We start from the raw sequence: 922,746 nt of genomic DNA, 5'->3' as shown, positions 1-922,746 counted from the left end.
CGGCGCTTTCGCTAAGAAACAAATCATCATTATTATCTTTTGCTTCAATAACCACTTCTACAGCTTCTTCACCCACTTTTTGAGCAATTTTATTGATTCCTTTTTCGAATAAAGAAGCTACATAACTTTTTTCAGAATCAGCGTTTTCTCTGCGAGTTTTGATTGTGTTTTCTAATTGAGAAATGAAGCCATAATTCGCTTCATTTGGTTCCTGCCAGCAGGTATCGGCACCAGTATGACAAGTTGGTCCAACAGGTTTTGCCTGAATCAAAAGCGTATCGCCATCGCAGTCATTTTTAATGCTTACCAAATTTAAAAAGTTACCACTCTCCTCACCTTTTGTCCAAAGTCTTTGTTTGGAACGACTGAAAAAAGTTACTTTCTGTGTCTCTATTGTTTTTTGAAGCGATTCTTCGTTCATATAGCCCAGCATCAAAACATTTTTTGTTTCTGAATCTTGGATTATAGCCGGAATTAATCCGTGTGCGCTTTTGATATCGATATCCATTTTTTATTTTAGATTTTAGAGTTCAGATTTTAGATTCTCTGAATTCTTGTTATTTTAGATTAAATCTACTCTTTCTTCTTTCTTCTTGTTTCTTGTCTTTCTTCTCGTTTCTTGCTTTTCTTTAAAGTCTAACTTCCACTCCATTATTCTTCAGTTCTTCTTTCAAAGCTTTGATTTCGATTTCTTTAAAGTGAAAAACGCTTGCTGCCAAAGCCGCATCTGCTTTTCCATCTTTAAACGAATCTACAAAATGCTGTATATTTCCTGCTCCGCCTGAAGCAATGATTGGAATATTAACTAATTCGGAAAGTTTCGCCAAAGCTTCATTTGCAAACCCATTTTTAGTTCCGTCATTGTCCATTGAAGTAAATAAAATTTCGCCGGCACCGCGTTCTGCCACTTCAACAGCCCAATCGAATAGATTTAGTTCTGTTGGTACTTTTCCTCCTACTAAATGTACAATCCATTGTCCATCAATTTGTTTGGCGTCGATTGCGACAACAACGCATTGACTTCCAAATTTCTGAGCCAAATCATTAATTAATTGCGGATTTTTGACTGCTGATGAATTTATGGAAACTTTATCTGCGCCATTATTCAGCAGAATGTCAACATCTTCAACAGATGAAATTCCGCCGCCAACTGTAAACGGAATATTGATTTTCTCTGCAACACTTCGCACCATATTTACAAGTGTTTTGCGTCTTTCTTCCGTTGCCGAAATATCCAGAAAAACTAATTCATCTGCGCCTTCTTTTGAATAAATTTCAGCCAATTCAACGGGATCTCCCGCATCGCGCAAATCAACGAAATTAACACCTTTTACGGTTCTTCCGTTTTTTATATCTAAGCAGGGTATTATTCTTTTTGCTAACATTTCTTTAATGTGTTAATTAGATAATTAGTCAATTAGATAATTATTTTCGTCACGCATAAATTATCTAATTATCAAATTTTCTCATTTTCTAATTATAAAATCCTCTAACTGTTTTAAAGTGATTCTCCCTTCGTAAATCGCTTTTCCTATAATCGTTCCTTCGCAGCCTAATTCGGCTAATTTTGGTAATTCGTCGAAGGTTGAAATACCGCCGGAAGCAATTAATTTTACTCCTTTCGCTTCCGCTAAAATTTTGCTGTACAAATCAAAACTTGGGCCTTGAAGCATTCCGTCTTTTGCAATATCAGTACAGATAACATACTGAATTCCTTTTGTTTGATAATCCTGAATAAACGGAACTAAATCTTCATTTGATTCTTCCAGCCAGCCTGAAACTGCTATTTTTTCGTCTTTTGCATCTGCACCAAGAATGATTTTTTCTGATCCGTACTCCGAAATCCATTTTTCGAAAATAGCTCTGTTTTTTACGGCTATACTTCCACCTGTAATCTGATTTGCACCGCTTTCAAAAGCAATTCTCAAATCGTCATCCGATTTTAATCCGCCTCCAAAATCGATCTTTAAACTTGTTTGCGTCGCAATTTGTTCTAATATCTTGTAATTAACAATTTTACTCGATTTTGCACCATCAAGATCCACTAAATGCAGATATTCAATTCCGTGTGCTTCAAATGATTTCGCCACTTCAAGCGGATTCTCATTGTAAATTATTTTCGTATCATAATCGCCTTTGGACAAACGAACACATTTTCCGTCAATGATATCTATGGCTGGTATTATTCTCATTTTTCTATTTTAGATTATTGATTTTAGATTTTAGATTATTCAAAAAGTATTATTGAATTAGTAATTTCTAAAATTGATGTTTTGATTGAAATTGATTTTGATATTGGAATTTGGAATTTAATCTTTGGGATTTAGTTTCAAAAAATTTCCAAGAATCTTCTCTCCAATATCGCCACTTTTTTCTGGGTGGAATTGAGTTCCGTAAAAATTATCTCTTTGCAAAGCCGATGCATATTCAACGTCATAATTCGTTGTAGCAATGGCATCATCGCAATTTGGCGCGTAAAAACTATGCACTAAATACATGAATTCATTTTCAGAAATTCCCTTAAACAAATCCGATTTTAAGTCATAAATCTGATTCCATCCCATTTGCGGGACTTTAACGCTGTTTGAGAATTTTACAACATCAATATCAAAAATACCTAAACCTTTTGTATTTCCCTCTTCAGACGAATTACACATTAACTGCATTCCCAAACAAATACCTAAAACGGGTTGTTTCAATTGCGGAATCAAACTATCTAAACCGCTTTCGCGAAGTTTAGCCATCGCCGAACTTGCCTCGCCCACACCAGGAAAAATCACTTTATCTGCCGATTTAATTTCATCCGGATTATTACTCAAAACAGCATTAAATCCCAATCTTTCAATAGCAAACATAATGCTCTGAATATTTCCTGCTCCGTAATTAATAATTACTATTTTCATTAAAAAAGCTTTAAGCTTTAAGCCATAAGCTTTAGGCCTAATGCCTACAGCCTATTGCTTATAGCGTTTTACAACATTCCTTTCGTCGAAGGTAAAATCATTTTCTCAGTATCTCTTTTTACGGCAACTTTTATCGCTTTCGCGAAAGCTTTAAAAATTGCTTCGATTTTATGATGTTCGTTGATTCCTTCTGCTTTGATATTTAAGTTGGCTTTTGCACCGTCTGTAAACGATTTGAAGAAATGATAGAACATTTCGGTTGGCATTTTACCGACCATTTCACGTTTGAATTCGGTTTCCCAAATCAACCAGTTTCTACCGCCGAAATCAATTGCTGCTTGTGCTAAACAATCATCCATTGGAAGACAAAATCCGTAACGCTCAATTCCTAATTTGTTTCCTAGCGCTTTCGCGAAAACTTCACCTAAAGCGATTGCCGTATCTTCGATTGTATGATGCTCATCAACCTCTAAATCACCTTTTACAAGGATTTCTAAGTCCATTTGACCGTGACGTGAAATCTGGTCTAACATGTGATCAAAAAAAGCAATTCCAGTATCAATTTTACTTTTTCCGGTTCCATCCAAGTTTAAATTGATATAAATATCCGTTTCATTTGTTTTACGAGTTATTGACGCAGAACGTGCTTCTAACTTTAAAAACTCATAGATTTTTTTCCAATCCATGGTTTGCAAAACGATTGTTTCATCTAATTCTTCGCGTTTTAATGAAATTTCGTTACTGCCAATTCCATCGATATCATTCATGTAGATCGCTTTTGCTCCCAGATTTTTAGCCAATTCAACATCGGTTAAACGATCTCCTAAAACAAAAGAATTTTCTAAATCATATTCTGGATTATTCAAGTATTTCGTAAGCATTCCTGTTCTAGGCTTGCGTGTTGGCGCATTTTCTTCTGGAAAAGATCTGTCCACAAAAATCTCATTAAAAACAACTCCTTCGTTTTCAAAAGCTTTTAGAATGAAATTTTGTGTTGGCCAAAAGGTATCCTCAGGAAAACTATCCGTTCCTAATCCGTCCTGATTGGTTACCATTGCTAATTCGTAGTCTAATTCGCTGGCAATTTTTGCTAGATATTGAAAAGCTTTTGGATAAAATTCCAGTTTGTCTAAGCTGTCTAATTGGTAATTTTCAGGTTCTAAAACGATCGTTCCATCACGATCGATAAAAAGTACTTTTTTCATGTTTTATTTTTTGAGAATATAGAAGATAGAGTAAAGAGAATAGATTTTTCATTCTATTTTTAAAGTTCTTACTTTTTTCTTTACTCTATATTCTTTACTCTATATTCTTTACTCTATATTCTTTGATTCTATTTTTCTATTTCAACAACTTTAATTCTTTAATTAAAACTGCATTTTCCTCTTCTGTTCCAATTGTAAAACGAAGGCAGTTTTCGCATAATGGCTGTGTGGTTCTGTTACGAATTACAATTCCTTTTTCGATTAATTGATCATATCTTTTGTTAGCATCATCTACTTTTACCAAAACAAAATTAGCTTCTGTAGGATAAATTTTTTCTACAAAATTTATTTCAAGTAAAACTTTAAGTAATTCTTCTCTTTGATTTATAATAGAAGCTATTTCTTGTTTTATCTTTTCAGAATCTTTTAAACGTTCAATAGTTCTTTGCTGCGTCAATTCGTTTACATTATAAGGCGGTTTTATTTTATTCAAAACTGAAATAACAGCTTCTGATGCATAACAAATTCCTAAACGAATTCCAGCTAAACCATAGGCTTTTGAAAGCGTCTGAGTAATTACCAAATTTGGATATTCATCAATTTCTACAAGCCAGCTTTCTTTTTCTGAAAAGTCAATATAAGCTTCATCAATTACAACTAAACCTTTAAAGTTTTGAAGTAATTTCACAATGCTTTCGTCTGAAAAAGAATTTCCAGTCGGGTTATTGGGTGAGCATAAAAAGATGATTTTTGTATTTTCATCGACAGCTTCTAAAATTTTTTCTACTTGAGGCTGAAAATCATTTGTAAGCAGAATTTCTCTGTTTTCTACTGCGTTGATATTCGCTAAAACGCTGTATATTCCGTACGTAGGCGGCAACGTAATAATATTATCTGTTTTTGGTTCGCAGAAAGCTCTGAAAATCAAATCTAAAACTTCATCACTTCCATTTCCTAACAAAATCTGACTCTGTTTAGTATTATTATTTTTGGCTAAAATGGCTTTAACCGAATTCTGTTGTGGATCTGGATAACGATTTACTCCATTTTGAAACGGATTTTCATTTGCATCCAAAAAAATCATATCGGCAGTATCGAAATCTTCAAACTCATCTCTCGCCGAAGAATATGGCTTTAAAGATTTTACGTTTTCACGTGTAATTGTATTTATATCGAATTTCATTATCTTAATTTTTAGAATATAGAGAATAGAATAAAGAGAATAGACTTCCAACATTATCTATTATTTTCTATTCTATGTTCTTTCTTCTATTTTCTATATTCTGTGTTCTATATTCTTTATTCTAAACTCTTCAATCTTAAGGTAACAGCATTCTTATGCGCTTGCAAACCTTCCGCTTCAGCCATAAGCTCAATTGCTTTTCCAATATTTTGAATACCTTTTTCTGAAATTTTTTGGAATGTCATCGATTTCATGAAACTATCTAAATTTACACCGCTGTAATTTTTAGCATATCCATTTGTCGGCAAGGTGTGATTGGTTCCTGAGGCATAATCTCCAGCACTTTCGGGAGTATAATTCCCAATAAAAACAGAACCTGCATTTACGATTCCGTTGCAGTAAAAATCATCGTATTGAGAACAGATGATAAAGTGCTCTGGTCCGTATTCGTTGATTAAATCTAAAGCAATCTTATCATTTTCAACATAAATCAATTTCGAATTTTCAATTGCTTTTTCTGCAATTGCTTTTCTGGGAAGAACTTCTATTTGAGATTGGATTTCCTTTTCTACTTCATCAATTAATTTCTTTGAAGTCGAAACCAAAATTACCTGACTATCAGTTCCATGTTCTGCCTGAGACAATAAATCTGATGCTACAAATGCAGGAACCGCAGTATCATCAGCAATAATTAATAATTCTGAAGGACCAGCCGGCATGTCAATTGCAACACCAAATTGAGTTGCTAATTGCTTAGCTACGGTTACAAACTGATTTCCAGGGCCGAAAATTTTATACACTTTTGGAATAGATTGTGTTCCAAATGTCATTCCGGCGATCGCCTGAATTCCGCCTACTTTTAAAATCTTAGTTACACCGCATAAATTTGCTGCGTATAAAATTGCTGGATTAATTTTCCCTGATTTATCTGGCGGCGAACACAAAACAATTTCTTTGCAGCCCGCAATTTCAGCAGGAACAGCAAGCATTAAAACTGTTGAAAACAAAGGGGCTGTACCTCCTGGAATATACAAACCAATTTTCTGAATCGGTCTTTTTTCCTGCCAGCAATTTACGCCTTCGATAGTCTCTAGTTCAATTCTATCTGTTTTTTGAGCTTTGTGAAATTTATAAATATTGTCTTTTGCTAATTTGATTCCCTCTTTTAATTCGTTCGGAATCAGATTAATTGCTTCACTAATTTCTTCTTTAGAAACTTCATAATTATCTAAGGAAATTCCATCAAAGATTGAAGTGTATTTTGCAACTGCTTCATCTCCTTTTTTCTGAACTTCTTTGAAGATTTCTTTTACCGTAACCTCAATATCATCAATGGTTTGAGTTGGTCTCTTTAATATTTCAGACCAGGTTTCTGGTTTTGGATTGTTTATCTTATTCATTATTTTTATGCTTTATGCTATAAGCTGTAGGCTTTAAGCTTTTTAAACTATCTTTAATTTCTTTGGCAAAAGCTTAAAGCCTATTGCCTAAAGCTTAAAGCTTTAAAGAACCATTTTCTCAATTGGGCAAACCAAAATTCCTTCTGCTCCAACTTCTTTTAACTGGTCGATTACATCCCAAAAAGTATCTTTATCGATTACAGAGTGAACGCTGCTCCATCCTTCCTGCGCCAATGGCAAAACGGTTAAACTTCTTAAAACCGGAAGAATTTTTCCAACAGCATCAATCTTGTCATTTGGAACGTTCATTAAAATGTATTTTGAATTTCTAGCTCTTAAAACTGCCTGAATTCTGAATTTTAAAGTATCAATGTGTTTTTGAATTTCTGGAGAAACTTTTGGAGAAACGGCTAAAACTGCTTCACTTTTCAAGATAACTTCAACTTCTTTTAAATTGTTCTTGAATAAAGTGCTTCCGCTTGAAACGATATCTACAATTGCATCTGCAAGACCAATGTTTGGAGCGATTTCTACAGAACCAGAAATTTGATGAATGTCTACACTTAAACCAAATTTATTAAAATATTCGTTAACTGTATTGGGATAAGAAGTTGCAATACGCAATCCAGCTAAATCTTGTATTGAATTATATTCCAAAGTTTTAGGAACAGCAACAGAAACTTTACATTTTGAGAATCCTAATTTTTGAACCACTTCGATTCCTTTTCCTTTTTCTACCAAAAGATTGTCGCCAACAATGGCTAGATCTACTACTCCATCAATTAAATATTGTGGAATATCTGAATTTCTAAGATACAAAACTTCAAGAGGAAAATTAGAAGCTTCGGCCTTTAGCTGGTCGATTCCGTTGTTGATCGAAATACCGCAGTCTTTTAAGATTTGGATGCTGTCTTCGTTTAAACGACCTGATTTTTGAATTGCAATTTTTAAAGTACTCATTTTTTTAGTTGTTTGTTGGGTTTATAGTTTGAGTACAAAGAGTTAGAATAAAAAAACCCGTTTGATGTACTCAAACGGGTTTTAAAATATGATGATTTACACGCATACCATTAACACATCGCTTGAGAGCAATTATGTAGATGATGATGATGTAATTGAATTGAAATCATGATTGGTTTTGTTTTTTACTTCTTTGATTCGGTTGCAAATATAATAGATAAATTAATTAAAAAGCAATTTTTATTTTAACTTAACTACAGTTTATTGTTAAAAAACATTCTGAAGAGCTTTATAGTTAATAATTTTAAAATTACTTTAACGGATCTTCATATTCCTCAAAAGTCAATAAAACCTGAGTTCCTTTGCCGATTTCACTTTCAATTTTAAATTTAATTTGAAGCAGATCTGTCATTCTTTTTACGATAAACAAACCTAAACCTGTTCCTTTAATTTCAGAATGATTTAAGGAATCTGATCTAAAAAACGGATTCAAAATGGATTCTAAATCTTCTTTCGCAATTCCAATTCCTTGATCTGAAATATTACAGATAATCTTGTGATTTTCTCTGGATAACGAAATTCTAATTTGACTATCATTATTAGAATATTTTACTGCATTCGAAATAATATTTCGGAGAATGGTTACTACTAAATAATTATCAGAATAGGTATAAAATTCTTCAGGAGCATCTAATATAACACTGATATTTCGAGATTTAATTTTCTCTGCATTCAAAGTGAGAACATCTAAAATGACCGCATTTAAATACACATTTTCCCTATTTATATTTTGCTTTTGATTTTCAAAACGCGCCATTAAAAGTAACTGATCCACAAGAGAATTTAAGTGATCTACTTCATTAATACAATAATTAATTTTTTCTTCATATTCTTTGCTGTCACGAGGTTTACGTACTAATACTTCAAGTGTTCCTTTAATAACTGTTAAAGGTGTTCTTAACTCGTGCGAAGCGTCTGATGTAAATTGTTTTTCGCGTTCGATTGCATCTTCTATTCGGTCTAATAAATTATTTATGGTTTTAGAAAGTGTGAATAGTTCGTCTCTAGTTTTTGGAAGAGGAATTCTTGTTTTTAGATTGTCTTTTGTAATAACTCTAGAAGTGTAAATAATGTCATTTATGGGTTTTATACTTCGTCCTGCAAAAAATCGGGCAAGAAAGAATAACAATAAAAGAATTATCGGAAAAGCAATCAATAAGGTATCTAACAAATTTTCAAGCACTTTTGAAGAATCAGAAAGTGACATTGCAATAATTAAATAGCCTATTTTCTTAGTTTTTATGTGAAGTGGAACTTGAATTTGACGAATTTTATTCCCTAATAATTTGGTGTCAAAAAGCTGAAAATGTTCTTTGTTTTCATGAAAGACTAATTTTTCATTCTTTAAATTAGGAGACTTTTCGATTATTTTTTTATTCAAATCCAAAAACTGAACAAAAACAGGATTTACATCAACAGAATTATGTTCTCTTTCCTCCCATTCTTCAGCATCCATCAAAACCACTTTTTTGTTTTCAATCTTGATTTCTTTTAAATGATCCTGAATTTCAATGTTCAAATTTTCATCAATATGATTGTAAACAGTGAGTTTTACAATAAAATAAATAGCTGAGAACGCAACCAGGACCAGCAGTCCTGTTGTTAAAATATAATTTAACGCAATTCTATTTTTAAAGGATAATGATGTCATTTTTCAATCATTGGCTATATAACCAACGCCACGGATAGTTTTTATATAATCTTCTTCAATTTTAAGTTTCAGTTTTTTCCGAATGGCATTCATAAAAACATCAATTACACCAGTGTCATATTCAAAATTTATATCCCATACATCCCTTAAAATCTGATTTCTTGTACAGACTTTTCCTTTATGCTGAATTAAATATGTTAATAATTCGAATTCTCTCTGCGTTAACGAAATCTCTTCTTGATCTTTTAAAACAATATGCTTAGACAAATCCATGCGGATAGTTCCGAGAGTTAATATTTCGGTTTGTTTTTTATTTCTAAAATGAACTTTAATACGCTCTACCAATTCCTCAAAACTAAACGGCTTTTTGATATAGTCATTTGCTCCAGCTTTTAAACCTTCTATTGTTTCCTGAACAGTATCTTTTGCGGTTAAAAAAATAATTGGCGTCGTTTGATCTTTAACCCTAATCGCTTTGCAGAGATCAAGTCCGTTAATTTTTGGAAGCATCCAATCTAAAAGAATCAAATCAAACTTTTGCTCATGGGCCAATTCGAAGCCCTTAGAACCATCATTTGCGGTCGTTACCTGATAACCTTCTTCTTGTAGGCCTTGTTTTAAAAACTGAACAATCCCTAATTCGTCTTCAACTATTAAAATATGCATCTATCGTGTTTAATTTAAGATCCGAATTTAATTTTTCTACATCAAAGATAGGATATTTCCAAATCAGAAATAAGCCAAAATGTCAAAGTATTAAGAAAACCAATATCTTAAGCGAACTTTAAGATAACGTTAAGTAAGGTAAAAGTCTAACTTAATCTGGCGTTAATCAATCGAAAGTAATTTTGTAAAAAATAATTAGATGACTTTTTCCAAAAAACTTTCGCCTTTTTACAATCTTGCCGTATTGTACTTTATTGTAAGTTTGATACTCAGAATTGTCCTTTTTTTTCACCCAATTACACAAAGCTCTTTTACATTCGCTGAAAGCCTCAAAATCTTTACCTTAGGCTTAATTTCAGATTTTTTTGTATTTGTAATAGCTTCAATTTTCCTTTGGCTGTATCTTATTTTTATCTCCAATTCAAAATACAATAAACCTTACGGATATTTTATTCTCGCGGGTTTCGCTTCTTTTTTAATTTATATAGCTTCTGGAAAAAGTATTTTTGATGAATACGGCGGTGCTTTACCAAAAATTGTTTTAATTTTTGTGGCAATTAAAACGACTTTATTTGCCCTGTTTTTATTTTTACCAAAATATCGCACCAAAATTAGATTCTGGCTTTTTGCATTTGTAATTTTTTTATACGTTTTATTGATCCTTCAAAATGCAATAAGTGAGTTTTTCTTTTGGAATGAATTTGGAGTTAAGTACAATTTTATTGCTGTTAATTACCTCATTTACACCAATGAAGTTATAGGTAACATTATGCAGTCTTATCCTGTAATTCCTATATTTTCGGGATTATTTATTATTACTGGAATTATTACATTTTTTATTGTAAAGAATTCCCGAAATTATATTGATGAAATTCCAAGCTTCAACGAAAAACTTAAAATTACAGCTATTTACGGAGCACTATTTGCAGCTTCTTTATTTGCAATTCCAAGCCTAGCTAAAACGGAAAATTCAAAAAATGTATTTGTTAACGAGTTACAATCTAACGGGATTTATAAGTTTTACTTGGCTTTTCAGAATAACAAACTTGATTATTTTAAATTTTATAAAACAATTTCGAACGAAAAAGCTTTTGCACTTTTAAAAGAACAATTTCCGACAATTACTGGAGAAAATACTTTACGTGAAATCAATAATGATTCTATCGAAAAACATAAAAATGTAGTTTTAATTACGGTTGAAAGCTTAAGTGCTGATTTCATGAAAATGTACGGAAACGAACAGAATATCACGCCATTTCTAGATAGCTTAGCACAGGAAAGTTTATTATTTACCAATGTATATGCTGCAGGAAACAGAACGGTACGAGGTCTTGAAGCTGTAACTTTATGCTTGCCTCCTACTGCTGGAGAGAGTGTTGTGAAAAGAGAAGACAATAAAAACAAATTTTCTACTGGTTCTGTTTTTCTTAAAAAAGGTTACAACGTAAAATTCATGTACGGCGGAGATGCTTTTTTCGATAATATGCAGGACTTCTATTCTGGAAACGGTTATCAGATTATTGATAAATCTAACTTTTCTGAAAATGAAATTACTTTTTCGAATGTTTGGGGAGTCTGCGATGAAGACATGTACAACAAAGCTGTAAAAGTTATGAACGCTGAAGCACAGCAGAATAAACCTTTTTTCAATCATATTATGACGGTAAGTAATCACAGGCCGTTTACATATCCTAACAATAAAATTGATATTCCAGGAAATATAAAATCTCGCGACGGCGGCGTAAAATATACCGATTATGCGCTTCGCCAGTTTTTCAACAAAGCTAAAGAACAGCCTTGGTTCAACAATACTGTTTTTGTTATTGTTGCCGATCATTGTGCTTCGAGTGCCGGAAAAACACAACTTCCGTTAGACAAATACAGAATTCCAGCTTTAATTTATTCTCCATATATTAAACCTGAGAAATACACCAAATTAATGTCTCAAATTGATATTATGCCAACATTATTTGGGCTGCTAAATTTTGATTATAAAAGTAAATTTTTCGGGCAGGATGTTTTAAAACCAGATTATCAGCCTAGGGCTTTTATTGCCACTTATCAAGATTTAGGTTTTATAAAAGACAATGTTTTGACAATTTTATCTCCAAAACAACAAATAAAACAATTTCAATTAAAACTTAACCCAAAAGCCGGCATTGCACCTGATTTTCAGATTCATTATGATGAAATCCCGCTAAAATCTGAAAATACGGAGTTGACCAACGAAACAATTTCTTACTATCAATCTGCTTCTTACGTTTTAAAGAAAAAAGAGTACCAGCTTAAAGATTTAGGTTTAACTTTTAAGAACGCTAAATTATACGCAAAGGTTCGATAAAATGCATAAAAAAAGCCTCAAGTTCGACAACTTGAGGCTTTTTTTTATGTTTTGGTTCAACTTGAAACTTGAAACCTTAATTAATCATTTTGGTTTTTCAATCCGAATAAATCTCCTTTTTGATAAAGTTCCCAATCTTCTTTTAAAGCTTTACTGTTTCTTTTTGTAACTTCTGGCGAATCTAAATCACTCAAATCTGGTTTTCCAGCATCTACCCATGCAGTATACCAAAAACTTGCTGTTGCTGTAATCGCCTTTTTCATTTGACTTTCTACCATTCCGTTTAGCTGATCGTGTAGTTTTTTAGCATATTCATCAGCAAAAACAGCTGTATTATATTTGCTTTTCAATACTTTTCCATCAGCATCCATTTTAAAAACTTGGTTTTCTGGTGTAGCTGTTCTTAACTTTTTATCGATATCTAATAAAGGCTGTGCTAAACTGTGTGTATCATTTATCATATCCCAAATTGCTTTGTGAACATCATCATAATGATGAGCATAAGGAACATTTAATTTATAATTCTTAGCAAATAACTCTGGAAGCCTGCTCTCCCAAAGAGAATGAATTCCTTTTTGATCGCTCAATTGCCCGTCATGATTTGCAGAAGTATGCAATGGCATGTGCGCATCGCCAATGTAATGCCCCAAATCTGCCGCCAAAAATAAGATCTCAGCTCTATTTTTATCTTTAAAAGCTTTAGTCAATTTTGCCATCATATCTTCAATATACCAAGGTAAAATTCCGTTATCGCTTAAAAATTTAGCGTCATATTTTTTCTTTGCTTCTTCTAAAGTTTGTGGATAGCTATCAGCTGGACCAAAGTTTTCCATATCAAAATAATGTCTTGGACCTTCGTCTTTATAACTTAAAGCATATTTACGAATATCTGGAACTGAAGCTTCTTGTGTAATAAAATCAATGTGATTGTAAAAGAAAACCTGAAGTGGATGCGGCAATGCCATTACAGCTGCTTTGTTGATTCTTTCGTGACCTACAATTCCCCAGGATAAAGTAAAAAACCCAATGATTAAAGCACAGAACGCAATTAATCTTGGTTTAGATTTGAAGTTTTTCATTTTTGTTTTTGTATTTAGAGGTGCAAATTTACCTTATTTATGGATAATTCAAAGTATAACCGTCTAAGATTATGTAAATTTAATTTTTTGAAATTTTTACACCATATAACTAATATAAGTTCATGTATAAAGATTTTCTTTCGTAAGTTTGTTAATGGACTAAACCTTAAAACCATGCGCTTTACTTTTCTAAATATAATTTTCTTTTTATCGACTGTTTGCTTTGCTCAGGAGAACGAAATCAAACCAAAAAATGTTAGTGATAGTATCTTAAATTCAAAAAGAACAGTTAGATTTTCTGATCCTTTTAATGCGGAAAGAATAATGCAAAAATTGTTTCCTGGTAAATTATATCATCTTAAAGAGAAAAATACATTTGTAAGCTGGACCTGCAAAACTTGTAAACCTGCTCCTTTTGTAGATGTAAATGATGTAGAAGGCGATCAAATGTTCCCTTATTCAAATGGCGTAGCTACAAGACTTCTTGCTAATATTGACTATGCAGATTCTAAAGGAAATCAATTTAAAATATTGGCTTTTAATCATTCTGTTCATGATGAAGATGGCTTACAAACTGGACGTTTTTCCGGCGGTTTGTTAGGTTTAGCAAAATTCGCTAAAAATGGTAACGTCTGGGAAATGAAATCTTTTCAGCCTGGTGTTGCTGCTTTTGGAGCTTTTGCACAATGTCCTACTCCAAAACTTTTACAAATTGGAGAAGATCAATTTGCTTTTACTATTTCGCATATTAATGGCGGTGCCGGTGGCCCGTATGAAGGCTATCTGTATCTTGTGGCTGGCTTTGATGGTAAATATAAACCTATAATGGAAGTTAATGAGTATCAATTAACCAATGTTGCAAGCATAAAATGGACTGGTTCTTATAAAGTTGTTGACGATGCTGCTAAAAAACATTTTAGAGATATTATAGTAAAAACCAACGGTTCTTATAATAAAGACGCAAAAGTCGAAGATGAATTTGAAGCAACACTTCCTGTAGAAATAGCTGAAATGGCCAAAACTAAAAAACAGTTTGATTTTGAAATTGAAAGACGTTTTTCTTTTAAAGGAAAATTTTATAAGATGATAGACAAACCAACTGTCAAATTTTCAAATGTAAAATAGCTTTTAACTCAAGTAAATAATTGAGACTAAAGATAAAACAGCTATAAAGATCCAAAGAAAAACTCCCTGTAATAAAGGCTTTACTCCTACTGCTTTTAAAGTAGAGAAATTTAGAGTTGCACCAATTAAGAATAAAGTAATTGTTAAACCAATTTTAGCTACGCCAACTATATGTGTGGTGAAAGTATTTGTAGAAGGCAAATATGTGTTTACAAGCATAGCCACAATAAATAACCCAATAAAATAAGGGATTTTTATTTTTGTCCCAAAGCTTCTGGATTGCTTATTAAAAACAAAAGCTGTTAAAAGTGATATTGGAATAATCCACAAAGCCCTTGCTAATTTTACTGTTGTTGCCACCTGTAAAGCTTCTGATCCGTATTTATTAGAAGCCCCAACGACCGAACTGGTATCGTGAATTGCAATTGCACACCAAAGTCCGAAATCTTTTTGGGATAAATCTAATTGATGCCCAATAAATGGAAAAACAAATAAGGCAATTGAATTCAGTATAAAAATTACTCCCAAAGCAATTGAAGTCTGATTTTCGTTTGATTTAATTACTGGCGCAATAGCCGCGATTGCACTTCCTCCGCAAATTGCAGTTCCGCAAGAAATTAAATGGGATGTTTTCTTGTCTGTTTGCAGCCATTTACCAATTAAAAAACCAAAAATTAAAGTACTGAAAATTGAAAAAACAGTTAGAATAAAACCTTCTTTTCCTGCTGAAACTGCGCTATGGGCGTTCATTCCGAAACCTAAACCCACAACTGAAAACTGCAGTAAAAATGTGATTGCTTTGTGATTGAATTGAACAAATGGATTTCCGAAAACATTCACAATTATGACTCCTAATAAAAGTGCAATTGGCGGAGAAATGATTGAGAATAAGCACAACAAAATTACTAAAGCAAAAAGCGCCTGCTGTAATGAATGATTAATTTCGAATAATTGTGTTGCTGTATGTTGTTTTGTTTTCAAAATAAAGTAATTGATATTTATATTGCAAAGTTCTGTCGTTTAAGCCATAAATACCAATCGTAAATTGCAATTGACTATAACTTTAAGTTATAGTGAGATGCAATATTTTGAATAAACAATTCTGATAACGAATCTGATTTTCCAACTAAAGTAATGATATAAAAGAATCTTTCTATTGCTAATTTTTGGACATCTAGAACTATTAATTCTTTGTTTAGCAATTCTTTATTTACGGCATGAATCGACATAAATGCAAAGCAATCAGAGTTTAACAAATACGACTTTATACTTTCTGTACTTCCTAACTGCATTTCAATTTGTAAATCTGAAAATTTCAAACCTGCTTTTTTCAATGCAAATTCTATAACTTCAAGTGTTCCAGATCCACGTTCGCGAGTTATAAATTTCATTGATTTTAAATCGTTTACTGAAATTTCATTTTGCTTCACTAACGGATTTTTACTATTGCAGACCAAAACCAATTCGTCTTTTAAAAACGGAATGTATTTTATGGATTGATTTTTAGACTGCCCTTCAACAATTCCAATTTCAATTTCTTTATTGATTAGGGCGTTTTCGATTTGTTCAGTATTTCCATTCAGTAGATTGACTTTTATGTCTTTTTGCTTTTGATGAAAACTAGCTAAAATTGGAGAAATTATGTATTGCGAAATTGTCGTACTTGCTCCCAGCCTCAATAAACCTTGACGTTCTTTGTTGAATGAACTCATTTCAAAATCTATTTCTCGGTAAATATCAAAAATACTTTTAGTGTATTTTAATAGAGTTTTCCCAGCTGGTGTTAAGGCTATTTTAGAACCATTTCGTTCAAAAAGTTTGGTTTTGTAGGTTTCTTCGAGTTCCTGAATATGTTTGGAAACTGCCGGCTGTGTAATATACAATTCTGTTGCCGCTTTAGTAAAATTAAGGCGGAGCGCAACGGTGTAGAAAACTTTTAGCCTGAAGTCCATGTTTATAGTTTATTTTGTTTCATGTTTAAAGTTTCAAGTTATACGTATTATAAGCTTTGAAACTTTGGCACTATGAACGTCTCACCTTAATTAAAGCAAACCATTATACTTCCTTACAAACCATTCTGTAGTCAATAAAACGGCAATCAATATCAATAACCAAACCCAGTCAATGATAGGAGTTTTAGTAGAAATGTTTTTTTCGATTGATTTGTATTCGTTATTCTCTAAAAGTGTGTTAATCAAATTATCAGCTTGATTTTCAAAAAAGGCTTTTCCTCCAGTTTGCTGTGCTAGTTGCTGTAACTTTTGAACATCTGGATTTACAAATTGTTTTTCGATATCAAAATCTAAAATCTCAAAATGACTTGCGTATGAAGTATTTGAATTTAATTCTTTTACCGTAAAATTATATTTTCCTGCTGGAAGTCCTTCTAAAGTAGCCGAAAAAGAATTGCTTCCTTTCAATAAATCGTAGTTTTTTGTTTGTTTAGTCACAGCATTTACAACACTTATGGTAAGTCTGGCTTTTTCGTCAAACTCATAATTTTTATTGAAATATTGCGCATTGATGATAATCTCTTCTCCAGAATTGTAAAAACTTTCGTGCGTTACAGCCAAAGATTTCTTGGAAGTTGTTGAAGCTAAATATTGAATTATTTTATCAATAAAAATATCATATTTTTCAAATGACTGATTGTCAACATGACTTTGCAAACGCCATTTCCAGCTGTTTTCTCCTAAAAGAAAAGCGGTTCTTTTTCCCTGATTTTCGGCGAAAGCCAATAATGGAGCATTTGTAGAAACGTTTCTAATTTTTGATGAAAGTAAAACAGATACATTTCCGTTTGTACTAACATTTCCGAACAAATTCTGTAAAGGCGGGAAATTTTCAAAACCAATATTATCGATTGCAAATAAGTTGAAATCTGGTTTGAATTCGCAGAGAAAATCTTCTCTTTGATTACTCATTTTAAAGATTAAATTATTCTGCTGTTGGTTTAAGAAATTAAAATCTGTGTTATTTCCTGTTATAATAAACGTGTTTGTTGATGCTAATTTATTATTATCAAAAATTGACTTAAAAGCCGTTGTTGGCTGATATAAAACCAAAACCGAAATGTCTTGTAACTCATTAATTTGATTTGGTTTAACTAATATTACCTTACGTTGCGCATTAACCTCGATCGAACGTTTTAATGATGCAATATCTGGATGATTTATAGCCGAAACAATTGCAATAGTTGACTTTTGATCTATTATTTCGACTGCAAAATTTTTGATATTGTTGTAGCTATTTTTTTCTTTTGAAGAAGATTGAATGCTGGCTTTATAAATCTGCAATCCTACTTTATCTGCTGGCAAAAGCAAGTTTAAAGAAGCTGTTTTTTTTGAAGGAGAAAATGAAAGTTTCTCTTTTGCTACAATTGTATTTCCCTGTGAAATAGTAAATTCTGCATTCGCAGCTTTGTTGCCTGCATATTGTAGAAAAACTTCGACAGGAAATTTATTTTTATGAAAAGCGTATTTGTTTACGTTAAGCTGATTGATTTTTAAATCAAAAAATGTAGTTGTATCTCCCACAACTAAAGGATAAACTTTATTAACAGGATCAAAACGATATACATAATCATTTCCTGTAGTTTGATTTCCGTCGGTAATTATAACCGTTGGGAAAATCAGATTTTTATTGATACTTTTTAAGTTCTTTGCTGCTTCGTCTAAATTGGTTTGATTTCCTTTAAAATCAAATTTATCTGAAGTTTTAAAATCGTTATCAAATTGATAGGATTGAATTTCAAACTTTTCTTTTAATGCAGGGTTTGAAATTAATTTTTGATAAAGTTCAACCGCCTTTTTATCTGACTTTAAAGCTGCAATAGAACTCGAATTATCTACGACAATTGCTAAAGGCGTTTTTGTTATTTCCAGCGAACTCTTAGAAATTATTGGATTTATGAGTAAAACCAATAGCCCAAAAATCGCCAGGAAACGTAAAAAAGCCAAAAGTATAACCACATTGGATTTACTTTTGGCTTTATAAAAATATTGAAAGTACGATAAACCACCAGCAATTACTAAAGAAAGCAATAATAAAAGAATCGTGTTTGTCGTCATATTTATTTAGTATTCAGTAACAGTTTACGGTCATCAGATTTAAAAAGTCAATTATTTGACTAAAGTGTTCAGCTTTATCCTAGAATCAGAATAGACTGAATACTAAAACCTTTGAACCTTTGCAACTTAGTAACTCAGTACCTTAGGTTAACATTCCTCCGCAAACATTAAGAACTTGACCAGTAATATAACCGCTCATGTCTGAAGCTAAGAAAAGACAAGCATTTGCTACATCTTCTGGACTTCCTCCACGTTTCAACGGAATACCTTCTCTCCATCCTTTTACTACATCTTCAGATAATTTTGCAGTCATTTCAGTTTCAATAAATCCTGGCGCGATTGCATTGCAGCGAATGTTACGAGAACCTAATTCTAGAGCTACAGATTTAGTAAAACCAATTGCACCAGCTTTAGAAGCGGCATAATTTGTTTGTCCAGCGTTTCCAGAAACTCCAACTACAGAACTAATGTTGATGATTGAACCTGCTCTTTGTTTCAAGAAAGTTTTTTGAATCGCTTTTGTCATATTAAAAACCGATTTCAAGTTTACATCAATTACTTGGTCGAAATCTGCCTCGGACATACGCATTAACAAATTGTCTTTTGTGATTCCGGCATTGTTGATTAAGATATCTACAGTTCCAAAATCTGCTAAAACAGCATCAACAAAAGTTTGAGCCTCATTAAAATCTGCTGCATTAGATTGATAACCTTTTGCTTTAACGCCTAAACTATTTAGTTCTGCTTCTAATGCTTCTGCAGAAGCTGCAGATGAGCTGTATGTAAAAGCAACGTTTGCTCCATGTTTAGCAAAAACTTCAGCAATTCCTTTTCCGATTCCACGGCTTGCACCAGTAATTATTGCAACTTTTCCTTCTAGTAATTTCATATTAAGGTATTCGTTTTTATTTTTTGAAATACAAATATAGAGTATTTGGGCGTTTAATAAAATTTGTAATACAAAAATTGGCTTAGATTTTTCTTTATTCATAAAACAAAAAAACAGCTCAATAAATGAGCTGTTCTCCCAAAATAAAAAAATAAAACTAAAATTCTTATATATGATTTTGCTTTGTTATGGCGAACATAATTATAAGAACTACAGCCATAATCATCATTCTGTTTACTGATTCTGAAAGCTTTTTAATTCTTTCAGCTTTATCATTTTTTCTTTGTTTACTAACATCCAATATAATGTATAGTGTAACCATTGCAATCGATAAATAAAGGTAAGATCTCACATAATCTCTAAAAAATCCTGAAATAGTGAGAAGTAAAATACCCCATAATAAAAAGATTAGATTAAGAGGTGAAATGTATTTTTTCATTATAAATCCAATATTTAAACTCATTAAACAAATAGTTTTTCGTTTCTCCTCTTTATGTTTTATTTAAAAAAGCAGTCCAGTAAACTGGAACTGCTTTTTTTAACTACAATAAAATTTTATAATTGATAAGTTGTCATTCTAAAGTTACTAGCTGCACTTGTAAAAGTATAAATGGTATTAGAAAATGTAATTCTAAAAGTTTCTTTTTTAACATAAAGACCTTTTGAATTGGTTAATTCATTATCTATATCTTTTAAGAAAGCATAATTTGCTGCTGTTGTATTCCAGCCATCATCATTTAAAATTATAGTTTTATTAACTGCATCTTCTGTTGTAGTTAACCAATGAACAATTTGAGCTTTTCCTCCATTAAACTGATACTGAATATATGTCCCGTTGGGTACATTATTAAACACAATTTGAACTCTGGCAATAGATTGATTTGCAGGCAATGTAGCATTTACTTTATCTACAAGTGTTTTAAAATAAGATGAATTTGTTGGAGCTGTATACAAGTTTGCTGCAATGTATCCGAACACCATCTGTGGTTTTCCAACAACTAAGTTTTTATAGTCATCAGTAAGAACTAATGGTTTTGCACTATATTTAATAGAAGCGCTTACACCATTTGTTCCAGTTGCTGTAAAACTTCCGTCAGTACTATTGTATACAAAATCTGTTAATTTCTGACCACCTACTTCTACAGCTGGGCTTACTACAATTCCTGTTGGAGTATATGCAATTCCCATATTGTTTGTAGCTGTAGATCCAGCTTCAATAGAATTTGCAGTTGCAAATCTTGATCTCGTAGCAAAAGCAAAATCATATTGATGTGTAGTTGTTCCGTCATTTGTTTCAAATAATCTAAACAATGGTCTTGTATTTGCACCCACAACGTTAGCAATCATATCAATGTTTTTAGGAAGATCTGTCCAATCCTGAGCAGTTGCTTTTACAAAACGAATTTCTTTAGATGTACCATCACCTGCAGTTCTGTTTGCTTTAAATATAAGCTGTCCATTTTCTTGTCCGTAATATAAAAACTGAAAATCTCCTAAATATCCTTTACCAAGCAAAGCTGGTGTTGGATTAGATTGTGGGCTTGAATCTGATAATAAATGAATTCTGTTTTTAGTTGTAAAAACTAAACTTACAGTACTTCCTAATTGAATATCGTATTCACTTGTGAATTTTGAAGTTGTAGTAGCATCAAAGTCAGATGCCATTTCAACTTTTCCATCAGGAGTAAATTTGAATAAATGAGTAAAGCCTCCAAGTTGTTTATCGTCTGTAAAATAAACCGCTTTCCAGCCATCTGGAGAAGTGAGCAAAACTTCTTGTAATTCGCTTTTTTGAGTATTTAAACGCTCTGTTGGAGTTTTGTCAAACTTTTGTTCAACTTCTGTACTTGTACAAGCTGTCAGCTGCACTATAAGCAATGCAACAACTACATACTTGAATATATTTTTTATTTTCATAATACCTTTTTTTAAGTTTTATAATTGTTGAAACAAATTAATTATTAATTACATAAGTGGTATTCTTTTCTGCTTCATCTCTTAATGCATAAAAGTCCATATTAAAAGCGTCTTTAAAATATTGAACTACAATTGCTTCTTTTCTTTGAATATCTGCTCTTGCTTTTGCACTTGTTATACCTGCTAATATTGCAGCGTATTCTGCTTTTGTACTAATTAAAATAATAGACGCAGTTTCTGCAAAATCTTCAACGACATTTGATCTAGCATAGCTTGTAATAAAACCTAACTCTCTAGATGCTGCAGTTGTCTCAAGATGCCACGTTGCAGTATATCCTGAAGGTGTAATTTTTCCCCAAGCCTGCTCATCAAAAGGTTTAGTCTGATTTAAAATATGAACGTATTCGTGTTGAATGGTATGAATAAATTCGGCAACAATTGCACGGTTTTTCTTGTTGATATTATCAACTTCAAAAAGCGTTATTCTTTGCCCGCCTTCAGCAATACCAAGTGTTCTGGTGCCGTTTGAGTTTGAATTTACTCCACCTACCAAAACAATTTCTCGTGGTGCAATTTTTTTAACAAAATCTGCTCCTCCAATTGTTGCATAACTCTGCAGCCAAATTTGTTTAACAATTTCTAATGCCGGCTGTACTTTATCTATTGTTGGAGGAAATAGATATCTTGTATTATCAACCGTATTTTGATTCCATTTATACTGCGCATTAATATTATATGGAACAAGATAATTGGCATCAATCCATTTATCTAAATCTGTTTTAGCTGGCTGGTTGTAATCTAACTGGCTTTCTGTTGGCTGATCTTCATGAGCACAAGCCGTTAAAGCTAAAAACCCCAACAAATACTGCTATCTTTTTATATTTATTTACAAATTTCATAATACTTTAAGTTTAGTTTTATCTAGGATTTTTCTCTACTCCATTACTTGATGCACTTAGAGGAATTTGTATTGCTCTACGTTTATCATCTTTCTCTAATACATTTGTTGGCTTATTGAAAGTTTCATGTCTTACAACAATGTTGAAACGTTTTACGTCAAAATATCTAATTCCTTCGTGGATAAAATCTCTTCTTCTAGTTTCAGCAATTGCTTTCACGTAAGAAGTCTGAACTGGTGTCATCTCATAAAAAGGAGTATATTCATCTGCAATAACTGGATATTTGGCTACAACTTTTGCTTCTGTAAGTTTATCTGTTGCGGCATTATAGCCTGTAGTTCTTGTGCCTAAGAAATATTCTAATTCTGTATTTGCTTCTGCAATTCTATTTTTCATTACAAGAGCTTCAATTCTATTTAAATAAAATTCATCGTAAGATAAAAGTACAGTTCCTAAATATGGCTCTCCAATGTTAGCCGTTAAGTTTGTATATTTAAAATACTCTTTAAACTTTGGCGAGAAAACTGTCATACTACTATTGTATGAATATGTTTTATAAAGCCAGAGTTTTCCATATATATTAGTTGCCTGTCCAAAAATGTCTGGACTTTTGTTCCCTGCTAAATAGAATCTATTTCTGCTTGATGCTCTCGCATAAATTGAATAAGCAGATACTACTAATAAGTTTGCTGGTTCTCCTGCTTTTGCATATTCAATAAATTGCACATTTGGATCTAAAGCTGTAAATGCTAAATAGTTTCTTAATTTTCCAACAGGCTTAGAACCTAATCCTTCAGAAACTTCAAGAACCTTGTCCCAATCTCCTTTTATCAAATAGAAACGGCTTGCAAAGGCATTTGCAGCTTCTTTAGTAAAGTGAAATTTTGGCTCAGAATAATTGTTTCCAACTAATTTAATTCCTTCTTCAAGGTCTTTTTGTATAAAATCGAAAACTTCTTTAACTGTATTTCTAGTATACTTTTTAATTAATACTTCTTCTGGTTCAGTAACATAAGGAATTCCAAGATCTTTATCTGCCGTAGCTGGATTGTATCTTTGAGACCAAAATGAAACTAACATAAAATGCGCATAAGCTCTAGCCAACAAAGCTTCTCCTTTTTGAGGATTTAAACTTGAAGGACTTCCTTGCTCGTTTACAGCCTGAAGCGCTTTGTTTGCATGTGCGATTGCTCGGTAACAAGCATCCCAATAGTTTGCCTGAGTATCAACATTTGTCTCATTCTGCATTTCCCAATTGTAATTTTGCTCATTTTTAGGCAAAGTTTCAGCCAATTGCCCATCACCAACGTTATCAGTCATTGTTTCAGCAAAGTCCATATAGGTTCCTCCATTTGGATATGCGTTAACCAAAAGTTCCGATATTTTATCTGCAGTATCTATTTGCGTTCTATTATCTGGAGTTTCTGAAAGGAACTCATCACAGCTGCTAAGAGAAACTACTAATAATAATGAAAGTGCTATTTTTATATTTTTCATAATTAACTTAATTATAATGAAACATTTAAAGTGAATGTATACTGAGAAGTGATTGGAAATGCAACTCCTCCTGTATTACGGAATTCAGGATCTTGGCCGTTTAATTTTTTATCAGAATAAATCAACCAAGGATTAACTGCTGAACCTTTTAATGTAAAAGTGCTTACTCCTAACTTACTCTTGAATTCTTTTGGAAATTCCCAGCTTAATGAGATATTTTTCAATCTTACGAAATCACCATCAGCAATTCTAACATCAGAATAATTATAAGTGTTATAGGCTCTTTGTAACATATTTTGTCCACCATAATCTGTAATTAACCTTTTATCTGCAATAACTGGTACATTTGTATAATTTTCGTCACCTGGATTAATCCAACGATTCGTGAAATCTTTTGTAAATACAGTTAAATCATCATACTGGCTGTCATAAATTGGATTTAAACGAACTTTATTTCCTCCTGATCCAACGATGAAAACGTATAATGACCAGTTTTTATAAGTAAATGTATTTGCTAAACCAACTGATTTGTTTGGCTCTATAGATCCTTCGTATTTCAAGTAATTGGTAACATTATCATTATCTTGGAAATTAGCTCCTGTAATGTTATCTGTTTCACCCGGTGCCATAACAAATGTTGGAAGACCTTGGTTATTTAAACCTGTAAATTGATACGAATAAATAGAGTTTCTTGGGTGGCCAATTGCATTCCCTCCGTTACCATCAACTAAATCAAAAGCTGTTGGTTTGTTTTCTAATTTGGTAATTTCTTGATTGAAAACTGAGAAATTAAGTGTCGTTGACCATTTAAAATCACGAGAAACAATGTTTTGAGTAGTTATGCCAACTTCAAGACCTTTAGTCTCCATGTTTGCATTATTACCTTGTTTAATTCTTTGACCTCCAATACCTGAAGTAATTACGTAATCAACTAAATCAAATGCTTTACGACGGTAAACATCTGTTACAAACTGAACTCTATTATTAAACATACCTAAGTCAAGTCCAATGTTAGTTTCAAATTGTTTTTCCCAAGTTAAATCTGAATTTTGTAATTGATCGATTTCGATACCAGTTTCTCTGTCATCAAGATTTAAACGGTTAGAAATAAAGCTTTTATAAATAGCCAAAGAGTTTGTTGCTGGACCAGCAGTAGCAGTTAATCCATAAGAACCTCTTAAAGCTAAATTGTTAATCGCTTTTACATTTTTCATGAATTTTTCTTCAGAAACATTCCATTTTCCACTAAAAGTGTAAGTTGGTAACCAGCGAGAAGAATTACTATTTCCTTGTCTGTTAGAACCATCATAACGTCCTGTTACAGAAGCAGTATAACGACGATCGAATGTATAACCCACTTTTCCAAAGAAACCTACAGTACGCTCTCTTTCTTCATTAAATCCGTAATAAGAATTTCCTTCATTAATAATTTTTTCAATTAATCTAGGATCAGTAAATGCTGTAAGACCTCTGTCATATTGAAGTCCAGCTGCTGTAAAATTATCGCTGTTTCTATCTACAGAACGTAATTCTGTACCAAAGAAACCTTCCAATTCATGCTTTTCAGCAAAAGTATTTCTATAAGTAACACTATTTCTAATGTTATAAGAAGTCATATCATTTGTAAACTTTCTCAAGAAACCTCCGTTAGGTAAAACAGAAACCGCTGGAGCAGTTAAATCATTAGGATCTTTATATAAAAAGATATTTGCATCTCTTACAATTGTTGTTTCCATTGCATTGTAAGCACCAACAACGTTAGATCCTTCTAAAATTTTATGCTCTCTGCTTGTGTTTGCATAACGAGCAGATCCTGTTAAGTTATAAGTTAAATGCGGTGTAATTTTATAATCTAAATCTAATTGGAAACGAATATCTTTTACTTGAATATCTAAATAGTTAGTTTTCAATTCATTGATAATATTCATTGGAGCCCAGTTATTTCTATAGTACTCTAAATTTCCATTTTCATCATAAGGTCTTAAAGTTCTGCTTGTATTTAAAACATAGCTAAAAGGGTTGATATCGAAATCTCTAGTAACCTTACCAAATACTTGATCTTTTTGACTTTCATAAGTTCCAGGAGCTCCCTGATCTCTAATAGAAGCCAAAGTAGATAATGTCAGGTTTAATCTGTCATTGATATAGAAAGTTCCTTTAATATTAGATGATAATTGTTTTACATCATCAGCAATAGTCCATCCTGGATCTGTATAGTATCCTAAAGAGGCATAAAATGTATTATTTTTTCCACCTCCAGAAAAACTCAAAGAGTGATTTTGTGTAATAGATGGTCTAAATAAAACCTTAAACCAATCAGTATTGGCTAATTCATATTTTCTTAAGAAATTATTACGGCTTACAGGATCGTTATTTACTAAATATCCTCCAGTTTCTGGAACGTAAGTATTAATTGCTCTTCCAAGAATATTGTAAACCCCGCCGTATCTTCCTTGAACAGTCGAAGGTAAATCTAAGAAACCTTTAGATTCCATTTCTTTAAAAATACTCATTGACTCTTGAGAATTCAAAATATCATATTGCGTATAACTTGGCACACTTCTTACTGTCTGCTCTAAGCTATAAGCTACTTTTAATGGAGAATCTCTACGACCTTGTTTTGTAGTAACAACTACAACTCCGTTTAGTGACCTTGAACCATAGATTGAAGTAGCGGATGCATCTTTAAGAATTTCAATACTTTGAATATCGTTTGCATTTAATCCTGCAACAGAAGAGCTTAATAAAGTTTCTGAATTTCCAGAAGCCAAATCAGCAAAAGTAATATTGATAATATCTTCTTGAACAACACCATCAATTACCCATAAAGGTTTTGTATCTCCAAAAATTGAAGAAGATCCACGAACTGTAATTTTCGGAGCAGTACCAAAAGTACCTGTAACGTTTTGTACTGTAACCCCAGCAGCTTTTCCTTCAATCATTCTACTCACATCTACTACTCCATCAACTTTTAATTCAGCTCCAGAAATTTTACTGATCGCTCCAGTAAAAGTTCTTTTTGAAGTTTTTTCATATCCAGTTGTAATTACAACTTCTTGAAGATTTTGTCCTGCTTCTGTTAAAACAATAGTTGGTGTAGTATTTTCTATACCAATTTCTTTAGTTTCCATTCCAACGTAAGAAATAACAATACGGTTTACATTTGCCGGCATTTCGATAATGAAATTTCCATCAAAATCAGTTAAAACTGCAGTCTTTGTTCCTTTAGCCATAACTGTAGCTCCAGGAAGCGGACTTCCAGTTTGGTCTGTAACTTTTCCTTTAATAATTGGTCCAAAAGTCAAAAGTTCAAATAAAGAATCATGATTATTTGCAGTTGAGAAAGAGCCAACTGAATTTTTCTGAAGCACAATTTGATTGCTCACTTCAGAAAAAGTAATATTAAATGGTACTAGTATTCTGCTTAGCACACTAGATAAAGTTTCTTGATTTGCCTCTACACTCACTTTTTGAGAAAGTTGAGGAAGTCTAGAATTATAAGAAAATTTTACATGAGCAGACTTTTCAATTTTAGATAAGGCATTGTCTAAAGTTAGATTTTCGACTGTAATTGTAACTTTAGTATCTAATTTTTTCTGCCCATTTACATTATTTGCCATCGTAACACTTGAAAATATAAGTGCTAACACAAACTGAAACAGCGTTATTTTCATGATTTGGTGAAGTAATCGTTGCTTGACAACAGGTTTTTTCATAATTTTGGTTTGTTTTGATTAATACTATTCGAGTGTATTTTAAGAAACATCATAAATTACTCTTTACAGAGAGTGATTTACTTAATTTAAAGTGTCGACAATGTTACAGCATTTCGGCACTTTTTTTATGTATTTATTTTTTACATAGGCAGTTAAAGATTTTTTTTTAGTTTCGACAATCAGTTTATTTTGGTTTTTTCATCTATATTATTAATTGGATTTCAACCTTCTAGTTACAGCCAGAAGTAGTAATCACAATTTGGTTTCCATTCATTTCGTAATTAGTATCATTGCCAATACTTTTACAAATAATTTTTAACTTTTCAGCTAACGGCTGATCACTTAACGAGGTTGTTAAACGGCAGTCTTTTAATTTATCTTGAGGAAAATCAATATCTACTAAATACGCCTGTTCAATTGTTTCTAAAATTTGAGCTACTGGAATATCAGTAAACTCAAAACTCAACTGTTCAATATTTGTAGCACTATTAACTAAAACTGGATCGGCAGTAATATTTGTAATCTTATTGAAAACAAAGTCTTTACGAGCAAAACGAACGGCTTGATTAGGAAGTAAAACAATTTCTTGATTTTCAGGAGCATGAACTAAATCATTTGATTTTACCCTTACTTTACCGGTGCGAACTAGAACTTCAACGTTTTGCTGATCTGGATAAGCCTTGATTCTAAAACTTGTACCGACAACTCGAGTCACAAGTTCGTTAGCATAAACAAAAAAAGGCTTTTTAGGATTTTTACTAATTTCAAAGAAACCTTCGCCGGATAAATACACCTTTCTTTCGTTTCCGGTAAAGATTTTAGGGTAACTTAATTTACTATTTGGCTGTAGCAATACCGAACTTCCATCTGATAGAGTAATGGTTTGAGATTTTTCGGTATTATTAGTTTGTTCTACTAGACCTTCGCTATTCTCTTCTACTAATTCTTTATAAGTGATTTCATTATCATTTGACAAAACATCACCTTTAAAGAACCAAACAGAAAATATACCTGCTAAAATTGCTGCTGCGACACCGCTAAACCAGTATCGCTGAATTTTAAGTTTTCTAGTTTTTAGAGTATTTCGAGAAAGTTCTTCTCTTTGTTCAATTTTAAACCAAGTTTTCTGTAAAGATTCATGGACCTGATGTGAAGATAATTTAGAATCTGGAACTTTCATTGCCAGCAGCAAAAGCCTTGCATCTTCAACAAGTTTGGCTCTTTGGAGATTTTCTAAAGTCCATTCTTCCCAGCCTTGTTCATCAACTTTAGATAAAATCCATAATTGAAAAGATTCATCACCTAAGAAGTCTTCTATTTCGGTATAATTGTTACGTTTTTGCATCTTACTATTAAGGTTACAAAAACATAGAGGACACTTTTTTTATTATATACTCACCTATTTAAGATTTTTTTTTGATTTTCTGTTAAAAAATTAAAAAAGCACTGAGGATATAAGGACTAGAAGCGGAATACTTCCTTTCCATTCTTTACGAAGACTTAATAACCCGCGATGCAGTAAGTTATTTGCAGATTGATAATTAACATCCAGTAGATCTGCGATTTGATCGACACTCAATCCTTGATGATAACGGAGGTATAAGGCTTCTTTTTGGCGGCCGGGTAAATCGTTAAGCAATTTATTTAAATGCAAAACACGTTCGGCAGTAACTTCATCTTCTACTAAATCATTTTCTATAGAAAAATCAAAAAGGAATTCTAAGACATCTGTAGTAGTTGTTTTTCTAAAAACATGATCTCTTTCGTGCAAACGCGCAATTCTCTTTCTAACACTAGAAAGCAGATAAGCTTTTACTATTACATTATCTTGCAATGAATTACGATAAAGCCAGATATCAGCAAAAACATCTTGAATACAATCTTGTACTTTTTCTTCAAATGGACAAAGAGAATTTCCATAACCAATTAAATCTCTATAATATTTTTCAAAAAGTAAAGAGAATGATCTTTCATCACCATTTTTTAAATTATTCCAAAGAATAAAATCATCTAATGCTTTGTTTTTTAAAATGTGGCTCATATTGCATAAAACTTTTGAGGCGTAAAAATCAAAATCATTTAAGAAGAGCAATTTTTTCTTAAAATAAAACGAATTAATTACAAGGATTAAAGTTTTTAAAATTTCAATTCTTTAAATAAAGATTTCCTAGAACAAACGCCCTTAGTTAACATAAATTAAACAAGAGTTTTACATTGAAATCATAATTTAATTCATACAAAAAGAATCAAATTTTAACATTATTTTTTGTTTTTGTGTGATAAATATAGAAAAGCAAATAATTAAAACCCAATAATTATCTAAAAAAAGAAGCTTTTTCTAAATTTATCAGTATTTGCGGTATTTTTTTTACTTAATCTTAAATTTACAGTAATTTAAATTTTAATTAACCAAAACACACGCTGGAGTTTTTGGCTGAGTACCTGTTTGAAGCAATTTAAATTACTCTTACAAAAATGAGCTATTAAAATTGAAAATTAGCCAAAAATTTAAAACTCACTTTTTGTTTGATTCCATAAAAAAAGCCTTACTACTTTTAGTAAGGCTTTTGAGCAATTTATTCTATTCTAAAAATCTTAGAATGCTACATTCCATCTTGGTAATTTAGCATTTTCGTCTAAGAAATTTTGCAAAACTTGACCTTCAACAGCAGTTGGAATTGCTTTTGCATCAGCATTAAAAGTTTCAAACCAAACAACTTCAAGAGCTTCAATGCTTTCTAATTTCATTTGAGCAGGCCAAGAATATTTTCTTCCTGTTTTTGCAAATTGATGACCGTTTACGATTTTATCGTATAGTCCACCATTTTTACTTTTTAAAGTTCCATCATTCTGAACAGTTCCTGTTGAACCAACCATAATTAGTTCTTTTGCATCTCCTTCAACAGCATACACAACAAAAACTCCAGCACTTCCTTCAGGAGCGTTACAAACTTGTTCTAAGCTATCTTCAATTGTAAAAGTAAAACTATCAGTTACTTTAAATTTTTCTAATTCTTTATACATATTTCTTTTTTAAGCTTCTAAGATACTGAGGTTCTAAGATGCTAAGTTATTTCTATTTATACCTCAGTATTTTAAAATGTAAAAAAGTCTCAACAAAATATTGAGACTTTTTGGAATTTATTATTTTATCCCGTCCCGAAGTTTCAGGATCGAGATTGGATATTATCCAAGTACTTCTTTTACTTTTTTACCAATTTCAGCTGGTGAATCAACAACGTGAATTCCGTTGTCTCTCATGATTTGTTTTTTAGCAGCAGCAGTATCATCAGAACCACCAACAATAGCACCTGCGTGCCCCATTGTTCTACCAGCAGGAGCAGTTTCTCCAGCGATAAATCCAATAACTGGTTTACGGTTACCATCAGCTTTTACCCATCTAGCAGCATCAGCTTCTAATTGACCTCCAATTTCACCAATCATAATAATTGCTTCAGTTTCTGGATCGTTCATTAATAATTCTACAGCTTCTTTAGTAGTAGTTCCAATAATTGGATCTCCACCAATACCAATTGCTGTAGTGATTCCTAAACCTTGTTTTACAACTTGGTCAGCAGCTTCATAAGTTAAAGTTCCAGATTTAGAAACAATACCAACAGTTCCTTTTTTGAAAACGAAACCTGGCATAATACCAACTTTAGCTTCACCTGGAGTAATTACACCTGGGCAGTTTGGACCAATTAATCTTGAATTTCTTTCTTTAACATAATTATTTGCTTTAATCATATCTGCTACAGGAATTCCTTCTGTAATAGCAATAATTACTTTAATTCCAGCATCAGCAGCTTCCATAATTGCATCAGCAGCAAAAGCTGGCGGAACAAAAATGATAGAAGTATCAGCACCAGCTTGATCAACAGCGTCTTTTACTGTATTAAAAACTGGACGGTCTAAATGGCTGGTACCACCTTTTCCTGGAGTAACACCTCCAACAACATTAGTACCATACTCAATCATTTGAGAAGCGTGGAAAGTTCCTTCGCTTCCTGTAAATCCCTGAACAATTATTTTGGAATCTTTATTAACTAAAACACTCATGATATATATTTTATGTAGTTTTTAAATTTGTGTTGCAAAAATAAGGTTTTGTAATGTATTTTGCCTCTTTTATTGTCAAAAAAATATTAAGAAAATTGACTCATTTGATAACCTCTATAAAGTTTGTCATCTTTAATCTGCCAAATTGTAGAAAAATGTGCTAAAAGCATTTCTTCTCTCGGATTCTCTATAGTTTTCACAAAATGAGAATAACGTACTGATACTAAATCATCTTCACTAATGATATGACTAATTCTAACTTTAGATCGCACATAGGCACGACTAAGCTCATTGGCCATTTCTAGTATCGAATTATAATCCATCTCAATGAAACCTTTACTGCTGTTCCATTCAAGAATAACATCAGGATGCAGATATGTTTTTAAAATTTCGCTATCAATTAAGGCATCTGACTTATAAAATTTCTGAACAAATTCTTTAATAGACATATTACTTCAATTTACTTAAAATTTCAGGAATCTTCTTGATATTGGCTAATTGTTTCAATTTTTCTCTAGATTCTTCAATTGGAGTACCAAAGTATGATTTTCCGCCTTCAACTGATTTAGTTACACCAGTCTGACCCATTACTACAGCTTTTGTACCAATTGTAATACCGCTAGTGGTTCCTACTTGCCCCCACATTGTTACTTCATCTTCAATAATAACACAACCTGCAATACCGGTTTGTGAGGCAATTAAACATTTTTTTCCGATAACAGTATCATGTCCAACATGCACTTGATTATCTAGTTTTGTTCCAGCTCCAATTGTTGTATCCCCTGTAACGCCTTTATCAATTGTACAAAGCGCACCAATACCAACATTATCTTCAATAACTACTCTTCCGCCAGAAACTAATTGATCAAAACCTTCTGGACGTTTTTTGTAATAAAAAGCATCAGCACCTAAAATAGTTCCTGCGTGAATAATCACGTTGTCACCAATAATGGTGTGATCGTAAATAGAAACATTAGAATGAATTAGGCAGTTTTTTCCAATTTTAACATGGTTTCCAACAAAGCTATTTGGTTGAATTATTGTCCCCTCTCCTATTTCTGCAGATGGTGCAATTGCCACATTTGCAAATTGAAAAGGCTTAAAATGTTTCGTTAAAATATTAAAATCTCTAAACGGATCATCAGAAATTAAAAGTGCTTTACCTTCTGGGCATTCTACTTCTTTGTTTATCAAAACAATTGTAGCTGCTGACTGCAAAGCTTTATCGTAATATTTTGGATGGTCAACAAAAACTATATCACCAGGTTCTACAACATGTATTTCGTTCATGCCTAAAACTTGAAAGTCTTTGTCACCAATAAATTTGCAGTTAAGCAAATTTGCAATTTCTTGTAAAGAATGACTCTTTGGAAATTTCATATATTATAATTAGAAAATTTGTCAATTAGAAAATGAGTCAATTAGAATATGAATATACAAAAATTATGTCGATTCATAAATTATCTAATTGACTCATTGTCAAATTTATCTTAATTAAAAAACTACTCTTTTACACGCTCCATGTATGAACCTGAAGCTGTATCGATTTTAATTTTGTCACCTTCATTGATAAATAAAGGAACGTTGATGTTTGCACCTGTTTCTACAGTTGCAGATTTAGTTGCGTTTGTAGCCGTATTACCTTTTACACCTGGCTCAGCATAAGTAACTTCAAGAATTACAGATGTTGGCATATCAACAGACAAAGGTAAATCAGTTTCAGTATTAATCTGAACCATTACATTTGTTCCTTCTTTTAATAATCCAGGAGCATCTAAAATATTTTTGTTTAATGAAATCTGCTCAAAAGTTTCAGCATTCATAAAGTGAAATTCATCTCCTTCAGCATATAAAAATTGAAATGTATGTGTTTCTACACGAACATCTTCGATTTTATGACCTGCAGAAAATGTATTATCTAATACTTTTCCTGTTGTTAAACTTTTAAGTTTTGTTCTTACGAAAGCTGGACCTTTTCCAGGTTTTACGTGAAGAAATTCAATAATTTTATAGATATCGTGATTAAATTTAATACACAATCCGTTTCTAATATCTGATGTAGATGCCATTTGTTTTTATTTTATTTATTTTTTGTTGAATCGTTAAACCGTTTAACTGTTTTTTCGATTAAACGATTAAACGATTAAACAAATAAACAATTAAACTTTTTATTTTAATAGTTACCTGAATAACCCTTCATAATTCCTCGAGACGAATTTCTGATAAAATCAAGAATTTCATCTCTTTCAGGAGTCGCTTCCATTTCAGCTTCAATAATACTCAAAGCTTGCGTTGTATTGTAATTCTTTTGATATAAAATTCTATAGATTTCCTGAATTTCTCTAATTTTTTCAGTAGTAAAACCTCTTCTTCTTAAACCAACCGAGTTAATTCCAACATATGACAAAGGCTCTTTTGCTGCTTTTGTAAAAGGCGGAACGTCTTTTCTAACCAATGATCCTCCAGAAATCATTGCGTGATCTCCAATATGAATAAATTGATGAATCGCTGCAAGACCTCCAATAACAGCATGATTACCAACAACTACGTGACCAGCCAAAGCAACACCATTAACAATAATAGCATTGTTTCCAATTTCGCAGTCGTGAGCAATATGCGCATAAGCCATTACTAAACAATTGTTTCCAAGTACTGTTTGACCAGATGCAATTGTTCCTCTATTTATAGTTACACATTCTCTAATAGTACAATTATCTCCGATAATTGCAAGAGAATCTTCTCCTCCAAATTTTAAATCTTGTGGCACTGCAGAAATTACAGCTCCTGGAAAAATATTGCAATTTTTACCAATTCGAGCGCCTTCCATAATGGTCACATTTGAACCAATCCAAGTACCATCACCAATAACAACATTATTGTGAATTGTTGTAAATGGCTCTATTACAACGTTTTTAGCGATTTTCGCGCCAGGATGAACATATGCTAATGGTTGATTCATCTTTATGTTTTATATTTTTAATTAAAATATTCTAATTTCAGGCAACAAACCTAAACAATAAATTTGATAATTTATTATTGTTTTCTTGCTATTTGTGCCATTAATTCTGCCTCAGTTACTAATTTACCATTTGCATAAGCGTTTGCCTGCATATGACAAATCCCTCTTCTGATTGGAGAAATCAATTCACATTTAAAAATTAAGGTATCTCCCGGCAAAACTTTGTGCTTAAATTTAACGTTATCAATTTTCATGAAATAAGTTAAATAATTCTCAGGATCCGGAACGGTGCTTAATACCAAAATACCACCTGTTTGTGCCATTGCTTCAACAATTAAAACTCCTGGCATTACTGGAGCTTCTGGAAAATGCCCTACGAAGAAATTTTCGTTCATAGTAACATTTTTCAATCCAACCACATGACGATCAGACATTTCTATAATTCTGTCAATTAATAAAAATGGAGGTCTGTGAGGAAGCATTGACATGATTTTATGAATATCCATCAATGGTTCTTGATGTAAATCATAAGTTGGAACATGATTTCTCTGTTCTATTTTGATAATTTTAGCCAGCTTTTTAGCAAACTGAGTGTTTACAAAGTGACCTGGTTTATTAGCAATAATTTTTCCTTGAATACGCACGCCAATAAGAGATAAATCTCCAATAACATCAAGCAGTTTGTGTCTTGCTGCCTCATTTGGGTAATGTAAAGTAAGGTTATCTAAAACTCCATTTGGTTTTACTGAAATTTCATCTTTACCAAATGCTTTCTTTAAATTCTCCATCGTAGACTCAGAAATTTCTTTATCTACATAAACAATTGCGTTATTTAAATCACCACCTTTAATTAAACCGTTTTCTAACAATGATTCTAATTCATGTAAAAAACTAAAAGTTCTAGAACTTGCAATTTCTTGTTTAAAATCTGATAAACTTTTAAGTGTAGCATTTTGAGTTCCTAAAACTTTTGTACCAAAATCTACCATTGTAGTTACTTGATACTCATCGCTAGGCATAACAAGAATTTCGCTTCCTGTTGCTTCATCTGTAAATGAGATAACTTCTTTTACAACATAAACATTACGACTTGCATCTTGTTCTTCAATTCCTGCTTTTTCTATTGCTTCAACAAAATATTTTGATGAACCATCCATAATTGGAAGTTCAGAGGCATTCAATTCAATAATAATATTATCCAAATCGCATCCAACAACTGCCGCTAAAACGTGCTCTGGTGTTTGAATTTTTACTCCAAGTTTTTCAAGATTTGTACCTCTTTGAGTATTAACAACATAATTAGCATCAGCCTCAATAACTGGTTGACCTTGCAAATCTACTCTTACAAAAGTGAAACCATTATTAACGGGAGCAGGTTTAAAAGTCATTGTAACTTCTTTTCCAGTATGTAATCCAACTCCTGTTAGCGAAATTTCATTCTTGATGGTCTTCTGTTTAACCATTATTTCCATTTTTTGGGTTTATTATTTGTTTCTTTAATTCTTCAACTTCGGACACAATTTTAGGCAGATTCTTAAAATGAACATACGATTTATTAAAATCTGTGTATCCAAGAGATGGTGTTCCTTGCAGAGTTTCATCATCTTTAATGTTCCTTGCAACTCCAGACTGCGCCTGAAGTCTCACATTATTACCTATAATTAAGTGGCCAGCAATACCAACTTGCCCGCCAATCATACAGCCTTCTCCAATCTTTGTAGAACCTGCAACACCACTTTGAGCAGCAATTACAGTATTTTTACCTATTTCAACATTATGGGCGATCTGGATCTGATTGTCTAGTTTAACTCCTTGTCTAATTATTGTAGAACCAAGAGTTGCTCTATCTATTGTAGTGTTGGCACCAATATCAACATTATCTTCGATAATAACGTTTCCTATCTGAGGTACTTTACTATAAATACCTTCTTCATTTGGTACAAAACCAAAACCATCTGCACCAATAATAGTTCCAGAATGAATGGTACAATTATTACCAATTACTGTTTCTGAGTAAATTTTTGCTCCAGCGAAAATGAATACATTGTCACCAATAACAACGTTATCACCAATAAAACTGTTCGGATAAATTTTTACATTATTACCTAAAACCACATTCTGTCCTACATAGCTAAAGCTTCCTAAATATAAGTTTTCACCATATTTAGTTCCTTCAGACATAAAGGACTGAGGTTCGATACCTGTTTTATTTAATTTTACTTGATTATAGAAATGCAAAAGCTTAGAAAACGCCGCATAAGCATCTTCTACCTTTATTAGTGTAGTCGTAATTTCCTGCTCCGGAACAAAAGTGTCGTTAACAATTGTAACTGTCGCTTTTGTTGTATATATATAGTTGATATACTTTGGATTAGCCAAAAAAGTAAGCGATCCTTCTTCGCCTTCTTCGATTTTAGAAAGTTTAGAAACTTCTGCATTGGGATTCCCAACAACTTCTCCTTCTAAAATTCCTGCTATTTGTTCTGCTGTAAATTTCATCGCGACAAAAATATAAAAAATAGATTTTAAATGTTAATTTTAGATAAGTTGTTTTGGGAAACAGATATAATATTTTGTTACCAATTTAGATAACGATTTCAAATTCAGCTGATCAGAAGCTTCAACAACATCTTCAATTGTTTTATCTTTTTTCAAAATTCTAATAGGTTCGGCTTCTTTACTGTAGGCTTGGTTTTTAATTTTTCCTCTAAAAATAAAATATCCAGCTTCTAATTGTGTAATATGGTGCAAGTTGGCAAATTGTTCTTTCAAAGATTGGGATTCTTCCATTGAAATTTTTTCTGCACTTAACTTTATTTTCAATAAATCTCTATTAATGATCATCTTGCTTAATGTACTTAACACAAAATCATCTTGTCTCTGCCAAGCTTTCAACGCACTAATGATATCAAAATCATCAAGCTGCGAAAACAAATCTAACTTTTCTGCATCAAAATCATCCAAAGTAACCTTATTATGCATGAAATACGAAAGCGGTTCACTGCAAGGTAGGTTAATTCCTTTCAATGTCAACTCTTTAGCTCTCTTTAATGTTTTCATTAAAATTAATTCGGCAACCAAACTGGTTTTATGCAGATAAGCCTGCCAATACATTAATCTTCTAGAAAGCAAGAATTTTTCTACCGAATAAATTCCTTTTTCTTCAATAACCAAAACATCATTTTCAACATTCATCATCTGAATCAATCGTTCAGAATTTACATTTCCTTCTGCAACTCCAGTATAAAAACTGTCACGTTTTAGATAATCCATTCGATCCATATCCAGCTGACTTGAAATCAATTGCAGCATGAATTTTCTATGATATTCTCCTTTAAAAACCTGAATTGCCAAACTCAATCTCCCACCAAACTCTTCATTCAACTGATTCATAAACAATAATGAAATCGCTTCATGATGAACATCTTCAACAATACTTCTTTCCATTGCATGAGAAAATGGCCCATGTCCGATATCATGAAGTAAAATAGCAATTAATAAGGCATTTTCTTCTTCTGCAGATATCACAACATCTTTAAAACGAAGTGTATCAATTGCCTTCTGCATTAAATGCATGCATCCTAACGCATGATGAAAACGCGTATGATTTGCTCCCGGATACACCAAATATGACAATCCCATTTGAGAGATACGACGAAGACGCTGAAAATAGGGACGTTGGATTAAATCATAAATCAGCTCGATTGGAATCGTAATAAAGCCATAGATAGGATCGTTGAATATTTTTAATTTGTTGATCTGAGTCACAATCGGGTTATTTTTTTGGTCAACAAATATAAGTAAATAAGAATAAAGAGTTTGGAGTTTTTTATTTAAAAATCAATATTAAAATTATAATGATTGTCAGACAACTATATTTAAAAATGTAAAAAATCAACATACAATCGTTGTTTATCTTTGATAATTTTATACTATTTTTAATACTTTTTAAGTTCTATAACTTTAAATTGCAGTAAAAATAAATTTGTTTTATGGATAAGATCAAAATACTTTGGGTCGATGATGAAATCGATCTTTTAAAGCCCCATATATTATTTCTAGAAAAAAAGAATTACGAAGTTACAACTTGTAATAACGGACTTGATGCTATTGCATTGTTTGAAGAAGATAATTTCGATATTGTTTTTTTGGATGAAAATATGCCTGGAATGAGCGGTTTAGAAACGCTTTCTGAAATGAAAGAAAAAAAATCAGCCATACCAATGATTATGATTACAAAGAGCGAAGAAGAGTACATTATGGAAGAAGCCATAGGTTCTAAAATCGCCGACTACTTGATAAAACCTGTAAATCCGAATCAGATTTTATTGAGTTTGAAAAAGAATTTGGATCATTCAAGACTGATATCTGAAAAGACAACTTTGGATTATCAAAAGGAATTCAGAAAAATTGCAATGGAATTGGCAATGGTGAATTCGTATGAAGACTGGGTTGAATTGTATAAAAAATTACTTTTCTGGGAATTAGAGCTTGAAAACATTAATGATCAGGCGATGATCGAAATTTTAGAATCTCAAAAAGTTGAAGCCAATTCACAATTCGGAAAATATATTGAACGAAATTACGAAGATTGGTTTGCTCCAAAAGCAGACAAACCTATTCAATCTCATACTTTATTTAAAGAATTAGTTGTTCCAGAATTAAAAAAGAAAGACAAACCTGTTTTATTTGTTGTAATCGACAACCTTCGTTACGACCAATGGAAATCTTTTGAAACTGTAATTGCAAATTATTACAAATTAGAAAAAGAGGTTCCTTATTTTTCTATTCTTCCAACAGCAACTCAATATGCTAGAAATGCTATTTTCTCTGGTTTAATGCCTTTGGATATGGAAAAACAATTTCCTGAATATTGGAAAAACGACGTTGAAGATGGAGGGAAAAATCTTTACGAAGCTGAATTTTTATCGGCTCAATTGAAAAGATTAGGCTTAAATATTAAGGAAGATTATTTCAAAATTACCAATTATGCCGGCGGTAAAAAGCTTGCAGAGAACTTTAAAGCTTTAAAAGGCAATGACTTAGTTACTGTTGTTTACAATTTCGTAGATATGCTTTCGCACGCTAAGACAGAAATGGAAGTAGTAAAAGAATTAGCTTCAGATGATAAGGCATACCGCTCATTAACACTAAGTTGGTTTAAAAACTCTCCTTTATTAGAAATCATCCAGCAGGCACAGGTTTTAGGATTCAAATTAATCTTAACCACAGATCACGGAACAATTAATGTAAAAAATCCGTCGAAAGTTGTGGGAGATAAAAATACAAGCCTAAATTTGCGTTACAAAACTGGTCGTAGTTTAACCTACGAACAAAAAGACGTGTATGTAGTAAAAGAACCTAAAACAATTGGTTTACCAGCTATAAACATGAGCAGTTCGTTTATTTTTGCCAAAAATGATTTCTTTCTGGCTTATGTAAACAACTACAATCATTATGTGAGTTATTACAAAAATACATATCAGCATGGCGGAATTTCGTTAGAAGAAATGATTATTCCGTTTTTGGTATTTAACCCGAAATAAAAAAGTTTTCAGTCGCAGTCTCAGTTTTCAGTTTCTAATTGAGACTTAAAACTGCGACTGAGACTAAATAAATAGACATAACAATGAATATCGTTTTTTCATTAGATCAAATTCAAGAAGTTGCAGAGCAGATTTTAGCATCAAATCCTAAAAAAATTATTCTTTTTAATGGAGAAATGGGGGTTGGAAAAACCACTCTAATAAAGCAATTATGCAAAAGTTTAGGTGTTCAGGACGCTACCAGCAGCCCAACATTTTCTTTGGTTAACGAATATAATGCAGCAAATAATCAAATTGTTTATCATTTTGATTTTTACAGATTAAATAAAGAAACTGAAGCGCTGGATATGGGCGTCGATGATTATTTGTACTCTGGAAACTGGTGTTTTATTGAATGGTCTGAAAAAATTGAAAATCTTCTTCCAGAGGAAACTTCAACTATTAATATTGAATTACTTGCAGACGGAAAAAGAGAACTAAAATTAGTATAAAAACTTTACAAATCTTCACGACAAAGAGTAAAAAACTTAAGAGAAAATTTCTTAACATTCACACCTTATAGTATTAGCAGAATTTTTGCACTAATTTTAAATCTTTTTACGTAATTTGTACTCTTAATTTTTTGCACCACCCATGTCAATCACGTTAACTCCATTTACAAAACAACAATTAATACCACAAGAAGAAAAACTTGAGGTTGGTCGTTTTAAAAGAGAACTTTTTATAGGAATCCCCAAAGAAACAAGCTATCAGGAACGTCGTATATGCCTTACTCCCGATGCTGTAAATTCCTTAACTTATGCGGGTCACCGTGTCATGATTGAATCTGGAGCTGGGGAAAGTTCGAGTTATACCGATAAAGAATATGCCGATGCAGGTGCAGAAATAACAAAAGATACCAAAAGAGTTTTTGGCTGTCCGTTTTTACTAAAAGTAGAACCGCCAACTTTGGCCGAAATACAAATGATAAATCCAGAAACGGTAATCATTTCAGCTATTCAGCTCAAAACCAAAAAGAAAGAATACTTCGAAGCTTTAGCTCAAAAGAAAATCACAGCCTTAGCTTTTGAATATATTAAAGATGAGGACGGCTCGTATCCTGCAGTAAAATCTTTAAGCGAAATTGCAGGAACAGCCTCAATTCTTATTGCTGCAGAATTAATGATTACGGATGAATTTGGAAAAGGCCTTTTATTTGGAAATATTACAGGCGTCCCTCCTACTGAAGTTGTTATTTTGGGTGCTGGAACTGTTGGTGAATTTGCTGCAAAAACAGCAATTGGATTAGGAGCAAATGTAAAAGTTTTCGATAATTCCATTACCAAATTACGCCGCTTGCAAAATAATTTGAATCAGCGAATTTTTACTTCAACTATTCAACAAAAAGGTTTACTAAAAGCTTTAAGACGTTGTGATGTCGCTATTGGCGCCATGCGCGGAAAAGAACGCTGTCCAATTGTAGTTACAGAAACTATGGTAGAACACATGAAAAAAGGTGCTGTAATTGTTGATGTAAGCATTGACACTGGAGGCTGCTTCGAAACATCAGAAGTTACTACCCACGAAAAACCAACCTTTATTAAGAGCAATGTTTTACACTATTGTGTACCAAATATACCTTCTAGATATTCCAAAACCGCCTCATTATCAATTAGTAACATTTTAACACCTTATCTACATCAGATAGCCGAAGATGGTGGAATAGAAAGTGCTATTAGATGCAACAAAGGTCTTAAAAATGGTATTTATCTTTATCACGGAATCCTAACAAACAAAGCTATTGGCGACTGGTTTGATTTGCCAGATAACGATATCAATTTACTTGTATTTTAAGGGAACTTTAATGTACCTTTGCAAAAATTTTATTTCATGAAGTTCGTACACCGTTTTGCATATTATCTAATCGGCCTAATTATGGGCTGTTTTTTTGTAGCTCTTGTTTTTAGTGGAAAAGATACTCGCTGCAACTATTTTCCAAATGCCCGAGTTCTTAATAATCTTCGAACAAAACCTTTTCAATATTCAGATAAAGCAATTCAGACTTTAAATGAAAAATGGGTTGACACTGCAGACATTAAAAATACATTGACTTACGGAGATGTTGATTTTGACCAAAGTAATGTTCCTTTCAATAAAGGAAAACTTTATATCATTGAAGGAAAGACAGTTAAAAATCAGGAAATTATTCTAAAAGTTACCAACTACGAAAACAAAGCTGTTTTAGAAGAAATTATCAAAAAATAATATTAAGAACTGATTTGTCATTTCGACTGAAAGGAGAAATCACACAAGAAACTCTACAAAGATTAAAGATATTCCTATGTAGAATTAATAATGTGATTTCTCCTTTCAGTCGAAATGACAATATTTTAAATTAGTGATAATTAGTGGAATCAGTGTTTAACTACCACTCGATTTCTTTCAATCCTTTCGATTTCAAGAAATCATTTGTCTGGCTAAAATGTTTATTTCCAAACCAAAATCCTCTATTTGCACTTAAAGGTGAAGGATGTCCTGATTTTAAGATATGATGTTTGGAAGCGTCAATTAACGCAGCTTTCTTTTGAGCAAAACCGCCCCAAAGCAGGAATACTACATTTTCTTTTTCCTTAGAAATCTGTTTGATTACAGCATCCGTAAATTTTTCCCATCCTTTTCCCTGATGACTTCCTGCTTCAGATCGTCTCACTGTTAACGTGGCATTTAAAAGAAAAACACCTTGATCTGCCCAGCGCTCCAAATTCCCAGTTTTTGGTAAAGGTTTATTTAAATCACTTTCGATTTCTCTAAAAATATTATATAAAGATGGTGGAAACGGAATTCCATCGTTTACAGAAAAACACAAACCATTTGCCTGGTTTGGACCATGATAAGGATCCTGACCAATTATAACAACTTTTACTTCATCAAAATGACAATGGTCAAAAGCTGAAAAAATCTGACTCCCTTTTGGATAACAAACTTTCGTAGTATATTCTGATTTTACGAATTCAATTAATTCTTTGAAATATGGTTTTTCGAATTCTTCATTCAAAACTGGTTTCCAAGAAGAATGCATTTTTACGTCCATAATTTTTTTTTATGCGAATTTCAGAAATAATTACTTAAAATCATATTTACTAAAAAGAAAAATGTAAAAAATCGAAAACCAAAAGTTAGAAACGACAGCAAATAAAAAAACTCATAATTCATAATTCATTATTGTTTTCGTACTTTTGCTTTTACTTTCATAAAGAGATTAAATGATCAGTATTACCGAAAAAACATTACAAGACTTACAATTTCCAACAGTACTCGAAACCATTTCAGATGGATGCAACACCGATATTGGAAAGGAAAAGGCTTTACAAATAAAACCATTTAGAGATAAAGAAGAATTGATGCAGTCCTTGATGCAGACATCAGAATATGTATCTTCTTTTCAAAATAATAACGCGATTCCTAATCACGGATTCGATGCTATAACTCATGAAATTAAGTTTTTAGCAATTGAAGATAGTTTCTTGGAAGTTGGCAGTTTTAGAAAAATTGCCAATCTTTCTGCAACTACAAATGTCTTATTGAGTTTCCTTAAGAAATTTGATGACTATTATCCAAATCTTAACGCAAGAGCTTCTCGGGTAGAATTGACAAAAGACATTATTACGGCAATTGATGCAATTGTCGATAAATATGGAGAAATTAAAGATAATGCTTCGCCGGCTTTATTGAGCATTCGCCAAAATATGAATTTGGTACGCGGAAAAGTAAACCAAAGTTTTGGTGTGGCACTTACACAATATAACGGTTTAGGATATTTGGATGATATTAAGGAAAGCTTTGTACAAAACCGCAGGGTTTTGGCAGTGTTAGCAATGTATCGTCGTAAAGTAAAAGGTTCTATTTTAGGAAGTTCCAAAACGGGAAGCATTGCTTATATCGAACCAGAAGCTACTCTAAAATATTCAAGAGAGCTAGCAAATTTAGAATATGAGGAGAAGGAAGAAATTACGAGAATTTTAAAAAATCTATCAAACGTAATTCGTCCTTACTTACCTTTATTAATTGAATATCAGGACTTTTTAAGTGATATTGATGTTGTTGCTGGAAAAGCAAAATACGCCAATCGCATCAACGGAATCTTGCCCGCAATTACAGAAGAAAGAAGATTATTTTTTAGAGAAGCCTATCATCCGATTTTGTATTTGAATAACAAACAAAAAAAAGAAGTTACGCATCCGCAGACCATTGAGCTAAAACAAGAAAATAGAATTATTGTAATTTCTGGACCAAATGCTGGAGGGAAAACTATTTCCTTGAAAACTGTTGGTTTATTACAATTGATGCTGCAATCTGGCATTTTAATTCCAGTTCACGAAAGAAGCGAAACTTTCTTATTTGATAGAATTTTAACCGACATTGGAGATAATCAATCTATTGAAAATCATTTAAGTACTTATAGCTACAGATTAAAAAACATGAATTATTTCTTGAAGAAATGCAACAAGAAAACCATGTTTTTAATTGACGAATTTGGTACAGGTTCTGATCCTGAATTGGGAGGTGCTTTGGCTGAAATTTTCTTGGAAGAATTTTATCATCGAGAAGCATTTGGAATTATAACAACGCACTATTCCAATTTAAAAATTTTGGCAAACGAATTACCATATGCCACAAATGCCAATATGATGTTCGATGAAAAGTCTCTTGAACCAATGTACAAATTAGCTTTGGGTCAAGCAGGAAGTTCGTTTACATTTGAAGTTGCCCAAAAAAATGGAATTCCGTTTGGATTGATTAATCGTGCGAAAAAGAAAATCGAAGTTGGAAAAGTTCGTTTTGATAAAACCATTGCGACTCTTCAAAAAGAAAGGTCAAAGCTTGAAAAAACTTCTTTGAATTTAAAAGAAGAAGAAACTCGTGCACGTGAAGAAAGTAAAAAGATGGAAAACATCAATACTAGAATCCAGCAAAAATTGGAAAGCTATCAAGAATTATATGACAGCAACCAAAAGATCATTTACATTGGACAAAAAATTGATGACATTGCTGAAAAATATTTCAACAACAAAAATAAAAAAGAACTAATAGGTGAATTTTTAAAAATAGTTGAAATTGAAAATTCAAAACGAAAAAAAGCAACTCCAAAAGAAACCAAAGCAAAAGTTGAAAAACAAAAAGAAATTATTGCTGAAGTTCAGGTAAAAGTTGAGGAAATTCGAAAAGAGAAAAAAGAGAAAAAATTAAAACCTGTTATAGAAAAACCAAGACCAATTTTAAAAGTGGGTGACCGAGTAAGAATGATGGACGGAAGATCTGTTGGAAGTATTGATTCAATAGAAAAAAATAAAGCAACAGTAAATTATGGAATTTTTACATCGAAAGTAAGCTTAGACGAATTGGAGTTAGTTGAGGCTGTTAAAAAATAATTTTCAGTCTCAGTGGCGGTTTTCAGTTTTTAAAATATGCTAAAAATTAGGTAAAATTAAAATAAAGCTATTTAACAAACGATCTTCCAAAATACAATAAAAGAGGTCGCTTTATTATTTAAATTAATTTAAAAGCAAATATTAAAGCCATTTAAAATAAGGAAAATTTATTAAAACTTAAAAGGCAATAATTAAAATATATAAATAGTACAAATATTACAAATATTCATTAGGTTTATCATTGCGAGGAACGAAGCAACCACACTTAAAAAGAGGTAGTCAATTTTTTTTCCGCTATAAATTAAATTAAGTAAAAAATGAAGCCTGGATTTGTATATATAATTACTAATAAATATCAAACTGTTGTTTACACTGGTGTTACCTCTAATCTTCCAAAAAGAATTCTGCAGCATAAAAATAAAAAATATCCAAAATCATTCTCAGCTCGTTATGATGTAAGTATTTTAGTTTATTATGAACAGTTTCAATGGATCGAAGATGCAATAACAAGAGAAAAACAAATAAAAGCTGGATCTCGAGAAGCAAAAAATAATTTGATTCGCTCATTGAATCCAACTTGGAAAGATTTATTCGAAGAAATTGAAAATATAATGATTGTGTAAAAGCGTATGAAAAAGTACAATGAGATTGCTTCGTTCCTCGCAAAGACTGCAAAGAATAAAAAAATAATCCTTTTTGACGGAGTTTGTAATCTCTGCAATTCTGCTGTACAATTTATTATAAAAAAAGACAAAAAAGATATTTTTAGATTTGTCGCATTGCAGTCAGAATTAGGTATTTCGATTTGCAAACATCTGGGAATTAGTTTTTCAAAAATGGACAGCATTATTTTATACGATCCAGGAACAGCTTATTTTTATAAATCTTCGGCAGCAATTGAAATAGGAAAAAACTTTGGTGGTTTTTGGAAATTAATTCCGATTTTTAGAATTGTTCCGATTTTTATAAGCGATTTCATTTACGACTACATTGCCAAAAACCGATACAATTGGTATGGCAAAAAAGAAAGCTGCATGATTCCTACACCGGAATTGAAATCGAAATTTCTTTAAGAAGAAATTCCAATAGAAAGTTCCAAATTCCAATTTTATACATAACGAGAATCCAATCTTTGTTGAGTTTCTCGCGAAGATTTCTCTCCCGAAGCCTCGGGATCGAAAATGACAAACTAGACACAGTGCAAAAAAATAAAAATCCCAAATTCACTATAATTGGAATTTGGGATTTTCTATTTGGAATTTATTAGAAAAATTATCTAATTAATTTTCTGTATTTCAAACGTTTTGGAGTTAAGTCACCGCCAAGACGTTTCTTTTTGTTTTCTTCATAATCAGAGAAACTTCCTTCGAAAAAGTAAACTTCAGAGTCTCCTTCGAAAGCTAAAATGTGTGTACAAATTCTATCTAAGAACCATCTGTCGTGAGAAATAATTACGGCACAACCTGCAAAATTCTCCAAACCTTCTTCAAGTGCACGAAGTGTATTCACATCAAGATCATTCGTAGGCTCATCCAGTAAAAGTACGTTTCCTTCTTCTTTCAATGTCATTGCCAAATGCAAACGGTTACGTTCTCCACCAGAAAGCATTGACACTTTTTTGTTTTGCTCGCCGCCACCAAAGTTGAAACGAGATAAGTAAGCTCTAGAATTAACTTGCTTTCCTCCCATCATAATCAATTCCTGACCATCTGCGAAATTCTCCCAGATCGATTTGTTCGGATCGATATTAGAGTGAGACTGATCTACATAAGCAATTTTTACAGTTTCACCAACTGAAAATTCTCCGCTGTCTGTAGCTTGCTCTCCCATAATCATTTTGAAAATGGTAGATTTACCAGCACCGTTTGGTCCGATAATTCCAACAATACCTGCTTGTGGCAACGTAAAGTTTAAATTATCATACAATAATTTATCACCAAAAGCTTTAGCAACATTTTTCGCTTCAATAACATTTGTCCCTAAACGCGGACCGTTCGGGATATAGATTTCTAGATTTTCATCTAGTTGTTTTTGATCTTCGTTTAATAATTTGTCGTAGTTCTGTAAACGAGCTTTTTGTTTGGTCTGACGACCTTTTGCTCCTTGGCGAACCCACTCCAACTCACGCTCTAAAGTTTTTCTACGTTTAGAAGCCACTTTTTCTTCCTGAGCCATACGGTTTGATTTTTGATCTAACCAAGAAGAATAATTTCCTTTCCATGGAATACCTTCTCCTCTATCCAACTCTAAAATCCATCCAGCAACGTTATCTAAGAAATAACGGTCGTGCGTTACAGCAATTACAGTTCCTGAATATTGTGCTAAATGCTGCTCTAACCAAAGAACTGACTCAGCATCAAGGTGGTTGGTAGGCTCATCTAATAGCAGTACATCCGGCTGCTGCAATAACAAACGGCATAAAGCTACACGACGACGCTCACCTCCTGAAAGGTTTTTAATAGGCGTATCTCCTTCTGGAGTACGCAATGCATCCATTGCAATTTCTAATTTCGTATCAATTTCCCAAGCACCAAGAGCATCAATTTTATCTTGTAATGCTGCTTGACGGTCCATCAATTTATCCATTTTATCTGGATCTGAATAATTCTCTTCAAGACCGAATAAATCGTTTATCTGATTGTACTCTTCTAAAACCGCCATCGTTTCTGCTGCTCCTTCACGAACAATTTCAATAACTGTTTTAGAATCATCAAGAATTGGTTCTTGCTCTAAATACCCAACAGTATAACCTGGCTGAAAAACCACATCTCCTTGATAGTTCTTATCTACTCCAGCAATAATCTTTAAAAGTGAAGATTTTCCAGAACCGTTAAGTCCTAAAATACCAATTTTTGCTCCGTAAAAGAAACTCAAGTAAATATTTTTAAGAACAGGTTTATCTGCTCCCTGATAGGTTTTACTCAATTTCTGCATTGAGAAAATTACTTTCTTATCGTCTGACATATTTATGTTAATTATTTTTAGTTTATTGTTTTTTGTTGAATTACTTAAATTTAAGTCCTTTGAACTCACAGTTCCTTAAATAATTCATCATCGCTCCTATTTTATTTTTTTCTATTTCAGTCATTTCATTTAATTTCAGATGTTGCTCTTCTGAAATCAATTTTTTGTCAAAAGCTCTGTAAGATTGCGATTTTACTTCTCCAGCTGAACCTTTTGCAATACTCAAGAATTGTATAAATTCTCTATTTCCATTTCTTTCAAAACCTTCTGCAATATTATCCATTATAGACCCTGAACTTCTATCGATTTGATCTTTGAGTGAATAATTTGTTTTTAAAGTTGTTGTCTGGATTAATAACTCAACATATTGACATAATTCTCTAGCTTTTTGCCAAATTTCTAAATCTTCAAATTTATTTATTTTTGCCATAACAACAAACTATAAGCAACAAACTACAAACTTAAACTCTACCTTTTAAAGCATTGAATACCCATGCATTAGCCAAAAATCCAACCCCAACAGCAGCAAATCCCCAGCCTGATACTTCACTGTATCTAAAAACACCAAGACCTATAAGTAACAATCCCATAAGTACCATTATAAAAGTAGCCCATCCTAAAACGGTATTTTTATTCATTCCCATAATTGTGTAATTATTTTTTAAGTAGCAAAATTTTTAGAAACGCAAATATCGTGAATTTTACTGGCTTAATTAAATATTTTATACAGCATTTCTTTCAGCAAATCGGATTGTGGTAAAGCGTTGGCTCCCACACCTTTACTTTTAATATCAATATCTCGTAAAGCGCCAACTATCTGGCTAACTTTTCGCATTGGATAATTTTTTACAGCCAAATCATATTCTTTCAAGAAATATGGATTTACTCCAATTGCGGCAGCCACATTTTTTGGATTTTTATCTTTTAGTCCGTGATATTTTAGAAGCTGTATAAAAAAGCCGAATACCAATCCTGTCGTCATAACCAAAGGATATTCTTTAGGGTTATGAGCAAAATTTTCTGCTATCTTATATGCTCTTAGCTGATTGCGTTCACCAATTGCTTTTCGAAGTTCGAAAACATTGTAGTCTTTACTAAAACCAATATTTTCTTCAATATGCTCAGGCATAATCATAGTTCCCTGCGGCAAAATGATCTGAAGTTTTTCAAGTTCATTATTAATTTTACTTAAATCTGTTCCTAAAAACTCTACAAGCATAGCATTAGCTTTCGGATCAATAGTATATTTTTTACCCGCCAAAACACGCTTTATCCAGTCGCCAACTTGATTTTCGTATAACTTTTTGCTTTCGTAAACGACACCTTTTTGTGCTAAAAGTTTAGTGACCTTTTTACGTTTATCGAGTGTTTTATATTTATAACAGAAAACCAACACTGTAGTTTCCATCGGATTCTCTACATAAGATTCTATTTTATCTATTGTACGAGACAAATCCTGAGCCTCTTTCACAATAACAACCTGACGATCAGCCATCATAGGATAGCGTTTAGCTGTTGAAACAATATCATCAATAGAAACATCTCTTCCGTACAAAACTGTCTGATTAAAGCCTTTCTCTTCTTCAGCCAAAACATTCTGCTCAATATATTCAGACAATTTATCTATATAATAAGGCTCTTCACCCATTAAAAAATAAATTGGTTTAATATTTCCGGCTTTTATATCGTTAACGATTTTTACTACTTCGTCCATTAAATTAAGTTTTCAGTGTTCAGGCTCAGTTTTCAGTTTCAAAAATAAATAATTAACTAATTTTCAAATTGACTAATTTTCAAATTATATTTGCTTTATGTTAAAACTTAATTTCCCTGCTTACACTTTCCGATTCAAAAATAGCGAAAATAAAGTGTCTATTTTTGATGAAATCAGGAAAAAATTTATAATTCTCACGCCAGAAGAATGGGTTCGCCAGCACGTTGTGCATTTTTTAATGTACGAAAAAAAGTATCCCAAATCACTTATAAATGTAGAGAAAGTTTTAACCGTCAACGGATTACGAAAGCGCTATGATGTTGTGGTTTTCAATTCAGATGGTACTATACATATATTAGTAGAATGTAAAGCACCAGAAGTTAAAATCTCTCAGGCAACTTTTGACCAAATTGCCCGTTATAATATGACGATGCAGGCACGGTTTTTGAATGTCACAAACGGACTAAGCCATTTTTATTGTCAAATGGATTTTGAAAACGAAAAATATGAGTTTTTGAGAAACCTGCCTGATTATAAAGAAAACCATTAAAAATAAATAATTAAGTACTTTTGGATAAAATAGCAGTTGTAATTTTAAATTGGAACGGAGTAAAATTGCTGGAGCAGTTTTTACCATCTGTTATTCAATTTTCAGAAGGCGCGGCAATCTATGTTGCTGATAACGATTCTACAGATAATTCTATCGAGTTCGTTAAAGAAAACTTCCCTACCGTAAAGATTGTCAAAAACTCAGGAAATCACGGCTTTGCAAAAGGTTATAATGATGCATTAAAACATATTGATGCAGAAATTTATGCATTGGTCAATTCTGATATCGAAGTTACAGAAAACTGGCTTAAGCCAATTCTCGAAACTTTTGATACTGAAAAACAAACCGCTATTATTCAGCCTAAAATTCTCGATTTTAAAAACAAAGAATATTTTGAATATGCTGGTGCTGCGGGTGGTTTTATTGACAAATATGGATTTCCATTTTGTAGAGGAAGAATTTTTGATACCGTAGAAAAAGATAACGGACAATATGATGAAAATATTGAATTATTCTGGGCTTCAGGCGCTTGCTTTTTCATTAGAAAGAATGTATTTTATGAATTAGGAGGTTTTGATGAAAGTTTTTTTGCTCATCAAGAAGAAATTGATTTATGCTGGAGAGCTGCAAACGACGGACATATTATTAAGTATAATTATCAATCTCTCGTTTATCATGTTGGTGGTGCAACATTACAACAGGGAAATCCTAAAAAGACCTATTTGAATTTTAGAAATTCATTATTAATGCTTGTCAAAAATCTGCCCAAAAGAGGATTATTTTTTGTGATTTTTTTCCGCATGATTTTAGACGGCATTGCAGGTATCCGTTTTCTTACACAAGGGAAATTCGGACACACTTTTGCTATTTTAAAGGCACATTTTTCATTTTATTGCTTATCTTTAAAATATCTCGGAAAACGAAAAGATTTTCAGATACAGCAATACTATATGGTTAAAAGCATCGTTTTCCTTTATTATATCAGGAAAATGACCTTATTTAAAGAAATCTTTAACAGTATTCAAAATATTAAAAACTAAATTTGTAATCAAGTCTAATTAAAATTAAATTTATGAGAAAAATAGTTATCGCACTATCAGTATTAATGGCTTTAACATCATGTGTTTCTAAAAAGAAATATGCTGAGTTGGAAGCTAAGAACAAAGAGACTCAAGATTTGTTAAACTCATGTACTGTAAAATTAAATTCGTGCTTAGAAGAAAAAGCTGGATTAGCTGCAACAGCTGAAAGCTACAAACAACATAATCAAGATTTAATCAACAGCTCTAAAGATTTAACTATCTTAACTACTAAAGGTGCTGAGAATCTTGAAAAATCTCTTGAAAGCTTAAAAGAAAAAGATTTAAAAATTTCTAGACTTCAAGACGCTTTAACTAAAAAAGACAGTGTTACTTTAGCATTAGTTACTAGTTTAAAAGGTGCAGTTGGAATCAACGATCCAGATATCGAAATCAATGTTGAAAAAGGAGTTGTATTTATCTCTATCGCTGATAAATTATTATTCAAAAGCGGAAGCTACGAAGTAACTGATGCAGCAAAAGGTGTATTAGCAAAAGTTGCAAAAGTAGTTAACGACAAACCAGATTTCGAATGTATGGTTGAAGGACACACAGATAATGTTCCTTACAAAAGCAACGGAATTATCTTAGACAACTGGGATTTAAGTGTGAAACGTTCTACTTCTATCGTTCGTGTTTTAACAAACGATCTTGGTGTTAACCCAGCTAAATTAATTGCTGCAGGTAGAAGTTCTTATGTACCATTAGTTGCTAATGATACTGCTGAAAACAAAGCTCGTAACAGAAGAACTCGTATTGTAGTTATGCCAAAAATCGATCAATTCTATGATATGATTGAAAAAGAAATGAAAAAACAAGCTAAATAATTCTTGTTTTAAATTTTATAAAAACAGAAAAAGCAGGTCGATTGACCTGCTTTTTTGTATTCTTAATTTTGGCTAATCAAGAATAGCATTATTTTTAAATAACTAACTAAATTTTAACTGTACTAAAGTTAGGTATTATTTTTAAACTTTTATACAATTAAAGTATTTATTTACAAAATATCAATTTCACCTTTTCCTTCTCTTACAATAACTGGTTCATGTTCAGATAAATCTATAATTGTTGAACCAACATTATCTCCATATCCTCCATCAATTACTAGGTCGACAAGGTTTTGCCATTTCTCAAAAATCAATTCAGGATCTGTTGTATATTCAATCACATCATCTTCATCACGAATAGAAGTTGAGACTACTGGATTTCCTAACTGACGTACAATTTCTAAAATAATATTATTGTCAGGAACACGAATACCAACTGTAGTTTTCTTTTTAAATTCTTTTGGAAGATTATTATTTCCAGGTAAAATAAAAGTATAAGGTCCTGGCAAAGCTCTTTTTAATATTTTAAAAGTCGAAGTATCAATCTGACGCACATAATCTGATAAATTACTAAGGTCATGACAAATAAATGAAAAATTGGCTTTTTCCAATTTAACTCCTTTTATCTTAGCAATTTTTTCTAATGCTCTCGAATTGGTAATATCACAACCTAAACCGTAAACAGTATCTGTTGGATAAATCACCAATCCACCATTTTGAAGCACTTTTACAACTTTTGCAATTGCAGCTTCACTAGGTTTATCTGGATATATTTTTATAAATTCGGCCATAATTTTTTTAGTTTTTTTGTTTCAGGTTTTAGGCTGCAAGTTGTTTTTCATAACTTGAAACATGAAACTTGAAACATTTTTTTTATCCTACCACATCTAATTTAGCAAATCTCAGCAAGAGTTTCTTAATTCCTCCTACTTCAAATTTGATTTCTGCTTTTTTATCAGCGCCAACACCTTCTAGGTTAATCACTTCTCCTTTACCAAAACGTTCGTGCATTACAACATTTCCAACAGTCAATTTACTGTCAAATAAATTTGGTGCACTTGCATTCGGATTAGTCCCTACTGGCTTTAACTTTCTGATATTCAGATCCGGTTTCGGATTATTATCTGTAATATGTTTTGGAGGTGTTCCTCCCACCGGTTTTGCTAATCTTAGTTTAGACTTATCAACATCACCGAAAATATCACCATCAATTGGTGATTTATAGCGATAATTCGTTTCTGCAGGAGTTAGATATTCTAAATATTGACCATCAATTTCTTCAATAAATCTTGAAGGTTCACTATCTGTCAGTTTTCCCCAGCGATAACGAGATTGCGCATAAGTCAAATACGCCTGATGTTCTGCACGAGTTAAAGCTACGTAAAATAAACGACGTTCTTCTTCCAATTCACTTCTAGTACTCATACTCATCGCGCTCGGGAACAAATCTTCTTCCATACCCACCACAAAAACGTGCGGGAATTCAAGTCCCTTCGCTAAGTGAATCGTCATTAAAGCTACACGATCTTCATCATTGGTATCTTTGTCTAAATCTGTTGCCAAAGCCACATCTTCCATAAATTCAGAAAGCGCGCCTCTTGCTCCATCAATTTCTCTCTGCCCTTCGGTAAAATCTTTAATACCGTTTAAAAGCTCTTCTATATTCTGAATCTTCGCCATTCCTTCCGGAGTAGCATCTTTCTTTAATTCCTGAACCAAACCCGTTTTCTTTGCAACGTGGTCTGTAATATAAAAAGCATCCTGATTCTGATCTATAACCTGAAAACTCTGAATCATCGTCACAAAATCTTTCAGTTTGTTTTTTGTTCCAGTATTCAGTTTTAAATCTATTTTATCAATGTTAACCATTACTTCCCAAATCGATCGTTTGTAATGATTGGCTGCAATTGTCAATTTCTCTACCGTTGTATCTCCAATTCCACGTGCAGGATAATTAATCACACGAATCAAAGCCTCTTCATCTTTTGGATTCAGAACCAAGCGTAAATAACATAAAACGTCTTTAATCTCCTTACGTTGGTAGAACGACAATCCGCCGTAAATTCTATACGGAATATCACGTTTTCTCAAAGCATCCTCCATCGCACGTGACTGAGCATTAGTACGATACAAAATTGCAAAAGCACCATTATGAAGCTGATTCTGCATTTTCTGCTCAAAAATCGTACTGGCTACAAAACGCCCTTCTTCAGCATCTGTCAAACTTCTGTGAACTTTAATTTTAGGACCAAATTCGTTTGCAGTCCAAACTACTTTGTCTAGTTTGGTTTTATTATGCTCCATTACAGTATTTGCCGCTTCAACAATATTTCTTGTCGAACGGTAATTCTGCTCTAGACGAAACATTACTACACCTTCATAATCCTTCTGGAAATTCAAAATGTTATTAATATTGGCACCACGGAAAGCATAAATACTCTGCGCATCATCTCCAACGACACAAATATTTTGAAACCTATCAGATAAAGCCCTAACAATCAAATACTGAGAGTGATTTGTATCTTGGTACTCATCAACCAAAATATAACGAAAACGATCCTGATATTTAGCCAGAACTTCTGGAAAACGAGTTAGCAATTCATTGGTTTTCAACAGTAAATCATCAAAATCCATTGCGCCTGCTTTAAAACAGCGCTCCACATATTGCTGATATATTTCTCCCAATCTTGGTCTTTTCGCCATTGCATCGGCTTCAACCAATTCTGGATTATTAAAATAGGCTTTTACCGTAATCAAGCTGTTTTTGTAACTAGATATACGTCCTAAAATTTGTTTTGGTTTGTAAATATCACGATCCAGCTGCATTTCCTTAATAATCGAAGAAATTAATCTAGCCGAATCCTGAGAATCATATATGGTAAAATTGGAAGGATAACCCAAGTGATCAGATTCTGCACGCAGGATACGCGCAAAAATAGAGTGAAACGTTCCCATCCAAAGGTTCTTTGCCTCGCTCGCCCCCACAATATCCGAAATCCTGTGTTTCATCTCGCGGGCCGCTTTATTGGTAAAAGTCAGCGATAAAATATTGAAAGCATCAACACCTTGCGCCATCAAATAAGCAATTCTAATTGTTAAAACTCGGGTCTTTCCCGAACCTGCACCAGCAATAATAATCATTGGCCCATCTTTTTTAAGAACGGGCTGTCTTTGCGCTTCGTTGAGCTGGTCAATATATTTCTGCATGTAATTTTCTCCTTTTAGGCAAAATTAAGAATTTAAAAAGAAAGTTCCTAAGAAGCTTTTGAAAGGTTCTAAGTTGCTAAGCTTCTAAGATGCTAAGTTTTTTTTTGAAGCCAAACAAAAGGCATATTTTTCGGCATGGTTTCCCGCTTTCGGCTTTATCTCTTCATTTCATTACGAGGATACCGCCTCAATCGGGGCTAGATTCAAACAATCTTTTTTAAAGGTTCTGAGATGCTAAGATTCTAAGGCGCTAGGTTTCTTTTTCTTTAATTACTTAAGAACTTCGATATTCAAAGTCTCAGCTCCTTAGAATTCCAGAACCTTAGAACCTAGAAAAAACTTACTTAAAAAAAACATCATAACCAAAGCGAATCAAAGTTCCAACAACCACAATTAAAAAGAAAATCCGAATAAAACCGTTTCCTTTATTGATAGCCAGTTTTGCACCCAGCCAGCCTCCAAGTCCGTTGCTTACTGCCATCGGAATTGCAATTGTCCAGATAATTTTTCCTTTAATCGTAAATAAGCAAATCGAACCAAAGTTCGTCGCCAAGTTTACCATTTTAGCATTCGCGGAAGCGTGAAGAAAATCAAAACCCAAAAGCGCTATAAATGCTACTACAAAGAAACTTCCTGTCCCAGGTCCGATAAATCCGTCATAGAAACCAACGATTATACTAATGACAACCGCATAAATTATTTGTGTTGCAGCAGAATGATCTTTCGAAGCATGTTGTCCGAAATTTTTCTTAGCGTAGGTATAAATAAAAAGTAAAGATAAAACTACCAGTAAAAGCGGTTTCATAAAATCGTTGCTCACCATCGTCAAAATCGTAGAACCCAAAAATGCCGAAGGAACCGCCAAACACATCATAATGAGCAGTAATTTCCATTGAATAACAACCTTTTTTAAATACTGAAAAGCTGCAAAAGCTGTTCCGCTGAAAGCTGGAATTTTTAATGTTCCCACAACTGTAGAAACTGGCAAATTAGGTAATAAAATTAATCCCATTGGAGTTTGTATCAATCCGCCGCCGCCAACAATGGCATCAATAAATCCAGCAGCAAAAGCTGCTAAACAAAGAAAAAATATTATATACGAATCCATTAAAAACTGTATTTCAGACAAATTAAAAAACAAGTTGCAAAAGTACAGCTTCCTTTTTGTTTATTACCACAAATTTAAAGTGGATTTTTCCTCAAAAAGTATATTTTTGCTGAAAAATTATTCAAATGGATTTTAATAAAATTATAGAACTTGCGAGTTATACTCTGCCGGCATTAGTTACAGGAGTTGTAGCTTATCGTTTCTTTGAACTGCACATTAAAAACAATGATCGAAAACGCGCTTTTTTATTAAATAAAGAATATCAAAAACAATCTCTGCCAATACGTTTGCAGGCTTATGAGCGTATGACTTTATTTATTAGAGCGCATTAATTTGACTAAATTATTAATCAGGATTTCTCCAATTTCTCAAGATAAACACGATTATGAAAATTTTGTAATCGAACAAATCGAACAAGAATTTGAACATAATTTGACACAGCAGATTTACATGTCAGACGAATGCTGGACAATTATTACAACTGCAAAAAATGCAACCATTCAAATGATTCGTAAAGCCGCAATGAGCGATAAAGTAGATAATGCAGACAAATTACGCGAAGTAATTTTGAACGATTTACTAGAAAAACAATCTCCTAGTAATGCTGCTTTGGGTTATATTAAAAATGAAGTAGCTGATCTTTGGTAAAAATATTTTAGAATTCAGATTTTAGATTTTAGATTGAGTTTTCATAATCTAAAATCTAAAATCAACAATCTAAAATTATTTATTGTCACTCATAACCTCAGACTTATTCTGAGCATATTCATAACCTTGTTCCCACCAACCTTTCATTACATCTTTATTAAAAATCAAAGCATTGTCAGTCAATTTAATTGGCGTGTAATATAAGTTAAGCTTTACATCTTTATTGTTTGCCATAAGTTTTCCTATAGCAATATCATGTTTTTCAACTTGATCTAAAGCAATTCGGAACAAGTCAATCATCAAAGAAAAAGGATTTTTACCAATAACTGTTTTGGTTGTGTTGACCTCGGTTTCTAAAACAATTACATCTATTTCTGTTGCACCTCTATTAATTGCTTCGCGTATTGGAACCAAACTTGAAAATCCACCATCGCCATATTCACAATTGTTTTTCTCAACCAAGCTCATAAACGGAACATAATTACTAGAAATCCAAGACCATTCGCAAAACTCTTCATACGTACAATCCTTTACAGATTTATATTCTGATTCGTTTGTTGTAAAATTGGTAACCGTAACTATGACATCAGTCTTTAATTTTTTAAGATTATTGAAGTCGGACAATGAAAAGTTATTCTGAATATATTTTTTCAAACCTTTACTTTCTCCAAAAGTTCGTTTTCCTTTAAAAAACTGACGTATGACATTAAAGTGATTAATAGTCACAATATCAACACCATCTTTGTTTTTAACAACAAATGGACAAATATTGAAGATACTTGCCATTGTAACATTAGTGTAAACCGAATGAATTTTTTTAATGTGGCCGAGAGCTAAATGCGGAATTAACAAACTTCCTGTTGAAGTTCCTAAAAACAAATCGTATTCGTGTCTTTTTTCTTCTATTAAATACTGGGCAACACCGCCGGCAAATGCGCCTTTACTGCCTCCACCAGAAATAACCAATGCTCTCATGTGCGTTTTAAAGTTATGTTATGAGTTATGGAATTTAAAAGTTTCTCAACCTTACATCTCATTCCTCTTTATTGTATATTCTAATAAATCAATGATTTACAACTTAAATTTTGGTTTTCAAAACGCACAACCTATAACATAAAACCTTTAACTTTTTTCAATCAATAAACGATTCAATTGAAACTGTTCATCGGGGGTCAAATTAGGTAAAATTCTATTAAATGAAGCACGCATTTCTGGATTTTTTAAAAGAATACGAATATTATCTCTTCCGAACTTAGAAAATTGCCACATATGATGTGTTGTTGCACCAACTAAATTACTCAAAACCTGATCGTTAATAATTTTAAAAGCAATTAGTTTTTCTAAAGCATTTTGTCGTGTAGTGGCTTCATATTTTGTAGATGAAAATGCAATGAGTTCATTAATCAGAGATTCTTGATCATTGCTGTAATTTGGCGTAGACAATACTAGCGAAAGCCATAAAGTACGCAGATTATAGTCATTAAATCCAATCCAGTTTTTAGATTTATTTAAATATTCTGTTCTATGCTCTGGAAAATTCCTCCAAAGCCAATACAGTGCTATTTCTTGAGTTTGATAAGATTTATCATCAAGCAGCGTTTCGTAATGCAGTCTAAAATCTTGAGGAATTTTGGTCAGCGTTTGTGCAACATTTTGGCGAACTTCCATATTATTCGTCTCCAATGCCAAAAGCAAAAGCGGTTTTTTAGACTCATACTTTTCATTTTCTAACTGATCAACCACTGCTTCTTTTACTGACTGATACACATCAGATTCTAAAGTGGTCTTTAAAATGTCTATTTTTTCTGCTAAAGGTGTTTTCTTTAACTTATCAATTTCCAATCGTTTCTGAATCGTTTTATTTTTACTCAACAAGGCATTTGCAGTCGGCGTATCAAAAGCAGTCGATTCTAACCAAGTTTTCTGGAATTTTTCCAAATCGAAATTTGAAACTTTCTTAATCTCGTCGAAGAAGTTTTGCGTGTTTACAGTTTGATAAGCATATTTATTCAGATAACTTTTTATAGCTTTTTTGAAGGCTTTATCACCAATCGATTCGTGCAACACAAATAATGTCCAGGCTCCTTTTTCGTAAAATGTGAGCGAACTGGCTTTGGCATTTAAAACCGGAATTGTATCGGTTCTTGAAGCAAATTTTATCTGCTGTGCGGTATCGTATAATTTTGAATAAAAATAATCCTCTCCATAAATATCTTTTTCTGCAAGAAGGGCAAAATACGTTGCAAATCCTTCTTGAAGCCAATGATGTGTACTACTTTCGGCTGTAATTAAATCTCCAAACCAGTGATGTGCCAATTCGTGAGCGTCAACATTGGTATAGTTTCGGTCGCAAAAACCAATTGAATCTACAACATAACGAGTTGCAAATAAAGTCGTTGTTGTGTTTTCCATTCCCGCATACAAGAAATCTCGAACTGGAATTTGTCTGTTAATCTGCCAAGGGTATTTTACACCGATTTCTTTCTCCAGAAAATCAAAAATTCGTTTCGAATAGCGGTAAGTCGACTCAAAACGATCGGCATCTTTCGGCTCATAATAATATTCTAACGGAATTTTGCTTTTAGATTTAAATTCTTTTTTATCGAATTTTCCAATTGCCAGCATTAATAAATAAGAGCTCATTGGTTTTTCCATTTGATACTGCCAATGAACTAAGTTAACGTTTGGCGTTTTTTGTTTTAAAACTCCATTCGAAACAACCTGATAAGCTGCGTCATAAGAAATTCCTAAATTGAAAATTAGTTTCTCATTCACATCGTCAAAACTCGGAAACCAATTACTGGTATATCTGCCCTGCCCCTGCGTCCAGATCTGCACTTCATCGTTTTCTATATCAACAAAATACAAGGCTTGTTTTGGTTTTACCGTATAATTAAAAGTTAAGTGATTCTGACTTTTTGTAAAAGGAAAAACAATTTTTAATTGCTTAGTAGTATTTATAAAAATGACTTCTTTATCATTAATTTTCACATTCGAAAATTCCATGTTTTTAGCGTCAAGCGAAATGGTATCACAATCTTTCAAGACCTCAAACTGGAAATCTACGGCACCTGAAACTGTTTTTTCTTTTGAATTTAACAACAATTGCCCTGAAACTGACTTAAAATCAACGTTTTGGGTTTGCTGCGAGAATATAAATCCGGTAAATAATAAAAAGATGTATTTCATTGAAATGAATTTGAAGGCAAAATCCCAAAGTTACAAACCTTTCACAAACAAATAGAATGAAATTTGTAAGTTTACAGCATAAAATACCAAATCGTGTCTGTACCTCAAAAAGCCTTATTTAATTGGAGCAGCGGAAAAGATTCTGCTCTTGCATTATATAAAATTCTTCAAAATCCTGATTTTAAAATTGAATGTTTATTAACAAGCGTAAACAAACAATATCAGCGCATTTCTATGCATGGTGTTCGTGTTGCTTTATTAGAAGCTCAGGCGGAAAGCATTGGTATTCCTCTGAAAATTATGGAAATTCCAGAAATGCCGACTATGGAAGTTTATGAAAATGTAATGACTGAGACTTTAACAGAATTAAAAAATAAAGGCATTACTCATTCTATTTTTGGAGATATTTTTCTAGAAGATTTACGTCAATATCGCGAAAATCAATTAGCTAGAATTGGTTTTAACGGAATTTTTCCAATTTGGAAGATTCCAACTCAAAAATTGATTCAAGAATTTATATCGCTTGGGTTTAAAACAATTGTGGTTTGTGTGAATGAAAAATACTTAGACAAAAGTTTTGTCGGCAGAATTATCGATCAGGATTTCATAAATGATTTACCTGAGAATGTTGATGTATGCGGCGAAAATGGTGAATTTCATACCTTTACTTTTGACGGACCAATATTTTCTCAACCAATTGATTTTGAAATTGGTGAAATTGTTTACCGAAAATATGAAAAACAAGCAAATCAAAACTCCTCAAATGATGCTTGTGATACAAATGATGAAACAGCTTTTGATTTTGGATTTTGGTATTGTGATTTAATTCCTAAATAATATTTCAAAAAAACTATTCGCCATACATTTCAAGCAAATTAGTAACTGTATTCCAGTTTCTAATAGTTGCCGTTACATTCAATTTTTTCTCAATATATTTTTGATCAAAACGAGTTTTTCCTGCTCCAACAGCATATTTTATAAAAATTCTATTTTCATCAATACTTGCTTCATCAGGTTTAAACTGACTGATTTTTAAATCATTTATATTTTCTTTTTTTAAAGCTGTCGAAACAAATGCAACATAAAGTTTTTTGATATCAGCATCTTTCTCTTTTAAAAATGGATTATTAGCAAAACAAGATTTTAGATCTTCTTTTGTAATTACAACAACTGGAACTTCATGGCCGAAAACTTTAAAGATTTCCTGCTTGATCATAAAACCTACTTTTGAGGCCTCTTCTTCACTATCAATAAAAACATTTCCAGATTGTAAATAGGTTCGAACATTTTGGAAACCGATATTTTCAAGCATTGTTTTCAAAGCTTCCATTTTCATCATGTTATGGCCTGAAACGTTTATTCCGCGCAAAAGTGCTAAGTGTGTCGTCATTTTCTAAATATTAAAAAAGAAAAAGTATTCAATTTAAGATTGAATACTTTTAATATCTTGAACAAACTTACGGTTTTTATTTTTCTTTTTCGTAGGTAGATGCTGCATCACACATTCTGGCGCTATTTTCTAAATAACCATTGTAGATATATAGAAGCTCACTTGTTCCTCCAACTCCAGAGGTACAATTGTAAATTAAATTTGTAGCTGCAGAATAAGTTAATTTAAAATTTGGTCTATTATCAGCAGTGAAAACTTCAAAAGTCCCTGTTGCAGTAGTAGTTCCATCTATAGTTGTTCTGGATTTTACAAATGTGTTGTTGGCGTTGAAAACGTAGTATTCAGTCCATACATAAGGACTGTTTATATCCTTAACTTCGTGAATGTTTATCCATTTTCCATGATAATCTGTTACGGTAAGTTTAGCATTATCGTTTGAATCATCATTTGAACAAGAAATAAGCGACACAAACATTACAATTAAAAGTCCAATTTTTTTCATTTTATTTAAGGTTTTACGGTTAACTATTAATAAGATATTCCTTTCTTAAAATGGTTGCGTCTTTTTTAAAAACTTTATTATAAATTAATATCCAAAACTTGAAAACAACAATACATTTTCAAATTTCCTAATTAAGATTTATCTTCGCCTTTTCAAGATAAACGAAAATGGAATAAGAATACAGACCTAATCTATTGTATTTATTCTTAACTCTATTTCTAAAATCTAAATCTAAAATAATTTAATGTCTAATAATCTCCTAGAAACTCCAATAGAATACTTAAAAGGCGTTGGCCCGAGTCGCGGCCAGCTGCTTCGTAAGGAATTGGGAATTCATAAATATGGAGATTTAGTCAATTTTTTTCCAAATCGATATATTGACAGAACACGTTATTATAAGATTAACGAACTACAGAATACGGGTTCTGAAGTTCAGATTATTGGAAAAATAATTCACCTCAAAACGGTTGAATTTGCTAAAAACAAAAAGCGACTTGTAGCAACTTTTGTTGACGATACAGGGCAAATTGATCTCAACTGGTTTCAAGGTCATAAATGGATTCGTGAAACTTTAAAGCTAAATGAACCAATTGTTATTTTCGGAAAATGTTCTTTATACGGAAGCCAATTCAGTATGGCGCATCCCGAAATTGAATTGCTGAGTGAACACGAAAGAAGTCTGCGATCGGCAATGCAGCCGGTTTATCCTTCAACAGAATCTTTAACTAATAAAGGAATTTCAAACCGTACCATTAATAAATTGATGGAGCAGCTTTTTTTGGAAACCCAGGCTTTGTTTACTGAAACTTTTCCGCCTTTTTTGATTGAAGAATTAAAATTAATTCCGAAGAGAGCTGCGCTATTTAATATTCATTTTCCAAAAAGTGCTGATATTTTAGCAAAAGCACAATTCAGATTAAAATTTGAGGAATTATTCTTTATTCAGCTTCAATTAATTACTAAAAATCTTATTCGGAAGCATAAAATAAAAGGACATCCTTTTACAAAAGTTGGTGAACTTTTTAATGATTTCTACCAAAATCATCTGCCTTTTGATTTGACCAATGCTCAAAAAAGAGTAATAAAAGAAATTCGAACAGACATGGGAAGCAACGCTCAAATGAATCGTCTGCTTCAAGGTGATGTTGGTTCTGGAAAAACAATTGTTGCTTTCATGAGTATGCTTCTTGCTATCGATAATGGCTTTCAGGCTTGTTTAATGGCTCCGACTGAGATTTTGGCCAATCAGCATTTTCTTGGTTTATCAGAATTTGCGAATACTTTAAACATCAATATCAGAATATTAACGGGTTCGACCAAAACTTCTGAAAGAAGAATTATTCATGAAGAACTTGAAAACGGAAGTCTTAAAATTTTAATTGGAACACATGCTTTGTTAGAAGATAAAGTGAAATTCCAAAATTTAGGTTTGGCTGTGATTGATGAACAGCATCGTTTTGGTGTGGAGCAGCGTTCTAAATTGTGGAAGAAAAATGATATTCCGCCGCATGTTCTGGTAATGACTGCAACGCCAATTCCGAGAACATTGGCAATGAGTTTATACGGCGATCTAGATATTTCTGTTATTGATGAATTACCGCCAGGAAGAAAACCAATTCAAACGGTGCATCGTTTTGATACTAATCGTTTGAAAGTATGGAAATTTCTTCGGGATGAAATTGCCAAAGGAAGACAAATTTATATTGTTTATCCGTTGATTCAGGAATCTGAAAAAATGGACTATAAGGATTTAATGGATGGTTACGAAAGTATTTCCCGTGATTTTCCGCTTCCGCAATATTCCATTTCCATTCTGCACGGAAAAATGAAACCTGCCGATAAAGATGCCGAAATGAAACGCTTCTCAGAAGGAAAAACCAATATTATGGTTGCTACAACGGTAATCGAAGTTGGCGTTAATGTTCCTAATGCAAGTGTTATGATTATCGAAAGCGCTGAGAGATTTGGACTTTCGCAGCTGCACCAGCTCCGCGGACGTGTTGGTCGTGGTGCCGAACAAAGTTATTGTATCTTAATGACAGGGCATAAACTAAGTTCTGACAGTAAAACCAGAATGGAAACCATGGTGCAGACCAATGATGGTTTCGAAATCGCCGAAGTTGACCTTAAACTTCGCGGTCCCGGCGATTTAATGGGAACGCAGCAAAGTGGTGTTTTAAACCTTCAAATTGCAGATATCGTGAAAGATAGAGATATTTTATCTCTGGCTCGAAATTACGCCATGAAAATCTTAAAAGAAGATTCTGCTTTACAAAAACCAGAACATGCTGTCTTAAGAGCTATCTTTATTGAGTTAACTAAAAAGAAAAATATTTGGAATTATATATCTTAGATACTGAGGCACTAAGTCACTAAGATGCTGATATTCTGAGGTTTTAGAAATAAACTTATTATTAATATCCATTCTGAACGAAGTCGAAGAAATCTTAGAACCTTAGCATCTCAGCAACTTAGAACCTAAAAAAAAATACACTTCACTGTATCGAACTTAAATCTATAAGTTTTAATATTCAGTTGATTTAGATTTGTTGGGGGCAAATTTTATCGAATATATAAATGATACAATGAAGCATATATAAACTTTATTCCTTATTTTTTTGGAGGACTTTTATCAAACAATCCACTGAATAAACCCTTGCTTATTTTGTTTTTATCATCTTTTCCCGTAGCAATCAAATGGTCGATATATTCCATATATGTTTTTTTTCTTTCCTCAAGAAAACCAACTAGATAATCTTCAGAAGCCTGTACACCACTCGTTTCTTCAATATGTAAAAGTTTTTTATACAAAGGTTCAATAAACTTAATGATAATTTCATTAGGGACCGATTTTCGAGTTCCAAAGAAACCTACAATTTCGCCATCAGTATCTGCAATAATTTTAAAATCAGTTACAACCCAGTAATAACGACCGGTTTTGGCCATGTTTTTTATAATCACATGTATGTTCTCACTTGATTTAATACTGTCCCATAAGAATTTAAAAATGACTTTTGGCATATCTGGATGTCTGACAATATTGTGAGGCTGGCCAATAAGCTCAAATTCATCATAACCAGAAACATCTATAAAGTCTTCATTGGCATATAAAATGGTTCCCTTTTTGTCAGTTTTACTAAGCAGCACTTTATTCTTGTTCCAATCTACTTCTCGATCTGAAGGTGTTGGACGTGTAAATCTGGTATCCATAGATTTTACATTTAAATTAATTTACAATTCAATAAGTATTAAATGAATCTTTTTTATCTTTTTTAATTTAATTCGATTTCTAAAACAAGCAGAATATTTCTGATTTTATGAAAAACCAATTCTAATTCGTTTTCAAGCCATTCTGGAATTTCATTGTTTACCGCTAGATTAAGGTTATGAATATCACTAATAATCTGAACTAATTTTTTATATTGAAAGTCCAGATTATAAACTTGGGCATTATTCGTAAAACCACTTAAAATTGCAGCAACTTCAATTGCAAATTCAGATTGAGCGCCAATTTTATCAATAGAATTTAATGTTATACTATCACTCAAAAAATGATCAATAGTTTTTTTTAAATTATGCAGCGTGGGAACTGCAGCTGGCAAATCATACTTAAACATACAACAGATATAAAAATTAATATTTTGATTTGGAAGTTGGTCCCGATTCCTATCGGTTTTAAACTTTAAATTCTGCTGTTTGTAGATTTTACATGAATGTCATTAACTAAATCATCAATTTTCTTGGCGCTTTCTCTCATCATTTCAAGATAAGTCAGCAATTTATCGTTATCTGTATGTCCTTTTGAAACATCTATAAGTTTTAAAACAGAATTTACCGGCAGTTTTAAATCTAATGTTGTTCTGTGAATAAAATCATTATAATCTTTTGTTGCCGACATCGAGCTGTATTTAGCAGAAGCCAGTTTCATATTTTCCAATTCGTATTCATCTGAAATTTTTGAAATATGATTTTCACTGTGCTCTTTAAAATAATAAGCCCAATAACCATTCATAAAAAATACAACAGCAGCCAAAACGGTATGAATAATAAGTGTTTCCATATCAAAATTAACTTGAGAAAAATAAACCTGAAGTCCATTTGCATCATTATAAACAAAATTTTGCAGATATGCCAAACCAGCGTGATGAAGCACTACTAATAGTGTTAATGGTATTTGTAATTTCCAGTTTTGATAAATAATTAAAATCGTACTGGCGATAAATACTGTAAAGTGCATTTCGAACAAACCATGCATTTGATAAATGTATTGCGCCATAAAAACAGCAAGAACAATAGATAAAACATACTGATAAAACTTAGAATTCTTTATAAAAAATTTAGCCGAATAATACGCTAAAAGATTGATTGTCCCTACTCCAACACCAATTTCAAAAGTGTCATATTTAAAAGATAATGCTATTCCGAGAAGAAAATAAATAGCAAGCACATAATTAATAATTGTATCTGATTTTTGTGTCATTGTAGACATGAAGCTGTGCAGATAATCTTGTTCGTTTAAACTAGCTTTTGTTTTCATAGGTTTAATTTTTTGATTTAGGATTTAGATTTATTTAGTACATTTTGGTAACGAACATCCGTAGGCTCTCAGAGCGAAAGCATTAAAAGAAGGATTATGATTCTTGCTCAACAAAGAATCAATTGCCATTTGTGCATAGTTACTTTTTGCATCGGTGCAATATCTTGTTTTATTATAATTACCGCGATAATATAATTTATGTGAAGGATCTAATAAAACAGCCTGCGGAGTAGAAAAAACACCACAATTTTCTGCAATTGCTTCATCAAAGTAAACAGGAATTTGAGCATCAAACTTTTTCTGAATTTCATCAATAGTAAAATTCCTTTTTTTGTTTAACACTACAATTTTAAAATTGATCTTGTCTCCATATTTCTTAATTAAATCACTCACATGTGGCACATTAAAGCGTGAACAGGGACAATCTGGATTAAAGAAATGTATAAATATGGGTTTATTATCGAATGCACAGCATGGTCCTAATTCAATTTTAGATCCCATTGCAATGGCATGATAATTTTGTGGGACTGGCGTTGGAAGACTGTACTTAAACTCATTTTGCCAAAACAAATAACCAACCAAAAAAATTAAAAGTGTGAACCATAGACTTAGAAGTAATTTTTTCTTCATAAATTATTTTTTTATTAGTTTAATCAGTCAAAAAATAAACACTTGTTAATAAAATTATTAACTATAATCTGTAAAAAACTTAAAAAACAACTTCTAATATCACATTTTAATAGTAATACTATTATAATACACTAGTAAAACTATACCTTAACTTCATTTTGTTTAACATACCAATGTTACAAATAAAATCGATAAAGTGCAAAAAAAATCAGACAAAATGCATAAAATTAATATAAAACTAGAAAAAATCTGACTTTACAGAATATTAGCACATTTTTTTTCTTGAAAACTGTTTTTCTTTTAAAACTTTGATTTATTCAAAAAAAAAATAATCTTTTTATTAAACCTTTTGACTGGTTTTAAGTCTAATGTAAACCTTTGTACATACAAATGTTAAATAAAAGCTAACGTCTTTCGATTTCATATCAAAAAGTTAAATTTGTAAGCTTACTAAAACACATACCTAAAACCTAATTATCCACTTCAATTTTATGAAAGTAAAACACCTCATTTACACCCTTTTAATCGTTCTTATAGGAGGATTTATTACCTATAGAATATTATCGAATAAAGGTAAAAACGAAGATTCAAAAAAATTCAACGATAAAGATTCTCCAACAACTGTTAACGGAATCGTAATAAAAACGGCTACGTTTGATAATAATTTGTCCCTTTCAGGATCTATTGAAGCAAATGAGCAAGTCGAAATTCATAGTGAGGTTTCTGGAATTGTAGAAGGAATATTTTTTAACGAAGGAAGTTTTGTAACTAAAGGTCAAGTACTTTTTAAAGTAAATGATATTGAATTAAAAGCGCAGTTAAGACAAGCTGTAACCAAAGAAGGTTTGGCAGCAGAAAACGAAAGAAGAGCAAAATTATTACTTCAAAAAGAAGCTATCAGCCAAGAAGAAGCAGATGTTGCACGAGCAGATCACGCATCAGCACAAGCACAAAGTCAATTAATAAGAGCTCAAATATCTAAAACTTCTGTAAGAGCTCCTTTTTCAGGAAAAATTGGTTTACGTAATATTTCGCCAGGAACTTATATTACACCAACTGTTTTAGTTGCAAAATTGGTAAACACTGGAAAATTAAAAATCACATTTTCGATTCCAGAGAAATATGCGTCACAAGTAAAATCGGGTTCTGTAATAGATTTTACAGTTTCTGGATCAGATAAAACATATAATGCAAAAATCTATGCGATTGAACCAGAAGTTGCTGTTGCCACGCGTACACTTCAAATTCGTGCAATTGCTGATAATACTGACGGAAAACTTTTTCCAGGAACTTTTGCCGATATCAAATTACCTTTAAATATTATTAAAGACGCGATTGTTGTGCCTTCGCAGGCAATTATACCAATTCAAGATGGCAAAAAAGTTTTTATTGCTAATAACGGACAAGCAAAGGAAGTTATGGTTGATGCTACAACAAGAACAGACTCTTCTATTTTGATTTTATCAGGATTGAAAGCTGGAGATACTTTAATTACAAGTGGTGTTATGTCATTAAAAAATGAAGCACCAATTAAAGTTAAAGTACAAAAATAACATTTAAGTTATGAGTTTTGGGTTATAAGTTATGAGTTTTAAAATACTCATCAAATCTAAAATCTATCCCGTCCCGAGGTTTCGGGATCGGGACTAAAATCTAAAATTACAAATGAGTTTATCAACTACAAGTATAAAAAGACCTGTTTTAACCATTGTACTGAATTTATTAATCATATTATTCGGTTTTATTGGTTACACATTTCTGGGTGTCAGAGAATTTCCTTCTATTGACCCTGCTCAGGTTTCTATTCGTACCAATTACACAGGTGCCAATTCCGATATTATAGAATCACAAATTACTGAACCTCTTGAAAAAGCTGTAAATGCAATTGACGGAATTCGAAATATTACTTCTTCAAGTAATCAAGGAAGCAGTAATATTACAATAGAGTTCAATCTTGACAAAGATTTAGAAGAAGCTGCAAACGACGTTCGTGATAAAGTTTCGCAAGCTATTAGAAGTTTACCACAAGATATTGATGCTCCACCAGTTGTATCAAAAGCCGATGCAGATAGTGAAGCCATTATTTCTATGACAGTTCAAAGTGATACACGAAGTTCATTAGAATTAAGTGATTATGCCGAGAATGTTATTTCGCAGCGATTAGAAACAATTCCAGGTGTGAGTGCCGTTCAAATTTGGGGACAAAAACGTTATGCCATGCGTTTGTGGATTGATCCTGCTAAACTTTCTGCTTATGGCTGTACTGTAGCCGATGTTCGTACCGCGTTAAATGCACAAAATGTTGAATTACCATCGGGAAAATTAACTGGAAATAATACTGAATTAACAGTAAAAACTGTTGGAAACCTTTCTAAAGCAGAAGAATTCAACAATATCATTATTCGTACAGATGGTGATAAAATTGTTCGTTTAAGCGATATTGGAGGTGCCGAATTAGGACCAGAAAATTTAGAAACCAAAATGAGCCAGTCTGGCCTTCCTTTGATTGGTTTAGCAATTGTGCCAATGCCTGGAGCCAATTACTTAGATATTTCTAAAGAATTTTACAAAAAATACGAAGCTCTAAAGAAAGACCTTCCAAAAGATATCAAACTAAATATTGCGCTTGACAATACTATCTTCGTTAAGAAATCGGTTCTTGAGGTTGCAGAAACTTTAGGAATTTCAATCATATTAGTTATCATTATTATTTATCTATTTTTTAGAGACTGGGCAATCGCATTCAGGCCTTTAATAGATATTCCTGTTTCTTTGATTGCTACTTTTTTCATTATGTGGCTTTTTGGTTTTTCTATTAACGTATTGACCTTATTAGCTATTGTTTTAGCAACAGGTTTAGTTGTGGATGATGGAATTGTAGTTACCGAAAATATCTTTAAAAAAGTTGAAGAAGGCATGACTCCTATTGAAGCTGCAATTAAGGGTTCAAATGAGATTTTCTATGCTGTAATTTCGATTTCAGTAACATTGGCAGCGGTATTCTTACCCGTAATTTTCTTAGAAGGTTTCGTAGGCCGACTTTTTAGGGAATTTGGAGTTGTAATTGGTGCTGCTGTATTGATTTCTGCCTTTGTATCATTGACTTTAACGCCAATGCTTAATGCCTATTTAATGAAAGGCGGTGAACAGAAAAAATCAAAATTTTATATTAAAACCGAACCGTTTTTTGAAAAAATGAACAGCAGTTATGCCGAAGCACTAACAAAATTCATGGATCGAAAATGGATTAGTTTTCCAATCTTAATTGTTTGTTTTGGATTAATCTATTTGTTCTTTACCATTCTTCCAAAAGAAACCGCTCCTTATGATGATCGAAGCTCTGTAACAATGCGTATGACAACACCAGAAGGTTCTTCGTACGAATATACAGACCGTTTCATGCAGGAAATTTCAAAATTAATTGATGATTCTATTCCAGAGAAAAAAGTAAGTTTGGTAATTACTTCTCCAGGATTTAGCTCAAACTCTGTAAACAGCGGATTGGTAAGGTTAACACTTAAAGACGTTGATGAAAGAGAAAAATCTCAAAAGGAAATTGCGGATAAACTGACTAAATGGACAAAACAATATCCTAATGCAAAAACTTCTGTAACACAACAGCCTACAATCGCTGTAAACAGACGTGGAGGTTTGCCAATTCAATACATTATTCAAGCTCCTACTTTTGAAAAATTAAGAGAAAAAATTCCTCTTTTTATGAATGAAGTTGGAAAAAGTGATGTCTTTTCTACTACAGATGTTAACTTAAAATTTAATAAACCCGAAATCAATGTAACGATTGACCGTGCAAAAGCAGAAAGCTTAGGAATATCGATTCTTGATATTGCGCAGACTTTACAGCTTTCGTTGAGCGGACAGCGTTTTGGATATTTCATCAAAAACGGAAAACAGTATCAGGTAATTGGACAATTTGATCAAAAAGACAGATCGAAACCTTTAGATTTGACTTCAATGTTTGTAAAAAACAAAAACGGTGAATTGATTCAGATGGATAACGTTGTTAATGTATACGAACAAAGTAATCCGCCGCAGTTGTATCATAACAATCGTTACATGTCTGCAACTGTTGCTGCTGGATTAGCGCCAGGAAAAAGTATGGGTGACGGAATTAAGGAAATGGATAGAATTAAAGCTAAAGTTTTAGACGAAAGTTTTACAACGGATTTAGCTGGAGAATCCCGAGATTTTGTAGAAAGCAGCTCGAATACTTCTTTCGCATTTGGACTGGCTTTACTATTAATATTCTTAATTCTTGCTGCACAGTTTGAAAGTTTTATTGATCCGTTTATCATCATTTTGACCGTTCCAATGGCAGTTGCCGGTGCTTTATTCTCCCTTTGGCTATTCAACCAAACTTGGAACATTTTCAGCCAGATTGGTACTGTAATGTTAATTGGTCTGGTAACCAAAAATGGTATTTTGATTGTCGAATTTGCCAATCAGTTGCGCGAACAAGGAAAACCAAAATTAGAAGCTATTTTAGAAGCTTCAGAAGCACGTTTACGTCCAATTTTAATGACCAGTTTAGCCATTGCTTTAGGAGCGCTTCCAATTGCAATGTCACTTGGAGCTGCATCAACCAGTAGAATTGGTATGGGAGTTGTAATTGTTGGAGGAACAATTTTTTCATTGGCTTTAACGCTTTTTGTAATTCCTGCAATTTATTTAATGTGGTCTAAAGCTAGAAAACACTATCCAGAGTTTGATCATATTGATGAATACGAAAGAGAAAGTATAAAATAGAAACCAAAAGATCACGAATTTTATGCATCAAGATTCGTGATTGGGTGGCAAAAGTAAATAAACATGAATATCAAAAATATATACGGCACTTTAATAATTCTTTTCGTTTGTATTATTCAGGCGAATGCGCAGGAAGTTCTGACTATTGAGCAGGCTATGAGTATAGCTTTGGAAAATAATTTTGAAATTAAAATTGCCAAAAACAATTCCTTAATAAACGAAACCAACACAACAATTGGAAATGCTGGAATGTTGCCAACTGCAACTGCTTCTGTTGTTGACAATAACAATCTTACCAATTCAACCCAAGTCCGTCAAGACGGAACATCAACTTCGTTAAAGAATGCTAAAAACAATAGTTTAACTTATGGTGTAAGTTTAGGCTGGACAGTTTTTGACGGAATGAAAATGTTTGCCAGATATGATCAATTAAAAGAGCTTCAAAAACTGGGGGATGCGGAACTTAAAAGAACAATTTTAGTTAAAATTGGTCAGGTAAATTCAGCATATTATGATTTAGTGCAGCAGCAGCATCAATTAGCTGCTTTAGATACTACAATCGTAATTTCGAAACAAAGATTGACTTTAGCTCAAAACAGATTCAGTATCGGAAAAGCTTCAAAATTAGAAGTTTTAAATGCACAGGTTGATTTAAATTCTGATCAAGTAGCATTGTTGAGACAAAAAGAATCTTATGCTAATGCTAAAATTTTATTGAATCAATACTTAGCACGCGATCCAAAAATTGACTTCAAAGTAACAGATGAGGTGAACGTTGACAATAAATTAGTTTTGGCTGATTTAATGGAATTAGCACAAAAACAAAACCCTGCTTTAGAATCGCAAATTATCAATAAGCGTATTGCCGAATTACAATTAAAACAAGTAAAAGCAGATCGTTATCCTATTTTGCGCTTAACCACAGGTTATAACTTCTCTGAAAGCCAATCGAGTTTAGGTTTTACTAGTGAAAACTCTTCAAGAGGTTTAAACTACGGATTTAATGCTTCGATGAATATTTTTGATGGTCTCAATCAGCATCGCAATGAAAAAGTTGCCAAAATGCAGATTGAAAATTCACAAATTGCCATCGAGCAGCAAAATATGATCTTGAACACACAATTAAGCACCGCTTTTCAGACTTATTTAACCAACTTAGAGTTAATCGATCTGGAAGAAGACAACGAGGCAATTGCGAAACAAAATCTAGATATTACACTTGATAAATTTAGAATTGGAACAATTACAACTCTAGATTTTAGAACAGCCCAGCTTAATTATGTAAATGCAAAAGTGCGTTACAGCAACGCCCAGTATGAAGCAAAATTATCTGAAATTGCTTTAAAAGAATTAGCAGGAAATATTACTTTTTAACTTACTGTAATTTAAAAGCTTAAAACTTAAAAAAGGCGTTTCTCTTATTTAAATCATATTGCTAAGTGTATATTAAATAAGGGAAACGCCTTTCTGTTACTTCGATGTTGCAGAATATTTTTTTTAAATTTATATCAAAATAGGTTAATTTTTAATTTAAATTTGTTTCAAAACAAACTTAAATGATCACTTACAATACTAAAGACTGGTTTACTTTTATTTTTCATTTTCATAAATCTGATACAGTTCGAAAATTGTTTCCGATTATGATTGCAATTGGAATTTATGCTGCAATAGTAGGCTATCTCGAGGTCGAATATTTTAAAGTATCTAAAAACGATTACATCCATAACATTCCTATTATGCACGGAATGCTGGGTTTTGTTATTTCGCTTTTGCTTGTTTTTAGAACCAATACAGCTTATGACCGCTGGTGGGAAGGACGTAAACTTTGGGGCGGACTTGTAAATAACAGCCGAAATTTTGCCATAAAACTTTCTGCCATTTTAAAAGATGAAAACGATAGAAATTTTTTCAGAAAATACATTCCGATGTATGCAGATATTTTGCACAAACATTTAAAAGATGAAGACACAAGCAAACAACTTTTTGAAGATGTCGATTTAGAAATTGACCATCATAAACACAAGCCAAATCAATTAAAAAGAATAATGTATCATAAAATCAATGATCTGTATGATGCAAAAAAGATTTCCGGCGATCAGCTGATTACTTTAAATGACGAATTGGTTGCTTTTACAGATATTTGCGGGGCGTGTGAAAGAATCAAAAACACACCTATTCCCTACTCTTACAGTGCGTTCATAAAAAAATTCATCTTCTTTTATACAATGACACTTCCGTTTGGATATTCTGTTAGTTTAGGTTATTTGGTTGCTCCAGTTGTTGTGTTTATATTTTATGTTTTAGCCAGTTTGGAATTAATTGCCGAGGAAATCGAAGATCCGTTTGGAGATGATGAAAATGATCTTCCAACCAAAAAAATATCAGAAAACATCAAAAAACACGTTGAAGAGCTGATTTAATAAAACGTTAAATCTGCTTTTCATATCCTTATTTTACTTAAATTTAAAGTCTTCACCAAAAATTTAAGTTTAATGAACAACCAACGATTTTTAGTCAGCCCGCTTCAATTATCACAAGAAAAATCGTTAAAGACTCTTGTTGAAAATAGAACTATTTACAATTTGAGTCATTGTGAATTAAATTTATTTGAGACCTACGAATCGACTAAAATGGTTCCGTTAAAATTTAATGACTTGGTTGTAACGAGTATGCTACGAGGCAAAAAAGTCATGCATCTTTTTGATGATCCAGAATTCGAATATCTTCCTGGCGAAACGGTAATTGTTCCTTCGAATGTAGAAATGAAAATTGATTTTCCTGAAGCTTCCAAAAACAATCCCACACAATGTTTGGCTTTGGCTATTGATCAGGGAAAAATCAATGAAATTTTAAACTTCTTAAACGAGCAGTATCCTAAAGAAGGAAATAATATGTTCTGGCAGTTGAACTATCAGAATTATTTCTTTTACAATAATGTCGAAATGGCGGCAACAATCAATAAATTGATTAAAGAATGCATGAGCACATCTATAACCAAAGATATTTTGGCCGATTTAACTTTAAAAGAATTATTGATTCGAATTATTCAAACGCAAACGGTAAAATCTCTAGACGATGGAAAGTTTATAGAAAGCAATAATCCCATTAAAGAGGTTACAGAATATATCAAGCAAAATCTAAAGGAGAATATAAGCTTAAAAACGTTGAGCGAAAAAGCCTGTATGAGTACCACTTCTTTCTATCGTTTCTTTAAACGTGAACTTGGCATGAGTCCAATTGAATATATTTTGAATGAAAAAATAAAATGTGCCAAAAATCTATTGAAGAATCCATCACTTCAAATTAATGAAGTCTGTTATTTAGCAGGTTTTGAAGACGCTAATTACTTCATCAGATTATTCAAAAAATACGAAGGAATTACTCCAAAACAGTATCAGTTACTTTATATTAATTAAAGGTGCTAAGGTGTTAAGGTTCTGAGATACTGAGATACTGAGATACTGAGATACTGACATACTGAGATACTGAGATTCTAAATTTTCAAACTTGAAAGCTGAAAACTGAGACTGAGACTGAGACTGAAAACTCTACTCAATCCTAGTCACTGGTTCCAAATCCTTTTCTTCTTCTGGAGTAAAAATTCGGTATTCAATTTGGAAAGTTTTCTTTAACGGTGTTTCCAGCGAAAAACCTCCAACACCAAAGGCATCGATTACGGTTAAAGTAAAATGAGCATGTTTCCAATATTCAAATAAATCTTTGTCTACCCAAAACTCTGTATCTTCAATAACACCAATACAAACGTCTCCCATTCTCTGGTAGTAACCTCCTTTTTCAAAACATTGCGGCTGGGTGCCTTCACAGCATCCGCCAGCTTGGTAAAACATTAGATCTCCATGTTTTTCCTTTAGAATTTTTATCAATTCTACTGCTTTTTCTGTGGCATCAATTCGTTTAATCATTGTTTTGTTTTTAAATTTAAAAAAAGCAGCAAATTCAATTAAGAAATTTACTGCTTTGACATAACCAACTATTTAAGCTTTCCCTTTGCAATCAAACAGTAATTCTATTGTATTTATAAATCAAAATTGCCTGGAGAAAGCTCGTTTAATGCCATTAAGATCTTATCTTAACGCCCCATACATTTCACTAACTCTATTCCTAAGAATTCTCCAGGGTTTTGATGTGTTATTCTTAGAAGAAACCTAATTTCTTTTTGTCATAAGAAATCAGCATATTTTTGGTCTGACGGTATTGACTCAACATCATTTTGTGGTTTTCACGACCAATTCCAGATTGCTTGTAACCTCCAAATGGCGCACCAGCAGGATAAGAATGGTACTGATTAATCCAAACACGGCCGGACTGAATTGCTCTTGGAACCTGATAAATTTCGTGAGCATCTCTAGTCCAAACCCCTGCCCCTAGACCATACATTGTATCATTGGCAATTTCGATTGCTTCTTCAGTAGTTTTAAAGGTAGTAACAGCTAAAACAGGTCCGAAAATTTCTTCTTGAAAAATTCTCATTTTGTTATGACCTTTAAACAAAGTTGGTTTAATGTAATAACCGCCTTCTAATTCACCTCCTAGTTTATTTTCATCACCTCCAGTTAGAACCTCTGCCCCTTCTTCTTTTCCTAATTTAATGTAAGACATGATTTTTTCTTTCTGAACAATTGAAGTCTGCGCACCAATCATAGTCGATTTATCCAATGGATTTCCAGCCACAATAGCTTCTGTTCTTTCAATTACTTTTTTGATGAACTTGTCGTAAATGTCTTCGTGAATTAATAATCTCGAAGGACACGTACAAATTTCACCTTGATTTAAAGCAAATAATACTGCACCTTCAACCGCTTTATCAAAGAAATCATCATCATGATCTGCTACAGATGGGAAGAAAATATTTGGTGATTTTCCGCCCAATTCTAAAGTAACAGGAATAATGTTTTCACTCGCATACTGCATTACCAAACGTCCTGTAGTAGTTGAACCTGTAAATGCCGCTTTAGCCACTTTTTTATTGGTTACTAACGGACGACCTAATTCTGCTCCAAAACCATTAACAATATTTAAAACTCCCGGCGGAAGAATATCTCCAATTAATTCCATCAAAACCATAATCGAAATTGGCGTGCTTTCGGCTGGTTTTAAAACAATTGTATTTCCTGCCGCAAGTGCTGGAGCGATTTTCCAGACAGCCATTAAAATCGGGAAATTCCACGGAATAATTTGCGCAACCACACCAAGAGGCTCGCTTAAAGCAATAGAAACTGTCTGCGAATCTAATTCTGCAATCGAGCTTTCTTCGGCACGAATTACACCTGCAAAATATCGAAAATGATCTATAGCAAGCGGAATATCAGCTGCAAGTGTTTCGCGAATTGGTTTTCCGTTATCAATCGTTTCAACCGTTGCTATATATTCTAAATTGTCTTCAATCTTTTGTGCAATCTTATTTAGTAAAATACTTCTTTCAGTAACAGAAGTTTTTCCCCAAGTTTTAAATGCTTCATAAGCTGTATCTACTGCTAATTCTAAATCTTCTTTGCTAGAATGTGCTGCTTTTGTAAATACTTTTCCATCAATTGGAGAAAGCACATCAAAGTATTCTCCTTTAATTGGGGCAGTAAACTTCCCTCCAATATAATTATCGTATTTTGCCTTAAATTCAGGTCTTTTTGCTGTGGTGCTCATAATATTCTATTTTTGATTTATACCAAATTTAGGTGCATAAAAAGAAACAGAATAGCACTTTTCATTCATGTTGTAGCACAAAAATTACACATTTGATTTTTTTAGTTTATTATAATATTTAATTAGTAAAATTTTAGTAATAATTTTATCAAAAAAGCAGTAACAAGTATTTTTTTATAGATAAAAAACAGCAAGAAAAAACCAAATAATTTTTTCTTACTCCACGGCGCAATCCTTATATTTGTAACCTTATTCAAGAATAAAAAAGTTACAATGAAAATATCTTACAACTGGTTAAAACAATTTATTAAAACAGATTGGACATCTGAGCAGACTTCAGAATTACTTACAGATCTTGGTTTGGAAGTTGAAGTTGTCGAAAAATACCAATCAATTAAAGGAGGATTAGAAGGAGTTGTTGTTGGGCACGTTCTGACTTGCGAAAAACATCCTGATGCAGATAGATTGAAAGTTACTACAGTCAATGTAGGTTTAGAAGCTCCCATACAAATTGTATGCGGTGCTGCAAACGTGGCTGCAGGACAAAAAGTACCAGTTGCTACAATCGGAACTATTTTATACGATAAAGACGGTGCAGAATTCACCATTAAAAAAGGAAAAATCCGCGGGCAGGAAAGCCACGGAATGATCTGTGCTGAAGATGAATTAGGATTGGGAAACAGCCATGATGGAATTATGGTTTTGGCTGATGACCTTGTTCCTGGAACTCCTGCTTCTCAAGTTTTTCAAGTTACAAATGATGAAGTTTTTGAAATTGGATTGACACCAAACCGTGCCGATGCAATGAGTCATTATGGAACGGCTCGTGATTTAAGAGCGGGGATGCTGCAACGCGGCGTAAACGTAGAATTGATTACACCTTCTGTAAGCAATTTTAGAGTTGACATGCGCACGCTTAAAATTGATGTGAATGTTGAAGACAATCATTTAGCACCAAGATATTGCGGTGTAACTATTTCTGGAATTTCTGTTCACGAATCTCCAAGCTGGTTACAAGATCGTTTAAAAGCTATTGGATTAACTCCAAAAAATAATATTGTTGACGTTACGAATTATGTTCTTCATGAACTAGGACAGCCTTTACATGCTTTTGACGCTGCGAAAATCAACGGAAAAATCATTGTGAAAACTGTTGAAGAAGGAACTAAATTTGTTACTCTTGATGATGTTGAAAGAACATTACACAAAGAAGATTTAATGATTTGTGACGAAAAAGGCCCTCTTTGTATTGCTGGTGTTTTTGGCGGAAAAAAATCTGGAGTTACAGAAGGAACAACGACTATTTTCTTAGAAAGTGCTTATTTTGATCCTGTTAGCATTCGTAAAACAGCAAAAAGACATCAATTAAGTACAGATGCTTCATTTAGATTTGAAAGAGGAATTGACCCAACAATTACAGAATATGCTTTAAAACGTGCTGCCCTTTTGATTCAGGAAGTTGCAGGTGGAAAAATTACTTCTGATGTTGTAGAAGTATATCCTAAAAAAGTAGAAGATTTTTCTGTTTTATTGAATTTCAGCCATGTATCTAAAATTATTGGACAGGAAATCTCAAAAGATACTATCAAAAAGATTTTAGTTTCTTTAGATATTAAAGTAAACAGCGTTTCAGATTCTGGTTTAGGTTTAACGATTCCTGCATACCGTGTTGATGTTCAGCGTGAAATTGATGTAATTGAAGAAATTCTAAGAGTTTATGGATACAATAACATTAATTTCTCTAAGAAATTTAATGCGACAGTAGCGAATTCACCAAGAACTGAAGATTATAAAGTACAAAACGTAATTGCTTCTCAGTTGAACTCGCAAGGTTTCCACGAAATGATGGCAAACTCATTGACAACAGCTGCTTATGCAAAATTATCGACTTCTTTAAAAGAAGAACATAACGTTTCAATGCTTAATCCGTTGAGCAGTGATTTGGCAACACTTCGCCAGTCTTTACTGTTTTCTGGATTAGAAGCTGTTTCTTATAATATCAACAGAAAAAATTCGGATTTAAAATTATTTGAATTCGGAAAAACATATCATAAATATTTAAACGGATATGAAGAGCATAAACATCTTTCTTTATTAATTTCTGGAAACAGAAACAAAGAAAGCTGGACAAGTCCACAAAAAACAACAGATTTCTTCTTGTTGAAAGGATATGTAAAAGCGATTTTATCACGTTTAGGAATTGAAAAGATTTCAAATACACCGGTTCAATCTGATATTTATTCTGAAGGAACTGCGATTACTTATAATAATGATATTTTGGTTGAAATGGGTGTTGTTAAAAAACCTATTTTGAAACATTTCGGAATCAAACAAGATGTTTATTATGCTGATTTTAACTGGGATTTGGTTTTAAAAATCATTACTGGAAAAATTAAGTATACTGAAATTCCTAAATACCCAGAAGTTCGTAGAGATTTGGCTTTATTAATTGATCAAAACACTTCTTACGAAAGCATTTTTAACTTGGCTAAACAAACTGAAAAAGCGCTTTTAAAAGATATTAATTTATTTGATGTTTATCAAGGTGATAAATTACCAGAAGGTAAAAAATCGTACGCTTTGAGTTTTACAATTCAAGATAACAGCAAAACGCTAACCGATGCTCAGATTGACAAAATCATGTCTAAATTACAACAGACTTTTGAAACGGAGCTTGGAGCAAGTTTGAGATAATTTTTCTCTTCATATAAATAAAAAACCCGACGGATTTAAAAGATCTTGTCGGGTTTTGTTTTTTTTGTTTCAGGTTTCAAGTTTCAGGTTCCAGGTTCCAGGTTTCAGGTTTACTTCGAACATAAATTATACCGCAAAGACCGCTAAGGGTTTTTCGCAAAGGTTCGCAAAGGCTTATTTAGCGCTAAATTTTTAATTTTTAATTTTTAATTTTTAATTGTAATTCTAAATTTTTAATTCTCATAAGTATTTTTGATAAGCTCTCATCAACTTCTCATCGTATTTATTGGTTTTATAAGCTGGTCCATTATATTTTAGGGCAAAGGATGCCCAGTTTTTATTTCGTAAAAGTGATAATAGATTATTTTTTTCAAGGAATAATCCGAAAGCTTTTAAATGTTCGCCTTCGTTTTGATTCATTTTTTCTACAAACTCATCGATGCTTTGGTAACCAATTGAAAGGGCATTAAAACCCATTATTTGAAATAATCCCCACGAAGCCGAACTGTTGGCCGCATCTTTGATTTTTTTATCCTGACCTAGATTTCTAGCTTTTTCTAATCGCGTGTATTCTGCCGTCCCTCCAACATAATATTTTCTAGTATAGTTTTCAAATAGAATATCTTGATTATTGGAATTCATATAAGATCTCGGATTAATTCCTCTTTTCTCTAGTTCACGCCAAAAAATATGTCCTTCAAACAGAATCTTCGGACGACCATCAATTAAAAACCCTTTTCCGTTACTTTCCACTTCATTTACCGCTTTTACAACTGCCAATTCAAGATTAAACTGATTCGAAAAATCGATTAGATTTTGTTCTGAAAGTAATTTGGTATTTGGAGATAAACTATTCGTGTTCTTCGCAATAATTGCCGACCATGTTTTGAGCCCGACAACGCCGTCAACAACCAGATTATTTTTCAATTGAAAATCCCTGATTGCTTTATCTGTTGCTGTTCCGAAATAATCGGAAACAACTACATCATATTTTAATTTGGCTAAAAGTTCATTTAAGTAATAAACTTCTGGAGACTTTACTCCTGCTTTTATAGTTCTCATTATTTTTTATTTATGGTAATTATTGATGCTTTTGAGAAATCAAAAACTTCATTTTTTGTGGCCGTTAGATTGTCATTTTTGTCAAAATAATTGACTTTGTATGAAATCAATGTATTATTGTTCGTTGTATTTTTAATAATAAAATTGAACAATATTGGTGTCGAAAACTCCGATTTTAAACGTTCTATAGAAAATTTACTTCCCGTTTCCTGAACCGTTAAATCAATTGTAATTCTGCTTGTTGCAGCTGTCTGACTTTTGATTTGAACTTGGATGTATCTATTATACGCTGTTGACTGCGAAACAATTTGACTAAACTCGGAACTAATATTTTCTATGTTTTCAAAATCAAAATAAACATTCTTTAATTCGCTGGAAGCACTCGGATCAATTGCCGAAAAATCTAAAAGTTTGGTATCATTACTAATAAGCTGCGGATAATTTTTAAAGAACACACTATTCAAATACGTTGCGTTCTGATTGTAAACCAATAAAATAGAATTGAGTTTACAATTTGAAATCGATTGGTTGTTAATTTGTATTTTCTTTGCAGCATTATCAATTAAGGTTTCTAAGATTTCGCCAATAGTCTGCTCAATATTTAATTCGATGATGCTGGAATCTTTAATTTCTTTGTATTTGAAATTAATATTGGCATATTGCGTAATCGTATTATTCAAGGCATTGATCATAATGCTTGCTTCAGATAAATTTTCGGTTGAAAGATTGAATAAAAAGTGCTTTCCATCTGTTGTAATATCGGATTGCTGCAGAAAATAATTACCGCTTACTTCGTAATCTGCCGAGATATCATTTGGATAGAGAAATTGCACTTTATCAAAGTAATCAGCTGCATCGCCATCAATAAAATTATTCTGCAGCAAAGCAATTTTCAATTTTGCCAAATCAAAATCGGAAAGGTTTGGACCAATGGCAAACTGAAAACTGATTTTTGAGATCTCTTCCGCCGTGCCCGCGCCTTCTTCATAAGCATGAAAAATAGTCGAAATACAAGGCTTCATTGTATTTAAATCTTTCGATAAACTATAAATCTTAGAGATCAACAAAAATGTATTCGGCTGAACCATAGATTTGTAAATTGATAGTTTACTAAAATTAAAGCCTGTTACAAAAATTTGTTTGAACTGAGAAAAGTCCTCGTTTAGATTAAAAGGAATATTTACAAATCCGCCGCCAATAGTTTTGTACAAACTTGACGCAAGATCTGCACCAATTGGATAACTTACTGTTTTATTGATTTTGAGCAGAAAAGTACTTTTTACATATTCTTCCTGAACATCGGCTTTTATACTGTTTTCTCGTTGTATTTCAGATATAGCGACTTTAGGAGCGACTTTTATTCCTAAATCTGATCGTACCATTAACGGACTGCTTATAAGTGTCGCTTTAGGCTGTAAAACGGTTTTAGGCGAAGTAAAATCTTTTTTGATAACATCCTGACTTCTTAGGATTGAAATATCTCTCGCAAATAGAAAGTTTCTCTTTATTTTGGAATATCCTTTAAAATCAAAAAAAAGATCAATATTACATTTTAAGTCATTTAGGTTTGAAACTAAATTCAAGAAAGCAATTTTAACGGCTTCATCAATCAAATCAAATTGAATTTCTTGCGTTGCAGTGTTTACTATTCCATTTATTTTTATAAAATCACGATTTACTTTTAGGTTTAAAACTGCTTCTCTGAGGTTTAAAGTAATACTTTTTTGATTGGCCTGTAAAGTCTTGTTTTTGATGCTGTATTTCAAAGTTACTTTTCCCAAAAGTCCACCTTTATTTCCTGATTTGTCTGGAACATTTTCATAATAAAAAACGGTTCCGTTATTAGGTTCTATTTCAATTTGAGGAAAAAATAAAGTGATTTCATTTTTAAAATAATCCTTAAAGGAATCGTTCTCTGTAATGGCATTATCTCCTTCAATAAGAGGAAAATAACTCTCAATAATTGGAAAAACCAAAATAGGTTTTATGTCTATAGAATGAATGATAGGATGTTCGATTACCCTAAATTCATTTTCTTTTTTAAGCGTCGCAGCAGTAAAAGCTGTACTCGGTTTGGAAGGTTCGAGATTGAATCGGTTTAAGGGCACCAATTTGGTTCCTTCGAGTTTAAATGTATTTAAATCTGGCATGACTATTTGGTTTAATGATTAGTGACTTATGAAACAAAAGGGACGTAATGTCCCTTTTGTAAAATGTCTCAAAAAAATTATTCCATAAATGGAGCTCTGATTTTCTCGATATCAGCATTTTGAGCGTCAGTTCCCGTTGGAATTTCAAACAAAACATCTCCTTCTTGATAATCAATTTTGATGTAATCTGTTGAAATAGAAACTTTTTTAGATTTTTTTCCGATTTTGCCGCTACAAGTGTATTTCACTTTATATTCCGTTGGTTTAATAGTATAATCTAATTCATACCACGCTCTATACGGAATTGCATCTTCGAAATTATCAACAGTAAACTTGAATTTTTTAGACGACATTTTGTCAACTTTAAACGTTACTTCCATAGTATCACAATCATACAATTCCTCTGTTGACAAAGTGTAATTGATCATATTTTGGATTGGAAGCGGTACGAAGACTTTTGTTCCTTCAAATTCAAACTCTCTTGTTGTGTCTTTCAACTTGATTCTCTTGTCTTTTTCGTACATTACTTCCTGACGAACTTTAATCTTAGAAGAACCGTTGTTTTTTACAAAATCAAACACAAAAGCATTCTTTTCTTTTGATTTATCATTCCAAGTTGCTGGGAAAATTGCATCGATTTCTTTACCAGATCTGCTCGTATTTTTTACGTACGGAGTTCCTTCTGGGGCGATCATTCTGCCAGAACTTTTCCAGATTAATTTTCCTTTAGAATCAGGATATCCAACTTCGATAGAAACTTGACTTACAGGACTGTCATTGACAATGTCGCTGTCTTTGTCCAATTTAATTAAACCTCCGTTCAAAGAAGCAATAACTTGAACTTTAGAAAAATCTTCATCTAACTGAATTTCTGTAATATAATTTTTCAAATCTGCTTTTGCTTCTGCACCCGATTTTAAAGTAAGAGGCGTTAGATTACCGCTGATTTTAGAATCTAAAACCTGAATGGCAGAGAATTTAATTTCATCTGTAAATTTAATTGCACGAATCTGGCTTCCAGACTTAAGATTCATTCCCACACTGCCAAGTCCCATAAATAAACGGAAGAAACCATTTGGTTTTTCGGGAGATGAAACTGGTGTAAATTGTTTTTCAGGAGCGTCAAATATTTGTTTTTTCACTATTTCAAAAGCAAATTCTCGCTGTTTTTGCAGTAAAGAATCTTCAACCTTTTTCTTTTCTTCGGTCGAAAATTGCTCATCTGTTATTACTTCACTTGTAATACCTCCTTCTGTAAGGATTTTTTCGTACTCATGTTCCCAGTTTAAATCAACAAATGACCAGCTTACGCTTGTTTTAGCAGAAAAATAAGTATGTACTTTTTTAACGTCAACCGTTGTTTTAATAACTGTAGTCGGCATGTAAGCTTTGTACTTGATATTATTTTCTATAACAAGATTGTTGCTTCCGATTTCTAAGGCATTTTTTACCAATGAAGCGCTATTTCTTCCCATTAAAATAGAAAGCGCATTATCTCCTAATCCAAAAGTAGTTCCTGCTCCTTCTCCTTGAATGTTAAAAGTCCAGGGATTGGCGCCACCAAAAGGATTATTTGGTGATTTTTCGCCCACAACGTGCATCGCAATGTTGTTTTGTGTCAATTGAATTGGACGTACATTGGTCGAATTAAAATCTTTATCAACTCCAATTAAGAAAGAAAACAAGCCAAAAAGTGTTGAATTTCTGTGGTTTTTATAATCACTATTAAGTCTTGCTTTTAATTTATCGATTGCTTTTTTCAATAAAGCTTCAGGTAAATCAATTGTACTGGTCAAAGTCGTATAAGCGCCTGCTTCTTCTTCCAATCCTTCTGCACCAATTACTGTCGAAGAATCTCCTTCTGATTTAAATACCTGCATGGCAAACTTAAATCTCCCATCTGGATGTTTAGATAGTCTTGGGTACTTTGGGTAATAGTAAAACTGCATTGGCAATCCAGCATCTCTTAATAACATATTATTTGGATCTGGCGAAAAAAGAACTGCGAAATCTGCTCCATCTTCTTTTTCTAAAAGAATTTCTACTGTTCCGGCTCCTGCATGAGGATAACCTAGGGGTGTTGGTTGTGACATAATTTAAAAATTTAGTTAATTACTTAATAAGGTTTACATTTTTGAGTGCCTGTTTTTTACACGAAAACTGACGATGTAAAATTCTATTTTTATAAAATGTTACGTAACAGCACTTTAACCCATTTTTTTGAATAAATTTACCTAACGAAAAAAGGGTATATTTCCCCTTGTTCCAATTTTAGGTTTCAAATAATTTTGTCCCCAACAGAACTTCAAAATCCTGTTAACTAAATCCATAACCAATAAATTAATAAAAATCATGAAAAATCCTCCCGCAAAACCAAGTCAGTTAATTACTAAAGAATTTGCTAGACAATTAAATGTGAATTACAACAACAAAAGAGCTTCGCTTACAGCAAAAAAAACGCAGAAAGAAGATGCAAATGCTATTTGGTATTCTTTGGAAGAATTAGAAAACTACATTCACTACATCAAAACAAACGGAGCAAACGATGGATATAATGTAGACGGAATCCGTTTTTATTTTGGAGTTTATCCAGATGATGAAAAGCATGGCGAAAAAGCTGGATTAACAACTTTATTTTTGGTTCCAACTGGAAAAAAGATAGAAAACAATACAGCAAAAATTCAAAGTTTTGCTTTAGTACAAGAAGCCTACTCTTCTGACATTCAAAGCCTTGAACCAATGAATTACGGAAACATCGGAAGACCACCAAGTTTATTATATTAAAACTATGTTTGAATTTTTAAGATCTTATATCATTTATCTGGCTTTATTATCAGGAATAGTTGGCTTGTTTTCAATGCCAAAACTTCCTGGTAATAAAGCTAAATTTTTAGTACTTTTAATATGGTTTTCAATCATAACCGAAATTGTAGGCTACTATTTTACCCAATGGACGGGCTTGCTGAACTTTTATGTTTACAATTTCTACATGTTCGCCAGTTTTTCTGCCTATATCTTACTTTTAAGAGCCTTATTAACTAAAATTAACAACAGAACCTTAGCTGTTATTTTTCTAATCCTGTTTATTGTTTCTTTTTTCTTAAACATATTATATTTTAAAGAAGACATAAACCGTTCATTTACATACAGCTTTGCAATTGGTGTTTTATTGGTATTGATTTTATGCTGTTTATATTTGATTGAGATTTTTAATTCAGAAAAGATATTAAATTTTAAAAAGTCGGTTTTTTTCTGGTACATTTTAGGAATACTTGTTTTTCATGTTCCTTTTACTCCTTTTATGCTGGCTATCAATTGGTTTTTAATCAAACAAGACGAATCTATATTTAGCTTAGTATTATTCATTTTAAATTTTCTAGCACATAGCTGCTTTATAATCGGATTTATATGGAGCGAAAAGAAATACAATTATTAGTCATTTCCCTTGGTATTGTTTTCTTTACCTTGATTATCGTTATAGTTGTTATTTTCTTCTATTTTTTTAAGAAGAAAAACAACTTTGTGGTAGAGAGAATGGAAGCTGAATTGTATTTCCAATCTGAACTTGTTAAAACCAGAATAGAGATAAAGGATCAGACTTTATCTGAAATTAGTAAAGAACTGCATGATAATATTGGCCAGATTATTTCGGTCGCCATTATGCAGCTTAATATTTCGATAAGCAATAAAAACGTTCAGATTAGTGAACTTAAAGACATGAAAGTCGTTTTGGCTAAAGCTTTAGACGAATTGAGAATTCTTTCCCGCATTATAAACAAAGATAATTTACTTCAAAACAATTTTTTAGAAGCCATTCATCAGGATTTAGAAAGAATTAAGAAACTTAAAAAAATCAAATACAATTTTAATCAAATTGGAACAGTTCCAGCAATAAATGAAGAACATGAATTAATCATTTACAGAATTTTTCAAGAAGCGCTTCATAATAGTTTAAAACATTCTCGAAGCGATTTATTTGATGTGAATATTGAAACTGCCGATTCCGTTTTTAAGTTACAATTGAAGGATTTCGGAATTGGATATGATCTCAAAAAATCAAATTCAGGATTAGGATTGAATAATATGAAATTGAGAGCCAAACTAATTGGTGCTGACTTAATTATGAATTCTGATAAAAATGGAACTAGTGTAACTATCGAATATCCTTTAACGCAAGACCATGAAAACTAACCCAAAAAATAAAATCATAATTGTAGACGATCACCTGCTTTTTTCGCAGTCTCTCGAACTGCTAATTAAAAGCTTTGGCGATTATGATGTAATCCAGCGTTTTGAAAACGGAAAAGTGTTTATTGATTATCTTGAAGAAAACTCTTCAGCAGAAATTGATCTTATCTTACTCGATGTCAATATGCCCGTTCTCGATGGACTGAGCACTATGAAATGGTTAAAAGACAATAGACCCGATCTCAAAGTAATTGCTTTATCTGTGAATGACGACGAAGAAATTATTATAAAAATGATTACGAATGGCGCCAAAGGTTATTTACTAAAAGATACTTCGCCCGAAATATTTAGGGAAGCAATAGAATGTGTAGTCGAAAAGGGCTTTTATTTCACAGAATTAGTTTCTGGAATGCTTATTAATAAGGTCAATAGCGACAATAGAAAAATCAATTTAAAAGAAAAAGAGATTGTTTTTATCAAACATGCCTGTACCGAAATGACCTATAAGGAAATTGCATCACAGATGTGTTTGAGTCCAAAAACTATTGACGGTTACCGAGAAATACTCTTTGATAAACTTGAAATAAAAACCCGAATCGGACTTGTACTTTATGCTATTAAGCATAAAATTGTTTTTGTATAGCTTAATAAGTTAATGCTGCAAAGAACGGATATTCTTTAATTTTTTCTCTTCCGTTAAGAAAAGTCAGTTCCATTAGAAAATTGCATTGCACAATTTCGCCTCCCAGTTTTTCGACCAATTCACAAACCGCCTTTGCAGTTCCGCCTGTAGCTAAAACATCATCGTGAATTAATACACGGTCGCCTTTTTGAATAGCATCTGTATGCATTTCTAAACTATCAGAACCATATTCTAACTCGTAAGAAGCAGAAATTGTTTCATAAGGAAGTTTTTTAGGTTTTCTAACAGGGACAAATCCAGCATTTAATTCTTGAGCCAGCAACATTCCGAAGAAAAAACCACGAGATTCTGCTCCTACAACCTTATCAATTTTTTGTCCGTTTAAAGAATCAACCAAGATTCGCAGGCAATTTGTTCGTGCTTCGGGGTTAATTAGTAACGGAGTGATGTCTTTGAATAAAATTCCTTCTTTAGGAAACCCCTGAATATCACGCACATAATTTTCAATCTTCATTTTTTTTTATTTTTCTGTTATTTTTTGCTTGTTTATCTCACATTTATGCCTATCTTTGCACCCGCAATAAGCAATCAACAAAGCTACAAAAAATTAGCTAATTGATAACAAAAAGGCCTCGTGGCGCAACTGAATAGCGCATCTGATTACGGCTCAGAAGGTTACTGGTTTGAATCCAGTCGAGGTCACTCTACGGGACAAAAGATAAAAATCATCTTTTGCCCCGTTTTTTTTACTCTCTAACTCTTTGTTAATCAAATAAATACTCTCTACTATTTTGTTAACTCTAGCGGTTTGTACTTTATTTTCTTTTATAGTGAAATTTTCGGGATAAACCAAACCAATCAGGCTTCGTGCTTCTGATAAAGCCATATCTAAGTAAGCTTGATTTATTTTAATTAAATTATCAATACCTTTAACTAACAGGCCTTCAATGCTATGTTTGTCTTTTGCTATCGATGATAATTCTCTCTCAAGGTTTGTAATTCGTACAGCGTAGTCTTCTTTCATTAATTTATAATCATCGGAATCTATTTTTGATGTTAATAGAAGATCTCTTGCATTGCTTAACCTATGCTCATAATCTTTAATCTGTTCCAAGAGTCTTCTTTTCTGCTCACCAGCATTGTTTGCCATTTCTCGGTGAGTTTCATATAAAACTGAACTGTATAATTTTTTGATCTCTGGTATGGGTTGATATTTTTTTAAATTTTCAACAAATAATTCATTGGCTACCTCAGAATTGATTCTAAACTTACACTTTGTTTCACAATGGTAATAATAGTAGTGTTTATGTCTGCCTTTACACTTGCTACCCTGAAGCTTCTTTTGGCACTTTGGACAATTAAAGAACCCTCTCAGAGGAAATTCTACAACTGTTTTAATTTTAGGCCTGTAAATACGAGATTTACCGTCTAAAATATCCTGAACATTATAAAAAAGACCTTCCGAGATTAAAGGCTCGTGCTGTCCTGTAACTAACATGCTTTCTTCATCTTTATATTTGGGAACAAAAATTTTACCATAGTAAATTGGGTTCCTAATTAATCCCCACATATTGCTTTTTGTCCTTTTAAAACCTCTTTTGCATGCAAGATGATAAACCTGCTCAGTATTAAATACTCCTCTTGCAATCTCCTCAAATATCCACCTCATTACTGACGCTGCTGGTTCTACAAGAGCTATATACTTCGTTCCGTCTTCTTTTGATTTATTAGCATAACCAAATGGTGCTGTTCCCATATATCTACCTTCTTTTTTAGCTCTTCTCATTCCATGAAAAGTATTTAAAGCTCTTCTGTCATTTTCTACTTCAGGAGCAGCAAGGTAAAAAGCAAGCATCATTTTGTTCTCTGGAACGGATAAATCAAGTGGTTGTTCAATTGCCTGTGGCTCCACTCCAAGTTTTCGCAGAACACTTATCATTTGGTATGCATCTCCAGCATTTCTGCTGAACCTGTCCCATTTTGTAAATAAAACAAAATCACACTTATTTTTCTCTTTTTTAAAGTTAAGAAGCAGTTTATTCCACTGAGGTCTATTGAAGGTTTTGGCTGAATGGTCTTCATAGATAACATTTCTCACCTCGATATAATTTATGGAACAGTACTTACGTAGCACTTCTTCCTGATTTCTTTGTGAATAGCCTTTTTCAGCCTGTTCATCTGTACTTACACGGATGTATAAATCTGCAATAATACTCATGATTCTAAAAATTTTGATACGACCGCATGGGCCAATTTTCGTAAAAATAGTAAAATTTCGGTTGCTTCTTCAATTGTAACATTCATACCCTCAGAGTTTAACATTTTCAAAGCTTTCTCTGGAGTTATTTTTCCCCTCATTTCTTCTTCTTCATTTTCCATCATCATTTAATAAAAATAATAAAAGCCCATCAAGGGCTTTTATGGTGATTAATCTAAGTTCAGTCGTAAAAGTAAATCTTACTTCCCTGCGTTTTTTTAAACGAAGGTTCGTACTTAAGATATCCATAAGTACTTAGTTCATTTATACATCTATAATAGGTAAAAGCCGAAGAAATTTTAGCCAAAGGGGTTATTTCATGTCTATAGACTTGTATTGGATTAGTAAAACCCTTATCAACCCTATATTGAAGCAAGGCGGCATACAGCGCAATATGTGTCGTACTTATACGGAAATCTTTTTCTATAGCTAAAAAGAAATCTGATAAAGGTTTTAGCGTTTCCATTTAACTATAAAGTTTTAGCCTTGCTTTTTTTTGGAGATCTTTTTTTTTCACCTTCCTCCGATTGTGGCTCCTCTTTATGACCTGCATCCTTTTTCATTGATTTGCCTTCACTTTCCCCTTGCTTCTGATCTTTGCTTTCTCTATGATTTATTCTTTCCATATTTCCATCATAAACATTAACAGTCTTAAACTGAGGATTTGCCTCCACATACATTTTACTTTCAGTACCGCCGACAACAAAAGTCGCCGACTGAAGGTTTCCTTTCTTTAGCGAATTCAAAAGGTCTTCTTTATACTTCGGAGTATTCAGTTCCTTGATTGAATGTTTTGCCAGACTTGCTTCCAGATCATACCCGTAGTTCTGATGGTATTGATTGAGTTTAAAATTTCCCTGAGAGTCTGATTCTTTGAAGTTCATTTTTAACCAGCAATTGTAACTCTCCCCTTCTTTATTTTTAAGATCTTTATTGACAGATCTGCCTTCCATCAAATTATAAGCCTCTTTCATTGTAATACTGGCGCTGTCTTTGTTGATGTAAAAGGTGTGTTCCAGGCCAGGTTTGTTCTCTTCTTTCTGCAGATTGACGTGATATGAATTAAAAAAGTACATATCGGTCTGTTCAGACTTTTTGAAATTTAATTCTACAGTTAAGGTATCCTTATTTGGAACACCATTGTTCATAATACCGTTGTGCATGATTTTAAAATCCTGATCACCTTTCATCATTTTCTCTCTCAGTTCAGCATCAAACGTCTCTCCAAAGCCATTGTATTTCAGCTGGTCTTTCAGGAATTCAAAATTTTTCTGATTCATAATATTTGTATTTAAATTGTTATCTAATATTTCTTTGCTCTCCCTAAACAGCTTGGCAAATCCAGTAAGTTCAAAAGCTTCATTATCGAACGTTTTAATTCCGCTCTCTAAAACTGCTCGTAAGTCGTCAATAACTGATTCAACCGGCGGGCTCTGAAAATAATTCGCATCATTGGTCATAACCAGACAGTACTTCTTCGCATCCAATGGATTTCAAAAAACTCAATTGTGTTAGTATCAGTCACCTCATCTGTATTAAAGGCAGCAAATCGATGGCCGTTATAAGCCATTTCCTCAGCAAACGACAGTATTATTTCAGTATCAGCTAAATTGATTATCATAATTTATTTTAAACCTTAAAAAGTGTCAATATTGAATTCTGTAATCGGAAATACCTTATCAGTCAGACTATTACTTATATCTACTTCCAAATGTCTTCCGCCTTTTTTTTCAATCATCTGAATCGTCAGATACTTATTCTCAGGGATGGTAAATTTCTGCAGGGCATAGACTTTTATTATTTCAGATTTATAAGGAATTACAGAAGATGATGAAGTAGCATACAGAGGCTCTACTTCAATTTCCTGTGAGGCAGTCCGTTTTGATTTTCTCTTATCCTTGATAAAAAAACGAAACTGATCAATATCGTAGTTAATCTTTGATTTGTTTTCAAAAACAACACGCAGATACAAAACATCCTGCTGGATAAAGATGCCGTTCACCTCCAGTCTGATTTGATACTTTGATTTTTTTAGACCACTGATTTTTTTCTTTTTGGAATATGCAGCCGAAGCACACTGTTCGATCCTTTTCTGATTTTCGTTTTCTAAAGAAAACAGCACATCCCTGCTTGTCGCCGCTGTATTTTCAGCATTAATATTTAGATCCGGACACTCATCATTATAGTTTAGCACAAACACATACAATCGACCGTCAGAAGTGACGGCTGTCAGATTGGTCTGGATAAAAAACTGCTTTGCCGCTTTTACAAGCACTATATTTTCTACACCTTTTGCTTTCTGAACCAGCACATCTGCGCTCCCTTTGTCAATGCTCTTGATTGGATAAGGGAAAACGATGCTTGTGGTTTTAGAAAAACCTACTTGTAGATTTTTATACTGGTCTTCGTAAAAGACAGTTCCCCTTGCGTTTGACTGTGGATTAACTGAAACACAAACCAGCAGAAAGCTGATTAAAAACAAATAATTCGCTCTTTTCATATTTTCTCTCTTTTAAGGTTTTAAATTCTTTTGTTTTTCATCATATAGCAGCACCTGATACCCTGCCTTTACAACCACTTTTATGAGTTTTACCTTTTTGCTCATCAGACTTTTAGCAGCCTCGATACCCATACCTGCGGCCTGTGCACCCCAAGAATCCGGAATCCCAGTAAGACCGAGTGTCTGAATGGATCTGTCAGCTGATGCCTTAGCCACATCCCTGTTAATCGCTCCGGGAATATAGATGCCGTCAATCCCGTCCATATCATAGACTGTCAGCTCGACGGGAAATATCGAATTATTGTACTGGATGTTTTTGATTTTTACCTCCAGCCTCTCTCCTTTTATAGCCGCCATACCATACAAAAAAGTATTTCTGGGTATCATTGTTCCTTGGAGAAAAATATCATTCGTAAGTCTTAATTTAACCACCGAGCCATTAACAATAGTCTGCGTCTGATGCACAACTGCTTCAATAGAATTTTGTATTTCTTCAGCAGGCTGTGCTTCGTCCAGAGAATAAAATTTATTAGTTTTCAAAGAGGTCTGCAAATCTACATTCCGCTGAAGTGAGCTTATGTTATTCTCTACTTCTTTTTTATGTACTGAATATATTTTGCCTTTTTTGCTCTCAGATGTTTGTTTAAGCCTTTCCTGCACACGCTGCGGATGCTGTATATCCAAAATATTTTCCAGCATACCGCCTAACTGCTGAAGTTCGGGATCAGGTTCCTGCGGAGTGCTCATGGCTGACATTAGCCCTTCGAGTTTTTTAATCTCTTCCGATTCACCTCCAGAAGTGCCGTAATTTTCAAATTCCCTCATGTCCTGACCGTAACTTGGGACTGCAGGCTGGCTGATTACTTTTTCAAGTGCTCTGAGCTTCTCATAAACTTTCTGTTCATTGCGGTCCTGAAAAGACTGAGAATTAAAAGCCGATCTGTTTTTTGGAAGCATGCGGGATTCAAAATCATTTGCGGAAAAAGAATCTGCTTTATCTTCCGAGACTTTACTATCAATATAGTTCGGATCTTTTTTTATCTGCTCTAGAAATTTTATCGAATCAACTGCCGCCTGATCGTAATAGCTCATCTTATCCAGTGCTGAATCTTCTTTAAATTTAGGCAGTGGCAGATTAAAATTGAATCCCTTCTTTTCATCGCTCCCTGGCATCTTGGATTTCATTCTTCCGCCGCCTAATGAATAAAATAAGAATGTGAGAAATGGAAATGTTATAAGGGGCAGCATTAAAAGCATCTTTCTCTTTTTAGATTCCATTGGAGATACTATTTTCTCTTGCATAATTTTAGTTTTTTTAATTGATCGTCTTAATTTTTGAAGCTGCTGCAACCTCAGCTTCTTTATAAAATGTCCTATACAGGTTATAAATTAAGTAACCCGATGTCAAAACAGTAAAGAACAGAAGACCCCAGATCAGTTTTGTTTTAGAGAGCCCGTCTGTGACTCTCTTCATTTTTTCTGCCCATCTTTTCTGCAATAGCAGATAATACTTGTGATACACAAAAGGCTCAGTCTGTCTTGTAAAAAAGGATTTCATAAATCTCTATTTTCTGGTTTCTGCGGAAAGATCTTTGTTTTCAATCGTATTAAACCGCTCGATAAGAAAACCATGCGGATTATTATCACTTCTTGAGACATTGCGAAGCGCACCTTCTGTAAACAGGCTTCTTTTCAAAATACTGGTAGTACGGATAATGTTCTGTCTGGCATAACATCTAAAACGGTAGGGATATTCACCGATATCAATACTCACACTGTCAATCTGGATGGTCTGGCTGATATTTCCTGATATAATACCCGAATAAAAATTGTTTTCCTTCAGGTCATCATAAATCCGTTTTGCACTGTCGTCTGCCAGATATAGCGCTTTTGTGATATTGGTTTTAATGACCTTATCATCAGGATCAAGGGTAAAGAAAAACTTGTGAAAGGTTTTTACATGGTCCCTTGCTTCAACAGCAATATTATCTTTTCTTTCCGAAGCGTAAGCTTCCAGCGCTTTGCCGTTTGCCAGAATATATACTTTATCCTGCATAAGGCTAACTGTCTGGAAACTTTTATAGACAGCATAGCAGCTTATTATGATGCAGCCTGCAATTACAAGCATCGTGAAACCTCGAACATATCTAAACGCCGTATCAATGTTTTTCATTTTGGTAAACATATGCTCCTGTTATTAAGTCTGTTTAGAATTTCCTTTAAGCCTGTCATTCATATAGTTTCCTTTATCAGTAAAATAAGGACTGCTTCCTGCTGTCGCAGCCATGCTGCCGGTCATTCTCCGATCTGCATCTCCCATCGCATCAGCAGCCATTCCAACCGCATTTGAGGAAGTTCTTACAACAGTATTGGCTGAACTGCCAAACATGCTTGTCACTTTATGGCCCAGGCCTCCCCCTCCGCCAGCGTGAACAATATAATTGGCAACAGAAGGCACCGTAAAATAGCCTATGATTCCAATAATCATAAAGATTAAATAGGCCATATCGGTCCTGCTGAAAAAAGTGTCACCTGTTGCCTGCACCTGCGAGAGGTCCAGCTTAAGCATCAGCTCCTGAATCTTTCCGATTATGCTTCCGAATATATTGGCCACGGGAAGCCACAGGTAAATATTGATATATCGGGCAAGCCATACTGTGAGCGTGTGCTGGAAACCGTCAAATACAGCTATTCCAAATACCAGCGGCCCTAAAATGGAAAGCACCACCAGTTGAAATGTCCGAAGGGTGTCAATGCATAAGGCGGCGGCTTCAAACAAAACCCTCAGCACCTCGCTCAGCCATTCCTTAACCGAATTTCGAAAACTGTAAGAAGCTTTTTCCATGGCAAATTTGACATCATTGCCAATGCCTGCGAGCATGCTCTCATCGGATGGATCAGCACCGTCATTCGTATATTTATACCATCTGTCGCGATCACCCGTCCCGGCTGCCCCTACATACATCTTCCATGGATCGGTTTCTTTAATTGCTTTTTCTTTCTCTTTAAGCAGAACAGCAACTGCATTGTTAGAGCCCGTTACCATAGCAGCAGTAGCTGTAACAGTTGGTTTCATAACTCCGTTAATAAGTGCCAGAACCGACGGAAAAATCATAATGGAGAATCCTATAACAAAGGGACGGAAGAGCGGATAAAAATCAATGGGCTCGGCACTAGCTATATGCCTCCACACGCGTGAGGCGATGTACCATATAGTTCCAAAACCTGCTATTCCCTGCCCTACAGCAATTAGGTTAGAACACAACGGCATCATTTCATCATAAAGCCGGTCTAAGACCCCATGAAGACTACTCATATTATCACCTAGTCCCTGTGCTATTATTCTGCAGGGATGCAGTAATAAGATAAGCATTACACAAACTGCTTTTTTGTTTAATAGGCATTTCATACTCTAGTCTTTAAATTCCTGAAAACTCTTTGAGACATAAACATCTTTTTTCTCTTTTGATCTCTGAAGAGCCAGCACATTAGATGAGGCATTAAAGTTTCTTAGGAAAAGCAGTTTATCCTGCATCTGCTCATAGATATCGTCAACTGCCTTTAGTCTTTCGTCGTCCGACATTCTGAGCTTATCAGCTGTTATGACCATCGTAAGTTCATCAAGATTTCGCAGGCTCTGATTAAGCAGGTTTCCGTAAACTTTCTCAAAGTAATTTATTTCCTGTCCGCTGAAATTTCCGTTTTTTATAAATCGGTTCATTCCGTTGCGGCTTTCCTTGACTATTGAAATCTGATATTCCACTATCTCTCCTACCCTTTTGTAATTCCTCACCGCTGGACTTACCTGCATAAGTGCATCTAGAAAAGTTTTATGAAGGCTGAAGTTCCCTTCGGTCATATCTTTCACCGTTTTGTATCCACCAGAAAGCAGCTCGTACCCCTTTTTCATGTCACTTAGAATTTTCTTGAACTGGGAAAGCTTTTCAATATTCAAAATCAGCTGCTGAATTTCTGCTGACTGCGCTTTTAATTTATCCGGAGTCAGAAATAGGCAGATAACCGCCATAAACAATAATATCTTTTTCATGATCGCAAGTTTATAATTCGTACAATTCACTTAATCCTTTGGAATCCTCTTTGTCGGCAGTTTTTGATACCGACATCAGTCTGGCATCCCTGCTGAAAGAAAGACAGAAATTATAATCCTCCAGCATAGTTTTGTGAAGGAGATCAATGCGTTCAAGCCTCTGGTCATCTTTTAGTTCCAGTTCTGCATCGGTAGTAATAACAAGGAGCTGGTCGAGAGTCCGGCTGCAGTTCTGAAGCAGCCTCCCAAAAGACCTCTCGATGTAGTCCAGTTCATTACCATGAAACAAATCTGCAGTTTGAAGATCTGCCAAAGTCTTGCCGCAGAGTTTCATTATTTTAAACTGCATGGAGATGATCTGGGCAGTTTTATAATAATTCCTCACCTTTGGATTGATTTTTAAAAGTGAGGTAAAATAATCACCGTGCAGGTTGACTTCTCCTTTTCTCGCATCCCCTATAAAATTAAGTCCCTTTGATACTGCCGAATAGCCTTTCTTTGCATAGTCAATATAAACCTGAAGCGCCGCTATCTGAAGGATCAGTTCCTTCCTCTGCTTTGCCTGCCCGCTCATACCTTGATTAAAAACACAGAGCGTTATTAGTAGTACACCTATCTTTTTCATGTTTTTTATTGAATTATGGAATTCCGTAAAATTGTTTCACCCGGTTTACATCTGCTTCTGTTTTGGCCCTCTGAAGACTCAGCAGTATGTTCTGCTGGTTAAACATAGTAAGGTCATCGTAGTTTCCATCAATCTGATCAGCAGCCTTGTTGATGATTTCAAGACGTTTGAGATCGCTCATCTGGGTGGCAAAAGAATCCAGAATCAAAAAAATCTGGTCGATATTCTTCACACTTTCCTCGAGTATTCCTGTATAAACACGCTCCATATACTGGATTTCGCTGTCTTTAAAATGGGTATCCTGCTTAAAAAGATTCCAGGCTCTTTCATATTCCTGAACAAGCTGTGTCTGCTTTCTGGTAATTTCTTTTATCCTCTGGTAGTAGGTAATAATTGACTTTACTTTTGCCAGCTCTTCGTAGTAGCCTTTGTAAAGATCTTTCTGCTTTTGGGTCCATTCCGATATTTCATCCAGTTTTAGTTTAGATAGTACATTTTCCACCTGCTTCTGTGCATTCTGAAGCCAGATGGTCTTATTCTGCAGTCTTTGGATTCGAAGATCGATTGCTTTAATGACTTTCTTGGTTACTGCTTTTACAATCTCGAGTATCGGCAGTACCGTTACTTTTTCAGCAGGTCTCGCCGAAGTGCCGGCCAGCAGCAGGCAGACCAAACAGACAATTAATTTCTTTTTCATTTTTCCTTTTCATTTAATTCCATTTCTCATATCCTGAGCCATTGCGGCTATTCCTTTCTTTATGTCCCCGCCAAACTTCTGTGCATAGGCATTCATTTTCACTTTCTCGCTTTCCTCCGTGGTATAGGCCAAATATTCCTCCAGAGAAACTTCCGTGCGATATACCTTGGAAAGCATCCCTCCCAAAGAGATAAAAACTTCTTTGTATTTCCTGGCTGGATCATTGGCTTTATTTACAGAAAGTACAAGTGCCTTTTCTTTGTCTGTAAGTCCCAGCAGCTCCTGAATCTGGTCAAACTTATTCTGATATTTGCTCTGGTCAAGAAGGATCTTGCAGTCGCTGTTGTTGATAATTGCCTGCTTGACCACTGGTGAAGAAATAATATCTTCCACCTCCTGAGTTACCACTATTGCTTCCCCGAAGAATTTACGCACAGTCTTAAAAAGATATTTTATATAATCTGCAAAACCCTCCTTCATTAATGCTTTCCATGCTTCCTCAATGAGTATCATTTTTCTGATCCCTTTAAGCTTACGCATCTTATTTATAAAAACTTCCATTATTATGATGGTCACGACAGAAAAAAGTATCGGGTGGTCTTTGATGTTGTCAAGCTCGAAGACAATAAACCTTTCTTTTAGAAGATCCAGATTTTCTGTCGCGTTCAACAGATAATCAAACTCGCCTCCTTTGTAATAAGGCCTGAGCACATATAGAAAGTTATTCACGTCAAAGTCCTTCTCCTTTACTTTATCGCCTTCCAAAATGGAAATAAAATCCTCTTTCAGGAAATCATAAAAGCTGTTGAAACAGGGAAATATCTCTGCATTACTATCCAATTTCTCGTAATACAGCTGCAGGGCATTGGAGAGTGCTACGTACTCGCTCCTATTAAAGGTTTCGTCGTCTTTTTTCCAGAGTGCCAGCAGAAGCGTTTTAATGCTCTCTTTTTTCTCCGTATCCAAACTGTCTCCTTCTGAAATATAAAATGGGTTAAAACGGATAGGATTCTTTTCATCGTAAGTGAAATAATACCCGTTTACCATATCGCAGAGCCCTTTATAGCTGTGCCCAACATCCACCAGCACAATATGCGTTCCCTGCTCGTAATAGCTTCTCACCATATGATTGGTAAAAAAGGACTTGCCGCTGCCTGAAGGGCCCAATATAAATTTGTTTCTGTTGGTACAGATCCCCATCTTAATAGGCTCATCGCTGATATCCACATGAACCGGTTTTCCTGTCAGTCTGTCTCCGAGCCTAATGCCGCAGGGACTCAGCGAAGATTTATATCCCGTTTCCATATTCAGAAAGCAGACCGCCTGTTCAGTGAAGGTATCAAAGGTGTCATTCATGGGAAAGTCGGCTGCATTTCCCGGAATTCCTGCCCAGTAGATCTGCGGAGCTCCCACAGTTTCCTGTTTGGCCGCCGCATCCATCTGGGCAAGAGCTGATGACACTTTATTCTTAATTTCTTTCAGTTCTTCCTTATCCGTGCTCCAGGCCAGGACATTAAAATGCGTTTTAACCGGAAGCCTCTGCTGTGATACTGCTTCGTTCAGGAAATCATTCGTCGCATCCCTGGCAATCATATTCTCCCGACTGTAGGCAGAGAGTGACTGCAGTCTGAGTCGCTTGCTTTCCAGCTTTTGGATGGTTTTCTGTGCATCCTCAATGAAGATATACTGATTGTAAATATGACTGCAGGATAAAAGCTGCCCAAGGGTTGAAGCAAAACCAATGCTGAATTTGGTCTTATCGGTCGAATAGCGGTCAAAATTGATTCTAGAGCCGCATAATCCAGGCAGATCAGCCGCATCACCAAGTGTAAAGAGCTGGCAGTGTTTATCTCCTACTGCTAATCCTTCATCAAACCTGATATCCTTAAAAACAAATGAATCTTCACGCTCTGATAAAAAACAATACTTTTCCACCAGCCCGATTCTTCCGCTCTCGCTTCTAAGCGATTCATTTTTCAGACGCATCAGCTTTATAAATCCGCTGTCTTCCATAATCCTTTTAAACTGGCCGCAGGCATCTGCAAAATCCTGCAGCAGCTGCGGCTTTAAAGTTTCCTCCGGCACTATGGAACTTCGCAGCAGATTAGAAAACAATGAGGTTGAATTTCTTCTCCCTGCCGGCTTCTTGGTCAGCATGATATAGCAACTGTGATCCAGAAAAGGCCTTTCGTTGAAGAAACGCTCGCTGCTTCTGGTCAGAAAACTGCTGTCTTCACTTAAAAAATCAGCTTTATAAGCACTTTCTAAGAACCAGTCCTGCTTATGAAAAACACAGAACTTTGGCAGTACCTTTATGGCCTTTATCCACGATTGGTGGAACGCTTCGTATTCCTGATCCGACATTGTAAAGATCTCAGGCAGTTCCACCTTAAAAACGATAGTTACATCTCCTTGTTTTGATAATATGCAGTTATGTTCTACTGCCATAACCGGCAGCAGATCTTCCATCCTCTTCTCCATCCTTTATCCACTTTTATCATTAACGCCCTATAGCTATATCTTTATAAAAACCGCTCTGCTGTAAACTTTAATCCACTTGGGTACCTGTTTTTTAGCCAGAGCCTTCATCATGCCGTATTCGCCGTAAGTATTGCTCATTCTGTATATTTTAAAAATAAGAAAACCTCCTGCCGTTCCAATAAAACCAATGCATATCAGGGAAGGAACTCCAATTATGTACAGGACAGCAAACAGAATCATAAGACCTACAACACCTCCGCCCAAATACCAGATATACTGCGCTTTAAGCCCCTTAAATTCTATACTCTGATTGATTCCTTTATTGATCGAATAAACGCTGTTACTCATCTTCTCTATCGTTCAAACCCCGAAAAAGGATTTAATGACCGTAGCGACTACCACTAGAAACACACAGCTTCCAAACCAGGCAGCTGCGACTTTTCCTGTATCAGGATCTCCGGCATTCCACTTCTGGTATACTTTTACTGCCCCTATCAGCCCGAGGATCGCTCCTACCGCATACATCAGTTCAGTGCCGGCATCAAAGTAACTTCTCACTTTCTGGTTGGCTTCATTTATTCCCGCCACACCATCCTGGCTGTAAATAACATTACTAACCAGAATCATCAGGAGCGACGATCCCATAGCTCTAAATCTTCTAAAAAGACTTTTTAATTTCCACCTGCATTTTTTCATCACATATCATTTTTAAAGTTATTCTTTAGTAAAAAGAAGAGGAATAACGCCGTTGCAGCTCTATTTTTCCTGTCACACAAAGCCATACCGCACCAGAGAGAACGGGGAATATTCCTCTTCTGAATTTTTTAAAATACCGGTCCGTCCCAGAGACTGTCAGCTTCGCTCAGACTTAAAAGAAGATTGGGATATAGTTGGGACTCAGAAACAATAATCTGGTTAATGTTTTCTCTGAGGGAAGAAATTTTGACATATGGATATTCATCCAGAAGCATTCTTAGGTAGTTTTCAAACTGCTGTTTTGATAAATTCTTTTCAGAACATTCTTTAGCAGCATCTTTAATCCGCTGGGAAAGTTTTTCTGCATCTTGCAGCGTATCAAAAGATTTGGGAAATAAATCTGATATTGATTTTATTTCCTGTGAATTTTTAGAAGTTTTTTTTAGAAATGGCATCTGCAGATTCTTTTCACCTGATAAGATTTTTTTTAAATCACGACTGTGAAATTTCAGTAAGATTATCAGATACCAGAAAATTACAGCGATACCGGCCGCGGTCAGATAACTGCCCCATGAAATATTTGTAAACATAGCTCCTCATTTTATCGTTCAACATTTTATCCTTCTCTATGAAAACCACCGTCAGTTAAAGCTGGCGGGATTTATTCTACAGGCCAAAGGAACGACAAGGATAAATTTTCTACAAGTACAACTTTTCTGTACCCTTTTTGTATCCTTTCAAAATGCTTGAATTTAAAGGGTTATCAAATTATACTGGGCAATAAATTCTAATATGTTTTTATCTTGCGGATTATTTTCTCAAGACTTTCAATAGCAATTTCCTTATCGCGCTCTTCCGCATTATATGAGTTGCTTCTGACTGACTGGTAAGAAAGATTTCTCTTTACTGGAGTAGAGAGATAAGGTACAATGCTTTTAAATATGTAGTTCATAGACTTGGCCTTAATAATTCTAGCTTCATCTGTCGCCCTTAAAATAAGTCCAATCTGATCTCCCGAAAGCATACATTCCAGCTTTGAGTCAGCTTTCTCCACAAATTCACTTCCGGCATAATTGTCCGTCTGCTGCTGCATTTCGATTGCAGTCTTCTTTTCAACATATCTTAATTCGCTGGAAAACCAGTATTCCAAAAATAAAATCAGATTCTGCTGTGATGGATTAAAGGTTAATTTAATATCTGCGTTTATTTTAGACAGTTTCTTGCAGAAGTATAGTAGCCTTTCAAGTCTTTCAGATAAATTCTCGAAACCTTCTAAATACCTGCCTACTCTAGTAACCAGTCTCTCGGTATACTCTCTGGAATTAAAATTCATTCTTATAAGCATAAGATCAAGATTTGAAAAACCTTCAGATTCCGTAACTGGATAATTTAATTTTTCAAGTTCAATGATTATCTCTCTATAATACAAAATCTGGCGATAGGTATACTTACTTTTTCTGCTGTATTGAAGTGGCGCAGCAAGAAGATTAACAACAAATTCCAATTCTGGATCGTTCTCCTCAGTATTTTCTTTTTTTTTAATCACATTTTTTAAAACCTCAAGCGTATCTTTTTTCCAAATTGAAAAATAGCTGCAAGACACCCTTTGGTCAAGACTCATAAAGGACGAATATCTTGTTTCTACAAATGACAGCAAATCGTCCAGGGAACTAACAATCAGGTCAAATATTCTAAAAAATTCAGGAGAATTGAATTTTTCGATCATTCTTATTTCTACTACCTTATCTAGTAAAAAAACTAATGAAGAATGATATTTTCTTATAAGAAGTCTAATCTGCCTCTTACTTTTCAGCTCGAAAAAAGAATTTTTAATATGAATTTTAATCTTTTTTGATTCAGATACTATCGTTTTACTCAAATTCTCCAATTCATATTCCGATACTTTTACAGTAGAATTATCAATATCAAGTGAATTTATAATCAACGAATCAAACCATTCCAAAGGATACATTTTATTCATCGTCTTATCGTTTTAATTAAACAATCTCTGGCAGAATAAGAAGCGGTTTTGGCAGCTTACTTTTTATTGGAACGAAATTCTGTTGGGAGCATGCCGGTATGTCTTTTAAAAAATACGCCAAAGTTTTCAGGACTGCTGAATTGTAGTTCATCGGCAATATTGGCCACAGTATAGCTGGAATCAGTAAGAAGATTTTTCGAAACATTTACAAGAGCTTCAATTATAAAGGATTTCGCAGTTTTTCCTGTGCTCTCTTTAACCATCTTATTCAGATGCCCCGGAGTAATGAATAAAGCACCCGCATAAAACTGTACGTGATGCTGTGTTCTGAAGTGTATTGAAAGTAAAGTCAGGAATTGGATTACAATACTTTCTCTTCTTGAAAAGTCAAGATCGAGCTCTGGTTTATATTTGGAATGTATAAACTTAAGTTCATATATAAACAGATTAAAGCATATTCGGCGCAGCTTAATAATAATATCTGGTCTTTCATTTCCGTACTGCAGCGCACTCATCAATTTATAAATTACCGACAAGACTTTAAAATCATTCTCCTGCAGGCTGATCTTTTGATCAGATTTCAGCATTAAAAAACTAAAAGCATCCAAAAGCTCTTTCTCATAACAGTTGTTATGTGCAAAATCAAAATTTGTTCTTATAAGATAAAGCTGGATGTTAGGAGTTACCTCAAGTTTGGTGCAGACTGAATTATAGGGAATTAAAAATAAATCTCTGCGTTTCAATATATTGGTTTCGTCATGAAATCTAATATTCATTTTACCGTTTTTGATTAAAAGCACTGAAAAATTCGAAATGGAAAACGGAACTTCCAGTACATTTTTTACTTTGTACTCTGAAAGCAGCAGTACATCGATACCGTCATTTTCAATGCTTTTAATTTCTGTATTTAAGATTTCTCTAATCATTTTTTGTCTTTTGTGCAGATCTGCTTTTAGATTTTATCTTTAAAGAAATATTCCATCCATATTAGAAACTGGAAATACAAATTAGACAGACAGCACACGTATAAAACATACGCTGTTAATCTCGGGCTCTCAGTAATATTGTCTTCGTTTAAAACGTAACGGACAAGCTGATCGGCCACAAAAAGCTTCATTATAAAATAAAGGCTCAAGAGATTGAAAAAGAATAATAAAATATAAAACAAAGCTCGCTTTTTCATATTCAGACAGATTAGAAAATTATTAAATCACTTATATTTAATTTGTTCATAGTTTAATTGAACCAGCACTATTAAAACTTCAATAGCCGTTACGCTTACTGGTTGTAGAGGTTTCCCAGTCCCTATCCTTTCTGTCCTTCTCACTAAATAAAACTGCTTCCGAAATTGATGAAATAGATAAAATGGATTCCTTTTCATTTGTTAGAAGTGTCGAATCCTGTCTTTTTGAAATCTCGTATTGAATTATAAAATCATCCACGATGTGGTACTGCTGGCCGCGGAGATTTCCGAGATTAACTATATACCCCTTCACATCAAGTTTCAATGATGATCTCAGTGTACTTTCATCAACAATTATGTATAATGTTGAGACAGGATCCTCCGTGGATGAAATTGTATCTATAGCAGAACTGCTTTTCTCAAAAGTCTTTAGTTCATTTCGCCCAGGTTGGGCTTTTAATACTGAAATGATCTTTTCTTTTAAATGGGCAGGAACTAGAAGAACGTAATCTCCCGCCGCAACTTCCTTAAAGCTTTCCTCTAAGTCAGACCCATTTGTAAAATCTGTAGTTTTCTCTTTGCTGATTGCTTGGCTGGAAACCAAGCTTAAATCAGAATTGTCAAAATCGTCATTTGAACATGAACCTAAAAAAATAATTAAACCAGTTAATAATAAATTTTTCATAATGCAAAATGGTTTTGTTAATTGAGAACTTATCTCAGTCCATTTTGCCCGGGCCAGCAGAACTTTTCATCAGTGCTTTACTGAATCTTTTGCTGTTGAATTCAAGGCAAATCTAAATTGCAAAAAATCATAAATCAAGAACATGTTTGTGGGTTTTCGGAAAATCCACTATCGATTTCCATGAAATCGACAATGTATTTTTCTTACATTAAATATTCCAATTCAAATATTTAAAGTATTTTTGAAAGTTGCTCTCTAACTACCTCTACATTGATTTTATTAACCTGATTTATGCTTTTATCAATGCATAAACTCAAAATTTCTATGTATTATGAAATGTAATTTACCGTTATTGCTGCTTCTATTTATTATTAAATCTTTAACTGCCCAGAATAATCCCAACAGAATTCGCGATTCCCTTACTTTTAAAAGTTATGAATATTTGGATGATAGAATTTATGAATACAAAAATGACAGTCTGAAAGCCTCCCCATATTTATACGCCTATTTAAATAAGGCAAAAAAGGAGAAGAATCATGAAGAAACGGTTAACGCATATCAAAACATACTTCATGAGTCCCCTATGAATCTTCGATTAAAATATGCTGACAGCATGGTGATGGCAGCTGCAAAATCCAAAAGCAATGAACTGATTGGATCGGCTTTTTTATCTAAAGGAATAGTGTATTACAGCCAAAAGAACTATGTGAAAGCATATGATTATTACATTAGGGCAAACGAAAGCATTTCCAAAACTGAAAATGAGTACCTGATCTACAAAACCAAATATCATATTGCGCAGATTAAATATTATCTCGGTTTTTATGATGAAGCTATCTCACTTTTTAATGAATGTCTTTCATATTTTAAAAAAAATCAGGAACGACCGTACTTAAACTCACTGCACTCATTAAGTGTATGCTATAATAAGGTTGGCGATTACAGCAGATGTTCACAGACTAATACATTAGGTCTTGCTGAATGTGAGAGGCTGAAAATTCCGGAAATGGAATTATTTTTCAAACACTCGGAAGGAATCAACCAGTTCTTCTTAAATAACTATCATACTTCCATACAAATGCTTCAGGAGGTCCTGCCCCATCTGAACAGCATGACAGAATTTGCCAACCTATCAATTGCAAATTTTTATATAGGAAAAAACTATTGGAAACTTCAACTTCCTGCAAAAGCAGTTCCCTACTTTAAAAAAGTGGAAAAAGCATTTATTGAGCAAGGATACATTCGTCCAGATTTAAGGGAGGTTTTTGAATTAATGATTAAATATTACAGGAAGGAAAATAATCTGAAATCCCAGCTTTATTATATGGACCAGCTTTTAAAAGCGGATTCTATATTAACAGATAATAATAGGTATCTAATGGGAAAAATCCATAAGCAGTATGATACTAAGGAAATTCTGCTGGAAAAAGAAAAAATACAGCAGCAGCTTGTAAAAGAGAAATATTATGACGTTATTCTAATCAGCGTAGTTGTGGTTCTGTTCTCTGCTGTCATTTACGGCACCTATAACCACTTTGAAACCAAAAAGCGCAATAAGGTCAAATTTGATATGCTTCTGGAAAAAAATGAAAATAGCAGCATACAGAAACAGTCACCCGATAAATTCGAAATAACCGATATTTCGCAGGAAACTGTACAGCAGATAATTAGACACCTTGAAAAATTTGAAAGGGATAAAAAATTCCTGCACAAAGAGTCAACGCTGGCCGCTTTAACTGTACGGTTTAATACAAACAGCAAGTACCTCTCAAAAGTGATATACCATCGCAGCGGCAAGCGTTTTGCCGATTATATCAATGACCTGAAAATCGATTATCTGGTGGAACTGTTGCGAAACTCAAGCGCGCATAGAAATTACTCCATAAGTTCGCTGGCTGAGGAAGCCGGTTTTACCTCCACTCCCCGATTCACAAATGCATTCCACTCAAAAACAGGAATTTCGTTCAGTTATTTCCTTAAAAAGCTGAGGAAAGAGAATTCATGAAAATATTTCTTTAGCAATACCGTTTTCATTTAAGGCAAAATTTTACATTTGCCCACTTAATTAAAAAAAATTGTATTATGAAAGACCTTGTTGCAAAAATCAACGCTGAAATCGAAACATTCAAAACAGAAGCTGAATCATTATCAGAAAAAGGAGTTAAAGCTGCCGGAGCTAGAGCGCGTAAATCATCTTTGGAAATTGAAAAACTTTTAAAAGAGTTTAGAAAAGTTTCTATCGAGGAATCTAAAAAATAAATTCATTCTTACTTTTACTAAATTAGCCTTTCAGAACCTGAAGGGCTTTTTTGTAAAAGTTTATGAATGCATAAATACTTAATCTTTCATAAATCAATATAAAATTGAAAATGTCCATTAAGTCTCTGTAGTCTAAAGCTAATACTTTTTAATTTCCATTTTCTTCCAATCCATTTTTCTTCCTGGAATTCATCAAAATTAATCTCTCCAATATTTTCTATGTCCTTTCCAAGTAATTCACTTATTTTATTAACTAAACGTTTTATTTCCATAGAATAAATTTTATAATGCTTTGAATTAATTTGCCCAAGTACGATTATAGGATCTTCGCTTTTGTTATTTGATGTGACTACGGTCATTTTATTAAAAAAATCAAATAAAAAATATGGGAAATAATATGTTTTCCATTTATCATTTTCTGTTTTTTCTTCGTAATATTCACCATCTATCAAAAGTCTCAAAGGGTATGATAAATTAAAACCAATATCATTAATATTTAGGTATTTATTGTAGAAGTTTAAAAATTCAGCAGGCTTAAAAACAAATGTATTTATTCCTAATTTCTCATATATTCGTTTTGTTTTATTGTAAGATTTGTTGTCATTTACGACATAAAAATTGCATGTCGAAGCAAAAGCGGCATGAAAAGCATCTTCCGTTGTATTTTTAAAAGTTTCTTTTCTACCTTTTTTTACATTAACGTTGTCTTCTTGATAACCATGAATATCTAATAATAAATATTCATTTGAGATTTCATTAAACCAATCAGGGGCATTCTTAGAATTATTAACATATTTATTTTTATCAATATTTAATTTGGAATATTTACCCTCAATCAGTTTTGCCGGATTTTCAGTATTAAAAATACTATCTCTATTAATTCCCACTCCAGATTGAACTATTTGCCGTAATTCTTTATAATTTTCACCTTCATTTAATCCTATATTCACATCACTGAAGCTTTTGAAAAAACCTTCCATTGTTGGATTATTAGTTAATCCCGGGTAAATTTTTTTTAATTGTTCTGCGCTTTCTGGATTTTTTAAAGTTTCATTAAATGAACTGTCTAAGGGCATTGCTTTAATTAGTTCTGAAAAGATGGAGCTAATTCCTTTATTTGCATCATCTTCTGCAAATAATTTTTCAAGTCCATCAATGCTCAAATCCTTAAATAATTTTTTATCCTCAGCTCTTTCTTTAAATAATTCATGCGGTTGATAGAGATCTAAAACTATATCTGCTCCTGTATTTATTAGACAATTGTTTTTAGTTAATTTGCCAATAAATTCTAAATCGGAATTGATATAATCGTTTAGTGTCTCATTTTCTTTTAAACCTGATAAAAGATCTCCAATATGTGAAGTAGAATAAGGAAGAAAAAATTTATCATTTTCTAAAAACACTTCTCTCAGCTCATTATATTGATTATTCTTCATCTGAGCCATAACATTCCAATCTAAATATACCTTTATCATTTATAAAATTGTTTTAGATTCTTAATTTTGTGGTAAGCTTGCTCATAAATTTAGAGTTACAATTACAGGTTTGGGACTAAACTAACTTGCAACTTCGGAATTACCAAATCATCACAATCAGTAAACCAGTTTTCTACTTAGCCACTGACGACCAATTTCGTTGTAGTAGGTGTTAACAACAGTAATTATGGATTTCTACTTAATTTATCGCCAAAAACTTCAACTGTTGGTCTATATTCAGCTTGTGGATCAACGAGCGACAGTTTCATCATATCTTCAAAACTTAAAGTATCTTTATATTCTGTTTCATATTCAAATTGTTTTCTACCTTCAAAAGAATTTATGTCTAAACTGTATTGAAATCTTTTATATTGTCTTTTTAGCGTTTCTGACCAACTTATAATAGGTAAATTTTCGGGTTTTTCTGCCTCAAATTTTTCCAAGCAAACTAAAAAAGCACTGTTAAAATCTAATAAATCAATATTAGAAATCCAACTTTGCGAGCATAAATATACTGGTAGAGAATAAACATTATATTCTGATTTATTGTCATATGACCAGATTTCATTTAGAGAAAACTCAATGGTAGCGTTATTCTCCTTTTTCGTTAAAATTCCATTATTATTAATAGTCCATCTTCCAATGAGAATTTTCTGTTCCATACTGTTTATGGTAATGTTGTTAATAACGTTTTGGTACTGGATCAAGTTTACTACTAAGTAAACTCCTTATTTCTAATTCGACAAAGACAATAATTACAAAACCATCATCCACTAAAATCTATTGCCCAAATCTGTTATAGTGGATGATTGCCATCGTATTTTATCTTTCATTTTTATTTAGCGTTTGCATAAAAGAAAAAAACTCATTAAACTCAATTTCGCCATTCAATATTCCATTAAGATATCGTTTTGATTCTTTATCGAATTTTGCTGAATTGTATGGTGATCCTTTTGCTGCAATGATAAAATTATAGTCTGAAATATATTTTACACGAAGTTCAGCATCATCAGCATTAACCACTTTTCCCCTGATTATAGTTGCTCCATCATCATAGTGTTCTCTACTTATAGGCTTTCTCCAAAACCAGAAATACTTAATTAATCCATATTCTTCTCTACTATATCCAAAATATTCGATTTGTTTTTTTATTTCATCTAGAGTCATTTTGTATATACCTGTTTGCTCTTCGCCAGTAGTTTCCACATAAACAAAGTCTCTATAGTAGGAATTTCCATGATATGAAGCGATTCGTTTTATTTTTAGTTGGTCAATATTCATTAAGACTTTATTGTTTCTTAATTTTTCAAATTTCTGAATATTGGAAGAAGAACCGCCTCTAAACCACCAAATTGGGTCTGATTCGCATTCAAATGAACCGTTTTTAAATCTTAATGGTTTTCTTAAAAGAAGTAATAATCTTTTTTTGGCTTCACAAGGCTCATTGAACCACACAAGGTCTCTCACACCAGGAAATGCCTTTGCCATTCTGTAAGAGAATAATACTGTGGAATTTTCTGTTGCATTTGGAATTTTCTCTTTTTGGTTAACTATTTTCGGTTTTCTAATTTTGTCTATAAGTTCTTTGGAAAATGATACAATTGGCTTTAATGTAAAAATTAGAAACGCTGCACTAAACAACAATAATATCCAAAGTGGTAAAGTGATTTCTTTTTTTATTATACCGTAAATTGATTCAGGTATGTCAAGAAAAGAAAATTTTGAAACTATAATTTGAATAATAGCATAAATTGTTCCCAGAATGAAAATAATTCCAGCTGCAATTACTTTGCTCCAGACAGGATCTTTCCAATATTCTTTTATTTTGCCAATCCATTTGTTCATAGTTATTATATTGAGTTTTGTGCTGATTTTGTTATTATTACCGCTAACGTTCCTGCGCTTCTCGACGTTTAAAAGTTATGAAAGCATGCATTTTCAGCAGAAAGAAAGTACGATAAAAAAAGATAACTCCACTAATTTGCACAAACCAAGAAATGTGCATTAAATGTAGCCTTATTATTTTTCAAATAAATATTTTTCCAATTCTAGCTCTGTTATTCTTGTTTTTAATCTTTTTTCTTTAGTCCAGAACAAATCATTTTGGCCTACGTAAACTAAGTTAAACAAATCGATCCAATCATTATCGGTCATTTTTTTGTTTGTCTTTGAAACTTCTCTTAAAAATGAATCAAAAGTACTTAGAAGTAATTGAAATTCTTTTTTATGAATGATTTTCAATTCTTGAAATACTTTATTTTCGTCAATTCTACAATCATTAATATACTTGAGTAGTAAACTTTCAGTAAGTGGAATCGTATCTGTTTTTTTGAATTTAACTGAATTTGCAGAAATAATTTTTTTATAACTTTTTGACGTTTCATTTATAAACTCAGTTAAAGTTGAAATAGAAGGTCTAATTGGAGGAACATTTTTTACATCTTCATATTTAAGTTGTACCATAGCTTCGAATTCTTTAAAATAAAACTCTGCATTTCCATAATATTTAATATTTGGGTTATCATATTTTAGGATATATTCAAATGGGAAAATGTCAATTATTTCAATTTCCTCTTTGTAGCTTAAAATTGATTCTATAGCTGAAATTAACATATCGAAATTCTCCTGACTTTTTTGTGCATTTGGGGAAGAATATATTTCAGATAAAACAATTAATGGAACGCATAAAATAATATTAGAATCTTCGGGAAATATAATGGTTTTTTGACCAATTCCATACCAAATATTTGTATCAGTTATAACTCTTGTCGGTTTCATATATTTATCTTAGTACGTATTTTAAAGTTACAGTTACCGTTCTGGTACTTAGCGGATATGGAATATTACAAATAATATCAATACAATCCAACTTCCCTTCTAGTCCAATTCTCAAATCCGTTATAGTATCTGTTCGCTGACGGTGCGTTTTTTTTATTAAAAGAAGATTCCAACGAGTTTTTATTTACTACTTTTTTGGAGGAATTAATTGTTTTGGCTTCTGATGAGTAATCCCTTTTGCACTTCGTTTCTATTTATATTAGCTTGCTCTTCTTTTTCTGGTTCACATATTGTTAACAATATTGCAACTAGTGAAATTAAAAAGGAAACGATAGAGATAATGAAACTCCAACTAGATCTTGAACGCTCGATTCTGATTCTAAGATATTTTTTATCTTCATATGCAAAAACTCCTTTGTTAGTAATTGCATATCCTGAGTAACCATCTTCATCAATAGAGTTATTGAATTTAATTTCTTCATTAGCTAACAATGAAGCTAAGATAAGTTTTGCAACATCATAACTCAGTTTTTCTTTTTTTACTACCTCGTCAATTGTTAAATAAAACTCTCTAGTAAGGTGATATTCTTCAATGTAATCCAGCTTTACTTTTACAAATAATTTTAATACTTTATGCTTGGCGTTATTATAATTCATATTTAGTTCTTAAATTTTTGGACACAACTCGTTTATTCTACCATAGAATGGCTTTATGCCACTTATAATCTTTTAATATCAAACTTAAAGATCCACTATCATTTTCATATACGGTTTTCCATAATTCTAAAATTATTTTGCAAAATACCTTTTTATTAAAGATTCAAACCACGTATAACTACCTGTTTTAACAATTCAATGAGACAAAAAAAAGATGCTTGCAAGCATCTTATTTATGAACATCAATTTTATTTAAATCGAATTCGAAATCAAGTAGTTCTTTAGGATGTATCCCTAGTCCAGTGGCTATACTAACTATTGTTTCTAGGGTTGGGTTTCCGGTACCCACTTCGTACTTATGATAATTACTGGAATCAAATTTAGTTTTACTATCTACTCCGCTAAGTGTTTTTATTTTTTCTGTCCTAATCTTTCTTAAATTTTCGCCAAAGGCTTTTTTGTAAGCTTTCAATATTTCTTCCTTAGCCATATCATTATTGTTTTATTTAACAATATTTGACTTTTCTCGAAAATATTTATGGTGATATATCACCATAAATATTTTTTTCCATATATTTGTAACAATTCATATGAAAATGAATTTATATATTTGCGATTCTTCAAAACAATATTGAAGCATTCGCTTTGAATCTCGTTTCAGAAAATTGGCGTTTTTAAAACCACGAGATGATAAGTAAGATGCTCACGGCCTTATGGGCGTGGGCTCGCTTATTTGTGGTTGGGTATGCCAATGCCTCTGAAACGATAAGTTGAGTTCCGCGTCCTTTTTTTACGTTACTCGCTTAATTCTTAGCTGTATCACTTCTATTCTTGTTCAAGTTTCGAAATTTTTGTCGAACTTTTATCACTATTGCTCGTGAATTAAACACAATCCGAATTTGCATATTATTAAACACTTAATTTAATGCATAAAAATGGCCCTCTATTTCGTCGCCAAACAACCATAGAGGACCGATAGCTAATCAAATCATATTTAACTAACCAATCCCAATATTATGAATTATTTTTCATTTTACAAGGATGGAAGAGCTCTTTGTTGCCTGATTTTTATGGGCATTACCTTAGCTTTTTCGTCAATTCATGCCGCCAGCTCAAAACGGCATTTCAAATTTACACCTCAACAATTTCAGGTCAACGGAACAGTAACTGACGGATCGAGTCCTCTGCCGGGTGTAACGATAGCAATTAAGAATAAAGTGAATTCCACAGCAATTTCTGATTATAGTGGATTGTATTCAATTACGGCATCACCATCCGATACTTTAATTGTATCTTTTATAGGGTTTAAAACTTCTTATATTCCTGTCAATGGACGAAAAATTGTTGACGTTAAACTTCTCTACGATACAACCACGCTGCAGGAGGTTCGGGTGAATGCTGGTTATTATTCCGTAAAAGAAAGTGATCGAACAGGGAGCATTGCCCGAATTACCTCAAAAGATATTGAAACCCAGCCCGTGACTAATGTGCTGGCCACAATGCAGGGCCGGATGGCAGGAGTAAGTATCACACAGACTACAGGAGTGCCTGGCGGAGGTTTTGATATAAAAATACGGGGACAGAACAGTCTTAGATCTGACGCCAATTCACCGCTTTACATCATTGACGGTGTGCCTATCTCTTCAGAGCCGATCGGCTCCTCTTATACGGGGACAACATTTCCAACTCTAGTCAGCCCTATCAATAGCATTAATCCGGATGCAATCGAAAGCATTGAAGTGCTCAAGGATGCTGATGCAACATCTATATACGGTTCAAGGGGAGCAAATGGTGTGATACTGATTACCACAAGGAAGGGAAAAGCAGGAAAAACAAAATTTACTGTATCTGCTTCCACAGGAACCGGCAGGGTAACTAAATTTCTTAACCTTATGAATACCGAACAACACTTGGCTGTCCGCAGGCAGGCCTTTATAAATGATGGCAGAAGTTCATACGGTGCTGCAGATTACGACATTAACGGCATTTGGGACCAGAACCGTTATACTGACTGGCAGAAAGAACTTATAGGGGGCACTTCATTGATAAGTGACCTGCAGGCATCAGTGTCAGGCGGTTCAAACAATACCCAATTTCTAGTAAATGGCTCTTATCATACAGAAACAACCGCTTTTCCCGGTCAGTTTCGATATAAAAAGGGCGGAAGTAATTTCAGTTTGAACCACAAATCCGAAGATGAAAAGTTTTCACTTAACTTCTCTGCGGGATTCAATTCACAGGATAACAACCTGCCTTCTTACGATTTTACAAGCGATGCCAGAAATCTTCCTCCAAATGCACCCGCCCTTTATACTCCGGACGGAAATCTTAACTGGGAAAACAATACTTGGCAGAACCCGCTTAGAAATCTAAACACAAAAGCAGAATCGGCTGTTAATGATCTTACAGGAAATGCCGTTCTTTCTTATGCTCTAACAGGAGAGCTTTCAGTCAAAGGAAACTTCGGATTCACTTATCTTGACAATACCGAAACTAGAATTGTTCCATCCACTATATATAATCCCGCATTTAATGTTGGACCTTCACAATCTTCTATTTTCACGAATGATGTAAATAGATCTTCATGGATAGCAGAGCCGCAGATAAACTGGATCAAGCAGCTGAAGAATGCTAAAATTGATGTACTTGTTGGTTCTACTTTTCAAAGCCAGCGCGGTACAAAAATATCCAATTTTGGATCAGGCTTCACTTCCAACAGCCTTATATATAACTTGGCAGCAGCGAAAACGGTAAGGGTACTGCTGGATGAGGAAACACTTTATAAATATCAGGCTTTCTTTGGACGAATTAACTTTAATTATCAACAGAAATATATCGCAAACCTTACCGCTAGACGCGACGGTTCAAGCAGATTTGGACCAGGCAACCAGTTTGCGAATTTCGGGGCATTGGGATTTGTGTGGCTGTTTTCTAACGAAAAATTTCTCCAGAATTCGAGGTACCTTAGTTTTGGAAAAATACGAGGCAGTTACGGTACCACCGGGAATGATCAGATTGGCGATTATCAGTTTTTCGACACTTATTCTGTCAATGGTGTATTATATAACGGAATTTCCGGCCTATCGCCGACAAGGCTCTTTAACTCCGATTTTGGATGGGAGACAAATAAAAAACTGGAAACCGCGCTTGAATTAGGTTTCTTCAAAGACCGCATTTTCACAACCGTGGAATGGTATCAGAACAAATCTTCCAATCAGCTGGTCGGTATTCCGCTTCCCGGAACAACCGGTTTTTCATCCGTGCAGGCCAATCTGGATGCGGTCGTACAAAACAGGGGATTTGAATTTACGGTGCGAACCGTCAATTTTAACAGCGGAAATTTTAACTGGACCACCAGCTTTAATTTAACTGTTGCTAAAAATAAACTCCTTTCTTTTCCTAATCTTGCTAGTTCAACCTACAGCCAGCAGTACAGGGTCGGTCAGCCGCTTAATATACAGCTGTTATACAAATTTAACGGAGTCAACCCGCAGACGGGAATCTATCAGTTTGAAGACCTCAATAAGGATGGGCTTTTGACAGCTGTTGAGGATAGGCAGATAATTGCAGATTTGAATCCTAAATTTTACGGTGGCCTTCAAAACAGGCTGGCTTATAAGGGTGTGTCGCTGGATTTCCTCTTCCAGTTTGTAAGCAAGGACAGCAAAGCCTATTCCATGTCGTCAGCTGGAACAATGTCCAACAAACATGTCAGGCTTTTGGATAGCTGGTCTTCGCAGGGGGATACTGGTCCATATCAGATCTATACAGCAGGATTTAACAGTTCGGCAGTAACCGCAAACAGCCTGTTCAACCAGAGCACTGCCTCTATTACCGACGCTTCCTTTATAAGACTTAAAAACATTGCCCTTTCTTATAAACTCCCTTTGAGCCTTAATGATACGCAATGCACGATAATGCTTCAGGGGCAAAATCTGCTGACTTTTACCAGATATGATGACGGCGATCCTGAATTTACAACCTATGGCTACCTTCCTCCGCTAAAAGTAATTACGGCAGGAATTCAATTAACTTTTTAATATCCGGTTATGAAAACAAAATTTTTATTTGCATCCCGATCTTTAATATTTATGATTCTGCTAGTCGCTGTTTCCTGCGATTCTTTTGTGGAAGTAGATCTGCCAAAATCACAATTAACCACAGAATCTGTTTTTGAAAATTATAACACTGCCGAAGCGGCTCTTACCGATATTTATTCAAAAATAAGAGACAGGGGAATGCTAACAGGTGATGGCATTGGAATATCAAATCATCTTGCCTGCTATTCCGATGAGATGATAAGCAATGAGAGTGTGTCAAATCCAAGTTTCAGCTTTTACGCTAATGCACTCCTTCCTACCAATACTATAGTTGCGGACTATTGGAATTCTGCTTATAACCAGATTTATGCCGCCAATTCAATTATCAGCGGTTGCGAACACAGTTTGTCGCTGACGCAGGCCCAAAGAAACCAGCTGACCGGCGAAGCACTTTTTATTCGTTCTCTGGAGCATTTTTATTTATTGAACATTTTTGGAAGCGTACCGTATGTTTCGGGTACGGATTACAAAACAAATAGTAAAATTTCAAAAATGGCTCCTGAACAGATGTATGCAGAAATTATCTCTGATCTGGAAACTGCCGTAGATCTGCTTCCTGAATCCTATATAGCCGCACCTCGCATTCGTCCAAATAAGTATGCTGCAAAGGCGCTTCTGTCCAGAATCTATCTCTTTAGCGGGAAATTTCCTGAAGCCTCAAATGCAGCATCAGCGGTTATAAATAACCAGAGCCTTTACGCCGCTGAAAATATAAACTCTGCATTTCTCTTAAACTCTAAAGAAACATTATGGCAGCTTCATTCCGGCACAGCCGGCAAAAACACCGCTGACGGCGCCTATTTTATATTTACCGCTGGCCCACCGCAGCTTGTCTGGATGAGCAGCAGCCTGTACAATTCATTTACGGACGACGACCTTCGTCGCACATATTGGATAAAAGAAGTTAAGGACGCTTCTGGAATCTGGCACCATCCTTATAAATATAAAGAAAATTTTGACACATCAGTTTCAAAGGAATATACAGTGGTGCTTCGGCTTTCCGAACAGTTTTTAGTACGATCTGAAGCAAGGGCTATGCAGGGAGATCTTATCGGAGCCAAAGAGGACCTGAACAAAATCAGAAAAAGAGCAGGCCTGCCAGATACCCAGGCACAGACACAGAGCGAAATACTCGATGCTGTTCTTGAAGAAAGAAGACATGAACTTTTCACAGAGTATGGTCACCGTTTTTTTGACCTCAAAAGAAATCGAAAGCTTAGCACCTCGCTTGGAAATATAAAGGCCGGATGGAATGCCACCGACCAGTTTTTTCCAATTCCCGAGGCAGAAATTAATGCAAATCCTAATCTAAAACCGCAGAATCCGGGATACTAATTACAAGACTTATGCTTACAAGATATTTTTATCGAAGATTATATGCCTTCAGGGCATTGTTTTTACCTTTTTTAGTTTTATTATTTATTTTGCCGTTAGTAGCCTGTCCCTTATGGGGACAGGTGGTGCAAAAAAAGAATCTGACTCCTGATTCCTATGCGCAATGGGGTGATGTCGTACCGGATAAAATATCGCCTGACCAGAAATGGGCAAGCTTTAGAATGAGATACAAAAATGGCACAGATACGCTGTTTGTACGAAATATATCCAGCCTTAAAACCTTCTATTTTCCTGCTGCCAAAAACGGCGGTTTCTCTTCTGGCCGGATGTTTTTCTGCCAGACTGGAAAAAATCTGATCATACTAGACCTTTCAAATGGCAGAAAAGAAATAATTAAAGAAATAAGTAATTTTGACTATTGTGAAAAAAACGAAAAGCTGGTTATTTTATCAGTCAGAGAAAATAAAAACCGTACACTTACAATCCGATCATTAAAAAATGGAAGGGTCAGTGAAATCACCAATATTGACCAGTTCTCACTTAATAAAGAAAAGGGTATGCTGGCATACAGCACATTTTCAGAAGGTAAAAGTGCCCTTTCAATTGCCGGCCTGCAGAAAGATGAGACTTTTGAAGTTGCTGTAGGGACTCTTCCTTTCTCCAACTTCAGCTGGCAGAAAAATGGACTCTCACTAGCTTTTACGGAAGGAAATGATCCGCAGCATCCGCAAGCTATTTATCATTTTATTGCATCTGAAAAAAAACTGCATAACTTTAAATTCATGCCTGAAAGCAATTCTCTTATTAATGCAGATACAGCATTTGACTCAGAAAGTCCAATTATAATATCGGACGATCTGCAGCGGGTGTTTTTCTCTACTGTTTCTTTTAATCCTCAATTAGACAAAAACGAATCAAAAAATGTTGAGATATGGGGTTCAGCTGATAAAAGAACGTACATTCAACAGCAGAATGCAGGCAGATTAAAAAAAGGAAGAGTTGCAGTCTGGGCTCCGGTTATAAATAAAGCTGTATATATCACATCATCTGATCTTCCTGATCTAATTTTAAGCGGTGATATGCGATATGCTGTTTTATCAAATCCAGCAGATCATGAACCTCAGTTCGAGTACACAGCTCCAAGAGATTTTTACGTAATGGATCTGAAGAACTTTGAGAAAAAATTATTCCTTAAGAACATCACGCCTGAGCCTCATTGTTTTAATGCATCACCTGCAGGTAAATACTTTGTTTATTTTAAAGATCGAGACTGGTGGACTTATAATTTTAGTACTGGGATTCATAAAAATATCACCGCTAAAATCGGTATTAAGTTCACAGCCAAAGAGCAGTCTCTGGTTCCTGAATCCGTCTGCGGCAATCCAGGATGGACCCAAAATGATACGGAAATACTGCTGTATGACCAGTTTGATGTCTGGGCAGTAAGTCCTGAAGAAAATTCTTTTAAGAGACTTACCAGAGGAAGGGAATCTGGCATTACAGTTAGAATTGCAAAATCGCATGATGAACCTCGATTTAATCATTTATTTGAAGGACAGATACAGGATAATTTTAACCTAGATAAGGATTTAATTCTGAGCGCAAGAGGAAACGATGAAAAAACAGGATTCTACATCTGGAATAAAAAAGTTGGAGAAAGTTCTATTATTTACAAAGATGCTTTGTGCGACCAGATAATTTACAGCGAAGGGAAGAAATATATATTCTTTCGCGAACAGAAATTTGACATGTCTCCAAGATTGGCAGTTGCAAGTACTTCATCACCTTCAAAATACTATTTTAAAAGTAATCCCCAGCAGGATAAATTTTTCTGGGGCAGATCACAGCTCATCGAATATAAAAACTCAAAAGGAATAAAACTAAAGGGAGTCCTGTATTATCCCGCAGTCTACAATCCTTTGAAAGAATATCCAATGATTGTCAATATCTATGAGCGGAAGTCATATGAACTTCATAAATATCAAAATCCAACTTGCTACGAGTCCGTCGGATTTAATCCATCTGTGTTTACAACTGAAGGCTATTTTGTATTGCAGCCTGATATCAGACTAGAACTTCAAAATCCTGGAATTGCTGCAGCTGACTGCGTTATCAGTGCAGTAAAAAAGGTTGTGAAGTCCGGCATAGTAGATGAAAAAAGAATCGGACTCATGGGCCATTCTTTCGGCGGTTACGAATCTTCATTCATAATAACACAGACCAATTTATTTGCTGCGGCTATTGCAAGCGGTGCCATTACAGATCTGGTCTCCTTCTATTACACTATAAATAAAGGCAATGGCAGACCAGATATGTGGCGGTTCCATAATGAAGAATGGAATATGGGCGGCACGCCTTATGAAACACCTAAAACTTATTATGATAATTCGCCTATAAATTTTGTACAGAATGTGCAGACCCCAGTGCTTCTCTGGAGCGGTAAAAATGACTATCAGGTGGATACTCACCAAAGCATGGAATTTTATCTTGCCCTGCGTCGTGCCGGTAAAAAAAGCATGATGTTATTGTATCCAGAGGAGGGGCATAATCTTATTGATGCTGAAAAGCAGAAAGACCTATCAATAAGGACGCTCCAATGGTTTGACCATTTTTTAAAAGAAGATAAAAAAAGTGAGTGGATAATTAAGGATGATAGCAATAAAAAAAAACAATGCAGTTCCATCTAGGAACTGCATTGCCATTTAAAAATGCAGAATCTGAACCCATATTATGGATTTTGTTTGTACAGCGGCTGCACGCAGTTTGTGTCCAAATCGTATGCGATAGGACTGTTGTCGTCCACACGGCAAAGGTTTGGAGTCGGCGTGTCATCACATGCGATTCTTACATTACTACAGCCAGCGGTTGCACTAGGATAATATCCCCATTTGAAGGCCTCTTCTTTAGGAGCGCTCTGCATGGATGTAGTAGCAAACGCACCTCCTACTGCCAAAGCAATAACTGCTGCTGGCATCATGTTTTTCAAAAATAACTTTTTCATGATTTCTAATTTTAAATTTATATAGGATCTACTTTTTTCTACAGGTGTTCGATCTTCCTTCCTGATACTGATCAGTATATTTTTAATTCTTTGACTTATATTTTTTAATCTGCTTGCTCTTTAACTCGTAAACCACTAAATCAGTTCCAATTACGGCATATAAATACTTCCCATTTACCATTATTGAACGAAGCTGTTTTGAAGCAGTATGAAAAACTGGAAAACTCAGCACATAAGCATTGCGTTCGATATCATAAACGTCAATAATGAAGCAGGTTTCCCAAAGTTTGTCACTTTCGTATCTGCCCTTTACTTTTGAATTTACAAACAATAGATTTGCTGACAGTGCAGCATTTTCATTTACCACATAAGATGGTGTGGACATGACATATCTTTTCCCCTCCTTTAATTTGGACACCTTCATTTTTACTTTAGATATGGTGTCTATAGTATGAACGCGGCGAATAAGACTTCCCTTTTTATCAGCAATAATAAATTCGTTGCGGTACCGATGTACGTAGACAATTTTCTCACTTATTTCAGAATAAAGCAGTACACCGTCAGTATCAAATATACCGTCTACCTGTTTTTGAAGTAACGTTCTGTTAAACTTAGCTTTTGGAACAGTATATTGGTCAAAAATCCCGAGCATATTCTGCATATTTTTTGAGCTGTTGGATCTGACTGCGACGCTAGTGGAATCTACTGGCTGCGCAATTGTAAAGTATGGGCTCCCCTTTAATTCTCTGTCTACTTTCCAGTTTTTTAAATTTCCTCTTAAAATGATAGGAACGCTGCCGTCTGTCAGATAAAAATAAGGGCTTTGAATTTTTGTCGATATCATCTTAAATGGAATTTTCTTTGGGTCCATTACTATTTTTTCTTCTCTTTTGTCATTAAGCAATGCATTATAAGACTGTATGTACGAAGGGTACTCGTAATTTGCCAGATATATTCTGCCGTCTGATTCACCAGCTATATAAAATGAATTATACCCCAGATCAATTTTCTTTTTAAATTCAGCAGGGTGCTGCGGGTAGCGTCTAATAAATGGGTTATCATAGTACATAACTTTTTCTGAGGAAAGAAACAAAATCACTACCATAAGAATACATCCCACAATAGTTCCAAAAATTGTTTTAATGGTAGTGCGATTTCTTTTTCCGGCAGAATTGCTATCTGCCGGTTTAGCGTTTAATAGAATAGCCAATGCAGCAAGCGAAACAAAGGCTATATTAAATATAAGATGTGTGTTCCAGCTCATTTTCTCCAGCACGCCGCCACAGGAACAAGGCACAAAAGAACTGTAATGGAGCAGTATAAAAATATATGCCGTAAACATGGTCATTAATCCCAGAGAAAAGAATAGCGCTGCCATTTTTGTTCGTTGGTTCAAAAGCATCAGAGCGATAAGAAGTTCTATGACGATCACTGCAGGAGAAATCCAGTCTGCATATATGCTAAGCATGGGAGACTGCCCAATCTGCACTTTAAAACTTTCAAAATCAAGCAGCTTGCTTATTGCCGCATAAACAAACAATAAGATATACAGATAGGATATGATTAAAACAATTTTCTTCTTTATGGGACCGTTTGAATTCATATCTCAAATATTTTGTAGTAAGCTTTACTTTTAAAGCTCAAATTCTTTTTATTATGCATTACAAATTTAAATGAGATAATTCTTATGGATACTTTAAAAATCAAGCCAAAAACTTTGAAAATCAGGCAGTTTTATATTTTAGCTGGCGTAAAAAAAAATGCCTGCACTTTGTAAGAATCGCGCAGGCATTAAATCATTGTAATTGTTTTTGGAATCAGTCTTTTATCGAGGCGCTGATTCCGGCAAGCTTTTCATGCAGTTCTATAAGCCCTGCTTTCTGAAGGCATTCTTGCGAGAGACTCTCCAGTTCTGTTTTTCCCTGCTCGCTTATGCTCTTAAGAAGAACCGAAGATCCTTCCATTAACTTAAGTCCGTCCTGTATCAGATGGCTTAAAAGCAGCACATTTTTTCGTGAAATTTTAAGATCCATCTTCACCATCTCATTCATGCCAGGGATACTCAGAACTGTATCAAAAACCTTAGCTGCATCATTTGCTGTAATCATAATTTATCATTTAAAAATTAATACTTCGCTCACCGTAAAATTATAAAGTATCATCCCTATTTACCCTACTCAAAATTTGGGGAGGATTGCAGGGCATGACTGCCTTTTCTAATTTAGCTCTCAATTATTTCGTTAGTGCTTGTTCATTATCTTTTTTTTGGAATTTCACAACGGGTTTTGAAATGGACTTTGTTTAAATTTTAATAGGTATGAAAGGTATTGATCAACTGATTAGAAAAAGCTGAAAATGCCTTTTCGAAGCTTTCTGACTGCGGTTTTCTGCAGTCAGCAAGATGTCTGGTTGTATCACAACCAAAAATCTTGCTGCCCCTCTGCTCGGAACTCGCTGGCAGTGAAACTTTAAGATTGAATGAAATTGAAACAATGACAAAGAAAAGATTATGGATGACAAAAACAGCAGCAGAAACAGATGGCTGCACATCCGGCTGACCAAAGAAGAATTTGATTTTATTGATAAGAATTTCAAAGCATCAGCCTGCCGCAAACGTAGTGATTTCGTGCGCAGAAATCTGCTGCGAAAACCTATTGTTCTAAAGTACAGAAATGAGTCGCTGGATAAGCTGCTGCAGGAGCTTATCCAGCTCAGAACACAGCTGAATTTCATGGGAAATAATTTCAATCAGAGCGTTAAAAAGCTCCACACCCTTTTTGAAATTTCCGATTTAAGAGTCTGGATTCTATCTTTTGATTCCGACAGGAATAAATATTTTTCGCTGGTTGAAGAAATAAAAAAAAGCATTGAAAATCTCGCCCAAAAATGGTTGCAGTCATAAACACAGGACACTCGATAAGAGGCATCCTCATCTATAATGAGAATAAAGTTTCCCAGGGAAGTGCCGTGTGCATCGGAGAGGGAAATTATCCCATCGATATTGAAAAAATGTCAGAATCTTTTAAGCTCGGCGTATTTTTAAAACAGCTCCAGCTCAATGAAAATGTCAAGCGCAGCGCAGTGCACATCTCGCTGAATTTTGACCGTTCGGACAAGGATTTATCAAAAGAGAAACTCATGGAGATTGCCTCTTCTTATATGGAGAAAATTGGATTCGGCACACAGCCTTATCTGGTCTACCAGCACCACGATGCGGGACATCCGCACCTTCATATCGCATCCATAAATGTGCGGGCAGACGGATCCAGAATTAACATGCACAATATTGGAAGAAACCAGTCCGAAACGGCTCGTAAAGAACTGGAGATTTCTTTTAATCTGGTTCGGGCGGACTCGAGAAAAAAACAGAGTCCCGCGCTTATTAATGCCATTGATGCGGAAAAAATAAAATATGGGGCAATAGATTCCAAGAGAGCAATCGGCAGCGTACTCAATGCGGTCATTCCTCACTACAAATACACAACGCTGGGTGAGCTGAACGCAGTATTGAACCTCTATAACGTGAAGGCGGAAAGGGGAAAGGAAAATTCAATAATGTTTCAGAATAAAGGGCTCATCTACCAGATTCTGGATGATAAGAAAAAGACTGTCGGGGTTCCTATAAAAGCCAGCCGTTTTTATTCCAAGCCTACCCTTTCCCGGCTTGAAATTAATTTTGCCGCCTCCAAAACTTCTCGCATGATAAACATGAAAAGAACCCGAAACGCGGTGGATCTGTTGCTTTTGAAATACCCATCAATTACACTCTCACAGCTTGAAACGCGGCTGGCGAACCAGGGCATTACGGCAGTTGTCAGAAAAAATGAACAGGGGTTTATATACGGCATGACGTACATAGATCATAACACCAGATGCGTTTTCAACGGAAGCAGTCTCGGACCTGAATATGCAGCCAAAGGGCTCCTGCAGCGTCTGGGCCATTCGTCCAATTCGGCGAAGCAGCATACAGTTCCTGATGGTACCGCTCAGAAGCACGGCTCTTTTATTTCTGCAGGGGAAGTGCAGCGGATAATTGATGATGTGCTTTACCCTGGAACGCCGTCAGATTACGTTCCAAAACAGCTTAAAAACAAGCGAAAAAAAAGAAAGAGAAAAGGACAGTCAGATAATAATTAACACATAAAAATCATGAGCATGCAGACGGGAGAAAATGAACAGGCGCTTAGAAAAATTTTAGATATGACAAGACTGATGAACATCGCAGTGCTGCTCATCCATTTTTATTATTACTGCTTCGATTCCTTCAGGCATTGGAATCTTGCGCCGGATTTTGCCTGCAGGATACTGGAGAATATTCATCGTACGGGGCTTCTGGACAGCTTCCATAAATCAAAGCTTTTTGCACTCGGACTCTTGGTTATTTCCCTCATGGGTGCCAAAGGAAGAAAAGATGAAAAACTCCATTTTAGAACTGCTTTTTATTATATCTCAATGGGTCTTCTCCTTTACTTTGGATCCTATCTGGCTTTTGTAATATTTGCGGATACTGAGGTCTGCTCCGTACTATATATCTCACTGTGTTCTTTGGGCTATCTGATGACACTTTCCGGGGGCACCCTGCTCTCCCGTATTATCCGCAGAAAGCTTAGTTCAGCAGATATTTTTAATAAGGAAAACGAAACTTTCCCTCAGGAGGAAAGGCTGATTAAAAACGAATATTCCGTTAACCTTCCCGCACGCTATCACCTCAAAGACAAAGTGCGCAGCAGCTGGATTAACATTATAAATCCATTCCGAGGCATTCTGGTTCCAGGCACGCCGGGTTCGGGAAAATCATACTTTGTAATCCGCCATATAATCACCCAGCATATTACCAAAGGATTTTCGATGTTCATCTATGATTTTAAGTTCGACGACCTCACCGTTATCGCCTATAATGCCTGGCTAAAATTTCGTCATCTTTATGCCGTGGAACCCAAATTTTACATCATAAATTTTGACGACCTCTCCAGAACCCACCGTTGCAATCCACTTGATCCTGCGGCAATGACAGACATCACCGATGCCGCTGAATCTGCTCGCACAATCCTTATGGGACTCAACCGGGAGTGGATTAAAAAACAGGGCGATTTCTTTGTGGAATCCCCTATAAATTTCCTGACAGCCGTCATCTGGTACCTTCGAAAATACAACGATGGCGAGTTCTGCACCCTGCCACATGTAATTGAAATGATCCAGACCGATTACGAGAGCCTTTTCACGCTTTTGAGAACCGAAAAAGAGATCGAAGTGCTCATCAATCCATTTGTCAGTGCGTTTCTTCAAGAGGCAGTCGACCAGCTGGAGGGCCAGATAGCTTCGGCTAAAATCTCACTGGCAAAACTCTCCTCCCCACAGCTTTACTATGTGCTGTCGGGCAGTGATTTTACCCTTGATATTAATAATCCATCCGATCCGAAAATTGTTTCAATGGGGAACAATCCGCAGAAAATACAGACTTACGGGGCAGTGCTTTCACTTTTTGTCAGCCGCCTTATCAAACAGGTAAACCAGAAGGGAAAACTTAAAAGCAGTCTTATTTTTGACGAGTTCCCCACTATCTATCTCAACAATATAGACAGTCTGATTGCAACGGCAAGAAGCAACAAAGTGAGCACCTGTCTGGGGATTCAGGACTTCAGCCAGCTCCGTAAGGACTACGGCCGCGAGCAGGCTGATGTGATCATTAATATAGTCGGAAATATTGTCTGCGGACAGGTCAACGGGGATACGGCCAAACAGCTCTCAGAACGTTTCGGAAAGATAATGCAGGACCGCGAAAGCCTCTCTATAAACAGCAGTGATAGCTCAATCAGCCGTTCAAGACAGCTGGAATCCGCAGTGCCTCCTTCGAAGATTTCTTCGCTGAGTTCGGGGGAATTTGTAGGCATGATAGCCGATAACCCGGACTGCAGAATTGAGCTTAAAACCTTTCACTGCGAGATCATCAACGACCACGAAAAAATAAAAAAAGAAACAGATAAGTACAAAGAAATTCCGATCATACGGACAACTGATAATGTTATCGTCCAGAAAAATTATCTGCAGATCAAAATTGAGATTCAGGAAATAATCCACAGCGAGATGGAAAGGATAATCAAAAATCCGGCGCTTTCCTCGCTGGTTCTCAAAAAGTAGAAGTAATCTCGGAAGTAATAAAAGATAATAGCCCGTGAACTATGGTAAACATCGAAAAAAATAAAGCATTAATACTGCGATTCTTTAATTTCGAACTATTAATCGTATTGGAATAATTAAACGCCTAAAATTAATCTGTTGAGAATGTTAAAACAAGTATTTATACGTACGATTTTGTGAAAGGTAATCGATAAGTTTGAGATTGTTTTTACTTGAATTACGGTTTTCCATAATAGATCTTAAACCAAAAGGTAAACATTTGTATAGTTATACATTAATCCCTATAAATAAAGCAATGAAAAAATACTCTGACTGGTTTAAAGTTGACTTACATATTCATACCGATTTTAGCAAAAAGACTAAAACAAATGACTATCAGGGAAATTTCGAAATACAGGTCCTAAAGCAAAAATTAATTGAGAACGATGTAAAATTGTTTTCATTAACTGATCACAATATTATAAATGTTGATGCATACAAAGATTATTACGACAGCTATACCGAGGGCGATCCAAAGCTGCTTATCGGATGCGAGTTTGATATCGAGGTCCCTGAGTCCGGCAAACCCATCACCTATCACAGTGTCATTATTTTTGAAAATGACGATTTTGAAAGCGTTAAGTCCATCTCACAAAAAATAGAAGAACTTTACGCGAAAAAAAATACTGCCATGTTCGACAGGACTATTGTTATTGACGATTTATATGACCTATTCAATGATTTAAATTTCTTTTTCATACCCCATGCCGGGAATACAAAAAGCATACTTGACCCTTATAAAAGTTATGACATGAAGCTCTGCCAGCAGATGGTGCTTCTTATGCCGAGCGCCTTCGAAAAAGTAAAAGAAAGCGCCAGGCAAATATACAATGAGGGATTCGACAGAATAAAAACCTTGGACTTTAAGGAAAAAGACGATATCCCCTACCTTAATTTTTCTGACAATCATAACTGCAATAATTAGCCCTGCACCAATAAAGATGGAGATGACCATCAGTTTTACTGCATAAAAGGAAAACCATCATTTGAATCCATCCGATTTGCATTCATTGATCCACAGTCAAGGATCAAGAAGTTCTCTGAAGTGGAGGTTTTACAGAGGTTTGACAACTTCCTGCACAGCATAGAATTTACAGACAGTCCCATTATCAAAAATACAACCTTAACCTTCAGCCCAAATTTTAATGCGATTATCGGAGGCCGCTCGAGCGGCAAAAGCCTGCTGTTTAATATCTTGGGAAAAAAGATCAATAACAGAAAGAGCCAGATTGAGAAATACGGGATAAACATCAGCAATGCGAATGTCAAAAGTTTTCTGGATAAAGATTACAAGACTATGATCAGTTATAATACGCATGACATTATCTATATCAATCAGGGGGATATTGTCAACTATTTTGAAAATAAATCATTAAGGGACCTCATCAATGAATCTGGGGAAATTGAAAACCACAGGGTGGCTTTAGAGTTTTTCAAATCTAAAAAACAGGAATTAAGTAATATTATTGATATTCTTACCTCGCTGTATGGCAAATTATATGATGCTTTAAATTCCAATTTCACGTTTCACGATAAAGACATTGTCTCCATTCTTGATTCAAGCTATATTTTCAAAACTATTCTAAACATTGAAAACAGGAATGACTCTTTTAGAAGCTCAGATGATGTCATCAATATGCTACTTGATAACACGGCAAAATTCGAAGTTAATGAGAATTGGACCTTTACCCCAGATGAACAAAAAATAATCACGGCCTTTAGAGAACTGGTAGAAAGCAAGAAAGGCTCATTTGCGAATTTAAAAAGTGAATACAGCAAAAAAGAAAATTTCATTGAAGAAGTTAAGAATGTCATCATAAGCAAAAATGCCAACCTAGATCTAAAGGGGAGGGAAAAAGAAGCATCCAATCAAAGGCTGGCAGTCCTTAAAGATAACATCAAAGATGCATTTGATATTGCACTCCAGATCCGTGACCACTGTAGGCATTTCGAAAATTATGCCTATGGAGGAGTTCAGGAAATTTCCATTAATGAAGAAGTGACCGTGGTACTGGAAGTGGAAAGCACCGAAAGCTTAAAAGGAAAAGTTTTTGACGGAATCAGCGGCGTAAACAGCGGAATGAATTTATATGAAGCCCTTACAAAGCTTGCGCTGGGGGAAGTGAAAATAAAAAACTTAAACGAGAATTCAGCTGAAAACCTAGCAAAGAAAACCTTTACCAACATTAAAGGCATATTGGAATCATTTGATAAGCCGAACGAATATCTCAAATATTCAGAGGAAAGCACCTCAAAAAACAATTCGCCCGGCTACAATTCCGAAAAATATCTGGAAACAATTCTGAAAAGCGGTCAGTCAAAAATCATTTTTATCGACCAGCCTGAAGACAATCTCGGCAACAAATTCATTACCGACAAGCTTATCAATTTGATCAGGAACTTAAAATTTAAAAAACAGATCTTCCTGGTTACCCACAATCCATCCATTGTGGTATACGGAGACGCAGAAAACGTCATCATGTGCACCAACAATGAGAATATCATTGAATACGAGCAATTCGTACTGGAGGAAAAAGACCACCAAAAGGAAATTTGCAATGTACTGGATGGAGGCCAATATATTTTTGAACAGAGAGCCAGAAAATATAATATTAAAAAAATAATACAATAATTAAGCTATGAACATAATAGTATCCAATATAATAGAACAGAATAAAATCACGATTAATTTCGATCCGCAGGATGGAACGCTTTCCTTTCCGTCGGTTGATTTAACAACAACAGGAGATATTGACCTAAATCCACTAATCTTAAAACTGACTGACTTGCTAGAGCTGGATAACAAGCTGGAAATCCAGTATGATGATGAACACTCCTTAGCTGATACTGATTCTAAAATAAAACTAGTCAAAGAAACGCTCGATGACATCTATAAATCCTTTAATCAAAACATCCTGAGTGAGAATGAAATCATAAATGATGATGACGATTTTTAAACGCTGGAAGCGAAAGAAGAATAGCGAGACTAATTATCGCTCCCAGCAGTTATCTGACAAATCCTGATAAAATAAATATTTTTGGGTATTAACAAAAACTAATATGAATATGAAGCAATTATACTTTACTGCCTTGATCATCTCATCATTTGCTGCTGTACCTGAACAAACCTACAGCAACGTTACAAAATCGGAAGCTTCAACGATTACCAAAAGCAGTCCCCAGAGAAAACGATTAGATACTGTTAAGATTGAATTGAGCAATTCGCCAAAACCCATTAATCCAGCTGCACAAATTGTTATCGTGAAAGAAAAAGAATCAGCCAGCAATTTCGGCAGGATGCTGCCCATAATCTCCACATTAACCGGTTTGGTTGTGGGTTTCTTTCTAAACAGATTTTACGAATGGTACATCAACATTAAGAAAATCAAAAAAAGCGGAAAGAGATGGAACATTGAACTAAAAACATTAGAGGAGCCGATAAGGCATCAGATTAAATCTATCGAGGAGTTTAAGCTGAGCGTTGCAAAAAGAGAATGGAGGTACGATCCTCTGGATTTAATGACCACGATCAACAGCGAGCGATTCTCCTCGCTGGACAAAAATGATCTCATGGATTATTTGGAGCATAAGACCAAATTTCCCTGGTATAAGCAGCTTTTCAGCAGTGATGCCCAAGTTCAGGAGCAGTACAATAAAGCTGCAAAGATTTCAAATCACATACACGGCTTTATTGATGTGCTGAGCCATAACTTTCAGCACCTGAATAATAAATGGGACGAATTTCAGGACGGCATTTCTTCAACTACAAAGAAATTAAATCAGGATTTGGATATATTAAATAATCAGATCAACAGTCTAAAATATCTGATTGCGAACGATACTCAAAAATTATATCGCAGTGAACAGTACAAAACTTTTTTCGATTTATACTTCCAATTTATTTCACACCTAAATCAAAATCCAAATTATAATATGCACAGAATGCGGGTGGATTTTTTAGATCCGGCAATGATGGAATTGGCAAAGCTTACAAAAGATAATCGCATACTACAGACTGCATCATCCATTTCTATTTTGTACACTGATCTGCGCGCTGTGAATTCGGAAAAAGATTATTTGCTGGACAACATGACAGAATTGATTTCCCGATACAATAAGTCACTTGCCGCACTTGCTAAAATTATTGAAAAACTTGACGAAAAAATTATCAGTTAGCAGTGCTGGCTGAATATTTTTTTTTTATAAAAAATACCTAAAATTTTACCGTTCGTCCTCTAGTTCAGTGCATTTTTGCAGGCTTTTTTATTTTAGCTAATAACCGTTGACTTATTTATAATACAACCATCCGTTCTTTTAAAAAACATTCACTTGGAAAATTTACAACACTAACTTTCAAAATTAACAAGTAATTAGGAGCAAGTAAAAATACCTGATTTCATTTATATTAACCCTCGAAATTCAAAATCAATAGTTTTACTACTCATTCAAAAATTTAATGAGATAAATTCTTTCGAGTAAAAATATGATAGTTAAAACCTTATTAGTGAGATTTTATTAAAAACGTATTGGTATATAAAGAATTTGAAAAAGTTAGCTGATTAATAAAAAAAACGCTAATTGAATTCTATTAAGTATAAAAAAAAACAGTCTAATCTTAATGTATAGAATATTAAGAAGTGATTTTTTGTATTTTTAAACCAACTAATCTTTTAATTATGCAGAATAAATACATAAAACAATTAATGAGTGGCTGTACTTTAAATTATTTGCAATGTTAAAGCTGGATTGTTTTCGTGCCGGAAAAGGAGATAGTTTTTTGCTCACTTGGAATGGAGAAGGTCGACATCGACTTCTGATTGATGCGGGAAACCAAAATACCTATCGATTTCTTAAATCCATAGTTCAAGATTTTGGTAAGGACGACACTATACTTGTAACTCATGTAGATTATGATCATGTTGGAGGATTTTTTAAATGGTTGAGCGATAAGGAAACCACACTTAATCCTGCATTAAGAGTTTTTATGAATACTCCACAGCTTGTTTTTGCGCCTTCTGATTCCGATTTAGTTGGAGTTGACCATGGCGTAAAGCTGGAGGAACTTTTATTTTCTCGTGGCATACAGTGCACACCTCTCTATTTAGACCAGTATAACGATAATTCAATTACCATGCATGGACTAAAACTTCAGATTCTCTCTCCAAAGAAAGAAGTTATTGATAGACTCATATCTAAATGGAATGCCAATGAAATTTATCAACAATATGAACAAGCAAGAAACCAAGTTAACAACATGGTAGCTGTACGTGACGAATTATTAATTGAAAGAAATCACATTCTATCTAATCAACCTGTACCACACGATTGGGAAATAGATTTACTCAATGCCAGCTCAATCGCCTTTATACTAGAATATCAAGATTTTAGACTCTTATTTCTAGGTGATTCTAACCCACAACTCATATGTGATGAATTAGAACGCAAAGGGCATACAAAAGAGTATAAGCTAGAAATTGACTTATTTAAGATAAGCCACCACGGCTCCAAACATAATACTACAAAGGATTTATTAGAGAGAATAAAATGTTCAAAATATTTGATCTCGACGGACGGAAGCGGGCCTTATTACCATCCTTCAAGAGAAACTTTAATATTGATAAGCACCTATGGCCGAATTTCAGATGACTATCCGATTACAATTTATTCGAATTACGCTCTGCCATTGGACAAACTTTTAACGCGCGAAGAACAAGAAACTCTTAATTTAGATTTTCAAGTAATCCAATTTTTAAATTTTCCCGAGGAATGAGTAATTTAAATACCACAACGGGACTAATTCATAAAGATGGCAAATTTATTGGAAGTTCAGTAATTTTCCCATGGAATGAAGATCTCCTATGTTTAACAGCAAGTCATAATTTATTTGGAAAAAAATTTGAGCACTCACCTGCCCTAGAAAATTGGAAAGTCGTAGATCATACTGGTCTTGCACATCCAGTTATAGAATTGGTGGGAAATCATGAACAAGCAAAAGAGCATGATATTATAATTCTCAAATTAGATTGCAAATCGGCTCTAGCAAATTTCACATGCCCTAAATTCTGCTCAATTCCAAAAAACCCAGCACATTCGCTAATGTTTCGTGGAAAGTATGAAAGCTCTAAAACTTCGGTGACTCATAGAAAATTAACTTTCAACTCAGATTGTGATAAAATTGCCTATCATTTCCTATGCGATGTCGATAAGGCTCTTTTAACTAACAATACATATAGCTCTGGCAGTGACTGGTTAGGCGGATGGTCAGGTTCCGGCTTATTTATTGAAAATCATAAGGAGCTAATTTGCGCAGGAGTCATGACAGAAATTCCAAATAAAGGAGATGACGGCCAAATTCAATTTGTAAGTGTAACGGCTTTATCTGCTCTTAATATTTTAGGCATAGAACTTCCAATAATGGATTCTGAGGAACTAAATTTTGACGCAGCCCTGAACGCAAGTTCCTTAGAAGCTATTTTTGATGCTATTGATGAGGATGCAATTACTGAATGGGAGAATAATGATATTAATAAACCGCAGCTCGATTATATCAATGATAAACTTCCTAATGTATATCCTGAAGATCAATTAGAAAAAAACAAAAGGCATATCATAAAAAAACTGCTTCTTGGTAAAGCATACATTACTGTTGAGTTACGTAATAATGAACAATTGTTTGCTCTCTATAAAGATGCCTACCGAGTTTATGATCTAGAAGATAGAAATATCTATGCCAATGATAAAATGGAGGCGCGTCTTGGAGTTACAAAGATTAAAAATGAATATGAAAGTTACTTACGTGATTGTTTAGGTTCTGTCTTTTCTGTCTCGGATGTAAAACTTTTGGCATTTTATGGAATTAGTGAATGGATTGCAGATTGTAGTTTAAGCATCTTAGGTAATGAATGAAAAAATAACAATAAAAGGAAATAAGATCAAGATTCTTGAAGGATATCAAGACAACGATCAGATTAATATATTGATGATCTTGCTGATTATAAAGTATTCGGTTAATGGAAAAACGCTTTCAGTACCTTTAAAAAAGATCGCGTTTATATTGGATGCCGTAAAGAAAAATGTCTCCGTAAAAAAGCTATCAACCTTACTTTCTTCCCCCTGGGAAATCTCTGGTTCATTGCGCAAAAATATAGTTTTATCGCATGAGAAAAAATATTTAGTAATAAAGGAAAGTAACGGAGTTATAAGTTTTGGCTTAACCAATACAGGATTATCCATAGTCACAGAAATGGAAGAAAACAATATAATGCCAGAAATTCGTAAAGAAATTATGAAATGGTGCAAATCTGTTAGCATGAACGAACTAAAAAAACAACAATTAATCTGGTAGAAAATGATCAAGATTCACACAATTAAGGCCTTGGTTACAGAAACTGAGGGTGGAAAATTTGGTTTCGAGTACACTTTTAGTCCTGGACTAAATATTCTTTCTGGGGACAATTCTAGCGGTAAATCCACAGTATTATCCTGCATCTATTATTGTCTGGGAATGGAGCAATTGGCCAGCTATGGTAATTCTGACGGTCTAAAAGAATGTTTAAAGACTAGTTTCAAATACAATAACCAGAACTTTAATGTTTTTGAATCGTCAGCACAACTAGAAATCAGCAACCAAGATGGTCAAAAAGCTGTAATTACTAGGATTATAAAATCTCAATATGAGGAAGACCCTAATTTGATTAGCGTACAGATCAATGAAGGATCACCTGAGGAAAAGTTTATACACGCCGCAGGTGATACTGACCATATTGACGGCTTTTATAAATGGCTTTCTGATTTTTCAAAGATACCAATACCGCTTTTTGTCGATGATGACGGAACTACACTAAAAATACTGTACTTGCAGCAGATATTTGCGAGCTCATTCGTGGAGCAGACAAAAGGCTGGTCAGATTTCTTTGCACAGATTCCTGTTTTTAACACAAAAAAAGCAAAACAAAAAATTGTAGAATATACATTAGGTCTTAGCGGACTAATAGAAGAGTTTGAACTCGATAAACTAAAGCAGCGCGAAAAGGAATATAAAAATGTTTGGACAAATACAGTCGAAACTTTTCAAACTATTACGTCATATTACAATCTGTTAACCGCGAACCTTACAGAAACATTTACAGCTGAACTTTCTCCGGCAAAAATCTCAAAACTTGATTTACAGACCAGAGATACCAAAGGCACTTATAGCACATTGGAGCAAATAATATTAGATCTTACCGAAAAAAATCGGATTTTAACTATAAAAAACAGCTTGGATATTTCCAAGGTAACCAGTGGTGAAATTTTATCAAAGCAAGAAGAAGCAAGCAAAAAATTAGCCTTTTTAAATAAGGAATTACAGAAAGTCAGGGAACAGCAAGTAAATGAAGGAATCAAAATAAAAAATTATTTATTCACAGTTGATCAATTAAGCAGGGAGATCGAAGCTTTGGAAGGGATAAATAAACTTAACCAGCTACAATCTTTCCATATTGGAGCTGTAGAAAATTGTCCTGTCTGTAACTCATCTTTATTAACTAATCCAAACATCGAACTTAAAAACATTGATCGAGTTGACGGTTCAAAATCGATATCATTTTATAAGTCTGAACGAAGCTTATATGAATCTTACCTTAAAAGTTCACAAAATCTTAATGAACGCTTTGATAAAATTGTCAATTATTACCAAGAGAAGATTGGTGAATTAAAAAACACTCTGTCTATTCTAGATAAAGAACTTCTGGACGATTCACGAATTCCCTCACGTATAAGCATTGACGAAGAAATGCGTATAAAGTTTGAACTTGAAAAAATGACTAAGATTAGGCATCAATTTAACAGATTTAAAACAGACTTAATGCAAATCTCTGAAAAACTTGCGCAGATTCGAGCAAGAAAAGAAGTACTTAAACGTCATTTTGAGCTTGATCAGAAAAAAATTTATGATTTCAAAAATCAGTTTATTCACTATTTGGAAAAATTTGGTTATTCTAAAGAAATACTTTCACGTATTTACATTTCTCAGGAGGAATCAAATAAACTATTCCCTGTTGTAAGCGTCGGAACTATCACGCCGCAACCTATTAGATTACTATCTTCAGCAAGTGATTTCATTCGCGCACAATGGGCATTCTACATGACATTATTGGTAAAAGCCGAACTACATCTTGGAATCTTAATTCTTGACGAGCCAGGACAGCACGCTATAGCATCTGCAGATTTAAAAGTATTGTTAAAGGAGGCCAGCAAAAATAAGAATCGCCAAATATTGGTTGCAATTTCGAAAGAAGATAAAGTAACAACTTCTGATGATGGTCAACTGAAAAAAGTTCAGGTGGATCTTTTAAATATTCTTGAGGAAACTAAATTAGTTAAAGATCAAGACTATACAATTAACATTATCGATTCACATGACCGAAAAGACAAATGCATTCAACCTATGCAACATTAATAGCTACCGTTTTAATGAAAAAAAGTATAAAACTTGCCAGTCATACTGGTGAACAGCCTATCCGTGTCTTAAAACACAATATAAGTCATCGATTTGAAAACTTGCATGGTGATTTTGCCAAGGAAATCCAAGAAATGATAAATTCAGGTAAACTTTTTCCCGGTATAATTTATCACATTACACCTAGAGCACTCACACAGAAGCAGATGCCTTTTGTTGATGAAACAGGTAAAGTTAATATTCATGAGACCTATATGTCATATGTCTGGATAAATTGCTTTAGCTTATTTGTTATGTATGAGGAGGGAGTTGCTAAACCAATGCAAAAAAAACAAGGGCAAGCAAACATCGAGGAAGTGGACGTAGCTTTATTAAATATAGCTGAAGAACTTTTTCAGTATGGCAAATCTTTAGTAGTTTCTTATTCTCCTTGGGACAAAAAATATTTTCCAAATCCTGAAGAATTTTCAGAGGAAGAAGAATTTCATCTCCTTCGAACTAATGGTTTATATGTGTATGCTATGACTTTTATATTGGCACATGAGTACGCGCATCTAGAATTAGATCACTTCACTAAAAAGAATCAAACAAGTATTGACCAAGAGATTGAAGCGGATAAACGAGCAATCGAGTTACTGTTGAATTGTCGTGATTATGAAAACAAAAAAACTGTTGAATACGGCCTTCTCATGGGTTTTGTTAGTATGCTATTTTTAAAGGATAATGTTTATGGACAAAAAACTCATCCTGATATCGATGAGAGAATAAAAACTTATCTCTCAATCTTAGATGCACCTCCTGAAGAACCTATCTGGGGAGTAGCAACCTTAGCAATAAAACTTTGGGATAATCAATTTCAACTTGGTTTTTCTTATCCAACTTTTGTAGATGATTTTAAAATTTTTTTTTATCAAATGTGTTCGCAGATCAAAAAGCAGGATCTCTAACCACCTTTCCTTAAGTAATACAAAACACTTCCTACTAAACCTTCAATATGTGAAATATTAACTCGGAAAATTACCATGTGGTCATTTCCACTTATATAATAGAGAACAAATTTATAAAACCTTAAGAAACATTACTACATCAAAAAAGCTATAAAAATCATAATTCTGAGTTTTGTGGCAGAATCGTGGAACTCTCAATTGTAGAAAACTACAAATTCAGCAAAATCAAGGCTTTCCGAGTTTAGGTTCGAAACTTTATAAGAATAAAAAACTAACTAACTAACTAACTAACTAACTAACTAACTAACTAACTAACTAACTAACTAACTAACTAACTAACTAACTAACTAACTAACTAACTAACTAACTAACTAACTAACTAACTAACTAACTAACTAACAATCTTTCAGGTAAATAAAGAAACCTTCCTAACCAACTTTCATGATCACCGGCCAAAATACAAAGCAAAAAAAATCTAAATCTACTGACAAACAGATTTAATACAAAAACATCATAAAATAAAAAAACAGCCCAAAGGCTGTTTTGATTTTTACGCGATATGAATATAAATATCTGATTTTCTCTAAATATTTGATGCAATAATTAACCACCAACACATCTGATACATTACCATTTTTATGCGATATTACTATAATATGTGAATTTCTGCAAATGTTAGATGCAATAGTTAAACAGCAACACATCTGATACATTATCACAGATCTAAACCTTTGCTAAATTCTTTCATGCTTATAACATCCAAGTTTTTACTTTGACTAAAATGTTCTACGCGCTGTGCCTTGATTCTGTCTTTCACAAACACTCGGGATTGAAGAACGTCAAACGTAAATTGTGACAATTCAACTCTCAATTTCTCTATTTCTAATTTATGAACTTCTATATCTCCATTCAAATAGTGATCTAAAATAAATAGTTTTTGACAGCAGTAATAGACTTCTTCTTTAGACAGAACACATTCTCTTTTAAAATAAAGCTCAAACCATGCTCGAATTTTAATTGATAAAGGGACTGGAATGACATAATAAACATCCTTGATTCTATTTCTGTCTAAATCAAACCTGTTTATAATATATTTCAAAACTCTTCCAGGTGCAATCTGCATTTCGTAATAATGTTTTAAATCATTTAAAGGAGTCCACCTACTTCTGTCTAACGACAGATCAATCTGTTGCAGATATGCATATAAAAAAACAGCAAAGGGATAATCTAATCTAATTTGATTCATAATTAAAATTTAAAATGGCCACCAATTTTTTACAAAGATAGGATTCGTTCCGCTAAGAGAGAAAGGTGTAGAAGCATCTCCTCCCGTTAATACTCGCCCTACATTTCCAGTACCTCCCATGTATGTAGGAGGAGTAGTAAGTTGACTTCTAGGTACAGAAAATTCAATATAACCTCCGCCGCCTTTTATTCCTCCACCCCATTGTCCTAAATTTACTTGTGAAGGTTTTAAAAATGGGGCAACTTCCACGTCAACTCCAAAAGGTTCGTATCGAGCAGGTCTTATAAATCCACTGTTTTTTATACCATTAAGCCCTTTAATATCTGTATGATGACGAACTTGTACCATGCTATCCATTATATCATCTGCCTGTGAGGAAATTTTATTAAATTCTGGTCTGTTAGATAAATCAACATATCCATTATCAATATCAATATTTCCTGAAGCATTATTTGAAGAAGTCGGAGCTGTTGTTGATTTAGTTGAATTCGAGATTTTATAATCTCCTGTTTTTATAGTCTTATTACCATCTATTTTTTCAAGTCCAGCTGGTTTAGGCAATGTTATTGGCTGAGCTGATACTCTTGGAGGAGTTCCGGTCCAGAAGCTATTACCATTTAATAGAGCACCTACTCCATTTATCATGCCACCTGTTAATGCACCTTGCATAACTGCAAAACCTAAGTCTTCGCCTGACATTAGTGGATCTCCTAATACTGCATTATTTGCAGCATTAGTTAATCCCACGCTATAAAATGCACCTACGCCTCCTCCCACAGCTCCAGCAGCAAAACCACCAAGACCACCTGCAGCACCTCCCATTCCTACGAATGCAGCTCCACCTGTCATTGCTCCTAAAGCACCTGCTCCTGCGCCAATTCCAAATGCTTTAAGACCGTCCATGTCTAATCTAAATCCGTGGACTCCCCAATTTACCAGCCCTCCGATAACAGCCCCTGCTACTATGTGAATCCATTCACCGCTGGCATCGGTATATTTTAAAGGATTGTTCCAGCAGTAACCATAACGGTTATAATTCTGTGTATTATACGGATCCTGAACAAAATTATCTGGCTGCATAAACCTGTGCAGCTTTGGATCATATAAACGGCCGTTCATATGTATAATTCCAATACTTTGTAGATGCTCGTGGCCTGTATATCCTCTGTCTAATACTGTTAGTCCAGCTAGAATATTTCCTGCGTTATCCTGAACAGATGCTATATTTCCCCAAGCATCAAAAAGTCTTTTTTCTATAATTGTACCTGATTGGTCTGCAACGGCAATAATTGAACTTTGGTGATCACGAAGTAAATAAAAATAATTTTGGGATGTTCCATCACTCTTCAATATTAATGGAGCAGAATATGCATCTCCACCAATGTAAGTTACAATATCAACGCCTCCGTTTGATAAATTATGTTTAATTTCCATTAATCCGTCTGAAGAATAATACTTTCCAAACGATCTTTGGAGCTTATCAGCTTGAAGTCCGCCATAGAACATAGCACTTCGTGAGTTATTGTCATTATAGATGAAGCTGATTCTGTCGATTCCAGCTTCATGGATTTCGAACGGACTCTTAAATGTGTTGTAAGTAACATCTAAAGCTTGCCTACCAGTATAATATGTTAAAGCATCGGCTGTTAAATCTACAGAAGTATTTTGATAGAGTTTGTTATTATTTGTGTAATTGTATAATCCGACACTATTCTGTAGAATTCTTCCTCTGTCATCATATGTTTGGTTTTCCTGATTACCTGAAACATTTGTAAATTCTGTCAGACGGTCCAATGCATCATATTTGAAAGTTTCAGATCTATTAAACAGGCTATTTGTTCTGCTGTCCAAATTAGCTTTCTGAGCATCAAAAGATGTTGTTAGTTTTAAAATATTGATTGAAGGTGAAGCAGCATAATTATAATTGAACTCTGAAACGTAACCGTAATTATCATAAGAATTTGCTAACGCCACTGGTCCGCATACTGCTGTTAATAATTTTCCTCTGGCATCTACTGTCTGAGTCGCCCATAAAACTGCAGATGTGGCGTCATCCAAAATCTGCCAGTGTGCTCCATTTTTATAAGTATTTCTAAGTACTCTAGAACTACTTTTTCCACCGGCCTGAGCTGTTAATGTATTTGTATCAACCCTCCCAAATGCATCATATGTAAACTCTTTTGCAAATACAGCATATTGAGTAGACTCTGCGGCTGTACTCACTCTCTTGAAAGGATCATAAGTATAATCATTAATTATGCTTCCTCCATTAATAAAATCCTCAAACTCAATTTTTACAAGCAGTTTAGAAGATGTGTCATAGGTATAACTAGTTTTACTATTGGTAGTGATTCCTCCAACAATAGTTTTTTCTTTTACTTTACCATAATCATCGAAAATATATGTGGTAGTTCCATTAGGAGTTGTTTCTTTTGTAATTTCCCCTAAATCGTTGTATTCATAAGTATAAGTACCAGCAGAAGAATCTACAAGCTTCGTCTTTCTTCCCCAACCATCCAGTGTAATTGTAGTTTTTGAACCTGCAAAATCAGACTCTTTTAAACTGCCGTTAGCATAATAGGTATAAGTAATAGTTCCTCCTGGAGAATCTGTAATTGAAGCAGTATTACCCGTCACATTTTTAATGATTGTCTTTGTTTTTGAATTCTCAGTAATTTCAGATCTAGTCGTAAGCGGAAAATAATTACATTGCACTGTATTACCAGTAAATGAAATACTCTTTTTAAATCTACCGTATTCATCATATTGGGTTTCATTAAACTGAGAGGAATTACTGCCAAAATAAGGCTCACTTGTTTTATAATTTCTATTATAAATATCATAAAAGTAATCTATAGCAGAGAAATTACCTGCTATATCTTTTACCTTAACTTTTACTTTTCTCCCCAAATCATCGTAAGTCTCTTCAACGACACTTTCATCATCGCCTGTATTTGTAATAATACTCTTTTCAGAACTTTTTGAGTAAGTATACGCATTGCTTTTTCCCAGATAATCTGTCGTCTTTATTTTCTTAAACCATGAATCATATAAATATGTTGTTGTTAGACCATTTTGATTAGTTTCAGAATTTAATACTCCCGAATTTAAATTATAATCAAATGTTTTAAATAGAAGATCAATATCTGTACTTTTAATTAAAAACCTTCCTGATTGGTCATATTCATAACTTGTAATTCTAGGTACCAGACCACTTGCAGAAATTGTCTTCTTTACTACATTTCCAAAACTGTCATAGTCATTTTTCTCGGTCACATAATTTGTGGAAGCATCACCTTTTTTCCTAATTTGTTCCAATAGCCCAAAATTGCCTGAAGTATAATCATAACGTTCTTCAGAAGACATAGTACTTCCATTAACAACTGAAGTAATTGTTTTTACATCTGGAACTCCCCTGTAAAATGGTGAAAGATTTTCTGTCTTATAACTAATATCAGTCGTACTTGTATGAATGATATTTGATCCTTCTTTAAGCTGAACAAGTACTGAGGTAAGATTATTAAACTGATCTAAAGTATTTGTGGTTATACTGCTTGTATCGTCTAAGCCATTAAATTTGGTAATTCCAGTATTTTTGAGTTTAAATACTTTATTAGTCTGTAATGCATCAGCAGCGGTATTGTAATCTAAAACAGATCTTGAAATAAAAGAAGATGGAGCTGGAGCTTCAGGTGAAGATAACCCCAGTACATCAAAATTTTCAATATTTGCTCCTCTTAGCCCTATACTATTTTTAGATACCGTCGATATTATTGGCAAGCCATCGCTGTACCAATTTGTTTTCATTGTTGCTCTAAAACCAAGAAAGCCAAGCCCTTCGGCATTTGAAACCCCGCCGGCATAACTAAAAACCTGCTTTTTATACTGTCCTGAGCTCTGCTCCTCCAGCATTCTAACTACCTTAAAATTCGGCGCAGCATTAACGTCAATATTTGGAAATGTTTCCGTAAAAACTGATGGAGTGTAGATAGATTCATACTGATCATGCTCCAAGCCACTGTAAGTAATTTTTTTGCTTACTAAATTTCCATCTTTCACTTCTTTTAAAAGTGCTTGCTTACTAAAATCAGCAAGTGAGGCAAAATGATAAAGCAGATTATCACTTATAATTCCTAATGCTAAATTTTTGTTATTCTTATTTGGCGTTAAAAAAATAGGAACAGCGTAAGATTTTATAGCACTAGACATTCCGGTTGCAAGAGAAGGCTGTCCTGCAGAAAATGTGGAGTCTACATTATTGTAAATGGCAATAGCTATATTACCAGAACTGCTGTTCTTTTCGTAATAGGATGTGATATTCACAATATCTGTCTTACCATCCCCATTTATATCCACGGGCACATTAATCTTACTATTAACTGTAGTAGCTGTTTCCAAGGTACCATAGTTATTAAAGAAATAGGTTTGAGGAAATTTTTCAAATGCATTCCCATTCGATAAAAACTTGACCCATTGTGTGGTTTGGAGCCCCGTACCTTTTGATATAAGAAAGTCCATTTTACCGTCGCCATTATAATCGCCAGGTAATATGCTTGAATTGATTGGGTTTATATCGTTATCAACAGTTGTCCATAATACCTCCATCTGATTACTGCTGTTTAAAGAATAAACATAAACTCTACCAGTCACAAAATGAAGAAAATCAGTTTTGCCGTCCCCATTTACATCGATAGTCTCAATTTTATTGCCGGTATAATAACTTTGTAACGTACCCGCATCATTTACAAAATTTATAGTTTTTCTGCGATCCAGATCAATAAAATATAGTTTCCCTGTACTGTCTGTCGCAGAATACTGTTCAATTTCACCAGTTCGGGGATCAATATCGCATACAAATGCGTTAAGCTCTTTATCTAAAGCTATAACATCAGTCAAGCCGTCTCCATTAAAATCACCACTGAAATAATCTTTTTCTTGGGCACGATTTATATAGTCCCAGCAGCTTTGTACATTCCTTATTGGAAAAACTGCCTTTTTAGTATTTTCCAGACCCACTCCATAAATTGAATTATAGTAGGTATTAAAATTAATCGTGTTAGGATTACTATCTAGCTGTGCAACAGTAATTCCCTGATAATAAAACATTTTTCCATCCGGCATCAGGCCTGTTGATGGAAAAATACCCTCAAAAGCACCACAGGACACTTTTAAAGGAAGGTTAAAGGAACTGCTTCCTAAATCTTTAAAAAGCCAAAAATGTTTTTTTTGGTCTGGTCCTGTTGTAGGATATAATGCAAAATCCATTTTAGCATCACCATCGAAGTCGCCCGAAATTATCGCTGAATTTTTTATATTAACTGATCCTATACCTATATTAGCACTTATCGGTTTTTCAACTTGGGAAATAACATCTGCAGCTACGTCATACGTAAAAACTGTGGGATTAAGGCTTTTTGAATTATCTCCATTTTTTTCTGTTATTTTACTAAGCAGCTCATAGCCAAGATTAGTCGTATTATATTCCAGAAGATAATTTCTGTATCCTACATTGTTTCCTTTGACATTAATACTTGTAAGCTTCTGAGATTTTATAAATGACTGCCCGCCTACATATCCCTGCTCGGATCTGGCGCGCGAACCATAATTAAACAATATCTCATTTATTGGGGACACCGCATTAACGGTGCCATATTTTATAGAACTAATATCTAAAACATTATTTGTCTGAAGGTAATTATAACTTATTCGAACCCCTTGAGCATTTTCCCAGTACGAAATAGCCCAGTCTGTCAGGGATTGGCAATTCGGAGTGTTTCCGTAGTATGCTTTGGATCCATCGGGGTATTCAATTAAAAAATAGGAGGGACCGTAGGAAGCACCATAAGAGCTCACACCATATGAAGTAATCTTAAGATTTGAGTAATTTTCGGTTTCGTAAACAGCACCATTTCCTCCATATCCTGCCGGACTCCCCGCCTTTAAAATAAGACGCTGTCCATTCAGAGCAAATCTGTCCAGATTATCAAAATCTACTGCATCTATAACATCATCGTGAAATTTAGTTGAAGCTATTCTAGTGATCGTGGATAAACCATCGATGTTCCAGCCATAACCAGCATTTCCATTCCCTGACTGACTACTGTAAAATAAATTAACCTTAGGTACAATACCATTAATTCCAGGAGGAACTGCGATAGGCACTGTATAGTTAGCAGCACCAGTCAAAGAAACAGACAATTCACCGGGAGTTACCCCCACTTCGGTAGATTGCGCAGAAAGTATATTTAAATTAATTAATAATATTAAAGTAATGTAAAATTGTTTCATAAATACAATTTATTGTTTAATAATTTTTATTGTTTTCTGCTCGCCTTTCTTGTAATTGAGTACAATCAGATACACTCCTGTCGGGTATTGTTGAAATGGAATATTATGGAAGGTACTATTCTGAAGCTCCGTGTAAGATTTTAAAACCTGTCCCGATACTCCGTAAACATTTATTGAACTTATTTTGTTTTCAGTAGTTTCCCATCTTAAGAAAAGCTCCTCTTTTACAGGATTAGGATAGTATGAGAAGTTATCCTCAGGCAAAAATTTTTGCAGATCTTCTTCCACCAAAGCCTCAATTTCCTTGCTTTCCTTAACTTGTTTACTTGCACATCCGCTCAGGCACAAAGTACGGCTAACTTGATTTCCTGCCAAATCGTAAGAAAAAACAACTTTCTGTTGGGAATAGGATAAAGTACTGCAGGCTAATAAAATTAGTAATAGTAATTTTTGTTTCATCGATTTTTTAAAATTAAATATTCTTACAAAAAAAAAGCAAATAAAAATAAAATTTATTCTTACAACAAAAAGCTTATGTTAAATTTTAAAGAAAATTACATACTACTATAGATCTAATTTTATCGATAAAATAATAATTATTTGAAAATTTTATTTATTGATTCCGCAAAAGAAATAAGGACTATGAGTTTTAAAAATAGTGCCGTTTTTTTATATCTAAAAATTAGATAAATCAATTACTTTATCTTCATGCGCTCTTGGGGGAAATGAATTATATTAGCTCCAAAAATTCATCTTGATATAAACATATTTTTAATCAGGACAGACTACTAATTTCCGCACAAAAAACCAGAAAGAAATGAATATTTATTCCACAATAAGAATCGGAGATTACCACCAAAATAATTGTGAAGATCATTTATACATAAATGAATATGGAAAAAATATGATTTTATTTGCTGTCATGGATGGTTGTACAACAGCAATGGAGAGTCATTTTGCATCTACCTTAGTTGGGAAGATATTAAAAAAAATATGCATAGAAAAAGGTTATATAGACTTTATTAATCCTGATAATTTAGAAGATATTGACGAAAGTTTAAAGTGTATTTTAAAAAATTTATTAATCGAACTAAAAAACATAAAAAATGCATTAATGTTGGATACTAAAGAATTATTAACAACAATGCTGATAATGCTGATTAATAAAAAAAGTGATGAAGGACTTATTGTTGCTATCGGGGATGGATTTGCAATTGTTAATGGGAATAAACATGAGTTTGACCAGGACAATAAACCAGACTATTTGGGCTTTCATCTTTCAGAAGATTTTGAAAAATTATATGATTCTCTACAACAAAAAATAAAATTCAACAAAATAAGTGATATATCTATTGCAACAGACGGCATATTTACCTTTGAAAAAATAAAGCCTGCCATATCAACTGAAAATATTGATACTATAGATTTTTTAACAATTGAAAATACCAATCAAGATCAAGATGAAATGCTTACTTTAAAACTAAAAAAATTAGAACATAAATATGGCTTAGTTCCTACCGATGATTTCTCTATGATTCGTATAATAAAAAAGTAATTTATATCTAATCCTAAAATCGGGATCGGCGAGGAAATTTAAAGTAAAATATTTGGTTCGAAAACTGTCCCGTTAGGGCTACAGATAAAAGACCTATCTTCATAAAACATAGGTCTTTTTTATGATCTTTTTCAACAGTAACAAAGTTTTACCTTACAAAAATAGAATGATTCGTAAAATCCGTTTATGTTGACCTAATAGGCTTCGAGCCATTTTTAGTCAAATGTCAAATTGATAAATAAACTAAATTAAACTTCTCATTCCCTTCTAATAATCAGTAAGAAATAAATTATATTAGCAACTCATTAACAACAATAGAATTCATTTTCCTATAATATATCTTTTAATCAAAATAGATTTTATTCATTTCAACATGAAAAAACATAAATAAATGAACATATATTGTAAGAATGTGAGCCCCAGGAAATATACAGTCATTATGGTTTAGAGAATTATCTTGTCAATCCTTCAGCCTGAAGGGATACCAATATTTGAATCCGCAGTGAGAAAATTATAGCTCAATCGTAACAGCCGGCGTTTAAATAAATAATATGATACTCCCATTATTAATAAATAATTTATGAAAATTTTATGTCTAATCTTTATTGCAATACTTTTTCTTAGTTGCAATAAAATTATTATAAGTGACAATCTGAATTTCGTACCTGAAAAAACTTTCAAAATCAAAAACTTAAATCTTTCAAAGAAGAAAAGCATTTCTATAGGAAGTTACGTCACAGATAAGGATTCTGTTATTTCACAATACAAAATCCATTCAAAGTACTCTCTTATAGTTATTAAACTGTCGAATATCTCTTCTAACTTAGTTTTTAATAGCTACAAGAAAAGCAACTGCCCTACTCCTGGTTACTTTTCCACAATTAATGAAGATTTATTTGAGATGAATATAAGTCCGAAAATTTTTAATGAAAAAGAGAAAATTAAAACTATAGATTTTATTGCTGAACAAAGACCAACATTTAACATTAATAATGATAGCGTTAAAAATTTTACTGTCAATTTTAATAAATTAGTGATTAAAATCAATGATGACGCTAACAAAGTTATATATGGAAAAATTGAATACTATGGATTAAAAAATCTTGATGCGGAAATTTTGTTCTACAAAGTTGAGAATGAGGGATACTTATTTATTTTGACTCCTTCTAAAGAAAAGGTAATTTTGGAAAAAAATATCCTATATCAATATCTGTTTGAATGATTAATATAACACTGAATTCCAGACACAAAAAAACTCCCTTTAAAAAAGGGAGTCTTCGGCGGCCGGCGGTTGCCTGAAATGGTATGCGGTAACTAACTAAATCATTTGGGACAGAACCTCCAGACGAACCCCGCCGGTCTCCTGTATCTTTCTGACTGATTTAAACAGCAGCATTACCAGTATAGAAACAAATTTACGATAATATAAAGAGCCGTCACTTACAGGATCTTTCAATAATCTTATAATATTCCAAACTTGACGGCACACGTCCAGACAAGATATAAAGTCAATAAAAACAGTACCGGACATTAAATGAGGAACTTCTTTAGGTTTGCTTAGTGGAGGGTTTTTATTTAATTTTACGGCATGAATTACGAAGACATAAAACGCCATTTTGAAAACACTCCTCCTCCTAAAGAAGTGGATTGGACACCATGGGCAAAGATTACCGATACGCAGGTTTTCTTAAAGAGCTGCTACACCACTATCAGAAACTTTAACGGACCGATTGACCGCTGTCCTGCATGGTGGCATCTCAGGGATTTTTATATCCTGATGAAAAAGACAGCACAGCCCTCGGGGGAATCCCTGCAAGAGATCCAGGATGAAGAAAATACCCCGCAGGGGGCTTCTGAGACCCTGCAGGCGGTCTAGGGATCTCCAAATTTTAAGACGCATATCAAGCAGAAACTGTCCTTTTAAAGGGCAGTTTTTGTTAAAGTGCATTCATTGTTCTCGAAGCCAGAAGAAAGTTTTTTTTATTTCTCTGCGTCGCATCCCAGTCTATGTCCAGTATTTTCGCAAGCATTTCTTTAAGGTGCTGAAATGAGCCGGGCTTCACCGCATAAAAGTCCGCACCCAGTTTATAGGATATTTCAATATGTATCGTGCTGCTGCTGGTGGAAAACATAATTATTTTCATACCGCGGAAGCTGCCGCCGGCCTTAATCTCCCTCAGGCATTCAAAGCCATTTTTCAAGGGCATATTGATATCGAGAAATAAAATTTCCGGATGCTCACTCTAGGATTTATGAAGATCCTCTAAAAGCTGCTGTCCGTCCCGGGATACCTTTACGGTTATTTCAGAATTGAGTTCCCTGACCGCTTCCATAAACAGTAGGCTGTCATCCTCATCATCTTCTGCCAGAAAAATAGTTATACGGGAATGGTGCTCTTGTAACATAGCGTAAAAAATTATGCAGTTACATAAATAAATTAAAAATCCGCAAAAATTTATACCGGGGGGTAATATAAGCTTTTGTTAAACTGGGGTACTGGAGAATCATCCATATGCAGCCACCATTATAAATGTAAGAAAATTTTCTTTTTATTAAAAGCAAATAATCAAAAATATTTGATTTTAAAGCAGTTAACAGCTTCATCCTGCTTTATTGGTTCTCCTATCCGGTCGGACCGGCCGCAAAGTCACAGACAGCTCTAAACTTTTAAAGAACTTTTGCGTAATTTCTGAATAAAGCTCAATGCGGTCCAAAAAACCTTATTTCAAATCCCCTTTAAAATAAGGATTTTATAATTTTGTTGCTATTTGTAACATATGTAACTATAAAAATTGTTATTATCTATACTAATTTTGATGGGTATAAAATGAAATAGAGGATGAGCAGAGCAATTGTACACATCGATATGAACACGTTTTTCGTTTCCTGCGAAAGACTGTCCAATTCCGAGCTTAACGGTATCCCGCTGATTATCGGCGGAGGGGAGCGCGGTGTTGTGGCCTCCTGCTCCTATGAGGCGCGCCGTTTCGGGGTACGCTCGGCCATGCCTATCCAGATGGCGCTGCGCCTGTGCCCCCAGGCAAAAGTAATGAAAGGTGATATGGAACTCTATTCAAGGCTTTCACATGACGTGACTGAAATCATACAGGAAAAGGCACCTGTGGTGGAAAAGGCCTCTATTGATGAGTTTTATCTTGACATTACCGGAATGGATAAATTCTACGGCAGCTATAAGTGGACCGATGAACTGGCAAGGCGCATTACAAAGGAAACAGGCCTGCCCCTTACCTTTGCCCTTTCGGTCAATAAAACCGTGTCGAAAATCGGCACGGGAGAAGGCAAACAGAAGCAGAACCTGGAGATACCCGAGCATCTGGTGCAGTCTTTTTTAAATCCCCTTTCGGTGCGTAAAATACCAATGGTGGGCGATAAGACTTTCCAGCTGCTCTCCCGCATTGGGATCCGGACCATTAAGACCCTTTCTGAAATGCCCGTAGAATCGCTGGAGCGGATGATCGGCCGCAACGGCATTGAACTCTGGAAAAAAGCCAATGGCATTGACAGCAGCCCGGTGGAGCCCTACACCGAAAGAAAGTCGATTTCCACCGAACATACCTTTTCTCAAGATACTATAGACATGGACAAACTGGGAAGGGTTATCCTAGGCATGGTGGAAAAACTTTCCTATCAGCTGCGCTCCGAACAGTGGCTTACCTCAACTGTGACTATCAAGATCAGGTATGCCAATTTTGATACGGAAACCAAACAGTGCAGGGTTCAGTATACCTCTGCTGACCATATACTGACAAAAACCGCAATGGATCTTTTTCAAAAGCTCTACCAGCGCCGAATGAGACTGCGTCTTATCGGTGTGCGTTTCAGCGGACTGGTGCGGGGCACCTACCAGATAGACCTTTTCAATGACACCGAAGAAATGCTGGCACTTTATCAGGCTATGGATAAAATGAAAAACCGCTACGGTTTTGACGCGGTCATGCGGTGCGCAGGGGCTTCTTTTAAGCCTAACAATAAAAATGAAATTTTAAAACGTAAATCCCAATAAATGTACCTCAACTGTCATTCCTTCCACTCTCTTCGTTACGGAACTATACCGTTGGAAGAACTGATTGCCAAAGCTGTCAGCTGCGGGCTCAAGGCTTTGGCCCTTACTGACATCAATACGGTAACGGGAATCTATGATTTTATAAAAGGATGCCGGACCGCCGGTATTAAACCATTGGTTGGAATGGAATTCCGTTCCGCTCATCAGCTGCGTTTTATCGGACTGGCTAAAAATGCCTCAGGGCTCGCGGAAATGAACCGCTTTTTGACCCGGCATAATTTTGAGAAAACAGCATTGCCAGCCTATGCACCGGAATTTGAAAATGTCTTTGTTATTTATCCACTGGAGAATGTGCCTGCTGTTTTAAAAGAACATGAGTTTATCGGGATACGGCCCGAGAAGCTTTCTTCCCTGGTATGGTCTAACTGGAAAACCAAAACAGGGAAAATGGTCATCCTGCAGCCCGTAACCTTCCGTACTAAAACAGAATACCAGCTGCATAAAATACTGCGTGCTATTGACCTTAATGTAATTTTGTCCCGTCTTACTGCAGAGGACCACTGCTCGGGAACTGAAATTATGGTGTCTTTGGACAGGCTGCTCTCCTGTTATCAAGAGTATCCGCAGATCATTTCCAATACCGAAAAAATCATTGCCGAATGCCATTTTGAATTTGATTTCAATACACCAAAAAATAAAAAATTTTATACCAGCAGCAGAAAAGACGATATCACCCTGCTCACCACTCTGGCACAACAGGGCTTAGAGTGGCGTTATGGTAAAAACAATGCAGAGGCTAAATCCAGAATGTTCCAGGAACTCAAGGTAATTGACCAGCTGGAATTCAGCGGGTATTTCCTGATTACCTGGGATATTATTCGGTTCAGCAATTCTCAGGGATTTCTTCATATCGGGCGTGGAAGCGGTGCCAACAGCATAATTGCCTACTGCCTTGGCATTACAGATATCTGTCCATTGGAACTGGATTTATATTTTGAAAGATTCCTGAACCTGAACCGAAAAAGCCCTCCTGATTTTGACATTGACTGGAGCTGGAAAGAACGCGATACCATTTTAGATTACATTTTTTCACGCTATGGATATGACCACGTTGCTTTCTGCGGGACAAACGTTGAATTCAAATACCGCTCTATCTTTCGTGAAGTGGGTAAAGTTTTTGGACTTCCAAAGGAAGAGCTCGATGCACTTGCCAAAAACCCAATGCAGCTTCACCCTGCAAATAAAGTAGTTAAACAGGTGCAGCAGTATGGAATGCTGCTTGAGAAATATCCAAACCAGCGAAGTATGCATTCCTGCGGCATCCTGATCTCCGAGCAGCCAATTACCAATTACACGCCGCTGGAGATGCCTCCCAAAGGTTACCCTATTGCGCTTTTCGACATGCATACTGCAGAGGATATAGGCCTTGAGAAGTTCGATATTTTAAGCCAAAGAGGTATCGGCCACATCGATGACAGTGTAAAACTCATTGAGAAAAACCGGGGTATCCGCCTGAATATCCGTGACACTTCCATTTCAAAAAATGAAGCCCGCTGCAATGAGTTTTTGGGTATGGGAAGAACAATCGGATGCTTTTATATAGAAAGCCCGGCTATGCGCGGACTGCTTCGCCGGTTGAAATGTGACAATTACAAAACTCTTGTTGCAGCTTCTTCAATCATACGTCCGGGCGTCGCACAGTCCGGAATGATGAAGGAATATATTTTCCGCCATAATCATCCTGATAAATTCGAGTACTTCCATCCTGTATTTGAGCAGCAGCTTGGGGAAACCTACGGTATTATGGTATATCAGGAAGATGTAATCAAAATCGCCCTGCATTATGGAGGACTGCCTGCAGCTGACGGCGATATCCTGCGCCGTGCCATGTCAGGCAAAGGACGTTCCAAGCAGGCCCTGCAGAAGGTAAAGGATAATTTCTTTGCATCCTGTCAGGCACAAGGGCATCCGCTGAAACTCAGCGAGGAAATATACCGCCAGATCGAATCCTTTGCAGGTTATTCGTTTTGTAAAGCGCATTCTGCTTCTTATGCCGTGGAAAGCTATCAGAGCCTGTATCTGAAAGTGCACTATCCTATTGAGTTTATGGCGGCCGTTATCAACAACCAGGGCGGCTTCTACCGCACTGAAGTGTATGTCCATGAAGCCAGGATGTCAGGGGCTTCAGTGCATAATCCCTGTGTGAATAAAAGTGAATTTGAAACCACTCTGTATGGTTCTGATCTCTACCTGGGTTTCATGCACCTGCAGGGCCTGGAATCCCAAACAGCTGTTATGATCCAAACTGAGCGTGAAAACAATGGAGGATACAAATCACTTGAGGATTTTATCAACCGCATACCAATTGGAATCGAAGCCATACAGATTCTGATTTTCATCGGTGCATTCCGGTTCACCGGGAAAACAAAAAACCAGCTGCTGGTCATTGCCCGCCTTATTCTGGTAAACTTTAAACCGGAGAACCGCACCCCGATGCTGCTTCAGGAGCCTGTTAAGGAATTCGTACTGCCGCAGCTGGAGCGCTCGGCTTTTGAAGATGCCTTTGATGAGATTGAACTGCTGGGTTTTCCTGTCTCCTGTTCCCCTTTTGATCTGCTTCAGACCCCCTTCAGGGGCAGTGTAATGGCAGAAGATCTTCTGGGGCATCATAAAAAACAGGTGCGCATGCTGGCCTATCTGATCTCGCGTAAGCATGTGCCCACAAAGATGGGCGCCATGTATTTCGGCACTTGGATCGATGCCCAGGGGGATATGTTTGACACGGCACATTTCACCGACAGCCTGGCAGCGTACCCTTTTCAGGGAGGAGGCTGCTACCTTTTGCTGGGAAATGTTGAAGTGGATTACCATTTCCCGACCATAACGGTCACAAAGATGGCCAAAATGCCTTTTATACCTGATCCGCGCTATGAACATGAGAACGATTGGAAGTACAGGGCGCAGCAGAAAATACGCGAAGATGTGAGCATGACCCATCGCGCACCTTATCCGCAGGAACATGAAATCAATATTCCAAGGCTTAAAATGAGTAATGAACAGGCTCCCGCCGGAAAGCCGGCAGTCTGAGTATGAACTTGAAAACTAAAGAAAATGATGCTTTTTGATGATACCGAAATTTTTTCATCAGGTAATGGCGGCAGAAGAATATTCGATGTCCCCGATGCCGACCTGCTGCTGATAGATAACTTTTTCAATAAACAGGAATCCGACCATTATTACAATGTTTTGTACCACGGCACACAGTGGAGGGAATATGAAATGCCGATGTACGACAAAGTGGTTACCGCTCCGCGCATGATTTCTTGGTACGGCGATACCAACAGGCCTGAGCGAAAATCAAATCCCCACTGGCCCTTGGAGCTGCTCCAGATCAGGGAACGTGTAGAGGATGAGACCCGCATAAATTTTAATGCCGTGCTGTTGAATCTCTACAGGGACGGCACTGATGGTGTGGGATGGCACAGCGATAAAACTTCTTCCAGTAATAAAAACATGAACATTGCTTCGGTGACTTTCGGTGAGACTCGTCTCTTCCGTCTGCGCCATAAAGCACTCAAGCATATTGCCCCGATAGAGATTCCCCTGCACCACGGGACATTCCTGCTGATGGCAGGAAGCACTAATACCTATTGGGAGCATCAGGTGCCTAAAACAGCCCGCCCCGTTCTCCCCAGGATCAACCTCACCTTCCGCCAGGTAAAGCAGGGATGAAATACCGGTTTATTCAAAACAAATGATAGCCGAGGGTGGCGCCTCGGTGGTCTGCTTGTAATACAACACGATTATTTTACGGGGTAACTTGTATAAATACTAAAATTTAAAAATCATGGAAAATAGAAAAAGCATACCTGGAGTGCTGTTGTTTTTATAGTCCCCCCTTGTATCATAGCAGTGCAAAAGCCCACGTTTTTTTGAACAGTGGGCTTTTTTAGGTTTAGGCTTATATCGGCACTGCATGGCTGTTATCCACGCACTCTTTATTGGCATGTATAGGAAAATATAACGCCAAAAAAGTCAGTTTTAGTGTGCCCGGATTGAATTTTACTCCTTTGGGTTCTCCATCCCGCTGATGATTTTTGACACTTCAGCCTCAGTGGATTTAAGTTTTGCCTGGCAGAACTCGATAAGTTCGGACGCTCTTTTTACTTTGGTCGCCAGCTCGTCCACAGATATGGTTTCCTCTTCCATTTCTTTTGCAATCAAAGCCAGCTCTTTGGCTGCGGCCTCATAAGTCAGTGTGTTTTCCATCATATTGTATTTTTTCATTGACCGTGCTTTTCAGCAGGGCATCTTTTAATAGTATTTCAATCTCTTCTCCTTGCTTTATGCTGCCGGCCCCATTTACAATTTGACCCTGTATCCGTACAACAGCATACCCCCTATTAAGTACATTTTGCGGCGAGAGCAGCTGTATGGTTTTCCGGTAATCCTCCAGCTGCAGACTGCGGCTGCGCAGGTACTGGCCCGTAAAAATCTTCAGGTTTGCTTTTAAATGCTGCAGATCACTGTTTTTCTGCTGGATAAGGCTCTTCGGACGCTGAAGGGTCTTTTGTGCGGCAAGCAGCAGGTTTTGCTTTTCTGCTGCCAGTATGTTTCGGCTGGTCTGCAAAATATGCTGCCGGCTCAGGATCAGTTCTTCTTTCCGAACCGCAGCGAGTACCCTCGCATTATGGGTAACCAGGCTTTTAAGTTCGCTGAGCTCTTTGTAATACCCCAGAAAAAGCTGCTGGGATTTAATGGCAATAGTCCTTTGCAGCGAGAGTATGTGCTGCTCAAAACTGCGGTTGTGCGCTATGATAAACTCTGCGGCTTTGGTCGGCGTTTTGGTAGGGGTATGTGCCATCAGGTCGGTGATGCTCACGTTTTTCTGGTGCCCTATGCCGGTAATCACAGGGATAGGGAATTTAGCCACGGCCCTTCCGATATTGTAATTGTCAAAAATCAAAAAATCAGACTGCGACCCGCCTCCCCTTGTAATGACAATGACATCATAAGGGATTCCGGTATTATAGACCTCAATGAGCTTGTTTAGAAAAAGCTTGGCATTGTTATCTCCCTGGACAACGGTATGATAGCCGTCAACCTGAAAGGTATACCCAAAATCATTGTGCTGCAGGGTATGGCGGAAATCCTCATTTCCGGCAGAACTGCTTGAAGATATTACTGCAACCTTTTGGATAACCGCAGGAAGCATCAGACCGCTGTTCAGCGTTGAGTACCCCCCGCCCTCTCTGCGTATGAAATCATTTTCTTTCACCAGCCGCTCAAGGGTCGCATTACGCTGCCGCTCTAAAATCCCAAGCATAAAATTGCTGTCGATATCCAGCAGGTTTACCGAAAGGCCGTAGAGCGGATGGAAGTCCACACTCACTTGGACCAGCACATGCAGGTTGTTGGTAAAACGCTGGCCGGTTGTGATTTCAAAATCTAGGATTCTCAGCGCTCCGTTCCCCCAGCTCTTGCCCATTATTTTAGCGGTGATAACCCCGCTGGTCTCTGATTTTTCAACCAGTTCAAAATAATGGATCTTTTTGTCTGCCTTAAAGGAATGATTGGTGATATCGGCCATCACCCAGTAAGTCTGCCCCTTAAAACGCGAATTGATCGTGTCCTGGATCTGGCCGTTGAGCTCTGAGAGTCTGATATACTGGTGTGGTCCCATAGTTTTTTCTGAGGGCTGCTGTTTGTTTTTCTTCCTAACCGCTAAGGTAGCTATTCTGGATCGAAATCTCAAACGGGTAAAAATAGAATGCTGAATTTTCAATTCAAAACGGGTTAAAAGGGCAGCCAAAGTAGTGCCCGCCCGCACCTGCATGCGCATAACGGCTAACGCCGCCCTTCGGGACTTATAGCACTCCGGCCCGGTATCGGACACTGGTCTTCTGCTTTCTTTTTTCCCGTTTTTTCTTTTGAAAAATTTTGATTAGCGCAATACGGGGGAAGAAAACTCTAATCAAGTATCCACTAAAAATTAAACATCATGGAAATCACAGGACGAATTGTAAAAGATGCCTCAGTAGTTAACGTAAAAGAAAACCGTGAGGTGGTAAACTTCTCCATAGCAGTCAATGACAGCTACAAACCCAAAGGAAGCACCGAAACCAAAAAGATTGTAACCTACATCGACTGCTCCTACTGGCTCAGTGCAGGTGTGGCGCAGTGGCTCAAAAAAGGCACACTCGTGCAGCTCTTCGGGCGCATCGGTCTGAATGTCTATATCGGCAGTGATGCTCAGGCGCACGGCTCTTTGACCTTTCATACCTCGGATATCAAGATACTGGTATTCCCTCAGGTGAAAAATAGTAAGCCTGCCCCCGCCCTCAAACAGCAGAACGCATCGGATGAACCCGACGACCTGCCTTTCTAGTACTTCACTTCTTTAATTTTTATACACGCCTAAATACAATAGTTATGAAAGCCTTACAAAAATCCAATTACAGCGGGTACCGTGTCAGCGGTGCTTTTAACCAAATAATCCTGCGCAGTATTACCTCTTACAACGGCAAACGCAGAGCGCAGTTAAAAGCCTTTTTTCTTGACCTGCAGACAGGCGGGTGCGTGAGCGGGATGGTTTCAGAATTTATCTACCACACGGACTGCAAAGAATTTTATATCGACCATATCGATGACCTTGAAAATATGAGAACCCAGCTTGAAGAAGCTATTGGCGAACCTATCGAAAACAGGTTCAGCGCACCGCATTACACTTTTGTATGCTGGCTCTGCTTCGAAGAATACTGCTATGACCTTTATTCCAGGCTCTTTGAGTAACAATTTTCAATCTTAAATATACTCTTATGAAAGCTTCTGAAAATTTTAAAAATGCAATCGAAAACTATCTAAATGATAAGGCGCAAAGCGATATGGGCTTTGCGCCCCATTTTGAAAAAACTGCTAAAAATCTGGAAAGCTGCCTGAACTATATTTTCGGGGAAGTCAAAAAAACGGGTCTTTGCGCCTTTGATAATCAGGAAATCTTTGACATGGCGGTAAAATACTACACCGATGATGCAATCGGCACGCCTGCCCCGATTGCCTGCAGGGCTGTCGTGCAGTCCCCTGCCCCCGCCGATCTTTTCTCTCAGCCTGAAATCCCCGCTGTGCCAGCTAAAACAGAACCACTATCCCCAGTAAAGAAAGATGTAAAACCTGCGGCGCAGACCGCACTGACACTCTTTGACCTATGATACCCAAAACCCGCACCGAAAAACAGCTCACTTCCTTAAGCGCTTCATTATCTCCTATAAAACCCGAAGTATTCACTTGGGCAGAACAGCATATTTTCTTAAAATGGGGCGTGCTCTCACGCTCCAAATTCTACTGCCTGCAGTGCACGCACGTTTGGAAACCCTCCTGCGAAAAGACCTGCGCCAAGTTTACAACATGTCCTGCCTGCGCAGGAAAGCTTAAAATGATGCCCTGCAATCAGGTGCACTTCAAAGAAACCCAATACCTTGCCGTGATTGACAGCTGTGCAGGGTTTCAGGTCGTGCGCATGATAATCAGCCAAAAACTCATGAAAAAGAATTTCATACCTACCTATTTTCATAAGGAAGTCATGCAGCATTGGATTAATCCCAAAGGCGAAGTGCGCACACTCGCACTGAGTACCAATGTGTTTTCACAGACCTGCGATGCGTGGCAGTTTAATCCCCCCCTTGAAATAAAGCCAAAGGATTTCAGCCGTAATGCCAAATACTTTATCAATCCTTACAAAGTCTATCCGCAGATTAAAGTGCTTCCTATTTTAAAAAGGAATGGCTTTAAAAGTTCGGTCTACGATATTGCACCGCACCTGCTCTTCTCATCGCTACTCTCCGACCCCATCGCCGAAACCCTGCTCAAAGCCCGTCAGCTGAACCTCTTGCAGTATTATCTCGGCGCTTCTAGGCAGCACATCCGCCGAAACTGGCAGGCAGTCAAAACCGTCATCAGAAACGGCTATAAAATATCCGATGTGTCCATTTGGGAGGATTATCTTGAACTTCTTCGGTATTTCAATAAAGACCCTTTCTGTGGTAAGTATGTATGTCCTGAAAACTTGGGAGAAGCACACGACCATCTCGTAAAGAAAAAAAGGGATTTGCTAAGAAAGAAAAAGCTCCAAGACCTGCGCCTTGAAATCGAAAAGGCGCAGAAAAAATACGCAAGCGATAAAAAGCGTTTTTTCGGACTGCTTTTTAAGGAAAAAGAACTTACTATTTCCGTAATCGAAAACGTAAAGGATTTTATGATGGAGGGCGATAATTTAGGGCATTGTGTTTTTACCAATGAGTACTATGACAGAAAAGATTCCCTTATCCTATCGGCAAAAATTGCAGAACAGTCTGTCGGAACAATCGAAATATCACTCAGCCGTATGGAAATACTGCAATGCAGGGGCATGAAAAACAAGCGCTCTAAACATCATGAAAAAATTGTAAATCTGCTGAGTCAAAACCTATATCTGATTAAGGAAAGGATGAAAAAAAGGATGAAAACAGCACCTCTACAATAAACCGGCATTACTGCCGGTTTTTTTTTCGCCCAGACACTGCAAGATATAATTCTTTTTGACACTAAGAGGTTTACCTTAGCACAACACCTGATTTAAAATCTGATAATCAGGTAATTATACTCATCATTATAAGAATCAATTTAGATAAATTTACTCCATTGTTTATTCGGCTGTAATCCTAAACCTAATAATCTAATTTTCAAACAATACAAGCTGCGTATCTAATCAAAACATTAAAAAAGTGGAAATTTTAAATTAATGCCAAAATACAGGAACACTCTATGACTTATCATCAGGCATCCGCCCATATTCAGGAAACTTACCTAAAACCTTTAGAAGCTTTTGAAATCAAAAACCTCAATGATATCAGCCGATTTCATGATACATTAATCGAGGTCAGAGGAAATATCAGGTTTAAAATGGGAATGGACGTAATGCCCCATTACAGGGGGGAGCAAAATTATGGCTGGGATATTCTTCCTGGTATATTCAGGCCTCCTTTTTCGGGAATAATGGATTTGAAAAAAGCTAGGGAAATTGAGAAAAAAGGCGCAGATCTATTTAAAGAAAAAGTAATTGAAAATTACGGTGAAAACCAACTCTTTAAACACAGCATAAAACCTTATGGCGAAATTTGGGATCTCTTGTTTCAGGCGCAGCATGCCGCTGTGAAAACAAACCTGATAGACCTATCGACATCAAGTGTTTCTTCCTCTTTTTTTATGTCCGAACCTGATCCCCACTTTGATGCTGTGGATGGACAGCTCTGGGGTATTATGGTGCCTTCCGAATTCATCTATAACGGATCTTCCGATTATGACAAACAGGTTTATCCCCAGTTCGATCCTTTTGCACTGAAAAAAGGTTTTGTCTGCAACATCCCGACCTATATTACCGACATTGACCAGCACACCTACCAATTCCGTCTCTTTCGCCAGCACGGAAGGCTCTTCGCCTCATCTGATGCAGACCTGCATATACCTATGAACCAAAAGGAATTCTGGAAAGATATGATGGTAAGAGTCAGGGTTCCGGCCATGGTCAAAAAAACAATTTTCAGGGAATTAATTGAAAGGGGAATCGATCGCAAAAGCATGATGCACATAGAAACCCCGCAGGCTGATAAAATGATAAATGATATTAATCAAGTACTTACCAGCATCTAAAGATAACATAAGAGCAATTCATAAGCAATCAATAATTCTAACTAACACCCAACAACAATGGATCAGAAAATTATCGACAACAAGCATGGATTTGCCATTTTTCCATCCGTGAAAATCATGAATTTTGTCACAGACGATGATGGCACCAAAAAACTAAAATGGGTCAAACACCTGATTTTCGGGGATTGGATCGGACTTAATCTGGGAGCGGACGGACAGCCGGTTTACGAAGTCCACAATAATATCCAGTACGTCAATGTCAGGGGCAGAAACTGCAGCGGACTGATAGAACCGCATGAAATACAGCCAAACAGGATACTTGAACTTAATTTTGTGGATGTAGGCCAAGGAGACGGCTGCCATGTAGTGACTCCCGAAAACAAACATTACATCATTGATGCAGGCGTATCCGACAATATGTTCCGTTATTTAAGATGGAGGTTTAATCTCAATAAAGCAGGCAATTTCCCGCCTCCGATGGACGTTGTAATTTCGCATTCTGACGAAGACCATTATGCCGGTTTCACAAAAATATTTGAACATACAAAAGAAGGCCGTAAAACTTTTAATATTAAAAAAGTGTACCACAATGGTATGGTTGAAAAAAGCGGCACCCATCCTTCCACCCTCGGCACACTGATTACCAGCCATAACAAATCTTATATCACCGATTTATGCCAGTCAGAGGCCGATTATCAGGCCAGGATAACCTCCCAGCCCCTCAAACATGGGCAGTATATCAAAATGCTGCAGAAAACCACAGCGGAAAAAATCGGTATCTGGGCAGGTCTTCCCGATCTGGATACCGACAGCACCAAAATGGAAATTTTAGGACCGGTAACACAAGACATATTCGGTAAAGCTGCACTGCCGGTATTTGACAGCAATAAGGGAAAAACTAAAAACGGGCATTCCGTTATATTAAAACTTACCGTAGGAAAAGTGAAAATGCTGCTTGGAGGGGATCTCAACGAACCCGCAGAAGATCATCTTATGAAACACTACACCGGAGCCGATCTGCCAGTACTTCGAAAAGGATTAAAATTACCTGATCCTGCGCAGAGACAAAATGCTGAAAATGCTATCCGTGCTGCAGTACTGCAGGCAAGGACAGTCTTTCAAACCGATATTGCCAAATCCTGCCACCACGGCTCTTCTGATTTTACCAGTGAATTTATGGACGCCTTGAATCCTATTGCCACCGTTATTTCAAGCGGAGATGAGGAACCGCATTGCCATCCCCGCCCGGATACTCTTGGAACCATTGGAAAATACAGCAGAGGGCTTCGATCACTCATTTTCTCGACCGAACTGGCCCGATCTACACCCGAGTTCTTAAAAAAGACACAAAACACTAACACAGCTGCTCCCATTACCAAAGAACGTCTGGTAACGGTTTATGGAATGATCAACATGCGAACCGACGGCGAGAAGATAATAATTGCCCAAAAACTGGAAGCCGCCGCAGACAGAGGTGCATGGGATATCCATGAAATTACTTGGAACAGTGTTCTTAATGAATTTGAATACCATTTTTTTTAAATACCTTAAAGGCACATTATTATTTATCACATTTAATTTAAGAAAAATAACCTCAGAAGCCCGTATGCTCAACTGCAGGCGGGCTTGTCTGTAGATACGTTTGGAAATTAAATTTACTTAATGGTGATAGTATCAAAAAGGTTTTCCTAGCTTACTTTTTAGAAGAAAAACAGCTAAATCGCATAAGCAGGTTATCACTTCTTGCCTACGCCTGCGAAGGTGGAGCTGCCTCTGTTTTTTGCCAAAAAAAGCTAAGGAGAATTTAAGCACAAAATCTTGCTTAACACTTTTTTTAGAAAATTAAAAAGTTAATAAAATCAAATCTGCCTGGTGTAGGCTCCAGTATATTAGAAAACATTTTTGGGTGGTAAAATATTAAAATAACATTTGAATTTAGGTGCAGAATCGGTGCGTCTAGTTTCAAGAAACACACTACAACACTGTTAAACAAATACTTAAAAACGTAAGTTCGAATGATTACTATCAGCATTAGTTTTTCAAATATTCGAATGTTTGTTTTGTAAAATTTAAATTGCCAGATTGTTGGTAAGAGAATTCTTTTAACATATTTAATTTTAAATATGAATTGTTTTTATCTTTTTAAGCTTACGGATAATTTTGCGATCGGTATATTTTATACTGTTTAGCGCTAAAATATGTAAGTAAAAATATTGAAATTCTTATCCAATATGCAAACCAGCCAGATAAAATTTCGTTTTTGCTTATGTAATTCATATACCAGAAGTCTACGTCATATGGAACGGGCTTTTTATTAATTGCTGGAAATTAATTTTTAAATTGCTTATATTTCCTTTGTTATCAAAAAAAAGCCTGGGCAGAATAAAAAATAAGCTTTCTCATGCATCTGCCGCTTTTTAGCCGGCAAAAATAAATATTCCAAGTCCTATAAACATCTAACCATGTTCAGCAGCAGTTTGTAAGTGATCTATATCACTTTTATTTAGTGGCCTGCATCATTCGCGTTTCAGCAGTAATTCTAGAATTTTGTATTTTATAACTCACTTATTATGACTAAAGAAAAAATAAGCATCGGAATTATTGGAACAGGAATGATATCCAACATAACTGCGCAGGCAATTATAAATACTCATGGTAAATCTAATGGTTCTTTGAATAAAAGAAGAATATATTTTTTAGCTTTATAAGCTGAAACTTCAATATGCGAAAATAAAGATCATTAATTATGAAATTTGAAAAAATAATCCGGACAGACGAATCCAAAACTACACTGCTGATCCGTCTGATGGTCGGTACGGTATTTCTTTCAGAAGGCATTCAAAAATTTTTATTTCCTGCGCTTCTTGGCGCAGGACGTTTTGAAAAAATAGGTTTGCCTGCACCTGAATTTTTGGGAAACCTTGTGGGAGGCTTTGAAATACTCTGCGGAATCCTTATTCTGATCGGACTCGCTACAAGATTAGCAAGCATTCCTCTTATAACTATAATGCTTATAGCAATCGCCGCTACCAAATACAAAATACTTATTAATAAAGGCTTTTGGGAAATGATGCACGAAAGCCGAACCGATTGGGCAATGCTTCTTGGAAATGGTTTTCTGCTTATTAAAGGCGCCGGGAGATGGTCTGCCGACAAAATCTTAACGGAAAAATGGAGCAGAAAGCAAATCTAAAAGAAATTTTTCAAGTGTTCATAAAGCTGGGCACTATTGGCTTTGGAGGTCCTGCAGCACATATTGCGATGATGCATCAGGAAGTGGTCATAAAACACAGATGGATGACCGAGCAGCATTTTCTGGATCTGATTGGAGCAACCAGCCTTATTCCCGGTCCCAATAGCACAGAGATGGCAATCCATATTGGTTATATTAAGGGAGGCTGGAGAGGACTGCTTATTGCAGGCTTCTGTTTTATCATGCCTGCAGTTTTTATTACTGGATTTTTTGCTTGGTTATACCGTAGTTATGGACAGCTCCCGCAAGTGCAGCCTTTCATTTACGGAATCAAACCGGCGATCATAGCCATAATTATTGGGGCGGTTTATCCCTTAGCCTTAAAATCTTTAAAATCTTTATTTTTAGATTTCATCGCGATAACTGTCCTGACTGCATCAATATTAGGAATTAATGAGATTTATCTGCTGTTTGGATCAGGTCTGCTTGCATTCGCTGTTTTTTATATTCAAAAAATGAGAGTAGGAGATCTGACAAGCTTTGCTCCTTTTGCTTTAATGGCTGTTCCTGAAACTTTTTTTTGGTCGGCAGTAAATTCCAAACTCTTTTTAACTTTTCTAAAAATAGGAGCTATTCTTTACGGGAGCGGATATGTTCTGTTTGCCTTCTTAGATACAGAACTCGTTGCAGAAGGCTTACTCACAAGACAGCAGCTTATAGATGCCATTGCAGTTGGCCAGTTTACGCCGGGTCCAGTATTTTCATCGGTAACTTTTATCGGCTATCAGATTAATGGCCTTTCAGGAGCAGTAATTTCAACAGTTGCAATTTTTCTGCCGTCATTTATTTTTGTAGTCCTGCTTAATCAAATGATGAAAAAATTGCGCACTTCAAAAGGACTTGCCGCATTTATGGATGCTGCTAATGTAGCTTCTATAGCACTTATTGCATCCGTATGCCTATCCATGGCCAGAGAGGCGATTACTGATTGGCGTACTATTGTAATTGCGGCGATCAGCTGCATTGCCATTTTTAAGCTTAAAAAATTAAACAGTGCTATGGTGGTTATCCTCGCCGCTCTTTTAGGCTATATTTTATCTTATCTGTAGCTGCAGATAATCAGAGGCAAAAAACTAGCTCGTGCGAAGCAGCATCTTAGTTAAACTGCTTATTTTTCTAATATTTAACCCTACACTGCTAAAAAATTTCTTTTTAAATTAAGCCGCTAACTTACAAATACAGTTAAAAGCAAGCCTTGATGTAAAGCAGCAAATCAAACAAAATACCAGGCTCCAAACTTTAATTCAACCCATAATTTTAGTCTGCTCCATTCCTTATTGTGCAGGCCTTTTATAGGTCTCTGCTGGGAATTGCAACTTCGGAGATGAAGGCCCAAACTATCTTCTTGCAATCCATCTGCCTTCTATAAGTAATGGTTGCTTCTAATTCTTTTTCTGCTGTCCTGGAGCATAGGCTTTAGCGCTTTTATCGCCCGTCATTTTTTTTGCCTGCCCTGGAGGTACCTTGCCTGATGTATGGATATGCGCACTGCAGCTGCTAATCATTAAAACAGCAATTGCAAACAGGACGCTCCCAAATATTTTATTTATTCGGCTTTGCATAAAAATACTTTTAAGAAGGTTATCAAACAAATATAGCCTTTTTTATAATAAGATATCAAAAGACAAAACTAAAGCTCTAAAAAACTTCAATTCCCATATACAACGTAACCGCCGCCGCTGCTTCTTTCCAAGCTAGAGGGGTAAATTTCAAATGTACCATGATCTGCTGGCAAAAGGACTCATAAGCTTTAATCCTGACGCTGGATTTCTAATCGTAAGTTAACTAACCGAAAAAAGTAAAAAAGTAAAAACCAAAAAAAATTTCTTTTTAACAATTTTATTCGATTTCAAAGCAATAGAAATCTACAATCTTATATAATTAACTTCCAAACATCAGCGAGCTGCCTCCTTTGCAATTCTAATTGCAGTGCCCAGCTGTTAAATATACTTTGACATTCAAATCCTTCTGCAAATAATCCTTTTTTCTTAAGATTCCATTAAGGCATGATAAAAAGGCATAATTAATATACTAAATAAATTCTGCGCTGCGTTATTACTTAACTAATTAATAAATAAAATAGTTATGAAAACAGCAAACCTCAAATTTAGAATTTTTCTTTTAGCTTCATTATCTGCGCTATTGCTGGCAAGCTGCAGCAACAGCGATGGCAGTGATAGTTCACAAACTTCAAAAGTAAGCGTGCGAATGACAGATGCACCGGGCGATTACGATCAGGTAAACGTTGAAGTATTGGACGTTAAAATTAAAAGCAATTCTGAAGCTGGCGAAGATGGCTGGGTTAGTATAGGAAATATTAAACCAGGAGTATATAATTTATTGGACTTAACCGGCGGTGTAAATGTGCTTTTGGCGGATAATGAAGTTCCATCTGGATATCTGGGCCAGATACGCTTAATTCTTGGAGATAAAAATACTGTTGTTAAAGACGGTGTAACTTATCCTTTAGTGACGCCAAGCGCGCAGCAATCAGGCTTAAAATTAAAAGTAAATCAAACTTTGACAGCTGGCGCAACGTATGATTTTTTACTGGATTTTGATGTAGAGCACTCCGTTGTGGTAGAAGCAGGTGGTTCTGGCAGTTTCAATCTGCATCCTGTAATCAGAATATCTACAACTGCTACATCTGGAATTATCAAGGGCATGGTAACACCTTTCAATTTACAGTCTTTAGTATCGGTTCAGGTTGGGGACACAACTGTTTCAGCTTATGCAGATGAATCAGGAGCGTTTCAGCTAAATGGTATCCCAGCAGGAACTTATTCTGTAACCATTACGCCAGATGCTAGCTCGCAATTGTCAGCTTTGGTTGTTCCAAATGTAGTGGTTGTCAATGGCCAGATTACTAATATGAATACCTTAACCCTAAAATAATAAAAGAGAAAAACAGCTAATACTTCTTGTTAGCTTAAGACAAAATGCGTCAATTGAAATCAATTGGCGCATTTTTTTCATTTATCTCATCAAATTTGACCCCTTCTCTGCCACAAAAGCTAATGCAAATTTTATAGCTGTTTTCGACTGTTTAAATTTAGGGTGCAAATACAGCCTATTTACCAGTTTATACCTCTTTTAAAAAAAGTCTAAGAGTGTCTTTTACAAATAATAAAATGTCCAAGAACATTTTGTAAGGTTCTGTCGCATCTGTCAAAATCAAATATAAGGATTTAAGTAATTTAAAATTTAGGCCGCCAATTTACAGAATGATTTAAACATAGTTATCCCTGGTCTAACCATCTGATTCTTCCTCAGCATATGCACAACTTCAATTCCGCTCAATGTTCGTCTGGCCGATTCAAAACTTTTAAAACCTAATCCGTTTTGTATGCGCCACTTGATAAAACGATGATCTTGTTCTACAATATTGTTGAGATATTTACATTGTCGGGTGTTAATCTTTGAGAACAAACGCTTGTTATAGACTTTGATAGCGGCAATATTAGAACCGCTTTTATCAATGTTTATTACTCTTGGCCTGTAGTTATTACTTATTGCTTTAATTAGAAATGACTGCGCGCTCATTATCTTCCTTTTCCTAGTCAAAAGAAAGTCTACCGTATTGCCTAATTTATCTACTGCTCGATATAAATAACACCAAATACCTTTTACTTTGATATAAGTCTCATCCAATCTCCAGCTTGTCCCCACTCTAACCTTTCTCTTCTTCATCTCCGACTCAAGCAAAGGTGTAAACTTATAAACCCAGCGCTGAATGGTAGCATGATCAACATGAACTCCTCGCATTTTCATGATCTCTTCAACATCCCGGTAACTAAGGGTAAATCTCAATTTAAAATACACTGCCTGAAGAATAATAATTTTTGGATAACTATGACCTTTTGTATTCACTTTTTTTTAGTTTTAAAATTCCAAAGATAAAACCTATTCACAAATGCGACAGAACCCAAAAATGCATCCTTAACTTTGTCTCCACTTTCTGTTAGCAGATCCACTTATTTTCTTTTTTAGTGGACACTAGTGTAATAATGTATATATTTATAGAATTGAAAACCCAAAAAATCTATCGATAACTAAAATACTTATGAGATTAAAACTGGTTGGTAAAAAAGAACTCACCTACATACTATTCCTTTGTATTACTGTGAATTATGCCCAAAATGGAACATTAAAAAAAAACAAAACCACACCGAGCACTAAATCCAAACTAGAGATATTAGCATCAATTGAAAAAGTCTGTCAAACCATAATAGACGATTATTACGTTAATCCAAATAGTATTACTTTAACTGAAAGCAATATTAGCAGCACTTCCACAGATAAAAATTTGCTTGAAGTATTCAATGATATTTCAGTTGAACTTCAAAAAAACAAAAATAGTACTACCGAAAATCTGGGATCGGAAACTAAAGTAAATAGTGAACCGTCATTTAACGAAGTGTATCCAAAGGAAAAATATGAAGCTTTGATAGCTCATGGCTCTGCTTTTGTCAAAAAATCTGAATTGCTTTCTCAATCGTTGCAAAAGAAAGCAACCGAATTTGACACTGCTGCTAAAGCAAATAATATTGAAGAAGTTAAAAAGGCTTACACTAAAATGGGATTGGCATTTCATGTTATGGGTACTAAGCTTGATAGCGCAATATTGGAATTGAGAAGAACACAACCGTCTATAGTTGAAACCTATACAAAAATAACGGCTGTTGGCAACGAAACAGATACTTTAAAAAAATTAGAAACTACCGTTGATGCCACAAGCAGTATGGTTGGAATCCTATATTATTTATCGGCTATTAAAAATTGCAATACTGTAGTCTCTAATATTCAAGAATATTTGGCACAATTATCTAAGGCTTCAGCTACCCAAAAAGGTTGATTTGTATGGCGGTCCATATAAATGTCTAATATTATTTTAAAGTCCAAATACATCAATAAGTTAACTAGCCAGATCGAATATAAATATTACTTAAAATGCATAAAATAAAAACCCTGCTACTATTTCTTTCCCTCTCGCTAAACTGCTTTTCACAGCTTAAAACCAATAATCAAAATGGAATTAATAAAGATCTGTATCGTTTAAATTTAAATGATTCGGTCAAATCAGTCGCTTATGGCCGTACCTTTTACAAAGAAGATCTCACAGCATATGAAATAGATGATATCACAGATATAGTAATATTACGCCAAAACTCATACGAATCATATGAATTTAATAAATATGGTTTGATATCAAAACATTTTCACGATTCATTAGTATATGACCAAAAAAACTTCCAAAATAATTTCAAATATGAATTGGATAAAAAGGAGTATCGAGTACCCGATTGGACGGGAATGGTTAATTTAAATATGCAAAATGTGAATAAAATTACATTTAAGAGGTTTAACTGTTTTAAATATTCAGACTCGGATTTTGCGTATAAATATAATTTCGACAAAAACGGTAAAATAACTGCTGAAAAAGAATATTTTGTAGACAAAGATGATTCTAATAAGATAATTGAAACTAAGCTATACCAAACCAAAAAATACATTTATGATCTAAAAGGCAATTTGGTACAGCAGCGTTTATTTTATGAAGGACCATACAAGGAAAATAATTATACTACGGAGAAAGATGGGGCGCATGAAAAATGGATGTATGAATATGATGTTAAAAATCGCTTAATTAAAGTAACTGAAATGTATGCTGCAGAATCTCAGGAAGTTCAAGAGCCACGTATAGAACTGAAATACAAATATCATCCTACCGAAAATTACGTTACTGAGGTTGAAATATTTTACGAGGCTGGTTTTGGTAATAAATATAAAAAAGCTAAATTTTATTATAACAAAAATGCGGATATCATAGCGTGTGAATATATAAATGATAATTTACAAAAACAAGAAAAAGTCTTTTATGAATATGAGTATGATAGTCATAACAACTGGATAAAATGTAAACTTAGATACAATTCCATGCAGGACGAGGTGATTAAAAGTATAAAAAGAAAAATTTCATATTATGGGAATTAAATTGGATGTTAAAAAAGTTTTTGCTGTTTTTGCATTGATATACTGTAGCCTTTGCACTGCTCAGGAAAACAAATTAAAAGTAAACAGATCATTAAATTTAAACGGTCCTGTTAAGACCGTAAATACATTTTATTCCTTTTACAAACAAAACATTACACCACTAGTAAAATACCGTGTTTTATTTGAAAATGATATTGCTAATGATGATTCTTACGAATTTAATAAAGAGGGACTTCCTATACAAAAAGCAATTACTCTTAGAACCAAAGGTTATGAAGATCGTCCGGTGGGAAAATTATATAAATATGAATATGATGAGAAAGACTATATTTTAAAGAAAGATTTGCTGCCTTACCTAAGCATTTCAAAACCATTATCCATTGATTTGGATTTACAAATCCAGATAAATTTTGCTATTGAAAATAGATTTAAAATTGACCAAGATTATAAAATAGCCAAACTAGACAGCGCAAATATAGTATTAAATCAATATCAAGATCGATATAGAGATCTAAGGCAGTTTCAATATCAATATAAAACTGAAGGAAATAAAATTATTGAAGAAAAGATTTATTATAAAGCTGAACCTGAACAAAAAGTATTTAAATCACCTTCTGAAAACGAACTACTGTTAGTAAAGACATTTAAATACGATTCGAAAGGAAACCTAACAGAATGTAATTTTGATTCAAAAAACACAAGCCCGTATCGCGACACTAATTCAGACAATAAATTTCATTATGCTTGTGACACTAAATTTAAATGTCACTACGACGACAAAAGCAAAATCGCCAAGATAACTTGGAGTAACTATTTAGGAACATCCCTTACTGCAATTTATACTTATGACTCTAGCAATACTTATGTTCAAAAAATACATATTACAGGTCAACAAACTTATCCCTACCCAAGTGATGATCTGGTTTTCAACTATAATGAAAATAACGATTTAGTGGAAGTCAATTTTATTAATGAAGATGAAATAAATCAGCCAGCAAACAGATATTATGAATATGAATACGATAATCATAAAAACTGGATTAAGTGTAAGATGTATTTAGAAGGGAATAAAAATGAAGTAACAGCTACAATGGAGCGAAAGATTCAATATTTTAAGTAGCAGATTGTTGAAAATCTGAAACTGGAGTTGATACCTTTTTTGCGACTAAAAGCTTAGGCAGTATCTATCGGATGTAGTAAAAAATGAAGATATATAGCCTAAAAATTTCTGACTGGCGGCTAACTTTATTCCCGCTAAATTAAACGGCATGAAAAATACTAGGAGAACCTTTACTTTAGGCTTAAATTAAACAGCCCGCATCTGAGCTGCGGGGGCTGTCTTGTGTAAGGATCCCAGCCTTTTCAGGTAAGAATGAAACCTTTCTTATCTCTTGTAAATGCGCTCCAGTCGATCATAAAAACAGCCCTAAGCAGCTTTTTAAGCTCCTGAAACGTGGCGGGCTTCACGGCATAGAGATCAGCCCCCAGCGCGTAAGAAAGCTCAATGTTTTCAGGATTCCTGCTTGTGGAGAGCATAATTACCTTAAGCCCGCCAAAAGGCCCCTCTGCGCCTTTTATCTCCCTTAGGCATTCAAACCCGTTTTTTCCAGGCATGTTGATATCTAAAAACAGCAGCTCAGGCATCTGCGCCCCGCTCCCCGAAAGGCACTGCAGAAGCTGCCCTCCGTCGGCGGCCTGCCCAACTCTAATGTGCAGATCAAGCTCATCCACTGCATCGAGAAAGAGCAGCCTGTCATCCTCGTCGTCATCGGCATGGAAAATAAACTTATGGAAATTCTGGAGCTGAGACATCGTTTTCAAATTTAGGGCAGTTCAAGGCAGGGCAAATGAATCTGCAAAAGTTATATTAAAAAAATAATACAATCCTCTGTAATAGATAAACGATAGAAATATGTCCGCGTGCGGCTGGTGAAATGCAAATATAGGGCTAATTTTTCAGAAAATTGCTGCAAATGATGCAAATCTGCAGAGCCTGCCACAATCCAGCGTGCGGCGTCTTCGAAGGCACAGTCTAACCTGCAGGCCTGGTGCGGCGAAAATTATATTTCCCTGCCATAGTCTGCTTCTATGCCGCAAAACTTTCTTCCAATATTTTAGCCCCGATAAAAGCGAAAATCCTTCGGCGCCGGTCCTGAGGCTTCGGGAGGAGCAGAAGATTGCTTCGCCAGTTCGTTTTCGCTCGGGTGCAGCGGATAGCGGGAAGAAGCTCCAAAAAAAACATAGACGAAAGCCTGTAAAAAGATCTCAATCCCTACACTTCTCCTGTCAGCCCGCTACTAAGCCAGCTGTATCGTCCAGCCGCAGTAAAAAAAAATAGATAGTTCTATCTATTTTTATCTTACTTTTGAAAAAAAATGAAGATGAAAAAAAACAGTGTACAACAGCGAATCTTAGACACGGCTTCGGTCTTGTTTTACAATCAGGGTTTCAATAACACAGGAATCAACCAGATTATTGCCGATGCCAATATTGCAATAGGCTCCTTATACAAACATTATAAATCTAAAAACGATTTATTGTACTGTTACCTGGAGATGCAGGAGAGAGTCTTCTTCTCCAATCTTGATCTGTATTTAAAAGACATGAAAGATCCAAAAGAAAAAATATTAAAAGTAATTGATTACCGTATCGCTCTGCAGGAAGATTCCAATTTTTCAGGCTGTCATTTTATAAAAATAAACGCAGAGCTGGGAAGAAAAAATGGGCGTGTAAATGAACTGGCCGCCCTTCATAAGGAAAAACAGAGAGCCTATCTATTTACGATTATAGAGCAGACCGGTAAAGGACCTTATCAAACTGCTGCCTTAGCAAGTACCATTTTTCTACTTCTGGAAGGTGCTGTTGTATCAGCGGCCATACAGGGCAACACCAAAGACCTGCAGGCCCTGAAAGAGATTATACCGCAACTAATTTAATTTTTTTAATTAAAAATAGATAGACCTTTCTATATATTATGACATTATATACAAAAAAATGGACAGCACTGGCTGTCCTTTTATCGGCACATTTACTTACAATTGTTGACATTTTCATTATCAATGTCGCGATCCCATCCATACAGCGCGGCATTCGTGCTGCAGACAGTGAAATACAGCTGATTGTTTCCATATACATGATAGGACTTGCATCCTTCCTGATTATTGCAGGAAAAGCCGGGGATCATTACGGAAGAAAAAAAGTATTCTTACTGGGGATATTTCTTTTTATGCTTAGTTCCATTGGCTGCTGTTTTGCAGCAAAACCAGGAATTTTAATGCTGATGCGGTTTTTACAAGGAATAAGTGCCGCTTTAATGTCACCGCAGGTATTGTCCTTTATCCAGGTTCTTTTTACACATCATACCGATAGGACTTACGCCATAGGCCTCTATGGAATTACTATCGGATTGGGAACTACGCTTGGACAGTTTCTCGGGGGATACCTGGTCGGGCTCGAACCAGTCGTTGTGCAGCAGTCCTGGCAGTATATTTTTATGGTGAATGTTCCCATCTGCATAGCAGCAATAGTAATGGGCAGCGCGTACCTGCCAGAGTCAAAGGACACCTCTTCTCGGGGGATGGATTATACCGGTGCGGGCCTTCTCTGCTCGGGCCTTGTATGCCTGATCTTTTCGGTAACCATTGGGCGAGACCTGGGCGCGGCCTATTGTCTGGTTTCACTACTGTTTTCATTGATCATACTTACAGCATTTGTCATAAATCAAAGGCATAAAAACAGGAAAAGCAAAACAGCTTTACTAAATACTGCGCTCTTCAAATATAAAAATTTTAATATGGCACTGGCCGCCGTGGCCCTTTTTATGCTGATGCTTGACTCCTATTTTTTCATACTTACTTTATTCTTACAAAAAGCATTACTGCTGCCGCCCCTGCAGGCCGGATATTTTGTAGCAGCTCAGGGACTGGGTTTTCTCTCAGCCTCACTGTTTACCGCTAAATTGCTTCTGCGATATGGCAGGGCGGTTTTAATTATTGGTGTCATAATGATTATTGGGGCTTTAATATTACAATTATTCACTTTTAACCATAGCGGATTATCATTTATACGATTAACGATAATGGTACTGCATGGCTGCGGTGTTGCGCTGGTTTTACCCTCCCTTGCCGGTATCGCCATCAGCGGGTTAACTGGAAACCTGGCCGGCAGCGCATCAGGGCTTTATACTACAGTACAACAGCTTTTTGGAGCTTTTGGAATTGCCCTCACAGGTGCTGTATTCTATCATATTGTTAAAGGCGGTGATAATTTCGGATCTTATTACAGTGCATTTTTATACGGGATAGCTATTAATATCATCTGCCTGATCGGGGTTCTTTTAATACTTGTCTTACTGCCCAAATCATCACTTCCTAATGGATTTCTAAAGAATAAAAATTTAAAAAAATAGACCGTCAGCCCAAAAAGAACTGCTTAAAATAATGTATACAATTTATAAACGCAAAGCGAGAACTTTGGATTTATTGTTTTTAATCCCTCTTTCGTTTACTATCCAGCTTTGCATAACATAAAAAATTACATGTCATCACTCCTAATCAGGCGCCTACCATGGCTCATAGGCGCCGAACGCTTTCGGATACAGCGTAACCAGACCATCTTGGCCGGCAGATCAGAAACCTTTCGCGCTGTTATATGCTCATAATCCTGTAAAATCAAGCTGGTTATTCTGTAATAAAGCAGCATGCTTAATTTATAATTTTATGACAATTTAAAAAACAATAATCATGGATCTAAAACAGACTGCACAACTCCCAATTCGGGCGAGAAGAGCAGATAACAAATCAGCAGCCCGTACGATTCAGAAAGCTGGACAATAAATCAGACAGCGGATCAAAAGACATATCCGCAGCACATTGAAAAGGACCTGAAAAATAATGCCCCCGTCTGAAGGCTTGAAGACAGATATTGACAGTCGGGAGAGCATTTAATTCTAAACCATTTAACCGGACCAGAAAATGGCCGGCAATGAGTTTGAGGCTGGGCAGCAAAGCTGCGAGCAGATTAAAAACAATGAACTGGGCGGTGATGCAAAAAGGACAGGTCCGCAGCGGCTAATCGGCCGGGGTATATTTAATACATCCAGATTTTGATCTAAAATAAAAAATAGTCAATGACAACGCTTTTTTCAATAACAGCAGCTGTTAACCCATCGGCTAACTGCATCAGTATAAAAGAAATAGCTTTAACTTTAAATTCCAGCCCATGGCTCTTAAAACATGCCGGATTGAAAATACCGATATTACCTGGATTGACCTTGCCGACCCGAGCCAGGAGGAAGTGCACAGTGTCAGCAGCGAATATAATCTGAATTCCTATACCCTTTTGGATTCACTGGACCCAGACCACCTGCCCAAATATGAGGAGCATAACGACACACACTTTCTGATCATAAGGCTGCTGCACGATGAGAAACAGAAAATGCCGTCCATACAGTCCCTCAGCAGTAAAATCGCCGTCTTTTTCACTGATACTTTTATCATTACCCTGCACCGGTCTTCCCTGCCTTTAATTGAGGAAGTACGCGGGAATTATGTGGACAGCGGTAAAATAAAAACTGCCGCTGGTGTTGCCATCCAGATCGTTACCGATGCACTGCGTACTTTTGAGGGGCCTGCGATTGATCTTTCAAATGCAATAGATTATTACGAATCAAAACTTTTTCTGAGCAAAAATATTGCCCCAGACATGATTGAAGGGATTTATTATCTCAAAAATAAGGCCGGCCTGTATAAAAAACTGCTGCTGCTGAGCAATGAAGTGGTGAGTTCCATACATGCCCTGGGAGAAGAGCGTCCAGCGCTCCGTGATGCAAGGGATCTTCACACCAAGCTGGTGCTGCTTTATGACCAGGTGCTGGATGATGCCCATAACCTTCTTAATATCTACCTTTCGCTTTCTGCCCAGAAAACAAATGATGTTATGAAACTGCTGACGATCTTCTCGGTATTTTTCATGCCCCTTACTTTTATTGTCGGAGTATACGGAATGAACTTCAAATACATGCCCGAACTCCGCTCGCCTCTCGGCTATCCCCTGACCCTTTTGATCATGCTGGTGATCTGCTTTGTTATCTTTTTCTGGTTCAAAAGAAAAAAATGGCTTTGAGAGATCAAATTTTGATCTTCGGCCCTGGCAGTAAACCAGTAGGCAGAGCACATCTTAGATCTAAAAATAAAAACGCTGTTACCCCAAAATAATGGCTAAGGAAAAACGTTAAGCAGCGGTGCTTGTCTAAAGTAAAAGAAATTTTTTATTTTCCTTAACAGCGCCGGCAAGATCCGCAGCAAGAATTTCCTCAAGTACTGATTTTAGTTTCTCAAAAGAACTGGGCTTGACCGCGTAAAATGAAGCCCCTTCCGCCATTGCACGCGCGATATTTTCAGGATGGCTGCTCGTTGAATGGATCACCACTGTAAGACCCTTTAGCTTTTCATGCTTTCTTATTTCTTCCAGGCATTCAAAACCAGACTTTCGCGGCATGTTTATATCAAGAAAAACAAAATCAGGAAGAGCTGCCATGTCAAGCGCAAGCAGGTCCTCCATTAAATACATCCCGTCGGGGAAACCCTTGAGAATTACACCCGGATCAGCTTCTGCCATGGCATCGGCAAAGAAATCCCTGTCATCACTATCATCATCGGCTAAATAAACATATCTCTGTATATTATAGTTATCAGCAGCCATAATCAAAAAAATTTAATTAAACGGAAAAGAATCTGCAACAGCAAATGGTATTTCTAATTTACCGCTCCGATAAATTAAGACTGCGCAATAAATTCCACAGCCGGATCAAGGAAGGCAAAGATAAATCATAATTAGGAAAAAACATATTAAAAAATAATCTTTCTGCATTTTTAACAATGTGCTACTGGTGTCAATTTTTCAATATGTAAGCCCGGGCCCGATCAAAAAAATGTTCACAGAATTTTGCTATAATTGGAACAAAAATACATTTGAAACATGCCAAAATATCTAATAATTCTGCCGCATAGAAAATGAGAAGATTATGCCGCGGCCTATTGTCTATATAGTAGGAACACGTTTTTTCTCGTCCTGCGCAAGCTGGACAGTCCAGAGGCTTAACATGACCAGGCGTCTTTTTATTTGACTCTTTTGGCTTCCAGTGGCAGTTCTGCAAAACAATACAGACTCTCATCTAGCCCCAGCCCCGACTGCTTCGCCAGTTTGCTGCGCTCGTGTGAAGTTGAAATCCTATGCGAAAGGGGTTTCCAGCGCATACATTGAAACGTATAGCGGGAAATAGCTCTTAAAATCCAAGGAATCCACCCACCGCCCAGATGAAAATTAAATAACCCGCGGCCGTTTTTCTGTAAGCTTAAATCCTGATAACCTGCTAATTTTAGGCATACTAATTATTAAAAACAAAAACCATGGAAAACACACATAACTTCAACCACAAGGTACTCCAGAAGTGCCCGTACCACCAGATGCTTAGCGCGCAGTATATTGAGAAGACCAAGCACGAAAACACCGGCGACTGGGGCGAGATCGATGAGACAGACGAGGCCGGCACTGACCCAGACCGCAATGAAAAAAACGGCAGTGATAACCCGTCAAATGCCGGTTCAGGCAGAAAAACCAACACTTGACCCGATAAAAAAAATTAGGAATTCAAAATCAATTATCATGAGCGACGATCTAAAAAACAAAGGGGCTCAGGACCGCTCCCGCATCAATATGAACGAAGACCACGAGGTTGCCTACTGGACAGAGAAATTCAATGTGAGCAGAGAAGAGCTCCAAAGAGCGGTGGACCAGGCCGGCAGTTCAGCGGATGCCGTGGCGCAGGTGCTGCGCTCAAAATAGCGGCAGGTAAATAAAAGAACCCAATCCCCGGCATCCCTTGTATGCATCGGGGATTTTTTCCATGCTCTAAACCAGCCGGAATATTTAACAGAACCGCAGCAGCGCTTTAAGCAGGGGCACTGCTGCATTTAAAAACAGCAGCAATGGCAAAGAAAAAAGATAATGAGAACCAGCACATCGATGCGCTCCTAAAAGCAGGTACGCCAGGCAGAATCCCCGAACGGATCAAACCCATGCTGGCGGTGCTGGTTGATGCGCCCTTTGACGACCCGCAGTGGGGCTTTGAGGTAAAATGGGACGGCTACCGCTCCCTGGCCTATATCCATAAAGGGAATGTATCTCTTGCCTCAAGGAACAACAAATCTTTCACAGAAAAATACTATCCTATTACAGAAGCCCTGCAGGGGTGGAAGAATGATGCGGTGCTCGACGGGGAGGTACTGGTTTTGAAAGATGACGGAAAGGCGGATTTCAGCGCCCTTCAGAACTGGCGCAGCGAATCGGACGGCCATCTGGTGTACTATGTATTTGACATCCTGTGGTACAGCGGTGTAAACCTAATGGAACTGCCCCTGGAAGACCGTCAGATGATCCTGAAGAGGATACTGCCAAAAAACGATGACCCCATACGCCTGAGCCAGAGCTTTGAAGGGGGAATAGACTTTTTTGAAACGGCTTCCAGAATGGGCCTTGAAGGGATCATGGCCAAAAGAAAGGATTCCCTTTACATCCCTGACAGCAGAAACAGACAGTGGCTGAAGATAAAAACCAAGAAGCGTCAGGAAGTGGTTATTGCAGGCTATACCCGAAACGACGACTCCTCCAAGCTGTTCAGCTCACTGCTTCTGGGTTTTTACCAGGACCGAGAGCTCCAGTACGCAGGCAAGGTAGGCACGGGCTTTACCGATAAGATGCAGCGTGAGATGATGGAGCAGTTCGCGCCCCTTGTCACCAAGACCATCCCATTTGCATCAGAGCCCGATATCAACAAACCCTCACGCTTCCGCCCCAATCCCCCGCATGCCCAGGCGGTCTGGCTCAGACCCGAGCTTGTCTGTGAGGTCAGCTATGCCGAGATCACCCAGGACGGGGTTTTCCGCCACCCTTCCTTTGAAGGGATGCGAAGCGATAAGAAAGCCTCAGACGTCACCCTGGAGAAAGAGGCAGCATCCAGCGCAGTTTTAAAGGACAATGATGCCGAAACGAAGGCATCCAGTACCTCACCCCTTACCGCCCCAAAAGCAGGCGGTCCTAAGACACTGTTAAACCCGACTGAAGAGACCCAGACCAAAAAAATCAAGGGGCAGAACCTGACCTTTTCGCACCTGAGCAAAGTATACTGGCCGGAAAGCGGGTATACCAAACGCGACATGTTCAATTATTACTACAAGGCGGCGGAATTCATCCTGCCGTACCTGAAAGACCGCCCCTTATCGCTGAACCGTTTTCCAGGGGGCATCAACGGCAAGAGTTTCTACCAGAAAGACGTAAGGGGAAAAGCGCCTGAGTGGGCGCAGACTTTCCCCTACACGACTAGTGATGGGGAACACAAAGAATTCCTTGTAGGTGGAGATGAGAAAACCCTTCTGTATATGGCATCCCTTGGCTGCATTGAGATGAACCCATGGTTCAGCCGCGTCCAGCATCCCGATAACCCGGATTACTGCGTGATTGACCTTGACCCGGACCAGAACACTTTTGAGCAGGTTATCAAGGCGGCCTGCGAGGTAAAAAACATCCTTGACGCGCTGGATATCACAGGATACGTGAAGACCTCCGGCTCCACCGGCATCCATATCTACATTCCCCTTGGCGCTAAATACAGCTATAACCAGTCCCAGATGTTCGGAAAGCTCATCGTATCGATCATACACGAGCAGCTGTCTGATTTCACAAGCCTTGAGCGCCAGATCAAAAACCGCGGCGGGAAGATGTACTTGGACTTCCTTCAGAACCGTCCCGGGGCCACAATCGCCTGCCCTTATTCGCTGCGTCCCAAACCCGGTGCCACGGTCTCCACGCCCCTGCATTGGGAGGAGGTCAGGAAAAGGGCTGGCCATGAAAGATTTCACCATTGAGAACTCCATAGCGCGAATGCGCTCGGAAGGGGATATTTTTAAAGGGTCCCTGCAAAAGGGCATTGACATGAAAAAAGCGGTGGCAAAAGCCCAGATCCTCTTTTTTTAAAGAGCTGTTCCTTACAGCTATCAGTTAGAACATTTATAAACCAAAACAGCAGTTATGACCACAAGCTATTTCCTTACCGGCTCTTTTGATGGCCTGGACAATGATTTTGAAATCATCATCACCATTCCCGATAAATCTGCAAAAGGCTCATCGGCACTCTACGGCATGATCTTTACAGATCTTGCTGACAGCAAAGCCCCGCCCTGGCAGACCTCGCAGGGGGATTTACAGCTGTGCCTGCAGGCACTGGACGGGTTTCTTTCTGAAAACCGCATCACCCTCTACAGCAAGATACTCTCCAGCCCGGAGCGCAGCGCTGAAGTGGATAAGGAGCTGGAAGGGTTTATACTTGGCGGACTGGAATAAACGCCTTATTACTGAGAAATGCCGCAAGGCAAGGCACAAATACACTTAAATTAAAACCGCTTTAACCCAGAGCCCCTGCGGGGGCCGTTAAACTTTACTATTATGTTAGATTCAATTCAAAAATTCGAAGACGAACTAGGCGCATTTCTGGAATTCGCCTATAACAGCTCAAAGGCGCCCGACAGCGCGCAGCGCTTCAACGATACGGAAAAGGCGGCTTTTGATTTTATGGACAGGTATCTGCTGAACTCCGAAGATCTGATTGCCGGTGACCTGGAAGGCCCTGCTCAGAGAATCCTGGAAAGCTTCCTGCAGTCAAAAATTAGGTGACGGTTCTATTTGGAGTTTTTTACTATTGCAAGCTGCATAAATATGTAAAACGCCTCTGCTCAATCAGACCGGCATTCGCATGCGCTTTCTCTTAATCTGATGCGGCCATCAGCAGCGGCAAATGTACAGTTCCTTACAGCACCCACACTTAAAAACTGAAAGTCTCTGCAGCCGGACGATTATTTTCATAGAATTTTCTACTTATATACCTTGAAAATACGATTTATTATCCAGGGCCCGCCTCCTATCTGCGCCTTTTATCAAAAAGGCTTCAAGTGCAGTCTTAGCCCCGATAGCGGCGGAAATCCTATGCGCCGGGTGTTCCGGCGCATAGATTGGAGCGGATAGCGGGAAAAGCTCCTAAAAACACAACGTAAAACAATATAGGTAAAGCACAGATGAAAAAGCTCCTAAAAATGCATCGTAAAGCAATACCGCAAAGCCAGATGAAAAGCTCCCAAAAACAAAAATACATAATCAAAACCCAAAGCCCGGCCTAGTCCCCTTTAAGGGAGACCGCATCTTCAATATGCTCCGCATTTATAAACGCGGCGATATACTGCTGCACCTCACTGCTCTTCTCGGAGCTGGTGGCAAAGGAATTGATATGGAACTCCTGGTCCTGGTCCGAGATATGGATAATCTCGGTATAGCCTCTGGAGATCAGGCTTCCTTTTAGTTTAATTACAGTGAGCTGCTGGCGCGGATCCAGATCTTTTCTCACCTTTAGCTGTATCGCTTTTTCCATGGCAGAATCTGTGAATTAATTAAACAGTTTGAGGTCCAAATTTATAATATAATTTACAGGTGTGGGCATAGCGGGCTGTTAAAATTTAAAATGAAATCAAGGCATGCAGAGGTTATTTTAATTGAGGCTGAGCGGGATCGGCGCTAAAAAAAAAATTCAGCAGTAAATATTGCAGCGCTCAACTTTATTTTAAAATGCAGAAAACATTCACCCCGGCCCTGGAAAAATGCAGAAAGCGCCCGCTAAGGCGCTTTATTTCAAAAATAAGTGCTTTACCTTGCAGCCAATAGGATACCTGATAATGCCATGTGTAATTTGATTAGTTTTTTTCACTGCTCCAGAGAATATAACGTGCAATTCTTTATATTGTTATATTCTGCGGCTGTCTTTAAGTAATTTGGGTTTACCCCGATGCGGAAGTATAAAATATATTACCCAGAAGTTATTTTACTACAGGTTCCAATAGATTATCAAAATGAATCGGAAGATTATTTACACGTTTTCCTGTTGCATGGAACACTGCATTTGCTATTGCAGCAGGAATTGCAGTCATTGCTATTTCACCCAGACCTTTAACTCCCAGTCCGTTAATTAACGTATCTTTTTCATCTGCAAAAATTACTTTCATTTCTGGAATATCTGCATGCACGGGAATATGATATTCGCCAAGATTGGTGTTCATATATTTCCCAAGTTCTGCATCAAGCAGTGTTTCCTCATGCAGTGCCTTGCTTATACCCCATATAATTGATCCTAACACTTGACTTCTCGCCGTTTTCGGATTGATTATTTTTCCTGCGGCTACGGCCGTAACGACTCTGGTAACAGTTATTGTTCCTAAATCTTTATCAACTTCTACTTCGACAAATGAAGCGCTATGGGCCGCCTTGCTGAATTTTCTGAGTTTCAATAAATCCGGTCCTGCCAGTTTTACTGCCTTAAATCCTCTGCCTTCATTAGCATGGATAAGTTCCTGGAATCCTATGAAAATATCCGGCTGGTTTGTTACGCTTAAACCGCCGTTTCTAAAAACAATCTGATGCTCTGGAATTTTTGTGAAAGCAGAATCAGGTAACGCTTTTATTTTCTTGATAATTTTCTTCTTTAATTCCCTGATCGCAGCTATAACTGCCGTACCGGTAGAAGCGGTAATTGCAGAGCCTCCCTGAAACATAGAAAAAGGCATCTTACTGTCGCCATAAAAAAATGATACCTCATCGGCAGAAATCCCGAACTCATCGGCAGCTATCTGAGTCATCACTGTGAGCGTTCCTGTTCCAATATCGGTTGTGGCATTATACACTTCAAGCCGGCCTTCTTTAGTTAATTCGGCTGCTGCCCTTGCGGGGAATTGATAGGCGTCCCAGATACCGGTTGCCATACCCCAGCCCACTAATCGATTTCCCTTTTTTGTACCTGCGGGTTTTGGGTTTCGCAGATGCCAGCCAAATTCTTCGGCACCTTTCTCGTAACATTGTTTTAATTCTTTGCTGGTAAAAGGCTGTTGTGTGGAAGGGTCAACCTCTGAATAATTTTTAAGACGGAAATCCAGCGGATCCATTTCCAGTTTATAAGCCAGCTCGTCCATAATGCATTCAATGGCATGCATGCCTGTGACTCCTCCCGGCGCCCTCATGTCAATTGGTGTGGCAAGATCAAGGGGAACAAGTTTATACTCAAATAAAGTATTAGAGGCTGGATATAATTTATGGCCCCAGGGAACCAGAATTTCATTATAGTCTTCATAGCTGGAGGTTTCGCCAACCGCACTGTGATTCATGGCTGTCAGCTTTCCGGTGCCATCGGCTCCGAAATGTAATGACTGAACTGTCTGAGGTCTGTGCCCAAAAGAGAACATCTGCTTTCTTTCGAGTGTGACCCGCACATTTCTTTTCAGTTCGAGCGAGGCCAGAACACATAAAAACAATTGATACTGCGGACGAAGACCGGATCCAAAAGCACCGCCGACATACGGCGCCAGGACCCGGACATTTTTATATTTCAAGCCAAAAACATTCGCAACATAAAGCTGATTGTTTATTGTCCCCTGCGTTTTGTCATAAATGGTCAGTTTTCCCTCGCCTTCATAAATCGCAGTTGTTGCAAAAAGTTCGAGCGGATTATGATGTTCGGTTCCATGACGGTATTCCCCTTGAACTTTAAATTCAGCATCTGCGTAGGCTTTGTCAAAGTTTCCCGTTGGCTTTGGCGGGGGCGGTTTCAGGGGTGTCGACATTCCTTTTTTAGGTTCTCTTGCCTTATCAAGATTTTGAGATAATACCGTATCAAAGGGTTCTTCTTCATAAACAAACTTAATTAAGGTCGAGGCGCAGCGTGCTGTTTCAAAATCTTCTGCCACAATCAAAGCAATCGGCTGGCCGTTATATCTAATGATATTATCGCTCAGAGGTTTAAAAACTGTTCCCGGAGGCGCATCCATATCTGCATACTGCAGATCAAACCAGGCGAGGCTCGGACGGTTTTCGTGCGTAAATATCTTAACCACACCTTCTAGTGCCAATACTGCTGAGACATCAATGCTTAAGATTTTTCCTTTCGTGATAGTGCTGTTCACTACATAACCGTAAAGCAGGCCCGAAACATTGTGCTCTGCCGCATACAGGGCACTTCCGGTTACTTTTTCAAAACCTTCCAGCCTGCTGACCGGCTGTCCGACTAAAGGTATATTTTCCATTCTTTTTATTTTTTAATTAAATTGATGGACCGGCGCCCGGAATCTGTGTTTCAGGATTTAAGGCCATTTCACATGCCCTGATGATCGCCCTTTTGGCAAGAGGTATTTTAAAATCGTTATCTCCCCTCCCAGCTGCTCCCGCCAGGATACGATCAGCCGCTAAAGCAAAATTTTCTGACGCTGCCTTTTTTCCTTTCAGCAGGTCTTCAGCTTCAGCTACCCGCCATGGTTTATGGGCAACACCGCCTAAAGCGATCCTGGCTTTAGAGATGGTATTGCCGTGCATTTCAAAAGCTGCTGCAACAGAGACCAGTGCAAAAGCATAGGAATGACGATCCCGCAGTTTTAAATATGCATAGTGTTTGGAATAGTGATTTGGCGGAAGGTCTATAGAGGTTATGATTTCACCCTGCTGCAGGTTATTATCAAGGTGCGGCGTATCGCCGGGAAGTCTGTGGAAATCAGCGAACGCAATACTTCGCTTTCCATCAGGCCCCGTCACATTTACCACTGCTTCAAGTGCTGCCAGGGCCACGCACATATCAGAGGGAAAAACCGCAATACATTGCTCACTTGCTCCTAAAACTGCGTGAATACGGTTACAGCCTTCAATAGCAGGACAGCCAGATCCCGGTATACGTTTGTTGCAGGGGACATCCGGGTCGTAAAAATAATAGCAGCGGGTGCGCTGCAAAAGGTTGCCGCCGTCAGTTGCCATATTCCGTATCTGGGCCGAAGCACCTGCAAGAATCGCCTTGGACAATAAAGGATACCATTTTTCTATCAGCGGATCATAGGCTGTAGCCGCATTTTTCACCAAAGCGCCTAATCGGACACCGTTATTCTCAAGCACCTCAATAGTGTTAAGTGCTGCTATATCATTTATATCAATGAGTTTTTCAGGATGGGTCAGATTGTATTTCCAAAGGTCAATGATATTTGTCCCGCCGGCTAAAAACATTGCTTTTTCATCATCTGCAGCTTTAAGGGCCGCATCGACAGTAAATTCTTTTGTATAGGTAAAACTATTCATAACCGCTCCCTTCTTTGACCTGCATAATAGCATCTATAATTCCATCATTAGCGCCGCAGCGGCAAAGGTTGCCGCTCATAAGCTCTTTTACTTCCCCCCTTGTCCGCGCCTTTCCTTCCTGAAGCATCCCGATTGCACTGCATATCTGTCCCGGAGTACAATACCCGCATTGAAATGCATCGTGCTCAATAAAGGCTTTTTGGAGCGGGTGAAGTTCAAATCCCTCTGCTACGCCTTCAATTGTTATAATAGAACTGCCGTTTTTGGTTACAGCCAGCGTCAGGCAGCTTAATATTCTGCGGCCGTCACACAAAACTGTACATGCGCCGCACTGCCCGTGGTCACATCCTTTTTTTGTGCCCGTCAAACCAACCCGCTCCCGAAGCGCGTCCAGCAGCGAAACCCAGGGCCGCAGCTCCAGTCTATAATCTTTATTATTGATTGTGAGTGAAACGGAAATCGAAGAATTATTTTCCATAATTAGAAAATTTATATTCATATTTATTTTACAAGAGCAGAAATCATACAATAAATATAGTCGTTAAATAAAAGCATTTGTCATTACGCTTTAATATTAAATATTCTTATCGAAATTACTTCGCTTATAATTGCGAGCTAAAAAAAAAAGGCAGCGCTTTGGCTCTGCTATTTTATTATTCCAGTACATTAATCCCTGAATAATCTATGAAAAAAACTGTTTTGCGCTTTAGTAGCCAAAGCTAAAAACAAAATAAGGCCGCCAAATAGTAAATGCGGCAGAAATACATTTGCTGCAAAGCCCAGTATCCAAGGTGAAAGTGCAAGAAATAAACCTGATAGAATCTCAATATAAATATGGGTTTCCACTGGAAGCAGCCTATATATACCAGCTTCATAATCAGTATGCAGGCTTAAAAAGATGGTAAAGATTCCCGATATATAAAAAATGAGATTTTGCACTGTATTGGCTTCCAGACCAAATAAGGATGGAACAAAAAGCAGCGACAGACCTATTGAATAGTCCAGATAACCGTGGATTTTTGTATCTAAAAATTTCATAACTGCAAATAATTTATATAGTAAAATTATAACGCGGACTCTTAGTAAATTTACATTTTTAAGCCACGAGGTTACATAATTACAGGTTCCTTTCTTCACAATGTCATTTAGATGCAAGCATTGCAGTTTTAAGTGCTTCAAACGCATCTTCCAGTGTTATCTTAAGTATATGATCCTGATCTTCAATTTTTAAAATCATATCACCGAGAATCTGCTGTACGCAGCTGCCGTACACCTCCCCTTTAGTAAGTGGGACTTCAAATGTTCCCGTTACAATTTGGTCAACCTCGTACAAAATACCTGATACCAGAGTGGATTCTCTGCCGGTCATTCCAGCAGATTCTGATGCGCCCCAGCCTTCGGGTCTTGATACATCATTGATTTTTTCAAAATTTTCAGACTTGGTTTCAAACCATTTGGGTAAACTGGCAAGCTTTTCCCTGGTCTTCGTATTTACAAGCGCTTTAATGTGTCCTTTCATCGGCATCCATCCCTCTATTGTGACCCTGGCAAGATCAAAAACCAGTTTGATTGTCGTCTGCTCAAAAAAGCCAGGCCCGGAGAACGCATGATAATAACTTGCTATCAGTCCCTCGCTGTATAGAACCATTGCCGAAACGCGGTCACGCTGCAAATCATTTCTTTTATGGGAAACACCATATACTTCAGTATATTTTTGTCCACCGATTGCATTAATGATATCAAAAAAATGTACACCATGCTCTACCATAATTCCCCCAGACATACTTTCATCCCAGAACCAGTGTGTTTCAGGCAAAGATTCATCTTGTGCATAGTTGTTGACCACAGCATGACGGAGCCTGCCCAGCGACCCATTTTGTGTCAAATCCACAACTGCATTTATTATGGGATTGTAGCGGATCATATGATTAACTGTAATCACTCTCTCTGTCTTTCTCTGGACTCTGAAAATGTCTTCCGCCTGCTGTTCTGTTACTGACAGCGGCTTTTCAAGCAGTACATGCTTTCCAGCTTCCATTGCCGCACAAGCCATTTCACTATGAAGATGGGGAGGTGTTACAATACTTACAATGTCAATTTCCGGGTCATTCAAAAGCTCCTTCCAATCGTAATACACCCTGCAGTTCTCTGCTTCCTTTATATGGGAACCGTGGTCTGCAACTGCTGTGACCTGCACATTTTCAAGTTTTGACCACCAGTGGTGCAGAAATTTTCCAAATCCTCCGTATCCAATAATTCCAACTTTGTATTTTTTCATAATCTACATTTTATTTCATACTAATTAATCCGGCAGCTCTTCTATATTTTTTGGTTCCGTTAAAGGCTGAGCATTCATATGATGCCTATACCGGGTTGAAGTTTCATAGGCCAGTTTTCTTATTCGCATTATATTTCCCAAAGGGCGATGTTCCACCAGACAGTGAAATGGGTTAAAACTCAGCACATCGTCTGCATAGACCCGGCGCTCAGGGCTAAAAGTTTCCTGAGGCAGAAAAGTAAGTTTTGCGACAGGCTGGTACGGGCTTTTATCTTCCGGCCACTGCACCGATCCGTCTTCAACAGGCATAATGCTGAGATCTGTACAAAGCTGCGCGCTCATTTCATATTCTGCAATATTTGACTGGAAAAAATCAGCTGTGATTTTAGTTAAAAAGGCATTTTCATCAGCTTCAATTATTTCCTTATCAATTTTCTTTCCCGATAATTTCCTGACATTTTCTGATAACGGTTTTACATTTATTTTGGCAATATAATCCCCATACCTCAGCGCCGCCATACTGAAATAAGTATCACCCAGAAGATGCGGTCCGGGAGCACTTAACTCGTTGGTATCATCTGCAAGACCTGCTGCCGCCAGTACATTATGGACTCCTGCCGCGGCTTTTTGTGCAATTTGCTGGAATAACTCCCCGCTGTCTGCCTGCTTTTCCAGATTCTCCTGAAGCTTTAGATATTCATTTATGGTTCCGGTTGGAATAACAGGATAATTGACCAGCAAAAAATCTTGCGTCACGGCATCTGAAAGTTCCGACAATAGTTTCTCGCCTTCCACCCCTATAATCTTTATAGCCATACCCCGAAATGCAGACATCTTATCGGACATTATTGCGCCTTGTGCCGTAGAAAAACGGACAATAACCGGATAGGTTTTAGGCGCCGCAAATAATCCCTGCGCCAGATGCTCAGGCAGATTCTCGTAAACCTGCAATTGTCCTTTTAAGACGGCATGGCTTTTTGCATGTGCATCCCTGATAGCATGACGGTATTTCTCATACATCAATCGGTTTACTCTTGCCATAGAGTCTACAATTTTCCGGCAGATTTGCTGTTCGTCCGGCTGTTGTATTTCTATCGAGTCACTGTAACGTATATAAGGCGTGGATTGTGTCATAAATGTAATTTTAGTGGACTGATTTATTTTTTCACCGGATTAAACACGGCCTGCTGAAGTGAGAATTTTTTCGACGGTACATTATTTCCCTCTGCAAGTTCGCTGAAATTGGCATTCATGATCCAGGTATCCGGACCAGCCATCGCAGCAGTGGAGGGAAATGCAAATCGATCTTCCACGGAAGTGGATTCCGTCACTTGGGCCGAAGTCCAGTTATCAGAAGTTTTGATCTTAAAAACTTTGTTTACACCTCCATTTTGAACAAGCGTCAGGGTACTTCTGTCATTTAGAAGCATTCCGTCTGCTCCCGGAAAAAACTGGTCAATCTTGACCTTTATTGCGTTATTTGGACTGGCAATAGGTAATTTTATCAGTGCTCCTGTTCCATTATTGACGACAAGGAGAAACCCATCAGGGTGGAAGACAATACCATTGGGCCCCACTCCTGCTGTCTGCAGCAGTTCGCTTTTGCTGAAAACGGCAGCGTTTCCTTTTACATCCACCTTATAAACTGCATCTGCAAAACTATCGGTAATATAAGCATTGCCCTCATTATCAAAAGTAAGGTCATTAGGAAAATGCTCACCGGGAACTAATTGCGATAAATCAATATCATTTATTTTTTTACCACTTTTCAGGTCAATTATAATGAGTCTTGCCATTTTCTTTTTGGTATCAGGGGTACTGAATTTGCTGTAATTGGCATCACCGGCGCATACAAAAAGCCTTATTCCATCTGGATGCACTTTAAGACCATAGGTAGATTTTAATGTTTTATCAGCATATAATTCAGAATATTTTCCTTCTCTGGTAACTTTTCCCACGGTTCCCAATCTTGCCGAGGAAACATAAAATATATTGGCGGCCTTATCAAAAGCGACTCCTTCAGGATAGGATTCCGGCGCTTCAAATTCAATACGTTTGGTTGGTTCCTGTCCCCAGGTCAGTTGGGCTAACAACAGGAATATAATATACTTTTTCATTTTATTTTTGTTTAAGGGCATAAATAATTCCATTTGCATCGTCAGATATATATACTACATCGGTACCAATCGCCAGTCCTGCGGGTCTTCCAAAACGTTGGTTTCCAATCAGGAACCCCGTTAGAAAATCTTCAGAACCAGCAGGATTTCCTTTGCTGTCGAATTTGATACGCTCCACTTTATAACCGCTTGGGTTCTGCCTGTTCCATGAGCCATGCCAGCAGACAAGCGCATCTCCCTTATTTTTTCCACTATCAAAAAAGGCAAACGCTATAGGTGCGCTGTGGGCCGGGAATTCCAATACTGAAGGCTGTGTTTTTGAAGCCCAGCCTTCTTTCGTATTACCTACCGGATCTTCCCTGCTCTGGTCAACTTCACGCTTGGCATAAGCAAACGGAAAACCATAATTGCCTCCCATAACAATATGGTTTAATTCTTCGGGCGGCCATTCATCTCCTTTTGCATCACCGCCATTATCCACGCCCCACATTTCCTTAGTCTGCGGCTGCCAGTCAAAACCAATAGTATTGCGAAGACCTGAGGCATATAGAGTTCTTTTCCATGTAATAGGATCTACCTGCAGCATTGTGGCGGTTTCTTTGTCACTTTCCTTGCAGTCATTTCAAACACTGCCCACTGAAATATATAATTTCCCGTCAGGGCCAAAATCCATAGTCCGGTTAGAGTGCTGCCCGCCACTTGGCAGGTCTTTTATAAGCGTGTCGGCGACTTTCCCCAAAGTCCCGTCTTCATTCATCGCATATCGCAGTACTTTGTTATTGTTGCATAAGTACATGTAATTATCTTTGGAAGTGATGCCGTGCACTCCGGGAAAATCCGCCACACGGGTCATCTCATCAAATTTTCCATCCTTATTGATATCGGTGAGCATCAGCACATCACCTGCATCCCGTCTGGTCACATAAAGCTGGCCTCTTTTGCCGATGTAAAGCATACGCGGCTTTCCGAGTCCTGCTGCAGCAGGAGTTACCTGCCAGTCCTTAGCTGTTTTAAGACTGGATGCCAGCGATGAGTTATATTCCAAATGGGTGGGATAGTTAGTTATGGTTACTTTTTTGGTGTCTTCCTTCGGCGGAATTCCTTTTTGTCCATACGACAGCATGCCAAGAAAACACAAAAGCGGTAAAAGTGTGGATTTAGTTTTCATAGATAATGAATTTATCGTGTAAATAATTAACTCAATTGCTTTTAAATGAACACATTGCCATTATTAAAGTGATCTCAAATATATTAACATCATCTTTTAATATTTTATATGATAAGCCGTAAAAATTATAGGATTAACATTGGACTGTTTTTACATTTTAGATTACTTACTTAAATATTACGACATACCGCTACCACATTCTCAAATATTCATGAAGTGTAATTATATTTTTTTGAATGTGCAAAAATTTATATTTTCTAATGATGGATGATAAAGCATTGCTCCTCTTTATAAACCAATCTTAATTTAATCCTATAACACGAGAGCACCGTCTTTAATTCTTAAAATTATGTAATCAAACATTATTATAATATAAAAAGAATACTTCCTATTTTATCTAAATTAATATTTAAATTTTCTGCAATGGAAGCTAGTGAACAATTTATGGATGAACTCCAGCGTCTTAATGCCTTAAAACGCTATAATATCTTAGAAACACTGCCGGACCATTCGTTCGACGATGCGACAGCTCTTGTATCCTATATTTGCGAAGTACCTATTGCCTATATTTCGTTTGTCGATGAGACAAGGCAGCTTTTCAGATCCGAAATAGGGCTGAACCCAGATATACCTAGAGCTATCACGTTCTCCCGCTATACAATTATGGATTCCAAACTGGTTGAGATTCCCGACACACTGCTCAATGAGCGCTTCAGAAATGATCCTGATGTCACGGGCGGACTTAAAATCAGGTTCTATGCGGGAGTCCCGCTGCGTACCCCTGACGGCTATAACATTGGAGTCCTTTGCGCTGCGGACCATATACCGCGGAATCTCAACGACAGCCAGCGTCTCGCCCTTTTGATTGTTGCCCGCCATGTGATCAATACTCTTGAGCTTAGTACAAAAAACAGCGAACTGGCCAGCCAGAAAAAAATTGCCGAACGCGCCGTAGCGGCCAAAGACAGCTTTTTAGCCAATATGAGCCATGAGATAAGAACCCCTCTAAATGCCATAATAGGTTTTACTGAGCTGCTGGCAGGAACTAGGCTCGACAAGCGGCAGCGCGGCTTTGTTAAGGATGTACAGACTGCCGGGGACAATCTTCTTCTCATTGTAAACGACATATTGGATCTCTCCAAGATAGAATCCGGAGGCCTTGAACTAGAACTGCACCCTTTCGACTTAAAAAAAGCGCTTCGTCATGTCTATGATCTTCTAAAAGTAAAAGTCCAGCAGGCTGTGGAATTCAATCTTTATCTGGATGCTGAACTGCCTGCGATGGTATCCGGTGACCAGGTAAGGCTCAATCAGATCCTGATGAACCTGGCCGGCAATGCGCTTAAATTTACCAGTGAAGGTGAAGTGACAATTGCAGTAAAAAAAATTGAAGAGACCAATGATTCTTATGATATCCGATTCTCGGTTAAAGATACCGGTATCGGCATTTCAGCAGATAATCTTGACACCATTTTTGAACGCTTTACCCAGGCAGAACAAGATACCACGCGAAAATTTGGTGGTACAGGGCTTGGGCTCAGCATTGTGAAGCAGCTTGTCAGACTTCATAGCTCAGATATACGGGTAAAAAGCACCGAAGGCAGGGGATCGGAATTCTTCTTTACCATCACCTTCCAGAAAACATTTCAGCCGAGACAAAACAGGGAACAGCAGCTGGTGAACGATATTGGCAGGCTCAGCATACTGGTATGCGAAGACAATCATTTAAACCAGAAGCTGGCACAAAACGTTATTGAGGGATTTGGATTTGAAATTGACATCGCAGAAAATGGCGACCGGGGCATTGAACTGCTCTCGCAGCATCATTATGATCTAATATTGATGGATCTTCAGATGCCCCTGCGCGACGGCTACCAGACCACTACATACATCCGACAGGAGCTGCAAAGTTCCATTCCAATTATAGCCATGACGGCACATTCCCTGGTCGGGGAACAGGACCGCTGCTATGATGCCGGCATGGACGGCTATGTTCCCAAACCCTTTAAGCAGTATGAACTGCTTGAAGCTATCAAGAGCGTCCTAAAAAAAGGCCCTCGGTCAGCGAAACACCAAAAAGCAGATCTTTCCCGCATAGAAGAGACAGACCAGTTAAAGCCGGGATGGAAAAAAGAAGTGATCAGCCAGTTTCTAGAAAAAGCACCCCACGAGCTGGAAGAATTCAAAAACGCCGTTAAACGCGGGGATTTCCAAACGGTTCTTCAGAGGTCAGAACAGCTGCAGATCTGGATGCATCTTTTTGTTCTTGACGGCCTAAGCAGGCACTTGTCGAATATCGAGCGTGAAGCGCATCAAAAAAAATTCACGACCGAAACTGCAGACAGCATGGATATACTATGCTGCAGTATGGAAGAAGTCTTAAAAAATCTTCAGCAGCAGCAAAACACTGAAATTTAAATGGAATAAAAAAAACTGGAAATAAAAAAAATTGACTGCCAAAATCTCACTACACGATATTTTGGACCTGATACCATTTCTGCCACGAAGAGCTAAGCCAAATTTTGTCGATTTTTTTACACAATCTAAGTTGTGTGGCAGAATCGTTGCATATTGTATTTTTGAAATCCAAAAATCAGAAGAACGAAGGTCTGGCGGAGTTTAGGTTCGAAATTTTTAGACTCTACAAATCTGTTCATGTATTTTTGTTTATCTGCCTTTATTGAGTGTATCTAGTGACCGAAGCATATGACTTCATATCTAGTAAAGATATTAATCCATTCTACTTTACAGCATTGAAAAAGAAATGGACCAATTGACCAAAAATATTGGACAGATCTTAGCGTTCAGGGTTAACAAGGTTCTTGCTCCTCCTGTTGTACCCCATGCAAAATGACAGAAATGATCAAAGACTGGGAACTGGCTGGGATTTATTGGTATATCCAAATTAGTCCTTTGACTTTTTAGAGAAAACGTAGCAAATGTTTTTTAATAATTATAAAACATTCCCTACTAGGTCTGAAAGATTTATTTCGAATGTTTTGAACCTTATTTCTTTGCTTTTAACGTCATTCTTTTTTTGCGTTATTTCAGGTGAAAATGTTTCCAAAGTACTGAATCCAATTCCAAATCCTAGATAAGGCTGTATGGCAATCTACTTCATACTTCAACAGTTTCTATTTGCTGCTTTCTCCTATGATTAAAACTTTAAATAATAATGAATAAATACAATAGGAAAGATACCACCCAGTTTAAATTTATTTTTGATGTTCTTATCTGGAATTTCCGCGCACTTAATGTCTATAAGTATCAATCCCAACTTCTTTTATGACCGGGACTAAACTTAATCTTAATACATCATTGTAAAACATATGAATTTTATAAAAGTTTAATAAAATTATATAAAAAAAAACTTTCTCTTTTTCCAATATTGCGTTATCATAATTTAAAGCAGTTCTAATCATGAAAATTTATGCAAAAACAATTCTTACTGCAATGTTAATCTCCGTTTTAAATTACAGCTGCGATGCACTATGCGGCGATGAGGAGGATAGAAGTTATTCTAAAAAAACAGCGAGAGCTGATACGCTTTCTCTCAAAGACAGCAAAATGTCACAATAATTTATATTGAAGAATCCTGCCACAGTTAAAACTTTTCTGTACAGGCGAATTATGTATTCTGCAACAAATAGTAAAACAAATCCGATGACCGTATAAAACAGCTCTTATCTCGGTAAGCACAGCAGGTGCAGCAAATAGTGACTACTTTTTTATTTATTTTCTAGGATGGAGTTGATACATTTTTTGCGACTGAACGCTAAGGCAGTCTTATACTGAAGCAGTAAGATATATAGCCTAAAAAATTCTGACTGGCAAGCTAATTTTATTCCTGCTAATTTTAAACAGCATGGAAAATACGAGAAGAACCTTTACTTTACTTTAAGATCATGGCCGCTTCCATGAGCATCCACTGCGGAAGAGTCTGCGACGTGATAAGAGAACTCAACATCAGTACAAGTAACCATCAGCACTGTTACTACCTTCATCTCATTGCTTAGAGGTAGCGCTTTAAATATAGCATGTTTACTCGATTCAGCTAAAGATGGTCAATCTAAATTTAAAGATCTGATAGACAACAAAATTATAGCTCAAAAGAAAATGGAGTTGATACCATTTTTGCAACTAAAAGTTTAGGCAGTATTTATCTGAAGTGCTAAAAATAAGGATGGAAACCCTAAATTGGAGTTGATACCTTTTGTGCAGAACAGGAACTTATAATACTGTATTAAAAATAATTTGAAGGCTCAAGTTCGAAACATTACTAATATCAATTCTGTAAAATTTTGAAGTTCAACTCTATGTAGAAGACAGATTTCCATACAAATCTAAAGATCCTGCTTTGATTACTATTTAGTATTGTTTTAACAAAGCACATTCCCTCTGTTCAACAGAAGCTAAAAATTGATTTATCTTTTATTTTTACAAAAATTTATGCGGCGAGAGAAAAACTTCTTATTTGAATCTGGATCAACATTTCAGTTGAGGCAATCCCCAATAAGTAAATCAATTAATCCACTACTGTAAGCCCGCTGAGTAGTATTCCGAGTTTCTCTGGCGCAAGAATCTCTAGTAATAAATTGCAGTTTGACACTGTTTTATAATAGTTAAATTCACATATCCTTTGAGATCTGCAAATCATGCTACTCTCTGCCGGGAAATACCTACCCGTTTAATATTCTACAATTTTATTCTGTTGTCTGCTATAAACTTATTTTCAATATACTCCTTTTAACAATTTTAAGAAGCTTTTTTTAAAATTTATTATTGTAAGAAAAGATTTAGTTAAACATTAAACAATGCAGCTACGCGTAAGAATTATTTTAGTAAGTTTGGTTATAATGCGTTATACGCAATACAGGACATATAAAGAATAATGGTCTCAAAGAGATGTACATTTTCAATTTATATCCTGTTTTTTTTTGATTTAGCCCCCCAATCAATTATGAAACTTAGAAACTACAAAATTTACTCCGTCCTATTTTTTTCGCTATGTTCTAACGGCTTTTCCCAAAACGGCGGCCCACCTCCTCCAGGTCTTCCCGATGAAGAACCTGTATTACCAATCAATCAGGGAGCCAATATTTTGTTGTTTGCCGGTGTTGTGCTAGGCGCATATGTAATAAGCAGCAGAAATAAATTATAATTCAAAATCACTAAGATCTACAGACTTTTGGAGTTCCAAAGATCATATCACGTTATTGCATTATTAATAAAATTATGAAAAAAACTTTATTACTGTTATTAGTTTTTACAACAGCAAAATCAATTGGTCAGATTTACTTTAGTTCCAATACTGGTATGTATGTGAAAAATGAAATCCTATATGTAGGACAGGATATAAATCTGTCGGCGAATTCAAATTTGTACTTGCGGAATCAAGCACAGCTTCTTCAAGGTTCAAGTGGGAGCTTCGCCAATTCTGGTCTCGGGACTTTGTCTGTTTTTCAGGAAGGGACAGGTGACAATTTTGACTACAACTACTGGTGCTCTCCAGTCGGAAATCGCTCGGGAGCCGCTGGCAATTCAAATTTTGGCATAACTATGCTCAGCCGCCCTACTGGTCCAACGCTCTCTATCGCTGCCGTTATACTGCCGGCAGGAAATTATAATGGTACTTCTAATCCTTTGTCAATTGCTTCGTCATGGATCTACAAACTGGTCAATGCTAACAATTATTCACAATGGGTATTTGTGGGAGGTGCCTCCGATCTTCTACCAGGTCAAGGTTTTACTATGAAAGGAACCAGCGGCACAGATCCTGTAGATCCTGCACAAATGGGAACAGCAAACAATCCAGGAAGTGCGCAACGCTATGATTTTAGAGGAAGACCAAATAATGGAAATATTACAGTTACACTGGGAGCTGGCGCTGCAACTTTAACGGGAAATCCTTATCCGTCAGCACTTCATCTAAATGCTTTTTTATTAGATGGTACCAATGCCACAATTACTGGAGGTATTGCCTATTTCTGGGAACAGGATAAATCCGTAAATTCTCATTATCTAAGTGATTATCGCGGCGGTTATGGAGCATATGCACCAGTAAACCTCACTTCAAACGGCATCTATACACCTCCTGCTTTTAATTCCTACAACCAAGATGGGTCTTTAAATACTGGTGCACCCGCGTCAGGAACAGGAACTCCAATTATTCGAAGGTATGCGCCTGTCGGACAAGGATTTTTACTTAATGGTACTGCAAATGGAACCGCCACTTTTAAAAATTCTCATCGTATTTTCATGAAAGAAGCCGCTGGTGGATCACAATTTGAAAAACACGCTGCGCAACTGGAAGAAACTCAGGAAGAACTTCCTTCTGCAATTTCTCACTTTAAACTAAATGCCATAATTAATGATCAATTTACACGTCAGCTTGCACTTGCTTTTACGCAGGAAGCAACTGACCAGGTCGATATTGGAATCGATGCCATAAATATGACCGCAAATCTTCCGAATGATGTAGCCTTCTGGCTTCAGGACGCCGGCTACATAATCCAAGGTATCAATTTTGATACGTCAAAAAGAATTTCGTTAATTGTTAAGGCAGCTGTCAATTCTACCTTTAAATTTTACATTCCCGAAATTGTCAATTTTGACGCTGCACAACCTGTTTACCTTTATGATGCGGCAGATGATTCTTATCATGATCTTAAAACTGCACCATATCTCGCCTCGGTAACAGCTGGAACTTACACAGAGCGTTTTAAAATCACTTTTACTGCTCAGACTCTAGGCGTTGATCCAGCGGAAGACATGAAAAACTTTTTTATTTTTCAGGATAATGCAAAAGGTATTTTAAGAGCGTCAAATCCAAATCATTTACCACTGCAGTCTTATACCCTTTATGATATAGCAGGCAAAACAGTGAGCTTTCAAAAAAATTTGACAACTCAACAAGACTACCATTTTTCAACCAGCGGCTTGAGTGATGGTGTTTACATCGTGGTGTTTTTAACTAAAGATGGTCAAAAAATAACCCAAAAAATCGTTATCTCCACCTCTAGAAAATAATTTTTTAACTACAAACTATAAACCTTTCCTACTTAACTTAATATACCACATTATGGCAAGAAAATCTACACTTCAATCTTATAAAAATATGTTGCTGCTTTGCTGCATTCTAATTGCATCTGTGGCAACAGCACAAATAGGGATTGGAACTACTTCACCCGATCCCAGTTCGATATTGGACATTACATCTACCACTCAGGGACTTCTAGCTCCGAGAATGACTACCACGCAGCGAAATGCAATTGCGGCGCCTACTGATGGTTTATTGGTATACGACACAACTTTAAAACTTTTTTATTATTATTCAACCGGCACTGCCACATGGAATCCGCTTAACAGTACTTCAAGCGGCAGATTGAATTTTAAACGCATAAAATCCACAGATGTTCTGGCAACAGTTTTGGCCTCTGAAAAGGCTGCTGGAGGCGGTTCGAAATACCTAATGAATACCAATACTTTATATGAAATAAACGGGCAAGTAAATTTTGATCTTCCAATTGACATTAATAACGCTTACATTACGGGTCAAGATGCCAATGAGGATATTATTTCCTCAACAGCACCAGTTATTTTTCAAGGGGCTACTGGCGGCAGCATACGCTTTCTTACCTTAAAAGGAATAAAAGCATTCGAAATAAACGGACCTGGAATAGCCACTTCATCCTCATTCTTAATTCAAAATGTAATTGTAGACGGAATGACAGGAAGTGTCGGAAATATAGGCGGACTGGGCTTGGTTTTTGGTAACATTGTACAGTTTATAAATAATGCCAACGGTATTAGATATTACAATATCGGCAACTTACTGCTTAACAGCCAGGCATGGCTAAGTTCCAATAATGGTGTTTTTGAAACTTTTACTGACAGCTTCGGGCTCATCCAAAAAAACAGCGGTTTCAGCACCACTTCTACAGGAGATACAGCACTAGACGTCAGCAGTTCAACTCTCGCAGTTGGAACGGGTATTTTACTGGGTACCGTTTTTTCCGGTACAGCTGGTACATATGTACTGGGTTATGCACCAGCGGCAACTTATCCGGGTTATAATTTCAGCACTGCATGGACTGTAGATTCACCAGGAATTCCAAGAGAAGGTGACAGTGATGCTACTGGAGATATCAATCTTGTCGCCGCCATAGGGACAGGAGCCACTACAACATTTACCACCAACGGAGCAAAAGTAAAAATCGCCGGTACTACGACTTCTAATAATCTGTTTCGTTTTACAAAGGATGGGAATAACAGAATCGTTTACAAAGGCAATAAACCCAGATACTTCCAAGTCGCTGCATCTGTTTCCTACCAAGGAACTGCTTCAGATATGACCTTGGTCCTTTATCTGGCTAAAAATGGTACAGTGCTAACTGACACTAAGGTTTACGGGAGGCCTGCATCTGGATTTTTCACCTCGGCTTCGGGTATTCTTGCCCTGCCAATCATGGGCACCATTCAGTTGAAAAAAGACGATTATATTGAAATTTTTGGAGAGCGTTATGACGGAACCGGTAATATTTCGGTTGTCTCTTTAAACTTAACAGCCAGATAAAAATTGCAGGCAAATCCATAGATTACAATTTCTAGAAGTGATACCTTTCTTGCCACAAAAAGTTAAGGCAGTTTTTAAAGATATCTCAGAAGTCCAAGTTTTTGTGGCAGAATCATGACACATGGAGTTTTGAAAAGTAGAATTTCAATATTTTTCACGGAAACAACAATTAATAAAAGGGCGGACAAATGTCCGCCCTTTTTTAAGCATTATAAACATGTAGTTTCGGCCAAATATCTCAAATTACAGCGGGATAACTGCTACTCAAAAAGCTGATTTCGTTTTCTTACAATTTTAGCGGCTATCTGCATTGTAGTTTTGTCTCATCAAATCATTTAAAAAAAGACTATGAGACATTTAATTATGCATATGAAAAACAAAATCTGGAAAAAAGTATTGAAAGCCGTTCTGTCCGCTGCAGCTGTATTAGCAGTCTGTGTAGTGATTCTTGAATATAAGAGTGATTATAAAGCTTCGGCAGAAATTAGAAATGACGCCCCTGTCAAAACAAAAAAAACAATTGTAATTAATGCTGCAATTGAAAAAGTATGGAGGATTTTTTGCGATGTGGATAAGTGGAGTTCATGGCAGAATGAGATTTCAAGCAGTAAAATTAATGGTTCGTTTAAAGAAGGTGTGTCCTTTGACTGGCAATCGAACGGTTTAACTATTCATTCAACATTAAACACCGTTAATTCACACAAAAAAATAGTTTGGTCGGGACCAGCATTTGGATCTTTTGCCATTCATTCCTGGAAATTCAAAAATCAAAATGGAAGAACACTTGTGGAAGTTAATGAAAGTATGGAAGGCTGGTTAGTTGCTTTATTTGAAAGCAAATTTCAATCGGGACTTGATACTTCAATAACACACTGGCTAAATGATTTAAAAACTGAATCAGAAAACATCAAAATTAGGTAAGAATCAGCTGTCTACAAATAATTATAATATCTTAAATATATCTGCTCTGATTTTGTCACAAAGCTAAAGTTTTATAAACTAAATGACATGCTGCTAGTTTTGTGGCAGAATCTTGGCACATTACTTTTTGAGAAAGTGAAAAACTAAGTAAAATCTAGCTTTCCCGAGTTTAGGTTCGATTATATATTAATCCTTTCCCTAAAGTATTAAGATAATCTCCCCATTCCAATCAACAACTTATATTTTATAAAATTGCTCCAGCTTTAAGTTTAAGGTGTAAAGTGAAGCAAAACAGAAGGATTGCTGAAACTAATAATTTCTCACTAATCTGTAAAAAATTCCACACCATTTTTTCCAACATATACAGTCTGCTCTAATTTATTAGTCACTTCAAAGATCTGGAAATCATTAACTGATTCATATTCATATGGCTTGATTGATGAATAACTTTTCCCACTGATTAAATTGTAAGTCTCCATATTGAATACCTGAGATCTATTCTCCTTCTCAACCACAAGATAAGAGTAATACATTTTATTAATTTTGTCGAATTCAAAAGGAAGAAGTACGTTGAGATCTATGCTGCTGTCATTCTTCTTTCCAATAATTCCCCATCGATTGTTTTTCTTAACTACAAAAATACGCTGATAAGCTGCCCAGTGCCTTGAGTCTTTACTCAGATCAAAATTGATCTCATCAAAGTCAACTGGCAGAAGAACAATATTTTTACTGCCGGCTATCCCCCACTTTCTGCCAATCCTTACACCAAAAACATCGTTGCCCGGAGCATAGTTATTGTCATATTTTTCAGTAATGATGTCATCATAAATTGCAGGAACTAATGTATCAAAGGCGACCTGCATCCGCGAAGTATTTTTCAGAATAACCCCCATTTTACCTTTGCTTTTAATAATTTTTGGGCTTTCCATTTCTCCCATGATAACCCCTGAATACTGAATTTTCTCAATGTTATTAACTTCTTGTTCTGTAAGCTTTTTTCCATTTGCACTAAAATATACCGTGCTGCCATTGTAATCGCAGTGAAATGTTTTATTTGAAGGATCAAATTGAATCCTGGAATAGGTCAGGGGAATTAATACCTTAGGTTTTCCATCCATAAGACGCATCACACCGATTTTTTTGTTTTTGGTGACAATAAATCTATTATTAGGAATGTCCTGGAAATCAAAATCTTTATTTAAATGTATATCAGGATTGTTTTTAATCCCTACTGAGTGCTGGCCATGATAAACTTCATAAATTCGGGTGCATTGGTCATATTGAAATGGAATTACTGTCACTCCTTCCCTGTTAATATATCCTATCTTTTCTGTTTTTTTTGCTTTTGCAAGGTTATCATCAGAGTAAAAGTCCACAGCATCATATATACATGGTATGATTATTTTACCATCAATATCTGCAAATCCCCATTTACCTTTCTCACAGTACGGAATATATTGACTAAAAACAGGCTGACATAGTATAATAAAGATAAGAAGTGATACTAAATGAATCTTTGATTTCTGCATACATTTCTAAATTTTGTATTAATTAATATTTTACCTAATTCACCAAATATTGTTCTACAGCTATTAAAATTATATTTGGGATAAATCTCCTAATATGGTCCCAGCTAAGTGATGTTAAAATCTTTCTTGGATGGTTGTTGTTAATTCGAACTTTACACAGAGAAACCGGAAACTTTTCTGAATAATTATACCACAAAGCCTGCATTAACAGAAATCAGCGAAACCTTACACAGCGGACTATTTCGTAAAAATAAATAAAATAAAATAAATAAATAAAATAAATAAATAAATAAATAAATAAATAAATAATAACTGCAATATTCTCACTGTCTATAATACTGTTTCCAAAATGACAAAAAAGATAAGCCTGTTTGGATATTATAATTCAACATTTAAGGGCACATTTGATTTGGAGCCGATACTTTTTTTACTGCAAAAAGCTAAGCGGATTTTTCTAAAGAACGTGGAAAAGCTACAGATAAAAAACATGTATGAGAGCGCTCTAACACGTCAGTGAAAAGAAAAAAAAACAGCCGCAACAGTAAAACTGTAATGTGCTAAATCAACCCTATTGAAGTCATACCGGGTAAAATCCTGTTCCAAAAAACCCGGCAGCAGAAAACTGATTTCATGCTATCTTTTTTCATAAATAACCCGCAATTTAGGGAAAAAAAAAAGAGCCGATGACTTATGATAAGTACAATCGGCTCTTCATGAAACAGATATTAAAGATACAAAATAAAAAAACATCTTTTGCACGTGATCCCGAAAATATTCCCATAACAGCCAGAATTCATCAATTTAAATTAAAAACCTAGATTAAAACTTTTCTATTATATCAGAATCCTACTGCTGGAAACTGGAATTCCTATTTGGACAGCTTTAAAACACAGCCTGCCTATAATCTATTTATGAAAAAATGCAGAAAATAAAAATTCATTTTATAATGGTGTACATTTCAATTTTTTACTCATTAACTCCTTCACAAAAATTACTTTCTTTCCCACTTCCCCTCACCAGCGAAGGAATCTTTAAAACATTTTGTCAAAAAATAGTATGTTCACTTAAAACTAAGTGGCTATTCAGCCGCTGGTAAGTGTAAATCTAACAGCAGAAGCCCATACAATCTTACAGTCTATTGGTATCCTACACAGCTAAACAAACAAAAAATATCATAAGTAATTGTATTTCAATTATTTATATTAAATTTACAATCTTTAATCCGCCTTTTTGTATTGAACAAACCATTAATCTGAGTTTGTATCATATTTATATTGAGAGTTTATCTATTCAATCATAATCGATTTACTGTTTAGTTCTATTATTTTTAGAAGTTAAGGCAGACCTTTTTCTTCTGTGGCCGTGTACCTCTAACGGTCTTATGACTGGCTCATAATTTCCGCAGCTGCGTTAATTATTTCTAAAAGTTGTTCAATAAGATTAATAACCAATACAAATTTTACTATGAAAGCAATTAAAAGTACTCTTTACAAAAATGTTATGTTTCTCTTTGTGCCTGTTTTTCTCCTAATTTCTAATAAGACAGCCGCACAGGCCGATCCAAGAGAAGTTAGAAAAGAGAATTTTAAAGGAGTTATAAAACTCGATGTCCGAGATTCAAAAGCAGACTGGACTCCATATGTTCTAAAAAAAGCACCTGAGGGAGCTCCAAACATCCTTTTTATTTTATTTGACGATACTGGGATAGCAACATGGTCTCCTTTTGGAGGAGCCGTAAATATGCCTACACTCCAGAAATTAGCTGACAATGGTCTTATGTATTCACAATGGCACACAACAGCACTTTGTTCCCCCACACGAGCTACGCTTCTAACAGGCCGCAACCATCATCTTACTGGAAATGCCGCAATTACAGAAGGTGCCAACGGATTTCCAGGAGCCAACAGCCGTATACCTGCGCAGTGTGCTACGATAGGGCAGATTTTACAGGAAAATGGATGGAGTACTTTTTGGATCGGAAAAAACCACAATGTTCCTGAGCAGGATGTTTCTTCAGGGGCCAGCCGTGTGCAATGGCCGCTGCAAATGGGCTTTGACCGTTATTATGGATTTTTGGGAGGAGAAACCAATCAATGGTATCCTGATTTAACCGAAGACAACCATTTTATTGATGCCCCGTATTCTCCTGAAGAAGGCTATCATCTTTCGAAAGATTTAGCAGACAAGTCCATTGAATTCATTCGCGATCAGAAAGCATCTAATCCGTCTAAACCTTGGTTTCTGTGGTACTGTCCAGGCGCTAACCATGCCCCTCATCAAGCTCCTAAAGAATACATTGCAAAATACAAAGGAAAATTTGATGACGGATACGATGCTTACCGTAAGTGGGTACTGCCTAGAATGGTATCAAAAGGCATCATCCCGGAAAATACAAAATTAACTGATTTTAATCCCCTTCCCCCTAATATAGCCAACCCTGCTGATTATGTTCGTCCTTGGAATGAGCTCAAACCTCAAGAAAAACAGCTTTTTTCAAAACTGGCAGAAGTTTATGCTGGTTTCTCTGAATATACAGATGCGCAGGTCGGCCGTGTGGTAGATTATTTGGAAAAAAGTGGACAATTGGAAAATACCGTAATTATATATGCAGCTGACAATGGAGCATCAGGAGAGGGCTCTCCAAATGGATCCGTAAATGAAAACAAATTTTTTAACGGCTATCCTGATAATTTGGAAGAAAACCTCAAGTATATTGACAAGCTTGGAAGCCCCGATACCTATGAGCACTTCCCTACAGGCTGGGCAGCTGCTTTTTCAACACCCTATAAAATGTTTAAAAGATACAGCGAATATGCTGGAGGAACCTGTGATCCACTGGTTATTTCTTGGCCTAAAGGCATTAAAACCAAAGGGCAGGTTCGCAGCCAATACCATCATTCTACAGATATAGTACCGACAATCTTGGACATCTGCGGTGTTGAAATGCCAAAAACTTTCCGCGGCGTTGGACAGTATCCTCTTTCAGGAGTTTCAATGCGTTATTCATTTGAAGCAAAACCTGATGATCCTACCCGGAAACACATCCAATACTATTCTATGCTGGCTACACGCGCTATTTGGAAAGATGGATGGAAAGCTGTAGCACTGCATGCGCCGTTAACTGATAAGGGACACTTTGATAAGGATGTCTGGGAGTTGTACAATACAGATAAAGACCGTTCTGAATCAGAAAATTTAGCTGATAAAAATCCTGATAAGCTAAAAGAACTAATAGCCGATTGGTTTGAGCAGGCGGATAAAAATCTTGTTCTGCCCCTAGACGACCGTACCGCAGTACAGCAGCTTGGTATAGAGCGGCCTTCTGAAGAAGCACCTAGAGAAAGATATTTATATTATCCCGGCACTTCTGCAGTTCCTGAAGGCGTAGCGGTGAATATTCGCGGAAGGTCTTATAAAATAATATCGGATATTGAGATCAAAGATCCAAATGCAGCAGGAGTAATTTTTGCACACGGTTCAAGGTTTGGAGGACACAGCCTTTTTATCAAAAACAAAAAATTATACTATGTCTACAACTTCCTTGGCATAACGGAACAACAGTTAGTTTCTTCAGAAGAGCTGAAACCTGGTAAATATACAGTGGGAATGGAATTTACAAGAGAAAAAACCGGAGAATACGGGGCGCAAATGGGATCTGCAAAATTATATATAAACGATAAAGTAACAGCGCAGAGTGCCATGAAGACACAGCCTGGTAAATTTACGCTCTCCGGAGACGGTTTGTGTGTAGGATATGACAGCGGAGATGCGGTAAGTCATCTTTACAAAACTCCTGGAACATTCAAAGGAGGTACAATCCTAGGTGTTGGGGTATCAGTTGAAAAAATTCAATATACCGATCTTGAAAAAGAAGCACAGCGCGCCTTTAGAAAAGACTAATTCCAACCTTAAAAACAAGCCTGATTATGAACCATAAAAGCAAAAAGCGCTATAGCGCTTTTTGCTTTTATTTATTAAAAATCCACCTTAAAAAAAAAGCATAGCAATATAGAATAAAATATCAAGGTTTCATCTTCCGCATGGAATGTTACATTCTCTTTTTAATTTAGAAAAGAAAGTTCTTAAATGATATATCTATATACCAATTTAAACTATGGCATTAAAATACAGAAAGTTTGATTGGAGGTGTTACCTTTTTTACCACAAATCCCATCTTTGCGGTATAAGTCTATAATGCAATTCCATATATTGCTTCCAAACCTGCCCAGTTTATTGGAGTACCTATGGTTATAATATAGTGTATATTTTTGACAATCAGTAATATTTTTTTTATAAATTTGTATTAGCAAAAACATAATCACCTGACCAACAACAACTTAATCTTTGCAGTAGTTAACTTATAAATATTATACTTTGGTTTTCATTTAAAACAGAAAATATTTAATTCACTATATAACATTTCATAATCCATTTTTTCCAGCTGTTAAACTAATTATCTGCCTTTATCCAAGGATTTTATTAATTTAAAAATGCTAAAAATGAAAGCAAAACTTCTCACTACAGTTTTTTTATCTGCTGTTTTATATTCCGCCAGTTCCCAAAACAGCATCGCAGCCGCAGAGGCTGCTACTTTAACCACTCTAGATAATGCAGCAATCAAACGAGACCTTACAAAAGCGGAATTGTCTGCTCTCACCGCAGAAAGTCCAGGCATTGAAACTCTAAACGCTTCCAGCCTAATCCAGAATGCAGTTGATGACGATCTTATAATACATAAGGCAGTTTCCCCTAACGGTGATAATAAAAATGATTACTTTAAAATTGACGGCATCACTAATTTCCCAAACAATAGTGTAACGATTTATAACCGTTGGGGCATAAAAGTTTTCGAGACTAAAAGTTATGACTCTAACGGTAATAATTTTAGCGGATACTCGCAGGGGCGGGTAACTACAGCCGGCAGTAATAAGCTTCCAGACGGAACATACTTTTACATAATCGAATATGAATCTGGTGGAAATCAAAATAAAACCGCAGGATACTTATATTTAAGCGGCAGTTAATTAAGATGCTATAAATAGTGCAGCTGATACCGTTTTTATCACAAAAATGCTGTTATCAGGCAAGCTTTTAAAAAAGTGGTAATTATAATTCTCTAACCGAAATAATTCATGAATTGAACTACGATTGGTTAATTTTTTTTTTTAAGAAAACCAGCTTATGATTTTGTAAAAAAAAGTAATTAAAATGTGTGTAGTTTTTAGGTACAAACCTAATATGATTTCAAGTGGATCTGTCTTCTAATTTGCCACACTTGGAATTTTTTTCAAACAAAGAGTTAATGCGAATTTTACAAACATTTTCCACGTTTCTTAACTTAGTGGAAAAATCTGTGCACAAGATAGTTTCGAAAACAAGAATTCCAGTAAAATGAAGGTCTGTCAAATTAGATGCGAAACTGTATTAGACTAATCTTAAAATGAAATATCGATCTTTTCTGCTGTTTTAAAACAGTATTTGAAAATTTTATTTTTACAAGCTAAGGGAGTGAAATTTTCGAATATTTTATTAACTTATTTAGTAGAATTCACTTTCCCAGAAAACAACAAAAGCATTTTCTGTAGATATACTACATTTTCAATTTACTTTTTATACTTAATATTTAAATTCTATCTGTCTATTTCTAGTGTTCACAATTAGACAAAACCTCTTAAAAAAATAACCGTATAGACATTTTTATTTAAACAAATTCAAAATTCGCCTTTAATAATGTGTTTTTTTTAGATAAATACAAATATAATAAACTAACTTTCAGTGATTTAAAAAAAGTAATTCGAGAATTAATGGATGAAAAGAGAAAAAAATTTGACAGAGATTTTAAAATAAATGCGGTTAAAACCAGTTACCATAAAAGAACTCTTAAAGAATATGCTGATGAACTTGGTATACTTCCGTACCTATTGACCATGTGGCGTCAGGTATACGAGAAATATGGTGAGGGAAGTTTCTTAGGGTCAGGCTATGAGCGAGTCCATCCGCAGAAGAGAACATCCTTTGAGCTTGAAAAAAAATGCAAAGAATCTGAAATAAGATATGAAATTCTAAAAAAAGGATCTCCTTATCTCCATCAAGGTAAATTGGTTATTTACGGTTTTCTTCTTGAGAACGAGCAAACCTATTCAATCACTAAAATGTGCAGCGTTTTAGAAATCGGAATAGGCCGTTACATTCACTGGAAAAAGAGAGGGATTTCGGACCATGAAAAAAAAATATTCTGGTTAAAAAAAGAAATTACTTTCATGTTCTTCCATTTTAAAAAACGCTGCGGCAGTGGAAAAATTACTGCACAACTCAATGCAAATGGCTACAAAATAACGGCGCGTCATGTCTCACTCTACATGAAAAAATTAGGACTACGAAAAATTAAAAAGAGAAAATTTAAAGTTACAACAGATTCGAAACATAATCATTATACTTCCCCAAATATTCTTAACCGAAATTTTCATGTTACTGCACCATCTAAAGTTTGGGCTTCAGACATAACATACATACAAACCCTTAGAGGCTTTATATACCTTACCATTATAATGGACTTATATGACCGTAAAATAATCGGCTGGAATTTAAGCAACACTCTTTTTACCAATACAACTACTTTACCAGCCCTAAAAATGGCTGCAGCTAAGAGAGGAATCTATAAAGGATTAATATTTCATTCTGACAGAGGAGTTCAATATGCTAACAAAGCATTTACAGACCAACTTGATTCCTATGGATGTATCAAAAGCATGAACCGCAGGGGAGATCACTTTGACAATGCTGTTTGCGAAAGTTTTTTCAGCTCATTTAAAAAAGAGTTGATTTATCGCAAAAAGACGCTGCTTTATCAAAAACAGATGGAAGAGGAAATAGTGGACTACATAGAAAACTGGTACAATAAGTCTAGAATTCACTCAACATTAAATTACCAGAGTATTGAGCAGTTTAATTCAGGGAGCCCTATTAACAAAATATGAAAACTATGAAAAGAACCCTTAAAGTTTATGACCGTGTTTTTAAAGAAAACATCGTATTGTTGAGTTATCAAAGATGCAGTTTAGCAGCAATGGAACGAGAACTCGGGTTATATGATGGCGCACTGTGCAGATGGAGAAATGCATATGCGCTGTACGGAAAAGAAAGTTTTCGAAAGAACGTGTCCTCGAAAATTATGCACGATGATCGTAAAGCTTTACTACATGAAAATAAGCTAAAACAAACTGAATTACAAACTGAAATTTTAAGGGCTGCAGGTACAGCAATTAGTCAGGGAAAAGCTGGTATTTTTCGATTTATGGCAGCAAATGAGGGTAAATATTCCATAAGACTTATGAGCAGAGTACTCGATATTAACAGATGTACCTACAGAAAGTCAAAAAGCAGTTATATTTCCGAGCAGCAAAAAATAAAAACTGCAATGCAGAAAAAGATAACCATAATTTTTTATGCTTCACAAGAACGTTACGGTAAACATAGAATTGCAGCAGCACTTCTTCATGCAGGAAATCAGATATCAGTCTCCACAGTCGGGCGATACATGAGAGAACTTGGCTTGTATAGTGAATTTAAAAAGAAAAGACTGCATAGGGTTTCACTATGAGCAGCATAACCATACACTTATAATATCCTTTCATTTTAAATTTAGAGCAGAACCCGAAAACCGGTTTGTAACACAGAGCGTTTGATTAAATTATTTGAACAAGAAAGCTATCGCAAAAACATAATCTTATGGAAAAAAAACGCAGATATTTTGATCCAGATTTTAAAAAAAAGGCCGTTTTATTAAGTTATAAGCAGACCAATCTATCCCAGCTTGCAAGATTACTTAATATTACAGCCTGTTTATTATATAGATGGCGAATCGAATTTGAAAGACTAAATGAAATACCTTTTGAAGAGGACGGCAAAATAAAATATGCACTGGCAACTCCTAAAATGCCTACTAAGAAAATAAGACCGGAGGTATTAAAACGCAGATTCTATGAAGCAGTTTACAAAGAAAAAATAGTTGTTTTAAGTTATCAAAGAAGTAATGTTTCTGAAGTAGAAAGAGAATATGATTTAGCACCTGGACTTTTAGCCCAATGGCGGGTTATTTACGATAAATATGGCCCTGGATGTTTCTGCGGAAGCGGAATACCTAGAAAAAACGCGGATGAAGCAAAAATATTTCAGCTAGAAAATAAATGTTTTGAGGCAGAACTGAATCTAGAAATCTTAAAAAACAGCCTGCCTTATCTTGTAAAAGGGAAAAATGCTGTTTTCGAATTTGTAAAAAATAATGAACAAAAATATACCATCATCAAATTATGCAGGGTGTTAGGAATAAGTGAATCCAGCTACCGTCTCTGGAAAAAAAAGCCGCTTTCAGAGACCAAGCTGCGCATAATTTTATTAAAACAAAAAATATCTGCCGCTTTTCTCGATTCTGGCAGACGTTACGGCTGTGTCAGGATTGCCATAGAACTTACAAAAAGCGGCACAAAAATATCTCGTACCCAAGTTGGACTATACATGACACAGATGGGTCTGCGTCCAAAAGCAAAGCGAAAATTTAAAATAACTACAGATTCAAAGCACAATTTTTATACCTCACATAATGTTCTAAATCAAAGATTTAAAGTAAACGCACCTTCCATGGTTTGGGTTTCAGACATTACGTACATACAAACTGCAAAAGGGTTTCTATATCTTACTATTATTATGGATTTATATGATAGAAAAATAATTGGCTGGAGTCTCAATAGTACCATGACTGCCCACAGAACTACACTTGCAGCCTGGGAAATGGCAGTAGCAACAAGAGATATTAAAGCGGGTCTGCTGTTTCATTCTGACAGGGGCGTACAGTATGCGTGCAGAGCATTTACCGAAAAATTGGACTCTTATAAATGCATCATCAGGAGTATGAGCCGTAAAGAAAATTTTGTTGACAATGCTCCTGCAGAAAGTTTTTTCAATACCTTGAAAAGAGAACTGGTTTATCAAAATAAACTCCTGTCAAGAAAACGTACAAAAGAGGCTGTAATAGATTATATTGAAAACTGGTACAACAAAAAAAGAATTCATTCTTCACTTCAGTACAAAACAATCGAAGACTTTAATGCAGAGAGTTAATCTCAGTTAAGTTCTTAAAATTTAAATTCAATAGTTGGTATAAATGAAGAAAAAAGTTAAAATATATGACCGAGATTTTAAAGTAAAAGCCGTGCTTTTAAGTTTTCAACGAAATTCTATTGAGCCGGTTGAGAGAGAACTTGGAATAACAAAAACACTGTTGAACCGCTGGCGCCAGGATTATGAAAAGTACGGTGATGGAAGTTTTCCAGGGTTCGGAAATCTCCGGATCAGCCCTGGACAAAAAAAAATATATTTACTTGAAAAGAGAATTGCAAAAGCAGAACTTCATTCACTGATCATAAAAAATGCAGCTCCTTATCTGTGCCAAGGAAGACCCGGTATTTATATTTACATCGAAAGCTGTGAAAAAATATGCTCTGCTAAACAAATCTGCATGATTCTGAGCGTTGATCAGAGATGTTACAGCAGATGGAAAAATAAATATGTTTCCGATACGAAAAAAAAAAGCTTGCCTTGATGAAGGAAATCAAAACTGTTTTTTTCGCAATGAAAAAGCGCTACGGTTATATGAGAATAGGTACAGAATTACGCAGGCGCGGTATAAATATTTCAAACAGCACAACAGCGCGTTATATGAAAGAACTGGGCCTATTCGTTTCCATTAAAAAGCCATAAATTCTCCATCATTTTATTGAAGCAATTTTGAAATCCGGCTTTTTAGATGAAAAAAATAAAGCCAGCCGTATAAATACAAACTAAGAGGTTATAAATTTATTATTCATTAATAGTTTTGTGGCAAAATTATGGCGTACTATAGTTATAAAAAGCAGCACCTCAGCAAAATAAAAAGTTCTTGAATACACGTTCGAATGGCAGATCATCCGCGGATGGGTAAAAGGAAAGTATTCAAAGTCTACAAAAAAGCGAAAATTTACGAAAGCCCTACATTTTAAAAATTTATAATATATTTGTAAAACAAGAAGAATGATATTACTGTCTGTTAATTAGTTAGTATTTAATTTTTTGTGAATGATTTAATATTGAAATAGTAAAATTGAATTTGGGTGCAGTATCGGTGCACAGAGGTTCAAGACATAAATAAAATTGGCATATACAGCGGTTTCAGGCTTAAAGTTCGAATCCTGCTCTACGCTTACCTTTAGTCGTAAATAAAAAATCTAAAATCATCATCAAATTTTGATTTGAATAGATTAATGATAATTATTTAATTTTACTAAGTCAAAGCAGAATATTATAAATAAGTTTTCACTTAGATAGTTTCGACTGAAACTTAACAAATCAAAAAAAATAAGTTTAACGATTTTTAACATTAAACCCCTACGATACATACAAACCGCTTCAAAACAAAAAATCAAAATAATTATCTTACAAATCAATCGAAAAATAAGCCAATTTCTTCAAATCGTTCATAAAATGATTTGTAAATTGTAAACTAGACGTCACTACTCGGGACAAAAGATAAACATCATCTTTTGTCCCGTTTTTTTATTTTCCAAATCCTTATTAATCAAACAGATAGGCTCCACAATTGAGTTGACTCTAGCGGTTTGTATTTTATTTTCTTGGATTGTAAAATTTTCGGGATAAACTAAATCAATTAGACTGAGCCTCTGACAAATCCATATCTACCTATGCTTGGTTCATTTTAATTAAATTATCAATCCCTATATTTAGAAGCTTTTCTATACTGTGTTTATCTTTAGTTACTAAAAAATCCGTGACATTAAAACAGTTCCTCAAAAATAAGAGGTTCATGCAGTTTCTTAACATACCTGCTTTCTTGATCTTTATATTTCGTAACAAATATTTTACCACAGTAAATAAGATTTCGTATCAAGTCCCATATATTAGCTTTAGTTATTTTAATCCCCCCTTCTAGCCATATGGTGTATTTGTTCAGTATTGAAGATTTCTAGCAAGAGAGCTGTTAAACAAATCCAAATCGCTGTTGAGGAAAAATTATAATTCAAATTAATCTTCTTACTATAATGGTTAATTACGAACAAATGATCCAAAAAATAGTTATGACGATTATACTAGTTTAAAGTCCAATTGTTCTACAGATATAGTTCACATGATCAGACAGTAAAGTGATCACATATATTCACTAAGAGTAAAAATATTCGACAAGATATATCGCTTTTGACAATTTTTATTGAATTATTATATATCGTTATGCAAAAACAAACACTACTTTAGCCCAAAATTCTTGTAGCAGAAAAAACTTAGCAATAATCTTAAAACCAACCAGAAATTAACCTTAATATGGAAAATCAAGAAATTTTAATTTTGAAGAGGAAAGTTAAATTCCTTACTATTAATTTGTATGTAATAACACTTTTAATCATTTGCTTTTTTCTGTATTCGTTTGTTTCCAATAAAAATGAAACATTTAATGAAATCACAGCAAAAAAATTAACAATTGTAGAACCAAATGGACAAACAAGACTAGTATTAGCGAACTCTCAAAATTCACCTGCTAACCTAATGCATGGAAAAACTTACGGTTTAAAAGAAGGAGGAAGACCAGGGCTGATATTCTTTAATGATGAATTAACTGAATGTGGCGGGCTTGTTTTTACAGGAAAAAAAGATATTAAAACTGGAGAATATTTTGCATCTGGACATTTTTCTTTTGACCAATATGACCAAAACCAAGTGCTTTACCTGCAATATTTAGATGATAATGGCTCAAAAAAAACAGGACTTTATGTAGACGACTGGCACAAAGATCCAAATTTTGCAGAATGGAGAAAAGAATATAAAGAAGCAGAAAAAATCCCAAACGATATTGAAAGAAAAAAGAGACTAGAAGAGATTAGGTTTCCTAAAAATTCTGAACCAGCATTTGCAAATAGAGTTTTTATAGGAAAGGATATAAACAAAGATGCTGTACTAAACTTATCAGATACCAAAGGAAATGTTAGGCTGCAAATGAAAGTTGACTCTCTTGGAAATGCACAAATTCTGTTTTTGGACGATAAGGGCAGAATAACTTCCAAATTTCCTCAATAATAAAAATCATATCAACAGTTTAAACATGATAATGCAGGTTGGGGAGATTTTGTTCGAATCTCTCTTGCTTCGATTATCTCCATTTGGAGTTAAATGGTTTGAAAAAATCACTTCCCAATACAAAATAACCACTGAATTGCAGATATAAAAAAAACTCCCTTAGAAAAGGGAGTCCTTTGGCGGCCGGCGGCTGCCTGAAAACATATTGGTAATTAACTAAATCATTTGGGACAGAACCTCCAGACGAACACCGCCGGTCCCCTGTTTTTTCTGACTGATTATATAATGCCATTACCAGTATAAGTACAAATTTAAGGCAGTATTCCCAGCTAAAGCTTACAGCTTCTTACGATAATATTACAATATTTTAAGCTCTGTTCTTCAAAGCTGCGGCTATCTGCATTTAAAAATAAAAAAGAATTTACAAGAGGTGATTTAAAAGTTAGTCCGCCAATTTACAGAATGATCTAAATATAGATATTCCTCGTTTGACCATCTGATTCTTTATAATCATATGCACAACTTCAATTCCACTTAATGCTCGCCTAGCCAGTTCAAAACTTTTAAAACCTAGTCTATTTGTATTCGCCATTTATAAAATGATGGTCCTGTTCGACAATATTGTTGAGATTTACATTTACCGGATTTAATCTTTGAGAATCAACATTTGTTATATCCTTTTATCGAAGGTGTATTAGAACCTCTTTTATCAATGTTTATTACTACTGGACGGCAATTATTACTAATTGCTTTAATTAGAAATGACGCTCATTCTCTGCCTTCTCTTGGTTAATAAGAAATCAACTGTATTGACAGATCTATCAACTTCCCTCTAATATAAAACCGTTTTCCTTTCATCTTAATGTAAGTCTCGTCCATTCAGGGACGCTGAGAATAATTGAATTGAATTGAATTGTTTTCTTACCTGCCAAAAGAGGGATGTGATAATCATTTAGCAGAAGACCAAAAAGATTTTCAAAAAGGAAAATGACAAAACAGGAAACGATAATCTATCTTACAAACAGCTTTTAGTCAAGTCAGAGTAACACTCGGCACAGATCCGCAAACCTGCTGCCCTTCTAATTAGTCATAATCCTGTAAAATTCCGCCCGTTATTCTGTAATGAAACAGCACAGCTATTTTTTAATTTTATTACACTTAAAAATAGTCGTCATGGGTGCTAAATCAAAAACAGCAAAAGGAGATGATTCGTGCATTAATGCTGAGAAATCCTCTACCCAGCGCTGCTTCGGGACGGGGTAAAAGAAAATAGCCCTTGCAGGAGATAAGCAGTAACAAGTATAATAGGCAGAGAAAACAAATATAAACTTTAAAAATAGTATATTATGAAAGAAGAAAACAATGAATCTTACGATCAGGAGGAGCGTAAAATTTCCAATTCAGACCCGAAAAGTACAGATCTAAACAGCAATCCTTACGATTCAGAGAATCTCGACAATGAATCGGACAGTGAATCAAAAGATATAACCGAACAAGACATTGAAGAGGATCTTAGAGAAAATGATCCATCTGAAGGTTTTGAAACTGAAATTGACACCCAGAAGAGTGATGAAGCTGAAAGTTCATCCTTTAAAACCATAGAATCAGATCAGGATAATCCCGTTAACAAGGAATTCGAAATAGGGGAAATTGGCAACGAGGAACTTAAAGAAGATGAACTTACCAGAAATGAGACAGGTAGTAGCACACTCCACAATTATAAACCTTCTCAGCGAAAATTTTAATGTACTCAGATTTAACACTTATAAAAAACCGTTATCATTAACGGTTTTTTTTTATTCCTTCTTTAATTTAGTGATAATATCCTATCTAACTGCTTCTTAAAACCCTCCCTGATGCAAATTAACTGCTTAGTAAAAAAAATAAAGTCGATGAATTTCAGATTTGTAAAACATTACAAGTATAAAGCAATTTGCTTTTAGTAAAGTAACAAATCTGTTTTAGTACTAATTAGTATCGGTTTCTATTCTGCTCCTTCAAAAAATAATCTTTGGTTTATTCTTTCGTTCTCTTTAAACAAAAAAATCTTAAGTATTAATTTGCACCTTAAACTTTTAGTCAAATACTATTTATTTCTGTATTGCTCCTCCCATAAACGTATAGTACTAATGCGTTCTAGCGAAGCAGTAATTAAAGTCCTGGACTGATAAGGTTCCTGCACATCTTTTACGCTCACTTCACCACTTATCAGCATTGGAATATAAACTCTTGCCTCTGACCATAAGAAATTTTCTTTCATTGCAATGGACTGCAGAATTACCATCTTATCTTTGAGAACCTGTAATTCTTTGGAGAGATTTTCTTTTCCATATGTGGAATCGAACTGAACAATAAGCTTATTAACATAAGCCTCAGCCGCTTGAACAGCTTCAAAATTTTTATTCAGATAGCTATTGATTTGGTTTAGCTTAGGATAATCCTTTTCAATACTATTGTTTATTGAAATTGCAATGAATTCATTTCTTTTTTGAGCTGCGGTAAATACAGAATCTAGTCTGCTGTTCCAGGAGCGTATCTCATTATGCTCCACTTTCCTGTCATAAAGAATGGTTCTTTCGGTGCGTTCTTTAAGGTAATCACCTGGCTGCCTATAAAGTTCCCGAGTAGTCCAGTTATTAAACTTATCGTAAGTATACTTTAGCGTATATTCATTTGGCGTTTGATTTTTATAAAATACACGCACTACATCTCCTTGTTGATTTCTGACTAGTTTTTGTACGTTATGGAATCCATATAGCGGCAGACGCATTGCAAAATTCGTACTGAATATCTCGGGGCTTACTACTGATGATTTACTATGTATCTGCAAGATTTTCCCCTTCAAATATTCAAGTCGATATTGCATATCATAACTTGCCCCTAGGAAATAAGACTTTACAAGCAGAAGTTTGTTATCCTCAAACTCAAAGTCCCAAGTATGATCCCCCGTTTTTTCAGTAATATGCTTAATATTTCCTTTCAAATTCATGGTCTGTGTATCAAACCTGACTTCCTTTTCCTGTTGAGAATTACAAGACATACATACCGCCAATAAGACAATTGAAAATATTTTTTTTACAATAGGTGTATTAAAACTCATAAGTTAGTTAGTGAAAGTTAATAAACTATTCAATAGTTATTTGACTAAAATAATGCTTTTTAACAAATAGCTTTTTTTTTATTTTAAAAATTTTGTTTTAATAAATAAAAGTAGTTCAGAATTGACATTTGAATCTGTATCTAGTAGATTTTTTTTCTAAACTTCCCTAATTCTCATCACGGCATTAATAAATTTACGATATATCGTAACAAATAATTATCCCGCAGATCTACAAAACCCTTATAAACAACTATATAAATTTAAAGGCATGTTATTTGGCTAATGTCATGCAGCGCTTACCTGTTTGAAGATGCATCACATTCAAACAAACAAAATCAGGCGCTGGATAAAAGAGCTAAGAATTAATCTGGATTAAGAAGTACTGGTAGAGTACTTCTTCTTAATCTAGGTTAACAGATCAACTTTCTTGTCCGTAATAGATTTGCAGTACCAACAAAGCAATACAACATAATTATAAATAAAATATTCAAACAATTTAATAATCTAAAAATCAAAACCATGAGTACAATTACAGCACAAGACGGAACACAAATTTTCTACAAAGATTGGGGAACAGGACAACCAATCGTTTTTCACCACGGATGGCCATTATCAAGCGATGACTGGGATGCACAAATGATGTTTTTTCTTAAACAAGGTTACAGAGTTATAGCTCATGATCGTCGTGGGCACGGTCGCTCGGGACAAAGCGGAGAAAACAATAATATGGAAACATACGCAGCGGATGTAGCAGCTTTAACGGAAGCTTTAGATTTAAAAGACGCTATTCACGTTGGTCACTCAACAGGAGGCGGAGAAGTAATTCGTTACGCTGCTAAATACGGAAAAGGACGCGTGGCAAAAGCTGTAATTATAAGCGCTGTAACACCAATTATGATTCAAAACGAATCAAATCCAGAAGGAGTTCCATTATCAGTTTTTGACGAAATCAGAGAAGGAACAGGTTTTAACAGAGCACAATACTTTTACGATTTCCCAATTCCATTTTACGGATGGAACCGCGAAGGACAAACTGTTCAGGAAGGCATCAAACACAATTGGTGGCGTCAGGGCATGATGGGTTCTGTTTTTGCTCATTATGAAGGAATTAAAGCATTTTCAGAATCTGATTTTACTGAAGATTTAAAAAGTTTAGATATTCCGGTTTTAGTTTTACACGGAGAAGACGACCAGATCGTTCCTTACGCTCAAGCACCAAGAGCCGCAGCGCTTTTGAAAAACGGAAAATTAATTTCATATCCGGGATTTCCTCACGGTATGCCAACCACAGAAGCAAAAACTATCAATAAAGATATTTTAGAATTTATTAAAGCCTGATCTGTCGGCCTTTAATTAACTAAACTGCCTGCTACCAGTCCGCTATTGCAGGCGGTTTAAAAATCATCCCCAATTATGAGTACGTTGCAACAACCATCTTTTGACACCGTTACAGAAGCTTTAAAATGGCTGAACATACAGGGTTTTACAGAAAATTTTAATCTCGACGAAAACTGTATTCGCTATAACAATAACAAACAATCCATGTCACCAGAAGAATTTAAAATCGAATACTTATTCCGTTTTGAAGGAGATACCGATCCTGGAGACGAAGATATTGTATATGGAATCATTTCTGAAATCTACAATGTAAAAGGTGTTTTAACTAGTGCCTTTGGCATTTACGCAGATTCAATTTCCAGCGAAATGATCAAGAAACTTTCCACCCATTAATAGTAAAACCGATAATTTTAAAAATAAATAATATGAAACCATCCGCAAACTTATTATCCCCAGACAATCACGCCTTAGTACTAATTGACTTTGAAGGTCAAATGGCATTTGCAACACACAATATTCCGTTAAGCGAACTGCGTACCAACGTTGCAATTGTGGCCGGTGCATCAAAAATTTTCAATGTTGATACTGTTGTAACAACAGTTGCCGAAGAAAGCTTTTCAGGACCTGTTTTCCCAGAGCTTGAAGAATTTTATCCTATTGCAACTTCGGGATATATTGACCGTACTTCAATGAATACGTGGGAAGACGAAGCAGCTTACAAAGCGATTACAGGAAAAAATAAAAAGAAATTAGTGCTTGCAGGATTATGGACAGGTGTTTGCATCGTTGGGCCAGCTTTGTCTGCAATTGAAGAAGGTTATGAAGTCTATGTAATTACAGATGCATGCGGTGACGTAAGCGCAGAAGCTCATGAACGCTCGGTACAAAGAATGATTCAAGCAGGTGCAATGCCAATTACATCCATCCAATATTTATTGGAACTACAAAGAGACTGGGCTCGCGAAGGAACTTATGTTCCAGTAACCAATTTGATGAAAAAGTACGGTGGTTCTTACGGTTTAGGAATTCACTATGCGCACAATATGTTAAAGCACTAATTCAAAATTTCAAAATTTAACATGAATGTCAAATTTCAGCTTAAAACTTGAAAATTCGGAAGAAACAAAAACTAAAGAAACCTCTAACCTTCATTATCTTGGAATCAGCAAAATCCAAATTCAAAATCGTCAAGTTATTACTCGTTTTTCTCCTCATAGGAAATTCGGTATCGGCTCAAAATTTTAAGCTTTTGCGCTACGACGAAAATTACGAATCGTTAAAAGATTCTACGCGAAATTTTTACGAGAAGTTGAAATTTATTCCTTTAAATGAAGAGCAGGATTTTTACCTTTCTTTGGGAGGTGAAGCCCGATATGAATATGTTGATTTTGATAATGAAGATTGGGGAAGGTTAAATATTGGTCATAACAATTTTCTTTTACAGCGCTACGATCTGCATGCCGATATTCATTTAGGAAAAACCTTCAGGGTGTTTGCACAATTAAGAAGTGCATTACAAGAAGGAAGAATCAACGGACCAAGAGGAATTGACGAAGATCAGCTCAACGTTCAGAATCTTTTTTTAGATGTGAATGTTTATCAAAAAGAAGATAAAAAAATAACTTTCCGCGCCGGAAGACAAGAATTGGATTACGGTTCCGGAAGGTTGATTTCGGTACGAGAAGGGCCCAATGCAAGATTGTATTTTACAGGAGGAAAAGTAATGTACTCCTCTGCCCGACTTTTTATTGACGCTTTTGCGATGATGGAAGACGAAATTTTCACAGGCGTTTTTGATAATAAAATGAAAAAAGAGCTGAATCTCTGGGGCGCGTATTCTAAAATAATTATTCCGAAAGCAGGAAACCTTGACCTTTATTACCTCGGAATTCGTAGAGATGAAGCCGTTTTTGAAGAAGGAATTGCTCCAGAACGAAGACATACTTTGGGTACACGATTCTGGAAATACGGCGGCGGTTTTATTTACAATCTGGAAGCGGCTTATCAATTTGGAAAATTTGGTTCTGGAAATATAAATGCCTGGACAGGATCTGTTGATATTGGATATATGTTTGAAAATATCAAATTTAAACCGACCATAAATCTTCGAAATGATTACATATCGGGAGATAATAATCAAGGCGACGGAAATCTTCAGACGTTTAATCCGCTTTTCCCAAAAGGAGGCTATTTCGGATTTAGTCCGCAAGTGGGTCCAGTAAACCTTATCGATATTCATCCCTATGCCACGATGGATTTACTTCCTTCATTAAAGATGCAGGTCGATGTGGTTTTCAATTGGAGATATTCACTCCAAGATGGTGTTTACAGACCAAGCGGAGTGCTCAATCGTCCGGGAAGCATGTCAGACGAGCGCTATATCGGGACGGCTTATTTAGCCAATTTCACTTATAATGTCAACAAATATATATCAGTCGTAAGCGGCATTCAATATTTTAAAACAGGCGCTTTTATCAACGACATCATTCCAAATTCTAAAGACGGAGTTTTTTTTAATGCCCGCCTTGGATTTAAATTTTAAACAAACTAATAATTTATTAACCACAAAAATTTATTTAAACACATAGATACATAGCTTTTTTAGTCCTGTACAAAAAGGCGTTTCACTTACATTAATGCACATAACTATATGTGAGAAACTAGTTTTTTCTGCATCCTTTTATCTGGCAAAAATAAAATATATGTCTACATGTGTTAAAAAATATTCCACAACTAAATATTTAAACAATGAAAAATACAATCTTAACATACAAGCTTAGAAACATAATGTTTCTATTTATTTTAACAGCAGGCTTGTTTATTAATCAAGCTTTTGCACAAACCGCCGCACTCGGTTCCACTACAACTTGGGGTAAAGTAGACGGAGTTTCGGTAAACGGATTGGTTCAGGGACCATCGTCTGCAGAAGCAGATTTACAGGTTGCCTGCGTTTTTGAATATACAGAAGGTGACATATTTAACCCTCCTGCCCTTCCGGCAAACCTAAACGGAATGGTGCATTTAGATGACGCTTTTAAAGGCTTAATTACAGAATTACGCAAAAGCGGCAAATTTACAGGACATTCACTTGAAACCTTATTAATTACACCGCCAAAAGGAACTTTAGCATCAAAAAAACTTTTGCTTATTGGTTTAGGCGACCGCACAAAATTTACGCCTGATTTGATGATCAGTGTGGGAAGTGTGGCAATGCGCGAGGCTTTGCGTTTAGGTGTAAGTGATTTTTCTTTTGCTTCTGATATTAAAGATGCTGGAATAGATTCTCCAACAGCTTTAGTAGCCGCAAATGTGGTTTTAGGTTCTTTTGAAGCCTATAGAACGCAGACGTATTTAAAACAGAAAAAATTATCAGATCATAAACCTTTAACTAAAATTATCCTGCTTGCAGGCCCAGCTTTTTATAATGTTGCAGGCGAAGGCATTCAAGAAGCAATTGCAAAACTGAACTCTAAATAATTGAAGTTATGAAAGCAGATTTAATTTTATTCAACGGAAAAATACACAGTTTCAATGCAGAAACCCCAAACGTAACGGCTGTAGCCATTAAAGACGGGAAATTTATTGCCGTAGGAAACGACAGCGATATAATGGAATTTGCATCTTCAGCAACCAAAATAATCGATCTTCAAAATAAAAGAGTGGTTCCCGGAATCAATGATTCGCATATTCACTTAATCCGTGGCGGCTTAAATTATAATCTGGAATTACGCTGGGATGGTGTTCCTTCTTTGGCAGATGCACTTCGAATGTTGAAAGAGCAGGTGGACCGCACGCCAAATCCGCAATGGGTTCGTGTTGTGGGTGGATGGTCGGAGTTTCAGTTTGCTGAACGCAGAATGCCGACTTTAGAAGAAATCAATGCGATTGCTCCCGAAACTCCAGTTTTTATCCTGCATTTATATGACAGGGCGATTATGAACAGAGCGGCTTTAAAAGCAGTTGGTTACAATAAAAATACACCAGCACCTCCAGGAGGTTATATAGAAAGAGATGCTAAAGGCGAACCAACAGGATTGATTATTGCAACGCCAAACGCCATGATTTTGTATTCGACTCTGGCAAAAGGGCCGACACTTTCATATGAGCATCAGATTAATTCGACGCGTCATTTTATGAAAGAATTAAACCGTTTCGGAATTACAAGTGTAATTGATGCCGGTGGCGGATTTCAGAATTTTCCTGATGATTATAAAGTGGTAAACGAATTGAATGAAAAGAAACAACTAACGGTAAGAATCGCTTACAATCTTTTCACACAAAAACCAAAACACGAATTTGAAGATTTTTCAGATTGGATTGATAACGTAAAATTGTATCAGGGCGATGATATGTACCGTCATAACGGTGCGGGCGAAATGCTGGTTTTTTCTGCTGCCGACTTCGAAGATTTCTTACAGCCAAGACCTGATTTACCAGAAAATATGGAAGCAGAACTGGAAAAAGTAGTCCGCCTTTTGGTAGAAAACCGCTGGCCTTTTAGACTTCATGCGACTTACAACGAAAGCATAACCAGATTTTTAAATGTCTTCGAAAAAATAAATCAGGACGTGCCTTTCAATGGATTACCGTGGATCTTTGATCACGCCGAAACGATTGACGAAAGAAACATCGAACGGGTAAAAGCGCTTGGCGGCGGAATCGCAGTACAAAGCAGAATGGCTTATCAGGGAGAATATTTTACAGATCGCTACGGCGCAAAGGCAGCCGAAAACACACCTCCAATCAAAAAAATGATTGAGATGGAAGTTCCAGTTGGCAGCGGTTCTGATGCTACTCGTGTGAGCAGCTACAATCCGTGGGTTTCTATGTACTGGATGACGGTTGGAAAAACAGTCGGCGGTCTTCAATTGTACAACGAAACTAGATTAGACCGACAAACCGCTTTGGAATTGTATACCAGAGGGAGCGCTTGGTTTTCTCAGGAGCAAACCAAAAAAGGCGATATCAGAACTGGAATGTTTGCAGATTTGGCAGTTCTGGACCGTGATTATTTTACAATTGAAGACGAAGAAATCAAAAAAATAGAAGCCGATTTAACCATTGTCGATGGAAAAATTGTGTATGCAAATGGCGATTTTTCTTCGTTCTCACCTCCGCATATTCCGATTCTGCCGGACTGGTCGCCAACAAACATTTATAACGGATATCCTTCGAAAAGCAGCTTCCAGAGTACAATCGAGAATAATGCAAAAGCCGATTCAAAACCAGGATTAACGTCTCAGATACACAGCTGCTCCGGAAGTTGTGATGTGCATGCACACAGCCACGATATCGCTAGAATGAGCAATGTTCCCGTTAATAATTATAACGCATTCTGGGGCGCATTGGGCTGTTCCTGCTTTGCATTTTAAATACAAAACAAATGACAGACATTATAAAACAAATCCTTAATTCAGATTTAGGAACTTCATTCAATAACATCGCGTTTTTAATATTCAGAGTCTTATTAGCAATAGAATTATTCAGGGTTCATGGAATGAAGAAATTCAGAGTCGAAAATGGACAAAAAGAGCACGTTCCGAATCCGCTGCATCTGCCGGAAAAACTAAACGGATTGGTTGCAACTTTCTCTGATACTGTTGTACCCTTTTTTATTATGCTCGGCCTAGGAACACGCCTTGCAATTTTACCTACAATTGGCGTAACGGCTGTTGGTTATTTTGTGGTACACCAGAAAGATTCACTAGAAGTGCGTGACATTCCGTACATGTACACTTTATCCTTATTATTAATTCTTGCACTTGGAGCAGGAAAATATTCACTTGATTATTATTTATTAAACCTAATTTAAAATGAAAGCAAACATCGGAATTAAACAAGAAAGCATTAACAATGTCGTAGAAGTATTAATTAAAATCCTTGCAGACGAATTTATACTTTACACTAAAACAAAACGAGCACACTGGAATGTTGAAGGACCAGATTTTTACAATAAACATCTTTTTTTCGAACAACAATACGATGCGATCGACCAAATTGTAGATACGGTTGCGGAAAGAATCAGATCTTTGGGTCATTATACGCCTGCAACTCTAAAAGATTTCTTAGCGCTTACGCATCTTTCAGAAGAGTTACAAGAGAATAATGACAGCAATGGCTTTATTAAAGAATTGCTTATTGATCACGAAAGCATTATTGTTTATCTGCGTGAAAACATTAATTTAATTGCTAACGAATTACAAGACGCGGGAACCAGCGATTTTATTACAGGTCTTGTAGAAAATCACGAAAAAATGGCTTGGATGCTTCGTGCTCATTTAAAATAATAAATTATGGAAATGCAAAAAAATATCTGCTACGTAACCCTGCTTCTCACTATGATAGCAGGGTATTGCGACACTGTAACTTTCGTCGCAGCCGATTCGATTTTCTCGGCACACGTTACGGGCAACTTTATTGTCTTCGCATATCAAATCATTAAAGGTTCTGATGCCCACGCGTGGATCAAATTGCTGACCTTTCCAGTCTTTATCTTTGCCGTAATCGTTGGCGGAAGAATCGCTTTAAAAAGTGTAAACCATTATACTATCTTATTCTGGGAAGGGATCGTACTGGTTTTGTGCGGTATCGCGTCTTATGTTTTTGGTTATTTGCAAATATTTTCAGAATGGGCAATTTATATCGTAGCCATGACAACCGTTTTTGCAATGGGATTACAAAATGCTTTTGGAAAATTATTTGCTAAGGAAACGCACGGCCCTACAACGATGATGACCGGAAATGTAACACAAGCTTCGCTGGATTTAGGAAACCTTATAAAAAACGGTACAAACGATGCAGATTCGCTGTTAAGTTTTAAAAAGCAACTCGTTACTATTTTAGGATTTCTTACAGGCTGTTTTCTAGGAGCTATTGCCGGAAAGTTTTTCGGACTGGGAACTTTATTGATACCAGGTCTGGCCATGATTATTTGTTACTGGTACCACCGCAATAAGTAGACAAAATTAGATAAGGATTTGCAGATTTCTAATAATAGATTACCTTTAAAAAATGAATAATACCACCATTTTTTCCTTTAAAAACTATGTACGTTTTTTATGTACTCTATCATTATTTTTATCTGCAAATCCTAACTCCATTGCGCAGTCCAAAGAAGATCCAGTTGTGTTAAGAAAGAAAATTACTTTGGCCGGCAATGACAGCAAAAAAGTCGAATTGCTCTTGGCTTTAAGCAATTATTATCTTACCAAAACAGGCGAATTTAAGGAAGATCTCGACAGCGCATCTGTTATCAATCTAAAAGCAAAAAACCTTAGTAACTCTTTAGGTTACAAACTCGGAAAAGGAAAAACGATACTTTTAGCTGCACAAATCGCTAGAGAAAGCGGCAATTCCAGAAATGCACTCAAAAACACCCAGAATGCTATAGCTTATTTTGAAAAAAATAACATGCCAGAACAGCTTGGAGAAAGTTATAACGAACTGGCGATGCAATCTGAAGGCGACGAAAAAGCAAAATATAAAGAAAAAGCTATTGCATTATTCAAAAAATCAGGAGCCCGAAAAAAACAAGCTACGGTATTACAAGAACTTGGCGAATACTACAGCACCAGCGAAAATCCTGATAAAGCAGAAGCTATTTCATTAGAATCTCTTGCGCTTTATAAATCCATACATTATAAAGATATACAGGGAATTTGTAATATTCTTGCCGAAATTTATACACAAAAAGGCAATTTCCCAGAAGCCTTAAAATATGGACTTTTAGCAGAAAAAACTGCTATAGCATTAAACGATAAAACCTTACAGCTAAGTTCTATTTACAATCATGTAGCTTTGGTGTATTATTACCTCCGCCAGAATGATAAAACTGAGGAATACTGGCAAAAAGCTCTTAAAATTGCAACACAATATAAGGATACAGAATATGTACGAACAATTGCCGACAATTTGAGTTCATTATATATTCGCCAGAAAAAAGAAAACGAAGCCCTGAAACTCATCAAAGAAATGCAGGATCATTATCCAACCTCAAATATTGAGCGTATAATGACCGAGAATTATCTTTTATTTAATATTTACCGAATTCAAAAAAATGCCAAAGCAGCAATTTATTACAAAAAAATGGCCGATTACTATGGTGACAATGCCGATAGAAACGGTAATACTTTTGCTGTTTTAAGAAGTTTTGCAGCATATCACTATCAGGTTAAAAACTATCCTTCTTTTTATCGAAACATTAAAAAATTAGATTCAATTGCTGCGGCAATGGGAAATAATAATATTCGTTCTGAAAGTCATAATATTTGGTTTAAAGCCGATTCTTCACGAGGAGATTACATCAGTGCGATTAAGCATTACCAATTATACAAAAGCCTTTCTGATTCGGTTTTTAAGGGAGAAAAAAGCAAGCAGATCAGCAGTTTGCAGGTTGAATTTGAAAGCGAACAAAAAGATAAAAATATCGATCTGCTTAAACAGCAGGCAAAAGTACAGGAAATTCAAATTCAAAAAGATACCGTAATTCGTTATGTTTTTATAGGCAGTGTGGTTGTTTTGATTCTTTTTCTGGCCGTTTTGTACAAAAGCTTCCGCCTGAAAAAAAAGAAAAACGAACAACTCGAAATCAAGCGTCAGCAGATTGAAGCACAAAACGAACTGAACAAAAAAATGCTTTTGGAGAAAGAATGGCTTTTAAAAGAAATTCATCATAGAGTAAAAAACAACCTTCAGATTGTCATTAGTTTATTAAATACACAATCGGCTTATCTGGATAACGAAGATGCTTTACTGGCAATCCAAAACAGTCAGCACCGAATGCACGCCATGTCGCTTATTCATCAAAAATTATATCAATCTGATAATCTCGCAAATATAGATATGTCATGGTATATTTTTGAATTGATCACTTATATGAGGGAATGTTTTGATACTGATACCAAGATCAATTTTGCTTTAGAAACTGAAAAAGTATATCTTGATGTGGCACAAGCAGTTCCGCTTGGATTAATAATCAACGAAGCGATTAATAATGCGATTAAATATGCTTTTCCAAAAGACAGAAAAGGAAAAGTAACGATTGAACTTAAAAATACAGGCGAAAACAACTATAAACTAGTAATTGCCGACAACGGCGTTGGACTTCCTGAAAACTTTGAAGATACGGAAAGAAATTCGCTGGGAATGAACTTAATGATGGGATTGACCGACCAAATTGATGGAGAGTTTGAAATGAAAAACGACAGCGGACTGACAATCAAAATTACATTTACAAAAAATACAGAATTTGAAGGCACCGCTGATGATTCTGAAATAATATAACTTAGATAATGAAGGAGAAAATTCTAATTGTTGAAGACGAATTTATTGTAGCAAATGATTTAAAAATCATGCTGAAAAAAGCGGGTTACGAAATAACCGGGATTGCTTCTTCTGTGGTTCAGGCGAGAAAATTGATCGCCGAAAAAAGACCCGACTGGGTTTTATTGGATATAATGCTGAAAGGCGACCTTACTGGAATTGACCTGGCTTGGGAACTACGCGAAATGCAGCTGCCATTTTTGTACATTTCTGCCAATACCAATCAGTCGACTTTGGAGGCCGTAAAAGAAACACATCCGTATGGATTTATGGTGAAGCCTTTTCGCGAACGCGATCTTGTGGTAATGCTTGACATTGCCAAGTACCGCTTTGATGAGGAAAAAGGCAGTTATGCAGATGTTCCCGTCCCTGTTACAGAAGAAGAAATCGAAGGCATTATTGGCAGCAGCGACTTGATTAAAGAAGTAATTGAAAAGATTAAAATTGTAGCCCCAACAGAAACTTCAGTTTTGATTTTAGGTGAGAGCGGTACTGGAAAAGAACGTGTTGCACATGCAGTACATGATCTTTCTCATCATAAATCGAATTCACTTGTAGTGGTAAACTGCGCTGCTTTACCACAGTCCCTTGTAGAATCTGAACTTTTCGGACATGAAAAAGGCGCTTTTACGGGAGCCAGTACCTTAAGAGTCGGAAAGTTTGAACAGGCCGATAATGGCACCATTTTTCTAGATGAAATTGGCGAACTACCTCTCGATTCTCAAGTAAAACTGCTTCGTGTTTTACAGGAAAAAGAAATCCAGCGTCTGGGTGGAAATTCAACCAAAAAAATCAATGTCCGAGTTATAGCCGCTACCAACAGATCGCTGGAAAAAGAAGTGGCAGAAGGTCGTTTCCGTCTGGATTTATATTATCGCTTAAATGTTTTTCCAATTGAATTGCCGCCCCTAAAAGAACGCAAAGGCGATATCGCAGCACTGGCTGATTTTTTCCTTAAAAAATATGCAGCAAGTGCCAGGAAAAATGCTACAGGAATGAGCCCTCTAGCTTTGCAGCAATTACTAGATTATGACTGGCCGGGAAATATCCGCGAACTGGAACATTTAGTAGAAAGAAATGTACTGCTGGCCAAAACAAACGAAATCGAAAAATTTGATCTTCCCTCAAGCACGGATGCTAATCCTCTGCAAGCCAGCAGCGGCAAAATGAAATCGATGGAAGAAATGGAAAAAGAACATATTATGAATGCATTGCAGGCCTGTAATGGAAAGATTTCAGGGATTGGAGGCGCAGCTGCGTTATTGCAGATGCAGCCGCAAAGTTTATATTCTAAAATGAAAAAATTAGGTATTAAGCAGGGGTATAAATAATACTTTGAGCGGGATCTAAACACAAAGACCGCAAGATATTACATAAAGTTCGCAAAAATTTAATCTTAGTTTTTCGTTTCGATCGAAGGGAGACTCCGATCAGTAGCAAAAAGACGAAGCAAATCTTCACATATAAAAAAAATCAATTTGTAAAATTCTAGCTATGGAAAAAGAAACCGTAAGAATCGAAGGATTCAGTGATGCTGTTTTTGCTATTGCAATTACCCTTTTAGTACTGGAGCTGCGTGCACCTGAAGTTAATATCGTAAAAAATAGTACTCAATTACTGGATTTCCTACAAGGCGAGTGGACCACTTATCTGGCTTTTACTCTTTCTTTTTTTAGCATTTTTATTATGTGGGTCAATCACCACAAGATATTCAAACAGATTTACAGTCGTAATACAGGGATTATGTTTTCTAACGGATTGATTTTGTTTCTAGTTTCGGCTGTTTCTTATCCAACGGCTTTGCTCGCTCGCTTTTTTAACAGTGAAGCTTCGAATATTGCGGTGGCCATATATACCGGAATTTTTGTACTGATCAATATTTCATATAATCTTTTATGGTACAATGCAAGTTCAGACAAAAAACTACTCCGTCCGGGAATAACCGATTCTGCCATCAAAAAAATCAGGAATAATTACCTGTACGGCTTCCCAACATATTTAATTGCTTTTGGCGTTTCATTCCAATTTCCTTCTGTTGCGTTGGCAATTAATATGCTTTTATTGATTTTCTGGGCATTTTCTTCGGGGAAAATAAAAGTTATTCAGGAATAAATCAGCTCAGGAAATGTTCTTTTTTAATACCTAATTTCTGCATTCGCGAAGCTAAAGTTGTCGAAGGCAGGCCTAGTAAAACTGCAGCACCCTGAGGTCCCGAAATTCTTCCGTTGCATTTTTTAATTACTTTTAAAATATGCTCTTTTTCTACTTCCTGCAGGGTTTTGGTAGAAAAATCAACTGGAGCGATTGAAGATTCCAGCGTAAAAATCTTCGGAAAAGTCATTTCTTTTATTAACTCTTCTTTGGCAAACAAAATACTGCGCTCGACCATATTTTCGAGTTCACGCACATTTCCAGGCCAGGCATTGGCATTCATTTTATTCAGCACTTTTTTAGAAAAGCCTTTTACATTTTTTCCAATTTTCTGCGAATGTGTTTCTAAGAAAAAATTCCCTAAAACCTCAATATCTTCGGGACGTTCGCGCAATGCAGGAAGTGCAATTGGAAAAACATTTAACCGATAATATAAATCACTTCTAAAACGGCCCTCGGCAACTTCCTTTTCTAGTGATCGGTTTGTTGCTGCAATCACACGCACGTTAATTTTAAAAGGTTTTCTGCCTCCAATTCGTTCTACTTCTTTTTCCTGTAAAAAGCGAAGCAGTTTTCCTTGTAATGCCAAAGGCAGTTCTCCTATTTCGTCCAGAAAAATGGTACTGTTTTCGGCTTGCTCAAATTTCCCAATTCTAACATCTGTGGCTCCGGTAAACGCGCCTTTTTCATGACCGAATAATTCGCTTTCAATTAAATTTTCGGGTATTGAGGCACAATTTACTTTTACCATTCTTTCCTTCGAGAACTCAGACAATTTATGAATGGCATTAGCAATTAGTTCTTTTCCTGTTCCTGTTTCACCAAAAATTAAAACGGTAGATTGCGAAGGCGCGACTTGAGAAATTAATTCATAAACTTTTTGCATGGCTTCACTCTTTCCGACAATTCCCTGAAAACCTTCCGTATTCGAAACGACAGCTTCTGGTTTTCTTTGGCTTAAATTCTTTTGCAAAAGTTTTAGCTGTGATACATTGCTTTCGTAATCCAAAGCCATTTTTATATTTCTAACAGTAATAGACAAATGTGTACCGATGCCACGTATAATTCGATTGGATTCTCGGCTAAATGCGGCAGCACTTTTAAAGAAAAGAAAAAGGACATTTTGACTTCCTTTTAAATACGGAAGGCAAATTCCAATTCCGTTTTTAAAATTTTTATTGTTATTAGATTGGAGATAATTTGGAAGTTTATTGTCTGTTATTGATTTTAAATCAAAAATAACTGTATCGGCAGAATTCATACAAAGATCAAAAAAACCGTCGTTTAAAGGGTACTTTTCATCTGAATCAGTTTTATATTCTGAAAATTGATAGAAAATTTGATAATCATTTTCGTCGTCATTAGAAGAAGCCAAAATGAAATCCTCAAAAGCAAGATACTCTTTTAAAACATCATTTACAAGAGTATGAAATTCGCTTTTCGATAGCGCCTCCGCAAGTGTTTTGCAGATTGACAATACAAGAAATTGTTCTCTTTCTCTCTCCTGCAATCTGTTTAGCAGTATTGCATTCTTATCGGCCTGCTTTTCCATAAGGTTTTGGTGTGATATTTATTGGTAACAGCGTAAATTTAAGAAATAGCCTTTATGAAATAACTATGAATTCTTTAAATAAAATATTTTTGATCCATAAAATTACGATATATCGTATAATTCAAAAATATCATAACCTATATAATTATAACTCGATTTACATACCAAAAAACAAAAGGAAGCTGATTATGGAGTTTACCTTAATTAAATTTCTAGGAGAATTATTGCATTCTGGATAATGTGAAATATTACCCAGTAGGACATACCATTTCCTATTACATAATTTGGGTTTAAATAATCAATAAAACTGGATCTTTCTGAAAGTACAGTCCGCAATTATTGCTCTTCAGGTAAATTAGAAGGAGCTTCATAACTGAAATAGTCAAAACCGGTAACTACTTTTCATAATAAAGCCATCAAAAAAATAATGATTTGATGGTTTTTTGAATTCAATATGAAGTAAATTAATCTTTTTGCAATATAAACCAGCCAAAGGCTCGTAATCTTACTTTATAAAATGAATCAGGAACTATAATGTCTATTTTTTTCCATGCCGCTTCAATAAGATCTTCAGCCTCTTTTGCACATGCATCAATAGCACCACAACTTTGCAGGACATTAATTACAGATCGTATTACTTTTTCATCTGTGGGCATTGTTTGAATTGTTTTCCAAACATATTCACGTTCATCAAAATTTAGTAAACCCATTGCCTTTGCAACAGGCATGGTAATTTTTCCTGCTGTAATGTCTTCCCCTTTATCTTTAAGATTATTCTCAAATCCTTTTAAATTTAGCACATCGTCCATTATTTGATAAGCCATACCTGCAGCTTCGAAGTAATTACTTATTTCATCTATTTCTTCAGGTGTTCCATTTCCTATTATTCCTCCAATTCGTGCTAATGTACAAGCTGGTGCTGCTGTTTTTAACCTGTGGATGGTATAAAGTCTTTTTTCGAGTGCTGTACAATCTCCGGTTCTTACTGCCTCGGGCATAAAGGCGTGAAGACCACTAATATCAAGTGCCTGTCCTGCATGTGCGGCACGCATCATTTCAAAAAAAAGTTGATAAATTTTCAAGCGGATTTGTTCTGAAATTTGAGAATCACCAACAACAATATCTCCTATAAAATAACATGCATTTCCAGCATTTATTGCTAAAGGTTCGCCATAAATATGATGAAGTGTTTTACCTCCTCTGCGTTTCTCAGATTTATCCTGAACATCATCTACTATTAGTGAACCTGTATGTATTAACTCAGGCATTGCCAACAGATTTATAAACGGCTGCGAGTCACCTCCCACACTATCTATACAGGCAAGCAATACATATGAACGCCAGGATTTTTTATTCCTGTCAACAATTTCCCGAACAGGTTTAACAACAGAAGCAACATATTGTTCTTTATCTGCCTGACTAAAAAAATTAACCCCTAGCGGGCTATTAACTAACTTGTAAAACTCATCATCTGTTGGGGCTAAAGGCAGCAGATTTTCTACTGTTTTCTGTGTAGTTTTACCAACTGCTTTTAAAAAACTTTCAATAGTTTCATTAGCATTAAACCCAGCTATTTCTACATATCCTAGGCCTTTAACCTGTGTATGCATAAAATTTCCAGAAGCATGGACACATCCTTCCCAAATTGCCGGCAATGAGAGTGCAGTTATAAATTCCTGTTCAGGAAAATCAGCAGTTATAGTAAGAGATACATTATAGTCAGGCATTTCTAAGTTCCAGGATATTGGATAGGATACAAAAGTTTTAGTGCTTGTCCAATAATCTTTGGGAGAAAATGAGTAATTCTCAATACTAATTCTCTTACCATCTTTATCAATTATAACCGCAGTACCACCATCATATTCACCATTCTTCGTATTATCAAAGAGATCATATACAGATAGTTGAAATTCATTATCCAGTTGCAGTGATACCCAATTCCATGCCATATCTTGTTTGAATTCTAGAGCTTTAATTTCATCACCTGGTTTACTAAATTCATGATCATACCAACCACTGCCTTCTACCTCATAAATCTCGTTCCCTATCCTAATCTCACCAGTAACTTCACATTTTGGAATAAAATAATAAAACATATCTTCACTTTTACTAATACCTGCAATACATCCATCTTCACCATGCTTTATTGGTTTTATTAATGGAATAAACTGAAGTTTGCATTCTACTTCTTTCAAAGAATTGTTAAGTCTTAAATGATATGTATCGTCTTTGTCTTTTTTAAAAGAATTTTCATCATATTCAAGTGAAAACTCCTCTACACCAATCGTCGCAGGCTTCTTAAGCAGCCTTTCGGGCAGTGGCACATTCCCTTTTTCATACAGTTCTTTTAATGCACGGTAAAAAGGTTTATGAATTAAATCCTCTTTTTTATTAATAACTTTTATTGATTCTGCGGGCATGGATTGATCAACGAGTGAATCACTATAATATTTACGGGCATCTTTATCAGATAAAGACCAAATTACAGAATGTGCGTATGTCAAATCTCCTGTACGTTCATCTTTTAAAGACGTTCTAAAAAAGGAAGCAAATACAGAAAACTTCCTGCCATCTTTAGAAGATAAATGGCAGTTTTGATACCACCATTCTATTATGGATTTATTGTGTGGAAAATCATGAATCTTTAAATCAATTGGTCCATCTGCAGGCCATGTAGAAGGGTAAGGATTTAAAATAACTTTGGAATTTTGGGGCTGTAAACTCATTTCATTTTTCATATTGCTCTATATTAATTATTTATAAAAAATATTTACTTCGGCTGGAAAGTATCTCGATAGCAGAGACTGTATAAGAAATTGAATGTTATGCACAGACTGAAAAAATTTAAAATCGCCTATCTTTTATAAAACACTTTAAATAATTTCAAATGAAATTTTTGTAAGAATAAAGTTAATATAATTAAATTAGATGAACAATAGTATAATTAACATAATTTACTGTAAAACAATTATTTAACACTTAAATTACAACTTTAAAAATGAAATGTGTTTTTTTAAAGTATCCAATTTAAAAGCTAAAATTTATTAAAAATGCAAGAACTTAATTATTTTGACTGAATAAAACATTATATAAAACCACTACGCAAAGAAAAACAAAGAAAATAAATGACTATTTTACAATGTTATTTGTATTTAATCTAAATAAACATATATTTGCGGTCAAAATAAATAACCGCCATGAAGTTTATATTCTCCCTAATGCTGTTAGGCCTCTTTAATATTGGCCTCGCACAAAATGCTACAATTACTGGAAAAATTATTTCCGAAAATAATGAAGCTGTATCTTATGCTTCTATCTCAATCAAAACCCTTAAAAAAAACACTGTTTCCGATGATAAAGGAAATTTTGAAATCACAAATCTTGCTCCTGGAAAATACACTGTTTATTTCTCGGCAATGGGATTTACAGGGGAAGAAAGAAATGTAGAATTGACTGAAAATCAAAATCTTGATCTTTCAATTATTTTAAAGGAAAACGTTAACACTTTGCAGACGGTGGAAATTACAGGACGTAAAGAGAAATCGTACCGAAATACAAAATCTTTTATTGGAGCAAAAACAGAAATTGCTTTAAAAGATTTGCCGCAAGCCGTATCATACGCAACCAAAGAATTAATAGCCGATCAGGGTTCTATTCGCGTAGGCGAAGTGGTTAAAAACTTCAGCGGGGTAAGCCAGTTTACTTTTTATGACGATATCTCAATTAGAGGTTTTAGAATAAACGGAGGCAGTAATACTCAATTGCTGAATGGTATGCGAACGTCTACAGGATTTTGGAAACAACCGCTTGCCAATTATCTGGAACGTGTTGAGGTTTTAAAAGGACCATCTTCTGCTTTGTTTGGAAATGCTTCTCCTGGAGGAGTTATCAACAGAGTAACCAAAAAGCCTTTGGATCAGGCTGCCAACAGTGTGAGTTTTTCTACAGGAAGTTTCAATACTTTGAGAGCTTTAGCCGATTTTACAGGTCCGTTAACAGAAGATAAATCGCTTTTATACCGATTGAATTTAGGTTATGAAAATGCCAATTCTTTCAGGGATTTACAATTCGATAAAAATATTGTGCTTGCTCCTTCACTTTCTTTCCTTCCAAATGACAAAACAAGTGTCAATTTTGATCTGATTTATACAAGTTCGAAAAGTATACTAGACCGCGGACAATCGACATACGAAGACAATCTGTATTCTACTAAAATTTCTAACTCTTTAAACTCTACCAACGATTATTTAAATGAAGAAACATACATTGTAACAACTTCATTAAATCATCAATTTACAGATCGTTTGTCATTTTCTGGATCGTACATCCGTACAGGTTATACAGAAGATCTTTTAGAGCATCGAGGTGCCAATAAATATGCATCTGCAGGTGACGGAACTACTATTCCTACCTCTATAGAAATGCAGGTTTTTATGCGTAAACGTAAACGTTATATCGATAATCTTTCGGCTTTCTTTAAATACGAAGCCAAAACTGGAGCATTAGATCATAATTTAATTGTGGGTTACGACTATGCACAGGAAGAAGTACCTGCTGGAGGATCTCAGCTGCAGGCTACAGGATATAGAAATGCATCTAATACTGGATCAATTGCCACGTATAACCCTGCGAATAAAGCTAATTATTTATTGGATGCTAAAGGAAATCCAGTGCCAAACGTGGCTCATTTTGATCTCACAAACCCGTCTGCATCACAGCAGTTAAAAGACATGAGCAAGTATTTTTATGCGGCTCGCCCTTTTGATCCAACATTTTATTCTTTGTATGGAGTGTATCTTCAAGATCATATTAAGTTTGGCGCTTTTCAGGCATTAATTGGAGTGCGCTACGACGAATATACCGATAAAGAAAACTACAAAAAAGCTGCAGAAAAGAAAGTCAAGCAACATTCGTTTTTACCGCGTTTTGGACTGACTTATACTCTTAATCCTAACATTAATTTGTACGGAACTTACGTAAAAGGTTACAACCCTCAGACAGCTTCTTCTTTATCAAATCCAAATGCGGGCGGACCTTTTGATCCGTTAGAAAGTAATATGATTGAATTTGGAGGAAAATCATCATGGTTCAAAGAAAAACTTTTTGTAACGGTTGCCCTTTTCAAAATTCAGCAGAAAAACACGCTTTATCCAGCAAACGATACTGCAAATCCAGACTTAATGCGCGCAATTGGAGAAGAAGAATCGAAAGGTATTGAAATTGATTTGAATGGAAATATCACACGAAACTGGAGTATTTCTGCTGCTTATTCGTATAATGAGGCTGCAATTACTGAAAGTCCGATTGAATCTGAAATTGGAAGACAAAAACCCAACACGCCACGCCAACAGGGTAATTTATGGACACGTTACAATTTTACAGACGGAGCTTTGAAAGATTTTGGTCTTGCATTTGGAACTAATTTTGCCACTACACGTACATTAAGCCAAACCGACACTCAAACCTTGCCAGGCTATACTTTATTTAATGCGGCATTATATTATAACATTAATAAATTTAAGATTCAGGTAAATGCCAATAATATACTGAACAAAACGTATTGGGTTGGTGGTTACGATTTTATCCGTTTGTTCCCTGGTGCTCCGTCGAACTGGCTTTTAACCTTGGGGTACTCTTTTTAAAAGCTTTAATTATATTTGGAAAATATTTCCTTCCTCCTACATGAATAAAACATTTAAAAAAAATATTGGATTTTTACATTTATGGCTCGGACTTGCGTCCGGGCTTATTGTATTTATAGTCGCACTTACAGGAAGCATTTTAGTTTTTGAAAAAGAGATTGATACTTTTGTCAATCCCGAATTTTATGAAGTTTCTAGTATTGGAACAAAGAAATTGCCCGTTGACCTTTATGTCAATGCCATCAGGAAAAAATATGCGATCACAGAATTAGAGCGTATTCAGACTTATCAAGATCCCAAAAGAACTGTAATTATTTCTGGAACCGATGCCGATAAAAATGAACAGATTTTCTCTGTAGATCCATACACTGGAAAAGTTTTGGGCCAAACTACGGAAAAAAGCAGGTTTTTTTCTGTGGTATTGGACTTACATCGTCATTTAATTTTAGGTGAAGCTGGAAAATTTATTACAGGCTGCAGCTGTCTTATTTTTGTTTTTCTGCTCATTTCGGGTCTTATTTTATGGTGGCCGAAAAAAATGAAAAATCTAAAGCAGCGATTAACTGTAAAATGGAGCGCTTCTTTTAAAAGAGTCAATTGGGATTTTCATTCCACATTTGGATTCTACAGCTTTTTGTTTCTTCTTACAATATCGCTTACTGGATTAACATGGTCTTTTAAATGGTTTGAAAGCGGTATTTATTTATTCGCAGATGGAACCATAAAAAAACCTTCTGCTAAAGTTGAAAACCCAACAAAAGTTGATCCTAAATTGGATAAAACCTATTTCTATCAAAATATATTCTCAAAAACTGACAGTATTTATAAATATACTGGAGATACTCAAATCAGAATTCCTTCTGACACGATAAATAGTATCATGGTCATTAAACTAAATATTGAAAAATCTATACCGAACATTTCGAGTATGGCTTATTTTGATAAATATACAGGCGAACTTTTAAAAATCAAGTCTTATGAATCGTTTAGTAATGGCGATAAAGTAAGGCGTCTTATTTATCCCATACATACAGGAAGTATCTATGGTTATCCAACCAAAATTCTAGCTTTTTTGGTTTGTCTTTTTGCGGCGACACTGCCTATTACAGGTTTACTGATATGGCTGGGAAAGAAGAAGAAAAAGTAACCCTTTTTTTAACTGCTCACTTTTTTAACGCAAAGAACGCTAAGGTTTTTTTTTAAATAAGGTATGATTAAAAAGTTCGCAAAGGTTTGTATTGAACAATGCTTTGCGAACTTTTTAATTATATAAAACCTTGCGAACTTTACGAAAAACCTTTGCGTTCTTTGCGGTAAAAAACCACGCATTTTAATAGTGACTTATTTTTTCTGAAAGTACAGATAATCAGTTGTAGTGCCTACATCTCTTAATCGGATCTGAGAATTATTAAATTCAAATAATTTCCAGTTAAAATTCAATTTTCCAAGTAATTCGCTCGTAAAATGCAGCTTCAGTTCTCGCACTCCATATTGGACAGTACTTTCCCATTGACCAGTTTCGTAAACTCCTCCTTTACTAGCCACAACAGATTTATCACTTTTAAAAACAAAAGAGTAACCAGTGTAGTTTGAGGTTTTTACGGTGTCATCAAAATAATACGGGATTTCCCAGGAACCGTTTGTTAGGGTTTGTTCAAAATCTAATGTTACAATATTATTTTCCGGACAATAATCGATGGCATATTTAATAGCATTTTCAAACTCCAAATTATTGGTAATCGATTTTGTCTGTCCGTTATAATCTGCTATCGTAATAGGATATTTTAAAGAAATATACTGACTCTCGTTTAAATTTTTAATAAAATTAAAAAATGCCTGATCGCTTATAATTGATTGTGAACTTGCTATTTGACTAGCGCTGTTATAAATATTAATTGTTATAGGATAATTGATTTTTAATCCATTAATTTTAGATAAAAGATCTGGATAAAGATTCCAGTAATCAATCAAAGAATCAAAATCAGCCTGATTGGGAATCAATTTTTCAATGTAATTATAGTATACCATAGTTACAGGAAAATCAATTTTCACAATATCCTCATCATAATTACTGGCATTGATATTATCTACAACCTTTTGATAATCGGCATTTGTATTAACTGCAATCTGCTGGTTGTTTACAGTAACCGTATAAGGGAGTTTTATAGTACAATAGCTAGATCCGTCGATAACATTATCCTGAACGGTCTGCACCATTGCAACCCTCTGCAGATATGTAGTCAGCGGGGAAGCATTGGTAATTGTTCCCTGTGAATTATTATTTTCTTCATCTGTTTCACTTTGACAGGAAAACAGCAGGAACAGGAAAACTGCGATTGATAAATATTTTTTCAAAAGGAACATATTTATGTTTTTACAAAGGTAATAAATTTTAAGAAACCGTTTTTTCAATAAAATAACAACAAGAATTTCAGTATGTCCTTCTATACTAAATTATCAAAAGCCGATACCATTTTATTCTTCTATTAAACAATCGGCTTTGCTTTTACCCTACTTCAATTAAAAACAAATACTTTTGCGTCGTACAAACTGAGAACCTACATGCCAGATAAAAACCAATCCAATACTTGTGATGAAATAATTTTTTCGTCTTTCTTCAAAAGTCATATCAAAGCGCTTCGGAATTTTCTTTTATACAAATTTGGCAATGCAGAGCAAGCAGAAGATGCAGCCCAGGAAGCATTCGTAAAACTTTGGCAGAACTGTGCTTCAGTGCCGTTAGAAAAAGCCAAATCATACATTTACACGATTGCGAACAATACTACTTTAAACCAAATTGCACATCAGAAAGTTGTTCTGAAATATGAAAAAAACTTTACAGGTTTAGATAAAACAAATCAAAGTCCGGAATATCTTTTGGAAGAAAAACAGTTTCAAGCCAAACTTTTAAAAGCCATAGAAAACCTAAACGAAAAACAGCGTACTGCTTTTTTGATGCATCGAATAGACGGCAAAAAATACAGTGAAATTGCCATAGAACTCAATATCAGTGTAAAGGCAGTAGAAAAACGCATTCATTTGGCCCTTTTAAGTTTACGTAAAGAAATTGATATCTAAAAAAGTAGGGTAAATTTAGTTCTAATTGTTTTAATTAAATAGTACGATAAAATGAAAAAAGATCGCTTATTAGCAAAATGGCTCAACGATGATTTATCTCCAGATGAATTGGCAGAATTTGAGGCGAGCCCTGATTTTGAAAAATACCAGAAGATAAAGAAATATACAGCTCATCTAGAGACAGATGACTTTGATGAAAATGCTATGCTGTCTAACATTTTAAGCCAGAAAAAACCAGCTCCAAAAGTTGTTCCGTTATACAGAAAATGGATGTTTCGCGCAGCGGCCATATTTGTCCTCGCACTTGGAGTTACATTTGCGATGAAAGCTTTTATGTCTGAAACGGAGACTGCAGAGTTTGGAAAAAAAACCACTTTTTCACTACCGGATAATTCTGAAGTAGTGTTAAACTCCGGTTCTGAAATAAACTATAAAAAATGGAACTGGGACAATAATAGACATCTTGAATTAAAAGGAGAAGCGTATTTCAAGGTTGCAAAAGGAAGACGTTTTGAAGTGCAAACAAGCCTTGGAAAAGTAACCGTTTTAGGAACACAGTTTAATGTTAAAACCAGAAAAAACAGGTTTGATGTGGTGTGTTACGAAGGGCGTGTAAAAGTAAATTATGCTTCGACCGAAATTCTACTAACCCACGGTCAAAGCGTGAGTTTTGAAAACGGAAAGCAGATTAAACTCACTGTAAATTCTTCGAAACCAGAATGGATGAACAATCAAATATGCTTTTATCAGGAAAATATACAAAGCCTTTTAGAAGAGGTTGAAAGACAGTATAATATTAAGATCGAGTTAAACGCCAAAGACACGATCTCTTTATTTACAGGAAAGTTACCTGCTAAAGACTTAAGTACAGCTTTGCAGATTATCAGCACAACGTATCATCTAAAAGCCAAAAAAGTTTCAGGAAACAAAATAATTTTTGACGAAAAATAAATGCTCCGCCCCAGACAATTTCATTTTTTGTTTGTTCTAATGCTTCTTGCCCTGAATCTTTCTGCTCAGGACAAGGGCAAGTTAATGCCTTTCAAAAAAATAATACTTGATATTGAAAAACAACACGATGTCAATTTTAATTACACGGAGGATAACATTGCTGGACTGGAAATCAATCCTCCAAAAAGATCCCTTTCTTTAGAACAAAAACTGGAATATCTGGGTAAAAAAACGCATTTATCTTTTGAAAATATTGGAAATAAATTCATCAATATCTATAAAAAAGATAATGCCACAGAAATGATCTGCGGCTATGTCATTTCAGCAGCAGATAAAAAACCTATTGAAAACGCAAATATCAGTTTGCCTAACAAAACTCAGTTTGCAACCGACTCAGAAGGTTATTTTGAATTTGCTAAAGAAGACAAAAGTATATTTACAATTAGTCACGTAGGATTTATATCCAAAAGAATTTCAGCTGGAAATTTAGTTTCTAAAAATTGTCCCCAGATATTGCTGGAACCTGAAATTACAGAACTGCACGAGATAAAAGCCAATGCAATTTTAGCATCAGGAATTTCCAAAAACAACGACGGATCGCTTATAATTAAACCTAAAAAATTTGGTATACTTCCCGGACTTGTCGAACCTGATGCTTTACAGACCATGCAGCAGATTCCTGGTGTAAACAGTCTTGACGAAAGTGTTTCCAGTATTAATGTTAGAGGCGGTACACACGACCAGAATTTATTTTTATGGAATGGAATCCGAATGTTTCAAACAGGACATTTTTTCGGTTTAATATCTGTTTTCAATCCAAATTTAGCCCATACAATTTCTATCTATAAAAACGGAAGTTCTGCGTTTTATGGCGAAAGTGTATCCAGTGTTGTGGCTATTTCTTCTACTGCTGAGACAGCAGAAAAAAACTCGTTTAGTGCAGGAATTAACATGATTAATGCCGATGTTTATGCAAAATACAATCTTTCTAAAAAAAGTTACATTGAAATTTCTGCCCGTAAATCGATCACTGATTTTGTAGAAACTCCTACTTACAAAGAATATTTCAATAAGGTTTTTCAAAACACCACCATCACAGATTTCTCTCAAAATCAAAACGTAAACTATCAAAGCGACAAAAAATTTGGTTTCTACGATGCGACACTCAAATATGCCCAAAAAATAGGATCAAAAGATCAAATAATACTCGATTTAATTACCATAAAAGATAATCTGGAGGTTTTTCAAAGTGCCACTGTTTACAACACCAATAAATCAGAAGAGAATGTGCTGCGCCAGCAGAATTATGGAGGAAATTTGTCATGGAGAAGAAACTGGAACAGCTTCAATACCACAAAAATTAATTTCTACAATTCTTCTTATGAACTTCTAGCCAATCAGAAAACTACTTTAGGAGATCAAGTTGTCATTCAGGAAAATACAGTTAACAATAACGGAATTAACTTAGAAAACAATCATATCATTAATTCTAATTTTAGTTTTAATGAGGGCTATCAGTTTAATGAAATGGGTATCACTAATTTGGAACAGGTAACAAATCCAGACTTTTACCGTAACGTAAAAGACGTGCTTCGAACTCATGCTTTAATTGCAGAAGGAAAATATAACGATACAATTTCCAAAATCTATTTTAAAGCTGGAATGCGGCTTAATTATATCGAAAAATTTAAAAAATATATTGCAGAACCTAGAATACAATTTGCGTACGGCATCAATAAAAATGTAAATCTGGAACTTTTGGGCGAGATCAAAAGTCAAAACTCCCAGCAGATTATTGATTTACAAAAAGATTATTTTGGGATTGAAAAAAGACGCTGGATCATTTCAAATAATACTACAATTCCCATTCAAAAAAGTAGGCAGCTATCTATAAATTTATTCTATAAAAAGAATGACTGGCTTCTCGACATTGAAAATTTTTATAAAAAAGTAATAGGAATCACCACTTCCAGTCAGGGTTTTCAGAACCAGTTAGAATTTGTTCGAACTACCGGAGACTATGAAGTTTGGGGAACAGAAATGCTTATTCAAAAAAAAATAAATCAATTTCTAACTTGGTTTAGTTATACGTACAATGAAAACAATTATCATTTTCCAAATTACCAATATCCTAGTTTTCCAAATAACTTTGAGCTGACCCATACTTTATCATGGGCTGGAATTTACGAGAAAAACAATTTCAAAATTGCTTTGGGGACAAAATGGTCTTCTGGCCGGCCAAAAACCTCTCCCGATTTTGCCCAAATAGATCCTTCAGATCCTGTTTTGTTTTATAACAAACCTAATAATACCAATCTGCATATTTTCTCGCAGGTTAATATTTCTTCAACTTACAAATGGGAAACATCAAATGGAATTCAGTACAAAATAGGAATTTCAATATTAAATATTCTCAACCGTAAAAACGAAATCAGCGAATATTATAGAATAAGTTCCCTAACAAATTCTATAGAAGAAGTTGATACTTTTTCGCTGCAACGAACTCCAAACGTGAGTTTTAGAGTTTCTTTTTAATTCTATCTCTACAAGGGTTTTAAAAAACTCTTTTTCTTCTTTTTTATTTTTTTTCAAAAAACACAATTCTTTGGTAGGGTAATCTTTATCAAGGCTGTTTTACTATTAAATCTTATCAAAATAATAAAAAATGAAAAGAAGAAAAACAGCAATAGTAACTGCGATATTACTGATTATCATCTCAGCCGGTATTTACTTTTACTACGGATTCCTATTTAAAGAAGCACGGAATATCGAATCAGAAACGCCTGATTTCAGTATAACTGCCACAAAACTACTGGAAGATTATAACACGAATCCTAAGACAGCAGATTCTTTATATCTCAATAAGACTATTGAAATTACAGGAATGGTAACCAAAGAAACAGATTCTGTGATCACTCTAGAAAATACTGTTTTCTGTCTCTTCACTCAAAAACTAAAAAATAAATCTGCTAATACTATAACAAGAGTTAAAGGTAAATGCATTGGATATGATGAACTTTTTCAAGAAGTCAAATTAGATCAATGCACATTATTAAACAAACAAATCAATTAATCAATTTATGAAGAAATTTTTAGTTCCAATCTGCTTCTTTCTGACGGCCATGGCATATTCACAAGATGATCTGCTGCAGGGTCTTGATTCTACTCAGGTAGAAGAAAATTACTCAACCGCAACTTTTAAAGCTTTACAGCTGGTAACACTGCAGACCACAAAAATGCCAGCAAAAAAAGAGTTTTATTTTGTAGTATCACATCGATTTGGCAGCGTTAAAGATGGTTTCGACAGTTTTTTTGGTCTTGATAATGCCACTACAAAACTAGGCGGTATTTATGGCGTAACCAACTGGTTATCGGTAAGTCTTTCCAGACATACCTTAAACAAAATGTATGAAACAGGATTAAAATACAGAGTTGCCAGACAAAACGATAATTTTCCTTTGGACATTGTTGGTTACAGCGTTGCAGATATTAACACTTTCTTAGAGAAAGATCAATATCCCGGTTTAGAATTTAAGCATCGCCTTACCTATGTACAGCAGGTTCTAATATCTAGAAAGATCAGCGAAAAACTGTCACTGGAATTAGTACCGTCATTTATCCACAAAAACCTTTACAATCCTGATATCGAAAGAGATAATCAGTTTTCTTTTGGCGGCGGCGGACGCTATAAAATCACTAAAAGACTATCTGTCAATTTAGAATACATGCACAATTTTGATAAACCCGACTTTTATAAAAATCCATTATCTGTAGGACTTGACGTAGAAACAGGCGGGCATGTATTTCAGTTAATCTTTACCAATTCACAATCTATGAGCGAGAGCGGATACCTTACGAATGCATCTGGTGACTGGGGTAAAGGTGATTTCTTCTTCGGCTTTAACTTATACAGAGTATTTTAATAACTATAAATTAATAAATCATGAAAAAAACAATCTTACTTACAATTTTATTAGCTGCATTGGCAAGCTGTAATGACTCAGATACAGTTCAGGATATCGAAACACCAACAACGCCGACGAATCCAACAACTTCAATTACTTATAGTAAAAATGTAAAATCTATTATTGATGCCAACTGTATCAGCTGTCATTCAAGCGGAAGATCTGCAGCGTTTAGACCTCTAACTACTTTTGCAGAAGTTAAAGCGGCTGTTGAAAATTCTGGTTTATTAAACCGAATTCAATTGCAAAACGGCCAGCAGGGGCTTATGCCTCAAGGCGGAAGAATGTCGCAGGCTAATATTGACTTAATCGTAAAATGGAATACGGACGGATTAAAAGAAAATTAATCATTATGAAAAAATCATTGCTAAATTTCTTCTTTTTGCTGTTAATTATTACTGTAGGTACAAATGCTTCTGCACAAAAATTAATTACAAAAACAGGAAATATAAAATTTCAGGCTTCGATGCCTTCTTATGAGGAAGTTGCAGCCGAAAACAAATCTGTCTCTGCAATTCTTGATCAGTCAACTGGTGATTTTGCTTCTTTGGTTTTAATAAAAGGATTCCGATTCAAAGTTGCATTAATGGAAGAGCATTTTAATGAAAATTACATGGAATCTGAAAAATTCTCGAAAGCAACTTTAAAAGGCAAAATAGAAGATTTTGATATTTCTAAGATTACCAATACTCCTAAAAATTTTACCTTAAAAGGCGATCTTACCATTCACGGCAAAACAAAACCTTTAACAGTAATCATAAAAATTTCTAAAGCTGCGAACGGAGTTAATGCAATTGGTTCTTTTGAAGTAAAACCAGAAGATTTTGATATTGAAATACCAAGTCTTGTTAGAAAGAAAGTTGCCGATAAAATAAAAATAAATTACAATTTTTTATTAGTTAAGTAATCTTTTAAAAGGTGCTTTTTAGCAAAGAAACCACTCTTCAAAGATCTGGATCGAATTATTGATTTAGAACCTCATTAAACATGACTAATGTTCTGGGGTCAGTTTTTATATATGCTGGCCTCTTTTTTTTTAACCTCAATCAAAATTAGATGATCTGCAAAAACTACGTTGTTACCGGAGAAGATGTGAATGATTTTATGGTTATGGAAAGTGCCGCATACATTTCATACTCAGTCCGATTATTGTATCACTTTTTATTTTATAATGGTTTTTCAAAAGAGAAACTTAACACTCTAAATCTCGATCTGCATGAAGGAAATCATGAACTGATTTGTTATAAAGATTTAATGTTTACCCAGCATTTTTTTGTTGAGCTCAAACATTTTTATATCGATGACAAAATCAGGATTAAAAGCTCTTTTTTCAATTCAAAAAATGAATGCTGTGCAGAGGTAACGAAAGAAGTCGAATGGTTTGACCCAATTCGCAGACAAGTTATAGAAACTCCAAAACAAATCCTTTTACATTTTTATCCCAATTTGTAAAGTAAAGCAAAACGGAAATAATCTAGTTTTTGAAATGGAAACCTTTTTTGCCACAAAAGTTAAGATGGTATCTTTTACATTAAGTAAAAAATAAATGTTTCTTGCATTTCATTTTTACAATTTAATAACGAGAAATTCGATTATAGTATCGGCCTAGCTTCATTTGACTATCTGTTTACATCATTTTTATTATATTGCAGAGAATAAGAGTAAAACGAATATATAAGATGATAAAAAACTTGCTGTTTACGTTTGCATTGGGTCTTCTGGTCCATGCACAGACCAAAGCTCAAAATATTACACTTAGTCCTTATAAGGTAATTTGCTCACAGGTTACTGTAGAGCAGGTTGATTACAAAGGTAAAAAAGCATTACAGGTTCAGGGACTATCCAATGATGAAAAAACACTTGCGATCCTGAAGGATATTGATTTTCACAACGGAACAATTGAAGCGTCTATTTCTGGACAAACGCTTGCCAGTGCTGGAGAAACCGCACGCGGATTTGTTGGTATTGCTTTTCGCGTGAGTAATGATGCCTCTAAAATGGAAGTATTTTATTTGCGTCCTACAAACGGTCGGGCAAATGATCAGGTTCGTAGAAACCACTCCACACAATATATCTCAGTTCCTGGATATCCATGGGAAAAACTAAGGAAAGAAACTCCTGAAAAATATGAAGCTTATGCTGACATGCAGCCTGCAGAGTGGATCAAAATAAAAATTGAGATAAAGGACGAAACCGCAAAACTTTACGTCAACGGAGCTTCACAGCCAACACTCATTGTCAGCGATCTGAAACAGGGTAAAAATCTGCGGGGAAGTATTGGCCTTTGGGTTGGTCCTGGAACATTGGCCCATTTCACCGATCTTAAAATTACTAAAGAAAACGGATAAAATTAATCTAAGAACTCTAGTACTTTTAATACAAAGAGTTTTGAGCGGTTATTATTTGTTCGTATTGACACAATTTCTGTAGGCGACTGACAAATTATTTTTTGAAAGCAAAGGAGAAATACGACAAGTTTCAAAACTAGTTTCTTAGAAAACATCAATAGGTTTTGTTGTTTTCCTGTCAGCCAGTGATTGGCAAGCCCCGGCAACTAAGTGTAAATCTTTTAAAACAAGAAGTATCTGTTTAAGGAAAAGCTTATTGAGGGCAATTTTAAATTAGACCGCTGATAATGATTTTAGATTTCTCTATCATTTCATTAGACTTGAACATCTGACTCTCTATTAGAGAGCTCTCAAAAAGCATATATATATGATCCGATAAAGTTTCATCATTAATAAAATTTGAAAAAAATTTCCTTAGATCTTTCTTATGATCTTGAATTACGTTCAGTATTTTAAGATTATCACTAGGGATTTCAGATAAAATATTTAAGAAGCTACAGCCTCTGAAATTTTCCTTAGAGTTCATGTAAATTAAATAATCAAACGATGACAAAATCTTTGATTTAGTATCTTTTTTGTCGGTTATAAAATTATTGAGTTCATTGAACCAATATGTATGTCTTGCGTTTAAGAATGCTACGCATAGATCTTCTTTGGACTTAAAATGCTGGTAAAAGCTAGCCTTGGCAACTTTTGCTTCAGAAATAATCTGATTAATACCGGTCGAATTGTAACCCTGGTTAGCAAAGAGGCCAAATGTTACATCCATAATTCTTTCTTTTGGAGATATCATGAGCTGATTTATTTTGGAACAAATATACAACTACCGAGACAAACATACAAACCTGTCTGTCTATTAAAATAATATTAATAGCTGACTTTCCTAAATCAAATCTAGCTAAAAATGTCTTTTGGATTGTGATTTATAAAAAAAACAGAACTAGCTGTAGTAAAATTTTGCTAATCCTGTTTCTAATACATTTTTCCGCTATTAGAACTTTCGTTGTTCTTCTGTGATTGGCAAATCATTGATACTGGCATATCTCTTGGCCATCAACCCATTCTCATCAAATTCCCAATTTTCATTACCGTACGCCCTAAACCAATTACCTCTTTCATCCATATACTCATATTCAAATCTTACAGCAATGCGGTTGTCTGTATGCGCCCAGTACTCCTTTTTCAGTTTATAATTTTGCTCTTTTTTCCATTTATCGGCAAGAAACTTGACAATTTCTTCCCTGCCATTTACGAATTTATCTCTATTTCTCCACTCGCTGTCAATCGTGTATGCTTTAGAAATTTTTTCAGGGTCTTGGGAATTCCATGCATCTTCAGCAAATTGAATTTTCTGTAGTGCTGATTCAAATGTAAACGGTGGTAGTGGATGTTTCTGTTCCATTTTTTAATAAATTAAATTGTTAATACTTTCTTAGTCCTTTATTTCGATTATACATCTAGTAATAATTAGACAGGACAAACTTAAAACAAAAAAACAAAACAGACAAACTTGTCTGTCTATTTTTTATTTATTTTTTTTACTTTTAATTTTTAAATCAAAAACAGAGACTATTGTCCTTTTGTAATCCTTTAGATTTTTCTGGCTTGAAAAACAAAAGCCTGATGCCAAAAGGCATCAGGCTTACTTTCACAGATAAATATTAACACTTCGCTTAAGCTTAAAATCAAATTTTAACTTTTCCCAGCAGATTTTCAATTTTGGAAGGTGAAATTTCTGGATTTGCTCCTGGAGCTTCGGCTACTAGAGCTCCTACCACGCAGGCAAAATCAATGGCATTCTGAGGTGCTTTATCGGTAAGCAGTGATGTGATTAAAGCCGCTAAAAAGGAATCCCCTGCTCCAACTGTATCAGATACCTTAATAGGATATCCTCCATTTTGATAAAGCTCTCCTTCCCACATTAATAAGGCTCCGTGTTTTCCCTTAGTGACACACATAGCCCTTACTTTTGTTTTCTCTGCAATAAAATGCATATTGTCTTCCAGACTTGTAAAAGGAGATTCCATAGCTGTTGCTATCTCTAGCAATTCCTCATCATTGAACTTAATAAAATCAGCTGAGTTCATTAATTCCTGCAAAATTTCATAGGAATAATGCGGTTTTCTTAAATTGACATCAAAGACCTTGTAAGCCACTGAATTCAACAGTTCTTTTAAAGTTTTTCTTGAAACAGCATCTCGACAGACTAAGCTGCCATAAATAAGTACATCTGCTTGCTTCACTATTTTTTCAGCCTGCTCATTCAATACAATTTTATCCCATGCTGACGGGTAGCTGATTTCATAACTTGCCGAACCTCGTTCGTTTAAAGTGACATTTACCAGACCGGTTGGAAAATCTTCAGAGGTAACTATTGTATCAATTTTAAGTCCCAGACTCTTTATCTCTTCCTTAATCACTCTGCCATCCTGATCGTTTCCTACACAGCTAATCATGGCCACCTCGCAGCCAAAAGTTTTCATGCGCAAGGCGACATTAAGTGGTGCCCCTCCAATCTTTTTCTCATTAGCAAAAACATCCCAAAGTACCTCTCCGTATGCCACCGCTTTAAGGTTTTTTCCGTTATTCATTCTAAAATATTTTATTATTAATTTCTATTCTGGCTGAGTTATCTGAAGATTTGAGATTGTGCTTGTCTGTCCTTCAGCTATTAATCCCCATTTGTTTTTGTCTCTTCCGTAAATGCGGTTGGTGAGCGCTGCTTTTCCATTAATGTAGAGCACAACAACACTTCCCTCGGTAATTATTTCAACATCATATTTTACATTTGTCTGAAAGGCAAAAGGCAAACGAGTAACTTCCTGCGAAGCCGAATTATAACCGCTTATTTTTCCATTAGTAATATCAAAAACAATTTTATAGTAATTTCCTGTATCATTGGTATGAAAAACAAATCCAGCTGTTCCTGAAGATTTCGTTAAAGTGACTTCGGCTTTTATTTTAACTTTCTTTCCAATACTTTTAAAAGTAACCGTTGCTTTTTCTGTTTCTCCCGATAAAGAATAGGTTCCATTATTGGCTGTTGCATTTGCTGAAATGGCATCTACTTCAGCAGTAGCGTTCTTTTTGGAAAATAAATCCTTTACTGACTTCGGAGATTGAGTCCCTAAAGTTCCATCTGAATTCTGAATCAATTCATGAATAACCATATTCCCCGCCCAATCTTTATTTCCTAAATCATTTTCAGGTGTTTTTCTGGCACTCCATCCAAAAACATATCTTTTATTTCCGTCAGAAGCCGTTTTTCCTGCATAGAAATATTCTCCGTCAATTCTGTCATTCTGAGGTTTTGTCCAGGGACCATTGATAGATGATGCAATTCTGTAATGTGTACCTTTGCTTCCGCTCCAATTCTCAGAAAACATTAAATACCAGTTACTTCCCATCTTGAAAATATCCGCACATTCCATCATTAGATAATTATCCTCTGAAGTTGTAGTATAAAGTGGAGCTTCAACATCCCATTTTCCTGATGCAGGATCAGCACTTGTAAAATGCAGCAGAACGGCTTTCCTTCCCGGTTCTGTCTGTGTGCTTACCAGCATTGAATATTTTTTCAGTTCATCATTGTAAAATACATGAGGATCTCTAAAATCATAGTTATAATATCCTGTCGGTGCAGTTATTTTAAAAGAGGGAACTTTTGTCCAGTTTTTCAAGTCGCTGCTAATTGCGCATAATACGCTTTCTCTTGCATTGGATTGAACAAAAGCTGAAGTTTCGTTATGTCCAGTATAATAGAAATAATAAAGACTGCCCGCTTTGATAACTGACCCAGTGCCAATCGCAAAATCAGGTTCAAGGTTTGAACCATACGGAATGGTTTGGCCTTCATAAGTAAAATGCGCCAGATCTATGCTCTGATATTCATGAATATCATGAAATCCTTTTCCAGCTGGTTTATTCTGTGCGTCATGCAAGAAGTAGATATGAAATTTTCCGTTATCAAAAAAAGGCATTATATCTCCAGTATAACCCGCGCTATAGTACGGATCGTCTGCGCCCATCCATTGCGCTGGCGGAACAGGAAAAACACTTGTTATTTCAGAATTGCCTCCTGAAATCGAACCTCCAATATAAGTTTCATCTTGACTACACGAAGCAAGCCAAAAGAAAGCGAGAGCAATTGTAATTATATTTCTGTATTTCATTGTATTAAATTCAAGTGATTTATTTTCCCGCTAGATAATTGATACTGTTTTGTGTCAGCAGTCTGATGTTTGCAATAAACTCATTAGACTGGCTTGGCACGCCGCTGCTGTTGGTTTCATTATACCAGTCGTAAGCCCCCATTGAAATAACAATTACATTTTTATTTGTACTTGTATTTGGAAATTCTGCAATGGTAACCCTTCCGTTCAGTTCATTATCCCAAGCTTCACTTGCCAGATTGGTTCCTCCTGTTTGGTTTCTCCAACCTTCTCCATTATTGTATCCGCCCCATTCCGGTAAAAACCACCATGCGGTATGATTTAATCTGAAAGTACCGCTTTGCAGTAAATTAGCTTTCCCAGCTTCAAAAGTGGTTAAACCCTGAAATATTGGATGGGCTTCATGACCAACAAATGACATTCCCCATGAATTTCCGTCTACAAATCCATTTGGAGGAAAATCACCAAAAACATTATTTGGTCCTTTTCCTGATGGAACAATTACTAAAGCATCAACGTATTGTGAAGCGAAAGAAGTCAAAAGCAGGTTTCCGCCATTTGCCCTAAAATTTTTAAGTGCAGTGGTAACGGCAGGATTATAAGCAACAGAAGGTAAATTTGCAGCCGAATCAAAATGCCACCAAATCACATCGACATCACTTAAATCTGCGCCGTTCTGAAGACTTTCAAAGGAAATATATTTAGCTCCCGGGAAATTATCAAATAACCAGTTTGAAGCTGTAACTTCATCCATGTTTGTGATTCCTGATCTTGTAGCTGCAGTTCCTAAAAATGCAACTGTTAATCCTGTAACTGGAACTCCGACATTTGCAGTATAGTTAACGCTCTTACCATTTGATGTTATTACAAAAGTGACTGCATTTGTAAAATCAACTGTTGCTCCTGAAGATGGTGAAATTGTAACGCCTGTTGTAACTTCGATCACTGGCTTAAGCGCTGTTAAGTCAGTATTTTCAGGTAAGGTCAAATTAATTGTTCTGCTGATGTCGTTTACAATTGCTGCTGCACCATTGATCGTGAAACTTTTAATTGGACTTAAAACGGTTGTTGTTACTATGTAATCTTTGTATAAATTACCGTTAACCACTCTGAATTTTACTGGATTTGTAAAATTAATAGCTGAATTTAATTCCAGATTTGACGTTGCTCCTTCTTCAAAAACAACTTCTGGTTTTATGGCTGTTATATCTGATCCGTAAGGCATTACAACAGTAATTTTCCCTGTTGTCTGATCAATGCTTCCTGAAACTCCGTTTAATTTAAATGAAAGTACATTTGAAGGCGAATTCACATCAAATCCGCCAGTTTCAAAACTGTTTTCGCAGGCAGTAACCATAAAAATCATTGCCAAAACTATAGACATTTTAGTCCAATATTTATTTAAAGCTTTTTTCATTTTGCTGATTCTTTAAGGATTAATAACCTGGATTCTGTTTATACAATCCCTGACTGAAATTAATTTGCTTCAACGGAATTGGGCAGTATTCTTCTTTGTGTGCATCAAAAAAAGCATCCTGATAATAGGTACGTTTTGTTTTTTCTTTTGCATAAAAGTCATTCATAACCTGATCTGTAATTCCCCAGCGAACAAGATCGAAGAATCGGCTTCCTTCCATAGCCAATTCTAAACGACGTTCCCAGCGCAAAGCTTTACGGGCAAAATCCTGTGTCCAGTTGCAATTGCTTCCGTCCACATATGTATTGATTTTAAAATTGTTTACGTAAGGCAGTCTTCCTGTACTCTGTGCAGCTCTTTCTCTTATTTCATTAATTAAAGGCAAAGCTTCAGATTGTCTTCCTAATTCAATCAAAGCTTCAGCACGCATCAGAACCACATCAGCATAGCGAATCTGGATTCTGTTTTTTGAATTTCCATAAAACGGATCAATATTTACCACACAGCTGCAGCTTGGTGCAACATTTTCCTTTAGAGAAGCAAAATAACCATACGTTCCTGGAGATCTAACCCAGGCTTCAACATATAGAAATTCAGGATCATATTTATAAGGAAGACCTGGCATTGCAACGGTATGATATAATCTCGGATCAACTGTATTAGCATCTATGTTTTTATAATCAAAATCCTGATCATTATAAGTATCAAATTCCGGCAGACCATTTACGCCTGTTTTAAAGGCATTCACTAGATTCTGGCTTGGCTTATGAAAATCGCAGCATCCTAAACCTTGCGGCGTTGAAAGAACATCTGAGAAATTCAATCTTCCATAAAGCGTACCGTCATTATCAGAAAACTGGATTGAGAAAATAGATTCTGGTCCGTTCTCGTAAGTTCCTGGAAGAAAATTGTTTGCAAAATCAGGTTCTAAAGAAGCTTTTCCAATTACGTTATCTGTTGCCGCAACTACTTCCTGCAGATGCTGCTGGTTTATACCTGTAACTTTAAATGTTTCATCCTGCGTATAGGCCTGATACAATCTTGTTTTTGCCAGATAAGCATAAGCCGCTTTTTTAGTGGCACGCCCCACTTGTGGCTGTGTATCTGGCAAATTATCGGCTGCAGCCTGAAAATCTTCTGCAATTTTATTCCAAAGTTCTTCGTTTGAAAGCGCTTTGTTTGAAATTGTTTTATAATCTTCTACTGGAATATCTTCTGTTATGTAAGGAACATCTCTAAACATAATTTTCAGCATAAAATAAAAATGTCCCCTTAAAAAACGCATTTCAGCCATTCGTGTTTTTTTCAGCGGATAATCCGCTTCTGAGAGTTGCTCTAATGCTTTTAAGGCTTTATTGGCTCTTGAAACTCCTACATAGCTGATATACCAGAAAGAATCCAACTCTCCAAAATCGGGTCTGATATTATTGGACACTTCAAAAAAGTGAAAATCCTGAATATCATTTGTACCGCTTCCTCCTTTGTAAGCATCATCTGAGCGGACATTCCCGAATGGCCACAGACTATACGGAGAATCATAATGATCGTTTCCTAACTGTGCATAAGCTGCATTCATAAATCCTTCAACGGACTGAGGTGTAACAATATCTTCTTCTGATAACACCCCACGCGGATCATTTTCTAAAAAATCGGAACAGGAAGCCAAGAAACCCATCACTGCAAATCCTGCTATATATAGTATTTTTTTCATTTTTTCAATCTTTTATTATAAAGTAAAATTAAGACCGGCAGTAAAGGTTGTCGGCTGAGGATATCCAAAACCTGCATTTTCCGGATCAACTCCTGTGAAGCTTTTGGCGTCAATAATCAATAAATTCTGTCCACTGATGTAAAGCCTAAAACTTTCCATATTCAGTTTCTTCAATAATTCTTTAGGAAAACTATATCCAAACTGCAAAACTCTAAGTTTAAGATAATTTCCATTTTCTACATAATAAGTTGAAAATCTGGATTCTGCATTTCTGTCAACAGTTGTCAATGCTGGGATTGTAGAATTTGGATTGTCTAAAGACCATGCATTAAGCAGACGGGTTCCTTTGTTTGATCCCACATCATCAACGCTCCAGAAATCAGTCTGATATTTGGTATTATTGATAACATCTACATCGCTTGCTCCTTCCCAAAAGGTTGTAAAATCAAAGTTTTTATAAGACAAGTTTAAATTAATGCCGTATAGCAGTCCAGGATTTGGATTTCCAATCCACGTGCGGTCTTTATCTGTAATTGCCCCATCTCCATTTAAATCTCTGTAACGGATTCTTCCAAGCCCCTTCCCTTCTTGAATTGCCGAATTATCCACCTGATCCTGACTTGTAAACAATCCGTCAGTAACATATCCGTACATCGAATTGATTGGTCGCCCTAAAATATTATCATTCAGTCCGTCACCACCGTAATTGTTTTTTACTTCATCTGGCAATTGTGTAATCTTATTTTTGTTTGCCGAAATATTTCCTGAAATATCATATTTCAGTCCAAATGAGGTTTCATCATGATAGCCCAGAGAAAACTCCCAGCCTTTGTTATCCATAGAAGCTCCGTTTACCCAGCGGTTTCCGCCTTCTCCAATAACTCCTAAATAAGGTGGCAATACTAGAATATCATCTGTTTTTTTGATATAATAATCTACAGATCCGCTTAATTTTTGTTTGAATAAACCAAAGTCCAAACCAATATTCGTTTGTGTAGTTGTCTCCCATTTCAAATCATCATTTCCAGACTGAGTCGCAATAAAACCAGACGGAAGTAATCCGTTTCCATTTCCTGCAATATCGTAAGCTGTTCCAAAAGAAGTTGCCCATGTTGGACTTCCACCCGCATAACTTGCCAGATAAAGCGAATAAACCGCAGTATTACTGATTTCCTGATTACCAGTCTGTCCCCAGCCTGCTCTTAATTTTAAATCTGAAAAAACAGAAGCATTGTTTTTGATAAAATTTTCGTTGCTGATTCTCCATCCTGCTGAAACTGCTGGAAAAGTTCCAAACTGATTGTTTTTTCCAAAACGGGAAGAACCATCACGACGAATTGTAGCCGAAACCAGATATCGATTATCAAACTCATAATCTGCTTTTCCGAAATAAGAAAGTAAAGAATATACAGTAGAAGTTCCGCTGGTAAAAGATTCTCCTGTTCCTGCATCGGGATACATATAATCTGGAGTTTCAATCAAAAAGTCGTTCTTACGCAGCGTATTTGTATCATAAGTATCTTTGTACATCTCTGTTCCTGCCATCAGATTCAAATTGCTTTTTCCAAAATTCAGGCTATAAATTGCAGTATTTGTCCATGTCCATTTGTCACTGATAGACTGATCGATGGTAACAGAAGTCTGATCGTTTTGCAGATAACCAGATTTGTAGCTTCTCTGCAGTGTACGTTTTTTGTAAAAGCCGTAATCCATTCCGAAACTGGTTTTGATGTGCAGGTTTTTAATGATTTCTAAATCCGCGTAAGCGTTACCAAAAAGACGTAGGTAATCGTATTTATTATCTTTATTATATTCTAAAAGACGAACTGGATTCTGTCTGTCATTCATCCCTCCGACTGGTCCTCCCCAGCCAATTCCGTCTACAGTGTGCACCGGAATAATCGGTAAAGCTCTAAGCGCGGGATCTAGAACACCAGGATCTGTCACTTCATTAGTTCTGTTTAAACTGAAATTCTCGCCAATAACCAGCTTTCCGTCAAAATATTTATACGACCCATTCATGCGGGCAGAAATTCTTTCAAAATCTGTTGTTTTAACCACGCCTTCGTTCCCGTAGTATCCTAATGAAAAAACGTAGCTCCCTTTATCTGAAGCATTCGAAACAGACAAATCATAAGAATTGGCAACTCCGGTTTGAGAAATCGCATCGTACCAGTCCGTATTTGAAGCTTTTATGGTTTGCTCGGCATCTAAATATTCTGGAACCAGAACTTTATTCAATTGTGGTTTATTATTATTTACCGACCAGTCAAACTGATAACGAAGGTTATTATTATTTGGATTTAAACCATCGTTTATATTTGCCTGCCAAAGTGCCTGACCAAACTGGTTCGCATTGAGAACATCTAACTTTCTTGAATAATCAGAAAAGGAAGCATATGTGCTGAAATTGATTCTCATTTTACCTTCTTTTCCTTTTTTGGTTGTAATGATAATCACACCATTTGAAGCTCGGGAACCATAAATACTGGCTGAAGAAGCATCTTTCAGCACCTGAATGGTTTCAATATCGTTAGGATTTAATTCATGCATTCCAGATTTTGTCGGCATTCCGTCAATTACGTAGAGGGGATCTGTATTGTTCAGCGTCCCGACACCGCGGATCACTACTTTTGTATTTCCTCCGCTTGGCGAACCATCTGAAGACACTTTTACTCCGGCAACTCTTCCCTGCAAAGCTTTTATCGGGTTTGGCTCCGGTTGTTTCATAACTTCTTTCATGTTCACAACTGCGACTGCTCCTGTGATATCCGTTTTCTTTTGTTTGGAATAACCGGTTACTACAACTTCATTCAACTGATTGTTGTCAACTTTCAGCGTTACATTGATCGTTTTCTGCCCGTTAACAGAAATAGATTGCGGCGCATATCCGATAAACGAAATTACAAGTACGGCATCTGAAGCAACATTTTGAAAGGAAAAATTTCCATCAAAATCTGTTGCTGTACTGGTATTTGTACCCGAAATAATTACGGTTGCTCCTGGAAGCGGCATTCCGTCATCTGCCGAAATTACCGTTCCCTTTACTCCGTTTTCCTGAGCTGTCATCATCAGCATGGGAAAGAAGAAAAATAGAAAATAAATAATTTTACTTTTCATGAGGTTAGTGGTTTTTAGTTAGTTTTTATTTAATTGGTTAATTACGAGGTTGTTTAATTCTATTGTCTGTTTTGAAGACACCGAAAGAGATGTAAATGGCTGCTGCGGGAAAAAGATTTCGGTTATAACTTTTTCGCCATTATTGTAAAATATTTCAATAGATGTTTTATCCAGAATAATTTTAAAAGCACCCTCTCTTTGACTGCCGCCTAAAGATGCTTTGGTAATCGTTGCAGCAAATTTTTCTGAGAAATCATTTTTTCCAGACTTTGAACGGTCCACAAATAAATAATGAGCCGCATTATTGATTCCGAATGTCAAAGACTCGCCTTTATCATTTGAAAGCATAAAAGTGTAGGTATCCTGTTTTATGTTTTTTAGCTTAAAATCAATAATTGCCTTAGTTAAATCAACTTTTGCAGCTTCTGGAATAGAAAGATTACCTTTACCTTTTAAGCTTTTGCCTTTGATTGTTTTAGAAATATATTTATTGATTTCTTTTACAGGAATGCTAACCAGACTGAACTCATTTCCTTTTTTTATTAGCTGAATTTCTCTAGCGATCGTAGTGCTGCTTCTCCAGACATTTGTCGGTACATCTTGGGCATAATCCCAATTGGACATCCAGCCGATAAATAATCTTCGCCCGTCCGAGTTTGGAATATTATTCCACGTTACACCGGCATAATTATCTTTTCCGTAATCTATCCAGACGGCTTTTTCCTGTTCAACTCTTTTGGCAAAATTTGGGTCTAATGTAAAAGTTGTTCCATCAAAATCTCCAATAAAATATTGCGTTCCAGAACCTCCATTTGCACCTCCTGGATTTAAGCTCTGAATTAAAACCCATTTGGTTTCATTTGTACCCTGCACTTTTATTTCAAAAAAATCTGGACATTCCCAAACACCTCCATGTGCCCCAATATTTTTTCCGAAATCAGATAAATATTGCCAGCTTTTTAAGTCTTTTGATTTATAAAATTGGGAACGGTCCTGCGCTGCTAAAACCATTATCCATTGTTTATGGGTTTCATCCCAAGTCACTTTTGGGTCACGAAAATCACGAATTCCCGGGTTTTTTACGACAGGATTTCCTTCCTCAAATTTCTGCCATGTAAAACCATTGTCATTCGAGAAAGCAATATCCTGCTGCTCAACATCAATTTTATTTTCTTTTTCCTTTGTCATATCATGCAGCGTATAAACCGCTACAATTGGCGCCTTATTTCCGATACCTAAACCTGATGTATTATTTATATCTACAACAGCACTTCCTGAGAAAATATATTTATCCTTATCTGGGTAAATTGCGATAGGCAATTCTTCCCATTGAATCAGATCTTTACTGACCGCATGCCCCCAATGCATTGGTCCCCATTTATTTCCATCAGGAAAATGCTGGTAGAATAAATGATATTTCCCATCTGCATAGAACATTCCGTTAGGATCATTCATCCAGCCTTTTTTGGGTGTAAAATGAAAATTAGGGCGGTACATTTGTTCCTCAGCCGAGGCTGATACTGAAACAGCAGTTGTTTGTGCAACAGCCGAGTACGGTATAAATCCTCCTGCTGAAAGGAGTATCGCACTATAGAATGCCAGCGGCAGATGTTTCTTTGATTTCATTTTTTTTGATATTTTTTTTGGTTAGATTTTCGCTTAATACTTCTAAAGAGATTCCTTTAGTTTCCGGCATCATAAAAATTACGAACAGTAGCTGTAATACCATCATTAGTGTAAAAATTAAGAATACGGCATCTGGTCCTATTTCTGAAAACAACATTGGAATTAAAGACGGAATAATCGCTGCCAGAACCCAATGCACTGAACTTCCAAATGCCTGTCCCGATGCACGGATATGATTTGGAAAAATTTCTGAGATGAAAACCCAGATAACTGCTCCCTGACCGATGGCGTGTGAAGCGATAAACAGGAAAAGAAAAATGGGTACTGATAATCCTCCCCAATTGTAATAAAAAGAAGCAGAGACTAATCCTAAAGAAATGATATATCCAATAGAACCAATATACATTAACAACTTCCTTCCTAATCTGTCAATTAATGCTACTCCAATTAAAGTAAATATAAGATTGGTGATCCCAATGCCGATACTGCTTAATAAAGCCGTGTTCTGTCCTAAACCTGCTTCTTCAAAAATTCTGGGTGCATAATATAAAAAAGCATTGATTCCTGAAAACTGATTGAAAAAAGCAATTAAAAAAGCTAGGATTAAAGGGAAACGGTATTTCTTCATGAATATATTTTCATGTTTCGTCACTCCATTTTCTCTGGAATCATCCATAATGGAAGAAAGAGAGGCCGAGGGATCGATTTTAAGGAGTACTTTACGGGCTTCTTCATCACGGTTTCTGGACAGGAGCCATCTTGGACTTTCTGGAATTGTTATGATAAAAAGAATATAAATAACAGACGGAATAGCCTGAACCCCAACCATCCAGCGCCAAGCATTTTCTCCAATGTCTTTTAAAAAATAATTAGATATAAACGCGATTAAAATACCCAGAACAATATTAAACTGATACAAAGCAACCAATCTCCCTCGTTTTTCAGCTGGAGCAATTTCTGAAACATACGCCGGAGCAGCAATGGTTGAAGCCCCAACACCCAAACCTCCAATAAACCTAAAAGCTGCAAAAACATAAGGATCATTGGCAAAAGCAGCACCAACGGCAGAAATGAAATATAAAATTCCGATCCAAAACAGTGTTTTTTTACGTCCTATTTTATTGGTTGGGATTCCTCCAAAAATAGCACCTACGACTGTTCCCCACAGTGCCATTGCCATAACAACAGATCCATGAAAAGCATCAGATGAATGCCAGAGAAGCTGTAGTTGTTTATCAGCTCCAGAAATAACTACGGTATCAAAACCGAATAGAAAACCTGCCAGTGCAGCAGTAACAGACCAAATCAATATCTTGTTCATTGTAGATGTATTAAAAACTTGTTGCTAAGATATCCGCAATAAAAACAACTTATTTTTAATGATGTTACAATTTAATTCTATAATTATTGATAGTTTGATATTTTTAAACTAAAAGCTTTATTTGCAAGGCTTTACATAATTTAAAACTTATTTACGAAAACCGTGTAGTTTCGATTTTGTTACATTAGGTTTAAAAATGATACCTGATTTGTATCAATTTTAAACCAATATTAATTTGAGGATTTGTATTCCTTTGGTGAAATTCCAAATTTATTCTTAAAAGCTGTAGAAAAATAATTGGGAGAAGAGAATCCCAGCGAGTAAGCAATTTCAGAAATATTCATATTATTTAACTTTAAAAGCTCTGCCGCCTTCTCTAATTTTACATTATTAATATGGTCGCTGATATTAATTCCGATAATTGCTTTTACTTTTCGATACAGCTGAACTCTGGAAACTCCAAGTTTATCGGCTAAATCTTCAACAGAGAATTTAGGATTTTCGACATTCTTTTTAATAATATCATTCATTTTGGTAATAAAGGATTGTTCCTGATTGCCAAATTTCGATTCAGGCTCAACACGATAAATATTATTAGTATAATAATAACGAAGTTTCTCTCTATTAAAAAGCAAGCTTGATATAGATTGTTTCAAAATAGAAAGGCTGAAAGGCTTCGTAAGATACTGGTCTACTCCGCTTTGCAATCCTTTCAAAACAGATTCTTTATTACTCTGCGCAGTTAAAATAATAATTGGAATATGAGAAGAACGAAGATCTTTCTTCAATTCTTTACTAATCTCGTAACCATCTTTATCTACTAAATTAATATCACAGATTATAATATCCGGAATAATTTCTAATGCTTTTTGAATCGCATCGCTTCCATCAGAATTATACACTACATATTCATTGGACAGTTTTGCTTTTAAAAAGTTAACCAAATCTACATTGTCTTCTATGATTAGTAGAGTGTGTTTCTCAGCATCAGAAATGATGCTTGATTCTTTTAAATCAGGTTCTATATTTAAATTATCAGTAATTAAGTTTGGAATACTGGTTAGGTTCTCGGCTTTTTGAATAATTTCACCAGGCTGTAAATGACTGCTTCCTTTTAATAATGTAATGACAAATTCACTGCCCTGCTTGGATTTCAGTTCGATAATTCCTTGATGCAAAAGCACAAACTCTTTTGACAAATGCAATCCAATGCCTGAACTGTTTTTATTATTATTTGAGGCCCTGAAAAATGGATCAAAAACATTTGAAAGTTCATCATCAGGGATTCCAATTCCGGAATCTTTAAAATGGATCTGTACTGTATTATCCTGATTTTCGACAATTGAAATACTAATTTTACCATTATCGGGCGTAAATTTAAAAGCATTTGACAGCAAATTGAAATATACTTTGTCCATTAAACTGCGATCAATAAAGAGTTCCAGATTTTTGTTTTTACAGCTTAATTGAAAATCAATATTTCTTCTGGCAGCTTCGCCTTTAAAATTAGCCATGACTTCATTTGTGAAATCGTAAATTTTTGTACTGGAAGCCCTAAGGGTAAATTTTTGCTCTTCAATTTTCCTGAAATCCAATAACTGATTGATCAAACGCAATAATCTGTTTGAGTTTTTATGAATTAGTTTTACTTCATCGATAAGGGCAGTTCCCTTAATTTTTTCATTTTCAATCAGCGACTCTACATAACTCATAATCAAAGTTATCGGAGTTTTAAATTCATGTGAAAGTCCTGTGAAGAAATTGAGTTTTGCTTCATTGCTTTTAGCCGCAAGCTGAGCCATTTCCTGAATTTCATTATTCTGGTCAATAACAGTCTGATTAATTTTTTCAAGCTGTTTTTTCTTCTTTGAAATAGAAATAGTTGAATAAATGCTGTAGATAGTCAGACTCAAAATAATCACTAAGAAAAAACTCAATAATCGAACCAGATTGTTCTGCGAAGCATATTCTCTTTCCTGAACTTTTATTGCTCCCTGCTGAGACTCAATAACTGTCTGCTGCTGATCGACTTTATCCATTTGATTTTCGATAATTTCAGCATTATTCTTATCTATTACGATTGTATTGAGTATGTTATTTTTTGCAACTGCTTCTTTATAATACATTTTTAAAGCCAGTTTCAATGCTTCATTTCCTCCTGTCGGATACAGAACTGTTCCGTCTAAAACTCCGTTTTTAACCAATTCTATTCCCCCATTCACCGTGTTGAGTCCATCAACACCAATAAATTTAATTTTCTTTTCCAGTCCGGCAGTTTTGGCAGTTTCCCAGGCACTTAAAGCCATACGGTCATTATGGGCAAAAATATATTCGATATCAGGATTTTGCAAAAGAATCGCTTTTAGGGGCGCTTTAACTGACTCTTTTTCCCAATCACCAAATATGATTTTTTCAATTTTGAAACGTTTATTTTCTTTGATAATTTGATCAAACCCTAAACTACGCTCATACGCTGGTGAAGAACCGTTTGCTCCTGTTATTTCTATAATCTTACCTGACCCTTTACCGTGCGAAATAATATATCGCGCTGCAATTCTGCCAATTTCAATATTATCAGCTCCAAGATAAGCAGTATAGTTTTCTCCTTCAATTTTCCGGTCTACAATAAGAACAGGAATTCCGGCTTTTATTGATTTTTCTACAACTGCCGTCAAAGGTTTAGACTGGATTGGGGATACAATAATGACATCTACTTTATTAGATATGAATCCTTCAATATCTTCTATTTGCTTCTCGATGCTGTTATTGGCATCTTTTATAGTCAGATCGACTTCAGGCCGTAATGAGGCTTCAATTTTCATTGAGCTGTTCATCTGCTTACGCCAGTCATCAGTAGTCATGGCCTGAGAAAATCCAACTTTTATTTTATTACTCAGTTTTTGTTTACAGGAGATTAGACCTAATGACACTATAAAAAGTATCAAAGTATATTTTAGAAATTTATACATCGAAATTATGGGTTTATGTAAATAAAAAAATAAGTTCTTACAATACTTTATTGAGCCAGCTGCTTGTGAAAAAAATTAGGAAGGAATATTTTTACTATAACAAGCGGTAAGAAAATCTAATAATTAAAAAAGTAAAATTAAACTTTTATTTCATGTACACAAATGAGTGAATAATATATCTGATGTAAAATAATAATCATGCTTATATTTTACTCTATAAGATTTAAAAGTATAATAGTAAAAAGTCTAAATAAGGAGAGACATCCCTGTAAGTGTAGGATACTTACAAGTATAATTCGAGAATGTCATTTAGAAAAGGAGCGCCTGTTCACATATAGTTAGGAATTATATTGATTGCAACTCCCAAATTAGTTTCACGTACTAACCAATCAAGTTCTTCCGGATTTTTAGGTTCTAATCTTTATAATTATTAATCTGGCACTTTCGATTCAAAAAAGCATTTTTGATACTGCAAATCAGTTAAACAGTATTTCCAATTTAAACAATATTTGATTATCGTTTATAAATTACCTGCTAGGGCCACAATGAATAATGAAAAAGAAAAATATTCATAACTATCAGGTGAAATAAATGCTAATTTGAAACTGAAAAGTGCCGATTAAAATCTTAGAAAAGGTTTTTACATCACAAATATGAATGCATAAAAACCTTTGCTTTCGGGTAAAAATGTTATTTTATTTTAATGACAACTTTTCCTTTAGCCCTTCCGCTTTCTACATAAGACAACGCATCGTTTGTTTTTTCGAAAGGAAAAATTTTATCAACAATAGGTTTGATTACACCAGACTCGATAAGTTTGGTAATTTCACTTAACTGCTCCCCATCTGCTTTCATAAACAAAAAAGAATAGTCTACGTTTTTATGTTTTGCTTTTTTACGGATACTAGAACTTAGTAATGACAGGACAATTTTTACAAACCAAGGAGCTCTGATTTCTTTTGCAAAAACAGGTGTCGGCGGTCCGGAAATAGAAATTAGTTTACCACCTGGTTTTAATATTCGCAGTGATTTTTCGAGTGTTTTCTGATCCTGACTATTTAAGACTGCATCATAATCACTCAAGATTTTTTCGAAATCACTGTTTTTGTAATCAATAACAATATCAGCTCCAAGGTTTTTTAATAAGCCGGTACTTTGAGCACCTGCCGTAGTAGCAACTACAGCACCCAAATGTTTGGCCAGCTGAATAGCAAAAGTTCCAACTCCACCAGATCCTGCCTGTATAAACACTTTTTGACCTGATTTTACTCCAGCTCTTTCAACCAAAACCTGCCACGATGTAAGCCCTACCAGCGGAATAGATGCAGCTTCTTCCATCGAAAGATTTGTAGGTTTCAGGGCGGCATCTTTTTCGTCAATGGCAATAAACTGGGCAAACGTACCTATTCGGTAATCTGAGACTCTCGCATAGATCTGGTCCCCAGTTTTAAACTTTTTTACATTCTTTCCTGTTTTTACAACTATTCCTGCCACATCATGACCTAAAATGAGCGGCAGTTTATAGGGTAGAATGAGTTTAAATTCTCCTGTTTTTATTTTAGAGTCTAAAAGATTGACACCTGCCGCATGGATTTCGACCAATATATCATTTTCTTTTACATCTGGTAAAGAAAGTTCTACACGCTGCAGACTTTGCTTTTTACTGTATTTATTAATTACAAATGCTTTCATTTTAGATGTTTTAAAGTTTAATTACTGCTTAAGGCAGCGTAGTTTTTTTTAGAATTTACCAGATTGAAAGCCAGTTTTGGAAAAAACCTGCTAACAATAATAATTTAGAATTACCAACACGAATAGTAAATTGCTCTTTTTGATTTCAGAAATAAGAGCTTTTACTAACTGCTTTGGGTTTAGTTTTTTGTTTGCAATTGCGAATCTTATTCGGTCACTTCCGCCGCTTATAAATATTGTATTTGCTGTTTTTTTATTTCATAATTATTTAAATTAATTTTATGTTTTTGGTTCTCTGATCAACAGATTGTTTTGTTTAAAATAAACTAAAAAGTCTATTTTAAATTATACTTTTTAGTTTATTTCATACTAAAAAAAAATTAGATGACGTATTGTTCTAATTCAGACTTTAGACTTTTTACCAAACCCTGCATTGGTTTTGCAGTCTGCATAACTCTGCACATTACGATTCCCCCTTCAACCGAAGCTACCAATTTAAAAGCAAAAACAACGGGATCTAGTTTAGTAGAAAATTCTCCGTTATTAATTCCTTCTTGAAGCAGAGCGGTTAATTCCTGTTGACCTTTTTTAAATACTTTAGCCACTTTTTCTCTTATAAAGGGATAATTATCATCTGCCTCTACTGCAGTATTAAATATCGGGCATCCGCCTGAAATATAGGTATCAATGGGGTTTTTATAAAAATCTAAAAAGGCATGTATTTTGCCCTTCATTGTCTTTGAGCCGTAAACTGCAGCTCTTATTCTATCAGAAACCATCTTAAGAGATAAGTCAATTACTTGGTCCGACAAATCTTCTTTATTTTCAAAATGACCATATAAACATCCTTTGGTAAGCTTGGTCGCCTCAAGAACATCATCAATGTTAACTCCCGAAATGCCCTTTTCATTATAAAGAGGAACCGCAGTTTCTAATATGAATTGTTTTGTTTTTTCGGCCTTAGTCATCATTTTGAAATTAATTAGACAGCAAATATACTAAAAAGTATATTTCATACACGAAATTATAATAATTTATTCTTTTGAATTTTAGCCTAATTATGAATCACCTCTATGAAAAAACACCATATAACTAATCTATATTTTTATGACACATTATTAAAGTGAATTCATAACACTGTTAGGCAAAAAGCTAAGACTGTCTTTTTTTACCTTAAATAAATTATTCAATACGATTTAAGGAAAAAGCTTCGATGGCAAATATGATAAAACAATACCGGACAGTTATTCCATTTCAACAATCATTTCTGCTTCAATCACCATGTTTTGCGGAAGTGTATATACACCCACAGAAGTACGCGCATGCCTGCCCTTCTCGCCAAACACTTCAATTAATAAATCAGAAAAACCATTCATTACTTTTGATTGGTCAGTAAACGACTCAGCGGTATTTACATAACCATTTACTTTTACTATGCGTTTTATTTTTTTCAGACTTCCAAAAGCACGTTTAAGTACCGCCAGCTGATTTATGGCTGTCAGCCTGGCGGCCTGATAACCTTCTTCGGTGGTGAGACTGCTCCCTACTTTTCCAGTAATGTATTTCCCGTCTGCTTTAAGCGGTCCTCTTCCCGACAGGAAAACCATGTTTCCAACTTTTACCATATCCACATAACTTCCTAATGATTCTGGTATTTGCGGCAATTGAATTCCTAATTGACTTAACTTTTGCTCTGGAGTTTGTGCTGACAAATTAAAACTCAATAGTACTAATGCAAGTATTACTATATTTTTCATTATTTCCTTCTTATAATTATCTAAAAAAGAAAGTCATCTTTAAAAGACGACTTTCCTTATTTTTGTTTTTATTTATCTTATTATTTTATGAATTTGATCAATTCGGCATTAAATTTTGGAAGCTCTTCGATAAACAAGGCATGACCGCTTTTCTCGAATGGAACCAAAGTTGAATTGGCAATTGATTTGTGCATTTGTTCAGCTAATTCGTAAGAACAAATTTTGTCCTGTGTTCCGTGAAGTATAAGAGTTGGTATTTTGATTTTTTTCAAATCTTCTCTTAAATCTGTATCACGAAGTGCTTTCATAGATTCTCCCATTGCATATGGAGATGCCTGTGCCTGAATAGTTCCTAACCATGCACCTTGTCCTGCAGATACGCTTGTTTCATTTGCTGGGAATATTTTTCCGAAATTCTCAAACAATTGTGGTCTGTTAGTATTATTAAGGGCAATAAGACCGTTTACATCTTCTTTTGTCCAGAAACCGTAGTTAAAATCTGCTCTTTTTGTCCATAATGGAGCTGCTGCACCAAACAAAGCCAGTTTTGAAACGTGGGCTGCATTGTATTTGGCTACATAATGAATCACTGTTGCGCCTCCCATAGAGAATCCGCCGATTGTTGCTCCTTCAATTTTAAGTTTGTCTAGGATAACTTTGATATCATCTGCATAAACATCATAGTTGTACGCACCACCCGGTTTGTCTGATAATCCAAAACCTCTTAAAGTAATTCCGATAACGCGATATCCTTTCTGGATAAGTTCTGCATATTGGTATTCATACATCGCATCACTTAATGGCCATCCGTGAATCAGTACTACTGGTTTTCCTTCTCCTAAATCCGTTACATGCAGTTTTACATTTTTCTCTACTTCAATATATTCTTCTCTTCCTAAACTTGCCGGTTTTCTTTGACTTTGAGCAAATACTGTTGATACAGCTAATAAAAAAATGGCGAAGCTTGTTGTTACGATTGTTTTTAAATTGGTTTTCATTTCTTTTAGGTTTTAATTTATTTAAAATTTTTATTTATATCTGTCATTTCTTATTGACAGGACAAAATTGATAATTCTACGATTATAAAACAAATTAATAATTTTTAGCATATATAAATTTTATTTATAATCTTATTTAATCAGAACTTCAATTCATTTAGAGTTTCCATATGATTCAATCTTTTTTAAGCAGGAATGAATCACTAATTTATCTTATGAATAGATTTTCAGTATAGTTTACTTTTTCATTACCAAGACAGGTTTTCCTTTTTCCACTATATATGTTGCCAGTTCCGAAGCTTTTGCATGACTGTTATTTCTTGCAGAGTGAACTACGCCAGCAGGGATAAAAAGTACCTCTCCGGCCTTTAAAGTAACAGGAGACTGACCTTCGACTTCATATTCCAATACGCCATCAAGAACATAAATAACTTCCTCTCCAGGGTGAGAATGCTTTCCAAAAGCAGTATGAGCATCAAAATCGATGCGTGCCTGAACTGTTTCATATCCTGGTACACTAAGATCGTAACGCTGCAAATCAGTACGTTTTATTCCTGATTGCTGGGCAGAAACAGTATTGGTAATAATCAATGCTAAAAGGCTAAGGGCAGAAACTGTAGTTGATGCAAAATTTAAAGTTTTCATGTTTAATCGTTTTAATTAATTTGTTGTTTTTGTTAATATTCTTGTCAAAAGTACCAAGGCTTTACTGGCATTGAAATGATAATATACCCCAAATGGACAAAGTGAGAAATGAAGTGGACAAAAGTGGAGTTATGATTATTATGGATTATAAAACTTTGTCGATTTAGCTGTGATAAGACTCACCTTCCTTCCATATTCCCACTATAGATAGAGAATCAGAAATATTAATAGTAGGATCACCTTTAACTAAAAGCAAATCTGCTCTCAATCCCTCAGCAATTGATCCTCTGTCTAATAAATTAAATCTTTTAGATGGTACTGATGTGGCTGCTCTTAATGCCTCAATGGGGCTTAATCCCGCTTCTACTAACAGCTGCATTTCATGATGAACACTCACACCATGTGCAAGTCCGCCCAAATGGGGCATCGGTACAGATACATCTGTTCCAACAAGTATATCTACTCCTGCGTCGCGTAAATCCCTCACGTTGTCAAAGTTATCTTTCATATTGCCTTCGGGAAAAGTATTGAAACAAGAACACATGGTCATTTTCCAGTCTTCATTTAATTTTTTCTCAACTCTTTCATCATGCGCAACATGGCAGGCAGAATTACCTATAATCGATGAATTTAATACCAGACAAGGTGTTACGAAAATTCCCTTGGCCGCAATAGCTTCAATGAGTTCTTTTGTCCAATCTGGTCTGTCAATAAATAGATGTGCCAAGCCGTCGACACCAATTTCGACCGCTGTTTTGGCCGCTTCTGCCGTTAAAACGTGGGCTATTGCAATCTTATCTAATTTATGAGCTTCATCAACTGCTGCTTTTAATACCGGAGATTCAATGACAGGTAAACCCGGTGCATTCATTACAGTTCCTTCCTCAATCATTATTTTAAAATAATCTGCACCATTATTTACCTGACGATGAACAAAATCTATTGCTCCGCTAATTGAGGTAACATCGGCACCTATTTCTTCTTCTTCCTTTTGAGCTTGGTGAGCAGCTAAAAAAATGGCCTTTTCTTCTTCACTCATTTTCTCCATTTCTTTTAACACGAATTCCGGAATACCATCACCTTTAGGAATAAGCTCGTCTGGATGACCCGCCGGGAGCTGTTAGACCCATACCGGCAGAACGCACATCGGCAGCACCTGTAACTCCTTTTAATTGGGTTTCACGTCCTTTACTGGTAAATCCTCCCATCATTTCTAATTCGGTAGTGATACCGAATTTTAATGCATCTTTTAAGAATTCTACTGAGGTATGCACATGGGCATCTATTAAACCAGGCAGCAGAGTACAGCCTGATCCGTCAATAACCTCACTTATGTCTTCTGGTAAGTCATTTAGAATGGAAGTAATTACACCGTCACTAAAGACAACTGTTTTTATACCAATTACATTTTTGCCATCAAACACATTTACATTGCTGATGGCTTTAGTTTTAATATTAGTCATTTTGAATTATTTAAATTAATTTTTAGGCAAAGTTATCTAGTCAATAAGGATTAAAATAGCTACATTTAACACAATAATAGCTCTAAAAGGTCATTATAATGAAATTGCATTTAAAGGAGGAATTCGGTTTTTTAGCGGGTTTTGCGGATTTATTAGGTACAGAGGTAAAAAATGGAATATTAGTAATACCCGACAATAAAGGGAAAGGCTATTTAAGAGGATTTAGATTAGACAATTCCATAAATATGCTTGTAAGTTTTTATGAGTTTAATGACAATGTGCTTGCAAAAAGACTAGGAGGTCAAAATACACTGAATAGAATACTATTTTCTTTTAATAATATTTTTCCAGATGCCGATTCAAAAAACAAATATTCAGGAAATCTTCCTTCAATTCAGATTTTTAAGGGAAAACTTAATATTGAAACATTCTATCCGGGTAGAACTAAATTCAATTCTATTTTTATTGGAATCGATTCTGATAAATTAGCCAAAACTCTAGGAGTGAATATTGACAATGAAATTTTCAGAAATATTATTACCAGCGAACAGTCGATCTTATTTGAAGAGCTGCTTTCGCCAAAAATTGAGCAGGTGGCTATGGAAATTATTCAGGCTGACATTCCAGCTTCCCTCAATGATTTCTTTTTTAAAATTAAAGCCGAGGAATTAATCTGTCTGACTTTAAAAGAACTTTTTAAAAGAGAAAATCCAACTACACATGCACTAAATCAAATAGATGTTCAAAAAATTTATAAAGTGCGAGATACAATCTTGAACAACATTGCTGCGCCTCCCGTTATAAAACAACTGGCATCAGAAGTAGGAATGAGCGAATCAAAGTTTAAAAGACTATTTAAACAAATTTTTGGGGACAGTTTGTTTAGCTATTACCAAAAATTCCGAATGAAAGAAGCAGCACGATTGCTAAAAGAAAATAAAATGACTGTGTCAGAGGTTGGCTTTAAGATGGGGTTTTCTAATTTAAGTCACTTTGCCAAGGTTTTTGAGGACCATATTGGAACCAAGCCAAAATCGTTCCAAAAAATCAAACAAAATTAAAGAGCAATGATGACTATTTCGATCAAATTGTAAAGCTTTAAATAAAATTAGCCTCTAAATTGTCTATTTAAACATCGAAATTGTCCACTTCAATTACTTATGATTATCTAATGAGAGCGTTCTGATGCAAATTTGCCCTGTTTAACAGCTTAAAATTTTAAAATCATGAATGCAAAAACAACAAAAATTATTTACTGGACAGGTGTTATCTTAACTTCTTTATGGTTTGGAGCCAGCGGTTTTTTCGAACTTACTACAAATCCTATTGTTTGGGGAATTACACAGCAATTGGGATATCCAGAACATTTCATCTACCTGCTTGGTGTGTTTAAAGCCGCAGGAGTTATCGTATTATTAATTCCAAATAAGTTACTGCGGTTGAAAGAATGGGTCTTTGCGGGTATTTTCTTTGATATAACTTTTGCGTTTTTTTCAAAACTCGCAGTACTAGGCTTTTCTGCAGTAACTGACGCTGTTATTGCTTTTATAATGGTAAGCATAACTTATTTAATGTTTAGAAAATTATACACTGTTCACTACATTACCAATAAAACTGAATAGATTTAGTATTTATTGGAATAGTAAAGCCTGAGATTATCTCAGGCTTTTTCGTTATAGAATTATGAGCTTTCTAACAAATAAATTTGAGCTTTTTAACAAAATACTCATCCCTGCTTCTGCCGTAATTTTGTACTGAACATTTAAATACAATTACAATGAATAAAACATGGTTTATTACAGGAAGCTCAAGAGGATTAGGACGTAATCTTACAGAAGCAGTTTTAAAAAGCGGTGATAAAGTTGTGGCAACGGCCCGCGATATCGATCAGTTAAATGATTTGAAGGCTCTTTACAAAGATCAAATCTTTCCGCTAGCCTTAGATGTTACTAACTATGAACAAGTGTATAGTGCGGTTAAAACGGCTGCAGAACATTTTGGAAGAATTGACGTCTTGGTAAACAATGCAGGATTCGGAATTATCGGGGCTGCCGAAGCTTACACCAGTGAGCAGGTCCGCAGTCAGTTAGAAACTAATTTATATGCCCCAATTGAGATTACGCGTGCCGTCCTTCCTTATATGCGCAAACAGGGTTCAGGAAGGATTTTACAAATCAGTTCTATTGGCGGACGCGTTGGTAATCCAGGTCTAACGATGTATCAGGCGGCAAAATTTGGTCTAAGTGGCTTTACCGAAGCTTTGGCCAAAGAAGTTTCTTCGTTAGGAATATTGTTAACTAGTGTCGAACCAGGCGGTTTCCGTACTGATTGGGCTGGCGCTTCTATGTCTTACGCAACTGAAATAGAAGGCTACGAAATGGTAAAACAACGTACTGATTTTTTCAAAGGAGGACAATTTGTTGCTGTTGGTGATCCCGAAAAAGCAGCCAAAGTGATGGTGGATTTAGCGTCTCATCCAAACCCTCCTGTACACTTGGTACTAGGTAGTGAAGCAATTGGTATATTAAAAAATGCTGACCAAAAGCGAACAGAAGAAATGGAAAATTGGATGAATGTTAGTATATCAACAGATCATGATGAAGCAGGAAGCTTTTTTGATACCGCACAAGGAAAATGGTATACCAATAATACTAAAAAAGAATAATTTAAATACATTCTGTAATGGTCAGTACTAAATATTGCTGACCATTTTTTATAAATTTGTAATATGAACGATTCAAAAATAAATCAGAAAACACCAGCAATTGCTTATTCGTGCTATTATACCCAAAATCGCGAAGGTGAACAATTTGCTGCAGAACATGTTTTAAGTTTTCAGATTTCAGGAATACTTACTTTAAACAACGGCATCAGAGAATATATTTTCAAACCGGGTGATTTTCGATTTATCAAAAGGAATCAGCTTATAAAATTCAATAAACAGCCTGATCCTAATGCTGCATTTCAATCCATTTCAATTTATTTGAATCAGGAAGCATTGCGTGATTTCTCAATAAAACACAATCAAAAGACCAGTTTAATTAAAAGTCCTGAAACAGAAACTGTTTTTCAATTAGAAGAAACTCCACTGCTTAAAAGTTTAATGGGATCTTTGATTCCCTATATCAACGAAGATCAATTAATTAATTTACAGAAGAACTTCAAACTTTAAAAGTAAATGAAGCTATTACCATTTTATTGCAATGTAAACCCGAACTCAAAGATATTTTATTTGATTTTAATGAGCCAGGAAAAATTGATTTGGAAGCTTTCATGAAAAAGAATTTTCATTTTAATGTACAGTTAGACCGTTTTGCCTACCTAACTGGTAGAAGCTTGGCCACTTTTAAACGTGACTTTCAGCGTATTTTTGAAGTTTCTCCAAGCCGTTGGTTATTACAAAAAAGATTACAGCAGGCTTATTATCTGATAAAAGAAAAAGGAAAAACCCCAACTGAAGTCTATCTTGAAGTAGGTTTTGAAGACCTGTCCCATTTTTCATTTGCCTTTAAGAAACAATATGGATTATCTCCTTCGAAGGTCTTTTAATTTTTTTTGTTTTGGGTTTCAGGTTTCACGTTTTATGTCTAAAGTTCTGGTTTACAAGACATGTCGTCCGGATATCTATATAATCTTTCTTTTTGCCCGTTTGGCAACCTGAGCCAGAGGTTTCGGGACTGAAACTTGAAACTTAATCCGGAGTTTCAAAACATGAAACATGAAACAAAAAAACTAATCTTTACCTATTTTCCAGCCAGTTCAAAAAGGCGGTTGCTTTCTCTTTTCCTACCAACAATTTTTCTTCTGTTGGAATGGTTAATTTGATAATTAACTTACGAGAGAAATAATGTTCTGCCTCTCTAATTGCTGCAAAATTCACCAAATACTGCCTGTTGATCCTGAAGAATTGTATGGGCGATAACAGCTTATGAACCTCATCTAATGATTGTGTAATTTGATATTCAGTTTTATCAAAACACATGATGGTTGGAGTTTCATTTTTAATATAAAACAAAGCAATATTCTCGGTTAAAACTGTTTGGTATTTATTATTTTTAAAAACCAAAAAACTGCTTTTCCCTTTATTCTCGCCAGTTCGTGTCAATAAATACTCGAAATCTGGTATCATCTTTTTATTTCTTTGGAAGAAATTCTTCAGTTCTGCTGCTTTCTTAATAGCCTGTGCAATACTTTCTCTTGAAAATGGTTTCAATACGTAGTCAATTCCGTTTGACTTAAATGCCTCAATTGCATAGTCATCAAATGCGGTGCAGAATATTACTGGTGATACAACCTCTACATTTTTGAAAATTTCAAAACACAGACCATCTGCCAGCTGAATATCCATGAAAATAAGATCTGGCTGATCATTTTCTGACAGATAGCTCACGGCACCGTCTATGCTCTGTATATACGACAAAATTTGAGTATCAGGTCTGATGCTCAGAATAAGCTGCCCAAGCGCTTTGGCTGTTTTTACCTCATCTTCAATTATTATGATAGTCATAGATCATTGGTATTTTTACTTTAAATATAGTTTCGGTTTTATCAATTTGAATTTCCTTATGAATTAAATGCATAAGTCGATTATTGATGTTATCCAGACCAACACCTGTTGACAAAACACCTCTTTTGAGCTGTATTGGATTTTCAATAACTAAAAAATCGTTCTCTGAGTATAACCTGATTCGCAATGGTTTTTCAAGGGAAACCACGTTATGTTTGATGCAGTTTTCTATTAATAACTGAACAGTAAAAGGGGGAACTACAGACTCGTATTGTTTTTGATCCACTTCATTTATCAGAACAAATCCATCTTCAAAACGCGCTTTGAGCAGAAACACATAAGAATCTAAAATTTGAAGTTCTTCTTTTAAGGGTATTAAATCTAACTTTCGGCTTTCGAGTGTAAAACGGTAAAAATCAGATAATTTTAAAATAAAGTCAGCACTCTGCGGATCCTGAATTTCTACCATAGATTTCAGCGTATTGAGGCTATTAAATAAAAAATGGGGATTTACCTGCTGTTTCAGTAATTCGTACTGCGCTCCTAGATTAACAGCATGCGTGCGTTCTAATTCCAGTCCCATCTTCTGGGTCTGATAGTTTTGAAAAAGCAGATGCAGAAACATATAAACAATCAGATTAATTAATACGCCTCGCAATTCAAACATGATTGGAGCATCCATTTTAGAAATCTGAAAAAGTTCCTGATGCCCAATTACCAGTATGACCATAATTAGAATCCCCAATATCACACTTAGTAAAAGTTTCCAGTTAAACAAACTTTTATTGGTACGCTGCGATGAGAACTTTGGAAGGCTGTAAATATTATAATACCAAATAAATATAGAGAACATTAAGGTAATCGAAGAATTGATGACAATATCTCCAGGAGTTGATCCAGCGTCAAATAACTTTGGTATCGAAGCAAGAACCGCCAATGCTATAGAACTTCCCCAAATCACCTTTCGGGAAACGTGAAAGTTTTTTACTTTTTCCATATATTTTTTATGTGTTTTTAGATCTCGCTTTGTCAAAGATAGGATATTTTGAAAGTATTTTTTAATCCCTAAAAAAATCGGAACAAAATATTTCTGTTCCGATTTTATCTTTAGTAAGTTCAAATTTCAAAGCCAAAGTGCTTTATTCTCCTGCATTAACAACATGATATTTTCTTTTATAATAAGATCACTTTTATTACGCTTAAAACTTTTGGTACGTTTTGCTTCCGGCATTTTACTGCAACAGGATAAGCTTAAAAAAACTGTTTTCATAAAATCGGAGATTGTTGTAACACAGCTCGTGATGCTCCCATAACACTTCCTGTATTATTGTCCTGAATAAAACCAATCACTTCAAAATCTTTTGTATTAATTTTTTTTGGCAGATGAATCCATACTATTCCTTTTTTATCTTTTAAAGCTGACGACTGTAAATGACGAACAATTTGATAATGCGATAGAACACGGTTAGCATTCTCCCCTCTTTTTACATTGCTTTTAGCTGTTTTCTGAACAATTGCAAGTAACAAGCTGCTGTTTTTAAAAACGCCTTCTATATTGTAATTTACTTTAAAATTATTATTGGCCTGAGTGCCTTCGAGAAATAATTTGGCTGCAGCAGGTTTTGAAAGTGCAGACTTGATTCCATTTCTAACAATAGTTTCCTGCGAAGCAATATAATCAGTTTTTCCGTTTACAACTAGCTGTGGTGTATAAATTGGTTCTTTTCCCAGAAATTTTGCATAATCGTACTGCCTTTTGGTGTAAGCTGAATTGCTAAAGACATCTTTCCATCCTTGTCTGTCCCAATAATCGACATGATAAGCCAAAATATAAACCTCATGGTTTTTATATTCATTTTGGATTCTTCCCATCAGTTCATCTGCGGGCGGACAGCTTGAGCAGCCTTCAGAAGTGTATAATTCTAATAAAGCAAAACCTTTCTCTGCTCTTTTATCTGGATTTTGCCCTAACACAGTCATTCCTATTAAAAGCATCAATGTGATGAAAACAGCTGGTAATAATTGTATCTTTTTCATGATTTAAATTGACTATAATAAGCCTCATTCGAAGAGACTCTTGATTTTAAATGTTTAAAGGATATTAATTTCAACATTAATATTTCCTCTTACTGCTTTAGAGTAAGGACAGGTCTGATGTGCTTCATCGGCTACTTTTCGTGCTGTGTGAGAATCTAGACCTGGCAGACTAATATTCAATCTTGCCTGAAGAGAATATGCACCTTCTGCCACGCACAAGTCTACTTCCGCATCTACCGAAGTATCCGACGGAAGTTTAATATTTAACTTTGAGGCGGCAATTCCCATTGCACCAATAAAACATGCTGACCAGCCTGCCGCCAAAAGTTGTTCCGGATTTGTCCCAGAACGTGAAGAACCTGGAGAACTAAGTTTAATATTCAATTGTTCATCTGAACTTTGTGATGCTCCTTCGCGGCCGCCAGTCGTATGTGTTCTGCCTGTGTATAAAATTTTTGTTTCCATAATTTTTTAATTGTGTGTTGTGAAATGTTAATTGTGTGTTGTGCTTGCTTTTTACTTTATTTACTTTTTACTTAAATTATCGACGTCTATAATTGCTTTTGCAAATGCCTGTGGATCTTCTTGAGGAACATTATGTCCGATGCCTTTGAGGATTCTGTGTTCATATTTTCCTTTGAATTTGTCTGCGTACGCTTTTCCATCGGCGAAAGCACCGTCAAAATCGCTTCCTATTGTAATAGTAGGTACTTTAATTGCAGGTCTTGCGGCTAAACGTTTTTCTAAACTATCGTATTTAGATTCTCCCGCTTCAAGTGATTGTCTCCATCTGTAATTATGAATAACGATTGCTACGTGGTCTGGATTATCAAAAGACTGCGCGGTTTGATCGTAAGTCGCTTTATCGAACTTCCATAATGGCGAGGCTATCTGCCAGATTTGTTTATTAAACTCGTAGGTATTTTGAGTGTATCCTAATTTTCCTCTTTCTGTTGCAAAGTAATATTGATACCACCATCCTAATTCTGCTTTTGGAGGCAGCGGTTTTAAATTAGCTTCAAGATTTACAACTAAATAACCGCTGACAGAAACTAAACCTTGTAAACGTTCAGGCCAAAGTGCCGCCATAACAACCGCTGTCCTAGCTCCCCAGTCAAACCCTCCAATAATGGCTTTATCAATTTTAAGCGCATCCATCAAAGCAATAATATCAGTTGCTAATGCTGCTTGCTGTCCGTTTCTAAAAGTATCTTTCGAAAGGAATGTCGTAGTTCCAGATCCCCTTAAATATGGAGTGATTACTCTATAGCCTTTTGCTGCTAAAATAGGAACCACTTCCTTATAACTGTGAATATCATAAGGCCAGCCGTGGAGCAGTATTACAGTAGTTCCGTTGGAAGGCCCAGCTTCAGTATAGCCTACGTTTAATAAACCAGCATTAACTTGTTTTAATGTTCCCAAAGCAGGACTTATTGTTACTGCATTTGGTTTCTGGTTTTCTGATTGTGCATTGACAGCATTAAAGCTTAAAAAAAGAGCAGTAATTAAAAATACCTTAGAAGTTAAAGCTGTTATACGGTTGGTGATTTTTGATATTGTTTTCATAATCCTGATGTTTTAATATTTACCTATTAGTTAATTTATTAGCCAAAAGTATGGCTGCAGTTCCGCTTTTAAAATCAGAAAATATCCCAAACGGACAAACTAGGGCGTGAAATGGACAGGCTTAAATTTGAAAATTCTATATAAAAAAATAACCTGCAGGTGCAGGCTGATTTAAGAAAAAAACTAAATGATTAAAAAGGAAAAAGGAAATCTCTAAAAAGCATCACCATAAAGATATGCAGCGCAATAAGCACCGAGAAGAAAACAAAAGTTATTGAAATCAGTTATGAGTATAAAACTGACTTATTGATTCTGTCTCGAAAAAAATCACATCGTTAATAGTAATGATTTGTGAAATTTATAATCCATATCTGCCAAGATTTGAATGGCGGTATGTGTTTTTTCACATAGATAATGAAAGTCACGTACAATTAAAAAGCACACCTGTACAATGCTATAAACAAATTAGTTATAACAAAAGAACTTCACCAGAGAACTGCCTATAATATTTCATCAAGGACTGATTTTAGTTCCTCAAATGTATCAGGCTTTGAAATATATTTTACGATCGTATCGTTTTTTAAAAGCCAGGGAATCATAATATGCTCATCTGGTGTTGAAAACATTACCACTTCAATATTTGCCAGCCTGTCATAACTGCGTAGACGGCGTATAAATTCCAGCCCATTTATAAAAGGCATATTATAATCCAGTAATATCAAATCAGGAAGTTTATCAGTAGAATTGAGTTCTGAAAGCGCTTTTATAGGATTGCCCGCAGTGCGGCAGTTCACTTCTTTATTCAGAGAGCTGATGGCATCCATAAAATTGGTAATATCGTCATCATCATCATCCACAAGAAATATCTCTTTTCTTAACATATAATCTAATTTAATAATCTATAATCTTTACAACAGTTAATAATAACCTTAAATATAAGATTATTTTTAATTAAAAGACAAAGAAGACACAAAAAACTCCCTTTTGATACATGAATAAAAAAAATACTCAGGTTTTTGTCTAATCCTTCTACTAAACAATCAACCTGAGCTATTTTTCCGTACTTCACTGTTCAAAATAAGATAAAAACAGTTAAAAGAAATATTATATACTATTAATGATAATGAATATGAGAACCGCAACACTGAGCTGAAAAATTCGATTTACTTAAATAAAAGCAGTGCTAATTTTTGGAAGCTTCTGCGCCAAGTCAAAAATTCGTGTCCTGTATTTTCTGAAACATAAGAGACCGCATTGAATCCTGCCTCTTTCAAAGTCTTTACAGCAGTTTCTACATTCTCTGGTCTTTCTCGACTTCCACAGCTTATAAAAACCAGCTTTACTTTTGATTTATCTTTAATCTCTTCTGGCTTATAAATACCTCCACTTAGAAGTGCATATTGAGAAAAAACTTCAGGCCTATTAAGGGTAATAGAATGTGTTTCCATTCCACCCATCGACAAACCAGCCATGGCACGATTGGCTTGATTAGGAAATGTACTGAAATTTGAGTCAATATAAGGAATTAACTCTTCTACAAGAACAGTCTGAAACGGTTCTATCTTGAAACTAGCCAGACCTCCGTATTTAACATCATTTGTCATGCCATATGCCATGACGATAATAAATGGTTTTATTTTACCTTCAGCAATCAAATTATCCATAATTAAATTTACACGTCCCTGATTGCTCCAAGCCGTTTCGTCTTCTCCCCATCCGTGCTGTAAATACAAAACAGGATATTTGATGTTTTTATCTTTATTATACCCAGGTGGTGTGTAAACAAAAGCTCTACGTGAGGTATTGGTGCTTTTTGAAGGGAAAAGAATCTGCTGTACATTTCCGTGAGGAACATCTTTCAATGCATAAAAATCCTCATCATGCGCTGGTATTTCTATACCACTTTCCCAACGGGTAGATCCAAAAAAGTTAAGTGCACCTGGATCATTAAAAATTCCACCGTCAACAGTTACATGATAATAATGAAACCCTTCATCCATTGCACCTGCCGTGGTGCCTCTCCAGTAACCATCCTGATCTTTTGTGAGAACCGTTCCTCCTTTTGCTCCTCCTAATCCAAGGCTTACTACAACTGATTTAGCCTCGGGAGCTGAAATTTGAAATCGTGCATAACCTTGAGAATTGACTTTTGGGTATTCCTGCCCAGGCTGATTTATTGTTGATGGTTTAAAATCTTCGATAACAGAAGCTGGGTTTGTCTGTGCAAAACCTGCAGCGCCTATCAAAACAAATATCCATAGTATTATAACTGATAACTGTTTCATACTTTTACTTTTAAGTTTAAATTTTAATTAACTCTTTGGAGTTATAATCTGGTAGTTCCCGCTAAGATGCATTAAACTGAAGAGATACATTAATCCATCATAATAGGGATCAAAGTAACCGTCTTCATAAGGTTCAAGTTTGGCATTCCAGACAGCGTGAACAAAATCCATGCTTGCTTTATCTTTATTTACTAACGATGCTGCAGCGGCGGTTCCTACTAAACCGATTGAATGTCTGAGTTTTTTAAAAGGGCCGGCTTGAAGAATAAAATCGGGAGTAGAACCATCAAGATTAAACTGATCTTCATACTTGTCTAATCCTTTAGATCTAAGAAAATTTTGAAAACGCTTCGCATAGTCTTCCTGCCATTCTTTATCTTTTCCGTACCAAGTATAATCCATGGCAATGTTCATAGGAACTCGCCAAGAATCATAACGGAATCCAGGAGGCATCCAAGGTGTCGGATGCGGTTCTCCATTAAATTCTGTATAATCTGAATTTAGCCCCGTCACAGGATGACAGGCTTTATGTAAAAAATTACGCGAAACATCGGCGCATTCTTTATAAAACTGCTCATGACCGTCTTTAGCATACAATGCCCATATTTCATAAAATGCAGGAACATGATAAGAAGGGTCTGTCCAGTTGTAACCTCCTCCTTCTGGCACAAAGGAAATTTGTTTGTGCTCAATATTTATAATATTATGAACATTCGCTGTACCATCTTTTTTCCACATGGCATCTAAAATTCTTCTGGCTTCTTTATAATAATTTATTCCTGTATCATTACCCCATTTATTAGAAGCAAAAAGCAGACTGGTTATAAAATATAATTCCCCGTCTGAGGCAGAGCCGGGAGAATTTTGTTTTTTGGTCTTTGGATCTACACTCCAAGCAAAATATCCTTCTCTTGGTCCTTCTTGATGCTGCATGTATTTTACAGACCATCGCCATAAACGATCAAAAACATCTTTTTTATTGAGCTGAACGGCAACCATCATTCCGTATGACATTCCTTCTGTACGGGCATCTTTATTTTTAACATCAGAAACATATCCTAAAGTTTCTCCTTCTTCAAAATATACTTTGTTTGGCCCTTCGAATATATCATAATAGGCTTTGGCTACTTTCTTGTCTATTTCGTCTTGGCTGTAACCTGCTTCCTTAAATAGATTTCTATATTGCGGTCTTTCGGATTGTGTTTTTTCCGTCTTCTTTTTTTCCTGTGCAGTAACTCGAATGGGTGTTGTCATGATGACGATCATTAAAAAAAACGAAATTTTAATTACAGACCTGCTTGAGTTTTTTTTATATACAACCATATTTATTTTTTTAAATATATTCCTAATCAGAAAACCGTAAACAATAAACAGCGCAGTAAATGCGCTGTTTATACAAAACTAACTTAACTTAAACTAACCAAAATTTAAAACCTTAATAACCAGGATTATTATCACTTGGTTTTATTTTAGGATTAGACGAGGTTTCTCTGTTTGGTATTGGCCATAACTCGCTTTTACCAGCAGTAAAACCTGTTCCTTGTAGTACAGTACTTGCTATACCCCATCTTATAATATCATCAAAACGAGATTGCTCCCCGGCAAATTCTACCTGACGTTCGTGCACAATTGCTGCAAAAACAGCGTCTTTTGTTGGTGCAATATTAGTTGTCAGATTTGCTCTATCGCGCACTTCTTTAATGTATGCTATTGCAGCTGTCTGAGAACCTCCGTTTCTTTGGTTTTCGCATTCGGCTTTCATCAGCAGTACATCTGCATAACGCATTACTTTAAAGTTAATGCTTGATCGGGTTGCTTCATCTTCTCTATTGTAATAGTTTTGGTATTTTTTCCAGCCGGCTCTTCTAATACCTGCAGAGGTAGTAAAGTTACCTGCTACCATTACCTTTGTTCCTTTTAAATAAGAGGAACCTGGCACATAAAAAGTATCTCCAAAACGATTATCACCTGCTTCATATGAATCTAAAAGATTATCTGACGGATAAACATTGTACCAGCTAAGATTTCCATATTCCTGACCTCTAAGCGTTGACTCATCAAAGCCTGTTCCTCCGCTATCACCAACAGCTCCCCATTGATCACCTGTTCCATTTTTTTCGTCAAACTCAATTTCAAAAATAGATTCTTTACCATGTTCTGTTTCTTCCATAAAGTTGTTGTAAAAATTGCCTTTATCTTCGAGGCTGTAACTGGTCACATTATTAAAGGCTGCTAAGGCTTCATCGTATTTTTTTTGATATAACAATACTTTACCCAAATGTGCATAAGCCACTTCTTTATTTGCCCTTCCTACTGATTCTGATGCTTTGGGTAAAAGATTTTGCGATGCAAATACAAGATCTTCTTCAATCAAGGCATACACTTCTGCTTTAGGGCTTCTTGCGTTTCCAATAATAGTACCTGATTTATAAATTGGTAAATCTCCAAAACGTCTTACCAATAGAAAATAATAGTATGCTCTTAAAAAATGAGCTTCTCCTAAATATTTATTCTTTTTTTCCTGAGATAAAACAGAATTTGGAAGAGCATTGATTTTTTCTTCGTTATCCAGCACAAAATTAGCTCTGGATATTCCTATATAACAAGATTCCCAGTAATATTGAATAATATCGTTTCCTCCGTTAAAAGAAAAATCCTGGAAAGGTTTTTTGTTACCTTCTAACTGTGGGTTTCCTAAAGCATCATGCCCCATAAGATCCATCGCGAAGAAAAGATTTCTGCCATAGAGTCCTCTTGTCTGAAGATTTGCATACGAAGCATTTACTGCAGACTGCACTTGTGCTTCGGTTTTAAAGAAAGTTTCAGGCGATAAAGTATTGGGATTATTCAATTCTAATTCGCTAGTGTCACATGAAGTTATGGTTAAAACCCCAGACAGTACTATAAGTATATATTTTATTTTTCTCATCATCTTTAAATATTAAAATGTAACATCAATTCCAAAAATTACAGATTTTGGCTGTGGATACCTTCCTAAATCAATCCCTGCTGAATTTGCATTACCATCTGCACGTGCAATCTCTGGGTCTAAACCTGAGTAATTTGTGATAGTAATAAGGTTCTGTCCGCTTACGTAGAATCTTGCTTTTGAGAAATAACTCTTAAATGAATCTCCTGATAGTGTATATCCTAAGGCTATATTTTTTAATCTTGTAAAAGAACCATCTTCGATGTAGCGCTGGTTGGCTGAAGACCAGTTTATATCAGCTCCCTGTGCTCTTGGTAATGTAGCTGAAGGATTTGTTACAACGCCATTTACAACAACTGCTCTATCTAAAACATCTGTGCTTGCGTTAAACAAACGGTTCATTCCTTTTAGATCAAAGGTGTTTGCATTGTAAATATCATTACCTGCAACTCCAGTTATGAAACAATTGAAATCAAAGTTTTTATATGCGGCACTAAGGTTTAAACCATAAGTGAAATCAGGATATGGATTTCCAATGTTTGTTTTGTCATCTGCGTTGATTACTTTATTGCCATCGCGGTCAACAATTTTTAGATCACCTGGTTTAATTGTAGTCTGTCCTGGTCCAAAAACCGCATCAACTTCTGCTTGGTTTTGATAAATTCCATTGGTCTGATATCCATAAAAGTAAAATAACGGCTGACCTACTTCTAGTCTTGAAAAATTCTCTAAACCTGCTCTTGCCGAAGGTCCGCCTAATACACTAGTTACTCCTGGCGCTAAACTTACTACCTCATTTTTACTTGTCCCTAAATTTGCCACTGCAGACCATGTAAAGTCCCCTTTTCTGTCATTGAAACCTATTGAAACCTCATAACCGCTTACTTTTACGTCTGCAATATTTTGAATCTGAGTCCCGCCGCCTGCAGACCCAACAGAAGCTGCAAGAGGAACTGCAAACAGAATATCACTACTCTTATTGTTAAAATATTCGAATGAACCCGTTAGTTTTTCATCAAAAAAACCAAAATCTAAACCGATATTTCTATCTAATTTTGACTCCCATTTTAAGTTAGGATTAGCGGCAACTCCCAAAGAAACACCAGGTGCGTTTGCTCCTCCAATAGGGTAATTATAGTTTGCCAATAAAGTGGCACTGTATTGATAATTATCTATTCTGTCGTTTCCTGTTGTTCCAGTACTAGCTCTAAGTTTTAATGTGCTGAAAATAGAATTTTGCATAAAATTTTCTTTAGCTATATTCCAACCAACTGCAACAGAATAGAAATTCCCCCAGCGGTTATTAGCTCCAAAACGAGAAGATGCATCTCTACGTCCTGAAACAGCAAGAAGATATTTATCATCGTAGTCGTAGTTAATACGGGCAATGTATCCTATGTTTTTTTCTTCGTAATTAGCAGATCCTAAACTTCCTTCATTATAACGAAGCTGATCAATTTCATCTGAAATATAATAACGGCTTCCGGCTGCTAGATTTTGAGATTTTCCATCAATTTTAGTAATAACTCCTAACACTTCAAGATTGTGCTTTTGAGCAATAGTCGTTTTATAGGTTAAGCTATTATCAAAAACGATAGTCTGCCCTTGCGAATTTGTTTCGTTTGTTGAAGAAAATGCCTGTTTGTGATAAGAACCATCCTGAAAGCTTGGAATAAAAGTATGGTCTTTACTTGTATAGTAATCTAAAGAAACTTGTGATCTGAATTTCAATCCTTTGTAAATTTCTAATTCAGCAAAAATATTACCAATTATAGACAAGTTATTAATTTTCTGATATCCTAAATTAGCGACACGAACAGGATTTTCTGCATCATTCCCATCAATAGCACTTGGTCCTTGATAGCCTCCTAAGCTATTTTCATTGTAAATTGGCAAGTACGGCGCCATTTTAATAGCATGCTCTAATAATGTTCTTCCTCCTGACGTACGTTCTGGATTAATGGTGCTGAAAGAAACTCCAATGTTGCTTCCTATTTTTAATTTACCAATATCCTGCGTGTTATTAGCTCTAAAAGAATAACGTTCGAAACCTGTATTTACAATAGCGCCATCCTGCTTCATATATTCTGCAGAATAACGGCTTGTAGAATTCTCTGTACCATTTGAAAAACTCAAATTGTAATCCTGCATAATTCCCGTTTGAAAAATCTGATCCTGCCAATTTGTATTTATGTTTCCAAATTCAGCTGCTCTTGCTGTTAAATCACTTCCTAAATCTTTCGCATATTGAAGATACTGCTGAGTGTTTAAAACACTATATCTTTTAGTTACTTCCTGCCCGCCCACATAAGTGCTAAAAGTTAACTGCCCTGGTCCTTTTTTACCTTTTTTAGTAGTAACTACAATTACACCATTAAAAGCTTTAGAACCGTATAAAGCTGTGGTCGATGCATCTTTTAATACAGAGATACTCTCAATATCATTAGGACTTAAACCTGAAAGATTACCTGTTAATACTCCGTCTATGACATATAAGGGTGCACTGTTTCCCATTGTAGCCAGCCCACGAATATTAACTGTAGGATTAGAACCTGGCGCACCATTTACAACTGTAACCCCTGCAGCACGTCCCTGTAATGCTGATTCAGCATTCGTAATAGGCACTGCCGCAATATCTTTTGAGCTTACTGTCGAAACTGCTCCCGTAATCTTTGTTCTTTTTTGAGTACCGTAGGCTATTACAACTTCATTTAAATTTTGTGTCGATTGCACAAGGGCAACATTTATTGAATTTCTTTCTCCAACCGTAATTGTTTGTGAAATTAAACCAACAAAGGAATAAGTTATTTTATCAGTAGGATTAACTCCTTTTAAAGTGTATTTACCATCAAAATCTGTTGATGTGCTATTCTGACTGCCTTCTACATTAATACTGGCACCTGGTAATGGAAATCCTGAAGGGTCTGTAATAACGCCATTAATGGTCTTTGACTGCGCCATTATACTATGACTGCTCGCGATCAGCAGTCCGATTAGTGCAATTTTGAGTTTTAACTTCATAATTATTGTTTTAGTTTGGTTAAATAGTTTAGTGGTTTGTTTTTGTTTTAATTGAATTAGTGGTTCATAATTTCTTTTTAATTAATCTTTGAGTACTTTAATGTGAATCAATCTAATACACTAAATATATCAGTAACAAATATAAAAAAACAATTTAAAAAACAATCGGTTGTCTATTGATATTTTTAAATTATATATAAAAAAACACCAATATAAAAACATAAAGAATAATATTTTTATTTAAATAATAATAATTATTCATTTCAAAATTAATTTCAAAATAAAAAACAATGGATTTAACAGCCAAATGACAGATTTGCTACAAAAAACATAATATTAAAAAAACAATAAAAAATTGATTAAAAGGGCGATTATATAGGTAAAAAACTATTAAAAAGGCTTTTATAAAAAGTTTTATAAAATTTACCTTATACTTAAAAGAAAAAAAATAGATTATACAGATCAAAACAACAATCGGTTGCTAAAAAATATTTCTTCTTTATATAATAAATATTGTAACAAAAAAGCCTGGTGGTAATTAATAATTAATTTCCACCAAGCTCAAAATTTTTCAATTGAAACTCATTTATGTACTATTCAGAATACCAATTACTGCTGCATAAATTTTGCTATTATATTTTTTTATTTAATTTTAGTGTTGACATCAACTTTCTTACGCTTTTAATTTGTTATTAATATTCCTCCGTTGTGAGGTATGCTTATTTCAACTTCTTTGTTTTTACTTATTGTCAGTTTACTCACTTTTCCGTTTAACTGGTCATCGTCTGCATAGTAATTTACTGCCGTACCAGAATTAAGCATTTCTAGTTTTATCTTTGTCTTTAAATGTTTATTTTCAGCATTAATTCCAGCGATATACCATTTTGCACCCTTTCTTCTGGCCATTACAACATACCTTCCTGGGTATCCTTCTAAAAAACGAACTTCATCCCATACTGTTGGTACTTCTTTCATAAATTGTATAGCCCAGTCTGGAGCATCATATAAATTATTTGGTGCTAAGGCAAAATGCTGCACGCCGCTTTGAAAAAGCACCGAAGTCGCTAACGCAAATACATCAGAGGTCATTCTTTTGGAGCCTTTATTGGCAATGTTATCACTATTATAGAATTTATTTAAAGCGCTTCCTCCAAAATCCATACTTCCTACCGTGTTTCTAATAAAAGTATGTGTTGCTGCACTTACAGCTTCATTATCACAGCTTTGCTGTCCAAAATGCAGATTTTCACTAGCCAAAACTGCTTCACTAGAGGCATAATTTGGATACATGCGTTCCCAGCCTCGAGGTAAAGTACAGCCATGAAAAATTACCATTATTCCAAATTCATTAGCATCTGTCAAAATATCTTCATACAATTTCATGGTCACCTGTTTATCGCCTCCAAAAAAGTCAACTTTAATGCCTTTAATCCCGATGCTTTTCATCCATGCCATTTCTTTTCGACGGAGTGCTGTATTATCCATTAGTCCTTTCGGGCCTTGAGGAGCATCATTCCAGTATCCATTTGAATTGTACCATAAATAGAGTCCTACTCCTTTTTGTTTACCGTATGCTGCTAATTCTGCTATTTTATCGCGACCAATCTGCGTATCCCAAAGTGCATCAATTAAAATGGTTTCATATCCCATTGAAGCACTAAAATCAATATACTGCTTTTGTACAGGAAACGTGGTATTGTTATCCATTTTCATGATCCAGCTCCAAGTTCCTTTTGTATACTGATACTCTTTAGAGGCTTCATATTTTGGCTTAACCAAATCAAACGGAATAGTGGTCTCAACTATCGGAGCAAGTGTTTCTCCAATTGTAATGGTACGCCATGGCGTTTCTCCTGTAAGCGGTATTCCTGGTCCTGTTGTCCCGTTTCCGTTATTTTCTCCCGGCATCGGAAATCCAATAGAATATAATCCGTTCTCATTTCCTATTAATCTGCTTGCACAATATCCGCTGTCTACACCTGTTTCAGAAATTAAAAGCCATCCGCTGTTATTTACTTTAAACAGACATGGAAACGTATATCCATTTCCCAAGCCATTCTTTCCGAGAACATCATCTAGTGTATATGAAGTTTCATAACTGGGAGCTGTTCTGGCAAATCCAGTCATCGGATTACTTTGCGGGCAAAGAAATGTCGTGGTTCCTTTTGGCAGTAAAAATCCTGAAACTTCTTCTTGAACTATGCAGGAGCGTGTTTCTTTCTGCGGATATAATTTATACTTAAATGCCAGATTGTTGTTGCTTACCCTAAAGATTACATCTAAAGCTAATCTGCCATCTTTTGTGAATGAAAAAACGGCTTCGTTAGCACTATAATGTACACTGCTTTGTTTTATGTTTCGGAGCTTATAGGATTCATCGATTTTATTTTGGCTGCTATTTTTTTCTAAAGTTAATCCAGAGCTATAATCCCCCGCATTTGTTTTTAAGCCTAATGGAGATTTTTCTATAAATGTTTTTTCATTGTATGTTACACTATACTTAGGCATTCCGTTATTTACAGAAATCGACACCGCAAGTTTTCCGTCTGGACTTTTTACTGCTGGCTGAGCGTTTAGTTTAAGGAAACCCGCTAAACATACGAATATTAAATTTTTAAGATTCATGACCTTTTAAGATTTATCTTTTTGTTAATGATTGAACTCCTTTTCATTGCAAGAAATAGTATTGTTAATTAAAAATGTCATTTAGAAAACATCCAGTAATCAAAATACATGATTTTATCAGAAGCATTACCCTTGTATACAAAATAAAGATCATGCACTCCAGAAACTTTTTTAATATCTGTTGTAACAACAGCCCATCTGTCATTTCCTCCTGTCATAGGAACTTTTACTGTTCCTAGTAATTCCCCATCCAGACTATCAAGTCTAATTTCCATTGACACATTTCCATTGTGGGTGGTACCTACACGAGCAGTAAATTTTGCAGCACCCGATTCGCGAAAATCAACATCTTTTATTTTAGTGAATGCATTGTTTTTCATGGCAGTAATGAAGACGCCTACTTCTTTATTCTGCATTGACTTTACGTCTTTTGACCAAGCTATCGTTTCTGCTTCTGACTTAGCATAAGGATTTAGAGTACTGATTCCTTTTTTGATACCCTCTGTCATATTCATTTCTTTGACTTTTCCATCAGAATTAAACAACAATTCTTCAACTGCTACAGATCTGGTAAAACCGCTGCCTCCCGGTAAAGCTCCATTATGATAAAAGAAATACGTTTTTCCTTTAAAATCTACAACTCCTGGATGATTTGTAAAACTCTCTCCCTGTGTTGGCATTACAACTCCTTGATATTTCCATGGTCCAAGCGGACTTTTGCTTGTAGAATATCCTATATGCTCAGAAATAGGTCCTGCGGCAAAAAACAGATAGTACAATTTATTCCTCTTATACAGCCATGGTCCTTCTTCATAAGTGGTAGGTCTGCGGGTATCTTCTTTTCCAGTACGTTTTCCAAATGATTCAATTGTGTTTGGAAAGATCTTTAACTCATCGTTGTAGGAGATCATGTCTTCATTTAATTTCACGTAATGGCAAACAGGGTTACCCCATAATAAATAGGCTTGACCATCATCGTCGATAAAAACGGTTGGATCAATATCGGCGTTACTGTTTTGTATCAAAGGTTTTCCTAATGGATCTCTAAATGGTCCATACGGACTGTCTGATACTGCTACACCAATACCATTTCGTCCTTGATTATCTGTAATTGGGGCATACAAATAAAATTTGCCTTTTCTTTCTATGCATTGAATTGCCCATGCATTCATTTTAGCCCAGCTAAAATCTTTGTACGATAATACAGAACCATGATCTGTCCAGTTTACCATATCTTCTGTAGTATACAATTTCCAATCATTCATGGTAAACCATGTAGAATTGTCTTCGTCATGCGAAGTATATAAATACAGTTTATTATTGTAAATCATCGGTGCTGGATCTGCTGTGTAGCTTGTCTGTACAATTGGGTTTTGAGCAAAACTAAATACAGGAATAATAAATGCTGTTAAAAATCTTTTTTTTATAAAATACATTATCTGATTGTTAATTAATTTAGGTTAAAAAACATTTACTTATTTAATACTAATGACGCTGCAAAACCACCCATATTTAATACTTTCACATCCAGCGAAGTTGTTTTATCTACCAGTAAATATTGCGTAGAAAAAGCTTTATCATGATTTCCATCGGCAATTAATGTGAGCTTGAAAGTCTGTCCTGCTGGTAAAAAATCAAATTTTAAATTTTGGATTCTTTCTTTTCTTCCGGAATTAATACCTCCAATAAACCAATCTGTTCCTTTTCTTCTTGCGATAACCGTATATTTTCCAGGAAAGCCGTCAAGCAGGATGGTATCATCCCAAGAGGCAGGAACCTGTTTTAAAAATGTTTTGGCTGCATCTGGCAATTCATAATAACCTTCCGGTCTGTCTGCCATATGCTGTATTCCCGATTCAAAAACTACACTTAATGCAAGTTCATGACCATAAGAAGTAATATGAGGAAATTGTGAATTTGTAAAAGTTACCGGAGTGTAATCCATTGATCCTACGACATTACGGGTAAAAGCCAGTATATTATTGTGTTCTGCCGCCGTTGCGGTTAATTCTGGTCCATTGTTGTACCATTCTGCTCCGCGGACAGCTTCATAAGTCATAAGATGCGGATAAGTCCGCTGCCAGCCTCTCGGTACTAAACATCCGTGAAAATAAACCATGATTTTATACTTCGCTGCATCTTCTAAAATGTCTAAGTAATAATTTATGATTTCTTGTTTTTCACTTAAAAAGAAATCAACTTTGATCCCGTAAACGCCAAGCTTATTTAGCTTCTCAAATTCTTTAACTCGGTTTTCGTGAGTCAGCATTCGGTCAACAGGTGTGGAAGTGATCCATTTAAACTTACCTGAATTGTACCACATTAAGGGCTTAATACCTATCGAATGAATATATTTTATGGCATCTTCCAAGTTGCCGCCATTGCCCATCTGATCCCACTCCCAATCTAAAAGCGTATAAGGCCAATCCATGGCAACGGCTAAATCTGCAAACTGGGTTACAGTTTTAAAATCTTTTGTTCCGTGATTATTCGACCAGTAATTCCACGACGCTATACCGGGCTGAATCCAATCTGTATCAGTTAAAACAGACGGTTTCGATATATCATCAACCAATGTAGATTTTACAATATCTCCAAGCTCTCCTGCAATTATAACTCTCCAAGGCGATTTCCAAGGCAGTGCTATTTTGGCAAAAGGCTCTCCTATGCCCTCTTCTGCTCCAGGCAGCGTAACTTTATACCGTTCTTTGTTTTGGGTATTACTCAGTTTTGAAGCTGCATAATTTCTGCCCAAATCGGCTTCATGAATCAGATACCAGCTAGGGCCATACTTTGCCTTAAACAGTGCAGGATAACACCAATCTTGCTGTATATCTCCATTTTTCATGCTATTGTACAGGCCTTCATTAGACAAATCAAACTTCTCCAGCCATCTTTCTGTACCTTCGGGAATAGAATAAGCTGTTAGTTCATCTGAAATGGTATAAGTTCCTTTTTTTTCTGGAAATTCATAACGAAATGCCACACCGTCGTTGTAAACTCTCAGAATTACATTTAAGAGCGATTTCGATTCGTTTTCAAAATAGAAAACCAATTCATTTGCTGTGTTAGAACAGTCCGATTTCTTTCCATGCAATACTTTGTACTGCTCTTTAATAAGTACTAGCTTGCCGATCTTTTTTAGTTTTAAGCCTTTTGAAAATGATTGGTCGTTTCGTACAATTCCCAAATCTATTTTTGGAATTATTTCGTCATGTTTATCTTTATTAGCATAATTAACCTGCAAATACCAATTTCCAGAACTATTATTCTGACTGTTAAATAATGCAACAGTTATTTTTTTATTGGGAGAGATTAAAACTGCTTTTTGCCCGTACGACCAGACGATAGTAAACAGAACCAAAACAACACTTAATGTAGATTTCATATTGCTATTTTAAATCGTTTTTACTGTACCAATACTTTAAGCATTTTGAGATCTTTTGCCGCTGAACTAGTGCCGTAATACAATTCATATTCGCCAGAAGTTACTTTAACAGCCATAGATGCTGCATCGAAAAATTCAAATGACGAAGCGGGTAAATCTATCAGCACGTTTTCTTTATCTCCAGCATTGACAGCAACGCGCTTAAAGGCTTTTAATGTTTTTAAAGGACCATCAGTATCATTTACTTTTTTAACATACACCTGAATAATTTCTGTCCCATCACGCTTACTGGTATTTTGTACAGGAATAGTCAATTGAATATTTTCATTTGATTTTATTTTACTCTTGTTCAATTTACCTGAACCAACAGTAAACTTAGAATAACTCAATCCAAAACCAAAAGGAAACAATACATCTGTCGTATACCTGTAGGTGCGTCCTTTCATGGAATAATCTTCAAAATCTCTTAATATTTCCGAGTTTTTGTAAAATGAAACAGGCAGTTTTCCAGCAGGATTATAATCCCCAAAAAGCACATCGGCAACAGCTTGGCCTCCGGATTCTCCTGGATACCATGCCTGTAAAATTGCATCACAGCTGGTGGTTTCGGGCGTTAAAGCTATAGCTGAGCCAGAACAGTTTACAAAAATCACTTTTTTTCCTGCCTCTTTTAATTCTTTTAAACATTTTCTCTGTACCGCCGGCAATTCTATATTGGTTCTATCTCCTCCCTTGAACCCCGGATAAGAAACCGGCATTTCTTCTCCTTCCAATAAAGTAGAAAGACCGCCAACAAAAACTACAGTATCAATACCATTTAACTTTTGGATTAAAGATGCAAAATTGATGTCAAATTCTTTTCCAAAATCAAATTCAAGATTTGCCTGCCAGTTGTTTGACTGGGCAAAATGAATTTCAATTTTATAAGTTTTACCTGCTTCAACTGGAAATGAAATATTTCCTGGAACAGTTCTCCAGTTGGTATATTTTGCAATAGATTTTCCATTAACAATTAATTCAAAAAATCCTGTCGCACCGGTTTTAAATACAAGGTTATCAGTTGCTTTTGCGGTAAATTCAGTTTCATATTTTGCAGAAAAGCCTTCGAGTTTAACTCCAGAAGCAAACTCATGCTGTCCAGCAGTAGTCATTTTTATCGGATTGGTAATTTGCGTTGAAATAACACTATTTCCTTCTCTGTTTGGATTATTCCAATAAGTGGCTCTCATTCCTTTTTTACCTTCAAACGAAATCTGATCGAAATAACTTTGATTTACTTTATCTTCTACCAAATCACAGGCTTTATCATAAAAGATTTTATCTGATCCAGTCTTGGATTCTATTCCTTCTTTGATTGTAATTGTTTTGACTGGCGTTCCGTTATAATTACCCCATAACATAGGTTCATTTGCTGCATTAGGTCCAATAACTGCGATTTTTTTTGATGTTTTAGCCAATGGCAGAATGTTGTTTTTATTTTGCAGTAATGTCATAGATTTCTGCGCCATTTCTAATGCCAGCTGTTGATGTTCTTTACTGTTAAGAACTGAAGCTGGAATCTGCGTCCATGGCACTATCGCATCGTCATCCATTTCTCCAAGTTCAAAACGGCCTTCTAAGACACGCTGTAAACTTTTATTGATATCGGTTTCTTTAATTAAATCTTTTTCAACCGCTTCAGGCAGATTTTTAAAAGGATATTTCTCCCAGACACATTCTACATCTGTTCCTGCCAGTACAGCTTTGGATGCAGCATGCACAGCATCTGAAGAAACTTTATGTGTGGTATAAAAATCTGTTACAGCCCCACAATCTGAAACTACCATATATTTATATCCCCATTCATCTCGGAGAATACGCTGCAACAATCGGGTATTGCTGCAGCAAGGTTCATCATCTAGACGCTGATAAGCGCACATTACTTCACGAACATCTGCTTCCTGCACCAATGCCTTAAAAGCTGGCAGATAAGTTTCGTAAAGTTCGCGCGGATTTACATTATTTAAATTCAGTTCGTGCCTGCTCCATTCGGGACCTGAATGTACGGCGAAGTGTTTGGCACAAGCTAGAAGTTTACGATATTTAGCGTCTGCGGGTCCTTGCAGTCCTTTTACAACAGAAACTCCCATTCTTGATGTAAGGTAAGGATCTTCACCGTAAGTTTCCTGCCCGCGTCCCCATCTCGGATCCCTAAAAATATTGACATTTGGAGTCCATACTGACAGACTTAAGAAACGTTTGTTTTCGTTTCCATCTTTAATCCATTGGTTATATTTGGCTCTTGCTTCATCTGAAACAGCATTAAAAACGCGATAAAGTAATTGATCGTCAAATGAGGCTGCCATTCCTATAGGTTCAGGAAAAACGGTCACATTATCGTTATTTGCATAGCCATGTAAAGCTTCGCTCCACCAGTTAAATTTTTTAATTCCAAGTCTTGGAACAGCATCAGACTGATCGCACATTAACGCTGCTTTTTCTTCTAGCGTTAATCTTGAAATTAAATCTTTTGCCCTATCGGAAGAACTTAAAGAAGGATTTTTATATGGCAACAGCTGTGCATGACTGCTAACTGCTGAAAACAAACTTATGACAAACCAATATTTTATTTTCATTGTTTCTATTTTTAGATTGTACTTTAAACCTTTTATAAAGATTAATTGTTTTTTGAAATCTTATCGTCAATACGGAAATAATCAAAATCAGCGAAACCGCCAGCAGTTTTAGAAGCGTAATTAAACAGCCCAAATCGGTAACCCATAAAATGCGGAATTGTGTATGGCATCTTGATAGATTTTCCTATACTGATCCATTTTTTTCCATCTATACTGTAATAAAATCTTCCCTGATCTGCTTGATTCCTAAAATCACATTCGGCTTTTAAATATATTTTGTCCTGATTTAATAGAGCACTTTCTACTTCCTTTGGATTTCCTTTTTCAGCATCTATCATAACAATCTTTTTTGTTCCATGATCCACTTTTACTCCAACCCAGCCAAAATCCTTTTGCAGCAATGAAAGCCCTGCAAAATCTCCTTCCTTCATTTTTGAAATCTCGATCGCTGTAGTTCCAGAACATACAGGCCCAAAAGTTCTTTGTGTCAAAATATTTTTTACCTGCGTAAAACTGCTGTCTATTCTGGATGTTTTTAATCTTAAATAACCTTTTCTTTCTTTAACAGACCAGTTCGCATTATCTGGATTATGATTCCACTGCCAAACCAAAGGCAGGTCATTTTCTCCACTTTTACGATTAAATTCGTCTGAGTTTACAATTCCGGGAATTAAGCTTTTATTGGCTGGAAGATCTAGCATTTGAGGTACTTTACCATTTTCTCCTAGTATTGGCCAGCCGTTTTCCCATTTTACAGGAACCAGATAAGGAATGCGGCCAACTCCACCTGCATCTCTAAATAAATAAGAAAACCATCTGTCGTCGGGAGTATCAATAATCCCGCCCTGTGCAACGCCCAAGTCCTGAAGTCCTATTTTTCCTTCCCAAGGCCCCATAATATTATCTGCTTTGTGTATGATTACGGTACGCATCCCATTTTTGGGCCAGCAGATATTAAATAGATAATATTTTCCTTTAATTTTAAAAAGCTGTGATCCTTCTGCCGGCAGCATAATATCACTCTTCTCGGGAGCATTGGCATTTTCTATTAAAACTTTCTTAGTTTCTTCTTTTACTGCCGATAAATCTTCTTTTAATTCTACAATTTGAAGTTTTCCTCCACCCCAAACAAGGTAGACTTTACCATTATCGTCAAAGAAAAGGGAATGGTCATGATAGGAATTGTTTAAAACAGTTCTCTTCCATGATCCTTTTTCAATATCTTTTGTAGAAAAAATATAGGTTTTACCCGTCGTGCCTGAAAAAGTGCTCACATAATATACACCATTGTGATAACGCAGACTGCTCGCCCATGAACCCCTGCCGTAGTCATTTTTGCCATGATTTAAATTCAGTCTGTCATCGTTATCTTCTAAAGTTAGATAGGCATAATTAACAAGATGCCAATTCACCAAGTCATTAGATTTCATAATTGGCACCCCAGGATTCATGTGCATTGTGGTACTGCTCATATAGTAAGTGTCGTTAACCCTGATTATAGACAAATCAGGGACATCTGCGAAAATAATGGGATTCTGCGCCTGTCCTTTTTGCGCCTGACTCGTCAAAACGATCGATGTAATTGCCAGAACAGCATATATAAAATCTTTTGTTTTCATCGTAGTTTTTATTTTCGGAATTTCTGAAAAATGTACAGCCGAGATATTATTCGTTAATTCGTAACAATTCTAAGCTGATAGAATTTCGGGCTGATTTTTCCGTCTTTAGCTAGAATTTTAATATTCAGCACATCCCTGTTGTCTATTTTTATTTTGATCATTTTTTTATCGGCTGAAGTTATTACAGCCGGCTTTTCATTAATCAAAATACTAATGTTGTCAATATTCAATTCATCTAAAACGCTTATATGCAAAAACCGTCCGCCGCTGTTTTTGTTGAGCATCTGATAAGAAATATAAGAGCTTGTATTTCGCCAGAACTTTCCGTCCTCGTAGCCAGAACTGCTTTTTTCTCCTTTATACAAATGATCAACTTCTGGTTGCTGCTCTCCGCAATTTATTTTATCTATTGTTTTCTCTTCAAGCGCCATAGCCTCGATTTCCTGCTGTTTCAGCAACTTCTGCTTTTCCTTATATTCTTCTTTGGAGTACGTTTGAAAATACATTTGATAACGAGCGTCATGCACCTCGAAAAAAGGTTCTAATTCTAATGAGTCTAAACGAAATCTTAAGTTTGCTAAATCCTGAAGTTTTGAAATATAAGCTGCTTTATCTCCAACCAGTGCATAGGCTTTATCAAGCGGAATAAATTTTCCTCTGGCAGCATGTCCCATTCGGCTGTCATCTGCAAATAAACCGTCTAATCCCTGGGTTGAAGTTTTTGCAGCCAGCACAATCGGTCCTTTTACAAATGCACTCCAATTAGAGCCGTCAGGAAGATTTTCTAAATGTACCGACATTTTAAATCTGACGGTTAATTTATCTCCCGATTTCCATTTTCGTGAAATCGCAGCATATTCAGATGGTTGAGATGCTGTTTTCTGCTCTTTTCCGTTAACGAGTATTTCAAAATTTTCAGCCCATTTTGGATAACGAATATTCAAGGTAAAGTTTTTTGATTTTTTAAGTTTTAAGACTAACTCTGTCTGATTCTCATAAGGGAATTTTGTGGTTTGTTCTATCTCTATTCCATTTTCTTCCCACTTTAAAACCGACGGAATAAAAAGGTTTACAAAAAGATCATTTTGGGAATGACTGTAAATTAATTCTCCGTACTTGGCATGATTTTCAAGCCCCGTTCCCACACAGCACCACATGCTTGTCTGGGGCTGAGAATAAACACGGTAATGATTTGGACGAATAGGCGTAAAATAAACAAAACCACCTTTTTCTGGATGCTGGCTGGAAAGAATATGATTGTAAAGCGTACGTTCATAAAAATCCAGATAATGCACATCATTTTTATCGAGAAACAAAGCCTTTGCAAGACGTTCCATGTTGTACGAATTGCAGGTTTCCGGACCTTCATTCGATTTGACCATTCCGCTGAAATCGTTTACGGGATTAAAATGTTCTGAAACGCTGTTTCCTCCAAATGCAACTGTTCTTTTTTCTGTAACATTATCCCAAAAAAACACTGCCCCATCTAACCATTCTTTATGATCAGAAAGAACAGCAATCTTTTCAAAACCAACAACTTTTGGTATTTGTGTATTGGCATGCAGACCAGTGAGTTTGTCCTCTTTCTGCAATAACGGATTCAGGAAAGCTTTTTGAGATAATTGTTCAGCCGTTTCAAGATATTTTTTGTTTTTTGTAATGATATACAGATCGGCAAAAGATTCATTTATGCCTCCGTGCTCAGTAGCTAAAACTTTCTGGATCTGCTCATCAGAAAGCGGACGGATTAATTCTATAAACCAATCTCCTAATTTTATTACTATTTCTTTCGCTTTCTTGCTTCCAGTATACTGATAAGCATCAATTAGACCAGCAAAAAGTTTATGAATGTTATAGATAGGAACCCAAGTATTGTTTAATCCAAAACTGCTTCCGTCAATATCTCCTTTATGAATCCTGTCCCAAAACACTTTACCCTGCGGAATACCGCCAACATAACCATTGCCATTTTTATCCTGACAGCGTGCCAATTCTGAAAGCATATAGTCTAATCTGTCTTTAAGTACTTTATTTCCAGTAGATGCGTACATTAAAGATAAAGCAGACAGATAATGTCCGCCGATATGTCCGTCAAGTCCTATACTTTCCCAGTTACCGTAGCGATCTGCTTTTGGCGAAAGCCCAGATTCTAATAAATAAGGCGCTAAAAGTTTATCGGGATCTAATGCTAAAATATATTTCAGATCTACATCCTGCGCATTTTTAAATGGTCCTTCTTTTAGTTTTACTGCGCTTAAATCAAATAACTGCATTTGAGCCGATACATTTGCTTTTAGATCTGATTGCGCTTGAGCTAATATAGAAAACCCAAAGAAAAACAGCAGATTAAATAAATGCTTTTTCATGTTTTTTTTAATCATTTTAATATTTTTTTATCTACCAAAAGTCTCCTAAAACTTATTCAGCTACTCTATCACTTTCTGGAGCTCCCAAATAAGAAGGCTTCAAACCGCCTGTATCGATCAAAATTTTTTGAAGCACAATTCCTGGATCTAAAACCCTGAAACGAAGTATATGTTTTCCTGATTTCAGAATGTTATGTTTAGTGGCAGAATGAATCATGTGTTCTGCCTGCCATTTTCCTAATTCTCCTTTATAATGACCATTAAAATTTACGAGCTGTGGTTTTTCTCCATCAAAAGATATTTCATATCGAAGTCCTTTATTACTGTTAAAATTCAGCGTTGGAGCAAGTAAAAGTTCTACCGTAAATTCTCCCGCTGAAGTAAAATTAATTTCGTACTCCACAAAAACATTATCTGCTTCCATTGAGTAACTATTTTGCGGAAATGTTGTAATACCGCTCAATGTTTTTCCAAAATCTGGAATTACTTCCCAATGTATTTTTTTAGAATTATTCATTTTAGAAAAATGAGCTGCATTAATCGATACATAGCCATCTTTTTCTATAAAAACTTTCGGATCAACAATTTCCTTATCAGAAAGATATTTTACGTCTGGAAGAATATTTTTAGGACCATCATGCCAAGCTTTATAGCCTATACGCATCTGATCCATCATATGAGTCCATTTGCTGCCAGAAATCTCATTATTGTATTTATTTTGAAGAATAGAATCTCGCTCAAATTTAACTTTAACCTGATCTGCATAATAATTGGCCACCCTATTTTTTTCGGCTGCCAGTTTCATATTTTTTGCCTGTGCAAAATACATTTCATAAAGATTACAGCAGGCATCTATTGGATATAAAACCAGTTGAAAATAAGCATCTTTATATTCTTTAGGAAGTTCATTGTACACTCTATAAGCATCAAGGGCTAAGTTTTTATACTCATTAACAACTGTTTCAAATTCATTATAATTTTCTAAAGAATAGGTTTTGCTGTCCAGCATTTCTGGAGTAACGCGACGATTAAATTTCGGATAGGTATTTAATAGTCTGGCTACTTCTTTAGAATATTTGCTCCCAAACTGCTCTGCTGCCCAGTTTTCTGTATATTGAAAGAGATTCTGAGAATTGAAATTTTTAGGGTTCCAAGCCATGTCCAAAAAGAAGCTGATTGGGAATTCCATTGGCTTTAAGTCACCAACATTAACAATCCAAACTTTATCGACCCCGTTTTCATAGCTAAGATTCATTTGTTCCCAGACCCTTTGTATCGGACTTATGTTAATCCATTTTGAATTTCTTGGACCGCCCACATAATCAAAATGATAATACATTCCGTATCCGCCTTTATGTAAGGGTTTTGAAAGATCTGGAAGTTTGCGGACATTTCCCCAGTTGTCATCACAGAACAAGAGAATAACATCATCAGGAACTCGCATTCCCTGATCGTAATAATCCTGAACCTCTTTATATAAAGCCCAAACCTGAGGTGTTTTATTGGCACTTTTACCTGTTTCTTTCTCAATAATTTTACGTTGTTCTTTTACAATATTCTCCAGTAAGCTAATATTAGTGCCTTCGCTCATTGCTTCATCGCCATCACCGCGCATTCCAATGGTTACCAGCTTTTCCCAATTTTTGCTTCGCTGAATTCCTGTTTTCCAGAATTCGTCTAAAACCGTCTTATTTTTGGAGTAATCCCATATATTAGGCAGATTATTTTTTTTGATGTATCGACGCCAATCTGTCTGCGCCAAAGCCATTGGCTCATGATGGGAAGTGCCCATTACAATTCCCATTTCATCAGCCAAAGGCCCACTGGCCGCATCATCGTCATAAAATGCATTTCCCCACATTGCAGGCCACATGTAATTGCCCTTTAACCTAAGTACTAATTCAAAAACTTTTTCATAAAATTTGCTGTTGAAACCATCAAAAGTAGCTTTTGCCCAGCCGCTTAATGCAGGTGCTTCATCATTCAGGAAAATCCCTCTGTACTTTACAGCTGGTTCTCCATCTGTATAAATTCCTTTAATAAAATAAATATTTTCTTTATGTTTTACGGGTACATCTGCCCAGTAATACCATGGAGAAACGCCAATTTGTCTGGATAGTTCATAAATTCCGTAAATTGTACCGCGTTTATCACTTCCTGCAATTACAAGCGCCTCATCTACGCCATTGAAAGGGTTTTTAATCTGCTGTATAATAAACTTCTCATTTTTGCCTTTGAGTTCTTTTCCTTCGATTTTTTTTTGTTTAATTAAATCATCAATAACAGAATTTGTCCCTATCATTCCAATAATAATGAGTGGTGATGAAGTATTGGGATTTTGATTTAAAATATTAGGACGCTGGCCTGTAACTTTTTCAAAATCTGACTGAAGATTATTTACAGCACGCAAAATACCTGCATCCAAATTTGGATTTACCCAAAGAGAGAGTGATAAAGACTTTTCTTTCAGCACCATAACGTTCTGGTTTCTCTCTTCTGTTATAAAGGGCTGAGAAGCCTTTGAAATAGTACTTATTAAAACAATAATTACAGTGCTTATAAATTTCAAATAGTTTTTCATGAGGTGTTTATTATCAAGACATTCCAGGTAGTTTATTTTAAATCAAAATCTTTTAATTCTGTTTTATTCTGTTATTTGAACAGCAACTGTGAGTACAGGAACAAATCATGTCTCCATACTGGCCAGGTGTGCCCGCCAGAATATTCACTATATTTATATTTAATGCCTGATTGATCCAATTTCTGCATCATGATTTTACAGTTCTCATAGGCTATATCTTCTTTTCCTCCCATAGAAATCCAGAAATCTTTTAGATTAGCATTAATAGACTGTGCGTTGTTTTTTATAAATTCATATTGAGGATCTGATAATTTTGGATTATTTGCCCACCAGCCTGAGCTGAATACTCCAAGACTTGAAAACATAGCGGAGTTTTTTATTCCTGCATAAAGCGTCTGAAGCCCTCCCATTGATAAACCTGCTAAAGCTCTATTTTTGCTGTCTGTTGCAACTTTAAAATTACTTTCAATAAAAGGTATTGCTCCATTTTTCAACTCATTTTCAAATGCTTTTAATGTTTCTTCGCTAAAACCTGCAATACCACCTGTGTTTCCCATATTTCCGTCAAGCATTACAATAAGCATTTTCTTTGCTTTGTTTTCTGCAATTAAATTATCTAAAATCAAATTTGCTTTTCCCTGAGTACTCCATCCTCTTTGGTCTTCACCTCCTCCATGCAATAGATACAGCACAGGGAATTTTTCGGATGAAGTTTCATATCCTGGAGGCGTATATACATACATTTCACGCCATGAATTAGTTCCTTTAGAAAAATATTTCATTATTCTTACTTCTCCATGCGGAACGGTTTTCAATTCATAGAAATCGCCATCTCTTTTAGGAATTTCTATTCCGCTGGCCATACGTCCCATTCCAAAAAAAGTTTCGCTTGATGGATCTGCAACTGCCACACCGTCAATTAATAGCGAGTAATAATTAAATCCTCCGTTTATTACATCAGTCGTAACATTCCAAACCCCCTGACCGTCTTTCAGCATATCGTACTTTCTTCCAAGATCTATCTGCACTTTTGATGCTTCAGGTGCGTTTACTTTGAATACTACCCTGTTATCCGGCAGAATCTGAGGATATTTTGCGTTACGTATGTTTGTTTGGGCTGTCGTTCCTAAAACGGTATATTTTGCAAAACTTGACTCGTCCACAGATTTGAACAATAACTGAGAGAACATGTATAAGCTGTTTTTCCATACTTTAAAATCATGAACCCCAGGTTCGAGATAATAAATGTGAGGCACATTGTTTTTAAATAAGTAATCGTGAGTTCGTCTGCTGTTTTCCAGCAGCCAGTCATTGTCTCCACAAGAAATCCAAAGCAGTTTCAATTTCTTTTTGGTTTCTTCGGGATTAGGCACTAACTCTTCTGTTTTCTTAGTATTTGGAGCCGATGAAAATCCGCCTATCCAGGCAAACTTGTCTAAGTTTCCTAATCCGAAATTCAGAGATTGTCCGCCTCCCATAGATAATCCTGCAATGGCACGGTGCTCTCTATCTTTGTAAACATTATATTTTTTTTCAATAAAAGGAATTAAATCCTTCAATAAATCTTTTTCAAAATCTGCAAACGCCTGCACTTTGTCTGGTGCCATTATATTTCCAGTAGCGCTGTCATCTTTCATGGCTCTGCCGTTTGGCATTACCACAATCATGGGCTGTAATTTTCCTTCTGCATAAAGGTTGTCAAATATAATCTGCGGATTCCCTCCGTTAAGCCATTCTTTTTCATCTCCTCCAATTCCATGCAAAAGGTATAAAACTGGGTATTTTTTGCTTTTACTAAATCCAGGCGGTGTATAAACAGCTGCTTTTCTAATTGTCCCAACTGTCTTTGAATCATAGCTTACCATTTCTATTTTTCCCGCTGGAACTGTATTGTCTAACTGGTCAAATCCTACTGGCGCCTGAACTATAAAGGGTTCATTTGTGTTATTTGATTTATATCCTAATAACGAAAGCATTTTTTCTGCATAACGTTTTCCTAAATCTCTATATCCTGCAGCACTAAAATGCAGTAAATCTGAAGCTACTGCACAGCCTTTTGATGAAATTACATAAGAAGTTGGAATGGTTTGAGGCAGTGTTGCAATGATTTTATTCATGCTGGCACATTTTCCTTTTTGTTCTTCATGAACGGTTTCTCCAGAAAGCAGCGGCACCTTTTTAGGATCAAGGTTTAGATCTTTCATCAGGTTGTCGTATACTATTTTTACCTTTTTTGGCCATAGCGTATCACCTGTGTTAGATTCTCCCTGATGCAGTAAAATACCTTTTATAACGCCTTTTTTCTGCGCAATTTTTGCCATCTCTACAAGTCTCGCATACGGACTGCCATTATATTCTTTAATCATTCCCAACATCCAGTCTGGTGCTGTTTTGACATAATTTTCGAAATTATTTTTATCAAAAAGCTCAATTTTACACCCTCCCACTGCAACATTTACCACTCCTACTTTTATGTTTTTAGGAAGATTGGCAACCATTGTTCTTCCAAAATAATCTGTTGGAGATAATCCAGTTTTGCATCGGCATAATGGCGGAATTGCTGTATACCATTTACCCATTTCACGATTCAAATCTGGGCAGTTTACTGCTTCCAGAACCTGAAAGCGAGGATCTACATTTATTTTGTCTTCAGCTTCTATAGGAGCAGCGCCTTCCATATTGGACTGTCCAAAACTTAAATAAACATGAAAATTTGGATCCTGAGAATATCCATTTTGTCCTGTTAAAAAAAGGAGCGCTATTGCGAAAAATCTAATTATTGATTTCATGGTATCGTGTTATCTGTTTATTTAAATAAGTTTAAATCTACTACTTCACCCATCCTTTGGTATCCCAGTTCGTTTGGATGTAAAAAATCGCCGTCATGCATATTTGACAAGATAGTTTTAGAGTCAGTTGCTGATGCCATTTCTTTGTCAAAATCTATCACGGCATCAAAATTGTTGTTTCGAATCCATGCATTTACGATATCTCTTGCTTCTTGTTTGAAAGGTGCATCATAAAATGATTTTTGAAAAGGCAGAATTGTACATCCATATACTTTTATGCCTCTGGCATGTGCTTTCTCAATCATAATTTTATAAGCATCTATAATTTCCTGCGCTTTTACAGGAGCATCTTCTGCTCTCTTAATTCCGCCTATGTCATTTATGCCTTCTAAAATTACGAGCCATTTTGTACCTGCCTGCGAAAGTACATCACGATCAAAACGGTCTAATGCTGTTGGGCCTAATCCGCCTTTTACAACGCAATTTCCTCCTATCCCTAAATTCAAAACTCCAACATTTGCAGTCGTTTTATCTTCTCTCAATCTAGCTGCTAAAATATCTGTCCAGCGATTTTGCCTGTTTGTGCCAGATCCGCGTCCATCAGTAATGGAATTTCCTAAACAAACAATATTAGACGCATTTTTTGAAACCATTACATCCAGTCCCATAATAGAGTACCAATGATCTGTTTTTACGGCATTAGAAAAAACGTCATTATCAAGATTATCACCTGGCAGAATATAGGATGTTGTTCTAGACCCAGGATGTCCAGATGTTTTTTGTGATGAGGCTCCATAATAAATAGTTATAGCAAGCAGCTGACCAGGTTTTAATTGAAAATGCAGCATATCTGAAAACACTTCCTGTCCCGGATTTAGTATTATCTCCTGACTTCCATTAAAACTAAGATTCTTTTGTGTCTTTTTATCAATTGCCGGAGCGTCAATTACGTTGGCTATACTAACTTTCTTTAAAACGGTAACCTGATCGCTGAATATATTTGAAAAACGAAGACGGATTTGCTCTCCTCCTATAGAAACTTTTATAATCTGGCGAAGTGTGTTTTCGGCCAAACCTGGGGCTGGAGGCATATTGTTTGGTTCTACAAGCATTTGTGCACAAGCCCACGATCCTGCCCAGTTTGCTGAAGCTGACTTTTTAGACGAATTTTCTAGTGCTTGATTGGTCTTGCATCCTGCAATTAAAATAAAAAGCTGCAAAAACAATACATATTTTAAATGTCTTTTTATCATACCTGTTAATTTAAAACATCTTTATTTTTTCCAAAAAGCACAGTGATGAAGTACTTCTCTTTCCGTAAACTCTTCTTTTTATCAATAATGAGAGTTTGAAAAATTCTATTTCGGATGCGCGTTATTAAATGAAGTGGCATATAATCCTACCAAAGCTCCTGTAAATCCGCCAGCTACGTTTGTTGAAAGGATATCCCCTGAAACTGCGCTTCCCAGATTTTGAAAATCCGCACCATTTAATGCGTAACTAAACTGATAACTATCTCCAGCAGCTTTAACTTGAAGGCGCAATGCTCCTTTAATTTTTATTTTTGCACTTGATACAATTTCTGACTGTCCATTTTCTGTTCTTTCCAGCAGTATATAAGTATCTTTTCCTTTTTTAGTTACTCCAAAAACATAATTATAGCGTTCATTCTGCAGACATACAATTCCTGCCAGATCTTTTTCAGATTCTGGTTTAAACTCTAATGTAGTTTCAAAAGAAAAAGTATTGTGCTGCTGTCTGTAAAATAATGTAGAGGTTGGTTTTAATTCTTGGATATTTACAGGAAATGGATTAATCTGTAATCCTTTTTTAACAATAGAAATAAAATGCTCCCTTGGACCTCGTAATCCTATCCATCTGTAATCTAACTTTTCTGAGGTGAAATTCTCTGTAAATGTAAAATTTCCATTAGGGAAAAAACCATCTTTACCAGTTTTGTTTACTACTCCATTTGGCATTTTTAATTTTGGCCCCATTGGAACCAAGCCATTTTCAAAAACAGGAAAAGTACCTGACCAATCTACCGGAAGCATAAATGTTTCGCGTCCTGCATTTACTCTATCTTTTTCGTTTGGTCGTATCCCTAAAAATACACCGTAATATTTATTATCAGGTCCAAGCACTAAATCAGCATGTCCTGCCCAATCTACTTTGTTTGGTCTGTTTTGAGGGAAATATCTTTGAGTAAGGATTGGATTATTAGATGATGGCTTAAAAGGCCCTTTTGGACTATCACTAATAAAAACTACCTCACTATGATTTCCTCCTGTACCTCCTTCGGCACACATTAAATAATAATGATTGTCTTTTTTGTATAAATGAGGAGCTTCAATCCAGATAGGTTTCTTTGAAAGATCAACTCCGCCATCCACTATAATTTTATCTGTCCCTGAAATTACCTGATCTTTTTCTAAATCATATTCCCAAACTTTAATTACACGATGTCCGCTGTACAATTCTTTTCCTTTATCAGGAGCATCATTGTGTACCACATAACCTTTGCCGTTGTCATCAAAGAAAATAGAAGGATCTATTCCGTTAAAAGCTAATTTAATTGGGCTTCCCCATCCTTTTTTAGGATCTTTCGTTTTTACAATAATATTTCCCATATTACCAGTAAAAGCCGTTACAATCATATAGAAAGTATCATTATGAGGGTTATAAGTAATGCCTGGTGCATAAACTCCTGCACTGATACCAGTATCATGAGGATTAAACTCTGAAACTTTATTTAATACCCCACCTAAATCAGTCCAGTTTACCAAATCTTTAGAATGAAAAATCGGCACTCCTGGAAACATCGCAAATGAAGAACATACCATGTAATAGTCGTCACCTTTTCTTGTAATAGCCGGATCAGGATAACATCCTTGTAGAATTGGCGAATAAAATTCATCCTCTTTTAAGGGATTGTTTTTATAAATTTGGTCTTCTCCTATATAATAAACCTTAGAAAAAATAGGCTTTTTACTGTTTTTCATTTTTGAAACTGTGCTTCCCTGAGCATGAATAAAGACAGAGCAAAACAAAGCTGCAACTGATAGGAGAAACTGTTTTTTCTTGATCATTGTATTGTATTTATTAAAATATATTCGAAAAATATTAAAAAGCCGAGATGGATACTCCCGGCTTTTTATTAAAACTAACTTAAATAAACCATAAGACTTTATCTCTATCTGTATACAATTAGTTTTATAAGATAGAACTTAATAACCAGGATTCTGATATGCAGCTTTTTCATCAGCTGACATTTCCATTCCATCAATCTGCGCCTGTGGAATAGGTCTTAGATAATGATGTGGTTCAATTGTTCTGGTCACTACTTCTGGTGTGTGTTGTCCATAGTTAGAACCTCCTATAGAGTATTTTCCAGCAATTTCATTCCACTTCTGTGTTCTCACTAAGTCATACCAACGGTATCCTTCTCCAAAAAACTCGCGTGAGCGCTCGGCAAGAATGTAGTTAATATCAATTACAGCTGGAGTTGCACTTGTCATAGCCGCGCTGTTATCCTGTATTTTTGTGGTATTTCCATTATTGTTCCATCTCCATTTTCCGGCTCTGGCTCTCAATACATTTACAAGTGACCTAGCGCTTAAAGATCCTGTTGCTCCTTTCACTGCAGCTTCGGCGGCAACAAGATATAATTCTGAAAATTTTGCTACTGGAAATGGTCTTGTACTTCCAGCATTAGGCTGTCCTAGTCCTCCTGCATTATCTGTTCTGTAAGGACCTAATTTCCAAAAACCTGGGTATACTATTCTGCTTATTCCTTTTGGAGAAATCACATAATCAGCTCTACCTGGCAGAACTCCCGCTCCAACTCCGCTGTCTCCTTGTCCTGAAGGATAAGTTATCGGAGTTAGTGGCTCGTCATCAAGGAAAGTTAAAACAGCATCACCTGGCTTAATTGTCAAACCATTTGCATTGGTTAGCGTTACTACGCCTGTAAGACCTGTTCCCTGAAGATTCCAATTGCCTCTGAAAACTGTCGCAAATGTTCCGTCATATCTAGAATCATTAATCTTGTCTGCGAATGTATTGGTAAAAACTTCAATAGGCGGAGCCATTCTTGTCCATGGACGTCCTAAAAATTGATTTGCTTCTCTTTGTACTGATGAAACTGCTGCAGTTCCGTTTTTGCTTCGAATAGCAGTATAATTCCAAGTAACCATCCACCCAGAAAAGTTATCTGGGGCACCACCGCTTCCATAAGTAAGACTTGCTCCATTGTAATATTCACTGCTCTCTGTATGATCAGCATACAGCATTACTTCTTTATTTCTGTCATTTGATCCCACATTAACATCATAATAAGAGTCAAGCAATCCATAAGAACCTGGATTATTTATTCCGTCAACAGCAATGTTATAAGCCTGCTGAAAGTACCATTGCGCATTATGTCCGTCAGGATCTGTTCTTGGAGTGTCTGGGTAAGTTGGAATATTATTAGGGTTCTCCAGCCACCAGCCATAAGTAAGATACGCCTTTGCCAAAAATAGTCGTGCAACAGTTTTGGTTACTGTACCTGTGAGCCTTGGAGCATCAGGAAGATCATTAACTGCAGCAAGTAAATCTGGAAAAATAGCTTTTGTATACACTTCTGGAACCGTGTTACGTTTTGAATATCTTGAAGGCTTACTGTTAAACTTTAATTCTCCAGCTCCTAAATCCAATGGCACACCTCCAAAAGTCTGAACCAGCAAAAAGTAATCAAAACCTCTAAAAAATTTAGATTCTGCAATTAAGCTGCTGGCAACTCCTACGGCAGCTCCATTCTCAATAATACCACTAGCGGTATTGATATCATAATATGAATTATTCCACAAAACATCTGAACGGCTTGACGTTGGATTAATAATACCTACTCCTGATAAATCATGATCTTTAAAATTTCCGTCAGCGCTCTGCGCATATGTTGCTTCGTCTGTTCCCGTCTGACTGGAATTGTAAAAATAAGCCTGACCATAAATCCAGCGTAAATGCGCATAATGAGAGGTTAATCCCTGCTTAACTCCCTGCTCTGTTTTAAAGTAACCCGGTTCATAAAAATCATGAGGTTTTTCCTCTAATATATCTGAACAGCCAGCTAATGAAAGTAACACTGTTGACCCTATAATTAAATTTTTAAAAATATATCGTTTCATATCTGTATCTGATTAAAATGTTAAATTAAGTCCGAATAAATAATTTCTGGTTGTAGGTGTATTGGTACCAATAACAGAGAATCTTCTTTGATACGATGCTACTGCCTGGTTTTCATCACCTAGTGAATTAGTTTCAGGATCCATTCCAGATTTATCATGATATGGAGAAAATAAAACAAACGGATTCTGTGCTGTAAAATATAGTCTTAATTTATCTATACCCAGATTTCTTGTAAAAGTCTGATCGATAGTATATCCAAGAGTAATTGCTCGGATTTTTACATAGGACGCATCAAAATACCCCATTGTTGACATGTACTTAGGATTGTCTCCACTTCGGATACCTCTTGGGTTAGGGAATTCTGCATCTCTGTTATCTGGAGTCCAGTAATCTACATCAACGTTGCTTCTTCGTCCGTTTAATAAGTTCAAATAACTTGCTCCACCATACAGCGTACTGATTAAGACTCCTCCGCTTTTAAATGCCCCTACTGCATTAAAATCGAATCCTTTATAGGTTACATTGGTATTGAAACCTCCTTGAAAATCTGGATCTGTTTCAATAATCTGGCGATCGCTTGCATTTATAGCACGAGCTGGTGAACCGTCTGGATTATACTCTCCAGTATATTTAACTTTAATAGATCCTACAACTGTTCCCTGCTGATTAATTCCTGTTGGGCCTGGCTCTAAAATTGACATATACGGATCGCCTTCCTGCCAGATTCCAGTCTTTTCATAATCAAAAATGGAATTAATATTATATCCAACAAACCAATTGTTTGCTTCGTCACGGCTCGCCCCTGAGGCTAAAGCAACAAGCTTATTTTCATTTTTATAAAAATTAACTCCAACAGACCATGTAACACCATTAGGATTATCAAGTATAACTCCATTCAACGAGATTTCATAACCTTTGTTCTCTGTTTCTCCCACATTTGCCACATAGCTGCTCACACCAGATGTTGCAGGCAGTCCCACTCGCTGTAATAGATTTTTGGTATTTGTTTTATAATATTCGACTGTACCGGATAAACGGTTATTAAAAAATCCGAAATCTAAACCGTAGTTCCATGTAGTTGAAAACTCCCATCCCAAATTAGGATTTGGAAGCTCAGTAACATATACTCCAGTTGAATTATTACTTCCGAAATTGTATGGTCTTGTGCTTAAAGCTCCAAGAGTTGCGTAGGGAGATACTGCCTGATTGGAAGTTTCACCATACCCTGCTCTCAATTTCAATAGGCTAATGCTTTTAACATCTTTAAGAAATGACTCATTTGAAAGTGTCCATCCAGCAGAAACCGCAGGATAAGTAACCCATTTGTTTCCAGGAGATAATCTTGATGAACCATCGGAACGTACTGTTCCAGATATAAAGTAACGATTGTCATAAGAGTACATTAACCTTGCCATATACGATGTTAATCCCCATTGGGTATAATCTTGATCTGCAGGGTTAATTACAGCTTCTTCCTCGCTTTGTCCTAAATTATAAAACTGGAAGGCATCAGAGGTAATTCCGTTTCGAGTCACTCTAGAACTCTGTCCTGTATACTGCTCGTTTGAATACAATCCTACAAAATTCACGGTATGTTTCTGTGCAAAAGTTTTATCATAAGTGATTAAATTTTCCAGCAGCCATTGCGTAGACCAGCCATTTGTTATTGCAGCATTAGAAAGTGTCGTAGGGTTAACGTCAAAAACTCCCTGACCTTCATAATATCCTGCATTTGATGTTCTTAAATTTAAACCAGTATTTAGTCTGTATTTCAGTCCGTCAATACCAGGAATTTTAACTTCTGCAAAAATGTTATTATAAGAACTGAAAGCTCTATTTAGATTAACATAAGAATCTCCTAAGCTTTTAATGGATTGTCTGGTGTAAACCCATTGATCATCAGCCGCCATGCTGACTGTTCTTTTCAGAGAACCATCTGCATTGTATGGATTAGCCAGCGGTGAAGTCCCTAGAATAGTTCCTGTTCCGATATTATCTCCATTTGTAATGCTGTAATTGCTATTGGTATTAAAACCTATGCGGATAGATCGGTTAATCTGCTGGTCTAAACCTGCTCTAAGACTGAAACGCTCATATTTTTGACCAGGAAGAACTGATTCTTCTTTGTAATATCCAAAACCTGCATTATAAGCTCCCGTTTCACTTCCTCCCGAAACACTTACATCGTGACTAATCATTTCTCCAGAACCGTACAATAAATCCTGCCAGTCTGTATTTACATTTCTTTTTTCGTCAACACCATCTACATACAAGCCTGTATAATCACGAAGTGCAGCGAACTTAGAGGCATCCATCATAGGATATCTTGAAAAAACCTGTTTTATTCCGCTAAAACCGTTATATGAAAATGTTGCTTTTTGATTTTTTTTCCCTTTTAAGGTAGTCACTAAAATTACACCATTAGCTCCACGCGAACCATAGATAGCAGTTGCAGAAGCATCTTTTAGAATATCAACCGACTTAATATCTGCAGGATTAATATCTCCTATGGAACCTGCAAACGGAACTCCATCGAGTACAACCAACGGATCATTACTACCTGTAAGGGATCTTGTTCCTCGTATTCTGATCTGCATGGCTGCCCCAGGTTTAGAAGAAGTTTGTGTCATCTCTACCCCAGGCAGTCTTCCTTGCAAGGCTTGAGTAATATTAGCCGCAGGCACTTCATTTAATTCCTTCCCTCCCAATGAAGCAACCGATCCTGTAACAGCTTCCTTAATTTGGGTACCATATCCAATAACGACTACTTCTTTTAAGTTATTTGAGTCTTCCTCTAAAAGTACATTGATTTTAGTTTGACCATTTATATTAATTTCTTTGCTTTTGAAGCCTATAAAACTAAAAACGAGTACACCATTTGAAGGAGCACTTATAAGATAGTTTCCATCGAAACCAGTGCTTACCCCGTTTTTTGTTCCTTTTAAAGTAACATTCACTCCAGGAATTGGACCACTTGCGTCCGAAACTGTGCCTGTAACTGTTGTTTGTGCCTTCATTTGAAATGAGGCCAAAAACAACAGGATCAAAAAACCAAAGCCTTTGCAATGCTTCGATTTACTTGTAATAAAAAAATTATTCATAAAAATGGATTTAATTATTAAAATTGGTTTTTGTTAGTAAGTTTTCATTAACACTTTTAAGGTTAAAATGTAGTACTACTTATAAGTGTATTTATTACAAATGTAAAAAAATATATTTCAAAAACAATCGGTTGTGTAATTATTTTTTACACACTATAAAAAAAATAGCGTCTAAAAAAATAATTATCTCATAATTAATCACAAAATATTAATAATATATCAAAAACAACTACAACGTTGTAGCAAAATTTAATAAAAATAAGACACTACTGCTTTATTCTTAAAGAAAATATAAAAAGATAAAATTTTGGTTTTTATTTAAAAAAAATTAAGATTTACTACTTCTAGTAGTTTCAGACCATTAAAAATTACCAGTAAAATAGTACATTACAAATATTGTTCTATAATAGAGGTCAATAAAAAGATTAAATGCAACCTAAAACAATCGATTGTTTTTCAAAAAAGAAAACCTTTCGCAGTACACGAAAGGTTTTTACAATTAAATTTTATAGAAGAGAAAGAAGATTTATTCAAAAAATAAAAATCAATTTTCGTAGATGTCGGAATATAATTAACTTTTACATGCTTTCGAAATCAGAAACCGTTTTAAACACATTGTAACGCTCTCTGACTATGATAATTTAAATAGTAAAGAATAGTTTCTTTTGAGTATAAAAAATTATACTCTTTTTGAAGATTCGCGAATAAGAACCTCTGTATTAAGAAAAGTTATTTCTTTGGCTTCTTCTTCCTTGAGTGATTTAATATTATCTATAATAATATTTGCAGCTGCTTTTCCCATTTTTTCAGCAGGGTGCGTAATAGTTGAAATATTTGGCTCGATTATTTCTGAAATAGGATCATTATTAAAGCCAATTACAGCTAAATCCTGAGGCACTTTAATACCTCTCTTTTTGGCTGTCTGCACAGCACTTACAGCAAGAATATCTCCTGGTGCAAAAAGCCCATCTGGCGGTGGTTTTAAACTGAACAGCTTATTGCAAGCCTTTACACCATCATCATAGGTCATTGCCTTTAGATTTATAATTAATTCCTCTTTCAATGGCAGACCATGGTCTGTTAATGCATCAATATAACCTCTTTTTCTTTCATTGTAAAGATTACCAAATTCTCCGCCTGCAGTCATATGGGCTATTCTTTTACAGCCTTGTTCAATAAGATGTTTTGTTGCCTTATAACCAGCGGTATAATTATCAATTACAACCCTAAAAGTATTATAACCTTTGGGAACTCGGTCGACAAATACAAGAGGTATGTTATTATTTGAAAACTGCTGAAAATGAGAAGTATCTTTTGTCTCCATTGCCAGCGAACAAATAACACCGCTTACTCTGCTGCTATAAAGTGATTTTGCCATATTAACTTCCTCATCATATGAATCGTGCGACTGCATAATAATAACTGAAAAATCAGATTTTCTAGCTGTAATTTCAATCCCGCTAATTAGTGATGATAAGAAAGGCTGAGTGATAGTTGGAATTAAAACACCAATCGTTTTAGACTTGTTGCCTCTTAATCCCGCAGCCAAAGTATTAGGAACAAAGCCCATTTCTTCTGCTGTTTTTTTTACTTTTTTAATAGTCTTATCACTTATAGTATGATGGTCTTTCAAGGCTCTTGAAATAGTCGATGTGGCCAGATTGAGTCTCGCTGCAATATCGTAAATAGTTACATGTCTATGCTCTTCCATTACTATACAAGTATTAGTAAATGTAAATATAGATATAATTTTAAAACGAAAGACTGGTCGTACATAATTGGAAAATGTGATTTTGTTGTATCTTATTTTTACTTAACCACCTTAAACCAACTCCTTAAAAAAAAGTTATAATTTTCATTTTTATGCTTAAATGAATATTAATTCATTTAACTTTACTGTATGAGACCTTTAGACCCTTTTAAAAGAGAGAAAATTTTAAAATCTGTTTATGCACTTACAGGCAGACAGGGATTAGCAAGCGTTAATATTTCAGGTATAAGTAAAATAGCTGGAGTTGCTGTAGGAACCCTTTATATCTATTTCAAAAATAAAGAAGAGGTCGTACAGTCGGCCTATGCAGCAGTAGAAGATAAAATGACACAGGCAATGTATCAGGACTTTGATATTAATCTACCTGTAAAGGAATCACTTAAGAAGATTTATATCAATATGCTGAACTATAGGTTAAAAAATTATGACGAAACTATATTTATCGATCAGTATCAACAGTCTGGATACATACAGCTGAATTTCTCCAAACAACTTGCAGAATATGAAATGCAGAATAAACCACTGTATGATCTTTTAGAAAAAGGGCAACAGGAAGGAATTATAAAAGAACTGGATGCAATTATGCTTATCAGCTTTTTTGATGGGGCGGTACGCTCCTGCTCCACAGGGATTATCCAAAAGTTGTTCCCATTAAGCCAAAAACTCGTGGATGACTACTTTGATATGATATGGAGGGGCATGAACAAACAATTTTAAACTTTAAATCACAAATTTTTCATTAATACATTTAATACTATATATCATGAGCATTTTTAAAGACAAAACAATCATAATTACAGGTGCAGCTATGGGGCTGGGACTTGCAGCAAGTAAAGCCGTAGCATTAAAAGGAGCCAACCTTTCTATAGTAGATTACAACGCCGAAGCACTCGAAAAAGCAAAAGCAGAAATCCAGTCAGCCGCACCAGCTGCAAAAATCATAACTATAGTCGCTGACGTTTCAGATGAACAGGCGGTCAAAAATTATGTAGACAAAACAGTTGAAGAGTTTGGCCGTATTGATGGATTCTACAATAATGCAGGTATTGAAGGGAAACAGGCACCACTAGTTGACTACGATATCAATATTTTTAAAAAAGTAATCGACATTAACCTTATGGGTGTTTATTACGGTCTGAAATACGTGATTCCTGTAATGCAGAAACAAGGTGGAGGAAAAATTGTAAACGTAGCTTCAGTAGGCGGCATTAGAGGTGTTATTAATCAAATGCCATATGTAGCAAGTAAACATGCCGTTTCTGGTATGACAAAAAATGCAGCCATTGAATATGGTAAAGATGGAATATTTACCAATGCAATCGCACCTGGTGCTATCCTAACCCCAATGGTGGCTGAAGCTTTTAAACAGGTAAACCCAGCCGACCCTAAAGCAGCTGAAACAACATACGCACAAAGAAACCCTACAAGAAAATTAGGTAAACCTGAAGATGTGGGTAACCTCGTGGCCTTTCTTCTTAGCGATGAGTGTCAGTATGTAAACGGTCAGACCATTGCAATTGATGGTGGAGAATCAAACCTATATGGTAATTCATAAATTAATAGACTTTAATTTAAAAACGGATCATAGGTTAAGCTATGATCCGTTTTTTTATGTAATGCTGTTATATACTTTTTAACGATATTGTTTTATAGCATATAAATTCTATTGCGCATCCCAAGACGCGCTAGGATAGTAAATAGAACTTGTTACAGGAGCTGTCCAGTAATTTTGACTTCCGCCACGGAAGGTGTGCAGACTTACTGCATTCACATTTCGCTTAGCATCGTTTGTCACCCATCGAATTGTCTGATTCAATATCTCGGTACCGTTAACATAGTATTTCACATATCCGTTAGTATTTGATCCAGTATTTAACTTAACAGATATCTGACAATTATAGGTCACTCCCTCTTGTATGTAGTATTTCTTTCCAAAATCATTACCAAATTGGCCCGGCTGATCTTTGTAATAAACATAAGGCTGCAAATAAGCGCCACTTCCTTTCGCGGTGTTTGACCCACTTGGGCAATACCACATAAATCTGGCACTGCCTCCATTGCCATCCCATCCTGGGTCACCGCCGGTATTTTGATCCCCAATTAGAATTCCATATCCACATTTACCACCTCTGCTCCAATAAAATCCAGAATTAAATCTCATCTGGAACCAAACGGTGTAAACCCCTGTTGACCAAACACCATAAGAGGTGCACAAACCACCAGGACATGACAATGTATTTGTCTGCAATGTAATCGTTCTTGATCCAGCAGTACCTTTTGCAGTAGTACTGCCTGCTGGAGCATCATTACCCGTTACGCTGCCGTTTTCAACAAGCTGCAATTCATCCTTTTGAACGCTTTGCGGCTCATTCAAATCTTGCTCCTTTTCACAGGAACTAAACACTAATGCCATAATAACCAGCAAACTTGAAAATTTTAAGGCTTTTTTCATTTTAAAAAAATTAATAGTTAGTAAATAATTAATCTTATCACAGCATTTGAAACTGAACAGAAGCTTACTCTAATCCTTAAAATGAGCATCAATGGTTACGCAAACAAAAACAAGGTTTTTATTTTGATACGATCATAAAACTGATCCTGAACTTGAAAAAATTTGTTTGAATTTTTATTGTTCAGTACGATAAGCATCTATGGCGTTAGTCCTGTTGTAATAGATACTGTAAAGTTGAATAATTACTATTAATTTCAGGAGTAAGAAAGTACGTATTTAGATACAAAAAAATCCAGTAAATCTGTTTTTGTATTTATTTGGCAAAAGAATGCACAAGTAGATTTTATCTGCTAAATATTAATCCAAACACTTGCAGCTAAAAGTTAATAAAAACATAATTAAAAATTTTAAAGGCACTTTCCAATATTTAATACGTTACATTTGAACAAATTAAATATTTAATATGCAAGAAGGTACAGTAAAATTCTTCAATGAAGAAAAAGGTTTCGGATTTATAACACCTAATAATGGCGGAAACGAAGTTTTTGTTCATGTATCTGGTTTATCAGAAAACATTCGTGAAAACGATTCAGTTCGATACGACATAGAAGAAGGCCGTAGAGGTCCAAACGCAGTAAACGTAGTGATAGCATAACATACTATAGAACAAGTTTATAAAAAGCACCTGCCTAAAACAGGTGCTTTTTCATTTTAACCAGTTCAACAAATCATTCGTACTTAACTAAATTAATTTTTTAAGCATGCCGTCAAAAATAAAACCGTGAAACGGCAGAACGGAATACCAGTATATTTTTCCCATAAGACCTTCCGGCCTAAAAGTGGCAGCTTGATATAAAGTATTATTGATTATTTTAAATTCAAGCCAGGCTTCACCAGGCAGTTTCATCTCGGCGTATAAAATCAATTTTCCTTCAGATTTATTGGCATATACAACCCGCCAGAAATCCAGTGCATCTCCTGCATGTATTTCATTTTTATTAGTCCTTCCTCTTCGAGTACCGACACCTCCAAAAATTTTATCGATGAATCCACGTAACTCCCAGAGCCAATCGGCATAGTACCATCCGGTTTCGCCGCCTATAGACCAAATTCGTGCAATTGTATATTCCCTATTTATTATGGTTCTTTTCCTTCTATCAATATAACAGTCCTTTTTTGGAACTTTAAGATATTGAGAAACAGTACCCTTAAACCGTCCGCTTACCTGCGAATCTTTCCAGCTCGAAATGATGTCATCTTCACTAATCTTTTTCAAAGCTCTTTCTAATGCCTGGCGGTAAGTAATAGGTTTAACTCCCAGTATACTATTAATATTATTATCGCGGCAGATTACCTCTACTTTCATACTGCTAACCAACGCAGAGGCGAGTTTAAAAGAAGTTGAGGTTACAAAATAAAGCCAATACGAAGATAATTTTGGAGTCATAACCGGTACCGTAAAAATATACCTCTTTAGTTTTTTTGCTTTGGCAAACTCCAAGAGCATCTCTTTATAAGTCAATACATCAGGTCCTCCAATGTCAAAACTTTGATTATAAGTTAATGGATTTAAGAGTGACCGAATTAAGAATTCTAAAACATCGCTGATTGCAATTGGCTGGCATTTAGTATTGAGCCATTTTGGGGTAATCATAATCGGCAATTTATCGACCAGATCCCGTATTATTTCAAAAGATGCACTTCCTGACCCTACTATAATTCCCGCTCTGAGCACAGTCGATGGTACTGAAGCAGTTTTTAAAATTTCTTCAACTGCCTTTCTTGATGATAAATGCTTGGATAATGATTGGTCATTCACAATTCCGCTAAGGTAAATGATCTGTTTCGCATTTGTCTGGTTTATTTTTTCAATGAAATAATTTGCCGAAATACTTTCGAGTTCATCATAATTAGAAGCACCGGACATGGAATGTATGAGGTAATAAGCCGCATCAATATCATCGGGAATATTTTTAATGCTTTCAGGATCCAGAAAATCAACTTCGACAACCTCTATTTTATTTATAAAGTTTTCAGGTAAATGAAACCTGCTTTTATCTCTTACACAGCAAACTACCTCATTTCCATGACTTAACAACAAGGGCAAAAGCCTCTTGCCAATATAACCTGTAGCGCCTGTTAAAAGAATTTTCATTTCTTAAGTTATCTTTATAATTTAAAGCTTACCAGTCCATAGTCCATCGGGAAAATCTGTCCTGAAATTGAAGCGGCATCTTCAGATATCAGATAATCTGCCATACGAGCAACTTCCTGTGGTTTTAGGTAATTTTTCATAGGATGCCGTTCCATCATATTTTCCTTCATGCGATCGTTTCTTAAAATAGAAGCAGATAACGAAGTCTCTGTAATTGTGGGAGCAATAGCATTGATTCGAACCAAAGGAGCAAGTTCCGCACCTAGTGATTTAGTGAGCCCTCTACCCCTGATTTTGATGCCGCAATACTGGAATGAAAAGGCATTCCGAGTTTTGCCGCAACGGTACTAAATAATACAATTGAGGGATTTTTCCCTTTCTTTAATGCAGGCAGAAAATGCTGAATCACTTTAACGGCACCTATCACATTAATTTCAAAATCGTTTCTAAAATCGTCAATGCTTAAACTTAAAATAGGTTTGAGATTTATTGATCCTGGACAATATACTAAAGCATCAATAATTTCAATATCAGGCAATTCATCCTGCAGCACATCAACTGAAAAATGAATCAAATTAGGATGGGAAAAATCTGGAATAGTCCGACTGATATTATACACTAAATGTTTTTCAAGCTGCTGCTGCAAAATAGCATTGCCAATTCCTCTGCTTCCCCCGATGATGACAATTTTTTTCATTTTTCTTATTGAACTACTTATTTTTTAATGTAAAAACAATTTATTCTTGTTTTATTAATTGTGATAACGTTCGATATCCATGTTAAAGATAAGAATTTGTTTAATTATTTTAGAAAAATATTAAACAAAATAATATTTGTGACATTAAATTAGAATGGATTGATTTTCAAAGTCAGCCAATAAGTTAAAAGCTATTTTCTTTTTATTTACTAAGTGCTAAAAACAAATCATATGAATTTACGCCTTTTCTAAATTCATCACAGCAATCTTTTTCTTTAATAAATTATTAAAAAGTGAGAGTGAAGCTTTGCGGTAAATTCCCGAAGGAAATATTAAAGTTGCCTCACGGCTCATGTTTTTACCTTCAATTGGAACTGCAACAAGTTCAGAGAAATCAAATAAGGAAGAATTCATTAATACAGTAAACCATTTTTTTGTATTAACCAGTTCCAATAGACTATGAATATCATTGATCTCTATTTTTGCCTTCAATTTTATGTTATTTTTTAGAAGCGTTTCATCCAGAAAATTTCTGATACTATAAGTTGGAGATGGCAGCACTAAGTTTAATTCAGTAATTTTTTGAAGCCCTATCTTTTTAAGTTTACTCCACGGATGCGATTTATGAAGAATCAAAGAGAGATTGGCAGAGAATAATGGCATTATATCAAGCTGTTGATCCTGACAGGAAGGCATAAAAGACAGCATACAATCAATTTCATACAAGCGTATTTTTTGAAGCAATTCTGAAGTAGAGCCCAGCACTAGCTGAATCTGGATATCCGGAAATTCCTCATTAAACTCCGTAATCGTTTGAAGAAGTAAATTTACTAGTCCGTAAGTGGAACCAATAGTTATTTTACCGGTTTTTAAATTATTCAAATCCATTAAAACCTGTTTTCCTTCTTCTGCCTGACGAATCGTTTTTCGGGCGTAATCCAGCATAATTTCACCCGCTTCCGTAAGTTTAACCCTCTTTCCTACTCTGTCAAAGAGAAGAACCGTTAATGAATTTTCTAATTCTTTTATTTGATGAGATAATGTACTTTGAGTAATGTATAAATCATCTGCAGCCTGTGTGAAATTTAAAAGTTCTGCCGCGCGGACAAAGTATTTCAATTGACGAAGTTCCATTTTCTTTATTTTTTTTATAAAAGTACAACTCTAAATCGAAAATTTCGATCGATTACATCTAAAAATTTCATTTCCACGATTGGTTTATATTGCAGAACTTTGACATAAGTTAATTTAAAAAACAGAAAAGATGGAAATTTTACAAACACCCGAAAACGCATTATCAGCATCAATTGTTTCAGCAATAATTAATGCTCCAATTGAAAAAATTAATATTGCCGACTGGCTGCTTAACCTGCCGGATGCAGAATATCAACGTTGTTCTGTTAACCATATTGCTGCTGGAATAACTTCTAATTTTGAAGGTATACCGATGTCTATTAATGTAGAATATGTGGGAACAGCACTTGTTGTACAGCATTATATTTTTGATGAATATCGTGCTGATTATTGCCGAATGCTTTCAATTTCTGATACTATTACTGCAGGCGGAAGATCTAAAGTACAGGTTCTTTGGGAGTTGAAAGCAGATAAAATAGATGATACAACAACAAAATTTACTAATACCATTCATGCAACCGCGACTCCTGAATTTTTAGATTTCATCAAACAACACGGAATTTCTCTAGCCGATGCTGCAAAAGCAAGACAGGATGCTTCTGACGCTCATAATCATGAAGAAACACCGCTGTTTGCAAAAAGTATTGAGAACAAAGCGCTATTTGGAAAATATAATCTACCTTTTTAAAAAAATTAGATTATGAAAGCTATTACCATCTCAAAATTTGGAGGGCCTGAAGTTTTGCAATTGGTCGAGGTTCCTGATTTAATTCGATCGCAAAATGAAGTTTTAATTCAGGTAAAAGCTTCAGGCATTAACAGAAGTGACATTTTGCAGCGCCAGGGAAAATATGCTGCTCCAAGCAGTACTTCTAATGAAATTCCAGGTCTCGAAGTATCTGGAATTATCGTAGACTGTGGTCCAGAAGTTACGCAATGGAAAAAAGGCGATCACGTTTGTGCCTTGCTTTCTGGGGGAGGTTATGCAGCATATGTTACTGTAAAAGAAGGTCAGTGTTTACCCATTCCTAAAGGCTTAAATTTTATAGAAGCAGCCAGTCTGCCTGAAACGGTATTTACAGTCTGGTCTAATATTTTTGAACGAGGAAAATTAAAACCAGACGAAACTTTATTAGTTCACGGAGGCAGCAGCGGTATAGGAATTACAGCGATTCAGATCGCTCATGCTTTTGGTTCAAAGGTCATTACGACAGTTGGTTCAGATGAAAAAGCACAATATTGTTATGAATTAGGTGCTGATCTTTCTATAAATTATAAAAAAGAAGACTTCGAAGAAATTTTAAAAACCAAAGGTGTAGATGTTATTCTTGATATGATAGCTGGAACCTATTTTCAAAAGAATCTTTCTATTTTAAACGATGAAGGAAGACTTATTCATATCAATGCAGAAAATGGTAAAAACGTAGAGCTTGATATTTGGCAGTTAATGCTAAAAAGAATTACGATCTCAGGAAGTACACTGCGTGCACGAAATTACGAATACAAAAAACGATTAGCCGCAGAAGTATTTAAAAATATCTGGCCATTAATTGAAAATGGTAAATTCAGGCCTGTTATCTACAAAACGTTTTCCCATCGCGATGCTGTAAGCGCTCATGAATGTATGGAACACGGAAGCCATATTGGTAAAATAATAATCGACTGGGAATCATAATACTATTTTCATTGAATTTAACCACTAAAAAGTCCTAATAAAAATTAGGCCTTTTTAGTTAGTCATTAGAAATCTTCAATTTATATATACTTTTAGCTTTACTGTTTATTTTTTATTTGAGAGCAGTATTTTTAAACACAGTTTTTCCTTCTTTAATCGTTTCAACCACTTGAATATCTTTAATGTTTAAAGGATTTATCTTTATTGGATTTTTATCAAGGATAACCAAGTCTGCCAATTTTCCTTTCTTTAGAGATCCTTTATTATTTTCTTCAAAATATTGATAAGCCGCCCAAATCGTTATGGATCTTAAAGCGTCATAAGCGCTGATTCTTTCCTCAGGCCCAATCACATCACCACTTCTGCTTATTCTGTTTACCACAGAATACAAAATCATTATACTGTTAGGAAGAGCAACAGGCGCGTCATGATGCTGTGTAAAAATCATTCCTTTTTTAAGAGCTGTTCCAGCAGGTGAAATACGATAAGCCCTTTCTTTTCCTAATGTTTCATCTCTATGCCAATCTCCCCAATAATAGGTATGCATTCCAAAAAAAGAAGGCATAATTCCAAGAGATTTCATTGTATCTAACTGGTCTAAGCGGGCAGTTTGTGAATGTATAGCAATTGTACGCCTGTCTTTTTTTCCATATAGTCTGGTGGCATGCTTTACCGCTTTTATATACTCATCAATTGCTGCATCTCCGTTACAGTGGGCTAAAATCTGCCAGTTATTTGCATATGCTGAATCTACAAGCGCGACAGCATCGCTCTCTTTTGGAAATGCAGGATAGCCGGAATAAGTTTTCGGCTGGCCTGGCGGCGGAATAATATATGGTTTTGTAAGCCATGCAGTTTTACCCTGTGGCGAACCATCCAATGAGAGTTTCACGCCTGCAATCCTAAAATGATTTTTATATTCTTTTTGAATACCATTTTTTTTCATATAGGCCATTTGGCTCTGTATGTCAGGATAAGCGGCAACATCGATAGTTAATTTATTTTTAGCCGCAAGTTTTAACCATGTAGTACACGCATCACTTGTTGCTCTTCCCTCCTGTGCCGTTGTAAAACCAAATCTTATATAAGATTTTAAACCTGCTTCAGCAATTTTTTCATTGGCTTCCTCGTCCAGTGTTCCCATAATTTTAAAAAGCGGGGTAAACATAGCCATCTCTTCCAGCACTCCATTAGGTTCATTAGATCCATTTTTTCTTCTAATTACGCCACCTGCAGGATTTTTTGATGCCGCATTATAACCAGACATTTCTAATGCTTTATGATTCATTACTGCTAAATGCCCAGACTGGTGTATAATAATAACGGGGATTGTTGCAGATATCTTATCTAAATCATCTGCCGTTGGAGGAAGCTTTTCTTTCAATTGTGCATCATCATATCCAAACCCACTATCCAGCCATATTTTCCGATAGCATTTTTGTTAGATGCTTTCCATTTATTAAGCAATGAAATAATACTTGCAATATCATTACCAGTGCCGTCAGGAGCCGGAAGTAAATTAGCTGCGACCGCTTGAAATCCGGCGTTCCAAACATGACCATGCGCATCTATGAATCCAGGAAGCATTGTTTTGCCTTTTATATCCTTCATTTCTGTTTCACCTCCTTGAAAATTTTCAGCTTCAGCTATTGAGCCTGCAAAAATAATTTTCCCGTTTTTTACCCCAACGGCTTCCACATACTGCGGCTGGTTGCCTTCCATTGTTATGATATCTCCTCCATAATAAATGGTATCTGCAGAATCTTTCACTTCTTTTTTACAACTTGTTAATGTAATTAATAACATGAATGTCCATAGTATATTTTTCATTTCAAAATTATTTAGTTGTTTTACATCTCATAAATATAGAAATAACATACTGTTTTTTAATTATTTAATAGACAGTATATTTAATTTTTAAATTAATACAGTTAATTCGATCGCGCGGATTTGTAATCCGCGCCCGCAAAGTATAGCTCAACATATTAAAAAAAATCCAGTTTTTAACTATAGGAACGAGCATGGAAAAAATTTCGAGTGATCGCTACACATTAGAGCGATCGGGATTCAATCAACAACAACTGAGAATTTTACTTTCATTTTAGTATTGGGAACCCTATAATTACAAACCAATACTTTTGGCTTAATAAAATCCATTTCCACACAGTTTTTCGTATATATAAGTAAAAGCTGTTGTCATGGAAACATTACCCATTTTTCTTGTAAAAATTCTACAGACGCTTGCCGACAGATACGGTATGAGCTGTACTTTAGAAGAACTGACAAGTCTCTTAACTCCTGTTTTTAATACTTACACATTATTGCAAGACAGTATCGCTGATGAAAAGAAAAAACAAGCGAGGGTACTAGATGCTTTAATACTTTTGAATAAAGAGGGATATATCTTTGTAAGTTCAAGTTCTGATGAAAGTACAATAAGTATAAAAGGTCTAATTTTAGTTAATAATAAAGTTATTTGCAATTAGGTTATATCATCCCAATCCCATTAACAAATCAACAACAACCGATATTCCCCTTCATTTTCTACTGGTGCTCTATGAATACAAGGCTGTACTTGTTGTTTTGGATGATCTACGGCCAATCGCCAAAGATGACCTAATCCTAAATTAATAGGCTCTGCATTGGGATGCAGCTGATAATGCAAATCAAAATAATTTTCTTTTAAAAAGTTTTCGAATTCTTCCTCTGGTCCATCGTAAAGCTCTTTTAGCTTTGTTCGAATTTCTGGAACTAGGATTTTTTGCTCTGCCTGCGAATTAGAAATTATATCACTCGAAGCGCCGTGATAGGTACATAAAAAAGTGTCTGTTGCAATAGGCGAACGATCAACATGAAACGAATACACATCTGTAGATATGAAATCAAATTCATCGTCACGGTCATAACATTTCAGTAAATTTAGAGAAGGCGAAGCGCCAAAATCACTTAATAATTGCAAATCATTTAAGATTATTTCTCGAGCTTTATTTCCCTTTTCTGATAGTTGCAGCGCTTGTAAATCTTCAGGATAAACTTCTGTTATATTTTCTTTTAAATGCAATTGGGCTACAATTTCGTTAAAATCGCCATCCAAATTTCTGTACCAGCACAGCGCATTCATTTCTCCTTTGAAATCGGTATGTACAAGCTCAGCGAAAGTAGACACCACTCCTATTTGGCTGTTGTCAGAAAATATATTGCTCATAGTGTAATAGTAAAAGCTGGTTACTTCATGCATTGCAAAATTATGTAATAGTAGTCAGCTGCGGTATTTTATCGCTATAAACTTTAAGAGAGATTGCCCTTTTCTGCAAAAAAGTAATCTCTCTGTTCCTATAAATAGCTAATAAATTTGAGGTTACTCTAGTATTTCCATATCATAGCGTTCATCACGAAATGTCGCTCCCCATTGATTTACTTCTTGAGAATTAGTCAGCTTAAAGCCTGCGGTTTTATACATATCTAAGGCACGTTCCTGTTTATCGGTAGTAAGCAGAAAAACTTTTTTATACCTTTTTTCGCGGCAGAAAGCTATGGCATCATTCAAAAGCTTTTTTCCTATTCCCAGTCCCCTGAAAGAAGGATCGGACAAAAACCATCTTAATTGAGCCTCATGCTCACTTTGATGAACAATGGCTATACAGCCAATAATCTGGTTGTTATATTCAGCCATCCACAAACGGTCTTTTTCCGGAGAATACTGTTCTAGGAAATGATAAAAAGTTTTCACTACGTAAAATTCAAATTCATTTGAAAAACTTGATTCCTGATCATAAATTTTACTGTGCAAATAAATTATATAACCAATGTCTCCCGGTCTTAAATCATCCCGATAACTGATATCACTAGCAGATATTTTCGAGCTATTTTTGCTGTCTAACATTTTCTTAATATCCCCCATTGCATTCACAAGTTTTTCCTGTTCTGCTGTGCTCAAGTTTTTCACTTTTAATTCTGACTGCTGATCTGCAATAGCATTTAATTTTTGTAAAAGCCTGTTTCCTGAAGATGTCAATTTAATATTAAAAGCACGTTTGTCTGTTACAGAAGGAACTTTCTCAATTACTCCATCTTTTGTGAGCCGTTTTAATACTCTGCTCAAATATCCCTTGTCTAAGTTGAGCGTTTCGCAGATTTCCTGTGCTGTAATATCTTGTTTTTCATTTATTTCATAGATAATACGGACTTCTGTTAATGAATAATTGCTATCAAGATAATTTTGATTTAAGATATCTAAATGTGCTGTATAAAACCTATTGAACGATCTAATTTCTGAACTTATATTTTTCATTTTTCTACTATTATGTTTTGCAAATATACAAAATAGTTGCTTTTGTCAACTTGTTTTTTAAAAAAAGACATTAAATGTGCTCAATTTTTTCTTTCTTAATCTAGATTAATCGACAAACTTTTATAGCTGTAGTAAGTTTGTAAAAGATTTAACAATATCTGTTATTTCTACTACCAAGAACACTAAGTAACAAGGATTTAAAATTGCTGATTTCTAATAATATATTATCTTTAAGAATGCATTTTATCCTTTTTATTTCTGTTATAAATAGAATTAAGAATCAAAAAAATAGATAACTCAAAAAACATGGAAACAATAAAACTAGAATTAGACGAGAAAAAACACGGCGCTTTTAATCTGTATGTAGATGAAAAAAAGCTGGGCGAAATGACAGTAAGTCTAAAAGATGATTTGCTAACCGTTTATCATACAGGAGTTGAACCAGAAGCGGAAGGAAAAGGTTATGCAAAAAAACTACTTGAAGAAATGGTGTCATACGTGCGTGCCAATAATTTAATGGTTTTACCGCTTTGTCCTTATGTTCACGCACAATTTAAAAGACATCCAGATGAATATCAGGACATTTGGAAAAAATAACAGCCACTTAATAATTAAAAAATAAACTCATGAATTTAGAAATTATAACAGACGGAGTTCCTCTAAATGATGCTAAAAAAGCCTTGATTCTGATTCACGGCCGTGGTGCTGGTGCTCATGATATCCTTTCGATTGCAAAACACCTTAAAGTCAGCGATTTTGCATTGGTTGCACCTGAGGCAGAAAACAGAACTTGGTATCCGTATTCATTTTTAGTTCCGCTTGAAGAAAACGAACCTTCTTTCTCAAAATCGTTAGAAGCCATTCATCAGGTTGTTGTTGCAATTCAGCAAAACGGAATCGAAAAAGAGAATATTTACTTTCTTGGATTTTCTCAAGGTGCCTGTCTTGCTTTGGAATTCACAGCCAGAAATGCCGCTAAATATGGCGGTGTCGTAGCTTTTACAGGAGGACTTATTGGCGATAAAGTATATGAAAATCATTATGCAGGAAATTTCGAAAACACACCAATTTTCATCGGAACGAGCGATCCAGACTTTCATGTACCTGTGGAAAGAGTAAATGAATCTGAAGCGCTTCTTCAAAAATTAGGCGCATCGGTAACAAAAAAAATCTACCCAAATATGGGGCACAGCATAAGTCAGGACGAAATAGACTTGGCTAACGAACTTATTTTTACAAAAAAATAATGATACAAATAACCCGTGTTTACAGCGACGCAAATGGCGAAAGTCATTTTGAAGACTTTGAAGTTCCGTTGAAAAACAATGGCGATATCGGATTTTTATCTGATGATGAACCCGTAAAATCAATTGTTTTTAGAGAAGTCAGCCCGTCTTACGATTATGATTTTCATAATGCTCCAGATCGGCAATATATTGTTTTACTGGAAGGCGGTGTAGAAATAGAAACTTCATTGGGAGAAAAAAGAAAGTTTGAAACTGGTTCAATTTTATTGGTTGAAGACACAACAGGAAAAGGTCATAAAACAAAAAATATAGAACCAAAACTTCGGAAATCTATATTTATAAAACTGTAATTTAAATACTCGAAATAAAAATTTAACCGCAAAGTTCGCAAAGCCTTAACTGATTTAGCTTTGCGAACTTTCTAATTATAACGTATTACACTATCAGATAAAAAGCTTTGCGAACTTTGCGGTTAAAAATTTTTCTCAACAAAATTATGGTTTTTTATTTCTTAATCTAGGTTAATCGATCCAGAAGCATAACTGAAGTAAATTTGTATAAGAAAATCAATAACAATTTAATACATAAGATACCATGGAAAATAAAATTTTAGGCTTACACCATATTACTGCAATTGCAGGTGACGCCAAACGTAATTTCAACTTTTATTCTAACATATTAGGATTAAGATTCATTAAAAAAACAGTGAATTTTGACGATCCAGGAACATACCATTTTTACTTTGGTGACGAAGTAGGAAGCGCAGGAACAATCTTAACTTTTTTCCCTTGGGGAGAAGGAATCCAGCAAGGAAGAAAAGGTTCTGGAATGGCAACTGAAATTGGTTATTCTGTTCCAAAAGGAAGCCTTGATTTCTGGCAGGAACGTTTTGAGAAATACAATGTAATTTACAATAAACCAGCTGAAAAATTTGGCGAAAAGTATCTTACTTTCTTAGATCCAGACGGATTGAAATTAGAGTTAATCGAATCTAAAACAGAAGACAACAGAAAACCTTGGGAAACTGATGAAGTAAAAGCAGATGTGGCTACAAGAGGTTTCCACAACATTACTTTGACTTTAAACAGTATAAAAGCAACCGCTGCAATTTTAACCGAAATATTTGGTTATAAATTGATTGAGCAAAATGTAAACCGTTACCGTTATGCAACAGATGCGGTGGAAAATGCTGCAATTGTTGATTTGGTAGAATTAGAAGAAGAAAAACGCGGTCATGTAGCAAACGGATCTGTGCATCACGTAGCTTTTCGTGTTCCAAATGACGAAGTTTTAATGCACTTCCGTGAAAAAATCGAAGACTACGGATTGTCTATTACACCGCAGATTGACAGAAATTATTTCCATTCTCTTTATTTCAGAGAACCAGGCGGAGTTTTGTTTGAAATCGCTACAGATAACCCTGGTTTTACAGTAGATGAAAGCTTAGAAGAATTAGGAAAAAACCTAAAACTTCCTGCACAATACGAATCTGATAGAGCGGCTATTGAAGCGCATTTGGTTCCAATTAATTAATTTAAAATCCCATATATTTTAAAAACCTGCAAATCTTTGACTTGCAGGTTTTTTGTTGGAGAATACTTTTAGTATATAATTTAAAACTCTTTCTATGGAAATGATTACTTCTTAAAGTTAAGACAACTGAATTTGAACACATAAATCCTCAATCTGAACACTTTTTAAATCCATAACTTCCTGAATTTTGCTTTATAATTAAAATCTAAAAAACATGAGCACTCAAAAAGTATGGTTTATTACCGGCGCATCAAAAGGAATGGGACTTGAAACCGTAAATGCTGTTTTAAAAAACGGTGGCAAAGTTGCTGCCACTTCCAGAAATCTACCAGAATTAATTGATAATATTGGAAATCAAACTGAAAAATTCCTGCCGCTTCAGGTTGATATTACCAATGATAAAGAAGTAAAAAATGCTATTCAAAGCACAATTGATACTTTCGGAAGGATTGATGTTGTGTTAAACAATGCTGGATATTATCTGGTGGGAAGTGTTGAAGAAATCAGCGATGAAGAATTTCGCAAAACGATAGATGTCAACCTATTGGGAACCGTAAACGTAATTCGTAACGCAATGCCTTTTCTGCGTCAGCAAGAATCAGGACATATTTTAAATATCGCATCCAATATGGGCTATATCGGATATGCTAATACTGGAAGTTATAACGCCGCAAAATTTGCCGTAATCGGACTTTCAGAAGCATTGGCTCAGGAAGTAAAACCTTTCCATATAAAAGTCACTGCAATCGCTCCAGGAATGTTCCGTACCAGTTTTATGAGCGACAGCACTTTGGCAGAAGCCAAAAATAAAATAGCCGTTTACAATGTAGAACAACATGTAAATATGCTGAAAAGTTTTGACGGAAACCAGCCCGGAGATCCAAAGAAACTTGCCAAAGTTCTGCTTGCTGTTACTGAATTGCCAAATCCGCCTGTACATCTTCCATTAGGAAATGATAGTTATGATTCGATTGTAGCTCATCGAAAAAATGAAGCGCAGGAAATGGAAACATGGAAACATCTTTCGTACTCAACTAATTTCGATTAATTCGTAAATTTGCTTCAATGAAAAAATCAGTTCCACATAAAATCAAAAGCATTTCAGAGCTGCATCAGTTATTTGCGCTTCCAAAACCAGATCATCCTCTGGTTAGTGTAATTGATTTTGCGTTATTGAGTTACAAACACAGCGACATCTGGAAACATTTTACGAATGATTTTTACTGCATTACTTTGAAAAAAGGCATCAACGGAAAATTTAAATATGGTCAGCGTGATTATGATTTTGATGAAGGAATGATGACATTGACAAAACCCGATCAGGTATTTTCGGTAACACATACTAACGATAATCCAGTTACAGGTTTTATGCTAGTTTTTAAACCCGATCTAATCCGGAATTACCCTTTAGGAAAAACAATACACAATTATGGATTTTTTTCTTATTCAATTGCCGAAGCATTACATCTTTCTGACAAGGAAGATGTAATTATTTCTGGTCTTTTAAAACAAATGCAGGACGAACTGAAAAACAATATTGATCATTACAGTCAGGATTTAATTGTTTCGCATCTCGATTTACTGCTCAATTATAATTAATAGATTCTACGGCCGCCAATTTATTACCAGAAAAACTTCAAATCCTGATTTATTGAGCAGAATAGATCAAACTTTACTGAACTATTTTGAAAATGAGAATGGAGTTTTAAAGGGAGTTCCAACAGTTCAGTATTTATCGCAGGAATTAAATATTTCATCTAATTATTTAAGTGACTTACTCCGAAGTATTACTGGCTTAAATACTCAGCAATACATTCAGAATCACATTATTGAAAAATCAAAACAGCTGCTGGCAGGATCAAATTTAAGTGTAAATGAGATTGCTTATTCATTGGGTTTCGAGTATCCGCAGTCTTTTAGTAAACTCTTCAAAAAGAAAACCAATATAACTCCCCTGCAATTCAGACAGTCATTTAATTAAAAAGAGAAAAATTGCTTTAAAATTTGGAATACACTTATTTTTATTTAATTTTGTACCGATCATTACAAAATTAAAACAATGAGAGGAAGACCAACTATTTACGAAGACGAAAATATTGTCAAGAAAGCACAAGAAATATTTTGGCAGAAAGGATATAGCGCAACCTCATTGAGTGATCTGCAAAAAGCAACCGGAGCCGGCGCTGGAAGTTTTTACAATACTTTTAAGGGAGGTAAAAAAGAGGTTTTTCAAAAAGCCATTGAAGAAAGACGACTAGCTTTTGATGCATTTAAAACGGAATTAAACAAAAGCGAATCTCCATTAGAATTAATTAAAGACTTTTTTAGAAGTATCGCTTCCGCGGAAGAAAATGAGCATCTTAAAGGCTGTATTATTGCCAATACGGTTGTAGAAATGACTTTTATTGATGAAAATCTGGAAGCAAATGCGGTACAGATTTTAAAAGAGGCCGAACAAATGTTTACTCAGGCAATTAAAGAGGAAAAATTAAAAGGAAATTTAAAAACGCAAACAGATCCCGAAATTCTGGGCAGGTATCTAATAACATTTTGGTGCGGACTTAATACACTTAGAAGAATGTACCCGGACAAAAATGTCTTAAAAAATCAAATCGAAATGCAATTAGCTGTTATCAGCTAATTTTTTTGACTATTTATGTATCGATCATTACAAAAATAAATAAAAATGAATTTAAAATTAGAAGGGAAAAAAGCTTTTATAAGCGGTTCGACACAAGGAATTGGTTTTGCAATAGCCAAACAATTATTAAATGAAAAAGCTGAAGTTATTATTAATGGAAGGCATGAAGAAAGAACAAATCTGGCAGTACAAAAATTAAAAAATGAATTTCCAGATGCTATAGTTTCAGGAATTGTCTGTGATTTTGAGAAAAAAGAGGAAGTAACGGCTTTATTAAATAAATTAAACCATATTGATATTTTAATTAATAACGTTGGCATTTTCGAATTGAAAGATTTTGAAAATCTGGAAGATGAGGATTGGTATAGAATGTTTGATATTAATGTGATGAGCAGTATCAGGCTTTCTCAAAGACTTTTACCCCAAATGCTTCAGAAAAAATCAGGAAGAATCGATTTTCATCAGCAGCGAATCTGGTGTGAATATTCCTGGAAATATGATTCATTACGGAATGACAAAAGCAGCAATGACGGCAGTAAGTAATGGTTTATCTAAACTAACTGCAGGTACGGAAGTAACCGTAAACACAATTTTAGGCGGCCCAACTTATTCTGATGGAGTTGCTTCAACAATTGAACATATCGCTTCTTTACAGAATATCGAGATTGAACAAATGAAAAATGCCATCGTACAACAGACCAATCCGCATTCTTTATTGCAGCGTTTTATTGATCCTTCTGAAATTGCTTCGCTGGCAGTTTATCTTTCAAGTCCGCTTTCAATTGCAACAAACGGGGCATCGCTACGAGCAGATGGAGGTGTTTTAAAAACTATATGATCATTTAAAGATGATATTTTCCTAATAGCAATTAATAAGCCGGAAAAAATTCCGGCTTATTAAAATTGATCTTTTAAAAATTATTCTTTTTGATCCACAAAAACGTACAGCTTTTGCACTTTTCCGTTTTCAATAACAAACAAATCCATTCCAGTTCCTGCTTCGGGTTTGTTTTTTGTACCAAATTGCCAATAAACACGCACTATATTATGATGTGTTTCAAATGACTTAACGGTGAATGTGAAATCTTTATTTTTTTGCTGCAGCTCTGTTACAAATTTATTGATCTCACCTGTTCCTTCTGATATAAAGTGGCGGTCTATCATTTCTATATCTGCTGCATACACTTTATTCAATAATGCAGCTCGTTTAGATTCGTTTCTTTCATTCCAGATTTCAAAATGTCCCTCAATTATCGCTTTCTTTTTTTCAAGATCAAAATCATCTGCTGCAGGCTTTTTCACTGCTGTTTTTGGTGACCATAATACTGTTTTAGGATTTGATTTTTCATACCCCTTGCCATTTGGGTACGAAACAAGTTCCATTTTAGAACCCCACGGAGTTTCAAAATAAACCCATGTTTCACCAGCCGTGTCTCCTGATGGTGTCAGGAATGGTTCGCCCAATACTTTAACACCTTTGCTTTTTAAATATTTTACTGCTGCATTGATATCTGAAGTATAAAAAGCAATATGTGAAGCTCCAATATCATCAGAATTAGGATGTGTTTTGCTTCCTTTATTATCGGCATAATAAAACACTTCGATACTGGCGCCCGTTCCGGCGTTTATCATTTTTATGGTTACGGCTCCAGTAGCGGGATTAATATGGTTGGCTTCTTTCCATCCCGCATCAAGCGGAATTGGTCCGAGTTGTGTAACTGGAGTGAACCCAAGTACATCTTGAAAAAAGGTTACTGCTTCTTTTAAGTCGGGAACGTTAATTCCAACGTGATCTATTCCCAGAATCCCTGCGTTGTTTTGCGCTGCCGCTTTTTCTGAAGTTGAGAAGAAAAAAACTAAATTTAGTAATGCAATGGCAGGAGTATGTATTTTATGAGTTGTTTTCATGATTGTATAAAGTATTTGAATTATTATTAAAATGTGATTATTCGAAAAATTAATTGCTGTATGCAGCTAACCATTTTGCTTTTATGGCAGCACGTGCTTCTATAAATTCTTTGTCGGTTCCCTGAGCGATAGCATCTAGTGGAAAACGAAGCGGATGCTCCCCTTTTTTCATATTAACCAATTCCAGAATTCCGTCGGCAATAGTTTGCGGGTTCATATCAAACTGAGCCATTTTACCAAATAATGCACCGCCTAAAGCATTGAATTTCTCTGTTGCAGCGTCTCCATATTGTTCTATGATTTCTTGTTTGTCGGCATGTATTCCTGCTTTTGAGCCGTTATTCATTTCGGTTGGATAAACTCCTGGCTGAATACTTACGTTTTCAATTCCGTAATCGGCAAGTTCATCTTGCAGTCCTTCTGTAAAACTTTCGACAACTAATTTTGAAGCGATGTACGGAATCATAAAAGGAAGTGTATGTCCGCTTGCTCCAGTTGTGATATTAATTATAAGTCCGTTTTTTTCTTTTCTCATTGAAGGAAGAACGGCCTGATAAGTACGAAGTACACTGTAAACGTTTACGTCAAACATTTTACGCATTTGATCGATTGAATATCCTTCCAGCAAACCAAAACCGCTTACTGCAGCATTATTAATAAGAACATCGATTTTTCCGTATTTGATAAGTACTTTTTCAAAAGCGTTGTTTACAGAAGCATCGTCTGTAATATCGATATCTACTACTTCAATGTTTGAAAGTGCTGAAAGTTCTTTTGCAACAGCTGCATTTTTGTCTTTTGTGTTGCGCATTCCTGCAATTACGGAATGACCTGCATTTGCTAAAGTGATAGCTGTAAGTTTACCAAATCCTGAACTTGTACCTGTAATGAAAATTGTTTTTGACATGATTTCTATTTTTAAATGTTTATAATGTTTGTTTCTTTTGAACATTACAAAGTTGCGTAGAATGCAAAACCTGCACATTGATTAGAAATAAGTAAAAACTTGATCTAGATCAAGAGTTGGTAATTGGCATAAAAAAAGGAGCTTAAAAGCTCCTGATTCTATAATATTATTTTTTTGCCGTTTGTTTTCGTATTCGGCTTAAGGTTTCTGGTGTCATGCCCAGATAAGAAGCAATCATGGTTTGAGGAATTCGTGATGCAAATCCCGGGTATTTCGTTATAAAATTTAGATACTTTTCTTCTGCCGTAAAACTAAGTGATGCCTGAATTCTGTTTTGTGCGGCTATAAAGCTTTTTTGTAATATGGCATTCACCATATTATTAAAGGCTGGAATTTCCCTGCAAAGCATTTCAAAATTTTCATGGGTAAACAATACGAGTTCACTGTCTTCAATGGCATCTATATTGAAACGGGACGGTTGTTGAAACATTAAACTTTCTCTATCGCCTGTCCACCAGTTCTCAATGCTGAAACTATTAATGTGTTCACTTCCTTTTTCATCAACCGAATAAGTACGAAGGCAGCCTTGTGTTATAAAAGCATCATATTTCCAGATATCTCCTTCTTGAAGCAGATATTGTCTTTTACGAAGTTTTTTAATAATGGCAAAGGATTGTATATAATCTGATTCTGATTGGGTCAGTGTGGTTTTGTCGTCCAGATATTTTTGGAATATTTCATACATAGACTGTAAATTTATATAAATAGCAGGTTATGCACAAATTTTTCCAATTTACGTTGGTAAAAATCTAACTAAAAATAATACATCGCGAGTCATGCATAGCACTTGTCACAATAAAAATAAGTTCAAAAAAAAAGCCCTCTAATAATAAATTAAAGGACTTCAAATTATTTTGAAAAGATTTAACGCCAGCCGAGCGCCGGTGCAATATGCTCAAGTATAGAAGACAATATATGTACGTTGTAATCAACACCTAATGTGTTGGGTATTGTGAGTAACAAGGTGTCGGCTTCTTGAATAGCTTCATCTTGAGCTAATTCGGCAATAAGTTTATCTGGTTCTGCAGCATAACTCTTTCCGAAGATTGCTCGCTTATCACTTTCGATATAACCAAAACTGTCGGCCGCTTTACCTTGATCTCCAAAGTAATATTTGTCCTGATCGTTGACCAATGCAAAAATAGAACGGCTTACGGAAACTCTTGGTTCGCGTTGATGTCCAGCTTTTTTCCAAGCTTCCTTATACAACCTGATTTGTTCTGCCTGCTGAATGTGAAAAGGTTTTCCATTCTCATCATACTTCAGAGTAGAACTTTGCAGGTGCATTCCATTTTCAGCCGCCCAAACAGCAGTTGCATTAGAAGCCGCTCCCCACCAGATACGCTCTCGCAATCCTTCAGAATGCGGTTCTAGACGTAATAATCCTGGCGGATTTGGAAACATTGGAGTTGGATTCGGATCTGCAAATCCTTCTCCATTAAGTCTTTCTAAAAATTCCAAAGCTTTTTGGCGTCCCATATCGGCATCTGTTTCACCTGCTAAAGGTTCATAACCAAAAGCGCGCCAGCCGTCAATAACTTGCTCTGGTGATCCTCTGCTTATTCCTAATTGTAAACGTCCTTCTGAAATCAAGTCTGCAGCACCGGCATCTTCCACCATATATAGTGGATTCTCATAGCGCATGTCTATCACTCCTGTCCCAATCTCTATTTTGCTAGTTTTAGCTCCAATGGCTGCAAGTAATGGAAAAGGTGATGCTAATTGTCGTGCAAAATGATGTACCCGAAAATAAGCGCCATCTAAACCGATTTCTTCTGCAGCAACGGCCAGATCAATAGACTGAAGTAATGTATCGCTTGCCGTACGAGCTTGATAGGAAGGATGATTGGCCCAATGACCAAACGATAAAAATCCTATTTTCTTCATAGATAGCTTTACTATTAATTATAATTCCAAATATACGCATCATTATTGGAGTCACCATTATTAAAGCCAAATAAACCAATCAAAGAATTTAGCGTTTCAATTCTAAAAATGATGCAATGAAGTTATTACTGCTGTTCATTTTTTATTTGTTGAATGCCTTGTTCATAAGTCGTAACTTGAAAATCTGGGAAACGCTTTTTAAATTTAGAATCATCAAATAAATTGTCATATTTATACCTTGGAAGCAATTCCTGTAGTTCTTTCAGTCTTTTATTGAATATCGCCCCAATCTTAAAAACAAATTCTGATATAACTGAATATTTTAATTCCTTTCCGTAGATTTTTGAAGCCAGTGCAATAAATTGCTTATAGTTTAACTTATTGTCATCAATCGGTAAATGCCAGGTCTGTCCATAGGCATCTGGAGTATTGCCAATTAAAGCTGTTGCACGGCTTGCATCTGGTGTCCAGATTAAACTTCTTAATGTATTGTCTCTTAAAAGGACTTTCAATTTTTTATCTTGTTTGATATTATTAAAAATCAAAGTATTGGTTATGCTCTGTGTTTTTGCAGGTCCGTAAAATTCAGGTGCGCGGCAAATAACGGCGGTCAATTCGCCTGATTTTATTTCATTTAAAACCATTTCGGCCATTTCTTTTCGTACTTTTCCTTTTCTTCCAACGGGATCAAAAACAGTCTCTTCAGTTAGCAGGCGATTATCCTGTGGATACATGTAAGTATTATCAAAAAAGACCAATTTTGTCTGGTTGATTTTACAAGCATCAATAACGTTTCTTGTAATAAGCAAAAATTGCTTTTCCCATAAATCAGAATTCATTGGAAGACCCAAAGTAAAATAAGCTATCTCAGTATCTTTTAAAGCTTCAACTGCCTTTTCTTTGATAGTTAAATCTGCAGAAAACACTGTATCTGTGTCATTTACTTTTTTAGCATCTCGGCTAACAATTCGAATATCTGAAGTAAAATTTCTTTTTAATTCTCTTGCCAGCTCTTCTCCTATTTGTCCGCTGGCTCCTAAAATGGTCTGCATAATTTTTGCTTATTAATTTAACCGTTAATTGCTTTTGCTTGTATTGCTTTCATTTAATTCCTGCATAACCACTTTTGCCATTTTTTTGGAACTAAAAGGATTTTGACCTGTAATTAAATTGCCATCAACAACTACCTTTGAAGTCATAGGAATAAAGGCTTTTGTATAATTGGAACCTCTTTCTTTTAAAGCTGCTTCAAGATTAAAGGGAACTTTCTTTTTTCTTCCCGCAAGACTTTCTTCAAACCAGTTAAATCCAGTTATCTTTTTACCTTTTATCAAATAATCTCCATTAGAAAGTTTAACATTCAAAAATCCGCTCACGCCATGACAAATACCTGCCACTTTTTTATTGCTTTCATAATGGCTAAGAATGATGTTCTGCAAAGTGATGTCGTTAGGGAAATCATACATTGTTCCGTGACCGCCGGCTAAATAAACACAATCAAACTGTTGATTGGCTATTTCGCTTAAGCTTTTGGTATGTTTTAATTTTTCCCTGAAAAGTGTATCTGACCAATATTTTTTTGAAATTTCATCTAAAACCAATGGTTTCAGACTTTCGGGATCTATTGGAGTATCTCCTCCTTTTGGACTTGCAATGGTAATGTCCAGACCTTTTTCTTTTGCCTGATCATAAATATGGGTAAGTTCACTGAGCCATAATCCAGTCGGCAGATTGCTTCCTTCGTACTTATTGGTCCCAGTTACAATAATTAATAACTTTAAAGTATTCATATAATATCGTTTAAGTCATATAAAGTTCGGACATACTTTAAATTGATTGTAACTCAATCAATTTAATTTGTAACATAATCTCCTAATGGCAAATTTAAGTTTAATATTAAAATCAATAAATCAATTATAAGCTTCTCCGTCTGTTTTGCTCAATCTAGAGAATGTTATACTAGATAATATCGTAAAAATAGCCAAGGTTATAAAGGTATATTGAAAAGCATGAGTTGAATCCATTTCGAACATACCAGATTGAAACAAGGACAACACAAGACTTGCCACCGATACCCCAAAACTAACTGATAATTGCTGCATAATAACCAGCATGGTATTACCACCGCTGGCAGAATCCTGATCCAAATCGGCAAGGGTTATGGTATTCATTGCAGACATTTGTATGGAGGTAAAAACGCCATAAAAAACCATCAGAATAATATAATATCCAATGGGAGTATCTTTTTCTACAAAGCCCAGCACGATTAATATAATTCCGAGCATAATTGTATTACTGATTAATACAGTTCTATATCCCATAAATTTTATAATTCGAACCATAAAAGGTTTGATAGCGACATTAGCCAAAGCTGATGGTAAAAGCAAAAGACCAGATACAGAGGCTGAATATCCAAAACTTGTCTGCAACATCAAAGGCAGTAAAAGAGGCAGTCCTCCTATTCCTAATCGTGTTATTAAACTACCTGTTAAACCTATTTTTAGTGTTCTTATATTTAGAAGACGAAGATCAATAATTGGTTTTTCTGTTCTTTTGTAATGAATGAAATAAAATACAGAAAGCAATCCTGCAAGAAATAACAAGCCCATAATAAGCATAATGTGTATGCGTCCTCTTCCTAGGAGTTCTAAAACCATGGTAATCAATATCAGCGCAAGGCTGAAGTAAATTAATCCTCTAAAATCAAACCTGCCCACTGCATGCTTGAAATTCGGCATAATTCGATAAGCCATTGAGATTCCAATGAGTCCGATTGGCACATTTACCAAAAATATCCAATGCCATGAAAAATTATCAGACAGAAATCCGCCCAGACTCGGCCCCACTACCATACCCAGCAGTCCAAATATGGTTATAAAGTTCATCGTTTTTAAAAGTTCTTTCTTGGGATATTGATATAAAATGGCCAGTCTCGCAACAGGAACCATCATCGACGCACCAATAGCCTGAACAACTCTTGAAAGATTGAAAGTCGTTAAATCAACTGATAATGCACAAAGCAGTGAACCTGTAATAAATAAACCCACAGCAATCATAAACATAGTTCGTGTTCCAAATTTATCAGCAAGCCAACCGGATAAAGGAATAAACATCGCCAGTGTAAGTGTGTAAGTTACTATCACAGAATGCATTTGTGCGGGAGAATATGCCATATCGCGTGCAATAGAAGGAAGTGATGTATTTAAAATTGTACCGTCAAGGGACTGAATAAACATTGCCACAGCTGTAACCCATGGCAGAAGATGCACAGCATTCTTCTCTTTTTGCTCTGTTTTATTTATCATATCGTAAAGGAAATCCGAATTTGAATTACACTCTGTAAGTGCAGTTTTAAGTTTTATTACAATCAAATATAAGGATAACGGTTAATTTTTATCTTTCATTTATATCATTAAATATTACAGAATTTTTAAAATTTATTTTTTCAAGTTTTGAGGCCCTGCATGTTAATTTGATAACAAATCAAATTTTTCTTGTAAATAAAATTTATAGTTATGATCTAATTTTAGAATATTAAAAATTTAAAAATTAGACAGTTATGGAAACTACAAAAAATACCAACAGCGAAGATCTTCAAAAATGCCCTTACCATGCAATGTTAAATAGTCAAGGTAATGATAAAAATCCAGAAGAACATGTAAATACTGGTGATTGGGAAGACGGACGTGATGAAGACGGCACAGATCCAAATCGTTACGAAGAAGAAGGCGGAAATAACAATTCTGGCGGAGCAGGAAGTACAGGAAGTGCCGCAACAAACAGTTAATAGATTTTAAACTTAAAAAAACAATATTATGATCACAGATGACAACAGAAATTATGATCAGAACAATCGTAATTTCACTTGGAATAATGAAAATACCACTGATCCATACCAACAAGAACGAATTGGTGATGAAGACTTACAGCAAGAGCAGTTTTTAGAGGCTAATCAATCTGACAATGATTATTTGGATAATGAATTCTCGAATGCACTAGAAAGAGATGATCAAGATGATCTTGACGAAGATTTCGATGACAGCGAATTAGAGGAAGATGATTTGGAAGAAGATGATTTAGATGATGAAGACGATGATCTTGATCCTGATGATTTGGACGATGATCTTGTAGAAGATTATGACGAAAATGATCATGAGCCTGAGCCTGAAACTTTTGCCGATGATAGTCTTAAAGTAGACTAACAATTTAAACTTTATTAGAGTTAAAACATGCAAAACCTCACCATTTTCATAAAAACTTAAAAGCCCTTTTTTATATAAAGGGCTTTTTTTTATAAGCTATACTAATTCATACTCAAACAAATTGTATAAGAAAATTCGGGAATGCTATAAGAAAAAACGAGCATCCGAAGCTTACTTTTATTACACTGAAAATTTAAAAATTTAAAATATGGAAACTAACGCATTAACACATAAAAAAGGAAGCTCATCAAAAGGAAATGCCAATGTATCAATAATTGAGCGTATTCTTATGATTACAAGCGGATCATATCTTTTATATAAAGGTCTTTCGCAGGAAAAGAAAAGTATTGCTCAAATTACTTCGGGCGGCGCTATGCTGGCTCGTGGAATTAGCGGGTACTGCCCAATTTACAGCGCTATTGATCATATAAAAAATGACAAAGGCTCTAATGTAAATATCAGAACAGAGGTAACGATCAATAAACCGATCAGCGAAGTTTATGCTTTTGGCGTAATTTAGAAAATCTGCCAAAATTTATGAAGCACCTAGAATCTGTTAAAACTATTAACAGCACCCAGTCTGAGTGGACAGCAAAAGGACCTGCTGGTATTGGTTCGCTGACTTGGAAAGCCGAAATTATTAAAGATCAAAAGCAAAAACTTCTAAGCTGGCAGTCAATTGAGGGCGCGCCTGTAAAAAACTTTGGAAAAGTACTTTTTAAAGCCGTGGGAGACGCTACTCAAATTGAAATTACGATTTCTTACCGCGCCCCGCTAGGTATTGCGGGACAAGGAGCTGCAAAACTTTTAAATCCAATATTTGAGAAACTGGTGCATGATGATATCAGCGGTCTTAAAGCATATCTTGAATCATAGCATAGAGCATGAAAAAAATTAAAAAATTATTGACTGCCGGTCTATTTTGTTTTACCTGCATTGCTGAAGCACAGCAAATACAAACAGACAGGCCTAATGAAACCGAAAGTCCGGCAGTCATTACAACGCGCCATATCCAGATTGAAAGCGGATTTTCTTTTGAAAAAGAAGATGATGACAAAACATTTGAAGTTCCAAATGCTGTTTTTCGATACGGAGTTTTTAAAAATGCTGAAATCAGAATTGAAAGTGCTTTTAAAATAGACCATCAAGAGCAAGAACAGCAATCTGGAATAGAGCCTTTAGTTGTGGGCGCAAAATATCATATCGCTAATCATAAAGGATTAATTCCTGATCTTGCTTTACTAGCACGAGTAAGTATTCCGTGGCTGGCTGATAATGCTTTTCAGGAACCCAAATATAGTCCTGAAATCCGTATGCTGGCGCAGCATGAACTATCTAAATCTTCACATCTTGGTTACAATATGGGAGTAAAATGGCTTGCCGAAACTGCTCATCCAGAATACATATATACCTTATCTGCAGATCACGCGCTGACTAAAAAGATAAAACTAGTAGCAGAAGCTTATGGTTATGCAGAATCTCACCATCATGCTCAAAATACTGCCGATATTGCGGTATTATATGTCCTTCAGAAAAACATGCAGCTGGATATTATGGCTGGCTCTAACATTATGCATTCACCTCAACAAAAATTCGTAGAGATTGGATTGTCTTATAAATTATAAATCTAAAGGTTATGACAAATTTGAATCATAAAAATAACAGTTCTAGTTCCAGAACTTCTGATAAAAAATCAGCAGTAAAACCGGTATCCTTTCGTACTAATGAAAAGTTTAGCAGTGAGATCAAAAAATCTGTATTACCAGGAAATATCTCTTGGTAATTCTTTATTTATTTTACAGCTTTTGCTAAAGATTCTGCCATTGACTTCGCATCTTTTGCATAATTACGGTGATAATAATTAAGAAGCTGTGTTTTGGTCTTCTTTGTACCTTTTGCATGTCCTTCCCATATTACACCGAGAGATGAATACGGTGGAAGTGTTACACCAATGCTGCAGAAAAAATTAGCAATATTTCCCGTTACATGTTCTACTCCGTCAGAATCTCCAGTTATAACAACTCCACCAATTTTACCATCGAGTGGTGAATCTTCTCCAGCAAGTATTTTATCATACACCTCATCTAAACGTTCTATACATCGTTGTAATTCCGAAGAATGACTATTCCACCACAGTGGAGTTGCAAAAAGCAAAATCTGTGCTTCAGTTATTTTTTGATATATTGACGGCCAGTCATCTTTTACATCCATATGAGTGTAAGTGCCCGGAACGATATGATGATCGGCAAGTTTAATTACTTCATACTCTATATTTTGTTTCTCAAGATAAGTGCCGAGAAATTCGACAAGAGTTTCGGTATTTGATCTTCCTTTCTTTTTAAGTGTACCTAAGAGTATAATCGCTTTCATATAATCGTTTTTTTTTATTAAAGTTCTAATTAGCATACATAAGTAAAAATTTGTCTCTGCTGAACTTAATTAAAATTACTCATCGTTTATTTTAGACCGTTACATAATATCTGACAACATTTACAGCATTTGGCGATTTAACAAACCAACATTTAAATCATCATAACTATTAGTAAACCAGTCACTAACGTATTATATATCTACAATATAATCTTAAAATTCTATAAGAGTATCCTTTCTACATTTTCTAATTTTAGTTGGAAATATAAATAAGATTAAATTTTAAACCAAAATATTATGGATGTTAAAAAAACAATGTCGCGCCGTTCAGCTTTAACAGGTATGGGAGCGGTACTTGCCACGGCAGCAATTAATCCTGTACTCGCCAGCAGTCTCAATGACGCTGGTGTCCATATAGTAAACGGACCTGAAGATCCTACAACAAAATATCCGAGACCTCCATTTAAGGAACAATCACAACCTTGGCCGGGACTTGTCAGTAAAATGGATCCAAGACCCGATCACGGCGAGAAAAGCTATAAAGGAACTGGCCGTTTAAAAGGCCGTAAAGCACTAATAACTGGAGGTGATTCTGGAATGGGAAGAGCTGCTGCAATAGCGTATGCAAGAGAAGGTGCTGATGTAGCTATAAATTATTTTCCAACTGAAGAAGAAGACGCCAGAGAAGTAATCCAGCTGATTAAGGCTGAAGGAAGAAAAGCCGTTGCAATACCTGGAGATTTACGCGATGAAGCATTTTGCAAATCACTCGTAGAAAAGGCTGTAAAAGAACTCGGCGGACTTGACATTGTAGTAAACAATGCTGCTCGTCAGCAGACAAATGCTTCAATTCTAGATATTTCTACAGAAGAATTTGACTGGACAATGAAAACTAACATTTATGCTCCTTTTTGGATTATTAAAGCTGCTCTGCCTCATTTACAAGCAGGTGCTTCGATAATAGGAACAAGTTCAGTTCAGGCTTATGCGCCTAGTGAAGATTTATACGATTATGCTCAGACAAAAGCAGCTACTACCAACTATATCAAATCGCTGGCTAAACAACTTGGCCCAAAAGGCATAAGAGTTAATGGAGTTGCACCCGGACCAATATGGACACCGCTTCAAGTTAGTGGCGGCGCAACAATGGAAAAACTTAAAGAATTTGGATCACAAACCCCTATGGGAAGACCTGGGCAGCCAGTTGAACTTGCTTCCATTTATGTACAGCTTGCTGCTAATGATGCTAGTTATGCAACTGGACAGATTTATGGTGCAAGCGGTGGTGAAGGAAATCCGTAAATAAAAATGACGCACTAATCTTTTCAAAATTCACAGCAATAGAAAACAGATTGATTTAAAACCTCTGTAATTACCATTACGGAGGTTTCGTTTATTTGGAAAGTGACAATTATCTATAACCATTAATTACTAAGAATATGGAACAAGTTTTTTTTAAAGATTGGATCAGTATAGGACATGTTATAATTGCCACTATTATTGCATTCATTACTTTATTTTTCTTCCTGAGAATTTCAGGAAAACGAACCTTAGCAAAACTCAATGCCTTTGATTTTGTCGTTACTGTTGCTTTGGGTTCTACTCTATCGTATATGATGCTGGCAATGGTTCCGCTGGTTGAAGGAGCTCTTGTCTTATTTTTGATTATCATCTTACAATATATTTTTGCACGAACAGCTCGTTCCTCAAAAAAAATGGAAAGACTTATAAATGCCGTACCCAGCTTAATATTTTATGATGGAAAATTTATAGAAAAAACTATGGAGAAAGAAGCCATAACAAAAGCGGAAATATTTTCTACAATCAGAAATTCAGGAATTGACCAGATCGAAGAAGTTAAAGCAATTGTAATGGAACTTAACGGACAGATTACTGTTGTAAGAAAATCAAATGGTAATGGAAACAGTTCGTTAGATGATATTATGTCTTAGTCGTTTTACATTTCATCATCTTGATTATTTTTCATCTCGTATATGAGAATTTGACAATGGTTTGCGCAAATTATATAAAACCTTCAGCATTTAAAAATCTTACTTTTAATAATAGTTAATTGGAAAATTAGCGAATAAGTAAGCTATTAATTTAAACTGATATATATGAAATCCGAGAATTACTTTTATGCGTCTGATGACTTTGCAGGCGATATGACATCTTATGAAGAACAATTGTTGTTAAATTATGATGATTATCTTGAAGGAGGTTTTGCAAATAACTTGACAGCCAGCGGCCATTATAATTTAGTGCTTGGAGATTTGGAAGAAGATCTTGAAGAAGATTTCGATTCAGAATACGACGAAAATGACTGGGAAGAAGAAGAACCAAATGAAGAAGAGAGCGATAAAGATCCTGGAACTTTTATAATGAAAAGCTAAGACTCGATTACGATTACCCATAAAAAAATAGTAACAGATCTAATTTCGTTACTATTTTTTTTATGAATTTATTTAAAATTATAAATATTTGCTTTTAAAAACAGTCAGTTTTTCTCTTGTCATATCATCAATAGTATAAGAGATTCCTCCCATTCCTAAACCAGAAGCATCTCTTCCGCCAAAAGGCATCCAATCTACTCTAAAAGCTGTATTGTCATTTACCATAACGGCAGTTGCATTTAATTTTTTAGCGGCATCCAAAGCAATGTCTAAGTTTTTAGTAAAGACTGCAGCTTGAAAATGCACATCTAGAGCATTTGCTTTTTTAATCGCCTCTTCCCTATTGGTAAAAGGATATATACATACCACTGGACCAAAGATTTCATTTGTTGAAACCTTAGAATCTTCTGATGGGTTAAATAATACTGTCGGCTCAAAACAAGTATCAGAAATACGTTTTCCTCCTGCAATTAATTTTGCGCCTTCTTGAATCGCTTCGTTAACCCATTCTTCAACACGACTAAGTTCTTTTGGTGTTATAAGTGAGCCAACATCTGTCTTTTCATTAAACGGGTTTCCAACAACTAATTTATTGGTTGCTTCAGCAAACTGTTCCACAAAACGATCGCAAATCTCCTGATTGATATATATTTTCTGAACCGATACACAAACTTGACCTGCATGGTAAAATCCTCCCTTAACCAAATCGGGAATCATTGTGCTAAAATCGGCATCACTTTCTACAATTACAGGCGCCGCGCCGCCATGCTCTAAGGCACATCTTGTTCCAGGCGGTAATTTGCTTTTAAGATGCCAGCCTACTTTTGCTGAACCAATAAAGGTTAGAAAATGAACTCTGGAATCTGTAACTAACAATTCTGCTGTTTCATTATCACACAATACTACTTGAACCCATCCTTCTGGTAAACCGGCTTCTTTTAAAATTTCAGCCAAGGCAAGACCCGACAAAGGTGTATTGCTTGATGGTTTAAAAATAACCGGACACCCAGCGGCAACAGCAGTCGCAATTTGATGCACAGCCAAATTTAATGGATGATTAAAAGCACTTACAGCAGCCACAACGCCAATTGGTTCTTTAGAAGTAAAAGCAATCCTGTTTACAGAAGCTTCAGTAAGTCCCATCGGAATTTGTTCTCCTTTTATCTGCGATATGTGTTCAGCTGCTAATTTTACTCCTTTTATGGCTCTAAGTATTTCTGCTTTTGAATCTTTATAGGGTTTTCCGCCTTCGCTAATTGCCAAATGAATTAGTTCTTCGCTTCTTTCATTCATTATCGAAGCGGCTTTTTCTAATATTTCAATTCTTTTAAAAGCTGGAATCCAATTAGATTGATCATTGAATAAATTTTGAGCGGTATTCAATATCTTTTCAATATCATTTTTATTAATGAGTGGCAGTTCTTTAACCAGACTTTGATCGTAGGGAAATATTATTTTTGTGGTGTTTTCCATAAATGCTTTTTTTAAATAGGTAATCTTAAAAAATCATGCTTTTATTCTAAGTCATTCTTCATGATTTGTTCCTTTAAATTTAGTCAAATTATCAGGGATTACAATACGCTTTGTTCACAATATTATAAATTAATAATGCAAAGGCGTTGCCAAAAGAATTTCTCTAGTATCTAATAAAGGCACAATTTTACCCAAAATGAAGTCTTGAAAATGAGCTGAATTTCTATGTTCTGCAACTGCAGCTTCATTAGTATATCCTTCAAATAATACGATTGTATTAGCATCTGAATTGCTTTGATGAATTTTATAAAACAAATTACCATCTTCTTTTATACTTTCAGCATGTACCGTTTTTAGTAATTCTAAAACATTTTCAAGCTGACCTTCTTTAACTTTCCATGTAGCAAAAACATGAACTGGATTTTGATTTTCCATTTTGATATATTTTTATAATTATTTTAAAATTTTAAAAGTGAAATTATACTGACCTTCCACATTTTGAAGAAGGTCAATACAATTAAGCAATTACTTTTTAGAATTTTCTAAAATAGTAATCATTTTTTCTGCTACGCCTTTCGCGGAAGCAGGATTTTGACCAGTAACCAAATTACCATCTGCAATACTGTGAGCTGACCATACTGCTGCGGCATGGAATTTTGCTCCTTGTTTTGTTAATGCCGTTTCTAATAAAAACGGTACATCTGCAATAGCGTAACCTTTTTCTTCTTCATCTGTAAAAGAAGTGATATTTTTTTTCCATTTACGAGATAAGAGCCATTGCTAAGTTTTACATTTAGTAAAGATACGGGACCATGACATACTGCTCCTACAACTGCATTGCGTTCGTAGGTTTCTTTAATCACCTTTTTTAGCAATTCGTTTTCCGGCATATCCACCATTGGAGCTAATCCGCCAGGAACAAAAACAGCATCGTATTTACTCACCTCTACAGTTGAAAGTTTAACTGCTTTCTGCATTGTCTCCCAACCTTTTCCTGTTAGAAAAGCAAGATTATCAGGATCATTTGCCAAATTAAGAGCATCTAAATACGGAGTATCTCCAGTTAAGCTTGCAAAATCAATTTGATAATTTGCTTTTTCAAATTCGGCATAAGGATGTGCTACTTCTGGAAGAAATGTTCCGGTTCTTCTGTTATTTGATCCAATTGCATTGGCATTAGACACAATAATTAAAATTTTCTTGTTCATTTTTGTTTCGTTTTTAAAAGTTGTTTTTTGATTTTGTGCATAAGAAGAAAAAAAGGCAAGTGCCATTGATGCGATCATAAGTCTTTTCATTTCTATAATTTTTAGGTTGTTAATGAATTATTTATAGGGCAAATTTATGCCAGCTCTCTTCCTCAATACGAGGAGAAAAGTCACAAAAAAAGTGTGATCGAAATCACACTTTGAGAATTAAACAGCTGTTATTTGTTATTGGAGTAAAGCCTGCTGAGGGTTTCGCGGCTGACCCCGAGATATTCTGCAATATATTTTTTTGGAATTTTTTGAATGAGATTTGGATAAAGAGCCGCAAATTCTGTATATCGCTGCTGCGGATTATTAGAAAGCAATGAAATAACTCTTTGCTGTAGTGCAATATATCCTTTGGTAAGTTTTACTCTAAAAAAATGTTCCATTTTATGAAGTATGACAGAAAGTTGTTCCCTGCCATCAAGCGTAAGACATAAAACTTCTCCCGGCTCCATACAAACCACATACATGTTGGCCTGCTTTTGGTTGAAGTATGCAATATAGTCAGACATCCACCAGTTTTCTGTTGCAAATTGCACGATGTGTTCTTTTCCATCTTCATCGAGGTAAAAAACCCTGAAAATACCGCTCATGATAATATATTCATATTTTGCCTCATCTCCCTGCTGAATCAAATATTGATTTTTTAATACTCTCCTGATCGTAAAAAAAGGTTTGATTGATTCAAACTCCTCATCAGTAATCGGAATAATTTCCTCAATATGTTTTCTCAGTTTTTCCATAGTTTGTTTTTACCTTTTCAAAGATAGAAGAATTATTTTGGTGGAAAAGAGCCACGACCTTCAAAACGGCAAAGTGTTTAGCTAGTGCTCTTTGGTAGCATATAATTTTGTAAATTTGAGATAAACCAATTTAAAAGAAAAATACTGCTGCCAAATATTTTTGCCTTTTTCTAATTTTCTATTCGATTTAGCGGCACATTACTTGAATAATAATTTTGTCAATTATTCTAATTATCAATTTATTAATCTTATTTATTATGAAAGTAACTTACTACGGACATTCTTGTTTTTCTGTATTCACCAATGGAAAGCATATTCTTTTTGATCCTTTTATCACACCCAATGAACTTGCTAAAGATGTAGATGTAAATGCCATAAAAGCAGATTATATATTTATTTCTCATGCACATTATGACCATATTCAAGATGTTGAACTTATTGCCAAAAATACTGGAGCCAAAGTGCTTGGTAATTTTGAAATATATAACTGGCTTTTAAAAAAAGGAATTGAAAATTCGCATCCAATTAATCCCGGAGGACAATATGATTTTGATTTTGGAACTGTAAAATGCGTAATTGCACAACACTCAAGCAGTTTTAGTGACGGCTCTTACGGCGGTATTGCCAGCGGTTTTGTATTGACTACTTCTGAAGGGAATTTTTACTATAGTGGAGATACTGCCCTGACTCTCGACATGCAGCTAATACCTAAATTTACACCTCTTGATTTTGCTGTTTTTCCCATTGGCGATGGTTTAACTATGGGCATAGAAGAAGCTGTTGAGGCTTCAAAATTAGTTGGCGTCACTAATATATTAGGTGTTCATTACGATACTTTCGGCTTTATTGTAATGGATCATCAAAAGGCATTTGACAAATTTAAAAATGCTGGATTACAACTTTATCTTCCAGAAATAGGCAGCACAATCGAGTTATAATTATCTATTTTCTGTGGGTCCATTTTTTATATTTCGCAAAAAACAGATTTTTTTAGCGAAATTTAAGAAACGATTTAATAAAGCATAGACCATAGACTGTTTGGAAATAAATAATTAAATTTAATAACTGAACAAATTAGACAAAACACATCAAGACTAAGTCCAATACTTACTAATTTAAATAACATTGAGTATGCAGAACGACATTTATAATATTAAAAGGCAGTTAAAAACCCAAAGCGGTGAATTTTCATATTACAGTCTTACTGAAATGCAGCAACAAGGATTTAATATCGAAAAAATGCCTTTTTCAATTCGGATTCTTTTAGAAAATGTACTGCGAAATTTCGATGATTTTGCCATTACCAAAGAAAATATAGAAACCATTCTAAACTGGAAACCTGAAGCTTCAGACAAGGATATTCCTTTTAAGCCTGCCAGAGTTTTGATGCAGGATTTTACGGGAGTTCCTGCTGTTGTTGATCTTGCATCGCTTCGTGCTGAAGCTTCTAGAAAAGGAAAAAATTCTGAGGCTATAAATCCGTTGATTCCTGTTGATCTTGTAATTGATCACTCTGTTCAGGTTGATTATTTCGGAACAGAATATTCCTATCAGCGCAATATGGATGAGGAATACAAGCGTAACAGCGAACGTTATGAGTTTTTAAAATGGGCACAGCAGTCTTTTACAAATTTTAATGTGGTTCCTCCAGGAATGGGAATCTGCCATCAGGTTAACTTGGAATATCTTTCAAAAGGTGTAATCGAACGCGATGGAGAAGTTTTTCCAGACACACTCGTGGGAACTGACAGCCATACCCCTATGGTTAATGGAATCGGGGTTATTGCTTGGGGCGTCGGCGGTATTGAAGCTGAAGCTGCAATTCTCGGGCAGCCTGTATATTTTATTATGCCCGAAGTTATCGGACTTAAGCTTAGTGGCAAAATTCCGTTGGGATCAACTTCTACAGATATGGTTTTAACCATTGCGGAACTTCTTAGAAAATATGGCGTAGTAGGAAAATTTGTTGAGGTATTTGGACCAGGTCTTGACAGTTTGAGCGTACCAGATCGCGCAACTATCGGAAATATGTCGCCAGAATTTGGATGTACGGTTTCTTATTTTCCAATTGATCAGAAGACTTTAGAATATATGCGACTCAGTAACCGTTCAGAAGAACAGATAAGCCTAGTAGAAGACTATTGCAAAGCAAACATGCTCTGGCGAACAGGAAATGAATCTATAAATTATACTGACGTAATTGAACTCGATCTTTCTACCATAGAACCTACAATTGCAGGCCCAAAAAGACCACAGGACAAAATTTTACTTAAAAATTTACAGCCTTCTTTTGTTGATATACTTGATAAAAGTTTTGGCAGAAAATATAAAAAATCTGAAAAACAAGTTTCGAGATGGTTCGCCGAAGGAGGATCGCAGCCAACAATTACAAGCAGTGCACCTCTTCCTGATGAAACAATAATTCAAGAAAAAACAGAAAACGGAAGCATCAGTGTAGAAGTTTCTCTTGGATCTGAACAATTTACACTTTCTGATGGCGCAGTTGCCATAGCTGCAATTACTTCCTGTACCAATACATCCAATCCTTTTGTAATGATTGGAGCGGGATTGATAGCCAAAAAAGCACGTGAAAGAGGAATTGACACAAAATCTTGGGTAAAAACTTCACTTGCGCCAGGCTCTAAAGTAGTAACAGATTACTTGATAAAAGCTGACCTTTTGAAAGATCTAGAAGCTCTTAAATTTCATGTAGCAGGTTATGGCTGTACGTCTTGCATAGGGAATTCCGGTCCGCTTCCGCCTCATGTGGCAAAAGCGGCAGAAGATTATGATCTTGTACTTGCTTCTGTTCTTTCTGGAAATAGAAACTTTGAAGCGAGAATACATCCGCAGGTCAAAATGAACTTTTTAATGTCTCCAATGCTCGTAGTGATCTTTGCTATTGCAGGAAGAGTTGATATTGATTTGTTAAATGAGCCTATTACATATGATTCTAATCTACTGCCTGTTTACCTCAAAGATTTATGGCCTGAAGATGATGAAATCAATACGGTATTGAGAGAAGTACTGTCTCCAAAACAATTTCAACAATGTTATGAATCAATTTTTGAAGGCAATTCAATATGGCAGCAGCTTCCTATTCCAGAACAAAAAAATTACCGCTGGGATGAGAATTCAACATACATAAAGGAAGCGCCATTCTTTAAAAATCTTCCTGAAAATCCAAAACCGCTGCAAGACATTTCAAATGCTCGAACATTGTTGGTTTTGGGAGACAGCATAACTACCGATCATATTTCTCCGGCTGGTTCCTTTAAAGAAAATTCTGCTGCAGGCGCCTACCTGATGAGCCGCGGTGTTGAAAAAAGTGATTTTAATTCCTACGGTTCACGAAGAGGCCACGACGAAGTGATGATACGAGGAACTTTTGCCAATGTCCGTATCAAAAATGCACTTGCTGATCATGAAGGAGGTTTTACGAAATTCCTTCCCACAGGAGAAGAAATGAATATTTATGAGGCTTCTATTAAATACAAGGAAGCTCAAACACCGTTAATTATTCTTGCAGGAAAAGAATACGGAAGCGGTTCATCTAGAGACTGGGCAGCAAAAGGTACTTTCCTGCTCGGCGTAAAAGCAGTTCTGGCAGAAAGCTACGAAAGAATTCATCGAAGCAATCTCGTTGGTATGGGTGTTCTTCCGCTGCAGTACAAAAATGGAGAAAATGCAGCAGTGCTGGGACTTACAGGTAAAGAATATTTTACGATAACTGGAATTGCAGAGGATATAACTCCTTTGAAAGAGCTCGACGTTACTGCTGTTAAAGAGAACGGAGAAGCATTAAATTTTAAAGTAATTGCAAGACTCGATTCAAAAATAGAAATTGAATACTATAGAAATGAAGGTATACTTCAATATGTTTTAAGACAATTTCTTCAAAAAGCGTAATTGAAAAAATTAAAGCGGGCCTGCGAAAAGAGCCCGCTTTATTTTAATACAGAGAATTAACCAACTTTTGATATACCTGCATTAAGTACATTTAAAACCTTATTCATTACATTTATTGTGACAGAAAGGTATTTATATACCCAGCAGTCAGTAATGGTTCTTGATGCTGCGGAGCGTGGCCAGCATGCGGAAGTATAATAATCTGCACAGTAGGAAGCTCACGAAGCAGGGGAAACCAGTTTTCTATAGCAGCACTAATATCGTTGTCTCCCGAGATTACTAAAATTGGCACAGTGGTTTCTTTAAGTTTATCTCTAAGTCCTTCTTTATCTTCTACTGCTGCACCGCCAGCTTGAAAATACAGCTGAAAAACTTCCATTGTAGAAGGAATTTTAGACACATCAAGTCTCTTGCGTATTCTCTCATAAGAAATCTTAGCGGCTTCTATTGATTTTTGAGATTTTGGCTCATAAAAAAGAATAATTTCATCATCAAAGTCATTTATGGGTTTTACTGCGGCTTCTAAAAAAGCAGGTCCTATCTCCACTACTCTTTCTCCTAATGGCACCGCACCAATAACAACTGCACGAGTTATTAATTCTGGATATTCAAGTGCCGCAGCTTGTGCAATTAATCCACCCCAAGACCAGCCTAACACAACTATTTTATCCAGTTTTAAATAGGAAGCCAAATCTTTAATATCTTTTGCGACAGAGATTACATTTGTTGGCAGTGTTCCTGTAGAATAACCGATTCCAGTGTAATCAAAAGTTATAATACGAAAGTTCTCCGCAAGTGTATCTAAAAATAATGGATCCCATGTATCCAGAGTACCTCTAAAACGGTTGCTTAAAATAATAGGTGTTCCGCTACCGATGGAGCGATACGCCAGTGTTCTTCCCGAAAGTTCGGCATATTGAGTTTCACTGCCATGCGCGGTATCTTTCTCATTTCTGCCAACTACAGTTGTCAGTATTAATGCATTTAAAGAATTTGTTTTCATAATAACTTTGTTTTTTATAATATATTGATCACTCTATTGTCTAAAAATCAGCATCTTATAAATGCTCGAAATAAACTAGAACAATTCAAGTACCAAAAACATAAACAGTTGATTATAAACACTTAAAGCACTATTTTAAAATATACTTTTTTATATTTCGCCATGCTTAGTAGCAAATTTGTGAAATATGATAAAAACAAATTCAATATCATAAAGCAATTTAGATATCCAAAGTTACATCTGGTTTCTTCAAATACTTTTTATTAAGAGGATGTTCTGGCTTAAACTCCAATTTTAGAATAGTACCGTTATTGTTTTCCATAACCAATTTTCCTTCCAAGTCATCACTCAGACCTTTTATTAAACTCATACCAAAAGAATCAGATTTATTTGTGCTTAAAGCAGTATCAATTCCAATTCCATTATCTGAAATCGTCAGCAAGTATTGATCTTCTTCAGTTTTTTCAAGTATGATACTAATGATTCCACCCGCGTTATCTGGAAAAGCATATTTAATTGAATTGGTAATGGCTTCATTCAAGATAAGCCCAATTGGAATTGCCTGCGCAACATCTAACTCTAACTGCTCAACTCTAATTTCAAACCGAATTCGCTGTCCTATAGAAAAAGAATCCTTTAAATATTCAACTAATTCATTGATATAGCTGGGCATATTAATTGTTGCAATATTTTCTGACTTATAAAGTTTTTGGTGGATCAATGACATGGAGTGTATTCTGTGCTGGCTGTTTTTTATTGCAGACAAAGCCATATCATTATTTAAGTAAGCTGCTTGCGAGCTTAAAAGACTTATTACCGTTTGCAGATTGTTTTTTACCCGATGATGAATCTCTTTCAACAGCCATTCTTTTTCATCTAGTAAATGTCTAAGATTAATATTATTTTGGTTAATTTCTCTTTCTTTAATCTCCAGTTTGGCGTGATTTCGTTGTTTTAATCGATATCGGTTATACAATAACCCAATAATTATCAGCAAAAGAACTAAGCTTCCACTCGAAACATTATTAAGCAGTTTAGATTTTTGCAATTCACTTTGCTGCAGTTTAGATTGATTGTTTAAAAGTCTGATTTTCTGTTCTTTGTTTTTAGTTTCATATTCAATTTTTAGCTCTTCAATTTGTTGGTTTTTGGAAATACCGTGCACTGAATCACTAATTTTTTTATAATTTTGAAAATGTAGTAAAGCATCTTTATAATTGCCATTGATCGAATCCATTTTATAAAGCAATATGTTAAGCATTTCTGTATTAGCAGTACTAATACCTCTTTTACCAAACATTAGTATTTTATCTGTGTAGAATTGAGCTAATTTAGGTCTGTTTGTATTGATGTAGAACAAAGCCATTGTAGTATATTGATGCGCGATTTCTCTGGTTGTTTCAGGTGTATTAAGCTGTTTCGAATAAAAATCCATTTCCTTAAAATATTTTTCAGCCTGAATATTATCTTTTAAAGCTTCATAACAATTAGCTTTAATAAAGGCAACCGACATTTTATCGAAAATACTTTTTGGAGGGTATTGTGCGGTCATGGAATTAATGTAAGCAATAGCTTCTTTATTATTCCCTTTTAACGATAAAGCCGCAACAGCACTAAAAAAACTCTTATACCAAGCTCCCGTATCTAAATTATTTTTTCCTATTTTAATACTTTTTTGATATAGCTGCAATGCCTCCTGATTATGGCCGTATACATTATAAACATCACCCAGACGCATGTAAAAAATGTCTGCAAAAGTATAATCATTTTCAGTTTCCATTCTTTTCACGCTTTTTAAGGCGTAGTATAAAGCTGGTCTTATATTATGCTGATACAATTCGAGAAAGGATATAGTTGTTTCTGCAAACTGCTGATGTGCAAAATTAATTTTTCGCAAATCAACTAGATTTTGATAGAGCCTCTTTTTTGCTTCTCGTATTCTTCCTGACCAAAAATAAATAGTAGTAATCTTAGAATAATTTTCGATTCTTTTTTCCTCTAATCCTAATGAAGCATAAATTGAGATCACTTCGTTAAGTATTTTTTCTTTCTCAGGATCTTGATTAGACAAAATATCTGCTTTGGCTTCTAGACCCCGCGTTAAACCCAATTTGTCTTTGCTTTTTCGGCAGTCGTTTATGACCTGCGAAAAACATTTTATACTTTGGGACTGATTATTGGCCTGAAAATAATATTTCCCCAGCAATAACATACTTTGATGCTGCCATTTTACTGTTTTGATTTGATTACTTTCTGCAATTGCACTGTCGATATAGTGTTTTGCGCTTTGAAGATCTATTGGTTTAGCACCTGATTTAAATAGATAAAAACTTCCTAATTGCAATAGCAGTTTAATCTTCTCTTCTCCTTTTAAATTTGCGAGAAGCGTTTTTGCTTTATAGATATTTCCTTTTTCGATTAAATCACTTCCAATTGATATCTTGTCACTAAAACCTTCATCATATGCCAGCATCAAAGGCAATTTATAGGCTGTAGCAGCTAAAACAACGGAGCTGTCTGCATCTATTGCCCCTTGATTAGCATTATACAAATACATTGAACAAAGCTGGAGTAATAACCTTTTTTTAGGAAGGTCATATTTGGCAACTTTTACAGGCACTTGAGCTGCTGCCGAACAAATAAATAATAAAGTTAAATAGTAACACAGCTTTCTTTTCATAATCAGCTTTAAATCAGGTTATTGTTTTATTTTGGTTTAAAAACAAATATAGAAATAAACAAGAAAGCTCTTTTAAAATATCAAGAAAATTCACATTAAATATGATTTTATTGCTAATATTTTAAAAGAAACAACTAGATTATTTCTAAGAATTAACTATTTTTATATCAATTAATTACAAGATTTCTAATCTCAATAATAGTCTAACATGGGAATGCTCTATAACGAAACCCCACAATCTGAAAATCTAGTAAAAAAAAGTATACTTATTGTTGAAGATCAATTTGTTGAAGCACATGATCTCCAGCTAATTCTTGAAAAAGCGAATTATGAAGTGCTGGGAATTGCGCGTTCTGTAGATCAGGCTTTGGAAAAACTCCAGACTCAGACTCCAGATCTTGTATTTCTAGATATCATGCTGAAAGGTGATAAAAACGGGATAGATCTGGCTCATATTTTAAAGAATAGAAACATTGGATTTATTTTTATTTCGGCAAATTCAAGTAAATTAATTCTCAATGAAGCCAAAATAACCTGTCCTTACGGATTTATTATCAAACCCTTTAGAGAGCAGGATATTTTGACTACTCTGGAAATTGCTTTTTATAGACAGCAATACAGCTTAGAATCTCAGTTAAAACATCAATTTCAACTTAAAAATAATATCACTGATTTAATAAACTCAAATCTAAATCTTGAAGACGGTTTGATTTCGTTTGCCAAAATAATTCAGACTTTTATTTCATTTGATTATTTAGAGGCTGGATTTACTGATAGTGAGCAGTATTCCAACATAGGTGTTATCCGTAAAAATATAGAAGAATATCAACTTGTTCCTGTAGCTAAACTTTCTAAAATAGCGGAGATTTCGAGTAGAGAATTAGATGAAACTTATAAAAAATCTCAGATTGATCTGCATCCTGCTATTTACAGCAGAGAATCTTTGATTAACAATTTTCAAGTTTCTCCTATAAAAGGAATAATTGCTCATAATTTCGGCATTAAATCATATTTGGTTTTCCCATTTTCAATAGGAAACTCACAAAAGTTCAGTGCTACTTTCTACAGCAGGGATTACAATGCTTACTCAGATGAGAATTTGAATTTATTGATTCCAATAGAAAGCACCATTTGCCAATTTTTTAAGCAGTTATATTCGGATAAAAAAACAATTATTGAACCGAATATCAAAGAAGTTTCTCCAAATAAAGAATTATCACAAATTACAAAATCAGGTTTTGAAGGCATAATTGGCAGCAGCTCACAGATGGCAACGGTTTTTAACTATATCAAAAAAGTAGCTCCCTCTGAGACTTCAGTTCTAATTTTGGGTGAAAGTGGAACTGGAAAAGAAAAAATTGCGCAAAGTATTCATGCTTTATCTCCACGAAAAGAAAAACCTTTAGTTATTATAAACTGCGGCGCAATCCCTGAAAATCTGGCTGAATCTATACTTTTTGGCCATGAAAAAGGCGCTTTTACAGGAGCGTTGGAAAGACGTATTGGAAAATTTGAATTGGCAGACGGAGGCACAATCTTTCTAGACGAAATTGGAGAAATGCCACTGACACTTCAAGTCAAATTACTGCGTGTTCTCCAAGAAAAGAATATAGAACGTGTTGGCGGGTCGGCACCTCTAAAAATTGATGTGCGAATTATAGCAGCGACAAATAAAGATCTTGAAAATGAAGTTGCTGCTGGGCGCTTCAGAATGGATTTATATTACAGATTATACGTTTTTCCAATTTTGGTGCCTTCTCTTAGAAACCGAATTGAAGATATCCCAGAATTGGCAGATCATTTTATAAAAATGTATAGTGAAAATATGAATATAAAACCTCCAACACTTTCTAAGGCCGCTTTACAACAGCTTATAAATTACAGCTGGCAAGGCAATATTAGAGAAATGGAACATGTTATACAGCGAACATTACTGCTTAATGAAGAAAATACAATCAAAACTATTGAATTTTCGCCATCATCGATACTTAAAACAGAGCAAACCACAGAATCATTTTCAATTAAAACAATGTTAGAAAATGAGCGTGATTATATTCTTTATATTCTTAAAAAATGTAATGGAAAAGTTTCTGGAGCAGGCGGGGCTGCAGAAATTCTAGATATCAATCCTTCCACTCTAACTTCAAGAATTAAAAAACTGGAAATCAATAAAAAAATAAACTAAGATATTTTATCCAGCCATTGCACGATATGCGATGCAGTTTCTTTCCAGTGAGGCTCCAATACAACAAAATGACTGCGGTCGTCGAAATTTTTGTAACAGGTTAAAGAATGGACATTTCTGTATTTTTTAAAATTCCAATAAATTAATTTTGGACTTACAATTTTATCTTGTGAGCAGGAAATTAATAAAAGAGGAGAATGTCTTTTTTTGAAATTTATTACAGCTTTTTTTGAAAATAAATCTCTTAATACCTTTTGAGATTCTGGAATAGCGTATTTCTCATATTTAGTCGATTGTTCGTAATACGAAACATTATTAAAAAAAATATGCTGCCACTTTTTGAAAGATAATTTATGTGTTTTTTCTAAAGAAATTAAATTGGTAGAAAGGCCAAAAATGGTTTTATAAAATGTAAGTTTTGAAAATGTAAATCCTGATGGCGGAAAAGAATTAATGCAGATTCCAGCTGATGCTAAATCTTTCTGAATCAATAATTGTACTAAAAGACCACCATAAGAATGTCCTATTAAAATAGGCTTTTCGGGAAGTATTTCAATTATTTCTGTATAATAACAAAGAAGGTCTGATAAAGTTATAGTTCCAATTTTCTGTGTTTGATTTTGCATTCTTAGATTTTCTGTACTGTCGTTTTTATAAAGCCATGGCGGCGCAACAACTTTATAACCTCTTTTCTCCAAAAAAACAATCCACTCTTCCCAATAGTGATGACTCACAAAAACTCCAGAAATGAGCATAATGGTTTTGGTGGTGGTTGCATACATAATACCTTCTTTTAATATTTTGCCCTATTTTTTTGCAGTACAGGTAAAGTTCATTTGAAGTAAAGTATAAGAAAACGCCCAGTCAAATAACAAGACGTTTTCTTGATTTTTCTTTATAAGATTTAATAAAATTATGCAGTAGCTCTAACATTTAAAGCAACTCTTGATCTCTTTACTTCCAAATTTCCAAAAGAGCTTTACTCTCAATGTCCTTTGCAAATAGTGGTGTTTCTTCTTTATTATGCATTGATACATTTTGCCCCATAAGAGATTTAACAGGATTTAAATCGGTAACACCTGCCTTTTTGAGCAATGAAGAAAATTCATCTGTAGTTAAAATTGTAACTACATTAGTAAACTCACAACTATTCTCTGTAATCTTTTTTACTTTGAGTTCCCAGATGATTCCTAATTTAGTTCTGCCTAAAGGAGAAAAAGAGTCTGATATTGAGTTTACTTTACAATAGTCTTTCTCTCCTATTTCTTCAATGTAATTTTGTATTAACAGTGTATCAGCCACCTGTTCAACATTTATAGACATTCTTTTACCATTTACAGAAATAGATCTGCCTGCAGCAATATGTGAAGACGAACAAGCTTGATATTCGTGGCTTTTTAAACTAAAGAGCCATTCTGTCAGATCAATCTTTTCTATAGACGCATTAATTAAGGCTGTTGCACTGCTTTCTGAAATGATTTCCATTACTTCAAGATTTAGGACTATTTACAAATTCTTCAGTAGTCAACATCGCATGTCCATAATTTGGAAAAGTAATTTCGACAGTAACCCGAATTTCTTCCCAATTGAATGCAGCTATTGCATCTTTAACCAGCGTTACATGATAACCCAATTCTACTCCATATCTAGCTGTTGAATCAATACAGGTGTTGGCTCTCATTCCTGCGAGTATGATATGATCGATATTATGTACTCGCAATAAAAATCCAGATCTGTATTGGCAAAACCGCTGGCTGTCCAATGATTTTGAGCTATTAAGTCACCTGGCTGTGGTTGAAGTTCAGGATGAAACTCAGCTCCCCAAGTATTTTTTTCAAACAAGACAACTTTCTGACTTCCTTGATGAGAAGGTGCTAAAAATTTCCAATTTAAATAATCAGGTTTCGTTGTGTGATGATGCGGAGCATAAATAACTTGTATTTTGCGGTCTCTTGCTCCTTCAATTAACTTTTTAAGATTTTGCACCAGCGAAATACCTTCTACTGTTTCTTTTGTAAGCGGATAAAGTTTCCCTCCCTCGGATAGAAAGTCGTTGAATGGGTCAATTAATATCAGGGCTGTTTTTGAATATTTACTTGCATCCATTTTCTTTTATTTTTATAATTCGTCTTCTAAAATGCACATAGATTTCAAAATGAACCTTAGGATTTAATGAAATTAAGTATATCTAAATTCACTTTATCAGCATCTGTTGTTGGTATTCCGTGGCAAAGTCCTGGATAAGTGATCAATTTTCCATTTTTTACAAGTTTAATAGCTCTTAGTGCTGTAACATTATGAGGAACAATTTGATCGTCTTCGCCGTGAAGTATTAGTACTGGATAATCGACGCTTTTTAAATCCTCTGTAAAATCTGTTTCAGAAAATGCTTTTATGCAGTCAAAATGTGCTTTTATGCCGCCCGCCATTCCCTGACGCCACCAGTTATCCTGAATTCCTTTTTTTATAACTGCCCCTTCTCTATTGTATCCGTAAAAAGGAAAAGTAATATCCTGATAAAACTGTTGTCTGTTATTTGCTGTATTAAAACGGATATCATCAAATACTGCTAATGGCACTCCCTCAGGATTATTTTCGTTTTGAATCATATATGGTGTTACAGCACTAATCAGTATCACTTTAGACACTCGATCTTTACCATATTTTGCAGCATATCGAATGGCTTCGCCGCCGCCAGTCGAATGTCCGATATGAATCGCATCTTTTAAATCTAGAAAAGCTGTAAGTTCTGCTACATCTGCTGCATAGGTATCCATTTCATTACCTGTAACTGTTTGTGTAGATCTTCCGTGCCCTCTTCTGTCGTGTGCAATTACTCTAAATCCTTGGTTTAGGAAAAAAAATAATTGTGCATCCCAATCGTCTGCTGACAATGGCCAGCCATGATGAAAAAAAATTGGTGTTCCAGTTCCCCAATCTTTGTAATAAATCTCTGTTCCGTCTTTTACTGTAATCCTAGCCATATTAGTTTCTTTTTAATAGTTATTATAATTTTAAAATGAATTCTATTTCTGATCATAAATTTTAAGCTTTTGTCAAAAGCATTTATAAGTTTTCGTACCACTCGATAATATAATTAGCTACTGTTTCCCATCCAGGTTCTCCGCATATAAAGTGGCTTTTCCCTGGAAAAATCTTCAAATTAACTCTGCTATTTTTGTCTTTATATTTTTTTGCCAGCGTTGTTGTAAGAGATGCAGGAAAGATATTGTCGCTTCCCCCTCCAATAAACAAAATAGGATTATGAGCTTTGCCAAAATCAATATTAGAGAAAGAGTTCAAAACAAGTTCACGGCTTACTTTATAACTTTCGGGAACTGCAATGCTGTCAAAAGCAGCTGCCCTTTCTCTTTCGGGCAATGTGTTGAAAAAACATTTGTCGTACCAGTCGCGGCTCCCCATAAAATATTTTGAAGACGAAAAAAAACCAAAAGCCGGCAGTACCGATTTTAATGTTTTAAAGGGAGGAAAAACATTTTTTGGAGGAGCTCCGTCAATACTAACTGCGGCGTCTGCCTTGCCGAGTTCCAGTAATTTCATAGCTGCCATTCCTGCCATCGAATGCCCAATTATTAATGGCTTTTCAGGCAGGCTGTCCACAAGTCTTACAATGTTGTCAACTACATCTACAAAACCTGTTTGAACAAGATCGGGATGAACCTGTTTTCTTAAATCAGAAGGGTTTCCTTCGTGACCCGGATTGGCTGGCGTATAAACCTTATAGCCTTTTTCTTCATAACGTTCTTTCCACCTTGCCCAGCTTGTGTCGTTTACAAAATTCCCGTGTATGAGAATAATGGATTTCGATTTTGTCATAAGATTAATTGTTTAATTAGTAATAGAACTTATCACTGCACAGGTTTCTAGACAATTGCAGCCAAACCTGAGCAAAGCAATTTCAGATTACAATTTTTAATTGTATCTAGTTATGCCAAAACAGAGTACAACAATTATACTAAACAAATTAACCCTTACAAATCAAACAAATAGGCATTTTATTAGCTTCCTCACTTACTATATTTCGCAAATTAGTATCGATATTGTTAAATATAAAAAACAGTATTGAAGACGATATTTGACTTGGATCATTAAAAAATAAAAAAACAACCCGAAGGTTGTTTTTACTGAAGATTAATATTTCGTAAAATTATCTTTTAAATCATTTTACAATTAGCTTTTTAGAAACATTCAAAACATCTGAATTGATGTTAACAATATAAATTCCTGATCCTAAATTATGATTGATTTTAGAAGAAGAAGTATTAACCTTTTTGATCAGGACTTCTCTTCCAGTAATATCAGTAATTGTTAATGTTGCCACATCACCTGTTTTTAATTCTGGCAGTACAATATTAAATTCATTATTCGTTGCTGGGTTTGGGTAAATGCTAATCAAATTATTCTCAGCCATTACTTCTGGTTCACTTACACTGGCTTTTTTTGCTGTTGAAGTTGTTTGGAACTGCCATTGTGCGCTTTCCCAATTATTTTGAGCTCCAACATATTGAGCAGAACCATTTAGGTTTTCTATATGAATCATGCTTCCTGTCTGCCATCTATTTTTAATTCTAACCCAAGTGCCATCAACATTTTCGCTTGACCATTGCGCACTCCACCAAGAAGTCGATCCAGCAGTACATTGTACAGCTCCTGTCAGATTTTCAATATGTATGATATCTCCAGTGCCTACATTTTTTAGTATGAAATAAGTTGCGTCAATAGCGACTTTTTCCCATTTGTAATTATTGTTTGCTACGGTTGCACCGTATCCTACATTTGCTCCTGCATCATATAAATAATTATTTGTCCACTTATTTTTAATGGTAAAATAATTTCCTGTCGGCGTATTAACCGAAATTACAGCTGTACTTGTTTTATTTCCATCTGCAGTTGTTACTGTGATTGTTGCTGTTCCATTTGAAACTGCAGTCACTAAACCTGAATTATTTACGGTTGCTACACCTGTATTATTGGAAGCATAGCTAACTGATTTATTGGTTGCATTTGATGGTAAAACAGTTGCTGTCAATTGTTGAGTTGCACCTACAGCTAATGTCGCTGATGCTGGATTAAGACTAACACTTGTTACAGCTACATTAGATGAATTCACCGTAACTGCTACAGCTGCCGTTTTAGCTCCATCTTGTGTAGTCACCGTTATTGTTGCTGATCCTGATGTAACGGCAGTGATTAAACCAGCAGAATTTACGGTTGCTACACCCGTGTTATTAGAACTATACGTTACCGTTTTGTTTGTAGCATTTGCTGGAGAAACAGTCGGTGTTAATTGCTGCGTCGCTCCAGCGCCTAGAGTTACTGCTGCGGGCGAAACTGTTACGCCTGTGACTGCAACTGATGTAGTGGAACAATTAGTACTTTGTGTCCAAGAAAATGTACCAATCGCACTGATTTCCTCATTTGCTGTGGCATTTCCACCTCTGTTAGAATAATTCATGTTGCAATAAGTTCCGTTTCCACTAGGAGAACCTGCTATAAGTACAAAATAACCTCTGCCCCAATTTCTATTAAGTACATTATTGTTTGGGAATTCTTTACCTGTTCCGTTGATGGTTATGTCTTTAAAAGAAAGATTGTAGATACCGTCACCAGATCTTTTACTTATAGAAATAGCATCATTTCTAGAATCAATAATATCAATATTATAAAACTGGACATTCTTAACCTGAGTTCCCGCATTACTGGCACTAAAAATATCTACAGCCGCTACAGGATTGTTGTAAGTGTCATTAAAAGTTCCGCAGGCTGTTATTGTAATATCATGTATTTCATGCATGCCGTCGTTGTTAAATGGCGCTCCATCAAAATTATTACTTACTCGAATACCTGCTTCCAGATTGTCTTTTATAATTAAATTATAGGCTTTGTTATTTTTTCCTCCATAAATAGCTAAACCAGTGGCACGCCAGCAGTTTTCTGAGGTGTTGTATCTAAATGTATTATTGATACATTCCTGCCCATTTGCAGACCAAATTGCCTGATCATCATCTCCATTATTTCTAAAACTGCAGTGCTCCACAATTGCATTTGCGGTTCCTTTGCAAAGATTAATTCCGTCGGCATAATTGTTTCTAAAACGACAATGCGATAGGGTAAAGCCATCTGCTATTGCAGGACCGCCAGTATTGTATTGTGCAATCCAGGCACCACATTCAAAATGTTCTGCCCAGATGTTTTTTATTGTAGAACCAGCTGTAAAAACACCATTTATAGCTTTATAAGAATTACTTCTAGAAGCCGAATTTGTTGTTAAATAAAGATCACTAAATGAAATATTACTTGCATTGGCGCGCAATCCTCCATTTAAACTGCTAGTGTTGGTAAAATTAATTTGAGTATACCACATTCCTGCTCCTATTAAAGAAGTACTGGCAACACCAAAATACAATTCTCGGTTAACGCTGTAAACACCACTTGGAAGAAATATTTTTTTACCGCCATTTGTATCAATGAAAGTTTGAAGATCACTTCCGTTTCCAGTATAAGTTACCGAACCAGCTGGTGCTGTTACGGCAGTTGGAATTGGTTCCATCTCTGCAAAATCCAAATGCAGATTACCTGTTTCTCTAACTAGTTTTAATGTTCCAGAAGCAGGGATTTTGCTAGGAAGTTTATAACGAACTTCATCAAATCGCATCCTTGGGTTTTGGTTGGTAATTCCGTTATTATTCGGATTTCCATTGCTCCATAAATATTCCCAAGACCAGGTTGAAGTCAAAGTCAGTGTTGTAATTTTTATGTTTCCATGATATACGCCCAGAGTAGCCGTTTGTCCATCAGGGACACTGTATCGCACTACGAGTCCATCAGCAGCTTCTGTTAACGTCCATTGCACAGTTGCATTAGTCGCAGACATGTTCACACATTGCTGGTCTGAAGCTTCTGATTGAAGATCGGCTTGATTGTATGATTTTGAAGTAGTTGTACTTCCATTAGATAATTGTCCTAAGTTTGCTTCATATCTTTTATACGGCGCATCATAATATCCACGCTGCGCATATAAATTGGAGTTCAAGAGGATGAAAAAGATCCACATTATAATAGGACAGCATTTGCCCTTTTCTAAAAAAATAGCATGTAATTGTTTTCTCATAATTTTTGGTTTTTTAATTAGTAAGGTTCCTTAAATAAGGATATAACGAAACTAGACCTAAAAAATAAATTAAAGAAAAGATGTGTTAAAAATCAAGATTCATACAATGATTTCATCATGCCAAAATACTATATATCAATACAATACACTTTAAAGAGATAAAAAAGAATCAAGAATAAGTATAGATGGTAAAAGGCATTTTGTTTTGCATACATAAAAAAATCACTTCCGCAAATACAAAAAATTGCAGAAGTGATTAGTGTTCTTAAGTGATATAAATACTTTTATTGTATATTATTATGGATTGACAATATCCATATACGGAAGATTAAAACTACCATCTGTAATATTTATTACTGCACCTGATTCCATGTTTCTAACCTTTCCAGAAAATGTACCTTTAATTCCGCTTTTACTTATAGATTCAATTTTTACAGTAAAAATATCATCAGCAGTTCGTGTGTTGTAAAGTATAGTTCCGTTTGGAGTTTGAATTGCATATCGTGCAACCATTCCTTCATCGACTGGTGTTGAATAAGTACCAGCAGTAATGTTACCTCCTAATTTCCATATTTCAAAATCTAGTGAAGGTGGCAGCTGCTCCCCAACTTTCGTAGGATGGGGTGCTTCAAATCCTCCTATTACGATTTGCTCGAAACGATCATCATTACCGCCTCCCTGAAAGTTTACAGTATAAAAATCTATTTTTCGACCATCCAGAGCTGCTCTAAAATAATAATCGGATGCTGTTTTATCAGATCCGCCATCATCACTTGAACAAGCAGATAATAGTACCGCAAAAACTGATACATAAAAAAGTTTTTTAAATAAACTTGCTGTTTTATTTTTTAAACGCTGACTTCGTTATTAAAAGACTATTGCTATTCATCATTGTATATTTTTTTGATTAATAACAAATTTACTACTGGCAGATTCTAGAAACAATACCTGTATTCATGGTTATTTGCTATAAGAAATTGTAGAGCATAAAATGGAATACAAAAAGAAACCCTCCAAAATCAAATGACTTTGAAGGGTTTATATTTTTGAATGCTACCTAAAAGTATTCTTTTCAAAATCTAGTTTTATTTGGCATCAAACCATAATTTTGTAGTTAACAAATCTTTTCCTTGAGCAGTTATTGCCGCTTGGTAGCTCACTCCATTCAATGATTGTTCTGTACCTGGATAGAAGAAACGAGAAGGTATTTGCCCGTCTAAAACTGTCGCAGGACCAGCTTTCAATACAGGATAATCAAGTCTTCTCCACTCTGTAAAAGCATCAAGACCTTGTCCGTAAAAAGCAATCCATTTTTGAGTTCCTATAGATTTGGCATAGTTTGATGCATCGTATTTTACTGAAGCTTGATTAAGATAAGTAGAAATAACTGCTGCATCTGTAATACCAAATTGATTTAATGATGCTGTAATTGCATTTTTATAGAACTGCTCTGCATCTCCCGCAATGAAACCGCGGGCTGCAGCTTCGGCAAGATTAAAAAGTGTTTCTGAATAAGAAGCAATAACAGCTGGTGATGATGATGTTAAGAAATAAGTACCTGGTTTTGATGTTTTAGCAAAACCTTGACTATTAGCATCACTATTTGATAATCCGTTAGCGCCGCCAACATATTTACCAACGCTCGCATCTGACGGAAGCTGAGCATATACAGGTAAACGCGGATCTGATAATGCACTTAACTGATCGACCATTGTTTTCGAAATACGGAAATCATCACGAGTTTCAAACCAAGCTGATGCTGGATTTTGCTGAGGCGAACTGATATAAGTAAACTTAAAAGTGTCATTGTTACTGCTTAGTAAACCAGCAGCATCAGATGTTGCTTCAATAGCAGCCTGCTTAGCTAATTCAGGTTCTTTGTCTGAAATTCTCAAAGCTATACGAAGACGGAATGAATTTACCAGTTTTTTCCATTTTGAAATATCTCCTTTATAAACCAAATCACCCGTTACAGCACCGCTTGATGCGTTTAATAATGACTGAGCTTGTTTTAAATCTTCAAGTAATCCTGTATAAACTTCCTTTTGAGTATTATATGCAGGAGTTATTTTTTGACCTGCTTCTTTATAAGGAATACTTCCGTAAGCATCTGTCAACAATAAAAATGTCCAAGAACGCAGCGTTAAAGCAATTCCCTTATAGTTTGAATTTGCCTGTCCATCTGGGAAATTAATAATTGTATTTAAATCCGTAATTAAAGTTGCATATCCAGTATTCCACAAAGAAGTGAAAGAAGTGTTCGAAACATCATATCTGTCTGGTTCCGTATATTGGATTTTAGCCCAATGCTGTACAAACAATAGAGACGAGTTAAAATTGTTATCTGCGCCCCAGTATAAATCAGCCCCTTGTTTTAATGATCCTGTTAACAGGTAAGGTGCCAATGGTGTTTCAGTTGCATTTGGATTTTTATTGATATCATCCAACGTATCGCTGCAAGAGGTCAACGTTAATGCAAATAGAGTTATATAGGCTATTTTTTTTAGCATGATTCTGTATTTTTAGAATTTAAGATTAACATTAAGACTGAAATTTCTGGTTGTTGGCAAAGATAAACTCTCCAAACCTTGAGCATTTCCAGTATTGAAAGCTGTTTCTGGATCAATATTTGGTGCATCTTTGTAGATAAAGAACAGGTTACGGCCAACTGCAGTAATACTTGCTCCTTCTAACCCCAGTCTTTTGGCAAATGCCTTATTTAAATTGTAAGACAATTTTATTTCTCTCATTTTTACAAAAGTTGAGCTGTAGATATAAGCCTCGCTAATGTTGTATGAAGCTTTGTAATATTCTTGAGCACTAATAACTTGAGTATTTGGAGTTCCATTATCGTATACTCCATTAAAAATCATTCCATCATCATATACAGTCGTTCCAGCTGGAGGAGTTCCAGTTACTAAAGTTTTCGTAGTACCATTCAAGTAGTAGCTTAAACCTCCATTTGCAGCATCACGACCTGGAAGTGTCTGCGCCAATACTCCTGTATAAGTACCAGTTCTGTTAGTTCCTGAGAAAATTTCTCCACCTACACTTGCATCAACAAGGAATGATAATTCAAGGTTTTTATAAGTCAATGTATTCGTAACACCTGCTAAATAGTCTGGCGTATAATGTCCTAAAACTTTCTTAGTCGGATCAGCTTTTGGCAATCCATTTGCTCCTACTACGATATTTCCGCTAGCGTCACGCAGGTAAGCAGTTCCATAAAGTGCTCCGTATGCTTGTCCTACAGATGCTAATACATCAACACCTCCTGATGTACCTATTGTATAGTTTTGAATCTGTTTTGCATAATCCAAAATCTCCACTTTACTTCTGTTTCTAGAATAATTGGCACCAATATTCCATTTGAAATTTTCCGTCTGAATCGGGCTTCCATCCAATTGAACTTCTATACCATTATTGTTGATTTTACCAGCATTAATTAACTGAGAGTTGTAGCCACTAGATGCAGTTGTTTTAATTTCCAAAATCTGGTCGAAACTATTCGTGTTGTAATAAGCCACATCAAAATGCAGTCTATTTTTCCAGAAAGAAGCTTCTAAACCAACTTCAGTTGAACGCGTTGTTTCTGGTTTCAAATTCTCATTCAATTTCTTTTGTGAAGAAGTTTGAATCGGGTTTCCATCAAATGCAGTTTGGAAATTATAAACAGTCGATAATTGATAAGGATCTGCATCGTTACCTACTTCAGACCATCCTCCGCGTAATTTTAAGAAATCAAGCGTACTGCTTTTCAGTTTCAAAGCTTCAGATAAAATCAAACTTCCATTAACAGAAGGATAGAAATAAGAACGGTTACTGCTTGGTAATGTAGATGACCAGTCATTACGAGCTGTAAGGTTTAAATAAGCATAGTTTTTATAGCCTAATTGAGCAGATGCATAAGCGCTGTAAACTCTCAATCTTGACAAATAATTTGAAGAAGTTAAAGGGTCCCTAGAATTTGTTAATGTATACAAATCTGGTACTGCCAAACGAGGCGCTTTTTGATAGTTATTTGCATCACTGTGATTACGAATATTGAATCCAGCAAGAGCATCTAAACTAAAATCATCATTTAGTTTTTTAGTATAAGTAAAAATACCTTCTGTATTTTGCTCATTTACAGTGTAAGCATCTTCTGCATACGATCCGAAAGGAGTTCCATTTGTACCATATTTAATGGTGTATTTTCTACGGTCGTTATAATAATCAACTCCTGTACGGAATTTAAAATTAAGTCCTTCAGCCAATTTTGCATCCAAATGAACGTCACCAATTATACGGTTACGCTGCTGGCTTGTTGTATTATAGTAAGCATTCCAATACGGATTACTGTAGTAGCTGTTGTTCCAGTTAACATCTCTATTGCTTTCTAACTGATTGATATCAACCTGACGACCAAACCAAAGAAACTGAAGCATTACACCAGCAGCACGGTTTCCAGATGGACCACCTGGCAGCGCTGGAGCATTAGTTGTAATATAATTCCCCGTTACCCCTACTCTTATTCCTTTAGATATTTGATAATTTGTGTTGATTGTAAAGTTTGTTTTGTTTACTTCACTGTTAGGTACCGTTCCTAATTGTTTTTGATTGTTTACTCCTAAACGGAAATCTGATTTTTCGTCAGATCTGGCAACAGAAATACTATTGTCGTAAGTAACACCTGTATTAAAGAAGTCTTTTACATTATTAGGATGCGCAACAAAAGGCACTGCCTGGCCGTTTGAGAAAAATTGAGGAATAAGTCGTCCGTCCATTTTTGGTCCCCAGCTTTCGTCAACACCATCATTTATACCGCCTCCTTTACCATCTACATAACTAAATCTTCCGTTTGATCCTTGTCCGAATGTATTTTGAAAACTTGGCAGTGTAGCTACTTGAGAAATCGTAATACCAGAATTTAAAGTAATTCCCAATCCTTTTTGACTTTTTCCAGATTTAGTAGTAATCAAAACCACACCATGCGCAGCACGTGATCCGTAAAGAGCCGCAGCATTTGGTCCTTTCAATACTGTTAATGTTTCAATATCATTTGGATTCAAATCGGCAATTGCATTTTTAAAGTCACGAGTAGCTCCACCCACACTTCCTAACTGCGAATTATCAACAGGAACTCCATCTACCACAAATAATGGCTGGTTATTTCCTGCAATAGAAGTTTCTCCACGAATAATAATACGAGAAGATCCCATATCTCCTTGAGAATTTGTAATACGAACACCAGCTAATTTTCCGCTAAGACTGTTTAAAAAGTTCGTTTCTTTTGTCTCTGCAATATCTTTATTCTTAAGTGCTTGAGTTGTATATCCTAAAGATTTCTTTTCTTTTGAAATACCAAGTGCAGTCACTACAACTTCTGATAACTGGTTTTGTTCTTCAGTAAGCTCAATAACCACAGCATTTTTATCGACTACAACCTCTGCTTTTTTGTAACCTAAATAACTTACTATTAAAGTATAAGGAAATTTTTGTCCAGTTTGAAAATAAAACTTTCCATCAAAATCTGTTTGAACCCCGTGTGTAGTTCCTTTTATATTAACCGAAGCACCAATAACAGGGTCTTTTGTAACCGCATCTATTACTGTTCCTTCTAGTTTAGACTGGATCAAGGGTTTTGTTTCTTGAGCTTTAACTCCTATGGAAATCAACAAAACACATAACCAGATATAGCTATTTAATTTTTTTTTCATTACTTAATTTTAGTTTTATAAATAAGGCAGATCGAAACGGATATATCATTTTCAAGCTCCTTATAGAGATGTACAATTTCTTTAAGCTTCGTCATTTCTGCTGCAACAGAAATGTTTTTTTGTATCTACAAACACATTCGTTTTTTCATTTTTACTTTTTTTTTTGATTACTATTTTTGGCCTATACAATATTTCAACCCTTTCAGGTTCATTTTTTTAAAATTTTTATATGAATTAAAAAGAGAAGGTTTTAACCGTAGTAACTCACAAGCTATAGAATGATAAATGAGTCTTTTGTATTCAGAAATAAACATACAAATGGTCTTAATCTCAATGTTTTCAGCTTATTTTTTAAACTCTACTAATTCGATAGAACAAAAGTAAATTAAATATTTAAGTTCCCAAATTTTAATTTAATTTTCTGAAAAAAAAATGTTAACAAAAACGTTTTAGTAATTATAAACTACTATAAACAAGACAGTTATTAAATAAGGAATTTTTACAGTTTATGTAAGATTTTTATTTAAAATGAAATTAAAAAATGAAAAATATTGACTGAGAGAATGACCTTATTTGCATTTTTTTTGCATCTAAAAGTCAAAATGCAGTCAAAAAAGATGTAAAAACGAGACGAGAAGATTTAAGAAACAATTAAAATTATTAAAATCATTTTTGCCTATTTTTGTAAAAATACTTTCAAATGAAGCGTTCTGGTACAGCTGATCTCCCACTACACTATGGACAAGTTCCATTATGGCTCTCTGAACGGATGTCTAAACTTGGTTTTGCAATTGTTGAAACGATTGCTTTAGAATTTTCAACTTCTGAAGTTATAAGCAAGCTTAGTAATCCTTTTTGGTTTCAAAGCTTTGGTGCCGTAATGGGAATGGACTGGCACTCTTCTGGAATTACAACTTCTGTACTTGGAGCACTAAAAAAATCTGTAAATCCACATTCTAAAGAATTAGGAATCTATATCTGCGGCGGCAAAGGCAAACATTCTATGTTAACACCGCAGGAACTTTTGTTTGTAGGTGAAAAAACAGGACTTGATGGTAATAATCTTGCCAACTGCAGCAGACTTGCCGCTAAAGTTGATAATACTGCTATTCAGGATGGATTTCAATTGTATCAGCATAATTTTATTGTTGATAATAAAGGCCAATGGGCCGTAATACAACAAGGAATGAACCCTGATTCTAAAACTGCGAGAAGATACCATTGGCATTCGCCGGGTTTAAAATCTTTTATTGAAGAACCTCATACTTTTATTTATGGTGAAAATCAAGGAACTATTTTAAATCTTACTGCTCAGGCGGCGGCAAAATCCAGAGAAGGAATTTTAGAATTAGCGAAAGAATCTCCAACCAAAATAATGAAGGAAATGCAATATCTTTCTATGCCTGCGCATCACGATGTGAGAATGGAAGATGTTAACATGAAAAGACTCGGTGCTATGCTCTGGGCAACTCACGAGAATAAACCTGAAGATTTTGAAGAGCTATTGCTTTTAAAAGGAATGGGACCACGAGCTTTACAATCATTAGCACTTGTTAGCGAAGTCATTTATGGCACTTCTACCCGATTTGAAGATCCTGCGCGTTTTTCATTTGCTCACGGCGGAAAAGACGGACATCCTTTTCCTGTTCCTGTCAAAATCTATGATGAAACGATTGATACTCTGCAAAAAGCAATTCACCGTGCTAAAATTGGCAATTCAGACAAAATGGCTGCAATTCAAAAATTATCTGAAATATCTAGAAAAGCAGAAGAGAGTTTTACGCCAAATTCCAATTTTGATGCTTTAATTCAAAGAGAAAGAAATGAATCTTATAAATATGGAGGAAGAACTATTTTTGGAGAAGCTAAACCTCCTAAAAACAAACCTATAAATCCAAATAATCAATTAGAATTATTTTAAAATTAAAAATTTATCAAATAAAAAAAACTCCAAAATCAAATGACTTTGGAGTTTTTTTATTAATAGCTTGTTTAAAATATTACATTAAGTCGTTAAACTCGTGTAAAGATTTTAATGTATTTTCGTAAAATAAGATTGCAGCGATAAGATTTCCTTTATCTGAATAAGGCATCATTTTTCTTTGAAACTCTACTGTAGTATCTAAGAAAGTTGTAGTACCAACTGCTTGATTATCTAATATTTTCTTGTGATCACTATCGTCTGGAATACCTAAATCTGCCATTGTAACACCTGGTTTAGTAACCAAAGCAATATATGGAAGAGTTTTTACTAGAACTTTAATACGCTCAATGTACAATTCTAAAAGTTCTCCTTTTTGCATACCGCTCAATTCTTTTTGGTCGTGGTATTTACGGATTAAGGCTGTTGTACTGATAATACTTCTTGGGGCATTTTTTGCCTGTGCTGATATAGCGCCAGTCGTCAAGAAGAAAAGGAAACTTAGTAAAATAATTTTGCTTTTCATTTTAATGTAATTGGTTGTTGATTAATGACAAAAATATATAATTTAACTTAAATTGCAACTTTATTGATTTCTTTTTTTCTGAAAATTTTAACAAATCAATATTAACTCAGTCAGAAGCAGTATTTTTAGTACGATTGCACCAATTTAGGAGTATTATTTTCTATCTCTTCTGTTGGTTTTATTATTCTAAAGCGACTTGGGTATTTTATCCAGATACTTTTTTTGTTGCCATAGTAATCCATAAATTCTTCGCATACAAAAACGGCATGCGCTTTTGACCACGCCACTACACCGCAGTATTCACTTCCAGATTGTCTTTTCAGCTTCTGCACTTGTTTGCCTTTTGTAAATCCTAAGTATTTGTAGATTGTAGGTGTATAAACTGTACCGTCTTCCAGATCTTCTAATGCTTTATCAAAAGTCGATTCTTTATCGATAATCTGTTTGTATTTTCCCATTACGGCATAGGTCAATATTGCGTAGTCTGTTATTTTTTCACTTTCGCAATTGTCTTTAATGTAAACAAACCCAGCTGAAGTTTTAGCTATTTTAATTTCCTCATCTTTTAGAAGAAATGAGGCGTTATTCTTTAATGTGATCTTTTGTAAACTATCATTTACCTTTTCAGTTACAAAAAGATTATCCAATCCATATACGTTTAAAGATGCTTTAATAAAAGCAATTGACGAGCAATTTGTGCGTTCTCCTTGTTTAAAGCTTTCGAATATTTTATCTGCACTTAATTGTGAATAAGAACTTGAATAGACAAACATTAAAAGTAAAAATATTGAACTGACAGATTTCATCGAATTTAAATTTTTATAATTGGTTTGCACCATTTTTTTGGAATATACAGTTTTACAAATCTATAAAAATCAATTCATAGTTCTTTTTTTAGTTCTGAACTTTTTTGAAAAATTTTAAAATGTGAGTAATACTGCTTAAATAACAAGTAGATAGGTCCAAAAAAAATAAAGCGCCTTAAAATTTAAGGCGCTTTATTTTTATTTTTTTTCTTCATTGTTCATTTTGTCATCGAAATCAGGTTTTTCACCTTTAAATTTATGAGTGTCAACATCATAATTCTCATCGTTTGTTAGAACTTCATCATGATCTTTATATTGATGCTTTCTCGTATCGCTGCGATTATCAGAACTACTATCTTTAGTAATATTCTGAATTTGATTATTTGTTTTCATAATTTCTACATTTTAATTTTTATTAAAATTAGTCGAAATATGTGCTTTATCACTTATATAATCCTAGCAAAAAGTTATAAAATACTATTATACATATATACATATAATCAAAATCATCACGTTTTAACTGTAAGTTTGAAAAACTCATTTTGTACTGGTAACCTTTTACCTTAAATTTGCACAGCTGTAAAAATGTGAGAAATATTTTTCACATTAGATTGTACCGAAATACAATTAGATCCAGCAAATGAACGAAAGTGGAAAAAGAGAAAAGAGATAAAACAAGCTGGACTATTTGTAATGAGTGTCAAGGACGTGGCAAAAAAAGCCGCGGTCTTAGTGACAAAGCGCGACGCCAATACCAGAATGCAGTAGACCAATTTGAAAAAACAAATGGCAAAGGAACAGTTCCTATTCGACCTAAAGCTCACCAACATACTTGCTTAAATTGTAATGGATCTGGATTGATTCCTTCTGACAATCATCCTGAAGCAGATACAGAAAATTATCCCCATGTTGCTATTATTGGCGCCGGAATTGGCGGAGTAGCATTAGCTGCTGCCTGTTTACATCGCGGTATTCCTTTTACGCTTTACGAACGTGATGCTAATTTTGCAGCTCGATCCCAGGGTTACGGACTTACTTTGCAGCAAGCAAGCAAAGCAATCGAAGGATTAGGTATTTTTTCTTTAGATGAAAAAGTAATTTCAACCAGACATTTAGTTCATACTACAGAAGGAAAAGTGATTGGAGAATGGGGAATTCGTAAATGGCTGCAGCAGGATGCGAAAAAATCTTCGAAACGCACCAATATGCACATCGCAAGACAATCTTTACGATTAGCATTACTTGAGCAGCTCGACGGACATGATACTGTACAATGGGGACATCAACTAATTGATTTTAAAGAAAATGATGATGATATTGAACTAAATTTTCAAGTAAATGGAGAACTTAAAACATCTAAAGCCGACCTTATCGTTGGTGCCGATGGTATTCGCAGCTCGGTTCGCAGATTATTGATTGGTGAGGATGTTACGCCTCTTCGCTATCTCGATTGTATTGTAATATTAGGAATTTGCCCTTTAAGCGCTCTAATAGATGTTGAGAGTTCTTTATTAGATTCAGCAACTGTATTTCAAACTGCCAATGGAAATGAACGAATTTATATAATGCCTTACACGGCAGATTCTGTAATGTGGCAGCTTAGTTTTCCAATGCCGGAAGAAGATGCTAAAGCGTTAAGCGCACTTGGACCAAAAGCACTTAAAGAAGAAGCCTGCCGTAGAACTCAGTGGCATAATCCTATTCCTCAAATTTTATCAGCGACAATGGAAGCGCAAATTTCTGGATATCCGGTATATGACCGTGAATTACTCCAATCTGAATTACTGGAGAAAGCTGGAAAAGTTACACTAATTGGAGATGCAGCCCACCCAATGAGTCCGTTTAAAGGACAAGGAGCCAATCAAGCTTTACTGGATGCACTCACACTCGCAAGAGGAATTTCAAAAGAATGCCGACCGCTTTCTGAATGGAGAAAAAAAGGAATTAGAAAAACTGTTTTAACCGACTTTGAAACAGAAATGCTAGAACGCAGTGCTGTTAAAGTAAAAGACTCTGCAGATGCGGCACAATTTCTTCATTCGGAAATCGTACTTCACGAAGGCAATGAACCGAGAGGACGTTGTTTGAAGAAAAAAGAAGCTTAAAAATTCTTCTATTCTAATTTTAAAATGAATATCGTGAACTTTTTCTTTCATCAAATCTTATAACTGATGAAATTCCCCTACAATATTTCTCAAAAATGACAATAATAGCACCTATATCTTAAATTTGGTGATAATTATTAAATAAATAACTATAATTGCATCAAATTATTAAACTTTTTTCACACTTTGAAATAATTTCCCTTCACTATAATTAAAGATTTTGTAGTAAACATAAAATGGAAGATTATGTTTATGGACAGCCCGCCTTATGCTTCATGTATCTGGCGGGTTTTACAAATTATAATGTCTAATAAATACAAGCATTAATTATATTGAAATATTTAAAACCTTTTAAATACCGATCGGTATTTATTGTTATATTTACTGAGAATTTTAATTCAACTTAAAAAATCATGAATACTTCTGAGTTTATATTAGAAAAAGTTTCCCCAGTTTTCAACAAACAAGGATATGTTGGAACCAGTCTTACAGACATTACAAATGCAACTGGACTTACAAAAGGCGCTATATATTGTAATTTTTCTAATAAAGAAGATTTAGCATTACAAGCTTTTCACTATAATATAAACGAAGCAATAGCACCTTTGTTTAAATTAGTCGCTGCTACAGAAGGCAGTATAAATAAACTTCATGCCGTAACCAATTATCAGCGTAGTTATTATGATTTAGTCAAAGACAGAGGCGGATGTCCGATGCTGAGAGCAGGAATAGATACAAAATTTATTAATCCGTTATTGTTTAAAGCGGCACAAAAATTATCTCAAAAATTTATTATCGGTCTGACTACTATTATTAATGATGGAATCACTGCTAATCAAATTAAAAAAAATACAGATCCCTTTAAATATGCCAAAATAATCTTATCACTCATTGAAGGAAGTTCTCTTCTCGCATTTACCCATAACGATGAAAGTTATATAGCCAATGCTATGGACTTTATAGACAGTACTATAATTGCCGCTATTACCAAATAAAAATTTTTTAACCTTTCAAATACCGATCGGTATTTAATGCAATACATTTATAAAATGGAAAAAATACTAAAAACAAAAAGAAAAGTTAGATTTCAGGATTGTGATCCTTTTAATCATTTAAACAACTCGAAGTATCTAGAGTACTTTATTAATGTGAGAGAAGATCAAATCGCAGAGCATTATGACCTTGATATTTTTAAATACATGAAAAAAACAGGTCTCAGCTGGGTTGTGGCATCTAATCAAATAAGTTATATAAAACCAGCATTTACAATGGAAACGGTTTTAATTGATTCGCAATTAATTCAATATACGGATAATTTCCTGCTGGTTGAGATGAAAATGTGGAACGAAAGTGAAACCGAACTAAAATCTGTTTTATGGATAAAGTTTGTGCATTTTAATCTTCAAACTCAAAAAACAGCCAATCATTCTGATGAATTGATGCAGTTATTTCAATCGGTTGTTGTACCTGTAGACCAATCTATTTTTGAAAAAAGATCTATAGAAATTATTCAAAAATTAAAAAGCAGAACGGAAGTGAATCAGCAATAAAGCTTCAATAATTTAATAAATAAAAAAGCCCATTCCTATTCGGTTTGGGCTTTATTTTGTCTTACAACTTGAGTTTTTTAACTAATTCAAATAATTAGTTTTCTTTTAATTATTAGCAAGAGCTTTCAATGCAACATATCGGTCCAGGCTTTTAAAATTATGGCCTTTTGCTTTCATTGATTTGATATAAGATGGTGTGGTGCCTGTTGCTTTTGCTCCAACGATATCTTCTAAATTTAGATCTTCAAAACCAAGACTTTTATATTCTTTTACCAAATCTGGCGTTATATCTTGTGATTTCAAAGCGATCAGATTTTCTGCCTCTATGTTTTGAAAACCAGCATTCTGAAAACTTTTTACGTACTCTGGAGTTACATTCAGTGATTTCATACCAATAAGATCACTGTTTGAGATATTTTTATATCCCAGCTTTTTAAAAGAATCAACATATGCTTTGTCAATATTTAATGCTTTAAATGCAATAATATCATCGTCGCTATTATCGTTGTCATTATTATTGCTGCTAACTTCTTTATCATTGCTATCGTTATTATTTTTAGCAGAGCGAAAATCACTAATATATTTGGCATCAATTCCCTGCGATTTTAATGCAATAATATTACCCGGACTAACATCTTTATACCCAGAACTGCGTATTTCTTCAATAAAAGCTTTATCTATTCCTAATGATTTGAAAGGAACAAGATTGTCTAAATCAATCTCTGGAATTGCTTTTTTTATTGAAGTAATATAAGCTTCATTTACATCTAAAGCCGCTAGGGGAATAACTTGATCTTTGTCTAAATCGGTATAACCATTTTTCTTAAGCATCTGTACGTAAGACACTTTGACGTTTATCATAAAGAAAACCAAAAGATCATTATCATTTGCAAGCTCTACTCCTTCTTTGCGCATTGCTGTGCTGTAATCTTTGTTTGCAGTAAATTTATAAGTTCCCATTCCTCTGTCTCCTTCAAATTTTCCTGTAAAATACATCGTTCCTGCTTCACGCGTCAATGTAAATTCTCCTTGTTTGTCTCTTGGAAGATTACTGATTTCACTCAATTGAAAAGTACTGGAAGAATTATTCTCATCACTTTTAAAATTGATTTCTATAGAATTGCCTTTAATGGTAGCAAACCAGTTTCCGTCTGTTTTCATTCCGTTTTGAATGGCTGTTTCTTTTTGTGCTTCCCCTTTAGAATTTAGGGTTTGACTCTGCGCTGCCGGTTGATTAAAAAGGCAGGCAAAAAGCACCATTAACGGCACTAGGAAAAAATATTTCCAAGTGGTGTGCACATTTGATTTTTTTGAGTTCATCATGATGATTCGTTTTTTTAATAATGATTGATTATAATTGGTTGTAAGACTCAATGGAAATTGCGGCGCAGCAACCTGCAGTAAGCTGAACTGATAACTTTCTTTTTCAACGTTATCTTGTTGCAGCATTTGATCGTCTGTTAAAAATTCTAGATTGGTCTCTAAGGCTTTTCTCCATTGCCAAGCAAAAGGATTAAACCATTGAAAGATCAGAACAATCTCGGCAAGCAACAGATCGATAGTGTGTTTCTGTTCGATATGAATTTTTTCATGAAGCAAAATCTGGCTGTAGGTTTCCCATTCGTATTTTTCAGGATTAATAAAAATATTATTGCCGAAAGAGCACGGAGCTTTATCTCCTGTTATTTCCACAATACGAAATTTACCATCTTGAATAACCGATTTAGAATTGGCCCTAAATAGTAATATAACAGCCTGCATTAAAAAATTAAGTCCAAATATTACGACTCCAAACCAGTACAAATACACCAAACACTTTAATAAGACATCAACATTGATTACTTGTTTCGTCTGTTCTGTAAGTGTTGGCTGAACTGTAGGCTCTTTTACTGCTGTTGAAGTAAGATTTTCAACTGGAGCTTTGACAAGTGTAATGTTCTTTTCGGTATCAATTTTTCTAAACGATAATTGCTGAGGTACTGGAACCAAAGGCAGAATAAAAGCCAGTACCATACAAGACAGCAGTATATATCTGTTTAAATGAAAAAAAGTTTCTTTTTGCAAAAGCAGTTTGTAAAACGCAAAGCAAGCTGAAAGAATAAGTGCTGTATATAAAATATAAGGTATCATATTTTTTCTTTTTTAATGATGCTGACGATTTCATCCAACTCCTTTTCTGAAAGCTTTTGTTCTTTTGCAAAAAAGGCTAGCATTCTCGGATACGAATTATCAAAATACTGACTTACGATATCCTTTAAAGCAAATTGCTGGTATTCTTCTCTGCTGATTATTGGAAAAAAGCAATGCATATTTCCAGCAGTTTCATAATTCAAAAATCCTTTTTCGGCAAGTATCTTCACAATTGTGGCTACACTATTGTAATGTGGCTTTGGATCTGGCAGCAATGGAATAATATCTCTTATAAAGGCTTTATCCAGATCCCAAAAAACCTGCATGATCTGTTCTTCTCTTTTGGCTAATTTTATCATGGTTGAATATTTTGATGCAAGATACTACTAATTAATTAGTAGACAAACTAATTGTTTAGTTTTTTAACTAATAAATTAGTTTTTATGTGAAAAATATAGTAATTACGGCGCAAAAAAAATCATTAAAAAACAAAATAAACAATTGATCTTCAATAACTAAATAAAAAAAAGCTAAACTTTTCAGTCTAGCTTTTTCATTCATTTCGAAATATAAATGCACTTAGTTCTTGACAAAATCAGTATCACTTAAGGTTTTCATAAAAGCAATAAGATTGATTTTTTCTTGTTCTGTAAGCGGAATTCGTTTGCCATTTTCTTTAAAAATTGGATCCAGATTTTCAGCATCTAAAACGCCATTATCAAAATAATCCAAAACAGATTCTAAAGTTGCAAATTGTCCAAAACTTCCATAAGGAGCTGTATATTCTATATTTCTTAACGTCGGCACACAAAAACTCATAAAATCAGCAGCAATTCCAGTAACCCTGCCACGCCCTGCTTCATTGGTGTCAGTGTTTAAAGGAAAACCAATATTTCTAAAACTCTGATCTGTAAACAATTCTGAACTGTGACAACTCGCGCATTTTTGCTGAAAAGTTTGATAACCCTGCAATTCGCTTTCTGTAAAAGATGCTGTATTTCGTTTTACTTTATCATATTTGCTGTTAGCAGAAATTAAAGTGTATTCAAATTGTGCAATACTTTTATAGATCCTTTCAGGAGTAATACTCTCATCTCCAAAGGCTTTTTGGAACAAATCTTTATAAACGGCATCATCTTTAATTTTACCTATAACTTCTAAAATAGAGGAATCCATTTCTTCGTGCGTTATAATAGGCACTAACGTTTGCGTTTCCAGCTGCAGTTTACTTCCATCCCAATTGTAAAATTTCATAAAAGCCAAATTTTGAATGGATGGCGTATTGCGAAGTCCAATTCTGCCTTCAATTCCAACTGCTTGTGCATGCTGGTCTGTAAAAGCATTTGCCTGAATATGACAGCTTGAGCAGGAAATGGTATTATCTGCACTGAATTTTTTTTCTGAGAAAAGCTTTTCACCTAATTCCACACCGTATTTTGTCGGCTTGTTTAGACTTACAAAACTATTTAGTTCTGGAAATCCAGACGGAATATTCAGCGAAATTTCAGGATTATCAATAGAAATCATATCCGAATCATCGCTGTTACATGACGCAAACAATAATAATAGAGATATGAAGCCGGCTATTTTTTTCATTATAAATAATTTAAAACAGAACCGCCAATTCTTAAATTAAGACGGTTCTGAAAATATGATTTTAGTTTTCTACACCTGTAACAGAAAACATTCCTGTAATATCGCTTGAACCATTTCCTCCGAAATTATCAACAAATTTTACCATTTGAGCAGCTGTATGAATATTTGGAGTTGCGTTATCGGCATCTCCAGTTCCTGTAGATAACGTAATTGTATTTGTTTTTCCGCTTAACATTTTATCAAAATCAGCTTTAATTTTGATTTTCGGAGCTTTGCTTCCAACAACTGCATTTGTTGTCAAGTTTAAAGTAATATCTCTATAAGCATTTACACCTTGCGTATAACTGCCTGCAGTTCCTTGTACAGTACTTCCGGTGTGAATAGACATTGTTTTATTATCAGTATCATAAAAGCCTTCTACTTTTGTAAAACGGTAGCCGCTTCCCCATTCCCACATCATTGCGGTATCGTTAGCGCCAGCTGCAGCATAGAAATTTGGAAATCTTGCTTGGTCTAAAGTGTTTTGCTCTGGCTTAATACCCAAACCAAATTTAATCTGCTTATAAGTTGCAGATGGCACATTACTCAAAACATAACTTAATGTCGCCGTTTTTGATTGATCGATAACTGTTGCACCTTTATCCAAATCATTTACATTATATGGAACTTCGTCTCCATTATCTTTTACAAGACGGATATTACTAATCACATATTTCAATTCTGAAAAATGATGTACCTGCCCAGCCGCAGAAGTATTTGTCGTTGCAGAAGTTGAAGTTGCAGCACCTAAAACAATAGTCGTATTCTTAAATGTATTATTGAATTCTAACGTTACATTGTTTGCAACAGGATTATCATCATCACTTGAACACGATACAAATGCCAATGAAGCGATTGATAGTAATAAGTATTTTTTAAAATTTTGCATTTCTTTTAATTTAATTTTTGTATTTCTATTTTTATTAATGAGATTAGGTAATACCAAATAAAATAGGTGGCGGTACAAAAATTTCGAGACAAGGTTCTAACAAACCCAATTCTTTATAAATTAATATTTTACTAGAATTTATAATTTTTAGAACTGGAACTGTAAATTCGAAATTAGATATTAAAGTGATATCGATTTTCTTACCGATACTCGTAAGTTCCAAATCGTTGTTATCTGATTTTTCTAATTCTTTCTTTAAATGACATTTACCATGGCATTGCAGTTCTGGTTTGGCTTTGTTGACACAAAACTCTTGCTCTATGTTCTTCTGATTCAGTTTAAAGTGTACAATAATCAATGCCTGCTGGAAAGAAACCAGCAGAAACAGCATTGTCATTGTGAAACTAAAAACTTTTTTCATTTTTATTAGAAATTGAATTTTAAAGAGGTAAAAACATTACGCCCCATTCTCGGAATATTTCCCCAGTCTGCATAAGTGCTATAATATTCATTTAATAAATTTTCTGCTCCAACCTGCACAACGGTTTTTACTTTATTGATTTTAAAAGAATAATCGGCAGAAATATTCCATATTGTGTAAGCAGATGTCAAGTCCTCGCCATATTCTGGGCTGTAATTAATTTGCTCGAAATCACCATTTACAGAAGTTTGGATTCCGAAATTTTTATGCATAAAATGAAGCGAAGTCTGATAACTCAACGGACGAATAAAAGGCAGATTTCCTCCTTTATCATCCATTCCGCGTGCATAAGTCAGCGTTCCTTTCCAATGCAGATGCGGTAAAATATCATAACTGGCATTCATGGACATATTTAAAAGCGTTGCATTGTCTAAAGAAGTATAACCTTTTACTCCAACGGACTGATAATTCATCGGACTTCCCATGCTTAAAATCCTTCCAATGATGTAATTTTCAATGTAGAAGTAATTTATTTTTCCTTGAATACTCAACCTTTCGTTTTTAAAACCTGCACTTGCATTTCCTTCGTATGAAATCTCATTTTTCAAATTAGGATTTCCGATATAATCGTAACGGTCAAAACTATTGTAGATATAGTAACCGTAACCTTCAGAAACAGAAGGCGCTCGATGTCCGTAACCTGTTCCTACAGAAAAATTAAAATGATCAACATCCAGATTATAACCTGCATGTAAACTCGGCAGAAATCTTGTTTTTTCCTGAGGCGCTCCAGGATGAAAAATCCAGTTGAATTCTACATATTTGGAATAATTGTAATTTACGCCCAAGGAACCTCCTAAATTCACCTGGCTTTTCTCTGATAGATCCCAAGAATTATTCATCGAAAGTCCAGCATATCGCGTCGTTACCCACGGCCAGCTGTACGCAAACATAGTTCTTTTGCTTCGATCCTGCGGATACATTCGCATTTCTGCAATTGATAAATTATCGTAAGCATTCAACTGTATTTCAGAAGAATAACTGCCTTTTTTTGCATTTGCTTTAGAAACCAGACCATAAGTCGTGCTCCATCCCGGCATATCCATATGAACTAGATTTTCGGGACGAGTGGTGTCATCCATATAATGCTCGATTGCGTTGAAATAAATCTTTGTATCTACAACTTTTATTAAACCTTCCTCAAATAATTGCTTATAAGAAGCCGATGTGATAAGCGCACGCGAAAGCGATAAATCCATTGGCAACGCTGGATATCCAACATCTTTTGCCATATCAAAAATCGCATCCAATCTTACTGAGGATAAATCAGTTGTTTTATAAGCAAAACCTAATGAGGTGTTGAATTTTTTATATTGTGAATGTTTGACTTCGTCATTATTTCCATCATAATAATCATCAGCTTTTCGATAAGAGATGCTTCCTTCTGCCACAAACTTTTCTCCAGAATAAGCTACATTTCCAAGATTAAAAAACTGTTTGTTATTAAATTCGAATCCGCTTTGGTAGACTCCATTCCACTTTTTAGCGAGACCAAAAGGAGTGCTTTTTCTTTTTAAATCGATACTTCCCGCAACAGTTGCACCGTGTAGGCTTCCTTCCTGCCCTGATTTTATGTCAATGGTAGAAAGATTATTACTCTCTACATAAGACGTTATTGGGTCCATTTTATCCGTACAAGCTCCAAAAACGTGCATTCCGTCAATTGTAACGGTAGAACGTTCGGAACTCATATTATTGAGCAGCGGTTCCCACGCGTAAGCCCCACGTTTTATAAAACTAATATTATCTGATGATGACAAAAATTCGTCAACTGAAACCGCCATTTTCATTTCGGTCTCGATTTTCTTTTTGGCTGCGTTTTTTACTTGTACTTCTTCTAAGTTTTTTATGCTGTCGTGATGAACGTGCACATTTTGAGCAGTTACAGACATTCCTAAAAAAAGTAACATTACTATATATTTCATGTTTTTAAAATAATGTATCAATATAAAGTTCACTTTTCACGCCTTCAACTCCAGGCGTAAAATCTGTTGGAACGACAGTTCCTTTTATGATCAACCCATTTTGATTCATCATTATTAAATTCAAAGTCCAGTTTCCCGTCATCGTATAATTCACAACTCCATGATACAAACCATCATTTTGCTGTGTCAAATCCTGATTATTGGGCGAAGAATGATTTCCCATTGACGGCTCTGGCATTCTTGGATCTAATTTTAAAGTATAACCAGTCACTTCTGAATAAGAAAATTGTGAAGGATCTGGAAAAGTTCCACCTGCATCAGCTGGTTTATTGTATTTGTAAATACCTGCGACTAATTTATTTTCAGAAACGGTAGGTTTTTGCGGCGAAACTAATGCAATCACATATTGCTCGTCATCTTTTCCTGTAAAGCTGGTCATATTGAGGTTTTTATTGCTTTGCTTTTCAACAGAAATGTCTTTAGTCACTTCATATTTTTGATTGTCGGCAATAAAACTCACATACAGTTTCCAGCTGTTTGCTGCGGCGCTTTCATTGGTAAATACAGAATATCCAGCGAAATATTTATTAGCCATATCGTATTGCAGATTATACTCATGCGGACATGACATTTTGCTTCCGTCTGTATTGCTCATGATTGGTAAAAAAGTTACTTCAGATGCGCTTACATTTTGATTGGTCTGCGTATTTGTAATTTTCAAATGAAGCTCATTATACCCTTTATAAAATGTCCCGTTTAAAGCTTCAATACTTATTTTATAAAGACCGCTGGTTAATGAAACCGCTTCTTTAAATTCATAATATTCTGGAACTTGAGAACCTATTTCAGCTTCGTAATCTGTTTTATCGATTGTACAGGAAGTAATTACACACAATAGTGCAATGACTAAAAATTTAAAAGATTTCATTGTAATGAATGTTAGAAAACTGTTTAAAACACAGCATAAAGCAGTCAGATTTCGAAAATCAAAAAAGCGAAAGTGCTGTGAAGTTTGAATGTGTTTTTTAATTGAAATAATACATTTCAGGGTATATTTATTCAATTATTGAATAGAGATCAATGATTTCTGTAGAAAATAATATTTGCAGATGTACGTGTTCGTTAAAAACTCAATTGTAAAATTCATATCATATGAAAAATACTACCACAAGTGTTTTATATCATTAAATATGAATAATGATATAATTTCTAAACAAAATTAAAACTGAAATATTGATCTAAATAACTAGACTGGAGGGTGAAAAGTAAGATTAGAAGCCGAAATTGGTTTCTTTTCGAATAAAGTAGAAGTATTTTCTTTTGATTCAATAACGGGAACAATGTCAAAGCTAATTTCTGGAGTGCTTTGAACGTAAATTAGCTCTAATTTGTCTTTTAGGCTGTCCTGCATTTTTCTTTCGTTATCAGAGTATTTTTTGATGCTTTTTTGAAGTTCGCATCGGCCATTACAACTATTAAATGCCAGTTTACGTTGTACACAAATTGTTTTAGCTATTTCTTTCTGATTGATTTTAAATGAAGCATATACGAACAAGCTGCCAAATGATGGCGATAAGATTAAAATCGAAAGTGCTATTATAATTACCCTTTTCAACTGCTTGTTGTTCTATTTTGGCAACAAAAATACATACTATTTTGTATTTATTTTAACTAAAAGTGTTTTTTATAATCTAAATTAATTTTGAGGATAAAAATTTTGCGATTCAGTTTACATAAAACTATTGATTAAAAGAAGGTTATGTGATAATTTGATAACAAATTACAATTATTATGTAACTAATTCGTCTAAGGTCTTTTTACTTTTGACATACTTAACTTAATATTTTACAGCCATGGAAACTCCCGTAATCAACAATAGTAAAAGAAACTTTATATGCACGACAATTCTGTCTAAAGGAGACAATGACGAATTGGTATTCACAAGATCTTATCGCGGAGATTGGGGACATTGGGATGATAAAATTGAAACTACTACCCAATCTGATATCGAATTAGATAATACTGAATTAGACACAGCAGCTAGTGAACAGCAAATGAGCTAATTATATTTTGTGACGGAAATATTAAAATTTACAAATTATTATCGTCACAATTAAAAACATGTTTAAAACCATTTTCTTGTAGAGTTACAACTACATCTTTAAGTCCATTGTCAATATTTGAAGTAATGGAACGGAGAACGTGTTTTAAATCACTAAAACTATTTGGTTTGACAAAATAACAAACTGCACCTAATTTTGATGCGGTCTCAAGATCATTTTTATGGGATGAAGTTGAGATCATGATAACGTGTATGTCTTTATAACGGCTATCTGATTTTAAGTGCATAAGACAATCCCATCCATTCATTATTGGCATGTTTAAGTCTAGAAAAATGACACTTGGAAGTTCTTTCAGTCCGTCCAGTATTCTCAAAGCATCGCTGCCATTCACAGCGCAATGACATATTATACTTTCATCGATATCTGCTAATGCTTCACAGAACATTTCTGTGTCATCCATATCGTCATCAGCCAGTAAAATTATTTTTTGATCCATTTCTTTAATATTAAATATCATTCTCATTTTGCTCAAATGGCAATGTAATAACAAATACAGCTCCTTTACCTACAGTACCATCAGCACTAATTGTGCCGCCATGGCGTTCTGCAATTTTTTTACAAAGTGACAATCCTAAACCTGTACCTTCGTAGCTGTCTTTAGAATTTAAACGGGTAAATGTCTCAAATATTCTTTCGGCTTGACTCTCATCAAACCCTATTCCGTTGTCTTCTAGTGTAATTACAACCCAATTTTTATCTAATTTAATAATTTTTTCTGAAGAAATTTTTATTTCTGGGGGCGTACCTTCTTTTGCAAATTTAATAGAATTATTGATGAGATTGTAAAAAAGCTGATAAAGTAAAACCGATGCTCCTTCTAAAACTGGAAGATTGTCATGATAGATTTTTCCGCCTGTTCTCTGCAGTGAAACTTCTAAATCTGTTTCGATATTTTTTATAACTTCATTTAAATCTACTAATGCCGTTTTCTGTGAATCTGCATTGATTTTAGAATATGCCAGTACACCATCGATCATATTGAACATACGCTCTGCCGCTACATTAATTCTGCCAATATATTTAGAAGCAGGCTCATCTAACTGATCTTGTAAATGATCTTCAAGTCGGCCCACAAATGTCTTAATTTTTCTAACTGGTTCCTTTAAATCGTGCGAAGCGACATGGGCAAACTGCTGTAAATCTTCGTTAGAACGCTGTAATTCTTTGGTGCGGTCTGCTACTAAAAATTCTAATTTTTCTGTGATTGTCTTTTGTTCATGAATATCGGTACAAGTACCAAACCATTTACTAATGACTCCAGTTTTTTCTTTAATTGGAACAGCTTTACTTAAAAACCATCGATATTCTCCAGTGTTCCCATTTTTCAATCGGAATTCTGTTTGATAAAAATTCCCCGATTGAACACTTTGATACCAATTCTCGAGAACAAATGTCACATCATCTGGATGTATTTTTGGCACCCAGCTTAGATCTCCATATTCATCTACTTCAAAACCAGTATATTCATACCAACGTCTGTTGTAATAATCTATATAACCATCTGGATTACCAGTCCAGATAATTTGAGGAACAAGGTCTGCAAGCTGCCTGAATTTCTCTTCACTTTCTTTGATAACCTGTTGCAGCTCTTTTTGCGAAGTAATATCACTCGCAGCACCAAACCACTCAATTATATTATTTTGATCGTCTAATATTGGAACTACTCTCGAAAACGTCCAGCCTACAGTACCATCTGGCGCAATAGTTCTATGTTCAAGTTCAAATATACTTTTCTCCGCAATAGATTTAGCGATAAGATTCATTACCTTTTCACGATCATTTTGATGAATAAAATGTTCTAACCATTTTGATACAGGTTCTTCAGAATCTGAAAGAGAACCTCCTCCATCAAGACTTCGCATGATTTTCCAATCGGCATCTATTTGATATACTACATTTGATGCTGCATTTACCAAAGCTCGAAAACGACTTTCGCTTTCTTCCATTTTTTGTCTGGCTGTAACTTGCTGTGTAACATCTATTGCTACCTGGATCATTCCTGTTATCTGTCCATTTTCCAGCAAAGGACGATATGCTAAATTATAATAGTATTTTCCTAATTGACCAGTGCGGTTATGCACAACAAGCACTTCACTTTGATCAAAAGGGATTCCTTTAAAATACACATTTTTAACCTGTTCCCACACGTATTGTCCCTCAAGCTCAGGAAGAACGGCAATTAATGGCATTCCAATAATTTCGTATCCGCGACCAATTAGTTCAAGCATGTGTTTATTAATCTGCTCAATAACCAAATCGTCTCCTTTTAATACTAATGTTGGAGATGGGGTCTGATCGATCATAGATTTTAATCTGCTTTCGCTGTCTTCTAGTTTTCTTCTGGAAAGTACTTGCTCTGTTACGTCCAATGCAACATGTAAAACCGCCGAATTCCCATCTGAATCTTTAATACAATCATAAGAAAAATTGAAATATCGACGTTCCAGAATACCATCTATTACTAAATCTACAGGCTGTTCTTCTCCACGAAAAGGAACTCCTGTTTTTTGAACATTAATAACAGTTTGAAGTGCTGGCTGTCCTAAAAGTTCTGGTAAGGCATCAATCATTTTTTTTCCGAGTACCTCATCTGGATTGGTTTTGTTCATGAATTTGAGCATCGGCTTATTAATTGTTTCAATAATAACTTCCTCTCCTCTAGACAGTAACATTGCTATTGGCGACTGCTCAATCATATGGCGAAACCTATTTTCGCTTTGCTGACGTTTTTCTTCTGCCTGTTTTATTTCCGTTATATCTCTGGTTGTTCCTGCAATGGCTTCAACTTCGCCTTTTTCGTTAAAAACTGGGGCAAAAATATAGTCATAAATACGCTTTCCTAGTTCTGCATGAGGAAAAGACACTGTTCCTCGAATGGATCTTTTTTCAGCGGCTACAAAATCAATTTCCCTTTCGTGCATCAAGGCATGCCATTCTTCATAACCATTTTCTCTTAAACCCAGACCAATAGAATCTTCTGCAAATTTCCCCCACATTGTCAATAAAGCTTTATTGGCATAGGTAAATTTATAGTTGAGATCAAAAACATAGACTAAATCGGGTGTATTATTTATAACGGAATCGTATAGACGTTTTTGCTTCTCAGCAGCAGTAAGTGCATTATTTAAGGCTATTTCTGCCTGTCTTTTTTCTGTAATATCCTCTGTGGTAACTACAAGTAACTCTCCTTGTTTTGTTGCAGTAAATTTAAACCAGTGTATGGTTTCATTACTTTCGTACCACTGCTCAAAACTGGCAGTCAGGCCGGTTTCGGCTGTTTCGATAAACTTTTGAAAAATATCGCTTCTGTTTACGTTAGGAAAAATTTCGCTGTAATTTTTATCTTGATAGCCAGAATCTTCAATCCAGTTAAACATATAAGTATTGAGTAAAACAATTGAAAAATCTTTTACTCGGCCTTCATCATTATACAAAGACTTTAGAACTACAATACCATTTGGCACAGAGTTAAAAACGGTTTGAAAAAGCTCTAAATTATGTATTAACTCCATTGCTGCTTGTAATGTCTAGACGTTTCGTTTAGAACTTTATAGGTTATCGATTTAAGGTGTGTTTATGCTATAAGTTATTAAAATATTTGGCAGTACTTCAAAATCAAAACAATTCAAAATTATAATGATTTCGGTTATAGATTAAAATCTGCCAGCTTCCTTAATCAAATATAAGAAAAAGCGACATTTTATACTAAAATTTTATTAAATAATAATTTTCTTTATTCCTTCATTTTAGTAGTCAATTCTGACCAGATTTTAGTGCCATTCTAATCAAATCAATTAATTATATTTGAATGCAAAGTAAAATCCCGGCAAAGCTTCATAGAAATGAGCAAAATCAGCACTTATTCACTCGAACATCATAAAAGTTTATTTACACATGAAATTAATCCAAAAGACTATTTCTATGTGCAGATTCAAGATCATCCTTATATAGATGTTCCCTATCGTGCAGAAAGTTACGCAATTGAATTTCTTAAGAAAGGGAGCATTATAATGCAGACCCGACTGGATAAAATTGTTATTGAAGCGCCTGCAATACTTGCGATTGGTCCAAATGTTATTAGAAGTTTTACCAAAAACAGCGAAGAAATTTTAATGGATATTATATTTTTTAAACCTGAGTTTTTTCTCGAAAGCCAGAGTAATATCTTTTTTCTTTCTCAATTTGATTTTTTCGAAAACAGCGATATGCATGTATTTCCTTTGGAGAAAAAAACAAAACCAAAATTCGAAAAGCTTTTTAATTTAATTAAAGAAACAGTCAGCGTCGAACATTTTCATCAAGCTTCTATTTTGAGAAGTTATTTGTACATTCTCATATTTGAACTGGATACTATAAAAAAAGCTTTTTCCAATAAAGAAATCCAAAATCCTTTGTTCGAAAAGTTTAAAGAGCTTGTAGCGAAAGATTTTACAAAACATCGATCTCCCACATATTACGCAGATCATTTAAATGTGACTCGAAAATATCTTTCTGAAGTAATTAAAAACAACAGTGGTAAAACGACACGCGAATGGATTGATAATATGGTAATTCTCGAAGCTAAAGTTTTACTTCATAATAAATCATTAACCATCAATCAAATAAGTGATACTTTAAACTTTTCCAATCAATCTGTTTTTGGAAAATTCTTTAAAACCCAAACGGGAATTTCTCCCTTAGAATACCGAATCAACAATTAGATTCAAACTGACTTTCTGACCAACATATCAGACTTTTAAACCTTTATTTATAAAACAAATTATAGCAGTTTTGCTAAATAACAATTCAAGTATATAAATAAAAGAAATCATGTCTAAAAAAGCGCAATTTGTAGTTATCATAATGGAAACGGCTTCTTGGATGGAAAGCCAGGCTCAAAAGTTTTATGCTGCTTTATTTCCATCAGTTGAAGAAGGAGAAAGATTCGCTGCTAAAAACCTTTCTATTTCAGAACTTTTTAAAGTTCAAAATGATTTTAATATTGAAGTTTTGATGGTGTATGAAAATGAAAATCCATCATCTTTCCTACACTTAAACTCTTTCAGGATTTTTAATGAAAAAATCAAAGCAGAAAAACCAATTTGTGTGGAATACATTATTTATTCAAACCCAAAAGAAATTCTACTACTTACAGATCGCGCAGAAGTAATTGCAAAACAAAGAAAAAACGATTTAATCTGGGTAAAACTATTTGAATTTGATGTTGTTCTAAAAGAAACTTTAGAATCTAATGGGTATGAAAAATTTGATTTCGAGGAAAATGAAACCACTTCCAAACAAATCTATCTAAAAAAAGCTATCCCAAACTAAAGAGTTAAATTCATAAACCTTTGACCTTTGCCGCTCTGACTCTTTGAACCTCAGAATCTCAGAACCTTAGTCCCTCAGAACCTTAGTCCCTCAGAACCTTAAAAAATCACCTATCCATCCACTGCTTAAAAAAAGGTGTTTTTTCCCTGCTGATAATTACTTCGCGTTCCGGATCTAATTTCAATTGAATTTTAAGTTTGGAATTGAAATAATTGGCAATAGAATAAATGCTTTCGGCACGAATAAAAACCTTTCTGTTGGCCCTAAAAAAGATATTCGGATCTAATTCATGTTCCAATTCTTCCATGGTCTGCGGAATAGCAATTACTACACCCGATTTTAGAAACAAATTACTCGTTTTAAACTCAGAATACACAAAATCAATATCCGAAACATCTACGCTTTTATAGCCGTCACGATAAGTAACCAAAAAGCGTAATCTGTATTTGGGTTTGTGAATCAGCTCTTTTATGATTCCGGCAATATTAGGAACGCCAATTTCTTTTTGGGCTAAAGATTTGAATTTGCTTAAAGCATATTCCAGTTCGCTTTTCTCAATTGGTTTCATCAAATAATCGATGCTGTTTACCTTAAAAGCTCGAATGGCATATTCATCATAAGCCGTCGTAAAAATAACTGGACAAGTAATGTTGATTTCTTCAAAAATAGAAAAGCTTAATCCGTCTGCCAATCGAATATCCATAGTAATTATATCTGGAGCTGGATTTGAGTGCAGCCACGCCACAGTATCTACAACCGTATCGATAATCCCTAGAATTTCACAATTGGGTTCCAATTCCTCGAGCAGTCTTTTTAAACGGTTGGCGTTTATACTTTCATCTTCTACAATTAAAATCTTCATATTCCTTCCTCTAAATTAATGGCAGACGTGCATAATAATTTCCGTTAGACTCGCAAAAATCTGGCATTCGGTCAAATAATATTTTATACCGAAATTCTATGTTTTTATTTCCAATTTTGGTAGAAGTCAGGCTTTTTCCAGCAGTTCGCTGCAAGTTATTTCGAACTATAATATCTTTCAAATCGGAATATACCAAAATTGTAAGCGGACAAGCTAAAGTCGCCATATTATGTTTTACAGCATTTTCAACCAGTAATTGCAAAGTCAAAGGTGGTAAATGAAGTCCCATACAAGATTGATCAACCTGTATTTTTAAATCGATTTTTTCTCCAAGTCTTTTCTTCAAAAGATAAAAATAGGCGTTTAAAAACTCTATTTCTTCTTTTACACTTATGGTATCTTTATTCAAGTTAGAAATCATGTAACGATAAACCCTTGTAATATTTTCTAAAAAAGAGGCGGCTTCGTCTTGATTTTCATAAATTAACTCCGTCAGCGTACTGAAATTATTGAAGATAAAATGCGGATCTAACTGCAATTTTAAAGATTCGAGTTCAGATCTCGTAACCGCTTCCTGCAGCTCCGATGCTTTAATTTTTAATTCGGCTGTTTCTTCAGAGTTTAAACGCCATCTGTTCAGTAAAAATATTCCAGTATGAATGGCACTTATAAAAAGAGAAATAATAGCTGCCATAATTTTTGACTGCCAAATGATAACCAATTCATTTTCTTCAAAATCTATACGGGGATATAGATAATCCCACAGGCAGAAAAAAAGATAATTTAAAAGAATATTCCCGGCAATTAGACATATAAATTGTGCTATTGCCCTAAAAGCAGGGTTTTGGTCCCAGCGTATATAATAATTTAATCTTCTGCCGACAAAAAGCGTAAGCTCGGTAAGTATCGCGCAATACAGCAGAATAATGAAAATATCGAAAGTCTGATCTAAGTCCAGCAAACCTTGATCTTCAAAATTTCTATAAGGATTTAAAAAGTAATAGGAAGACAAATACACTAAAAAAACAGCTGGAATTACTATAATTCTGTAGTATTTATAGAAAAAATTCTTTCCTGATTTTTTATTTTGTTTTTGTCTTCCCATTAAATATAACTTTTCGAGCAGATGCTGTTATTGCATTAATGCTCCACTAAAACATTCTCGTTTACAGTTACTGTCTTAATAGTTTTAACCGCTTTCTTTTCGCGCATAACACCCCATTTTAAACAAGTTGCTCCCCACGAAAATCCTGCGCCAAATGTAGTAATCAATAAGTTCTGACCTGGTTTAAAGTCTTCTTTAAAATCCCATAAACACAATGGAACTGTTGCAGATGTTGTGTTTCCGTAACGGTGAATATTCACTTTTACTTTTTCAGAATCGATATTTAGGTTTTCGCTTACTGCATTTATGATTCTTAAGTTAGCCTGATGCGGAATTACCCAGTCAATTTGTGCTGCGTGTAATTCATTTTTAGCCAAAGCATCTTGCGAAACCTGACTCATAGAAGCAACTGCTTTCTTAAAAACAAAAGCACCTTCTTGTTTTAAATAATTGGTTCTGTGCAAAAGGCTCTGCATTGAAGTTGGATTTCTAGATCCTCCTGAAGGCACCAATAATGAAGACGTTCCGCTTCCGTCTGTCTTCAAAATAGTTTTCATTAATCCGTTATCCGATTCTGTTTTTTCTAACAAAACTGCTCCTGCTCCATCACCAAAGAGAATACACGTATTTCTGTCTTCATAATCTACGATCGAGCTCATTTTATCTGCTCCAACGACAATTATTTTAGAATAACGTCCGCTTTCGATCATATTTGCTCCCATTTCCAGCGCATATAAAAAACCGCTGCAAGCCGCATTCATGTCAAATCCGAAAGCATTTGCAAGACCGCTTTTTTCACATACAATACTAGCAGTTGGTGCCAAAATATGGTCGGGAGTTGCTGTTGCCACAAGCAAAGCTTCAACCTCTAGACGGTCTACATTATAATTTTCTAAAAGGTTCTCAATTGCAGCACTGGCAAGGTCTGAGGTTGCTGTGTTACAATCTGCAATTCTACGTTCTTTTATTCCAGTTCGTTTTTCGATCCATTCTTCTGATGTATCAACGGTTTCTGAAATTTTTTTATTGGTTAGGATTGATGATGGTACAAAACCACCTATAGCTGTTATAACTGCATTCATTTGTTTGGAATTTTTAACGGGTACAAAAATAACACTAATAATTCGGAAACGATAATAATGGGATGTCTAATCCTGCTGCCATTATTCTGGTTTTACTTTTATGAACCAGAGAATCCCAAAAACCATATTTTTGGGGTACCATAACTAAAATATCAGCTTCATAACTTTTAATTTCTTTCTTTATCTCATTAATCACAGCATTTGAGCGGACTGTTTTATAGAGATATTTCACTTCTTCAAACTCTTTTTCGAGCGTTGAGTTTAATAAAATTCTATTCTGTTCTTCTTTTAGGGCATCCAATTTCTCATCAACACTGAAAAATTCAATTTCAGCCCCAAGATTTCCGATTACTCTTTTCATCCAACTGAACTTTTTAATAGCCGAAAAACCTAAAGCATCGCACGCGTAAAGTACTCTTTGTACATTTTCAAAGCGAGCTTTTTCTGGAACTGCTAAAACTGGAATATTTAAATTCTTAATGATTGATGTTGTGGTATTTCCTAGCAATTCCTGCTCAAAAGAACGTTCTGCCATTCCCATTACTACTAAACTGGCTTCAGTTTGAGAAATTATAGATGGAAGTTCGTCTTCTAAAAAGGAGAAATTACAGATCGAATTCACCTCGATTTTAAACAGATCGGCAATTTCTTTCCCTAAAGTTTCAAGTCTCGAAGTAGCTTTCTCGATTTGTTTCTGCATGGCGTCTGCAGTTATGTGCGAATTAGCGCTGTGCACGCTCAAGGAAAACGAATTAAATAGAACTAATTTTGCCCCAGTAGCTTTTGCAAGTCCCGCAGCATAATTAACCGCATTATTTGCTATAGCCGAAAAGTTGGTAGCAGCTATTATAGTAAGTGGTGGAATCATAAAATTGGATTAAAGTATTTGTTCTGCAAAATTGCCCAATTAAACGCTTCACTATTTTTTTTACTCACCGAAGAATCATTTTTCAATACCCAACCGTAAATTTTCGTTTCTGAAAATATGGGTTTCAAATGTTATAAGCGTATATTATTGGGGTTGGGGGTTTTGTTTTTTACTTTCTAATCAAGCAAGAAAAAGAATATTGGTTCTATAAAAGAGCCCGCATCAGCAAGCTCTTTTTTCATTCATTAAAAACTAAAAAATTATCCCAAACTCATTCCACCATCCATAATAAAATCAGCACCAGTAATAAAAACCGCAGCATCACTACTCAAATAAGAAACCATTTTAGCGACATCTTCTGCCCTTCCCATTTGTTTGAGCGGGACTTTTTCTATTACGACATCCATAATATCTTTAACGGTGGCTTCGTCTAGACCTACTTTGTTCATGACTTCGGTTTGGGTTGGTCCTGGACTTACTGAATTGACTCTGATTTTTCTTGGCGCTAATTCTAATGCCGCCGATTTCATTACTGAATTCAAAGCCGTTTTACTTGCTGAATAAACGGAAGATCCCGGCCCCGGCATACTCGCTGTATTCGAAGAAAGTAAAACTACTGAAGCGCCGTCTTTCAGAATCGGAATAAATTTGCTGAGCGTGAAATAAGCTCCTTTAAGATTGATATTCATAATATTGTCAAATAGTTCTTCTGTAGTTTGTTCGATTGTTCCTAAACCTGCAATTCCAGCATTGATAAATAAAATATCTAACAAACCAAAATTAGCTTTTACCTGAGCGGCCAGGTTTTCGATATCCGAAATATTTGATTGATCTGCTGTAATGGCAGTAACATGTAATTCTGAAGCTGCTTTTTCTATCGCTTCCTTTCTTCTTCCTGTAATAATAACCTGTGCACCGTGCTCTTTTAATTGTTTGGCTGTAGCATAACCTATTCCGCTGTTTCCGCCCGTTATTACTACAATTTTATTCTCTAAATTGTTCATTTGTATGTCCTTTAAAATTAATAAAGCAAAGATAAATTCAAATTGGTATAACTTTGTAACCAGTATCATAGAGTATACCAGATATGGATTTTAACAGTAAAACAGCAGCAAAAAATCAATTTTATTCAAAACGGAGAATTTAGTGTTAAATATCTACTAACTATAATGCCGTTTTTAGGTTAAAAAAATCCGATTTATTTAGATATTTCATTCATTTATCTTAATTTATTTCTAAAACTTCATTAAACAGCTGTTAAAAGTTAACAAGAATTAATTGAAAATCTTCGAAGAAAACGTATATTTGAGATAACACAGAATTATATTATCGTGCAAGAAAAAACAAAATCACATAGTTTTATATTTCCAAAAACTCCAACTGGAGTCGACGGATTAGACGAGATTACAGGTGGCGGCTTTCCTAAAGGACGTCCAACTTTAATTTGCGGTGGTGCCGGATGCGGAAAAACATTGTTGTCTATGCAATTTCTTATTAAAGGAATTACAGATTACAATGAACCTGGAGTTTTCATGTCTTTTGAAGAACCTTCGGATGACCTTACTTTAAACGTTAAATCGCTTGGCTTTGATTTAGAGCAGCTTAAAAAAAATAAGAAACTTGTAGTAGATCATGTTCGTGTCGAAAGATCGGAGATTGAAGAAGCAGGTGAATACGATCTCGATGGCCTTTTTATTCGATTAGGTCATGCCATCGATTCTATAAAAGCAACACGTGTTGTTTTGGATACGATCGAATCTCTATTTGCAGGTCTTGATAATCAGGCGATTCTTAGGGCCGAATTGCGAAGATTATTCCATTGGCTCAAAACGAAAGGTGTAACAGCAGTTATTACAGGAGAACGCGGTGAAGCAACGTTAACCCGCCAAGGTTTGGAAGAATACGTTTCGGACTGTGTAATTGTTCTCGATCATCGTGTAATTGAGCAGGTTTCGACCAGAAGACTTCGAATTGTAAAATATAGAGGTTCAACGCATGGAACAAACGAATATCCGTTTTTAATTGATGAGGATGGAATTTCGGTTCTTCCTATTACATCATTAAAATTGGACAACGAAGTTTCATCAGATGTAATTCCGACGGGCGTTCCTGGATTGAACGAAATGTTTAATGGCGGCGGATTCTACCGTGGCAGCAACATATTAGTTTCTGGAACGGCTGGAACGGCAAAAACTACAGTGGCTTGTTATTTTGCCAATGAACAGTGCCAAAAGAACGAAAAAACCATTTACTTTGCGTTCGAAGAATCGCCCCAGCAATTGGTTCGCAACATGAAGTCAATTGGGATTGATCTGGACAAACATATCAAGAAAGGCATTTTGCAAATTCATTCGTCACGTCCATCATTAAATGGTCTTGAACTGCATTTGCTTACGCTGCGAAAATTGATAAAAGATTTTCAGCCAACAACTATTATTATAGATCCAATTAGTAATTTAATTACGGTCGGAAGTGAACAAGAAGTGAGATCTATGCTCGTAAGACTTATTGATATGCTTAAAGCAAATAATATTACGGCATTGTTTACATCTTTGAACAAACAGACGGATAATTTTAGACCTGATCTGGCAGAAGAATCTGTTTCGTCATTGGTAGATACTTGGATCACAGTTCGTGATATGGAAGGTGTAGGCGAAAGAAACCGCGGTATCTTTATTATTAAAGCCAGAGGAATGGGGCATTCTAATCAGGTTAGAGAATTTGTTATAACCGGCAACGGAATAGAATTATTGGATGTAGAATTAGGACCACAGGGAATTCTGACTGGTGCTGCGAGAAAATCACATCAATTCAAGAAAACTATTTCTGATATTAAAACTTCAAAACGAAATTAGCCGAAAAGACAGGGAAATTGAACGTAAACGCAAAGTCCTTGAAGCTAATATTGAAGCTTTAAGAAACGAATTTGAATCGGCAGAAGAAGAATTAAGCATCCTGAAAGCAACAGAAGAATTACAGGCTAAATTATCTTCTAACAAAAACAAATAAGATGAAAAAAGAAGTAGCCGAATGGCAATTATTGCTTTACATAGCAGGGCAAACGCCAAAATCGATCAAAGCACTTGAAAATATAAAAAAGTATGCCGAAGAACACCTTAAAGGAAAGTACAGCATCGAGATTATCGATTTGCTGAAGAATCCGCAATTGGCAGAAGGCGATCAAATTTTGGCTGTACCTACTTTGGTGAGAAAATTTCCTGAACCAATACGTAAAATTATTGGAGATCTTTCTAATGAAGAAAGAGTGCTTGTAGGACTTAATATCAAACCTATAACTGCTTAAATTATGGAAGATTCATCTGATGGCACTAGTACAACCAAACATAAATTCATACTTTTTGTTTCAGGTATGTCTGTTAAATCAGGACATGCAATCGAAAATTTGCGCAAAATCTGCGATACATACCTCACAGATAATTATGAATTAGAAATAATAGATATCAGCCGTGATAAAGAGCAAGCCGTGATTCATCAAATTGTAGCTATTCCTACATTGATAAAAACGCATCCAGAACCTAAAAGGATTATTTTAGGGGATTTATCAGATAAAGAAAAAGTATTGTACATACTTAATATAAGCGAATAATTTGGAAGACAACAAAAAAAATATAAACGCATTATTAGCAGAAATTGAGTCGCTAAAGGAAGAACTTTATGAGTCAACCAGCATCATTAATGCTATAAAGCAGGGAGATGTCGATGCGCTGGTAGTAAGCAGCAATGGAGTTCCTGAACTTTACTCTCTCGAAACTGCAGATTATACCTATCGTCTTCTTATTGAAAAATTTGGACAGGGCGCACTGAGCATTTCAAGAAACGGACTTATACTCTACTGCAATGAGTATTTTTCTAAATTGGTCGGAATACCGTCTGAGAAAATAATTGGAAATTATCTTAATGAATATTTTGCTAATCAAGAACAGTTTACTCAGTTAATTGAAGCGCTTCGTTATGGCATTACCACGCATGAGATTCTTTTAAAATCAGATAATGTTGAGAAGACTTTCCCTGCATATATCGCTTTAACAGATCTTGAGCCTGCTGTGGAAGCTATTGGAATCGTGATTACAGATTTAACCGAGAAGAAGAAACACGAAGAAGCTTTAATTCGGCATCAGAAGGAATTAGAAGAAAAAATACACGAATTGAATAAAACAAACCGTAATCTGGAGGAATTTATTCACGTAATCTCACATGACCTTAAGGAACCGCTTCGAAAAATTGTGATGAATACCGGCAGAATCGACGGAAGTTATTTTAAAGAAGCAGACACGAAAGCGATAAATGTTATGAAATTATCTGCCCTTCGATTGAATTCGCTGGTGGACGATTTAGTTTCGTATTCCTCACATACCGCGCAGGAAGAACGCACAGAAATAAACCTGAAATCTGTAATTTCTGAAGTAATTGAAGATTTTGAAATTATAATTTCTGATAAAAATGCGAAAATTAAAATTGGAAAATTACCAATCATTAAAGCTTCCAGAGTTCAAATGAGACAGCTTTTTTCTAATCTGATCTCAAACGCCATTAAGTACGGCAAAGCCAACACTCCACCAATAATAGAAATTTTTCAGGAAGAAAATTTAAATTCTGAAATACCAAATCAAAATAGTAAATTTGTAAAAGTTCAGGTAAAAGATAACGGCATTGGAATGGAAAAAAGTCATTTGCTGAAAATTTTTATCATTTTTCAGCGTCTGCATGCCCGAAATGAATATTCAGGAAACGGTATCGGTCTTGCCATCTGTAAAAAGATTATGGAAAACCACTCTGGAAATATTACCGTAGAAAGTAAATTGAACGAAGGCACAACATTTAATCTTTACTTCCCAATCTTATAAAATGCCAGAAAAAAATAATTTACATATCATAATCGCCGAAGATGACATTGATGATGCTGATGTTATCACAGAAACTTTTACAAAAAATCCACATTTCAGCAAAGTAAGCCTTGTGGCTAATGGCGAAGAACTGCTGAATTACTTAAAAAATACTTCAAACGAAAGTCCTGACGTTATTCTTACCGATATCAATATGCCTATTATTGACGGAATTGAAGCTTTACAGGAAATTCTGAATACCAATGAATTGAAAAACATTCCGTGTTTCGTTTATTCGACAAGTATAAATCCTTCATACAAGGAAAAATGCGATGATCTGGGCGTAAAAGCCTATCTTATTAAGCCGTATTCTTTTGAAGCTTTCGCGGAAATCCCAAAAACTATTTTAAGTATTATTGAAGCTTAATTTCATTTTTATCCTGAAGAAAGCTTTTCTTTTCCATTATTTTAGGATTAGAGAACAAATTTAAACCGTAAAATGGTATAACTTTGTAACCAATTATTTTTCCTAATTTAATGGAACTTAGTATGGAAAGAAATCAAAAAGAAGAAGTACAAGCACTTCAAGATACATTACACGTTTTGGGCGGTAAATGGCGGCTGCCAATTATCAATTCAATCTGTAACGGAAATCATCGTTTTAGAGAAATCGAACGCAGTATTCCAGGAATTACTACACGCATGCTTTCGAGAGAGCTCAAAGAAATGGAACTCAACATGCTGATTAAAAGAACAGAAGACCGCGATGCCGAAATTCAGGTTAAATACGAATCAACACCCTATTGTAAATCATTTGGTCCTGTTATCGAAGAAATGATAAAATGGGGAAAATCGCATCGAGAAGAAATCATTAGAAAATCCTAAAAATACCTTTAGTCCTTTATCGTAAATTGACCTTTTTGAATCAAAAAACATCCAAATGAACTTAAAAAGTACTTAAAAATGTAGTTTTTTAATGAATTACAGCTATAAAAGCCCTATATTACATAAATAAAAAGCCGATTCTGTTGGCCCTATCGGCGCATATTGCTATAATTTTAAAAAACACAAAATGAAACAATTATTACAGTGGACCATCATTATTCCAATTTTATCGTGGGTTCTTTTTTTTAGCGGACTTGTAGACAACAGCAGTATCTTTCAAATTATTGCCAGTATTTTGCTTATTCTTAGCGTTATGTCTGCCGTACATCATTCTGAGATCATAGCAGAACGCGTTGGAGAACCTTACGGAACGATTATTTTGGCAATATCAATAACTGTTATTGAAGTTTCAATTATCGTGTCATTAATGATTTCTGAAGGATCAGAAGCTGCCTCTTTAGCCAGAGACACGGTTTATGCCGCAACAATGCTTATTTTAAACGGTATTATAGGATTGTGCCTTCTTATTGGAAGCATCAAACATTACGAACAGAATTTCTCAACTTCTTCTGTAACTATTGGTTTAGTTTCGCTGATTTCTATAATCGTATTTACTTTAGTATTTCCCACTTTTACAGAAAGCGTTCACGGTTCTTATTACTCAAAACCGCAGCTTATCTTTGCGTCGATTGCGTGTCTGGTTATTTACGGTTCTTTTTTGTTCGCACAAACCAAAGGCTACCGACAGTATTTTCTAACGAACGGAGGTGACGATGAAGCTAAAACGCACCCAATTGAAATCAATAATAAAACATTTTACACGAGCATGGTTTTTCTTTTGGTTAGTTTAGGAATCGTGGTATTACTAGCCAAAACCCTATCGCCAACTATCGAAACTATTATTATCGGTTATAATCTTCCCAAATCTTTAGTTGGGGTAATCATTGCGATAATTATTTTGTTACCCGAAGCAATCGCAGCCATAATTGCAGCAAGAAAAAATAGACTTCAAACGAGTTTAAATCTAGCTTTAGGTTCTGCCTTGGCAAGTATAGGATTAACTATTCCAAGTGTCGCAGCAGTTTGTATTGCCATGAATATGCCAATTGTTTTAGGGCTTGATATTAAATCTATTGTACTTTTGGCTCTATCGGTTTTCACCGTAATGCTGTCTTTAAGCAAAGGAAAATCCAACATTGTTTATGGAGTTGTGCTTCTAGTGAATCTATTTGCGTTTATGTTTCTTATGATTTATCCTTAAATGCTTAAACACATAGAAACATAAAAATAAACTTTAAATACTTTTTCAAAATCAAAATAAGCGTAATTTTCACACATAAAAAGTATCACAATAAAGACTAAAAGTGAACTATTTTACTCCTTACTTTTCAGCATTTTTCTCTAACTTAGCGCTCTACATTTTGAAATGTAAGATTAAAACAAACTTGTTTTTCTGCAAAGCATTGAATGAAAAAGAATTACCATACTTTCTCTTACTTTTTGCTGTAAAAACATCCTTCTAATAATTTAGTTAATTGAAAACTATGAACAAATTTGATTTTGGAATTGTAGGACTTGGCGTAATGGGTCGTAACCTACTTTTAAATATCGCAAGCCACAACTTTGCGGCTGCAGGTTTAGACTTAGACACCGAGAAAGTCAATTCTCTTCAACAAGAAGCCGATGCCGACCATACTATTGAAGCTACGACAGATGTTAAACATTTTGTAGAACTTATTCAGCAGCCACGAGCGATTATGCTATTGGTCCCAGCTGGAAAACCAGTTGACAGTGCTATTGCAAGCTTACTGCCTCACTTAGATAAAGGAGATATTATAATTGATGGTGGAAACACTTATTTTACCGATACAGACAGAAGATTTTTAGAATTATCTGAAAAAGGTATTCATTTCTTCGGAATGGGAATTTCAGGTGGAGAAAAAGGCGCGAGATTCGGTCCTGCTATGATGCCTGGAGGAGATCAAAAAGCCTATGAAAGACTTCGCCCTATTTTTGAAGCAATTGCTGCAAAAGTCGACGGAGAACCTTGCGTAGAATATCTTGGAAACGGTTCTGCTGGAAACTACGTAAAAATGGTTCACAACGGAATTGAGTACGGAATCATGCAGTTGATCTCTGAGATTTATGACCTGATGAAAAGAGGTTATAATCTAGATGATACCACTATCCAGACAACTTTTGAAGAATGGAACCAGACTCATGATCTTAAATCATATTTGATTGAAATTACAGCAAGCATCTTAAAAGAAAAAGATGAGGATGGAAGTCTTTTGATCAATAAAATTTCAGATTGGGCTAAATCGAAAGGAACAGGAAAATGGACTTCGCAAAACGCAATGGATTTACAAGTTCCAGTTCCAACTATCGATGCTGCAGTTGTTATGCGCGATATGTCTAAAACAAAACCAGAAAGAATTGAAGCTTCTAAAAAACTAGTTTGGAACGGCGAAGCATCTGAAGTAAACACAAACGAAGCAATCGAAGCTTTAAAATCGGCTTTATACCTTTCTATTGTTGTAACTTATGCACAGGGATTAGCGCAGCTTTATACAGCTTCTAAAGAATATAACTACGGATTAAATTTAGAAACTGTTGCCAAAATATGGCGTGGCGGCTGTATCATTCGTGCTAATATCTTGGAAGATTTTAGAAAAGCGTATGTCACAAAAGCAGATTTACCAAACTTACTTTTAGATTCAGGAATTGCTTCTAAATTAAATGATAACCAAGCCGGAATGAGAACTGTTATTCAGTTTGCTGTTCAAAAAGGATTGCCTGTGGCAGGACTTATGAATTCGTTAGCTTATTTTGATGCTTACAGATCTGCAAATCTTCCAACAAACCTGATTCAGGCACAGCGTGATTATTTCGGAGCTCATACGTACGAACGTATTGACAAAGAAGGTGTATTCCACACACAATGGTCTGAATAAGAAATTAAAGCAACACAACTACACACAATGACTAAAAATAAACTAAAAAATCCAACAATCATTGTTATTTTTGGAGGAACCGGAGACTTGGCAAAGAGAAAGCTCTTCCCTGCTTTTCAAAATCTGTACCTTGACGGACGTTTGTCTGAGAAGTTTCAGATTATTGCCCTTGGAAGAGCAGAAAAATCCAATGAAGATTTTCGCAGTTATGTCTTAGAAAACCTAAATGCTTTTTCAAGAAAAAAAGGAATTTCTGATCCAGAAACTGAAAAATTTCTTTCTCATATCACTTACCACAGTCTTGATATTGACAAAGAAGAATCGTATATCGGATTGAACGAGAAAATCAACAATTTTGACCTTGCTTTTGGTGAACGTGCCAATCGTTTGTTTTATTTGTCGATTACTCCTTCTTTTATCTCTACCATTTCTAGTAATATTAAGAAAATAGGCCTTGCAGCAAATTCAAAGCAGGATCGTATTATTATAGAAAAACCTTTTGGTTACGATAAAGCTTCTGCAATCGAATTGAATGAAATGCTTTCGCAGACTTTCAAAGAAGAACAGATTTATAGAATCGACCATTATTTAGGGAAAGAAACCGTACAGAATATCTTGGCTTTCCGTTTTGGAAATTCAATGTTCGAACCTTTATGGAGCCGTAATTTTATCGATTTTGTTCAGATTACCGTAGCAGAAGAAGTCGGTGTTGAAGAACGCGGCGGATTTTACGAAGGAGTTGGTGCTTTAAAAGATATGATTCAGAACCATTTGCTTCAAATTTTATGTATGACTGCAATGGAAGCGCCTGCATCACTAGCAGCAGATGATATTCGTAATCGTAAAGCAGATGTTTTAAAATCGATTCGTCGTATTAAACCAGAAGAAGTTGACCACTATATTGTTAGAGGTCAGTACGATGCTGGAACTATCAACGGAAAACCAGTTCCGGGATATCGTCAGGATAAAGGAATTGCACCAGATTCTAATACAGAAACTTACGTAGCAATGAAAATTTATCTGGACAACTGGAGATGGCAGGGAATTCCGTTTTACTTGCGTTCTGGAAAAAGAATGGAAGAAAAACAATCCTCTATTATTATCCAGTTTAAACCAGTGCCACATTCTGCATTTTCTTATGGAAAAGAAGGCATGACACCAAACCGACTGATTATCAACATTCAGCCGGCAATGGATATTAAATTGCAGTTTATGACCAAAAAACCAGGTTTATCTCTGGCTTTAAGACCTGCCGAAATGGTTTTTGATTATTTCGCCTGCTCTACAATGTCACCAGAAGCTTATGAAACGTTGCTAGCAGATGCTTTAGCAGGAGATCCTACCCTATTTATGCGTTGGGATCAGGTAGAAGAAGCTTGGGATGCTATTGATACAATCCAGCAAGTATGGAAAACAACTGCGCCAACCAATTTCCCAAATTACAAAGCAGGAAGCTGGGGACCAGAGGAAGCCGACGAACTACTGGCACGTCAAGGACACAAATGGATTCCGAACACACAAAACGTTAAAAAAGAAGAAGAAGTTTTAAATGATACAGATATTTAATAATACAGAAGAAATTAATATTGCAGCGACTGATCTTTTTGTAGAATCGGCACAAAAAGCAATTGCTGCAAAAGGTAAATTTGCAGCAGTTCTTACGGGAGGTTCTTCTCCTGCAGGAATCTATAAATTATTAGCTTCTGATACGTACAAAAACAAAATAGACTGGAGCAAAGTTTATATTTTTTGGGGCGACGAACGCTGGGTGCCTTTAAACGACGATCTTAGCAATGCTAAAATGTCTTACTCGACATTATTAAGCCACGTTCCTATTCCGCAGGAAAACATTTTTGAAATGTACAAAGACGGCGTTACGCCAGAAGAGTATGCTGCAACATACGAGCAGACTATCAAAAAGGTTTTAGGCGAAGAAGGAAAATTTGACCTTATTCTATTAGGTATGGGAGATGACGGACACACTGCCTCTCTTTTTCCAGGCGAAGCAGTTTTAGAAGAACAAACTAAATGGGTTGACGCTTATTATTTAGCCCCTCAAAAAATGCACCGTATTACGCTTACTGCTCCGTTAATCAACAAAGCAGAAAAAATTGTTGTAGTGGCTTTTGGAGAGAAAAAAACACACGCTTTAAAAGAAGTTACAACTGGAGAATACAATCCGACTTTATATCCAATGCAGTTGATTAAACCTGTTTCTGGTGAGTTATTGTTTTTGGTGGATAAAGTTGCTGCTGGAACAAACTAAGAAATTGTTTCTACAATATTTAGAAGGTTTATGCTGAAAAGTGTAAACCTTTTTTTGATTTTTTTAAACGCAGATTTTGCATATAAGCATCTTACTCATCACAGTGAATTCTGGTGCCTTCTTAACAACTCAAATAGTCCTCAAAGAGATCAAGAATAAACTAGAAAAAAAATAAGTTGGTGTAATAAAAAACCTCGCGTTTTGCGAGGTTTTACTTTTATATAATTTATACATTCCCTTTGTTGGCAGGGAAAAAATTTCCTTACTAATATTGAGTATTTCTGAGTGATGAGTTTTCAATCATCTTTTTTGATAAGTGGAAAAATGCTTTTAATTTTTACAATTTCAATTTTTTTAAAATAATTTTCTATAATCTTATCAATTTTGCGGGAATGCAAGCAAGTTATTATAAGTTTCTTATTATTTATTAATTGTAATTCAACATAGTAATAACTTTCAAAAGGAAAACTTCTCACAGCACTATCTTTTAATTTGTTTGGAGTCATGTAAATGGTAACTCTAATGACATCTTTAATATTGTATTTTATATTCTTATTTTTTTCAATTATCATAAGATCTTCCTGATTAATTTCATAAACTATGTGCGCACTTAATAAATAATAATTTAGGTGAATAAAAAGTACAGGTACAACAAAAATTACAATAAAAGGTAGTGCTATATAAATCACAAATTTAAGATTTAAAATTTCTATGTTAAAAATCCAAAATCCAAAATATAAACATGATATCAATATTAAATCAAATAGTGCTTGAATTTGATTCCAAAAAGTCATTTTTAGCTTCATTTTTTAATTTGTTATCTAGTGTTTAAAATTGCTGTATTTGCACATGCTGCATTTATGTTATTTATATTTATATTTATCAATTCCTTCTGATACATATGAACTATGATTTCCTAAATCTCCATTCGAATTCATATGCAGCTCTCTCTATGTATCTTTCAGCTCCTAACGGTAAACTTGGATCACCATTCAGATAGTCAAAATTCTCTTTTTAGCAGTCTAATCTATACGCCTTTTCTAATTACGTCTTGGATTGATTTGACATTTTATACGTTTTAAAGTGGTCAAATAATATAGTAATTCTAACTTAGTAAAATAATATCTTTTTTGCTAGTCTATAATATATATAAATCAATTATGTGTTCACTCGTTGTTACTTATTTTTTTTATTTTTTCATCTTTTCATTAATATAATTCCAATTTTAATGTACAATGATTAAACAAATTCCAATATTAATATTACAATTAAAAGTGCTACACCCAGAAAAATAAAACCCAGAGAGGTCCAATACAACTTCAAATTAATATAATCTTTAAAATATTCTGAATTATTATCTCTTTTAATTCCCACCTTTGGCTTGCCTTTACCTTTATATCTAGCGATATATATAGCAGCACCAATGACTATCATTGCTAGCAGTATTAAAATTATTTGCGTCATTAAACTCATTTATACTAATCTTCTTGAACCAACTCAATATCCATTGTCTTAATCAACCCATCTTCAAAAGTATAAACATGCTTAACTAGACCGTCAAAAATCAAATTACCTTGCAGGTCTTTTACATTTTGCTGTACTAAAACTTCTAAACTGTCATTTTCCCTTTCAGCAAAACCAACTGGATCTACTTTCGGATTAATTTCTGCCCATTGTCTTGTCCAATATTGTCTAATTTCGTCGTGTCCACTAATATAGCCGCCTTCCCAAGCCTTTGACCATTGTACATTTTCTTGCATTGTTGATAAGCATTTGTCTATATTTCTTTCGTTAAAAGCATTATACGCTTTTCTGATTACGTCTTGGAATTGATTTGACATTTTATACGTTTTAAAGTGGTCAACTAATATAGCAATTCTAACTTATTAAAATAAATACCAACAAAAATTTAAAACCCTAAAAATCAACTTCAATTATTATCAAATTTTTAAATCTAACGGTTTTTAGAAAAATTTTAAGAAACCTTACTTTTCAAATTGCTATATTTGGCGCACTTTCAACAACTATAAGCCTTGTTTTTGAGTAACAAATATAATCCTGCTGTGCTGTAAATGAAACCTATTAAGTTCATATATATCGTTTTACTTTCGCTACTTTCTTTCTTTAGAGGCACCGAAACGTATCAGCAGCCTGTACATTTTAGCAGCTGTATCACTCATGACAGTGTTACCGCAGATGATACACTCTTTAATTCTTCGGATTATTCTTCTTATAAAAATTTAGAAGTTCATTATAAACTCAAAAAGAAAATAAAATCCAGAGCTACTACTTTAGAACAAAGTACAATCAAAGCTCCTTATTTTAGTAATCTAATAAACTTCAAGCTTTACAAAAAGAGCTTAATTTATGGTATAGCTTCAATATACCAAATTCAAAGGCATACTTATCTTCATTTGTATCAGTTATTCTAGGACTCCAAATTTGGTTGTTTTTATATTTTAGATGTTTCTAAAACGACTTTCATGTGCCTATATGGCGTATGAGTATCATTGTTATAAAAACATTTTTTCTAAGAACGGTGCTTCTATCCAAAAAGGAAGTAATCCGAAAACATCTCTAATTTCAATATTTACATAGATTTCAAACTCCCTTTTCTTGCATTGGGGAGCCTATATTTTTATTTAATTTTTAAAACCTAATCATGAATATTTATAAAAATCCATTCCTTTTGTTCACTTTATCATTGTTCGTTTTAGTCTCGTGTGGTGACAAAGCAAAAAAGAATTCCGAAAACATTAAAACACTTCCTGTATACAAAGTCACCTTAAAAGACACCATTGTTTCGAGCAAATTTGTTGCCGATGTACATGCTAAAAACAATGTAGAAATCCACGTTAGAATTCCTGGTTTACTCGACAAAGTTTATGTAAGCGAAGGACAAAAAGTTAAAAAAGGACAAATCTTATTTAAAATAAGCGATGTCGAACTTCAAATTCAGCTGCTGAAAGCCGAAGCTGTTTTCAAAAGCGCAAAAGCCGATTTAAGAATCGCAACGGTTGAATTAGAACAAGCACAAACTCTTTTCAATAAAAAAGTAATTGCAGACAAAGAATTAGAATTATCAAAAGCAAAACATGAAGCGGCTTCTGCGAAATTAGCCCACGCTGCCGCAGAAAGAAAAGCAATCAACCAGCAGATTAGTTTTACGACAATCCGTGCGCCGTTTGACGGAACTGTAGATAGAATTCCGTTTAAAGAAGGAAGTTTAGTAGAAAATGGTTCATTATTGACTACCGTTTCTCAGCTGGATGACGTTTACGCTTATTTTTCAATTCCTGAAAATACATATTTCCAAATGATGGAAGACAAAACTCTTAATACACAAGGAGATATAAAACTTGTCTTGCCAAACGGAATGGTTTACGATCAAAAAGGAGAACTAAGAACTGCCGACGGAGAAATCGACAGACAAACGGGTTCTATTCAATATAAAGCCAAATTTCACAATCCGCAGGGATTTATCAAACACGGAACTTCTGGTAAACTGATTATTTCAGAACCAAAAACCAATGCAATTTTAATTCCGCAGAAAGCTGTTTTTTCAATTCAGGACAAACAATACGTATTTCTGGTAAAAAAAGATGGAGTAGTTAAAATGACCAATGTTACAATTGGAAGTACTCTAGATGATGTTTATATCCTAAATGATGGTCTAAAAAATGACGACCTTATTGTACAGGAAGGTACGCAATCATTGAGAGACGGCGATAAAATCAACATCAAACAAATGTAGGTTATCGACTTGTAAAACAGTTATTTAATTATTTATCTAAAAAAAATATAATGATAGAGTTATTTATCAAAAGAAAAATATTGTCATTAATCATCTCGGTTATGATAGTTCTTTTGGGATTACTGGCTTTGTTCCAGCTTCCCATTACCCAATTCCCAGATATTGTACCGCCTTCTGTAACTGTAACAGCCAAATATACAGGAGCAAATGCAGAGGTTTCTGCCAACGCCGTCGCCCTTCCGCTCGAAAGAGCCATAAATGGTGTGCCGGGAATGACGTATATGTCGACCGTAACTTCTAATGACGGTTTAACCTTAATCCAGGTTTTCTTCGAAGTTGGAACCGATCCCGATTTAGCGGCTGTAAATGTGCAGAACCGTGTAACAACTATATTGGACGAACTTCCCGAAGAGGTAATTCGCGCGGGTGTTACGACCGAAAAAGAGGTGAACAGTATGCTGATGTACTTGAACATTACGAGTACAGACAAAACTCAGGATGAGCAGTTTATCTTCAACTTTACAGATATTAATATCCTGCAGGAATTAAAACGTATTGATGGTGTCGGACGTGCCGAAATTATGGGGCAAAAAGAATACTCTATGCGTGTCTGGCTGGATCCGCAAAAGATGCTTTCTTATAACATTTCTGCAAATGAAGTAATCAGCTCACTTCAAAAACAAAATATTTCTGCTGCACCCGGTAAAGTGGGTGAAGGATCTGGACAGCTTGATAATCAGTTACAATATGTAATTAAATATGGCGGGAAATTTTTTGAGCCAAAACAATATGAAGAAATCCCTTTAAGAGCCAACTCTGATGGAACGATATTAAGATTAAAAGATATTTCTGTAATAGAATTTGGTTCGATGAGTTACGGAATGGTTTCTAAAACCGATGGAAGACCTTCGGCATCTATCATGTTGAAACAACGTCCGGGTTCTAACGCTTCTGAAGTTATTGCGAGCGTAAAAGAAAAAATGACCGAATTAAAAGGAACTTCTTTTCCTCCGGGAATGGAATTTAATATTGCGTACGACGTTTCCCGTTTTCTTGATGCTTCTATTCATGAAGTTTTAAGAACTTTGATTGAAGCCTTTCTTTTAGTAGCCTTTGTAGTTTTTATTTTTCTGCAAGATTGGAGATCTACTTTAATTCCCGTATTGGCAGTACCTGTCGCGCTTATTGGTTCGTTTACCTTTATGTCGATGATGGGATTCTCGATCAATTTACTAACTCTTTTTGCTTTGGTACTTTCCATCGGAATTGTAGTCGATAACGCTATTGTCGTCGTCGAGGCCGTTCACGTCAAAATTTCCGAAGAACATATGGCACCGCTTGAAGCCACCATAAGAGCCATGAAAGAAATTACAGGTGCTGTAATTGCAATTACAATTGTTATGGCCGCTGTATTTATTCCAGTTGCATTTTTGAGCGGTCCGGTTGGGGTTTTCTACAGGCAGTTCTCTTTGACAATGGCAATTAGTATTGTCATTTCTGGAATTAACGCCCTTACCCTTACTCCTGCCCTTTGTGCCATTATGCTAAAAGCGCATGATCCGAATAAAGAAAAGAAATCATTATTAGATCGTTTTTTCCATAGATTCAATAATTGGTTTGATAATGTAACTTCAAAATATATTAAAGTATTAGTAAAGTTTGCTGACAGAACTTCGGTTACTGTTGGTTTATTGGTTCTTTTCTGTCTTTTTACTTGGGGAACAAGCAAATTTTTACCGTCAGGATTTATTCCGTCTGAAGATCAGGGAATGGTGTACGTAAGTGTTACCACACCGCAGGGTGCAACTGTAGAACGTACTGAAAAAGTATTGGATGAAGTAACTAAAGCGGCCAAAGGAATTCAAGGCGTCGATAACGTAACTACGCTTGCAGGATACAGCATCGTGACTGAAATTGCCGGAGCTTCTTACGGAATGGGAATGATCAACCTAAAAGACTGGAGCGATCGTGATATTTCTGTAAATGATTTTATAGCGCTTCTCAGCGAAAAAACAAAAGGCATTTCTGATGCACAGATTGAAATATTTGCACCGCCAACCGTTCCTGGTTTTGGTAATACCAGTGGTTTCGAACTTCGATTACTGGATAAATCCGGCGGAAGCATTACGAATACGGATGAAGTGACGAAAAACTTTATTAAAGAATTAAATGCTTCGCCAGAAATACAAAACTCTTTTACCAGTTTTGACGCCACTTTTCCGCAGTATTTAATTCATATTGATTACGATCAGGCTGCGAAAAAGGGAATTTCAGTAGACAATGCGATGGCAACCTTGCAGACGATGTTAGGTTCTTTTTATGCGACCAATTTTATCCGTTTTTCTCAAATGTATAAAGTAATGGTACAGGCAAGTCCACAGTTTAGAAAAAATCCTGAAAGTATTTTGGATATGTACCTAAAAAATGATGCCGGCGAAATGGTGCCGTTCTCCACTTTTATCAAATTAGAAAGAGTTTACGGTCCAGAAGTACTTACACGATATAATATGTACATGTCGGCTATGATTAACGGAGAACCTGCAGAAGGCTTCAGTTCTGGAGAAGCAATAGCTGCCGTAGAAAAAATCGCTGCAGAAAAACTACCAAGCCGTTTTGAACTGGAATGGTCTGGTATGACGCGTGAAGAAATTTTATCAGGAAACCAAACCATTTACATTTTTGCGCTTTGTATATTATTTGTATACTTATTATTGGCCGCACAATACGAAAGTTTACTGCTTCCGTTCCCTGTATTATTAAGTCTTCCCGTAGGAGTTTTTGGTTCTTATCTTGCCCTTTTGATGGTTGGATTAGACAATAACATTTACGCGCAGGTAGCACTCGTCATGCTGATTGGCCTTCTCGCCAAAAATGCGATTCTAATTGTAGAATTTGCAATGGCACAAAACAAAATAGGAAGAGATATTACAGAAGCCGCGATTGAAGGTGCCAGACTTCGTTTCAGACCAATTTTGATGACTTCTTTTGCTTTTATTTCAGGATTGATTCCGCTGTGTATTGCTTCTGGTGCGGGGGCTGTGGGTAACCGTTCCATCGGAACTGCGGCTGCAGGCGGTATGTTAATTGGAACTGTGTTTGGTCTTGTGATTATTCCGGGACTTTACATTTTGTTTGCCAAACTTGAAAAAGCAATGAATAAATCTAAAGTATAATTTTTTTAAGACACATAGACTCATAAAATTTAGAAATCGTAAAAAGGCTTTTCACTTTTTTAAAAGTCACATAGCTATTTGTTAGAAACCAGTTTCTTTCAGTTCCCTTTTCTAAAAAAAATCTATGTTTCTATGTGTTGAATCAATTACGCTGCAGCTTAAACAAATAAATTAAACAATGAAAGAGATATTAAATCAATATAAAAATGCTAATACGCAGTTTTTAAGGACAACCAGAATTGCAGTTATAATAACTGGAGTTTTACTTCTAACGGCATGTTCTGCGCCAAAAGTGAGCGATAAATTGACTGCTGCAAAACTTCCTGAGAATTTTGACGCGAAGAGAAAAGACAGTATAAATAATGCTACGCCATTTATTCCATTAAAAACAGAAACCTTTTTTAAAGATCCAAAATTAGAGCAGTTACTAAAGAAAGCTATCGCTCAAAATCCAGATTATTTAATTATGCAGGAAAGGATTTTAATTGCCAATTCGCATTTAAAAGTGGCAAAATTAGCACTTCTCCCTTCTTTAGACTTAGTTGCAGATGCTTCTGGAACGCGTTATGGAAAATATACAATGGATGGAGTTGGTAATTTTGATACCAATTTTTCACAAAATATCAGCGACAAGCAAAAAATTAATGAAGACCTTACTCCTAACCTTTTTCTAGGCGGAAAAGTTTCGTGGGAAGCTGATATTTGGGGAAAACTGAGCAACCGTAAGAAAGCAGCACAGCAAAGATATTTTGCTTCTCAGGCAGGAATGCGACTATTGCAGACCCGCCTTCTAAGCGATGCAGCCGATTTGTATTTCAAGCTTATTGCTCTAGACAAACAAGCAGCGATTTACGATAAAAACCTCACAACCCAAGAAAGAGCACTTGATATAGTTTCGGCTCAAAGATCGGTTGGAAAAGCTACGGAATTAGCTGTACAGCAGTTTAATGCGCAAAATAATAACATCCATGCCCAAGCTTCGGAATTGAAATTAAGCATCGACCAAACCGAAAAAGCTTTGTTGACGCTTTTGGGTGAATACGGCGGAAAAATCGATCGAAGCAGTGACTTTTTATCCGGACATTTAGAAGTTTTAAACCAAAAAATAAGTGTAGATTCTATTATTCATAAAAGACCAGACGTTGCCGAAGCTTACTTCGAATTATTAGCCAGCAACGCCGATGCAAAATCCGCACGTGCTGCCTTTTTCCCAACCTTAAATTTAGGCGGCTATGCAGGTTTCAATTCATTTTCTTTTAATACATTTTTTGATGCTGGATCTTTTGCCTGGCAGATATTAGGCGGTTTAACAGCTCCTGTTTTCAATAAAGGACAAATTAAACAGGAATTTTACGTTTCTAACCGAAGACAGGAAATTTCGTTTCTTCAATATCAAAATACAATCACAACTGCTTTCAACGAATTGAGCGCTTTATTGCATAGAAATGAAGCTTTTGAAGATGTTTTGAAATACAAATTAAAAGAAATCGATCATCTTGAAATTGCTGTAAACGTTTCTAACGATTTGTATTTAAGCGGTTATGCCAATTATCTCGAGATCATAAATGCGCAGAAAAACAAACTGCAGGCAGAACTTGATTTTGTTGATATTCAATTGCGAAATGCCAATTCTCAAGTACTATTGTACAAAGCTTTAGGCGGAGGAATTAATTAGTTTATATATTGGTCAAAAACTGCTCTTTTTTTAGCTCATCAAGAATGCAGTTTTATATCCCATTTGTTCGGCAGATGGGATTTTTTTTTTGAAGGAAATTTTCTGTTCGTTGTTACAACTATTATCTTTATTCTAAATTACTAAAAAAGCAACAATGGATATTGCCCATATTCTTGATCATATATATAAACTTCCCGAGCATTCTAAACTGGCTTTAGAAAATAATGTCCGAGAAATGGCTTTTCCTAAAGGTCATATTTTACTGCGAGCCAATAAAATAGAATCAAATATTTATTTTATAAAAAAAGGATTGGTGAGAGCTTTTATTGAAAGGGATAATGAAGTTACTTTTTGGTTTGGAAAAGAAGGCGAAACCGTGATTTCAATGAAAAGTTATGTCGAAGAACAACCTGGATATGAAACGATTGAACTTCTGGAAGACTGCGAATTATACGAATTAAAAACAGAAAACCTTAGAAAACTATTTAACGAAGATGTTCATATTGCGAACTGGGGACGAAAATTTGCTGAAAAAGAATTAATCAAAACCGAAGAACGTTTGATTTCCAGACAATTCAAAAATGCATCAGAACGTTATCTCGAACTCATGAAAGATCATCCGGAACTGCTTCAAAGAGTACAATTGGGACATATCGCTTCTTATCTCGGCATTACCCAAGTCAGTTTAAGCCGAATAAGAGCGGAATTAAAATAAATTTATTTTTTATCATTTGTTAAATTTTTTCTGAATTTCATAAAGGAACTTTGCACCACAAAATTTTAACGATATGAACTGGATTATTTTAATCATTGCAGGCTTATTTGAAGTAGCTTTTGCAGCCTGTCTGGGAAAGGCAAAAGAAACTACAGGAACAGAAATGTACTACTGGTATATTGGATTTTTTATTTCCTTAACCTTGAGCATGCTTTTGCTGATGAAAGCAACTGAAACACTTCCGCTGGGAACTGCGTATGCGGTATGGACAGGAATTGGCGCAGTTGGAACTGTCCTAGTTGGTATTTTTGTTTTTAAAGAACCTGCTGCTTTCTGGAGATTATTCTTTTTGGCAACTTTAGTAGGTTCAATTGTTGGTTTAAAAGCGGTTTCTCATTAAATATATTTTTGAAACACATCACAAAGCTGGAAACTATTCCAGCTTTTTTATTTAATATTTAATGCATTTTCAGCATCACATGATAATAAAATAGCATTTTATATCATTAGTCTTCCTTTTATCTTTGTCAAAAAAAGCATTACAAAACACATGAAGTTTAGCCATACCATTAAATCATTTGAGGAACTCACCAATCATGAACTGTATCAAATGTTACGTTTACGGAGTGAAGTTTTTGTTGTCGAACAAAACTGTCCTTATTTAGATCTGGATAATAAAGACCAAAAGAGTTTTCATCTTTTATATTATGTAAATGACCAATTAGCGGGCTGTACTCGTTTACTTCCTGCGGGTTTATCATATGATGAAATAGCAATTGGAAGAGTTGTGATTGACAAAACACATCGTGGATTGGGTTTAGGAGTAAAAATTATGGAAGCTTCGATTGCAGGCTGTCAGGAAAAATTTGGCGAAGGCCCAATTCGAATCAGCGCTCAATATCATTTGTCGAAATTTTACCAATCAGTTGGATTTGTTGAGCAAGGTGAAGTTTATGATGAAGACGGAATTCCGCATATCGAGATGCTCCGAACTTAATAAATTACGGCAGAATCAGTTTTAAAACATTGGCTAGTACAGGATTATGATCTTCAGTTCTCCAATTGATATACAAATCAGTCTCTAAAGGAAGTTTTATAAATCGAATACCCGAGATTTCATGGAAAAGATAAGAATCTGGAAGAATTGCAATTCCGAGTCCTTTTCGAACCAAGGCAATAATTGCAGAACCAAATTCGGAATGAAGATACACATCAGGCGCATTTTCAAAAGAATTGAATAATCGTTGTATTAAATCGCTGTAACTGCTGCCTTCATCGTTAGTTGGCAATATGAACTTTTGAGAAGCAAGTGTTTCTTTGGTAAGATCTTCGACAGTTTGATACGGATGGTTTTCAGGAACTACAATCGCCAAATTATCGGTATGGATTTTTTCTGATCGAATATCACGCGAATTATTAATATCTCTGGTAATAGCCAAATCGATTTTATAATTTTGGAGATATTCCTGCTGATTTTCATACAGAACTTGGACCAATTTGATTTTTAGTTTTGGAAAACCATTCGAAATACGGGACAAAATATCAGGCATAAGCGAAGCCGAAATAGAATCGGGATGCGAAATAGTAATAGTACCGCTCTCGCCTAACTGAATCTGGCGTGCTGACTGATGAATAAATTCGAGTTTACTCATTTCGACTTCCCATTTTTCTTTTAAAAACTGGCCGGCTGCTGTGAGCTTAACATTGCGTTTGTTACGTTCAAACAACTGAACGCCAAGCTGATTTTCGAGAGACTGAATCTGACGGCTCAACGCAGATTGGGTAATATTCATTTTGCCGGCGGTATTCCAAAAATGAAGTTCGCGTGATAAAGCTAGAAAATATTTAATTTGCTGTAAGTCCATTGATGCAATTTACGCATTTATTAAAAACAAAAAATAGGTTTTAATGCATTAAAGAATAAAAAATAATGAGCACACTAGAAATAAAAAAAGCAGCTGTTAAAGATTTAGAAGCTCTTCAATTAATTGGAAGACAAACTTTTTCAGAAACTTTCGCAGAGGTAAACAGCGAAGAAAATATGATTAAATATTTGGAAGAAAGTTTCGCCGATGAAAAATTAACTGCTGAACTCAATCATCCAGATTCCCACTTTTACTTAGCCGAACTTGATAACAAAATTATTGGCTACTTAAAATTAAATACTGGCGATGCACAAACCGAAAAACAAGATCGTAATGCTCTTGAAATAGAACGCATTTACGTCGCGAAAGAATTTCATGGCAAAAAAATTGCGCAGGCACTTTATGCACAGGCTTTACAAACTGCTGCAGAACTAAAAGCTGGGTATATTTGGCTTGGCGTTTGGGAAAATAATCTTAGAGCGGTTAGCTTTTATACTAAAAATGGTTTTATTCAGTTTGATACTCATATTTTCAGATTAGGCGACGACGAACAAACTGATTTATTAATGAAGAAAGTTTTATAAATCAATTAAAAAGGCAATTTTTACGAATTATAACTTAATGGAAAGAAAACAACTTTTACTGATTTTACTAATTATTGGCACTGCCTTTTGGGGTATCTCCTATTCTGTCACTAAAATGGCAATTGGAGATTATTCTCCTAACACTTTTTTGTTTTATCGTTTCCTTTTGGCCGTTATAGTTTTAACTATTATTTTTTGGAAATACGTTAGAAAAACAAATTTAGAAGCTGTTAAAACAGGTGCAATTTTAGCTTTTCCAATGTTTTTAGGAATTCAGCTTCAAACAGTTGGACTTAAATACAGCGATGCTTCGCAATGTTCTTTTATTGCGGGATTAACCGTTATCATTATTCCGTTAATGAAACTGGCGGTCTATAAAACCAATGCATCCTTAAAAATATGGATCGCCGCTTTAACTGCTTTAGCTGGTTTATTTATTATAGCCATACAAGATAAATTCACAATAAATATTGGCGATCTATTTACTATTGCGGGTGCTTTTGCTTTTGCCGTTTACTTGATTACTGTCGAAAAACATTCGGTTTTAAAGAATCTGCTGTATTCGATTGTTCCCATGTTTGCATTTTGTGCACTGTTTACTTTTTGTCTGGCTATTACAGATTCTCAAGCGGTTTGGTTTCCAAAAAATGATACATTTTGGCTTGGTGTTGTTTATTGCGCACTTTTTTCTACTGCATATATGTATACGGTTTCGAATATTTCACAGCGTTATTTATCTGCCGAACGTGTTGCGGTAATCTATTTATTTGAGCCTGTTTTTGGTGCAATTGGCGCTTTTTTTATTTTGGGAGAAAATCTTTCTTGGCGTCTGCTATTGGGAGGAACTCTCATTTTTGTCGCAACTATAATTTCTGAAGTAAATTTTAAAAGCTCCAAGCTTAAAATTTTGGCTAAGAAAGATTAGAAAAATCTACACATAAAAATGGTTCTCGAAGATTTAGCAGATTAGGAAGATTTATTCTCATTTGATCTGCGTGATCTGTGAGATTTACGAGAAAAACAGTCAAAAAAAACTCTTATTTTAATTTCTAAATAAGAGTTTTTTTTGTCCATTATATAGGTAAAAGTGTATCTTCTGGGTCACATGGAAAATAAATAACTATATCAGTTCCTTCGCCAGGTTTTCCTTCTGCATGAATATCACCTCCAACGGCCTGCATGATTTTTTTACATAATGCCAGACCAACACCTGAGCCAGTATAATGTTCCTGAGTATGAAGTCTTGTAAAAACCTTAAAAATAGATTCGGCATATTTTTGCTCAAAACCAATTCCGTTATCAGAAAATCGGACCCAATGACAATACACTTTATACTTGTCATGTATGATTACAGGTTCTTGAGAAGCTGTTATTTTAATTTTTGGCTGTCTTTCAACTGAAGCGTATTTTAATGAATTCTGAAGAATATTAATAAATAATTGTCTCATTAAAAACCCAATAGCATGAATTTTTGGAAGATTTTCAGACTCAATTACTGCATTACTTTCTGAAAGTGCTTCAGACATTTCTTTAATTGTAGATTCTAAAATTTCATTTAAATCTACTTCATGAAGAGTATCCCTGGTGTTTTTTATTCGGGTATATTTTAAAATATCTTCCAATAAACCGCTCATTCTATTGGCAGATTTCGAAACACGTTGTAGGGAATTTGAAATTGAATCGGTTGAAATAACATCCAATTCAGATAACATTTTTGAGGTGATAAGCTGAATTTTACGCAATGGTTCCTGCAAATCATGCGTACTGATCCAGTTAATATTTTCGAGTTCTGAATTTGTTTCTTTTAATATTTCGCTTTGACTGCGATATTTTTCCTCTTCTTCACTCAACATAATCAAAATAAGCTGATTGTGCAAGGCGTGTGCATATTGAATAGCTGCATTAATTTCATACTGCTTCCACACACTGCTTTTATTTTTGACAATCTGTTTCCAGATATTGAATGAATTTCTAGGATGAAGTCCGTTGCTGTCTTTAACAATGCTTTTTTCAGGATCACCACCCCAATTAATTTCAGAAATAGTTTCGGGTCTGTACCAAATTATGTGATCATTATTTCCAAGAGAATGATAGATAATTCCAGCAAAATTTGAATTTTGAGCTAGTTCCGGGAAATCATCGCTGATTTTGTGAGTGGTAAATATTTCGTTGGAAAACTTAGCATTTATACCTTCAATCAGCTCCGTAATTTGTTCATCAGAAGGAACTATTCCACTTTTATAGATTTTTCCTCTAGATATAATAGAAACACCAGCTGCATTACAAAGTTCTAGTAATTGCGGTGCCTCACTAATTATTTCTAATGATTCTTGTTTAATCGGAAGATCAATACTTGTTAATTGCTCCAATGCTAAAATTGATTTGTGAGCATTTATATTCTCATCATTAGATTGGCGTATATCGATTTGTGAGGTAATAAATTGTCCTTGAAGTTTTGCAGCAAGTCTAATTTCGGGTGAAATATTTTTTTCTGAATAATGATGGCAGGCAATTAATCCCCACAATCTGTCATGATGGATAAGCGAAATTGTTAATGTTGCACCAACGCCCATATTTTTTAAATATTCTACGTGAATTGGCGATGTACTTCTCAATATCGAAAGACTTAAATCAAGATTTTTATTTTCTTTATCGTCCACCGTGTAAATTGGAACTGGCTCATAATTAATATCAACAATTAATCTCAGCTGATTTTTAATATACAATTCCCTTGCCTGAGCTGGAATATCGGTATGTGGATAATGGAGTCCTAAAAAAGGTTCAAGATCTTCCCTGCAGCTTTCGGCAAAGACTTCCCCATTATATTCTTCATCAAAACGATAAATCATTACACGATCGTAGCCTGTAATTTCACGTGTTCCCTGAGCCACTAATGCACACAAATCTTTAAGCGACTTGGTGTTGTTCATCTGCGTTACAAACTGAATCGTTTGTGTGTAGACGTCCGCCAATTTTTCTTTATCTGGAAACTGTGGTTCAGCTTCTAAAACATAAATATCATAACTTTTGTGGATACTAATTTGAAATAATTTTCCTAAAAGGCTTATTTCGAGCGGAAAAACATCTTGAATTTTATCTTCATTGATATACTCTAACAGCTGTTTTTCTGCTTCGGTACCAAAAACACTTTTAAAGTCTTTTCCTAATACCTCAGTATGAAGTAAATTTAAATATGCAGCAATATTCTCTGTACAAAAATCTATTTTCCAATTGGAAGTAACGCCAATTAAAAAACCGTGAGGCTGAATTTTACCTGGTATATGTATCGGTTCATGCTCACAATTGGTCAACGTAACAATATCCCGATTAACTATATCTTTAATCTTCATTCTTTTATCTGCTCTCAAAGTGATTATAAATACTATCAAAAGCAAATACAGCTCCTTCTATTATAGCATCTCCACAATTATTCTGTTGTTCGTATTCTGATAGAAAGTTGAGGAAAGATTTCCAAAAACTTCCTGTTTTATCTCCGTAACCATTAAAATAAGAAACACCCTTATCTCCAGAAAGTTGCGGTACTCGTGAAACATTTTTTAAAATAAATCTACCGCCAAGCGTAGAACCTTCAACCACATAAAAAATTCCAAGAGCAAAAGGAACTGAAATGTTTTCAGTTTTAAAAACTTTCTCAGAGTTACTCAAATCATAGTTTAGAAAAGCAAGATCAGCCTCAATAAGTTGTTTTTTTCTTCTTTGTTCCGAATCACCTAAAAGTCCAGAAAATAATGGGTAAACCGTTTGTTCAGTATCAGCATGAACATCATGCATTAAATTTAGATATTTAGCGTATTCCTCAATTTTCATATCTGGTGACATAATTGACATGGAAACAGGAAGTTCTTCTAATTTTTTATGTGAGTCAGCAGTCTTTGTTTTCAAATCATTAAGAAAACTTGAGGCTACTGCAGTTGAATTTGTATTCATTATTTTACTATTACTTATTGGGAGGAATCTATGGCGAGTCTCTCTACAAATTTAGAAAAAAAACATTAGTAATAATTTTAAAAATACAGGTTTGTAAGATCAATGTATTATTTTTTATTATTCTGCGATCAAACAAATTTCAAAAACAGTTTTTTCCTTTTCATTTTTCTAGAGAATATAAACTCCATGGGCTTCTATAATGTTTTTAGATAAAGTTAAACCTATCCCCGCACCTTCTTTTGTAGTGGTAAAACAATCGCATCAACCATTAACAATCAACAATCAACAATCAACCATTATTTCTTAGTAAATCCTTTTCTCGTCATTTCTCCCCAGCCTTTCGTTCCCATAATTTTTTCTTTGTACCCCACTAAAGCTGCATAAACAGTAAGTGGATGAAAATACAACGGTTCAATAAAAGCGGCCATAAGAAGCTTAAAGAAATCAATTTGTTTGGGATATTTATGATACGTTCGTTCTTCGCTATACAAAGCAATAACTGAAAAGAAAACAGCAAATGAATACACAAATAACAAAAGCAAAAAGAAAAAATGCCAGTTTAGAAGACCAAATATTATAAAGAAAAGAGTTATTATAAGACCAATAAACTCAATTGCAGGAGCTAAAAACTCAAACAAAGTCCAATATGGTACGCTTAACATTCCTAATAATTTGTATTTAGGATTCAAAAACATTCTTTTGTGAATACTAAGGGTTTCGATTGTTCCTCTCATCCAGCGGCTGCGCTGTTTTTTGAAAATCTTAAAATCTTCTGGAGCTTCTGTCCAACAAAGCGGATCTGGGATATAACTCACCGCATACGGAAGTTTGTTCTCCAGCATATAACGGCGCATTCTTACAATGAGTTCCATATCTTCCCCAACCGTTTTTGTGCTATAACCTCCACACATTATAGCTACTTCTTTATCAAATGCACCAAATGCTCCGCTTATAAGCAGTAAACCGTCCAATCTTCCCCATGCCATTCTACCTAACAAAAAAGCTCTTAGATATTCTAAAACCTGAATTCTTGGCAACATACGATCTGGAATATTAACCTCAACCAATCGTCCGTTTTTAATTATGCACTGATTGGCAATTCGAACAACTCCGCCTGTGGCGATAATACGTTTTCCGTGTGATTCTAAAAATGGTTTTGCCAGTTTTAAAAGCGAATCTTTATCGAGAATACAATCAACATCTATACAAACTACATAAGGGTTTTCGGCAATATTAAGTCCAACGTTTAGAGCATCGGCTTTACCTCCATTCTCTTTGTCGACAACTATTAATTTTTTATAAGCCGCGTTTCTTGAAGTGTAAATTCCTTTGATTTTTTTAGTTTCAATTTGCGGATGAATATCTAATTCAGTCAAAACAAGATCATAGGTTTTGATCAGGATTTCCATTGAATTGTCCTTACTGCCGTCATTCACTAAAATTACTTGATAATGATTATAATTAAGAGAAAGGAGTGATTTTACATTTTCTTCAATAGTTAAACCTTCATTGTATGCAGGAGCAATCAGCGAAAGTTTTGGTGCAAATTCACTGGTAAGAAGCACTTCATAATCAACAAAACTATTTTTCTTAAGGTAACTTCGCAGTTCTTTTGTAGAAAGATAAGCGAGTAGTAAATAAGAAGACATAATTAATATGGCATAACCCAGTATAAGAAGTATGTATACATCCAAAAACCATATTATTTCAGTAGTAAAAAAAGTCATTTTCTTATAAAGTTAAACGGTTAATGTCTGCAGAATACTTTGCGCTTCGTATTTTATTACTGTGTTTGGAGCTTTTGCAGCCAATTGTGCTACGAACGGAATTTTCTGTGTCAGTTTTAATTCTTTTATCAGTTTTAACCCCAGCGTAATAACAGTTGTATTCTGAGATTCTAATAAAAGCTCAATTCCCTTTGTATCTCCTATATCGTGTTTTTTAAACGCTGCGATAATGTTCAGCTGAGTCCAATCATCAATAGGATCTGAATGTTCGACCAGATATACAACGCTTTTTGTGCCCGCAAGTCTAATACAGGCGTTTATGGCAGTAATTTTTAAAGTTTTATTTCGAGCTTTTGAATAACTTATGATTTCATCAAAAGCTTCTGTAATATTAAACTCTGCCAGTTCTGTGATTCCTTTGCATTTTACTTCCCATTTTAGACTTTTAAGTTTTCTAAAAGAGCCTTTTATCAAATTAGAATCTTTATAAAATTGTTCAAGCTTTTGTGCATAAATGCCTTCGTAATTCTTATGCAGATTTATAATTGATTCTGTCAATACTTCCTTGAAAAATGAAGTATCAAAAAGCACTAAAAAGTTTTTATTTTCTTTGATGCTTGAAAATGAAACATCGTTAAAGATTACTGATGTCATCAATTGATCAATCTCTGCACTATATTCATTTCTAAGTCTTTCTCTTTTAATTTTCTTATTTCGGCTTGCTACAATTAACAAGTACAAAATAAATGAAACGCAAACAAATGCGTAAATAGAAAAAGTAAGGAAAGGTATTTCCCAGCTGCCGTTTTTATATATTTCCCAGATATCTTTCATATTAAAAACGTTTAGTTACAATTAACTGAACATTAAATCTGTTTCTGTATTCTCCTGGAATATATTCTTCGCGCTCATACAGGAAAATAGGACGCACAAAGAAAGATTCGCCCAAAACGATGCTGATATTGTATTCCTGCTCTATAAGCTTTTAAAGGCTGGGTAAAACTATTATAGAGATATAAATACGGAACATTTCCGTATTGCAATTCAAATCTTATCAAACGTTCTTTTTCTTCATTTACTTTCTGCAAGCTCAAAACATGAGAAAACAACTCGTTTGAAGTATCATAATACGGTCTGTATGCCACAGTATAAGTTCCAGCTGTATACGCAATTTGTCCCGTTAGTAAAGTGATATCATCTGTATCAAAATGCATAAATCTGGCTCCCAGAGAATAATCAAACTTTTTATGCGGAGCAAAATAATATTCTAAACCTGCTTTTGCGACAGGAAATATTGTTTCGCCTGTAGAAATTCCACCATTTGCATATAAATAACTTTTGTTGGAGAAAGTCTGATAATAATCGGCTTCGAACAACATTTGTGTATCGTCATTAATATGCCCCACATTGGCACGGCCGACAATGGCAGATTTGCTGAATTTATGTGAATATTCTACATAACCATAATGAAATGGCGACTGTCCTGGTTCTGAAGTTGAAATATTCAAGTAAGAAGCAGAAACGGTATTTTTTGCTTTGCGTCCTATGAGTGTACGTATTCCACTGAATGCCTGAGTGCTGTTATCGATAAAAGATGCTTTTTCTATTAAATCTAATGCTTCTTGGTCACGATTGAGTTTCTCTAAACAAGTGGCTTTTATCTTTAAAACATCAATGGATTTTGGATCAATTACAAGATATTTATCGCAGTAAGTAATACACTTTTCATAATCTTCAGACCAAAAATAAATATTAATAATAGCCTGCAGTGCTTCTGGATTTGGATTAACTCTGTCTGCCATTGGAGACAAAATTTTTACTGCTGTTTTATAATCTTTTTTCCAGCTGTAAATACGTCCGGTGTAGACTTGAATATCTTCATTTTCTGGAAACTTAGCTCGTAATTGTTCAATTAGCGACAATGCTTTATCGTAGTTTTCTTTTTCTACTTCTCGTTTTACATTTGCCAAAGTCTCGTCTACATTGACTTCCTGCCCAATTGCAATGGACGAAAAAAAGAGTATAAAAATGGAGTAATAGATAAACTTCATTAGAAACGTTTGTTTAGTAATTTATTAATCCTTACCAAAAGTACAGCCGGACTGACTGGTTTGGCAATAAATTCATTGGCGCCTATATCGAAAGAATCTAATTCGGTTTGTTCTACACCCGAAGAAGTAAGTATAATTATGGGAACATCGGAGTTAATGCTTTCTCTAACATATTGCGTGATTTCCATTCCGCTTTTTCCGGGCATGTTTATATCTGTCAGAATTAGATCGTAATGATTGGATTCTATTGCCTCCAATGCATCTTTTCCATCTGAAAATTGGTCAACACTAAATCCTTTAGATTCTAAGAAAAAAGATAATGATTTGCGTAGGATGTCATTATCTTCTGCTAAAATAATTCTCATTTTTTTTATATTTATCTTTGGGGCAAACTTTTATATTATGACATCATAATTGTAAAGCTAGAATATATTTCTCTTTTATCATAGCGCTTTCAGAATTTTAACGACTTCTGCAATTCCACAATGTAAAATATTCACTTTATCAAGAGTTTCGCTGGTAAATTCATTCGCTTTTGCTTCTTCTTCAATTATACTAACACAATTACTAAGATCTTCAAGCATAAAAATATCTAAACTCGATTTCATATTATGAGCTAGCTTTTTTACGGTATCGTGATCGGTATTATGAAATGCTTCTTCTAATTGTGCTGTTTGAGCTGGTATCTTTTCTATAAAAAGATTGATCATTTCTTTTCTAAAATCGGGATCTCCGCAAGACATTTCATCCAGAAAAGAAAGATTTAAAACTCTTTTATGCGAAATGTCATTATCTGGGTTCATTACCGTTTTTATTGCTTTTAAAAGAACTGACTGTTTAAATGGTTTTGGCACATAAGCATTCATACCTACTTTGTAACAGCGCTCCTGCTCTCCCACTAAAGAATGCGCCGTCATGGCTATAATCGGAATTGACGAATTCATTTCGTTACGAATATATTCTGTTGTCTGATAACCATCTTTAAGAGGCATTTGAAGATCCATCAAAACCAAATCATATTCATTTTGAGACAAAAGTTCTATTCCTTCTTCTCCATTATGCGCAATATCCAAATCAAATCCGAAATTATTAATTACGCTTTTTGCCAGCTTTTGGTTTAAAACATTGTCTTCGCAAAGAAGTATTTTAAGATGACCAAGGTCATTTTTAGACATTAATTTTACTGGAGCTTCTATAACTTGTGCCTTTTTATAGCTAAGAATAAAGATAAATTCAGAACCACGGTTCAGTTCACTTTTTACCTTAATTTCTCCATTTTGCAATTCTATTAACTGCTTTACGATGTTAAGACCAAGTCCTGTACCACCGTAAGTTCTCGTGGTACTTTCTTCTCCTTGAGTAAATCGTTCGAAAATAGTTGTCAGCTTGTTTTTCTGGATACCAATTCCGGTATCTTTTACTGAAAACTTTAATGTATAATTATCTTCTGTTTCTTCAATTTTTTTGACAGAAACGGTTACTTCACCTTCATTGGTAAATTTAAGGGAATTGCCTATCAGATTAACCAATATTTGGTTGAGTCTACCTTGGTCGCCAACCACAACATCTGGCATTTCTGCATCTAAAAATAGATTGAACTCTACTTCTTTCTGCCTCTTTACTTTTAATAAATCATAAACGTGTTTAAGGGTCTTTTTTAAATTAAATGGCTCCGAATCAATTGCCAGGTTCCCCGATTCAATTTTAGAAAGATCTAAAATATCATTTACAATCAACAGCAGATTTTCTCCTGCTATCTGCACGCTTTCAATATATTCACGCTGAACATCATCTAAATCAGTCTGAGCAAGAAGATCAGTAAAACCAATTACGGCATTTAAAGGTGTTCTGATTTCGTGGCTCATATTGGCCACGAAACTATCTCTAGCTAATACTGCTTTTTCAGCAATTTTTTTCTGGGCGTCTAACTGGGCATTCTTTGTGCCTAATTCTAATTGAGCAATTACGTGTTTAGCAATAATTGAAAGTGCATTTCGCTGATTATCGTTAAGTTCTTTAGTAACATGGTCTATAGCACACAAAGTTCCTATATTGTAGCCATCAGGCGTTGTAAGGGGAACTCCTGCGTAGAATCTAACATTAAATCCGCCGGTAACATTAGGATCGTTTTTAAATCTATCATTTAAATGGGTATCATTTATTTCTACCATTTTCGATTCCATAATCGTATAGCGGCAAAAAGAGATTTCTCGAGGCACTTCAGATGCTCCAATTCCAATTTCAGACTTAAACCATTGTCTGTTTTCATCTATAAACGAAATATGAGCAATGGGAACACCGCAGATGTAAGAAACAAGCTTTGTTGCATCGTCAAAAGCGTGATCGGGAAGTGTATCTAATATATTATAGCGTTTTAAAGCTGCTAAACGTTGTAATTCGTTTTCTGGTATGGGGAAATCGTTATTCATTTTATTAATAGGTAAAGCGTACAAAGATAAGCTAATTTAAAATATGACATTTACCTAGCTATTAGTTTCTTATAAAACTTAACTCCTTATTTGCTCAATAATTTCTACCAAATGTTCTTCATCTGTGCCACAGCAGCCTCCAAAAACGTTTAAGTGACCAAAGGAATCTTTCAATTTTTTATATTCTTTTCCTAGTTCTTTGGGAATTCCACGATCTAATACTGTGGATTCGTCTAGTTCTGCGTGGCTTTTGCAAGACGCATTTGCCCTAATACCTTTTATTCGTTTGATCCAATTTTCATCTTCTTTCAATTCTTTAAAAAAATGGGCTGGATGTGCACAGTTAATCATGTAATACAAAGGCGGAACTGATACACTTTTATCTACTTTTTGTATTGCTTCTTTTAGACTCATGCCAGTTGGCAATTTTCCATCTGTTTCAACTGTAAATGAAATAACAACAGGGGTGTTCACGTTTTCTGCAGCCTTTACGATACCAATAACCTCTTCTACATAATTCATAGTAAGTGCAGAAACAAAATCGACTGGAGCGATATTTAATGCCTTAATTTGGTCAGAATGATACGCTTCTGCTTCTTCAATACTCATACAATTTTCAGGTACGTATCCATCGCCACGAGGGCCAATACAACCGCTTATAAGAATGGAATGTATATCTTTTTCAAATATTGTTTTTAACTCAGCAAGCAATACTACTGCTTTTTTATTTAAGGCCGATAACTCATCCCTAGGATAACCAATTCTTTGAATCCAATCTGGGTTTGCACGCCATGTTGGAGTTTCTAAAATAAAATTGGTTTTGTATTTTTTGGCAATATTTAAATATCGTTTGTAATAGTTTTTGATTGCTTTATAACCCGGCTGATGCTTCAATAAATCAAAAGCAGCAAAACAAGGCAGATCAAATCCTTCCAGAAAAATTAAGGTTGTTTCAAGTCCTCCATCTGTTAAAAACACATCATCAGACTCTGTCGGTAAAGTATTTTTATTCGTCTCCATTTACATTCCTAATTATAAGTTATTAAAAATAAAATAAATAACATTATAAATATACGAAATTATAATTCTGGAAATTGATAAAAAATCAAAGCGCAATAATACGATCCAATTCAAGTATTGTTGTTCCTCTTGAAAGTGCTGTTGGAGCTTTTAGTAACTTATCTGCTAGCAATGAGGTCGAAATTGGTTTTACGTTTTTGAAAAGGCCTATGGCATTGAATAATTTAATAACTTTAATTGAAATTTTTTCGCCCAATCGATCCGTATTTTGACGAATTAAAGGTCCAGGTCTGAAAATTATATATTGTGAAAAATTAAGATCATCTATATATTCTTCAAGCTTTCCTTTCATTTTAGAATAAAAAACACTGCTTTTTGCTGATGCACCATAAGAGGAAACCAAGACCAAAGAATTTACATTGTTTTTTCTTGCAGCAACTGCAAATGCTGCCGGAATATCAAAATCTATTTTCCATTGATTATCTTTTGAACCTGCATCTTTTAATGTGGTGCCGAGGCAGGAAAAAAGAACGTCTCCAGTAATTAAATCCTGAAACGAATTTACATCTGAAAAATCAACAATATGCTCCGTAAGTTTTGGGTGCGATTTCCCAAATGGCCTTCTCACAAAAACTGAAACAGAGGCATAATTATTATCCTCTAAAAGCCTATCAACCAGTTCTTTTCCTGTTGCGCCCGTTGCACCAATTATCAATGCTTTCATAACTAAATAGTTTTAAAAGTAAATATAATGATCTTTTTAATCGAAACCTCTTTTACTACCTTAAGAAAGAGGTTTTATTGATTACTCATGTAATGGGGTTTATTTTATTATTTTTTTGCTCTTCTCCAATTAACAGCATTAAAAGAATAAGAAACCATCAAGTAACTCCAAAATGATAATTTGTTTTCATCCTGCACTTTTGGAAGGTTTTTCATTGAATCTGTTGCTTTATAAAATGAAAATGCGGCGTTAATTTCCAGCTCTTTTAACGGAATATATCTTACTGAAAAATCATTCTCAAATCCCAGAAATCTAGACATATCCTGATTTAAACCGTCTACTAACGGATATTGGGTATAAAAAAGATGAAAATCGTTACGAAGCGATAATTTTGTGTTTAAAGGAAAAGAAGCAAATAGATAAGGATTTACCAAACCTTTTCCTCCTACATCAGCGGGAAAGCGGGTAAACACATTCATATTTCCATTAAATTTCCAGGTAACGCCATATAAAACGTCAAAATCTGCGGTTCTATCAATATTTAAAGCAGCACTACTGCCGCTTATAATTTCTGCACCCAAACGCCATGTTGATTTTTGCAGTGACAATTTAACCTCCGGCTGAAAATAGTATGCCAGCAAATGCTGTCCTTTCTGATTTTGTCCAAATTGCAAATAACTGTTTAAAGTATAATACCACTGATTCTTTTTAAACTCGATTCTCCCTCCTGTGGTTGCCCGTGCGTACAAAGTTTCTCCATTTGTTTTTTCTAAAAAATCAACCGTACTACTCGAGTTGAAAGAGAAGTTTTGATGTGAGTTATAACTAAAATTATACACCAGCATGTACTTATATTTATTGGATGCAACAGGCGAATAAGCTGCCTCAAAACTAGTATTGTAATTTCGTGTAAACAAAAAGAAAAGATCATTCATAAAATGTTTAGAATATTTCATGATTCGAATTCCTTCATGCGATCTTCCCTGCTGTGCCCAAGGAGCATCAGAAAACAATCTCCCATTATCCAATAAAACACTTTGCCTTCCTATACGAAAATTTACATTCTTAAATTTAGTTTCTAAAAACAATTGATAAAAATTAATACTTCCGACTTTAGAATTAGAATTTTCATTATCCCAAAGATGAATTTCTTGGACGTCAGCCTTTACGAGCCATTTTTCTTGGGAATACTGCATTGAAATCCTATTTCGCTGTGTAATATAAAAATAAGGATCAATAGAATCGTTTGGAGGCAGTATGTAGTTTAAAGTATATTCTGCTCTTGGACGAACTTCTATATTTAATATAAACTGCCTGGCTATAGTATCGATTTGCTGTGCGTTGACGTGATTACCAATTGCGGTAAAAAAACAGAAAATGGAAAATGCTGCAAATGTATTTTTTGGCACTATTTGATATTATCTATAGAATTAATATACAAATGTAATTATTGTCTCGTTATTTCATTCGAAGAAATTTAACTTTAAAAATTATATTGTAATTAATTATTATCGTAATATTGCAATATTAAATTACAAAAAATGGGAGCAACTAAAACAGAACATTTTACAGATGCACAAAACCAGATTGCTACAATTGCTAAAGCATTGGGACATCCTGCCAGAATCGCAATTCTAGAATATTTGCTTAAGGTGAATGACTGCATTTGCGGTGATATTGTAAACGAACTTCCGCTTGCACAGCCAACAGTTTCGCAGCATTTAAAAGAACTTAAGAATGCGGGTATCATTAAAGGAAATATTTCAGGAAACTCAATTTGCTATTGTATTGATGAAAAAGCTATTGCTATCTTAAATACTTATTTCTTAAAAATCACACAAAGCCTTTCACAATCTAAATGCTGCTAAACATTTTTTTGAAAAACTCTATCGTAATATTGCATTAAACAAATAAAAAGTTATGAAACTATCAGAAATCAAACAGCTTTTACCAACATTACAAAATGTTGAATTTCAGTTAGAAAATGGAACCTTTGTTCCAGAACATTTCCATGTAACCGAAGTGGGAATTATCAAAAAGAACTTTATAGACTGCGGAGGTGTTGTACGAAATGAGGAAGTGGTAAACTTCCAGCTTTGGAATGCCAATGATTTTGAACATCGATTAAAACCAAATAAACTACTGCATATCATCCAGCTTTCGGAAGATAAGTTACATATTAAGGATCTTGAAATCGAAGTAGAATATCAAAACGCAACTATTGGAAAATATGATTTGGATTTTAATGGGAAAAACTTTGTTCTTAAAAATAAAACAACAGCTTGTTTAGCACAAGATGCGTGCGGTATTCCATCTGAAAAACAAAAAATAATTCTAAGAGAATCAATCGATAACAGTTCTTGCTGTACACCAAATTCTGGATGCTGCTAATAATGAAAGCACTAATTATTAAATATAAAAAACCTATTATTATTACCACTTCCGTTGCTGTGCTGCAACTTATTTTTGGCTTTTGAACCCAAATTTTGCATCATTAATATCATTTGGTTATTCGTTTAAACATGGAAAAGAAAATACTTATACTTTGTACAGGAAACAGCTGCAGAAGCCAGATTGCAGAGGGTTATATGAGACATTTTGCCAAAAATAAAGCTGTAGTTTACAGTGCGGGCGTAGAAACCCACGGCGTAAATCCGAAGGCTGTTTTTATAATGAAAGAAGATGGAATTGACATTTCAAATCATACTTCAAACAATATTGATGAATACACTAATATTGATTTTGATTTTGTGATTACGGTCTGCGATAATGCTAAAGAACGCTGTCCATTTTTTCCAACAAAAGCACAAAAATTTCATTATAATTTCCCAGATCCAGCCAAAGCAACTGGAACAGATGTCGAAATCGAAGAACAGTTTAGAACTGTAAGAGAATTAATAAAAGAATATTGCAGAGATTTTGCTGCAAAAAATTTAGCCTAAAATTTATTTACTAAAACCATTCTTTTAAACAAGAATGGTTTTAGTTTTAATCATGATTTACCATTTGGCGAAAAAGCATTAATTCTCCGTTACTATTTCTTTTCCAAACATTTATACTTTTTCCTTTTACATTTCCTTTTTTATCTCCATCGCTCCAATCGACACTGTAATAACCAAATTCTACAATTGCTTTTTGGGCATTAATAACTCCAGAAGTACGAATCGAAATTTGATCGATACTTAAAGTTCCTGGTTTTTCATGTTCTATAAAATAAGCTGTGATATCTTTTTCGCCAGATAAAATCGGAGTGTAATAGGTTAAATACATGGCGTCAGGCAGAAACATTTTTGCATGTTCGCCACCTAACCTATTTTGCACCAATTTTTTTATTGAATTGTTCCTTTCTATTACTTCCAAATTTAATTTATCAGATGTAACAAATTCTTTTGTGGAAGGAACTAATGCATCATCAATTTCAGGAATAAATCTGTCATCAAAATAACTGTCTGATCCCCATATTTCTGCAGCAATGGTCATTGGTTTATTTTTGGAAGCTTTCTTCCATAAAACCATATATTTTCCCGAATACGTATAGGGTTTTAAGTTTTGCTTATCCAAATGTTCCGTAAAATTTCCAATTTCCAAAACATAGCTTCCAAAATCCTGAAGTTCAAGAATAGTTCTTTGATAAGAAATAACTTTTGCCTGATCTAGCCATTGTTTATAGAAATCAGCAATGCTTTTATTTCCAGTTCTTTGCCTGCTGTGCTCGGGCATTAAAATGGTTTGTTCTGTATAGGCTTTTAGTAAAGCTTCTTTATTTCTTCCAGTAAAGTCTGCTGCAAAAGAAGAATTGTAATTTTCTATCTGCTTGCGAACATTCGAATCTATTTTATTTTCTTGTGCAAAAACTCCCAATGCAAAAAGAAAAAAGGTAAAACTAAATTTGATCATATCCAGTTCTTTTTAATTGACATTCAAATATAAAACATTAATAATCAATATTTTAAAATATATCAAAAATAAATAACTCGACTATATTACTGCTACTTTACACTAAACTTTTCTACCTCTTCGATTAAATTCTTGATAAGATTTCCTGTTGAAATTTCGCTGTAATCAGTAATTGACTGGCCCGCCCAAATACCTACAAAATCTGGATTTTTTACCAGTTTAGAAGCCTTTCTCAATTCGGCAGTCAATTTATTTTGATAAGGATATGGGAGAACAAATTCCGTATTTTCAACTTCTTCGATAAAAGCATTTCTAATACCTCGGGCGTATCTGCCAGAAAAACTTTTAGTTAACACAATTTCGTTTTCTTTTAAATTTCTAAGACGTTGTTTTTCAAAATCATGTAAAGCACTTTCGGCAGAACCTAAAAATAAGCTTCCAATTTGAAAACCATCGGCACCGAGCAATTTAGCAGCCAATAAGGTTTTAGCATTGTAAATACCGCCTGCATAAATAATAGGTGTTTTTACAGTTTCTGTTACTTGAGACAACAGTGGCATTCCTCCTATCTGCGGAATAGTTTCTTCTAAAAAACTTCCTCGATGTCCGCCAGCTTCAATTCCTTGTACACAAATGATGTCAATACCGCTATTTTCCAATACAACAGCTTCTTCAACAGATGTACAAGTTCCTATTAAAAGCACATTATTTTCTTTTAATTTGGAAATACTTGCAGCATCCAAATTCCCAAAAGTGAAACTAACAATACGGCAGTTTTCTTTCAGAATCACTTCAATTTGATCGTGATAATCGGTCAGTTTAATTTCGCTTAAAAGCGGAAAATCTGCCACTACTCCTGATTTTTGACTAAAATCTTTCAAAAATGCTTTTGTTTTATCATAATCGGCCTGGAGTTTTGGTGAAATCGCATCAATTTTATTTAGAAAAATATTTACTGCGAAAGGTTTGTTCGTTAATTCTTTTGTGGCTTTAATCAATTCGATACACTTGTCTGCCGGAAGATCTCCAAGAGCCAGCGATCCTAAAGCACCTGCATTAGAAGCTGCAGCAGTCATTTCTGGAGTTGTAACACCAAGCATCGGAGCTTGTATAATTGGATAATCAATTTTAAACAAGTTGGTTAAATTATTTTTCCATTCCATAATATTTGATTTTTGTATGAAAACGAATCTTGCAAAACAGATTCTGATTTCATACATAAAGATAAGCCAGTTTCAGCGATAAAATGTCAAATCCTGAATGAGATGGAAGTTAAATTTTCGACAATTAATTGGTAATAATACAATAATTAGCCCCATAAAATGTTTATATAGAAAGACCTAATTGGTCATTTTTTAATAATTATTACCCCAAGATTAATATTTACAAAGTATGAAAAAAATATTTTTGATAACTGCTATTGCTTCGTTTTCAACGCAGATTTATGCTCAGGAATTAAACAATAAGTTCAAATCAATTCCGGCAAAAGATCCTGCCGTTAAAGAAGTTATTCCGCCGAAAGAAGTTTCTCCAAAAGAAAATCCGCCGGCAGTCGTAGAAAAACCTGCTCCACTACAGGTTAATCCAGACGAATTGTTCAAAGACACCAATCTATACAAACAGGAATCGAATGTTGATGGGATTTTTTATAGAAGAAACCAGTTTTTAGGAAACTTTAATACCAATGCGGTTACTTCTACTGTTATGTATCGAGATGCTGCTTTTGTAGATGGCGATAAAGTAAAAGTATATTTAAACGATAAAGTTATTGAACCTGAAGTTTCTTTGGATGGCGAATTCAAAAGCGTTAAAATAAATTTGGTTAAAGGAATCAATAAAATTGATATTGAAGCTTTAAACGAAGGATTCGCTTCTCCAAATACTGCCGAATTTAAAGTTATCGATGACAAAGGTGCTGTTATTTCTGCCAGCGAATGGAATGTCGGAACGGGTTATAAAGCTGTAATTGTTTTAGTTAAAGAATAAAATCTTCACTCGAATACAATTCAAAATCATAAAAAACACTTAAAACTGCTGACTTCAGCAGTTTTTTATTTGCATATATGTAGTTAACTACGTAGTTTTGTACCTATATTAAATTTTGAAATACAATGCATATTAAGCCTATACAAAATGAGTACGAAAATGAAATCGTAGATTTGATTTTAAACATTCAGCAAAAAGAGTTCAACGTTCCTATTACAATAGAAGATCAGCCGGATTTATTAGAGATTGAGAATTTTTATTATAAACCAGGAGGAACATTTTTAGGTGCTTTTATAGAGGAGAAATTAGTTGGAACTATTGCTTTGGTAAAATTCAATTCCGAAGCGGGTGCGATTAGAAAAATGTTTGTCAAAAAAGAATTCAGAGGAAAAGAATTTGCCATTGCACAGCATTTATTAGAGCAATTAATTGCGTACAGCCAAGAAAATGGTATTAAAGACTTATATTTAGGGACTGTTTCTATATTGCAGGCGGCTTTGCGTTTTTATGAGAAAAACAATTTTGTAAAGATTTCTAAAGAAACGCTGCCAGTTGATTTTCCATTAATGAAACCAGATAATGTATTCCGCCATTTACAGCTAAACTCGAAGTAATGAATATAATTGACGAAATTGGCATATTAGCCCTATCTACACGACTTCAGCGTCTTAGTGAACAATTACGCAAAGATGGAGCACTTGTATACAAATCTTTTGATATTGATTTTGAGCCTAAATGGTTTCCTGTTATTTATACGCTTCATATAAAAGAAATGCTCAGCGTTGTAGAAATTGCCAGTGAAATTGGCTACAGCCATCCGTCAACAATTAGTCTGCTTAAAGAATTGGAAAAGCAAAAAATAATCAGTTCTAGAAAAGATAAATTAGACGAACGAAAAAGATTGATTATACTTACTGAGAAAGGAAAAGAGTTGATTTTAAAAATGCAGCCGGTATGGGATCTTATGAAAAATACCTTAAACGAAATTGCAGATAATCAAAATAATCTTTTGAAAGCCATCGAAGAAGCCGAACAAAAATTAGCCAATCAAGGATTTTTTCAAAGAATATCTGAACTCAAAAGCTGACATTATCCTCTTCCCGTAATCTTTTTTCGGTGATTAACTCCCCATTTTGCTAAAGAATCTATTACGTCTTTTAATGTATGCCCATATTCTGTCAGTTGATACTCGACAGTTATGGGTTGAGTTTTTAAAACAGTACGCGTAACCAATTGGTTTTCTTCCAGATTTTTTAATTCCCTGCTCAGCATTTTTCCCGAAATTCCTTCTACTTCTCGCAGCAAATCGGTAAATCTTAAAGTATTAAAACAAAGGGATGCAATAATAGAAATTTTCCATCTTCCGTTCAAAATATCCATCGCATCGTGCACTGCCATAATGTTTTGATTGCATGCTTTTCGATCGTGTTCTGGCTCTTTTATCATCATATGTTAGTAAGTTACCTCGATGTTACAGTTACTTTTGGTAATCAGATGACAAAAATACACTTAAAGTTTTTACATTTGAATGAAATTTTAATCAATTGAAAAAAAATGGCCTTAATAGATGCACTAAAGTGGCGTTATGCTACTAAAAAAATGAACGGACAAGTGGTTCCGCAAGAAAAAGTAGATTATATTCTTGAAGCTGCTCAATTAGCTCCTTCTTCGTCTGGATTACAGCCTTACAAGGTTTTTGTAGTAACAAACCAAGAATTAAAAGAAAAATTAAGAGGGGTTAGTTTTGACCAAAGCCAAGTTACTGATGCGTCTCACGTATTGATCTGGGCATCTTGGGACGGTTATAGCTTAGATAAAATTTCTGCTGTATTTGATAAAACTATAGCAGAAAGAGGAATTCCTGCTAACGCGATGGATGAGTACAAAGAGAGACTTTGGGGAATGTACGAACCTCTTGGACAAGAATGGCACGCAAACCATGCTGCAAAACAAGCTTATATTTCATTTGGTGTAGCTATTGCCGCTGCTGCAGAACAACAAGTAGATGCAACACCAATGGAAGGTTTTATTCCTGCTGAAGTGGATAAACTTTTAGGTTTGAGCGAACAAGGTCTTAAAAGCGTTGTAATTTTACCTCTTGGATATAGAGATGAAGCTAACGACTGGCTGGTAAACTTGAAAAAAGTGAGAACAGCAAAAGACGAATTTATTACAGAAATCAAGTAAAAAAATATTTTTTAGTTTGTTAATATTGCTTCTGAAATTGCATATATGCTTTTTCAGAAGCATTTTTATTTTAACCATTTTGAGTCAAAAATAAATTTCAATTCAACAAATCTGCAAAAACCACTTTTTACCGAGTACTATTTTTTGTGTTCCAAACAAAAATAGGTACAGAAAGCGGATAATTAAATAATATGTTATAATTATTTTTGTGGAATCCAAAACAATTCAATCTTAATTACAACACATTAAAGTCCTACATTATGTCAGATTTTTTAACCCAATTTGGTGAAGACCTAAAAAAAAACGTCCCAGGTTTTATCGCAGTTTCGGTAGCTGAAATCGCAAGTGGTATGTCATATTACTCTCAATCTGTTGTTGCAGATTTTGATCCAGAATTAGCATCGGCTTATAACCTAGAAGTGGTTAAAGCAAAAATGAATGCAATTAAGGCTTTAAATCTACAAGGTCAGGTTGTTGATAACATCATGATTACGCTAAGTTCTCAAATACACATTATTGACGTATCTGACAATCAGCTTTATTTTATTTATCTAGCAGTAGACTCTACTAAAGCCAATTTAGGAATGACTAAATCTATTTTAAATAAATATAAAAAAGAGATCGCGACAAAACTGTAGTACCTGTAATTTTTTGCCCTAAAAGGAATATTCACTATGAATGTTCCTTTTTTTTTACGTCAGATTTCGAACTTGTATAAAAGTTAATATATTTAGACAAAAAAAAGAAGCTGAAAACATGGAGCTGCGCGCCTATTTTGAAAAATACCCAGATGAAGCCACTTGTATAGAAGAGCTTAAAAATAAACGTTTAGAAAATGGGCTGACGTGCAGAAAATGCAGTCATGATGTTCATTCTTTTAGAAGAAATGATCTTAAATTTCAGTGCCGAAAGTGTGGCAATCGCATTAGTCTGCGCTCTGGAACTGTGATGGAAAACTCTAACTTACCCATTAGATACTGGATGATCTGCATCGAATTAATGACGCTGACGCATCGAAAAATTTCCATTCTTAAAATTCAATATTTGTTAGGACATAAAAGGTACGAACCCATCTGGCTGATGGTGCAGAAAATTCGTTTGGTAATGAAAATCAGGGATGAAAAGTACAGGTTAAGAGCCTACTCTGAATTCGACCCAGAATTCCTTCAGAAAATTGACAAAATGACTATAGAGAAGAAAAAAACAAAAAGCGCCTAATCTGAAGCGCTTTTTGTTTTTTCAATGTCAATGTCAACCATTAACAATCAACCATTAACAATTAACAATTAACAATTAACAATTAACAATTAACAATTAACAATCCACCATTAACAATTCACCATTAACTCAGCCCTATTTTTTCTTATTCTTTTTTGCTTTAGATCTTTTCGCTTTCTTCTTCGCGATTTTTTTCGCTTTAGCTTTATCCTTGGCTTTTTTGGCTTTGTCTTTCTTTTTAGCTTTAGCTTTTAGTTTTGCTTTTTTAGCCTTTTCTTTCTTTTTATCTTTCGCTTTTTCTTTTCTTTTAGCAACTGCTGCTTTTTTCTTTTTCAGTTTTTCTTTTTTCTCAGCTAACTGTTTTTTCTCTTTTTCTTTCATCTTTTTATTCTTCTTTTTGGTTTTAGATTTATCTCCACTTTCTTCAACTGATTCTTCATCAGTTTCTGATGATACTGCATCATCTGTTATCTCTTCTTCTTTTTTCTGTTCTTCAATGACTTCAACAGTTTGTGCTGTTTTTTTTGAAGACCTTTTAGTTTTAGTTTTTGACTCGGAATCACCTTCTGTAGAAACTGATTCATTTTCTGAATTTAGAGTGGGATTTTGCTCGTTTTCATCATTAGAGATAACTGGATTAACATCTACCTCTTGATCGACTTCATTCGTAAGTACATTTTTCGTCATTATTATCTTAATTTTTAAAATTTATTTTAATCAATTTTGAATTATACTAATTTTCAATGTTACCAAACTGTTAAATTAACATTAAAAAATAATAACCAAAGATAGATTGAAAAAGAGATTCGCCAATGTTAAGTTTTTCATCCAAACCAAAAATCAAATATAAAGAACTAATAATCAATATATTACCCAATGTTAAGTTTTTTATGTATAAATTTTAAAAGACAAACAAGCTTTTACAGGCCATTAAAAGCCTGTTCTATTTATAAAATTGAAGAACAATTTGTATAATTTCGTCTTTTGATAATAAGAAAACATCTATAATCATTGTTTCTATTGAAATGCACAACAAATTAGAATACAAATCAATTCAGCCTAAACAAGATCTTTCGTATTTTGTGGATAGCTTTTGGTGCATTCGTAATACGTCTGATAAAACTCTGGAAACAATTGGTCTGCCCGACGGCCGTATTGATCTATCTTTGCTTCAATCTCCTGAGGAATCTTTTAGAATTATGCTTCTTGGATTAGGGACGAAACAATATGAAAAAGGAAGAATTCCTGCCAACAGCCTTACCTTTGTTATCAGCTTCAAACTTCCTGCTGTCGAATATGTTTTTCATGAATCTATTTCAGATCTTTTAAATTCTGGAAAAAAATTAGAAAACAATTTCTGGGAATTCAATGAAAATGATTTAGAAGATTTTGAATTGTTCTGTGAAAAAGCCTCTCTTAAAATTGAGTCTTTATTATTAAAAGAAATAGAAACTCGAAAACAGAAACTATTCAGCCTTATCTATCAAACACATGGCGCAATGACGGTAAAAGAATTATCTGAAAAATCCAGCTGGAGCAGCCGCCAGATTAACCGTTATTTTAATACGTATTTTGGAATTTCATTAAAAGGATTCTGCTCTATCCTTCGTTTTCGTGCATCGCTGGAAAATATTGCAAAAGGAAAACTTTTTCCCGAAGAAAACTTTTCAGACCAGACGCATTTTATTAGAGAGATCAAAAAAATTTCTGGTTCTCTTCCTAAAGAATTATTCCAAAACAAAAATGACCGATTTATACTATTATCAGCTCTTTCTTCAAAATAATTTTGCGGTATAGATTTTAAAAAATCAAACTATGCTGTTACAAGATAAACAAACTGCCATTATTGGCGGCGGAATGGGCGGACTATTACTTGCCCGACTTTTACAAATGAAAAATGTAGATGTAAAAGTTTACGAAAGAGATCTTAATCAAGAAGTTCGAGTGCAAGGCTCTCCTTTGGATTTACATCAAGATTCTGGATTAAAAGCCATGAAACACGCGAATTTACTAGATGAATTTTATGCCAATATTCGTCCAAACGCCAGCAAAGCTCGAATTCTTGATAAAGATTTTCAATTGCACTTTGACGAACATAATATTCAAAAAACTGCTGCAACACAAATTTTAGGTACTGGCAAAAATTCACTGCAAAACATTTCAAAACCACGTCTTGAAATAGATCGCTCGGCGCTTAGAAACGTTTTATTGAACTCTCTTCAGTCAGAAACAATTAGCTGGAACAGTCAATTTAGTTGGATGAAAAGGGAAAATGATGGATGGAGACTGCATTTCAAAAACGGAATGAGCAATTATGCCGATTTAGTCATTGCTGCGGATGGCGCCAATTCTAAAGTTCGTCAGTATCTATCTTCAGAAAAACCTATTTATTCAGGAATTACCATGATCGAAGGAACCATTTACAACGCAAAAGAAAACGCACCAAACCTTTTTGAGTTTTCTAAAGGCGGAAAAGTTCTGGCTCTCGGTAACGAACAAACAATAATGTACGGCACAAAAGGAGATGGCTCGCTTATGTTTTTATTAAGCAGTAAAATTCCTGAAAATTGGATTAAAAAAAGTGATTTAAACTTTAAAGACAATGAAAAGATTTTTGAATGGTTCAATGAAGTTTATAAAGAATGGAGTCCGAAGTGGCACGAACTTTTTAAGAGTAATGAATTGTATTTTATACCGCGTCCGCAATATTATTTCCCTTTAAATCAAGCTTGGAAAACCCAAGCAAACCTAACACTGATTGGAGATGCGGCACATCGTATGCCTCCGTTTGCCGGTAAGGGAGCCAATCTCGCCATGCTTGATGCCCTGGATCTGGCAGATTTTTTAACGAATGATGAATTTATAGATATCAAAACTGCTATTTCTAGTTTTGAAAAACGAATGCTGGAAAGAGCTGCCAAAGCCACGAAAGAAACTCTAGAAAATGGAGAACAAATACACTCTAAAGAAGCTTTGGGTAAATTCATTTCAATATTCAAAGGAGAAAATTTATAATCTCTTGTACTAATACAGACTTGAAGCTTTAATTTAATTAAAAGATCACCCTTTCCTATTTTTCAACCAATTATCTATTGGTTCAATAGCAGTATTTATCAGAATAACTAAGAGCGTGCAAATTAAAGCCTCAATAAAATAACCAGATGCAGCGGTACTTCCTATAGCGGCGCTGCACCAAATTGTAGCTGCAGAATTCAAGCCATGTACATTATCACCTTCTCTAAAAATAACTCCCGCACCTAGAAAACCAACTCCCATAACCACCTGAGCAGTGATACGAGTAACATCGATGTTTGGTTCTGTTTCTGCAACTTTGATAGACAAAAGCACAAAAACTGCTGCCCCAATAGCAACAAGCGTATTTGTTTTTACTCCTGTTTCTTTGTGATGCCATTGTCTTTCAAAACCAATGGCTAATCCCGCAATTGCAGCCACCACAAGCCGTGTTAAGAATTCTGTTGTACTCAAGTTATATACTTTATAATTATTGAAGTTTAACACACATCCATTCGCCTTTTAAAATCAATTTTCCATCTGAAAACGCCTCTCCAGATTGTTTTATGATTTTTTCACTTACACGAATGTTTTTTACTACAAATTTAACGAGTTTTCCAAATTCAACACCTGCAAAAAATTCTATATGATCCATACTAACTAAACCAAAAACACCATCAGCAAGACCTAACAGCTTTACACCTGCACCTCCGCATTGTGCCATTGCCTCTATTAAAATAGTTCCAGGAACAAAATTAAAGTCTGGAAAACTCCCTTGAAGCCAGTTGTCTTTCTGGGTAAAAGTATTTAATCCGATAATTGTTTCAGGTGTGTAAGATATAATTTCATCAACAAATAAAAATGGGGCTCTGTGTGGAATTAGATCTTCAATATTTCGACTCATAATTTGTAATTTTCAACAATTTACGAATCTGATCTGAAATAGACAATTTTTTAAATTATATCTCCTTTTAATACCAGTTAAAATCGCTGGCAAAACTTCCAAAAAAAACAGAAAAATCTAATTGAATTTTAGCAGTAATTGAATTTAAATTAACAATTTTGGCACCAAAAGAGAATTAACATCAGCGTTAGCATCGGTATTTTTAATATTAAACTTTTAAATTAAATAATAATTATTTAATATTTAATAATTAGATACTTAAACAAACATTATAGATAAAATTTATAGCGAAAAATCACTTATAAAAAGTGATTTTTATATTATAAGTTCATTTTTTGATCTTAGAAAAAGAAACTAATCTACGCCATTAATCCAAGTTATTCCCTCCCCATCATTCAGCAATAAATTACAATAATAAATTAGACAAAAAACCTTCTGTCAGTTTTAAAAGCCACTTCAAAACTAAAGAAATGCTTGTTTAATAATTTTTACATGCTAAAAGAATATTAAACTTCGTAATTAGCTCAATGCTAAACCTTCTATTGGCATCTATTTTAAAACCAAATATATTAGTAAATTTAAAAAAACAAATATCTAATTACCAATAAATTAAACAAACTTATTTAAACAAAAACATTACAATAAATTTAGTTTAGATAAATCAACATTTTTTGCGTTATGTAAGATATAAATTTATGTCTAGCTGCTTTACTTTATGGTTTTAATTCCCAATAATTGATATAGATCGTCTTTTTTATTCAGAGCAGTCGAAATTGTTTTTCCGTCGATTAACTCCACTACATTTCCGTTGAGGCTTCTGACAGCTTCGAGATTTAAAATAAAAGAACGCTGTACGCGAAAGAAGGCTGGAAGCTTCAAAACGTCTTCCATTGCTTTTAATGTTCCTAAGGTGATGTAAGAAGCGCCATTAATTACAAATTTTAAATAATCGCCCTGCGCCTCTACATAAAGAATTTCATTGAGCAGAATCTTGATCAGTTTTCCTTCTGATTTTATAAAAATACGATCAGAATTGATTTGATGCACTGAGGTTGTTTTCTTTAACGAAAGATATTCTTTTGCACGATTGACCGCTTTTAAAAAACGATCAAAACGAACGGGTTTTACCAAATAATCTGCTGCGCCGGTTTCAAATCCGTCTAAAGCAAAATTGCGATGTGCCGTTATAAATATAAGGACTGGTGGATTTGTAAGCGATCGTACCAATTCTAAACCTGTTAATTTGGGCATTTCGATATCACTAAAAATAATATCAATAGTATTTTCCTCCAGATATATTAAGGCTTTAGAAGCTTCGCCAAATGAAGCCTGCAGCTCCAAAAATGGAATTTCGCTGATAAAAGATTCTATAATATCTCTCGCAATTGGTTCGTCATCAACGACAATGCATTTTAAGTTTTCCATTACTTTCTTAAAACTATTTTTAGATCGACTTTAAAAGACAAATCTTGTTTTTTAATTTCTAATTTATAATGGTTCGAATATAGGAGCTCTAATCGTTTACGGGAATTCTCTACTCCTATTCCACCAAAATTATTAACCGCAGGACTTTCTTCAAAATCATTTTCTAAAGAAAACCAAAAGGTATTGTTTTCAATTTTTATATCCAGCTTTACAAATGCCTTTTTAGTGCTTTTTAAGCCATATTTAAAAGCATTTTCAATGAAAGTAAAAGTCAAAAGCGGTGCGATAAAAAGTCCTGCTGTTTGGTTTTCTCCTTCAATATTTACCTGAATATCTTTATCATCGGCATAACGCATTTTTTCTAAAGCGATGTAATTTTTTATAAAATCCAATTCTTTTTCCAGACGAACGATATCTGTATTAGATTCATACAAAGTATAACTCATAATATCAGACAAATTCAGAATTAATTCTGGAGCGAGATTGTCTTTTTTAACTGTAAGTCCATACAAATTATTCAAGGTATTAAACAAAAAATGCGGATTAAGCTGTGCTTTCAAAAAATCTTTTTCAATTTGAATATTCTGAATTTCTAAAGCTGTTTTTTCTTTCTGAATTTGAAATTTTTTATTGTAAAGCCTTGTAATTTCAACTAAAATTTTAGCAAAACAAAAAGGCGAAAGAAGCGAAATAATAATGATTGTCTGCGAAAGCATTCTTTTTAATGAAACTGCCTCCAAAAAGGTCTGTTCTGCGCTCATTTTAATTACGCCTTTTAATTCGCCAAAAGTAATTTCCAGACCTAAGGTATAATAAAACAAGGAGAAAAAGTATGTTGCTGCCATCCAGACAAAAATCGAAAGCGGAAAAAGTGTTAATAAAAGAATTATAATTCTGGTTTTGTTTCCCGAAAAAATCTTGGGGAGCAGTAGATAAAATAGCATATAAAATACAATGATATTTACTGCTGCCATTCGGAAAGTTAGAAGAATGGCATCAAAATAAACCAAATGATATCCAATTACATAACTCAAAAAAAGTAAAATAGAAAACCCCAGCCACATGCAAATGTGCATTAAAACCCGATTTCTTTTAGTAAAAAACTGATCAAAGTTTAAAGACACAAGTTTGTCTAAAAAATATCCTGAAGTTGTTGTGGTATTTGGCATAATTGTAAAGCAGTTTCAAATATAACTTTTTATAAAATTCTAATAACTGCATTGATTAAATTAATTATGTTGTGGCCAAGGATTGAAAAGATTAAATTCCCTGAAAAAATCCTAAGAACTCCTAAACTAAAAGAAGAGATTAAAGTAAGATACGCAATTGTAATGATGTCAAACTTTAAATGAAAATCCTGATTTAAAACCGCGCCGTGCGAAACGCCAAATAAAATGGTAATAATTATAAATGACCAGCCCAATTCGACACCACGGTAATTCCATTTTGGAGCAAAAGCCTTATTTAAAAGCCATAGCGATATTCCTCTAAGAGCAATTTCTTCTGTTAATCCAGGCATTGTCGCTTGAAAAATAAAAGTTTCTAAATCGAATGTTCCTCCTTTTGGAAACAATATCAGTTTAAAAACTATGTCAAATAATGTAAAGCCAATAAACATCAGTAAGCCAAATTTTAAAGTGGTTTTTAGATTGGTTTGAGCAGTAAATCCGATTTTGATTCTTTCTTCTTTTGAAACTGAAAATAGTATAATTAAAGATAAAACTAAACTCAAAATTTTTCCTGACCAATTGAACTTTAATCCAAGGAAATCTAATGGCAACAGCTCTTTTCCGTAATGCTGCAATAGCATATCGCTAAGAAAATAAAGAACAAAAAACGCTAAGTATTTATAATTTGTTTTTTCTGTTTTGAAATGTGCAATAACAACAAAAGGAGAAATTAATAAGATCCAGAGAAGCGGTGATAATGGTGACATAATTTTGATTTTTAAGGTTTTAATTTTAATCAAAAGTATATCGAGAGTATATCAACTAAAAGTCTGATCGGTAGAAATAGTACTTTTCTCCGTGAAAACATTCTTTCATACGATAAGAGATAATGGTTGGTGGTTGGTGGTTGATGGTTGATGGTTGGTGGTTCGTAGTTTGGGGTTCGTGGTTTGTGGTTTGTGGTTGATAGTGATCTTTAATTTTTTAATTCATAATTTTTAATTTTTAATTCACAAAAAAAGCCCTAAACTTTAATTTAGAGCTTTTTATATATTTTGTTTGAGTTTAGTCCCAATTATTGGTTTTCGAAACTGCGTATTTGCCAGCCCCAGTAAAAAATAATGCGATTGCACCTAAAAGATAAAGCATTAATAGTTCATTAGCATAACCTCCATGATCACTTATAGAGAAAATATCTTGTGCATGTGCTACTGCAATGGCTGTTATACAATTGATGGCAAAAATAACCGCTGCAATTCTAGTTCTAAATCCTACTAAGATAGCAATCGGAGCTAAAACTTCACCAATATAAACAGCATATGCAAATGTTCCCATGTTTTCTACAAGGAAAGAAATTCCATGAAGGATTTTTGAAACTCCGTGAAAAAGCATTAATCCACCGATGCTGATACGTAATACTAATAATCCTAAGTCTGTGTTTTTTGAAATCATAACAATTTAGTTTTGGTTTAAAATTTACCTGCATTTTTGACTTGCAAGACAACTAAAATACAAAATTTTGTTAGGTTTCAAATTTATTATTTAAAACATTCTACATAACTATCTCCAGCTATCTTAGTGCTTATTTTTTAAAATTTAATTGCAATTTTTCCAATCGTTTTACCCGATTCTAAAAGCTGATGTGCTTTTTTAAAATTGTCAGCAGTTAGTCCGTTTAGTGTTAAATTTAAAGTTGTTTTTAGCACGCCTTCATCTAATAAATCAGCAACTTTATTTAAAATATGATGCTGTTCGATCATGTCTTCTGTTTGGTACATCGAGCGTGTATACATTAGTTCCCAAGAAAAAGAGGCACTTTTACTTTTCAATTTGTTTAACACAACAGGATCACTGCTTCCAGTAATCGAAGCGATATGTCCTTGTGGTTTGATCAATTCTACCATTGTATCCCAATAGGCGTTGGTGTCTACAAAGTCTAAGATAAAATCTACATTTTCAAAACCAGCTTCGCGGACAGAAGAAACCAAGTCTTTGTGATCTACTACAAAATCGGCGCCCTGCTGTTTGCACCAGTCAATTGTTTCTGGACGAGACGCTGTTGCAATAACGGTTAAACCTGCAATTTTCTTGGCCAGTTGAATTGCAATCGAACCTACTCCTCCTGCTCCTCCAATGATTAAAATTGATTTCCCTTTGTCTTTTTCTTCGCTGATTCTAATTCTGTCAAATAAAATTTCCCAAGCTGTTAAAGCTGTCAGCGGAATTACAGCCGCTTCCTCGATACTTAGTGATTGTGGCTTTTTGCCAACAATTCTTTCGTCGATTATTTGATATTCTGCATTACTGCCTTGTTTGGTAATATCTCCTGCGTAATATACTAGATCTCCAATTTCAAATAGTGTAACTTTTTCTCCAACTGCCTGTACAATACCAACAGCATCCCAGCCAATAATTTTGGGTGTTTCTAGAACTGTATCTTTTGCACTGCTCTGACGAATTTTAAAATCTACTGGATTTACCGAAACTGCATCGATTTTTATTAATAAATCGCGATCACCAGGTATTGGCTTTGACGCTTCAAATTCGATAAAACTTTCTTGATTTTCTATGGGTAGTGATGACTTGAATCCAATTGCTTTCATGACTTAATTTTTTTTAATTAAAGTATAATACAAAGATAGGTCTAGTTAAAAATGTATAATTGGTATATTTTGATACAATATCGGTAAAATTTCTGCAATAAGGATTTTGTTTCACTCAAATTTGGGAACAGAAAAGAAGACTATGCTTCTATGTCTTTAAATAAAGCCTTAAATTTGCTTATTAAAATTCTTTCAAAATGAATATCAGAAAAGCCGAAAAATCAGATGCAGAAAATATTGCTCCAATTTTATTATTAGCAATGGAGGATATCATTTATAAGTTTATTGCAAAAGAAGATTACGCTTCCGCGAAAGATTTTCTGCTGCACTTTATTGAAAGGGAAAACAATCAGTATTCTTATCAAAATTGTTACGTAGCAGAAGAGCATAATGAAATCATTGGCGCGGTAAATGTTTATGATGGTACAGATTTAGAAATATTAAGAATTCCAATAATTGAATACGTTAGAAATCATTATAACCCGATATTTGATCCAGAGTTTGAAACCCGCGCAGGAGAATTCTACATTGATTCGCTAGGCGTTAATCCGAATCATCAAGGAAAAGGAATTGGTTCTAAAATACTTCAGTTTCTAATTAAAGAATATGTTTATACCAAACGACAAACATTGGGTTTATTGGTTGAAGAAGATAATCCGCTGGCAAAGAACCTTTATTTAAAACTCGGTTTTAAGATCGTGGGAGAAAAAACTTTAGTTGGCAAGAGGCTTGAGCATCTTCAAATAAGTTAGGATAGAGTAACCTCTATCCTTTTTTTATGCATTTTAACGATTATTTCGAACAATTTGACGTTGATTCTGCCGTTATTAAAAATAACCAGGCGATCTTTTTTTAATTTTTTAAAAAGAAATTCGTTGAATGATATTGAAATAAATTAGTAATAGAATGAAAAACATAACCCTATTAGAAGCAGGTTTAATTTTAAGAATAGTTTTAGCAATCACAATGCTTTCAGCCGTAGCTGATCGATTTGGACTTTGGGGCGCACCTGGCTCCCATGCAGTAGCCTGGGGAAATTGGGACAACTTCGTTATTTATACCCAGACCTTAAATCCTTATGCCAACAAAGCGACAGCAGAAATTTTAGGCATTGCGGCCACTTTCTTCGAAGTCATATTAAGTCTCTTATTGATTTTTGGTTTTAAAACTCGAATCGCAGCTTTAGGAACTGCTTTTTTATTGTTTTTCTTCGGTTTCGCAATGGCTGTTTCGGTTTCGGTAAAAGCACCTTTCGATTATTCGGTTTGGACAAGTGCGGCAGCAGCTTTATTGCTGGCTAATATTGGTAAAACATCTTACGCAGTTGATAATAGAATTTAGAGTTAATGGTTAATGGTTGATGGTTGATGGTCAATTTATTAATTGTTGATGATTGCCAATCCAAATAAAACTAAAAACCATACACTCAAACTAAGGACTAAGGAATTAACACTATCAACTATAAACTATAAACTATAAACTATAAACTATAAACTATAAACTATAAACTATCAACTATAAACTATCAACCATAAACCATCAACCATCAACCACCAACCACCAACCATAAACCATCAACCATAAACTAAAAAAACATTTTTAAGGTATATTTAAGGTCACAATCCTGTTTCGAACAAATATGTATTCGTAAATTAGCAGATACAAAAACATATCTTAATGACAATACTTACCTTTACGCTTATAATGATTCTTGGCGCTTTTCTAGCGGGCTTTATCGGTTCATTATCAGGCTTAGGAGGCGGCATTATAATTATTCCGCTTCTTACTATTATTCTCGGAGTCGACATTCATTATGCTATTGGAGCCGCTTTGGTCTCCGTTATTGCAACTTCTTCAGGTTCTGCGGCAGCTTATGTAAAAGAAGGAATTACCAATATGCGAATGGGAATCTTTCTCGAAATCGCAACCACAATTGGTGCTGTTTGCGGCGCATTGCTTTCTACTATCGCTCCTACTTCTTTTATAGCCGTTTTATTCGGTTTAACCTTAATTTTTTCGGCTGTTAATTCACTTCGAAAAAAAGAAGAACATATCGTTTTAGAATCTAGTCCGCTGGCTAAAAAGCTAAAATTAGATGGTACTTATCCTTCTCATGACGGAGAAATCATTCACTACGGAACCAAAAATGTTTTAGGAGGTTTCAGCATGATGGGAGTTGCGGGAATGATGTCTGGTTTACTCGGAATTGGTTCTGGTGCTTTTAAAGTAATTGCAATGGATAATATTATGAGAGTTCCGTTTAAGGTTTCAACCACAACCAGTAACTTTATGATGGGTGTTACAGCAATGGCGAGTTCTGTAATTTATATTCAAAAAGGATATATTGAACCTGGGATTTGTATGCCGGTTGTAATTGGTGTTTTGTTTGGAGCTATGGCAGGTGCTAAAATATTAGTGCGTACCAATCCAAAAAAATTGAGAATCTTCTTTGCCTGTCTGATTTTCGTTTTGGCAGTAAATATGATTTATAACGGACTAAATGGAAAAATCTAATATGGTACAAGAAGAAAAATTTGGAGAAAAAGACTTTCAGTCAATCATAGGAAACTTACTTCGTTACGGTGTTTGGATTTCGTTAGCAGTAGCTTTTATGGGAGGAATCGTGTATTTAATGCACAACGGAAGCCAAATAGAAGATTATTCTGTTTTCAAGGAAAACGACCGCAATATATTTGAAGTAATCGCAGATATTTACAATGGAGCAATTCAAGGAAATGGAGAATCATTGATTTTTACAGGAATTATTTTGCTGTTCATGACACCCGTTTTACGTGTATTACTTTCGTTATTTTCATTTTTAGTAGAAAAGGATTATCTATATGTGGGGATAACATTAATTGTAATTACGATCATCATTATCAGTATTTCATTCGGATTCTCACATTAATATTCGCAATAGGCTTTAAGCTATAGGCTGTAGGCCTTCCTAAAATGCTTAAAGCTTACAGCCTAAAGCTTATAGCTAAAAATAAATATATGGAAATAGGAATAGACAGTTTTGCTTCGGCAATGTATGGCGATGATAACACACTTAGCAGTGTTGATGCTATGGAGCAGTTATTACAAAGAATTGAATTTGCAGATCAGGTTGGCCTTGATGTTTTCGGAATTGGAGAACATCATAAAAAAGAGTTTTTAGATTCTGCAACAGCTGTAATTTTAAGTGCGGCAGCGGCCAGAACAAAAAATATACGTTTAGCGAGTGCTGTTTCGGTTTTGAGTGCGGCAGATCCTGTACGGGTGTACCAGAGTTTTTCAACTTTGGATTTGGTTTCAAAAGGAAGAGCAGAAATTGTCGTAGGCCGTGGTTCTTCTATTGAAGCTTATCCCCTTTTTGGCTATAATCTGAATGATTATGATGCGCTTTTCAGCGAAAAATTAGATTTACTTTTACAGATTCGTGACAATGAATTTGTGACTTGGGAAGGAAAATTTCGCCCGGCGATTAACAATCTTCCTGTATATCCGAGAGCTATACAAGAAAAATTACCCATTTGGCTTGGAGTTGGCGGAACACCTGAATCTTTTATTAGGGCAGGTTCGCTTGGACTTCCGCTAATGGTTGCCATTATTGGCGGGCAGACACATCGTTTTAAACCTTTAATTGATTTATACCGTCAGGCTGGACAAGCTGCAGGATATAAACCAGAAGAATTAAAAGTGGGATTGCATTCGCCAGGATATATTGGCTCAACAACAGAAAGTGCCATTGCAGATTATTATCCAGGTTATGCGGAGTTATGGACAAAATTAGGAAGAGAACGAGGCTGGCCTCCAGTTACAAAAGATAAATTTGACGGATTAATTGATGACTTAGGTGTTTTAATTGTTGGAAGTCCAGAAAGAGCTGCAGAGAAAATCCTGCGCCACAGTGAAGCACTTGGAGGTGTAGATCGATTTACTTTTCAAATGGACAACGCCGGATTAACACACAAACAATTAATGAATGCCATAGAATTAATTGGAACAAAATTAATTCCTTTAATTAGAAAGGGATAGTTTTGAATTGTGAATTATGAGTTATGAATTGAAACTAATAACTTCAATCCTAACTCATAACTCATAACTTATAACTCATAACTTATAACTCATAACTTATAACTCATAACTAAATACTAGAACTTATAAGTAACCCCCACTCTAAAGTTTCTTCCAGGTTCTGCCTGCCAATAATAAGCCTCTAGCCATTTGTAGTACGAACCGCTGTATAAGTATTTGTCTAAGATATTAAATACGTTTGCTGTAACTTTAACTTTCCCTGTTTCATAAGATAAACCTCCATCAAGTTTAAAATAAGATGGCAGTTTTTGAAGACCTTCACTCCAAGTATCTGTCTGGCGGCCGTCAAGGAAAGTTCCTCCAATAGAAGCGCCAAAACCTTTTAATTTTCCGTTTTGGACTGTATAATTTAACCAGGCGTTTGCTGTATGTTTAGCATATCCCGGAACTGTGCTTCCAACAGTAATACTAGTTAATCTTGATTCTGTTACAATAGATTCTGTAAAAGCATAGTTGGCAATTAAATTAAGACCGTCAAAAAGTTTTCCTCTAATATCAAACTCCAAACCTTCTGCCCTTTTTTCTCCCAAGATAACTTTATAAATATCATTCGGTCCATTTGTTGGATCGGCAGTGAGCTCATTTTTCTTTATAATTCTGTAAGCAGACAAAGTAGTATTCCATGAGCCATCAAACCAGTCTTTTTTGATACCAAATTCAATGTTATTACCTGTGAGCGGTTTTATAGGATCTCCATTCTGAGTAATTCCAGATTGAGGTGTAAAGGCTTGATCATATAGCCCATAAACCGCAAAATCATCAGTAATAGAATAACTTAAACCTGCTCGAGGTGTAATGTGGCTGTCTTCTTGAGGTACGTCATAGGCGCTAGTCTGGCTAATCCATGTATATCTTGCAGCAAGAGTCAATCTTAATTTATTTTGAAAAAAACCAAGTTCATCCTGAATATATCCAGCTGCATATTCTGAACCATAAAGTCCTCCTGCTCTCTGGCTTAAAGGAGTTTCATGATCGAAAGCAGGATAACCGTTAGAAGGTGTGCCATAATTTGGATTATATACATTGAAAGGACTTGCAGCAGTATCTAAATCATGAGATTGTCCCCAATCTGCCATGTAATCTTTACTTCCTAAATCTATTCCTCCTAATATTTTGTGCGAAACGCTACCTGTATTGAATTTTCCATTAACGAAAATCTGTCCTAAATACATATTACTTTCTGCATCCCAAATACCTACATTTCTAATAATATTCCCTGCTCCAAGCGCATTTTCGTCAGAACCAACAGTACTTGGCCATGAGCTATAACCTTGTTGAATGTATTTAAAATAAGACGTCTGAGCCGTTAACTTCCAGTTATCATCAAATTTATGTTCAAACTGCAAATACCCGCTGTGATCTTGTATGTTGGTATCTGGTAAACCTGGCGCTGTCATAGTGAAATCACGCGGCAGTGTAGCATAACCACCATCTTTAGGTCCAAAAACATAATAAGAACCAACTTCTGTCATGTTTGCATATTGAAAATTGTATTCAAATGTCAATTTTGTTTTGTCATCAAATTGGTATGAAATTACTGGAGCAATTACGTAACGGTCATTATGCTCAAACGGACGGAATGAACCTTTCTTTTGTGCAGCTCCATTAAAACGGTATAATAATTTTCCTTTTTTATCTAATTTTCCGTCAAGGTCTACACTTACTCTGTAAAAATCATAGCTTCCAACCAAAGCACTAACTTCTCCTTTTGTAACGCCTGTTGGTTTTTTAGTCACCACATTATAAAGTCCGCTTGGATCTCCGCTCGAAAGCATAAATCCAGCCGGCCCTTTCACAAATTCGATATGATCTACAAAACTCATATCTTCTGTCAATGGTCCCCAGAAAGAAGAAACAACATTAAATCCGTTTCTAAATGCCTGAATCTGTGAACCTCTCATGGTAATATTGGTATACAAATCTCCCCAATGTTCCAAACGCACAGCACCGCTCACGTTACGGATTACTCCATCGCTCATACTTGTAATTTGCTGATCTTTTAAAGTTTGAGCACTTACAATTTGTATGTTTTGCGGAATTTCAAGCACTGGTGTCTGAAGACGCAAAGACATTGATGGTTTATCCTGTTTGTATTTGTTTTTCGTAATTACAACTTCCTGAAGATCTTCCTGACTTTCGTTTAACGAAAAGTTTTTAGTCGTAGTTTGTTTTGCTGTCACTACAATATTGGCTTCCACTGGAGCAATCCCCACCGCACGAACTACAATAGTATAATTTCCTGGTTTTACTCTCGTAATTTCATATTGTCCTGAAACAGTCGTAACATCAGAATATTTAGTCCCTTTTAGTGTTACAGCTATATTTTCGGCAGCAGTGTTACCGCTTAAAGAAATTTTACCTGCTACTTTTCCAAAGTCCTGTCCCATCATAGTTATCGAACATAATAGAAGCGCAAAAATGTAAACTCCTTTATTAAAAATTATTTTCATTTTGGTTTGATTTTAAATTGCTGGGCAAAAGTAATTTCAAATATTCGGTTTTCCAAATTATTTTTATCCGTTCTAAATAAATATAACAATTTATAAAAAATCAGCAGTAAAATTAGATTCAAACAGCTTATTAAGTTATTTCCTTATAAATTAATCTAGGTTAAGTATTTATAACAGAATCTCTTTTTATCTTTATGATTCCAAATTCAACACAAAATTCACTTAATAAAATATTGACATGAAGCCAGATACAATAAGAAAAGTAGCCATTGTAGGTTACAATAGAATACCTTTTGCAAGAGCCAATACGGCTTATTCGAATGTTGGCAATAAAGAAATGATGACCGCAGCACTCAATGGTCTTATTGATAAATACGGGCTGAAAGGAAAATTATTAGGCGAAGTTGCTGGCGGAGCGGTTATTAAACATACCTATGACAATAATTTGATCCGCGAATGTGTGATGCAGACTAGTCTTGATCCTGCAACTCCTGCGTGCGATTTACAGCAGGCATGTGACACTGGAATTGAAAGCGCAGTTTATATCGCTAATAAAATTGCCCTGGGACAAATTGAATCTGGAATTGCAGGTGGTGTCGATTCTATTAGTGATATGCCGATTGCTGTCAGCGAAAAGCTTAGAAAAATATTATTAGATGCTAGAAAAGCAAAATCATTGGGAGAAAAAATCAAATTATTTCTAAAACTTCGCCCAAAAGATTTCAGTCCGTTAGTTCCTAAAAATGAAGAATCGCAAACTGGACTTTCAATGGGCGGGCATACCGAAATCACTGCCAAACATTATAAAATCTCAAGAGAAGATCAAGATCAATTTGCTTTAAAAAGTCACTTGAATATGGCAAAAGCTTATGATGAAGGATTTTTTAATGATATGATTACGCCTTTCAGCGGATTAGAAAAAGATAATAATTTAAGAAAAGACAGTACAATTGAAAAATTAGCCAAGCTAAATCCAGCTTTCGATAAAGTAAACGGTACTTTGACGGCAGGAAATTCTACGCCGTTAACAGATGGGGCTTCTTGTATTCTTCTAGCAAGCGAAGAATGGGCAAAAGAACAAGGGCTTCCTATTTTGGCTTACATTACGTTTGCAGAAATTGCTGCTATCGAATACGTTAAAAATCAGCAGAATCTTTTATTAGCTCCACTATTTGCTGCTTCCAGAATGCTCGAAAAAGCAGGATTAAATCTTCAGGACTTTGATTATTATGAAATTCACGAAGCTTTTGCCGCACAGGTTTTAGCTACTTTAAAAATTTGGGAAAGTCCAGAACTCAGCGAATCGATTGGTTTAAAAAAAGCTTTAGGATCTATTGATCGAAATAAATTAAACGTAAAAGGAAGCAGCTTAGCAGCCGCTCATCCCTTTGCTGCAACTGGCGGCAGAATCATTGGCGTAATGGCAAAATTGCTTTACGAAAAAGGTTCTGGAAGAGGTTTTGTCTCTATTTGTGCCGCTGGTGGACAAGGCGTTACTATGATAATCGAGAAATAAATGAATATTTTACAAAAAGCATTAGGAGCAATTTTCCCTCCATACAAATACAATGCAATTAGAAAAGAGCAAAGAAAACTTTTTAATACTATAATTGAAGCATTACCTGAAAAATTATCTGAAATAAAAAATCAAACTATAATAGTAATTTTTATGACTTAACAAATTGGGAATTATATCCTGATTTTAAATATGTTGCCATAGGTTATGTTGGAGACACCGTTTTTAAATACAAAAAAAGAGGTAATAATTATCATATTTCAGGGCTTAGGATTTTTTCAAAACAGAATAATCGTTTCGAAAAAATAGAACTTTTAATTCAGGATAATTTGGTCGCTGGTTTAAAAATTACAAATTCAACTTATCAATTAGATGAATTTAAATTATCATCGATTGATAATACAAATTTTTCAATGACACGTTTTGATTTTCCTCCAAACGAAATTGATTTGTTTTATGATAGCTTAGATAGTAATATTAGAGAAAAACTAAACTATAATGAATTATTTGATATTGATTTTAATGGAAGAACTTTTTATGTCATTTACGATTTAGAAGACGGAAATTATATTGCAGTAGATAATAAACAAAATGTATACTCTTTAATTCACGATGCTGAGCCAATGATTCTTAAAATGAAAATAACATTTCTTGAAATCTTAGAACAAATTGAGAATAACCAATTTGATGTAAGTGCGCATTTTGATAAAAGATATGGTAAATAATTTTTTCTAATGTAAATAAACCCGACAGGTTTTTAAAACCTGTCGGGTTTAATATGTAAAAAAGAATCTTACTAAATTTTTAAAAAGCAAATTCTTCAACAGAAGATAAGGCTTTCGCCAAACATTTTCTGCGAAATCAGGAATTGCAGTTCCTTCTGTGGAACCTTTTGGCTAAAAACTAAAACACTACAAAAACTTTACAGCAAATTTGTCATCGCAGCGTTTCTCGTGTTTTGACATTATGATACTCAATATGTAAAAAACATAACATTTGAAGATCAATATATTGTACAGAAAAAGATTAAATTTGAAATACCCAAATCATCTAAATTCTGAATAATTATGAGAAAAAATCTACCCTTTAATATCAAAAAGCGATTGTTCAATTATTTCTTATCAATTTTTGCTTTATTACTTTCGCTGCAATCCTATTCACAATATATTACCCAAAACCTAGCTCCTACAGCGGTCATTAAAGAAGGGCTCGCACTGGAACAATCTTTTGATGGAAGAATTTTTATTGCAGAAAGAGGCGGAATTGTCAAAGTATTTCAAAACAATGCTGTCTCGACTGTTTTTACCGTAACTACTGTAACTGACAGTGAACAAGGTTTACTTGGATTAACCCTGCATCCAAACTTTACCACAAATGGTTACATTTATGTATTCTACGCCATTAACGACGGCGGTGTAATCCGACATCGTATTGAGAGAGTCAAAATCGATAATGCCAATCAAGTAGTCAGCAGACAGGAAATTCTACTTTTAGAACCTATTGGCGGTGGATTTCATAATGGTGGTGATTTAAAGTTCTTTAACGGATTTCTATATGTAACCGTTGGAGATAGTCAGCAAAATACAAACTCACAAGATCTTGATACTTATAAAGGAAAAATTCTTCGGCTAACAGAAGACGGTCTGCCCGCGCCTGGAAATCCGTATTATGGAACTGGTTCTGTACAAAGACAAAGCATCTGGGTTTATGGATTTAGAAATCCTTGGAGGTTAGTTGCCAATACAACAGCCAATAAATTATTTGTACTGGATGTTGGAACTTCATGGGAAGAAGTAAACGAAATCAGCAATCCAGCAATTCGCAATTATGCCTGGGGACACCCACAAGGCGGCGATGGAAAACAAACAGAAACCAATTTATTTACCAATCCGATATTTACTTATGCAACCGGAAGTATCGGAAATGCTTTGACCAATGGCTTATTATACAATCCAACAACGCCTCGTTACCCTGATCTTCAGGGAAAATTTATTATAAAAGATTTTCTTCGAAATGCTATTCGATCTTTCGATCCTAATATTCCAGATCCAGCTTCAACTGAGTTTTATACCGCACCACACCAGCAAGCACTCGGAATGATGTTAGGCAACGATGGTTATATTTATTATTGCGCTTACGGAAATAATGGTTCGCTAATTAAACTTGATTATATAGAAACTGCTGCGCCAACAATAGTAAATCATCCTGTTTCTCAAAGTATTATGCAGACTACTCCTGTAACTTTTACGGTTTCTGCAAGCGGCGTTGGGCTTTCCTATCAATGGCAGTTTAATAATGTAAATATTTCGGGAGCAAATGCTGCTTTTTATACCATTTCGAATGTTACAACAGCAAATGCAGGTGCTTATAGAGTGATAGTTAGCAATACTGCAGGCAATGTAACCAGTAATCCTGCAACGTTAACAGTAACACCATTTAGTAATGCTCCAACAGTTACGATTGTTTCTCCTTTACCAACTTTAAAATGGAATGCCGATGATGTAGTTCATTTTGAAGCAACAGCAACAGATATTGAAGATGGAACATTACCAGCAAGTGCATTTTCATGGAATATTGATCTTTTCCACGAAGATATTCCAGGAGCTGGGCATTCACATCCTGGTGCAAGTCCGCAAGGCGTAAAATCTGGTGATTTTACAGCATCTAATCAAGGCGAAAAAACACCAAATGTTTGGTATCGTTTTACTGTAAAAGTAACCGACAGCAATGGCTTAACAGCATCAACCTTTGTAGACATTAAACCAAATTTAGTCGATGTAACTATAACAAGCTCTCCTGCTCTATTGGCTTTAGAATTCAACCAAAAACCAGTTACAGAACCATCAACAAAACAAGTTGTAGCCAATGCCTCTTTGCAGACATTAAATGCTCCAACTCCGCAATATGTTGGAAACATTAGATATGACTTTGATCATTGGGATCATGGCGGAGCGGCTAATCAAACCTTCAAAGCACCTGCAACTGGAACTGCAGCTTATACCGCTGTTTATACTTCAACAACGCTTCCAAACGCACCTTACTTAGGAATTGTGGCTCAAATTCCAGGAATTATCGAAGCTGAAAATTATGACGTTGGTCCAAGTGCTTTTTTTGACAGCAATGGCGGCGGCGACACAGCTTACAGAGCTGGCGACGGAGTAGGAACTGAAGCTTGCAGCGAAGGCGGATCTAATCTTGCGTATGTTGCTAAAAATGAATGGCTCAAATACACTGCAAGAGTAAATACAACAGGAAATTATAATATCAATCTAAGAGTCGCATCGCCTTATAATACCCGAAAATTACATCTTGAAGTCGATGGTGTAAATGTAACTGGAACGGTAAATATTCCAAATACTACTGGCTTTCAGGCTTGGCAGACAGTTACCATTCCAAACATTCCTCTAACACAGGGAGCGCGTGTGATTACTTTATTTTTTGAAGAAGGCGACATCAACGTTAATAAAATGGAATTTGTACTAACAGGAAGTACAACTGCGCCAATTGCAGATTTTGAAGTTAATACCCAAATGGGATGCCTTAATACTGCCGTTACTTTTACTTCTGTTTCGGTTGGAACTGTCGATAATTATGTGTGGAATTTCGGCGAAAATGCAACGCCTGCAACTGCAACAGGAATTGGTCCTCACAGCGTAATTTATTCAACCGAAGGAACAAAAACCGTTTCATTAACGGTTAGCAATACCATTGGAAACAATAAAAAAGAAATTGCTTACATGGTGCATAATTGCAATCTTGGCGTTGAAAATCCAAATGGAGAATCCAATAAGATCATTGTTTTTCCAAATCCTTCAACTGGAATATTCCACTTATCTAAAGAATTAGAATGGACTGTTTATTCGCCTTTAGGAACTACGGTAAAACAAGGAAAAGGAAATTTAATTTCTATTTCAGAACATCCAACGGGTATCTATTTTGTAAAAACAAATGCTGCTTCTAAAGCAATTTCTATCAGTAAACAATAAAATCAGCCTTACAAATTCATTTTTTTGTAGTAAATTACAGCTTATAAAAGACAAGTTCATTTTAAACCGTAAAAAAAATGATAGACTCAAAAATACCAGAAGGTCCTCTTGCAGAAAAATGGAATAATTACAAGGCAAAAGCAAAACTTGTAAATCCTGCCAATAGAAAAAAACTGAATATTATTGTAGTCGGAACTGGACTTGCAGGCGCTTCATGTGCCGCATCGCTGGCTGAACAAGGGTATAATGTAAAGTCTTTTTGTTTTCAGGATTCCCCTAGACGTGCGCATTCTGTCGCCGCACAAGGTGGTGTAAATGCGGCTAAAAACTACAAAAATGACGGTGACAGCACTTTTAGAATGTTTTATGATACCATTAAAGGCGGAGATTTTAGATCGCGAGAAGCCAATGTGTATCGTTTAGCGGAATGTTCTGCTGCTCTCATCGATCATGCAGTCGCTCAGGGTGTTCCCTTTGCAAGAGAATATGCTGGTTATTTGAATAATAGATCTTTTGGAGGCGTTCAAGTTTCACGGACTTTTTATGCCAGAGGTCAAACGGGACAGCAGCTTTTGCTGGGTGCTTATCAAGCATTAGAACGGCAGGCTTCTTTGGGAAAAGTAGCTTTGTACACACGCCATGAAATGCTTGAATTAGTAGTTATTGAAGGCAAAGCCAAAGGTATAATTGCCCGAAATCTTGAAACAGGAATTTTAGAACGCCATGCTGCAGACGTAGTAGTTTTAGCTTCTGGAGGTTACGGAAAAGTATATTATTTGTCTACTTTGGCAATGGGCTGCAATAGTTCAGCAATTTGGCGTGCACATAAAAAAGGCGCTTTTATGGCAGGTGTAAGCTGGATTCAGTTTCATCCTACTTCATTGCCGCAGCACGGAGCAAATCAGTCCAAATTGACTTTGATGTCAGAATCGCTTCGAAATGACGGGCGAATCTGGGTTCCTAAAAAGGCTGCCGATGACCGTGATCCAAATCTAATTCCAGAAGAAGAACGAGATTATTATTTAGAGCGCCGATATCCTTCATTTGGAAACCTGGCTCCAAGAGATATTTCGTCAAGAGCTGCAAAAGAAAGAATCGATGCAGGTCATGGCGTGGGACCTATGAAAAATGCGATTTATCTCGATTTTTCTGATGCCATTAATGCCCAGGGAAAAGATAAAATAGAAGCCAAATACAGCAATCTTTTTGCGATGTATGAAAAAATTACCGGCATTAATGCATACAAAGAACCCATGCTGATTTCGCCGGCGGCGCATTTTACAATGGGCGGACTTTGGGTTGATTATGAATTAATGACCACCATTCCTGGATTATTTGCTTTAGGCGAAGCGAACTTTGCAGATCACGGTGCTAATCGTCTTGGAGCAAATTCGTTACTTCAAGCCTGTGTGGACGGCTATTTTATTGCGCCTTATACGATTCCGAACTATTTGGCTGGCGAATTAAACGCGCCAAAATTTGACATCTCCCATCCTGCTTTTGATGAAGCGGAAAAAAGTGTTAGAAGACAATTAGATCGTTTTTTACATACCAACGGAACGCTTTCTGCAGATTACTTTCATAAAAAAATCGGACGTTTATTATACGAGAAATGCGGACTTTCGAGAAGCAGGGAAAAACTTGAAGAAGCGATAATTGAAATTAGAGAACTCAAATCTTCTTTTGAAAAAGATCTTCGAATTACCGGCGACAACACTTTAAACAGCGAATTGGAAAAAGCAGGACGAATCGCGGATTATATTGAATTGGCTGAATTAATGTGTTACGATGCCTTACAACGTGAAGAATCCTGCGGCGCACATTTTAGGGAAGAATACCAAACTCCAGATGGCGAAGCTGTTCGCAATGATGAAGATTTCTGTTACGTTTCGGCTTGGGAATGGAAAGGAAATAATCAAGAGCCTGAGTTACACAAAGAACCTTTGGTATTTGAATCGGTTGAACTGGCTGTGAGAAGCTATAAATAATTGTGAATGGTGAATTGTGAATTGTGAATTGTGAGTTGTGAGTTGTGAGTTGTGAGTTGTGAGTTGTGAGTTGTGAAATTGTAACTGCAACCGAGACTGAAAACCGAGACTGAAAACTGAGACTGAAAACTGAGACTGAAAACTGAGACTGAAAACTGAGACTGAGAACTGAGACTGAAAACTGAGACTGAAAACTGAGACTGAAAACTGAGACTGAAAACTGAGACTGAAAACTGAGACTGAAAACTGAGACTGAAAACTGAGACTGAAAACTGAGACTGAAAACCGAGACTGAAAACCGAGACTGAAAACCGAGACTGAAAACCGAGACTGAAAACCGAGACTGAAAACTGAGACTGAAAACTGAGACTGAAAACCGAGACTGAAAACTGAGACTGAAAACCGAGACTGAAAACTGAGACTGAAAACCGAGACTGAAAACTAAAAAATAAAAAAAACATGAAGCTGTATCTTAAAATTTGGCGTCAATTTGATACTTCATCAAAAGGAGAAATGACAGATTATGAAATTGATGAAGTGTCTGAACATATGTCTTTTTTAGAAATGCTGGATCTTTTAAACGAATCTCTTATTCAGCAAGGTGAGCGTGTTATCGAATTTGATCACGACTGTCGTGAAGGTATCTGCGGTCAATGTGGTGTGATGATTAACGGACGAGCTCATGGTCCTTTAAAAAATACTACAACCTGCCAGCTTCACATGAGAAGTTTTAAAGATGGCGATACCATTTATATTGAACCTTTTCGCGCCAAAGCATTTCCTGTTTTAAGAGACTTAAAAATAGACCGAAAAGCTTTTGACTCTATTATAGCAGCTGGAGGTTTTATTAGCGCATCTACAGGTCAGGCGCCTGAGGCTAACAGTATTCCGATTTCTTATGAAACTGCAGAAGAAGCTTTTGATGCAGCTGCTTGTATCGGATGTGGCGCATGTGTGGCTTCATGCAAAAATGCCAGCGCCGCTTTATTTGTAGGAGCCAAAATAACGCACTTAGCTTTGCTCCCGCAAGGAAAAGTAGAAGCTTCTAAACGTGCCATTACAATGGTAAAGAAAATGGATGAAGAAGGCTTTGGAGCCTGCTCTGATACACGAGCCTGTGAAATCGAATGCCCACAGGGAATTTCGGTGCTTTCAATTGCTAAAATGAACCTGGAATATATGAAAGCTTTAGCTTTTAGGAAATAAATTTGTCAATTCATTATTTAAAATAAAACGTATTAATTGTCATTTTGATCCCGAAGCCTCGGGATCAAAATGACATATGAGAGAAAACTTTCTCCCTTAGTGTCTTTGTGGCAAACCAAAAATCTTAAACCGCAAAATAAGGTGTCAAGATATCTTCAAAATTGTACAATCCGTTTTCTTTTTCTTTGATGTTTTCTGCGACGAAAATTACTCCGTTTCCAAAAGCTTCCCTAGAAATTGATTCGTGTATAATTCGAACCGTTTGAAAAGGAAAACCAAAAATTACTTCATGTTTTCCAACTATACCACCAGCTCTCACAGAATTGATGTTTTCTTTGTCTACATCCAGCGCTTCTGCAATTTTTATGGCAGTTCCAGAAGTTCCTTCTTTAGCTTTAAAATGTTCTTCATTTACTTCAATATCAACCCACGGCGCAATTTTCTTCAAAAATTTAGCAGCAAATAATAAATAGTTAACACCAAGAGTAATATTCGGCGACCAAAAAACAGTTGTTTTTTGACTTAACTTTTTTAGAAACTGCAATTCCTTGTCTTTATAATGTGAAATTGCCGAAATTATTTTGATGTTCTTTTTTTTGCTGCAGCTTCACCATACGTGTAAATTCCCTGATGAGAAGAGAAATCTATAATTACATCTACTGGATGGCTTTCCAGCAATTCTTCAATAGGAGTTTTGGAACTAGAATAGATTAAGCCGGGTTCGTCTGACTGCACTCCAAAAAATTCAGGCACCGATCTGTGTTCTAAAGTTGTACTTTGTCTTAAAACCCATTCTAAGCAGAATTTTTTATTTTCTAATAATATTGAAGCTACTGATTTTCCAGTTTTTCCGAATCCGATTAATCCTATTTTCATAAGCATTTGTTTTTGATGAGCGAAGGGCTCGTTAGAAAAAAATTGATATTGTAAAGTGGTAAATATCAATTCGAATTTTAATTCATAAAAACAGTTTTCAAACTGTCATTTGAGTAAAAATAGGAAAATCATAACAGAACTGCCAACGAAATTTAGATTTTATAACAAAAAATGAAGTTGTTAGTCGGTTTTTTATTACTAATGAAATTTTTATGATGAGATAATTTGAAGTAATTTTTCTCACCTAAAAGTATCTTTTTTAAGCTAATTTCATACATAAAAAATACCTCAAAAAAAGAATTTGGTAATATACAACTAAACATATTTTCAGTAGATTTACAGCCTGATACCCCAAGTTAATATCAGTAAATAATGGCTTACAATAAAAATGAATTAGTCCGATTTTTAGATGCTCAGAACAAATTGTATTTAACAGCTTTGGACGAAATAAAAAAAGGCAAAAAAGAATCTCCATGGATGTGGTTTATCTTTCCGCAGATTAAAGGAATGGGTTCCAGCGATACTTCCAAATTTTATGAAATTAAAAACGCCGACGAAGCAATTGCTTTTCTAGAACATCCAATTTTAGGTAAACATTTAGTAGAAATTACATCCGAATTAATCAAAAAAGAAGAAGAAACGGTAAGTAATATATTCGGAATCACTGATGTCGAAAAGCTGCAATCCTGCATGACACTTTTTGCAAGTGTTCAAAATTCAGAACCTATTTTTCAGGAAGTTTTGCATAAATATTTTGATGGATCTTCAGATTTTCATACACTTCAGTTGTTATACAATAACCTGTAAATCGGTTGTATTTAAACGCTTTGACTTTAAATTTTTATAAAATAATCACAGCTTTTTGCAACATTTAAAAATAAGATATCTATATTTGCAACACTGTTGCAATTACTTATTTCACTATTAGATAATTAGTTTTGCACAGAAATACCACTGAATGAAAAAGAGAATCGTAATTGTAAATTTCTTAGCATCTTTTGCAGTATTGTGCGCAATGCTGTTTCAAACTGTGCACTCTTACGAACATTTTTTCAAACAGCTTTCAGAAAAACCTTGCCAGCATCATGCAAGTGAGAATCATAAACAAATAACACACAGTCATTCTACTGATGCAAAATGTCATGTTTGTCATTTTTCTTTCAGTACATTTATTCCAAGTGCTTTTCAGGCTGTAATTTTTCAAAAAATACAAGTAGAAACTACATCGGTATTTATTTATACCAAATTAGTTTCAACATTCTTCAAAGGAAGCTTATTTGCTTTACGAGCACCTCCTGCTCTATTTTAATTTACAAGTTTTATTTTATCGCGTCAAATCTTTGTTTTCAAATTAAAGATTAGTGCAAAGAGATTTTATTTGCTCCTTTCTCTATCTGCGCTTTCGCGAATAAACCGCTGTAAATTTCCCTCTTTCAATATTATTCAGAATTCTAGCCTATTCCTATAAGCTTAGAATGCTGTCATTTTCAAAATATATCCAAATCCAAATAATATAATTATGCTTACAGCCGAAAATCTAACCAAAAAATATGGTGATTACACTGCTTTAAATGCTTTAAACTTAACTATTAAAGAAGGTGAAATATTTGCTCTTTTAGGGCAGAATGGTGCCGGAAAAACAACAACTATTAATTTATTTCTAGGGTTTATAGAACCTTCAGAAGGATCTTTAACTATCAATAATATTCCCGTTACATTAAACGCAAAAACTACTAAAGAATTTGTCGCCTATATTCCAGAAACTGTAATGCTATATCCGAATTTAACCGGTATAGAAAATCTTAAATTTTTCTCCTCGCTGGCAGGTTTTAAATACTCAAAAGGTGAACTGGAATATTTTTTAAACAAAGCTGGACTTCAGACCAAAGCACACGAACAAAATCTCGGCGGTTATTCTAAAGGAATGCGTCAAAAAGTCGGAATTGCAATTGCAATTGCTAAAAAAGCTAAAGTACTTTTATTGGACGAACCCACAAGTGGTTTAGATCCAAAAGCTTCTAATGAATTTTCTCAAATTTTGAAAGAGCTTTCTGCAGATGGAACGGCAATTTTAATGGCAACTCACGATATTTTCAGAGCGCGCGAAGTGGCATCTCATATCGGAATCATGAAGCAGGGAAATCTAGTTACTGTAATTGAAGCCTCAAAAATCTCTGCAAACGAATTGGAAGATTTGTATTTACAAACTGTTTAAAAGGAAATACCGATTTCCATCTCTATAAAAATGAAACATTTACTTTCCTTACTATTTTTAGTAAGCACTTTTTCTATTGTCCATTCGCAAAGCAATCAAAAAGTTAGAGACAGCATCATTAAGGATTCTCTTGAACTGGAAACCAAGCGAAACGAATTGCAGACTGTTGAGATTGTAGGACGCTCAACGCGAAAATACAACAGTGATTATTCTTTTTCGGCAACCAAAACTGCTGCATTAAATAAAGATATTCCGCAGTCTATTTCGACTATTACCAAAGAATTAATTGCTGATAAAGGAGCGATTTATCTTGCTGATGTAGTAAAAATGGCAAGCGGTGTTATTCCTGCCAGTTACTACAATCAATATACGATTCGCGGTATTAGTCAAAATGAAGAAGGACAGATTATAAACGGAATGCGAACCAGACAATACTATTTTTTACAGCCTTTAACGAGTAATATCGAAAGAGTTGAAGTCATCAAAGGTCCGTCGAGTGCTTCGTTTTCTTCTGTTGATCCCGGCGGCAGTATCAATATGGTGACCAAAAAACCTCTGGCGGTAGACCGAAAGGAAGTTAGTTTAACTGTCGGTAGTTTTAGCACTTTACGCGGAACCCTTGATTTTACAGGTCCGTTAAACGAATCGAAAACACTTTTGTATCGTGTAAACGGAGCGTATCAGGAAGCCAAATCATTTCGGGATTTAGTCAATAATAAGTCCTTTTTGATTTCTCCTTCTTTCAGTTATATTCCGAATAAAAAAACAGCAATCAATACAGAGCTGATTTTAAGCGACATGAATGGAGTTCTAGACCGCGGACAGCCAATTTTTGGAGCTGTTGCAGGTAAAACTGATTTAAATAAAACGCCAATAAGTCTCAATTTAGGCGCTTCAGGAGATTTTTTCAAATCGAAAGAAATGATTTTGATGACCAGTTTTGCTCATAAATTCACATCAAAAATTGGTTTTAATGCTTCGTACATGAAACAAACCTGGACAGAAAACCTGCAGGAACACCGCACCACTAATGGTTTTGCCGTAGATATGAACAATCAGCCTGTTACGAGTCTTGCCATGATGCAGTTTGTGCAGCGCCAGCAATATTGGGATATTGATAATCTTACCGCCTATTTAAATTTTGATTTTAAAACAGGCAAACTCAATCATAAACTATTAACAGGTTACGATTTAAGCAGGTGGAACAAAAACATCGGCGGCGGGCAAAATGCTGCGAGAGGTTATTTATTAAATGATGGAACTGTGGCGAGTTCTTTTGTTCCTGCAAATGCGTCAAATTATCAAACTGTAACTGTAAACGGTGTTGTGTTACCCAAACCAAACGTCAATTTCTTTGATTTAAACAATCCTTCTTATGCTTTAAGAAATACGCAGGATTATGTTTTAAATGTTCGTACAGCGCTTCCGTCTGCACTTACAACAACAAACGCAGTTTACATTCAAGATCAGATTCAATGGGAAAAATTTACTTTTTTATTGGGACTAAGAAATGAATGGTTCGAAGATATTACCAATTATGAAACCAACAACGAGATAACAGTTAAAAAATCTGCATTACTGCCTAGAATTGGCGTTACTTATGCTGTCAATAACTCAATTAATCTATACACCACTTATTTGGAGGGTTATCAGCCTCAGTCCAACACAACTACATTAATGCCTCAGACAGGAAGTTTACCTGCCGGAAGTCTCTTTAAACCTTTGGAAAGTGATTTAAAAGAGTTTGGTCTAAAAGCTGTTTTCTTCAATAATACCGTAAGTTTTAATGCTGCTGTTTACGAAATTAATCAGCGCAATATTTTAATGAACGCCAATGATCCTGTAAGCCCCGATTTATTAGTAACGAGAGGTTCTGAAAGAAGCCGTGGTTTTGAATGCGATTTGGCTGGATATATTACTCCAGACTGGCAGATTAATGCTTCATACAGTTACATTGATGCGGAAATTACAAATGATGCCAATGCCTCATTAATTGGACAGCGAAAGCAGAATACGCCAAAAAACAGCGCCAATCTTTGGACACGCTATAATTTTGCTTCTGACTCTGCTCTGGATGATTTCGGAATTGGTTTTGGAATGCAGTATCAAAGCAGTAAAATACCTTGGTTTACAAGAGATTTTACACTTCCAGATTTCACCATTTTTGATGCTGCTCTTTATTATAAACCTAATAATAGTAATATGCAGATTGCTGTAAACGCAGGCAATCTTTTGAATAAAACCTATTGGCTGGGCGCGCAGAATTACCTGCGTTTGTTTCCGGGAAGTCCCCGAAACGTAAGCCTAACCGTAACTTATAAATTTTAATTTATATGAAATTACTTCACACAGAACTCCTTATAGCCAGACATTTTAAAAACTCGATTTTTAAAAATCAGGCAGTTTATATTATTACCATTTTTATTGGAATTTTGCTCTTATATGCCGCATTCACGGGCTGGGACAATTATAAGAGTCAAAACGAAACCAGCGAAAAATATCAGCATGAATCTCGAGAAGACTGGTTGAAAAATCCAGATAAGAATCCGCATAGAATGGCGCATTATGGAAACTTTGCTTTTAGAAAAAGCACACCTTTAAGCGTTTTCGAATTTGGAATGGAACCTTTTTTTGGAAATGCAATTTTCTTGGAAGCCCACAAACAAAATACAGCCAATTTCTCTGAAGCTGGATTTTCGAACAGTATGCTTCGTTTTGGCGAAATCAGTATTGCAATGGTGCTGCAGGTTTTGTTACCGCTGCTTATTTTTTTCTTCGGATTTAATGCGATTGCATACGAACGTGAAAACGGAACTTTAAAAATCCTTTTAACGCAGGGAATCAGTTGGAAACAGCTTCTTATTGGAAAAACGTTAGGAATTGCAAGTGTCATTATGATGCTTTTTGTTCCAACTATTATTGTTTTGGCTTTGGTCTGGCTTTTTCTACAAGACTTCGCCGTTACGACAGACGAGACCGTAAAAATGCTTTTATTTATTCTTTTTCATTTCGCTTATCTCCTATTCTTCTGTGTTATTGCGGTTTTAATTTCGGCAGTAAGTAAAACATCTAAGAAAGCTTTGATCACACTTATTGGAATCTGGCTTCTTTTTACCATTATTCTGCCAAGAACAACGCAGGCAATTGGGGCATATATTTACGAAGCGCCTTCTAAAATCCAATTTAACAGCGATATCGAAAAAGATATTCTGAAGCAGGGAGACAGCCATAATCCGAATGATCCGCATTATAAAGCCATAAAAGATTCATTGCTTCGCGCTTACAAAGTCGATTCTGTGCAAAAACTTCCCTTTAATTACTCTGGTTATATTATGACCGAAGGAGAAAAAATTAGTTCCAGAATTTACAATGAGCATTTAGCCGAGCTTTTAAAAATTTACAAAAAGCAGAATAGCTTTTCAAAGACAGTTTCCTTTTTGAATCCCTATATCGCGATGAAAAACTTATCGATGGGTTTATCCAATACCGATTACGAATCGTATGTAGATTTTCAAAAACAAGCCGAAGATTATCGTTATGCAATGGCGCAGAAAATGAATGGATTGCAGATTAAATACATCAGCAATAAAAAACCTGGACCAAATGATAAACCGCTTACGATTGGTAAAGAACATTGGGCAGATGTAGAAGAATTTCACTACGAACCTAAAAAAATCGGAACGGTTCTTAAAAACGAAATTATCTCGATTATTTCAATTATTCTCTGGATTTCACTGCTTTTCATTTTAGTTCGAATTGCATCCAAAAAACTTAAAGCCATTTAATATGTTAGTATTATTATATAAAAATTTCATTCGGTCAAAAGGAACCAAAATAGGGCTGCTTTTCTTGTTGTGCATTGGTTTTATAAGTCTTTTAATTGGAAAACAATTTCAGGAAAAACAGCAGAGCAATATTGAACAAGCTGCTGTTTACCAGAAAGAACATATCGCCAGAAATGCCGCATTTCATAAAGATGAGATCGGACTTTTATTGTATTACATCAAATTCTCCTTAGTCAATAAAACACTGCCTATAAACAGTTTAGCAATCGGACAACGCGATATCAACCCCTCTATTCAAAGTGTTACGATTCGCGGATTGGAAGGTCAGAAATACGATTCAGAACTCAATAACCCGAATAATCTTCTGGCAGGAAATATCGATTTCAGTTTTGTGCTGATTTATCTTTTTCCGCTTTTAATAATTTCCTTTTCGTACAATCTTATTTCAGAAGAAAAAGAAAGCGGTACTTGGAAAATTGTAGCAACGCAAAGTCAGAATACCTTCATTTACATTCTACAGTTATTTTACGTTAGAATTTTGAGTTTAATCGCATTGTTTACTATTTTACTTTTGACAGCTGTTTTATTCTTGAATATTCCACTGGATCAGACTTTTTTCCTCTTTTACGGACTAGGGATTCTGTATATTTTATTTTGGTTTTCGGTATGCTTTTTTATTGTCTCACTACAAAAACATTCGAATTTTAATGCTGTTTTATTATTGACGGTCTGGTTGTTTTTAATAATCATTGTTCCTGCCGGAATTAATGCTTACATCGTTAATCAATACAAAGTTCCAGAAGCTTTAGAACTGACTTTGAAACAGCGAAATGCGTATCACGAAAAATGGGATATGGATAAAAATGAGACTGTGGAGAAATTTTACAAACATTACCCGCAGTTTAAAAGTTATGTTTTACCAGAAAAAGAATTCAGCTGGCTTTGGTATTACGCGATGCAGCAAATGGGCGACGATGAGTCGGCTGCAGAATCCCGTGAATTGGAAACCAAATTACAGCAGCGAAACCTTGCCAGTCAGAGAATTGCACAATTTATACCGACGCTTCATACGCAGTTGCAGCTAAACGAAATCGCCCACGCCGATTTAGGAAATCAGCTTTTATTTTTGAAAGAAACGAAGCATTTTCATGAAAAAATGCGTTTGTATTTTTATCCTAAAATATTTGATAATGCAGATGTTAGCAAAGAAAACTGGTCGAAATTTAAAGTAGAGACTTTTAATGATCCATCAGAAATAAGCTTTTTGACAGCTTTTTTACCCTTATTGATTTTCAATTTGGTTTTGATTGGTTTTGGATGGAGAAATTTTAGACGTAGCGTTTTGTAAAATTTAACCGCAAGGGGCGCAAAGGTTTACGCAGGGTTCGCAAAGTTTTTTAGTAAGCTTTGCGAACTTTGCGTTTTTTAGAATCTTACATAATAAAAAAATCCTTGCGCGCTTTGCGGTTAAACCCTCATTCTAAAAGTTTTTTGCACCTATTCTGACTAATATTTTTTCAAATAGCGTTTATATTAATTTTATTTAGAATTAATATAAATAAACTTTTATATTTGCCGCTTTCTGAGCAAATCTGAGTAGTTTTTAAAATTTACTTAATATTGCTTTTCCAAAGTAAATTTCGTTTAATGAACCATAATACCAGTTTCGAATTAGATCTCTTCAAATCCTTTAAAGAAGGAGACGAAACTGCATTTAAGTTTTTTTACGATAAATATTTTAGGCGAATCCAATCTTTCAGTGTTCAGTTTATTTATGATCAGGACGAAGCTGAAAACCTTGCTCAAGAAGCCTTACTACACTTATGGCAAAATAGAGAAAACGTAGAATCTATTAACGGTATTCAAGCTTTCTTATTTACCTACGCCAAATCAAAATGTCTGAATTTAATCCGCCACAATAAAGTGAAGGATAAATTTAAGAATGACCTACTTAACCACAAAGAACGAGAATTGGATATTGAGGTTTTAAACTCACTTCAGTTCAACACACTAGAATTAACAGAATTGGAGCGCATTATTCAGGAATCAATTAATGAATTACCGCCCAAAACCCGCGAAGTTTTTATTAAAAAACGCTTTGAGAATAAAAAAAACGCAGAAATTGCCGAAGAAATGCAAGTGACTTTAAAAGCTGTCGAAGCCCATATGACAAAGGCTTTGAAGATTTTAAAGACTAAATTATCGGACTATTTGTTTCTAATTTTTATCCTTATTTATAATAATTAAGAATAAAAGGTAGGGTATTTTAATTCTGAGGTGTACTAACTATAGCGAGAAGTTTAAAAACGCATTTATGACATCGGAACTAATTTATAAATACTTATCTAATGAAGCTTCAGAACAAGAAGTTCAACAACTTTTTGATTGGATTGATGCCTCAGAAGAAAATAAAAAGCAATTTATAACTTTAAAAAAGACTTGGACTTTAACAGCACTTACTGAAACTATTTCACGTGATACTACTCCAGTAATTGCATTGAAACCAAAAAATAATACAAGAAAGTATTTTAGATACGCGGCCATTCTTGTTGTATTATTGGGTTTAACAAGACTTGCTTTTTATTTTAATGAAAGAACAACAGCTTCTAAAGAAATTGTTCTGGAATTAAGTGATGGACGATTAGAATATTTTACGCATAAAAATGAGAATACTTTAGTCAATGATAAAGGCGAATTGATCGCCCGAAAATTTACAGACCGAATTGTTTATTTCGGGAAAGTTCTCGATAAAGAAGTTTCCTATCATACGCTTACAGTCCCGTATGGAAAAAGATTTAAGCTTACACTTTCAGATGGTACCTTAGTAAGTTTAAATTCTGGAACTACTTTACGCTATCCAGAGCAATTTGGAATAAACGGAAAAAGAAATGTTTATTTAACTGGTGAAGCTTTTTTTGAAGTTGCCAAAGATAAACAGCATCCGTTTATTGTACATTCTGATAAAATTGATATTGAAGTTCTCGGAACAAAATTTAATGTGAGTGCCTATCCTGAAGACAAAACTGTGAGTAGTGTTTTGGTTGAAGGAAGTATTCAAATGTCTGAAAAAGACAATCCTTTAAACGCCGTTTTGCTTAAGCCCTCCCAAATGGCAGTGTGGCAGAACGAATCTAAGAAAATCGTAACACAAACAGTTGATACAGCTGTTTATGAAGCTTGGACTCAAGGCGAACTGGTGTTTCAAAATACCCCATTTTCTACTATTGCAAAAATTATTGAACGTACTTATGACGTTGAAATTATCAACGAAAATACTGTTTTGGCCAAACAGAGTTTTACAGGTTCAATAAAAGTTAGTGAGTCTAGTGTCGCCAATATTTTAGAACTTCTAAAACGTGACACGCCTTTTAATTATTCCATTAAACAAAACACAATTACTATTACACCAATTTTCCATAACTAAATAAACATGACTTTTACGATACATCCCAATTCAAGAAAAATTCTATTTTTCTTAGGCTTTCTATTATCCTGTTTTTCAGCTTTTTCTCAAAATAAAAACATTACATTACATGTAAAAAACAAACCTATAAGCTTAATTATCAAATCGATTGAACAGCAGACTGATTATAGGATTATTTACAATGCCCGAAAAATTGATGCGGAACAATTAGCCGATATTAATGTTGATAATGCGTCATTGGAAACCACTTTGACTAAGCTATTTGACGGAAAAAATATCTCTTTTTATATTCAGAAAAAGCAGGTCTTACTGACCAGCGCAAGTTCTACAAATGATTCTGGCGCAGCACAGGAAACCGAAAGATTCATCAGCGGAACGGTTTATAATGCCAAAGACAAACAACCGCTTCCAGGCGCAGCTATTCGTATAAAAGGAACTGGAATGGGCGCCATAACTGACTTTAACGGAAAATTTGTTTATCAGTTAAAAGGAAATAACATTCCGAATCTTATTCTTGAAGTTGGATTTTTAGGAATGGAATCTCAGTCACGACAAGCCGGAAATAATAAAGATTTTGTTTTCTATCTACAGGAAACCACAGACGAATTGAATCCTGTTGTGATTACTTCATCTTATGGAACTACAAAATTAAAGGAAGAAATTGTAGGGAGTATTTCGACTTTAAATGCCAAAGATATTGCGGTAGAACAAGCTTCAGAAAGTATCGATAAAATGATTACGGGGCAAATTGCCGGCGTAATGGTTGAAAATACTTCTGGTATTGGTGGTCCAGTAAAAATTAATATTAGGGGTCAGGGAACATTATCATCTTTAACAGGAGCAAAAACGGGAACTTCTACTCAGCCTTTAATAATTGTAGATGGTGTGGTAATGAGCGAAGAATACGGTATTGATAGTTCCTTTTTTGATGGAAGTGGCGATACTGCAGAAAATTTGGCCAATCCGCTAATGAAAATTGCGCCAGAAAATATCGAAACAATATCAGTTTTAAAAGATGCTGCAGCGGTAGGTATTTATGGTGCTGATGGTGCAAATGGTGTCATTTTGATTACTACTAAAAAAGGAAGAAAAGGAAAAACACAATTTGGTTTCTCTAATCAGCTTGGAGTTTCATCGGCTATTAACCGAATCAAATATCTAAGCGGTGAGCAATTTACCGAGCTTAGAAACGAATACATGAAAAATACCACAACAGGTTATGTTCCTGTTGCTTACAATGGTGTAAATACAGATTGGTTTGAGGTTTTAAACAGATCTGGAATTTACAACAAGTATAATTTTAATGTTTCAGGTGCAACTTCAAAATTTTCTTATCGTACAAACGTAAGTTATACCAAAATTGACGAACCTCAATTGGGTAACGATACCAAACAATTAAATGCAGGTATTAATTTAGGTTTCAATTCTGGCAAATGGAGTGCAAATTTAATGCTGAACCCAAGTTATGTACAAAAAGATGCTCCAAACATCTTTGCTAGTTTTGCCTATTTACCAACTCTTGCAGTTTACAACGCTGATGGTTCTTATGCAGATTTAGGCGTTAGCGGTATTACAAGAGGAAATCCGCTTGCAGCAATTGAACAAAATAAAAATCAAGCGCAGACATTTGGTCTTTTAGGAAGCATCAATTTATCTTATCAGCTAAATAATGCTATTAAATTTTCTACTCTTTTCGGAATGGATTATACTGATAAGGAGCAAGATCGTTACTTTTCTGCTGCCAACGAAAGTGGTCAGTTTAATGGCTCTTTTACGCTAGACGGAATTCTTTATCCAGCATGGGGACGTAGACTTTTAAATCAAAGAAATTCAACTAAATGGAACTGGCAGGGACAAGTTTTATTTAATAAACAATTGTCTGAAAACCACGAAATTGATGGTATTGCAGGTTTTGAATTGTCTGAAGACAGAACAGATTTTAATTATAAATCTGGAGTTGGATTCGTGAATCCAGATCAGATTAATAAAGTGACCGATGCGGTTAGAGACGATAATTTAGCAACGCCTTTAGTTGACGAATCGAAAAGCGGTCAGACGTATCGAAATGAAATCAGTTATAATTCTAGAGTTTCCTTTTTATCTCAGGTAAATTACAACTATAAAAAACGTTATTATGTTCTAGCCAATTTAAGACGCGACGAGAGCTCGGTTTTTGGAGATGATACTAATGTTGCCCTCAACGGAGGTGCTGGTTTAAGCTGGATTACAAGTAATGAGAACTTTTTACAATCAAACACTTGGATTGATTTCTTAAAATTTAAAGCAAGTTACGGTTCTACAGGTAACTCAAGAATTGGTTCATACAGATCAAAAGGTTTATATAATATTAGTCAAAACGGTTATAATGGTAACTCTGCAGCAACTACGGGAGCCGCGCCAAACGGCAATTTAAGCTGGGAGAAAAATACAAAGTTTAATGTTGGTTTTGACTTTAACATTTTTAAAAGAATCGAATTAACACTTGAATATTATTATGATAATAAAAGTGATTTAATTACGACTAGAGATATTCCAACAGAAACTGGATATAGTTCTGTACAGTTAAATGCTTCAAGTATGTACAACAAAGGTTTCGAGCTTACTACCAGAATTAAATGGATAAAAAGCGAACCTTTTAAATGGACAACCACTTTTAACATCTCTACAGTAGATAGCAAAGTAACCGATCTAAAAGGTTTAGGAAGCGACTATGCATTAGGAAATATAGCATTGGCACAAAAAATAGGTTATAGTACAACAACCCTATGGGGAATAAAATGGGTTGGTGTTGATCCTGCAACAGGACGTGATCTTGTAGAAAAAGATGGACAAGTTTATGATGCTAAAACGTATAACGATAGTCATACCGTTGCAGACTGGGTGCCAATTGGAGACACGCAGGCAGATGCATACGGAGGTTTTTATAACAACTTTACATTTTACAATAACCTGACATTATCTGTTAGAGGAGATTTCCAGCTTGGTGGTGATGTCTTTATTTCTGATGTTTATATTGACAAATATTCAAATACTTTAAACCGAAATCTTTCTGTAAATGCAGCAGATCACTGGAGAAATCCTGGAGATATTGTTTCGCAGTCTGCAATTACATCCTCTCCTATTCTTTCAAACTTAAGCAAATATGTTTATGATGGTACTTATGTGAGAATCAGTAATATTAATCTGAGTTATAATGTGCCGCTGAAAAATACTTTTCTGGATTCTCTTTCTGTTTTTGCAGATGCTTCAAATGTGGCATATTGGTATAAAGCAAAAAGTCCGAAAGGAATGAACGGAATAAGTGAATACAGTTTTATTTATCCTCAGGCAAGAACAATCTCTCTGGGACTTAATGCAAAATTTTAAAGAAATGAAATATTCAAAATACATCACATTATTTTTTCTGATTTTCTCATTACAAAGCTGTAGTGATTTTTTGGAGCAGGAACCTGGAACGCAGACTTCTATTGATGAATTATTGCAAAATAAACAAGGAGTTCTAACCGCTCTAACCGGACTTTATACAGAAGTTGAAGCCAATGTAAGAGGCGAACGTTTTGCTGTTTATGCAGATTTGCAGGGAGGAAATATCAAATTTACACCAACAGCTTCAGGAACAAACAGAGGGCAAATATCACCAGCTGCAAACCTAGAGCAGGTTTATTCTTTTGATGATTTAGCACTGACTAGTAATTTTAAATCTTTTTACGACGGAAGTTATGATATTATCAATCAAGCCAATTTAATTTTAGAATATACGCCTGCTCTAAAAGACGCTACCGAAGAAGAGAAAAAACAAATTATGGCCGAGGCTATGACAATTAGAGCTTATACACATTTTCTTTTAGCAATTGTTTACAGCCAAGACTATAACTATAGTCCAGATGCTTCTCACTTAGGAATTATTTACAACACAAAATCAATTAAAACAGGAATACAATACCCAGCGAGAGAAACGGCTTCATCTACTTACAGTCTAATTATAAGCGATTTAAAAGAGGCTATTAGCAACTATTCTTCAAATTTAGTACTTAGTGGTTCAACGTATTCTTATTTTAACGTAAACAGTGCAAAAGCATTACTTGCACGAGTTTATCTGCAGAAAAGTGACTGGACAAATGCATACGATACTGCAAATGATGTTATTACAAATTCTGGCGTTAAATTGGTAGAAAAAGACAATTATCTTGCAGAATGGGCAAAAACAGATCTTCCTGTATCTGAAATTTTATTAGAATTTTCGATTCCAAGAGACGCTGAAGGTACTGCTGGAGCCTCTATGGCAGGTTATTTTGGCTATACATCTGCAACCATTTACAATAAATATGTGGCTTCAAATGACATCGTTGATCTTTACGAAAGTGCCGATTTAAGAAAACAATTGTTCTTAACACAGCCATTACAGACTTTAGTAAACGGTGTGCTTACTCCTGTGAATTATAATTTCACTAAAAAATTCCAAAACAATGCAGGTTATGTAGCTTTCAGATTGAGCGAAATGTATTTAATACGCGCCGAAGCGGCTTATGAAACCAACAGAGCGGATATCGCTATGGCAGATATCAACATTATCCGCGCCCGTGCAAATGCTGCATTATTAACTAGTACGGTGAATCTTAAAGAAAATATTTTATTAGAAAGAAGAAAAGAACTTTGCTTTGAAGGTCATTTGTTTTTTGATCTTGCTCGCAATCATAAGAATATTTCAAGAAATGACGGCTGTATTTCAACTAGCTGCAGCGTGACATATCCTTCTTTAAAATTTGTGCTGCCAATACCAACATTCAACACTAATCTTAACCCTAACTTACAACAAAATGACTCGTATTAAGATATTAAGCATATTGTTTATAGCAGTATTATTTACTTCCTGCTCAAAAGACGATTATAAATTAGGTTCTGAAATTGATCCGTTTTTAAGATTCAATTTCTTGGTAAAGAGCGATAATACACCTGTAGAATATCCAACTGTAAACGGAAGTTTAGCTCCTGTGTCTAATTACGTAAATACTTCAGTAAAAACATTGAAAGTGCCAGTTGCATTAACTACTCGTAACTTAAAAAATACGGTTACTGCCAATTTTAGTGCAGTTTCATCAACAGGTGATAACGAAAGTTTTACAGTAAATCCAGTTAATCAGTTAACTTTTCAGGGAACTAAACTAACCGATACTATTGCCGTTTCTTTTGATAAAAGATGGGCTGCAAATCAGAGTATTACTTTAAAATTGGAAACTGTTTCAGATCCAGAAATTCATATTGGAAATTTAAATACAGAATATCCAAATGATACTTTTAAAATTGATCTGGCCGCAATTACTACAAACTATACATTTCCTGTTAATCAATTAGTTGTTAAAGGAGAAGTTGGCGAAACAATAGATTTTAAAGTGAATTTCCCTAATGGATTTTTCCCTTCTGAAATAGAAAACGCGGCAATTTTCAAATTCCAAAATGGTTTTGAGTATTCATTAACTCATGATGATTTTGGAGATAACAGAAGTTCAATCAATTATCATTTAACACTGCTAGAAGATATTCAAAATGATGATGCACGTTACGAGTCAAAAATTACATTAGTAAATATTCCCAATTATAATGCAACGGGAAACCTTACCTTAACAGTAGTAAAACCAATAAAATCGCCAAGAGATATTCAGGCCAATCCTGCATCTAAATTTACCGATCCTACTAATGCCTTTTATTTAACTTATGGCGAACACTGGTTTAGCGTGAACGGTGCATGTTCTTGGCAGACTTTTAATGCCCTAACATTTCCAGTTGTAGTAACAAAAGACAATGAAAACGCCATTCTTTACAGCGACAAAGGAACCGCAAATCCTAATGACGATGTTTATTATGATGCGTTTAAAATAGGATTTAATGTTGCAAGCGGAACCAATACAGTCAATTCTTTTGGTTTAAAAAGATGGTTCTCTAACGAAAGTAATTCTGCTGCAATTTCTCCCGGATTTAATATTACCTCAGCCTTAGAATTTTTCCCAGCAAATGGAAACAGCAAAACTGAAGGAACAGTTCTAGTAATTCCGCAGGATATTACTATCGGATCGAGTGCCACAAATACACATGTTATAGCTATTTCCGGAGATGGAACTTACAAAGAAATCGGCAACGGTCTATACGAAATTTCATTTGAACTAAAACTAACAAATGATAAACTTTTTGGAGGAACTGTTTCTACGCAATACAGAATGTACAATAATAGAGTTTATACGAAGCCAAGCCCTTTAAACATTCCATGTCCCAAGGAGGTTACGCTTTAGAGTAGTACTCAGTCTCAGTTTTCAGTTGTCAGTTTTCAGTTCCGATGAGGAAGCTTTGTCAAAGTTTTAAACTTTGACAAAGCTTTTGGAGCCTAACGAAACACTAAGACTAAGACTAAGACTAAGACTAAGACGTGAAACCTGAAACCTGAAACAAAAAAAAACAAAAACATAAAAAACAAAGCAAATTGAAAAAACTAATCTTCCCTCTCCTATTCCTGCTGGGTTTGTCGGCTTATAAAAGCGTTGAAGAACCAGATTATATTGATGTTCAGGAATTACGAAAAATTTATTCTGGCGGTGATGCTTCCAAATGGCCTGCTGCGGAATTGCATGAAAGTGTCGATAAAACTAAATTTGAGGATATTGGAGTGCTTCCTGCTGTTCCTTATCCTGCTTACAATCCGTATTCTAAGGAAAAAGAAAGTTTGGGAAAGATCTTGTTTTTTGATCCGAGGTTATCCCGAAGCGGACAAATTGCCTGCGCTTCCTGTCATAATCCAGAATTGGGCTGGACGGATAATTTGACGCGTTCTTTCGGGCATGATCGCCAAACGGGAAAACGTAATTCGATGACAATTTTAAACTCGGCGTATGCCACTTCCTTATTTTGGGACGGACGTGCATCCAGTTTAGAAGATCAGGCGCAGTTTCCTGTTTCAGATCCGCTAGAAATGAATGAAAAACTGACGATTGCCGTAGATAAAATTGCCAAGATTAAAGGTTATAATAAACTATTTAAAGCCGCTTTTGGAGATAAAAAAGTGACTTTAGAGCGAATTCAATATGCGATTGCGACTTTCGAAAGATCAATTAATAGTCCGAAAAGTAAATTTGATCAGTTTGTGAGCGGAAAATCAGAGGCCTTTACCGATTCTCAAGTGAAAGGAATGCATTTATTCAGAACCAAAGCGCAATGTATCAATTGCCATAATACGCCTTATTTCAGCGATAATCAGTTTCATAATGATGGCCAAACTTTATTCGGAACTAAAAATGAAGATTTCGGGCGTTATAATGTGACGAAAGATGTAAAAGATATAGGCAAATTTAGAACGCCAACGCTTCGCGAAGTGGTAAACACAAAACCGTGGATGCATCACGGGCATTTTCCAACTCTTTTAGATGTGGTAGAATTGTATAATGGAGGAAATCCTTCTCCCGTTCAGAAAAAATATCTGGGAACTCCAAGAGATTCGCTAATTCCAAAAGTAGATCCTGCACTTAAAAAACTGAATTTAAATAAAGAAGAAATAAGCGATCTTTTGGCCTTTATTGAAACTTTGAGTACGCCAACAAGAAGAATTATGGTTCCTGAAATGCCGAAATAATTTAGTTAGTTTGTAAATTGTCCTAAATCTGTAAATCTAATCAGCCCATTTTCTTTTTGGAAATGGGCTTTTATTTTTTGGTACAAATTAAAACTTCATTTTCTGAATTCTAACAGCATTCAAAATTGCCAGTAAAGCTACTCCAACATCAGCAAAAACAGCTTCCCACATTGTTGCCAGTCCGCCCGCGCCGAGAATTAAAACAAAAGCTTTTACGACGAAAGCTAAAGTGATATTCTGCCAGACGATTTTTTTAGTCTGTTTTCCAATATTGATTGCCATTGCTATTTTACTGGGTTTATCATCCTGAATTACGATATCTGCGGTTTCAATAGTAGCATCACTTCCCAAACCTCCCATTGCAATTCCGACTGTGCTCAAAGCAATTACGGGTGCATCATTTACGCCATCGCCCACAAAAGCAATAGTTTCGTTTCTGGCTTTAATTTCGTTGACTTTGTTGACTTTATCTTCTGGAAGCAAATCCCCAAAAGCTTTTACAATTCCGAGTTTATCTGCAACAAATTGTACTACATTGGTTTTATCGCCGCTCAACATGGTTAGTTTAACTCCTAAAGTTTTTAGTTTGGTAACCGTTTCTTGGGCATCTTCTTTTATTTCATCGGCAATGGTTAAATAGCCCGCAAATTTCTGGTCGTAAGCAATTGCAATTGTAGTGTACACTATTGATGTCGGATCAATGTCGTAAGCAATAGAAAACTTATCCAGAAGCTTAAAATTCCCTACGTGCAGTTCTTTTCCGTTATATGAAGCTTTTAATCCGTGTCCCGAGATTTCTTCAATATCTTTCAATTCAACTGAAGTATCAATTTGTCCCGCATAATTATGAATTGCAGTTGCAACGGGATGTGTACTTCGGCTTTCTAAAGCATTGACCAGCTTCAGGATTTCTTCTTTATCAAATTCAGGTTTTATAATGACTTCCTGCACTTTAAAAACACCTTCGGTCATGGTTCCGGTTTTATCAACAACAACATTTTGAATCGTCGAAATGCTGTCTAGAAAATTACTGCCTTTAAACAGAATTCCGTTTTTACTGGCAGCACCGATTCCTCCAAAATAACCCAACGGAATACTGATTACCAACGCACATGGACAAGAAATCACCAAGAAAACCAAAGCTCTGTACAGCCAATCGCTAAAAACATAATGGTCCACAAAAAGCATTGGAACCAGACAAATAGCAATCGCCAGATACACAACAATAGGCGTATAGATTTTAGCAAACTTTCTAATAAATAATTCTGCAGGGGCTTTTTTTGTAGTAGCGTTCTGTACCAATTCTAGAATTTTAGACAATTTGCTGTCATTATAAGCAGTCGTAACTTTTACTTCTGCAATTGTGTTTCCGTTTATCATTCCGGCTAGAACTGTTTCACCTTTCTTTTTGGTGTCAGGTTTACTTTCTCCTGTTAATGCAGCTGTATTGAACGAAGCCGAGTCTGATAGTAATTCGCCATCTAAACCTAATTTTTCTCCCGCTTTCAGCTGAATAACAGCGCCAATCTGAACATCTTTGGCTTTGACTTTTACTGACACATTATTTTCTAAAACATGAACCTCATCAGGACGTTGGTCTAATAAACTTTTAATACTAGATTTAGCCCGATTAACTGCCATTCCTTGAAAGGTTTCTCCAATCGTATAAAATAACATCACGGCAACACCTTCTGGATATTCTCCTATAGCAAACGCCCCAATTGTGGCAATACACATTAAGAAAAATTCTGAAAAAACATCTCCTTTTACGATACTTTCATAAGCTTCTTTCAAAATAGGAAGCCCAACTGGAAGATAAGCAATGGCGTACCAAATAGTTCTCACATATCCTGTAAACCAGCTTTGTGGAAAGTAATTATCAAAGGCAATTCCGATTAATAATATAATAAATGAAACTATGGCAGGTAAAAACAATTTAAACCAGCTGCCTTCTACATTATGTTCATGATCGTGTCCGTCATGGTCGTGGTCGTGCCCATCATTATCAGAATGCTCGGGTTCGTCATGCGAACAACAGCAGGTAGTTTTGGGTTTACTTTTTATATTTTTAACTTCTTTATCTTGATGTATCATGGGAAAGTTTCAAGTTTATTTGTTTCAGTCTGCAAGTTTAACCTTTGAATAAATTAATGTTCTAAATTTAAGCATTTTGTTTGTTGCCACAAAGGCGCTAAGGCACTAAGTTTTTTATTTTGAATTGCCTACAGCTTTAGCAGAAGGAAATTCAATTATTAAAAGAAAAATTGGAGACTCTGCGACTTTGCTATCAAATTTCAGCATTAAAAACCTTAGAACCTCAGCACCTTAGAACCTCAGCACCTTCAAAAAAAAATCAATGTTCATGCTCTCCACCGCCCTTCATGACAGAAAGCAGATAAAAAGCCCCTTTAGTAACTATTTTTGCTTCTGAATCAATTTTATCTACAAATTTTACTTCTGTAAAACCTAAATCTGTTGTTCCTGGCATCACTTCAACTGCTTTAAAATGAATTTCTTTTTCATGAGATTCTTCTTTTTCGCCTTCGGTATGCTTGTGTTTTTCTTCAGTATGCGATTCTTCTTGTACAAAAACAAAATACTTATCTGCATTTCGAACCACAGCATCTTTTGGTAATGCAGGAACGGTTGCATTTGTAATATTGATATTGGCAGAAACATACATTCCAGGAATCAAACCTTTGGCATCGGCTGGATCGATTTTGGCGTGAACGGCAACGGTTTTACTTTCGTTAGAAAAAGATTTATTGATTCCGAAGATCTTTCCTTTAATGGATTTATTGGACTGATTTGTCAATACAAAATCGATTACCTGCCCTACCGAAATAGAACCCAAATCTTTCTCGTAAACATTCAAATCTAAATGCATCTGGCTATTGTCAACCACTTCAAAAAGCGAAACTCCAGTATTGGCAAAAGCGCCTTTAGCAATATTGATTTTTCCAACGTAACCATTGATCGGAGCTACAATTGGAACTAGAGACGAACTTCCTTTTGTGGAAACATGCAAAGCTTCTAATTTGTTTTTGGCTGCCTGCGCACGCGCTCTTTCGGCTGCTAATTTTGCTTTTACTTCCTGAAATACCTTTCTCGGATTTACGTTTTCATCACTCAAGGTTTTCTGGCGGTTATATTCTAACTGTAGATATTCGACATTGGCAGAAGCCGAATGATAATCTTCCTGCATCTCAATTACTTCCAAATTCTGAATGGTTGCCAAAACTTTTCCTTTGTTCACGAATGTTCCTTCCAAAACATAAATATCTTTTACCGTTCCGCCAATTAAAGTAGAAACTTCAGCGGAATTTTGCGGTGGAACTGTCGTGTAGCCATTGGCTTTGATGATTTTATTCAGGTTTCTGTTTTCTACAAATCCTGTTTCAATACCTACAGTTTTATATTGAGATTCGGTTAAAGCAACTTCCGTTTGTGATTTTTCTTCTTCGTGTATTTCCTCTGTCTTTTTTTCATTACAAGAATTTAAAATTCCGCAGTAAGCTATAAGCATTAAGCTATAGGCTAATTTTCTTTGCGGACTCTGCGATAAAATCTCTGCGATCTTTGCGGTTAAATTTATTTTCATTTTAATTGTTTTTGATGGTTGGAAATTGGAGTTCGATGGCGCTTTGATTATAGCTGTGAGTCGCTTCTGCAAATTGTTTTTTAATATCAATTGCCTGATTTAAAAAACTGATATACGACCAATAACTCATATCGCCATTGGCATAACTTTTTTGTGCTGTATCAATAATCTGATTGGCATACTGCAAACCCTCATTTTGATAATAAGCTAAGTTTTTCTGGTGCTTTTTAAAATTATTCTGTAATTCTTCTTTTTGCAGATTTAAAATCATTTTATTTTTATCCAAAGCCATTTGGGACTGCGAAATACTGATTTCAGCCGCTTTCGCTTTGGTTGTGTTAACACCTCCAAATAACGGAATCTGTAATCCTGCTGTAAAACCTTGAAACAACGATTCTGTATTAATGGTTTGCACAAAATAACCTAAACCGATTTTTGGAGTTCGCAAAGCTTTAAAAGTCCCAACTTCTTTTTGATAAACCGAAATTTGCTGTTGATAGAAATCGGTCATCAGAAGTTCTGCTTTTGAGGTTTCTTGATTTTCTATGAAAGCATATTGCAAAGCTGTATTTTCATCTGGAATAATGTTTTCATTGGTCTGAACAAAAAACTGAAGCTGTTTCTGGTAAATCGCCAAATCGTATTCTAGCTGTGCTTTTTGGGTTTCTATTTCTTTTACTTTGGCTTTGGCGCTAATCACTTCGATATTACCGCTTTCTCCAGTTTTAAAACGGAGCTCGGCATTCTTTAAAAATTTGGTGTAGATCTCATTTAATTCTGAGTTTAATTTCTGAATTGAAACTCCATACAAATATTGATAATATGCCAGAGTTACTGCTTTTTCGACTTCATAAGAAGATAAAGCTTTTCGTTTTTCAGCCAATTTTGCGAGTTCTTCCTGCAATTGTCTGTTAGCTTTTGTAATGTTTCCCAACGGAAAAAACTGCTGTACAGAAACATTGTGATCGAAATCTACGCTATTGAATTGTCCGCCTTGATATTGCACTTGTAACGGATCTGGTTGAAAAGCCGTTTTCTTTAAAACGGTTTGTTTTTCAATTTCTTTATCAGCAATTTTTAAGTCGATGTTGTTTGATTTGGCAAGTTCTATTGCTTTTTCTAAAGATATTTTGGTTTGCGCCGATATTAGCGTGCTTGCTAACAGGAATGCAATTAACCGCAAAGATCGCAAGGGATGCGCGAAGTTCGCAAAGGTTGTTTTTCTTAGATTGTATGGTAATTTTTTCATTTCTTTAAAATTTTTCTTTGTGTGCTTTGCGTAAACCTTAGTGTTCTTTGCGTTTAAAACCACTTTCCAGCATTAAATACAAAATCGGCAAAACGATTAATGTCAATATTGTTGCTGAGAATAAGCCGCCGATTACTACTGTTGCTAAAGGTTTCTGCACTTCTGCCCCGCCGCTTGTCGATAATGCCATTGGCAGAAATCCTAAAGAAGCCACGGCAGCTGTCATTAAAACGGGACGTAATCTTGTTTTGGTTCCGATAAAAACTCTTTGAAGCGGATCTAAAATTCCCTCTGATTTCAATTGATTGAAATACGAAATCAATACGATTCCGTTCAGCACTGCGATTCCGAACAAGGCAATAAAACCAATTCCGGCAGAAATACTAAAAGGCATTCCTCTCAGTGAAAGCGCAAAAACACCTCCTATTGCAGACAACGGAATTGCGGTAAAAATTAAAAGGGCTTGTTTGATACTTTTGAATGTAAAATAAAGCAATACCAAAATCAGCCCTAACGCAATTGGCAAAGCAACAGAAAGTCTTTGTGTGGCTTCGATTAAATTCTCAAACTGTCCGCCATACGTTACGTAATATCCTACTGGAAGCTTAAAGTTTTTATCGAGTTTTGCTTGAATTTCTTCAACTACACTTTTAATATCTCTTCCGCGAACATTTAAGCCAACCGTAATTCTTCTTTTTCCGTCTTCGCGGATAACCTGCACAGGACCTTGCTCGTATTCAACTGAAGCGACTTGAGAAAGCGGTACCTGCTGGCCGTTTGGAAGCGGAATAAACAAATTGCTGACATCTGTAATATCGGCTCGGTTGTTTTCATCCATTCTCACCACTACATCAAATCTTTTACTTTCGTCGTATATTTTTCCAGCACTTTCTCCCGCAAAAGAAGAACGAATGATTTGATTGATATCTGAAATATTGAGTCCGTAGAGTGCAATTTTGTCATAATCGTATTTAACGGTAATCTGAGGCAGTCCTGTAACTTTATCGGCCTTTAAATCTCCTATTCCCTCAATACTTTTTATTTTCGAAATTAATTCTGCCGCTTTCGCGTCTAGAATCTCTAAATCGTCGCCAAAAATCTTGATGGCGATATCAGATCGGCTTCCGGTCATTAATTCGTTAAAACGCATTTGAATGGGCTGAGAAATTTCAATATTCGCTCCGGGAATCACTTCCATTTCTTCTTTCATCGCATTTGCCAATTCTTCCCAATTACGATATTTGCTCCTCCATTCTTTTTTGTCTTTCAAAACAATAATCAAATCACCGCTTTCAATCGGCATAGGGTCGGTTGGGATTTCACCGCTTCCAATTTTGGTTACGATAGTTTTTATTTCAGGAAATCTTGCTTTTAGTAGCTGTTCATATTTGGTTGCAGTTTCTACCATCTGTGTCAGCGAACTTCCTGTCATAATCGTAGCATTTATTGCTAGATCACCTTCTTCAATTGTCGGGATAAATTCGCCTCCCATATTTTGGAAAATAATAAATGCTAAAGCAAATAATGCCAGTGCAGTTGTAAGAACAACTCTTTTAAATTTTAAAGCCTTATTAAGCAAAGGCGTATAACGATTTTCGAGCCACGCAATCATTCTATCACTAAAATTGGATTTGTGCTCTGTTTTTTTAGACAGAAATAAAGCACTCATCATCGGGATGTAAGTCAACGAAAGTATAAAAGCTCCAATAATGGCAAAACTAACCGTCATTGCCATTGGTTTAAACATTTTTCCTTCAGTTCCAATCAAGGCTAAAATGGGCAGATAAACGATCAAAATAATGATTTCTCCAAAAGCAGCGCTATTCCTGATTTTTGAAGCCGAATTATACACTTCATCATCCATTTCTTCCTGCGTCAATTCCTTTTTATTTTTGATTTTCTGAAGATGATGCATGGTTGCTTCTACAATAATAACGGCACCATCGACAATGATTCCGAAATCTATTGCCCCCAAACTCATTAAATTCCCGCTTACGCCAAAGGCATTCATTAAAATCACCGCAAATAACATTGCCAGCGGAATTACAGATGCTACAATAAGTCCTGCGCGAAGATTTCCTAAAAATAAAATCAGCACAAAAATTACGATTAAAGCACCTTCTAGCAAATTCTTTGCAACTGTTTTAATAGAATTATCAACGAGTTTTCCTCGGTCGATAAAGGCTTCTGCAACAACTCCTTCGGGAAGACTTTCATTAATTTGAGCCATTTTGTCGTGAATCCTGTTGACAACAGCGCTTGAGTTTTCTCCTTTTAGCATTAATACCAAACCCGAAACGATCTCGCCCTTTCCGTCTTTTGTAGAAGCGCCGTAACGCAATGCAACACCTTCGCGAACCTGCGCCACATTACGCACCAAAACTGGTGAACCGTTTCGGTTTTTCACCACAACATTTTCAAGGTCTTTAACCCCTTTTGCCATTCCGACGCCGCGGATGAAATAAGTATATTGATCTTTCTCAATATAAGCCCCGCCGGTATTTTGATTGTTCTTTTCTAATGCCTCAAAAATTTCAGTAATCGTAACTCCTAAACTATTCAGCATGTTAGGGTTAACGGCAATTTCGTATTGTTTTAGTTTTCCGCCCCAGGCACTTACTTCAGCAACACCACGGACTCCCTGCAATTGCGGAATAATAATCCAATCCTGAATGGTTCTTAATTCGACGGCGCTGTATTTGTTTTCGTAACCTTTTTTGGCGTAGACATCATATTGGTAAATTTCGCCTAGACCAGTTGAAATTGGTGCTAATTCTGGAGAATCTACATAATCTGGAATATTTTCTTCGGCTTGTTTTAAACGCTGGAAAATTTGTTCGCGTGCCCAGTAAATATCAACATCGTCTTCAAACACAACGGTTACAACAGATAGTCCAAAACGGGAAATACTGCGGAGTTCGATAATATCTGGAACGGTTTTGACAGCTCGTTCTAACGGATACGTAATTAACTGCTCCACTTCCTGACTTGCCAAAGTTGGGGCTGTTGTAATAATCTGCACTTGATTATTGGTTACATCGGGCAAAGCATCGAGCGGTAAATTTTTAAGTGAATAGCTTCCCCAAGCTATTAAAACAAGGGTAAATAATAGTATAACGAATTTGTTTCGTATACTAAATTGAATGATTTTATCTAGCATTTGAATAATAAAATAATGACATGAGAAATGAGACAAGAATATGTCTTATAAACCTGTGGTAAGTCCACAACTCTCTAACCCGAATTCCGAATTTTCGGAAACAGGCATCACTATGCTATTTGAGGGGGCTGCCATATGCTTCCGTAGAAATTAGAAGCAAAAACAGAACGATAATTGGGTAAAGGAATAGAAATAAGATTGTATGCGGCAGGAAATTCAAGACTTAAAACTGATTGATAGCTTAAAACTTGTGCACTGCAGCAATTGCAGGTGCAAAATGGAGAGCACAAATCATTGTGTTTGTCATGAGAATGATTATCCTCAGATGAAAACTGAGCTGTTTTATGCATAGCGCTATTTACTTCCATATCTGCGCAGGGCATATTTGAAAGTGCCATCAAATAAATTGACATTACAATTGCTATCCATCTCATGAGTGTAAAAATAATACTTTATTTAATTCCGTTTTGAAAAAAAACATAATCAATTGACTTTTAATCATATTTCTTTAAAATTTATTTTCGGCAAAAGAAAATTTAGTTAACTTTAACATGAAATAACATATTTTTTATTCAAAAATCTACGCCGAAAACAAATAAAAGTAAAATTACAGCCCAAATTATATTTTAAGAATACACAAGTCATATTTTATTTTACGCAGTTTTATTAATTATCTAATACCCCTAATAAATGAAATGTAAAAGATTAATATCAGCCTTTTTCTTATTATCAAGTATTCAATTTTTTGGTCAGGTTTATACCGACAAAATCGTAGGAGAGAAAAACCAACAGCTTAAAGACAGTCTTAAAGTAGTGGAATATCCTTATTCTTTACCAATTTGGGGTCAGAAGGTGGCCCAAAAAGGTTATAATTTACCTTACTCTGCCGGATTATCTGTAAATTACTTTTGGCAGGATTCTGAAATCGTCATAAAAAATCTGGAGGTTGGGTTCAATAACGGTCCACTTTACAACTTAGACGAAATTGTTCGCTTTGATAAATCTTCTGTAGAAGCAGGTGCTATAACTATTAGACCAGATATTTGGCTACTTCCTTTCTTAAATATTTACGGAATTTTTGGTAAAGCAAAACCAACAACTAAAATCAATGCTGGAATTTGGATTCCTGACGCTGATAATAACTGGTCTCAGATTGCAAGTTTTAATACAAAAGCAAATTTTGACGCTACCACATTTGGAATTGGTATGACTCCAACCATTGGTATTGGCGGAGGCTGGCTGGCACTGGATATGAATATGTCCTGGAGCGATGTGGATGCGCTGGACAAACCGGCTTTCTCTTACATATTTGGTCCAAGATTAGGTAAAACTTTTAAACTTCGTAAACCCGAAAGAAATATCGCTGTATGGGTTGGCGGTTTTAGAGTTCATATTGAAGGAGGAACAAAAGGAAATATAGCTTTATCGGATATTTTTGATCTTAGCAATGCTCAGACCAAAGTTGATGACGGTTTGACAAAAGTATCTGAAAACCAAACAAAAGTGGATAATTGGTGGAATGGCTTAACTCCGGCCCAACAGGCAAATCCAGTAAATGTTGCTAAACATAATACGGCAAACCGTGCATTAGAAAGAGCAGGTACTTTTTTAACTACTCTAGACGGAGCTTTAAGTACTGCAGATTCTTCGACAATTCAATATTCACTCCAAAAGTCACCAAAAGATATGTGGAATTTTATTGTTGGAACGCAGTTTCAGTATAACAAACATATAATGCTTAGACTTGAAACAGGATTTTTAGGAAGTCGTACACAGGTTTTAGGAGGTCTTCAATACCGTTTTGGACTTTAATCTTAGAATATGAAAAAAGGTTTATTATTGCTTTTTATGCTTTTCTCCATTGCTCAAGCGCGGTCTCAAGTTTTAATTTCCTTAATTTTTGGAGATAAACTAAATTCGCCTTTTTTAGAATTTGGTCTAGAAGGCGGACTCAACCTTTCTGATATTTCTGGGCTCGAAAGTTCTGGAACTAATCCTGGTTTTAATCTGGGTTTTTATTTTGATTTTAGATCGAAAAAAAATCCCGCATGGATGATTAATACAGGTGTTATTGTTAAATCGCCAATGGGTGCGCACCACCTTCCTGTTTACTCTTTAGATGATGTTAACTTGGATAATACTTTTGAAGGTGGAAGTGTCAATCGTGAAATACGCTATTTTAATGTGCCGATTTTAATTAAATACCAATTCAAAAATAGAATTTATCTTAAAACCGGACCTCAATTTGGACTTCTGGCTTCGGCTTTTGATGAGTTTACCAACGAGATTAATAAAAACGATGTTACTTATAAGAAAAAAATCAGAGACGAGATTCGTGTTATAGATGCTGGAATTGCTTTGGGAACCGGCTATCATATGAATGTTGGCAACGGATTAAATATAACAATTCAATATTACTACGGATTGGTTCCTGTTATGAAAGGTGACGGACCAAATGTCTACAACAGATCTTTGTACCTGACAGCTGGAATCCCTATTGGAAAAGGAAAAGCAGCACAAAGAAGAGCAGAAAAAAATGCCGAAATGAATAAGGTTATACTGCCAGAAGACAAAAACTAAAGTTTATTTATTTGTTTTATGAATTCTAAGATTTCTTCGGTACTTAAAACAAAATCTGGCGTTGTGTGTAAAATGGCGTTGTTAGGCATAAAAGGCATATCTGCAGACAACGGGTTTTGAATCACAATTTTACCGCCCGCCGCCTGAATGGCTTTTAATCCAACAGTTCCATCAGAATTTGAACCAGAAAGCAGTATTCCGATTAAATCTGGGCCATATATTTCGGCTGCAGATTCAAAAGAAACATCAATACTTGGTCTGCTGTAATTTATTTTTTCTGAAGTATCTAACGAAAGGGTTTCGTCTTTTTCAAACAACAAATGATAATTTGAAGGTGCAATGTAAATGAATCCAGTTCTTAATTTTACCTTGTCCTCTACTTCTTTTACTTTTATTTTGGATCTCAAAGCAATTAAATCTTCCAAGGTTTGCTCGTCTGTACTTTTTCTATGTACAACGATTACCAAGGCAAAAGAAATAGAATCTTCGATAAATGGCAAAATCTGTAATAGAGCTTGTAAACTTCCTGCAGAGCCTCCAATTATAACTACTTTATAATGATTTATTATTTTATTTTCCTCCATATTTTCTCTTTATCAAATTGTTTGTATTTGGTTTGAGAGATAGAATATTTGATTGTTTCTTTTGTCCCGAGTGCCAGAAAACCTAGTGGAGCCAGACTATCATCAAAAAGGCTTATAACTCTTTTCTGTAGATTATTATCAAAATAAATTAAAACATTTCTGCATAAAATAAGGTCAAACTCATTAAAAGAAGTGTCTGACACTAAATTATGCTGAGAGAAAACCATTTTTTCAGAAAGGTTTTCATTAAACTTCGCAAAACCATAATTTGCAATATAATAATCCGAAAAATCTTCCTGCCCTCCAGAATCTCGATAATTATCGGCGTAGTCTTTTATCATTCTCAACGGAAAAATACCGCTTTTTGCTGTTTCTAAAACGGTTGCATTGATGTCTGTTGCATACAATATTGATTTATGCAGTAAACCTGCTTCTTTCAACATAATAGCCATAGAATACACTTCTTCGCCTGTAGAACATCCTGCATGCCATATTCTTATAAACGGCTTAGTTCCTAAGAGCGGGAGAACTTCTTTTCGAAGTGCCATATAGAAAGACGGATCACGAAACATTTCTGTAACATTAACCGTTATTTCATCAATCATTCTTTTACAATACTCCGGATCTCTTCGAACTTTTGACAAAAATTCATGAAAATGTTTAAAGCCATCCAAATAAAAAACCCTGTTTACGCGTCTTTTAAGTGAGGCTCTGGAATAACTTCCAAAATCAAAACCATAATATTCGTAAATTTCATTTATAAGAGTTTCTAATTCAATATCTTCAATCATAATTTCATTTAAATTTCACCCAAGATTTGAAGTAATTTATCAACATCTACGGGTTTTGAGATGTAGGCATCAGCTCCAGCCTCTAAACATTTTTCTCTATCTCCATTCATTGCCTGGGCAGTTACTGCCACGACAAAAGTAGATTCTTGTGACGGAATTGCTTTTATCAGCGGAATCGCTTCATAACCATCCATTTCTGGCATCATCATATCCATCAAAACTGCATCTATAGAATTGTCATTTGATAATATTTTTAAAGCTTCTTCTGCGCTTAAACAAGACAAACAGTCAAAAGATTTTGCTTTTAAAGTATTCACTAAAGCAAAAATATTTCTAGAATCGTCATCTACAATTAATACTTTTTTCTTTTCCATTTACAGTATTTTTAAAGATTAGATTTTATCATATAACCAAACTCGAAGCAGTGATAACAGCTGATCTACATCGACAGGTTTTGTAATGTAATCTGAAGCTCCCGCTTTGATACATTTTTCTCTATCGCCGGTCATTGCTTTGGCTGTTACAGCTATTACTGCTAAGTTAAGAAATTTAGGGTTACTTCTTATCTTTTCTGCTGTTTCATAACCATCCATATTTGGCATCATCATATCTAATAATACAACATCTGTATCTGGATTCTCATCTAAAATTTTAATAGCCTCTTTTCCATCAAAAGCTGTAATAACATTCATTCTAAAAGCTTCTAAAGCCTTAGAAAGTGAATAGATATTACGAACATCGTCATCAACAATTAATACTTTCTTTTCATATAAAATATTGTTTAATGAATTCAGTTTTTTAGCACTTTCTTTTTTATCACTTCCTTCTTTTTTCTTGCTTTCTACTAGATGAAGGAAAAGCGAAACCTCATCAAGCATTCTTTGATATGAATGTGCGGTTTTTACAATAATTGAATCGGCATATTTTCTAATTTTCAATTCTTCTTTGATCGACAAACTTTTCCCTGTAAAAACAATTACCGGAAGATTTTCTAAACCTGGGTTTTTCTTCACTCCGTCTAGAATTTCGTAAGCTTGTTTATCTGGAATTCCCATATCTAGAATTACACAGTCAACATCTTCTTTGTTTAAAATAGTTAATCCTTCAGAAACATCACTTTTAATTTCAGAATTGATATTATATGTCTCTAAGAAATAAGCTAGTGCTTTGGCATGTTGTGGATTATCTTCAATAATTAAAACTTTTTGCGATTCGTTATTGATGATATGTTCAATACGCATAAAAACTTCTGGAATTCTGTCAAAAGCAACTGGTTTGTCTAAGAAGTCTACAGCTCCTTTTAACAAACTTTCTTGTTTTAGTTTGTGAGAAGACATGATGTGTACCGAAATATGTTTGGTATGAGAATGATTTTTCAATTCTTCTAAAACTTCCCAGCCGCTCTTAATTGGAAGTTCAATATCCAATAAAATTCCGATTGGTCGGTAAATTAAAGCAAAATTCAAGGCATAATCTCCTCTTACGGCAACAACTCCTTTATATCCTTTTTTTTGTGTGAAAGCCAATAATGACTTTGCAAAATTGATATCGTCTTCTACAATTAGAATTACTTTATCACCTTCAACAATAGAATCACGGTCGTCTTCAATTTCTGCAGGAACAACTTCACTAATATATCTTGGTTTTGGCTCTTGATCTTCTGTTTCTTCTTCTATTAATTCAGCCTCTGGAATTTTGTTGACAGAAACTTTATTAATTGCAAAACCTAATACCGGAAGGCATAGTGTAAATGTACTTCCTTCATTTACTTTACTATGGAGAATAATTTCTCCTCTTAATAATTTGGCTAATTCTCGGCTGATTGATAATCCTAGACCAGTTCCGCCATATTTACGTTTTGTTGAACCATCGGCTTGCTGGAAAGCTTCAAAAATTAATGGTTGTTTTTCTAACGGAATTCCGATTCCGGTATCTTTTACAATAAAGCAAATAATTTTATCATCATCGCTGTCTACTTTAATTTCAAGAGAAACTGTTCCTTTTTCGGTAAACTTAATAGCGTTAGAAATAAGGTTTTTCAGAATTTGTTCTAAACGCATTTTGTCAGTTTTAATAACAATTGGTGCGTCTTTGTCTATAATCTCAAAATTAATTCCTTTTTCTTTGGCAACCAGGTAGAATAAATTATGCAGGTTATCTGTAATTTCTTTTGTTGAAACCTCTAAAAATTCTAAATCCATTTTTCCGGCTTCAATCTTAGATAAATCAAGGATTTCGTCAATTAATCCCAATAAGCTGTTTCCAGAACTCTGAATTACCTGTGCAAATTCGATTTCTTCTTTGTTCATTGTTTTGTTGTTATTTTCAGACAACAAGCGGCTCAACAATAAAATAGAATTTAGAGGAGTTCTTAATTCGTGCGACATATTGGCCAAAAACTCCGATTTGTAACGTGTCGTTAATTCTAAAGCTTCTGATTTTTTCTGAATTTCAGTATTTTTTTCTTCCAATAAAACGCTTCTTTCAGATAACTCTTCATTGGTTTGTTCCAATTCTTCCTGCTGTACGCGAAGCTCTTCTTCAGAAGCTTGTAATTTTTCAGTCTGTGCTTCCAATTCTGCATTAATAGCTTCCAATTCGCTATGCTGAATTTGAAGTTCTTCAGACTGCGATTTGGTTTCTTCCAAGAGTTCCATAACTCTTTTGCGATTCTGAGTTGCTTTTAAAGCGATTCCAATGTTATTAGAAACCAAATTTAAGAATTCCAATTGCAGTAAAGAAAAACCATAAATACTGGCTAATTCTACTGCTCCTTCAACTTTAAAATCCATTAATGGAACAGCAACAACATGCGTTGGCTTAATTTCACCTAAAGCATAATTGATCTGAATATCCTCTGGAGATAAAGATTTTAATTCCAGCATTTTGCCTGAAACGATGGCCTGGCCAATTAAACCTTCTCCTTTTTTAATTCTTTCGCGATTTTTACTCGGAATATAACTGTAACCACCAGTTACTGTTAATTCTTCACCATCAATAACATACAAAACCCCAGCACTGCTGTTGGTATATTGGCATAAAAATTCGATGACATCTTTTGATAGTTTCTGAATCGTTTTTTCGCCCAGCATTTTATCATTTAATGATGCAATACCAGACTGCAGCCATTCTTTCTGAGATAATAATTCGAAAGAACCTTTTAACGAGTCTTTCATTTCGTGAAGTGATGCACCTAATGCTCCTAAAGTATCCGATTTTCTATCATCTATCTGCACATCATAATTTCCATTAGAAATTTGTGTAGCAATACTGCTTATAACTTCAAGTCTTTCAGCCGTTTCAATATCTTTACGCTCTAATTCTTTCTGCAGTAAGGCTCTTTCATTATGGTCTCTTAAAATTCTTGCAAAGAATACAACAGTAATAATCATTGCAATTATAAATGCTGTAATAATTAAAATAAAACTATAGTTTCCGTATCGTTCAGAATTTCCGATTCGTTCTCTTAGAAGGGCCTGCTCCGTATTTTCTACGCTTTTAAATTTACTGCGAAGTTCATCCATCATCTTTTTACCTTCTTCAAGATCAAAAGTGGCATTTTTACCTCCAAGCTGTTTTTTCACAACTTGGTTGTGGAGATATTTAAAAAAGTTAGAACGAAGCGGTTTTAATTCGTTTAATCTTTTTTGCTGTGTGGGATTGTCGACAGTTAATTCATCCAGCTTTTCAAAATAAACAGCAGATTCTTTTTCTGCGTCATAATGTTCCTGCAGGAAATCTTTGTTTCCGGTTATTAAATAGCCGCGCATACTGGTTTGGGCATCTGTAATAACAGATGAAGCGGTATTTAGGTTATAAATAACATCCTGTGTATGATTAACCCAGGCATTACTGTCGAGAAGACTTTTAATACTTAAAAAAGATGCACTCGAACTAATCATTAAAATCAGCAGGGAAATTGACGAACTGATTAGTAAATTTCTTTTAAAATTACTGTCCATAGAGATTCTGTACTATTTTGTTTATTTGGTTATTTACTAGTTAAAGGAAGTATAATTATAAAACTTGCCCCCTCGCCTTGTTTACTTTTAGCGGTAATTAATCCGTTATGCTTTTCAATAATTTTCTTGGCGATTGCCAGTCCAATTCCAGTTCCTTCGTAGGTTTGGCGGTCATTTAAACTTTGAAAGATAATAAAAATTCTATCTAAATAAATTTCATCAAACCCAATTCCGTTGTCTTTTACCGTGATTCTGCAAAAATTTCCATCTGGCGAGGTTACACTGTCAAATGATTTTTCGAGTATTATTTCTGAGGTAATTTCGATTACTGGTTTTTGCTCACTTCCAGAAAATTTCAATGCGTTTCCAATCAAATTTTGAAAAACCTGTCGCATCTGGCTCGGAATACTATCTACAGTAGGAAGTTCGTTTGTTTTTATTTCAGCATTTTTGTTTTCTATCAGATAATCAAAATCTGAAAGTACTTCTTGTAAAACCTCATTGAGATCTGTTTTTTCTGGTTTTACCTGAGCTGAAAGTCTGGAGTATGCCAAAAGATCTGTAATCAAAGTCTGCATCCTTTCAGCCGATTTTATTGTTCGATTTACATAATCGATTGCTTTATCATCGGTTTTTAGATAAAGGTCTTTTATAATTTTAATAAAAATCTGGATCTTGCGAATAGGTTCGTTTAAATCATGTGAAACAACCCATGAAAACTGTTGTAATTCGTGATTACGAAGTTCTAATTCTTCATTTTTTTGAACCAATTCTTTTGTTCTTTCTGCAATTTTAATTTCAAGATTGTCCTGCGCTTCTTTTCTAATTTTAATTTCTTTAGAGAGAAGGTCTTTTATGGCTTTAAGTTCATTTTGCTGCTCATAGATTTTAATAAAAGTTTTTACTTTTAAAATCAATAAATCAGAATCAACTGGCTTTGTAATATATTCTACAGCTCCCGTTTCATATCCTTTGAAAATATATTTTTTCTCGGTATTAAGTGCCGAAAGAAATATAACAGGAATATCTTTTGTGCGTTTATTTCCAGAGAGAATTTTAACCACTTCAAAGCCGTCGAGTCCCGGCATTTGAACGTCCATAATAATCAGACAATAATCTGTTTTTAATATTTTCTTTAAAGCTTCTTCTCCAGATTCGGCACTATCGACATCGATATTATGCAGCTCTAATGTTTTCTTTAAGGCAATGATATTGGCCCTTATATCGTCTACAATTAATACCATTCCGTTTTGAAGCTAAATTTATTGTGAATCACAATTGTTGAATTTAAAATGAAATTTAAAAATTTTCTTATTTTTTTATTGAATTGCACAACTAACTATTAAAATTTATGTGTAAAATCTCAAATGTATAAAAAAAAATATCAGCTGGTTTTTTATCTAAATCGAAATTCGTTACAAAATTCCCACCTTTGATTCTATTGTTTCCGTTTCACTATGATCTTTAAGCCCTTATAAATGCTATATTTTTCAAATATTAAAAATGAATGAACGTATTTTCATACAAGATCACGTTATTTTATCTTTTGGGGTAAACAAAATTTCTTTTAAGACAAAGGAAAGTGGAACTGTATACTACTTTTAATAAGCAAAAAAACAGCCTAAAAAAAAGAAGAATCATGAAAAAGACAAAAACATTCCCTGAACAAAAACAAAATCTTCCTGGTAATGAACACATGATGAAACCTGAACCAGAAATTATTAGAGAAAATTATGTTGGAAGCGGTAAATTGCTAGGTAAAACTGCTTTTATCACTGGAGGCGACAGCGGTATCGGCCGAAGTGTTGCTGTACATTTTGCCAGAGAAGGTGCTAATATTGCCATGGTTTATTTAAAGGAAGATAAAGATGCACGTGAAACTAAAGAAATGGTTGAAAAGGAAGGACAACAATGCCTTTTGATAAGCGGTGATTTGAAAGATGAAAAATTTTGCAAAGCAGCCATTAAAAAATGCCAGACTACTTTTAAGGATATTAATATTATAGTAAATAATGCTGCGGTACAATTTCCTCAAAATGAATTGGAAAAGATAACTGCATCTCAGCTGCATAAAACTTTTGAAACCAATATTTACCCTTATTTTTATATTACAAAAGCAGCTCTTCCGTTCTTAAAAGAAGGAGATTCCATAATTAATACCACATCTGTAACGGCTTTCCGCGGCAGCGAACATCTGGCAGATTACGCGAGTACAAAAGGTGCAATTGTAAGTTTTACGAGATCACTTTCGAGCACTGCTGGCCAAAAAGAAAATACGTGTCAACGGCGTTGCGCCCGGTCCTATTTGGACGCCTTTAATCGTCGCCAGTTTTGATAAATTATCCGATTTTGGAAAAGACAATCCGATGGAAAGAGCCGGACAACCTTCTGAAGTTGCGCCTGCTTATGTATTCTTAGCCTGCGAAGACAGCAGTTATATTACAGGCCAGTTTATCCATATCAATGGAGGTGAATTGGTAGGAGGATAATCTGCCTTTAGAAGATCATTAATCATACAAAATTTTTACGTGGGATTTGTTTTAATCTCGGAAAAACAAGAAGTCACCAAGTTCTAATTGTTTTTCAATTAAAAAAAAACTTAGAACCTCAGCAACTTAGAACCTCAGAACCTTAAAAAAAATGAACTACGTAGACATCATCGGTCTTTTTGCTGGAACTTGCGTTACTATAGCAACCATTCCGCAGATTTTAAAAGTTTGGAAAACTAAAAAAGTAAAAGAAATTTCGCTTAAAATGTTTGGTACACTTACTTTTGGAATCGCGGTATGGGTCGTTTATGGTATTTTGAAAAACGATTTAGCAATTATTATTACCAATAGCGTTTCGCTGATCTTGAATCTAATTATGGTTTATTTTATTATTTACTATGAAAAAGAGTAAGATTTTATAAAAGAAAAAAAACAGCTCGACAAAGCTGTTTTTTTGAGAGTGAAGAATATGGTATGCTTACTAGCTAGCTAATTTTTGGTTGTATGGTTTGAATGTCAAATGGTATTTTTCTTTTAAAGTTCGAGGCTGCAGGTTTCTTTTGAAAAATAATACAGGCGCCATAATTGTTTTCAAATTTGACAATTTTTTAATTTCGCTTAATTGTTTAACGGCAAAGTTCAAAATAGGCTGAAACGTAGTTAAATAATTATAACTATGCTGCGCTATCTCTAGTTCTAAAACTTCACGCAAAATGCTCTTCATTAATAAATAACGAACTGTGCCTTGCTGTGGAATCGTTTTAAGTTCTTGGAACTTCTCGCCTATCTTTTGATTTTCTGGACCTATGTAAATATAATTTCCAGATTCATGAGTAAATATTTTTCTTACCTGCGATGTAAAATCGAAATCGGTTACTTTACTTTCTATATTGGTTGGCATTCCAATCAATGAAAATTGAATGTGCTGATGGCTTTTAAAATACAACACGCTGTTAATTACTGAGGAATTACTCATAATACCAGACTGTTGTTTCTTTAAAGATCTTATTTCTCCATTTGCACCAAAACTATGCACTACATTTCCTTTTTCACAATACACAAAAAATACCGGTGATAACGGATTTGATTCTATACTTAAATTGACATCGTGATTGAACATTAAGTCAAAATTTAAGTACGTCATTTCTTTTTCAAAACGAACTCCTGAAATGCTTCCTGTTGCCCATTTCGATTTGAATGTTAATTTATATTCGTTTGCGCTGATCAATAAATCACCGCCAAAACTATCTTTAAGATTGTTAAAGACATCGTCAAATCCTCCAGTATTTATGTAAAGTTTTTTCATTATAATATTTTGGTTAAATAAAACGGTTAGTAGTTATTTACGTACAAAAACTAACTTTGGTTTTTATCTTATTTCTATAATCCAAATTTCGTTTATATTGTCTGTCAAATCTTTATACAATTTTGGAGAGATATTTCATAATTATTATTTGAGAGGGACAAAGGTTTAAAGCTGCAAAGGTTCAGAGATTTCTTTTAGAGGGACAAAGGTTCAAAGTCGCAAAGGTTCAGAGGTTTTTTTTATAGGCTAAAAGGTCTACTTTGCCCCTTACTACAATTTGTCTCTTTAAATATAACCTTTGAACCTCTGAACCTCTGAACCTTTGAACCTCAAAAAAAAAGCAGCTGCCCCAAATAAATTTGGAACAACTGCTCATCAGCAAAATAAAAATACCAATCTATTTTTACTTTTTATGTCAATTCGCTTATATCAGCATTTTTAGAATAATTAGCTTTCGGAATATCTTTAAAAAATTCAGCTTCTTCTAAGTCAGCTGTTGGTCCGTATCCTAATAAATGGGTTCCTTTTCTGTTGTCTTTTGTTTCAATAACATACAAGATAGACATATCATCTGGATCGCTCATACCTTCATAACGATGGTGGGCTACAATAAAAATATCTTCTGGTTTGTATGCTGTTTTAGTTTCTGAATCTATTAATTGATCATTTTCAAATAAATAATTTACTGTATATCCTTCTTCTTGATATCTTTTAATATAATCGGTTTCGTGTTTTGAATCTTCTCTTTTCATGGCTTTTTTATTTTTAATCTCTTTATCAAATTTCCGTATTGAAACCAGATAAAATTAACTCAAACGATTTTAATCTTGCCTCATTCAAAAATGAGACTTTTTGAATATTTATTTTTTATTAATTTTAACGAAGCCTAACTTTAGGCAAGAATTACTACATTTAAAAATTAATAAAACTCTGTTTATTAATAAGAGAATAAATACCACATTTAATGAACACTAACAATTATGAATTTCTGGCCAATGGAGGAGAAATGGGACAGCTTACCCGTGCCAAAGATTGGAGTAAAACTGAGGTTGGACCAGAAGCATCTTGGCCGCAAAGTCTTCGTACTACTTTAGGAATTTTATTAAACTCCAAATTCCCCATGTTTTTATTTTGGGGGCCAAATCATATTTGTTTTTATAATGATGCCTATCGTCCTAGTCTTGGAAACGATGGTAAACATCCCTCAATCCTTGGTGAAAAAGGCGCCGATTCATGGCCGGAAATCTGGCATTTTATTAAACCTTTACTGGATCAAGTACTTATTGAAGGAGAAGCTACCTGGCATGAAGATCAGCTGCTTCCGATTTACAGAAATGGCAAAATCGAAGATGTTTACTGGACATTCAGTTATAGTCCTGTAAAAAATGATGAAGGAATAATAAATGGAGTTCTTGTAATTTGCAACGAAACTACCGATAAAGTAAACATTCGTAAAAGGCTTGAAGAAAGCAACGAACGCTATTTAAGTAACATTCTTCAAGCTCCAAATGCGATGTGTATTTTTAGAGGTGAAGATTATACAATAGAAATTGCCAATAAATTGATGCTGGAAATTTGGGAGCGAAAAGAAGAAGAGGTTCTCCATAAACCTGTTTTTAAGGCACTTCCCGAAGTGACCAATCAGGGTTTAGAAGAAATTCTGAAAAATGTTTATACTACTGGTGAAAAATTTACCGCCAACGAACTTCCTGTAAGTCTAAACCGAAAAGGAAAACCGGTAATTAATTTTATAAATGTTACTTATGAAGCTTTAAAAGAAGCCGATGGTACTATTTCTGGTATTCTGGCTATTGCCAATGATGTAACGCTGCAGGTCCTTTCCCGCACTGCTGTTGAGGAGAGCGAAAAGCGTTTTAGAAATATTGTAAAACAGCTTCCGCTCGGGATTGGAATTTTTAAAGGGAAAGATCTCGTTGTAGAAATGGCGAATGATACTTATCTGCATATTATTGATAAAAATGAAGAAGATATATTAGGCAGGCCAATTTTTGATTCTGTTCCTGAAGCAAAAGAGACTGTTTTCCCACTACTAAAAAACGTTTTTGAAACAGGTGTTCCTTACTATACAGACGAACTTCCTGTTACTTTAAATCGTTATAACAAACAGGAATTAGGTTATTTTAATCTTGTATTTTATCCCTTAAAAGAAGAGAATGCGATTACAGGTGTTATTATTGTTGCCTACGAAGTTACAGAAGAGGTAAAAGCGAGACATTTATTAACGGAAAGCGAAAAAGCATTTCGAAATATTGTAATGGATTCTCCAATTGCAATGGCAATATTTAGAGGTAAAGATCATATTATCGAAATGGCCAATATTTCGATGATGCGCAATATCTGGCAGAAAGAAGAAAAGGATACAATTGGAAAACCTTTATTGGAAGTTTTCCCAGAATTGGAAAATCAAAAATATCCCGAATTGTTAAATGATGTTATTGCTAATGGAAAAACGATTCAAGAGAACGAAGCGATTGCTTATGTTGATATTAAAGGGAAACTAAAGAAATTCTACTTGGATTACGAGTATACTTCGCTTCTTGAAAAAAATGGGCAGGCTTCTGGCGTTATGGTTACTGTTAACGATGTAACGTCTAAAGTTAAAGCAAGAAAAAAAGTAGAAACTGCCGAAGAAAGAGCAAGATTAGCAGCCGAAATTGGAGAAATTGCGACTTGGGATCTTGATCTTCAGAATAAAAAATTAATTTATAGTGATAAAATCCTGGATATTTTTGGCTTTGAAAAAAAAACAAAAATAGTGCATCAGGACATTCGAAGCCGAGTGCTTCCCGAAGACGAGCATATCTTAGTAGAAGCTTTTGCAAAGGCACTTTTAACAGGTATTTATAAATACGAAGCACGTATTCAAAAATTAGATGATTCTATCAGCTGGATAAAAGTGCACGGCAGGATATTTTTTGATGAAAATAAAGACCCTTCAAAGATGATCGGGACTTTGATGGATATTACTGACGAGAAAAACAGCCAGCAGGTATTGATGAAGAACGAAGCAAAATTTAGACTTCTTGCCGATTCTATGCCTCAGCTTATTTGGACAAGTGATACTTTGGGAAATCTAAATTATTTTAATGAAACTTTTTACAAGTATTCTGGATTATCTAAAGAAGAAATCGATAAAAATGGATGGCTGCAAATTGTACATCCTGACGATCGGGAAGAAAATGTTAAACTCTGGATGCATTCTGTAAAAACAGGTAATGATTTTTTATTCATTCACCGTTTTAAACGTTATGATGGTGAATACAGATGGCAGTTGAGCCGCGCTATTGCACAATTGGACGAACAGGAAAATATACAAATGTGGGTGGGTTCAAGTACAGATATTGAAGATCAAAAAAACTTCACCAATCAGCTTGAAGAGCAGATTATTGAACGTACTACTCAGCTGGAACTTAAAAATAGAGATCTTGTTAACATGAATATCGAACTGCAGTCGTTTGCTTATATTTCGAGCCATGACCTTCAGGAACCTTTGCGAAAAATACAAACGTTTGCCAGCCGTTTATCTGATTTAGATGAACAAAACATATCGGCAAATGCTAAAACATATCTAGCCAGAATTGAGATTTCTGCCAAAAGGATGCAGAATTTAATACAAGACCTGCTCGCCTATTCTAGAGCTAATTCTGCAGAACGCGTTTTTACAACGGTTAATATTGACGAAATTGCAGAAGAAGTCATCAGTGATTTCTCTGATCGAATTGAAGAAAAAAATGCAGTAGTAGAATATCATAATTTAGGAGAAGCAACCTTGATTCAGTTTCAATTTAGACAGCTGCTTCATAATTTGGTAGAAAATGCGCTTAAATTTTCTAGAAAAGGAGTTCCTCCAAGAGTAGAAATATCGTCAGAATTGGTAAAAGGAAGTTCTCTGCCAAATGCTGAGTTTAAAGATAAAATGTATCATCATCTGCAAGTTGCTGATAATGGAATTGGCTTTGATCTTGTTTATAAAGAAAAAATCTTTGAAGTTTTTCAGCGCCTGAATACAGAAAGTGAATATAGAGGAACAGGAATTGGTCTTGCCATCGTGAAAAAAATCGTTGAAAACCATAAAGGTATCATTACCGTTTCCAGCGAAAAAGACAAAGGTTCTGTGTTTAATATTTATATTCCTGATATGTCTTAAAAATCAATATTTGAAAACAAAATTGCTTTTATTTGGCACAAACTGCTTCCAATTTATACTTATCGCGTGCTCTATTGATTTTATAATATCACTCATTAAAACGGGCTTGGTTATAAAACAGTTCGCTCCAAGATTTCGGCATTTCTCGATAATGCTGGGCTCACTTGACGTCGAATAAATTATTACTGGGATATCTTTTTTATCCTCCGAACTTCTAATTTCTTCTAAAACTTCAAAACCGTTTTTTCCAGGCATATTTAAATCCAGAAAAACAACGTGCGGTGTTGGCGGCGGATTAAAAATAGCATCCAATAATTTTTCTCCTCCAGTATAAGTCTGAAGTGTGATTTTTTGATTTATTGACTCTATTGCATCAGCAAAAATGCTTAAATCATCTTCGTCATCATCAGTATAAAAGATAGTATAGTTTGTCATTATTTTTCGAGTATGATTTTAATACTCAAATATAAAGCATTTTTGCAAAACAATCAATATGAGTATTTATTCTTACAAAAATATAAATTGAAATCTCATAATTTATAAGTTTAATTATATAAGCCTAAAAAGATAAAAATAACCAATTTTACTAGTATGAAATTAAACAAATACAAACTTAAAATATAACGTTATGGGCGATCATAAAGACCTTACAGATGAATTTGCAGTAGATAAAATAAAAGATCTTGCAGAGAATATTAAAACATGTATGTTTTGTACTTACAATGAATACCGACTGCAGTCGAGACCTATGTCTGTTCAAAAAATTGATGATTTAGGAAACCTTTGGTTTTTATCAGATAGAAACAGCAGTCATAATGCTGAAATTTCTTTAAATCCAATGGTGGAATTATTTTTTGCTGAACCGCATGATAAGTTTTTAACCCTTCATGGAACAGCAACGATCCAGTATGATAGAGAAACTATCAAAGAATTGTACGATCCAATTGTTAAAGTCTGGATGCCAGGCGGCGAAGATGATCCGAATTTAAGTGTAATTAAAGTAGTTCCTGAAGATGGATACTACTGGAATAATAAAAACGGTAAAATCGTAGCTATTGCTAAAATGACTGCAGCGTTTGTAACTGGAAAAACAATGGATGATGGAATTGAAGGAACTTTGAAACTATAGTTTTCTATTCTATTTCATACAAAAAAAATTTAGCCACAGAGCAAAGATTACTAGGATTTCAAAAATCTATAATTCTTTACTCTGTGGCTAATTTTTTTATAATTAATATCTAAGTATTCATTCGTTTTAATTCTAATGCATTTAATATACCTGCTTCACTCGCAGTATTATTAAAATAAACAAATCCTTTTTTAGAATCTAATTTATTACTTACTGCTTCTAATTCTTCTGTCGAATAACTGGAATAAAACATTTTAGGAACACCATGAAATCGTACATAAACCAATGGAAAATCCTTGAAAATTGTTTTAGGAAGATCCGGATGATTAACGCTACAAAACGTAATTTTGTTTTCTTTGAACGAATTCCATACTTCTTCATTCCACCAGCTTTCGTGACGAAATTCGATCACATTTTCAAATTCATAATTTAGACTGCCTATTATATTTTCTAATTTCTCTTTGCTATAAGCATAACTGGGTGGAAATTGGAATAAAATAACAGCGAGTTTCTCTTTCATACCAGATTTACAAACATTGTAAAAATCATTTAAAAGACCTTCACAATCCTGTAACTTTTTGATGTGCGTAATTTCTTTTGGAACTTTAATAGAAAACAAAAAAGATTCTGGGGTTTTATCGTACCAGTTTTGAAAAATTCTAAGAGTAGGAAATTTATAAAAACTACCATTAAATTCGTATGTGTTAAAATGCTGGCAATAAAAATCAAACCAATTTTTGGATGGCAGATTTTGCGGATAAAAAATGTTCTTCCAAAAGCTGTTATAAAAACTGGAACATCCTATTAATACTTTATTTTTCATGTATATTTTTTTTGACAATTAGTGCAGAAAAAACTTCTTCGTTTTCGTTCTCCTGTCTGTTTTTTATGAAATGGAAGATTACATCTTAAACAAACTGATTTTGTATAAGCTTCCCAATGTTTTTTGAGTTCAAATTTCTTTTTCCAGTATAAAAATTCAAAGCTGTATGTTGAGCATTCAGCAATAATCTGACTCATTTCTTCTGGTGGAATTTTTCCAACAATTGATTCTGGATGAATGTAACAGCGATATAAAACTTCATTTTTTATAATATTACCAACTCCAGAAAAAATGTCTTGGTCTAGAATAACATCGCAGATCATTTTGTCTGACATTTTTTCTAGACTAATTTGTGCCTTCTTCGGATTCCAGTCATCATTCATCACATCTACACTCCAATCGTAATGAGAGTTAATATTTCCTTCTAATATTTTTACGGAACAGGTATAAAAATTTATTTCGCCATCATCAAAACCTAAACTCAATCTCGGTTGTGATATTTTACGTTCGTTTATTCTGTATGTTCCGAACATTAGTAAATGAATCTTGACCGTAAAAGAGTCAAAACATATTAAAAAATGCTTTCCCCAAGTTTTAAAATCATGAATGGTTTTATCCTTTAGGCGAGAAATATCTATACTGGTATTTCCAGAAACAGAAATTACTTTTTTTCCTGTAAATTGCTGTACCTCTTCTTTTAAAATTACTATAGACGGACCTTCGGGCATAAAATTTATTTTTAATTAAACTAAAAAGTGCAGTCCGAAAACTGCACTTTGAGTACATTCTTGTCGCTTATTCAATTTCTGCTGCTTCAAGATTTACAGCATTTACAGCAACTTCCGTTAGTATTTTATCTGCACCTTTTTCTTCATCAAGAGTTTGTTCCAGCAAAGTTGCCGCTTCTGGCAGACCTAGCGTTTCTGCAAACTGTCTTAAAGTACCATAAGTTGCAATTTCGTAATGCTCAATTTTTTGACTTGCAGCAATAATTGCCGCATCACGCACTACTCCAATTTCGGTTTCTTCAAGCAATCCTTTTGCTTCTTCGATCAAACCTTCCATAGCGTCGCATTTTTTTGCTGTGGCTTTTTTACCTATAATTTTAAAAACTTCTTCTAAACGTGAAATTTGTTCTTCTGTTTCTGTTAAATGGTTGTCAATAGCATCTTTCAATTCAACTGACGATGCATTTTTAAGCATTATCGGTAAGGCTTTAGTCAAGGCTTTTTCTGCCCAATAAATGTCTTTTAAACTGTCTTCAAATAATTCAGTTAATCCAGAAGCTGCGTTTGATTTTGGTTTTGTTACTCCTCTTTCGATTGTCTCTTTTTTAGACGTATTGTTTTTACTTTCAGTAGTTTTCATGGTAATGATTTTTTATAATTAATAACATGATAAAAGTACTGCCTGCAGAACCAGACTGGTTATACTATTTTAAATATAAATTTCATTCTAAGCATCTGTTAATTATGCAATTACATTAAATAATCCTATAAAATACGGCAGAGCATTAGGGGTTAGATTTGTATATATAAATTACTAAAATTAAATATCATGAATACTACAGATAAAACAAACGGTACTTTTCCTCGAGATCCAGGAAACCCTAATAGTTCAGACAGAAATACTGTAATGAATGAGGAACTTTATGATTTAAATACAAAAGAAACTCAGAAAAGCCGAGCAGAAGATGCAGAACGCGGTTATACAGTTAGAGATGGATATAATCCAGACAGACCAAATCCAGATCAAGCATATGATGACGATTTAGACGATCTTAATGATGATTTTCATACCGATAGAGATCTTGAAGACAATGACGATGTCTTTGAAGTTGTTTTAGAAGATGAAAATGATTTAGATGAAGAAGATGAGGACGAATATGTTGAAGAAGATCTTGATGAAGAAGTAGAAAATGACGAATTCGATAATCCTGCCGATACTTTTGAAAACGACTTTAATGAAACCGAAGACGATTTGGAAGATATTGACGATGAAGACGAAGACGATGAAGACAACGATTATATTGAAGATGATGTTCAGGAAGAAGAACCAGAATATCCGCAAAACGATCCACGCCGATTGTAAATATCTCTGCTTCTAAAAAAATAAAAAACCGTTAATTACTTAACGGTTTTTTTTGAGTTTAAAATTCAACTAATCTCCAATAATTTTCAATACTGGAATATCATCCATTTTAGCCAGACGTTCTGCTAGTCCAGCTCTTGCTTCATTGAGTTCTTCTTCAGCTTTACCCAATTCTTTATACCATTTTTCTTTTTCAATTGTCGAATGTTCCAATTTTCTTAAAATTTCATAGATTTCGCCCTCTGCTTCCATCACTTTTAATCTTTTGTAATAAGTAAGACTTTCAGTCATGTGTGCAAGTGCAATCATTGCTGTTAAGAAAGGGTGATTATTGGTAACATTGACATCTTTAATTTTCCCATGTTCCAATTCTACTTTTAATGCAAAAGCAAATTCTTCCATGTTAAATGCTTCGTGTTTGCTATTCGGATCCAAATAGGCTTTTATGGCATGCACATTATTCATAGTCGAAAGATCTACGTCAGTTTGTGTGCTGTCACTTAAATCTTTGTAAACTACATTTGCAATTGCTCTGGCCTCTGCAACCGTAGGATCATTTTCTGGATTATCAAAATCTCGAACCGACCAATCCCAATTTTCAGGATGAACCGGTTTTATATATTTTTCACAAAAATCTGTAACATCATTTTTCAAACTTACCATTACATCTTCTCTTTTAATATAGACATCTTGGTAAGCGCCGCTTTTTGTTCCCATGACTGTTATTTTTTTTTTGAAACTGCAAAAAACGACACATTATAAAAATAACTGTGTCGTTTTTTTGTTCTTTTATTTACTGATATTTTTATTAAACTCTCGTTCTTCCGCTGATTAATGAAATAACGAATAAGACTAAAAATATAAAGAATAAAATTTTAGCGATACTTGCGGCTCCAGCGGCGATTCCACCAAAACCAAATATTCCCGCCACTATGGCTAGAATAATAAATGTGACTGTCCAACGTAACATAATAATAGTTTTTTAGTTAATAATGATTTTGTTTGTCTTTCAAACTTTTCAGCTTTTAAGAGATGCTGTAACTCTATTTTTTAACTGCATGACGATTCTAAATTAATCTCATAATTTTGGATTAACTCAGAAAATGCAATTTCTGATTTCGTAAAATACTTTCTCGTACTTCGGCTTTTTTTAGCTAAATCAAAATATTTTTGAATCGAACCATCTTCATAAGTCGAAATTAAAAGCGGATGAACGTAATAATCTTTACAGACTTTTCTAGTGTTTCCTAATGCTTCTGCCGTTAAATCAAATGCGGTAACCACATTTTTTTTAGCTTCTTTTTCATCAGAAGTAACTCCGATTTCCATTAAGCTTTCAAAGAAAATAATTGACGCTGCCCATGTTCTAAAGTCTTTCGCACTAAAATATTCACCTGAAATATTATGCAGATACTCGTTTACCATATGGCTGTCAAGTACTTTTCTTTCTCCGTTTTTATCGTAATATTTAAAAACTTCCCAGCCTGGAATTTCTTCGCATCGGCTTACCAGTTTTATCAATTGTTTGTTTCTGGTTGTAATCGTATGCTGCTTGCCTTTTTTGCCGACAAATTCAAATCGAAGCGAATTTCTATTGATGTTGATATGACGTTTTCTTAAAGTTGAAAGCCCATATGATTTATTGTCTTTGGCATATTTTTCATTTCCAATTCTAATATGAGTCTCTTCCATCAAACGAATGACCAAAGCAATAACCTTTTCTTTCGACCATTCTTTATTTTCTAAATCAATATCAACTTGTTTTCTAATAGCTGGAAGTTTAGCTCCAAACTCAGCAATTTTGTAAAATTTAGTTTGGTTTCTAAGCAGATTCCATTTTGGATGATAGCGATATTGTTTTCTATTTTTAAGGTCTATTCCAACTGCCTGTAAATGTCCGTTTGTAACATCTGTAATTCGAACATTTTCCCATGCCGGCGGAAGCACCAAACTATTAATTCTTTTTATTTCGTTTTTATTTTTTAGAGATCTTCCATTTTTTTTATAAACGAAATTTTCTCCTTCGCGACATCGAACAATTGTCAGCTGATGATCATTAATATATTCCAAATCTAATTTTTCAATTACTAAATGTGGAGTCTTAATTAATTGATTCATTAAAACTTCTTTTTTGGCCGCTGCATTCATGGTATTTAATTATTTATCACTGGGATCGTTTTAATCAATTTTTAATTATTTCGTAAAGAATCAATTAGACTTTTTTTATTCATATAAGATCTTCCTTCTATGCCAACTTTACTGGCTTGTTTTTGAAGTTCTTCTTTCGTCCATTCTTCATAAGGTTTTGCTTCACCACCTTTTTTTCCTGCATGAGGCGTATTGGCAATTCTAGCAGATTTTTCTTTGCTGTATCCCTTTTTTACAAGCGCCTCATATTGTTCTTCATTTTTAATTCGTGCATCTGGCATGACTTTAAATTTTAAGGTTTGACATTTTTAAAATCTCATAATTCAAAGTTCTTTTAAAAGTGAAAGAAATTCGTTATAGAATTTTCGTTAGAAATTTCATAATTAAGGTTATGGATAATTGTGAATTATTAATTATAAATTGTTAATTGTTGGATTTGATTTAATTTTCAAAAAAAAATCCCAATTCTTGGAATTTCTAACATTTTCATAATTCTTCTTTCCTTTTAGACTTATCCTAATACAATTATGACTTTAAAAGAAATAATACGATTTGCATACAGTTTAAATTTGCAATTAAATCATTTCTTAAAATAAGTCCAATGAATTCAATAAAAAATCCAAAAGTTGGAGATCTATTTTATACTCAAATAAATAGAAAGTTTTTCTTTATGCAAATAATTCATATAACAACCAACTTACCATCTCCATATAATAATGGGCAATATAATTATGGCTATTTCATGGCAGTATTTGAAAAATCTTTTTCTAAACTCCCACAAACAATTGAGGAATTAGATTTAAATAGAGTGTATCAGATAAAATCTAAGCCTAAAAAAGCTATTTTATATGTAAGCCATTGGAATGAAATTCCAGAAATCAAAGTAAAAGATGGACGAATAGATTCCGCCAAACATAAAAAATATAAATTCGTTTATTTTGGAAACACATATGTTACAAATAAATTTGAGCCCGTAATTCTTCGAGAGTTTACCTTGCCTTCTCGAAATATATCTGATGAAAAAGGTTTTACAATCTCTCATTCGCCTGACGATATAAATTGGATTTACAGCAGACTTATTCAGGATGAAGAGAAACAAAATGAAAAGACGAAAGAAATACTCCCAAAATATTTTAATGAATGGCTTGAATATGTTGAAGCTGATGCAATTATAAAAACAGAGAAAATTTTAACCTCTTTTGAACTAGATAGTCAAACAAAAGATACTCGAAAGGCATTAAAGAAATGTATTGTCGCACTTAATAAGTTAAATGAAAAACTGCAGTTTATAACAACTATTGAAGCTGAAAGTTTGGTTGATCAAATAATAAAATTATCAATAAGCTTTGGACTGAATGATTTAGAATCAAATGAAATAATTGATAAGAATCGAGATTGGTAAAAATATAATTGTCTTCACTCAAAAAATACTCAGCATACAAATCATATAACAATCTCTAAAAATCCTGTAAGACATTCCTGTAACTTCTCAATAATTTTACATTATAACATTAAACTATTAAAATCATGAAAAAGTTACTATTAGCCGGAAAAGCCATTTTAGGAGCAGGATTAATTATTTTATTCCTTCAATCTTGTAAAAACGAAACCAAACAAGAAGATCCAAAAGAAGTTGCTGAAGATGCAAACGAGGCTAAATTTGATTCTATTGACAGCAAAGAAGATGATTCTGAGTTCTTAGTAGATCAAGCGGAAATTAATCTAGCTGAAATCGAAATAGGTAAACTGGCACAAACTAAAAGTACTAATGCAGAAGTGAAAAAGTTTGGTAAAATGCTAGTTGATGAGCATACTAAATCTGCTTCTGAAGTAAGTGCATTAGCAAAAGCTAAAAACTTTACATTACCAACTTCTTTGACTGAAGAAGGTCAAGAAGAATACAATAAATTGAATGAAAAAACAGGAGTTGATTTTGATAAAAAATTCGCAGACATGATGATCGATGGTCACGAAAAAGCGATTAAAAAACTTCAAGACGCTACTAAAGATGCTCACGACGAAGATGTAAAAACTTGGGCATCAAACAATATTGCGGGTTTAACTGCACATTTAGAACATGCTAAATTGTTGAAACAAAACCTAGACAAAAAGTAAAATAAATTTAATTGGTTATTATTTATTTTTAAAAAACCCCTTAAGAGTTGAATTGCTTAAGGGGTTTTGCGTTTTATTTAAGTTGCTAAGAGACTAAGATTCTAAGGTTCTAAGAAAAAAACTTAGCGCCTTAGAATCTTAGAACCTTAGCAACTTATTTATTTTAAAGAAGCCATATCAATCACAAAACGATATTTAATATCTCCTTTTAGTAATCTTTCGTAAGCGTCATTTACTTCGTTTACACCAATTAATTCGATATCTGCAGTAATATTATGTTCTGCACAGAAATCAAGCATTTCCTGAGTTTCAGCGATACCGCCTATATTTGAACCTGCGAAGCTTCTTCTTCCTAAAAGAAGACTGAAAGAAGTTACAGGAAGCGGTTCCATAGGCGCACCAACCAAAGTTAGCGTTCCGTCAACTTTAAGTAAATTTAAGTAAGCATCGATATTATGTTCTGCAGAAACGCAGTCTAGAATGAAGTTTAAACTTTTCGCATGCTGCGCCATTTGTTCTTCGTCTGTAGACAAAACAACTTCATCTGCTCCAAGACGTTTTGCATCTTCAGTTTTAGATAATGAAGTAGTGAAAACAACCACATGAGCGCCCATAGCTTTTGCCAATTTGATTCCCATATGTCCTAAACCACCAATTCCAACGATTCCTACTTTTTGGCCTGGACCAACTTTCCAATGTTTTAAGGGAGAATAAGTTGTGATTCCAGCGCATAGTAAAGGTGCAACACCAGCAAGATCTAATTTATCTGAAATATGCAATACATAATTTTCATCGACAACAATACTTTGAGAATAACCTCCAAAAGTTTGTCCGCCTAAATGAACGTCAGGAGAATTAAAAGTCAATGTATTTCCTGGCTCGCAAAATTGCTCTAAACCTTCTTTACAATGTTCGCATTCTCTGCAAGAATCAACCATACAGCCTACTCCAGCAAGCTGTCCAACTTTAAAATTCTTTACGTGATCACCAACCTTAGTTACACGTCCTACAATTTCATGACCTGGAACAATTGGATAAATAGTTCCGTGCCATTCGTTTCTAGCAGAATGCAAGTCTGAATGACAAATTCCGCAGTATAAAATTTCAATTTCTACATCGTGGGCAAGTACTTCGCGGCGTTTAATATCAAGTGTCTGCAATGGTGCTTCGGCTGCTTCGGTACCAAAGGCTTTTATGTTTTTTGTTCCCATATTTTTTTGTTTGTTTTGTTTCAAGTTTGAAGTTTCAGATTTCAGGTTTACACGCAAAGAGCGCTAAGATTTACGCAAAGTACACAAGGGAAATTTTCTTTATTAAGATAAAAAACTTAGACTCTCAGTATCTCAGAACCTTAGCCCCTTAACCTAGTGACTGCTTAATAGAAAATACTCTCCGTCTGTTACTTTTTCTAACCATACTCCGTGGCCTTTATCCACTTCTGTGATGATCGCAACATAAGAGAACTTTTCAAACGGAGTTGCTCCGTACCAATGTTCTATTCCTGGTAAAATTGTAACTACTTGGTCTTTTTGAAGTTTACGAACGGCACTTCCTCTTTCTTGGTAATAGCCTGTTCCTTCTTTTGCAATTAGCATTTGCAGACCTGCATTACTATGCCAATTACTTCTAGCACAAGGCTCAAAAGTAACTTCCTTAATAACAGTATTTTCAGGATGAATATCACTGCTCTGTTTTTTATAGGAAACGTCACCCGTCATATATGTGCTAGGGACTTTTCCTTCTTCGATAACGGCTGAATAATTTGTTGACATAAATTTAGTTATTTTTTGAGATTAATTTTATTGATAACTGTTATATTCTTCATCTGTAACGGGTTCCAGCCAGTCTACAATTCCTTTTGCAGTATTGGTGCTGATGGCGATATGTGTAAATTCACTTTCGGGAGACGCGCCGTGCCAGTGTTTTATTTCGGGCTGAATGTTTACAACGTCTCCAACCTGCAATAACTGAATTGGTTTTCCAATTTCCTGATAATATCCTGTTCCGTGTGTGACAATAAGAATTTGTCCGCCGGGATGTGTGTGCCAATTGTTTCTTGCACCGGCTTCAAAAACAACATTTCCAACGGCTGTATTTAAAACTTCATCATTTGGAACAAGCATTTTAACCCATGCCTTTCCTGTAAAATATTCTGAAGGTGCTAAATCTCCTTTAGGGAAAATGGCGTCATTATATTGATTATCTGATGTTTTCATAAATTTCTTTGTTTTGGAATTATCAGAATCAGGAAACTAAATTTTGGAAAGCTAGAAGGCGCTTTATGAAGTATTTATTTAGTCGTTAAAACTGATAAATGATTAATACTGTAATTTCAAGGGCAAAATTAGGATAACAATGCTTTTTGAAAATAACAATATTCAAACAAAAAATTATGAAATTGAAACAATTTACATTCGAAGTGATTTCGGAACTGTTCCTGTAAGCCTTTTAAAGTAATTATTAAAATAGCTCGGATATTCAAATCCCAGCGAGTAGCCAATATCCGAAATACTCCAGTCTGTATGCTGTAATAATGCTTTTGCTTCGTTTATAATTCTTTCGGTAATATGAGCTGTTGTAGGTTTTCCTGTAACTTCTTTTACCGAACGATTTAAATGATTAACATGCACAGCAAGACTTTGCGCATAATCCTGCGGTGTTTTTAATGCTAAAGGTTCGTTTTTTGTTTCTATCGGAAATTGTCTTTCTAACAATTCTAAAAACAAAGAGGTTATTCTGGAAGAAGCATTTTTATGTTTAAAGAAATTATCTGAAGGCTGCATTTTCATTGATTCGTGAATAATCAAATTGATATAACTACGCATCAAATCGTCTTTAAAAACATAATCTGTTTCATATTCTTTAATCATTTTTTGGAATAAAGAATCTATAAACAGCTTTTGTTCAGCATTTAAAGAAAAAATTGGGGTTCCTCCTATTTTAAATAACGGTGATTCGTGTAGTGTCTCTGATCGGTCTTTTGCTTTCAAAAATTCTTCTGTAAAAACGCAGGCGTAACCTTCATATCCCTCTGAAACTGTTTCCCATGAATATGGAATAATCGGATTTCCAAAAAACAGAATCGTTCCGTCGGTTTCTATACCTCGGTCAGCATATTGTATGATGCTTTTACTAGTATTGATGCAGATTTTATAAAAATCCCTGCGGCTGTAAACGGGAATTTTGCTTTGATCTCCGTTTATCTGATATACCTTAAAACCCTTCAGTTTTAAATCTGAAGTAAAATCGCAATTCTGAGTTTCTGTCTGATTATTCATTTTGCAAAGTTATGAAAATCAAACAATATTATTTTGTTATTTTTTTTGTTTCAGGTTTCAAGTTTCAGGTTTCAGGTTTAAACACAAGAGTCGCTAAGTTATTTTTGCTCGCAGATTAAGCAGATTTAATTTTTAATAATCTGTGTCATCTGCAAAATCTGCGAGAGAATTTATTTTAGATTCAAACTCCCTGCTCGTAAATCTTTTGCGGAAGCGGTTAAAACAACTTCTTTTGCATTTTCGTCTTTTTCGATAATGATTTGTGCATATCCGTTGAAAAGCTTTCTTTCCCAAGGTGCTGCTGGCGTAATTACTTGAATAATTCCGGGATCTGTATTCATAACGTCCCAGTCTTTTACTTTTTGTAACGGTGTCGCAGCAATATGGATTGTGTTTTTTCCTTCTTTCAAAATAGCTGTATTCAAAATATATTTTTGAGGATCTTCTGAGCTCGGTTGTACTTTTTTTCCATTAATAAAAACTACTGTCTCTACTCCTATTTTCTTGTAAAAGAAACTCACAACATTTGAAGATGCATTATTTTTTAATTCAAATTCTCCTTTATAAATATACGATGGTGCCTGTTTTTTATAATCACGTTCTTTAAAAGCTTCTGTCCATTTACTTTCGTCATAGTTGGTCATTTCCTTAGGAAGAGATGAACTTTCACCTTTCTGTTCCATAAAATTAGTTATTGCAGAAAAAGAAATGTCATCAATAAATTGATCGCTTTCTAAAGAAGTTGGATCACCGTCTCCTACACCCAAAATTTTACCACCTTTTATAGAAAAGCTGATTTCATCATTTGCTGTTGGAATATGTAAACCGTTTTTATCTGTAACTTCAACAGTTACAACAGATACATTTCCTTTCAAAACGTTTTCTTTATCTAAAGACAATTTTACATTTTCTGCCTTTCCAGTGGTTTTTTGGATTTCAGTTATTATTTTTTTTCCGTTTTTGTAACCAATTGCTTCCAGAGTTCCAGGAATGTATTTTACCTTCCATTCTAAGTGTCCATTTTGCTCCATTTTCTTTTTGCCGAGACTTTTTTTGTTTAGAAAAAGTTCTACTTCATCGCAATTTGAATATGCCCAGACATCAATTTCTTTTCCTTCCATCCCAGTCCAATTCCAATGCGGTAGTAGATGTAAAACAGGTTCTTTTCCCCACCATGATTTCAGATAAAAAACATTGTCTTTTGGGAAACCGCATACATCCATCATTCCGAAATACGAGGTTACAGACGGCCAGCCATAAGGTGTTGGTTCGCCACGGTAATCAAAACCAGTCCAAAAAAATACTCCAGCCAAATAAGGTCGCTCGGCATAAAATTTCCAGCCTTCTTCAATACTGTAAAAAGTCGGACGCGGTTTTTTATCGTAAGCACTTTGATAGTGTTTGGCATCATCTGTAAAATAAATTCCTCGGGTTGCAAAAGTAGAACCTTCCTCCGTTCCCATTCCAGGCTGTTGTTTAAACTGATTCCTGTGCGCGTCAATATCTCCATTTCCGAGATAATTATAACCCATAATTTCTACTACAGAAGAAATACCGCTTTTAAAACCACTGCTAATTCCAACCGTTACAGGCCTTATAGGATCGATACTTTTGGCAAAATCCTGCATCACATTTGTTATTCTTTCCCCAACTATACCGCCTTCGATATTCCATTCTTCATTTCCAACCGACCAGCAAAAAATACTCGGATGATTGCGGTCACGTTCTATCATTCGCTGTAAATCATTCAAATGATAATCGTTAATTCCCATTAAACGGGTTTCATCAATAACCAGCATTCCCAATTCGTCACAAGCTTTCAGTAATTCGGGAGTTGGCGGATGATGCGAACAACGGTATGCATTTGATCCTATTTCTTTCAGCTTTTTAATTCTATAATACTGAATTTCATCTGGAAGCGCTGACCCTATTCCTGCATGATCTTGATGATTGTTTGTTCCTTTTAATTTTAAAGGTTTTCCATTTAAGAAAAATCCACTTTCTGCATTAAATTCAATAGTTCTGATTCCAAACGGCGTTTCATAACTATCTATAATTTTTCCATCTTGCTTGATTTGAGTTACCAAACGATATAAATTGGGAGAATCAATATCCCACAAAAGCGGATTTTCAACATGAAGTTTTGTGCTATGTGTGATTGTTTTATAAAATTCAGGAGCCAATATACTTTCAGTAAAAGTAGTAGCCTGTTTATTTTTTTTATCAAAGATCGTTTGAGAAATTTCAATTGATCCTTTATAATTTCCTTTATTTTCAATTGTTACATCAGCAGTAACTGAGGCATCGTTATTTTTGAGTTCAGAAGTTATGTAAGTTCCGTTTGTAACTACATGAACCGGATTTGTTTTCTGCAGATAAACGTGTCTATAAATTCCTGCACCTTCATAAAACCAGCCTTCTTCCATTGAAGCATCTGCTCGAACCACAATCGTATTCTCTCCACCATAATTAACATAAGCCGTTACATCATACTCAAAACCATTGTAACCACTTTGTTCTGTTCCTAAATAAAATCCGTTAAAAAATACTTTTGAGTTTCTAAAAACACCATCAAACTTTAATGAAATAGTTCGTCCGAGATCTTCGTTTGGAATGGTTATTTTTTTCCTGTACCAGCCGATACTTTTTTCAGGGAAATTTTTACCTGCTGCCTTAAATCCGTGACTGAAACTCGCGCTTTCGCTAAAAGGCTGCTCCACCGCCCAATCGTGAGGTAAATCGAGTTTTCTCCAAGCACGATCATCAAAATCTTTTGCAGCAGGACCATCGCCAAATCCTGTTTTGGTTAAATAGGAAAAGTAGCCTTCTGCATGTCCGAAATCTTTTTTTGTATCGTATAAATGTCCAAACGAAAACTTCCATTCTTTATCTATTAAAATTAATTCCCTTCCTGTTTTATTTTGTGCCAAAGCATGAAAAGAGATTAAAAACATACAATAAATCAGGATTCCTTTTATAGAAATAGTTTTCATAAATAATGTGGTTAGTAAGAATGGTTAGCAAATAGCTATAAAAATATTCTTTTTAAAGCGATTAAAATAATAGTATTTTATCAAAATATAATCGTTTATAATTACTTACAGATAATTAACTCTACTTAAAAAGTAGATCATAAAAATTTAGAATCATTCTATTGACATTACTCTGTTAAATTTCTCTCTTTTGATGTAATTTTATATTTGAATTCAATAAAAACTGTACTATTATGAGTGTTATTAAGGATGAAAAATTGCTGCATAGTACCATTAAAAACATCGATCAGAAGATTGATAAATTAAATGATCAAAAGATAATTGCTTTTTTTGATGCACTTGGATTAACTGAAAGAGCTGACGTTCCAAAGGATTTTCTAAAATGGGGAACTATATTGGTTGTTGTGCCAGACAGACATATTTCGCACGAATTAAAATATTATAAATATTCTATTTCAAGACTTTCTTTTGTTACCAATCCAAATGCACGCGAAATTCATATTTTTGATTTTAATGAATGGAAAAATGTTACGCGTAACAAGACACAATTTCAAATAAGAGAATTTTTGAAAACGAATTATGGCGGAGTGAGGCATCATATGGATAGACTAAATTAATTGCTTTAATAAAATAATGCTTTATACTTTTTAAATGAAATGGATCACTAGGGAAAGACCTAAAATTGACCGAATTGCCTGTCCTTGGCTGATTCTGAATTTTGTTGATCCAGAAGCCGAGTTTATCTATGTCCCGTTTGATCAAGTTTTGCATAAAGCAAAAGAAATAAACGCCATTCCGTTTGATATCCCGAATGTAGAATTCACGCATTATAATGAAGAATGTACTTTTGATTATATTATAAAAAAGTATAAAATTGTTGATCCAGCGGTTTTAATTATGGCAAAAATTGTTCGTGGCGCCGATACAGACCGTCACGATCTTGCTAAAGAAGCAGCTGGACTTTGGGCAATTTCAGCTGGACTTTCGCATAACATTACTAATGATATTGAATTACTCCAAACTGGATTAAAACTTTACGATGCTCTATACAGCTGGGCAAAATATCTGTATAAACAAAATCATCTACAAAATAGTCCGTTCGAAAATTTACTGCACGAAGTTTATAATAAATTTTTGAATGAGAAAAAATCGAATCAAAAAACACCTGCATGGGTTAAAGAATTAAAAAATATTATTCAAGATCAAATAGATGCACAGTTTACTTTTGACTTAAAGAAAATTTCTAGTGATTTAGAATTGAATCCATCTTATTTATCAAGAGAGTTTTCTAAGTATTTTGAAGACTTAAATTTCGGTGAATATGTTCGAAAATTACGAATTGAAAAAGCCATAAACCTGATTCAAAATACAACTTATACTTTAACCGAAATAGCTTACATGACTGGATTTTCAGACCAAAGTCATTTCACCAGAATATTCAAGTTACAAACTGGAAAAAATCCCTCTTCTTATAGAAAAAATGCGCTAAAAAGTAATCCAGATACAAAAGGTAAATAGTGTTCTATTTATAGATTTTCATTGTCAATAGTTTTGTTTTTTAATTAATAAAACTATTATGATTTCATTGAGACATCTTTTCGCAATCACTTTATTCGCTTTAAGTTTGAATATATTTTCTCAAACTACTTATCCAAAAATCACAGGTTATTTTGGAATTCTTCACCCCATCGTGACCTTTAGCAGTGAACAAACAAACGTAAATTTTAGAGATTATTATGCTGTTGGATTTCCAACTGGAATTAATATCTGGAAAAATCAGAAAATTGGTTTTTCTTTTGAAGTTGTACCTAATATTAGAGTGCAGGGAAATAGTGATAAAGTGACGAACTTATTATTTCATCCAGGTGTTTTAGTCGCACTAGGAAACGGCTATACATTTGCAGGAAGAGCAGCTTTTGAAAGCAGCGGACGATATGGTATTACTCCAGTAATAAACAAAACTATTATAAAAAGTGAAAATTGCAGTTATTTTGCGGCTATTCCTGTTCCTATTCGATTTGGCAACGATCATCCCGCATCTTTAACTGTTGGTTTTCAATTCGGAATTGCTTTTTAAAATCGCTTAAAAAAAAATGAAACGTCACATGTTTTATTTAATTTCAAATATCCGAATAAATTTTTCTTCTAATTTTTTCCTTTTCTTTTCTTCTTTCCATCTGGAATAGAAAGCCATAAAAAGTAAAAACAAATTAACTATTGTAGAGGCACGTCTGAGTCCTTTTGCAAAAAAAAGAAAAAATATATTAATTGTCAGTATCAGAACAATTGGAGCATATTTCACCCAAGCGGAATGAAGCTTACTGATGGGTTCAACATTGTAATTTACTTGAAGTCTATTGTTAATATTCCCGTAGTTTCCTTTTACAAGAAAAACTGCTGAAGACTTTGCTGAATTTACTGTTAAACAAAAACTTCTATCATCAAAAAATCCATAAAAGGGCTTTATTGGTCCAGATAAAGGAAATATTCTCGATTGTCCTAAAAGTTCTTTTGGAGAACCAATTTCTGTATTGTCTTTTAATCTTGTTCGGAATTCAGCGATACTTAATTTTGATTCCATTAATTCCGATTTGAAGTTTGATTGGCAAACTTTTTTGTTATTAGCTTAAAATACTTTTTTAAATTTTTCGAATAAGTTCCTTTACCCGAGCAAAAACATAATTGGCCTCTTCGTCATAAATAACCATATCAAAATCTCTGGTTCCTTCGGTAAAAATACCTTGCTTTTTGGTGTCTGTATATAACTGCTGAAAATATTGATCGCGCTTTTTGAGCCAGTCTAACTGCTCTTTTTTTAACTTAGACTGTTCTTTCGGACTTATTTTATTTTTTAAATTCTTATACACAACATTTAGCAAACTATCTGACTGGTTGTAATAGGCGTAAGAACAATTACTCATCGCACTGCCTTTATCTAAACATTTCTGATACTCTGCTTTCAGTTTTGAAACTGTTTCTAATGTTTGCGAATTAGATTTCAATGCAGTCAAAACAAACAATACTAAAAGTGCTTTTTGAATCATAATTTATATGTTTTTTTTGTTTCAGGTTTTCTTTGTTTCAAGTTTCAGGTTTCAGGTTTCAAGTTACGATGTATTGGTTTATCGCACAGCATAAAACGTGAAACCTGAAACTTGAAACAAATTCTTTTATTATTCAACAATACTTTTTACCATATCTTCAAGGGCTTTTCCGTGAATATTTTTGGCTAAAATAATTCCGTTTTTATCTACTAAAAAATTCAAGGGAACAGATTGCAGCATATAATCTCCTACAACTGGAGAAGTCCAATATTTTAGATCACTTACTTGTGTCCACGGTAATTTTCCTTTTGCAATTGCTCCCAGCCAAAGCGGTTTTTTAGTATCCATAGAAACGCTGTAGATTGTAAATTTATCAGGATAAGCATTATACATTTTTAGTAATGTTGGCTGTTCTTTAATACAGGGTCCGCACCAAGAAGCCCAAAAATCTACTAAAACCAATTCTCCTCTTAAGGAAGAAAGTGCAATGTTATTTCCTTTCGTATCAGGAAGATCTATTTCTGGGGCAATATCGCCTACATCAACTCCAACAACCTGAGCTTTTGCACTGGTTATAACACAACATAAAAATCCTAAAATAAGTAATATTTTCTTCATAATTGATTAAGTTTTTGTTTTTGGGGCTGTTTTTTAATCTCCAAACAAATATAAATACTTCTTCATAAATCTTCTCCTCCATCATAAAATTATCCTAAAATAAATTATACTTAATTGGTATATCGGGAAAAGTCGATATATTTGCAGCATGGAAACGATAGAAATATTTAAAGCTTTGTCAAACAAGTCCAGACTGCAAATGCTGGAATGGCTTAAAGAACCCGAAATCAATTTTCCTGATCAATTGCAGCATGCAGGATTTGAACATGGTGTTTGTGTTGGTCAGATTCAAGCCAAGGCTGGTTTGACACAATCTACAGTATCTGAATACTTGTCTATTTTACAGCGCGCCGGCTTTATCGAGTCTAAACGTGTTGGACAATGGACTTACTATAAACGCAACGAAGGTGCCTTTGAAGCACTCAGTAAATTAATTCAATCTAATTTGTAAAATTACTATGAGTACAAACAACCTGTTTTCTCCATTTAACTTAAAAACGTTAAATCTGAAAAACCGAATCGTAATGGCGCCAATGACGCGCTCATTTTCTCCAAACGGAGTTCCAACTGACGAAGTAGCAGCTTACTATGAAAAAAGAGCTGAAGGCGAAGTTGGTTTAATATTATCTGAAGGAACTGTAATTGACAGACCTTCATCATCAAACGATGCTAATGTGCCGCATTTTTACGGAGATTTAGCTTTAAACGGATGGAAAAAAGTTATAGACGAAGTTCACGCAGCTGGAGGTTCTATGGGACCGCAGATCTGGCATATGGGAATTATGGACAATCATCAATCAGGATGGGTTCCTCCAGTTCCTTTTGAAGGTCCGTCTGGATTAAATCGTCCTGATTTTAGAAACGGAGTTTCTATGACAGAAAAGGACATTGAAGATACTATCCTGGCTTTTGGTAAAGCAGCTGCTGATGCTAAAAGACTAGGTTTTGACACTATCGAAATTCATGGTGCGCACGGTTATTTAATCGATCAGTTCTTTAGAGCTGAAACGAATTTGCGTGAAGATATTTACGGTGGGAAAACACTGCCGGAGCGTAACCGTTTTGCTATTGAAGTTGTAAAAGAAGTGAGAAAACAAGTTGGAAACGACTTTGCTGTTATCATGCGTTTTTCTCAATTTAAACCTTCTGATTATAATTATAAACTGGCTAAAAACCCACAGGAATTAGAAGCTTGGCTTACTCCTCTTGTTGATGCTGGTGTTGATATTATTCACGCTTCACAACGCCGTTTCTGGGAACCTGAATTCGAAGATTCTGATTTGAATTTTGCTGGATGGGCTAAAAAGGTAACGGGAGCACCAACTATTACTGTTGGTTCTGTTGGTCTTTCTGGTGATTTCTTTGGTGCTTTTGCCGGGGAAAGTTCACAGCCAACTTCTTTAGAAGAACTAAACAGACGTTTCGACAGAGGCGATTTTGATTTAGTTGCTGTTGGAAGACCTCTTTTATCTGATCCGAATTGGGTTGCTAAAATTAAAGCTGGAAAAACAGATCAATTAAAAGGTTTTAGTAAAGAAGCTTTGGGACAATTGGTTTTAGAATAAGTTTTTTTTTTAAAGGTACATAGTTACAAAGGTTCAAAGGGGCAGAGTTTTCCCTTTGAACCTTTTTTTATTTTGATTCCTTATATAAAGACAAAAGGGATAAACTTAATTGTTTATCCCTTTTTTGAATGTCATAACTAACAAAATATTTTATTTAAGGTTCAAAGTTGCAAAGGCTCAAAGGGACAAAGTTTTTCCTTTTTACCTTTTTTATTTTGGTTTCTTATAAAGACAAAAGGGATAAACAATTAAGTTTATCCCTTTTTTGAATGTCATAACTAACAAAATTAAGAGATTCAATATTTTTATTTAAGGCTCAGAGAAACAAAGGTCCAAAGGGACAAAGTTTTTCCTTTGAGCCTTTGTCCCTTTGCCTCTTTGCCACTCTAAAAAACTTTTTTCTTTTGGAATTTATTCTGAAGCCACATTCTAACAGGTTCGTCGTATAATTTCAAACATACAAATGCCATGACAATACTAGCGATTAAAACTCCAATACCCTCTAAATATCCATTTTCCATTGAAACTTTGTTATCTACAACCCATGCTGTAAACCAATAAATTAACGGATAATGTGTAATGTAAATTGGGTACGAAATATCACCAAGTAGTTTGCAGATTTTAAGCGAAAACTCATTTTTAATCTCTCCGCCTGCTCCAATGGCAACGATAATTGGAAAAACTAAAATGATACAGAAAGATTCATATAACCCATTTATCCAAAGGCTGTTTTCGTCTCCAAATCTTGGTAAAGCCAAAACAATGGTTATTAGAATACTGCAAACCCAAAAAGCATTTTTTACATGAATTAATTTTCCTAAACGGCATAACAAAACCCCTGCAAAAAATGGATACAGTAAACGAGTAAAACCTACATTCATCTGCTCCAGATTTAATGACCAGCCACCGATTACGTCGCCTTTTGGCCCGAAAACAGTGTAATTAATTAACAGTCCGGCAAATATCAATACAAAAACTGATAGTACTTTATTCGAAAATTTACGAAAGATTAAGGCGTACAAGATATTTGCAATATATTCGAAAAAAAGTGACCATGCCGGACCATTTAAAGGATGCATTTCTCCCCAGCCTCTAATTTCTAACGAAGGCGGGATTGGTAATAATGTAAAACCGATTATCATCGTTAAAATAACTTTCCAAACGGCCATATCTCCAATCATTGGAAACAGTATATCAGATGCTTGAAAATAGTAAAATATAGCGCCTATAATCATCCCCATAATTACCATGGGCTGCAGGCGGATTAATCTGCGTTCGTAAAATTCCCATTGCCCCATTTTTCCCCAGCGGTCATCATATGCATACGCTACAACAAATCCTGATAAAAGAAAAAAGAAGTCAACAGCTAAATAACCGTGATTGATAATTTGTACAAAACGGTTTCCACCGCTAAAAGCTTCAAAAATATGAAAAGCAACTACCAAAATAGCTGCTACACCACGCAATCCATCAAGAATTTCGTAATGTTTTTTTGGTTTAATATCAGATGAAATTGAACTCATTTGTTTTGGGTTTCAGTTAGGTTAGGTTTTAATTGCAGATTTTAGATTTTCTGCACTCTGAAAATTTGAAAATTAAGTTTGGAATTTGGAGTTTTTAAATTGAAATTTAATCTACTGGTGATTTTTAAGCCACTCTGTTCTTCTTTGATCTGGTAAATGCTTTACAGAGAAGTTCTCAAATTTGGCTTCAAAACCTTTTCCGTCTGGCGAAGCTGCCATTAAACCAACCATAACTGGCGTGTTATCTTGCAAAGGTGCATTTCTAGTCATGATATAATTTTTATCATCAAAAGAATAGAATATTTCGACAGCATCTAATCGTCGTACGGCTTTAATCCAAATGAAAGGAGGCACTTTTTCTAAAGTTGTTACACTCCAATCGCTTTTGTCGTGCGTAACCACAGTACTGATATTAAATTTTCCGTCGACAAATTCAACTCCAGTTTTGATGTAGTTTTTTTCATCAACTCGGATCATTAATCCCATTTGGTCAAAACGGGCAATGTAATTTCCAGTTAGTTTTACTTTGGCTTCAAATTCACCTCCATAATTAGCGTAGTAAAAAGGTGCATCGTCAACAGTAAATCCGTAATGCGAAATTCTCCAGTAATCGCTGTTTGCTGTTACGTTCATTATTAATGCATTGTTTTTAATTTCCCATTTTTCAGGTTCATTAAACCATTGCATTTTATTTAAAGTCTGCGCTGAAAGGTTCTGAAACAATACAAAACCAATCGTTAATAATAATATTCGTTTCATTTATAATTTGATTATTTATTTTAAAAAAAAGCAAAACTTCTAACGTTTCACATTTATCATTTTTTACATCTAACTTTTTAAGACAAAAGCAAAGCTGCAAATTTTGACACTTGCAGCTTTACAAACCAACCAATTTTTAGAAATAAAAAACTTATTTAAGTGAGAAATTCACTTTAGATTTTATGTCTGTTGATGAAGCTCCAATGATTGCCTCAAAATCACCAGGTTCAGCCACCCAGTCATGTTTTTTATCGTCGAAGAAACTCAAAGCTGTTTTATCAATTGTAAAAGTTACTGTTTTTTCTTCACCTGCTTTAAGCAATACTTTTTCAAAGCCTTTTAACTCTTTTATCGGACGTGGTAGAGAAGATTTCAGGTCTGTAATGTACAATTGTACTACTTCTGCTCCTTCTCTGCTTCCTGTGTTTTTCACATTAACAGAGAATGTAATTTTGTCTCCTGCGTTAACTTGCTTTTTGTCAGCTGTCACTTTTCCGTAAGCAAAAGTGGTGTAGCTTAAACCGTGGCCAAAAGAGAATAAAGGTTTAATTTTATTCTTATCAACCCAGCGGTATCCAACAAAAATACCTTCATTATATTTTACCTCATCACCGCCAGGAAATTCTCCTAAAGCGTGCGCTCCATTGTCAGCTAATTTTACAGGAAAAGTGAAAGAAAGTTTTCCAGACGGATTTACATCTCCAACCAAAACATTTGCTAAGGCATTTCCAGTCTCAGTTCCTAAAAACCAACCTTGAACAACTCCTGGAACTTCTTTAATCCAAGGCATTGCAACAGCATTTCCAGAGATATTTACGAAAACAATGTTTTTATTTACTTTCGCTAATTCGCTGATCAATTTATCTTGACCATAAGGCAATTCTAAATGTTTACGATCGTGTCCTTCATCATCTTGATTTTCACTTTTATTTAAACCTCCAATAAAAAGAACAATATCAGCATCCTTAGCTACTTTTAAAGCCTCTGCAGTTAATTCTGCCTGCGGGCGTTTTTCTTCTAAACTAACTTTAGCTACAACACCGTTATAATTACTTGTAGGATCACCAACATAACCTCTTGCGTAAACAATTTCAGCTTGGTTTCCGATTCTTTTCTTTAATCCTTCAAGAGGAGTAATTTCATATCTTGCTTTAAGTGAAGAACTTCCTCCACCAACGGTCATCATTTTGATGGCATTTTCTCCAATTACAGCAATCTTTTTTGTTTTAGAAAGATTAATTGGCAGAATGTTATTTGTGTTTTGCAATAATACAATTCCTTCCTCAGCGATTTTACGTCCCGCTAAAGCATGTTCTTCTGTTCCAAAAGATCCAAAAGGACGATTTCTATCCATTGTAGTCAAGAAAGACAAACGAAGAATACGACGTACTTTTTCGTCTAATTCTTTAGTTCCAATTTCACCTTTTCTGATCATTTCAGAATATGGTTTTGCTAGATAATAATTGTCATAAGCATTACTAGTTCCCCAAGAAAGTCCGTTTGTCCAAGAACCAAATTCCATGTCTAAACCATTATGAATTGCTTGTTTGGTATCATGAACTCCTCCCCAGTCTGAAACTACAACTCCTTTGAAGCCCCATTCTCCGCGAAGAATATCATTTAATAGATATTCATTGTGGCAGCACTGTTGTCCTTTGTATTTATTATAAGATCCCATTATTGCCCATGCATCACCATCTTGAACTGCCGCTTTAAAAGCTGGAAGATAGATTTCATATAATGCACGATCGTCTACAACTACGTTTACAGAATTACGATTTGTTTCTTGATTATTTAAAGCGAAATGTTTTACACAAGCGGCAACTCCGTTCGATTGAACTCCTTTTATGTAAGGAACAACCATTTTAGAAGCTAAAAACGGATCTTCTCCCATATATTCGAAGTTACGACCGTTTAATGGGCTTCTGTAGATATTTACACCTGGGCCTAATAAAACATTTTTGTTACGGAAACGTGCTTCTTCTCCAATTGATTTTCCATATAAAGAAGCCAATTCTTTGTTCCATGTCGATGAAAGTGCTGTAAGAGCTGGGAAAGCAATACAAGAATCGTTTGTCCATCCGGCCTGATCCCATTCGTCCCATTTTACTTCTGTACGAATTCCGTGTGGTCCGTCAGTCATCCAGTTTTCTGGAATTCCAAGTCTTTTTACACCTGGAGAACTAAATTTAGACTGCGCATGAATCATGGCAATTTTCTCTTCAGTTGTCATTCTTTTAAGTGCATCTTCTACACGCTCATTAATTGGCTTTTTATCATCAAGATAAACTGGCACTTTGTTTTGGGCATTCATTCCCAAAGAACTTAGTAAAAGTAAAACAACAATTGTTTTAACGTTTTTAAACATAACAGTATTTATTAAAGCATTAGTTTATAATATAAAAGTAACTTCATATAAAAGTACTTTATTTATCATATGGTAAAACTAAAACGTTATCGTACATGTTACATTTTTGGATACAAAAAAGTAGTAAATTAAAAAATTAAAATATTGACTTGCAGTATATTAATAAAAAATACACATCAAAAAAAGTAGTAGATTTAAAATAAATATCTATACTTTCAATGATATTGAACCAATTTTCATGACCATTTCTTCGAAATCATTTCGCGAAACTGCCGCTTTATTTCGAGCTCGGGTTCTGTAGTTGTAAATTGTACTTAAAGAGTAACGAAGAAATGCTGCAATTTTTACACTATCGGTGATTCCGAGTCTAATAAGTGCAAAAATTCGAAGCTCTGTATTTAATAATTCGTTTTGTTTGAGAACAATCTGCTCTTCTGGAATTAATAACGCATTAAAATCTTTTACAAATGTTGGATATAGGTTTAGGAAAATAATATCGAAATTCTTGTACAATTCTTCTAACTCATTATCAACCAAAGTAGTTGACTTTAAAATTTTATAAATTTCATCAAACTGTTTCGCAGTTGCTTTTTTGTTTAAAATAATGCGATAGTTTTCCAGTTTATTGATGTAAGTCGAACAAAGATTAAAGAAATGCGCAATATATTCTTCTTTAACTAAATTAGATTCAGACAATTGCAGATTACTTTCCTGAAGTTGACTGTTTGTTTCTGTAATATCTTTATTTAGTTCTGCTAATTTTTGGCTGGTTTCGTAAAGTTCTGTTCGAATTCTCGAAACTTTTTTCATTTGTTTGTAAACGTAAATAATGGCAACCAGCAGAAATAACGAAAGTAGACTTATACAAAGCAGATAGATTTGTAATTCGCTTTTTCGCTGTGCCTCACGCTCTAAATAAACGGTATTGATGATCGAATATACTTCTGACATTAAGAGTGTTCTAAATTGAACATTACAATAAAGGGCGTCTTCAATGGCAGATTGTGTCAATTTATACGCCATATCAACATCTCCAATTTCATAAAAAACCAATGCTAATTCCTGCAATGAAGCATTGTCTTTATTGGCGTTTTTAATATCCGAGGTAGCAGAAAGCGCATAGTATTTTTTTCTTTCTTCTAATTGATGGGTTGCTTCTGAAATTTTACCCAGCAAATAGGTAATCATGGCATATTTCGGATCTTCCTCTTTTATTTTATTCAATAAAGTAAGCAGTTCCTTTTTTGGCTTTTCGAATTTTTTATGAATAAAAATATCTTGTTGAATCCTATTAATTTGATATTCAAGTGTATTTGGATTTAAAATACTTAATAGCGAATCTCGATATTTTCCTATTTGTTTTCTGTATTCTCGATTATCACTATTCGCTGCATAATGTTCAAAAAACTCCCGATACGAAATATAATAATTGGGAAGCAATGAAACTGCCAGATTCTTTTTGTCTATACTTTTTAGAAGAGCTTCAGACTCGCGGTATTTTCCTGATGAAGAATAAAGCGTTACCAATTGCAGCTGTGCTAAATTAAAAAGTTCTTTGTTTTGCAATTGTTCTGCTATTCTAAGATTCTTTTTAACGTATCGAATAGCCGAATCTGAGTTTAATTTTTGGTATTCAAAATATAAGGTTTTGTTGTAATTATATTCTTGTTCCGGCGTAAGATTATCCGATTTTATTTTCTTAAAATTCAGAATTCTTTCTTCTTTAAGTTTTACATACTGCTGCTTATTTTTTATCGCATTATTTAATTCTTTTAAAATAACATCGGTACTTTCCAATGCAAAAACCGGAAAGTTTACTATAAGAATTAAGAGAAATAAAAAATAATTTTTCAAGCTGATTTTATATAAAGGGAATTACAAATATAATAAAGTGAAAATAGAAAGAATAAATTATTTATACTGACTGGGAAATAAACGAAAACCAAATAATGTTTGCTAATTTTGTTTGAACTGAATGTCTAACCTAAGCTAAAAACAAATGCCAAATTTTATTATTGATTGTTCTGAAAATGTAACGAGATTAAAAACTACAGCCGAAATAATGCAGGAAGTTTTTGATGCTGCATTATCAACAAATCTTTTTACTTTACCCGAAATTAAAGTTCGTATCAATGCTTTTTCAGATTATAATAATGGAAATACTCAAGAAGATTTTATTCACGTTTTTGGCTATATCATGGAAGGCAGAAATGCTGAACAGAAAGGTAATTTATCGAAAGTAATTGTCACTAAATTGAAAGATTTACTGCCGCAAGTTCCTTCCATTTCTATGAATATTCAAGATTTTGAAAAAGAAAGTTATTTTAATAGCAAATCGATTTAGCAGTTTTGATATAAATAAATTTATCACATTTTTAGTTTGATACAAAAAAGCCTTTTTACATTTTTAATTAAAAGGCTTTTTTTATCATTATATTATACTGCAATCGGCGCCGCTAAACAGCTTTCAGGAATATCAAATGCATTTACTAAAGCTACTGCATCTGGACGAATATCCCAGCAAAGCTGATTAACCATTTTACGTACTGCTTTGGTTTTTACCGCTTCCATATAACCGTCTTCTAAATACCAAGCTTTATTTTTTTCGATCTGCGAAAGTGCGTACAATTGATTCAATCTCGTTAAAATTGTTTTAGATTCCTCATCTTCAATTTCTTTTATTGCAAGTTGAAATTGTTCTAAAACTACTCTTTCTAAATAGGCTTGAGCAACATCTATCATTTGATGCTGTACGACATTAAAAGCATCATACGCTTCTAATCCGCCATCAACCAATTTTTTAATACGTCTGGCTGCCGAAGCTAGAATTGTTTTTTCTCGGTGAACAAAGGCTTGTAAATGAAATTCGCTGTCTAATAAATGTTCGTCGTCTGTTTTTCTTGTTGCAATTGGATTCTTTTCTGTAATTGCAGTTTTAGCATTTTCATACACATAATTAATAATGCCTAAAGAACCCATTTCTCCAAACGATTTTCTGAATTCAGACAAACGATTTTTGGCCACCAATTGCATTAAAACTGTATTATCACCTTCAAAAGTCGTATAGATTTCGGTGTCATTTTTTAAAGCATCAATTCTGTTTTCAGACAAATAACCTTTTCCACCGCAGGCTTCACGGCATTCTTGCAGAATATCTCTTGTACTCCAAGTAGAATACGATTTCATTCCCGCTGCTAAAGCTTCAATTTCCTGCATTTCGGCTTCTGTTCTATTTAAAAATCTATTGGTCAGATATTGAAGTGCAAAATGAACTGCATAGGTTTTAGCCAAATGGGGTAACAATCTGCGTTGATGCATTCTATAATTTAAAATTGGCACTTCAGATCCGCCTTCTGGTCCAAATTGTCTTCTTTGGTCGCTGTAGCGAATGGCAATTGTTAACCCCGATTTAGCTGCAGCGAGAGCCGAACGCGGAATTCCGATCCTTCCTCCAACTAAAGTTCCTAACATGGTAAAAAATCTTCTGTTATCACTCGGAATCGGACTTTCAAATTCTCCATTTTCATTTACCGAAGCAAAACGATCAAGCATATTTTCTTTCGGAATCACAACAGTATCAAAACTAATAGTACCGTTATCAACTCCGTTTAATCCCATTTTATGACCGCAGTCACCAATTGTAACACCATCTACAACATTTCCATTAGGATCACGTAACGGAACCACAAATGCATTTACACCATAATCATGATCGTCTATAATTAGTTTTGCAAAAACAGTTGCCATTTGGCCATGAACTGCTGCATTGCCAATGTATTCTTTTTGGGCATTTTTATTTGGTGTATGAATGGTAAAAGTCTGATCGTTATGATTGTAAGTTGCCGTCGTTTCCAATCCTTTTACATTTGATCCGTGATGTGTTTCGGTCATGGCAAAACATCCTGGAAGTTTTAGCGAACCAATGTCTTTTAAATATTTAGCGTAATGTTTTTCTGTTCCTAAAGATTGAACACTCATTCCCCACAATCCAAACTGAACTCCAAATTTTATTACTAAACTTAGATCGTGGTAACTCAGCGTTTCCATAATCGCAAAATAATCGGCTATGTTTTCTCCTCCTCCATATTGTTTTGGATAAGCCATATTTCCAAGATTTTCATCGGCTAGAATTTTGCACCATTTGTAAACAGTCTCCCTAAAAACATTGATATCGGTAGAAGTTTCATAAGCAAATTCAGGTCTAGAAATAACCGATTTTACTTTTTCAATTATTGCTGCTTCTTTTCCGTTTAAAATTTTGGTAATTTTCTGGATATCGAAAGTGGCATTGGTATGTGAATTTACCGTGTAAGAACCTGCTTTTGTTTTAAAATTTTGAAGTGCTTCTTCTCCTAAAATTCCTAAATCATTTTCTAATTTTTTGAAATCTGATTCTATTGGTGTTAAATCCAAATCATTTCCCGAAAGTGCTTTTGCAATATCAAAAATCGATTTGATTGAAGATTTGTCTTGAATACTTTTTTCAATATCCAATTTCCATTGTGTGAGTTCATTTCGCGAAGGCGGATTTGAAATATCTACTTTAGAACGCAAATATTCTTTTTCTTCTTCAGATAAAGCATTCAGGGAATTTATAAACTCTTTTAATGTTCCAAATTCTTTTTGTGTCAATAAATCATCTGACCACACTAAATAAAATAACGGAGTAAAGGCTTGAAGTTTGGTATTTTTCATATTATAAGGAATAATTTAGCATTGGTTAAATTTATGAATTTTCCTTACTAACATAATTTTCTGATACGTTAATTAAATCGTAAAAAATGATATTTGATAATCTAAAAATTCAAAAGCCATACATTAAAGTTCATAATTTTAACAAGCTAAATATTATAAAAAATTTACTTTTGCGAAAAAATATATTATGAATAAATTTCAAATAGTATTTATTATGGCTTCAATTTGGACATTCTTTTCTTGTAATGATAAACAATATCAAAAATTTCATCTTCAGTCTGAACAAGATCCTAAAAACAAGGTGGTTTCTCAAGTTGTCTTTGGAGAAAAAACAAAGTTTAATTATTCTGATTTTAATGACTTAAAAAATAATAGATATTATGACCGATTTTTGGCTGGCAACTTAAATATTACAAGTGGAAAGGTCGTATGCACAGATCCACTATATAAGGAATTGGGATTGCCACAAAGCTGGACAATCGATAAGGGCAAATATCCCGTCTATCTATACATAGGATTGGAAGATGATTTTAATGGTCGTGTTGCGTATGCTGAGTTAGTTGTTAAAGATGAAGTTCCAGCATTTTGGGAATTATCCTTAATTTCAGAAGAGCTATTATCCGATGATTTTGAAAAAAAGATGAATGGCTTATATCCCGTTGAAACAGGTTTAAGTTGTTTTTCGGATTTCGAAACCTTCAAAATTTATGAACAAGAAATCAAGGATTTCTACAATATAGATAAAAAAGCTAATTTTTATAATGATGTTCTAGCATCATACTTTGATAAAAATGAATTTATCCCTAAAAGCTCACGAGGTAAAGACTGGATTAATTACAACCTTAAACAATCTGATAGAAACATTATTATGTTTGGTTCAGGATATGGTGATGGACTTTATTCAAGATATGTTGGATATGATAAAAAAGGAAATGTACTAAAATTTGTAACTGATTTTATTCAACTAAACGAAACTCAAATGCGATAAAAAAAAACAGGAATGAAAAATATCATTCCTGTTTAAACATCCTTTTAAGATTCTGGTAATTTTCGATTTTAAACCAATAAAAAATATGAAAACTACTATTGAGAACCTTTGGATATTGCGGTTCTTTTTTGCTTGGCCGCAAAAATATGATGTGAATTGAAAACTACAACTGCGGCAAAAATAATTCCGTATGCAGCAATTTGTATAAATCCGAATTGTTCTTTGTATAAAAACATTGCCAATAAAAAAGCAATCATTGGATTAATATTTAAAAGCATTCCGACTGTCGAAGAATTTATTCCCGAAAGGGCATATAAATTAAGAAACAATGGAAAAATGGTAAATAAAATGGCAATGGTTTCGATACAGAAATAAAATTTAAACTCTGTTGGAACTGTTCCGCTGTAAAATGGATAAAAAGGCAGTAAACATAATGCCGCTAATGTGATGTGAAAAGTTAGAATTATAAATTTATCAAAGCCCTTATTAACACGCTGACTTACTAAATATGAAGCATATGTAAACCCAATTATAATACTAAAAAGCATATCCATAATATTTGCATAAGACAACAGAATACATCCTGAAATGCTTAATCCTACCGCAATCCATTGTGTTTTATTTAGTTTTTCATACAAAATAAAATAAGCCAGCAGCGTGGTTAAAATAGGACAAACCAAGTAAGCCAAAGATGTCGCTTTTACACTAACATGGTTCATGACATAAATAAAAGTAAACCAGTTCGCCATTAGAAAAATGCTTCCGCCAATATTTAATAGAATTGTTTTACGTTTCTCAAAAGCCGGCATTGATTTAAAAGTTTGTACAGCTTCTCTCATTCTTTTTCTCTTGAAAGAAAATGCAATAAGAAGCATTAAAATACTACAGCTAAAAACACGATAGAATAAAATATCTAAAGAAGGATAGTCATGTATTGGTCTCAAAACCAAACTGAAAAATCCCCAGATTACAAAACATGTAATAGCAGCGATGTAGTATTTTGTTGTTTTCACGAGATGTTGTTTATTGTTTAGTTTTCTATTTAAGCAAATTTCTAAAAAATAAAACAGCAATACAGATACAGTTTTTGTAAATTGCACCATAACAGTTTTATTTTTTTATGAAAAATTCTAATTACTTATATCTTCAATTTGCTGACCGTATCGAAAAACAAATTAAGTCTGGCGTCTTGAGCGTTGGCGATAAACTGCCTTCTATTCGAGAAGTTTGCGCAGAAACGGGTTACAGCATGAGCACTGTAAGTAAGGCTTATTATGAAGCCGAAAGCCGTTCTTTGATTGAAGCTAGACCGCAGTCGGGATATTATGTGAGTAATATTTCAGCAAGAACGATTCCAGAACCATCACCCAGCAGTCCGATTTTAAAATGTGCCAATATTGACCGCGAAGATTTAATCGATCAGGTTTACGGCAATATGACAGATCCAAATATTACGATGCTTTCTTTGGGGTTTCCGTCAAACGAACTTCTTCCTATTGCTAAATTAAATAAGGGAATGGTTCAGGCGATGCGCCAACTTCCAAACAGCGGAACGAGTTATGAGCAAGTAAAAGGTAATCTTAATTTAAGAAGAGAAATTGCCAGATGGTCTTTTACATGGGGAGGATCGTTAACAGAAGAAGATATTATTACAATGCCTGGCTGCACAAGTGCTATATCGCATTGTTTAATGACGTTAACACAGCCCGGCGATACCATAATTACAGAAAGTCCCGCTTATTTTGGCATCTTGCAATTGGCCAAATCTTTAGGATTGTATATCATGGAACTGCCTACAAACATGACAACTGGAATAGAATTAGAAGCACTCAAAAAATCGCTTTCTTCTAAAAAAGTAAAACTATGTTTGCTGATGAGTAATTTTAGCAATCCTTCTGGAAGTATGATGCCGGCAGAGCATAAAATAGAAGTGGTGAAATTGATGGAATTCTACAACATTCCATTGATTGAAGATGATATTCACGGCGATTTGTACTTTGGTTCGAGCCGACCAACAAATTGCAAAACTTATGATGAAAGCGGAATTGTGCTCTGTTGCAGCTCTGTTTCAAAAACATTAGCTCCCGGTTATCGCGTGGGATGGGTTTCGCCTGGGAAATTCAAAAAACAAATCTTAAGAAACAAAATTTATCATTCGCTCTCCTCGCCTACTATTACACACGAAGTGGTTGGGGATTTTTTAAAAAACGGGCGTTATGAAAATCATCTTCGAAAGATACGCCAAATATTAAATCATAATTGCAACAATTATATTAATACAGTTTTGGAATCCTTTCCAAAAGGAACGAAAGTAAGTCAGCCTCAAGGTGGATTTTTTCTGTGGATTGAATTGGATAAAAAAATTGATACTGCTGCTTTTTATCATTTAGCGATGAAACACAATATCAGTATTGCTCCAGGCAGGATTTTTTCGTTTCAAGATCAATTTTCAAATTGTATGCGATTGAGTTTTGGTCTACCATGGTCAAATGAGTTAAGAACTGCTATTCAAACGCTGGGAAGACTAGCTCAAACACAATTGTAGAGCAAGTTTTTGTCATTCTAGGAACTAGAAATTGTGTATAGATATTCGCTAATCTTTATGGATTTGCGAGTGTGATTTTTCGTTCATCGAATGACAAACTATACCTATAAAAAATAAAAAAACTGGACAGCGCAACTACACACTGTCCAGCCAACAATTAAAAGAAGACCAAAATTAAATAGTTATAGTACGAAATAAGCGCCTTTTTCGACTTTCTTAGGTTCGTTGTTCAATTCAAATTCATTCAGAATATCAAATTCACTTTGATATTCATTGAGCATTTGCTTGATATTTTTTTCAATTGTATTTGCAATCGTCGTTACAGGCGTATCTGTAGGTCGGTTTTCGAATGGATCCTGCAAATGAATCGCCATTCTTTCGATCAAAAAGAAAGCCCCGCCAATAGCTGTAATTAACGGAATTGCAAACCAGCTTAAAACACTTGTTAACCCAAAAGGCAGTAACAAAATAAACAAACACAATGTCAGCCTGATGTACATACTGTATGTTGTTGGAAATATGGTATTTTTAATTCTCTCACATTTTCCCATTTCATCACATAATCTGGACAATGTATTGTCGATTTCAACCTGCTGATACATATTGATTTTCTTCTCGTTCTTAGCATTTCTAAGATCGCGGGCGTGCAGCATCAAAATAGCATTTGGAACGTTTTGATGATTCTTAATGTATTTTATTTCTTCTTCACTCATCAAACCTTCAAGTGGTTTTATGGCATCTTTATTTCTAAGTGACTGCCCTAAACTATAACACCATGCAATTTGTCTTTTAGCAAAATTCTCTTTGAATTCGCTGGCTTCAACAGAAAAATCAGGGTCTTTATAAAACGTCAAAACCTGACGAATTAATGTTCTGGAATCGTTTACAACTGCGCCCCAAACAATTCTGGCTTCCCACCATCTGTCATAAGCCTGATTGGACTTAAAGGCTAATAATAAGGAAATAATAGTTCCAATCATGGTTGGAATCGCAATTGGAATATCTACGGGAAGGGTAACAAAATAGTGGTGAAATATTTCAAATAGTATGGTATAAGCCAATACTAGAACTATTTCTACTTTAATTTTCCCGAGAACGTACTTCATTGGTATTCTTTTCTTTAATAACATATTTTCGGTTTTAAATTAAATATTTATAGCTTTTTAGTACTTAGTCATTAGTTGTTACTTAAATAGTTTACACTAATATTTCATCAATAATTACATTGCAAAATCGAGTAATTATAAGGATTCCGTTAATATTAGTAACTGAGTACTAAAAACTAAGGACTTAAGGACTACAAACTAAGAACTAAAGACTTAAACAATCTCTTCGTACAATGAAAGAACTGGAAGTCCCAGCTTCTCATTGATGTTTTCTTTTTTTACTTTTTTGAATTTGATTTTTTCGCCTTTTCGAGTTTCTACAAGCATGTCAATATTATGTTTTGAAATGGCTTCTGATAAAAATGGCGCAACATTCTCATAATTGTCTTCAAAATTGGCAGTCTGACTTACTATTTCGAAAGAGAAATTTTCACTTAAATACTGCTGTACATCTTTTACATGTATGCTTTTGCTTGAATTTTCTACATAAAGAGCTTTGCTGAAGACTTCTTTATTAATTTCTGTGCTTAAATGCAGAATTGGACATTTTTGATTTCCAGCCAGCTGAACCAAATATTGATGAATTCTTTTTGTTTCTTGTTTATAAGAATGTGTGAGAATGACCAATTTTACAGAAAAAGCTTCGATAAGACGCTTGAAAATTGGAGCCGAAAGTCCGTATTGGTTGTGAACTTTCAGTTTTGTATTTGGAGAATGGTCGATAATGTATCTGCAGGTTTCCAACACCTCTTCCTGGCTTCTGGTTAATCCTGATCGCATTTCGCGTAAAAAACTTGAAGTCGAAAATGTGTCTGGTGATTCTGAAACTAATACTAAAATAATTTCTGATTCAGTATCTTTTGACTGATTCACCGCAGATTTAACAGCCGAGATTGTGTCATCTTTTAAAGTCGTAGGTATAAGAAAATTTTTCATAAGTATAATTGTTTAGTTTTATACCTACAAAATAACTATCCGCTAATTATACCTTTATTAATTTAAAATTAGAATTTTCTAAGATTAAACATTAGATTTTTTAATCTTCAGTTTTTTAAAGATAATCGTGACGATTGTACCTTTATTCTGCTCAGACTGTACTTGCAATTCTCCATCGTGCATACGAATTATTTTAGAAGCCAGCGGCAATCCTAGACCGTAACCAATATATTTTGCCGCAATTTTACCTCTAAAGAAAGGTTCATACAAATGCGGAATATCTTCTGGCGGAATTCCTATACCGATATCATTAATCGTAATTTTAATCATTTCTTCGTTTGCCGAAAGATTTACGAATACTTCATTGTTATCAGAATATTTTACGCCGTTGGTAATAATATTGTTGATTGCTAATTCCAACAATGGTTTGTTGCACGGAAGCAACAATAAATTAGAATCTTCTGGAGCAAAGTTAAGCTTAATGCTAACTCGGTTTCCTGGAAATATTTTATCCAAATCCGATTTTACATCCATTAGCAATTCGTCAATTCTGGCAATGTCAGATACTTGTTTTTGACCGTCATAACCTGTTTGAGTCAATTTTAAGAGACTTTCCGTTAAGTTTCCTAATCTAGATGCCTGGCTATAAATATTTTCTAAAGACTGTACATATTCTTGAACATCTCGCTCTTTGAGCAGCATAATTTCTGCTTCGGCAATAATAGTTGTTATTGGTGTTTTTAATTCATGAGAAGCATTATTGATAAAATTAGCCTGGATTTCAAAAGAGGTTTCCAGCCTGTCCAGCATATTATTAAAAGTATTGGTCAGATCGGATATTTCATCAGAGTTTTTAACTTCAGGAAGACGATTATGAAGATTCGACGCACTAATTCTTTTTACTTCTTTGGTAATTCGCGCTACTGGATTAATGACACGTTTGGCTAGAAAACGTCCTAAAAGAAAGGCAAGAATCACAAAACCAATTCCGCCAAAAAGCATAATTTTAACGATATAAATAGTCGTATCTTTTCCTTTACGATCTCTAGCACCTACAATTACAATATATTTTTGTCCGTTTTCTTCAAAAATCTGACCTAAATAATATTTATTATCTTTTTCGTATGAGTCTTTTCCTGTGCTTAAAATATTGGTATAAAAAGTATTCGGAAGATTAAGATTCGTATTATAATCAAAACTATTATGGCTGTTGATTTTTAATACATATTCTTCTTCTTCGATTAATTCTTCAAGTCCATTTTTTTGAAGATTCTTATAATATTTTATTTTCTCCGGATCTTTTTGAAAATGTATTGAAGCTACAATTTTTGACCTGTCATCTAAACGTTTTAAAAAGTGATAACGATTGTTTTCTCTAAACAAGAAAAAAACAATGATACACAATAGCGATGTACTAAAGGTAGAAAGGGCAACGTAGTTAAAAGTAATTTTTTTTCTAATGTCCATTTTACGATTTTATAACATAACCCAATCCTTTCATGGTATGAATAAGTTTGGTATCAAAAGGCTTATCAATTTTTCTTCTTAAATAGGTTATATATACATCAACAACGTTCGTATTCATGTCAAAATTAATATCCCAGACATTATCTAAAATCTGATCGCGGGAAACAATTCGACCCGTATTTTTTGCCAGATAATACAATAGTTTGAACTCTTTTGCAGTTAAAACAATGTTTTCTCCACCTCTCTTTACCGATTTAGCGCGTCCATTAATCTCAAGATCACCAATTGTAATAGTATCAATTTTCTCTGTTTCTTGATGCGATCTTCTATAGAGTGCATTTACACGAGCATCTAATTCTCCAAATTTAAAAGGCTTTACCAAATAATCATCTGCGCCGGCGTTAAGACCAGTCACGATGTTTTCTGAAGTTCCTAGAGCTGTTAAAAGTAAAATAGGTACAAAATTCTTGCTGGCACGAAGTCTTCTGCAGATTTCAATTCCGTTAATATCTGGAAGCATTACATCTAAAACTACAACATCAAAAGTATAATTATGAATCATCTCCAGAGCAGTTTTACCGTCTAGAGCCACACTTACTTCATTATTATTTTCGGCAAATCCTTTACGCAGAATAGATAATAGATTTGGTTCGTCTTCGACTATTAGTAATTTCATCTTGAGAAGTTTGTATATACAACAAAAATAAGAATTGAATTTAACAAAAACGGCAGATATTTACAAATTATGATTTAATTATGAAGAATAAAAAAAGCAGACCTAATAGCCTGCTTTTTGATATTTATCTTGCATTTAATGCCTTATAATTACTAATTTTTGAAATTAAAACTAACAACCGCTCCAAGTCCAAACTGATAAGTAGAAATATAATCTTCAAATGCTACTGGACCTACCCAATAGGACCAATAATAACTTTCACCCACTGCTGCCGACATGGATTGTAAATAAGCATTAATATTTACAGAAACAGATGATGCAGTTTTGATTTTTACCCCGCCCTTGACATCCCAGGCAAAATAAGTACCGCTTCCACCCTGAGGTGATTCTACAATACCAACTCCGGCACCAGCACCCAAATAAGGCAGAAGATTTGAACCTGTATCAAAATAATGGGTGAAATCTGCTAAAATAAAATTAAATGCTCCCTTATCGTTCGTATTTATTTGAGCTCCAGAAGGATTATATAATGGTATTTTAACATCTGATCTTAAGTACTTTAATTCAACTGAGTTGTTGGTTGAAAAGAAATACTCAAACCCTGCTCCGTATTGAAAACCATCTTCTATTGTTGCAGAATAGCCGTCGTACTCCAGCTTATCTGAAAAATTATAACCGCCATACAAATTTAGCGAAAAAGACCTTGCATCCTGAGCCTGCATTCCTATCGCCGACAGAAATACAACTAATAATAAACTGTACTGTTTCATAATTTTTGATTTTGATTGTTAATTGGATAATCAAATTTAGCTTTTTTCTTTCAAAAAAAGAATATTTTTAGAAAGAAAAAACTTAAATATTAAAGCTCAAATAATTGAATATTAAAACCTTAACAACCTAAAAAGTCTCTCCCGCATTTAAATAAAAAGCTTTCGAATTATTACCCCACGCATAATCTAAAATCAAATTTGTCTTTGTCGCTTTATCAATTAAAAGCCTCAAACCAATCCCAGCAGCCGGCTGAATCGATTTAAAAAGCTCCAAATTAGTATCTGAATTACTGGCAGTAACAAAATTGGTAAAAACAGTACCGCTTAATAATTGATTGCAGGTTATTGGAAATCTAAATTCTGTAGATAAATAAACCAAACCATTTCCTCTAAAAAGCCCTTGCGTATAGCCCTCCCCGCTCCTGCTTCGCTGATCCCAGCCAATTGCTGGCAAATTTAAATATGGAACTTTTCCTCGGGTTACAAACTGACCATAAGTCCAAATGGCTAAAATATAATTTGGATTTTTATGCGAAACAGGTACAAAATGCTTATACTCTGCAAACAATACACTACTATATTCCTGATTATTAAACAAAACAGGATTAAATCTATAATTGATATTTGCAAACCAGCCTCGCGAAGCATTTACCTGATTATCACGAGAATCGTGAACCAAATTCAAACTTACTCCGTTTAGGAAATACTCTAAATTATCAAATCCGTATTTCTGACTGTAATTATAATGATAGGTGAATACGCCATTTTCAACATCCAATTTTTTATCGTTAATACTGGAATACCAGTCAATATTAATTCCTCCGCCTACATAATAATTTTCTTTTACTTCAAATGAAACGGTTTGGTGAAATTTCAAATAATTATAATCCATATCCTGTGCAATAGAATCAATACTAAAGCTTGGACTCCTATCGCGTCTTGGCGGAATAATATCTGTTCCAAGTCCATAATTGGGCTGAGAAAACAAGTACAAACGATAATCGCCGCTCAAAAAGATTTTATTATTTTTTAGCAGGATATTGTTTTTGATATTAACCAGCCACTGATCTTTTAATGTATATGTAACCCCAACATTAGCAATGGAATATTTATCTTTCTCTTCTTTTCCTTTGAAAGTATACTGCGCTACAGCACCAAAAAAAAATCCAGTTGCTGGCTGTGAACCAATAGCTGGAATTACTAAAAAGAAATTATTTTTGGTGGGTTTAACGACTAAAGCATCGTCTTGTTTTTTAAAAATATCAAAAATAGTTTTGGGCGGACAGAGCTCTGGATTCGTTATTTCTTCTTGGCAATATAAATTAGATGAAATAAAAAACAATAATCCTAAGATTTTATACTTGTACTGAAAGGCATTATTTTTTAAAAAATTCACCATTTAAGAAAAGTTTATTTTAATAAAAACCAGTAACCTATAGTAAATATAGTATTTATTTTCAACATTTTACACAAAACAAATCTTTAGATTTTTCAGATTTATATAATAAAAAATCTTATTCTATTATTTTTTTGGCTTTTAGAAACATAATTGAAAATCAGCACAGAGTAATTTTGTAAAATATTTACAAAACAAGTATTGATCTCATTTTGAGAACATTAAAAAACAAAAAAAGCATACATAAAATGAAAAATAATTTTGAATTTACCCTGACAGATTTTCCAAATGACAAATTTGAATATGAAAATAATATATTTTCAGGAAAAGCAACTTTAAAACAAAATGGTGTTCTGGTAGAACAAAGCAAAGAAAAAGGAAAACCATTTTTAATAAAAAGAGCTAATGATGAAATAGTTAAAGCTTTTCCTAAAGCCAATATTCCTGATATTTCTGCACAATGCTTAAATATAAATGGTCAAAAATACCGCATGGCAGCGAAATTAAAATGGTACGAATATATTATCGGCGGACTCCCTATTCTTGTTGTACTTAGTGGTGGAGCAATTGGCGGATTTATTGGCGGGGTTGCGACCGTTATGAATTATACTTTTTTTAGAAGTGATGATACTGCCGTAAAAAAATACTTAAAAGTTTTTGGAGTTAATATATTATGTCTCATTGCATTTATTTTTATGGCTGGTTTATTTTATAAAATAATCAACTAAGAATAATCACTGAATAAATTAAAAAAGCCGTCAATTAGTAATTGACGGCTTTTTAATGTTATAATAAATATTATTTCGTAATAAACTTTGGATGAATTAAATTTTCTAAAGAATAAATTTCATCCCATTTTTCCTGAGTAATCAGCTTTCTTTCCAAAACTGCAATTTGATGTACGCTTTTGTTTGTTTTTAAAGCTTCACCCGCAATACTTGCACTTTCTTCGTAACCAATAATTGGATTTAACTGCGTTACAATTCCGATGCTGTTCATCACCATGTTATAGCAATGGTCTACGTTTGCTGTAATTCCGTTAATACATTTATCAATTAAAGTCTGAATCGCATTTGAAAGATAATCTAAAGACGTAAACATCGCAAAAGCAATAACAGGTTCCATGACATTTAGCTGTAATTGTCCTGCTTCTGCCGCCATTGTTACCGTTAAATCCTGACCAATTACATAAAAACAAGTCTGGTTTACCACTTCTGGAATTACTGGATTTACTTTCCCAGGCATAATTGATGAACCTGGCTGGCGCGCTGGCAAATTGATTTCATTAAAACCAGTTCTTGGTCCAGAACTCAACAATCGTAAATCGTTACAGATTTTAGAAATCTTAACCGCAGAACGCTTTAATGTTCCCATAATCTGAACGTAAGCACCTGTATCTACCGTTGCTTCAATCAAATCTGGTGAAAGCGTTAAAGGAATTCCAACTTCTTCAGCTAAATATTTTACGCAAATTTCAGGATAACCTTCTGGTGCGTTAACTTTTGTTCCAATCGCCGTTGCTCCCATATTAATTTCTAATAATAAATCCTGAGCATTTTTTAAGCGTTGAATATCTTCTCCAATTGTTGTGGCATAAGCTTTAAATTCTTGCCCTAAAGTCATTGGTACCGCATCTTGCAGCTGCGTTCTTCCCATTTTTAAAACTTCTTTGAATTCTTCTCCTTTTTTCGCGAAAGCGACTTCAAGACCTGCAAAAGTTTTAATAAAACTTTCCATTTTCAAATACAAAGCAATTCTAAAAGCAGAAGGATACGCATCGTTTGTAGACTGTGAACAGTTTACATGATTGTTTGGATGAAGAAAATTGTATTCTCCTTTTTTATGACCTAAATATTCTAATCCGATATTGGCAATAACTTCGTTTGCATTCATATTTACCGAAGTTCCTGCGCCGCCCTGAATTAAATCGCTGACAAATTCCTGATCAAATTTACCAGCAATAACCTGATCGCTTCCGTAGCAGATTGCTTCAGCAATTTTAGGATCAATTGCGCCACAGTCTTTATTGGCAAGAGCTGCAGCTTTTTTCACATAACCTAAAGCTTTGATAAACAAAGGTTCTTTTGAAATCGGAATTCCTGTAATATTGAAATTCTCTACAGCTCTAAAAGTCTGGATTCCGTAGTATAAATGATTCGGAATTTCTAATTCCCCTAAAAAATCATGTTCCTTTCTTGTTGGTTCCATATAATAAAATAATATGTTTTGACTAAAAAAATAAGCGTAAAGCTACATCAAATTATGGATAAAAATATGAATGAAATCAAAATCATTTACAATTAACGAAGAATATTTTGTAGTAAATTATTACCTTTTCAGCCTCAAATAATTATCACAATACAGTTGAAAAAAGAAAGCGAATATTTTCTTGATAAAGAATACAATACGATTATTTACGACAAAGACGATCTTAATTTTAAAGATTTTGAATGCTGCGTTTTTAATAATTGTAATTTTTCTGCCTGTACTTTTCTTGCTGTAACCTTTATTGACTGCGTTTTCAATGATTGTATTTTTAATGAAGCAAAAATTAATTATGTTGCCTTTAGAACAGCCACGTTTAACCGCTGTGAAATTAAAGATGTGAATTTTGCAATGTGTGACAAACTGATTTTTGAAATTGCATTTAATAACTGCATTTTGGATTTCTCTAAATTTTATACCTTAAAACTAAAAGGAACAGTATTTACGAATTGTAGTTTGATAGCAGTTGACTTTATGGCAGTAGATTTAACAAGTGTAATTTTTGACAACTGCGATTTGTACCGCGCTGAATTTGCAAAAGCCATAGCCAACAAAGCCGATTTTAAAACGAGTTATAATTATACTATTGATCCTTCTAAAACTAAATTAAAGAAAGCTGTTTTTTCTTTGAATGAAGTTAAAGGATTATTGTTTAAGCATGATGTGATTGTGAGTTGAATGAGTCAAATACGTACAGCTTGTCATTCCGATCCCGAGGCTTCGGGAGAGAAATCACACTCGAAACTCGACAAAGATTGGCGATTTACTTTGCGGAAATACTTGTGTGATTTCTCTCCCGAAGCCTCGGGATCGAAATGACAAGATTAAGAAAAAACTACTTTTAAATATTTTTCCCCATCAAATAATCTTCCATTAAATACCCATTTCCAATTTCTATATCAACCGTTTCTTTGATTTCGAAACCAAGTTTTTTGTAGAAATTCAACGCCGTATTAAATCGGTTTACATTTAATAAAAGTTCTTTTGAATTATTCTCTAAAGCTAATTTTTCAATCGAATCAAAAACAATTTTACCATAACCTTTTCCTTGTGTCTCTGGCAAAAGATAGATTTTATGAATTTTGGTAATTGCCTCGTTTTTATAATTATGCTCAATTCCAATGAATCCAATTATGGATTCTGAATCTGAAATTAAATAAAACAACTGTTCTTTATTCTTGATTTGTTTCGATAACGCTTGATCAGAATAAATCAAATCCAGCATATAATCTAACTGTTCTTTTGTTAGAATTTCACCATAAGTTATCGGCCATGTAATGTTTGCAATCTCTTGAATTTTAGTAATATCTTCAATTGATGCTTCGGTAATTGTAATCATATTTTATTTTGTAAAAACTTGATTTTCCTGTTCGCTTACGCGGATGAAAGTCGTTCGTTTAGTCAATTCTTTTAACCTTGAAGCTCCTACATAAGTACAGGTACTTCTTATTCCTCCTAGTATATCTAAAACAGTATGAATCACATCTCCTTTAAACGGAACCTGAACTGTTTTTCCTTCACTTGCTCTATATTCTGCTACACCACCAGCATGTTTGTCCATTGCGGTTTTAGAACTCATTCCGTAAAATTGTTTGAATTTTTCACCTTTTACTTCGATCAGTTCTCCGCCACTTTCAGAATGTCCTGCAAGCATTCCGCCTAACATTACAAAGTCAGCGCCAGCGCCAAAAGCCTTGGCAACATCACCGGGAGTTGTACATCCGCCATCACTTATAATATGTCCGCCCAAACCATGAGCAGCATCGGCGCATTCGATAATTGCCGATAATTGCGGATAGCCAACACCCGTTTTGACACGAGTTGTACATACAGAACCAGGCCCAATTCCGACTTTTACGATATCAGCACCAGCTAATAGAAGTTCCTCGGTCATTTCTCCCGTAACTACATTTCCTGCAATAATGATTTTATCCGGATATTGTTTACGGGTTTTCTTTAAAAACTGAACAAAATGCTCCGAATAACCGTTTGCAACATCGATGCAAATGAATTTCAACAACGGATTTGCGGTAATTATCTTTCCAATCTTTTCAAAATCTTCTTTCCCTGTTCCTGTACTTACAGCAATATAATCGTAGAAATCTGGAGTGACGTCTTTCAAGAAACTATTCCATTGTTCTAAAGTATAGTGTTTATGAATTGCAGTAAAGAGCTTTTCTCCCGCTAAGACTTTCGCTATTTCAAAAGTTCCTACGGTATCCATATTGGCAGCCATAATCGGAATTCCTGTCCAAGATGCTGTGCTGTGCAAAAACTTGAAATTTTGTTCTAAAGAAACTTCAGAACGGCTTTTTAGCGTTGATCTTTTAGGTCTAAACATTACATCTTTAAAACCTAGTTTTAAATCCATTTCTATTCTCATATTTCAAGATTTTGGTTACTCTCAAATGTAAGGAATTTTAGAATTTAGATTGTAGATTTTATTAAATTATTGCGTAAATAGAACACGGATTAAACGGATTCGCTTTCGCGAAAAACGCTGATTAAAACGGATTTTTTTATTTACAAGATAGTTTCGACTTCTCTCAGCCTGACAAACGTAGAAACTGAAAACTGCAACTGAGACTTAAAACTAAAACTTACCCGTGTATCGTCTCTCCCTTTCCGTAATTGGTAATGATAGATTCTTCAAATTCCAGCCATTCTCTCCAACGTTTTTCAACATCGATTCCTTTTCCGTATTTACGAGCGTATGTGATAAAAGTTGTATAATGACCTGCTTCGCTTTCCATTAATTCTCTGTAGAAAATAGCTAATTCTTCGTCTTTTATGTTTTCAGAAAGAACTTTGAAACGTTCGCAGCTTCTGGCTTCAATCATTGCAGAGAATAACAATCTTTCTACCAATCCAGAAACACGGCTTCCGTCGCCGCTTCTTTTCATGTATTGGTATAATTCGTTTACGTAATCATCTTTACGTTCACGCCCTAGTTTTAGTCCTCTTTTGATAATGATATTATGAACCTGTTCAAAATGATCGATTTCTTCTTTGGCCAAAGCCAATAAATCTTGAACTAAATCTTGATGTTCTGAATTATTTGTGATAATTGTGATCGCGTTTGTTGCTGCTTTCTGCTCGCACCACGCGTGATCTGTCAAGATTTCTTCTATGTTTTTCTCAACAATATTTACCCATCTTGGGTCGGTTGGCAATTGTAATCTTAGTACGCCCATAGTCTTTTGTTATTTTGTTTCAGGTTTCAGGTTTCAGGTTCTTTTAGGAACGAAAAAAGTTTAAAGTTTCAAACTGTCTTTCGAACAGCGTAAAACTTTAAACTTGAAACTTTAAACTTGAAACTATTTCTTAATACGCAAAAATTGGTCTTTCGCTCATTAATTCGTTTACTTCTTCTGCAACTTCTTCAATAAGATCTTCGTTTGTGTGATCAGTAAGAACTTTATCGATAAGAGCCACAATAGTTTCCATATCTTTTTCAACTAAACCACGAGTTGTGATTGCAGCTGTTCCAACACGAATTCCAGAAGTGATAAATGGAGATTTATCGTCAAACGGAACCATGTTTTTATTTACTGTAATTTCAGCTTTTACTAATGCATTTTCAGCTTCTTTACCAGAAATATTTTTATTTCTTAAGTCAATAAGCATCATGTGGTTATCTGTTCCGCCAGAGATAATATTATAACCTCTTTTTACAAAAGCATCAGCCATTGCGTTTGCATTTTTTTGTAATTGCATTGCATAAGTAAAGAACTCATCTTTAAGTGCTTCACCAAAAGCAACCGCTTTAGCAGCAATGATGTGCATTAAAGGTCCACCTTGGTTTCCAGGGAAAACAGCTAAATCTAATAATGAAGACATCATTCTGATTTCTCCTTTTGGAGTTTTTAAACCTTGTGGGTTTTCGAAATCTTTCCCCATTAAAATCAAACCTCCACGTGGTCCTCTCAATGTTTTGTGAGTTGTTGTAGAAACAATATGACAATGTGGAATTGGATCGTTTAATAATCCTTTAGCAATAAGACCTGCAGGGTGAGAAATATCAGCAAACAAGATCGCTCCTACGCTGTCAGCAATTTGTCTGAAACGAGCAAAATCCATATCACGAGAATAAGCTGAAGCTCCAGCGATAATTAATTTTGGCTGTTCTTTTGTTGCAATTTCTTGAATTTTATCATAATCCAAACGACCAGTCTCAGCATCTACTCCGTAAAAAACAGGACGGTATAAACGACCTGAGAAGTTTACAGGAGAACCATGAGTTAAGTGACCTCCGTGAGATAAATCGAAACCTAAAATTGTATCACCAGGATTTAGACATGCATGGTAAACAGCAGTATTTGCTTGAGAACCAGAGTGAGGCTGTACGTTTGCATATTCAGCTCCAAATAATTCTTTGGCTCTGTCAATAGCAATCTGCTCAATAACATCAACTACTTCACAACCACCGTAGTATCTTTTGCCAGGATAACCCTCTGCATATTTATTAGTTAAAACAGACCCAGCTGCTTGCATTACCTCATCACTTACAAAATTTTCTGAAGCGATAAGTTCTAGTCCGTGAATTTGTCTTTCTTTCTCCTCTTGGATAAGATCAAAAATTTGTTCGTCGCGTTGCATTTCTTTGTTTTTCGTTAATTTCACGCAAAAATACAAAAAAACGTTTGTCAAACTGCTAGATTATGATATATTTGACATGTAATTTTTCAACAAATAATTAACATTAAACATGCCTATAACCGCCAACGACACCAGTAGAAAATCATGGTTAGAAGTGCCAGAAAATAGCGACTTCCCTATTCAGAATATTCCTTTTGGCGTGTTTCTTACCAAAGAAAATGTCGTTACCGTAGGAACAAGAATCGGCGACTATGCTATAGATTTAGGGGCTTTACAACAATTAAACTATTTTGAAGGAATTGATTTAACCGATGATATGTTCATGCAGGATACGCTGAATGATTTTATTTCTGACGGAAAAAAAACATGGCGTCTGGTGCGAAATCGCATCGCTGATATTTTCGACGAAAACAATCCACAGCTAAGAGATTCAACAAAACACAGAGATATTGTTATATTTAAAATCGAAGATGTAGAGATGCAGTTACCAGTTTTGATTGGTGATTATACTGATTTCTATTCTAGTAAAGAGCATGCTACAAACGTAGGAAAGATGTTCCGCGATCCAGAAAATGCTTTATTGCCAAACTGGCTTCATATTCCAGTTGGATATCACGGAAGAAGCTCTACAATTGTTCCATCGGGAATTCCGGTGCACAGACCAATGGGGCAAACGCTTCCGGCTGGAGAAAAATATCCAGTTTTTGGACCGTCTCGTTTAGTAGATTTTGAGCTTGAAACTGCTTTTATTACTACAGATGTAAATGTAATGGGAGAAAATATCCCAACTTATGAAGCCGAAGATTATATTTTCGGAATGGTTTTATTGAACGACTGGAGTGCGCGTGATATTCAAAAATGGGAATATGTACCGCTTGGACCATTCTTGGCTAAAAACTTTGCAACTTCTATTTCTCCATGGATTGTTACTATGGATGCTCTAGAACCTTTTAGAACCAAGGGGCCGAAACAAGATCCATCACCGCTTCCTTATCTTCAGACTAAAGGAAAAAAGACTTTTGACATTCATTTAGAAGTATCTTTAAAACCTGAGGATCAAGAAGAAACTATTATTTCAAGATCAAATTTCAAGTATTTATATTGGTCGATGAGTCAGCAATTGGCGCATCACACTTCTAACGGATGCCGTGTAAATTCTGGTGATATGATGGGTTCTGGAACTATTTCTGGACCAACTCCTGATAGTTTTGGTTCTATGTTAGAATTAACATGGGGCGGAAAAAATCCGTTGAAATTAAATGACGGAAGTGAACGTAAATTTATTGAAGATAATGATACTGTAATCATTAGAGGTTTCTGCGAAAATGCAGAAGTAAGAATTGGTTTCGGAGAAGTTTGCAGCCAGCTTTTACCTCCATTTATTAGACCATGAAGAGAAAAGACATTAATTGTTAATGGTTGATTGTTAATGGTTAATGGTTAATTTTTAATTTTTATTTTTTTTAATTGTTGATGGTTAATGGTTGATGGTATCGATAAATTATAAAAAAGCTTGTTAGTTTACTCTAACAAGCTTTTTTTATTTTGAATGTTGCGATAATTTATTCTTGTTTCATTTTATAGTAAACGCAATAAAACCCGACAGGTTTTAAAAACCTTTCGGGTTTAGATTATTATATTATTCAAACTTTGAGAAAAAACTTTGCGTGGGCTTCCACTTCGCTCAGGCCTGACAAAAAAATAAAATTTATACTGTATTGGCTAGTAGCAGTTATTTCTATAAAGGAATCTGCTGGCTTAAGCAATGTAACGTTCCGAATCCCCATATGAAATCAATGCAGCTGATTCCGATTACTTCTCTGTCTGGAAAACATTCTGAAAGTATATTCAAAGCTACGCGATCATTACTGTCATTAAATGTTGGAACTAAAACGCAATTATTCAGAATCAAGAAATTAGCATAACTTGCTGGCAGTCTTAAATCTTCAAAATCAACACGTTTTGGCATTGGTAACGCTACAATAACTGGTGATTTTCCGTTTTCTAATTTTGCATTTTGCAGACGTTTTAAATTATCCTGCAAAGGTTTATAATTAGAATCATTTTTATCTGTTTCTACAATTGTAACGATCGTATCTTCGTTTACAAATCGGCATAAATCATCTATATGTCCGTGTGTATCATCACCTTCGATTCCGTCTCCAAGCCAAATTACATTGGTAACTCCAAGATATTCTTTAAATACGGCCTCGTAATCTTCTTTAGTAAAACCAGGATTTCTAACTTGGATTGTTGGATGCATTAAGCATTCTTCAGAAGTAAGTAATGTTCCTTTTCCGTTTACATCAATAGCGCCGCCTTCAACAATTACTGGTTTTCCTTTGTAAGTAACCTGAGTTAATGGAACATCAATAAAATCAGCAACTTTACCTGGAACAAATTTATCTAGCTGATAGTTTTTATATTTTGCCCAACCGTTGAAGTTGAAATTTAAAGCTTCTCTTTTAGAACCATTTTTTACTATAATTGGTCCAGAATCACGCATCCAGCTTCTGTTTGTTTTATGAATAATAAAAGAAACGTTTTGAATGTTTACGCGGGCTCTTTCAAGCATTTCGGCAACTTTTTCTTTTAGCTTTTCATCGGCTACGACCAAAAAAACGGTTTCAAAAGCGGCTACTTTTTTAATGAATTCTACAAAAGCCCATTGAACTGCTTCGTATTTTCCTGGCCAATCGTTGCCATTATGTGGAAAACACAATACAATTCCTTGCTGCTTTTCCCATTCTGCTGGAAATCTTCTATTATTTGTTGACATAAATAGGTTCTAATTTAGAAAGTGCAAAGATAAGCATTCGCTAGGATTATAAAACTATTGATTAAAATTGATTGGGGTTTCACCGAAAATATCTTCCAAAAATTAAGTTAAAGATTAAATAATACATCCTTAATCTTGAACAGAAATGCTGTAATTACTTTTGCCGGAACTAAAAACTAACACATGAAAAAAGTATCTATTTCTCTATTAACAGCTCTTTTTATAATGGCAAGCTGTAATAATGATGAAAACACAAACAACGAACCTGAAATTGTGGTAAACGAAAACCCTGCAGCGTTTAAAGAAATTGGTTCTATTACTATTGGAGGCGAAGCTGCTGCTGAAATCTCTGCTTACTGCGAAAAAACAAAAAGATTATTTACTGTAAACAATAGTGGTGTAAACCAAATTGATGTTATTGATATTACCGATCCAACAAAACCAACAAAAATTGGAAAAATTGATCTGGTAGCTTACGAAGGTGCAGCAAATAGTGTTTCTGTTTTTGACGGAAAATTAGCTGTGGCTTTAGAATCTACAGCAAACAAACAAGGAAACGGCAAAGTTGCTGTTTTCAATACTTCAGATTACAGTTTAATCAAACAAGTTACAGTTGGAGCCTTGCCTGACATGATTACATTTTCTCCAGACGGAAAATATATTATGACTGCTAATGAGGGTGAACCAAATACAGATTATTCTCAAGATCCAAACGGAACGATTTCAATCATCGAAACTAGTACTTATACTGTAACAACTTTAGATTTCGCTTCTTTCAGCGGTCAGGCTGCTGCATTAGCAAAAGATGGATTTAGAATTTCAAAAGCTGCTAAAAGCTTCGCTCAGGATATTGAACCAGAATATATTACAATTTCTGATGATTCAAAAACTGCCTGGGTTACTTTACAAGAAAACAACGGTGTTGCAAAAGTTGATTTAACTTCTAAAACAATTACTGCTATTTATCCTTTAGGTTTTAAAGATTTCAATACTGCTGAAAATGCTATTGATGTAAGCGACAGTGATGATAAAATTGCTTTTAATCCTTGGAAAGTAAAAGGAATGTTTATGCCAGATGCTATTAGTCATTTTTCTGCTAATAATGTTCCTTATTTTGTGACTGCAAACGAAGGTGATGCAAGAGAATATACTGCCAACACAGATATCAAACGTATGAAAAGTTTAAAACTTGATGCAACTCTTTTTCCTGATGCAGCTACTTTGAAACTAGACGCTAATTTAGGAAGATTAAATCTTGTTACTGATATGGGAGACACAGATGGCGATGGAGATTTAGACGAAATAGTAAGTTTTGGCGCAAGATCGTTCTCTATTTGGAATGGAAACACTGGAAAAATCGTTTATGACAGTAAAAATGATGTAGATAAAAAAACTAACGAATTAGGAACTTACGATGATAAACGCAGTGACGATAAAGGTTCTGAACCCGAAGCCGTATATGTGGCAAAAATGGGATCTCAAAACATTTTGTTTGTTGGTCTAGAAAGATCTGATGCGTTTATGACTTATGATGTTACTAATCCAAACTCGCCGCAATATTTACAAACTGTAAAAACAGGTGACGCACCAGAAGGCTTATTATTCATTCCAGCTTCGAAAAGTCCTACAAAAAGAAGCTTATTAATAGTAAGCAGTGAAGGTGATGGAACGGTTAAAATTTATCAGCCAGATTTAAAATAATACTATTTTAACAAATACTTAAAAGAACAAAATGTGAATTTTGTCCTTTTTTTTTGGTTTCTATTATACTAATATTAACGTATTTACATAATTAAATGCAAAAAGGTGGGAATTATGTAAGAGGATATAGAACACATTCTGAAACACGTCCTCTAATTTTGTCATGAGTTTAAAATAAAAACAATTTAATTTTTGATATCATGAAAAAGAAATTAGTATCAGTATCTTTATTACTACTATCCATTGCGGCAGGCGCACAAAATATGGCTCCGACTTCTACCACACCAAGTGTAGATCAAGAATATAACAAATGGTCTATCGAACTTAATGGTGGTGTTAACAAACCTACGAGAACAATGACTCCTGGTTACACTACAGAATCTGCGAATTTTTTCCACGGAGATTTGGGTGTGAGATATATGTTTAATCCAAAATTTGGTTTGAAATTAGATGTTGGATACGACCAATTTAAAGAGAAAAAAAATACTCCAGATTTTGAAAGCCGTTATGTTAGAGCGAGTTTACAAGGAGTTATTAATGTTGGACGTGCTTTAAATTTTGAAACTTGGACAAATACAATTGGTATTTTGGCACATGGTGGTTTTGGAGTTTCTCAAATTAGTACTGAAACAGGATTTGGCGGACAAGATTACATGGCACATGGAATCGCTGGTTTAACTGGACAAATCAAATTAAGTAACAGAGTTGCATTAACAGGAGACCTTACAGGAATTGTTAACGGAAGACAAAACTGGAACTTCGACGGAATGGGCAATACAACAACTGGATCTTTTGACGGTGTTTTATTAAATGCTTCTGTTGGTTTGACATTCTACCTAGGTAAAAATGAAAAACATGCTGACTGGGTTGGCGAAGAAGATAGAATTGGTGAATTGGAAAAAAGAGTGGACTTAATCGAAACTGGTCTTATCGATTCAGACAAAGATGGAGTTGCTGATTTATACGATTTAGAACCAAATTCAATCGCAGGTGTAGCTGTTAATACAAAAGGACAATCTATTGATACAAATCAAAATGGTGTGCCTGATGAGTTAGAAAGCTATTTAGACAAAACTTACGAAAAGAAAGGCGCTGGAACAGCTACAAACAATACTGTTGAAGAATTAATTAACGGTGGTTATGTAAACGTTTATTTCGATTTCAATTCGTCTAAACCAACAAACGCTTCTTTATCTGGTGTTGATTTCTTAGTAAAATACTTGAAAAACAATCCTGGTAAATCTGCAGATATCATTGGATATGCTGACGAAATTGGAAGCTCAAGCTACAATAATGAATTATCTAGAAAAAGAGCTGAAGCTGTGAAAAAAGTAGCAACAAATGCTGGAATTGACGCTTCTAGATTAAATGTAATTGCTAACGGTGAAGATACTTCTGTGAACAAAAATTCTAAAGAAGCACGTCAAATCGTAAGAAGAGTTACTTTCCAAGTAAGATAATTCTAAAGAATTTAAATATAGAAAAGGCGGTTTCAAATTATTGAAACCGCCTTTTTATTTGCACATAAAAAGGGACAAAGTATAAGCTGCTTTGTCCCTTTTCAATTATAAAAATAAATTTAATTATTTATCAATTGCTCTTTTTGTAATGTCGCCAAAAGCATCAATTCTTCTATCTCTAAAGAACGGCCAGTTTTGACGAACATTTTCTTGTAAATCTAAATCAACTTCTGCAATTAAGATTTCTTCTTTATCGTGAGAAGCTTGAGCTAATATTTCTCCTTGAGGTCCAGCGATGAAAGAAGCTCCCCAGAATTGAATTCCTTCTGTTCCTTCAATGTATTTTTCTAAACCAATTCTGTTAGCTGCAGCGACAAAAACACCATTTGCAACGGCATGACCTTTCATTACGTTCATCCAAGCTCCGTATTGGTTTTCTCCGTATTGTTCTTTTTCTTTAGGATGCCATCCAATTGCAGTTGGGTAGAATAAAACCTCTGCTCCTTTTAAAGCTGTAATACGTGCAGCTTCTGGATACCATTGATCCCAGCAGATTAAAGTTCCAACTGTTCCTTTTTTAGTTTCAATTGCTTTAAAACCTAAATCACCTGGCGTAAAATAGAATTTTTCATAGAAATGCGGATCGTCTGGAATATGCATTTTACGGTATAAACCTGCTTCAGTACCATCTGCATCAATGATATATGCACTATTATGATAAATTCCAGCCATTCTTTTTTCGAAGAAAGGAACAATGATTACCACTCCTAATTCTTTTGCCAATTCGCTGAAAGCAATAAATGAAGTACTGTAAAGTGGTTCTGCTAATGCAAAATTATCTACATCTTCGCTTTGGCAGAAATAATGACTGCTATATAATTCAGGTAGTAAAATAACTTCCGCACCTTGACTTGCAGCGTCTCTTACCCAGCTGATACATTTTTTAAGATTATTTTCAGCAACATCATTAAGGTTTAACTGAATTACTGATATTTTATATTTTCTTTTCGGCATGACATAAAATTTAGAGTGCAAAAATAGTAAATTTTAGAGGAATCTCAAAGTGCGTAAACTCTATGCTTTTAATATAATATCTATTTAAAGGTAGAAAATTCTTCCAATTGTAAATTAACTTTTTCAATAATATTATCTGCAACGTAAAATTCTGGTCTAAAAATAAAACTTAAATGGTACACAATATTTTCGTCCTGCACAGGATATTCAAAGTTAATTTTTGAAAATTCATTGTAAGGTGTATTTCTATACCATTTATCAAAAAGTTTTTTTCTAAAATCCTGCTTTAAATCTATACTATCGCAAACATAATTCAGAATAATATCAGGATAAGCTTGAAAGTAATTATTTATAATAGCAGTAATTGTGATTTCTATTAATGGATCATTAAAAAATTTTTGATTATTAGATTCATAAAAATCTATTGAATACAATTTTTCAAAAGAATCATTAAAATTCATCTTTCTAAAAGTAACAAAATACTGTAAACCGTATTTTGTGGTAAAATAAAAAAGAGGGTCTAAACCCTCTTCTGAAATATATTGATACATAAAGAAATTCTATTTTTTCTTTAATCTTGCTAAAACTTCCTTTCGATGTTTTTCTTTTAAATCCACCATTTTTTTAAGAACAGAAACTGTCTTATCATTTGGCTGTATGATTATAGTTTTTTCCATGGCTGTTTTTGAATTATGAGACAAATGTAAGAAAAAAATATATATTTATTTAAATGCAATGAAATTACAAAAAATCACAAAAGAAACATTCTTACAATTCATCAAAAACAAAAACCATTTCACAGCAGTTTAAAATTAAACATTTGCAAAATGGTTTTACAACCTAAAAAATCAACTATGCAAGTTGTTACTCGATAACTACTTTTTGAGTTAAGAATTCTGTTTCTGATTTTTTGAATTTAATTTCAAAAGTTCCTTTTACTGTTGATTTAAATTTATAAACTGTTTTCTTAGGTTCTGGAACTTGTTGTGTACAAACTTCTGATGGATATTTTGCAATTACTTGTAATCCTTTTTCTGTTCCAATTGTTACTTCAGAGATTTTGTCGAATTCAGCACAAGCATTATCTACAATATACATTACCTCATAGCTCAATTCGTCATTTACTTTTCCTGTCGCTGGTCCTTTAATTTCTGTTACTAATGCTGCCTTTGTATTTTGGTTTACTGGCTTTTCATCGTCGTCGTTGTTGCATGAAACAAATGCAATTGATAAAAATAATACTACCAAAACTGACTTTAATCTAAAACTTTTCATATAAAATAATAATTAATTGTTAATTACTATGAAGATGCGGGTTGGTTGCAATGGTTGCTTTGAAAAAATGTTAAAAATTTCTAACCGGACATTAAACACTTATAAATCAAAAACTTATTTATTAAAAAAAAGTTTTACAATTACCGTTAATTCTTATGAAAATAAAAAGATCTTACTTAGCCCCGATAGAAGCGGCATCCTTTTTCCCGCTTCTTTAGCGGGGAAAAGATATAGCGGATAGCGGGACAAGAAGTACTTTTGAAAACGAATTAGCGTGCTTCTAAACAAAAAAAACACCAGCGTTAACTGATGTCTCTTTTAAATATATTTTCTTTTTTTTATTTAGCTGTTTTCTTTTTAAAAAGCTTTTTGAAGAGATTTACAACTCCCAGAACAATAAATCCCATTACAAGTCCAATGGAAAATTCTTTTACTATTGCGGGCAATGATGGGAAAAGATGATGAAAGAATTCAATGTTGTGAACAAATAAGCCGCCCGCAACTAATATTAATGCAATGGTTCCAATAATAGTTAATGCTTTAATTACTTTTGGAAGCGCTTGAACTAAAATGTTTCCAACAGTTTTTAAAAGGCTGTTTTCTTTTTTACTGTGCTGAATCATTTTGAAACCTACTTCGTCCATGCGAACAATAAGCGCTACAATACCATAAACACCAACTGTTGCAATTACGGCAATAATCGATACTGTAATAATCTGCGACAATAATGGTTTTCCGATCACAGTCCCTAAAGCAATGATCACAATTTCTACAGAAAGAATAAAATCGGTTACAATTGCAGATTTTACTTTTGCTTTTTCTACAACTAGAATTTCTTCTTCGGTTAAAACTTCTTCAGTAATTCCTTCTGCTTCTTCGTGTTTGTGCGGAAATATGAATTCGTATATTTTTTCGGCTCCTTCGTAAGCTAAAAACAATCCTCCAAGCACTAAAATTACCATGATTGCGATTGGAAAAAATGCACTTAATAAAAATGCAATTGGAAGAATAATTATTTTATTCAGCAACGAACCTTTACTAATTGCCCATAAAACGGGAAGTTCTCTTGATGAAGCAAATCCTGATGCTTTTTCAGCATTTACTGCTAAATCATCACCCAGAATTCCAGCTGTTTTCTTTGCAGCAACTTTACTCATTACTGCAACGTCATCCATAATTGCTGCGATATCATCTAATAGAACGAAAAAACCTGAAGCCATTTTTTAAATTTATTTTAGTGATGCGAATCTAGACATTTTGACTTAATCTTCCCAACAATATCTTGTCAAAATTTATCGATTTATTCGTAATTTTCTCTATTACAATCTGCAGAAAAATTAACTGCATTGTCCTAAAATAACCCAGATAATAATAAAAACTAAAATAGTTCCGAAACATCCTCCACCTAACTTTTTTGCACCATATCCTGCGATTAAACCTCTAAATATATTATTCATAGCTTTTCTTTTTTTAAATTAATTATTTGAATTTGTTTGATTTATATTAATTATAAAATTCTATGTTTTTAATAAATCTGTTGTTACACAAATGAGGGTAAAAGTTTCAGAATTCACGGATAAAAAAAAGCACCAGTAAAATACTGATGCTTTTAAGATTAACAATGAAAAAAAAAATTAATTAGCTGTCTGGTTTCTAAAAACCAATTTGCCATCGAAAGCGTCTAATAAAATAATGCTCTCTGTTGTTATATTTCCTGCCAGAATTTCTTTTGACAGCTGGTTTAAAACCTCTCTTTGTACAACACGTTTTACAGGTCTTGCTCCAAATTGAGGATCATATCCTTTGTCTGACAAGTAAGCAATTGCTTCTGGGGTTGCATCCATTGTAATTCCTTGTAATGCCAGCATTTTTGTAACGCTCTTAAGCTGTAGGCTTACGATTTTCGAAATATTTTCAACGGTAAGCGGTGTAAACATTACGATTTCATCAATACGGTTGATAAACTCTGGACGAACAGTTTGTTTTAATAATCCTAGAACTTCGTTTTTAGCTGCTTCTGTTGCTGCTTCTACTCCACCTTTCAGATTTTCGAATTTCTCCTGAATAATCTGGCTTCCCATATTAGAAGTCATGATAATAATTGTGTTTTTAAAATCAGCCAGACGACCTTTGTTATCTGTTAAACGCCCTTCATCTAGAACCTGTAACAGTATGTTGAAGGTATCTGGATGTGCTTTTTCGATCTCGTCTAACAATATTACAGAATATGGTTTTCTACGAACAGCTTCTGTCAATTGACCTCCTTCATCATAACCTACATATCCTGGAGGCGCACCAACTAAACGGCTCACACTGTGGCGCTCTTGGTATTCACTCATATCGATACGCGTCATGGCGTTTTCATCATCAAAAAGATATTCGGCCAATGCTTTTGCAAGCTCTGTTTTACCAACTCCTGTTGTTCCTAAAAACAAGAATGTTCCAACTGGTTTTTTCATATCCTGTAAACCAGCACGACTTCTTCGAACAGCATCACTTACAGCTTCAATCGCTTCTTCCTGTCCTACTACACGTTTGTGTAACTCATCTTCAAGATGCAAGAGTTTTTCTCTTTCTGTTTGAAGCATTTTCATTACTGGAATTCCTGTCCATTTTGCTACAACTTCGGCAATATCTTCTCTGGTAACTTCTTCTTTAATCAAAGATGTACCCGATTGGAACTCAAGTAATTGTTTTTGCAAAGCTTCCTGACGTTCCTGTGCTTCTTTTATTTTTCCGTAACGAATTTCGGCCACTTTTCCGTAATCACCATCACGTTCTGCACGTTCTGCTTCATACTTAAAGTCTTCTATTTCAAGTTTTACAGCCTGAATGCCGTCTACAATATCTTTTTCAGATTTCCATCTTGCATAGATTTCGTTGCGTTCTTCTTTCAGATTCGCCAAATCCATGTGAAGAATCTTCAATTTGCTTTCTTCCTTCTCGCGTTTAATGGCCTCGATCTCAATTTCAAGCTGCATAATTTTACGATCCAAAACATCTAATTCTTCTGGTTTTGAATTGATTTCCATACGCAGTTTAGAAGCCGCCTCGTCCATTAAGTCAATCGCCTTGTCTGGTAAAAAACGGTTTGTTATATAACGCTGAGAAAGTTCAACTGCTGCAATAATAGCCTCGTCTTTAATTTGAACTTTATGATGCGTTTCGTATTTTTCCTTGATTCCGCGTAAGATTGAAATCGCACTTTCTGTATCTGGTTCGTCGATTAGAACTTTTTGGAAACGTCTTTCTAACGCTTTATCTTTTTCAAAATATTTTTGATATTCGTCTAAGGTTGTTGCTCCAATTGCTCTTAACTCACCACGAGCCAAAGCTGGTTTCAAAATATTAGCCGCGTCCATTGCGCCTTCACCTCCACCCGCTCCTACAAGCGTGTGAATCTCATCAATAAACAGAACAATATCACCTTCTGCAGAAGTTACTTCTTTTACAACAGATTTTAAACGTTCTTCAAATTCTCCTTTGAATTTTGCACCAGCGATCAATGCTCCCATGTCCAGTGAGTAAACGATCTTATCTTTTAAGTTTTCTGGAACGTCTCCATCAACAATTCTGTGTGCCAAACCTTCAGCAATTGCAGTTTTACCAACTCCAGGCTCCCCAATAAGCATTGGGTTGTTTTTTGTTCTACGAGTCAGAATCTGCAATACACGACGGATTTCTTCGTCACGGCCAATAACTGGATCTAGTTTTCCTGTACGTGCTAATTCGTTTAAGTTTTTAGCATATTTGTTTAACGAATTATAGGTTTCTTCAGCAGATGCCGAGGTTACTCTTTCGCCTTTACGTAATTCTTCAATTGCAGCTTTTAGACCTTTACCAGTAACTCCCTGATCTTTTAAGATCTGAGAAACTTTACTTTTTGAGTCGAAAATCGCTAAAATTAAATGTTCGATCGAAACATATTCGTCGTTCATTTTTTGTGCAATAATTTCAGCTTCATTCAACGCTTTATTGGCGTCTCTCGAAAGCAGAATGTCGCCTCCTGAAACTTTTGGAAAACTCTGAATTGTACTGTCTAGAATTTGTAAAAACAAAGGCACATTTACATTTAATTTTTTCAATATAAATGGCGCCACGTTTTCATCAACTTCAAAAATTGCTTTGAAAATGTGCTCATTTTCAATTTGCTGCTGGCCATTTCGTTGTGCTATTTGCTGTGACAACTGAATGGCTTCCTGCGATTTAATAGTAAACTTGTTAATATTCATATTTTTTTCAATTTGATTGATTTTATTTATCTGGTATTCAATAAGATTAAAGTTACAACTTATTGAGATACTTTTTTAGTTCAAATACTCTAACTTTGTACTCGAATAGACAAATTATATTCCATATCAAAAATAAAGACAAAATGACATTAAAAAGATGATTTTTATCATATTTAAATGCCAAAAAGTCATAAAACAAGTCAAATATGAGTTTTTTTAATTCAATCTTCGGAAGTTCAGAGAACTCAGAAGCACCAAAAAGTAAAGTAAACTGGACAGAATTAACAGATATTGTTCAATTAATGGAAATCGAAGCAATATCAAATGAAAAACCAGTGGTTATCTTTAAACATAGTACAAGATGTAGTATCAGCCGAATGGCATTAAAACAATTCGAAAGAGATTATGATCTTGAAGGAATTGTCGATGCGTATTTCTTAGATTTGATTGCTCATCGCGATATTTCAAATGAAATAGCAAGCAGATTCGGTGTTTATCATGAATCTCCGCAATTAATTTTAATTAAAAATGGAAAAGCAGTTTATAATGTTTCCCACAGCGATATTGATGCACAAGCTTTAAAAAGTAAAGTGTAATTTTTTTTTTTGTAAAATGTAAAATGTGAAATGTGAGACAGTTAAGGAGTAATAGTTATTTCTTCTCACATTTCACATTTTACATTTTACATTTCTAAAAACTTCCATCAGAACCTCCTCCACTGAAGCCTCCACCTCCAAACTCCATAGGAGAAGCTTGTGGTTTTACTTCCGGTTTCATTCCAAAAGTAGAAGCTACTACTAAAGCTTCAGCGTTTAAAATAGCATCTGAATGATTGATTCTATCAGGTTTAAAAGTTAAGCCACTTTCCTTTCCTTTTAATTTTTTAATGGAGAAATAGGCAATTGCAAATAAAATAAGCCCGCCAAGAGTCAGCGCAACTTCTATAGGTAAAACTGCGTAATAAAAACGGATTGTATAAATTGAAAATCCAATAGCTAAAAAACTGATCCACAACATTATCCTATCTTTTGTTTTAAAAGCCTGAACCAAATACACAATTGGAACAATAAAAGTAAATCCGTAGAAGAAAAATGCAAATGGAATATCAGTTCCTGGTTTAACTTCTGTTCCTAAAAGTTCTGCAGAAAGCTCTCTAACTACCAGATAATTACAAGAAAGATAAAATAGCACTAAACAAAAACTATTGGCTAATAGAAGTCCATTGTAATAGTAACTTTCGTTTAGATTATTAATTAATTTCTTTGTTACAAAATAAAAAATTGCACTTAAAATCATTGCTGTAAAAGGCAGAATAGCTTTTCCTAAATCTCCGAATTCAAACATTCCGAAAAATAAAAAAGCTGTTACAGCTAGACAAAACACCAGCATCGATAGTAAATGTAAATATCTCAAAAACATAAAAATGGCCACAACAGCCACAAAGAAAGCAATAACTATTTCATAACCTTCTGTAGTGATTCCGATCGCAAATCCCACATTTAAAAGTGCTCCTAATATAAATGAATCATCTAAACCATGGTTATGGAAATTCTGTTTTGCTAATAATTCTGAACCTACAAAACCAACAGCAGCAAACAAGTAACAGCAAATTTCAAGAAAGATATGTTCTGAACTTAATCCTAAAATAGAAATTGCTCCACATATCGAACTATACAATAAATTCCCCAACAAAAAGAACCCCAGCCTCACCAGAATATTATCTTGACTTTTAAAAACGGGTAATTCTTTTTTTATAAACTTCTTCTGCTCTTTGCTTATAAAACCTCCTTTGTATAAAGTATCGGCTTCATCAACTAATGCATCATTATTTAATATTTGTTTGTCGTATACTATCATTCTGCGATTTCTTTATGAAAGTTTTTGATTAATTTGATGAACATTATAATTGAACCGATAAAATAAGCCGGCAATAAGAAAATAAATAATTCCCAAATATTGGAGAAATCAACATTTTCGAAAATTCTAAATATCAATATATTTATTCCAACATAACCGTACACAATCATAAATACATAGATCGACATTGCTTTGAATTCGTAACTAACTTTATAAAAATAAAATGTTGAACCAATTAAAACACCTGCGAAAATCAGCCAAATTAAAATGTAATGATGCAGTAAATTGCTTATTGCCGCAATACTGATAATATGCAGAGCAAAAGTTAGAAAGATCAAACTAAAATGAGTTTTAAGGGAAATTCGATTACTATAAATGGTCCATACTATGAGTAAAACTCCCAGCATAACAGCAGAATAGCTCAAACTATCGCTGGCATAAAAATCATTCCCGTTTAATAAATCCTGAGGCGTTACCGAAAGTCCGATATAAGCTGCTAAACCCGTTACGGCAATTGTTAATACGCTTTTATTGTCGAAATAGTAAGCACAAAAGAAACTGACTATCGTTGGAACTAAAGTTGCCAATCCGTAATGTTCTCCAAAAGGTTTGTACTGAAATTGAAGATAACCAATAAAAATACAGGTTAAAATATTTGCTAGTAAAACCAGATATTCTAGAACAGGATGTTCAAAAGTTGTTTCTGCTTTTTGAAAGCCTTTGGAATTTTTAAAGCAGTAATAAAAACATACCGCTATTACAAGTAAAAGAATCGAAAGAATAGCAATATGACCAATTGTATCTATATTTTCATAGATCAAGATTCCAATTCCTGAAGTAAACAGCAAAACTGATAAATAAAGAAATAACTTTAATTCTGCATTTACCGAAAAAATATTCAACTTTCGATATGCTTTAACTTCTTCAAACTGATTTTCTGTAATTAAACCTTTTTCATAAAGACCTAGAGTAGACTGCTCTTTAAATTTTTTCATTCGCATTATTTAAAGTAATAATCAAATATATGTATTTAGCATGAATTTTCTCCTTTTACTTCAAAACCTTTTCAATCGCTACTTCAATCTGTCAATCTGATTATTAATACCATGCAATTTTATTAGTGTAAGAACAACACTTATAAGTCTTGTAATCAAAACTTTAAATGATAAAAAATTGATAAATTGATTTGAAATAATTTTTATTCTTTTACATTTGTGCAATCGATTACATTAACTATTAAAACCACAAAAAACCACGCTTAAATGAAAACAAAACTTATCCTACTCTCATTGCTTTTGCCTTGCTCTTTTCTTTTTGCTCAAAATTATTTTATGAGCTCACCCGAAGGATTTGGAGCTTCTGCAACTGGCGGAGGAACCTCCACGCCTGTAACAGTTTCTACTTTATCCGATTTAACAGCAAAATTAAAATTAACTACTCCACAAGTAATATTAGTTTCAGGCACTATAAATTGTACCTACACTAGCCTTCAGGTAAATGATAAAACCATAATTGGACTTCCCGGTGCTCGATTAGTTAATCTGGATCAAACAGCAGCAGGTTCTGGAATTTTAAATTTAAAAGCAGGTTCGAATAATATTATTATCAGAAATTTAATTTTTGAAGGCCCTGGTGCTTATGATGTTGACGGACGCGATAATCTAACCTCTGAAGCAACCAATATATGGGTTGATCATTGTGAATTTCAAGATGGAATGGATGGAAATTTTGACAACAAAGGTGCAGCAGATAATGTAACTGTTTCTTGGTGTAAGTTTATTTACTTAAAGGCTCCAAAATCTGGCGGATCCGGCGGTGCAGATGACCACCGTTTTTCAGATTTAGTAGGCTCTTCTAAAAGTGACGCACCTGCTGATGGTCATTACAGCATTACTTTCAAAAATTGTTATTGGGCAGAAGGCTGTAAAGAAAGAATGCCTAGAGCAAGAAATGCAGAACTGCATATTTTAAACTGTTATTATAATACCTCGGTTTCGGGTTCGCTCGCAATTGGATTGGGTGGAGGAAATAATAATACGACTTGTTATGTCGAAGGAACTGACTTTGCTAAAATCGGAACTGCATTTAAAAATTATGTGAGTACAGATGGCGGTACAATTGGCGTTGCTTTTACAGATTGTTTAAATGCGCCTGCAAGTTCAGGAACCGCTGTAACTAAGCCTTCTTATACTTACAGCACTTTACCAATCGCTAACGTTGCAGGATTCGTTTCGAATTCTTCTTGTGGTGCTGGAGCAACACTTCAAGTTACTGCTCAAGGTGTTTTATCTACAAGCTGCAATAATTTAGGATTGAATGAAAATGTAAATAATCTAGAATTGAAATATTATCCGTCGGTTATCAATCGTCTTTTAAACATAGATTTTTCAAGTAGAGATAATGGATTGGCTCAGGTTAATTTATTTTCATCGAATGGTGCAAAAGTATATTCGCAATCAAAAAATATTTCTGCTGATGAAAAATTAGAACTGAATGTTGGAAATCTTGCAAAAGGTTTATATATCTGTAAAGTACAAATAGAAAACAGAAGCAAGACTTTTAAGCTGGTAAAGAATTAAATTACAATAAAAAAGGTCATTGAAAACAAATCAATGACCTTTTACTTTTTACATCCAACTTTTTACATTTCACAAAAACTAAAAAGCTGCTCTCATTTTATCTTTAATTGCGTCTAAGCACAAATTATTGATACTTCCTTCGTGCGTGTGTTTAGTTTCTTTTGGAGATTTATACGTTCCCGCTTCTAATTGCTCAGCAACTGCTTTGTAAGCATCTCTAAAAGGCATTCCTGCTACAACCATTTCGTTTAAAGTATCAACTGTAAACAAATAATCGTATTTTTTATCTTCTAAAATATGATCTTTAACCGTGATATCTTTTATAGAAAATATTGCAATATCCAAACAAGATTTTAAAGTCTGAATCGCTGGAAATAAACCTTCTTTTAAAAGCTGTAAATCTCTGTGATAACCGCTTGGAAGATTATTGGTGATTAAAGTGATTTCGTACGGAAGCGCTTGAATCTTATTGCATTTTCCTCTGATTAATTCGAAAACATCAGGATTCTTTTTGTGAGGCATAATACTTGACCCTGTTGTAAGATGTGCTGGCAGACCAATAAAGTCAAAGTTCTGACTCATATACAAACAAACGTCCATCGCAAATTTTGATAGCGTTCCAGCCACGCTAGTCATTGCAAAAGCAACGGTTTTCTCTGCTTTTCCGCGGCTCATTTGTGCAGCAACGGCATTGTATTTTAAAGTTTCGAAACCTAATTCTTTGGTGGTAAATGTTCTGTTGATTGGGAATGAACTTCCGTAACCCGCAGCAGAACCTAACGGATTCTGATCTACAATTTTTGAAGCGGCGTTCACCATCGTAATATCATCAATAAGACTCTCAGCGTAAGCAGAAAACCACATTCCGAAAGATGATGGCATGGCAATTTGTAAATGCGTATAACCCGGTAATAAAACGTTTTGATGTTTTTCTGCCGATTCCATTAATAAGTCAAAAAGTGTTTTTACCTGTTCTTTTATGGCTTTTAATTCGTCTTTAAGATATAAATGAACATCCACTAAAACCTGATCGTTACGAGAACGTGCGGTGTGGATTTTCTTTCCAGCATCGCCTAGTTTTTCGGTTAAGAGATATTCAATTTTAGAATGTACGTCTTCAAAACTGTCTTCAATTTCGAAATTTCCAACTACAATATCAGCAATGATATCGTTTAATGCATCAACCAAAGAAGTTGTTTCTTCTTCAGTTAATAAACCAATCTGTCCCAACATTTTGGCGTGAGCAATTGAACCTAAAGCATCGTATTTTGCCAGAACCAAATCCAGTTCACGGTCGTTCGCAACGGTGAATTGTTCGATTTGTTTATCTGTTGGTATTCCTTTTTCCCAAAGTTTCATAACTTAGATTTTTAGACTTCTTAGATTTTAGACTTCTTAGATTATCACCTAATTTAGATCTAATGTCATTGTTTATACTGATGGTGTTTCTAGCCCCGATAGCAGTGGAAATCCTTTTATTTTTTTCTTTAAAAAATAAAAGATTGGAACGGATAGCGGGATTAGCTCCTAAAAAATATTATAATTTAAAGAAATCAGTTAGTATTTTGATATACAAATCGACTCCTTCTTCAATTTCATTTACAAAAATAAATTCGTCTGCTGAATGCGAACGCAATGTTTCTCCGGGTCCTAATTTTAAAGACTGACAACTCAAAACCGATTGATCTGAAAGTGTTGGAGATCCATAAGTTGTTCTTCCTAAAGCAATTCCAGCCTGAACTAAGCCGTGCGCAACTGGAATAGAAGAAGCATTTAAATGCATTGATCTTGGTGTTACTTCGGCGTTTACATTTGCTTTTACAACTTCCAAAATTTCAGCATTGGTATAACGGTCTGTTACGCGAATATCGACAACCAAATCACATTCTGATGGCACGACATTATGCTGTTTCCCTGCATTGATTTGCGTTACAGTCATTTTTACAGGACCTAAAACGTCTGAGATTTTATCGAATTTATAGTTTTTAAACCATTCCATTACCGGAATTGATTTGTATAATGCATTATCGTCGTTTTGATGTGCGGCATGGCTTGCAGTTCCTTTTACTTTTACATCCAAAACCAATAAACCTTTTTCGGCAACGGCTAATTGCATTAAAGTTGGTTCTCCCACAATAGCGCAGTCTAATTCTGGCAAATGCTTTAAAACGCTGTTTAATCCATTTTTTCCGCTGCTTTCTTCTTCAGCCGAAGCCACAATAACAATATTATGCGATAGATTTTGGTTTTCGTAAAAGTGAACAAAAGTCGCTAATAATGACACCAGACATCCGCCGGCATCATTACTTCCTAATCCAAATAGTTTTCCGTCTTTTTCGATTGCTTTAAACGGATCGTTGGTGTACGCCTGATTGGGTCTTACGGTATCGTGATGTGAGTTTAGTAAAAGTGTTGGTTTGTTTCCGTCAAAATACTTATTGAAAGCCCACACATTATTGTTTTCCCTCTTGAAAGGAATCTCGTTTTGATTGAACCAATTTTCGATTAAAAGAGCCGTCTGATCTTCTTCACTTGAAAATGAAGGGGTTTCGATTAAGCTTTTTAATAAACTAATTGCTTCTTGGGTAAGCGTATCTATACTTTTCATAAGTTTGGTTTCTTTGCCACGAAGGCGCGAAGTCACAAAGTTTTTTAATTTAAATCTGCGACATTTTTGATTGGCGCAAATTTCTAAAATTAAATCCTAAAAGCACTGCGCAACTCCGTTTTTTTGCCACTACTTGCACGAGTTTTCATAAATTATCTTTTTGTGACAGATTTAAAATCAAAATAAACTTTTTCATGTAAGTCTAAAATTATTTTCTCTTTTAACTAAAAAAATCAGAGTCAAATTGTGGCAACATTTTTTATAATGTAATCGTTGTATGCAGAATATTTGAGTTTTGAAGCATTCTGTGATGTCCAATTTTGATTTTCTGCACACCTCTTGACAAACTATTGAAACAGTTATCCAATTTCGGAATCATTCCAGAATGAATTACTTTTTCTTCTTTTAGTTTATTATATAATGTCTCGTTGATTTCTGTTATTACAGAGGAATCGTCTTCTGAATCCTGCAAAACGCCTTGTTTTTCAAAACAATATGTCAGTGTAACATCAAAAACTTCAGATAATGCAATTGATAATTCGCTTGCAATAGTATCTGCATTTGTGTTTAGTAATTGTCCGTTTTTATCGTGTGTAATCGCGCAGAAAACAGGAACAACTCCAGCTTCTAACAAAGTTGCCAATAATTTGGTGTTGACTTGTTTTACATCGCCTACAAATCCGTAATCGATTGTTGGATGATTTCTTTTTACCGATTGAATTAAATTTCCATCAGCTCCTGAAAAACCAATTGTATTATTGTCTTTGGCTTGCAATTGTGCCACAATGTGTTTGTTGATTTGTCCGGCATAAATCATTACCACAACATCCAGCATTGGAGCATCTGTAATTCGGCGTCCGTCAATCATTTGCGGAACCAAACCAATACTCTGTGCCATTTTCGTAGCCGATTTTCCACCGCCGTGAACTAATACTTTGTAGCCTTCGATTTTAGAAAAATCGGTTAAGAATTGTTCTAATTCTGCTGGGTTATCGATGATGTTTCCACCTATTTTTATTACTGATACATTCATAAGATTCTAAGGTTCTGAGATTCTAAGATACTAAGTTTTTTTGCGCAAAGTTTCTTAGCATCTTAGTAGCTTAGAATCTTAGCAACTTTAAAAAAATTATATTTTTTTAAGAATCTTCTGTAAAACTAATTGTGCCGAATACGTTCTATTATTCGCTTGTTCTATTACAATTGAATTTTCTCCGTCTAAAACTTCGTCGCTTACAATTACATTACGACGAACAGGAAGACAGTGCATGAATTTTCCGTTGTTGGTTAAAGCCATTTTCTCAGCTGTTACCGTCCAGTTCGGATCGCTGTTGATTACTTTTCCGTAATCATTGAAATTACTCCAGTTTTTTACGTAAACAAAATCGGCATTTTCGAAAGCTTTGTTTTGATCGTATTCTATTTTGCAGTCTTTTGTAATTTCCGGGCTTAGCTCGTAACCTTCTGGATGTGTGATTACAAAATCCATATCTTTTTGCATTTGCATCATTTCTACAAATGAATTAGCAACGGCTTGAGGTAAGGCTTTTGGATGTGGAGCCCATGAAAGCACTACTTTTGGTTTGTGTTTCGTTTTGAATTCTTCCATTGTAATGGCGTCTGCCAAAGATTGCAGCGGGTGACGAACAGCACTTTCCATGTTTACAATTGGCACTGTGGCATATTTCAAGAATCCTGAAATTACTGTTTCTTGGTAATCTTTTTCTTTATCTACCAAACCTGCAAAGGCACGGATTGCGATAATATCACAGTATTGAGAAACTACTTCTGCCGCTTCTTTAATGTGTTCTGAAGCACCAGAATTCATTACTGCTCCGTCTTCGAATTCTAATGTCCATCCTTCGTTGGTAAAATTCATTACCATTACGTTCATTCCTAAATTTAAAGCCGCTTTTTGTGTACTCAAACGCGTTCTTAAACTCGGATTGAAGAATAACATTCCTAAGGTTTTATTCTTTCCTAAACTTTGATTTTTAAGCGGATTCTTTTTGATTTTTATCGCTTGTTTTACCCATTTTGATAATGAGTTTATGTCTTTTATTGAGATATAGTTCATTTGTTTTTTTTAATTTAGATAATGTGATAATTAGAAAATTGGATAATTGCTCATTATATAATTAACTAATTTTCTAATTGACTCATTAGATTATTTTAGTAAACGGAATTTCGTCTTTTAATGCCTTTAAAATAAAATTATCATTTAATCCATTTACGATCCAGGTTTCGATATTTGCTGCTTTTGCGATTCCGGCTGCTTCGATTTTTGACTGCATTCCTCCCGTTCCGTGTGATGATTTCGATTCTCCGATTTCTTTTTCTAGAGTCTTTAAATCATTTACCAATTTTATCGTTTCCGGAATTTCATCGTGAATTGAATCTTTCGTATAAATTCCGTTCGTATTAGTGGCAATTATTAGAATATCTACATTTAGCAGCACCGCCGTTAAAGCTGCTAATTTATCATTATCACCAAACCGAATCTCATCTGTGGCAACAGTATCGTTTTCATTGATAATCGGAATGTAATTGTTTTTAACTAATACATTAATTGTATTTACAATATTCTTTTTGGTCTGTTCTTTTTCGAAATCAGAATAAGAAAGTAAACACTGTGAGGTATTTAATCCTAAATCTTTAAAATTTTCATTGTAAATCCGCATTAAATGAGGTTGTCCAATAGAGGCTAATGCCTGCTTTACAAAAACATCTTTATCTTGATTATCCAGCTTTACAAATTGCTTGGCCGCTGCAATTGCTCCAGAACTTACTATAATAAATTCGTATTCTTCGTTTAGAGCCGCAATCTGAATTCCGAGGTCTTCAATCTTTCCCCGCGAAATATGATTGGTTTCTTTGGTTAAAGTATTACTTCCTATTTTTAATAAAATCCTTTTTTTGCTCATCTAATTATTTTTAACCGCAAAGGGCGCAAGGTTTTTTTAATGTTGCAAACGCTTGTAAACACAAAGTTCGCAAAGCTTTATCTATACTTAAATTCCAAATTTGAAAATCCAAATTCCAAAATCGTTAGTCATCAATCTAAAATCTAAAATTCTAAGAAGTCTAACAATCTAAGAAAGTCTAATAATTATCTAATTTGTCCTTCTCCGTAAACGTACCATTTGTTTGTTACAAGATGCTGTAAACCAATTGGTCCTCTTTGGTGAAGTTTATCAGTGCTTATGGCTAATTCTCCACCTAAACCAAATTGTCCTCCGTCTGTAAAACGGCTTGAAGCATTTTGATAAACAGCAGCAACATCAACTGCATCCATAAATTCTTTCGCTGCTTGGTCATCTCTGGTAATTATTACTGCCGAATGTCCGCCACAATATTTATTGATCTTTTCGATTGCATGTTCCTCAGAATCAATTGTTCCGATTACAATTTTATAATCCAAAAACTCTTCGTACCAAATATCTTCGTTTTGAAGTGTCTCTGTATCTTCAAAATTCTCTAAAGATTTGTCGACGATAACTTCAACATTATTTTCCTTTAATGTTTCTATTAAAATGGCTGTAAAACCTTCAAAATTAGGAAGCTTAGAATCTATTAAAACTTTATCAACCGCATTACAAGCTGAAATTTTAGCTGTTTTAGCATTTAAAATTACCTTTAAAGCCAAATCAGTATCTGCATGTTCATGAACGTAAACAAAATTATTACCGCGTCCGCTAACAATTACCGGACAAGTGGCGTGTGCTTTTACAAACTCAATTAATTTTTCTCCTCCTCTCGGCACAATTAAATCGACTTTTTGAGTTGGTTTTTCTAAGAAAGCCTGAGTTTCTGCACGATTATAATTCAGATATTCCACCCATTCTTTCGAAACACCATTTTCCTCCAAAGCTTGATGCCAAAGACTCACAATCTTCAAATTTGATTTTAAAGATTCTTTTCCTCCTTTTAATAAAATCTTATTTCCGGATTTAAAAGCAATTCCACCGGCTTCGATTGTAACGTCTGGACGTGATTCGTAAATAATTAAAATCGTTCCGAAAGCAGCCGTTTTATTAATGACTTTAATTCCATTATCATGAGTAAAATGAAAACGCTCCACTCCAACGGGATCTTCCTGAGAAGCCAATTGGTTTAACGATAAAATCATCTCGTCGACTTTTTTATCATCTACTTTTAAGCGTTCTTCCATCGCTAAATCTGAGCCGTCGTAATCAGCAAGATCTTCCTGATTGGTCAAGATAATCTGACTCCGCTCCTGCTCGACCAGCTTTGCCATGGAACGCAAAACCAGATTGCGTTTTTCAATTGATAATGGATTCATAATTTCTAGTGGTTGGTTGTTTTTTGGCTGTTTCTTTTTATCGAAACTTTATTGATACCTAACAGGTTTTAAAAATCTGTTAGGATACTATACTTTGTCTTTCGAAACCTGACAGGTTTTAAAAACCCGTCAGGTTTAACGTAACGAGAATTAGTTTTTTAATTCTTCTAAACTTTCTTTTAAAGCTTTTACAAACGTATCAATATCAGCTTTTTTCACAGTTAAAGGCGGTAAAATTCTTAACAGGTTTTTATTGTTGGCACTTCCTGTAAAAATATGTTTTTCGATGATTAGCTTTTTTCTCAAAGCTGCAACATCAAAATCGAATTCTACTCCAAGCATTAGTCCTTTTCCTTTTACTTGTTTGATGCCGTCAACTTCTTTGATTTTTTCTAAGAAATATTCATAAACTTCATTTACATTCTTCTGTAAATCAAGTTTCTCAATTACATCCAAAACTGCGATTCCTGCTGCACAAGATAAATGGCTTCCGCCGAAAGTAGTTCCTAATAATCCGAAACTTGCGTCAAATTTTGGAGAAATCAAAATAGCTCCAACAGGAAAACCATTCCCCATTCCTTTTGCAACTGAAATAATATCAGCGTTGATTCCGTGATGTTGGAAAGCGAAGAATTTCCCGCTTCTTCCGTATCCTGATTGTACTTCATCTAAAATTAAGACCACATCATGTTTTTTACATGCTTTTTCTAAAGCCTGAAAAAATTCGGTTGTTCCTTGGTCTAAACCTCCAACTCCTTGAATTCCTTCGATAATTACAGCAGTTACATCTCCTTTAGCCAATTCAGCTTCAACTAATTCGATTTGGTTTAGCGGTAAAAAAGTTACTTCCTGCTGTGCATTTAATGGTGCAACGATTTTTTTGTTATCTGTAACTGCAACGGCTGCAGAAGTTCTTCCGTGGAAAGAATTATCAAAAGCTACAACTCTTGATTTTCCGTTATGAAAAGAGGCTAATTTCAAAGCATTTTCATTGGCTTCAGCACCAGAACTGCATAAAAACAATTCGTAATTTTCTAAACCAGAAAGTTTTCCTAATTTCTGAGCCAATTCTACCTGCAAAGGATTTTGAATTGCATTTGAATAAAATCCTAAATGGTCTAATTGATTCTTCAATTTTGCTACATAATCCGGCTGTGTGTGTCCGATAGAAATCACACCATGTCCGCTGTATAAATCTAAGTATTCTACTCCTTTGTCATCAATAATTGTACAATCTACTGCTTTTACTGGAGTTATGTCGTATAATGGGTAAACGTTGAATAAGTTCATTTTTGTTTTGTTTATTTTGTTTCAGGTTTCAAGTTGCTCGCAGAACGTGTAACTTGAAACTTTAAACCTGAAACTATTATTAAAATCCGCTTGGTTTCAAATGTAAACCTGTGGTTTCTTCTAATCCGAACATTAAATTCATGTTTTGAATTGCTTGTCCTGAAGCACCTTTGGTTAAGTTATCGATAATTGATGTTATGAGAACCCGGTTTCCTTTTTTCAATAAACTAATAATACATTTATTCGTCTGCACCACTTGTTTCATGTTGATGTTTGTTGTGGTTACGGTTACGAAAGGTTCATTTCTATAGAAATCTTCGTATTTCGCAACCAATTGTTCCAAACTATCATCTGAAAGTGTGTATAGTGTTGCAAAAATCCCTCTTGGAAAATCTCCTCTGTTCGGAATAAAAAGTAATTCGCTTTCGAAATCTTCTTGTAACTGCACCAAACTTTCTCCGATTTCTCCCAAATGCTGGTGTTCAAAAGCTTTGTAATGCGACATATTATTGTTTCTCCAGCTAAAATGTGAAGTTTCAGAAAGACTTACGCCCGCACCTGTACTTCCAGTTGTAGCATTAATATGAACATCATTATTCAGTCCGTTATGTTTCGCTAAAGGCAATAAAGCCAACTGAATAGCTGTCGCGAAACAACCTGGATTTGCAATATAATTTGCTTTTTTAATTTCAGCTTTGTTCAATTCTGGCAAACCGTAAATAAAATCTTTTCCTTCGAAATGAGCATCTTTATTCAATCTGAAATCATTTCCTAAATCGATAATTTTTGTATGGCTTGCGAATTTATTTTCCTGCAAAAATGAAATTGATTTTCCGTGTCCTAAACATAAAAATACCACATTTACGTCAGGATTGATTATATCAGTAAAACTCATTTCAATATCACCCATCAAATCATGGTGCGCCACAGAAAGTGGTTTTCCCGCATTTGTCGTGCTGTAAACAAAATCTATGTTTACTTTGGGATGATACATTAATATTCTGATGAGTTCTCCAGCTGTATAGCCTGAACCACCAATTATTCCGACATTAATCATGATCTAATTGATTTACAGATGAAAATATGTTTTGTGCATTTCCAAGAATTTTGATAAATCCTTTTGCATCTTCAGATGTCCATGCGTTGTTCATTTCTCCATACTGGCCAAAACCTGTGTTCATCAAATCGTTTTTAGATTCAATTCCGTCAAGTGAGAAATGATATGGTTTTAGTGAAACCGTTACAGTCCCGTTTACTGTTTTTTGCGTGTCTTGCAAAAATGTTTCGATATTACGCATTACTGGATCTAAGAACTGACCTTCGTGAAATAACATTCCGTACCAGTTTCCTAATTGTTCTTTCCAATATTGCTGCCATTTTCCAAGAGTATGTTTCTCTAATAAATGGTGCGCTTTAATGATAATTAATGGTGCAGCAGCTTCAAAACCAACTCTTCCTTTAATTCCTATAATAGTGTCACCAACGTGAATATCCCTTCCAATCGCATAAGCATTTGCCAGTTTTTCAAGGGCTACAATATTGTTTGAAGGTTTATCTGTTTTTCCGTTAAGTCCAACTAATTCTCCCTGCTCAAAATGAAGCGTTACTTTTTCTTCACCTTCTTTTTGCAATTGAGAAGGATAAGCTTCACTTGGCAACGGTTGGATTGAAGTTAAAGTTTCTTTTCCTCCAACACTTGTTCCCCAAAGTCCTTTATTGATAGAATATTGCGCTTTTTCCCAAGAATAATGAACTCCGTTTTGAGCTAGATAATCTACTTCTTCTTGTCTTGAAAGTTTTAAGTCTCTAATTGGCGTAATAATTTCAATTTCTGGGGCAATAGTTTGGAAAATCAAATCAAAACGAATTTGGTCGTTTCCTGCACCAGTACTTCCGTGTGCGATTGCATTTGCGCCAACTTTCTTAGCATATTTTATAGCTTCAATTGCTTGAAAAACACGTTCTGCGCTTACAGATAAGGGATAAGTATTGTTTTTTAATACATTTCCGAAAATCAAATATTTTATAGCTTTATCATAATATTTGTCAACGATTGTAAGATTTGCGTGCTGGGCACTTCCTAATTCGTAGGCTCTTTTTTCAATGGCTGATAACTCTTCTGCATCGAATCCTCCTGTATCTACAAGTACAGTATGAACTTCGTATCCTTTTTCATTTTTTAAATATTTCAAACAATACGAGGTATCTAATCCTCCGCTATAAGCTAATACTACTTTTTTCATTTTTTATAATTTTGGCTAATACTTTCGTATTTAGCAGTTTGAGATTTCTTTTTAATTAAATTTTGAATAAAAAAACAAACGACAATAATTTGTTTAAAAATAAAGCCTGCTTAATTTTTTTAAGTCTGCTTAAAACAGCCTCATTAAAAGGATGTCTTGGCGGTGTTTTTTGTTTTTCCTTCGGATCGTATAACATTCCTGTACAAAGGCACATTTTATTTTCTTTGCTTTGTAAAATTGCAAAGTTAGTACAGGTTTTACATCCTGCCCAAAAGCTTGGATCGGTTGTTAATTCAGAGAAAGGAACAGGTTTGTAACCTAATTCAGAATTAATTTTCATTACAGCAAGGCCAGTGGTAATACCAAATATTTTTGCATCTGGAAATCTCTGTAAAGAATAGTCAAACACTTTCGACTTAATTTTTTTTGCCAAACCTAAACTTCTATAGTCAGGATGTACAATTAATCCCGAATGTGCCACGAATTTTCCGTGCTGCCAGCTTTCGATATAACAAAAACCTGCAAATTTCCCATCTGCCAGAGCAATCATTGCATCACCATTCGACATTTTTTTCTGAATGTACTCAGGAGTTCTTTTAGCAATCCCCGTACCTCTTAATAAGGCAGATGATTCTATCGTATCGCAGATTTCTTGTGCGAATTTGAAGTGTTCTTCCTGGGTAACAACAATAGAGATCTTCATTTCAATAATTGAAGTTAGAGTTAAAAATTAAAGAATATTGTTTGTTTTGAAATCCAGAACTGAATCCAATAAAATTAATCAAAATAGAAGTAACATATTCAAAATCAAAAAGTTGATTCAGAAAATTTACAAAATAATAAATACTTTTAGGATATGTTTGTCCAATGGACAAATTATGTGATTTCAAAATGAAAAATGGATATGAATAAATATACGGCTATAAAACTCAGTGAATACTATAGAGATAGTATCCGTACTTCGGGAGAAGTAATCGGTGAGTTTGTCCGTGACAAAGAAGTTATATGTAAACTTATTTTATTCATCGGTGCAAAAGTACATTATTTTTTTATTTACAAGACAAAAAAATAAAAAACTAACATTTTTTTTACGTTTTGTGAATAAACACAAAAGCAAAACCCGATAATTATTGCTAATTATCGGGTTTTAAATATTTTATATTTTTACAATTTTACTTTTTCGTAAACGGAATTACTTGACCGTTTCCTAAAAGTATCATATCGAAACCAGTTTTGGCTTCATTAAATTTAAATTTTAATCCAGCTCTTTGCGACTCAAATGTATCTTTTTCGTTTGCAACAGGATCTAAAGCAAATTTTGGATAATTTGGAAGCTCTGCATTTAGCACACTGTTTTTCTCTGTCAATTCAATTGTTAGAGGTGATTTAGAAGTACTATAATTTCCTAAATATCCGTCTAGAATAATATCTTTCTCTAATTTACCTTTTCCCGCTGTCCAAACGTTGTTTGATTCATTATTATCGGGAAAAGCATGATTTGGATCTAATGTTATACTTTCAATTTCTTCAGTAGAATTATGTTTGAAAGACCAAGATTTATTTTTCTGCCAGATTTCTACAGGAAGATTAACCCTTGTCACTTTACCGCTTTTTCCTTTAACATCTAAAACGATCGGCATTGGCATTTTATCAAAGTTTTCAACTGTAATTACAGCTCCTTTTGACGGATCATTTTTTACATATTTAACTGAATTGATTCCTTGGTCAAAACGCCAGTTATTTACAAACCAGCTTCTCCAGAACCAGCTTAAATCTTCACCAGCAACATTTTCCATAGATCTGAAAAAGTCATCTGGCTGTGGATGTTTATAAGCCCAACGTTCGATATAAGTTCTAAAAGCAATATCAAAACGCTCTTTTCCTAAAACTTGTTCTCTTAAAAGAATAAGACCTGCACTTGGCTTGAAGTAACACAACATACCAATATTTGCTTCCTTCATATTATCAGGAGAACTCATAATTGTTTCTAGATCAGGACGAGTAAAAGATTCTGCTGATTCATGTAAATCTGTTGCAGGCTCTTTGTATTCTCCATTATTAAACGCTTCTGTACTTAATGAGTTAATAAATGTATTAAATCCTTCATCCATCCAGCCGAATAATCTCTCATTTGAACCAACAATCATTGGGAACCAGATATGACCAAATTCGTGGTCTGTAACTCCCCATAAATCTTGCCCTTTAGATTTCCATCCACAGAAAACAATTCCAGGATATTCCATTCCTCCTTCATTTCCTGCAACGTTTGTCGCAGCTGGATAAGGATATTCAAACCATTGTTTAGAATAATGCTCAATCGATGCTTTTACATATTCTGTAGAACGTCCATAAGCACCTTGACCAGCACTTTCTACAGGATAAGCTGATAATGCCAAAGATTTTTTACCGCTAGGTAAATTTATTTTTGCTCCATCTAAAATGAAAGCTGGAGACGATGCCCAAGAAAAATCACGTGCATTTTTTATTTTATAATGCCAAGTTTTTTCTGTTCCAGCGTTTGTATTTGCTGTCGCTGCCACATCTTCTGCAGAACGAATTGTAACTGTTTTATCGCTGTCAGATGCTTCTTTGTATTTTTTGAATTGATCACCAGAAAATACTTCTTGACCATTTAACAACTCTCCAGAAGCTACTACATAATGATTTCCTGGAACAGTCAATTTCACATCAAAATCGCCATATTCTAAGTAAAACTCAGAAGCGCCTAAATAAGGTGCAGTATTCCACCCTCTTACATCATCATACACACACATACGCGGGTACCATTGTGCGATTGTAAAAATTTTTCCGTTTTTAGTTTCTAAAACCCCCATTCTATCAGACCCTTCGAAAGGCGCGATAAAAGAGAATTCGATTTTAATTTTTACAGATGCTCCTTTTGCAGCCAATTCTTCTGGAAGAAAAATCTGCATTCTTGTATCTGTTACAATATATTTTGCATCAACTTCTGTTTTCTTTTTTCCAACAGAAATTACTTTTACTGATTTAATTTTGTTTCCACCGTCAAAAACTTGCCCTTGAGCTCCGTTACGGCTTCCTGTTAATGGCACAACAGCGTTTCCTCTAGAATCCTCCTTAAATAAGTTTTGATCTAAATTCAACCATACAAATGACAATTTATCTGGACTATTATTTGTGTATGTGATTTCGTCTGTACCTACAATCTCATTTGTAGTTCCGTTTAATTTTGCCGTAATCTGATAATCGGCTCTATTCTGCCAATATTCCTGCCCAGGCTGACCGCTCGCAGCACGAGTTGTAGTTCCATTTTTTGTATAAAAATGTGGACCAAAGGCATCATGATAATTGTAATTATTGACTGGATTTGCTGTTGTCGCTGACGGAGTTTGCTGCGCCCAAACAGATGAAATCCCAAAAAATAAAGCCGCGGTTAAAATGGCTTTTGCAGATTGCTTTTTCATATTTTTTAGCTGTTTATGTAGCAAATTAATGAAAAAAAAAGCTATTCACAGAGAAAATTTAAAACATAAATTCAATTTTAGCAAAATTTTATCAATAAAATAATTTAAGCCTTTTTCTTAGAAAACTAAATTTTATAAAATATATTTACATCAGTATATAAACACATTCATTTTATCCTTATTATTTTGACTACAACTATATCAAATTCAATATTAAGCGCTTCTATCAAACATTCTGGAGCTGAGCTATTTTCTATAAAAGACAACCAAAACAATGAGTATATCTGGGAGGGCAATCCAGATTTCTGGGGCAAGCACTCCCCTGTTCTTTTTCCAATTGTTGGTACTTTAAAAAACAATTCTTATAAAATTAACGATAGGGAATATCATTTACCCCGTCATGGTTTTGCTCGTGATATGGAATTCGAATTAATCGATAATAGCGAAAACAGAGTAGTTTTCTCACTGCAGTCTTCTACAGAAACATTGACAAAATATCCTTTCGAATTTGAACTACAACTTATTTATACGCTTAACGAAAGTTCACTAACTTTAGAATACAAGGTTATTAATAAAGGAGATACCACTATGCCTTTTTCTATTGGTGCACATCCTGCAATTGCACTTCCTGGAAATTTCGATGATTACGCTCTTGAATTCGAAAAAGAAGAAGCACTAAAATATTATATTCTTGAAAATGATTTGATTTCATCTCAAACCAAAATTCTAGAAACTACGCATAATATTGTGCCTTTGAATTATGAATTATTTAAAAATGATGCTTTGATCTTTAAAACATTAGAATCAAAATCTTTGATTATTCTTAAAGATTCAAAACCTTATGTAAAAGTAGCTTATAATGATTTCCCAAGTTTAGGAATTTGGACCAAAGAAAATGCACCTTTTATTTGCATTGAACCATGGCTTGGATATTCCGATACTGACGAAAACTCAGGAGATTTATATGAAAAAGAAGGAATTTTGACTTTAGAAGAAAATAAAAGCTTCGCTGCAAAATTTAGTATCACAATATTATAACACAACAAAATGTTAGATTTTAATTTTAGTCCGTTCCCAGTCGTAGAAACCGAGCGTTTAATTTTGGATGAAGTCAATGATGGAGACGTAAAAGAAGTTTTTGAACTACGCTCTAATCCTGAAACCATGAAATATATTCCAAGACCTTTGGTAAAGGATTATGAAGATGCGATGGAACATATTAAAATGATCAAGGAAAAAATTGAAAATAACACTGGAATAAATTGGGCTATTCGATTGAAGGATAATTCTAAACTTCTCGGAATTATTGGTTTTTACAGATTACAGCCAGAAAATTACCGTGCTGAAATTGGTTATATTATTTTACCTGAATTTCAAGGAAAAGGTTTAGTTCCAGAGGCTGTTACTCGACTTATAAAATTCGGATTTGAAGATTTGAGACTGCATTCTATTGAAGCTGTTATTGATCCAGAAAATTATGCTTCAGAAAAAGTACTCCAAAAATGTGGTTTTACAAAGGAAGCCCATCTTAGAGAAGCTGAATTTTATGAAGGAAAATTTCTTGATAAGGTAATTTATTCATTACTAGAAAGATAAACTTTTCTTCTTGTTAAAGTAACTTTTTATACAATAGTTATCTACCATTATACGTTATATTTGCGCTCGAAATTAGCTAAAATTGCTTGTTTTGAACCTGAAAACACTTTTATGAAAAAAATACCTGCCTTATTTGTTCTTTTATTTTGTATACAGTTGCAAAGTCAGACTTTTGTAAAATTTAATGGAGCAACTGCTTTGCTTGCAATCCCAAATGTTGGAATTGAAACAAGTATTGGCGAAAAAATGACTTTTAGTGCTGATGTAATGGCTTCTTTTTGGGAATCATTTAATGGTCATAATCCAATGAAATTTATTACTGTAACTCCAGAAATTCGTTACCATTTTAAAGAAAAATATAATGGCTTTTATGTAGGTGGTCATATAGGAGCTGATAAATATGAATTACAAAAATGGAATTACTGGAATAGTAATCATTATGAAGATGGGTTCGGTTATAGGCTTGGTGCTACTGTAGGTTACAACCTAAAATTAAACGACAAATTTTTACTAGACTTTTTCGTTGGTGGAGGCTGGCATCAAGGTTTTTATCATGGTTACTACAATGATGGAACTCCAGGAAGATATGAAAAAGCGGTGCATTGGAATAAAAGCGGCGAATGGCTTCCTTACCGTGGCGGCGTAATGATTTCGTATAAATTATAAATTAGAGAATTTAGGCAGCGATTTTACGTAGAGTTCTTCAACTTTTTTTCGAGCCCAATCTGTTTTTCTTAAAAAAGTAAGACTCGATTTAATACTTGGATTTGATTGAAAACACTTAATTGGAATTAACTCTCCTAAAGTATCAAAACCATAATGATCTACTAAAGTTTCTACAATTTTTTGAAGTGTGATTCCGTGTAAAGGATCTTTGGATTGATTTTGCATTTTATACTTTTTAAATTATATGAAAAGACCGTACTATAAAAAAGTACGGTCTTTCTTTTTTGCAAAATTACTAAATAGAATTTTACATGAATCAAATAAAAAATAATTAGAACAAGAATTTAAATCCAACAGAAATTGGAGATGTTAAATTAGGATTACTTCCTCCTAAAGCTGTATTGTAAAACGGATCTACATTTGCAACATGAGCTAAACCAAAATTGGTAACTGTTGTTTTTTCTCCCGTTTTTGGATCAATTGTTGTCGATGTAAAGTTGGCCAAGTCATAAGAAAACTCGACAGAGAAATTTTTAGTTACGAAATAATCGAATCCTCCTGATAGCGATACACCAACCTGATTCACTTTTAATTCACTTTCTTTCTCTTTACCTGTAATAATTGGCACTGCCAATTGTCCAAAGAAATAAAGAGAACCAGCAACATTCCAATACTTTCTCACTAACGGCTGAGCAACAAACAAATCTGTTTTGGCAGTTGTTCCTGCACCAGAATCTGCTTTAATATTAATATATCCAACTCCTGCACCAACAGCAACGGATGGCGTTACAAATGTTCCAACAATTGGCAGTACAGATAAAGTGGTGTTTTTCGCATCAGCCGATTTCGTCTGCTGATAACCAAATTGAGACGTTGCAAACCAAGTACCTTTTAAACCTTGACCTGAATCTTGAGCTTTAGCTGTTAAACTAATTAATACAATACTTACCAGTGTTACAATTTTTTTCATTTTAATTTTGTTTTTGAATTATAAAGCAAACTTAAAAGGAAGCATTTTTTTCGCAGCTGATTAAAATCATAGATTAAAAAAAAACTTTAATTATCTTAGCTCTTCATAAAGTTTTTCATTTTTGTCTTACATTTGCACACATGTTAAAATCAGTCAATATATTAAATAAAAGAGCCCGATTTGATTATGAAATAATCGACACGTATACTGCTGGAATTGTTTTAGCGGGTACCGAAATCAAATCGATACGTTTAGGAAAAGCAAACATTACAGAGAGCTTTTGCGAGTTTAGCGGTATGGAGCTTTTTGCTATCAATACTTACATAGAAGAGTATTCATTTGGAAATCAATTCAATCATAAATCTAGAAGCGAAAGAAAATTGCTTTTAAATAAAAAAGAATTAAAAACACTTCACAAAAGTGTTCAGGCTAAAGGACTTACTATCGTTCCGCTAAAATTATTCACAAATGAAAAAGGTTTAGCAAAACTTCAGATTGGTCTTTGTAAAGGAAAGAAAAACTACGACAAGCGGGAATCGTTAAAAGAACAAGATACTAAACGTGATTTAGACCGTATTAAAAAAGCTTTTAATTAAAAAGCTTTTTTAATTTAGGTAAATTCCTATTTATTAATATTTTATCGTTATTTTTACTTATAACCAATTTAACTGTAAAATATGAAAAAGTATTTATTTTTGTTTTTCACTGTAGTGGTGTTATCAAGTTGCGGCAGTAATACTTCGATCGTAAACAGCTGGAGAGATCCAAAAATTACCGTTTCTCAAGAAAACTTCAAGAAGGTTTTAGTCGTCGCTTTGGTAAAAGATGAAGCTTCACGAAGAGTTACGGAAAACAGAATTGCTGCTGGTAACGAAATTTTCAAAACTTCTTACCAATATTTAAATGAATCTACCAAAGACCTTACTAAAGAACAGAAGTTAAAAATCCTTCAAGATGAAAATTTTGATGGAGTAATAACCATGCGATTAGTTAGTAAAGAAAAGGAAACAACCTATGTTCCTGGAACTTACACTGGAATGTATTATGGAGGTTTTGACGGCATGTATGCAGGAATGTATGGTTATGGTTTTGGGAATTGGTACGGAATGTATTCTCCAAACTTCTATGATCCGGGATATTATCAGGAAACAACATCCTATATGGTAGAGACCAATATTTTTTCATTAAAAGAAAATAAATTAATCTGGACAGGAACTACAGAATCTCAATATGTCACAGATTTAGGACAAACAGTTGATGCTATTATGCAGGCTGTAGTTAAAGAAATGAGAAAAGACGGTTCATTACCTCCAAAATAAAAGATATAAAAAAGCGACTTTAAGGTCGCTTTTTTTACAAACAAAAAATTGACTAAATTTGTCAAGACTAAATTTTTCATAATGAAATCGCTTTTAAAAAACGCAAGAGAACAAAAAGGTTTAAAAACCCGTGAACTGGCACAGCTTGCAGGAATAGATCAGGCATTAATCAGTAAATTTGAGTCGGGAACCCGCAAACCAACCAAAGAACAGATTTCAAAATTAGCGCAGCTTTTAGAAATTGATTATGAAACTTTAATGATTGCCTGGCTTAAAGAAAAAATACTTTATGAAATTGGTGATGAAGAATTTGCTTTGAAGGCTCTACTTTTAGCTGAACAAGAAATTCACAATAATAAAAAGGAAATTAACACTATTATATCATCTTCGATTCGAACAATCTTAGATGAGATCGAAATATTAAAAAATAAAATTCAATCTTTTAATCATTTTGAATTACGCAAAATTTCAAAAACTTTAGAATTAGATTTTATTTTTAAGAGCATTCGTTTAAACGGAAACAGTTTAACATTAGAAGAAACTAAATCTGTTATAAATGATGGAACAACTATTGCTGGAAAAAGTATACAGAATCATCTTGAAGCAATTAATTTTTCAGAAACAACATTGTATATTAAAGATTTAAGTCAAAAGAAAACATCAATAAACGAAAAGGAATTGATCTTTATTCATAATCTAATATTTAAAGGAATTGAAAATGAAAATTCAGGAAAATATAAAAATGATTCGTTGATTTTAAGAGAAATGAATTTATTTTTTAATTGGTATGAATCACATAAAAATAACCTTCATCCAATAATTCTTGCATCTGAAGCACATTTAAAAGTACTTGAAATTAGTCCTTTTGAAAACGGAAATCTCCAAATATCAAATTTGATATTAAATTGGATTTTGCTTCAACATGATTATGTGTATGCTTCAGTTGAAGAGAATCAAAATACTATAGATGAATATCTATCTATTATAGAAGAAAGCAAAATTAAGAACGATAAATCTATCTTTATTAATCATATCTTGAAAATTGAAAAGGAAAATCTACAAAAGGCTATACAATTAGTCGAAAAATAAAAGAAGCCCAGTATAAACTGGGCTTTCTCTTTAATTTTTATCTTCTAATAAAGGAACAAACCTAAATTCTCCAAACTCATGTTTTTCAAATTGCGTTTCGTTCTTTCTAATTAATAAAGTCATAATCTGAACATCTTCTCCAAGCGGAATCACAAGCCTTCCTCCTATTTTAAGCTGAGCCATTAACGGTTTCGGGATAAATGGTGCACCAGCTGTAACTATAATACTGTCAAAGGGAGCATAATTTGGTAACCCTTTGTAGCCATCACCAAAAGATACATGTTTAGGACGAATATTTAGTTTTGGAAACAAAATAGAAGTCTGTTTAAACAATTCTTTTTGTCTTTCTACAGTATAAACTTTTGCTCCAAGATTAAACAAAACAGCAGTTTGGTATCCAGAACCAGTTCCAATTTCTAGAATTTTGTGATCTTTTTTTACTTCTAACAACTGCGATTGAAAAGCAACTGTGTAAGGCTGCGAAATAGTTTGACCCGCTCCAATAGGAAAAGCCTTATCTTGATAAGCATAATCTTCAAAACTTGAATTCAAAAAAAGGTGTCTTGGGATTTTTTTTATCGCCTCTAAAACCGCTCTATCAGTAATTCCCTTTTGCTCTAAAGTGCTTACTAATTGATTACGAAGTCCTTGATGTTTGGCAGTGTCTTTCAAAATGGGTAGGTTTTATTTTCGCAAAAGTAAAGAATCTAAAAAGGAAATCAAATATTGATTTTTAATTATTAAATTAATAATATCGAAAGTCAAAAGCCGAAAATCAAAAGCCCTAGCCGATAATTTACAATTCATAACTCACAACTCACAATTAGTTAAATTCATTTTCACTTTCGACAAATAAATTATATTTTTGTTTAAAATACATTCTCATGTTAAAAGTAGGAGTTTTAGGTGCTGGTCATCTTGGTAAAATACATTTACGCTTATTACAACAATCTGACAAATACGAATTAGTTGGATTTTACGACGAAAATCAAGAAAATGCCGAAAGAATCTCTAAAGAATTTGGCTATAAAAACTTCAGCACAATTGCAAAACTTATTCATGCTGTCGATGTAATCGATATTGTGACTCCAACGCTTTCGCACTATAAATGTGCAAAAGTGGCAATCAAATCAGGAAAACATATTTTTATAGAAAAACCAATTGCCAATACTGTAGCAGAAGCTGAAGAAATCATAGCTTTAGCTAAAGAGTACAATGTAAAAGGTCAAGTTGGTCATGTTGAGCGTTTTAATCCTGCTTTTATCGCAACAAAAAACATGATCGAAAACCCGATGTTTATAGAAACGCATCGTTTGGCAGAATTTAATCCTCGTGGTACAGACGTTCCTGTGGTTTTGGATTTAATGATTCACGATATTGATGCCATTTTGAGTGTGGTAAATTCAAAAGTAAAAGATATTCATGCAAGCGGAGTCTCTGTTATCAGCGATACGCCAGATATTGCCAATGCAAGAATTGAATTTGAAAATGGCTGTGTTGCCAACTTAACAGCCAGCAGAATCTCGATGAAGAATATGCGAAAATCTCGTTTTTTCCAAAAAGATGCATATATCTCTGTTGACTTTTTAGAAAAGAAATGTGAAGTAGTCCGTATGAAAGATGCCCCAGAAGTTCCTGGAGATTTTGATATGATTCTGCAAAATGCAGAAGGTGTAAAAAAACAAATCTATTTCACTAATCCAGATGTTGAACAAAACAACGCTATTCTGGACGAGTTAGAATCTTTTGCACATGCAATTAATACAGATACAACGCCGGTTGTAACACTAGAACAAGCAACAGATGCTTTGCGTGTAGCCTACAAGATTATTGATTGTTTCGATAAATAATAAAAAATATAACTCATTATTTTTAAGGTTTAAAGCTGGCAGAAAAGTCACTTTAAACCTTAACTTTTAAAATTTAAATACCAAAATTAAATGAAAACTATAGCTGTAATTGGTGCAGGAACAATGGGTAACGGAATTGCTCATACATTTGCACAAAGTGGTTTTACCGTAAAACTAATCGACGTTTCAGAAAAATCATTAGATAAAGGAATGGCAACTATTGCGGCCAATTTAGACCGTATGCTTGCAAAAGGTACAATTACACAAGAAGACGTCGCTAAAACTATTACCAATATTATTACCTATACAGATATTAAAGATGGTGTTGTGGGGGTTGATTTAGTAGTTGAAGCTGCAACAGAAAATGTAGAATTAAAACTAAATATTTTCAAGCAATTAAACGAAGCTTGTTCTCATAATACTATTTTAGCAACTAATACTTCCTCTATATCGATTACACAAATTGGTTCTGTTGTAACTCATCCTGAACGTGTTATCGGAATGCATTTTATGAACCCAGTGCCAATTATGAAATTAGTTGAAATCATCCGCGGTTATAACACAAGCGATGAAGTCACAAAGATCATCATGGATTTATCTGAGAAATTAGGAAAAGTTCCTGTTGAAGTAAATGATTATCCTGGTTTCGTAGCCAACAGAATTTTAATGCCTATGCTAAACGAGGCAATTGAAACGTTATACAATAAAGTTGCGGGAGTTTACGAAATTGATACTGTAATGAAATTAGGAATGGGACACCCTATGGGCCCACTTCAATTAGCTGATTTCATTGGTCTTGATGTTTGCCTTGCCATTTTAAATGTAATGTACGAAGGTTTCAAAAACCCTAAATATGCTCCTTGTCCATTATTGGTTAATATGGTAAGAGCAGGAAAACTAGGCGTAAAATCTGGAGAAGGTTTTTATGATTATAGTGAAAGTAAAAAAGCAGAGAAAATCTCTAAGCAGTTTTTGTAAAATCTCGCTTATTCAATGAAAAAAATATTTTTATTAGTCATTTTAATAGTTTTTAGTTTAGTTGCTCTTTATTATTACAAACCAGTGACTATTAATTATTTCTTTGGAATAGCCCGAATTTTAAAACAAGAAAACGGTTATCAATTAGATATCAATAACAAAAAGTATGATAATTGTGTCTTTAAAAGCACCGAAAGTTTTGATAAAAAACGAAAACACAATTTTTTAATTTTATATTTAAGAGATTTAGATATAAAATCAAACTTTGAAATAATAGTTGTAAATCTTGATGAAAAAGTAGTAGGTTATACTTGTGGTTCCTTTGATTGCTATGATAAAGTATTCGGGAGTCTTTTTCAAAGTGATATGGGATCGTTTTATACACCTTTAGAAGATGATGCAAAAGGTCCTGGATTCGATACTCAATTAAAAATGGAAAACAAAAAGATCGATTTTTACATTCCATCGGAAAGAAAGGAAAGATTACATATTCTGCTTTCAAAAAAATAAAATAAAAATGTCAATAGCATCAAACTTAAATACAATCAAAACAAGTTTACCTGAACATGTAACTCTTGTTGCTGTCTCTAAAACAAAACCTGTTTCAGATTTAATGCAAGCTTATGAAGCCGGCCAGCGCATTTTTGGAGAAAATAAAATCCAAGAAATGACAGAAAAATGGGAAGAAATGCCAAAAGATATTCAATGGCACATGATTGGTCATGTGCAAACGAATAAAGTAAAATTTATGGCACCATTTGTGAGTTTAATTCATGGTGTAGATAGTTTGAAATTATTACAAGAAATCAACAAACAAGCTTTAAAAAACAATAGAACAATAGATTGTCTTCTTCAAATGTATATTGCCGAAGAAGAAACTAAATTTGGTCTTGACGAAAACGAATTAAACGAACTTTTAACTTCTTCAGCATTCAAAGAGTTAAAAAATATTCGTATCTTAGGTTTAATGGGAATGGCAACTTTCACAGAAGATCAAAACCAAATTAAAAAAGAATTTACCCATTTAAAATCCATTTTTGACTCATTAAAAAACATTGACGGATATGGTAAAGATGCATTGCAGTGCGTCTCTACAATTTCTATGGGAATGTCTGGAGATTATCAGCTTGCAATAGAATGCGGCAGCACAATGGTTCGCATTGGAAGCAGCATTTTTGGAGTCCGTTGATTATCAAAAACCACATTTCGTAAGGACGGATACGCGCCTATACAAAAACTGAATACTAAAAACTGAGACCGAACACTAAATTTGTACGCAATACTAGACATAGAAACAACTGGAGGGCAGTTTAACGAAGAAGGAATTACTGAAATCGCCATCTATAAATTTGATGGACACGAAGTAATTGACCAATTCATAAGCCTTGTCAATCCTGAAATTCCGATTCAGCCTTTCGTAGTAAAGCTAACCGGAATCAATAATGCTATGCTGCGTTCTGCACCAAAGTTTTATGAAGTCGCCAAACGTATTATCGAAATAACATCCGACTGCGTTATTGTGGCTCACAATGCCTCTTTCGATTACCGAATTTTAAGAACAGAATTCAGACGTTTAGGCTACGATTTTGAAGCCAGAACGCTTTGTACTGTCGAACTAGCCAAAAAACTAATTCCAGAACAACCTTCTTACAGTTTAGGAAAATTGGTTCGTGCACTTGGAATTCCAATGGCAGACAGACATCGTGCCAGCGGAGACGCAATGGCTACGACAAAACTGTTTAAAATGCTCTTAGAAAAAGACGTAGAAAAAACAATCGTAAAAGATTTTATAAAACTCGAAGTCGAAAAAGGAATTGCTCCTAAATTCTTAGATCTTTTAAGTCAAATGCCGGCTAAAACTGGTGTTTATTATATTTATAATGAAAGCGGTACTTTAATTTATATTGGTAAAAGCCATAACATAAAAAAGAGAGTCAATCAGCATTTTACAGGAATTACAACCAAAAGCAAAAGAATCCAGGCTGAAGTTTTTACCATAACTTATGATGAAACCGGAAGTGAATTAATTGCACTTTTAAAAGAAAGTCAGGAAGTTAAAATTAATCGTCCAAGACATAACCGTTCTCAGAAAAAAACAGTATTTCCTTTTGCATTATATGCCGAGAAAGACTCGAATGGTTATCTCAATTTAAAACTTGAAAAAGCTGACGGACGAAAAAAAGACATCACATCGTTTGTTTCTGTACAAGAAGGCAAAAATGCACTTTTTAAATTCACGGCAAAGTACCATTTATGCCAAAAGTTAACAGGGTTGTATCATAGCAAGAAAGAGTGTTTTCAATATTCAATCAAAGAATGTGACGGCGCCTGTATTGGTGAAATAACTCCTGAAGTCTACAATCTAAGAGTACAGCAATTTATTTCCGAAAATAGTTTTGAAAATAAAAGTATGATCCTGATTGACAAAGGCCGTAATGTTAACGAACGAAGCGCCATTTTAATCGAAAATGGAATCTATAAAGGTTATGCTTACTATGATCTTAATTATCAAATTACGAACATTGAAATTCTCAAAAACATCTTGATTCCGATGGAGCACAACCGCGATGTAAAAAACATTCTTCAAAGCTACCTCCGTAAAAGTAAATCTATTAAGATTTTAAATTTTTAACAATATAAAACTTTCATTATCTTAGAGATATGAAAAATAAAAAATCACAATACGAAATCTTTAGAGAAAAAGTCAAGGTAGTTCTATATGGCACCGATACCATTTTAGGGCGTATGTTTGATTTGGTTCTGTTAGGTTTAATTTTATTGAGCGTTCTTTTAATCATGCTGGACACAGTTAGAGGAATAAGTTTAAAATATCATGAACAACTTCTTATTTGCGAATGGGTTATCACAGTGTTTTTTACAATCGAATACATTTTAAGAATCATATCCATTCAAAAACCCGTTAGATATATCTTCAGTTTTTACGGAATTATAGACTTGCTTGCAGTCTTACCCATGTATTTATCTATATTTTTCCCTGGAGCAAGTATTTTGTCAATCGTAAGAGCTTTACGTTTTTTGCGATTATTCAAAATCTTACATATTCCGCAAATTTCACATCAATCCCTGCAATTAAAAGAGGCAATAGAAGCTAGCAAAGAAAAAATCTTGGTTTTTATATATTTTGTACTCATTAGCACTGTAATTATCGGTACGATTATGTATTTAGTCGAAGGTCGAGAATCTGGTTTTACAAGCATCCCAATGGGAATTTACTGGACAATTGTAACTTTAACGACAGTGGGTTATGGTGACATTTCGCCGCAAACTCCTTTAGGACAATTCATTGCCGCATTAGTAATGATTTTAGGTTACGGAATAATTGCGGTTCCAACCGGAATTGTAACGGCGGAATTTGCAAAAAGCAGTCTGCGAAACAGTGCAGTAAGCACCAAAAAAACATGCAAAAACTGCAATTCCCAAGTCCATTTTGACAGCGCAAAATATTGCTACGAATGTGGAACAGAATTGCCAAATAATTAATTTTAGAAGCTAATCCAGCTGTACATTGCAACTCCTCCTTATCTTTGTTGTTTTTTTAAGGCATAAAAGGAGCTTCCGCTGGTCGCTCTTTTACACCAAAAAAAACGAACAAATATAAGTCCGGGGTTTTCATTTCCATCTGGGCTAAAAAATATGAAATACCTAATAACCATTGTCGGACCAACAGCCATAGGCAAAACAGCCTTAAGTATTGCTTTGGCACAACATTTTAAATGCGAGATTGTTTCTTGCGACAGCCGTCAATTTTTTAAAGAAATGACTATTGGTACAGCCGTTCCCAATCAAGAAGAATTGAATTCTGCCAAACATCATTTCATTCAAAATAAATCCATTTTTGAAAATTACACCGTTGGCGATTACGAAAAAGAAGCTTTAGTAAAAATCGAAGAACTTTTTCAAACCAACGATTATGCAATTCTTATTGGCGGATCAGGATTATATGTAGATGCAATTTTAAAAGGTTTTGATGAATTTCCAGAAATCAATCCAGAAGTTCGCTCAGAAGTAAATTTAAATTACGAAAAACTCGGAATTGAATATCTTCAGGAGCAACTAAAAAATCTAGATCCAGATTATTACCAAAAAATAACTATCGAAAATCCTCAAACTCTACAAAATCCGCAGCGAATGATGCGATTTGTAGAAGTTTGCATTGGAACAGGAAAACCGTATTCTTCATTCTTAAATCAAAAGAAAAATAATCGAGGCTTCACTCCTATTCTAATTGGTTTAGATGCCGAAAGAGAAATCATTTACAACCGAATCAACCAGCGTGTTGATATTATGATGAACGAAGGTTTACTTGAAGAAGCCAAAACCTTGTATCCTAATAAAGCGTTAAATGCTCTGCAAACGGTCGGTTATAGAGAATTATTTAGTTATTTTGACGGAGAATTTACATTGCCTTTTGCAATAGAAGAAATTAAGAAAAACACAAGAAGATTCTCCAAAAGACAATTAACGTGGTTCAAAAGAAATGAAACTACAAAATGGTTTGATTACGCGATAGATAGAAAAGAAATTATAAGCTATATAGAAAATCTTCTAAAGTAAAAATCTATTTTCTTTCATCTTTCTTCTATTTTCTAAAATAAAAATCTAAAATTAAAAAATGCCAATATCTCCAAATTTCACATCAGTTTTAAGTAAAGACTGGGAAATCAATTTCACACAATGCACGCCCGCTGGTTATTTAAAGTATACCGATTTGTGTAATATTTTACAATTAACTGCTGCAGCACATTCAGAAGTTGGCGGCATTAGTTTTTATGATATGCAGGAATTTCACCAAGCGTGGGTTTTAAGCCGAATGCGCGTTGAAGTTCATGCTTTACCAAAATGGCAGGATGTTGTAACCGTAAAAACATGGATCAATAGTTTAGAAAATTCACGTTCAGTTCGTGCTCTTGAAATGTATGTAAACGGAAAAAAAATTGTAGGATGTGAAACCTATTGGGCTGTTTTCAATACGCAGGCGCGCCGTCCAGAAGCGTTGGCTTTACCATATGAACACTTTGAATTATTTCCCGAAAATAGAGCTACAGAAGAAGGTTTTTCTAAAATAAACATCAACCACGAAAAAGAAGCTGTTTTTGAAAAAACAGTTTATTTATCAGATCTGGATATTGTAAATCACGTTAATAACGTAAAATATCTGGAATGGTGCATAGATCACGTTGATCCGAAAAGAATTTTAAAACAAGAAGTGAAAAGTTTCGAAATGAACTTCATGAAAGAGCTTTCATTACAAGACAATGTTGTCATTCACGAAAGTGAAGATGACGATCATACAAAAGCAACATTCAGTATTACAAAAGGCGAAAAAACATGTTTTGCTTTGGAATTGCATTGGAAATAAAGGTTTTTTAAATCTGACATTCCTCAATATTGTCATTTCGACGAAGGAGAAATCTTCGCGAGAAGCTCTGCAAAGATTGACTATTTTGATTGTGGAATTACTTACGAAGATTTCTCCTTCGTCGAAATGACAAACTTTGTTTGTAACTTAATTAAACAAAAAACGATGCAAAATTGCATCGTTTTTTGTTTAAAATCATTTCGATTTCTTTTTAGAATCTTTTTTTGTTTTTTTATCTTTCTTCTTTTTCAACAAATCAAGTTTACCTTTAATTCTTTTCTCAACTTCACTAATTCCAGAGTCATAATCATGTTGAATAGAATGTAATTTTGCTTGCTTAATTTCTTTTAAAGCATCTTTAAATTTATGCTGTACTTCTAATAAAATTGCTTTTTTGATATAAATTTCAGACTTGTTTATTCCTTTTACAGTCAAAGCAAAATCAATTAGCTTTTCAGCTTCTTCATAATCTTCATTCACAATCAATGTCTGCAAATAATACGGATATACTTCAAGAGCATGAATATTAATAGCTAACGCTTGCTGAAAATAAGATTTTGCTTCTTCGTAATTCATTAATTGTTCTGCCTGAATTCGTGCGTATAAACACAAAACCATTGTGTTTTTATCATCATAAGAAAAAGCATAATCCAAAGATTCTATTGTTCCTTCAAGCCAAAACGGATAATTATCCAAGGCCTGAAAAAGATATTTATCAGTTGTTTTCATTTCGTAAATCGTTTTTTAATTTCTGACGAGTTCCTTTGTAACTCTTCTCCACTTTATTCTTTTTAAAATCACTTCCGGTAAAAACTCTAATAGGATTTTCACGCTCAACATTGAGTTGATTTTCCCATTGTTTACCAACATGATTTTTAAGCTGAATCAGTTTTTCTTCTTCTAATTTTTTTAATAATCTTTCTGTTGCTAGTTTTTTGTTTTGGTGTTGAGAACGACTGTCCATCGAAACAACTGCAATTCCTGTTGGAATATGTGTTGCCCGAATTGCCGAACTCACTTTATTTACATGCTGACCGCCCGCTCCAGAACTACGCATTGCCTGATATTGAATATCATTTTCTGAAACCGCTGTGTTTTTCTGCGGTTCGATTTCAAAAATTCCAATAAACCAGTTCTTGCGTTTATGCATTTTTCTAAACTGACTCTGCCCAATCCATTGAATCGTTCCAATCCACGATTTTACAAATTTCTCAGCATTTTTTCCTTTTACAGCAATTGAAGCCGTTTCAACCGTTCCATTTTCCTGACCTGCTTCGCGCTGCAGTAAAACGGTTTCTAATTGTTGATCCTGCGCCTCTTCCAAAACTTTTTTAAGCACTTGGGCAACAACCCAAGTGCATTCTGCAGGTCCGCGACCCGCTGTTATCTGAATTATTTTTTCCATTTCCTTAAATCTCTTTTTAACGATCCATTCTAACGATCTTTGGCGTAAAAGTTCCCAAAACTTCTACTAAATTGGTTTGATTCGCCATAACTTTTGTAATGTCTTTGTACGCCATTGGAGCTTCGTCAATATTTCCTCCAATCAAGGTTACATCATTGGCTTTCAAAACCTTTTTGATCTCACTTTGCGTAAAAGTACTTTTACATTTCGCTCTCGAAAACAAACGGCCAGCTCCATGAGAGGCAGAGTTTAAACTTTCTGCATTTCCTTTACCCTTTACAATGTAGCCAGGCGCAGTCATCGAACCCGGAATAATTCCCAATTGACCTTCTGCTGCTGGAGTTGCACCTTTTCGGTGAACAATACATTCTTGACCGTTTACCATTTCTTTCCAAGCAAAATTGTGGTGATTTTCTATCGTTACTACTACTCTTTTTCCAATAGCTTTGGCAATTCTTCTATGAATATCATCATGACAAGCTTTTGCATATTCTCCAGCTAAATTCATTGCAAGCCAATATTCCTGACCATCATGTGTATTCAAATCCAGCCATGCTAAATGCTGCACATTTTTTGGTAACGGACATTGCTTTGTCGCCAAATAAGTATAATGTTTGGCAATGTTTGCGCCCAAACCACGCGAACCACTATGCGAAAGAACAGCGAAATATTCCCCTTTTTCGAGCTTCCATTCGTTTTCTGGGTTATCGATTTTAGCAATTCCAAATTCTACAAAATGATTTCCTCCGCCTGAAGTTCCAAATTGTTTGTAAGCTTTAGGTAAAAGATTCTTCAACAGCGGAATATCTTGAAATTCACTTTTATAAAAAACGTCATGGTCTACTCTTGATGCATGCGTTTCATACATCCCAAACTTGGTATTGTCTTTTAAAATAGCCTCAAGCTGATGCTCTCTCCCTTTAAAATGAGAAGCTGGCAAATCAAAAATTGAAAGACTCATTCTGCATCCGATATCAACCCCAACTCCGTATGGAATCACAGCATTATCGGTTGCTAAAACACCGCCGATTGGTAAACCATATCCAGAATGTGCGTCTGGCATTAAAGCTCCTGCAACCGAGACTGGCAGTTTCAAAGAATCATACAATTGAAATTTTGCCTGCTGATCGATTTCATTTTCACCAAAAATTGTAAAAGGAGCTCTGGTTGTTTTCAACTGATGCATCCTTACTTGAACTGGTTTTATTAAGCCTTCGGCTACTTTCCCCCAAGTTCCGTTTCCTTCGTACTTTTCAGGATTTAGCAAGACGTCTTTTGCTTCTGTTAGAATAGATTCCTTTTTTTCTCTTTTTCTATATCTGTTTATCTGCCCTAAGGCGATATTTATTGAATTGTTTTTTGGAAAGCCTAATTTGATCAGGTCTTTTCCAGATAATTTATTTCCCATAAATTTTTTATACTACTATTTACAGCATGCCCAAGTCCACTTAATACAAAAAGGATTAAATAAAATTTAAGCATACAAACTTTTTATCCTTCCAGATAATTATTTTGAATCTTTTTTCGGGAAAATTTGAAGTGTCTAGAATAAAAAAAGCCCGAAACTAAATGTCTTCGGGCTTTTTTATATATCTAAAAATGTATTTCTAAGATTGAAATAAGCCACGAAGAAGTGCTGCACCAAATTTGTTTGGTGTGAAGCTTTGTGATGTCGATGTAAGTACAAACATTTTTTCTTCGTTTTAAAGGGTTATTATTTTTTTCGTCTGCAAATATTCAGAATTGTTTTTTGATTTTCCAAATTTATTTAAAGAAAATACATCTAAAAAAATAATTGATGAATTCTTAAATACACAAAAAACAGATTATCTATCTAAAAATCAAAACTCTAACTCCAGCAATAGTTCAATCCGTTTTTCATGCTTTTTCGCAAGAAAAAAACAAGTGAATCCGATATTGAGAATTAGAGCAATTAAAAATTGGGCATAAAAAAAGCCCTGATTTCCCAGAGCTTATGTTTTTTTAGTGTGAATTTGTTATTCAGTAACTTTGCTTTTTACTACTAATCTAAAACCTTCACCGTGAATGTTTAAGATTTCAACATCTTCATCTGCTTTTAGGTATTTTCTAAGTTTAGCGATGTAAACGTCCATACTTCTTGAAGTAAAGTAGTTGTCATCTCTCCAGATTTTTGTTAAAGCTAATTCTCTTGGCATTAAGTCATTTTCATGAAGAATAAGCATTTTAAGCAATTCATTCTCTTTTGGAGATAATTTGATTGGCTCTTCATCTTGGAAAGTCAAGAATCTCAATTTTGAATTTAAATGAAACTTACCAATGTTAAATTCAAATTGTACTTGTTCTGCTTTTGTATCTGCTGATTTTCTTTGAATGATTGCTTTAATTTTCATTAAAAGAACTTCAGAATCAAAAGGTTTATTTAAATAATCATCTGCACCAGCTTTATATCCTTTTAAAACATCTTCTTTCATAGACTTGGCTGTCAAAAAGATAATTGGCACTTCACTGTTCTTCTCTCTAATTTCTTTGGCCAAAGTGTAACCATCTTTATAAGGCATCATTACGTCAAGAATACATAGATCGTATACGTCTTTCTTGAATTTTTCGAAACCTTCCATACCGTTTTTAGCTAAAGTAACTTCAAAGTCATTTAACATTAGATAATCTTTAAGAACTGCCCCAAAATTTAGGTCATCTTCTACTAAAAGTATTCTTTTGTTAGTATTTTCCATATTTTAATTTATTAATGGTATTTTTATTATAAAGGTGCTACCTTTTCCTTTTTCGCTTTCTACATATACTTGACCGTTGTGGTCTTCAACAATTCTCTTAACATAGGCCAAACCTAAACCGTGGCCTTTTACATTGTGCAAATCTCCTGTATGCTCTCTGTAAAACTTCTCAAAAACTCGTTTTTGAGCTATCTTACTCATTCCCAAACCATGATCTCTTACTTTTATCAAAATCATATCTTTTACATTTTCTGTAAAGATTTCAATCTCTGGTGTACCTGGTGAGTATTTGATGGCATTTTCCAAAATATTAACCAATACATTTGTAAAATGAACTTCATTTATCAAACATGTTGTTCTCGCTGCATTATAATGCCTCACTACAGTACCCTTTCTATCCTCTAGAATTAGATTCACGTGTTCAATTGCATCATCAATAATATCATGAACTACAGTTGGCTCTTTGGTTATGTCAAGTTCTCTTTTTTCTAATTTAGAAATACGAAGAACATTTTCCACCTGTGCATGCATTCTTTTATTTTCATCTCGAATCATTTGAAGATAGCGATAAACTTTTTCTTTATCTTCTATAATTCTTGGATTTTTAATAGCATCTAATGCTAAATTTATAGTTGCAATTGGAGTTTTAAACTCATGTGTCATATTGTTTATAAAATCTGTTTTGATTTCAGAAATATGTTTTTGACGCAATAATTGATTTAATGCACTCGTGTAAGCAACAATTATAATTAAGGTAAAAACTATCGATAAAATAGTGATACTTAATAATTCAGATAATAAAAATTTCTTTTTATGTGGAAAAGTAACTGACAATTCGTATTTGCTATTTCCCTCATTATCTGTATAAACTGGAATATTGTAAGTAGCATCCTTGTCATAATGAAATCCGTCAGATTTTATTTTTGTTGGAACGCCGCTGCTATAAATTCCGAATTCAAATTTGGTTTTAACACCATATTCTTCCAGCTCTTTCTTTAATAACTTAGAAAGCTTGTCTTTTGTAATTCTTCCTTCAATTGGAGTCAAAGAGGCAATGTCTTTATATTGAATCTGCTGTTGAACTTTATTTAAAATATCCAAACTTCCAGATTTTTCATCCCTTATATCTGGAATAATACTTTGTCCTAAACTATTATTATCAATTCCATTGTTATTATAAACTTCAGTTACTCTTTTTGAACTAAAATTTTTAAAACGTTCACTGCTGAACTTTTTGTTAAAAATAGAACCATTAATATCGTAATCTTCAGATGTCAAGGTATTCGAATAAACAATTGTTTTATTCGTTTTAGTGTTTCTCTGTACATATAGTACTTCAAGTAAATCTTCTTTTTTTGGAATTTTACCCGTACTATCTTTTATACGGTTGTATTTGTCGTAGAAACTATACTCTTCTTGTTGTTCCAGTTTGTCTGCAACATTTCCAATTACTTGAGTAACGTGGTATTTAAATTGTTCTTCATTATTCTTGAACGAAGAATTAAACCAAAATACCTGTACCAGAATTATCCCGATTAAGGACAAACTCATCAATAAAACAAGTATTCTAAAAAATAATTTATTCATCGAAACAAAATTAATATTTTAACAATATACTAAATAATACATTAACCAAATATTAACATTTAAGACTGATTTTGTTTTATATTCAAAATTTTAAGAATTTTAACAACTTCTTCTTTAGCAATTTTAAGATTATCGTTATTAATCACGAAATTGCTCATAGAAATTCGTTTTTCGTCATTCCATTGCATTTTCATCCTGCTTAAAACTTGTTCCCTTGTAGTTTTATCTCGTTCAATAACACGCTCAATCCTTACTTCTTCTGGAGCTGTAACCGTTATGATTACATCGCATTCTTTATAACGTCCGCTTTCAAATAAAATGGCAGCTTCGTAAATTACATAATCAAAATTTTTATACTCCTTCATCCATAATTCAAAATCTTGTTTTACTGCTGGATGCACAATTGCATTTAATTTTGCTAATTGTTCTTTATCATTAAAAACTATCTGAGCTAACTTTGCTCTATTTAAAACTTGTCCGTCAAAAATATCTTGGCCAAATACAGCTTTAACTTCTTTAAGAATAACATCTGACTGCATTACTCTTTTGGCTCCATCATCTGCGATATAAACTGGAATTCCCATTGCTGCAAAATAGTTTGCAATAGTTGTTTTACCGCTTCCAATCCCTCCTGTAAGACCAATAACTTTTGTCATTATTATACTTTAAAAAACATACGTGGAAAAGCTTCCTGAGGTTTCTTTTTTAATAAAATTACTTTTATAAAAGATTCCAAAAATCCTGTTCCGTAGCCATAGAACTGTTTCCACACTGCTATTACAGAAAGATATCCAATTTTAATACTTTTATTTTGGACACTTGATGTAAGAAAAATTATAACGAAATATACGAAATATAATTGTAATAAAATATCAATATTGAAAATTAACAATAAAAAAGCTAATAATAATCCTAATATAAATACTGTTGGAAAGAAGAAAGTCAGCTTATTATGTTCTGGATACCAGCTGTTTAAAATCGGTCTTGCGATACCAAATTTTTTTACTTGAAGAGAGAATTTTTCCCAATCAATTCGACGTTTATGGTACACATAAGCCTCAGAAAACAGTCTTGTTTCGAATCCTAAATTCCATAAACGGATAGATAAATCAGGATCTTCACCTGGATGAATGTTTCCAAAACCTTTTGAAGCTTCAAAAGCTTTCTTAGAAATTCCCATATTAAAGCTTCGCGGCTGAAATTTATTGATCTTTTCAGAACCACCTCTAATTCCTCCTGTAGTCAAAAAAGAAGTCATTGCAAAATTGATTGCTTTCTGGATATCTGAAAAACTATCGAGCGCTTTATCTGGGCCTCCAAAGCAATCAACATATTTTTCATTTAATGCTTTACGGACTTCCGTCAAATAGTTGGAAGGAATAATACAATCTGAATCAAAAATGATAAAATAATCTCCTCTCGCCTTTTGCATTCCAAAATTACGAGAATCTCCAGGTCCTGAATTTTGTTTAAAATAGTAGGATATATTTAATTTTCCCTGATAATTCATTACCACATCTCTGCATGGTATTGAAGATCCATCTTCGACAAGAACAATTTCAAAAGCTTCATTATAATCAGATTTTGAGAGACTTTCTAAAAGTTCATCAACTTCATCTGGACGATTATACACGGGTATAATTAAGGAAAAAATCATAGCAGAATGCGCGTTATTAAAGGGTATATTTTTTAGGTTTCAAAATTTTAACAAAGATATGGTATATTCACAAAAAAACCATCAACTTTTGGTTGATGGTTTTTGCTTACTAGTAAGTAAATATTGTTATTTGATACTTTCAATTTGAACAACTTCATTTGCTTCTGCATTATAATCAACACCAGCAAATTCAAATCCGAATAAATTTAAGAAATCATTTCTATAACCTGCAAGATCACCAATTTCTGGCAATGTTTCTGTGGTTGCTTCTAACCAAAGTTTAGCCACTTTAGCCTGAACATCTTCACGCATTTCCCAGTCATCAATTCTAATTCTTCCTTTTTCATCTACAGGAACATCAGAACCATTGTATAATCTGTCTTGGAACAAACGTTGAATTTGCTCGATACAACCTTCGTGAATTCCTTCTTCTTTCATTATTTTATATAAAAGAGAAATGTATAACGGAATTACAGGAATTGCAGAACTTGCTTGAGTTACTAAAGCTTTGTTTACAGAAACATAAGCTTTTCCTCCAATAGATTTTAAAGAATCTCCAATTGTAAATGCTGTAGCTTCTAAATGATCTTTTGCACGTCCTATCGTTCCTTTACGGTAAACCGCTTCTGTTAAAGATGGCCCGATGTAAGAATAAGCAACAGTTGTAGCTCCTTCTGCTAATAAATTTTCATTTTTTAACGCATCGATCCACATTGCCCAGTCTTCACCACCCATTACAGCAACTGTATTCTCAATATCTTCTTCATTTGCTGGAGCGATAGAAACTTCAGAAACTTTTCCTGTATGAAAATCAACAGTTTTGTTTGTAAAAGTTTGTCCAATTGGTTTTAAAACTGAACGATGTGTAACTCCGGTAATAGGATTTGTACGTACTGGCGAAGCTAAACTATAAATAATAAGATCTACTTGTCCTAAATCAGCTTTGATTAAATCTAGAGTTTCTTTTTTAATTTCATTTGAAAACGCATCTCCGTTGATGCTTTTTGCATATAAACCTGCTTTATGAGCTTCTTTTTCAAATGCTGCAGAATTATACCATCCTGGAGAAGCAGTTTTTCCTTCAACCGGCGGTTTTTCAAAAAACACTCCAATTGTTGCAGCACCAGAACCAAAAGCACTAGTAATTCTTGAGGCCAATCCGAAACCTGTTGAAGCACCAATCACTAAAACTTTTTTAGGACCAGCAATTTCTCCTTTAGATTTTACATATTCAATTTGATTTTTAACATTTTGCTCAGCTCCCGTTGGGTGGGCAGTCAAACAAATAAATCCTCTCATTCTAGGTTCTATAATCATCTTGCAATTATTTTTTTTTGTATTATTTCAATTTCAGTTTTAATTTTTCAAAAATAGACATTTTATCCTTAACCCTTTTCATATTAGCATTCATATTGTCAATAAAATTTGGGTTTAATGCATTTTTGGTTGCTGCTTTATAATAATTATAAGCCATAATATATTGACTTTCATACTCTGCCATTCTACCTAATTCACTATTATAAGTAGAATTATCTGCATTTTCTAAATTAGCCAAAGTAAAATTAATATGCTCTTTTGCTTCGGCATATCTGCCAATATCAATTAATAAATAAGTATAATTTAAATAAGGTGCAGGATATTTAGTATCGAACTTCATCGCAAGTTTGTAATGATAAATTCCTTTCTCATAATCACTTAATTTATTGTAATAAATCCATCCTAAATGATTGTGAGCTTTTCCAAAATCAGGATACTGCGCTAAAATTTCTTCAAGTAATTCTTTTGCGTCTGCCGAATTTCCCTCAGAAATTAACGCATCTGCTTTTATAAATTGATTTTCGTAAAAACTCAAACTTTCCATTCCTATGTTTTTAATTCAATAATTGTTTTGCATGGTTTAAAGCCGAATCAGAAATATTTGCTCCAGATAACATCTGCGCAATTTCTAAAATTCGTTCTTCCTGCGATAAAAGTTTTAATTCAGACTGCGTATCATCTCCAACTGTTGATTTTGAAACTTTAAAATGAGAATCTCCTTTTGCTGCAATCTGCGGCAAATGCGTAATGGCAAATATCTGCATGGTTGCACTCATTTCTTTCATAATTTCACCCATTCTAATCGCAATTTCTCCAGAAACTCCTGTATCAATTTCGTCAAATATAAGGGTTGGCAATTTCGAATATTTTGCTAAAATAGCTTTTACAGCCAGCATAATACGAGACATCTCTCCTCCAGATGCTACTTTTTTCAACAAACCAAAATCCGTTCCTTTGTTGGCAGAAAATAAAAATTGTAATTCATCTTTTCCGTTTTGAAAGTAGACTTCAGAAGGTAGTAATTCCATTTTAAAACGAACATTTGGCATTCCCAAAGTTTCTAAAATAGAAATTAATTGTTCTGAAAGCTTCGGAATTGCATTTACTCTGTTTTGGTGAATTTGAACTGCATAATTATCTAGTTCTATAGTTTTCTCCTCAATAATTTTAGATAAAGCTGCTATTTCTTCATCCATATTATCGAGTTCCAATAAACTGTTACCTAATTCAGCTTGAATTTGAAGCAGATCATCAACAGAATTTACTTGATGTTTTTTCTGCAAATTATAAATCAATTGCAATTTCTGATTTACTAATTCTAATTGCACCGGATCATTCAGCAATTTTTCCGAACAATTTTCAAGTTCTTTAGAAACATCATCAAATTCAATAGCTAAGCTAGTTACTCTTTCAAATAAATTTTGATATTCTGGTGAAAATGAAGCCACTTTCTGCAAAGCTGCTTTAATTTCATTTAAATTATGAAAAACACCAAACTGTTCTTCGTTTGCTATTGTAAGCGATTTATCAAGAGATTCTTTGATTATTTCAACATTATTTAGCTTTTCATAATCAGCCTCTAACTCTTCTTGTTCGCCAGATTTCAATTGTGCAGACACTAATTCATTTAACAAAAATGTATTGTATTCCTGTTCCTTTCCTGAGTCACTCTGCTTTTTAATCAAAGCATTCCATTTTGATTTATCCGCTTTATAAGATTTAAGCAATTTTTGATATTCTGCAATAACTCCTCCATTATTGGCAATAGCATCTATAATCTTGAATTGCACATTTTCATCTGACAATTCCTGAGTTTGCTGCTGCGAATGAATATCTATTAAATACAAACTTAAATCTTGAAGTTCCTGCAGATTAACAGGACTGTCATTTATAAAGGCACGCGATTTTCCAGAAGGCAAAATTTCACGTCTAATGATCGTTTCATCTTCATAATCCAGATCATTAGCTTCAAAAAAGTCTTTTAAATTGTATTTCGAAATTTCAAAATGCGCTTCAATAACACATTTTTCTTCTTTATTTTTTAAAGAAGTAAGATCTGCTCTTTTACCTAAAACGAGACCAATAGCACCTAAAATAATTGATTTTCCTGCTCCTGTCTCACCTGTAATTATAGAAAAACCTTTAGAAAAATCTATCGCTAGTTTTTCAATAAGAGCATAATTTTTAATTGACAGTGACGTGATCATAGAGCAATTTTGTAAAAATAAAGGTTAAAGTAGGTTTTAAAAATGAAACAGATTTAATATTTAATCTGTGACCATTTAGTAGAATTTAATGGCGAAACTTTGTTTAAAACATCTGTTAAATCGGTAACAGAAATATTTGGTCCGCCAGAAAAAATAGAAACAATTTCATCTGATTTTGCATCAAAGAAAACTCGGGTTATAAACGCATTTGGTTTAACTGAATTTAATTTACCAATAAGCATTAATGCAGATTTTATTTTTTCTTTTGAGGCTTTTAAATCTAAACTCATACCGTCTAAACCAGTATGGTAAGCGTACATCGTTTGACGTAAATCACTGTAAGTTGGCGCAATCATATCATTAATCAAATAATAACGATTTTGAAGCCCATCTGATTGATTCCAGCCTTTAAATCCGCCTTGTTGCGCAACGTTAGCAATGTTTTGAGCAGTTTGAAGATATTGATTTCCTGCACCCATTTGAAAAGTATCAGCATCCATACCTAAAATCATATAACAATAAAAAGATATAACAGAAACTAAATTTGAGTCATAAGTATTTGGATTAAATAGCAATGGTTCGTATTCTGTATATCTAAAATTAAAATCTTTGTCGTTGTAATTTAAAACAGGTGAAGAATACGTAGAATTAAAAATCAATCTTGAAGATTGAACCTGAATAGTCCCTGTAAATTGATCTGAACTGTTAGATGATAAAGTGATATACATCGAACAGTTAATTCTTTCGTTTTGTTTTAAAATTGAACCTGTCCAGTCTGTTTTGTTTACAAATTCAGACAATGAGGTTTGAAGCGTTTTAAAAACCTGATTATTCGGGTTCGTAAGTCGCTCTGTATTAATAGTTACTGTACAATTTAGCTGCTGCCCTTGCACAAAACCAAAGCTTAGAAATACTAACAGCGTAACTATCTTATTCATAATTGTATAAATATTAAATTTAAACATAAATTGTTCGGATTTATGTTCTCGGCGTATATTTTAAATCTAAGATTTTGAAAAATGCAGAATAACTTTATTCAAAATATCAGCCGCTACAGATTCTTTTGATTTTAATTCCATTGGTTCGATTTCAAAATTTTTATCAATAAAGGTTACTTTATTGGTCTCTTTTTTAAAACCTGCTCCTTTATCTTGTAAGGAATTTAAAACAATCAAATCTAAGTTTTTTTTCTGAATTTTCAACTTAGCATTTTCAATTTCATTTTCAGTTTCTAATGCAAATCCAATTAAAAACTGATTTTTTTTAATAGCTCCTAAAGAAGACAAGATATCTTTTGTCTTTTCAAGTTCTATCGAAAACTCAGCTGCAGTTTTCTTAATCTTTTGGTCTGCAACAAATTTCGGTCTATAATCTGCAACAGCTGCCGCCGCGATTGCTGCATCAACGTCATTAAAATACAAATGACAAGCATCGTACATTTCTTGAGCAGATACAACATCCACAACTTTTACTAAAGCATTCTTAGCCTTATAATGCGTTGGACCAGCAATTAAAAACACCTCTGCTCCTAGACTTGCAGCTTCATTGGCAATATCAAACCCCATTTTCCCAGAAGAATGATTTCCTATAAAACGTACGGGATCTATCGCTTCGTATGTTGGTCCTGCAGTAACTAGTATTTTTTTTCCTTTTAACGGCAGTTTACTCTCTAAATCAGCTTCTAAGAAAGCAATTATATTTTCAGGTTCAGCCATTCGTCCTTCACCAGATAAGCCACTAGCCAATTCGCCATTTTCAGCTGGAATCATTACATTTCCAAACTGTTTTAATGCCGCAAAGCTCGATAAAGTTGAAGGATGCTTATACATATCCAAGTCCATTGCAGGTGCAAAATAAACTGGACATTTGGCCGATAAATAGGTTGCAATTAAAAGATTATCACAGTTTCCTGTAGCCATTTTCGATAATGTATTGGCTGTAGCGGGAGCAATCAACATAAGATCAGCCCAAAGTGCTAATTCAACATGATTGTTCCAAACTGCATCTTCATCATCTTGATTAAAGAAACTTGAATGTACTGGATTTTTAGATAACGTAGATAACGTTAATGGAGTTACAAAATCCTTAGAAGCAGGTGTCATTATCACTTGGACATGTGCACCTGCTTTTATAAAAAGTCGTACTAATGAGGCTGTTTTATAGGCTGCAATTCCACCAGAAACTCCCAGTAAAATTTTTTTCCCGTTTAAAACTGACATTTATACTGTTATTTGTTTGAACTTCTGTGGTAAGTTTTACCGTCTAACCATTCTTGAACAGCTAAAGCGTGTGGTTTAGGTAATTTTTCGTAAAATTTAGAAACTTCGATTTGTTCTTTATTTTCAAAAACTTCTTCTAGACTATCATTATAAGTAGCAAACTCTTCTAATTTTTCAGTCAATTCTTTTTTAATCTCAGAATTAATTTGATTTGCTCTTTTAGCCATAATGGTAATTGCCTCATACACATTTCCTGTTGGCTCTTCAATAACTGTTTTGTTGTAAGTTATTGTGTTAACAGGAGCATTCGTCTTTTTTAAATCCATGACTTTATTTATTTAGTAAATTTTTGTAAATCTGTTTCAACTCTAGCATTCATTTCGTCTGCTTTAACTTTGTATTTTGTGTCGCTTTTAAACTTAACTAAGTTATTGTAAGCTACTTTGGCAACATTTAAGCGTTCCTCCATTTTTGAAGGCACACTATTGATTGCCAATTGATATGCTGAATCATATTTATAAAACAGCGCATCTTCTTTAAAAGGTGTTCCAGGATAATCAGCGATAAAATTATCAAAAGCAACTAAAGCTGATTTGTAATCTGAAATTGTATTATAACCTTTAGCATTTTCGTATGCTTTTTTCTCTAATTTACCATTTAACAGCTGCACAGTTTCATTTGCCTGAGCTACATATTCTGAATTTGGATAATTATCAATAAAAGCTTGTAATTTTTCTAATGCTTTTACGGTATCTGTTTGGTCTAAACTGTAAACTGGTGCAAGTTTTGAATAGCTATATGCACCTAAAAAAGCAGCTTCCTGCACTTTTTCGCTTCGTGGATAACCTGAAACAAAACTTTCGAACTGGTAACCAGCTAAATAATATTGTTTTGTTTTATAATAAGATTGCGAAAACATGTAAAATAGCTTTTCTGCCTGAGGTTTTCCTCTATAAGATGTAGCCAATTGTTCGAAAAGACGAATCGCTTTTGAATATTTACCAGCATCATACATTTTGGTTGCCATCTCAAATTTAGCCGCAACATCTTCATTTTTTAATGCTTTTTGATACTCACTACAAGAACAAAAAAGGGCCACAACAATTAACAGCGATACTATTCTTTTCATTTTCTTACTTTTATTATGATCTCTCAGACAATTTGCCAATGCAAAATCACACCGAAGTTTCGGTGGCAAATTTAGTTATTAATTTAGCTACTACAAAATATTTTTTAGTATAATAAAATACCGTAAAACTTACGTTTATTTAATACTGTTTTTTACAAATTCATTTAATCTTTCTGCCAATGAATCATCTACGCTTACTAAAGGAAGACGAACGGTATTATCAGCAATTCCAAGGGCTTGGAAGATTTGTTTAATTCCAGCTGGATTTCCCTGCTCAAAAATCATATCAATACTGTCTGACAAGAAATAATGGGTTTTGAACGCATCTGCCACTTTTTTATTCAATCCTAAACGAATCATTTCTGAAAATTCTTTCGGAAAACCTTGTCCAATTACAGAAATAACACCAGCGCCGCCCGCCAAAACAATTGGTAGTGCCAGCATATCATCTCCAGAAATAACTAGAAAATCTTTTGGTGCATTTTTAATAATTTGCATTGCCTGCGCCATGTCTCCTGCAGCTTCTTTAATTGCTACAACATTTTCAAAATCATTAGCAAGACGTATAACGGTTGAAGGAAGCATATTACTTGATGTTCTTCCTGGAACATTATATAGAATTACAGGAATTGGAGAAGCCTCTGCAATTGCTTTAAAATGCTGGTAAATTCCTTCCTGTGTTGGTTTATTATAATATGGTGAAACAGATAATATTGCTTCAAAAGCAGAAAAATCTCTTGTTTTTAATTCTTCAACAATCTGCATAGTATTATTCCCGCCAACTCCCAAAACTAGAGGCAGTCTTCCTTTATTAACATCGATTACAGTCTTTATAACCAATTCTTTCTCTTCTGCTGTAAGGGTAGCGTTTTCTGCTGTAGTCCCCATAACAACAAGATACTCCACTCCGCCATCTATAGAGAAGTTTACAATTCGCTGTAAAGCTTCGATGTCAACTGAAAAATCTTTTTTAAATGGAGTCACAAGAGCAACACCAGTTCCTATTAATGATTGCATATTTTAATTGTAATTTATTTTATATTTTTTAAATACCTAAACAATTCTGAAACGAATAGTTTGTAATTTTCTAATTCTGTACTAATCATCCAGCGGTTTAAATTTTGATCTACAGCAGAAAATCCGACTTTAAATTTAGCTTTTGATTTATTGGTGATCATCATTAAAATGACATTTTCGACATTATAATAACTCAACAAAAGATCAAATTCTGAATTCACAAATTTGTTCAAAAAATCTTCGGTAATTTCTCCTTTCCAATTGATATGTTTTTTACCAAAAGTAGGTCTTAAATACGTTTCTTTCTCGTTAATTTTTCCTCTGTATGCAACAACTTTTATGTTTTCTGAAGCAATTCCATGAAGCTTTAATTCGTTAATCAGCGCTTCAGAATGGTCAAAATTACTTTCATCTATCAATAAACCAATTGTTTGAACGTTCTTAGAAAAGACCTCGTTTTTATTGTTACTTAAGTTATTTTTTAATGATTTTTTTACAAAAAATTCCTTTATATAATTTAAAAACATAGTACTTTTACTAGATTACAAAATTAATTATTTAAGTTGCATTTAAAATGGTAAAACTAAAAAAGTATAACGGATTTTTGAAACTTTTTGTTATATTCTTAACACTTTTTTTTACAGTTTCCTGTAGTCAAAAAAATTATAATCTAAACAAAATTGAAGGGAAACAACTTCCTGTTACTGAAAAAACTGCTGAAACTCCAGCAATTGAAAACTTTATTAAACCTTATCGTGATCACATTAACCAAGATTTGGATAATGTTTTGGCTTATGCTCCTGAAACTTTAGACAAGAGTACAGGAAAATGGCAGACCAGCATTGGAAGTCTATTGGCTGATGTTTGCCTTCAAAGAGGAAATACCGTTTTTAAAGCCCGTGAAAATAAAGATATCGATTTGTGTCTTTTAAATCATGGGGGCATCCGCGCAATTCTTCCTAAAGGAAATGTAACTACGAGAACCGCTTTTGAAATTATGCCTTTCGAAAACAATCTGGTTGTTATAGCTTTAAAAGGGGAACAAATTTTAGAAATTGCAGCCTATATTATTAAGGAGAAAAAACCGCAGCCTCTGTCTGGAATGACTTTTACAATTGCAAAAGACAATACTGCAAAAAACATCCTAGTTCAAGGAAAACCGCTAGATCTGAACAAGACTTATTATGTAGCTACAAATGATTATTTGGCAAATGGCGGTGACAGTATGACTTTCTTTGCTAAAGGCACCCAAAAGTTTGACTTAAACTATAAACTTAGAAATGTATTGATTGATTATTTTAAAGATGTAGACACAGTTGTGGCTCCGAAAAATATCAGAATTACAGAAGAATAAAAATCAAAGAAACAAGTAAGCATTCCTGCAAAAAAAATATAAAATGAAAAGAAGAGAGTTTATCGAAAAAACAGCAGCAAGTACTGCCCTATTAAGTTTAGGATTGTCTTTAAGCAGTTTTGAAACTAACGATATTAAGCATTTGACAATTCTACATACTAATGATGTGCACAGCCACATTGATCCTTTTCCTGCTGATGATCCGCGTAATCCTAATATGGGCGGTGTATCTCGTCGTGCGGCATTAATTGAGTCTATTCGTAAAGAAAATTCGAATGTGCTTCTTTTAGATGCAGGAGATATTTTCCAGGGAACTCCTTATTTTAATTATTATGGCGGTGAATTGGAGTTTAAATTGATGAGTATGATGAAGTATGATGCTTCGACTATTGGAAACCATGATTTTGATAATGGCCTTGATGGCTTATACGCTCAGCTTCCTCACGCCACTTTTGATTTTATCTGTTCTAACTATGATTTTAAAAATACGGTTATGGACGGACATGTAAAACCGTACAAAATCTTCAATAAAAACGGAATTAAGGTTGGTGTTTTTGGAGTTGGAATTGAATTACAAGGTTTGGTAGACAAGCAATTATACAAGGAAACTGTTTATAATAATCCTGTAGAAATTGCGCAGGACATGACACAGCTTTTGAAAAAGGAACAAAAATGTGATTTAGTAATTTGTCTTTCGCATTTGGGATATAAATATAAAGATGATCCAACTAAAATAAGCGATTTGAAATTTGCTGAACAAACTCAAGATATTGACTTAATTATTGGCGGTCATACTCATACTTTTTTAGACAAACCAACTATTGTAAAAAATAAAGCTGGTAAAGAGGTATTGGTAAATCAGGTAGGCTGTTACGGAATCAATTTAGGTCGAATAGATTTTTATTTTGATAAAGACAAAGCACATACAAATCAAGGTACAACTATTGTGGTGTAGCTTTATTTTGAATTCTAGCTTTTTCTAAAAAGTATTCTACCATAAAGAAATAAGCTAGAATTTGAGTTATGTCTCGTATTAAAACCAAAACGATTGAGTACGAGAAGTATTCATTGAAAATATAGAAAATATCTGAGAAGATATAGCTTACTGCCATTAATGACATCAGTAAAGTAATATGCGTTCCTTTGGTGATGTAACTTACAAAACAGTAATAACTTAAGACGCTTAAAACGATTCCGTAGAAAGTGTAAATTATGTGAAACCGTTTCATACTGTCTAATTGTAAACTCAAGACAGAAACTAATAAGTAGACAATAAAAACCACCACAATAGAAATAGGCAGAATATCGCGTTTTGTTAATTTTATTCTTTCGTGCTCTCGAATGAAGATTCTAATAATTAAAAGGTAAACGATTAAAAAACATAATACTCCTCCTATTTCAGAACTTTCAATATCCATTAAGTCATATACCTGCCCTACAAAACAAAAAAAGAAAATCACACCTTCTGATTTTCCAATTTTGAATTCATTGCTAATTAAAAAATAAATAAAAATAGACGGGAGAACTATTGCTTTGGCATACGTCGCAAAAAAGTCTTGTTCTGTATAATCAAAAATGATTGTACATAACAATGCCAGAAAAAACAAAATTAACGACGGTTTATTCGGTTTCATTTAATTTGTTTATAAAATCTTCTTCTGATAATATAGGTATATTTAATTTAGTGGCTTTTTCTAATTTCGCTGGTCCCATATTATCTCCTGCTACAACAAAATCTGTTTTTGCAGAAATAGAGCTTCCAACTTTTCCTCCGTTATCTTCTATTGCTTTCTTCAATTCATCTCTTGAAAATTGACTAAATACTCCAGAAACCACAAATGTTTTTCCAATAAATTTCTCGGTCGCATTTGGATTTACTCTTTCTTCAATTTGAAACTGAACTCCATAATTTTTTAAGCGCTCAATGATTTTTTGATTTTCTTCATTTTCAAAAAATTCAACAACGCTTCTTGCAATTCTTTCTCCAATTTCATCAACCAAAATTAAATCCATTAATGAAGCTTTGCTTAAAGCATCGATATTTTTATAATGTTTGGCTAATTTTTTGGCTACAGTTTCTCCGACAAAACGAATTCCAAGTGCAAACAATACACTTTCGAACGGAATTTCTTTTGATTTCTGAACTCCATTTACCAAGTTTTCGGCAGATTTTTGAGCCATTCTTTCTAAATGCAGAATATCTTCTACTCTCAATTCATACAAATCTGCATAATTGTGTACTAAGCCATTTTTGAAAAGTAACGCCACAGTTTCTCCGCCTAGACCTTCGATATCCATAGCTTTTCTAGAAATGTAATGTTGAATTCTACCTATAATCTGCGGTGGACAACCGTAGAAATTAGGACAGTAATGATTGGCTTCACCCACATTTCTAACTAATTCAGTCTGGCATTCCGGGCAATAGGAAATATAATGTGTTACTTCTGAATTTTCTGGGCGTTTGGCTAAATCTACTGCAATGATTTTTGGAATAATTTCACCGCCCTTTTCTACAAAAACAGTATCATTTACCCTAATATCTAATTTTTCGATTTGATCGGCATTGTGAAGAGAAGCTCTTTTTACAATTGTTCCAGCAAGCTGCACAGGTTCTAAATTCGCAACTGGAGTTATGGCGCCAGTTCTTCCTACTTGATAGGAAATTGATTTTAATTTGGTTGAAACCTGTTCTGATTTGAATTTGTAAGCTATTGCCCAGCGTGGTGATTTTGCAGTATAACCTAATTCTTCCTGATGCTGAATGCTGTTTACTTTTATTACAACTCCATCTGTTTCGTAAGGAAGATTATGACGGTGCACATCCCAATAATCAATAAAGTCAAAAACTTCGTGCATATTATTGACTAATTTTGCTTCTTTCGGTACTTTGAATCCCCAGCTTCTTGCGGCTTCTAAGCCTTCGAATTGTGACGAAAAAGGCAGGTTATTTCCCGTTACAAAATACAACAGACATTCTAGCGGTCGTTTTGCAACCTCAGCACTATCTTGTAATTTTAAACTTCCTGAAGCTGTATTTCTTGGGTTTGAATAAGGTGTTTCTCCAATTTCGATTAATTCCTGGTTCATTTTTTCAAAACCAGCAAGCGGCAGAATTATTTCTCCTCGAATATCAAATTTATCTGGATATTTTCCTTTTAAGTGTAAAGGAATTGATTTTATCGTTTTAATGTTATTGGTTACCTCATCGCCTTGAAAACCGTCTCCGCGCGTTAAGGCCTGAACTAACTTTCCGTTTTCATAGGAAATACTAATTGAAGCACCATCATATTTTAATTCGCAGGTATATTGCAGATTAACATTTCCGAGCACTCTTTGAATGCGGTTTTCCCAATCCAGCAAATCTTCTTTAGAATAGGAATTATCTAAAGAATACATTCTATATTGATGTGCTATGGTTTTAAAATTTTTGGTAACTGTTCCGCCAACGCGTTGTGTTGGTGAATTTTCATCAAAAAATTCTGGATGTTTATTTTCTAAATCTTGAAGTTCTTTCAGTTTTATATCAAAATCATAATCTGAAATCGTTGCATTATCTAACACATAATAGTTGTAATTGTGTTGATTAAGTTCATTTCGTAATGTTTGAATGGTTTCTTGAATGCTCATAAAATATTGCAAATTATAATTGTGATAAACTGAATATCAAAATTAGAATTTATTTTTGTTCAAAAGCATAAAAATTGAAAGTTTTAAAAAATCAAAAATCAGACTGCAAATTCATGCAGTCTGATTTTCTCCTTGTCCATTATTCTTAAAAAAAGAATTAATAAAAACCAACTTCCAAATGGTTTCGACGTTACATGTTTTAGAATGATAATCAATAAATTACCACGAAAACATAAAACTATTTTTGAATAATGATAAAGTCTGAACGTCTATTTAACAGGTGCTCTTCTTCTGTACATTTTACACCATTTTTACATTTATTAATTAAACGAGTTTCGCCATAACCAATTGCGCTTTCAATTCTAGAAGGATCAATGTTTTGAGAGACAATATAATCTCTTGTAGATTTAGCTCTGTTGTCTGAAAGTTTTAAATTGTAGGCGTCTTTTCCTCTAGAATCTGTATGTGATTCAATTTTGATTCTGATGTTTGGAAATTTTCGCATAATAAAAACTACTTTAGACAATTCTTCAACTGCTTTTGGCGTAATGTCGTATTTGTCGTAATCGAAATAAATTGGATTTACATCGACTTTTTCAACCCCTTGTTTTTTAACAACTAAGTCATCGTAGTTACTCAATTCAAAATTTACATCTTTGATTTCGCCTCCATTTTCTTTAGTGGTTTCAACCGTTTTATCATCACTGCTATAGTTCGGTTTTGCCGCGATCATTTTAATTACTTTGTTGCAAGGAACTTCTATGGCATATTTTCCATCGAAATTGGTTTTTGTTTCGCCAAGAACTTCGCTGAAAGAGTTATAAGCCATTATCGTAACATCAGTCAAAGGTTTTTTGCTTTTACGATCTATAGCCATTCCAGAAATACTCTGATTGCAGACTGGTTTTCCTTTTACGAAAGAATAGATATCATCATCGCCCTTTCCTCCTGCTCTATTAGAAGAAAAATATCCATAACCATCTGTTCTGTCAATTATAAAAGAAAAGTCGTCTTTGTTACTATTAACTGGTGCACCAAGATTTTTAGGGGTCGTGAAATTTCCATCTCCCAGAAATTTACTTTCATAGACATCTAAATCTCCCCAGCCATAATGTCCGTCTGAAGAGAAATACAAAGTCCCGTTTTGAAAAAATGGAAATACTTCGTTACCAATTGTATTAATGTTAGGTCCTAAATTTAAAGGCGAGCTCATAGTTCCGTCAGCTGCGATTTTTACCACGTACAAATCTGTTTCACCAAATCCTCCTGGCATGTCTGATGCGAAGAAAAGCCACTGCCCGTCTTCACTTAATGCTGGATGTCCTACGGAATAATCATCACTGTCAAAAAATACTTTCTGCGGATTCTCTAATTTATTATCAACAATTGATCCTTTGATAATCTGAAAATTATTGATTTTTGCATCGTCAACAACTAATTTGTTTTTCTTTACAATATTTGTCGAATAGTAAATCGTTTTTCCCTGAGTATCAAAACTTGCTGTTGCCTCGTGATATTTAGTCATTACATTTGGAAGAAATACTGTTTCATTAAACAAACTTCCATCGGCAGGATTTCTTTCCGCAAGATATAAATTCAGAAAAGGCTGATTGTTCCAAGTATAGAGTTTTTCGCTAAACTTAGTAGTGTCACGAGCCGATGTAAAAACCACATTGTCTTTGAAAAAAGTGGCTCCAAAATCTGATTTACTAGTATTAATATCTAAATTTTTAATGGTATAAAGAGGTTTTGCTTTTGCCACGCTGTCCATATATTTCTTTTGGGCAACATATCTGCTTATCTCTTTTTTATCTCCCTTTTTATCCAGATATTCTTTTGTAACTCTATCTGCTTCATCATAATCCATAACGGCTTTCATCGATTGGATATAACGCAGATAGTAAATGTCAGTCAAATTATTTCCTTGAACTTCATACAGCTTTCTATACCATTTAAGTGCATTTCTAGAATCTGAAATGAAATAGTAAGAATCGGCAGCATTTTTCAGGGTTTGAGCTGAAGGATCTTTTATGTTCTGCAAACATTCCTCATAGGCTTTAGAAGCATCTAGATAAGAAAAGTTTCTAAACAAGGCATCTGCTTTCTTTAAGTTTGTTTTTTGAGCGAAACTAAACGTAACGCTCAAAATTAAACATAGGATATATAGTTTTCTCATAGGTTTTATTTTTAGAAGAATCGAGGAGATTTAATTTTGCTTTGGTTTTTAACAAATTGATAACGCAAGATGATTTCATGCGAACCATCATTGTATTTATTCAATTGGCTTACAGTGTAATCAAAAGCATATCCAAGATAAAAACTTGGTGAAATTTGAAAACCTGCCAGTATACTCACAGAATCATCTGTTCGATACGCTCCTCCTATAACAAACTTTTCCTGAATCATAAAATTTGCTGATATGTCTGCCGTAAGTGGTGCTCCGCTTACTGCTTTTACTAAAAATGCTGGTTTAAATTTCAAATTTGGATTCAAATCAAAAACGTAACCTCCCATTAAAAAGTAATGCAGACGATCATAATCAATAGATTCCTGAACATCGTCATAGTAATCATTTCTAATAAAACTTGGAACAGAAAGCCCTACATACCATTTATCAGTGTAATAATAAATTCCGGCTCCGACTGCTAATTTCATTTGATTATTGATGTTCTGATTTAACAAAACATCATCATTGTCGTAGTATCTTCCTTTAGACCAATCTATGTTTAACATTCTCATTCCTGCTTTTAATCCAAAAGCAAGTCTTTTTTCATAACCTAATGGTACTGAATAAGAGAAATTTCCATCAAGATAAAGTTCATCAGAAGGACCAATTTTATCATTTACAACACTCAAACCCAAACCTATTTTTTCATTTCGAAGAGGAGAATGAATGGAAAAGGATTGTGTTTCTGGAGCTCCATCGATTCCAATCCATTGTGAACGATATAAAAGTGCTACTTCTATGGTTCCGGTAGATCCAGCATAAGCTGGATTTACCGCCATAGTATTATACATATACTGTGTATATTGAGGATCTTGTTGCGCTGTGGCACAAAACGTGATAAAAGAACATATTAAAATGAAATACGTTTCTAATGATTTTATATATAGTTTCATAACGATACTTATTTAGTTTAATTAATTAGATGATTAATAGAAGTGGATTATCTCATAATAGACAACCAGCCTTTTTTAACCGTTCCATCTCCAATGGTTATCACATAAAAATAAGTACCTGTTGGCAGCATATCTCCTCTATTAACAACTCCGGATACATTTGCTGTACCGTCCCAATCATTTTCATAATGCACTTTGCTGTACACTAATGCTCCCCATCTGTTGAATACTTTCAACTCGTTGTTTGGATGAGTTTCAATACAATCAATTCTGAATAGATCATTTTTCCCGTCATTGTTTGGCGTAAACTCATTGTAAACTGTTAAACAAATTGGTACTAATGTAACCGAAGCTGAATTGTTAGAAGCATCAACATCTAAAGGAGTTGAAATTTCTACAGCTGCAACGCTTGTATAATTTCCGTTAGGCAATACTTCTGCAACAATTGTTAATACTACACTTTGGCCAGCATTTAAACTTGGTATTGTCCAAAGTTGTGTAGTCGGATCATATGTTCCCAAAGTTGCAGATGAACTTACTAATTCTAAACCGCTTGGAAGTAAATCACTAACTATAGTATTTATGAAATCTCCTTCTCCAACATTGTTAACCGTTATAGTAAAGGTTACTTGATCGCCAAAATTTGGAGTTGGGTTATCTACTGTATGCGTAATTGTTAAATCTGAACAGCTTGTTACACTAACATTTAATGTTTTAATTGTTCTTTCATCACAATTATTAACATAAGCTACTGTAACTGTACCAGGGCCAATATCAGACCAAGAAACTGTAACAGATCCGTCGGTTGTACCTCCACCAGTAATTATTGTTCCTCCATTAACTGTCCAAACATAATTAGATTTTCCATTTGCGATTGAATACGTTACTCCTTTGAATACACATGGAGTATCATCTGTAGTTGCTATTTGAACTGCAGCATCATTTTCGAATGCTATAGTAATTCCTAATCTTGGTCCGTTATCACAACCATTAAAGGTATTTGTCAATGAACTTGCGTAATACGTTGTTGCTGTAAGCGGCGTATTTGCTGCTAATGGTGTTCCTCCTGTTGCACTAGTATAGAAAACTACATTTGCTTCGTTTACTAAAATATTAGCTAACGTTGGAGCTGCATTCAAACAGAATGTTTGAGTCGTTCTTGGCGTTGTAACTACACTTGGTGTGTTTACATTTACTGTTACTGCTAATCTAGCTGGGTTTTCACAACCAATAGCACTAGAAACCGCACCATAGTAAGTACCTGTTGTCAATGCTGTTGCAGGTGGAAGTGCTGTTCCGCCTGTTGCTGTAATATACCAAACTACGTTTCCTTCATTTACTTGAATATTCGCCACTGTTGGTGAATTCAAAGTACAGAAATTTTGCGTTGTACTAGTTGTTGTTGGTGTCGCACTTGGATTAACAACTGTAACTGTCACTTGTAAACGTGTTGTGCTTTCGCATCCTGTTACAGCGTCTACAATATTTCCGAAATAAATTCCAGAAGTAAGAGCTGTTGTAGCTGGTATTGCAGTTCCGCCTGTAGCAGATGAGAACCAAGTTACATTGCTTTCATTAACTTGAATACTGGCAACTGTTGGTGCATTTGCAGAACAGAAAGTTTGAGCGGTATTGTTAGTTGTCGGATTTATTGTGTTTCCAACTGTTACTGCTACTTGCAATCTCACACTGCTTTCGCAACTTGTTGCTGGATCTTTTATAGCTCCAAAGTAAATTGCTGTTGTTAAAGCTGCTGTAGAAGCTAAGGCAGTTCCTCCTGTTTGAGTTGTATACCAAACTACATTGCTTTCGTTCACTTGAATGTTAGCAACTGTCGGATTTGTTCCTGAACAGAAAGTTTGTGCAGCGGCATTTGTTGTTGGCGTTGCTGGATCATTTACAATTACATCAACTGTTAATCTAGCAGCACTTTCACAGCCAGAAGCTGGATCTAAAATTGCTGCAAAATATTGTCCTGTTGTTAAAGCTGTCGTTGATGGGATAACTGTTCCTCCTGTTAAAGCTGTATACCAGACAATATTTGTTTCATTAGTCTGAATGCTTGCAAATGTAGGTGCATTCACCTGACAGAAATTTTGTGTTCCTGCTGTTACCAATGTTGGTGTTGCCGGATTATTTACAATTACATCAACTGTTAATCTTGTAGCACTTTCACAGCCAGAAACTGGATCAGAAATTGCTGCAAAATATTGTCCTGTTGTTAAAGCTGTTGTAAATGGAATAACTGTTCCGCCTGTTAAAGCTGTGTACCATACAATATTAGCCTGATTCGTTTGAATACTTGCAAATGTAGGAGCATTTACCTGACAGAAGTTTTGAGTTCCTGCTGTTACCAATGTTGGTGTTCCCGGATCATTCACAATTACATCAACTGTTAATCTTGCAGAACTTTCACAGCCAGAAGCTGGATCTAAAATCGCTGCAAAATACTGTCCTGTTGTCAAAGCTGTTGTAGATGGAATTAAAGTTCCTCCTGTTAAAGCTGTGTACCATACAATATTTGTTTCATTTGTCTGAATGCTTGCAAATGTCGGTGCATCTTCCTGACAGAAGCTCTGTGTTCCTGCTGTTACCAATGTTGGGGTTGCCGGATCATTTACAATCACATCAACTGTTAATCTTGCAGCACTTTCGCAGCCAGAAGCTGGATCTAAAATAGCGGCAAAATATTGTCCTGTTGTTAATGCTGTTGTTGATGGAATAACTGTCCCGCCTGTTAAAGCTGTGTACCATACAATATTTGTTTCATTAGTCTGGATACTTGCAAATGTCGGTGCATTTACCTGACAGAAGTTTTGTGTTCCTGCTGTTACCAATGTTGGTGTCGCCGGATTATTTACAATTACATCAACTGTTAATCTTAAAGCACTTTCACAGCCAGAAACTGGATCAGAAATTGCTGCAAAATATTGTCCTGTTGTTAAAGCTGTTGTTGATGGAATAACTGTTCCGCCTGTTAAAGCTGTATACCACACAATATTAGCCTGATTCGTCTGAATACTTGCAAATGTAGGAGCATTTATCTGACAGAAATTTTGTGTTCCTGCTGTTACCAATGTTGGTGTTCCCGGATCATTTACAATTACATCAACTGTTAATCTTGCAGAACTTTCACAGCCAGAAGCTGGATCTAAAATCGCTGCAAAATATTGTCCTGTAGTTAAAGCTGTTGCAGATGGAATAGCTGTTCCGCCTGTTAAAGCTGTGTACCAGACAATATTAGTTTCATTAGTCTGAATGCTAGCAAATGTCGGTGCATCTTCCTGACAGAAGTTTTGAGTTCCTGCTGTTACCAATGTTGGTGTTGCTGGATCATTCACAATTACATCAACTGTCAATCTTGTACCACTTTCACAGCCAGAAACCGGATCAGAAATAGCTGCAAAATATTGTCCTGTTGTTAAAGCTGTTGTTGACGGAATTAAAGTTCCTCCTGTTAAAGCTGTGTACCAGACAATATTAGTTTCATTAGTCTGAATACTTGCAAATGTCGGTGCATTTACTAAACAGAAGTTTTGTGTTCCTGCTGTTACCAATGTTGGTGTTCCAAGATTAGTAACTGTAACCGTTACGGCTAATCTTACACTGCTTTCGCAGCCTGTTACAGCGTCTGTTGCTGCTGCATAATAAGTACGGCTTGTTAAAGCTGTAGTCGAAGCAATTACATTTCCTCCTGTAGGTGCATCGTACCAAACAACATTGCTTTCGTTTACTTGAATACTAGCAACTGTTGGCGTATGAGATAAACAGAAATCCTGAGTATCGTCTGTCGTTGTTGGTGTGTTTGGATCACTAATCATGATTACTGCATCTTGCAATGTTCCTGCAAGATTTTCACAAGTATTAGTACTTGAAACAGCTACATAATATGTAATTGGACTCATTGCTTTTGTTAGTCCTACAGCTGTAAGAACGCCCGCAGCATCTATTGTATAAGTTACATTATTAATAACTGCACCATTTGTAATTGGCTGCGTTTTGTTAGCATCTAAATACCAAGTAAATACAGGTGCTGTTAATGAAGGTGCTGTTGGTGTTAATGATGCTGGTAAACTATGGCAAATAGTTAAATCATCAACCAAAATATCATTTACTGTTGAAGGAGGCAGAATTGTGAATGTAATTTGTTTTCTATCTGCTGCTGCAGTTTCACAAAATTGATCTGAACTCACTCCAACATAATATGTATAAGTTCCCGGAGCTAATCCGTTTACTACTAATTGAGCTGTTGTTTCGCCAGGAATTAACAAGCTTGTTGTTCCATTAAAGCTGTACCATGCATAAACTGGATTAGTTAAAACAGGCGTTCCGCTTAAACCAGTTGCTAAAGTTACAGTTCCAGACACAGAACAAACTGAAGTTGCTGTTCCTCCGTTTAAAGTGATATCAGTTAAAGCATTTACTGGAGCAGAAGCTTTTACTTCAACTGTTACTTCCCCTCTAGCAAAACTTTCACAGCCATAACGTACTGGCTGTACATAATATTTATAAATTCCTGCAGCTAAATTTGCTGGTATTGTATAGGTAAGACCTGTAGCAAGCGGATTTCCTCCAGTTTCAGCATCATACCAAATATAAGTTGAACAGGCTTCTTCTGGAATTTGAAGTGTAATGTCTGTTCCTGGGCAGACCGTAATTTTATTTTGAGGATCTGCTCCAATAACTGTTGTGTTTGCTGTTCTTTCTACAGTATGAACTCTTAAGAAATCTAATACTCCTGCAACACCTCCTAAACGAATTCTTACTCGGTCGTAAATTTCTGTTGGTGAAGATACTAGTACCATTGCCAAAGAGTTACCTGGCAGCAATCTTATGCTTAATAAATTACTCGTATTCTGAATTGGAGCTCCAACGGCAACATTACCTAAATAACGCTGAATTGTAAATCCAGTAAGTAAATTAACATCTAAAAGCGCTCCAGGTTTAGAAATTACTATTCTTAGAGAGTCACTCACTACAGATGGAGTTTTAAATTGCACTGTTAAATCAGCCGCTGCTAATGCACCAACGCCGCTATACATAGTTGAAAAAGTTGTTACATCATTATCTGCGACATTCCATGCATCACTTACTCCTACTGCAGCCGTTACAGCTCCCACAGGAAGACCTAAGTCGGTCGTTCCGTAAAAAATATCCTGAATATCTCCAGGCGTACAAGCTACACTGGTAACTTGTCTATTATAGTGTGCATCAAAAACTTTTGTGTTTTGGGCAACACTTACAAGTGAAGCTGACTGGATACGAATTCCATCATAATCTTGTGGACCTGATGCATCTGAAGGAACAAAAGTAAATTCATAAGTATTATCTCCTGAAATTAAATTTAATAGAGATCCAGATACTGGCTGCATTGCTCCGATATCAACTCCTCCAATAGTTCCGACTACAGATAGATTTTGACCCACAGCCAATAAACTGTATTCAGATCCAAGTTTAACAGTTACTGGCGTTCCTTTTGTTACAGTACTTGCCCAAGTTAAATTTTGCCATGTTGTACCAATTCCTAAAAGACCTAATCCTGTAGTAATTGTTGAAAATGTTTGTGGATTTCCATCGATAGCATTTGCAGGATTAGAAACTGTCCCAGTAATTATATTTCCAGTTGACTGAGCATTTGCATACACTCTCTCTGCTAATGTTTGGCAACTGCTAAGATCGATAACATTAATTATTTTTGTTGCAGTTGCTGTACAAAATCCATCATTAGCAACAGCAGTGTAAGTATAAACTCCTGGTGTATTTAAAACACCAGTTGTAAATGTAGGTCCTGTTAATGCATTTCCTTGTGGATCAAACCAAGTAATTGTTCCAGTTGAAACTGCTGCTAAAGTAACATTTGAACCAACGTTCACAGATTCTTGCGGATTAGTTACAACCAAACTTGGTAATGCTCTTATAACTACTGCTATAGTAGCTCTTGCTGAAGGACATGTATCAGTGTTCAACTGAGCTTCAACTGAGTAATTTCCGCTAGTAGTAATATTGGCAGCTGCGTCAGCAGTTATTACATTATTTGATGAATCGTAGAAAGTATAAGTTGTATTTCCTGATGAATCAAAATTAGTAATAGCATTTCTTAAACTAGCACTTCCACAACCTTCGAGTGGAGTTGCAATTACATTTAAAGCTGTAGTTGAAGGAGCAGTAACAGTAACTTGTTTTAATGTTCCGTTTACATTCTCACAAGTTCCTCCATTCAAAATAGAAACAAAATAATTGAAAGGAGCTCCACTAGTACTTAAACCAGCGATTGTAAGTGCTCCCGTAGTAGCATCTTTTGTGAATGTTACTCCTGGCTGAGCTGCTACTGTTGTTCCTGTTATTATTTCCTGAGTTTTATTTTGATCTGTATAATATCTAAATTGAGCTCCAGCAATAGTGGAGGTTGGTGCTATAACCGCCCCACCCGCACAGGTAGCTTCAATAGGAGTTGTAACAACGACATCGGGATCGGTAGGAAGCGGTACTACTGTAACCGTAACTCCCTGACGCAAACTGTTTACGCAAGTTCCTCCACGTGTCCCTTCTAAATAATATGTTGTAGTTGAAGTCAAAGGAAGAGTTGGATTAACCGCTACAATATTGCCTCCAATTGGTGCATCATACCATGTAAAAGTTTCTGTTCCAGTAGAAGCAGCTGTTAAAGATGCTGTTTGTCCTGCACAAATTGGAGTAGATGCTCCAGTTATTGTCGCATTTGGGAATCTGTAAGAAGCCTGATAAATATATAAATTTGTCAATAGTGAAACCCCTGCATTATATCTTACTTCAACTCTATCAAATGGTGCTGTAGCAATAATACTAGCTTTAAACCTATTTCCTGAGAGTAATTGAATATTAATTAAATTATTATTGATTGCCGTTCTGTCACTATTATAAGTGGTTCCATTAAAGGTCGCTAAACTTATAAAAGATAATGCACTTACATCGAGCACACCTCCTGGGACCTCTAATTCAACATCAATAATATCACCAGTCTGACCTGGATTACCAAAAATTAATTGTTGTTCGATATATCCTCCAGTACCAATAGGAACAGAAAGCTGAGCATATGTACTAATATCTCCATCTACAGAATTATTCGGATTTGCAACAGAACATAAAACACATATGACTGGATTAAAGTCTGTTAGCTGAGTTCCCGCCTGCAAACATGTACTTGTATTAGCAATCACAATTACATTTATAGCCCCTCTCGTTGGGTTAGCACAATCAGTCGCTATACTTGAAGCCTCCACATAATACGTTTGGTTCGCAGTTAAAGCTGGACTTGGTGTATATGATGTAGTATTAAATGCTAAGACATTCCCGCCGGTTGGAGCATCCAGCCAGTTGTATCTAACTCCAGCAACAGGATTAGAAACTGATAATGTTACTGTTTGTCCAGATTGTATAATAACATCTGACGAAGCAAAAGTTGGAACGGCTGGAATAGGGCTAATAGTTAATGGTACAGCAGTACGTGTTGGTGTTGAACAACTTCCAATAACAGCTTCCACATAGTAAGTTACATTTGCTGTTAAAGCAGGTGTGGTAAAAGATGTACCAGTAAATAATAAATTCCCTCCTGTTGCATCATCGTACCAATTGTAAGTAGTACCAGCAACTGGAGTATCAACTGTTAATGTCGTTGAACGCCCACTACAAATGGTGGATGGAACTGCTGTAACAACAGGTAATACTGGATTAACTATTGATATAGCAACTGGAGTACGCTCGCCATTCACACATCCATTTCTCGTTATTTCAACATAATAAGTTGTTGGTACAGTTATAGCAGGAGTTGTAAATGCTGCAGTAGATGCCAACGAAGCTCCGCCTGTAGCAGCACTATACCAATTAGCAGTTTCACCGACAGCAAGTGAAGCTGTTAATGTTGTTGTTTGACCACTACAAACACTTGTGTCTCCAGTAATAGTTGGAGCCTTATATCTGTAAGTTGCCTGATAAATATCTACGCTAGTTAATACTGTTGCCAAACCTCCCAATCGAATTTCCACACGATCAAAATTTGCTCCAGCAACAACACTGGCTCTAAAACGATTACCACTTAATAGCTGCAAAGTAATTAATGGATTATTAATTGCAGTTCTATCATTATTATAAGTGGCTCCATTGTAAGTTGCCAAATTAACAGCTCCTAATAATGCAACGTCTGCTAAACCGCCAGGTAATTCCAACTCTACATCTACAATATCACCAGCTTTACCTGGATTTGTAAATTGCAAAGTCTGCTGTATCCAGCCATTAATTAATCCAACAGGAACTGTAAGTCTTGCCGCTGTTGCAGGATTCCCATCTACAGAGTTATTAGGATTTGTAGAACTACACAATAAACATAAACCGTTTTGTGTGGTAGATTGACTGCTTGCTTCAAGACATCCTCCTAAAGCTGCTGGTTGAACCGTTACTGTAACAGGAACTCTAGCTGCGCTGACGCAATTTCCGTTTGGACTTTCTGCTTCAACATAATATGTTTTTGTAGCAGTTAAAATTGGTGTAATAAAAGTAGCTGTATTCGTCGCAACTGCCGTTCCGCCTGAAGGTGCTTCATACCAATTTAATTGTACTCCTGGTTCAGAAGTAGCTGCGTTTAAAGTTGCATTCTGACCCGATTGAATTGTAACACTTTGTGTTAAAACTGTAGGAGTCGCAGGTACTGCTGTAGAAACAACATTTACTTGCGCACGCGTTGGGCTAATACAGCTTCCAATAGAGGCTTCTACAAAAAATGAAGTTGTCCCTAAAGAAACCGTTGGAGAATAAGTAGTTCCCGTTGCTAATGCTGTACCTCCGCTCGCTGCAGAATACCAAGTATAAATAGTTCCAGGCACAGCATTTAAAACTGACAATGTCGTTTGCTGTGTTGGTCCTGTAGAACAAACCGTAAGTCCGGTATTATTAATTGCCGGTGCAACCGGATTAGAAACATTTAAAACCACAGGGACGCGAACATTTCCTTCGCATCCTGCAACTCTAGATATTCCTATATAATAAGTAGTTGTAGTTGTCAAAGCAGGAGTCGTATAAGTATTTCCTATTGCCAATGGTGTTGTAGAAGCCGCAGAATCATACCATGCAAGAGTAGTTCCTGCTGCCGGAGTCGCAGTAAGAGTGGTTGGAGAACCAGCACAAACTGTTTGCGATAGACCACCAGTTACCGTTGGCTGAGCAAATTCTAAACGAATATCATAAATCCTCAAACTCACCAACAAACTTAATAGTCCGCCGACTTGAACTTGAATCTGATTCGCATCACCTGTCAAAGTGTATCTTGCGACTGCAACTGTATTACCATTTAACAGGTTTAGGTTCAGCAGCGGACTGTTTAAAGGCACGCTGGAACCTACATTGACACCTGAATTTTTTGCCTGAATAGTTGCGTTCGCTAACAAACTCACATCCAGCAAGCCATTACCCGTGCCAAAGTAAATAGCAATTTGATCTCCGGCCCTCGCCGTCTGATTCAAGGTTACTGTTTCTTCAACAAAGCAACCTACACCAACGGCATTCGTCAAAGTTGCGAATGTCGTTAAGCCAGCGCTGTCATAAGCATTGGCAGGACTACTAACATTTAAACCTACACACAATAATCCACCTTGACTATTAGTTTGAGACACAGGTCTACAAATAGTCTGAGAAAATGCATTAGTGCATAAAAAGAATAAAGTTAAAAGTCCTAATAATCTCTTTTGAAGTTTGAGATTACAAAAAGTAAAATTTTTTTTCATAATTTGGAAGATTAGAAAATGGACAATAAAACACCTCTCGCAGTAAGTGCAAGCACCTACGCAATTAAACAATCAGTTAAAAATCAAATAGTTAAAACAAAATTTAAAATCTTAAAAAAAAAGTTTCAAATTATGTTTATTAAAAAAATTATGTTGAATTCGACATATCAAAATATGTCATAGAACATATCTTATCTCGAACAGATAAAAAACATTCTAGTTTTTGTGAGGAAAAATGATTGTAGTCAGTTTTCCTAGAGGAGTGATTTGTTGCAGGTCTAATTTTCATAATGAAAATTTTTAGTTGAAGCAGAATTGGGGAATTCTGTTTTTGTATAATTAAATCGAATTTTCTAAGAAAGTTGATTAGTCATTCTGAGATTACTTAAACAAAAAAGATATTTAAGACTTGAAATAATTATAACAATATAAAAGATTACAGCTCTTTCCCAAGCCACCGAAATGGATAGAAAAGACACGGTAATAGAATATGTGGAATTTTAGTTAAAAAATTAGATTTAAAAATCGCATAACGATTCATCTCATCATTATTAAGACGAAGTAAGCTTAATAGAATAAAAACTAAAGCTAAAATAAAATGAACAACTAAAGTAAATTTGATGAAGAAAGTAATTGTCAATTCCATAAGCAGGTCTATTAAGTTATAAATAATTGTAAATTTCTATCTCAATAAAACATAATTTGAATAATAATTTTAGAAGTATGAAAAACTATTTTTTATCGTTATGTTTTTGAAAAAATACCAAAGCAAAACTTTGTTTAACTTTTGTATTCTAAAATTAGAAAAAACAGAAACACAAAACAAGTGTAAAATTCTTATGTTTCACCTTTAAAAAGAAAAACAAAGAACCTTCAAACCTTTGAAACATCAGAAAAACCTACTATTTTAACATTTTTATGATGTAAAAAATTTCCTAAATAAAAGTTAAACAAAATATGTTAAAAAACAAAATTGAAATATTAATCTTACATTTATTAAAATTTTATCGACAAAATTATCCGCAATATAGACCAACTACATCTAAAATTTGAAAATCGCTTGTAAATTACTAAAATATTGAAAGATTCAAAAAAAACAGGTAGATGTACGCGTAAAATTTTAAATTAAAGTTTAAACAAAAGTTAAAAAGAAGCAAAAAAGGCAAACAATTAACAATCAACTGTTTGCCTTTTCAAAATCGATATACACTAAATTTTAGTAAACTACGACTCTATTATTGTATTAATCTGATTAAATAACTGGCCATCACTTAAAAATGCACCCTGTTTTATCAATTCAAAAATTGAACTATTTCGTTCTTCAGTAAATAATTTTTTCCCTACTTTCATTTCGATGTTATCAGTAAACATATTATCACTTAACCATTGAAGTCCATCCTTAGTTAAAAAATCAGTTTCAGGAGAAAGCGATTTTAAAACAATTGATTTTATGTAAGTATCAAAACAATGAAACAAAAAGATATGATTTTTTGAAAAGTGTTCTAGATATTCAGCTCTAGTTAATACGCCTTCCCAAATTAAATCTGAAAAAACATCAAGTTCCTGCTCAGCAACTTCAGGTTTGTTAATTTTAAGCTCTTCCCATTCTTTTCTATCAATTGCCTGCGTTGCTAAAAAACTTGCAAATTCTGCATGCAGTTCATCAAATTGTTCCTTTGTTAATCTTGCGTATTTCATTTCTTTTTTAGGCTTTATGCTTTACGCTGTACGCTAGAAGCAATATGCTTTAACCATCAACATCAAGTCTAATAATTAATAATCATTTCATTAAACAAAAAAATCCCGATTTACATCGGGATTTTAGTATAGATTTTAAAACTATTACTTTTCAGCAATAATTTCGTATGGTAAGTCAACGATTACATCTCTATGTAAACGGATGCTTGCGTTGTATTTTCCAGTACGTTTAACGATACCGCTAGTGATGAATTTTCTATCGATAGCATTTCCAGATTTCTCTAAAGCTTCAGCAATATCGATGTTAGTGATAGAACCAAAAAGTTTCTCTCCACCAGCTTTTGCAGTAAGTTTAATTTCAAGAGCTTTTAAAGTTTCAGCTAATGCTTTTGCATCAGCAACAATTTTAGCTTCTTTATGTGCTCTTTGTTTTAGGTTTTCAGCTAAAACTTTTTTAGCAGAAGGAGTTGCTAAAGTAGCAAAACCTTGAGGAATTAAAAAGTTACGACCGTAACCAGGTTTTACAGATACTACATCATCTTTAAATCCTAAGTTTTGTACGTCTTGTTTTAAAATAAGTTCCATGTTGTTGTCCTTATATTTTAGAAGTTAGGTTCTGTTTCAACAGAAACCAGCGACTAGAGTTTTTAATTATTTTAATAAATCGGCCACGTATGGCATTAAAGCTAAGTGACGAGCTCTTTTTACAGCTACAGAAACTTTTCTTTGGTATTTCAATGAAGTTCCAGTTAAACGACGAGGAAGAATTTTTCCTTGCTCATTAACGAATTTCAATAAGAAATCAGCATCTTTATAATCGATATATTTGATTCCTGATTTTTTGAAACGGCAATACTTTTTAGTTTTGTTAGTTTCAATGTTTAAAGGCGTTAAATATCTGATATCTCCGTCTTTTTTTCCTTTTGCAGATTGCTCTATTGTAGACATAATAATTAAGCTTTAGTAGATTTTAATTTTGCTCTTCTTCTTTCCGCCCATGAAATAGCATGCTTGTCTAAACTTACAGTCAAGAAACGCATAACTCTTTCGTCACGTCTAAATTCAGTTTCAAAAGCAATTAGAACTTCTCCAGATACTTTGAATTCGAATAAATGGTAAAAACCACTTTTTTTGTTTTGGATTTCGTAAGCCATTTTTTTCAGACCCCAATCCTCTTTCGATACCATTTCAGCTCCTCTACTAGTAAGAAATTCTTCAAATTTCGTTACTGTTTCCTTCACCTGAACCTCAGATAAAACGGGATTTAAAATGAAAACAGTTTCATAATGATTCATAAATAAAAATTTTATTTGTTAAAATTGGGTGCAAAAGTAATGATTATATTTATATATACAACACTTTTTTCCTTTTATTCGTCATAATGCAAAAAATGTGCGCTCATTTTAGTTTTTTTTCCAAAAAAATAATACATTTACTACTGCTATCCTGAATTTATTCTAAATGTAAATGTTATGAAACTAAACTGTGTTGTTGTAGATGATAGTTCTATACAAAGGACAATTATTGCCAAATTGGTTAATAATCACCCAGGCTTGCATTTAATTGGTGACTTCTCTAATGCTATTGAAGCGAAAAGCTGTATCTCTTTAAATAATATCGACTTAATATTCCTTGACATAGAAATGCCTGTTATTAATGGTTTTGACTTCCTAGACGGCCTAAAATCAAAACCTCAAATTATATTCATTACTTCTAAAGCTGAATATGCTTTGAAAGCTTTCGACTATGATGCAACAGATTATTTACAGAAACCTATTGCGGTAGATCGTTTTAACGCCTCTGTTAAAAGAGCAATCGACATGCACTTGCTTAAAAAAGATGTCAAAGAAGAAGAGGGTGAACATATTTTCATCAAAAGTAATCTAAAAAAACTTAAAATTTTCACTTCTAAAATTAAATGGATTGAAGCTTTTGGAGATTACGTAAGAGTTGTGACAGAAGACGACAGCAATCTTGTTCTTTCAACAATGAAGTCTTTCGAAAATGATTTGTCAAAAGATAAATTCATTCGTGTGCACAAATCGTACATTATTAACATAGATAAAGTAGAGCGCTTCAACAGCAAGTTTGCTGAAATTGGGATAACCAAAATACCGTTAAGCCGTAACAAAAAAGAAGATTTAGTAAGAGCTCTTTCTACTTCTTCTTAATTATCATTAATAGAAATCTACATTACTCACAACTTTTATAGCTCGGTATTGAGCCACGGCCTCAAAACTATTCAACATTTTCTGAATAGTTTTTTTTGTGTTTCCGAGATGGAGGTTTTGCGGAATCTTAATTAAAATAGTCCTTATATACTCATTTCGAATTCTGCTGATAGCAGGCTCTTCTGGTCCCAAAACAGGCATTCCTAAATTTTGGCTTAAAACCTGATACAACCACATTGATCCTTCTTTTAGTTTATCAAAATCCTTGTGTTTTAAAGTCAGTTTTATAATTCTGAAATAAGGCGGATATTTATAAATCTGTCTATCATACAATTGCTCTTTATACATACCCATATAATTATGGTTTGTAACTTGCTGAATTGTATTATGGTTTGGATTATAGGTTTGAATCACTACTTTTCCTTGTTTTTCAGACCTTCCGGCTCTTCCGGCAACTTGAGTCATCATTTGAAAACTGCGTTCAAAAGCCCGAAAATCTGGATGATGCAGCATATTATCTGCATTCATAATTCCAACCAGACTTACATTATCAAAATCCAGTCCTTTGGCCAGCATTTGAGTTCCGACCAAAATATCAATTTCTCGATTTTTAAAGGTATCAATAATCTTTTCAAAACCATATTTACCTCGAGTGGTATCTTGGTCCATCCTAGCGGTTTTAGCCTTCGGAAAAAGAGAGATTAACTCCTGCTCGATCTGCTCGGTACCAAATCCTTTTGTAGTCAAATCGATGCTGGAACAGCTGTGACAATTGGTAGGTTTTGCGATAGAATAGCCGCAGTAATGACAGCGAAGCTGGTTTTTATGTTTATGATATGTCAAACTCACATCGCACTGCTGGCAATGCGGCACGTGACCGCAAGTCAAACATTCTATTATAGGAGAATATCCTCTCCTATTTTGAAACAAAATTACTTGTTCGCCTAAAGATAAGGCTTCTGCAATTTCTTCTATTAAAAGGTCGCTAAAATGACCTGTCATTCTTTTTCTGAAATGTTTGTCTTTTAGGTCAACCAAAACAACTTCGGGCATACGAACATTTTTATAACGTTCTGTAAGCGTAACCAAACCATATTTTTCATTTTGAGCATTAAAATACGTCTCAATACTAGGAGTTGCAGAACCTAAAAGAACTTTAGCATTATGAAAATTTGCCAATACAATTGCCGCATCTCTCGCATGATATCTCGGCGCTGGATCAGTCTGTTTAAAAGTCTGCTCGTGTTCTTCATCAACAATCAGCAAACCTAAATCATTAAAAGGCAGAAACAAAGCTGACCTTGCTCCTATTACAATTTGTGCTTTCTCTGAATTTTCGAGTGTTTGCTTCCAAACCTCAACTCTTTCATTATTACTGTATTTCGAATGAAAAACTGCAACTTTATCTCCAAAATGAAGTCGTAAACGAGAAACCAATTGTGTTGTAAGCGCAATTTCTGGAAGCAGGTACAAAACTTGTCTTCCCGTATGAAGATATTCTTCAATTAATTTAATATAAATTTCCGTCTTTCCGCTTGAAGTTACACCGTGAAGCAGACAAACTTCTTTTTCAGAAAAACTTTCTTTAATTGCCGTAAAGGCATTTTGCTGCGCTTCACTTAACTGAAGTTCTTTTTCAGATTTTTCTCCGTTAAACGAAACGCGATCGTGCTGCAGATAATATTCCTCAAAAATTTCATTCTTAACCAGAGTTTTTATAACAGCCGAAGTGCAGCCTGAAATTTCTACTATTTTTTTCTCGGTTACAGGTTTCTTTTCTGAAGCGCTAATTTGAAAATAAGCCAAAACAATTTCCTTTTGTTTATTACTTTTCAAAACTTCAAGCAATTCTTGTAAACCTCGATCTGTTTCGTATTGCGCATGCAATTTCACATAGCGAACCAATTTTGGCTTATATGTTTCTTTTATTTCTTCTTCTAAAACTATAATATCTCTGGCGATTAATTTTTGAAGAATTGGCAGAATATTTTTTCGATTTAAAATTGAAGCAATCTCCTGAACTTTAAGCGAACTCTGATGTTGCAGCGCTTCATAAATCAAAAATTCATCGTCAGAAAGTTCAGAATCATTGACAATAACTTCTGGTTTATGCGAGACAATTGTTTCACTTTCTAACAATAATCCAGTTGGAAAAGCTCCACGATACACATCACCAATTCCACACATATAATAGTTAGCAACCCAAAGCCAGTGTTTGATCTGGGTTTCGGTTGCAATTGGCTTTTCATCTAAGATTTGGTGAATTTCTTTTGCCTCATATAATGTTGGTGCATTTTCATGTATATCCAGAACAAGCGCCGTATAGATTTTATTTTTACCAAAAGGCACCGCAACCCTCATTCCTTTTTTAATAAAATGGAATTCTGCCTCAGAAACGCGATATGTAAAGGTTTTTGCTAAAGAAAGCGGTAAAATAACTTCTATAAAAAACATGCAATTATATATATGAGTGGAAAATTACTTTTTTCCTAAAGATTTTTGAGCCAAATACTCATCAACCAATTTTAAAGTATGATTTAAAGATTCTGTATTAGTCCAATCTTCGTGGCCTGGAATAATATAAATTGGATTTTTAAATTTTGACTTTACTTTACCTATTGATTGCTTCCATTCTTTTACATCAGAATCTCCCAAATAACCTAAATCTTTGGCATCGGCACTCTTAATAAAACAGCCTCCGTAAAGCACTTTTTCTTTCTCAAACCAAGCTACAATATTATCTGATGCGTGTCCTTTTCCTGGATAATAAACTTCAAAAGTATACTGCCCGACTGTAAAAGTTTTATCATTCGGAATTATAAATTCTGCTCTTGGTTTGCTTTCCTTTTTAATAATATCGTCCGTTAATTTTATAGTGTAAGTTTTGATTCCTTTTTTTCTATAAAAATCTAATCCGCCAGCACGATCATCATGAGAATGTGTGGCAAAAAGCATCACAACCTCTTTATGATGTTTTGTTTTTATACTATCCAATAACGGTTGAAACTGAGTTTTATCCCAAGGCGCATCAAATAACACAACACCTTTGTCTGTAACCAGATACATGGCATTGGCTGAAATCTTTGTTCCCTGATAATCACTAAAAGTTCTATAAACATAAAAGTCACCTGTAAGATGACTTATTTGTAATGGCGAATTCTTAGATTGTGCAAAACTATTTGAAGCTATGACTAAGAATAAAATTATTGAAGCTAATTTTCGCATTATTTTGATTTAATTTTTCACACGTGTCCAATACTGTGTTCTTCCCATAATAGAAACTCCCACATAACCACGAAGTTTTAATTTATCTGCAGATTCTAGTGCAATATAACATTTGTATTTTTTACCGCTTGTTGGGTCTAGAATTGTTCCTCCGTTATATTCAGAACCATCTTTCTTAAGGCCGTTAATAATAACCATTCCTAAAATAGGTTTATTTTTTTCTGCGCCATCACATTTTGTACAAAGATCTTTTTTATGACTTTCACGAAGAATTTCTATAACTTTTCCATAAACTTTTCCTGACTTTTCGTAGATTTCTACAATAGATTTTGCTTCACCTGTTTCGTCATCAATGGTCTTCCATTTTCCAATTACACTTTGACTTTGCATGGTCAGGGCAAAGAAGAACACTCCGATAGTTAGCATCAAATTTTTCATATTATTTTTCTTTTTTTTGTTTTAATTTTCTGATAGAAGCATTCAATTCGAACCCTAAAAGCAGAATCATACAGTTTATCCAAATATAAAACATTAGAATTAATAATGTTCCAATAGAACCATAAAGTTCGTTATATTTTGAAAATTTTATAACCCAAATCCCAAAAAAGAACGAAGATATAACAATTAAGATCGTGGTAAAAACAGAACCTATACTTATAAAAGGAACTTTATTATACTGTTTTGTTCCATAACGCAATAATATTGAAGATGTTATCAAAATCATTAAAATAACAAATAAATATCGTCCTAAAATAATCAGAGGAATCCTGTCACTTAAAACATCCTGAATGATTGTTTTTTGAATGAATACCTCAAAAACAACAATTGTCGCCACTGTCACAAACAAAATAATCGTCATAACAAGCGAAATTGCCAATGCAACCAAATACTGACTAAAAAAACCACGTTTATCAAAAACGTGTTTAGAAGATTCAAAACCGCTTAAAATTCCGTTAATACCATTTGCCATTAAAAAAATAGAAAGTAAAAATCCAGACGATAATAAGCCGGAGTGACTATTATTTAAGATATCGCTGATAATTTTACTAATCGCATCGTATGTATTTGGAGGGACACTCTGCTGCACAAACTGCAAAAAATCTTCCTGAAAATTGTCTATCGGAATAAACGGGATCAAGTTTAAAATAAACAGCGCAAAAGGAAATAAAGCCATAAAAAAGCTAAAAGAAACCGCACTTGCATGATATGAAAATGCTCCTTCAAGAATTCCTAAAGTATACATTTCAAGCAAATCATATAATGAGAAACCTTCGAGCCAAGGCAGCTTTATTCTTTTTAAAAGTCGGGCCAGGTTGCGTATTACAGGCAATTTTTCAATCCGAGCTTCTATCTCCTGCGACATATTTTTTTGATTTTAGATTGTTGAGTTTAGATTTTAGACTGCAAACCTAACTCATAACTTATAACTCAAAACTTCACTAAAAAGCTTTTAAACTCAAATCCATGTTGTAAACTGAATGTGTTAAAGCGCCAGATGATATATAATTGACACCGCAAAGAGCATATTCGCGAATTGTTTTTTCGTTGATATTTCCCGAAGATTCTGTCTGGCATTTTGTACCAATCAATTTTACTGCCGTTTTTGTGTCTTCATAATTAAAATTGTCGATCAAGATTCTGTGAACGCCGTCGCTCAACAAAATTTCTCTGATTTCATCTAAATTACGAGCTTCAACAATAATTTTTAAATCGAGATTGTTTTCTTTTAAATATTCTTTTGTTTTCGAAATTGCGCGTGTAATTCCTCCAGCAAAATCAATATGATTGTCTTTTAGCATTACCATGTCATAAAGCGCAAAACGGTGATTTTCTCCACCTCCTATTTTTACTGCCCATTTTTCAGCCGCTCTAAAATTTGGCGTTGTTTTACGAGTATCTAATATTTTAGCACCAGTTCCTTCTAAAAGCTGAACATATTGACTAGTTTTAGTAGCAATAGCCGACATTCGCTGCATAGTGTTTAAAACTACTCTCTCAGCTTTTAAAATAGACTGCGAACTTCCCGAAACTTCAAAAACAACTTCGCCATATTCTACATGCGTTCCATCTTCGATAAAAGTTTTTACTTTTAATTTTGGATCTACATGTTCAAATATCATTTTGGCAACTTCAACTCCGGCAATTATTCCCTGATCTTTTACCAATAATTTAGCCTGACCGTGTGCAGTATCTGGAATACAGGCAAGCGAACTGTAATCGCCTGTACCAACATCTTCTCTAATGGCGTTGCTTATCAAAAGTTGTAATTCTGCTTGAAATTGGGCTTCACTAATCATTTTTCTATTTTTAATAAGATGCTAAATTAGGATATATTTTATGGATTTGAAAGTTTACTTTCTGCAAAAAGTTCCTTATTAACTTAAATTTATATTTAAATCGCCTATTTTTTTAAACACATAGGAACATAGATTTTTGCAGACTTTTAAAAGACGTTCACTTATATAAATTCACATAGCAGCGCTTATAAACTATGTGTTAGAATCTAGATTTTTTTTTTAAACTTTTTATTGAATGTTCCTATAAAAATCTATGTCTCTATGTATTAATTTTTCTCGCACAATCTACATCATCAATTAAAAACATTAAATATCTTTGAGGTTCAATCAAGCAAAATCTATGGGGTTAATTAAAGACATTTATTCGGTTTCTTTTTACGAAAAATTTAGTCAGGCTGTCGCCGAAGTCCATCCTTCATTCAACAAACAAAAATTTATTGAAGCAATTTACGAAGACGATTTTGCTCAAAAAGAATGGAAAGAAAGAATGAAACACACCACAGTTGTGTTACACCAATTTATGCCTCAAAATTTTCCTGAAGCTGTTTTTGTAATTGATAAAATCATCGAAAATCTCAAGAAAAATAAATTTACTGAGGGCAATCTCGCATTCATATTCTTTGCAGATTATATCGAAATGTACGGTTTAGACGATTTTAAAACCTCAGCAAAAGCCTTTGTTTCGATAACACAATTTATAAGCTGTGAATTTGCTGTTCGTCCTTTTATTTTAAAGTATAAAGAACAAATGATTGACGAAATGGTAAAATGGTCACTTCACGAAAATCATCACGTACGAAGATTAGCCAGCGAGGGATCACGCCCGCGATTACCGTGGGCAATGGCTATTCCGTTTTTAAAAAAAGACCCTTCTTCTATTCTGCCTATTTTAGAAAATCTAAAAAACGATCCTTCAGAATATGTCCGCAGAAGCGTAGCCAATAATTTAAATGATATTGCAAAAGATAATCCGCAGATTGTACTTGAAATTGCTTCGAGATGGAAAGGTCACACCAAAGAAACCGACGCAATCATAAAACACGGAAGCAGAACTTTATTAAAACAAGGTCATCCAGAAATTTTAAGTCATTATGGCCTAGAAAGCACTAATATTGAACTTTCTAATTTTGAAATTAAAACACCAACTGTAAAAATTGGTGATTATCTTCAATTTCATTTTCAGTTAAATAATAAAAACGAAGAACCTAAAACCGTTCGTTTAGAATATGCTGTCCATTATAAAAAAGCAAAAGGGCATTTGGCAAAAAAAGTTTTTAAAATCAGCGAGAAAATTTATCAGCCTAATCAATTAACTAAAATTGAAAGAAATCAGTCTTTTAAGTTAATTACAACTCGAGTTTTTCATACGGGAAATCATCAACTGTCGATTATCATAAATGGAACTGAAAGTGAAGTTTTAGAGTTTGAATTGATTGATTAAAAAAACAAATTTCGCAAATAATCAAGTTTTAGTCGTCAGTTTGTCATTTCGACGAAGGAGAAATCTTCGCAAGAAACTCGACAAAGATTGAATTCTCGTTGCGGAGCTACTCGTGGAGATTTCTCCTTCGTCGAAATGAAAAAAAAACATCAAAACATCAAAATCAACAGAGAATATACATCGAAAACAACAAGCTCCAGCGAAGCGATATTATTTCGGTCCACTGGAGCTTTACGATTAGGGTATTCTTTTTCTATAAATATCTCGTCCCGCTGGGACTTTACTCTACTAAATTCATTTAATAAATAAACTTAATAAACGATTTTCCTTACTTTTATAATTCGAAAATCCAATAACAACTTTTCTTAACCTAAATTAAGTTACAGATTTCATCACAACTGTAATTTTGTTTTCAAATCAAATCAAAATACCACATGTCAAATATCAGTTTAATTATCGAAGAACGTGCTGCCAATATTGGCAACTTTATGGTAGGCCGTTTACTGCCTTTCCGTGAAAAAAGAGCTGTTGGTCCATTTGTTTTTATCGATCATATGGGACCTGCACATTTAAGTGATCATGAAAATATGGATGTTCCGCCTCACCCGCATATCGGACTTTCGACTCTTACTTTTTTGTTTGAAGGAAGCATTATGCATCGCGATAGTTTAGGAACCGAATTAGAAATAAAACCCGGCGCCGTAAACTGGATGACGGCCGGAAAAGGAATTGTTCACTCAGAAAGAACGCCTGAATATTTAAGACATTCAGATAAAATGCTGCACGGATTACAGATTTGGGTGGCGCTTCCGAAAGAATTGGAACAAATGGACCCAAATTTTACCCATGTTGAAGCAGATGACATTCCGGCTTGGGAAGAAGATGGCGTATCTTATAAATTAATTGCAGGTGAAGCTTTTGGCAAAAAATCTCCCGTTCCTGTTTACAGTCCGTTGTATTTTATTGAAATTAAAAGTACTGAGGCAAAAAAAATCAATATCGGACATCATTTATTCGGCGAAAGCGGTTTGTATATTTTAGAAGGAAGTATCAAAAGCGGAGAATATGTTTACGATCCGAAACAAATTTTAATTACAAATGACAGTACACTTTGTGAGTTTGAAATTGCTGAAAATTCTACAGTGTACATCTTTGGAGGACAGCCATTTCCTGAAGAACATTTCATCTTTTGGAATTTTGTTTCTTCGGATAAAAACCTCATCGAAAAAGCAAAAACAGACTGGACAGCACAGACTTTCCCGAAAGTTCCAGGCGAAACAGAATTTGTTCCATTACCAGAACCAAGAATCAAATAAATATGGATACAATTTCAGCAAAAATAGATACGCGTTTGTATCGAACAGAAGTAAAATCAGCGAGCGATAATGTTCTAATTTCCGATGAACCGCAAGAATTGGGAGGCAAAAATTTAGGATTGAATCCAACAGAGCTTTTGGCAGCTTCATTGGCTTCCTGTACCGTAATTACGTTGAGAATGTACATCAATCGTAAACAATGGGACGTTTCTGAAATAAATGTCAAAATTGATTTTGAAAGAGATGCTGAGCGAAGTGTATCAGTATTTACAAGAAAAATCGAAGTAATAGGCGAAGTCGACGAAACACAAAGACAACGTTTGGAAACCATTGCAAACAGCTGTCCGATTCATAAAACACTTACGCATTCAATAGAAATTAAAACCACATTAATATAATAATCATGGAAATTCAACAGATAAACGATACACGAAAAGGATATTTTGAAGCAATAGAAGACGGAAAAGAAGCAGGAAAAATGACTTACACTTGGGCAGGAGATTCAAAATTCATAATCGACCATACAGAAGTAAGTCCAGATTTTAACGGAAAAGGTGTAGGTAAAAAATTAGTTTTAGCCGCTGTGGATTATGCAAGAGCTAACAATGTAAAAATTATTCCGCTCTGTCCTTTTGCAAAAAGTGTTTTTGATAAGGTTGAGGAAATACGTGATGTACTTTCTTAAAAGAGATGCTAAGGTTCTAAGTTGCTAAGATTCTAAGTTTTTTTTAACCGCAAAGTTCGCAAAGTTTTTTTAGGCAAAGCTTTTGCGAACTTTTGCGTTTGTATTAAGCTATGTCTGGAATACAACCCTGCGTTCTTTGCGTTAAAAAACAAACACAAAGAAATTCGATTTTTAAATTTCTCCGAAAAGTCGTATATTTGCATGTAATTTAAACTTAGAGTATGACAAGGATAATTACGCTTTTCTGTATTTTTATAGCACAAATCAGCTTTTCTCAATCGGCTGAAAGTTATTTAGAAAAAATCAGAAATAATGAAGCTCTCTTAACAGCTTTTTTTCAACAAATGCCAAAAGGAGGCGATTTACACCACCATTTTTCAGGATCAATTTATGCAGAACCGCTTTTGGAAAGAGCCATTGCAGAAGACTTTTATTTGAATTTGGAAACTATGGCAGTTTCGAAAACCAAACCTGAAAAAGGAAACTGGCAGCGTTTTTCATCTCTTAAAGAAAAATTACCATTTTACGAACAACAAATTATGCAGACATGGTCGGTTAAAGATTATAATGGTTCTGTACCTTCTGATGATCAGTTTTTTGATTCTTTTATGAAATTCGAACCTACAATTGCAGGTCATTTTGCCGAAGGAATGCTCGAATTAAAAAAACGCGCCATTGCTGAAAATTTATCTTATATCGAAACGCAATTATCAACAATTCCATGCGATATGAATGTTTCAGATTTGACAGATTTCAATGCGAGACTTCGTCAGGCTTCTGCTCAAAAAGATGAAAAAGCAGTTTTAAAACTTTTAGACGAATTGTATAAATCAATTCAGAAAAAAGACGCTAAAAAATATGCAGATGAATTCAACAATAATTTCCTAGCAAAACTTCACAAAGACTTAAAAATTGACGATGAGCGTTTTACAATGCGTTATCAAAACTTTGTACTGCGTTTTATGGAACCGGTTGATTTATTTAAAAATCTGGTTATCGCTTTTATTTCATCAAACGAAAGCAAATTAACTGCAGGCGTAAATATCGTTTCTCCAGAACATGGTGAAAATTCCATGAAAGATTATTGGCTGCATATGGTGATGTTTAAATACTGTAATTCTAAATTTCCAAATGTAAAATACACGCTTCATGCAGGCGAACTGACTTTAGGTTTGGTACAGCCGGAAGATTTAACATGGCATATTAATGACGCAATTTATATCGCGGGCGCTAAAAGAATTGGTCACGGAGTTGATATCGCTTACGAAGCAAATTCGTATGATTTATTGAAATACATGTCTAAAAACAATATTCCGATCGAGATCAATTTAGTAAGTAATGAGTTCATTTTGAAAGTAAAAGAAAACAGACATCCGTTTACACTTTACAAAGAGTTCAATGTGCCAATTGTAATCAGTACAGACGATGCCGGAATTTTGAGAAGCAATATGACAGAACAATATGTTTTATTAGCTAAAAGATATCCCGATGTTTCGTATGCTACCATAAAACAATATGTTTATAACAGCATCAATTACAGTTTTATTCAGGATGAAGCCGTTAAAAAACAATTGGTTAAAGATTTAGATAATAGATTTAAAAATTTTGAAGCGAAATTTTCTAAAAATTAAACTCTAAACCTAACAGGTTTTAAAAACCTGTTAGGTTTGCCCATATCTATAAAAAATAAAATTCGTGGAATTCGTGGAAAAAAAATAACTAATGAATATCAAACTTATCGCCATAGGTAAAACAGACAATAAATCGTTGCAGACTTTGATTGACGATTACACCAAACGTTTGTCGTTTTACATCAAATTTGATTTGGAAATTATTCCCGATATCAAAAACGTTAAGAATTTATCTGAAAGTCAGCAGAAAGAAAAAGAAGGCGAATTAATTCTGTCTAAACTTTCGCCAACCGATCAATTGATTTTATTGGATGAAAATGGAAAAAACTTTTCCAGTGTTGGTTTTTCTAAAGAATTACAAAAGAAAATGAATTCCGGAATTAAAACGCTTGTTTTCGTAATTGGCGGCCCTTACGGATTTTCAGATACAGTTTACAGCAAAGCCCAAGGAAAAATTTCGCTTTCGCTGATGACGTTTTCGCATCAAATGGTTCGTTTATTTTTTATAGAGCAATTGTACCGCGGATTTACAATTTTACGAAATGAACCTTATCATCATCAATAGTTTTTTGTTTCTTTTGTTTCAGGTTTCCTTTGTTTCAGGTTTCCTTTGTTTCACGTATTAGAAAATGAATTCCACTGGAAGCGTATCAAGATTGTGAGTCACATCTTTTTGGAGTAGAATCTTATATTGAATATATTCTTCATAACTCATATTCTTATCAAATAAAAAAACTAAATCTGGTACTTTCGCAAACTTTATACTGTAAAAATGTTTTAGTATTTCTGATATTTTTATCTCCTGATTTCTCATAAAAACTCGTTTTTTCCCTTTACTAAAATAAACCACAAAACTTCCCGCAGCAGGTTTCTCCATTTTATAAAACACTTTCGTGAAAGGCAAAAAGGCTAAATTTTTTCCAACAGAATCTGCGTACGAGTAATAATTTTCGGCATTTTCGTTTTTATGCGCGCTATCTGCACGCTTTTTTTCCTGTAGCTTCATCACTTCCGGAATTACCAACTTCAAAGGCAGGCGCTTATCAATATTGAATATCCAATTGGTCGAAATGATACTGCTTTTTCGGTTCACTTCAGCAATTGTATCTTTTCCTTCGACTTTAAAAAAGATGTAAATTGGCGAAAGATCTTGTACTTCTTTTACAATTGTTACGTTAGATTTTGGAAGTAAGACGTCTTCTTTTTTTCCACAGGAAAAAAGAAAAAAAGCGATAATTAGGGTAAAGTATTTCATGCTTTTTTATTTTTTTTAATGCAAAGTTTGTCATTTCGACGAAGGAGAAATCTTCGCAAGAAACTCCACAACGAGAATTAATCTTTGTCGATTTAACAACGAAGATTTCTCCTTCGTCGAAATGACAAAAAATGTCGAGATTATGAATTCATTTTCTCAAACAAAGCCACACACTCCACTGCTTCTTTCACATCATGAACTCGAAGAATCTTTGCTCCTTTTGTTAACGCAATTGTATTTAGAAATGTTGTTCCGTTTAAAGCTTCTTGCGGCGTAATATCAAGTGTTTTATAAATCATTGATTTTCTTGAAATTCCAGCTAAAACAGGCAATTCTAAAACATTAAAAAGCTCCATTTTCTGCATCACTTCATAATTTTGATCGGTTGTTTTGGCAAAACCGAAACCTGGATCTAAAATCAAATCGTTGATTCCTAAAGCTCTTGCTTTTTTAACTTTTACAGAAAAATAAAAAAGCATTTCTTTTACTATATCTTCATACTGCGTTAAACTCTGCATCGTCTGCGGATTGCCACGCATGTGCATCATAATGTATGGTACATTGTATTTTGCAATTACATCAAACATTTTATCATCGAGTTCGCCAGCTGCAATATCATTTATAATCGCAGCACCGCTTTCTATGCTTACTTTTGCAACTTCGGCTCTAAAGGTGTCAATTGATAATAATGCTTTTGGAAAATGCTTTAAAATCAATTCTATGGCGGGAACAATTCGGGCGATTTCTTCTTGTTCAGAGACAAATTCGGCACTTGGTTTACTGGAATAAGCACCAATATCAATAAATGTCGCACCTTCAGAAATCATTTTATCTACCTGCGAGATAATTTCGTCTTCGTTTTTATATTTTCCTCCGTCAAAGAAAGAATTTGGCGTAACATTTAAAATTCCCATTACTTTAGGAATCGATAAATCTATAAGTTCGCCTTTGCAATTAATTGTCATTTGTTTATTTTGTTTCAGGTTTCCGGTTTCAAGTTAGCGTTAACACTTTGTTTAGAAAAAACTTGAAACAAAGAGAACCTGAAACTTGAAACTCTTAAAAAATTATCCTTATTTTTGAAGAAATTTTAGCAAATATACAGCAATAAATGAAGAATACTTCCCTTGAATTTGATAATGTAATTACGGTTTGCCGCACCTTATTTATCAATAAAATGAAAGATTACGGCAGTGCATGGAGAATTTTAAGACTTCCGTCATTGACCGATCAAATTTTCATAAAAGCACAAAGAATCAGAAGTTTACAGGAAAATGATGTCCGTAAAGTTGATGAAGATGAAAAAGGAGAATTTATCGGAATTATCAATTATTCTATTATGGCTTTAATTCAGTTAGAATTAGGTGTTGTTGATCAGCCTGATTTAGACGTTGAAAAAGCAACTGAATTGTATGACGCTAAAGTAAAGTTAACGAAAGATTTAATGGAAGCTAAAAATCACGATTACGGCGAAGCGTGGCGTGACATGCGTGTAAGTTCTTTAACAGATTTGATTCTGCAAAAATTACTTCGCGTTAAGCAAATTGAGGATAACAAAGGTCTGACTTTAGTTTCTGAAGGAATCGATGCCAATTATCAGGATATGATTAATTATTCTGTTTTTGCTTTAATTTTAAACCCCATCAATAAATAAAAATTCCAAAAAAGAAATCCCAAATTCCAAAGTCTAATATTGGAAATTGAGATTTTAATAAATTGGAATTTAAATAAATCTTCCTATGAAAAACATCATTACTCAATTCTCCCGATTATTTGTCGGTGTATTATTTATCATTTCCGGATTAATAAAACTAAACGATCCTGTTGGTTTCTCTTATAAATTGGCCGAATATTTTAGCGAACCAGTTTTCAATATGCCTTTTTTAGAGCCGTTGGCTTTAGGCTTAGCAATTTTCTTGGTAATTTTAGAAGTAGTTTTAGGAGTAATGCTGTTAGTTGGTTATAAATCAAAATTGACAATTTGGGCATTATTACTTTTAATCGTTTTCTTCACATTCCTTACCTTCTACTCTGCTTATTTTGATGTAGTAAAAGATTGCGGTTGCTTTGGAGATGCATTGCATTTAACACCTTGGCAGTCATTTACAAAAGATGTTGTTTTACTTTTCTTCATTTTGATTTTATTCATTAATAAAAAATTAGTAAAACCTTTATTTTCAAAATTAGTTACCAACTTAATTACTTTAATAAGCATTGTTTTGTGCGTTTTTATGGCAGTTTGGGTTTTAAATCATAACCCAATCAAAGATTTTCGTCCGTTTAAAGTAGGCTCTAGTATCCCAAAAGGAATGGAAATTCCAGAAGGAGCTCCAAAATCTGTTGTAGAAATGATTTTCGTTTACAAAGTAAACGGCGTTGACAAAGAATTTACAGAAAAAGATTTAATGAATATTCCAGAAGGAGCAACATTTGTAGATAGAAAAGACAAAGTGATTACAGAAGGCTATATACCTCCAATTCACGATTTTACAATGACAAAAGATGATTCTGATTATAAAGAAGAATTACTTCAAGAGCCAAAATTGGTTATTTTTGTTACTTACGATTTGACAAAATCAAATCCAGAAGGAATGAAAAAACTAGCTAAAGTTTCGGCAGATGCCAAAGCAAAAGGTTATAAAGTAATTGCAATGACTGCTTCTGGTGCTGATGAAATTTCAAAAGCTAAAAAACAATACAACTTAGATACCGATTTTTATTTCTGTGATGCAACAACTTTAAAAACAATCGAAAGAGCCAATCCAAGTATCGTTGTTCTAAGCAAAGGCGTTGTTGTAAAAAAAGTACATTACAATGATGTTGAAGATTTGAAATTGTAATATCATTTAAAATATTTAAAGCGCTGATAAACTTATTGTTTTATCAGCGCTTTATTTTTACTTGCAGTCTGTTCAAACTTAACTTTTTGATTACGAATAAAAATCTCACATGTGATCAAACAAAAAACAAATTTAATAAATGAAAAAACTCATTAAAGCCTTAACTTTTTCGCTTACAATTTTATCTAGCATTTTATCTTTTTGCCAGGCAAAAAATGAGAACCAACGTTACATTTTCTTTTTTCACAACAAATTTGTTCAAGAAAATCCCTTAAACGCAGCTCATCCTGAATATGGAAAAGCAGAATACAATGAGATTTTAGAATCATTCAGAAAAGATAATTTTATTGTTTTTAGTGAAAAAAGAAAGAAAAACACAAATTCTGCTGAATACGCAGAAAAGATTGTAAAACAGGTAAAAGCATTAATAAAAAAAGGCGTCCCTCCAAATCATATTACAGTAATTGGAACTTCACAGGGCGGTTATATTGCCCAGTACGTTTCGACTTATTTAGCAAATCCAGATGTGAATTTTGTATTTATTGGATGCTTTAGAGATTCTGATATTCAAGAAATTCCTGATATTAATTTCTGCGGTAATATTTTAACCATTTACGAAAAATCAGACATTTATGGCGTTTCAGCTGTCAAAAGAAAAGAAACTTCAAAACTCCAAGTAAATCACTTTAAAGAAATCGAATTGAATACCAATCTTAAACATGGTTTTCTTTTTAAAGCTTTAGACGAATGGATCGTTCCAAGTAAAAAATGGGCAAATGGAAATTATAATTTGAATTAAAAAAAATAATATTAAGGTCTTCAAAAATCAAATTTATTGAAGGCTTTTTTCATTGAAATCCGACGTTTTTTATGTCCTAAAATTGTTCTTCAATTTAAAAATTTCACCCATTTTTCAAATCTCATAAAATTCATTTAGAAAATTACACGATTTTAACCTCAACTATTACGTTTTCATTCATCTTTTTCTAACCTAAAATTGTTGTTTTGTTACAAAATAAACGACTCTTCAAATTTTGTTAATCTACATTTCGCTTTCAATTTGTTTGTTTAACTTTGTGAATTCAGTACTTAATTTTAAAATAATTTAATTTACATATGAAACAAATTGCCCTAATTGTAATTGCATTTATTACTTTTTCATGTTCACAAGCTCAGAAAACTAGTTTTTCTAAAGAAGCTTTATCCGAGAAATTATTAGGAACAGACAATAGTCAGACTACATTTAAAAACATTCTGAAAAAATATAAAGGAAAAACTTTAGTTATTGAAGTTTGGGCTTCTTGGTGTGGGGACTGTGTAAAAGCAATGCCAAAACTAAAAGAATTACAAGCTAATAATCCTAATGTTTCTTACTTATTCATTTCGGCTGATAAAACTACTGATAAATGGAAAGCTGGAATCGAAAAACACGAATTAAACAAAGGCGATCATTATATGATGAATGATGGCATGAAAGGTCTTTTTGGAAAAGCTATTGATTTAGATTGGATTCCGAGATACATTGTTGTGGATAAAACAGGAAAAATTGTGCTTTACCGCGCTATAGAAACTGATTTTGCTAAAATAGACGAAACTTTAAAAGGATTGAAATAATTCAATAGCAATGTCAATTTCAAAAATCAATTTCAATTTGTCTTTGACCTTACTTCATAAAACAAAAAACAAAAAAATAATATAAAACTACCAAAATGAGAAAATCGATTGTTGCAGGAAACTGGAAAATGCATAAAAATGCTGCTCAAACTGAAGAATTATTAAACGAGTTAATTGCTAAAATTCCAGCAAAAACGAATGCACAAGTTATTGTAGCTCCAACATTTGTAAACTTACAAGCTGCTGCTGCAAAATTAAAAAATACAACTATTGGAGTTTCTGCTCAAAATGTTCACCAAGCTGAAGGCGGTGCTTTTACAGGAGAAATTTCTGCAGATATGTTAACAAGCATTGGCGTTAATACAGTTATCTTAGGTCACTCTGAGCGTAGAGCTATTTTCCACGAAACTGACGCTTTAATCGCAAATAAAGTTGATACAGCTTTAAAACATGATATGACAGTTATTTTCTGTTTTGGAGAAGAATTAAAAGACCGTCAATCTGATAATCATTTTAATATTGTTGAAAATCAATTACGTGACGGATTATTCCATATCGCAAAAGAATCTTGGGAAAAAGTTGTTCTAGCTTATGAGCCAGTTTGGGCTATTGGAACTGGAGAAACTGCTTCGCCTGAGCAAGCTCAAGAAATGCACGAATTCATTAGAGAAACTATTCGTAAAGCTTTTGGAGCTGAAATCGCTGATGAAGTTTCTATTTTATACGGTGGTTCTGTTAAGCCAGAAAACGCTAAAGAAATCTTTGGTAAACCAGACGTAGATGGTGGTTTAATTGGTGGTGCTGCTTTAAAAGCTGATGACTTTTTAGCAATTGTTACTGCTATCTAATTTTAGATTTTAGATTTTAGATTTTAGATTTTAGATTTATACTTACAAAAACCATTCGCGATGCGAATGGTTTTTTCGTATTGGGATTTGGAATTTGGCTTTTTTAAATTGAATTTTATAATTTAAGAATTACCTTTTGCAAAAAAATTATTTATGTCGAATATATATTTAGGATATCATTTTACGATTGAGCCAAAAGAACTTGGTTCGGAGATTTTAGTTGCTGAGTTGGGCGAAAAAGCGTTTGAAAGTTTTACAGAAACAGAAAACGGGATTTCGGCTTTTGTGAAGAAAGATTTATGGGACGAAAATATTCTAGACGATATTTATATTTTACAATCTGAAGAGTTTAAAATCGAATATACTGTTGAAGAAATAGATCAGGTAAACTGGAATGAAGAATGGGAAAAGAATTTTGAACCTATTGATGTTGACGGAAAATGCCACGTTCGTGCTCCGTTTCACCCAAAGACTGATGCAGAATTTGATATTGTAATCGAACCAAAAATGAGTTTTGGAACTGGTCATCATGAAACAACACACATGATGATTCAGCATTTATTAGAAATGGATGTTAAAGGTCTTAAAACTTTGGACATGGGCTGCGGAACAGCAATTTTAGCAATCTTGGCTGAAATGAAAGGTGCTGAACCAATAGACGCAATTGATATTGACAATTGGTGTTATTTGAATTCTATTGAAAATGCCGAACGCAATAATTGTAAACATATCAGCGTTTATGAGGGCGATGCAGCTTTATTGGCAGGCAAAAAATATGATTTAATTATTGCAAACATCAATAGAAATATTTTATTGAATGACATGCAGGCTTATGTTGATTGTTTGAACCCAAAAGGAATTATACTTTTTAGCGGTTTCTATGAAGAAGATATTCCGTTTATCGATGCTTCTTGCGTTGAAAAAGGATTGACTTATGTTAAAAAGTTTCAAAGAAACAACTGGGTATCATTAAAATACGTAAATTAGATATTAGTAATTACATCAGTACAAAAACTTAAAAAAAATGAGTACTAAAGAAAAAGTTAGAGAAAGAATTCGCGAGAAAGAAGCAACGGGTTTCAATAACGAAATCATAGTTTACAATGACGATGTAAACACTTTTGACCACGTAATTGATACTCTTATGCGTGTATGCAGTCACACAGCTGAACAAGCTGAGCAATGCTCTTTAATTGTACATTACAACGGAAAATGCACTGTAAAAACAGGGCCAATAGACAAATTAAAACCTCAATGTACACAACTTTTAGAAGCGGGACTTAGCGCTGAAATCGTTTAGTTGAAAATATTTTAAAAAACATTCTATTTTATTCTATATTTGAATTAAATAGAATGTTTTTTTTATGGAGGAATATGGACAGATATTGATTATTGCAATGCCTATTTTTTTGACCTTGATTATCATCGAAAAAATATACGGTATTTATATAAAAAACGACACCGCTCCTCTTATAGACAGTGTATCAAGCATAAGTTCTGGAATAACTAATTCTGTAAAAGATGTTTTGGGTCTCAGCATTACTTTTCTCTCCTACGAATGGCTGGTTTCTAAAATTGCATTACAGCATTTAGAAGCAAATGTCCTCTCCTATTTCATTGCTTTTTTTGTTATTGATTTTTACGGATATTGGAGCCATCGACTAGCACATCAAATTAACTTTCTTTGGAACAAACACGCCATTCATCACAGTAGTGAAGAGTTTAATCTTGCGTGTGCGCTTCGTCAGCCTATTGCCAGCTTGGTTAATTTATTTACGTTCTTATTGATTCCCGCAGCTCTTTTGGGAGTTCCAGCTTCTGTAATTGCAATAACACTTCCTATTCATTTGTTTTTACAATTTTGGTACCATACCAAACACATTAAAAAAATGGGATTTATTGAACAAATTCTAGTAACTCCTTCACATCATCGTGTACACCATGCGATTAATCCAGAATATTTAGACAAGAATCATTCGCAGATTTTTATTTTCTGGGATAAACTTTTTGGCACTTTCCAGGAAGAATTAGACGATGTTCCGCCAGTTTTTGGAATCACAAGACCTGCTAATACTTGGAATCCTATTAAGATTAATTTCCAGCATTTAAGCTTATTAGTAAAAGATGCCTGGCGAGCTCCTATATTGAAAGACAAATTAACGATCTGGTTTAAACCAACCGGCTGGCGTCCGGAAAACTTTGAAGAAAAATATCCCATAAACAAAATTGAAAATGTTTTTGATTTTGAAAAATACGGAACACAAAACCCTCAAAGATTAGTTTACTGGGCTGTAATTCAAGTTTTAATCACTTTATTATTTGTAAGCTATCTATTTGAAAATATTGCCAAAATTGGTTTTCCAAACATCTTTATTTATGGCTTTTTTATTTTTATTACGATCTACAGTTACTCAGAATTAATGGATAAAAGCAGATTTTCTGTTTTATGGGAAAGTTTGAGATTGATAACAGTAATTGGTATTGTGGCTTACTTTGGAGATTGGTTTGGCTTAAATCGTGTAATTCCCATTAGTAATTATATTATTTTTACATACTTAATATTCTCTCTTTTCGTGACAATCTATTTTGTCAATATTGAATTTAAGAACAAACCAAAACCATATATCAATCATAATCCCCTATTATGAGAAACTCTTATTTTTACAAAATTTATTTAGCGTTCAGTATACTATACCTGATTATTCTGGTATCTGGTTACGAGCGATTCGATCTGTTTTTAAAACCCATATTAATACCAATTATTGGGTTTGGTGTTTATTTTTTTAGAAAATTTCCAACTAAAAATACCTTATTAAGCGCACTTGTATTTTCTTGGATTGGAGACGTTATTCTGTTATTTACAGATCTTGGTGAAATATATTTCATATTGGGTTTAGTATCTTTTTTGACAGCCCATATTATCTATTGTATTTTGTTTAATCAACTGAATAAAATTAGAAAAAAGCAGAACAGATCAGTTTTTATTTTTGGAAGCATTTTAATTGCTTTATATTTAATTGGCATGGTTTCTTTTTTAATGCCGTTTTTAGGAGATCTAAAAATTCCTGTTACAATTTATGCATCAATTATTTCCATTATGCTTTTATTTGCCTTTAACGGATTCTTAGTCTGGGAAAAACCTGGTAATTTACTCGTTTTTTTAGGAGCATTTTTCTTCATTATATCGGATAGTATTTTGGCGATAAACAAATTTTATGCTCCAATTCCGAAAAGCTCATTTTTTATTATGCTGACTTATCTTCTGGCACAATATCTGATTGTAATTGGTATTTTAAAACTAAACCGCAAAAAAGTAGAAGAATAATTTTTGAGTGTTCAAAGCTGTATTTGGAATACTGAAACTAACTGTTATTACAATATTATAACCCATGAAAAAAATAACCCTTTTTATTGTTTTATTAATCACTGCAACTTCTTGCGTGAGTACAAAATCAACCTTAAAAAATGTAGACGACAATGCGCCTGATTTGATTTTGAAGAAAGACAATACTTTCCTTATCACTCAATTTGCTAAAGACAAAAAATACGGTTACGATCCTGATTATCCAATAAATATATTTTTTCAAAATACTAATAGCGAAACTCTTAATGAATCTCGTTTCCTGAATGCGCTGGCGGGACCAAGCGGTGAAAAAATTACTTATACAAAATTAGAAACCTGTTGTCCGTTTCCAACCAAAAGAAGTAATATGGGCGCTGGTTTTTTGAATGTTTACGAATTGAAATGGGAAGGACAGAAAAAGCCGATTAAGCTTTATTTGAATGTTTATGAAAAAGGAATTTTAATGGTTCCTGTGGGATTGAGGCTCAAATAAGAAAATCAACTTTAAACTAAATGATATTATAAGAATTCAAAAAATGTTTGGTCCCATTTCCTTAATCTTAATTATTTTACCCATATTCTTTCAACTTATATTTGGAACCATTGCCGCTAAGCAAACCATTTCTTTTAAATTTTGGACTGTTTCTTCAGCTAATTTTGTTTTGCAAATATTTTTTTCAATAGTATCATATTCAATAGCTTCATATAATTTTAATACTTATTTTGACAAACATCCTTCTGAACTTAGATGCGGAACAGGATTTGGTGTTCTTATTATAGCAATGTTCTTCCTTGTGTTTATCCTTATAATTTTAATAATCATTCAATATTTTATTAAAAGATTTTATAAAAAAAGATATGATTAACGCAAGTATAGCATTTATAAACAAAAGCAAAAGCTTAATAAATTAACTTAAATTTTCTTAATTCCACTAAACTCTAGCCCTGATAGAAGCGGAAATCCTTTTTTGAGAAAGCCTGTTTTTTCTGGTTGCTGCAGAGCGACCAACGGAAGCTCCTGCAGTGACCAAGAAAAAAAGGATTGCGATAAAAAGATTGTAGCGGATAGCAGGATTGGCTTCATAAAATAATCTTAAATCTTCATCTTGTATTCATAAATCATGACTACCTTTGCACTGTCAAAAAATCATATTATGAATTTACAACATATTCCACAAATTAAGCATACTGACAGCGGAAACTTCTTTTTATTGGCGGGACCTTGCGCTATCGAAGGAGAAGAAATGGCTCTTAGAATTGCTGAAAAATTAGTTGGTATTACCGACAAACTTCAGATTCCTTATGTTTTCAAGGGATCTTTTAAAAAAGCAAACCGATCTAGAATTGATAGTTTTTCTGGAATTGGTGACGAAAAAGCTTTAAAAATCTTAAGAAAAGTTTCTGAAACTTTCCATGTTCCAACGGTTACAGATATTCATACTAACGAAGATGCTGACATGGCTGCTCAATACGTAGATGTTTTGCAGATTCCAGCTTTCTTAGTGCGCCAGACTGACCTTGTAGTTGCAGCAGCAAATACTGGAAAAGTAGTTAACTTAAAAAAAGGACAATTTATGAGTCCTGAGAGCATGAAACATGCTGTACAAAAAGTATTAGACTGTAATAATGAAAATGTTATGGTTACAGATCGTGGTACCATGTTTGGTTATCAAGACATGATTGTTGATTTTAGAGGTATTCCTACTATGCAGCAATATGCTTCTACGGTTCTAGATGTAACGCATTCTTTACAACAGCCAAATCAAACTGCTGGTGTTACAGGAGGAAGACCTGATATGATTGAAACTGTTGCTAAAGCTGGTATTGCAGTTGGAGTTGACGGAATTTTTATTGAAACACATTTTGATCCGGCAAATGCAAAAAGCGATGGTGCTAATATGCTTCATTTGGACTATTTTGAAGGTTTAATGAACAAATTGGTAGCTATTAGAAAAACAGTCAATACATTTTAATTTATAATACTTAAGTTCTTTGAAAACAAAAATTTTATTTTTTCTTCTGACTTGTGTTTCATTAAACGCTTTTGCTCAGGAGGAAATTCCAGTACAAAAATACGCTGCTCATAATAAAGGAAAATTCTTTGTGATGTGGGGTGGAAATAGAGAAAGCTACTCAAAATCTGATGTAAACTTTAGAGGTAAAGATTACAACTTTACAGTTGAGAATATGGCAGCTCATGACAAACCAAAAGGATGGCATGTTGATTATGTTAATCCTGCAAATATGACTATTCCACAAACCAATTTGAGGTTAGGTTATTTCTTCAGCGATCACTATAGTGTAACAATTGGTGTTGACCACATGAAATATGTAATGGCGCAGAATCAAATTGCAAACGTAAACGGAAGCATTAATTTACCTGCCGATGATCCAGCTTCAATCTACAATGGTGAATACAATAATAGACCAGTAGATATGTCTCAAGGCGGCGCTAAGGAAGGCGGTTATGATAAAGGTGAAACTCAGGTAGGTGGTCCTGCTTTTTTAATGTATGAACATACTGATGGTTTGAATTACATTAATACTGAGGTAGCGAGATTTGATGATATTTCAAAATGGTTTGGATTGCCAAATATTGATAAAGTTCAAATTAATTTAACTGAAGGTTTAGGGGCTGGAGTTTTATATCCTAAAACCAATACAACACTTTTAGGAAAAGAACGTCATGATGATTTTCATATTTCTGGTTATGGTGTTTCTGCAAAAGCTGGTTTAAATATCACCTTTTTTAAACATTTCTACGTTCAAGGAGAGTTAAAAGGTGGTTATATTAACATGCCGGATATTAAAACTACAACAAGTCCTGAAGATAAAGCTTCGCAGCACTTTACTTATTTCCAACGTATTATTGCTGTTGGAGGTATTTTTAGAATCTAATATTTCGCGAAAATATATTTGTAAAATAGCTGTCAATTTATTTGGCAGCTATTTTTTTTATTATTTACTTTGCAATTCAAAGTACTTTAAACCATTCTTTATGAAAAGTAAAAAATTTCTATTTCCGTTAATCACATTACTCATCAGTTTTGGGTGTGCGCTGTTTATTTCCTTAAAAGTTTTTCCTAACAATCCGTTTACGGGAAATAAGCAAGAAAAAACAGCACCTAGTAAGTTTAAAGATGGTGATCTTATTTTTCAAACTTCAGAATCAAAACAATGTGAAGCGGTTCGTATAGCAACTAATTCGAAGTTTTCGCACTGCGGCATTATTTATGACATAAACGGAAAATTGTTTGTTTTTGAAGCTGTTCAACCTGTGAAACTTACACCACTTGAAGATTGGATTAAACATGGAAGAGACAGTAAATATGTTGTGAAAAGATTAAAAAATGAAAGTGTTTTGAAGCCTGAGGTTTTACAAAAAATGAAAGACTACAGTCAGCAGTTTGATGGCAAAGAATATGATGCTTATTTTGAATGGACAGACAATCGAATTTATTGTTCTGAATTAATCTGGAAAATCTATAAAAACGCAGCTGGAATTGAATTGTCTAAACTTAGAGAATTGAAAGACTTTAACGTAACCGATCCCAGAGTTCAAAAAATATTGAAAGAACGTTATGGCAATGAGATTCCGTTAGAAGAAAAAGTCGTTGCTCCTTCTGATCTTGCTGATTCTAATTTACTGAAAACTGTAGTAGACACTTATTAAAAATATAAAAAAAAGCTAGTCGATATTCTTTCTGGCTTTTTTATTTCATTATTTACTTTGAAATTCAAAGAACTTTTAAAATGCATTTTATGAGAGATTATTTAATAGAAAAATTGTATGAATGTTCTAAAAAGCCTTATCAAAAATATTTCAAGAAAAATGAACCTTGGAAAATTGATAAAACCAAATTAATGGATTTTCCCGAAGAAAGCTTAGGATATGGATTGGGCGGTTTTCTTCATAACAATCATTTTGATATTCAAGAAAAATTGGAAGATCACGACATTATTCATGTTTTGACTAATACAGGAGTTTCTGTCTATGAAGAAATCGGAATGCAGTATTATTTATTTGGAAATGGAAAGAGAAGCTTGTATCTGTATATGGTAATTCTAACTGGAACTATCTTTTATCCAAAGCGAATAAACTACTTCTTTCAGCAATATAAAAGGGGTAGAAAAGCGCTGTCATTTCATTATTTGGATTTTTCAAAGATGCTGTTTATGCCCATAAAATCTATTCAACAAACTTTTAATATTTAGTAAAATGAAAACAATTAACGAACAACCTTTCAAGGAAAAACAATCTCTAGAATTAACGATTGGTTCATTTGTAATTACTACATTCTTGTTTGCATTATATATTATTTCCAACGAGGATCCAACTGTTTTAGTTATTGCCTGGCCATTTGCTTTAGCGGCAATAATTGTTAATGTAATTATGTTTATTCATCTGGCAGAAAAATTTCTTCATTTACCGCAACAGCGAAAAGAGATAGGTTTTAAAATCTTGCTACTGCTTTCTAATATTCCAATAACATTCTTTTACTATTTTATTGTGATGAAATCTTGATTCTGAAAGTTTAATTCATAAAAAAAGCTATAAGTGTAAACTCATAGCTTTTTTTATAATGCATTTTAAAATCTTAATTTGCTTTTTTAATGTCAATTCCGTTTTGGTCTAACAAATAGATTAGCGAAGTCATTGTTGCCGCTCCAAGCTCTAGCTCTCTTTTATTGATAGCATCAAACTTGTCATTTGCCGCATGATGATAATCGAAATAACGCTGTGAATCTGGTTTTAAACCTGCTTTAACAATTGCCTGCGAAGTTAAATGACTAATATCTGAACCTGCGTGGCCAATTGTAAAACTATGTACTAAATAGGGCTCAAAAAGATCTTTGTATCCTTGAATTTTTTTCAAATTAGCATCATCTGCTTCAATTGAAAACCCTCTTGGTGAAAATCCGCCAGAATCACTTTCTAACGCAAAAATGTGGTTTTCATTCTTTTGTTTTGATACTTTTTCATATTCAGCACCGCCTTTTCCGCCATTTTCTTCGTTCATAAACAATACCACACGAATCGTATTTTTAGGTTTGTAATTCAAATTTTTCAAAATTCTAATTACCTCCATACTTTGCACTACTCCTGCTCCATCGTCATGAGAACCATCTGCCAAATCCCAAGAATCTAAATGTCCTCCAACTACCATGATATTTTCTGGACTAACCGTTCCAGTCAATTCTCCAATTACATTATAAGACAGTGCATCTGGTAAAGTTTCACAAGATTGTTTGAAATAGAACTTTAAAGCTGGATTTACTCTTAAAGATTTACTCAACAACTCTGCTCCATTTGTACTTATTGCTGCGGTTGGAATATATTGCTCTTTTGGTAAGTCACCATAACTTTGTGCACCTGTATGAGGAAAATCGTCTAATCTTAAATTCATTGAACGAACGATCGTTCCTACCGCTCCTAGTTTTGCAGCTTCTTTTGCTCCTGCATATCTTTGGTCAACACATGCTCCATAAGAAGTAAAAGTTTCAATATTTTCAGGGTTCATTGGTCTGTTGTAAAAAACAATTTTTCCTTTTACTTTGTCTGCTCCCAATTCAGCTAATTCTTTAATTCCCTGCACTTCGATTATCTCTGCAGTAATCCCAGTTTTTGGAGTTGCTACAGAACCTCCTAAAGCACAAATTGGCACTACAGTTTTTATTTTTCCGTCTAAGATGTAGGCTGTTTCTTTTTCACCTCTAACCCAATGCGGCACCATAACTTCTTGAAGATATACTTTATCTAATCCAAGTGATTCTAATTGTCTTTTTGTGTAATCGACAGCTAGTTCTGCTCCTTTAGAACCCGATAATCGAGCTCCAATATCATTAGAAAGATATTCCAGCCAAGTGTAACATTTTGCTTCGGTTAAAGCTTTCTTATAAAATAATTTGATGTTTTTTTCGTCATTTGACTGAGCAGACGACAGCAATCCGTTTAAAACTAAAGCAGTTAAAAGAATCGTTTTTTTCATAGTTTCTATAGTAATTTGGAGTTTATTCTGCCTTTGGCATGTTCACAAAGGAACAAAATTCTTAAGAGTTAAGAAGCTATTTTTTCAACCTTTTCTCAAAAAAAAACTCCAATTGCAAATTCTTCAATTTGCAATCGGAGCTTTTAAATATTTAATAAATAAAGATTATTTTACTTCTATAATCTTATTTTTTGTTCCAATACCGTTTTCATTAAAAGGCTCTATGGTAAAATAATATTTTGTGCCTTTATCTAAACCTCTAAAATCGTATGAAATGTCTCCATAAACCATAATGCTGTTGTATAATTTATCTGGAGAAATTCCGTAATAAATATTATACCCAATTGCATCATTTTGTTTTTTCCAAGTAATCATTGCATTTCTAGAATCTGCTTTGTTTCTATCCACTTTAAAAGAAGCAACCGCTTTTGGTTTTGTGGCTAAACCATTTCCAAAAACCCTGAAATCAGAAATTGCGAATAATCCAGAAGCGTTATGAATGTTTTCCATTTTGATATAACGCGCTTTAATCGCTTTTGTAAGCTCTACATAATCATGTGGTACATCTTTATCGTTATTAGATTTATCTACAACCAGAGTCCAATTAACAGCATCATCAGACATGAATATCTTGTATTGATAATAAATATCCATTGCTTTATTGAACTGAGTTGCTTTATGATCTGCATAATTAATCTGCAAAGCATTAATTTCCATTTGTCTTCCTAAATCCATTTGAAGCCATTCTCCTGGATTACTAGTTTTAGCAGACCAATAGGTTTGAATGTTTTCATCTGTAAGGTTATCAGGTCCGTAACAGAACTTCTCGTATACTTTTTTGCCTCCGTTATCCATTCTGTGTGTTTCTACTTCCATACATTCTTCTGAAGAAGAAACTGTTACTGGTTTCTTGTAAGAAAGTAACATCCATCCTGATGAAGCTCCTTTTGTCTGATCACGCTGACTTGTTGGAAGAACAATAGGAAAATCACCGTAAGAGGTAATAGAATACATTACATCATCTTTATCAAATCCGGCAGGAAACATATCTATACGGCGCTCAAAACGATCTTTAATAGAGATTTTACAAGTTCCCGTGTTCCAGTAATTACCAAAATTATCCGCAAAAGTATTTCCGTGCCCAGCTCCAATTACAAATCCGCCTGGTTTATAAGACATCGGATTGTGCTTTTGGTATGTAAAAGGCCCAAGTGGATTATCACCTACATGAACTCCGTTTGCATACCCCTTAAATTCTGTTGCAGGCGCGCCATACTGCATGTAATACTTTCCGTTGTGTTTGGTCATCCAAGCTCCTTCAATAAAATTTCCCCAAGGTGCTGGTTCCATATCATTATTTGGTCCGAAACGTTCCCAGCCGTGAGCTGAAGGTTCTAAAACTGCAACTTCTTTTATTTGCCCATACGGACGCTGAATATCTTCTACTTCTGTTGCTTTGTATAATGTAGCATAATCAGCCTGATTTCCTTTTGGAAGCCAAGTTTTATAATCAACCTCAACACCTACAAGAGGCAGTTTTCCGCTAGAACCATAATACATATAGACTTTTTTATCATCATCCTGAAAAATTGCAGGATCCCAAGTCGGCAGCATTGCTTTGTCTACGTGACGTATCCATCTTCCTGATTTTGGATCGGCAGTTTTCCAGATTGGATGATCTCTTTTCCAAGTAGAACCAACGTAAAATAATGTGTCGTTTACAACCCAAGCTGCAGGAGCGCATTGGTCATCATCGCCTGGCTGTCTTTGGAAACTTCCATAAACAAAATTCCAATCAGACATATCTTTACTCCAAAAGAAACCTGCCTGATTTGTCGCAAATAAATAATATTCGCCTTTATAGGTAATAATTACAGGATCTGCACTGGAACGGCGTGATTCTGGAATTCCGTTGTGATTATGAGTTGTGTAATTGTACCCAATATTAATTGGATTACAATAGGTTGTTGCTGGTTTGTTAGGATCAAACCATTCTGTTTTACCTAAATTTTGCGCCAATAAATTGTGACTAAAAAGTATCACAAATAAAATTGACAAGCTCATCAGTTTATATATCTTTTTCATTGTTAGTTTTTTTTGGTAGGTTCGAAGATTATTTTTTAAGATTTAATCTTTCCTTTAGAAGTTCAGGTTCATTCGTCGTTATGTAATTGAATTTATGCTCAATAATCCAATCCATATCTGCAGCTTCATTCACTGTCCAAGCATTTAGGATAATTTTGTTGTCTTTTGCTTCTTGTATCCATTCTGGATGTTTTCGAAAAACTGAATAATGATAATCTACACCATTAATCTTATCTGCTTGTACTTCTTTTGGTGATTTATTCCCTTCTAAATATTGTAAAGAAGTTTTGGCATCAACCATTCTAATTTGTTTTAGAATATCATAATCAAAACTTATGTAGCAGGTATTTTTATCTGCTTTAAGTTTTTTAATAGTTTCGACTGTCAATAACGCTGTCTTTTTCCCTCTTTCCTTACTTATTTCTGAAGGTTTTATTTCGCAGACCATAAGAGTTTGTTTGTTGTTTCTTTTCCCTTCTGAAATATATTCATGCAATGTTGGAAGTTTCTCTCCATTGGAAAGTTTAAATTTGATCAAATCTGCATAATTGGTTTCTTCAATCAGCATTTTGTTGTAATGTGCATCATGATTGATAACAAGAGAATCATCTGCAGTTCTCCAAACATCGAATTCTGAACCTGGTAATTTTAAATCAATTGCATGTCTCAATGATGCAATAGAATTTTCTGGCAGGTTATTTTTTTTCCATGCACCGCGATGTGCTACAATTGCATTTTTTTGTGAATTGCAAGAAGAAAAAGCAATCAGCATTGAGAATAAAAAAATCGAGCGGGATATTTTAAACGTATTCATCATAACCGTAGTTAAAAAATTACAAAAAAGGTTTTTCAGTTTAAAAAAAAGCCCTCCAAATGAAGGGCTTCTCACTAATCAATAAACCAACTATTTAGTTAACTCAAAACTAACTTTCTTATCGGCATTTGAATTTCCTCCAACGAAAATATCAAACTGTCCAAGTTCTGCTACGAATTGTAAATCAGAATTATAAAATTTTAAATCTTCAACCGTGATATCAAAAGTCACAGTTTGTTTTTCACCTTTTTTAAGTGTTATTTTTTGGAAACCTTTTAGTTCTCTAACTGGTCTTGTTACTGAACCAACTAAATCTCTAATGTATAATTGAACTGTTTCTTTTCCGTCAAAATTTCCAGTGTTTGTTACATCAACTGTTACTTTTAATTTCCCGCTGAAATTCATTTTATCAGAAGAAATTTTAAGGTTTGAATAATCAAAAGTAGTGTAGCTTAAACCAAATCCGAACGGGAATAATGGCTCGTTTCTTTCGTCAATATAGTTTGATCTGAATTTCTCGAATTTTCCTTCTGTGTTAGAAAGAGGTCTTCCAGTATTTTTATGAGCATAGTAAATTGGCAATTGTCCAACACTTCTTGGAAAAGTTGAAGTTAATTTTCCTGATGGATTTACATCTCCAAATAAAACATCAGCAATAGCGTAACCTGCTTCTGTACCAGCAAACCAAGCATTTAAAATCGCTGGAACTGTTTTTTCTTCGTCAGTGATCACTAAGGGACGTCCGTCAAATAAAACTAAAACAACCGGTTTTCCTGTTTTTAATAAAGCGTTTAGTAAATCTTTTTGTGCTTGTGGAATTTGCAAGTTTGTGCGGCTGCTAGATTCCCCGCTCATTTCTGCAGATTCTCCAAGAGCAGCAACAATTACATCTGATTGTTGAGCAACTTTTAAAGCTTCTGCTAACAAATCTTCTTTTGAACGTGCATCACGGTGTAATGTTTTTCCAAACATTGTAGCGTTTGTTTCAAAAGTTTCATCATAATCTAAATTACTTCCTTTAGCGTATAAAACTTTAGTTCCTGCTCCTGCAACTTCTTTGATTCCTGCTAGTAATGAGACAGCATTTTCCATTTTAGTAGCTACACTCCAAGTTCCGGGCATATTTTCTTTAGCATCAGCTAATGGTCCGATAAGTGCAATAGTACCTGATTTTTTAAGAGGTAATAATTGGTTTTGATTTTTCAACAATACCAATGATTGAGAGGCAATTTGACGTGCTTCTTTTCTGCTATCCATTGTAAAGATTTCAGTTTTAGCTCTTTTTTCATCACAATATTTATACGGATCTTGGAACAATCCTAAATCATATTTTGCTTCTAAAATAAGTTTTACAGCATTATCGATTGTTTCGATTTTTACTTTTCCTTCGTCTAAAGATTTTTTCAAAGTACCTAAGAAACCTTCTCCAACCATATCCATTTCAACTCCAGCGTTTAAAGCTAAAGCAGAAACTTGTTGTAAATCTCCCATTCCGTGTTCGATCATTTCAGGAATTCCTGTAAAGTCTGTTACCACAAAACCTTTGAAACCCCATTGTTTTCTAAGAACATCTGTCATTAACCATTTATTTCCAGTTGCTGGAATTCCATCAATTTCGTTGAAAGATGCCATAACCGAACCTACACCTGCATCAACTGCCGCTTTGTAAGGAGGAAAATAATCATTAAACATTCTGATATGGCTCATGTCTACAGTATTGTAATCACGTCCTGCTTCTGGCGCACCGTATAAAGCGAAGTGTTTCACACAAGCTAAAATTGAGTTATTTTTTGAAAGATCATGCTGCTGATAACCGTTTACCATTGCTTTTGCAATCTGACTTCCTAAATATGGATCTTCTCCTGAACCTTCAGAAACTCTTCCCCAGCGAGGATCGCGAGAAACGTCAACCATTGGAGAGAATGTCCAGTTTATTCCGTCTGCACTAGCTTCTTTTGCAGCAATCTGAGCACTTCTTTCAATTAATCCCATATCCCAAGTACAAGAAAGTCCTAACGGAATTGGGAATGTTGTTTCGTAACCATGAATAACATCCATACCAAAAAGCAACGGAATTTTCAAACGGCTTTGTTCAACCGCAATTTTCTGTACTTCTTTAATTTTTTGAACTGATTTAATGTTAAACAAACCTCCCACTTTACCCTCAGCAATATTTTTTGCCACATTTGAGCTGTTTGCCTGCCCTGTAGTGATATCACCAGATGTTGGCAAGTTTAATTGACCCAATTTCTCGTCTAAAGTCATTTTTGACATTAACTCTGCTACAAATTCAGACTTTGGTTTAATTTTCACTGTATTTTTAGTGTTCTTTTTTTGAGCGTAACCCAAAACAGCACATCCTAAAAAAAGTAAGACTAATTTGTTTTTCATTCTATTTTATTTATTTGTTTGTATTCGTTTTTCTCTGCTGTAACATCCAGTCGTAAATAACTGCATTATCATAAACTCTTGTCCAGCTGTCATGATTAGCATCATCAAAAATGGTCAGCTTTACATCTTTTGCATTACATTTTTTCAATTCTTTGTAAATTGTGAACGCATAATTCACGTTTACAACATCATCCAGTAATCCGTGAAAAATTCTGGTTGGAATATTGGCTATTTCACAAGCGTGCTCTAACTGAATTAAATCTACAAAACCAGCGACAGGTACGTTTGCTGCAAATAGATCCGGATGTGCAAAAGCCAAATTCCATGAAGCCCAGCCTCCTGAGCTTAAACCAGTAACATATATTCTTTCTGAATCAATTTTGTTTTCTTTCTGGATTTTTACAATCAGCTGATAAATCGATTCTATATCCCAATTTTCATCTTCTTTACATTGCGGAGCCAGAACGTAAGCATCTAATTGATGTGTTTTTAGATATTTTAAAGGACCATTAATTTTTACTTTTTCAAGATCAGTTCCTTTTTCTCCATCCCCAGAAATAAAAACTATTAAAGGCTTTTTTTCTTTTGTATTTGCGGGTTTATGTAATACATAGCCCAGCTCATACTTTGCCATTACTACTGTATTAATTTTTCCAGTTGTTTCACTTTGGCTAAAACCAAATGTCGAAATCAACAGGGATAAAAAAATTAATTTATACTTCATACTAATTTTTTAAATCCCATATTTTCCTGATTTAAATTCCAGTTTTGTCAAACCTTGTTTTACTTCAGGTGCATTCATAAATAATTTCCATAATAGACCTGTTCTGTAGTTTTCTATCATTACCACTTCAGGACCTTGATCGATTGCTAAATAACGTTTTGCAACCCATTTATTTCCTAAACTTAAAGCATCATAAAAACCTGCATTGCCCCAAGTTTCTTGTTTATGATTTTCGTATAGATTGCGTATGAAAGCCATTGATTCTTTCGGCGTATATACAATTGAACTGATTGCTGCGGTTGGCGAAATCACACCTTGATCATTGCTTGGCATATGTGCATTGTATCCAATAGAACCATCAGGGTTTCTGGAATATGACGCTGTTAGTCCCCAATAATCAGCACCATATCCCTCAACCTTGTTTGGATTTTCAACACAATAATGATAATTTATTTTAGTTTGATTTACGTTTAAATCCCAGTAATTTGCATATTTATCGCTCAATTGATTTGGATCTAAACCTACATAAGAATAATGCGCCCAGAATAAAGGACCACCGAATTCTTCTGCACCATTATGTTTTAAAATTAAAGGAATGTTATATTTTGTTTTAGGAGAAACGATGTCTCCGCTTCTCGCCCATCCTTCATGATACGCTTTCGCATCAATTGAATGTGTTGGCGAAGATGCTGCCATTACATAAGTAATTAGACATTCATTATATCCTTGTAAAGGAAAATTCATCTGCCAGTCGTAAGTAGGTGACCAATGCCAGTACAAAACATTTTTATTGTTTGTATACCATTGCCAGTCAACACCTTTCCAAAGTGCATCGTATTTTTGAGCAACTGCTTTTTCTTTTTCAGAACCATCTTTAAGATATTCACGAACAGTAATCATTCCTGCAACCAAAAATGAAGTTTCGACTAAGTCGCCGCCATTATCCTTGGTTCCAAAAGGCTTTACTTTTCCCGTATTTCCATCGATCCAATGAGACCATGCTCCATGAAAACGATCTGCCTTGCCTAAAAAATCTGCAATTTTGTTCAGTCTTTCAACTCCTTGCTCTTTTGTAATATAACCTTGAGACATTCCTGAAACAAGAGCCATTAAACCAAAACCAGAACCACCTGTTGTTACAATATTGGAATCGTTTTCAGGATAATTTCCGTCTGGATGGTAACGCTCTCTGGCTAATCCAGAGTTTGGTTCTGCGTAATCCCAGAAATATTTAAAAGTTTGTTTTTGAACAGCATCTAAAAGCTGTTCGTCTGTTAATGTAGTAACAGAAGTATTTTCTGCTGCATTTTCTTTTGCCTTATCCGCATTCGATCCACAACCAAAAAGAGTAAAAGCTAAAAATAAAACTGAAATTCTAATCATTATAGAGATTTTTGAGATTGTAATAAAATCACTTCCTTCAAAATTTTGAAGGAAGTGATATATAGATATTAATTAATAACCGCCAGGGTTTTGAGTTGAGTATCCAACTGATTCTCTAATAAAAAATGTTGGAATTGGAAATAACTCATGTTTACCAACTACAAATGTTTTTCCATCAGCAGCCATTGCAGCTGGAGCTTGACCTGTTCTAATTAAATCAAACCATCTATCATGTTCGAAAGCCAATTCTACTCTTCTTTCTTTCCATATAGCAGTTCTAACATCTGATTGAGAAACGGCAGGAGTATCTCCTAAATTAGCTCTGTGTCTTACTTGGTTTAATAGCGGAATAGCTGCTCCAGTTTGTCCGAGTTCATTTAAAGCTTCTGCTTTCATCAATAATACTTCTGCATATCTTAAGTATCTAAGATTTGTATCCGTAAATTCAACATTATAAAAATCAGATGAATATGCTTTGTAATTATACATTGGATTAGATACAGTTGATGCAACTACACGTCCATCATATAAAACTGATCCTCTAAAGATAATTGTGGCAGCTCTTCTAACATCACCTGCTTCATAAGCATTTGCTAAACCTTGAGTTGGTGTATTGAAACCCCATCCCCATCCTCCTGCACCTCTAGGAGCCTGAGAAACAGTATAATTACCAATTCCTAATTTTAAATCTGAGGTTGGTGAACCAACACCATTAATTTCAAAAATTGACTCAGATCCAAACTCTCCTTCTTTTTTAAACTGCAAAGAATAATCTGAAACTAAAGAATAACCTGTTACTTTATCACAGTTATCAATTACTTCCTGCCATTTCTTTTGGTATAAGCTAACTTTTGCTAACAATGCATATGCAGAACCTTTAGAAACTCTTTGTCTGTCGTTACCAGCATATGCAGATTTTTCTGGTAATAATTCAGATGCTTCAGCTAAATCTTTTTCAATAAAAGCATATACTTCAGCAGCCGTTCTACGAGTTAACTGCATTACTTTATCATCTTCAGTTAGTGGGACATTTGTTAAACGGTCTACAATTGGAACTCCTCCATAGCCTTTTACAAGAGTAAAATACATGAAAGCTCTCATAAATTTTGCTTCTCCTATTAGTCTATTTCTTAATGCTGGAGTAACTTTATCTAATTGAGGTAAGTACGTTAATGCTTGATTACATCTGTTAATTCCTGCATAATTTGCTTTCCAAACACTTTCAAATGATGGAGTTGAAGCATTGTATGTCAACGCGTCTATCACATCTTTATCTGTTCCTGTATCTCCTGGATCAGAACCTTTATCAGCATCATCTGAAATTATACTTGTAACAGCATTCCATCCAAAAGATGACATGTCCCAAGATAAAAATTGGTTATAAATTGATGTAACCAATTCAGTTGCTTTACTATCAGTATTTAGATACTCTGGATCAACTGGAATTTTATCCGTCTGATCAACATCTAAAAAATCATTTGAACATCCTGCAAAGAAAAGTCCTGCAAGCAAAAACAATGATATATATAATCTTTTCATAATATTAAAATTTTAAATTAGCCCCAATAACAAATGATCTCAATGAAGGGTAAGCATCCAGCTCAACACCTTGAGTACCTGTCACTAATTCTCCGTCTCCTAAAGCTTCTGGTGAAAATCCTGAGAATTTTTGAGTAATAAATGGGTTCACAGCATTTACATAAATTCTGCAATAGTTGATAAATCCTTCTTCTTTAAGTGGAAGTTTATATCCTAAAGTGATGTTATTTATTCTAAAGAAATCTGCTGATTCTAAATAATACGTTGAAGCAACTGGAACTTGATTAAACGGAGCTGGATTTGAAGCTGTTGTATTTGTTGGAGTCCAGAAATCTCTTGTAAGAGAAGCTTCTACATTTTCTCCAGAAAAACGTTGTGCTTTTTTCCCATTGTAAACTTTTGCTCCTCCTGTTCCATATCCGTCAACAGAAAAATCGATGCTTTTGTATGTAAGACCTAACGTAACACCGTAGTTTGTTGTAGGTAATACTGAACCAACATATTTTTTATCATTAACTTCATTTAATGCACCTTGGTTAACTTTGTCGCCATTTGCATTATAATATAACATTTGTCCGTTTGCAGGATCGATTCCAGCATATTCGTACATGTAAAAACTTCCTATTGGCTGGCCTACAGAAGTAATATCTAGAATTTTGGTATTTTGACCATTACCTAAATTTCCTGAAACAATTGGAGCAATGCTTGGATTGTTTAGACTTGCCAATTTATTTTGGTTATGAGAAAAGTTACCTCCTACCCAGTAGCTCAAATTATCGTTAATTTTATCGTCCCAACGTAATGAAATCTCGTAACCTTTGTTACTTACCTCTCCTACGTGAGTGGCCGTTCTCTGTGTAAGTCCTGAAGTTGAATATGGTAAAACATACAAAATCGCATTTTTAGTGTTTTTATCATATAAATCAAAAGATCCTTTTAATCTATTTTTAAACAATTCAATATCAAAACCTCCAGAAAGTTCTTCTACAATTTCCCAAGATAAATTAGGGTCAACTGCAGAATCTACTGTTATTCCAGAACCAGAATCTGGACCATAGTTCAATCCTGATGTAAATGTTTGATTGTTTAAAGGCACTTTTTGATTTCCTAATCTACCCCAAGAACCTCTAAGTTTTAATAAGTTGATTTCTTCTACATTACTTAAGAAGCTTTCTTTAGACACAATCCATCCAAGACCAAACGACGGAAAAGTTCCCCAACGATTACCTTCAGAAAATTGTGAAGATCCGTCACGTCTTACAGTACCTGTAAACAAGTATTTGTCCATTAATTTATATTGGAAACGTGCAAAATAAGATGATAATTTTGACTGATTTAATGCTACGTCATTATATCCTACTACGCTTGGCGCATATTGAACTCCATCAAGTGCCCAATAATTAGAATTAGCTTCAACATTTTTTCTTGTAACTGTTAATTTTTCTCTAGTACCAATTACGTTTGCTTCAATACCTGCTGTAACTTCAACATCATGGATTTCTGCAAATATTTTGTTGTATGTAAAATAGTTAGATAAATTCCAGTTGAAATACTGATCTCTATTTCTTGTTAAAGTATTTGTATTTAAACTTTTTGTATCATAAGCCGCAGCAATACGGTTAGGATCTGCTGCTAACCAAATAGCCAAGTTATCTACATAGTTATACTGTTTGTAAGTATAAAATTCTCCGTTAAATTGAGATGTAAATTTTAATGATTTTGTAATATCATAATCTAATTTCAAACCACCTTGTAAGATTACAGTTTGTTGCTGCTCATTATTATAATCTAGAGCACTTACTGGGTTTCCAACTGAGTTAAATTGAGAACCACTTTCTGCTACTACTCCATTATTTACAAATGGAACACCATATTTGCCATCAGCATAACGAACAGGAACCATTGGAGATTGTCTATAAGCTGTAGTGAAAGCTGACAATGGCTTTGGAGTATTTTTTATAGAACTTACACTGAAATTTTGGCTTAATTTAAGTTTATCAGAAATTTTATATTCGTTGTTATTTCTAATAGTAGTACGAGAATAATCTGTTCCATTTAAAATTCCTTTCTCTTCGTAATTTCCAGCACTTAAAAAGTATTTAACGTTTTCTGATGATCCAGAAATAGCAATATTATTTTCTGAATAAGTACCTGTTCTTGTAATTGCATCATACCAATTTGTATTAATTGGCTGATTTAAAGAGAATTTATTTGGATCATTAAAAGCAGCGTTACTATAACGAGCAAATTCCTCGCTATTAGCCATTTTAACTTTTTTCAAAGCAGTTTTAAAACCACTGTAACTATCAATGTCTACAGTAAGTTTTCCTTTTCCTGCCTTAGTGGTAATCATGATAACTCCATTTGCACCTCTTGTACCATAAATAGCAAGAGCAGAAGCATCTTTTAAAACTTCATAAGAAGTAATATCATTTGTATTAATGTTATTGATGTTGTCTGTTGGCATTCCATCAACAACATACAAAGGATTTCTACCTCCTAATGCTGTACCAACCCCTCTAATAATTACAGAAGGTGTGCCTCCAGGAGTATTTGACGATGTAACTTGAACACCAGCTGCTTTACCTTGGATAGCTTGAGTGGCATTTGATACCTTCATTTTTGTAATTTCTTCTGATTTTAATGAGCTAACAGCAGAAGTATTATCAATTTTCTTTCTGGTACCGTAACCGATAACAACTACTTCTTTTAATGCAGTATCACCTGCTTCTTTCAAAGTAATCGACATAACGCCAGCAGCTGCAGGTACAGAAACTGAGTCGAAACCAAGCATAGAGATTTTAAGAGTTTCTCCAACCTTAGCATTAATGGTAAAATTACCGTCAAAGTCAGCATCAGCAGAAGTTCTAGATTCTGGAGCACTAATAATTGCACCAGGAATTCCCATTCCACTACTGTCTACTACTTTTCCTTTAATTGCTTGTGCCTGTACCATCATATATGATGGCAGTAACAAGAGAGCTAAAAAGCTAAAAATAAAATTTTTCATACAGTACGTAATCGTTTAAGTTAGTAGAGCCAAATTAAACAATTACAACGTTGTAGTACATCAAATACCACTACAACACAGCTACATCATTATGTTAAAATATCAGCATATATTAATGATAATCAACACACTAAATGTTAAATAAAATTCATTAACATAACGTTATGATGTAGTAATGATGTATTGGAATTCTGTAAAAATAGGTATGTAAAAATATAAATTCTGTAAAAAATAAAATCAAATCTTACAGACTTAATAAAAACTTTGACAGGTTTTCTTCTTGAGTTAGATTTAATTTCTTTCTTAGACGATATCTATGCAGTTCTACACCTCTAAAAGAGATATTCATCATTGGTGCAATTTCTTTAGAAGAAAGGTTCATTTTGAGATAAACACAAAGCTTAATATCTTTTGGAGTTAAGTGAGGATATTTTTTAGAAAGATTTATAATAAACTCGTTATGAATTTGATTTAAGTTTGTTTCAAATGTTTCCCATTCGTGTTTATTAACCTCATTAATTTTAATAGCTTTTTTGATTTCACTTTTGAGTTTGCTAAAATCTTTTTCTTTGTCTAGAATTTCTTGAATTTTATCAATCATTTCCGTTTGTTTGGCAATTGACAAAGATTTACCAGCCACTTCAGAAGATTTTGTTTGAAGTTCAAGTTCTAAAATATGCTTTTCGTATTCCTGCAAGTTGAGTTCGTTTTCTTTCTTCAATTCCATCTCGAGAATTTCTCTTTGATGTTTTAGTTCTTCTGCCTGCAATTTTAACTTTTGCATGTAGCGAAGCTTATTCCATTTATAATAAAAAAACAAAACCGCACTAACAACAAGCAAGTAAAGAAGAATCATCCAAAAAGAAAAATACCAGGGTTCTGCTACTTTAAACTTATAAAACGAAACCTTATCATAAGTTGATCCATCGTGCTTAAAAATTTCTACCGCATGATAACCGCTATTTAAATTGTTTAAAACAATCGATCCATCAGAAATAGGTATATATTCTTTTTCTTTATCAAGTTTGTAAAACAGGTTTGGTTTGCTTGCTCCATAAATTCCAGAAATTACATTAATTTTTAATTCTGTATTGAATTTAATTTTTGATTCGTTCGGAATTAAAGCATCATCACTAAAAGCTTCAATTTCTACTTTTGAATTTTGTTTGTTTTCATATTCGAGTTTAAGAGAAATAAATCCGTCATCAAGATTGAATAGATAATAATTGTCATTCTTAAATATTCTTAAATTTTCATTTATCAGTTTTCCTTTATAATATTTCTCCTGAATAATATTCCAGATAAATTTATTTCCTTCCGCGTAAATGTGATATAAAATTCCATTTTGCAAAACCATAAAATGATCTTCATCTATAGAAACAACATCTGTAACATTTTTAAAACTGGCATTGAATAATTCGTTTTCTTCTAATTTATTGGAAATAGAATTGTAAGTATACCAAGAGTTATTAATGAGAAAAAGTATTTCTTTTCTAAATTCAAAAATCTTGATTCCGAAATCATTTTTTATTTTGCTTTGCTGCGTAACATTTTCGACTTTCAGCGTTTTATAATTGTCATCTAATAAAACACGATACAAACCTCGATAATTATCAGCAGCCCAAATTTCATTCTTTTTATTCTGCGCTACATATTTTATAGGTTTTGCAAGGTCTTTAATAATTTTGTAATGAGAAAGATCTGAAGGATCATCATACACTAAAATACCGCTGTAAGTCGATTGAAAATATGTATTGTTAATACTGCTTTTCGACATATTCCAACCGCCGCTAACTCCGTTTATTTTTTTTAAAACATTATTTTCATATGAAAAAGTTCCATCGTTATGCCCAATGATGTATTTGCCGTCTATAAGGGAAATATTCCATCCCTGCCCCTGCGTATTTGGCATCATATTGAATTTTCCAGAACTATACTCGAAAATACCGTGATTTGAAGCAATTAAATAACCTTTATTAATTGTTGCGACTGCATAAACAGACCCTAAGATTCCTGAATTGTCATAAAAGAAAGAGATTGGCGAGTTGACTTCAACATGAGCGATTCCGTTATCTAAGCCCAGCCATAAGTCGTTCTCTTTATCAAAACCTAGACTTAAAACCGAGTTGTTCATTAAAACATTATCACGCTCAATATTTTTATACGTATTGGTTTTTAAATCCAAAATAATAATTCCTCGATTTCCTGTTCCAATAACTAATTTTTCTCCTTTTATAAATTTTGCCACATTAATCGTAGCCGATTTTAAAGTTTCATTTATCGGATTATCCCAGCTTTTTAATCCATTATCATCTACCACAAAAACACCTCTTTTCTGCGTAAATATGTAGGTTTTATTTTGATACTTTTCTATGGCATGAACAACGGTTTTCTTTAAAACATTCCAGCCTTTTGGATTGGAAATATACTTACCGTTCATTTTAAAAATTCCATCCTTAACAGAAGCTACGTACAAATTTTTATCTACAGCAAAACAATACGAGATAAGAAAAGGAAATTTAATTTTCTTAATCGTTTTTCCATCATAAATAAAAACATCATTGAAGGATTGAAAATAAAGCGAACCATTGAATCTAAAGATTTTCCAAATCTCTTCATTATCTTTTTCATCGAATAATCTCAGATTTTTAGTGATCGAAACATAATGCATTGTTCCGTCTTTTCTATACCAATAACCAAATTCTTTATAAGAACCCGAATAAATTTTATCTCCTTCAATCAAAATAGATCGAATAATGGTTTTGTTTGGAAGTGTATATTTTTCCCATTTCACTCCATCGTAACGAAGTAAATAATGGTTGTTTGCAAAATACATAGCATCATCATTTCCCTGCGCTACATTCCAGATTTGATTATCACCCTGATAATCGGATTTACTGTAATTTTCGACGAAAGGAAGTAATTCTTGGGCTTGAAGTTGTAAAGCGATGAAAAAGAAGAAAACTGATTTAAAAAGTATCGATTTCAAGATATTCAGATTTTATTTCAAAGATACTGACAAAAATTTAATTTATAAATGCAAAAAGCTTCTCTTATTGAGAAGCTCTTTTATTATTTGATCTTGTTTTTTAATTCTCTAGTAACTGATAAACCTGATTTGCAATTTCATATTCTTCATCTGTTGGAACAACCAAAACTTTTACAGTTGAATCTGCTGTATTGATTTCTCTCAATTCTTTAGAACGAATTTGATTTTTTGCTGCGTCAATTTGAATCCCGAAGTAATCCATATCTGTACAGATTAGATTGCGCATAAATGAAGAATTTTCTCCAATTCCGGCAGTAAAAACAATAGCATCCAATCCGTTTAAAGCTGCGGCGTAAGCACCAATTGTTTTTCTAATTCTGTAGGCATTCATTAATAAAGCCAATTCACAATCTTTATTTCCTTCCTCTGCTTTTGATTCAATGTCTCTTAAATCGCTATAACCTGTTAAACCCAGCATTCCGCTTTGTTTCAACAGAATCGAATTTACCTCATCTGGAGTATAACCCAAACTTTTAACCATATAAAAAATAACGGACTGATCTATATCACCGGCGCGCGTTCCCATAATTAAGCCATTTGATGGCGAAAATCCCATCGTGGTATCGATACTTTTTCCGTCTTTTACAGCGGTCATACTACAGCCATTTCCTAAGTGAATGGTAATTATCTTAGAATTCTTATCTAAGTAACTGATCGCTTTTTCTGAAACATATTTATGACTTGTTCCATGAAAGCCATACACACGGACTTTATGTTCTGTCAAAAGGAAATTTGGAATAGCATATTTGTGTGCCTCAACTGGAATTGTCTGATGGAAAGCGGTATCAAAAACTGCCACTTGTATAGCATCTGCAAAAATTTCTTCTGCAACATTAATTCCAACTAAATGTGCAGGATTGTGAAGCGGAGCTAATTCTGAAAGTTCTTTAATTTTCTCTTTAACTTCATCTGTTATAATGGTTGTATTAGAGAAATAACTTCCTCCGTGAACAACACGATGTCCAACCGCCGCAATTTCCGATGTCGTTTTGATTACGCCGGTTTCAGAATCCAAAAGTAAATCTGCAACCTTTTGTAATCCTACTTTATGCGTTGGAATCGGCAATATTTCTTCATACGAATTTGAAGCCGTTTTAAAGGTAATATTTGAAGTTTCTAAACCAATTCGATCAATCATACCACTGCAAATTACTTCGTTTGTCGGCATGACCATTAATTGATATTTAATTGAAGAACTACCTGAATTTATAATTAGTATTTTCATTCTTTTTAAGTTGCTAAGGTTCTAAGAAGCTAAGTTTCTAAGGTTTTTAGTTTTAAGTATATTATTTAATTTTTAATTCTCAATTTTTAATTTTTAATTGATTTACATTCCCTGCGCTTGAATAGCCGTAATTACAACTGTATTGATAATATCATCTACTGTACAGCCACGGCTCAAGTCATTTACAGGTTTATTTAAACCTTGTAACATTGGACCAATTGCTAAAGCTCCTGTTTCTCTTTGAACAGCTTTATAGGTATTATTTCCTGTATTTAAATCTGGAAAAATAAGCACACTTGCCTGCCCTGCTACTTCTGAGTCTGGCATTTTGCTTTTCCCAACACTTAAATCAACTGCTGCGTCATATTGTATTGGTCCTTCAATTTTTAAATCAGGGCGTTTTTGTTTTACAATTTCAGTAGCAGCTCTTACTTTTTCTACTTCATCTCCTTTTCCTGAAGATCCAGAAGAATAAGAAAGCATTGCAATTTTTGGTTCAATTCCGAAAGCGGCACTTGATTCTGCTGATGAAATCGCTATTTCTGCCAATTGTTCTGCTGTTGGATTCGGATTAATGGCACAATCTCCAAACACCGAAACTCGGTCTTCTAAGCACATAAAAAAAACAGAAGAAACTACAGATGAATTTGGTTTAGTTTTAATGAATTGAAGTGCTGGCAAAATCGTATGTTGTGTAGTATGAGCTGCACCAGAAACCATTCCGTCTGCGTGGCCTTTATAGACCATCATCGTTCCGAAATATGAAACATCTTCCATTAAATCCCTTGCCATTGTGATACTTACGTTTTTAGCTTTTCTAAGCTCGTAATAGGTATTAGCGTAATCTTCGTAAAATTCAGATTCTATAGGATTGATAATGTTTACTTTTGAAAAATCAAGAGAAATACCCAATTCTGTAACTTTACTCTCAATTTGTTTTTTATCACCAATAATCGAAATATCAACTACATCCATATCTAGTAATCTTGAGGCTGCAGTGATAATTCTATCATCATTTCCTTCTGGCAGTACAATATGTTTGCGGTGCTGCTTGGCTCTTTTAACCATGTTGTATTGAAACATTTTTGGCGTCATGCCTTCTGCTTCAAAAGTGATTAATCTTTCTGATAAAGCCTCATTATCAACGTATTTTTCGAAAGTTGTAATTGAAGTTTCGATTTTATGCGTGTTATTGGCATAAATTTCAGATTTAATCGAACCTATTTTATTGGTAATATGATAAGTTCCTCCATCGACAGCAATAATCGGGACAATTGCCGAAAGTCCTTCAATAAGCTTTAAAATGCTTTCTTCTGGAACAATATTTCCAGTTAGAATAATTCCTGATATCGTTGGATAATTAGCCGATTCATTTGCTTGTAAAGCGCCTAAAATAATATCCGAACGATCTCCAGGAGTAATCACCAGAGCATTATCATTAAGATGAACCAAATAATTATGAAGCTGCATGGCACCAACGCTAAAATGGCCAATTTCATTATTAAGATAATTTTCTCCAAACAAAACTTTAGCATGCAATTCGTTTACAATTTCCTGCATTGTCGGATTGTTCAAGCTTGAAATTAAAGGAATTGTATTTACGAGAACATTCGAGGGTAAACTCTTCTGCAAACTTTTGGTAACCAATTCTATATTTTCAGGCTGTACTTTATTAGCAAATACTGATAAAACCTCAACCTCTTTTACTTTAAAAGAGTCGTAAACTAAATACAAACTATCCACAAGTTCTTCTAAAGTTTTTCCAACTCCAGAACCGATAATAATTGTTGGAATTCCAAGGTTTTTAGCAATTAAAACGTTCAAGTCTAATTCGATAGAAGTTCCTTCTCCAGTAAAGCTTGTTCCTTCAACTAAAACGAAATCAAATCGTTCTTCCAGCTTTTTGTATTTTTCGATTATTAAATCTAATACCTCTCCTATTTTTCCTTTATTCTTCTTTTTGATGAGTTTGCTTTTCGTGATGGCAAATGCATCTTCAAACTGAATATCGAGGTTAAAATACGACAAAACAGTTTCGATATGATTATCTACTTCTCCATCAACAAAATCTTCGATTATAGGTCTAAAATAACCTACTTTAGCTGTCTTCCCAATCAAAATACTCATTAAACCGAGCGTAATGATCGATTTACCACTATTCTGATCACTTGTCGCTATATATATTGCTTTACTCATGATTTATTTATATTTATTCTAAATAACAAATTTAATACAATTCAAATTGTTTTAGCCCTAACAAACGTTAAAACCAGCGTCTTTTTTTGAAATAGAAAATTAAGGCTATTACCAGTAAAAACATGACTCCCATAACTACGAAGTAACCATTTTGAGTTTTAAGTTCTGGCATGTTTTCAAAGTTCATTCCATACACTCCCACAATGAAAGTGAGCGGAATAAATATGGCCGAAATAATAGTCAGAGTTTTCATAATTTCGTTCATTTTTCGACTTTGTTCCGAGAAATAAAAATTAGAAGCACTTTCTAATGCGCTCATATCAGATTCAATTTGTTCTAAAAGCTCTAAACTTTTTTGGTGAAGCCTGATAAAGAAATTAAACGTTTCTTTCTGAATAAGGCCGTTATTTTCATCATCATCTTTAATTGTTTTAAGATAATACAAAGAATCTCGAAGTGGTACAATTGACCGCTTTAAAAAATTAAAGTTATCTCTATGATTTTCGATTTTTTCCAGAATAACCGGATCGGCGCCTTTTTTGGTTAGATTGATTAATTCCTCAATTTTCTCTTCTTCATCTTCAATTGTAATGTAAAAGTTTTCCATTACGGCATCTAAAAGCAAATACAAAAGATAATCTACTTTTTTAGTTCTAACGATTCCCGCATGTGTGCGAAGGCGTTCGCGGATATGCGTAAAGAAATCACTCCTTTTTTCTTGAAAAGAAATCAGAATTCCATCTTTTAGAATAAAACTAATTTGTTCGACACTTAGATTATCTGAATATTCAGAAGGCAGAAGCGACTTTATATTAAAAAATAAAACATTCTGCTGTTCTTCTAACTTGGTTCTTTTAGTAGTGTTTAAAATATCAGCAAGAAGAATAATCATCGATTTTGAAATGTGCTCCAATCGTTTTAATGAGATTAATATCATTTAATCCGTGAACATTGAGCCAGTTATTTTTGGTATAATCAAAACAAGAGTTCAAAGCCTGAACGGTAAATTTATCATATTCTACAACGTCAATATCATCATAAACAAAAAGTTGCATTTCGGTTTCATGCTCTTTATGCGATCCTGTATACTCTAATGTAATATGCTGCAGCTTGCGGCCTTTCTTGTATTTAATCTTTCTCATTCAAAAAAATTTACAATAGTAATATTACGAAAAAGAATTCGAAGAAGAAATGACATTTGTCATTTTGCTGATAAAGATTAATAAATTGTCTAGATTTTAAATTGTAATATTTTTACTAGTTTTAATTAGGCAACAATATTCAGCTAAAAAAAAACCGAGTCATTTCTGACTCGGTTTTTCATTATTGTTAAAGAAGAATTATTTTACTTCTTCGAATTCAACGTCTTCAACATTGTCTCCAGAAGACTGCTCTTGTTGTGGAGCAGCTTGTTGACCTTGTTCACCACCTTGAGCATACATTGCTTCTGTAGCTGTTTTCCAAGCTGCATTTACATTGTCTAATCCTTTTTGGATTGCATCAAGATCTTGAGATTGGTGAGCCATTCTCAATTCAGTTAAAGCATATTCGATAGCTGTTTTGTGCTCATCTGTAAGTTTATCTCCTAACTCTTTCAATTGAGATTCAGTTTGGAAAATAGTACTATCAGCTTCGTTCAATTTCTCAGCTCTTTCTTTTGCAATTCTGTCAGCATCAGCGTTAGCTTCAGCATCTTTTTTCATTTTTTCGATTTCTTCAGCTGTTAATCCAGAAGAAGCTTCGATACGGATATCGTGAGATTTTCCTGTTCCTTTGTCAGTTGCAGAAACTTTGATGATACCATTAGCATCGATATCGAAAGTTACTTCAATTTGAGGAACACCTCTTGGTGCTGGTGGAATACCATCTAAGTGGAAACGACCGATAGTTTTGTTATCAGCAGCCATTGCTCTTTCTCCTTGTAATACGTGGATTTCAACAGATGGTTGAGAATCAGCAGCAGTAGAGAATACTTGAGATTTTTTAGTTGGGATAGTTGTGTTAGACTCGATTAATTTAGTCAATACACCACCCATAGTTTCGATACCTAAAGAAAGAGGCGTTACGTCAAGTAACAATACATCTTTTACATCTCCAGATAAAACTCCACCTTGAATAGCAGCTCCAATAGCAACAACCTCATCAGGGTTAACACCTTTAGATGCTTTTTTACCGAAGAATTTTTCAACTTCGTCAGCGATTCTTGGCATACGAGTAGAACCTCCTACAAGGATTACTTCGTCGATATCAGATGTAGATAAACCTGCATCTTTTAATGCTTTAGCAACTGGTTCCATAGAACGTTTTACTAAAGTATCAGATAATTGCTCAAATTTAGCTCTAGATAATTTTTTTACTAAGTGTTTTGGTCCAGAAGCAGTAGCAGTTACGTATGGTAAGTTGATTTCTGTTTCAGCAGAAGATGATAATTCAATCTTAGCTTTCTCAGCAGCTTCTTTTAAACGTTGTAATGACATTGGATCTAAACGTAAATCAATACCTTCTTCAGATTTGAATTCGTCAGCTAACCAGTCAATAATAACTTGGTCAAAATCATCACCACCTAAGTGAGTATCTCCATTAGTAGATAATACTTCAAATACACCATCTCCTAATTCAAGAACAGAAATATCAAAAGTACCTCCACCTAAATCGTAAACAGCAATTTTTTGATCAGTTCCTTTTTTATCTAATCCGTAAGCAAGTGCAGCAGCAGTTGGCTCGTTGATGATACGCATAACTTTAAGACCAGCGATTTCACCGGCTTCTTTTGTAGCTTGACGTTGAGCATCGTTAAAGTAAGCAGGAACAGTAATAACTGCCTCAGTAACTGTTTGACCTAAATAGTCTTCAGCAGTTTTTTTCATTTTTTGAAGTGTCATTGCAGACAATTCTTGAGCAGTGTATAAACGACCGTCAATATCCACACGTGGAGTATTGTTGTCACCTTTTACAACACTGTAAGGAACTCTTTTTGCCTCATCTTGAGTTTCAGCAAAAGTGTGTCCCATAAAACGTTTAATAGAAGCAATCGTTTTTGTAGGATTCGTTACTGCTTGTCTTTTTGCAGGATCACCTACTTTAATTTCGCCACCTTCAACAAAAGCGATGATAGATGGTGTAGTTCTTTTTCCTTCTGCGTTAGGGATAACAACTGCTTCGTTACCTTCCATTACAGAAACACAAGAGTTCGTCGTACCTAAGTCAATTCCGATTATTTTACCCATTTTTTATATATTTAATTTTTGATTTAATTTCATAACTCAGGTGGCATAAGTCAATCTTTATGCCAATATAAAAAACCAAAGTAATTTGTCAGTTTTAATAATGGCACAACAAAAATCATCTGACAACATGACATTTTTCAAACCTGACAATCATGGCATTGATATATTTTTTCATGTCATTATTAAGGCATTAAAGAGCTATTTCCCGCTATCCGCTATATCTTTTATGCCTCCCAAAGCTTCGAAACCGGCATAAAGGGATATCGTTGCTATAAGGGCTAGGACAATCATTTTTATAATTACTTTTCGTTACTATCAAATCAGAATAATTTTTAATTAAATACTGAATTACTTACATTAGCCTTTTTTCTAAATAATATAAATGGAGAATTACAGCATCATTATATTCATACTTGCCATTGTCATAGGATTATCTGCCTTTGCCGACACAATAAAATTACCTCAGCCTATTTTATTGGTTATAGTGGGAATTGCAATTGGTTTTATTCCGACAATGACCGAAATCGAAATCAATCCCGAGATTATTTTCCTGATATTTCTGCCTCCATTATTATATGATGCTTCTTTTAACATATCGCCAAAAGATTTCAAAACCAACATCAACACTATCGGAGCTCTGGCTGTTTCATTGGTTTTTATGACCGCTGCGGGGATTGCCGTTGTTGCTTATTTAATGATTCCAGGAATGACCTGGCCGCTTGCTTTTGTATTAGGAGCAATACTTTCGGCCACAGATGCCGTTGCCGCGATCAGCATTACTAAAGGATTAAAATTGTCGCACAAAACATTAACAATTTTAGAAGGAGAAAGTCTTATAAATGATGCTTCTGCACTTGTAGCGTACCGTTTTGCAGTTGCCGCAGTTTTAGGATCTTCTTTTATAATCTGGAAAGCTACCCTTGAATTTATATTTTTACTCGGAGGTGGATTTTTAGTTGGTTTTGTCATGGCAAAAATCCTGGCTTTTATTTTAAACAGAGTTCATAAAAACGTAAACGTAACGATAAGTTTCATGCTTTTAATGCCGTTTGTGGCGTATTTAGTTGCTGAACATCTGCATGTTTCTGGTGTAATTGCAGTTGTAATTTTAGGGTTAGCAATTGCTCGTTTCAGCAATAAAATTTTCCCCGAAAGTCTAAAAAACCAATCTAAAAGTCTTTGGGACATTATTATTTTTCTTCTAAACGGATTAATCTTCATCTTAATCGGACTTAACTTTCGCTACATTTTAAAAGATATTGACGAAGGAATGGTTTTGCCTTATATTGGATATGCTGCAATTATAACAATCGTAGCTTTGTTAATTAGAATGGCAAGGATATTTCTTCAAAAAATCAATCTTCAAAAAGCATTTCAAAACGGAAAAGGAAAAAGAAAAATCAGCGAACATGCACTTCTCGATTTCAATAATAGTATTATTTTAAGCTGGTCTGGAATGCGCGGAATTGTCTCGCTTGCCATAGCAATTGGACTTCCAAAATTTCTTGAAGACGGAACTCCGTTTCCAGAACGCAATGCTATTATCTTTATTTCTGTAGCAGTTGTGCTTTTAACTCTTATTGGTCAAGGACTTACTTTGCCATTGATTGTTAAAAAACTAAATCCTAAAAAAACAGAAAAAGCTCCATCTTGATTTTAATCGTTTTACGCATAATATAATTTTCCCTAACCAATAACTATAAACCACAAAACATGAATTCAGAATTACAAAGCCAATTTGACGAATTTGACAAACCTCCGGTAATAAGACGTAAATTATTACCTTGGTGGATTAAAACTTTCTGCTGGATCTTTATGCTTTTAGCTGTCGCTGCAGTTGGCTCGCTTATTACAAATCTTTTTGTGCCAAATGTAAATTTATCTCTTTACGGATTTTCAAGCAACACAGCATACTCTGGAACTGGTCTTTTTATCATTGCTATTATGCTTTTAAAAGGATTTGCAGCCTATTCACTTTGGTTCGAAAAACCAAATGCGATTAATATTGCAAAATTAGATGCCGTTTGTGGTGTCGCAATATGCATTGCTTCTATGTTTATAATTCCTTTTAGTATGGGAGATGGTCACTTTTCACTAAGGCTCGAAATTTTATTATTAATTCCTTATTACATAAAAGTTAACAAGATAGAATATGAATGGGATAATCTCGAAACTATCTAACATAGAACACAGATTAACAACTAATTAAAAATTTAATACTAATTTTATCCCACTCCGTTTTTGTTTAATTTAAAACTCATCAGAAATGACTTCAGATATTCTTTCGACAACACCAGATTCCGAAATTGTTACGACACGAATTTTAAATTTCCCGCAGGAACTGGTTTTTAAAGCTTGGAGTACTCCCCAACATTTGAAAAATTGGTGGGGACCAAAAGGTTTTACGAATACTTTCAATGAATTTAATTTTTGCGAAGGTGGCAAATGGAGCTTTATCATGCACGGTCCAGAAGCAGGAAATTATGCCAATGAATGCGAATTTATAAAAATAGACAAACCGAATCTTATAGCGTGGAAACGTCATTCTAAACCATTATTTCAGATTCTTACCACATTTGAAACTGTTGCCGAAAATCAGACAAAAGTTGTGTTTAAAATGCTTTTTGAAACCGAAGAAGAATGCCAAAAACTGAAACCGTATGTTGTTGATAAAAATGAAGAGAATTTTGATAAGTTAGAAGATGAGTTGGGGCGAATGGCCTCGTAAATATATCAAGTAAAAAAAACAGAGCAAGATTTGGATTTTTTTTCATTCGAACAAACATGATTTTTGCTTAAAAAAATTATGGAAGCAAATTTTAAAATCAAGCCTTTAAATCATGTAGAGTTTTCAGGCTACTTCGAATTAACAAATCTAGAACTAGAAAAAATCGGGGCAATTAAAATGATAGTCGATAAATTCCCGGGGTTTCCCTGCAGAATAAGTCTAGAAGATGCACAAATTGGGGAAGAAGTTATTTTATTGCCATACAACCATCATAAAACAACTTCTCCTTATCAAGCAAGCGGACCGATCTTTATACGAAATAAAAACTCTACACCAACATTCGAAATCAACCAGATTCCACAACTGTTTAATCATAGATTACTTTCGTTGCGTGGTTATGACAAAAACGGCTTAATGAAAGAAGCATCTGTAATTGAAGGAAAGACTCTAAAAGAGCATATTATTAAAACTTTCGGAAACGAAAAAATAGATTACATACATATTCACAATGCAAGACCAGGCTGTTATAACTGTTTAGTTGAAAGAGCATAAAAAATTTGTTTTCTAATATCTAATGAAATTGGAAAACAATAAAAAAATATGCACGCATAGTAATTTTATAATATTCTTTTATTTTTTATTCGTAATTTCGATTTCTCATCAAAATTACAACTATAAAATGGCTTCATTTGTAAAAGAAATATCTTTCCGCTGGTCAGATCTTGACCCAAACTTTCACGTTCGCCACAGTGCTTATTACGATTTTGGCGCGCAGCATCGTATTGAAATCCTTGAAGAACTTGGGTTAACATTAAAAGTAATGCAGACACAAGGTTTTGGTCCTGTTTTATTTAGAGAAGAATGCATTTTTAGAAAAGAATTAAAACTTTCTGACAAAATATTCATTCATACCAAAACTTCAAAAATGAAAGCCCGATGCTTCTCGCTGGTCGATTATTCACGAATTTAGAAGAGAAGACGATACCCTTTGCGCAACAATTACTGTAGACGGAGCCTGGATGGACACCAAACTACGAAAATTAGCTTCTCCAACTCCAGAAATTGCAGTTAAAGCGCTGAGTATTTTTCCAAAAAGCGATGATTTTGTTGGACTTTAAAAATAAAGTGTATTTATCTTAACTTTATAATCCAAAAAACGATATTTGAATATCTGTTTTTTGGATTTTTTTTCTCAAAATTAAAATTTATGATCGATTACTTTAAGGACTTCCGAATCGGTATTTTTATAACTATAATAATCATTATCACAATCATTCTTGGCGCGATTACCGATCGAGTTCTTCGTTATCTTTTGTACAAGAAAGAAACGAATAAAGAATATGATGCCACTGGGTTTAAATTCTTAAAACACTTAATCATAACGCTAATTTACATACTTGGGTTTGCCTTTGCTTTAATCCAAATTCCTGAATTTAAAATCATTGGACATTCTTTTTTAGCAGGTGCGGGAGTTATTTCTCTGGTTGCGGGTTTAGCTTCTCAGCAAGCCTTGAGTAATATTGTCAGCGGCATATTTTTAGTCATTTTTAAACCGTTTAAAATCAATGATAAAATCACCATAAATAATTTTGTAGGTACTGTTGAAGATATCAATTTGAGACAAGTCGTTCTAAAAGATGCCGAAAACAATAGAATTATTATTCCGAATTCTGTTATCAGCAATCAAATTATTGTGAATACTAATATGCACGATACAAAATGCTGTAAAATAATCGAAATTGGAATTGGTTATGATTCTGATATCGAAAAAGCATTGGAAATCATAAAAGATGAAATCGCCAAACATCCTCTTTTTATTGATACCCGAACAGCAGAAGCCAAAAAGCAAAAAACTCCCCTTGTTATAGCACGTGTTGTCGCATTGGCCGATTCTAGTGTAAACCTAAAAGCGTGGGCTTGGGCAAAAAACTCTACTGACGGATTTGTAATGTACTGCGATTTACTGCAGAGCATTAAAAAAAGATTTGATGAAAACAATATCGACATTCCGTATCCACAGCGTGTTGTAACTTTAAAGAACAATGATCAAAAAAATCTAGATCAAAAATAATCTGAAATAATCTTAGAAGTCATTCACCAAATTATTGCTTTAATGGCTTAATTTTTAACTCAATCGGTTTTTTCTCATAACTTTAAGAGTGGATTTTTTGGTTTTAAAAATGCATAGCGGTAATTTTATAATCCTTAATAAAAAACCATTTTTACATGAAAACTTTAAAACTCCTCATACTTTTACTGCCGTTTTTTAGTTTGGCACAAGAACAGAAAATCAAACAGTTAGACATTAATTTAACGAATTATGAATATCCGTTTCCTGTCCAATTTTTAGAATTAAGCAATCAGCGTCAAGCAATTAAAATGGCTTATATGGACATTAAACCAAATAATTATAACAATAAAAATATTGTACTGCTTCACGGAAAAAATTTCAATGGAGCTTATTGGGAAACTACCATAAAGGCATTGACAAAAGAAGGTTTTAGAGTGATTGTACCCGACCAGATTGGTTTTGGAAAATCGACAAAACCTGATAATTTTCAATATACTTTTCAGCAGTTAGCTCAAAATACCAAGAAACTTTTAGATCATTTGGGAATTGAAAAAACAACCATTTTAGGTCATTCTATGGGCGGAATGCTGGCAACACGTTTTGCATTAATGTATCCTGAAACAACAGAAAAACTAGTTTTGGAAAATCCCATTGGTTTAGAAGACTGGAAATTGGTCGTGCCTTACAAACCTGTAGATTGGTGGTATGAGTCTGAATTAAAACAAAATTATGACGCCATAAAAAAATATCAGATGGCTAATTATTATGATGGAAAGTGGAATGCAGATTACCAGAAATGGGCAGAACTCGGCGCGGGATGGACAACAGCTCCAAATTATGACCGCGTGGCGTGGAATTCTGCACTTTTATACGATATGATTTTTACACAGCCTGTTTTGTATGAATTTAAAAACATCAAAAGCCCGACGCTTTTAATTATTGGAACTAGAGATAAAACGGCTTTAGGAAAACCTTTGGTTTCCGCAGAAGTCCAAAAAACAATGGGAAATTATGCTGAATTGGGTAAAAAAACGCAGCAAGCAATTCCGAACTCAAAATTGGTTGAAGTCCCAAATACAGGACATTTACCGCATATCGAATCTTTTGATTCATTTATAAAACCATTAATCGTATTTTTGAAACAATAACTTTTTGTCTGCCAGAAATTACCCGAATTTGCACTAATTTTAATGTGCATCAAACTAAAAAATAAATTCATGTCAATTGGTGTAATTCGTGGCAAAAAAACTAACTTAAAAATTAAAATTATGTTTACAATTGAACAAATAAAAGAAGCTCATGCAAAAGTGAAAACTGGAGCTGATTTTCCAAATTATATACAAGATTTAATCATCTTAGGCGTAAAAGGATACGACACTTACGTGCACGACGGAAGCGTTGTCTACTACGGTTTAAACAATTATACAGCCGAAGCTGAGGAAAAATATCCTGAAATAAAAGTGGCTGATTTTCCGAACAAAGAACTTTTTATCGAATTCCTAGTAAAACATCAACACGGTGAAACAGATTATATGACATTCTGCAAACATTGCGCACAATGTGGTATTGCTAAATGGCGTGTAGACATTATTGAAATGACTTGTACTTATTTTGACAAATCTGAGAATGAGATTTTGATCGAAAAAATTCCTAGTTAATACTCATGTCATTTTTCAATCAAAATTCGATGGGCATTTTTAAAAGAATTATTTTATTTTTTGTTCTAACAATTTCTTTCTTTGGTTTTTCTCAAAGCAAAAAAGAAAATCCAAAATTTAAAGTAATTGCTTTTTACACCGCAAAAAACGATCAGGCGCATATTAGCTTTGTCCATGAGGCCAATAAATATTTTCCAAAATTGGCAGCAGAAAATCATTTTCAGTATGATTCAACGAGCAATTGGGAAAATCTTAATGCTAAGTTTTTAGCAAAATATCAAGTGGTTTTATTTTTAGATACACGCCCGGAAAAGAAAGAAGAACGGGAAGCTTTTCAAAAATACATGGAAAATGGCGGCGGTTTCATAGGATTTCATTTTTCAGCATTTGCTTTAAATGATTCCAGTTATAATCAGGATTGGAATTGGTATCATAATACTTTTTTAGGATCTGGCGAATATGGAAGCAACACCTGGAAACCAACTTCGGCAGTTCTTAGAGTTGAAAATCAGCATCCTGTCACCAAAAATCTGCCAAAGACTTTTACATCAGCACCAAACGAATGGTATCGATGGTCTAATGATTTGACGAAAAATCAAGACATCGAAATTTTAGTCGCAATTGACGAATCCAGCTTTCCATTAGGAACTGGTCCAAAAGCACATGAAATTTGGCACAGCGGTTACTATCCAGTTGTATGGACGAATAAAAAATATAAAATGCTGTACGTAAATATGGGGCACAATGATATTGATTATGAAGGCGGTACAAACAAAACCTTATCGTATACTTTTGAAAATAAAACACAAAGCCAGTTAATATTGAATGCATTGCTTTGGCTCGGAAATTCAAAAAAATAAAACAAAATGTCTCATTCAATTTCTCCATTAATTAAAGCAGAAGAATTAATTCAATTAAATCATTCAGAAATCATTTTAATTGATGCGCGAACGGGCGCAGACGCTTTTGAAATCTATCAAAAAGAACATTTAGTAGGAGCGCGATTTGTAGACTTAAATCGAGATTTAGCAGCAGTTACAGAAAATCCCGCAAACGGCGGAAGACATCCTTTGCCAGCTGTGGAAGATTTTTCGAAAACTCTTTCTTCTATCGGAATTTCAGCTTCAGACCATGTTATAGTCTATGATGATAAAAATGGTTCTAATTTCGCAGCCCGATTCTGGTGGATGATGCGCGCTGTCGGACATGAAAAAATTCAGGTTTTAAAGGGCGGTTTTCAGTCTGCAATTCAATCTGGTTTCCCTACCAGTTCTGGAATTGAGATTTTTGATAAAACAACTTATCCCGTTCAAGAATGGAAATTACCATTAGCAGATATAGAAGACGTCGAAAAAGCCCGTAAAAACGATCAAAATATTGTAATTGATGTTCGTGACAAGAACCGTTATGATGGCTTAACAGAACCTCTAGATTTAATTGCCGGGCATATTCCTGGAGCTGTAAATGTACCACTGACTGAAAATTTAGACGAAAAAGGATTTTTCAAATCTCCTGAAGAATTAGCTCAAAAATACAAAGCTATAATTGGAGATAAAAAAAGCGAAAATACAATTGTACATTGCGGTTCTGGCGTTACAGCCTGTCACACTTTATTAGCAATGGACTACGCTGGACTTCCCATTCCGAAATTATATGTAGGTTCTTGGAGCGAATGGTCGAGAAACGATCGCGAAATGGCATTAAAAGAGAATAAATAATACTAAAAATACACCATGCAGCATTGGGATATACTTTTATCAAATCAGGTAAATAAAAAAGCATTTATAGACAATATTTTAAACGGTGAAGCAAAAGGAGAATTAGCGGTTTTTAATAACCAAAAAGGAATTCTGTTCTCTGATATTGCAATCGAGAAATTCATCGAAAAAGAGTTTCAATATGACAGCGTTGAAGCTTCAAAAACATCAAATAGACAATTAAGAACCTTTTCTTCCGGAGAACGCAAAAAAGAGTTTTTACGTTACTGCATTGAACAAAAACCCGATTTCATCATTTTTGACAATCCGTTTGATCACTTGGATCAGCCTTCAAGAGTGATTTTGGCTGATTCTTTAAAAGATCTCACAACCGAAATCGCCATTATTCAAATTTTAAACCGTACTGTTGACATTTTAGATTTTGTTCCGAATAAGGCTTTAATCAAAGACAATACTTTCGAATTACATCCTTTAGTAAAAACCGAAAATCATTTTAAAACTTTAAATACAGCTGAAATTCCAAAAGCTTTAGAACCGCATGACTTTCACGAAAGTGTACTAATTAAATTAGATGATGTTTCTGTAAGTTATGAAGAACGAAAAATTCTTAACAACATTTCCTGGACCATAAAACAAGGTGAATTTTGGCAGTTAATTGGCCCGAACGGTTCTGGAAAAAGTACTATTTTATCCTTAATTACAGGCGATAATCCAAAAGGTTTTGGGCAGAATTTATTTTTGTTCGGCAGAAAAAAAGGAACTGGCGAAAGTGTTTGGGAAATCAAAAAACAAATCGGAATTTTTACGACTTCAATGACCGATTTATTTCAAAAAAGCCATACTTTAGAACAAATGATTTTATCTGGGTTCTTTGACCAGATAGGACTTTATACGGAACCAACAACACATCAAAAGCAAATTGTAACGCAATGGCTTGAAGTGATAGAAATGTCACATTTGCGTAAAAAACGTTTTATTGATCTTTCTGTTGGACAGCAGCGTGTGGCTTTAATTGTCCGCGCCGTTTTAAAACATCCGCCTTTATTAATTTTAGACGAACCAGTTGAAGGTTTAGACGACGAAAATGTAGATTTGGTAATTCAATTAATCAACACTATTAAACAGGAAACCAATGTAAGCATCATTTACGTTTCTCACCGAATCGAAAAAGGCCTTGCTCCTACTTCTGTCTTCGAACTTTTGCCAGCTGAAACAGGATCAATCGGAAAAATAAAATACCACTCAGAATTAAATTAAATGAAAATTAAAATTGCATCAATTCTTATTTTACAGCTGTTATTCATTTCTTGCTCGAGCACGATTTCAACAGTAAAAAAAGAATATACTTTAAACAATTCAAAAGAACTAAAATCAGATTGGACGATTAATTCTAAAGAATGGATTCTAAAAAAAGACACTCTTACAGGAAATGGTTCTCTTTCTCCTTGGGGAGTCTTGGTTTCGAAAAAACAGCTTCCGGAGAATTATGAAATTGATTTAAAAGTCAATATGACAGGAGAATCTTTATTTGAAATAATGCTTAATTTGGATAAAGGAAAATACATTAGAACATACTTGTACCAAATAGATCAAAACATAGTAATTGGCGATGGAATTTATGATAAAAAAGACGATTCGTATGGTAAACGAGGCGGAAAAACGTTGTTTAAAAAACCAATGAAATTAGAAAACAATAAATGGTATTATTTGAAAATTAAAGTATTAAATAATCAATTGTACTTTTCCGTAGACAATAAAACCTCCATTGAATGTTCTATAGAAAAAAGCAGTTTAAACCAAAAAGGAAAACTAGGTTTTATAACCAACGGCGAAGTAAAAATAACTGGTTTAAAAATCAAATCTCTTTAAGAATTAAATTAATAACATAAAACATAACTGTAGAGAAGTACCGCAGTGCGTCTAACACATTGTGAATATTCGTTGAGGAGACGCACTGCTGTGCGCCTCTACAGAATATTGGAATGGTAAAACGAAAAAAGCTCCGAAAAGGAGCTTTTTCTATTTCATTTAGTTAAGGAAAAATTATCTAATTATCTAATTGACAAATTCCCTAATTTATCTAATTAAGCATCTTCATCCTCAACATTATGCGACTTCACATAATTACGCCACTTTTCGATACAATCTTGCAAATCCTGTGGTAATTCTGTATCAAAACGCATTAATTCACCTGTATTTGGGTGAACAAAACCAAGAGTTTTGGCATGCAGCGCTTGACGCGGTAAAGCTTTAAAACAATTCTCGATAAACTGTTTGTATTTTGTAAAGGTTGTTCCTTTTAAGATTAAATGTCCGCCATAACGTTCATCATTAAACAACGGATGTCCGATGTGTTTCATGTGCGCGCGAATCTGATGCGTTCTTCCCGTTTCCAGTTTACAAGAAATCAAGGTAACATAACCAAAACGTTCCAAAACTCTATAATGTGTAATCGCAGGTTTGCCAATTTCAGGATCATCAAAAACAGCCATTTGCATGCGGTCTTTTAAGTGTCTTGCCAGATTTCCTTCAATGGTACCGCTTTCAGCCACAACATTTCCCCAAACTAGAGCAATATACTCACGTTCAGTCGTTTTCGCTTCAAACTGCTTTGCTAAGTGCGTCATCGCAGCTTCCGTTTTGGCAACAACCAAAAGTCCAGAAGTATCTTTATCAATACGGTGCACCAGACCAGGACGCTCGCTGCTGTTCATTGGCAGATTATCAAAATGATGTGCCAAGGCATTTACCAAAGTTCCGGTGTAATTTCCGTGACCTGGGTGTACAACCATTCCCGGCTCCTTATTGATCAATAAAAGAGCATCATCTTCATAAACAATATTCAGCGGAATATCTTCAGGAAGAATATGATTTTCAAACGGCGGATGCGATAACATAACCGTAATCACATCAAAAGGTTTTACTTTATAATTTGATTTTACTGGAATATCATTTACAAAAATGTTTCCTTCAGTTGCTGCGTTCTGGATCTTGTTGCGCGTAGCATTCTGAATCAAATTCATTAAATATTTGTCAATACGCAAAAACGCCTGACCTTTAGGTACTTCAAATCTGTAATGCTCAAATAATTCGTCTTCCAGATCTAAATTTTCTTCAATATTATTGTTCATCTTGTGGGGTTTCTGCAGGCTCAGTTGCTGTACTGTCTGCCTGACTTTCATCTACATAGCTTGCTTTTCCGTCGCCTAAAACCAAATCGATTTTAGACGCTTTCAATACGCGGTCTCCTACTTTTAAATTTCTGCCTTTTAAACGCATTTCCAATACCATATCTTTTCCAAGATTCGGAATATAAGTAATCGTTCCTGGCTCAAGTCCTAAAGCTTTTAAAGTCGGAACTGCTTCACGATACGTTTTCTCGATCAAATCAGGAATTTTAACAGAAGAAAAGCCTGAAGCATTAATCTTAATATAAATTTTTCTTCCCACTTTTACTTTAGTTCCCGGCAGCGGATCCTGCTCAACAACACTATATTTAGGAAATTCACTTCTATAATCAACACTGTCCAGCAGCACATAGTCTAAATCCAGTTCGTCCAATTTCTCTTCTACTTGTTCCTCAGTCAGTTTAGACAAATTCGGAACAGCTATTTCATGTCCGTGATCAGTTGTAAAAGTCAACCAATGCATAAATAAATAACCAATAACCGCAATGATAGCTGCGGCCGCAAGCAATTGCAAGAAAAAAACTCGGCTTGTTAAATACTGACGTAAACTCATAAATTTATTTTTAATAGCGACAAAGATAAAGTATTTCGTTTCAAAAAAAATGATAATTTTGTTTAAAACAAGAATGCAAGAAATTGTTTGACTGAGCGAAGTCGAAGTCCCGTTTGCCGAATTACTTTGCAGGGACTTCGACTTCGCTCAGTCTGACAAATATAACGAACAAACATAATTCGTAAAAATTAGTACAATTAGAAACAAAAACAATAAAATCGATTAAATAACAAAACGATTAAACAAATAAACAATAAAATGAAAAACATTGCCATCATCATGGGCGGATATTCAAGCGAATACAAAATTTCGCTGATCAGCGGAAACGTTGTATACCAATATCTTGATAAAACAAAATACAACGGATTTCGAATTCACATTTTCAAAGAAAAATGGGTTTATGTAGACCAAAATGATGCCGAATTCCCAATCGATAAAAATGACTTTTCAGTAACAGTAAACGGAGAAAAAATCACTTTTGATTGTGTTTTCAACGCAATTCACGGAACTCCAGGCGAAGACGGATTAATGCAGGCATATTTCGAATTAATCGGTATGCCGCAATCTTCTTGCGATTATTACCAATCTGCACTTACATTCAATAAAAGAGATTTATTATCGGTTTTAAAACCATACGGAATCAAAACGGCAATCTCTTATTATTTGAACAAGGGAGACGAAATCAATACAGCTGAAATTGTTAAAAAAGTTGGACTTCCATGTTTCGTCAAACCAAACAAAGCAGGTTCAAGTTTTGGAATTTCTAAAGTAAAAACCGAAGCTGAACTGCCAATTGCAATCGAAGTGGCGTACAAAGAAGACAATGAAATCATCATAGAAAGTTTCCTTGACGGAACTGAAGTTTCTGTGGGCGTAATTAATTATAAAGGTGAAATTAAAGTTTTACCAATGACTGAAATCGTTTCAGAAAATGATTTCTTTGATTACGAAGCTAAATACGAAGGAAAATCACAGGAAATAACACCTGCAAGAATTTCTGATGAGTTGACTCAAAAAGTAGGCGAAATAGCAAAACGCGCTTACGAAGTTTTAAAAATGAAAGGTTTCTCAAGAAGCGAATTTATCATCGTAGACAACGAACCGTATATGCTGGAAATGAATACTATTCCAGGTTTAACGACAGAAAGTTTGATTCCGCAGCAATCAAAAGCAGCTGGAATTTCTCTAGAAGATTTATTTACCAATGCGATTGAGTTAGCTCTAGCTTAAAAAAGATAGTAAGGTTCTGATATCTAAGTTACTAAGATCTCAGAACCTTATTTTTTAACCCAATACTGTCAGGCTGAGTGAAGTCTAAGTCATCAAAAGCTTAAACCTAAAAAACTTAGAAACTTAGCCCCTCAGAACCTTAGAACCTTAAAAAAAAATGAAAGAAATCTTTGAATGGAATAGATTGTTATTTAACGAATTACCCCAGGTTTTCCTTCTGGAAGTAATATTTCGTTCAACGGTTATGTTTACTATTTTACTGCTTACATTAAAGTTAGCTGGTAAAAGAGGAGTAAAACAATTATCTATATTCGAAACCGTAATTGTTATTGCGCTTGGTTCGGCCGCCGGCGATCCAATGTTTTATGAAGATGTCGGAATAATACCGGCAGCGATTGTTTTCTTAGTTATCATTATCCTATATCGCGGTGTAACATGGCTTACTGGAAAGAGTAAAAAATTCGAGGAATTTATAGAAGGCAAAACCGAATGCTTAATCAATGACGGAAAATTTTCTATCTCAACTTTTAAAAAAGAATCTTTGGCTCAGGACGAATTTTTCTCTGAATTAAGAATCAAATCCATTGAACATTTAGGACAAGTTAAACATGCTTTTATAGAAACAAGCGGAGAAATAAGCGTCTTTTTTTACAAAGATGAAGAAGTGAAACACGGACTTCCTATTTTGCCTTTACTTTTCCATCAAAAAAGTAAAAACATTCTAAGTGACGGAATTTATTCCTGCACTTTTTGCGGTCATACCGAAGAACAAAAAAAAGGAACCGCAAAATGTAAAATCTGTAAAAAAGACGAATGGGTTCCAGCAATAAAAACCCTTAGAATTACCTAAATAAAGATCAAAACTTAGAATCTTAGTAACTCAGAACCTTAGAACCTCAAAAAATGAGAAGAGCAATATTCCCCGGATCCTTTGATCCTATTACACTTGGACATGAAGACATTATCAAAAGAGGAATTCCTTTGTTTGATGAAATTGTAATTGCAATTGGTGTTAATGCCGAAAAAAAATACATGTTTTCATTAGAAGAAAGAAAGCGTTTTATTGAAGAAACTTTCAAAGACGAACCGAAAGTATCAGTTATCACTTATGAAGGTTTAACAATTGATCTGGCAAAAAAACTAAAAGCCAATTTCATTTTAAGAGGTCTTCGCAACCCAGCAGATTTCGAATTTGAAAAAGCTATTGCGCATACGAATAGAAAACTTTCTAAAATAGAAACAGTATTTTTATTAACTGCTGCAAGTACATCATTTATTAGTTCGAGTATTGTTCGTGATGTATTGCGTCATGGAGGTGAGTATGAAATGCTGGTTCCTGATGCGGTAAGGGTTAAGAAATAACACTACACACTAAGTCATAGCAAGGAACAAAGCAAGCGGACTATGCGTACTTTGTTAAAATTAAGTATGAAATTGCTTCGTTCCTCGCAATGACAGAAAAACATAAACTTGCAAGCGAAACAAATTATAAGTAATTTCGCATTTTTAAACAAACAATAAATAATGAGCATCGAAAGAGAATTAAGCAAACGAAGCGGATCTAAATGTGAACTTTGCGGAAACGAAGAAAATCTAAAAGTTTATCAAGTACTGCCAACTCAAAAAGGCGGTATTGATGAAGCTATATTAGCCTGTAATACCTGTATTGACCAAATTGAAAATCCAGATAACGTAGAATTAAATCACTGGAGATGCCTTAACGACAGCATGTGGAATGAAAATGTTGCTGTGCAAGTTGTTGCTTGGAGAATGTTAAGCCGTTTGCGTGCTGCAGGATGGCCTCAGGAATTATTGGACATGATGTATTTAGATGAAGATACTCTCGCATGGGCACAAGCAACTGGCGAAGGCGAAGATGACGAAAATAAATTAATTCACCGTGACAGTAACGGTGTAGTACTACAACACGGAGATTCTGTTGTTTTAATCAAAGATCTTAAAGTAAAAGGATCTAGCATGGTTGCCAAACAAGGAACTGCTGTGAGAAATATTCGTTTAGACCACGAAAACGCTGAATACATTGAAGGAAAAGTTGATGGACAGCAGATTGTGATTATAACGCAGTATGTGAAGAAGATTTAAATAAAGTTGCTAAGGTTCTGAGATGCCAAGATTCTAAGTTTTTTTTTTTTTGAATACTCACTATTTAACCGCAAAGCACACAAAGATTTACGCAAAGTTCACAAAGTTTTATTCACAAAGCTTTGCGCACTTTGTGCTTTTAAAAGCCTTTAAATAAAAAAACTTACCGAGCTTTGCGTTAAAATTAAAGACAAAGTTTATCAACCTGAAACTTGAAACAAAAAAGCCGTTCAAATAGAACGGCTTTTTATACATATATCGAAAAATTATTTTTGAAATAATTTATTGATTTGGTCTTTTACGAATGGCTCAGAAACGTTGTTTGTTGCTGCGTCTCTTTCTTTACCAGAAACCATAAACTGAACTGTAGATTTGTCTGGAACCACATTTCCTGTGTAGTGCAACCAAATGTAGTTGTTAGGTAACTCTAATTTGATATCGTACAACGGAGAAGCTGTAAATCCGCCCATGATAATGTTGTATAAAGAGTTATAAGCATTATCGATGTTCTTGAATGAAAATTTTCTCAAAGTCGAATCGTCATCACTTTGAACAATAGTGTAATACACAGTGTATTCGTCACCAATTTTCTGAATGTAGTTGTTATTTACTTTTCCTAATTTTTCTACAGGAACCGTTTCTAGAACCTTAACCTGTGCAAACGAAACAAAAGTAAAAAACAATGCGGCAAGAGTAATAATCTTTTTCATATAGTATTTGGGGTTACAATTTTACTGTAGCAAAAAAACATAGAAATATTGAAAAAACACCTATCAAATCATTATTTTTTTAACATAAAATTGTAAAACTTAGTTAAAGAATTCTAAACATCTGAAATACAAGGAGATAAATCCAAAGTCAAAAAAACTCTTTAATCAAATTATTCGCTCGTTTAGCATAACTAATATTTCCCTCTTTTCTCCTCTTCTTCTTTCTTGATGACATTTCGGGCAACCTCAATTTTGAACTTTTTGCCTTTCATCTTTTCGTCCTTAATATTTTTCAGAAGTTCTTTTACCTTATTGAATCTTACGGCTGCAAACGAAACAAAATCTTTCACTTCAATTAAACCTAAATCCTCTTTTTCTAATTTTCCCTTTTGAGAAAAGAAACCCACAATATCAAATTTATTTAGTTTTGTTTTCTTCCCGCCGCTGATATAAATAGTTTGAAATTGAGGCGGATTTGGCAGCGAAACTTTTCCTTCAACATTTAAAACTGCCATTTCATAATCAATATAATCTAATTGTTTTTCACTTTCGTGAATGATAACATAAGACGTTCCAGTTGCCTGCATACGCGCTGTACGCCCATTTCTATGCGTGAATTCGTCTTCTTTCAATGGGAGGTGATAATGAATGACGTGTTTCATTTCTGGAATATCCAAACCTCTAGCTGCTAAATCCGTTGTAACCAAATAGCTGACGCTTCCATTTCTAAACTGAATTAAAGCGCGCTCACGTTCGTCCTGATCCATTCCACCGTGATAATAAACCGAATAAATTCCTTTTTCGTTTAAAGTATCGCTGATACGTTCTGCAGCATCGCGATGATTACAAAAAATAATCGCCGATTCTGAATTTAAAGAACAAATTAAATTGAACAAACTCTGTAATTTATCTTTAGCTGGCGAAACCACCATTTTCATCGAAAGATTAGCTTTTTCTTCTTCCTCTGGAATAAAATCTAAAATTGTTGGATTTACAACGCGTGTGTATTTCGGAATTTCAATATCGGAAGTTGCCGAAACTAAAACCCTTTTATTTACTTTCGATAATCTGCCAATGATGAAAGACATTTGTTCGTGAAAGCCTAATTGAAGCGATTTATCAAATTCATCCAAAATTAAAGTCTGAATTTTATCGGTTCTAAAAGTATCTCTGTCAATATGATCGGCAATTCTTCCTGGCGTTCCAATTAAAACCGCAGGCGGATTGCTTAAATTTTTGATTTCTGTGTCGATTGAATGTCCACCGTAGCAGATATTTACTTTATACTGCGTTCCCATTTTTTTCCAAACCTGTTCGATCTGAAGTCCAAGTTCGCGGGAAGGAACCAAAATTAGACATTGAACAGAAAGAATCTCAGGCTGCAATAATTCTAAAATTGGAAGCAAAAAAGCCAATGTTTTTCCAGATCCAGTTGGAGAAAGTAATAAAACGTTGTTTTCGTTTAAAATGGCATCTTGCGCCATTTCCTGCATTTCGTTCAGACTCTGAATCCCTAAATTCGAAAGTATATTGTTGGAATGGTGTTTTTTATTCATTTTGCAAAAGTAGGGAAAGTTTTTTAACCGCAAAGCACGCAAAGGTTTACACAAAGTTCGCAAAGTTTAAGTTCATAGCTTTGCGAACTTTACGTTTTTATAAAACCCATACATAAAAAACCTTGCGTGCTTTGCGGTAAAAAACACAAAGCTTATCAACTTGAAACCTGAAATTTGAAACTTTTAAACAAATAAAAACTATATTTGATTTTGATTAAAACCAAAACCATGAAACTTTTTACCTTTTTCATTTCACTTTTCACCATTACCCTTTTCGCTCAAAACAACAAAAAATACGACACGTTTTTTGAGAAAGGTAACGGAAATCAATCGGCAACTTATCAAGAAACTATCGCTTATTTTAAAATGCTTGCTGCCGACTTTCCGACGATTCAAATGAAAGAAATGGGACTGACAGATTCTGGAGAACCTTTGCATATGATTACCTTCAATGCTGACAAGGAATTTGATTTTGATAAAATACAGAAAACCAAAGCCGTTTTATTTGTGAATAACGGTATCCACGCGGGAGAACCTGACGGAATCGATGCAACCATGCAATTCTACAGAGATTTGGCAATTGGCAAACTAAAAGCGCCTAAAAATACTGTTTTAGTGACCATTCCGGTTTACAATATTGGCGGGGCTTTAAACCGAAATTCGACAACTCGAGCAAACCAAGACGGACCAGAAATTTATGGTTTTAGAGGAAATGCGAGAAACTACGATTTGAATCGCGATATGATGAAATCTGACACGAGAAACACTAAAAGTTTTGTCGAGATTTTCCAAAAAATAAATGCCGATGTTTTTATTGACAATCACGTAAGTAACGGTTCTGATTATCAATACAAATTGACGTACATTATGACACAGCATAATAAACTCGGAACTGTTTTGGGCGATTTTATGAATAACGAAATGATGCCGGCTTTGGTCAAAGATCTTCAAAAGAAGAAAATTGAAACTACGCCTTATGTCGATTCATTTAAAGATACTCCAGACAAAGGTTTTGGACAGTTTGTAGATAGTCCGCGATATACAACGGGTTACACTTCCCTATTCAATACAATTGGTTTTGTGGTTGAAACACATATGCTGAAAAAATACGCAGAACGCGTAAAAATGACTTACGAGTACATGAAGTCTACTATGGATTTTACCGATGCGAATTATCAAAAGATAAAAGATTTAAGAGTAAAGAATTTAGAACAATATCAGCCTAAAAAATCGTATACTTTAAAATGGGAATTGGACAGTACAAAAGCAACTACTTTTTCGTTTTTGGGATATGAAGCAGACTACAAAAAAAGCGAAGCTACAACAGGAAATCGTTTGTATTATGACAGAAGCAAACCATACAAAAAAGATGTTCCGTATATCAAAGAATTCAAATCGGTAAAAGATGTTGTTATTCCGTCTGCTTATATCATTCCGCGTGGTTATTGGAATATTATTGACCTTTTGAAAAACAATAATATCTCGTTTAAACAAATTAAAAACGATACAATTATAGAAGTTGAAAGCTACAGAATTTCCGATTTTAAAACCGTTCCGTCTGCTTACGAAGGGCATTATTTACACAGAAACACGACCGTAACTTCTAAAATGGTTAAAATGGCTTTCGCCAAAGGAGATTACATTGTTCCAACAAATCAAAAAGGTGTAAAATATCTTCTAGAAGCTTTTGAGCCAGAAGGTGTTGACTCTTTCTTTAACTGGAATTTCTTCGATCCGATTTTACAGCAAAAAGAACATTACTCAGAATATATTTTTGAAGATACCGCGGCGCAGCTTTTAAAAGATAATCCAGCTCTAAAAGCAGCATTAGAAACCAAAAAACAAAACGACCGCGAGTTTGCTAAAAATGCAGAAGCACAGTTAAATTGGATTTACAAGCATTCTGTTTATTATGAAAAGGCACATATGCAGTATCCTGTTTATCGTGTTTTGTAGATTTTTTTTTTGATTGATGTGGTTTAAAAAGTCCCATATCGCAAAGAGAGAGACGTTTGTGACAGCATGGTAAATATATTCCGTAGGAATATCTCATCGGTAGAAAAAATAATATCATTATGCATTGTGTCCTGTAAGGACACCTGTTTACGGCATTATTACCTAGTTAATCAAACGTTCCGATGGAACGTATATCCGGGATTCATTTTCTTTCTACCTACGAGACATTCCTACGGAATGAGTTTTTTAATTGCAAAGTTCAAAATTCACAAATCAAGTATAAATTTAATTAACATTTTTCTGACTTATCTTAAAAGTTATATATTTGAATACATAAATTTTATAATTCTAAAAGTCATAAAATGGGACTATTCAATAATCTCTTCAAAAAGAAAGAAGAAAAAACAGCTTCAACAACTACTCAAAACAATCAAACTATCAGTTTTACTTCTGAAAATGATTTTTTAGAAAAATTTGGAGCAATTGCTTTGGAAAAACAAAGAAATCTATTTGAGATAACTGGTGGTCTTTCTTGGAATGTCGATATGAATAAAGAAGAAATAACTTTTGGAGATGATCTTACATTTCCGATGCAGGTCTTGGGTTCTTTTTCACATTCTTCAGAAACATGGCTTTGGATTTGGGATAACAAAGCGGGAGGTTATGCAGAATCTGTTATGAAGCAAGCTCTTTTGTTAAAGAAATACGGCGAAGAAAATAATATTGATTTATTGACAGTTGGAAAATTTGATGCTACTCAGAACGATTTACATCTAATAGGAATGATTGCTGTTGAGATGTTTAATGCAAGTGGTTATTATCTTGGAAATTACGGTCAAGGGACGATGGTTGTTACCATTAAATCTGATGCAGTAGATAATGTTGAGAGCGAAGAATTAGCTCGAATTCTAACTGTTTTTCCAGAACTTATTTCAACATTTGAAATTCAAAACCACAAAAATGCTTTTACAAATTATCTTTCTCAAAAAGGTTATGAACTGACATCTAATGGAAATGAAATTAAAGCCGAAAAGAATGGAAATGTAATAAATGCGGTTTTTAATGATGATAATCTTTTGATAAAATTAAATGGTAATTCTTAATACGAAAGTGAAGTTCGCGTGAGGGATAGAGCCAAGCTACCGTAGTAGCGGCGAAAGCCCGACAGCAATAAAAAAAATACCCAATGAACGCAAAGTTGATTGGGTATTTTTTTTATTGGTGGCACGCCCCAATACTTAAATATCTGAATTTGGACCTGATCGATATGGAACAGGCGGTGCAATTTTTTCTACTCGAACTTCCTCTTCTTCAAACAACAATTTGATGTTTTCGTATGAGTTTTTAAGTGCTTCTTTGATTTGCTCTGGGTTTAGCCAAGCCACTTTTTCGATGCCTTCTTCTATTTGTCCGTGAGGAGTTCCCTCAAAATCTGAATGCATTTCGAACCAATGCGTGATTTTTAATTTGTATTTTCCGTTGCGTTTGAAAATATGATAGGTTTTTTGCAGTTTATTGATTATACGAAGTTTATTTACTCCAGTTTCTTCCTCAACTTCGCGCATGGCGGTTGCTTCAATGTCCTCGCCTTTCTCGATTCCGCCTTTTGGTAAATCCCATTTTCCGTTTCTAAAAATGAATAGAACCTCGCCTTTCTTGTTGTACACAAAGCCTCCGCCGGCTTTATTTACTGGAATTTTGGCTTTAAGGGTTTTCATTATTTCACTTTCGTCGGGATGATATAGAATCGCTTTTTGAATTTTATTTTGAAAAATTTTTATGATAAGCTGTTCGATATCAATGCTCTCCAACAAGAACAATTGGAAATCTGTTTCTTTCGAGATTTCATTTGTCAAAAAAAGTGGTTTGTCGTTTACAAAAACTTTATACATTTGTACTATGATTTTTAATAAAGATACTGCCGAAAAAACAGCCGAATTGCTTTTGCAAATAAATGCAATTAAATTGAATCCCGAAAATCCTTTTACATGGGCTTCTGGTTGGAAATCTCCTATTTATTGCGATAATAGGTTAATTCTTTCATTTCCGAGCATCAGAAACTATGTTCGTGATGAGTTTGCTAAGAACATCGAAAAACAATTTGGAAAACCCGATGTGATCGCTGGTGTTGCCACTGGAGCCATTGGAGTTGGAATTTTGGTTGCCGAAAGTTTAGGACTTCCATTCGTATACGTGCGTCCGGAGCCTAAAAAACACGGAAGACAAAACCAAGTTGAAGGTTTTTTACAAAAAGGACAAAATGTTGTAGTTGTCGAAGATTTAATTAGTACTGGAAAAAGCAGTTTGATGGCTGTGGAAGCTTTAAGAAGCGAAGGTGCGAACATTAAAGGTATGGCGGCGATTTTTACATATGGTTTTGGCATTGCTGAAGAAAATTTTAAAGAAGCTAATATTGATTTATTTACTTTGAGCAACTACGAAAATTTATTAGACTTGGCGGTTCAAAAACAATATATCACTGAAGATCAGCAATCGACTCTGCTGGAGTGGAATGAAAGCCCGTCAACTTGGGGGCAAGAGGAGTAAATTTAGATTTTAGTCCCGAAGCCTCGGGATAGATTTTAGATTTTAGATTTTAGATTTTAGATTTTAGATTTTAGATTTTAGATTTTAGATTTTAGATTTTAGATTTTAGATTTTAGATTTTAGATTTTAGATTTTAGATTTTAGATTTTAGATTTTAGATTTTAGATTTTAGATTTTAGATTTTAGATTTTAGATTTTAGATTTTAGATTTTAGATTTTAGATTTTAGATTTTAGATTTTAGATTTTCTAAAAAATCGCTTCGCTCTTTTTTGGAATTTGGAATTTAAAAAATTGGAATTTATTTTTTTGCTCTTTGTCACTTTAAATAATAAAAAAATAAAAAATATATGAACTTAGAAAGTCCAAAAGTTACTGTTCAGAAATCAGCTCAAGATTTATTTGATCAATTGACTGATGTTAAGAATTTTGAAAAATTAATGCCAGATAATATCGCTAAATTTGAAGTGACTGGCGAAGACGCTTTTATTTTTGGATTGAAAGGGATGCCTGAAATCAAATTGAAAATGAAAGACAAAGTGGCTCCAAACAAAATTGTTTTGGGTGCAGCAAGTGACAAACTTCCGTTTACTTTGACTTCAAACATTGACAGCATTTCTGATTCTGAAAGTGCAGTTCAATTGTTTTTTGAAGGAGAGTTTAATGCTATGATGGCAATGATGGTTAAAGGACCAATCAGCAAATTCATCGAAACTCTAGCAAATAATATGAATAAGCTTTAATAATGGTGAATTATTAATGGTGAATGATAAATGAAAAGTTCAATCTGGCGATTGGACTTTTTTGTTTTTTGTCTTTTCGAAGAAGGAGAAATCTCCGCGAGAAATTCGACGAAAATTAACAATTTAAAAGTGGAGTTACTTGTATAAATCTCTCCTTTTCCTAAATATCACACTGTGTGGCAACTTTGGGTTAGACGCACTGCAGTGCATCTCTACAGAAAACCTTTGTGCCTTTGAACCTTTGTTCCTTTGAGCCTCTCAATAGAGCATTTTAACCTCCTTTATATCAAATTCTACAACAGAATCATCTTCTAATAAAACTTGCAATTTTCCAATTGGAGAAACGCCTTGAATGATTCCCATGAAATTTTGATCGTTGAGGTTTTTGAAAGGCATTGGAACTCCTTTTTTGAATAAAGAATTAAAATAATCGGTCCATAAATCTTTTGCAGAAGTCTGCCATGACTGTATTTTCTCCTTTATTTTTTCTACTATTAAAATTGCTAATTCTTCTTTATCAAAAGATTTACCTGAAATTACTGCTAGAGAAGATGCATTTGGCAAATCTGCATAATCAGTTTGGTTTACGTTCATCCCTATTCCGACAACTGACACGATCCTGCCATCGCTTTTTATGGTGTTTTCGATTAGTATGCCAACCAATTTCTTATTGTATGACAGAATGTCGTTTGGCCATTTTATGCATATATCAGGAATATTTAACGATTTTAGCACTTCTGTAACTGCTAATGAAACAGCGACACTTAAATTAAAGACTTGTTCGTTATTAAATAGAAAATCCTTTACCAATACACTCATAATTAAGTTTTTACCAGCTTCAGACTCCCACTTTCCTCCCATTTGTCCTTTGCCTTTTGTCTGATTTTCAGCTGTTACCACCGTAAAATTCTCTAGTTGATCCTGACTTGACAATGCTTTTAGGAAATCATTTGTTGAATCTATGGCATCGAGTTTGATTAGTTTCATTAAATAATTTAGATAACTTAATTTAATATTTTGTTAAGGTTCAAAAATAATCACAAAATTTGGTAACTTTACAAATTCACATATAAAATAATTCATGGCGAAAAAGACGATTAATAATGATGTTCTACTGGCGAACATAATCAAAGGGATTGAGGAAGTAAAAGGAAATGATATCGATATTCTTGACTTAAGAGAAATAGATACAGCTGTATGCGACTATTTTGTAATTTGCAACGGTAGCTCAAATACCCAAGTTAACGCCATCGTAAACTCAATTCAAAAAACAGTATCAAAAGACTTAAAAGATAAACCTTGGCACGTAGAAGGAACCGATAATGCAGAATGGGTTTTAATGGATTATGTACACATTGTAGTACATGTTTTCCAGAAACATATTCGCGAATATTACAATATCGAGAGCCTTTGGGGTGATGCCAAAATAACTACAATCGAAAATAAATACTAAAGAAACTTTCATTAAATGGCTAAAGATAATAATCCAAATCCGAATAAATTTAAAATAAGTCCTTGGTTAATATATACCGCAATACTTTTAGTTTTTTTATTTATAAGTTTTGCTACCGGAGGATCTAGCTTAAGCGAACCTGCTCAATTAACTTCTTCTAAATTCAACACGCTTTTAGAAAAAGGCCAGATTGAAAAAGTTATTGTGTACAACAAAGCTGAGGCTGAAGTATATTTAAATGCTGCGGCTCTTAAAGACCCGTCAAATAAAAAAGTTGCTGAAGATATTTTCAAACAGCCAAACAAAGGTCCGCACTATACGCTGGAAATTGGTAATGATCAAATATTTCAAACAAAACTTGAAAAAGCGGTTAGCGAGGGCAAACTGAAAGATTTTAATTTCCTTCAAAAAAACAATTGGAGCGATATTTTAATCAGCTTACTTCCTATCATCATCATTGTTGGTGTATGGATTTTCATCATGCGTAAAATGTCTGGCGGAGGTGCTGGAGGCGGCGGACAGATTTTCAATATCGGAAAATCTAAAGCCAAACTATTCGATGAAAAAACAGATATCAAAACTACATTTAAAGATGTTGCTGGTTTAGAAGGTGCTAAAGAAGAAATTCAAGAAATTGTTGAATTCCTTAAAAACCCTGAAAAATATACCAATCTGGGAGGTAAAATTCCAAAAGGTGCTCTACTTGTAGGACCTCCAGGAACTGGTAAAACTTTATTGGCAAAAGCTGTTGCCGGTGAGGCTCAGGTACCTTTCTTCTCTTTATCAGGTTCTGATTTCGTTGAGATGTTTGTAGGAGTTGGAGCTTCACGTGTACGTGATTTATTCAAACAAGCAAAAGAAAAATCTCCTGCTATCATTTTCATCGATGAAATTGATGCTGTTGGTAGAGCAAGAGGAAAAAGCAATATGTCTGGCGGAAATGATGAAAGAGAAAACACTTTGAACCAATTACTAACAGAAATGGATGGTTTTGGGACAAACTCTAACGTAATTGTATTAGCTGCAACCAATAGAGCTGATGTCCTTGACAAAGCTTTAATGCGTGCAGGACGTTTTGACAGACAGATTTTTGTAGACTTACCAGATATTCGCGAAAGAGCTGAAATATTTAAAGTACACTTAGCTCCTATCAAAAAAGTTGAAGGTCTAGATTTAGATTTCTTAGCTAAACAAACTCCAGGTTTTTCGGGTGCAGATATTGCAAACGTTTGTAACGAAGCTGCCTTAATTGCTGCACGTAACAACAAAGCTGCTGTTGACAGACAAGATTTCCTTGACGCAGTTGACAGAATTATCGGTGGTTTAGAAAAGAAAAACAAAATTATAACTCCAGAAGAGAAAAGAGCAATTGCTATTCACGAAGCTGGACATGCAACTGTAAGCTGGATGCTAGAGCATGCTGCGCCACTTATTAAGGTAACTATTGTACCTCGTGGACAAAGTTTAGGAGCTGCTTGGTATTTACCAGAAGAGAGACAAATCGTTAGAACAGATCAAATGTTAGATGAAATGTGTGCTACTATGGGTGGTAGAGCTGCAGAGAAAGTAACTTTCGACAGAATTTCAACTGGTGCTTTGAGCGATTTAGAAAAAGTAACGCGTCAAGCTCGTGCTATGGTAACAATCTACGGATTGAACGATAAAATCGGAAATGTTACTTATTATGATTCAACTGGACAAAGTGAATATAACTTCTCGAAACCATATTCTGATGAAACAGCAAAAATTATTGATGCTGAAATTTCAGAGTTAATCGAAGGTCAATACCAGAGAGCGATTCAAATCTTAGAAGAAAACAAAGACAAACTAAATCAACTAGCTGATATTCTGATTGAAAAAGAAGTTATCTTTAAAGATGATCTAGAAAATATTTTTGGAAAACGAACTTTTGACAAAAATTTGGAAGAAGTAGTTTCATAAATAATTTACGAAATACGTAATAATTTTTTAAAATCTTAATTCAAAATACCCTTTTGAATTAAGATTTTTTTATCTTTGAACGTTTTCAATTAACATGTAAAGTATTTCATATAAAAAATGAATTTTTTCAAAAAAATATTTGGCTCAAGCGAAGCCGCTTCTGACGAAGAGAATGAAAGCGAATATGCAGGTACATCTGCACAGAACAGTCATTTATCTTTAGACGAGCAATTTATTTTCAATTTCAAAAAAAATGGAGGTAAGTTCTTGTACTGCGAAAACACTGAAGAAGTTGCTGAACAGTTTGAAAACATATTAGAAGAAAATGATTGGTTTGAAAGTGAAGTTTTGTGTTATGAGCCAGCTTTGTTTAGTTTATTAGAAGAAAATAAATTATTTTACATTGCTCCTTCTAAACCAAAATTTTTATTGGCAAGCTGTGAAAACCTTATTGCTGATGAAGGTTCAATTTTATTTTCATCAAAACAAATTAGACAAAATAAACCAAACGAATTACCTGCAAATATTGTTATTATAGCTACAACCAGCCAGATCCTTCCAATGAAAAGCGACGGATTGAGCGCTATAAAACGTAAATACGAAAGAGACTACCCTACTAATATCACTACCATAAAATATTTCGAAAAAGCCAAAGAAGAAGACTTTACGCAATACGGAAGTGTTGCCAAGAATCTTTATTTATTGCTTTTAGAAGATCTTTAAGATGAATGAAACACTGAAGAGAACCATTTCTGGTGCTGTTTATATCGCTTTATTACTAACTTCGATATTGTTTTCTACCGAAAGCTTCATTACACTTTTTGGTATTTTCTTAATTATCACTCTTTACGAATTTTCTAATCTCGTTAATTTAAACAAAGTATTTTCTATACTTTTTGGAATGTCAATTTATGCGGCAACAATTCTCATAAGCCATTACAACAAACAGACTAGTAAATTTATAAACGATACTTTTAATTCTAATATAACTTTAGAAACCAACATCAAACAGCTGGATTTAATTCTTTTGGCAGTTACACTAGTCGTTTCTATAAAATGTATCATATTCTTATTTTATGATTCAGTTCAAAAAATAAGCACTTCTTCAAAATATTTGTACCTGCTTGGGTATATTACACTTCCTTTTATTTTTATCGTTAAAATCTCATTCGGAACTAATGACTATAATCCGAAAATTATTCTTGGATTATTTGTTTTGATTTGGACTAATGATACTTTTGCGTATTTAGTTGGAAAATCAATCGGTAAGCATAAATTGTTCGAACGTGTTTCCCCAAAAAAAACTATTGAAGGTTTTCTTGGCGGTGTTGTTTTTGCAGCTTTTGCAGGTTTTTTAATCTCAAAACTGTACATTCAGCCCAATCCTGAATTTAGCAATAAATCAATTTTAATCTGGACGATAATTGCTTTAATTGTAAGCATTTTTGGGACTATTGGAGATTTGATTGAATCCAAATTTAAAAGAATTGCAGGCGTAAAAGACAGTGGTTCGATAATGCCGGGACACGGAGGTATTTTAGATCGATTAGATAGTGTTATATTTGTAGCACCAATTATATTTTTATTTTATCAAATTTTATATTATGTTTCATAAAGAAGGAGGCCCGTCCATTTTATTAGGTGTAGTTTTTACAGTCGTTGTGGTTTTATTAGCCGAAAAATTTATTGATATCAATTGGCTTAGAACTCTAGTTCAAATTGCAGCGCTTGTAGTTTTGATCATCATCTTGCAATTTTTTAGAAATCCTAAAAGAATTGCAATTAAGAACAGCGATCATATCCTTGCTCCTGTTGATGGAAAAGTTGTGGTTATCGAAGAAGTTTATGAAGGAGAATATTTTAAGGATAAACGTTTACAGGTTTCTATTTTTATGTCTCCTATCAATGTTCATGTAACTCGTTACGCGATGGATGGTATCATTAAATTTAGCAAATACCACCCTGGAAAATTTCTTGTTGCATGGCATCCAAAAGCGAGTGAAGAAAACGAAAGAACTACTGTAGTTATCGAAAATGAAACATTTGGCGCTATTCTATACAGACAAATCGCTGGAGCATTGGCTCGTAGAATTGTAAATTACGCCAAAGAGGGAATGCAGGTTGTTCAAGGAACAGATGCTGGTTTCATTAAATTTGGATCAAGAGTAGATTTATTTTTACCTTTAGGTACACCTATCAACGTTGAATTGAATCAAAAAGCGATTGGTGGAAAAACAATTATTGCTACGAAAGCATAAATGGCTGAGAAAGATTTAGATATTCGCTTTGCGGAAGCTGTAGAAATTGCAATGACAATGACTCAGGCTTCACTGCCGCAAGATGTGCAGTTAAGACTTTACGCTTTTTACAAACAGGCAACTTTTGGTACAGCAGTTTACAATCAATCTGAAAATTTTGATTTGAGAGATGCGTTCAAAACTAATGCCTGGATGCAGATTAGTCATATGTCAATTGATGAGGCGAAAGAAAATTATATCGAGATCATTAACTCATTATCATCAAAATAAATAACATTATGAAGAAAAACGTTGTTCTATTTAGCACTTTAGCTTCATTTTTACTATTGTTTTCCTGCAAAGAAGATAAGCTGACCGAAGTTGTTGAGGTTCCTCTTCCGACTAAAGAAGAAAAAATAACTATTGGTTCGCCAAATGATGTTAAAGCTGATCCCGGTTCTTTTGAAATGACAAAACTGTCCTTTAATTATGACGGTCTTGCACCTGCAATTCGAACTTTGACTTTAGAAACTCATTATTCTAAACATTATTTATCTTACACAAACAATTTTAATAAAGAAATTGTTTCTACAGAATTTGAGAATATGCCTATTGAGGATATTTTGAAAAAGATGGATTTAAATAATGCCAAACTTCGTCAGAATGCTGGAGGATATTACAACCATACGCTTTATTTTAATGTTTTAACTCCAAAAGAGCAAACTCCTAAAGATACTCTTGCCGGTTCTATTAATAAAGAATTTGGTTCTTTCAACAATCTAACGAATCAATTTAAAGCGCAGTCAGAAAAGCAGTTTGGTTCTGGATGGGTTTGGCTAGTAGTTGACCGATATGGAAAACTTCAAATTACAACAACTCAGGATCAAGACAATCCGTTAATGAAAAATGCATTAATTCCGGGAACACCTATTTTAGGAATTGATCTTTGGGAACATGCCTATTATCTTGATTATCAAAACCGAAAAGGAAGTTATATTGATGCTTTTTATGAACATATTAATTGGGAAAAAGTAAACGAATATTATGTTGAAGCACTCAAAAAGGTTAAAAAAGTATAGAAAAAAAGCTGGTACGAATTAAGTATCAGCTTTTTTTTATACCTTCTATGTACTTATACGAACATTATGAAAGATATTGCCAAGCGTTTTGCAGAAAATCCTATAATTTCACCATCAGATTTACCACCAAGCAGAGAAGGATTAGAAATAACTTGTTTACTTAATCCTGGCGTATTTCAATTTCAAAATAAAATCTGGCTTGCAGTAAGGGTTGCCGAAAGACCAACGCAAGCAGAAAACATTATCTCATTTCCTATACTTACAGAAACAGGTTTAATAGAAATTATAGAAATTCTTAAAGATCACCCCGAACTTATTGCCACAGATGCCCGTGTAATTAATTATCAGGGAATTGATTACCTAACTACTTTATCACATATACGCTTGCTATGCAGTGATGATGGAAAACAATTTTACGAACCTGAAAACTATCCCTATTTAGTTGGTGAAGGAATTCTGGAAACTTTCGGAATTGAAGATTGCCGCGTTTCTTTAATTGAAGGAAAATATTACCTGACATTTACTTCGGTATCTTCTAATGGTGTTGGAGTTGGTTTACGGACTACAACAGATTGGAAGAGCTTTCAAAAACACGGAATGATATTCCCTCCTCATAATAAAGATTGTGCAATTTTCGAAGAAAAAATAAACGGTTTATTCTATGCCTTACATCGTCCGAGCAGTGTAGATATTGGTGGAAATTATATTTGGATTGCTTCTTCTCCCGATGGTCTTCATTGGGGAAATCATAAATGTATTATTAAAACCAGAAAAGGCAATTGGGACAGTAAAAGGGTCGGCGCTGGCGCAGCACCAATAAAGACAGAATTTGGATGGCTGGAAATTTATCATGGTGCTAACGAATTTCACCAATACTGTCTAGGCGCTTTTTTAATGGATTTAGAAAATCCTTCAAAAGTAATTTCGAGAACAGAAACTCCTATTATGTTTCCTAAAACAGATTATGAATTAAGCGGCTTTTTTGGCAATGTGGTTTTTACAAATGGTCATATCGTAGAACCTGATGGAGACACTCTTACTGTTTACTATGGAGCTTCTGATGAATTTGTCTGCGGTGCTAAATTTTCAATTAAAGAAATTCTTTCACTTTTAATAGAACTTTAAAACAATAACCCTGCTTGGATTCAATAAGTTCGAAGCAGGGTTTATTTTAAGCTCTTTATTTTAATTACTTCTTAGTTTACTTCATAAATAAATGATTCAGAAGGCTTTATTTTAACTCGTGCCGAACCTTCACCATTTTTGACTGTAAGATAAGTTTTGCTTTCGGAATATAATTTATCTACAAGCACATAAGAACCATCTTTTAGATTCCATTTTGAAATAACCGATGAAGGAATTTTTAAGTCAAATTCACTTTCTTTCTCAGAAGAGAAATTAGTAATTACAACCAATTTTTGTTTTTCAGACCAGCGAGCATAAGAATACAACAAAGCATCATAACCTTCATTATTTTGGCGATTTGCAGATTGAATCTCTTCAAAACTTCCCATCAAAGCGCTGCTGTTAATGGTAAAATTCAATAACCGTTTGTAAAAATCACGAAGCTTTTTTTCAGAATCAGAAAGCTGTCCGCCGTCAAATTTTCCGTCGTTCATCCAACGCTGATGATTCGGAACTCCGATATAATCAAAAATAGACGTTCTGGAAGGTTTTCCAAAACCAGCATCTTCATTTCCTGCCTCTCCTACTTCCTGTCCAAAATAAATCATTGTGGGCGAAGTGCTGATAGTAGCCGAAACAACCATTAATGGCTTTCCTCTTTCTGGAGTTCCTGCAAAATCAGGACTTGCTAAACGCTGTTCATCATGATTATCCAAGAAATGAAGCATATGATGTTCGATATCCGACATTCTGTTTTGAATCTCGGTCAATTCATCTGGCGAAGATTTTCCTCGAATAACATCTTTCAATTTATCGTAAGTTTCTACCTTATCGTATAAATAATCCATTTTTCCTAAACGGATGTAATTGCGGTATTCATTAGGGTTATAAACTTCTGCCAGCAAAAATGCATTTGGATTTTTCATTTTAATGGAAGAGTTCATATAACTCCAAAATTCGTACGGAACCATTTCTGCCATATCATAACGGAAACCATCAACTCCTTTTGCTGTCCAATACAAGGCAATATCTCTGAATTTCTTCCAAGAATCAGGCACATCTTTATCCTGCCAAAAAGCAAAATGCTCTTTATACGATTTCTGATCAAAACCAGCTGGAAGCTCAGGAAAATCTTTAGTTCCGTCAGGACGCACGCCGTAATTTACTTTTACTGTTTCATACCAGTCATTTTGATCTGGTTTAATTTTACGAGATCCGTTTCCTGTCCATTTAGCCGGATTTTCATCAAACTTTCCATCAATAAGCGGATGTTTTTCTCCATTTAATGGAATATCGCCATCTGGAATTTCAAAATGTTCTTTTGGAATGTAGTAGAAATTATTATCTCGTTTGTATTCAACATTCACATCATCATCGGCACCAAAATCTTTTACTCCTGCTGGATTCGATTTTCCTTCGTATTTACGAGCAATATGATTGGGAACAATATCTATAATTAGTTTCAAACCTGCATTATGTGTCCGCTTAACCAAGGCTTCAAATTCTTCTAAACGCTTCGCTGGGTTTTCGGCCAAATCTGGATTTACATTATAATAATCCTTAACGGCATATGGAGATCCTGCACGTCCCTTAACTACTTCTGGATCATCATTTGATATTCCGTAAGCTGTATAATCACGTACCAGAGCATGATGAGGAACGCCGGTGTACCAAATATAAGTAACTCCTAAATCTTTTATTTCGTGTAGCGCTTTATCTGTAAAGTCATTAAACTTTCCAACACCATTTTCTTCTATGGTTCCCCAAGGTTTATTTGTTTTATTTTTATTCCCAAATAGGCGTGTAAAAACTTGATAGACTACAACCTTTTTTTCGGCTGCCGTTTCTTCTTTTGCTGTACTCATTTTTAATTCTTGTGTTTTACAAGCCGAAAATAGTACAGTTAACGTAATTCCTGCTGTAATTAATCTTTTACTTATCATATAATTGCTGTGCTAACTAAATATAGTCTTTAAATTTTAAAGCTCCTAAATAGAACGCATTAAAAACTATTTTCTAAATGTAACTCATTTTTTAAAATTCAGAACCAACTCTTTTTAATTTGCATCATTTTGAAGTTGAAATAGCACAACTACAACGTGAGAGTTGTATGTTTTGTTGAAAAAATAAATGAAGCAGAATTTGTCATTTGAAGTGTTGATGACTTATTATAAATTAATCCTAATAACAGTCATAGGTTGTAACCTTTTTTATAAATTTGACAAAAATTTAATCAGTTGAAGAAATCACTCTTTTTCATATTTATTTGTCTGTCTTTTTTAAGCGTTCAATTTACTTTCGCGCAAGCAAAAAAAACTGCTAAGGCTCCAAAAACTATCGTTATTGAGAACGCTGATTTTTCTGATGTCGATCAGGTCAATGTTCCAGATGCGCTTTTACTAACAGGAAATGTAAAAGTAAATCATGACGGCGTTGTATTAACTTGTAATAAAGCCTATTTTTTTCAAAAAGAGAATTATTTAAAAGCTTTTGGAAATGTACAATTAGTGCAGGGTGATACTTTGTTCTTAAACAGTAAATATGCAGAATACAGCGGTAATGAAAAAAAAGCTTTTGCAACAGGAAATGCCGTCTTGACTTCACCAGATGCGACTTTGCAGACGGATACCATTAATTTTGACAGAAATATTCAAGAGGTTTTTTATAATACTAAAGGAACAATTGTAAACAAAGACAATACTTTGGTCAGTAAGTCTGGAAGATATTATGTGGAACAAAAGAAATTTCAGTTTTTAACGGAAGTTACTATTACAAATCCAAAATATGTAATCAAATCGAATCATTTGGATTATTACAGTAATTCTGGCCATACTTATCTTTTTGGCCCTTCAACAATTACGAGTAAAGCTAATTACATTTATACCGAAAAAGGATTTTACGATACGAAGAAAAACCTAGCTCATTTTCTGAGGAAATCCTATATTAAATATGACGATAGGCGTATTGAAGGCGATAGTTTATTTTATAATCGAAATACCGAATTTGCATCGGCAACTCGAAATGTAAAAATCACAGATTCTATAAACAAAGGAATTGTAAAAGGACATTATGCCGAACTTTACAAACTGAAAGATTCCATGTTTGTTACAAAAAGAGCCGTTGCAATCAATTTGGTTGAAAATGATTCCGTTTATATTCACGGACAAAAGCTGCTGGTTACAGGAAAGGAAGGCGAAAGAATTTTAAGAGCTTTTAAAAATGTTCGTTTCTATAAAATAGATATGAGCGGAAAATGTGATTCTATACATTCTGACTCTAAAAGTGCTCTGACGAAGTTAATTGGAAATCCGATTTTATGGAACGGAGAAAGCCAAATCACAGGAGATGTGATGCATTTGATCGGCGATAATAAAACACGAAAAATAGATTCGTTAAAAGTTCTCAATAATACTTTTCTAATCTCCAAGGATACGCTCGGAACGGGCTATAACCAAGTAAAAGGACTCAATTTATTTGGAAAATTCAGGGATGGGAAACTGCATGATGTAGATGTCGTCAAGAATACCGAAGTTATTTATTTTATGCGGAACGACGCCAATGAGCTTATCGGAATTAATAAAAATGTCAGCAGTAAAATCAATTTGATTTTAGAGAATAATGCTGTTGAAACTATTACTTTTTACAATAAAGTTGACGGCGATATTTTCCCTGAAGACGAACTTCCTGAAAACGCCCGAAAGCTGCGAGGAATGGTTTGGCGCGGCGATGAAAGAATAAAATCTAAGGATGATATTTTTACCGCAGAAGATAATGAAATGAACGATAAACTGATTAAAGAAGGAAAAGACGAAGAAGAGAAAGGAAAAAATACTCCAATGAAAGTGCGAAAAGAAACTTTGAATTACGATAAGAAGAAGCCTGCGGTTAAGAGCAGTAAGTAAGCGGTCAGTATTCAGTCGCAGTTTTCAGTATCAGTCACTGTTTAGAGTTCTTTGCGATTTTTTAGTCGGAGTAAGAGTATGCAGTACTTTACGAATTATTATTTTCTAAAAGTTAACCTAAGCGTAAAGTAAAAAAACCTTTGCAACTCTGAACCTTAAAAAAGGTTTTCAGTCGCAGTCGCAGTTTACAGTCTTTTGCGAATTATGAACTCACAAAAGTTAACCTAAGCGTAAAGTTAGAAAACCTTAGAACCTTAGAACCTCAGTACCTTTGCTACTTTGAACCTTAGAAAACCTTTGCAACCTTGAACCTTAAAAAAAATGAATCCAGATTTTATAAAATACCAGGCACAAACTTCTCCTTACCCATTAGGAATGGAAGTTTCGCACGCCATCGGATCTTACATATACGACACCAACGATAAAAAATATTTAGATTTTGTAGCCGGCGTTTCGGCTTGTACTTTAGGACATCAACATCCGAGAGTTAATCAAGCTATCAAAGATCAATTGGATAAATATTCGCATGTAATGGTTTATGGAGAATATTCGCAAAGCCCTGCAGTTCAATATTGCAAACTAATGGCCTCTCTCCTGCCAGAATCTTTAAATAAAACCTATTTAGTCAATTCGGGTACAGAAGCAATAGAAGGCGCTTTAAAATTGGCCAAAAGAACCACAGGACGCAGTCAGCTTATTTCTTGTCATAATGCTTATCATGGTAACACAATGGGTTCTATGAGTGTTATGGGATTTGAAGAACGCAAACAGGCCTTCAGACCTCTGCTTCCAGATGTTGATTTTATCACTTTTAATAACGAAGAAGATTTACAAAAAATAACAACCCGAACTGCAGCAATTCTGTTAGAAACCATTCAGGGAGGCGCAGGATTTATTCAGCCGGAAAATAATTTTCTGCAAAAAGTCCGAAACCGCTGCGATGAGGTTGGAGCTTTGATGATAGTAGATGAAATCCAGCCAGGTTTTGGGAGAACTGGTAAACTATTTGGTTTTCAGAATTATGACGTTGTTCCTGATATTGTTGTCATGGGTAAAGGTATGGGCGGCGGAATGCCGGTTGGTGCTTTTACTGCTTCTGCAGAAAGAATGGATCTTCTTACCGAAAATCCAAAATTAGGGCATATAACCACTTTTGGAGGCCACCCTGTCATTGCGTCAGCTTGTTTGGCTACTTTGCAGGAATTAACTGAAACAAATTTAATGGCAGAAACACTGGAGAAGGAAAAACTCTTCAGATCGCTTTTGGTACATCCTTTGATAACAGAAGTTAGAGGAAAAGGATTAATGCTGGCTGCAATGACAGAATCGGCAGAAATTACCAACGAAGTCATTTTAAGCTGTCAAGACAAAGGTCTTATATTATTCTGGCTTTTGTTTGAAGGATGTGCTATAAGAATTACACCTCCTTTGACCATCTCAGAAGATGAAATTAAAGAAGGCTGTGCAATTATTTTAGAAGTTATGGATGAAGTAATGAAAAAGAATAACAAATAAAAAACGCACTTCTTTTAACTACTTAAGAAACATTAAGTTATATTTAATTCAATTAGATTAAAGTAAAAACTTTCCAGCATTAATTAAAAAAAGAATAAAACCGAAGTTAATCCCTTAATATAAAAGGAGATTTCTTCCCAAAATAAAATAAAAAACGCTATATATTGTTAATTAAATTGTTCAAAACAATTAATTCTCTTTCCTTACAACAATTATATGGTTGCCTAAATTTATAACAGGCTAATTTCAAAAATACGAAGTATGCAATTAAGCAACGAAGAAGAAGATTATAACCTATCCCTATCCAAATTTGAGTCGATGTTAAAAACTAACAAAGTACTCTTTTTTGATTCTGAAGAATTTGAAGAAATAATTCTTCATTATTTAGATATAGGCAAGGCTAATTTAGCAAAAAAGGCCTTGAAACTTGCATTAGACCAACATCCTAAATCTACAGGCTTAAAATTAGTACAAGTAGAAATGCTGGTTTATGATGATAAACTCGACATTGCTGAAAAGCTTTTGAATGAGTTGTATGCAATTGAACCCAACAACGAGGAAATCTATATCCAAAAAGCCAATATCTGTTCTAAAAGAGATCAGCACGAAAAAGCGGTTGAACTGTTAAAAATCGCACTGCAGTACACTGATGACTATGCGGATGTGTATAATTTGATTGGAATGGAGTATCTTTTTATGGATAACCTTGAAATGGCAAAAGAGAGTTTTATCAAATGTCTTGAAGAAGACTTAGAAGACCAATCTGCTCTTTATAACGTGGTATATTGTTTTGAATTTTTAGATCAAAATCAAGAAGCTATTGCTTATTTAAATGATTACATTAACAAAAATCCTTACAGCGAAATTGCCTGGCATCAGCTTGGCCGTCTTCATTATGGCGTTAAAGAGTATGAAAATGCCATTCGTGCATTTGATTATGCAACGCTGATTGATGATGAGTTTTTGGGCGCTTTCATGGAAAAAGCAAAAGCTTACGAACGTCTGAAAAAATACAATGATGCAATTGAGAGTTATAACAGAACTATCGAACTGGACGATGCAACATCTTATGCCCTGCTTCGAATTGGTAAATGTTATGAAAAACTTGGAAATTTAGCGAAAGCGATTCAATACTATAACCAAACGGTTCACGAAGATCCGTTATTGGATAAAGGATGGATTGCGATTACTGATTTTCATCTTCGCCAGAAAAACTACCAAAAAGCATTGTTTTTTGTCAATAAAGCTTTGGCAATTGACAATCAAAATCGTTTGTACTGGAAAAGATATGCGACTATCAATAAACACATGAATTTCTTTGAAGAAGCCGAATTTGGTTTTAGAAAAGCAGTTGAGTTTGGAGATTACGCATTAGACACTTGGTTGTATTGGGTTGATATTCTTCAGTTTTTAGGAGAATTTGAAAGCGCTATTCAGACTTTATTACAAGCTTCAGAATATTTCCCTGAAGAAAATGAAATCGAATATCGTTTAGCCGGATTATACTTTATGATTCAGGATAATACAAAAGCTAAATTTCATTTAAGCAATGGTTTACGTCTAAATTTTGACAACTATATCTTAATTGAAGACTTGTTTCCAGTAGTATGGGCAAAGAAAACAGTAAAAAATTATATAGAAAAACATCGTAAATAATAATGGTTGATATTTTATTAAGAAGACGTTTTGGATTATTGGGCCGTAACATCAGCTACTCTTTTTCAAAAGGTTACTTTACAGAAAAATTTAATAATGAAGTTTTTGCTGGCAACAGCTACGAAAATTTTGACATTTCTGAAATTAATTACTTTACTGAATTGATCAAAAACAATCCAGATTTAAAGGGCTTAAATGTCACTATTCCATATAAAGAACAAGTTATTCCTTTCTTAGATAAACTATCAAAAAAAGCATCGTTAATTGGTGCAGTAAATACTATAAAATTTACCAAAAACGGTAAACTAAAAGGATACAATACAGATTATTATGGTTTTAAAAAATCGCTTAAACCATTATTAGAACCACATCACAAAAAAGCTTTGATTTTGGGAACTGGCGGGGCTTCTAAAGGTGTGGCGTTTGCTCTTGACGAACTTGACATTCCCTATACTTTCGTTTCAAGAGAAGCCAAAGAAAACATTATAGATTACGATTTGATCAATGCCACAACATTTGACAATTTTCAAATTATAATCAATTGTACTCCAGTTGGTACAAGCCCAAATATTGAAGCTTGTCCAAATCTGCCTTATGAATTCTTTACAGAAAAACATATTGCATACGATCTGATTTACAATCCGGCAGAAACAACTTTTTTGAAAAAAGCAAAAGAACAAGGAGCTGTTATAAAAAATGGCCACGACATGCTGATATTTCAAGCTGAGAAAGCCTGGAAAATCTGGAACAAATAAAACATAGGATAAAAATAAAATGTTAACGTATTTTTTGTAATTTTAAACCACTTATTAACAGGTGGTTATGAATAAAATACAATTACTTAGCATTTTATTTTTTTTATTTAACAATCTCCTTTCCGCTCAAGAAATCGATACTTTACAAAGTCCTTTTTCTGAGCCTCGTTATCATTATTTTCTCAAAACAATTATTTTATTTGACGAATATTTAGATACTGATAACGGATCATATAATACCACACAAGTTCGAGTTTTACTGCCAATTGGAAACAAAGCCTGGAATTTGCGTTTTGATCTTCCGCTAATTTCTGCAAATACCAATTCAATAAACAAGACAGCCATTGGAGATGTAGGTATGGGCGTCAGTTATATTCCATATCTTAAAAATAATAACGGAATAGCCCTGCGTACAAGAGTTTATGCCAATACCGCAGCAGACCCGAATTTTGGAACTGGAAAATGGGTGGCTATGCCGGCTGTTATTTTTGGAAAATATTTCAATCAAAAGAAATTTCTCTGGATTTCGACTTTAGAATATCAAGGTAGTTTTGCTGGACAAAATGAGCGAGATGATATCAGCGTCACACTTTTTGAAAATGTATTACTTTACTTTTTTGGAAAAAACTGGGTTGCTGCCGATGCTGCTTTTAGATACAATGCTATTCTAGAAGGGTTTCAAAATAATGCTTTTGTTGAATTCGGCAGAAAGATCACTCCGACAAATTTAGTTTACATACATCCAAGTGCTGGATTTGGCGTTAATCGAACCTATAATTTTGGTATTGAAATGGGAGTATTAATCCTTTTTTAATATCAAAAAGAGAGCAGATACTTTATATATTTGTATTTATAAAAGAAAAACCTAAAAACAATATAAATTTAGAATTTATAGATACTTCAATAATTCAACAAAAATATATTCAACATTATAGCGAATAAGTCTAAAGAATAAGAATTTCATCGTAAAATACAGCATAAACAAGTGATTTATTTTGTATTTAGAAACACCTTTACTATCTTTCGCACTGTTAAAAACAAAAACCTTACACATTTTAAAGATGTTAGAAGAAAAGAATGACAACCTGCAAGAAGCAGACGGAAAATCAGGAATCGAAATAAACGATTCTACAACAAATGATGCAGCTGAAATATCTAATCCTGAAACTTTAGTCGAAGATTCAACTTCAGAAACTGAAGATTCATTAGATACTAATGAAAACGCACATCAAGAAGCGCTGGATGAAATTACAAATTCAAACGCAGCAGAAAGTGAAGACGAAACTTTAAAAGAGCGTCACGATATTCCTATGCAGGATTACAACACCTTTTCTTTGGATGCTCTTGTTGATGAACTTAAAAAACTGGTTAATACAGATAAAGTAATGTCTGTAAAAGATCATATTGAAGAAATTAAAAAAGCTTTTTTATTACAATATCACCATCTTCTAGAGGAAAAGAGAGAAGAATTTAATGCTTCTAATCCAGATCCAAGTGAAGAATTTGAATACCATTTACCTCTAAAATCAAAATTTGATGAATATTATAATATTTTTAGAGAGAAAAGAAATGTACACTTTAAACACTTACAAACTAATCTAAAAAGCAATTTAGAGAATCGTCTGGCAATTGTAGAAGAATTAAAAGAGTTAATCAATCCGCAGGAAAACATTAAAGATACTCTTAAACATTTTAATGAATTAAGAGAAAGATGGAAAAATGCCGGTGCAATTCCAAAAGACAAATACAATCACGTTTGGAATAACTACCATTTCCACGTTGAAAATTTCTACGACTACCTTCACTTAGATCGTGAAGCTCGAGATCTAGATTTTAAACACAACTTAGAATTAAAACAAAAAATAATCGCTCGAGTTGAAGAATTAGTAGAAAATGCTGATGTTAATAAAGCTTTCCGCGAACTACAGGATTTACACCGAATTTGGAAAGAAGAAATTGGGCCAGTTTCTAAAGAACATCGCGATGCTATTTGGAACAAATTCAGTGAATTAACTAAAAAAATACACGACAAGAGAGAAGTATTGTTTGAAAGCCAAAGAGCTAACGAACAACAAAATCTTGAAGCTAAAAAAGAGATCATTGCCAAAATTGAAGTTTTGGGAACTGAGAAAGTAAATTCTCATTCCCAATGGCTGGTACAGATTCAAAAAGTAGAAGACTTAAGAAATGAGTTTTTTGCAGCAGGAAAAGTTCCGTCAGAAGTAAATGAAGAAACTTGGGCTGCATTTAAAACAGCCGTTAGAAATTTCAATGCTTTTAAAAATTCTTTTTATAAAGATATTAAAAAAGACCAAAACGACAATTTAAATAAAAAATTAGCGCTTGTTGCTAAGGCTAAAGAATTACAGGAAAGCACCGATTTTCAAGCTACAACTCCTGTAATGAAACAGATTCAAGAAGAATGGAAACAAATTGGTCATGTTCCTAAAAAATATTCAGATAAAATCTGGAAAGAATTTAAAGATGCCTGCAACCACTATTTTGATAAGTTAAAAGAACATAAATCTGAAGAAAACGGTGAAGAAGTGGCTGCTTTTGACAATAAAAAAGCATATTTAGAAACCCTAAGAGCTTTCCAGTTAACTGGAGATCACAAAACAGATTTAGATGCTATAAAAGCACATATTGAAACTTGGAAAGGTTTTGGAAAGGTTCCGTTTTCAAGACGCCATATAGAAGGAAAATTCAATAAAATTTTAGATGCCCTTTTTGAAAAATTAAGTTTGAGTAAAAAAGAAACCGAAATGATGCGCTTTTCTAATAGAATTGATTCTTTATCTGACAGCAACGACACACGTAAGCTAGACAACGAAAAGATATTCTTAATGCGTAAAATTGAAGAAGTTCAAAATGAAATTTTCCAATTAGAAAATAACATCCAATTTTTTGCAAATACTAAAAATGCTAAAAAAGAGAATTCAATTGTTCTTGAAGTCCGCAAAAACATTGCGATTCACAAAGAGAGCCTTGAAGTCTGGAAAGATAAATTGAAACAATTAAGAAACTTAGGTCAGGAATAGACTTTAGTTTATATTAATTTTATAAAGGAGTAATGGTATTTTCATTGCTCCTTTTTTTGTGGTTATGTTGGAGCGAATTTTACCGCAAAGTTCGCTAAGCATTTGTATCTACTGGTTTTTGTAAAACATTAAGTTCGCAAAGCTTTGTGTCAGCATTGTGATGTAGATCTTTGTCAAAATTTAAAACTTTGTTATCGGATAAACGACAACATTGTCGATAATTACTATTAAGGACAAAGCTTTGCGATCTCTGTATTTTATAAAAACTTCCTAATTAAAGATCTCAGCGTTCTTTGCGGTAAAATTTTTAATATTTTCAATAGCACGGGCTTCGACTTCGCGCAGCCTGACAAACGCGGCTAACATCCAGACTTGAAATCTGAACTTGAAACTTGAAAACTTAGAACCTTTTCACTTTTAACTTTTAACTTTTTACTTTTAACTTTTAACTTTTCACCTTCCCATAACAAATACATAAAACTATTCTGAAAAATATTGTTTATATTTGATAGACACATCATTAATTGATAATCAACAAAATAACCTTTACAATATTAATTTTAATAACTACAGAAATGAAATTTACAAGAAAAGCAAATGCCAACTGGAAAGGAACCGGTATGGAGGGAACTGGGAAAATCAGCACACAAAGTACAACATTAGATAACGCACAATTATCTTTTAAAACTAGATTTGCTGACGGAGTTGGAACAAATCCTGAAGAATTAGTTGCTGCAGCGCATTCTGGATGCTTCACGATGCAATTAAGTTTTTTATTGAACGAAGCTGGCTTTACAGCAGATGATTTAAATACAGAAGCTACAGTAACTTTTGAAGATGGCTCTATAACTTTAATTCATTTAGATTTAAAAGGAAAAGTTCCTTCAATCTCTGCAGAAGAGTTTCAGGCTACAGCAGCAAAAGCAAAAGAAATCTGTCCGATTTCTAAATTATTAAATACCACTATTACTTTATCTGCAGAATTAATCAGCTAGAAAAATTATAGCTATAAAAAAAACCATTCGCATGCGAATGGTTTTTTTTATGTACTCTACTGAGTTTATTTATTACATTTTAGCTTTTAATGCTTTAGCTTCAGCAGTCATTTCAAGAGCACTGTAAACTCCTAATAATGTTTTAGAAACGTCTTCATTTTTAGGATCTAACTCGTTAGCTTTTTTAAGGTAAGGAATCACGCCTTTGAAAACACTTTCTCTTTGAGCTTTTAAAACATCGTAACGTTTCATGTCTTTAGCAGAAGTTCCCAATTTATTCATTTCATCAATGATTGGTTTTTCAGCTTCTAATTTCAATGCTGCAAGATTTAAGTAAGCGTTTGTATAATTAGGATTGATTTCTATTGCTTTTAAGTAATATTTCTCAGCATCTGCATTGTTTTTTGCACCTGCACTAATTACACCTAAGTTGAATACTAAATCAGCATTTTTTGGATCTTTTTCTAAAGCCTCGTTAACTAATTTTTTATACATTTCAAAATCCTTAGTTTCAAGATACAAATTAGCTTCAGTTAAAATTAATGAAGAATCATCTGGATTTGCTTTTCTAGCATCTGCGATAGCTTTCTTAGCTTCTTCTGTACGTCCTTTTTGAACTAAGATCAAAGCCAAATTTTTGTAGATCTCACCTCTTTTTGAAGGAATAGCTTCAGTTTTTGGTTTTTCGTGAGTTCCTAATTTTACAGCCATATCTCTTTCTTTTGCATTTGCAAAACTATCATCATTTCCAGATGCTTTGTTTACAGCTGTATACATTGTACCTTTTCCAGAGTAATTCAGTTTTTTCAACTCTTCATACATTGGTAAAGCAAGGTCAAAATCTTGTGCATTTACTGCAGTTGAAGCTGCATAATACAAGTTAATTGTATCGTTTTTGTCTAATGCATAAGCATCATATAATTTTTTTGCACCTTCTACATTTTTGTTAGCCTGAGTATCAGCAATAGCAGAATTAATTAATTTTGCTTTGATACTGCTGATTGAAGTCGCTGCCTGAGTAGAATATTTCTGTTTTCCAGAAGTTTTTTCAATTTCAATTAACTTTTTGTAGCTCTCTGCAGAAAGTGATAAATTTTTGCTTGTTTCAATATTTTTATCAGCAAGTTCCAAATAAGCATTTCCTTTTACAAAATAGAATTGAGCCTGCTCTGTATCTTTAGCATTAGCAACCATATTTTCAGCATCGTTTAAGATGGTAACAGCTCCTTGAGCATCTCCTCCTTTTAAAGCCTTTTCAGCACTTTTAATTTGATCTTTTTGAGCAAAAGAAGCTACAGAGATCAATAACGCTGAAGCAAGTATTACATATTTACTTTTCATAGTGATATTTATTTGTATTTAATTTTCTTTTTTAATCTATTTTAATTATTCTTCAGACTCTTCTTCGTCGGCATCTTCGCCTTCGTCATCAATTACTTCATCATCAGAATCGTCATCATCTTCTACAGGTCCTTCATCTTCAAGAACTTCTAAATCAGGTTTAACTCTTTCAATTCCAGATTCGATAACGTTACCGTCTTCATCAACGACAACTTCTTCTACATCATCTTTCATTACTTTTGTTACAGCAGCGATAGAATCTTTTCCTTTCAAGTTAATCAATCTAACACCTTGAGTTGCACGTCCCATTACACGTAAATCCTCAATTGCCATTCTGATTGTTAATCCAGATTTATTAATAATCATTAAATCATCTGCATCAGTTACAGCGCTAATTGAGATTAGTTTTCCTGTTTTTTCTGTGATATTAAGAGTTTTAACCCCTTTACCTCCACGGTTAGTAATTCTGTAAACATCTTCACCATCTTCGTCAACTAATTTAGTACGTTTACCATATCCATTTTCAGTTACAACTAAAATTTGCGAATCGTTAACATCATTTTTACCAACAGTAACCATGCCTATTACTTCATCCGTTTCATCTTTTAAAGTAATTCCGCGAACTCCAGAAGCTGTTCTTCCCATCGGACGCGTTTTCGTTTCTTCAAAACGAACTAATTTACCAGATTTAACTGCCAAGATAATTTGGCTTTCTCCATCTGTTAATTGCGCTCCAAGTAATTCATCACCTTCTTTAATGGTAATAGCAGCTACACCATTTACACGAGGTTTAGAATATTTCTCTAAAGAAGTTTTCTTCACCTGACCTTGTTTGGTAACCATTACAAGGTTGTGAGTATTGATATAATCTTTATCTTTTAAGTCTTGTGTACAAATGAAAGCTTTTACTTTATCATCGCTTTCAATATTTACAAGATTCTGAATTGCACGGCCTTTTGCTGTTTTACTTCCTTCTGGAATTTCATAAACACGCATCCAGAAACATTTTCCTTTTTGTGTAAAGAACATCATATATTGGTGGTTTGTTGCCACGAACATGTGCTCCAAGAAATCCTGATCTCTTGTTCCTGCGCTTTTTTGACCAACTCCACCTCTATTTTGAGTTTTGTATTCTGTCAGATTCGTACGTTTGATATAACCTGCATGCGAAATTGTAATTACTACATTTTCATCGGCAATTAAATCTTCGATACTTACATCTCCACCAGAGTATTCTATTTGAGAACGTCTTTCGTCACCATATTTGTCACGAATTTCGATAAGTTCTTCTTTAATTAAATCGGTTCTTAAGTTAACATCTGCTAGTAAAGCTTTCAAATGCTCAATTAACTTCATTAATTCCTCAAACTCAGCTCTTAATTTATCCTGCTCCAGACCTGTTAACTGACGTAAACGCATCTCAACAATCGCACGAGCTTGAATTTCAGATAATTTAAATCTTTCGATTAATTTTTCTCTTGCTTCGTCTGTATTTTTAGAACCTCTTATTAACGCAATAACCTCGTCGATATTATCAGAAGCAATGATTAATCCTTCTAAAATATGCGCTCTTTCTTCTGCTTTACGCAATTCAAATTGAGTTCTTCTTACTACTACATCATGACGGTGCTCAATAAAATAGTGAATCATATCTTTTAGATTCAACAATTGAGGACGTCCTTTTACTAATGCAATATTATTTACACTAAAAGAAGATTGTAATTGCGTATACTTATATAAGGTATTTAAAACTACGTTTGGCGTAGCATCACGTTTTAAGATATAAACGATACGCATACCATTTCTATCTGACTCATCACGGATGTTTGCAATACCTTCGATTTTTTTGTCGTTAACTAAATCAGCCGTACGTTTGATCATTTCGGCTTTGTTAACTTGGTATGGAATCTCAGTAACAATGATACATTCTCTTCCGTCAACTTCTTCAAAACCAACTTTTGCACGCATTACAATACGTCCTCTACCCGTTTTAAAAGCTTCGCGAACACCTTCGTATCCATATATTATACCACCTGTTGGAAAATCAGGAGCTTTAATATGAGACATTAATTCGTCTACTTCAATATCATTATTATCAAGGTAAGCTAAAGTCCCATTGATAACCTCAGTTAAATTGTGTGGCGGCATGTTGGTTGCCATACCAACTGCAATACCTGTTGCTCCATTTACTAACAAAGTAGGAACTCTAGTAGGCATTACTTTTGGCTCATATATAGTATCGTCAAAGTTTAATTGAAAATCAACTGTCTCTTTTTCGATATCTGCCATAATTTCTTCAGAAATTTTGCGCATTCTGGCCTCAGTATAACGCATTGCTGCAGGACTATCTCCATCGACAGAACCAAAGTTACCCTGACCATCAACTAATAAATATCGCATACTCCACTCCTGAGCCATACGTACCATTGCGTCATAAACAGAAGTATCTCCATGCGGGTGGTACTTACCCAGAACCTCCCCTACGATTCTTGCAGATTTTTTATGGGCAGATCTTGAAGTTACACCTAAATCATACATTCCATAAAGAACTCTTCGATGCACTGGTTTCAAGCCATCTCTAACATCAGGAAGTGCTCTCGATACGATTACTGACATCGAATAATCGATGTAAGCTGATTTCATTTCATCTTCTATGTTAATAGGAATTAACTTTTCTCCTTCAGACATAAGTTGTTATATTAAATAATTATATTAGTTTCAAAGCGTGCCAAGATACGTTTTTTTGAAATTTTTTCAGCTATTTCCTTACACTTATTTCAATGATTTATTAACAACTTTATTTTGCCTTTTAGTTAATAAATTAAGCGTTTTTTAACGCTTTTATTCTCTTTTTTTTCGTCTATTAGCTGTCAGGAGATCTTGAAGGGTACGGTTTTTGTTTTTGAAACTGTAATTCACTAAATTTACAATACCAATTATATATTATGGATGATAATTTTTCACCAAGAGTAAAAGATGTTATTACATACAGCAAAGAAGAGGCTTTACGTTTAGGCCACGACTTTATTGGTACAGAACATCTAATGCTGGGCATTTTAAGAGATGGTAACGGAAAAGCTATTCATATACTTAATAACCTAGCAGTCGATTTAGATCATTTACGCAGAAAAGTAGAAATACTAAGCCCTGCCAACCTGAGCGTTGAAGTAAATGCAGAAAAGAAAAACCTTCATCTTACCCGACAGGCAGAAAGAGCCCTGAAGACCACTTTTCTAGAAGCAAAAGTATTTCAAAGTTCATCAATTAGCACGGCCCACCTGCTGTTATGTATCTTGAGAAACGAAAACGATCCAACAACCAAGCTATTGAATAAACTTAAAATAGATTATGACGTAGCTAAAGAACAGTATTTAAATATGACTCCAAACGAAGAAGAATTCTTAGAAAACTTGCCAAGAAACGAATCGTATAATGACGATTCAGGACAAGATGACAGTCTTAAAGAAAGTAGTTTTAATAATCCCGCCAATAAGTCAAACAAAAAATCTAAGACTCCGGTTTTAGATAATTTTGGGAGAGATTTAACAGAAATGGCCGAAGAAGGGAAATTAGACCCAGTTGTAGGACGCGAAAAAGAAATTGAGCGTGTTTCGCAAATTCTAAGCCGTAGAAAGAAAAACAATCCGCTTCTTATTGGAGAACCTGGGGTTGGTAAATCTGCTATCGCAGAAGGACTGGCTTTACGTATTATTCAAAAGAAAGTATCACGTATTCTTTTCCACAAACGTGTTGTAACTCTTGATTTAGCAAGTTTAGTTGCTGGAACAAAATATAGAGGACAGTTTGAAGAAAGAATGAAAGCCGTAATGAACGAGCTTGAGAAAAACGATGATATTATTCTTTTTATTGATGAAATCCATACTATTGTAGGTGCTGGAGGAGCAACAGGTTCGCTTGATGCTTCAAACATGTTCAAACCTGCTTTAGCAAGAGGAGAAATTCAATGTATTGGTGCTACTACTCTTGATGAGTACAGACAATATATTGAAAAAGATGGTGCTTTAGAAAGACGTTTCCAAAAAGTAATCGTTGAACCAACTTCTGTTGAAGAAACAATTGCAATTTTGAATAACGTAAAAGATAAATATGAAGATCACCACAACGTTACCTATACTCAAGAAGCAATTGAAGCTTGTGTGAAGCTGACAAACAGATATATGTCTGAGCGTTTCTTACCAGACAAAGCGATCGATGCTATGGATGAGGCTGGATCACGTGTGCACATTACGAATATCGACGTTCCGAAACAAATTTTGGATTTAGAGCGTCAGTTAGAAGAAGTTCGCGAGCTTAAGAATATGGTTGTTAAAAAACAAAAATATGAAGAAGCTGCTAAACTTCGCGATGATGAAAAACGTATAGAAAAAGACCTTGCCACTGCACAAGAACAATGGGAAGAAGATTCTAAAAACAACAGAATTGAAGTTACAGAAGATAATGTAGCCGATGTTGTTTCGATGATGACTGGAATTCCTGTTAATAGAATTGCACAGACAGAAAGCAATAAATTAGCTCAATTACCTGAATTAATTCAAAATAAAGTAATTGGTCAAAATGAGGCTGTTCTTAAAATTGCACGTTCTATTCAACGTAACAGAGCTGGACTTAAAGATCCTAATAAACCAATTGGTTCATTCATCTTCTTAGGTCAGACTGGTGTTGGTAAAACACAGTTAGCCAAAGTATTAGCAAAAGAATTATTTGATTCTGAAGATGCTTTAGTTCGTATTGACATGAGTGAATACATGGAGAAATTTGCGATCTCTCGTTTAGTTGGAGCGCCTCCAGGATACGTGGGTTACGAAGAAGGCGGTCAATTGACAGAAAAAGTTCGTAGAAAACCATATTGCGTAGTACTTTTAGATGAGATCGAAAAAGCGCATCCAGATGTGTTTAATATGATGCTTCAAGTTTTAGATGACGGATATTTAACAGATAGTTTAGGTCGTAAAATTGACTTTAAAAACACTATTATTATCATGACATCTAACGTTGGAGCGCGCCAATTGAAAGATTTCGGACAAGGTGTTGGATTCGGAACCGCTGCAAAAGTGGCTCAAGCCGATGAAAATTCAAAAAGCATTATCGAAAATGCATTGAAGAAAACTTTTGCTCCTGAATTCTTAAACAGAATTGATGACGTAATTGTATTCAACAGTTTAGAAAAAGCTGATATTGATTTGATTATTGAAATCGAATTGAAAAAACTGTATTCTCGTATTGCTGAACTTGGTTACAAATTAAGCTTAACAGACAAAGCCAAAGCGTTTATTGCTGAAAAAGGTTTTGACAAGCAGTTTGGAGCTAGACCGCTAAAAAGAGCAATTCAGAAATATGTTGAAGATTTGTTAGCCGAAGAAATCATCACTTCGAAAATACATTCAGGTGACGAAATCATGATGGATCTAAAAGATGATTCGCAAGAACTTTCAGTAGAAATCCATAAAGCCGAAGAGCCGACTAATCAATAAATTAGTTTAAATTTATAACAAAAATAATCTACCCGTTACGTTTTCATAACATAACGGGTATTTTTTTTGGATAATTTAGTATCTTTAGTAAAAGCAAATAGCTATTTTTGAATTTAAATTCTATAACAAAAAAACAAAATATGCTTCAAAACAAAGTCATTTTAGGCAGCGAAGAATGGTGCTCATTTCCAGAACTTGGAATCCCGACAATCAAGGCTCGCGTTGATTCTGGTGCTAAAACTTCTGCAATGCACGCTTTAAACATAGCTCCTTTTATAAAAAATGATGCCAATTGGGTAAAATTTGATATTAATCCAATTCAGAATAATATTAAAACGATTATCCATTGCGAAGCACCTTTAGTAGATAAACGAATTGTTAAAAGTTCAAGCGGTTTTAGAGAACATCGTTATGTTATTCAAACCAGCCTAAAAATTGGTGATGCCAAATGGCCAATCGAAATGACTTTGACCAATCGAGATTCTATGGGATTTAGAATGCTTTTGGGACGCGAAGCCATGAGTGGAAGGGTTTTGGTTGATCCAGAACAAAAATATCTTCTAGGGCAGCCTACAGCAGAATCTTTAAAAGAATTATACCAAAATTCTGAAAAAGCTAGTTCTGGTTTACGAATTGGTCTTCTAGCCAGTAATCCTGAATTATACAGCAATAAAAGAATTATGGAAGCAGGTGAAATGCGTGGTCACGAAATGCATTTCTTGAACATTAAAGAATGCTACATGAAACTCGATGCCAAAACTCCAGAGATTCATTATAGAGGAGGAAAAATCTTAAATCAGTTTGATGCTATTATTCCGCGTATTCGACCAAGTATCACTTTTTACGGTTGTGCTTTAACACGTCAGTTTGAAGCTTTGAAGGTTTTTGTTTTAAATTCAGCTACAGCGATAACGCAGTCTCGTGATAAATTATATTCATTGCAATTGCTTTTAAACAGTGGTATTGATATTCCAACAACTGGATTTGCCAATTCACCTTTAGATACCGACAATTTAATTAAGATGGTTGGAGGCTCTCCTTTAATTGTAAAATTATTAGAAGGAACACAGGGAAAAGGTGTTGTTTTGGCCGAAACGAAAAAAGCTGCAGAAAGTGTTATCAACGCTTTTAAAAGTTTAAATGCTAATATCTTAGTTCAAGAATTTATTAAAGAAGCCAACGGAAAAGATATTCGATGTTTTGTAATTGACGGAAAAGTAGTTGCAGCTATCCAGCGTGAAGCTATGCCGGGAGAATTCAGAGCCAATATTCACCTTGGCGGAACTGCTTCTGTAATTAAAGTAACTGCCGAAGAGAAAAAAATCGCTATAAAAGCAGCAAAAGCAATGGATTTAAAAGTAGCTGGAGTTGATATTATTCGTTCTTCTAAAGGTCCGCTATTGCTTGAAGTAAACTCTTCTCCAGGTCTTGAAGGAATCGAAGGTGCAACTAATAAAGATGTTGCAGGCGAAATGATTAAAGCTATTGAAAAGAATTTCAAATTATAATTAAGTTCATTTCAACTTAATACTCTATAAATATTTTAGCAGCTTTGCCAAAGTTTAGAACTCTGGCAAAGCTTTTTTATTTAACTTTAAAATAAAAACATGTATTCTCAATATTTAGATATTATTACAAGAAGCGTTGCTGTATATTTTTTCATGACTATTGCCTTGCGAATTTTTGGTAAAAAAGAACTTTCGCAATTAAATACTGCAGACATAATCTTGATTTTATTGATTAGTAACTCCGTTCAAAATGCAATGGTTGGTCCAGATACAAGTCTGTGGGGAGGCTTGGTAGCAGCTCTCGCTTTATTTATCATTAATTTCATCATCAAAAAACTGACTCACAGATATAAAGGCCTGAACGATTTTTTAATGGATAAACCTGAAGTCCTAATTCACGACGGAATATTAGATTTCAAAACCCTCAGCAGATTAGATATTTCGCATGAAGAATTAAAAGAAGCCGCCCGCGAACACGGTTTAGAACATCTAACAGATATAAAATTAGCCATGCTTGAAATTGACGGAACTATTAGTGTTATTTCTGGCGACAAAAAAGAGCTTAAGCAAACGCACTTTAAGCGTAAGCATAATCATAAGAATTTGAGGAAGTAGGAATTTATGATATTTTCGTTTCTTCAATTTTACTGTCTTCTATTTAATAATGTTATTTCTTTATCTGTCTATATATATATTCATCAAAAATAATTCAATTTCCAACAAATCTAATTTGGAAATATTTTCTAATTAATTTTTACTTTTACAGTTGCAATACCCTGTCGATAATAATAACTGTCATTCTTTTTTATCGGTATGATCATTTCCTGTCCGTAGTTATCTACAAAAATCCAATTATCATTTTTTTTAACTTTGATGAAATCAGAAGTAAATACTTCTCTTTTTTCTTTACTTTCACTTGGATAGTTAACTTTACAATAATGCACTAAAAGATCATTATTTCCTTCTTTTTGTGTTTTAGAAATCAACTTGCCCTTTTTATTGAAAAGTATTGTTTCCCCATTTACGATTCCTCTAATTGTTGAATCTGAGTAAAACAATTCTTCATCATACAGCGCTGGAATAACTATTCGATCTGTTCCTTTACTAACCCCCCATTTATCATTTATTTTTACAGTGAACAAATCATTATAACCCAGAGCTTTTATTTCCTGATACTTGGCTGTTAAGATTTCTTTGCCTGTTTCAGAATTAGCGCCCCATTTTCCATTTATTTTAAAGTAAATAAAGCCATCATATTTTACTTTCACCTCATCACATTCAGCTGCTACAAGTTCATTACCCATCGTATCTAAAACTCCCCATTTATTATTTAATCTTACTTTAATAATATTAATACCCTCCTTTAATTGATGAAAATCAACTTCATCATATTTTGGTGGTATTACTTCTATCAGGTTTTCATTAACACATCCCCATTTTACATCGTTACTTACCTTCATCATTTTATAAGAATCAGAAAAAATCCCTAAATCTTCATAAGCATCATATTGAACTGTAAAAGCTTCTTTTCCTTCATCATTAAAAAAACTCCATTTATTATCCAACATAGCTGGAGTAATTGAAATTTTTCCAATATTAACCCGATTACCAATTTCCTTATATTTTATGTCTGTGATTTCCTCACCTTTCAGATTAAGAAAACCATATTTATCATTAACTTTAATTTTTATTATTCCTGACATATTAAAGATCTCATCATATTTTATATCAGTTATTTTTCCAAATTTATCATTTACTAATCCAAATTTATCTTTAAGCCTTACTTCATATAGTGATAAACTATCACTAATACGACCAATTGACTGAATTTGATCATAGACTATACGGCTAATTTTAACACCATTTAAATCAAAAACTCCGTATTTGTTGTTATCTCCTACTACAATTACATCCTTATAAATACGAATACTGTCATATTTAATTGGGACAATTTCTTCTCCTTCCCTATTAATAATTCCATATTTTTTATGAAGCTTCACTTTTATTAACCCATCAATACAAGAAGCTACTTTGTCATATTTAACTGGGATAATTTCTTTTCCTTCCCTGTCAATGATTCCCCATTTTTGCTGAAGCCTCACTTTTACTAATCTATCAACAGAATAAGTTACCTGATCATATTTAACGGCAGTAATTTCTTTTCCTTCCCTATTAATAAATCCGTATTTACCGTCAAGTTTAACTACGCCTGCTCCATCTTCAAAACTATCAACTTCATCATATTTTAATGGAGTAATCTCTTTTCCAGTTTTTATATCAATAAAACCGTATTTATATTGCTCAATTGTGTCTTTCTCTTGTGCGTAAAAAATTGTAGTGCCTGCCAGGAGAATAATTGTTATTATTTTTTTCATCATTTTTACTTAATCAACATTTTTACCACTGCGGTACCGTTATTAAAATCTACTGCACCATCATATTTTATTGTTGTAATTTCCTTAACAATTTTATTTATAATTTTCTGCAGCAATAAAGCCCTTTTAATGTTTTTCTGCTATTATTCATTTAGACTAAGTTCTTCTTTTGTTTTACCATGGTAATAGAAAAATTCCTCGTAGCGTTCGTGATCTTTAGATTTTATTTCATTTACTACTTTTCCTTTTTTATCTAAAAAAATATATGCCGGCGGTTCAGCACTAGAAAAATCGTATATACTTTCATAACGCACACGCACTAAACCCTGATTAAATTTAGGATATTCGTTATAATATTCTGCAATAGAATAATCTATAGCTTTTCCTTCTTTATCTAAATAAACAGTGCGATTATTTTCGATTTCTTCGCCAATTTCACATATTCCTTTTAATTCTCCATAATCAAGATAAATAACTGGAATAACTTCCTCACCAGATTCATTAATAAACCCCCATTTACCATTTAATAGAACCCTTGCCATTCCTTCACTAAAAAAGAAAACATAATCGTATTTTATTTTAGTTATTTCCTTGCCGGTTTTGTCAATAAATCCCCACTTTCCGTTTAAGCAGACTTTTGCAATGCCTGATTCATCAAAATATGAATTAAGATCACTAAAATATCCTGAGGGATTGTATTCAATGGGGTTATAATCTTCATCAAGTAACATCATCTTATCTTTTACATATAAACATAAAACACGTAGATTATTTGTCTCCTCCATAAAATCATACTTTAATGGCGTAAGTTCTTTTCCTTTGTTATTTATAATCCCCCACTTTCCGTTGATTCTTACGCAAGCCACACCATGATCAAAACGACTTATATTATCATATTTTATAGTAGTAATTTGCTTACCGGCTTTATTAATTAGCCCATATTTTCCTTTAAGCCTGATTCTTGCAACTCCGTTTTGAAAAGCATAAGTAGTATCGCATTTTTCTTTTATAGGATCACGTTTAAAAATTGTGTCTCTTTTAATAGATTCTTGTTGGGCAAAAAAATTCTTTTTTATCATAATATTTGCAACAAAAACTAGAGCCAGCAGCAAGATAATTACTGCAAAAAAAATTGTTATTTTTTTCATTTTGATTATTTAAATATGATTTTGCTATATTTTTTTAGAATAGGAAAGACTTGCAATTATTTTTAAAAAAAATCTTTTTTCATTTCTATCTTCAATTTTTATCTAACAAAAAAACTCAAACTAATAAGCACTTTTATTAATTCGAGTTTTATATAATTAAATATTCTGAAACTATTTTTTTGCTTTGATTTGATAAGGTGGATTCGCCATTCTCTTTACCATCCAAAACAAACAAATTATAGTTAAAACAATTGTTATAATCAAAAATGGATAATATCCGACTGCTTTTGCTATTTTTTCAAACAGATAAACATACCATTTCACAATTCTTGTTCGTTTTGATTCATAATCTTGAACACCATAAGCAAGCCAGGTAAACAAACCTCCTACCACTGCTACAAATAAAGTTACTAATCCAGGTGAAACGGCAGCCTGCATTGCGGTAAGTTGTTTTTCTTCTCTTTTAAAACCTAATGCTTTGAATTGTTCTTTAATCGATTTTTCGGCTTCTTTAGCTATATCAACATTTTGAAAATCGATGGTTTCATAAGATGTACTTCCTTCCTTTGATACACCAAACATAATATGAGAATCATTTCCTACTTCAAATTCGTATTCTACTACATCTTTCACATTTATAATTGATTCAAATTCAGAAGGTTTAAACACCTCTTTATCTATTCTTTCAATGTTTAAATCAGCATTTTCTTTAGTAATATTTCCAATTATATATTCTCCATAAATTAAAACCACATTTCCATCTAGACCATTAAGGATTATTGGTTTATCAAAAATCTTTTCCATTTTATCTTTTTTAACTGTTATTACGAAAAATCACTACTAAATAATTTTGCGAAGATCCTTTTATTCAATTGCACTAACAGCCTCTAAAAGTTTTTAAAATTTCAATTTAAGACATTTTTCAGCATTCCTTTTGACAAAAAAAAACGATTTCAAATTGAAATCGGTTTCTCTATATAAAAAATCAACATTTTATCTAAAATAAGGCCAGACAAAATCATCGGCACTTCCTGTTTTGGACCAAGACGTTTTCCAACCCGAGAAAATCCATTTACCATCTATTAACACATAAGTAATGATATCGCCACAAGTATTTCCTGAACTCACATAATAGACGCAGGCTTGGGAATGTGAATATGTCAAAACTTTTTTTGAAGCTTTTCCATTTATCATTGAGCCTACTTCTTTTGGTAGTAGAAATTCTTTTTCATGTTGCCAAGTCAAATATTCACATTTTGCGATTGAAAAAAGCCAAAAGGAAAACAAAGATATAACGGCTACAATTATTATGAGTTTAAGCGCTTTCATTTTACAACAACATTAAAGTAAGTTTTATTTTACAAAAATAATATTTTTTAAATAAAAAAAGCTAGTTCAATAAAGAACTAGCTTTCGTATATATTGTTCAAATATGATTTACATCTCACATTTTACAAAAAACATTTTATTAAATAAACACGCTTAGTATAAAATAAACCAACCCTGCCAAAATAGCTGAAATTGGAATCGTCAATATCCAAGCCCATATTAAACTTACGGTAACTCCCCAGCGAACTGCAGATACACGTTTTGTTAATCCAACACCAATAATAGATCCTGTAATGGTATGCGTTGTACTTACTGGAATTTTTAAATGCTCTGTAAAATAAAGCGTTAAAGCACCAGCAGTTTCAGCAGCAACTCCTTCAAATGAACTTACTTTTGTGATTTTAGAACCCATTGTTTTCACAATTTTCCATCCACCACTCAAAGTTCCCGCTGCAATTGCAGAATAACATGCTAATGGAATCCAGCTTGGCATTACACCTTTAATACCAGCATCATCGTTTGGAAGCACAACATCTAACCAAGCGTCCATATGCACTCCTGGATTTGTATTGATATATACCGCAACCGCAGCAGCGATAATACCCATTACTTTTTGAGAATCATTTCCTCCGTGTCCTAAACTAAATGCAGCAGAAGATAATAATTGCATTTTTTTCAAAGCTGCATCTGCTTGATGTAGATTTAAGCTGCTAAATATTAAACAAAAAGCACTAACAGTTAGGATGATAAAAGCAACCAAAAACCATTTAATGTTATGAGCTTCAAAAGCTACACTCCAAAAATGAGAATCAAATCTTGGTTTTTCTATTTCAGAATATGGCACCATTTGACTGTAAACAAACCAAATAGTAGCAATCATTAAAAGTACAGTGAAAATTTTAGGACCAATACTTTTACGAGAAGCATTTAACAACCAAATCGAAATTAAATATGAAGCTAATGCTCCTAATAATGGTGCAAGAACAATAAAGGCAATAATAATAAGAACACCCGAAGGCATTGCTCCGTCTTTTCCAGCTTTGTACCAGCTTACAATTTCATACCAATAATGTGTTGTTCCATCTTCTCCAATATAACCTGAGAAACCATGAACTGCAATAGCATGTGCTACAGCTGCTCCAGCAAAACCTCCAATTAATGTATGAGAAGAACTTGAAGGAATTCCAAGCCACCAAGTCAATAAATTCCAGCAAATTGCTGCAATTACACCGGCTAGAATTACAACCAGGTTAATTTCCATTGTGTGCGCTGTTTTAGCAACAGTATCTGCAACACCAAATCCGAAAACCCAATAAGCTAGAAAGTTAAAAAATGCTGCCCAAAGAACGGCCTGAAAAGGCGTCAGGACCTTTGTAGCAACAACAGTCGCTATAGCATTTGCTGCATCATGAAAACCATTGATGTAATCAAAAATTAAAGCTAATACTATAATTAATATAAGTAGCGTCATAAAGTTATAACTTCAGAATGAAAAATTGAATTAAGAATGTTTTACAGAAATAGATTCTAGTATGTTTGCAACACTCTTACATTTGTCTGTTGCTGATTCTAAAACAGATAACACCTCTTTATATTTAATAATATTTTTAGCGTCTGTTTCGTTTTCAAAAATTTCAAAAACTGCTTTGTTATAAACGTTATCAGACTTGTTTTCTAGTTTGTTGATTCTAGTACAAGCATCTTTAATGACTTTGAAATTCTGTAAATTTCTCAATTCTTTTACCGCGCTGTCAATGTTTTGACAAGCTTCAAGATTAATTTCTGTCATCTTTCTGATAGATTTTGTAATCTTATCAACTTGATACAGTCTCATACGGCTTGCAGCACCGTGTAGGTAATCTGCAACGTTGTCAATAGAAGTAATTAAGGTGTGAATATCTTCTCTATCAAATGGTGTAATAAAGTTTCTACTCAATTCCAAATTGGTTTGACGAGTAATGTCTTCACCTCTTTGCTCTAGTTCGTCAATTTTTTGAAAAAGAACTTCTCTTTCTTTTAATGGTAAATTTACAGCTTCGTGTAAGTTAGAAGCTAATTCAATTAAATTGCTTGAAGCCTCTTCAAAAAGTGGAAAGAATTTTTTGTCTTTCGGCACTAAAAATTGGAAAATACTGTTTATTGACATTGTTTTATTTTTGATAGTGCAAAATTACTTCAATAATATTTTGCAATGTTAAGCCATTGTTAACAAATCGTTTTCTATTTGGAAACTCTCCAAGAATAAAACCGTGTTTTCTATGTCATTATGTAAGATTCTATCTTCTTTGACCAAAGGCACAACTTCTCTATAGCTATTCAAAAACATTTCGATAAAATCACTTGATTTTAGAGGCTCTCTATACGCAATTGCCTGCGAAGCATTCAATAATTCGATTGCCAAAATACGCTCTAAATTATCTAAAACACGTAAGGCTTTTGTTGCTCCGTTGGCTCCCATGCTCACATGATCTTCCTGTCCGTTGCTCGAAACAATGCTGTCAACGCTTGATGGAGTTGCCAATTGCTTGTTTTGACTTGCAATACTTGCAGCAGTATATTGCGGAATCATGAAACCTGAATTTAATCCTGGATTATCTACCAAAAATGCAGGAAGATTACGCTGTCCAGAAATTAATTGGTACGTTCTTCTTTCAGAAATACTTCCTAATTCTGCCAAAGCAATTGCCATAAAATCAAGAGCTAAAGCTAAAGGCTGACCGTGGAAATTTCCTCCAGAAATAATCTGATCGGCTTCTATAAATATATTAGGATTGTCTGTAACCGAGTTAATTTCGGTCTTGAAAACCTTTCTCACATAATCAATCGCATCTTTCGAAGCGCCGTGAACCTGAGGCATACAACGGAAAGAATACGGATCCTGAACGTGTTTCTTTTCCTGAGCGATAATTTCACTTCCTTCCAAAAACTCATTAATACGCTGTGCGGTTACAATTTGTCCTTTATGAGGACGTATATAATGTATCAATTCGTTGAATGGCTCAATTCTACCATCAAAACCTTCCAAAGAAATAGTTCCGATTAAATCTGCCAGATACGAATATTTGTAAGCTTTAATTAAAATATGAGCTCCGTATGCACTCATAAACTGAGTTCCGTTTAGCAAAGCCAAACCTTCTTTGGACTGCAGAACAATTGGTTCCCAATTAAAATGTTTCAAAACTTCTGCTGAAGCTGTTTTTTTCCCTTCAAAAAGTACAATTCCTTCTCCTATTAAAGGTAAAGATAAATGTGCTAAAGGTGCTAAATCTCCGGAAGCTCCCAGCGAACCTTGAGTATAAATTATAGGTAAAACATCATTGTTGTAGAAATCTACTAAACGCTCCAAAGTTTTCAATTGAACACCAGAATGTCCATAACTTAAAGATTGGATTTTTAGCAAAAGCATCATCTTCACAATTTCAGACGGCACTTCTTCTCCTGTTCCGCACGCATGAGATTTTACTAAGTTTTCCTGAAGCTTAGATAAGTTTTCATTAGAAATCTTTACATTACAAAGTGATCCAAAACCTGTATTGATTCCGTAAATCGGCTCAGAATGTGATGCCATTTTCTTATCAAGATAATCACGACATTTTTGAACGTTTACTTTTGCTTCTTCAGATAATTCAAGTGTTTTATTATAAGATAAAATTTCTTGTAAGGTTTCTAAAGTTATAGTTTCAGTACTTATATAATGGATTTCTCTCATGACGTTTTTCAATTTAAGATGTCAAAATTCAACAAATCAATATTAAAAAGCAACATTTTATCACAATAATTAAAATTTCAACAAATGCGATTAGATGCTTTTAACTTTTATTCAATTTTAAAAACCAAGCTTTTCAATGCTTTTTAATCATCTTTTCATTAAAAATCAATTCATTGTAAAGACATTATTGTAGAAAATTGCCTCTTGAAATATGTCAAAACCTCAATTTAGCACATTTAATTTTAACAAATACTCAATATTGAATTATTGAGATTTGAATTATTAAAATATTCGCAAAAAGGCTTTAAGAGTTTTTAATAGCCCTAAAAAACTGTACTTTTGAAAAATCAAAAATGAAAAGTAACAGCGTAAAATATCAATCTACAATGACAACTCCAACTCGAGTTGCAATTGCTGCTACCATTATTTCTACTACAACAACTACTACCCCTTAGGGGTATGCATTTTTACATATAATCCTAGGTTACCTATACTTTTTTCTTGAAAGAAGAGAGTTATTGGATACATAAAAAACATTTACAAAAGAAAAAAAAAGTCGCAGTTTTCAGTTTCAGTTCACAATTATAATCTTTGAACCTTTGTTACTTAAAATCTTTGCACCTTATTAAAAAATATCAAAAATGAAAGTATTAAAATTTGGCGGAACTTCGGTTGCCAATGCTCAAAATATAAAACTCGTTCTCGAAATTATTAATCAAAAAGCTAAAAACGAAAGACTAGTTGTCGTAGTTTCTGCCCTTAGCAAAGTAACCGATTTACTGCAGTTGGCTGCCGCAAAAGCTGCTGCAAATGATGAAGATTTTAGAAATATTGTTGCCGAAATCGAGAAAAAACATCTTGACACTCTTAAAGAACTTATTCCGGTAAGCGAACAAAGCAGTCTGCTGAGCCACGTAAAAAGAATTATCAATCACTTAGAAACACTTTTAGATGGTTGTTTTTTATTGGGCGAATTATCTCCAAGAACTGCCGATACTATTTTAAGTTTTGGTGAATTACTTTCGTCTTATATTATAGCGCAGGCTTATCAGCAAATCGATAAAAATGCAGCTTACAAAGACAGCCGTGAATTAATAAAAACAAATGCCGATTTCGGAAAAGCAGTTGTTAACTTCGAAGTTTCAAACAAATTGATTCAGGAATATTTTGCAGCGAATGAATCAAATATCAATATTTTACCTGGTTTTATTGCGCAGACTTTAGACGGAATTACTTCGACTTTAGGGCGTGGCGGATCTGATTACACTGCAGCAATTATCGCTGGAGCATTAGACGCGGACCAATTGGAAATCTGGACTGATGTAAACGGAATGTTTACTGCCAATCCAAAAATTGTAAAACAGGCACAGCCAATTGCAAACATTTCGTATCAAGAAGCGATGGAATTATCGCATTTTGGTGCTAAAGTTTTGTATCCGCCAACAATTCAGCCGGTTTTAAGAAAAAACATTCCGATTCTGATCAAAAATACATTTGAACCAGAAGCAGAAGGAACTTTAATTTCAGATCGTGTTTTAACAAAAGACACCGTTGTAAAAGGAATCAGCCATATTGATCATATTTCGCTTTTAACTCTTGAAGGTCCTGGAATGATTGGAGTTGCGGGTTCGTCACGACGTTTGTTTGAAGTGTTGTCTCAAGAAAAAATCAACGTTATTTTTATTACTCAGGCTTCTTCTGAGCACTCTATTTGTATCGGAATTTTAAATTCTGATGCTGATAATGCCGAAGCTGCGATTAACAGAGCTTTTGAAATTGAAATTTCGCAGAACAAAATCGATCCTTGTTATGTAGAAAAAGACCTTTGCATTATTGCTTTGGTGGGCGAAAACATGAAAAACCACCAAGGTTTGAGCGGAAGAATGTTCAGTACTTTAGGAAAAAATAACGTAAACATTCGTGCGATTGCGCAAGGTGCTTCTGAAAGAAATATCTCGACTGTAATTAACGAAAGAGACGTTAAAAAAGCATTGAATACACTGCATGAAAATTTCTTTGAAGAAAACACAAAACAACTGAACCTATTTGTAATGGGCGTTGGAAATGTGGGTGAAAAATTCATCGAACAAATTCACAGCCAGAAGAAATTCTTAAAAGACAATTTGAAAATTAATGTCCGCGTAATTGCGTTATCAAATTCAAGAAAAATGCTATTTGATGAAGACGGAATTTCATTAAAAGAATGGCAGTCGGCTTTAGATAACGGGGAAACTGCAAACGCAGCAGATTTTATCGCTCGTGCGAAAGAACTAAATTTACGTAACAGCATTTTTGTGGATATTACAGCAAATGCAAGCGTTTCTGAAACCTACGAGCAATTCTTAAAACAAAGTATGGCGGTTGTAACCTGCAACAAAATTGCGTGTTCATCTGCTTATGATAATTATAAAAAACTAAAAAGCTTATCTCGCCAGTACAACGCTCCGTTTTTGTTTGAAACGAATGTTGGTGCGGGACTGCCAATTATAGACACTGTAAAAAACTTAATTGCTTCTGGCGATAAAGTGCATAAAATTCAGGCCGTTTTATCAGGAAGTTTGAACTTCATTTTCAACAATTTCGATAAAGACAATTCTTTCCACGATGTGGTAAAAGAAGCTGGAGTTCAAGGTTTCACAGAACCAGATCCAAAAATTGACTTAAGCGGAATCGACGTAGCGCGTAAAATCCTGATTCTGATTCGCGAAAGCGGTTACGAAATGGATATTGACGCCATCGCAAACGAATCGTTTCTGCCAGCAGAATGTTTAGCAACAACAAACAACGAAGATTTTTTTGCTTCGTTAATCAAACACGCTGCTCATTTTGAAGGTATTTACAACGAAGCTTTAGCCAAAGATTCAAGATTGAAATACGTAGCACAATTCGAAAACGGAAAAGCAAGCGTTGGTCTGCAGTTCATTCCAAAAGATCATCCTTTCTACAATTTGGAAGGAAAAGATAATATTGTACTTTTCTACACCGATCGTTACGTAGATCAGCCTTTATTGATCAAAGGAGCCGGAGCCGGAGCTGCAGTTACAGCGTCAGGAATTTTTGCGGATGTAATCCGTATCGGGAATGTTTAGTAAAGGTGCAAAGGCTCAGAGGTGCAAAGGTTCAAAGGTTTTTTCCTTTGTCTCTTTGAATCTTTGAACCATTAAACCTATAAAATAAAAAATTAGCAGCAAAGCCTTTGTTCCTTTGAACCTTTGCCACTTTGAACCTATTAACAAATGACACAAATAAAACTATTTTGCCCAGCAACTATTGCAAACCTCTCATGCGGATTTGACGTACTCGGACTTTGCTTAGACAATGCGGGCGATGAAATGATTGTTCGAAAAGTAGATCAAAAAGGAGTTCGAATCACAAAAATTGTGGGTGCTGATTTGCCTTTGGAAACAGAGAAAAACGTTTCTGGAGTTGCAGCTTTGGCCATGCTTGAAACTCTAGACGAACTGGATTTTGGATTCGAAATTGAAATTTACAAAAACATAAAAGCCGGAAGCGGAATCGGAAGCAGCGCTGCAAGTTCTGCTGGAGCGGTTTTCGGAATTAATGAATTATTAGGAAGACCTTATTCTCGTAAAGATTTGGTTCAGTTTGCGATGCAGGGCGAGAAATTAGCCAGCGGAAACGCGCATGCCGACAACGTTGCTCCTGCCCTTTTAGGCGGATTTACTTTGGTAAGAAGTTATGCTCCGCTTGATATTATTAGAATTGACAGTCCAGAAGAATTATATGCAACGGTGGTTCACCCGCAGATTGAATTGAAAACTTCTGATGCACGTTCGGTTTTAAAACAAAATGTTTCCCTAAAAAGCGCCATTATGCAATGGGGAAATGTGGGCGGATTGGTTGCAGGTCTTTACACCAAAGATTACGATTTGATTGGGAGATCGCTTCATGACGAAATCGTTGAACCTTTACGAAGTGTTTTAATTCCAGGTTTCGATTTAATCAAACAAACGGCTTACGAAAATGGCGCTTTAGGTTCTGGAATTTCTGGTTCTGGCCCATCAATTTTCGCATTAAGCAGAGGAAAAGAAACCGCAGACCAAATCGCAAAAGCCATGAGCGAAGTGTACGAAAAAATGAGTTTACCGTATGAAATTCACGTTTCGAAAATCAATCCCGACGGCGTAAGAATTATATAACACCAATTTCACGAATTTACACTAATTGATTTGTGCAATAATTTAAACGCAAAGAATTAGTGACAATCAGTGAAATTCGTGTTCAAATAAACATACAATGAAATACTACAGTTTAAACCACAATGCCCCAAAAGTTTCTTTTCAAGAAGCTGTTATACAAGGATTAGCGAGTGATAAAGGATTATATTTCCCAGAAAGCATCACGGCTCTAGATCCATCATTTTTTGATAAAATTGAAAGTTTAAGCCACGAAGAAATTGCGTATGAAGCGATTAAACAATTCGTAGGCGATGAAATACCTGCTGAAAAACTAAAAGAAATTATTGCCGAAACTTTAGTTTTTGATTTTCCGGTTGTGAAAGTCGAAGACGGAATCTATTCGTTAGAATTATTTCACGGCCCGACAATGGCTTTTAAAGACGTTGGAGCTCGTTTTATGTCACGTTGTTTGGGCTATTTCAATAAAGATAAAAAAGATGCTAAAAACACGGTTTTAGTAGCGACTTCTGGAGATACAGGCGGAGCCGTTGCCAGCGGATTTCTAGGCGTTGACGGCGTTGATGTTGTCATTTTATATCCATCAGGAAAAGTGAGCGATATTCAGGAAAAACAATTGACGACTTTAGGGCAGAATATTAAAGCGCTGGAAGTTGACGGTGTTTTTGACGATTGTCAGGATATGGTGAAAAAAGCGTTTTTAGATGAAACTTTAACGCATAAAAACCTGACTTCGGCAAACTCGATTAATATTGCGCGCTGGTTACCGCAGATGTTTTATTTCTTCTTTGCTTACAAAGCGTTGAAAAGCCAAAACAAACCTTTAGTTTTCTCTTGTCCAAGTGGCAACTTCGGAAACATCTGTGCTGGAATTATGGCAAAGAAATTAGGTTTGCCAATTGAACATTTCGTTGCTTCTACAAACGTAAACGACACGGTGCCAAGATTCTTAGAAAACGGAAAATACGACCCGAAACCTTCTAAAGCCACAATCTCTAACGCCATGGACGTTGGAAACCCAAGTAACTTTATTAGAATTCAGGAATTGTATAATAATGATTTAAAAGCTTTCGAAAAAGATTTCTCTTCTTATAGTTATACTGACGAAGAAACGCTTGAAGCGCTAAAGAAAATTTACAAAACCGACGGTTACATCGCAGAACCACACGGTGCTGTTGGCTATTTAGGTTTGAAAAAAGAGCTTCAAAAATATCCTAACGCCATTGGTATTTTCTTAGAAACAGCTCACCCAATTAAATTCTTAGATGTAGTTGAACCTGCTTTGGGAATTAAACTTCCGATTCCAACTCAAATTGAGAGTGTTATTAATGAGGAGAAAGTTAGCGTGAAGATTGCTACTTATGAGGAGTTGAAGGCTTTCTTGGGATAGAAAAACATATAATAAATGATTAAGCGAGTAAAAAATTTTTACTCGCTTTTTTTGTTACATTACCATTAATTATTTTGAATTAATATATAAAAATATCAAGTACGGAAATCCGTAAAAATTGGCAATGAAAAAACCATATATTTGAAAAGTAAGAAAACGAAACAAACTTTCGCTTAGCTGCGCGATTTTAGGTGTAAATGTGAAAGTTTGTTTCACCTATAAATGAGTTAGCAGTAATTTACGGAGAAACTATAACAATAAAACAAAAATTGACTACTTCATGAACCGATTAATTGATGCTACTCTTGAAATAATGCCAAAACTTGGAATTGAAATTAGACCTGCATATAAAAAAGATGGAGAATTACAGCTTAGAGCTTGGGATAAATTAGAAGGGGCGAATGCCCTTTTCACAATCCATAGCGATATAGCAGGCATAATTAATCGCGATTCTCCTGATGAAATGTATTACATTGATCCACTTATTCTTACAGGACATGCTCTAAAACCAATACTTGCCAACTTCAATAATACTGTACAAAACATCAAAGCAAGATCAATAATTGTACATGAATTAACCCATTGGCTACAAAGAGGGACAATCACAGAACTTCACACTGCTGAAGGATATATTTCTTTTAATGGCAATAACTATTTAGAATATATTTCACAAAAACGAGAAATAGAAGCTCATGCTGTTCAAAGTTATTATTTCATTAGAGAACACAATAAAAATAATCTAGACAAAATTGTGAATAATTCACAAACTAATGACGATTTGTGTAAAAGTTTAATAAATGAGTTTATGACCTTAACGAGAAAGCCAATAGTATTTTAATAAACTAATGCTAACAGCTACACAATGGATTTGGGTATTAGGCTTAATGGAAAAATGGTCTTGTATTTAGAATATTTGGCAAATCCGAAGAATGGTCTTAATTTAGTCCCAAACTGAGTGTAGCGCGAGAACGTTGGGCAATATATTAGAAAAACAGGGGAATTTAATAATTTAAAGTAATAAATGGCAAAAATTTATCTTCTTGGTCAGAAAATAGAAAAGGATAAAAACTTGAGTTTATATTATGAATTAAGTTATAGACTTAAAGAAATTGGACACGATATATTTGATGAAGAAACTGATTACGGAAAAGAGCAAGAATATTCTTTTAAAAAAGCTATTTTAAGTTCTGATATAATAATTCCAATTATAACTCAATATTCTTTAAAATCAAATAATTTTTTAAATGAACTTATCCAATTAAGAAATTATACAAGTCATATAAATGATAAGCTTTTAATTCCCATTGTTACAGGAGATGTTAATTTTGATAATTTACCTGACAGTTTATTAAGTATAAATTTTATTACTTTAAAGGATAAACTTTCCGAAACAGAAGTTTCTCAAGTAGTAAAAAAAATTAACGATGCAATAAATTCATTTGTAGGTAAAAAAATTGCAACCGATGAAAAAGCATTAGAAATTAAGGAAAAAATTGCCAAAACCGCTCCTACATATATTGCAGAAACTATATTAGATCTAAATCGTCGAGAAAAATATCAACGTGGGACAGCTCTTTTTTGGTATGTTCTAGGATTTATTTCACTTATCAGTGGAATTGTTGTTGCATTTTGGTTTTCAACTATTACACTTGATGTTTTTAAAGGACAAGAAAATTGGAGTTTAACAACTTTTTACGCTTTAAAAAGTATTTTTATAATAATACTATTAATCGCATCTTCTAAATATTCTTTTACGCTTGCTAAATCATATATGAGTGAATCATTAAAAATTGCTGACAGAATTCACGCAATTTCATTTGGAAAATTTTATTTACAAGTATTTAATGACAGAATAAATCCTGAGGAAATTAAGGAAATATTTAGAGATTGGAATATAAATAATCAAACTAATAACTTTTCAAATCAATCAGCATCAGATTATGACCCTAAAATTATTGAACGAACATTAGAGCTAATTGACAAATTGAAAAATATTGAACGAAAATAAATACATCGCCCAACAGTTACTACAACGGATTTGTGCAATAGGCTTAATGCGAAGATGGTTATATTGGGATCCTTTGGCAAATCTAAACGCAAGCGAACACAAAAAAGAGACCTCGTCAAAGGTCTCTTCTTAATTTAATATATCTTCAAAAACGATTATTTCCCATTCAATAACTTCTCCAAATACTCAACTTTATCTTTTTCAGCCTGCACCAAACGTTCGTAAAGTTCAACTACTTTATCTAAAGGATTAAAAGTACAATTGTAATTAAGTCCAGCATTTACAATACCGTTATCATGATAAGTATTGCCAATAATATTTAAAACCGCTTCTTCCGAAAAGTTTTTAATTGCTTCAACAGAAACGTCAAGAGCTTTTGCAATGTCAATTAGTTTTTGTTCGTCAACCGTTTCGCTATTTTCAATAACAGAAATTGCCTGCTGGCTCATTCCTAAAGCCTGTGCCAGTGCTTCCTGTTTCATATCTTTAAGCTCTCTGATACGGCTTATATTTCTGCCGATATGTTTTGGTTTTATTGCTGTACTCATAATTCAAAGATATTTAAAATTCTGAAACGAAAATAGATTTCGGTAAAAAACAAGATTTTTTTGTAAGATACTTTGTATAATTTAAAAATATAGGTTCGGACGCGGATTTGACGGATTCGTTATCACGAAGACACGGATTGACACAGATTTATTATTGAATAAAAAAATCCGTTTAAATCAGCGTTTTTTGCGAAAGCAAATCCGTTTCATCCGCGTTCTAATTAAGCGGTTTTCTTCGTCCCAACCAAATACAAAATCTTCGCAGGTCCAGATTTTACCTTTCCAACTTCCCAGTTAAAACTTTCTTTGTTGTTTAATTTAGAAATCAATCCGTTCATTTCTTCAACAGAATAGGTTCTTAAAGAAGAAACTACACCATCCCAAAAAACTAAAATCGGCACAATCGGAATTAAGTAGGTAAAAATGATTCTGCCAATTTTAAACGGTCTTATAAAAGGCGTTGTCAGCAAAACACTAATTGGCGAAAGAATCATGGCAATAATACTTGGAACACTTCTCTCCTGCCCTTCAAAAATCGCAATAGAACTATTGCTATCAACAGCATTCTGCAGAATCTGCTTTGCATCTTTAGGTTTAAAATGATGAAGCGATAAAAATTGAGTCCGAAGTCCTTTCAGGTTTTCGGGAACGTTTCTGGCATCAATCGGAGTTTTAATAAATTCGAAATTATCGGCTTGTTTTTGAGTATATTCGAATGCAGAAATATTCGGAAAATAATCAGTCAGCAAAATCTTGAGACTGGGATTGTTTTTTTGCAATTCGTTATTCAGCCAAATCAGTCCGCCGCCGCCGCCCGATGCCAAATCAATAATTTGATTGGTCTGGCTTTCTTTTAAAGCTTTTTCGATTACAGGAACAATTCCTTTGTACATCGCAGTTTTATTCGAAAGAAACTGTAAAAAGTCGGTCATGTAATTTCTAATGAATTCGGGAAGCCATTGTTGATCTTCAAATTCAAATAAGTGAATCCTGCTCATACTTTATTGATTTTGTGTTCAATACAAATTTCTATATTTTTATTTAAATATTTACTACCCTAAATTTAAAACATCTTTTTCTGATTCACCATCAAATTGTAATTTCACATTTCACATTTCACAATTCACAATTCACAATCCATATATGATTACAAAAGCATTACTAGAAGATATTCCCGCATTAACCATCTTAATCAATTCAGCCTACAGAGGAGAAACTTCTAAAAAAGGCTGGACAACCGAAGCTCATTTATTAGAAGGAAAAAGAACCGACGAACAGGAAATGACCGAAATCTTTCTCGATCCAAAAAATACTATTCTGAAATTTACAGAAAATGATAAGATTATTGGTTCTGTTTTATTGGTTGAAAAAGGACACCAATTGTATTTAGGAATGCTGACGGTTTCGCCAGAACTTCAAAACAGCGGCATCGGAAAAAAGCTTTTGGCAGAAGCCGAAAATCAGGCTAAAACTTTAGGATTATCGAGTATTATTATGACCGTTATTTCGGTTCGTGAAGAACTTGTGGCTTGGTACAAACGCCACGGTTATGCTGATACTGGCAAAAGAGAAGCTTTTCCAGAAAGTGATATTCACGTGACGATTTCTGACGTGCCTTTGGAGTTTATTTATCTGGAGAAAAAGATTTAAGTTTTTTTTGCCGCGGGAGCTAAGGCACTATGTTTATTTTTTATTTTAATCTCGCAAAGACGCAGAGTCGCAAAGTTTTTTTATGCAGTTTCCTTTCTAGAAACCTTTGTCACTTTGTAACTCTGTCCCTTTGTCCCTTTTACACTAAGATATTTTTCTTTTAATCTTTGAGAGAAATTCATGCGAAACTCCCAAATAAGATGACAAATTCTTATTGTTAATACTTTGAACTTTTTGAGGATAACGGTCCTTAAAATCTAAGTAACGCTGCTTTGAGGTTTTATTCAAAACATCTAAAAGTCTTTGTTGAATCGCTACATTGGCGCGTTCGATCATCAGCACATGGAATTGCATGAGTTTTGGAACTTCTTCAAACAATTGTGCTTTCTTGACTTTGCTGATTACTAAAATTTCACTGTCTTCAATAGCTTTAATGTTGTAAGTAGTTGGTTTTTGATGGTAAAAACTTTCGAGATCACACATCCATTCGTTTTCAAAAGAAAAGAAAATTACGGTTTCTGTTCCGTTTTCATTTAGGATGTAAGTTTTGAAGGAACCTTTTAGAATAAATCCTTCATAACTGTTGTTAGAATCTTGTGTCTGCAGAAACTGATTTTTTTTGAGTTTAATGAGTTCTGCTTTTGAAACAATAATGTTCCATTCTTCATCTGTGAGCGGAACTTTTCTCTCAATGTTTTTTCGTAGTAGGTTGTACATTCTTTTGTGGTTTTTTGTTTAGGAATAAATTTGTTTTTCAATTCACTCTTTATTAGGGACTTAAAAAATGTAATCGATTACGTAAAAATAGGTTATTTATGCATTTTTGTAAATTTTGAACTGTTAAAAAAACATATTTATTAGATTTTTTTTCAAAAGTTTGAACTTGTTCAACTTTTTTCGTTCAAATTATAATCAGATTTGTGTTGTTAAACTTTTATAAATAACCAAACTTTAATTATGAAACTACAATCAACACTCTCAATGTTTTTACTAACATTGATTTTCGGATTTACAGCATGTAATTCTGAAGAAATTGCTTCAACAACCACAGAAGCAAGTACTGAAACAACAATCGAAGCTGTAACCACTAATCCAACAGCAAAGATTGGAAACTGCGCTGAAGTTCCTGGATGGGCCTCACAAAATGGAGGAACAACCGGCGGAGGATCATCTGCTGAAACAACTGTAACTACCTACGCACAGTTGAAATCGGCTATTGAAAATACTTCGGTAAAAGTGATCAAAGTTTCTGGAACTATCACAATTACAACAAGATTGTCTTTCCAAGACCAGACTGGAAAAACGATTTACGGAGCAAATGGTGCAAAATTGGTTTCGACTAATCAAACCAAAGATGCTTCTGGAATTATCAACATTAAAAGGTGCAAGAACATCATTATTAGAAATCTAATTTTTGAAGGTCCTGGCGCTTACGATACTGACGGATGGGACAATGCCATCTTGGATGAATGTACCAATGTATGGGTTGACCACTGCGAATTTAGAGATGGTGTTGACGGAAACTTCGATATCAAAAATAAATCAGATTATATCTCGGTTACGTATTCTAAATTCCATTATTTAAAACCACCAAAAGCAGGAGGTTCTGGAGGATCCGACGATCACAGATATTCTAACTTGATTGGTTCCAGCGACGGTGCAACTGGCGACCGTGGAAAATTGAGAATAACTTTTGCAAGATGCTGGTGGGCCCCAGGCTGTAAAGAAAGAATGCCAAGAGTTCGTTTTGGAAAAGTACATTTGGTAAACAACTTCTTTAACAGTACTGTAAGCAATAAATGTGTAGCTGCAGGTTTTGAAGCTGATATTCGAGTAGAAAGCAACGTTTTTGAAGGTGTAAAAACTCCTATCGATTTAATGACTGGCTTTACTGCCGTAACTGCAACTGACAATGTTTTTACTAGCACAACAGGAAATCAAGCTGGAAGCGGTACTGCGTTTACACCTCCATATTCTATTTTAAAATTGGACAAAACTGCTGTTAAGGCTGATATTTCAGCGAATGCAGGAGCAACTTTAGGCGGTAATGTCTGCGGTTCATTTTAATTGACTCTGGATAGCAGAATTGAGTTAGTTTAGTTTTTATTTTTTTTTAACCATATAAGTGATATAAGATAATTTAAGTTTTACTCTAAATTATATTATATGTTTATATGGTTTTGCTTTTTTGTTTCCCACGAAGGCATAAAGACGCTAAGTTTTTTTTAATCTCGCAAAGTCACGAAGTTTATCATAACGCAACCATATAGTTTGTCATTTCGATCCCGAGGCTTCGGGAGAGAAATCTCCGCGAGAAGCTCTACAAAGATTGGATTCTCTTTACGGAGTTACTTGTGGAGATTTCTCTCCCGAAGCCTCGGGATCGAAATGACAAGATTGGGGATAATGCATGAAAAATAAAACTTCGCGACTTTGCGAGATTCCTTTTTAAGCTAAATCTTAAATTATCTTATATAACTTATATGGTTAAAGCACAAGTTCCTGAAACAATCTCTGAATCGTTTTCTCCAAATCCTGACTCAAACCCGGATGAGGTCTTGACGTTTGTATAGCAGAACTCCTAATTGCGGTTAACCATCTAAAACGTTCTGGGATTTCAAACTCGGCAATTGGACCGCCGTCTTTGGCTCCGTTTGTTATTTTTTCTAATGAGGTCAGGTTGCATTCTAATTGTTCAACATCAAAATCGGCTGACAGTGCTTGGATTTTTTCTTTATTGAGATGGAAAAGTACTTTTATAAATTTGGCTTTTTTGCAAAACAAAATGATTCCGATATTCAGGAATTCTTCGCGCTCTACCCTTGGCACAACACGAATTACAGCATATTCGTATAGATGATTATCTTGCATTTTGAGCCTGATTTACAAATATTTCTGAATTCTCTAATCTCGTCTTTAAAAACTGTAAATATACATTTCGCAGTCCTTCTGGTGTTTCATCTGTATCTTCCCATTGCAGCCAGTCAACTGGAATTGTATTGACAATTTCTTCTAAAATTTCTGGTGTTAGAATTGCTTTAAACTCGGCATCGACTTCTTTTAGAAGTGAAGCCTGAGGCAGTAAAACGTGATCTTTGATCAACGCAAACGGACTTTTGGCATGTTGTTCCCAATTGTTCCAAGAATGATGAAAATATAAACATGCGCCGTGATCAATCAGCCATAATTCTTTATGCCAGATCAGCATATTGGTATTTTTGAAAGTTCTGTCGACATTCGTGATATAGGCATCCAGCCACACAATCTGCGAAGCTAATTTAGCATCGACAGTTGTTACAACAGGATCAAAAGTTATGGCTCCAGATAAAAAGTGAAGTGCCAGATTTAATCCCTGACTTCCTTGCAGTAAATCCTGAATTTCTTCATCGGCTTCTGTTCTTCCAAAGGCTTCATCGAGATTTGCGAATACTAATTCTGGAACCTGTAATTTTAAAGCTTTTGCTATTTGTCCGCCTACTAATTCGGCTATAAGGGCTTTTACGCCGTGTCCGGCACCCCTAAATTTTAATACGTATTTAAAATCGTCATCGGCTTCTGCCAAAGCGGGTAAAGAACCGCCTTCGCGCAGCGGCGTTATATATCGCATGACGTTTACCGTTCTGAGATCGAAGTTGTTTTTCATAAATACAAACTTACGGATTTTGATTTTAGATTGCAGAGTGTAGATTTTAGATTTTTTTCAGATTGTAAAATTGTTTTACGTAGATTTCAAATAGATTTAAGCTGATTTTGCTGATTCTCTATTCTTAATTTTACTCTCGCAGGTTCTGCAGATTTATTCATTTTTGTCATCCTGAGCGAAGTCGAAGGAGCGCAAAGATATTCCTCAAAATTTATTCCTTGTTGAGTTACTTGCGTGCCCTTCGACTTCGCCCAGGGTGACAAGTAGTTCGATATAATATCAATTGACTAATTGACTAATTTTCAAATTGGCACATTAGCTAATTCCAAAAAAGCTTTTCCTAAATACTTAATAATTGTAGAAGCTGTAAAAGATTCATAGCCCGTTTTTGGCAAAGCTAAATCGGCTGTTAATCCGTGAAGGTAGACGCCAAATTTTGAGGCGTATTTGGGTTCATAGCCTTGTGCTAAAAGACTTGTGAGGATTCCGGTAAGTGTGTCACCGCTTCCTGCGGTTGCGAGTGCTGCGTTTCCAGTTGTATTTTCATAAACAGAATTTCTATTGATAATGAATGTTGGCGCGCCTTTCATAACGATTATGACTTTATATTTTTCTGAAAAAGCAATTGTTTTTTGAAATTTTTCCGATTCTGAATTCCATTTTCCTATCAAGCGTTCTAATTCTTTTGGATGAGGTGTTAGAATTGTATCTTCTGGAACTAATTCGAGCCAAGATAAATTCTGCGCAATAATATTTAAAGCATCTGCATCGAGGACTAAAGGCACTTTATTAGACCTTAAAAATTCAAATAAAGCTTTTTGAGTTGCCAGCTCCTGTACTATTCCTGGACCAATTCCTATTGCCTGCGGGGTTATTGGCAGATGAATATTGGTAATAAAATTGACGTTTTCATCGGTTGCAACCATCACTTCTGGAATGGAAATTTGAAGGATTTGATAACCGCATTTAGGTACAAAAGCTGTTACGAGTCCGCAGCCTGTTTTTAGACAGGATTTTGAGGCTAAAACCGCTGCTCCTATTTTGCCATAACTTCCGGCAATAATCACCGCATGACCTTGTGTTCCTTTATGTGCTTTGGAATCTATTGGTTTGTATAATTTCAGAATTTCTTCTTTTGTAATTAAATACGATGATTTCATTTGAATACTTTTATATAATAAAATTACATAAAAAATCGAAATCATGATTGTTCTTTTGAAACTGTTAGCCCTAGCCCTGATAGAAGCGGCATCCTTTTGTTTTTTTCTTTAAAAAACAAAAGATATAGCGGATAGCAGGAAATAGCTCCTAATCATTGCGAAATTTATAATTTAGAGTATCTTTTTTCGATATTTTTTGAATAAATTTGCGACTGAATTTTATAAAACAACACAATGAAAAATACTGCGCTTACGCACATACATGAAGGTTTAGGAGCAAAAATGCTTCCTTTTGCGGGTTATAATATGCCTATTACTTATGAAGGGGTTAATGCTGAACATGAAACGGTTCGTAATGGTGTGGGCGTTTTTGACGTTTCGCATATGGGTGAATTTTTGTTAACGGGTCCAAATGCTTTGGCTTTGATTCAAAAAGTGACTTCAAATGATGCTTCGACTTTGACAATTGGAAGAGCGCAATATTCTTGTCTTCCTAATAATGAAGGCGGAATTGTTGACGATTTGATTATTTATAAAATGAAAGAGGAAGAGTATTTACTGGTTGTAAATGCTTCGAACATTGAAAAAGACTGGAACTGGATTTCATCTCACAATGATTTGGGAGTTGATATGAAAAATGTTTCTGACGATTATTCGTTATTGGCAATTCAAGGCCCGAAAGCGGTTGAAGCTATGCAGTCTTTGACTTCTGTAGATTTGTCTGCGATTACGTACTACCATTTTGAAGTGGGTGATTTTGCTGGTTTTAATGATGTAATTATTTCTGCTACAGGATATACTGGTTCTGGAGGTTTTGAAATTTACTGCAAAAATGCTGATGCAGAAGCGATTTGGAACAAAGTTTTTGAAGCGGGTGCCTCTTTCGGAATTAAACCAATTGGTCTTGCAGCGCGTGATACTTTACGTCTAGAAATGGGATTCTGTTTGTATGGAAATGATATTAACGATACAACTTCTCCGCTTGAAGCTGGTTTAGGATGGATTACTAAATTCACAAAAGACTTTACAAATTCTGAGAACTTGAAAAAGCAAAAAGAAGAAGGTGTTTCTAGAAAATTAGTTGCTTTTGAAATGCAGGAACGTGCGGTGCCAAGACACGATTACGAAATCGTAGATGGTTCTGGAGCTGTAATTGGAATTGTAACTTCTGGAACTATGTCGCCTTCTATGAATAAAGGAATTGGTTTAGGATATGTTACAGTGGCTAACAGCGCTGTTGACAGTGATATCTTTATTAGAATTAGAAAAAACGATGTTCCTGCTAAGGTGGTTAAACTTCCGTTTTACAAGAAATAGTTTTTAAAAAATATATTATTTGAGAATGCATTACTTTTACTAAGTAATGCATTCTTTTTTTGCTTTAAACTGAAATGTATTTGTCAAAAATATCAATTTGTACATTTTGTAGATAAAAACTTTTTGTCGTCGATATTTTAGTAAAAAGACTACTATTTGTGAAAAAATAAGTGTAACTTTAATCTGAACGATGAATTCCCATTTATGAAAAAAATTTCACTACTCCTTTTTTTGCTGACATCAACTGGATTTTTTGGTCAGAACAGCGCAGAAACTTGTGAAATATTAAACAAAATAAATGCGCTTATTCAAGCTGAACATCTTAGACCTAAGCCTGTTGATGATAGTTTATCTGTGTTCGTTTTTGACAACCTCATTAACGAGCTGGATCCTTCTCGTAATATCTTTTTTAAGAGTGAATACGACGAAATGGCTGCCAAATACAGATACAATTTAGATGATTTAATTCTGAAAAATGACTGCAGTTTTCTTACTGATATAAAAGCTAAATATGTAAATGGTCTAGTTCGAACTAAAAAAGTATTAGAAAAGATTCAGACTACACCAATGGACTACGCTAAAAAAGATACGATTCGTTTTTACAAAAAGTCTTTTGCTTTTTATTTAAAGAAAGAAGATATAGAAAAGGTCTGGAACAAAAAACTACGCTATCAAATATTAGATGATATTGCCGAAACCAGCAATAATCTAGATTCTATAAAAGCCAATTTTAAGTCAATTGAATTGGTGTCAAAAAATAAGATCCTTACCAATGAAATCTGCCGTTTTAACACTCTACTAGACACTAATACAAAGCAGGAAGAGAAATTATATAATTTTTTCTGCACTTATTTTGATCCGCATACGGCTTACTTTAGCGATGATTCGAAAACGAGTTTTGTAGCTTCTTTATCTAAGGAACATTTATCTCTTGGGATGACTGTGAATTTGAATGAGAAAAATGAAATTATTATTGATGAGGTAGATCCAAATGGGCCAGCCTATCAAACGGGACAGGTAAAAAAAGGGGATCAGATTATTTCTATTTCAAATCAAAAAGAAACTCTGCAGGTTTCGTGTGCTTCGCTGGAATCTATTTCAACCATGATTTTATCGGAAAATAATAGACATATTACACTGACTTTAAAACGCAATTCGGGTAAAAGTTTTGATGTATATATCGAGAAACAAGTCATGAAAGACGAGGAAAACTCTGTCTTTAGTTTTATAATCGGCAAAGACAGTAAAATTGGTTATATCAAAATTCCGAGTTTTTATGCTGATTTGGATGGGAACAGCCGAAAAGGCTGCGCTGATGATGTGGCAAGAGAAGTTGTAAAACTCGAAAGAGATGGGATAAAAGGACTTGTTATTGATCTAATTGACAACGGCGGCGGCTCGATGGAAGAGGCTATAAAATTGGCTGGGATGTTCGTAGATTACGGTCCGCTTTCGGTTGTAATTGATAATAAAAAAGAAAAAACGGTAATTACAGATCCTTTCAAAGGCGTTATCTATAGAGGTCCAATTGTGGTTTTGGTAAACAGCAACACGGCTTCTGCAAGTGAATTTTTCTCTTCTATTATGCAAGATTATAATCGTGCATTATTATTAGGAAGCAGTACATTAGGAAAAGCGACAATGCAGACGATTCTTTCGCTTGACGAGGAAAAAAATACTGATTTTTTAAAAATTACTATTAATAAATTTTATAGAATTACGGGAAGAAGCCATCAATATATTGGTGTAAAACCAGATGTTGTACTGCCGGAATTTTACGAAGATATTTATCAGAAAGAAAGTGATTTTCCGACTGCGATCAAAAATGACAGTATTGAGCCTTTTTTGAAATACAAAACCTATGTAAAACGAAACTTAATTGATAAAATCGCTAAAAATAGTTCTGCTAGGCTTGCTGATAATTATTTCTTTAACAACATAAAAAAAATTAACCTTAAAATTGACAAGCTTGTAAATACGCCTAAAGCAGAAATCCCGATGACTTTGGATGCTGTTTTTAAACAAAAAAAGACTTTTGATGCTCTTTGGAATGAGATCAATACTTTTAATGATGAAAATAATCCGCTGGATGTTTATAATTCCAGTATTAATCAGCTTTTACTAGGTGCTTATCCAACGGATAAAACCATAAATCAAGATCAGATGGACAATCTTAAGACTAATCCTTATCTGAACGAAGCGGTAAATATTATTAATGAATTTAATGGCGGGAGTAAGTAGTTTTTGTTTCAGGTTTCAGGTTTCACCGCTTTTTTTTAACCGCAAAGTCCGCAAAGATTTACGCAAAGTACACAAAGATTTTTTTAAGTTAATTTATAAAATAAAAAGAGTTCGCAAAGCCATATGCATAAAGCTTTGCGAACTTTGTGTTTATAAACATAACTTTAAAGAAAAAAACTTTGCGAACTTTGCGGTTAAATTCAACGCAACGCAATTCTGTTTTTTGATTTTACATCACAAAATTCAGTTTTAACCGCTACGGAATATTTTTTTAACCGCAGAGTCCTCAAAGATTTACGCAAAGTACACAAAGCTTTTTTTAAGTTAATTTATAAAATAAAAAGAGTTCGCAAAGCTATGGCTATAAAGCTTTGCGAACTTTGTGTTTATAAACGTAACTTTAAAGAAAAAAACTTTGCGTACTTTGCGTTTAAATTCAACACAACGCAATTCTGTTTTTTGATTTTACATCACAAAATTCAGTTTTAACCGCTAAATATTTTTTTTAACCGCAGAGTCCACAAAGATTTACGCAAAGTTCACAAAGAAATTTTTAAGTTAATTTATAAAATAAAAGAGTTCGCAAAGCTATGGGGACAAAGCTTTGCGAACTTTGTGTTTATAAACGTAACTTTATACAAAAAAATCTTTGCGAACTTTGCGTTTAAATTCAACACAAGACACAGCACTTGAAACCTGAAATAAAAAAGAGTTGTTTTGTTTTTGGAAAAATAAGGAATAACCGTATTTTTGCATCTCAAAACTAAAAATTAGAAATGGGAAGAGCATTCGAATTTAGAAAAGGAAGAAAAATGAAACGTTGGTCTGCAATGGCCAAAACATTTACCAGAATTGGTAAAGATATCGTAATGGCTGTTAAGGAAGGCGGTCCGAATCCAGACGCCAATTCTAGATTAAGAGCTGTTATACAAAACGCGAAAGCTGCCAACATGCCGAAAGACAATGTGGAGCGCGCGATTAAAAATGCAAGTAATAAAGATACTGCCAACTATAAAGAAATTTTGTTTGAAGGATATGCTCCTCACGGAATTGCAATTTTAATTGAAACTGCTTCTGATAACAATAATAGAACTGTAGCAAACATTAGAAGTTATTTTAATAAATGTAACGGAACTATGGGAACTCAAGGTTCTGTTGAGTTTATGTTTGACCACACTTGCAACTTTAGAATTGCAAAAGATGGTATCGACGCTGAGGAATTAGAATTAGAATTGATTGATTTTGGTGCCGAAGAAGTTTTTGAAGATGAAGACGGAATCTTAATTTATGCACCTTTTGGTAGTTTTGGAGCGTTACAAAAAGAATTAGAAAATAGAGGTCTTGAAATTCTATCTTCTGGTTTTGAACGTATTCCTCAAATAACTAAAGAATTAACTGAAGCTCAAATCGCTGATGTTGAAAAATTAATTGAGAAAATCGAAGAAGATGATGACGTTATGAACGTTTATCATACAATGAAAGAAGAATAATCTTCTACAATACTTGATATTAAAAGGCTCCAGAATTATCTGGAGCTTTTTTTTTACCAGAATGTGGAAAACCGTAAAGATTTGTATTACAAAATGTTTACATTTGGCAAAAATTTAACAGTCTATTACGTTTTTAAACCAATTCTATAAATTGTATGGATTAAAAAATTAAAAAACCAAACTGATTCATTTTAAACAAATTAGAGTCCCAATTGCCTGTAAATGCAATTCTTATTTGTTAAAAAGATTTACATATATCCAAAAATAATACCACAACCAAACCTACTAAAAATTGAAAAAAATTACTTCAAAGTTTTCCTCTTTTGTATTAAGTATAGTTTTATTTCTCGTAAGTTTTAATAGTTTTTCTCATACTTATCTCGATACAATAAGTAATAAAAGAAAACCTATACCTGCAAAAAGCATTATTTTAAATAATGCTGCCAACCAATCAAGTAGTTCTTCCAAATATGAGTTGAGTACTGAAAGTGAATTCACTAATTCATATATTCAAAAAAACTATCCAATTGGCGATCCTACAAACGGATTTTTAGATAAGGCTAAGGAAGTTTTTAAGGAAATTGATAAAACCGAAAACGTTACCGATTTTTTAGAGCCTAAAAACTTAGCGCAGCTTCCGCTGGGTATTAAAAAAACTATTGGAGGAATTCAATATTCTTTAGGTATAAGTAATGCAAAATTTACTCCTCAATATACCGAATTAACTGCATTTGTAAAAATTATACTTCCTCAGACTGATTCTTTAGGAAACAGAAAGGAACTTTTTTTTGGGGCAAATAACATTAAACTTTCTCACAAAGGAGGTCTAGTTGGAGACACCAATCTTGTTTTATTAGGTGATGTGCCTATTAAAATGTTTGGAGATAAAACGCTATTAGTGCTAAAAGGCGGCATGGAAATGGCCACTGGAGAGGTTAAAAACAAGACCTATGTAACCATTGATTGTAATGGCTTTAAAGAATTAGGTGTTGAGGCAGATGTTATTTTTTCCAGAACAATGCTTGAGCCTGTCGATGCTACTTATAACGTCATTCCCGGCACCAGTCAAGTCAAGTCCAGTTTTAAAGCTGTTGTTGGTAACTGGAATGATATTTTAATAGATATCAATATACCTACTTTTCAACTCACTAAACATCCTGGTTATTGTTTTGAATTAAACAATGCTGTTATTGACATGAGTGACTTGCGTAACTCAACTAATGTCATATGGCCAAAAGATTATGAAAAGGATTATTTAGTTCCTGGAAATGAAAAATTATGGAGAGGATTTTTTGTCCAATCTCTGAAGTTAGTTCTGCCTTCTCAATTTAAAAAGAAAGGTACTAACGAACGAATTACGTTCAAGGCAACCAATTTGTTAATTGACAGAATGGGCGTTTCTGGAACTTTTTCTGGAGAAAATATCTTAAATATTGGAGAAGGAAATGCTTCTGGATGGCAGTTTTCTGTAGATCGTATTGAATTAGGTTTTAGAGCCAATTCTCTCGTTGCTGCAGGATTTAGCGGAGGCATCGTCCTGCCAGTTTCTTCTGGACAATGCACAGCAGAAGGAAGAGGTGAACTTGGCTATACTGCAGTTTTTAATACTATCGATAATGAATATCTTTTAAAAGCTGAGATCAAAAATGATATCTGTTTTCAAGTATTTAAAGGAAATGCCTCTTTAGAAAAAAACTCTTATGTTGAGTTAAAAGTTAAAGAAGGCAAATTTTTACCAAAGGCTGTTTTATACGGAACTTTATCACTTAATGCAAGTAACAAACCTGCTACAGCAGCTGATGCAATAGCTGGTGAAAAAGATGTAACTGTTTATGATGACAAAGGGAATGTTGTTGTTCCAACGAAGAAAGAGACAGTAGCTTTTAAAGGTATTATTTTTCAAAATTTAACTTTACAAACAGTAGTTCCTTACATAACAGCCGACTATTTTGGATATAAAAATAATCCGGAAAAAGACGCATCAGTTAGTAATTTCCCTGTAACAATTAATGAAATTGCCTTAACCGCAGATACGCAATCTGCCAGTTTAAAAGTCGATTTAGCCATTAATTTGATGAAGGACCAATTTAATGGAGAAACTAAATTCTATGTAATTGGAAAATTTGCTCCAGAAGAAGGAATTCAAAAGTGGAAATTCGACCGTCTTAAATTTGAAGAAATAAAAGTGGCCGCCGATCTTGGAGGTGTTAAATTTAAAGGAAGTATTACCATATTAGACAATGATCCTATTTATGGAGACGGTTTTAAAGGAATGCTTGGTGCTGATTTTACAGGCGGTATTTCTGTTGAAGCAAATGCTATTTTTGGTTCTAAAAGCTTTAGATACTGGTATGTTGATGCAATGGTCGACAACCTAAATATTCCTGCTGGCGCCATTACCTTTAAAGGTTTTGGCGGAGGTGCTTACTACAAAATGAAGAAGGACGGATTCAGCAGCAGTTTTGTTGCTTCTGGATCTAATTATGTTCCTGATGAAGATTCTGGCCTTGGTGTTAAAGCCATGCTTAAGTTTGCCGGAACCGCAACTGCCGATGCTTTTTGGGGTGGTGCTGGATTTGAAATCGCTTTCAACACTCACGGTGGTATTAACCGAATCAGTATTTATGGAGAGGGTCACGTAATGCAGACTTTTGAAATACCTGGAGTTGACGAACTTAAAGATGCTTTAAAAGCAGTAACTGAAAACGAGTCATTAATGTCTAAAGTTGCATTGGAAGCTCTAAAAACTTCAAATCTATCAAAAGCAGCAGAAGATTTATACCCTACTGATGTTAAACAGCGAATGGGAATTAATGCCTTTGCTGCAATCGAATATGATTTTAGATCCAAAACATTACACGGAACATTTGATTTATACATAGATACTCCTGGAGGCTTTATTAAAGGTCGTGCTTCTGGTAACAGAGCCGGCTGGGCTGTACTGCATTTTGCGCCAGATAAATGGTATATCAGAATGGGTACACCAACAGACCGATTGGGGATAAAATTAGCCATAGCTTCTCTTGAGGTTGAAGCTGGAGGATATTTCATGATTGGTGATGATATTCCTGGCAGTCCTCCTCCACCCGCTATTGTTGCTCAAATTCTTGGAGTCAGCGCAGATTCTCTTGATTATATGCGAGATGAAAACAGTGTAGCTTCTGGTAAAGGTTTTGCTTTTGGTTCTGATTTTAGTTTAAAAACTGGAGACATCACTTTCTTAATCTTTTATGCAAACTTCCAATGTGGTTTTGGATTTGATATCATGGTAAAAGATTATGGCGAAGCACAATGTAAGGGTTCTGGACAAATTGGTTTAAATGGCTGGTATGCTAATGGGCAGTCTTATGCTTACCTGCAGGGTGAGCTCGGAATCAAGATTAAATTATTCATGATTAAAAAGAAAATATCCATTATAAAAGGAGGCGGAGCCGTTCTATTGCAGGCCAAATTACCTAACCCCGTCTGGATTCGAGGTTATTTAGCAGGAAATTTTAGTTTATTAGGAGGAGCCGTTAAAGGAAGTTTCAGGTTTAAATTAGAGTTTGGAAAACAATGTGAATTTGTTAATGATGCTCCATTAGGCGGTCTAAAAACAATTGCAGATATCACTCCTGCCGAAGGTGCAAAAGATGTTAGCGTATTTGCTGTTCCACAGGTTGGATTTAATATGCCTATTGAAAAAAGTTTCACATTGGAGGAAGATTCTGGTGTAAAAACATATAAACTGAAATTAGAAGAATACAGTATTAAAAAAGATGGTGTTGCTATTGTTGGAGACATAACATGGAATCCAACAAAAGATTTGTTAAGTTTTACGCCTTCTGAAGTATTGCCTCAAAATTCAAACCTTACCTCTACAGTAAAAATAAGTTTTCAGGAATATGTAAATGGAACTTGGAAAACGGTTTATGATGATGGACAAATAGCTACTGAAACTGAAGTTAGAAATTTCACTACAGGACTTGCTCCAAACTATATTCCGTTGACGAATATTGCTTACTGTTATCCGGTAATGGATCAGAAATATGTTTATCAAAACGAATCGAAACAGGCTTATGTTGTTTTAAAACAAGGTCAGACTTATTTGTTTGAATTAAAAGAGGGACAATCGCAAAAAGCATTTTATAAAACGGGAACAAACTCAAATACTGGAGCAATTACATACAATACAGCGCTTAAGAAAGTGAGTATAGATTTACCTGTTTTACAGACATCTAAGCCGTATAATATTTCATTAATGACACTTGAAACAAAAACTGATGCAAACAGTAATTTAAAAGAAAGTTATACGACACAGGATTTAGGTGAAGATGCAAGTCTTACTGTAAAAGACAACAAACTGGGAGAAGTTGTTACCGGCGGACAAGGTGTAGAATTATTACAATATAATTTCAATACAAGTCAGTACAATAGTTTCTCAGAAAAAATGGCTGCTAAAAAACCTAAACAAACGTTGACAGAAATTATTTATTCTGATGTTCATGCTTTACAATCATTAAACAGCTCTACTGAGCCTTTTGATGAAATCGAAATTATTGGTAATGCTAAAACGATGAATGTCCCTTTGATAAATGTTGAAGCAATATTAGATGACAGTTATTACAAAAATGAGATTTTCCCATTAGTATATCAAGGATATCCATTAGAGACAGATTTGCAATTTGATAGAAGTACGACAGCTCTTGGAGTTCCGCCTACAAAAGGTGTAGAAACATTGGCATGGTATCAAGATTATATCATTAATAATCCGACAAGCTACATGTTAAAAGAGTACCTGCCTTATCGATATAATATGCCATTTTACTATAAAACAGATTTTGTCAATTTAAGATATAAAGTAGTAAATAAGTACTTAAACAGTTTAAACCAGCAAATGATTTCGAAGTATGATTATATCATAAATGGTAAGTTCCCGTACATCAAACAAGGTCAATATAACATAAAACTGAATTACACTCTTCCAGGAGGACAATTAGGAAGCAGTTCTATATTCACATTCAATAAATCAATTTAATAATGAAGTTCAAATTTTTCTTTATCCTTTTTTTAATTTTCACTTTTTCTGGAATTGCTCAAAACAATTCTAAGGAAAACAACGACATAGAAAAAAAGAACGAAATCCAAGTAATAGCTAGAGTTCAAAAAGACCGCATTTTATTACGCTGGGCTGTTAATACTCCGATTGCTTGGAAAAAATTAAACACATACGGCTATTTAATAGAACGATTTACAGTTACAAGAGATAATAAAACGCTGGCAAAACCAGAACGTGTTGTTTTAGCACAAGCTTATAAACCTCAACCTGTAGAAACCTGGGAAAAATTAATTGATGAAAATGATAATGCTGCAATTTTAGCACAAGCTATTTATGGAGAAAGTTTCAGTGTAACTGGGACAGACAATTTAGAATCGATAGTAAATCTGTCTGAAGAAGCAGAACAACGTTTTACTTTTGCTTTATATACAGCTGATAAAGATTTTGAAGTTGCTAAAAAAGCAGGTTTAGGTTTTGAAGATAAAGATGTAAAACAAAACGAAAAATATGCTTACCGAATCTCTTCGAATGTTCCTGAACAAGAATTGAGCATCGTTTATGGTGGTGTATTTGTAAGTTTAAAAGAATATGAACCACTGCCAAAACCAATGGATCTTAGTGCTCATTTTACAGACAACAGTACCATGTTAAGCTGGAATTTTAAAATTTTAGCTCATGTTTATGGGAGTTATTACATAGAACGGTCTACTGATAAGGTTAATTATAAACGACTTACAGATAAACCGTACACCAGTTTAAGTCAAGAAAACGCAAATAATAACAGAATCTTTTATGTTGATTCTATTGCTAATAATACGTCTTACCATTATCGTATTCAAGGTATTTCTCCGTTTGGGGAATTAGGCCCTTATTCTGATGTAGTTTCTGGTAAAGGAAAAGCTTTATTGAAATATGTCCCACATTTGACGGTAAAAGACTTTAAAGACGATTCGACAGTCACTTTAACTTGGGAATTTCCAGAAGAAGGCAATAATGAAATCTCTGGATTTGAGCTTAATCGTTCCGATTATGACGATGACAAATACACCAAGGTAGTCAAAAATATTCCTGCTAAGGATCGTACTGTAACTTATAATAAGCTGCTTGCCACAAATTATTTTACGATAACAGCTGTTGGGAAAAATGGAAATAGCCGTACCTCCTTCCCTATGCTGGTTCAGCCTGTCGATTCAATTCCGCCAGCAAAACCAATTGGTTTAAAAGCAACTATTGATTCCTTAGGAGTTGTAAAAATATCTTGGACTCCAAACAAAGAAAAAGATCTTTTAGGATATCGTATTTATAAAGGAAATACTGCTGAAGAAGAATTTAGTCAGCTGACAGTGAGTCCGCACGAGAAAAATACTTTTGAAGATAAAGTAATCCTTAAAAGTTTAAATAGCAAGGTATACTATAGAATTATCGCTGTCGATTACCGCTATAATATGTCTCCTTTCTCTGAAACATTAATTGTGAAAAAGCCAGATATTATACCTCCTGCTTCGCCTGTTTTTACCAAATATGAAATTAAAGACGGCGCTGTGTTTTTAGAATGGGCAAACAGCCAAAGTGAGGATGTAAAATCTCATCAGCTTTATAGAAAAGAAAATGATCAGGAAAAATGGGAATTAATATGGAGCGGTATTGATAAATCTGAGTCTTATCAAGATAAAAAAACGATTGAAGGTGCAACTTACAGATATGCCATTTTTGCTAAAGATGAAAGCGGATTAGTTTCGATTCCTTCACCAGAAGTTGCATTCTTTGTTCCCAAATATACCGTAAAACCAGCTGTAAAAGGTTTCTACGCACAAGCCAATACTACTACAAAAAGTATCGACTTATCTTGGAGCTATGATGAAACCGGTATAGAAAGCTTTGAAATTTATAAAGCAACCAATGCAGAACCAATGCAGTTGATTCAAATGGTAAAGCCTGAAACTAGAAAATTATCTGATCCAACGCTTACGATTAATACCACTTATAAATACGGAATACGAGCTCTGTTTAAAGATGGAAGAATGTCTAAAATGGATTTTTACACCGTTAAATTTTAATTAAGAAAAAAATAGAAAGCCCTCAAACCCAAAAAAGATTAATACCTGCAATGAACATTTTAAATAAATATAAGATACCACTATTACTGCTCCTAATTTTTTTCTCAAAAAGTTACGGTCAGAATTATAAGTATAAGGTAAAATGGGATTTCAAGAGATTAATGGGTACAAGCGAATTATTTTTCTATTTAAATACTGGTGATTCATATCCTTACAATGGAAATTATGCAAATGCAGCTACTACTTCTTGGGGAACTTTTTCATATATTCTAAGTAATAATAGTGTAACAACATTAGATGGTGTTGTCGTTTCTAACACTCCTCTGCGTCTGACCCAAGCTCTTAAAGAACCTTCAGGCAGTTTTACTCAAAGAAGTGGTATTTATGTTACTGGCCCTGAATCTGGATATTGGCAAAATACCTTTGGTTCTCCATTAGGCAGTAATATGGTAACTAATAATACTCCTTTTGAGTTTTACTATTTATACCCATTAGTACAGTTAAATAATTATAATGCCTCACAAACAGAATTACAAGCTTGTAAACCTTTTCCTTTTAAGGCTGGAACTGTTGGCGAAGGTGGAAACATGACATTTGCTGTGGAATATTTTCATAGCACCAGTGGGAGTTGGAAAGAATTATTGCCTTATGAAAGAAGAAATGCAGATGTAATACCAATTTTATTGTCACAGATTCCAAACTTACAATTAGATCAGAACTTCCAACTTAGAGTTCGATATTCTAGAACAGGCGCATTTGCAAATGATTATTCAGATATTCTAACCTACAAATTTATTCCTTGTCCTCCAGCTATGATTGGTGAACCAATTCCAGAATCTCCTTTATGCTATAATAGTGATAATGGAAAAATTATCATGTACTTTGATAATGATTTAGCAAACACAGAATATTTTTTACTAACTCTCACTCCCATAGTTAATAATGTAGAATTGTCTCCGTACAATAAAACTGTAGTAAAAAGTGAATTTATAAATCGTACGATCGTTTGGGAAAATTTAAGGGCTGGTACTTATAAATTGAAATATCAAACTTTTAAAACCGGTAATCCTACTCCATCCAGCATAGTTGAAAAAAATAATATAGTCATAACAGACAAGTTACCACTTAGCTTTCAAGTTGTAAAAACTGATGCGCAATGTAATAATCAAAATGGAATAATTAGAATTGAAGCAACTGGAGGAACAGCTCCCTATTATTACACAATAAATTTAGGATCTGAAGTACAATTCACATCTGCAACAAACAATATAAATATTTCAGGAGGCACATATAATATTAAAGTTAGAGATACCAATAATTGTATTGATTTAAATGCTGATGACAGTTTATAAATGATACTTCGTTTATAAAAATCGAAAAATAATTTATTAAACAAATTACTCTTAGACACAAACGAAACTAAACGAATAAAAAGATGAAAACAAAATTACTCTCTGTATTATTTCTCTTTTTTGGATTAATACACTTTACAAATGCACAAACCAAATATGGTATGCTGGTAAAAACAACATTAGATCCATTTCAAGGCTGGAATGGGAGTCATGCTGGAAATTTACGAATTTCAATAGGTTCACAATCCGTTAGTAAAGGTAGTAATACCACTGATGATGTTGTAGTAGCATACAAATTCTTGTATATAACAGATAATCCAACTCAAATTGTTTGTTCAAGCAGTACCGCTGGGAATAAAGACGGGAGTGATTGTAATTTAGACAGAAACATCCCTTACAATAAAGATACTTTTGATTCTGGTTACTTTGGAGGATGTATTGGAGATGCAGAAATGATGGGAATTTATCTGCCGCAGCCAGTAAACACAAATGTTTGTAAAAATGATGTAATCTCGTTAACGCGAGGCTGGAATTGGCAATATAGCTACGATGCCGTTAATTGGACTAATTTTGCTAGTTCATATCAGGCAAAACGTGCAATTTCTTTTACTATGGCTGCCTTGGGAGGTTCTGACGGAAAAACTAAATTTTATGTAAGAGCTGGATACGATACAACTTTTACAGATTATATTATATATGATATTATTCCTTGCCCTCCTGGATTAGTTGGTTCCCCTTTAGTTAGTAGCACAACTTGTGTAAACAATAATGATGGGAAAGTAGTTTTTACTTATGACAGAGATTTAGTAAGTAATGAACGTTTTGAATTTAGCTTTTATAAAAAACCTGATAATATACTTATTGCAACTCCAGCTTTAACTATTGATAGTGTAAATAGAAAATTAAATTTTTCTGGTTTGGCAGCAGGAGATTATTCTATAAAATATCAAACCTTTATAGGAGCTCAGCCAACGAGTACAAATCCAGCACCTGATCCAGTATTTACCATACCTGCTGCAACTCCTTTTTATTTTCAAATCACTGAATTACAACCTCAGTGTAATAATCAACAAGGAAAAATAAAATTAACTGCCTCAGGAGGAATAGCTCCATATTATTATAAAATAGATTCAAATGCTGAGGTTCAGTTTACATCTCCAACTAATGAAATAGATGTTACTTACGGTGAACATTCTATTAAAGTAAGAGATACAAATTCTTGCATTGATTTAACAGCAAATCAATAGTAAATATGGAGAAACTTTACCTTACATTTTTTATTATTTTATTTTCAGCGGGAAAAGTATGCTCGCAGACTTATATAATGAATACCAATACAGGAGGTGTTGGCGGTTATAGAACATCATATTTTCCAAACGGACAATATTTTTATCAATATTGGATTAAAAGAGCTGATGGAAATTTACTAATACCTATAAAAGAAGCTGATGGATATTTAATTTTTGATCAAAAACCTACTTCTTATTATTTTTCTGCCTACAGGCCAGAATCTTATGGCTGTAGTGGTCCTTGCGGTGAGGAGTGGAATTCAGGATTATCAGCAGATAATTTCAATGTAAATTGTTATTCAGCAACAGGCGGGGCTAGTGGTTATGGTCCTGTTGAAATTGTACCTGAATTTAGCATAATTAGCAATCAAGTTCTACTACAGCCTAGTACAGATAATAGTTTCTGTGATAAAGTAAACTTACAAACTACGGGTTGTACTGGTACGCAGCGTTTTGTATGGGAATATAGAATCGAAGGCGGAAATTTTCAACCAACTAATGTGAGTACATCTTTTAATCAAACATTTCAATTTAATAGATTAACATATGTTTCTTCAACTTATATTGGAAATATTGATTTTCGTGTTCTTATTGATTCTGACACTACCATTACTGGAGAAGAAGTTTACTCAAATATTATATCATATTATGTCAATCCGTGTCCTCCTGTTTTAGAGTCAGTTTCTTCAAACAATCAAACATCTTGTGTATATAATTCTGATGGCCAGGTAACATTAAACTTTGACAGAGAACTTCAAAATAATGAACAATATGAAATGGCTCTGAAACATACGGATGGTTCTGGTTTAACTAATAAAATTATAACAAAATCTATGATGGCAGCCAATCCAAAAAGCTATACATGGACAGGACTCGGAATACAATCCTATATTTTAACTTATCAAACAAGATTAACCACTGGAAATGGCACAAGTTTAAGTCAGGCTTTGACTAAAACTTTTACAGTTGGTCCACCAAGTCAATTTAGTTATCAAATAATCACAACTCAACCAGCATGCCACAATCAATCTGGTATAATAAAAATAAGTGCTTCTAATGGAACGGGAACTTATTTTTATTCAATTGACGAGGGTCCAGAAGTGGAGTTCTCATCTATTACGAATGATATTATACTGCCTGATGGCGACCACTATATAACAGTTAGAGATTCAAAAAATTGCATAGATATAAACGCAAACGATCAAAAAATATGAAGAAAATTCTACTCTTTTTTTTACTATTAACGTCCTTACTAACTTATTCTCAAACGGGAATCAGGAAAGTGACAATTGGTAATCCTCCAGCAATTGTTATCGACGGTACACCAAAAGATGCTTCAGGTTTTGAGCAATATAATGGTCGCATCGAAAATTTTGGTATATCTGGCGGAACATTACTAAATAATGCAGATTATATCGTATCATGGAAAAAGGATGGATCAGATTTTACTCCAACTAATTTAAATGCACTTTTGGGCGGAAGCTATGTTGTAACAGTTACAGATTCTAAAAGCTGTTCTACTTCCAGAACTTTTATCGTAGGTCGACCAGATCCACTACAAGTTACTCTTTCTGGCAATACCACTATTGCGTGCTCTGGCGGTACTGGGAGTTTAATTGCGTCTGTCTCAGGTGGGACTGCTGGTTACGTCTATGAGTGGCAGAAAAAAGGAGGAACTGTCCAAAATCCAACTTATACTACCGTATCTGGACAATATACTTATAATCCTTCAGGTCTGTTAACAGGTACCTATAGAGTGGTTATTACAGATAGTGCAACTCCTGCCAATACTGTTACATCAGCTGATATTTTCCTGGGAGAAAATACTAAAATAACAGTAACAAACAAAAACATTGTAGATGTAAAATGTAAAGGAGAATTTACTGGAAGTGTAAATTTATCTATTACAGGAGGAACAGGAAGCTATAATGTAACTTGGTTAGATGGTGCAACTGGCCCTAATAGAAGCGGCTTAAAAACGGGAAATTATGACTTTACTATCACCGATACAAATGTACCAACATGCTCTATATCAGGATCTGCTTTTGTAAATGAACCTAGTACAAAGGTATCAATTAATCCAACAATAATTCAGACACAACCCTCAACTCCTACTGCTTTTGACGGAAAAATCAAAATATCAGGAACTGGAGGAACTCCAGGCTATACTTATGCTTGGTATAAAGGAACCACACAAATTAATCCAGATCCTGACAATGATGGTGAAGCCGTTGGCCTTGACAATGGAACTTACCATGCTGTTGTAACAGATGCTAATGGCTGTCCGATCACAAGTGCAGACATGGTACTAAATGCATTAGCTGTAACAATTGATGCTCATACTGATATTAAATGTTACGATGAATCAACAGGAAGTATAACTGCAAGAGCTTTTGGTGGTCTTGGTTCTGGTTATACTTACAAATGGTATAAAATTAATAATGGTGTTGAGACTAATCTTTCAATAACAACACCTCAAATTAACGCTATTCCTTTTGGTACTTATAGAGTGAGAGTCAATGAAGGACAAACCCCTTCAGCGTTTATTGATTATACTCTTATACAGCCAAATCAGCCATTGCAAGTAACTCATACTAAAGCTGAACCAAGCTGTTATGGGGGAAATAACGGCAGCATAATCCTTACTGTTTCTGGCGGAACCGTGGGAAGCGGGTACACCTATTCTTGGAGCAACGGAAGTACTGCAAAAGATCAAACTAATCTAACTGCGGGAACTTATTCTGTAACTGTAAAAGATGCAAACGATTGCCCTCAAACGATAAGCGGAATTATTATCGGTCAGCCTGATGCTATTACCATTCCAACACCAACAATAACAAACGTTGCTATTTATGGACAAAGTACTGGTGCAATAACGCTTAATCCTATTAGCGGTGGAACTCCAAATAATGGAACTTACACATACAAATGGACATACGATAAAGACAATACATTTTTAAAAAAATACACTAAATATTTCTGGCCTTAAAGCTGGAAAATATACTCTGGTGGTTACAGACAAGAATTCTTGTACTGCAACACAAACATTCACTATTGTAGAAAATCCTGAATTGATTGTGACTTTAAACGAATCTAAATCGATTAAATGTTTTGGAAATACGAACGGAGAAATAACAGCTAATGTAAGCGGAGGTGTTTTAAACTATACATACAATTGGTACAAAAACGGTAACTTAATTGCTGGAAATACCAATATTATTACAAGTTTAGGATTTGGAAAATACAAACTAATTGTTACTGATAATGTTAATGCAGTTAAAGAAACAGCAGAACTCGATCTTAAACAGCCCGATCTACTAACTGTTTCATTAACTTCAAAACTACCTGTTCTGTGCTATGGAAATAATACTGGGACAATAGACATTACGCCTGCGGGAGGAACTTTGCCTTATACTTATGTGTGGAAAAAAGATGGTTCAGCAGCTACTTATGCTTCTACTCAAGATTTAACAGGACTTTCATCAGGATCCTATAGTGTTTTAGTGACAGATGATAATGGATGTACAATTCCATTAAATAATATTGTAATTACTCAACCAGCAGCGCCATTAACAATAAACGATGTTCAGGTAAAAGATTTAACTGGATTTGAAACTAAAAACGGAATCATAGAAGTTAATGTAACTGGCGGAACTGCTGCCTACACTTATGAGTGGAGAGTTAAAGGAAACACAACTATTATTGGCTCTGCAAAACTCCTAAATCAATTAGATGCCGGCACTTACGTTCTAACTGTAATTGACCAAAATAATTGTTCAACAAGCAAAGAATATACATTAATACAGCCGCCAAGATTAGATATTACGGGAATTCAAATTACGCCGAATACGCAGGTAAAATGTTATGGCGATAAAACCGCCGAATTAACTGCAAACGTTATTGGAGGTGTTCCGGCTTATATTTATAAATGGTACAATGTTTTAGCTCCAGCAACTATCTTATCAACCACAAAAACGGTTTCTAATTTAGGAGCAGGAAAATATATCGTTGCTGTTACAGATCAAGAAAACAACATCTTGTACGGAATTAACGAATACACTATTACACAGCCAAACCCTTTAGCTATAACCAATACAAAAACAGAGGTTTCTTGTAATGGCGGAAATGATGGAACAATTAATCTAACCATAACTGGAGGTTCTTCAGATTACAATATCATATGGGATTACGATTCAGCAAATAATAACGGAAAAACTAATATTACTGGCCTTCCCGCTGGAACTTACAACGTAACGATATCAGACAAAAATGCTGTAAACTGTTCAATTAGTAGAACTATTGTTATTACAGAACCAACAGATGCATTAGCCATAGCAAGCGAGAATGTTAAAAATGCTTCTGGATTTGGCTTGAGCAACGGAAAAATCACCGTTCAAATTTCTGGAGGAACTCCTGCTTATTCTTATAAATGGTTTAAAAATAATGTAGAAATCATTGGTCAAACTACAGCTGTTTTAGACAATCAATTAGCTGGATCATACAAATTAGTGGTAACTGATAGTAAAAATTGTTCTATTGAAATACCTTACACTATTATTGAACCATTAGAACTTAAAGTAAATATCTCAATCGCAAAAACGATTGATTGTTTTGGCGCAACAGGTATTTTAAAAGCAAAAGCTGCTGCAGGAACTGGTGTTCCCAACGCACAAGGATTTTATACTTACAAATGGTATAAAGAAAACGGTACTTTAATCAATACAACTTTAGATGCTGAAGCAGCAACAGGAAACATTGTAACAGGTAAATATTATGTGAGTGTTATAGATTCAAACAACAATCAAGTGACTTCTCCTCTATTTGAAATTAAGCAGCCAACTCAAATTATTGTTACAACAGCAAACAAACAAGATGTTACTTGTTATGACGGATTTGATGGAGTAGTCGAAATTAATGTTACTGGAGGAACTCCAGATATCGTTGCGGGAGCCCCTGTATATACTTATTTATGGAGTAACGGAAGCACAGCAAAAAACCAATACAGCTTAAGAAAAGGCACCTATTCTGTTTCAGTTTATGACGGAAATTTATGTGTGGGAACTTTAAGCAATATTATAATTGATCAGCCGCAAGATTTCGGATTTGATTTAGACAAAATTGTACCAACTATTCCAACTGCTGGAAATAGTGACGGTGCACTGCATATCGAAATCGTAGGTGGAGTTGCTCCTTACAGATATGTATGCAAAGACAGCAACGGAACTATTATTAAAGATGTTCCAAATTCGACATTAAAACAAATTGATTTTACAAATCTTGCTTCAAGCATATATACAGTTTCTGCAACAGATGCAACTGGATGTACAAAATCAACAGAATTTGATTTTAACAATAATGTATTAGAAATCAGCATTAGTCAATCGGCAGAAATTACTTGTAACAATGGTCAGAATGCTTCTATAACTGCAGTGGTTAATGGCGGATTTGGTATAAGAACTATTTCTTGGTACAAGAACGGAATAAAAATTCCAAACGAATCTAGTGCACTATTAAACAATCTGGAAATTGGAACTTATTATGCAATTGTAAAAGATTTTAATAAAGTAGAAGTTACTAGTAAATCAATTGTAATTACACAGCCAGATGCTATAGTAGTAACAAATACACAAAAAAATGTGAGCTGTCTAGGTTACAATGATGGTACAATTACTATTACTGCTTCAGGCGGAAGCAATATATTTCAATACCGTTACAAATCGCAAGATTCTGGATACAGTAATTGGGTAGCTTTTGATAATTTAACCGCAGTAATTCCTAATTTAAAAGCAAACACTTACGACATACAAGTACAAGACAGTAAAGGTTGTAATTACACTTCGATTGTAAATGTTGAAATTACAGAACCTAAACAACTTGTAATAATTCAAAACACAGTTACTCCTGCTACAGGTTTTGGACTTTCTAACGGAAGCATCAGCATCACTGTTCAAGGCGGAACAACAGCTTATAACTATAAATGGTTTACAAGTTCAAATGTTCAAGTAACTGGGACAACCTCAACAGTATCAAATCTAGCAGCAGGTAAATATTATGCAATTGTAACAGATGCTAAAGGATGTTCTGTAACTTCAGAACTTTACGAAATATCACAACCAGCATTATTAGTAGTAAATATTACGCCAGTAAATGCAGTTTTATGTAACGGAGATAAAAATGCAAGTCTTAGAGCAAATGCAGCTGGTGGTCTTGCTGGTTATACTTACAAATGGCATACTGTTCCAGATACAGGAGTTTTAGGAACAAATGTAACTTTAGGAGGTATAGGAATTGGAACCTATTATGTTGAGGTAACCGATACCAAAAACAACGTTTCTAAAAGTGATTCGTTTATCATTAATGAACCTCAAAAACTAGACAATACACTTTCTGCAGATTACACATTGTGTGGTGACGGAAATGATTGGACAATTGCTCAAACTCCAGTTGGCGGAACCAAACCATATAATTATTTATGGAATACTGGAGCAACAACAGAAATTCTAAAAAATGTTGTACCAGGAACTTATTCTGTAACAGTTACCGATTTTAACGGTTGCAGCTTTACTAAATCTATTTCGTTTGTTGCTCCAGCACATCTTGATGCTTCAGAAACCATCAAAATGCCAACATGTTATCTTGGTTCTGATGCGAAAATTGTCGTAACTCCAATTGCTGGTACTGCTCCATATACTTATTTATGGAATACAGGCGAAAAAACAAATACGTTAAGCAATGCATCTGCGGGCGAATATTCGATAGAAATTACAGATTTCAGAGGTTGTAAAATCACAAGAAATTACACTGTTGTTGATCCTCCAAAAGATGTGATTTATCTTGGAGAAGATGTTACGCTCTGCTACAAACAAAGTCTGACAATCAATGCAACAATAGATGATGATCAAGCAACTTATTTGTGGACTTCTGATAAAGGTTTCAAAAGCACGAATGCAATGATTACTGTTTCTGAACCTGCTAACTATACTGTTGTGGTAACAAACAAATTAGGATGCCAGGCAACAGATACTATTAAGATATCTAGTCAGGAATCTGACATTAGCGCTGAGTTTGCGATGTCTTCTCAAGTATTTGTAAATGAAAAATTCATTATCGTTGATATTAGTAATCCAAAAGCAGATAAAATCGAATGGATATTACCTTCAGAAGCAGTTGTAACTACCAATAACGGAGATTATGCCGAAATGAGTTTTGCAAAAGCAGGTGAATACGATATTACTTTAAACACAGAAAAAGGAAGATGTACGGCTAATCAAACCAAAACAATTTTGGTTACAGAAGGAGAATATGTCGATCCGGATGAAACAGATTTACAGAAAAAATTCGACTTGAAAATTTATCCAAATCCTTCTAACGGAGTATTTACCGTAGATGTAACATTAGATAAAGTAATGCGGGCAAGCATAAAAGTGTATAACTTAAATAATAACGTAGTAATTGCTTCCAAAAGTGAAAATGGAAAAGATGCATATTCGTTCAATTTTAATTTAAGCGGACTTTCATCAGGGATTTACTTTGTATTGTTTGAATCGCAGCAAGGAACTAAGCTGAGAAAATTAATTATACAATAAGCCCAGTCATTAAACCAAAAAGTCAATTTTTAATAAAATAGTTCGAAATATAAGGTTAGCCCTTCCCTATTTCATTGCCCTGAATTTATCATAATGAATTTAAAAAGAATATTATTTTTTAGCATCGTATTGTGTAATGCCTTAGGATTTGCGCAAAATTTCAATGTTGAAGAATTAGGAAAAGCCAAACTAATAAATGTCTCCGGTGGTGCTTCTGCCAGCGGAGTATTCTATTCTGGAAATGCAGCCAGAGAGCCTTTTACCTATTTCTTAAACGGAAATATTAATGTGAACGTCGCAGGTTTATATAATATACCTTTTTCATTTTCGTATACCAGTCAAAAATTTGGGTACAATAAGCCTGTTCTTATGAATCGCTTAAGTATTCATCCTTCTTATAAATGGATTACAGGGCATATTGGAGATGTGAGCATGACTTTTTCTCCTTATACTTTAGCAGGACATCAGTTCACAGGTTTAGGTGTTGATTTAACGCCGCAGGGAAAATTTAAGATTAGTGCAATGTACGGACGTTTGGTTCGAAGCAGCGAATACGATGTTTTAAACACCGAACTTGTTCCTACTTACAAAAGATTTGGTTACGGATTTAAAACCCAATATTCTTTAGAAAAAATAAACCTTGGACTTACCTTTTTTAAGGCTAAAGACGAGATGAATTCGCTATCAATTCCAATTCCTTATGAATTAGGTGTTTCTCCAAAAGAAAATGCGGCAATTAGTTTTGAAACTTCTTTTAAACTATTCAAAAAATTACAAGTTTTAACGGAATTTGCCACTAGCAGTATTACCGAAGATACAAGAGTACTCGATAATAGAAAAGCCGAAAATGTTGCTTCTTTATTTTTAAACTCTAACTCAACAACAGCAAGTTATAAAGCCTTAAAAGGACAGTTGGTTTATCCTGCCGGAAAAGGAACTTTAGGCTTAGGCTACGAACGAATTGATCCAAACTACAGAACATTAGGAGGTTATTATTTTAATAATGACTTAGAAAATGTTACTGTAAATGCTTCTCAGACTTTATACAAAGATAAATTGAGTTTAAACCTGAATTTAGGTTTACAGAAAGACAATTTAGACAAACAGAAACAAAGTCAGATGAAAAGACTGGTTTCTTCTATCAGTGCCGATTTTAGAGCCAATCAAAAATTAAATTTTAACCTTAATTACTCTAATTTTCAATCGTATACCAACAGCCGAAATCAATTTGATTACATCAATCAAACCTCAGAATATGAATTTTTGGACACCTTAAATTTCAGACAAGTCAATCAAAACGCAGCAATTACTATTAATTACCTTCTTAAAAATGATAAAAAGCAAAAACAAGCTTTCAATGCGACATTCAGCATGCAAGATGCAGTAAACCAGCAAGAAGGAAAAACAATTGCAGGCGGTGCAAGTACTTATTACAATACAGGTCTTTCATACATTATTGGTTACCCGAAAAAAGACCTAAATCTAACAGCTTCTTTTAACAGCACCATTGGAAAACTTGATGCTGGTGATAATTTAATTTTAGGACCAACAATTGGAGCTACTAAATTATTTTATGACAAAAAACTAAACACCTCGTTTTCTACTAGTTACAATACCAGTTTTAATGATGGTGAAAAAGTAAATGACGTGTTTAATATCCGATTAAACGGATCTTATATCTATCTGCAAAAACATAATTTCGGATTGAACTGCATAACACTTTTTAGCAGCTCTCAAACTGTAAGAAATAATGATGTAACAGCAACTTTATCATACACGTATTCTTTTGATAAAATAAAACTTCGTCCTAAACGAGTAGAAGAAAAACCAGCAGTTACGGCAAATGAAACACCGGATAATATTCTCAAAATTTCATCCAAAGATGTTGTTTTGGAAGGAACAAAAAGTGAAATTATCACAAAACTGGAACAGCTTCAAAATGATTTAAAACCAGTTCCTGAATCAGAATCAGAAAAACTGAATCAACTTCTTAATGTTGTTCGAATGACATTAGACGACAAAGAATTCAAAGAAAAAGTATTGGATTATCTAGATGCCTATAATTTAGATAAAGAAACAGTTGCTCAATACAACACTATACTTTTTGATATTGTGCAGCAATTAAATCGCGAAATAGCAGCAAAAGATCAAAATATCGAACAAGTTTATGTGGCCGCAATTGGCCGTGTAAATACAGATAAAATGCACGGAGTAAACAGCGAAGATGCAAAAGATAAAGCCGCTTATAACAGGTATTTAAAATTAGTAGAAAGAAGTAAAAAAAGTGAAGAACAGCTAATCCATCATAGATGGATGATGAAAGAGTTTGCGCTTCTTGCTAAGTTACCTCAGAGCGAACTGCAGAATAACGAATCATTCGCTGCTTTCAGTAAACAGGAAGTCAATACATTTTTTGATTTAAATAATGACAAAAAACCTGCTGCAGAAATCAGTAAAGAATTAGAAGAAAAAATGATTCCATTTTACCATCAATTAGCGGTAGAGAAAGCAGTAAACGATTCAATCGAATTAAAACATTAAGAGAAGATTTTAAAGTATAATAGTTATAAAAACACCCAAATGCTAAAAAAACTACAATTTCAACTATTTCTAACCCTTGGGTTTTGGCTTTCGGCAATGGTTTCTGGTATAGCACAGACTTTTCCAGTTACTATAAGTACGCAGATTACACAGCCATCTCCAATCTACTTAAACAATTATGCCGATGCGACTACCATAAATAGTCCTATTAAAGTGCAGATTGCCTTAAACGATTTAACGATTTCAAATCGTCAGATTCGATTAAAATGTTATTTCCAAGGACAGTCGATTTCGCTGATGACAAACGATTTTGTAGTTGGAGCGAGAGATCTTTTTCTAGAAGGTGGAGTTCCGCTTCAGTTGACCAACGTAGATTTAGCACCATACTTTGAATATCAAAATCTTCTTGGAGTTAACCCAAATCAATATGCTCAGGCACTTCCAGAAGGCATTTATACTTTTTCTGTTGAGGTTTATGATTTTGCGACCAACAAAAAACTGTCTAAAAAAACCAGTGTAACAACAATCATTTTTCAAAATGATCCACCTTTCTTGAATCTGCCATTGAACAATGCTTCAATAATGCAGCAGAACATTCAAAACATTATTTTCAGCTGGACACCGCGACAAATCAATGTCAGCAATGTAGAATACGAATTTTCATTAGTTGAAATCTGGGATAAATATACTCCAGTTCAAAATGCATTTGCTTACTCACCTCCTCTTTATACAACCACAACGCGTTCGACTACACTGCAATATGGCGTTTCAGAACCGCAATTACTTCCTGGCAAAAAATATGCTTGGAGAGTAAAAGCAAAAGCTCTCTTGGGAGCTGAAGAAGTGGGTGTTTTTAAAAATAACGGATACAGCGAAATTTTCTCTTTTACTTACGAAACCTATTGTACGGCGCCGCTGGCAATCACTACAACAGATATCAGCCAAGATCAAGCTAAAATAACGTGGAGCGGTGACATTGACAATTTTGATTATCAGGTAAATTACCGTGAAAAAAATGCAGATTCAGATTGGTATAAAATAGTTACACCAAGAGAATTTGCAACTATCAGTAATTTAAAACCAAATGCAACTTACGAATATACAGTTGGTGCATCTTGCGAAGTTGGTAAATATACCCACAGTACAATTCAGGAATTTACCACAATGGCAAAAGACGAAATTGCTTTTGTAGGCTGTGGTATTAAACCAGATCCGGCAGATTTAGCCAACAAAAATCCGCTTCCTGAATTATTTGCCAATGATGTAGTAAAAGCGGGAGATTTCCCAATTGTAGTATTACATTCAAGCGGAAGCAACGGTAAATTTAGCGGAGACGGTTATGTTACTTTACCATTCTTAGAAAAATTCAGAACCCTTATAGATGCTGCAAATACTGCAGGTGGCCCAGATATTGGAAAATATTCTCGTATCAGAATCACTTTTGATAACATTGGTGTCAATACCGATTTTAAACTGATTTCAGGAGAAATTATCGCGAGTTATGATCCTACATGGAGCAACATGGCTGATGGTGATAAAATCCTTACCGATATTTTAGGAAGTGACGGAAAACCAATTGAAGGAAAACTAGATTATGTTGTAAAATCGGCGACTTTAAATCCTGATGGAAGTACAACTATCATTGGAGAAAATGGAGCTAAAACAACGCTTCCAAAATCTCCATACGATCAGGTTTATACGGATAAAAACGGAACTACTGTTACAATTCCTGCTAACGGAAGTGCTGCGCCAACTATTGGTGCTCCTGCCCCTGGCGGAAAAGCAACAGCTTCTAATACAAATGGAATGTCATCTAGCGGAGAAGTTGCTCAAATTTCATCTCCAGATGTAAAAATTACTTTTGAAGATAGTAAAGAAGCTAAATATGCTTTTGACCCACAGCCTGAAAACGGATCTGCAAAACTTAAAAGCAGTTACGAACTTATTCCAACAGGTGACGGAAAAGTTTATAAAGTTAATTACAAAGCAGTATCAGACTTAAAAGGAGACGATTATGTTATTGCAAGAGCAGAATTCTCTAATGGCAAAAAAAGCTCTGATATTGTCTTTAAAACAAGCTCCGGAGGAAAAGTTGATGCTGAATGGAACACATCAGACAATACCGCAAAAATTTTACTGAAGAAAACGCTGAATTTTGGTAAAGATGCCATTATTGCAACAGTAAAAGGAGCACCAGTAAAATCGGTACAAGACACAACTAAAACTGTTGAAGGAAAATCTGATGTTGCAGGTAAATTAAATGTTTGGCATTTAACCAAGAAAACGCCAATTAGTGTAACCTTATTAGGAATAAATGGAGCGAAAACTCCAGATAATGCTGATGCAGCAAAATTCCTTAATGATGTTTACAACAAAGCTGGTATTGAGTTTACAGTAACATCTCAAAATGTAAAAATTAACGATCTGCCATCTGAAATAGAAAGTGGCAACAGTGATCTTTTAAATGTTTACACAGACGGCCAGATAGACATAATAAGTCAGATAGAAGCTAACACAGATTTTAAATACAACGAGAAAACGTATTATGTTCTATACACTGGAAAATCGGGCCAAAATGGTTACGATGGTTTTATGCCTTTAGGCGGTCAGTACGCCTTTGTATTTAATAACGGAAATCTAAAAACTGCTGCACACGAATTAGGACACGGTATTTTTGGACTAAAACATCCATTTTCAACAGAAGCAGAATCAGGTAAAACTAATCTTTTAATGGATTATGGAAATGGTACTGTTTTATCTCACAACGACTGGGACATCATTCATAGCGGTGGATGGAAATTCTATGGTTTCCAGAAAAGTTCTTCTGGGGCTTTGGCTGGTGGATATGGACTAACCCCTAAGTGGGAATTTGTGACAACTAATACCCGAACTATTCTCTCTGGAGATAAAATTCCAAAACCAGATGAAGGAATGCTTATTGCTTTTCAATCTATAGTAGGTAAAGACACCTTAAATTACGTTTGGAATTTAGACTCAAAAACTTATAAACTGAATGGTAATGGTAAAGATTATGAAGCTGAAAATTATTTCAAAAAGCCAAGTGGCAGTGCTCCAATTTGGTTAATCTTTAATAATAAAGAAACTTGTGATAACAGAAAATATCTAAGAACCGATTATAACGAAAGATTAAGAAAAATTATAGAAGACAAAGATACAGCGGCATTAAACAAATATATCGCCGATTATAGCGCAGCTCAATATTTTGTTAAAACTAAAGAAACAAGAAGCATATACTGGGGCAATCTCGGATGTAATGCTCCTGATAGCATTGGTGGTGATGGAACCGATCCAAGTTATGAAAATTATGTAGTTAACTTAGGGAAAAATGCCAACAAAAATTACACAGAAGACAAAACTGATGTTAACACACAAACTACTCACGTTTTTGATTTAGCAACCGTAATTTCAGAAAAAGAGAAACAAAAAATATTAAATCAATTAGCAGGAATACAGAAAGATTCAGGAATTTTATGTAAAATATATTTTGTTGATTCCTTAACTCCAGAAGATAAAAAGACCGAGATAAACAACTATTTAAATTCTATTAAAGGAAAAGAAATTGGTTTATTAATAGATTTTACAAATGCTGCTGATCCCTCAATTAAAACCTTTCTTGGTGATGGTATAGAAGGAAAAGGAACATCACAAATGAATAAATACCTTAAGGCTTTAATTGAGGTATTACCTAAATTTGAGGGAACTTATACTCCCTTTAATCCTTTAACAGCAATGTTAGATGGTTTAGCAGGTATTATAGGAAAAGCGAAAATTCCAATTCGTTTTTATAATCCGGATGATACAGATTATAATCCAATCCCTGGTCAGGTTTACTCATTACTAACATTTAGTATAGTTAAGGATAAACTGAACAATTTTATATCGAATAATAATGCCTATGTAGCAAAGTATTCAGAAAGCCGTTGTGGTTTTGCATTTACATGTGGTATTTGGAATGGTTTAGTTGGTGCTTTAGGAGGGGTTCCAGAAGGAGCCTCTATGGTAATTAAAATAATTACAAACGAAGATGATCAAGCTGTTAAATTATGGGATGGTTTAACAAAACTTAGCTGGTCAACAATTGGAGATCTTGCAGGAGAACAATGGGATAAATATTCTGCCAATCCTTGTATGGCTTCCTATGCCACGGGAGAAGTTGGATTTGTTGTAATATCTTGCTTTTATGGTGCAGGAGAAGCTGAGGGATTGGCAGCATTTTTCCAAACTTTAGACAAACTTGATGCTGTAGGAGCAGTAATGGGTAAATTTGCAAAAATTAGCAGTCCTCTTATAAAAGCTGGAGTTGATAAATTTGGTAAATTTGTTATTACGCCTTTATCAAAACTAGAACCAGGTATTAGTAAAAAATTAAGAGAAACTATAGGGGATGCTTTAAAAAAGGCTATTAAAAGCTCTGACCAATTATCTTTAAGTTTACATGCAACAGATCAAGGTAAATTTCTTGTTGATGGAATAGAACATACCCCAGAAGAACTAGGTGAATTATTAAGTAAAAAATTAAAAAATAAGAAAGAAATAATATTACTTTCATGTAATGACTTAGATAGTGCTAGAGCTCTTTCAGAGGCAACAGGTAAGGCGGTTTATACAACAGATGGAGCAATTACCGTTTTTAAAGATGGAATAAAACGTGCCGAAGACACACATTGGTATAGAATTGAACCAAATGGTACAGCAACTAAAGTAGATACTCCACCAGTTAATGAATGTCCACAATGTGATGGTCCTGATGGTATTGAGATGGGGAAATCTTTCTCAGGTAATCTTGATAAAGAAGTATTAGAGGATCTTAACAAAACATTAGGTTCTAAAAAATTGGCTGAATTACTTGAAATTACTAAGCAATTACCAAGTACATGGTCTATTAAAAAACTTGATGGTAAACTAATTTTAGTAGATAATAAAGGGAAAAGATGGGCTGAAATTTTGGACAATGAAATTCATGCAATATCTGGAGACAAAGCACAAGGTTGGAATAAGTTTCTAAATGTATCTCCTCCTTTAATGAAAAAATTTAAATATGCTGTAGATAATGCCAAATATGTTTTTGAAACAGATGATTTAGGTAGGGTTAATAAGGCAGTTATGGACGATCTTGATTTTGCTACAAAAGCAAGAAATGAAGGTTTTCAACAACAAACGAAACGTGTTAAAGATGGATTACCAAATGACGATGGTGGCCATATATTTAGAAACGAATGGGGAGGACCTAGTGAGCAAATAAATTATTTTTCTCAAAATGCTGTGCAAAATAGAGCCGGGGGAGATTGGTACAAAATGGAGACAGCAGTATCTGACTTTAAAAGAGCAAATCCAAACAGTAAGATAAAAGTAGAAATGGAATTTTATTTTAAAGGAGATTCGAAAAGACCATATGCTGTTGATGTTAACGTCTATGTTGATGGTAAGCACAGTAATGTCCTCAGTAAAGAGAGTATAACAAATCCATAATTAAAAATTAAAAAAAAATGGAAATAAATTTTTTAGTTTCAGAGATAGTAAAAAATTACACAGAATTCAGCTATGATAAATTAGTTGTAGAATATATTTTCACTTTACAGGGTAGTTACAATTTTATTGTAAAGTATATAAGCGGAAACAACTCGACAGAATCCGAAATTTCTAATAAACCAATTAGGGAAACTGTTAGACAAATGGTTGAAACATACAATCAACTAAAAGATTCTACAAAAAAATTCAATCATGTAAAAATAGAAATTAATAAAGACGGTACTTACTCCGAAATATATTGGTGGGATAATCAGAAAGAAAAACAAGACTTACTAGATTATGCAGAAGTTTTCTATATATGGGCAAATGAACGTATAATGTCTATGATATTTGAATACGAAAAAGATAATAATCTTGTTCCTACACAATATGATTCGGATGGTGATCTGGAATATTTAAGTTCTTGGGACAGTGGTAAATTCACTTTCCATATTAATGAAAAAAATACTTTAGAATACAAAATTGTACTTACTATAGATGGAAAAGAAAGAGTTTTAGATCTACCTCTAAAAGATTATTTTGTAGAAGGACTTTTGGAACATTATAAAATAACTAATACGGAACTTTCTGATGAATGGAAACCTTGGAATACTATGATATTAAAATCTAATCATAATGATATCCCTCATGATAAAAGGAATGAATTTGTAAATTACATTTTGGAATAATTTTTTAACTTTCCAAAAATTAAAAACATAATAAAATGAATACCTCAAAAATAACAAGATACGCCATAATATTACTAGTAGTTTTATTCGTAGTAATTAGCGTACTAAGCTAAAAAGAAAGCCTTCTGAAATTCAGAAGGCTTTCTTTTTTATGAATATTTAGTTTATTTTTTTGGAGAATCATTTGTAACCTTAATCAAATAAGTTCCTTCGGGTAGATCGGCAATATTAGATCCGTTGGAGTCCATTATTTTTTTGCCTTGTGAAAAAACTTCAATGTTTTTTCCGCCTCTATTGGTTTCATTTGAAGAAGAAGCAACAACAATAGGAGCTGCTGACTTCACAGGTGTAGGTGTTGTTTTCTTTACGGCATTAGCAACAGGCGTAGCTTGTGCTGGAGCAGCAACAGCAGCTGTTGCTTTAGAACTGTTATAGGCTTCCCTAACCTGCTCATCTGTCATAGCAACAGTATATAATCTAAGATCGTCAATATCTGCATTGATACTTGTTGCGGTATTTAATTTTCCTATATTTAAAATATAACCCTTTGCCGAACGCTGAATTCCTTCAACAGATTTTAATAATTCTCCATTACGGTAAATTTTAGAGACATTTCCATCATAGGTTATGCTATAGAAATACCAAGTTTCCTTTGCGAGCGGTACAGAAACTACAACATTATTGGCATCTCCCCAGCCAACTAAACTTAGATCCGAATTACCTGAAACTGCTGGCTGCTGTATTAATCCGAAATACTGTCCATTTGCTGCAGCCCCATATCCTAAAATATAATTGGCTGCAGTTACAGCATTAAATTTCACCCATACAGATATCGTCTTTGGCTTATTATCCTGCGGAAGATCGCCCACCACAGCCTGATACGCTTTATTCGTAAGACGTAAAGCACTTTTAGGACTTCCCATTCTGTCATTTACAAAAACAGGGGCACCTAAAAACGAAACTGAATTATCTGCACTATTTAAATTTCCGTTGAAATTAAATTCCTGAACCGGGTTTTGCGCGTTGGTATTTAAAAAACTTACAAACATTAAAGTGAGTAATATTTTTTTCATATGTATAGATTTTTTTCAGAATATTTAATTTGAGACAAAACTTGGATGACAGCTATCTAAATGACCAGATTGTGCAATTTCAAGTTTCATTTATTTTTTTTATAAATTTTGTTAAAACTATAAATTTAATTCAGCATCACCAAACAATTCCTACATACAAATAAAGAATTCTCACAAAATAAAAGAACAAACATTGATGAACATTATTCCTATATTCTATTTTAAAAAATTATATTTGCCGATAATAGAACTAATTATCAATAATTCATTATGCAGACATCAAAATACACTAAAATTGCAGTAATAGTTTTAGTACTTCTATTTTTAGCCTTAAGCGTTATCAGTTGTAGTACTCATGTTCACACTACTTCGCAAGCACCAACAAGTAAAAAAATACCACCAGGACAAGCCAAAAAAGCTTCAGGAAGCAAAAGTGCAAAAGCGTATGCTCCAGGCCAGCAAAAAAAGTATTAATTGATAAAAGCCTTTTGAGATACCTCAAAAGGCTTTTTCCGTACTATTTCAAAAAATTAATTGCTTGCGCAATGTAAAAAATAACTAATATTAAAAACTAAGTAAAGACTATTATTTTGAAGTGATTTTTTTGGATGGAGCATTTGTAATTTTTAATAAATAAGTTCCCTCAGGCAAATCATTAATATTCATTGCATTGCTTCCCACTATTTTTTGACCTTGCGAATAAACCTCAATATTTTTAGTTGTTCCATTAACATCACTCGATGTTATAATTGTTCCGCCTGCCAATTTACTTGACGTCTTCCCTTTTGTTGCAACAGTTTTTGAAGTTTTCATTTCCAATGCTGGTTCTGAAGCAATTACAACAACTGGTTTTTCTTTTTCATACAATTCGCTAACCTGTTCTGGCGTCAAAGCAACATCATAAATCTTTAAATCGTCTACATCTGCATTGATTCCGATAGTGGTATTAATTTCGCCCAATCTAAAAATATTTCCTTTTGTAGATCGTGTCATGCCTTCTAAATATTTTAATAACTTTCCGTCACGGTATATTCTCGATGTTGTTCCTTCATACGTAATTGTATAATTGTACCAGACATATTTTTCTAGTGGAGTAGAAACTATAACATCATTAGAAGCTCCCCAAGCAGCTAAACTTAAGTCTGAGTTAGAAGAAGCAGTTCCTTGCTGTAATAAACCACAATATTGGGCGTTATAAGCATTACCATAGCCCCAAATATAATTAGCATTAGAAATATCGTTGAATTTAACCCAAATGCTAATTGTTCTAGCGCTCTTACCTTGTGGCAGATTATCGATTACGGCTTCTAAAGCTTTATTAGTTAATCTTTGGGCTCCTTTGACCTCACCTGCTCTATCGGCAACGAAATTATCAATTCCCATAAAAGAAGTTGTATTTGCCGTATTATTCAAAGTACCATTAAAGCTAAATTCCTGAATCGGTGTTTGTGCATTTATATTTAAATAACTTACAAACAAGAATGTTAGTAGAAATTTTTTCATAATAATAGATTTTAGGGATTAAATAACTTATGTCATTTTAACACCACTAAACTAGATTATTACAAATGTGAGCGAAAATTTTTCCGACAACTTACCTAAATACTCGTTAAAATAACCAAATCTGAACATTTTAACCGTCGAAATGCATTATTAAGTTTTCAATAAGATTATCAAAATAACACTCATTATTTAATCAACTTAATAATTTCTTACGTATAAATACGGTATTTTAACAAATAATCTTTTTCAATTCTTAATTAGAAACCATAAAAAAACTCCATTCGCAATACGAATGGAGTCTGATATTTAAAAAAGTAATTAATTACTTTACGAATTCAATTTTTTGAGCTTCTTCTTCGTTAACACTATCAAAGAAACCTTGTTCGTTCATCCAGTCATCACTAAATACTTTACTCATGTAACGTGAACCGTGATCTGGGAAAATTGCAATAATGTTGCTTTCTTTTGTAAACTCACCCTCTTCTGCATATTGTTTAATAGCCTGCATTACTGCTCCAGAAGTATATCCAACAAATAAACCTTCTTTTCTAGTGATCTCTCTTGCAGAGTGAGCACTTTCTTCGTCGGTTACTTTCATGAATTTATCAATAATATCAAAATCTGTTGCCGATGGAATTAAGTTTTTACCTAAACCTTCAATACGATAAGGGTAAATCTCTTTGCTGTCAAATTCTCCTGTTTCATGGTATTTTTTTAATACTGAACCAAAAGCATCAACTCCTAGAATTCTAATATTTGGATTTTTTTCTTTTAAGAATTTAGCAGTTCCTGAGATAGTTCCTCCTGTTCCGCTGCAAGCAACTAAGTGCGTTATTTGTCCTTTTGTCTGTTCCCAGATTTCTGGACCTGTAGTGTTGTAGTGTGCATCAATATTCAATTGGTTAAAATATTGATTAATGTAGACTGATCCTTTTGTTTCTTCGTGTAAACGTTTTGCTACATTATAATATGATCTTTCATCATCTGCAGAAACGTGGGCCGGACAGACATACACTTTAGCTCCTAAACTTCGCAGCATGTCAATTTTATCTTTAGATGATTTTGAGCTTACTGCTAATATACAATTGTAACCTTTAATAATGCTTACCATCGCTAAACTAAATCCTGTATTACCAGATGTTGTCTCTATAATGGTATCTCCCGGAGAAAGAATTCCTTTTTTCTCGGCTTCTTCAATAATATATAATGCTATTCTATCTTTTGAGGAATGACCTGGGTTGAAAGCTTCTACCTTTGCGTAGAAATTTCCTTCTAACTCTTCGGTGATTTTATTTAGCTTAATAAGCGGGGTGTTACCTATTAACTCTAAAACATTATTATAAGCGGTTATTTCTTCTTTCATAAAAAAATAGTTAATCAAAGGCCTTTTTAAATTAACCTTGATAGGTTGCAAATTTAACAAAAAATTTCTAATTAGCTTTTAATTTTTTCTAAATCTAATAAAAAACTAAATTCTTTTGCTAAGTCTTTTAAAGCCTCAAAACGTCCCGAAGCCCCGCCATGACCTGCATCCATATTGGTATCTAAGAACAAAAGTTTATCATTTGTTTTTAAATCTCTCAATTTTGCAACCCATTTAGCTGGCTCCCAATATTGTACCTGCGAATCGTGTAAGCCGGTAGAAACATACATATTAGGATATTCTTGCGCTTTTACATTATCGTATGGTGAATACGATAACATATAATCGTAATATTTTTTGTTGTTTGGGTTACCCCATTCATCATACTCTCCAGTTGTAAGCGGAATACTGTCGTCAAGCATCGTTGTAATTACATCTACAAAAGGCACCTGAGCTATGACGCCATTATATAATTCAGGAGCTTCATTTACAATAACTCCCATTAATAATCCGCCAGCAGATCCTCCCTCTGCATATAAATGTTCAGGAGAAGTATACTTTTGGTCTATTACAAATTTAGAGCAATCGATGAAATCTGTAAAGGTATTTTTCTTTTTTAACAGTTTTCCGTCCTCATACCATTGCCTTCCCAAGTCCTCTCCTCCTCTAATGTGCGCAATAGCGTAAATAAATCCGCGGTCTAGAAGCGACAATCTTGTAGAAGAAAAATAAGTATCCATTGTAATTCCGTATGAACCATAAGCATACAGTAATAAAGGATTTTTACCATTTTTCTCCAGTCCTTTTCTGTAAACCATCGAAATTGGCACTTTTACACCATCTCTAGCCGTTGCCCAAACTCTTTCTTCTATGTAATTATTTTTATCAAATTTTCCTCCTAGAACCTCTTGTTCTTTTAAGACTTCCTTCCTTTTAGTCTTCATATTAAAATCAATTACAGAAGACGGCGTTGCCAATGACTGATAACTGTAACGTAAAATATCAGTATCAAAATCAACATTGGTTGTTGTATACGCATTATATGTTTCGCTGCCAAAAGGAAGATAATAATCAGGCTCATCATTCCACGGCATAATTCGAATATGATTTAATCCATTCGAACGTTCTTCTACAACTAAATAGTTTTTAAAGATTTCGATATCTTCCAACAAAACATCTTCTCTATGCGGAATAAGATCTACCCAATTTTTCTTTCCTGTCTTGTTTTCAGGCGTTTTCATCAACTTAAAATTGGTCGCTTTATCCTTGTTGGTCAAAATATAAAACGAATCCTCGTAATGAGAAATACTGTACTCTAATCCGCGAACGCGAGGTTGGAAAACAGTAAATTCTCCATCCGGATTATTAGAATTAAGGATTCTGTATTCTGTTGTCAAGGTACTCCCAGAACCAATAACAATGTATTTTCTTGATTTTTCTTTACTGATCGACACATTAAAAGTATCATCAACTTCATCAAAAACCAAAACATCATTTTCAGATTCTGTATTTAATTTATGTTTAAAAACTTTATCTGCCCTTAGCGTTACTTGATCTTGTCGTACGTAAAAAATGGTATTGTTGTCGTTTGCCCAAACAGAAGCCCCAGTAACATTTTCTATTTTATCTGCTAAAATTTCACCTGTTTCTAAGTTTTTAATTTGAATGATATAAATTCTTCTTCCAACAATATCTACTCCAAAACTAGCAAATTTATTGTCGGGACTAATACTTAAACCTCCTAATTTGAAATACGCATGTCCTTTTGCCATTTCGTTGCAATTGAACAGAATTTCTTCCTCTGCAGAAAGACTTCCTTTTTTTCTAGCAAAAATTGGATAATCCTGCCCTGTTTCAAAACGGGTAATGTAGAAATATCCATTATAGAAGTACGGAACTGAAGAATCATCTTCTTTAATTCTTCCTTTCATTTCTTCAAATAGACTATCTCTTAAATTTTGAGTATGAGAAGTCATACTCTCGTAATAAGAATTCTCTTGATTTAAGTAATCAATTACCTCTGAATTTTCTCTGTCGTTAAGCCAGAAATAGTTGTCAATTCTAGATTCTTTATGTTTTTTTAATGTTTTTGGAATTATTTTGGCCTTTGGAGCCGATATATCATTTTGCATTGAATTAGCATTAATTTTTAATATGAAGACGCAAAAATACTACAAACACAACAGAACAAAATTAATTTTTTCATAAAATATTCTATTGAATTAACACAGCAATATACTAATTTTGTCTGAAATAATTTAAAAAATCAACAAAAATGGATTTAATGGGAATGATGGGTAAACTTAAAGAAACCCAGCAAAAAATTGAAGATACAAAAAAGCGTTTAGATACTGTTTTGATTGATGAACAAAGCGCTGACGGATTATTGAAAATTACTATTACAGCTAGCAGAAAGATAAAATCGATCTCTATTGACGATTCTTTGTTTGAAGATAAAGAACAACTAGAAGATTATTTGATTGTTACTATAAACAAAGCAATCGAAAAAGCAACAAATGTTAACGAAAGAGAATTAGATGCTGTTGCCAGAATGGATATGCCTTCTATTCCTGGAATGGATAATTTGTTTAAATAAGGCACAAAGGCTCAGAGTTGCAAAGGTTCAAAGGCTTTTTACTTTCTCTAACTTTTAAAAAACAAAAAAAAAGACGCATTGTGCGTCTTTTTTTTTAAAACCTATGTACCTCTGTCCCTCTGCGCCTTTGAACCTTTTTTCCTAAAACTTCGAAAGCGTTTCCAACACATAAGTATGCATTACTTCTTTGTAATCTAAATGCGTAACAATCCTAAGTTTATTATGTCCTAATGAACTTATTAATATATTTTTTTGTTTTAATTTTTCAATTAATAATTGATCGCTGTAACCTTCGGCTAACGAAAAAATTAAAATATTAGTTTCTACAGGTTCAATAGATGCAATCCAAGGTTTAGTACTTAAGATTTTCGCAATTTCTTTAGCTCTGCGATGATCTTCTGCCAACCTTTCAATATTATGAGCCAAAGCATATAATCCAGCTGCCGCTAAATAACCCACTTGACGCATTCCGCCTCCTAATATCTTTCTGATTCTCAACGCTCTATGAATATCAGCTTTACTACCCAATAAAACTGAACCTATAGGAGCGCCTAAACCTTTAGATAAACAAACTGAAATAGTGTCAAAAATAGCCCCAAATTCCCTAGGATTTTGTCTTTTGGCAACCAATGCATTCCAGATTCTGGCGCCGTCCATGTGAAATTTCAAATTATTGGCATCACAAACCTTTTTAATCTCTCTTAAATCTTCTAATTCGTAACACGCTCCGCCTCCTTTGTTCGTAGTGTTTTCAACACAAACCAAACTTGTTAACGGACTATGATAAAACTCAGGATCGTTTATTGCTGCTTTAACTTGTGCTGCTGTAATCATACCGCGGTTTCCATCCAATAAGCAACAAGAAACACCACTATTAAAAGACACACCTCCACCTTCATAATGGTAAACGTGCGCATATTTATCAGCAATTAACTGCTCTCCTGGTTGTGTATGCAGTTTAATAGCAGTTTGATTTGCCATAGTTCCAGACGGAAAGAAAAGTCCAGCTTCCATACCAAAAAATTCTGCAGTTCTATTTTCCAATTCAATCACCGTAGGGTCCTGTTTGTATACATCATCGCCAACATGAGCGTTAAACATATACTGCAGCATTTCATAAGTAGGCTTTGTTATGGTATCGCTGATTAAATTTATTTCCATATTCTAAAAACTATATCTTATTTTTGTATGCAAAATTACGTATTACAAATAGTTATTCTGAGCAAGTTTCAGTAAAATTTAACTTGCTAGTTTCTATAGACCAAATTAACGTAATAATTCTAAAAAACATATAAAACCAATTAATTAATTTATGACAACAGCCGAACAAGTAAAAGGTATTGTGGAGCGCCTTGGTGCGTTGAGGAGGTATCTTTGACGTTGATGCCAAGCTAATCGAAATTGCAAACGAAGAAGAAAAAACTTTTGCACCAGATTTCTGGAACAACCCGAAGGAAGCCGAAAACATTGTAAAAAATCTTCGAAACAAGAAAAAATGGATTGAAGATTATGACAAAGCCGTATCACTTACAGATGAATTACAGCTGGCTTATGATTTTTATAAAGAAGGCGAACTTTCTGTCGAAGAATTAGATGAACAATACAATACTGCACAATCGCATATTGAAAACATCGAATTTAAAAATATGCTTTCTGATGAAGGTGACAGCTTAAGTGCTGTAGTACAAATTACTGCAGGAGCCGGCGGAACTGAAAGCTGTGACTGGGCAGGAATGCTGATGCGTATGTACATGATGTGGGGAGAAAGCTATGGTTACAAAATTAAAGAGCTTAACTTTCAAGAAGGTGATGTTGCTGGTATAAAGACAGTAACGTTAGAATTTGAAGGCGACTATTCTTTTGGCTATCTAAAAGGAGAAAATGGCGTTCACCGATTGGTTCGAATTTCTCCTTTTGACAGTAACGCTAAACGTCACACTTCATTTGTATCTGTATATGTTTATCCGCTTGTTGATGATAGTATCGAAATTGACATTAATCCTGCCGATATTGAAATCACAACTTCTCGCTCAAGTGGTGCTGGAGGACAGAACGTAAATAAGGTAGAAACGAAAGTTCAATTGGTTCACAAACCAACTGGAATTCAGATTCAGTGTTCTGAAACGAGATCTCAACAAGATAACAGACAGCGTGCTATGCAGATGCTTCGTTCTCAATTGTATGAAATCGAATTGAAGAAACAACAAGCACAGCGTGCCGATATCGAAGCTGGAAAAATGAAAATTGAATGGGGTTCGCAGATTCGTAACTATGTCATGCAGCCTTATAAATTAGTAAAAGACGTTCGTACTGGTTACGAAACCAGCGATGTTGACGGTGTAATGAACGGAAATATTGATGCGTTTCTTAAGGCCTATCTAATGATGATGGGACAGAAAGAGGAAGAGTAAAGTTTTTCAGTCGCAGTTTTCAGTCGCAGTAAACTTGAAACTTGAAACCTGAAACTTTAAACGAAACTAAAAAAAAACAGATTATGATAAAATGGGCAGATGTAATTCATTTTACAAATAAAGGAAATCCAACTCCTGATAAAAGAGTTGAGAAAACGGAGGAAGAATGGAAACAAATTTTAACTCCAGAAGAATTTCAGGTGACACGTTTAAAAGGAACCGAAAGATCTTTTAGTTCTGAATTATGCAGTTTGTTTGATCCCGGAATTTACGAGTGTAAATGCTGCGGAACGGTTCTTTTTGATGCCAGCGAAAAATTCGAATCTGGAACAGGATGGCCTTCTTTTACACAGCCTGTAAAAGAAAGTGTCGTTGGTTACCACGCCGATAAATCATACGGAATGATTCGTGTTGAAGTGACATGTAATGTATGTGATGCGCATTTAGGACACGTTTTTCCAGACGGACCGCCTCCAAGTGGTTTACGATACTGCATTAATGCCGTTTCACTATCAAAAATCAAAGAATAAATTACAAAAGCGATTCCTTTTTAGAGTGAATCGCTTTTTTTTAATCATCACTCAGTTAAACAATTAACAGATCAAATGTAAGTGAGTACTTATCAATTAAATATTTTTTTTCTGAATAGGCTATTCATGATCAATTCAATCTAAAAACATAGCTACAGTTTACTTAAACATTAAAAAACATTCAGTAATTTAATAGTTAAAATGTTAATTTTGTAATATTTAGACTTCTATTTTAAATATTTATTAAGAAACTTAAAAATTTTATTAGGTAATTAAAATGTAATTCAGTTTATTTGGCAAAAATTAATCCCCTAGTCTATTAAACTGTCAATGAGATCGTATTCAATTCAAGAAATTAATGAAGTAATTAATGGCGTAATTTACGGCACTACTTCACAAAGCATAACCGCAACAGAACAATTAGAAAAAGCTACAACTTCAGAAATTTCTTTTATAGGAAATAAAAAATACGAAAAATACTGGTCGACATCAAATGCGTCAATTGCTGTAGTTAATGAAGACATTTCGATCGAACCTGGTGAAAATCGCGCTTTTATTAAAGTAAAAAATGCCGATTTGGCCATGTCACAAATTCTTGCCCTTTTTGCCCCTCCTACTCCTATTTTCCATAACAATATTCACAGAACTGCGACTATTGACGACACAGCTATAATTGGAGAAGGCGCTAAAATTGGTGCCGGATGTTATATTGGACCAAAAGTAGAAATTGGTGCCCATGCAACTATTTATCCAAATGTGACTATTTTGGACGAATGTACTATCGGAAAAAACACCATTATTTGGTCTGGAACAGTTGTACGTGAACGCTGCCATATTGGAAGCGACTGTATCATTCATCCAAATGCAACAATTGGCGCAGATGGTTTTGGATTTCGTCCTTGTACTGAAAAAGGTTTAGTGAAAATTCCACAAATTGGAAATGTTATTATTGGCAACGGAGTTGAAATTGGAGCAAATTCTTGCGTTGACCGCGGTAAATTTAGTTCTACAGTTCTGGGAGATGGCTGCAAAATTGATAATTTAGTGCAGATTGGACATAACAGCAAGTTAGGTAAGTTCTGTATAATGGCAGGAAACAGCGGTTTGGCGGGTTCTGTAACTTTAGGAAATGGCGTTATTATTGGCGGAAGCGCTTCCATAAAAGACCATACAACTATTGGAGACGGAGCTATCGTTGGTGCTGGATCTGGCGTTATAGGTGATGTCCCAGCAGGAAAAACAATGCTTGGTTATCCAGCTGTTGAAGCGCGTGATGCTTTAAAACAATGGGCAACATTAAAGAGAATGGCTTGTGCTATTAAAAAATAAATTAAACATTACATATATAAAAAAACATCCGCTACAACGGATGTTTTTTCATTTTATAAAGCTTCACATTTAAAACCAATATTTTTGAATTAATCTTAAAAGAAAAATTTACCACAGAGAACGCAAAGTTTTTTAAATACTTAGGCATAATATAAACATAAAGTCCACAAAACTTTGCGGACTTAGATAGTGTAAAACAACTCAAATCTTAGTGAACACTACGAAAACCTTTGTACCCTCTGCGTTAAAATATTTTACGGCTATGCTGTTTTTAATTTTTCTCCATAACATTTAGAGTTAATCTTTACTTGTATGCGAAATGAAAGTTAAATGCCCTTTCTTAATTCATAAAGCAACCCTTTTATTTCAATTGATTTTGTAAATTAGCCAACACTATTTTACAAAATCAATACTATATTATGGATTTAAACTTCAATAAAAACGAAGATCACAATAAACTGCTCCTTTCTGAATTAAAACAAAAATTTGCCAAAGTAAAATTAGGCGGAGGCGAAAAAAGAATCGAAAAATTGCATTCTGAAGGTAAAATGACAGCCCGTGAAAGGATTGCATATTTATTGGATGAAAATGCAAAAAGTATTGAAATTGGCGGTTTTGCAGGCGAAGGAATGTATGCAGAACATGGCGGATGCCCTTCGGGAGGCGTTGTTGTAAAAATTGGTTACATCAAAGGAAAACAATGTATTGTGGTTGCCAATGATGCGACAGTAAAAGCTGGAGCATGGTTTCCGATTACAGGAAAGAAAAACCTACGCGCACAGGAAATTGCAATGGAAAACAGACTTCCTATTATTTATTTGGTAGACAGCGCGGGCGTTTATCTTCCAATGCAGGATGAAATTTTTCCAGATAAAGAACACTTCGGCCGCATTTTTAGAAATAATGCTCAAATGAGCAGTATGGGTATCACGCAGATTGCTGCAGTTATGGGAAGCTGTGTTGCAGGAGGTGCCTATCTTCCTATCATGAGCGATGAGGCATTAATTGTAGACAAAACCGGAAGTATTTTCCTTGCCGGAAGTTATTTGGTAAAAGCGGCAATTGGAGAAACTATTGACAACGAGACTTTAGGAGGAGCAACTACGCATTGTGAAATTTCTGGAGTAACCGATTATAAGGCTAAAGACGACAAAGATGCTTTAGATAAAATCAAAAATATAGTAGACAAAATTGGTGATTATGATAAAGCTGGTTTCAGCCGAGTTAAAGCTGAAAAACCTGCTTTAGATCCAAATGAAATTTATGGAATCCTTCCGAAAGCAAGATCTGAACAATATGATATGATGGAAATCATCAAACGTTTGGTCGATAATTCTGAGTTTGAAGCTTATAAAGATGGCTACGGTCAATCGCTTATTACAGGCTACGCCAGAATAGACGGCTGGGCAGTCGGTATTGTTGCTAACCAGCGAAAAGTGGTAAAAACTAAAAAAGGAGAAATGCAGTTTGGCGGCGTGATCTACTCAGACAGTGCTGATAAAGCAACCCGATTTATAGCCAATTGCAACCAGAAAAAAATTCCTTTAGTATTCCTTCAAGATGTAACAGGTTTTATGGTCGGTTCTAAATCAGAGCACGGCGGCATTATAAAAGACGGAGCCAAGATGGTAAACGCCGTAAGTAATTCTGTCGTTCCTAAATTTACAGTTATTGTCGGAAATTCTTATGGCGCAGGAAATTATGCCATGTGCGGAAAAGCGTATGACCCTCGATTAATATTTGCCTGGCCAAGTGCAGAACTTGCCGTTATGGGCGGAACACAAGCGGCAAAAGTATTGGCACAAATTGAAGCTTCTTCGCTAAAAGCAAAAGGAGAATTGGTAGACGAACAAAAAGAAACAGAATTATTCAATAAAATAAAAGCACGCTACGACGAACAGACTTCGCCTTACTATGCAGCTGCAAGACTTTGGACAGATGCCATAATTGATCCTTTAGAAACTCGTAATTGGATTTCTTTAGGTATCGAAGCAGCAAACCATGCCCCTATTCAAAAACCATTTAATTTGGGTGTAATTCAGGTGTAGTAATTTAAGAATTCTCAAAACACGTTAAAAAAATAGTAAAAAACTCAATTTCAAGCTGTTAAAAATAAATATCATACTAAAATTTAGTAACTTAGTATATAATTTTTAATCACACAGCATCATGGAAAATGTAAAAAGTTTAAATAAATGGGCGAATTCGCACACTTATTTGCCAGTTGATTTAGTACGTATTGTTTTGGGTGGATTTTTATTTATGAAAGGTGTATCATTTGTCACCAATATTCAATACCTGCATGATTTAATTTCCCCGATAGATAAATTTGGCGGAGGTATGTTTATGCTGCATTACATTGCTCCTGCCCATATGATTGGCGGTATCATGATTATTTTTGGATTACTAACACGTTGGGCAATTGCAGCTCAATTACCAATATTATTTGGTGCAGTTCTCATCAATTTCATGGGAAAAATGCATTCAGAAAATTTAATTTTAGCTGTTGTCGTTTTATTAATCTGCATCTTCTTCTTGTTTTACGGAAGCGGCAAGCATTCTGCAGATTATTATTTTAAAATGCAACAATAACTTAAATCCTCAGCTTTTTACAGAAAAAGGTTGAGGATTATTTTTGAGTGTTAATTAATTCTATAAAATTTCTTTAATTGTGTTTTATGACTTAAATTCGCCGACATGAATTGGATTCGTAAAGCCGTTATTTGTGTTGCACTTTTGATTGCAGGTTTGTTTGCTTATCAGGCGGACACAGCTTCTGTGCATATAATTGAAACGCAAAAAACAGATTCAAATTTCTGCAAAGACATCACAGATTCGTCTGCATTTATTCAGCCTCAGGGAAGTTATCAATTTGCAGCAAACATCAAAACAAATCCTTCTGGAATTCTAAAATGTTTTGATTCTCTATTACCGCTTATCCCACAGCATCAAACTGTTACAAATACTACCGTATATACTAAAATTTTTACAACTCAAAGTAAAAAAGTCTTAGTTATACTCTATGCTTTCCATTTTTTCTGGTAAATAAATACTTGATTTCACCTGAAGATTTATTCTTCAATTACAACTAGACCGTTTTCTATTTGAAAACTGTTTCGTACATCATTTATTTATTTCATTAAAACATTATGGAAACTACTACAACAATAATGGGTATTGTGATTTTAATTATTGTCGCAATTCCAGTATATTTTTCTGCCCGCACAAGTGCTGCGAGTAAATCAAGAATTTTGAATATTAAAAAGCGTTTTAATCCATCAAATCCGGAAAGTTTTGATTTGACAGAATCGATCAACAATAAAACATTAACGCTGGATCAAAAAAACAACAAATTCATTCTAATGAATTTCAATCCGAATCAGCAAGAATCAACTTTTGTCGATTTAAACACAATTGCTTCCTGCAAGCTGGTTCCAACAACAGATGGAAATTCAGACACCATTATTAAAATTGATTTTGAATTTCAAGATAAAGAAACATCCAAAAAAATAATAATTCCATTCTATGATTTTGATGATGAACGCATCAAACAGATAAGCGTTTATCAAGATCATCAGTTTGCAAAAAAATGGCATAAAATCATCCAAGATTCTATTTCACGTTAGTTATTTAATTCAGTAAAGAGGCTCAATTTTGAGTCTCTTTTTTTTGTTTGTTACATGATATTTGTCATTTTATGTCTATCAGTGATGTTTTAATTTTGATGTAAACTAAATCCGTCATTATGAAAATCTCTTTGACTCAAAAGTACAATGTCCCAGGTCCAAGATATACCAGCTATCCGACAGTTCCGTATTGGAATGAAGCTGCGTTTACAACAGAAAAATGGATCACTTCTTTACAAAAATCCTTTTCAGAAAGTAATTCAAAGAACGGAATTAGTTTATACATTCACTTACCTTTTTGCGAAAGCATGTGCACTTTCTGCGGATGCAACAAGCGTATTACAAAAAATCATTCTGTTGAAGAAACTTATATAAAAGCACTTTTAAAAGAATGGAGTTTATATTGTAAAGTACTCCCAGAGAGACCTGTTATTAAAGAAATACACTTAGGCGGCGGAACACCCACCTTTTTTTCAAAAGAAAATCTAGAGCATCTTATAAACGGAATTTTCAGTTATGCTGTAAAAGCAGAAAATCATGAATTTAGTTTTGAAGGACATCCCAACAATACCACTTATGAACAGCTTAAAAAATTATATGATTTAGGCTTTCGCCGAGTAAGTTTTGGGGTTCAGGATTATTCTGCTAAAGTGCAAAAGGCTATAAATAGAATTCAGCCTTTTCATAATGTTGCCAAAGTAACATTTTGGGCAAAAGAAATTGGTTACACCTCAATTGGTCATGATATAATATTTGGTCTTCCTTTTCAAACTGTTGAAGATGTAATTGATACAGTTGAAAAAACAAATTCTCTAAAACCAGATCGCTTAGCTTTTTACAGCTATGCTCATGTGCCTTGGATAAAAGGAAATGGACAACGCGGTTTTAATGATGAAAATCTCCCAAGAGATGCCGAAAAAAGAAAACTGTATGAAATTGGCAAACAGCTTTTAACTATAAATGGTTATCACGAAATTGGAATGGATCATTTTGCATTAGAAAGTGACAATTTGTACAAAGCGGCACACAATGGTAATCTTCATCGTAATTTTATGGGCTATGGTGCTTCTAAAACTCAGGTTATGATTGGTTTGGGAGTTTCTTCTATTAGCGACAGCTGGTATAGTTTTGCACAGAACACTAAAAATCTAGAAGATTATTATCAATTATTAGAATGGGATAAGCTGCCTGTTGTAAAAGGTCATATTTTAAATGATGAGGATCTAATCATTAGAAAACACATTCTAAATTTAACTTGTGAATTAGAGACTTCCTGGACAAAAGATTTTTTAAATTTTGCAGAACTTTCAGAAGTTTTAACTGCTTTGAAAGAAATAGAAAATGACGGTTTGATTGTTATTGAAGATAATAAAATCAAGATTACGGAAGAAGGAAGACCTTTTGTGCGTAATATTTGTATGGCTTTTGATTTACATTTAAAAAGAAAATCACCAGAAACTAATTTGTTTTCAATGACTGTGTAATTAAATAAATATTAAACACAAAGGAACATAGTTTTTAATGCTAAGAAAGAAAATAAATAGAAATATATTTCTAGCACATAACTAATGTGACATTGAAATTTTTATGTCCCTAAAATCACAGCCAACGTTGATTATCCTAATGGCAGTTTGGAGTCTGCTGTACAAATAAACTCATATTTGAGGGAGAAATATACGGAATTCCCAATCCTAATCCTCTAAGGATAAATAAAACTCCAATTATCACCGCAACATACGGAATTGCTTTTTGAATTTTATTTCTAAATGGTAATTTCAACAACGTATTTACAAATACTACGATCGTCATTAGCGGTATAGTTCCTATGCCGAATAACAACATGTAAAAAACTCCATAAGAAGCTCTTTGCATCGCAATTGCTCCAAATAAGGCAACATAAACCATTCCGCATGGTAAGAAACCATTTAAGAGACCAATTGTAAAAAGAGATTTGTAACTTTTGTTTTTAAATTGACTTCCTAAGTTCGTTTTAATTTTAGAGATGATTTTATAGACTGGTTTAGAAAAATTATACTCGGCAAATTTTTTCTCTGGAATTAAAACAACAATAATCATAATTACACCTATAATTATTGACATTTTTTGCTGTAATCCCGCTAGGAAAAAACCTCTTCCTAATAATCCAAAAATCAGTCCGATCGTAGCATAAGCGGTTAAACGACCAAAATGATAGGTCATAATCTGAGTTACTTTTTTTGCTTCATTTTGTCTGTCTACGGGAAGCATCATAGCAATTGGTCCACACATTCCAACACAATGCAGACTACTGATGAGACCTAAAAAGAAAGCTGAGAATAACATCTTTATTGAATTTTATGGCGCAATTATTAATTTTCATGTATCCCGATGGGACACTTTTTTATATGATATATCTTTTTTACCGATGAAATGCTCCTTGCGAAGCACAATTAATTGACGTAGATAACTTCTTTGGTTAAATATTTTTTGCCTTCGTACTGCCATTCCATATTGACATCCCAGCGGCCTTTTATTAATTTTTTCTGCGGAATAATCAATTCTGAATTGGTTAAGGCAATCTGAGTATTAAAATCAAATTTTTTGTTTGAAGGTCTGTATAGCAGAATATTGCCTTTTACTTTATTACTTTCAAATCCAGCAGGAAAGGTTACTGCTACACCACTATCTGTGTATTTGATTGATGGCTTATGCTGCAAGTCATGCGCATTTTGAATTCGGGCCATTTCCTCCTGAAAATGCGTATCATGTTTGTAATATTCCTCGACAACCAAATCGTTATCGTATTTAGAATTTGATTGTACTTCAAAAACAAAATATAAAATAAACGTCATAAACAATCCAAATGCTATGACAATTCCGGTACCCCAATTAATTTTCATACTATTTAATTTTTTTAATTAAAACTGCGTGGTCCTAAGAAATTTGTAGTTGTTGTTTCTATGAGTTCAGAACCATTATAAACTCCTATTTTTACTTTTGTTTTATCGCTTTCCAATAGAACTTCATTTATTTCGATGAATAATGTTCCTTGAGAAATTCCTTCTTTAGCAACTTTAAAATGCTGTTTTCCAACATTTTTAATTTCTCCTTTTTGATCGATTAATTCGAAATGGATATCCTTGTAATCTTTCATAGTTTTGTTTACAATTTTGTAGGTGTAAACATTACTGATTTTATCTCCTTTATGCTGAAAGAGCTGTCCTGGTAAACGCAAAACAACTGCCTGAACATCGGTTCTTAAGAACAACATCCCAACAAAAATGCTCAACAAAATAAATAGGACTGCTGTATAACCTTTCATTCTTGCAGTGAATTTAAAAGGTTCTTTTTTTGCAATTTCATCTTCAGAGGCATAACGAATAAGGCCTTTTGGCAAACCTACTGAATCCATTATATGGTCGCATTCATCAATACAAGCTGTACAATTTGTACATTCTAACTGCGTTCCGTTTCTAATATCTATTCCCATTGGGCAGACATGAACACATTGAAGACAATCGATACAGTCTCCTTTTCCAGTTAAAACCCTATCTTCTTTTTTATTAAATTTTGCTCTTCCTTTTTCTTTTTCACCTCGAACAAAATCATACGACACATTGATTGATTTATTATCTAAAAGAACACCTTGCAGTCTTCCGTAAGGACAAGCAATAATGCATACTTGTTCGCGAAACCAGACAAAAACAAAATAGAAAACCCCAGTAAAAATAAGAAGTGCAATAAAATTACTAGCCTGCTGAATTGGACCTTGCTCAATCATCAAAAAAAGAGCGTCACTTCCAACCAAATATGCTAGGAAAACATTCGCGATACCAAAAGAAATCAAAAAGAAAATTGTCCACTTGGTCAATCTTTTTCTAATTTTTTCCGCATTCCATTCCTGTCTTGCTAAACGTGACTGCGAGCCTCTGTCTCCATCTATCCAATATTCGATACGACGGAAAACCATTTCAAGAAAAATGGTCTGCGGGCAAACCCAGCCACAAAATATCCGGCCAAAAACAACTGTAAATAAAATTACAAATACAACGCCGACAAGCATTGATATTACGAAGAGGTAAAAATCCTGCGGCCAAAAAGGGAATCCAAAAATATTAAAACGACGTTCCATTATATTGAACATCATAAACTGATTCCCATTTATCTTAATAAACGGATTTATGACTAAAATTGCCAATAAAATATTGCTGACAATTTTTCTGTAATTGTAAAATTTACCAGACGGTTTCTTTGGGAAAATAAATTTCCGTTTACCACCTTCATCTATAGTTCCAATGGTATCTCTAAAAGCTTCGTCTGGTAAATTTGACATGGTATTATTTTTTATTTTTTAATTGCTGCAGTTTCTATTGATGCACTTGCTGGAGCATCTTTAGCTGGAGCACTATCATCAACCCAAATTTCTCCATCGGGAGCTTTTGGATCTTTAGGATTACTTCCTTGAAGAGACAAGATATAACTCGCTACTTTTTGAATTTCTTTTGGTTTCAGAGTTCCTTTCCAGGCAATCATTCCTTTTCCGTCTCGGCCTCCATTTGTAATTGTGTGGAATAAGTTTTTAATTCCGCCTCCTAAAATCCAGTGATTATCTGTTAAGTTTGGACCAATCTGCCCTCCTGCATCTGCTCTGTGGCACGCTGCACAATTGGTTGTGAATATTTCTTTTCCAGCAGCTAAACTTGGTTCATCAGTAAGTAAAACAACTGTTTTTTCATCCATTAAATCTGGTGCTGTTTTTAAATATTCTTCAACATCAATTTTTGCCTGAGCCATTTCTTTCTTCAACTCCATTTCTTGATTGTCGGCTCCGAGAACTTCGTAACGAACGACATAGATTACTCCAAAAATGATACAGATGTAGAATAAATATACCCACCATGGCGGTAAATTATTATCAAGCTCCTTGATTCCATCATAATCATGATCCATCAGCAGCTCGCCTTCTTTTTCAATTGGTGAGGTTTTGGTCAATTTTTGCATTAGGTTTTTAAACCAAGTGCTTTCTTTTAAACTTAAACTTTCTTCATGATCTAATTTTGCTTTTTCTTCTGGTGATAATAATTGATACATCACTCGGTTAACAGCACTTAGTGTTATTTCAATTGCAATTAAAATAAATAAGAAGACAAACAAAAAGAGTGATACCATCGGATATTTTATAAAAGCAGGTCTATCGCCTGAGTCTATAAAATATTCCATCAAAGCAAATACGATGAAGAAAATCAGCGGTACTCTAACATATACTGGGAAAAACTTTTTCATTTTTATCTATCTTTTGTAATTACAACAAGTCCTTCATCTAAAGGTATACTACTCATTTCCTGAATTTTGTCTTTTCTATAAGAGAACACCCAAAAGCCTAATCCTACGAAAAAGAAGAAGAAAATCAAGAGGGAAAGAATCGGGTAAATTTCTATACCCGATATTGTTTCCATATTGTGTTTTATTTGTTCGAACATAATGCTGTTATTTAGTTTCTTTTACTTTAATATCAGTACCAAGTCTTTGAATATAAGCAATCAAAGCAACGATTTCTCTTTCGTTCATAGGAATGAACTTTTCTCCTTTTGCTACAGCTTTTTTCTTGCTTTCTTCATAACTTTTTACAAAGTCAGGGTCGTTTTCTAAGCTTTTCTCAATTTTTACAGCCTGCTCTCTTAAAGTTTTTTGTGCGTTAGCTACATCAGCTTCACTATAAGGAACTCCAAGCGAAATCATAGCCTGCATTTTTTTCTGTGTTAATGAGATATCCATTGCTTTATTATCAAACAACCATTTATATCCTGGCATAATTGATCCGGCTGAGATACTTTGCGGGTTCCAGAAGTGGTTAAAGTGCCAGTTATCATTGTACTTACCTCCTACTCGTAATAAATCTGGACCTGTACGTTTTGATCCCCATAAAAATGGATGATCGTATACGAATTCACCCGCTTTAGACTGTACTCCATAACGCTCAACTTCACTTCTGAAAGGACGAACTGATTGAGAGTGACATCCCACACAACCTTCTCTGATGTATAAATCGCGTCCTTCAAGTTCCAGCGGTGTATATGGTTTTACACTCGAAATTGTTGGAATATTTGATTTTACCATTATAGTTGGTACAATTTGAATAATACCTCCAATTAAAATTGCTATTGTAGCTAGGATTGTTAATTGAATCGGTTTTCTCTCTAACCAAGAGTGGAATTTCTCACCTCTTACACGTCCGCTGCTGATTCTTTGTAAAGCAGGTGCTTGAGCCAATTCATCTTCTACAGGATTCCCAGCTCTAACTGTCATTATGATATTATAAACTAATGTCAGCATACCTATTAAGTACAAAGTACCACCAATTGCTCTCATCCAATACATTGGCATAATCGCAGTTACCGTTTCAAGGAAGTTTCCATAAGTTAATGTACCGTCTGGATTAAATTGTTTCCACATAGAAGCTTGTTGAAAACCAGCTACATATAAAGGAATCGTATAGACAATAATACCCAAAGTACCAATCCAGAAATGGAAGTTTGCTAATTTTTTAGAGAACAAATTCGATTTTGTCATTCGAGGAATTAACCAATAAATAATACCAAATGACATGAAACCATTCCAAGCTAAAGCTCCAACGTGTACGTGGGCAACGATCCAGTCTGTATAATGCGCGATAGCATTTACGTTTTTCAAAGAAAGCATCGGACCTTCAAAAGTTGCCATTCCGTAACCTGTAATTGCTACAACGAAGAATTTTAAAACTGGTTCTTCACGAACTTTGTCCCAAGCTCCTCTTAAAGTTAAAAGTCCATTGATCATACCTCCCCAAGATGGTGCAATTAACATTACTGAAAATGCAACTCCTAAATTCTGTGCCCAGTTTGGCAATGCAGAATATAATAAGTGGTGTGGTCCTGCCCAGATATAAATAAAGATTAAAGACCAGAAGTGTATAATAGATAATCTATAGGAGTAAACAGGTCTGTTTGCTACTTTAGGAATAAAATAATACATTAATCCTAAGAACGGTGTCGTAAGGAAAAATGCTACTGCATTATGTCCGTACCACCATTGTACAAGTGCATCTTGAACTCCTGCATAAACAGAATAACTTTTTAGACCAGAAACTGGAATTTCAATATTATTAAAAATATGCAGTACAGCAACTGTTACAAATGTTGCTAAATAAAACCAAATTGCAACATATAAGTGACGTTCTCTACGACGCAACATGGTTCCAATCATATTGATTCCCATCACTACCCAAATCAACGCGATTGCAATATCAATTGGCCATTCTAATTCTGCATATTCTTTAGAAGAAGTATAACCTAATGGAAGTGTAATGGCTGCAGCAACAATAATAAGCTGCCATCCCCAGAAATGAAGATTACTTAAAAAATCACTAAACATTCTGGCTTTTAGCAATCTTTGCAGCGAGTAGTACATACCAGCAAAAAAGGCATTACCAACAAAGGCAAAAATTACTGCATTGGTGTGTAATGGTCTTAAACGGCCATAACTCAGCCACGAAATCCCATCTGTCATGTTGGGAAAAAGGTACATTACCGCCAGGGTAAGTCCCACTAACATACCCACAACTCCAAAGAGGATTGTGGCGTAAATGAATTTTTTTACAATTTTGTTGTCGTAATAAAACTGTTCCATTTCCATAATTATACTTGTTTTTCTTCGATTGGTGAATTATTATTTGGGGAAATAATTTTGGTCTCGTCGTCAAAAAGAATTCTGACTGAGGGTGTATAATCGTCGTCGTACTGGCCGGATTTGACAGCTGCAATGAAGGCAATAAAAAAGCAAATTGCCACGAAAATACTCACTGAAATTAATAGATAAATAACACTCATACCGTAAATTTATGTTAACAAAATTACTAGGTGATTGGCGTTTAAAATATGATAATTATCATGATCAGAGAAGAATACTAAAATAAAATAGACTATTCTATCTCACCAATGAAAGTCATTTTAAATCCCTGTTGCTAAAATAGTTAGACATTAAAGTCACGAAGCTCACTATAGTAATTGTACTCAAAGGCATAATGATAGCTGCTACGATAGGAAGCAGATTTCCTGTAACTGCAAATGCCAGTCCAACAACGTTGTAAAGCAATGACAAAGCAAAACTCATTTTGATTACCAATATTGCTTTGTGTGAGAGCTTTAAAAAGTAATTTAGACGTGAAAATTCAGATGCATCCAAAATAGCATCACATGCTGGTGAAAAGACATTTACGTTCTCTGAAATTGATATTCCAACATTACTTTGTGCCAATGCTCCAGCGTCGTTTAGCCCATCACCCACCATCATAACATTCTTTCCTTTTTCTTGAAGTTTTTTGATGTATTCGAGCTTTTGTTCTGGTTTTTGATTGAAGATTAATTCGGTATCTTTTGGAAGGATAGCTTCTAAATTTCCTCTTTCTCCATCATTATCACCAGAAAGTACTTTAATTTCATATTCTCTGCTCAATTTTGAAAAAAGATCTTCTAAGCCTTCTCGATATTGATTTTGAAAAACAAACTTTCCAAAATAAACTCCATCAATTTTAATATGTAAAGCTGTTTTTTCGATCTCTGAACTATTTGTAACTATATCATCTACAAATTGCCCTGACCCTATTTTAATTTCTTTATCAGCAGCAACGGCTAAAATTCCTTTTCCTGTAATTTCTTGAAAATTATCGACTTGTATCCGTTTTGTTTCTGGAAGAAAATCATAAAGCATACGGCTTAAAGGATGGTTTGAACCGCGAAGCACATTTTTAATCAATATATTATCTGAATCAGAAATAGCATTTCCTTCATATAATATATTCGATTTTTTATTGGTTGTAATTGTACCCGTTTTATCAAAAACAATAGTATCAACTTTCGCAAGCTGTTCAATCACTACAGCATTTTTTAAATAGAATTTCTTTTTACCTAAAATTCTCAAAATATTTCCAAAAGTAAATGGAGCTGTAAGAGCGAGTGCGCAAGGGCAAGCCACTATTAATACCGCTGTAAAAACATTAAAAGCTGTATTAGCATCTATAAATATCCAATAACCAAAACCAGCAAATGCAATCAGCAGTAAGATTGGGGTAAAATACCGGCTTATTGCATCTGTTATGGTTTTGTGTTTTTGGTCTACTTTTTTCTGAAATATTTCATTACTCCACAACTGCGTCAAATAACTTTGAGAAACAGAATGCAATACTTCCATTTCAATTACTTTTCCAATCTGCTTGCCGCCTGCAAATACTTTATCTCCCGACTTTTTAGTTATCGGAACGGCTTCTCCGGTTACAAAACTATAATCAATTTCTGCGCTTTCGCTGATTAAGATTCCATCAACCGGAATAAGTTCTTGATTTCTAATCAATAAACGATCTCCTTTTAAAACATCATAAATGGCTACATTTTCTTCAGAAGAATCTTTGTTGATTTTGGTAACCGCAATTGGAAAATAAGATTTAAAATCCCTTTCGAAACTTAAAAAACTATAGGTTTTAATTTGAAACATTTTACCAAGAAGCATAAAGAATACTAAACTTGCCAAACTGTCAAAAAAACCTGGACCGTGATCCATTAACATGTCGTATGAGCTGCGAATAAACATTACAATAATACCTAAAGCAATAGGAATATCAATATTCAACATTCTCGTTTTAATGCTATGATAAGCAGAGACGTAATAACCACTTGCTGAATATAAAAAACTTGGTAATGCTAAAAGAAAAATCAACAGTCTGAAAAAAGGTTTGTAACTATCGAGCCAGAATTCTTTCATTTCGAAATATTCGGGAAATGAAAGCAGCATAATGTTTCCGAAACAAAAAAAGGCTACACCAAGTTTATAAGTTAAACTTCTGTCTACTTTTGCTTTTGCTGTTTCGTAATTTTCTAAACTTATATAAGGTTCGTAACCAATTGAACATAAAAGGTTAACGATTTCTTTTAAAGAAACGACATCAGAATTAAAGTTAATTCTAACTTTCTTTTCGTGGAAATTAACTTGTGAAATACTAATTCCAGGCTGTAAGCAGTTTAGATTTTCTAAAATCCAAATACATGAACTACAGTGAATATGAGGAATGTTCAAAGAAACAATGGCTGTATTTCCTTCTTGAAATTCTAGAATCTTTGAAAGTATAGCATCGTTTTCTAAAAAATCATATTTGCCTGCAATGTCCTGCGGAGTAGCACCAGGCGATTTTTCGAAATCGTAATAAGAGGTTAAGTCATTACTGCTGAAAATTTCGTAAACTGTTTTACAGCCTGTGCAACAAAACTTCTTATCATCAAAATCAATTTCTTCATTTTGTTCAATAGTTAAACCACAATGAAAACAACTTTGCTCCCTCATAAACTTGTTTTTATAGGGTACAAATTTCCGATTAAACACCAGTCATTAAGATGATAATTATCATGTTATATTCGAATTCACTTTTACTGAAATAAAATTATAATTATCAAATCATTACGAATCCTTATTTATAATAATTTTACCTGATAAAAGTGCCTAAAAACTTTAATTATCCTTAATTTTGCAGCAAACAAATATTGTCATGAATAAATGTGATCAATGCATTGTACGCCAGCTAAGCTCTTTAAAAGCTCTTAATAAAGAGGAAGTTATAAAACTAGCAAACAGCAAAACCACTTATAAAATTAAAAAAGGTGAAGCCATTTTTGAAGAAGGTGAAGTAACCAATGGTGTTTTTTGCGTGAAAGATGGCGTTGGTAAACTATCCAAATTGAGTGCAAACGGAAAGGACCAAATTGTAAAATTGGTAAAATCTGGCGAACTTCTTGGACAGCGTTCTATGATTAGTAATGAGCCGGCAAACTTAACTGCTAAAGCTATTGCAGACATGGAAGTTTGTTTTATTCCTAAAACTGAAATCATTAATTTCTTTAACAGCAACAATCAGTTTTCTTTAAATATGATGCAGTCTGTCTGCGAAGATTTGAAAGAATCTGAAAATGAAAAAATTGCTTTGGTTCAAAAAACAGTGAAGCAAAGACTAGCAGAAACCTTACTTCATTTACACGAAGCGTTTGGCGAAGACACCGATAAAACCCTAAAAGTTCAACTGACAAGAGAAGAACTTGCTGGAATTATTGGCACTGCGACAGAAAGCTGTATTCGTTTATTATCTGATTTTAATAAATCAGAATTGATCGAATTGGTTGGTAAAAAGATTATGCTTAAAAATGTTCGCGCCTTAAAAAAATTGGCCGATAATTAAAGTTTTTTAGCTTCGTTCCAAAAAACATCCATTTCGGTAAGCGTCATATCCATCAAAGGTTTCCCTAATTCGTTTGCCTTACTTTCTAAGTATTGAAAGCGTTTGATGAACTTTTTATTAGTTCTTTCTAAAGCGTCTTCTGGATTTACATTTAAAAAACGGGCATAATTGATCATTGAAAACAGTACATCACCAAATTCGTCTTCAATTTTGTCTTGGTTTCCAGATTTTACCTCGTCTTGTAATTCTTGTAATTCCTCCTGTACTTTGTCCCAGACTTGATGCGGTTCTTCCCAATCAAATCCTACACCTTTTACTTTATCCTGAATTCTGCTTGCTTTAACTAAAGCTGGAAGACTTCTAGGAACACCTTCTAAAACAGATTTTTTGCCTTCTTTAAGCTTTAATTTTTCCCAGTTTTGTTTGACTTCTTCTTCATTCTCCACTTTAACATCTCCATAAATATGAGGATGACGGTGAATTAGTTTTTCACAGATTTCATTGCAGACATCCGCAATATCAAAATCGTTTGTTTCACTTCCGATTTTAGCGTAAAAAACAATGTGCAGAAGCAAATCTCCCAATTCCTTTTTAACTTCATTTAAATCATTGTCCAGTATAGCATCGCCGAGTTCATAAGTTTCTTCGATTGTCAAATGTCTCAATGTCTGCAGGGTCTGCTTTTTGTCCCATGGGCATTGTTCACGAAGTTCATCCATGATATTTAATAATCTCTCAAATGCTTGTAACTGGTTTTCTCTATTCATCTTGAAGTTCTTTTAAAATTTAAAACTCGATCTTGTAAAATTAAAAAATCCTGTCAAGAAAACTATCTTAACAGGATATTATATAATTAAAAGAATAACTTACTATTCTTCTTTTTTAGCTTTTGCTTTTTTAGCTGCTGGAGCTTTTTTAGGTTTTTCTTCAGCAACTGGAGCTTCTTCTTTAGTTTCTTCAACAGCTGGAGCTAAATCTGTAACTAAACCTTTTGCTTGAAGCGTATTATACCAGTTTAATACTTTTTTGATGTCTGATGGATAAACTCTTTCTTCATCGTAATCTGGAAGAATCTGCTTAAAATAGGCAGCTAAAGTAGCGTTGTCTTCTTTATGAGAAATCGCTTGACCTTTGTTCTCTTTAACGGCAATTTGCTGCATTACTTCAGTTAATGGTTTTTCACCTTCATAAGTATAAATCGAAATTTCAGACAATAAACTTACATTGCTTTTTAGATTTACAGTAATCTTCTTCCCATCAATTAATGATTCCGCCACAAAACCTGTACGAGTTTGAACTTTCAATTCGTATAAACCTGGTTTCCCTGAAATGGCTAAAATTTTCGTTAAATTCATTTTTATTAAAATTAGTATTAAGAATTTGATTTATTTTTTGTTTCTAAATATTTAGAAAACTTATCTCCCTTTTTTGGCTGCAAAAAACTTCATTCTATATTCCTGAGATGTTTTTCCCTCAGTAATATTTTTTAGTTTCTTTTGAATTAAACGTTTTTTAAGAGACGAAATTTTATCTGTAAATAAAATTCCTTCAATATGATCGTATTCGTGTTGAATAACTCTCGCAATTAAGCCATCAAAAACCTCTGTTTTCATTACGAAATCCTCGTCACAATATTCAATTGTAACAATTGGTTTTCTGTAAACGTCTTCACGAACGTCTGGAATACTTAAACAGCCTTCATTAAAACCCCACTCTTCACCTTCTTCCTTAACGATTTTAGCATTGATAAAAGTTCTCTTAAAACCTTTTAAATCTTTTTGTTCCTCTGAAGGAAGATCCTCATCATCACTAAAAGGCGTTGTATCAATAACAAACAAACGAATTGGCAGTCCAACCTGCGGTGCTGCAAGTCCAACTCCGTACGCATTATACATAGTCTCGTACATATTTGCGATCGTTTCTTTTAGGTTTGGATATTCTGGTGTAATGTCCTGCCCTACTTTTCTCAAAACAGGATCACCGTATCCTACAATTGGTAAAATCATTTGTTTTTATTTATGTTTTTTATGTGCTGCAAAACAGAACTAAACTTCTCATATTTCAGCTGGCAAAAATAGTAAAAAATAGTCAATGAATAATTCTATTACTATTTTATATCATATTTTTTCAAAACCGTTAAAAATCTCAGCTATAATTATGCCAAAATCACTCGTACAATTCTTACCTTTGCTAGTAAACCTCTTTTTATGTTTGATAAAATTTCGAAATTTACCAACAGCACCTCTTTTTTCAATGCTTCTAAAGTAACCATTGCTTCTGTTGTTCCTGTTTTAGTTTTAAATTTTTTAGGTCATTTTGAAATTGGTTTTACAATAGCATTAGGAGCTTTTTATACTTATCCCAGCGATATTCCTAGTTCGCTGAGTCATAAAATTAAAGGATTAATTGCTGCATCTTTTATTGTTTCCGGCGTTAACCTTTTGGTTAATCTGGTTTATCCTTATCCCGTTTTATTTTATCCTTTTTTAGGATTTTTATTGTTTCTCTGTTCTATGATTTCGGTCTATGGACAGCGTGCAACTTTAATATCTTTCTCTGCATTATTATCTATTTCTCTTTCTTTTGGCCACTTACACGAGGGCTGGCAGGCGTTTGAATATTCCGGTTTTATATTTATTGGAGGAATTTTATACTTAATTGTTTCGCTTATTTTTCATTTAGTACAGCCTTATAAATATGTAGAATTACAAATTGCCGAAGGCATAAAATTAACTGCCAAATATTTAAAACTAAGAGGCGATCTATGGAGTCCAGAAGCGAATAGAAAAGCAATTATCGAAAAACAACTGGCTGTTCAGGTTGAATTAAATCTTATTCACGAAGATTTGAGAAAAATGCTGATCGGAAATCAGAACGCATCTGGAATTACGAGCCAGAACAGAAAAATGCTTTTGGTTTTTATCACATTGGTCGAAATTCAAGAACTTGCACTTTATACGTCTTTTGATCATAGTAAACTTCACATCAAATTTGCAAAGCATCCAGAGGTTTTAAGAACATATCAAAATGTGGCTTATAAATTGGCTTCGACTTTAAAAAAACTTTCAAAAAATGTTCGCCACATCAGCGTGTATGTAGACAAAAATGATTTAAAGAACGAGCTTGATGCCCTTGAATTTGCAATTTTTGATTACGAAAAAACTCTAGGAAAAGACGAAGCAGCCGAAGGCGTTTTGATGCTGACGAATATGCTGAAATATGCGAAAAATCAGGTTGGAAAAATCAAGATTATTCAACGTGCATTTTCATTGGCAATGCAGTCTTATAAATTAAAAGACAAGGATAAGGAGCTTGAAAAATTCCTGACGCCGCAATATTATCCGCTTCGAACTTTGATCGAAAATTTAAGTTATTCTTCTTCTATTTTCAGGCATTCGCTGCGCTTAACAATTACAATTCTAATTGGTTTTTTTCTAGGTCAGATTCTTCCATTTCAAAACGTTTACTGGATTTTGCTGACTATTGTTGTAATAATGCGTCCTGGTTATGGCTTAACAAAAGAGCGATCTTACCATAGAATGTTCGGAACTGTTTTGGGAGGTATCATAGCTTTCGGAATTGTATCTATTATTCAAAATCACGTTGCTTTAAGTATTTTCTCTATTATTTGTATGCTTTTGGGGATTTCGTTTACACAAATCAACTATAAGATCAGCGCAACATTTGTTACGATGTATGTGGTTTTTATATACGGAATTCTAACGCCGGATATCAATGAAGTTATTCAATACCGAATTTTAGATTCACTCGCAGGCGCAGTTTTAGCTTTTATTGCCAATCAATTTTTGTGGCCCGCATGGGAATTTATTAATACTCCTATTCATATTGAAAACGCAATTCGTGCCAACCGAAACTATCTCAAGGAAATTGCTGATTTTTATAATAAAAAAGGAGAAGTTCCGACTTCTTATAGATTAGCCAGAAAGAATGCTTTTGTTGAAATAGGAAATCTAATGACTTCATTTCAGCGTATGATGCAGGAACCAAAATCGAAACAGAAAACAATGCCTTTGGTAAACAAACTAGTGGTTTTAAATCACTCATTATTATCTGCTTTAGCATCGCTGTCAACTTATATTCAATCGCATCAAACTACATCTGCTTCTGAGTCTTTCAATTATATCATTAAAACGATTTTAGCTAATCTTGATCACTCTATTTCTATTTTAAGAAATGAAGTTATTTTAAAAGATACATTTTTTGAAAAAGAAGATGTAACGTTACAATTTGAAGAATTAAAAAGAAAGAACTTTACACGCTTGGCAGAAGATGATGGTTTAGACAAAGAAACACGTCAAGCCAAAATGCAGGAAGCTTCAATGGTTATCGAACAATTAATCTGGATGAGCAATCTTGCCGAAAAAATTCTAAAAAACACAACCGACCTAAAAGCAACAAATCCAGATTAATTCATCTGGATTTGTTTTTTTATTCTATAATTAGAGAAGCTTATTTTATTTTTAAAACTTCTGCTGTATGTTTTCTAAGCTCTGCTAAAAGCTCCGGCTTATCATTTAAAGTCTGACCATAAGAAGGAATCATTTTCTTTAATTTAGCTTCCCATTCTGGTGTTTTAATTTGATTGGTAAAACATCTGCTAATCAAATCAACCATAATCGCTACGGCTGTAGAAGCACCTGGAGAAGCACCCAATAAAACTGCTAAAGTTCCGTCATGTGTATTAATTACTTCGGTACCAAATTCTAAAATACCGCCTTCTTTTTCATCTTTCTTAATAACCTGAACACGTTGTCCTGCTTTTTCTAATTTCCAATCTTTAGAACGTGCAGTTGGTAAATATTCACGTAAAGCTTTCATTCTATCTTTTGGAGACTGGCGAACCTGCTCAATCAAATACTTTGTCAGCGGGATATTATGATAACCTGCCGCAAGCATTGGAATTAAGTTATTAGCTTTAATTGACAAAGGCAAATCTAAATAAGAACCGTTTTTTAAGAAACGAGTTGAGAACCCAGCAAATGGTCCAAAAAGAAGTGCTTTTTCCCCATCGATTACACGGGTGTCAATGTGAGGAACAGACATTGGTGGAGCTCCAACACTTGCTTTTCCGTAAACTTTTGCCTGATGTTTAGCAATAACCTCTGGATTAGTACATTTCAGCCATTGTCCACTTACTGGAAAACCGCCGTAACCATGTCCTTCTGGTACATTTGCTTTTTCTAGCAAAGGTAAAGAACCGCCGCCTGCACCAATAAATACGAATTTAGTGTAAGCTTTACGAATTTTTCCTGTAGACAAATCTTTAATCTTTATTCTCCAAGATTTATCTTCACGCTGTCTTAGTTTTTTAACTTCGTGATTAAAAAATAAAGAAACGCCATCTAATTTTTCTAAATAATTGAACATACTTCTGGTTAAGGCACCAAAATTTACATCGGTACCAATTTCCATATGTGTGGCTGCTAATTTTTCATCAGCATTTCGTCCTTCCATTACCAGCGGCATCCATTTTTTTAGCTGCTCGACATCGGTACTGAAAGTCATTTCAGAAAAAATTGGATTGCTCTGCAGAGCTTCAAATCTCTTTTTTAAATAATTTACGTTTTTATCTCCCCATACAAAACTCATATGAGGTACGCTTTTAATAAAATTTTCAGGAGAAGGCACTTTTTTTTCCTGCACTAAGTAAGACCAAAACTGTCTTGAAATCTCAAAAGATTCTGCAATACTTATTGCTTTTTTAGGATCGATACTGCCATCTGCCTTTTCTGGAGTATAATTTAGTTCACAAAAGGCAGAATGTCCAGTTCCTGCATTATTCCAAGCATCAGAGCTTTCTGCAGCAGCAACATCTAATCTTTCGTAAATTTCAATTTTTATATCCGGTTGTAATTCTTTCAAAATTACTCCTAGAGTGGCACTCATAATTCCAGCTCCAATGAGTACTACATCACTATTTGAACGTATGGTTTCGTCAGGCATAACAGTATTTTTATTTAAAGTGCAAAGGTACTTTTTTAATTGCAAAAAAAAACTAATTTTTAGATGATAAAAGTTAGGATTTTCTAAAAACCTTTAAATTATAAACAATAAATAAGACGAAGAGCGTTATTTTTTTGCGGAAAGATAATCTTGAAGTAAAATTGTAGCAGATATCTCGTCTATTAAACCTTTATTTTGACGCTGTTTTTTATTTAAACCGCTGTCGATCATTGTTTGGAATGCCATTTTTGAAGTAAAACGCTCATCTACTCGAATCACTTTCATATCTGGAAAAATATTTGAAAAATGAGTTGCAAAACCATTAATTATAGAAGCACTTTCTGAAGGCTGCCCATTCATTTGCTTAGGCTCACCAATTAATACTGCTTCGACTTTTTCTTTTGCAAAATAATCTTTTAAAAAATCAATTAAAGTATGAGTTGGAATTGTTGTAAGACCTGATGCAATAATCTGCATTTCGTCTGTAACAGCGATTCCTGTACGTTTTTGTCCGTAATCTATAGAAAGGATTCTAGGCATTTACTTTTTTTGACAAATTTAATTAAAACCAGTTTATAATACTTCGATCCTATTATAAAAAAATAAATCATACAAACGTCTAATCATAGTGAGTAAGAAATGTCTTATTCAGTTACAAAAATGTCTTCTTCGTCATTTTAATAAAATATAACTCACTTTTATTTGCACGAAAAAAAAGATCTCAATACACTTTTGATTGCATTGAAAGTGATTGTTTCAAAATATATAAAATGAATAACTACAAAAAAAGCATCGCATTATTTCTTAAGAGATTCATATTGATTATTCTGATATATCAATTGACCAGAATTTTATTTTATTTGATAAATTTCAAACTATTTGATTCTTTTACTTTTCAAACATTTGCTGGCGGTTTAATATTCGATTTTGCTGCCGTAAGCTATATAAATATAGTTTTTCTAGTTGCTCATCTAATTCCAGGCAATTTTAAGTACACCAATAAATATCAATACATTCTAAAAATCAGTTTTTACCTGATAAACCTCTTATTTATTGCCACCAATTTTATTGACATTATTTATTACAGATTTACCGGAAGAAGAAGTACATTTGGAATGATCACTGCTAAAGGTATGGAGCGTGAAGCAATTGGTCTTATTCCATCTTTTCTTCAAGAATTTTGGTATATCGCAGTTGTTTTTATAATTCTGAGTATTTTATTATGGAAAATGATTCCAGATCTAAATGGTAATTTATTGCCGAATAAATTAGCGAAAAAAGATTATTATATAAAAACTGCTCTTCTAACAATTGGCATTACTTTGTTATTGATTTTAGGCCGTGGAGGTTTACAAAAAAAGCCTATAAAAATTGTTGACGGAATAAAATATGGTGCAATTACCAACACTCCATTAGTTTTGAATACTCCGTTTACGATTATAAAAACTTTCATAAAAAAAGATGATATTGAAAAAGTAAACTATTTTGATTCCAAAGAATTAAAAACAATTTACAATCCAATTATTTCATTAAGACCAACGACTACTCCAAACAAAAGAAATGTTGTTATTTTAATATTAGAAAGTTTTGGAAATGAAAATGTTGGACGTGGTCAAACACCCTTTTTAGATTCTCTTATTACGAAATCATATTATTTTAAAAATGGATTTGCTAACGGAAAAGTTTCTATTGATGCTGTACCTTCAATACTTTCAAGTATTCCAAGTTTAATGAATAATTCTTTTATATCATCCAGTTATTCAGTAAATAAAATAAACGGTCTTCCTAAAATTTTAAAGAAAGAAGGTTATTCTACTTCTTTTTTTCATGGTGCTTTTAATGGAAGCCAGAACTTTGATCAATATGCAAAAGTAGCAGGATTTGATCAATATTACGGAAAGGATCAATATACTGGACCAGAAGCTTTTGATGGAAAATGGGGGATTTTTGACGAAGAATTTTTACAGTTCTTTTCTTCCAAACTTTCTTCTTTTCAAGAGCCTTTTTTTAGTTCTTTATTTACTATCTCTTCTCATAATCCTTATACAATTCCAAAAAAATATATTGGAAAATTTCCAAAAGGAACAACAAGAATACAAGAAAGCATTGCCTATACAGATTATGCTCTAAGAAAATTTTTTGAAACCGCTAAAAAACAAAAGTGGTACAAGAACACACTCTTTGTAATTTCATCAGATCATACTTCATCAGAAGGAGATAGAAATACTGATAAAACAAATATTGGGAAGTTTAGAATTCCAATATTATTTTTCGATCCTTCAAATTCAAATCTTGTTGGGATAAATGAAAAAAACTTCCAACAAATTGACATTATGCCGAGTATTTTAGATTACTTAAATATAAAAGCAGAAATTGTAAGCTTTGGAAAGAGTTACAAATCTAAAGATGACTTTGTAGTGTATTATCTTGGCGGAACCTATCATTATATAAATGATGATTACTACCTAGCATTTGCTAATAATCAGACGATTGGTTTCTATAAATGGAAAGAAGATACTTTATTAAAAAACAATTTAATGAACCAGAATTCATTCAAAGTTAAAGAAGCAGAAAAATTCATAAAAGCTTATATACAATCTTTTAATGAGAGAGTAATCAATAATCAACTGACTTTGTAAAACATAAAAAAATCCGCCTCGAAAACTCAAGACGGACCTATCCAAATATTTAAACCTAAAAAATAACTCAAATTATCTACCAAACAATCGGCCAAAAAAGCCTCTATGTTCTTCCTCTTCTCCATCTTCTTCTTCAACATAATTAGCAAACTTAGCTTGCGCCTTTTCGTGTTCGTAAATCAACTCCTTAATATATTCAACATAAGATCTTTTTTTCTCTTCTAAAAATCCGATCAGATATTTTTCGCTGAATTCAACCCCGCTCGCCGCTTCAATTTGTAATAATTTTTTATACAAAGGTTCAATATGCATTGCAATTACTTCTTGCGGAACAGCTTGTCTTCGTCCAAAATAATTTACAATAACATCATTTTCGTCACGTGCGATTTCAAAATCGGTAATTACCCAATAGTATCTTCCGGATTTAGCGAGATTTTTTACAATAGCATGAAAGTTTTTACCGTTTTTAAGATTTTCCCAAAGTACTTTAAAAATAACTTTAGGCATGTCTGGGTGACGTATAATATTATGCGGCTGTCCCATTAATTCGTAATCTTCGTAACCACAAACATCTACAAATACTTCGTTGGCATATTCAATAATACCAAAGGCATTTGTTTTACTCATAATAACTTGTGTTTTATCCCAAGTTACCTCTTTGTCAATAATTACTCTGTTCTGAAGTTGATTTTCTTGATTCATATTTTACTGCTTATATGATTAATTTATTGAATGGAATGTTTTTCAATGATGCGAAATTAGAGAGAAGAAAAAACACAAAATCTGACTTTTGTCATATTTTGACATAAAAAAAACTTCTAGAGGTAGTTTTAAAAAATCTTTAATCCGTATAACAATGCTAAGTTTTACAAATAAGAAACAAAAAGTTAAATCTGTAACATTTTCAAGTCGTTTTGCTTTTTTGCATTTCTACAAATACGTTATCTTTGCCAAAAATTTAAACGTATGAATTCTTTACAGACTATAATTGAACAAGCTTGGGAAAACAGAGCTTTATTGCAAGAAACTACAACAACTGATGCTATTAGAGAAGTTATCGAATTGGTAGACGCAGGAAAATTACGCGTTGCTGAACCAGTTGGTGATAAATGGCAGGTAAACGAATGGGTTAAGAAAGCTGTTGTGATGTATTTCCCAATTCAAAAAATGGAAACATGGGAATCTGGTATTTTCGAATATCACGATAAAATGTTACTTAAAAGAGATTATGCTGCAAAAGGAATTCGTGTAGTACCAAACGCTGTGGCTCGTTATGGAGCTTACATTTCTAGCGGTGTTATCTTAATGCCAAGTTATGTAAACATTGGTGCTTATGTTGATGAAGGAACAATGGTTGATACTTGGGCTACTGTTGGAAGCTGTGCACAAATTGGTAAAAATGTACACTTAAGCGGTGGTGTTGGTATTGGTGGTGTTCTTGAGCCATTACAAGCTGCTCCTGTTATTATCGAAGACGGCGCTTTTATTGGTTCTCGCTGTATTGTTGTTGAAGGCGTTCACGTTGGAAAAGAAGCTGTTCTTGGCGCTAACGTTTGTTTAACTGCTTCAACAAAAATCATTGATGTTACAGGTGATGAACCAGTTGAAATGAAAGGTTTTGTACCAGCTCGTTCTGTAGTAATCCCTGGAAGCTACACTAAAAAATTCGCTGCAGGAGAATTTCAAGTTCCTTGCGCTTTAATTATTGGTACTCGTAAGCCATCTACAGATTTAAAAACTTCTTTAAATAATGCGCTTCGTGAATACGATGTTGCTGTATAGATTTTAAAATCCAATATTATAAAAATCCAAATTCCAATCTTCATCAATTGGAATTTGGATTTTTTTTATTTAGAATTTTTCTTTTGAAGTTTTAAAAGCTTTGCATATTTCATATAAGAAAAAAATGCTTGAATCATTGCAATTGATAATCCGTCGAGGCCATTGAAAATTCCTTTTTTAAAGAAATAACATCGAATGAAAGCTACTGTTCCATTAAGAACTGGTTTAAAAGCATTAATTCTTTTTCCCTGATCATATAATTGCTGCGCATGCCATCCAGAATATTGATTCTTTTTAGCAATAATTTGATCAAAAGAATCCCAGCCGTAATGCAGAATATGCACTGCTACTTTTTTCTCATTTTGAGTAACTATTTTCTGATGTACTTTAGAATCCGAGGGATGAGCTGTTTGTTTATTAAAAAAACGAACTTTATGATCTGGGTACCAACCTGAAAAATCAATTAATTTATCTGCCAAAAAGTTTTTTACTCTAAAACTAAAGGCATCATAATTTCCTTCCAGATATTTTTTATTCAATATAAATTCTTGGGCATCTTTATCTAGAAACTCATCTGCATCTAAATTCAAAATCCAATCGTTTTTGCAATATGGAAGCCCGTGAGTGCGTTGTGGCCCGTCTCCTAAAAAACTTTGCTCGATAACTATTGCACCTTTTTGTTTAGCAATTTCAACTGTACGGTCTTTACTAAAAGAATCTACTACAACTACTTCATCGCAAACTTTTAATAAAGCATCAATACATTTTCCAATATTTTTTTCTTCATTGAAAGTAATAACCAAACCACTAATTTCCATTACAAAATTTAATTTATGAGCCACAAAAATATAACATTTTTATTTTAGTTTATTCTTAATCTTGCAATACGGTTGCACACTTCTTAAAATAGTTTGTAATTTAGCCCATAAATTGAATTTTAAATAGATGAGAATATTAGTCATTCAGCAAAAAAGAATTGGAGACGTATTAACCAGCACAATAATCTGTAACAACTTAAAAACTAAGTTTCCAGATTCGGTTATCGATTACATGTGTTATCCGAATTCTATTGATGTTCTAAAAGAAAATCCGAATATAGATAACATTATTCCGGTAACTAATAAAATTCGAAAATCGACTTTTGGGTTCATTAAATTCATTTTTGAGATTAGAAGAAAAAAATATGACGCCGTAATAGACGTTTACAGTAAATTAGGAACCAACTTAATTACATTTTTCTCTGGTGCAAAATATAAAGTTTCGTACCATAAATGGTATTCTAATATCTTTTACAATTATAGCTACGAGCGCTTTGACGCTATAAAATCAGAATATGGTCTAGCAATAGAAAATAGATTATTATTGCTAAAACCTTTCTTTTCTGAAAAAATAACAAATGTAAAACCAAAGATCTTTTTAAAAGAATCTGAGATTAATGAAGCAAAAAATCTTCTAAAAAGCTACAATGTAGACCCTGAAAAACCATTGATCATGTTTGGAATTTTAGGAAGCGAGCATTACAAAACTTATCCGCTTGACGGAATGGCAAAAATTATAGATTTTACTGTAGCTAAGACAAACGCGACTATTCTATTTAATTATATTCCGAATCAGAAAGAACAAGCATTGGAGGTTTACAATTATTGTTCTGAAGAAACAAAAAAGCATATTATTTTCGATTTGTACGCAACAGATTTACGCCAGTTTTTAGCTTTGCTTTCTCAATGCGAGATGCTGATTGGAAATGAAGGAGGTGCCGTAAATATGGCAAAAGCATTAGAAATTCCGACTTTTTCAATCTTTACGCCTTCTGTTAGAAAAGAAACTTGGCAGTTATTTGAAAATGAAGCTAAAAATGCTTCTATTCATTTAAAAGACTTAAAACCTGAAATATACGAACAGCATACCGAACAATATATTAAAGAGCATACTTTTGAATATTATGCCGAATATCCTTTACCATTAATGCTGGAAAAACTAGAAGCTTATTTTCAAGAATATAAAAATTGAAAAATTAAAAGCATCAGATGAGTATAGAAAAACAAAAGTTATCGGTTTTAATTATTACGCTTAATGAAGAACAGCATATAAAATCGCTTCTTGAAGATATTGACTTTGCTGATGAAATAATTGTTGTTGATTCTTATAGTGCTGATAAAACTGTCAGTATAGTACAATCGATTCCGAATGTAAAATTAATTCAAAAACAATTTATTGACTATACTTCGCAAAGAAATTTTGCATTAGATCATGCAAAAAACAATTGGATATTATTTATTGATGCCGATGAACGCTTAACTCCTGAGCTTAAAGCTGAAATTACCTCAACTATAAACAATAAAAATGCTGCGAGTGCTTATTTGATTTATAGAACTTTTATGTTCAAAAACAAAAAACTGTATTTTAGCGGCTGGCAAACCGACAAGATTTTCAGGCTTTTCAACAAAGTAGACTGCAGATATACGGAAGATAGAATGGTACACGAAAAACTAATCGTGAATGGAAAAACTGCTGTTCTCCAAAACAAAATTATTCACTTTTCTTATACTTCTTATGAAGAGTATAAATTGAAAATGAAAAAATACGGAATTTTGAAAGCCAATGAGAAAATAAAAAAAGGACAGAAGCCAGCTCATTTATTACTGTACTTCCATCCTCTTTATACTTTCTTGTACCAATACTTAATTAGACTTGGATTTTTAGACGGCATGAAAGGAATAACAATTTGTTACCTTAATGCGTATAGTATTTTTATTCGATATAAAGAAATGAGAAAACTTACTTCTTCCAGAATTTAAGCTTTTTCTTTAGGCGTTTTTTTCTGTAAAATTGCTCTTGAAAATCTGCTGTATATTTCCATAAAGTATCAAAAATCTTTTGCTCAGATTCTGGATATAATTTAGCATATTCATTACTCATTACTGCCACCATTTCTTTTAAAGGAGTCAAACGGCGTAGATTGTGCATGCGCTGTTCAAAAGTTAACGATGAATGAAATTCCATTCTGTTTAAATCAACCAAAAAGAAGTCATAATTCCCGTCGGCATTCTTTTTAATTAAAGTGTTTCCTGGAGAATGATCTATAAATTCAATTCCTTTTTCGTGAAGTTCAAAACTAAATCTTGTAAACTGTCTTAAAATATTTTCATGATCTGGATAATCAGGAATTTCCACAAGTTCTCTGTATGTCAAATCAGCATTTAAATGTTCGCTTACATAATAACTGTCATTTAGACCTAAAAGAGTAGAATTTTCTAAAAATGCAATTGGTTCTGGAGTTCCTATTCCTTTTTCTAACAAAATAGTCGCATATTCAAATGAACGTCTTGCTTTTGACTTTCTAAAATATTTATAAGCAACTTTGTTAATTAAATTCGGAATTTTAAATGATTTTATATTGATCGTTTTACCGTTTAAATCAAATAATTTAATCTTGTTACGATCTCCATTTCCAAAAAGTTCACCAGTAGAACTAAATCTTTTGATTTTGTCAAGTACGGACTCAGTGCTATTTTCGAAAATTGGATTTACTTTAAAATTCATCAGTTATTTTTTATAGCAACAAAAATACGTATAGAATTTAAATACTTCAAATTAATATTTCCTTTTCATAGAAATTCATCTGTTGTAATGCTTCCCATAATTTTTAAAAACGGAATACAAAAAAACAACAGCTTCTAAATTTGAATATATCTTTTTGATATTAATCAAGGTAAACTAGAAAATCCTTCCAATATAGCTTTATAAAAATTGTTAAATATTTATTTCTTAATTTCGTCGAACATTTCAACAGAAAAATACAACATGCGTATAACGTTAATAAGTCTAGATAACTGGGGTCTCAATAAACACATTGCTCAAAATTTGGAACAACAGGGACACACTGTTCACCATATTGACTTTAATGCTTTTAAGTTTAAATATCCATCTGTATTCCATAAAGCCTATAATTTCATTTTAAAAGCTTTCTTCAAAACCAATTTGAAGCACCAGCACTATGGGAAAGAAATTATAAATCAATTAAAGAAAAATCGAGAAATTCAAGATGTAATTTTGACGATAAAAGGAGATTTTATCACTCCTAAAAGTGTCTTAGAATTTAAACAATACACAAAGAAATCTATTGGTTTCTTTAATGACAATACGTATCGCTGTCCAAAAATCAAAAGAGTTCTTCATTGCTTTGATGAGGTTTATTCTTTTGAAAAAGAAGACTGCACAAAATTCAATTTGAAATTTGCACCCAACTGGATTTACAATTCTGATAATACAGAAAACAAAACTCATTTTGATTATGATGTTTTCAATATTAGTTCGATAGACAAAAGGCTTCCAATTTTAAAAAGAATTGCTGCTAATTTAGCTTCGCAAAAAATAAACTTTAAGTTTATTGTGTATGATAAAAAACAGCAGGATAATGATGAAAATATTACTTATATAAGAAAGCATATGCCTCTGACTGAAGTGAATGATTACATTAGTCGTTCAAAAGTGCTTTTGGATATTAACCGAATTGGCCAAATTGGACTAACGTTTAGAGTTTTTGAAAGTTTGGGTCTAGGCAAAAAACTCATTACAACAAATGCTGATATTAAAAATTACGATTTCTACAATCCGAATAACATTTTGATTATTGACGAGAAAAATCCAATTATACCTGTTTCTTTTTTCGAAAATGAATATGAAAAAATTCCAGAATCAATTTACAATAAATACACTTTAGAAGGCTGGACTGAAAATGTAATTTTCAAAAACAGCACCTTATAAATAGATCTTAAAAATCTAGACCTCTTTATCGAAATCATTGTTTTTAATTTTCACCAACACTTAACTCGAAGTATCTATCTAATTTACAATGTTTTAATTCGTATTTAAATAAAAGTAAATATTTACTTACAATTATTACATGTTTTACAATACTATTCTTTCATTAATTTTATAAGTTTGAGTATGTTTGCAAAAAAATAAAATAGCATCTACTCATTTATTTAGTAGTGCCACAGTCACATTACTAAGTATGATTTTTTCCGTTTTTATATTCCTGATTCCAATTCTAGTTGTTTTAATTTTAAGCGTTTTTACAGTAAACAAAATAATAAAGATAGACTTAACTGAAATGCGCTATCCAGAAATAGATGGTTTAAGAGGCTATTTAGCTTTTTTCGTTTTTCTGCACCATGCTTACATTTGGCAAATCTTTCTAAAAACATCCACTTGGAAAGATCCTGAATCTAATTTATTCAACCAATTTGGTGAAACTTCGGTTGTCTTCTTCTTTATAATAACAGTTTTCTTATTTACAACTAAATTATTCAAGAATAAAACAGGAGAAATAGATTGGTTAAATTATCTGAAATCAAGGTTTTTCAGGCTTTTCCCAATGTATTTTTTCTTTGTAATTATCATTTTTATTATAGTCGGAGTACTTACACAATTTACAGTCAAAGTTCCCTTTATTGAGAATTTAAAAAGCATCATTTCCTGGCTGTTTTTTAATGTAAGTAAAAAGAGTTCAGATCTTAACGGATTAAAAGATACTTTTATAATAAATTCAGGAATAGCTTGGACACTGCCTTACGAATGGACATTTTATTTTTTAGTACCACTTATCGCTTTATGGTTTAAAATAAAAGTCAACCTAAAAGCCGTATTAAGCTTTACGTTTGCTGCTGCAATAATTATGGTTTTAAATAAATCATCATTGAGACACTTTACTCCTTTTCTTGGTGGAATTATAGTTGCCTTAATAATGAACATGAAAAAGACCGAAGCGATTTTTAAGCAAAAGAAATATACAATTCTAGCCTTACTGCTGTTAGGAGTTTCAGTATATTTTTTTAACGGTGGAAAAAAGCCAATTCAAATTATAATTTCATCACTTGTATTTTTAATTATCGCATCTGGAAATAGCTTTTTCGGAATTTTGTCGAGTGCATTTTCACGTAAATTTGGTCAAATAACATACAGTTTATACTTGCTTCATGGTATTTTTCTATTCATACTATTTCATTTTGTTGTTGGACTTGAAAGAGCAAAAACTTTAACTCATCTTGAATTTTGGATGATTGTAACAGTTTCAATTTTACCATTGCTTTTTATTTGTCAACTGACTTTTAAATATATTGAATCGCCTTTGATGTCATTTTCTAAGACAAAAAAATAAAAAAGCAAAATACTTGATTATCCTGCCTATTCAAATAAATAATCTTTTTATTTATAACTTTGCAGCTGTATTATACATTCAAAACCAGTCTAGATTTTTTATAATGAACGAAGAAATAATTAATGCATACGAAGTAATCAAAGAAGGTGGCATCATTCTTTATCCAACAGATACTGTGTGGGGCATTGGCTGTGACGCCACAAATCCTGAAGCTGTTGCCAAAATCTACAAATTAAAACAGCGTGCAGAGACACAAAGCATGATAGTTTTGATGAATGGCGAAAAGATGATTTACAACGTGTTTAAAAACATTCCTGAAGTTGCTTGGCAAATCTGGGATTTATCAGACAAACCAACGACTTTAATTCTGGACGATGCCAGAAATGTGGCACCAAATATTATTGCAGCCGATAAATCATTAGGAGTTCGTTTGATAAAAGAACCTTTCTGCTATAAATTGCTGGAGAGAATGAAAAAACCTTTGGTTTCAACTTCTGCAAATATTTCTGGACAGCCTACACCTCTTACCTTTAAAGACATTAGTCCAGAAATTATAAATGGTGTTGATTATGTGGTAAAATTAAACCAAGACAAAATCAACGGAAAATCTTCTACAATTATCAAATTAACAAACGATTCTCAGGTAAAAGTAATACGTAAATAAAGGGCTTCGACTTCGCTCAGCCTGACAATCCTTATGTCTTTCTGAATGAAGTCGAAGAATATTTTAAACAAAAATCTTAGAATCTTAGCCTCTCAGAACCTTAGTTGCTTAAATATTTTTCAAACTCTCAATCAGCCAATCTACATCTTCTTTGGTGTTGTAATGGCTAAATGAAATTCGAAGATTCGGCAATTTTAGATCTTCTTCAGAAAGCATTTCTTTTAAAACATGCGAAGGTTTAATACTTCCAGACTGGCAGGCACTTCCTCTCGAAACTGCAATTCCTTTCATATCTAAACTAAAAAGAAGCATTGAAGTTTTATCTGATGAAAAAGGTAAAATGATATTAATGATATTATAAAAATCATCTTTTTTTCCATTAATTCTAAAATCAGGAAAATGACTTTCAAGCTGATCAATAAGATATTTTTTCAATTCTAAAATATAGTTTCTTTCCTCATCTAGTTTTTCATACGAAATAGACAAAGCTTTTGCCATTCCGGCAATTTGGTGTACTGCTTCGGTTCCTGCGCGAAGACCTTTTTCTTGTTCTCCGCCAAAAAGTAACGGCTGCAAACCTGAGTTTTTTCTAACAAAGGCAAATCCGATTCCTTTTGGTCCGTGAAATTTATGCGCACTAGCCAAAATGAAGTCAATGGGGGTCTTTTGCAAGTCGATTTCGGTTTTTCCGACAGACTGGACTGTATCAGAATGAAACAAGGCATTATACTGCTTGCAAATAAGGCTTACTCTTTCTAAATCTAAAATTGTTCCTGTTTCGTTATTTACATGCATTAAACTAACTAATGTCTTTTTCTCATCAGATAATAGATTAGACAAGTGCGTTAGATCTAAACTTCCGTCAGCATTTACCTTTACATAATCAACCTGAATATTGTATTCTTCCTGCAGCGCCAAAACAGTATATAGAACAGCGTGATGTTCAATTTTAGAAGTAATAATTCGCTCAACTTTCAAATCTTCAACCGCAGAACGCAGAATCCAATTATCCGCTTCAGTTCCGCCAGAAGTAAAAATTATTTCTTGGGCAGTACAATTGAAATGTTTCGCAATACTTTTTCTGGAAAGCTCTACTATTGTTTTACCATTTCGTCCAAAACTATGTGTAGACGATGGATTACCAAAATCCTCAACCATAATTTTTGTTATTTCCTGAATTACTTCGGGACGTATTGCAGTTGTTGAGGCATTATCTAGATATACTTTTTTCATCGGGACAAAGTTAAGAAATATCAATTGTCAATTCTTAAATATCATTTGCCATTTTTTTCACTATTTTTGACCCAAATAAATTTTACGATGAAAAAATATGCTTCTCTCCTATTATTTGCTTTTTTATTAAACGGCTGCGATGATGGAGATTTAACTGTAGAAACAATAGATTTTGAAAGCGTTACAACTTCTCAAGCCTGCGATCCATTAACCAATACCTTAATTTATAAATTAAAAAATCAAGAAGCGCTTTTACTGCAATTGCCAGAAACTGCGGGAATTGTTAATGATCCTGGAACTTATGAGTATCCAATTGACTCAAAAGGTAACGGACAATATCGTGTAGTTTATAGAGCTTATGATGGCACTGTTGCAACTGCTAATATTTGTGGAGCAATTCCGCCAAGTACTCCTAAAGTTACAGAAGAATGGCTTGCAACAGATGGTATAATTACAATTGAAACTTCACAAATCGAAAAACCAAATACAACTGATGATGGTTCACGCATAACAGGTTATGACCACAGTATTATAATCAAAAATGTAACATTTGCTAAACCGTCTGGAAACCAAACTCAGGCTCAATATGTTTTTGGAACCTACAGTACAACTGTAACTCCTGCTAGTTTAGTTTTCAAAACTAATACTAATGGTACGGCTTACGAATGTGGAGATCTTAAAAAAGTATATAATTACAACAATTCCTTTTATTTAACAATTGATGACATAGATCCTGCTTTAATTGTAAATACAGATACACCAGCAAACCAGCCTAGAACGAGTTTAATTACTGCATCAATGAATAAGGTTTATTATAGAACAGCAAAGGCAGAGACAGGTTCTTTTTCAGAAGCATATATCTGTAATCCGACATCTACACCTGCAATTGACGAAACGTGGAGTGGTCAACTTGGGGTAGCTGGAACAAGCGGAATTATAGAAGTAACAACAACACACGTTGCACAAGTTTATACACATACGATAGTTCTTAGAAATGTAATTTTAGAAAAAGGAAATAGCCATTTTAAACTGGGAAGCCGTTTTCTTTTAGGAAACATCGAAAGAACTGTTAACTAAAAAAATATAGATTTTCGACGAAAATCAAAAAAAATAATTCTTACAAAAAACGTCTGTTTTTCAAAACTGGTTTAATACTAAACCAGAAGGAAAAACAGACGTTTTTTTATGCTCGAAAATGATCGATTTTAAGCTTCTAAATTGGTTTTATTTATTGTTTTGTCTAAAATAAACTTCGGTTGCACCAAGACCATATTTTTGATAATTGGCATCTTGAAAATCAATTCCGTCATAACGGCCTAATAAAAAATCAAGTTCGGCTTTTAAAATTCCTTCGCCGACACCATGAATAAAAACGATTTTCGGAATACGGTTTCGGATCGCAAATTCGATATGTCTTTTTGCCGTTTCTGTTTGTAATGTCAAAATATCATAATTGGACATTCCGCGTTTATTGGGAACCAATTTTTCGATGTGCAAATCAAATTCTGGAACGCCAATATCGCGTTTTTCTTTCTTTTCTTTAACAAAACTCCTCGGTTTTGGCTCTGTTTTTTCTTTCGAAATTTGATCTAAATCTATTCTTTTAATAGAATTCATTAAATCACTGGAATCTTGAACCTTAAGTAATTCGTTGACAAAAAATGTCATCATAAATCCATCTTCAGTTTCTATCAAAACCTCGTTATTTTTAACCGAAACTACCGTTCCGTTTATGGCTTCATCAAGTACAGAAACCTTATCTCCTTTTACCAGCATCCTACTCTTCTTTATCGTTATTTTTACTTGGTGTTTTTGCACTTAGCTGCATCATTCCGAACATGAAAACTACAATTGCAATGATCATGATATAGATGTTTTTTTCTTCTGAAACCTGTTCGTAAAACGCAACCGAAATCGCAAGAATCATTATTATAATTTTAAAAGCTTTCATCAATTCAAAGTTTAAGATTTCAAAAGTATAAAACTTTCAAGTAGTACTTCTATCCTGTGCAAAACGTTTGTCATATTTTTTTAGTAAAATTGCAAAAAGATCTGCCATGACTTTAGAGAAATATATGATCCCATGCTTGTTCAAAACCATCTTCGGTTTTGAATGTTTAGGCTGTGGTTTTCAGCGGTCATTATTCTTACTTTTTCAAGGTGAATTTTCAGCTGCTTTTAAAATGTATCCAGCAATATTTACCTGTCTTTTATTATTTGTTTTTATAGCGCTTCATTTTTTAGACAAATCTAAAAATTACAAAAAATTAGTTTGGAGAATGGCAGCCGTAAATTTCATTTTTATGCTAGGAGGTTATTACTTCAAGCACTTTTATTTTTAGATTTTAGTCCCGAAGCCTCGGGATAGATTTTAGATTTTCTAAAAAATCGCTTCGCTCTTTTTTGGAATTTGGGATTTTAAAAAATTGGAATTTTAAGAACCTTTATTTCTTAATCTGATCCAAAATATCATTCATCATCTCGATTTGAACTTTCTGAATTTCGATTAATTCTTGCTGCTGATGCATAATCAAATGATCGATTTTATCGTGAATCATTCTAATCTCTAATTCTGATTTTAGATTAATCATATAATCTTTTTTAGCTCGATTCCTATCTTTTTCTTCTTGGCGGTTTTGACTCATCATAATCACCGGCGCCTGCAAAGCTGCTACGCAAGAAAGAATTAAATTTAAAAGAATAAACGGATACGGATCAAAACCTTTATTTAAAATAATATAAACATTGGAGCCGATCCAGATAATAATAAAAACAACAAACGAAATAATAAAAGTCCAGCTTCCGCCAAAATCGGCTACTCTATCAGCTACTCTTTGTCCTAAATTTCGAACTTCTTCCTCGTCTTCAACAATACTTACGATAGATTTATCTTGTTTTAATGAAGAAATAACACTTTTCTCCATTGCCGAAAGCGCTCCAATTTCTGTCGAAAGATAATTGGAAATATATTGCTGGCGATAAACATTTAATTCGTTTACAGCGATACAATCGTCATCATTAAAATCAGGAAATTCTTTTTTGATTAAACCCAAAATAGGATCATGAATTGATTTACCACAGATTTTTTCGTTTTCACTAAATGGAAGTCCCGAAATTGCACTCTTAAATGTTTTATTATTTTTCATTTTGATATGTTTTGAAAGCTAATTTACGCAATTAACTTGGTAAGAAACACATAAAAAAGAAGTGTTTAGAATTCGTTTTTTATCACAAATACAAATTTCTAGACAAAATTTCTTTAGTTAAATCGTGACTTTATTTCCAAAAAACACCTTACTTTTAACGTTCCAAAATTATTCATTCATTTTTACCATTGTGACAAAAGACACTATCATACAAAATATAAAGGCCTTAAAGAGCCATTCGCACATAAACTACGGTATTAAAACCAAAACAGAAGACTTTACAGAAAAGCTTTTTTACACTCTTTTTGATTCAAATGCAGTTTTAGAAGAAAGTATTGATGAATTGGAAAAATGCTTTAAAGAAATCGCTGTTTTAGCCTGCAAAAAACCACAAAATTTATGCGGTTCTATGTGGGATAGATTTTTAGAAAAACTGCCAAGCGTTTTAGAAAAATTAAACCAAGATGCCGAGTACATTTTAGAAAACGATCCTGCCTCAAATAGTATCGATGAAGTTTATTTGGGATATCCTGGTTTTTACGCCATAGCTATCTATAGATTAAGTCATGAATTGTACCATTTAGATTTACTTCTGTTTTCTCGATTAATGAGCGAATATGCACATAGAATTACAGGAACCGATATTCATGCAGGAGCAAATATTGCATCGCCATTTTTTATTGACCACGCTACCGGAATTGTAATTGGAGAAACTACTGTTATCAAAAAACATGTGAAAATTTACCAAGGTGTTACGCTGGGCGCATTAAGTGTGAGCAAGGATATGAAAAGTGCTAAAAGACATCCTACCGTTGAAGCTAATGTGTGTATTTATGCCAACGCAACAATTTTAGGCGGAGAAACGGTAATTGGAAAGAACAGTGTTATTGGCGGAAATTCATGGGTAACTAAATCTATCCCTGAAGATTCTATTGTTCTAAACACTACCACAACTGAAGTTAAAATAAAAGAAAAAAAATAAAATGGGTCCACAGAAATTATTAAACTTAATTGGAAATACTCCTTTGATGGAAACTGTCAATTTGGTTAAAAATAAAAATGTAAAACTTTTACTTAAACTGGAAGGAAACAATCCTGGGGGAAGTGTAAAAGACAGAGCAGCATACAATATGATTGCTGCCGCATTAGAAAGAGGAGATATAAAAAAAGGAGATAAATTAATTGAAGCAACCAGCGGAAATACTGGAATTGCACTGGCAATGATTGCGCAATTATTTGGCATAGAAATAGAATTGGTTTTACCCGAAGATTCCACAAAAGAACGTACACAAACGATGCGTGCTTACGGTGCTACGGTTATTTTAACGCCTGCAAGCGAAGGAATTATTGGTTCTCGTGATTATGCAGATAAAAAAGTAGCACAAGGCGGTTATTTGATGTTGAATCAGTTTGCTAATGATGACAACTGGAAAGCACATTACAAAACAACCGGCCCTGAAATATGGAATGATACGGAAGGAACTGTTACGCATTTTGTTTCGGCAATGGGAACTACTGGAACTATTATTGGAACTTCGACTTATTTAAAAGAAAAGAATCCAAATGTGCAGATTATTGGCGCTCAGCCAAGCGATGGATCACAGATTCCTGGAATTCGTAAATGGCCGGAAGAATATCTTCCTAAAATTTTTGATGCTTCTAAAGTTGATACTGTTGTGGATGTAAGCGAAGAAGAAGCACGTGAAATGACCAAAAGATTAGCCCTTGAAGAAGGTGTTTTCGCAGGAATGAGCAGCGGAGGTTCTGTTGCAGTTGCCCTAAAAATTGCAGAACAATTAGAATCTGGTGTTATAGTAGCAGTTATCTGCGATAGAGGCGACCGCTATTTGTCTTCGGATTTATTTGACTAAAAAGATACTAAGTTGCTAAGGTTCTAAGATGCTAAGTTTTGGATAACTAAAAAACATTGTATCTCAAAATCTTAGAAACTTAAAATCTCAGAAACTTAAAAAACTTAGCATCTTAGAAACTCAGAACCTTAGAATCTTAAAAAGAAATGAACTACAGAAAACTAGGAAAAACAAACTTTAATATATCTGAAATCTCTCTTGGCACTTGGCAGGTGGGAGGAAAATGGGGTTCGGTTTTTGATGATAAAACCGCAGATGAACTTTTAAATACAGCAATAGACAACGGCGTTAATTTTATTGATACTGCCGATGTTTATGAAAACGGATTAAGTGAAACCGCTGTCGGCAGAGTGGTTCGATCTCGATCGGAACGAATTTATGTTGCTACAAAATGCGGACGCCAGATCAATCCTCATGTCAATGAAGGATATACTCCAAAAGTCCTTCAAAAATTCGTAGAAGACAGTTTAAAAAGAACTGGTTTAGAAACCCTAGATTTGATTCAGCTTCATTGCCCGCCGACTGAAGTATATTACCGTCCTGAAATCTTCGAACTTTTTGACCGTTTAAAAGACCAAGGAAAAATACTTAACCTTGGTGTAAGTGTCGAAAAAGTTGAAGAAGCCTTAAAGGCAATAGAATATTCGAATGTAATGACTGTTCAGATTATTTTCAATTTGTTCCGCCAGCGTCCTTCAGAATTATTTTTCTCAGAAGCCAGAAAAAAAGATATTGGCATTATTGCCAGAGTTCCTCTTGCAAGCGGACTTTTAACGGGTACATTCAGCGAAAAAACGGTTTTTGAACCTCAGGATCATCGTAACTTTAACCGTAACGGAGAAGCTTTTGATAAAGGAGAAACTTTTTCTGGAATTGATTATGAATTAGGTTTAAAAGCAGTTGAAGCCCTAAAAGCACTATTCCCAGAAACACCAAACCTCGCTCCTATTGCTTTACAATGGATTTTGAGTTTTAATGAAATAAGCTGTATTATTCCTGGCGCATCAAAAGTAAATCATGTGTTATCAAATTTATCGGTTTATGATACTCCAAAATTAACTGCAGAGCAGATTTCGGAAATGAATAAAATTTATGATGAATTTATAAAACCTTCTGTTCATCAGCTTTGGTAATATTTTAAGTTTTTTCTTTCATAAATACGCAACCATTTGAAGTTTATTGCATCTAGTATAAAAACACTAATCAATAAACCAAAAATTATGAAAAAACTAATCTTTTTACTATTTGCAGTCTGTCTAATATTTGGAGCATGCAGCAATGATGAAACTACCCAAGAAGAAGATACCGCTATGCTCGATAAAATGTATAAAGAAATTGTTGAATTTTCTTTAATCAATTCGCAGCCTTGCACAAATCCAGAAGATTGGACATATATGAAACTTGATCCTTCTGGCTGCTCAGGATATATTATGTATTCTAAAAAAATAGACTTAGCTGTTTTTCAGAAAAAAATTGACAAGTACATTAATACTAGAGGAAAAATATATTCTAAATGGGGACTATATGCAGACTATGCAGATTGTGTAATGGTAATACCTCCAACAGGAATAGAATGTATAGATGAGAAACCAACGTTAGTATTTGGGCTCTATACAAAATAAAATTAAAGGTTATTAAGATTTACAAAACAATCTTAATAACCTTTTTTTATATATCAAATTCAATTCTAAATTCAGCACCTTTGTTCTTGCCATCGCTAGAAGCCGTTAATCGGCCTTTGTTACGTTCTATTATTTTCTTGCATAAATACAAGCCAATTCCCGTTGAACCTTCATTAGCAGTTCCTAGTCGGCTCATTTTGGTAAACTTTTTAAACAATTCCTCAATCTGATTTTTATCGAAACCAATTCCAGAATCTTTTACCGTTAAAATCAATTTGGAATCTTCTGAAAAAATTCTCACTTTGATTTCACTGTCAAAATAAGAAAATTTCACGGCATTGCTGATTAAATTCACTAAAACCTGAATCAAAAGACCTTCGTCAATTTTAAGTTTCGCTTCAACACATTCTAAAATTAAATTCAATTTTATCTTTTTATCAAATAAACGCTGTTCTACCTGTTCATTAATAAAAGGGAGGATATTAGGAAACAAAATCGTTTTTGTATCTGGAGTTACTTTTACAATCTGATCTTGCTCGTTTAACAGCTTAATAAAATTATCAATATATCTAAATTGAAGATTGGTTGACTCACAGATTAATTCTGCAAGGTTTTTAACTGATTCTGATGGATTTTCGCTTATAATTAATTGAGCCAAACCCTGCGGATTTCCAGCAAAATTCTTTAAATCATGCGAAAGCATATAAACTAAATCTTGTTTTTCATTAATAAAACTCTCGGCTTCGTAAATCGATTCTTGAATATTGCATAAAAGCAGCCCGGCTTCATCTGTATATTCTGTCGGCAAAACAGACAATTTTCTCAAGTTTCGGTAATCATCTAATGCTTTTGATGCAGTTGCAATAGGTTTAATTAACTTATTTAAAACTAAAAGTGTTATCGCCGTTGCCAGCAAAGTCATTATTAAAGAAAAAACGAGAATTGAAGTTGGAGAAATACTGTACTTAAAATACAATACAAAAAATAATATTCCGATTAAAGGAATATGAATCCCTATAAAAGCAACAAATAAAAATTTGAATGCATAACTTTTTTTCAGAAAGCTGATTTGTGAGAGCGCGTGATACAACTTCATAAAAAGAGGACAATATGGTAGGTTGAAATTCTAATTTTATTAGGATTATTATGCAAACAAAATTAGCTTTTAAAGTTTACTAAACTAATTTTTTGAAGAATTTCTAAAATATTTTTAAAATTAAATTTGTAAAAGTTTTCAAAGGCTTATTTTTGCGCTATGGGAAGAAAAAATACAGACAAAGTTGTCTTTCATCAAATTCAAGTTCTTGATGCCGGTGCAAAAGGAGTTTCGGTTGCCAAAGCACCTGACGGAAAAGTAATCTTTATTCCGAATGTGGTACCTGGAGATGTAGTTGACGTGCAGACATTTAAAAAAAGAAAGGCGTATTACGAAGGTAAAGCCGTAAAATTTCACGAATTATCTGATTATAGAGTAGAACCAATTTGTGAGCATTTTGGAGTATGCGGAGGCTGTAAATGGCAAAATATGAAGTACAGCCAGCAGCTTGCATTTAAACAAAATGAAGTTAAAAATCATTTACAAAGAATAGGAAAAATTGAACTTCCGGAATTTGAAACTATTTTAGGTTCTGAGAAACAGTTTTTCTATAGAAATAAAATGGAATTTTCTTTTTCTAACAGCCGCTGGCTTACAGAAAAAGAAATTGGAAGTACAGAAGATTTAGGAAATAGAAATGCATTAGGATTTCATATTCCGAAAATGTGGGACAAAATTCTAGACATTAATAAATGTCATTTACAAGAAGATCCTTCAAATGCAATCCGCAATGAAATTCGCGCATTTGCAAACGAACATAATTTAGCGTTTTTTAATCCGAGAGAGCATTCTGGATTATTGAGAACCGTAATGATTCGTACCGTTTCGACAGGAGAAATCATGGTTTTAATTCAGTTTTTTGAAGAAGACAAAGAAAACAGAGAGTTAATTCTAGATCATTTATACGAGAAATTTCCTCAAATTACTTCATTACAATATGTTGTAAACGGAAAACCAAATGATACTATCTACGATCAGGATGTTGTTCTTTATAAAGGAAGAAATTACATTCTAGAAGAAATGGAAGGTTTGAAATTTAGCATCAACGCTAAATCTTTCTATCAAACTAACTCAGATCAAGCGTACGAATTATATAAAATAACTCGTGATTTTGCTGATCTTACTGGAAATGAAATCGTTTATGATTTATATACAGGAACTGGAACAATTGCTCAGTTCGTTTCTAAAAAAGCAAAAAAAGTAATCGGAGTAGAAAGCGTTCCCGAAGCTATTATTGATGCAAAAGCCAATGCAGAACGCAATAATATTACTAATTGCGAGTTTTTTGTTGGAGACATGAAAGTTGTATTTAATGAAGCTTTTATTGCTCAGCACGGTAAACCTGATGTAATTATTACAGATCCACCGCGCGACGGAATGCATAAAGACGTAGTAGAACAAATCTTAAAAATTGCTCCAAAAAGAGTCGTTTATGTAAGCTGTAATTCTGCAACTCAAGCTCGTGATTTGGCTTTAATGGATGAAAAATACAAAGTTACACGTGTAAGACCTGTAGATATGTTTCCGCAGACACATCATGTTGAAAATGTTGTACTTTTAGAACTTCGATAGAAAATATACATGAAAAAATTACTCTCTATTTTGCTGCTCTTTACTTTTGGCTTATCAAGCTGCGAGAAAGATGATATCTGCGATGCAAACACACCAACTACACCTAGATTGATAATTACATTCTATGATATTGCCAATCCTACCAAAACTAGGAATGTCAATAATTTAAAAGTAATTGGCGAAGGAATGACCGAAGGAATCGTTTTTAACGAAAATGGCACAGATGAGACTAAATATCTAACTAGCGGAAGTACGGTTGCAATTCCTTTAAAAGTTAATGACGGTACGGTTACCTATAAATTTATTTATAATGCTGCCAGTACAAACCCAACATCAATTAATACTGATGTATTAACTATAAATTACACCAGTCAAAATGTATACGTGTCTAGAGCATGTGGTTTTAAAACTATTTTTGCTTTAAAGCCTGTTGATCCTTTTCTTCGCACAGATCCAGATGGAGATACCGTTTGGATGACTGATGTACAATTAAAAAACCCTAACATTGAATCTGAAAATGAAACACACATTGAAGTTTATTTCTAGTATTTTTTTATTCTTTTCAGTGTTTTTAGGGCAAGCTCAAGACACGCCAGAAATATCACCAAATAAAAAAGATACTATTGTAAAACCCAAAACTGTAACTAGTAAACCACCAGTTCAGAAAGCTGAGGTAAAAAAAGACAGTGTCGTCAAAACAGATCGTTACGGTCTTCGTGTTGGTGTAGATTTGTACAAACTTACCCGCGGTCTTTATGACAAAGATTATAAAGGAGTAGAATTTGTTGGTGATTGGAGATTAACCAAAAAATATTATCTGGCTGCAGAATTAGGTTATGAAAATAAAACAACAGATGATGACAGATTAAATTCATCGGCTGCTGGAACTTATGTAAAAGCTGGGTTTGATTATAATTTCTATGAAAACTGGCTTGACATGGAAAACTTAATCACAATTGGACTTCGAGGCGGTTTTAGTACTTTTAGCCAGGATTTAAACAGTTATAAAATTTACAATCCTAATCCGTATTGGGGTGAACTGCCTGCTATAACAACAGACCAAAAATACAGCGGACTTACAGCGACATGGCTGGAAGTAGCAATGGGATTAAAAGCAGAAGTTTTTGATAATGTATTCGTTGGTTTTGGCGTTCAGCTGAAACTTTTGGCTACCAATAAAAAACCCAGCGGATTTGATAATCTTTATATCCCAGGTTTCAACAGAACTTACGATGGAAGTTTTGGAGTTGGCTTTAATTATACTGTTTCTTATTTTATTCCAATTTATAAGAAAAAGGTAGTGGTGCCAGAAATTAAGGAAGCTCCTAAAAAATAAGATGAGGTTCTAAGGCACTAGGTTCTGAGATACTAAGTTTTATTATACAAAATAAAAAAAGCCGTCAATTTTTGAATTGACGGCTTTTTTATGCTTTATAAATACTAAGAACTTAGCTGCTTAGAATCTTAGTAACTTCTACTCTATTTCTTTAATTCCTTTCACGAAAATCCATTTCATGAAAAGTTTTTCTCCATCTTTCGTTTTTACTGCCTGAAATTTTGGGCCAATAATGGTAGCCACCACAAAAGCAGTCAACGGAATCCAAATTCCTGTCAACCCTGTATATGATGCAATTACAAATCTCAACAATAGAAATAAAATTGCGAAACTTCCTAATTGATATAAAAAAGCTCTTAATTGTAGTTTTGTCATTTTTTTTGAGTTGCTAAGGTTCTGAGATTGTAAGATGCTAAGTTTTTTTACTTAATAAATTAAACAGCCAGAAACTTAATGTTTTTTTATAATATTCATTTCCAATTCTTAGCTCCTTAGAACCTTAGTAACTTAGAATCTTAGATCTGAAATTTCGTTCTCTTACTTCCCTCGTACATTTCGTATTTAACCAAACGTGCTTCTAGACTCGCATTAAAAAGTTTTATTTTTCTTGAAGGTTTTAAACCTACAAATTTCAACGCATCTAGATTTGCTGTAATAAACCAAGCATCGGTTCCTGGATAATTTTTCTTTAGCGTGTCACCAATACTACTGTAGAATCTTTCCATTTGAATATCTAAACGTTCGTCATACGGCGGATTGAAAACCATATGGAGTTTTCCTTCGGTTTCTTTTTCAGTATCAAAAAAGTTATCTTCACGAATAGTTACATAATCCTCTAAATTGGCATTTCGAATATTGTCTTTCGCTTTGCTTACCGCACTTGGTGCTTTGTCAAAACCTTTAATAGTGTAATGAAACTCTTTTGTTTTTTTCATCAAGCTATTTATAATTTGATCGAATAAATCATTATCCCAATCTTTCCATTTTTCAAAAGCAAATTCTTTTCTGTTGATATTTGCAGGAATATTGCAGGCGATCATTGCGGCTTCCGCCAAAAAAGTTCCAGATCCGCACATTGGGTCCAAAAAGTGACCTTGGCCTTCCCAGCCAGATAATAATAAAATCCCGGCAGCCAAAACCTCATTAATAGGAGCAATATTCGTAGCTGTTCTATAACCACGCTGATGCAGTGAATTTCCAGAAGTATCTAAAGATACCGAAACCTGATCTTTATCTATATGAACATTTATACGTAAATCTGGATATTGCTTATCGATACTTGGACGTTGTCCTGTTCTTTCTCTAAACTGGTCGACGATTGCATCTTTACATTTTTGAGAAACAAATTCAGAATGATTGAAATATGTAGAATGTACCGTTGTATCTATTACAAAAGTCTGGTTTGCATTTAGATATTTAGACCAGTTTAAACCAGAAATCCCTTTGTATAATGCCTGCTCGTTATTTGCTCTAAAAGAGTAAATTGGTTTTAAGATTTTAAGAGCAGTACGTAAAGATAAATTGGCTTTGTACATAAAACCCTTATCACCTTTAAAACTTACCATTCTCACTCCTTTTTCAACATCCTGAGCTCCAAGTGTACGTAATTCTTTTTCTAATATTTCTTCAAAGCCAAAAAAACATTTGGCAATCATTTTAAAATTTTCTTCCATCTTTTCTTTTAAATTAAAAAAAACTAAAGTTTATAAAGATGCACTACATTGCATCTGTACATAATAGCAAGGATTATCGAGGTATCGTTGCTTAATAGTTATTTTTCGGCAAAAATACACTAAATTTGCGGGACTTTGAATTAATTGAAATAGAATAAATGTCTGAAAAGCATAACGCATCAATCCCAAATCAAGAAGATGACAACCAAAATTGGTATTCTTCGTGGTTTGACACTCCTTACTATCACATTCTTTATAAGGATCGCAACTATCGTGAAGCTCAGGTTTTCATGGACAACTTAACGCATTATCTTAATTTGCCCGAAAAAGCAAAAGTGCTTGACTTGGCATGCGGAAAAGGACGCCACTCTATTTATTTAAATCAGTTAGGTTATGATGTCTTAGGCGCCGATTTATCTGAAAACAGCATTGCAGAAGCCAGTAAAAACAGTAACGAAACCCTGCATTTTAAAGTGCATGACATGCGCGAGCCTTTTGAAGAAAAGTTCGATGCTATCTTTAACTTGTTTACAAGCTTTGGTTATTTTGAAAACGATGAAGACAATCTGACTACTTTAAAAGCCATAAAAGAAAGCTTATCAGAATATGGTTTTGCTGTAATCGACTTTATGAATGTCACTCAGGTAATTGAAACTCTGGTTCCTCAAGAAGTTAAAACAGTTGACGAAATTGATTTCCACATCAAAAGATATGTTGAAGACGGACATATTTTTAAAGAAATTGATTTTGAAGATCAAGGCAGAAAATATCATTTTACCGAAAAAGTAAAAGCGCTGACATTAAAAGATTTTCAAGATTTAATGGACGAAGCTGGTATTTATCTTTTGGATATTTTTGGAGATTACAAACTCAAAAAATTCCACAAAACCGAAAGCGAAAGATTAATCATGATTTTTAAGTAAATTGGTTAATCGTTTAATTGTTTAACCGTTTAATCGGTAAGCAAAAAACGATTATACGAATCAACGATTAAACAAATACAAATGAACTATCTACTACCCTTATTTTCTGTACTTTTAGGATATAGTGTGGCTTTGTTTATTAAACCCAATAACAAAACCAATTTAAAATTACTGCTTGCTTTTAGCGGTTCATTTTTATTGTCATTAACTGTAATGCATCTGCTGCCAGAAGTTTACAGCACTCACAATCATAAAATTGGTGTTTTTATAATGGTTGGGATTTTGTTTCAAATCATTCTAGAATTTTTCTCCAAAGGTGCAGAACACGGTCACGTTCACGGACATGCAAAAATGTCTCAGATTCCGTGGCTATTGTTTATTAGTTTGTGCATTCATGCCTTTTTAGAAGGTTTTCCAGTAAGTCATCATCACGATTTAGCACTCGGAATTGCCATTCATCATTTACCAATTGCGGTTATTTTAACGACATTTTTCATCAATGCTGATTTAAACAAAAAAGCCATTTTCGCCTTTATGCTGACTTTCGCCATTATGACGCCGCTTGGAACTGTTGCCTCTGAATATTTACCCTTTTTAAACGATTATTATACTGAAATTACAGCCATTGTAATTGGTATTTTATTCCATATTTCTTCAACAATTATCTTTGAAAGCAGCGAAGGCCATAAATTTAATATTGCCAAAGTCTCGATGATTGTTCTGGGAATTTTACTGGCATTCTTTTTATAATAAATTAATTAGAAAATGTGTCAATTAGATATTGAGATAATTTTCTAATTGACACATTTTCTAATTATCTAATTTAATTCCCCGTTCTCTTTTTCTCCTCCTGATTTCCAAAAGCACGTTCCTTTACATTTATTTTCTTGTTTCCAAAATTGTAAACTACAGATAAGCGTACAAATCTATTGCTTTCATTCTGGCTGTAAACTTGTTTAACGCCATTTACAACAGAAGTAAAATCTTTTAAATAAGACATATTAAAAATATCATTGGCCAAGAATGCAATCTGCATCGTTTTATTAAACAAATCTTGTTTAAAACCAATATCAAAACTCGATGCATATCCTACTTCATACAAGCCGCTTTTAAAAGGTGAACTATAACTAAAATCTATTTGCAGTTTTGTCGTTTTGCCTAATATAAAAGTATTATTGGTAGAAAATTCAACTTGTAAATTATTTGAAGGCGTTGCATTTATATTTTTGATAAACTCGGTTTTTGCTCCTAAAAAATACAAGGAATTTTCACTTGACCACCAATCTGCAAGACCAGCTGAGTAACTTTCTCCAACACCATAATTCAAGTTTTTAAAATAGTTTTCGCGCGTTACAATCTGCGTATTAGTTTCAGGATTTGATGTAAACAAAACCCCGTAACCGTTTGTAATTACATTCACAAAAACACTTGTTCTCAAAATTTCTTTATACGAATGCGCAAACTCAAAATTATCACTAAATGAAGGTTTTAAAAACGGATTTCCTTCAGAATAACTATTGCTGTTAATATAAACCTTAAACGGATTCAGTAAGTCAAAACGAGGTCTGTTGATTCGCTTTCCGTAATTTAAACTGAATGTATTATTTTCATTTCTTTTATAAGAAGTATAGAATGTTGGAAATAACTTCAAGTAATTATTTTCTGTTTCCTGATTCATCGTTTCAGAAAATCCGCTTGTTTGTGTATTCTCAAGTCTTAATCCCAATTGAAAATTCCATTTTTCATTTAACTTTTTATCACCATTAATATAAATTGCCTGACTATTTTCGGTGTATTTAAATCTGTTTGACTGCGAAGGATCCAATTCTGGATTTCCTGTAATTGTATTATAATAAAACACATCGCTGATACTATTTGTAAAACTCATCTTTGCACCATAAGATAAATTTAAAGCTTGAAGCGGATGCTCCATATCGGCCTTAAAACTCCAGTTATCAATTTCCTGATTCGATATATTTCTTCCCGATTGATTTACATCAACAAATGTCATGTCTGGAGTGTAATTATTGGCGGTAAAATTTCTATCAAATTTTGAATTGTAATTAAAGTAATCCGCATCAAAAGATAATTTTCTGTTTAAAGAATCCAGTTTGGTAATCAAATGCGCATTATAAGTTTGGTTTCCTGAATTCTTATCAGTGTAACTATCATTCAGCGTAACATTCTGCAGCTGATTTTGAGTATTATATTTCTCAATTCTTATATCCGATCCAAAATCTGGATTATTTCTATCATTCAAAAATTGAAAACCAACTGAAGTGCGTTCAGAAAAATCATAATCGACAGCCAATTTTCCCGAAAGATTTTCATTTTTCACTTTCGTTACACTTTTCATACTAGAAAGTCCATCAGGAAAATACATATCCAAAGCTTCATCGGCATTTTTGTAACCCGTTTTTGCGTTAATACTGGCTGCAATTCTAAACTTGTTTTTATTATAAAAGAAATTATCTCTCAAAGTATAAATTCCGTACTTATTCTGGTCGTACGAAAGTGTTGTTGTATTTTTCCAAGAATCATGCACTCCTTTTTTCATTATAATATTAATTAATCCGCCAGTTCCTTCCGCTTCATATTTTGCTGGTGGATTACTGATAATTTCAATATTTTTAATATCATTTGCCGAAATAGATTTCAAGAAATTATTTAGCTCTTCACCCGTTAATTCGATCATTCTTCCGTCAATCATAACTCGTGAAGTTCCTTTGCCTAATATCGTAATCAGATCGTTTTTTACCACAACTCCAGGCGCCGTATTAATAGCACTTAAAGCATCACCGCCAACCGTTGTAACATTATTTTCAAGATTATAAACCAAACGATCTGTTTTCTGCTCAACAGTCTTCTTTTTAGACTGAATGACAACTTCAACTAAATTGGTTGTGTTTTCTTTTAAAATAATTGTTCCTAAATTGGTATCATTTTCAATTAAAATGTCTTTTTCATAATCTGTAAATCCCAAAAGACTTATTCCAATTTTATAAGAACCTTTTTTAATATTCATTTCAAAAGTACCGTCTTGTTTGGTTGTAGTTCCATCGATAATTTTTCCTTCAGAATTTGAGATGGAAACATCTGCCCATTCTAATGAAGTTGTTTCGCTGAATATTTTTCCTTTTAATTTAAAAGATGATTGTGCTAAACAAAATAGAGGAAATAATAAGAAGATTAAAAGGTTTGCTTTTTTCATGATTTCTAATTTTAAACTTGTTCAATTAATTTGAAGCAAAGTTGCCGTAGAAAATTTTCAGAATTCGACCGACAAAAAAAAGTCGAACCAATTTCTACTGTAGAAATTGGTTCGACTTTATAAGACTGAAGTACGACTTTTTACAAACCGCTTATTATGAAGCGTTTCGGTAAGCCGTAGGCGTTACGTTTGTATATTTTTTAAAAGAAGTATTAAACGAAGATTTGGAGTTAAAACCTACTTCGTATAAAATCTCCAACACAGTAAGCTGGCTTTTAGACTGATCTTTTAAAATATTCATGGCTTTTTGAATGCGATATTCATTCACAAAATCAAAAAAATGTTGATTGATATGATGATTAATCAAAATTGATAAATCCCGAACCGGCATATTAATTTGATTTCCTAATTCCTGTATTGTAAGTGAAGGATCTAAAAAAGGTTCTTTTTCGATCATATATTGTTTCAACGCTGCAATTTGCTTATTAATTAAATCGTTTTGAGCATTTACCCATTCTGGTTTTTCTTCCACTTCTGGCAGAATGTCTTTTGTAAGTTTCAATTTAGAATTAACTCCTCTAAAAAGCTCTGGATGATTCAATGCTTTCATTATAAACCAACAAGTTATAAACAAAGCGATTGTTCCGACTAGTACATTTGCCCAAAGAAAAACTTCTCTAAAACCGCTGTAACGTATTATATTTTTTAATGCCACGATAGAGTGTGCAGCAAGAAAAACACATGTCATTTGAAAAAGCCATTTATAAGTGGAAGTACTCGGATTGGCGTAATTTTCTAAGTAAATTTCTCTGTACTTCTTTAAAATTAAAAATACATTGATCATGTAAAAAGCATATTGAAATTCAATTAAAATCTGAATAAAGTAAATTTCAGACATTTGATTAAGCGTGCTGGCAAAACTTCCTTCATCGATTGGAAGATAGATTCGTGGAATAAAGATCAAATTGGTAACAACAAAAGGAATTAAGTGGACTAAATGTTTCCATTTTAATCTAAAATCAGAATAACAAACGGCCAATACATATAGATAAAACAAAGGCATTCCCAACAAACAAGCTGTAGATCTAAAAATCTCCAGATTTCTATGGTCTTCCGTATATAAATACATAAAGAATCCGCTGAGATCGATAGCAGAGAAAATAAAAAAGAAAGCAAACAGACGGTTGGCTAATTTATTTTCGGTTTTAACCGTTAATAAAAAAAACGCAAGTAATAAAGAAACGAAAACTGAAATCCGGGCTATATTCTGCAGTAAATCTAACTTATCCATTGAATCTTTTAATATAGAACAAATATAATATTTTAGTTGGTGTAACAACGCTTGAGAAAAACAGTCCTTATAAATAAAAAATAGAAGAAAAAAAAGATTATAAATCTTTGAGACTTTGCGAGATTGCAATAAAAAATATTAATTTTGACCTGTCTAAATAACACTCAAATGACATTTACGAAAACTACTGAACTAGCATCAAAGTATGAACATTTAGAAAAAATGTCTGTTCATGAATTGTTATCCAATATTAACCAAGAAGACAAAACTGTTCCTTATGCAGTTGAAAAAGCTTTACCGCAAATAGAAGCTTTAATTCCGCAAATAGTCGCTAAATTAAAATTAGGAGGCAGATTGTTTTATATCGGAGCAGGAACTTCTGGCCGACTTGGTGTTGTTGATGCTTCAGAATGTCCGCCAACATTTGGTGTTCCTTTTGATTTGGTGAATGGTATAATTGCAGGCGGTGATACAGCTATAAGACGTGCTGTAGAAAATGCTGAAGACAGCACTACAAATGCTTGGATTGATCTTCAAAATCATAATATTGATTCTAATGATGTTGTAATTGGTATTGCAGCTTCTGGTACAACTCCTTATGTAATAAGCGGTTTAGAAGCTTGTAATCAAAACAATATTGTAACAGGATGCATAACGTGTAACGCGGGAAGTCCGCTTGCATTGACTGCGCAATTCCCTATTGAAGTGGTCGTTGGTCCAGAATTTATAACCGGAAGTTCTCGAATGAAAGCCGGAACCGCACAAAAATTGGTTCTTAATATGATTTCGACTGCAGCGATGATTCAGCTTGGAAAAGTGAGAGGCAACAAAATGGTCGATATGCAGTTAAGTAATATTAAACTGGTTGATCGAGGTGTTAAAATGATTATGGATGAAATTCCTGTTTCTTACGAAGAAGCTTCAGAATTATTAAAAAAATACGGCAGCGTAAGAAATGCTGTTGACAATTATAATAAGTAAATAGGTTTTCTTTAATTTAACCGCAAAGTTCGCAAAGTTTTTTTTGTTTGCAATGCTTTGTATAAAGCACAAAGACAGCAAAGCTTTATCTAAAAAACTTTGCGAACTTTGCGTAAATCTTAGCGCACTTTGCGGTTAAATGTAAGTTCAACAACCTGAAACAAAAAGCAAACAAATGTCTACAAATAAAGAATTGCTACGAAAAGGAGTTAAATACTTAACAGGTGCTCTGCCTTTGATGTTTCTTGGGCCGTCAATGATCTATAATGCTTTTATGAATCAGCATACAAACTGGCACTATCTCGTTTTAGGAATTGGAATTGTAGCTTGTTTGAGTTCGATGTTTTTGATTTTTCTTGGATTGAAAATTATTATGAAAGGTATATTTAATGACTAAATAATCTCCTCCATAGACCTGACAGGTTTTTTAAACCTGTCAGGTCTACTCATCTCTAAAATATAAATCTTTATCCAAATAAAAATGGAAGGCATAATTCACATTCAGAAAACATTCGAGAAAGTTGTTTACATCGACAAAAAAATAAACAATCGAGAGTTTGAAGATTGTGTTTTTAAAAATTGTGACTTTTCGAACAGCAATTTCTCCAACAATACTTTTTTAGACTGCGAATTTATTGACTGCAATCTTTCTATGACAAGTTTGGCAGGAACGAGTTTAAAAAATGTGACTTTTAAAAACTGTAAACTTTTAGGAATTGCTTTTAATGAATGTGATGATTTTTTGTTCCAAGTTTATTATGAAGAATGTACTTTAGATTATGCCTTATTTTCGAATAAAAAAATGCCTAAAACAAAGTTCATCAATTCGTCTGTACGCGAAGTAACTTTTATTGGAACCAATTTAACGAGTTCTGTTTTTGATAATTGTAACCTTGACGGTGCTATTTTTAATGAAACGCAATTAGCGGGAGTTAATTTTAAAACAGCATACAATTATAAAATAGATCCTGAATTCAATCCGATGCGAAAAGCACAATTTTCTAACGATGGAATTGTTGGATTGTTAGATAAATACGATATTAAGATTGTCTAATTCTATAAAGATGCCTCAGAGAGGCAAAATATTTGTAGATATAATATTTTCGTAAAGTTCAAAGCTCCATCGGAGCGACATATTTATTCTACCAATCAGTTAAAAATATTATTTATGAGTGTCGCCGATCAATCCTATTTAGAAAGTGTAAAAAAGCAATTTTTATATTATAAAATGCTGGGAGAAAAAGCTATGGATCAACTTGAACCAGAACAGCTATTTACTGCTATTAATCAAGACACGAACAGCATTGCCACAATTGTAAAACACATTTCTGGTAATATGCTTTCGCGCTGGACTGACTTCCTTTCTACAGATGGCGAAAAAGAATGGCGAAATCGTGACGCCGAATTTGAAAATGATTTACAATCGAAAGAACAAGTTTTAGAAATTTGGAACAAAGGCTGGAATGTTTTTCTTGAAACGCTGAATAGTCTAAAACCAGAACATCTTTCAACAGTTATCTATATCCGAAATGAAGGTCATACAGTTATAGAAGCCATAAACCGCCAATTGGCACATTATCCATATCATGTTGGACAGATTGTTTTTTATGCGAAACAATTGAAAAACAGCGAATGGAATAGTTTATCGATTCCGAAGAATAAATCGGGAAATTACAATGCCGAAAAGTTTGCCAAAGAAAAAGAAATTAAGAACTTTACCGATGACGAATTAAAAAGATTAAAATGATAAAAGCTATAAGCTTTAGACTATAAGCAAAACTGCTTATTAAGTAAAGCTTAAAGCCTATTGCCTAAAGCTTAAAGTATAAAAAATGAAAAAAATTATATTCTTATTCCCTTTTCTGGCTTTAGTTTCTTGTTATAATGCAGAACACAATTGCAAGGATTTTAAAACTGGAAAATTCAAATTTGAGTTTGAAGTAAATGGTGTTAAAAAAACAACTTATTTTGAACGTAAAGATGATATCGAAATTGAAACTTTTGAGGGAAAAACTGATACTGCGACAATACGCTGGGTAAGTGACTGCGAGTATGTGCTGCAAAAGAAACATCCTAAAAATATGGCTGAAGAAAAAGCAATCAGCATGAAGATTTTAAATACTTCTAAAGATTCTTATACATTTGAATTTGGTTTAGTTGGTTCTGAAGAAAAACAACGAGGTAAAGTCTATAAAGTTGATTAAACTTTCGTTCTAGAATATTAAAGCTCCAATTTTGGGGCTTTTTTACTTTTAATCCGTTAAAATACTGTGTGGAGCTACTTGTGGAGACACCTCGTTCCTCGGGATGACAAAACTGTGAAGAAAACCTTTGTCCCTTTGTCCCTCTGTTTCTTTGCAACTCAAAAAAACAAAAATGTTTCTTTTACATTTCTATTTTAAATAGTATTTTAGAACTCTAATCTAACCACATGAAAAATACCATTTCGCAGAGAGTTGCTGACTTTTTAAAAGGATATCCGCCGTTTAATTTTTTGCATCAGAGAGATTTAGAAAAACTGTCTGAACAAATTTCTATTATCTATAAAGAAAAAGATGCTGTAATTTTTGCTGAGAATGACAAAACGCACGACTCTTTTTATGTAGTCCATAAAGGTGCTGTTGCTTTGAAAAAAAGCACTAAAAATACCGTTTTAGACATGTGTGATGAAGGTGATATTTTTGGTCTTCGTCCGCTTTTAGCACAGGAAAACTATATTATGGAAGCTGTCGCGCATGAAGAAACTATTTTGTATGCCATTCCTATTGCAGTTTTTAAACCTTATGCGCTGGAGAATAGAAATATTGGTAATTTTTTGATTGAAAGTTACGCTTCAAACACCCGAAATCCGTATTCAGATATTCATAAAGATAAATTGTATGGTGATGATTCGTTAAATGAAAATCTTCATTCCAGCAATCATTCTTTTGATTTAGCTCCAATAAAATACTCTAAAAAAATTGTCACCTGCAGTCCGTCAACGACGGTAAAAGATATTGCCAAAATCATGGGCAAGAAAAAAGTGGGCGCTATTTTGATTGTAGATGAAATGCTTCCTATTGGTATTTTGACAGATAAAGATCTTAGAAATAAAATTGTTACAGGAGATTTTCCAATCACTACTACAGCCGAAACTATAATGACAAAACCTGTTATTACATATCCTAAAAAAATGACGGTAACTGAGGCACAAATGGCAATGATGAAAAGTAATATCAGTCATTTATGTTTGACGAAAGACGGAACGGTAAACACAAAAGCGGTTGGGATTTTATCGAAACACGACGTGATGGTTGCACTTGGAAACAATCCAGCCGTACTGATAAAAGCGTTGAAGCGTACCAAAAAAATTAAGGAAATAAAGCCTATTCGAAACCGAATCATGCAATTGCTTCAAGGTTATCTGGATCAAAATATTCCGATGACTTTGATTACCAAAATCATTACTGAACTTAATGAAGCCTGCACCACCCGTGTTATCGAAATTTGCATAGATAAAATGAGCAGTCCGCCGCCAGTAAAATTTGCGTGGCTCGCTCTTGGAAGTCAAGGAAGAGGCGAGCAAATGCTGCATACCGATCAGGATAATGCGATTGTGTACGAAAATGTAAATGAAGTTTTTAGGGATGAAACTAAAATCTATTTTCAAAAATTTGCGGGACTTGTGAATAAAGGTCTTTTTGAAATTGGTTACGATTACTGCCCTGCCGAAATGATGGCATCTAACCCAAAATGGTGCATGAGTCTGGACGAATGGAAAGCGCAGGTACATCATTGGATTACCAATCCTGGTAAAAATGAAGTATTGCTTTCGTTTATTTTCTTTGATTATAGTAAGACTTATGGCGATTCAGAAATCGTTAATCAATTATCAGATTCTATTTTTGAAGACGTAAAAGCAAATCCGATTTTTTATATGCATCTAGTGAGTGGTGCTTTGCAAAGTCCATCTCCTACTGGTTTCTTTAGACAATTTTTGGTAGAACAAGATGGCGCTAACAAAGATAATTTTGACATTAAACGACGAGCTTTAATGCCCCTGACAGATGCTGCACGTGTTTTAATTTTATCGCATTCGGTAAAATCAATCAGCAATACGGCAGAGCGTTTTGAAAAACTGGCAGAACTAGAACCTAATAATAGAGAATTGTACTTATCGTGTTCGTATTCGTTTAAAGCCTTATTGAAATTTAGAACTAAACAAGGTCTTTTACATCATGATTCTGGACAGTTTATCGAATTGGAATCTTTAACCAAAATGGAAAAAATTAAACTGAAACGTACTTTTAAAACCATAAAAGAACTTCAAGAATTAATTTCAGTTCGTTTTAATATATCAAATCTTGTATAATAATGAGTCTATTCAATTTTTGGAAAAAAGAAGAAAATAATCTGTTCGATGAAAATATTACGATCGAAGAAACTCGTTTTGTTGTATTAGATACAGAAACAACTGGTTTTGATTATGAAAACGATCGAATGCTATGCATAGGCGCATTGGTTCTACAAAATGGAATTATTAATGTTCAGGACAGCTTTGAAATATATCTTGAACAAGATCATTACGATAAATCCACCGCTCAAATTCACGGAATTTTAAAAGATTTGCTTGTCAAACGTCCAACAGAATTAGAAGCTTTGCAACAATTTTTAGACTTTTTAGGAGATTCAATAATCATTGCACATCACACTATTTTTGATGTTACGATGATTAATAAAGCTTTAGAACGAAATGGACTTCCGCATTTAACCAATAAAACTTTAGATACCGCGTATTTGTATAAAAAGACTTTAATTCAGTCGCATTTGTTCGAAAGAAAAGATCATTATACTTTGGATGATCTGGCAGATAAATTTGATATTTCAAAAAAAGACCGTCACACCGCTTTGGGCGATGCGTATATAACAGCGATTGCATTTCTTAAAATTGTCAAGAAGCTGAGAGAGAAGAAAGAAGTTAATCTAAATCAGCTTTTTAAATAGTTTTAAGTTTTTTTTATCAATCTTAAATTTACATTTAAACAGGAATATTTACCATTTAGTAATATAAGACTGATAATTATTAGCAAAAAGAAAAAATAGCCATAACATGTATTTTGTTTTTGAAAGATAGCTTTGCTCTAATCAAAAAAACAAAACAAATTATGAAAGCTAACTTCTTAAAATCAATTACTTTACTTGGAATTGCAGGTCTTTCTGTAATTTCCTGTCAAGATGATGACAAAAAATCTTCGAACGATGTAAATGCCAGTATCGATTTTACTTCTCACTCAAAAGTTCCTGCATTTGTATATGCAATGCCTGGCTTCGAAAACATAAAAATCATTACTTTAATTGCAAGTTCAGATGTGCTTCCAGAATCTCCTTCTTTTGTTTACGGTGCCCAGCCAGATGGCGCTGGATTAATGAAAGACCCTAATGGAGATGGTTATATTATGATTACGAATCACGAAATTCTTCAATCGGTTTCGAGAGTTTATTTAGATAAAACATTCAAACCTGTAAAAGGTGATTATCTAGTTGATGGTGTTGGAGGTTTAACTCGTTTGTGTTCTGCAACTTTAGCAACTCCAGAAATTCACGGATTTGGTCCTATCTTTTTAACTGCTGGAGAAAGCGGTCAGGAAAGCATGGTTCACGGAATCAATCCGTTGGGATTATCTTCAGACAAAGCTAGAACGGATAGAGTTTTACCAGCTTTAGGAAAAGCAAGTATGGAAAACGCTGTTCCATTACCAAAGGAAGCTTATCTAGGAAAAACAGTAATTCTTATCGGAGAAGATCAGTCTTATGCTACTTCACATGTAAGTGCAGGACAATTGATTATGTATATGAGCACAGTTGGTGATTTGTCTAACGGAAAATTATACGCTTTAAAAAGAACAGACGGAAATCAGGTTGAGACGTCTATGACATTAAACAATTCTTATCCAGTTCAATTTGTTGAAATTCCGAATGCTAAAAACTTAACTGGAGCTGTAATTAATACAACTGTAAACGATTTAAAAGCTATTCGTTTTTCAAGAGTTGAAGATGTTGATTATAGAAAAGGAAGCGCAAGCAACAATAGAGAAATTTATTTTACAGCAACAGGTCAGGCAACTAATAACGCTCCAGTTGATGGCTACACAATGTGGGGAAGAGTTTATAAATTGAAAATGGATGCTGCAGATCCGCTTAAAGGAACTTTAGAATTAGCGGTTGAAGGTGACAGTACTCCAGGAACTGGAATTATTAATCCGGATAACTTATGTGTTACTGAAAACTTCGTATACATTCAAGAAGATGGTGACAGCTATTATGCTGATGCTAAACACGATTCGTACATCTGGCAGTATAATATTGCTACAAAACAAAATAAAGCGTGGTTAAACATGAACCACAAAAGAACTGATGTAGCTTGGAATACTTTATACAACCAGACTGGAGAAATGAGATTTGGAAGCTGGGAATTTGGAGCTATGCAAGATATTTCAGACATCATTGGTGTTCCAGATACTTTCACAGTAAACGTTCATCCTCATACTTGGCAGAGTGATGCTTTTAAAAATGCTGACGGTTCAGGAACTCAAACCAATAAAGAGGGCGGGCAAACTGTAATTATTAGAAACGTACAGCGATAATAATTTCATTCAAAATCATAAAGCAACCCTTATTTTTTGATAAGGGTTGTTTCTATTACAGTACTATTATGAAATTAAACCATTTTTCATTTCTGGTTATAACACTTTGTTTGTTGTTTTCATGCCAAAAGAATGAAGATCCTAAATCATCTATTAAACAAGATTTACTAATTGATTTAACCAAATTAGGCAACGAAATCATTCATTTTCAAAAGCTTGTAAATGACAATTCATCTCAAAAAGAGATTTTAGAGCAATTCAAAAAATCACGTCTTATTTACAAAAAAGTCGAATGGGCAGTTGAATATTTTATTCCAGAAACGGCAAGATTTATGAATGGTCCGGCTTTGGATGAAATGGAATTGGAAGAAAACAGATCTTTTGAACCACACGGTTTTCAGGTTATAGAAGAAATGATTTATCCTGAATACAATAAAGAAAGTACAGAAGATTTGATTAGAGAATTGAATATTTTTCAATCGAACATTAAACAGCTGAAAAGTACTTTTGAAGTTATTGCCATAAGTGATGATTATGTTTTAGATGCAATTCAGCAAAATGTTTTTCGAGTTATTGCTTTAGGAATTACGGGTTTTGATAGTCCGATTTTGCAATCATCAATTCTAGAAGCTGGAGAAAGTTTAATTGTGATTCCAGAATCGTTGGAAAAAATTAATGCCAATAATAAATCATTAACAGAATTAAAAAAATTGGTATCTAAAGCGCAAAAGTATTGCCAAGAAAACAACAATTTCAATGCTTTTAACCGAGCTGTTTTTATAAGCGAATATTTGAATCCGATTTCAAAAAAGTTAAAAGCTTTTCAAAAAGAAGAGCATATTAAAAACGTAAAGAAAAGCAGTCCGTTAAAGCCAACGATTGAAACTTTATTTGACAAAGATGCTTTTGATGTAAATGCGTTTGTACTTTCGGAAGAATATAATTTTACGAAGGACAAATCAATTTTGGGAGAAAAACTGTTTTATGACAAAAGCCTTTCTAAAAATAATGATCGAAGCTGTGCAAGCTGCCATCATCCTGAAAAAGCATTTACAGATGGACTAAAAACAAATCTTTCTCTAACAGGTTCAAATCTAGCACGAAACACTCCCACCCTAACTTATGCTTCTTTACAAAATGCTCAGTTTTGGGACATGCGTCAGTTAGATTTAGAAAAACAGAGTGTTGATGTTATTCAGAATAAAGATGAAATGCATGGTTCTATGGATAATATTCATGCCAAAATTCTCTTAGATCAAGAGTATATAAAACTCTTCAAAAAAGCCTATCCCAAAACTTCAAAACCAGAAGCTTGGCAGATTCAAAATGTAATTGCGAGTTATGTTAGATCATTAAATTCATTCGATTCCAGATTTGATGAATACATGAGGGGAAATGAAAATAGCCTTAATAATCAAGAAATTGAAGGAATGAATCTTTTTATGGGAAAAGCAAAATGTGCTACTTGTCATTTTACGCCTTTATTTAACGGAACAGTTCCGCCAAGTTATTCAAAAACAGAACACGAAGTTATTGGAACTCCAAATGAAGCATCAGGCAAAACTTTGAGTCCAGATAAGGGTCGTTATTTATACAATAAAATACCTCAATTGGTTGGTGCATTTAAAACTCCAACTGTGCGAAATGCAGCAGTTAGCGCTCCTTACATGCATAACGGAGTTTTTAAAACCCTCGAAGAAGTAGTTTCTTTTTACAATAAAGGTGGCGGACAAGGTTTAGGTTATTCAGTAGAGAATCAAACTTTGCCGTTTGATAAATTGAATTTAACCGTAAAAGAAGAACAAGCTCTTGTTGCTTTTATGAAAACGCTTACAGATAAAAAATACCAATAAAACCAATAATAACTTCCAGATTAACAAAAACGCCGAAAATTATATTTTCGGCGTTCCTCTTTTTATTCGACAAACATTCTATATGGAAATACATTTGACGATCTATTCTTAAGATTTCTCATGAAGCTATCACAAAGATATTCCCACTCCGAATTTGATAAATGTTCCTTTTCTTCTGGATTTGTTTTTATGAAAATATCTACCGTTCGGCTAAAACCTGCTTTTACAGAAATTTCTTTTCGAGTTCCTTTTTCTATTTTAATATCGATAATAGAATTTTTAAAATGATTAAATCCAAACGCTTTGATATCTGCAAAAGTTACAATTCTGCCACGGGTTAGTAATGCATTTCTGTAAGCTAAAATCCTGTCTTTATTATTTTGCTTGTTTACGCCTCCTACGGTATTAGTCATCAGGGTGACTTTATTGCTTACAAAAAATAAATCTTTGCAGTCTAAAGCGGTTCCTGCTTTAATGTCATTTCCTTCTTCTGCACAGGTTGACCAGTAATTGATTTGAAATGTATTATCTGTATATTGATCAGATTTAGGTTTGATCATTAAATAGGGATCATTATTTTGTAAAAAGCTGCTTTCCTTTGCCTGCTGCTCTACCGAAGCCAAGAGCTGGCTGATCTGCAGGAATTCCAACTGGAAAGCTAAAAGACGATGAAAAAAACAAACTTAACAATATCGAGCAAATTCTTAACCAGAGAGTAATTGGACAGGATCACTGCATTGCGACAATTTCAGGTTCAGTCTTAGAATCAAGATCCGGATTAAGCAAAGCTGGACAGCCAATTGCTTCTTTCTTTTTCTTAGGCCCAACAGGAACTGGTAAAACAGAATTAGCCAAAAGTTTGGCCGAATTTCTTTTTCAGGACGAAAATGCAATCATACGTTTTGATATGTCTGAATTTAAAGAAGAACATTCTGCAGCATTACTACTTGGGTCACCGCCGGGATACGTCGGGTATGAACAGGGAAGCATGCTAGTAAACAAGATTAGACAGAAACCTTATTCTATTGTTTTATTTGATGAAATTGAAAAAGCTCATCCTTCTGTTTTTGATGTTTTTCTTCAAATTATGGACGAAGGAAAACTACACGACCGACTAGGAAAAGAAGGTGATTTCTCTAATGCTATTATTCTTTTTACTTCGAATATTGGTGCAGACCATATTGTTGAAACTTTTAATAGTGGTAAAATTCCTTCCTCAACTTCTTTAATGGAAATTATGGCGAATTATTTCAGACCAGAATTTTTAGGACGTTTAACTGAAATTGCACCTTTTGCGCCTATCAGCAAAGAAAATGCGTTGAAAATATTTGAGATTCATTTGAAAAAAGAGTTTATGGATTTACTCAAAAACATCAATATTAAAGTCGATATTCCAATAGAAGCCAAACTTTATCTGGCTGAAAATGGGTATAATGCTAAATACGGAGCAAGACCGATTAAAAGTATCATTCGAACACATTTAAGAAGACCTTTAGCTAAGAAAATAATCTCAGGAGAAATAAAAGATGGAGATTCTGTTTCTGTAGTCATTGAAAACAATGAAGTAAAATGGATTAAAGAGGAATTTATCTCTCAAAATTAAACTGAATCTAACAAAAAAACGCTAAGATTATCTCTTAGCGTTTTCATTTTTATTCTAAAACAAGGCCTATTTGCCCGTCATCATCTAATTCTGTCTCTACAGAATCATCTTCTGATATTTCAGGTTTCTCTGGAACTTCTTCAACTGGTTCATCGTAAGGAAGCGGATCTAACAAATTAACTTGTTTTAATTTGTCAGTTGTCAACTGATTTCCTAGAGCCTTGAAGCCTTTTACAGCTATAAAATCCTCAACATCAATATGTAAATCTTCTTTTTGAACTCCTTTTACTTTTGCAAAAACCAATTGAGCCACAGGACGATAATCTGTCGACACAATTTCTAATTGCGAATTCGGGTGATCTGTAATAAAGCTTTCTTCCTTACCTTCATTCTCCACAAGAAAACGTTTCAAGAAATAGCGCTCTTTTTCTCCATCATAATAAATTGCCGAAATTGGTTTTTTAGGCTTCCATTTTTCCAAAACAATCATATCTTCCTCAAAATGAGTTGATAATTCTGGAATAATTACTTTTAATTTTCCTGACTGGCTAATTATTAAGATTTTATCTGTTGGTTTAAATTCTCCAAGCAGTTCTCCTCTTCCATCAACATTTAGACGTTTTACAGTATCATCAAACCAAACTTTTCTTGGCAGTAAAGTCGAAATTCCTTTTTCTTTTAATTCGATTTTCTTGATTGGATATTTTGTTACTAAATTTCCTTTTGATCCACGGCCTTTAATAGCCAGCTTAGCAAAATCAATATCGAATTTCAGTTTCTTAATGGTTCCTATTTGACGCAATAATATGGTTACAACCTCAGCTTCTCCATTTGGATTATGTGAAAAATAAACCACTTGCGAACCATTTGTTCCGTTTGTCAAATCGTATGCTTTGTCACGTGTTACACCTGTCACATTAAAACGTTTGATATAAGACGGACCCGATTTACCATCACGGTACATCATGTTATAAATCGTACGTTTATCACTCTTATCAAAAACAGCAACATGAATTATATCTTTACCTATAAACGTTTTAGCGTCTACTTTTGTGATCATCATTGTACCATCTCGTAAAAACACAATTACATCATCAATATCAGAACAATCGGCAACGTATTCGTCTTTCTTTAAACTGGTTCCTACGAATCCTTCCTCGCGGTTTACGTACAATTTGGTGTTACGTAAAACGACTTTGGTTGCTTCGACATTATCAAAAACACGAAGCTCTGTCTGACGTTCACGACCTTTTCCGTATTTCTCTTTTAATTTGGTAAAATACGCAATTGCAAAATCTGTTAAATGCTCCAGATTATGCTCGACTTCTTTCATTTCTTCTTCTAACCTTGAAATCAATTCATCGGCTTTATCAGAGTCAAAACGGGTAATACGAATCATAGGGATTTGAGTCAAACGCTGTAAATCCTCATCAGTGATTTCCCTAACGAATGATTTTTTGAAAGGCTCAAAACGATCGTATAAATATTTGTAAAGCGATTCTCTGTCTCCATACAACTTGAAATCAATATACATTTCTTCGCGAATGAATATTTTTTCTAAAGTAGAGAAATGCCATTTATTTTTTAATTCTTCTAACTGAATTTCTAATTCCTGACGAAGCAAATCTACGGTTCTGTGCGTTGAAATTTTCAACATTTCAGAAACCCCGATAAACAACGGTTTATTATCTTCAATCACACAGCCTAAAGGTGCAACAGAAGTTTCGCAGGCTGTAAAAGCAAATAAAGCATCAATTGTTTTATCTGGAGAAACGCCTGGAAAAAGATGAATCAAAATCTCAACATCGGCTGCTGTGTTGTCTTCAATTTTCTTAATTTTGATTTTACCTTTATCATTGGCTTTCAAAATACTGTCAATTAAACTTGATGTATTGGTCGAAAACGGAATCTGCGTAATGACCAATGTATTTTTGTCTAATTGCGAAATCTTAGCACGCACACGCACACGCCCGCCACGCATTCCGTCGTTATAATTGGAAACGTCGGCAATACCTGCCGTCATAAAATCAGGGTAAAGTGTAAAAGGCTTTCCTTTTAAAATCTTGATCGAAGCATCAATTAACTCATTAAAGTTGTGAGGCAGCACTTTTGTAGAAAGTCCAACTGCAATACCTTCCGCTCCCTGTGCCAAAAGCAAAGGAAATTTTACAGGAAGATTGTTTGGTTCTGCACGACGACCATCATACGAAACACCCCAATCTGTAATTTTTGGAGAATACAAAACCTCCAACGCAAATTTAGATAAACGTGCCTCAATGTAACGCGAAGCAGCTGCTCCGTCGCCTGTTAAAATATTACCCCAGTTTCCCTGGCAGTCAATTAGTAAATCTTTTTGACCAATCTGTACCATAGCGTCACCAATACTCGCATCTCCGTGTGGGTGATACTGCATGGTGTGCCCTACTACATTGGCAACTTTGTTATATCGACCATCATCCAGCTCTTTTAAAGAGTGCATAATACGACGCTGAACAGGTTTAAATCCGTCCTCGATAGCAGGAACTGCACGTTCCAGAATTACATACGAAGCATAATCCAAAAACCAGTCTTTGTACATTCCCGTTACTTTTGTAATAACGCCTTCGCCTTCTTCTTCTTGGTTTTCGTAAAAATGCTGTCCTTCAAAATGCTTAGCATCTACATCGATAATCTCATCGTCATCTCCATCCTGATTATCCATCAGGTTTTCATCTGAATTATTCTCGTCGTCGTTTGGAATTATGTTATCGTCTTCTTCGTCTTTCATATATTTTGTTCAGTATAACTACTAAAAAATTCTTCTATAATTCTTTTATTCTTTCTTCTAAACCTCTACCAATTCATCAATCTCCACCTTCAAATTCTTGATAATAAAATCTTGTCTGTCTGGAGTATTTTTCCCCATATAGAAAGATAATAATTGCTCAATAGAAGTGTTTTTGTCCATCATAACAGGATCAAGGCGAATAGTTTCTCCAATAAAGTTTTTGAACTCATCTGGAGAAATCTCTCCCAAACCTTTAAATCGGGTGATTTCTGGTTTTGGTTTTAGTTTTTCAATGGCTTCTTTTCTTTCTTCTTCAGAATAACAGTAAATGGTTTCTTTTTTGTTTCGAACCCTGAAAAGAGGCGTCTGCAAAATGTACAAATGCCCTTCTTTGATTAATTCTGGAAAAAACTGTAAAAAGAAAGTAATCAAAAGCAAACGAATGTGCATTCCGTCGACATCGGCATCGGTTGCGATTACGATGTTGTTGTAACGTAATTTTTCTAGTCCGTCTTCGATATCTAAGGCTGCTTGAAGCAAGTTGAATTCTTCATTCTCATACACAATTTTTTTCGTCATTCCGTATGAATTCAAAGGCTTACCACGCAAACTGAAAACGGCTTGCGTATTCACGTCGCGTGACTTTGTAATCGACCCGGAAGCCGAATCTCCCTCGGTAATAAAAAGAGTGCTTTCTAAGTTTCTTGGGTTTTTGGTATCTGGAAGATGCGCGCGGCAGTCTCTTAATTTTTTATTATGAAGATTGGCCTTTTTAGCACGATCTGTAGCCAGTTTTCTAATTCCTGATAATTCTTTACGTTCGCGTTCTGCCTGTAGAATTTTACGCAATAAGGCTTCGGCAGTCGGTGGGTTTTTATGTAAATAATTATCTAATTTAGTTTTAATGAAATCGTTAACGAAAGTACGAACAGAGACTGGAGGTGTCCCATCATCTGAACCCATATCTGTAGAACCTAATTTTGTTTTGGTCTGAGACTCAAAAACAGGTTCCATTACTTTAATACTAATCGCACTCACAATCGATTTTCTTACATCTGATGCCTCGAAATTCTTATTGTAAAATTCACGAATTGTTTTTACAACAGCTTCACGATAGGCCGCTAGGTGCGTTCCTCCCTGCGTTGTATTCTGACCGTTCACAAAAGAGTGATATTCTTCGCTGTACTGCGTTTTACTGTGTGTTAACGCAACTTCGATATCATGCTCTTTTAAATGGATAATTGGGTATTCTAAATCTTCTTCGCTGATTGTTTCTTCTAATAAATCGCGAAGTCCGTTTTCTGAATAATATTTTTCTCCATTAAAAATAATCGTCAAACCATTGTTCAAATAACAATAGTTTTTGACCATTTTGATCACATATTCTAAACGGAATTTATAGTTTTTGAAGATCGTTTCATCTGGCGTAAAAGTCACTTTGGTTCCTTTACGTTTTGTTGTATCAATTACATCTTCTTCTGAAACTAAATTTCCTGCAGAAAACTCCGCCGCTTTTTGTTTATCGTCACGAACAGATTCTACACGGAAATAATTGGAAAGCGCATTTACCGCTTTGGTTCCGACACCATTCAAACCAACTGATTTTTGAAAAGCTTTAGAATCGTATTTTCCACCTGTATTCATTTTCGAAACTACATCGACAACTTTTCCTAACGGAATTCCACGTCCGTAATCACGAACGGAAACCGTTTTGTCCTTGATTGTCACTTCAATAGTTTTTCCAGAGCCCATTACGAACTCATCGATACAGTTATCTAAAACCTCTTTTAAAAGAATGTAAATACCATCGTCTGGAGAAGAACCGTCTCCCAACTTTCCGATGTACATCCCTGGACGCATACGAATATGTTCTTTCCAGTCGAGTGATCGAATATTATCTTCGGTATATTGATTTTGCTCTAGCATAAGGTGAATTGGATTTTTGGCTAATGTACCATTTATCGGTAAAAAATGAAAGCGTATTTTTTTTTTGTTATGAATAATAACAGTTTAAAAATCTATTTAAATTGATTTTAAAATAAAACGGACGCTAAAATTATCAAAAAACTGCATTTTCAGCAAAAAAATACTATTTGATTCCGAGTACTTGTTTTGCCAAAGTAATCATTTCGGGAGTTCCAGTATTTTTATTTTTTTCGTCAGAAAGCTTTACTACGCCCTGCCAATGTATATTATCGGGTTTTGTGTCGGTTAATTTGATAACCATATTCATGGCAGGAAGACCAACATCATTAGTGAAATTTGTTCCAATTCCAAATGACGTTTTGATTTTGTCCTGACAAAAATCGACAATCTTTTTTACTTTATCGTAATTCAATGAATCTGAAAAAACAATAGCTTTCGATTTGGGATCAATTCCCATTTTAACGTAATGCGAAATCACTTTTTGGGCAAATTCGATTGGGTCGCCGCTGTCATGTCGGACACCATCAAAAAGTTTGGAATATTTTTTATCAAATTGATTGAAAAATATTTCTGTAGTGTAAGTATCTGTTAAGGCAATTCCGAGGTCGCCGCCATAAACTTGGGTCCAATGTTCCAAACTTATAGAATTGGCCATTTTAAAACCATATTGTGCGGCATGAAACATAAACCATTCATGGGCATGCGTCCCCAAAGGTCTTCTGTTATTGACCATTGCAAAATGCACATTACTGGTGCCAATAAAACTTTGTCCTCCGTATGCCTTCAAAGTTTCATTTACCAAATCATGTACATCATACGAATGACGGCGTCTTGTGCCGAATTCTAAAACCGAAACTCCTAATTTATTGTAATTGTCAATTTTCTCTTTCGTTAAATCTTTTATCGCTTCATCATTCAATCGAATTAAATGATTTGACTTGTAAAAAAGTTCTGAAATCAAAGCCATCAAAGGTACTTCCCACAAAATGGTTCTGTACCAAAATCCTTCAACAGTAACTTTTATTTCTGAACCTTCCTGGCTAATCTGCACTTCAGAAGGATCGAAACTATATCCTTGTAGAAAATCTAAATAAGTGGGATCAAGATAAGGGCAATAATGTGATAAATAACTTTTTTCTTCTTTCGTTAACCGAAGATCTGCCATTGCATCTACAGAATGTCGAAGCAAATCTGCAAAGCCAGCTGGAAAAATATGTTTTCCTCGATTTATAAATCCGTAGCGAACTTTTGCCTTAGGAAAAAGCTTTATTACAGCATGCTGCATTGTAAATTTGTAGAAATCATTGTCTAAAATAGATTTCAGGAAAGTTGTTTCCATAGCTTTTTAATTCGAATCATTACTGGCTAAGATACGTCAATTAAATCTATTTTGGAAGTATTTTGAAAGACACAACACTAGTCGTATTTACAAAAATAGTAATATAGTCTCCTACGTTATTATCAATAAGAATTTGGAATTCTAAACCGCCTCGTTTCTCTTTTGGATTTTGAACTTTAACTGCCTGATTCTTTTTATTGAGATAAAAAACCTGATTTGATTTTGAAACATTTTTGATTTCAAAATCGATTTTATCTCCTCTCCTAACCTCTAAAATTCCAGAATCTGGAGCTTTTATTTTATAATCTTGCTCGATTGTTTTATTATAAATTAAAGGCCCGTTTAAGAAATCTTCTTTGCTTAATCTATTTCCTAAAAAAGAACCCGAATCTGGAAAATGTTTAGCAAAGAAATAATCGGGATCTGTATCGAAATAAATAGGCGCAAAATCATTTACCATTCTGCCTTTACTGCTGTCATAGTAACCCTGCCCCCAAGTTACATCAATTAAACGCCACTTTTTATCAATCAAAACCATATTCCAGGCATGATTAGAAGATGTTGTTTTTCGTCCGATATCACGAACTGAAGTTTTAGAATCTCCGCGGATTATTTCACATTTAATTCCCACTAAAGAAGCCAAATGATGATATAAAGCCGTAAAGCCTTCACAAACTGCTTTTTTTGAAGTAAATGCTTTCTGAATCAAATCATCATTCATCTGTTTTATTTTTCGCTGCTTTTCGGCTTCTGAAGAATAGGTAAAACCGCGCACTCTTGGCGGATTCAAATAAGCATTATAATCGTATTTTATATTGAGAGCAATCCAAGTGTAAATAGCACGTGCGCGATCATAATCCGAATTAAAATCATTCTCGATTTTATCGGCTAACTTTTCTGTAGTATTAAAGCTTTTAGGATATTTTACAACGATTTTATCTACTTCACTAAGCTTTTGAGCAAAAGTAAAATTTAGAAAAAAAAAGTGCAGGAAAAGAAATATAAAAGCAGGTTTAGATATTCTCATTTAAAAACAATCTTTAATAATATCTCTTAACTCTTTGTCTAATTCAGCATTAGAAATTTGATTTTTCTCTAAATCAAAATTGGCATTAAATGCTGGAAGCGAAAATGAAGCTTTAATTTCGGCACCATATCTTGGCAGAGCATTACGAGCTATTTCTAGAACAGATGCTCCACCTCTTGTTCCTGGCGACGTAGCCATAAGTAACATCGGCTTTTTCTGAAAGACTTCTTTATTAATTCTGGAACTCCAATCGAATATATTTTTAAATGCCGTTGAATAGTTGTTATTATTTTCTGCCAAAGAAACTACTAATATATCTGCACTGGCAATTTTTGCAAGAAATGCTTTTGCAAGTTCATGCTGACCAATTTCTTTCTCAATGTCAACACTGAATAAAGGCATAGCAAAATCATTAAGATCTAAAACTTCAACCTCAGCATTTTCAAACAAACTTGATGCATAAGTCGCTAAACGCTTATTGATTGAATGCTGGCTGTTACTTCCTCCAAAGGCTATTATTTTCATATTCGTGGTATTTATTTTATTTTAATAACAAAGTTCTTGCCACAATTATAAAGATTAATATTTGCGGCTAAGCTTTATTTTCGATCTCGTAAATTTCTTTTTGAATCTCAACTGAATATTCGTTCGGATAAATTTTTCCACCGTACGATTTTGCGTATACTTTCGTAAATTCTGCTCCAAAATACAGAATAATTGCCGAATAATAAACCCAAACCAGAATTATTATCACAGATCCAGCTGCGCCATAAACAGACGCTACAGTAGAACTTCCCAAGTAAAAACCAATAGCAAATTTGCCAATCATAAAAAGTACCGCTGTAACTCCTGAACCTATAAAAGCATCTTTCCATCTTATTTTTCCGTCTGGTAAAGTCCTGAAAATAATAGTAAAAAGCAGTGTTATACTAGCTAGTACAATTACGACATTGACTACGTAAAATAAATAAACTGTGCTCTCTGGAAAATATATTTTTAAGCGTGAGCTCACTAAATCTAATGTTGTATTTACCAAAAGACTAACCAGCATTAAAAAACCTACTGATGCAATCATAGAAAAAGACATTAATCGATTTTGAATAAACTTTTTAACTCCTTTATCCGGCTTGGCACGTAATCCCCAAATAAAATTAATAGAACTTTGTATTTCGGCAAAAACCCCAGAAGCTCCAATTAACAGCATCACAACTCCAAAGACGGTTGCAAACATATTATCACCAGACAATTGAACATTTTTTATTGCTTCCTGAATTTGACTTGCTGCACTATTGCCAACCATTCCGTTTATTTGTCCGTATAATTGACCAGTCACAGCATCTTCTCCAAAGAAAAAACCACAAATAGTAATGATGATAATCAACAAAGGAGGCAATGCAAATATGGTATAATAAGATAAAGCAGCACTTAGCTTGATAGCATTGTCATCGTTGAATTCTAAAAAGGTGTTTTTCAATAGAAACCATGACTTGGAGAATATATTTTTGATTTTCATTTGCTGATTTTTTGAGATACTCTCAAATTTACGCATTAATCAAAATCTTAAATTCTCGTTTTTTAGTGGAATCTTATATTTTTTCCATGTTAGTTTAAGATTAAAAAGCAGAATATTTATTGATAATGACAAAAAATTCCTTTATCATAAACCGTCCATAAACTTGCTTTTTGATTGGCGGCTTTCAAAGCAGAATTTGCCCAAGTATTACAAGTATAAAAAAGACTGTAACTTCCTTTTGCTTCATAAAAAGCATCTTTTTTTCCGTAACTGTGACCTTCAATCCATTGCGGGTGAATAGGGTCGCTGAAACTTTCAGATATGTAAGAAACTAATTTTTGATAATTTTCTTTTGAGACTAAAATACGTTTGCAATCTTCTCCCTCTTTTAATTGTTTGAAAAATGTAGTGTGCATAGCTGATGAACTTACCCCAAAAGCTGCTTTTAAAGCTGTACTGGCTTTTAAATCTGACCATTCTGGCGTATCGAGATAAAAACCTTTATCGCCCCAGCCGAAAGCGATAAAATTCATTAGTGAATCTTTGGATTGAGTTTGACAGAATTGAATTTCGTTTCGCCAATCTTTAATTTCATTTTTTATCGGAACGACAATATCGGTATGAACACCGTTTGAAAGTATGTAAATGGGAATTGCATTTTGTTCCTCAACTTTTGCAACATCTGAATTGACTGTAATTTTAGAAATGAAATAAACAGAAACCACATAAAGAACAAGAAAACTGAAGATTCCGAAAAGTGTCCAGCCCAGAAATTTGAAGGTTTTTTTTAGCATTTTTGATTAATTGATTTTAGATTAGTAATTGGTTATTTTTTCTGTAACCAATTTTTGAGCCAAAAATTTTGCTTCCTGAAGATAGTACACGGATTTTACGGATTCGCTTTCGCGAAAGCGCGGATTTGACACGGATTTTTTTGTTTTATTTCGTGGAAAATCAAAATACAGACGCATAGTGAAGGCTCATTCTTAAAAATAAAAAAACTGCTGAATTTCTCCAGCAGTTTTAAATCTATTTTCTTGTTTCTTTCTTCTATTATCTAAAAAAAAATTAAACGTTGAAACGGAAGTGCATTACATCACCATCTTTTACTACATATTCTTTTCCTTCCACTTTAAATTTTCCAGCTTCTTTTGCTTTTGCTTCAGAACCGTATTGAACGTAATCGTCGTATGAAATAACTTCCGCACGAATGAAACCTTTTTCAAAATCGGTATGAATAACTCCAGCTGCTTGAGGCGCAGTCGCTCCAATGTTGATTGTCCAAGCACGAACTTCTTTTACACCTGCTGTAAAGTATGTTTGTTGTTTTAGCAATTTGTAAGCTGCACGAATTAAAACCGAAGCTCCAGGTTCTTGTAATCCCATATCTTCTAGGAAAACCTGACGCTCTTCATAACTTTCTAACTCAGTAATATCAGCCTCTGCTCCTACTGAAAGTACAATAACTTCAGCATCTTCATCTTTTACTAACTCACGAACTTGATCTACATATTTGTTTCCGTTTACGGCAGAATTTTCATCAACATTACAAACATACAAAACTGGTTTTGCAGTAATTAACTGAAAAGATTCCATTAAAACTTCTTCGTCATTACTTTGAGGAGTAATTGTACGAGCCGATTTAGCCTGTAATAATGCTTCTCTGATTCTGTCTAAAAGTGCTTTTTCAGTCTGCGCTTCTTTATTTCCGGTTTTAGCAGCACGATTTACTTTTTCCAAGCGTTTTTCAACAGTTTCTAAATCTTTTAGCTGTAACTCGATATCGATAGTTTCTTTGTCGCGAATTGGGTTTACATTTCCGTCAACGTGAACAATATTATCATTGTCAAAACAACGTAAAACGTGAATAATAGCATTACACTCTCTAATGTTTCCTAAAAACTGGTTTCCAAGACCTTCACCTTTACTTGCTCCTTTTACTAAACCTGCAATATCTACAATATCTACAGTTGCCATTTGAACGCGTTCTGGCTTAACCAATTCTTCCAATTTGTTGATTCTTGGATCTGGAACGTTTACAACACCAATATTAGGTTCGATTGTACAAAACGGAAAGTTGGCACTTTGCGCTTTTGCATTAGATAAACAATTAAATAATGTTGATTTTCCAACATTTGGTAATCCTACAATTCCTGCTTTCATCTGTTTGTTTCTATATTATTTATTCGGTCTTAATAATTAGACCTAAAACATTAAACGTTGTAATTTAATGCCTTATGATTTACGTTTTTCTTGGTTTCTGCCAAAATGATATTTTTTGGCTTTAAAATTTTGCAAATATAAGATTTAATAGCTCTTGCACGAAGTAAAAATGTTCAATAATATAATTTTAAGAGCATTCTTTAAAATTTTTAAACATTTTATTAATTTTTTGTTAAAAAACACTACTTTTATAAAACTAATCAACAAAAAACAAATCAAAAAACCAATAACCATGAGAAAGATTGCATTATTTTTATTTCTGCTGAATTCAGCATTTCTTTTTGCACAAAAAGAAGTCTCGGGTCTTGTAAAAGACAAAACTGGTAATCCACTGCCTGGCGTTAATATTATTGAAAAAGGAACTTCGAATGGAGTATCAACCGATTTTGAAGGTAGTTTTAGAATAAAAGTAAAAGATGGTGCAACATTAGTTTTTAGTTATGTCGGATTTGGAACTGTTGAAAAAACTGTTTCTGGAGATAAATTAGATATCGTTTTAACGGAAAGTGAAGGTCAAATTTTAAATGACGTTGTTGTCGTTGGTTCTAGAAATGCGAAAAGAACCGTTGTAAATTCGGCTGTTCCAATTGATGTAATCAATGTAAAGGACGTTACGACACAAAGTGGAAAAATTGAAATCAACCAATTATTACAATATGTAGCGCCGTCATTTAATGCCAATAAACAATCTGGTTCTGACGGCGCCGATCACGTTGATCCTGCTTCTTTAAGAGGTATGGGGCCTGATCAGACTTTGGTTTTGATTAACGGAAAAAGAAGACATCAATCTTCATTAATTAATTTGTTCGGAACACGCGGACGCGGTAATACGGGAACCGATTTGAACGCAATTCCTGCTGCGTCCATTAAAAGAATTGAGATCCTGCGAGACGGAGCATCTGCACAATATGGTTCTGATGCGATTGCCGGGGTTATCAATATTGTTACTAATGATAATGTAAACGAACTTACTGGTTCTATCACTTATGGCGTTTTTAATACTCACGCAAAAGGTGATTTCCTCCCGGGAACACCAAATACCGAAGGTTTTCGATTGGATAAGAATGGAAACGGAAATTCATACGGAAAGGATCAGGATTTTGATGGAGGTTCTGTAAGGGTTGCAGCAAATTACGGAACAGCAATTGGAAGCAAAGGCGGTTATGTAAATATTACCGGAGAATTTTTAAACAAAAACAAAACATTAAGACCTGCTTATGATTTTAGAAAAGGTTTTGGTGATGCTGAAATGCAGGGTGTAAATTTATTTGCAAATCTTGCTATTCCTATTTCTGACAAAACTGAGTTTTATGCTTTTGGAGGAAGTAATTTTAGAGATACTGACGCTTACGCTTTTACCAGAAATGATGGCGAAAGAGTTGTAGAATCTGTTTACCCAGGCGGTTACACTCCGAGAATTACTTCTAAAATTAATGACAATTCGGTTGCTGCTGGAATTAGAACTGAAACTTCTGGAGGCTGGAAATTTGACTTAAGCAATACTTTTGGAAAAAATAAATTTCAATACGAAATAAAAGGAACGATCAATGCTTCTCTCGAAGAAAATTCGCCGCTCCAATTTGATGCAGGTGGACACAGTTTACTTCAAAACACAACCAATTTTGACATTTCAAAAAATTACGGTGATGTTTTAAGTGGCTTAAATATTGCTTTTGGAACAGAATTTAGAGTTGAAAAATTCGAGATTTTTGCAGGTGAAGAAGGTTCTTATACTACTTATGATACTAACGGGCAACCAATAACAGATCCGACTACACAAAGTGCGCCAATTGACCCAATCTCTGGAGAACCAAGACCAGGAAGTTCACAAGGTTTTCCTGGATACAGTCCGGCAAATGAAGTGAATAAAGATCGTACTAACTTCTCTCTTTATGCAGATGCAGAATTGGATGTTACAGAAGCCTTAATGTTCAGCGGTGCCGTTCGTTTTGAAAATTATAGTGATTTCGGAAGTACTGTAAACGGAAAATTGGCTTCAAGACTTAAAATTACAGATCATATTAATGCCAGAGGATCTATTAGTACTGGATTCCGTGCACCATCTTTAGCTCAGATTTACTATAACTTACGTTTCACTAATTTTAATGCCAGCGGTGCAACCGAAGTTTTACTGGCTCCAAATGACAGCCCTGTAACTAGAGCTTTTGGAATTGATAAATTGAACGAAGAAAAAGCAGTAAATGCTTCTTTAGGCTTTACAGCTTCGTTTGGTGATTTTACTGCAACAATTGACGGATATTATATCCAAGTTAAAGACCGTATTGTTCTTACTGGATATTTTGACGCAAGTGCATTAAATCTTGGTGTTTCTGAAGCGCAATTTTTTGCAAATGGTGTAGACACAAGTACACACGGTTTGGATATTGTTTTTTCTTGGAAAAAGAAATTTGATTTCGGACAGTTTGGCGCTACGTTAGTTGGAAACATAAATGATATGAAAATTGACAAGGTTAAAAATGGCTCTTTAGACGAGGCAACTTTCTTTGGAAAACGTGAAAAAGCCTTTTTATTAGCTTCTGCTCCAGATAATAAATTTGGTTTAAACCTTACTTATGCTAAAAATAAATTTGATGCGGGATTGGCTTTTACACGTTTCAGCAAAGTTGTTTTGGTTGATTACGCAGATGAAGATGATGTTTACAATCCGAGATTAATTACTGATTTAACTGTTGGATATCAATTTACTAAAAGCTTGAAATTAACTCTTGGAAGCAACAACTTATTTAATGTTTATCCAACAAAACAAGATGAACAAGGAAATACAGAAGCTGGAGGTTATTGGGATGCTGTACAAATGGGTTTCAGCGGTGCGTATTACTATGCAAGACTTGGATTTAATTTTTAATGCATAATGGCTTCGAATTCAGCCTGACAATAGATTATCAATAATCATAAATAAAAAATCCTGAACAATTAAGTTCAGGATTTTTTTCTGTTTATATAATTACAATTTAAATTCTAAAGAGGCAATAATTGCTTTTTCTTCATCAGTAGCAGTAAAACCAGAAATATCCCAATAATTAGTTAAGATTTTATTTTGTTTATTAAAAAGTGATTTTTCTTTAAAGACATCACTTTCGCTATACGTGAAGTTTTGTTTATTAAAACCTGTCGTCACAAAACTATTTCTGACTTGAATATTTTTGGCTTTATCTTTTAAAATCACAGTATATCCAATTTCTTCATTAGAACTTAGCAGATAATAATCCGTTCCATCCCAGCGATAATTCACTTTTACAAACGATTTGGTAATATTTTTGTCTCCAACCTTTGTTTTATCTTCTATTTTATCAAGACTCGCCGGAGTTACAGATATAGTAAATTCTAAAATTATTTTTTTTACTGGATCATAAATAATCTCAAAATTATCGACTGCCTCTTTAGCTTTATCCAGCGGGTTAACAGACATTACATAATACTCTTTATTTTTAGCATGTCCTTTAATCGTAAAATCATATTCTTTCTTTGCTTTTGAATCTAACAAAGGTTCAAAATATTTAAAATTCGAATAATTTTCCATTATATTATTCAAATTATATCCCATTAAATCTGCGCTTACATCTGTTTCCAGTAATCCGTAAGAGCGATTTTGTTCTACCAATAAAGTGGTTGTGTTATTTTTATTGAATTGAAAATTAACCAATCCGTCATTATAATAGGAATATTGGTTGTCGAGCATAAAAAATTCTCGAACATAAACTTTTAATCGATGTGAAATACTTATTTTATCTTTTGAATTTGAAACTATTTTTTGAAGTGTTTTTTGAGGATTTTCTTTTGATACAACAACCTCATCTAAGTTTTCTTTCTTGTTTTTGAGGTAAACTGTAAACTCATTTTCTTTTAAAGAAGCCCAGCGCATTGTCAGATTTTCATAATTCATTTCTGAAACCTGCACATTTGAGCCGCCGTTTAAAACAAATGTAACTTTACCATCTTCGTTAGTCAGCAAAACTTGTTTGGTTTTTAATACAACCACAGTAGCATTTTCGATTGGCTGTAAAGTTTCAATATCTTTTACAAGAATAGAATACTCTTCACTTTGTGCAAAAACGCTTACATTGTTGAGTAATACGACAAATAAAAGTAGTAGTTTCTTCATAGGCGTTATTAAATTTTCAACTAAAGTATTAAATTTTTGTTAATAAATCAATACTCAAAAATAAATCATTAGTTATCAATACAATAAGATTCCGAAAATATTTCAATTTTAAGCAAAAAAAATCCTGAGCATAAACTCAGGATTATATTTTAAATAACTTTAAAGTAATTATTCTCCGTGTAAAAACGCTTGTCTTTGTAACAAAGTTTCTTCGTCTTCTACGTGATTATCATCTGGCACACAACAGTCTACCGGACAAACCGCAGCACATTGAGGCTCATCGTGGAAACCTTTACATTCTGTACATTTGCCTGGCACGATATAGTAAACCTCGTCAGAAATTGGAGTTTGAGCATCGTCTGCATCAACTTCAGTTCCGTCAGGTAAAACTATCTTTCCAGTAAGACTTGTTCCATCTTTATATCTCCAGTCATCTGCTCCTTCATATATTGCTGTATTCGGGCACTCTGGTTCGCAGGCCCCGCAGTTTATGCATTCGTCAGTTATTATAATTGCCATCTTTTTCGTAGTTACATGTTAAAAGTTATAAGATTTGAGTTTAAAATATCAAAGATTTGAATCTACTTTGCCTTATAACGTAATATAGCTTATTTTTGTGCAAAATTACAATCAAAACAATTCATAAGCAAACATTATGACATTAGAAACAAAAAAAAGTGTTTTTGTTGAATTAGGAAAATTTTTAAGTCAGTTTTCTGAAGAGCAATCGGTGCAAAAATCTGACGTTTTATATAATGATATCTTTTTTGAAGATTTTAAAAGTCTCATACATTTATCCCAATCCCATAACGGATGGTATACTCCTGAACAGGTTTATTTCGCATTACAGTCTTGGGCAGAAGCTTTAACAGAAGAAAACCTCGAAAAATGGCTTTCTCAATACGAAACTGACTTCGCTCAAAATGACAGCAGAGAAAAAACTGTTGCTTTAATATTAGCTGGAAATATTCCTTTAGTGGGCTTTCATGATTTTTTATCGGTTTTAATTACAGGCAATAAAGCTTTAATAAAAACATCATCAAACGATCAGCATTTACTGCCTTTTTTGGCCAAGTATTTAATTGCTGTAGATGAAAGTTTGAAAGATAAGATCACTTTCGTGGAAGGAAAACTAGAAAATTTCGATGCTGTAATTGCTACAGGAAGCAACAATACTTCTCGCTATTTCGAATACTACTTTAAAGATAAGCCTTCGATTATTCGCAAAAACCGAAATTCAGCGGCTATTTTAACGGGTAAAGAAACCCATGAAGAATTAGAACAATTAGGCGAAGATATTTTTAGATATTTTGGTTTAGGATGCCGAAATGTTTCTAAACTTTTTGTCCCAAAAGGATATTCTTTTGATGCCTTCTTTCAGGCCATTTTCAAATATCAGGATGTTATTCATTATGAAAAGTATGCTAATAATTACGATTACAATAAAGCTGTATTTTTAATGAGTAATTTTAAATTGTTAGACAATGGTTTTCTAACCTTGAAAGAAGATTCGAGCTATGCCTCTCCTATTTCGAGTGTTTTTTATGAATATTATGAAAACCTTGAAGAACTTCAAAAACGCCTTGAAACCGATTCAGAGCAAATTCAATGCATTGTTGGTACCAATTTAACAAGTGACACTATTGCATTCGGAGAAACGCAAAAACCTCAATTGTGGGATTACGCAGATAATGTCGATACTATAACGTTTTTGTTAACAACAAAGTAATAAAATGTTTAATTATTTCGAATATTTTAACGCTTTTTCGGCTCTTATTACCGAAATTTGCGTCTTTAAAATTTTCGACTATTAACAACAACCATGAAAAAACACAACTACAGCGCAGGACCAAGTATTTTACCTCAGGAAGTTTTTGAGAAAGCATCAAAAGCAATTTTAAATTTTAATGATTCAGGATTATCTATTCTTGAAATTTCGCACAGAAGCAAAGATTTTGTTGCTGTTATGGAAGAAGCTCGATCCCTTGCTTTAGAATTATTAGGACTTCAAGGAAAAGGTTATCAAGCTTTATTTTTACAAGGTGGTGCAAGTACAGCATTCTTAATGGCTCCATATAACTTAATGAAAGAAAATGGAAAAGCAGCTTATTTAGACTCAGGAACATGGGCAACTGCTGCTATTAAAGAAGCTAAACTTTTTGGAGAAACTGTTATCGTTGGTTCTTCAAAAGACGACAATTATACTCATATTCCAAAAGGTTACGAAATCCCAGCTGATGCTGATTATTTCCACTGCACAAGTAATAACACCATTTTTGGAACTCAAATGAAAGATTTCCCAGCAACAAATATTCCTGTTGTATGCGATATGAGTTCTGATATTTTTTCACGCGAATTAGATTTTTCTAAATTTGATTTGATTTACGCTGGAGCTCAAAAAAATATGGGACCTGCTGGAACTACTCTTGTTGTGGTTAAAGAAGAAATCTTAGGCAAAAACGGAAGAACAATTCCTAGTATGTTAGATTATGCTAAACATATTAAAGCAGAAAGTATGTACAATACTCCTCCTGTTTTCTCTGTTTACGTTTCTCTTTTAACTTTACAATGGATCAAAGAAAAAGGCGGAATCGCTGCTGTTGAAAAATTAAACAACGCAAAAGCAGCATTACTTTACGCTGAAATAGACAGAAACCCATTATTCAAAGGTGCAGCAGCAGTTGAAGATCGTTCGAATATGAATGTAACTTTCTTATTGAACAATCCAGATCATACAGCAACATTTGATGCTTTATGGAAAGAAGCAAATATCTCAGGATTACCAGGGCACCGTTCTGTTGGTGGTTACAGAGCTTCTATCTACAACGCAATGCCAATCGAAAGCGTTCAGGTTTTAGTTGATGTAATGAAAGCGTTGGAAACTAAAGTTTAATCTTTTTTTCGGTTAATCGTTAATTCGTTTAACTGTTTAATCGTCAAAAATGTTTCCTTTAGAAAAATATCAAAAAAGAAAAATCAAATAGCTGGTTTATCGATTAAACAAATAAACGATTTACCAAATAAACAATAAACACACAATGAAAGTATTAGCAAATGATGGAATTTCTAAAAGTGGAATTCTAGCCTTAGAAAAAGGCGGATTTGAAGTTATAACTACAAAAGTAGCTCAAGAACAAGTAGCTAACTATATAAATGAAAACAATATTGACGTAATTTTAGTTCGTAGTGCAACTAAAGTTCGTAAAGACATTATTGACGCTTGTCCTGGTATTAAAATTATCGGACGTGGTGGTGTTGGTATGGATAACATTGATGTTGACTACGCTAAAAGCAAAGGAATCCATGTAATCAATACTCCAGCTTCATCTTCAGAATCTGTTGCTGAATTAGTGTTTGGACACTTATTTAATGGTGTACGTTTTTTACATGATTCTAACAGAAATATGCCTCTTGAAGGAGATACTAATTTTGACGGTTTGAAAAAAGCTTACGCTAACGGAACTGAATTAAGAGGTAAAACTTTGGGTATTGTTGGTATTGGCCGTATTGGTCAGGCTACTGCAAAAATGGCTCTTGGTTTAGGAATGAAAGTTATCGCTGCAGATAGTTTTATTCCGGAAGTAGATATTAAAGTTGAATTTTTTGACGGACAATCTATCACAACTAAAGTAGTTTCTCAATCTTTAGAATCTTTATTTAGAGAAGCTGATTTCATCACATTACACGTTCCTGCTCAAAATGGTTACATCATTGGAGAGAAAGAATTTGAAATCATGAAAGATGGCGTTGGAATTGTTAACTGTGCTCGTGGAGGTGTTATTGACGAGGTTGCTTTAGTAAAAGCATTAGATTCTGGAAAAGTTGCTTTTGCTGGATTAGATGTTTTTGAAAACGAGCCAAAACCAGAAATGGCAATTTTAATGCACTCTAAAATCTCTTTGACCCCGCACATTGGAGCTGCAACTGGAGAGGCACAAGATAGAATTGGTACAGAGCTAGCTTCACAAATTATTACTTTGTTAAGCTAATCAACTATAATTAAATCACTTACAAGGGATTTATTAACATCGTTTAATAAATCCCTTTCTTTTTTTGTTTAAATTTGAGTTCTAATCTAAATCCTAAAAATCATGTTTGAACAATTAACCCAATTAGTACAACAATATGGAGGCGATGCAGTTGTCAACAATAACGCTGTTCCAAATGAACACAACGAAGCCGTAATCAATGAAACCAGTAGTTCTATTTTTGAAAGTCTAAAAAAGATTGTTTCTGAAGGCGGCACCGAACAAATTGCAGGATTGTTTAGCGGTAAAGAAGCTATTGATAGTTCAAATCCTGTAGTACAACAAATTCAACAACAATTAAGCGGCAGTCTTGGTCAGAAATTTGGACTAAGCAGTGCAGACTCAAACGGAGTTGCGTCTAATTTAATTCCGCAGATTTTAGGTTCTTTAGTTAATAAAGCAAAAGATCCAAACGATAATAGTTTTCAAATTTCTGACATCATCAACTCTATTTCAGGAAACAGCGGACAAGCTTCAGGAATAATGGATACCATTTCTAAATACGGAATGCAATTCGGTCTAGATCAAAACAACGACGGAAAAGTAGATGTTACTGATGTTCTAGTAGTAACCAAAAGCAAAGGCGGTATAGCTGGATTTATTGGGAAATTGTTTGGAAGTAAATAGTCGTAAATAGTCTAGATACAAAGGTTCAAAGTGACAAAGGAACAAAGAAACAAAGGCCTTAAGAAAACTCTAAAAACTGATTGCAAATTGTAATCAGTTTTTATTTTTCTAAGTAAGAAGTTAAACCTTTGTTACTTTAAACATTTGTTCCTCTGAACCTTAAAAAAAATTCGTAAATTTAAATCATGAAAAAATGCGTTTCCATATTGATTGTAGTATTAACAGTAATTGCTTGTTCAACAGCTTCGCAGAATAATATTGCGAGCAATAATAATGCAGTAAACAAAAAGGGAAATGATACTGTTAGAATTGCAAACGATTCTTTAGAATACGAAGTAATAATTATAGATAATGGTTTCAATACCTGGTTAAATTCACGTGCGCTTCCCAGACATTATTACACTTTAAATTACCTCGAAAATAAAAACTACCAATATGTGGTAGAATGGAATATTAGAGCTTCACAACCCAATCGTTACAATCCGAATTTATACGAAATGACTATAGATTACCAACCGCAGATTCGTTATGGATACGAAGTGAATTATTTAATTTATAACTATATGATTTATTTTCAAAATACTTACAAACAAAAGCTCGCGGGGTATGTTCCGCAAAGATAATGTTAGTATATTTGTAATGGTTATAAATAAATAATGGACAGACTTAAAAAACGCTGGGGAATCACATCCAACCTACAAGCCATAATCATATTTATTGTTTTTGCTATCACTGGATCAGCATCTGCATGGATTTCTAGACCTTTCTGCGACTGGATCGGAATTTATAAAGAAGATTTCGGGGCTGTTTGGTTTACTTTAATCCGTTTATTAATCATTTTTCCTATTTACCAAGTTTTATTAGTTGCCATAGGAACCTTATTTGGTCAATTCCGTTTCTTCTGGAATTTCGAAAAGAAAATGCTCAAAAGAATGGGGCTTGGATTTCTTTTTAAAGATTAATTTAATTATTTCTTTTAAAACAAACCGTTCTGGTTAAGACCTATTCTTAATCACAATATTTTATTTATTTTAATTTCTTCAAATCAAGGAAATCTTTTTCTCTCAAACCAATTCATTTTTACTCAATCCCTTTATTTACCTAATATAAACAATGTGAAAAATTGATATAAAAAAAGTATAATCCGTTTTTTTTGTATTAATTTACTACGAAAACAGCATACAGAACAGGATGGTGCAGGATAGTTTGTTTTAAAGTAATAATAATCTTTACAATAGTGAAAACCGTTTTTTAAACCTGATAATCAGTTGTTTAAAATTATTTTCTAACTAAGATTATTTTACTTACTAACCAAACCACCATTGACATGCTGAAAAATTACTTAAAACTCTCCGTGATATCGGCCATAACCTGCCTCATTGCGCCGATGACTTTAATTTTTGCCCAAAATCCAATCGTCAAAATTGACTTTGATCAATCTGGAAGACCTAAAGCCGAAGTAAACGATCCAGATTACACAACTTGGGTAATAGCCTCTGGAAATACCAGCACTTATACAGAAAATGGAGTTACATTTACTGTAACCAGAGTTGGAGACAAAGGAGATGCTCTAGGAACAAACTGGTACAAAGCAGGAATACAAGCTCCATACTATGCCAGATTAGTGAGCGATGGTCTAACTGTAAAAGGAACAACTGCAAATCTAGGAGCACAGATAGAACTTAAAATAAGCGGATTAACAACTGGCGAACATTCCTTTTTAGCGTTTTTTAATGCTGTAGACAGTCCGTCTGGAAATAACTTTAGCCCAATTGATATTTCTATTAATGGAAATTTGGTTGTCGATAATTTAATTCCGTCTGTAAGAGCTCTTAAAACTGCCGATGCCAAATCTACTTATTTAAAATTTCAAGCTGTAACAGGCACAGATGTTGTGATTTTAATTGCTGCAGAAACCTCAGGTACAGAAAATATTAAAAATATTATGCTTAACGGTTTTGAACTTAATACGCCTAATATTTTTTATCAGGCCACAAATCCAAATCCGAAACAAAATGACGAACATGTTGAATTAACCTCTGGCGGTAAATTACTGCAGTGGACAGCGGCGGCAAATGCGGTTTCTCACAATATTTATTTCGGTACAGATCAAGCGTCTGTAGATAATGCTACCACATCTTCACCAGAATACAAAGGAAATCAAGCTTTAGCTAACACTTCTTATCAAGTAAACGGACTATATACAGGAGCTACTTATTATTGGCGTATAGATGAGGTTCTTGCAAATGGAGTTGAGAAAGGAAATACTTGGCGTTTTCGTCCAGCACAGCTTGCATTTCCAGAAGCTGAGGGATATGGTCGTTTTGCAAGAGGCGGACGAGGCGGAAAAATAGTTGCCGTAACCAATCTAAACGACAGCGGGCCTGGAAGTTTCCGTGAAGCTGTTACAAATGATATTGGACCAAGAACTATCATATTTAACACATCTGGAATTATCCAACTACAATCTCGTCTTGTTTTAAGTCAGCCTTACGTTACAGTTGCAGGACAAACCGCGCCTGGCAAAGGTATTTGCATTCGCTCTGCTCCTTTTGGAGTTACTGGAAATGATGCCGTAGTCCAAAATCTAAGAGTTCGACTTGGCGCTGGACCAACTTTTGACGGAATGGGATTAACTGGTGCTGACAATAGCATTATTGATCATTGTTCCATCAGCTGGACAATTGATGAATCTTTCAGCTCTCGATCAGGAAAAAATATAACACTGCAAAAAACACTTATTTCTGAAGCTCTAAACGCAGCCAATCATCAAAATTATCCAACAGGAACAGAACATGGTTATGCAGCTACAATTGGTGGAGATATTGGTAGTTTTCACCATAATTTACTGGCACACTGCTACGGTCGTAACTGGAGTCTTGGCGGTGGCTTAGACGGAAGCGGTGCATATACGGGCCGAATGGACATCACAAATAATGTTGTCTACAATTGGGGAAGCAGAACAACCGACGGTGGAACCAAAGAAGTAAATTTTGTAAACAACTATTACAAACCAGGCGCAGGCTCAAAAATATTTGTAGCATTTAATCAACAGAATGAAGGCGTTGGAACTGGAATGCAGCAATGTTATTTTAACGGAAATGTAATGCCCGGGTATTTCGACGAAAGCAATCAAACTGCAGGAAGAAAAGCTTCAGGAAATACTGTTACATATGAAAATTTTGTCAACACACCCTTTTTTCCTTCTTATGTAACTACGCAATCTGCCAAAAATGCTTATAAAATTGTACTGTCGGATGTGGGATGCACACAGCCAGAATTTGACGAGCATGATCAAAGAATTATCACAGAAACTTTAAACGGAACCTACTCTGCTGTTGGAAGCGTAACTGGAAAACCTGGATTTCCAGATAACGAAGCTGATGTTGGAGGATTTGAAATTTACCCAATTGTAAATAGAGATGCAAATTGGGATACTGATCAAGACGGACTTCCAAATTGGTGGGAAACAATTATTGGAACTAATGTAAACTCTGCAATTGCTGATTTTTCAGATGCAAATGCTGATAACGATTTAGATGGATACACAAATCTTGACAAATACCTGCAATGGATGTCTTTACCACATTATGAATCTCCAGAAGGAACAAAAATTGACATCAATATTCAAAAATTATCAAGAGGATTTACAAGTGGTGTTTCGTATGCTATTTCAAATGTTGTGAACGGAAATGCTGTACTTAATACTGATACAGTTGCATTTTCACCAGCAGCCAACGGATTATGCTCTTTTGAATTTACAGTTACCGATTCTGAAGGCGGCACTATGAAGCGAAAGGTAAATATTATAAGCGGGCAAAGTTTAACTTTAGGTACTGACGAAGTTATTAAAGAAACAAAAAGCAACTCTTTTAAGGTATGGCCTGTTCCAAGCAGTGGCTCTTTTTCCGTCTTTATTAACAATCAAGAAACAGAAACTGCCGATCTTAAAATCTATGATATTGCTGGAAAAGAGTTAGTACAACAAAAAATTAGAACCAATACAGCCGAAACAATTCATTTATATTCAAAAGGAATGTTTCTAATTAAAGTTGTTAATCCTCAAACAAAGAAAACACAATACATCAAAAAAATAATTGTTCAATAAAAGACATGATTAAAGACGGTTTTATAAGCCGTCTTTATTTTTTTGAAAGAAATAAGTATAAATCCATGTTAATGTAAAAGAAGGAATTACATCCGTAAAAGGTATAATTTCTTCTACAAAAGTCAAAATACTTGCCACCCTTCCTACGCGTCCTTTATACATTCTAGTCATAATAAAAGCAGCAATTGGCGCCCAAATCACATCCGAAAATTCGCCCACAAGCGGTATCGAAAATGAAACCATACCAATAGCATCCAAAATTAAACCGATTATTAATTTGGACGTTCTGTTATCTTCAACAACATTTAAATCTTGCATTTTGATCTGTATTTGAAGTTTATTCGAAATTAAAAATAAACCATTAAACTCTGTTATTTCTTTTTCGTATTTAATTTCCACAATTCCCATATCAATAAACGTACCTTTTATTTTAGATTTAAATCCGATCTTTAATGGTATTAAATTGGAATTTGGAATTTAAGACATTGAAATTTGATTCTATACATAATCTTCGTTTCTTTGTAAAAAGAGTTTTCTAAATGATACACGCAAAAAACATACATAAATTCTACGACAAACTTGAAGTTTTAAAAGGAGTCGATTTACATATTAAAAAAGGCGAAATTGTTTCGATCGTTGGTGCTTCAGGTGCGGGGAAAACGACTTTACTGCAGATTTTAGGAACTTTAGACAAACCAGATCATAACCCAGATTCCTCATTAACTATTAATGGTAAAAATGTACTGGAATTACAAGATCTCAAAAACGATAATTCAAAACAAGAGAAGACATTTAAAATCATTACTTGGGCTGGCTCTCTTTATATTGTTGTTCTAGCCGTTTATTTGATGTTTTTCAGAACTAAAGTTTTTGATGACACACTTAGATTAGTAGTGGTTGGAGTCCTTTTTCTGCCAATATTTTCAATGCTCGTTTATTATAACAGATATTTCAAAAAGAAAAGCAGACAAGACAAAACATTATCCGATTTTAGAAATTTAAACCTTGGTTTTATTTTCCAGTTTCATCAGCTTTTACCCGAGTTTACAGCTCTAGAAAACGTTTGTATTCCAGCTTATATCGCCGGAAAAAAAACTTCAGAAACCGAAGCCGAAGCTAAAAAACTGCTTACTTATTTAAGACTTTCACACAGAATTAATCATAAGCCAAGCGAACTTTCTGGCGGAGAACAACAGCGTGTGGCCGTTGCAAGAGCGTTGATCAATAAACCAGATGTTATTTTTGCCGATGAACCTTCTGGAAATCTAGACACGCATTCTGCAGAAAACCTGCATCAATTATTTTTTCAGCTTCGAGACGAATTCGGACAGACTTTTGTGATCGTAACCCATAACGAAGAATTGGCTAATATGGCTGATAGAAAATTGATAATGGTCGATGGCTTAATTAGTAATTAGGAGCTATTTCCTGCTATCCGTTTCAATCTTTTATGCCGCTAAAGAAGCGTCATAAAAGGATTTTCACTTCTATCAGGGCTAGGGCACTCGAATAACAAGAACATTTCATTTAAAAATGAATAAAAAAGAACTCAAAGAATTTCTTGACGAAAAAGTCATTCAATATAATAATCAGGATTTTATCGAAAGCGATCCTGTACAGATTCCACATCTTTTCAGCCAAAAAGAAGATATTGAAATTGCTGGTTTTTTAAGCGCATCTATCGCTTGGGGAAATCGCAAAATGATTATTAAGAATTCGCATAAAATGATGGAATTAATGGGCAATACACCTTATGATTTCGTCATGTCACATTCTGATGAAGATTTGGCCAGACTTGAAACTTTCGTCCATCGAACTTTTAACGGAAGTGATTTTTCTGGTTTTATAAAAGGTTTAAAGCATATTTATAAAAACCACAACGGACTTGAAGCTGTTTTTGCTAAAAACCAACAAGAAAATAGTCTGCAGAAAAGTATTCACGAATTCAAAAAAATATTCTTTGAGATCGATCATTTAGCGAGAACGCAGAAACACATTTCAGATCCCTTAAACAATTCGGCTGCCAAAAGAATTAACATGTATCTGCGCTGGATGGTTCGTCAAGATACAAAAGGCGTTGATTTAGGAATCTGGAAAAGTATTTCTCCTGCCGCACTATCCTGTCCGCTTGATGTACATTCTGGGAACGTTGCGCGCAAACTTGAAATTCTTTCGCGAAAGCAAAACGACGCAAAAGCTTTACTAGAATTAGATACAAAATTAAGAGAAATGGATGCGCAAGATCCTGTAAAATATGACTTTGCTTTGTTTGGATTGGGAGTTTTTGAAGGGTTTTAAAATTTTAAATCTGTATGTCAGGCTGACATTCAAGATGGTAATAAGACATCAAAAATTACAAATTCAACAAAAAACCGTGAATTTAACGTACATTTGCACAAAATTTAAAGCAAATGAGCACTTTCGAAAAATTTAATCTTCCAAAATCAGTACAAAAAGCTATAGACGATTTAGGGTTTGTTACACCAACTCCTATTCAGGAAAAATCTTTTTCAGTGATTACTTCTGGGCGAGATATGATGGGAATTGCGCAAACCGGAACAGGTAAAACACTTGCTTATTTACTGCCGCTTCTAAAGTTATACAAATTTACCAACACCAATACACCTAAAATTGTAGTTCTTGTTCCAACCAGAGAATTAGTAGTTCAGGTTGTAGAAGAAGTTGAAAAACTGACTAAATACATGTCGGTTAAAACTTTAGGAATTTACGGAGGCGTAAACATTAACACACAAAAGAAAGCCGTTTACGAAGGTGTCGATATTTTAGTGGGAACTCCAGGTCGTACAATGGATTTGGCTCTGGATGCTGTAGTTCGTTTTGACGAAACTCAAAAACTGGTTATTGATGAATTTGACGAAATGTTGAATTTAGGTTTCCGCGCGCAATTGACAGCTCTTTTGGCAATGATGAAACCAAAACGTCAAAATATTTTATTCTCTGCAACAATGACAGACGAAGTTGATGCGATTTTAAATGATTATTTTGATTTTCCTGAAGAAGTTACTTTAGCTGCTTCTGGAACTCCGTTAGAAAAAATTACACAGATTACATATAATGTTCCAAACTTTAATACCAAAGTAAATCTTTTAAAGCATTTACTAGAGACGGACGAAAGCATGGAACGTATTCTGATTTTCGTTAATAATAAAAAGATTTCAGACATGCTTCATACTCGTATTGAAGAAATGTTTGAAGGTCAGTTTGGAGTAATTCACTCTAATAAATCGCAGAATTATCGTTTAAGTACGATGGCAGAGTTTCAGGAAGGAAATCTACGCGGATTAATTACTACCGATATTATGGCGAGAGGTTTGGACATTTCTAATATCTCTCACGTTATAAACTTCGAACTTCCAGAATTACCTGAACTTTACATGCATAGAATTGGGCGTACTGGTCGTGCTGATGCAACAGGAACAGCGATCAGTTTTGTTACACCACGTGAAGAAGAATTTAAAATCGAAGCCGAAGTTTTAATGAATCAGGAACTTAAAATCGCTGATTTCCCAGAAGAAGTTGAGATTTCATCTAAATTAATAGAACCTGAAAAAGACAGACAGCCAATTAAGTTTTTAATGAAAAAACCAAAATTAGACGGTGATGGTGCTTTTCATGAAAAATCGAAAAAGAACAAAAAAGTCAATCTTGGAGGCCCTTCAAAAACAAAAAAGAAAACACATGGTTCTGTTAACAGAAATATGCTGAAGACTAGAGATAAGAAGAGAAAAGATAAGGATAAATAGATTTTCTTAAAAGTTACAAAGGTTCAAAGAGGCAAAGCTTCAGAGGTTTTGCTATTTTTAAATATAAAAAAAGGCTCAAAAATAAAGTTTATTTTTGAGCCTTTTTTGCCTTTGAACCTTTGCATCTCTGAGCCTTTGTCCCTTAAAAAAAGCTATATTTTAGTAAAAACCAATCCAACCGGCGAACACAACTCGATTCTTTTTCCAGTGTCTGTGATTTTTCCAGTTTTTTTGTCTCTTTTAAAAATAATGATATCATTTGTATATTGATGTCCAACTAAAAGGTAATTTCCTGTTGGGTCAATAGCGAAATCTCTTGGACCTTTTCCTAAAGTGCTTTGCTGCTCTACCAATTCAATGGCTCCTGTTTTAAGGATTTTATAAACCGAAATAGAGTTTGCGTCTACACGATCAGAAACATATAAAAAGTTTCCGTCTGGAGAAATTTTGATTGCCGCTGCGCCTGTTCCGCCAGTAAAACCTTTTGGAAGAATGCTTGTTTCGGCAATTAGTTTTAGATTTCCAGTTTTATCATAACTAAAAGTCGTTAAAGTTCCGTCCAATTCCTGAACCAAATACACAAATTTACCATCTTTACTAAAAGTCAAATGTCTTGGTCCGCTTCCTTTCTTTACATCAACACTACCTTTAAGCGTCAGCATTTCGTTTGTAGAATTCGGATTGTACTTATAAATAAATACTTTATCTAAACCTAAATCATTAGACAGAACGAATTTTTTATCTGGAGAAAAAACCACCATATGCACGTGCGCTTTTTCCTGACGCGCTGCATTTGGGCCTTTTCCTTCATGCTGAATTATTTGCTGCACTTCAGTAAGACTTCCATTTGGCTTTTTCTTAAAAACGACAATGTTTCCGCCAGAATAATTAGCAACAATTACATTTTTATCATCATTAATTAAATGACATGGATCTGCACCTAAAGAGGCATTTGTATTTAATAACTTTATTTTTCCCGAAGCCGAATTATAACTAAAAGAACTGACAGCACTTTGAGTTCCGTTTTCGTTTACAGCATAGATAAATTTATTATCAGCAGAAACCGATAAATAACTTGGACTAATAACATTTTCTGAAGAATTCTTTAATTTTAAACCGCCGGAAGAAGCATCAAATTCATAAACATAAATTCCGTTGCTTTGGCAGGTATTTGTGTAAGTTCCAACCAATAAGTTGAATTTATTTTGAGCTTTTACCGTGGTCAGTGATAAAGCTGAAAATAAAAATAAATATATTTTTTTCATAGTTTGTTTTTTTGAATCAGCTAAAATAAGCAATAAAATCGTTTTGAAATAGTTTCTTTGTTACAAAAGAAATGGCAAAAGTTACATTTTTCGAACTCCATAAAGTTTATCCAGCAATAGTTAATCTCTTACATAAACTTATAGGGTTTAAATAATTTTTAATTCGTATTTTTGACCAGCATCTTCGCGAAAAACAAAACGTAGTGAAGTAAATCGAAGCCAGAATGCATTTTAAACATCCCGAAATTCTATACTTTCTGTTTTTATTGATCGTTCCAATTTTGGTTCACTTATTTCAATTAAGACGTTTTAAAACCTCTTTTTTTACCAATGTTCGATTCTTAAAAGAACTTGCAATTCAAACACGTAAAAGTTCTAAAATTAAAAAGCGACTTTTATTGGCTACGCGCTTATTACTACTGACTTTCATAATTTTAGCTTTTGCACAGCCTTTTTTTCAGGCAGTCGACAGCAAAAATGCTTCAAACGAAATGTATATTGTTTTAGACAATTCGTTTAGTATGCAGGCAAAAGGAAAAAAAGGCGAATTATTAAAAAGAGCTGTTCAGGAATTGCTTGAAAACACTCCAGAAAACACTCCATTTTCTTTATCAACTAACACCGAAAATTTCTGGAATACCGATATTAAATCTTCTAAAAGTGCTTTACAAAACCTAAAATACAGTGCAGCACCGTTTGACCTTTCGGCAATAACTGCAAAAATTAAAGCACACAAATCTGCACATAAAAAAGACATTGTAATCATTACAGATGCTGTAGGTTTAAAAGAAAAAGATGTTGCAACTGTAAATTTTGAAGAAAAACCATATTTCATAGTTCCAGAAGCAGAACAAAAAAATAACGTTTCGATCGACAGCGTTTACATCAATCAAACTTTGGAGAATTTCTATGAAATCGGAATTAATTTATCAGCTTACGGCGAAGATTTTAAACCGGTTTCGACTGCTTTGTACAACCAAAATAAATTGATTGCCAAAACGATTATCAATTTTGACACTAAGAAAAAGAAAATCAATTTTACGATTCCAAAAGAAGCTTTTCACGGATATGTAACGATCGAAGATAACGGCTTAACGTATGATAACAAATTGTTTTTCAGCATTTCTAAAAACAAAAAAACAAACGTTATCAGTATCGGCGAACCTGAAAAAAGTAATTTCTTATCTAGAATTTATACTCCAGGCGAATTCAATTACCACAATTATTCGATTAGTTCTTTAGATTACAATAGTTTAGAGAAACAAAATACGATTATTTTAAACGAATTGAATGAAATTCCGCAGGCTTTGCAGACTACTTTAAAAGCTTTTGTTTCTAAAGGCGGTAATTTGGTTGTAATTCCTTCTGAGAAGAGTTCAATTGCTAATTTGAATACTTTGCTGAGTAATTTTGGAAAAGTTCAATTCAGTAATTTAGAAACCAACAGTAAATTAATCACTAAAATTAATTTTGATCATCCGTTATTTTCAGGAGTTTTTGAGAACAAAATAACGAATTTTCAATATCCAAAAGTAAATAGTGCATTTGCCGTTTCAAGTTCATATCCTGCTGTCCTTTCCTTTGAAGATCAGACACCTTTTGTAACTTCTGTTAAAAATCAGGTTTCTGGAATAACGGTTTTTACAGCACCAATAAATAGTACAAATTCAAATTTTCAGCAATCACCTTTAATTGTTCCGTTATTTTATAAAATCGCTCAGAACAATCAAAAAACTGGAGTTAACGCATTGACAATCGGAAATAATCAACCTTATTTTGTGGATGTTTTATTGACTAAAGACGCGATTTTGGAAGTAAAAGGAAACGAAGATTCTTTTATTCCGATTCAGCAGATATTGAACAATAAAGTAAAATTAACCTTTAATGATTTTCCTGAAACTGCTGGTAATTACGGTGTTTTCGATAAAAAAGAATGGGTTGAAAATATTAGTTTTAATTACAAACGAACGGAAAGCGATTTGAGTCAGGTAAACACAAATGTAGTTTCTGACTTTAAAACCGCCGATACCATTTCGACCATTTTTAATACCTTACAAACTGAACGAACTGACAGCCAAATTTGGAAATGGTTTGTTATCTTTGCACTGTTATTTTTAGCACTAGAAATGGCAATTATAAAATTTGTAAAATAGAATTCGAGTTTGTTTTAAAGGCATTCAACTTTTTACAAAAATCATCTTACGACAAAAAAATATCTACAATATGAAAATAATCATCAAAAGCGCCAAAATTATCGACTCAAAAAGTCCGTTTCACAATCAGACCGTTGATCTTTTAATTGCAGATGGTTTAATAGAAAAAATAGGCGTTTCACTTCCAAACGATGATGCAGAAATTGTACGTTTCGATGACCTTCACGTTTCGCAGGGCTGGTTTGACAGCAGTGTTTCACTAGGAGAACCAGGTTACGAAGACAGAGAAACCATTGCAAACGGTTTAAATGTTGCCGCAAAAAGCGGTTTTACCGCAATTGCACTTCAGCCTAACTCTTTACCAGTTATTGACAATCAGTCTCAGGTAAGCTTTGTGAAAAATAAAGCAAATGGTTTTGCAACAGAAATTTTCCCAATTGGAGCATTAACTAAAGCAAGTGAAGGAAAAGATATGGCAGAACTTTTTGATATGAAAAATGCCGGCGCTATCGCTTTTGGAGATTACAACAAAAGTATTGACAACGCAAATATCCTTAAAATCGCTTTACAATATGTACAAGATTTTGATGGCTTGGTAATTGCTTACTCGCAAGATCCTAATATTAAAGGAAATGGTGTTGCGAATGAAGGAATTGTTTCTACAAGATTAGGTTTAAAAGGAATTCCAAACTTAGCCGAAGAACTGCAGATTTCAAGAAACTTATTTTTATTGGAATATACTGGCGGAAAACTTCATATCCCGACCATTTCTACAGCAAAATCGGTTGAATTAATTAGAGAAGCTAAAGCTAAAGGACTAAATGTAACTTGCAGCGCATCTGTACATCATTTGGTTTTAACAGATGAAAAACTGGACGGATTTGATACTCGCTTTAAAGTTACGCCTCCTTTAAGGACTGAAGTAGACAGACAAGCTTTATTAAATGGAATTGCTGACGGAACTATAGACACAATAACATCTGACCATAATCCGATTGACATTGAATTCAAGAAAATGGAATTTGACACAGCTAAAAACGGAACTATCGGTTTAGAAAGCGCTTTTGGAGCTTTATTAACTGTTTTACCATTAGAAACTGTTATTGCAAAATTGACTTCTGGAAGGACGCTTTTTGGTCTTGAAAACAATACAATCGAAGAAGGTGCAAAAGCAAATTTCACCTTATTTACTCCAGAAGGAAAATCAACTTTTACGAAAGAAAACATTCTTTCAAAATCTAAAAATTCTGCTTTTTTGGGAACTGAACTTAAAGGCTCTGTTTACGGAATTTTAAATCAAAATCAACTTGTTACAAAATAATAAAATGAATAATTCAGTCGAAGAAGGAAAATCAATTGCCATTACCAGTTACATTCTAATCATTGGTGTTTTGATCGCCATGAGCATGAATTCTGAAAACAAAAATAGTTTTGCTTCTTTTCATATCCGTCAGGCTTTAGGATTGTCTTTAACCTTTATTTCATTGGGCGCAATAATCAGCAATTTCGACAGCTTTTTTATTACTTTCCCAATGTGGATTTGTATTTCAATTTTGTGGACTTTCGGTATTTTTACTGCCATTCAGGGACAAACAAAACCAATTCCGTTAGTTGGAGAATTATTTCAAAAATGGTTTAAAAAGATTGGCTAATTTTTTAAATTTCAATTAAAAAATTCCAAATTCCAAATTCGGAAAATTCACAATTCACAATTCACAATTAAAATATGAATATATCTTTAGAATATAAAATACAAGAACCAAAAGTAATTTTAGATAAAAATCCGTTATTGCTTTTATTGCACGGATACGGAAGTAATGAAGCTGATTTATTTTCATTCGCTTCTGAACTTCCAGACAACTATTACATAATTTCTGCCAGAGCGCCTTACGATTTACAATATGGAGCATACGCTTGGTACGCAATTAATTTTGATGCCGATCAGAATAAATTTTCGGATAACGAACAAGCAAAAACTTCAAGAGATTTAATTGCAAAATTTATTGACGAATTGGTTGCAAATTACCCAATTGACGCTAACAACGTAACTCTAATTGGATTTAGCCAAGGATCTATTTTAAGTTATGCAACAGCACTTTCTTATCCAGAAAAAATTCAGAGAGTAGTGGCAATGAGTGGTTATTTTAATGAAGAAATCATCAAAGAAGGTTTTGAAAATAACGATTTTAAAAACCTTAAAATATTCGCCTCTCACGGAACTGTAGATCAGGTTATTCCGATTGAATGGGCTAGAAAAACTCCAGCAATTTTAGAAAAACTAAATATCCCAGTTACTTATAAAGAATATCCTGTTGGTCACGGAGTTGCTCCGCAGAATTTTTTTGATTTTAAGAATTGGCTGGGTTTGTAGTTTTCAGTTTTCAGTTTTCAGTCGCAGTTTTCAGTCTCAACAAACTGTAAACTGCGACTGAATACTGTAAACTTTATTCTCCTGTATAAAGAATCTTCTCTCCTTTCTTTAAAACATAACCTTTCCAAGGAATTAACTGCCAATCGCCGTTAACCCAAGAATCGCCTTCAGATTTTCTTTCTAAAATGATGGATTCTTTTTGAGTGTCTAGAAAAAGTTCAGCTTTGTTTCCATCGAAAATTACGTATGATGCAGTAGTGTATGTTTTACCATCATCATAATGTGACAGTTTTGTTCCTTCAAAAATTCGGATACATTCTTTTTTAAGAGTTGACCAACTATATCCAGCAGAAGCTTTACAACCGTGAGAATCGGCATCTGCTCCCACAACAGTCTCTTTCACCGGCTCTTTTGGAGTTGTATTTACATTTTCCTGAGAAACTTTTTTGGCGCAGGAAAACGCGCTCGCCATAATCAAAAACAAAAACATCTTTTTCATAATCCTAATTTATTTAAAGGTCAAAAAAAATAGGATTATAAAATCCTATTTTTGATATAACCAAGTTTGATTTACTTCAAAAGTAATATTATCATCATTATCAACAAAATATTTTAACAAGACTTCTCCCCATAATTCACCATTACTATAATCAGCAATAATCCATCTGTGGTTTAAAATTTTCACTTTATTGATGATAAATTTATTCGGACCAATCTGATCTTGACCTGTATACGGATTCCCTTTTGGATTTGCGTTGAAATCTAATAATTTCTCCGTAACAACTGGAATCAGTTTTTCATACAAAATTACTTTTCCGCCAGAAGCACTGTTGTCAAAGTAATTTTGAGCATTTTCATTATGTTCTAGAGAAAAATAATCAGCTTCGGCCAATTTTGTTTTTACTAGATTGATGCTGTCTCTTAGTTTCTTAGTTGTTTTATCGTATCTATTTTCTGCAAATTTTACTTCACTATTGTAAAAAGCATAAGTAAAGACATTCATTAAAACGGCTAAAATCAGAAGATAAAGCATTAAGGATTTTTTCATTTTGTGGTATAATTAAATTGTAATTTCTAAATTGTCGTAAGCCAGAAAAACGTTTTCAGGAAGTTTCTTTTGAACTTCTTCATGAAAACCTAAAACGTGGCTAATATGCGTTAAATAAGCTTTTTCGGGTTTAACGAGATTAATAAAATCTAGCGCTTCCTGCAAGTTAAAATGCGTATCATGAGGTTCAACTCTTAAAGCATTTACAACCAATACTTTCAAGCCTTTCAGTTTATCAATTTCAGCTTGTTCGATTGTTTTTACATCTGTTAAGTATGCAAAATCATCTACTCTGTATCCAAAAACCTGCAAATCGCCATGCATAGCATTTATTGGCACTGCCATTTTATCTCCAATTGCAAAAGGCGCATTATTTTGCACTTCGATTGTTTTAACGCTTGGAGCTCCAGGATATTTGTTTACTGTTTCGAAAACATAATCGAAACGACGTCTTAGATTATCTAAAACGCGTTGATGACCGTAAATAGGAATTTCTCCCTGCCTAAAATTAAACGGACGTATATCGTCTAAACCAGCAGTGTGGTCTGCGTGCTCGTGAGTAAATAGAATTGCGTCGAGTTTTCTACAGCCGCAGGAAAGCATTTGCTGTCTAAAATCTGGTCCGCAATCGATGACATAAGAATGCTCGCCCCATGTAATCCAGATGGATACACGAAGCCTTTTATCCTTAGCATCAGTGCTTTTACAAACTGGATGATCGATCCCGATAATCGGAATGCCTTGAGAAGTACCTGTACCTAAAAAATAAACCTTCAATTGAACTTAATTTTTTTACAAAAATAGGATTAATTCTCTTTCATTAGAAGCCTAATTTACTAACTTTGTAACAAATCTATTTAAAATAAAATGGGTACAGAAATAAAACTCAAGGGTGACAAGGTCATCGAACAGATTCCTTCTATAAAAGACAAAGCTTTACGTATTAATTTAAACGAAAATATTTACGGAACATTTGCTGAAATTGGTGCTGGACAAGAGACTGTTAGACATTTTTTCAGATCCGGAGGTTCATCGGGAACAATTGCAAAAGCAATGTCTGCCTATGATAAAGATTTTAGTGATGCGGTTTATGGAGTGGAAAGCGATGGACGATATGTGACTGAAGAGCGTTTGAAAAAAATGCTTACCCATGAAGGACAGATCATCGAAGAGCGTTTAAGCAGAGAAAAACACCCAACAAAACTTTTCTTTAGTTACGCCAATACTGTAGCCACAATAGATTTTGCTAAACAATTTAAAGGTCACGGCTGGGTTGGAATTCGATACCAAATTGAACCAGACGAAGCTTATAACGAAATTATTCTTCACATTCGTTTTAAAGAGACTGACGCTAGACTGCAACAAGAAACACTAGGAATTTTAGGTGTAAACTTAATTTACGGTGCTTTTTACAAATACAACGATCCAAAACGATTACTTCGTTACTTATACGATCACTTAGACAAAGACCAATTAGAAATCGATACTATCAACTTTTCTGGACCTCGTTTCGCCGATGTCGATAATCGTTTGATGAGTTTGCAATTGGTTAAAAACGGAATGACAGATGCCGTAATGTTTAATCCAGACGGAAAGAATGTTTTACCAGCAGCTGTTTTATACAAAAAAAATCTTCTTGCTTTTAGAGGAAGTTTTCGTCCGGTTACAAACGTAAATCTTGACATGTATGAGAAATCATTAAAAATGTTTCTCGAAGAGAGTAAAGTTGAAAAAAATAATACACTTGTTATTTTTGAAATTACACTTTCAAACTTACGTTCAGACGGTGAGATTGATGAAAGGGATTTTATGGACAGAGCCGAATTACTTTGTTCGCTTGGCCAAACTGTTATGATTTCTAATTTTCAGGAATATTATAAAGTGGTTGAGTATTTTTCTAATTATACCAAAGCCCGAATGGGATTGGCAATGGGTGTAAACAACCTTGTTGATATTTTTGATGAGAAATACTATCGTCATTTAAGTGGTGGAATTTTGGAAGCTTTCGGAAAACTATTCTATCGTGATATGAAAGTATTCTTATACCCAATGCTCGGCGATAATGGTGAAATTATAACTTCTGATAACCTAAAAGTTCATCCTAGAATGAAAGAATTGTACAAATTCTTTAAATTCAACGGTAAAGTTGTTGACATTAAGGATTATAACCCAAATATATTGAATGTATTCTCTCGTGAAGTACTAAAAATGATCGGACAAGGAAAAACCGGCTGGGAACCAATGCTTCCTTCTGGTGTTGCCGAAATTATAAAGGAGCATCATCTTTTTGGATATCATCCGCAAAAAGAGCTTGAACAAAATGCTTAATAAAAAGTCCCAAAATGAAATTTCTTTTTGGGACTTTTTTTGTTTTTAACGCGTGCCCTTCGACTTCGCTCAGGGTGAAAAACTTTTTTTAAGTTTCATATTGATCTTGCGGTTTAATTTTTTAACGCAAAGCACGCTAAGATTTTTTGATAAGCTAGGTTTTAGAAAAACATAAAGTTCGCAAAGCTTTGTGTTGATTGAACTTTGCCAGATGAAAAACTTGAAATAAAAAATTTACCACAGAGCACACTAAGATTCTTTGATAAGCTAGGTTTTAGAAAAACACAAAGTTCGCAAAGCTTTGTGTTCATTGAACTTTGCCAGATAAAACTTGAAATAAAATTTTACTACAGAGCACACTAAGATTCTTTGATAAGCTAGGTTTTAGAAAAACACAAAGTTCGCAAAGCTTTGTGTTGATTGAACTTTGCCAGATAAAACTTGAAATAAAATTTTACAGAGCACACTAAGATTCTTTGATAAGCTAGGTTTTAGAAAAAAACACAAAGTTCGCAAAGCTTTGTGTTGATTGAACTTTGCCAGATAAAACTTGAAATAAAATTTTACTACAGAGGGCACTAAGATTCTTTGATAAGCTAGGTTTTAGAAAAACACAAAGTTCGCAAAGCTTTGTGTTGATTAGGATTTGCCTTATGAAAAACTTGAAATAAAATTTACCACAGAGCACACTAAGATTTTTTCAATAAGCTGGGTTTTAGAAAAACGCAAAGTCCGCAAAGCTTTGTGTTGAATTAGCTTTGCGAACTTTGTGTTTATAAACGCCACAGATAAAATAAAAAACTTAGCGTGCTTTGCGTTAAAAAATTCACACGCCAAAATTAACATGAAACCTGAAACAAAGAAAACCTGAAACAAAAAATTTACTTCAAAATCTGAGAGGCGTGCTCTTTTGTTTTTACATTTTCTATTACTTCTTCAATAATTCCTTTTTCGTCAATTACGAAAGTTGTTCTGTGGATTCCGTCATATTCTTTTCCCATGAATTTTTTCGGCCCCCAAACTCCAAATGCATTAATAACCGATTTGTCTTCGTCTGCAATTAATGGAAAAGGAAACTCGTATTTATCTTTAAATTTAGACTGTGCTTTCTGACTATCGGCACTAACACCTAAAAGTTCATAATTATTAGCTTTAAAACGCTCAAAATTATCTCTCAAATCACATGCTTCAGCTGTACATCCTGGCGTACTTGCTTTTGGATAAAAGAAAACCACTAATTTTTTTCCAGCATAATCTGCCAGTTTATGCGCTTTTCCATCTTGATCTACTCCCGAAAAACTTGGCGCTTTATCTCCTGCTTTTAATGTTGTCATATTTCTTATTTTAGATTGTTGATTTTAGAATTTAGATTAAAAATCAAAGATAACTTATAACCTGTAACTCTTAACTATAACTTAGAATTCATTATTTTTACGGGATTAAAATTACGGAAATGAATAAAGAAGCTCGCGTACAATTTGTTATAAATACGTTAAAAGAACTCTACCCTACTATACCTGTCCCGCTAGATCACAAAGATGCTTATACACTTTTAATCGCTGTTTTGCTTTCTGCTCAATGTACCGATGTGCGTGTAAATCAAATTACTCCCATATTATTCGCAAAAGCTGACAATCCGTATGACATGGTTAAAATGTCTGTGGAAGAAATCAAAGAAATTATTCGTCCGTGTGGTTTGTCTCCAATGAAGTCAAAAGGAATTCACGGATTATCAGAAATTTTAATTGAGAAATATAACGGAGAGGTTCCACAAAGTTTTGAAGCACTTGAAGCTTTACCAGCAGTCGGCCACAAAACAGCAAGTGTTGTTATGTCTCAAGCTTTTGGAGTTCCTGCTTTTCCTGTAGACACCCATATTCATCGATTAATGTACAGATGGAACTTATCGAACGGAAAAAATGTGGCGCAAACGGAAAAAGATGCTAAAAGACTATTTCCAAGAGAATTATGGAATGACTTGCATCTGCAGATTATTTGGTACGGACGCGAATATTCGCCTGCCAGAGGATGGAGTTTAGAAAAAGATATCATCACAAAAACAATCGGAAAGAAATCTATCATTGAAGAAATGGAAAATCCAAAACCTTATAAAAAACAAGGCACAAAATAAAACTTTGTGCCTTTGCTTCTTTGTAACTTTATACCTTAAAAAACTACATTCCCGCTTTTAAGGCATTATATTCTGCTGTCATATCAAGAGATCGATAAACACCTAGTAATGTCTTTGTGGCATCTGGATTCTTAGGTTCTAAAGTCAGAACCTTTTTCAGATACGGGATTGCACTTCTTGTAATATCATCTTTTCTAGCATTTAGCTTATCATATTTCTGCATTTCTGCAGGAGAAGTTCCTAGGGATGAAATTTCTTCAGCTAAATCTTTTTTCATCTGCAATTTTAAGTAAGCCAAATTTATATACGCATCAACATAATTCGGATTTAACTCTAAAACATAGTTATAAACCGCCTCTGCTTTTGGGTAATCTTTGTTTTCAAGATAAGCATATGCTAAGTTATTATTAACTTCTATTTTTTTAGAAGGAACTGATTCTGTTCTTGGTTTTTCATAAAGTCCTTGCTGAATAGCTGATTCTCTTGCTTTTGGCGAAATAAAAACATCTTCTTCTTTTGTCTTCTTGTTTGTCGCGTAATATAAAACTCCTTTTCCAGAAAAATTAATCTTTTTCAGTAATTCGTAATAAGTGATTGCAGAGTTGTAATCTTTAGCATTTATAGAAGAGGCTGCTGCATTTACTAAATTCAGGGTATCTTTTTTATCAAATAAGTATACCTTATAACTTTTCTCAGCACTTTCTTTAAATTTACCAGCTTTAAAATCTTCCATTGCGCCATTTACAAGACTGGCTTTCATATCTTTTAATGCCATATTAGCTTTAACAGTAGATTTAAATTTACCTGATTCGTTCTCGTATAAAAATACATCTTGATAAGCTTGTGCTGCCATTGTAAAATTATTGGCTGCATCAATATTTTTTATAGCTAAATCTTTTAAGACATTTCCTTTTAAGAAGTAAAAATCAGATTTATCTTCATCTGGAGCATTTAAAATAAGATATTCTGTTTTGTTTAAAATAGCTAAAGATTCCTCGCTTTTTCCTTTATCATACAAAGATTGCGCTTCTTTAATTCGTTCTTTTTGGGCAAATACGCCAATGCTTATCATAAGAAGGCATGACAGCACTCTAAATTTCTCTTTCATTTTGCGGTTAAGTTTTGGTTGATTAAATGATTTTCATGTTTATTATTGATAGATAGTTTTTAGCAGATAATTAAATTGGTTTAAAAATTATCTGAACTATTCTGGCAAAAAATATTTTCTGGCTCAAATATTCTCTGCTCAAAAATCAAAAGCCAATAAACTTAACAAAATAAAGCAGGGTAGTTTTTCTTCATATTTAATCTGGTTTTGGGTTAAGTATTTAATTTTTAATTAATTGATATTTTAAATTATAAATTGAAGCAAATGTTTCAATACGAAAAATACTTCAAAAATTCATTTTTAATGAATATAAAATTAGTTTTTAACTAAAATAAAATTAAAAATTAAATAAACATATAAAATCGGGTCAAAATATTAAATTTTAACAAAACTGTTAAAAAGTGATATAAAATACTTATAAAAAATTTACACTTGTATAATGCAATCTGTAAGCAAACAAATTACTTCATTATTTCACATAAAAAAAACTCACTATTTGTATCTACATACGAATAGTGAGCTTTTCAACCAAAACGACCATTTGGTTTTATTTTAATAAACATCCGACAGGAGCAGCGGGGTGTTTAATTAGCTATAATCTCAAAAGTTTTTTCTTCAATCTTAACCACAGTCAAGGCTTGAGAATAATTCAATAAGAAAGAAACGACTTCTTTTTTAGGTTTAAGATTTTTTGAAGCTAATGCTTTTTTTGAGTAAATTTTCGCCATACTGTAAAAATGTTTTATACTAGTATAACGAGCTAATTTCCAAAATAGTATTAGTTGGTTAAAATAATTTGATGTTTATCAATTATTTTTCTCAAATTCATTAGAGCATAACGCATTCTTCCTAATGCAGTATTGATACTTACGCCTGTAATCTCAGAGATTTCTTTAAAGCTCATATCTTGATACATACGCATTACCAACACCTCTTTTTGATCTTCTGGAAGTTCTTCAATAAGTTTTTTTAAATCAATCTCAACTTGGTCCACAATCATTTTGCCTTCAATAGTCAAAGCATCATCTGACATTATCGAAAAAATAGAGAACTCTTCTGTTTCTCTATACATTGGCATTTTTTTGGTTTTGCGAAAATGATCCACAATCAAGTTATGTGAAATACGCATTACCCAAGGAAGGAATTTACCCTCTTCGTTATAAGAATTGCTTTTTAAAGTTTTAATAACTTTAATAAATGTATCTTGAAAAATATCATTTGAAATATCTCTATCAGCGATCTTAGAATATATAAAACCATATATCTTAGATTCATGCCTTTTTATTAATGTTGCCAGTGCAGCTTCACTGCCGTCAACATAATTTTTAACTAATAGAGCGTCTGGAATATGCAGATCAGCCATAATACTACTTTTTTAGTTTCTGTTTTAAAATTTGGAGTAATTTTTTCTAAAAAGTAGTTTTATTATATAGGCGAATCTTTTTTGAGTTGTGTTAATATTTTGGCCAAATTTAACAAATAATTATTTTAAAAAGCAAATTAAATTGCCAATAATTATTAGTAAAACATTTATTAAAGTAAAATAAACTTAAAATTTACATTGAAAAGGCTAAAAATCTACAAAATTAAAAACAAATGAATTGCTTTTGTAAACAGAAGTAAATACCTTACAATAAATTAAATAAGATTATATTTTAACTTAAAACCAGATTTAAATTACAATTTTTTTCTTGATTAATTGATCCCAATATATAAATATTTTTTCTATTTAGCGGTTTTAATTCAATTAATTGTTAAAAATAATTCTCAATTTTCTCCAATCACCTTTATTTAAAGGAGTTTTGCAATGCTTTGACATTATGGTAAAATAGTTAAAATTTGGAACTATGTCCTTAACAAAATCCAATTCAAAATTGATTACTTTTGTAAAAATTGACTTTTTTATGCAAATTGATCTTTCTAAAATAGACCCAAAATCAAATATTATAATAAAAGGAGCACAAGTACATAATCTAAAAAATGTAGATGTGGTTATTCCGAGAAACAAACTTGTTGTGATTACAGGTCTTTCAGGATCAGGAAAATCGAGTTTAGCTTTTGATACTTTATATGCCGAAGGACAAAGACGTTACGTCGAAAGTTTATCTTCGTATGCACGACAGTTTTTAGGTCGTTTAGACAAACCTAAAGTTGAATATATTAAAGGAATTGCCCCTGCAATTGCTATTGAACAAAAAGTAAATACAACCAACGCCCGTTCAACTGTTGGAACATCAACAGAAATTTACGATTATATCAAACTTTTGTTTGCCAGAATTGGACGTACATACTCTCCTATTTCTGGACAAGAAGTCAAAAAAAATACTGTAACAGATGTTATCTCTGATGTAAAAACTCTGCCAATTGACAGTAAATGGCTTTTGCTCTCTCCTATTCACCTTGAAGAAGGGAGACAGTTAGAAGACAAATTAAAAGTATTACTGCAGCAAGGTTTTGCTCGTATTCTTGTTGATAATGAAATGGTTCGTCTGGATGAATTTACTCCTTCAGATCTTCATAAATTTGATAACAAAGATATACTGCTGGTTATTGATCGTATTATTGTAAAGGAAGAAGAGGAGTTTTTTAATCGCCTTTCGGATGCCGTGCAAACAGCTTTTTTTGAAGGTAAAGGCATTTGTTATTTACAAGAACTCAATTCTGATAAAAGATTTTCTTATTCGAATAAATTTGAACTTGACGGAATCAATTTCTTAGAGCCAAATGTTCACTTATTCAGCTTTAACAATCCTTACGGAGCTTGTCCCGTTTGTGAAGGTTACGGAAATATTATTGGTATTGATGCCGATTTGGTTGTTCCAAATACTTCCTTATCAGTTTTTGAAAGCGCCATTTATCCCTGGCGAGGCGATAGCATGAGCTGGTACAAAGATGAATTGGTTAAACATGCTTATAAGTTTGACTTCCCTATTCACAAACCTTATTTTCAACTTACTGATGAACAAAAAGATTTAATCTGGACAGGAAATCAATATTTTCAAGGGCTTAATGATTTCTTCAGAGAATTAGAAGAGAAGAATTATAAAATTCAAAACCGTGTAATGTTATCGCGTTACCGTGGCAAAACAAAATGCCATGTTTGTAAAGGAAAACGCTTGCGCGAAGAAGCATCTTACGTAAAAATTAACGGAAAAACAGTTTCTGATTTAGTTGATTTGCCAATAAAACATTTGGTTACTTTCTTTAAAAACATCGAATTAAATGTTTACGAACAGCAGATTGCAAAACGTTTAATGGTTGAAATTAATAATCGTTTGTCATTCTTAACCGAAGTCGGATTAGATTATCTTACTTTAAACCGAAATTCAGCAACACTTTCTGGTGGTGAATCACAGCGAATTAATCTTGCAACTTCACTAGGAAGCAGCTTAGTTGGATCTATGTATATTTTAGATGAACCAAGTATTGGTCTTCATCCTAAAGATTCTGAACGTCTTATAAAAGTTTTACTTTCTCTTCGCGATTTAGGAAACACCGTGATTGTAGTGGAGCACGATGAAGACATTATGAAAGCGGCTGATATGATTATTGATATTGGTCCCGAAGCAGGAACTTTTGGAGGAAATCTTGTGGCACAGGGAACTTATGATGAAATTTTAAAATCTGAATCGTTAACCGCTAAATATCTCAACGGAGATTTAGAAATTTCTGTCCCTAAGAAAAGAAGGAAGTTTAAAAATCATATTGACATTGTTGGAGCGCGCGAAAACAATTTAAAAAACATCAATGTTACTTTTCCTTTAGATGTATTAACTGTTGTTACAGGAGTTTCTGGAAGTGGAAAAAGTACTTTGATCAAAAAGATTTTGTTTCCGGCAATGCAGAAAAAACTAGAAAGCGCTTCTGAAAAAGCTGGTCAATTTACTGAGCTTACAGGTTCGTTTTCTCAAATCAAACATATCGAATATGTAGATCAGAATCCAATCGGGAGAAGTTCACGTTCAAATCCTGTAACGTATATTAAAGCTTATGATGATATTCGAGATTTATATGCAAAAGAGAAATTATCTAAAATAAGAGGATATCAGGCCAAACATTTTTCTTTTAATGTTGATGGAGGCCGATGCGAAACTTGTAAAGGAGAAGGCTCTATAAACGTCGAAATGGTGTTTATGGCCGATGTTTCATTACCATGTGAAACTTGTGGCGGAAAACGATTCAAAAAAGAAATATTGGAAGTTACTTTTGATAATCAAAACATCAATGATATTCTAACCATGACTATTGATGATGCAATTGCTTTTTTCGAAAAAAATAAACAATCTAAAATTACGCAGAAATTACAGCCGCTGCAAGATGTTGGTTTAGGATATGTACAATTAGGACAATCTTCTTCTACTCTTTCTGGAGGTGAAGCACAACGTATCAAATTAGCTTCTTTTTTAGTAAAAGGAGCAACAAAGGATAAGGCATTATTTGTTTTTGATGAACCAACTACTGGTCTTCATTTTCATGACATTAAAAAACTTTTAGCTTCGTTTGATGCCTTAATTGATAAAGGACATTCTATTATTGTAATCGAGCATAATCTTGACCTAATTAAATGTGCCGATTGGATTTTGGATTTAGGTCCTGAAGGTGGAGAAAATGGTGGTTACCTTCTTGCTTCTGGAACACCAGAAGATATAGTAAAAGTAAAAGAATCAGTTACTGGAGTTTATCTAAAAGATAAATTATAGGAGAAATATTTCCTAAAATAATTAAGCCATAAATACAGTTGATTAAGTTGTATTTATGGCTTTTATTTTTTTTGTTTTTTTCAATGCTAAGCTACTAAACATCTTTCCTCAAAAGGAAATCCGTCTTCATCAATAGCTACTAAGATCTTTTTTTGTTTTGAAGCTTCGATTGTAAGATATAGCCAAGCAAATGACCATAGTCCAAGAGTCAAACAAAAAATCATGAAATTTAAACTGTGGTTAACCACTTTACCTCCTTTAGATAAAACTGCGAAAAGCAATTTATCATTTCTTTCTTCCAGCGTAAATCCATTATGAACTTTATTTGATATCATATTAGAAAATACCTGCATGCTTTGTTCTTGGCTGAGATGATTGTCTTTCATAATTATTAATACTACAATTAATTCTAATACTTTATTTGTAATTTCTTGCAAAATTATTGAATTCTAAAAAATAAAAAAATACCTACACTTCATCATTTTGTTAGAAAAAAAACTGCAATTGCATGAAAGTAATGCTAAACTTTCATGATAAAGTTAATTTTTATTAAATTAATTACAAAATATTCAAGTGTTAAAATTTAAAAATTAATCACTCGTTTTCAATTAATTAACTTTATACATCAAAAACAATGAAGTAAGAATTTATTCATAATCCTTTACATGAGGTCTTACATTCGTGAAATGCCTTTATAGAAGGAAATGATATGAAGCATCTGATTTTTTCTATCCAAAAACAAAAAAGAAAGAATATACTGATATTAAGCATTAAGACGACCTCTTATTCTTTGATAAAATCAATATAAAAATGGTATTAGATTTTAATTCCTATCTTTTTAAAAATTGTATCAATTACATTATTGATATCTGGAGAGATTTTAAATTTATAATTCAGATACACATATACAATCGTTACCAAAATAGATTTTAGGGCAATGCTTATTAACTGGAAAAAAGGAAACTCCCAGAAATAAAATACTAAAAACAATGCGAAAGTTAAAAGTATCGAATAAATTGTCTCTTTGGTAAAAGGATAAAGATGAAGTTTTTTAACCACAAAAAGTAGTTTTGCCAAGCTATACAAAGTAATAGACAAAAGGGTTGCAAAAGCAGAACCGAAAATTCCGAAAATAGGAATAAAAATCATGTTCAAAACTATTGTCAGAACAACTAGCATTAATCCTAAATATAAAACCATTCTGTAATATTTGGTATTGAATATGATGGCATTATTGTTTCCTAAAATCAAATCAAAATATTTTGAAAGACCAATCATAAATACAACTGCAATTCCGCCGCTGTATTCCTTTGGAACTAATTCGTACAATTGATTAATATTAACAAAAATACATAGCATTACAAATCCGCCGACCATTTGCAGATTTATAGATGTCTTTTTATAAAGCTGGTTTAATTCATCGTGTTTGTTTTCGTGCATCAATTTAGCCGTAATCGGATAAACGATTTGGTGCATCGCACGGCTTGGAACCGAAATTACCAAGGCAATGTAAGTTGCCACAGAATAAAATGCAATGTTATCGATAATCATATATTGATTCAATATCATTTTATCTCCGTCTAATAGTAAATTAGCGACACTTCCCGACAAAATAATATAAAATGTATATACGAGTATATCTTTTGTGTTTTTTGGTCTAGCAATCTGAAAATGCGGTTTCTTTACACTAAACGCATAGAACATCGTAACTAAAAATGCTAGTAAATATAATACTGCAGTTGCATATACAAATCCTTCAACACTGAGTACATTATAGTAAACCGCTATCAATAAGAATAAGGAAAACAATCGTAAACCAATTTCCTTAATAAAATTTCCAAAAACAGAATGCATATGAACACGTGCCCAAGCATAAAAAATTTCGAAATAAGCCATAGTCAATCCGATAAACGGGATCAGCCATACGTAAGTTTTTACAATTGCATTCTTTTTTGACAAAAAGAACAAAATTTCATCATAGAAACAAAGTCCGATTAATAAGAGCGGAATTATTAATAGAATCGGAAACAAGACCGTAAAAGATAAAAATTGAGATTTTTCTTCCTCGGTTTTGTATTGAGAATAAAACTTTACTAATGTATTTTGCATTCCAATAGCAAACAAAGGCATTATAACATTTGCACTTGAAGTTATATAGTTAGTTAAACCATAAAAGGTTGCTCCAAGGAAAATTGGATATAAATAAAGTGTATTAATGGCTCCGATGCCAAAGCCAATATATGTAATTACAGTATTTTTAAAAGACTGATTTAAGACAATACCCATGTTTGGATTTCTGAATTTAGATTTTTAGATTTTAGATTTTTACAATCTATGATTTACTAATCAGCTGTGATAACTGTTTGGTTAAATTTTTTCTGGAATATTGCTGTAAACCAATTCCGTGTGCTTGCAATTTCCCTTCCAAAAACTGATTAAAAAAGTCCAAAATTACACTTTTTAACTTCGCTTTTTCAGAATAATCAAAAAATACTCCTGTATTGGTCTGCGTCACAATATCTGCAAAGTCAGAACCTTGCGGTCCGATAGCGATAATTGGACGATTTGAAACCATGTATTCGAATAATTTTCCGGGAATAATGCTTTTAGTATCTTCAGAATTAATCTCTATTAAAAGTAAAACCTGAGATTTTCTTTGATGTGCAACTGCTTCCTGATGCGAGACATAACCCAGCAAATTTAAATAATCATTTAATTGATGGTCTTTTATTGCGTCTAGCACTTCCTGGCTTACCGCACCAATAAGTTTGATTTCTAAATGTGATTTAAACTCTGGAACTTCTTTTAACAACTCAACCAAAACCTCCCACAAAAATGGCGGATTTCTGTCTGATAAAAAAGAACCTATATGAGCTAAACTAAATTTACTATCTAAAGTCTGTTTTTCGACAGTTTCGACATCATAACCATTTGTAATTACTGTAATTGGCTTGTTGGTAATAGCCTCAAACTCTGTTTTTGTGGTTTTGCTTGTTACAATAATTTCATCAGCAGAATTAAGGACTTTATGCTCTAGACTTTTATGCTTTTTTTCAGCGTAAGAAGATAAACGAAGTGCTTTATGATAACCAATCGTTGTCCAGGGATCACGAAAATCGGCAAACCATTTTACTTTTAATTTCTGCTGTAATTCTAAACCAATTAAATGTAAACTATGTGGCGGACCAGAAGTTACAATGGTATCGATATTATTCTCCTGAATGTATTTTTCAAGATAAGACACTGATGGTTTTACCCAAAAAACGCGGGCATCTGGAATAAAAAGATTTCCTCGAACCCAGAGAAAGGTCTTATCTAAAAATGTCTGTTTTTTCTTTTGCGGAAAGATACCAGAACTAATTTTTTTAGTTTTATTTTTTGAAAAAACAGAAGCCAATTGGTATGGCTCCCATATTTTATTCTTTAGAACAATTACTTTGTCTGATATTTCACTGACCAAACCTTCGTCAACAATTGGATATGTAGGGTTTTCTGGAACATAAACTATTGGCTGCACATCAAATTCTGGTAAATATTTCACAAATTTCAACCAGCGTTGCACACCAGGTCCACCAGCGGGCGGAAAGTAATAGGTAATTATTAAGAGCTTTTTTTGTTCCATTTAGGATTTATTCAGTTCCACAGAGATTCACAAAGTATCCACTAAGTGTCACAAAGATTTTAAATTATTTTTGAGTATCTCCGCTATTACTTTTTGAATCTTTACGAAATTTTTCAAAATAAATTCCTCCAGCTAAAAGCAGTAACATTCCAATTGAACTAATCAAAGTAATTGTTCCTCCAGTTTTAATAACTTGAGGTTCAAATTTAAACTCTATAGTATGTTTTCCTTGAGGAATTTCCATTGCTCTTAAAACATAATCTACAGGAAAATGATCTGTCAATTTACCATCTACATAAGCATTCCAGCCATTTTTATAGTACATCTCAGAGAATACAGCTAAACCATCTCCTTTATTTTCAGATTTGTATTTGATGTAATTTGGCTTATAGGTAACTACTTTTATTGTTCCTGTTGTATCCCAAGCTTTCTTTAAACGAGCATTTTTAAATTTACCCTCATGTTCATGAACATTAAAAACTGCGACTTTTTTAGTATTTAAACTATTAAGCGCTTTCATCACATCGTCTGCTTTGTTGACCAATTTTACAGAACCTACAAACCAAGCGTTTCCATTAGCATCTGGATTTTGAGTCGGAATCTGGTTTCCTTCTTTATCCACTTGAATTACATACTTAACATTTAGCATATTAAGCACTTCTAAATTATTTTTAGCAATTTGGTAATCATACAACTGCTGCATTCTTCTAGGTCTTACGGCACTGTATCCTCCAATTGTTTTATGGAAATATGAAGATCTTCCTTGTAATTGCCCTTGAAGATCAAAAACACGGTAAATTGATGTATCTTTTAAAATTTGAGAATCGGCAGGTGTTTCTTGAAAAGGCGCAGCAATTTGAACTGGGCTAACAAAATCTTTAGCCGAAACATATTTTTTGTCCACAAAAAACAAATCGAAAACCATCACGATTCCAACTATGATTAAAGTTGTTGTCTGTGAAAATTTATTTTTAATAAACATCCAAAGAATTACAAAAGTAACTACGATTAAAAATCCAGATCTTAATAAATCTGCGTAATACATTGTCATTCTGTCTTCTTTCAGCGCATCAACAAATTCTGGTCCGTAGCTTTCTAGGAAATATTGGTCGCTTGCTCCAGTAAAATGGAAAAAACCTTTAGCAATTAGCAAAATAACTAGAATTCCTAAACCAAAAACTCCTGTTTGAACTAATGCTTTTTGTTGCAATTTCGGTTCATCTTTAGCTTTAAAAAAGGATTGTAATCCCATAACAGCCAAAACAGGAAAACACAGCTCTAATATGACTTGAATAGAAGAAACGGCTCTAAACTTATCGTACATTGGAACATACTCTATGAAAAAATTTGTCAATAATGAGAAATTTTTTCCCCAAGAAAGTACCAGTGTAAATAAGGCTCCTGCTAAAAACACGTATTTGATTTTTCTTTCGTCAATAAACAAAGCTAAAACTGCCAAAAAGAAAACTACTGCTCCAATATAGGCGGGTGCAGAAACTATTGGCTGATCGCCCCAATAAGTAGGCATTGCTGAAACAAAATCTTGTGCTTGACTTGCTGGTACGCCTTTTTCCAGCATGAATTCATACATGCGGCTGTCTGTACCTACATTTTCATGGCTTGAACCTCCAAAAATACGAGGAGCAATTAAATTCAAACTTTCCGCAATACCATAACTATATTCTGTAATATAATCCGTTGTCATTGACGCAGTGGTTTCATTTTTAGATCCATCTGGATTAAAAGTCAACTCACTTTTGTCTCTGATACTATATTTTGCGTATTCGCTAGTTGCTAATAAATTTCCTGCATTGGCTCCAATTGCAAAAATCCCAGCAACAATCAAAGTACCAATTGAAATTAAAAGCGGCTTATATTCTTTATTTTTAATGAAATCAAAAGCAAAATAACCTGAAAGTATCAATAAGAAAATCAATAAATAATAGGTCATTTGGAAGTGGTTGGCATTAATTTCTAATGCCACTGCAAACATGGTGAGCAAACCTCCCCAGACATATTTTTTCTGAAAGACGAGTATAAAACCAGCAATTACCAAAGGCATATACGCAATAGCGTGAGCTTTAGCATTGTGTCCAACTCCTAAAATAATGATTAAATAAGTAGAAAAACCAAACGCAATGGCTCCAATAAAAGCTTTTAAAGGATCGGTTTTTAAAACTAATAACAAACCATAAAAACCAAGAAAATATAAAAATAAATAATCTGCAGGACGTGGCAGAAAACGCAGTACATCATCTATCTTTCCAACAAAATCATTTGGATAATTTGCTCCAAGCTGATAAGTAGGCATACCACCAAAAGCTGAATTTGTCCAATAAGGTTCAGCATTTTCCACAGCTCTAAAGTCATTTTGCTCCTTTGCCATTCCGGTGTATTGAGCAATATCAGATTGGAAAATTTGTTTTCCTTGCAGAACTGGATAAAAATAAATTAATGATACAAGGATAAAGCCCAGTACAACAAGGGCGTGCGGATAGAACTTATTTACTATTTTCAATTTTGGCTGGTTTGGGTTAAAATGATCCTAAATTTTCAGGACACAAATCTAATCTATTTCTTCGTAATCAACATACTCTCCCACTTTTTTGGTTTCGCGCGGGTTTTTAGCATTTGCAGTATTAATAATTATTTCGTCTTTAGTATTGTTATTATTATTCTGCCAAGTATTGCTTTGATATTGCTGTTGTCTCTGAAAATTTTGACTTGCGTTTTCAACAGCCTTTTTTACCAATACTGGTAAAAAGATTCTAGCTAAGAATTTAAAAATGTAATAAAAGGCAATAATGCCAATAATTAATCTTAAACCTGAAAATGATGCTTCTTGCATAACTGTAAAATTTTTTCCAAAATTAATAAATCCGTTGTTTAAAAATAAAATATGAATCTTAAATAAATAATAAAATATGTACATTTGATATGCGTTATTATATTTTAATCCAAAAAAAATTATATGTTCAAAATTAAAAACTTACTTGCCCCGGTACTTTTTTTTATTCCACAATTGTTTTTTGCACAATATACTGATGTCATCAACTCAAATCGCCCAGGCGAAACTATGTCCGCATACGGTGTTGGAAAATCAGTAATCCAAGCCGAATTAGGAGTTTACGGCATCAAGGAAAAACATGATCTATTAAATTATGATGCCAGCGGTTTTGGAACCGACTTTTCGCTTAGATACGGTGCTTTTTTTGAACAATTAGAATTTGTTCTTGATGTTCAATATCAAATGGAAAATTTTGACACTCCATTTACCAGCTACAAAAAAAATAATTTCAGGCAGACTGTCTTAGGTGCCAAATATCTTATTTACGATCCTTACAAAAATAAAAGAGAAGTAAACATCTACAGCTATAAAGCCAATCATAGTTTTAATTGGCGTGAATTAATCCCGGCAGTTTCTATATTTGCAGGAGCAAATTTTGTTGGGGCTGATAATCCATATTATTTCTCTCCTGATGGAGCGATTTCCCCAAAAGTTTCTTTGATTACCCAAAACTTATTTGGAGGAGGAAAATGGGTTTTTGTAACCAATATTATTGCTGATTATATTGGAACTGATTATCCAAGTTACGGATATGTATTAACTTTGACACACGGATTTAACGAAAAATGGTCTGGTTTTGTTGAAAATCAAGGCTATAAAAGTGATTTTTACAGCGATGCAATTGTTCGAGGCGGAGCTGCTTATCTTCTTTCTCCAAACATGCAGGTTGATGCCTCTATAAGTACTAACTTTAAGAATACACCGTCTGTTTTATATGGAGGAGTGGGAATATCATGGCGTTATGATGGATGGTACAAAGATAAACAAGCATTAAATAAAGCTCAGGAAAAAGCAAAGAAGAATCCTGAAAATGAAAAAAATGTGGATTACCAAGAAAAAGAAAGAAGACGTAAAGCTAAATACGAATAAAATAATAACACAACTCAACTAAAAGAGACTCTCAATACCACTTGAATGATTACAATTAAAGAAGCCAAAAGCAAAAAAGAATTAACCGAATACATTAAATTTCCTTTCTCATTATACAAGGATAATCCGTATTGGGTACCGCCAATTATTGCAGACGAATTGGAATCTTTTGATAAAACCAAAAATCCAGCTTTTGACAATGCTGAAGCTTATTTTTATTTGGCTTACAAAGACAATAAAATTGTTGGTCGTATCACTGCTATTATCAATTGGTCTGAAGTTAACAATCAGCATAAGAGAAAAGTACGTTTCGGCTGGTTTGATGTAATTGATGATATTGAAGTAACAAAAGCTTTGCTTGAAAAGGTTTTTGAATTAGGAAGAAGTCATAATTTAGAACATGCAGAAGGCCCAATGGGGTTTTCTAATCTCGACAAGGTTGGCCTTCTGACAGAAGGTTACGATCAAGTAGGAACAATGATTACCTGGTACAATCATCCTTATTATGTAACTCATTTAGAGCAATTAGGTTTTCAAGTTGAGAAACAATATATCGAGAGTATATTTCCTTTTTCGAATGTAAAACCGGAGTTTTTCTTAAAAGCACAGGCTTTAATTAAAAAACGTTACGAACTGCGAGCACTTAATTTTACTAAGACAAAAGACATTATGCCTCACGTAGACAAAATGTTTGATTTGTTTAATGAAACATATGCCAACCTCGCATCGTTTGTAGCAATTTCAGACGTTCAAAAAGAATATTTTAAAAAAAAATATATCAGTTTTATCAATCCGGAATATATCAAATTCGTTGTTGATAAAGATGACAATTTAGTGGCCTTTAGTATTGTAATGCCAAGTTTTACAGAAGCGTTACAAAAAATAAAAGGTAAATTATTTCCATTTGGTTTTTTACAATTATTGAAAGCCAAAAAGCACAGTAAAGATGTTGTTTTTTACCTAATCGGAGTTCATCCTGATTATCAAAACAAGGGGGTAACGGCAATTATTTTTGATGAATATTATAAAACATTTTCAGAAAAAGGAATTCGTAATTGTATTAGAACTCCAGAGTTATTAGAGAACAATGCGATTCATTTGCTTTGGAAAAACTTTGATCCAGTTATTCACTGTCAGAGAAAGACTTATTTGAAGAATCTTTAATTAGTTTTCAGTCGTAGTTTTAAGTGTTCAGTTTAGCACAATATGGTTTTAGATAAGTATTCAAAAAAAATTTGTGAAGAATGTAAAAGTGAATTTTACGAAAAATCATCTCAAATGAAGAATTTATGTCCTGAATGTGCTCATCAATTGTATGGTTATAAAAATTGTAAACACGAATTTAATAATCATCGTTGCTCAAAGTGTTATTGGAACGGAAATTCGAGCGGTTACATAGACAAACTTAAGACTAAAGACTAATCCTAATTACAATAAAAAAAATCCATTCGCCCCCAAACGAATGGATTTTTACATTAAAGCACTCTTGTTTATTTACTCTACTTTACAATCTACTTTTGTCAATGTATTTTTTGCGTCAAATTTTAATTTTGATTTATCTTTAAAAGAAACTTTATCGTTTGCTGTTACTACATCGCCGTATCCTTCAATAAAAGTACCATCTTTTTGTAAAAAAGCAACCTCTCTAACAGATGAAACTCCTTCAGAACTAAAGGTATAATCGGCAATTAAAGTATCGCCTTTCATGTTACCTATCAATGTTCCTTCATTTTTATCTTTTCCTACTAAGTTGTAGCTTAGTTTCCCGTTTACTTCTTGATGTGAGTTTACATTAAAACTCATTTCAATAATACTTCCATTAGCTCTCCACGCATAGCATTGATCACCAGCTGGTTCTACAATCTCTGCTTCTTTTGGCGGGCTTGGTGCTATTTGTACTGGCTCTGTCGTTGTAGTTTCTTTTTTACAAGATACAAGAACCGTCAAAATAAGGGTTGTTAGTATTAATACTTTTTTCATAATTGTTATTTTTATTTTGTGATTATGATATAAAGTTACCTTAAATAAAAAAAAATCCATTCGCATAACGAATGGATTTTTTACATAATTCCCACCTAAGGAAATTCTATTTCTGGTAATTACGAAACGTCTACAGTCGTACGTTCAGCAATTTCTTTATAAGTTCCGTTTACCAATTTCTCACGAATTGCTTCGAAAGCAGTTAACGTTTCTTCAATATCAGCAAGTGTATGAGAAGCTGTCGGAATCATTCTTAACAAAATAATTCCTTTTGGAATAACTGGATAAACAACAATAGAAAGGAAAATACCGTAGTTTTCTCTTAAATCGTTTACCATTACCATTGCTTCAGGAATACTTCCTTCTAGGTAAACCGGTGTAATACAAGTGTTTGTATCTCCAATGTTAAATCCTTTTTCTTTAAGACCGCTTTGTAATGCATTTACATTTTCCCAAAGTTTATCTTTAATTTCAGAAGAATTACGCAATAATTCTAAACGTTTCAAAGAACCAAGTGTCTGGATCATTGGTAACGCTTTTGCGAACATTTGAGAACGTAAATTGTATTTTAAATAATCAATAACTGTTTTATCAGCCGCTACGAAAGCACCAATATTAGCCATAGATTTTGCAAAAGTAGAGAAGTAAACATCAATATCGTCTTGAACTCCCTGCTCCTCACCTGCTCCAGCACCTGTTTTACCAAGTGTACCAAAACCGTGTGCATCATCTACCAATAAACGGAAATTGTATTTTTGCTTTAAGGCAACAATTTCTTTTAGTTTTCCTTGCTGTCCACGCATTCCAAAAACACCTTCGGTAATAAATAAAATACCTCCGCCTGTTTCTTCGGCCATTTTAGTAGCACGCTGCAAGTTTTTCTCCATACTCTCTAGATCATTGTGTTTGTATGTGAAACGCTTACCCATGTGCAAACGAACACCATCAATGATACAAGCATGTGAATCAACGTCATAAACAATGATATCATTTTTAGTAACCAAAGCATCAATGATAGAAACCATTCCTTGGTAACCAAAATTCAATAAATAAGCAGATTCTTTCATTACAAAAGCAGCCAATTCATTTTCTAATTGTTCGTGGTACGTAGTGTGTCCAGACATCATACGAGCTCCCATCGGATAAGCCGCACCAAACTGAGCTGCTGCATCTGTATCTGCCTTACGAACTTCTGGATGATTTGCTAGACCTAAATAATCATTTAAACTCCAGTTTAAAATATTTTTTCCATGAAATGTCATTCTAGGACCCAACTCTCCTTCTAACTTTGGGAAAACATAATAGCCCTCTGCTTGAGAAGCCCATTTTCCTAAAGGTCCCTTATTGTCCTGAATTCTTTCGAATAAATCTTTTACCATAATATAGTGTAGTAATTTTTTTAACTTAATCAGCGAGCAAAAATAATCATTATTATTCTAAAATTCAGAGTGTCATTTATTTTTATTTAAAATTTTCTGCGGTAAAATTTTAACAAGATTTACCTCAAAATCACTTATACAGATTTCATAAGAACTAATTCCGTAAAAAGATTCAGGAATAGCTTACTCTACAATTAGTACACCTTTCATCATAGCCACATGGCCAGGGAAAGAGCAAATATATTTGTATGTTCCTTTCTTATCAATTGTAAATTCGATTGTGTCTTCTTCTCCGCCTCCTAACAATTTAGTGTGAGCAATAATCGAAGCTTTTTCAGATTCAGGGATATAATCAGTCGCCGCTGCATCATTCGCTTTAAGCGCAAAAGCAGCTTCATCTGTTCCTTCTTTCAATATTACTAAATTATGTCCCATTGCCTCTTTTGGAATTTTTCCAACATGCTTTAAAGTCAATTTAATTGGTTTTCCGGCAACAGCATGTAATTCATTTGTGTTGAACTGCATTTGGTCATTTCCTTCAATAATTAATACATTTTCTTCTGTTGATGTTACTGGTACCGCTTCTCCTTCTGTTGATGATTCACTTTTTTCAGTCTGGTCAGCTGGAGTTGTTTCTTTTTTTCCACAAGAAGTTATTGCTAAAAATCCCATTAGGATCATTATTGAAAATTTTGTTTTTGTATTCATTTTAAGATAATTTATAAATGTTATTGTTTGTATTCAATATATTATTCCGAGCGGAATTCTTTTAAAGGCTTATTCTTTTAAAACTAAAGTTCTAATTCTCTGCTCACACTCTTTAAAAGCATGAATTTTTCAATTAAAACCAACACAAATATAGATAGACATAAAACAAAAGACAACCGTATCTTTAATTCATTTTTAACTCTACAAACATTATTTATAATGAAAATAATTAGTGTTAATAAAATCACTAATTCATCATTCGATTCTTATAAAAACCAATTTTAATTTTAACTTTGAGAATCCTTAATTTTCTAATATTGAAATAATGCCTTTAAGCAACTCAAAAGATTTAAAACTGGCTGTTCTTATTGATGCGGACAATGTGCCTTACAGCAATGTAAAAGGTATGATGGAAGAAATCGCAAAGCTGGGAACTCCAACCACTAAAAGGATTTATGCCGATTGGACAAAACCAAATGCTAACGGATGGAAAGGTGTTTTATTAGAACATGCCATCACTCCTATTCAGCAATATAGTTATACAGTTGGTAAAAACTCTTCAGATTCAGCATTGATTATTGATGCTATGGATCTTTTATATTCAGGAAAGTTAGACGGTTTCTGCATTGTTTCGAGTGACAGCGATTTTACGCGTCTGGCAATTCGTTTGAGAGAATCCGGCATGAAAGTAATTGGCATTGGCGAAAAGAAAACTCCAAGTTCGTTTATTGTTGCCTGCGATAGATTTATCTACATTGAAGTTTTGGACGGTGCAATTCAGAAGAAAAAACCAAAAACTCATACTGCTGCCGACACTAAAAAGCCAGTTGAGAAACCAGCTGAAAAAGCACTCCATAAAGTTGACAAACAAACTATAGAACTTATAGAAGCTACAATCGAAGATCTTGAAGATGATGACGGATGGGCATTTTTAGGAGATGTAGGAAACTTGGTTGTGAAGAAAAAACCTGAATTTGACCCTCGAAATTATGGCTACTCTAAGCTTACGCCAATGTTGAAGTCATTAACAGATATTCTGGAGATTGATGAAAGAGAATCTGACAAAAAAGGAATCAAACACGTTTATGTGCGTTTACGATTCAATTAATTACCCGCATTTATTACCTATTTAATTTTTTAAAAACATGAGAAAGAAATTCTTTATTTACGGATTCTTATTGTTTCTAATTGTTGCAGCAATTTACTATTATACCGGCCGAGGCTATTTACTCGTTTTTATTATTCCTATTTTATTGATTATTGGAGCTTATAACGCTTCTCAAAAAAAACATGCTATTTTAAGGAATTTCCCTGTTCTGGGTTATTTCAGATATTTATTTGAAATGATTGCACCAGAGATTCAGCAGTATTTTATTGAAAGATCTACAGATGGAAAACCTTTCTCTAGAAATCAGCGCTCTTTAGTGTATCAAAGAGCTAAAAATATTGATTCTAGCACTCCTTTTGGAACGCAGTTAAACTTAAATACTGAGAACTACGAAGGAATCAAACATTCTATTTTCCCAGCACAAGTAAACGAAGAATTACCTCGAGTATTAGTTGGTGGAAAAGATTGCAAACAGCCTTATTCGGCTTCTTTATTTAATGTTTCTGCTATGAGTTTTGGTTCTTTGAGCGAACATGCAGTTCGTGCCATAAATATTGGTGCTAAAAAAGGAAATTTCTACCAAAATACCGGTGAAGGCGGATTAACAGAATTTCATCTTGCAGGCGGCGGAGATATTACCTGGCAGATTGGTACTGGTTATTTTGGGTGCCGTGATGCAGAAGGAAATTTTAGTCCTGAAAAATTTTCAGAAAAAGCAAATCTTCCGAATGTAAAAATGATCGAAATTAAACTTTCGCAAGGTGCAAAACCAGGTCACGGAGGTGTTCTTCCTGCTGCTAAAAACACCGAACAAATTGCTAAGATTAGAGGTGTTGTACCGCATACCATGATTCTATCGCCTCCAGGCCATCATGCTTTTTCTGATGCAAAAGGATTAATTCATTTCATCAAACAATTACGTGATTTATCTAATGGAAAACCAATCGGATTTAAATTGTGTATTGGAAACACAGCTGAGTTTGAAGCCATCTGCCAAGAAATGATTGCAGAAGATATTTACCCGGATTTTATCACAGTAGATGGTGCAGAAGGCGGAACCGGCGCTGCGCCTCTTGAATTTGCTGATGGAGTTGGAATGCCTTTTGAACCAGCATTAATTTTCGTGAACAAAACTCTGGTTCGTTTAGGAATTCGTGATAAAATGCGAATTATTGGTAGCGGAAAAATAATCTCTGGTTATTCTATTCTACATGCCGTAGCACTTGGAGCAGATATGTGTAACAGCGCCAGAGGATTTATGTTTTCTTTGGGCTGTATTCAGGCTTTACGATGCCATAATAATGAATGCCCAACTGGAGTGGCAACTCAAAACAAAATGCTGATGAAAGGTTTGGTTGTGACGGATAAATCTGAGCGTGTATATCATTTCCATAAAAATACACTGCACTCTGCAAATGAACTTTTAGCAGCGGCAGGAAAGAAAAGTTTCGCCGATGTGGACATTAATATTTTTATGCGCGGTGACGAATTTGCTAGTTTATCCGATATGTATTTCCCGGATAATTTGAAAAACGTTACGCAATTCTCATAAACAACAAAGCCTCTTTAAAATACTAAAGAGGCTTTTTTTAATTCCATTATTTAAATTACAATTTTGCAGTTTCTTTACTTGGTTGCGCGGTTCCTTCTAATACCGCTAATTCTTGTTTGTCTACTACTTGCTGCGCCAAAATAGCATTATTATAAGCTAGGAAGTAAACATCAAAAGATACTCCTTCATTAATTAACTCAGTTGAAATCTGGTCATTTTTAATCATTTCTTTTAATAAATCAGGAAATGATTCTTTGTAGGCAATTCTGTTGGCATCCGTCTCTTCTAAATTCGTTTCAATTCTAATTTCGATTTTGTTGTCATTCAAAAAAGCTTTTGCTGTTGTACTTGTAATTCCGTTTCCTTTTATAGAAGAAGAATTATTATAAGTACTTACATGTTCCTGAATTTTTTGCTTGGTGTTTTTACAGCTAACTAAAAACAATGCAAAAGAGAGCGCGAATGCGATTTGGGTAATTTTTTTCATAAATTATTGGTTTTATAGTTATTTTTTAACTCAAACATAATTAATTTATGATACAAAAACAATGTTTTATCAACAAAATACATTAGATAATTAATTGAATACAAATTGATTACCCTTTAAAAACAAAAAAAATGTAAGAATTCAAAAAGCTGTTTTTTGCTTTATTTGAAGTCTAATCATAAAAAAGTCTCTTTAATTTGTTATTTAAAGAGACTTTCATATGTAGGAAATTAAACTTTTTAAAGTACTGATTTTTTACTTCAAAAAATATTTAAGAGATTCGCCATTTAAGATTTCTTTTCCCAGAACCGTGTTGTCATTGGCTAAAAAGTAAACATCAAACTGAACTCCTTCTTCAATCAATTGTCTCGGAATCTGATCTTTGGCAATAAGTTTCTTTATTAATTTCACAAAAGCGATTCCTGTAGCTAATTTGTTTGCCTCATTTTGTTCTAAATCGGTTTCAAAACGCAGTTCAATTTTATTATCGTTTATGTAACCTCGGGCTGTTGTTAATGTTACATGGTCGGCTCTAAAGCTTGGCGCAGTTTTATTATATTCCGTAACATATTCCTGAAGTTTTTGTTTGGTATTTTTACAGCTGGCAAGCATCAATACCATCATTATTGCAAATACAATTGGGCTTATTTTCTTCATGAAATTTTATTTTAGTTTTTGAAGTCTTAATAATGCCTCAAGATAGTAATAATCTGCGTAATTTATAGAACAATCTATTTCACTTCCTGCGGGTTTATGACCTGTTGAATGCAATAAAAATGCTGAATTAACATCATGGCTTTGATAATGCTCTGAAAGTGAAACAATCATTTTTTTAGCTTTTGTTAAATATTCATTTTTCAAATTTTTATCTTTTGTATAAGAACTCAACTCCAAAAGCGCCGAAGAAACAATTGCTGCCGCAGAAGCATCTCTAGGTTCGTTAGGAATATTGGGCGCATTGAAATCCCAGTACGGAATTAAATCTTCTGTTGTTAATTTATCCAAATAAACACGAGCTAATTTATGTGCGAAATCTAAAAATTTAGGATCTTTAGTTTCTCTATAAGTCATTGTAAATCCATAGATTGCCCAAGCCTGTCCGCGCGCCCACATACTGTCATCGCTGTAACCTTGAGCCGTTCTACCTTTGATCTTTTTCCCAGTTTCAAAATCATAAATTACAACATGATAAGAAGTATTGTCTGGCCTAAAATGATTTGCCATTGTAGTTTCTGCGTGTTTTACCGCAATGTCGTAAAGTTTTTTATCCCCGCCATTTTTAGATGCCCAAAACAGAAGTTCCAAATTCATCATATTATCAATGATCGTATTATGACCTCCCATTTTATTATGCGGCCAAGATTGGATCGTTCCTACTTTCGGATTAAAAAGTGTTGCCAGCGTATCGGCGGTTTTCAATATAATTTGTTTGTACTCTGGATTTTTAGTCAATCGATATCCGTTTCCAAAACTATTAAAAACCTGAAAACCTAAATCATGGTCATTTGCTTTGCTTACAGATAAAGGCGTTAAAAAACGGGTGAATTTGTCGGCTTCTTTTTCCCATTTTTTGTCTTTTGTCGCTTCATACAAAAACCATAATTCGCCAGGCCAAAATCCGCTTGTCCAGTCTTTGTACTCAACAAATTTCCATTCTTTACTTCCGTTAGGAACTGTTCTCGGAGAAGTCCCGTCATTCGGAATCACTTTTAAAGTTTTAGAAGCCTGTGCTGCACAATATTCTAATTGCTTTTGAATATTAAATGATTTGTCTTTTTGAGAATAGCTTAGATTTCCGAAAAGAAATAAAGATAAAATCATGGGA

General features: G+C 34.2%; 789 protein-coding genes, 1 tRNA gene and 11 pseudogenes (1 of these 801 running past the window's edge). 384 read left to right on the top strand and 417 right to left on the bottom strand.

Annotation, left to right across the window (positions count from 1 at the left end; genetic code table 11):
* The 10 genes from hisIE to QE431_RS10460 all read right to left on the bottom strand — a co-directional run.
* Positions 1-508 carry the 5' portion of a bifunctional phosphoribosyl-AMP cyclohydrolase/phosphoribosyl-ATP diphosphatase HisIE gene (gene hisIE / locus QE431_RS10505; protein ID WP_057118002.1) on the bottom strand. Its footprint begins 89 nt before the window's first position, so 508 of the gene's 597 nt are visible here — the first part of the coding sequence; the start codon lies at positions 506-508; its stop codon lies beyond the left edge, outside the window.
* 121 nt (positions 509-629) lie between these two features.
* On the bottom strand, positions 630-1,385 hold the full coding sequence (hisF, locus tag QE431_RS10500) for an imidazole glycerol phosphate synthase subunit HisF (RefSeq protein WP_307295541.1): 756 nt from the start codon (positions 1,383-1,385) through the stop codon (positions 630-632).
* Between the two features lie 81 nt (positions 1,386-1,466).
* Positions 1,467-2,192: a 1-(5-phosphoribosyl)-5-[(5-phosphoribosylamino)methylideneamino]imidazole-4-carboxamide isomerase gene (gene hisA / locus QE431_RS10495; RefSeq protein WP_307295539.1), complete on the bottom strand. Its 726-nt coding sequence runs from the start codon at positions 2,190-2,192 to the stop codon at positions 1,467-1,469.
* A 117-nt stretch (positions 2,193-2,309) separates the two neighbouring features.
* Positions 2,310-2,903 carry an imidazole glycerol phosphate synthase subunit HisH gene (gene hisH / locus QE431_RS10490; RefSeq protein WP_307295536.1) on the bottom strand — a complete coding sequence of 198 codons (594 nt, stop codon included), beginning with the start codon at positions 2,901-2,903 and terminating at the stop codon, positions 2,310-2,312.
* 68 nt (positions 2,904-2,971) lie between these two features.
* Positions 2,972-4,108, bottom strand: a complete 1,137-nt coding sequence (gene hisB, locus QE431_RS10485) for a bifunctional histidinol-phosphatase/imidazoleglycerol-phosphate dehydratase HisB (protein ID WP_307295534.1) — start codon at positions 4,106-4,108, stop codon at positions 2,972-2,974.
* Between the two features lie 136 nt (positions 4,109-4,244).
* Positions 4,245-5,291: a histidinol-phosphate transaminase gene (gene hisC, locus QE431_RS10480; protein ID WP_307295531.1), complete on the bottom strand. Its 1,047-nt coding sequence runs from the start codon at positions 5,289-5,291 to the stop codon at positions 4,245-4,247.
* Between the two features lie 116 nt (positions 5,292-5,407).
* A complete protein-coding gene (gene hisD, locus QE431_RS10475; RefSeq protein ID WP_307295529.1) occupies positions 5,408-6,691 on the bottom strand; it encodes a histidinol dehydrogenase in 1,284 nt (427 codons plus the stop codon).
* Positions 6,692-6,793: 102 nt separating this feature from the next.
* Positions 6,794-7,651 carry an ATP phosphoribosyltransferase gene (gene hisG, locus QE431_RS10470; RefSeq protein WP_057118009.1) on the bottom strand — a complete coding sequence of 286 codons (858 nt, stop codon included), beginning with the start codon at positions 7,649-7,651 and terminating at the stop codon, positions 6,794-6,796.
* A 310-nt stretch (positions 7,652-7,961) separates the two neighbouring features.
* On the bottom strand, positions 7,962-9,362 hold the full coding sequence (locus tag QE431_RS10465) for a HAMP domain-containing sensor histidine kinase (RefSeq protein WP_307295525.1): 1,401 nt from the start codon (positions 9,360-9,362) through the stop codon (positions 7,962-7,964).
* 3 nt (positions 9,363-9,365) lie between these two features.
* Positions 9,366-10,028 carry a response regulator transcription factor gene (locus QE431_RS10460; protein WP_057118011.1) on the bottom strand — a complete coding sequence of 221 codons (663 nt, stop codon included), beginning with the start codon at positions 10,026-10,028 and terminating at the stop codon, positions 9,366-9,368.
* Between the two features lie 199 nt (positions 10,029-10,227).
* Between QE431_RS10460 and QE431_RS10455 the strand changes: the two genes are divergently transcribed.
* The gene (locus tag QE431_RS10455; RefSeq protein WP_307295523.1) at positions 10,228-12,369 is read left to right on the top strand and encodes an alkaline phosphatase family protein; all 2,142 of its coding nucleotides are present in this window, start codon (positions 10,228-10,230) and stop codon (positions 12,367-12,369) included.
* Between the two features lie 80 nt (positions 12,370-12,449).
* Here the strand turns inward: QE431_RS10455 and QE431_RS10450 are convergent, their stop codons facing one another.
* Positions 12,450-13,448 (bottom strand): zinc dependent phospholipase C family protein, encoded by a 999-nt coding sequence (locus QE431_RS10450; protein ID WP_281865624.1) that lies wholly within the window; start codon positions 13,446-13,448, stop codon positions 12,450-12,452.
* A gap of 324 nt (positions 13,449-13,772) precedes the next feature.
* Between QE431_RS10450 and QE431_RS10445 the strand changes: the two genes are divergently transcribed.
* The gene (locus tag QE431_RS10445; RefSeq protein WP_307295519.1) at positions 13,773-14,573 is read left to right on the top strand and encodes a hypothetical protein; all 801 of its coding nucleotides are present in this window, start codon (positions 13,773-13,775) and stop codon (positions 14,571-14,573) included.
* Positions 14,574-14,576: 3 nt separating this feature from the next.
* Here the strand turns inward: QE431_RS10445 and QE431_RS10440 are convergent, their stop codons facing one another.
* The 19 genes from QE431_RS10440 to QE431_RS10350 all read right to left on the bottom strand — a co-directional run bounded on the left by QE431_RS10440 (position 14,577) and on the right by QE431_RS10350 (position 38,347).
* Positions 14,577-15,554 (bottom strand): YeiH family protein, encoded by a 978-nt coding sequence (locus tag QE431_RS10440; RefSeq protein ID WP_307295517.1) that lies wholly within the window; start codon positions 15,552-15,554, stop codon positions 14,577-14,579.
* A 74-nt stretch (positions 15,555-15,628) separates the two neighbouring features.
* Positions 15,629-16,525 carry a LysR family transcriptional regulator gene (locus tag QE431_RS10435; protein ID WP_307295515.1) on the bottom strand — a complete coding sequence of 299 codons (897 nt, stop codon included), beginning with the start codon at positions 16,523-16,525 and terminating at the stop codon, positions 15,629-15,631.
* A 90-nt stretch (positions 16,526-16,615) separates the two neighbouring features.
* Positions 16,616-18,643, bottom strand: coding sequence for a hypothetical protein (locus QE431_RS10430; RefSeq protein WP_307295513.1), 2,028 nt, complete (start codon positions 18,641-18,643; stop codon positions 16,616-16,618).
* Positions 18,644-18,785: 142 nt separating this feature from the next.
* Positions 18,786-19,532 carry a 3-oxoacyl-[acyl-carrier-protein] reductase gene (gene fabG / locus QE431_RS10425; RefSeq protein WP_057119779.1) on the bottom strand — a complete coding sequence of 249 codons (747 nt, stop codon included), beginning with the start codon at positions 19,530-19,532 and terminating at the stop codon, positions 18,786-18,788.
* Between the two features lie 555 nt (positions 19,533-20,087).
* Positions 20,088-21,449, bottom strand: a complete 1,362-nt coding sequence (locus QE431_RS10420) for a DUF4302 domain-containing protein (RefSeq protein ID WP_307295511.1) — start codon at positions 21,447-21,449, stop codon at positions 20,088-20,090.
* A 37-nt stretch (positions 21,450-21,486) separates the two neighbouring features.
* Positions 21,487-22,311, bottom strand: coding sequence for a putative zinc-binding metallopeptidase (locus QE431_RS10415; protein ID WP_307295510.1), 825 nt, complete (start codon positions 22,309-22,311; stop codon positions 21,487-21,489).
* A gap of 55 nt (positions 22,312-22,366) precedes the next feature.
* Positions 22,367-23,845, bottom strand: coding sequence for a RagB/SusD family nutrient uptake outer membrane protein (locus QE431_RS10410; protein ID WP_307295508.1), 1,479 nt, complete (start codon positions 23,843-23,845; stop codon positions 22,367-22,369).
* An 11-nt stretch (positions 23,846-23,856) separates the two neighbouring features.
* A complete protein-coding gene (locus QE431_RS10405; protein ID WP_281865617.1) occupies positions 23,857-27,561 on the bottom strand; it encodes a SusC/RagA family TonB-linked outer membrane protein in 3,705 nt (1,234 codons plus the stop codon).
* Positions 27,562-27,790: 229 nt separating this feature from the next.
* Positions 27,791-28,906 (bottom strand): FecR family protein, encoded by a 1,116-nt coding sequence (locus QE431_RS10400; RefSeq protein WP_307295506.1) that lies wholly within the window; start codon positions 28,904-28,906, stop codon positions 27,791-27,793.
* A 90-nt stretch (positions 28,907-28,996) separates the two neighbouring features.
* Complete coding sequence (locus tag QE431_RS10395) at positions 28,997-29,602, bottom strand: RNA polymerase sigma factor (protein WP_307295505.1); 606 nt, start codon at positions 29,600-29,602, stop codon at positions 28,997-28,999.
* Between the two features lie 554 nt (positions 29,603-30,156).
* Positions 30,157-30,585: a hypothetical protein gene (locus QE431_RS10390; protein WP_307295503.1), complete on the bottom strand. Its 429-nt coding sequence runs from the start codon at positions 30,583-30,585 to the stop codon at positions 30,157-30,159.
* Between the two features lie 162 nt (positions 30,586-30,747).
* Entirely contained in the window at positions 30,748-31,620 is an 873-nt protein-coding gene (gene sucD, locus QE431_RS10385) for a succinate--CoA ligase subunit alpha (protein ID WP_057118027.1), read from the bottom strand.
* 86 nt (positions 31,621-31,706) lie between these two features.
* Entirely contained in the window at positions 31,707-32,069 is a 363-nt protein-coding gene (locus tag QE431_RS10380; protein WP_057118028.1) for a nuclear transport factor 2 family protein, read from the bottom strand.
* 1 nt (position 32,070) lies between these two features.
* Complete coding sequence (locus QE431_RS10375; protein WP_281865614.1) at positions 32,071-33,000, bottom strand: UDP-3-O-(3-hydroxymyristoyl)glucosamine N-acyltransferase; 930 nt, start codon at positions 32,998-33,000, stop codon at positions 32,071-32,073.
* Positions 33,001-33,122: 122 nt separating this feature from the next.
* A complete protein-coding gene (gene efp / locus QE431_RS10370) occupies positions 33,123-33,689 on the bottom strand; it encodes an elongation factor P (RefSeq protein WP_057118030.1) in 567 nt (188 codons plus the stop codon).
* Between the two features lie 104 nt (positions 33,690-33,793).
* Positions 33,794-34,579 carry an acyl-ACP--UDP-N-acetylglucosamine O-acyltransferase gene (lpxA, locus tag QE431_RS10365; RefSeq protein ID WP_057118031.1) on the bottom strand — a complete coding sequence of 262 codons (786 nt, stop codon included), beginning with the start codon at positions 34,577-34,579 and terminating at the stop codon, positions 33,794-33,796.
* A 74-nt stretch (positions 34,580-34,653) separates the two neighbouring features.
* Positions 34,654-36,042: a bifunctional UDP-3-O-[3-hydroxymyristoyl] N-acetylglucosamine deacetylase/3-hydroxyacyl-ACP dehydratase gene (locus QE431_RS10360; protein ID WP_057119781.1), complete on the bottom strand. Its 1,389-nt coding sequence runs from the start codon at positions 36,040-36,042 to the stop codon at positions 34,654-34,656.
* Positions 36,035-37,078: a UDP-3-O-(3-hydroxymyristoyl)glucosamine N-acyltransferase gene (lpxD, locus tag QE431_RS10355; RefSeq protein WP_057118032.1), complete on the bottom strand. Its 1,044-nt coding sequence runs from the start codon at positions 37,076-37,078 to the stop codon at positions 36,035-36,037. Before lpxD (QE431_RS10355) ends, QE431_RS10360 begins: the two co-directional genes overlap by 8 nt.
* 39 nt (positions 37,079-37,117) lie before the next feature.
* Positions 37,118-38,347, bottom strand: coding sequence for an HD domain-containing protein (locus QE431_RS10350; protein ID WP_307295492.1), 1,230 nt, complete (start codon positions 38,345-38,347; stop codon positions 37,118-37,120).
* 224 nt (positions 38,348-38,571) lie between these two features.
* Between QE431_RS10350 and QE431_RS10345 the strand changes: the two genes are divergently transcribed.
* The 4 genes from QE431_RS10345 to QE431_RS10330 all read left to right on the top strand — a co-directional run bounded on the left by QE431_RS10345 (position 38,572) and on the right by QE431_RS10330 (position 42,369).
* Positions 38,572-40,125, top strand: coding sequence for a bifunctional response regulator/alkaline phosphatase family protein (locus tag QE431_RS10345; RefSeq protein WP_057118034.1), 1,554 nt, complete (start codon positions 38,572-38,574; stop codon positions 40,123-40,125).
* An 83-nt stretch (positions 40,126-40,208) separates the two neighbouring features.
* A complete protein-coding gene (gene tsaE, locus QE431_RS10340) occupies positions 40,209-40,616 on the top strand; it encodes a tRNA (adenosine(37)-N6)-threonylcarbamoyltransferase complex ATPase subunit type 1 TsaE (protein ID WP_057118035.1) in 408 nt (135 codons plus the stop codon).
* A 142-nt stretch (positions 40,617-40,758) separates the two neighbouring features.
* Positions 40,759-41,958: an alanine dehydrogenase gene (locus tag QE431_RS10335; protein WP_057118036.1), complete on the top strand. Its 1,200-nt coding sequence runs from the start codon at positions 40,759-40,761 to the stop codon at positions 41,956-41,958.
* A 36-nt stretch (positions 41,959-41,994) separates the two neighbouring features.
* Complete coding sequence (locus QE431_RS10330; protein WP_057118037.1) at positions 41,995-42,369, top strand: DUF4258 domain-containing protein; 375 nt, start codon at positions 41,995-41,997, stop codon at positions 42,367-42,369.
* Between the two features lie 160 nt (positions 42,370-42,529).
* Here the strand turns inward: QE431_RS10330 and QE431_RS10325 are convergent, their stop codons facing one another.
* Positions 42,530-43,195: a uracil-DNA glycosylase gene (locus tag QE431_RS10325; protein WP_307295490.1), complete on the bottom strand. Its 666-nt coding sequence runs from the start codon at positions 43,193-43,195 to the stop codon at positions 42,530-42,532.
* A 172-nt stretch (positions 43,196-43,367) separates the two neighbouring features.
* On the opposite strand from QE431_RS10325, the gene QE431_RS10320 reads away from it, so the two are divergent.
* The 3 genes from QE431_RS10320 to QE431_RS10310 all read left to right on the top strand — a co-directional run bounded on the left by QE431_RS10320 (position 43,368) and on the right by QE431_RS10310 (position 46,606).
* Complete coding sequence (locus QE431_RS10320; RefSeq protein ID WP_307295488.1) at positions 43,368-45,533, top strand: DNA mismatch repair protein MutS; 2,166 nt, start codon at positions 43,368-43,370, stop codon at positions 45,531-45,533.
* 317 nt (positions 45,534-45,850) lie between these two features.
* Complete coding sequence (locus QE431_RS10315; RefSeq protein WP_307295486.1) at positions 45,851-46,156, top strand: GIY-YIG nuclease family protein; 306 nt, start codon at positions 45,851-45,853, stop codon at positions 46,154-46,156.
* A gap of 6 nt (positions 46,157-46,162) precedes the next feature.
* Entirely contained in the window at positions 46,163-46,606 is a 444-nt protein-coding gene (locus QE431_RS10310; RefSeq protein ID WP_307295485.1) for a thiol-disulfide oxidoreductase DCC family protein, read from the top strand.
* Positions 46,607-46,805: 199 nt separating this feature from the next.
* Here the strand turns inward: QE431_RS10310 and ettA are convergent, their stop codons facing one another.
* The 4 genes from ettA to holA form a co-directional block, all read right to left on the bottom strand.
* Positions 46,806-48,497: an energy-dependent translational throttle protein EttA gene (gene ettA / locus QE431_RS10305; RefSeq protein ID WP_057119783.1), complete on the bottom strand. Its 1,692-nt coding sequence runs from the start codon at positions 48,495-48,497 to the stop codon at positions 46,806-46,808.
* Positions 48,498-48,537: 40 nt separating this feature from the next.
* Positions 48,538-48,927 carry a four helix bundle protein gene (locus tag QE431_RS10300; RefSeq protein WP_057118041.1) on the bottom strand — a complete coding sequence of 130 codons (390 nt, stop codon included), beginning with the start codon at positions 48,925-48,927 and terminating at the stop codon, positions 48,538-48,540.
* 31 nt (positions 48,928-48,958) lie between these two features.
* Positions 48,959-49,135: a CAL67264 family membrane protein gene (locus QE431_RS10295; protein WP_198530125.1), complete on the bottom strand. Its 177-nt coding sequence runs from the start codon at positions 49,133-49,135 to the stop codon at positions 48,959-48,961.
* 71 nt (positions 49,136-49,206) lie between these two features.
* Positions 49,207-50,211 (bottom strand): DNA polymerase III subunit delta, encoded by a 1,005-nt coding sequence (gene holA / locus QE431_RS10290; protein ID WP_057118043.1) that lies wholly within the window; start codon positions 50,209-50,211, stop codon positions 49,207-49,209.
* Between the two features lie 97 nt (positions 50,212-50,308).
* Here holA and QE431_RS10285 point away from each other — a divergent pair, with 97 nt between their 5' ends.
* Genes QE431_RS10285 through QE431_RS10275 form a run of 3 tightly spaced genes read left to right on the top strand, consistent with a single transcriptional unit; the run spans position 50,309 to position 52,667 of the window.
* Positions 50,309-50,761 (top strand): type I restriction enzyme HsdR N-terminal domain-containing protein, encoded by a 453-nt coding sequence (locus QE431_RS10285; protein ID WP_281865610.1) that lies wholly within the window; start codon positions 50,309-50,311, stop codon positions 50,759-50,761.
* 20 nt (positions 50,762-50,781) lie between these two features.
* Positions 50,782-51,801, top strand: coding sequence for a glycosyltransferase family 2 protein (locus QE431_RS10280; protein WP_057118045.1), 1,020 nt, complete (start codon positions 50,782-50,784; stop codon positions 51,799-51,801).
* Positions 51,802-51,833: 32 nt separating this feature from the next.
* Positions 51,834-52,667, top strand: a complete 834-nt coding sequence (locus QE431_RS10275; RefSeq protein WP_057118046.1) for an OmpA family protein — start codon at positions 51,834-51,836, stop codon at positions 52,665-52,667.
* Between the two features lie 170 nt (positions 52,668-52,837).
* Here the strand turns inward: QE431_RS10275 and QE431_RS10270 are convergent, their stop codons facing one another.
* The 3 genes from QE431_RS10270 to QE431_RS10260 form a co-directional block, all read right to left on the bottom strand.
* Positions 52,838-53,458, bottom strand: coding sequence for an L-threonylcarbamoyladenylate synthase (locus QE431_RS10270; RefSeq protein ID WP_057118047.1), 621 nt, complete (start codon positions 53,456-53,458; stop codon positions 52,838-52,840).
* Positions 53,459-53,540: 82 nt separating this feature from the next.
* On the bottom strand, positions 53,541-55,874 hold the full coding sequence (locus tag QE431_RS10265) for an ATP-dependent helicase (protein WP_057118048.1): 2,334 nt from the start codon (positions 55,872-55,874) through the stop codon (positions 53,541-53,543).
* A 340-nt stretch (positions 55,875-56,214) separates the two neighbouring features.
* Entirely contained in the window at positions 56,215-56,982 is a 768-nt protein-coding gene (locus tag QE431_RS10260) for a TSUP family transporter (protein ID WP_307295477.1), read from the bottom strand.
* A 125-nt stretch (positions 56,983-57,107) separates the two neighbouring features.
* On the opposite strand from QE431_RS10260, the pseudogene QE431_RS10255 reads away from it, so the two are divergent.
* Positions 57,108-57,630 (top strand): annotated as a pseudogene (locus tag QE431_RS10255) (hypothetical protein).
* Positions 57,631-57,705: 75 nt separating this feature from the next.
* Here the strand turns inward: QE431_RS10255 and QE431_RS10250 are convergent.
* Complete coding sequence (locus QE431_RS10250; protein ID WP_057118051.1) at positions 57,706-58,605, bottom strand: patatin family protein; 900 nt, start codon at positions 58,603-58,605, stop codon at positions 57,706-57,708.
* 147 nt (positions 58,606-58,752) lie between these two features.
* On the bottom strand, positions 58,753-60,819 hold the full coding sequence (locus QE431_RS10245; RefSeq protein WP_307295474.1) for a M1 family metallopeptidase: 2,067 nt from the start codon (positions 60,817-60,819) through the stop codon (positions 58,753-58,755).
* Between the two features lie 93 nt (positions 60,820-60,912).
* Here QE431_RS10245 and QE431_RS10240 point away from each other — a divergent pair, with 93 nt between their 5' ends.
* A complete protein-coding gene (locus QE431_RS10240; RefSeq protein WP_307295472.1) occupies positions 60,913-61,656 on the top strand; it encodes a diphthine--ammonia ligase in 744 nt (247 codons plus the stop codon).
* A gap of 13 nt (positions 61,657-61,669) precedes the next feature.
* Here the strand turns inward: QE431_RS10240 and QE431_RS10235 are convergent, their stop codons facing one another.
* Both QE431_RS10235 and QE431_RS10230 read right to left on the bottom strand, forming a co-directional pair.
* Entirely contained in the window at positions 61,670-62,209 is a 540-nt protein-coding gene (locus QE431_RS10235; protein ID WP_307295470.1) for a DUF1697 domain-containing protein, read from the bottom strand.
* Positions 62,210-62,285: 76 nt separating this feature from the next.
* Positions 62,286-62,711 carry a hypothetical protein gene (locus tag QE431_RS10230; RefSeq protein WP_307295468.1) on the bottom strand — a complete coding sequence of 142 codons (426 nt, stop codon included), beginning with the start codon at positions 62,709-62,711 and terminating at the stop codon, positions 62,286-62,288.
* Positions 62,712-62,955: 244 nt separating this feature from the next.
* On the opposite strand from QE431_RS10230, the gene recG reads away from it, so the two are divergent.
* Entirely contained in the window at positions 62,956-65,064 is a 2,109-nt protein-coding gene (gene recG, locus QE431_RS10225; RefSeq protein ID WP_307295466.1) for an ATP-dependent DNA helicase RecG, read from the top strand.
* Between the two features lie 257 nt (positions 65,065-65,321).
* Here the strand turns inward: recG and QE431_RS10220 are convergent, their stop codons facing one another.
* The 4 genes from QE431_RS10220 to QE431_RS10205 form a co-directional block, all read right to left on the bottom strand.
* Positions 65,322-65,921: a PAS domain-containing protein gene (locus tag QE431_RS10220; RefSeq protein WP_057118059.1), complete on the bottom strand. Its 600-nt coding sequence runs from the start codon at positions 65,919-65,921 to the stop codon at positions 65,322-65,324.
* Positions 65,922-65,983: 62 nt separating this feature from the next.
* Positions 65,984-66,328, bottom strand: a complete 345-nt coding sequence (locus tag QE431_RS10215) for a hypothetical protein (RefSeq protein WP_057118060.1) — start codon at positions 66,326-66,328, stop codon at positions 65,984-65,986.
* A 65-nt stretch (positions 66,329-66,393) separates the two neighbouring features.
* The gene (locus QE431_RS10210) at positions 66,394-67,248 is read right to left on the bottom strand and encodes a hypothetical protein (RefSeq protein WP_057118061.1); all 855 of its coding nucleotides are present in this window, start codon (positions 67,246-67,248) and stop codon (positions 66,394-66,396) included.
* Positions 67,249-67,278: 30 nt separating this feature from the next.
* Positions 67,279-67,878: a thioredoxin fold domain-containing protein gene (locus QE431_RS10205; protein ID WP_307295463.1), complete on the bottom strand. Its 600-nt coding sequence runs from the start codon at positions 67,876-67,878 to the stop codon at positions 67,279-67,281.
* Positions 67,879-68,369: 491 nt separating this feature from the next.
* Between QE431_RS10205 and QE431_RS10200 the strand changes: the two genes are divergently transcribed.
* From QE431_RS10200 to QE431_RS10180, 5 genes are all read left to right on the top strand, one after another.
* Complete coding sequence (locus tag QE431_RS10200; RefSeq protein WP_134141351.1) at positions 68,370-69,431, top strand: efflux RND transporter periplasmic adaptor subunit; 1,062 nt, start codon at positions 68,370-68,372, stop codon at positions 69,429-69,431.
* 112 nt (positions 69,432-69,543) lie between these two features.
* Positions 69,544-72,642 (top strand): efflux RND transporter permease subunit, encoded by a 3,099-nt coding sequence (locus QE431_RS10195; RefSeq protein ID WP_307295461.1) that lies wholly within the window; start codon positions 69,544-69,546, stop codon positions 72,640-72,642.
* Positions 72,643-72,705: 63 nt separating this feature from the next.
* Positions 72,706-74,016: a TolC family protein gene (locus QE431_RS10190; protein ID WP_307295459.1), complete on the top strand. Its 1,311-nt coding sequence runs from the start codon at positions 72,706-72,708 to the stop codon at positions 74,014-74,016.
* Positions 74,017-74,198: 182 nt separating this feature from the next.
* Positions 74,199-75,062: a bestrophin family protein gene (locus QE431_RS10185; RefSeq protein ID WP_057118066.1), complete on the top strand. Its 864-nt coding sequence runs from the start codon at positions 74,199-74,201 to the stop codon at positions 75,060-75,062.
* A 72-nt stretch (positions 75,063-75,134) separates the two neighbouring features.
* The gene (locus QE431_RS10180) at positions 75,135-76,058 is read left to right on the top strand and encodes an AraC family transcriptional regulator (RefSeq protein ID WP_057118067.1); all 924 of its coding nucleotides are present in this window, start codon (positions 75,135-75,137) and stop codon (positions 76,056-76,058) included.
* 132 nt (positions 76,059-76,190) lie between these two features.
* On the opposite strand, the gene QE431_RS10175 is transcribed toward QE431_RS10180, so the two are convergent.
* Together QE431_RS10175 and QE431_RS10170 are read right to left on the bottom strand one after the other, a co-directional pair.
* Entirely contained in the window at positions 76,191-76,565 is a 375-nt protein-coding gene (locus QE431_RS10175; RefSeq protein ID WP_057118068.1) for a DUF779 domain-containing protein, read from the bottom strand.
* Between the two features lie 232 nt (positions 76,566-76,797).
* Entirely contained in the window at positions 76,798-78,303 is a 1,506-nt protein-coding gene (locus QE431_RS10170; RefSeq protein WP_307295455.1) for an aldehyde dehydrogenase family protein, read from the bottom strand.
* Positions 78,304-78,576: 273 nt separating this feature from the next.
* Between QE431_RS10170 and pheT the strand changes: the two genes are divergently transcribed.
* Entirely contained in the window at positions 78,577-80,997 is a 2,421-nt protein-coding gene (gene pheT, locus QE431_RS10165) for a phenylalanine--tRNA ligase subunit beta (protein WP_307295453.1), read from the top strand.
* A gap of 240 nt (positions 80,998-81,237) precedes the next feature.
* Here the strand turns inward: pheT and QE431_RS10160 are convergent, their stop codons facing one another.
* The 3 genes from QE431_RS10160 to QE431_RS10150 form a co-directional block, all read right to left on the bottom strand.
* The gene (locus QE431_RS10160) at positions 81,238-82,059 is read right to left on the bottom strand and encodes an N-acetylmuramidase family protein (RefSeq protein ID WP_307295451.1); all 822 of its coding nucleotides are present in this window, start codon (positions 82,057-82,059) and stop codon (positions 81,238-81,240) included.
* Positions 82,059-84,209, bottom strand: a complete 2,151-nt coding sequence (locus QE431_RS10155; RefSeq protein ID WP_307295449.1) for a hypothetical protein — start codon at positions 84,207-84,209, stop codon at positions 82,059-82,061. Before QE431_RS10155 ends, QE431_RS10160 begins: the two co-directional genes overlap by 1 nt.
* Positions 84,210-84,286: 77 nt before the next feature.
* Positions 84,287-86,302, bottom strand: a complete 2,016-nt coding sequence (locus QE431_RS10150; protein WP_307295447.1) for a hypothetical protein — start codon at positions 86,300-86,302, stop codon at positions 84,287-84,289.
* 259 nt (positions 86,303-86,561) lie between these two features.
* Between QE431_RS10150 and QE431_RS10145 the strand changes: the two genes are divergently transcribed.
* The 4 genes from QE431_RS10145 to QE431_RS10130 are packed head-to-tail and all read left to right on the top strand — an operon-like array spanning position 86,562 to position 89,040.
* A complete protein-coding gene (locus QE431_RS10145) occupies positions 86,562-86,993 on the top strand; it encodes a hypothetical protein (protein WP_307295445.1) in 432 nt (143 codons plus the stop codon).
* A 4-nt stretch (positions 86,994-86,997) separates the two neighbouring features.
* The gene (locus QE431_RS10140; protein WP_281865594.1) at positions 86,998-87,645 is read left to right on the top strand and encodes a hypothetical protein; all 648 of its coding nucleotides are present in this window, start codon (positions 86,998-87,000) and stop codon (positions 87,643-87,645) included.
* The gene (locus QE431_RS10135; protein WP_307295442.1) at positions 87,618-88,400 is read left to right on the top strand and encodes a sensor histidine kinase; all 783 of its coding nucleotides are present in this window, start codon (positions 87,618-87,620) and stop codon (positions 88,398-88,400) included. Before QE431_RS10140 ends, QE431_RS10135 begins: the two co-directional genes overlap by 28 nt.
* Positions 88,390-89,040: a response regulator transcription factor gene (locus QE431_RS10130; protein WP_057118077.1), complete on the top strand. Its 651-nt coding sequence runs from the start codon at positions 88,390-88,392 to the stop codon at positions 89,038-89,040. Before QE431_RS10135 ends, QE431_RS10130 begins: the two co-directional genes overlap by 11 nt.
* 1 nt (position 89,041) lies before the next feature.
* Here the strand turns inward: QE431_RS10130 and QE431_RS10125 are convergent, their stop codons facing one another.
* On the bottom strand, positions 89,042-89,554 hold the full coding sequence (locus tag QE431_RS10125) for an adenine phosphoribosyltransferase (RefSeq protein ID WP_134141369.1): 513 nt from the start codon (positions 89,552-89,554) through the stop codon (positions 89,042-89,044).
* Between the two features lie 114 nt (positions 89,555-89,668).
* Between QE431_RS10125 and QE431_RS10120 the strand changes: the two genes are divergently transcribed.
* A tRNA-Arg gene (locus tag QE431_RS10120) sits at positions 89,669-89,742 on the top strand.
* On the opposite strand, the gene QE431_RS10115 is transcribed toward QE431_RS10120, so the two are convergent.
* The 19 genes from QE431_RS10115 to QE431_RS10025 all read right to left on the bottom strand — a co-directional run bounded on the left by QE431_RS10115 (position 89,708) and on the right by QE431_RS10025 (position 106,193).
* The gene (locus tag QE431_RS10115; RefSeq protein WP_307295436.1) at positions 89,708-91,258 is read right to left on the bottom strand and encodes a recombinase family protein; all 1,551 of its coding nucleotides are present in this window, start codon (positions 91,256-91,258) and stop codon (positions 89,708-89,710) included. The genes QE431_RS10120 and QE431_RS10115 overlap by 35 nt on opposite strands.
* Entirely contained in the window at positions 91,255-91,419 is a 165-nt protein-coding gene (locus tag QE431_RS10110; protein WP_307295433.1) for a hypothetical protein, read from the bottom strand. Before QE431_RS10110 ends, QE431_RS10115 begins: the two co-directional genes overlap by 4 nt.
* Positions 91,420-91,478: 59 nt before the next feature.
* Positions 91,479-91,763, bottom strand: a complete 285-nt coding sequence (locus QE431_RS10105) for a hypothetical protein (RefSeq protein ID WP_307295432.1) — start codon at positions 91,761-91,763, stop codon at positions 91,479-91,481.
* 4 nt (positions 91,764-91,767) lie between these two features.
* A complete protein-coding gene (locus QE431_RS10100) occupies positions 91,768-92,784 on the bottom strand; it encodes a hypothetical protein (RefSeq protein WP_307295430.1) in 1,017 nt (338 codons plus the stop codon).
* A gap of 149 nt (positions 92,785-92,933) precedes the next feature.
* Positions 92,934-93,797 carry a conjugative transposon protein TraN gene (traN, locus tag QE431_RS10095; protein ID WP_307295427.1) on the bottom strand — a complete coding sequence of 288 codons (864 nt, stop codon included), beginning with the start codon at positions 93,795-93,797 and terminating at the stop codon, positions 92,934-92,936.
* A 12-nt stretch (positions 93,798-93,809) separates the two neighbouring features.
* Positions 93,810-95,099 carry a conjugative transposon protein TraM gene (gene traM / locus QE431_RS10090; RefSeq protein ID WP_307295426.1) on the bottom strand — a complete coding sequence of 430 codons (1,290 nt, stop codon included), beginning with the start codon at positions 95,097-95,099 and terminating at the stop codon, positions 93,810-93,812.
* A 13-nt stretch (positions 95,100-95,112) separates the two neighbouring features.
* Positions 95,113-95,355, bottom strand: a complete 243-nt coding sequence (locus QE431_RS10085; RefSeq protein WP_307295425.1) for a hypothetical protein — start codon at positions 95,353-95,355, stop codon at positions 95,113-95,115.
* 6 nt (positions 95,356-95,361) lie between these two features.
* Positions 95,362-95,970 (bottom strand): conjugative transposon protein TraK, encoded by a 609-nt coding sequence (gene traK, locus QE431_RS10080; RefSeq protein ID WP_307295424.1) that lies wholly within the window; start codon positions 95,968-95,970, stop codon positions 95,362-95,364.
* A gap of 24 nt (positions 95,971-95,994) precedes the next feature.
* On the bottom strand, positions 95,995-97,206 hold the full coding sequence (traJ, locus tag QE431_RS10075) for a conjugative transposon protein TraJ (RefSeq protein WP_307295423.1): 1,212 nt from the start codon (positions 97,204-97,206) through the stop codon (positions 95,995-95,997).
* Between the two features lie 3 nt (positions 97,207-97,209).
* On the bottom strand, positions 97,210-97,845 hold the full coding sequence (locus QE431_RS10070) for a TerB family tellurite resistance protein (protein ID WP_307295421.1): 636 nt from the start codon (positions 97,843-97,845) through the stop codon (positions 97,210-97,212).
* A 10-nt stretch (positions 97,846-97,855) separates the two neighbouring features.
* On the bottom strand, positions 97,856-98,470 hold the full coding sequence (locus QE431_RS10065; RefSeq protein WP_307295419.1) for a hypothetical protein: 615 nt from the start codon (positions 98,468-98,470) through the stop codon (positions 97,856-97,858).
* Positions 98,471-98,483: 13 nt separating this feature from the next.
* Entirely contained in the window at positions 98,484-99,167 is a 684-nt protein-coding gene (locus tag QE431_RS10060) for a conjugal transfer protein TraI (protein ID WP_307295417.1), read from the bottom strand.
* A 9-nt stretch (positions 99,168-99,176) separates the two neighbouring features.
* Positions 99,177-101,648 carry a TraG family conjugative transposon ATPase gene (locus QE431_RS10055; RefSeq protein ID WP_307295416.1) on the bottom strand — a complete coding sequence of 824 codons (2,472 nt, stop codon included), beginning with the start codon at positions 101,646-101,648 and terminating at the stop codon, positions 99,177-99,179.
* Positions 101,649-101,681: 33 nt separating this feature from the next.
* A complete protein-coding gene (locus QE431_RS10050; protein ID WP_307295413.1) occupies positions 101,682-101,996 on the bottom strand; it encodes a DUF4133 domain-containing protein in 315 nt (104 codons plus the stop codon).
* Between the two features lie 12 nt (positions 101,997-102,008).
* Positions 102,009-102,293 carry a DUF4134 domain-containing protein gene (locus QE431_RS10045; RefSeq protein ID WP_223704658.1) on the bottom strand — a complete coding sequence of 95 codons (285 nt, stop codon included), beginning with the start codon at positions 102,291-102,293 and terminating at the stop codon, positions 102,009-102,011.
* 179 nt (positions 102,294-102,472) lie between these two features.
* Positions 102,473-102,934 carry a hypothetical protein gene (locus QE431_RS10040; protein WP_307295411.1) on the bottom strand — a complete coding sequence of 154 codons (462 nt, stop codon included), beginning with the start codon at positions 102,932-102,934 and terminating at the stop codon, positions 102,473-102,475.
* A 197-nt stretch (positions 102,935-103,131) separates the two neighbouring features.
* Complete coding sequence (locus tag QE431_RS10035; RefSeq protein WP_307295410.1) at positions 103,132-104,325, bottom strand: hypothetical protein; 1,194 nt, start codon at positions 104,323-104,325, stop codon at positions 103,132-103,134.
* 56 nt (positions 104,326-104,381) lie between these two features.
* Positions 104,382-105,251 carry an AraC family transcriptional regulator gene (locus tag QE431_RS10030; protein ID WP_307295409.1) on the bottom strand — a complete coding sequence of 290 codons (870 nt, stop codon included), beginning with the start codon at positions 105,249-105,251 and terminating at the stop codon, positions 104,382-104,384.
* 336 nt (positions 105,252-105,587) lie between these two features.
* Entirely contained in the window at positions 105,588-106,193 is a 606-nt protein-coding gene (locus tag QE431_RS10025) for a hypothetical protein (protein WP_307295407.1), read from the bottom strand.
* Between the two features lie 331 nt (positions 106,194-106,524).
* Between QE431_RS10025 and QE431_RS10020 the strand changes: the two genes are divergently transcribed.
* Positions 106,525-108,198 (top strand): helix-turn-helix domain-containing protein, encoded by a 1,674-nt coding sequence (locus QE431_RS10020; protein WP_307295406.1) that lies wholly within the window; start codon positions 106,525-106,527, stop codon positions 108,196-108,198.
* A gap of 77 nt (positions 108,199-108,275) precedes the next feature.
* Positions 108,276-108,452, top strand: coding sequence for a histone H1 (locus QE431_RS10015; protein ID WP_193844520.1), 177 nt, complete (start codon positions 108,276-108,278; stop codon positions 108,450-108,452).
* A gap of 86 nt (positions 108,453-108,538) precedes the next feature.
* Here the strand turns inward: QE431_RS10015 and QE431_RS10010 are convergent, their stop codons facing one another.
* From QE431_RS10010 to QE431_RS09985, 6 genes are all read right to left on the bottom strand, one after another.
* Positions 108,539-109,927, bottom strand: a complete 1,389-nt coding sequence (locus tag QE431_RS10010) for a hypothetical protein (RefSeq protein ID WP_307295404.1) — start codon at positions 109,925-109,927, stop codon at positions 108,539-108,541.
* Positions 109,928-110,112: 185 nt separating this feature from the next.
* On the bottom strand, positions 110,113-110,589 hold the full coding sequence (locus tag QE431_RS10005; protein WP_307295402.1) for a hypothetical protein: 477 nt from the start codon (positions 110,587-110,589) through the stop codon (positions 110,113-110,115).
* Positions 110,590-110,749: 160 nt separating this feature from the next.
* The gene (locus QE431_RS10000; protein ID WP_307295401.1) at positions 110,750-111,772 is read right to left on the bottom strand and encodes a hypothetical protein; all 1,023 of its coding nucleotides are present in this window, start codon (positions 111,770-111,772) and stop codon (positions 110,750-110,752) included.
* Positions 111,773-111,946: 174 nt separating this feature from the next.
* The gene (locus tag QE431_RS09995; protein ID WP_307295399.1) at positions 111,947-112,705 is read right to left on the bottom strand and encodes a hypothetical protein; all 759 of its coding nucleotides are present in this window, start codon (positions 112,703-112,705) and stop codon (positions 111,947-111,949) included.
* A gap of 204 nt (positions 112,706-112,909) precedes the next feature.
* Positions 112,910-113,362, bottom strand: coding sequence for a hypothetical protein (locus tag QE431_RS09990; RefSeq protein ID WP_307295397.1), 453 nt, complete (start codon positions 113,360-113,362; stop codon positions 112,910-112,912).
* 229 nt (positions 113,363-113,591) lie between these two features.
* Complete coding sequence (locus tag QE431_RS09985) at positions 113,592-113,852, bottom strand: helix-turn-helix domain-containing protein (protein ID WP_163397468.1); 261 nt, start codon at positions 113,850-113,852, stop codon at positions 113,592-113,594.
* 526 nt (positions 113,853-114,378) lie between these two features.
* Here QE431_RS09985 and QE431_RS09980 point away from each other — a divergent pair.
* From QE431_RS09980 to QE431_RS09970, 3 genes are read left to right on the top strand one after another with little or no spacing between them, the layout of a single operon-like run.
* A complete protein-coding gene (locus tag QE431_RS09980; protein WP_307295393.1) occupies positions 114,379-117,402 on the top strand; it encodes a SusC/RagA family TonB-linked outer membrane protein in 3,024 nt (1,007 codons plus the stop codon).
* Positions 117,403-117,411: 9 nt separating this feature from the next.
* The gene (locus tag QE431_RS09975) at positions 117,412-118,797 is read left to right on the top strand and encodes a RagB/SusD family nutrient uptake outer membrane protein (RefSeq protein WP_307295392.1); all 1,386 of its coding nucleotides are present in this window, start codon (positions 117,412-117,414) and stop codon (positions 118,795-118,797) included.
* Positions 118,798-118,808: 11 nt separating this feature from the next.
* Positions 118,809-121,484 carry a S9 family peptidase gene (locus QE431_RS09970; protein WP_307295390.1) on the top strand — a complete coding sequence of 892 codons (2,676 nt, stop codon included), beginning with the start codon at positions 118,809-118,811 and terminating at the stop codon, positions 121,482-121,484.
* 41 nt (positions 121,485-121,525) lie between these two features.
* On the opposite strand, the gene QE431_RS09965 is transcribed toward QE431_RS09970, so the two are convergent.
* From QE431_RS09965 to QE431_RS09955, 3 genes are all read right to left on the bottom strand, one after another.
* Entirely contained in the window at positions 121,526-121,798 is a 273-nt protein-coding gene (locus QE431_RS09965) for a DUF6520 family protein (RefSeq protein WP_307295388.1), read from the bottom strand.
* A gap of 82 nt (positions 121,799-121,880) precedes the next feature.
* Complete coding sequence (locus QE431_RS09960; RefSeq protein ID WP_307295386.1) at positions 121,881-123,401, bottom strand: MauE/DoxX family redox-associated membrane protein; 1,521 nt, start codon at positions 123,399-123,401, stop codon at positions 121,881-121,883.
* Positions 123,402-123,615: 214 nt separating this feature from the next.
* A complete protein-coding gene (locus QE431_RS09955) occupies positions 123,616-123,906 on the bottom strand; it encodes a hypothetical protein (protein WP_307295385.1) in 291 nt (96 codons plus the stop codon).
* Positions 123,907-124,307: 401 nt separating this feature from the next.
* Between QE431_RS09955 and QE431_RS09950 the strand changes: the two genes are divergently transcribed.
* The 12 genes from QE431_RS09950 to QE431_RS09895 all read left to right on the top strand — a co-directional run bounded on the left by QE431_RS09950 (position 124,308) and on the right by QE431_RS09895 (position 138,361).
* Positions 124,308-124,700: a plasmid mobilization relaxosome protein MobC gene (locus QE431_RS09950; protein ID WP_307295383.1), complete on the top strand. Its 393-nt coding sequence runs from the start codon at positions 124,308-124,310 to the stop codon at positions 124,698-124,700.
* Positions 124,685-125,935, top strand: coding sequence for a relaxase/mobilization nuclease domain-containing protein (locus QE431_RS09945; RefSeq protein WP_307295382.1), 1,251 nt, complete (start codon positions 124,685-124,687; stop codon positions 125,933-125,935). The genes QE431_RS09950 and QE431_RS09945 overlap by 16 nt, the downstream gene beginning before the upstream one ends.
* Positions 125,936-125,953: 18 nt before the next feature.
* Positions 125,954-127,936: a conjugal transfer protein MobC gene (mobC, locus tag QE431_RS09940; RefSeq protein WP_307295380.1), complete on the top strand. Its 1,983-nt coding sequence runs from the start codon at positions 125,954-125,956 to the stop codon at positions 127,934-127,936.
* 295 nt (positions 127,937-128,231) lie between these two features.
* Positions 128,232-128,900, top strand: a complete 669-nt coding sequence (locus QE431_RS09935) for a PHP domain-containing protein (RefSeq protein WP_307295378.1) — start codon at positions 128,232-128,234, stop codon at positions 128,898-128,900.
* A 120-nt stretch (positions 128,901-129,020) separates the two neighbouring features.
* Complete coding sequence (locus QE431_RS09930) at positions 129,021-130,607, top strand: hypothetical protein (RefSeq protein WP_307295376.1); 1,587 nt, start codon at positions 129,021-129,023, stop codon at positions 130,605-130,607.
* 7 nt (positions 130,608-130,614) lie between these two features.
* Entirely contained in the window at positions 130,615-130,932 is a 318-nt protein-coding gene (locus QE431_RS09925; protein WP_307295374.1) for a hypothetical protein, read from the top strand.
* 109 nt (positions 130,933-131,041) lie between these two features.
* On the top strand, positions 131,042-132,151 hold the full coding sequence (locus tag QE431_RS09920; protein ID WP_307295372.1) for a hypothetical protein: 1,110 nt from the start codon (positions 131,042-131,044) through the stop codon (positions 132,149-132,151).
* Between the two features lie 556 nt (positions 132,152-132,707).
* Positions 132,708-133,745: a ComEC/Rec2 family competence protein gene (locus tag QE431_RS09915; RefSeq protein ID WP_307295370.1), complete on the top strand. Its 1,038-nt coding sequence runs from the start codon at positions 132,708-132,710 to the stop codon at positions 133,743-133,745.
* Positions 133,742-134,881, top strand: a complete 1,140-nt coding sequence (locus QE431_RS09910; protein WP_307295368.1) for a hypothetical protein — start codon at positions 133,742-133,744, stop codon at positions 134,879-134,881. The genes QE431_RS09915 and QE431_RS09910 overlap by 4 nt, the downstream gene beginning before the upstream one ends.
* Positions 134,874-135,320, top strand: coding sequence for a hypothetical protein (locus QE431_RS09905; protein WP_307295366.1), 447 nt, complete (start codon positions 134,874-134,876; stop codon positions 135,318-135,320). Before QE431_RS09910 ends, QE431_RS09905 begins: the two co-directional genes overlap by 8 nt.
* A gap of 3 nt (positions 135,321-135,323) precedes the next feature.
* The gene (locus QE431_RS09900) at positions 135,324-137,414 is read left to right on the top strand and encodes a hypothetical protein (protein WP_307295364.1); all 2,091 of its coding nucleotides are present in this window, start codon (positions 135,324-135,326) and stop codon (positions 137,412-137,414) included.
* Positions 137,390-138,361: a phage exclusion protein Lit family protein gene (locus QE431_RS09895; RefSeq protein ID WP_307295362.1), complete on the top strand. Its 972-nt coding sequence runs from the start codon at positions 137,390-137,392 to the stop codon at positions 138,359-138,361. Before QE431_RS09900 ends, QE431_RS09895 begins: the two co-directional genes overlap by 25 nt.
* 715 nt (positions 138,362-139,076) lie before the next feature.
* Here the strand turns inward: QE431_RS09895 and QE431_RS09890 are convergent.
* The 3 genes from QE431_RS09890 to QE431_RS09880 are packed head-to-tail and all read right to left on the bottom strand — an operon-like array spanning position 139,077 to position 146,354.
* A complete protein-coding gene (locus QE431_RS09890; RefSeq protein WP_307295360.1) occupies positions 139,077-139,607 on the bottom strand; it encodes a hypothetical protein in 531 nt (176 codons plus the stop codon).
* 9 nt (positions 139,608-139,616) lie between these two features.
* Positions 139,617-145,895: an RHS repeat-associated core domain-containing protein gene (locus tag QE431_RS09885; protein ID WP_307295359.1), complete on the bottom strand. Its 6,279-nt coding sequence runs from the start codon at positions 145,893-145,895 to the stop codon at positions 139,617-139,619.
* 9 nt (positions 145,896-145,904) lie between these two features.
* Positions 145,905-146,354, bottom strand: coding sequence for a T9SS type A sorting domain-containing protein (locus QE431_RS09880; protein WP_307295358.1), 450 nt, complete (start codon positions 146,352-146,354; stop codon positions 145,905-145,907).
* 358 nt (positions 146,355-146,712) lie between these two features.
* Between QE431_RS09880 and QE431_RS09875 the strand changes: the two genes are divergently transcribed.
* From QE431_RS09875 to QE431_RS09865, 3 genes are all read left to right on the top strand, one after another.
* The gene (locus QE431_RS09875) at positions 146,713-147,450 is read left to right on the top strand and encodes a protein phosphatase 2C domain-containing protein (RefSeq protein ID WP_307295356.1); all 738 of its coding nucleotides are present in this window, start codon (positions 146,713-146,715) and stop codon (positions 147,448-147,450) included.
* A gap of 580 nt (positions 147,451-148,030) precedes the next feature.
* Positions 148,031-148,672, top strand: coding sequence for a hypothetical protein (locus QE431_RS09870; RefSeq protein WP_307295354.1), 642 nt, complete (start codon positions 148,031-148,033; stop codon positions 148,670-148,672).
* 366 nt (positions 148,673-149,038) lie between these two features.
* Positions 149,039-149,326, top strand: a complete 288-nt coding sequence (locus QE431_RS09865; RefSeq protein ID WP_307295352.1) for a hypothetical protein — start codon at positions 149,039-149,041, stop codon at positions 149,324-149,326.
* A gap of 61 nt (positions 149,327-149,387) precedes the next feature.
* Here QE431_RS09865 and QE431_RS09860 read toward each other — a convergent pair whose 3' ends face one another.
* Positions 149,388-149,678: a response regulator gene (locus tag QE431_RS09860; protein ID WP_307300529.1), complete on the bottom strand. Its 291-nt coding sequence runs from the start codon at positions 149,676-149,678 to the stop codon at positions 149,388-149,390.
* Positions 149,679-150,289: 611 nt separating this feature from the next.
* Here QE431_RS09860 and dinB point away from each other — a divergent pair.
* The 3 genes from dinB to QE431_RS09845 are packed head-to-tail and all read left to right on the top strand — an operon-like array spanning position 150,290 to position 155,206.
* Complete coding sequence (gene dinB / locus QE431_RS09855) at positions 150,290-151,474, top strand: DNA polymerase IV (protein WP_307295350.1); 1,185 nt, start codon at positions 150,290-150,292, stop codon at positions 151,472-151,474.
* A complete protein-coding gene (locus QE431_RS09850; protein ID WP_307295348.1) occupies positions 151,475-154,561 on the top strand; it encodes a DNA polymerase III subunit alpha in 3,087 nt (1,028 codons plus the stop codon).
* Between the two features lie 24 nt (positions 154,562-154,585).
* A complete protein-coding gene (locus tag QE431_RS09845; protein WP_307295346.1) occupies positions 154,586-155,206 on the top strand; it encodes an alpha-ketoglutarate-dependent dioxygenase AlkB in 621 nt (206 codons plus the stop codon).
* Between the two features lie 330 nt (positions 155,207-155,536).
* On the opposite strand, the gene xseB is transcribed toward QE431_RS09845, so the two are convergent.
* Positions 155,537-155,761, bottom strand: coding sequence for an exodeoxyribonuclease VII small subunit (gene xseB / locus QE431_RS09840; protein ID WP_307295344.1), 225 nt, complete (start codon positions 155,759-155,761; stop codon positions 155,537-155,539).
* Complete coding sequence (gene xseA, locus QE431_RS09835) at positions 155,721-157,259, bottom strand: exodeoxyribonuclease VII large subunit (RefSeq protein WP_307295342.1); 1,539 nt, start codon at positions 157,257-157,259, stop codon at positions 155,721-155,723. Before xseA ends, xseB begins: the two co-directional genes overlap by 41 nt.
* Before the next feature lie 216 nt (positions 157,260-157,475).
* Here xseA and QE431_RS09830 point away from each other — a divergent pair, with 216 nt between their 5' ends.
* The 9 genes from QE431_RS09830 (at position 157,476) to chrA (ending at position 165,460) form a co-directional block, all read left to right on the top strand.
* Entirely contained in the window at positions 157,476-157,862 is a 387-nt protein-coding gene (locus tag QE431_RS09830) for a single-stranded DNA-binding protein (RefSeq protein WP_307295340.1), read from the top strand.
* 44 nt (positions 157,863-157,906) lie between these two features.
* Entirely contained in the window at positions 157,907-158,266 is a 360-nt protein-coding gene (locus QE431_RS09825) for a hypothetical protein (protein ID WP_307295339.1), read from the top strand.
* 26 nt (positions 158,267-158,292) lie between these two features.
* Positions 158,293-158,682, top strand: coding sequence for a Cas9 inhibitor AcrIIA9 family protein (locus QE431_RS09820; protein ID WP_307295336.1), 390 nt, complete (start codon positions 158,293-158,295; stop codon positions 158,680-158,682).
* Positions 158,679-159,992 (top strand): PcfJ domain-containing protein, encoded by a 1,314-nt coding sequence (locus tag QE431_RS09815; protein ID WP_307295335.1) that lies wholly within the window; start codon positions 158,679-158,681, stop codon positions 159,990-159,992. Before QE431_RS09820 ends, QE431_RS09815 begins: the two co-directional genes overlap by 4 nt.
* Positions 159,993-160,273: 281 nt before the next feature.
* Positions 160,274-161,158, top strand: coding sequence for an FRG domain-containing protein (locus QE431_RS09810; protein ID WP_307295333.1), 885 nt, complete (start codon positions 160,274-160,276; stop codon positions 161,156-161,158).
* A gap of 57 nt (positions 161,159-161,215) precedes the next feature.
* Positions 161,216-162,700, top strand: a complete 1,485-nt coding sequence (locus QE431_RS09805) for a ComEC/Rec2 family competence protein (protein ID WP_307295332.1) — start codon at positions 161,216-161,218, stop codon at positions 162,698-162,700.
* A gap of 1,028 nt (positions 162,701-163,728) precedes the next feature.
* A complete protein-coding gene (locus tag QE431_RS09800) occupies positions 163,729-163,866 on the top strand; it encodes a hypothetical protein (RefSeq protein WP_307295330.1) in 138 nt (45 codons plus the stop codon).
* A gap of 38 nt (positions 163,867-163,904) precedes the next feature.
* Positions 163,905-164,351 (top strand): DoxX family protein, encoded by a 447-nt coding sequence (locus QE431_RS09795; RefSeq protein WP_307295328.1) that lies wholly within the window; start codon positions 163,905-163,907, stop codon positions 164,349-164,351.
* A complete protein-coding gene (gene chrA / locus QE431_RS09790; protein ID WP_307295326.1) occupies positions 164,330-165,460 on the top strand; it encodes a chromate efflux transporter in 1,131 nt (376 codons plus the stop codon). The genes QE431_RS09795 and chrA overlap by 22 nt, the downstream gene beginning before the upstream one ends.
* Before the next feature lie 333 nt (positions 165,461-165,793).
* Here the strand turns inward: chrA and QE431_RS09785 are convergent, their stop codons facing one another.
* A complete protein-coding gene (locus QE431_RS09785) occupies positions 165,794-165,973 on the bottom strand; it encodes a hypothetical protein (RefSeq protein ID WP_307295324.1) in 180 nt (59 codons plus the stop codon).
* 523 nt (positions 165,974-166,496) lie between these two features.
* On the opposite strand from QE431_RS09785, the gene QE431_RS09780 reads away from it, so the two are divergent.
* Positions 166,497-167,306 (top strand): DUF4382 domain-containing protein, encoded by an 810-nt coding sequence (locus QE431_RS09780; protein ID WP_307295322.1) that lies wholly within the window; start codon positions 166,497-166,499, stop codon positions 167,304-167,306.
* Between the two features lie 309 nt (positions 167,307-167,615).
* On the opposite strand, the gene QE431_RS09775 is transcribed toward QE431_RS09780, so the two are convergent.
* Positions 167,616-168,281: an IS6 family transposase gene (locus QE431_RS09775; protein ID WP_307295320.1), complete on the bottom strand. Its 666-nt coding sequence runs from the start codon at positions 168,279-168,281 to the stop codon at positions 167,616-167,618.
* 193 nt (positions 168,282-168,474) lie between these two features.
* Between QE431_RS09775 and QE431_RS09770 the strand changes: the two genes are divergently transcribed.
* From QE431_RS09770 to QE431_RS09760, 3 genes are all read left to right on the top strand, one after another.
* Positions 168,475-169,266, top strand: a complete 792-nt coding sequence (locus QE431_RS09770) for a hypothetical protein (protein ID WP_307295318.1) — start codon at positions 168,475-168,477, stop codon at positions 169,264-169,266.
* Positions 169,267-169,361: 95 nt separating this feature from the next.
* Positions 169,362-170,405, top strand: a complete 1,044-nt coding sequence (locus QE431_RS09765) for a hypothetical protein (protein ID WP_307295317.1) — start codon at positions 169,362-169,364, stop codon at positions 170,403-170,405.
* Positions 170,395-171,525 carry a hypothetical protein gene (locus tag QE431_RS09760; RefSeq protein ID WP_307295315.1) on the top strand — a complete coding sequence of 377 codons (1,131 nt, stop codon included), beginning with the start codon at positions 170,395-170,397 and terminating at the stop codon, positions 171,523-171,525. Before QE431_RS09765 ends, QE431_RS09760 begins: the two co-directional genes overlap by 11 nt.
* A 242-nt stretch (positions 171,526-171,767) precedes the next feature.
* On the opposite strand, the gene QE431_RS09755 is transcribed toward QE431_RS09760, so the two are convergent.
* Complete coding sequence (locus QE431_RS09755) at positions 171,768-172,217, bottom strand: response regulator (RefSeq protein ID WP_307295314.1); 450 nt, start codon at positions 172,215-172,217, stop codon at positions 171,768-171,770.
* Between the two features lie 569 nt (positions 172,218-172,786).
* Here QE431_RS09755 and QE431_RS09750 point away from each other — a divergent pair.
* The 3 genes from QE431_RS09750 to QE431_RS09740 all read left to right on the top strand — a co-directional run bounded on the left by QE431_RS09750 (position 172,787) and on the right by QE431_RS09740 (position 176,528).
* A complete protein-coding gene (locus tag QE431_RS09750) occupies positions 172,787-173,341 on the top strand; it encodes a TetR/AcrR family transcriptional regulator (protein ID WP_307295313.1) in 555 nt (184 codons plus the stop codon).
* 38 nt (positions 173,342-173,379) lie between these two features.
* Positions 173,380-174,813: an MFS transporter gene (locus tag QE431_RS09745; protein ID WP_307295311.1), complete on the top strand. Its 1,434-nt coding sequence runs from the start codon at positions 173,380-173,382 to the stop codon at positions 174,811-174,813.
* A gap of 812 nt (positions 174,814-175,625) precedes the next feature.
* Entirely contained in the window at positions 175,626-176,528 is a 903-nt protein-coding gene (locus QE431_RS09740) for a CorA family divalent cation transporter (RefSeq protein WP_307295309.1), read from the top strand.
* Between the two features lie 126 nt (positions 176,529-176,654).
* Here the strand turns inward: QE431_RS09740 and QE431_RS09735 are convergent, their stop codons facing one another.
* On the bottom strand, positions 176,655-177,107 hold the full coding sequence (locus QE431_RS09735) for a response regulator (protein WP_307295307.1): 453 nt from the start codon (positions 177,105-177,107) through the stop codon (positions 176,655-176,657).
* Between the two features lie 707 nt (positions 177,108-177,814).
* On the opposite strand from QE431_RS09735, the gene QE431_RS09730 reads away from it, so the two are divergent.
* From QE431_RS09730 to QE431_RS09705, 6 genes are all read left to right on the top strand, one after another.
* Entirely contained in the window at positions 177,815-178,033 is a 219-nt protein-coding gene (locus tag QE431_RS09730) for a hypothetical protein (RefSeq protein ID WP_307295305.1), read from the top strand.
* A 37-nt stretch (positions 178,034-178,070) separates the two neighbouring features.
* A complete protein-coding gene (locus QE431_RS09725) occupies positions 178,071-178,250 on the top strand; it encodes a DUF3606 domain-containing protein (protein WP_307295303.1) in 180 nt (59 codons plus the stop codon).
* A 143-nt stretch (positions 178,251-178,393) separates the two neighbouring features.
* Complete coding sequence (gene ligD, locus QE431_RS09720; protein ID WP_307295301.1) at positions 178,394-180,328, top strand: DNA ligase D; 1,935 nt, start codon at positions 178,394-178,396, stop codon at positions 180,326-180,328.
* Positions 180,309-180,437 carry a hypothetical protein gene (locus tag QE431_RS09715; RefSeq protein ID WP_307295299.1) on the top strand — a complete coding sequence of 43 codons (129 nt, stop codon included), beginning with the start codon at positions 180,309-180,311 and terminating at the stop codon, positions 180,435-180,437. The genes ligD and QE431_RS09715 overlap by 20 nt, the downstream gene beginning before the upstream one ends.
* A gap of 54 nt (positions 180,438-180,491) precedes the next feature.
* Positions 180,492-180,803 (top strand): hypothetical protein, encoded by a 312-nt coding sequence (locus tag QE431_RS09710; RefSeq protein ID WP_307295297.1) that lies wholly within the window; start codon positions 180,492-180,494, stop codon positions 180,801-180,803.
* Between the two features lie 102 nt (positions 180,804-180,905).
* Entirely contained in the window at positions 180,906-181,133 is a 228-nt protein-coding gene (locus tag QE431_RS09705; protein ID WP_307295296.1) for a hypothetical protein, read from the top strand.
* Between the two features lie 496 nt (positions 181,134-181,629).
* Here the strand turns inward: QE431_RS09705 and QE431_RS09700 are convergent, their stop codons facing one another.
* The 10 genes from QE431_RS09700 to QE431_RS09655 all read right to left on the bottom strand — a co-directional run bounded on the left by QE431_RS09700 (position 181,630) and on the right by QE431_RS09655 (position 191,172).
* Positions 181,630-181,881 (bottom strand): hypothetical protein, encoded by a 252-nt coding sequence (locus QE431_RS09700; protein ID WP_307295295.1) that lies wholly within the window; start codon positions 181,879-181,881, stop codon positions 181,630-181,632.
* Between the two features lie 442 nt (positions 181,882-182,323).
* A complete protein-coding gene (locus QE431_RS09695) occupies positions 182,324-184,576 on the bottom strand; it encodes a xanthine dehydrogenase family protein molybdopterin-binding subunit (protein ID WP_307295294.1) in 2,253 nt (750 codons plus the stop codon).
* 16 nt (positions 184,577-184,592) lie between these two features.
* Entirely contained in the window at positions 184,593-185,609 is a 1,017-nt protein-coding gene (locus QE431_RS09690; RefSeq protein WP_307295292.1) for a xanthine dehydrogenase family protein subunit M, read from the bottom strand.
* A complete protein-coding gene (locus tag QE431_RS09685) occupies positions 185,602-186,087 on the bottom strand; it encodes a (2Fe-2S)-binding protein (RefSeq protein WP_307295291.1) in 486 nt (161 codons plus the stop codon). The genes QE431_RS09690 and QE431_RS09685 overlap by 8 nt, the downstream gene beginning before the upstream one ends.
* 188 nt (positions 186,088-186,275) lie before the next feature.
* Entirely contained in the window at positions 186,276-186,647 is a 372-nt protein-coding gene (locus QE431_RS09680; RefSeq protein WP_307295290.1) for an SPW repeat protein, read from the bottom strand.
* Between the two features lie 103 nt (positions 186,648-186,750).
* Positions 186,751-187,887 carry a Gfo/Idh/MocA family protein gene (locus tag QE431_RS09675; RefSeq protein ID WP_307295288.1) on the bottom strand — a complete coding sequence of 379 codons (1,137 nt, stop codon included), beginning with the start codon at positions 187,885-187,887 and terminating at the stop codon, positions 186,751-186,753.
* Positions 187,888-187,911: 24 nt separating this feature from the next.
* Positions 187,912-189,021, bottom strand: a complete 1,110-nt coding sequence (locus QE431_RS09670; RefSeq protein ID WP_307295286.1) for a catalase family protein — start codon at positions 189,019-189,021, stop codon at positions 187,912-187,914.
* Positions 189,022-189,044: 23 nt separating this feature from the next.
* A complete protein-coding gene (locus QE431_RS09665; protein ID WP_307295284.1) occupies positions 189,045-190,004 on the bottom strand; it encodes a gluconolaconase in 960 nt (319 codons plus the stop codon).
* Between the two features lies 1 nt (position 190,005).
* A complete protein-coding gene (locus tag QE431_RS09660) occupies positions 190,006-190,590 on the bottom strand; it encodes a sorbosone dehydrogenase family protein (RefSeq protein ID WP_307295283.1) in 585 nt (194 codons plus the stop codon).
* A gap of 36 nt (positions 190,591-190,626) precedes the next feature.
* Complete coding sequence (locus QE431_RS09655; protein ID WP_307295281.1) at positions 190,627-191,172, bottom strand: sorbosone dehydrogenase family protein; 546 nt, start codon at positions 191,170-191,172, stop codon at positions 190,627-190,629.
* 423 nt (positions 191,173-191,595) lie between these two features.
* Here QE431_RS09655 and QE431_RS09650 point away from each other — a divergent pair, with 423 nt between their 5' ends.
* From QE431_RS09650 to QE431_RS09630, 5 genes are all read left to right on the top strand, one after another.
* Complete coding sequence (locus QE431_RS09650) at positions 191,596-193,590, top strand: GAF domain-containing hybrid sensor histidine kinase/response regulator (RefSeq protein WP_307295279.1); 1,995 nt, start codon at positions 191,596-191,598, stop codon at positions 193,588-193,590.
* A gap of 1,002 nt (positions 193,591-194,592) precedes the next feature.
* Positions 194,593-194,751, top strand: a complete 159-nt coding sequence (locus QE431_RS09645; RefSeq protein WP_307295277.1) for a hypothetical protein — start codon at positions 194,593-194,595, stop codon at positions 194,749-194,751.
* A gap of 1,656 nt (positions 194,752-196,407) precedes the next feature.
* A complete protein-coding gene (locus QE431_RS09640; protein WP_307295275.1) occupies positions 196,408-198,201 on the top strand; it encodes a T9SS type A sorting domain-containing protein in 1,794 nt (597 codons plus the stop codon).
* Between the two features lie 52 nt (positions 198,202-198,253).
* Entirely contained in the window at positions 198,254-199,747 is a 1,494-nt protein-coding gene (locus QE431_RS09635; RefSeq protein ID WP_134142143.1) for a hypothetical protein, read from the top strand.
* A 348-nt stretch (positions 199,748-200,095) separates the two neighbouring features.
* Positions 200,096-200,668, top strand: a complete 573-nt coding sequence (locus QE431_RS09630; protein ID WP_307295272.1) for an SRPBCC family protein — start codon at positions 200,096-200,098, stop codon at positions 200,666-200,668.
* A 323-nt stretch (positions 200,669-200,991) separates the two neighbouring features.
* Here the strand turns inward: QE431_RS09630 and QE431_RS09625 are convergent, their stop codons facing one another.
* Positions 200,992-202,197 carry a WG repeat-containing protein gene (locus tag QE431_RS09625; RefSeq protein ID WP_307295271.1) on the bottom strand — a complete coding sequence of 402 codons (1,206 nt, stop codon included), beginning with the start codon at positions 202,195-202,197 and terminating at the stop codon, positions 200,992-200,994.
* A 1,464-nt stretch (positions 202,198-203,661) separates the two neighbouring features.
* Between QE431_RS09625 and QE431_RS09620 the strand changes: the two genes are divergently transcribed.
* The 7 genes from QE431_RS09620 (at position 203,662) to QE431_RS09590 (ending at position 211,953) form a co-directional block, all read left to right on the top strand.
* Positions 203,662-206,097 carry an arylsulfatase gene (locus QE431_RS09620; RefSeq protein ID WP_307295269.1) on the top strand — a complete coding sequence of 812 codons (2,436 nt, stop codon included), beginning with the start codon at positions 203,662-203,664 and terminating at the stop codon, positions 206,095-206,097.
* 590 nt (positions 206,098-206,687) lie between these two features.
* Positions 206,688-207,221, top strand: coding sequence for a gliding motility-associated C-terminal domain-containing protein (locus tag QE431_RS09615; RefSeq protein ID WP_307295267.1), 534 nt, complete (start codon positions 206,688-206,690; stop codon positions 207,219-207,221).
* 780 nt (positions 207,222-208,001) lie between these two features.
* Positions 208,002-209,174, top strand: a complete 1,173-nt coding sequence (locus tag QE431_RS09610) for an IS3 family transposase (RefSeq protein ID WP_307295265.1) — start codon at positions 208,002-208,004, stop codon at positions 209,172-209,174.
* A 5-nt stretch (positions 209,175-209,179) separates the two neighbouring features.
* On the top strand, positions 209,180-209,797 hold the full coding sequence (locus QE431_RS09605) for an IS3 family transposase (protein ID WP_307295264.1): 618 nt from the start codon (positions 209,180-209,182) through the stop codon (positions 209,795-209,797).
* A 128-nt stretch (positions 209,798-209,925) separates the two neighbouring features.
* Positions 209,926-211,314: an IS3 family transposase gene (locus QE431_RS09600; RefSeq protein ID WP_307295262.1), complete on the top strand. Its 1,389-nt coding sequence runs from the start codon at positions 209,926-209,928 to the stop codon at positions 211,312-211,314.
* A 43-nt stretch (positions 211,315-211,357) separates the two neighbouring features.
* Positions 211,358-211,795: a hypothetical protein gene (locus QE431_RS09595; protein ID WP_307295260.1), complete on the top strand. Its 438-nt coding sequence runs from the start codon at positions 211,358-211,360 to the stop codon at positions 211,793-211,795.
* Positions 211,795-211,953, top strand: a complete 159-nt coding sequence (locus QE431_RS09590; protein WP_307295258.1) for an IS3 family transposase — start codon at positions 211,795-211,797, stop codon at positions 211,951-211,953. The genes QE431_RS09595 and QE431_RS09590 overlap by 1 nt, the downstream gene beginning before the upstream one ends.
* 1,069 nt (positions 211,954-213,022) lie before the next feature.
* On the opposite strand, the gene QE431_RS22515 is transcribed toward QE431_RS09590, so the two are convergent.
* Complete coding sequence (locus QE431_RS22515; RefSeq protein WP_373428953.1) at positions 213,023-213,184, bottom strand: recombinase family protein; 162 nt, start codon at positions 213,182-213,184, stop codon at positions 213,023-213,025.
* A gap of 380 nt (positions 213,185-213,564) precedes the next feature.
* Between QE431_RS22515 and QE431_RS09585 the strand changes: the two genes are divergently transcribed.
* Together QE431_RS09585 and QE431_RS09580 are read left to right on the top strand one after the other, a co-directional pair.
* A complete protein-coding gene (locus QE431_RS09585; RefSeq protein ID WP_307295256.1) occupies positions 213,565-214,314 on the top strand; it encodes a hypothetical protein in 750 nt (249 codons plus the stop codon).
* A 1,346-nt stretch (positions 214,315-215,660) separates the two neighbouring features.
* The gene (locus tag QE431_RS09580) at positions 215,661-216,059 is read left to right on the top strand and encodes a hypothetical protein (RefSeq protein ID WP_281865488.1); all 399 of its coding nucleotides are present in this window, start codon (positions 215,661-215,663) and stop codon (positions 216,057-216,059) included.
* Between the two features lie 341 nt (positions 216,060-216,400).
* Here QE431_RS09580 and QE431_RS09575 read toward each other — a convergent pair whose 3' ends face one another.
* Complete coding sequence (locus QE431_RS09575; RefSeq protein ID WP_307295253.1) at positions 216,401-217,414, bottom strand: hypothetical protein; 1,014 nt, start codon at positions 217,412-217,414, stop codon at positions 216,401-216,403.
* A gap of 519 nt (positions 217,415-217,933) precedes the next feature.
* On the opposite strand from QE431_RS09575, the gene QE431_RS09570 reads away from it, so the two are divergent.
* The 12 genes from QE431_RS09570 (at position 217,934) to QE431_RS09515 (ending at position 230,185) form a co-directional block, all read left to right on the top strand.
* Positions 217,934-218,752, top strand: coding sequence for an alpha/beta fold hydrolase (locus tag QE431_RS09570; RefSeq protein WP_307295251.1), 819 nt, complete (start codon positions 217,934-217,936; stop codon positions 218,750-218,752).
* Positions 218,753-218,827: 75 nt separating this feature from the next.
* A complete protein-coding gene (locus tag QE431_RS09565; protein ID WP_307295249.1) occupies positions 218,828-219,145 on the top strand; it encodes a phosphoribosylpyrophosphate synthetase in 318 nt (105 codons plus the stop codon).
* Between the two features lie 32 nt (positions 219,146-219,177).
* The gene (locus tag QE431_RS09560; RefSeq protein WP_057118085.1) at positions 219,178-219,810 is read left to right on the top strand and encodes a hydrolase; all 633 of its coding nucleotides are present in this window, start codon (positions 219,178-219,180) and stop codon (positions 219,808-219,810) included.
* Between the two features lie 98 nt (positions 219,811-219,908).
* Positions 219,909-221,294: an alginate export family protein gene (locus QE431_RS09555; protein WP_241774380.1), complete on the top strand. Its 1,386-nt coding sequence runs from the start codon at positions 219,909-219,911 to the stop codon at positions 221,292-221,294.
* Between the two features lie 206 nt (positions 221,295-221,500).
* A complete protein-coding gene (locus QE431_RS09550; RefSeq protein WP_057118086.1) occupies positions 221,501-222,229 on the top strand; it encodes a M17 family peptidase N-terminal domain-containing protein in 729 nt (242 codons plus the stop codon).
* Between the two features lie 8 nt (positions 222,230-222,237).
* Positions 222,238-224,124, top strand: coding sequence for an amidohydrolase (locus tag QE431_RS09545; RefSeq protein ID WP_307295246.1), 1,887 nt, complete (start codon positions 222,238-222,240; stop codon positions 224,122-224,124).
* A gap of 11 nt (positions 224,125-224,135) precedes the next feature.
* A complete protein-coding gene (locus QE431_RS09540; RefSeq protein ID WP_057118088.1) occupies positions 224,136-224,564 on the top strand; it encodes a DoxX family protein in 429 nt (142 codons plus the stop codon).
* Between the two features lies 1 nt (position 224,565).
* Positions 224,566-225,039 (top strand): Dps family protein, encoded by a 474-nt coding sequence (locus QE431_RS09535; RefSeq protein ID WP_057118089.1) that lies wholly within the window; start codon positions 224,566-224,568, stop codon positions 225,037-225,039.
* Positions 225,040-225,045: 6 nt separating this feature from the next.
* A complete protein-coding gene (locus tag QE431_RS09530; protein WP_307295244.1) occupies positions 225,046-225,711 on the top strand; it encodes a YoaK family protein in 666 nt (221 codons plus the stop codon).
* 52 nt (positions 225,712-225,763) lie between these two features.
* Positions 225,764-228,034, top strand: a complete 2,271-nt coding sequence (locus QE431_RS09525; protein ID WP_307295242.1) for a histidine kinase dimerization/phosphoacceptor domain -containing protein — start codon at positions 225,764-225,766, stop codon at positions 228,032-228,034.
* Positions 228,035-228,042: 8 nt separating this feature from the next.
* Positions 228,043-229,404 carry a sigma-54 dependent transcriptional regulator gene (locus tag QE431_RS09520; RefSeq protein WP_307295241.1) on the top strand — a complete coding sequence of 454 codons (1,362 nt, stop codon included), beginning with the start codon at positions 228,043-228,045 and terminating at the stop codon, positions 229,402-229,404.
* A gap of 163 nt (positions 229,405-229,567) precedes the next feature.
* A complete protein-coding gene (locus tag QE431_RS09515) occupies positions 229,568-230,185 on the top strand; it encodes a TMEM175 family protein (protein WP_307295240.1) in 618 nt (205 codons plus the stop codon).
* A gap of 1 nt (position 230,186) precedes the next feature.
* Here QE431_RS09515 and QE431_RS09510 read toward each other — a convergent pair whose 3' ends face one another.
* Positions 230,187-231,776 carry a sigma-54-dependent Fis family transcriptional regulator gene (locus QE431_RS09510; protein ID WP_307295238.1) on the bottom strand — a complete coding sequence of 530 codons (1,590 nt, stop codon included), beginning with the start codon at positions 231,774-231,776 and terminating at the stop codon, positions 230,187-230,189.
* A gap of 464 nt (positions 231,777-232,240) precedes the next feature.
* Positions 232,241-234,514: a polyprenyl synthetase family protein gene (locus QE431_RS09505; protein ID WP_307295236.1), complete on the bottom strand. Its 2,274-nt coding sequence runs from the start codon at positions 234,512-234,514 to the stop codon at positions 232,241-232,243.
* Between the two features lie 459 nt (positions 234,515-234,973).
* On the opposite strand from QE431_RS09505, the gene QE431_RS09500 reads away from it, so the two are divergent.
* Positions 234,974-237,418 carry a TonB-dependent receptor gene (locus QE431_RS09500; RefSeq protein ID WP_134141391.1) on the top strand — a complete coding sequence of 815 codons (2,445 nt, stop codon included), beginning with the start codon at positions 234,974-234,976 and terminating at the stop codon, positions 237,416-237,418.
* A 40-nt stretch (positions 237,419-237,458) separates the two neighbouring features.
* Positions 237,459-238,565: a PepSY domain-containing protein gene (locus tag QE431_RS09495; protein ID WP_307295233.1), complete on the top strand. Its 1,107-nt coding sequence runs from the start codon at positions 237,459-237,461 to the stop codon at positions 238,563-238,565.
* 194 nt (positions 238,566-238,759) lie between these two features.
* Here the strand turns inward: QE431_RS09495 and QE431_RS09490 are convergent, their stop codons facing one another.
* A complete protein-coding gene (locus QE431_RS09490; protein ID WP_307295231.1) occupies positions 238,760-239,782 on the bottom strand; it encodes a hypothetical protein in 1,023 nt (340 codons plus the stop codon).
* A gap of 198 nt (positions 239,783-239,980) precedes the next feature.
* Here QE431_RS09490 and QE431_RS09485 point away from each other — a divergent pair, with 198 nt between their 5' ends.
* From QE431_RS09485 to QE431_RS09445, 9 genes are all read left to right on the top strand, one after another.
* Positions 239,981-240,496, top strand: a complete 516-nt coding sequence (locus tag QE431_RS09485) for an RNA polymerase sigma factor (protein WP_057118100.1) — start codon at positions 239,981-239,983, stop codon at positions 240,494-240,496.
* 51 nt (positions 240,497-240,547) lie between these two features.
* Complete coding sequence (locus tag QE431_RS09480) at positions 240,548-241,447, top strand: FecR family protein (protein WP_307295229.1); 900 nt, start codon at positions 240,548-240,550, stop codon at positions 241,445-241,447.
* A gap of 84 nt (positions 241,448-241,531) precedes the next feature.
* The gene (locus QE431_RS09475) at positions 241,532-243,982 is read left to right on the top strand and encodes a TonB-dependent receptor (RefSeq protein ID WP_307295228.1); all 2,451 of its coding nucleotides are present in this window, start codon (positions 241,532-241,534) and stop codon (positions 243,980-243,982) included.
* Between the two features lie 130 nt (positions 243,983-244,112).
* A complete protein-coding gene (locus QE431_RS09470) occupies positions 244,113-244,520 on the top strand; it encodes a hypothetical protein (RefSeq protein ID WP_057118103.1) in 408 nt (135 codons plus the stop codon).
* A 7-nt stretch (positions 244,521-244,527) separates the two neighbouring features.
* Positions 244,528-245,370, top strand: a complete 843-nt coding sequence (locus QE431_RS09465) for a DUF5777 family beta-barrel protein (protein WP_134141402.1) — start codon at positions 244,528-244,530, stop codon at positions 245,368-245,370.
* A 20-nt stretch (positions 245,371-245,390) separates the two neighbouring features.
* Positions 245,391-245,759, top strand: coding sequence for a cytochrome c (locus tag QE431_RS09460; RefSeq protein ID WP_307295226.1), 369 nt, complete (start codon positions 245,391-245,393; stop codon positions 245,757-245,759).
* Between the two features lie 5 nt (positions 245,760-245,764).
* Positions 245,765-246,319, top strand: a complete 555-nt coding sequence (locus QE431_RS09455; RefSeq protein ID WP_307295225.1) for a YceI family protein — start codon at positions 245,765-245,767, stop codon at positions 246,317-246,319.
* A gap of 149 nt (positions 246,320-246,468) precedes the next feature.
* Entirely contained in the window at positions 246,469-246,864 is a 396-nt protein-coding gene (locus tag QE431_RS09450) for a hypothetical protein (RefSeq protein WP_134141405.1), read from the top strand.
* A 257-nt stretch (positions 246,865-247,121) separates the two neighbouring features.
* Positions 247,122-247,760: a hypothetical protein gene (locus QE431_RS09445; protein ID WP_281865468.1), complete on the top strand. Its 639-nt coding sequence runs from the start codon at positions 247,122-247,124 to the stop codon at positions 247,758-247,760.
* Positions 247,761-248,028: 268 nt separating this feature from the next.
* On the opposite strand, the gene QE431_RS09440 is transcribed toward QE431_RS09445, so the two are convergent.
* From QE431_RS09440 to QE431_RS09360, 17 genes are all read right to left on the bottom strand, one after another.
* Positions 248,029-248,553, bottom strand: coding sequence for a TetR/AcrR family transcriptional regulator (locus tag QE431_RS09440; RefSeq protein ID WP_307295222.1), 525 nt, complete (start codon positions 248,551-248,553; stop codon positions 248,029-248,031).
* Between the two features lie 198 nt (positions 248,554-248,751).
* Positions 248,752-249,162, bottom strand: a complete 411-nt coding sequence (locus QE431_RS09435) for a nuclear transport factor 2 family protein (RefSeq protein ID WP_307295220.1) — start codon at positions 249,160-249,162, stop codon at positions 248,752-248,754.
* Positions 249,163-249,445: 283 nt separating this feature from the next.
* On the bottom strand, positions 249,446-250,351 hold the full coding sequence (locus tag QE431_RS09430) for a carbohydrate kinase family protein (protein WP_307295219.1): 906 nt from the start codon (positions 250,349-250,351) through the stop codon (positions 249,446-249,448).
* A gap of 24 nt (positions 250,352-250,375) precedes the next feature.
* Complete coding sequence (locus QE431_RS09425) at positions 250,376-251,932, bottom strand: glycoside hydrolase family 32 protein (protein WP_307295217.1); 1,557 nt, start codon at positions 251,930-251,932, stop codon at positions 250,376-250,378.
* Positions 251,933-251,951: 19 nt separating this feature from the next.
* Positions 251,952-253,349 carry a DUF4960 domain-containing protein gene (locus QE431_RS09420; protein ID WP_307295216.1) on the bottom strand — a complete coding sequence of 466 codons (1,398 nt, stop codon included), beginning with the start codon at positions 253,347-253,349 and terminating at the stop codon, positions 251,952-251,954.
* Positions 253,350-253,368: 19 nt separating this feature from the next.
* On the bottom strand, positions 253,369-255,060 hold the full coding sequence (locus tag QE431_RS09415; RefSeq protein ID WP_307295215.1) for a RagB/SusD family nutrient uptake outer membrane protein: 1,692 nt from the start codon (positions 255,058-255,060) through the stop codon (positions 253,369-253,371).
* Positions 255,061-255,075: 15 nt separating this feature from the next.
* Positions 255,076-258,180: a TonB-dependent receptor gene (locus QE431_RS09410; RefSeq protein WP_307295214.1), complete on the bottom strand. Its 3,105-nt coding sequence runs from the start codon at positions 258,178-258,180 to the stop codon at positions 255,076-255,078.
* A gap of 18 nt (positions 258,181-258,198) precedes the next feature.
* Positions 258,199-259,806, bottom strand: coding sequence for a glycoside hydrolase family 32 protein (locus QE431_RS09405; RefSeq protein WP_307295212.1), 1,608 nt, complete (start codon positions 259,804-259,806; stop codon positions 258,199-258,201).
* Complete coding sequence (locus QE431_RS09400) at positions 259,769-261,127, bottom strand: sugar porter family MFS transporter (RefSeq protein ID WP_307295210.1); 1,359 nt, start codon at positions 261,125-261,127, stop codon at positions 259,769-259,771. The genes QE431_RS09405 and QE431_RS09400 overlap by 38 nt, the downstream gene beginning before the upstream one ends.
* A gap of 230 nt (positions 261,128-261,357) precedes the next feature.
* The gene (locus tag QE431_RS09395; protein ID WP_307295207.1) at positions 261,358-264,096 is read right to left on the bottom strand and encodes a substrate-binding domain-containing protein; all 2,739 of its coding nucleotides are present in this window, start codon (positions 264,094-264,096) and stop codon (positions 261,358-261,360) included.
* Between the two features lie 690 nt (positions 264,097-264,786).
* Positions 264,787-265,788: an NADP-dependent oxidoreductase gene (locus tag QE431_RS09390; RefSeq protein ID WP_307295206.1), complete on the bottom strand. Its 1,002-nt coding sequence runs from the start codon at positions 265,786-265,788 to the stop codon at positions 264,787-264,789.
* A 380-nt stretch (positions 265,789-266,168) separates the two neighbouring features.
* Positions 266,169-266,759 (bottom strand): TetR/AcrR family transcriptional regulator, encoded by a 591-nt coding sequence (locus QE431_RS09385; protein WP_307295204.1) that lies wholly within the window; start codon positions 266,757-266,759, stop codon positions 266,169-266,171.
* Between the two features lie 273 nt (positions 266,760-267,032).
* Positions 267,033-267,500: a RidA family protein gene (locus tag QE431_RS09380; protein WP_307295202.1), complete on the bottom strand. Its 468-nt coding sequence runs from the start codon at positions 267,498-267,500 to the stop codon at positions 267,033-267,035.
* Between the two features lie 125 nt (positions 267,501-267,625).
* On the bottom strand, positions 267,626-268,543 hold the full coding sequence (locus QE431_RS09375; RefSeq protein WP_057118121.1) for an alpha/beta fold hydrolase: 918 nt from the start codon (positions 268,541-268,543) through the stop codon (positions 267,626-267,628).
* A gap of 237 nt (positions 268,544-268,780) precedes the next feature.
* The gene (locus tag QE431_RS09370) at positions 268,781-269,188 is read right to left on the bottom strand and encodes a cupin domain-containing protein (protein WP_281865455.1); all 408 of its coding nucleotides are present in this window, start codon (positions 269,186-269,188) and stop codon (positions 268,781-268,783) included.
* Between the two features lie 163 nt (positions 269,189-269,351).
* Positions 269,352-270,227, bottom strand: a complete 876-nt coding sequence (locus tag QE431_RS09365; RefSeq protein ID WP_307295199.1) for an amidohydrolase family protein — start codon at positions 270,225-270,227, stop codon at positions 269,352-269,354.
* A 43-nt stretch (positions 270,228-270,270) separates the two neighbouring features.
* On the bottom strand, positions 270,271-270,651 hold the full coding sequence (locus tag QE431_RS09360; RefSeq protein WP_307295197.1) for a hypothetical protein: 381 nt from the start codon (positions 270,649-270,651) through the stop codon (positions 270,271-270,273).
* 98 nt (positions 270,652-270,749) lie between these two features.
* Here QE431_RS09360 and QE431_RS09355 point away from each other — a divergent pair, with 98 nt between their 5' ends.
* From QE431_RS09355 to QE431_RS09335, 5 genes are all read left to right on the top strand, one after another.
* Positions 270,750-271,712: an AraC family transcriptional regulator gene (locus tag QE431_RS09355; protein WP_307295195.1), complete on the top strand. Its 963-nt coding sequence runs from the start codon at positions 270,750-270,752 to the stop codon at positions 271,710-271,712.
* Between the two features lie 165 nt (positions 271,713-271,877).
* Positions 271,878-272,273 (top strand): DoxX family protein, encoded by a 396-nt coding sequence (locus tag QE431_RS09350; RefSeq protein WP_307295194.1) that lies wholly within the window; start codon positions 271,878-271,880, stop codon positions 272,271-272,273.
* A 155-nt stretch (positions 272,274-272,428) separates the two neighbouring features.
* Positions 272,429-273,316, top strand: a complete 888-nt coding sequence (locus tag QE431_RS09345) for an oxidoreductase (RefSeq protein WP_307295192.1) — start codon at positions 272,429-272,431, stop codon at positions 273,314-273,316.
* A 63-nt stretch (positions 273,317-273,379) separates the two neighbouring features.
* The gene (locus QE431_RS09340; RefSeq protein ID WP_307295190.1) at positions 273,380-273,823 is read left to right on the top strand and encodes a hypothetical protein; all 444 of its coding nucleotides are present in this window, start codon (positions 273,380-273,382) and stop codon (positions 273,821-273,823) included.
* A 101-nt stretch (positions 273,824-273,924) separates the two neighbouring features.
* Positions 273,925-274,200: an AraC family transcriptional regulator gene (locus tag QE431_RS09335; protein WP_307295189.1), complete on the top strand. Its 276-nt coding sequence runs from the start codon at positions 273,925-273,927 to the stop codon at positions 274,198-274,200.
* Positions 274,201-274,390: 190 nt separating this feature from the next.
* Here QE431_RS09335 and QE431_RS09330 read toward each other — a convergent pair whose 3' ends face one another.
* From QE431_RS09330 to QE431_RS09220, 23 genes are all read right to left on the bottom strand, one after another.
* Positions 274,391-275,158 carry a LytTR family DNA-binding domain-containing protein gene (locus tag QE431_RS09330; RefSeq protein WP_057118131.1) on the bottom strand — a complete coding sequence of 256 codons (768 nt, stop codon included), beginning with the start codon at positions 275,156-275,158 and terminating at the stop codon, positions 274,391-274,393.
* The gene (locus QE431_RS09325) at positions 275,139-276,155 is read right to left on the bottom strand and encodes a sensor histidine kinase (RefSeq protein ID WP_057119789.1); all 1,017 of its coding nucleotides are present in this window, start codon (positions 276,153-276,155) and stop codon (positions 275,139-275,141) included. Before QE431_RS09325 ends, QE431_RS09330 begins: the two co-directional genes overlap by 20 nt.
* A 269-nt stretch (positions 276,156-276,424) precedes the next feature.
* Positions 276,425-277,195, bottom strand: a complete 771-nt coding sequence (locus tag QE431_RS09320; protein WP_307295187.1) for a thioredoxin family protein — start codon at positions 277,193-277,195, stop codon at positions 276,425-276,427.
* Positions 277,196-277,249: 54 nt separating this feature from the next.
* Complete coding sequence (locus tag QE431_RS09315; RefSeq protein WP_307295186.1) at positions 277,250-277,660, bottom strand: organic hydroperoxide resistance protein; 411 nt, start codon at positions 277,658-277,660, stop codon at positions 277,250-277,252.
* Positions 277,661-277,720: 60 nt separating this feature from the next.
* Positions 277,721-278,761, bottom strand: coding sequence for an alpha/beta fold hydrolase (locus QE431_RS09310; protein ID WP_057118136.1), 1,041 nt, complete (start codon positions 278,759-278,761; stop codon positions 277,721-277,723).
* 500 nt (positions 278,762-279,261) lie between these two features.
* The gene (locus QE431_RS09305; RefSeq protein ID WP_057118138.1) at positions 279,262-279,642 is read right to left on the bottom strand and encodes a PleD family two-component system response regulator; all 381 of its coding nucleotides are present in this window, start codon (positions 279,640-279,642) and stop codon (positions 279,262-279,264) included.
* 282 nt (positions 279,643-279,924) lie between these two features.
* Complete coding sequence (locus QE431_RS09300) at positions 279,925-281,046, bottom strand: alpha/beta hydrolase-fold protein (protein ID WP_307295185.1); 1,122 nt, start codon at positions 281,044-281,046, stop codon at positions 279,925-279,927.
* A 27-nt stretch (positions 281,047-281,073) separates the two neighbouring features.
* Complete coding sequence (locus tag QE431_RS09295; protein WP_307295184.1) at positions 281,074-282,300, bottom strand: glycosyl hydrolase family 8; 1,227 nt, start codon at positions 282,298-282,300, stop codon at positions 281,074-281,076.
* 181 nt (positions 282,301-282,481) lie between these two features.
* Complete coding sequence (locus QE431_RS09290; protein WP_307295183.1) at positions 282,482-283,978, bottom strand: RagB/SusD family nutrient uptake outer membrane protein; 1,497 nt, start codon at positions 283,976-283,978, stop codon at positions 282,482-282,484.
* A 9-nt stretch (positions 283,979-283,987) separates the two neighbouring features.
* Positions 283,988-286,996 carry a TonB-dependent receptor gene (locus tag QE431_RS09285; protein ID WP_057118144.1) on the bottom strand — a complete coding sequence of 1,003 codons (3,009 nt, stop codon included), beginning with the start codon at positions 286,994-286,996 and terminating at the stop codon, positions 283,988-283,990.
* A gap of 681 nt (positions 286,997-287,677) precedes the next feature.
* On the bottom strand, positions 287,678-289,621 hold the full coding sequence (locus tag QE431_RS09280; RefSeq protein WP_307295182.1) for a glycoside hydrolase family 97 protein: 1,944 nt from the start codon (positions 289,619-289,621) through the stop codon (positions 287,678-287,680).
* Between the two features lie 77 nt (positions 289,622-289,698).
* Positions 289,699-291,057: a glycoside hydrolase family 43 protein gene (locus QE431_RS09275; RefSeq protein ID WP_307295181.1), complete on the bottom strand. Its 1,359-nt coding sequence runs from the start codon at positions 291,055-291,057 to the stop codon at positions 289,699-289,701.
* Positions 291,058-291,092: 35 nt separating this feature from the next.
* Positions 291,093-293,009, bottom strand: coding sequence for a glycoside hydrolase family 97 protein (locus QE431_RS09270; protein WP_307295180.1), 1,917 nt, complete (start codon positions 293,007-293,009; stop codon positions 291,093-291,095).
* Between the two features lie 20 nt (positions 293,010-293,029).
* Positions 293,030-295,624: a xylan 1,4-beta-xylosidase gene (gene xyl3A / locus QE431_RS09265; RefSeq protein ID WP_307295179.1), complete on the bottom strand. Its 2,595-nt coding sequence runs from the start codon at positions 295,622-295,624 to the stop codon at positions 293,030-293,032.
* Between the two features lie 41 nt (positions 295,625-295,665).
* Complete coding sequence (locus tag QE431_RS09260; protein WP_307295178.1) at positions 295,666-297,243, bottom strand: glycoside hydrolase 43 family protein; 1,578 nt, start codon at positions 297,241-297,243, stop codon at positions 295,666-295,668.
* A 53-nt stretch (positions 297,244-297,296) separates the two neighbouring features.
* Entirely contained in the window at positions 297,297-299,624 is a 2,328-nt protein-coding gene (locus QE431_RS09255; protein ID WP_307295177.1) for a glycoside hydrolase family 127 protein, read from the bottom strand.
* 37 nt (positions 299,625-299,661) lie between these two features.
* Positions 299,662-302,190 carry a glycosyl hydrolase 115 family protein gene (locus QE431_RS09250; protein ID WP_307295176.1) on the bottom strand — a complete coding sequence of 843 codons (2,529 nt, stop codon included), beginning with the start codon at positions 302,188-302,190 and terminating at the stop codon, positions 299,662-299,664.
* A gap of 71 nt (positions 302,191-302,261) precedes the next feature.
* Positions 302,262-304,979, bottom strand: coding sequence for an alpha/beta hydrolase-fold protein (locus QE431_RS09245; RefSeq protein ID WP_307295175.1), 2,718 nt, complete (start codon positions 304,977-304,979; stop codon positions 302,262-302,264).
* Positions 304,980-304,996: 17 nt separating this feature from the next.
* Positions 304,997-306,232 carry an SGNH/GDSL hydrolase family protein gene (locus tag QE431_RS09240; RefSeq protein ID WP_307295174.1) on the bottom strand — a complete coding sequence of 412 codons (1,236 nt, stop codon included), beginning with the start codon at positions 306,230-306,232 and terminating at the stop codon, positions 304,997-304,999.
* 105 nt (positions 306,233-306,337) lie between these two features.
* Positions 306,338-308,068, bottom strand: coding sequence for a glycoside hydrolase family 43 protein (locus tag QE431_RS09235; protein ID WP_307295173.1), 1,731 nt, complete (start codon positions 308,066-308,068; stop codon positions 306,338-306,340).
* Positions 308,069-308,206: 138 nt separating this feature from the next.
* Positions 308,207-310,147, bottom strand: a complete 1,941-nt coding sequence (locus QE431_RS09230) for a RagB/SusD family nutrient uptake outer membrane protein (RefSeq protein WP_307295172.1) — start codon at positions 310,145-310,147, stop codon at positions 308,207-308,209.
* 12 nt (positions 310,148-310,159) lie between these two features.
* On the bottom strand, positions 310,160-313,249 hold the full coding sequence (locus QE431_RS09225) for a TonB-dependent receptor (protein ID WP_307295171.1): 3,090 nt from the start codon (positions 313,247-313,249) through the stop codon (positions 310,160-310,162).
* A gap of 679 nt (positions 313,250-313,928) precedes the next feature.
* Positions 313,929-314,960, bottom strand: coding sequence for a LacI family DNA-binding transcriptional regulator (locus QE431_RS09220; protein ID WP_307295170.1), 1,032 nt, complete (start codon positions 314,958-314,960; stop codon positions 313,929-313,931).
* Positions 314,961-315,149: 189 nt separating this feature from the next.
* Here QE431_RS09220 and QE431_RS09215 point away from each other — a divergent pair, with 189 nt between their 5' ends.
* Both QE431_RS09215 and QE431_RS09210 read left to right on the top strand, forming a co-directional pair.
* Positions 315,150-315,737: a TetR/AcrR family transcriptional regulator gene (locus tag QE431_RS09215; RefSeq protein WP_057118168.1), complete on the top strand. Its 588-nt coding sequence runs from the start codon at positions 315,150-315,152 to the stop codon at positions 315,735-315,737.
* A gap of 46 nt (positions 315,738-315,783) precedes the next feature.
* A complete protein-coding gene (locus QE431_RS09210) occupies positions 315,784-316,575 on the top strand; it encodes a glucose 1-dehydrogenase (RefSeq protein ID WP_057118170.1) in 792 nt (263 codons plus the stop codon).
* 108 nt (positions 316,576-316,683) lie between these two features.
* Here the strand turns inward: QE431_RS09210 and QE431_RS09205 are convergent, their stop codons facing one another.
* Positions 316,684-317,433, bottom strand: coding sequence for a polysaccharide lyase (locus QE431_RS09205; RefSeq protein ID WP_307295169.1), 750 nt, complete (start codon positions 317,431-317,433; stop codon positions 316,684-316,686).
* Positions 317,434-317,935: 502 nt separating this feature from the next.
* Between QE431_RS09205 and QE431_RS09200 the strand changes: the two genes are divergently transcribed.
* Entirely contained in the window at positions 317,936-318,127 is a 192-nt protein-coding gene (locus tag QE431_RS09200; RefSeq protein WP_057118174.1) for a cold-shock protein, read from the top strand.
* A gap of 87 nt (positions 318,128-318,214) precedes the next feature.
* Here the strand turns inward: QE431_RS09200 and QE431_RS09195 are convergent, their stop codons facing one another.
* The 3 genes and pseudogenes from QE431_RS09195 to QE431_RS09185 all read right to left on the bottom strand — a co-directional run bounded on the left by QE431_RS09195 (position 318,215) and on the right by QE431_RS09185 (position 321,458).
* Complete coding sequence (locus QE431_RS09195) at positions 318,215-319,627, bottom strand: SDR family oxidoreductase (RefSeq protein ID WP_307295168.1); 1,413 nt, start codon at positions 319,625-319,627, stop codon at positions 318,215-318,217.
* Between the two features lie 14 nt (positions 319,628-319,641).
* Positions 319,642-320,324, bottom strand: a pseudogene (locus QE431_RS09190) (SDR family NAD(P)-dependent oxidoreductase).
* Positions 320,325-320,561: 237 nt separating this feature from the next.
* On the bottom strand, positions 320,562-321,458 hold the full coding sequence (locus QE431_RS09185) for a LysR family transcriptional regulator (RefSeq protein WP_057118180.1): 897 nt from the start codon (positions 321,456-321,458) through the stop codon (positions 320,562-320,564).
* A 130-nt stretch (positions 321,459-321,588) separates the two neighbouring features.
* Between QE431_RS09185 and QE431_RS09180 the strand changes: the two genes are divergently transcribed.
* Both QE431_RS09180 and QE431_RS09175 read left to right on the top strand, forming a co-directional pair.
* On the top strand, positions 321,589-322,146 hold the full coding sequence (locus QE431_RS09180; RefSeq protein ID WP_057118182.1) for a hypothetical protein: 558 nt from the start codon (positions 321,589-321,591) through the stop codon (positions 322,144-322,146).
* Positions 322,147-322,158: 12 nt separating this feature from the next.
* Positions 322,159-323,133 (top strand): NAD(P)H-quinone oxidoreductase, encoded by a 975-nt coding sequence (locus tag QE431_RS09175; protein WP_307295167.1) that lies wholly within the window; start codon positions 322,159-322,161, stop codon positions 323,131-323,133.
* 112 nt (positions 323,134-323,245) lie between these two features.
* Here QE431_RS09175 and QE431_RS09170 read toward each other — a convergent pair whose 3' ends face one another.
* Positions 323,246-324,517 carry an amidohydrolase gene (locus tag QE431_RS09170; protein WP_307295166.1) on the bottom strand — a complete coding sequence of 424 codons (1,272 nt, stop codon included), beginning with the start codon at positions 324,515-324,517 and terminating at the stop codon, positions 323,246-323,248.
* Positions 324,514-324,963, bottom strand: coding sequence for an amidohydrolase family protein (locus QE431_RS09165; RefSeq protein WP_307295165.1), 450 nt, complete (start codon positions 324,961-324,963; stop codon positions 324,514-324,516). The genes QE431_RS09170 and QE431_RS09165 overlap by 4 nt, the downstream gene beginning before the upstream one ends.
* A 368-nt stretch (positions 324,964-325,331) precedes the next feature.
* Between QE431_RS09165 and QE431_RS09160 the strand changes: the two genes are divergently transcribed.
* Complete coding sequence (locus QE431_RS09160; RefSeq protein ID WP_307295164.1) at positions 325,332-325,619, top strand: hypothetical protein; 288 nt, start codon at positions 325,332-325,334, stop codon at positions 325,617-325,619.
* A gap of 20 nt (positions 325,620-325,639) precedes the next feature.
* On the opposite strand, the gene QE431_RS09155 is transcribed toward QE431_RS09160, so the two are convergent.
* Entirely contained in the window at positions 325,640-326,338 is a 699-nt protein-coding gene (locus tag QE431_RS09155) for a DUF1826 domain-containing protein (protein ID WP_307295163.1), read from the bottom strand.
* A gap of 153 nt (positions 326,339-326,491) precedes the next feature.
* Positions 326,492-327,424 carry a bifunctional helix-turn-helix transcriptional regulator/GNAT family N-acetyltransferase gene (locus tag QE431_RS09150; protein ID WP_307295162.1) on the bottom strand — a complete coding sequence of 311 codons (933 nt, stop codon included), beginning with the start codon at positions 327,422-327,424 and terminating at the stop codon, positions 326,492-326,494.
* A 306-nt stretch (positions 327,425-327,730) separates the two neighbouring features.
* Between QE431_RS09150 and QE431_RS09145 the strand changes: the two genes are divergently transcribed.
* The 10 genes from QE431_RS09145 (at position 327,731) to QE431_RS09100 (ending at position 333,683) form a co-directional block, all read left to right on the top strand.
* Positions 327,731-328,021: a GNAT family N-acetyltransferase gene (locus tag QE431_RS09145; RefSeq protein WP_307295161.1), complete on the top strand. Its 291-nt coding sequence runs from the start codon at positions 327,731-327,733 to the stop codon at positions 328,019-328,021.
* A gap of 29 nt (positions 328,022-328,050) precedes the next feature.
* Positions 328,051-328,671 (top strand): alpha/beta hydrolase, encoded by a 621-nt coding sequence (locus QE431_RS09140; protein WP_281865418.1) that lies wholly within the window; start codon positions 328,051-328,053, stop codon positions 328,669-328,671.
* Complete coding sequence (locus QE431_RS09135; protein WP_307295158.1) at positions 328,671-329,021, top strand: hypothetical protein; 351 nt, start codon at positions 328,671-328,673, stop codon at positions 329,019-329,021. The genes QE431_RS09140 and QE431_RS09135 overlap by 1 nt, the downstream gene beginning before the upstream one ends.
* A 244-nt stretch (positions 329,022-329,265) precedes the next feature.
* Positions 329,266-330,204, top strand: a complete 939-nt coding sequence (locus QE431_RS09130; RefSeq protein WP_057118198.1) for a ring-cleaving dioxygenase — start codon at positions 329,266-329,268, stop codon at positions 330,202-330,204.
* 214 nt (positions 330,205-330,418) lie between these two features.
* On the top strand, positions 330,419-331,252 hold the full coding sequence (locus QE431_RS09125) for an SDR family NAD(P)-dependent oxidoreductase (RefSeq protein ID WP_307295155.1): 834 nt from the start codon (positions 330,419-330,421) through the stop codon (positions 331,250-331,252).
* Between the two features lie 17 nt (positions 331,253-331,269).
* Positions 331,270-331,803, top strand: coding sequence for an AraC family ligand binding domain-containing protein (locus QE431_RS09120; protein WP_307295153.1), 534 nt, complete (start codon positions 331,270-331,272; stop codon positions 331,801-331,803).
* 52 nt (positions 331,804-331,855) lie between these two features.
* A complete protein-coding gene (locus QE431_RS09115) occupies positions 331,856-332,185 on the top strand; it encodes an AraC family transcriptional regulator (protein WP_307295152.1) in 330 nt (109 codons plus the stop codon).
* Positions 332,186-332,263: 78 nt separating this feature from the next.
* Positions 332,264-332,845, top strand: coding sequence for a TetR/AcrR family transcriptional regulator (locus tag QE431_RS09110; RefSeq protein ID WP_307295149.1), 582 nt, complete (start codon positions 332,264-332,266; stop codon positions 332,843-332,845).
* Between the two features lie 45 nt (positions 332,846-332,890).
* Positions 332,891-333,388: an SDR family NAD(P)-dependent oxidoreductase gene (locus QE431_RS09105; RefSeq protein WP_307295147.1), complete on the top strand. Its 498-nt coding sequence runs from the start codon at positions 332,891-332,893 to the stop codon at positions 333,386-333,388.
* The gene (locus QE431_RS09100; RefSeq protein WP_373428869.1) at positions 333,357-333,683 is read left to right on the top strand and encodes an SDR family oxidoreductase; all 327 of its coding nucleotides are present in this window, start codon (positions 333,357-333,359) and stop codon (positions 333,681-333,683) included. Before QE431_RS09105 ends, QE431_RS09100 begins: the two co-directional genes overlap by 32 nt.
* 80 nt (positions 333,684-333,763) lie before the next feature.
* Here QE431_RS09100 and QE431_RS09095 read toward each other — a convergent pair whose 3' ends face one another.
* The 7 genes from QE431_RS09095 to QE431_RS09065 form a co-directional block, all read right to left on the bottom strand.
* Positions 333,764-334,753: a VOC family protein gene (locus QE431_RS09095; RefSeq protein ID WP_307295143.1), complete on the bottom strand. Its 990-nt coding sequence runs from the start codon at positions 334,751-334,753 to the stop codon at positions 333,764-333,766.
* A gap of 49 nt (positions 334,754-334,802) precedes the next feature.
* Positions 334,803-335,660 (bottom strand): SDR family oxidoreductase, encoded by an 858-nt coding sequence (locus tag QE431_RS09090; RefSeq protein ID WP_307295141.1) that lies wholly within the window; start codon positions 335,658-335,660, stop codon positions 334,803-334,805.
* Positions 335,661-335,826: 166 nt separating this feature from the next.
* A complete protein-coding gene (locus QE431_RS09085) occupies positions 335,827-336,405 on the bottom strand; it encodes a Crp/Fnr family transcriptional regulator (protein WP_057118204.1) in 579 nt (192 codons plus the stop codon).
* A 179-nt stretch (positions 336,406-336,584) separates the two neighbouring features.
* Positions 336,585-337,607: an LLM class flavin-dependent oxidoreductase gene (locus QE431_RS09080; RefSeq protein WP_134141481.1), complete on the bottom strand. Its 1,023-nt coding sequence runs from the start codon at positions 337,605-337,607 to the stop codon at positions 336,585-336,587.
* A gap of 125 nt (positions 337,608-337,732) precedes the next feature.
* The gene (locus QE431_RS09075) at positions 337,733-338,659 is read right to left on the bottom strand and encodes an NAD-dependent epimerase/dehydratase family protein (RefSeq protein WP_307295138.1); all 927 of its coding nucleotides are present in this window, start codon (positions 338,657-338,659) and stop codon (positions 337,733-337,735) included.
* Between the two features lie 24 nt (positions 338,660-338,683).
* Complete coding sequence (locus tag QE431_RS09070) at positions 338,684-339,397, bottom strand: type 1 glutamine amidotransferase domain-containing protein (protein ID WP_307295136.1); 714 nt, start codon at positions 339,395-339,397, stop codon at positions 338,684-338,686.
* A 120-nt stretch (positions 339,398-339,517) separates the two neighbouring features.
* Entirely contained in the window at positions 339,518-340,876 is a 1,359-nt protein-coding gene (locus QE431_RS09065) for an MFS transporter (protein WP_307295134.1), read from the bottom strand.
* Positions 340,877-341,166: 290 nt separating this feature from the next.
* On the opposite strand from QE431_RS09065, the gene QE431_RS09060 reads away from it, so the two are divergent.
* The 5 genes from QE431_RS09060 to QE431_RS09040 all read left to right on the top strand — a co-directional run bounded on the left by QE431_RS09060 (position 341,167) and on the right by QE431_RS09040 (position 343,434).
* On the top strand, positions 341,167-341,394 hold the full coding sequence (locus QE431_RS09060) for a hypothetical protein (RefSeq protein WP_134141489.1): 228 nt from the start codon (positions 341,167-341,169) through the stop codon (positions 341,392-341,394).
* 28 nt (positions 341,395-341,422) lie between these two features.
* Positions 341,423-341,809 (top strand): hypothetical protein, encoded by a 387-nt coding sequence (locus tag QE431_RS09055; protein ID WP_307295132.1) that lies wholly within the window; start codon positions 341,423-341,425, stop codon positions 341,807-341,809.
* A 208-nt stretch (positions 341,810-342,017) separates the two neighbouring features.
* The gene (locus tag QE431_RS09050; protein ID WP_307295129.1) at positions 342,018-342,329 is read left to right on the top strand and encodes a DUF2892 domain-containing protein; all 312 of its coding nucleotides are present in this window, start codon (positions 342,018-342,020) and stop codon (positions 342,327-342,329) included.
* 17 nt (positions 342,330-342,346) lie between these two features.
* Positions 342,347-342,685 carry an SRPBCC family protein gene (locus tag QE431_RS09045; RefSeq protein ID WP_307295128.1) on the top strand — a complete coding sequence of 113 codons (339 nt, stop codon included), beginning with the start codon at positions 342,347-342,349 and terminating at the stop codon, positions 342,683-342,685.
* Between the two features lie 8 nt (positions 342,686-342,693).
* On the top strand, positions 342,694-343,434 hold the full coding sequence (locus QE431_RS09040) for a transporter (RefSeq protein ID WP_134141494.1): 741 nt from the start codon (positions 342,694-342,696) through the stop codon (positions 343,432-343,434).
* Between the two features lie 166 nt (positions 343,435-343,600).
* On the opposite strand, the gene QE431_RS09035 is transcribed toward QE431_RS09040, so the two are convergent.
* The gene (locus QE431_RS09035) at positions 343,601-344,179 is read right to left on the bottom strand and encodes a flavodoxin family protein (protein ID WP_057119799.1); all 579 of its coding nucleotides are present in this window, start codon (positions 344,177-344,179) and stop codon (positions 343,601-343,603) included.
* A 297-nt stretch (positions 344,180-344,476) separates the two neighbouring features.
* Here QE431_RS09035 and QE431_RS09030 point away from each other — a divergent pair, with 297 nt between their 5' ends.
* From QE431_RS09030 to QE431_RS09020, 3 genes are all read left to right on the top strand, one after another.
* The gene (locus tag QE431_RS09030) at positions 344,477-345,481 is read left to right on the top strand and encodes an SDR family oxidoreductase (protein WP_307295125.1); all 1,005 of its coding nucleotides are present in this window, start codon (positions 344,477-344,479) and stop codon (positions 345,479-345,481) included.
* 137 nt (positions 345,482-345,618) lie between these two features.
* Positions 345,619-346,131, top strand: coding sequence for a DUF421 domain-containing protein (locus QE431_RS09025; protein WP_281865404.1), 513 nt, complete (start codon positions 345,619-345,621; stop codon positions 346,129-346,131).
* A 165-nt stretch (positions 346,132-346,296) separates the two neighbouring features.
* Positions 346,297-346,572: a hypothetical protein gene (locus tag QE431_RS09020; protein ID WP_057118215.1), complete on the top strand. Its 276-nt coding sequence runs from the start codon at positions 346,297-346,299 to the stop codon at positions 346,570-346,572.
* A gap of 78 nt (positions 346,573-346,650) precedes the next feature.
* Here the strand turns inward: QE431_RS09020 and QE431_RS09015 are convergent, their stop codons facing one another.
* From QE431_RS09015 to QE431_RS09000, 4 genes are all read right to left on the bottom strand, one after another.
* Positions 346,651-348,045 carry an aldehyde dehydrogenase family protein gene (locus QE431_RS09015; RefSeq protein WP_307295124.1) on the bottom strand — a complete coding sequence of 465 codons (1,395 nt, stop codon included), beginning with the start codon at positions 348,043-348,045 and terminating at the stop codon, positions 346,651-346,653.
* Positions 348,046-348,174: 129 nt separating this feature from the next.
* Positions 348,175-348,480, bottom strand: a complete 306-nt coding sequence (locus QE431_RS09010) for a putative quinol monooxygenase (RefSeq protein ID WP_307295122.1) — start codon at positions 348,478-348,480, stop codon at positions 348,175-348,177.
* Between the two features lie 248 nt (positions 348,481-348,728).
* On the bottom strand, positions 348,729-349,343 hold the full coding sequence (locus QE431_RS09005) for a type 1 glutamine amidotransferase domain-containing protein (protein ID WP_307295121.1): 615 nt from the start codon (positions 349,341-349,343) through the stop codon (positions 348,729-348,731).
* 128 nt (positions 349,344-349,471) lie between these two features.
* Positions 349,472-350,041, bottom strand: coding sequence for a Crp/Fnr family transcriptional regulator (locus QE431_RS09000; protein WP_057118219.1), 570 nt, complete (start codon positions 350,039-350,041; stop codon positions 349,472-349,474).
* A 257-nt stretch (positions 350,042-350,298) separates the two neighbouring features.
* Between QE431_RS09000 and QE431_RS08995 the strand changes: the two genes are divergently transcribed.
* Both QE431_RS08995 and acnA read left to right on the top strand, forming a co-directional pair.
* Positions 350,299-350,979 carry a metal-dependent hydrolase gene (locus QE431_RS08995; protein ID WP_307295118.1) on the top strand — a complete coding sequence of 227 codons (681 nt, stop codon included), beginning with the start codon at positions 350,299-350,301 and terminating at the stop codon, positions 350,977-350,979.
* Positions 350,980-351,172: 193 nt separating this feature from the next.
* Positions 351,173-353,950, top strand: coding sequence for an aconitate hydratase AcnA (gene acnA / locus QE431_RS08990; RefSeq protein ID WP_307295116.1), 2,778 nt, complete (start codon positions 351,173-351,175; stop codon positions 353,948-353,950).
* Between the two features lie 112 nt (positions 353,951-354,062).
* Here acnA and QE431_RS08985 read toward each other — a convergent pair whose 3' ends face one another.
* Together QE431_RS08985 and QE431_RS08980 are read right to left on the bottom strand one after the other, a co-directional pair.
* Positions 354,063-354,953 carry an alpha/beta fold hydrolase gene (locus QE431_RS08985; RefSeq protein WP_134141514.1) on the bottom strand — a complete coding sequence of 297 codons (891 nt, stop codon included), beginning with the start codon at positions 354,951-354,953 and terminating at the stop codon, positions 354,063-354,065.
* Positions 354,954-355,173: 220 nt separating this feature from the next.
* A complete protein-coding gene (locus QE431_RS08980; protein ID WP_307295114.1) occupies positions 355,174-357,633 on the bottom strand; it encodes a sensor histidine kinase in 2,460 nt (819 codons plus the stop codon).
* A gap of 208 nt (positions 357,634-357,841) precedes the next feature.
* Here QE431_RS08980 and QE431_RS08975 point away from each other — a divergent pair, with 208 nt between their 5' ends.
* A complete protein-coding gene (locus tag QE431_RS08975) occupies positions 357,842-359,818 on the top strand; it encodes a sigma 54-interacting transcriptional regulator (RefSeq protein ID WP_307295113.1) in 1,977 nt (658 codons plus the stop codon).
* Here the strand turns inward: QE431_RS08975 and QE431_RS08970 are convergent.
* The 9 genes and pseudogenes from QE431_RS08970 to QE431_RS08930 form a co-directional block, all read right to left on the bottom strand.
* The gene (locus tag QE431_RS08970) at positions 359,815-360,600 is read right to left on the bottom strand and encodes an alpha/beta hydrolase (RefSeq protein WP_307295111.1); all 786 of its coding nucleotides are present in this window, start codon (positions 360,598-360,600) and stop codon (positions 359,815-359,817) included. The two genes, QE431_RS08975 and QE431_RS08970, sit on opposite strands and share 4 nt — an antisense overlap.
* Before the next feature lie 172 nt (positions 360,601-360,772).
* The gene (locus QE431_RS08965; RefSeq protein WP_307295109.1) at positions 360,773-361,303 is read right to left on the bottom strand and encodes a hypothetical protein; all 531 of its coding nucleotides are present in this window, start codon (positions 361,301-361,303) and stop codon (positions 360,773-360,775) included.
* A 4-nt stretch (positions 361,304-361,307) separates the two neighbouring features.
* Positions 361,308-361,924: pseudogene (locus QE431_RS08960) on the bottom strand (cysteine hydrolase family protein).
* Positions 361,925-361,980: 56 nt separating this feature from the next.
* Positions 361,981-362,802, bottom strand: a complete 822-nt coding sequence (locus QE431_RS08955; RefSeq protein ID WP_307295107.1) for an alpha/beta fold hydrolase — start codon at positions 362,800-362,802, stop codon at positions 361,981-361,983.
* Positions 362,803-362,884: 82 nt separating this feature from the next.
* Positions 362,885-363,655, bottom strand: coding sequence for a carboxylesterase (locus tag QE431_RS08950; RefSeq protein ID WP_307295106.1), 771 nt, complete (start codon positions 363,653-363,655; stop codon positions 362,885-362,887).
* A 343-nt stretch (positions 363,656-363,998) separates the two neighbouring features.
* Positions 363,999-366,950 (bottom strand): Ig-like domain-containing protein, encoded by a 2,952-nt coding sequence (locus QE431_RS08945; protein ID WP_307295104.1) that lies wholly within the window; start codon positions 366,948-366,950, stop codon positions 363,999-364,001.
* 297 nt (positions 366,951-367,247) lie between these two features.
* Positions 367,248-367,463, bottom strand: coding sequence for a hypothetical protein (locus QE431_RS08940; RefSeq protein ID WP_307295101.1), 216 nt, complete (start codon positions 367,461-367,463; stop codon positions 367,248-367,250).
* Between the two features lie 572 nt (positions 367,464-368,035).
* Positions 368,036-369,460 carry a SusD/RagB family nutrient-binding outer membrane lipoprotein gene (locus QE431_RS08935; protein WP_307295099.1) on the bottom strand — a complete coding sequence of 475 codons (1,425 nt, stop codon included), beginning with the start codon at positions 369,458-369,460 and terminating at the stop codon, positions 368,036-368,038.
* 12 nt (positions 369,461-369,472) lie between these two features.
* A complete protein-coding gene (locus QE431_RS08930) occupies positions 369,473-372,649 on the bottom strand; it encodes a SusC/RagA family TonB-linked outer membrane protein (RefSeq protein WP_134141537.1) in 3,177 nt (1,058 codons plus the stop codon).
* A gap of 700 nt (positions 372,650-373,349) precedes the next feature.
* Between QE431_RS08930 and QE431_RS08925 the strand changes: the two genes are divergently transcribed.
* Entirely contained in the window at positions 373,350-374,570 is a 1,221-nt protein-coding gene (locus QE431_RS08925; protein ID WP_307295096.1) for a DUF763 domain-containing protein, read from the top strand.
* A 79-nt stretch (positions 374,571-374,649) separates the two neighbouring features.
* Here the strand turns inward: QE431_RS08925 and QE431_RS08920 are convergent, their stop codons facing one another.
* The 3 genes from QE431_RS08920 to QE431_RS08910 form a co-directional block, all read right to left on the bottom strand.
* Positions 374,650-375,096, bottom strand: a complete 447-nt coding sequence (locus QE431_RS08920; protein WP_057118242.1) for a hypothetical protein — start codon at positions 375,094-375,096, stop codon at positions 374,650-374,652.
* Between the two features lie 125 nt (positions 375,097-375,221).
* Positions 375,222-375,902: a hypothetical protein gene (locus QE431_RS08915; RefSeq protein WP_307295093.1), complete on the bottom strand. Its 681-nt coding sequence runs from the start codon at positions 375,900-375,902 to the stop codon at positions 375,222-375,224.
* A gap of 198 nt (positions 375,903-376,100) precedes the next feature.
* Positions 376,101-376,295: a hypothetical protein gene (locus QE431_RS08910; RefSeq protein WP_307295090.1), complete on the bottom strand. Its 195-nt coding sequence runs from the start codon at positions 376,293-376,295 to the stop codon at positions 376,101-376,103.
* A gap of 257 nt (positions 376,296-376,552) precedes the next feature.
* On the opposite strand from QE431_RS08910, the gene QE431_RS08905 reads away from it, so the two are divergent.
* From QE431_RS08905 to QE431_RS08895, 3 genes are all read left to right on the top strand, one after another.
* Positions 376,553-378,007, top strand: a complete 1,455-nt coding sequence (locus tag QE431_RS08905) for an FAD-dependent monooxygenase (RefSeq protein WP_307295088.1) — start codon at positions 376,553-376,555, stop codon at positions 378,005-378,007.
* A 413-nt stretch (positions 378,008-378,420) separates the two neighbouring features.
* A complete protein-coding gene (locus QE431_RS08900) occupies positions 378,421-379,002 on the top strand; it encodes a TetR/AcrR family transcriptional regulator (RefSeq protein WP_307295086.1) in 582 nt (193 codons plus the stop codon).
* A gap of 54 nt (positions 379,003-379,056) precedes the next feature.
* Positions 379,057-379,557, top strand: coding sequence for a thioesterase family protein (locus tag QE431_RS08895; RefSeq protein ID WP_057118247.1), 501 nt, complete (start codon positions 379,057-379,059; stop codon positions 379,555-379,557).
* Between the two features lie 105 nt (positions 379,558-379,662).
* Here QE431_RS08895 and QE431_RS08890 read toward each other — a convergent pair whose 3' ends face one another.
* From QE431_RS08890 to QE431_RS08855, 8 genes are all read right to left on the bottom strand, one after another.
* Positions 379,663-381,687 carry a M56 family metallopeptidase gene (locus QE431_RS08890; protein ID WP_307295084.1) on the bottom strand — a complete coding sequence of 675 codons (2,025 nt, stop codon included), beginning with the start codon at positions 381,685-381,687 and terminating at the stop codon, positions 379,663-379,665.
* Positions 381,684-382,046: a BlaI/MecI/CopY family transcriptional regulator gene (locus QE431_RS08885; protein ID WP_307295082.1), complete on the bottom strand. Its 363-nt coding sequence runs from the start codon at positions 382,044-382,046 to the stop codon at positions 381,684-381,686. The genes QE431_RS08890 and QE431_RS08885 overlap by 4 nt, the downstream gene beginning before the upstream one ends.
* Positions 382,047-382,266: 220 nt before the next feature.
* Positions 382,267-383,283 (bottom strand): cytochrome-c peroxidase, encoded by a 1,017-nt coding sequence (locus QE431_RS08880; RefSeq protein WP_307295080.1) that lies wholly within the window; start codon positions 383,281-383,283, stop codon positions 382,267-382,269.
* Positions 383,284-383,344: 61 nt separating this feature from the next.
* Entirely contained in the window at positions 383,345-384,211 is an 867-nt protein-coding gene (locus QE431_RS08875) for an MbnP family protein (RefSeq protein WP_307295078.1), read from the bottom strand.
* A gap of 43 nt (positions 384,212-384,254) precedes the next feature.
* A complete protein-coding gene (locus tag QE431_RS08870) occupies positions 384,255-384,632 on the bottom strand; it encodes a hypothetical protein (protein WP_057118255.1) in 378 nt (125 codons plus the stop codon).
* Between the two features lie 5 nt (positions 384,633-384,637).
* Positions 384,638-386,617, bottom strand: coding sequence for a TonB-dependent siderophore receptor (locus QE431_RS08865; protein ID WP_307295076.1), 1,980 nt, complete (start codon positions 386,615-386,617; stop codon positions 384,638-384,640).
* 4 nt (positions 386,618-386,621) lie between these two features.
* The gene (locus QE431_RS08860; RefSeq protein WP_307295074.1) at positions 386,622-387,545 is read right to left on the bottom strand and encodes a hypothetical protein; all 924 of its coding nucleotides are present in this window, start codon (positions 387,543-387,545) and stop codon (positions 386,622-386,624) included.
* A 318-nt stretch (positions 387,546-387,863) separates the two neighbouring features.
* Positions 387,864-388,232 (bottom strand): hypothetical protein, encoded by a 369-nt coding sequence (locus QE431_RS08855; RefSeq protein ID WP_057118258.1) that lies wholly within the window; start codon positions 388,230-388,232, stop codon positions 387,864-387,866.
* Positions 388,233-388,470: 238 nt separating this feature from the next.
* Here QE431_RS08855 and QE431_RS08850 point away from each other — a divergent pair, with 238 nt between their 5' ends.
* Positions 388,471-388,680 (top strand): hypothetical protein, encoded by a 210-nt coding sequence (locus QE431_RS08850; RefSeq protein ID WP_057118259.1) that lies wholly within the window; start codon positions 388,471-388,473, stop codon positions 388,678-388,680.
* 28 nt (positions 388,681-388,708) lie between these two features.
* Here the strand turns inward: QE431_RS08850 and QE431_RS08845 are convergent, their stop codons facing one another.
* On the bottom strand, positions 388,709-389,176 hold the full coding sequence (locus QE431_RS08845; RefSeq protein WP_057119811.1) for a response regulator: 468 nt from the start codon (positions 389,174-389,176) through the stop codon (positions 388,709-388,711).
* Positions 389,177-389,186: 10 nt separating this feature from the next.
* On the bottom strand, positions 389,187-392,252 hold the full coding sequence (locus QE431_RS08840) for a PAS domain-containing sensor histidine kinase (protein WP_307295069.1): 3,066 nt from the start codon (positions 392,250-392,252) through the stop codon (positions 389,187-389,189).
* 330 nt (positions 392,253-392,582) lie between these two features.
* Here QE431_RS08840 and QE431_RS08835 point away from each other — a divergent pair, with 330 nt between their 5' ends.
* The gene (locus tag QE431_RS08835) at positions 392,583-393,440 is read left to right on the top strand and encodes a helix-turn-helix domain-containing protein (protein ID WP_307295068.1); all 858 of its coding nucleotides are present in this window, start codon (positions 392,583-392,585) and stop codon (positions 393,438-393,440) included.
* A gap of 109 nt (positions 393,441-393,549) precedes the next feature.
* Entirely contained in the window at positions 393,550-394,050 is a 501-nt protein-coding gene (locus tag QE431_RS08830) for a hypothetical protein (RefSeq protein ID WP_307295066.1), read from the top strand.
* Positions 394,051-394,156: 106 nt separating this feature from the next.
* Here the strand turns inward: QE431_RS08830 and QE431_RS08825 are convergent, their stop codons facing one another.
* The 5 genes from QE431_RS08825 to QE431_RS08805 form a co-directional block, all read right to left on the bottom strand.
* On the bottom strand, positions 394,157-394,912 hold the full coding sequence (locus QE431_RS08825) for a LytTR family DNA-binding domain-containing protein (RefSeq protein ID WP_307295063.1): 756 nt from the start codon (positions 394,910-394,912) through the stop codon (positions 394,157-394,159).
* Between the two features lie 10 nt (positions 394,913-394,922).
* Complete coding sequence (locus QE431_RS08820; protein ID WP_057118263.1) at positions 394,923-396,017, bottom strand: sensor histidine kinase; 1,095 nt, start codon at positions 396,015-396,017, stop codon at positions 394,923-394,925.
* A 35-nt stretch (positions 396,018-396,052) separates the two neighbouring features.
* Complete coding sequence (locus tag QE431_RS08815) at positions 396,053-397,099, bottom strand: beta-ketoacyl-ACP synthase III (RefSeq protein WP_134141571.1); 1,047 nt, start codon at positions 397,097-397,099, stop codon at positions 396,053-396,055.
* A gap of 34 nt (positions 397,100-397,133) precedes the next feature.
* Entirely contained in the window at positions 397,134-397,967 is an 834-nt protein-coding gene (locus QE431_RS08810; RefSeq protein ID WP_057118265.1) for a universal stress protein, read from the bottom strand.
* A 260-nt stretch (positions 397,968-398,227) separates the two neighbouring features.
* Entirely contained in the window at positions 398,228-398,971 is a 744-nt protein-coding gene (locus tag QE431_RS08805) for an SDR family oxidoreductase (RefSeq protein WP_307295058.1), read from the bottom strand.
* A 327-nt stretch (positions 398,972-399,298) separates the two neighbouring features.
* On the opposite strand from QE431_RS08805, the gene kaiC reads away from it, so the two are divergent.
* From kaiC to pgl, 10 genes are all read left to right on the top strand, one after another.
* A complete protein-coding gene (gene kaiC / locus QE431_RS08800; protein ID WP_307295056.1) occupies positions 399,299-400,822 on the top strand; it encodes a circadian clock protein KaiC in 1,524 nt (507 codons plus the stop codon).
* Positions 400,823-400,977: 155 nt separating this feature from the next.
* Positions 400,978-401,271, top strand: coding sequence for a circadian clock KaiB family protein (locus QE431_RS08795; protein WP_057118271.1), 294 nt, complete (start codon positions 400,978-400,980; stop codon positions 401,269-401,271).
* A gap of 3 nt (positions 401,272-401,274) precedes the next feature.
* On the top strand, positions 401,275-401,574 hold the full coding sequence (locus tag QE431_RS08790) for a circadian clock KaiB family protein (RefSeq protein ID WP_057118272.1): 300 nt from the start codon (positions 401,275-401,277) through the stop codon (positions 401,572-401,574).
* Position 401,575: 1 nt separating this feature from the next.
* Positions 401,576-402,832: an ATP-binding protein gene (locus tag QE431_RS08785; RefSeq protein ID WP_307295052.1), complete on the top strand. Its 1,257-nt coding sequence runs from the start codon at positions 401,576-401,578 to the stop codon at positions 402,830-402,832.
* Between the two features lies 1 nt (position 402,833).
* The gene (locus tag QE431_RS08780; RefSeq protein WP_057118274.1) at positions 402,834-403,238 is read left to right on the top strand and encodes a response regulator; all 405 of its coding nucleotides are present in this window, start codon (positions 402,834-402,836) and stop codon (positions 403,236-403,238) included.
* A 122-nt stretch (positions 403,239-403,360) separates the two neighbouring features.
* Positions 403,361-403,696 carry a helix-turn-helix domain-containing protein gene (locus QE431_RS08775; RefSeq protein ID WP_057118275.1) on the top strand — a complete coding sequence of 112 codons (336 nt, stop codon included), beginning with the start codon at positions 403,361-403,363 and terminating at the stop codon, positions 403,694-403,696.
* A 187-nt stretch (positions 403,697-403,883) separates the two neighbouring features.
* Positions 403,884-404,957 (top strand): calcium:proton antiporter, encoded by a 1,074-nt coding sequence (locus tag QE431_RS08770; RefSeq protein WP_307295049.1) that lies wholly within the window; start codon positions 403,884-403,886, stop codon positions 404,955-404,957.
* A 283-nt stretch (positions 404,958-405,240) separates the two neighbouring features.
* Positions 405,241-406,650, top strand: a complete 1,410-nt coding sequence (gndA, locus tag QE431_RS08765) for an NADP-dependent phosphogluconate dehydrogenase (protein ID WP_307295047.1) — start codon at positions 405,241-405,243, stop codon at positions 406,648-406,650.
* A gap of 27 nt (positions 406,651-406,677) precedes the next feature.
* Complete coding sequence (gene zwf / locus QE431_RS08760; RefSeq protein WP_057118277.1) at positions 406,678-408,216, top strand: glucose-6-phosphate dehydrogenase; 1,539 nt, start codon at positions 406,678-406,680, stop codon at positions 408,214-408,216.
* Positions 408,200-408,916, top strand: coding sequence for a 6-phosphogluconolactonase (pgl, locus tag QE431_RS08755; protein WP_307295045.1), 717 nt, complete (start codon positions 408,200-408,202; stop codon positions 408,914-408,916). Before zwf ends, pgl begins: the two co-directional genes overlap by 17 nt.
* A gap of 296 nt (positions 408,917-409,212) precedes the next feature.
* Here the strand turns inward: pgl and QE431_RS08750 are convergent, their stop codons facing one another.
* The 3 genes from QE431_RS08750 to QE431_RS08740 all read right to left on the bottom strand — a co-directional run bounded on the left by QE431_RS08750 (position 409,213) and on the right by QE431_RS08740 (position 410,757).
* The gene (locus QE431_RS08750) at positions 409,213-409,722 is read right to left on the bottom strand and encodes a hypothetical protein (protein ID WP_307295043.1); all 510 of its coding nucleotides are present in this window, start codon (positions 409,720-409,722) and stop codon (positions 409,213-409,215) included.
* 433 nt (positions 409,723-410,155) lie between these two features.
* Positions 410,156-410,380 (bottom strand): hypothetical protein, encoded by a 225-nt coding sequence (locus QE431_RS08745; RefSeq protein WP_307295041.1) that lies wholly within the window; start codon positions 410,378-410,380, stop codon positions 410,156-410,158.
* Between the two features lie 14 nt (positions 410,381-410,394).
* A complete protein-coding gene (locus QE431_RS08740) occupies positions 410,395-410,757 on the bottom strand; it encodes a nuclear transport factor 2 family protein (RefSeq protein WP_057118286.1) in 363 nt (120 codons plus the stop codon).
* Positions 410,758-410,988: 231 nt separating this feature from the next.
* Between QE431_RS08740 and QE431_RS08735 the strand changes: the two genes are divergently transcribed.
* The 7 genes from QE431_RS08735 (at position 410,989) to QE431_RS08705 (ending at position 419,230) form a co-directional block, all read left to right on the top strand.
* Positions 410,989-411,348: a hypothetical protein gene (locus tag QE431_RS08735; RefSeq protein ID WP_307295039.1), complete on the top strand. Its 360-nt coding sequence runs from the start codon at positions 410,989-410,991 to the stop codon at positions 411,346-411,348.
* Positions 411,349-411,578: 230 nt separating this feature from the next.
* A complete protein-coding gene (locus QE431_RS08730) occupies positions 411,579-412,670 on the top strand; it encodes an efflux RND transporter periplasmic adaptor subunit (protein WP_057118288.1) in 1,092 nt (363 codons plus the stop codon).
* 50 nt (positions 412,671-412,720) lie between these two features.
* Entirely contained in the window at positions 412,721-415,843 is a 3,123-nt protein-coding gene (locus tag QE431_RS08725) for an efflux RND transporter permease subunit (RefSeq protein WP_307295037.1), read from the top strand.
* Between the two features lie 178 nt (positions 415,844-416,021).
* Positions 416,022-417,518: a TolC family protein gene (locus QE431_RS08720; RefSeq protein ID WP_307295036.1), complete on the top strand. Its 1,497-nt coding sequence runs from the start codon at positions 416,022-416,024 to the stop codon at positions 417,516-417,518.
* A gap of 154 nt (positions 417,519-417,672) precedes the next feature.
* Entirely contained in the window at positions 417,673-418,233 is a 561-nt protein-coding gene (locus QE431_RS08715) for a Crp/Fnr family transcriptional regulator (protein WP_307295034.1), read from the top strand.
* A gap of 73 nt (positions 418,234-418,306) precedes the next feature.
* Entirely contained in the window at positions 418,307-418,633 is a 327-nt protein-coding gene (locus tag QE431_RS08710) for a multidrug efflux SMR transporter (RefSeq protein WP_113678520.1), read from the top strand.
* A 150-nt stretch (positions 418,634-418,783) separates the two neighbouring features.
* Entirely contained in the window at positions 418,784-419,230 is a 447-nt protein-coding gene (locus QE431_RS08705) for a GNAT family N-acetyltransferase (protein WP_307295031.1), read from the top strand.
* 4 nt (positions 419,231-419,234) lie between these two features.
* Here the strand turns inward: QE431_RS08705 and QE431_RS08700 are convergent, their stop codons facing one another.
* Positions 419,235-420,098: a LysR family transcriptional regulator gene (locus QE431_RS08700; protein WP_307295029.1), complete on the bottom strand. Its 864-nt coding sequence runs from the start codon at positions 420,096-420,098 to the stop codon at positions 419,235-419,237.
* Positions 420,099-420,163: 65 nt separating this feature from the next.
* Here QE431_RS08700 and QE431_RS08695 point away from each other — a divergent pair, with 65 nt between their 5' ends.
* Positions 420,164-420,682 carry a GNAT family N-acetyltransferase gene (locus QE431_RS08695; protein WP_307295027.1) on the top strand — a complete coding sequence of 173 codons (519 nt, stop codon included), beginning with the start codon at positions 420,164-420,166 and terminating at the stop codon, positions 420,680-420,682.
* A 37-nt stretch (positions 420,683-420,719) separates the two neighbouring features.
* On the top strand, positions 420,720-421,607 hold the full coding sequence (locus QE431_RS08690; protein WP_307295025.1) for a DMT family transporter: 888 nt from the start codon (positions 420,720-420,722) through the stop codon (positions 421,605-421,607).
* Positions 421,608-421,755: 148 nt separating this feature from the next.
* On the opposite strand, the gene QE431_RS08685 is transcribed toward QE431_RS08690, so the two are convergent.
* The 10 genes from QE431_RS08685 to QE431_RS08640 all read right to left on the bottom strand — a co-directional run bounded on the left by QE431_RS08685 (position 421,756) and on the right by QE431_RS08640 (position 433,990).
* Complete coding sequence (locus QE431_RS08685) at positions 421,756-424,032, bottom strand: ATP-binding protein (protein ID WP_307295024.1); 2,277 nt, start codon at positions 424,030-424,032, stop codon at positions 421,756-421,758.
* Between the two features lie 4 nt (positions 424,033-424,036).
* Complete coding sequence (locus QE431_RS08680) at positions 424,037-424,630, bottom strand: biliverdin-producing heme oxygenase (protein ID WP_307295022.1); 594 nt, start codon at positions 424,628-424,630, stop codon at positions 424,037-424,039.
* Positions 424,631-424,926: 296 nt separating this feature from the next.
* The gene (locus QE431_RS08675) at positions 424,927-426,357 is read right to left on the bottom strand and encodes a glycosyltransferase (protein WP_057118297.1); all 1,431 of its coding nucleotides are present in this window, start codon (positions 426,355-426,357) and stop codon (positions 424,927-424,929) included.
* A gap of 12 nt (positions 426,358-426,369) precedes the next feature.
* The gene (locus QE431_RS08670; protein WP_307295020.1) at positions 426,370-427,191 is read right to left on the bottom strand and encodes a hypothetical protein; all 822 of its coding nucleotides are present in this window, start codon (positions 427,189-427,191) and stop codon (positions 426,370-426,372) included.
* 74 nt (positions 427,192-427,265) lie between these two features.
* Entirely contained in the window at positions 427,266-428,408 is a 1,143-nt protein-coding gene (locus QE431_RS08665) for a YaiO family outer membrane beta-barrel protein (protein WP_307295018.1), read from the bottom strand.
* A complete protein-coding gene (locus QE431_RS08660; RefSeq protein ID WP_307295016.1) occupies positions 428,408-428,773 on the bottom strand; it encodes a response regulator transcription factor in 366 nt (121 codons plus the stop codon). Before QE431_RS08660 ends, QE431_RS08665 begins: the two co-directional genes overlap by 1 nt.
* Before the next feature lie 78 nt (positions 428,774-428,851).
* A complete protein-coding gene (locus QE431_RS08655) occupies positions 428,852-430,837 on the bottom strand; it encodes a GAF domain-containing hybrid sensor histidine kinase/response regulator (protein WP_057118301.1) in 1,986 nt (661 codons plus the stop codon).
* Between the two features lie 78 nt (positions 430,838-430,915).
* Complete coding sequence (locus QE431_RS08650; RefSeq protein WP_307295013.1) at positions 430,916-431,857, bottom strand: homocysteine S-methyltransferase family protein; 942 nt, start codon at positions 431,855-431,857, stop codon at positions 430,916-430,918.
* A gap of 85 nt (positions 431,858-431,942) precedes the next feature.
* The gene (locus QE431_RS08645; protein WP_307295011.1) at positions 431,943-432,581 is read right to left on the bottom strand and encodes an NAD(P)H-binding protein; all 639 of its coding nucleotides are present in this window, start codon (positions 432,579-432,581) and stop codon (positions 431,943-431,945) included.
* Positions 432,582-432,688: 107 nt separating this feature from the next.
* Positions 432,689-433,990, bottom strand: a complete 1,302-nt coding sequence (locus QE431_RS08640; RefSeq protein WP_307295010.1) for an alginate export family protein — start codon at positions 433,988-433,990, stop codon at positions 432,689-432,691.
* Between the two features lie 132 nt (positions 433,991-434,122).
* Between QE431_RS08640 and QE431_RS08635 the strand changes: the two genes are divergently transcribed.
* The 3 genes from QE431_RS08635 to QE431_RS08625 all read left to right on the top strand — a co-directional run bounded on the left by QE431_RS08635 (position 434,123) and on the right by QE431_RS08625 (position 435,523).
* On the top strand, positions 434,123-434,449 hold the full coding sequence (locus QE431_RS08635) for a helix-turn-helix transcriptional regulator (RefSeq protein ID WP_307295009.1): 327 nt from the start codon (positions 434,123-434,125) through the stop codon (positions 434,447-434,449).
* Between the two features lie 52 nt (positions 434,450-434,501).
* Positions 434,502-434,972 (top strand): DUF6428 family protein, encoded by a 471-nt coding sequence (locus tag QE431_RS08630; RefSeq protein WP_134141622.1) that lies wholly within the window; start codon positions 434,502-434,504, stop codon positions 434,970-434,972.
* A 131-nt stretch (positions 434,973-435,103) separates the two neighbouring features.
* On the top strand, positions 435,104-435,523 hold the full coding sequence (locus QE431_RS08625) for an arsenate reductase ArsC (protein WP_057118307.1): 420 nt from the start codon (positions 435,104-435,106) through the stop codon (positions 435,521-435,523).
* 46 nt (positions 435,524-435,569) lie between these two features.
* Here the strand turns inward: QE431_RS08625 and QE431_RS08620 are convergent, their stop codons facing one another.
* Together QE431_RS08620 and QE431_RS08615 are read right to left on the bottom strand one after the other, a co-directional pair.
* Positions 435,570-436,478, bottom strand: a complete 909-nt coding sequence (locus tag QE431_RS08620; RefSeq protein WP_307295006.1) for a nuclear transport factor 2 family protein — start codon at positions 436,476-436,478, stop codon at positions 435,570-435,572.
* A 92-nt stretch (positions 436,479-436,570) separates the two neighbouring features.
* Positions 436,571-437,641, bottom strand: a complete 1,071-nt coding sequence (locus tag QE431_RS08615) for a nitronate monooxygenase family protein (protein WP_307295004.1) — start codon at positions 437,639-437,641, stop codon at positions 436,571-436,573.
* 229 nt (positions 437,642-437,870) lie between these two features.
* On the opposite strand from QE431_RS08615, the gene QE431_RS08610 reads away from it, so the two are divergent.
* The 3 genes from QE431_RS08610 to QE431_RS08600 all read left to right on the top strand — a co-directional run bounded on the left by QE431_RS08610 (position 437,871) and on the right by QE431_RS08600 (position 439,551).
* Positions 437,871-438,464: a hypothetical protein gene (locus QE431_RS08610; RefSeq protein ID WP_057118310.1), complete on the top strand. Its 594-nt coding sequence runs from the start codon at positions 437,871-437,873 to the stop codon at positions 438,462-438,464.
* Between the two features lie 125 nt (positions 438,465-438,589).
* A complete protein-coding gene (locus QE431_RS08605) occupies positions 438,590-439,078 on the top strand; it encodes a GNAT family N-acetyltransferase (protein WP_307295001.1) in 489 nt (162 codons plus the stop codon).
* Entirely contained in the window at positions 439,078-439,551 is a 474-nt protein-coding gene (locus QE431_RS08600) for a MarR family winged helix-turn-helix transcriptional regulator (protein WP_307294999.1), read from the top strand. The genes QE431_RS08605 and QE431_RS08600 overlap by 1 nt, the downstream gene beginning before the upstream one ends.
* Before the next feature lie 2 nt (positions 439,552-439,553).
* On the opposite strand, the gene QE431_RS08595 is transcribed toward QE431_RS08600, so the two are convergent.
* Positions 439,554-439,913 carry a winged helix-turn-helix transcriptional regulator gene (locus QE431_RS08595; protein WP_373428866.1) on the bottom strand — a complete coding sequence of 120 codons (360 nt, stop codon included), beginning with the start codon at positions 439,911-439,913 and terminating at the stop codon, positions 439,554-439,556.
* A gap of 105 nt (positions 439,914-440,018) precedes the next feature.
* On the opposite strand from QE431_RS08595, the gene QE431_RS08590 reads away from it, so the two are divergent.
* The 3 genes and pseudogenes from QE431_RS08590 to QE431_RS08580 form a co-directional block, all read left to right on the top strand.
* Positions 440,019-440,651, top strand: a complete 633-nt coding sequence (locus tag QE431_RS08590) for a nitroreductase family protein (protein ID WP_307294997.1) — start codon at positions 440,019-440,021, stop codon at positions 440,649-440,651.
* 260 nt (positions 440,652-440,911) lie between these two features.
* On the top strand, positions 440,912-441,289 hold the full coding sequence (locus tag QE431_RS08585) for a hypothetical protein (protein ID WP_057118314.1): 378 nt from the start codon (positions 440,912-440,914) through the stop codon (positions 441,287-441,289).
* A gap of 118 nt (positions 441,290-441,407) precedes the next feature.
* Positions 441,408-441,854: pseudogene (locus QE431_RS08580) on the top strand (transposase); the annotation flags it as partial.
* A gap of 150 nt (positions 441,855-442,004) precedes the next feature.
* On the opposite strand, the gene QE431_RS08575 reads toward QE431_RS08580, so the two are convergent.
* The gene (locus QE431_RS08575) at positions 442,005-442,556 is read right to left on the bottom strand and encodes a hypothetical protein (protein WP_057118316.1); all 552 of its coding nucleotides are present in this window, start codon (positions 442,554-442,556) and stop codon (positions 442,005-442,007) included.
* A gap of 338 nt (positions 442,557-442,894) precedes the next feature.
* Between QE431_RS08575 and QE431_RS08570 the strand changes: the two genes are divergently transcribed.
* The gene (locus QE431_RS08570) at positions 442,895-443,653 is read left to right on the top strand and encodes an AraC family transcriptional regulator (RefSeq protein ID WP_307294994.1); all 759 of its coding nucleotides are present in this window, start codon (positions 442,895-442,897) and stop codon (positions 443,651-443,653) included.
* Positions 443,654-443,684: 31 nt separating this feature from the next.
* Complete coding sequence (locus tag QE431_RS08565) at positions 443,685-444,884, top strand: NAD(P)/FAD-dependent oxidoreductase (RefSeq protein ID WP_307294992.1); 1,200 nt, start codon at positions 443,685-443,687, stop codon at positions 444,882-444,884.
* A gap of 45 nt (positions 444,885-444,929) precedes the next feature.
* Here the strand turns inward: QE431_RS08565 and QE431_RS08560 are convergent, their stop codons facing one another.
* The 7 genes from QE431_RS08560 to QE431_RS08530 form a co-directional block, all read right to left on the bottom strand.
* The gene (locus tag QE431_RS08560; protein ID WP_057119823.1) at positions 444,930-445,355 is read right to left on the bottom strand and encodes an MgtC/SapB family protein; all 426 of its coding nucleotides are present in this window, start codon (positions 445,353-445,355) and stop codon (positions 444,930-444,932) included.
* A gap of 16 nt (positions 445,356-445,371) precedes the next feature.
* The gene (locus tag QE431_RS08555; RefSeq protein ID WP_057118319.1) at positions 445,372-445,785 is read right to left on the bottom strand and encodes a 3-hydroxyacyl-ACP dehydratase FabZ family protein; all 414 of its coding nucleotides are present in this window, start codon (positions 445,783-445,785) and stop codon (positions 445,372-445,374) included.
* Between the two features lie 708 nt (positions 445,786-446,493).
* Entirely contained in the window at positions 446,494-447,210 is a 717-nt protein-coding gene (locus QE431_RS08550) for a LytTR family DNA-binding domain-containing protein (protein WP_307294988.1), read from the bottom strand.
* On the bottom strand, positions 447,210-448,379 hold the full coding sequence (locus QE431_RS08545) for a sensor histidine kinase (RefSeq protein ID WP_307294986.1): 1,170 nt from the start codon (positions 448,377-448,379) through the stop codon (positions 447,210-447,212). Before QE431_RS08545 ends, QE431_RS08550 begins: the two co-directional genes overlap by 1 nt.
* A 29-nt stretch (positions 448,380-448,408) precedes the next feature.
* Positions 448,409-449,146 carry a type II CAAX prenyl endopeptidase Rce1 family protein gene (locus tag QE431_RS08540; RefSeq protein WP_307294984.1) on the bottom strand — a complete coding sequence of 246 codons (738 nt, stop codon included), beginning with the start codon at positions 449,144-449,146 and terminating at the stop codon, positions 448,409-448,411.
* 298 nt (positions 449,147-449,444) lie between these two features.
* Positions 449,445-449,831 carry a DoxX family protein gene (locus QE431_RS08535; RefSeq protein ID WP_057118323.1) on the bottom strand — a complete coding sequence of 129 codons (387 nt, stop codon included), beginning with the start codon at positions 449,829-449,831 and terminating at the stop codon, positions 449,445-449,447.
* 137 nt (positions 449,832-449,968) lie between these two features.
* Positions 449,969-450,982, bottom strand: coding sequence for a zinc-binding alcohol dehydrogenase family protein (locus QE431_RS08530; RefSeq protein WP_281865339.1), 1,014 nt, complete (start codon positions 450,980-450,982; stop codon positions 449,969-449,971).
* Between the two features lie 197 nt (positions 450,983-451,179).
* Here QE431_RS08530 and QE431_RS08525 point away from each other — a divergent pair, with 197 nt between their 5' ends.
* From QE431_RS08525 to QE431_RS08505, 5 genes are all read left to right on the top strand, one after another.
* Complete coding sequence (locus QE431_RS08525; protein WP_307294981.1) at positions 451,180-451,734, top strand: GNAT family N-acetyltransferase; 555 nt, start codon at positions 451,180-451,182, stop codon at positions 451,732-451,734.
* Positions 451,735-451,888: 154 nt separating this feature from the next.
* Positions 451,889-452,323, top strand: coding sequence for a DoxX family protein (locus QE431_RS08520; protein WP_307294978.1), 435 nt, complete (start codon positions 451,889-451,891; stop codon positions 452,321-452,323).
* A gap of 336 nt (positions 452,324-452,659) precedes the next feature.
* Entirely contained in the window at positions 452,660-453,496 is an 837-nt protein-coding gene (locus tag QE431_RS08515) for a sulfite exporter TauE/SafE family protein (protein ID WP_281865336.1), read from the top strand.
* Positions 453,483-453,890, top strand: coding sequence for a DUF1634 domain-containing protein (locus QE431_RS08510; protein ID WP_057118328.1), 408 nt, complete (start codon positions 453,483-453,485; stop codon positions 453,888-453,890). Before QE431_RS08515 ends, QE431_RS08510 begins: the two co-directional genes overlap by 14 nt.
* A gap of 89 nt (positions 453,891-453,979) precedes the next feature.
* Entirely contained in the window at positions 453,980-455,002 is a 1,023-nt protein-coding gene (locus tag QE431_RS08505) for an LLM class flavin-dependent oxidoreductase (RefSeq protein WP_307294976.1), read from the top strand.
* Positions 455,003-455,118: 116 nt separating this feature from the next.
* Here the strand turns inward: QE431_RS08505 and QE431_RS08500 are convergent, their stop codons facing one another.
* Positions 455,119-457,512, bottom strand: a complete 2,394-nt coding sequence (locus tag QE431_RS08500) for a TonB-dependent receptor (protein ID WP_307294974.1) — start codon at positions 457,510-457,512, stop codon at positions 455,119-455,121.
* A gap of 238 nt (positions 457,513-457,750) precedes the next feature.
* Here QE431_RS08500 and QE431_RS08495 point away from each other — a divergent pair, with 238 nt between their 5' ends.
* From QE431_RS08495 to QE431_RS08470, 6 genes are all read left to right on the top strand, one after another.
* A complete protein-coding gene (locus tag QE431_RS08495) occupies positions 457,751-459,028 on the top strand; it encodes an acetyl-CoA C-acetyltransferase (RefSeq protein ID WP_307294972.1) in 1,278 nt (425 codons plus the stop codon).
* Positions 459,029-459,190, top strand: a complete 162-nt coding sequence (locus tag QE431_RS08490; protein WP_307294970.1) for a hypothetical protein — start codon at positions 459,029-459,031, stop codon at positions 459,188-459,190.
* A gap of 251 nt (positions 459,191-459,441) precedes the next feature.
* Positions 459,442-459,753, top strand: a complete 312-nt coding sequence (locus QE431_RS08485) for a hypothetical protein (RefSeq protein WP_307294968.1) — start codon at positions 459,442-459,444, stop codon at positions 459,751-459,753.
* 342 nt (positions 459,754-460,095) lie between these two features.
* The gene (locus QE431_RS08480) at positions 460,096-463,014 is read left to right on the top strand and encodes a PQQ-dependent sugar dehydrogenase (RefSeq protein WP_307294966.1); all 2,919 of its coding nucleotides are present in this window, start codon (positions 460,096-460,098) and stop codon (positions 463,012-463,014) included.
* A 77-nt stretch (positions 463,015-463,091) separates the two neighbouring features.
* A complete protein-coding gene (locus tag QE431_RS08475) occupies positions 463,092-465,002 on the top strand; it encodes a fumarate reductase/succinate dehydrogenase flavoprotein subunit (protein ID WP_307294964.1) in 1,911 nt (636 codons plus the stop codon).
* A gap of 459 nt (positions 465,003-465,461) precedes the next feature.
* Positions 465,462-466,208 carry a succinate dehydrogenase/fumarate reductase iron-sulfur subunit gene (locus QE431_RS08470; RefSeq protein WP_307294962.1) on the top strand — a complete coding sequence of 249 codons (747 nt, stop codon included), beginning with the start codon at positions 465,462-465,464 and terminating at the stop codon, positions 466,206-466,208.
* Between the two features lie 124 nt (positions 466,209-466,332).
* Here the strand turns inward: QE431_RS08470 and QE431_RS08465 are convergent.
* Positions 466,333-467,084, bottom strand: a pseudogene (locus QE431_RS08465) (4-hydroxy-tetrahydrodipicolinate reductase).
* A gap of 372 nt (positions 467,085-467,456) precedes the next feature.
* Here QE431_RS08465 and QE431_RS08460 point away from each other — a divergent pair.
* The 12 genes from QE431_RS08460 to QE431_RS08405 all read left to right on the top strand — a co-directional run bounded on the left by QE431_RS08460 (position 467,457) and on the right by QE431_RS08405 (position 484,123).
* Positions 467,457-467,891, top strand: coding sequence for a DUF1810 domain-containing protein (locus QE431_RS08460; protein WP_307294960.1), 435 nt, complete (start codon positions 467,457-467,459; stop codon positions 467,889-467,891).
* Positions 467,892-468,042: 151 nt separating this feature from the next.
* On the top strand, positions 468,043-468,393 hold the full coding sequence (locus tag QE431_RS08455) for a hypothetical protein (protein ID WP_307294959.1): 351 nt from the start codon (positions 468,043-468,045) through the stop codon (positions 468,391-468,393).
* A 210-nt stretch (positions 468,394-468,603) separates the two neighbouring features.
* Complete coding sequence (locus QE431_RS08450; protein WP_307294957.1) at positions 468,604-469,299, top strand: ABC transporter ATP-binding protein; 696 nt, start codon at positions 468,604-468,606, stop codon at positions 469,297-469,299.
* A gap of 30 nt (positions 469,300-469,329) precedes the next feature.
* Positions 469,330-471,627: a TonB-dependent siderophore receptor gene (locus QE431_RS08445; RefSeq protein ID WP_307294955.1), complete on the top strand. Its 2,298-nt coding sequence runs from the start codon at positions 469,330-469,332 to the stop codon at positions 471,625-471,627.
* Between the two features lie 5 nt (positions 471,628-471,632).
* Positions 471,633-473,084: a DUF3526 domain-containing protein gene (locus tag QE431_RS08440; protein ID WP_307294954.1), complete on the top strand. Its 1,452-nt coding sequence runs from the start codon at positions 471,633-471,635 to the stop codon at positions 473,082-473,084.
* 1 nt (position 473,085) lies between these two features.
* Positions 473,086-474,432: a DUF3526 domain-containing protein gene (locus QE431_RS08435; protein WP_307294953.1), complete on the top strand. Its 1,347-nt coding sequence runs from the start codon at positions 473,086-473,088 to the stop codon at positions 474,430-474,432.
* 299 nt (positions 474,433-474,731) lie between these two features.
* Entirely contained in the window at positions 474,732-475,331 is a 600-nt protein-coding gene (locus QE431_RS08430) for an RNA polymerase sigma-70 factor (protein WP_307294951.1), read from the top strand.
* Positions 475,332-475,398: 67 nt separating this feature from the next.
* Entirely contained in the window at positions 475,399-476,508 is a 1,110-nt protein-coding gene (locus QE431_RS08425) for a FecR family protein (RefSeq protein ID WP_307294949.1), read from the top strand.
* A gap of 6 nt (positions 476,509-476,514) precedes the next feature.
* The gene (locus tag QE431_RS08420; protein ID WP_307294948.1) at positions 476,515-479,874 is read left to right on the top strand and encodes a SusC/RagA family TonB-linked outer membrane protein; all 3,360 of its coding nucleotides are present in this window, start codon (positions 476,515-476,517) and stop codon (positions 479,872-479,874) included.
* Positions 479,875-479,878: 4 nt separating this feature from the next.
* Complete coding sequence (locus QE431_RS08415; protein ID WP_307294946.1) at positions 479,879-481,339, top strand: RagB/SusD family nutrient uptake outer membrane protein; 1,461 nt, start codon at positions 479,879-479,881, stop codon at positions 481,337-481,339.
* A complete protein-coding gene (locus QE431_RS08410; RefSeq protein ID WP_307294944.1) occupies positions 481,326-482,792 on the top strand; it encodes a hypothetical protein in 1,467 nt (488 codons plus the stop codon). The genes QE431_RS08415 and QE431_RS08410 overlap by 14 nt, the downstream gene beginning before the upstream one ends.
* A gap of 188 nt (positions 482,793-482,980) precedes the next feature.
* On the top strand, positions 482,981-484,123 hold the full coding sequence (locus tag QE431_RS08405; protein ID WP_307294941.1) for a cytochrome-c peroxidase: 1,143 nt from the start codon (positions 482,981-482,983) through the stop codon (positions 484,121-484,123).
* An 87-nt stretch (positions 484,124-484,210) separates the two neighbouring features.
* On the opposite strand, the gene QE431_RS08400 is transcribed toward QE431_RS08405, so the two are convergent.
* The 5 genes from QE431_RS08400 to QE431_RS08380 form a co-directional block, all read right to left on the bottom strand.
* Positions 484,211-486,217, bottom strand: coding sequence for a heavy metal translocating P-type ATPase (locus tag QE431_RS08400; RefSeq protein ID WP_307294939.1), 2,007 nt, complete (start codon positions 486,215-486,217; stop codon positions 484,211-484,213).
* Positions 486,218-486,476: 259 nt separating this feature from the next.
* On the bottom strand, positions 486,477-487,724 hold the full coding sequence (locus QE431_RS08395; protein WP_307294937.1) for an efflux RND transporter periplasmic adaptor subunit: 1,248 nt from the start codon (positions 487,722-487,724) through the stop codon (positions 486,477-486,479).
* A 1-nt stretch (position 487,725) separates the two neighbouring features.
* The gene (locus QE431_RS08390; protein WP_307294934.1) at positions 487,726-488,973 is read right to left on the bottom strand and encodes a TolC family protein; all 1,248 of its coding nucleotides are present in this window, start codon (positions 488,971-488,973) and stop codon (positions 487,726-487,728) included.
* Positions 488,974-489,010: 37 nt separating this feature from the next.
* Entirely contained in the window at positions 489,011-492,133 is a 3,123-nt protein-coding gene (locus tag QE431_RS08385; RefSeq protein WP_307294930.1) for an efflux RND transporter permease subunit, read from the bottom strand.
* A gap of 110 nt (positions 492,134-492,243) precedes the next feature.
* Positions 492,244-492,567: a DUF6660 family protein gene (locus QE431_RS08380; RefSeq protein WP_241774389.1), complete on the bottom strand. Its 324-nt coding sequence runs from the start codon at positions 492,565-492,567 to the stop codon at positions 492,244-492,246.
* 256 nt (positions 492,568-492,823) lie between these two features.
* Between QE431_RS08380 and QE431_RS08375 the strand changes: the two genes are divergently transcribed.
* Both QE431_RS08375 and QE431_RS08370 read left to right on the top strand, forming a co-directional pair.
* A complete protein-coding gene (locus QE431_RS08375) occupies positions 492,824-493,945 on the top strand; it encodes a hypothetical protein (RefSeq protein ID WP_057118349.1) in 1,122 nt (373 codons plus the stop codon).
* A gap of 9 nt (positions 493,946-493,954) precedes the next feature.
* Positions 493,955-494,713, top strand: coding sequence for a porin family protein (locus tag QE431_RS08370; protein WP_307294925.1), 759 nt, complete (start codon positions 493,955-493,957; stop codon positions 494,711-494,713).
* Here QE431_RS08370 and QE431_RS08365 read toward each other — a convergent pair.
* From QE431_RS08365 to QE431_RS08345, 5 genes are read right to left on the bottom strand one after another with little or no spacing between them, the layout of a single operon-like run.
* Positions 494,710-495,297: a chemotaxis protein CheB gene (locus tag QE431_RS08365; RefSeq protein WP_057118351.1), complete on the bottom strand. Its 588-nt coding sequence runs from the start codon at positions 495,295-495,297 to the stop codon at positions 494,710-494,712. The genes QE431_RS08370 and QE431_RS08365 overlap by 4 nt on opposite strands.
* Complete coding sequence (locus tag QE431_RS08360) at positions 495,279-496,088, bottom strand: protein-glutamate O-methyltransferase CheR (RefSeq protein WP_057118352.1); 810 nt, start codon at positions 496,086-496,088, stop codon at positions 495,279-495,281. Before QE431_RS08360 ends, QE431_RS08365 begins: the two co-directional genes overlap by 19 nt.
* A gap of 8 nt (positions 496,089-496,096) precedes the next feature.
* On the bottom strand, positions 496,097-496,462 hold the full coding sequence (locus tag QE431_RS08355; protein WP_057118353.1) for a response regulator: 366 nt from the start codon (positions 496,460-496,462) through the stop codon (positions 496,097-496,099).
* Between the two features lie 18 nt (positions 496,463-496,480).
* Positions 496,481-500,050, bottom strand: a complete 3,570-nt coding sequence (locus tag QE431_RS08350; RefSeq protein ID WP_307294921.1) for a response regulator — start codon at positions 500,048-500,050, stop codon at positions 496,481-496,483.
* Positions 500,051-500,079: 29 nt separating this feature from the next.
* A complete protein-coding gene (locus QE431_RS08345) occupies positions 500,080-501,294 on the bottom strand; it encodes a response regulator (RefSeq protein ID WP_057118355.1) in 1,215 nt (404 codons plus the stop codon).
* A gap of 395 nt (positions 501,295-501,689) precedes the next feature.
* Here QE431_RS08345 and QE431_RS08340 point away from each other — a divergent pair.
* Positions 501,690-502,539, top strand: a pseudogene (locus tag QE431_RS08340) (SDR family oxidoreductase).
* A gap of 151 nt (positions 502,540-502,690) precedes the next feature.
* Positions 502,691-502,951, top strand: coding sequence for a SemiSWEET family sugar transporter (locus QE431_RS08335; protein WP_057118357.1), 261 nt, complete (start codon positions 502,691-502,693; stop codon positions 502,949-502,951).
* A gap of 69 nt (positions 502,952-503,020) precedes the next feature.
* Here QE431_RS08335 and QE431_RS08330 read toward each other — a convergent pair whose 3' ends face one another.
* Both QE431_RS08330 and QE431_RS08325 read right to left on the bottom strand, forming a co-directional pair.
* Entirely contained in the window at positions 503,021-503,845 is an 825-nt protein-coding gene (locus tag QE431_RS08330) for a hypothetical protein (protein WP_134141686.1), read from the bottom strand.
* 410 nt (positions 503,846-504,255) lie between these two features.
* Entirely contained in the window at positions 504,256-504,597 is a 342-nt protein-coding gene (locus QE431_RS08325; RefSeq protein ID WP_057118359.1) for a hypothetical protein, read from the bottom strand.
* 212 nt (positions 504,598-504,809) lie between these two features.
* Between QE431_RS08325 and QE431_RS08320 the strand changes: the two genes are divergently transcribed.
* Positions 504,810-508,013, top strand: a complete 3,204-nt coding sequence (locus tag QE431_RS08320) for a PAS domain S-box protein (RefSeq protein ID WP_307294915.1) — start codon at positions 504,810-504,812, stop codon at positions 508,011-508,013.
* 3 nt (positions 508,014-508,016) lie between these two features.
* On the opposite strand, the gene QE431_RS08315 is transcribed toward QE431_RS08320, so the two are convergent.
* Complete coding sequence (locus QE431_RS08315; RefSeq protein ID WP_307294913.1) at positions 508,017-508,448, bottom strand: response regulator; 432 nt, start codon at positions 508,446-508,448, stop codon at positions 508,017-508,019.
* A 193-nt stretch (positions 508,449-508,641) separates the two neighbouring features.
* On the opposite strand from QE431_RS08315, the gene QE431_RS08310 reads away from it, so the two are divergent.
* Entirely contained in the window at positions 508,642-509,142 is a 501-nt protein-coding gene (locus tag QE431_RS08310) for a pyridoxamine 5'-phosphate oxidase family protein (RefSeq protein WP_134141691.1), read from the top strand.
* Positions 509,143-509,251: 109 nt separating this feature from the next.
* Here the strand turns inward: QE431_RS08310 and QE431_RS08305 are convergent, their stop codons facing one another.
* The 3 genes from QE431_RS08305 to QE431_RS08295 all read right to left on the bottom strand — a co-directional run bounded on the left by QE431_RS08305 (position 509,252) and on the right by QE431_RS08295 (position 511,333).
* Complete coding sequence (locus QE431_RS08305) at positions 509,252-509,965, bottom strand: DUF72 domain-containing protein (RefSeq protein WP_281865310.1); 714 nt, start codon at positions 509,963-509,965, stop codon at positions 509,252-509,254.
* A complete protein-coding gene (locus tag QE431_RS08300; protein ID WP_134141692.1) occupies positions 509,962-510,693 on the bottom strand; it encodes a DNA-formamidopyrimidine glycosylase family protein in 732 nt (243 codons plus the stop codon). Before QE431_RS08300 ends, QE431_RS08305 begins: the two co-directional genes overlap by 4 nt.
* A gap of 67 nt (positions 510,694-510,760) precedes the next feature.
* The gene (locus tag QE431_RS08295; protein ID WP_307294907.1) at positions 510,761-511,333 is read right to left on the bottom strand and encodes a ferritin-like domain-containing protein; all 573 of its coding nucleotides are present in this window, start codon (positions 511,331-511,333) and stop codon (positions 510,761-510,763) included.
* Positions 511,334-511,522: 189 nt separating this feature from the next.
* Between QE431_RS08295 and QE431_RS08290 the strand changes: the two genes are divergently transcribed.
* Entirely contained in the window at positions 511,523-512,056 is a 534-nt protein-coding gene (locus QE431_RS08290; protein WP_307294905.1) for a hypothetical protein, read from the top strand.
* A 69-nt stretch (positions 512,057-512,125) separates the two neighbouring features.
* On the opposite strand, the gene QE431_RS08285 is transcribed toward QE431_RS08290, so the two are convergent.
* The 4 genes from QE431_RS08285 to QE431_RS08270 all read right to left on the bottom strand — a co-directional run bounded on the left by QE431_RS08285 (position 512,126) and on the right by QE431_RS08270 (position 514,485).
* The gene (locus tag QE431_RS08285; RefSeq protein WP_307294903.1) at positions 512,126-512,773 is read right to left on the bottom strand and encodes a DUF5661 family protein; all 648 of its coding nucleotides are present in this window, start codon (positions 512,771-512,773) and stop codon (positions 512,126-512,128) included.
* Positions 512,774-512,864: 91 nt separating this feature from the next.
* On the bottom strand, positions 512,865-513,026 hold the full coding sequence (locus tag QE431_RS08280) for a DUF1328 domain-containing protein (RefSeq protein WP_082586828.1): 162 nt from the start codon (positions 513,024-513,026) through the stop codon (positions 512,865-512,867).
* An 80-nt stretch (positions 513,027-513,106) separates the two neighbouring features.
* On the bottom strand, positions 513,107-514,204 hold the full coding sequence (locus QE431_RS08275) for a DNA topoisomerase IB (RefSeq protein WP_134141698.1): 1,098 nt from the start codon (positions 514,202-514,204) through the stop codon (positions 513,107-513,109).
* A 41-nt stretch (positions 514,205-514,245) separates the two neighbouring features.
* Entirely contained in the window at positions 514,246-514,485 is a 240-nt protein-coding gene (locus QE431_RS08270; RefSeq protein ID WP_307294897.1) for a Rho termination factor, read from the bottom strand.
* 320 nt (positions 514,486-514,805) lie between these two features.
* Between QE431_RS08270 and QE431_RS08265 the strand changes: the two genes are divergently transcribed.
* The gene (locus QE431_RS08265; RefSeq protein WP_307294896.1) at positions 514,806-515,606 is read left to right on the top strand and encodes a hypothetical protein; all 801 of its coding nucleotides are present in this window, start codon (positions 514,806-514,808) and stop codon (positions 515,604-515,606) included.
* 125 nt (positions 515,607-515,731) lie between these two features.
* Positions 515,732-516,319 (top strand): DUF4142 domain-containing protein, encoded by a 588-nt coding sequence (locus QE431_RS08260; RefSeq protein WP_057118371.1) that lies wholly within the window; start codon positions 515,732-515,734, stop codon positions 516,317-516,319.
* 158 nt (positions 516,320-516,477) lie between these two features.
* Here QE431_RS08260 and QE431_RS08255 read toward each other — a convergent pair whose 3' ends face one another.
* From QE431_RS08255 to galA, 5 genes are all read right to left on the bottom strand, one after another.
* Positions 516,478-517,530 carry an NAD(P)-dependent alcohol dehydrogenase gene (locus QE431_RS08255; protein ID WP_307294894.1) on the bottom strand — a complete coding sequence of 351 codons (1,053 nt, stop codon included), beginning with the start codon at positions 517,528-517,530 and terminating at the stop codon, positions 516,478-516,480.
* 153 nt (positions 517,531-517,683) lie between these two features.
* Positions 517,684-518,091, bottom strand: a complete 408-nt coding sequence (locus QE431_RS08250) for a cupin domain-containing protein (RefSeq protein WP_307294892.1) — start codon at positions 518,089-518,091, stop codon at positions 517,684-517,686.
* 27 nt (positions 518,092-518,118) lie between these two features.
* Complete coding sequence (locus QE431_RS08245; RefSeq protein ID WP_134141703.1) at positions 518,119-518,535, bottom strand: cupin domain-containing protein; 417 nt, start codon at positions 518,533-518,535, stop codon at positions 518,119-518,121.
* 192 nt (positions 518,536-518,727) lie between these two features.
* Positions 518,728-519,597 carry an AraC family transcriptional regulator gene (locus QE431_RS08240; protein WP_057118375.1) on the bottom strand — a complete coding sequence of 290 codons (870 nt, stop codon included), beginning with the start codon at positions 519,595-519,597 and terminating at the stop codon, positions 518,728-518,730.
* A gap of 170 nt (positions 519,598-519,767) precedes the next feature.
* Positions 519,768-522,590 carry a beta-galactosidase GalA gene (gene galA, locus QE431_RS08235; RefSeq protein WP_307294890.1) on the bottom strand — a complete coding sequence of 941 codons (2,823 nt, stop codon included), beginning with the start codon at positions 522,588-522,590 and terminating at the stop codon, positions 519,768-519,770.
* A 233-nt stretch (positions 522,591-522,823) separates the two neighbouring features.
* Between galA and QE431_RS08230 the strand changes: the two genes are divergently transcribed.
* From QE431_RS08230 to QE431_RS08220, 3 genes are read left to right on the top strand one after another with little or no spacing between them, the layout of a single operon-like run.
* Positions 522,824-523,207: a hypothetical protein gene (locus tag QE431_RS08230; protein ID WP_307294889.1), complete on the top strand. Its 384-nt coding sequence runs from the start codon at positions 522,824-522,826 to the stop codon at positions 523,205-523,207.
* 34 nt (positions 523,208-523,241) lie between these two features.
* On the top strand, positions 523,242-524,108 hold the full coding sequence (locus QE431_RS08225; RefSeq protein WP_307294887.1) for a chromate resistance protein ChrB domain-containing protein: 867 nt from the start codon (positions 523,242-523,244) through the stop codon (positions 524,106-524,108).
* A gap of 58 nt (positions 524,109-524,166) precedes the next feature.
* Positions 524,167-524,667, top strand: coding sequence for a hypothetical protein (locus QE431_RS08220; RefSeq protein WP_281865298.1), 501 nt, complete (start codon positions 524,167-524,169; stop codon positions 524,665-524,667).
* A 33-nt stretch (positions 524,668-524,700) separates the two neighbouring features.
* Here the strand turns inward: QE431_RS08220 and QE431_RS08215 are convergent, their stop codons facing one another.
* The 3 genes from QE431_RS08215 to QE431_RS08205 all read right to left on the bottom strand — a co-directional run bounded on the left by QE431_RS08215 (position 524,701) and on the right by QE431_RS08205 (position 526,252).
* Positions 524,701-525,171 carry a hypothetical protein gene (locus QE431_RS08215; protein WP_134141708.1) on the bottom strand — a complete coding sequence of 157 codons (471 nt, stop codon included), beginning with the start codon at positions 525,169-525,171 and terminating at the stop codon, positions 524,701-524,703.
* A gap of 58 nt (positions 525,172-525,229) precedes the next feature.
* Complete coding sequence (locus QE431_RS08210) at positions 525,230-525,634, bottom strand: lysozyme inhibitor LprI family protein (protein ID WP_307294884.1); 405 nt, start codon at positions 525,632-525,634, stop codon at positions 525,230-525,232.
* 129 nt (positions 525,635-525,763) lie between these two features.
* On the bottom strand, positions 525,764-526,252 hold the full coding sequence (locus tag QE431_RS08205) for a TlpA disulfide reductase family protein (protein WP_307294882.1): 489 nt from the start codon (positions 526,250-526,252) through the stop codon (positions 525,764-525,766).
* A 148-nt stretch (positions 526,253-526,400) separates the two neighbouring features.
* Here QE431_RS08205 and QE431_RS08200 point away from each other — a divergent pair, with 148 nt between their 5' ends.
* Entirely contained in the window at positions 526,401-526,703 is a 303-nt protein-coding gene (locus QE431_RS08200) for a helix-turn-helix transcriptional regulator (protein ID WP_057118383.1), read from the top strand.
* A 7-nt stretch (positions 526,704-526,710) separates the two neighbouring features.
* Positions 526,711-527,817 (top strand): NADH:flavin oxidoreductase, encoded by a 1,107-nt coding sequence (locus tag QE431_RS08195; protein WP_307294879.1) that lies wholly within the window; start codon positions 526,711-526,713, stop codon positions 527,815-527,817.
* Positions 527,818-528,203: 386 nt separating this feature from the next.
* Here the strand turns inward: QE431_RS08195 and QE431_RS08190 are convergent, their stop codons facing one another.
* The 4 genes from QE431_RS08190 to QE431_RS08175 form a co-directional block, all read right to left on the bottom strand.
* Positions 528,204-529,340, bottom strand: a complete 1,137-nt coding sequence (locus QE431_RS08190) for an acyltransferase (RefSeq protein WP_307294876.1) — start codon at positions 529,338-529,340, stop codon at positions 528,204-528,206.
* Between the two features lie 111 nt (positions 529,341-529,451).
* Complete coding sequence (locus QE431_RS08185) at positions 529,452-530,099, bottom strand: DUF1349 domain-containing protein (protein WP_281865292.1); 648 nt, start codon at positions 530,097-530,099, stop codon at positions 529,452-529,454.
* Positions 530,100-530,250: 151 nt separating this feature from the next.
* Complete coding sequence (locus tag QE431_RS08180; RefSeq protein WP_307294874.1) at positions 530,251-532,467, bottom strand: glycoside hydrolase family 3 C-terminal domain-containing protein; 2,217 nt, start codon at positions 532,465-532,467, stop codon at positions 530,251-530,253.
* A gap of 207 nt (positions 532,468-532,674) precedes the next feature.
* Entirely contained in the window at positions 532,675-534,321 is a 1,647-nt protein-coding gene (locus tag QE431_RS08175; RefSeq protein ID WP_307294871.1) for a DUF6377 domain-containing protein, read from the bottom strand.
* Positions 534,322-534,466: 145 nt separating this feature from the next.
* Here QE431_RS08175 and QE431_RS08170 point away from each other — a divergent pair, with 145 nt between their 5' ends.
* Entirely contained in the window at positions 534,467-534,811 is a 345-nt protein-coding gene (locus QE431_RS08170) for a 5-carboxymethyl-2-hydroxymuconate Delta-isomerase (protein ID WP_307294869.1), read from the top strand.
* A gap of 92 nt (positions 534,812-534,903) precedes the next feature.
* On the opposite strand, the gene QE431_RS08165 is transcribed toward QE431_RS08170, so the two are convergent.
* A complete protein-coding gene (locus tag QE431_RS08165; RefSeq protein ID WP_134141717.1) occupies positions 534,904-537,162 on the bottom strand; it encodes an acyl-CoA dehydrogenase in 2,259 nt (752 codons plus the stop codon).
* Between the two features lie 187 nt (positions 537,163-537,349).
* Between QE431_RS08165 and QE431_RS08160 the strand changes: the two genes are divergently transcribed.
* Positions 537,350-538,150 carry a DUF4241 domain-containing protein gene (locus QE431_RS08160; RefSeq protein ID WP_307294865.1) on the top strand — a complete coding sequence of 267 codons (801 nt, stop codon included), beginning with the start codon at positions 537,350-537,352 and terminating at the stop codon, positions 538,148-538,150.
* A gap of 95 nt (positions 538,151-538,245) precedes the next feature.
* Here the strand turns inward: QE431_RS08160 and QE431_RS08155 are convergent, their stop codons facing one another.
* Positions 538,246-539,163, bottom strand: a complete 918-nt coding sequence (locus QE431_RS08155; RefSeq protein ID WP_307294864.1) for an EamA family transporter — start codon at positions 539,161-539,163, stop codon at positions 538,246-538,248.
* 107 nt (positions 539,164-539,270) lie between these two features.
* Here QE431_RS08155 and QE431_RS08150 point away from each other — a divergent pair, with 107 nt between their 5' ends.
* Positions 539,271-540,695 carry a PLP-dependent aminotransferase family protein gene (locus QE431_RS08150; protein WP_281865287.1) on the top strand — a complete coding sequence of 475 codons (1,425 nt, stop codon included), beginning with the start codon at positions 539,271-539,273 and terminating at the stop codon, positions 540,693-540,695.
* Positions 540,696-540,877: 182 nt separating this feature from the next.
* Here the strand turns inward: QE431_RS08150 and QE431_RS08145 are convergent, their stop codons facing one another.
* The 6 genes from QE431_RS08145 to QE431_RS08120 form a co-directional block, all read right to left on the bottom strand.
* Complete coding sequence (locus QE431_RS08145) at positions 540,878-541,825, bottom strand: bestrophin family protein (protein ID WP_134141720.1); 948 nt, start codon at positions 541,823-541,825, stop codon at positions 540,878-540,880.
* Between the two features lie 189 nt (positions 541,826-542,014).
* On the bottom strand, positions 542,015-542,737 hold the full coding sequence (locus QE431_RS08140) for a hypothetical protein (RefSeq protein WP_057118392.1): 723 nt from the start codon (positions 542,735-542,737) through the stop codon (positions 542,015-542,017).
* 84 nt (positions 542,738-542,821) lie between these two features.
* Entirely contained in the window at positions 542,822-544,204 is a 1,383-nt protein-coding gene (locus QE431_RS08135; RefSeq protein ID WP_307294857.1) for a HAMP domain-containing sensor histidine kinase, read from the bottom strand.
* 1 nt (position 544,205) lies between these two features.
* On the bottom strand, positions 544,206-544,880 hold the full coding sequence (locus QE431_RS08130) for a response regulator transcription factor (protein ID WP_134141724.1): 675 nt from the start codon (positions 544,878-544,880) through the stop codon (positions 544,206-544,208).
* Positions 544,881-545,032: 152 nt separating this feature from the next.
* Complete coding sequence (locus QE431_RS08125) at positions 545,033-545,650, bottom strand: outer membrane beta-barrel protein (RefSeq protein WP_307294854.1); 618 nt, start codon at positions 545,648-545,650, stop codon at positions 545,033-545,035.
* Between the two features lie 127 nt (positions 545,651-545,777).
* Complete coding sequence (locus QE431_RS08120; protein WP_307294851.1) at positions 545,778-547,049, bottom strand: BamA/TamA family outer membrane protein; 1,272 nt, start codon at positions 547,047-547,049, stop codon at positions 545,778-545,780.
* Positions 547,050-547,294: 245 nt separating this feature from the next.
* Here QE431_RS08120 and QE431_RS08115 point away from each other — a divergent pair, with 245 nt between their 5' ends.
* Positions 547,295-547,774, top strand: a complete 480-nt coding sequence (locus QE431_RS08115) for a hypothetical protein (protein WP_057118397.1) — start codon at positions 547,295-547,297, stop codon at positions 547,772-547,774.
* Between the two features lie 70 nt (positions 547,775-547,844).
* Here the strand turns inward: QE431_RS08115 and aspA are convergent, their stop codons facing one another.
* Entirely contained in the window at positions 547,845-549,254 is a 1,410-nt protein-coding gene (gene aspA / locus QE431_RS08110; protein ID WP_057118398.1) for an aspartate ammonia-lyase, read from the bottom strand.
* Between the two features lie 156 nt (positions 549,255-549,410).
* Between aspA and QE431_RS08105 the strand changes: the two genes are divergently transcribed.
* A complete protein-coding gene (locus QE431_RS08105) occupies positions 549,411-549,989 on the top strand; it encodes a pentapeptide repeat-containing protein (protein ID WP_307294848.1) in 579 nt (192 codons plus the stop codon).
* Positions 549,990-550,152: 163 nt separating this feature from the next.
* Here QE431_RS08105 and QE431_RS08100 read toward each other — a convergent pair whose 3' ends face one another.
* From QE431_RS08100 to glyA, 4 genes are all read right to left on the bottom strand, one after another.
* On the bottom strand, positions 550,153-550,650 hold the full coding sequence (locus QE431_RS08100) for a GNAT family N-acetyltransferase (protein WP_307294847.1): 498 nt from the start codon (positions 550,648-550,650) through the stop codon (positions 550,153-550,155).
* 3 nt (positions 550,651-550,653) lie between these two features.
* On the bottom strand, positions 550,654-551,694 hold the full coding sequence (locus QE431_RS08095) for a GMP reductase (RefSeq protein ID WP_057118401.1): 1,041 nt from the start codon (positions 551,692-551,694) through the stop codon (positions 550,654-550,656).
* A gap of 217 nt (positions 551,695-551,911) precedes the next feature.
* Positions 551,912-552,505: a tRNA-(ms[2]io[6]A)-hydroxylase gene (locus tag QE431_RS08090; protein ID WP_057118402.1), complete on the bottom strand. Its 594-nt coding sequence runs from the start codon at positions 552,503-552,505 to the stop codon at positions 551,912-551,914.
* Positions 552,506-552,635: 130 nt separating this feature from the next.
* Positions 552,636-553,910, bottom strand: a complete 1,275-nt coding sequence (gene glyA, locus QE431_RS08085) for a serine hydroxymethyltransferase (protein WP_057118403.1) — start codon at positions 553,908-553,910, stop codon at positions 552,636-552,638.
* A 109-nt stretch (positions 553,911-554,019) separates the two neighbouring features.
* Between glyA and fahA the strand changes: the two genes are divergently transcribed.
* Positions 554,020-555,303, top strand: coding sequence for a fumarylacetoacetase (fahA, locus tag QE431_RS08080; RefSeq protein WP_057118404.1), 1,284 nt, complete (start codon positions 554,020-554,022; stop codon positions 555,301-555,303).
* Between the two features lie 345 nt (positions 555,304-555,648).
* On the opposite strand, the gene QE431_RS08075 is transcribed toward fahA, so the two are convergent.
* Complete coding sequence (locus tag QE431_RS08075; RefSeq protein WP_057118405.1) at positions 555,649-556,689, bottom strand: agmatine/peptidylarginine deiminase; 1,041 nt, start codon at positions 556,687-556,689, stop codon at positions 555,649-555,651.
* 183 nt (positions 556,690-556,872) lie between these two features.
* Here QE431_RS08075 and QE431_RS08070 point away from each other — a divergent pair, with 183 nt between their 5' ends.
* Together QE431_RS08070 and QE431_RS08065 are read left to right on the top strand one after the other, a co-directional pair.
* Positions 556,873-558,390 (top strand): choice-of-anchor I family protein, encoded by a 1,518-nt coding sequence (locus QE431_RS08070; protein WP_307294837.1) that lies wholly within the window; start codon positions 556,873-556,875, stop codon positions 558,388-558,390.
* Positions 558,391-558,590: 200 nt separating this feature from the next.
* The gene (locus QE431_RS08065; protein ID WP_307294834.1) at positions 558,591-559,850 is read left to right on the top strand and encodes an OmpA family protein; all 1,260 of its coding nucleotides are present in this window, start codon (positions 558,591-558,593) and stop codon (positions 559,848-559,850) included.
* A gap of 123 nt (positions 559,851-559,973) precedes the next feature.
* Here QE431_RS08065 and QE431_RS08060 read toward each other — a convergent pair whose 3' ends face one another.
* The 5 genes from QE431_RS08060 to clpB all read right to left on the bottom strand — a co-directional run bounded on the left by QE431_RS08060 (position 559,974) and on the right by clpB (position 566,371).
* Positions 559,974-560,864 (bottom strand): carbon-nitrogen hydrolase, encoded by an 891-nt coding sequence (locus QE431_RS08060; protein WP_057118408.1) that lies wholly within the window; start codon positions 560,862-560,864, stop codon positions 559,974-559,976.
* Positions 560,865-560,944: 80 nt separating this feature from the next.
* Positions 560,945-561,415: a DUF6169 family protein gene (locus QE431_RS08055; protein WP_307294829.1), complete on the bottom strand. Its 471-nt coding sequence runs from the start codon at positions 561,413-561,415 to the stop codon at positions 560,945-560,947.
* Positions 561,416-561,728: 313 nt separating this feature from the next.
* The gene (locus tag QE431_RS08050) at positions 561,729-562,139 is read right to left on the bottom strand and encodes a hypothetical protein (RefSeq protein ID WP_307294827.1); all 411 of its coding nucleotides are present in this window, start codon (positions 562,137-562,139) and stop codon (positions 561,729-561,731) included.
* 338 nt (positions 562,140-562,477) lie between these two features.
* Complete coding sequence (locus tag QE431_RS08045; RefSeq protein ID WP_307294825.1) at positions 562,478-563,359, bottom strand: DUF808 domain-containing protein; 882 nt, start codon at positions 563,357-563,359, stop codon at positions 562,478-562,480.
* A gap of 414 nt (positions 563,360-563,773) precedes the next feature.
* Positions 563,774-566,371 carry an ATP-dependent chaperone ClpB gene (gene clpB, locus QE431_RS08040; protein WP_307294823.1) on the bottom strand — a complete coding sequence of 866 codons (2,598 nt, stop codon included), beginning with the start codon at positions 566,369-566,371 and terminating at the stop codon, positions 563,774-563,776.
* 206 nt (positions 566,372-566,577) lie between these two features.
* On the opposite strand from clpB, the gene ytxJ reads away from it, so the two are divergent.
* Positions 566,578-566,967 (top strand): bacillithiol system redox-active protein YtxJ, encoded by a 390-nt coding sequence (gene ytxJ / locus QE431_RS08035; protein WP_134141745.1) that lies wholly within the window; start codon positions 566,578-566,580, stop codon positions 566,965-566,967.
* A 94-nt stretch (positions 566,968-567,061) separates the two neighbouring features.
* Here ytxJ and QE431_RS08030 read toward each other — a convergent pair whose 3' ends face one another.
* Both QE431_RS08030 and QE431_RS08025 read right to left on the bottom strand, forming a co-directional pair.
* Positions 567,062-568,228 carry a hypothetical protein gene (locus tag QE431_RS08030; protein WP_307294818.1) on the bottom strand — a complete coding sequence of 389 codons (1,167 nt, stop codon included), beginning with the start codon at positions 568,226-568,228 and terminating at the stop codon, positions 567,062-567,064.
* Entirely contained in the window at positions 568,225-569,223 is a 999-nt protein-coding gene (locus QE431_RS08025) for a DUF2157 domain-containing protein (RefSeq protein WP_307294815.1), read from the bottom strand. The genes QE431_RS08030 and QE431_RS08025 overlap by 4 nt, the downstream gene beginning before the upstream one ends.
* A 267-nt stretch (positions 569,224-569,490) precedes the next feature.
* On the opposite strand from QE431_RS08025, the gene QE431_RS08020 reads away from it, so the two are divergent.
* On the top strand, positions 569,491-570,807 hold the full coding sequence (locus QE431_RS08020; RefSeq protein ID WP_307294812.1) for a T9SS type A sorting domain-containing protein: 1,317 nt from the start codon (positions 569,491-569,493) through the stop codon (positions 570,805-570,807).
* 78 nt (positions 570,808-570,885) lie between these two features.
* Here the strand turns inward: QE431_RS08020 and argH are convergent, their stop codons facing one another.
* The 10 genes from argH to QE431_RS07970 all read right to left on the bottom strand — a co-directional run bounded on the left by argH (position 570,886) and on the right by QE431_RS07970 (position 581,954).
* Positions 570,886-572,166: an argininosuccinate lyase gene (gene argH / locus QE431_RS08015; RefSeq protein WP_307294809.1), complete on the bottom strand. Its 1,281-nt coding sequence runs from the start codon at positions 572,164-572,166 to the stop codon at positions 570,886-570,888.
* 178 nt (positions 572,167-572,344) lie between these two features.
* Positions 572,345-573,415, bottom strand: a complete 1,071-nt coding sequence (locus QE431_RS08010; RefSeq protein WP_307294805.1) for a M20 family metallo-hydrolase — start codon at positions 573,413-573,415, stop codon at positions 572,345-572,347.
* Positions 573,416-573,674: 259 nt separating this feature from the next.
* The gene (gene argB, locus QE431_RS08005) at positions 573,675-574,448 is read right to left on the bottom strand and encodes an acetylglutamate kinase (RefSeq protein ID WP_307294803.1); all 774 of its coding nucleotides are present in this window, start codon (positions 574,446-574,448) and stop codon (positions 573,675-573,677) included.
* Between the two features lie 96 nt (positions 574,449-574,544).
* Positions 574,545-575,492, bottom strand: coding sequence for an N-acetylornithine carbamoyltransferase (locus QE431_RS08000; RefSeq protein WP_307294801.1), 948 nt, complete (start codon positions 575,490-575,492; stop codon positions 574,545-574,547).
* A gap of 85 nt (positions 575,493-575,577) precedes the next feature.
* Positions 575,578-576,339, bottom strand: a complete 762-nt coding sequence (proB, locus tag QE431_RS07995; RefSeq protein ID WP_307294798.1) for a glutamate 5-kinase — start codon at positions 576,337-576,339, stop codon at positions 575,578-575,580.
* A 185-nt stretch (positions 576,340-576,524) separates the two neighbouring features.
* Positions 576,525-577,718 carry a glutamate-5-semialdehyde dehydrogenase gene (locus QE431_RS07990; protein WP_307294796.1) on the bottom strand — a complete coding sequence of 398 codons (1,194 nt, stop codon included), beginning with the start codon at positions 577,716-577,718 and terminating at the stop codon, positions 576,525-576,527.
* A gap of 150 nt (positions 577,719-577,868) precedes the next feature.
* Positions 577,869-579,008, bottom strand: a complete 1,140-nt coding sequence (locus QE431_RS07985) for an aspartate aminotransferase family protein (RefSeq protein ID WP_307294795.1) — start codon at positions 579,006-579,008, stop codon at positions 577,869-577,871.
* Positions 579,009-579,087: 79 nt separating this feature from the next.
* Positions 579,088-580,065, bottom strand: a complete 978-nt coding sequence (gene argC / locus QE431_RS07980; protein WP_134141759.1) for an N-acetyl-gamma-glutamyl-phosphate reductase — start codon at positions 580,063-580,065, stop codon at positions 579,088-579,090.
* Positions 580,058-581,251 (bottom strand): argininosuccinate synthase, encoded by a 1,194-nt coding sequence (locus tag QE431_RS07975; RefSeq protein WP_307294789.1) that lies wholly within the window; start codon positions 581,249-581,251, stop codon positions 580,058-580,060. The genes argC and QE431_RS07975 overlap by 8 nt, the downstream gene beginning before the upstream one ends.
* Positions 581,252-581,306: 55 nt before the next feature.
* Positions 581,307-581,954 (bottom strand): GNAT family N-acetyltransferase, encoded by a 648-nt coding sequence (locus QE431_RS07970; protein WP_307294786.1) that lies wholly within the window; start codon positions 581,952-581,954, stop codon positions 581,307-581,309.
* A 201-nt stretch (positions 581,955-582,155) separates the two neighbouring features.
* On the opposite strand from QE431_RS07970, the gene QE431_RS07965 reads away from it, so the two are divergent.
* The gene (locus QE431_RS07965) at positions 582,156-582,323 is read left to right on the top strand and encodes a hypothetical protein (protein ID WP_157848518.1); all 168 of its coding nucleotides are present in this window, start codon (positions 582,156-582,158) and stop codon (positions 582,321-582,323) included.
* A 100-nt stretch (positions 582,324-582,423) separates the two neighbouring features.
* On the opposite strand, the gene QE431_RS07960 is transcribed toward QE431_RS07965, so the two are convergent.
* The gene (locus QE431_RS07960; protein WP_307294781.1) at positions 582,424-584,694 is read right to left on the bottom strand and encodes a M1 family metallopeptidase; all 2,271 of its coding nucleotides are present in this window, start codon (positions 584,692-584,694) and stop codon (positions 582,424-582,426) included.
* A gap of 186 nt (positions 584,695-584,880) precedes the next feature.
* On the opposite strand from QE431_RS07960, the gene QE431_RS07955 reads away from it, so the two are divergent.
* From QE431_RS07955 to QE431_RS07945, 3 genes are all read left to right on the top strand, one after another.
* Entirely contained in the window at positions 584,881-585,732 is an 852-nt protein-coding gene (locus QE431_RS07955) for an aldose 1-epimerase family protein (RefSeq protein ID WP_307294778.1), read from the top strand.
* A 9-nt stretch (positions 585,733-585,741) separates the two neighbouring features.
* On the top strand, positions 585,742-586,290 hold the full coding sequence (locus QE431_RS07950) for a GNAT family N-acetyltransferase (RefSeq protein WP_307294775.1): 549 nt from the start codon (positions 585,742-585,744) through the stop codon (positions 586,288-586,290).
* A 111-nt stretch (positions 586,291-586,401) separates the two neighbouring features.
* Positions 586,402-586,956 carry a DUF3575 domain-containing protein gene (locus QE431_RS07945; protein WP_307294772.1) on the top strand — a complete coding sequence of 185 codons (555 nt, stop codon included), beginning with the start codon at positions 586,402-586,404 and terminating at the stop codon, positions 586,954-586,956.
* On the opposite strand, the gene QE431_RS07940 is transcribed toward QE431_RS07945, so the two are convergent.
* Together QE431_RS07940 and QE431_RS07935 are read right to left on the bottom strand one after the other, a co-directional pair.
* The gene (locus tag QE431_RS07940) at positions 586,951-587,181 is read right to left on the bottom strand and encodes a VF530 family DNA-binding protein (RefSeq protein ID WP_057118431.1); all 231 of its coding nucleotides are present in this window, start codon (positions 587,179-587,181) and stop codon (positions 586,951-586,953) included. The genes QE431_RS07945 and QE431_RS07940 overlap by 6 nt on opposite strands.
* A 106-nt stretch (positions 587,182-587,287) precedes the next feature.
* Positions 587,288-587,926 carry a hypothetical protein gene (locus QE431_RS07935; RefSeq protein ID WP_307294769.1) on the bottom strand — a complete coding sequence of 213 codons (639 nt, stop codon included), beginning with the start codon at positions 587,924-587,926 and terminating at the stop codon, positions 587,288-587,290.
* A gap of 140 nt (positions 587,927-588,066) precedes the next feature.
* On the opposite strand from QE431_RS07935, the gene smpB reads away from it, so the two are divergent.
* The 3 genes from smpB (at position 588,067) to QE431_RS07920 (ending at position 590,334) form a co-directional block, all read left to right on the top strand.
* Positions 588,067-588,522 carry an SsrA-binding protein SmpB gene (gene smpB, locus QE431_RS07930; RefSeq protein ID WP_057119835.1) on the top strand — a complete coding sequence of 152 codons (456 nt, stop codon included), beginning with the start codon at positions 588,067-588,069 and terminating at the stop codon, positions 588,520-588,522.
* Positions 588,523-588,603: 81 nt separating this feature from the next.
* Positions 588,604-589,245, top strand: a complete 642-nt coding sequence (locus tag QE431_RS07925) for a lipoprotein (protein WP_134141768.1) — start codon at positions 588,604-588,606, stop codon at positions 589,243-589,245.
* A gap of 81 nt (positions 589,246-589,326) precedes the next feature.
* A complete protein-coding gene (locus tag QE431_RS07920; protein WP_307294764.1) occupies positions 589,327-590,334 on the top strand; it encodes a helix-turn-helix domain-containing protein in 1,008 nt (335 codons plus the stop codon).
* Positions 590,335-590,364: 30 nt separating this feature from the next.
* On the opposite strand, the gene QE431_RS07915 is transcribed toward QE431_RS07920, so the two are convergent.
* A complete protein-coding gene (locus QE431_RS07915; RefSeq protein WP_057118435.1) occupies positions 590,365-591,006 on the bottom strand; it encodes a protein-L-isoaspartate(D-aspartate) O-methyltransferase in 642 nt (213 codons plus the stop codon).
* Positions 591,007-591,218: 212 nt separating this feature from the next.
* Here QE431_RS07915 and QE431_RS07910 point away from each other — a divergent pair, with 212 nt between their 5' ends.
* From QE431_RS07910 to QE431_RS07875, 8 genes are all read left to right on the top strand, one after another.
* On the top strand, positions 591,219-592,184 hold the full coding sequence (locus QE431_RS07910) for a Gfo/Idh/MocA family protein (protein WP_307294760.1): 966 nt from the start codon (positions 591,219-591,221) through the stop codon (positions 592,182-592,184).
* Positions 592,185-592,274: 90 nt separating this feature from the next.
* Entirely contained in the window at positions 592,275-593,162 is an 888-nt protein-coding gene (locus tag QE431_RS07905; RefSeq protein ID WP_134141771.1) for a 3-hydroxyacyl-CoA dehydrogenase family protein, read from the top strand.
* Between the two features lie 15 nt (positions 593,163-593,177).
* A complete protein-coding gene (locus QE431_RS07900; RefSeq protein ID WP_057118438.1) occupies positions 593,178-593,672 on the top strand; it encodes a hypothetical protein in 495 nt (164 codons plus the stop codon).
* Between the two features lie 7 nt (positions 593,673-593,679).
* Entirely contained in the window at positions 593,680-594,351 is a 672-nt protein-coding gene (locus QE431_RS07895; protein WP_057118439.1) for a YggS family pyridoxal phosphate-dependent enzyme, read from the top strand.
* Positions 594,352-594,432: 81 nt separating this feature from the next.
* On the top strand, positions 594,433-595,794 hold the full coding sequence (locus QE431_RS07890; RefSeq protein WP_134141773.1) for an exonuclease domain-containing protein: 1,362 nt from the start codon (positions 594,433-594,435) through the stop codon (positions 595,792-595,794).
* Positions 595,795-595,823: 29 nt separating this feature from the next.
* Positions 595,824-596,663, top strand: coding sequence for an ion transporter (locus QE431_RS07885; RefSeq protein ID WP_057118441.1), 840 nt, complete (start codon positions 595,824-595,826; stop codon positions 596,661-596,663).
* A gap of 153 nt (positions 596,664-596,816) precedes the next feature.
* On the top strand, positions 596,817-597,737 hold the full coding sequence (gene miaA / locus QE431_RS07880) for a tRNA (adenosine(37)-N6)-dimethylallyltransferase MiaA (protein WP_307294747.1): 921 nt from the start codon (positions 596,817-596,819) through the stop codon (positions 597,735-597,737).
* Positions 597,738-597,795: 58 nt separating this feature from the next.
* Positions 597,796-598,542 (top strand): acyl-[acyl-carrier-protein] thioesterase, encoded by a 747-nt coding sequence (locus QE431_RS07875; RefSeq protein WP_307294744.1) that lies wholly within the window; start codon positions 597,796-597,798, stop codon positions 598,540-598,542.
* Positions 598,543-598,737: 195 nt separating this feature from the next.
* Here QE431_RS07875 and QE431_RS07870 read toward each other — a convergent pair whose 3' ends face one another.
* The 16 genes from QE431_RS07870 to QE431_RS07795 all read right to left on the bottom strand — a co-directional run bounded on the left by QE431_RS07870 (position 598,738) and on the right by QE431_RS07795 (position 614,321).
* Entirely contained in the window at positions 598,738-599,271 is a 534-nt protein-coding gene (locus tag QE431_RS07870; RefSeq protein WP_307294742.1) for a hypothetical protein, read from the bottom strand.
* Positions 599,258-599,947 carry a peptide chain release factor H gene (gene prfH / locus QE431_RS07865; protein ID WP_307294740.1) on the bottom strand — a complete coding sequence of 230 codons (690 nt, stop codon included), beginning with the start codon at positions 599,945-599,947 and terminating at the stop codon, positions 599,258-599,260. The genes QE431_RS07870 and prfH overlap by 14 nt, the downstream gene beginning before the upstream one ends.
* A gap of 16 nt (positions 599,948-599,963) precedes the next feature.
* Complete coding sequence (locus QE431_RS07860; protein WP_307294737.1) at positions 599,964-601,355, bottom strand: RtcB family protein; 1,392 nt, start codon at positions 601,353-601,355, stop codon at positions 599,964-599,966.
* Between the two features lie 589 nt (positions 601,356-601,944).
* A complete protein-coding gene (locus tag QE431_RS07855; protein ID WP_057118447.1) occupies positions 601,945-602,661 on the bottom strand; it encodes a response regulator transcription factor in 717 nt (238 codons plus the stop codon).
* Between the two features lie 3 nt (positions 602,662-602,664).
* Entirely contained in the window at positions 602,665-604,248 is a 1,584-nt protein-coding gene (locus QE431_RS07850; RefSeq protein ID WP_057118448.1) for a sensor histidine kinase KdpD, read from the bottom strand.
* Positions 604,249-604,307: 59 nt separating this feature from the next.
* Positions 604,308-604,904 (bottom strand): dephospho-CoA kinase, encoded by a 597-nt coding sequence (gene coaE, locus QE431_RS07845; protein ID WP_307294733.1) that lies wholly within the window; start codon positions 604,902-604,904, stop codon positions 604,308-604,310.
* A 2-nt stretch (positions 604,905-604,906) separates the two neighbouring features.
* Positions 604,907-605,905: a glycosyltransferase family 2 protein gene (locus QE431_RS07840; RefSeq protein ID WP_057118450.1), complete on the bottom strand. Its 999-nt coding sequence runs from the start codon at positions 605,903-605,905 to the stop codon at positions 604,907-604,909.
* Between the two features lie 126 nt (positions 605,906-606,031).
* Complete coding sequence (fabV, locus tag QE431_RS07835; RefSeq protein WP_307294730.1) at positions 606,032-607,222, bottom strand: enoyl-ACP reductase FabV; 1,191 nt, start codon at positions 607,220-607,222, stop codon at positions 606,032-606,034.
* Between the two features lie 22 nt (positions 607,223-607,244).
* Positions 607,245-607,766 carry a tetratricopeptide repeat protein gene (locus QE431_RS07830; RefSeq protein ID WP_057118452.1) on the bottom strand — a complete coding sequence of 174 codons (522 nt, stop codon included), beginning with the start codon at positions 607,764-607,766 and terminating at the stop codon, positions 607,245-607,247.
* Positions 607,767-607,776: 10 nt separating this feature from the next.
* Positions 607,777-609,429, bottom strand: coding sequence for a DNA repair protein RecN (gene recN, locus QE431_RS07825; RefSeq protein WP_307294728.1), 1,653 nt, complete (start codon positions 609,427-609,429; stop codon positions 607,777-607,779).
* 53 nt (positions 609,430-609,482) lie between these two features.
* Entirely contained in the window at positions 609,483-610,367 is an 885-nt protein-coding gene (locus tag QE431_RS07820) for a DUF4835 family protein (protein ID WP_134141784.1), read from the bottom strand.
* Positions 610,368-610,433: 66 nt separating this feature from the next.
* On the bottom strand, positions 610,434-611,648 hold the full coding sequence (gene coaBC / locus QE431_RS07815) for a bifunctional phosphopantothenoylcysteine decarboxylase/phosphopantothenate--cysteine ligase CoaBC (RefSeq protein ID WP_134141785.1): 1,215 nt from the start codon (positions 611,646-611,648) through the stop codon (positions 610,434-610,436).
* A gap of 8 nt (positions 611,649-611,656) precedes the next feature.
* On the bottom strand, positions 611,657-611,974 hold the full coding sequence (locus tag QE431_RS07810; RefSeq protein ID WP_008463064.1) for a DNA-directed RNA polymerase subunit omega: 318 nt from the start codon (positions 611,972-611,974) through the stop codon (positions 611,657-611,659).
* Between the two features lie 8 nt (positions 611,975-611,982).
* Positions 611,983-612,777, bottom strand: coding sequence for an outer membrane protein assembly factor BamD (locus QE431_RS07805; protein WP_057118455.1), 795 nt, complete (start codon positions 612,775-612,777; stop codon positions 611,983-611,985).
* Positions 612,778-612,912: 135 nt separating this feature from the next.
* On the bottom strand, positions 612,913-613,794 hold the full coding sequence (gene dapA, locus QE431_RS07800) for a 4-hydroxy-tetrahydrodipicolinate synthase (protein ID WP_134141787.1): 882 nt from the start codon (positions 613,792-613,794) through the stop codon (positions 612,913-612,915).
* Positions 613,795-613,808: 14 nt separating this feature from the next.
* Positions 613,809-614,321 carry a hypothetical protein gene (locus tag QE431_RS07795; protein WP_057118457.1) on the bottom strand — a complete coding sequence of 171 codons (513 nt, stop codon included), beginning with the start codon at positions 614,319-614,321 and terminating at the stop codon, positions 613,809-613,811.
* Between the two features lie 47 nt (positions 614,322-614,368).
* Between QE431_RS07795 and QE431_RS07790 the strand changes: the two genes are divergently transcribed.
* Both QE431_RS07790 and QE431_RS07785 read left to right on the top strand, forming a co-directional pair.
* A complete protein-coding gene (locus QE431_RS07790; protein WP_134141788.1) occupies positions 614,369-615,148 on the top strand; it encodes a 5'-nucleotidase C-terminal domain-containing protein in 780 nt (259 codons plus the stop codon).
* 43 nt (positions 615,149-615,191) lie between these two features.
* Positions 615,192-616,103, top strand: a complete 912-nt coding sequence (locus QE431_RS07785) for a bifunctional UDP-sugar hydrolase/5'-nucleotidase (protein WP_057118459.1) — start codon at positions 615,192-615,194, stop codon at positions 616,101-616,103.
* Here QE431_RS07785 and QE431_RS07780 read toward each other — a convergent pair.
* From QE431_RS07780 to rpsF, 9 genes are all read right to left on the bottom strand, one after another.
* Positions 616,090-616,782: a lysoplasmalogenase family protein gene (locus tag QE431_RS07780; protein WP_134141791.1), complete on the bottom strand. Its 693-nt coding sequence runs from the start codon at positions 616,780-616,782 to the stop codon at positions 616,090-616,092. The two genes, QE431_RS07785 and QE431_RS07780, sit on opposite strands and share 14 nt — an antisense overlap.
* On the bottom strand, positions 616,769-618,775 hold the full coding sequence (ligA, locus tag QE431_RS07775) for an NAD-dependent DNA ligase LigA (protein ID WP_134141792.1): 2,007 nt from the start codon (positions 618,773-618,775) through the stop codon (positions 616,769-616,771). Before ligA ends, QE431_RS07780 begins: the two co-directional genes overlap by 14 nt.
* A 238-nt stretch (positions 618,776-619,013) precedes the next feature.
* Positions 619,014-620,951 (bottom strand): OmpA family protein, encoded by a 1,938-nt coding sequence (locus QE431_RS07770; protein WP_134141794.1) that lies wholly within the window; start codon positions 620,949-620,951, stop codon positions 619,014-619,016.
* 11 nt (positions 620,952-620,962) lie between these two features.
* The gene (locus tag QE431_RS07765) at positions 620,963-621,895 is read right to left on the bottom strand and encodes a type IX secretion system membrane protein PorP/SprF (protein WP_307294687.1); all 933 of its coding nucleotides are present in this window, start codon (positions 621,893-621,895) and stop codon (positions 620,963-620,965) included.
* Positions 621,896-621,942: 47 nt separating this feature from the next.
* Positions 621,943-631,647: a gliding motility-associated C-terminal domain-containing protein gene (locus QE431_RS07760; RefSeq protein ID WP_307294684.1), complete on the bottom strand. Its 9,705-nt coding sequence runs from the start codon at positions 631,645-631,647 to the stop codon at positions 621,943-621,945.
* Between the two features lie 1,224 nt (positions 631,648-632,871).
* Positions 632,872-633,345, bottom strand: a complete 474-nt coding sequence (locus QE431_RS07755) for a DUF6495 family protein (protein ID WP_057118465.1) — start codon at positions 633,343-633,345, stop codon at positions 632,872-632,874.
* A gap of 144 nt (positions 633,346-633,489) precedes the next feature.
* Positions 633,490-633,930, bottom strand: coding sequence for a 50S ribosomal protein L9 (gene rplI / locus QE431_RS07750; RefSeq protein WP_134141799.1), 441 nt, complete (start codon positions 633,928-633,930; stop codon positions 633,490-633,492).
* A gap of 66 nt (positions 633,931-633,996) precedes the next feature.
* Positions 633,997-634,293, bottom strand: coding sequence for a 30S ribosomal protein S18 (gene rpsR, locus QE431_RS07745; protein ID WP_002987043.1), 297 nt, complete (start codon positions 634,291-634,293; stop codon positions 633,997-633,999).
* Between the two features lie 5 nt (positions 634,294-634,298).
* Positions 634,299-634,640 carry a 30S ribosomal protein S6 gene (rpsF, locus tag QE431_RS07740; protein WP_041518692.1) on the bottom strand — a complete coding sequence of 114 codons (342 nt, stop codon included), beginning with the start codon at positions 634,638-634,640 and terminating at the stop codon, positions 634,299-634,301.
* A 177-nt stretch (positions 634,641-634,817) separates the two neighbouring features.
* Here rpsF and QE431_RS07735 point away from each other — a divergent pair, with 177 nt between their 5' ends.
* Positions 634,818-635,516, top strand: a complete 699-nt coding sequence (locus QE431_RS07735; protein WP_057118467.1) for a LytTR family DNA-binding domain-containing protein — start codon at positions 634,818-634,820, stop codon at positions 635,514-635,516.
* Between the two features lie 6 nt (positions 635,517-635,522).
* Here the strand turns inward: QE431_RS07735 and priA are convergent, their stop codons facing one another.
* The 5 genes from priA to nadC all read right to left on the bottom strand — a co-directional run bounded on the left by priA (position 635,523) and on the right by nadC (position 641,038).
* Entirely contained in the window at positions 635,523-637,970 is a 2,448-nt protein-coding gene (gene priA / locus QE431_RS07730; protein ID WP_307294541.1) for a primosomal protein N', read from the bottom strand.
* Positions 637,971-637,994: 24 nt separating this feature from the next.
* A complete protein-coding gene (bla-B1-FLAV, locus tag QE431_RS07725; protein ID WP_307294538.1) occupies positions 637,995-638,741 on the bottom strand; it encodes a subclass B1 metallo-beta-lactamase in 747 nt (248 codons plus the stop codon).
* A gap of 9 nt (positions 638,742-638,750) precedes the next feature.
* Positions 638,751-639,179: a DUF2147 domain-containing protein gene (locus tag QE431_RS07720; RefSeq protein WP_307294535.1), complete on the bottom strand. Its 429-nt coding sequence runs from the start codon at positions 639,177-639,179 to the stop codon at positions 638,751-638,753.
* A 1-nt stretch (position 639,180) separates the two neighbouring features.
* Entirely contained in the window at positions 639,181-640,104 is a 924-nt protein-coding gene (locus QE431_RS07715; RefSeq protein WP_057118471.1) for a YihY/virulence factor BrkB family protein, read from the bottom strand.
* A gap of 76 nt (positions 640,105-640,180) precedes the next feature.
* The gene (gene nadC, locus QE431_RS07710; protein ID WP_307294531.1) at positions 640,181-641,038 is read right to left on the bottom strand and encodes a carboxylating nicotinate-nucleotide diphosphorylase; all 858 of its coding nucleotides are present in this window, start codon (positions 641,036-641,038) and stop codon (positions 640,181-640,183) included.
* A 340-nt stretch (positions 641,039-641,378) separates the two neighbouring features.
* Between nadC and QE431_RS07705 the strand changes: the two genes are divergently transcribed.
* From QE431_RS07705 to rlmH, 6 genes are all read left to right on the top strand, one after another.
* A complete protein-coding gene (locus QE431_RS07705) occupies positions 641,379-642,479 on the top strand; it encodes a DNA alkylation repair protein (protein WP_307294528.1) in 1,101 nt (366 codons plus the stop codon).
* Positions 642,480-642,913: 434 nt separating this feature from the next.
* Positions 642,914-643,795, top strand: coding sequence for a pirin family protein (locus QE431_RS07700; protein WP_307294526.1), 882 nt, complete (start codon positions 642,914-642,916; stop codon positions 643,793-643,795).
* A 2-nt stretch (positions 643,796-643,797) separates the two neighbouring features.
* Positions 643,798-644,193: an OsmC family protein gene (locus QE431_RS07695; RefSeq protein ID WP_057118475.1), complete on the top strand. Its 396-nt coding sequence runs from the start codon at positions 643,798-643,800 to the stop codon at positions 644,191-644,193.
* Positions 644,194-644,198: 5 nt separating this feature from the next.
* On the top strand, positions 644,199-644,480 hold the full coding sequence (locus QE431_RS07690) for a GNAT family N-acetyltransferase (protein ID WP_134141808.1): 282 nt from the start codon (positions 644,199-644,201) through the stop codon (positions 644,478-644,480).
* A gap of 221 nt (positions 644,481-644,701) precedes the next feature.
* Positions 644,702-646,111 carry an adenosine deaminase gene (locus QE431_RS07685; RefSeq protein WP_307294519.1) on the top strand — a complete coding sequence of 470 codons (1,410 nt, stop codon included), beginning with the start codon at positions 644,702-644,704 and terminating at the stop codon, positions 646,109-646,111.
* Positions 646,112-646,202: 91 nt separating this feature from the next.
* Positions 646,203-646,676, top strand: a complete 474-nt coding sequence (gene rlmH / locus QE431_RS07680) for a 23S rRNA (pseudouridine(1915)-N(3))-methyltransferase RlmH (protein WP_307294516.1) — start codon at positions 646,203-646,205, stop codon at positions 646,674-646,676.
* A 57-nt stretch (positions 646,677-646,733) separates the two neighbouring features.
* On the opposite strand, the gene QE431_RS07675 is transcribed toward rlmH, so the two are convergent.
* Positions 646,734-647,366, bottom strand: a complete 633-nt coding sequence (locus tag QE431_RS07675; RefSeq protein ID WP_307294513.1) for a hypothetical protein — start codon at positions 647,364-647,366, stop codon at positions 646,734-646,736.
* Positions 647,367-647,506: 140 nt separating this feature from the next.
* Entirely contained in the window at positions 647,507-648,331 is an 825-nt protein-coding gene (folP, locus tag QE431_RS07670; protein WP_307294511.1) for a dihydropteroate synthase, read from the bottom strand.
* A 146-nt stretch (positions 648,332-648,477) separates the two neighbouring features.
* Between folP and QE431_RS07665 the strand changes: the two genes are divergently transcribed.
* The 15 genes from QE431_RS07665 to QE431_RS07595 all read left to right on the top strand — a co-directional run bounded on the left by QE431_RS07665 (position 648,478) and on the right by QE431_RS07595 (position 660,536).
* Positions 648,478-649,020, top strand: coding sequence for a DUF1599 domain-containing protein (locus tag QE431_RS07665; protein WP_053473476.1), 543 nt, complete (start codon positions 648,478-648,480; stop codon positions 649,018-649,020).
* 85 nt (positions 649,021-649,105) lie between these two features.
* A complete protein-coding gene (locus QE431_RS07660; protein WP_307294499.1) occupies positions 649,106-650,206 on the top strand; it encodes a BT_3928 family protein in 1,101 nt (366 codons plus the stop codon).
* Between the two features lie 139 nt (positions 650,207-650,345).
* Positions 650,346-651,005, top strand: coding sequence for an alpha/beta hydrolase (locus QE431_RS07655; RefSeq protein ID WP_307294498.1), 660 nt, complete (start codon positions 650,346-650,348; stop codon positions 651,003-651,005).
* A gap of 317 nt (positions 651,006-651,322) precedes the next feature.
* Positions 651,323-651,820, top strand: a complete 498-nt coding sequence (locus QE431_RS07650; protein ID WP_307294495.1) for a TlpA disulfide reductase family protein — start codon at positions 651,323-651,325, stop codon at positions 651,818-651,820.
* Positions 651,821-651,915: 95 nt separating this feature from the next.
* Positions 651,916-652,668, top strand: a complete 753-nt coding sequence (gene tpiA / locus QE431_RS07645) for a triose-phosphate isomerase (protein WP_057118485.1) — start codon at positions 651,916-651,918, stop codon at positions 652,666-652,668.
* Positions 652,669-652,821: 153 nt separating this feature from the next.
* Positions 652,822-653,655 (top strand): 50S ribosomal protein L11 methyltransferase, encoded by an 834-nt coding sequence (gene prmA / locus QE431_RS07640; RefSeq protein WP_307294492.1) that lies wholly within the window; start codon positions 652,822-652,824, stop codon positions 653,653-653,655.
* Positions 653,656-653,692: 37 nt separating this feature from the next.
* Positions 653,693-653,968, top strand: a complete 276-nt coding sequence (locus QE431_RS07635) for an ATP-dependent Clp protease adaptor ClpS (protein ID WP_057118487.1) — start codon at positions 653,693-653,695, stop codon at positions 653,966-653,968.
* Between the two features lie 64 nt (positions 653,969-654,032).
* Positions 654,033-655,316 carry a sterol desaturase family protein gene (locus tag QE431_RS07630; RefSeq protein WP_307294488.1) on the top strand — a complete coding sequence of 428 codons (1,284 nt, stop codon included), beginning with the start codon at positions 654,033-654,035 and terminating at the stop codon, positions 655,314-655,316.
* Positions 655,313-655,993 (top strand): lysoplasmalogenase, encoded by a 681-nt coding sequence (locus tag QE431_RS07625; RefSeq protein ID WP_307294485.1) that lies wholly within the window; start codon positions 655,313-655,315, stop codon positions 655,991-655,993. The genes QE431_RS07630 and QE431_RS07625 overlap by 4 nt, the downstream gene beginning before the upstream one ends.
* 64 nt (positions 655,994-656,057) lie before the next feature.
* Positions 656,058-656,504 (top strand): 2-dehydro-3-deoxyphosphooctonate aldolase, encoded by a 447-nt coding sequence (locus QE431_RS07620; RefSeq protein WP_134141127.1) that lies wholly within the window; start codon positions 656,058-656,060, stop codon positions 656,502-656,504.
* A 661-nt stretch (positions 656,505-657,165) separates the two neighbouring features.
* A complete protein-coding gene (gene kdsA / locus QE431_RS07615; protein WP_057118492.1) occupies positions 657,166-657,984 on the top strand; it encodes a 3-deoxy-8-phosphooctulonate synthase in 819 nt (272 codons plus the stop codon).
* Positions 657,985-658,003: 19 nt separating this feature from the next.
* The gene (locus QE431_RS07610) at positions 658,004-658,909 is read left to right on the top strand and encodes a hypothetical protein (RefSeq protein ID WP_281865221.1); all 906 of its coding nucleotides are present in this window, start codon (positions 658,004-658,006) and stop codon (positions 658,907-658,909) included.
* 100 nt (positions 658,910-659,009) lie between these two features.
* Positions 659,010-659,684, top strand: coding sequence for a YiiX family permuted papain-like enzyme (locus QE431_RS07605; protein WP_307294477.1), 675 nt, complete (start codon positions 659,010-659,012; stop codon positions 659,682-659,684).
* Positions 659,685-659,773: 89 nt separating this feature from the next.
* Positions 659,774-660,226 (top strand): hypothetical protein, encoded by a 453-nt coding sequence (locus QE431_RS07600; protein ID WP_134141121.1) that lies wholly within the window; start codon positions 659,774-659,776, stop codon positions 660,224-660,226.
* Positions 660,227-660,230: 4 nt separating this feature from the next.
* Positions 660,231-660,536: a hypothetical protein gene (locus QE431_RS07595; RefSeq protein ID WP_307294473.1), complete on the top strand. Its 306-nt coding sequence runs from the start codon at positions 660,231-660,233 to the stop codon at positions 660,534-660,536.
* Between the two features lie 73 nt (positions 660,537-660,609).
* On the opposite strand, the gene QE431_RS07590 is transcribed toward QE431_RS07595, so the two are convergent.
* The 13 genes and pseudogenes from QE431_RS07590 to dnaK form a co-directional block, all read right to left on the bottom strand.
* The gene (locus QE431_RS07590) at positions 660,610-662,001 is read right to left on the bottom strand and encodes a M20/M25/M40 family metallo-hydrolase (RefSeq protein ID WP_057118497.1); all 1,392 of its coding nucleotides are present in this window, start codon (positions 661,999-662,001) and stop codon (positions 660,610-660,612) included.
* Positions 662,002-662,166: 165 nt separating this feature from the next.
* Positions 662,167-664,086: a discoidin domain-containing protein gene (locus tag QE431_RS07585; RefSeq protein WP_307294468.1), complete on the bottom strand. Its 1,920-nt coding sequence runs from the start codon at positions 664,084-664,086 to the stop codon at positions 662,167-662,169.
* Between the two features lie 28 nt (positions 664,087-664,114).
* On the bottom strand, positions 664,115-664,903 hold the full coding sequence (locus QE431_RS07580) for a glycerophosphodiester phosphodiesterase family protein (RefSeq protein WP_307294467.1): 789 nt from the start codon (positions 664,901-664,903) through the stop codon (positions 664,115-664,117).
* Between the two features lie 87 nt (positions 664,904-664,990).
* Positions 664,991-667,291 (bottom strand): beta-glucosidase BglX, encoded by a 2,301-nt coding sequence (gene bglX, locus QE431_RS07575; RefSeq protein WP_307294465.1) that lies wholly within the window; start codon positions 667,289-667,291, stop codon positions 664,991-664,993.
* A gap of 10 nt (positions 667,292-667,301) precedes the next feature.
* On the bottom strand, positions 667,302-668,015 hold the full coding sequence (locus tag QE431_RS07570; RefSeq protein WP_307294462.1) for a prolyl oligopeptidase family serine peptidase: 714 nt from the start codon (positions 668,013-668,015) through the stop codon (positions 667,302-667,304).
* Between the two features lie 9 nt (positions 668,016-668,024).
* Positions 668,025-669,398 carry a glucoamylase family protein gene (locus tag QE431_RS07565; RefSeq protein ID WP_307294458.1) on the bottom strand — a complete coding sequence of 458 codons (1,374 nt, stop codon included), beginning with the start codon at positions 669,396-669,398 and terminating at the stop codon, positions 668,025-668,027.
* A gap of 72 nt (positions 669,399-669,470) precedes the next feature.
* The gene (locus QE431_RS07560; protein ID WP_307294456.1) at positions 669,471-670,937 is read right to left on the bottom strand and encodes a RagB/SusD family nutrient uptake outer membrane protein; all 1,467 of its coding nucleotides are present in this window, start codon (positions 670,935-670,937) and stop codon (positions 669,471-669,473) included.
* A gap of 4 nt (positions 670,938-670,941) precedes the next feature.
* Positions 670,942-673,947 (bottom strand): SusC/RagA family TonB-linked outer membrane protein, encoded by a 3,006-nt coding sequence (locus tag QE431_RS07555; RefSeq protein ID WP_307294453.1) that lies wholly within the window; start codon positions 673,945-673,947, stop codon positions 670,942-670,944.
* Positions 673,948-674,191: 244 nt separating this feature from the next.
* Positions 674,192-676,936 (bottom strand): LuxR C-terminal-related transcriptional regulator, encoded by a 2,745-nt coding sequence (locus QE431_RS07550; RefSeq protein WP_307294451.1) that lies wholly within the window; start codon positions 676,934-676,936, stop codon positions 674,192-674,194.
* 100 nt (positions 676,937-677,036) lie between these two features.
* A complete protein-coding gene (locus QE431_RS07545; RefSeq protein ID WP_307294448.1) occupies positions 677,037-678,221 on the bottom strand; it encodes an acetate/propionate family kinase in 1,185 nt (394 codons plus the stop codon).
* Positions 678,222-678,323: 102 nt separating this feature from the next.
* Entirely contained in the window at positions 678,324-680,417 is a 2,094-nt protein-coding gene (pta, locus tag QE431_RS07540; protein ID WP_307294446.1) for a phosphate acetyltransferase, read from the bottom strand.
* A gap of 67 nt (positions 680,418-680,484) precedes the next feature.
* Positions 680,485-681,559, bottom strand: a pseudogene (gene corA / locus QE431_RS07535) (magnesium/cobalt transporter CorA).
* Positions 681,560-681,757: 198 nt separating this feature from the next.
* Positions 681,758-683,644: a molecular chaperone DnaK gene (dnaK, locus tag QE431_RS07530; RefSeq protein WP_057118534.1), complete on the bottom strand. Its 1,887-nt coding sequence runs from the start codon at positions 683,642-683,644 to the stop codon at positions 681,758-681,760.
* Positions 683,645-684,026: 382 nt separating this feature from the next.
* Between dnaK and QE431_RS07525 the strand changes: the two genes are divergently transcribed.
* From QE431_RS07525 to QE431_RS07470, 12 genes and pseudogenes are all read left to right on the top strand, one after another.
* Positions 684,027-685,298, top strand: coding sequence for a Na+/H+ antiporter (locus QE431_RS07525; RefSeq protein WP_307294442.1), 1,272 nt, complete (start codon positions 684,027-684,029; stop codon positions 685,296-685,298).
* Positions 685,299-685,357: 59 nt separating this feature from the next.
* Positions 685,358-685,825 (top strand): hypothetical protein, encoded by a 468-nt coding sequence (locus QE431_RS07520; RefSeq protein ID WP_134141107.1) that lies wholly within the window; start codon positions 685,358-685,360, stop codon positions 685,823-685,825.
* 85 nt (positions 685,826-685,910) lie between these two features.
* Positions 685,911-686,372 (top strand): SRPBCC family protein, encoded by a 462-nt coding sequence (locus tag QE431_RS07515; protein ID WP_307294439.1) that lies wholly within the window; start codon positions 685,911-685,913, stop codon positions 686,370-686,372.
* Between the two features lie 78 nt (positions 686,373-686,450).
* Positions 686,451-686,924 (top strand): DUF1203 domain-containing protein, encoded by a 474-nt coding sequence (locus QE431_RS07510; RefSeq protein ID WP_057118538.1) that lies wholly within the window; start codon positions 686,451-686,453, stop codon positions 686,922-686,924.
* Positions 686,925-687,051: 127 nt separating this feature from the next.
* Positions 687,052-687,490: pseudogene (locus QE431_RS07505) on the top strand (acyl-CoA thioesterase).
* An 89-nt stretch (positions 687,491-687,579) separates the two neighbouring features.
* Positions 687,580-688,443 carry a mechanosensitive ion channel family protein gene (locus QE431_RS07500; protein WP_307294434.1) on the top strand — a complete coding sequence of 288 codons (864 nt, stop codon included), beginning with the start codon at positions 687,580-687,582 and terminating at the stop codon, positions 688,441-688,443.
* A 155-nt stretch (positions 688,444-688,598) separates the two neighbouring features.
* On the top strand, positions 688,599-689,591 hold the full coding sequence (locus QE431_RS07495; protein WP_307294430.1) for an alpha/beta fold hydrolase: 993 nt from the start codon (positions 688,599-688,601) through the stop codon (positions 689,589-689,591).
* Positions 689,592-689,711: 120 nt separating this feature from the next.
* A complete protein-coding gene (locus tag QE431_RS07490) occupies positions 689,712-690,101 on the top strand; it encodes a DUF1398 domain-containing protein (protein ID WP_057118542.1) in 390 nt (129 codons plus the stop codon).
* Between the two features lie 29 nt (positions 690,102-690,130).
* Positions 690,131-690,961 (top strand): ThuA domain-containing protein, encoded by an 831-nt coding sequence (locus tag QE431_RS07485; protein WP_307294426.1) that lies wholly within the window; start codon positions 690,131-690,133, stop codon positions 690,959-690,961.
* A 6-nt stretch (positions 690,962-690,967) separates the two neighbouring features.
* Positions 690,968-691,819, top strand: coding sequence for a sulfurtransferase (locus tag QE431_RS07480; RefSeq protein WP_307294423.1), 852 nt, complete (start codon positions 690,968-690,970; stop codon positions 691,817-691,819).
* A 15-nt stretch (positions 691,820-691,834) separates the two neighbouring features.
* Entirely contained in the window at positions 691,835-693,076 is a 1,242-nt protein-coding gene (locus QE431_RS07475; RefSeq protein ID WP_307294421.1) for an ATP-binding cassette domain-containing protein, read from the top strand.
* Positions 693,077-693,688: a hypothetical protein gene (locus QE431_RS07470; RefSeq protein ID WP_307294420.1), complete on the top strand. Its 612-nt coding sequence runs from the start codon at positions 693,077-693,079 to the stop codon at positions 693,686-693,688.
* 215 nt (positions 693,689-693,903) lie between these two features.
* On the opposite strand, the gene QE431_RS07465 is transcribed toward QE431_RS07470, so the two are convergent.
* Both QE431_RS07465 and QE431_RS07460 read right to left on the bottom strand, forming a co-directional pair.
* Entirely contained in the window at positions 693,904-694,950 is a 1,047-nt protein-coding gene (locus QE431_RS07465; protein WP_307294417.1) for an RluA family pseudouridine synthase, read from the bottom strand.
* Positions 694,940-695,560 carry a PASTA domain-containing protein gene (locus tag QE431_RS07460; protein WP_057118547.1) on the bottom strand — a complete coding sequence of 207 codons (621 nt, stop codon included), beginning with the start codon at positions 695,558-695,560 and terminating at the stop codon, positions 694,940-694,942. The genes QE431_RS07465 and QE431_RS07460 overlap by 11 nt, the downstream gene beginning before the upstream one ends.
* 258 nt (positions 695,561-695,818) lie before the next feature.
* On the opposite strand from QE431_RS07460, the gene QE431_RS07455 reads away from it, so the two are divergent.
* The 4 genes from QE431_RS07455 (at position 695,819) to QE431_RS07440 (ending at position 698,893) form a co-directional block, all read left to right on the top strand.
* The gene (locus tag QE431_RS07455) at positions 695,819-696,790 is read left to right on the top strand and encodes a D-alanine--D-alanine ligase (RefSeq protein ID WP_134141089.1); all 972 of its coding nucleotides are present in this window, start codon (positions 695,819-695,821) and stop codon (positions 696,788-696,790) included.
* A 157-nt stretch (positions 696,791-696,947) separates the two neighbouring features.
* Entirely contained in the window at positions 696,948-697,640 is a 693-nt protein-coding gene (locus QE431_RS07450) for a DUF421 domain-containing protein (RefSeq protein ID WP_134141087.1), read from the top strand.
* Between the two features lie 53 nt (positions 697,641-697,693).
* Positions 697,694-698,152, top strand: a complete 459-nt coding sequence (coaD, locus tag QE431_RS07445) for a pantetheine-phosphate adenylyltransferase (protein ID WP_057118550.1) — start codon at positions 697,694-697,696, stop codon at positions 698,150-698,152.
* 162 nt (positions 698,153-698,314) lie between these two features.
* Positions 698,315-698,893: an alkylphosphonate utilization protein gene (locus tag QE431_RS07440; RefSeq protein WP_307294406.1), complete on the top strand. Its 579-nt coding sequence runs from the start codon at positions 698,315-698,317 to the stop codon at positions 698,891-698,893.
* Positions 698,894-699,159: 266 nt separating this feature from the next.
* On the opposite strand, the gene QE431_RS07435 is transcribed toward QE431_RS07440, so the two are convergent.
* A complete protein-coding gene (locus tag QE431_RS07435) occupies positions 699,160-699,603 on the bottom strand; it encodes a hypothetical protein (RefSeq protein WP_057118553.1) in 444 nt (147 codons plus the stop codon).
* A 191-nt stretch (positions 699,604-699,794) separates the two neighbouring features.
* Entirely contained in the window at positions 699,795-701,159 is a 1,365-nt protein-coding gene (locus QE431_RS07430) for a DEAD/DEAH box helicase (RefSeq protein ID WP_307294403.1), read from the bottom strand.
* Between the two features lie 228 nt (positions 701,160-701,387).
* Here QE431_RS07430 and QE431_RS07425 point away from each other — a divergent pair, with 228 nt between their 5' ends.
* Together QE431_RS07425 and QE431_RS07420 are read left to right on the top strand one after the other, a co-directional pair.
* Entirely contained in the window at positions 701,388-703,115 is a 1,728-nt protein-coding gene (locus tag QE431_RS07425) for a M14 family metallopeptidase (RefSeq protein WP_307294400.1), read from the top strand.
* A gap of 362 nt (positions 703,116-703,477) precedes the next feature.
* A complete protein-coding gene (locus tag QE431_RS07420) occupies positions 703,478-704,218 on the top strand; it encodes a DUF6882 domain-containing protein (RefSeq protein WP_307294397.1) in 741 nt (246 codons plus the stop codon).
* 135 nt (positions 704,219-704,353) lie between these two features.
* On the opposite strand, the gene QE431_RS07415 is transcribed toward QE431_RS07420, so the two are convergent.
* On the bottom strand, positions 704,354-705,007 hold the full coding sequence (locus QE431_RS07415; RefSeq protein ID WP_057118556.1) for an NUDIX hydrolase: 654 nt from the start codon (positions 705,005-705,007) through the stop codon (positions 704,354-704,356).
* 7 nt (positions 705,008-705,014) lie between these two features.
* Between QE431_RS07415 and pyrE the strand changes: the two genes are divergently transcribed.
* Together pyrE and QE431_RS07405 are read left to right on the top strand one after the other, a co-directional pair.
* Positions 705,015-705,662 (top strand): orotate phosphoribosyltransferase, encoded by a 648-nt coding sequence (gene pyrE, locus QE431_RS07410; protein WP_057118557.1) that lies wholly within the window; start codon positions 705,015-705,017, stop codon positions 705,660-705,662.
* Between the two features lie 348 nt (positions 705,663-706,010).
* The gene (locus QE431_RS07405) at positions 706,011-706,403 is read left to right on the top strand and encodes an orotate phosphoribosyltransferase (RefSeq protein WP_095954711.1); all 393 of its coding nucleotides are present in this window, start codon (positions 706,011-706,013) and stop codon (positions 706,401-706,403) included.
* 258 nt (positions 706,404-706,661) lie between these two features.
* Here the strand turns inward: QE431_RS07405 and QE431_RS07400 are convergent, their stop codons facing one another.
* Complete coding sequence (locus QE431_RS07400; RefSeq protein WP_307294389.1) at positions 706,662-707,390, bottom strand: biotin--[acetyl-CoA-carboxylase] ligase; 729 nt, start codon at positions 707,388-707,390, stop codon at positions 706,662-706,664.
* 94 nt (positions 707,391-707,484) lie between these two features.
* On the opposite strand from QE431_RS07400, the gene rsfS reads away from it, so the two are divergent.
* The 8 genes from rsfS to QE431_RS07360 all read left to right on the top strand — a co-directional run bounded on the left by rsfS (position 707,485) and on the right by QE431_RS07360 (position 714,238).
* Positions 707,485-707,856: a ribosome silencing factor gene (gene rsfS, locus QE431_RS07395; RefSeq protein ID WP_007809313.1), complete on the top strand. Its 372-nt coding sequence runs from the start codon at positions 707,485-707,487 to the stop codon at positions 707,854-707,856.
* Positions 707,857-707,871: 15 nt separating this feature from the next.
* Entirely contained in the window at positions 707,872-709,797 is a 1,926-nt protein-coding gene (ftsH, locus tag QE431_RS07390) for an ATP-dependent zinc metalloprotease FtsH (protein ID WP_057118560.1), read from the top strand.
* 117 nt (positions 709,798-709,914) lie between these two features.
* A complete protein-coding gene (locus tag QE431_RS07385) occupies positions 709,915-710,520 on the top strand; it encodes a lactate utilization protein B/C (protein ID WP_134141077.1) in 606 nt (201 codons plus the stop codon).
* Position 710,521: 1 nt separating this feature from the next.
* Complete coding sequence (locus QE431_RS07380) at positions 710,522-711,412, top strand: phosphatidate cytidylyltransferase (protein ID WP_134141075.1); 891 nt, start codon at positions 710,522-710,524, stop codon at positions 711,410-711,412.
* Positions 711,402-712,055 carry a phosphatidylserine decarboxylase family protein gene (locus QE431_RS07375; protein WP_134141073.1) on the top strand — a complete coding sequence of 218 codons (654 nt, stop codon included), beginning with the start codon at positions 711,402-711,404 and terminating at the stop codon, positions 712,053-712,055. Before QE431_RS07380 ends, QE431_RS07375 begins: the two co-directional genes overlap by 11 nt.
* On the top strand, positions 712,056-712,325 hold the full coding sequence (locus QE431_RS07370) for an acyl-CoA-binding protein (RefSeq protein WP_057118564.1): 270 nt from the start codon (positions 712,056-712,058) through the stop codon (positions 712,323-712,325). It begins immediately after the preceding gene.
* An 8-nt stretch (positions 712,326-712,333) separates the two neighbouring features.
* Entirely contained in the window at positions 712,334-713,113 is a 780-nt protein-coding gene (locus QE431_RS07365) for a superoxide dismutase (protein ID WP_057118565.1), read from the top strand.
* Between the two features lie 66 nt (positions 713,114-713,179).
* Positions 713,180-714,238, top strand: a complete 1,059-nt coding sequence (locus QE431_RS07360; RefSeq protein WP_134141071.1) for a glycoside hydrolase family 130 protein — start codon at positions 713,180-713,182, stop codon at positions 714,236-714,238.
* Between the two features lie 71 nt (positions 714,239-714,309).
* Here the strand turns inward: QE431_RS07360 and QE431_RS07355 are convergent, their stop codons facing one another.
* A complete protein-coding gene (locus tag QE431_RS07355; protein WP_307294328.1) occupies positions 714,310-716,181 on the bottom strand; it encodes an alpha-amylase family protein in 1,872 nt (623 codons plus the stop codon).
* A 294-nt stretch (positions 716,182-716,475) separates the two neighbouring features.
* On the opposite strand from QE431_RS07355, the gene QE431_RS07350 reads away from it, so the two are divergent.
* The 7 genes from QE431_RS07350 to QE431_RS07320 all read left to right on the top strand — a co-directional run bounded on the left by QE431_RS07350 (position 716,476) and on the right by QE431_RS07320 (position 726,102).
* Entirely contained in the window at positions 716,476-718,140 is a 1,665-nt protein-coding gene (locus QE431_RS07350; RefSeq protein WP_307294325.1) for an OstA-like protein, read from the top strand.
* Positions 718,141-718,461: 321 nt separating this feature from the next.
* The gene (locus QE431_RS07345; protein WP_307294323.1) at positions 718,462-719,655 is read left to right on the top strand and encodes an aspartate aminotransferase family protein; all 1,194 of its coding nucleotides are present in this window, start codon (positions 718,462-718,464) and stop codon (positions 719,653-719,655) included.
* 261 nt (positions 719,656-719,916) lie between these two features.
* Entirely contained in the window at positions 719,917-721,311 is a 1,395-nt protein-coding gene (locus QE431_RS07340; RefSeq protein ID WP_057118569.1) for a tetratricopeptide repeat protein, read from the top strand.
* A gap of 2 nt (positions 721,312-721,313) precedes the next feature.
* Positions 721,314-722,066 (top strand): shikimate dehydrogenase, encoded by a 753-nt coding sequence (locus QE431_RS07335; RefSeq protein WP_057118570.1) that lies wholly within the window; start codon positions 721,314-721,316, stop codon positions 722,064-722,066.
* 67 nt (positions 722,067-722,133) lie between these two features.
* Entirely contained in the window at positions 722,134-722,880 is a 747-nt protein-coding gene (locus tag QE431_RS07330; protein WP_057118571.1) for a hypothetical protein, read from the top strand.
* A 247-nt stretch (positions 722,881-723,127) separates the two neighbouring features.
* On the top strand, positions 723,128-725,107 hold the full coding sequence (locus QE431_RS07325; RefSeq protein WP_057118572.1) for a DUF349 domain-containing protein: 1,980 nt from the start codon (positions 723,128-723,130) through the stop codon (positions 725,105-725,107).
* Positions 725,108-725,682: 575 nt separating this feature from the next.
* The gene (locus QE431_RS07320) at positions 725,683-726,102 is read left to right on the top strand and encodes an OsmC family protein (protein WP_134141064.1); all 420 of its coding nucleotides are present in this window, start codon (positions 725,683-725,685) and stop codon (positions 726,100-726,102) included.
* A 72-nt stretch (positions 726,103-726,174) separates the two neighbouring features.
* Here the strand turns inward: QE431_RS07320 and QE431_RS07315 are convergent, their stop codons facing one another.
* Positions 726,175-727,443, bottom strand: a complete 1,269-nt coding sequence (locus QE431_RS07315; RefSeq protein ID WP_057118574.1) for a tetratricopeptide repeat protein — start codon at positions 727,441-727,443, stop codon at positions 726,175-726,177.
* Positions 727,444-727,488: 45 nt separating this feature from the next.
* Positions 727,489-730,131, bottom strand: a complete 2,643-nt coding sequence (gyrA, locus tag QE431_RS07310) for a DNA gyrase subunit A (protein ID WP_057118575.1) — start codon at positions 730,129-730,131, stop codon at positions 727,489-727,491.
* Between the two features lie 257 nt (positions 730,132-730,388).
* Between gyrA and QE431_RS07305 the strand changes: the two genes are divergently transcribed.
* The 3 genes from QE431_RS07305 (at position 730,389) to QE431_RS07295 (ending at position 735,058) form a co-directional block, all read left to right on the top strand.
* Entirely contained in the window at positions 730,389-732,935 is a 2,547-nt protein-coding gene (locus tag QE431_RS07305) for an ATP-dependent Clp protease ATP-binding subunit (RefSeq protein WP_057118576.1), read from the top strand.
* Between the two features lie 140 nt (positions 732,936-733,075).
* Positions 733,076-734,443 carry a 30S ribosomal protein S6--L-glutamate ligase gene (gene rimK, locus QE431_RS07300; protein WP_057118577.1) on the top strand — a complete coding sequence of 456 codons (1,368 nt, stop codon included), beginning with the start codon at positions 733,076-733,078 and terminating at the stop codon, positions 734,441-734,443.
* 99 nt (positions 734,444-734,542) lie between these two features.
* Positions 734,543-735,058: a DUF421 domain-containing protein gene (locus tag QE431_RS07295; protein ID WP_134141061.1), complete on the top strand. Its 516-nt coding sequence runs from the start codon at positions 734,543-734,545 to the stop codon at positions 735,056-735,058.
* 128 nt (positions 735,059-735,186) lie between these two features.
* Here QE431_RS07295 and QE431_RS07290 read toward each other — a convergent pair whose 3' ends face one another.
* The 7 genes from QE431_RS07290 to hutH form a co-directional block, all read right to left on the bottom strand.
* Entirely contained in the window at positions 735,187-736,818 is a 1,632-nt protein-coding gene (locus QE431_RS07290; RefSeq protein ID WP_307294310.1) for a WG repeat-containing protein, read from the bottom strand.
* Positions 736,819-736,961: 143 nt separating this feature from the next.
* Positions 736,962-737,966 (bottom strand): WG repeat-containing protein, encoded by a 1,005-nt coding sequence (locus QE431_RS07285; RefSeq protein WP_307294308.1) that lies wholly within the window; start codon positions 737,964-737,966, stop codon positions 736,962-736,964.
* A 171-nt stretch (positions 737,967-738,137) separates the two neighbouring features.
* A complete protein-coding gene (locus QE431_RS07280; protein ID WP_307294306.1) occupies positions 738,138-738,770 on the bottom strand; it encodes a hypothetical protein in 633 nt (210 codons plus the stop codon).
* A 189-nt stretch (positions 738,771-738,959) separates the two neighbouring features.
* On the bottom strand, positions 738,960-739,160 hold the full coding sequence (locus QE431_RS07275) for a hypothetical protein (protein ID WP_307294305.1): 201 nt from the start codon (positions 739,158-739,160) through the stop codon (positions 738,960-738,962).
* Between the two features lie 274 nt (positions 739,161-739,434).
* A complete protein-coding gene (locus tag QE431_RS07270) occupies positions 739,435-740,766 on the bottom strand; it encodes an inorganic phosphate transporter (RefSeq protein ID WP_281865067.1) in 1,332 nt (443 codons plus the stop codon).
* 30 nt (positions 740,767-740,796) lie between these two features.
* A complete protein-coding gene (locus QE431_RS07265) occupies positions 740,797-741,441 on the bottom strand; it encodes a DUF47 domain-containing protein (RefSeq protein ID WP_057118584.1) in 645 nt (214 codons plus the stop codon).
* A gap of 48 nt (positions 741,442-741,489) precedes the next feature.
* Entirely contained in the window at positions 741,490-743,004 is a 1,515-nt protein-coding gene (gene hutH / locus QE431_RS07260; protein ID WP_307294299.1) for a histidine ammonia-lyase, read from the bottom strand.
* 641 nt (positions 743,005-743,645) lie between these two features.
* On the opposite strand from hutH, the gene thrA reads away from it, so the two are divergent.
* The 5 genes from thrA (at position 743,646) to QE431_RS07235 (ending at position 750,559) form a co-directional block, all read left to right on the top strand.
* Positions 743,646-746,093, top strand: coding sequence for a bifunctional aspartate kinase/homoserine dehydrogenase I (gene thrA, locus QE431_RS07255; RefSeq protein WP_307294295.1), 2,448 nt, complete (start codon positions 743,646-743,648; stop codon positions 746,091-746,093).
* Positions 746,094-746,240: 147 nt separating this feature from the next.
* A complete protein-coding gene (locus tag QE431_RS07250) occupies positions 746,241-747,164 on the top strand; it encodes a homoserine kinase (protein WP_057118587.1) in 924 nt (307 codons plus the stop codon).
* Between the two features lie 97 nt (positions 747,165-747,261).
* Complete coding sequence (gene thrC, locus QE431_RS07245) at positions 747,262-748,551, top strand: threonine synthase (RefSeq protein WP_307294289.1); 1,290 nt, start codon at positions 747,262-747,264, stop codon at positions 748,549-748,551.
* A 280-nt stretch (positions 748,552-748,831) separates the two neighbouring features.
* Positions 748,832-749,389 carry a hypothetical protein gene (locus QE431_RS07240; RefSeq protein WP_307294287.1) on the top strand — a complete coding sequence of 186 codons (558 nt, stop codon included), beginning with the start codon at positions 748,832-748,834 and terminating at the stop codon, positions 749,387-749,389.
* Between the two features lie 183 nt (positions 749,390-749,572).
* The gene (locus QE431_RS07235; RefSeq protein WP_307294284.1) at positions 749,573-750,559 is read left to right on the top strand and encodes a hypothetical protein; all 987 of its coding nucleotides are present in this window, start codon (positions 749,573-749,575) and stop codon (positions 750,557-750,559) included.
* 155 nt (positions 750,560-750,714) lie between these two features.
* Here the strand turns inward: QE431_RS07235 and QE431_RS07230 are convergent, their stop codons facing one another.
* Together QE431_RS07230 and QE431_RS07225 are read right to left on the bottom strand one after the other, a co-directional pair.
* Positions 750,715-751,107 carry a helix-turn-helix domain-containing protein gene (locus QE431_RS07230; RefSeq protein ID WP_307294282.1) on the bottom strand — a complete coding sequence of 131 codons (393 nt, stop codon included), beginning with the start codon at positions 751,105-751,107 and terminating at the stop codon, positions 750,715-750,717.
* A gap of 221 nt (positions 751,108-751,328) precedes the next feature.
* Entirely contained in the window at positions 751,329-752,105 is a 777-nt protein-coding gene (locus QE431_RS07225; protein ID WP_307294278.1) for a hypothetical protein, read from the bottom strand.
* Between the two features lie 145 nt (positions 752,106-752,250).
* On the opposite strand from QE431_RS07225, the gene QE431_RS07220 reads away from it, so the two are divergent.
* Complete coding sequence (locus QE431_RS07220; RefSeq protein WP_307294276.1) at positions 752,251-752,757, top strand: GNAT family N-acetyltransferase; 507 nt, start codon at positions 752,251-752,253, stop codon at positions 752,755-752,757.
* Positions 752,758-752,901: 144 nt separating this feature from the next.
* Here the strand turns inward: QE431_RS07220 and QE431_RS07215 are convergent, their stop codons facing one another.
* Positions 752,902-753,474, bottom strand: coding sequence for a Crp/Fnr family transcriptional regulator (locus QE431_RS07215; protein WP_307294273.1), 573 nt, complete (start codon positions 753,472-753,474; stop codon positions 752,902-752,904).
* Positions 753,475-753,714: 240 nt separating this feature from the next.
* Here QE431_RS07215 and QE431_RS07210 point away from each other — a divergent pair, with 240 nt between their 5' ends.
* On the top strand, positions 753,715-754,824 hold the full coding sequence (locus QE431_RS07210) for a polysaccharide lyase family 1 protein (RefSeq protein ID WP_307294270.1): 1,110 nt from the start codon (positions 753,715-753,717) through the stop codon (positions 754,822-754,824).
* A 420-nt stretch (positions 754,825-755,244) separates the two neighbouring features.
* Here QE431_RS07210 and QE431_RS07205 read toward each other — a convergent pair whose 3' ends face one another.
* The 3 genes from QE431_RS07205 to QE431_RS07195 form a co-directional block, all read right to left on the bottom strand.
* Positions 755,245-755,628: a DUF3037 domain-containing protein gene (locus QE431_RS07205; protein ID WP_134141026.1), complete on the bottom strand. Its 384-nt coding sequence runs from the start codon at positions 755,626-755,628 to the stop codon at positions 755,245-755,247.
* Positions 755,618-756,400: a HipA family kinase gene (locus QE431_RS07200; protein ID WP_307294266.1), complete on the bottom strand. Its 783-nt coding sequence runs from the start codon at positions 756,398-756,400 to the stop codon at positions 755,618-755,620. The genes QE431_RS07205 and QE431_RS07200 overlap by 11 nt, the downstream gene beginning before the upstream one ends.
* A 302-nt stretch (positions 756,401-756,702) precedes the next feature.
* On the bottom strand, positions 756,703-757,560 hold the full coding sequence (locus QE431_RS07195; RefSeq protein ID WP_307300526.1) for an NAD(P)H-hydrate dehydratase: 858 nt from the start codon (positions 757,558-757,560) through the stop codon (positions 756,703-756,705).
* 234 nt (positions 757,561-757,794) lie between these two features.
* Here QE431_RS07195 and gcvT point away from each other — a divergent pair, with 234 nt between their 5' ends.
* The 13 genes from gcvT to QE431_RS07130 all read left to right on the top strand — a co-directional run bounded on the left by gcvT (position 757,795) and on the right by QE431_RS07130 (position 788,689).
* Positions 757,795-758,877 (top strand): glycine cleavage system aminomethyltransferase GcvT, encoded by a 1,083-nt coding sequence (gene gcvT, locus QE431_RS07190; RefSeq protein ID WP_281865053.1) that lies wholly within the window; start codon positions 757,795-757,797, stop codon positions 758,875-758,877.
* 204 nt (positions 758,878-759,081) lie between these two features.
* Positions 759,082-761,118, top strand: coding sequence for a S41 family peptidase (locus QE431_RS07185; RefSeq protein WP_307294261.1), 2,037 nt, complete (start codon positions 759,082-759,084; stop codon positions 761,116-761,118).
* A 776-nt stretch (positions 761,119-761,894) separates the two neighbouring features.
* Positions 761,895-762,608 carry a YebC/PmpR family DNA-binding transcriptional regulator gene (locus QE431_RS07180; protein WP_012024626.1) on the top strand — a complete coding sequence of 238 codons (714 nt, stop codon included), beginning with the start codon at positions 761,895-761,897 and terminating at the stop codon, positions 762,606-762,608.
* 292 nt (positions 762,609-762,900) lie between these two features.
* Complete coding sequence (locus QE431_RS07175) at positions 762,901-767,625, top strand: hypothetical protein (protein WP_307294238.1); 4,725 nt, start codon at positions 762,901-762,903, stop codon at positions 767,623-767,625.
* Positions 767,626-767,627: 2 nt separating this feature from the next.
* On the top strand, positions 767,628-769,703 hold the full coding sequence (locus tag QE431_RS07170) for a hypothetical protein (RefSeq protein WP_307294237.1): 2,076 nt from the start codon (positions 767,628-767,630) through the stop codon (positions 769,701-769,703).
* A 161-nt stretch (positions 769,704-769,864) separates the two neighbouring features.
* Complete coding sequence (locus tag QE431_RS07165; RefSeq protein WP_307294235.1) at positions 769,865-771,055, top strand: hypothetical protein; 1,191 nt, start codon at positions 769,865-769,867, stop codon at positions 771,053-771,055.
* An 83-nt stretch (positions 771,056-771,138) separates the two neighbouring features.
* Positions 771,139-772,302 carry a hypothetical protein gene (locus QE431_RS07160; protein WP_057118605.1) on the top strand — a complete coding sequence of 388 codons (1,164 nt, stop codon included), beginning with the start codon at positions 771,139-771,141 and terminating at the stop codon, positions 772,300-772,302.
* A 5-nt stretch (positions 772,303-772,307) separates the two neighbouring features.
* Entirely contained in the window at positions 772,308-773,558 is a 1,251-nt protein-coding gene (locus QE431_RS07155) for a hypothetical protein (RefSeq protein ID WP_307294231.1), read from the top strand.
* Positions 773,555-775,333: a SprB repeat-containing protein gene (locus QE431_RS07150; RefSeq protein ID WP_307294229.1), complete on the top strand. Its 1,779-nt coding sequence runs from the start codon at positions 773,555-773,557 to the stop codon at positions 775,331-775,333. Before QE431_RS07155 ends, QE431_RS07150 begins: the two co-directional genes overlap by 4 nt.
* A gap of 19 nt (positions 775,334-775,352) precedes the next feature.
* On the top strand, positions 775,353-779,930 hold the full coding sequence (locus QE431_RS07145) for a T9SS type A sorting domain-containing protein (RefSeq protein ID WP_307294226.1): 4,578 nt from the start codon (positions 775,353-775,355) through the stop codon (positions 779,928-779,930).
* 93 nt (positions 779,931-780,023) lie between these two features.
* Positions 780,024-782,471: a hypothetical protein gene (locus QE431_RS07140; RefSeq protein ID WP_307294223.1), complete on the top strand. Its 2,448-nt coding sequence runs from the start codon at positions 780,024-780,026 to the stop codon at positions 782,469-782,471.
* Positions 782,472-782,510: 39 nt separating this feature from the next.
* On the top strand, positions 782,511-787,961 hold the full coding sequence (locus tag QE431_RS07135; RefSeq protein ID WP_307294221.1) for a DNA/RNA non-specific endonuclease: 5,451 nt from the start codon (positions 782,511-782,513) through the stop codon (positions 787,959-787,961).
* A gap of 203 nt (positions 787,962-788,164) precedes the next feature.
* Entirely contained in the window at positions 788,165-788,689 is a 525-nt protein-coding gene (locus tag QE431_RS07130) for a hypothetical protein (protein ID WP_307294217.1), read from the top strand.
* 164 nt (positions 788,690-788,853) lie between these two features.
* On the opposite strand, the gene QE431_RS07125 is transcribed toward QE431_RS07130, so the two are convergent.
* Positions 788,854-789,762 (bottom strand): LamG domain-containing protein, encoded by a 909-nt coding sequence (locus tag QE431_RS07125; RefSeq protein WP_307294214.1) that lies wholly within the window; start codon positions 789,760-789,762, stop codon positions 788,854-788,856.
* 270 nt (positions 789,763-790,032) lie between these two features.
* Between QE431_RS07125 and QE431_RS07120 the strand changes: the two genes are divergently transcribed.
* Positions 790,033-790,236, top strand: coding sequence for a hypothetical protein (locus QE431_RS07120; protein WP_134140998.1), 204 nt, complete (start codon positions 790,033-790,035; stop codon positions 790,234-790,236).
* Between the two features lie 111 nt (positions 790,237-790,347).
* Here QE431_RS07120 and QE431_RS07115 read toward each other — a convergent pair whose 3' ends face one another.
* From QE431_RS07115 to QE431_RS07105, 3 genes are all read right to left on the bottom strand, one after another.
* The gene (locus tag QE431_RS07115; RefSeq protein ID WP_307294210.1) at positions 790,348-791,265 is read right to left on the bottom strand and encodes a LamG-like jellyroll fold domain-containing protein; all 918 of its coding nucleotides are present in this window, start codon (positions 791,263-791,265) and stop codon (positions 790,348-790,350) included.
* A gap of 322 nt (positions 791,266-791,587) precedes the next feature.
* Positions 791,588-792,628 carry a PLP-dependent cysteine synthase family protein gene (locus QE431_RS07110; protein ID WP_057118614.1) on the bottom strand — a complete coding sequence of 347 codons (1,041 nt, stop codon included), beginning with the start codon at positions 792,626-792,628 and terminating at the stop codon, positions 791,588-791,590.
* A 71-nt stretch (positions 792,629-792,699) separates the two neighbouring features.
* A complete protein-coding gene (locus tag QE431_RS07105; RefSeq protein WP_307294205.1) occupies positions 792,700-794,760 on the bottom strand; it encodes a S9 family peptidase in 2,061 nt (686 codons plus the stop codon).
* Between the two features lie 143 nt (positions 794,761-794,903).
* Between QE431_RS07105 and QE431_RS07100 the strand changes: the two genes are divergently transcribed.
* On the top strand, positions 794,904-795,224 hold the full coding sequence (locus QE431_RS07100) for a YbaB/EbfC family nucleoid-associated protein (RefSeq protein WP_307294202.1): 321 nt from the start codon (positions 794,904-794,906) through the stop codon (positions 795,222-795,224).
* Positions 795,225-795,365: 141 nt separating this feature from the next.
* Here the strand turns inward: QE431_RS07100 and QE431_RS07095 are convergent, their stop codons facing one another.
* Positions 795,366-796,385, bottom strand: coding sequence for a low specificity L-threonine aldolase (locus QE431_RS07095; RefSeq protein ID WP_057118618.1), 1,020 nt, complete (start codon positions 796,383-796,385; stop codon positions 795,366-795,368).
* A 151-nt stretch (positions 796,386-796,536) separates the two neighbouring features.
* Here QE431_RS07095 and prfB point away from each other — a divergent pair.
* From prfB to hemN, 8 genes are all read left to right on the top strand, one after another.
* A protein-coding gene (gene prfB / locus QE431_RS07090; protein WP_128414998.1) for a peptide chain release factor 2 occupies positions 796,537-797,635 on the top strand; the annotation gives its coding sequence in 2 pieces (ribosomal slippage) (positions 796,537-796,599 and positions 796,601-797,635; 1,098 coding nt in all).
* Between the two features lie 83 nt (positions 797,636-797,718).
* Complete coding sequence (gene msrB / locus QE431_RS07085) at positions 797,719-798,165, top strand: peptide-methionine (R)-S-oxide reductase MsrB (protein ID WP_134140989.1); 447 nt, start codon at positions 797,719-797,721, stop codon at positions 798,163-798,165.
* A 330-nt stretch (positions 798,166-798,495) separates the two neighbouring features.
* Positions 798,496-799,494 carry a UDP-3-O-(3-hydroxymyristoyl)glucosamine N-acyltransferase gene (gene lpxD, locus QE431_RS07080; protein WP_307294194.1) on the top strand — a complete coding sequence of 333 codons (999 nt, stop codon included), beginning with the start codon at positions 798,496-798,498 and terminating at the stop codon, positions 799,492-799,494.
* A 419-nt stretch (positions 799,495-799,913) separates the two neighbouring features.
* Positions 799,914-801,542: an acyl-CoA carboxylase subunit beta gene (locus tag QE431_RS07075; protein WP_307294191.1), complete on the top strand. Its 1,629-nt coding sequence runs from the start codon at positions 799,914-799,916 to the stop codon at positions 801,540-801,542.
* Positions 801,543-801,663: 121 nt separating this feature from the next.
* Positions 801,664-802,086, top strand: a complete 423-nt coding sequence (locus tag QE431_RS07070; protein ID WP_281865038.1) for a DoxX family protein — start codon at positions 801,664-801,666, stop codon at positions 802,084-802,086.
* 105 nt (positions 802,087-802,191) lie between these two features.
* Positions 802,192-802,539: a hypothetical protein gene (locus QE431_RS07065; RefSeq protein ID WP_307294184.1), complete on the top strand. Its 348-nt coding sequence runs from the start codon at positions 802,192-802,194 to the stop codon at positions 802,537-802,539.
* Positions 802,540-802,643: 104 nt separating this feature from the next.
* Positions 802,644-803,120, top strand: coding sequence for a hypothetical protein (locus QE431_RS07060; RefSeq protein ID WP_307294181.1), 477 nt, complete (start codon positions 802,644-802,646; stop codon positions 803,118-803,120).
* A 119-nt stretch (positions 803,121-803,239) separates the two neighbouring features.
* Positions 803,240-804,604: an oxygen-independent coproporphyrinogen III oxidase gene (hemN, locus tag QE431_RS07055; RefSeq protein ID WP_307294178.1), complete on the top strand. Its 1,365-nt coding sequence runs from the start codon at positions 803,240-803,242 to the stop codon at positions 804,602-804,604.
* A gap of 136 nt (positions 804,605-804,740) precedes the next feature.
* Here hemN and QE431_RS07050 read toward each other — a convergent pair whose 3' ends face one another.
* From QE431_RS07050 to QE431_RS07015, 8 genes are all read right to left on the bottom strand, one after another.
* Positions 804,741-805,442, bottom strand: a complete 702-nt coding sequence (locus QE431_RS07050) for a sulfite exporter TauE/SafE family protein (RefSeq protein ID WP_307294175.1) — start codon at positions 805,440-805,442, stop codon at positions 804,741-804,743.
* A gap of 107 nt (positions 805,443-805,549) precedes the next feature.
* Positions 805,550-805,999 (bottom strand): FixH family protein, encoded by a 450-nt coding sequence (locus QE431_RS07045; protein ID WP_307294172.1) that lies wholly within the window; start codon positions 805,997-805,999, stop codon positions 805,550-805,552.
* Between the two features lie 14 nt (positions 806,000-806,013).
* Positions 806,014-807,432 (bottom strand): cytochrome c oxidase accessory protein CcoG, encoded by a 1,419-nt coding sequence (gene ccoG, locus QE431_RS07040; protein ID WP_307294166.1) that lies wholly within the window; start codon positions 807,430-807,432, stop codon positions 806,014-806,016.
* Positions 807,433-807,443: 11 nt separating this feature from the next.
* Positions 807,444-808,382 carry a cbb3-type cytochrome c oxidase N-terminal domain-containing protein gene (locus QE431_RS07035; RefSeq protein ID WP_057118630.1) on the bottom strand — a complete coding sequence of 313 codons (939 nt, stop codon included), beginning with the start codon at positions 808,380-808,382 and terminating at the stop codon, positions 807,444-807,446.
* 2 nt (positions 808,383-808,384) lie between these two features.
* The gene (locus QE431_RS07030; protein WP_057118631.1) at positions 808,385-808,579 is read right to left on the bottom strand and encodes a cytochrome c oxidase subunit IV; all 195 of its coding nucleotides are present in this window, start codon (positions 808,577-808,579) and stop codon (positions 808,385-808,387) included.
* A 7-nt stretch (positions 808,580-808,586) separates the two neighbouring features.
* On the bottom strand, positions 808,587-810,770 hold the full coding sequence (ccoN, locus tag QE431_RS07025; RefSeq protein WP_307294160.1) for a cytochrome-c oxidase, cbb3-type subunit I: 2,184 nt from the start codon (positions 810,768-810,770) through the stop codon (positions 808,587-808,589).
* A gap of 2 nt (positions 810,771-810,772) precedes the next feature.
* Entirely contained in the window at positions 810,773-810,964 is a 192-nt protein-coding gene (gene ccoS, locus QE431_RS07020) for a cbb3-type cytochrome oxidase assembly protein CcoS (protein WP_057118633.1), read from the bottom strand.
* 115 nt (positions 810,965-811,079) lie between these two features.
* Positions 811,080-813,467, bottom strand: coding sequence for a heavy metal translocating P-type ATPase metal-binding domain-containing protein (locus tag QE431_RS07015; protein ID WP_307294157.1), 2,388 nt, complete (start codon positions 813,465-813,467; stop codon positions 811,080-811,082).
* A gap of 202 nt (positions 813,468-813,669) precedes the next feature.
* Between QE431_RS07015 and QE431_RS07010 the strand changes: the two genes are divergently transcribed.
* Positions 813,670-814,353, top strand: coding sequence for a Crp/Fnr family transcriptional regulator (locus QE431_RS07010; protein WP_057118635.1), 684 nt, complete (start codon positions 813,670-813,672; stop codon positions 814,351-814,353).
* Here QE431_RS07010 and mazG read toward each other — a convergent pair.
* The 3 genes from mazG to def form a co-directional block, all read right to left on the bottom strand.
* Positions 814,350-815,120, bottom strand: a complete 771-nt coding sequence (mazG, locus tag QE431_RS07005) for a nucleoside triphosphate pyrophosphohydrolase (protein WP_057118636.1) — start codon at positions 815,118-815,120, stop codon at positions 814,350-814,352. The two genes, QE431_RS07010 and mazG, sit on opposite strands and share 4 nt — an antisense overlap.
* A gap of 102 nt (positions 815,121-815,222) precedes the next feature.
* Positions 815,223-815,708, bottom strand: coding sequence for a DUF5606 domain-containing protein (locus QE431_RS07000; protein ID WP_134140965.1), 486 nt, complete (start codon positions 815,706-815,708; stop codon positions 815,223-815,225).
* Positions 815,709-815,768: 60 nt separating this feature from the next.
* Positions 815,769-816,359: a peptide deformylase gene (gene def / locus QE431_RS06995; RefSeq protein ID WP_057118638.1), complete on the bottom strand. Its 591-nt coding sequence runs from the start codon at positions 816,357-816,359 to the stop codon at positions 815,769-815,771.
* Between the two features lie 201 nt (positions 816,360-816,560).
* On the opposite strand from def, the gene QE431_RS06990 reads away from it, so the two are divergent.
* Positions 816,561-818,783, top strand: a complete 2,223-nt coding sequence (locus tag QE431_RS06990; protein ID WP_057118639.1) for an FUSC family membrane protein — start codon at positions 816,561-816,563, stop codon at positions 818,781-818,783.
* 40 nt (positions 818,784-818,823) lie between these two features.
* Here the strand turns inward: QE431_RS06990 and QE431_RS06985 are convergent, their stop codons facing one another.
* On the bottom strand, positions 818,824-820,317 hold the full coding sequence (locus QE431_RS06985) for a malate:quinone oxidoreductase (RefSeq protein ID WP_057118640.1): 1,494 nt from the start codon (positions 820,315-820,317) through the stop codon (positions 818,824-818,826).
* Between the two features lie 126 nt (positions 820,318-820,443).
* Entirely contained in the window at positions 820,444-820,857 is a 414-nt protein-coding gene (gene ruvX, locus QE431_RS06980; RefSeq protein ID WP_307294145.1) for a Holliday junction resolvase RuvX, read from the bottom strand.
* Between the two features lie 230 nt (positions 820,858-821,087).
* Here ruvX and QE431_RS06975 point away from each other — a divergent pair, with 230 nt between their 5' ends.
* Entirely contained in the window at positions 821,088-822,956 is a 1,869-nt protein-coding gene (locus tag QE431_RS06975; protein ID WP_307294143.1) for an LTA synthase family protein, read from the top strand.
* 72 nt (positions 822,957-823,028) lie between these two features.
* On the opposite strand, the gene QE431_RS06970 is transcribed toward QE431_RS06975, so the two are convergent.
* Positions 823,029-823,658, bottom strand: a complete 630-nt coding sequence (locus QE431_RS06970; protein WP_307294140.1) for a PAS domain-containing protein — start codon at positions 823,656-823,658, stop codon at positions 823,029-823,031.
* A gap of 264 nt (positions 823,659-823,922) precedes the next feature.
* Between QE431_RS06970 and QE431_RS06965 the strand changes: the two genes are divergently transcribed.
* Entirely contained in the window at positions 823,923-824,738 is an 816-nt protein-coding gene (locus tag QE431_RS06965) for a 2,3,4,5-tetrahydropyridine-2,6-dicarboxylate N-succinyltransferase (protein WP_057118644.1), read from the top strand.
* 65 nt (positions 824,739-824,803) lie between these two features.
* On the opposite strand, the gene QE431_RS06960 is transcribed toward QE431_RS06965, so the two are convergent.
* Complete coding sequence (locus tag QE431_RS06960; RefSeq protein WP_307300523.1) at positions 824,804-825,556, bottom strand: glycosyltransferase family 2 protein; 753 nt, start codon at positions 825,554-825,556, stop codon at positions 824,804-824,806.
* A 127-nt stretch (positions 825,557-825,683) separates the two neighbouring features.
* On the opposite strand from QE431_RS06960, the gene QE431_RS06955 reads away from it, so the two are divergent.
* Both QE431_RS06955 and QE431_RS06950 read left to right on the top strand, forming a co-directional pair.
* A complete protein-coding gene (locus QE431_RS06955) occupies positions 825,684-826,748 on the top strand; it encodes a glycosyltransferase family 9 protein (protein ID WP_307294132.1) in 1,065 nt (354 codons plus the stop codon).
* Between the two features lie 17 nt (positions 826,749-826,765).
* Entirely contained in the window at positions 826,766-827,536 is a 771-nt protein-coding gene (locus QE431_RS06950) for a glycosyltransferase family 2 protein (RefSeq protein ID WP_307294130.1), read from the top strand.
* Here the strand turns inward: QE431_RS06950 and QE431_RS06945 are convergent.
* Positions 827,517-828,281: a lipopolysaccharide kinase InaA family protein gene (locus tag QE431_RS06945; RefSeq protein ID WP_307294127.1), complete on the bottom strand. Its 765-nt coding sequence runs from the start codon at positions 828,279-828,281 to the stop codon at positions 827,517-827,519. The two genes, QE431_RS06950 and QE431_RS06945, sit on opposite strands and share 20 nt — an antisense overlap.
* A 261-nt stretch (positions 828,282-828,542) precedes the next feature.
* On the opposite strand from QE431_RS06945, the gene QE431_RS06940 reads away from it, so the two are divergent.
* From QE431_RS06940 to QE431_RS06930, 3 genes are all read left to right on the top strand, one after another.
* Positions 828,543-829,505, top strand: coding sequence for a hypothetical protein (locus QE431_RS06940; RefSeq protein WP_307294124.1), 963 nt, complete (start codon positions 828,543-828,545; stop codon positions 829,503-829,505).
* A 187-nt stretch (positions 829,506-829,692) separates the two neighbouring features.
* Positions 829,693-830,901 (top strand): acyltransferase, encoded by a 1,209-nt coding sequence (locus QE431_RS06935; protein ID WP_307294121.1) that lies wholly within the window; start codon positions 829,693-829,695, stop codon positions 830,899-830,901.
* A 103-nt stretch (positions 830,902-831,004) separates the two neighbouring features.
* Positions 831,005-831,565 carry an L-threonylcarbamoyladenylate synthase gene (locus QE431_RS06930; protein ID WP_307294119.1) on the top strand — a complete coding sequence of 187 codons (561 nt, stop codon included), beginning with the start codon at positions 831,005-831,007 and terminating at the stop codon, positions 831,563-831,565.
* A gap of 108 nt (positions 831,566-831,673) precedes the next feature.
* Here the strand turns inward: QE431_RS06930 and QE431_RS06925 are convergent, their stop codons facing one another.
* On the bottom strand, positions 831,674-832,798 hold the full coding sequence (locus tag QE431_RS06925; protein ID WP_134140952.1) for a cysteine desulfurase family protein: 1,125 nt from the start codon (positions 832,796-832,798) through the stop codon (positions 831,674-831,676).
* An 87-nt stretch (positions 832,799-832,885) separates the two neighbouring features.
* Here QE431_RS06925 and QE431_RS06920 point away from each other — a divergent pair, with 87 nt between their 5' ends.
* Entirely contained in the window at positions 832,886-833,875 is a 990-nt protein-coding gene (locus QE431_RS06920; RefSeq protein ID WP_307294116.1) for a hypothetical protein, read from the top strand.
* A gap of 147 nt (positions 833,876-834,022) precedes the next feature.
* On the opposite strand, the gene QE431_RS06915 is transcribed toward QE431_RS06920, so the two are convergent.
* Both QE431_RS06915 and QE431_RS06910 read right to left on the bottom strand, forming a co-directional pair.
* A complete protein-coding gene (locus QE431_RS06915; protein ID WP_307294114.1) occupies positions 834,023-834,574 on the bottom strand; it encodes a Smr/MutS family protein in 552 nt (183 codons plus the stop codon).
* Between the two features lies 1 nt (position 834,575).
* Complete coding sequence (locus QE431_RS06910; protein ID WP_172426676.1) at positions 834,576-834,749, bottom strand: hypothetical protein; 174 nt, start codon at positions 834,747-834,749, stop codon at positions 834,576-834,578.
* Between the two features lie 106 nt (positions 834,750-834,855).
* Between QE431_RS06910 and QE431_RS06905 the strand changes: the two genes are divergently transcribed.
* On the top strand, positions 834,856-835,140 hold the full coding sequence (locus QE431_RS06905) for a DUF2752 domain-containing protein (protein ID WP_307294112.1): 285 nt from the start codon (positions 834,856-834,858) through the stop codon (positions 835,138-835,140).
* 102 nt (positions 835,141-835,242) lie between these two features.
* Here QE431_RS06905 and QE431_RS06900 read toward each other — a convergent pair whose 3' ends face one another.
* Positions 835,243-835,944 carry a DUF1003 domain-containing protein gene (locus QE431_RS06900; RefSeq protein WP_307294111.1) on the bottom strand — a complete coding sequence of 234 codons (702 nt, stop codon included), beginning with the start codon at positions 835,942-835,944 and terminating at the stop codon, positions 835,243-835,245.
* Positions 835,945-836,134: 190 nt separating this feature from the next.
* On the opposite strand from QE431_RS06900, the gene epsC reads away from it, so the two are divergent.
* The 4 genes from epsC (at position 836,135) to QE431_RS06880 (ending at position 839,437) form a co-directional block, all read left to right on the top strand.
* Positions 836,135-836,926, top strand: a complete 792-nt coding sequence (gene epsC / locus QE431_RS06895; RefSeq protein WP_307300522.1) for a serine O-acetyltransferase EpsC — start codon at positions 836,135-836,137, stop codon at positions 836,924-836,926.
* A gap of 1 nt (position 836,927) precedes the next feature.
* Positions 836,928-837,815 (top strand): cysteine synthase CysM, encoded by an 888-nt coding sequence (gene cysM, locus QE431_RS06890; RefSeq protein WP_307294110.1) that lies wholly within the window; start codon positions 836,928-836,930, stop codon positions 837,813-837,815.
* Positions 837,816-837,961: 146 nt separating this feature from the next.
* The gene (locus QE431_RS06885; protein ID WP_307294108.1) at positions 837,962-838,948 is read left to right on the top strand and encodes an aldo/keto reductase; all 987 of its coding nucleotides are present in this window, start codon (positions 837,962-837,964) and stop codon (positions 838,946-838,948) included.
* A gap of 87 nt (positions 838,949-839,035) precedes the next feature.
* Positions 839,036-839,437 carry a hypothetical protein gene (locus QE431_RS06880; RefSeq protein WP_307294106.1) on the top strand — a complete coding sequence of 134 codons (402 nt, stop codon included), beginning with the start codon at positions 839,036-839,038 and terminating at the stop codon, positions 839,435-839,437.
* Between the two features lie 46 nt (positions 839,438-839,483).
* On the opposite strand, the gene QE431_RS06875 is transcribed toward QE431_RS06880, so the two are convergent.
* Positions 839,484-840,533, bottom strand: coding sequence for a sensor histidine kinase KdpD (locus tag QE431_RS06875; protein ID WP_307294104.1), 1,050 nt, complete (start codon positions 840,531-840,533; stop codon positions 839,484-839,486).
* Positions 840,534-840,692: 159 nt separating this feature from the next.
* Between QE431_RS06875 and rlmD the strand changes: the two genes are divergently transcribed.
* Genes rlmD through QE431_RS06860 form a run of 3 tightly spaced genes read left to right on the top strand, consistent with a single transcriptional unit; the run spans position 840,693 to position 843,441 of the window.
* Positions 840,693-842,105, top strand: coding sequence for a 23S rRNA (uracil(1939)-C(5))-methyltransferase RlmD (gene rlmD, locus QE431_RS06870; RefSeq protein ID WP_134140935.1), 1,413 nt, complete (start codon positions 840,693-840,695; stop codon positions 842,103-842,105).
* Positions 842,106-842,114: 9 nt separating this feature from the next.
* Complete coding sequence (locus QE431_RS06865) at positions 842,115-842,651, top strand: DUF6452 family protein (RefSeq protein ID WP_057118664.1); 537 nt, start codon at positions 842,115-842,117, stop codon at positions 842,649-842,651.
* The gene (locus tag QE431_RS06860) at positions 842,623-843,441 is read left to right on the top strand and encodes a DUF6048 family protein (RefSeq protein WP_057118665.1); all 819 of its coding nucleotides are present in this window, start codon (positions 842,623-842,625) and stop codon (positions 843,439-843,441) included. The genes QE431_RS06865 and QE431_RS06860 overlap by 29 nt, the downstream gene beginning before the upstream one ends.
* Before the next feature lie 138 nt (positions 843,442-843,579).
* Here the strand turns inward: QE431_RS06860 and QE431_RS06855 are convergent, their stop codons facing one another.
* Together QE431_RS06855 and QE431_RS06850 are read right to left on the bottom strand one after the other, a co-directional pair.
* On the bottom strand, positions 843,580-843,816 hold the full coding sequence (locus tag QE431_RS06855; protein WP_057118667.1) for a hypothetical protein: 237 nt from the start codon (positions 843,814-843,816) through the stop codon (positions 843,580-843,582).
* A gap of 140 nt (positions 843,817-843,956) precedes the next feature.
* The gene (locus tag QE431_RS06850) at positions 843,957-845,114 is read right to left on the bottom strand and encodes a class I SAM-dependent RNA methyltransferase (RefSeq protein ID WP_057118669.1); all 1,158 of its coding nucleotides are present in this window, start codon (positions 845,112-845,114) and stop codon (positions 843,957-843,959) included.
* Positions 845,115-845,272: 158 nt separating this feature from the next.
* Here QE431_RS06850 and QE431_RS06845 point away from each other — a divergent pair, with 158 nt between their 5' ends.
* Both QE431_RS06845 and QE431_RS06840 read left to right on the top strand, forming a co-directional pair.
* The gene (locus QE431_RS06845; protein ID WP_057118671.1) at positions 845,273-846,037 is read left to right on the top strand and encodes a bifunctional 2-polyprenyl-6-hydroxyphenol methylase/3-demethylubiquinol 3-O-methyltransferase UbiG; all 765 of its coding nucleotides are present in this window, start codon (positions 845,273-845,275) and stop codon (positions 846,035-846,037) included.
* 81 nt (positions 846,038-846,118) lie between these two features.
* Positions 846,119-846,787: a ZIP family metal transporter gene (locus tag QE431_RS06840; RefSeq protein ID WP_281865015.1), complete on the top strand. Its 669-nt coding sequence runs from the start codon at positions 846,119-846,121 to the stop codon at positions 846,785-846,787.
* Positions 846,788-846,860: 73 nt separating this feature from the next.
* Here QE431_RS06840 and QE431_RS06835 read toward each other — a convergent pair whose 3' ends face one another.
* Entirely contained in the window at positions 846,861-849,248 is a 2,388-nt protein-coding gene (locus tag QE431_RS06835; protein ID WP_307294096.1) for an outer membrane beta-barrel family protein, read from the bottom strand.
* 154 nt (positions 849,249-849,402) lie between these two features.
* Positions 849,403-850,539, bottom strand: coding sequence for an AraC family transcriptional regulator (locus QE431_RS06830; RefSeq protein WP_307294094.1), 1,137 nt, complete (start codon positions 850,537-850,539; stop codon positions 849,403-849,405).
* 168 nt (positions 850,540-850,707) lie between these two features.
* Between QE431_RS06830 and murQ the strand changes: the two genes are divergently transcribed.
* The 9 genes from murQ (at position 850,708) to QE431_RS06785 (ending at position 859,996) form a co-directional block, all read left to right on the top strand.
* Positions 850,708-851,520 carry an N-acetylmuramic acid 6-phosphate etherase gene (gene murQ / locus QE431_RS06825; RefSeq protein WP_057118680.1) on the top strand — a complete coding sequence of 271 codons (813 nt, stop codon included), beginning with the start codon at positions 850,708-850,710 and terminating at the stop codon, positions 851,518-851,520.
* Positions 851,521-851,695: 175 nt separating this feature from the next.
* On the top strand, positions 851,696-851,917 hold the full coding sequence (locus QE431_RS06820) for a DUF6095 family protein (RefSeq protein WP_134140923.1): 222 nt from the start codon (positions 851,696-851,698) through the stop codon (positions 851,915-851,917).
* Between the two features lie 84 nt (positions 851,918-852,001).
* A complete protein-coding gene (locus QE431_RS06815; RefSeq protein WP_307294091.1) occupies positions 852,002-852,574 on the top strand; it encodes a pentapeptide repeat-containing protein in 573 nt (190 codons plus the stop codon).
* A gap of 114 nt (positions 852,575-852,688) precedes the next feature.
* Entirely contained in the window at positions 852,689-853,267 is a 579-nt protein-coding gene (locus QE431_RS06810; RefSeq protein WP_307294089.1) for a DUF1572 family protein, read from the top strand.
* An 85-nt stretch (positions 853,268-853,352) separates the two neighbouring features.
* Entirely contained in the window at positions 853,353-853,724 is a 372-nt protein-coding gene (locus tag QE431_RS06805) for a hypothetical protein (RefSeq protein ID WP_057118688.1), read from the top strand.
* Between the two features lie 227 nt (positions 853,725-853,951).
* Entirely contained in the window at positions 853,952-855,871 is a 1,920-nt protein-coding gene (locus QE431_RS06800; protein ID WP_057118690.1) for a DUF294 nucleotidyltransferase-like domain-containing protein, read from the top strand.
* Between the two features lie 2 nt (positions 855,872-855,873).
* The gene (locus tag QE431_RS06795; protein ID WP_057118692.1) at positions 855,874-856,503 is read left to right on the top strand and encodes a PolC-type DNA polymerase III; all 630 of its coding nucleotides are present in this window, start codon (positions 855,874-855,876) and stop codon (positions 856,501-856,503) included.
* A gap of 161 nt (positions 856,504-856,664) precedes the next feature.
* A complete protein-coding gene (locus QE431_RS06790) occupies positions 856,665-858,143 on the top strand; it encodes a hypothetical protein (RefSeq protein ID WP_307294086.1) in 1,479 nt (492 codons plus the stop codon).
* A 68-nt stretch (positions 858,144-858,211) separates the two neighbouring features.
* Positions 858,212-859,996, top strand: a complete 1,785-nt coding sequence (locus tag QE431_RS06785; RefSeq protein WP_307294085.1) for a cytochrome-c peroxidase — start codon at positions 858,212-858,214, stop codon at positions 859,994-859,996.
* Positions 859,997-860,058: 62 nt separating this feature from the next.
* Here the strand turns inward: QE431_RS06785 and QE431_RS06780 are convergent, their stop codons facing one another.
* Complete coding sequence (locus QE431_RS06780) at positions 860,059-860,646, bottom strand: hypothetical protein (RefSeq protein ID WP_307294083.1); 588 nt, start codon at positions 860,644-860,646, stop codon at positions 860,059-860,061.
* On the opposite strand from QE431_RS06780, the pseudogene QE431_RS06775 reads away from it, so the two are divergent.
* Positions 860,640-861,599 (top strand): annotated as a pseudogene (locus QE431_RS06775) (AAA family ATPase); the annotation flags it as partial. The gene QE431_RS06780 and the pseudogene QE431_RS06775 overlap by 7 nt on opposite strands.
* 49 nt (positions 861,600-861,648) lie before the next feature.
* On the opposite strand, the gene QE431_RS06770 reads toward QE431_RS06775, so the two are convergent.
* The 8 genes from QE431_RS06770 to ychF all read right to left on the bottom strand — a co-directional run bounded on the left by QE431_RS06770 (position 861,649) and on the right by ychF (position 872,334).
* The gene (locus QE431_RS06770) at positions 861,649-864,366 is read right to left on the bottom strand and encodes a DNA gyrase/topoisomerase IV subunit A (RefSeq protein ID WP_307294081.1); all 2,718 of its coding nucleotides are present in this window, start codon (positions 864,364-864,366) and stop codon (positions 861,649-861,651) included.
* 57 nt (positions 864,367-864,423) lie between these two features.
* Positions 864,424-866,292: a DNA topoisomerase IV subunit B gene (locus tag QE431_RS06765; RefSeq protein WP_057118705.1), complete on the bottom strand. Its 1,869-nt coding sequence runs from the start codon at positions 866,290-866,292 to the stop codon at positions 864,424-864,426.
* Positions 866,293-866,455: 163 nt separating this feature from the next.
* A complete protein-coding gene (gene pncB, locus QE431_RS06760; protein WP_134140906.1) occupies positions 866,456-867,631 on the bottom strand; it encodes a nicotinate phosphoribosyltransferase in 1,176 nt (391 codons plus the stop codon).
* Positions 867,632-867,677: 46 nt separating this feature from the next.
* A complete protein-coding gene (locus QE431_RS06755; RefSeq protein WP_307294076.1) occupies positions 867,678-868,658 on the bottom strand; it encodes a transglutaminase domain-containing protein in 981 nt (326 codons plus the stop codon).
* The gene (locus tag QE431_RS06750; RefSeq protein ID WP_281864998.1) at positions 868,659-869,183 is read right to left on the bottom strand and encodes an NADPH-dependent FMN reductase; all 525 of its coding nucleotides are present in this window, start codon (positions 869,181-869,183) and stop codon (positions 868,659-868,661) included.
* Positions 869,184-869,250: 67 nt separating this feature from the next.
* The gene (locus QE431_RS06745) at positions 869,251-870,171 is read right to left on the bottom strand and encodes a YihY/virulence factor BrkB family protein (RefSeq protein WP_134140900.1); all 921 of its coding nucleotides are present in this window, start codon (positions 870,169-870,171) and stop codon (positions 869,251-869,253) included.
* Positions 870,172-870,287: 116 nt separating this feature from the next.
* Complete coding sequence (locus QE431_RS06740) at positions 870,288-870,965, bottom strand: TIGR02117 family protein (protein WP_307294074.1); 678 nt, start codon at positions 870,963-870,965, stop codon at positions 870,288-870,290.
* Positions 870,966-871,239: 274 nt separating this feature from the next.
* Positions 871,240-872,334 (bottom strand): redox-regulated ATPase YchF, encoded by a 1,095-nt coding sequence (gene ychF, locus QE431_RS06735; protein ID WP_057118715.1) that lies wholly within the window; start codon positions 872,332-872,334, stop codon positions 871,240-871,242.
* A gap of 292 nt (positions 872,335-872,626) precedes the next feature.
* On the opposite strand from ychF, the gene QE431_RS06730 reads away from it, so the two are divergent.
* Positions 872,627-875,260, top strand: coding sequence for a TonB-dependent receptor (locus QE431_RS06730; RefSeq protein ID WP_307294072.1), 2,634 nt, complete (start codon positions 872,627-872,629; stop codon positions 875,258-875,260).
* 99 nt (positions 875,261-875,359) lie between these two features.
* On the opposite strand, the gene QE431_RS06725 is transcribed toward QE431_RS06730, so the two are convergent.
* Together QE431_RS06725 and QE431_RS06720 are read right to left on the bottom strand one after the other, a co-directional pair.
* Positions 875,360-876,517: a hypothetical protein gene (locus QE431_RS06725; protein ID WP_307294070.1), complete on the bottom strand. Its 1,158-nt coding sequence runs from the start codon at positions 876,515-876,517 to the stop codon at positions 875,360-875,362.
* A gap of 168 nt (positions 876,518-876,685) precedes the next feature.
* Positions 876,686-877,036, bottom strand: a complete 351-nt coding sequence (locus QE431_RS06720) for a 4Fe-4S dicluster domain-containing protein (protein WP_057118719.1) — start codon at positions 877,034-877,036, stop codon at positions 876,686-876,688.
* Positions 877,037-877,172: 136 nt separating this feature from the next.
* On the opposite strand from QE431_RS06720, the gene QE431_RS06715 reads away from it, so the two are divergent.
* The 7 genes from QE431_RS06715 (at position 877,173) to QE431_RS06685 (ending at position 885,280) form a co-directional block, all read left to right on the top strand.
* Positions 877,173-878,246: an acyl-CoA reductase gene (locus QE431_RS06715; protein ID WP_057118721.1), complete on the top strand. Its 1,074-nt coding sequence runs from the start codon at positions 877,173-877,175 to the stop codon at positions 878,244-878,246.
* A gap of 93 nt (positions 878,247-878,339) precedes the next feature.
* The gene (serC, locus tag QE431_RS06710; RefSeq protein ID WP_057118723.1) at positions 878,340-879,410 is read left to right on the top strand and encodes a 3-phosphoserine/phosphohydroxythreonine transaminase; all 1,071 of its coding nucleotides are present in this window, start codon (positions 878,340-878,342) and stop codon (positions 879,408-879,410) included.
* Positions 879,411-879,555: 145 nt separating this feature from the next.
* Positions 879,556-880,506: a D-2-hydroxyacid dehydrogenase gene (locus QE431_RS06705; RefSeq protein ID WP_307294066.1), complete on the top strand. Its 951-nt coding sequence runs from the start codon at positions 879,556-879,558 to the stop codon at positions 880,504-880,506.
* Between the two features lie 102 nt (positions 880,507-880,608).
* Positions 880,609-881,172: a DUF937 domain-containing protein gene (locus QE431_RS06700; protein ID WP_281864991.1), complete on the top strand. Its 564-nt coding sequence runs from the start codon at positions 880,609-880,611 to the stop codon at positions 881,170-881,172.
* 185 nt (positions 881,173-881,357) lie between these two features.
* The gene (locus QE431_RS06695; protein ID WP_134140887.1) at positions 881,358-881,795 is read left to right on the top strand and encodes a DUF6146 family protein; all 438 of its coding nucleotides are present in this window, start codon (positions 881,358-881,360) and stop codon (positions 881,793-881,795) included.
* A gap of 33 nt (positions 881,796-881,828) precedes the next feature.
* Positions 881,829-882,134: a DUF6787 family protein gene (locus tag QE431_RS06690; protein WP_057118734.1), complete on the top strand. Its 306-nt coding sequence runs from the start codon at positions 881,829-881,831 to the stop codon at positions 882,132-882,134.
* Positions 882,135-882,499: 365 nt separating this feature from the next.
* A complete protein-coding gene (locus QE431_RS06685; RefSeq protein WP_307294057.1) occupies positions 882,500-885,280 on the top strand; it encodes a T9SS type A sorting domain-containing protein in 2,781 nt (926 codons plus the stop codon).
* Between the two features lie 21 nt (positions 885,281-885,301).
* Here QE431_RS06685 and QE431_RS06680 read toward each other — a convergent pair whose 3' ends face one another.
* On the bottom strand, positions 885,302-885,598 hold the full coding sequence (locus QE431_RS06680) for a hypothetical protein (protein ID WP_057118739.1): 297 nt from the start codon (positions 885,596-885,598) through the stop codon (positions 885,302-885,304).
* Positions 885,599-885,819: 221 nt separating this feature from the next.
* On the opposite strand from QE431_RS06680, the pseudogene QE431_RS06675 reads away from it, so the two are divergent.
* From QE431_RS06675 to QE431_RS06660, 4 genes and pseudogenes are all read left to right on the top strand, one after another.
* Positions 885,820-886,032: pseudogene (locus QE431_RS06675) on the top strand (ATP-binding cassette domain-containing protein); the annotation flags it as partial.
* 216 nt (positions 886,033-886,248) lie between these two features.
* Positions 886,249-886,698, top strand: a pseudogene (locus tag QE431_RS06670) (ABC transporter ATP-binding protein); the annotation flags it as partial.
* Positions 886,699-886,813: 115 nt separating this feature from the next.
* Positions 886,814-887,578, top strand: coding sequence for a TIGR02757 family protein (locus QE431_RS06665; protein ID WP_307294053.1), 765 nt, complete (start codon positions 886,814-886,816; stop codon positions 887,576-887,578).
* A 113-nt stretch (positions 887,579-887,691) separates the two neighbouring features.
* Entirely contained in the window at positions 887,692-889,044 is a 1,353-nt protein-coding gene (locus QE431_RS06660; RefSeq protein ID WP_057118742.1) for a DEAD/DEAH box helicase, read from the top strand.
* A gap of 152 nt (positions 889,045-889,196) precedes the next feature.
* Here QE431_RS06660 and QE431_RS06655 read toward each other — a convergent pair whose 3' ends face one another.
* Complete coding sequence (locus QE431_RS06655) at positions 889,197-890,309, bottom strand: lactonase family protein (RefSeq protein ID WP_307294050.1); 1,113 nt, start codon at positions 890,307-890,309, stop codon at positions 889,197-889,199.
* A gap of 224 nt (positions 890,310-890,533) precedes the next feature.
* On the opposite strand from QE431_RS06655, the gene QE431_RS06650 reads away from it, so the two are divergent.
* The 4 genes from QE431_RS06650 (at position 890,534) to QE431_RS06635 (ending at position 894,833) form a co-directional block, all read left to right on the top strand.
* Positions 890,534-892,462 carry a BatA and WFA domain-containing protein gene (locus QE431_RS06650; RefSeq protein WP_307294047.1) on the top strand — a complete coding sequence of 643 codons (1,929 nt, stop codon included), beginning with the start codon at positions 890,534-890,536 and terminating at the stop codon, positions 892,460-892,462.
* Positions 892,463-892,532: 70 nt separating this feature from the next.
* Positions 892,533-893,783: a dihydroorotase family protein gene (locus tag QE431_RS06645; protein WP_307294044.1), complete on the top strand. Its 1,251-nt coding sequence runs from the start codon at positions 892,533-892,535 to the stop codon at positions 893,781-893,783.
* Between the two features lie 4 nt (positions 893,784-893,787).
* Positions 893,788-894,114: a hypothetical protein gene (locus QE431_RS06640; RefSeq protein ID WP_057119856.1), complete on the top strand. Its 327-nt coding sequence runs from the start codon at positions 893,788-893,790 to the stop codon at positions 894,112-894,114.
* A 74-nt stretch (positions 894,115-894,188) separates the two neighbouring features.
* Positions 894,189-894,833, top strand: coding sequence for an alpha/beta hydrolase (locus QE431_RS06635; protein WP_307294041.1), 645 nt, complete (start codon positions 894,189-894,191; stop codon positions 894,831-894,833).
* A 73-nt stretch (positions 894,834-894,906) separates the two neighbouring features.
* Here the strand turns inward: QE431_RS06635 and QE431_RS06630 are convergent, their stop codons facing one another.
* Genes QE431_RS06630 through QE431_RS06620 form a run of 3 tightly spaced genes read right to left on the bottom strand, consistent with a single transcriptional unit; the run spans position 894,907 to position 896,658 of the window.
* Complete coding sequence (locus tag QE431_RS06630) at positions 894,907-895,332, bottom strand: hypothetical protein (protein ID WP_307294038.1); 426 nt, start codon at positions 895,330-895,332, stop codon at positions 894,907-894,909.
* A gap of 45 nt (positions 895,333-895,377) precedes the next feature.
* The gene (locus QE431_RS06625; protein ID WP_057118752.1) at positions 895,378-895,881 is read right to left on the bottom strand and encodes a hypothetical protein; all 504 of its coding nucleotides are present in this window, start codon (positions 895,879-895,881) and stop codon (positions 895,378-895,380) included.
* A 12-nt stretch (positions 895,882-895,893) separates the two neighbouring features.
* The gene (locus tag QE431_RS06620; protein WP_307294036.1) at positions 895,894-896,658 is read right to left on the bottom strand and encodes an MBL fold metallo-hydrolase; all 765 of its coding nucleotides are present in this window, start codon (positions 896,656-896,658) and stop codon (positions 895,894-895,896) included.
* Positions 896,659-896,748: 90 nt separating this feature from the next.
* Here QE431_RS06620 and QE431_RS06615 point away from each other — a divergent pair, with 90 nt between their 5' ends.
* A complete protein-coding gene (locus QE431_RS06615; protein ID WP_057118757.1) occupies positions 896,749-898,209 on the top strand; it encodes a hypothetical protein in 1,461 nt (486 codons plus the stop codon).
* Between the two features lie 881 nt (positions 898,210-899,090).
* Here QE431_RS06615 and bcp read toward each other — a convergent pair.
* The gene (bcp, locus tag QE431_RS06610) at positions 899,091-899,543 is read right to left on the bottom strand and encodes a thioredoxin-dependent thiol peroxidase (protein ID WP_057118759.1); all 453 of its coding nucleotides are present in this window, start codon (positions 899,541-899,543) and stop codon (positions 899,091-899,093) included.
* Positions 899,544-899,662: 119 nt separating this feature from the next.
* Between bcp and nth the strand changes: the two genes are divergently transcribed.
* Positions 899,663-900,340 carry an endonuclease III gene (gene nth, locus QE431_RS06605; RefSeq protein WP_307294033.1) on the top strand — a complete coding sequence of 226 codons (678 nt, stop codon included), beginning with the start codon at positions 899,663-899,665 and terminating at the stop codon, positions 900,338-900,340.
* A gap of 43 nt (positions 900,341-900,383) precedes the next feature.
* Here the strand turns inward: nth and QE431_RS06600 are convergent, their stop codons facing one another.
* The 3 genes from QE431_RS06600 to QE431_RS06590 form a co-directional block, all read right to left on the bottom strand.
* Positions 900,384-901,448, bottom strand: a complete 1,065-nt coding sequence (locus tag QE431_RS06600) for a lipopolysaccharide assembly protein LapB (protein WP_057118763.1) — start codon at positions 901,446-901,448, stop codon at positions 900,384-900,386.
* A 584-nt stretch (positions 901,449-902,032) separates the two neighbouring features.
* A complete protein-coding gene (locus QE431_RS06595) occupies positions 902,033-902,176 on the bottom strand; it encodes a hypothetical protein (RefSeq protein ID WP_166669294.1) in 144 nt (47 codons plus the stop codon).
* A gap of 50 nt (positions 902,177-902,226) precedes the next feature.
* A complete protein-coding gene (locus QE431_RS06590; protein ID WP_057118765.1) occupies positions 902,227-902,811 on the bottom strand; it encodes an RNA polymerase sigma factor in 585 nt (194 codons plus the stop codon).
* Between the two features lie 541 nt (positions 902,812-903,352).
* Here QE431_RS06590 and uvrA point away from each other — a divergent pair.
* Positions 903,353-906,148: an excinuclease ABC subunit UvrA gene (uvrA, locus tag QE431_RS06585; RefSeq protein WP_307300520.1), complete on the top strand. Its 2,796-nt coding sequence runs from the start codon at positions 903,353-903,355 to the stop codon at positions 906,146-906,148.
* Between the two features lie 86 nt (positions 906,149-906,234).
* Here the strand turns inward: uvrA and QE431_RS06580 are convergent, their stop codons facing one another.
* The 5 genes from QE431_RS06580 to QE431_RS06560 all read right to left on the bottom strand — a co-directional run bounded on the left by QE431_RS06580 (position 906,235) and on the right by QE431_RS06560 (position 912,618).
* Complete coding sequence (locus tag QE431_RS06580; protein ID WP_057119859.1) at positions 906,235-906,534, bottom strand: hypothetical protein; 300 nt, start codon at positions 906,532-906,534, stop codon at positions 906,235-906,237.
* Positions 906,535-906,964: 430 nt separating this feature from the next.
* Positions 906,965-908,434, bottom strand: coding sequence for a polysaccharide biosynthesis C-terminal domain-containing protein (locus QE431_RS06575; RefSeq protein ID WP_057118768.1), 1,470 nt, complete (start codon positions 908,432-908,434; stop codon positions 906,965-906,967).
* 46 nt (positions 908,435-908,480) lie between these two features.
* On the bottom strand, positions 908,481-909,770 hold the full coding sequence (locus QE431_RS06570) for a glycosyltransferase family 4 protein (protein WP_307294023.1): 1,290 nt from the start codon (positions 909,768-909,770) through the stop codon (positions 908,481-908,483).
* Between the two features lie 64 nt (positions 909,771-909,834).
* A complete protein-coding gene (locus tag QE431_RS06565; protein WP_307294021.1) occupies positions 909,835-912,288 on the bottom strand; it encodes a YfhO family protein in 2,454 nt (817 codons plus the stop codon).
* Positions 912,289-912,336: 48 nt separating this feature from the next.
* Positions 912,337-912,618 (bottom strand): DUF4834 family protein, encoded by a 282-nt coding sequence (locus tag QE431_RS06560; RefSeq protein WP_057119860.1) that lies wholly within the window; start codon positions 912,616-912,618, stop codon positions 912,337-912,339.
* A 123-nt stretch (positions 912,619-912,741) separates the two neighbouring features.
* Here QE431_RS06560 and QE431_RS06555 point away from each other — a divergent pair, with 123 nt between their 5' ends.
* Positions 912,742-913,707, top strand: coding sequence for a transporter (locus tag QE431_RS06555; RefSeq protein WP_057118777.1), 966 nt, complete (start codon positions 912,742-912,744; stop codon positions 913,705-913,707).
* A gap of 45 nt (positions 913,708-913,752) precedes the next feature.
* On the top strand, positions 913,753-914,871 hold the full coding sequence (locus QE431_RS06550; RefSeq protein WP_057118779.1) for a hypothetical protein: 1,119 nt from the start codon (positions 913,753-913,755) through the stop codon (positions 914,869-914,871).
* A gap of 330 nt (positions 914,872-915,201) precedes the next feature.
* Here the strand turns inward: QE431_RS06550 and QE431_RS06545 are convergent, their stop codons facing one another.
* The 3 genes from QE431_RS06545 to azu form a co-directional block, all read right to left on the bottom strand.
* Positions 915,202-915,687, bottom strand: coding sequence for a hypothetical protein (locus tag QE431_RS06545; protein WP_307294013.1), 486 nt, complete (start codon positions 915,685-915,687; stop codon positions 915,202-915,204).
* A 119-nt stretch (positions 915,688-915,806) separates the two neighbouring features.
* Positions 915,807-917,066 (bottom strand): aminotransferase class I/II-fold pyridoxal phosphate-dependent enzyme, encoded by a 1,260-nt coding sequence (locus QE431_RS06540; RefSeq protein ID WP_057118783.1) that lies wholly within the window; start codon positions 917,064-917,066, stop codon positions 915,807-915,809.
* Between the two features lie 183 nt (positions 917,067-917,249).
* Positions 917,250-917,774 (bottom strand): azurin, encoded by a 525-nt coding sequence (gene azu, locus QE431_RS06535; protein WP_307294008.1) that lies wholly within the window; start codon positions 917,772-917,774, stop codon positions 917,250-917,252.
* 325 nt (positions 917,775-918,099) lie between these two features.
* Between azu and QE431_RS06530 the strand changes: the two genes are divergently transcribed.
* Both QE431_RS06530 and QE431_RS06525 read left to right on the top strand, forming a co-directional pair.
* Positions 918,100-918,882: an NYN domain-containing protein gene (locus tag QE431_RS06530; protein ID WP_057118787.1), complete on the top strand. Its 783-nt coding sequence runs from the start codon at positions 918,100-918,102 to the stop codon at positions 918,880-918,882.
* A gap of 37 nt (positions 918,883-918,919) precedes the next feature.
* Positions 918,920-920,434, top strand: a complete 1,515-nt coding sequence (locus tag QE431_RS06525) for an FMN-binding glutamate synthase family protein (protein WP_134140857.1) — start codon at positions 918,920-918,922, stop codon at positions 920,432-920,434.
* Between the two features lie 55 nt (positions 920,435-920,489).
* Here the strand turns inward: QE431_RS06525 and QE431_RS06520 are convergent, their stop codons facing one another.
* The 3 genes from QE431_RS06520 to QE431_RS06510 all read right to left on the bottom strand — a co-directional run bounded on the left by QE431_RS06520 (position 920,490) and on the right by QE431_RS06510 (position 922,742).
* Positions 920,490-920,921, bottom strand: coding sequence for a hypothetical protein (locus tag QE431_RS06520; RefSeq protein ID WP_307294004.1), 432 nt, complete (start codon positions 920,919-920,921; stop codon positions 920,490-920,492).
* A 255-nt stretch (positions 920,922-921,176) separates the two neighbouring features.
* The gene (locus QE431_RS06515; RefSeq protein WP_307294001.1) at positions 921,177-921,578 is read right to left on the bottom strand and encodes a hypothetical protein; all 402 of its coding nucleotides are present in this window, start codon (positions 921,576-921,578) and stop codon (positions 921,177-921,179) included.
* A 6-nt stretch (positions 921,579-921,584) separates the two neighbouring features.
* Positions 921,585-922,742 carry a glycoside hydrolase family 88 protein gene (locus QE431_RS06510; protein WP_307293999.1) on the bottom strand — a complete coding sequence of 386 codons (1,158 nt, stop codon included), beginning with the start codon at positions 922,740-922,742 and terminating at the stop codon, positions 921,585-921,587.
* Between the last annotated feature and the right edge of the window lie 4 nt (positions 922,743-922,746).

Origin of the sequence: Flavobacterium sp. SORGH_AS_0622, from assembly GCF_030818825.1 — a bacterium.
Lineage (GTDB): Bacteria > Bacteroidota > Bacteroidia > Flavobacteriales > Flavobacteriaceae > Flavobacterium.
Note: the sequence above shows the minus strand (reverse complement) of the source record. Positions and strands in the feature narration are given on the sequence as shown.

Bases quoted from the DNA above. Each gene is read 5' to 3' on its own strand.
- hisF (WP_307295541.1), bottom strand. From the start codon at position 1,385: ATGTTAGCAAAAAGAATAATACCCTGCTTAGATATAAAAAACGGAAGA.
- hisA (WP_307295539.1), bottom strand. From the start codon at position 2,192: ATGAGAATAATACCAGCCATAGATATCATTGACGGAAAATGTGTTCGT.
- hisH (WP_307295536.1), bottom strand. From the start codon at position 2,903: ATGAAAATAGTAATTATTAATTACGGAGCAGGAAATATTCAGAGCATT.
- hisB (WP_307295534.1), bottom strand. From the start codon at position 4,108: ATGAAAAAAGTACTTTTTATCGATCGTGATGGAACGATCGTTTTAGAA.
- hisC (WP_307295531.1), bottom strand. From the start codon at position 5,291: ATGAAATTCGATATAAATACAATTACACGTGAAAACGTAAAATCTTTA.
- hisD (WP_307295529.1), bottom strand. From the start codon at position 6,691: ATGAATAAGATAAACAATCCAAAACCAGAAACCTGGTCTGAAATATTA.
- hisG (WP_057118009.1), bottom strand. From the start codon at position 7,651: ATGAGTACTTTAAAAATTGCAATTCAAAAATCAGGTCGTTTAAACGAA.
- QE431_RS10465 (WP_307295525.1), bottom strand. From the start codon at position 9,362: ATGACATCATTATCCTTTAAAAATAGAATTGCGTTAAATTATATTTTA.
- QE431_RS10460 (WP_057118011.1), bottom strand. From the start codon at position 10,028: ATGCATATTTTAATAGTTGAAGACGAATTAGGGATTGTTCAGTTTTTA.
- QE431_RS10455 (WP_307295523.1), top strand. From the start codon at position 10,228: ATGACTTTTTCCAAAAAACTTTCGCCTTTTTACAATCTTGCCGTATTG.
- QE431_RS10450 (WP_281865624.1), bottom strand. From the start codon at position 13,448: ATGAAAAACTTCAAATCTAAACCAAGATTAATTGCGTTCTGTGCTTTA.
- QE431_RS10445 (WP_307295519.1), top strand. From the start codon at position 13,773: ATGCAAAAATTGTTTCCTGGTAAATTATATCATCTTAAAGAGAAAAAT.
- QE431_RS10435 (WP_307295515.1), bottom strand. From the start codon at position 16,525: ATGGACTTCAGGCTAAAAGTTTTCTACACCGTTGCGCTCCGCCTTAAT.
- QE431_RS10430 (WP_307295513.1), bottom strand. From the start codon at position 18,643: ATGACGACAAACACGATTCTTTTATTATTGCTTTCTTTAGTAATTGCT.
- fabG (WP_057119779.1), bottom strand. From the start codon at position 19,532: ATGAAATTACTAGAAGGAAAAGTTGCAATAATTACTGGTGCAAGCCGT.
- QE431_RS10420 (WP_307295511.1), bottom strand. From the start codon at position 21,449: ATGAAAATAAAAAATATATTCAAGTATGTAGTTGTTGCATTGCTTATA.
- QE431_RS10410 (WP_307295508.1), bottom strand. From the start codon at position 23,845: ATGAAAAATATAAAAATAGCACTTTCATTATTATTAGTAGTTTCTCTT.
- QE431_RS10405 (WP_281865617.1), bottom strand. From the start codon at position 27,561: ATGAAAAAACCTGTTGTCAAGCAACGATTACTTCACCAAATCATGAAA.
- QE431_RS10400 (WP_307295506.1), bottom strand. From the start codon at position 28,906: ATGCAAAAACGTAACAATTATACCGAAATAGAAGACTTCTTAGGTGAT.
- QE431_RS10395 (WP_307295505.1), bottom strand. From the start codon at position 29,602: ATGAGCCACATTTTAAAAAACAAAGCATTAGATGATTTTATTCTTTGG.
- QE431_RS10390 (WP_307295503.1), bottom strand. From the start codon at position 30,585: ATGTATAAAGAATTAGAAAAATTTAAAGTAACTGATAGTTTTACTTTT.
- sucD (WP_057118027.1), bottom strand. From the start codon at position 31,620: ATGAGTGTTTTAGTTAATAAAGATTCCAAAATAATTGTTCAGGGATTT.
- QE431_RS10380 (WP_057118028.1), bottom strand. From the start codon at position 32,069: ATGTCTATTAAAGAATTTGTTCAGAAATTTTATAAGTCAGATGCCTTA.
- QE431_RS10375 (WP_281865614.1), bottom strand. From the start codon at position 33,000: ATGAAATTTCCAAAGAGTCATTCTTTACAAGAAATTGCAAATTTGCTT.
- efp (WP_057118030.1), bottom strand. From the start codon at position 33,689: ATGGCATCTACATCAGATATTAGAAACGGATTGTGTATTAAATTTAAT.
- lpxA (WP_057118031.1), bottom strand. From the start codon at position 34,579: ATGAATCAACCATTAGCATATGTTCATCCTGGCGCGAAAATCGCTAAA.
- QE431_RS10360 (WP_057119781.1), bottom strand. From the start codon at position 36,042: ATGGTTAAACAGAAGACCATCAAGAATGAAATTTCGCTAACAGGAGTT.
- lpxD (WP_057118032.1), bottom strand. From the start codon at position 37,078: ATGAAATTTACAGCAGAACAAATAGCAGGAATTTTAGAAGGAGAAGTT.
- QE431_RS10345 (WP_057118034.1), top strand. From the start codon at position 38,572: ATGGATAAGATCAAAATACTTTGGGTCGATGATGAAATCGATCTTTTA.
- tsaE (WP_057118035.1), top strand. From the start codon at position 40,209: ATGAATATCGTTTTTTCATTAGATCAAATTCAAGAAGTTGCAGAGCAG.
- QE431_RS10335 (WP_057118036.1), top strand. From the start codon at position 40,759: ATGTCAATCACGTTAACTCCATTTACAAAACAACAATTAATACCACAA.
- QE431_RS10330 (WP_057118037.1), top strand. From the start codon at position 41,995: ATGAAGTTCGTACACCGTTTTGCATATTATCTAATCGGCCTAATTATG.
- QE431_RS10325 (WP_307295490.1), bottom strand. From the start codon at position 43,195: ATGGACGTAAAAATGCATTCTTCTTGGAAACCAGTTTTGAATGAAGAA.
- QE431_RS10320 (WP_307295488.1), top strand. From the start codon at position 43,368: ATGATCAGTATTACCGAAAAAACATTACAAGACTTACAATTTCCAACA.
- QE431_RS10315 (WP_307295486.1), top strand. From the start codon at position 45,851: ATGAAGCCTGGATTTGTATATATAATTACTAATAAATATCAAACTGTT.
- QE431_RS10310 (WP_307295485.1), top strand. From the start codon at position 46,163: ATGAAAAAGTACAATGAGATTGCTTCGTTCCTCGCAAAGACTGCAAAG.
- ettA (WP_057119783.1), bottom strand. From the start codon at position 48,497: ATGTCAGACGATAAGAAAGTAATTTTCTCAATGCAGAAATTGAGTAAA.
- QE431_RS10300 (WP_057118041.1), bottom strand. From the start codon at position 48,927: ATGGCAAAAATAAATAAATTTGAAGATTTAGAAATTTGGCAAAAAGCT.
- QE431_RS10295 (WP_198530125.1), bottom strand. From the start codon at position 49,135: ATGAATAAAAATACCGTTTTAGGATGGGCTACTTTTATAATGGTACTT.
- holA (WP_057118043.1), bottom strand. From the start codon at position 50,211: ATGGACGAAGTAGTAAAAATCGTTAACGATATAAAAGCCGGAAATATT.
- QE431_RS10285 (WP_281865610.1), top strand. From the start codon at position 50,309: ATGTTAAAACTTAATTTCCCTGCTTACACTTTCCGATTCAAAAATAGC.
- QE431_RS10275 (WP_057118046.1), top strand. From the start codon at position 51,834: ATGAGAAAAATAGTTATCGCACTATCAGTATTAATGGCTTTAACATCA.
- QE431_RS10270 (WP_057118047.1), bottom strand. From the start codon at position 53,458: ATGGCCGAATTTATAAAAATATATCCAGATAAACCTAGTGAAGCTGCA.
- QE431_RS10265 (WP_057118048.1), bottom strand. From the start codon at position 55,874: ATGCAGAAATATATTGACCAGCTCAACGAAGCGCAAAGACAGCCCGTT.
- QE431_RS10260 (WP_307295477.1), bottom strand. From the start codon at position 56,982: ATGGATTCGTATATAATATTTTTTCTTTGTTTAGCAGCTTTTGCTGCT.
- QE431_RS10250 (WP_057118051.1), bottom strand. From the start codon at position 58,605: ATGAGAGCATTGGTTATTTCTGGTGGAGGCAGTAAAGGCGCATTTGCC.
- QE431_RS10245 (WP_307295474.1), bottom strand. From the start codon at position 60,819: ATGAAATACATCTTTTTATTATTTACCGGATTTATATTCTCGCAGCAA.
- QE431_RS10235 (WP_307295470.1), bottom strand. From the start codon at position 62,209: ATGACGACACACTTAGCACTTTTGCGCGGAATAAACGTTTCAGGCCAT.
- QE431_RS10230 (WP_307295468.1), bottom strand. From the start codon at position 62,711: ATGAAAAAAATTGGACTTTTAATTGTAATGTTTGTGTCGCTTATTTCT.
- recG (WP_307295466.1), top strand. From the start codon at position 62,956: ATGTCTAATAATCTCCTAGAAACTCCAATAGAATACTTAAAAGGCGTT.
- QE431_RS10220 (WP_057118059.1), bottom strand. From the start codon at position 65,921: ATGGATACCAGATTTACACGTCCAACACCTTCAGATCGAGAAGTAGAT.
- QE431_RS10215 (WP_057118060.1), bottom strand. From the start codon at position 66,328: ATGTTTAAGTATGATTTGCCAGCTGCAGTTCCCACGCTGCATAATTTA.
- QE431_RS10210 (WP_057118061.1), bottom strand. From the start codon at position 67,248: ATGAAAACAAAAGCTAGTTTAAACGAACAAGATTATCTGCACAGCTTC.
- QE431_RS10205 (WP_307295463.1), bottom strand. From the start codon at position 67,878: ATGAAGAAAAAATTACTTCTAAGTCTATGGTTCACACTTTTAATTTTT.
- QE431_RS10200 (WP_134141351.1), top strand. From the start codon at position 68,370: ATGAAAGTAAAACACCTCATTTACACCCTTTTAATCGTTCTTATAGGA.
- QE431_RS10195 (WP_307295461.1), top strand. From the start codon at position 69,544: ATGAGTTTATCAACTACAAGTATAAAAAGACCTGTTTTAACCATTGTA.
- QE431_RS10190 (WP_307295459.1), top strand. From the start codon at position 72,706: ATGAATATCAAAAATATATACGGCACTTTAATAATTCTTTTCGTTTGT.
- QE431_RS10185 (WP_057118066.1), top strand. From the start codon at position 74,199: ATGATCACTTACAATACTAAAGACTGGTTTACTTTTATTTTTCATTTT.
- QE431_RS10180 (WP_057118067.1), top strand. From the start codon at position 75,135: ATGAACAACCAACGATTTTTAGTCAGCCCGCTTCAATTATCACAAGAA.
- QE431_RS10175 (WP_057118068.1), bottom strand. From the start codon at position 76,565: ATGATTAAACGAATTGATGCCACAGAAAAAGCAGTAGAATTGATAAAA.
- QE431_RS10170 (WP_307295455.1), bottom strand. From the start codon at position 78,303: ATGAGCACCACAGCAAAAAGACCTGAATTTAAGGCAAAATACGATAAT.
- pheT (WP_307295453.1), top strand. From the start codon at position 78,577: ATGAAAATATCTTACAACTGGTTAAAACAATTTATTAAAACAGATTGG.
- QE431_RS10160 (WP_307295451.1), bottom strand. From the start codon at position 82,059: ATGAGAACTATAAAAGCAGGAGTAAAGTCTCCAGAAGTTTATTACTTA.
- QE431_RS10155 (WP_307295449.1), bottom strand. From the start codon at position 84,209: ATGCCAGATTTAAATACATTTAAACTCGAAGGAACCAAATTGGTGCCC.
- QE431_RS10150 (WP_307295447.1), bottom strand. From the start codon at position 86,302: ATGTCACAACCAACACCCCTAGGTTATCCTCATGCAGGAGCCGGAACA.
- QE431_RS10145 (WP_307295445.1), top strand. From the start codon at position 86,562: ATGAAAAATCCTCCCGCAAAACCAAGTCAGTTAATTACTAAAGAATTT.
- QE431_RS10140 (WP_281865594.1), top strand. From the start codon at position 86,998: ATGTTTGAATTTTTAAGATCTTATATCATTTATCTGGCTTTATTATCA.
- QE431_RS10135 (WP_307295442.1), top strand. From the start codon at position 87,618: ATGGAGCGAAAAGAAATACAATTATTAGTCATTTCCCTTGGTATTGTT.
- QE431_RS10130 (WP_057118077.1), top strand. From the start codon at position 88,390: ATGAAAACTAACCCAAAAAATAAAATCATAATTGTAGACGATCACCTG.
- QE431_RS10125 (WP_134141369.1), bottom strand. From the start codon at position 89,554: ATGAAGATTGAAAATTATGTGCGTGATATTCAGGGGTTTCCTAAAGAA.
- QE431_RS10115 (WP_307295436.1), bottom strand. From the start codon at position 91,258: ATGAGTATTATTGCAGATTTATACATCCGTGTAAGTACAGATGAACAG.
- QE431_RS10110 (WP_307295433.1), bottom strand. From the start codon at position 91,419: ATGGAAAATGAAGAAGAAGAAATGAGGGGAAAAATAACTCCAGAGAAA.
- QE431_RS10105 (WP_307295432.1), bottom strand. From the start codon at position 91,763: ATGGAAACGCTAAAACCTTTATCAGATTTCTTTTTAGCTATAGAAAAA.
- traN (WP_307295427.1), bottom strand. From the start codon at position 93,797: ATGAAAAGAGCGAATTATTTGTTTTTAATCAGCTTTCTGCTGGTTTGT.
- traM (WP_307295426.1), bottom strand. From the start codon at position 95,099: ATGCAAGAGAAAATAGTATCTCCAATGGAATCTAAAAAGAGAAAGATG.
- QE431_RS10085 (WP_307295425.1), bottom strand. From the start codon at position 95,355: ATGAAATCCTTTTTTACAAGACAGACTGAGCCTTTTGTGTATCACAAG.
- traK (WP_307295424.1), bottom strand. From the start codon at position 95,970: ATGAAAAACATTGATACGGCGTTTAGATATGTTCGAGGTTTCACGATG.
- traJ (WP_307295423.1), bottom strand. From the start codon at position 97,206: ATGAAATGCCTATTAAACAAAAAAGCAGTTTGTGTAATGCTTATCTTA.
- QE431_RS10070 (WP_307295421.1), bottom strand. From the start codon at position 97,845: ATGAAAAAGATATTATTGTTTATGGCGGTTATCTGCCTATTTCTGACT.
- QE431_RS10065 (WP_307295419.1), bottom strand. From the start codon at position 98,470: ATGAAAAAGATAGGTGTACTACTAATAACGCTCTGTGTTTTTAATCAA.
- QE431_RS10060 (WP_307295417.1), bottom strand. From the start codon at position 99,167: ATGAAAAAGAAATTAATTGTCTGTTTGGTCTGCCTGCTGCTGGCCGGC.
- QE431_RS10055 (WP_307295416.1), bottom strand. From the start codon at position 101,648: ATGGAGAAGAGGATGGAAGATCTGCTGCCGGTTATGGCAGTAGAACAT.
- QE431_RS10050 (WP_307295413.1), bottom strand. From the start codon at position 101,996: ATGAGTAACAGCGTTTATTCGATCAATAAAGGAATCAATCAGAGTATA.
- QE431_RS10045 (WP_223704658.1), bottom strand. From the start codon at position 102,293: ATGGGATCGTCGCTCCTGATGATTCTGGTTAGTAATGTTATTTACAGC.
- QE431_RS10040 (WP_307295411.1), bottom strand. From the start codon at position 102,934: ATGTTTACAAATATTTCATGGGGCAGTTATCTGACCGCGGCCGGTATC.
- QE431_RS10035 (WP_307295410.1), bottom strand. From the start codon at position 104,325: ATGAATAAAATGTATCCTTTGGAATGGTTTGATTCGTTGATTATAAAT.
- QE431_RS10030 (WP_307295409.1), bottom strand. From the start codon at position 105,251: ATGATTAGAGAAATCTTAAATACAGAAATTAAAAGCATTGAAAATGAC.
- QE431_RS10025 (WP_307295407.1), bottom strand. From the start codon at position 106,193: ATGAAAAATTTATTATTAACTGGTTTAATTATTTTTTTAGGTTCATGT.
- QE431_RS10020 (WP_307295406.1), top strand. From the start codon at position 106,525: ATGAAATGTAATTTACCGTTATTGCTGCTTCTATTTATTATTAAATCT.
- QE431_RS10015 (WP_193844520.1), top strand. From the start codon at position 108,276: ATGAAAGACCTTGTTGCAAAAATCAACGCTGAAATCGAAACATTCAAA.
- QE431_RS10010 (WP_307295404.1), bottom strand. From the start codon at position 109,927: ATGATAAAGGTATATTTAGATTGGAATGTTATGGCTCAGATGAAGAAT.
- QE431_RS10005 (WP_307295402.1), bottom strand. From the start codon at position 110,589: ATGGAACAGAAAATTCTCATTGGAAGATGGACTATTAATAATAATGGA.
- QE431_RS10000 (WP_307295401.1), bottom strand. From the start codon at position 111,772: ATGAACAAATGGATTGGCAAAATAAAAGAATATTGGAAAGATCCTGTC.
- QE431_RS09995 (WP_307295399.1), bottom strand. From the start codon at position 112,705: ATGAAACCGACAAGAGTTATAACTGATACAAATATTTGGTATGGAATT.
- QE431_RS09990 (WP_307295397.1), bottom strand. From the start codon at position 113,362: ATGAATTATAATAACGCCAAGCATAAAGTATTAAAATTATTTGTAAAA.
- QE431_RS09985 (WP_163397468.1), bottom strand. From the start codon at position 113,852: ATGGCTAAGGAAGAAATATTGAAAGCTTACAAAAAAGCCTTTGGCGAA.
- QE431_RS09980 (WP_307295393.1), top strand. From the start codon at position 114,379: ATGAATTATTTTTCATTTTACAAGGATGGAAGAGCTCTTTGTTGCCTG.
- QE431_RS09975 (WP_307295392.1), top strand. From the start codon at position 117,412: ATGAAAACAAAATTTTTATTTGCATCCCGATCTTTAATATTTATGATT.
- QE431_RS09970 (WP_307295390.1), top strand. From the start codon at position 118,809: ATGCTTACAAGATATTTTTATCGAAGATTATATGCCTTCAGGGCATTG.
- QE431_RS09965 (WP_307295388.1), bottom strand. From the start codon at position 121,798: ATGAAAAAGTTATTTTTGAAAAACATGATGCCAGCAGCAGTTATTGCT.
- QE431_RS09960 (WP_307295386.1), bottom strand. From the start codon at position 123,401: ATGAATTCAAACGGTCCCATAAAGAAGAAAATTGTTTTAATCATATCC.
- QE431_RS09955 (WP_307295385.1), bottom strand. From the start codon at position 123,906: ATGATTACAGCAAATGATGCAGCTAAGGTTTTTGATACAGTTCTGAGT.
- QE431_RS09950 (WP_307295383.1), top strand. From the start codon at position 124,308: ATGGATGACAAAAACAGCAGCAGAAACAGATGGCTGCACATCCGGCTG.
- QE431_RS09945 (WP_307295382.1), top strand. From the start codon at position 124,685: ATGGTTGCAGTCATAAACACAGGACACTCGATAAGAGGCATCCTCATC.
- mobC (WP_307295380.1), top strand. From the start codon at position 125,954: ATGCAGACGGGAGAAAATGAACAGGCGCTTAGAAAAATTTTAGATATG.
- QE431_RS09935 (WP_307295378.1), top strand. From the start codon at position 128,232: ATGAAAAAATACTCTGACTGGTTTAAAGTTGACTTACATATTCATACC.
- QE431_RS09925 (WP_307295374.1), top strand. From the start codon at position 130,615: ATGAACATAATAGTATCCAATATAATAGAACAGAATAAAATCACGATT.
- QE431_RS09920 (WP_307295372.1), top strand. From the start codon at position 131,042: ATGAAGCAATTATACTTTACTGCCTTGATCATCTCATCATTTGCTGCT.
- QE431_RS09915 (WP_307295370.1), top strand. From the start codon at position 132,708: ATGTTAAAGCTGGATTGTTTTCGTGCCGGAAAAGGAGATAGTTTTTTG.
- QE431_RS09910 (WP_307295368.1), top strand. From the start codon at position 133,742: ATGAGTAATTTAAATACCACAACGGGACTAATTCATAAAGATGGCAAA.
- QE431_RS09905 (WP_307295366.1), top strand. From the start codon at position 134,874: ATGAATGAAAAAATAACAATAAAAGGAAATAAGATCAAGATTCTTGAA.
- QE431_RS09900 (WP_307295364.1), top strand. From the start codon at position 135,324: ATGATCAAGATTCACACAATTAAGGCCTTGGTTACAGAAACTGAGGGT.
- QE431_RS09895 (WP_307295362.1), top strand. From the start codon at position 137,390: ATGCATTCAACCTATGCAACATTAATAGCTACCGTTTTAATGAAAAAA.
- QE431_RS09890 (WP_307295360.1), bottom strand. From the start codon at position 139,607: ATGAATCAAATTAGATTAGATTATCCCTTTGCTGTTTTTTTATATGCA.
- QE431_RS09885 (WP_307295359.1), bottom strand. From the start codon at position 145,895: ATGAAACAATTTTACATTACTTTAATATTATTAATTAATTTAAATATA.
- QE431_RS09880 (WP_307295358.1), bottom strand. From the start codon at position 146,354: ATGAAACAAAAATTACTATTACTAATTTTATTAGCCTGCAGTACTTTA.
- QE431_RS09875 (WP_307295356.1), top strand. From the start codon at position 146,713: ATGAATATTTATTCCACAATAAGAATCGGAGATTACCACCAAAATAAT.
- QE431_RS09870 (WP_307295354.1), top strand. From the start codon at position 148,031: ATGAAAATTTTATGTCTAATCTTTATTGCAATACTTTTTCTTAGTTGC.
- QE431_RS09865 (WP_307295352.1), top strand. From the start codon at position 149,039: ATGAATTACGAAGACATAAAACGCCATTTTGAAAACACTCCTCCTCCT.
- dinB (WP_307295350.1), top strand. From the start codon at position 150,290: ATGAGCAGAGCAATTGTACACATCGATATGAACACGTTTTTCGTTTCC.
- QE431_RS09850 (WP_307295348.1), top strand. From the start codon at position 151,475: ATGTACCTCAACTGTCATTCCTTCCACTCTCTTCGTTACGGAACTATA.
- QE431_RS09845 (WP_307295346.1), top strand. From the start codon at position 154,586: ATGATGCTTTTTGATGATACCGAAATTTTTTCATCAGGTAATGGCGGC.
- xseB (WP_307295344.1), bottom strand. From the start codon at position 155,761: ATGAAAAAATACAATATGATGGAAAACACACTGACTTATGAGGCCGCA.
- QE431_RS09830 (WP_307295340.1), top strand. From the start codon at position 157,476: ATGGAAATCACAGGACGAATTGTAAAAGATGCCTCAGTAGTTAACGTA.
- QE431_RS09825 (WP_307295339.1), top strand. From the start codon at position 157,907: ATGAAAGCCTTACAAAAATCCAATTACAGCGGGTACCGTGTCAGCGGT.
- QE431_RS09820 (WP_307295336.1), top strand. From the start codon at position 158,293: ATGAAAGCTTCTGAAAATTTTAAAAATGCAATCGAAAACTATCTAAAT.
- QE431_RS09815 (WP_307295335.1), top strand. From the start codon at position 158,679: ATGATACCCAAAACCCGCACCGAAAAACAGCTCACTTCCTTAAGCGCT.
- QE431_RS09810 (WP_307295333.1), top strand. From the start codon at position 160,274: ATGACTTATCATCAGGCATCCGCCCATATTCAGGAAACTTACCTAAAA.
- QE431_RS09805 (WP_307295332.1), top strand. From the start codon at position 161,216: ATGGATCAGAAAATTATCGACAACAAGCATGGATTTGCCATTTTTCCA.
- QE431_RS09800 (WP_307295330.1), top strand. From the start codon at position 163,729: ATGACTAAAGAAAAAATAAGCATCGGAATTATTGGAACAGGAATGATA.
- QE431_RS09795 (WP_307295328.1), top strand. From the start codon at position 163,905: ATGAAATTTGAAAAAATAATCCGGACAGACGAATCCAAAACTACACTG.
- chrA (WP_307295326.1), top strand. From the start codon at position 164,330: ATGGAGCAGAAAGCAAATCTAAAAGAAATTTTTCAAGTGTTCATAAAG.
- QE431_RS09785 (WP_307295324.1), bottom strand. From the start codon at position 165,973: ATGCAAAGCCGAATAAATAAAATATTTGGGAGCGTCCTGTTTGCAATT.
- QE431_RS09780 (WP_307295322.1), top strand. From the start codon at position 166,497: ATGAAAACAGCAAACCTCAAATTTAGAATTTTTCTTTTAGCTTCATTA.
- QE431_RS09770 (WP_307295318.1), top strand. From the start codon at position 168,475: ATGAGATTAAAACTGGTTGGTAAAAAAGAACTCACCTACATACTATTC.
- QE431_RS09765 (WP_307295317.1), top strand. From the start codon at position 169,362: ATGCATAAAATAAAAACCCTGCTACTATTTCTTTCCCTCTCGCTAAAC.
- QE431_RS09760 (WP_307295315.1), top strand. From the start codon at position 170,395: ATGGGAATTAAATTGGATGTTAAAAAAGTTTTTGCTGTTTTTGCATTG.
- QE431_RS09755 (WP_307295314.1), bottom strand. From the start codon at position 172,217: ATGTCTCAGCTCCAGAATTTCCATAAGTTTATTTTCCATGCCGATGAC.
- QE431_RS09750 (WP_307295313.1), top strand. From the start codon at position 172,787: ATGAAAAAAAACAGTGTACAACAGCGAATCTTAGACACGGCTTCGGTC.
- QE431_RS09745 (WP_307295311.1), top strand. From the start codon at position 173,380: ATGACATTATATACAAAAAAATGGACAGCACTGGCTGTCCTTTTATCG.
- QE431_RS09740 (WP_307295309.1), top strand. From the start codon at position 175,626: ATGGCTCTTAAAACATGCCGGATTGAAAATACCGATATTACCTGGATT.
- QE431_RS09735 (WP_307295307.1), bottom strand. From the start codon at position 177,107: ATGGCTGCTGATAACTATAATATACAGAGATATGTTTATTTAGCCGAT.
- QE431_RS09730 (WP_307295305.1), top strand. From the start codon at position 177,815: ATGGAAAACACACATAACTTCAACCACAAGGTACTCCAGAAGTGCCCG.
- QE431_RS09725 (WP_307295303.1), top strand. From the start codon at position 178,071: ATGAGCGACGATCTAAAAAACAAAGGGGCTCAGGACCGCTCCCGCATC.
- ligD (WP_307295301.1), top strand. From the start codon at position 178,394: ATGGCAAAGAAAAAAGATAATGAGAACCAGCACATCGATGCGCTCCTA.
- QE431_RS09715 (WP_307295299.1), top strand. From the start codon at position 180,309: ATGAAAGATTTCACCATTGAGAACTCCATAGCGCGAATGCGCTCGGAA.
- QE431_RS09710 (WP_307295297.1), top strand. From the start codon at position 180,492: ATGACCACAAGCTATTTCCTTACCGGCTCTTTTGATGGCCTGGACAAT.
- QE431_RS09705 (WP_307295296.1), top strand. From the start codon at position 180,906: ATGTTAGATTCAATTCAAAAATTCGAAGACGAACTAGGCGCATTTCTG.
- QE431_RS09700 (WP_307295295.1), bottom strand. From the start codon at position 181,881: ATGGAAAAAGCGATACAGCTAAAGGTGAGAAAAGATCTGGATCCGCGC.
- QE431_RS09695 (WP_307295294.1), bottom strand. From the start codon at position 184,576: ATGGAAAATATACCTTTAGTCGGACAGCCGGTCAGCAGGCTGGAAGGT.
- QE431_RS09690 (WP_307295292.1), bottom strand. From the start codon at position 185,609: ATGAATAGTTTTACCTATACAAAAGAATTTACTGTCGATGCGGCCCTT.
- QE431_RS09685 (WP_307295291.1), bottom strand. From the start codon at position 186,087: ATGGAAAATAATTCTTCGATTTCCGTTTCACTCACAATCAATAATAAA.
- QE431_RS09680 (WP_307295290.1), bottom strand. From the start codon at position 186,647: ATGAAATTTTTAGATACAAAAATCCACGGTTATCTGGACTATTCAATA.
- QE431_RS09675 (WP_307295288.1), bottom strand. From the start codon at position 187,887: ATGAAAAAATACAAAGTTGGAATTATTGGATACGGAGGATTTGGAAAA.
- QE431_RS09670 (WP_307295286.1), bottom strand. From the start codon at position 189,021: ATGACACAATCCACGCCTTATATACGTTACAGTGACTCGATAGAAATA.
- QE431_RS09665 (WP_307295284.1), bottom strand. From the start codon at position 190,004: ATGAAAAAGTATATTATATTCCTGTTGTTAGCCCAACTGACCTGGGGA.
- QE431_RS09660 (WP_307295283.1), bottom strand. From the start codon at position 190,590: ATGCTGCAGGTAGATCCTATTACATGGAAAAGAACTCTATATGCCTCA.
- QE431_RS09655 (WP_307295281.1), bottom strand. From the start codon at position 191,172: ATGAAAACTAAATCCACACTTTTACCGCTTTTGTGTTTTCTTGGCATG.
- QE431_RS09650 (WP_307295279.1), top strand. From the start codon at position 191,596: ATGGAAGCTAGTGAACAATTTATGGATGAACTCCAGCGTCTTAATGCC.
- QE431_RS09645 (WP_307295277.1), top strand. From the start codon at position 194,593: ATGAAAATTTATGCAAAAACAATTCTTACTGCAATGTTAATCTCCGTT.
- QE431_RS09640 (WP_307295275.1), top strand. From the start codon at position 196,408: ATGAAAAAAACTTTATTACTGTTATTAGTTTTTACAACAGCAAAATCA.
- QE431_RS09635 (WP_134142143.1), top strand. From the start codon at position 198,254: ATGGCAAGAAAATCTACACTTCAATCTTATAAAAATATGTTGCTGCTT.
- QE431_RS09630 (WP_307295272.1), top strand. From the start codon at position 200,096: ATGAGACATTTAATTATGCATATGAAAAACAAAATCTGGAAAAAAGTA.
- QE431_RS09625 (WP_307295271.1), bottom strand. From the start codon at position 202,197: ATGCAGAAATCAAAGATTCATTTAGTATCACTTCTTATCTTTATTATA.
- QE431_RS09620 (WP_307295269.1), top strand. From the start codon at position 203,662: ATGAAAGCAATTAAAAGTACTCTTTACAAAAATGTTATGTTTCTCTTT.
- QE431_RS09615 (WP_307295267.1), top strand. From the start codon at position 206,688: ATGCTAAAAATGAAAGCAAAACTTCTCACTACAGTTTTTTTATCTGCT.
- QE431_RS09610 (WP_307295265.1), top strand. From the start codon at position 208,002: ATGGATGAAAAGAGAAAAAAATTTGACAGAGATTTTAAAATAAATGCG.
- QE431_RS09605 (WP_307295264.1), top strand. From the start codon at position 209,180: ATGAAAAGAACCCTTAAAGTTTATGACCGTGTTTTTAAAGAAAACATC.
- QE431_RS09600 (WP_307295262.1), top strand. From the start codon at position 209,926: ATGGAAAAAAAACGCAGATATTTTGATCCAGATTTTAAAAAAAAGGCC.
- QE431_RS09595 (WP_307295260.1), top strand. From the start codon at position 211,358: ATGAAGAAAAAAGTTAAAATATATGACCGAGATTTTAAAGTAAAAGCC.
- QE431_RS09590 (WP_307295258.1), top strand. From the start codon at position 211,795: ATGAAGGAAATCAAAACTGTTTTTTTCGCAATGAAAAAGCGCTACGGT.
- QE431_RS09585 (WP_307295256.1), top strand. From the start codon at position 213,565: ATGGAAAATCAAGAAATTTTAATTTTGAAGAGGAAAGTTAAATTCCTT.
- QE431_RS09580 (WP_281865488.1), top strand. From the start codon at position 215,661: ATGAAAGAAGAAAACAATGAATCTTACGATCAGGAGGAGCGTAAAATT.
- QE431_RS09575 (WP_307295253.1), bottom strand. From the start codon at position 217,414: ATGAGTTTTAATACACCTATTGTAAAAAAAATATTTTCAATTGTCTTA.
- QE431_RS09570 (WP_307295251.1), top strand. From the start codon at position 217,934: ATGAGTACAATTACAGCACAAGACGGAACACAAATTTTCTACAAAGAT.
- QE431_RS09565 (WP_307295249.1), top strand. From the start codon at position 218,828: ATGAGTACGTTGCAACAACCATCTTTTGACACCGTTACAGAAGCTTTA.
- QE431_RS09560 (WP_057118085.1), top strand. From the start codon at position 219,178: ATGAAACCATCCGCAAACTTATTATCCCCAGACAATCACGCCTTAGTA.
- QE431_RS09550 (WP_057118086.1), top strand. From the start codon at position 221,501: ATGAAAAATACAATCTTAACATACAAGCTTAGAAACATAATGTTTCTA.
- QE431_RS09545 (WP_307295246.1), top strand. From the start codon at position 222,238: ATGAAAGCAGATTTAATTTTATTCAACGGAAAAATACACAGTTTCAAT.
- QE431_RS09540 (WP_057118088.1), top strand. From the start codon at position 224,136: ATGACAGACATTATAAAACAAATCCTTAATTCAGATTTAGGAACTTCA.
- QE431_RS09535 (WP_057118089.1), top strand. From the start codon at position 224,566: ATGAAAGCAAACATCGGAATTAAACAAGAAAGCATTAACAATGTCGTA.
- QE431_RS09530 (WP_307295244.1), top strand. From the start codon at position 225,046: ATGGAAATGCAAAAAAATATCTGCTACGTAACCCTGCTTCTCACTATG.
- QE431_RS09525 (WP_307295242.1), top strand. From the start codon at position 225,764: ATGAATAATACCACCATTTTTTCCTTTAAAAACTATGTACGTTTTTTA.
- QE431_RS09520 (WP_307295241.1), top strand. From the start codon at position 228,043: ATGAAGGAGAAAATTCTAATTGTTGAAGACGAATTTATTGTAGCAAAT.
- QE431_RS09515 (WP_307295240.1), top strand. From the start codon at position 229,568: ATGGAAAAAGAAACCGTAAGAATCGAAGGATTCAGTGATGCTGTTTTT.
- QE431_RS09510 (WP_307295238.1), bottom strand. From the start codon at position 231,776: ATGGAAAAGCAGGCCGATAAGAATGCAATACTGCTAAACAGATTGCAG.
- QE431_RS09505 (WP_307295236.1), bottom strand. From the start codon at position 234,514: ATGAAAAATGAAATGAGTTTACAGCCCCAAAATTCCAAAGTTATTTTA.
- QE431_RS09500 (WP_134141391.1), top strand. From the start codon at position 234,974: ATGAAGTTTATATTCTCCCTAATGCTGTTAGGCCTCTTTAATATTGGC.
- QE431_RS09495 (WP_307295233.1), top strand. From the start codon at position 237,459: ATGAATAAAACATTTAAAAAAAATATTGGATTTTTACATTTATGGCTC.
- QE431_RS09490 (WP_307295231.1), bottom strand. From the start codon at position 239,782: ATGTTCCTTTTGAAAAAATATTTATCAATCGCAGTTTTCCTGTTCCTG.
- QE431_RS09485 (WP_057118100.1), top strand. From the start codon at position 239,981: ATGCCAGATAAAAACCAATCCAATACTTGTGATGAAATAATTTTTTCG.
- QE431_RS09480 (WP_307295229.1), top strand. From the start codon at position 240,548: ATGAAAAAAGATCGCTTATTAGCAAAATGGCTCAACGATGATTTATCT.
- QE431_RS09475 (WP_307295228.1), top strand. From the start codon at position 241,532: ATGCCTTTCAAAAAAATAATACTTGATATTGAAAAACAACACGATGTC.
- QE431_RS09470 (WP_057118103.1), top strand. From the start codon at position 244,113: ATGAAAAGAAGAAAAACAGCAATAGTAACTGCGATATTACTGATTATC.
- QE431_RS09465 (WP_134141402.1), top strand. From the start codon at position 244,528: ATGAAGAAATTTTTAGTTCCAATCTGCTTCTTTCTGACGGCCATGGCA.
- QE431_RS09460 (WP_307295226.1), top strand. From the start codon at position 245,391: ATGAAAAAAACAATCTTACTTACAATTTTATTAGCTGCATTGGCAAGC.
- QE431_RS09455 (WP_307295225.1), top strand. From the start codon at position 245,765: ATGAAAAAATCATTGCTAAATTTCTTCTTTTTGCTGTTAATTATTACT.
- QE431_RS09450 (WP_134141405.1), top strand. From the start codon at position 246,469: ATGATCTGCAAAAACTACGTTGTTACCGGAGAAGATGTGAATGATTTT.
- QE431_RS09440 (WP_307295222.1), bottom strand. From the start codon at position 248,553: ATGATATCTCCAAAAGAAAGAATTATGGATGTAACATTTGGCCTCTTT.
- QE431_RS09435 (WP_307295220.1), bottom strand. From the start codon at position 249,162: ATGGAACAGAAACATCCACTACCACCGTTTACATTTGAATCAGCACTA.
- QE431_RS09430 (WP_307295219.1), bottom strand. From the start codon at position 250,351: ATGAATAACGGAAAAAACCTTAAAGCGGTGGCATACGGAGAGGTACTT.
- QE431_RS09425 (WP_307295217.1), bottom strand. From the start codon at position 251,932: ATGAAATACAGAAATATAATTACAATTGCTCTCGCTTTCTTTTGGCTT.
- QE431_RS09420 (WP_307295216.1), bottom strand. From the start codon at position 253,349: ATGAAAAAAGCTTTAAATAAATATTGGACTAAAATGTCTATAGTTTTG.
- QE431_RS09415 (WP_307295215.1), bottom strand. From the start codon at position 255,060: ATGAAAAAAATACTATATATAGCAGGATTTGCAGTGATGGGTTTCTTG.
- QE431_RS09410 (WP_307295214.1), bottom strand. From the start codon at position 258,180: ATGAAAAGTAAAATTATTTATTTTCTATTTTTCTTCTTTCCCATGCTG.
- QE431_RS09405 (WP_307295212.1), bottom strand. From the start codon at position 259,806: ATGAAATCAAAGAAACATCTGCCGCTGGCATTCTATAGTGCGATACTC.
- QE431_RS09400 (WP_307295210.1), bottom strand. From the start codon at position 261,127: ATGAACAAGATATTGATTTGGTCTGTTACTGCTGCACTGGCAGGTTTT.
- QE431_RS09395 (WP_307295207.1), bottom strand. From the start codon at position 264,096: ATGTATAAATTTCTAAAATATACTTTGATACTTTTTATAGTGTCATTA.
- QE431_RS09390 (WP_307295206.1), bottom strand. From the start codon at position 265,788: ATGAAAGCATTTGTAATTAATAAATACAGTAAAAAGCAAAGTCTGCAG.
- QE431_RS09385 (WP_307295204.1), bottom strand. From the start codon at position 266,759: ATGATGACTAAGGCCGAAAAAACAAAACAATTCATATTAGAAACTGCG.
- QE431_RS09375 (WP_057118121.1), bottom strand. From the start codon at position 268,543: ATGAAAACCAATTTAAAAACAATCGTAACAACAAGCTTCGCCATTTTT.
- QE431_RS09370 (WP_281865455.1), bottom strand. From the start codon at position 269,188: ATGAAAACTTTAAATTTTGCATCAACTACAGTTTCTGCCCTTAGCCTT.
- QE431_RS09365 (WP_307295199.1), bottom strand. From the start codon at position 270,227: ATGAGTGAAGAAGAAAAGGCCATTTTTTTAGCTGCTCACCAAGCTCAA.
- QE431_RS09360 (WP_307295197.1), bottom strand. From the start codon at position 270,651: ATGACTAATATTAAAACTAAAGCCATCAGCAATGTAAATGTGTTTGAT.
- QE431_RS09355 (WP_307295195.1), top strand. From the start codon at position 270,750: ATGAAATTGCATTTAAAGGAGGAATTCGGTTTTTTAGCGGGTTTTGCG.
- QE431_RS09350 (WP_307295194.1), top strand. From the start codon at position 271,878: ATGAATGCAAAAACAACAAAAATTATTTACTGGACAGGTGTTATCTTA.
- QE431_RS09345 (WP_307295192.1), top strand. From the start codon at position 272,429: ATGAATAAAACATGGTTTATTACAGGAAGCTCAAGAGGATTAGGACGT.
- QE431_RS09340 (WP_307295190.1), top strand. From the start codon at position 273,380: ATGAACGATTCAAAAATAAATCAGAAAACACCAGCAATTGCTTATTCG.
- QE431_RS09335 (WP_307295189.1), top strand. From the start codon at position 273,925: ATGAAAAAGAATTTTCATTTTAATGTACAGTTAGACCGTTTTGCCTAC.
- QE431_RS09330 (WP_057118131.1), bottom strand. From the start codon at position 275,158: ATGACTATCATAATAATTGAAGATGAGGTAAAAACAGCCAAAGCGCTT.
- QE431_RS09325 (WP_057119789.1), bottom strand. From the start codon at position 276,155: ATGGAAAAAGTAAAAAACTTTCACGTTTCCCGAAAGGTGATTTGGGGA.
- QE431_RS09320 (WP_307295187.1), bottom strand. From the start codon at position 277,195: ATGAAAAAGATACAATTATTACCAGCTGTTTTCATCACATTGATGCTT.
- QE431_RS09315 (WP_307295186.1), bottom strand. From the start codon at position 277,660: ATGGAAACAAAAATTTTATACACAGGCAGAACACATACGACTGGCGGC.
- QE431_RS09310 (WP_057118136.1), bottom strand. From the start codon at position 278,761: ATGAAAACAATATCAAAAATCACCAACCGTATAACAGCTTTAACTTCT.
- QE431_RS09305 (WP_057118138.1), bottom strand. From the start codon at position 279,642: ATGTTAAGAAAAGAGATATTTCTTGTGGATGATGATGATGACGATATT.
- QE431_RS09300 (WP_307295185.1), bottom strand. From the start codon at position 281,046: ATGAAACAGTTATCAGTTATAATACTATGGATATTTGTTTTGATAGGC.
- QE431_RS09295 (WP_307295184.1), bottom strand. From the start codon at position 282,300: ATGACAACACCCATTCGAGTTACTGCACAGGAAAAAAAGAAGACGGAA.
- QE431_RS09290 (WP_307295183.1), bottom strand. From the start codon at position 283,978: ATGATGAGAAAAATAAAATATATACTTATAGTACTGTCTGGGGTTTTA.
- QE431_RS09285 (WP_057118144.1), bottom strand. From the start codon at position 286,996: ATGAAGTTAAAACTCAAAATTGCACTAATCGGACTGCTGATCGCGAGC.
- QE431_RS09280 (WP_307295182.1), bottom strand. From the start codon at position 289,621: ATGAATCTTAAAAATTTAATATTCGTATGTTTAGCGGGTTTCCTTAAA.
- QE431_RS09275 (WP_307295181.1), bottom strand. From the start codon at position 291,057: ATGTATTTTATAAAAAAAAGATTTTTAACAGCATTTATTATTCCTGTA.
- QE431_RS09270 (WP_307295180.1), bottom strand. From the start codon at position 293,009: ATGAAATCTACATTAAGTGTTGTTTTGGTTCTGTTTACTATCGTCTGG.
- xyl3A (WP_307295179.1), bottom strand. From the start codon at position 295,624: ATGAAAATAAAATATTGGTTTGTCATAAGTTTGTTTTCAGCAGTTAGC.
- QE431_RS09260 (WP_307295178.1), bottom strand. From the start codon at position 297,243: ATGAAAACAAAAGATTTTATATATGCTGTTCTGGCAATTACATCGATC.
- QE431_RS09255 (WP_307295177.1), bottom strand. From the start codon at position 299,624: ATGATTAAAAAAAACATGAAAAAGCATTTATTTAATCTGCTGTTTTTC.
- QE431_RS09250 (WP_307295176.1), bottom strand. From the start codon at position 302,190: ATGAAAAACTATTTGAAATTTATAAGCACTGTAATTATTGTTTTAATA.
- QE431_RS09245 (WP_307295175.1), bottom strand. From the start codon at position 304,979: ATGAAATCAATAATTAGATTTTTCGCAATAGCGCTCCTTTTTTTAACA.
- QE431_RS09240 (WP_307295174.1), bottom strand. From the start codon at position 306,232: ATGATAAAAAGACATTTAAAATATGTATTGTTTTTGCAGCTTTTTATT.
- QE431_RS09235 (WP_307295173.1), bottom strand. From the start codon at position 308,068: ATGATCAAGAAAAAACAGTTTCTCCTATCAGTTGCAGCTTTGTTTTGC.
- QE431_RS09230 (WP_307295172.1), bottom strand. From the start codon at position 310,147: ATGAAACGATATATTTTTAAAAATTTAATTATAGGGTCAACAGTGTTA.
- QE431_RS09225 (WP_307295171.1), bottom strand. From the start codon at position 313,249: ATGAATAATTTTTTTATTACAAGTAAATCGAAGCATTGCAAAGGCTTT.
- QE431_RS09220 (WP_307295170.1), bottom strand. From the start codon at position 314,960: ATGGAAGAGCATAGACATGTAACTATTTACGATATTGCAGCGAGACTC.
- QE431_RS09215 (WP_057118168.1), top strand. From the start codon at position 315,150: ATGAGACCTTTAGACCCTTTTAAAAGAGAGAAAATTTTAAAATCTGTT.
- QE431_RS09210 (WP_057118170.1), top strand. From the start codon at position 315,784: ATGAGCATTTTTAAAGACAAAACAATCATAATTACAGGTGCAGCTATG.
- QE431_RS09205 (WP_307295169.1), bottom strand. From the start codon at position 317,433: ATGGCATTAGTGTTTAGTTCCTGTGAAAAGGAGCAAGATTTGAATGAG.
- QE431_RS09200 (WP_057118174.1), top strand. From the start codon at position 317,936: ATGCAAGAAGGTACAGTAAAATTCTTCAATGAAGAAAAAGGTTTCGGA.
- QE431_RS09195 (WP_307295168.1), bottom strand. From the start codon at position 319,627: ATGAAAATTCTTTTAACAGGCGCTACAGGTTATATTGGCAAGAGGCTT.
- QE431_RS09185 (WP_057118180.1), bottom strand. From the start codon at position 321,458: ATGGAACTTCGTCAATTGAAATACTTTGTCCGCGCGGCAGAACTTTTA.
- QE431_RS09180 (WP_057118182.1), top strand. From the start codon at position 321,589: ATGGAAATTTTACAAACACCCGAAAACGCATTATCAGCATCAATTGTT.
- QE431_RS09175 (WP_307295167.1), top strand. From the start codon at position 322,159: ATGAAAGCTATTACCATCTCAAAATTTGGAGGGCCTGAAGTTTTGCAA.
- QE431_RS09165 (WP_307295165.1), bottom strand. From the start codon at position 324,963: ATGAAAAATATACTATGGACATTCATGTTATTAATTACATTAACAAGT.
- QE431_RS09160 (WP_307295164.1), top strand. From the start codon at position 325,332: ATGGAAACATTACCCATTTTTCTTGTAAAAATTCTACAGACGCTTGCC.
- QE431_RS09155 (WP_307295163.1), bottom strand. From the start codon at position 326,338: ATGAGCAATATATTTTCTGACAACAGCCAAATAGGAGTGGTGTCTACT.
- QE431_RS09150 (WP_307295162.1), bottom strand. From the start codon at position 327,424: ATGAAAAATATAAGTTCAGAAATTAGATCGTTCAATAGGTTTTATACA.
- QE431_RS09145 (WP_307295161.1), top strand. From the start codon at position 327,731: ATGGAAACAATAAAACTAGAATTAGACGAGAAAAAACACGGCGCTTTT.
- QE431_RS09140 (WP_281865418.1), top strand. From the start codon at position 328,051: ATGAATTTAGAAATTATAACAGACGGAGTTCCTCTAAATGATGCTAAA.
- QE431_RS09135 (WP_307295158.1), top strand. From the start codon at position 328,671: ATGATACAAATAACCCGTGTTTACAGCGACGCAAATGGCGAAAGTCAT.
- QE431_RS09130 (WP_057118198.1), top strand. From the start codon at position 329,266: ATGGAAAATAAAATTTTAGGCTTACACCATATTACTGCAATTGCAGGT.
- QE431_RS09125 (WP_307295155.1), top strand. From the start codon at position 330,419: ATGAGCACTCAAAAAGTATGGTTTATTACCGGCGCATCAAAAGGAATG.
- QE431_RS09120 (WP_307295153.1), top strand. From the start codon at position 331,270: ATGAAAAAATCAGTTCCACATAAAATCAAAAGCATTTCAGAGCTGCAT.
- QE431_RS09110 (WP_307295149.1), top strand. From the start codon at position 332,264: ATGAGAGGAAGACCAACTATTTACGAAGACGAAAATATTGTCAAGAAA.
- QE431_RS09105 (WP_307295147.1), top strand. From the start codon at position 332,891: ATGAATTTAAAATTAGAAGGGAAAAAAGCTTTTATAAGCGGTTCGACA.
- QE431_RS09100 (WP_373428869.1), top strand. From the start codon at position 333,357: ATGACAAAAGCAGCAATGACGGCAGTAAGTAATGGTTTATCTAAACTA.
- QE431_RS09095 (WP_307295143.1), bottom strand. From the start codon at position 334,753: ATGAAAACAACTCATAAAATACATACTCCTGCCATTGCATTACTAAAT.
- QE431_RS09090 (WP_307295141.1), bottom strand. From the start codon at position 335,660: ATGTCAAAAACAATTTTCATTACAGGTACAAGTTCAGGATTTGGTAAA.
- QE431_RS09085 (WP_057118204.1), bottom strand. From the start codon at position 336,405: ATGTATGAAATATTCCAAAAATATCTGGACGACAAAACCACACTGACC.
- QE431_RS09080 (WP_134141481.1), bottom strand. From the start codon at position 337,607: ATGAAGAAAATAGGATTTTTATCGTTTGGTCATTGGGCCAATCATCCT.
- QE431_RS09075 (WP_307295138.1), bottom strand. From the start codon at position 338,659: ATGCAGACCATTTTAGGAGCCAGCGGACAAATAGGAGAAGAGCTGGCA.
- QE431_RS09070 (WP_307295136.1), bottom strand. From the start codon at position 339,397: ATGAATACTTTAAAGTTATTAATTATTGTAACTGGGACCAATAAGTAC.
- QE431_RS09060 (WP_134141489.1), top strand. From the start codon at position 341,167: ATGGAAACTACAAAAAATACCAACAGCGAAGATCTTCAAAAATGCCCT.
- QE431_RS09055 (WP_307295132.1), top strand. From the start codon at position 341,423: ATGATCACAGATGACAACAGAAATTATGATCAGAACAATCGTAATTTC.
- QE431_RS09050 (WP_307295129.1), top strand. From the start codon at position 342,018: ATGGAAACTAACGCATTAACACATAAAAAAGGAAGCTCATCAAAAGGA.
- QE431_RS09045 (WP_307295128.1), top strand. From the start codon at position 342,347: ATGAAGCACCTAGAATCTGTTAAAACTATTAACAGCACCCAGTCTGAG.
- QE431_RS09040 (WP_134141494.1), top strand. From the start codon at position 342,694: ATGAAAAAAATTAAAAAATTATTGACTGCCGGTCTATTTTGTTTTACC.
- QE431_RS09035 (WP_057119799.1), bottom strand. From the start codon at position 344,179: ATGAAAGCGATTATACTCTTAGGTACACTTAAAAAGAAAGGAAGATCA.
- QE431_RS09030 (WP_307295125.1), top strand. From the start codon at position 344,477: ATGGATGTTAAAAAAACAATGTCGCGCCGTTCAGCTTTAACAGGTATG.
- QE431_RS09025 (WP_281865404.1), top strand. From the start codon at position 345,619: ATGGAACAAGTTTTTTTTAAAGATTGGATCAGTATAGGACATGTTATA.
- QE431_RS09020 (WP_057118215.1), top strand. From the start codon at position 346,297: ATGAAATCCGAGAATTACTTTTATGCGTCTGATGACTTTGCAGGCGAT.
- QE431_RS09015 (WP_307295124.1), bottom strand. From the start codon at position 348,045: ATGGAAAACACCACAAAAATAATATTTCCCTACGATCAAAGTCTGGTT.
- QE431_RS09010 (WP_307295122.1), bottom strand. From the start codon at position 348,480: ATGGAAAATCAAAATCCAGTTCATGTTTTTGCTACATGGAAAGTTAAA.
- QE431_RS09005 (WP_307295121.1), bottom strand. From the start codon at position 349,343: ATGAAAAGACTTATGATCGCATCAATGGCACTTGCCTTTTTTTCTTCT.
- QE431_RS09000 (WP_057118219.1), bottom strand. From the start codon at position 350,041: ATGGAAAAACTGAGAAAACATATTGAGGAAATTATTCCGATTACTGAT.
- QE431_RS08995 (WP_307295118.1), top strand. From the start codon at position 350,299: ATGAAAGTAACTTACTACGGACATTCTTGTTTTTCTGTATTCACCAAT.
- acnA (WP_307295116.1), top strand. From the start codon at position 351,173: ATGCAGAACGACATTTATAATATTAAAAGGCAGTTAAAAACCCAAAGC.
- QE431_RS08985 (WP_134141514.1), bottom strand. From the start codon at position 354,953: ATGAAAACAAATTCTTTAAATGCATTAATACTGACAACTGTAGTTGGC.
- QE431_RS08980 (WP_307295114.1), bottom strand. From the start codon at position 357,633: ATGAAAAGAAAGCTGTGTTACTATTTAACTTTATTATTTATTTGTTCG.
- QE431_RS08975 (WP_307295113.1), top strand. From the start codon at position 357,842: ATGGGAATGCTCTATAACGAAACCCCACAATCTGAAAATCTAGTAAAA.
- QE431_RS08970 (WP_307295111.1), bottom strand. From the start codon at position 360,600: ATGTATGCAACCACCACCAAAACCATTATGCTCATTTCTGGAGTTTTT.
- QE431_RS08965 (WP_307295109.1), bottom strand. From the start codon at position 361,303: ATGGAAATCATTTCAGAAAGCAGTGCAACAGCCTTAATTAATGCGTCT.
- QE431_RS08955 (WP_307295107.1), bottom strand. From the start codon at position 362,802: ATGGCTAGGATTACAGTAAAAGACGGAACAGAGATTTATTACAAAGAT.
- QE431_RS08950 (WP_307295106.1), bottom strand. From the start codon at position 363,655: ATGACAAAATCGAAATCCATTATTCTCATACACGGGAATTTTGTAAAC.
- QE431_RS08945 (WP_307295104.1), bottom strand. From the start codon at position 366,950: ATGAGAAAACAATTACATGCTATTTTTTTAGAAAAGGGCAAATGCTGT.
- QE431_RS08940 (WP_307295101.1), bottom strand. From the start codon at position 367,463: ATGGTTGCACGATATGCAATTCAAACTCCAAACGGAACTATACTTTAC.
- QE431_RS08935 (WP_307295099.1), bottom strand. From the start codon at position 369,460: ATGCTAAAAAAAATAGCCTATATAACTCTATTTGCATTAACGTTGACC.
- QE431_RS08930 (WP_134141537.1), bottom strand. From the start codon at position 372,649: ATGAAAAAAAAATTAAATAGCTATATCTGGTTATGTGTTTTGTTGATT.
- QE431_RS08925 (WP_307295096.1), top strand. From the start codon at position 373,350: ATGAAGCGTTCTGGTACAGCTGATCTCCCACTACACTATGGACAAGTT.
- QE431_RS08920 (WP_057118242.1), bottom strand. From the start codon at position 375,096: ATGAAAAGCAAAATTATTTTACTAAGTTTCCTTTTCTTCTTGACGACT.
- QE431_RS08915 (WP_307295093.1), bottom strand. From the start codon at position 375,902: ATGAAATCTGTCAGTTCAATATTTTTACTTTTAATGTTTGTCTATTCA.
- QE431_RS08910 (WP_307295090.1), bottom strand. From the start codon at position 376,295: ATGAAAACAAATAATCAAATTCAGAATATTACTAAAGATAGTAGTTCT.
- QE431_RS08900 (WP_307295086.1), top strand. From the start codon at position 378,421: ATGAATACTTCTGAGTTTATATTAGAAAAAGTTTCCCCAGTTTTCAAC.
- QE431_RS08895 (WP_057118247.1), top strand. From the start codon at position 379,057: ATGGAAAAAATACTAAAAACAAAAAGAAAAGTTAGATTTCAGGATTGT.
- QE431_RS08890 (WP_307295084.1), bottom strand. From the start codon at position 381,687: ATGATACCTTATATTTTATATACAGCACTTATTCTTTCAGCTTGCTTT.
- QE431_RS08885 (WP_307295082.1), bottom strand. From the start codon at position 382,046: ATGATAAAATTAGCCAAAAGAGAAGAACAGATCATGCAGGTTTTTTGG.
- QE431_RS08880 (WP_307295080.1), bottom strand. From the start codon at position 383,283: ATGAAAAAAATAGCCGGCTTCATATCTCTATTATTATTGTTTGCGTCA.
- QE431_RS08875 (WP_307295078.1), bottom strand. From the start codon at position 384,211: ATGCAAAATTTTAAAAAATACTTATTACTATCAATCGCTTCATTGGCA.
- QE431_RS08870 (WP_057118255.1), bottom strand. From the start codon at position 384,632: ATGAAAAAAGTTTTTAGTTTCACAATGACAATGCTGTTTCTGCTGGTT.
- QE431_RS08865 (WP_307295076.1), bottom strand. From the start codon at position 386,617: ATGAAATATATAGTAATGTTACTTTTTTTAGGAATGTCTGTAACTGCT.
- QE431_RS08860 (WP_307295074.1), bottom strand. From the start codon at position 387,545: ATGAAATCTTTTAAATTTTTAGTCATTGCACTATTGTGTGTAATTACT.
- QE431_RS08850 (WP_057118259.1), top strand. From the start codon at position 388,471: ATGGAAACTCCCGTAATCAACAATAGTAAAAGAAACTTTATATGCACG.
- QE431_RS08845 (WP_057119811.1), bottom strand. From the start codon at position 389,176: ATGGATCAAAAAATAATTTTACTGGCTGATGACGATATGGATGACACA.
- QE431_RS08840 (WP_307295069.1), bottom strand. From the start codon at position 392,252: ATGGAGTTAATACATAATTTAGAGCTTTTTCAAACCGTTTTTAACTCT.
- QE431_RS08835 (WP_307295068.1), top strand. From the start codon at position 392,583: ATGAGCAAAATCAGCACTTATTCACTCGAACATCATAAAAGTTTATTT.
- QE431_RS08830 (WP_307295066.1), top strand. From the start codon at position 393,550: ATGTCTAAAAAAGCGCAATTTGTAGTTATCATAATGGAAACGGCTTCT.
- QE431_RS08825 (WP_307295063.1), bottom strand. From the start codon at position 394,912: ATGAAGATTTTAATTGTAGAAGATGAAAGTATAAACGCCAACCGTTTA.
- QE431_RS08820 (WP_057118263.1), bottom strand. From the start codon at position 396,017: ATGGGAAGACAAAAACAAAATAAAAAATCAGGAAAGAATTTTTTCTAT.
- QE431_RS08815 (WP_134141571.1), bottom strand. From the start codon at position 397,099: ATGAATGCAGTTATAACAGCTATAGGTGGTTTTGTACCATCATCAATC.
- QE431_RS08810 (WP_057118265.1), bottom strand. From the start codon at position 397,967: ATGATTCCACCACTTACTATAATAGCTGCTACCAACTTTTCGGCTATA.
- QE431_RS08805 (WP_307295058.1), bottom strand. From the start codon at position 398,971: ATGAACAATTTAGAGAATAAAATTGTAGTAATAACGGGCGGAAACAGC.
- QE431_RS08795 (WP_057118271.1), top strand. From the start codon at position 400,978: ATGAAAAAAGAAGTAGCCGAATGGCAATTATTGCTTTACATAGCAGGG.
- QE431_RS08790 (WP_057118272.1), top strand. From the start codon at position 401,275: ATGGAAGATTCATCTGATGGCACTAGTACAACCAAACATAAATTCATA.
- QE431_RS08780 (WP_057118274.1), top strand. From the start codon at position 402,834: ATGCCAGAAAAAAATAATTTACATATCATAATCGCCGAAGATGACATT.
- QE431_RS08775 (WP_057118275.1), top strand. From the start codon at position 403,361: ATGGAAAGAAATCAAAAAGAAGAAGTACAAGCACTTCAAGATACATTA.
- QE431_RS08770 (WP_307295049.1), top strand. From the start codon at position 403,884: ATGAAACAATTATTACAGTGGACCATCATTATTCCAATTTTATCGTGG.
- gndA (WP_307295047.1), top strand. From the start codon at position 405,241: ATGAACAAATTTGATTTTGGAATTGTAGGACTTGGCGTAATGGGTCGT.
- zwf (WP_057118277.1), top strand. From the start codon at position 406,678: ATGACTAAAAATAAACTAAAAAATCCAACAATCATTGTTATTTTTGGA.
- pgl (WP_307295045.1), top strand. From the start codon at position 408,200: ATGATACAGATATTTAATAATACAGAAGAAATTAATATTGCAGCGACT.
- QE431_RS08750 (WP_307295043.1), bottom strand. From the start codon at position 409,722: ATGAAGCTAAAAATGACTTTTTGGAATCAAATTCAAGCACTATTTGAT.
- QE431_RS08745 (WP_307295041.1), bottom strand. From the start codon at position 410,380: ATGACGCAAATAATTTTAATACTGCTAGCAATGATAGTCATTGGTGCT.
- QE431_RS08740 (WP_057118286.1), bottom strand. From the start codon at position 410,757: ATGTCAAATCAATTCCAAGACGTAATCAGAAAAGCGTATAATGCTTTT.
- QE431_RS08735 (WP_307295039.1), top strand. From the start codon at position 410,989: ATGAAACCTATTAAGTTCATATATATCGTTTTACTTTCGCTACTTTCT.
- QE431_RS08730 (WP_057118288.1), top strand. From the start codon at position 411,579: ATGAATATTTATAAAAATCCATTCCTTTTGTTCACTTTATCATTGTTC.
- QE431_RS08725 (WP_307295037.1), top strand. From the start codon at position 412,721: ATGATAGAGTTATTTATCAAAAGAAAAATATTGTCATTAATCATCTCG.
- QE431_RS08720 (WP_307295036.1), top strand. From the start codon at position 416,022: ATGAAAGAGATATTAAATCAATATAAAAATGCTAATACGCAGTTTTTA.
- QE431_RS08715 (WP_307295034.1), top strand. From the start codon at position 417,673: ATGGATATTGCCCATATTCTTGATCATATATATAAACTTCCCGAGCAT.
- QE431_RS08710 (WP_113678520.1), top strand. From the start codon at position 418,307: ATGAACTGGATTATTTTAATCATTGCAGGCTTATTTGAAGTAGCTTTT.
- QE431_RS08705 (WP_307295031.1), top strand. From the start codon at position 418,784: ATGAAGTTTAGCCATACCATTAAATCATTTGAGGAACTCACCAATCAT.
- QE431_RS08700 (WP_307295029.1), bottom strand. From the start codon at position 420,098: ATGGACTTACAGCAAATTAAATATTTTCTAGCTTTATCACGCGAACTT.
- QE431_RS08695 (WP_307295027.1), top strand. From the start codon at position 420,164: ATGAGCACACTAGAAATAAAAAAAGCAGCTGTTAAAGATTTAGAAGCT.
- QE431_RS08690 (WP_307295025.1), top strand. From the start codon at position 420,720: ATGGAAAGAAAACAACTTTTACTGATTTTACTAATTATTGGCACTGCC.
- QE431_RS08685 (WP_307295024.1), bottom strand. From the start codon at position 424,032: ATGAAGATTAAAGATATAGTTAATCGGGATATTGTTACGTTGACCAAT.
- QE431_RS08680 (WP_307295022.1), bottom strand. From the start codon at position 424,630: ATGAATACAAATTCAACTGCAGTAGCCTCAAGTTTTCTTAATGATTTG.
- QE431_RS08675 (WP_057118297.1), bottom strand. From the start codon at position 426,357: ATGACTTTTTTTACTACTGAAATAATATGGTTTTTGGATGTATACATA.
- QE431_RS08670 (WP_307295020.1), bottom strand. From the start codon at position 427,191: ATGAAAGATATCTGGGAAATATATAAAAACGGCAGCTGGGAAATACCT.
- QE431_RS08665 (WP_307295018.1), bottom strand. From the start codon at position 428,408: ATGAAGTTTATCTATTACTCCATTTTTATACTCTTTTTTTCGTCCATT.
- QE431_RS08660 (WP_307295016.1), bottom strand. From the start codon at position 428,773: ATGAGAATTATTTTAGCAGAAGATAATGACATCCTACGCAAATCATTA.
- QE431_RS08655 (WP_057118301.1), bottom strand. From the start codon at position 430,837: ATGAATAACGATTTCCCCATACCAGAAAACGAATTACAACGTTTAGCA.
- QE431_RS08650 (WP_307295013.1), bottom strand. From the start codon at position 431,857: ATGGAGACGAATAAAAATACTTTACCGACAGAGTCTGATGATGTGTTT.
- QE431_RS08645 (WP_307295011.1), bottom strand. From the start codon at position 432,581: ATGAAAGCATTGATAATTGGTGCAACGGGCGCAACAGGAAAAGAACTG.
- QE431_RS08635 (WP_307295009.1), top strand. From the start codon at position 434,123: ATGGGAGCAACTAAAACAGAACATTTTACAGATGCACAAAACCAGATT.
- QE431_RS08630 (WP_134141622.1), top strand. From the start codon at position 434,502: ATGAAACTATCAGAAATCAAACAGCTTTTACCAACATTACAAAATGTT.
- QE431_RS08625 (WP_057118307.1), top strand. From the start codon at position 435,104: ATGGAAAAGAAAATACTTATACTTTGTACAGGAAACAGCTGCAGAAGC.
- QE431_RS08620 (WP_307295006.1), bottom strand. From the start codon at position 436,478: ATGATCAAATTTAGTTTTACCTTTTTTCTTTTTGCATTGGGAGTTTTT.
- QE431_RS08615 (WP_307295004.1), bottom strand. From the start codon at position 437,641: ATGGAATGGAAAAATAATTTAACCAACTTGTTTAAAATTGATTATCCA.
- QE431_RS08610 (WP_057118310.1), top strand. From the start codon at position 437,871: ATGAAAAAAATATTTTTGATAACTGCTATTGCTTCGTTTTCAACGCAG.
- QE431_RS08605 (WP_307295001.1), top strand. From the start codon at position 438,590: ATGCATATTAAGCCTATACAAAATGAGTACGAAAATGAAATCGTAGAT.
- QE431_RS08600 (WP_307294999.1), top strand. From the start codon at position 439,078: ATGAATATAATTGACGAAATTGGCATATTAGCCCTATCTACACGACTT.
- QE431_RS08595 (WP_373428866.1), bottom strand. From the start codon at position 439,913: ATGATGATAAAAGAGCCAGAACACGATCGAAAAGCATGCAATCAAAAC.
- QE431_RS08590 (WP_307294997.1), top strand. From the start codon at position 440,019: ATGGCCTTAATAGATGCACTAAAGTGGCGTTATGCTACTAAAAAAATG.
- QE431_RS08585 (WP_057118314.1), top strand. From the start codon at position 440,912: ATGTCAGATTTTTTAACCCAATTTGGTGAAGACCTAAAAAAAAACGTC.
- QE431_RS08575 (WP_057118316.1), bottom strand. From the start codon at position 442,556: ATGACGAAAAATGTACTTACGAATGAAGTCGATCAAGAGGTAGATGTT.
- QE431_RS08570 (WP_307294994.1), top strand. From the start codon at position 442,895: ATGCACAACAAATTAGAATACAAATCAATTCAGCCTAAACAAGATCTT.
- QE431_RS08565 (WP_307294992.1), top strand. From the start codon at position 443,685: ATGCTGTTACAAGATAAACAAACTGCCATTATTGGCGGCGGAATGGGC.
- QE431_RS08555 (WP_057118319.1), bottom strand. From the start codon at position 445,785: ATGAGTCGAAATATTGAAGATCTAATTCCACACAGAGCCCCATTTTTA.
- QE431_RS08550 (WP_307294988.1), bottom strand. From the start codon at position 447,210: ATGGAAAACTTAAAATGCATTGTCGTTGATGACGAACCAATTGCGAGA.
- QE431_RS08545 (WP_307294986.1), bottom strand. From the start codon at position 448,379: ATGCCAAATACCACAACAACTTCAGGATATTTTTTAGACAAACTTGTG.
- QE431_RS08540 (WP_307294984.1), bottom strand. From the start codon at position 449,146: ATGTCACCATTATCACCGCTTCTCTGGATCTTATTAATTTCTCCTTTT.
- QE431_RS08535 (WP_057118323.1), bottom strand. From the start codon at position 449,831: ATGATTTCAAAAAACACAGACTTAGGATTATTAGTATTACGTATCAGC.
- QE431_RS08530 (WP_281865339.1), bottom strand. From the start codon at position 450,982: ATGAAAGCAATTGGATTCAAGTCATCACTACCCATAGAAAATCAAGAA.
- QE431_RS08525 (WP_307294981.1), top strand. From the start codon at position 451,180: ATGAATATCAGAAAAGCCGAAAAATCAGATGCAGAAAATATTGCTCCA.
- QE431_RS08520 (WP_307294978.1), top strand. From the start codon at position 451,889: ATGAAAAACATAACCCTATTAGAAGCAGGTTTAATTTTAAGAATAGTT.
- QE431_RS08515 (WP_281865336.1), top strand. From the start codon at position 452,660: ATGACAATACTTACCTTTACGCTTATAATGATTCTTGGCGCTTTTCTA.
- QE431_RS08510 (WP_057118328.1), top strand. From the start codon at position 453,483: ATGGAAAAATCTAATATGGTACAAGAAGAAAAATTTGGAGAAAAAGAC.
- QE431_RS08505 (WP_307294976.1), top strand. From the start codon at position 453,980: ATGGAAATAGGAATAGACAGTTTTGCTTCGGCAATGTATGGCGATGAT.
- QE431_RS08500 (WP_307294974.1), bottom strand. From the start codon at position 457,512: ATGAAAATAATTTTTAATAAAGGAGTTTACATTTTTGCGCTTCTATTA.
- QE431_RS08495 (WP_307294972.1), top strand. From the start codon at position 457,751: ATGAAGCCAGATACAATAAGAAAAGTAGCCATTGTAGGTTACAATAGA.
- QE431_RS08490 (WP_307294970.1), top strand. From the start codon at position 459,029: ATGAATATTTTACAAAAAGCATTAGGAGCAATTTTCCCTCCATACAAA.
- QE431_RS08485 (WP_307294968.1), top strand. From the start codon at position 459,442: ATGACACGTTTTGATTTTCCTCCAAACGAAATTGATTTGTTTTATGAT.
- QE431_RS08480 (WP_307294966.1), top strand. From the start codon at position 460,096: ATGAGAAAAAATCTACCCTTTAATATCAAAAAGCGATTGTTCAATTAT.
- QE431_RS08475 (WP_307294964.1), top strand. From the start codon at position 463,092: ATGATAGACTCAAAAATACCAGAAGGTCCTCTTGCAGAAAAATGGAAT.
- QE431_RS08470 (WP_307294962.1), top strand. From the start codon at position 465,462: ATGAAGCTGTATCTTAAAATTTGGCGTCAATTTGATACTTCATCAAAA.
- QE431_RS08460 (WP_307294960.1), top strand. From the start codon at position 467,457: ATGGCTTACAATAAAAATGAATTAGTCCGATTTTTAGATGCTCAGAAC.
- QE431_RS08455 (WP_307294959.1), top strand. From the start codon at position 468,043: ATGAAAAAGAGAATCGTAATTGTAAATTTCTTAGCATCTTTTGCAGTA.
- QE431_RS08450 (WP_307294957.1), top strand. From the start codon at position 468,604: ATGCTTACAGCCGAAAATCTAACCAAAAAATATGGTGATTACACTGCT.
- QE431_RS08445 (WP_307294955.1), top strand. From the start codon at position 469,330: ATGAAACATTTACTTTCCTTACTATTTTTAGTAAGCACTTTTTCTATT.
- QE431_RS08440 (WP_307294954.1), top strand. From the start codon at position 471,633: ATGAAATTACTTCACACAGAACTCCTTATAGCCAGACATTTTAAAAAC.
- QE431_RS08435 (WP_307294953.1), top strand. From the start codon at position 473,086: ATGTTAGTATTATTATATAAAAATTTCATTCGGTCAAAAGGAACCAAA.
- QE431_RS08430 (WP_307294951.1), top strand. From the start codon at position 474,732: ATGAACCATAATACCAGTTTCGAATTAGATCTCTTCAAATCCTTTAAA.
- QE431_RS08425 (WP_307294949.1), top strand. From the start codon at position 475,399: ATGACATCGGAACTAATTTATAAATACTTATCTAATGAAGCTTCAGAA.
- QE431_RS08420 (WP_307294948.1), top strand. From the start codon at position 476,515: ATGACTTTTACGATACATCCCAATTCAAGAAAAATTCTATTTTTCTTA.
- QE431_RS08415 (WP_307294946.1), top strand. From the start codon at position 479,879: ATGAAATATTCAAAATACATCACATTATTTTTTCTGATTTTCTCATTA.
- QE431_RS08410 (WP_307294944.1), top strand. From the start codon at position 481,326: ATGACTCGTATTAAGATATTAAGCATATTGTTTATAGCAGTATTATTT.
- QE431_RS08400 (WP_307294939.1), bottom strand. From the start codon at position 486,217: ATGATACATCAAGATAAAGAAGTTAAAAATATAAAAAGTAAACCCAAA.
- QE431_RS08395 (WP_307294937.1), bottom strand. From the start codon at position 487,724: ATGAAAATAAATTTAACCGCAAAGATCGCAGAGATTTTATCGCAGAGT.
- QE431_RS08390 (WP_307294934.1), bottom strand. From the start codon at position 488,973: ATGAAAAAATTACCATACAATCTAAGAAAAACAACCTTTGCGAACTTC.
- QE431_RS08385 (WP_307294930.1), bottom strand. From the start codon at position 492,133: ATGCTAGATAAAATCATTCAATTTAGTATACGAAACAAATTCGTTATA.
- QE431_RS08380 (WP_241774389.1), bottom strand. From the start codon at position 492,567: ATGAGATGGATAGCAATTGTAATGTCAATTTATTTGATGGCACTTTCA.
- QE431_RS08375 (WP_057118349.1), top strand. From the start codon at position 492,824: ATGAAATGTAAAAGATTAATATCAGCCTTTTTCTTATTATCAAGTATT.
- QE431_RS08370 (WP_307294925.1), top strand. From the start codon at position 493,955: ATGAAAAAAGGTTTATTATTGCTTTTTATGCTTTTCTCCATTGCTCAA.
- QE431_RS08365 (WP_057118351.1), bottom strand. From the start codon at position 495,297: ATGGAGGAAAATAAAATAATAAATCATTATAAAGTAGTTATAATTGGA.
- QE431_RS08360 (WP_057118352.1), bottom strand. From the start codon at position 496,088: ATGATTGAAGATATTGAATTAGAAACTCTTATAAATGAAATTTACGAA.
- QE431_RS08355 (WP_057118353.1), bottom strand. From the start codon at position 496,462: ATGGAAAAGAAAAAAGTATTAATTGTAGATGACGATTCTAGAAATATT.
- QE431_RS08350 (WP_307294921.1), bottom strand. From the start codon at position 500,050: ATGGACAGTAATTTTAAAAGAAATTTACTAATCAGTTCGTCAATTTCC.
- QE431_RS08345 (WP_057118355.1), bottom strand. From the start codon at position 501,294: ATGGTATTAATTGTAGACGATATAAGGGCCAATATCATTGCCTTAAAG.
- QE431_RS08335 (WP_057118357.1), top strand. From the start codon at position 502,691: ATGAACTACGTAGACATCATCGGTCTTTTTGCTGGAACTTGCGTTACT.
- QE431_RS08330 (WP_134141686.1), bottom strand. From the start codon at position 503,845: ATGAAAAAACTTTACATAAATACTGGAGGATTTGACGATGTCTTTAAC.
- QE431_RS08325 (WP_057118359.1), bottom strand. From the start codon at position 504,597: ATGAAAAGAGAAGATTCAAAACACGAAACCGATTATATTAAAAGATAT.
- QE431_RS08320 (WP_307294915.1), top strand. From the start codon at position 504,810: ATGAACACTAACAATTATGAATTTCTGGCCAATGGAGGAGAAATGGGA.
- QE431_RS08315 (WP_307294913.1), bottom strand. From the start codon at position 508,448: ATGACAAACTATACTATCTTTTATACTGATGATGACGAAGATGATTTA.
- QE431_RS08310 (WP_134141691.1), top strand. From the start codon at position 508,642: ATGGGCGATCATAAAGACCTTACAGATGAATTTGCAGTAGATAAAATA.
- QE431_RS08305 (WP_281865310.1), bottom strand. From the start codon at position 509,965: ATGAAAAATAAAGTATTAATAGGATGTTCCAGTTTTTATAACAGCTTT.
- QE431_RS08300 (WP_134141692.1), bottom strand. From the start codon at position 510,693: ATGCCCGAAGGTCCGTCTATAGTAATTTTAAAAGAAGAGGTACAGCAA.
- QE431_RS08295 (WP_307294907.1), bottom strand. From the start codon at position 511,333: ATGAAAACTACTGAAAGTAAAAACAATACGTCTAAAAAAGAGACAATC.
- QE431_RS08290 (WP_307294905.1), top strand. From the start codon at position 511,523: ATGAATACTACAGATAAAACAAACGGTACTTTTCCTCGAGATCCAGGA.
- QE431_RS08285 (WP_307294903.1), bottom strand. From the start codon at position 512,773: ATGGGAACAAAAAGCGGCGCTTACCAAGATGTCTATATTAAAAGAGAA.
- QE431_RS08280 (WP_082586828.1), bottom strand. From the start codon at position 513,026: ATGTTACGTTGGACAGTCACATTTATTATTCTAGCCATAGTGGCGGGA.
- QE431_RS08275 (WP_134141698.1), bottom strand. From the start codon at position 514,204: ATGAATGCAGCGGCCAAAAAAGAAGTTTTAATGAATCAATTAATTAAG.
- QE431_RS08270 (WP_307294897.1), bottom strand. From the start codon at position 514,485: ATGCCAGATGCACGAATTAAAAATGAAGAACAATATGAGGCGCTTGTA.
- QE431_RS08265 (WP_307294896.1), top strand. From the start codon at position 514,806: ATGAATTCAATAAAAAATCCAAAAGTTGGAGATCTATTTTATACTCAA.
- QE431_RS08260 (WP_057118371.1), top strand. From the start codon at position 515,732: ATGAAAAAGTTACTATTAGCCGGAAAAGCCATTTTAGGAGCAGGATTA.
- QE431_RS08255 (WP_307294894.1), bottom strand. From the start codon at position 517,530: ATGGGAACAAAAAACATAAAAGCCTTTGGTACCGAAGCAGCCGAAGCA.
- QE431_RS08250 (WP_307294892.1), bottom strand. From the start codon at position 518,091: ATGTCAACAAATTATTCAGCCGTTATCGAAGAAGGAAAAGTCCCTAGC.
- QE431_RS08245 (WP_134141703.1), bottom strand. From the start codon at position 518,535: ATGAAAACATCAGATAATCAATATAATGACGCCATTTTCCCTAAAGGA.
- QE431_RS08240 (WP_057118375.1), bottom strand. From the start codon at position 519,597: ATGAATAATCAGACAGAAACTCAGAATTGCGATTTTACTTCAGATTTA.
- galA (WP_307294890.1), bottom strand. From the start codon at position 522,590: ATGAAAACTATTTCTATAAAAGGAATCCTGATTTATTGTATGTTTTTA.
- QE431_RS08230 (WP_307294889.1), top strand. From the start codon at position 522,824: ATGAGTGTTATTAAGGATGAAAAATTGCTGCATAGTACCATTAAAAAC.
- QE431_RS08225 (WP_307294887.1), top strand. From the start codon at position 523,242: ATGAAATGGATCACTAGGGAAAGACCTAAAATTGACCGAATTGCCTGT.
- QE431_RS08220 (WP_281865298.1), top strand. From the start codon at position 524,167: ATGATTTCATTGAGACATCTTTTCGCAATCACTTTATTCGCTTTAAGT.
- QE431_RS08215 (WP_134141708.1), bottom strand. From the start codon at position 525,171: ATGGAATCAAAATTAAGTATCGCTGAATTCCGAACAAGATTAAAAGAC.
- QE431_RS08210 (WP_307294884.1), bottom strand. From the start codon at position 525,634: ATGATTCAAAAAGCACTTTTAGTATTGTTTGTTTTGACTGCATTGAAA.
- QE431_RS08205 (WP_307294882.1), bottom strand. From the start codon at position 526,252: ATGAAGAAAATATTACTTATTTTAGGATTTTTATGTTGTGTTATAACC.
- QE431_RS08200 (WP_057118383.1), top strand. From the start codon at position 526,401: ATGGAAACGATAGAAATATTTAAAGCTTTGTCAAACAAGTCCAGACTG.
- QE431_RS08195 (WP_307294879.1), top strand. From the start codon at position 526,711: ATGAGTACAAACAACCTGTTTTCTCCATTTAACTTAAAAACGTTAAAT.
- QE431_RS08190 (WP_307294876.1), bottom strand. From the start codon at position 529,340: ATGAGTTCAATTTCATCTGATATTAAACCAAAAAAACATTACGAAATT.
- QE431_RS08185 (WP_281865292.1), bottom strand. From the start codon at position 530,099: ATGAAACGAATATTATTATTAACGATTGGTTTTGTATTGTTTCAGAAC.
- QE431_RS08180 (WP_307294874.1), bottom strand. From the start codon at position 532,467: ATGTTTAAAAACGTTAAAACAATTGTTGTTTTACTTTTACTAAGTTCT.
- QE431_RS08170 (WP_307294869.1), top strand. From the start codon at position 534,467: ATGCCAAATTTTATTATTGATTGTTCTGAAAATGTAACGAGATTAAAA.
- QE431_RS08165 (WP_134141717.1), bottom strand. From the start codon at position 537,162: ATGAAAAATACCAAACTTCAAGCCTTTACTCCGTTATTTTATTTAGTG.
- QE431_RS08160 (WP_307294865.1), top strand. From the start codon at position 537,350: ATGAATAAATTTCAAATAGTATTTATTATGGCTTCAATTTGGACATTC.
- QE431_RS08150 (WP_281865287.1), top strand. From the start codon at position 539,271: ATGAAAAATTCTAATTACTTATATCTTCAATTTGCTGACCGTATCGAA.
- QE431_RS08145 (WP_134141720.1), bottom strand. From the start codon at position 541,825: ATGTTATTAAAGAAAAGAATACCAATGAAGTACGTTCTCGGGAAAATT.
- QE431_RS08140 (WP_057118392.1), bottom strand. From the start codon at position 542,737: ATGAAAAATTTTCTTATACCTACGACTTTAAAAGATGACACAATCTCG.
- QE431_RS08135 (WP_307294857.1), bottom strand. From the start codon at position 544,204: ATGGACATTAGAAAAAAAATTACTTTTAACTACGTTGCCCTTTCTACC.
- QE431_RS08130 (WP_134141724.1), bottom strand. From the start codon at position 544,880: ATGAAATTACTAATAGTCGAAGACGAACCAAATCTATTATCTATTCTG.
- QE431_RS08125 (WP_307294854.1), bottom strand. From the start codon at position 545,650: ATGAAACAGTACAGTTTATTATTAGTTGTATTTCTGTCGGCGATAGGA.
- QE431_RS08120 (WP_307294851.1), bottom strand. From the start codon at position 547,049: ATGGTGAATTTTTTAAAAAATAATGCCTTTCAGTACAAGTATAAAATC.
- QE431_RS08115 (WP_057118397.1), top strand. From the start codon at position 547,295: ATGAAAAATAATTTTGAATTTACCCTGACAGATTTTCCAAATGACAAA.
- aspA (WP_057118398.1), bottom strand. From the start codon at position 549,254: ATGGAACCAACAAGAAAGGAACATGATTTTTTAGGGGAATTAGAAATT.
- QE431_RS08100 (WP_307294847.1), bottom strand. From the start codon at position 550,650: ATGATTACAATTACCGAAGCATCAATTGAAGATATTACTAAAATTCAA.
- QE431_RS08095 (WP_057118401.1), bottom strand. From the start codon at position 551,694: ATGAGAATAGAAATGGATTTAAAACTAGGTTTTAAAGATGTAATGTTT.
- QE431_RS08090 (WP_057118402.1), bottom strand. From the start codon at position 552,505: ATGGGCGTACTAAGATTACAATTGCCAACCGACCCAAGATGGGTAAAT.
- glyA (WP_057118403.1), bottom strand. From the start codon at position 553,910: ATGCAACGCGACGAACAAATTTTTGATCTTATCCAAGAGGAGAAAGAA.
- fahA (WP_057118404.1), top strand. From the start codon at position 554,020: ATGCCTATAACCGCCAACGACACCAGTAGAAAATCATGGTTAGAAGTG.
- QE431_RS08075 (WP_057118405.1), bottom strand. From the start codon at position 556,689: ATGTCAACAAATAATAGAAGATTTCCAGCAGAATGGGAAAAGCAGCAA.
- QE431_RS08070 (WP_307294837.1), top strand. From the start codon at position 556,873: ATGAAAAAAGTATCTATTTCTCTATTAACAGCTCTTTTTATAATGGCA.
- QE431_RS08065 (WP_307294834.1), top strand. From the start codon at position 558,591: ATGAAAAAGAAATTAGTATCAGTATCTTTATTACTACTATCCATTGCG.
- QE431_RS08060 (WP_057118408.1), bottom strand. From the start codon at position 560,864: ATGCCGAAAAGAAAATATAAAATATCAGTAATTCAGTTAAACCTTAAT.
- QE431_RS08055 (WP_307294829.1), bottom strand. From the start codon at position 561,415: ATGTATCAATATATTTCAGAAGAGGGTTTAGACCCTCTTTTTTATTTT.
- QE431_RS08050 (WP_307294827.1), bottom strand. From the start codon at position 562,139: ATGAAAAGTTTTAGATTAAAGTCAGTTTTGGTAGTATTATTTTTATCA.
- QE431_RS08045 (WP_307294825.1), bottom strand. From the start codon at position 563,359: ATGGCTTCAGGTTTTTTCGTTCTATTAGATGATATCGCAGCAATTATG.
- clpB (WP_307294823.1), bottom strand. From the start codon at position 566,371: ATGAATATTAACAAGTTTACTATTAAATCGCAGGAAGCCATTCAGTTG.
- ytxJ (WP_134141745.1), top strand. From the start codon at position 566,578: ATGAGTTTTTTTAATTCAATCTTCGGAAGTTCAGAGAACTCAGAAGCA.
- QE431_RS08030 (WP_307294818.1), bottom strand. From the start codon at position 568,228: ATGATAGTATACGACAAACAAATATTAAATAATGATGCATTAGTTGAT.
- QE431_RS08025 (WP_307294815.1), bottom strand. From the start codon at position 569,223: ATGAAAAAATTTAAAGAGCAGTCTACTCTAGGTCTTTATGAAAAAGGT.
- QE431_RS08020 (WP_307294812.1), top strand. From the start codon at position 569,491: ATGAAAACAAAACTTATCCTACTCTCATTGCTTTTGCCTTGCTCTTTT.
- argH (WP_307294809.1), bottom strand. From the start codon at position 572,166: ATGAAACTTTGGGAAAAAGGAATACCAACAGATAAACAAATCGAACAA.
- QE431_RS08010 (WP_307294805.1), bottom strand. From the start codon at position 573,415: ATGAAAAGTATAGATACGCTTACCCAAGAAGCAATTAGTTTATTAAAA.
- argB (WP_307294803.1), bottom strand. From the start codon at position 574,448: ATGAATGTATCAGTAATAAAAATAGGTGGAAACATCATCGATAACCCA.
- QE431_RS08000 (WP_307294801.1), bottom strand. From the start codon at position 575,492: ATGAACTATATCTCAATAAAAGACATAAACTCATTATCAAAATGGGTA.
- proB (WP_307294798.1), bottom strand. From the start codon at position 576,339: ATGAGCAAAAAAAGGATTTTATTAAAAATAGGAAGTAATACTTTAACC.
- QE431_RS07990 (WP_307294796.1), bottom strand. From the start codon at position 577,718: ATGAATCCATTATCAATTGAAAAACGCAATCTGGTTTTGCGTTCCATG.
- QE431_RS07985 (WP_307294795.1), bottom strand. From the start codon at position 579,008: ATGAACTTATTCAACGTTTACCCATTATACGACATAACTCCAGTAAAA.
- argC (WP_134141759.1), bottom strand. From the start codon at position 580,065: ATGATTAATGTCGGAATAATTGGTGGTTCAGGCTATACAGCTGGAGAA.
- QE431_RS07975 (WP_307294789.1), bottom strand. From the start codon at position 581,251: ATGAAAAAAGTAGTATTAGCTTATAGCGGAGGATTAGATACCTCGTAT.
- QE431_RS07970 (WP_307294786.1), bottom strand. From the start codon at position 581,954: ATGAAGATCTCTATTGTTGTTACCCAGGAAGAACACTTCAAATTCGCA.
- QE431_RS07965 (WP_157848518.1), top strand. From the start codon at position 582,156: ATGAATAAATATACGGCTATAAAACTCAGTGAATACTATAGAGATAGT.
- QE431_RS07960 (WP_307294781.1), bottom strand. From the start codon at position 584,694: ATGAAAAAGCAATCTGCAAAAGCCATTTTAACCGCGGCTTTATTTTTT.
- QE431_RS07950 (WP_307294775.1), top strand. From the start codon at position 585,742: ATGTTAGATTTTAATTTTAGTCCGTTCCCAGTCGTAGAAACCGAGCGT.
- QE431_RS07945 (WP_307294772.1), top strand. From the start codon at position 586,402: ATGAAAAAAATACCTGCCTTATTTGTTCTTTTATTTTGTATACAGTTG.
- QE431_RS07940 (WP_057118431.1), bottom strand. From the start codon at position 587,181: ATGCAAAATCAATCCAAAGATCCTTTACACGGAATCACACTTCAAAAA.
- QE431_RS07935 (WP_307294769.1), bottom strand. From the start codon at position 587,926: ATGAAAAAAATTGTAACACTGGTAAGTATTGTATTAATTAGTTTAACA.
- smpB (WP_057119835.1), top strand. From the start codon at position 588,067: ATGTTAAAATCAGTCAATATATTAAATAAAAGAGCCCGATTTGATTAT.
- QE431_RS07925 (WP_134141768.1), top strand. From the start codon at position 588,604: ATGAAAAAGTATTTATTTTTGTTTTTCACTGTAGTGGTGTTATCAAGT.
- QE431_RS07920 (WP_307294764.1), top strand. From the start codon at position 589,327: ATGAAATCGCTTTTAAAAAACGCAAGAGAACAAAAAGGTTTAAAAACC.
- QE431_RS07910 (WP_307294760.1), top strand. From the start codon at position 591,219: ATGTTAAAAGTAGGAGTTTTAGGTGCTGGTCATCTTGGTAAAATACAT.
- QE431_RS07905 (WP_134141771.1), top strand. From the start codon at position 592,275: ATGAAAACTATAGCTGTAATTGGTGCAGGAACAATGGGTAACGGAATT.
- QE431_RS07900 (WP_057118438.1), top strand. From the start codon at position 593,178: ATGAAAAAAATATTTTTATTAGTCATTTTAATAGTTTTTAGTTTAGTT.
- QE431_RS07895 (WP_057118439.1), top strand. From the start codon at position 593,680: ATGTCAATAGCATCAAACTTAAATACAATCAAAACAAGTTTACCTGAA.
- QE431_RS07885 (WP_057118441.1), top strand. From the start codon at position 595,824: ATGAAAAATAAAAAATCACAATACGAAATCTTTAGAGAAAAAGTCAAG.
- miaA (WP_307294747.1), top strand. From the start codon at position 596,817: ATGAAATACCTAATAACCATTGTCGGACCAACAGCCATAGGCAAAACA.
- QE431_RS07875 (WP_307294744.1), top strand. From the start codon at position 597,796: ATGCCAATATCTCCAAATTTCACATCAGTTTTAAGTAAAGACTGGGAA.
- QE431_RS07870 (WP_307294742.1), bottom strand. From the start codon at position 599,271: ATGAAAACAACTGATAAATATCTTTTTCAGGCCTTGGATAATTATCCG.
- prfH (WP_307294740.1), bottom strand. From the start codon at position 599,947: ATGGAAAAAATAATTCAGATAACAGCGGGTCGCGGACCTGCAGAATGC.
- QE431_RS07860 (WP_307294737.1), bottom strand. From the start codon at position 601,355: ATGGGAAATAAATTATCTGGAAAAGACCTGATCAAATTAGGCTTTCCA.
- QE431_RS07855 (WP_057118447.1), bottom strand. From the start codon at position 602,661: ATGGAAAATACTAACAAAAGAATACTTTTAGTAGAAGATGACCTAAAT.
- QE431_RS07850 (WP_057118448.1), bottom strand. From the start codon at position 604,248: ATGAATAAATTATTTTTTAGAATACTTGTTTTATTGATGAGTTTGTCC.
- coaE (WP_307294733.1), bottom strand. From the start codon at position 604,904: ATGACAAAAGTTATTGGTCTTACAGGAGGGATTGGAAGCGGTAAAACA.
- QE431_RS07840 (WP_057118450.1), bottom strand. From the start codon at position 605,905: ATGATTTTTTCCTTAATTATACCCGTGTATAATCGTCCAGATGAAGTT.
- fabV (WP_307294730.1), bottom strand. From the start codon at position 607,222: ATGATTATAGAACCTAGAATGAGAGGATTTATTTGTTTGACTGCCCAC.
- QE431_RS07830 (WP_057118452.1), bottom strand. From the start codon at position 607,766: ATGGAAAGTTTGAGTTTTTACGAAAATCAATTTATAAAAGCAGATGCG.
- recN (WP_307294728.1), bottom strand. From the start codon at position 609,429: ATGATCACGTCACTGTCAATTAAAAATTATGCTCTTATTGAAAAACTA.
- QE431_RS07820 (WP_134141784.1), bottom strand. From the start codon at position 610,367: ATGAATAAGATAGTTACGCTGTTAGTATTTCTAAGCTTTGGTTTTGTG.
- coaBC (WP_134141785.1), bottom strand. From the start codon at position 611,648: ATGTCAGTTTTAAACGGGAAAAAAATTTTACTGGGAGTTTCTGGTGGA.
- QE431_RS07810 (WP_008463064.1), bottom strand. From the start codon at position 611,974: ATGGATTTAAAAAAGACGAATGCTCCTGTTAACACAATAACTTACAAC.
- QE431_RS07805 (WP_057118455.1), bottom strand. From the start codon at position 612,777: ATGAAAAGAATAGTATCGCTGTTAATTGTTGTGGCCCTTTTTTGTTCT.
- dapA (WP_134141787.1), bottom strand. From the start codon at position 613,794: ATGCAATCATTAATAGGAACTGGTGTTGCTCTTGTGACTCCATTTAAA.
- QE431_RS07795 (WP_057118457.1), bottom strand. From the start codon at position 614,321: ATGTTTTTAAATTATATAAAGGAATTTTTTGTAAAAAAATCATTAAAA.
- QE431_RS07790 (WP_134141788.1), top strand. From the start codon at position 614,369: ATGGTAAAACTAAAAAAGTATAACGGATTTTTGAAACTTTTTGTTATA.
- QE431_RS07785 (WP_057118459.1), top strand. From the start codon at position 615,192: ATGAAAAGAAGAGAGTTTATCGAAAAAACAGCAGCAAGTACTGCCCTA.
- QE431_RS07780 (WP_134141791.1), bottom strand. From the start codon at position 616,782: ATGAAACCGAATAAACCGTCGTTAATTTTGTTTTTTCTGGCATTGTTA.
- ligA (WP_134141792.1), bottom strand. From the start codon at position 618,775: ATGAGCATTCAAGAAACCATTCAAACATTACGAAATGAACTTAATCAA.
- QE431_RS07770 (WP_134141794.1), bottom strand. From the start codon at position 620,951: ATGAGAAAACTATATATCCTATGTTTAATTTTGAGCGTTACGTTTAGT.
- QE431_RS07765 (WP_307294687.1), bottom strand. From the start codon at position 621,895: ATGAAACTATATATAAAATCATTAGAAACGTATTTCATTTTAATATGT.
- QE431_RS07760 (WP_307294684.1), bottom strand. From the start codon at position 631,647: ATGAAAAAAAATTTTACTTTTTGTAATCTCAAACTTCAAAAGAGATTA.
- QE431_RS07755 (WP_057118465.1), bottom strand. From the start codon at position 633,345: ATGAAATACGCAAGATTAACAAAGGAACAATTTGATGAACTGCATGCA.
- rplI (WP_134141799.1), bottom strand. From the start codon at position 633,930: ATGGAACTTATTTTAAAACAAGACGTACAAAACTTAGGATTTAAAGAT.
- rpsR (WP_002987043.1), bottom strand. From the start codon at position 634,293: ATGTCTACAATAGAGCAATCTGCAAAAGGAAAAAAAGACGGAGATATC.
- rpsF (WP_041518692.1), bottom strand. From the start codon at position 634,640: ATGAATCATTATGAAACTGTTTTCATTTTAAATCCCGTTTTATCTGAG.
- QE431_RS07735 (WP_057118467.1), top strand. From the start codon at position 634,818: ATGAAACTAAACTGTGTTGTTGTAGATGATAGTTCTATACAAAGGACA.
- priA (WP_307294541.1), bottom strand. From the start codon at position 637,970: ATGTTTTTTATAGAAGTTATTTTACCGCTTTCTTTAGCAAAAACCTTT.
- bla-B1-FLAV (WP_307294538.1), bottom strand. From the start codon at position 638,741: ATGCGAAAATTAGCTTCAATAATTTTATTCTTAGTCATAGCTTCAAAT.
- QE431_RS07720 (WP_307294535.1), bottom strand. From the start codon at position 639,179: ATGAAAAATTTGATGCTAACTATCGGAGTGTTCTTCTTTGCCCTGACC.
- QE431_RS07715 (WP_057118471.1), bottom strand. From the start codon at position 640,104: ATGTCGCAGGAGATAGAAGCTCGGATTGAAAAATTGCCTGTAATACGC.
- nadC (WP_307294531.1), bottom strand. From the start codon at position 641,038: ATGATTAGTGAAGCCCAATTTCAAGCAGAATTACAACTTTTGATAAGC.
- QE431_RS07705 (WP_307294528.1), top strand. From the start codon at position 641,379: ATGGGGTTAATTAAAGACATTTATTCGGTTTCTTTTTACGAAAAATTT.
- QE431_RS07700 (WP_307294526.1), top strand. From the start codon at position 642,914: ATGTCAAATATCAGTTTAATTATCGAAGAACGTGCTGCCAATATTGGC.
- QE431_RS07695 (WP_057118475.1), top strand. From the start codon at position 643,798: ATGGATACAATTTCAGCAAAAATAGATACGCGTTTGTATCGAACAGAA.
- QE431_RS07690 (WP_134141808.1), top strand. From the start codon at position 644,199: ATGGAAATTCAACAGATAAACGATACACGAAAAGGATATTTTGAAGCA.
- QE431_RS07685 (WP_307294519.1), top strand. From the start codon at position 644,702: ATGACAAGGATAATTACGCTTTTCTGTATTTTTATAGCACAAATCAGC.
- rlmH (WP_307294516.1), top strand. From the start codon at position 646,203: ATGAATATCAAACTTATCGCCATAGGTAAAACAGACAATAAATCGTTG.
- QE431_RS07675 (WP_307294513.1), bottom strand. From the start codon at position 647,366: ATGAAATACTTTACCCTAATTATCGCTTTTTTTCTTTTTTCCTGTGGA.
- folP (WP_307294511.1), bottom strand. From the start codon at position 648,331: ATGACAATTAATTGCAAAGGCGAACTTATAGATTTATCGATTCCTAAA.
- QE431_RS07665 (WP_053473476.1), top strand. From the start codon at position 648,478: ATGAAGAATACTTCCCTTGAATTTGATAATGTAATTACGGTTTGCCGC.
- QE431_RS07660 (WP_307294499.1), top strand. From the start codon at position 649,106: ATGAAAAACATCATTACTCAATTCTCCCGATTATTTGTCGGTGTATTA.
- QE431_RS07655 (WP_307294498.1), top strand. From the start codon at position 650,346: ATGAAAAAACTCATTAAAGCCTTAACTTTTTCGCTTACAATTTTATCT.
- QE431_RS07650 (WP_307294495.1), top strand. From the start codon at position 651,323: ATGAAACAAATTGCCCTAATTGTAATTGCATTTATTACTTTTTCATGT.
- tpiA (WP_057118485.1), top strand. From the start codon at position 651,916: ATGAGAAAATCGATTGTTGCAGGAAACTGGAAAATGCATAAAAATGCT.
- prmA (WP_307294492.1), top strand. From the start codon at position 652,822: ATGTCGAATATATATTTAGGATATCATTTTACGATTGAGCCAAAAGAA.
- QE431_RS07635 (WP_057118487.1), top strand. From the start codon at position 653,693: ATGAGTACTAAAGAAAAAGTTAGAGAAAGAATTCGCGAGAAAGAAGCA.
- QE431_RS07630 (WP_307294488.1), top strand. From the start codon at position 654,033: ATGGAGGAATATGGACAGATATTGATTATTGCAATGCCTATTTTTTTG.
- QE431_RS07625 (WP_307294485.1), top strand. From the start codon at position 655,313: ATGAGAAACTCTTATTTTTACAAAATTTATTTAGCGTTCAGTATACTA.
- QE431_RS07620 (WP_134141127.1), top strand. From the start codon at position 656,058: ATGAAAAAAATAACCCTTTTTATTGTTTTATTAATCACTGCAACTTCT.
- kdsA (WP_057118492.1), top strand. From the start codon at position 657,166: ATGAATTTACAACATATTCCACAAATTAAGCATACTGACAGCGGAAAC.
- QE431_RS07605 (WP_307294477.1), top strand. From the start codon at position 659,010: ATGAAAAGTAAAAAATTTCTATTTCCGTTAATCACATTACTCATCAGT.
- QE431_RS07600 (WP_134141121.1), top strand. From the start codon at position 659,774: ATGAGAGATTATTTAATAGAAAAATTGTATGAATGTTCTAAAAAGCCT.
- QE431_RS07595 (WP_307294473.1), top strand. From the start codon at position 660,231: ATGAAAACAATTAACGAACAACCTTTCAAGGAAAAACAATCTCTAGAA.
- QE431_RS07590 (WP_057118497.1), bottom strand. From the start codon at position 662,001: ATGAAAAAAACGATTCTTTTAACTGCTTTAGTTTTAAACGGATTGCTG.
- QE431_RS07585 (WP_307294468.1), bottom strand. From the start codon at position 664,086: ATGAAAAAGATATATAAACTGATGAGCTTGTCAATTTTATTTGTGATA.
- QE431_RS07580 (WP_307294467.1), bottom strand. From the start codon at position 664,903: ATGATGAATACGTTTAAAATATCCCGCTCGATTTTTTTATTCTCAATG.
- bglX (WP_307294465.1), bottom strand. From the start codon at position 667,291: ATGAAAAACAAATTAGTCTTACTTTTTTTAGGATGTGCTGTTTTGGGT.
- QE431_RS07570 (WP_307294462.1), bottom strand. From the start codon at position 668,015: ATGAAGTATAAATTAATTTTTTTATCCCTGTTGATTTCGACATTTGGT.
- QE431_RS07565 (WP_307294458.1), bottom strand. From the start codon at position 669,398: ATGATTAGAATTTCAGTTTTATTTTTAGCTTTTACTCTTTTTGGTTGT.
- QE431_RS07560 (WP_307294456.1), bottom strand. From the start codon at position 670,937: ATGAAAAGATTATATATATCATTGTTTTTGCTTGCAGGACTTTTCTTT.
- QE431_RS07555 (WP_307294453.1), bottom strand. From the start codon at position 673,947: ATGAAAAATTTTATTTTTAGCTTTTTAGCTCTCTTGTTACTGCCATCA.
- QE431_RS07545 (WP_307294448.1), bottom strand. From the start codon at position 678,221: ATGAAAATACTAATTATAAATTCAGGTAGTTCTTCAATTAAATATCAA.
- pta (WP_307294446.1), bottom strand. From the start codon at position 680,417: ATGAGTAAAGCAATATATATAGCGACAAGTGATCAGAATAGTGGTAAA.
- dnaK (WP_057118534.1), bottom strand. From the start codon at position 683,644: ATGGGTAAAATAATCGGAATTGACTTAGGTACGACGAACTCTTGTGTT.
- QE431_RS07525 (WP_307294442.1), top strand. From the start codon at position 684,027: ATGGAGAATTACAGCATCATTATATTCATACTTGCCATTGTCATAGGA.
- QE431_RS07520 (WP_134141107.1), top strand. From the start codon at position 685,358: ATGAATTCAGAATTACAAAGCCAATTTGACGAATTTGACAAACCTCCG.
- QE431_RS07515 (WP_307294439.1), top strand. From the start codon at position 685,911: ATGACTTCAGATATTCTTTCGACAACACCAGATTCCGAAATTGTTACG.
- QE431_RS07510 (WP_057118538.1), top strand. From the start codon at position 686,451: ATGGAAGCAAATTTTAAAATCAAGCCTTTAAATCATGTAGAGTTTTCA.
- QE431_RS07500 (WP_307294434.1), top strand. From the start codon at position 687,580: ATGATCGATTACTTTAAGGACTTCCGAATCGGTATTTTTATAACTATA.
- QE431_RS07495 (WP_307294430.1), top strand. From the start codon at position 688,599: ATGAAAACTTTAAAACTCCTCATACTTTTACTGCCGTTTTTTAGTTTG.
- QE431_RS07490 (WP_057118542.1), top strand. From the start codon at position 689,712: ATGTTTACAATTGAACAAATAAAAGAAGCTCATGCAAAAGTGAAAACT.
- QE431_RS07485 (WP_307294426.1), top strand. From the start codon at position 690,131: ATGGGCATTTTTAAAAGAATTATTTTATTTTTTGTTCTAACAATTTCT.
- QE431_RS07480 (WP_307294423.1), top strand. From the start codon at position 690,968: ATGTCTCATTCAATTTCTCCATTAATTAAAGCAGAAGAATTAATTCAA.
- QE431_RS07475 (WP_307294421.1), top strand. From the start codon at position 691,835: ATGCAGCATTGGGATATACTTTTATCAAATCAGGTAAATAAAAAAGCA.
- QE431_RS07470 (WP_307294420.1), top strand. From the start codon at position 693,077: ATGAAAATTAAAATTGCATCAATTCTTATTTTACAGCTGTTATTCATT.
- QE431_RS07465 (WP_307294417.1), bottom strand. From the start codon at position 694,950: ATGAACAATAATATTGAAGAAAATTTAGATCTGGAAGACGAATTATTT.
- QE431_RS07460 (WP_057118547.1), bottom strand. From the start codon at position 695,560: ATGAGTTTACGTCAGTATTTAACAAGCCGAGTTTTTTTCTTGCAATTG.
- QE431_RS07455 (WP_134141089.1), top strand. From the start codon at position 695,819: ATGAAAAACATTGCCATCATCATGGGCGGATATTCAAGCGAATACAAA.
- QE431_RS07450 (WP_134141087.1), top strand. From the start codon at position 696,948: ATGAAAGAAATCTTTGAATGGAATAGATTGTTATTTAACGAATTACCC.
- coaD (WP_057118550.1), top strand. From the start codon at position 697,694: ATGAGAAGAGCAATATTCCCCGGATCCTTTGATCCTATTACACTTGGA.
- QE431_RS07440 (WP_307294406.1), top strand. From the start codon at position 698,315: ATGAGCATCGAAAGAGAATTAAGCAAACGAAGCGGATCTAAATGTGAA.
- QE431_RS07435 (WP_057118553.1), bottom strand. From the start codon at position 699,603: ATGAAAAAGATTATTACTCTTGCCGCATTGTTTTTTACTTTTGTTTCG.
- QE431_RS07430 (WP_307294403.1), bottom strand. From the start codon at position 701,159: ATGAATAAAAAACACCATTCCAACAATATACTTTCGAATTTAGGGATT.
- QE431_RS07425 (WP_307294400.1), top strand. From the start codon at position 701,388: ATGAAACTTTTTACCTTTTTCATTTCACTTTTCACCATTACCCTTTTC.
- QE431_RS07420 (WP_307294397.1), top strand. From the start codon at position 703,478: ATGGGACTATTCAATAATCTCTTCAAAAAGAAAGAAGAAAAAACAGCT.
- QE431_RS07415 (WP_057118556.1), bottom strand. From the start codon at position 705,007: ATGTATAAAGTTTTTGTAAACGACAAACCACTTTTTTTGACAAATGAA.
- pyrE (WP_057118557.1), top strand. From the start codon at position 705,015: ATGATTTTTAATAAAGATACTGCCGAAAAAACAGCCGAATTGCTTTTG.
- QE431_RS07405 (WP_095954711.1), top strand. From the start codon at position 706,011: ATGAACTTAGAAAGTCCAAAAGTTACTGTTCAGAAATCAGCTCAAGAT.
- QE431_RS07400 (WP_307294389.1), bottom strand. From the start codon at position 707,390: ATGAAACTAATCAAACTCGATGCCATAGATTCAACAAATGATTTCCTA.
- rsfS (WP_007809313.1), top strand. From the start codon at position 707,485: ATGGCGAAAAAGACGATTAATAATGATGTTCTACTGGCGAACATAATC.
- ftsH (WP_057118560.1), top strand. From the start codon at position 707,872: ATGGCTAAAGATAATAATCCAAATCCGAATAAATTTAAAATAAGTCCT.
- QE431_RS07385 (WP_134141077.1), top strand. From the start codon at position 709,915: ATGAATTTTTTCAAAAAAATATTTGGCTCAAGCGAAGCCGCTTCTGAC.
- QE431_RS07380 (WP_134141075.1), top strand. From the start codon at position 710,522: ATGAATGAAACACTGAAGAGAACCATTTCTGGTGCTGTTTATATCGCT.
- QE431_RS07375 (WP_134141073.1), top strand. From the start codon at position 711,402: ATGTTTCATAAAGAAGGAGGCCCGTCCATTTTATTAGGTGTAGTTTTT.
- QE431_RS07370 (WP_057118564.1), top strand. From the start codon at position 712,056: ATGGCTGAGAAAGATTTAGATATTCGCTTTGCGGAAGCTGTAGAAATT.
- QE431_RS07365 (WP_057118565.1), top strand. From the start codon at position 712,334: ATGAAGAAAAACGTTGTTCTATTTAGCACTTTAGCTTCATTTTTACTA.
- QE431_RS07360 (WP_134141071.1), top strand. From the start codon at position 713,180: ATGAAAGATATTGCCAAGCGTTTTGCAGAAAATCCTATAATTTCACCA.
- QE431_RS07355 (WP_307294328.1), bottom strand. From the start codon at position 716,181: ATGATAAGTAAAAGATTAATTACAGCAGGAATTACGTTAACTGTACTA.
- QE431_RS07345 (WP_307294323.1), top strand. From the start codon at position 718,462: ATGAATCCAGATTTTATAAAATACCAGGCACAAACTTCTCCTTACCCA.
- QE431_RS07340 (WP_057118569.1), top strand. From the start codon at position 719,917: ATGCAATTAAGCAACGAAGAAGAAGATTATAACCTATCCCTATCCAAA.
- QE431_RS07335 (WP_057118570.1), top strand. From the start codon at position 721,314: ATGGTTGATATTTTATTAAGAAGACGTTTTGGATTATTGGGCCGTAAC.
- QE431_RS07330 (WP_057118571.1), top strand. From the start codon at position 722,134: ATGAATAAAATACAATTACTTAGCATTTTATTTTTTTTATTTAACAAT.
- QE431_RS07325 (WP_057118572.1), top strand. From the start codon at position 723,128: ATGTTAGAAGAAAAGAATGACAACCTGCAAGAAGCAGACGGAAAATCA.
- QE431_RS07320 (WP_134141064.1), top strand. From the start codon at position 725,683: ATGAAATTTACAAGAAAAGCAAATGCCAACTGGAAAGGAACCGGTATG.
- QE431_RS07315 (WP_057118574.1), bottom strand. From the start codon at position 727,443: ATGAAAAGTAAATATGTAATACTTGCTTCAGCGTTATTGATCTCTGTA.
- gyrA (WP_057118575.1), bottom strand. From the start codon at position 730,131: ATGTCTGAAGGAGAAAAGTTAATTCCTATTAACATAGAAGATGAAATG.
- QE431_RS07305 (WP_057118576.1), top strand. From the start codon at position 730,389: ATGGATGATAATTTTTCACCAAGAGTAAAAGATGTTATTACATACAGC.
- rimK (WP_057118577.1), top strand. From the start codon at position 733,076: ATGCTTCAAAACAAAGTCATTTTAGGCAGCGAAGAATGGTGCTCATTT.
- QE431_RS07295 (WP_134141061.1), top strand. From the start codon at position 734,543: ATGTATTCTCAATATTTAGATATTATTACAAGAAGCGTTGCTGTATAT.
- QE431_RS07290 (WP_307294310.1), bottom strand. From the start codon at position 736,818: ATGAAAAAAATAATAACAATTATTCTCCTGGCAGGCACTACAATTTTT.
- QE431_RS07285 (WP_307294308.1), bottom strand. From the start codon at position 737,966: ATGAAAAAAATAACAATTTTTTTTGCAGTAATTATCTTGCTGCTGGCT.
- QE431_RS07280 (WP_307294306.1), bottom strand. From the start codon at position 738,770: ATGGAAAAGATTTTTGATAAACCAATAATCCTTAATGGTCTAGATGGA.
- QE431_RS07275 (WP_307294305.1), bottom strand. From the start codon at position 739,160: ATGATAAATGGAAAAGCTTCAAAAAAAGTTTTGACATATTCACATTCC.
- QE431_RS07270 (WP_281865067.1), bottom strand. From the start codon at position 740,766: ATGACGCTACTTATATTAATTATAGTATTAGCTTTAATTTTTGATTAC.
- QE431_RS07265 (WP_057118584.1), bottom strand. From the start codon at position 741,441: ATGTCAATAAACAGTATTTTCCAATTTTTAGTGCCGAAAGACAAAAAA.
- hutH (WP_307294299.1), bottom strand. From the start codon at position 743,004: ATGAGAGAAATCCATTATATAAGTACTGAAACTATAACTTTAGAAACC.
- thrA (WP_307294295.1), top strand. From the start codon at position 743,646: ATGAAAGTATTAAAATTTGGCGGAACTTCGGTTGCCAATGCTCAAAAT.
- QE431_RS07250 (WP_057118587.1), top strand. From the start codon at position 746,241: ATGACACAAATAAAACTATTTTGCCCAGCAACTATTGCAAACCTCTCA.
- thrC (WP_307294289.1), top strand. From the start codon at position 747,262: ATGAAATACTACAGTTTAAACCACAATGCCCCAAAAGTTTCTTTTCAA.
- QE431_RS07240 (WP_307294287.1), top strand. From the start codon at position 748,832: ATGAACCGATTAATTGATGCTACTCTTGAAATAATGCCAAAACTTGGA.
- QE431_RS07235 (WP_307294284.1), top strand. From the start codon at position 749,573: ATGGCAAAAATTTATCTTCTTGGTCAGAAAATAGAAAAGGATAAAAAC.
- QE431_RS07230 (WP_307294282.1), bottom strand. From the start codon at position 751,107: ATGAGTACAGCAATAAAACCAAAACATATCGGCAGAAATATAAGCCGT.
- QE431_RS07225 (WP_307294278.1), bottom strand. From the start codon at position 752,105: ATGAGCAGGATTCACTTATTTGAATTTGAAGATCAACAATGGCTTCCC.
- QE431_RS07220 (WP_307294276.1), top strand. From the start codon at position 752,251: ATGATTACAAAAGCATTACTAGAAGATATTCCCGCATTAACCATCTTA.
- QE431_RS07215 (WP_307294273.1), bottom strand. From the start codon at position 753,474: ATGTACAACCTACTACGAAAAAACATTGAGAGAAAAGTTCCGCTCACA.
- QE431_RS07210 (WP_307294270.1), top strand. From the start codon at position 753,715: ATGAAACTACAATCAACACTCTCAATGTTTTTACTAACATTGATTTTC.
- QE431_RS07205 (WP_134141026.1), bottom strand. From the start codon at position 755,628: ATGCAAGATAATCATCTATACGAATATGCTGTAATTCGTGTTGTGCCA.
- QE431_RS07200 (WP_307294266.1), bottom strand. From the start codon at position 756,400: ATGAAAAACAACTTCGATCTCAGAACGGTAAACGTCATGCGATATATA.
- QE431_RS07195 (WP_307300526.1), bottom strand. From the start codon at position 757,560: ATGAAATCATCGTATTTAATTACAAAAGAAGAAATTCTGAAATTATAC.
- gcvT (WP_281865053.1), top strand. From the start codon at position 757,795: ATGAAAAATACTGCGCTTACGCACATACATGAAGGTTTAGGAGCAAAA.
- QE431_RS07185 (WP_307294261.1), top strand. From the start codon at position 759,082: ATGAAAAAAATTTCACTACTCCTTTTTTTGCTGACATCAACTGGATTT.
- QE431_RS07180 (WP_012024626.1), top strand. From the start codon at position 761,895: ATGGGAAGAGCATTCGAATTTAGAAAAGGAAGAAAAATGAAACGTTGG.
- QE431_RS07170 (WP_307294237.1), top strand. From the start codon at position 767,628: ATGAAGTTCAAATTTTTCTTTATCCTTTTTTTAATTTTCACTTTTTCT.
- QE431_RS07165 (WP_307294235.1), top strand. From the start codon at position 769,865: ATGGGTACAAGCGAATTATTTTTCTATTTAAATACTGGTGATTCATAT.
- QE431_RS07160 (WP_057118605.1), top strand. From the start codon at position 771,139: ATGAAAACAAAATTACTCTCTGTATTATTTCTCTTTTTTGGATTAATA.
- QE431_RS07155 (WP_307294231.1), top strand. From the start codon at position 772,308: ATGGAGAAACTTTACCTTACATTTTTTATTATTTTATTTTCAGCGGGA.
- QE431_RS07150 (WP_307294229.1), top strand. From the start codon at position 773,555: ATGAAGAAAATTCTACTCTTTTTTTTACTATTAACGTCCTTACTAACT.
- QE431_RS07140 (WP_307294223.1), top strand. From the start codon at position 780,024: ATGAATTTAAAAAGAATATTATTTTTTAGCATCGTATTGTGTAATGCC.
- QE431_RS07135 (WP_307294221.1), top strand. From the start codon at position 782,511: ATGCTAAAAAAACTACAATTTCAACTATTTCTAACCCTTGGGTTTTGG.
- QE431_RS07130 (WP_307294217.1), top strand. From the start codon at position 788,165: ATGGTTGAAACATACAATCAACTAAAAGATTCTACAAAAAAATTCAAT.
- QE431_RS07125 (WP_307294214.1), bottom strand. From the start codon at position 789,762: ATGAAAAAAATATTACTCACTTTAATGTTTGTAAGTTTTTTAAATACC.
- QE431_RS07120 (WP_134140998.1), top strand. From the start codon at position 790,033: ATGCAGACATCAAAATACACTAAAATTGCAGTAATAGTTTTAGTACTT.
- QE431_RS07115 (WP_307294210.1), bottom strand. From the start codon at position 791,265: ATGAAAAAATTTCTACTAACATTCTTGTTTGTAAGTTATTTAAATATA.
- QE431_RS07110 (WP_057118614.1), bottom strand. From the start codon at position 792,628: ATGAAAGAAGAAATAACCGCTTATAATAATGTTTTAGAGTTAATAGGT.
- QE431_RS07105 (WP_307294205.1), bottom strand. From the start codon at position 794,760: ATGCAAAATGATATATCGGCTCCAAAGGCCAAAATAATTCCAAAAACA.
- QE431_RS07100 (WP_307294202.1), top strand. From the start codon at position 794,904: ATGGATTTAATGGGAATGATGGGTAAACTTAAAGAAACCCAGCAAAAA.
- QE431_RS07095 (WP_057118618.1), bottom strand. From the start codon at position 796,385: ATGGAAATAAATTTAATCAGCGATACCATAACAAAGCCTACTTATGAA.
- msrB (WP_134140989.1), top strand. From the start codon at position 797,719: ATGATAAAATGGGCAGATGTAATTCATTTTACAAATAAAGGAAATCCA.
- lpxD (WP_307294194.1), top strand. From the start codon at position 798,496: ATGAGATCGTATTCAATTCAAGAAATTAATGAAGTAATTAATGGCGTA.
- QE431_RS07075 (WP_307294191.1), top strand. From the start codon at position 799,914: ATGGATTTAAACTTCAATAAAAACGAAGATCACAATAAACTGCTCCTT.
- QE431_RS07070 (WP_281865038.1), top strand. From the start codon at position 801,664: ATGGAAAATGTAAAAAGTTTAAATAAATGGGCGAATTCGCACACTTAT.
- QE431_RS07065 (WP_307294184.1), top strand. From the start codon at position 802,192: ATGAATTGGATTCGTAAAGCCGTTATTTGTGTTGCACTTTTGATTGCA.
- QE431_RS07060 (WP_307294181.1), top strand. From the start codon at position 802,644: ATGGAAACTACTACAACAATAATGGGTATTGTGATTTTAATTATTGTC.
- hemN (WP_307294178.1), top strand. From the start codon at position 803,240: ATGAAAATCTCTTTGACTCAAAAGTACAATGTCCCAGGTCCAAGATAT.
- QE431_RS07050 (WP_307294175.1), bottom strand. From the start codon at position 805,442: ATGTTATTCTCAGCTTTCTTTTTAGGTCTCATCAGTAGTCTGCATTGT.
- QE431_RS07045 (WP_307294172.1), bottom strand. From the start codon at position 805,999: ATGAAAATTAATTGGGGTACCGGAATTGTCATAGCATTTGGATTGTTT.
- ccoG (WP_307294166.1), bottom strand. From the start codon at position 807,432: ATGTCAAATTTACCAGACGAAGCTTTTAGAGATACCATTGGAACTATA.
- QE431_RS07035 (WP_057118630.1), bottom strand. From the start codon at position 808,382: ATGAAAAAGTTTTTCCCAGTATATGTTAGAGTACCGCTGATTTTCTTC.
- QE431_RS07030 (WP_057118631.1), bottom strand. From the start codon at position 808,579: ATGTTCGAACAAATAAAACACAATATGGAAACAATATCGGGTATAGAA.
- ccoN (WP_307294160.1), bottom strand. From the start codon at position 810,770: ATGGAAATGGAACAGTTTTATTACGACAACAAAATTGTAAAAAAATTC.
- ccoS (WP_057118633.1), bottom strand. From the start codon at position 810,964: ATGAGTGTTATTTATCTATTAATTTCAGTGAGTATTTTCGTGGCAATT.
- QE431_RS07015 (WP_307294157.1), bottom strand. From the start codon at position 813,467: ATGAGGGAGCAAAGTTGTTTTCATTGTGGTTTAACTATTGAACAAAAT.
- QE431_RS07010 (WP_057118635.1), top strand. From the start codon at position 813,670: ATGAATAAATGTGATCAATGCATTGTACGCCAGCTAAGCTCTTTAAAA.
- mazG (WP_057118636.1), bottom strand. From the start codon at position 815,120: ATGAATAGAGAAAACCAGTTACAAGCATTTGAGAGATTATTAAATATC.
- QE431_RS07000 (WP_134140965.1), bottom strand. From the start codon at position 815,708: ATGAATTTAACGAAAATTTTAGCCATTTCAGGGAAACCAGGTTTATAC.
- def (WP_057118638.1), bottom strand. From the start codon at position 816,359: ATGATTTTACCAATTGTAGGATACGGTGATCCTGTTTTGAGAAAAGTA.
- QE431_RS06990 (WP_057118639.1), top strand. From the start codon at position 816,561: ATGTTTGATAAAATTTCGAAATTTACCAACAGCACCTCTTTTTTCAAT.
- QE431_RS06985 (WP_057118640.1), bottom strand. From the start codon at position 820,317: ATGCCTGACGAAACCATACGTTCAAATAGTGATGTAGTACTCATTGGA.
- ruvX (WP_307294145.1), bottom strand. From the start codon at position 820,857: ATGCCTAGAATCCTTTCTATAGATTACGGACAAAAACGTACAGGAATC.
- QE431_RS06975 (WP_307294143.1), top strand. From the start codon at position 821,088: ATGAATAACTACAAAAAAAGCATCGCATTATTTCTTAAGAGATTCATA.
- QE431_RS06970 (WP_307294140.1), bottom strand. From the start codon at position 823,658: ATGAATCAAGAAAATCAACTTCAGAACAGAGTAATTATTGACAAAGAG.
- QE431_RS06965 (WP_057118644.1), top strand. From the start codon at position 823,923: ATGAATTCTTTACAGACTATAATTGAACAAGCTTGGGAAAACAGAGCT.
- QE431_RS06960 (WP_307300523.1), bottom strand. From the start codon at position 825,556: ATGGAAATTAGTGGTTTGGTTATTACTTTCAATGAAGAAAAAAATATT.
- QE431_RS06955 (WP_307294132.1), top strand. From the start codon at position 825,684: ATGAGAATATTAGTCATTCAGCAAAAAAGAATTGGAGACGTATTAACC.
- QE431_RS06950 (WP_307294130.1), top strand. From the start codon at position 826,766: ATGAGTATAGAAAAACAAAAGTTATCGGTTTTAATTATTACGCTTAAT.
- QE431_RS06945 (WP_307294127.1), bottom strand. From the start codon at position 828,281: ATGAATTTTAAAGTAAATCCAATTTTCGAAAATAGCACTGAGTCCGTA.
- QE431_RS06940 (WP_307294124.1), top strand. From the start codon at position 828,543: ATGCGTATAACGTTAATAAGTCTAGATAACTGGGGTCTCAATAAACAC.
- QE431_RS06930 (WP_307294119.1), top strand. From the start codon at position 831,005: ATGAACGAAGAAATAATTAATGCATACGAAGTAATCAAAGAAGGTGGC.
- QE431_RS06925 (WP_134140952.1), bottom strand. From the start codon at position 832,798: ATGAAAAAAGTATATCTAGATAATGCCTCAACAACTGCAATACGTCCC.
- QE431_RS06920 (WP_307294116.1), top strand. From the start codon at position 832,886: ATGAAAAAATATGCTTCTCTCCTATTATTTGCTTTTTTATTAAACGGC.
- QE431_RS06915 (WP_307294114.1), bottom strand. From the start codon at position 834,574: ATGCTGGTAAAAGGAGATAAGGTTTCTGTACTTGATGAAGCCATAAAC.
- QE431_RS06910 (WP_172426676.1), bottom strand. From the start codon at position 834,749: ATGAAAGCTTTTAAAATTATAATAATGATTCTTGCGATTTCGGTTGCG.
- QE431_RS06905 (WP_307294112.1), top strand. From the start codon at position 834,856: ATGACTTTAGAGAAATATATGATCCCATGCTTGTTCAAAACCATCTTC.
- QE431_RS06900 (WP_307294111.1), bottom strand. From the start codon at position 835,944: ATGAAAAATAATAAAACATTTAAGAGTGCAATTTCGGGACTTCCATTT.
- cysM (WP_307294110.1), top strand. From the start codon at position 836,928: ATGGGTCCACAGAAATTATTAAACTTAATTGGAAATACTCCTTTGATG.
- QE431_RS06885 (WP_307294108.1), top strand. From the start codon at position 837,962: ATGAACTACAGAAAACTAGGAAAAACAAACTTTAATATATCTGAAATC.
- QE431_RS06880 (WP_307294106.1), top strand. From the start codon at position 839,036: ATGAAAAAACTAATCTTTTTACTATTTGCAGTCTGTCTAATATTTGGA.
- QE431_RS06875 (WP_307294104.1), bottom strand. From the start codon at position 840,533: ATGAAGTTGTATCACGCGCTCTCACAAATCAGCTTTCTGAAAAAAAGT.
- rlmD (WP_134140935.1), top strand. From the start codon at position 840,693: ATGGGAAGAAAAAATACAGACAAAGTTGTCTTTCATCAAATTCAAGTT.
- QE431_RS06865 (WP_057118664.1), top strand. From the start codon at position 842,115: ATGAAAAAATTACTCTCTATTTTGCTGCTCTTTACTTTTGGCTTATCA.
- QE431_RS06860 (WP_057118665.1), top strand. From the start codon at position 842,623: ATGAAACACACATTGAAGTTTATTTCTAGTATTTTTTTATTCTTTTCA.
- QE431_RS06855 (WP_057118667.1), bottom strand. From the start codon at position 843,816: ATGACAAAACTACAATTAAGAGCTTTTTTATATCAATTAGGAAGTTTC.
- QE431_RS06850 (WP_057118669.1), bottom strand. From the start codon at position 845,114: ATGGAAGAAAATTTTAAAATGATTGCCAAATGTTTTTTTGGCTTTGAA.
- QE431_RS06845 (WP_057118671.1), top strand. From the start codon at position 845,273: ATGTCTGAAAAGCATAACGCATCAATCCCAAATCAAGAAGATGACAAC.
- QE431_RS06840 (WP_281865015.1), top strand. From the start codon at position 846,119: ATGAACTATCTACTACCCTTATTTTCTGTACTTTTAGGATATAGTGTG.
- QE431_RS06835 (WP_307294096.1), bottom strand. From the start codon at position 849,248: ATGAAAAAAGCAAACCTTTTAATCTTCTTATTATTTCCTCTATTTTGT.
- QE431_RS06830 (WP_307294094.1), bottom strand. From the start codon at position 850,539: ATGGATAAGTTAGATTTACTGCAGAATATAGCCCGGATTTCAGTTTTC.
- murQ (WP_057118680.1), top strand. From the start codon at position 850,708: ATGACATTTACGAAAACTACTGAACTAGCATCAAAGTATGAACATTTA.
- QE431_RS06820 (WP_134140923.1), top strand. From the start codon at position 851,696: ATGTCTACAAATAAAGAATTGCTACGAAAAGGAGTTAAATACTTAACA.
- QE431_RS06815 (WP_307294091.1), top strand. From the start codon at position 852,002: ATGGAAGGCATAATTCACATTCAGAAAACATTCGAGAAAGTTGTTTAC.
- QE431_RS06810 (WP_307294089.1), top strand. From the start codon at position 852,689: ATGAGTGTCGCCGATCAATCCTATTTAGAAAGTGTAAAAAAGCAATTT.
- QE431_RS06805 (WP_057118688.1), top strand. From the start codon at position 853,353: ATGAAAAAAATTATATTCTTATTCCCTTTTCTGGCTTTAGTTTCTTGT.
- QE431_RS06800 (WP_057118690.1), top strand. From the start codon at position 853,952: ATGAAAAATACCATTTCGCAGAGAGTTGCTGACTTTTTAAAAGGATAT.
- QE431_RS06795 (WP_057118692.1), top strand. From the start codon at position 855,874: ATGAGTCTATTCAATTTTTGGAAAAAAGAAGAAAATAATCTGTTCGAT.
- QE431_RS06790 (WP_307294086.1), top strand. From the start codon at position 856,665: ATGAAAGCTAACTTCTTAAAATCAATTACTTTACTTGGAATTGCAGGT.
- QE431_RS06785 (WP_307294085.1), top strand. From the start codon at position 858,212: ATGAAATTAAACCATTTTTCATTTCTGGTTATAACACTTTGTTTGTTG.
- QE431_RS06770 (WP_307294081.1), bottom strand. From the start codon at position 864,366: ATGAAAGACGAAGAAGACGATAACATAATTCCAAACGACGACGAGAAT.
- QE431_RS06765 (WP_057118705.1), bottom strand. From the start codon at position 866,292: ATGCTAGAGCAAAATCAATATACCGAAGATAATATTCGATCACTCGAC.
- pncB (WP_134140906.1), bottom strand. From the start codon at position 867,631: ATGGAAACAACTTTCCTGAAATCTATTTTAGACAATGATTTCTACAAA.
- QE431_RS06755 (WP_307294076.1), bottom strand. From the start codon at position 868,658: ATGAGAATATCTAAACCTGCTTTTATATTTCTTTTCCTGCACTTTTTT.
- QE431_RS06750 (WP_281864998.1), bottom strand. From the start codon at position 869,183: ATGAAAATAATAGCCTTTGGAGGAAGTAACAGCCAGCATTCAATCAAT.
- QE431_RS06745 (WP_134140900.1), bottom strand. From the start codon at position 870,171: ATGAAAATCAAAAATATATTCTCCAAGTCATGGTTTCTATTGAAAAAC.
- QE431_RS06740 (WP_307294074.1), bottom strand. From the start codon at position 870,965: ATGCTAAAAAAAACCTTCAAATTTCTGGGCTGGACACTTTTCGGAATC.
- ychF (WP_057118715.1), bottom strand. From the start codon at position 872,334: ATGAAAGCAGGAATTGTAGGATTACCAAATGTTGGAAAATCAACATTA.
- QE431_RS06730 (WP_307294072.1), top strand. From the start codon at position 872,627: ATGAGAAAGATTGCATTATTTTTATTTCTGCTGAATTCAGCATTTCTT.
- QE431_RS06725 (WP_307294070.1), bottom strand. From the start codon at position 876,517: ATGAAGAAACTACTACTTTTATTTGTCGTATTACTCAACAATGTAAGC.
- QE431_RS06720 (WP_057118719.1), bottom strand. From the start codon at position 877,036: ATGGCAATTATAATAACTGACGAATGCATAAACTGCGGGGCCTGCGAA.
- QE431_RS06715 (WP_057118721.1), top strand. From the start codon at position 877,173: ATGACATTAGAAACAAAAAAAAGTGTTTTTGTTGAATTAGGAAAATTT.
- serC (WP_057118723.1), top strand. From the start codon at position 878,340: ATGAAAAAACACAACTACAGCGCAGGACCAAGTATTTTACCTCAGGAA.
- QE431_RS06705 (WP_307294066.1), top strand. From the start codon at position 879,556: ATGAAAGTATTAGCAAATGATGGAATTTCTAAAAGTGGAATTCTAGCC.
- QE431_RS06700 (WP_281864991.1), top strand. From the start codon at position 880,609: ATGTTTGAACAATTAACCCAATTAGTACAACAATATGGAGGCGATGCA.
- QE431_RS06695 (WP_134140887.1), top strand. From the start codon at position 881,358: ATGAAAAAATGCGTTTCCATATTGATTGTAGTATTAACAGTAATTGCT.
- QE431_RS06690 (WP_057118734.1), top strand. From the start codon at position 881,829: ATGGACAGACTTAAAAAACGCTGGGGAATCACATCCAACCTACAAGCC.
- QE431_RS06685 (WP_307294057.1), top strand. From the start codon at position 882,500: ATGCTGAAAAATTACTTAAAACTCTCCGTGATATCGGCCATAACCTGC.
- QE431_RS06680 (WP_057118739.1), bottom strand. From the start codon at position 885,598: ATGCAAGATTTAAATGTTGTTGAAGATAACAGAACGTCCAAATTAATA.
- QE431_RS06665 (WP_307294053.1), top strand. From the start codon at position 886,814: ATGAATAAAAAAGAACTCAAAGAATTTCTTGACGAAAAAGTCATTCAA.
- QE431_RS06660 (WP_057118742.1), top strand. From the start codon at position 887,692: ATGAGCACTTTCGAAAAATTTAATCTTCCAAAATCAGTACAAAAAGCT.
- QE431_RS06655 (WP_307294050.1), bottom strand. From the start codon at position 890,309: ATGAAAAAAATATATTTATTTTTATTTTCAGCTTTATCACTGACCACG.
- QE431_RS06650 (WP_307294047.1), top strand. From the start codon at position 890,534: ATGCATTTTAAACATCCCGAAATTCTATACTTTCTGTTTTTATTGATC.
- QE431_RS06645 (WP_307294044.1), top strand. From the start codon at position 892,533: ATGAAAATAATCATCAAAAGCGCCAAAATTATCGACTCAAAAAGTCCG.
- QE431_RS06640 (WP_057119856.1), top strand. From the start codon at position 893,788: ATGAATAATTCAGTCGAAGAAGGAAAATCAATTGCCATTACCAGTTAC.
- QE431_RS06635 (WP_307294041.1), top strand. From the start codon at position 894,189: ATGAATATATCTTTAGAATATAAAATACAAGAACCAAAAGTAATTTTA.
- QE431_RS06630 (WP_307294038.1), bottom strand. From the start codon at position 895,332: ATGAAAAAGATGTTTTTGTTTTTGATTATGGCGAGCGCGTTTTCCTGC.
- QE431_RS06625 (WP_057118752.1), bottom strand. From the start codon at position 895,881: ATGAAAAAATCCTTAATGCTTTATCTTCTGATTTTAGCCGTTTTAATG.
- QE431_RS06615 (WP_057118757.1), top strand. From the start codon at position 896,749: ATGGGTACAGAAATAAAACTCAAGGGTGACAAGGTCATCGAACAGATT.
- bcp (WP_057118759.1), bottom strand. From the start codon at position 899,543: ATGACAACATTAAAAGCAGGAGATAAAGCGCCAAGTTTTTCGGGAGTA.
- nth (WP_307294033.1), top strand. From the start codon at position 899,663: ATGAATAAAGAAGCTCGCGTACAATTTGTTATAAATACGTTAAAAGAA.
- QE431_RS06600 (WP_057118763.1), bottom strand. From the start codon at position 901,448: ATGAAAGAGAAATTTAGAGTGCTGTCATGCCTTCTTATGATAAGCATT.
- QE431_RS06595 (WP_166669294.1), bottom strand. From the start codon at position 902,176: ATGGCGAAAATTTACTCAAAAAAAGCATTAGCTTCAAAAAATCTTAAA.
- QE431_RS06590 (WP_057118765.1), bottom strand. From the start codon at position 902,811: ATGGCTGATCTGCATATTCCAGACGCTCTATTAGTTAAAAATTATGTT.
- uvrA (WP_307300520.1), top strand. From the start codon at position 903,353: ATGCAAATTGATCTTTCTAAAATAGACCCAAAATCAAATATTATAATA.
- QE431_RS06580 (WP_057119859.1), bottom strand. From the start codon at position 906,534: ATGAAAGACAATCATCTCAGCCAAGAACAAAGCATGCAGGTATTTTCT.
- QE431_RS06575 (WP_057118768.1), bottom strand. From the start codon at position 908,434: ATGGGTATTGTCTTAAATCAGTCTTTTAAAAATACTGTAATTACATAT.
- QE431_RS06570 (WP_307294023.1), bottom strand. From the start codon at position 909,770: ATGGAACAAAAAAAGCTCTTAATAATTACCTATTACTTTCCGCCCGCT.
- QE431_RS06560 (WP_057119860.1), bottom strand. From the start codon at position 912,618: ATGCAAGAAGCATCATTTTCAGGTTTAAGATTAATTATTGGCATTATT.
- QE431_RS06555 (WP_057118777.1), top strand. From the start codon at position 912,742: ATGTTCAAAATTAAAAACTTACTTGCCCCGGTACTTTTTTTTATTCCA.
- QE431_RS06550 (WP_057118779.1), top strand. From the start codon at position 913,753: ATGATTACAATTAAAGAAGCCAAAAGCAAAAAAGAATTAACCGAATAC.
- QE431_RS06545 (WP_307294013.1), bottom strand. From the start codon at position 915,687: ATGAAAAAAGTATTAATACTAACAACCCTTATTTTGACGGTTCTTGTA.
- QE431_RS06540 (WP_057118783.1), bottom strand. From the start codon at position 917,066: ATGGTAAAAGATTTATTCGAAAGAATTCAGGACAATAAGGGACCTTTA.
- azu (WP_307294008.1), bottom strand. From the start codon at position 917,774: ATGAATACAAAAACAAAATTTTCAATAATGATCCTAATGGGATTTTTA.
- QE431_RS06530 (WP_057118787.1), top strand. From the start codon at position 918,100: ATGCCTTTAAGCAACTCAAAAGATTTAAAACTGGCTGTTCTTATTGAT.
- QE431_RS06525 (WP_134140857.1), top strand. From the start codon at position 918,920: ATGAGAAAGAAATTCTTTATTTACGGATTCTTATTGTTTCTAATTGTT.
- QE431_RS06520 (WP_307294004.1), bottom strand. From the start codon at position 920,921: ATGAAAAAAATTACCCAAATCGCATTCGCGCTCTCTTTTGCATTGTTT.
- QE431_RS06515 (WP_307294001.1), bottom strand. From the start codon at position 921,578: ATGAAGAAAATAAGCCCAATTGTATTTGCAATAATGATGGTATTGATG.
- QE431_RS06510 (WP_307293999.1), bottom strand. From the start codon at position 922,742: ATGATTTTATCTTTATTTCTTTTCGGAAATCTAAGCTATTCTCAAAAA.